Source organism: Burkholderia lata (assembly GCF_000012945.1).
Lineage (GTDB): Bacteria > Pseudomonadota > Gammaproteobacteria > Burkholderiales > Burkholderiaceae > Burkholderia > Burkholderia lata.
In genome coordinates this window covers 460969-1377696 of the sequence record NC_007509.1, presented here as the reverse complement: position 1 = coordinate 1377696, position 916728 = coordinate 460969, and the positions used below count along the sequence as shown (strand labels likewise).

810 protein-coding genes and 9 pseudogenes (2 of these 819 cut by a window edge) are annotated in these 916728 nt (G+C 65.9%); 453 read left to right on the top strand and 366 right to left on the bottom strand.

Annotated elements, in window-relative coordinates; genetic code table 11:
- The 5 genes in view from BCEP18194_RS05875 to BCEP18194_RS05855 are tightly spaced (at most 34 nt apart) and all read right to left on the bottom strand, a layout consistent with a single transcriptional unit that may run on beyond the window.
- Nucleotides 1-363: the start of an efflux transporter outer membrane subunit gene (locus BCEP18194_RS05875; protein WP_011350411.1), read on the bottom strand. Its footprint begins 1137 nt before the window's first position; 363 of the gene's 1500 nt are visible here — the first part of the coding sequence; the start codon lies at nucleotides 361-363; its stop codon lies beyond the left edge, outside the window.
- Complete coding sequence (locus tag BCEP18194_RS05870) at nucleotides 360-1334, bottom strand: efflux RND transporter periplasmic adaptor subunit (protein ID WP_011350410.1); 975 nt, start codon at nucleotides 1332-1334, stop codon at nucleotides 360-362. The genes BCEP18194_RS05875 and BCEP18194_RS05870 overlap by 4 nt, the downstream gene beginning before the upstream one ends.
- Nucleotide 1335: 1 nt before the next feature.
- Entirely contained in the window at nucleotides 1336-1548 is a 213-nt protein-coding gene (locus BCEP18194_RS05865; RefSeq protein WP_011350409.1) for a DUF1656 domain-containing protein, read from the bottom strand.
- 34 nt (nucleotides 1549-1582) lie between these two features.
- A complete protein-coding gene (locus BCEP18194_RS05860) occupies nucleotides 1583-3715 on the bottom strand; it encodes an FUSC family protein (protein WP_011350408.1) in 2133 nt (710 codons plus the stop codon).
- Nucleotides 3712-4191, bottom strand: coding sequence for a MarR family winged helix-turn-helix transcriptional regulator (locus tag BCEP18194_RS05855; RefSeq protein WP_011350407.1), 480 nt, complete (start codon nucleotides 4189-4191; stop codon nucleotides 3712-3714). The genes BCEP18194_RS05860 and BCEP18194_RS05855 overlap by 4 nt, the downstream gene beginning before the upstream one ends.
- A 308-nt stretch (nucleotides 4192-4499) precedes the next feature.
- On the opposite strand from BCEP18194_RS05855, the gene BCEP18194_RS05850 reads away from it, so the two are divergent.
- The 3 genes from BCEP18194_RS05850 to BCEP18194_RS05840 all read left to right on the top strand — a co-directional run bounded on the left by BCEP18194_RS05850 (nucleotide 4500) and on the right by BCEP18194_RS05840 (nucleotide 6351).
- Nucleotides 4500-5360 carry an FAS1-like dehydratase domain-containing protein gene (locus BCEP18194_RS05850; RefSeq protein ID WP_011350406.1) on the top strand — a complete coding sequence of 287 codons (861 nt, stop codon included), beginning with the start codon at nucleotides 4500-4502 and terminating at the stop codon, nucleotides 5358-5360.
- Between the two features lie 212 nt (nucleotides 5361-5572).
- A complete protein-coding gene (locus BCEP18194_RS05845; protein WP_041492528.1) occupies nucleotides 5573-5860 on the top strand; it encodes a DUF1330 domain-containing protein in 288 nt (95 codons plus the stop codon).
- Between the two features lie 29 nt (nucleotides 5861-5889).
- Nucleotides 5890-6351, top strand: a complete 462-nt coding sequence (locus tag BCEP18194_RS05840; RefSeq protein WP_011350404.1) for a hypothetical protein — start codon at nucleotides 5890-5892, stop codon at nucleotides 6349-6351.
- 144 nt (nucleotides 6352-6495) lie between these two features.
- Here the strand turns inward: BCEP18194_RS05840 and BCEP18194_RS05835 are convergent, their stop codons facing one another.
- From BCEP18194_RS05835 to BCEP18194_RS05825, 3 genes are all read right to left on the bottom strand, one after another.
- Entirely contained in the window at nucleotides 6496-8196 is a 1701-nt protein-coding gene (locus BCEP18194_RS05835; RefSeq protein ID WP_011350403.1) for a dihydroxyacetone kinase family protein, read from the bottom strand.
- A 247-nt stretch (nucleotides 8197-8443) separates the two neighbouring features.
- Nucleotides 8444-9586 carry a sigma 54-interacting transcriptional regulator gene (locus tag BCEP18194_RS05830; RefSeq protein ID WP_050781556.1) on the bottom strand — a complete coding sequence of 381 codons (1143 nt, stop codon included), beginning with the start codon at nucleotides 9584-9586 and terminating at the stop codon, nucleotides 8444-8446.
- On the bottom strand, nucleotides 9541-10887 hold the full coding sequence (locus tag BCEP18194_RS05825) for an acyl-CoA dehydrogenase family protein (protein WP_011350401.1): 1347 nt from the start codon (nucleotides 10885-10887) through the stop codon (nucleotides 9541-9543). The genes BCEP18194_RS05830 and BCEP18194_RS05825 overlap by 46 nt, the downstream gene beginning before the upstream one ends.
- 24 nt (nucleotides 10888-10911) lie before the next feature.
- Here BCEP18194_RS05825 and BCEP18194_RS05820 point away from each other — a divergent pair, with 24 nt between their 5' ends.
- The 5 genes from BCEP18194_RS05820 (at nucleotide 10912) to BCEP18194_RS05800 (ending at nucleotide 16069) form a co-directional block, all read left to right on the top strand.
- Nucleotides 10912-11343 carry a hypothetical protein gene (locus tag BCEP18194_RS05820; protein WP_041492527.1) on the top strand — a complete coding sequence of 144 codons (432 nt, stop codon included), beginning with the start codon at nucleotides 10912-10914 and terminating at the stop codon, nucleotides 11341-11343.
- A gap of 46 nt (nucleotides 11344-11389) precedes the next feature.
- Nucleotides 11390-11950, top strand: coding sequence for an FMN reductase (gene msuE / locus BCEP18194_RS05815; protein WP_041492695.1), 561 nt, complete (start codon nucleotides 11390-11392; stop codon nucleotides 11948-11950).
- A gap of 36 nt (nucleotides 11951-11986) precedes the next feature.
- Entirely contained in the window at nucleotides 11987-13090 is a 1104-nt protein-coding gene (sfnG, locus tag BCEP18194_RS05810; protein WP_011350399.1) for a dimethylsulfone monooxygenase SfnG, read from the top strand.
- A gap of 174 nt (nucleotides 13091-13264) precedes the next feature.
- Nucleotides 13265-14494, top strand: a complete 1230-nt coding sequence (locus BCEP18194_RS05805; RefSeq protein ID WP_041492694.1) for an SfnB family sulfur acquisition oxidoreductase — start codon at nucleotides 13265-13267, stop codon at nucleotides 14492-14494.
- A gap of 126 nt (nucleotides 14495-14620) precedes the next feature.
- The gene (locus BCEP18194_RS05800; protein ID WP_011350397.1) at nucleotides 14621-16069 is read left to right on the top strand and encodes an APC family permease; all 1449 of its coding nucleotides are present in this window, start codon (nucleotides 14621-14623) and stop codon (nucleotides 16067-16069) included.
- A 97-nt stretch (nucleotides 16070-16166) separates the two neighbouring features.
- On the opposite strand, the gene BCEP18194_RS05795 is transcribed toward BCEP18194_RS05800, so the two are convergent.
- Nucleotides 16167-17510: a PLP-dependent aminotransferase family protein gene (locus BCEP18194_RS05795; RefSeq protein WP_011350396.1), complete on the bottom strand. Its 1344-nt coding sequence runs from the start codon at nucleotides 17508-17510 to the stop codon at nucleotides 16167-16169.
- Between the two features lie 289 nt (nucleotides 17511-17799).
- On the opposite strand from BCEP18194_RS05795, the gene BCEP18194_RS05790 reads away from it, so the two are divergent.
- Together BCEP18194_RS05790 and BCEP18194_RS05785 are read left to right on the top strand one after the other, a co-directional pair.
- Nucleotides 17800-18582: a sulfite exporter TauE/SafE family protein gene (locus BCEP18194_RS05790; protein WP_011350395.1), complete on the top strand. Its 783-nt coding sequence runs from the start codon at nucleotides 17800-17802 to the stop codon at nucleotides 18580-18582.
- Nucleotides 18583-18679: 97 nt separating this feature from the next.
- On the top strand, nucleotides 18680-20011 hold the full coding sequence (locus BCEP18194_RS05785) for an epoxide hydrolase family protein (protein WP_011350394.1): 1332 nt from the start codon (nucleotides 18680-18682) through the stop codon (nucleotides 20009-20011).
- Nucleotides 20012-20042: 31 nt separating this feature from the next.
- Here the strand turns inward: BCEP18194_RS05785 and BCEP18194_RS05780 are convergent, their stop codons facing one another.
- Nucleotides 20043-20690, bottom strand: a complete 648-nt coding sequence (locus tag BCEP18194_RS05780) for a LysE family translocator (protein WP_011350393.1) — start codon at nucleotides 20688-20690, stop codon at nucleotides 20043-20045.
- A 110-nt stretch (nucleotides 20691-20800) separates the two neighbouring features.
- On the opposite strand from BCEP18194_RS05780, the gene BCEP18194_RS05775 reads away from it, so the two are divergent.
- Nucleotides 20801-21652 carry a LysR substrate-binding domain-containing protein gene (locus BCEP18194_RS05775; RefSeq protein WP_011350392.1) on the top strand — a complete coding sequence of 284 codons (852 nt, stop codon included), beginning with the start codon at nucleotides 20801-20803 and terminating at the stop codon, nucleotides 21650-21652.
- Between the two features lie 22 nt (nucleotides 21653-21674).
- Here the strand turns inward: BCEP18194_RS05775 and BCEP18194_RS05770 are convergent, their stop codons facing one another.
- The gene (locus BCEP18194_RS05770) at nucleotides 21675-22571 is read right to left on the bottom strand and encodes a LysR substrate-binding domain-containing protein (RefSeq protein WP_041492526.1); all 897 of its coding nucleotides are present in this window, start codon (nucleotides 22569-22571) and stop codon (nucleotides 21675-21677) included.
- A gap of 153 nt (nucleotides 22572-22724) precedes the next feature.
- Here BCEP18194_RS05770 and ydiJ point away from each other — a divergent pair, with 153 nt between their 5' ends.
- On the top strand, nucleotides 22725-25778 hold the full coding sequence (gene ydiJ, locus BCEP18194_RS05765) for a D-2-hydroxyglutarate dehydrogenase YdiJ (RefSeq protein ID WP_011350390.1): 3054 nt from the start codon (nucleotides 22725-22727) through the stop codon (nucleotides 25776-25778).
- A 324-nt stretch (nucleotides 25779-26102) separates the two neighbouring features.
- Here ydiJ and choX read toward each other — a convergent pair whose 3' ends face one another.
- A complete protein-coding gene (gene choX, locus BCEP18194_RS05760) occupies nucleotides 26103-27050 on the bottom strand; it encodes a choline ABC transporter substrate-binding protein (RefSeq protein WP_011350389.1) in 948 nt (315 codons plus the stop codon).
- Between the two features lie 310 nt (nucleotides 27051-27360).
- Here choX and BCEP18194_RS05755 point away from each other — a divergent pair, with 310 nt between their 5' ends.
- The 9 genes from BCEP18194_RS05755 (at nucleotide 27361) to BCEP18194_RS05715 (ending at nucleotide 36800) form a co-directional block, all read left to right on the top strand.
- The gene (locus tag BCEP18194_RS05755) at nucleotides 27361-28503 is read left to right on the top strand and encodes an aromatic ring-hydroxylating oxygenase subunit alpha (RefSeq protein WP_011350388.1); all 1143 of its coding nucleotides are present in this window, start codon (nucleotides 27361-27363) and stop codon (nucleotides 28501-28503) included.
- A 147-nt stretch (nucleotides 28504-28650) separates the two neighbouring features.
- A complete protein-coding gene (locus tag BCEP18194_RS05750; protein WP_011350387.1) occupies nucleotides 28651-29580 on the top strand; it encodes a 3-keto-5-aminohexanoate cleavage protein in 930 nt (309 codons plus the stop codon).
- Nucleotides 29581-29624: 44 nt separating this feature from the next.
- A complete protein-coding gene (locus tag BCEP18194_RS05745) occupies nucleotides 29625-31052 on the top strand; it encodes a gamma-aminobutyraldehyde dehydrogenase (RefSeq protein ID WP_011350386.1) in 1428 nt (475 codons plus the stop codon).
- 82 nt (nucleotides 31053-31134) lie between these two features.
- Complete coding sequence (locus BCEP18194_RS05740) at nucleotides 31135-32115, top strand: PDR/VanB family oxidoreductase (RefSeq protein ID WP_011350385.1); 981 nt, start codon at nucleotides 31135-31137, stop codon at nucleotides 32113-32115.
- A 66-nt stretch (nucleotides 32116-32181) separates the two neighbouring features.
- The gene (locus tag BCEP18194_RS05735; protein WP_011350384.1) at nucleotides 32182-33183 is read left to right on the top strand and encodes a 3-hydroxyacyl-CoA dehydrogenase NAD-binding domain-containing protein; all 1002 of its coding nucleotides are present in this window, start codon (nucleotides 32182-32184) and stop codon (nucleotides 33181-33183) included.
- Nucleotides 33184-33252: 69 nt separating this feature from the next.
- Nucleotides 33253-33732: a thioesterase family protein gene (locus BCEP18194_RS05730; RefSeq protein WP_011350383.1), complete on the top strand. Its 480-nt coding sequence runs from the start codon at nucleotides 33253-33255 to the stop codon at nucleotides 33730-33732.
- A gap of 131 nt (nucleotides 33733-33863) precedes the next feature.
- Nucleotides 33864-34757, top strand: a complete 894-nt coding sequence (locus tag BCEP18194_RS05725; RefSeq protein WP_050781555.1) for a LysR substrate-binding domain-containing protein — start codon at nucleotides 33864-33866, stop codon at nucleotides 34755-34757.
- 80 nt (nucleotides 34758-34837) lie between these two features.
- Nucleotides 34838-35812, top strand: a complete 975-nt coding sequence (locus BCEP18194_RS05720; RefSeq protein WP_011350381.1) for a GlxA family transcriptional regulator — start codon at nucleotides 34838-34840, stop codon at nucleotides 35810-35812.
- Between the two features lie 79 nt (nucleotides 35813-35891).
- Nucleotides 35892-36800 carry a choline ABC transporter substrate-binding protein gene (locus BCEP18194_RS05715; RefSeq protein WP_244272876.1) on the top strand — a complete coding sequence of 303 codons (909 nt, stop codon included), beginning with the start codon at nucleotides 35892-35894 and terminating at the stop codon, nucleotides 36798-36800.
- A 208-nt stretch (nucleotides 36801-37008) separates the two neighbouring features.
- Here the strand turns inward: BCEP18194_RS05715 and BCEP18194_RS05710 are convergent, their stop codons facing one another.
- The 3 genes from BCEP18194_RS05710 to BCEP18194_RS05700 form a co-directional block, all read right to left on the bottom strand.
- On the bottom strand, nucleotides 37009-37311 hold the full coding sequence (locus BCEP18194_RS05710; protein ID WP_011350379.1) for a hypothetical protein: 303 nt from the start codon (nucleotides 37309-37311) through the stop codon (nucleotides 37009-37011).
- Nucleotides 37312-37398: 87 nt separating this feature from the next.
- Nucleotides 37399-38553, bottom strand: coding sequence for a branched-chain amino acid ABC transporter substrate-binding protein (locus BCEP18194_RS05705; RefSeq protein WP_011350378.1), 1155 nt, complete (start codon nucleotides 38551-38553; stop codon nucleotides 37399-37401).
- 641 nt (nucleotides 38554-39194) lie between these two features.
- A complete protein-coding gene (locus BCEP18194_RS05700) occupies nucleotides 39195-40094 on the bottom strand; it encodes a DMT family transporter (protein WP_011350377.1) in 900 nt (299 codons plus the stop codon).
- A gap of 57 nt (nucleotides 40095-40151) precedes the next feature.
- Between BCEP18194_RS05700 and BCEP18194_RS05695 the strand changes: the two genes are divergently transcribed.
- From BCEP18194_RS05695 to BCEP18194_RS05680, 4 genes are all read left to right on the top strand, one after another.
- A complete protein-coding gene (locus tag BCEP18194_RS05695; RefSeq protein WP_011350376.1) occupies nucleotides 40152-41138 on the top strand; it encodes a LysR substrate-binding domain-containing protein in 987 nt (328 codons plus the stop codon).
- Between the two features lie 196 nt (nucleotides 41139-41334).
- The gene (locus tag BCEP18194_RS05690; RefSeq protein ID WP_011350375.1) at nucleotides 41335-42003 is read left to right on the top strand and encodes a hypothetical protein; all 669 of its coding nucleotides are present in this window, start codon (nucleotides 41335-41337) and stop codon (nucleotides 42001-42003) included.
- A 130-nt stretch (nucleotides 42004-42133) separates the two neighbouring features.
- Complete coding sequence (locus tag BCEP18194_RS05685; RefSeq protein ID WP_011350374.1) at nucleotides 42134-42589, top strand: hypothetical protein; 456 nt, start codon at nucleotides 42134-42136, stop codon at nucleotides 42587-42589.
- A gap of 210 nt (nucleotides 42590-42799) precedes the next feature.
- A complete protein-coding gene (locus BCEP18194_RS05680; protein ID WP_011350373.1) occupies nucleotides 42800-43312 on the top strand; it encodes a hypothetical protein in 513 nt (170 codons plus the stop codon).
- Nucleotides 43313-43352: 40 nt separating this feature from the next.
- Here the strand turns inward: BCEP18194_RS05680 and BCEP18194_RS05675 are convergent, their stop codons facing one another.
- The 3 genes from BCEP18194_RS05675 to BCEP18194_RS05665 all read right to left on the bottom strand — a co-directional run bounded on the left by BCEP18194_RS05675 (nucleotide 43353) and on the right by BCEP18194_RS05665 (nucleotide 46273).
- Nucleotides 43353-43997 carry a glutathione S-transferase family protein gene (locus tag BCEP18194_RS05675; protein ID WP_011350372.1) on the bottom strand — a complete coding sequence of 215 codons (645 nt, stop codon included), beginning with the start codon at nucleotides 43995-43997 and terminating at the stop codon, nucleotides 43353-43355.
- A gap of 117 nt (nucleotides 43998-44114) precedes the next feature.
- The gene (locus BCEP18194_RS05670; RefSeq protein WP_011350371.1) at nucleotides 44115-45287 is read right to left on the bottom strand and encodes a porin; all 1173 of its coding nucleotides are present in this window, start codon (nucleotides 45285-45287) and stop codon (nucleotides 44115-44117) included.
- A gap of 152 nt (nucleotides 45288-45439) precedes the next feature.
- Nucleotides 45440-46273, bottom strand: a complete 834-nt coding sequence (locus BCEP18194_RS05665; RefSeq protein WP_011350370.1) for a helix-turn-helix transcriptional regulator — start codon at nucleotides 46271-46273, stop codon at nucleotides 45440-45442.
- Nucleotides 46274-46515: 242 nt separating this feature from the next.
- Between BCEP18194_RS05665 and BCEP18194_RS05660 the strand changes: the two genes are divergently transcribed.
- The 9 genes and pseudogenes from BCEP18194_RS05660 to BCEP18194_RS05620 all read left to right on the top strand — a co-directional run bounded on the left by BCEP18194_RS05660 (nucleotide 46516) and on the right by BCEP18194_RS05620 (nucleotide 57073).
- Nucleotides 46516-47637, top strand: coding sequence for a polyamine ABC transporter substrate-binding protein (locus BCEP18194_RS05660; protein ID WP_011350369.1), 1122 nt, complete (start codon nucleotides 46516-46518; stop codon nucleotides 47635-47637).
- Between the two features lie 68 nt (nucleotides 47638-47705).
- Nucleotides 47706-48788: pseudogene (locus BCEP18194_RS05655) on the top strand (ABC transporter ATP-binding protein); the annotation flags it as partial.
- A gap of 10 nt (nucleotides 48789-48798) precedes the next feature.
- Entirely contained in the window at nucleotides 48799-49782 is a 984-nt protein-coding gene (locus BCEP18194_RS05650; protein WP_041492523.1) for an ABC transporter permease subunit, read from the top strand.
- Nucleotides 49779-50720 (top strand): ABC transporter permease subunit, encoded by a 942-nt coding sequence (locus BCEP18194_RS05645; protein ID WP_011350366.1) that lies wholly within the window; start codon nucleotides 49779-49781, stop codon nucleotides 50718-50720. Before BCEP18194_RS05650 ends, BCEP18194_RS05645 begins: the two co-directional genes overlap by 4 nt.
- Nucleotides 50721-50751: 31 nt before the next feature.
- Nucleotides 50752-52323, top strand: a complete 1572-nt coding sequence (locus BCEP18194_RS05640) for a DUF3138 family protein (protein ID WP_011350365.1) — start codon at nucleotides 50752-50754, stop codon at nucleotides 52321-52323.
- A 26-nt stretch (nucleotides 52324-52349) separates the two neighbouring features.
- Nucleotides 52350-53642, top strand: coding sequence for an NAD(P)/FAD-dependent oxidoreductase (locus BCEP18194_RS05635; RefSeq protein ID WP_011350364.1), 1293 nt, complete (start codon nucleotides 52350-52352; stop codon nucleotides 53640-53642).
- Between the two features lie 71 nt (nucleotides 53643-53713).
- A complete protein-coding gene (locus BCEP18194_RS05630; protein WP_011350363.1) occupies nucleotides 53714-54094 on the top strand; it encodes a cupin domain-containing protein in 381 nt (126 codons plus the stop codon).
- Nucleotides 54095-54141: 47 nt separating this feature from the next.
- Entirely contained in the window at nucleotides 54142-55557 is a 1416-nt protein-coding gene (locus tag BCEP18194_RS05625) for an amidase family protein (RefSeq protein WP_011350362.1), read from the top strand.
- Nucleotides 55558-55582: 25 nt separating this feature from the next.
- Nucleotides 55583-57073, top strand: coding sequence for an aldehyde dehydrogenase (locus BCEP18194_RS05620; protein WP_011350361.1), 1491 nt, complete (start codon nucleotides 55583-55585; stop codon nucleotides 57071-57073).
- Nucleotides 57074-57136: 63 nt separating this feature from the next.
- Here the strand turns inward: BCEP18194_RS05620 and BCEP18194_RS05615 are convergent, their stop codons facing one another.
- Nucleotides 57137-58990: an ABC transporter ATP-binding protein gene (locus tag BCEP18194_RS05615; RefSeq protein WP_011350360.1), complete on the bottom strand. Its 1854-nt coding sequence runs from the start codon at nucleotides 58988-58990 to the stop codon at nucleotides 57137-57139.
- A gap of 98 nt (nucleotides 58991-59088) precedes the next feature.
- Entirely contained in the window at nucleotides 59089-60108 is a 1020-nt protein-coding gene (locus tag BCEP18194_RS05610) for an alpha/beta hydrolase family protein (protein ID WP_011350359.1), read from the bottom strand.
- A 152-nt stretch (nucleotides 60109-60260) separates the two neighbouring features.
- Here BCEP18194_RS05610 and BCEP18194_RS05605 point away from each other — a divergent pair, with 152 nt between their 5' ends.
- From BCEP18194_RS05605 to BCEP18194_RS05590, 4 genes are all read left to right on the top strand, one after another.
- A complete protein-coding gene (locus BCEP18194_RS05605; protein ID WP_011350358.1) occupies nucleotides 60261-60857 on the top strand; it encodes a TetR/AcrR family transcriptional regulator in 597 nt (198 codons plus the stop codon).
- A gap of 163 nt (nucleotides 60858-61020) precedes the next feature.
- Nucleotides 61021-61587 carry a TetR/AcrR family transcriptional regulator gene (locus BCEP18194_RS05600; RefSeq protein WP_011350357.1) on the top strand — a complete coding sequence of 189 codons (567 nt, stop codon included), beginning with the start codon at nucleotides 61021-61023 and terminating at the stop codon, nucleotides 61585-61587.
- A gap of 223 nt (nucleotides 61588-61810) precedes the next feature.
- Nucleotides 61811-62236: an organic hydroperoxide resistance protein gene (locus BCEP18194_RS05595; protein ID WP_011350356.1), complete on the top strand. Its 426-nt coding sequence runs from the start codon at nucleotides 61811-61813 to the stop codon at nucleotides 62234-62236.
- A gap of 65 nt (nucleotides 62237-62301) precedes the next feature.
- Nucleotides 62302-63348 (top strand): alpha/beta hydrolase, encoded by a 1047-nt coding sequence (locus BCEP18194_RS05590; protein WP_011350355.1) that lies wholly within the window; start codon nucleotides 62302-62304, stop codon nucleotides 63346-63348.
- Nucleotides 63349-63474: 126 nt separating this feature from the next.
- Here the strand turns inward: BCEP18194_RS05590 and BCEP18194_RS05585 are convergent, their stop codons facing one another.
- Together BCEP18194_RS05585 and BCEP18194_RS05580 are read right to left on the bottom strand one after the other, a co-directional pair.
- On the bottom strand, nucleotides 63475-65190 hold the full coding sequence (locus BCEP18194_RS05585; RefSeq protein WP_011350354.1) for a hybrid sensor histidine kinase/response regulator: 1716 nt from the start codon (nucleotides 65188-65190) through the stop codon (nucleotides 63475-63477).
- A gap of 90 nt (nucleotides 65191-65280) precedes the next feature.
- Entirely contained in the window at nucleotides 65281-65910 is a 630-nt protein-coding gene (locus tag BCEP18194_RS05580; RefSeq protein WP_011350353.1) for a response regulator, read from the bottom strand.
- 168 nt (nucleotides 65911-66078) lie between these two features.
- Between BCEP18194_RS05580 and BCEP18194_RS05575 the strand changes: the two genes are divergently transcribed.
- From BCEP18194_RS05575 to BCEP18194_RS05560, 5 genes are read left to right on the top strand one after another with little or no spacing between them, the layout of a single operon-like run.
- Entirely contained in the window at nucleotides 66079-66324 is a 246-nt protein-coding gene (locus BCEP18194_RS05575; RefSeq protein WP_011350352.1) for a hypothetical protein, read from the top strand.
- A gap of 3 nt (nucleotides 66325-66327) precedes the next feature.
- Nucleotides 66328-66651, top strand: coding sequence for a flagellar transcriptional regulator FlhD (locus BCEP18194_RS05570; protein WP_041492522.1), 324 nt, complete (start codon nucleotides 66328-66330; stop codon nucleotides 66649-66651).
- Nucleotides 66648-67325: a FlhC family transcriptional regulator gene (locus BCEP18194_RS05565; RefSeq protein ID WP_011350350.1), complete on the top strand. Its 678-nt coding sequence runs from the start codon at nucleotides 66648-66650 to the stop codon at nucleotides 67323-67325. The genes BCEP18194_RS05570 and BCEP18194_RS05565 overlap by 4 nt, the downstream gene beginning before the upstream one ends.
- Nucleotides 67315-67452 (top strand): hypothetical protein, encoded by a 138-nt coding sequence (locus BCEP18194_RS41085; RefSeq protein ID WP_157687129.1) that lies wholly within the window; start codon nucleotides 67315-67317, stop codon nucleotides 67450-67452. Before BCEP18194_RS05565 ends, BCEP18194_RS41085 begins: the two co-directional genes overlap by 11 nt.
- Nucleotides 67449-69401, top strand: coding sequence for a sensor histidine kinase (locus BCEP18194_RS05560; RefSeq protein WP_244272805.1), 1953 nt, complete (start codon nucleotides 67449-67451; stop codon nucleotides 69399-69401). The genes BCEP18194_RS41085 and BCEP18194_RS05560 overlap by 4 nt, the downstream gene beginning before the upstream one ends.
- Nucleotides 69402-69448: 47 nt before the next feature.
- Here BCEP18194_RS05560 and BCEP18194_RS05555 read toward each other — a convergent pair whose 3' ends face one another.
- The 6 genes from BCEP18194_RS05555 to BCEP18194_RS05530 form a co-directional block, all read right to left on the bottom strand.
- The gene (locus BCEP18194_RS05555) at nucleotides 69449-69778 is read right to left on the bottom strand and encodes a c-type cytochrome (RefSeq protein ID WP_157687128.1); all 330 of its coding nucleotides are present in this window, start codon (nucleotides 69776-69778) and stop codon (nucleotides 69449-69451) included.
- A 134-nt stretch (nucleotides 69779-69912) separates the two neighbouring features.
- Complete coding sequence (locus BCEP18194_RS05550) at nucleotides 69913-71721, bottom strand: hypothetical protein (RefSeq protein ID WP_011350347.1); 1809 nt, start codon at nucleotides 71719-71721, stop codon at nucleotides 69913-69915.
- A 77-nt stretch (nucleotides 71722-71798) separates the two neighbouring features.
- Complete coding sequence (locus tag BCEP18194_RS05545) at nucleotides 71799-72839, bottom strand: porin (protein ID WP_041492520.1); 1041 nt, start codon at nucleotides 72837-72839, stop codon at nucleotides 71799-71801.
- A 264-nt stretch (nucleotides 72840-73103) separates the two neighbouring features.
- A complete protein-coding gene (locus BCEP18194_RS05540) occupies nucleotides 73104-74126 on the bottom strand; it encodes a porin (RefSeq protein ID WP_011350345.1) in 1023 nt (340 codons plus the stop codon).
- 67 nt (nucleotides 74127-74193) lie between these two features.
- Nucleotides 74194-75132 carry a 2-hydroxyacid dehydrogenase gene (locus BCEP18194_RS05535; protein WP_011350344.1) on the bottom strand — a complete coding sequence of 313 codons (939 nt, stop codon included), beginning with the start codon at nucleotides 75130-75132 and terminating at the stop codon, nucleotides 74194-74196.
- The gene (locus BCEP18194_RS05530) at nucleotides 75129-75554 is read right to left on the bottom strand and encodes a VOC family protein (RefSeq protein ID WP_011350343.1); all 426 of its coding nucleotides are present in this window, start codon (nucleotides 75552-75554) and stop codon (nucleotides 75129-75131) included. The genes BCEP18194_RS05535 and BCEP18194_RS05530 overlap by 4 nt, the downstream gene beginning before the upstream one ends.
- Before the next feature lie 207 nt (nucleotides 75555-75761).
- On the opposite strand from BCEP18194_RS05530, the gene BCEP18194_RS05525 reads away from it, so the two are divergent.
- Nucleotides 75762-76712: an alpha/beta hydrolase gene (locus BCEP18194_RS05525; protein WP_011350342.1), complete on the top strand. Its 951-nt coding sequence runs from the start codon at nucleotides 75762-75764 to the stop codon at nucleotides 76710-76712.
- A gap of 38 nt (nucleotides 76713-76750) precedes the next feature.
- Nucleotides 76751-77674, top strand: coding sequence for a dihydrodipicolinate synthase family protein (locus BCEP18194_RS05520; protein WP_011350341.1), 924 nt, complete (start codon nucleotides 76751-76753; stop codon nucleotides 77672-77674).
- A 38-nt stretch (nucleotides 77675-77712) separates the two neighbouring features.
- Here BCEP18194_RS05520 and BCEP18194_RS05515 read toward each other — a convergent pair whose 3' ends face one another.
- Nucleotides 77713-78372 carry a GntR family transcriptional regulator gene (locus BCEP18194_RS05515; RefSeq protein ID WP_041492519.1) on the bottom strand — a complete coding sequence of 220 codons (660 nt, stop codon included), beginning with the start codon at nucleotides 78370-78372 and terminating at the stop codon, nucleotides 77713-77715.
- Nucleotides 78373-78644: 272 nt separating this feature from the next.
- On the opposite strand from BCEP18194_RS05515, the gene BCEP18194_RS05510 reads away from it, so the two are divergent.
- The 19 genes from BCEP18194_RS05510 to BCEP18194_RS05420 all read left to right on the top strand — a co-directional run bounded on the left by BCEP18194_RS05510 (nucleotide 78645) and on the right by BCEP18194_RS05420 (nucleotide 95903).
- Nucleotides 78645-79565, top strand: a complete 921-nt coding sequence (locus tag BCEP18194_RS05510) for a fumarylacetoacetate hydrolase family protein (protein ID WP_011350339.1) — start codon at nucleotides 78645-78647, stop codon at nucleotides 79563-79565.
- A 72-nt stretch (nucleotides 79566-79637) separates the two neighbouring features.
- The gene (locus BCEP18194_RS05505) at nucleotides 79638-80636 is read left to right on the top strand and encodes an ABC transporter substrate-binding protein (RefSeq protein WP_011350338.1); all 999 of its coding nucleotides are present in this window, start codon (nucleotides 79638-79640) and stop codon (nucleotides 80634-80636) included.
- A gap of 87 nt (nucleotides 80637-80723) precedes the next feature.
- The gene (locus tag BCEP18194_RS05500; RefSeq protein ID WP_011350337.1) at nucleotides 80724-81338 is read left to right on the top strand and encodes a VOC family protein; all 615 of its coding nucleotides are present in this window, start codon (nucleotides 80724-80726) and stop codon (nucleotides 81336-81338) included.
- The gene (locus BCEP18194_RS05495) at nucleotides 81335-82078 is read left to right on the top strand and encodes an ABC transporter permease (RefSeq protein ID WP_011350336.1); all 744 of its coding nucleotides are present in this window, start codon (nucleotides 81335-81337) and stop codon (nucleotides 82076-82078) included. The genes BCEP18194_RS05500 and BCEP18194_RS05495 overlap by 4 nt, the downstream gene beginning before the upstream one ends.
- Entirely contained in the window at nucleotides 82078-82947 is an 870-nt protein-coding gene (locus BCEP18194_RS05490) for an ABC transporter ATP-binding protein (protein ID WP_011350335.1), read from the top strand. The genes BCEP18194_RS05495 and BCEP18194_RS05490 overlap by 1 nt, the downstream gene beginning before the upstream one ends.
- A 109-nt stretch (nucleotides 82948-83056) precedes the next feature.
- The gene (locus BCEP18194_RS05485; RefSeq protein ID WP_041492518.1) at nucleotides 83057-84022 is read left to right on the top strand and encodes a LysR substrate-binding domain-containing protein; all 966 of its coding nucleotides are present in this window, start codon (nucleotides 83057-83059) and stop codon (nucleotides 84020-84022) included.
- Nucleotides 84023-84160: 138 nt separating this feature from the next.
- Nucleotides 84161-85651, top strand: a complete 1491-nt coding sequence (locus BCEP18194_RS05480; protein ID WP_011350333.1) for a 2-hydroxymuconic semialdehyde dehydrogenase — start codon at nucleotides 84161-84163, stop codon at nucleotides 85649-85651.
- Complete coding sequence (locus BCEP18194_RS05475) at nucleotides 85648-86472, top strand: 2-keto-4-pentenoate hydratase (protein ID WP_011350332.1); 825 nt, start codon at nucleotides 85648-85650, stop codon at nucleotides 86470-86472. Before BCEP18194_RS05480 ends, BCEP18194_RS05475 begins: the two co-directional genes overlap by 4 nt.
- Nucleotides 86469-87413: an acetaldehyde dehydrogenase (acetylating) gene (locus tag BCEP18194_RS05470; RefSeq protein ID WP_011350331.1), complete on the top strand. Its 945-nt coding sequence runs from the start codon at nucleotides 86469-86471 to the stop codon at nucleotides 87411-87413. Before BCEP18194_RS05475 ends, BCEP18194_RS05470 begins: the two co-directional genes overlap by 4 nt.
- Nucleotides 87414-87426: 13 nt before the next feature.
- Nucleotides 87427-88455, top strand: coding sequence for a 4-hydroxy-2-oxovalerate aldolase (gene dmpG / locus BCEP18194_RS05465; protein ID WP_011350330.1), 1029 nt, complete (start codon nucleotides 87427-87429; stop codon nucleotides 88453-88455).
- Nucleotides 88452-89225, top strand: coding sequence for a 2-keto-4-pentenoate hydratase (locus tag BCEP18194_RS05460; protein ID WP_011350329.1), 774 nt, complete (start codon nucleotides 88452-88454; stop codon nucleotides 89223-89225). Before dmpG ends, BCEP18194_RS05460 begins: the two co-directional genes overlap by 4 nt.
- Nucleotides 89222-89653 carry a RidA family protein gene (locus tag BCEP18194_RS05455; protein WP_011350328.1) on the top strand — a complete coding sequence of 144 codons (432 nt, stop codon included), beginning with the start codon at nucleotides 89222-89224 and terminating at the stop codon, nucleotides 89651-89653. Before BCEP18194_RS05460 ends, BCEP18194_RS05455 begins: the two co-directional genes overlap by 4 nt.
- A gap of 49 nt (nucleotides 89654-89702) precedes the next feature.
- Nucleotides 89703-90227, top strand: a complete 525-nt coding sequence (locus BCEP18194_RS05450; RefSeq protein ID WP_041492683.1) for a 3-hydroxyanthranilate 3,4-dioxygenase — start codon at nucleotides 89703-89705, stop codon at nucleotides 90225-90227.
- Between the two features lie 31 nt (nucleotides 90228-90258).
- Entirely contained in the window at nucleotides 90259-91284 is a 1026-nt protein-coding gene (locus BCEP18194_RS05445; protein WP_011350326.1) for an amidohydrolase family protein, read from the top strand.
- A 43-nt stretch (nucleotides 91285-91327) separates the two neighbouring features.
- Complete coding sequence (gene kynU, locus BCEP18194_RS05440; RefSeq protein WP_011350325.1) at nucleotides 91328-92557, top strand: kynureninase; 1230 nt, start codon at nucleotides 91328-91330, stop codon at nucleotides 92555-92557.
- Between the two features lie 112 nt (nucleotides 92558-92669).
- Nucleotides 92670-94085, top strand: coding sequence for an amino acid permease (locus BCEP18194_RS05435; protein WP_011350324.1), 1416 nt, complete (start codon nucleotides 92670-92672; stop codon nucleotides 94083-94085).
- A gap of 179 nt (nucleotides 94086-94264) precedes the next feature.
- Entirely contained in the window at nucleotides 94265-94636 is a 372-nt protein-coding gene (locus BCEP18194_RS05430) for a CidA/LrgA family protein (RefSeq protein ID WP_011350323.1), read from the top strand.
- A complete protein-coding gene (locus BCEP18194_RS05425) occupies nucleotides 94633-95367 on the top strand; it encodes an LrgB family protein (protein ID WP_011350322.1) in 735 nt (244 codons plus the stop codon). The genes BCEP18194_RS05430 and BCEP18194_RS05425 overlap by 4 nt, the downstream gene beginning before the upstream one ends.
- 230 nt (nucleotides 95368-95597) lie before the next feature.
- Nucleotides 95598-95903, top strand: coding sequence for a hypothetical protein (locus BCEP18194_RS05420; RefSeq protein ID WP_011350321.1), 306 nt, complete (start codon nucleotides 95598-95600; stop codon nucleotides 95901-95903).
- A 91-nt stretch (nucleotides 95904-95994) separates the two neighbouring features.
- On the opposite strand, the gene wrbA is transcribed toward BCEP18194_RS05420, so the two are convergent.
- Nucleotides 95995-96597 (bottom strand): NAD(P)H:quinone oxidoreductase, encoded by a 603-nt coding sequence (gene wrbA, locus BCEP18194_RS05415; protein WP_011350320.1) that lies wholly within the window; start codon nucleotides 96595-96597, stop codon nucleotides 95995-95997.
- Between the two features lie 61 nt (nucleotides 96598-96658).
- Nucleotides 96659-97384: a pirin family protein gene (locus tag BCEP18194_RS05410; protein WP_011350319.1), complete on the bottom strand. Its 726-nt coding sequence runs from the start codon at nucleotides 97382-97384 to the stop codon at nucleotides 96659-96661.
- 128 nt (nucleotides 97385-97512) lie between these two features.
- Here BCEP18194_RS05410 and BCEP18194_RS05405 point away from each other — a divergent pair, with 128 nt between their 5' ends.
- From BCEP18194_RS05405 to BCEP18194_RS05375, 7 genes are all read left to right on the top strand, one after another.
- The gene (locus BCEP18194_RS05405; protein ID WP_011350318.1) at nucleotides 97513-98430 is read left to right on the top strand and encodes a LysR family transcriptional regulator; all 918 of its coding nucleotides are present in this window, start codon (nucleotides 97513-97515) and stop codon (nucleotides 98428-98430) included.
- Between the two features lie 94 nt (nucleotides 98431-98524).
- On the top strand, nucleotides 98525-99646 hold the full coding sequence (locus BCEP18194_RS05400) for a Fic family protein (RefSeq protein WP_208860686.1): 1122 nt from the start codon (nucleotides 98525-98527) through the stop codon (nucleotides 99644-99646).
- A 619-nt stretch (nucleotides 99647-100265) separates the two neighbouring features.
- Nucleotides 100266-100463, top strand: a complete 198-nt coding sequence (locus BCEP18194_RS05395) for a DUF3311 domain-containing protein (protein ID WP_011350315.1) — start codon at nucleotides 100266-100268, stop codon at nucleotides 100461-100463.
- 85 nt (nucleotides 100464-100548) lie between these two features.
- Complete coding sequence (locus BCEP18194_RS05390; protein WP_011350314.1) at nucleotides 100549-101943, top strand: sodium:solute symporter family protein; 1395 nt, start codon at nucleotides 100549-100551, stop codon at nucleotides 101941-101943.
- A 36-nt stretch (nucleotides 101944-101979) separates the two neighbouring features.
- Entirely contained in the window at nucleotides 101980-103647 is a 1668-nt protein-coding gene (locus BCEP18194_RS05385; RefSeq protein ID WP_011350313.1) for an amidohydrolase, read from the top strand.
- The gene (locus tag BCEP18194_RS05380; protein WP_011350312.1) at nucleotides 103644-104681 is read left to right on the top strand and encodes a CobW family GTP-binding protein; all 1038 of its coding nucleotides are present in this window, start codon (nucleotides 103644-103646) and stop codon (nucleotides 104679-104681) included. The genes BCEP18194_RS05385 and BCEP18194_RS05380 overlap by 4 nt, the downstream gene beginning before the upstream one ends.
- A gap of 197 nt (nucleotides 104682-104878) precedes the next feature.
- Nucleotides 104879-105883: a lysozyme inhibitor LprI family protein gene (locus BCEP18194_RS05375; RefSeq protein ID WP_011350311.1), complete on the top strand. Its 1005-nt coding sequence runs from the start codon at nucleotides 104879-104881 to the stop codon at nucleotides 105881-105883.
- A gap of 57 nt (nucleotides 105884-105940) precedes the next feature.
- Here the strand turns inward: BCEP18194_RS05375 and BCEP18194_RS05370 are convergent, their stop codons facing one another.
- Complete coding sequence (locus BCEP18194_RS05370) at nucleotides 105941-107026, bottom strand: LacI family DNA-binding transcriptional regulator (protein ID WP_011350310.1); 1086 nt, start codon at nucleotides 107024-107026, stop codon at nucleotides 105941-105943.
- Between the two features lie 241 nt (nucleotides 107027-107267).
- On the opposite strand from BCEP18194_RS05370, the gene rbsK reads away from it, so the two are divergent.
- Genes rbsK through BCEP18194_RS05355 form a run of 3 tightly spaced genes read left to right on the top strand, consistent with a single transcriptional unit; the run spans nucleotide 107268 to nucleotide 110563 of the window.
- Nucleotides 107268-108194 carry a ribokinase gene (gene rbsK, locus BCEP18194_RS05365; protein WP_011350309.1) on the top strand — a complete coding sequence of 309 codons (927 nt, stop codon included), beginning with the start codon at nucleotides 107268-107270 and terminating at the stop codon, nucleotides 108192-108194.
- A 60-nt stretch (nucleotides 108195-108254) separates the two neighbouring features.
- Nucleotides 108255-109574, top strand: a complete 1320-nt coding sequence (locus BCEP18194_RS05360; RefSeq protein WP_011350308.1) for an MFS transporter — start codon at nucleotides 108255-108257, stop codon at nucleotides 109572-109574.
- Nucleotides 109575-109618: 44 nt separating this feature from the next.
- Nucleotides 109619-110563: a dihydrodipicolinate synthase family protein gene (locus BCEP18194_RS05355; RefSeq protein ID WP_011350307.1), complete on the top strand. Its 945-nt coding sequence runs from the start codon at nucleotides 109619-109621 to the stop codon at nucleotides 110561-110563.
- A 180-nt stretch (nucleotides 110564-110743) separates the two neighbouring features.
- Here BCEP18194_RS05355 and fliD read toward each other — a convergent pair whose 3' ends face one another.
- Both fliD and BCEP18194_RS41080 read right to left on the bottom strand, forming a co-directional pair.
- Nucleotides 110744-112246, bottom strand: coding sequence for a flagellar filament capping protein FliD (fliD, locus tag BCEP18194_RS05350; RefSeq protein WP_011350306.1), 1503 nt, complete (start codon nucleotides 112244-112246; stop codon nucleotides 110744-110746).
- A gap of 294 nt (nucleotides 112247-112540) precedes the next feature.
- Nucleotides 112541-112864 carry a hypothetical protein gene (locus tag BCEP18194_RS41080; RefSeq protein ID WP_157687127.1) on the bottom strand — a complete coding sequence of 108 codons (324 nt, stop codon included), beginning with the start codon at nucleotides 112862-112864 and terminating at the stop codon, nucleotides 112541-112543.
- A gap of 406 nt (nucleotides 112865-113270) precedes the next feature.
- Here BCEP18194_RS41080 and BCEP18194_RS05345 point away from each other — a divergent pair, with 406 nt between their 5' ends.
- Together BCEP18194_RS05345 and tssF are read left to right on the top strand one after the other, a co-directional pair.
- Nucleotides 113271-113684 (top strand): DoxX family protein, encoded by a 414-nt coding sequence (locus BCEP18194_RS05345; RefSeq protein ID WP_011350305.1) that lies wholly within the window; start codon nucleotides 113271-113273, stop codon nucleotides 113682-113684.
- A 383-nt stretch (nucleotides 113685-114067) separates the two neighbouring features.
- Entirely contained in the window at nucleotides 114068-115930 is a 1863-nt protein-coding gene (gene tssF / locus BCEP18194_RS05340; RefSeq protein ID WP_011350304.1) for a type VI secretion system baseplate subunit TssF, read from the top strand.
- Nucleotides 115931-115984: 54 nt separating this feature from the next.
- Here the strand turns inward: tssF and BCEP18194_RS05335 are convergent, their stop codons facing one another.
- Together BCEP18194_RS05335 and BCEP18194_RS05330 are read right to left on the bottom strand one after the other, a co-directional pair.
- On the bottom strand, nucleotides 115985-117421 hold the full coding sequence (locus BCEP18194_RS05335) for a hypothetical protein (protein ID WP_011350303.1): 1437 nt from the start codon (nucleotides 117419-117421) through the stop codon (nucleotides 115985-115987).
- Nucleotides 117418-117678 carry a PAAR domain-containing protein gene (locus tag BCEP18194_RS05330; RefSeq protein WP_011350302.1) on the bottom strand — a complete coding sequence of 87 codons (261 nt, stop codon included), beginning with the start codon at nucleotides 117676-117678 and terminating at the stop codon, nucleotides 117418-117420. Before BCEP18194_RS05330 ends, BCEP18194_RS05335 begins: the two co-directional genes overlap by 4 nt.
- Nucleotides 117679-118095: 417 nt before the next feature.
- On the opposite strand from BCEP18194_RS05330, the gene BCEP18194_RS05325 reads away from it, so the two are divergent.
- From BCEP18194_RS05325 to BCEP18194_RS05245, 17 genes are all read left to right on the top strand, one after another.
- Nucleotides 118096-121050, top strand: a complete 2955-nt coding sequence (locus BCEP18194_RS05325; protein WP_011350301.1) for a type VI secretion system Vgr family protein — start codon at nucleotides 118096-118098, stop codon at nucleotides 121048-121050.
- Nucleotides 121037-122287: a hypothetical protein gene (locus tag BCEP18194_RS05320; protein ID WP_011350300.1), complete on the top strand. Its 1251-nt coding sequence runs from the start codon at nucleotides 121037-121039 to the stop codon at nucleotides 122285-122287. The genes BCEP18194_RS05325 and BCEP18194_RS05320 overlap by 14 nt, the downstream gene beginning before the upstream one ends.
- A 47-nt stretch (nucleotides 122288-122334) precedes the next feature.
- A complete protein-coding gene (locus BCEP18194_RS05315) occupies nucleotides 122335-123069 on the top strand; it encodes a hypothetical protein (RefSeq protein ID WP_244272803.1) in 735 nt (244 codons plus the stop codon).
- 56 nt (nucleotides 123070-123125) lie between these two features.
- A complete protein-coding gene (locus BCEP18194_RS05310) occupies nucleotides 123126-126470 on the top strand; it encodes a type VI secretion system Vgr family protein (RefSeq protein WP_011350298.1) in 3345 nt (1114 codons plus the stop codon).
- Entirely contained in the window at nucleotides 126448-126942 is a 495-nt protein-coding gene (locus BCEP18194_RS05305) for a hypothetical protein (protein ID WP_011350297.1), read from the top strand. The genes BCEP18194_RS05310 and BCEP18194_RS05305 overlap by 23 nt, the downstream gene beginning before the upstream one ends.
- A 102-nt stretch (nucleotides 126943-127044) precedes the next feature.
- On the top strand, nucleotides 127045-127515 hold the full coding sequence (locus BCEP18194_RS05300) for a hypothetical protein (RefSeq protein WP_244272801.1): 471 nt from the start codon (nucleotides 127045-127047) through the stop codon (nucleotides 127513-127515).
- A 141-nt stretch (nucleotides 127516-127656) separates the two neighbouring features.
- Nucleotides 127657-130500 (top strand): type VI secretion system Vgr family protein, encoded by a 2844-nt coding sequence (locus BCEP18194_RS05295; RefSeq protein ID WP_011350295.1) that lies wholly within the window; start codon nucleotides 127657-127659, stop codon nucleotides 130498-130500.
- 2 nt (nucleotides 130501-130502) lie between these two features.
- On the top strand, nucleotides 130503-131408 hold the full coding sequence (locus BCEP18194_RS05290) for a DUF4123 domain-containing protein (RefSeq protein WP_011350294.1): 906 nt from the start codon (nucleotides 130503-130505) through the stop codon (nucleotides 131406-131408).
- Nucleotides 131408-134089 carry a T6SS effector BTH_I2691 family protein gene (locus BCEP18194_RS05285; RefSeq protein WP_011350293.1) on the top strand — a complete coding sequence of 894 codons (2682 nt, stop codon included), beginning with the start codon at nucleotides 131408-131410 and terminating at the stop codon, nucleotides 134087-134089. Before BCEP18194_RS05290 ends, BCEP18194_RS05285 begins: the two co-directional genes overlap by 1 nt.
- 5 nt (nucleotides 134090-134094) lie before the next feature.
- Nucleotides 134095-135177 carry a DUF6708 domain-containing protein gene (locus BCEP18194_RS39240; RefSeq protein ID WP_011350292.1) on the top strand — a complete coding sequence of 361 codons (1083 nt, stop codon included), beginning with the start codon at nucleotides 134095-134097 and terminating at the stop codon, nucleotides 135175-135177.
- A 57-nt stretch (nucleotides 135178-135234) separates the two neighbouring features.
- A complete protein-coding gene (locus BCEP18194_RS39235) occupies nucleotides 135235-136317 on the top strand; it encodes a DUF6708 domain-containing protein (protein WP_011350291.1) in 1083 nt (360 codons plus the stop codon).
- A gap of 57 nt (nucleotides 136318-136374) precedes the next feature.
- Nucleotides 136375-137451, top strand: a complete 1077-nt coding sequence (locus tag BCEP18194_RS39230) for a DUF6708 domain-containing protein (RefSeq protein ID WP_011350290.1) — start codon at nucleotides 136375-136377, stop codon at nucleotides 137449-137451.
- A gap of 57 nt (nucleotides 137452-137508) precedes the next feature.
- Nucleotides 137509-138597: a DUF6708 domain-containing protein gene (locus tag BCEP18194_RS39225; RefSeq protein WP_011350289.1), complete on the top strand. Its 1089-nt coding sequence runs from the start codon at nucleotides 137509-137511 to the stop codon at nucleotides 138595-138597.
- Nucleotides 138598-138852: 255 nt separating this feature from the next.
- Nucleotides 138853-139797: a dTDP-4-dehydrorhamnose reductase family protein gene (locus BCEP18194_RS05260; protein ID WP_011350288.1), complete on the top strand. Its 945-nt coding sequence runs from the start codon at nucleotides 138853-138855 to the stop codon at nucleotides 139795-139797.
- Between the two features lie 96 nt (nucleotides 139798-139893).
- The gene (locus BCEP18194_RS05255) at nucleotides 139894-140802 is read left to right on the top strand and encodes a LysR family transcriptional regulator (protein ID WP_011350287.1); all 909 of its coding nucleotides are present in this window, start codon (nucleotides 139894-139896) and stop codon (nucleotides 140800-140802) included.
- 180 nt (nucleotides 140803-140982) lie between these two features.
- Nucleotides 140983-142311: an MFS transporter gene (locus BCEP18194_RS05250; protein ID WP_011350286.1), complete on the top strand. Its 1329-nt coding sequence runs from the start codon at nucleotides 140983-140985 to the stop codon at nucleotides 142309-142311.
- Nucleotides 142312-142392: 81 nt separating this feature from the next.
- Entirely contained in the window at nucleotides 142393-143376 is a 984-nt protein-coding gene (locus tag BCEP18194_RS05245) for a succinylglutamate desuccinylase/aspartoacylase domain-containing protein (RefSeq protein WP_011350285.1), read from the top strand.
- 72 nt (nucleotides 143377-143448) lie between these two features.
- On the opposite strand, the gene BCEP18194_RS05240 is transcribed toward BCEP18194_RS05245, so the two are convergent.
- Complete coding sequence (locus BCEP18194_RS05240; RefSeq protein WP_011350284.1) at nucleotides 143449-145107, bottom strand: methyl-accepting chemotaxis protein; 1659 nt, start codon at nucleotides 145105-145107, stop codon at nucleotides 143449-143451.
- Between the two features lie 531 nt (nucleotides 145108-145638).
- Between BCEP18194_RS05240 and BCEP18194_RS05235 the strand changes: the two genes are divergently transcribed.
- The 5 genes from BCEP18194_RS05235 to BCEP18194_RS05215 are packed head-to-tail and all read left to right on the top strand — an operon-like array spanning nucleotide 145639 to nucleotide 150140.
- Nucleotides 145639-146826: an ABC transporter substrate-binding protein gene (locus BCEP18194_RS05235; RefSeq protein ID WP_011350283.1), complete on the top strand. Its 1188-nt coding sequence runs from the start codon at nucleotides 145639-145641 to the stop codon at nucleotides 146824-146826.
- A 37-nt stretch (nucleotides 146827-146863) separates the two neighbouring features.
- Nucleotides 146864-147739, top strand: coding sequence for a branched-chain amino acid ABC transporter permease (locus BCEP18194_RS05230; protein WP_011350282.1), 876 nt, complete (start codon nucleotides 146864-146866; stop codon nucleotides 147737-147739).
- Nucleotides 147732-148679, top strand: a complete 948-nt coding sequence (locus tag BCEP18194_RS05225) for a branched-chain amino acid ABC transporter permease (protein WP_011350281.1) — start codon at nucleotides 147732-147734, stop codon at nucleotides 148677-148679. The genes BCEP18194_RS05230 and BCEP18194_RS05225 overlap by 8 nt, the downstream gene beginning before the upstream one ends.
- Complete coding sequence (locus BCEP18194_RS05220) at nucleotides 148676-149428, top strand: ABC transporter ATP-binding protein (protein WP_011350280.1); 753 nt, start codon at nucleotides 148676-148678, stop codon at nucleotides 149426-149428. The genes BCEP18194_RS05225 and BCEP18194_RS05220 overlap by 4 nt, the downstream gene beginning before the upstream one ends.
- On the top strand, nucleotides 149418-150140 hold the full coding sequence (locus BCEP18194_RS05215; RefSeq protein ID WP_011350279.1) for an ABC transporter ATP-binding protein: 723 nt from the start codon (nucleotides 149418-149420) through the stop codon (nucleotides 150138-150140). The genes BCEP18194_RS05220 and BCEP18194_RS05215 overlap by 11 nt, the downstream gene beginning before the upstream one ends.
- Before the next feature lie 151 nt (nucleotides 150141-150291).
- Here BCEP18194_RS05215 and BCEP18194_RS05210 read toward each other — a convergent pair whose 3' ends face one another.
- Both BCEP18194_RS05210 and BCEP18194_RS05205 read right to left on the bottom strand, forming a co-directional pair.
- A complete protein-coding gene (locus BCEP18194_RS05210) occupies nucleotides 150292-150780 on the bottom strand; it encodes a VOC family protein (RefSeq protein WP_011350278.1) in 489 nt (162 codons plus the stop codon).
- Between the two features lie 43 nt (nucleotides 150781-150823).
- Complete coding sequence (locus tag BCEP18194_RS05205) at nucleotides 150824-151729, bottom strand: alpha/beta hydrolase (protein WP_011350277.1); 906 nt, start codon at nucleotides 151727-151729, stop codon at nucleotides 150824-150826.
- Nucleotides 151730-151846: 117 nt separating this feature from the next.
- Between BCEP18194_RS05205 and BCEP18194_RS05200 the strand changes: the two genes are divergently transcribed.
- On the top strand, nucleotides 151847-152779 hold the full coding sequence (locus BCEP18194_RS05200; protein ID WP_011350276.1) for an AraC family transcriptional regulator: 933 nt from the start codon (nucleotides 151847-151849) through the stop codon (nucleotides 152777-152779).
- A gap of 242 nt (nucleotides 152780-153021) precedes the next feature.
- Entirely contained in the window at nucleotides 153022-153798 is a 777-nt protein-coding gene (locus BCEP18194_RS38660; protein WP_011350275.1) for an SDR family NAD(P)-dependent oxidoreductase, read from the top strand.
- Between the two features lie 80 nt (nucleotides 153799-153878).
- Here BCEP18194_RS38660 and BCEP18194_RS05190 read toward each other — a convergent pair whose 3' ends face one another.
- The 4 genes from BCEP18194_RS05190 to BCEP18194_RS42030 form a co-directional block, all read right to left on the bottom strand.
- The gene (locus tag BCEP18194_RS05190; RefSeq protein ID WP_157687126.1) at nucleotides 153879-155294 is read right to left on the bottom strand and encodes an MFS transporter; all 1416 of its coding nucleotides are present in this window, start codon (nucleotides 155292-155294) and stop codon (nucleotides 153879-153881) included.
- Nucleotides 155295-155477: 183 nt separating this feature from the next.
- Entirely contained in the window at nucleotides 155478-156203 is a 726-nt protein-coding gene (locus tag BCEP18194_RS05185) for an SDR family NAD(P)-dependent oxidoreductase (protein WP_011350273.1), read from the bottom strand.
- The gene (locus tag BCEP18194_RS05180; protein WP_208860685.1) at nucleotides 156196-158010 is read right to left on the bottom strand and encodes an N-acyl-D-amino-acid deacylase family protein; all 1815 of its coding nucleotides are present in this window, start codon (nucleotides 158008-158010) and stop codon (nucleotides 156196-156198) included. Before BCEP18194_RS05180 ends, BCEP18194_RS05185 begins: the two co-directional genes overlap by 8 nt.
- 276 nt (nucleotides 158011-158286) lie before the next feature.
- Nucleotides 158287-159873, bottom strand: a complete 1587-nt coding sequence (locus BCEP18194_RS42030; protein ID WP_244272800.1) for an IclR family transcriptional regulator — start codon at nucleotides 159871-159873, stop codon at nucleotides 158287-158289.
- A 574-nt stretch (nucleotides 159874-160447) separates the two neighbouring features.
- Here BCEP18194_RS42030 and BCEP18194_RS05165 point away from each other — a divergent pair.
- Nucleotides 160448-161419, top strand: coding sequence for a PDR/VanB family oxidoreductase (locus tag BCEP18194_RS05165; RefSeq protein ID WP_011350270.1), 972 nt, complete (start codon nucleotides 160448-160450; stop codon nucleotides 161417-161419).
- Nucleotides 161420-161497: 78 nt separating this feature from the next.
- Complete coding sequence (locus BCEP18194_RS05160; protein ID WP_011350269.1) at nucleotides 161498-162739, top strand: cytochrome P450; 1242 nt, start codon at nucleotides 161498-161500, stop codon at nucleotides 162737-162739.
- 588 nt (nucleotides 162740-163327) lie between these two features.
- Here BCEP18194_RS05160 and BCEP18194_RS05155 read toward each other — a convergent pair.
- Nucleotides 163328-163600 (bottom strand): hypothetical protein, encoded by a 273-nt coding sequence (locus BCEP18194_RS05155; protein WP_011350268.1) that lies wholly within the window; start codon nucleotides 163598-163600, stop codon nucleotides 163328-163330.
- A gap of 558 nt (nucleotides 163601-164158) precedes the next feature.
- Between BCEP18194_RS05155 and BCEP18194_RS05150 the strand changes: the two genes are divergently transcribed.
- The 5 genes from BCEP18194_RS05150 (at nucleotide 164159) to BCEP18194_RS05130 (ending at nucleotide 169144) form a co-directional block, all read left to right on the top strand.
- Nucleotides 164159-164731, top strand: a complete 573-nt coding sequence (locus BCEP18194_RS05150; protein WP_011350267.1) for a plasmid fertility inhibition factor family protein — start codon at nucleotides 164159-164161, stop codon at nucleotides 164729-164731.
- 265 nt (nucleotides 164732-164996) lie between these two features.
- The gene (locus BCEP18194_RS05145) at nucleotides 164997-166346 is read left to right on the top strand and encodes a reverse transcriptase family protein (RefSeq protein WP_041492513.1); all 1350 of its coding nucleotides are present in this window, start codon (nucleotides 164997-164999) and stop codon (nucleotides 166344-166346) included.
- Between the two features lie 326 nt (nucleotides 166347-166672).
- A complete protein-coding gene (locus BCEP18194_RS05140) occupies nucleotides 166673-167002 on the top strand; it encodes an H-NS family nucleoid-associated regulatory protein (protein WP_011350265.1) in 330 nt (109 codons plus the stop codon).
- Between the two features lie 298 nt (nucleotides 167003-167300).
- On the top strand, nucleotides 167301-168548 hold the full coding sequence (locus tag BCEP18194_RS05135) for an MFS transporter (protein ID WP_011350264.1): 1248 nt from the start codon (nucleotides 167301-167303) through the stop codon (nucleotides 168546-168548).
- Between the two features lie 44 nt (nucleotides 168549-168592).
- On the top strand, nucleotides 168593-169144 hold the full coding sequence (locus BCEP18194_RS05130) for a DNA-binding protein (RefSeq protein WP_244272799.1): 552 nt from the start codon (nucleotides 168593-168595) through the stop codon (nucleotides 169142-169144).
- A gap of 59 nt (nucleotides 169145-169203) precedes the next feature.
- On the opposite strand, the gene BCEP18194_RS05125 is transcribed toward BCEP18194_RS05130, so the two are convergent.
- Together BCEP18194_RS05125 and BCEP18194_RS05120 are read right to left on the bottom strand one after the other, a co-directional pair.
- Nucleotides 169204-170100, bottom strand: a complete 897-nt coding sequence (locus tag BCEP18194_RS05125) for an NAD(P)-dependent oxidoreductase (RefSeq protein WP_011350262.1) — start codon at nucleotides 170098-170100, stop codon at nucleotides 169204-169206.
- A gap of 171 nt (nucleotides 170101-170271) precedes the next feature.
- Nucleotides 170272-171525 carry a LysR family transcriptional regulator gene (locus tag BCEP18194_RS05120; protein WP_011350261.1) on the bottom strand — a complete coding sequence of 418 codons (1254 nt, stop codon included), beginning with the start codon at nucleotides 171523-171525 and terminating at the stop codon, nucleotides 170272-170274.
- A 497-nt stretch (nucleotides 171526-172022) separates the two neighbouring features.
- On the opposite strand from BCEP18194_RS05120, the gene BCEP18194_RS05115 reads away from it, so the two are divergent.
- The 8 genes from BCEP18194_RS05115 to BCEP18194_RS05080 all read left to right on the top strand — a co-directional run bounded on the left by BCEP18194_RS05115 (nucleotide 172023) and on the right by BCEP18194_RS05080 (nucleotide 181247).
- The gene (locus BCEP18194_RS05115) at nucleotides 172023-172532 is read left to right on the top strand and encodes a hypothetical protein (protein WP_085964589.1); all 510 of its coding nucleotides are present in this window, start codon (nucleotides 172023-172025) and stop codon (nucleotides 172530-172532) included.
- Nucleotides 172533-172613: 81 nt separating this feature from the next.
- Complete coding sequence (locus tag BCEP18194_RS05110; RefSeq protein WP_011350258.1) at nucleotides 172614-173918, top strand: gallate dioxygenase; 1305 nt, start codon at nucleotides 172614-172616, stop codon at nucleotides 173916-173918.
- A 128-nt stretch (nucleotides 173919-174046) separates the two neighbouring features.
- Nucleotides 174047-175396, top strand: a complete 1350-nt coding sequence (locus tag BCEP18194_RS05105) for an MFS transporter (RefSeq protein WP_041492512.1) — start codon at nucleotides 174047-174049, stop codon at nucleotides 175394-175396.
- A 73-nt stretch (nucleotides 175397-175469) separates the two neighbouring features.
- Nucleotides 175470-176495: an amidohydrolase family protein gene (locus BCEP18194_RS05100; protein WP_011350256.1), complete on the top strand. Its 1026-nt coding sequence runs from the start codon at nucleotides 175470-175472 to the stop codon at nucleotides 176493-176495.
- Between the two features lie 2 nt (nucleotides 176496-176497).
- Entirely contained in the window at nucleotides 176498-177181 is a 684-nt protein-coding gene (locus BCEP18194_RS05095) for a 4-carboxy-4-hydroxy-2-oxoadipate aldolase/oxaloacetate decarboxylase (protein WP_011350255.1), read from the top strand.
- Between the two features lie 14 nt (nucleotides 177182-177195).
- Nucleotides 177196-177903, top strand: a complete 708-nt coding sequence (locus tag BCEP18194_RS05090; protein ID WP_011350254.1) for a substrate-binding domain-containing protein — start codon at nucleotides 177196-177198, stop codon at nucleotides 177901-177903.
- A 226-nt stretch (nucleotides 177904-178129) separates the two neighbouring features.
- A complete protein-coding gene (locus BCEP18194_RS05085) occupies nucleotides 178130-179938 on the top strand; it encodes a tannase/feruloyl esterase family alpha/beta hydrolase (protein ID WP_011350253.1) in 1809 nt (602 codons plus the stop codon).
- A 91-nt stretch (nucleotides 179939-180029) separates the two neighbouring features.
- Complete coding sequence (locus BCEP18194_RS05080) at nucleotides 180030-181247, top strand: porin (protein ID WP_011350252.1); 1218 nt, start codon at nucleotides 180030-180032, stop codon at nucleotides 181245-181247.
- 74 nt (nucleotides 181248-181321) lie between these two features.
- Here BCEP18194_RS05080 and BCEP18194_RS05075 read toward each other — a convergent pair whose 3' ends face one another.
- The 3 genes from BCEP18194_RS05075 to BCEP18194_RS41075 all read right to left on the bottom strand — a co-directional run bounded on the left by BCEP18194_RS05075 (nucleotide 181322) and on the right by BCEP18194_RS41075 (nucleotide 183030).
- Nucleotides 181322-182431: a polyamine ABC transporter substrate-binding protein gene (locus BCEP18194_RS05075; protein WP_041492668.1), complete on the bottom strand. Its 1110-nt coding sequence runs from the start codon at nucleotides 182429-182431 to the stop codon at nucleotides 181322-181324.
- 241 nt (nucleotides 182432-182672) lie between these two features.
- Nucleotides 182673-182873 carry a hypothetical protein gene (locus BCEP18194_RS42025; RefSeq protein ID WP_425266312.1) on the bottom strand — a complete coding sequence of 67 codons (201 nt, stop codon included), beginning with the start codon at nucleotides 182871-182873 and terminating at the stop codon, nucleotides 182673-182675.
- On the bottom strand, nucleotides 182809-183030 hold the full coding sequence (locus BCEP18194_RS41075; protein WP_157687125.1) for a hypothetical protein: 222 nt from the start codon (nucleotides 183028-183030) through the stop codon (nucleotides 182809-182811). The genes BCEP18194_RS42025 and BCEP18194_RS41075 overlap by 65 nt, the downstream gene beginning before the upstream one ends.
- 349 nt (nucleotides 183031-183379) lie before the next feature.
- Here BCEP18194_RS41075 and BCEP18194_RS05070 point away from each other — a divergent pair, with 349 nt between their 5' ends.
- A complete protein-coding gene (locus tag BCEP18194_RS05070; protein ID WP_011350249.1) occupies nucleotides 183380-184261 on the top strand; it encodes a hypothetical protein in 882 nt (293 codons plus the stop codon).
- A gap of 55 nt (nucleotides 184262-184316) precedes the next feature.
- On the opposite strand, the gene BCEP18194_RS41070 is transcribed toward BCEP18194_RS05070, so the two are convergent.
- Both BCEP18194_RS41070 and BCEP18194_RS05065 read right to left on the bottom strand, forming a co-directional pair.
- Nucleotides 184317-184697, bottom strand: coding sequence for a hypothetical protein (locus BCEP18194_RS41070; protein WP_157687124.1), 381 nt, complete (start codon nucleotides 184695-184697; stop codon nucleotides 184317-184319).
- A gap of 14 nt (nucleotides 184698-184711) precedes the next feature.
- A complete protein-coding gene (locus BCEP18194_RS05065) occupies nucleotides 184712-185692 on the bottom strand; it encodes a bifunctional helix-turn-helix transcriptional regulator/GNAT family N-acetyltransferase (protein ID WP_011350248.1) in 981 nt (326 codons plus the stop codon).
- Nucleotides 185693-185959: 267 nt separating this feature from the next.
- On the opposite strand from BCEP18194_RS05065, the gene BCEP18194_RS05060 reads away from it, so the two are divergent.
- On the top strand, nucleotides 185960-186334 hold the full coding sequence (locus BCEP18194_RS05060; protein ID WP_011350247.1) for a hypothetical protein: 375 nt from the start codon (nucleotides 185960-185962) through the stop codon (nucleotides 186332-186334).
- A gap of 40 nt (nucleotides 186335-186374) precedes the next feature.
- On the opposite strand, the gene BCEP18194_RS05055 is transcribed toward BCEP18194_RS05060, so the two are convergent.
- The 7 genes from BCEP18194_RS05055 to BCEP18194_RS38655 all read right to left on the bottom strand — a co-directional run bounded on the left by BCEP18194_RS05055 (nucleotide 186375) and on the right by BCEP18194_RS38655 (nucleotide 195505).
- Nucleotides 186375-188810 (bottom strand): PEP-utilizing enzyme, encoded by a 2436-nt coding sequence (locus tag BCEP18194_RS05055; protein WP_011350246.1) that lies wholly within the window; start codon nucleotides 188808-188810, stop codon nucleotides 186375-186377.
- Nucleotides 188811-188817: 7 nt separating this feature from the next.
- A complete protein-coding gene (locus BCEP18194_RS41065; RefSeq protein WP_157687123.1) occupies nucleotides 188818-188979 on the bottom strand; it encodes a hypothetical protein in 162 nt (53 codons plus the stop codon).
- Between the two features lie 255 nt (nucleotides 188980-189234).
- On the bottom strand, nucleotides 189235-190419 hold the full coding sequence (locus tag BCEP18194_RS05050) for an acetyl-CoA C-acyltransferase (protein ID WP_011350245.1): 1185 nt from the start codon (nucleotides 190417-190419) through the stop codon (nucleotides 189235-189237).
- 54 nt (nucleotides 190420-190473) lie between these two features.
- Complete coding sequence (locus tag BCEP18194_RS05045; RefSeq protein ID WP_011350244.1) at nucleotides 190474-192297, bottom strand: acyl-CoA dehydrogenase; 1824 nt, start codon at nucleotides 192295-192297, stop codon at nucleotides 190474-190476.
- 116 nt (nucleotides 192298-192413) lie between these two features.
- Entirely contained in the window at nucleotides 192414-192950 is a 537-nt protein-coding gene (locus BCEP18194_RS05040) for a MaoC family dehydratase (RefSeq protein WP_011350243.1), read from the bottom strand.
- Complete coding sequence (locus BCEP18194_RS05035) at nucleotides 192943-193875, bottom strand: SDR family NAD(P)-dependent oxidoreductase (protein WP_011350242.1); 933 nt, start codon at nucleotides 193873-193875, stop codon at nucleotides 192943-192945. The genes BCEP18194_RS05040 and BCEP18194_RS05035 overlap by 8 nt, the downstream gene beginning before the upstream one ends.
- Nucleotides 193876-194146: 271 nt before the next feature.
- Nucleotides 194147-195505: a TetR/AcrR family transcriptional regulator gene (locus BCEP18194_RS38655; protein ID WP_167316005.1), complete on the bottom strand. Its 1359-nt coding sequence runs from the start codon at nucleotides 195503-195505 to the stop codon at nucleotides 194147-194149.
- A 158-nt stretch (nucleotides 195506-195663) separates the two neighbouring features.
- Between BCEP18194_RS38655 and pntA the strand changes: the two are divergent.
- A pseudogene (pntA, locus tag BCEP18194_RS41060) lies at nucleotides 195664-195903 on the top strand (Re/Si-specific NAD(P)(+) transhydrogenase subunit alpha); the annotation flags it as partial.
- Nucleotides 195904-196307: 404 nt separating this feature from the next.
- Here pntA and BCEP18194_RS05020 read toward each other — a convergent pair.
- The 5 genes from BCEP18194_RS05020 to BCEP18194_RS04995 form a co-directional block, all read right to left on the bottom strand.
- Nucleotides 196308-197483, bottom strand: coding sequence for an ABC transporter ATP-binding protein (locus tag BCEP18194_RS05020; RefSeq protein WP_011350239.1), 1176 nt, complete (start codon nucleotides 197481-197483; stop codon nucleotides 196308-196310).
- A complete protein-coding gene (locus BCEP18194_RS05015; protein WP_011350238.1) occupies nucleotides 197480-198133 on the bottom strand; it encodes an ABC transporter permease in 654 nt (217 codons plus the stop codon). Before BCEP18194_RS05015 ends, BCEP18194_RS05020 begins: the two co-directional genes overlap by 4 nt.
- A 10-nt stretch (nucleotides 198134-198143) precedes the next feature.
- Complete coding sequence (locus BCEP18194_RS05010) at nucleotides 198144-199055, bottom strand: glycine betaine ABC transporter substrate-binding protein (RefSeq protein WP_011350237.1); 912 nt, start codon at nucleotides 199053-199055, stop codon at nucleotides 198144-198146.
- Entirely contained in the window at nucleotides 199052-199768 is a 717-nt protein-coding gene (locus BCEP18194_RS05005; protein WP_011350236.1) for an ABC transporter permease, read from the bottom strand. The genes BCEP18194_RS05010 and BCEP18194_RS05005 overlap by 4 nt, the downstream gene beginning before the upstream one ends.
- A gap of 623 nt (nucleotides 199769-200391) precedes the next feature.
- Complete coding sequence (locus tag BCEP18194_RS04995) at nucleotides 200392-201486, bottom strand: AraC family transcriptional regulator (protein WP_041492511.1); 1095 nt, start codon at nucleotides 201484-201486, stop codon at nucleotides 200392-200394.
- 251 nt (nucleotides 201487-201737) lie between these two features.
- On the opposite strand from BCEP18194_RS04995, the gene BCEP18194_RS04990 reads away from it, so the two are divergent.
- The 9 genes from BCEP18194_RS04990 to BCEP18194_RS04955 all read left to right on the top strand — a co-directional run bounded on the left by BCEP18194_RS04990 (nucleotide 201738) and on the right by BCEP18194_RS04955 (nucleotide 216803).
- Complete coding sequence (locus BCEP18194_RS04990) at nucleotides 201738-203129, top strand: APC family permease (protein WP_011350234.1); 1392 nt, start codon at nucleotides 201738-201740, stop codon at nucleotides 203127-203129.
- Between the two features lie 57 nt (nucleotides 203130-203186).
- A complete protein-coding gene (locus BCEP18194_RS04985; protein WP_011350233.1) occupies nucleotides 203187-204584 on the top strand; it encodes an aspartate aminotransferase family protein in 1398 nt (465 codons plus the stop codon).
- Nucleotides 204585-204614: 30 nt separating this feature from the next.
- Nucleotides 204615-206039 (top strand): aldehyde dehydrogenase family protein, encoded by a 1425-nt coding sequence (locus tag BCEP18194_RS04980; protein ID WP_011350232.1) that lies wholly within the window; start codon nucleotides 204615-204617, stop codon nucleotides 206037-206039.
- A 167-nt stretch (nucleotides 206040-206206) separates the two neighbouring features.
- A complete protein-coding gene (locus tag BCEP18194_RS04975; RefSeq protein ID WP_011350231.1) occupies nucleotides 206207-207709 on the top strand; it encodes a M81 family metallopeptidase in 1503 nt (500 codons plus the stop codon).
- A 127-nt stretch (nucleotides 207710-207836) separates the two neighbouring features.
- A complete protein-coding gene (locus BCEP18194_RS04970; protein WP_011350230.1) occupies nucleotides 207837-209024 on the top strand; it encodes a beta-propeller fold lactonase family protein in 1188 nt (395 codons plus the stop codon).
- Between the two features lies 1 nt (nucleotide 209025).
- A complete protein-coding gene (locus BCEP18194_RS42425) occupies nucleotides 209026-209292 on the top strand; it encodes an integrase core domain-containing protein (protein ID WP_011350229.1) in 267 nt (88 codons plus the stop codon).
- 143 nt (nucleotides 209293-209435) lie between these two features.
- Nucleotides 209436-210326 (top strand): hypothetical protein, encoded by an 891-nt coding sequence (locus BCEP18194_RS04965; protein ID WP_011350228.1) that lies wholly within the window; start codon nucleotides 209436-209438, stop codon nucleotides 210324-210326.
- A gap of 809 nt (nucleotides 210327-211135) precedes the next feature.
- Complete coding sequence (locus BCEP18194_RS04960; RefSeq protein WP_011350227.1) at nucleotides 211136-213838, top strand: glycoside hydrolase domain-containing protein; 2703 nt, start codon at nucleotides 211136-211138, stop codon at nucleotides 213836-213838.
- Between the two features lie 76 nt (nucleotides 213839-213914).
- Nucleotides 213915-216803 carry a glycoside hydrolase family 2 protein gene (locus BCEP18194_RS04955; protein ID WP_011350226.1) on the top strand — a complete coding sequence of 963 codons (2889 nt, stop codon included), beginning with the start codon at nucleotides 213915-213917 and terminating at the stop codon, nucleotides 216801-216803.
- 124 nt (nucleotides 216804-216927) lie between these two features.
- Here the strand turns inward: BCEP18194_RS04955 and BCEP18194_RS04950 are convergent, their stop codons facing one another.
- Both BCEP18194_RS04950 and BCEP18194_RS42240 read right to left on the bottom strand, forming a co-directional pair.
- Entirely contained in the window at nucleotides 216928-217704 is a 777-nt protein-coding gene (locus tag BCEP18194_RS04950; RefSeq protein WP_011350225.1) for a class I SAM-dependent methyltransferase, read from the bottom strand.
- 111 nt (nucleotides 217705-217815) lie between these two features.
- Nucleotides 217816-217950 carry a hypothetical protein gene (locus tag BCEP18194_RS42240; RefSeq protein ID WP_006405345.1) on the bottom strand — a complete coding sequence of 45 codons (135 nt, stop codon included), beginning with the start codon at nucleotides 217948-217950 and terminating at the stop codon, nucleotides 217816-217818.
- Nucleotides 217951-218351: 401 nt separating this feature from the next.
- Here BCEP18194_RS42240 and BCEP18194_RS04940 point away from each other — a divergent pair, with 401 nt between their 5' ends.
- The gene (locus tag BCEP18194_RS04940) at nucleotides 218352-218819 is read left to right on the top strand and encodes a hypothetical protein (protein ID WP_011350224.1); all 468 of its coding nucleotides are present in this window, start codon (nucleotides 218352-218354) and stop codon (nucleotides 218817-218819) included.
- A gap of 70 nt (nucleotides 218820-218889) precedes the next feature.
- Complete coding sequence (locus tag BCEP18194_RS04935) at nucleotides 218890-219702, top strand: alpha/beta fold hydrolase (RefSeq protein WP_011350223.1); 813 nt, start codon at nucleotides 218890-218892, stop codon at nucleotides 219700-219702.
- 91 nt (nucleotides 219703-219793) lie between these two features.
- Here the strand turns inward: BCEP18194_RS04935 and BCEP18194_RS04930 are convergent, their stop codons facing one another.
- From BCEP18194_RS04930 to BCEP18194_RS04920, 3 genes are read right to left on the bottom strand one after another with little or no spacing between them, the layout of a single operon-like run.
- On the bottom strand, nucleotides 219794-221782 hold the full coding sequence (locus BCEP18194_RS04930) for a DUF4034 domain-containing protein (protein ID WP_244272798.1): 1989 nt from the start codon (nucleotides 221780-221782) through the stop codon (nucleotides 219794-219796).
- Between the two features lie 14 nt (nucleotides 221783-221796).
- Nucleotides 221797-222579 (bottom strand): DUF1266 domain-containing protein, encoded by a 783-nt coding sequence (locus BCEP18194_RS04925; RefSeq protein ID WP_011350221.1) that lies wholly within the window; start codon nucleotides 222577-222579, stop codon nucleotides 221797-221799.
- Nucleotides 222573-223865 (bottom strand): hypothetical protein, encoded by a 1293-nt coding sequence (locus BCEP18194_RS04920; protein WP_011350220.1) that lies wholly within the window; start codon nucleotides 223863-223865, stop codon nucleotides 222573-222575. Before BCEP18194_RS04920 ends, BCEP18194_RS04925 begins: the two co-directional genes overlap by 7 nt.
- Nucleotides 223866-224477: 612 nt before the next feature.
- On the opposite strand from BCEP18194_RS04920, the gene ampC reads away from it, so the two are divergent.
- From ampC to BCEP18194_RS04895, 5 genes are all read left to right on the top strand, one after another.
- The gene (gene ampC / locus BCEP18194_RS04915; RefSeq protein ID WP_011350219.1) at nucleotides 224478-225647 is read left to right on the top strand and encodes a class C beta-lactamase; all 1170 of its coding nucleotides are present in this window, start codon (nucleotides 224478-224480) and stop codon (nucleotides 225645-225647) included.
- Nucleotides 225648-225810: 163 nt separating this feature from the next.
- Nucleotides 225811-227931 (top strand): hypothetical protein, encoded by a 2121-nt coding sequence (locus BCEP18194_RS04910; RefSeq protein WP_011350218.1) that lies wholly within the window; start codon nucleotides 225811-225813, stop codon nucleotides 227929-227931.
- Nucleotides 227932-227943: 12 nt separating this feature from the next.
- Nucleotides 227944-228204, top strand: a complete 261-nt coding sequence (locus BCEP18194_RS04905; protein WP_011350217.1) for a hypothetical protein — start codon at nucleotides 227944-227946, stop codon at nucleotides 228202-228204.
- Between the two features lie 37 nt (nucleotides 228205-228241).
- Nucleotides 228242-230383 (top strand): phosphocholine-specific phospholipase C, encoded by a 2142-nt coding sequence (locus BCEP18194_RS04900; RefSeq protein ID WP_011350216.1) that lies wholly within the window; start codon nucleotides 228242-228244, stop codon nucleotides 230381-230383.
- Between the two features lie 141 nt (nucleotides 230384-230524).
- Nucleotides 230525-231211 (top strand): HAD family hydrolase, encoded by a 687-nt coding sequence (locus tag BCEP18194_RS04895; protein WP_011350215.1) that lies wholly within the window; start codon nucleotides 230525-230527, stop codon nucleotides 231209-231211.
- A 12-nt stretch (nucleotides 231212-231223) separates the two neighbouring features.
- Here BCEP18194_RS04895 and BCEP18194_RS04890 read toward each other — a convergent pair whose 3' ends face one another.
- The 3 genes from BCEP18194_RS04890 to BCEP18194_RS04880 all read right to left on the bottom strand — a co-directional run bounded on the left by BCEP18194_RS04890 (nucleotide 231224) and on the right by BCEP18194_RS04880 (nucleotide 233800).
- Entirely contained in the window at nucleotides 231224-232111 is an 888-nt protein-coding gene (locus BCEP18194_RS04890; RefSeq protein WP_011350214.1) for a LysR substrate-binding domain-containing protein, read from the bottom strand.
- Nucleotides 232112-232232: 121 nt separating this feature from the next.
- Nucleotides 232233-232604, bottom strand: coding sequence for a cupin domain-containing protein (locus BCEP18194_RS04885; RefSeq protein WP_050781553.1), 372 nt, complete (start codon nucleotides 232602-232604; stop codon nucleotides 232233-232235).
- A gap of 77 nt (nucleotides 232605-232681) precedes the next feature.
- Nucleotides 232682-233800: a polyamine ABC transporter substrate-binding protein gene (locus BCEP18194_RS04880; protein WP_011350212.1), complete on the bottom strand. Its 1119-nt coding sequence runs from the start codon at nucleotides 233798-233800 to the stop codon at nucleotides 232682-232684.
- 271 nt (nucleotides 233801-234071) lie between these two features.
- Between BCEP18194_RS04880 and BCEP18194_RS04875 the strand changes: the two genes are divergently transcribed.
- Both BCEP18194_RS04875 and BCEP18194_RS04870 read left to right on the top strand, forming a co-directional pair.
- The gene (locus BCEP18194_RS04875; protein WP_011350211.1) at nucleotides 234072-234929 is read left to right on the top strand and encodes a helix-turn-helix transcriptional regulator; all 858 of its coding nucleotides are present in this window, start codon (nucleotides 234072-234074) and stop codon (nucleotides 234927-234929) included.
- 43 nt (nucleotides 234930-234972) lie between these two features.
- Nucleotides 234973-235635, top strand: coding sequence for an ankyrin repeat domain-containing protein (locus BCEP18194_RS04870; RefSeq protein WP_011350210.1), 663 nt, complete (start codon nucleotides 234973-234975; stop codon nucleotides 235633-235635).
- A gap of 321 nt (nucleotides 235636-235956) precedes the next feature.
- Here the strand turns inward: BCEP18194_RS04870 and BCEP18194_RS04865 are convergent, their stop codons facing one another.
- Complete coding sequence (locus BCEP18194_RS04865) at nucleotides 235957-238380, bottom strand: right-handed parallel beta-helix repeat-containing protein (RefSeq protein WP_011350209.1); 2424 nt, start codon at nucleotides 238378-238380, stop codon at nucleotides 235957-235959.
- 667 nt (nucleotides 238381-239047) lie between these two features.
- Between BCEP18194_RS04865 and BCEP18194_RS39195 the strand changes: the two are divergent.
- A pseudogene (locus BCEP18194_RS39195) lies at nucleotides 239048-239836 on the top strand (IS5/IS1182 family transposase); the annotation flags it as partial.
- Between the two features lie 13 nt (nucleotides 239837-239849).
- Here the strand turns inward: BCEP18194_RS39195 and shc are convergent.
- Nucleotides 239850-241886: a squalene--hopene cyclase gene (gene shc / locus BCEP18194_RS04860; RefSeq protein ID WP_011350206.1), complete on the bottom strand. Its 2037-nt coding sequence runs from the start codon at nucleotides 241884-241886 to the stop codon at nucleotides 239850-239852.
- A 53-nt stretch (nucleotides 241887-241939) separates the two neighbouring features.
- Here shc and BCEP18194_RS04855 point away from each other — a divergent pair, with 53 nt between their 5' ends.
- Nucleotides 241940-242641 (top strand): TetR/AcrR family transcriptional regulator, encoded by a 702-nt coding sequence (locus BCEP18194_RS04855; protein WP_041492510.1) that lies wholly within the window; start codon nucleotides 241940-241942, stop codon nucleotides 242639-242641.
- A gap of 51 nt (nucleotides 242642-242692) precedes the next feature.
- Here BCEP18194_RS04855 and BCEP18194_RS04850 read toward each other — a convergent pair whose 3' ends face one another.
- Entirely contained in the window at nucleotides 242693-243601 is a 909-nt protein-coding gene (locus BCEP18194_RS04850; protein ID WP_011350204.1) for a PDZ domain-containing protein, read from the bottom strand.
- A 301-nt stretch (nucleotides 243602-243902) separates the two neighbouring features.
- Between BCEP18194_RS04850 and BCEP18194_RS04845 the strand changes: the two genes are divergently transcribed.
- Both BCEP18194_RS04845 and BCEP18194_RS04840 read left to right on the top strand, forming a co-directional pair.
- On the top strand, nucleotides 243903-244448 hold the full coding sequence (locus BCEP18194_RS04845) for an AAA family ATPase (RefSeq protein WP_011350203.1): 546 nt from the start codon (nucleotides 243903-243905) through the stop codon (nucleotides 244446-244448).
- Nucleotides 244449-244505: 57 nt separating this feature from the next.
- Nucleotides 244506-245201, top strand: a complete 696-nt coding sequence (locus BCEP18194_RS04840; RefSeq protein WP_050781572.1) for a formylglycine-generating enzyme family protein — start codon at nucleotides 244506-244508, stop codon at nucleotides 245199-245201.
- Nucleotides 245202-245356: 155 nt separating this feature from the next.
- Here the strand turns inward: BCEP18194_RS04840 and BCEP18194_RS04835 are convergent, their stop codons facing one another.
- Together BCEP18194_RS04835 and BCEP18194_RS04830 are read right to left on the bottom strand one after the other, a co-directional pair.
- Nucleotides 245357-245743, bottom strand: coding sequence for a tautomerase family protein (locus BCEP18194_RS04835; RefSeq protein ID WP_244272797.1), 387 nt, complete (start codon nucleotides 245741-245743; stop codon nucleotides 245357-245359).
- A gap of 130 nt (nucleotides 245744-245873) precedes the next feature.
- Nucleotides 245874-246950 (bottom strand): catalase family peroxidase, encoded by a 1077-nt coding sequence (locus BCEP18194_RS04830; RefSeq protein ID WP_208860684.1) that lies wholly within the window; start codon nucleotides 246948-246950, stop codon nucleotides 245874-245876.
- Nucleotides 246951-247044: 94 nt separating this feature from the next.
- Here BCEP18194_RS04830 and BCEP18194_RS04825 point away from each other — a divergent pair, with 94 nt between their 5' ends.
- The 3 genes from BCEP18194_RS04825 (at nucleotide 247045) to BCEP18194_RS04815 (ending at nucleotide 248628) form a co-directional block, all read left to right on the top strand.
- Nucleotides 247045-247650: a helix-turn-helix transcriptional regulator gene (locus tag BCEP18194_RS04825; RefSeq protein ID WP_011350199.1), complete on the top strand. Its 606-nt coding sequence runs from the start codon at nucleotides 247045-247047 to the stop codon at nucleotides 247648-247650.
- Nucleotides 247651-247829: 179 nt separating this feature from the next.
- Nucleotides 247830-248117: a cupin domain-containing protein gene (locus tag BCEP18194_RS04820; protein ID WP_011350198.1), complete on the top strand. Its 288-nt coding sequence runs from the start codon at nucleotides 247830-247832 to the stop codon at nucleotides 248115-248117.
- A 19-nt stretch (nucleotides 248118-248136) separates the two neighbouring features.
- Nucleotides 248137-248628 (top strand): VOC family protein, encoded by a 492-nt coding sequence (locus tag BCEP18194_RS04815; protein ID WP_244272796.1) that lies wholly within the window; start codon nucleotides 248137-248139, stop codon nucleotides 248626-248628.
- A 344-nt stretch (nucleotides 248629-248972) separates the two neighbouring features.
- On the opposite strand, the gene BCEP18194_RS04810 is transcribed toward BCEP18194_RS04815, so the two are convergent.
- Complete coding sequence (locus BCEP18194_RS04810; RefSeq protein WP_011350196.1) at nucleotides 248973-250526, bottom strand: DHA2 family efflux MFS transporter permease subunit; 1554 nt, start codon at nucleotides 250524-250526, stop codon at nucleotides 248973-248975.
- Nucleotides 250527-251321: 795 nt separating this feature from the next.
- On the opposite strand from BCEP18194_RS04810, the gene BCEP18194_RS04800 reads away from it, so the two are divergent.
- From BCEP18194_RS04800 to BCEP18194_RS04790, 3 genes are all read left to right on the top strand, one after another.
- Complete coding sequence (locus tag BCEP18194_RS04800; RefSeq protein ID WP_011350195.1) at nucleotides 251322-251564, top strand: hypothetical protein; 243 nt, start codon at nucleotides 251322-251324, stop codon at nucleotides 251562-251564.
- 200 nt (nucleotides 251565-251764) lie between these two features.
- Nucleotides 251765-253330: a methyl-accepting chemotaxis protein gene (locus BCEP18194_RS04795; protein WP_011350194.1), complete on the top strand. Its 1566-nt coding sequence runs from the start codon at nucleotides 251765-251767 to the stop codon at nucleotides 253328-253330.
- Between the two features lie 467 nt (nucleotides 253331-253797).
- Complete coding sequence (locus BCEP18194_RS04790; RefSeq protein WP_041492506.1) at nucleotides 253798-254328, top strand: OsmC family protein; 531 nt, start codon at nucleotides 253798-253800, stop codon at nucleotides 254326-254328.
- A gap of 199 nt (nucleotides 254329-254527) precedes the next feature.
- Here the strand turns inward: BCEP18194_RS04790 and BCEP18194_RS04785 are convergent, their stop codons facing one another.
- Genes BCEP18194_RS04785 through BCEP18194_RS04775 form a run of 3 tightly spaced genes read right to left on the bottom strand, consistent with a single transcriptional unit; the run spans nucleotide 254528 to nucleotide 257204 of the window.
- Nucleotides 254528-255349, bottom strand: coding sequence for an ABC transporter ATP-binding protein (locus BCEP18194_RS04785; protein WP_011350192.1), 822 nt, complete (start codon nucleotides 255347-255349; stop codon nucleotides 254528-254530).
- On the bottom strand, nucleotides 255346-256200 hold the full coding sequence (locus BCEP18194_RS04780; protein ID WP_011350191.1) for an ABC transporter permease: 855 nt from the start codon (nucleotides 256198-256200) through the stop codon (nucleotides 255346-255348). The genes BCEP18194_RS04785 and BCEP18194_RS04780 overlap by 4 nt, the downstream gene beginning before the upstream one ends.
- 11 nt (nucleotides 256201-256211) lie before the next feature.
- Nucleotides 256212-257204 (bottom strand): aliphatic sulfonate ABC transporter substrate-binding protein, encoded by a 993-nt coding sequence (locus BCEP18194_RS04775; RefSeq protein WP_041492505.1) that lies wholly within the window; start codon nucleotides 257202-257204, stop codon nucleotides 256212-256214.
- A gap of 332 nt (nucleotides 257205-257536) precedes the next feature.
- Between BCEP18194_RS04775 and BCEP18194_RS04770 the strand changes: the two genes are divergently transcribed.
- Nucleotides 257537-258964: an MFS transporter gene (locus BCEP18194_RS04770; RefSeq protein WP_011350189.1), complete on the top strand. Its 1428-nt coding sequence runs from the start codon at nucleotides 257537-257539 to the stop codon at nucleotides 258962-258964.
- 266 nt (nucleotides 258965-259230) lie between these two features.
- On the opposite strand, the gene BCEP18194_RS04765 is transcribed toward BCEP18194_RS04770, so the two are convergent.
- Together BCEP18194_RS04765 and BCEP18194_RS04760 are read right to left on the bottom strand one after the other, a co-directional pair.
- Complete coding sequence (locus tag BCEP18194_RS04765; protein ID WP_011350188.1) at nucleotides 259231-260631, bottom strand: LLM class flavin-dependent oxidoreductase; 1401 nt, start codon at nucleotides 260629-260631, stop codon at nucleotides 259231-259233.
- Nucleotides 260628-261899, bottom strand: coding sequence for an acyl-CoA dehydrogenase family protein (locus BCEP18194_RS04760; protein WP_011350187.1), 1272 nt, complete (start codon nucleotides 261897-261899; stop codon nucleotides 260628-260630). Before BCEP18194_RS04760 ends, BCEP18194_RS04765 begins: the two co-directional genes overlap by 4 nt.
- Nucleotides 261900-262190: 291 nt before the next feature.
- On the opposite strand from BCEP18194_RS04760, the gene BCEP18194_RS04755 reads away from it, so the two are divergent.
- The gene (locus tag BCEP18194_RS04755) at nucleotides 262191-263429 is read left to right on the top strand and encodes an SfnB family sulfur acquisition oxidoreductase (RefSeq protein WP_011350186.1); all 1239 of its coding nucleotides are present in this window, start codon (nucleotides 262191-262193) and stop codon (nucleotides 263427-263429) included.
- A 207-nt stretch (nucleotides 263430-263636) separates the two neighbouring features.
- Here the strand turns inward: BCEP18194_RS04755 and BCEP18194_RS04750 are convergent, their stop codons facing one another.
- Complete coding sequence (locus BCEP18194_RS04750; protein ID WP_011350185.1) at nucleotides 263637-264044, bottom strand: DUF3224 domain-containing protein; 408 nt, start codon at nucleotides 264042-264044, stop codon at nucleotides 263637-263639.
- A gap of 168 nt (nucleotides 264045-264212) precedes the next feature.
- Here BCEP18194_RS04750 and BCEP18194_RS04745 point away from each other — a divergent pair, with 168 nt between their 5' ends.
- Complete coding sequence (locus tag BCEP18194_RS04745) at nucleotides 264213-264857, top strand: HD domain-containing protein (protein WP_011350184.1); 645 nt, start codon at nucleotides 264213-264215, stop codon at nucleotides 264855-264857.
- A 17-nt stretch (nucleotides 264858-264874) separates the two neighbouring features.
- Here BCEP18194_RS04745 and BCEP18194_RS04740 read toward each other — a convergent pair whose 3' ends face one another.
- Nucleotides 264875-265582 (bottom strand): Imm50 family immunity protein, encoded by a 708-nt coding sequence (locus BCEP18194_RS04740; protein ID WP_011350183.1) that lies wholly within the window; start codon nucleotides 265580-265582, stop codon nucleotides 264875-264877.
- A 273-nt stretch (nucleotides 265583-265855) separates the two neighbouring features.
- Complete coding sequence (locus BCEP18194_RS04735) at nucleotides 265856-267409, bottom strand: MFS transporter (RefSeq protein ID WP_011350182.1); 1554 nt, start codon at nucleotides 267407-267409, stop codon at nucleotides 265856-265858.
- A gap of 791 nt (nucleotides 267410-268200) precedes the next feature.
- Between BCEP18194_RS04735 and BCEP18194_RS04730 the strand changes: the two genes are divergently transcribed.
- The 8 genes from BCEP18194_RS04730 (at nucleotide 268201) to BCEP18194_RS04690 (ending at nucleotide 276799) form a co-directional block, all read left to right on the top strand.
- Entirely contained in the window at nucleotides 268201-269355 is a 1155-nt protein-coding gene (locus BCEP18194_RS04730) for a CaiB/BaiF CoA transferase family protein (RefSeq protein WP_011350180.1), read from the top strand.
- A 301-nt stretch (nucleotides 269356-269656) separates the two neighbouring features.
- On the top strand, nucleotides 269657-270799 hold the full coding sequence (locus BCEP18194_RS04725) for an acyl-CoA dehydrogenase family protein (protein WP_011350179.1): 1143 nt from the start codon (nucleotides 269657-269659) through the stop codon (nucleotides 270797-270799).
- Nucleotides 270800-270877: 78 nt separating this feature from the next.
- Nucleotides 270878-271375 (top strand): MaoC/PaaZ C-terminal domain-containing protein, encoded by a 498-nt coding sequence (locus tag BCEP18194_RS04720; protein WP_011350178.1) that lies wholly within the window; start codon nucleotides 270878-270880, stop codon nucleotides 271373-271375.
- A 5-nt stretch (nucleotides 271376-271380) separates the two neighbouring features.
- Nucleotides 271381-272598: a thiolase C-terminal domain-containing protein gene (locus tag BCEP18194_RS04715; protein WP_041492504.1), complete on the top strand. Its 1218-nt coding sequence runs from the start codon at nucleotides 271381-271383 to the stop codon at nucleotides 272596-272598.
- A gap of 19 nt (nucleotides 272599-272617) precedes the next feature.
- Nucleotides 272618-273037, top strand: a complete 420-nt coding sequence (locus BCEP18194_RS04710; RefSeq protein ID WP_011350176.1) for a Zn-ribbon domain-containing OB-fold protein — start codon at nucleotides 272618-272620, stop codon at nucleotides 273035-273037.
- 102 nt (nucleotides 273038-273139) lie between these two features.
- On the top strand, nucleotides 273140-274360 hold the full coding sequence (locus BCEP18194_RS04705) for a CaiB/BaiF CoA transferase family protein (RefSeq protein WP_011350175.1): 1221 nt from the start codon (nucleotides 273140-273142) through the stop codon (nucleotides 274358-274360).
- A gap of 22 nt (nucleotides 274361-274382) precedes the next feature.
- Nucleotides 274383-275537: a CaiB/BaiF CoA transferase family protein gene (locus BCEP18194_RS04700; RefSeq protein WP_011350174.1), complete on the top strand. Its 1155-nt coding sequence runs from the start codon at nucleotides 274383-274385 to the stop codon at nucleotides 275535-275537.
- Nucleotides 275538-275869: 332 nt separating this feature from the next.
- Nucleotides 275870-276799: a LysR family transcriptional regulator gene (locus tag BCEP18194_RS04690; protein ID WP_011350173.1), complete on the top strand. Its 930-nt coding sequence runs from the start codon at nucleotides 275870-275872 to the stop codon at nucleotides 276797-276799.
- A 144-nt stretch (nucleotides 276800-276943) separates the two neighbouring features.
- On the opposite strand, the gene BCEP18194_RS04685 is transcribed toward BCEP18194_RS04690, so the two are convergent.
- The 4 genes from BCEP18194_RS04685 to BCEP18194_RS04670 all read right to left on the bottom strand — a co-directional run bounded on the left by BCEP18194_RS04685 (nucleotide 276944) and on the right by BCEP18194_RS04670 (nucleotide 283162).
- Complete coding sequence (locus tag BCEP18194_RS04685; RefSeq protein ID WP_011350172.1) at nucleotides 276944-278422, bottom strand: aldehyde dehydrogenase; 1479 nt, start codon at nucleotides 278420-278422, stop codon at nucleotides 276944-276946.
- Between the two features lie 29 nt (nucleotides 278423-278451).
- Nucleotides 278452-280074: a GMC family oxidoreductase gene (locus BCEP18194_RS04680; protein ID WP_011350171.1), complete on the bottom strand. Its 1623-nt coding sequence runs from the start codon at nucleotides 280072-280074 to the stop codon at nucleotides 278452-278454.
- A gap of 11 nt (nucleotides 280075-280085) precedes the next feature.
- On the bottom strand, nucleotides 280086-281372 hold the full coding sequence (locus BCEP18194_RS04675) for an MFS transporter (RefSeq protein ID WP_011350170.1): 1287 nt from the start codon (nucleotides 281370-281372) through the stop codon (nucleotides 280086-280088).
- An 809-nt stretch (nucleotides 281373-282181) separates the two neighbouring features.
- On the bottom strand, nucleotides 282182-283162 hold the full coding sequence (locus BCEP18194_RS04670) for a helix-turn-helix transcriptional regulator (protein WP_011350168.1): 981 nt from the start codon (nucleotides 283160-283162) through the stop codon (nucleotides 282182-282184).
- A gap of 123 nt (nucleotides 283163-283285) precedes the next feature.
- On the opposite strand from BCEP18194_RS04670, the gene BCEP18194_RS04665 reads away from it, so the two are divergent.
- Nucleotides 283286-283948: a glutathione S-transferase family protein gene (locus tag BCEP18194_RS04665; protein ID WP_011350167.1), complete on the top strand. Its 663-nt coding sequence runs from the start codon at nucleotides 283286-283288 to the stop codon at nucleotides 283946-283948.
- Nucleotides 283949-284022: 74 nt separating this feature from the next.
- Here the strand turns inward: BCEP18194_RS04665 and BCEP18194_RS04660 are convergent, their stop codons facing one another.
- Nucleotides 284023-284853, bottom strand: coding sequence for an alpha/beta fold hydrolase (locus BCEP18194_RS04660; RefSeq protein WP_011350166.1), 831 nt, complete (start codon nucleotides 284851-284853; stop codon nucleotides 284023-284025).
- Between the two features lie 166 nt (nucleotides 284854-285019).
- Between BCEP18194_RS04660 and BCEP18194_RS04655 the strand changes: the two genes are divergently transcribed.
- The 4 genes from BCEP18194_RS04655 (at nucleotide 285020) to BCEP18194_RS04640 (ending at nucleotide 288478) form a co-directional block, all read left to right on the top strand.
- A complete protein-coding gene (locus BCEP18194_RS04655) occupies nucleotides 285020-285469 on the top strand; it encodes a MerR family transcriptional regulator (protein ID WP_011350165.1) in 450 nt (149 codons plus the stop codon).
- Nucleotides 285470-285645: 176 nt separating this feature from the next.
- Nucleotides 285646-286563 carry a hypothetical protein gene (locus tag BCEP18194_RS04650; protein ID WP_011350164.1) on the top strand — a complete coding sequence of 306 codons (918 nt, stop codon included), beginning with the start codon at nucleotides 285646-285648 and terminating at the stop codon, nucleotides 286561-286563.
- A 42-nt stretch (nucleotides 286564-286605) separates the two neighbouring features.
- Nucleotides 286606-287850: a saccharopine dehydrogenase family protein gene (locus tag BCEP18194_RS04645; protein ID WP_011350163.1), complete on the top strand. Its 1245-nt coding sequence runs from the start codon at nucleotides 286606-286608 to the stop codon at nucleotides 287848-287850.
- A 139-nt stretch (nucleotides 287851-287989) separates the two neighbouring features.
- Entirely contained in the window at nucleotides 287990-288478 is a 489-nt protein-coding gene (locus BCEP18194_RS04640) for a MerR family transcriptional regulator (RefSeq protein ID WP_011350162.1), read from the top strand.
- A 21-nt stretch (nucleotides 288479-288499) separates the two neighbouring features.
- On the opposite strand, the gene BCEP18194_RS04635 is transcribed toward BCEP18194_RS04640, so the two are convergent.
- Nucleotides 288500-289183 carry a type 1 glutamine amidotransferase domain-containing protein gene (locus BCEP18194_RS04635; protein WP_011350161.1) on the bottom strand — a complete coding sequence of 228 codons (684 nt, stop codon included), beginning with the start codon at nucleotides 289181-289183 and terminating at the stop codon, nucleotides 288500-288502.
- 132 nt (nucleotides 289184-289315) lie between these two features.
- On the bottom strand, nucleotides 289316-289969 hold the full coding sequence (locus BCEP18194_RS04630; RefSeq protein ID WP_011350160.1) for a TetR/AcrR family transcriptional regulator: 654 nt from the start codon (nucleotides 289967-289969) through the stop codon (nucleotides 289316-289318).
- A gap of 99 nt (nucleotides 289970-290068) precedes the next feature.
- Here BCEP18194_RS04630 and BCEP18194_RS04625 point away from each other — a divergent pair, with 99 nt between their 5' ends.
- Entirely contained in the window at nucleotides 290069-291544 is a 1476-nt protein-coding gene (locus BCEP18194_RS04625) for a coniferyl aldehyde dehydrogenase (RefSeq protein ID WP_011350159.1), read from the top strand.
- A 116-nt stretch (nucleotides 291545-291660) separates the two neighbouring features.
- Here the strand turns inward: BCEP18194_RS04625 and BCEP18194_RS04620 are convergent, their stop codons facing one another.
- Nucleotides 291661-292539, bottom strand: a complete 879-nt coding sequence (locus tag BCEP18194_RS04620; RefSeq protein ID WP_011350158.1) for a LysR substrate-binding domain-containing protein — start codon at nucleotides 292537-292539, stop codon at nucleotides 291661-291663.
- Nucleotides 292540-292671: 132 nt separating this feature from the next.
- On the opposite strand from BCEP18194_RS04620, the gene BCEP18194_RS04615 reads away from it, so the two are divergent.
- Nucleotides 292672-293304: an FMN-dependent NADH-azoreductase gene (locus BCEP18194_RS04615; protein ID WP_011350157.1), complete on the top strand. Its 633-nt coding sequence runs from the start codon at nucleotides 292672-292674 to the stop codon at nucleotides 293302-293304.
- A gap of 89 nt (nucleotides 293305-293393) precedes the next feature.
- On the opposite strand, the gene BCEP18194_RS04610 is transcribed toward BCEP18194_RS04615, so the two are convergent.
- Nucleotides 293394-294011 carry a LysE family translocator gene (locus BCEP18194_RS04610; RefSeq protein ID WP_011350156.1) on the bottom strand — a complete coding sequence of 206 codons (618 nt, stop codon included), beginning with the start codon at nucleotides 294009-294011 and terminating at the stop codon, nucleotides 293394-293396.
- A gap of 67 nt (nucleotides 294012-294078) precedes the next feature.
- Between BCEP18194_RS04610 and BCEP18194_RS04605 the strand changes: the two genes are divergently transcribed.
- Nucleotides 294079-295002, top strand: coding sequence for a LysR family transcriptional regulator (locus BCEP18194_RS04605; protein WP_011350155.1), 924 nt, complete (start codon nucleotides 294079-294081; stop codon nucleotides 295000-295002).
- 144 nt (nucleotides 295003-295146) lie between these two features.
- Nucleotides 295147-295995 (top strand): putative type VI secretion system effector, encoded by an 849-nt coding sequence (locus tag BCEP18194_RS04600; RefSeq protein ID WP_011350154.1) that lies wholly within the window; start codon nucleotides 295147-295149, stop codon nucleotides 295993-295995.
- A 34-nt stretch (nucleotides 295996-296029) separates the two neighbouring features.
- Here the strand turns inward: BCEP18194_RS04600 and BCEP18194_RS04595 are convergent, their stop codons facing one another.
- A complete protein-coding gene (locus BCEP18194_RS04595) occupies nucleotides 296030-296902 on the bottom strand; it encodes a LysR family transcriptional regulator (RefSeq protein ID WP_011350153.1) in 873 nt (290 codons plus the stop codon).
- Here BCEP18194_RS04595 and BCEP18194_RS04590 point away from each other — a divergent pair.
- Nucleotides 296813-298423 (top strand): MFS transporter, encoded by a 1611-nt coding sequence (locus BCEP18194_RS04590; protein ID WP_341864749.1) that lies wholly within the window; start codon nucleotides 296813-296815, stop codon nucleotides 298421-298423. The genes BCEP18194_RS04595 and BCEP18194_RS04590 overlap by 90 nt on opposite strands.
- A 170-nt stretch (nucleotides 298424-298593) precedes the next feature.
- On the opposite strand, the gene BCEP18194_RS04585 is transcribed toward BCEP18194_RS04590, so the two are convergent.
- Nucleotides 298594-299118, bottom strand: a complete 525-nt coding sequence (locus tag BCEP18194_RS04585; RefSeq protein ID WP_244272795.1) for a TetR/AcrR family transcriptional regulator — start codon at nucleotides 299116-299118, stop codon at nucleotides 298594-298596.
- Nucleotides 299119-299271: 153 nt separating this feature from the next.
- Here BCEP18194_RS04585 and BCEP18194_RS04580 point away from each other — a divergent pair, with 153 nt between their 5' ends.
- A complete protein-coding gene (locus tag BCEP18194_RS04580; RefSeq protein WP_011350150.1) occupies nucleotides 299272-300087 on the top strand; it encodes a hypothetical protein in 816 nt (271 codons plus the stop codon).
- A 377-nt stretch (nucleotides 300088-300464) separates the two neighbouring features.
- A complete protein-coding gene (locus BCEP18194_RS04575) occupies nucleotides 300465-301547 on the top strand; it encodes a porin (RefSeq protein ID WP_011350149.1) in 1083 nt (360 codons plus the stop codon).
- 203 nt (nucleotides 301548-301750) lie between these two features.
- Here the strand turns inward: BCEP18194_RS04575 and fahA are convergent, their stop codons facing one another.
- Together fahA and BCEP18194_RS04565 are read right to left on the bottom strand one after the other, a co-directional pair.
- Nucleotides 301751-303073: a fumarylacetoacetase gene (fahA, locus tag BCEP18194_RS04570; protein ID WP_011350148.1), complete on the bottom strand. Its 1323-nt coding sequence runs from the start codon at nucleotides 303071-303073 to the stop codon at nucleotides 301751-301753.
- A 13-nt stretch (nucleotides 303074-303086) separates the two neighbouring features.
- Nucleotides 303087-303914, bottom strand: a complete 828-nt coding sequence (locus BCEP18194_RS04565; RefSeq protein ID WP_011350147.1) for a cyclase family protein — start codon at nucleotides 303912-303914, stop codon at nucleotides 303087-303089.
- A gap of 167 nt (nucleotides 303915-304081) precedes the next feature.
- Here BCEP18194_RS04565 and BCEP18194_RS04560 point away from each other — a divergent pair, with 167 nt between their 5' ends.
- The 4 genes from BCEP18194_RS04560 to BCEP18194_RS04545 all read left to right on the top strand — a co-directional run bounded on the left by BCEP18194_RS04560 (nucleotide 304082) and on the right by BCEP18194_RS04545 (nucleotide 308096).
- Entirely contained in the window at nucleotides 304082-304783 is a 702-nt protein-coding gene (locus BCEP18194_RS04560) for a TetR/AcrR family transcriptional regulator (protein ID WP_011350146.1), read from the top strand.
- A 237-nt stretch (nucleotides 304784-305020) separates the two neighbouring features.
- Nucleotides 305021-305560 carry a cytochrome b gene (locus tag BCEP18194_RS04555; protein ID WP_041492501.1) on the top strand — a complete coding sequence of 180 codons (540 nt, stop codon included), beginning with the start codon at nucleotides 305021-305023 and terminating at the stop codon, nucleotides 305558-305560.
- 818 nt (nucleotides 305561-306378) lie between these two features.
- Complete coding sequence (locus BCEP18194_RS38650) at nucleotides 306379-306714, top strand: hypothetical protein (RefSeq protein WP_157687120.1); 336 nt, start codon at nucleotides 306379-306381, stop codon at nucleotides 306712-306714.
- 215 nt (nucleotides 306715-306929) lie between these two features.
- Nucleotides 306930-308096 carry a porin gene (locus BCEP18194_RS04545; RefSeq protein WP_011350142.1) on the top strand — a complete coding sequence of 389 codons (1167 nt, stop codon included), beginning with the start codon at nucleotides 306930-306932 and terminating at the stop codon, nucleotides 308094-308096.
- A 275-nt stretch (nucleotides 308097-308371) separates the two neighbouring features.
- Here the strand turns inward: BCEP18194_RS04545 and BCEP18194_RS04540 are convergent, their stop codons facing one another.
- The 3 genes from BCEP18194_RS04540 to BCEP18194_RS04530 form a co-directional block, all read right to left on the bottom strand.
- Complete coding sequence (locus BCEP18194_RS04540) at nucleotides 308372-309523, bottom strand: porin (protein WP_011350141.1); 1152 nt, start codon at nucleotides 309521-309523, stop codon at nucleotides 308372-308374.
- Nucleotides 309524-309587: 64 nt separating this feature from the next.
- Complete coding sequence (locus tag BCEP18194_RS04535) at nucleotides 309588-310316, bottom strand: ABC transporter substrate-binding protein (RefSeq protein ID WP_244272874.1); 729 nt, start codon at nucleotides 310314-310316, stop codon at nucleotides 309588-309590.
- A gap of 93 nt (nucleotides 310317-310409) precedes the next feature.
- Complete coding sequence (locus BCEP18194_RS04530; protein WP_081436553.1) at nucleotides 310410-311654, bottom strand: M20 aminoacylase family protein; 1245 nt, start codon at nucleotides 311652-311654, stop codon at nucleotides 310410-310412.
- Nucleotides 311655-311671: 17 nt separating this feature from the next.
- Between BCEP18194_RS04530 and BCEP18194_RS38645 the strand changes: the two genes are divergently transcribed.
- Both BCEP18194_RS38645 and BCEP18194_RS04520 read left to right on the top strand, forming a co-directional pair.
- A complete protein-coding gene (locus BCEP18194_RS38645) occupies nucleotides 311672-312574 on the top strand; it encodes a LysR family transcriptional regulator (RefSeq protein WP_050781550.1) in 903 nt (300 codons plus the stop codon).
- A gap of 215 nt (nucleotides 312575-312789) precedes the next feature.
- Complete coding sequence (locus BCEP18194_RS04520; protein WP_011350137.1) at nucleotides 312790-313122, top strand: cupin domain-containing protein; 333 nt, start codon at nucleotides 312790-312792, stop codon at nucleotides 313120-313122.
- A gap of 168 nt (nucleotides 313123-313290) precedes the next feature.
- Here the strand turns inward: BCEP18194_RS04520 and BCEP18194_RS04515 are convergent, their stop codons facing one another.
- A complete protein-coding gene (locus tag BCEP18194_RS04515; protein WP_011350136.1) occupies nucleotides 313291-313590 on the bottom strand; it encodes an H-NS family nucleoid-associated regulatory protein in 300 nt (99 codons plus the stop codon).
- Nucleotides 313591-313871: 281 nt separating this feature from the next.
- On the opposite strand from BCEP18194_RS04515, the gene BCEP18194_RS04510 reads away from it, so the two are divergent.
- Both BCEP18194_RS04510 and BCEP18194_RS04505 read left to right on the top strand, forming a co-directional pair.
- Nucleotides 313872-314360, top strand: a complete 489-nt coding sequence (locus BCEP18194_RS04510; RefSeq protein WP_011350135.1) for a RidA family protein — start codon at nucleotides 313872-313874, stop codon at nucleotides 314358-314360.
- A 779-nt stretch (nucleotides 314361-315139) separates the two neighbouring features.
- Nucleotides 315140-315391, top strand: a complete 252-nt coding sequence (locus BCEP18194_RS04505; RefSeq protein ID WP_011350133.1) for a hypothetical protein — start codon at nucleotides 315140-315142, stop codon at nucleotides 315389-315391.
- Between the two features lie 63 nt (nucleotides 315392-315454).
- Here BCEP18194_RS04505 and BCEP18194_RS04500 read toward each other — a convergent pair whose 3' ends face one another.
- Nucleotides 315455-316567 (bottom strand): histidinol-phosphate transaminase, encoded by a 1113-nt coding sequence (locus BCEP18194_RS04500; RefSeq protein WP_011350132.1) that lies wholly within the window; start codon nucleotides 316565-316567, stop codon nucleotides 315455-315457.
- Between the two features lie 404 nt (nucleotides 316568-316971).
- On the opposite strand from BCEP18194_RS04500, the gene BCEP18194_RS04495 reads away from it, so the two are divergent.
- A complete protein-coding gene (locus BCEP18194_RS04495; RefSeq protein WP_011350131.1) occupies nucleotides 316972-318063 on the top strand; it encodes a helix-turn-helix transcriptional regulator in 1092 nt (363 codons plus the stop codon).
- 243 nt (nucleotides 318064-318306) lie between these two features.
- Here BCEP18194_RS04495 and BCEP18194_RS04490 read toward each other — a convergent pair whose 3' ends face one another.
- Entirely contained in the window at nucleotides 318307-318939 is a 633-nt protein-coding gene (locus BCEP18194_RS04490) for an FMN-dependent NADH-azoreductase (protein WP_011350130.1), read from the bottom strand.
- Nucleotides 318940-319109: 170 nt separating this feature from the next.
- On the opposite strand from BCEP18194_RS04490, the gene BCEP18194_RS04485 reads away from it, so the two are divergent.
- The 3 genes from BCEP18194_RS04485 to BCEP18194_RS39190 all read left to right on the top strand — a co-directional run bounded on the left by BCEP18194_RS04485 (nucleotide 319110) and on the right by BCEP18194_RS39190 (nucleotide 321800).
- On the top strand, nucleotides 319110-320033 hold the full coding sequence (locus tag BCEP18194_RS04485; protein WP_011350129.1) for a LysR family transcriptional regulator: 924 nt from the start codon (nucleotides 319110-319112) through the stop codon (nucleotides 320031-320033).
- Between the two features lie 417 nt (nucleotides 320034-320450).
- Nucleotides 320451-321155 (top strand): hypothetical protein, encoded by a 705-nt coding sequence (locus tag BCEP18194_RS04480; RefSeq protein ID WP_041492499.1) that lies wholly within the window; start codon nucleotides 320451-320453, stop codon nucleotides 321153-321155.
- A gap of 465 nt (nucleotides 321156-321620) precedes the next feature.
- On the top strand, nucleotides 321621-321800 hold the full coding sequence (locus BCEP18194_RS39190) for a hypothetical protein (protein ID WP_081436537.1): 180 nt from the start codon (nucleotides 321621-321623) through the stop codon (nucleotides 321798-321800).
- Nucleotides 321801-321815: 15 nt separating this feature from the next.
- Here the strand turns inward: BCEP18194_RS39190 and BCEP18194_RS04475 are convergent, their stop codons facing one another.
- The 3 genes from BCEP18194_RS04475 to BCEP18194_RS41855 all read right to left on the bottom strand — a co-directional run bounded on the left by BCEP18194_RS04475 (nucleotide 321816) and on the right by BCEP18194_RS41855 (nucleotide 326753).
- A complete protein-coding gene (locus tag BCEP18194_RS04475) occupies nucleotides 321816-322934 on the bottom strand; it encodes a hypothetical protein (RefSeq protein WP_011350127.1) in 1119 nt (372 codons plus the stop codon).
- 415 nt (nucleotides 322935-323349) lie between these two features.
- Nucleotides 323350-324687, bottom strand: coding sequence for an McrC family protein (locus BCEP18194_RS04470; RefSeq protein WP_011350126.1), 1338 nt, complete (start codon nucleotides 324685-324687; stop codon nucleotides 323350-323352).
- Nucleotides 324684-326753 carry an AAA family ATPase gene (locus BCEP18194_RS41855; RefSeq protein ID WP_157687119.1) on the bottom strand — a complete coding sequence of 690 codons (2070 nt, stop codon included), beginning with the start codon at nucleotides 326751-326753 and terminating at the stop codon, nucleotides 324684-324686. The genes BCEP18194_RS04470 and BCEP18194_RS41855 overlap by 4 nt, the downstream gene beginning before the upstream one ends.
- 954 nt (nucleotides 326754-327707) lie before the next feature.
- Here BCEP18194_RS41855 and BCEP18194_RS04460 point away from each other — a divergent pair.
- The 3 genes from BCEP18194_RS04460 to BCEP18194_RS04450 are packed head-to-tail and all read left to right on the top strand — an operon-like array spanning nucleotide 327708 to nucleotide 330620.
- Nucleotides 327708-328694: a TRAP transporter substrate-binding protein gene (locus BCEP18194_RS04460; protein WP_011350123.1), complete on the top strand. Its 987-nt coding sequence runs from the start codon at nucleotides 327708-327710 to the stop codon at nucleotides 328692-328694.
- Nucleotides 328691-329263 carry a TRAP transporter small permease gene (locus BCEP18194_RS04455; protein WP_011350122.1) on the top strand — a complete coding sequence of 191 codons (573 nt, stop codon included), beginning with the start codon at nucleotides 328691-328693 and terminating at the stop codon, nucleotides 329261-329263. The genes BCEP18194_RS04460 and BCEP18194_RS04455 overlap by 4 nt, the downstream gene beginning before the upstream one ends.
- A 4-nt stretch (nucleotides 329264-329267) precedes the next feature.
- Nucleotides 329268-330620, top strand: a complete 1353-nt coding sequence (locus tag BCEP18194_RS04450; RefSeq protein WP_011350121.1) for a TRAP transporter large permease — start codon at nucleotides 329268-329270, stop codon at nucleotides 330618-330620.
- A 98-nt stretch (nucleotides 330621-330718) separates the two neighbouring features.
- Here the strand turns inward: BCEP18194_RS04450 and BCEP18194_RS04445 are convergent, their stop codons facing one another.
- From BCEP18194_RS04445 to BCEP18194_RS04335, 23 genes are read right to left on the bottom strand one after another with little or no spacing between them, the layout of a single operon-like run.
- The gene (locus tag BCEP18194_RS04445; protein WP_041492497.1) at nucleotides 330719-330961 is read right to left on the bottom strand and encodes a hypothetical protein; all 243 of its coding nucleotides are present in this window, start codon (nucleotides 330959-330961) and stop codon (nucleotides 330719-330721) included.
- Nucleotides 330962-330993: 32 nt separating this feature from the next.
- Entirely contained in the window at nucleotides 330994-332412 is a 1419-nt protein-coding gene (locus BCEP18194_RS04440) for an FAD-binding oxidoreductase (RefSeq protein ID WP_011350119.1), read from the bottom strand.
- 2 nt (nucleotides 332413-332414) lie between these two features.
- Nucleotides 332415-332957: a hypothetical protein gene (locus BCEP18194_RS04435; protein WP_041492496.1), complete on the bottom strand. Its 543-nt coding sequence runs from the start codon at nucleotides 332955-332957 to the stop codon at nucleotides 332415-332417.
- A 58-nt stretch (nucleotides 332958-333015) separates the two neighbouring features.
- Nucleotides 333016-334095, bottom strand: a complete 1080-nt coding sequence (locus tag BCEP18194_RS04430) for an ABC transporter permease (RefSeq protein ID WP_011350117.1) — start codon at nucleotides 334093-334095, stop codon at nucleotides 333016-333018.
- Nucleotides 334088-335101 (bottom strand): ATP-binding cassette domain-containing protein, encoded by a 1014-nt coding sequence (locus tag BCEP18194_RS04425; protein WP_011350116.1) that lies wholly within the window; start codon nucleotides 335099-335101, stop codon nucleotides 334088-334090. The genes BCEP18194_RS04430 and BCEP18194_RS04425 overlap by 8 nt, the downstream gene beginning before the upstream one ends.
- A gap of 13 nt (nucleotides 335102-335114) precedes the next feature.
- The gene (locus BCEP18194_RS04420) at nucleotides 335115-336188 is read right to left on the bottom strand and encodes a TauD/TfdA family dioxygenase (protein WP_011350115.1); all 1074 of its coding nucleotides are present in this window, start codon (nucleotides 336186-336188) and stop codon (nucleotides 335115-335117) included.
- A gap of 3 nt (nucleotides 336189-336191) precedes the next feature.
- Nucleotides 336192-336854 carry a class I SAM-dependent methyltransferase gene (locus BCEP18194_RS04415; protein WP_011350114.1) on the bottom strand — a complete coding sequence of 221 codons (663 nt, stop codon included), beginning with the start codon at nucleotides 336852-336854 and terminating at the stop codon, nucleotides 336192-336194.
- A 40-nt stretch (nucleotides 336855-336894) separates the two neighbouring features.
- On the bottom strand, nucleotides 336895-338133 hold the full coding sequence (locus BCEP18194_RS04410; protein WP_011350113.1) for a citrate/2-methylcitrate synthase: 1239 nt from the start codon (nucleotides 338131-338133) through the stop codon (nucleotides 336895-336897).
- 1 nt (nucleotide 338134) lies between these two features.
- Nucleotides 338135-339985, bottom strand: a complete 1851-nt coding sequence (locus BCEP18194_RS04405; RefSeq protein ID WP_011350112.1) for an acyl-CoA dehydrogenase — start codon at nucleotides 339983-339985, stop codon at nucleotides 338135-338137.
- A complete protein-coding gene (locus tag BCEP18194_RS04400) occupies nucleotides 339985-341076 on the bottom strand; it encodes a hypothetical protein (protein ID WP_011350111.1) in 1092 nt (363 codons plus the stop codon). Before BCEP18194_RS04400 ends, BCEP18194_RS04405 begins: the two co-directional genes overlap by 1 nt.
- Entirely contained in the window at nucleotides 341073-342647 is a 1575-nt protein-coding gene (locus BCEP18194_RS04395) for an acyl-CoA ligase (AMP-forming), exosortase A system-associated (protein ID WP_011350110.1), read from the bottom strand. The genes BCEP18194_RS04400 and BCEP18194_RS04395 overlap by 4 nt, the downstream gene beginning before the upstream one ends.
- Before the next feature lie 24 nt (nucleotides 342648-342671).
- Nucleotides 342672-343847, bottom strand: a complete 1176-nt coding sequence (locus tag BCEP18194_RS04390) for a PLP-dependent decarboxylase (protein ID WP_011350109.1) — start codon at nucleotides 343845-343847, stop codon at nucleotides 342672-342674.
- The gene (locus tag BCEP18194_RS04385) at nucleotides 343837-344826 is read right to left on the bottom strand and encodes a 3-oxoacyl-ACP synthase (protein ID WP_011350108.1); all 990 of its coding nucleotides are present in this window, start codon (nucleotides 344824-344826) and stop codon (nucleotides 343837-343839) included. Before BCEP18194_RS04385 ends, BCEP18194_RS04390 begins: the two co-directional genes overlap by 11 nt.
- A gap of 3 nt (nucleotides 344827-344829) precedes the next feature.
- Nucleotides 344830-345813, bottom strand: a complete 984-nt coding sequence (locus BCEP18194_RS04380) for a ferritin-like domain-containing protein (RefSeq protein WP_011350107.1) — start codon at nucleotides 345811-345813, stop codon at nucleotides 344830-344832.
- A 1-nt stretch (nucleotide 345814) separates the two neighbouring features.
- On the bottom strand, nucleotides 345815-346438 hold the full coding sequence (locus BCEP18194_RS04375; protein WP_011350106.1) for a hypothetical protein: 624 nt from the start codon (nucleotides 346436-346438) through the stop codon (nucleotides 345815-345817).
- Between the two features lies 1 nt (nucleotide 346439).
- Nucleotides 346440-347324 (bottom strand): hypothetical protein, encoded by an 885-nt coding sequence (locus BCEP18194_RS04370; RefSeq protein ID WP_011350105.1) that lies wholly within the window; start codon nucleotides 347322-347324, stop codon nucleotides 346440-346442.
- Nucleotides 347325-347331: 7 nt separating this feature from the next.
- Nucleotides 347332-347586, bottom strand: a complete 255-nt coding sequence (locus tag BCEP18194_RS04365; protein ID WP_011350104.1) for an acyl carrier protein — start codon at nucleotides 347584-347586, stop codon at nucleotides 347332-347334.
- Nucleotides 347587-347644: 58 nt separating this feature from the next.
- Complete coding sequence (locus BCEP18194_RS04360) at nucleotides 347645-348754, bottom strand: hypothetical protein (RefSeq protein ID WP_011350103.1); 1110 nt, start codon at nucleotides 348752-348754, stop codon at nucleotides 347645-347647.
- Nucleotides 348755-348769: 15 nt separating this feature from the next.
- Nucleotides 348770-350089, bottom strand: a complete 1320-nt coding sequence (locus tag BCEP18194_RS04355) for a hypothetical protein (protein WP_011350102.1) — start codon at nucleotides 350087-350089, stop codon at nucleotides 348770-348772.
- Nucleotides 350079-350819: an outer membrane lipoprotein-sorting protein gene (locus BCEP18194_RS04350; protein WP_011350101.1), complete on the bottom strand. Its 741-nt coding sequence runs from the start codon at nucleotides 350817-350819 to the stop codon at nucleotides 350079-350081. The genes BCEP18194_RS04355 and BCEP18194_RS04350 overlap by 11 nt, the downstream gene beginning before the upstream one ends.
- The gene (locus tag BCEP18194_RS04345; protein ID WP_011350100.1) at nucleotides 350816-352033 is read right to left on the bottom strand and encodes an ABC transporter permease; all 1218 of its coding nucleotides are present in this window, start codon (nucleotides 352031-352033) and stop codon (nucleotides 350816-350818) included. The genes BCEP18194_RS04350 and BCEP18194_RS04345 overlap by 4 nt, the downstream gene beginning before the upstream one ends.
- The gene (locus BCEP18194_RS04340; RefSeq protein WP_011350099.1) at nucleotides 352005-352715 is read right to left on the bottom strand and encodes an ABC transporter ATP-binding protein; all 711 of its coding nucleotides are present in this window, start codon (nucleotides 352713-352715) and stop codon (nucleotides 352005-352007) included. Before BCEP18194_RS04340 ends, BCEP18194_RS04345 begins: the two co-directional genes overlap by 29 nt.
- Nucleotides 352712-354475: a fatty acyl-AMP ligase gene (locus BCEP18194_RS04335; protein WP_011350098.1), complete on the bottom strand. Its 1764-nt coding sequence runs from the start codon at nucleotides 354473-354475 to the stop codon at nucleotides 352712-352714. The genes BCEP18194_RS04340 and BCEP18194_RS04335 overlap by 4 nt, the downstream gene beginning before the upstream one ends.
- Before the next feature lie 418 nt (nucleotides 354476-354893).
- On the opposite strand from BCEP18194_RS04335, the gene BCEP18194_RS04330 reads away from it, so the two are divergent.
- The 4 genes from BCEP18194_RS04330 to BCEP18194_RS04315 all read left to right on the top strand — a co-directional run bounded on the left by BCEP18194_RS04330 (nucleotide 354894) and on the right by BCEP18194_RS04315 (nucleotide 359402).
- On the top strand, nucleotides 354894-355841 hold the full coding sequence (locus BCEP18194_RS04330; RefSeq protein WP_011350097.1) for a fatty acid desaturase family protein: 948 nt from the start codon (nucleotides 354894-354896) through the stop codon (nucleotides 355839-355841).
- 52 nt (nucleotides 355842-355893) lie between these two features.
- On the top strand, nucleotides 355894-356766 hold the full coding sequence (locus BCEP18194_RS04325) for a ferritin (protein ID WP_041492656.1): 873 nt from the start codon (nucleotides 355894-355896) through the stop codon (nucleotides 356764-356766).
- Nucleotides 356767-357380: 614 nt separating this feature from the next.
- On the top strand, nucleotides 357381-358373 hold the full coding sequence (locus BCEP18194_RS04320; RefSeq protein WP_011350095.1) for a LysR substrate-binding domain-containing protein: 993 nt from the start codon (nucleotides 357381-357383) through the stop codon (nucleotides 358371-358373).
- A 204-nt stretch (nucleotides 358374-358577) separates the two neighbouring features.
- The gene (locus tag BCEP18194_RS04315) at nucleotides 358578-359402 is read left to right on the top strand and encodes an alpha/beta fold hydrolase (RefSeq protein ID WP_011350094.1); all 825 of its coding nucleotides are present in this window, start codon (nucleotides 358578-358580) and stop codon (nucleotides 359400-359402) included.
- A 57-nt stretch (nucleotides 359403-359459) separates the two neighbouring features.
- Here the strand turns inward: BCEP18194_RS04315 and proP are convergent, their stop codons facing one another.
- Nucleotides 359460-360929 carry a glycine betaine/L-proline transporter ProP gene (gene proP / locus BCEP18194_RS04310; protein WP_011350093.1) on the bottom strand — a complete coding sequence of 490 codons (1470 nt, stop codon included), beginning with the start codon at nucleotides 360927-360929 and terminating at the stop codon, nucleotides 359460-359462.
- A gap of 1651 nt (nucleotides 360930-362580) precedes the next feature.
- On the opposite strand from proP, the gene BCEP18194_RS04300 reads away from it, so the two are divergent.
- Nucleotides 362581-363651: a helix-turn-helix domain-containing protein gene (locus tag BCEP18194_RS04300; RefSeq protein ID WP_081436552.1), complete on the top strand. Its 1071-nt coding sequence runs from the start codon at nucleotides 362581-362583 to the stop codon at nucleotides 363649-363651.
- Between the two features lie 215 nt (nucleotides 363652-363866).
- On the opposite strand, the gene BCEP18194_RS41055 is transcribed toward BCEP18194_RS04300, so the two are convergent.
- Complete coding sequence (locus tag BCEP18194_RS41055) at nucleotides 363867-364172, bottom strand: hypothetical protein (protein ID WP_011350089.1); 306 nt, start codon at nucleotides 364170-364172, stop codon at nucleotides 363867-363869.
- Nucleotides 364173-364460: 288 nt separating this feature from the next.
- On the opposite strand from BCEP18194_RS41055, the gene BCEP18194_RS04295 reads away from it, so the two are divergent.
- The 13 genes from BCEP18194_RS04295 to BCEP18194_RS04235 all read left to right on the top strand — a co-directional run bounded on the left by BCEP18194_RS04295 (nucleotide 364461) and on the right by BCEP18194_RS04235 (nucleotide 377864).
- Nucleotides 364461-365549 (top strand): sugar transferase, encoded by a 1089-nt coding sequence (locus BCEP18194_RS04295; RefSeq protein ID WP_011350088.1) that lies wholly within the window; start codon nucleotides 364461-364463, stop codon nucleotides 365547-365549.
- Nucleotides 365550-365718: 169 nt separating this feature from the next.
- Complete coding sequence (locus BCEP18194_RS04290) at nucleotides 365719-366894, top strand: polysaccharide biosynthesis/export family protein (RefSeq protein ID WP_011350087.1); 1176 nt, start codon at nucleotides 365719-365721, stop codon at nucleotides 366892-366894.
- On the top strand, nucleotides 366891-367325 hold the full coding sequence (locus BCEP18194_RS04285; RefSeq protein WP_011350086.1) for a low molecular weight protein-tyrosine-phosphatase: 435 nt from the start codon (nucleotides 366891-366893) through the stop codon (nucleotides 367323-367325). Before BCEP18194_RS04290 ends, BCEP18194_RS04285 begins: the two co-directional genes overlap by 4 nt.
- 52 nt (nucleotides 367326-367377) lie before the next feature.
- Nucleotides 367378-369615, top strand: coding sequence for a polysaccharide biosynthesis tyrosine autokinase (locus tag BCEP18194_RS04280; protein WP_011350085.1), 2238 nt, complete (start codon nucleotides 367378-367380; stop codon nucleotides 369613-369615).
- A gap of 51 nt (nucleotides 369616-369666) precedes the next feature.
- Nucleotides 369667-370899, top strand: a complete 1233-nt coding sequence (locus BCEP18194_RS04275; RefSeq protein WP_011350084.1) for a lipopolysaccharide biosynthesis protein — start codon at nucleotides 369667-369669, stop codon at nucleotides 370897-370899.
- Between the two features lie 28 nt (nucleotides 370900-370927).
- The gene (locus BCEP18194_RS04270) at nucleotides 370928-372127 is read left to right on the top strand and encodes a capsular polysaccharide biosynthesis protein (RefSeq protein ID WP_011350083.1); all 1200 of its coding nucleotides are present in this window, start codon (nucleotides 370928-370930) and stop codon (nucleotides 372125-372127) included.
- 1 nt (nucleotide 372128) lies between these two features.
- Nucleotides 372129-372659 (top strand): serine O-acetyltransferase, encoded by a 531-nt coding sequence (locus BCEP18194_RS04265; protein WP_011350082.1) that lies wholly within the window; start codon nucleotides 372129-372131, stop codon nucleotides 372657-372659.
- Nucleotides 372656-373600 (top strand): glycosyltransferase, encoded by a 945-nt coding sequence (locus BCEP18194_RS04260; protein ID WP_011350081.1) that lies wholly within the window; start codon nucleotides 372656-372658, stop codon nucleotides 373598-373600. Before BCEP18194_RS04265 ends, BCEP18194_RS04260 begins: the two co-directional genes overlap by 4 nt.
- Nucleotides 373601-373611: 11 nt before the next feature.
- Nucleotides 373612-374694, top strand: a complete 1083-nt coding sequence (locus BCEP18194_RS04255; RefSeq protein ID WP_041492654.1) for a glycosyltransferase — start codon at nucleotides 373612-373614, stop codon at nucleotides 374692-374694.
- A gap of 82 nt (nucleotides 374695-374776) precedes the next feature.
- Nucleotides 374777-375622, top strand: coding sequence for a 3-deoxy-8-phosphooctulonate synthase (kdsA, locus tag BCEP18194_RS04250; RefSeq protein WP_011350079.1), 846 nt, complete (start codon nucleotides 374777-374779; stop codon nucleotides 375620-375622).
- The gene (locus BCEP18194_RS04245) at nucleotides 375619-376170 is read left to right on the top strand and encodes a KdsC family phosphatase (RefSeq protein WP_011350078.1); all 552 of its coding nucleotides are present in this window, start codon (nucleotides 375619-375621) and stop codon (nucleotides 376168-376170) included. Before kdsA ends, BCEP18194_RS04245 begins: the two co-directional genes overlap by 4 nt.
- The gene (gene kdsB / locus BCEP18194_RS04240) at nucleotides 376154-376951 is read left to right on the top strand and encodes a 3-deoxy-manno-octulosonate cytidylyltransferase (RefSeq protein ID WP_011350077.1); all 798 of its coding nucleotides are present in this window, start codon (nucleotides 376154-376156) and stop codon (nucleotides 376949-376951) included. Before BCEP18194_RS04245 ends, kdsB begins: the two co-directional genes overlap by 17 nt.
- Nucleotides 376932-377864, top strand: coding sequence for a KpsF/GutQ family sugar-phosphate isomerase (locus BCEP18194_RS04235; protein ID WP_011350076.1), 933 nt, complete (start codon nucleotides 376932-376934; stop codon nucleotides 377862-377864). The genes kdsB and BCEP18194_RS04235 overlap by 20 nt, the downstream gene beginning before the upstream one ends.
- A 42-nt stretch (nucleotides 377865-377906) precedes the next feature.
- On the opposite strand, the gene BCEP18194_RS04230 is transcribed toward BCEP18194_RS04235, so the two are convergent.
- The 4 genes from BCEP18194_RS04230 to galU form a co-directional block, all read right to left on the bottom strand.
- On the bottom strand, nucleotides 377907-379109 hold the full coding sequence (locus BCEP18194_RS04230) for a sialidase family protein (protein WP_011350075.1): 1203 nt from the start codon (nucleotides 379107-379109) through the stop codon (nucleotides 377907-377909).
- On the bottom strand, nucleotides 379106-380305 hold the full coding sequence (locus tag BCEP18194_RS04225) for a hypothetical protein (protein ID WP_041492492.1): 1200 nt from the start codon (nucleotides 380303-380305) through the stop codon (nucleotides 379106-379108). Before BCEP18194_RS04225 ends, BCEP18194_RS04230 begins: the two co-directional genes overlap by 4 nt.
- 314 nt (nucleotides 380306-380619) lie before the next feature.
- Nucleotides 380620-381207 carry a phosphatase PAP2 family protein gene (locus BCEP18194_RS04220; RefSeq protein ID WP_011350073.1) on the bottom strand — a complete coding sequence of 196 codons (588 nt, stop codon included), beginning with the start codon at nucleotides 381205-381207 and terminating at the stop codon, nucleotides 380620-380622.
- A 25-nt stretch (nucleotides 381208-381232) separates the two neighbouring features.
- Nucleotides 381233-382117 carry a UTP--glucose-1-phosphate uridylyltransferase GalU gene (gene galU, locus BCEP18194_RS04215; RefSeq protein WP_011350072.1) on the bottom strand — a complete coding sequence of 295 codons (885 nt, stop codon included), beginning with the start codon at nucleotides 382115-382117 and terminating at the stop codon, nucleotides 381233-381235.
- Between the two features lie 357 nt (nucleotides 382118-382474).
- Between galU and BCEP18194_RS04210 the strand changes: the two genes are divergently transcribed.
- The gene (locus tag BCEP18194_RS04210; RefSeq protein WP_011350071.1) at nucleotides 382475-382708 is read left to right on the top strand and encodes a flagellar transcriptional regulator FlhD; all 234 of its coding nucleotides are present in this window, start codon (nucleotides 382475-382477) and stop codon (nucleotides 382706-382708) included.
- A 130-nt stretch (nucleotides 382709-382838) separates the two neighbouring features.
- Nucleotides 382839-383147: an H-NS family nucleoid-associated regulatory protein gene (locus BCEP18194_RS04205; protein WP_011350070.1), complete on the top strand. Its 309-nt coding sequence runs from the start codon at nucleotides 382839-382841 to the stop codon at nucleotides 383145-383147.
- 207 nt (nucleotides 383148-383354) lie between these two features.
- Here the strand turns inward: BCEP18194_RS04205 and BCEP18194_RS04200 are convergent, their stop codons facing one another.
- Nucleotides 383355-384278, bottom strand: coding sequence for a LysR family transcriptional regulator (locus tag BCEP18194_RS04200; RefSeq protein WP_011350069.1), 924 nt, complete (start codon nucleotides 384276-384278; stop codon nucleotides 383355-383357).
- Nucleotides 384279-384395: 117 nt separating this feature from the next.
- Between BCEP18194_RS04200 and BCEP18194_RS04195 the strand changes: the two genes are divergently transcribed.
- The 3 genes from BCEP18194_RS04195 to BCEP18194_RS04185 are packed head-to-tail and all read left to right on the top strand — an operon-like array spanning nucleotide 384396 to nucleotide 386482.
- Nucleotides 384396-384974, top strand: a complete 579-nt coding sequence (locus tag BCEP18194_RS04195; RefSeq protein ID WP_041492491.1) for a YceI family protein — start codon at nucleotides 384396-384398, stop codon at nucleotides 384972-384974.
- Nucleotides 384975-384995: 21 nt separating this feature from the next.
- Entirely contained in the window at nucleotides 384996-385601 is a 606-nt protein-coding gene (locus BCEP18194_RS04190) for an FMN-dependent NADH-azoreductase (protein ID WP_011350067.1), read from the top strand.
- A gap of 35 nt (nucleotides 385602-385636) precedes the next feature.
- Entirely contained in the window at nucleotides 385637-386482 is an 846-nt protein-coding gene (locus BCEP18194_RS04185; protein ID WP_011350066.1) for a pirin family protein, read from the top strand.
- A 48-nt stretch (nucleotides 386483-386530) separates the two neighbouring features.
- Here the strand turns inward: BCEP18194_RS04185 and BCEP18194_RS04180 are convergent, their stop codons facing one another.
- Nucleotides 386531-388879: a sensor histidine kinase gene (locus BCEP18194_RS04180; RefSeq protein WP_011350065.1), complete on the bottom strand. Its 2349-nt coding sequence runs from the start codon at nucleotides 388877-388879 to the stop codon at nucleotides 386531-386533.
- Nucleotides 388872-389708 carry a response regulator transcription factor gene (locus BCEP18194_RS04175; protein ID WP_011350064.1) on the bottom strand — a complete coding sequence of 279 codons (837 nt, stop codon included), beginning with the start codon at nucleotides 389706-389708 and terminating at the stop codon, nucleotides 388872-388874. Before BCEP18194_RS04175 ends, BCEP18194_RS04180 begins: the two co-directional genes overlap by 8 nt.
- Nucleotides 389709-391149: 1441 nt before the next feature.
- Here BCEP18194_RS04175 and BCEP18194_RS42235 point away from each other — a divergent pair.
- The 8 genes from BCEP18194_RS42235 to BCEP18194_RS04125 all read left to right on the top strand — a co-directional run bounded on the left by BCEP18194_RS42235 (nucleotide 391150) and on the right by BCEP18194_RS04125 (nucleotide 403671).
- Nucleotides 391150-396714, top strand: a complete 5565-nt coding sequence (locus BCEP18194_RS42235; RefSeq protein WP_011350061.1) for a YadA-like family protein — start codon at nucleotides 391150-391152, stop codon at nucleotides 396712-396714.
- Between the two features lie 125 nt (nucleotides 396715-396839).
- Nucleotides 396840-397502, top strand: a complete 663-nt coding sequence (locus BCEP18194_RS04155; protein ID WP_011350060.1) for an OmpA family protein — start codon at nucleotides 396840-396842, stop codon at nucleotides 397500-397502.
- Nucleotides 397503-397758: 256 nt separating this feature from the next.
- Nucleotides 397759-398649: a LysR family transcriptional regulator gene (locus BCEP18194_RS04150; protein WP_011350059.1), complete on the top strand. Its 891-nt coding sequence runs from the start codon at nucleotides 397759-397761 to the stop codon at nucleotides 398647-398649.
- 137 nt (nucleotides 398650-398786) lie between these two features.
- Nucleotides 398787-399458 (top strand): epoxyqueuosine reductase QueH, encoded by a 672-nt coding sequence (locus BCEP18194_RS04145; RefSeq protein WP_011350058.1) that lies wholly within the window; start codon nucleotides 398787-398789, stop codon nucleotides 399456-399458.
- A gap of 737 nt (nucleotides 399459-400195) precedes the next feature.
- Nucleotides 400196-401179, top strand: a complete 984-nt coding sequence (locus BCEP18194_RS04140) for a DUF1852 domain-containing protein (protein WP_011350057.1) — start codon at nucleotides 400196-400198, stop codon at nucleotides 401177-401179.
- Nucleotides 401180-401206: 27 nt separating this feature from the next.
- Nucleotides 401207-402235, top strand: coding sequence for a methionine synthase (locus BCEP18194_RS04135; RefSeq protein ID WP_041492490.1), 1029 nt, complete (start codon nucleotides 401207-401209; stop codon nucleotides 402233-402235).
- 267 nt (nucleotides 402236-402502) lie between these two features.
- Nucleotides 402503-403012: a flavin reductase family protein gene (locus tag BCEP18194_RS04130; protein ID WP_011350055.1), complete on the top strand. Its 510-nt coding sequence runs from the start codon at nucleotides 402503-402505 to the stop codon at nucleotides 403010-403012.
- A gap of 323 nt (nucleotides 403013-403335) precedes the next feature.
- Nucleotides 403336-403671, top strand: coding sequence for a hypothetical protein (locus BCEP18194_RS04125; protein WP_011350054.1), 336 nt, complete (start codon nucleotides 403336-403338; stop codon nucleotides 403669-403671).
- Between the two features lie 287 nt (nucleotides 403672-403958).
- On the opposite strand, the gene BCEP18194_RS04120 is transcribed toward BCEP18194_RS04125, so the two are convergent.
- A complete protein-coding gene (locus tag BCEP18194_RS04120; RefSeq protein ID WP_041492650.1) occupies nucleotides 403959-404147 on the bottom strand; it encodes a hypothetical protein in 189 nt (62 codons plus the stop codon).
- Nucleotides 404148-404457: 310 nt separating this feature from the next.
- Between BCEP18194_RS04120 and BCEP18194_RS04115 the strand changes: the two genes are divergently transcribed.
- The 9 genes from BCEP18194_RS04115 to BCEP18194_RS04075 all read left to right on the top strand — a co-directional run bounded on the left by BCEP18194_RS04115 (nucleotide 404458) and on the right by BCEP18194_RS04075 (nucleotide 411329).
- Nucleotides 404458-404673, top strand: coding sequence for a DUF3820 family protein (locus BCEP18194_RS04115; RefSeq protein WP_011350052.1), 216 nt, complete (start codon nucleotides 404458-404460; stop codon nucleotides 404671-404673).
- Between the two features lie 208 nt (nucleotides 404674-404881).
- Nucleotides 404882-405391, top strand: a complete 510-nt coding sequence (locus BCEP18194_RS04110) for a hypothetical protein (RefSeq protein WP_011350051.1) — start codon at nucleotides 404882-404884, stop codon at nucleotides 405389-405391.
- Nucleotides 405392-405607: 216 nt separating this feature from the next.
- Complete coding sequence (locus BCEP18194_RS04105) at nucleotides 405608-406123, top strand: hypothetical protein (RefSeq protein WP_011350050.1); 516 nt, start codon at nucleotides 405608-405610, stop codon at nucleotides 406121-406123.
- A 104-nt stretch (nucleotides 406124-406227) separates the two neighbouring features.
- On the top strand, nucleotides 406228-407412 hold the full coding sequence (locus tag BCEP18194_RS04100) for a c-type cytochrome (RefSeq protein ID WP_011350049.1): 1185 nt from the start codon (nucleotides 406228-406230) through the stop codon (nucleotides 407410-407412).
- Complete coding sequence (gene ctaD, locus BCEP18194_RS04095) at nucleotides 407409-409169, top strand: cytochrome c oxidase subunit I (protein ID WP_011350048.1); 1761 nt, start codon at nucleotides 407409-407411, stop codon at nucleotides 409167-409169. The genes BCEP18194_RS04100 and ctaD overlap by 4 nt, the downstream gene beginning before the upstream one ends.
- Complete coding sequence (locus BCEP18194_RS04090) at nucleotides 409166-409777, top strand: cytochrome c oxidase subunit 3 (protein ID WP_011350047.1); 612 nt, start codon at nucleotides 409166-409168, stop codon at nucleotides 409775-409777. Before ctaD ends, BCEP18194_RS04090 begins: the two co-directional genes overlap by 4 nt.
- Nucleotides 409774-410493, top strand: a complete 720-nt coding sequence (locus BCEP18194_RS04085) for a heme-copper oxidase subunit III family protein (protein ID WP_011350046.1) — start codon at nucleotides 409774-409776, stop codon at nucleotides 410491-410493. Before BCEP18194_RS04090 ends, BCEP18194_RS04085 begins: the two co-directional genes overlap by 4 nt.
- 8 nt (nucleotides 410494-410501) lie before the next feature.
- Nucleotides 410502-410843 (top strand): cytochrome C oxidase subunit IV family protein, encoded by a 342-nt coding sequence (locus BCEP18194_RS04080; RefSeq protein WP_011350045.1) that lies wholly within the window; start codon nucleotides 410502-410504, stop codon nucleotides 410841-410843.
- 165 nt (nucleotides 410844-411008) lie between these two features.
- On the top strand, nucleotides 411009-411329 hold the full coding sequence (locus BCEP18194_RS04075) for a high-potential iron-sulfur protein (RefSeq protein ID WP_011350044.1): 321 nt from the start codon (nucleotides 411009-411011) through the stop codon (nucleotides 411327-411329).
- A 218-nt stretch (nucleotides 411330-411547) separates the two neighbouring features.
- Here the strand turns inward: BCEP18194_RS04075 and BCEP18194_RS04070 are convergent, their stop codons facing one another.
- Entirely contained in the window at nucleotides 411548-412150 is a 603-nt protein-coding gene (locus tag BCEP18194_RS04070) for an immunity protein Imm33 domain-containing protein (RefSeq protein WP_157687118.1), read from the bottom strand.
- Between the two features lie 312 nt (nucleotides 412151-412462).
- The gene (locus tag BCEP18194_RS41985) at nucleotides 412463-412876 is read right to left on the bottom strand and encodes a hypothetical protein (protein WP_041492489.1); all 414 of its coding nucleotides are present in this window, start codon (nucleotides 412874-412876) and stop codon (nucleotides 412463-412465) included.
- 231 nt (nucleotides 412877-413107) lie between these two features.
- Here BCEP18194_RS41985 and BCEP18194_RS39160 point away from each other — a divergent pair.
- Nucleotides 413108-413293, top strand: a pseudogene (locus tag BCEP18194_RS39160) (transposase); the annotation flags it as partial.
- A 568-nt stretch (nucleotides 413294-413861) separates the two neighbouring features.
- Here the strand turns inward: BCEP18194_RS39160 and BCEP18194_RS04060 are convergent.
- Both BCEP18194_RS04060 and BCEP18194_RS04055 read right to left on the bottom strand, forming a co-directional pair.
- A complete protein-coding gene (locus BCEP18194_RS04060; protein WP_041492648.1) occupies nucleotides 413862-414155 on the bottom strand; it encodes a GYD domain-containing protein in 294 nt (97 codons plus the stop codon).
- 841 nt (nucleotides 414156-414996) lie between these two features.
- Entirely contained in the window at nucleotides 414997-415806 is an 810-nt protein-coding gene (locus BCEP18194_RS04055) for an alpha/beta fold hydrolase (protein WP_041492488.1), read from the bottom strand.
- A gap of 649 nt (nucleotides 415807-416455) precedes the next feature.
- On the opposite strand from BCEP18194_RS04055, the gene uvrA reads away from it, so the two are divergent.
- Nucleotides 416456-422359, top strand: coding sequence for an excinuclease ABC subunit UvrA (gene uvrA, locus BCEP18194_RS04050; protein WP_011350038.1), 5904 nt, complete (start codon nucleotides 416456-416458; stop codon nucleotides 422357-422359).
- Between the two features lie 221 nt (nucleotides 422360-422580).
- Here the strand turns inward: uvrA and BCEP18194_RS04045 are convergent, their stop codons facing one another.
- A complete protein-coding gene (locus BCEP18194_RS04045; RefSeq protein ID WP_244272790.1) occupies nucleotides 422581-423963 on the bottom strand; it encodes a spinster family MFS transporter in 1383 nt (460 codons plus the stop codon).
- A gap of 569 nt (nucleotides 423964-424532) precedes the next feature.
- Here BCEP18194_RS04045 and BCEP18194_RS41045 point away from each other — a divergent pair.
- The 6 genes from BCEP18194_RS41045 (at nucleotide 424533) to BCEP18194_RS04020 (ending at nucleotide 430430) form a co-directional block, all read left to right on the top strand.
- Complete coding sequence (locus BCEP18194_RS41045) at nucleotides 424533-424685, top strand: hypothetical protein (protein WP_157687117.1); 153 nt, start codon at nucleotides 424533-424535, stop codon at nucleotides 424683-424685.
- 252 nt (nucleotides 424686-424937) lie between these two features.
- On the top strand, nucleotides 424938-425225 hold the full coding sequence (locus BCEP18194_RS04040) for a DUF1330 domain-containing protein (RefSeq protein ID WP_011350035.1): 288 nt from the start codon (nucleotides 424938-424940) through the stop codon (nucleotides 425223-425225).
- Between the two features lie 449 nt (nucleotides 425226-425674).
- Nucleotides 425675-426187 carry a GlcG/HbpS family heme-binding protein gene (locus BCEP18194_RS04035; protein ID WP_041492647.1) on the top strand — a complete coding sequence of 171 codons (513 nt, stop codon included), beginning with the start codon at nucleotides 425675-425677 and terminating at the stop codon, nucleotides 426185-426187.
- A 484-nt stretch (nucleotides 426188-426671) separates the two neighbouring features.
- On the top strand, nucleotides 426672-427262 hold the full coding sequence (locus tag BCEP18194_RS38640) for a sugar dehydrogenase complex small subunit (RefSeq protein WP_157687116.1): 591 nt from the start codon (nucleotides 426672-426674) through the stop codon (nucleotides 427260-427262).
- Nucleotides 427263-427267: 5 nt separating this feature from the next.
- Nucleotides 427268-428920: a GMC family oxidoreductase gene (locus BCEP18194_RS04025; RefSeq protein ID WP_011350032.1), complete on the top strand. Its 1653-nt coding sequence runs from the start codon at nucleotides 427268-427270 to the stop codon at nucleotides 428918-428920.
- 4 nt (nucleotides 428921-428924) lie between these two features.
- Nucleotides 428925-430430 carry a cytochrome c gene (locus BCEP18194_RS04020; RefSeq protein WP_011350031.1) on the top strand — a complete coding sequence of 502 codons (1506 nt, stop codon included), beginning with the start codon at nucleotides 428925-428927 and terminating at the stop codon, nucleotides 430428-430430.
- Between the two features lie 280 nt (nucleotides 430431-430710).
- Here the strand turns inward: BCEP18194_RS04020 and BCEP18194_RS04015 are convergent, their stop codons facing one another.
- From BCEP18194_RS04015 to BCEP18194_RS04000, 4 genes are all read right to left on the bottom strand, one after another.
- Nucleotides 430711-432351 carry a GMC family oxidoreductase gene (locus BCEP18194_RS04015; RefSeq protein ID WP_011350030.1) on the bottom strand — a complete coding sequence of 547 codons (1641 nt, stop codon included), beginning with the start codon at nucleotides 432349-432351 and terminating at the stop codon, nucleotides 430711-430713.
- A gap of 3 nt (nucleotides 432352-432354) precedes the next feature.
- Nucleotides 432355-433851, bottom strand: coding sequence for an aldehyde dehydrogenase family protein (locus tag BCEP18194_RS04010; RefSeq protein ID WP_011350029.1), 1497 nt, complete (start codon nucleotides 433849-433851; stop codon nucleotides 432355-432357).
- A gap of 18 nt (nucleotides 433852-433869) precedes the next feature.
- Nucleotides 433870-434763, bottom strand: coding sequence for an MBL fold metallo-hydrolase (locus BCEP18194_RS04005; RefSeq protein ID WP_011350028.1), 894 nt, complete (start codon nucleotides 434761-434763; stop codon nucleotides 433870-433872).
- A gap of 706 nt (nucleotides 434764-435469) precedes the next feature.
- Nucleotides 435470-436453: a LysR family transcriptional regulator gene (locus BCEP18194_RS04000; RefSeq protein ID WP_011350027.1), complete on the bottom strand. Its 984-nt coding sequence runs from the start codon at nucleotides 436451-436453 to the stop codon at nucleotides 435470-435472.
- Nucleotides 436454-436884: 431 nt separating this feature from the next.
- Here BCEP18194_RS04000 and BCEP18194_RS03995 point away from each other — a divergent pair.
- Nucleotides 436885-437127: pseudogene (locus BCEP18194_RS03995) on the top strand (transposase domain-containing protein); the annotation flags it as partial.
- A gap of 63 nt (nucleotides 437128-437190) precedes the next feature.
- Nucleotides 437191-437814 (top strand): glutathione S-transferase family protein, encoded by a 624-nt coding sequence (locus BCEP18194_RS03990; RefSeq protein ID WP_279626887.1) that lies wholly within the window; start codon nucleotides 437191-437193, stop codon nucleotides 437812-437814.
- Nucleotides 437815-437921: 107 nt separating this feature from the next.
- Here the strand turns inward: BCEP18194_RS03990 and BCEP18194_RS03985 are convergent, their stop codons facing one another.
- Nucleotides 437922-438905: an AraC family transcriptional regulator gene (locus tag BCEP18194_RS03985; protein ID WP_208860682.1), complete on the bottom strand. Its 984-nt coding sequence runs from the start codon at nucleotides 438903-438905 to the stop codon at nucleotides 437922-437924.
- A gap of 144 nt (nucleotides 438906-439049) precedes the next feature.
- Here BCEP18194_RS03985 and BCEP18194_RS39145 point away from each other — a divergent pair, with 144 nt between their 5' ends.
- Both BCEP18194_RS39145 and BCEP18194_RS03980 read left to right on the top strand, forming a co-directional pair.
- Nucleotides 439050-439955 carry an alpha/beta hydrolase gene (locus BCEP18194_RS39145; RefSeq protein WP_081436550.1) on the top strand — a complete coding sequence of 302 codons (906 nt, stop codon included), beginning with the start codon at nucleotides 439050-439052 and terminating at the stop codon, nucleotides 439953-439955.
- 465 nt (nucleotides 439956-440420) lie between these two features.
- The gene (locus BCEP18194_RS03980; RefSeq protein WP_011350022.1) at nucleotides 440421-441275 is read left to right on the top strand and encodes a type 1 glutamine amidotransferase domain-containing protein; all 855 of its coding nucleotides are present in this window, start codon (nucleotides 440421-440423) and stop codon (nucleotides 441273-441275) included.
- 788 nt (nucleotides 441276-442063) lie between these two features.
- Here the strand turns inward: BCEP18194_RS03980 and BCEP18194_RS03975 are convergent.
- From BCEP18194_RS03975 to BCEP18194_RS03955, 5 genes are all read right to left on the bottom strand, one after another.
- Nucleotides 442064-443245, bottom strand: coding sequence for a CaiB/BaiF CoA transferase family protein (locus BCEP18194_RS03975; protein ID WP_011350021.1), 1182 nt, complete (start codon nucleotides 443243-443245; stop codon nucleotides 442064-442066).
- 137 nt (nucleotides 443246-443382) lie between these two features.
- Nucleotides 443383-445335: an AMP-binding protein gene (locus BCEP18194_RS03970; protein WP_011350020.1), complete on the bottom strand. Its 1953-nt coding sequence runs from the start codon at nucleotides 445333-445335 to the stop codon at nucleotides 443383-443385.
- Between the two features lie 15 nt (nucleotides 445336-445350).
- On the bottom strand, nucleotides 445351-446556 hold the full coding sequence (locus BCEP18194_RS03965) for an acetyl-CoA C-acetyltransferase (RefSeq protein ID WP_011350019.1): 1206 nt from the start codon (nucleotides 446554-446556) through the stop codon (nucleotides 445351-445353).
- Between the two features lie 92 nt (nucleotides 446557-446648).
- Nucleotides 446649-447398: an SDR family NAD(P)-dependent oxidoreductase gene (locus tag BCEP18194_RS03960; protein WP_011350018.1), complete on the bottom strand. Its 750-nt coding sequence runs from the start codon at nucleotides 447396-447398 to the stop codon at nucleotides 446649-446651.
- Nucleotides 447399-447422: 24 nt separating this feature from the next.
- The gene (locus BCEP18194_RS03955) at nucleotides 447423-448298 is read right to left on the bottom strand and encodes a MaoC/PaaZ C-terminal domain-containing protein (RefSeq protein WP_011350017.1); all 876 of its coding nucleotides are present in this window, start codon (nucleotides 448296-448298) and stop codon (nucleotides 447423-447425) included.
- 241 nt (nucleotides 448299-448539) lie between these two features.
- Between BCEP18194_RS03955 and BCEP18194_RS03950 the strand changes: the two genes are divergently transcribed.
- The 16 genes from BCEP18194_RS03950 to BCEP18194_RS03875 all read left to right on the top strand — a co-directional run bounded on the left by BCEP18194_RS03950 (nucleotide 448540) and on the right by BCEP18194_RS03875 (nucleotide 469562).
- A complete protein-coding gene (locus BCEP18194_RS03950) occupies nucleotides 448540-449691 on the top strand; it encodes an acyl-CoA dehydrogenase family protein (protein WP_011350016.1) in 1152 nt (383 codons plus the stop codon).
- 20 nt (nucleotides 449692-449711) lie between these two features.
- A complete protein-coding gene (locus tag BCEP18194_RS03945; RefSeq protein ID WP_041492487.1) occupies nucleotides 449712-449915 on the top strand; it encodes a hypothetical protein in 204 nt (67 codons plus the stop codon).
- A 314-nt stretch (nucleotides 449916-450229) separates the two neighbouring features.
- The gene (locus BCEP18194_RS03940) at nucleotides 450230-453748 is read left to right on the top strand and encodes a pyruvate carboxylase (RefSeq protein ID WP_011350015.1); all 3519 of its coding nucleotides are present in this window, start codon (nucleotides 450230-450232) and stop codon (nucleotides 453746-453748) included.
- A gap of 574 nt (nucleotides 453749-454322) precedes the next feature.
- Nucleotides 454323-455363 carry an LLM class flavin-dependent oxidoreductase gene (locus BCEP18194_RS03935; RefSeq protein ID WP_041492642.1) on the top strand — a complete coding sequence of 347 codons (1041 nt, stop codon included), beginning with the start codon at nucleotides 454323-454325 and terminating at the stop codon, nucleotides 455361-455363.
- A gap of 74 nt (nucleotides 455364-455437) precedes the next feature.
- Nucleotides 455438-456130, top strand: a complete 693-nt coding sequence (locus BCEP18194_RS03930) for an energy transducer TonB (RefSeq protein WP_011350013.1) — start codon at nucleotides 455438-455440, stop codon at nucleotides 456128-456130.
- Nucleotides 456131-456198: 68 nt separating this feature from the next.
- On the top strand, nucleotides 456199-457134 hold the full coding sequence (locus tag BCEP18194_RS03925; RefSeq protein WP_011350012.1) for a MotA/TolQ/ExbB proton channel family protein: 936 nt from the start codon (nucleotides 456199-456201) through the stop codon (nucleotides 457132-457134).
- A gap of 12 nt (nucleotides 457135-457146) precedes the next feature.
- Entirely contained in the window at nucleotides 457147-457569 is a 423-nt protein-coding gene (locus tag BCEP18194_RS03920) for an ExbD/TolR family protein (protein ID WP_011350011.1), read from the top strand.
- A gap of 12 nt (nucleotides 457570-457581) precedes the next feature.
- On the top strand, nucleotides 457582-458013 hold the full coding sequence (locus BCEP18194_RS03915; RefSeq protein ID WP_011350010.1) for an ExbD/TolR family protein: 432 nt from the start codon (nucleotides 457582-457584) through the stop codon (nucleotides 458011-458013).
- A 678-nt stretch (nucleotides 458014-458691) separates the two neighbouring features.
- Nucleotides 458692-461076, top strand: a complete 2385-nt coding sequence (locus BCEP18194_RS03910) for a TonB-dependent receptor plug domain-containing protein (protein WP_244272788.1) — start codon at nucleotides 458692-458694, stop codon at nucleotides 461074-461076.
- A 37-nt stretch (nucleotides 461077-461113) separates the two neighbouring features.
- Nucleotides 461114-461917, top strand: coding sequence for a 2OG-Fe(II) oxygenase (locus BCEP18194_RS03905; RefSeq protein WP_011350008.1), 804 nt, complete (start codon nucleotides 461114-461116; stop codon nucleotides 461915-461917).
- Between the two features lie 2 nt (nucleotides 461918-461919).
- On the top strand, nucleotides 461920-462630 hold the full coding sequence (locus tag BCEP18194_RS03900; RefSeq protein WP_011350007.1) for a hypothetical protein: 711 nt from the start codon (nucleotides 461920-461922) through the stop codon (nucleotides 462628-462630).
- A complete protein-coding gene (locus BCEP18194_RS03895; RefSeq protein ID WP_011350006.1) occupies nucleotides 462623-463981 on the top strand; it encodes an MFS transporter in 1359 nt (452 codons plus the stop codon). The genes BCEP18194_RS03900 and BCEP18194_RS03895 overlap by 8 nt, the downstream gene beginning before the upstream one ends.
- A 364-nt stretch (nucleotides 463982-464345) precedes the next feature.
- Complete coding sequence (locus tag BCEP18194_RS03890) at nucleotides 464346-467057, top strand: TonB-dependent receptor (RefSeq protein ID WP_011350004.1); 2712 nt, start codon at nucleotides 464346-464348, stop codon at nucleotides 467055-467057.
- 340 nt (nucleotides 467058-467397) lie between these two features.
- Nucleotides 467398-468234 (top strand): IclR family transcriptional regulator, encoded by an 837-nt coding sequence (locus BCEP18194_RS03885; protein WP_041492639.1) that lies wholly within the window; start codon nucleotides 467398-467400, stop codon nucleotides 468232-468234.
- 7 nt (nucleotides 468235-468241) lie between these two features.
- Complete coding sequence (locus BCEP18194_RS03880; RefSeq protein ID WP_011350002.1) at nucleotides 468242-469030, top strand: IclR family transcriptional regulator; 789 nt, start codon at nucleotides 468242-468244, stop codon at nucleotides 469028-469030.
- Between the two features lie 118 nt (nucleotides 469031-469148).
- Nucleotides 469149-469562 carry a YybH family protein gene (locus tag BCEP18194_RS03875; RefSeq protein ID WP_011350001.1) on the top strand — a complete coding sequence of 138 codons (414 nt, stop codon included), beginning with the start codon at nucleotides 469149-469151 and terminating at the stop codon, nucleotides 469560-469562.
- Between the two features lie 40 nt (nucleotides 469563-469602).
- Here BCEP18194_RS03875 and BCEP18194_RS03870 read toward each other — a convergent pair whose 3' ends face one another.
- Nucleotides 469603-470514 (bottom strand): alpha/beta fold hydrolase, encoded by a 912-nt coding sequence (locus tag BCEP18194_RS03870; protein WP_011350000.1) that lies wholly within the window; start codon nucleotides 470512-470514, stop codon nucleotides 469603-469605.
- A 92-nt stretch (nucleotides 470515-470606) separates the two neighbouring features.
- Here BCEP18194_RS03870 and BCEP18194_RS03865 point away from each other — a divergent pair, with 92 nt between their 5' ends.
- A complete protein-coding gene (locus tag BCEP18194_RS03865; RefSeq protein WP_041492485.1) occupies nucleotides 470607-470822 on the top strand; it encodes a hypothetical protein in 216 nt (71 codons plus the stop codon).
- Nucleotides 470823-471012: 190 nt separating this feature from the next.
- On the top strand, nucleotides 471013-471645 hold the full coding sequence (locus BCEP18194_RS03860) for a TetR/AcrR family transcriptional regulator (RefSeq protein ID WP_011349999.1): 633 nt from the start codon (nucleotides 471013-471015) through the stop codon (nucleotides 471643-471645).
- Between the two features lie 50 nt (nucleotides 471646-471695).
- Here the strand turns inward: BCEP18194_RS03860 and BCEP18194_RS03855 are convergent, their stop codons facing one another.
- From BCEP18194_RS03855 to BCEP18194_RS03845, 3 genes are all read right to left on the bottom strand, one after another.
- Nucleotides 471696-472607 carry an alpha/beta fold hydrolase gene (locus tag BCEP18194_RS03855; protein WP_011349998.1) on the bottom strand — a complete coding sequence of 304 codons (912 nt, stop codon included), beginning with the start codon at nucleotides 472605-472607 and terminating at the stop codon, nucleotides 471696-471698.
- A gap of 133 nt (nucleotides 472608-472740) precedes the next feature.
- Entirely contained in the window at nucleotides 472741-473850 is a 1110-nt protein-coding gene (locus BCEP18194_RS03850; protein ID WP_011349997.1) for a porin, read from the bottom strand.
- Nucleotides 473851-474584: 734 nt separating this feature from the next.
- Nucleotides 474585-476039 (bottom strand): MmgE/PrpD family protein, encoded by a 1455-nt coding sequence (locus BCEP18194_RS03845; RefSeq protein WP_041492483.1) that lies wholly within the window; start codon nucleotides 476037-476039, stop codon nucleotides 474585-474587.
- A gap of 412 nt (nucleotides 476040-476451) precedes the next feature.
- On the opposite strand from BCEP18194_RS03845, the gene BCEP18194_RS03840 reads away from it, so the two are divergent.
- The 5 genes from BCEP18194_RS03840 to BCEP18194_RS03820 all read left to right on the top strand — a co-directional run bounded on the left by BCEP18194_RS03840 (nucleotide 476452) and on the right by BCEP18194_RS03820 (nucleotide 483000).
- A complete protein-coding gene (locus BCEP18194_RS03840) occupies nucleotides 476452-477342 on the top strand; it encodes an SMP-30/gluconolactonase/LRE family protein (RefSeq protein WP_011349994.1) in 891 nt (296 codons plus the stop codon).
- Nucleotides 477343-477370: 28 nt separating this feature from the next.
- Nucleotides 477371-478861, top strand: coding sequence for an aldehyde dehydrogenase family protein (locus tag BCEP18194_RS03835; RefSeq protein WP_011349993.1), 1491 nt, complete (start codon nucleotides 477371-477373; stop codon nucleotides 478859-478861).
- Complete coding sequence (locus BCEP18194_RS03830; RefSeq protein ID WP_011349992.1) at nucleotides 478821-480377, top strand: aldehyde dehydrogenase family protein; 1557 nt, start codon at nucleotides 478821-478823, stop codon at nucleotides 480375-480377. The genes BCEP18194_RS03835 and BCEP18194_RS03830 overlap by 41 nt, the downstream gene beginning before the upstream one ends.
- Nucleotides 480378-480428: 51 nt before the next feature.
- A complete protein-coding gene (locus BCEP18194_RS03825; RefSeq protein WP_011349991.1) occupies nucleotides 480429-481499 on the top strand; it encodes a zinc-dependent alcohol dehydrogenase family protein in 1071 nt (356 codons plus the stop codon).
- Nucleotides 481500-481575: 76 nt separating this feature from the next.
- Nucleotides 481576-483000 (top strand): MmgE/PrpD family protein, encoded by a 1425-nt coding sequence (locus BCEP18194_RS03820; RefSeq protein WP_011349990.1) that lies wholly within the window; start codon nucleotides 481576-481578, stop codon nucleotides 482998-483000.
- Between the two features lie 229 nt (nucleotides 483001-483229).
- Here the strand turns inward: BCEP18194_RS03820 and BCEP18194_RS03815 are convergent, their stop codons facing one another.
- The 6 genes from BCEP18194_RS03815 to BCEP18194_RS03790 form a co-directional block, all read right to left on the bottom strand.
- The gene (locus BCEP18194_RS03815) at nucleotides 483230-484081 is read right to left on the bottom strand and encodes an HpcH/HpaI aldolase/citrate lyase family protein (RefSeq protein ID WP_011349989.1); all 852 of its coding nucleotides are present in this window, start codon (nucleotides 484079-484081) and stop codon (nucleotides 483230-483232) included.
- A gap of 3 nt (nucleotides 484082-484084) precedes the next feature.
- Nucleotides 484085-485275: a CaiB/BaiF CoA transferase family protein gene (locus tag BCEP18194_RS03810; protein ID WP_011349988.1), complete on the bottom strand. Its 1191-nt coding sequence runs from the start codon at nucleotides 485273-485275 to the stop codon at nucleotides 484085-484087.
- A gap of 10 nt (nucleotides 485276-485285) precedes the next feature.
- Entirely contained in the window at nucleotides 485286-486143 is an 858-nt protein-coding gene (locus tag BCEP18194_RS03805) for an FAS1-like dehydratase domain-containing protein (protein ID WP_011349987.1), read from the bottom strand.
- A gap of 76 nt (nucleotides 486144-486219) precedes the next feature.
- Nucleotides 486220-487164, bottom strand: a complete 945-nt coding sequence (locus BCEP18194_RS03800; RefSeq protein WP_011349986.1) for an electron transfer flavoprotein subunit alpha/FixB family protein — start codon at nucleotides 487162-487164, stop codon at nucleotides 486220-486222.
- A gap of 15 nt (nucleotides 487165-487179) precedes the next feature.
- On the bottom strand, nucleotides 487180-487929 hold the full coding sequence (locus BCEP18194_RS03795; protein ID WP_011349985.1) for an electron transfer flavoprotein subunit beta/FixA family protein: 750 nt from the start codon (nucleotides 487927-487929) through the stop codon (nucleotides 487180-487182).
- Between the two features lie 20 nt (nucleotides 487930-487949).
- Nucleotides 487950-489122 carry an acyl-CoA dehydrogenase family protein gene (locus BCEP18194_RS03790; RefSeq protein WP_011349984.1) on the bottom strand — a complete coding sequence of 391 codons (1173 nt, stop codon included), beginning with the start codon at nucleotides 489120-489122 and terminating at the stop codon, nucleotides 487950-487952.
- Between the two features lie 112 nt (nucleotides 489123-489234).
- Between BCEP18194_RS03790 and BCEP18194_RS03785 the strand changes: the two genes are divergently transcribed.
- Nucleotides 489235-490164 (top strand): LysR family transcriptional regulator, encoded by a 930-nt coding sequence (locus BCEP18194_RS03785; RefSeq protein WP_011349983.1) that lies wholly within the window; start codon nucleotides 489235-489237, stop codon nucleotides 490162-490164.
- Nucleotides 490165-490291: 127 nt separating this feature from the next.
- Here the strand turns inward: BCEP18194_RS03785 and BCEP18194_RS03780 are convergent, their stop codons facing one another.
- The 9 genes from BCEP18194_RS03780 to BCEP18194_RS03740 form a co-directional block, all read right to left on the bottom strand.
- The gene (locus tag BCEP18194_RS03780; protein ID WP_011349982.1) at nucleotides 490292-491125 is read right to left on the bottom strand and encodes an AraC family transcriptional regulator; all 834 of its coding nucleotides are present in this window, start codon (nucleotides 491123-491125) and stop codon (nucleotides 490292-490294) included.
- Nucleotides 491126-491221: 96 nt separating this feature from the next.
- Nucleotides 491222-492718, bottom strand: coding sequence for a class I adenylate-forming enzyme family protein (locus BCEP18194_RS03775; protein WP_011349981.1), 1497 nt, complete (start codon nucleotides 492716-492718; stop codon nucleotides 491222-491224).
- A 47-nt stretch (nucleotides 492719-492765) separates the two neighbouring features.
- The gene (locus BCEP18194_RS03770; protein WP_011349980.1) at nucleotides 492766-493452 is read right to left on the bottom strand and encodes a nitroreductase family protein; all 687 of its coding nucleotides are present in this window, start codon (nucleotides 493450-493452) and stop codon (nucleotides 492766-492768) included.
- Nucleotides 493453-493464: 12 nt separating this feature from the next.
- Nucleotides 493465-494631: a CaiB/BaiF CoA transferase family protein gene (locus tag BCEP18194_RS03765; RefSeq protein ID WP_011349979.1), complete on the bottom strand. Its 1167-nt coding sequence runs from the start codon at nucleotides 494629-494631 to the stop codon at nucleotides 493465-493467.
- Nucleotides 494632-494633: 2 nt separating this feature from the next.
- A complete protein-coding gene (locus BCEP18194_RS03760) occupies nucleotides 494634-495872 on the bottom strand; it encodes a CaiB/BaiF CoA transferase family protein (protein ID WP_011349978.1) in 1239 nt (412 codons plus the stop codon).
- Between the two features lie 105 nt (nucleotides 495873-495977).
- Nucleotides 495978-497144, bottom strand: coding sequence for an acyl-CoA dehydrogenase family protein (locus BCEP18194_RS03755; protein ID WP_011349977.1), 1167 nt, complete (start codon nucleotides 497142-497144; stop codon nucleotides 495978-495980).
- A 24-nt stretch (nucleotides 497145-497168) separates the two neighbouring features.
- Complete coding sequence (locus BCEP18194_RS03750) at nucleotides 497169-497630, bottom strand: MaoC family dehydratase (protein WP_011349976.1); 462 nt, start codon at nucleotides 497628-497630, stop codon at nucleotides 497169-497171.
- 32 nt (nucleotides 497631-497662) lie between these two features.
- The gene (locus tag BCEP18194_RS03745) at nucleotides 497663-498550 is read right to left on the bottom strand and encodes an HpcH/HpaI aldolase/citrate lyase family protein (protein WP_011349975.1); all 888 of its coding nucleotides are present in this window, start codon (nucleotides 498548-498550) and stop codon (nucleotides 497663-497665) included.
- Nucleotides 498551-498935: 385 nt separating this feature from the next.
- Nucleotides 498936-499850, bottom strand: coding sequence for an alpha/beta hydrolase (locus BCEP18194_RS03740; protein ID WP_011349974.1), 915 nt, complete (start codon nucleotides 499848-499850; stop codon nucleotides 498936-498938).
- A gap of 382 nt (nucleotides 499851-500232) precedes the next feature.
- Here BCEP18194_RS03740 and BCEP18194_RS03735 point away from each other — a divergent pair, with 382 nt between their 5' ends.
- Nucleotides 500233-501387: an NADH-dependent flavin oxidoreductase gene (locus BCEP18194_RS03735; protein ID WP_011349973.1), complete on the top strand. Its 1155-nt coding sequence runs from the start codon at nucleotides 500233-500235 to the stop codon at nucleotides 501385-501387.
- Nucleotides 501388-501477: 90 nt separating this feature from the next.
- Here the strand turns inward: BCEP18194_RS03735 and BCEP18194_RS03730 are convergent, their stop codons facing one another.
- Together BCEP18194_RS03730 and BCEP18194_RS03725 are read right to left on the bottom strand one after the other, a co-directional pair.
- Nucleotides 501478-501666: a hypothetical protein gene (locus BCEP18194_RS03730; RefSeq protein WP_041492481.1), complete on the bottom strand. Its 189-nt coding sequence runs from the start codon at nucleotides 501664-501666 to the stop codon at nucleotides 501478-501480.
- Nucleotides 501667-501672: 6 nt separating this feature from the next.
- The gene (locus BCEP18194_RS03725) at nucleotides 501673-502464 is read right to left on the bottom strand and encodes an MHYT domain-containing protein (RefSeq protein WP_011349971.1); all 792 of its coding nucleotides are present in this window, start codon (nucleotides 502462-502464) and stop codon (nucleotides 501673-501675) included.
- A gap of 366 nt (nucleotides 502465-502830) precedes the next feature.
- Here BCEP18194_RS03725 and BCEP18194_RS03720 point away from each other — a divergent pair, with 366 nt between their 5' ends.
- Complete coding sequence (locus tag BCEP18194_RS03720) at nucleotides 502831-503475, top strand: carbonic anhydrase (RefSeq protein ID WP_041492480.1); 645 nt, start codon at nucleotides 502831-502833, stop codon at nucleotides 503473-503475.
- A 189-nt stretch (nucleotides 503476-503664) separates the two neighbouring features.
- Here the strand turns inward: BCEP18194_RS03720 and BCEP18194_RS03715 are convergent, their stop codons facing one another.
- Together BCEP18194_RS03715 and BCEP18194_RS03710 are read right to left on the bottom strand one after the other, a co-directional pair.
- Nucleotides 503665-504846 carry a porin gene (locus BCEP18194_RS03715; protein ID WP_011349969.1) on the bottom strand — a complete coding sequence of 394 codons (1182 nt, stop codon included), beginning with the start codon at nucleotides 504844-504846 and terminating at the stop codon, nucleotides 503665-503667.
- Between the two features lie 443 nt (nucleotides 504847-505289).
- A complete protein-coding gene (locus BCEP18194_RS03710) occupies nucleotides 505290-505661 on the bottom strand; it encodes a hypothetical protein (RefSeq protein WP_244272787.1) in 372 nt (123 codons plus the stop codon).
- A gap of 399 nt (nucleotides 505662-506060) precedes the next feature.
- Here BCEP18194_RS03710 and BCEP18194_RS03705 point away from each other — a divergent pair, with 399 nt between their 5' ends.
- Nucleotides 506061-506906, top strand: a complete 846-nt coding sequence (locus BCEP18194_RS03705) for an enoyl-CoA hydratase/isomerase family protein (protein WP_011349967.1) — start codon at nucleotides 506061-506063, stop codon at nucleotides 506904-506906.
- Complete coding sequence (locus BCEP18194_RS03700) at nucleotides 506903-508195, top strand: acetyl-CoA hydrolase/transferase family protein (protein ID WP_011349966.1); 1293 nt, start codon at nucleotides 506903-506905, stop codon at nucleotides 508193-508195. The genes BCEP18194_RS03705 and BCEP18194_RS03700 overlap by 4 nt, the downstream gene beginning before the upstream one ends.
- Before the next feature lie 303 nt (nucleotides 508196-508498).
- Here BCEP18194_RS03700 and BCEP18194_RS03695 read toward each other — a convergent pair whose 3' ends face one another.
- The 3 genes from BCEP18194_RS03695 to BCEP18194_RS03685 all read right to left on the bottom strand — a co-directional run bounded on the left by BCEP18194_RS03695 (nucleotide 508499) and on the right by BCEP18194_RS03685 (nucleotide 511995).
- Nucleotides 508499-509959 carry an aldehyde dehydrogenase gene (locus tag BCEP18194_RS03695; RefSeq protein WP_011349965.1) on the bottom strand — a complete coding sequence of 487 codons (1461 nt, stop codon included), beginning with the start codon at nucleotides 509957-509959 and terminating at the stop codon, nucleotides 508499-508501.
- Nucleotides 509960-510024: 65 nt separating this feature from the next.
- A complete protein-coding gene (locus BCEP18194_RS03690) occupies nucleotides 510025-511080 on the bottom strand; it encodes a zinc-dependent alcohol dehydrogenase family protein (protein WP_011349964.1) in 1056 nt (351 codons plus the stop codon).
- A 114-nt stretch (nucleotides 511081-511194) separates the two neighbouring features.
- Nucleotides 511195-511995, bottom strand: coding sequence for an SDR family NAD(P)-dependent oxidoreductase (locus BCEP18194_RS03685; protein ID WP_011349963.1), 801 nt, complete (start codon nucleotides 511993-511995; stop codon nucleotides 511195-511197).
- A 453-nt stretch (nucleotides 511996-512448) separates the two neighbouring features.
- On the opposite strand from BCEP18194_RS03685, the gene BCEP18194_RS03680 reads away from it, so the two are divergent.
- From BCEP18194_RS03680 to BCEP18194_RS03665, 4 genes are all read left to right on the top strand, one after another.
- Nucleotides 512449-513702, top strand: a complete 1254-nt coding sequence (locus tag BCEP18194_RS03680) for a CaiB/BaiF CoA transferase family protein (protein WP_050781548.1) — start codon at nucleotides 512449-512451, stop codon at nucleotides 513700-513702.
- Nucleotides 513703-513867: 165 nt separating this feature from the next.
- Nucleotides 513868-514785: a LysR family transcriptional regulator gene (locus BCEP18194_RS03675; protein ID WP_011349961.1), complete on the top strand. Its 918-nt coding sequence runs from the start codon at nucleotides 513868-513870 to the stop codon at nucleotides 514783-514785.
- 394 nt (nucleotides 514786-515179) lie between these two features.
- Complete coding sequence (locus BCEP18194_RS03670; protein WP_011349959.1) at nucleotides 515180-516493, top strand: MFS transporter; 1314 nt, start codon at nucleotides 515180-515182, stop codon at nucleotides 516491-516493.
- A 302-nt stretch (nucleotides 516494-516795) separates the two neighbouring features.
- A complete protein-coding gene (locus BCEP18194_RS03665) occupies nucleotides 516796-517713 on the top strand; it encodes a LysR family transcriptional regulator (protein ID WP_011349958.1) in 918 nt (305 codons plus the stop codon).
- Between the two features lie 55 nt (nucleotides 517714-517768).
- Here the strand turns inward: BCEP18194_RS03665 and BCEP18194_RS03660 are convergent, their stop codons facing one another.
- A complete protein-coding gene (locus tag BCEP18194_RS03660) occupies nucleotides 517769-518404 on the bottom strand; it encodes an SDR family oxidoreductase (RefSeq protein ID WP_011349957.1) in 636 nt (211 codons plus the stop codon).
- An 88-nt stretch (nucleotides 518405-518492) separates the two neighbouring features.
- Nucleotides 518493-519413 (bottom strand): alpha/beta hydrolase, encoded by a 921-nt coding sequence (locus BCEP18194_RS03655; protein WP_011349956.1) that lies wholly within the window; start codon nucleotides 519411-519413, stop codon nucleotides 518493-518495.
- A 152-nt stretch (nucleotides 519414-519565) separates the two neighbouring features.
- Here BCEP18194_RS03655 and BCEP18194_RS03650 point away from each other — a divergent pair, with 152 nt between their 5' ends.
- Nucleotides 519566-520531, top strand: a complete 966-nt coding sequence (locus BCEP18194_RS03650) for a LysR family transcriptional regulator (protein ID WP_011349955.1) — start codon at nucleotides 519566-519568, stop codon at nucleotides 520529-520531.
- A 33-nt stretch (nucleotides 520532-520564) separates the two neighbouring features.
- On the opposite strand, the gene BCEP18194_RS03645 is transcribed toward BCEP18194_RS03650, so the two are convergent.
- The 3 genes from BCEP18194_RS03645 to BCEP18194_RS03635 form a co-directional block, all read right to left on the bottom strand.
- Complete coding sequence (locus BCEP18194_RS03645) at nucleotides 520565-521299, bottom strand: ABC transporter substrate-binding protein (protein WP_041492631.1); 735 nt, start codon at nucleotides 521297-521299, stop codon at nucleotides 520565-520567.
- A gap of 197 nt (nucleotides 521300-521496) precedes the next feature.
- Nucleotides 521497-522003 carry a GNAT family N-acetyltransferase gene (locus tag BCEP18194_RS03640; protein WP_011349953.1) on the bottom strand — a complete coding sequence of 169 codons (507 nt, stop codon included), beginning with the start codon at nucleotides 522001-522003 and terminating at the stop codon, nucleotides 521497-521499.
- 52 nt (nucleotides 522004-522055) lie between these two features.
- The gene (locus BCEP18194_RS03635) at nucleotides 522056-523231 is read right to left on the bottom strand and encodes a MerR family transcriptional regulator (RefSeq protein ID WP_011349952.1); all 1176 of its coding nucleotides are present in this window, start codon (nucleotides 523229-523231) and stop codon (nucleotides 522056-522058) included.
- A gap of 238 nt (nucleotides 523232-523469) precedes the next feature.
- Here BCEP18194_RS03635 and BCEP18194_RS03630 point away from each other — a divergent pair, with 238 nt between their 5' ends.
- Nucleotides 523470-524915 carry a DEAD/DEAH box helicase gene (locus BCEP18194_RS03630; protein WP_011349951.1) on the top strand — a complete coding sequence of 482 codons (1446 nt, stop codon included), beginning with the start codon at nucleotides 523470-523472 and terminating at the stop codon, nucleotides 524913-524915.
- 334 nt (nucleotides 524916-525249) lie between these two features.
- Here the strand turns inward: BCEP18194_RS03630 and BCEP18194_RS39140 are convergent, their stop codons facing one another.
- A complete protein-coding gene (locus BCEP18194_RS39140; protein ID WP_011349950.1) occupies nucleotides 525250-525669 on the bottom strand; it encodes a hypothetical protein in 420 nt (139 codons plus the stop codon).
- Between the two features lie 512 nt (nucleotides 525670-526181).
- Between BCEP18194_RS39140 and BCEP18194_RS39135 the strand changes: the two genes are divergently transcribed.
- Nucleotides 526182-526655, top strand: coding sequence for a GNAT family N-acetyltransferase (locus tag BCEP18194_RS39135; RefSeq protein ID WP_011349949.1), 474 nt, complete (start codon nucleotides 526182-526184; stop codon nucleotides 526653-526655).
- Nucleotides 526656-526678: 23 nt separating this feature from the next.
- Here the strand turns inward: BCEP18194_RS39135 and BCEP18194_RS41040 are convergent, their stop codons facing one another.
- Nucleotides 526679-527011, bottom strand: coding sequence for a hypothetical protein (locus tag BCEP18194_RS41040; protein WP_157687115.1), 333 nt, complete (start codon nucleotides 527009-527011; stop codon nucleotides 526679-526681).
- Between the two features lie 98 nt (nucleotides 527012-527109).
- On the opposite strand from BCEP18194_RS41040, the gene BCEP18194_RS03625 reads away from it, so the two are divergent.
- Entirely contained in the window at nucleotides 527110-527493 is a 384-nt protein-coding gene (locus tag BCEP18194_RS03625) for a hypothetical protein (protein WP_041492630.1), read from the top strand.
- A 586-nt stretch (nucleotides 527494-528079) separates the two neighbouring features.
- Entirely contained in the window at nucleotides 528080-529804 is a 1725-nt protein-coding gene (locus tag BCEP18194_RS03620) for an ABC-F family ATP-binding cassette domain-containing protein (protein WP_011349946.1), read from the top strand.
- A gap of 120 nt (nucleotides 529805-529924) precedes the next feature.
- Here BCEP18194_RS03620 and BCEP18194_RS42420 read toward each other — a convergent pair whose 3' ends face one another.
- Both BCEP18194_RS42420 and thrS read right to left on the bottom strand, forming a co-directional pair.
- A complete protein-coding gene (locus BCEP18194_RS42420) occupies nucleotides 529925-530305 on the bottom strand; it encodes an N-formylglutamate amidohydrolase (protein WP_011349945.1) in 381 nt (126 codons plus the stop codon).
- Nucleotides 530306-530455: 150 nt separating this feature from the next.
- Complete coding sequence (gene thrS / locus BCEP18194_RS39125; RefSeq protein WP_157687113.1) at nucleotides 530456-531691, bottom strand: threonine--tRNA ligase; 1236 nt, start codon at nucleotides 531689-531691, stop codon at nucleotides 530456-530458.
- Nucleotides 531692-532206: 515 nt separating this feature from the next.
- Here thrS and BCEP18194_RS03610 point away from each other — a divergent pair.
- Nucleotides 532207-532806, top strand: a complete 600-nt coding sequence (locus BCEP18194_RS03610; RefSeq protein ID WP_011349943.1) for a DJ-1/PfpI family protein — start codon at nucleotides 532207-532209, stop codon at nucleotides 532804-532806.
- Here the strand turns inward: BCEP18194_RS03610 and BCEP18194_RS41035 are convergent.
- From BCEP18194_RS41035 to BCEP18194_RS39120, 3 genes are all read right to left on the bottom strand, one after another.
- A complete protein-coding gene (locus tag BCEP18194_RS41035; protein ID WP_157687112.1) occupies nucleotides 532787-533128 on the bottom strand; it encodes a hypothetical protein in 342 nt (113 codons plus the stop codon). The two genes, BCEP18194_RS03610 and BCEP18194_RS41035, sit on opposite strands and share 20 nt — an antisense overlap.
- A 272-nt stretch (nucleotides 533129-533400) precedes the next feature.
- The gene (gene pstS / locus BCEP18194_RS03605; RefSeq protein ID WP_011349941.1) at nucleotides 533401-534426 is read right to left on the bottom strand and encodes a phosphate ABC transporter substrate-binding protein PstS; all 1026 of its coding nucleotides are present in this window, start codon (nucleotides 534424-534426) and stop codon (nucleotides 533401-533403) included.
- Between the two features lie 411 nt (nucleotides 534427-534837).
- Nucleotides 534838-535053: a hypothetical protein gene (locus BCEP18194_RS39120; protein WP_081436549.1), complete on the bottom strand. Its 216-nt coding sequence runs from the start codon at nucleotides 535051-535053 to the stop codon at nucleotides 534838-534840.
- Between the two features lie 202 nt (nucleotides 535054-535255).
- On the opposite strand from BCEP18194_RS39120, the gene BCEP18194_RS03600 reads away from it, so the two are divergent.
- On the top strand, nucleotides 535256-535570 hold the full coding sequence (locus tag BCEP18194_RS03600; RefSeq protein ID WP_011349940.1) for a hypothetical protein: 315 nt from the start codon (nucleotides 535256-535258) through the stop codon (nucleotides 535568-535570).
- Nucleotides 535571-535953: 383 nt separating this feature from the next.
- On the opposite strand, the gene BCEP18194_RS03595 is transcribed toward BCEP18194_RS03600, so the two are convergent.
- The 3 genes from BCEP18194_RS03595 to BCEP18194_RS03585 form a co-directional block, all read right to left on the bottom strand.
- Nucleotides 535954-536358 carry a hypothetical protein gene (locus BCEP18194_RS03595; protein WP_041492479.1) on the bottom strand — a complete coding sequence of 135 codons (405 nt, stop codon included), beginning with the start codon at nucleotides 536356-536358 and terminating at the stop codon, nucleotides 535954-535956.
- A gap of 176 nt (nucleotides 536359-536534) precedes the next feature.
- Nucleotides 536535-537776, bottom strand: coding sequence for a dicarboxylate/amino acid:cation symporter (locus BCEP18194_RS03590; RefSeq protein WP_063712405.1), 1242 nt, complete (start codon nucleotides 537774-537776; stop codon nucleotides 536535-536537).
- Nucleotides 537760-538422, bottom strand: coding sequence for a GntR family transcriptional regulator (locus BCEP18194_RS03585; protein ID WP_011349937.1), 663 nt, complete (start codon nucleotides 538420-538422; stop codon nucleotides 537760-537762). The genes BCEP18194_RS03590 and BCEP18194_RS03585 overlap by 17 nt, the downstream gene beginning before the upstream one ends.
- A gap of 150 nt (nucleotides 538423-538572) precedes the next feature.
- Here BCEP18194_RS03585 and BCEP18194_RS03580 point away from each other — a divergent pair, with 150 nt between their 5' ends.
- The 5 genes from BCEP18194_RS03580 (at nucleotide 538573) to BCEP18194_RS03560 (ending at nucleotide 541558) form a co-directional block, all read left to right on the top strand.
- Nucleotides 538573-539037 carry a GNAT family N-acetyltransferase gene (locus BCEP18194_RS03580; protein WP_011349936.1) on the top strand — a complete coding sequence of 155 codons (465 nt, stop codon included), beginning with the start codon at nucleotides 538573-538575 and terminating at the stop codon, nucleotides 539035-539037.
- 336 nt (nucleotides 539038-539373) lie between these two features.
- Nucleotides 539374-539820 (top strand): lysozyme inhibitor LprI family protein, encoded by a 447-nt coding sequence (locus tag BCEP18194_RS03575; RefSeq protein WP_041492478.1) that lies wholly within the window; start codon nucleotides 539374-539376, stop codon nucleotides 539818-539820.
- The gene (locus BCEP18194_RS03570; RefSeq protein WP_041492477.1) at nucleotides 539813-540106 is read left to right on the top strand and encodes a hypothetical protein; all 294 of its coding nucleotides are present in this window, start codon (nucleotides 539813-539815) and stop codon (nucleotides 540104-540106) included. The genes BCEP18194_RS03575 and BCEP18194_RS03570 overlap by 8 nt, the downstream gene beginning before the upstream one ends.
- 264 nt (nucleotides 540107-540370) lie before the next feature.
- Entirely contained in the window at nucleotides 540371-540697 is a 327-nt protein-coding gene (locus tag BCEP18194_RS03565) for an EthD family reductase (protein WP_011349934.1), read from the top strand.
- A gap of 312 nt (nucleotides 540698-541009) precedes the next feature.
- Entirely contained in the window at nucleotides 541010-541558 is a 549-nt protein-coding gene (locus BCEP18194_RS03560) for a glutathione peroxidase (RefSeq protein ID WP_011349933.1), read from the top strand.
- 45 nt (nucleotides 541559-541603) lie between these two features.
- On the opposite strand, the gene BCEP18194_RS03555 is transcribed toward BCEP18194_RS03560, so the two are convergent.
- Both BCEP18194_RS03555 and murQ read right to left on the bottom strand, forming a co-directional pair.
- On the bottom strand, nucleotides 541604-542434 hold the full coding sequence (locus BCEP18194_RS03555) for a GntR family transcriptional regulator (RefSeq protein ID WP_157687111.1): 831 nt from the start codon (nucleotides 542432-542434) through the stop codon (nucleotides 541604-541606).
- A 26-nt stretch (nucleotides 542435-542460) separates the two neighbouring features.
- Nucleotides 542461-543366 (bottom strand): N-acetylmuramic acid 6-phosphate etherase, encoded by a 906-nt coding sequence (murQ, locus tag BCEP18194_RS03550; protein ID WP_011349931.1) that lies wholly within the window; start codon nucleotides 543364-543366, stop codon nucleotides 542461-542463.
- Nucleotides 543367-543682: 316 nt separating this feature from the next.
- Here murQ and BCEP18194_RS03545 point away from each other — a divergent pair, with 316 nt between their 5' ends.
- The 4 genes from BCEP18194_RS03545 (at nucleotide 543683) to BCEP18194_RS03530 (ending at nucleotide 547949) form a co-directional block, all read left to right on the top strand.
- Entirely contained in the window at nucleotides 543683-545224 is a 1542-nt protein-coding gene (locus BCEP18194_RS03545; RefSeq protein WP_011349930.1) for a PTS transporter subunit EIIC, read from the top strand.
- Between the two features lie 70 nt (nucleotides 545225-545294).
- The gene (locus BCEP18194_RS03540) at nucleotides 545295-546413 is read left to right on the top strand and encodes a porin (protein WP_011349929.1); all 1119 of its coding nucleotides are present in this window, start codon (nucleotides 545295-545297) and stop codon (nucleotides 546411-546413) included.
- 71 nt (nucleotides 546414-546484) lie between these two features.
- A complete protein-coding gene (locus BCEP18194_RS03535; protein WP_157687110.1) occupies nucleotides 546485-547372 on the top strand; it encodes a hypothetical protein in 888 nt (295 codons plus the stop codon).
- Nucleotides 547350-547949: an AraC family transcriptional regulator gene (locus tag BCEP18194_RS03530; protein ID WP_011349927.1), complete on the top strand. Its 600-nt coding sequence runs from the start codon at nucleotides 547350-547352 to the stop codon at nucleotides 547947-547949. The genes BCEP18194_RS03535 and BCEP18194_RS03530 overlap by 23 nt, the downstream gene beginning before the upstream one ends.
- A 41-nt stretch (nucleotides 547950-547990) precedes the next feature.
- On the opposite strand, the gene BCEP18194_RS38630 is transcribed toward BCEP18194_RS03530, so the two are convergent.
- A complete protein-coding gene (locus BCEP18194_RS38630; protein ID WP_011349926.1) occupies nucleotides 547991-548602 on the bottom strand; it encodes a GNAT family N-acetyltransferase in 612 nt (203 codons plus the stop codon).
- 258 nt (nucleotides 548603-548860) lie between these two features.
- Between BCEP18194_RS38630 and BCEP18194_RS03520 the strand changes: the two genes are divergently transcribed.
- The gene (locus tag BCEP18194_RS03520) at nucleotides 548861-549808 is read left to right on the top strand and encodes a GlxA family transcriptional regulator (RefSeq protein ID WP_011349925.1); all 948 of its coding nucleotides are present in this window, start codon (nucleotides 548861-548863) and stop codon (nucleotides 549806-549808) included.
- Between the two features lie 93 nt (nucleotides 549809-549901).
- Here the strand turns inward: BCEP18194_RS03520 and BCEP18194_RS03515 are convergent, their stop codons facing one another.
- The 6 genes from BCEP18194_RS03515 to BCEP18194_RS03490 form a co-directional block, all read right to left on the bottom strand.
- Complete coding sequence (locus tag BCEP18194_RS03515) at nucleotides 549902-550384, bottom strand: YybH family protein (protein WP_041492623.1); 483 nt, start codon at nucleotides 550382-550384, stop codon at nucleotides 549902-549904.
- A 124-nt stretch (nucleotides 550385-550508) separates the two neighbouring features.
- The gene (locus tag BCEP18194_RS03510; protein WP_041492475.1) at nucleotides 550509-551363 is read right to left on the bottom strand and encodes a DJ-1/PfpI family protein; all 855 of its coding nucleotides are present in this window, start codon (nucleotides 551361-551363) and stop codon (nucleotides 550509-550511) included.
- 152 nt (nucleotides 551364-551515) lie between these two features.
- Entirely contained in the window at nucleotides 551516-552262 is a 747-nt protein-coding gene (locus BCEP18194_RS03505; protein WP_041492474.1) for a glucose 1-dehydrogenase, read from the bottom strand.
- Between the two features lie 216 nt (nucleotides 552263-552478).
- Entirely contained in the window at nucleotides 552479-553330 is an 852-nt protein-coding gene (locus BCEP18194_RS03500; protein WP_011349921.1) for an MBL fold metallo-hydrolase, read from the bottom strand.
- Nucleotides 553331-553348: 18 nt separating this feature from the next.
- On the bottom strand, nucleotides 553349-553675 hold the full coding sequence (locus tag BCEP18194_RS03495) for a hypothetical protein (RefSeq protein WP_011349920.1): 327 nt from the start codon (nucleotides 553673-553675) through the stop codon (nucleotides 553349-553351).
- A gap of 6 nt (nucleotides 553676-553681) precedes the next feature.
- Complete coding sequence (locus BCEP18194_RS03490) at nucleotides 553682-554224, bottom strand: hypothetical protein (RefSeq protein WP_011349919.1); 543 nt, start codon at nucleotides 554222-554224, stop codon at nucleotides 553682-553684.
- A gap of 165 nt (nucleotides 554225-554389) precedes the next feature.
- Here BCEP18194_RS03490 and BCEP18194_RS03485 point away from each other — a divergent pair, with 165 nt between their 5' ends.
- The 5 genes from BCEP18194_RS03485 to pntB all read left to right on the top strand — a co-directional run bounded on the left by BCEP18194_RS03485 (nucleotide 554390) and on the right by pntB (nucleotide 560332).
- Nucleotides 554390-555295: a LysR substrate-binding domain-containing protein gene (locus BCEP18194_RS03485; RefSeq protein WP_011349918.1), complete on the top strand. Its 906-nt coding sequence runs from the start codon at nucleotides 554390-554392 to the stop codon at nucleotides 555293-555295.
- A 110-nt stretch (nucleotides 555296-555405) separates the two neighbouring features.
- Nucleotides 555406-556209 carry a lipid II flippase Amj family protein gene (locus BCEP18194_RS03480; protein ID WP_011349917.1) on the top strand — a complete coding sequence of 268 codons (804 nt, stop codon included), beginning with the start codon at nucleotides 555406-555408 and terminating at the stop codon, nucleotides 556207-556209.
- Nucleotides 556210-556472: 263 nt separating this feature from the next.
- Nucleotides 556473-557027, top strand: coding sequence for a GNAT family N-acetyltransferase (locus BCEP18194_RS03475; protein WP_011349916.1), 555 nt, complete (start codon nucleotides 556473-556475; stop codon nucleotides 557025-557027).
- A 286-nt stretch (nucleotides 557028-557313) separates the two neighbouring features.
- On the top strand, nucleotides 557314-558906 hold the full coding sequence (locus BCEP18194_RS03470; protein ID WP_011349915.1) for a Re/Si-specific NAD(P)(+) transhydrogenase subunit alpha: 1593 nt from the start codon (nucleotides 557314-557316) through the stop codon (nucleotides 558904-558906).
- A gap of 13 nt (nucleotides 558907-558919) precedes the next feature.
- Complete coding sequence (gene pntB, locus BCEP18194_RS03465) at nucleotides 558920-560332, top strand: Re/Si-specific NAD(P)(+) transhydrogenase subunit beta (RefSeq protein WP_011349914.1); 1413 nt, start codon at nucleotides 558920-558922, stop codon at nucleotides 560330-560332.
- 456 nt (nucleotides 560333-560788) lie between these two features.
- Here the strand turns inward: pntB and BCEP18194_RS03460 are convergent, their stop codons facing one another.
- Nucleotides 560789-561412, bottom strand: a complete 624-nt coding sequence (locus BCEP18194_RS03460) for an ABC transporter ATP-binding protein (RefSeq protein ID WP_011349913.1) — start codon at nucleotides 561410-561412, stop codon at nucleotides 560789-560791.
- Between the two features lie 305 nt (nucleotides 561413-561717).
- Here BCEP18194_RS03460 and BCEP18194_RS03455 point away from each other — a divergent pair, with 305 nt between their 5' ends.
- The 4 genes from BCEP18194_RS03455 to BCEP18194_RS03440 all read left to right on the top strand — a co-directional run bounded on the left by BCEP18194_RS03455 (nucleotide 561718) and on the right by BCEP18194_RS03440 (nucleotide 566086).
- A complete protein-coding gene (locus BCEP18194_RS03455) occupies nucleotides 561718-562155 on the top strand; it encodes a tetratricopeptide repeat protein (protein WP_041492473.1) in 438 nt (145 codons plus the stop codon).
- A gap of 98 nt (nucleotides 562156-562253) precedes the next feature.
- Complete coding sequence (locus BCEP18194_RS03450) at nucleotides 562254-562703, top strand: GNAT family N-acetyltransferase (RefSeq protein WP_041492621.1); 450 nt, start codon at nucleotides 562254-562256, stop codon at nucleotides 562701-562703.
- Between the two features lie 111 nt (nucleotides 562704-562814).
- Complete coding sequence (locus BCEP18194_RS03445; protein WP_011349910.1) at nucleotides 562815-564236, top strand: HD domain-containing phosphohydrolase; 1422 nt, start codon at nucleotides 562815-562817, stop codon at nucleotides 564234-564236.
- An 80-nt stretch (nucleotides 564237-564316) separates the two neighbouring features.
- Nucleotides 564317-566086 carry a histidine kinase gene (locus BCEP18194_RS03440; protein WP_011349909.1) on the top strand — a complete coding sequence of 590 codons (1770 nt, stop codon included), beginning with the start codon at nucleotides 564317-564319 and terminating at the stop codon, nucleotides 566084-566086.
- A gap of 46 nt (nucleotides 566087-566132) precedes the next feature.
- On the opposite strand, the gene BCEP18194_RS03435 is transcribed toward BCEP18194_RS03440, so the two are convergent.
- The 3 genes from BCEP18194_RS03435 to BCEP18194_RS03425 form a co-directional block, all read right to left on the bottom strand.
- A complete protein-coding gene (locus BCEP18194_RS03435; protein ID WP_011349908.1) occupies nucleotides 566133-567224 on the bottom strand; it encodes an extracellular catalytic domain type 1 short-chain-length polyhydroxyalkanoate depolymerase in 1092 nt (363 codons plus the stop codon).
- Nucleotides 567225-567480: 256 nt separating this feature from the next.
- Entirely contained in the window at nucleotides 567481-569184 is a 1704-nt protein-coding gene (locus tag BCEP18194_RS03430; RefSeq protein ID WP_011349907.1) for a cobaltochelatase CobT-related protein, read from the bottom strand.
- A 4-nt stretch (nucleotides 569185-569188) separates the two neighbouring features.
- Nucleotides 569189-570391: an AAA family ATPase gene (locus tag BCEP18194_RS03425; RefSeq protein ID WP_011349906.1), complete on the bottom strand. Its 1203-nt coding sequence runs from the start codon at nucleotides 570389-570391 to the stop codon at nucleotides 569189-569191.
- A 515-nt stretch (nucleotides 570392-570906) separates the two neighbouring features.
- Here BCEP18194_RS03425 and BCEP18194_RS03420 point away from each other — a divergent pair.
- Nucleotides 570907-571416 (top strand): GNAT family N-acetyltransferase, encoded by a 510-nt coding sequence (locus BCEP18194_RS03420; protein ID WP_011349904.1) that lies wholly within the window; start codon nucleotides 570907-570909, stop codon nucleotides 571414-571416.
- A gap of 216 nt (nucleotides 571417-571632) precedes the next feature.
- On the opposite strand, the gene BCEP18194_RS03415 is transcribed toward BCEP18194_RS03420, so the two are convergent.
- Together BCEP18194_RS03415 and BCEP18194_RS03410 are read right to left on the bottom strand one after the other, a co-directional pair.
- Nucleotides 571633-573342 carry a hypothetical protein gene (locus BCEP18194_RS03415; protein WP_011349903.1) on the bottom strand — a complete coding sequence of 570 codons (1710 nt, stop codon included), beginning with the start codon at nucleotides 573340-573342 and terminating at the stop codon, nucleotides 571633-571635.
- A gap of 48 nt (nucleotides 573343-573390) precedes the next feature.
- Nucleotides 573391-574335 carry a hypothetical protein gene (locus BCEP18194_RS03410; protein WP_011349902.1) on the bottom strand — a complete coding sequence of 315 codons (945 nt, stop codon included), beginning with the start codon at nucleotides 574333-574335 and terminating at the stop codon, nucleotides 573391-573393.
- A 166-nt stretch (nucleotides 574336-574501) separates the two neighbouring features.
- Here BCEP18194_RS03410 and BCEP18194_RS03405 point away from each other — a divergent pair, with 166 nt between their 5' ends.
- Nucleotides 574502-575377, top strand: coding sequence for a LysR family transcriptional regulator (locus tag BCEP18194_RS03405; protein ID WP_011349901.1), 876 nt, complete (start codon nucleotides 574502-574504; stop codon nucleotides 575375-575377).
- A gap of 154 nt (nucleotides 575378-575531) precedes the next feature.
- On the opposite strand, the gene BCEP18194_RS41980 is transcribed toward BCEP18194_RS03405, so the two are convergent.
- The 6 genes from BCEP18194_RS41980 to BCEP18194_RS03370 form a co-directional block, all read right to left on the bottom strand.
- On the bottom strand, nucleotides 575532-576422 hold the full coding sequence (locus BCEP18194_RS41980; protein ID WP_011349900.1) for an AidA/PixA family protein: 891 nt from the start codon (nucleotides 576420-576422) through the stop codon (nucleotides 575532-575534).
- Between the two features lie 65 nt (nucleotides 576423-576487).
- Nucleotides 576488-576991 (bottom strand): inclusion body family protein, encoded by a 504-nt coding sequence (locus tag BCEP18194_RS03390; RefSeq protein WP_011349899.1) that lies wholly within the window; start codon nucleotides 576989-576991, stop codon nucleotides 576488-576490.
- 311 nt (nucleotides 576992-577302) lie between these two features.
- Nucleotides 577303-577686, bottom strand: a complete 384-nt coding sequence (locus BCEP18194_RS03385) for a GtrA family protein (protein ID WP_041492617.1) — start codon at nucleotides 577684-577686, stop codon at nucleotides 577303-577305.
- A gap of 15 nt (nucleotides 577687-577701) precedes the next feature.
- The gene (locus BCEP18194_RS03380; RefSeq protein ID WP_011349897.1) at nucleotides 577702-578748 is read right to left on the bottom strand and encodes a glycosyltransferase family 2 protein; all 1047 of its coding nucleotides are present in this window, start codon (nucleotides 578746-578748) and stop codon (nucleotides 577702-577704) included.
- Nucleotides 578749-578772: 24 nt separating this feature from the next.
- On the bottom strand, nucleotides 578773-580152 hold the full coding sequence (locus BCEP18194_RS03375; protein ID WP_011349896.1) for a glycosyltransferase family 87 protein: 1380 nt from the start codon (nucleotides 580150-580152) through the stop codon (nucleotides 578773-578775).
- Nucleotides 580149-581387, bottom strand: a complete 1239-nt coding sequence (locus BCEP18194_RS03370) for a glycosyltransferase family 87 protein (RefSeq protein ID WP_011349895.1) — start codon at nucleotides 581385-581387, stop codon at nucleotides 580149-580151. The genes BCEP18194_RS03375 and BCEP18194_RS03370 overlap by 4 nt, the downstream gene beginning before the upstream one ends.
- A 48-nt stretch (nucleotides 581388-581435) precedes the next feature.
- On the opposite strand from BCEP18194_RS03370, the gene BCEP18194_RS42230 reads away from it, so the two are divergent.
- From BCEP18194_RS42230 to BCEP18194_RS03270, 22 genes are all read left to right on the top strand, one after another.
- Complete coding sequence (locus tag BCEP18194_RS42230) at nucleotides 581436-581561, top strand: hypothetical protein (protein WP_279626879.1); 126 nt, start codon at nucleotides 581436-581438, stop codon at nucleotides 581559-581561.
- Nucleotides 581562-582048: 487 nt separating this feature from the next.
- Entirely contained in the window at nucleotides 582049-582351 is a 303-nt protein-coding gene (locus BCEP18194_RS41030; RefSeq protein ID WP_157687109.1) for a hypothetical protein, read from the top strand.
- A 98-nt stretch (nucleotides 582352-582449) separates the two neighbouring features.
- Nucleotides 582450-582641, top strand: a complete 192-nt coding sequence (locus tag BCEP18194_RS03365; protein ID WP_011349894.1) for a Flp family type IVb pilin — start codon at nucleotides 582450-582452, stop codon at nucleotides 582639-582641.
- 140 nt (nucleotides 582642-582781) lie between these two features.
- A complete protein-coding gene (locus tag BCEP18194_RS03360) occupies nucleotides 582782-582973 on the top strand; it encodes a Flp family type IVb pilin (RefSeq protein WP_011349893.1) in 192 nt (63 codons plus the stop codon).
- An 82-nt stretch (nucleotides 582974-583055) separates the two neighbouring features.
- On the top strand, nucleotides 583056-583262 hold the full coding sequence (locus BCEP18194_RS03355) for a Flp family type IVb pilin (RefSeq protein WP_011349892.1): 207 nt from the start codon (nucleotides 583056-583058) through the stop codon (nucleotides 583260-583262).
- A 45-nt stretch (nucleotides 583263-583307) separates the two neighbouring features.
- Nucleotides 583308-583850 (top strand): A24 family peptidase, encoded by a 543-nt coding sequence (locus tag BCEP18194_RS03350; protein WP_011349891.1) that lies wholly within the window; start codon nucleotides 583308-583310, stop codon nucleotides 583848-583850.
- A gap of 32 nt (nucleotides 583851-583882) precedes the next feature.
- The gene (locus BCEP18194_RS03345) at nucleotides 583883-585283 is read left to right on the top strand and encodes an ATP-binding protein (RefSeq protein WP_011349890.1); all 1401 of its coding nucleotides are present in this window, start codon (nucleotides 583883-583885) and stop codon (nucleotides 585281-585283) included.
- Nucleotides 585284-585318: 35 nt separating this feature from the next.
- Nucleotides 585319-586158 carry a Flp pilus assembly protein CpaB gene (cpaB, locus tag BCEP18194_RS03340; RefSeq protein ID WP_011349889.1) on the top strand — a complete coding sequence of 280 codons (840 nt, stop codon included), beginning with the start codon at nucleotides 585319-585321 and terminating at the stop codon, nucleotides 586156-586158.
- A gap of 99 nt (nucleotides 586159-586257) precedes the next feature.
- Nucleotides 586258-588216 (top strand): type II and III secretion system protein family protein, encoded by a 1959-nt coding sequence (locus BCEP18194_RS03335; protein WP_011349888.1) that lies wholly within the window; start codon nucleotides 586258-586260, stop codon nucleotides 588214-588216.
- A 20-nt stretch (nucleotides 588217-588236) separates the two neighbouring features.
- On the top strand, nucleotides 588237-588539 hold the full coding sequence (locus BCEP18194_RS03330; protein WP_041492472.1) for a hypothetical protein: 303 nt from the start codon (nucleotides 588237-588239) through the stop codon (nucleotides 588537-588539).
- A gap of 25 nt (nucleotides 588540-588564) precedes the next feature.
- Nucleotides 588565-589836, top strand: coding sequence for a TadE/TadG family type IV pilus assembly protein (locus BCEP18194_RS03325; protein ID WP_011349886.1), 1272 nt, complete (start codon nucleotides 588565-588567; stop codon nucleotides 589834-589836).
- A gap of 12 nt (nucleotides 589837-589848) precedes the next feature.
- The gene (locus BCEP18194_RS03320; RefSeq protein WP_011349885.1) at nucleotides 589849-590382 is read left to right on the top strand and encodes a TadE/TadG family type IV pilus assembly protein; all 534 of its coding nucleotides are present in this window, start codon (nucleotides 589849-589851) and stop codon (nucleotides 590380-590382) included.
- Nucleotides 590379-590822, top strand: coding sequence for a TadE/TadG family type IV pilus assembly protein (locus tag BCEP18194_RS03315; protein ID WP_011349884.1), 444 nt, complete (start codon nucleotides 590379-590381; stop codon nucleotides 590820-590822). Before BCEP18194_RS03320 ends, BCEP18194_RS03315 begins: the two co-directional genes overlap by 4 nt.
- Nucleotides 590823-590844: 22 nt before the next feature.
- The gene (locus BCEP18194_RS03310; RefSeq protein WP_011349883.1) at nucleotides 590845-592053 is read left to right on the top strand and encodes an AAA family ATPase; all 1209 of its coding nucleotides are present in this window, start codon (nucleotides 590845-590847) and stop codon (nucleotides 592051-592053) included.
- Between the two features lie 18 nt (nucleotides 592054-592071).
- A complete protein-coding gene (locus tag BCEP18194_RS03305) occupies nucleotides 592072-593439 on the top strand; it encodes a CpaF family protein (protein ID WP_011349882.1) in 1368 nt (455 codons plus the stop codon).
- Nucleotides 593440-593472: 33 nt separating this feature from the next.
- A complete protein-coding gene (locus BCEP18194_RS03300) occupies nucleotides 593473-594450 on the top strand; it encodes a type II secretion system F family protein (protein WP_011349881.1) in 978 nt (325 codons plus the stop codon).
- Between the two features lie 36 nt (nucleotides 594451-594486).
- A complete protein-coding gene (locus BCEP18194_RS03295; protein ID WP_011349880.1) occupies nucleotides 594487-595461 on the top strand; it encodes a type II secretion system F family protein in 975 nt (324 codons plus the stop codon).
- 395 nt (nucleotides 595462-595856) lie between these two features.
- Nucleotides 595857-596345 (top strand): hypothetical protein, encoded by a 489-nt coding sequence (locus BCEP18194_RS03290; RefSeq protein WP_167316004.1) that lies wholly within the window; start codon nucleotides 595857-595859, stop codon nucleotides 596343-596345.
- A 202-nt stretch (nucleotides 596346-596547) separates the two neighbouring features.
- The gene (gene hflK, locus BCEP18194_RS03285) at nucleotides 596548-598443 is read left to right on the top strand and encodes a protease modulator HflK (RefSeq protein WP_011349878.1); all 1896 of its coding nucleotides are present in this window, start codon (nucleotides 596548-596550) and stop codon (nucleotides 598441-598443) included.
- Nucleotides 598444-598536: 93 nt separating this feature from the next.
- On the top strand, nucleotides 598537-599589 hold the full coding sequence (hflC, locus tag BCEP18194_RS03280; RefSeq protein ID WP_041492615.1) for a protease modulator HflC: 1053 nt from the start codon (nucleotides 598537-598539) through the stop codon (nucleotides 599587-599589).
- A complete protein-coding gene (gene hflK / locus BCEP18194_RS03275) occupies nucleotides 599586-600629 on the top strand; it encodes a protease modulator HflK (protein WP_011349876.1) in 1044 nt (347 codons plus the stop codon). The genes hflC and hflK (BCEP18194_RS03275) overlap by 4 nt, the downstream gene beginning before the upstream one ends.
- Nucleotides 600626-602569, top strand: a complete 1944-nt coding sequence (locus BCEP18194_RS03270) for a heavy metal translocating P-type ATPase (RefSeq protein ID WP_011349875.1) — start codon at nucleotides 600626-600628, stop codon at nucleotides 602567-602569. The genes hflK (BCEP18194_RS03275) and BCEP18194_RS03270 overlap by 4 nt, the downstream gene beginning before the upstream one ends.
- A gap of 63 nt (nucleotides 602570-602632) precedes the next feature.
- On the opposite strand, the gene BCEP18194_RS03265 is transcribed toward BCEP18194_RS03270, so the two are convergent.
- The 4 genes from BCEP18194_RS03265 to BCEP18194_RS03250 are packed head-to-tail and all read right to left on the bottom strand — an operon-like array spanning nucleotide 602633 to nucleotide 608247.
- The gene (locus BCEP18194_RS03265) at nucleotides 602633-603685 is read right to left on the bottom strand and encodes a CaiB/BaiF CoA transferase family protein (RefSeq protein ID WP_011349874.1); all 1053 of its coding nucleotides are present in this window, start codon (nucleotides 603683-603685) and stop codon (nucleotides 602633-602635) included.
- Nucleotides 603678-605825 carry a 3-hydroxyacyl-CoA dehydrogenase NAD-binding domain-containing protein gene (locus BCEP18194_RS03260; protein WP_011349873.1) on the bottom strand — a complete coding sequence of 716 codons (2148 nt, stop codon included), beginning with the start codon at nucleotides 605823-605825 and terminating at the stop codon, nucleotides 603678-603680. The genes BCEP18194_RS03265 and BCEP18194_RS03260 overlap by 8 nt, the downstream gene beginning before the upstream one ends.
- 14 nt (nucleotides 605826-605839) lie before the next feature.
- Entirely contained in the window at nucleotides 605840-607045 is a 1206-nt protein-coding gene (locus BCEP18194_RS03255; protein WP_011349872.1) for an acetyl-CoA C-acetyltransferase, read from the bottom strand.
- Between the two features lie 47 nt (nucleotides 607046-607092).
- Entirely contained in the window at nucleotides 607093-608247 is a 1155-nt protein-coding gene (locus BCEP18194_RS03250; RefSeq protein ID WP_011349871.1) for an acyl-CoA dehydrogenase family protein, read from the bottom strand.
- Nucleotides 608248-608460: 213 nt separating this feature from the next.
- On the opposite strand from BCEP18194_RS03250, the gene BCEP18194_RS03245 reads away from it, so the two are divergent.
- Entirely contained in the window at nucleotides 608461-609120 is a 660-nt protein-coding gene (locus tag BCEP18194_RS03245) for a TetR/AcrR family transcriptional regulator (protein WP_011349870.1), read from the top strand.
- A 162-nt stretch (nucleotides 609121-609282) separates the two neighbouring features.
- Here the strand turns inward: BCEP18194_RS03245 and BCEP18194_RS03240 are convergent, their stop codons facing one another.
- The 6 genes from BCEP18194_RS03240 to BCEP18194_RS03215 all read right to left on the bottom strand — a co-directional run bounded on the left by BCEP18194_RS03240 (nucleotide 609283) and on the right by BCEP18194_RS03215 (nucleotide 615585).
- Nucleotides 609283-610545, bottom strand: coding sequence for a serine hydrolase domain-containing protein (locus BCEP18194_RS03240; protein WP_011349869.1), 1263 nt, complete (start codon nucleotides 610543-610545; stop codon nucleotides 609283-609285).
- Between the two features lie 131 nt (nucleotides 610546-610676).
- Nucleotides 610677-611633 (bottom strand): SphA family protein, encoded by a 957-nt coding sequence (locus tag BCEP18194_RS03235; protein WP_011349868.1) that lies wholly within the window; start codon nucleotides 611631-611633, stop codon nucleotides 610677-610679.
- Nucleotides 611634-611669: 36 nt separating this feature from the next.
- On the bottom strand, nucleotides 611670-612197 hold the full coding sequence (locus tag BCEP18194_RS03230) for a flavin reductase family protein (RefSeq protein WP_011349867.1): 528 nt from the start codon (nucleotides 612195-612197) through the stop codon (nucleotides 611670-611672).
- Nucleotides 612198-612202: 5 nt separating this feature from the next.
- On the bottom strand, nucleotides 612203-613441 hold the full coding sequence (locus BCEP18194_RS03225; protein ID WP_011349866.1) for a styrene monooxygenase/indole monooxygenase family protein: 1239 nt from the start codon (nucleotides 613439-613441) through the stop codon (nucleotides 612203-612205).
- Between the two features lie 67 nt (nucleotides 613442-613508).
- A complete protein-coding gene (locus BCEP18194_RS03220; protein ID WP_011349865.1) occupies nucleotides 613509-614297 on the bottom strand; it encodes an SDR family oxidoreductase in 789 nt (262 codons plus the stop codon).
- A 40-nt stretch (nucleotides 614298-614337) separates the two neighbouring features.
- Nucleotides 614338-615585, bottom strand: coding sequence for a dienelactone hydrolase family protein (locus BCEP18194_RS03215; protein ID WP_011349864.1), 1248 nt, complete (start codon nucleotides 615583-615585; stop codon nucleotides 614338-614340).
- 351 nt (nucleotides 615586-615936) lie between these two features.
- Here BCEP18194_RS03215 and BCEP18194_RS03210 point away from each other — a divergent pair, with 351 nt between their 5' ends.
- Nucleotides 615937-616962 carry an AraC family transcriptional regulator gene (locus tag BCEP18194_RS03210; protein WP_041492469.1) on the top strand — a complete coding sequence of 342 codons (1026 nt, stop codon included), beginning with the start codon at nucleotides 615937-615939 and terminating at the stop codon, nucleotides 616960-616962.
- A 16-nt stretch (nucleotides 616963-616978) separates the two neighbouring features.
- Here the strand turns inward: BCEP18194_RS03210 and BCEP18194_RS03205 are convergent, their stop codons facing one another.
- Nucleotides 616979-617950, bottom strand: coding sequence for a mannuronate-specific alginate lyase (locus tag BCEP18194_RS03205; protein ID WP_011349862.1), 972 nt, complete (start codon nucleotides 617948-617950; stop codon nucleotides 616979-616981).
- A gap of 440 nt (nucleotides 617951-618390) precedes the next feature.
- Between BCEP18194_RS03205 and BCEP18194_RS03200 the strand changes: the two genes are divergently transcribed.
- Nucleotides 618391-620580 carry a TonB-dependent siderophore receptor gene (locus BCEP18194_RS03200; protein WP_011349861.1) on the top strand — a complete coding sequence of 730 codons (2190 nt, stop codon included), beginning with the start codon at nucleotides 618391-618393 and terminating at the stop codon, nucleotides 620578-620580.
- 21 nt (nucleotides 620581-620601) lie between these two features.
- Here BCEP18194_RS03200 and BCEP18194_RS03195 read toward each other — a convergent pair whose 3' ends face one another.
- On the bottom strand, nucleotides 620602-621408 hold the full coding sequence (locus BCEP18194_RS03195; RefSeq protein WP_011349860.1) for a response regulator transcription factor: 807 nt from the start codon (nucleotides 621406-621408) through the stop codon (nucleotides 620602-620604).
- Nucleotides 621409-622543: 1135 nt separating this feature from the next.
- Between BCEP18194_RS03195 and BCEP18194_RS03190 the strand changes: the two genes are divergently transcribed.
- From BCEP18194_RS03190 to BCEP18194_RS03175, 6 genes are all read left to right on the top strand, one after another.
- Nucleotides 622544-626899: a YadA-like family protein gene (locus tag BCEP18194_RS03190; RefSeq protein ID WP_011349858.1), complete on the top strand. Its 4356-nt coding sequence runs from the start codon at nucleotides 622544-622546 to the stop codon at nucleotides 626897-626899.
- A gap of 503 nt (nucleotides 626900-627402) precedes the next feature.
- Complete coding sequence (locus tag BCEP18194_RS41025) at nucleotides 627403-627543, top strand: hypothetical protein (RefSeq protein WP_157687108.1); 141 nt, start codon at nucleotides 627403-627405, stop codon at nucleotides 627541-627543.
- 160 nt (nucleotides 627544-627703) lie between these two features.
- Nucleotides 627704-628627 carry a hypothetical protein gene (locus tag BCEP18194_RS03185; protein ID WP_011349856.1) on the top strand — a complete coding sequence of 308 codons (924 nt, stop codon included), beginning with the start codon at nucleotides 627704-627706 and terminating at the stop codon, nucleotides 628625-628627.
- Between the two features lie 349 nt (nucleotides 628628-628976).
- Nucleotides 628977-629384: a VOC family protein gene (locus tag BCEP18194_RS03180; RefSeq protein WP_011349855.1), complete on the top strand. Its 408-nt coding sequence runs from the start codon at nucleotides 628977-628979 to the stop codon at nucleotides 629382-629384.
- A 65-nt stretch (nucleotides 629385-629449) separates the two neighbouring features.
- Nucleotides 629450-629632 (top strand): hypothetical protein, encoded by a 183-nt coding sequence (locus tag BCEP18194_RS41020; protein WP_157687107.1) that lies wholly within the window; start codon nucleotides 629450-629452, stop codon nucleotides 629630-629632.
- A 5-nt stretch (nucleotides 629633-629637) separates the two neighbouring features.
- On the top strand, nucleotides 629638-630387 hold the full coding sequence (locus tag BCEP18194_RS03175; protein ID WP_011349854.1) for an SDR family oxidoreductase: 750 nt from the start codon (nucleotides 629638-629640) through the stop codon (nucleotides 630385-630387).
- Nucleotides 630388-630405: 18 nt separating this feature from the next.
- On the opposite strand, the gene BCEP18194_RS03170 is transcribed toward BCEP18194_RS03175, so the two are convergent.
- On the bottom strand, nucleotides 630406-630936 hold the full coding sequence (locus BCEP18194_RS03170; protein WP_041492611.1) for a toxin: 531 nt from the start codon (nucleotides 630934-630936) through the stop codon (nucleotides 630406-630408).
- A gap of 56 nt (nucleotides 630937-630992) precedes the next feature.
- Between BCEP18194_RS03170 and BCEP18194_RS03165 the strand changes: the two genes are divergently transcribed.
- From BCEP18194_RS03165 to BCEP18194_RS03140, 6 genes are all read left to right on the top strand, one after another.
- Nucleotides 630993-632540: an MFS transporter gene (locus tag BCEP18194_RS03165; protein ID WP_244272785.1), complete on the top strand. Its 1548-nt coding sequence runs from the start codon at nucleotides 630993-630995 to the stop codon at nucleotides 632538-632540.
- 615 nt (nucleotides 632541-633155) lie between these two features.
- The gene (locus BCEP18194_RS03160; RefSeq protein WP_011349851.1) at nucleotides 633156-634853 is read left to right on the top strand and encodes a M4 family metallopeptidase; all 1698 of its coding nucleotides are present in this window, start codon (nucleotides 633156-633158) and stop codon (nucleotides 634851-634853) included.
- Between the two features lie 485 nt (nucleotides 634854-635338).
- Nucleotides 635339-635806 carry a MaoC family dehydratase gene (locus BCEP18194_RS03155; protein WP_050781542.1) on the top strand — a complete coding sequence of 156 codons (468 nt, stop codon included), beginning with the start codon at nucleotides 635339-635341 and terminating at the stop codon, nucleotides 635804-635806.
- A 333-nt stretch (nucleotides 635807-636139) separates the two neighbouring features.
- The gene (locus tag BCEP18194_RS03150; protein WP_011349849.1) at nucleotides 636140-637093 is read left to right on the top strand and encodes a LysR family transcriptional regulator; all 954 of its coding nucleotides are present in this window, start codon (nucleotides 636140-636142) and stop codon (nucleotides 637091-637093) included.
- A 384-nt stretch (nucleotides 637094-637477) separates the two neighbouring features.
- Nucleotides 637478-638848: an MFS transporter gene (locus BCEP18194_RS03145; protein WP_011349848.1), complete on the top strand. Its 1371-nt coding sequence runs from the start codon at nucleotides 637478-637480 to the stop codon at nucleotides 638846-638848.
- A gap of 99 nt (nucleotides 638849-638947) precedes the next feature.
- Nucleotides 638948-639706 (top strand): SDR family NAD(P)-dependent oxidoreductase, encoded by a 759-nt coding sequence (locus BCEP18194_RS03140; protein WP_011349847.1) that lies wholly within the window; start codon nucleotides 638948-638950, stop codon nucleotides 639704-639706.
- A 75-nt stretch (nucleotides 639707-639781) separates the two neighbouring features.
- Here the strand turns inward: BCEP18194_RS03140 and BCEP18194_RS03135 are convergent, their stop codons facing one another.
- Both BCEP18194_RS03135 and BCEP18194_RS03130 read right to left on the bottom strand, forming a co-directional pair.
- Nucleotides 639782-641023 (bottom strand): CaiB/BaiF CoA transferase family protein, encoded by a 1242-nt coding sequence (locus BCEP18194_RS03135; RefSeq protein WP_011349846.1) that lies wholly within the window; start codon nucleotides 641021-641023, stop codon nucleotides 639782-639784.
- A complete protein-coding gene (locus tag BCEP18194_RS03130; RefSeq protein WP_011349845.1) occupies nucleotides 641020-642180 on the bottom strand; it encodes a CaiB/BaiF CoA transferase family protein in 1161 nt (386 codons plus the stop codon). The genes BCEP18194_RS03135 and BCEP18194_RS03130 overlap by 4 nt, the downstream gene beginning before the upstream one ends.
- Before the next feature lie 339 nt (nucleotides 642181-642519).
- On the opposite strand from BCEP18194_RS03130, the gene BCEP18194_RS41015 reads away from it, so the two are divergent.
- The 8 genes from BCEP18194_RS41015 to BCEP18194_RS03095 all read left to right on the top strand — a co-directional run bounded on the left by BCEP18194_RS41015 (nucleotide 642520) and on the right by BCEP18194_RS03095 (nucleotide 650533).
- A complete protein-coding gene (locus tag BCEP18194_RS41015) occupies nucleotides 642520-642798 on the top strand; it encodes a hypothetical protein (protein WP_157687106.1) in 279 nt (92 codons plus the stop codon).
- Between the two features lie 58 nt (nucleotides 642799-642856).
- Entirely contained in the window at nucleotides 642857-644341 is a 1485-nt protein-coding gene (locus BCEP18194_RS03125) for an aldehyde dehydrogenase family protein (RefSeq protein ID WP_011349843.1), read from the top strand.
- Nucleotides 644342-644656: 315 nt separating this feature from the next.
- Complete coding sequence (locus BCEP18194_RS03120) at nucleotides 644657-646663, top strand: AMP-binding protein (protein ID WP_011349842.1); 2007 nt, start codon at nucleotides 644657-644659, stop codon at nucleotides 646661-646663.
- 289 nt (nucleotides 646664-646952) lie between these two features.
- On the top strand, nucleotides 646953-647828 hold the full coding sequence (locus BCEP18194_RS03115; protein ID WP_011349841.1) for an HpcH/HpaI aldolase/citrate lyase family protein: 876 nt from the start codon (nucleotides 646953-646955) through the stop codon (nucleotides 647826-647828).
- Between the two features lie 20 nt (nucleotides 647829-647848).
- Entirely contained in the window at nucleotides 647849-648301 is a 453-nt protein-coding gene (locus BCEP18194_RS03110) for a MaoC family dehydratase (RefSeq protein ID WP_011349840.1), read from the top strand.
- 114 nt (nucleotides 648302-648415) lie between these two features.
- On the top strand, nucleotides 648416-648622 hold the full coding sequence (locus BCEP18194_RS03105) for a hypothetical protein (RefSeq protein WP_041492467.1): 207 nt from the start codon (nucleotides 648416-648418) through the stop codon (nucleotides 648620-648622).
- 76 nt (nucleotides 648623-648698) lie between these two features.
- Nucleotides 648699-649916, top strand: coding sequence for an acetyl-CoA C-acetyltransferase (locus BCEP18194_RS03100; RefSeq protein WP_011349838.1), 1218 nt, complete (start codon nucleotides 648699-648701; stop codon nucleotides 649914-649916).
- A 170-nt stretch (nucleotides 649917-650086) separates the two neighbouring features.
- Nucleotides 650087-650533 carry a nuclear transport factor 2 family protein gene (locus BCEP18194_RS03095; protein ID WP_011349837.1) on the top strand — a complete coding sequence of 149 codons (447 nt, stop codon included), beginning with the start codon at nucleotides 650087-650089 and terminating at the stop codon, nucleotides 650531-650533.
- A 351-nt stretch (nucleotides 650534-650884) separates the two neighbouring features.
- Here the strand turns inward: BCEP18194_RS03095 and BCEP18194_RS03090 are convergent, their stop codons facing one another.
- Nucleotides 650885-651799 carry a SphA family protein gene (locus tag BCEP18194_RS03090; RefSeq protein WP_011349835.1) on the bottom strand — a complete coding sequence of 305 codons (915 nt, stop codon included), beginning with the start codon at nucleotides 651797-651799 and terminating at the stop codon, nucleotides 650885-650887.
- Nucleotides 651800-652292: 493 nt separating this feature from the next.
- Nucleotides 652293-653588, bottom strand: coding sequence for an NAD(P)H-dependent flavin oxidoreductase (locus tag BCEP18194_RS03085; protein ID WP_081436531.1), 1296 nt, complete (start codon nucleotides 653586-653588; stop codon nucleotides 652293-652295).
- Between the two features lie 192 nt (nucleotides 653589-653780).
- On the opposite strand from BCEP18194_RS03085, the gene BCEP18194_RS03080 reads away from it, so the two are divergent.
- Nucleotides 653781-654977 (top strand): acyl-CoA dehydrogenase family protein, encoded by a 1197-nt coding sequence (locus tag BCEP18194_RS03080; RefSeq protein WP_011349833.1) that lies wholly within the window; start codon nucleotides 653781-653783, stop codon nucleotides 654975-654977.
- A 9-nt stretch (nucleotides 654978-654986) separates the two neighbouring features.
- Nucleotides 654987-656102 carry an acyl-CoA dehydrogenase family protein gene (locus BCEP18194_RS03075; RefSeq protein ID WP_011349832.1) on the top strand — a complete coding sequence of 372 codons (1116 nt, stop codon included), beginning with the start codon at nucleotides 654987-654989 and terminating at the stop codon, nucleotides 656100-656102.
- Between the two features lie 55 nt (nucleotides 656103-656157).
- Here the strand turns inward: BCEP18194_RS03075 and BCEP18194_RS03070 are convergent, their stop codons facing one another.
- Both BCEP18194_RS03070 and BCEP18194_RS03065 read right to left on the bottom strand, forming a co-directional pair.
- Nucleotides 656158-656940: an IclR family transcriptional regulator gene (locus BCEP18194_RS03070; RefSeq protein WP_011349831.1), complete on the bottom strand. Its 783-nt coding sequence runs from the start codon at nucleotides 656938-656940 to the stop codon at nucleotides 656158-656160.
- A 35-nt stretch (nucleotides 656941-656975) separates the two neighbouring features.
- A complete protein-coding gene (locus BCEP18194_RS03065; protein ID WP_244272784.1) occupies nucleotides 656976-657935 on the bottom strand; it encodes an IclR family transcriptional regulator in 960 nt (319 codons plus the stop codon).
- A gap of 177 nt (nucleotides 657936-658112) precedes the next feature.
- Between BCEP18194_RS03065 and BCEP18194_RS03060 the strand changes: the two genes are divergently transcribed.
- Together BCEP18194_RS03060 and BCEP18194_RS03055 are read left to right on the top strand one after the other, a co-directional pair.
- A complete protein-coding gene (locus tag BCEP18194_RS03060) occupies nucleotides 658113-659780 on the top strand; it encodes a flavin-containing monooxygenase (RefSeq protein ID WP_011349829.1) in 1668 nt (555 codons plus the stop codon).
- A gap of 110 nt (nucleotides 659781-659890) precedes the next feature.
- Nucleotides 659891-660844: an NAD(P)-dependent oxidoreductase gene (locus tag BCEP18194_RS03055; protein WP_244272783.1), complete on the top strand. Its 954-nt coding sequence runs from the start codon at nucleotides 659891-659893 to the stop codon at nucleotides 660842-660844.
- A 10-nt stretch (nucleotides 660845-660854) separates the two neighbouring features.
- Here the strand turns inward: BCEP18194_RS03055 and BCEP18194_RS03050 are convergent, their stop codons facing one another.
- Entirely contained in the window at nucleotides 660855-661595 is a 741-nt protein-coding gene (locus BCEP18194_RS03050) for a carboxymuconolactone decarboxylase family protein (protein ID WP_011349827.1), read from the bottom strand.
- A 754-nt stretch (nucleotides 661596-662349) separates the two neighbouring features.
- Between BCEP18194_RS03050 and BCEP18194_RS03040 the strand changes: the two genes are divergently transcribed.
- Both BCEP18194_RS03040 and BCEP18194_RS03035 read left to right on the top strand, forming a co-directional pair.
- Nucleotides 662350-663132 carry an SDR family oxidoreductase gene (locus BCEP18194_RS03040; RefSeq protein ID WP_011349825.1) on the top strand — a complete coding sequence of 261 codons (783 nt, stop codon included), beginning with the start codon at nucleotides 662350-662352 and terminating at the stop codon, nucleotides 663130-663132.
- A 2-nt stretch (nucleotides 663133-663134) separates the two neighbouring features.
- A complete protein-coding gene (locus BCEP18194_RS03035; protein WP_011349824.1) occupies nucleotides 663135-665099 on the top strand; it encodes an FAD-dependent oxidoreductase in 1965 nt (654 codons plus the stop codon).
- Between the two features lie 409 nt (nucleotides 665100-665508).
- On the opposite strand, the gene BCEP18194_RS03030 is transcribed toward BCEP18194_RS03035, so the two are convergent.
- The gene (locus tag BCEP18194_RS03030; protein ID WP_041492463.1) at nucleotides 665509-666405 is read right to left on the bottom strand and encodes an AraC family transcriptional regulator; all 897 of its coding nucleotides are present in this window, start codon (nucleotides 666403-666405) and stop codon (nucleotides 665509-665511) included.
- A gap of 172 nt (nucleotides 666406-666577) precedes the next feature.
- Between BCEP18194_RS03030 and BCEP18194_RS03025 the strand changes: the two genes are divergently transcribed.
- The 3 genes from BCEP18194_RS03025 to BCEP18194_RS03015 all read left to right on the top strand — a co-directional run bounded on the left by BCEP18194_RS03025 (nucleotide 666578) and on the right by BCEP18194_RS03015 (nucleotide 669890).
- Complete coding sequence (locus tag BCEP18194_RS03025) at nucleotides 666578-667531, top strand: aldo/keto reductase (protein WP_011349821.1); 954 nt, start codon at nucleotides 666578-666580, stop codon at nucleotides 667529-667531.
- A gap of 481 nt (nucleotides 667532-668012) precedes the next feature.
- Nucleotides 668013-669065, top strand: coding sequence for an FAD-dependent monooxygenase (locus BCEP18194_RS03020; protein WP_167316003.1), 1053 nt, complete (start codon nucleotides 668013-668015; stop codon nucleotides 669063-669065).
- A 51-nt stretch (nucleotides 669066-669116) separates the two neighbouring features.
- A complete protein-coding gene (locus BCEP18194_RS03015) occupies nucleotides 669117-669890 on the top strand; it encodes an SDR family NAD(P)-dependent oxidoreductase (protein WP_011349819.1) in 774 nt (257 codons plus the stop codon).
- 266 nt (nucleotides 669891-670156) lie between these two features.
- Here BCEP18194_RS03015 and BCEP18194_RS03010 read toward each other — a convergent pair whose 3' ends face one another.
- The 3 genes from BCEP18194_RS03010 to BCEP18194_RS03000 all read right to left on the bottom strand — a co-directional run bounded on the left by BCEP18194_RS03010 (nucleotide 670157) and on the right by BCEP18194_RS03000 (nucleotide 673737).
- A complete protein-coding gene (locus BCEP18194_RS03010; RefSeq protein ID WP_241024855.1) occupies nucleotides 670157-670990 on the bottom strand; it encodes an IclR family transcriptional regulator in 834 nt (277 codons plus the stop codon).
- Between the two features lie 93 nt (nucleotides 670991-671083).
- On the bottom strand, nucleotides 671084-672388 hold the full coding sequence (locus BCEP18194_RS03005) for a CaiB/BaiF CoA transferase family protein (protein ID WP_011349817.1): 1305 nt from the start codon (nucleotides 672386-672388) through the stop codon (nucleotides 671084-671086).
- A gap of 41 nt (nucleotides 672389-672429) precedes the next feature.
- On the bottom strand, nucleotides 672430-673737 hold the full coding sequence (locus tag BCEP18194_RS03000) for an MFS transporter (RefSeq protein ID WP_011349816.1): 1308 nt from the start codon (nucleotides 673735-673737) through the stop codon (nucleotides 672430-672432).
- Between the two features lie 394 nt (nucleotides 673738-674131).
- Between BCEP18194_RS03000 and BCEP18194_RS02995 the strand changes: the two genes are divergently transcribed.
- Genes BCEP18194_RS02995 through BCEP18194_RS02985 form a run of 3 tightly spaced genes read left to right on the top strand, consistent with a single transcriptional unit; the run spans nucleotide 674132 to nucleotide 677162 of the window.
- Complete coding sequence (locus BCEP18194_RS02995; RefSeq protein ID WP_011349815.1) at nucleotides 674132-674929, top strand: crotonase/enoyl-CoA hydratase family protein; 798 nt, start codon at nucleotides 674132-674134, stop codon at nucleotides 674927-674929.
- Nucleotides 674930-674982: 53 nt separating this feature from the next.
- Nucleotides 674983-676140, top strand: coding sequence for an acyl-CoA dehydrogenase family protein (locus BCEP18194_RS02990; RefSeq protein ID WP_011349814.1), 1158 nt, complete (start codon nucleotides 674983-674985; stop codon nucleotides 676138-676140).
- A 35-nt stretch (nucleotides 676141-676175) separates the two neighbouring features.
- The gene (locus BCEP18194_RS02985) at nucleotides 676176-677162 is read left to right on the top strand and encodes an acyl-CoA dehydrogenase family protein (RefSeq protein WP_011349813.1); all 987 of its coding nucleotides are present in this window, start codon (nucleotides 676176-676178) and stop codon (nucleotides 677160-677162) included.
- Nucleotides 677163-677289: 127 nt separating this feature from the next.
- Here the strand turns inward: BCEP18194_RS02985 and BCEP18194_RS02980 are convergent.
- A pseudogene (locus BCEP18194_RS02980) lies at nucleotides 677290-677559 on the bottom strand (transposase); the annotation flags it as partial.
- 297 nt (nucleotides 677560-677856) lie between these two features.
- Between BCEP18194_RS02980 and BCEP18194_RS02975 the strand changes: the two are divergent.
- The 11 genes from BCEP18194_RS02975 to BCEP18194_RS02925 all read left to right on the top strand — a co-directional run bounded on the left by BCEP18194_RS02975 (nucleotide 677857) and on the right by BCEP18194_RS02925 (nucleotide 691157).
- Complete coding sequence (locus BCEP18194_RS02975; protein ID WP_081436529.1) at nucleotides 677857-679530, top strand: AMP-binding protein; 1674 nt, start codon at nucleotides 677857-677859, stop codon at nucleotides 679528-679530.
- Nucleotides 679531-679617: 87 nt separating this feature from the next.
- A complete protein-coding gene (locus tag BCEP18194_RS02970) occupies nucleotides 679618-680367 on the top strand; it encodes an SDR family NAD(P)-dependent oxidoreductase (RefSeq protein ID WP_011349810.1) in 750 nt (249 codons plus the stop codon).
- 72 nt (nucleotides 680368-680439) lie between these two features.
- Complete coding sequence (locus BCEP18194_RS02965) at nucleotides 680440-681912, top strand: flavin-containing monooxygenase (RefSeq protein ID WP_011349809.1); 1473 nt, start codon at nucleotides 680440-680442, stop codon at nucleotides 681910-681912.
- Nucleotides 681913-681948: 36 nt separating this feature from the next.
- Nucleotides 681949-683577 (top strand): AMP-binding protein, encoded by a 1629-nt coding sequence (locus tag BCEP18194_RS02960; RefSeq protein WP_011349808.1) that lies wholly within the window; start codon nucleotides 681949-681951, stop codon nucleotides 683575-683577.
- On the top strand, nucleotides 683574-684683 hold the full coding sequence (locus BCEP18194_RS02955; protein ID WP_011349807.1) for a CaiB/BaiF CoA transferase family protein: 1110 nt from the start codon (nucleotides 683574-683576) through the stop codon (nucleotides 684681-684683). The genes BCEP18194_RS02960 and BCEP18194_RS02955 overlap by 4 nt, the downstream gene beginning before the upstream one ends.
- A gap of 3 nt (nucleotides 684684-684686) precedes the next feature.
- Complete coding sequence (locus BCEP18194_RS02950) at nucleotides 684687-685616, top strand: acyl-CoA thioesterase (protein WP_011349806.1); 930 nt, start codon at nucleotides 684687-684689, stop codon at nucleotides 685614-685616.
- A gap of 102 nt (nucleotides 685617-685718) precedes the next feature.
- A complete protein-coding gene (locus BCEP18194_RS02945; RefSeq protein WP_041492604.1) occupies nucleotides 685719-686909 on the top strand; it encodes a thiolase family protein in 1191 nt (396 codons plus the stop codon).
- A 29-nt stretch (nucleotides 686910-686938) separates the two neighbouring features.
- A complete protein-coding gene (locus BCEP18194_RS02940) occupies nucleotides 686939-687706 on the top strand; it encodes an SDR family NAD(P)-dependent oxidoreductase (protein ID WP_011349804.1) in 768 nt (255 codons plus the stop codon).
- A 43-nt stretch (nucleotides 687707-687749) separates the two neighbouring features.
- Nucleotides 687750-688514, top strand: coding sequence for a crotonase/enoyl-CoA hydratase family protein (locus BCEP18194_RS02935; RefSeq protein ID WP_011349803.1), 765 nt, complete (start codon nucleotides 687750-687752; stop codon nucleotides 688512-688514).
- A gap of 178 nt (nucleotides 688515-688692) precedes the next feature.
- Complete coding sequence (locus BCEP18194_RS02930) at nucleotides 688693-689454, top strand: SDR family NAD(P)-dependent oxidoreductase (RefSeq protein WP_011349802.1); 762 nt, start codon at nucleotides 688693-688695, stop codon at nucleotides 689452-689454.
- A 50-nt stretch (nucleotides 689455-689504) separates the two neighbouring features.
- A complete protein-coding gene (locus BCEP18194_RS02925; protein WP_041492460.1) occupies nucleotides 689505-691157 on the top strand; it encodes a class I adenylate-forming enzyme family protein in 1653 nt (550 codons plus the stop codon).
- Between the two features lie 176 nt (nucleotides 691158-691333).
- On the opposite strand, the gene BCEP18194_RS02920 is transcribed toward BCEP18194_RS02925, so the two are convergent.
- The gene (locus tag BCEP18194_RS02920) at nucleotides 691334-692056 is read right to left on the bottom strand and encodes a TetR/AcrR family transcriptional regulator (RefSeq protein ID WP_011349800.1); all 723 of its coding nucleotides are present in this window, start codon (nucleotides 692054-692056) and stop codon (nucleotides 691334-691336) included.
- A 520-nt stretch (nucleotides 692057-692576) separates the two neighbouring features.
- Here BCEP18194_RS02920 and BCEP18194_RS02915 point away from each other — a divergent pair.
- From BCEP18194_RS02915 to BCEP18194_RS02905, 3 genes are all read left to right on the top strand, one after another.
- Nucleotides 692577-693368, top strand: coding sequence for an SDR family NAD(P)-dependent oxidoreductase (locus BCEP18194_RS02915; RefSeq protein WP_244272860.1), 792 nt, complete (start codon nucleotides 692577-692579; stop codon nucleotides 693366-693368).
- Between the two features lie 504 nt (nucleotides 693369-693872).
- Nucleotides 693873-695972: a putative bifunctional diguanylate cyclase/phosphodiesterase gene (locus BCEP18194_RS02910; RefSeq protein WP_244272859.1), complete on the top strand. Its 2100-nt coding sequence runs from the start codon at nucleotides 693873-693875 to the stop codon at nucleotides 695970-695972.
- A gap of 54 nt (nucleotides 695973-696026) precedes the next feature.
- The gene (locus BCEP18194_RS02905) at nucleotides 696027-698357 is read left to right on the top strand and encodes a putative bifunctional diguanylate cyclase/phosphodiesterase (RefSeq protein WP_050781541.1); all 2331 of its coding nucleotides are present in this window, start codon (nucleotides 696027-696029) and stop codon (nucleotides 698355-698357) included.
- 11 nt (nucleotides 698358-698368) lie between these two features.
- On the opposite strand, the gene BCEP18194_RS02900 is transcribed toward BCEP18194_RS02905, so the two are convergent.
- The 4 genes from BCEP18194_RS02900 to BCEP18194_RS02885 all read right to left on the bottom strand — a co-directional run bounded on the left by BCEP18194_RS02900 (nucleotide 698369) and on the right by BCEP18194_RS02885 (nucleotide 703940).
- Entirely contained in the window at nucleotides 698369-700525 is a 2157-nt protein-coding gene (locus BCEP18194_RS02900) for a radical SAM protein (RefSeq protein WP_244272857.1), read from the bottom strand.
- Nucleotides 700526-700675: 150 nt separating this feature from the next.
- Nucleotides 700676-701434, bottom strand: a complete 759-nt coding sequence (locus BCEP18194_RS41845; RefSeq protein WP_011349795.1) for a hypothetical protein — start codon at nucleotides 701432-701434, stop codon at nucleotides 700676-700678.
- Nucleotides 701435-701811: 377 nt separating this feature from the next.
- On the bottom strand, nucleotides 701812-703221 hold the full coding sequence (locus BCEP18194_RS02890) for a sensor histidine kinase (protein ID WP_011349794.1): 1410 nt from the start codon (nucleotides 703219-703221) through the stop codon (nucleotides 701812-701814).
- A 5-nt stretch (nucleotides 703222-703226) separates the two neighbouring features.
- On the bottom strand, nucleotides 703227-703940 hold the full coding sequence (locus tag BCEP18194_RS02885; RefSeq protein WP_011349793.1) for a response regulator: 714 nt from the start codon (nucleotides 703938-703940) through the stop codon (nucleotides 703227-703229).
- Between the two features lie 157 nt (nucleotides 703941-704097).
- Between BCEP18194_RS02885 and BCEP18194_RS02880 the strand changes: the two genes are divergently transcribed.
- From BCEP18194_RS02880 to BCEP18194_RS02855, 6 genes are all read left to right on the top strand, one after another.
- Nucleotides 704098-705303 carry an ABC transporter substrate-binding protein gene (locus BCEP18194_RS02880; RefSeq protein WP_011349792.1) on the top strand — a complete coding sequence of 402 codons (1206 nt, stop codon included), beginning with the start codon at nucleotides 704098-704100 and terminating at the stop codon, nucleotides 705301-705303.
- Nucleotides 705300-706382: a FecCD family ABC transporter permease gene (locus tag BCEP18194_RS02875; protein ID WP_011349791.1), complete on the top strand. Its 1083-nt coding sequence runs from the start codon at nucleotides 705300-705302 to the stop codon at nucleotides 706380-706382. The genes BCEP18194_RS02880 and BCEP18194_RS02875 overlap by 4 nt, the downstream gene beginning before the upstream one ends.
- Entirely contained in the window at nucleotides 706379-707209 is an 831-nt protein-coding gene (locus BCEP18194_RS02870) for an ABC transporter ATP-binding protein (RefSeq protein ID WP_011349790.1), read from the top strand. Before BCEP18194_RS02875 ends, BCEP18194_RS02870 begins: the two co-directional genes overlap by 4 nt.
- Before the next feature lie 36 nt (nucleotides 707210-707245).
- Nucleotides 707246-709618 (top strand): TonB-dependent receptor, encoded by a 2373-nt coding sequence (locus BCEP18194_RS02865; RefSeq protein ID WP_011349789.1) that lies wholly within the window; start codon nucleotides 707246-707248, stop codon nucleotides 709616-709618.
- Between the two features lie 43 nt (nucleotides 709619-709661).
- Nucleotides 709662-710342: a Fe2+-dependent dioxygenase gene (locus BCEP18194_RS02860; protein WP_011349788.1), complete on the top strand. Its 681-nt coding sequence runs from the start codon at nucleotides 709662-709664 to the stop codon at nucleotides 710340-710342.
- A gap of 400 nt (nucleotides 710343-710742) precedes the next feature.
- Nucleotides 710743-710904 carry a hypothetical protein gene (locus tag BCEP18194_RS02855; protein ID WP_244272855.1) on the top strand — a complete coding sequence of 54 codons (162 nt, stop codon included), beginning with the start codon at nucleotides 710743-710745 and terminating at the stop codon, nucleotides 710902-710904.
- A gap of 460 nt (nucleotides 710905-711364) precedes the next feature.
- On the opposite strand, the gene BCEP18194_RS02850 is transcribed toward BCEP18194_RS02855, so the two are convergent.
- On the bottom strand, nucleotides 711365-712735 hold the full coding sequence (locus tag BCEP18194_RS02850; protein ID WP_011349785.1) for an MFS transporter: 1371 nt from the start codon (nucleotides 712733-712735) through the stop codon (nucleotides 711365-711367).
- Between the two features lie 466 nt (nucleotides 712736-713201).
- Nucleotides 713202-713516 (bottom strand): hypothetical protein, encoded by a 315-nt coding sequence (locus BCEP18194_RS02845; RefSeq protein WP_011349784.1) that lies wholly within the window; start codon nucleotides 713514-713516, stop codon nucleotides 713202-713204.
- A gap of 390 nt (nucleotides 713517-713906) precedes the next feature.
- On the opposite strand from BCEP18194_RS02845, the gene BCEP18194_RS02840 reads away from it, so the two are divergent.
- Nucleotides 713907-714800: a hypothetical protein gene (locus BCEP18194_RS02840; protein WP_157687104.1), complete on the top strand. Its 894-nt coding sequence runs from the start codon at nucleotides 713907-713909 to the stop codon at nucleotides 714798-714800.
- Between the two features lie 94 nt (nucleotides 714801-714894).
- Here BCEP18194_RS02840 and BCEP18194_RS02835 read toward each other — a convergent pair whose 3' ends face one another.
- Nucleotides 714895-715284, bottom strand: a complete 390-nt coding sequence (locus tag BCEP18194_RS02835; protein ID WP_011349782.1) for a hypothetical protein — start codon at nucleotides 715282-715284, stop codon at nucleotides 714895-714897.
- Between the two features lie 1031 nt (nucleotides 715285-716315).
- Nucleotides 716316-716456: pseudogene (locus BCEP18194_RS42415) on the bottom strand (ISNCY family transposase); the annotation flags it as partial.
- Between the two features lie 166 nt (nucleotides 716457-716622).
- On the opposite strand from BCEP18194_RS42415, the gene rpoD reads away from it, so the two are divergent.
- Both rpoD and BCEP18194_RS02820 read left to right on the top strand, forming a co-directional pair.
- Complete coding sequence (gene rpoD, locus BCEP18194_RS02825; RefSeq protein ID WP_011349781.1) at nucleotides 716623-718656, top strand: RNA polymerase sigma factor RpoD; 2034 nt, start codon at nucleotides 716623-716625, stop codon at nucleotides 718654-718656.
- Nucleotides 718657-718967: 311 nt separating this feature from the next.
- A complete protein-coding gene (locus BCEP18194_RS02820) occupies nucleotides 718968-719837 on the top strand; it encodes a S66 peptidase family protein (protein WP_011349779.1) in 870 nt (289 codons plus the stop codon).
- Nucleotides 719838-720424: 587 nt separating this feature from the next.
- Here the strand turns inward: BCEP18194_RS02820 and BCEP18194_RS02815 are convergent.
- Nucleotides 720425-722068, bottom strand: a complete 1644-nt coding sequence (locus BCEP18194_RS02815; RefSeq protein WP_011349778.1) for a DUF2334 domain-containing protein — start codon at nucleotides 722066-722068, stop codon at nucleotides 720425-720427.
- Between the two features lie 17 nt (nucleotides 722069-722085).
- Nucleotides 722086-722352: a hypothetical protein gene (locus BCEP18194_RS41000; protein ID WP_157687102.1), complete on the bottom strand. Its 267-nt coding sequence runs from the start codon at nucleotides 722350-722352 to the stop codon at nucleotides 722086-722088.
- Nucleotides 722353-723421: 1069 nt separating this feature from the next.
- On the opposite strand from BCEP18194_RS41000, the gene BCEP18194_RS40995 reads away from it, so the two are divergent.
- Nucleotides 723422-724723, top strand: coding sequence for a glycosyltransferase family 9 protein (locus tag BCEP18194_RS40995; RefSeq protein ID WP_063712413.1), 1302 nt, complete (start codon nucleotides 723422-723424; stop codon nucleotides 724721-724723).
- Between the two features lie 110 nt (nucleotides 724724-724833).
- Here BCEP18194_RS40995 and BCEP18194_RS02805 read toward each other — a convergent pair whose 3' ends face one another.
- The gene (locus tag BCEP18194_RS02805; RefSeq protein ID WP_011349776.1) at nucleotides 724834-726489 is read right to left on the bottom strand and encodes a tetratricopeptide repeat protein; all 1656 of its coding nucleotides are present in this window, start codon (nucleotides 726487-726489) and stop codon (nucleotides 724834-724836) included.
- Nucleotides 726490-726543: 54 nt separating this feature from the next.
- Nucleotides 726544-726870 carry a hypothetical protein gene (locus tag BCEP18194_RS02800; protein WP_244272853.1) on the bottom strand — a complete coding sequence of 109 codons (327 nt, stop codon included), beginning with the start codon at nucleotides 726868-726870 and terminating at the stop codon, nucleotides 726544-726546.
- Between the two features lie 275 nt (nucleotides 726871-727145).
- Here BCEP18194_RS02800 and BCEP18194_RS02795 point away from each other — a divergent pair, with 275 nt between their 5' ends.
- Entirely contained in the window at nucleotides 727146-727565 is a 420-nt protein-coding gene (locus BCEP18194_RS02795) for a hypothetical protein (protein WP_244272851.1), read from the top strand.
- Nucleotides 727566-727699: 134 nt separating this feature from the next.
- Here the strand turns inward: BCEP18194_RS02795 and BCEP18194_RS02790 are convergent, their stop codons facing one another.
- Nucleotides 727700-728698, bottom strand: a complete 999-nt coding sequence (locus BCEP18194_RS02790; protein ID WP_011349773.1) for an ABC transporter substrate-binding protein — start codon at nucleotides 728696-728698, stop codon at nucleotides 727700-727702.
- Nucleotides 728699-728744: 46 nt separating this feature from the next.
- On the bottom strand, nucleotides 728745-729089 hold the full coding sequence (locus BCEP18194_RS02785; RefSeq protein ID WP_011349772.1) for a DUF3088 domain-containing protein: 345 nt from the start codon (nucleotides 729087-729089) through the stop codon (nucleotides 728745-728747).
- 484 nt (nucleotides 729090-729573) lie between these two features.
- On the opposite strand from BCEP18194_RS02785, the gene BCEP18194_RS02775 reads away from it, so the two are divergent.
- Both BCEP18194_RS02775 and BCEP18194_RS02770 read left to right on the top strand, forming a co-directional pair.
- Nucleotides 729574-730758, top strand: a complete 1185-nt coding sequence (locus BCEP18194_RS02775) for a porin (RefSeq protein WP_011349771.1) — start codon at nucleotides 729574-729576, stop codon at nucleotides 730756-730758.
- A 407-nt stretch (nucleotides 730759-731165) separates the two neighbouring features.
- Nucleotides 731166-732353, top strand: a complete 1188-nt coding sequence (locus tag BCEP18194_RS02770) for an LLM class flavin-dependent oxidoreductase (RefSeq protein WP_011349770.1) — start codon at nucleotides 731166-731168, stop codon at nucleotides 732351-732353.
- Nucleotides 732354-732418: 65 nt separating this feature from the next.
- On the opposite strand, the gene BCEP18194_RS02765 is transcribed toward BCEP18194_RS02770, so the two are convergent.
- Together BCEP18194_RS02765 and BCEP18194_RS02760 are read right to left on the bottom strand one after the other, a co-directional pair.
- A complete protein-coding gene (locus tag BCEP18194_RS02765) occupies nucleotides 732419-733636 on the bottom strand; it encodes an acyl-CoA dehydrogenase family protein (RefSeq protein WP_011349769.1) in 1218 nt (405 codons plus the stop codon).
- 392 nt (nucleotides 733637-734028) lie between these two features.
- The gene (locus BCEP18194_RS02760) at nucleotides 734029-734994 is read right to left on the bottom strand and encodes an SDR family NAD(P)-dependent oxidoreductase (protein WP_011349768.1); all 966 of its coding nucleotides are present in this window, start codon (nucleotides 734992-734994) and stop codon (nucleotides 734029-734031) included.
- A gap of 139 nt (nucleotides 734995-735133) precedes the next feature.
- Here BCEP18194_RS02760 and BCEP18194_RS02755 point away from each other — a divergent pair, with 139 nt between their 5' ends.
- Nucleotides 735134-736054, top strand: coding sequence for an AraC family transcriptional regulator (locus BCEP18194_RS02755; protein WP_011349767.1), 921 nt, complete (start codon nucleotides 735134-735136; stop codon nucleotides 736052-736054).
- Nucleotides 736055-736413: 359 nt separating this feature from the next.
- On the opposite strand, the gene BCEP18194_RS02750 is transcribed toward BCEP18194_RS02755, so the two are convergent.
- Nucleotides 736414-737352 (bottom strand): response regulator, encoded by a 939-nt coding sequence (locus BCEP18194_RS02750; protein ID WP_011349766.1) that lies wholly within the window; start codon nucleotides 737350-737352, stop codon nucleotides 736414-736416.
- Between the two features lie 231 nt (nucleotides 737353-737583).
- On the opposite strand from BCEP18194_RS02750, the gene BCEP18194_RS02745 reads away from it, so the two are divergent.
- Nucleotides 737584-738057, top strand: a complete 474-nt coding sequence (locus tag BCEP18194_RS02745) for an acyl-CoA thioesterase (RefSeq protein ID WP_011349765.1) — start codon at nucleotides 737584-737586, stop codon at nucleotides 738055-738057.
- 13 nt (nucleotides 738058-738070) lie between these two features.
- Here the strand turns inward: BCEP18194_RS02745 and BCEP18194_RS02740 are convergent, their stop codons facing one another.
- A complete protein-coding gene (locus tag BCEP18194_RS02740) occupies nucleotides 738071-739513 on the bottom strand; it encodes a sensor histidine kinase (protein ID WP_011349764.1) in 1443 nt (480 codons plus the stop codon).
- A 508-nt stretch (nucleotides 739514-740021) separates the two neighbouring features.
- Between BCEP18194_RS02740 and BCEP18194_RS40865 the strand changes: the two genes are divergently transcribed.
- From BCEP18194_RS40865 to BCEP18194_RS40990, 9 genes are all read left to right on the top strand, one after another.
- Entirely contained in the window at nucleotides 740022-740306 is a 285-nt protein-coding gene (locus tag BCEP18194_RS40865) for a hypothetical protein (protein ID WP_157687101.1), read from the top strand.
- A 102-nt stretch (nucleotides 740307-740408) separates the two neighbouring features.
- Complete coding sequence (gene andR / locus BCEP18194_RS02730; RefSeq protein ID WP_011349763.1) at nucleotides 740409-741392, top strand: anthranilate 1,2-dioxygenase regulatory protein AndR; 984 nt, start codon at nucleotides 740409-740411, stop codon at nucleotides 741390-741392.
- A 103-nt stretch (nucleotides 741393-741495) separates the two neighbouring features.
- Nucleotides 741496-742455, top strand: coding sequence for a PDR/VanB family oxidoreductase (locus tag BCEP18194_RS02725; RefSeq protein ID WP_011349762.1), 960 nt, complete (start codon nucleotides 741496-741498; stop codon nucleotides 742453-742455).
- A 38-nt stretch (nucleotides 742456-742493) separates the two neighbouring features.
- Nucleotides 742494-743831 carry a Rieske 2Fe-2S domain-containing protein gene (locus BCEP18194_RS02720; RefSeq protein ID WP_011349761.1) on the top strand — a complete coding sequence of 446 codons (1338 nt, stop codon included), beginning with the start codon at nucleotides 742494-742496 and terminating at the stop codon, nucleotides 743829-743831.
- The gene (locus tag BCEP18194_RS02715; RefSeq protein WP_041492599.1) at nucleotides 743831-744361 is read left to right on the top strand and encodes an aromatic-ring-hydroxylating dioxygenase subunit beta; all 531 of its coding nucleotides are present in this window, start codon (nucleotides 743831-743833) and stop codon (nucleotides 744359-744361) included. The genes BCEP18194_RS02720 and BCEP18194_RS02715 overlap by 1 nt, the downstream gene beginning before the upstream one ends.
- Nucleotides 744358-744996, top strand: coding sequence for a cysteine hydrolase family protein (locus tag BCEP18194_RS02710; RefSeq protein ID WP_011349759.1), 639 nt, complete (start codon nucleotides 744358-744360; stop codon nucleotides 744994-744996). Before BCEP18194_RS02715 ends, BCEP18194_RS02710 begins: the two co-directional genes overlap by 4 nt.
- Nucleotides 744993-745841 carry an SDR family oxidoreductase gene (locus BCEP18194_RS02705; protein WP_011349758.1) on the top strand — a complete coding sequence of 283 codons (849 nt, stop codon included), beginning with the start codon at nucleotides 744993-744995 and terminating at the stop codon, nucleotides 745839-745841. Before BCEP18194_RS02710 ends, BCEP18194_RS02705 begins: the two co-directional genes overlap by 4 nt.
- Before the next feature lie 52 nt (nucleotides 745842-745893).
- Nucleotides 745894-747120 carry a dienelactone hydrolase family protein gene (locus BCEP18194_RS02700; protein WP_011349757.1) on the top strand — a complete coding sequence of 409 codons (1227 nt, stop codon included), beginning with the start codon at nucleotides 745894-745896 and terminating at the stop codon, nucleotides 747118-747120.
- 90 nt (nucleotides 747121-747210) lie between these two features.
- Nucleotides 747211-747690, top strand: coding sequence for a hypothetical protein (locus tag BCEP18194_RS40990; protein ID WP_011349756.1), 480 nt, complete (start codon nucleotides 747211-747213; stop codon nucleotides 747688-747690).
- Between the two features lie 53 nt (nucleotides 747691-747743).
- Here BCEP18194_RS40990 and BCEP18194_RS02690 read toward each other — a convergent pair whose 3' ends face one another.
- Nucleotides 747744-747956: a twin transmembrane helix small protein gene (locus tag BCEP18194_RS02690; RefSeq protein ID WP_006489184.1), complete on the bottom strand. Its 213-nt coding sequence runs from the start codon at nucleotides 747954-747956 to the stop codon at nucleotides 747744-747746.
- On the bottom strand, nucleotides 747953-748303 hold the full coding sequence (locus tag BCEP18194_RS02685; protein WP_041492597.1) for a hypothetical protein: 351 nt from the start codon (nucleotides 748301-748303) through the stop codon (nucleotides 747953-747955). Before BCEP18194_RS02685 ends, BCEP18194_RS02690 begins: the two co-directional genes overlap by 4 nt.
- Nucleotides 748304-748568: 265 nt before the next feature.
- On the opposite strand from BCEP18194_RS02685, the gene BCEP18194_RS02680 reads away from it, so the two are divergent.
- Nucleotides 748569-749327, top strand: a complete 759-nt coding sequence (locus BCEP18194_RS02680; RefSeq protein WP_011349754.1) for a YoaK family protein — start codon at nucleotides 748569-748571, stop codon at nucleotides 749325-749327.
- A gap of 86 nt (nucleotides 749328-749413) precedes the next feature.
- Nucleotides 749414-749599 carry a ribbon-helix-helix protein, CopG family gene (locus BCEP18194_RS02675; protein ID WP_011349753.1) on the top strand — a complete coding sequence of 62 codons (186 nt, stop codon included), beginning with the start codon at nucleotides 749414-749416 and terminating at the stop codon, nucleotides 749597-749599.
- Nucleotides 749600-749632: 33 nt separating this feature from the next.
- Here the strand turns inward: BCEP18194_RS02675 and BCEP18194_RS02670 are convergent, their stop codons facing one another.
- Together BCEP18194_RS02670 and BCEP18194_RS02665 are read right to left on the bottom strand one after the other, a co-directional pair.
- Nucleotides 749633-750481, bottom strand: a complete 849-nt coding sequence (locus BCEP18194_RS02670) for a spermidine synthase (RefSeq protein WP_011349752.1) — start codon at nucleotides 750479-750481, stop codon at nucleotides 749633-749635.
- A 43-nt stretch (nucleotides 750482-750524) separates the two neighbouring features.
- A complete protein-coding gene (locus BCEP18194_RS02665) occupies nucleotides 750525-750869 on the bottom strand; it encodes a zinc ribbon domain-containing protein YjdM (protein ID WP_041492596.1) in 345 nt (114 codons plus the stop codon).
- A gap of 362 nt (nucleotides 750870-751231) precedes the next feature.
- On the opposite strand from BCEP18194_RS02665, the gene BCEP18194_RS02660 reads away from it, so the two are divergent.
- From BCEP18194_RS02660 to BCEP18194_RS02650, 3 genes are all read left to right on the top strand, one after another.
- The gene (locus BCEP18194_RS02660) at nucleotides 751232-751495 is read left to right on the top strand and encodes an HPr family phosphocarrier protein (protein ID WP_011349749.1); all 264 of its coding nucleotides are present in this window, start codon (nucleotides 751232-751234) and stop codon (nucleotides 751493-751495) included.
- Nucleotides 751496-751558: 63 nt separating this feature from the next.
- Nucleotides 751559-751780: a hypothetical protein gene (locus tag BCEP18194_RS02655; protein ID WP_011349748.1), complete on the top strand. Its 222-nt coding sequence runs from the start codon at nucleotides 751559-751561 to the stop codon at nucleotides 751778-751780.
- A gap of 139 nt (nucleotides 751781-751919) precedes the next feature.
- Nucleotides 751920-752462 (top strand): carboxymuconolactone decarboxylase family protein, encoded by a 543-nt coding sequence (locus BCEP18194_RS02650; RefSeq protein WP_011349747.1) that lies wholly within the window; start codon nucleotides 751920-751922, stop codon nucleotides 752460-752462.
- Between the two features lie 284 nt (nucleotides 752463-752746).
- On the opposite strand, the gene BCEP18194_RS02645 is transcribed toward BCEP18194_RS02650, so the two are convergent.
- A complete protein-coding gene (locus BCEP18194_RS02645) occupies nucleotides 752747-753748 on the bottom strand; it encodes a cupin domain-containing protein (protein WP_011349746.1) in 1002 nt (333 codons plus the stop codon).
- Between the two features lie 367 nt (nucleotides 753749-754115).
- On the opposite strand from BCEP18194_RS02645, the gene BCEP18194_RS02640 reads away from it, so the two are divergent.
- Complete coding sequence (locus tag BCEP18194_RS02640; RefSeq protein WP_011349745.1) at nucleotides 754116-754655, top strand: GNAT family N-acetyltransferase; 540 nt, start codon at nucleotides 754116-754118, stop codon at nucleotides 754653-754655.
- Between the two features lie 69 nt (nucleotides 754656-754724).
- Here the strand turns inward: BCEP18194_RS02640 and BCEP18194_RS02635 are convergent, their stop codons facing one another.
- Together BCEP18194_RS02635 and BCEP18194_RS02630 are read right to left on the bottom strand one after the other, a co-directional pair.
- Complete coding sequence (locus tag BCEP18194_RS02635; RefSeq protein WP_244272866.1) at nucleotides 754725-754979, bottom strand: hypothetical protein; 255 nt, start codon at nucleotides 754977-754979, stop codon at nucleotides 754725-754727.
- Nucleotides 754980-755032: 53 nt separating this feature from the next.
- Entirely contained in the window at nucleotides 755033-755365 is a 333-nt protein-coding gene (locus tag BCEP18194_RS02630; RefSeq protein ID WP_011349744.1) for a hypothetical protein, read from the bottom strand.
- A gap of 490 nt (nucleotides 755366-755855) precedes the next feature.
- Between BCEP18194_RS02630 and BCEP18194_RS02625 the strand changes: the two genes are divergently transcribed.
- Entirely contained in the window at nucleotides 755856-756566 is a 711-nt protein-coding gene (locus tag BCEP18194_RS02625; RefSeq protein WP_011349743.1) for a response regulator, read from the top strand.
- A 132-nt stretch (nucleotides 756567-756698) separates the two neighbouring features.
- Here BCEP18194_RS02625 and BCEP18194_RS02620 read toward each other — a convergent pair whose 3' ends face one another.
- The 14 genes from BCEP18194_RS02620 to BCEP18194_RS02555 all read right to left on the bottom strand — a co-directional run bounded on the left by BCEP18194_RS02620 (nucleotide 756699) and on the right by BCEP18194_RS02555 (nucleotide 770965).
- Entirely contained in the window at nucleotides 756699-757181 is a 483-nt protein-coding gene (locus BCEP18194_RS02620; protein WP_041492593.1) for a DUF1641 domain-containing protein, read from the bottom strand.
- A 242-nt stretch (nucleotides 757182-757423) separates the two neighbouring features.
- Nucleotides 757424-758602 carry a YncE family protein gene (locus BCEP18194_RS02615; protein ID WP_011349741.1) on the bottom strand — a complete coding sequence of 393 codons (1179 nt, stop codon included), beginning with the start codon at nucleotides 758600-758602 and terminating at the stop codon, nucleotides 757424-757426.
- A gap of 61 nt (nucleotides 758603-758663) precedes the next feature.
- The gene (locus BCEP18194_RS02610) at nucleotides 758664-759476 is read right to left on the bottom strand and encodes a creatininase family protein (protein WP_041492447.1); all 813 of its coding nucleotides are present in this window, start codon (nucleotides 759474-759476) and stop codon (nucleotides 758664-758666) included.
- A 225-nt stretch (nucleotides 759477-759701) separates the two neighbouring features.
- Nucleotides 759702-760100, bottom strand: a complete 399-nt coding sequence (locus tag BCEP18194_RS02605; protein ID WP_011349739.1) for a RidA family protein — start codon at nucleotides 760098-760100, stop codon at nucleotides 759702-759704.
- Between the two features lie 91 nt (nucleotides 760101-760191).
- Nucleotides 760192-760962: a benzoate diol dehydrogenase BenD gene (gene benD / locus BCEP18194_RS02600; RefSeq protein WP_041492446.1), complete on the bottom strand. Its 771-nt coding sequence runs from the start codon at nucleotides 760960-760962 to the stop codon at nucleotides 760192-760194.
- A gap of 2 nt (nucleotides 760963-760964) precedes the next feature.
- A complete protein-coding gene (benC, locus tag BCEP18194_RS02595; protein WP_011349737.1) occupies nucleotides 760965-761987 on the bottom strand; it encodes a benzoate 1,2-dioxygenase electron transfer component BenC in 1023 nt (340 codons plus the stop codon).
- Nucleotides 761988-762031: 44 nt separating this feature from the next.
- Nucleotides 762032-762520 carry a benzoate 1,2-dioxygenase small subunit gene (gene benB / locus BCEP18194_RS02590; RefSeq protein WP_011349736.1) on the bottom strand — a complete coding sequence of 163 codons (489 nt, stop codon included), beginning with the start codon at nucleotides 762518-762520 and terminating at the stop codon, nucleotides 762032-762034.
- Nucleotides 762517-763875, bottom strand: a complete 1359-nt coding sequence (locus BCEP18194_RS02585) for a Rieske 2Fe-2S domain-containing protein (RefSeq protein WP_041492445.1) — start codon at nucleotides 763873-763875, stop codon at nucleotides 762517-762519. The genes benB and BCEP18194_RS02585 overlap by 4 nt, the downstream gene beginning before the upstream one ends.
- A gap of 114 nt (nucleotides 763876-763989) precedes the next feature.
- Nucleotides 763990-764934: a catechol 1,2-dioxygenase gene (gene catA / locus BCEP18194_RS02580; protein ID WP_011349734.1), complete on the bottom strand. Its 945-nt coding sequence runs from the start codon at nucleotides 764932-764934 to the stop codon at nucleotides 763990-763992.
- A 50-nt stretch (nucleotides 764935-764984) separates the two neighbouring features.
- The gene (locus BCEP18194_RS02575; RefSeq protein ID WP_011349733.1) at nucleotides 764985-766121 is read right to left on the bottom strand and encodes a muconate/chloromuconate family cycloisomerase; all 1137 of its coding nucleotides are present in this window, start codon (nucleotides 766119-766121) and stop codon (nucleotides 764985-764987) included.
- Between the two features lie 633 nt (nucleotides 766122-766754).
- Entirely contained in the window at nucleotides 766755-768257 is a 1503-nt protein-coding gene (gene iaaH, locus BCEP18194_RS02570; RefSeq protein ID WP_011349732.1) for an indoleacetamide hydrolase, read from the bottom strand.
- 109 nt (nucleotides 768258-768366) lie between these two features.
- A complete protein-coding gene (locus BCEP18194_RS02565) occupies nucleotides 768367-769080 on the bottom strand; it encodes a helix-turn-helix transcriptional regulator (RefSeq protein WP_011349731.1) in 714 nt (237 codons plus the stop codon).
- A 305-nt stretch (nucleotides 769081-769385) separates the two neighbouring features.
- A complete protein-coding gene (locus BCEP18194_RS02560; RefSeq protein WP_011349730.1) occupies nucleotides 769386-769823 on the bottom strand; it encodes a hypothetical protein in 438 nt (145 codons plus the stop codon).
- 239 nt (nucleotides 769824-770062) lie between these two features.
- The gene (locus tag BCEP18194_RS02555; protein ID WP_011349729.1) at nucleotides 770063-770965 is read right to left on the bottom strand and encodes a LysR family transcriptional regulator; all 903 of its coding nucleotides are present in this window, start codon (nucleotides 770963-770965) and stop codon (nucleotides 770063-770065) included.
- Between the two features lie 184 nt (nucleotides 770966-771149).
- On the opposite strand from BCEP18194_RS02555, the gene BCEP18194_RS02550 reads away from it, so the two are divergent.
- On the top strand, nucleotides 771150-771926 hold the full coding sequence (locus BCEP18194_RS02550; RefSeq protein ID WP_011349728.1) for an SDR family NAD(P)-dependent oxidoreductase: 777 nt from the start codon (nucleotides 771150-771152) through the stop codon (nucleotides 771924-771926).
- A 62-nt stretch (nucleotides 771927-771988) separates the two neighbouring features.
- On the opposite strand, the gene BCEP18194_RS02545 is transcribed toward BCEP18194_RS02550, so the two are convergent.
- Nucleotides 771989-773173: a sugar transporter gene (locus BCEP18194_RS02545; protein WP_011349727.1), complete on the bottom strand. Its 1185-nt coding sequence runs from the start codon at nucleotides 773171-773173 to the stop codon at nucleotides 771989-771991.
- Nucleotides 773174-773398: 225 nt separating this feature from the next.
- On the opposite strand from BCEP18194_RS02545, the gene BCEP18194_RS02540 reads away from it, so the two are divergent.
- Nucleotides 773399-774073, top strand: coding sequence for an HAD family hydrolase (locus BCEP18194_RS02540; RefSeq protein WP_011349726.1), 675 nt, complete (start codon nucleotides 773399-773401; stop codon nucleotides 774071-774073).
- A gap of 100 nt (nucleotides 774074-774173) precedes the next feature.
- On the opposite strand, the gene BCEP18194_RS02535 is transcribed toward BCEP18194_RS02540, so the two are convergent.
- A complete protein-coding gene (locus tag BCEP18194_RS02535; RefSeq protein WP_011349725.1) occupies nucleotides 774174-774416 on the bottom strand; it encodes a DUF6566 family protein in 243 nt (80 codons plus the stop codon).
- A gap of 345 nt (nucleotides 774417-774761) precedes the next feature.
- Between BCEP18194_RS02535 and BCEP18194_RS02530 the strand changes: the two genes are divergently transcribed.
- The 9 genes from BCEP18194_RS02530 (at nucleotide 774762) to BCEP18194_RS02490 (ending at nucleotide 795087) form a co-directional block, all read left to right on the top strand.
- Entirely contained in the window at nucleotides 774762-775046 is a 285-nt protein-coding gene (locus BCEP18194_RS02530) for a hypothetical protein (RefSeq protein WP_050781563.1), read from the top strand.
- A gap of 142 nt (nucleotides 775047-775188) precedes the next feature.
- Nucleotides 775189-778581, top strand: a complete 3393-nt coding sequence (locus BCEP18194_RS02525) for a maltotransferase domain-containing protein (RefSeq protein WP_011349723.1) — start codon at nucleotides 775189-775191, stop codon at nucleotides 778579-778581.
- Nucleotides 778581-781994 carry a maltose alpha-D-glucosyltransferase gene (gene treS / locus BCEP18194_RS02520; protein WP_041492590.1) on the top strand — a complete coding sequence of 1138 codons (3414 nt, stop codon included), beginning with the start codon at nucleotides 778581-778583 and terminating at the stop codon, nucleotides 781992-781994. Before BCEP18194_RS02525 ends, treS begins: the two co-directional genes overlap by 1 nt.
- Nucleotides 781991-784198: a 1,4-alpha-glucan branching protein GlgB gene (gene glgB, locus BCEP18194_RS02515; RefSeq protein ID WP_011349721.1), complete on the top strand. Its 2208-nt coding sequence runs from the start codon at nucleotides 781991-781993 to the stop codon at nucleotides 784196-784198. Before treS ends, glgB begins: the two co-directional genes overlap by 4 nt.
- A 31-nt stretch (nucleotides 784199-784229) precedes the next feature.
- Nucleotides 784230-786356, top strand: a complete 2127-nt coding sequence (gene glgX / locus BCEP18194_RS02510) for a glycogen debranching protein GlgX (protein ID WP_011349720.1) — start codon at nucleotides 784230-784232, stop codon at nucleotides 786354-786356.
- Nucleotides 786353-788224: a malto-oligosyltrehalose trehalohydrolase gene (gene treZ / locus BCEP18194_RS02505; protein WP_011349719.1), complete on the top strand. Its 1872-nt coding sequence runs from the start codon at nucleotides 786353-786355 to the stop codon at nucleotides 788222-788224. Before glgX ends, treZ begins: the two co-directional genes overlap by 4 nt.
- Entirely contained in the window at nucleotides 788221-790428 is a 2208-nt protein-coding gene (gene malQ, locus BCEP18194_RS02500) for a 4-alpha-glucanotransferase (protein WP_011349718.1), read from the top strand. Before treZ ends, malQ begins: the two co-directional genes overlap by 4 nt.
- Entirely contained in the window at nucleotides 790425-793196 is a 2772-nt protein-coding gene (gene treY / locus BCEP18194_RS02495; RefSeq protein ID WP_011349717.1) for a malto-oligosyltrehalose synthase, read from the top strand. Before malQ ends, treY begins: the two co-directional genes overlap by 4 nt.
- A gap of 277 nt (nucleotides 793197-793473) precedes the next feature.
- Nucleotides 793474-795087 (top strand): Fic family protein, encoded by a 1614-nt coding sequence (locus BCEP18194_RS02490; RefSeq protein WP_011349716.1) that lies wholly within the window; start codon nucleotides 793474-793476, stop codon nucleotides 795085-795087.
- A gap of 64 nt (nucleotides 795088-795151) precedes the next feature.
- Here the strand turns inward: BCEP18194_RS02490 and BCEP18194_RS02485 are convergent, their stop codons facing one another.
- The 4 genes from BCEP18194_RS02485 to BCEP18194_RS02475 all read right to left on the bottom strand — a co-directional run bounded on the left by BCEP18194_RS02485 (nucleotide 795152) and on the right by BCEP18194_RS02475 (nucleotide 796524).
- Nucleotides 795152-795379, bottom strand: a complete 228-nt coding sequence (locus tag BCEP18194_RS02485; RefSeq protein WP_041492589.1) for a hypothetical protein — start codon at nucleotides 795377-795379, stop codon at nucleotides 795152-795154.
- Between the two features lie 214 nt (nucleotides 795380-795593).
- Nucleotides 795594-795908 (bottom strand): DUF1488 domain-containing protein, encoded by a 315-nt coding sequence (locus tag BCEP18194_RS02480; RefSeq protein ID WP_011349714.1) that lies wholly within the window; start codon nucleotides 795906-795908, stop codon nucleotides 795594-795596.
- 4 nt (nucleotides 795909-795912) lie between these two features.
- Entirely contained in the window at nucleotides 795913-796053 is a 141-nt protein-coding gene (locus tag BCEP18194_RS40985; protein WP_157687100.1) for a hypothetical protein, read from the bottom strand.
- Between the two features lie 120 nt (nucleotides 796054-796173).
- Nucleotides 796174-796524, bottom strand: a complete 351-nt coding sequence (locus tag BCEP18194_RS02475; RefSeq protein WP_011349713.1) for a hypothetical protein — start codon at nucleotides 796522-796524, stop codon at nucleotides 796174-796176.
- Nucleotides 796525-796592: 68 nt separating this feature from the next.
- Between BCEP18194_RS02475 and BCEP18194_RS02470 the strand changes: the two are divergent.
- Nucleotides 796593-796811 (top strand): annotated as a pseudogene (locus tag BCEP18194_RS02470) (cation:proton antiporter); the annotation flags it as partial.
- Nucleotides 796812-796965: 154 nt separating this feature from the next.
- Here the strand turns inward: BCEP18194_RS02470 and BCEP18194_RS02465 are convergent.
- The 6 genes from BCEP18194_RS02465 to BCEP18194_RS02440 all read right to left on the bottom strand — a co-directional run bounded on the left by BCEP18194_RS02465 (nucleotide 796966) and on the right by BCEP18194_RS02440 (nucleotide 800292).
- Nucleotides 796966-797352: a DUF3022 domain-containing protein gene (locus tag BCEP18194_RS02465; RefSeq protein WP_011349712.1), complete on the bottom strand. Its 387-nt coding sequence runs from the start codon at nucleotides 797350-797352 to the stop codon at nucleotides 796966-796968.
- Nucleotides 797349-797510 (bottom strand): DUF1328 domain-containing protein, encoded by a 162-nt coding sequence (locus BCEP18194_RS39080; RefSeq protein ID WP_011349711.1) that lies wholly within the window; start codon nucleotides 797508-797510, stop codon nucleotides 797349-797351. Before BCEP18194_RS39080 ends, BCEP18194_RS02465 begins: the two co-directional genes overlap by 4 nt.
- Before the next feature lie 46 nt (nucleotides 797511-797556).
- The gene (locus BCEP18194_RS02455) at nucleotides 797557-797745 is read right to left on the bottom strand and encodes a DUF3008 family protein (protein ID WP_011349710.1); all 189 of its coding nucleotides are present in this window, start codon (nucleotides 797743-797745) and stop codon (nucleotides 797557-797559) included.
- 77 nt (nucleotides 797746-797822) lie between these two features.
- A complete protein-coding gene (gene rpoN, locus BCEP18194_RS02450) occupies nucleotides 797823-799283 on the bottom strand; it encodes an RNA polymerase factor sigma-54 (protein ID WP_011349709.1) in 1461 nt (486 codons plus the stop codon).
- 226 nt (nucleotides 799284-799509) lie between these two features.
- A complete protein-coding gene (locus tag BCEP18194_RS02445) occupies nucleotides 799510-799818 on the bottom strand; it encodes a hypothetical protein (protein ID WP_011349708.1) in 309 nt (102 codons plus the stop codon).
- A 168-nt stretch (nucleotides 799819-799986) separates the two neighbouring features.
- The gene (locus tag BCEP18194_RS02440) at nucleotides 799987-800292 is read right to left on the bottom strand and encodes a hypothetical protein (RefSeq protein WP_011349707.1); all 306 of its coding nucleotides are present in this window, start codon (nucleotides 800290-800292) and stop codon (nucleotides 799987-799989) included.
- A 159-nt stretch (nucleotides 800293-800451) separates the two neighbouring features.
- On the opposite strand from BCEP18194_RS02440, the gene BCEP18194_RS02435 reads away from it, so the two are divergent.
- Nucleotides 800452-800685, top strand: a complete 234-nt coding sequence (locus BCEP18194_RS02435; RefSeq protein WP_041492441.1) for a hypothetical protein — start codon at nucleotides 800452-800454, stop codon at nucleotides 800683-800685.
- Nucleotides 800686-800764: 79 nt separating this feature from the next.
- On the top strand, nucleotides 800765-801196 hold the full coding sequence (locus BCEP18194_RS02430; protein ID WP_011349705.1) for a CBS domain-containing protein: 432 nt from the start codon (nucleotides 800765-800767) through the stop codon (nucleotides 801194-801196).
- Nucleotides 801197-801311: 115 nt separating this feature from the next.
- Here BCEP18194_RS02430 and BCEP18194_RS02425 read toward each other — a convergent pair whose 3' ends face one another.
- Both BCEP18194_RS02425 and BCEP18194_RS02420 read right to left on the bottom strand, forming a co-directional pair.
- Nucleotides 801312-803618 (bottom strand): hybrid sensor histidine kinase/response regulator, encoded by a 2307-nt coding sequence (locus BCEP18194_RS02425; protein ID WP_041492440.1) that lies wholly within the window; start codon nucleotides 803616-803618, stop codon nucleotides 801312-801314.
- A 38-nt stretch (nucleotides 803619-803656) separates the two neighbouring features.
- Entirely contained in the window at nucleotides 803657-805024 is a 1368-nt protein-coding gene (locus BCEP18194_RS02420; protein ID WP_011349703.1) for a sigma-54-dependent transcriptional regulator, read from the bottom strand.
- A gap of 276 nt (nucleotides 805025-805300) precedes the next feature.
- On the opposite strand from BCEP18194_RS02420, the gene BCEP18194_RS40980 reads away from it, so the two are divergent.
- Nucleotides 805301-805501: a hypothetical protein gene (locus BCEP18194_RS40980; protein ID WP_157687099.1), complete on the top strand. Its 201-nt coding sequence runs from the start codon at nucleotides 805301-805303 to the stop codon at nucleotides 805499-805501.
- On the opposite strand, the gene BCEP18194_RS02415 is transcribed toward BCEP18194_RS40980, so the two are convergent.
- Together BCEP18194_RS02415 and BCEP18194_RS02410 are read right to left on the bottom strand one after the other, a co-directional pair.
- On the bottom strand, nucleotides 805483-805947 hold the full coding sequence (locus tag BCEP18194_RS02415) for a DUF1269 domain-containing protein (protein ID WP_011349702.1): 465 nt from the start codon (nucleotides 805945-805947) through the stop codon (nucleotides 805483-805485). The two genes, BCEP18194_RS40980 and BCEP18194_RS02415, sit on opposite strands and share 19 nt — an antisense overlap.
- A 45-nt stretch (nucleotides 805948-805992) precedes the next feature.
- A complete protein-coding gene (locus tag BCEP18194_RS02410; protein ID WP_011349701.1) occupies nucleotides 805993-806631 on the bottom strand; it encodes a MarC family protein in 639 nt (212 codons plus the stop codon).
- A 146-nt stretch (nucleotides 806632-806777) separates the two neighbouring features.
- Here BCEP18194_RS02410 and BCEP18194_RS02405 point away from each other — a divergent pair, with 146 nt between their 5' ends.
- Entirely contained in the window at nucleotides 806778-806996 is a 219-nt protein-coding gene (locus tag BCEP18194_RS02405) for a DUF6566 family protein (RefSeq protein ID WP_011349700.1), read from the top strand.
- 38 nt (nucleotides 806997-807034) lie between these two features.
- Here BCEP18194_RS02405 and BCEP18194_RS02400 read toward each other — a convergent pair whose 3' ends face one another.
- Nucleotides 807035-807412, bottom strand: coding sequence for a DUF5594 family protein (locus tag BCEP18194_RS02400; protein ID WP_011349699.1), 378 nt, complete (start codon nucleotides 807410-807412; stop codon nucleotides 807035-807037).
- A gap of 37 nt (nucleotides 807413-807449) precedes the next feature.
- Nucleotides 807450-808982, bottom strand: a complete 1533-nt coding sequence (locus tag BCEP18194_RS02395; protein ID WP_041492439.1) for an FAD-dependent oxidoreductase — start codon at nucleotides 808980-808982, stop codon at nucleotides 807450-807452.
- 239 nt (nucleotides 808983-809221) lie between these two features.
- Here BCEP18194_RS02395 and BCEP18194_RS02390 point away from each other — a divergent pair, with 239 nt between their 5' ends.
- Nucleotides 809222-810382, top strand: coding sequence for an NAD-dependent formate dehydrogenase (locus BCEP18194_RS02390; protein WP_011349697.1), 1161 nt, complete (start codon nucleotides 809222-809224; stop codon nucleotides 810380-810382).
- Nucleotides 810383-810416: 34 nt separating this feature from the next.
- On the opposite strand, the gene BCEP18194_RS02385 is transcribed toward BCEP18194_RS02390, so the two are convergent.
- The 6 genes from BCEP18194_RS02385 to BCEP18194_RS02360 form a co-directional block, all read right to left on the bottom strand.
- Nucleotides 810417-811841, bottom strand: coding sequence for a PLP-dependent aminotransferase family protein (locus BCEP18194_RS02385; RefSeq protein WP_011349696.1), 1425 nt, complete (start codon nucleotides 811839-811841; stop codon nucleotides 810417-810419).
- Between the two features lie 391 nt (nucleotides 811842-812232).
- On the bottom strand, nucleotides 812233-812487 hold the full coding sequence (locus BCEP18194_RS02380; protein ID WP_011349695.1) for a hypothetical protein: 255 nt from the start codon (nucleotides 812485-812487) through the stop codon (nucleotides 812233-812235).
- Nucleotides 812488-812521: 34 nt separating this feature from the next.
- Nucleotides 812522-812977, bottom strand: coding sequence for a DUF1269 domain-containing protein (locus BCEP18194_RS02375; RefSeq protein WP_011349694.1), 456 nt, complete (start codon nucleotides 812975-812977; stop codon nucleotides 812522-812524).
- Nucleotides 812978-813045: 68 nt separating this feature from the next.
- Nucleotides 813046-813243, bottom strand: coding sequence for a hypothetical protein (locus tag BCEP18194_RS02370; protein ID WP_041492438.1), 198 nt, complete (start codon nucleotides 813241-813243; stop codon nucleotides 813046-813048).
- Nucleotides 813244-813297: 54 nt separating this feature from the next.
- A complete protein-coding gene (locus tag BCEP18194_RS02365; protein ID WP_011349693.1) occupies nucleotides 813298-813747 on the bottom strand; it encodes a phosphate-starvation-inducible protein PsiE in 450 nt (149 codons plus the stop codon).
- The gene (locus tag BCEP18194_RS02360; protein WP_011349692.1) at nucleotides 813744-814130 is read right to left on the bottom strand and encodes a LysR family transcriptional regulator; all 387 of its coding nucleotides are present in this window, start codon (nucleotides 814128-814130) and stop codon (nucleotides 813744-813746) included. The genes BCEP18194_RS02365 and BCEP18194_RS02360 overlap by 4 nt, the downstream gene beginning before the upstream one ends.
- 367 nt (nucleotides 814131-814497) lie before the next feature.
- Between BCEP18194_RS02360 and BCEP18194_RS02355 the strand changes: the two genes are divergently transcribed.
- The 5 genes from BCEP18194_RS02355 to BCEP18194_RS02335 all read left to right on the top strand — a co-directional run bounded on the left by BCEP18194_RS02355 (nucleotide 814498) and on the right by BCEP18194_RS02335 (nucleotide 823138).
- On the top strand, nucleotides 814498-815559 hold the full coding sequence (locus BCEP18194_RS02355) for a Dyp-type peroxidase (RefSeq protein WP_011349691.1): 1062 nt from the start codon (nucleotides 814498-814500) through the stop codon (nucleotides 815557-815559).
- 513 nt (nucleotides 815560-816072) lie between these two features.
- Nucleotides 816073-816888, top strand: a complete 816-nt coding sequence (locus BCEP18194_RS02350) for a family 1 encapsulin nanocompartment shell protein (protein ID WP_011349690.1) — start codon at nucleotides 816073-816075, stop codon at nucleotides 816886-816888.
- 104 nt (nucleotides 816889-816992) lie between these two features.
- Nucleotides 816993-817262 carry a hypothetical protein gene (locus BCEP18194_RS02345; protein ID WP_011349689.1) on the top strand — a complete coding sequence of 90 codons (270 nt, stop codon included), beginning with the start codon at nucleotides 816993-816995 and terminating at the stop codon, nucleotides 817260-817262.
- A 621-nt stretch (nucleotides 817263-817883) separates the two neighbouring features.
- A complete protein-coding gene (locus tag BCEP18194_RS02340; protein WP_011349688.1) occupies nucleotides 817884-820733 on the top strand; it encodes an ATP-dependent Clp protease ATP-binding subunit in 2850 nt (949 codons plus the stop codon).
- Between the two features lie 125 nt (nucleotides 820734-820858).
- Nucleotides 820859-823138: an FdhF/YdeP family oxidoreductase gene (locus BCEP18194_RS02335; protein ID WP_011349687.1), complete on the top strand. Its 2280-nt coding sequence runs from the start codon at nucleotides 820859-820861 to the stop codon at nucleotides 823136-823138.
- Nucleotides 823139-823352: 214 nt separating this feature from the next.
- On the opposite strand, the gene BCEP18194_RS02330 is transcribed toward BCEP18194_RS02335, so the two are convergent.
- Nucleotides 823353-824774 (bottom strand): purine-cytosine permease family protein, encoded by a 1422-nt coding sequence (locus tag BCEP18194_RS02330; RefSeq protein ID WP_011349686.1) that lies wholly within the window; start codon nucleotides 824772-824774, stop codon nucleotides 823353-823355.
- Nucleotides 824775-825169: 395 nt separating this feature from the next.
- Between BCEP18194_RS02330 and BCEP18194_RS02325 the strand changes: the two genes are divergently transcribed.
- Nucleotides 825170-826093, top strand: a complete 924-nt coding sequence (locus BCEP18194_RS02325) for a LysR substrate-binding domain-containing protein (protein ID WP_041492437.1) — start codon at nucleotides 825170-825172, stop codon at nucleotides 826091-826093.
- 71 nt (nucleotides 826094-826164) lie between these two features.
- On the opposite strand, the gene argE is transcribed toward BCEP18194_RS02325, so the two are convergent.
- From argE to BCEP18194_RS02305, 4 genes are all read right to left on the bottom strand, one after another.
- Nucleotides 826165-827328 (bottom strand): acetylornithine deacetylase, encoded by a 1164-nt coding sequence (gene argE, locus BCEP18194_RS02320; RefSeq protein WP_011349684.1) that lies wholly within the window; start codon nucleotides 827326-827328, stop codon nucleotides 826165-826167.
- Nucleotides 827321-827998 carry a DUF1028 domain-containing protein gene (locus tag BCEP18194_RS02315; RefSeq protein WP_011349683.1) on the bottom strand — a complete coding sequence of 226 codons (678 nt, stop codon included), beginning with the start codon at nucleotides 827996-827998 and terminating at the stop codon, nucleotides 827321-827323. Before BCEP18194_RS02315 ends, argE begins: the two co-directional genes overlap by 8 nt.
- A gap of 8 nt (nucleotides 827999-828006) precedes the next feature.
- Nucleotides 828007-828444 carry a RidA family protein gene (locus BCEP18194_RS02310; RefSeq protein ID WP_011349682.1) on the bottom strand — a complete coding sequence of 146 codons (438 nt, stop codon included), beginning with the start codon at nucleotides 828442-828444 and terminating at the stop codon, nucleotides 828007-828009.
- Nucleotides 828445-828519: 75 nt separating this feature from the next.
- Nucleotides 828520-829860 (bottom strand): flavin-containing monooxygenase, encoded by a 1341-nt coding sequence (locus tag BCEP18194_RS02305; protein WP_011349681.1) that lies wholly within the window; start codon nucleotides 829858-829860, stop codon nucleotides 828520-828522.
- A gap of 305 nt (nucleotides 829861-830165) precedes the next feature.
- On the opposite strand from BCEP18194_RS02305, the gene BCEP18194_RS02300 reads away from it, so the two are divergent.
- Nucleotides 830166-830447, top strand: coding sequence for a hypothetical protein (locus tag BCEP18194_RS02300; protein WP_011349680.1), 282 nt, complete (start codon nucleotides 830166-830168; stop codon nucleotides 830445-830447).
- Between the two features lie 255 nt (nucleotides 830448-830702).
- Here BCEP18194_RS02300 and BCEP18194_RS02295 read toward each other — a convergent pair whose 3' ends face one another.
- Entirely contained in the window at nucleotides 830703-831905 is a 1203-nt protein-coding gene (locus BCEP18194_RS02295; RefSeq protein WP_011349679.1) for an RNA-guided endonuclease InsQ/TnpB family protein, read from the bottom strand.
- A 110-nt stretch (nucleotides 831906-832015) separates the two neighbouring features.
- On the opposite strand from BCEP18194_RS02295, the pseudogene BCEP18194_RS39075 reads away from it, so the two are divergent.
- Nucleotides 832016-832108: pseudogene (locus BCEP18194_RS39075) on the top strand (transposase); the annotation flags it as partial.
- Nucleotides 832109-832458: 350 nt separating this feature from the next.
- Here BCEP18194_RS39075 and BCEP18194_RS02290 read toward each other — a convergent pair.
- From BCEP18194_RS02290 to BCEP18194_RS02260, 7 genes are all read right to left on the bottom strand, one after another.
- Nucleotides 832459-833121 (bottom strand): hypothetical protein, encoded by a 663-nt coding sequence (locus tag BCEP18194_RS02290; protein WP_041492436.1) that lies wholly within the window; start codon nucleotides 833119-833121, stop codon nucleotides 832459-832461.
- 108 nt (nucleotides 833122-833229) lie between these two features.
- Entirely contained in the window at nucleotides 833230-833661 is a 432-nt protein-coding gene (locus BCEP18194_RS02285; protein ID WP_011349677.1) for a hypothetical protein, read from the bottom strand.
- 87 nt (nucleotides 833662-833748) lie between these two features.
- A complete protein-coding gene (locus BCEP18194_RS02280; RefSeq protein ID WP_011349676.1) occupies nucleotides 833749-835377 on the bottom strand; it encodes a tyrosinase family protein in 1629 nt (542 codons plus the stop codon).
- Between the two features lie 874 nt (nucleotides 835378-836251).
- A complete protein-coding gene (locus BCEP18194_RS02275; RefSeq protein ID WP_011349675.1) occupies nucleotides 836252-836698 on the bottom strand; it encodes a hypothetical protein in 447 nt (148 codons plus the stop codon).
- A gap of 302 nt (nucleotides 836699-837000) precedes the next feature.
- Nucleotides 837001-837606 (bottom strand): hypothetical protein, encoded by a 606-nt coding sequence (locus BCEP18194_RS02270; RefSeq protein ID WP_244272849.1) that lies wholly within the window; start codon nucleotides 837604-837606, stop codon nucleotides 837001-837003.
- A gap of 35 nt (nucleotides 837607-837641) precedes the next feature.
- Complete coding sequence (locus BCEP18194_RS02265) at nucleotides 837642-837947, bottom strand: RebB family R body protein (RefSeq protein ID WP_041492435.1); 306 nt, start codon at nucleotides 837945-837947, stop codon at nucleotides 837642-837644.
- 114 nt (nucleotides 837948-838061) lie between these two features.
- Nucleotides 838062-838619 (bottom strand): RNA polymerase sigma factor, encoded by a 558-nt coding sequence (locus BCEP18194_RS02260; protein ID WP_011349672.1) that lies wholly within the window; start codon nucleotides 838617-838619, stop codon nucleotides 838062-838064.
- 252 nt (nucleotides 838620-838871) lie between these two features.
- Here BCEP18194_RS02260 and BCEP18194_RS02255 point away from each other — a divergent pair, with 252 nt between their 5' ends.
- On the top strand, nucleotides 838872-839702 hold the full coding sequence (locus BCEP18194_RS02255; protein ID WP_244272847.1) for a Crp/Fnr family transcriptional regulator: 831 nt from the start codon (nucleotides 838872-838874) through the stop codon (nucleotides 839700-839702).
- A gap of 80 nt (nucleotides 839703-839782) precedes the next feature.
- Here BCEP18194_RS02255 and BCEP18194_RS02250 read toward each other — a convergent pair whose 3' ends face one another.
- The 4 genes from BCEP18194_RS02250 to BCEP18194_RS02235 form a co-directional block, all read right to left on the bottom strand.
- On the bottom strand, nucleotides 839783-840106 hold the full coding sequence (locus BCEP18194_RS02250; protein ID WP_011349670.1) for a RebB family R body protein: 324 nt from the start codon (nucleotides 840104-840106) through the stop codon (nucleotides 839783-839785).
- Between the two features lie 178 nt (nucleotides 840107-840284).
- Nucleotides 840285-840671, bottom strand: coding sequence for a RebB family R body protein (locus BCEP18194_RS02245; RefSeq protein ID WP_011349669.1), 387 nt, complete (start codon nucleotides 840669-840671; stop codon nucleotides 840285-840287).
- A gap of 184 nt (nucleotides 840672-840855) precedes the next feature.
- A complete protein-coding gene (locus BCEP18194_RS02240; protein WP_011349668.1) occupies nucleotides 840856-841188 on the bottom strand; it encodes a RebB family R body protein in 333 nt (110 codons plus the stop codon).
- A gap of 80 nt (nucleotides 841189-841268) precedes the next feature.
- Nucleotides 841269-841931: a hypothetical protein gene (locus tag BCEP18194_RS02235; protein ID WP_011349667.1), complete on the bottom strand. Its 663-nt coding sequence runs from the start codon at nucleotides 841929-841931 to the stop codon at nucleotides 841269-841271.
- Nucleotides 841932-842410: 479 nt separating this feature from the next.
- Between BCEP18194_RS02235 and BCEP18194_RS41580 the strand changes: the two genes are divergently transcribed.
- Together BCEP18194_RS41580 and trpS are read left to right on the top strand one after the other, a co-directional pair.
- Nucleotides 842411-842566, top strand: coding sequence for a hypothetical protein (locus BCEP18194_RS41580; protein WP_167316001.1), 156 nt, complete (start codon nucleotides 842411-842413; stop codon nucleotides 842564-842566).
- Between the two features lie 208 nt (nucleotides 842567-842774).
- Entirely contained in the window at nucleotides 842775-843788 is a 1014-nt protein-coding gene (trpS, locus tag BCEP18194_RS02230; protein WP_011349665.1) for a tryptophan--tRNA ligase, read from the top strand.
- A 117-nt stretch (nucleotides 843789-843905) separates the two neighbouring features.
- Here trpS and BCEP18194_RS02225 read toward each other — a convergent pair whose 3' ends face one another.
- Nucleotides 843906-844316 (bottom strand): VOC family protein, encoded by a 411-nt coding sequence (locus BCEP18194_RS02225; protein ID WP_011349664.1) that lies wholly within the window; start codon nucleotides 844314-844316, stop codon nucleotides 843906-843908.
- 210 nt (nucleotides 844317-844526) lie between these two features.
- Between BCEP18194_RS02225 and BCEP18194_RS02220 the strand changes: the two genes are divergently transcribed.
- Nucleotides 844527-844967: a nuclear transport factor 2 family protein gene (locus BCEP18194_RS02220; RefSeq protein ID WP_011349663.1), complete on the top strand. Its 441-nt coding sequence runs from the start codon at nucleotides 844527-844529 to the stop codon at nucleotides 844965-844967.
- 24 nt (nucleotides 844968-844991) lie between these two features.
- Here BCEP18194_RS02220 and BCEP18194_RS02215 read toward each other — a convergent pair whose 3' ends face one another.
- From BCEP18194_RS02215 to BCEP18194_RS02195, 5 genes are all read right to left on the bottom strand, one after another.
- On the bottom strand, nucleotides 844992-845378 hold the full coding sequence (locus BCEP18194_RS02215) for a VOC family protein (protein ID WP_011349662.1): 387 nt from the start codon (nucleotides 845376-845378) through the stop codon (nucleotides 844992-844994).
- A 57-nt stretch (nucleotides 845379-845435) separates the two neighbouring features.
- The gene (locus BCEP18194_RS02210; RefSeq protein ID WP_011349661.1) at nucleotides 845436-846029 is read right to left on the bottom strand and encodes an SMI1/KNR4 family protein; all 594 of its coding nucleotides are present in this window, start codon (nucleotides 846027-846029) and stop codon (nucleotides 845436-845438) included.
- A gap of 79 nt (nucleotides 846030-846108) precedes the next feature.
- Entirely contained in the window at nucleotides 846109-847029 is a 921-nt protein-coding gene (locus BCEP18194_RS02205; RefSeq protein WP_011349660.1) for a bestrophin family protein, read from the bottom strand.
- Nucleotides 847030-847207: 178 nt separating this feature from the next.
- A complete protein-coding gene (cydB, locus tag BCEP18194_RS02200) occupies nucleotides 847208-848215 on the bottom strand; it encodes a cytochrome d ubiquinol oxidase subunit II (protein WP_011349659.1) in 1008 nt (335 codons plus the stop codon).
- Between the two features lie 3 nt (nucleotides 848216-848218).
- A complete protein-coding gene (locus tag BCEP18194_RS02195) occupies nucleotides 848219-849619 on the bottom strand; it encodes a cytochrome ubiquinol oxidase subunit I (protein ID WP_011349658.1) in 1401 nt (466 codons plus the stop codon).
- 425 nt (nucleotides 849620-850044) lie between these two features.
- Between BCEP18194_RS02195 and fdhD the strand changes: the two genes are divergently transcribed.
- The 5 genes from fdhD to moaD all read left to right on the top strand — a co-directional run bounded on the left by fdhD (nucleotide 850045) and on the right by moaD (nucleotide 854391).
- Complete coding sequence (gene fdhD / locus BCEP18194_RS02190; protein WP_011349657.1) at nucleotides 850045-850914, top strand: formate dehydrogenase accessory sulfurtransferase FdhD; 870 nt, start codon at nucleotides 850045-850047, stop codon at nucleotides 850912-850914.
- Nucleotides 850914-852128 carry a molybdopterin molybdotransferase MoeA gene (gene glp / locus BCEP18194_RS02185; protein ID WP_011349656.1) on the top strand — a complete coding sequence of 405 codons (1215 nt, stop codon included), beginning with the start codon at nucleotides 850914-850916 and terminating at the stop codon, nucleotides 852126-852128. Before fdhD ends, glp begins: the two co-directional genes overlap by 1 nt.
- 208 nt (nucleotides 852129-852336) lie before the next feature.
- Nucleotides 852337-853461, top strand: a complete 1125-nt coding sequence (gene moaA, locus BCEP18194_RS02180; protein WP_011349655.1) for a GTP 3',8-cyclase MoaA — start codon at nucleotides 852337-852339, stop codon at nucleotides 853459-853461.
- Nucleotides 853462-853507: 46 nt separating this feature from the next.
- Nucleotides 853508-854077, top strand: coding sequence for a molybdenum cofactor biosynthesis protein MoaE (locus tag BCEP18194_RS02175; protein ID WP_011349654.1), 570 nt, complete (start codon nucleotides 853508-853510; stop codon nucleotides 854075-854077).
- Nucleotides 854078-854133: 56 nt separating this feature from the next.
- Entirely contained in the window at nucleotides 854134-854391 is a 258-nt protein-coding gene (gene moaD, locus BCEP18194_RS02170; RefSeq protein WP_011349653.1) for a molybdopterin converting factor subunit 1, read from the top strand.
- A 74-nt stretch (nucleotides 854392-854465) separates the two neighbouring features.
- Here the strand turns inward: moaD and BCEP18194_RS02165 are convergent, their stop codons facing one another.
- Nucleotides 854466-855383 carry a LysR family transcriptional regulator gene (locus BCEP18194_RS02165; RefSeq protein WP_011349652.1) on the bottom strand — a complete coding sequence of 306 codons (918 nt, stop codon included), beginning with the start codon at nucleotides 855381-855383 and terminating at the stop codon, nucleotides 854466-854468.
- A gap of 147 nt (nucleotides 855384-855530) precedes the next feature.
- On the opposite strand from BCEP18194_RS02165, the gene BCEP18194_RS02160 reads away from it, so the two are divergent.
- The 3 genes from BCEP18194_RS02160 (at nucleotide 855531) to BCEP18194_RS02150 (ending at nucleotide 859235) form a co-directional block, all read left to right on the top strand.
- The gene (locus BCEP18194_RS02160; RefSeq protein WP_011349651.1) at nucleotides 855531-856472 is read left to right on the top strand and encodes a hydroxymethylglutaryl-CoA lyase; all 942 of its coding nucleotides are present in this window, start codon (nucleotides 855531-855533) and stop codon (nucleotides 856470-856472) included.
- A gap of 7 nt (nucleotides 856473-856479) precedes the next feature.
- Entirely contained in the window at nucleotides 856480-857631 is a 1152-nt protein-coding gene (locus BCEP18194_RS02155) for a CaiB/BaiF CoA transferase family protein (RefSeq protein ID WP_011349650.1), read from the top strand.
- Between the two features lie 164 nt (nucleotides 857632-857795).
- Nucleotides 857796-859235, top strand: a complete 1440-nt coding sequence (locus tag BCEP18194_RS02150; protein ID WP_011349649.1) for an MFS transporter — start codon at nucleotides 857796-857798, stop codon at nucleotides 859233-859235.
- A 102-nt stretch (nucleotides 859236-859337) separates the two neighbouring features.
- Here the strand turns inward: BCEP18194_RS02150 and BCEP18194_RS02145 are convergent, their stop codons facing one another.
- From BCEP18194_RS02145 to leuC, 3 genes are all read right to left on the bottom strand, one after another.
- Nucleotides 859338-860660, bottom strand: a complete 1323-nt coding sequence (locus BCEP18194_RS02145) for a 2-hydroxycarboxylate transporter family protein (RefSeq protein ID WP_011349648.1) — start codon at nucleotides 860658-860660, stop codon at nucleotides 859338-859340.
- A 102-nt stretch (nucleotides 860661-860762) separates the two neighbouring features.
- Nucleotides 860763-861401, bottom strand: a complete 639-nt coding sequence (leuD, locus tag BCEP18194_RS02140; RefSeq protein WP_011349647.1) for a 3-isopropylmalate dehydratase small subunit — start codon at nucleotides 861399-861401, stop codon at nucleotides 860763-860765.
- On the bottom strand, nucleotides 861394-862806 hold the full coding sequence (gene leuC / locus BCEP18194_RS02135) for a 3-isopropylmalate dehydratase large subunit (RefSeq protein WP_011349646.1): 1413 nt from the start codon (nucleotides 862804-862806) through the stop codon (nucleotides 861394-861396). The genes leuD and leuC overlap by 8 nt, the downstream gene beginning before the upstream one ends.
- A 116-nt stretch (nucleotides 862807-862922) precedes the next feature.
- Between leuC and BCEP18194_RS02130 the strand changes: the two genes are divergently transcribed.
- On the top strand, nucleotides 862923-863816 hold the full coding sequence (locus BCEP18194_RS02130; RefSeq protein WP_011349645.1) for a LysR family transcriptional regulator: 894 nt from the start codon (nucleotides 862923-862925) through the stop codon (nucleotides 863814-863816).
- Between the two features lie 96 nt (nucleotides 863817-863912).
- Here the strand turns inward: BCEP18194_RS02130 and BCEP18194_RS02125 are convergent, their stop codons facing one another.
- A complete protein-coding gene (locus BCEP18194_RS02125; protein WP_011349644.1) occupies nucleotides 863913-865337 on the bottom strand; it encodes a PLP-dependent aminotransferase family protein in 1425 nt (474 codons plus the stop codon).
- A gap of 446 nt (nucleotides 865338-865783) precedes the next feature.
- On the opposite strand from BCEP18194_RS02125, the gene BCEP18194_RS40975 reads away from it, so the two are divergent.
- Both BCEP18194_RS40975 and BCEP18194_RS02120 read left to right on the top strand, forming a co-directional pair.
- The gene (locus BCEP18194_RS40975) at nucleotides 865784-865942 is read left to right on the top strand and encodes a hypothetical protein (protein WP_157687098.1); all 159 of its coding nucleotides are present in this window, start codon (nucleotides 865784-865786) and stop codon (nucleotides 865940-865942) included.
- The gene (locus BCEP18194_RS02120; RefSeq protein ID WP_011349643.1) at nucleotides 865935-868112 is read left to right on the top strand and encodes a DUF4132 domain-containing protein; all 2178 of its coding nucleotides are present in this window, start codon (nucleotides 865935-865937) and stop codon (nucleotides 868110-868112) included. The genes BCEP18194_RS40975 and BCEP18194_RS02120 overlap by 8 nt, the downstream gene beginning before the upstream one ends.
- A 25-nt stretch (nucleotides 868113-868137) precedes the next feature.
- Here the strand turns inward: BCEP18194_RS02120 and BCEP18194_RS02115 are convergent, their stop codons facing one another.
- The 3 genes from BCEP18194_RS02115 to BCEP18194_RS02105 all read right to left on the bottom strand — a co-directional run bounded on the left by BCEP18194_RS02115 (nucleotide 868138) and on the right by BCEP18194_RS02105 (nucleotide 870608).
- Entirely contained in the window at nucleotides 868138-869049 is a 912-nt protein-coding gene (locus tag BCEP18194_RS02115; RefSeq protein ID WP_011349642.1) for a hypothetical protein, read from the bottom strand.
- 88 nt (nucleotides 869050-869137) lie between these two features.
- Entirely contained in the window at nucleotides 869138-869461 is a 324-nt protein-coding gene (locus BCEP18194_RS02110) for a TfoX/Sxy family protein (protein WP_011349641.1), read from the bottom strand.
- Nucleotides 869462-869675: 214 nt separating this feature from the next.
- Nucleotides 869676-870608: a GlxA family transcriptional regulator gene (locus BCEP18194_RS02105; protein ID WP_011349640.1), complete on the bottom strand. Its 933-nt coding sequence runs from the start codon at nucleotides 870606-870608 to the stop codon at nucleotides 869676-869678.
- 84 nt (nucleotides 870609-870692) lie between these two features.
- Here BCEP18194_RS02105 and BCEP18194_RS02100 point away from each other — a divergent pair, with 84 nt between their 5' ends.
- A complete protein-coding gene (locus BCEP18194_RS02100; protein ID WP_011349639.1) occupies nucleotides 870693-871409 on the top strand; it encodes a DJ-1/PfpI family protein in 717 nt (238 codons plus the stop codon).
- 39 nt (nucleotides 871410-871448) lie between these two features.
- On the opposite strand, the gene BCEP18194_RS02095 is transcribed toward BCEP18194_RS02100, so the two are convergent.
- The gene (locus BCEP18194_RS02095; protein WP_011349638.1) at nucleotides 871449-873185 is read right to left on the bottom strand and encodes a site-specific integrase; all 1737 of its coding nucleotides are present in this window, start codon (nucleotides 873183-873185) and stop codon (nucleotides 871449-871451) included.
- A 301-nt stretch (nucleotides 873186-873486) separates the two neighbouring features.
- Here BCEP18194_RS02095 and BCEP18194_RS02090 point away from each other — a divergent pair, with 301 nt between their 5' ends.
- On the top strand, nucleotides 873487-874671 hold the full coding sequence (locus BCEP18194_RS02090) for a tetratricopeptide repeat protein (protein ID WP_041492586.1): 1185 nt from the start codon (nucleotides 873487-873489) through the stop codon (nucleotides 874669-874671).
- 42 nt (nucleotides 874672-874713) lie between these two features.
- Here BCEP18194_RS02090 and BCEP18194_RS02085 read toward each other — a convergent pair whose 3' ends face one another.
- The 6 genes from BCEP18194_RS02085 to BCEP18194_RS02060 all read right to left on the bottom strand — a co-directional run bounded on the left by BCEP18194_RS02085 (nucleotide 874714) and on the right by BCEP18194_RS02060 (nucleotide 880303).
- Nucleotides 874714-875274: a hypothetical protein gene (locus BCEP18194_RS02085; RefSeq protein WP_011349636.1), complete on the bottom strand. Its 561-nt coding sequence runs from the start codon at nucleotides 875272-875274 to the stop codon at nucleotides 874714-874716.
- An 87-nt stretch (nucleotides 875275-875361) separates the two neighbouring features.
- Complete coding sequence (locus BCEP18194_RS02080; RefSeq protein ID WP_011349635.1) at nucleotides 875362-875553, bottom strand: DUF2964 family protein; 192 nt, start codon at nucleotides 875551-875553, stop codon at nucleotides 875362-875364.
- A 15-nt stretch (nucleotides 875554-875568) separates the two neighbouring features.
- Entirely contained in the window at nucleotides 875569-876042 is a 474-nt protein-coding gene (locus BCEP18194_RS02075; RefSeq protein ID WP_011349634.1) for a universal stress protein, read from the bottom strand.
- A 160-nt stretch (nucleotides 876043-876202) separates the two neighbouring features.
- Nucleotides 876203-877987: a hypothetical protein gene (locus BCEP18194_RS02070; RefSeq protein ID WP_041492434.1), complete on the bottom strand. Its 1785-nt coding sequence runs from the start codon at nucleotides 877985-877987 to the stop codon at nucleotides 876203-876205.
- 2 nt (nucleotides 877988-877989) lie between these two features.
- Nucleotides 877990-879132 carry a 2-dehydro-3-deoxygalactonokinase gene (locus BCEP18194_RS02065; RefSeq protein ID WP_011349632.1) on the bottom strand — a complete coding sequence of 381 codons (1143 nt, stop codon included), beginning with the start codon at nucleotides 879130-879132 and terminating at the stop codon, nucleotides 877990-877992.
- 49 nt (nucleotides 879133-879181) lie between these two features.
- Nucleotides 879182-880303 (bottom strand): porin, encoded by a 1122-nt coding sequence (locus BCEP18194_RS02060; RefSeq protein ID WP_011349631.1) that lies wholly within the window; start codon nucleotides 880301-880303, stop codon nucleotides 879182-879184.
- Between the two features lie 319 nt (nucleotides 880304-880622).
- Here BCEP18194_RS02060 and BCEP18194_RS02055 point away from each other — a divergent pair, with 319 nt between their 5' ends.
- The gene (locus BCEP18194_RS02055; protein WP_226219765.1) at nucleotides 880623-881618 is read left to right on the top strand and encodes a LacI family DNA-binding transcriptional regulator; all 996 of its coding nucleotides are present in this window, start codon (nucleotides 880623-880625) and stop codon (nucleotides 881616-881618) included.
- Between the two features lie 22 nt (nucleotides 881619-881640).
- Here the strand turns inward: BCEP18194_RS02055 and BCEP18194_RS02050 are convergent, their stop codons facing one another.
- From BCEP18194_RS02050 to BCEP18194_RS02020, 7 genes are all read right to left on the bottom strand, one after another.
- A complete protein-coding gene (locus tag BCEP18194_RS02050) occupies nucleotides 881641-882546 on the bottom strand; it encodes an SMP-30/gluconolactonase/LRE family protein (RefSeq protein ID WP_050781538.1) in 906 nt (301 codons plus the stop codon).
- A 73-nt stretch (nucleotides 882547-882619) separates the two neighbouring features.
- The gene (locus BCEP18194_RS02045; protein ID WP_011349628.1) at nucleotides 882620-883699 is read right to left on the bottom strand and encodes an ABC transporter ATP-binding protein; all 1080 of its coding nucleotides are present in this window, start codon (nucleotides 883697-883699) and stop codon (nucleotides 882620-882622) included.
- Between the two features lie 31 nt (nucleotides 883700-883730).
- Nucleotides 883731-884876 (bottom strand): galactonate dehydratase, encoded by a 1146-nt coding sequence (gene dgoD / locus BCEP18194_RS02040; RefSeq protein WP_011349627.1) that lies wholly within the window; start codon nucleotides 884874-884876, stop codon nucleotides 883731-883733.
- A complete protein-coding gene (locus tag BCEP18194_RS02035; protein ID WP_011349626.1) occupies nucleotides 884873-885658 on the bottom strand; it encodes an SDR family NAD(P)-dependent oxidoreductase in 786 nt (261 codons plus the stop codon). Before BCEP18194_RS02035 ends, dgoD begins: the two co-directional genes overlap by 4 nt.
- Before the next feature lie 4 nt (nucleotides 885659-885662).
- Nucleotides 885663-886565, bottom strand: coding sequence for a carbohydrate ABC transporter permease (locus tag BCEP18194_RS02030; protein WP_011349625.1), 903 nt, complete (start codon nucleotides 886563-886565; stop codon nucleotides 885663-885665).
- A complete protein-coding gene (locus BCEP18194_RS02025) occupies nucleotides 886562-887431 on the bottom strand; it encodes a carbohydrate ABC transporter permease (protein ID WP_011349624.1) in 870 nt (289 codons plus the stop codon). Before BCEP18194_RS02025 ends, BCEP18194_RS02030 begins: the two co-directional genes overlap by 4 nt.
- 70 nt (nucleotides 887432-887501) lie before the next feature.
- The gene (locus tag BCEP18194_RS02020; RefSeq protein ID WP_011349623.1) at nucleotides 887502-888740 is read right to left on the bottom strand and encodes an ABC transporter substrate-binding protein; all 1239 of its coding nucleotides are present in this window, start codon (nucleotides 888738-888740) and stop codon (nucleotides 887502-887504) included.
- Between the two features lie 391 nt (nucleotides 888741-889131).
- Between BCEP18194_RS02020 and BCEP18194_RS02015 the strand changes: the two genes are divergently transcribed.
- The gene (locus BCEP18194_RS02015) at nucleotides 889132-889893 is read left to right on the top strand and encodes a 2-keto-4-pentenoate hydratase (RefSeq protein ID WP_011349622.1); all 762 of its coding nucleotides are present in this window, start codon (nucleotides 889132-889134) and stop codon (nucleotides 889891-889893) included.
- A gap of 169 nt (nucleotides 889894-890062) precedes the next feature.
- Here BCEP18194_RS02015 and BCEP18194_RS02010 read toward each other — a convergent pair whose 3' ends face one another.
- On the bottom strand, nucleotides 890063-890968 hold the full coding sequence (locus BCEP18194_RS02010) for a DMT family transporter (protein ID WP_041492581.1): 906 nt from the start codon (nucleotides 890966-890968) through the stop codon (nucleotides 890063-890065).
- 242 nt (nucleotides 890969-891210) lie between these two features.
- Between BCEP18194_RS02010 and BCEP18194_RS02005 the strand changes: the two genes are divergently transcribed.
- Nucleotides 891211-891765 (top strand): GNAT family N-acetyltransferase, encoded by a 555-nt coding sequence (locus tag BCEP18194_RS02005; RefSeq protein WP_011349620.1) that lies wholly within the window; start codon nucleotides 891211-891213, stop codon nucleotides 891763-891765.
- Between the two features lie 139 nt (nucleotides 891766-891904).
- Nucleotides 891905-893317: a hypothetical protein gene (locus BCEP18194_RS02000; RefSeq protein WP_011349619.1), complete on the top strand. Its 1413-nt coding sequence runs from the start codon at nucleotides 891905-891907 to the stop codon at nucleotides 893315-893317.
- 45 nt (nucleotides 893318-893362) lie between these two features.
- Here the strand turns inward: BCEP18194_RS02000 and BCEP18194_RS01995 are convergent, their stop codons facing one another.
- The 3 genes from BCEP18194_RS01995 to BCEP18194_RS01985 all read right to left on the bottom strand — a co-directional run bounded on the left by BCEP18194_RS01995 (nucleotide 893363) and on the right by BCEP18194_RS01985 (nucleotide 896437).
- Entirely contained in the window at nucleotides 893363-894415 is a 1053-nt protein-coding gene (locus BCEP18194_RS01995) for a helix-turn-helix domain-containing protein (protein ID WP_011349618.1), read from the bottom strand.
- 148 nt (nucleotides 894416-894563) lie between these two features.
- Complete coding sequence (locus BCEP18194_RS01990) at nucleotides 894564-894896, bottom strand: hypothetical protein (RefSeq protein ID WP_011349617.1); 333 nt, start codon at nucleotides 894894-894896, stop codon at nucleotides 894564-894566.
- Nucleotides 894897-894928: 32 nt separating this feature from the next.
- Entirely contained in the window at nucleotides 894929-896437 is a 1509-nt protein-coding gene (locus BCEP18194_RS01985) for a hypothetical protein (protein WP_011349616.1), read from the bottom strand.
- Between the two features lie 455 nt (nucleotides 896438-896892).
- Between BCEP18194_RS01985 and BCEP18194_RS01980 the strand changes: the two genes are divergently transcribed.
- Together BCEP18194_RS01980 and BCEP18194_RS01975 are read left to right on the top strand one after the other, a co-directional pair.
- Nucleotides 896893-899064 (top strand): hypothetical protein, encoded by a 2172-nt coding sequence (locus BCEP18194_RS01980; protein WP_011349615.1) that lies wholly within the window; start codon nucleotides 896893-896895, stop codon nucleotides 899062-899064.
- Nucleotides 899065-899071: 7 nt separating this feature from the next.
- Entirely contained in the window at nucleotides 899072-899788 is a 717-nt protein-coding gene (locus BCEP18194_RS01975; protein ID WP_011349614.1) for a DUF3142 domain-containing protein, read from the top strand.
- A 43-nt stretch (nucleotides 899789-899831) separates the two neighbouring features.
- Here BCEP18194_RS01975 and BCEP18194_RS01970 read toward each other — a convergent pair whose 3' ends face one another.
- Together BCEP18194_RS01970 and BCEP18194_RS01965 are read right to left on the bottom strand one after the other, a co-directional pair.
- Nucleotides 899832-900206 (bottom strand): gamma-glutamylcyclotransferase family protein, encoded by a 375-nt coding sequence (locus tag BCEP18194_RS01970; RefSeq protein WP_011349613.1) that lies wholly within the window; start codon nucleotides 900204-900206, stop codon nucleotides 899832-899834.
- Nucleotides 900207-900264: 58 nt separating this feature from the next.
- Complete coding sequence (locus tag BCEP18194_RS01965; protein WP_011349612.1) at nucleotides 900265-900915, bottom strand: LysE family translocator; 651 nt, start codon at nucleotides 900913-900915, stop codon at nucleotides 900265-900267.
- Between the two features lie 165 nt (nucleotides 900916-901080).
- On the opposite strand from BCEP18194_RS01965, the gene BCEP18194_RS01960 reads away from it, so the two are divergent.
- A complete protein-coding gene (locus BCEP18194_RS01960; protein WP_011349611.1) occupies nucleotides 901081-902001 on the top strand; it encodes a LysR substrate-binding domain-containing protein in 921 nt (306 codons plus the stop codon).
- Between the two features lie 111 nt (nucleotides 902002-902112).
- On the opposite strand, the gene BCEP18194_RS01955 is transcribed toward BCEP18194_RS01960, so the two are convergent.
- Nucleotides 902113-902949: an alpha/beta fold hydrolase gene (locus BCEP18194_RS01955; protein ID WP_011349610.1), complete on the bottom strand. Its 837-nt coding sequence runs from the start codon at nucleotides 902947-902949 to the stop codon at nucleotides 902113-902115.
- A gap of 159 nt (nucleotides 902950-903108) precedes the next feature.
- A complete protein-coding gene (locus BCEP18194_RS01950) occupies nucleotides 903109-903939 on the bottom strand; it encodes an oxidoreductase (protein ID WP_011349609.1) in 831 nt (276 codons plus the stop codon).
- 94 nt (nucleotides 903940-904033) lie between these two features.
- Here BCEP18194_RS01950 and BCEP18194_RS01945 point away from each other — a divergent pair, with 94 nt between their 5' ends.
- Nucleotides 904034-905005 (top strand): AraC family transcriptional regulator, encoded by a 972-nt coding sequence (locus tag BCEP18194_RS01945; RefSeq protein ID WP_011349608.1) that lies wholly within the window; start codon nucleotides 904034-904036, stop codon nucleotides 905003-905005.
- A 46-nt stretch (nucleotides 905006-905051) separates the two neighbouring features.
- Here the strand turns inward: BCEP18194_RS01945 and BCEP18194_RS01940 are convergent, their stop codons facing one another.
- The 4 genes from BCEP18194_RS01940 to BCEP18194_RS01925 form a co-directional block, all read right to left on the bottom strand.
- Nucleotides 905052-906443, bottom strand: a complete 1392-nt coding sequence (locus BCEP18194_RS01940) for an MFS transporter (protein ID WP_011349607.1) — start codon at nucleotides 906441-906443, stop codon at nucleotides 905052-905054.
- 3 nt (nucleotides 906444-906446) lie between these two features.
- A complete protein-coding gene (locus tag BCEP18194_RS38620; RefSeq protein ID WP_011349606.1) occupies nucleotides 906447-907154 on the bottom strand; it encodes an NUDIX hydrolase in 708 nt (235 codons plus the stop codon).
- Between the two features lie 287 nt (nucleotides 907155-907441).
- Nucleotides 907442-908647 carry an MFS transporter gene (locus tag BCEP18194_RS01930; protein ID WP_011349605.1) on the bottom strand — a complete coding sequence of 402 codons (1206 nt, stop codon included), beginning with the start codon at nucleotides 908645-908647 and terminating at the stop codon, nucleotides 907442-907444.
- Nucleotides 908644-909009, bottom strand: coding sequence for a RidA family protein (locus BCEP18194_RS01925; protein ID WP_041492578.1), 366 nt, complete (start codon nucleotides 909007-909009; stop codon nucleotides 908644-908646). Before BCEP18194_RS01925 ends, BCEP18194_RS01930 begins: the two co-directional genes overlap by 4 nt.
- Nucleotides 909010-909141: 132 nt before the next feature.
- Here BCEP18194_RS01925 and BCEP18194_RS01920 point away from each other — a divergent pair, with 132 nt between their 5' ends.
- Both BCEP18194_RS01920 and BCEP18194_RS01915 read left to right on the top strand, forming a co-directional pair.
- Complete coding sequence (locus BCEP18194_RS01920; RefSeq protein ID WP_011349603.1) at nucleotides 909142-909960, top strand: TrmB family transcriptional regulator; 819 nt, start codon at nucleotides 909142-909144, stop codon at nucleotides 909958-909960.
- A gap of 86 nt (nucleotides 909961-910046) precedes the next feature.
- Nucleotides 910047-910904, top strand: coding sequence for a PhzF family phenazine biosynthesis protein (locus tag BCEP18194_RS01915; protein ID WP_011349602.1), 858 nt, complete (start codon nucleotides 910047-910049; stop codon nucleotides 910902-910904).
- 74 nt (nucleotides 910905-910978) lie between these two features.
- On the opposite strand, the gene BCEP18194_RS01910 is transcribed toward BCEP18194_RS01915, so the two are convergent.
- Nucleotides 910979-911182 (bottom strand): hypothetical protein, encoded by a 204-nt coding sequence (locus BCEP18194_RS01910; protein ID WP_041492433.1) that lies wholly within the window; start codon nucleotides 911180-911182, stop codon nucleotides 910979-910981.
- 609 nt (nucleotides 911183-911791) lie between these two features.
- On the opposite strand from BCEP18194_RS01910, the gene BCEP18194_RS01905 reads away from it, so the two are divergent.
- Nucleotides 911792-913147, top strand: coding sequence for a hypothetical protein (locus BCEP18194_RS01905; RefSeq protein WP_011349601.1), 1356 nt, complete (start codon nucleotides 911792-911794; stop codon nucleotides 913145-913147).
- Between the two features lie 356 nt (nucleotides 913148-913503).
- Nucleotides 913504-914340 (top strand): restriction endonuclease, encoded by an 837-nt coding sequence (locus BCEP18194_RS01900; RefSeq protein ID WP_011349600.1) that lies wholly within the window; start codon nucleotides 913504-913506, stop codon nucleotides 914338-914340.
- A 257-nt stretch (nucleotides 914341-914597) separates the two neighbouring features.
- On the opposite strand, the gene BCEP18194_RS01895 is transcribed toward BCEP18194_RS01900, so the two are convergent.
- Together BCEP18194_RS01895 and BCEP18194_RS01890 are read right to left on the bottom strand one after the other, a co-directional pair.
- On the bottom strand, nucleotides 914598-915215 hold the full coding sequence (locus BCEP18194_RS01895) for a M17 family peptidase N-terminal domain-containing protein (protein WP_011349599.1): 618 nt from the start codon (nucleotides 915213-915215) through the stop codon (nucleotides 914598-914600).
- A gap of 239 nt (nucleotides 915216-915454) precedes the next feature.
- Nucleotides 915455-915859, bottom strand: coding sequence for a hypothetical protein (locus tag BCEP18194_RS01890; protein WP_041492431.1), 405 nt, complete (start codon nucleotides 915857-915859; stop codon nucleotides 915455-915457).
- Between the two features lie 523 nt (nucleotides 915860-916382).
- Here BCEP18194_RS01890 and BCEP18194_RS01885 point away from each other — a divergent pair.
- Nucleotides 916383-916728: the 5' portion of a hypothetical protein gene (locus BCEP18194_RS01885; protein WP_041492430.1), read on the top strand. 332 nt of this gene lie beyond the right edge of the window; the window shows 346 of its 678 coding nt (coding positions 1-346); it begins with the start codon at nucleotides 916383-916385; its stop codon lies off the right edge, out of view.

The window sequence follows — 916728 nt, the reverse complement described above, 5'->3', positions numbered from 1 at the left end:
CTGGGCGCGCTGCACGGCGGCTTCCGCGCCGCCGGAAAAGCCGCCTTGCTGGCTCGCGACTTCCAGCGCCGCGCGCGAGCGTGCGAGGTTGGCCGCGGCGACGCGCAGGTCGGTGTTCGACTTCAGTGCATCGCGCACGAGCCCGTTGAGCACAGGGTCGTCGTAGAGTTGCCACCAGTTGCCGGGCACGGCGTCGCGCGACACGAGCGTGCCGTTTGCGTCGTCGAGCGCATGGTTCGCGAGCGGCGCATTCACGTACGCCTGCTGCGGCAGCGTGTAATCGGGGCCGACGGACTTGCACGCGCCGAGTGCGAGCGCAAGCGGCGCGAGCGTCGCGGCGAGGCGCAGACCGTGCCGCTTCATTGCGATGCTCCTGCTGCGCTGGCAGCGGTGCCGGAAGCCGTCGATACCGGCGTGACCACCGACGATGCGCCGGCTGCCGCCTTCGCGTTGTCTTTGCGGCGCGTGTCGGCTTCGCGCATCGACACGGTCGCGGTACGGCCCGCGATCATCCGGAAATCGTCGGGCACTTCGTCGAGCACGACGCGCACCGGCACGCGCTGCGCGAGCCGCACCCAGCTGAATGCCGGGTTCACGTTCGGCAGCAGGTTCGCACCCTGCGTGCGGTCGCGATCCTCGATTGCGGCGACGATGCTCTGCACGTGGCCGCGCAGCGCACGCGGTTCACCCATCACGATGATGTCGACCGGCTGGCCGATGTGGATGCCGCGCAGCTTGGTTTCCTCGAAGTAGCCGTCGACGCGGAACGAATTGCGATCGACGACCGACAGCAGCGCGCGGCCGGCCGCCACGTATTCGCCGACGCGCGGCGCGCGGTCGTTCAGGTAGCCGTCTACGGGACTGACGATCGTCGTGCGCTGCAGGTTCAGCTTCGCGGTGTCGAGCGACACCTGCGCATCGGCGACGGCGGCTTCGCCCTGTTCGACGCGCGTGCGGCTTTCCTCGACCTGTTCGCTCGCGACCAGGTTGCCGAGCTGCAGGTTGCGCGCGTACTCGCGCTTCGCCTGCGCGAGCGTTGCGCGGCGCTGCGCGAGCGTGGCTTCGGCGAGCCGCTCCGCGAGCGTGTAACGGGCCTGGTCGATCACGAACAGCACCTGGCCGCGCTTGACCTCCTGGTTGTCGGCGACCTGCACCGACGTGATGAGGCCGGCCACGTCCGGCGCCACCTGGATCACGTCGGCGCGTACGTGACCGTCGCGGGTCCACGGCGAGAACATGTAGTAGTTGACGATGCGCCACAGCACGATGGCAGCCACGACGACGACGATCAGGGTGAGCAGGATTTGCCCTGCCGAGAGCCAGGTTTTTTTCACGTTAGGTAGCCACGAGATGGTGGGAAACGATCACGACGGCGGCAAACACGAATACGTAGATGCCGAGGTCGAAGATCGAACGGTGCCAGACGAGGCGGTAGAAGCCGACGCGCTCGAGCACGGCGCGCACGACGATGTTGATCAGGTAGGCGATCAGCATCAGCACGAGCGGGGCCGGCACGAATACGCCGAAGATGTCGATTTCGCCGATCATGGTCGCGGTCGGAAAGACGATTGGGAAAGCGGGATCATGCGCGTGCTCCGTCCGGCGCCCGCGGCGGCTGCCCGGCCGCGGCCGGATACAGCGACAGGCGCAGGCCGACGAGCGCATGCAGTGTGTCGCGCAGCCGGCGATGCGTGGCGGGCGTGGCCGGCGCAGCGGGCGTCGTGCCGTTGTCGGCCGGTGCGGCGCCCGGCAGGTTGCGGCCGGCGACGCGTTGCAGTGCGTCGTCGATCGTCGCGAGCAGCGCGGGCGGTGCCGGCTGGCGCGCGTTCGCGGCGGCGCAGCGTTCGTAGTGGTCGGTCACGCCGGCCAGCACGCGGTCGATGGCATCGGGCACGTCGCCCGACAGCCGGCGGCGCGAGCGGCGCAGGTCGAGCGCATTCAGCGCGATACGCAGGTCGCGGAAGCTTTCGATCGACGGGTGGCGGTGGTCGTCGGACGCGCCGAGGCGCGGCAGCAGCTGCGTGACGCGATCGAGCATCCGCGATGCGTGGTTGCGCTGGTCGTCGAGCGGCTGCGTCGACGCGGAGCGTGCGACATCCTCCCAACCGGAGCGCAGCAGGCGCCGCACCGCGAGTTCCGCGCCGAACGGCCGCGTCGCACGCGTCCATACATACGCGAACAGCAACCCGGCGACGCCCGCGAGGTTACTGTTCAGGAACACGAAGAAGTCGGCGTCGTACGCACCCTGGATGCTGATGAAGGTGGCCGTGTTCACGGCGACGAGCATCGTCACCATGTTGAACTGCGGGCGCGGCAGCAGCGTGCCGATCAGGATGAACGGGCCCGCGAACATCACGACGAGCATCGCGAAATCGTGCACGTGCGGCAGCACGACGAACAGGTACAGGCCGGCGAACACGACGCTCGCGGTCGTCGCGAGGAAGAACTTGAACACCAGCGGCGCCGGCTCGTCGAGCGCGGCGAAGAAGCTGCACGACACGGCCACGAGCGTGACGGCGCCGGCCCCGTCGTGCCAGCCGGACGCGATCCACATCCAGCTCGCGAACACGATCGCGGCGACGACGGTCAGCGTCGAGAACAGCATCATCCCGCGATCGAAGAAGCGTTCGGTGCCGCCGAGCCGCCAGTGCCGGTAGCGCGGCTGCCAGACGCCCGCTTCGTTGCCGATCAGCGCGCGCAGCGAGCGGCAGTCCTGCCAGATGTCGATGACCTGGCGCAGCCGCCACAGCGCGTTCGACAGCAGCGCGCCGTCCCAGCTCGCGAGCGCATCGTCGGCCGGCTGCAGCGCGGCGATGCGTTCGCGCAGGCGTTGCGCGACCGGGTCGTCGGTCATGTCGCCGTCGGTGCCGGCCTTGACGGCCGGCAGCGGCGCGTCGAACCATTTCGCGGCATCGGCCAGCAGCTCGTCGAGCCCGGCCGGGCGGATGTGCAGGTCGCGCATCAGCGCGATCAACGGATCGGCGAGCGACGACATCAGCGGCAGGAACAGCTGCATGCGGCCCGCGAGCGCCTGCGCGCGGGCGAGGATGCGCGGGTGCGCATGGTCGTAGCTCAGCTGGCTCAGCAGGAATTCGAGGCCCGTGATGGTCGCCGCGAGGCGTTGCCGGCATGCCGACAGCGCCTTGCCGGCGATGTGCCCGGACAGCGTCTCGCGGCCGTAGAACGCGGCGTCCTTGAACCACGCATCGGTGCGCTCGATCAGCGTCGGCGCGAGCCGGTTCGGGAAGATCGCGCTGCCGACCACGCTCGCGCACACGATACCGAGCACGATCTCCTCGGTACGTGCGATCGCGACGTCGAACACGGTGGACGGATCGGTCACGGTCGGCAATGCGACCAGCGGCATCGTGTAGCCGGCGAGCATGAACACGTAGCTGCGTGCGGTTCGGTCGGAGATCGCGAGGTAGAGCAGCGTGCCGCACCAGGTGGCGACGATGATCGCGAACAGCAGCGGCGTCTCGACGAACGGCGGCACGAAGAAGATCGCGGCGGCCGCGCCGAGCGCGGTGCCGAGCGCGCGATACAGCGCCTTCGAGCGCGTCGCGCCGACGAACGGGTTCGACACGATGTAGACGCTTGCCATCGCCCAGTACGGGCGCGGCAACTGGAAATACAGGCCGAGGTACAGCGCCAGCATCGACGCGGCGAACGTCTTGCCCGAGAACAGCCAGTCGCGAAGGCTCGGATAGGTCATGACGTGGCGTTGCCGGTGTGGGATGCGCGCGCGGCGGGCGTGTGCGACTCGGATGCATTGAATGCGTCGAGCACGCGCAGCGTCGCTTCGAGGTCGGCGCGCGTGACACCCTTGAGCACCTGCGCGCGCAGCACGCGCAGGTCTTCCTCCATCGTCGCGGTGACCGCGCGGCCGGCGGCTGTCAGCGAGATCGTTTTCGCGCGGCGGTCGTGCGGATCCTCGTCGCGGCGTGCGAGGCCGGCCGCGCACAGCTGGTCGAGCAGGCGCACGAGCGATGGCCCTTCGATGCCGACGTATTCGGCGAGCGTGCCCTGCCGCACGCCTTCGCCGAGGCGCCCGGCGATCAGCAGCGGCGTCGCGCAGGCCTCGGACACGTTGTACGCGGTCAGCACGCCGTCACTGGTGCGGCGCCACTTGCGCGCGGACAGCACGAGAAGGCTGCTGACGGCCAGGCGGAGGTCGTGCAGATTGGTCATGGGCGAGATGATAGGGGCAAATTAATTCGATAGCAAACTATCGTTTTTGTCACCCTGATGACACGTCGCTCGCGGTTCGGCCAGCCCGTTTGAAGCAATTTAGGCGGCGTGCCGGCGATGGTCAAGCTGTAAGGTTGTCGCCGCGGGCGCGTGCGGCGGTCGCGATCGAATGGTCAGACGATAGCCGTCCGGCAGGGCCGCTCGGCAGGTCAGGCAGGTTCGAAGACGGGGTTCGGGAAATCCGGCTTCGCGAAACGGCGCACTGCGTGCATATTGGGGCCGTTGCAAGCCTCCCGGAGATTCCGCACGTGTCCACTTCATCCTCGCAGCCCCCTGGCCAGGCGTCGCTCGACGCGTGGCTGGGCAAGACCGAAACGCTCGATGACGACATCACCGCGTTCCCGCTGAACGCGCTGGCCGCCACGCTCGACCGCCCGTCGCCCGGCGACGTCGTGCCGCCGATGTGGCACTGGCTCTATTTCCTGCCGGTCGCGCCGCTGGCCGAAGTCGGCCCCGATGGCCACCCGAAGCGTGGCGGCTTCCTGCCGCCCGTGCCGCTGCCGCGCCGCATGTGGGCCGGCGGCCGCCTGACGTTCCATGCGCCGCTGCGCACCGGGCGGCGCGCGACGCGCGAATCCACGATCGAGAACATCGAGGACAAGACGGGCCGCAGCGGCCGGCTCGTATTCGTGACGGTGCAGCACCGGATCGAGTGCGACGGCGCGTTGTGCGTCGAGGAAGAGCACGACATCGTCTATCGCGATGCGCCGCAGCCCGGCTCGCCGGCGCCGAAGCCGGTCGCGGCGCCGGCGGGCGAGACGTGGTCGCGCACGGTCACGGCCGACGCCGTGATGCTGTTCCGCTATTCGGCGCTGACCTTCAACGGTCACCGCATCCACTACGACCGCAGCTACGTGACGCAGGAGGAAGGCTATCCGGGGCTCGTCGTGCACGGCCCGCTGATCGCGACGCTGCTCGTCGATCTCGTGCACCGCGAACGGCCCGACGCGACGCTCGCGAGCTTCGCGTTCCGCGCGGTGCGCCCGACGTTCGACGGGGAGCCGTTCACGCTGTGCGGCAAGCCGTCGGACGACGGCAAGACGATCGAGCTGTGGGCAAAGGATCGCGACGGCTGGCTGACGATGCAGGCCACCGCGACCCTGGCGTAACGGGCGCCGCTCCGTTCATGCGCGACGCGGCAAGATCCCTATGCGGGTGGCGGTTGTCGCACGCCGCAAGCCGGTCGGGTTTGCACTCGGCCAGCCCCGACGTTCGTCGGCAAACCCCTGTAAGCTGCTGGCAGGTCGCGTGCCGTTCGCCGGACCAGGCGATGCGCGGCCGGCCCTTCCACCTTCCACGCCTCGCATCAGGAGCACGCATCTTGGCCACCTATATTGTGTTTACACGTGAAAGCATGCAGGACCCGCACGAATTCGACCTCTACCAGAGCAAGGTCGGCGCGACGCTCGCCGGGCATCCGGTGAAGGTGCTCGCGGCCTACGGGCCGCAGGAAACGCTGGAAGGTGAAGGCCCGGAAGGCGTCGTGATCGTCGAATTCCCGTCGAAGGAAGCCGCGCACGCGTGGTATCACGGCCCCGAATACCAGACCGTCGCCCAGCACCGGTTCAAGGGCGCGCGCTATCGCGCCGTGCTGGTCGAAGGCGTCTGAACGACCGGCATCGGACGCCCGGCCCGCCGATGAAGCCATCGATCTCCGCCACCGCGCCCGTTCGCCCGCCGATGGGGCGCGCCACCACCGGGCTGCTCGCAATCAGCGTGCTGTTCTACCTGATCGCCATGTTTACCGCGCCGTTCCGCACCGGCGCGCCCGCGCCGCATCCGTGGGCCGACGGCTGGCAGGTGCTGCTGACGGGCTGGATGGGCGTGCTCGGCGGCATCTATGCATGGCTCGCGAATCCGCTCGTGTTCGCCGCCTGGCTGCTGACGGTGAAGCGCTACCGAGCGCAGGCGGTCGTGCTGGCGGTACTGGCGTTGCTGTTCGGGATGAGTTTCCTGTCGCAGCACCAGATCGCCGTCAACGAAGCGGGGGACGTCGAACCCGTGCATCTCGACGCGATCGGCTACTGGTGCTGGCTCGCGAGTTTCGCTGTAGCGTCGGTCGGCGCGGCGTTATTGCCTGGACGGACGAGGGCGCGCTGATTGATTGCGGACGCTCGATGCGGATGTCGACGGAGATGAAGCCGCGCGGCACCGCAACGATCCGCGGCATCGGCACGTGACGCGAATGGGCGTCTTGCGTGCCGATGCATGGAAGGCGCGACGTCGACGGCGCGCCTTCCACCTTCACCCGATGTGTGCCTGCAACGCACGCAGCCAATACGACACCGCGACCGCGCCGCCGTCCGGCGTGCCGATCGCACGTTCGCCGAGATAGCTCGCGCGCCCGGCGCGTGGCGTCATGCGTGCGGTTTCCTGCGCACCGTGCTCGGCGGCTTCGACCGCGGCCGTCCATGCGCCGGCGGGATCGCGATCGTTGTCGAGCGCCCGCTCGAATGCCGCGACGGCCGGGACCAGCGCATCGAGCATGGTCCGGTCGCCGGCGTGCGCGCCGCCCAGTTCGCTGATCGAATCCACCGCGCCGCGGAACGCCGCGGCCCAGTCGCGTGCGGACGGCTCGGCGATATCGGCCAGCCGGCGCGACGCGCGCAGCAGCGCGGTCGCATAGAACGGCCCCGAGCTGCCGGCGATCGCGCGGCGCAACGCGGCGCCGAGCGCCGAGAGCGCGCCGGCCGGCGTGCCGTATGCGCTTTCCGGCAGTGCGAGGATCGCCTGCGCGGCGCGCAGCATGCTCGCGCCGAGATCGCCGTCGCCGGCCGCCGCATCGAGGTCGGTCAGCGTCTGCTCGTGATCGATCAGCGTTTGCGCGACCGCGTGCAATGCCGGTTGCAGGCGCGCGGCCCACGCGCGGCCGGCCGCATCGAGCGGCGGCAACGGCGCTTCCTGCACGGCGGCCGAGGCCACACGGATCTGCGTATTCACCGCGCCGCCGCCTGGCCATGCACGCGCCTGCGTCGGTGCGTCGAGCAGCACCGCGCGTTCGTCGTTCAGCCGCAGCACCGAGATCGAGCAGCCGGGCATGTTCAGCGCCGACAGGAACGTGCCGGCCCACGCACGCGCGACGACGATGCCGCGCCGGTGCAGGTTGTCGTGCGCGGCGCGCAGCACGATCGCGAGTTCCATGTCCGGCGTCGCGCCGAGGCCGTTGACGAACAGCGCAACGCGTTCGCCGCGGTCGAGCACGAGATCGGCGGCGATGCTCGACAGCAGCGTGTCGACAAGCGCATCGGCCGGCAGCGGCGCGCGGCGCTCGACGCCTTTCTCGCCATGGATGCCGAGGCCGAGTTCGATCTCGTGATCGCCGAGGCTGAAGCCCGACTTGTCGGCGCCCGGGATCGTGCAGCCGTCGAGTGCGACACCCATCGTGCCGAGTTCGGCCGCCGCGTCGCGCGCGATGGCCGCGACGCGGGCGAGCGGCAGCCCGCGCGCGGCTGCCGCGCCGGCGAGCTTGTGGATCAGCACGGTACCGGCGATCCCGCGCCGCTGGCCGCGCTCGACGCGGCCGCGCAGCGATACGTCGTCGGCGACGATGACCGTCTCGACCGGAATGCCTTCGGCGCGTGCGAGTTCGGCGGCGAGCCCGAAATTGAGCCGGTCGCCCGTGTAGTTCTTCACGATCAGCAAGGCGCCGTTCGGGCCGGCGCTCGCGCGGATCGCGGCGAGCACGGCGTCTGTGGACGGCGACGTGAACACTTCGCCGCAGACGGCCGCGCTCAGCATTCCTTCGCCGACATAGCCGCCGTGCGCGGGCTCGTGGCCGCTGCCGCCACCGGACAGGATGGCGACGGGGCGTTGCGCGGGCTCGGGCAGCGGCTGGCGGACGAGCACGTGCTCGTCGCCGAGGATCGCGACATGCGGCGACTGCCGCGCGATGCCTTCCAGCATTTCTCGCACGACATCGGACGGGCGGTTGACAAGCTTTTTCATGGCGACGGATTCCGGACGGGTGAACGAGGCTCGGCCGGGCCCGCACGGGCGCCGGACGGCCTTTCGTGTTGCGGAGGATCGTGCGGGCGCCTTGTCGTCGGGGGCAGGTGGCCATGTATGGGATGACCGTATGCAGGGGCGAGACGAGGCGCACGCCTCGCGTCACGATACATCAGGTTCGAACGTTGCTGTACGGATCGCGGCGCGATCGTGCCGGAGCGGGGCGGTGACGCGCTCCCATACGTGGCTACTTCATCGCCGCGATTTCCTTCGCGCGAATCAGCCGTGCGCGCAGCACGTTGCGGCTGATGCCGAGCAGCCGTGCGGCCTGGATCTGGTTGCGGTGGCTGAATTCGAACGCGACGCGCATCACGGTGTCCTCGATGCGTTCGAACAGGTTGCCGTGATCTTCGTCGAACAGGTCGCGCAGCGCGCGTTCGAGCGCGGCCTGTGCGCCGGCGGCTGGGTCGGGTTCCGGCGCTGACGTATTCAAGGCGGCCGTCGGCACGCCCGGCGACGCAATGTGCAGGTCGGCCTCCTGCAGCGAATCGTTGCGGCTCACGAGCAGCGCGTGATGGATCACGTTCTCGAGTTCGCGGATGTTGCCGGGCCAGCCGTGTGCCTCGAGCCGGCGCTCGGCGCGCGGGTCGATGCTGCGCGGCCCGTAGCCGAGGCGGCTCCGGTAGTCGTCGAAGAAGTGGCGCGCGAGCGGCAGGATGTCGCCCGGGCGCTCGCGCAGCGTCGGCACCGCGAGCTGCACGACGTTGAGCCGGTAGAACAGGTCGCCGCGAAACTGCCCGTTCGCGACGGCCTGCTGCAGATCCACGTTGGTCGCGGCGACCACGCGCACGTCGATCGGCACGCCCGTGCGCGAACCGAGCCGCACGACCTCGCGCTCCTGCAGCACGCGCAGTAGCTTGACCTGCATCGACAGCGGCAGGTCGCCGATCTCGTCGAGAAACAGCGTGCCGCCGTTCGCGGCTTCGAACCACCCGGGCTTCGCGCTGAACGCGCCGGTAAACGCACCTTTCTCGTGGCCGAACAGTTCGCTCTCGACGAGCGTTTCGGAGAACGCGCCGCAGTTCACCGCGATGAACGGCCCGCCATTGCGGCGGCTGAGGCCATGCACATGGCGCGCGATCAGTTCCTTGCCGGTGCCGGTCTCGCCGACGATCAGCACGTTCGCATCGCTCGGTGCGACCAGGCGAATCCGTTCGAGCAGCGCGACCGAGCGCGGATCGACGAACACCTGCGCGCGGGCACGGATAGACGTCGCCAGCGCGGACCGGTCGGGCAGCGTGAGGACGGGCGCGGCGTCGGGCCACGCATCGGAAGGGGAGTGGTTCACGAGTAGAAGCCCGGCGTCGGATAGGTTCGCTTGAGCGCCCATTCGCCGATCTCGCGAATCTTGTACGCGAGCGGGTCGTGGAGCGTGTGGGTGCGCAGGTTGCGCCAGTGCCGGTCGAGTCGCAGCGCGCCGTGCGTCGCGCGGGCACCGGCGACGTCGAACATGCGCGTGCAGAGATCGAGCCCGGTGCGCGCGGCCGACACCTTCGCGGCGGCCGTGGCGAGCGCAACCTGGCCGCGCTCCGCCTGCGTGAGCGCCGCATCGCGCGACCATGCGGCGTCGAGCCGGTCCGCCGCGCGGTCGGCGAGCACGCGCGCGGCTTCGAGCCCGACCCAGAATTCGCCGTACTGGCCGAGGATGTACGGATCGTCGCCGGTGCTCGCGACCTGCGCGCCGGGCCACGGCCGCGCTTCGTGCAGCGTGTAGTGCCGCGCGTCGTTGAGCGCGGCTTCGGCGATGCCGAGATACACGTTCGTCAGCACGAGCTGCGCGACGAGCGGGCGCAGGCACGCGAACGGCGTCGACAGCGGGCCGGGGTCCGTCAGCAGCTCGTGGTCCTCGACGCGCACTTTCTCGAACGTGACCGTGCCGCTGTCGGTCTGGCGCTGGCCGATGTTGTTCCAGTCGTCGGCGATCGAGATGCCGCTGCGCTGCGTCGGCACGGCCGCGATCAGGAACGCGCGCGTGTCGGCGTCGTGCGCGGACGCGATCAGCATCTGCGAATCGAGCGCGCCCGAACAGAAACTCTTCTGGCCGCTGAATTCGTGCCACGCGCCGTGCGAGCGGCTGAGCGTGCGCTCGTCGAGCGGATTCAGCGCGTTACCCCAGAACCACTGCTGGCGCGCGGTGCGTTCGAACCACGATTCCCACTGCGCGGGCGCGCCGAACAGCCGCACGGTCGCGAGCATCAGGTGATGGAAGCCGAACACGTGCGCGAGCGAACTGTCGGCCGCCGCGAGCACGCGGACGACGTCGAGCGTCGTGCGCCAGCTCGCGCCGAGGCCGCCGTAGGCAGACGGGATGCTCAGCGCGAGCAGGCCGCTGTCGCGCAGCTGGTCGCGCTCGGCCTTCGGCGTGCCGCCCTGCTGGTCGCGTTCGGCCGCGGTGCGGGCAAAGCCGGCCGCCAGGCGCTCGGCGGTTTGCAGGGCGTCAGGAGGGGCCGGTTCGTCGCGGGACGGCGCGACGACGCGCAGGCCTTCCGCGCGGGGCGATACGGAAATGGGTGTCATGGCGATGAATGCGTCGGGTTGCTGCACGAAAACGGTCAGGTTGCATAGCGCGTTGCTGACCGGGTGCTGCGTGATCAGCAGAGTGTTCAACGTTTTGCGCAACGCAGGAAACATCGATTTCTGATAACCAATGCGGGAATGCTGCGCTGGACGCAGCCGGGCACGGAGATGTCGCGCGACGTAGCGATCGGCGGCACGCAGGGTGACGATGCAGCAGTCATGTCGGCGCTATTGCAAGTGCGGGACGCGTCACGCTGGCGCATGAACGCGAAAACCTGGCGCGAATGCATGCCAATGGACGCCACGCACTTGCCGGAATCCGTGTTGAAGCGGAAAGGCGCGAGTGCCGCACACCGTGCTGCTGATCACGCAGCAGCGCATCAGCAGCGTTGTTTCCCCCAGTTCATCGCGCTGCGGAATATGGTTGTGATGCGGTGGCTGGCACGCTTATCAACGTGCGGCGATCGTCGGGAACGCCATGACAGGCCGTCGATCGCGATGCATTTCGTCATGCAGACGATCGTTTTTGCTCTCGATCATCGAAATGGCACGCTCCTTGCTGACCCATGACGAAACGGGTGCATCGGCACCCGACTCGACAATGGGAATGCAATCGATGAGCAATGCAATCAACGTGGTCGCGATATCGGGCGGCCTGCAACGACCGTCGCGCACGCTGGCGCTGACCGACGCGATCGTTTCGGCACTCGGCGCCGCACTGCCGATCGAAACACGGCTGATCGAACTCGGTGAAATCGGCGGCCGGCTGGCCGGTGCGCTGACGCGCGCGCAGGTGCCGGCCGACCTCGATGCGCAGATCCGCGCGATCGAGACGGCCGACGCGCTCGTCGTCGCGAGCCCCGTCTATCGCGCGTCGTACACGGGCCTCTTCAAGCACCTGTTCGACCTCGTGCATCACGAAGCGCTGATCGACGTGCCCGTGCTGCTCGCGGCCACCGGCGGCAGCGAGCGTCATGCGCTCGTGATCGACCATCAGCTCCGCCCGCTGTTCAGCTTCTTCCAGGCCCGCACGCTGCCGATCGGCGTGTACGCGTCCGAAAGCGATTTCGACCAGTACCAGATCACGAACCCGGCGCTGCGCGCGCGTATCGCGCTCGCCGTCGATCGCGCGGTGCCGCAACTGCGCCCGCATGCGCTTTCCGTCGCGGCTGCGTAGGCCGCCTGCGTTTCCTCTCCCGACCAGGACACACTCATGAGCCATACCGATTCTTCCGCCGACGGCGTCAAGTTCGCCTACTGGGTGCCGAACGTCAGCGGCGGCCTCGTCGTCAGCACGATCGAGCAGCGCACCGACTGGAGCCTCGAATACAACCAGCAGCTCGCGCGCACCGCCGAGGCGGCCGGCTTCGAGTACGCGCTGAGCCAGATCCGCTTCACGGCCGGCTACGGCGCGGAATACCAGCACGAGTCGGTGTCGTTCAGCCAGGCGCTGCTGCATGCGACGACGAAACTCAAGGTGCTCGCCGCGATCCTGCCGGGGCCGTGGCATCCGGCCGTGGTCGCGAAGCAGCTCGCGACGATCGACCACATCTCGAACGGGCGCATCGCGATCAACGTCGTGAGCGGCTGGTTCAAGGGCGAATTCACCGCGATCGGCGAGCCGTGGCTCGAGCACGACGAACGCTATCGGCGCTCGAAGGAATTCATCCAGGCGCTGAAGGGCATCTGGACGCAGGACAACTTCACGTTCAAGGGCGACTTCTATCGCTTCAACGACTACACGCTGAGCCCGAAGCCGGTGCAGAAGCCGCATCCGGAGATCTTCCAGGGCGGCAGCTCGCGGGCGGCGCGCGACAACGCGGCGAGCGTGTCGGATTGGTACTTCACGAACGGCAATACGGCGGAGAACCTGAAGGCGCAGATCGACGACATTCGTGCGAAGGCGGCGGCGAACAACCATCGCGTGCGCATCGGCGTCAACGCGTTCGTGATCGCGCGCGATACCGAGGAAGAGGCGAAGGCCGTGCTCGACGACATCATCCGGCACGCGCACGTCGAGGCCGTGCATGCGTTCGGCGATGCGGTGAAGCAGGCCGGCAGCGCGTCGCCGGAGGGCGAAGGCAACTGGGCGAAGTCGACGTTCGAGGATCTCGTGCAATACAACGACGGTTTCCGCACGAACCTGATCGGCACGCCGCAGCAGATCGCCGAGCGCATCGTCGCGCTGAAGGCGATCGGCGTCGATCTCGTGCTCACGGGGTTCCTGCATTTCATCGAGGAAGTCGAGTACTTCGGCAAGCGCGTGCTGCCGCTGGTGCGCGAACTCGAGGCGCAGCGGCAGGCGGTTGCCGCGTAACGCAGAGGCCGGTGCGCGGCGGGAAGTCAATCCTGCCGAGCGCGGGCTGGTCGCAGGGGTGACACCGACGATTCTTGCGGGTCATCCATATTTTACGTTTCGGATACCGAAACAGGAGGCCGGCGGATGCTTCTCGGCACCGCCGGCCGGTTCATGAGCTTTGCCGGAAAAACCATGTCTACGGAAATCATCGAAGAAAACGTGCAACCGCAAGCGGGCGCCACGCCCGTTCCCGTCATCGGCTCGGATGCCGAGGCACTCGACGTCGCGCACCAGGTCGCGGCCCGACTGGCCGAGCACGCCGCGTTGCGCGACCGCGAGCGCAAGCTGCCGTTCGACGAGATCGAGCTGTTTTCGTCGAGCGGCCTGTGGGGCATTACCGTGCCGCGCGAATACGGCGGCGCGGAAGTGTCGAACGTGACGCTCGCGGAAGTGATCGCGATCGTTTCGCAGGCGGACCCGTCGCTCGGCCAGATCCCGCAGAACCACTATTGCCTGATCGAGGACATCCGCCTCGAAGGCAGCGACGCGCAGAAACGCTTCTTCTTCGATCTCGTTCTCAAGGGCACGCGCTACGGGAACGCGTTCTCCGAAGCGGGCGGCAAGAACGTGCTCGACATTCAGACGCGGGTGCGCCGCGACGGCGATGCGTTCGTGCTGAACGGCCGCAAGTTCTATTCGACCGGCACGCTGTTCGCGCACTGGATCCCGGTGCTCGCGCTCGACGAGTCGGACCAGGCCGTGCTCGCATTCGTGCGGCAGGGCGCGCCGGGGCTGACCGTCGTGGATGACTGGAGCGGCTTCGGGCAGCGCACGACCGCGAGCGGCACGGTGATCGTCGAGAACGTGCTCGTGAGCCCGTTCGAAATCTTCCACACGCAGCGTTCGTACGACCGCCCGACTTTCGCGGGCCCGTTCGCGCAGATCACGACCGCCGCGATCGATCTCGGGATCGCGCGCGCCGCGCTGCAGGACACGATCGCATTCGTGCAGCAGCATGCGCGCCCGTGGATCGATAGCGGCGTCGAACGCGCGAGCGAGGATCCGCTGACGGTCGCGCAGATCGGCGACATCGCGTACCGCGTGCACGCGGCCGAAGCGCTGCTCGCGCGCTCGGGGCGCTTCGTCGACGCGGCGAAGCGGGAGCCGAGCGAGGAAACGGTCGCGCAGGCCGCGATCGCGGTGGGCGAGGCGAAGATCGCGACGACCGAGGTGTCGCTTCTTGCGGCGAGCAAGCTGTTCGAGCTCGGCGGCAGCAAGTCGACGCTCGCGAAATACAACTTCGATCGTCACTGGCGCAACGCCCGCGTGCATACGCTGCACGATCCGGTGCGCTGGAAGTATCACGCGATCGGCAACTACTACCTCAACGGCGTGAAGCCCGCGCGCCATTCCTGGAATTGACCGGCCCGCGCCGGCGTATTCAACGCAACGAAACATGGGCAAGGAATTCGGGTGGCCGCACCGGCAGCCGCCACCGCCGCGTAGTTGGCCCATGCGTCACCGCTTCATTCCTGACGAGGTAAACCAATGAGTCATCCAGCCAGCACCGCGCAGGCACTCCCTGCGCAAAGCGCCGTGCCGCAGGCAGGCGGCCTGCGGCGCAACTACCTGAGCCTGCCCGAACTGATCGCGCAGTCGATCGGCCTCGTCGGCGTGTCGGGCGGGATCGGCGTACTGATTCCCGCCGTATTCGCGACGGCCGGCAACGGGACCTGGCTCGCGTACCTGTTCGCGATCGTCGCGCTGCTGTTCGCGTCGTGGAGCATCTCGGTGTTCGCGCGCGACTCGGCGTCGCCGGGCGCGCTGTATGCGTACGTGTCGGCCGGCATCGGGCCAGTTTGGGGCGCGATCTGCGGCTGGTCGCTGTTGATCGCCTACGCGGTGGCCGCCGCGGGCATCCTGCAGGGAACGATCAACACGTTTCTGGTGCTGGGCCGCGAAACCGGGCTGCTCGGCAGCGTGACGCCGCTCGGCGCGGTGCTCGGGCTGACGGTTGTCACCGCGCTCGCTGCGTGGTACATCGCGTTTCGCGACATCCGGCTGTCCACGCGCTTCACGCTGTTCGTCGAACTCGCGACGCTGCTGCTGATCGCCGTCGTCGTGATCGGGACGATCGCGTTCGGCGGGCATCCGGTCGATCGCGCGCAACTGACGCTCGAAGGCGTGAAGCCGACGCAACTGCAGCTCGGGATGGTGCTCGCGTTCTTCAGCTTCACGGGGTTCGAGAGTGCGACCGTGCTCGGCGCCGAGGCGCGCGACCCGTTCCGCGCGATTCCGCGCGCGGTGCTGATCAGCGTCGTCGGGCCGGCCATCCTGTTCGTGATCGGCGCGTACGGGATGGTGAGCGCGTTTCACGGGCAGAAGCCGCCGCTCGATCAGGTCGACGGCCCGCTCGCGGTGCTCGCGCATCGGCTCGGCGCCGGCTGGGTCGGCGTGCTGATCGACGCGGGCGTGGCGTTGAGTTTCTTCGCGGCGTTCTTCTCGTCGATCAATGCGGCGGCGCGGATCGTCTATACGTTCGGGCGGCAGGGTGTGCTGCATGCATCGACCGGGCAAGCACACGAGCGGAATGCGACACCGCATGTCGCGGTGGCGCTGATCACGGTGCTGGCGCTGGTCACTGCACTGGTGTTCACCGCGCGCGGCACCGCGTTGCTCGATTCGTATGGCTATCTCAGCTCGATCGCGACGTACGGCTGGCTGCTTGCGTACGTGCTGGTGGCGATCGGCGCGCCGCTTTACTTGCGTCGGCAGCGTCGGCTGCGCGCGCGGCATGTGGCGATCAGCTTCGTCGCGGTCGTGCTGCTCGCGATTCCGCTGGCCGGCAGCGTGTATCCGGTGTCGGCGGGCGTCTATGCGTGGCTGCCTTATGTGTTCGTCGCGCTGCTGGCGATCGGGCTCGGGTGGTTCCTGGTGCTGCGCGTCCGGTTTCCGGAACGGTTGCGCGAGCTGGAGGCCGAGTTGCTGACGAAGTGACGGTATGGCACCGCTGGCGGGTTGTCCGCGGTGACGGCTTGATATTGATCCGGATACCGAATCAGGCGGGCGGTGCGCACCGACGCATCCGCGCCGCTCACTCGGTCGCGTCGAAATCGTCCTCGCGGCCGTTCAGCATCGCGGTCAGCGTGCGCAGGCCGGCGTCGAGTTGATCCATGCTCGGCGCGGCCAGTGCGAGCCGGACTGCATTCGGCGCATGGCCGGACGACACGGCGAAGGTGGTCGACGGCGTCAGCCCGATGTCGCGCCGGGCTGCGGCTGCGACGAGGGCCTGCGAACGCCAGTGCGCCGGCAACGTCAGCCACAGGTGATAGCACTTGCCGTTGGTCCGGACATCGAAACCCGCCAGACGCTCGATCGCCAGCGCCTGACGCGTGCTTGCGTCGATGCGTTTCAATCTCGCGAGCTCGGCCACGGTGCCGTCGCGCATCAAGCGCTGAGCGGCTGCAAACGCAAACCCGGAAGCGGTCCATCCCCCCGAGCGTACCGACGCCATCACGCTTTCGCGCAGCCGCGGCGGCGGCACGATGAAGCCGAGGGTCAGGCCTGGCGTGACCCGCTTGGACAGGCTGTCGATCACGATGCAGGCGTCCGGGGCGAGGACGGCGAGGGGCGGCTCGTCGCCGAGAAAGCCGTACACGTTGTCTTCGATGACCGGGATGTCGAGCTTGTCGACGACACGCAGCAGGTCGGCGCGGCGAGCGGCGTTCATTGTCGTGCCCAGCGGATTCTGGATGGCTGGCTGAACGTAGATCGCCGAGAGCCTGGCCTCGCGGTGGGCCTTTTGCACGGCATCGGGTCGAACGCCGTCTTCGTCCATCGCCAGTGGCACCAGGGAGATCCCCAGCTTGGCGGCGATGCCCTTGATGAACGGGTAGGTCAGTGCCTCCACGCCGCAGCGCCCACCGGTCGGCACGACCGCGGCAACGGCCGCGGCGATGCTTTGCCGCCCGTTGCCGGTAAACACCAACTGGTCGGGCGACGGGGCCCATTCATGCTGCGCCAGATACGCGGCGGCAACGCTTCGGATGGCCAGGGTCCCGGTACTCGTCGCCTCGCGTAACGCGGCGTCGAGCTCCGCAGGTCGGTGCAATCCGCGCAGGCTTCTGGTGATCAACGCGGTTTGGGCCGGGACGGTCGGGTAGTTGAACTCGAGATCGATCCGAACGCCGCGCGGCTCGCCTGGCGCGGCGGCCCCGCGTCGCGTCTCGCCCGACACGAACGTGCCCCGGCCGACTTCACCTACCACCAGGCCGCGACGCAGCAGTTCCGCGTAAACCCGTCCCGCCGTCGATGCGGCGATGGCATGCTGGTCGGCGAAATGGCGCTGCGGAGGCAGACGGTCGCCCGGCCTGAGCGTGCCGTCGGCAATTTGGGCGGCGATCGTGTCGGCCAGCTGCAGATATTCGGAGTTCGACATGGATTGCACCGATAACAATGATTATTGCACCGAGGTCAATGTTTTAATTGCACTGAGATAGGCGGCGGTGCATTCTGCTTTCATCAAGTCGATTGTACCGGGGCCGAAATGCTTGTGCGGCCCATGCGGCCGGCGGTGCGTTGGTGTACCGCGTCGCCCCGGCACCTCATTGGAGAAGCAGCATGGGTGCAACGCGTTCAACCCGGATCCACCGTGCGGCGATGCCGCGCGTGCGACCCATTCCGTGGCTGTCCGCCATGCCGCGATTCGAACCGGCACGGAGGTCGTGATGGCGACGCCTGCAGCGATGGGCCTGGAGCTGACGCTGACCACGATCCTGATCGCGTTCGCCGGCGTGTTCGTGATTGCGTTCATGCGCGGTGCGTTCGGTGGCGGGTTCGCGATCATCGGCATTCCACTGCTGTCGCTCGTGATGGACCCGGTGACGGCCGGCGGCTTGCTTGCCCCGTTGTTCATTGCGATGGACCTGTTCGCGCTGCGGTACTGGAGGCCGTCGACATGGTCGAAGCCCGACCTCGTGCTGCTCCTGCCGGGGCTCGTGATCGGTATCGGGTTCGGCTGGCTGGCCTTCCGGTTTCTCGACCATCGCGCCATCGAGCTTTTGATGGCGGTGGTCACGCTGGTCTTCGTCGGGCTGTGGGTGAGGGGTGGCGCGGAACCAACGGTTCGTCCGCGCTCGTCGCCGAAGGCAGTCTCGGCCGGTCTTGCATCAGGCGTCACGACGATGGTCGCGCACTCGGGCGGGCCGCCGCTCGCGATGTATCTGCTGCCGCTCGGCCTCAGCAAGGAAGTGTACGCGGGAACGACGAGCCTGTTCTTCACCGTGGGCAATGCGATCAAGGCGGTGCCGTGGCTGCTGATCGTGCAGCCGACCGCGGACGTCTGGGCGTTGATGGCGGTGTGCCTGCTTGCCATTCCTGCCGGCGTGGTGTTCGGCTGGCGGCTTCACGGCAAGCTGGATCAGCGCCTGATCTACCGGAGTTGCTACGGATTGCTGGCGGTGACCGCATTGAAGCTGCTCTGGGACGGCGTTTCCGGCTATCTCGCGTAAAACCGGCGCGCGGCTGACCTGGTTCCGGTTCCCGCTTCTCATGGGTGGCTACAAATCAGTAGTACTGATATGAAAAACCTCGAAAACAGGAGCATGTATGCCAATCGATATCCTTCCGCCGGTGCCGTCGCGGCGTCAATTCATGGGCGTCGCCGCCGCGGCCGCCATGGCGGGTTCGCTGAGTCGTCTTGCCTTTGCAGAAGCGGAAGCGGCGCAGCCCGTCACCGGTATCGCGCGATCGGCCGGTGGCGCGGGGGCCGCCGTGCGTCCGCTGCGGGTGCATGCGACGGACGCGCAACTCGTCGATTTGCGGCGACGGATCGACGCGACGCGCTGGCCCGAACCGGAAACGGTCGCAGATGCATCGCAGGGGGTGCCGCTGGCGACGATGCGCAAGCTCGCACGCTACTGGGCGACCGACTACGACTGGCGCAAGATGGAAGCGAGGTTGAACGCGCTCCCGCAGTTCGTCACCGAGATCGACGGGCTCGACATTCATTTCATCCACGTTCGCTCAAGGCATCCGGATGCACTGCCGATCATCGTCACGCACGGATGGCCGGGCTCGATCATCGAGCAACTGAAGATCATCGGCCCGCTTACCGATCCGACGGCATACGGCGGAACGGCGTCGGACGCTTTCGACGTGGTGATCCCGTCGCTGCCGGGCTACGGGTTGTCGGGCAAGCCGGCTGCGACCGGCTGGGATCCTGCCCGCATCGCGCGAGCATGGATCGTTCTGATGAAGCGTCTCGGATACCGGCGATACGTCGCGCAAGGTGGTGACTGGGGCAATGCAGTGACCGAACAGATGGCGCTGGTCGCGCCGCCGGAATTGCTCGCCATTCACACGAACATGCCGGCCACCGTACCGGACGACATCGCGAAGGCGCTCAAGTTCGGCGAACCCGCGCCCGCCGGTTTGCCACCCGACGAGCAGCACGCGTTCGAGCAACTGGACTCCTTCTACCGGCATGGCCTGGGTTACGCGCAGGAAATGGCCAACCGCCCGCAGACGCTGTATGCCATCGAGGATTCGCCGATCGGTCTCGCCGCGTGGATGCTCGACCACGATGCCAGTGGCCTCGCGCTCATCACGCGTGTCTTCGATGGCCGCACCGAGGGACTGACACGGGACGACGTGCTCGACAATGTCACGCTCTATTGGCTGACCCGCACGGGCATCTCGTCGGCGCGGCTGTACTGGGAAAACAAGCTCAACTTCTTTGAGCCGAAGCACGTGGCCATTCCGGTGGCCGTGAGCGTGTTTCCGGACGAGATCTACGCGGCGCCGAAGCGCTGGGCGCAGAACGCGTATCCGAGGCTGATCCACTACAACCGCTTGCCCAAGGGCGGCCACTTTGCGGCGTGGGAGCAGCCTCAGGCGCTGTCTGAAGAGCTGCGCGCGAGTTTCCGCGCACTGCGTTGAACGGTATCCGGTCGATGGCGTGATTGGCGCACTATGCCATCCCCGCCATCCTCGACGCATCGACCACCATCTGCACGCCGAGCCCGCCGAGAATGAGCCCCATCGCCCAGCGCTGCGCGAGCAGCAACATCGGGCGGCCGTGCAGGAACGTCGCGATGCTGCTCGAACAGATCGCCACCAGCCCGTTCGCGGAAGCGAACGCGGCGATCAGCAGCGAACCGAGAAACAGCGATTGCCCGAGTACGCTGCCGTTCCGGTAGTCGATGAACTGCGGCAGCAACGAAATGAACAGCATCGCGAGCTTCGGGTTCAGCACGCTGGTCGTCGCGCCCATCGCCAGCAGCCGCAGCGGGCGCTCGCTCGGCAATGCCTGCACCTCGAACGGCGAGCGGCCGCCGGGCCTGACGGCCTGCCACGCGAGATACAACAGGTATGCCGCCCCGACCACGGCCAGCCCGCTGCCCGCATAGGGCACGCTCATGAACAGCGTCGTGATGCCGAACGCCGCGCCGAACATGTAGAACAGGTAGCCGATCATCACGCCGCCGAGCGAGATGAGCCCCGCCGTGCGTCCTTGCGCGATCGAGCGCGACATCACGTAAACCATGTTCGGCCCGGGCGTGACCGCGAGCATGCCGCCGATGACGAGAAATCCGTAGAGCGATCCGGACGTATGCATGTCTGATGATTCCTGCAACGAGTGAGAGCTGACGGAATGCATTGTCCGACCGTGGAGGAGAACAGTAAAACGGGATAAACTGAATCGATTAATCAGTTTTTCTGAATGCGATGAAAAAGCTCGACCTCGATGTGCTCGCGATGGTGGTGGCCGTGGCGGAATCCGGATCGTTCGCGCAGGGCGCGCAGGCCGTGCACCGGTCGCCGTCGGCGGTGAGCATGCAGATCAAGGCGCTGGAAGATGCGCTCGGCAAGCCGCTGTTCATCCGCGACACGCGCAACGTGACGCCGACCGACGACGGCACGATGCTCGCCGAATACGGCCGCCGGATGCTGGCGATGCGCGACGAGGCCTGGGCGTCGGTCGTGCGCCCGGAGATCCGCGGCCGCGTGACGATCGGCGTGCCCGACGATTACATCTCGTCGCTGCTGCCACAGGTGCTCGGCAAATTCGCCGCGATGCATCCGCGTGTGGAAATACGCGTGATCGGCCAGCCGAGCAGCGCGCTCGTGCCGATGCTGAAGGACAACACGGTCGACCTCGCGTGCCTCACGCGGATCAAGGGCGTGACCGGCGAGCTGATCCGGCTCGAACCGCTCGTCTGGGCCGGGTCGCCGAAGCGCAACGTCTGGGAAGAGCGGCCGCTGCCGGTGGCATTTTTCACGCACGGCGGCAGCGCGGCGCGCGATCACGCGGTCAAGGCGCTGAACCGGCAGAAGATCCCGTACCGGATGTCGTACGAAAGCCCGAGCCACCTCGGCCTGCTCAGCATGGTGGAGGCCGGGCTCGCGGTTGCGCCGCTGGCGCGCTGCTGCGTTCCCGATCATCTCGTGCAGCTGTCGGAAAGCCACGGGCTGCCGCCGCTCGGCGAAATGGAGGTCGTGCTCGCGCGCAGCGCGCAGTCCGCGCGCCCGCCGTGCGACTACCTGGCCGAACAGATTCTCGGCGAATGGCGCACCTGAGCGGCCCGCCAGCGGCCGCGTATCAGCACGACTTCAGCAGCCATTCGCGGAACGCGACGAGCGACGGCAGCGTCTCGTTCCCCGGCGGGTAGACGAGGTAGTAGCTGCGCTGGCTGGTGATCGCGTCGCCGATCGACACGAGCTCGTTGCGGCTCAGTTCGTCTTCCACCAGCACCTTCGGCACCAGCCCGATCCCCATCCCGGCCCGCACGGCCTGGATCAGGTGCGACGTCAGCTCGAAGCTCGGACCGATGCGCATCTGCCGATGGTCGAGGCGGTAGTGCGAAAACCATTCCGCCCATGCCTGCTGGTTGCTCGTCACGCCGAGCAGCGTCTGCTTCGCGGCCCACGCCGGCGTGCGTGCGTCGGCCTTGCGGCGGCTTGCGCTGCCGGTGTCCGGCGGCGCGATCGCGATCAGGAACTCGTTGTACAGCCGGTGCGCGTGCAGGCCCGGCCAGTCGCCCGCGCCGACGGTAATCGCCGCATCGAGGTCGTCGTTGAGGAAATCGACGCCGCCGATCCGCGAATGAAGGTGCACGGTCACGCCCGGATGCGCGGTGTAGAAGTCGTGCAGGTGCGGCAGCAGCCACTTCGAGCCGAAGGTGGGCAGCGTCGCGAGCCGCAGCGTGCCGGCGCCCGCCTGGTGCGACATCGCCTGCAGTGTCGCGCCGCGGATGCGTCCCAGGGCGCCGCTCAGCTCGGCGAAGTAGCGGCGCCCAACCTCGGTCAGCTTGACCGAGCGGCCTTCGCGCCGGAACAGCGGCACGCCGAGCTGATCCTCGAGGGTCTGAACCTGCCGGCTGATCGCGCTCTGGCTCAGCGACAGTTCCTCGGCGGCACGCGTATAGCTTTCATGCCGCGCGGCGGCCTCGAACACGAGCAGCAGCGACATCGACGGGGTGAGGCGACGGTAATTCATGAGTTTTATGCAATATTCGCCGGAGCAGAATTCGTTTGTTTCTCGCGAAGTATCCAAAGATACTGGAATTCCCGGTCGCGTGGAAACTTGCTAAAAAATCATGTTTTGGCCACGCGAGCCGGCCGGTTCCACCCACATTGCCGCTTTTGCCCCATGTCGATCGCCTCGTTGCCCCGTCCCGCCAGCCCGCCCGCGCATGCGTACCGTGACTTTCTCGCCGCGCTGCAGGCCGCCGGATTCGCCGGGGAAATCCGCGCGGACCATGCGAACCGGACGGTGCAAGCCACCGACAACTCGATCTACCAGCGCCTGCCGCAAGCGGTGATCTGCCCCGCGCATGCGGACGACGTCCGGTTGCTGGCGCGGCTGCTCGCCGAGCCCGCGCATCGCGACGTCGCGGTGGCTGCGCGCGGCGGCGGCACGGGCACCAACGGGCAGTCGCTGACCGACGGCGTGGTCGTCGACCTGTCGCGCAACATGAACCGGATCCTCGAAATCGATGTCGAGCAGCGCTGGGTGCGCGTGCAGGCGGGCGTCGTCAAGGATCAGCTCAATGCGGCGCTGAAGCCGCACGGGCTGTTTTTCGCGCCGGAACTGTCGACGTCGAACCGCGCGACCGTCGGCGGGATGATCAACACCGACGCGAGCGGGCAGGGCAGCTGCACGTACGGCAAGACGCGCGACCACGTGCTCGAGCTCGATTTCGTGCTGATGGGCGGCGAGCACCTGCACAGCGACGCGCTCGCGGACGACGAACTGGAGCGCCGCTGCGCGCGCGAGGACCGCATCGGCAAGGTTTACCGCACCGCGCGGCGCATCAGCGATGACAAGGCGGCGCTGATCGAAGCGAAGTTTCCGAAGCTCAACCGCTGCCTGACCGGCTACGACCTCGCGCACCTGCGCGAACCCGACGGCCGCTTCAACCTGAACAGCGTGCTGTGCGGCGCGGAAGGCTCGCTCGGCTTCGTCGTCGAGGCGAAGCTCAACGTGCTGCCGATCCCGAAGTACTCGGTGCTGGTCAACGTGCGCTATGCGGGCTTCATGGACGCGCTGCGCGACGCACGCGCGCTGCTCGCACACGAGCCGCTGTCGATCGAGACGGTCGACTCGAAGGTGTTGATGCTGGCGATGAAGGACTTCGTGTGGAGCAGCGTGGCCGAGTATTTTCCGCAGGACGACGCTCGGCCGACGCTCGGCATCAACCTGATCGAATTCAGCGGCGACGACGCGGATGACGTCGATGCGCGCGTGCGCGCGTTCGTCGACCATCTGCGCACCGATACCAGCGTGGAGCGCCTGGGCCACACGCTCGCGGCCGGCGACGACGCGGTGAAGCGCGTGTATGCGATGCGCAAGCGCGCGGTCGGCCTGCTCGGCAACGTGCAGGGCGAGGCGCGCCCGCAGCCGTTCGTCGAGGACACCGCGGTGCCGCCCGAGAACCTTCCCGCGTACATCGCCGAATTCCGCGCGCTGCTCGACGGCCACGGGCTGCAATACGGGATGTTCGGGCACGTCGATGCGGGCGTGCTGCACGTGCGGCCGGCGCTCGACATGAAGGATCCGAAGCAGGCGGCGCTGGTGCGGCCCGTGTCGGATGCGGTGGCCGAGCTCACGCAGCGGCATGGTGGCCTGCTATGGGGCGAGCACGGTAAGGGCGTGCGCTCCGAATATGCGCCGGCGTTTTTCGGCGAGCTGTATCCGTCGCTGCAGCAACTGAAGGCCGCGTTCGATCCGCACAACCAGTTCAACCCGGGCAAGATCGCGACGCCGCCGGACCACACGATGCGGCTGCTGAAGATCGACGAAGTGCCGACGCGCGGCGACCACGACCGGCAGATCGACGAGCGCGTGTGGCAGAGCTACGGCACCGCGATGCACTGCAACGGCAACGGCGCGTGCTACAACTTCGATCCGGACGATGCGATGTGCCCGTCGTGGAAGGCGACGCGCGAACGCGTGCAATCGCCGAAGGGGCGTGCGTCGCTGATGCGCGAATGGTTGCGCCTGCAAGGGCAGGCCGGCGTCGACGTCGTCGCGGCGGCGCGTGCGCGGCAGCCGTTCCTGAGCGGCCTCGCGACGCGCTGGCGCAACAGCCGCGCGGCGCGCAGCGGCGAAGCCGATTTTTCGCACGAGGTGTACGACGCGATGGCCGGGTGCCTCGCGTGCAAGTCGTGCGCGGGGCAGTGCCCGGTGAAGGTGAACGTGCCGGAGTTTCGCTCGCGCTTCCTCGAGCTGTATCACCAGCGCTACCTGCGGCCGGTGCGTGATTACCTGATCGGCTCGCTCGAATTCACGATGCCGTGGATGGCGCGGGTGCCCGCGCTGTACAACGGGCTGATGCGGGCGGGATGGGTGCGCACGGTGCTGGAGCGGCACGTCGGGATGGTCGACAGCCCGCTGCTGAGCCGCTTCGATCTCGCGGCCGTGATCCGTCAGTGGCACGTGAAGCCGGCCGACCCGCAGGCGCTCGCCGCGCTGAGCGACGCGCAGCGCGCCCGCAGCGTCGTCATCGTGCAGGACACGTTCACGCGCTTTTTCGATACCGAGCAACTGGCGACGCTGATCGAGCTGGCGGCGCGCACGGGCATTCAGGTGTGGCTCGCGCCGCTCGCGTCGAACGGCAAGGCGCTGCACGTGCAGGGTTTCCTGCGCGCCTTTGAGCAGGCCGCGATCCGCAATGCGACGCAGCTGGCCGCGCTGGCACGCTCGGGCGTTGCGCTGGTCGGCCTTGATCCGGCGATGACGCTCACGTATCGGCAGGAATACCTGAAGGTGACCGGGCTCAGCGATGTGCCGAAGGTCGCGCTGCCGCAGGAATGGCTGCTGCAGGCACTGCCGGAAGCCGGTGTCGGTGGCGACGGCGTGCCTATGTCGTACCGGTTGCTGCCGCACTGCACGGAGAAAACCAATGCGCCCGACAGCGGCAAGCAATGGGCGCAGGTGTTCGCGCGACGCGGGCTGCGGTTGAAGGTTGAGGCGACCGGGTGCTGCGGGATGTCGGGCACCTACGGGCACGAGGCGCGCAATCTCGCGACGTCGAAGACGATCTACTCGCAGTCGTGGGCGGCGCACGTGGACGGGCCTGAGGACGAAGGCGAGGCGCTGGCGACCGGCTATTCGTGCCGCAGCCAGGTGAAGCGGATGTCGTCGAAGCAGGTGCGCCATCCGTTGCAGGCGCTGCTCGATCACGTGCGGGCGGCGGGGTGAGGGCCGGGCGAGCTGTGCGTCGTCGCAGACACGCGGCTGCCGGCCGGCCGCGCATTCACGTCGGGCCTTGATATTCCGGAGCCTGCAGGAAGGGGATATTCGCCACGGCTCCGGATGCCGCCCCCGCGTTGCTCCCCCGCCTTATCGCTGGTTCCTCGCTTCATCGACCATCGAGCACCATCGCTCCAGCGGATGCCGGGCGAGCAGCGCTGCGCAATGAATCGCAAGCGCCGGCAAGCGGAGCAGGAAACCCTTCCATCGATCGGCCATCGTGTTCTCCGGTGTCCCGTTTGCGAAGCGGGCGATGTGTGTCGCCCGCGCCCTCTATAGTCCGAGCGCCGTTTTCACGGTGGCCAGCCCGTTCCTGCCGTCGAAACTCGTGACACCGTCGAGCCAGCCGTCGAGCACGTCGGGATGCTGCCGGAGGTACGCCCTTGCCGCGTCATCGGGCCGCGTCTTGTTCATCACGTCGAGCATCAACCGGTTTTCCATGTCGGTCGTAAAGCGCAGGTTCGAAACCAGCCGCCCCGCATTCGGGCAGCGTTGGGCAAAGCCGTTCGCCGTCAGCGTGTACACGCGGGCTTCTCCGTAGTTCGGGCCGAACGACGCGTCGCCGCCGGCGAGATACTGGATCGGCACCTGGATGTTCATCGGGTGCGGCGCCCATCCGATGAATACCACCCATTTCTTTTCGCGTACCGCGCGCTGGACGGTGACCAGCATGCCCGCTTCGCTCGATTCGACGAGCTTGAACCCGCGCAGGCCGTGCTCGTTGTTGTCGATCATTCGCTGAATCGTGGCGTTCGCGCTGCTGCCCGGTTCGATCCCGTAGATCTTTCCGTCGAGTTCGGCGCGGTGCTTCGCGATGTCGTCGAACGACCGGAGCCCACCCTGGTACGCGTAGTCGACCGTGGCGAGCGTTTCTTTCGCGCCGGACAGGTTCGGCGGTTCGAGCTTGACGAACGCATGCGAATCGAGGAACGGCTGGATCTGCTTGTCCTGAATGGGCCACCAGTAGCCGAGCGACACGTCGATCTGCCGGCTCTTCAGTCCGGCGAAGGAGATCGGTACGGACGACAGCGTCGTCGTCGGGCGATAGCCGAGACTCTCGAGCAGCAGCGACGCCAGCGCCGTGGTGACCGTAATGTCGGTCCAGCCGATATTCGAGAGCCGCACCGGTCGGCACGCTGCGTCGTCTTGCGCGGAAGCCATGCCGGGCAGCGACGACGCGATGACCAGCGTCGTGAGCATGCGAGCCATTCTGGATTTCATGTTCGGGCCGGAAGAAAGGGGTGAGGGGGCAAGGGTTTCGAAAGGCACCCGGGTTCACGTGTGAAAAGTGGAACCGCGCTGCACACCATGCTAGCGAAGCCGCCGGAACGGGAAACCGCCAATTGCGACATCAAGTTATGAAAATCGGCCGGCTCGTGCCGCTGCCGCGCATGCGGGGGTCCAGCCCAAGTTTTTTTGGGGCAAATGGCTTTTTTTTCATCGTTTGCGAAGGCCATCACCGATGCGTAACTTCAGCACCGAAGCGCAATTTGCCGAATCGAAAATCCCGTCCCCCTTTCAGGAGCATGCAATGAGCGAATGTCTCGCGCAGCAGGACCTCGAGATCGCCGGCCGTGCATTCAATGCGAAGGACGTCGCCGCCTCGTCGACGCTGAATGCGAAGTGCTACACGGACCCGAAGTACTTTGACGCGGAACTGGACGCCGTTTTCCGCCGGTCGTGGCAGTGGGTGTGTCATGCGGAAAAGGTGCGCGAGCCGGGCGCCTACTATGTGGCCGACGTGGCCGGCCGGAGCATCGCCGTAGTGCGCGACCGGGCCGGCAGCCTGCGCGCGTTCTACAACGTCTGCAAGCACCGCGCGCATCACCTGCTTGCCGGCGAAGGCAAGGCCCGCGTGATCACGTGCCCGTATCACGCGTGGAGCTACAACCTCGACGGCGGGCTGCGCCAGGCGCCGATGACGGAGACGCTGATCGACTTCAGGAAAGAGGAGATCTGCCTGTCGCAAGTGCAGGTCGAGGAATTCTGCGGGTTCGTGTACGTGAACATGGACCCGGCCGCCGCGTCGCTCGCGTCGCAAAGCGGGGACCTGAAAGCCGAGATCGACCGGTTCGCGCCGGACGTCGGCACGCTGACGTTCGCGCGTCGTCTGCAGTTCGATATCCGGTCGAACTGGAAGAACGTCGTCGACAACTTCCTCGAGTGCTACCACTGCCCGACCGCCCACAAGGATTTCGTGAGCCTGCTGCAGTTCGACACCTACAAGGTGACGACGCACGGGATCTACTCGAGCCACATGGCGAAAGGCGGCAACGCCGGCAACACCGCGTACAGCGTGGAAGGCGCGACCTGCGACGACCACGCGGTGTGGTGGGTCTGGCCCAACACGTGCCTGCTGCGTTATCCGGGCCGCGCGAATTTCCTCGTGCTGAACATCATCCCGGTGGCGCCCGATCGCACGATCGAGACCTACGACTTCTACTTCGAATCCGCCGAGCCGACGCCGCAGGAGATCGAGGCGATCAACTACGTCCGCGACGTGCTGCAGCAGGAGGACATCGACCTGGTCGAAAGCGTGCAGCGCGGCATGAGCACGCCCGCGTTCGAAAGCGGCCGGATCGTGAGCGATCCGCAGCAGTCGGGCATGAGCGAGCACGCGCTGCATCACTTCCACGGGCTGGTGCTGAAGGCCTATCAGGACGCACTGAGGTAACGCGGTCGTGGCATGCCGGCGCGCGCCGGCACCTCGCCGGACCGATGGCGGCGCGCTCGAATCGTCTTGCGAATACCGGTGTGTCGAGGCAAACGCGAACGCGATCGCGACGACACCGGCCAACCTGCACAAGTCAAGGTCATCACCATGTCGAACAGCATCATCATCACGTGCGCGGTCACGGGCGGCATCCACACGCCGACCATGTCGCCCCACCTGCCCATCACGCCCGCGCAGATCGCGGCGGAATCGATCGCGGCGGCCGAAGCCGGCGCATCGATCATCCATCTGCATGCACGCGACCCGGAAACGGGGCGGCCGACGCCCGACCCGAAAGTGTTCATGCAGTTCCTGCCCGTCATCAAGGCGAACAGCGACGCGATCATCAACGTGTCGACCGGCGGCGGCCTCGGCATGACGCTCGAACAGCGCCTCGAAGCGGCCCTCGTCGCGAAGCCCGAGATGGCGTCGCTCAACTGCGGGTCGCTCAATTTCGGCATCTTCCCGATGCTGCAGAAGCACGCCGAATGGCAGCACGACTGGGAGCCCGCGTTTCTCGACATGACGCGCGACTTCGTGTTCAAGAACACGTTCAAGGACATCGAATACACGCTGCGCGAACTCGGCGAGACGCACGGGACGCGCTTCGAGTTCGAGTGCTACGACCTCGGCCACCTGTACAACCTCGCGTATTTCGTCGACAAGGGGCTGCTGAAGCCGCCGTTCTTCATCCAGATGATCTTCGGGATCCTCGGCGGGATGGGGGCCGATACGGACAACCTGAGCCATCTGCACAGCATCGCGCAACGGCTGTTCGGCGACGGCTTCGAATGGTCCGTCCTCGCGGCCGGGCGCAACCAGATGAAATTCGCGACGCAGTCGGCCGTGATGGGCGGGAACGTGCGGGTCGGGCTCGAGGACAACCTGTACATCGATCGTGGCCAGCTGGCGGCGTCGAACGCCGACCAGGTCCGCAAGATCCGGCGCATCGTCGAGGAGCTCGGCTTCACGGTCGCGACGCCCGCCGAGGCGCGGGCGCGGCTGGGCCTGAAGGGCCGCGACCAGGTCGGGTTCTGAGCGCGGCAGAACAACTTTCCGGATCTCAAACAGGTCGATTAGTCATGCAAACGATGAACCTGATCAATGGTGAGCGGGTAGCGGGCGACGGGGAAGCGTTTCCGGTCGTCAACCCGGCGACGGGCGAAACCGTCGTCACGATGCGCGATGCGTCGGCCGAGCAGGTCGATGCGGCCGTCGCGGCGGCGGCCGCGGCATTCCCGTCGTGGTCCGCGACGCCGCCAGGCGCGCGGGCGGCGCGCCTGCTGGCGCTGGCGGATGCGATCGAGGAACGCGCGGACGAGTTCGCGGCGCTCGAATCGCTGAACTGCGGCAAGCCGTTGCACGCGGTGAAGGCGGACGAGCTGCCGTTGACCGTCGACGTGTTCCGTTTCATGGCCGGCGCCGCGCGTTGCGTGTCGGCATCCAGCGCGGGCGAGTACGTGGCCGGGTTCACGTCGATGATCCGGCGCGACGCGGTCGGCGTGGTGGGATCGATCGCGCCTTGGAACTACCCGCTGATGATGGCGGCGTGGAAGCTCGCGCCGGCGCTGGCGGCCGGCTGCCCGGTCGTCCTGAAGCCGTCGGAGCTCACACCGCTGACGTCGCTGCGCGTTGCGGAACTGGCGGCCGAGCTCTTTCCGCGCGGTGTCGTCAACGTGGTCGTCGGCCGTGGCGCGACGACGGGCGATGCGCTGATCAACCATCGTCAGCTCGATCTCGTGTCGCTGACCGGCGGCCCGGCGACGGCGAGCCGGATTCTCGAAGCGTCGTCGCGCAAGCTGATGCATACGCACATGGAGCTGGGCGGGAAGGCGCCGGTCATCGTGTTCGACGACACGAACCTGGACGCGGCCGTCGAAGGCATTCGCAACGCGGCGTTCTTCAACGCCGGGCAGGATTGCGCGCAGCCTTGCCGGCTCTATGTCGAGGACGGGATCTACGACACCTTCGTCGCGAACCTGGCGAATCGCGTCGCGTCGATCCGGCTCGGCGCACCGGACGATACACGTACCGAAATGGGGCCGGTGATCTCCGAAGGCCATCGGCGGCGCATCGCCGGGTTCGTGGACCGCGCGCGTGACCTGCGCCATGTCGAGATCCTGACCGGCGGGCGTGACGTCGCCGGCGGCGGCTACTTCTACGAGCCGACGATCGTCGCGCATGCGCGGCAGGACGACGAGATCGTTCAGCGCGAGGTGTTCGGCCCAGTCATCTCCGTCACGCGGTTCAGCGGCGCGGAACAGGCGATTCATTACGCGAACGACAGCCCGTACGGCCTCGCGTCGTCGATCTGGACGCGCGACGTGGGCAAGGCGATGACGGTCGCGTCACGCCTGCGTTGCGGCATCACGTGGATCAACGCGCATGGCGTGGCCACCGCCGAGATGCCGCACGGCGGCATGAAAGCGTCCGGATACGGGAGCGACATGTCCGTCTACGCGCTGGAGAACTACACGACCGTGCGGCACGTCCAGATTGCCCACGCGTAGCGGACGATTTTCGGCGCGCGGGTAGCGCCTGCCGACGGACCGGCGGCGACCCGGCATCCACTCACCAGATCCAGAGGTAACGATGACGCAACATCAAAGCGGTGCGCTGGACCGGCAAGTGCTGATTGTGCGAGACGTGGCCGACGAGGCCAACGGTATCCGCAGCTACGAACTGGCCACGGAAGACGGTGCGGACCTGCCGGCCTATGAGCCGGGCGCGCACGTGGCCGTCCACCTCGAAAACGGCATCACGCGACAGTATTCGCTCTACGAAGCAGCCGGGCTCCGGAAAACCTACCGGATCGCCGTGCTGAAGGATCCGGCAAGCCGTGGCGGATCGCGCTTTCTGCATGAACAGGTGAGCGTCGGTGAGCGAGTGCGGATCAGCGGGCCGTACAACCATTTTCCGATGACGGCCGGCGCGACGTCGTCGCTGCTGATCGCGGGCGGCATCGGGATCACGCCGATCCTGTCGATGGCGGCTCGCCTGTTCAGCGAAGGGCAGCCGTTCGCGTTGCATTACTGCGCGCGGCGCGAGCAGGACGCGGCGTTCGTCGATCTCCTGCGGCGCGGTGTGCCGTTCGCGGCGCACGTGCACCTGCATTTCGACGGAGGCGATCCGGGCAAGGGGCTTGACGTCCGGTCGCTTCTCTCGGACGTAACGGAGGGCCGCCATCTCTATTGCTGCGGCCCCGGCGGCCTGATGAACGCGGTGGAAGCCGCGGCATCGCACTGGCCGGCGGGCACCGTGCATTTCGAGCGCTTTGCCGCCGAGACGGCGGACGCAGCGGAGAACACGGCCTTCCGGATTCATCTGTGCAAATCCGGCCTGGACCTGGACGTGCCGGCCGACAAGAGCGTGCTGCAGGTGCTGAAGCACGCGGGATTCGACATCAGCACGGTCTGCGAGCAGGGCGTGTGCGGCGCATGCCTGACCGACGTGGTCGACGGCGTGCCGGAGCACCGCGATCAGATCCTGACCGACGAAGAGAAGCGCGCGAACGACGTGATGGCGGTGTGTTGTTCCCGGTCGAGATCGCCTCGACTGGTGCTGGACCTGTAATGACGCCCGGCGGGCGGATCTCGACCGCCGGTCTCCCGATACTCGAATTCAGGATGGAAGAGCACGATGAGCACGCTGCATGACATGCCCCATGGCATCGAAGTCGTTGGCATTCTCGGGGCCGGCACGATCGGCGCAAGCTGGGCCGCGCTGTTTCTGGCGGCCGGGCTGGAGGTCGACGTATACGATCCGTCGCCGGAAGGGGAGGCGTTCGTTCGCGACTATGTGCGTCACGCGTGGCCGAGCCTGGAGCGGCTCGGGTTGGCCCGGCGGGGTGATCCGGGACGGCTGCGCTTCGTGGCGACGCCCGAGGAAGCCGTGGCCCGCGCGCAGTTCGTGCAGGAAAGCGTGCCCGAGCGGATCGAGATCAAGCACGCGTTGTACCGGCGTATCGAGGATCATCTCGATCCTCGCGCGATCGTCTGCTCCAGCGCATCGGGCCTGCTCGTGAAGGAAATGCAGGCGGGCTGGAAGAACCCGGGCCGCTTCATCCTCGGGCATCCGTTCAATCCGCCTCATCTGATTCCGCTGGTCGAGCTGCTGGGCAACGAGAAGACCGAGCCCGGCGTGCTGGAACTCGCCGAGCAGTTCTATGCCGCCTGCGGAAAGATCACGATCCGGGTCAACAAGGAAGTGCCGGGCCACGTCGCTAACCGGTTGCAGGCGGCACTGTGGCGGGAAGCGATTCATCTGGTGGTCGAAGGGGTCGCGACGGTCGGCGACGTCGACAAGGCCGTTTCTGCCGGCCCGGGCCTGCGATGGTCGGTGATGGGGCCGCACATGCTGTTCAACCTCGGCAGCGGCGGCCACGGGCTCGGCGTCTTCTGCGAGCGTTTTGCGCCGTCGTTCCATCGCTGGTGGGACGATCTCGGCCATCCGACGCTCGATCCGGAGACGATCCGGATGCTGGTCGACGGCGTGAAGGCGGAAGAAGACGGCCGGCAATTCCACGACCTGGCGGCGGAGCGCGACCGCAAGATCGTCGAAGCGAGCAAGGCGATCACGGATGCGGCGTACCCGACCCGCGCGATCGATGTGGTGGGCGAGCGGAAGGTCGCGGCCCGATGAAACCCGCCGGGCGCCGGCACGAAGCCGCCGCCCGGCCTACGTCGACGACACGTCGAAGGATGGCGCCAGATGCAAGCGGAACTCGCGGTCCATGAAGGGCAGGTACGCGCGGAGTGGATCGACTACAACGGGCACATGAACGACGCGTGCTACGTGCGCGTGTTCAGCGAGTCGATCGACCGGTGGCTGGACAGCATCGGGATGGACGATGCGTTCCGATCGCGCGAGCGGGTGTCGGTCTATACGCTGCAGACCGTCGTTCATTACCTGAAGGAAATCGGGCTGGGCGCGCCGTTCGTCGTCACGGCCCGCGTGCTCGAGCACGACAGCAAGAAATGTCGGGTTTTCCTGACCATGCGGCACCCGATCGACGCCGAACACTTTGCTACGATGGAAGCCCTTTTGCTGCACGTGGACATGACGCTTCGGCGCAGCACGGCGTTTCGCGAGCAGACGCTGGCGCGGCTCGACGCGCTGTTTGCCGCGCAGCGAGATGCCCCGTTGCCGGTGCAAGCGGGTCGAGGCATTTCACTGGTGAAAGGGCAGTGATGTTCGCGTCGACGAACCTGCTCGACTCAGGCGGCAATGCACGTTGCGCCGGTCCGGCGGCCCGCCCGCTTCGACGCGCCGCAATACGACCGACTTCCGTCCCGAGAGAAGCCCCCGACATGGTTAGCCGCTTGAAGCACCTCCCGCCGCTGTCGTATCTCACCGCGTTCGAGGCAGCGGCCCGGCATGAGAGTTTCACGAGTGCCGCCGAGGAACTGTGCGTGACCCAGAGCGCGATCAGCCGGCAGATCCGGCTGCTCGAGGAAACGCTGGGCTGCGCGTTGTTCGTGCGGTCTCACAAGGCGGTGTCGCTCACCGACGGCGGGCGGAAGTTCCAGCGGACCGTCAATGCGGCGCTGGATCTGCTTGCCGCCGCCGCGTACGAATTGCGCGTGCAGGCGTCGACGTCGACGGTCACGGTGTCGGCGGATCTCGCGATCGCGTCGCACTGGCTGATTCCGCGCCTGCCGAAGTTTCGGGCCGAGCATCCGGAGATCATCATTCACGTCGATGCGTCGGACGAGGACACGCGCAACATCCGGGAAGGCGCGGACCTGGCGATCCAGTTCGGCGACGGCTACTGGCCGGCCTGCAACGCGCGGTTCCTGCTCGAGGAAGAGATCTTCCCGGTGTGCACGCCGGCGTATCTGGCCCGACTCGCGCCGATGGCGCACACGCGGGATCTGCTGCGCGCGACGTTGATCCATCTCGAGACGCGTCATTGGGACTGGATGGACTGGGCAACCTGGTTCGCGCATCACGACATCGCGCTGACCGAGCCGCGGCAGGACCTTTACATCAACAACTATCCGGCGGTCCTGCAGGCCGCGATGGGCGGGCAGGGCATCGCGATGGGATGGCGCTATCTGGCCGACGACATGCTGGCGACCGGGGTGCTGGTGCGGCCGATCGAGACCTCGGTGCGGACCGGCCGCGGGTTTTATCTGCTGCATCCGAGCGATACGTTGTTGAGCCCGGAGGCGCGGATCTTCTGCGACTGGATCGTCGGGCAATGCGCGGAATAGGGATGGCCGGCGGCGCGTGAAAGCGGGCGCCGACCGGCGGGCATGATGCCGGTTGAATAGAGGTTGAGAGGATCGATGCGATGAAATCGACATTCAGTCATTTCGGATTCCTGATATTGGAAAAGTATTCGATGATTGCGCTGACGAGTGCGATCGAGGCATTGCGAATGGCCAACCAGCTGCTCGGCTTCTCCCGCTACGACTGGACCATTTACTCGGTCGACGAAACGGCGATTCGCGCCAGCAACGGCATCGTCGCGGGGCCGGCGTGCCCGCTGGACCCTGCCGCGCGAATGCCCGACGTGATGTTCGTCTGCGGCGGATGGGACGTACGCGACGCCGTGGACGACGGGACCAAACGACTGCTCCGGACCCTGGCCGCGCGCGGCGTCGCGGTGGGCGGGCTGTGCACGGGAGCCTATGCGCTGATGGCCAGCGGCCTGCTCGACGGCTATCGCTGCGCGGTTCACTGGGAGGTGCTGTCCGAGCTGCATGACGAGTTTCCGGACGTCCGCTTCGTCGACGAACTCTTCGCCATCGACCGCGATCGCCTTACCTGCACCGGTGGAATGGCGCCGCTGGACATGATGCTGCACCTGATCGCGTCGGATCTCGGTCCGCCGATGGCTCGGCATATCTCGGAGCAATTCTCGATCGAGCGGGTCAGGGCCGTGACCGACCCGCAACCGATTCCCATTGCGTCACGGGTGGGCTTTTCGCGCGAGGAACTGATCGAGACGGTGCGGCTGATGGAGGCGAATATCGAGGAGCCGCTCACGGTGCCGGACCTGGCCCGGTTGGCCGGCGTGTCGATGCGCCACCTGCAGCGCGTCTTCAGGGAAGCATTGGACGTGACGCCGCACGAGTACTACGTCGGCCTGCGCTTGAAGCGTGCGCGGAAACTGATCCGCTACTCGAACATGTCGATCGCGACCGTCACGAAGACCTGCGGATTCCAGAGCGTCACGCATTTCAGCAAGGCCTTTCGCACTTTCTTCGGACACGCACCGAGTCACGAACGCCGGGCCCGCGAATCCGCCGGTGCGCTGGCCTGATCCCGATCATTTCAACGACGCAACCCGAGGTATCACCATGAATCGAACTGGTATGGCGGCGCTGGTCGCCGCGCTGTGCATGTCCGCGGCAGTCCATTCCGCGGGCGCGGCGGAGCCGGCGGCCTGCAGAAACGTGCGTATGGCCGATGTCGGCTGGAGCGACATCGCGGCCACGACCGGGCTGGCTTCCACGATGCTGTCCGCGCTGGGCTACAACCCGTCGAAGACGATCGCATCGGTGCCGATTACGTTTGCCGGGGTCAAGAGCAAGCAGATCGACATTTTCCTCGGCTACTGGTCGCCCTCGATGGATCCGATCATCGCGCCGTTCGTCAAGAGCGGCTCGATCAAGGTCCTTCCCGAGCCGAACCTGAAAGGCGCGAAATTCACGCTGGCGGTGCCGGACTACGTGTATCAGGCGGGGCTCAGGACGTTCGCGGACCTGCCGAAGTATGCGGACAAGCTGCAGTACCGCATTTACGGGATCGAGCCGGGGAACGACGGCAACCAGCTGATCGGCAAGATGATCCGGGAGAACAAGGACGGGATCGGCAAGTTCAAGCTGGTGGAATCGAGCGAGGCAGGCATGCTCGTCGAGCTCAACCGGGCCGTTCGCGACAAGCAGTGGATCGTGTTTCTTGCGTGGGAGCCTCATCCGATGAATGCGCAACACAGGATCAACTACCTGTCCGGTGGCGATGACGTGTTCGGCCCGAACTACGGCGAGGCGAAGGTGTTCACGGTCGAGCCGCCGGATTACGAGGCGCGGTGCCCGAATGTTGCGAAGTTCGCGTCGAACCTGCATTTCACGACCGAGCTCGAGAATCATTTGATGATTCCGATCATGAACCACCAGGATCCGAACCAGGCCGCGACGGAATGGCTGAAACGGAACACGTCGATGCTGGACACGTGGCTGGCCGGCGTCACGACGTTCGACGGCAAGCCGGCGCTACCGGCGGTGAAAGCGTATCTTGCTGCGCACTAGCAGCGGTTCGACGCAGGCAGGCGAGTGGGCGGCGCGGCGCGGAGGCGCGGTTTCGCGTCTTCCGCGCGGCAGGGTGCGACGGTGCGGTCGCAGGATCGCGTTCGACGCGAATGGCGGTGCCGGGATTCCTGCGGCGACACGCGATCAAGTGACGCGCGGTAACCGGGTGCCGGCGACGGCCATCGGCGCGGAACCAACCTTCCGCGGGTTACGACTCGTCGTCGCGGGTCGTTTCGGAACGTGTTTTTTCCACCGCAGGAAACGTGCCGCCGCCGCGCGGCCGTTTCGGTTCGATCCGCATCTGCCGGATCACGCGCCGGAAATCGATCTCGTGCGCAGCCATCGTGCCGATCAGTTTCGCGATGACCGCGAGGTGGGACGGGACCGTGCCCTTGCTCGAATAGTTCGTGATCGAACTTTCGTTCATCTTGATCAGGCGGGCGAACTCGCGCGCCGTCAGCTGTGCCTTCTTCAACTCCTGTTGAAATTCCGCATACGCCATTGCACACATGATGCTTCGTCTCCGTGAATCAGAAATCGGCCCGCGCGGCGCCGGCGCCGACGGGTGGCGTCCCCGTCGTGCCGGCGCCGCGGCGGGTTACATCTTCACCTGGTCGACGAAGGTCTTCTTGCCGCTCTTGTAGCCGTAGATCGAGATGATCCCGTGCGTCAGGTCGCCCTTCGAATCGAACGTCGTCGTGCCGATCACGCCGTCGTACTTCGTCGCCGGCATCGCGGCGAGGATCTTCGCCGGATCGGTCGAGTTCGCGCGCTTCATCGCGTCGACCGCGATGTAGACCGCGTCATACGCGAACGGCGCGTCGAACTTGATGCCCTGGTTGAAGCGCTTCTGGTACTTCGCGAGGAAGTCCGCGCCGCCCGGCATCTTCTCGAGCGCAGCGCCTGCCTGCGAGCACGTCACGTTGTCGGCCGCCGGGCCGGCCAGGTCGGCCAGCGAGTCGGTGCACACGCCGTCGCCCGACAGGATCTTCGCGCGCAGGCCGAGCTGCTTCGCCTGCTTCGCGAGCGGGCCGCCGGTCGCGTCCATGCCGCCGTACATGATCGCGTCCGGGTTCTCGCCCTTGACCTTGGTCAGAATCGCGCGGAAGTCGACTGCCTTGTCGTTGGTCGCGTCGTGCGACAGCACCTTCAGGCCGAGCGCCTTCGCCTTCTTTTCGAACTCGTTCGCGAGGCCCTGACCGTACGCGGTCGAATCGTCGATCACCGCCACGGTCTTCACGCCCTTCGACTGCGCGTAGCTCGCGAGTGCCGGGCCTTGCTGCGCGTCGGTCGCGACGACGCGGTAGGTCGTCTTGAAGCCTTGCTGCGTGTAGGTCGGGTTCGTGGCCGACGGCGAGATCTGCACGATGCCCGCGTCGCTGTAGATCTTCGACGCCGGGATCGACGTGCCCGAGTTCAGGTGGCCGATGACGGCGACGACCTTGTCGTCGACGAGCTTCTGCGCGACCTGGGTGGCCTGGCGCGGGTCGGCCGCGTCATCCTGCGCATCGAGTTGCAGCGTGATCTTCTTGCCGCCGATCGTGAGGCCCTTCGCATTGATTTCCTCGACCGCGAGGCGCGCACCGTTCTCGTTGTCCTTGCCGAGGTGCGAGATGCCGCCCGTCGTCGGTTCGACGCTGCCGATCTTGACGACCTGGTCGGCCATCGCGGTCGACGCGGCCGCGAATGCGGCGGCAGCCAGTGCGACGGTGATCAGGGGTTTGCAGCGCATGCCGACAGTGCTTCGTTCCATCTGCCATCTCCGATTTGAATGTCTTTCTATTGACGTCTCGACCGGCCGACGGCGAGGTCGGGGCGATCGGACGAGTCTCCATACCCATCATGGGCTTCACTTGCATCGCGTCCGGCACCTCGATATGTCGCCCGGACGAGCGGGCGAATCGGGGCCTGATACGGTGCAATTCGTATGAATATATATGAAGCCGATTTTGCGCGCTGCAGCGAATCGCGTAGCGGGGCGTTCGCAGCACGGCCGGCGCGTGAAATTCGAAGGCGCCGGATGCCGGAAATCGTGCGCCGCGGCAGGCCACAGGCTGCGATTCGCTGTCGACGGCCTTACGGCCGCATCCATTATTCGGCCGGTGGCCGGGGCGAAGCCATGCACACTGACGTGCGGTCAATCCGGAACTGTTCGGTCGATTTGTCTGCACAGTTTGGACGATTTCGATTGCGCATCCGGTTGCGGGGCCATGCTTCATCGGGATCGATGTCCTTGTCTTAACGCAACTAACGGTCAAGTCCGGCAGCGTCGGCGAACTGGTGCGAGTCGACAGCCCTCGTGAAGAATTCCGCTTTGCAGATGCCGGGGTTCATTCGGGCCGGCTCGCTTGCGGATCGCCGGGCCGATCGCGCCGGGCCGAAGCGCCCGCGATCCTACGAACGTCCGCGCAACGCGACGAAGATCACGCCGGCAATCGCCAGCAGGCCGCCGCACACCGTCTCGATACCGGGCCGCTCGCCCGTCAGCGCCATCGACAGGACCGTCGCGACCGCCGGCGTCAGGTAGAGGAAGTTGGCGGCGCGCGCCGCGCCGAAGTAGCCGAGTGCGAAAGTCCAGGTCGCGTAACCGAGCGCGGCGGGGAAGATGCCGAGCGTCAGCACGGCCAGCGTCGTGTCGCGCGACCCGCTGCCCAGCGCCACGAGTGCGCCCGGCAGCCACGGTGCGAGCAGCAGTGCGCCAGCCAGCAGCGTGTACGCGGTGCAGGCCAGCGCGCCGTACACCGGAATCAGCCGCCGTTGCAGCACGAAATAGCTGGCCGAACACAGGGCCGCGCCGAGAATCAGCGTGCTGCCCGCGCCGAGGACGAGGCTGCCCGGTTGCCCGCGCGCGATCACCGCGATGCCGGCGAGGCTGACCAGCGAGCCGAGCCAGCCCCAGCGATTGAAGCGCTCGCCAAGAAACACGGCGGCCAGCAGCGCCGTGAAGATCGGCAGCGTGTTCACGATGAAGCTCGCCGCGCCGGCGGATACCGTCTGCTCGCCGGTATTGAGCAGCGCGTTGTAGAGCGCGATGCCGAGAAAGCCGCACAGCAGGAAGCGCAGCGCGTCGCCGCGTGTCGGCACGCGCGGCCGCTTCGCGATCAGCCACGCGACGATCAGCACGGCCGCGGTCGCGAAGCGCGCCGCCGCGAGTTGCAGCGGTGTCAGGCCATGCAGGCCGATCCGGATGAACGGGAAAGCGGACGCCCACGAAACGATCGTGAAGGCGACCGCGCCGGCCGCGATCAGCGGCTGTCGCGCATGGCGCGACGACGGGGTGGAGAGCGTGTTCATGCGGCAATGATGCGGCGTGGCAAGATGCTAAGCTAGCGCACAGATCAGCACGCAGATATGACTATGACTCACAGCTCGAGCCGGCGGCCGGCCGATGCATCAACCCGCGCAAAGCGCGCACCAGCGGGGTCGCCCGCCGCCGTGCCGGTGCCGGGTTCGCGGCCGCCGCTCGCGAGCCTCGAGACGGTGTGCACGGTCGCGCGCGAGGGTTCGTTCCTGGCTGCGGCCGACGTCTCCGGCGTGACGCATGGCGCGATCAGCCGGCGGGTGGCCGCTGTCGAAAACTGGCTCGGCCTGAGGTTGTTCGAGCGTCATGCGCGCGGCGTGCGTCTCACGCCGGACGGCCAGCGCTTCGTCGGCCGGATCGAGCAGGCGTTCGCGATCATCGACAGTGCGGCCGATCAGTGGCGCTCGCCGCGTGCGCCGCGGCTGGTCAGGATGAGCGTGGTGCCTGCCTTCGCGCAGCTCTGGCTGTTCGAGCGCCAGCATGCGCTCGAGAGCGAGGCGCCCGCATTGCGGATCGAACTCGGCATCGATCTGCGCAACGTGGATATCGCCGGTGGCGAAGCGGACCTGTCGGTCCGGTACGGGCGCGGCAACTGGCGTCAGCTCGAAACCCGCGCGTTCATGCAGGAGCGGCTCTATCCGGTCGCGCATCCGCGGCTCGCCGCGCAACTGGCGAAGGAGCGCCGCCGGCGCGGCGATGCCGCGTTGCTCGACCTGCCGTTGCTGCACGATTCCGATGTGACCGGCTGGCGCACGTGGTTCGATGCATTGGGCGTGCCGTTCAAGCCGCGCGCGCAGGATCGCCGTTTCGAGGATTACAACCTCGTGCTGGCGGCCGCCGAGGCCGGCCTCGGCGTGGCGCTGGCACGGGTACCGCTCGCCGACACCTATCTCAAGCGCAGCGAACTCGTGCGCGTGAGCCGGCACGAGGTCGATTCGGTGCTCAGGTATTACTTCGTGCACGCGAAGGGGGAGAATCGGCCTGAGGTGCTGGCGTTGATGGAGCGGATGCGGGCGGCGGTGGGGGCTGGCGGCTAGCAGCTAGCCCCGGCCGGTGTATCGTGACGACCCCCGCCACGGAACGCGCGTGGGGGCGAAGAAAGTGTTGTGCGATACGCGGCACTAGGCTCGGGCCGCCGGATCGACGACAATGCGACCGCGAAAAACGATGAGGTGGAGAGATGAACCAGATTCAAAAAGGTATGCATCCGTGCGGATGCAAGCGAGGTCAGCAATGAACAAGCCGGACAAGTCGTCGAAAGCGCGTGCCGCGCTCGACCAGCTGTTTTCGGGCATGGCGCCCGCGGATGCAACGCGCGCGGAGCGTCCGGGCAATCCGTTCGAAGCGAGTGCAGACGAAGCATCCGCCGGCACGGGCGGTCGCGGCGGGATCGAAGTCACGCTCTCGACCCGAATCCAGTTGCGCGGCTATCCGAATGCGAATGCATTCATGAAGCGCATGGCCGAAGCCTGGGGGCTGGAGTGGGGGATGTACGACAGCGTCAAGGCCATCGCGACGCTGCCCGTCGGGTGGCGGGCGCGCCGGCTTCCGGAAGTCACGCAGATCGTCGACGGACACGACGTGCTGCGCGCGGAGAGCAGCCTGCAGGGCGGCGAGATGTCGTATCTGAAAGTGCATCCGCGGTACTACATTGACGCACGCAAGGGATTTGGCTGGGGCAAGTCGTCGAAGGCATCCGACGATCCGGATCTCGACGGCCCCGACTGGAACTGCTTCGTGATCGATCGCGAAAAGTCCATCGAAGTGCACGAACTGACGACCTCGTCGCTGAAAGCCGACATGGACAACGCGCGGGCGACGTTGCTGAAATGGCTGGACGAGAACTATCCGAAACATCGCGATCCTTTCGCGTACTGGTCGGATTGCGAAGGGGCGTCGTAATTTTGCGTGGCCGCCCGGTGCGGTATTGCGGGCATACGCGGGGCGACCGGCGCCGGAGCGGGTGGGGTGCATGCCGCCTCGATGCATCGGCCGGTTGCGACGGGGGCAATAGGGGCAACAGGGGCGCCCATTGAAACGAGTCAGCCTGGTCCCGGTTCTCTGGGCCGCGTTCGGTGCGGCGGTCGGTTCGACCGTCGTCGAGCTGCTGCTCTGGCCGATCGCCGGCGATGACGCGATCGGGAACCTGTTGCGCGACACACGCCTCACGGCGGCCATCGTGATGGGGCGCGGCGTGCTCGGCGCGTCCGCCGGCTTCGATCCGCTCGTCATGGCGGTCGCGACCCTCGTTCATATGGCACTGTCGCTGATCTACGCGGCCGTGCTGGCGAAGGCGATTCGCAACCTGTCGCTCGCAGCCGCGCTCCTCGCGGGCGGCGCGTTCGGCCTCATCCTGTACGGCGTCAACCTGTACGCGTTCACCGCGATCTTCCCGTGGTTCATCCCGGTTCGTGGCGCGATCACGCTCGTCGCCCATCTGGTATTCGGGATCACGGCAGCGGCTGCTTACCGCTTCGCCCGGCGCTAGGTCGGGCGTCGCGGGTTCCCGCGTCGATCATTCGCACCAGACCCCTGGAATAAGCCGGTGCGCCGCATCGTTTAGCCGTCAGGAGACCTTGTACGAAGCGGCGGCACGTGAGCGCCGCGTGGTGAATCGTGCGCGGGCAATCCGATCGGCCGCGTGCCGCCAGCGGCGCGCGCGATCGAGTGGTCGGGGGCAATCAGGCAGGAGCCGATCATGTGCAACTGGTTTCGATCCGGGATAGGCATCGTCTGTCTCGGCTGTTCCGCGGCGGTTTTTGCGCAAACGTACGACGATCTGGCGGACGAGACGACGAACTGCCGGGCGGTCGTCGCGCGAGCGAACATCGACGGCACGGAGCAGCAAATCGTCGGGCGTGCGTGCCTGCAGGACGACGGCACATGGCAGTTCGTGCAGAGTCCCGATGGTAGCGTTCTATGGTATCCGGCGGCGGACTATCCGTATGCCGACCTGTGGTACTGGGGCCCGCCGCTTTTCATCGGCGCGGGCGTGGGTTTCGTGTTCGTCGATCGTTTTCACCACTTCCACCATTTCCACCACTTCGATCACGTCGTCCACTTCAACGGGACGGAGCATCGCCGCTTCGGCGTGCCGATCGGCGCCGGTTTTCACCACGGCGCGTTCCCGGCTGGTACCGCCGGTCACGAATTCGGCGGTACGCATCCGGTCGGCGGCATGAGCGGATTCGGTGGAATGCGGCGACATTAGGCGGCGTTTCCGGGCGGATTCGCTGCCGCCGAGATACTTGCTAGTCGAGCCGCCCGCGCAAGTCGTCGAACGGAATCATCACGTGCGTGCGATACGCGGGCCGCGTTTTCAGCCGTTCGTACCACGCTTGCACGTGCGGGATGTCCGGCCGTGCGATGTCGAGTTCGAAGTAGCGATACAGGTGCGTGCCGGCCGCGATGTCGGCGAGTGTGATTGAATCGCCCGCGAGAAACGGCTGCCCGGCCAGCGCCGCATCGAGCGCCTGGAAGTGCTGCGCGCACTGCGCGATGCTTTGCTCGACGCGCGCCGTGTCGCGCTGCTCGGGCGGCGTCCGGAAGTAGCCCCGGAACACGCCGTTCAGGAACGTCGGCTGCAGCGTGGTTTGCGACCAGTCCATCCAGCGGTCGGCGCGCGACTGTTCGGCCGGGTCGTCGTGCCAGAAGCCGGGGCGCCCGTAACGCGCGGCGAGGTAGCGCAGGATGCTGTGCGATTCCCAGACGACCGTGCCGCCGTCGTCGATCAGCGGCACGCGCCCGTGCGGGTTCATCGCGAGAAAAGCCGGTGTGTCGAGCACGCCGAACTGCCCGCCGGCCGGCACGTGCCGATGCGCGAGCGCGAGCTCGTCGACGAGCCACATCACCTTCTGGACGTTGAATGCATTGCGGCGCCCCCAAACGGTCAGCATGCCGGCCTCCTTGTGTCGTGCGGAACGGGATCGCGAGAGTGTAAACGCAGCAGGCGCGCACCGCGGTGCGCGCCTGCCGGCTGTCGTCGTTGTCGTTGTCGCCGTGCGGCGATGCGATCAGAACTTGTGGCGAATCCCGACGATCGCGAGTTCCTGCGTATCGGTGCCGGAGTTCACGCCGTACGAGCCGACCGACGCGGCGGCCTTCACGACCGCGCCGTTCGCGTTGAGCGTGTTGCCGCTCGCCTTCTGGTAGCCGAACAGCGCATACAGGTCGGTGCGTTTCGACAGCGCGTAGTCCGCGCCGAGGTTGACCTGGTTGTAGTGCGCGGAAGACGGGCCCGTCAGCGACGTGTAGTTGTAGCCGACGCCCGCGCGCAGCGCCGGCGAGAACTGCCAGTTGAAGAACGCCGAGCCGTTGTTGAACTTCGCGTTCTGGCTGAATGCCGACAGCGTGTCCGCGCCGTACTGCGTGTTCGAATACGCGAGGCCGAAGGTGGCGGGCCCGGCCACGTACTGGCCGGCCACGCGCACGATCTGGATCGACTTCGCGCTCGAGAAGCCCTGGTTGATCACGGTGTTGAACAGCGTGTCCGAGCTGCTCGACCAGTTGCGCACGCCGTTCGCGACGGTGGAGCCGCCGTTCGCATAGAAGAAGCCGGCACCGAGCGACAGCGGGCCGTTCGCGTAGCTTGCGCCGAAGCTGTACGTGCGGCCGCTGCCGGTGGCGCCCGCGACGCCGCCGAAGCCGTACAGGCCTTCGAACTGGAAGCCCGAGATCAGCGGGCTCGTGTACTTCACCGAGTTGCTGACGCGCAGGCTGTTGTCGTAGTTGTCGAGGTCGCCCGGCGTCGCGAACACGCCGCCGAAGTAGTTGTCCTGCGTGAGGCCTTGCACGAGATCGACGACCGGATCGTACTGGCGGCCGAGCGTCACGGTGCCGTACGTGCTGCTCGAGAGGCCGACGACGGCCTTGCGGCCGAATTCGCGCGAGCCCTGGCCGAGTGCGCCCGTGCCGATGTTGAAGCCGTTCTCGAGCTGGAACAGCGCGGCCAGGCCGCCGCCGAGATCCTCGGTGCCGCGCAGCCCCCAGCGGCTACCCGACAGGTTGCCGCTGCTGAACTTGACGAGGCTCGACGCATTGCTGCCGTTCGCGTTCTGCGCGTTGTGCACGTACGCGATGCCCGCATCGGCGATGCCGTACAGCGTGACGCTGCTTTGTGCGTGCGCGCCGGCGGCGTAGAGCGCGGCCGGTAGCGCGAGCAGTGCGAGTGAACGGACCTGTTTCATTGTTGGATTCCCCCGTTGGTCGATTGGTCTGACGAGTCGGTGAACGATACGGACAGCGCATCGTCAAGGGAACCAATAAATTGTCGGATCGTTATGAGGCGGCGCGGGGATGGGTGCGCGCGCAACCGGCTGGGGGCCGGCGCGCAGGGACGCTAGGCGTCGTGCCGCCGCGATGCGTTTCTCAGCACGAGCGTCATCAGTTGCCGGCGCGAATCGACGCCGAGCTTCGCGAACGCGCGCTTCGCGTACGTGTCGACGGTGGACGTCTTGAGCCCCATCGATTGCGCGATGGCCGCCGACGTCATGCCCTGGATGAACGACGCGCAGACGTGCATCTCGCGCGCGGTCAGGCGTTCCTGCCATTCCGGCAGCCATTGCGCGACGAGGTCGAGATCGAGTTCGTCGCGTGGCGTGTCGTCCGCCGAGATCGCGCCGAGCAGGCGCTTGTGCGCGGATGCCAGCGGCAGCACGACTTGCGAGAGCTGCTTCAGCAGGCTCAGCTCCTTCAGCGAAAACGGCGGCAGCCGCCGCGAACGCGCGATCGAGATCGAGTAGCGCGTGCCGCCCGTCACGCCGGCGATCACGCATTCGTCGTGGATGTCGCCGGCATCGAAGAACAGATGGCGCAGCTCGCTCGCCACGCGCTGCGAGGACACCTGCAGCAGTTGCACGTCGTTTTCGGTTTCGATCGCCGCGTACGTTGCATCGTCGCTCGCGTAGCTGCGGTAGTAGTGGCGCATCACCTGCGCGACCAGCTCGGGCTCGCGGCCGAAACTGCCGATCCAGCCGACGCTGCGCTGGCCGGAAGACGCACTGCGCTCGTAGTCGAGATGCACGGCGTCGAAATCGACGTAGCGCACGAGCGTGTCGTAGACGGCGCGCATGAACTGCGGCGTGCCGACGGCTTGTGCGATGTCGCCCAGCGTTTCGGTCACGAACGCGACGTGGCTCAACGGGAGATCGGGGGCGGGCAGCGCAGCGCTCATGACGTCGGATGTCGAAGATTTTCAGGTGGCGCTACAGGTATCACGAATATTTTCGACTGCCTACGCGGGAATCTACCCAAACGGCGGGAATCGACGTCGCCGTTTGTCCCGGTTTTCGGGACTGACGCTGGCGGTCGCGATCTCTACATTGACCCTTGTGCTGAACACCGCTCGACGGCGTTGACGCGAGTCCGGACCCGGACCGGGCGCAACGGCCGATCCCCATCACAAGGAGAATCCCCATGCGTATCCGTATCCGTCGTCAACCGGCGTTGCGCGCCGCGCGCGTCACGTCGGCGGCGCTGGCCGTCGCGGCCAGCCTGTCCGTCCATGCCGGCGACACCAACCTGAACGTGTACAACTGGTCGGAGTATGTCGCGAAGGACACGGTCCCCACCTTCGAGAAGCAGTCGGGCATCAAGGTGCGCTACGACAGCTACGACAGCGACGATACGCTGCAGACGAAGCTGCTCGCGGGCAGTTCGGGCTACGACATCGTCGTGCCGACGTCGAACTATCTCGCGCAGCAGATCCAGGCCGGTGTGTACCAGAAGCTCGACAAGTCGAAGCTGCCGAATCTCGCGAACCTCGACCCGGTGCTGATGAAGATGGTCGCGAAGGCCGACCCGGGCAACCAGTACGGCGTGCCGTGGGCGTGGGGCACGACGGGGATCGGCTACAACGTCGAGGCGGTCCGGAAGCGGCTCGGCGACGCCGCACCGACCGACAGCTGGGCGCTGCTGTTCGACCCGGCGAACGCGGCGAAGCTGAAAGGCTGCGGCATCTCGCTGCTCGACGCACCGGACGCCGCGTTCGCGGCGGCGCTGCAGTACATGGGCAAGGACCCGGAGAGCAAGAACCCGGCCGACTACCAGGCTGCCTACGACGTGCTGAAGAAGATCCGCCCGTACGTCACGCAGTTCAGCTCGGCCGGCTATGCGGACGACCTGGCGAACAACGACGTGTGCGTCGTGCTCGGCTGGTCCGGCGACGTCGGCATCGCGCGGCGGCGCACGCTGGATGCGAAGCGTTCGTACGAGATCCGCTACGTGAACCCGAAGGAAGGTGGCCTGCTGTGGTTCGACGTGATGGCGATCCCGAAGGATGCGCCGCATCCGGAAGCCGCGCTGAAGTGGATCAACTACATCGAGGACCCGAAGACCAACGCGGCGATCACGAACGAGATTTTCTACCCGAGCGCCAACAAGGCTGCCCGTACGTTCGTGACGCCGGCGATCGTGCAAGACCCGAGCATCTACCTGTCCGACGCGACGATCGCGAAGACGTCGCTCGCGATGCCGCGCAGCGCCGACATCGCGCGGATGCAGAACCGTCTGTGGCTGCAGTTGAAGTCGGGCGGTTGAGGGAGACGACGATGATCCATACGCTCCCTGCCGCACCGGTTGCGGCCGACGCTCGCCGCGATGCGGGCGCATTCGTGCGCATCGAAAACGTCGTGAAGAAATTCGGCGACAGCACCGCCGTCGACAACGTGAACCTGACGATCGCGAAGAACGAACTCTTCGCGCTGCTCGGCAGCTCGGGCTGCGGCAAGTCGACGTTGCTGCGCATGCTCGCCGGGCTCGAGACGGCCACCTCCGGCAAGATCTTCGTCGACGGCGAAGATCTCGCATCGCTGCCGCCGTATCGCCGCCCGGTGAACATGATGTTCCAGTCGTACGCGCTGTTCCCGCACATGTCGGTCGAATCGAACGTCGCATTCGGCCTGAAGCAGGAAGGCACGCCGAAGCACGAGATCAGGGAGCGCGTGGCCGATGCGCTCGCGCTCGTGCAGATGAGCAAGTACGCGCAGCGCAAGCCGCACCAGCTCTCCGGCGGCCAGCAGCAGCGCGTCGCGCTGGCCCGCTCGCTGGTCAAGCGTCCGAAGCTCTTGCTGCTCGACGAGCCGATGTCCGCGCTCGACAAGAAGATCCGCCAGAAGACCCAGCTCGAACTCGTGAACATCATCGAGCAGGTCGACGTGACCTGCGTGATGGTCACGCACGACCAGGAAGAGGCGATGACGATGGCCAGCCGCCTCGCAGTGATGAGCGAAGGCAAGATCGTGCAGATCGGTGCGCCTGGCGAGGTGTACGAGTTTCCGAACAGCCGCTTCTCGGCCGAATTCATCGGCTCGACGAACCTGTTCGAAGGGCGTGTGGTCGAGGACGAGCCCGATCACATCTTCGTCGAAAGTGACGACCTCGAAGCGCGCATGCATGTGAACCATGGTGTCACCGGCCCGCTCGGGATGCCGGTCGGCATCTCGGTGCGCCCCGAACGCATTCACGTGTCGCGCGAGAAACCCGGTTCGAAACACAACTGGGCGCGCGGCGTCGTGACCGACATCGCGTACATGGGCAGCTACTCGCTGTATCACGTGCGCTTGCCGAGCGGCAAGACGGTGGTGTCGAACCTGTCGAGCTCGCACCTGATGACCGACAACGCACCGGCGTGGAACGACGACGTGTTCGTGTCGTGGTCGCCGGCCAGCGGCGTCGTGCTGACGCAGTGAGGGGCCAACGATGAGAACCTCCGCTACCACTCCGTCCGCGCCGGTATCGTCCGGTGCCGCAAGCACCGGCACCGGTCGCGCCCGCCCGGGACGCTTCGCGATGTTGTCGCGCTTCGTGCCTTCGGGCCGCACCGTCGCGATCGGCGTGCCGTTCCTGTGGCTCGTGATCTTTTTCGCGCTGCCATTCGTGCTGGTGCTGAAGATCAGCTTCGCCGACCAGATGCTCGGCATCCCGCCGTACACCGCGCTCGCGCGGATGGAGGCGGGCACCGTGCAGGTCGTGCTGTCGCTGAAACATTACGCGCTGCTGCTGCAGGACGACCTGTACCTGAACACCTACGTCAGCTCGCTGAAGATGGCCGCGGCATCGACGCTGATGTGCCTGCTGGCCGGCTACCCGATCGCGTATTTCATTGCGCGCTCGGCGCCGGCCCGCCGCAACCTGCTGATGATGGCCGTGATGCTGCCGTTCTGGACGTCGTTCCTGATCCGCGTCTATGCGTGGGTCGGGATCATGAAGGATGACGGGTTGCTGAACCACGCGCTGGCGGCGCTCGGCGTGATCGCGACACCGCTGCGCCTGTATCACACCGACGCGGGCGTCTACATCGGGATGGTCTATTCGTATCTGCCGTTCATGGTGATGCCGCTGTATGCACACCTCGTGAAGATGGACCTCACGTTGCTCGAGGCCGCGAACGATCTCGGCGCGACGCCGTGGTCCGCGTTCTGGCGCATCACGCTGCCGCTGTCGAGGAACGGCATCGTCGCGGGCAGTCTGCTCGTGTTCATCCCCGCGGTTGGCGAATACGTGATCCCCGAGCTGCTCGGCGGTGCGAACACGCTGATGCTCGGCCGCGTGATGTGGGACGAGTTCTTCAACAACATGGACTGGCCGATGGCGTCCGCGGTGACGGTGACGATGGTGCTGCTGCTGCTCGTGCCGATGGCGCTGCTCCATTACAGCCAGACCGAAGCGGAGGCCAAACCATGAACCGCGCGAATCGCATCCTGTCCGCGTGCGTGCTGGGCGCGGGCTTCCTGTTCCTGTACATCCCGATCGTCAGCCTGGTCGTCTACTCGTTCAACGCGTCGAAGCTGGTGACGGTGTGGTCGGGTTTCTCGCTGAAGTGGTACGGCGCGCTGCTGCACGACGACGAACTGCTCACGGCCGCATGGCTGTCGCTGAAGATCGCGCTGCTGACGGCCACTGCGTCGGTCGCGATCGGCACCTGGGCCGGCTTCGTGCTGGCCCGCATGGGGCGCTTTCGCGGCTTCACGCTGTATGCCGCGATGATCAACGCGCCGCTCGTGATTCCGGAAGTGATCCAGGGCATCTCGCTGCTGCTGCTGTTCGTCGCGATGCAGCAGACCTTCGGCTGGCCGGCCGGGCGCGGCTGGCTGACGATCTGGATCGGCCACGTGATGCTGTGCCTGTCGTTCGTCGCGGTGATCGTGCAGTCGCGCGTGAAGGAGCTCGATCGCTCGATCGAGGAAGCCGCGCTCGATCTCGGCGCGCGGCCGTGGAAGGTGTTCTTCGTGATCACGCTGCCGCTGATCGCGCAGGCGCTGGTGTCCGGCTGGCTGCTCGCGTTCACGGTGTCGATCGACGACGTGATCCTGTCCGCGTTCCTGTCGGGCCCCGGATCGACGACGCTGCCGCTGGTCGTGTTCTCCCGCGTGCGGATGGGGCTCAACCCGGAAATGAATGCGCTCGCCACGGTGTTCATCACCGTCGTGACGATCGGCGTCGTCGTCGTGAACCGCGCGATGCTGGCCCGCGAGCGGCGGCAGGCGCGCGACACGCGGATGTGGCACGCGGCGTCCTCGGCCGAGGTATCCGGCTCCCCCGCGTCGCCGTCCGCCATCCCACCCGCGCGCGCGCCTGCCGCGCCGCCGCTGCACGACCGCATCCCGCATCCCACGAAGTGACGAACAGAGACGAACGACCAGGAGACATTCCATGAAAAAGAAGATGCTCTGCGCGCTGATTGCCGGAGCGCTGCCGGGGCTGGCTGCCGCGAACTCGAGCGCCGACCAGATCCGGACACTGCAGCAACAGATCGCGGTGCTGCAACGGCAGATGAGCGCGCTGCAGTCGCAGCTCGGCACGAAGCCTTCGGCCGTACCGATCGCGTCAAACGTGTCGAGCGCGACGACCGGTGCAGCGGCTGACCCGTCCACACCCGGCTACGGGCAGGCACCGGCCGTGCTGACCAACGACGATCTGTCGGAAATCCGGCAACAGGTCGCGAACCAGCAGCTGAAGGTCGATTCGCTGACCGATGCCGCGCGCACGGGCCCGATCGCCGGGCTGTCGGTGACGGGCTACCTCGACCCGACCTACGTATACAACCGGGGGGGCGGCACGTCGTCGTTCCAGTTCGCGAATCACGAGAACGCGTACACCTACTACAACAGCACGTTCGGCGATGTGTTCCTCGATATCAAGAAGACATTCGGCGTCGGCCCGACCGCGCCGTCCGCGGAAATCACGCTGATGCCGAACCGCGGCGCGGGCCTGTCGATGATGACGGGCAGCGGCGCGAGCGGCCTGGACATCATCAACACGGCCGTCCTGACCGTGCCGCTGTCGGGCACGACGGCGCTCACCGGCGGGCTCGTGACGGGCTTCGCCGGTTACGAGTACCAGCAGTCGAGCCAGATGCTCACGCTCACGCACAACCTGCTGTACGACTTCTCCGATCCGGGCTCGTCGATCGGCGCGGGCCTCAACTACCAGAGCGCGGACGGCCACTGGGCCTGGAAGTTCTTCGTCGGCAACGAGCAGTTCCGCAGCGCGGGCGCGGTCACGCAGACCGGCGTCAACGCGCTCGGCGACCCGATCACGACCAGCAACAAGGTGCCGACCTTCACCGCGCGGGTCGACTACCTGCACGGCAGCGCGCTCGACGTCGGCGGCTCGATCAGCATCGGCCGGCAGACGCTGCCGAGCGCGGTCGATCCGGCGACCGGCAACGTGCGCTACGGCGTGGGCGGCAATGCGCCGAGCGCATACGGCGCGTTCTTCTTCGGCGAAGCCGATGCGACCTATACGCTCGCCGACGCGCAGTACAACGCCGAGTTCGACTACGGCCAGCAGCAGCACGGCGCGTTCAACGGCGGGCTCGCGCAGTGGTTCGGGCTGTCGCTGCTCGCGCACCGCAAGTTCAACGCACCGGTGGTCGGCCGCATGGGCGCGACGCTGCGCTACGACCTGCTCGTGAACCGGAAGAACGGCGGCGGCGGATCGTCGATCGGCCTGAACGGCAACGGGATGGATCCGTACAACGGCTTCGGCATCGATGCGGACTGCCTCGCGATGTCGAAGGCGAACGGCGGCGTCGGCTTCGAGTGCAAGGGCGCGACGCGGCAGGCTGCCGCGTTCGACCTGCTGTTCTACCCGACCCAGCAAGTGACGGTGAAGGTCGAATACCGGCACGACTGGGCGAGCAACAAGGTTTTCCTGCGTCACGACGGGTCGTACGAGAAGTCGAACGACCTGCTCGCCACCCAACTTATCTACGCGTTCTGACGCGACGCCGTTCGCGAGTCTTGCACATGCTCAAGTTCGAAAACCAGCAACATGTTCAGTCCTACTATGCAGTGACGGCCAACAACCGCGCGCGGCATCCGTCGCTCGACGGGGCCGTGACGGCCGACGTCTGCGTGATCGGCGGCGGGCTCACGGGCCTGTCCGCGGCACTCGAGCTCGCCGAGCGCGGCCATTCGGTCGTGCTCGTCGAAGCGTCGAGGATCGGCTGGGGCGCGAGCGGGCGCAACGGCGGCCAGCTGATCGCCGGGTACGCGTGCGACATCGATACGTTCTCGGCCTACCTGCCGGAAGACGACGTGCGGCGCGTCTGGGCGATGGGGCTGGAGTCGGTCGAGATCGTCCGGCAACGGGTCGAGCGGTACGGCATCGATTGCGACCTGACCTCCGGCTTCGTGACGGCCGCGAACAAGCCGCGCCATCTCGATGGGCTGCGTGCGTGGCGCGATACCGCGGCGAGCCGCTTCGGCTATCGCGGCTACGAATTCATCGAGCGTGCCGACATGCATCGCTTCGTCGCGTCGGACCGCTACGTCGGCGGCCTCCGCTACGAAGGCAGTGGCCATCTGCATCCGCTGAACTACACGCTCGGCCTCGCGCGGGCGGCGCGCGAAGCCGGCGTGACGATCCACGAGGACACACCCGCGATTTCGCTCGATCGCGCCGCGCCGAATCACCGCGTGACGTGCGCACGCGGACACGTGGATGCCCGTCATGTCGTGCTGGCCTGCAATGCATACCTGGGGCAGCTGGCGCCGGCGCTCGCGCGCAAGATCATTCCGGTCGCGACGTACCTGATCGCGACGGAGCCGCTCGGCGACGCGCGCGCGGCCGAGACGATGCCGGCCGATGCGGCGATCTGCGACACCAATTCGGCGCTCGACTATTTCAGGCTGACGCGCGACCGCCGGCTGCTGTGGGGCGGCAAGGCCAGCAGTTCGACGAACACGCCGCGCGACCTCGCGGCCGCGATGCGGCGCGACATGCTGAAGACGTTCCCGCAGCTGGCCGATGTGCGGATCGACTACGCGTGGGGCGGGCTGATCGACGCGACGATGAATCGCGCGCCGCATTTCGGCCGGCTCGAGCCGACCGTGTATTTCGCGCAGGGCTTTTCCGGGCACGGCGTCAACGTGACGGGCCTCGCGGGGCGGCTGATCGCGGAAGCGATCGATGCACAGGCCGCGCGCTTCGACCTGTTCGGCCGGATTCGCCATCGCGACTTTCCGGGCGGGCGCGCGCTGCGCACGTCGATGCTGGCGCTCGCGATGACCTGGCACCGGATGATGGACCTGCTCTGACCCGCGCGGGGCGGCTCGTCCGGCCGCGCGGCACTGAAACGTTTCGAATTACTCATGCCCTGGAGGCAATCATGACCAACATCACGAATGTCGTCGACCTGATGCGGGCACCGGCGAAGCTCACGCAGAGCCGCGTGCCGAGCGGGCTGCTGCTCGACGGCAATCCGTTGCAGACGCTGTCGCATCACTACATCAGCCCGTGCGGGCAGTTCAGCTGCGGAATCTGGGAATGCACGCCCGGCCGCTGGACGATCGAGTACGACGAGTCGGAGTATTGCGAGATGCTGAGTGGCGTCGCGATCGTGCGCGATGCGGATGGTCGCGAGCGCGTGCTGCGCGCGGGCGACCGGTTCGTGATTCCGCCGGGCTTTCGCGGCACGTGGGAAGTCGTCGAAACGTGCCGCAAGATCTATGCGTCGCACGCACCGCAGGCCGCACAGCCGGGCGCGTAACGCGCGGCCGGTTCAGGACAACCATCGAGATCAACGAGGAGTAACCCATGACCCAGGAATTGTGGCGTCTCAGCGCGGCCGAGATGGCCGAACGCGTCGCGCGTCGCGACGTGTCGGCCACCGAACTCACGCGCAGCTGCCTGCAGCGGCTTGACGCGGTGAACCCCCGCATCAACGCGATCGTCGACGTGATGGCCGACAGCGCGTTGCAGGGCGCTTCCGATGCCGACGCCGCGATCGCGCGCGGCGCACCGGTCGGCCCGCTGCACGGCGTGCCGTTGACCGTGAAGATCAACGTCGACACGGCCGGATACGCGACGACCAACGGCGTGCGCGCGTTTTCGGACCTGATCGCGCACGAGGACAGCCCGGTGACCGCGAACCTGCGCAAGGCCGGCGCGATCGTGATCGGGCGCAGCAATGCGCCGGCGTTTTCGTATCGCTGGTTCACGGACAACGACCTGCACGGCCGCACGTCGAATCCGTGGGATCCGTCGCTGACGCCGGGCGGTTCCAGCGGCGGCGCAGCCGCGGCCGTGGCCGCCGGGATCGGCGCGATCGCGCACGGCAACGACCTGGGCGGCTCGATCCGCTACCCGGCCTACGCATGCGGCGTCGCCGGGCTGCGGCCCAGCACCGGGCGCGTGCCGGCGTACAACCCGACGCAGTCGAAGGACCGCACGCTTGCGGTGCAGCTCGCATCCGTCCAGGGCCCGCTCGCACGCACGGTCGGCGACCTGCGGCTCGCGCTCGACGCGATGGCGGCAGGCGACGCGCGCGACGCATGGTGGATGCCGGTCGCGCCGGATGCACACGAAGCCGCGTTCCCCGCGCGTGTGGCCGTGTGCACGGCGCTGCCCGGCGTGCCGTCCGATCCGGTGGTGGTCGATGCGATCCGGCAGGCCGCGCGCTGGCTTGAAGAAGCCGGCTGCATCGTCGAGGAAGTGGCGCCGCCGCGGATCGCCGAGGCGTGCGATCTGTGGCTTGACCTGGTGACCAACGAAGCACGCAGCGGCCTCGGCGACGTGATCATGCAGCATGGCGACGCGTCGATCCGCACCGCATTCGCAAGCCAGCGCCGTCTCGCGACGCCGCTCGACCTCGAGGGCTACATGAACGGCCTCGCGCGGCGCACCGCGCTGCTGCGCGACTGGCAGCAGTTCTTCGTACGCTATCCGCTGCTGCTGATGCCGGTGTCGTGCGCGCAGCCGTTCGCGATCGACGCGGATCAGCACGGCGACGACGCGATGCGCGCGATCGTCGAGCGGCAGGGGCCGCTGCTCGCGACCGCGCTGCTCGGGTTGCCGGGGCTGTCGGTGCCGACCGGCATTCGCGATGGCGTGCCGACCGGCGTGCAGCTCGTCGCCGGACGCTTCCAGGAAGCGCTGTGTCTCGCCGCGGGCGAAGCGATCGAGGCACGCGCGGGCATCTTCACGCCGATCGATCCGGTCACCGGGTCGTGATCCGCAACTTTTCACGAGGAAACGCATGAATCAACCGACATTCGAAGACTGGCAGGCCCGCGCGGCCGTGTTGCGGGTCGAAGGGCGCGCGTTCATCGACGGCGACGCGCGCCACGCGCACACCGGCGCGACCTTCGCCTGCGTGAGCCCGATCGACGGTTGCGTGCTCGCGCACGTGGCCGATTGCGGCGCCGACGACGTCGACCTCGCGGTGGCGGCCGCACGCCGCGCGTTCGACGCCCGGAGCTGGGCTGGCATGAACCCGCGCACCCGCAAGGCGGTGCTGCAGCGCTGGGCCGCGCTGATGCGCGAGCATCTCGACGAGCTCGCGCTGCTCGAGACGCTCGACACCGGCAAGCCGATCGCCGATACCACGGCGATCGACGTGCCGGCCGCCGCGCATTGCGTCGACTGGTATGCGGAGGCGATCGACAAGGTCGGCGGCGAAGTCGCGCCGGTCGACCATCATCTGGTCGGGCTCGTCACGCGCGAGCCGATCGGCGTCGTCGCGGCCGTCGTGCCGTGGAATTTCCCGCTGTTGATGGCCGCGTGGAAATTCGCGCCGGCGCTCGCGGCCGGCAACAGCGTCGTGCTCAAGCCATCGGAGAAATCGCCGCTCACCGCGATTCGCGTGGCGCAGCTCGCGTGCGACGCGGGCGTGCCGCCGGGCGTGTTCAGTGTCGTGCCGGGCGGCGCGGAGCCGGGCAAGGCGCTTGCGCTGCATCGCGACGTGGACTGCATTGCGTTTACGGGGTCGACGCGCACGGGGCAGCAGATCATGGCGTGTGCCGCGCAGTCGAACCTGAAGCGCGTGTGGCTCGAACTCGGCGGCAAGTCGCCGAACATCGTGCTGCGCGATTGCCCCGATCTCGACCGCGCCGCGCAGGCGGCCGCCGACGCGATTTTCTTCAACATGGGCGAAGTGTGCACGGCCGGCTCGCGCCTGCTCGTGCATCGCGACATCAAGGACGCATTCGTCGCGAAGCTGGTCGATGCGTCGCGGCGTTTCGCGCCCGGGCATCCGCTCGATCCGTCGGTGACGATGGGGGCGATCGTCGATCGCACGCAGCTCGATCGCGTGATGGGATATATCGGGGCCGGGCGCGACGAAGGCAAGCTCGTCACGGGCGGCGCGCGCGTGCGCGAGGAGACGGGCGGGTTCTATGTCGAGCCGACGGTGTTCGAGGTGAAGCCCGACGCGAAGATCGCGCGCGAGGAGATCTTCGGGCCGGTGTTGTCGGTGATCGTGTTCGACGAAGTCGACGAGGCCGTGCGGATCGCCAACGACACCGAGTATGGGCTGGCCGCCGCCGTCTGGTCGGCCGATCTCTCGACCGCGCATGCGGTGGCAAGACGGCTGCGAGCGGGCACCGTGTGGGTCAACTGCTATGGCGACGGCAGCGACGACATGAACTTCCCGTTCGGCGGTTACAAGCTGTCGGGTAACGGCCGCGACAAGTCGCTGCATGCGCTCGACAAGTACACCGAACTGAAGTCGACGGTCGTGCGGTTGTAATGTCGTGCGCGACGCGCGGCCAGGCCAATGAGGCCGCGCGTCGCACGCATCCGGATGGGCGGCTTACTGCTCCGCCTTCTCCACATCCGGCGTTTCACCGAGGAACCCGCCGCTCTGGTGCGTCCACAGCGCCGCATAAATGCCGCCGGCCTGCAGCAGCTGCTGGTGCGTGCCTTCTTCGACGATGCGCCCTTCGTCGAGCACGATCAGCCGGTCCATCGCCGCGATGGTCGACAGCCGGTGTGCGATCGCGATCACCGTCTTGCCGTGCATCAGGCCGTCGAGGCTGCGCTGGATCGCGACTTCGACTTCGGAATCGAGCGCACTGGTTGCCTCGTCGAGCACGAGGATCGGTGCGTCCTTGAGCATCACGCGCGCGATCGCGACGCGCTGCCGCTGGCCGCCCGACAGCTTCACGCCGCGCTCGCCGACCTCGACGTCGTAACCGCTGCGGCCGTGACGATCGCGCAGCCGGTCGATGAACTCGGACGCTTCCGCGCGCACGGCCGCGTCGTGCATCTCGCGCTCGGTCGCGTCCGGGCGCCCGTACAGCAGGTTCTCGCGCATCGTCCGGTGCAGCAGCGACGTATCCTGCGTGACCATCCCGATCGCGCTGCGCAGGCTGTCCTGCGTCACGTGCGCGATGTCCTGCCCGTCGATCCGGATCGTGCCGCCGCCCACGTCGTAGAAGCGCAGCAGCAGGTTCACGAGCGTCGACTTGCCGGCGCCGGAACGGCCGATCAGGCCGATCCGCTCGCCGGGCCGAATCGTCAGGTTCAGCCCGTCGAACACCGCGCGGTCGTTGTCCTCGTGCGCGAACTGCACGTTGTCGAACACGATCCCGCCGCGCTGCACCGCAAGCGGCTTCGCATCGGGCGCGTCGACCACGCTGTGTACTTTCGTCAGCGTGTTGATGCCGTCCTGGATCGTGCCGACGTTCTCGAACAGCTCGGTCATCTCCCACATGATCCAGTGCGAATAGCTCGACAGGCGCAGCGCCATCGCGATCACCGCCGCGACGACGCCCGCGCTCACTTCGCCGTGCATCCACAGAACCAGCGCGAGGCCGGTCGAGCCGACCAGCAGCAGCGTCGACAGCAGGTGGTTGACGACCTCGAACGCGCTGACGAGCCGCATCTGCGCGTCGCCGGTCGCCTTGAACGCCTCCATCGCGCGGCGCGCGTGGTCGGCTTCGCGCCGCGTGTGCGAGAACAGCTTCACGGTCGTGATGTTCGAATACGCGTCGGTGATGCGGCCCGTCATCAGCGCGCGCGCATCGGCCTGGCGGCTGCCGACGGCACCGAGGCGCGGTACGAAATACGCGCATGCCAGGCCGTAGCCGAGCGCCCACAGCGCGAGCGGGATCATCAGCCGCCAGTCGAAGCTGGCCGCGAGCGCGAGGATGCCGATCAGGTACGCGGCGACGCCGATCACGACGTCGACCGACATGAACAGCGCATCGCGCACCGCGAGCGCGGTCTGCATGATCTTGGTCGTCACGCGGCCGGCGAATTCGTTCGCGTAGAACGACAGGCTCTGGTCGAGCATCAGCCGGTGAAACAGCCAGCGCAGCCGCATCGGGAAGTTGATCGCCAGCACCTGGTGCTTGACCATCGTATGCAGCGCAATCAGCAGCGTACTGCCGGCGAGGATCGCCGCGAACCCGACGAGCGTGCCGAAGTGCCGGCCGCCGAACTCGGCCGGCGTCGCGGACGCGAGCCAGTCGACCACGCGGCCCATCATCGCGAACAGCGCGGCTTCGTACGCGGCCAGCGCGGCCGACGTCAGCGCGATCAGCAGGATCCAGCTGCGCGCGCCTTTCGTGCACGCCCAGACGAACGAGAAGAATCCGCGCGGCGGCGTGACGGGATCTTCGAGCGGGAAAGTCGGCAGGCGCCGTTCAAACCACGAAAACATTGAAACCTCTCCTTGATGCGGCCACGCCGACCGGCGCGGCCCGTATTGCCTGTTTCATGCGCGACGCCTGCGAAGGCGTCGGCGCGTTGCACACGTGTTCACTGCGCCCGGATCCACGCTTCGATCGGGCCGAGCGTGCCCGGTGCATACGCATCGCGCCCGAGCGCCGTGTACAGCCACTGCTTCCACGTCGGCCAGTCGGACTCGAGCTGGTAGTCGAACCAGCCGGCGCGCAGCAGCGCATGCGTTGCATCGGGCACGACCACCACGCGCCGGTGGGGCTGGTTCGCGAACGCGTGCGTGTAAGTGTTCGCCTCGTCGACCGGATCGACATTGCGGTCCTGCGCGCCCCACACGGCCAGCACGGGCCCCTGCATGCTCGCGAGCGCCTGTGATGAATCTTCCAGGTAGTTGCGCGCGATGAAGCCGAAGCGGCGCGGCTCGATGTCGGGGCGGCGACGCGGATCGGCCGGCACGTCCGCCTGGCCGAAGATCGCGTCGTTGACGCGTCGCTCGGCGGCCAGTGTCGCATCGATTCGATCCGGCTGCAGGCCGGTTGCCTGGAGCTGCTGTCGCGTGAGGTAGGTGCCTTGCCGGCGCCAGCTGACGGCGCCGCCGACGATCACCGAGAATGCGGGCCGCACCGCATTCGCGACGCGCGGAATCACCCAGCCGCCTTGCGAGAAGCCGAGCAGGCCGATCCTGGGCGCGGGACCGACGGCGGCGCGCACGCGCGCCATCGCGGCGATCGTTTCGTTTGCGCGGTCCTGCATCGATTGCGCGAGCCAGTCGCCGCCGCTGCGGCCGGTGCCCTGCTTGTCCCACGCGAATACGCCGATCCCGGCGTCGAGCAGGCTGTTGACGAGCGGCAGCATCGCGTCGTCCGAGAAGCGCGTGCGCGGCCCGTCGCCGTGGACGAGCAGCACGATCGGCGCATCGGGCGCGTGGGCCGGCAGCGCGAGCGTGCCGACGAGGTCGGCGTCGCCGGCGCGGAATACGAGCGTCGACACGTCCGCATTCTTCAGCTCGAAATCGGACAGGCCGCGCAACACGACTGCGCCCACCGCGGCCAGCAGGAGCAGGACGAGCGCAATGCCGGCAATGACGATACGCTTCAAGAGGCCCTCGGAGCGGTGGCGTGAGCGGAGGTCGCAGGCGGCACATACCCATGCGGGAACGATGCCTTGACGCCTGCAGGACGTCGCCACGATAATAGATCGACTAATCAGTCTAATAAAGATTTGAGCAAACGTCGAGCACGGAGTTCCTGTTGAGAAAGATCGACCCTGAAAAAGTGGAAGCGAAGCGGCGCCAGATCCTGGATGCCGCGATCGACTGTTTTGCGCGCGACGGCTTCCATGCAACGTCCACCGCCGCGATCTGCAAGGCGGCCGGCATGAGCCCCGGCAACCTGTTCCACTACTTCCCGACGAAGGCGGCGATCATCGAGGCGATCGCGCAGGACGACCAGCGCGAGATGGCCGAACTGTTCGCGCGGCATGCGGATGCCGACGACGCGCTGGCCGCGATCGAGGAGATCGCGCTGGCATTGATGGAATTGTCGAGCGATCCCGTCTATGCGCGCATCAGCGTCGAGACCGCGGCGGAGGCGACGCGCAATCCGGACGTCGCCGCGCTGTTCGCGGCGAACGAGGCGCAGGTGAAAGGGCGAATGGTTGCGCTGATCAAGCGCGGCGTCGCGCAAGGGAAGATCGACGGCAGCCTGAAGCCCGATCTCGTCGCGACGTGGGTGCTCGCGCTGGCGGAAGGGGCGGTCTGCCGCGTCGTGTTCGAGCCGGGATTCAAGCCGCGTGCGCACCGGGCGATGCTGCGGACGATCATTCAGCGGATGCTGAAGTCGCAGTAGGCATGGCGGTGCCGGTTTGGCGCACGCGACGCCGGGTTCGGGCGTTATCCGAACCGGGCGCGCGCATTGGGCGGCGAGCGCGGACGGGGCGCCGGGCAGGGCACAGATCGCGCCCTTAAAAAACCCCTTGACTGTCTATCTATGAGTAGATAAAGTTCGCTCCATGGAAACGAAACCGACCGTCCGCGAACAGATTCTCGACCACGCGATCACGCTGATGATGCTGCGCGGTTACAACGGCTTCAGCTATCGAGACCTGTCCGACCTGGTGGGCGTGAAGACGTCGAGCATCCACTACTACTTCCCGTCGAAGGACGACCTCGTACTGGAAGCGGTGTCGGTCTACAGCGACGACGTCCTCTCGGCCATGCGGGCGATCGATCCGGCGCTGCCGGCCGACGTGAAGCTGAGCCTGTACACGAAGATGTTCGGCCGCACGCTCGGCGACGGCAACATGATCTGCCTGTGCGGGATGCTGGCAGCCGATATCGAATCGTTGCCGGAGAACGTGCGGCAGGCCGTGCAGGCGTTCTTCAAGGCCAACGAGAGCTGGCTCGCGGAATTGCTGGCGCAGGGCGCGAAGGAAGGCACGCTGCAGTTCAGCGGCAAGCCCGACACGGCCGCGCGCACGTTGTATGCGGCGTTCCAGGGCAGCGTGCTGGCCAGCCGGCTGTTCCATACGCGGGCGCGTCTCGAGGATGTCGAGGCAGTCTGGAAAACGCGGTCCTGACGGACGGCGCAAGCAGTCAGGCGGTTCGCCGCCTTTTGTTGGGCTTTGGTATCTATCTGGTAGTAGATAGATTTTTTGGGCAGATGGATCAACCATCTGCATTTTTTGGGGATGTTTATCTATCTATGAGTAGATAAACAAATGCGAAGCCGGCCGCCTGGCAGCCGGCAAGCGGTCCCGGGTTGGAAGGCTGTTTCTCTCATTAATTGAAAAGGAGTCTGTCATGTCGATCGAAAAAGTGCTGTACCGCGCCCATGCAAAAGCCACCGGCGGCCGTGACGGCCGTGCGACGGTGCCCGAAAGCGGCCTCGACCTGAAGCTGACCACGCCGCGCGAGCTCGGCGGCGCGGGCGGCGCAGGCGCGAACCCCGAGCAACTGTTCGCCGCCGGCTACAGCGCGTGCTTCATCGGCGCGATGAAGTTCGTCGCGGCGCGCGACAAGATCGCGATGCCCGCGGATGCCGCGATCGAAGGCAGCGTCGGCATCGGCGCGATCCCGAACGGCTTCGGCATCGAAGTCGAACTGAAGATCTCGCTGCCGGGCCTCGATCGCGATGTCGCGCAGACGCTGATCGATCGCGCACACCTCGTGTGCCCGTACTCGAACGCGACGCGCGGCAACATCGACGTCACGCTCACGCTCGTCTGATCGTACGCATTCCGAATCACCCAACGTCACATCGTCATTCACCGATTGAGCCAAGGAGTTACACCATGAAGATCGTCAAGCCGCTGCTGATCGCTGCCGCCGTCGCCGCCGCACTGTCCGTCACGACCACCGCGTTCGCCGCGGGCGCCGGCGCCGGCGTCGAAGCCGTCCGGCCGGATGCGACGACGAGCGCCTTCCTCGCCGCGCTGAACGGCCAGAAAGGCCCGGGCCTCGAAACGCTGAGCCCCGCGAAGGCGCGCCAGGTGCTGGTCGATGCGCAGAACGGCACGAAGGTCGACCTGTCGGGCATCGACGTGTCGAACCGCACGATCGAACAGGACGGCTTGTCCGTGCCGGTCACGATCGTCCGCCCGCAAGGCGCGACGGGCACGCTGCCGGTGTTCATGTTCATTCACGGCGGCGGCTGGGTGCTCGGCGATTTCCCGACGCATGAACGCCTCGTGCGCGACCTCGTCGTGCAATCGGGGGCCGTCGCGGTGTTCGTGAACTACACGCCGTCGCCGGAAGCGCATTACCCGGTCGCGATCAACCAGGCGTATGCGGCGACGAAGTGGGTGGCCGCGCACGGCGCGGAGATCGGCGTCGACGGCAGCCGTCTCGCGGTGGTCGGCAACAGCGTCGGCGGGAACATGGCGGCCGTGGTGGCGCTGATGGCGAAGGACAAGGGCGGCCCCGCGATCCGCTTCCAGGGGCTGATGTGGCCGGTGACGGACCACAACTTCAACACGGGGTCGTACAACGCGTATCAGCAAGGGCACTTCCTGACGCGGCCGATGATGAAGTGGTTCTGGGACGCCTATACGAAGAACGAAGCGCAACGCAACGAGATCTACGCGTCGCCGCTGCGCGCAAGCACCGCGCAGCTGAAGGGCCTGCCGCCCGCGCTGATCCAGGTCGCACAGTTCGACGTGCTGCGTGACGAAGGCGAAGCGTACGGCCGCAAGCTGGACGCAGCCGGCGTCGACGCGACGACCACGCGCTACGACGGCACCATCCACGATTTCGGCCTGCTGAACGCACTGGCCATGGATGCGCCGACGAAGGCCGCGACGAAGGCGATGGCGAATGAAATCGCGACGCGGTTGAAGTAAGCGAGGGCCCGCCCGCGCGCCGCGCTTGAGGCGGTGCGCGGGCGAAGACTCGGCGGCGGGCAGATGCCCGCCGTTTTCGCATGCGGCTGGCAGGCGGAATGCGAAAGCGACACCGCGCGCCGGCGACTATCCCGCGTCGGTCCGGCGCGGCTGTCCGGGGGCCTGCGCATGCAGCAGGCGTGCCATCGCCGCGCGCAGCTTGTCGCTCGGCACCGGCTTGTGCAGCAGCACGAACCCGCCGTGCTTCAGCCGGCCGGGCCGTCGCGCGGTCGTGTCGCCCGTGATCAGCATCGCGGGAATCGCCGTGTTGTACTCGTCGCGAATCCGCGCGATCGCACCGATCCCGTTCTGGTCGCCGTGCAGGTGCAGGTCGCAGATCAGCAGGGTCGGCCGGACGTCGCACGATGCCAGGCACGCGATCGCGTCGTCGACCGACGCGGCCGTGACGACCTGGTAGCCCCAGCGCTCGAGCAGCATCGACATGCCGACGCGAATCGCGCTTTCGTCGTCGATCACGACCACGAGGTGCGCAGCGGCGGTGGCCTCGTCGACGGCGATCTCGTCGGCGGCGACGCTCGGCTGCACGGCCGTGTCCAGCCGCACCAGCTGCAGCTCGAAGCACGAGCCCCGCCCGGGTTCGGAGCGCAGCGTCAGCGGACAGTCGAGCAGCCCCGCGAGGCGCCGCACGATCGCCAGCCCGAGGCCCACGCCCTGTTCGGATTCGCTGCCGCGATGGCGCAGCTGGTAGTAGTCGTCGAATACGCGGGCCTGCTGGTCGGCCGGAATGCCGCGCCCGGTGTCGATGAATTGCAGGCGCACGTGCTGGTGCGTGCGCCTGCAGCCGACGACGATGCGCCCGGCGTCGGTATAGCGCACCGCATTCGACAGCAGGTTGCGCGCGATGCGCTCGATCAGCACCGGATCGGAATCGACGACTGCGGTGCTGCGCACGTATGACAGCGACAAGCCTTTCCCGTGCGCATCGGCGGCGACTTCGCGACATACGCGCTCCAGCACCGCGCCGATCGCGAACGGCCGGCGATGCACGGGCACGACGCCCGCGTCGAGCCGCGAGATGTCGAGGATCGCGGTGAACAGCGCGTCCATCGCGTTGACGGACTGGTCGATGCGATCGACGAGCAGCGTGCCGTCGGCCGGCATCGGGACGTGACGCAACGCGCCGACGAACAGGCTCAACGCGTGGACGGGCTGGCGCAGGTCGTGGCTCGCGGCCGCGAGAAAGCTCGACTTGACGTGCACGGCCTCGGTGGCGAGATCCTTTTGGCGCCGGAAGTTCTCGGCCAGCTGCGCGGCGCGCTGGCGTTCGCGTTCGGCGATCCGCTGCGCGCGGATCAATTGCAACTGCATCTCGATCTGGTCGCGGAATTCCTCGACGAGCCGGATGTAGCGCTCCGAATACGCATTCTCCTTGCAGTCGAGCAGGCAGATCGTGCCGAACGGCGTGTTGTCGGGCCAGCGGATCGGCAGGCCGAGATACGAGACCATGTTGACGCGCAGGTCCGGATTGTTGCGCCACTGCGCCGATTGCCGCGCATCCGGCACGACCAGCGTGGCGCCGCTCTCGATGACCGCTTCGCAGTAAAGTCCCGAGCCGTGCAGTTCGGCCGATTCGCCCGGATAGAACGGATTGCCGGTGTTGCGGCTCGCCACCAGCACCTGGATGTCGCGGCCGACGTTGCGCATGATCAGCCCGGCCGGCACGCCGACGATTTCCGCCATCAGGTCGACGAGGCGCTGCCAGCGCGCGATCACGTCGGCGGCGAGGTCGAACGGGACTTCATGGTCGGCCGGCGCTTCCGGCGTCTCGTCGACACGCGTCATGCGCACGCTCCTCGAACGGGCGGGGAAGATGAGGGAAATTTAGGCGTTCCGCGCCGGCAAGGCAATGTCGCGACGCGAGCAGGCGCCGGATCAGATGAGACCGGCCTTCCTGCCGGCCGCCGCGGCCTGGGTGCGGTTGATGACGTTCAGCGCCTTGAAGATCGCGGTGATGTGCGCCTTGATGGTCTTTTCGGACAGCCCCAGCTTGTCGGCGATGACCTTGTTCGGCACGCCTTCCGCGAGATAGCGCAGCACTTCGATCTGGCGTTGCGTCAGCATCGAACCGCGTGCCGCAGCGGCGCCGTCCGGATGCTGCAGCGCGGGGTCGTCGAGCACGAGCGGCGGAACGTAGCGTTCGCCGTTGAGTGCGATCCGGATGGCGGACAGCAGCGTGCGCGGGCTGGCGGATTTCGGCACGTAACCCATCGCACCCTGCGCGAACGCACTACGCACGGCGCCGGGATCCTCGGACGACGACAGCACGATGACCGGGAGCCCGGGGCGCATCGTCGCGAACACGGCGAGCGCGTCGAGGCCGTCCATGCCCTGCAGCTTCAGGTCGAGCACGATCGCGTCGAGGTCGGCGTGCGCGTCGAGCAGCCGCACCGCGTCATCGGCGCTGCTTGCCTGGACGACGACCATGTCGCCATCACCCTGGCGCAACAGCATCTCCACGCCGTCGCGCAGGATGGCGTGATCGTCGACGATCAGGATTTTCATGAGGACGATTAAATAAGGACAGCCGGGACCGGCCCGGCAAGAATGTACCGGATTGTACAAGACGAAAGTCTTAATACTAAAGTCGTGTTTATCCGGCAATTGTCTTGCGTCTAACGTCGCGTTTACATTCGACGAAATATCGCCGAGACTCAATCACGACAGTTTGCAATGCAGGCTGGCCCGGGCGCGCGGTGCGACGCATCGCGCAGCATCGCTGCAATGCGCACGGCGACACGTGCGGCCGTGCCCGTGTTGCGTGGCAGCGCGATGCACGCGTGCAATGCGCGTCATATCGCCATGATCGATTTCGCACGTTCGCATCAGACAAAAGAAATAACGGTTCGTAATATCCGGATTATCGGCACGCAATTTGACGGCGAATCATTGATCCTGATCGCGCAGGAATCGAGGTGAACGATGAAGGTTGCCAACGACAGTGATGCAATGTGGGAATTGAACATGTCTTATCTGTGGCTTGCGCAGCGACTGCTGCAGTCGGATCGCGCATCGGGCATGTTCCGCCTGGGCGTGACTGCTGACGTTGCCGCTGCGCTGGCCGCGTTGTCGATGAAGCAGATGAACGATCTTGCGTCGGCGGGGCAACTGATCTGCGCACTGCGGCCGAGCCGGTACGGCGTGCTGTCGGCGTTGACCCGCGCGACGCCGCCGGTCGATCTCGTGCGCGTGCATACCGCGATGGCGCTGGCCGGCCTCGCGCTTCCAGACGAGGAAACATCGTGAGCGGCCGGGCCGGGCGGCATGGCCTCGCGGACGACGCGCAGCTGACGATGCACGCGGCGGCGCTGATCCGGCTCGGCGCGCGGCTGCAGATGCTGGAGATCGAGTGTGCGCTGCCACGCGAGCATCTCGTGCGCCTGTATCGCGAAGTGCGCGGCGTGGCCGCGCCGAAGGGGTTGCTGCCGTCGTCCATCGACTGGTACATGACGTGGCTCGCGAACATTCATGCATCGCTGTTCCACAACATCTACCGCTTCTTGCGCAACCAGGCGGGCTGCCCACGACTCGAGGCGCTCGTCAAGGCCTATACGCTGTACGCCGAACAGGGCGATGCCACGCGTCGTGCGTTGCCGCTGGACCTGACACGCGCGCTGCCGCTGGACCTCACACGTGCGTGGATGCTGGTGCGCTTCGTCGACGCCGGCGTGCTCGACATCGCCCGGTGCCGCGATTGCGGCGCGGCGTTCATCACCTATCGTCACGCATTGCGCCGCCATCCCGTCTGTGTCGCCTGCCGGTTGCCGGCGCGTGCCGGCAAGCGCGCCGTCGCGGCGCCGCAGCGCGCGACCGCCGACACACGTCACGCTCGGCGGCAGGATGCACGCACCGCCGTCGTCGCCTGTCGGGATGGCTCGACCACCACGGGCGGCGCATCGGGAGAACGGCATGCAGTCTAGCGGGGCAGGTGCGGCCGACGCGGGTGCCGCGCGGCCCGCAACGACCGGCGGCGGTTCGGGCTGTGCGCCGGACGGCGGCGAACGCGAACGCTTCGCGCGCGCATTGCGCACCGGGCCGGCAACGTGAACCTCCGGGGCCTCTCGATCCGGCAGCGGATGCGGGCCGGCTTCGCGCTCGTCGTGATGCTGACGGCGGTGGCGTGCGGGACGAATCTGCGGGAAAGCTATCGGCAATACCGGCAGGGCTATCTCGACCTGCGCGATTTCGCTCTGGTCGAAAGCGCGATGATCGCGTCGAACCGGATTTCGGCCGAGCGCTGGCCGGCCAACCAGTGGCTGGCGCTGCGACGGCGCGATGCCGCGACGCAGGTGCAGGCGGTGCGCGACGCGAGGGCGCGTTCGGATCAGGCGCTCGATGCGCTGCGAGACGATCTCGCGCAGGCGGCGGCGCTCGGTGCGTCCGAGCGCGGGTCGGCGCTGCACGCGCTCGAGTCGATACGCGCGGAGCTGGCCGGCGCGCGCGGCGAAGTCGACGCGCTCGCTGCGCGGCCTGCGGCGGCGCGTGCGACGTGGCAGGTGCAGGCCGCGCAGGACCGCATGTTCTCGGCCGCCGACGATCTGGCGGCGCTGACCAGCGGCGTGATGGCGGGTACGGCGATGCGTCATCCGGAAACGGCCGGCGCGCTGGTCCTCGCGCGCCTGCTGGGCGACCTGCGCGAATATACGGGCCGGCTCGGCTCGCTGTTCGTCGCGCCGCTGGTCAGGCGCGAGGCGCTCGACAACGATCGGCTGGCGCGCATCCTCCAGATGCGCGGGCGCATCGTGCAGCTCCGCGCACTGATCGCCGGCGCGATCGCGCCGCCGCTCGACGACGCGATGCTGTCGAATGACCTGGCGCGGTTGAACGACACGATGGACGGCAGCTTCCTGCCGCTGGTTGCCGCGACGCTGCGCGCGGGCCGCACGGGCGCCTATGCGATGAACGCCGAGGATTTCGCATCGCGGGTCATGCGGGACCTCGAAGCACCGGCGCAGTTGCGCGACCACGTGCTCGACCTCACGCGTGCGCGTGCGGTGGCGCTGCGCGATGCGGCGCGCGTCCGGATGACGCTGTCCGCCGCCGAGGCGGCGTGTTGCATCGCAATCCTGTTGCTGCTCGTGCGCGGCACGCAGCGGACGTTGTCGAAACCACTCGATGCGCTAAGCCGGCGCATCGTCGCGTTGAGCGAGGGCGACGTATCGCCGATCGTCCGGATTCCGGGCACGAGCCCCGAGATCGGGCACGTGAACGATGCACTGGACGCGCTGCGCGGCGCCTATGTCCATCGCACGCTGCTCGAGCGGCAGCGCAACGACATGCTGACGCTGTTCTCGCACGACATGCGCGCGCCGCTCACCTCGGTCATCGTGCTCGTGAACGCGCCTGCCGCCTGCCCGCCCGACTGCACGCTGCGCGAGCGCCTTCACGAGATCGACGGGCTGGCGCGTCATACGCTCGCGATGGCGGACGGTTTCGCGCAGGTGTCGCGGGCGGAGACGGGCGAGTACGCATCGGAACTCGTCAACGTGGTCGACCTGATGAATCAGGCACGCGATGCAATCTGGCTGCGCGCACGGGAAAAGCACATCGCGGTCGACGACGTACCGCCGTGCGACGACGCGCTCGTGCACGGCGATCCGGCGCTGCTGTCGCGTGCGCTGGTCAATCTGCTGGGGAACGCGGTCGAATACAGCGCGGCGCATACGCGCATCGAGTGCCGCGTCGAACTGGCGGACGGCGGCGCGTCGGTGTGCTGCGTGATCCGCGATTACGGCTACGGGATCGCGGCCGAGGATCAGGCGCGCCTGTTCGAGCGTTACCGGCGCTTTCGCCTGAAAGGGCAGCCCGACACGAAGGGCGTCGGGCTCGGCATGGCGTTCGCGAAGGCGGTCGTGGACCGGCACCACGGCGAAATCAGCGTGCGCAGCGCCCCGTGGCAGGGCACGACCGTGACGCTCACGCTGCCCGCGGCCGGCGCATCCGGCCACGCGCACGACCCGGACCGGACGATGTCGGCCGAACCGGCGCTCGGATGACGCGTGCGGCCGTCGTTACCGCCGCCGCGTACCCGCACATCGCTAGGCTACTTCGCCGGCTGATTCAGCGACATGATCCACTTCGCGAAGCGCGCCGCATCGTCGGCCGAAATCGCATTGGGCGGCATCGTCGCGCTGCCCCATTTGCCGGTGCTGCCTTCGAGCATGCTCTTCTGGAGCTTCGCGATCGCATCGGCATCGTTGCGGTAGTGCGCGGCGATCGCGCGGAACGGCGGGCCGACTTTCGTCGTATCGAGCGTGTGGCACGCGCGGCAGGTCTGCTCGCTGGCCGACGTCGCGGCGTGGCCGGGTGTCGCAACTGTCGCAATCGTCGCGAACGCGCCCAGCAGCAGTGCGGCGAATGGCTTGAACCTCATCGGGAACATCCTTGAACGTGAACCTGCCGGCCGACCGGCAGGCATCGATGCGAACGGCGCGCGCCGGGGCCGCGACAACACGCGGCATGGCGCGCGAACCGGGCCGGACGGTGGCCCGTCCGGCCCCGTGCGACTCAACGCGGCGGCCAGGGCTTCGACGGCTTGCCGAGCACGGGCTCGCCGAGCAGCGGCGTCGACAACGCATACGCGCCGTTCTCGGTGAAGGCCCAGATGATGTTGCGGTCGTACTCGGTGTAGATCGCGAACACGCCCTTGCCGAGCGTATAGGACGGCAGTTCCTTCTCGTCGGCGAGCGCCGGCACGAAGTAGCCGGCGATCGTCGGCTTCGCCGGATTTTTCACGTCGTAGATCTGCACGCCCGCGTTGTAGAACGAATACGGGACGATGCCCTGGCGCCACGTGCCCGGCTGGCCGATCGCGTTCGCGCGCTTCGGCCCGAAGTTGCCGCCGCGCTGGCAGAAGCTCGTGAACGGCGCGCCGGCCGGCACTTCCGGAACCGGCAGCTTGGCCGCGACTTTCAGGTGGCTCGGGTCGCGCGCGTCGACGACGAAGATGTCCTTGTACGGCTCGTAGCAGTCGCGGTTCATCGGGTAGCCGTTCGTGAGCACGTAGCCGGTGCGCGCGTACTGGCTCACGTCCGCGTTGTCGAACTCGGTGCCCGCGAAGCTCGGCGGCGTGTTCACGTTGCCGAGGATCTTCGGCTTCGCGGGGTCGCTCAGGTCGAACGAATAGAAGCCGAGGCCACCCATCGCGCCGAAGCCGATCTTGCCGCCGTTCTCCAGCGGCTTCGGCAGGAAGATCGGGTTGCGCGAGCCCATCCACGACGTGCGGTTGCCGGCGCGCGGATTCATCAGGTACGCCTGTTCGTGTTCCTCGTTGCCGAGGATCTGGCCGGGCACCGCGATTTGCGACATGAACACGGGGTTCGCCGGATCCGACATATCCCATACCTGGTAACCCGGCGAGTACAGGTAGTTCGGATACTCGGTCAGCGCGTAGCTGTCGTCCGGCGCGGCCGATACGATCATGTACTTGCCGCCGTAGTACTCGGGCGCGTCGAGCGAGCCGGAACCCTGCTGCTGGCCGATCGGCGCATCGGGATGCCGGTAGTCGGTCGTGCGCGTCGCGATCAGCTTCCACTGGCTCGGCAGCGGACCGTCCATCTCGTACACGCGGAAACCCTTCAGCGAGTTGTAGCGGCGCTGCGCGGCAACCTTGTCGGGCTGGTCGATCTTCTCGGTCATCAGCCCGTAGCGGCCGATCTCGAACGATGCGACGAGCACCGGCTTGCCGAGCTTGCGGCTCCACGCGATCGTCGCGCCGCCGAGGTAGTCGTGCACGTTGTTCGGATCGAAGTGTTCGCTGGAGCCCTTCGGCCCCCACACGCCGCCCTTCGAGAACACGACCTTGCCGTGCGCGGGATCGGTGACGTCCATGATGCGCAGGTAGTCGCGATCGTGGATGTACAGGTAGCGCTTGCCGTCGAAGTCGGCGATGTTGTTCCACGCGTGGAAGGGCGAATCGACGCCCGGGTAGAACGCGAGCACCTTCACGTTCTTCGCGTAGCGCTTGTTGTCCCACGTCGAAAGTTCGCCGGGGAAGCGCTGCCCCTGGTGGACTTCGGGCGCTGCCTTCGGCCACACGAACTGACCGGTGGCCGGGTCCATCCCGTAGTCGACGCCGGGCTTCAGCGGCACCGGCCGGCGCTCGGGCGTGAGGCGCAGCCAGCCGGCGAGATACGGATCGGCGACGCTCGGCGTGCCGGGCGTGCCGGATGCGGCAACGCTGGTGCTGGCGGCGGCGGGCGCTTCCGCCGCCGGTTGCGCGGCGCTGGCCAGCGCCGACGCCGCGATCAGGATCGATGCGGCAGCCGGGCCGACGATCCGGGCCTGCGGGGTGCGACTGTTGCGTGGTCGAAGCATGAACGTCTCCTTGTCATGACTGTGTCGTGGCGCCGCGAGCGCCCGGCTGGCCGGTCGCGGCGCGCGGGTTCGGAACATCAGAATGCGTGGCGGATCCCGATCTGGAAGCCGGACGGGTTCTGGCCGCCGTCCGGATACACCTGGAACGTGACCGGATACGCGACGGGCACGCGATGCTGGCTCTTCACGTGTGCGGCGGTCACGTACAGGTCGGTGCGCTTCGACAGCCCGTAGATGTAGCCGATCACGCCGCCGGTCGCGCTCGAAATGCTCGTGTTGTTGTCGTCGTGGCGATGGACGACGCTCAGGTACACGCGGTTGATGCCGTCGATGTTCCAGCGTGCGCCGATCTGCGCATCCCAGCCCTGCGAATTGAATGCGACGTACGGGGGATACGCGTAATAGCCGTTGTACGTGTGGTAGATCACGGTCGGCTCGAAGCCGCCGAAGCGGTACACGGCCGAGAAATAGTTGTCGCGCGACGAATGGATCTGCGACGAGCGGAAGATGTCGCGCGTGTACTGCAGCTCGCTCACGGCACCGAGGAACAGCGGCCCGTTGCGGTATTCGATGCCGGTGCTGAAGAAGCGCCCGGCGCGCGTGCCGTCGCCGAGCCCGGTCGTGATCATCACGCGCCCGGTGAAGCCGTGAAAGGTCGGGGTCTTGTACTGCAGCGCGTTGTCGACGCGATAGGTCGCGTAGAAGAACTGCATGTCGTTGACCATGCTGAAGTCGGCTGCCCACGTCGGGTCCGCATAGCCGGCCAGCCAGTACGACGGCGTGAACTGGCGGCCCATCGTCAGCTCGCCCCAGTTGCCCTTGAGGCCGACGAACGATTGCCGGAACTGCGTCGACTGCACGCCGGTGTTCGCTGAAAACATCGGCTCGATCGTGAAGACCGCCTTGTTGCCGCCGCCGAGCTCCTCGACGCCGCTCAGGTTGAAGCGCGAATTGTTCAGACCGCCGCTCGACATCCGCGTGATGTTGCCGCCCGGGCCCGACGAAATCAGGTGCTCGATGTTCAGGTCCATGTAACCCGACAGCCAGATGCGCGACTGCGCATGCGCACCGGCGCAGGCGAGCAGCATGACACTGGACGCGATCAGCTTCTTTTTCATTCGGTCTCCAAATAGTCGTCGTTGTTTTCCGGGGCGAAGCGGCTTGCGCCGGACGGGCATCGTGCGAGGCGATCCCGCGGGCGGCGGCCGGTTCGCATGACGCGAGCGGGACGCGGGCCGTGCCGGTTCATGAATCGCGTTTGTGTATACATGAACTGGAAAAAATTATACGCACGGACGTTGATGAATTCGAAGCACTTCTTTTTTATACAAAACAGCGGTTTGGTTATAGCGGGTAGACCCGGATACGCGATGCGCACGACGTCAGAACAGGTGCCGGATGCCGAGCGCCCAGGTCGCCGCGACGCCGCTGCCGCCGAGCCGGTCGTATCCGGCGAGCGCATAGACGTCGGTGCGCCGCGACAGCGAGTAGTCGAGCCCGGCGACGCCCGTGTTGCGCGACACGGCCGTGCGCGCCGCGGTGCGGCGCGTGTACGCCCATTCGCCGAGCGCGGACAGCCGCGACGTGACGGGTACCGACACGCCGGCTTCGAACGTGTGCGAACCGGTGTCGGTCGCGGTCGTACGCGTGCCCTGGATCGCGCCGTACAGCGTGATGCGCGGGAACGCGTACGCAAAGCCGGCGAGATACGCGTGCTGGGTCGGCGCGGCCGCACCCGCGACGATCCGCGTGCGCTGCGCGGCCGCGACCGCCGTGAGCGGGCCGCTCGCGTAGCGCAGCGACAGGCCCGCGTTGGCCGCGCCGTTCGCGCCGGCGAGGCCGCCGGGCGCATAGACGGCGCTCGCGGTCAGTCCGCCGACGGTCGGGCTCGTGTACTGGATCGCGTTGTTCCAGACCGTGTCGCCGGCGATCGCGCCGCCGTACGACGCGACGAAGGTCTGCATCACGAGCGGCGAGAACAGGATCGACGCGCGAAACGGATTGACGGCCTGTTCGGCGAGATACAGCAGGTTGGTTTGCCGCCCCAGCGTCACGGTGCCGAACGGGCCTTCGATGCCCGCATACGCGTTGCGTCCCCAGTACGGGTCGGCCGACGTGCGGCCGATGCCGCCGTTGACCGGCTGGAAGAAGCTTTCGAGCACGGCGAGCGCGCGGTAACCGCCGCCGAGATCCTCGGCGATACGCAGGCCCCAGTACGGCGCGGTAAGCCCGGGGCTCTGCATCGCGATCGCGGCCGGCGGGCCGCCGCTGCGCTTCGTGCTGGCGACGTCGAGCCCGATCAGGCCGTACAGCGTCGCGGACGTTTGAGCGTGGGACGAACGGCCGGCCAGCAGGCCGGCGGCCGCGCAGCACAGCGCGGCGGTGCACAACGATCGGACCTTCATGGTGGGGCTCCGAAGCGGCGCGCGGCGGCGCGGCGAACGAATCGGCGTGGGTGCGCGCCGCTCGTGCCTACGCGGCGCGCACCGCGAATTCGACGGGCAGGCGCGAGAAGTGCTGTGCGAGGCTCGCGAGCAGCGCGTCGCGCTGCGCGAGCCAGGCGGCGGGCGAGCGGCCCGCGACGTGCGGCGTGACGAGCACGTCCGGATGGTCGAACAGCGCGGCCGGCACGTCGGGCTCGTGTTCGATGACGTCGAGCCCGGCGCCCGCGATGTCGCCCGCGTCGAGCGCATCGCGCAGCGCGGCCGTATCGAGCACCGACCCGCGCGCGACGTTGACGACGTAGCCGTGCGGCCCGAGCGCACGCAGCACCGCGCGGTCGACCAGATGCCGGGTGGCCGGGCCGCCGTGGCACGCGATCACGAGAAAGTCGCTGTCGGCCGCGAGCTGCACGAGGTCGGCGTAGTAGCGGCCGGGCGCGTCGCCGTGCGGGCCGCGTGCGTGATAGCCGAGCGTCATGTCGAAGCCCTGCGCGCGCGCGGCCACCAGCCGGCCGATGCGGCCCATGCCGATCACGCCGAGCGCGGCACCGGTCAGCGTGGGCCGGGCGGCGCGCGACGCATGCCAGCGGCCGGCCCGTACCGCGCCGGTGAGCGGCGCATAGCCGCGCGCGAGCGCGAGCAGCATGCCGATCGCGTGGTCGGCGACGGTCGACGCATTGGTGCCCGGCGCGTGCGCGACGACGATGCCGCGCCGCGCGGCGGCCGCGACGTCGACGTTCTCGTAGCCGGCGCCGAATGCGCAGACGATTTCGAGCGCGGGCAGGCGCGCCATGCGTGCGTCGTCGAGCCCGCAGGTGCCGTTGGTCACGACCGCGCGGATCGTGCCGGCTTCCGCGAAATCGGCCGGCATCCCGTCCGGGTGATCGTGCAGCACGTAGTCGCGCCGCAGCGCATCGCGCGTCGTGTCGGGCAACGGCACCAGCGCGAGTACCCCGGGCCGCGCGGTCACGGCTGCGTGCCCGCCGCGCCGGCCGGCACGACTTCCTTCACCGCGCCCTTCCAACCGTTCGACGTGATGTCGAACACGGTGCCGTCGGGCATCCGGTACTTCACTTCGTAGAACACGTTCGGGTCCTGCTCGTGCCGGCCGGTCAGGTAGGTGCCGCCGGCCGCGACGACGCGCTCGGCGGTCGCATCGACATCGTCCACCCACATCCCGAAATGGATCACGCCGCGCACGTCTTTCAGGCCCGCGTAGCCGGGCACCGTCTCGTCCTTGAAGTTCAGCAGCGCGACGTTGATCGTGCCGTCCGTCATGTAGATCCCGCGCATCGCGTTGCCCGCGCGGCGCATGCCGAACGCGCGCTCGAAAAATTGCGCGGCCGCCTCCGGATCGTCGACCGAAAGCGCGATGTGGCGAAGCTTGTCCATGGATGTCCTTGAAGAGTGTCGGCGTGCGACGGATGAGTGCGTGGGCGTGACTGTCGCGCAAAAATGCCTGGAATCTCATTGGGTATACTACGTAGTGATTGTGTATACACAAAATGAGATTTATATACCAGAATGGTCCCCATCGCCGGTCGACCGGCGAAACACCGGCTCGCGCCGGCCGCTAGCCGTCATGCAGGGAGGCAGGGGATGCACGCTTGGCAGGAACCGCTGGGGAATCTGTCGGAAGCGCTGAGGGCGCGCTTCGCCGAGATCGGCGCCGACTGGGGGCAGGACATCGACGCGCATCGCGACTGGGTGATCGATACGTACACGCCGCTCGTCGCCGCGCGGGCGGCGACGGACCTCGGCTGCGAGATCGAGCGCGACATTCCGTACGGGCCCGACGCGCGCCAGCGTCTCGACGTGTTCGTGCAGCACGCGACCCGCCAGGGTGCGCCGGCCGACGTCGTGCTGTTCGTGCATGGCGGCGCGTTCGTGCGCGGCCGCAAGAGCATCAACGGGCTGATCTACGACAACGTGCCGCGCTGGTTCGCGCGCCACGGTTACGTTGCGATCAACGTCGAATACCGGCTGGCGCCCGATGCGCCGTATCCGGCCGGCGCGCAGGACCTTGCCGCGGCGCTCGAGTGGACGCGTGCGCAGGTCGCATCATACGGCGGCCATCCGGGGCGGATCTTCATCGTCGGGCATTCCGCGGGCGGCGCGCATGTCGCCACGTATCTCGGCGATCCGCTGCTCGACACGCGGCGCGGCGAACGCGTGGCCGGCGCCGTGCTGGTCAGCGCGCGGCTCGCGGCCGACACACTCCCCGACAACCCGAACGCGGCCGGCGTGCGCGCGTATTTCGGCGACGACCCGTCGCGCTACGCCGCGCGCTCGCCGCTCGCGTACGCGGAGCGCGTCGACGTGCCGCTGATGATCGTGGTCGCCGAATACGAGAACCCGTATCTCGACGCGTACGGCGCCGCGTTCTTCGAGCGCGTCGCGAGCGCGCGGCAGCGCGAACGCCGCCCGGGGCGCGCGCCGCGCTTCATGCAGATGCCGCGCCACAACCACACGTCGGTGGTCGCCCATTTCGATTCGGGCGAAACGCTGCTGGGCGACGCGATGCTGGATTTCTTCAGCGCCTGCGCATGACCGCCCGCCGACCGGCTCATCCAACCGGAGACTCCCGCATGTCCGCCTTCGCCACGCCGCGCGTGTTCGCGCCCGTCCTCACGCCGTTTCGCGCCGACGGGTCGATCGACGCGCCGCGCTTCGTCGCGTTTTGCCGCTGGCTCGTCGGGCAGGGCGCGGGCCTCGCGCCGTTCGGCACCAACAGCGAGGCGAACTCGCTGAGCGTTGCCGAGCGCTGCATGCTGCTCGACCGGATCGCGGCCGCCGACATCGATCCCGCGCAGGTATTGCCCGGCACCGGCGCATGCGCGCTGCCGGACGCGATCGCGCTGACGCGCCACGCGGTCGAGGCCGGCTGCGCGGGCGTGCTGATGCTGCCGCCGTTCTTCTACCAGGGCGTGAGCGACGACGGCTTGTTCGCGTATTACGCGGGCGTGATCGACGCGGTCGGCTCGGACCGGCTGCGCGTGCTGCTGTATCACATCCCGCAACTGACGGGCGTGCCGATTACGCACACGCTGATCGAGCGGCTGGTCGCCGCGTATCCGCGCACGGTGGTCGGGATCAAGGACAGTTCGGGCGACTGGGCGAATACGGTGACGATGCTCGAACGCTTTCCGGGCTTCGCGGTGTTTCCCGCGTCGGAGGCGCTGCTCGGGCGGGCGCTGCCGCTGGGGGCGGCCGGCTGCATCTCGGCGACCGCGAACCTGCAGCCGCACGCGATCGCGCAACTGCTCGCAGCGCCGACGGCCGTCGAACGCGCAACGTGGGAAGGGCGCGTGTCGACCGTGCGCACCGCGCTGCAATCGCCGTCGATGATTGCCGCGTTGAAGGCCGTGGTCGCGCATTTCACGCGGCACGGCGACTGGGCGCGCGTGCGCGCACCGCTTACGCCGCATGCGCCGGCCGACGTGCGCGCGCTGCTCGCGCAGCTCGACGCACTCGGTTTCACGATGCCGTCGATCGACGAGGCACGTGCATGACGCGGGTCAACGCGACGCGCGGCCGCGCCGGTGTGCCGTCAGATCGATTCGCGCTCGTTGCGCTGGCGCTTGAGCCGGCCGAGCACGACGATCGACAGCCGCGCGGTGTGGTCGCGCATCGCGTTGTACGCGCGCTCGGGTTCGGCGGCGAGGATCGCGTCGACGATCTCGCGGTGCTCGTCGGTGGCCGCCTCGAAACGCTTCGGCGACGCGGGCTGCGCCGCGCGAAAGCCCGCAAGGCGCTGCCGCTGCACCGCGATGATCGACGCGAGCGACTTGCTTTGCGCGCCCTTGCAGATCAGTTCGTGGAATTCGCGGTTGAGCTGGAAGTACTCGGCCTCGTCGCCGCGCGCGATCGCTTCGTTCATCTCGACCTGCAGCTCTTCGAGCTGCTTCTTCTCGACGACGCTCATCCGCTGCGCGCTGAGCCGGCAGCACAGCGCCTCGAGCTCGCACATCGCTTCGAGCATGTCGGCGAGTTCGTCGAGGCTGAATTGCGCGACCACCACGCCCTTGCGCGGCGTCAGCTCGACCATCCCGCGCGCGGCCAGCTCGCGCAGCGCTTCGCGGATCGGCGTGCGCGACGCGTTGAACCGCTCGGCAAGCGCGATTTCCTCGAGCTTCTGCCCTGGTTCGAGCGTGCCGTCGATGATCTCGTCGAACAGCAGGCGATAGATCTTGGAAGAGAGCGTGGTCATCGTGTCGTGTGTGGTGTGGACAGCGCCGGCGGCCGTACCTGCCGGCCGGGAACCGCGCGAAAAGGCGTGGCCGCAGGGCCGGCCCATTATGCGCCAGCCGCCGGGGCCGCTCAATTTGCGGGGCGCGGCGCCGGACCGGACCCGCCGCGCAGGGTACGCGGAATTCGTTTCCGACCCGATAGGAGTATACGAGAAATATCAAATGAATACACGAGTGATTTATTGTATACGCGTCACTCGTCCCCGCCTGACGACGACAAAAGAGGACAACCGTGATCTGGTTCGGTATCGCAACGTATGAACTGAATGGCCGCGTCGCGGCAGGGCTCGCGATGGAGGGTGCGCTGTACGACGCGCAGGCCGTACTGCAACGCGCAACCGGCGACGATGCGCCGCTCGACGTCGACACGCTGGTCGCGGACTGGCCGCTGCGCGGCGCGCAGACCGTCGCGCGCCTCGAAGCGGCGGCGCGCGAGATCGCCGCCGGCCGGCTCGACGCCGCGCCGCTCGCGGGCTACCGGCTGCGCGTGCCGTATGCGCCGCGGCGGATTTTCGCGGCGGCGTCGAATTACTACGAACATGCGCGCGAGATGGGCACCGAGCTTGCGCCGCGCGAGGAAAGTACGCCGTACATGTTCATGAAGGCCGAGACGAGCGTGGTGCCGACGCTCGCCGAGGTCGTGATGCCGCCGCATGCCGAGCGCGTGGACTGGGAGGTCGAGCTGGCCGTCGTGATCGGCAAGCCGGGCCGCCATATCGCGGTGGCCGACGCGTTCGACTACGTGGCCGGCTACACGATCCTGAACGACGTGAGCGCGCGCGACCTGAATCGCCGCACCGACTATCCGTTCAAGCACGACTGGTTTCGCGGCAAGAGTTTCGATACCTTCGGTCCGCTCGGGCCCTGGCTCGTGCCGCGCGCGTGCATCGCCGAACCGCAGAACCTGCGGATGCGGCTCGCCGTGAACGGCGAAATGATGCAGGACGGCAATACCGGCGAGATGATCTTCAGTATTGCGGAGCAGATTCATTACCTGTCGTCGATCCTGACGCTGCAGCCCGGCGACCTGATCGCCACCGGCACGCCGACGGGCGTCGGCATGGGGCGCGGCATCTATCTGCAGCCGGGCGACGTGATGGTCGCGTCGATCGACGGCATCGGCTCGATCGAAAACCCGCTGGTGCGCGGGTAAGCGGCGCGCGCCGCGCCGGCCCGAAGGCGAACCCGAACCCGAACCCGAACTCGACAAAGACAGGAGGAGGACATGTTTGAGCGTATCCAGGCGCTGGCGCGCGGCGCGGTGCTGGCCGCAAGCCTGTGCGCCGCGGCGTCGGCCGCCCACGCGGCCGACGCGGTACGGGTCAATCTCGCGTGGCTGCCGCAGGGCAGCACCGGCGGGATCCTGGTCGCGCAGGCGAAGGGCTTCTACAAGGACGCCGGCCTCGACGTGACGGTCCAGCGCGGCTACGGCGGCCAGCGGACCGTCAACGAAGTCGACGAAGGGCTGTTCGAGTTCGGCTACGGCGATCCGGTGAGCGTGATCCTGAATCGCGCGCACGGCGGCCACACGGTGCTGGTCGGCGCGATCAACACGCGCTGGCCGGGCGCGATGTGCTATCTGGAGCGGCCCGGCTTCCGGCCGGCGTCGCTGAAGGATCTCGCGGGGCTGTCGCTCGGCGGCGGCAATGCGTCGGCGGTGCAGAACATCGTGCCCGCGTGGCTGAAGCAGAACGGCATGGCGCCCGGCGCGATCCGCCTCGTGCGGCTCGATCCGGCCGTGATCAACACCGCGCTGCTGCAGAAACGCATCGACCTGTCCGAATGCTGGGAAGGCGCGAGCCTGCCCGTGCAGGCCGCGTTCGCGCGGCGCGCGGGGCAGAAGCTCGGCAAGGTCACGTATCGCGATCTCGGGCTCGACATGACCGGCAGCGGGATCGTGACGACCGATGCGACCGTCGCGCAGCATCCGGACGTCGTCAAGCGCTTCGTCGACGCGACGTATCGCGGCTATGCGCTGATGCGCGACCGGCCGCAGGACGCGGTCGACGCGATCGTCGCGCGCAATCCGCTGCTCGACCGCGCGATCCTGCGCGAGCAGATCGACGAGACCAATGCGCTGATTACCGACGATGCGGCCGGCCACCGGCTCGGCTGGCTGCGGCCCGAACGCATCGACGCGACGCTCGGCTTCGTGTCGCGCGCGTTCGCGCTCGGTTCGAAGGTCAAGGCCGACAGCCTCTACACCAATCGCTTCGTCGACTAACCCGATCGGGATCGCGGCGGCGGCAGCGCGCCGCCGCCGGCGGTCCAACCCGGCCTGCGCGGCGCGCGGGCACACAGGAGAACGGTAATGAACAGCTTGCGTCCCAGGCGGCTCGGACACATGGTGCTGATGGTGCGGGATATCCATCGGTCTGCGAAGTTCTATACGGAAGTGATGGGCCTGAAGGTGTCCGACTGGATCGGCGACCAGATGGTGTTCCTGCGCGCGGGCACCGATCACCACGATCTCGCGCTCGCGCAGTTGCCGAAGGATTCGCCCGATTTCGACGACCTGCCGCGCTATTCGCGCCCGGGCCTCGAACATTTCTCGTACCTGGTCGACAGCGTCGAGGAGATGGAGCGCTCGGTGAAGGTGTTGCAGTCGCATGGCGTCGAGATCGTGCGCGGGATCGGGCGGCACGGGCCCGGCGACAATTTCTTCCTGGTGTTCAAGGACCCGGACGGCAACAACGTCGAGGTGTACTGCGCGATGGAGCAGATCGGCGAACGCGATCCGCGCGAGCCGCAGGTGTGGGAGCGCACGGTCGAATCGTTCGACCAGTACCGCTTCGCGCGCTTCGTCGTGCCGCCGCCGCCGCATCTCGTCGCGGAGAAATCGCGCGGCAACGCGCCGGCTGCTGCTTCGGACGACGATGCGGGTGCGGGTGCGCGGCGAGAAGCGCCAAAAGGAGACCCGGCATGAAGCGGCTGATCGAGACGGTCGCGTTCTGGGCGATCGTCGGCGTCGCATGGGAGGTCGGCGTGCGCTGGACCGGCGCGCGCGAGTACGTGCTGCCGTCGCTGTCGTCGGTGCTCGCGGCCGGCTGGGAGATGCGCGCGCAACTGCTGGCCGACACGCTGACGACCGCCTGGGAAGTGTTCGCGGGCTTCGCGCTGGCGGTGGCCGGTGGCCTCGCGATCGGGCTGCTCGCGAGCGCGTCGAATCTCGTGCGGCGCACGCTGCTGCCGTTCGTGACCGCGCTGCAGAGCATGCCGAAGATCGCGCTCGCGCCGTTGCTGATCGTCTGGTTCGGCTACGGCTTCGCGTCGAAGCTCGCGGCGGCCGTGCTGTTCGCGTTCTTCCCGATCGTGGTCGCGACGATGGGCGGCCTTGCTGGTGTGCCGCGCCATCTCGACGAGCACTTCCGTGCGCTCGGCGCATCGGCCGCACACACGTTCTGGCACCTGCGCCTGCCTGCCGCGCTGCCGGCACTGATGGACGGCCTGAAGATCGCGATGCCGCTCGCGGTGATCGGTGCGATCGTCGGCGAGTTCATCGGCGCGGAAGCGGGGCTCGGGCACCTGATCGTGTTCGCGACGTCGAATGCGCAAACGCCGCTGTGCTTCGCGGCGATCCTGATGGTGACCGCGCTCGCGATGCTGTTCTACGGCGCGGTCGAGCTGGTTTCGCGTGCAGTCTGGTGGAGAGGAGTCACGGCCTGATGACGATCGTCAATCTCGCGCGCCCGGTGCGGCGCGCTTCCGTTTCCGAAGGCGCGACCTCGGCGCCCGCGCAGGATGGTGCCCGCGCGGATGGCGCCCGCGCGGACGCGCTGATCGCCGTCGAGCAGGCCGGCAAGCGCTTCGCCGCGCGCGGCGGCGCCGAGGCGTTCAACGCGCTCGACCAGGTGTCGATGCGCGTGCAACCACGCGAATTCGTGTCGATCCTCGGGCCGAGCGGCTGCGGCAAGAGCACGCTGCTGCGGATGGTCGCGGGGCTCGTGCCGTGCGATGCGGGGTCGATCCGCGTCGGCGGCACGCCGGTGGCCGGCCCCCATCCGGACATCGGCGTCGTGTTCCAGACCAGCAACATGCTGCCGTGGCTGACCGTCGGCGCGAACATCCGGCTCGGCGCGAAACTGCGCAACCTGCCGCGCGCGCATGTCGACGCACGGCTGCCCGCGCTGCTCGACACGCTCGGCCTCACGCAGTTCGTCGACCGCTATCCGCACGAGCTGTCGGGCGGGATGCGGCAGCGCGCGGCGATCGGCCAGATCCTGCTGCTGGCGCCGCGCGTGATGCTGATGGACGAGCCGTTCGGCGCGCTCGACGCACTGACGCGCGACCGGCTCAACGTCGAGCTGCTGCGCATCTGGCAGCAGAGCACGCTGACGGTGCTGCTCGTCACGCACAGCATTCACGAGGCCGTGTTCCTGTCGGATCGCGTGCTCGTGATGTCGGCGCGCCCGGGGCGCGTGCTGCACGACGTGAGGATCGACCTGCCGCGGCCGCGCCAGCCCGACGAGATCAAGCGCGATCCGCGTTATGGCGAGTATGTGGCGGAGCTGTCCGCGATGATGGGCGTCTACTGATACAAAGGCGAACGCAGGGGCGGGTGCCGTACGGGCCGTGCATCTCCCGATGCGCGCCAACCGTAAAGTTGCTAAGGTCCGGCATCCCCCTTTCGACGACGAAGCAGACATGGACGCGAATCCGCTCAGCGAGATCTCCCTGATCCGCCGGCTCAAGCTGAACCAGTTGATGATTTTCGAGCGCGTGCTGGAAACGCGTTCGGTGGTGCGTGCAGCCAACGAGATGCGGCTCACGCAGCCGGCCGTGACGAAGGTGATCCACGAGCTCGAATCGTGCTTCGACGGCGCGCTGTTCTCGCGCTCGAACCGCGGCGTGGTGCCGACCGAGCTCGGCCTGTTGCTCGGGCGGCGCGTGAAATCGCTGATGGCCGAGCTGCGCTACATGACCGACGAGCTGAACGATTTCCGGCTCGGCACCAGTGGGCATGTGATCGTCGGCACGCTGATCTCGGCATCCGCACGATTGCTGCCGCGCGCGATCGCGATGCTGAAAGCACGCACGCCGCACGTGCTCGTCACCGTGCGCGAAGGCACGACCGCGCACCTGTTCCCGGCGCTGGCCACCGGCGATCTCGATATCGTCGTCGGCCGTCTGCCCGAGCGCGAGCTGCCGATCGCGAGCGCGTTCCCGCTTACGCACGAGGCGCTGTTCGACGAATCGATGTGCGCGGTGGTCGGCAACGGCTACGGCCCGGTGCCCGACCCGGCACCGTCGCTGCGCGAGCTGGTCGATGCGCCGTGGATCCTGCCGACGCCCGATTCGCCGTCGCGGCTCGCGGCCGAGCACCTGTTCCGCGCGGCCGGATTGCCGTTGCCGACCGACATCGTCGAATCGCTGTCGCTGCTCACCAACATCGGGTTGCTGCTCGACACGCCGCGCATCGCGCTGATGCCGCGCGTCGCCGCACGGCAGTTCGCGCAGGCCGGGCTGCTGCGCATGCTCGACCTGCCCGAAACGGGCGCGTTCGGCACGGTCGGCTTCTCGGTGCGCTCGAACAAGGAGCAGAGCGCCGCGTGCCGCGCGTTCATCGAATGCCTGAAGGAAGCGGTGCAGGAGCACGAGCCGGGTAACTGAGTACCGGCCGGAAACCCTTTCGGAGCAAGGCTCTCGCGGGTATTCCGGTTTAGCATAGCCAGCGCCGAATGTTTGATTGTCGCTTCTCGCGCGGCTTCCCTAGACTCCTGCTGACAGTCCATACGAGCAGGAGACGCTGTGAATCGAGACACGACTGACGCCGCGCGCACGCCGCGGCTGTTGCGACACTACATCGACGGCGCGTTCGTCGAAACCGCGCGCACGTTCGCGGATACGAGCCCGGTCGACGGCCGCGAAATCGCCCGCGTCTGCGAGGCCGATGAAGCGAGCGTCGACGCCGCCGTGCGCGCGGCACGCGCCGCACAGGCGGCCGGCTGGCGCGACACGACGCCCGCGCAGCGGGCCGACTGGCTGCACCGGATCGCCGACGGCATCCAGGCACGCTTCGACGATTTCGTCGCGGCCGAAGTGGCCGACACCGGCCGCCCGCTCGCGCAGGCCCGCACGCTCGACATCGCGCGCGGCATCGCCAATTTCCGCACGTTCGCCGACCTGGTCCGTACGGCCGGCGACGACTGCTTCGAATCGCAGACGGCCGACGGCGCGCAGTATCTCAACTACGTGACGCGCAAGCCGCTCGGCGTGGTCGGCATCATCTCGCCGTGGAACCTGCCGCTGCTGCTGTTCACGTGGAAGGTCGCGCCGGCGCTCGCGATGGGCAACTGCGTCGTCGCGAAGCCGTCGGAAGAGACGCCCGGTTCCGCGACGCTGCTCGCCGAAGTGATCGACGCGGTCGGCCTGCCGCGCGGCGTGTTCAACCTCGTGCACGGCCACGGGCCGGCCGCCGCCGGCGAATTCCTCACGCGCCATCCGGGCATCGACGCGATCACGTTCACCGGCGAATCGCGCACGGGCAGCGCGATCATGAAGGCCGTCGCCGACGGCGTGAAGGACATCTCGTTCGAACTCGGCGGCAAGAATGCAGCGGTCGTGTTCGCCGACGCCGATTTCGACGCGGCGGTGGACGGCATCGTCAAGTCGAGCTTCACCAATGCCGGGCAGGTGTGCCTGTGCAGCGAGCGCGTGTACGTCGAGCGGCCGATCTTCGAGCGCTTCGTCGCCGCGCTGAAAACGCGCACCGAGGCGCTGCAAGTCGGTGCGCCCGACGATCCGGCCACGACGATGGGGCCGCTGATCTCGCGCGGTCATCGCGACAAGGTGCTGTCGTATTTCCGGCTGGCCGTCGACGAAGGCGCGACGGTCGTGACGGGTGGCGGCGTGCCGGCGTTCGGCGATGCGCGCGACGACGGCGCATTCGTGCAGCCGACCATCTGGACCGGGCTGCCCGACACCGCGCGCTGCGTGACCGAGGAGATCTTCGGGCCCGTGTGCCACGTCGCGCCGTTCGACAGCGAGGACGAAGTGATCCGTCGCGTGAACGACAGCGCGTATGGCCTGGCCGCAAGCGTGTGGACGACGCACCTCGCGCGCGGCCATCGCGTCGCGAAACGGATCGAGACCGGCATCGTGTGGCTGAACGCATGGTTCGTGCGCGACCTGCGCACGCCGTTCGGCGGCACCAAGCTGTCGGGCATCGGCCGCGAGGGCGGACGTCACTCGCTCGATTTCTATTCCGAAACCACCAACGTCTGCGTGAGGGTCGCATGAGCATGAGCGAATTCGACCGGAATGCGGTGCAGGCGATCGCCGACACGTTGTGGGCGGCCGAGCGCGACGGCGTGCCGTGTGCCCCGGTGCGCGACGCGATCGCGGCGCTCGGCGGCGATGCGCTCGATGCCGCGTATGCGGTGCAGCGCGCGAATACCGCACGCAAGCGCGCCGCGGGGCGGCGCCTCGTCGGCCGCAAGATCGGCCTGACGTCGGCGGCCGTGCAGAAGCAGCTCGGCGTCGATCAACCCGACTTCGGGATGCTGTTCGACGACATGGCAGTGGCCGACGGCGAGGAGATCGCGCTGGCGCGCACGCAGCAGCCGAAAGTCGAGGCGGAGATCGCGCTGGTGCTCGAACGCGACCTGCCGCACGAGCGGCACACGATGGCCGACCTGATCGGCGCGACCGCGTATGCGTTGCCCGCGATCGAGATCGTCGGCAGCCGGATCGCGAACTGGGACATCCGCCTGACCGACACGGTCGCGGACAACGCGTCGAGCGGCCTGTTCGTGCTCGGCAGCCGGCCGGTCACGCTCGGTGCGTTCGACGCGATCCAGTGCGGGATGGCGATGGAGCGGCGCGGCGAGCCGGTGAGCGTCGGCGCGGGTGCCGCGTGCCTCGGCAATCCGCTGCATGCGGCGCTGTGGCTCGCGAACACGATGGCGCGCGTCGGCGCGCCGCTGCAAGCCGGCGACATCGTGCTGACGGGCGCGCTCGGGCCGATGGTCGGCGTGCAGCCGGGCGACGTGTTCACCGCGCGGATCGAAGGGCTCGGCAGCGTGAGCGCGTATTTCTCCACCCAACCGGAGCGTGAATGATGAAAGACCTCGACAAGCTCGCCGTGGCCATCATCGGCTCCGGCAACATCGGCACCGACCTGATGATCAAGGTGCTGCGTCATGCGAAGCATCTGGACGTCGCCGCGATGGTCGGCATCGACCCGGCCTCCGACGGGCTCGCGCGTGCCGCGCGGCTCGGCGTGCCGACCACCGCCGGCGGGATCGACGGCCTCGTCGCGATGCCCGGATTCGCCGACGTGCGGATCGCGTTCGACGCGACCTCGGCCGGCGCGCATGCGCGCCATGCGGAGGTGCTCGGCCGTCACGGCGTGCAGGTGATCGACCTGACGCCGGCCGCGATCGGGCCGTTCGTCGTGCCGGTGGTCAACCTGTTCGAACATCTCGACGCGCCGAACCTGAACATGGTGACCTGCGGCGGCCAGGCGACGATCCCGATCGTGCACGCGGTGTCGCGCGTCGCGCCGGTGCATTACGCGGAAATCGTCGCGTCGATCTCGAGCCGCTCGGCCGGCCCCGGCACGCGCGCGAACATCGACGAATTCACCGAAACGACGTCGAAGGCGATCGAGACGGTCGGCGGCGCCGCGCGCGGCAAGGCGATCATCGTGCTGAACCCGGCCGAGCCGCCGCTGATGATGCGCGACACCGTGTACTGCCTGACCGACGAAGACGCCGACACCGCCGCGATCGAGCATTCGATCCGCACGATGGTCGACGCGGTCGCGAGCTACGTGCCCGGCTACCGGCTCAAGCAGGCCGTCCAGTTCGACCGCTACACGGCCGCGCAGCCGCTCGCGTTCGACGCGGGCGAGCGCCGCGCGGGGCTGAAGGTCAGCGTGTTCCTCGAAGTCGAAGGCGCCGCGCACTACCTGCCGTCGTATGCGGGGAACCTGGACATCATGACGTCGGCCGCGCTCGCGGCCGCCGAACAGATCGCGGCCAGCCGCGTCGCAGCGTGACGGGAGATCGGCGATGACCGACCAGACGAACAAGATCTATCTATCGGACGTGACGCTGCGCGACGGCATGCATGCGATCCGCCATCAGTATTCGCTCGACAGCGCCGTCGCGATTGCGCGCGCGCTCGACGACGCGGGCGTCGACAGCATCGAGGTCGCGCACGGCGACGGGCTGTCGGGGTCGAGCTTCAACTACGGCTTCGGTGCGCATACCGACCTGCAGTGGATCGAGGCGGTGGCCGGCACGGTGAAGCGTGCGCAGGTCGCGACGCTGCTGCTGCCGGGCATCGGCACCGTGCACGACCTGCGCGCCGCGTACGACGCCGGCGCGCGCATCGTGCGGATCGCGACGCACTGCACGGAAGCCGACATCTCGAAGCAGCACATCGCGTATGCACGCGAACTCGGGATGGACACCGTCGGCTTCCTGATGATGTCGCACATGACGTCGCCGGACGCGCTCGCGCAACAGGCGAAGCTGATGGAAAGCTACGGCGCGCAGTGCGTGTACGTGGTCGATTCGGGCGGCGCGCTCGGCATGCGCGATGTCGCCGCGCGCTTCGATGCGCTGAAGGCCGTGCTCGACCCGGCCACGCAGACGGGCATGCACGCGCACCACAACCTGTCGCTCGGTGTGGCGAACTCGATCGTCGCGCTCGAACACGGTTGCGACCGCATCGATGCATCGCTGACGGGCATGGGCGCCGGGGCCGGCAACGCGCCGCTCGAAGTGTTCGTCGCGGCGGTCGACCGCCTCGGGCTGCATCACGGCTGCGACGTGAAGCAGCTGATCGACGCGGCGGAAGACATCGTGCGCCCGTTGCAGGAGCGCCCGGTGCGGGTGGACCGGGAGACGCTCGCGCTCGGCTATGCGGGCGTGTATTCGAGCTTTCTGCGCCACACCGAAGCGGCCGCCGCGAAATACGGGCTGTCGGCGTTCGACATCATGGTCGAGCTCGGCCGGCGGCGGATGGTCGGCGGGCAGGAGGACATGATCGTCGACGTCGCGCTCGACATGCTGAAGGCACGGGAGGCCGCATGACCGATCTCGACAGGCTGGCCGCCCGCGTCGACGACGCCGCGCGCCACGCGGAGGCGATCGCGCAACTGACGACCGGCGCCGCGTTCTCGCTCGACGAGGCTTATGTGATCCAGCGCGCGTCGATCGAGCGCCGCATCGATCGCGGCGAGACGATGGTCGGCGTGAAGCTCGGCTTCACGAGCCGCGCGAAGATGGTCCAGATGGGCGTCGACAGCCTGATCTGGGGCTGGCTCACCGACACGATGCTGGAAGAAGACGGCGGGCACGTCGCGCTCGGGCGCTTCATCCATCCGCGCGTCGAGCCGGAAGTGTGCTTCCTCACGCGCCGCGACATCGACCGGCCGCTGACGCTGCTCGAAGCAGCCGGCTACCTGGAAGCCGTCGCGCCGGCGATGGAGATCATCGATTCGCGCTACCGCGATTTCCGCTTCACGCTGGAGGACGTGGTGGCCGACAACTGCTCTTCGGCCGGCCTCACGATCGGCCCGTGGAGCACGCGTTTCGACGGGCTGCGCAATGCAGGCGTCGTGATGCGGATCAACGGCCGCGTGGTCCAGACCGGCTCGACCGCCGCGATCCTCGGCGATCCGCTGCGCTCGGTCGTGCAGGCATCGCGGCTGATCGCGGCGAGCGGGCTCGTGCTGCCGGCCGGCTCGCTGATCATGGCCGGGGCGGCGACGGCCGCCGATGCGTTACCAGCCGGCGCGCACGTGCATTGCACGGTGCACGGGCTCGGCAGCACCGAATTCACCACCACTCGACCATCATGAGCCAAGACCATTCGATCCAGGGCCGCGTCGTGCCCGGCAAGGCCACGCCGCGCGGCCGCTTTCCGCACATCACGCGTGCGGGCGATTTCCTGTTCGTGTCGGGCACCAGTTCGCGGCGGCCCGACAACACGATCGCGGGCGCGTCGGCCGACGCACTCGGCACCGTGCAGCTCGACATCCGCGAGCAGACGCGCACGGTGATCGAGAACATCCGCGACATCCTGCGCAGCGAAGGCGCCGATCTGTCGTCGCTCGTCGAGATCTCGTCGTTCCTCGTGAACATGAACGATTTCGCCGGCTACAACGCGGTGTACGGCGAGTATTTCGACGAAACGGGCCCGACGCGCACGACGGTCGCGGTGCATCAGCTGCCGCATCCGCATCTGCTGATCGAGATGAAGGCGATCGCGTACGCGCCGAAAAAATGACATGCACGGCGAGGGGGCGTTTCGCGTCACCCGCCCGGAGGAGACGACCATGCTGAAGTACGGCACCCCGTTCAATTTCTCGCGCTGGATCGACGAGCATGCGCACTTGCTGAAGCCGCCGGTCGGCAACCAGCAGGTGTGGCAGGACAGCGATTTCATCGTGACCGTCGTCGGCGGCCCGAATCATCGCACCGACTATCACGACGATCCGTTCGAGGAATTCTTTTACCAGTTGCGCGGCAACGCGTACCTGCACCTGTGGATCGACGGCAAGCGCGAACGCGTGGACCTGAAGGAAGGCGACATGTTCCTGCTGCCGCCGCACGTGCGGCATTCGCCGCAACGCCCCGAGGCCGGCAGCGCTTGCCTCGTGATCGAGCGGCAGAGGCCGGCCGGCGTCGTCGACGGGTTCGAGTGGTACTGCGACGCGTGCGGGCATCTCGTCCATCGCGTCGAGGTGCAGCTCAAGAGCATCGTCGACGACCTGCCGCCGCTGTTCGACGCGTTCTATGCGTCGGACACGCTGCGCCGCTGTGCGCATTGCGGCCATATGCATCCCGGCAAGGCGACCTGACCCGCCGCGCCCTTTCACCGACAGAACGACGATGACACTTCGAATCGACATGCATTCGCACTTCTTCCCGCCGATTACGCGGGAAGAAGCCGCGCGCCTCGACGCGCAGCGCGCGCCGTGGCTGCGCATCGACGCGGACGGCCAGAACGGGATGATCATGACGGGCGAGCGCGCGTTTCGCCCGGTCTACCGCGCGCTGTGGGACCCGGCCGCGCGCCTCGAGGAGATGGACGCGCTCGGCATCGACATCCAGCTGATGTGCGCGACGCCCGTGATGTTCGGCTACGACAGCGCGCCGCACGATGCGCACGACTGGGCGATGCGGATGAACGACCGCGCGCTCGAACTGTGCGCGCATGCGCCCGACCGGATGCTCGCGCTCGCGCAGGTGCCGCTGCAGGACGTCGAGCTCGCGTGCCGCGAAGCGACGCGCGCGCATCGCGCCGGCCATCGCGGCGTGCAGATCGGCAACCATCTCGGGCCGCTCGACCTCGACGACGCACACCTCGTCACGTTCCTCGCGCACTGCGCGAACGACGGCATTCCGGTGCTCGTGCATCCGTGGGACATGATGACCGACGGCCGGATGAAGAAATGGATGCTGCCGTGGCTCGTCGCGATGCCGGCCGAGACGCAGCTCAGCATGGTGTCGCTGATCCTGTCCGGCGCGTTCGAGCGGATTCCGCGCACGCTGAAGCTGTGCTTCGCGCACGGCGGCGGCAGCTTCGCGTTCCTGCTCGGCCGCGTGCAGAACGCGTGGGAGCAGCGCGACATCGTGCGCGAGGACTGCCCGCATCCGCCCGTCAGCTATCTCGACCGCTTCCACGTGGACAGCGCGGTATTCGATCGCGGCGCGCTGCGCCTCTTGGTCGACACGATGGGCGAGGACCGCGTGATGCTCGGCTCCGACTATCCATTCCCGCTCGGCGAGCAACGGATCGGTTCGCTCGTCGAGCAGCATCCCGATCTCTCCGAATCCGCGAAAGCCAAGATCCTCGGCGGCAACGCGCTGCGCTTCTTCGACCTGCCGCCGGCCGCGGCGTCGCGCGCGGCCTGATGCCCCTTACGACGAACTCCATTCAAGAAGGAAACCTGATTTCATGACCACACGCGAACACTGCGCCGCACTCGATGCGGCCGACCCGCTCGCCCACTGCCGCGCGCGCTTCGACCTGCCCGCGGACACGATCTATCTCGACGGCAACTCGCTCGGCGCGATGCCGGCGAACGTGCCGGCGCGCATGCAGCGCGCGCTCCAGCACGAATGGGCGCACGGGCTGATCCGCTCGTGGAACGACGCCGACTGGTACCCGGCGCCGCAGCGCACCGGCGACAAGATCGCGAAGCTGATCGGCGCGGGCGACGGCGAGGTGATCGTCGCCGATTCGACGTCGGTGAATCTCTTCAAGGTGCTGGTGGCGGCCACGCGGATGCGGCCGGGGCGCCGCGTGATCCTCGCGGAGCGCACCAATTTCCCGACCGACGTTTATATCGCGGCGAGCGTCGCCGAGATGACCGGTTGCGAGCTGCGCTGCGTCGATCCGGACGACATCGTCGCGGCGATCGACGACAGCGTCGCGGTCGTGTCGCTGACGCACGTGAACTACAAGAGCGGCAAGCGCTACGACATGGCGGCCGTCACGCGCCAGGCGCACGAGGCGGGCGCGCTGAGCGTGTGGGACCTGTGCCACTCGGCCGGCGCGATGCCGATCGGGCTGAACGCGTGCGACGCGGACTTCGCGGTCGGCTGCGGCTACAAGTACCTGAACGGCGGGCCCGGCGCACCGGCCTACGTGTTCGTCGCGTCGCGGCATCTCGCGAGCGTGCGGCAGCCGCTGACGGGCTGGCACGGCCATGCGAAGCCGTTCGACTTCACGCACGACTACGCGCCGCATCCGGCGATCGACCGGATGCTGACGGGCACCGCGCCGCAGCTCGGCGTGATCGCGCTCGAAGCTGCGCTGGACGCATTCGACGGCGTCGATCTCGACGTGCTGCGCGACAAGAGCGTCGCGCTCGGCGACCTGTTCATCGCGCTCGTCGACCAGGAACTCGCGGGCCTCGGCTTCACGCTCGCGTCGCCGCGCGACGCCACGCAGCGCGGCAGCCAGGTGTCGCTCGCGCACGAGCAGGGCTACGCGATCGTGCAGGCGCTGATCGCGCGCAACATGATCGGCGACTTCCGCGCGCCCGACATCCTGCGCTTCGGCTTCGCGCCGCTGTACGTGCGCTACGTCGACGTGTGGGACACGATCGCCGCGCTGAAGGACGTGGTGACGAGCGGTGCATGGAACACCGACGCATTCCTCGCGCGCAAGTCGGTGACCTGACGGCCCGCGCAATCCGGCACGCAGTACGACGCAACACGACGCAACAGAACGCAGAACGAGATCGGACGACGTCCCGCACCACGCGGGGCGCGTTCGACGAAGGAGACACGGCATGAACCAGCGGCAGGGATTCGACGCGATCGTCGAACGTGAGAAGGGGTTGCATCGCGGGCTGTCCACCGGGCAGCTGTCGATGATCGCGATCGGCGGCGCGATCGGGACGGGGCTGTTCCTCGGCAGCGGCTTCGCGATTGGCTTCGCGGGGCCGAGCGTGCTCGTCAGCTATGCGATCGGCGCGCTGATCGCGCTGCTGCTAATGGGCTGCCTCGCCGAGATGACGGTCGCGCACCCGACGTCGGGCTCGTTCGGCGCGTATGCCGAGCACTACGTGAGCCCGTGGGCCGGCTTTCTCGTGCGCTACGCGTACTGGGCGTCGATCGTGTTCGCGGTCGGCACCGAGGTGACGGCGATCGCGGTGTACATGAAGTACTGGTTTCCGGCCGTGCCGGGCTGGTACTGGATCGTCGGCTTCTCGGCCGCGCTGATCGGCATCAACCTGGTCAGCGTGAAGGTGTTCGGCGCGGTCGAGTACGTGTTCTCGATGCTGAAGATTGCCGCGATCGTCGCATTCATCGCGCTCGGCGCGGTGGTCGTGTTCGGTGCGCCGGCGGGCTCCGGCATCGGCTTCGCGAACTACACGGCGCACGGCGGCTTCTTTCCGAAGGGCGTGTGGGGGATGTGGGTCGCGGTGATCGTGTCGATCTTCAGCTACCTGAGCATCGAGATGATCGCGGTCGCGGCCGGCGAGGCGCGCGACCCGCACCAGGCGATCACGCGCGCGTTCCGCGCGACGATGGTGCGCCTTGTGTTCTTCTACCTGCTGACGCTCGCGCTGATGCTGGCGATCGTCCCGTGGACGGCGGCCGGCGCCGACGAAAGCCCGTTCGTGAAGGTGATGGCCGCGACGCACGTGCCGGGCGCGGCCGGCGTGATCAACTTCGTGATCCTGGTGGCCGCGCTGTCGGCGATGAACAGCCAGCTCTACATCACGACGCGGATGATGTTCAGCCTGTCGCGCGCCGGCTACGCGCCGAAGGCGCTCGGCCGGCTGACGGGCCACGGCGTGCCGGCGGCGGCGCTCGGCCTGTCCGCGATCGGGATCGCGCTCGCGACCGTGCTGAACGTGCTGTATCCGGACACGTCGTTCGTGATGATGATGTCGGTGTCGATGTTCGGCGCGATGTTCACGTGGCTGATGATCTTCGTCACGCACCTGTTCTTCCGCCGGCACCACCGCGGCCAGGTGCTCGCGTTCCGGATGTGGGGCTTCCCGGTCACGTCGCTGCTCGGCGCCGCGCTGATGTTCGCGGCGCTGGTGACGACGTATTTCACGCGCGAGTTCCGGATGACGCTGTTCTGCGGCGTGCCGTTCATGATCGTGTTGTCGGTCGTCTATGCGGTGTGGTATCGCGGCAAGGGCGCCGAGCCGGCGGCCGGGCGCGAGGGCGTTCACGTGCCGGGGCAGTGACGGGGTACAGGGCGCGCCGCGCTCCCGGCGGCGTCTCCCGGCCGCACCCGCACGCGGCGATGTCCGATCGCGCGTGAAGTTGGTACGATCGCCCGTATCGTTCACGCCGGCGTCGCAAGCCGCCGGCCATCGGTCGCGCGGCCGTCCGGCCGCACGGCCCCGTTCGGGAGAAGCCGTTCATGCTGCAGGCGTTCGCGGTCTTGCTGACCTTCCAGTGTCTCGGGGAAGGCGTGTCCTACCTGTTCGGCCTGCCGGTGCCGGGCCCGGTGATCGGCATGCTGCTGCTGTTCGGCTTCGTGATGCTGCGCCCGCAGGTGGCCGACGCGATCGAGCCGACCGCGCTCGAGCTGCTGCGCCACCTGTCGCTGCTGTTCGTGCCGGCCGGCGTCGGCATCATGGTGTCGGCCGACCGCGTGCGCGGCGATGCGGTTGCGGTCGTCGTCGCGCTGGCCGTCAGCACCACGCTCGCGATCGCGGTGACCGCGTTCGTCACGCGCGCGCTGCTGCGCCGCCAGCGGCGCGCGGGCGGTGCGGCGGAGGGCACGCGATGACGGCCTTCCCGAAACTCGGCGCGATCTGGGTCTATCTCGCCGCAACCCCGTTGCTGGGCCTGACCATCACGCTGGTCGCCTATCTGCTCGCGCAGGCCGTCTATGCACGGGCGCGCTTCAACCCGCTCGCTAACCCGGTGCTGATTGCGGTCGCGCTGATCGTCGTGCTGCTGACGCTCACCCATACGCCGTATCCGACGTATTTCGAAGGCGCGCAGTTCGTCCACTTCCTGCTCGGCCCCGCGACCGTCGCGCTCGCGCTGCCGCTGTACCGCCAGTGGTCGAAGCTGCGCCGCGCCGCGGTGCCGCTGCTGGTCGGCCTGCTGGCGGGCTCGCTGACCGCGATCGTGTCGGCGGTTGGCATCGCTGCGCTGTTCGGCGCGTCGCACCAGACGATCGCGTCGCTCGCGCCGAAATCGGCGACGACACCGATCGCGATGGCCGTCGCGGCCGAAATCGGCGGGATTCCGTCGCTCACCGCGGTGCTCGTGATCTCCACCGGGATTTTCGGGGCGGTGTGCGCACGCGGGATCCTCAATGCGCTGCGGGTCGACGAACCGGCCGTGCGCGGCTTCGCGCTCGGCGTCGCGTCGCACGGGATCGGCACCGCGCGCGCGTTCCAGGTCAGCGAGGAGGCCGGCGCGTTCGCCGGGCTCGGGATGGGGCTGAACGGCGTGCTGACGGCCTTCGTCGTGCCGATCCTGCTGCCGGTGCTGTCGCGCTGGGTCTGAGCGCCGGGCGGGCGGGGCCGGGTTATCGGTTTCCCTGATGGCGCCGGCGCGGCGCCGAAACGACGGCGCGCGCGGTACGCATGTATCGTGGCCGTTATCGGGAGAATTCAGGAACGCACACGGACAACTGAATACTGATCGGCTAACGTTGCATCGGCGCCGTTGCCGCAAGCGGTCGTGTGCGCGCTGGTGTCCGACCCACAACCAACAATCGACAAGGAGATCCGGCCATGAAGCAGTCTCGCGTGGTATCGGTGGCAGTAGCAGTAACGGCGTCGTTCGGTCTGCTGTTGACCGCCGCGCCGGCGGCATACGCGCAGGATCCGGCGTCCGCGCCGACGCAGAAGCAGGTCGACAAGGCGCAGAAGAAGGCGGCCCGCAAGGCCGCCCGGGCGCGGCACGCGTCGGACCTGAAGGCGATCGGCACGGGCAGCGGCTACCGGTTGACCAACGACCAGAGCAACTATCCGCAGAACGCCACGCAGAAGGCGCCCGGGACGAAGGCGGCGCCGGCCGCCCCGGCATCGGGCCAGTAACGGCCGGAACCCGGGCACAGCGCAAACGGCGCCGGATCGACCGGCGCCGTTTGTGCGTGTGCGGGGCTGCCCGAACGGCCGGGCCGCCGCGTTACGACGCGAGCTTGCTCGCGAGTTCCGCGACGCGCTTGCCCTGGTAGCGCGCGATGTCGAGCTCGTTCGCGCTCGGCTGGCGGCTGCCGTCCGCGCCGGCGAGCGTGGTCGCGCCGTACGGCGTGCCGCCGGTGATTTCGTTCATGTTGACCAGGCCGCTGCACGCATACGGCACGCCCACGATCACCATCCCGTGGTGCAGCAGCGTCGTGTGGAACGACGTGATCGTCGTTTCCTGGCCGCCGTGCTGCGTGCCGGTCGACGCGAACACGCTGCCGATCTTGCCGACGAGCGCGCCCTTCATCCACAGGCCGCCGGTCTGGTCGAGGAAGGTGCGCATCTGGCCGGCCATGTTGCCGAAGCGGGTCGGCGTGCCGAAGATGATCGCATCGTAGTCGGCGAGTTCGTCCACCGTCGCGACCGGGGCAGCCTGGTCGACCTTCACGCCGATCGCGCGGGCCTGGTCGACGGGAATCGTCTCCGGCACGCGCTTGAGCGTGACCTCGACGCCCGCCACCGATTTCGCGCCTTCCGCGATGTGCTGCGCCATCGTCTCGACGTGCCCGTAGGACGAGTAGTAAAGAACGAGTACCTTGGCCATGTTGCGAATCTCCGATTAAAAGGGCCCCGCGTTCAGCGGGGCCCGGTTTCCCGAACGGGCGTCATGCCCACTCGGCCGTTACTTCGACCGGACGCAGGTCGAACACCAGCACTTCGGCATCCTTCCCGTCGGCGAACGTCAGCGCCTGTTCGTCGCGGATGCGCACGCCGTCGCCTTCGCCGAGCGTCACGCCGTTGACCGTCACGCTGCCGCGTGCCACGTGCACGTATCCAAAGCGGTTCGGCGCCAGTTCCAGCGTCGCGCGTTCATCGCCGTCGAACAGGCCCGCGTAGATCCGCGTGTCCTGCCGGATCTTCAGCGAACCGGCGTCGCCGGTCGGCGAGACGACGAGCGCGAGCTTGCCGCGCTTGTCGCCGGCCGTGACATTGGTCTGCTGATAACGCGGCTCGGCCCCCTTTTCCGACGGCCCGACCCAGATCTGCAGGAAGTGGACCGGCAGTTCCGGCGAGTGGTTGAACTCGCTGTGACGTACGCCGGTGCCGGCGCTCATCAGCTGCACGTCGCCCGGCACGATCACCGAACCAGTGCCCATCGAGTCCTTGTGTTCCAGCGCGCCGTCGAGCACGTACGACATGATCTCCATGTCACGGTGCGGGTGCGTGCCGAAGCCGCGGCCCGGGGCGACGCGGTCGTCGTTGATCACCAGCAGGTCGGAGAAGCCGACTTGCTTCGGATCGTAGTAATTCGCGAACGAAAACGAATGACGGGAGCTGAGCCAGCCATGCTCCGCACGGCCACGTTGGTTTGCTGCACGGATTTCGATCATGATTTTTGTTCCTCAAGACGCCGGACCTCGGAAGTGGGCCCGGCCGTTCGTTGAGATGAATCTTAGGTCAATCGATTTGACAAATAAATGGCTGTAGAGATAATGACTGTCGCTATGGAGTGGACAATATGGAACTCAACGATCTCAGGATCTTCGTCGCGACGGTCGATGCGGGCAGCTTCACGGCGGCGGCCGACCAACTGATGCTGTCCAAGCAGTTCGTCAGCCGGCGCACGATGGCGCTGGAGGCGTCGCTCGGCGTGCGGCTGTTGCACCGGAACACGCGCAATCTCGCGGTGACCGAATCGGGGCACGAGTTCTATGCGCGCGCGCAGCGGATCCTCGCGGAGATCGCCGACGCCGAGCAGGCGATGTCGGTGCGCAGCACTGAGCTGCACGGGTCGCTGAAAATCAGCGCGCCGCTGTCGTTCGGGATCACGCACGTGTCGCCGCTGATCGCCGAGTTCCTGTCCGCGCACCCTGCCGTGCGGCTGAACCTCGACCTGACCGACCGCCGCGTCGACCTGATCGGCGAGGGCTTCGATCTCGTGCTGCGGATCGGCTCGCTCGAGGATTCGACGCTGATCGCGCGAGCGCTCGGCGCGTGGCGGATGGTCGCGTGCGCGAGCCCTGCCTACCTGAAGCGGCAAGGCACGCCGCAGACGCCGGCCGATCTCGCCGGCCATACGTGCGTGCTGTACGGCCGCGAACGGCGCATCGGCTGGGAATTCCGCGTCGACGGCGCGGCGCGCACGTTCGACGTGCAGGGGCCGCTCGTCGCGAACAACGGCGAAGTGGTGCGCGACGCGGCGATCGCGGGGCTCGGCATCGCGCTGCTGCCGGATTTCATCGTCGGCGCGGCGCTCGACAGCGGCGCGCTGGTGCCGGTGCTCGACGCGTATGCGCCGTCGCCGATCACGCTCAATGCGGTGTTTCCGCAGCATCGGGAAGGGTTCGTCACGCTGCGCACGTTCATCGGGTTTCTCGCGGAACGGCTCGGCGAGGCGGCGCCGGCGGGGAAGGGCGGGGCGGGCCGGGCGCGGTAACGCACGCGGTTGCGGGAAATGAGGGGGTTATTCTCCGCAGAATTTGCGGAGAATATTGAGCCATGCGGTGAATCGGTGGGATAATCTCCGCATCATGAGCGGAGATTACACCTACATCTGGGAATCGGCAGACTGGCCCGCGTGGCGCTTCGACCTCCCGGCACTGGCGACGCCACTCGCCGACGTCAGCCGTGCGCAAGGCATGCTGGCCGGGCGGCTGGCGGATGTCGGCCTGGCGTTGCGCGACGAGGCCAGCCTGGCCGCGCTGACGGAAGACGTCGTCAAGACCAGCGCGATCGAGGGCGAAAGCCTGAACGTCGCATCGGTCCGGTCGTCGATCGCGCGCCGGCTCGGCGTCGACATCGGTGCGCTGGCGCCGGTCGATCGTCACGTCGAGGGCGTGGTCGACTTGGTGCTGGACGCGACAACCCATGCGGCGGCACCGGTCACGGACGCCCGTCTGTTCGGGTGGCATGCGGCGCTGTTCCCGACCGGCTACTCGGGGATGGCGCGGATCACGGTCGGCGGCTGGCGCACGGATGCCACCGGGCCGATGCAGGTCGTGTCCGGGCCGATCGGCCGGCAGCGCGTGCATTTCGAGGCGCCGCCCGCCGCGCGCCTCGCCGGCGAGATCGCGCGTTTTCTCGCGTGGCTCAATGCCGCACCGGTCGAGCCCTTGCTGATCCGCGCCGGCCTGGCGCACCTGTGGTTCGTCACGCTTCATCCGTTCGACGACGGCAATGGCCGGATTGCGCGCGCGCTCGGCGATCTGGTCCTCGCGCGCGCCGACCGCAGTCCGCAGCGCTTCTACAGCCTGTCGGCGCAAATCCAGCGCGAGCGCAACGCGTATTACGACGTGCTGGAGCGGACGCAGCGCGGCTCGCTCGACGTCACGGAATGGCTCGCGTGGTTCCTGACCGCGCTCGGCCGGGCCATCGATCACGCGCACACGACGCTCGACGCGGTGCTGGTCAAGGCGCGTTTCTGGCAGCGCTGTGCGGGCTTCGCGATGAACGAACGCCAGGTGAAGGTGATGAATCGCCTGCTCGACGGCTTCGAGGGGAAGCTGACTTCCACCAAGTGGGCGGCGCTGGCGAAGTGCTCGCAAGACACCGCGCTGCGGGACATCACCGAACTCGTCGAGCATGGCGTGCTGCGTCGGTCGTCGTCCGGCGGGCGGAGCACGAGTTATGAGCTGATGCCGTTCGACGGCTGATGCCGGCGCGGGTCATGACCGGCAAGCGTCGAGCGCGACGGGGCGGGGGCGCGTTGCCGCGTCGATCGTTGCCGCGTTGACCGGGCGGCACCGAGTGGCAGCGGGCAGCGCTGAGCGGCACCAAGCGGCATCGAGCGGCACCGAGCGGCATCGAGTGGCACCGGGCGGCACCAAGCGGCACCGAGCGGCACCGAGCGGCATCGAGCGGCATCGAGCGGCACCGAGCGGCACCGAGCGGCACCGAGCGGCATCGGGCGGCACCGAGCGGCACCGAGCGGCACCAAGCGGCACCGAGCGGCACCGAGCGGCACCGAGCGGCATCGGGCGGCACCAAGCGGCACCGAGCGGCACCGAGCGGCACCGAGCGGCATCGGGCGGCACCGAGCGGCATCGAGCGGCACCGAGCGGCACCGAGCGGCACCAAGCGGCATCGAGCGGCATCGAGCAGCACCGTGCCGCGCCGGGCAGTGGACCACTGGCCCAAGCGATTGCCCGCGTCTGGCACTATCCCGCGCCTTTTTGTCTTCGAATACTGGATTCGACGCCGGATGTCGTGCAGGCGACATCCGCCGCCCCGCGTACGGCCCTTCCGTACGAACCCGCTTTCGAGGAGACACGCATGCTCAGGTATCTGATCGGCATCGGTATTCCGTATCTCGGCGTGATCGGCGTGCTGCCCTGGGTGGCCGCGCAGGACCGCTACGTGCTGGGCGTGCCGTTCATCTTCATGTGGATCTTCGCGTGGTTCGTGCTGACGTCCGGCTGCCTGTTCGCGTGCTGGATGCTGTTCGACCGCCGCGCGAGCGGTGCCGCGTAGCGCACGCATCCCGCTTCCTGCGGACCGCCGGCCGCCCGCGCTTTCCGGCGAACCCCACGCTTTCCGTTCCTTCGCAGAGGTGCGCATGTCAACGGTCGTCTTCGCCGCGCTGATCGCGCTGTCGCTCTATCTCGCCATCCGTTCCGGCCGCGGCCGCGGCAAGCAGAGCGTGCATGACTTCTTCGTCGCGTCGCGCCAGTTCGGCACGGCGCTCGTGTTCTTCCTGACCGCCGGCGAGATCTACAGCATCGGCACGATGGTCGGCTTCCCCGGCGGCATCTACGCGAAAGGGCCGACCTACGGCGTGTGGTTCCTCGGCTACATCCTGCTTGCCTACCCGATCGGGTATTTCGTCGGCCCGAAGATCTGGGAGGCCGGCAAGCGCCACAACGCGATCACGCTGCCCGACCTGTTCAAGGGCCACTTCCGCAGCCGCGGGCTCGAGCTGGTCGTTGCGTGCGCATCGATCCTGTTCCTGATCCCGTGGGGGCAGCTGCAGTTCACCGGGCTCGTCGCGGCGCTCAAGGGACTCGGCTGGCACGTCGAGCCGCTGTACCTGATCCTCGTGTGCGCGGCGCTCGCATTCACCTATATCGCGATCTCCGGCGTGCGCGCGTCGGCGTACATCGCGATCCTGAAGGACATCCTGATGCTGCTCGCGATCGTCGTGACGGGCGTGGCCGTCGCGTGGCAGGTGGGCGGCGTGCATCCGGTGTTCGACGCGGCGAGCCGGCAAGTCAGCAACACGATGAGCGGATCGCAGCTCCGCTTCTCGATGAGCACGATGCTGTTCCAGTCGCTCGGCTTCTACCTGATGCCGTTTGCCGCGCAGAATTTCTTCACCGCACGCGGGCCGAACGCAATCCGGCGCACGCAGGTCGTGATGCCGCTGTACATGCTGATGTATCCGTTCCTCGTGATCGCGTCGTACTACGCGATCACCGCGAACCTGAAGCTGGCATCGCCGAACGACGCGTTCTTCGCCGCCGTCACGCACTTGCTGCCGGGCTGGCTGATCGGCCTCGTCGCGGCCGGCGCCGCGCTGTCGGGGCTGCTCGTGCTGGCCGGCATCTGCCTCGCGATCGGGCCGATCGTCACGCGCAACCTGATGCCGAACCTGCCCGAGTCGCGCCAGAAGCGTGCGGCGAAATACGTGATCGTCGGCTACCTGCTGCTGTCGATCGCAACGACGATGCTCACGCCGAACCTGATGCTCACGCTGATCAACACCACGTACTACGGCGTCACGCAGTTCCTGCCGGGCGTGCTGATCCTGCTCGCGGGGCGCCAGGTGCGGCCCGTCGCGGTGGGCGCCGGGATGATCTGCGGCCAGGTGCTCGCGATGATCTTCTACGTGTTCCATGTCGACTTCGGTGGCATCAACCTCGGCCTCGTGTGCCTCGTCGTCAACGTGCTCGTCGTCGCGGCCGTGCATGCGATGCTGCACGGCCGCCCCGTGAAGCAATACGCCGTATCCTGAGCCATCGGCGTTCCGCCGCAAGGAGAACCGCATCCCATGCCAGCATCCGCAACCCCGGCCGTGCCCGTGACGGTGTTCACGGCGCGCCGCATCCTGACGATGAACACGGTGCAGCCGTCGGCCACGCACGTCGCCGTGCGCGACGGCCGCATCCTCGCGGTCGGCGATGCTGCCGACGCCGCCACGTGGCACGCGCGGTTCGGCGCCTGCACGACCGACGACACGCTGCGCGACAAGGTGCTGATGCCGGGGCTCGTCGAAGGGCATTGCCACCTGATGGAAGGCGCGATGTGGGACGCCGTGTACGTCGGCTACTACGACCGGCGCGGCCCCGACGGCACGCTGTGGCCGGGGCTGCGCTCGCTCGACGCGGTGCTCGCACGGCTCGCCGAGGCCGAGCGCGCGATGACCGACGACGGGCCGCTGCTCGCGTGGGGCTTCGATCCGATCTTCTTCGGCACCGCGCGGCTGACGACGCGCGAACTCGACCGCGTGTCCGCGCAGCGGCCGATCGCGATCCTGCATGCGAGCGTGCACCTGATGAACGTGAACGGCGCGATGCTCGCGCGCGCGGGCATCGACGAGGACACCGACATCGACGGCGTGACGCGCGATGCCGACGGCCGTCCGACCGGCGAGTTGCAGGAATTCGCGGCGATGCTGCCGGTGTATCAGACGATCGGCGGCAAGCTCGCGATTTCAGCGAGCGAGAAGCCGCACGCCGTCTGGAATTTCGGGCGCGTCGCGCAGCTTGCGGGCGTGACGACGGCCACCGATCTCGTCAACGACCTGTCGGCCGACGGCAACCGCACGCTGCGCGACGTCACCGCCGATCCCGATTACCCGGTGCGGATCGTGCCGGCGTTCGCGCCGCAGCGCAATCCGGCGCGCTCGGCCGACAGCGTGCTCGCGGAGATCGAGCGCAATACCGACAAGCTGCATTTCGGCCCTGTGAAGTTCATCGTCGACGGCTCGATCCAGGGCTTCACGGCGCGCGTGCGCTGGCCCGGTTATGCGGGCGGGCAGCCGAACGGGTTGTGGCTGATTCCGCCCGCGCAACTCGTCGACGTGTTCGAGCCGTTTCATCGCGCGGGGCTGCAACTGCACGTGCATACCAACGGCGACGAAGCGACCGACGTCGTGCTCGACGCGATGACGACGCTGCTCGCGCGCCATCCGCGCCCCGATCATCGCCATACGCTGCAGCATTGCCAGATGGCGGACGCCGCGCAGTTGAAGCGCGTGCGCGCGCTCGGGATGTGCGTGAACTTCTTCGCGAATCATCTGTACTACTGGGGCGATGCGCATTACAGCCAGACCATCGGCCCCGATCGCGCGAACCGGATGGATGCGGCCGGCTCGGCGCAGCGGCTCGGCATTCCGTTCGCCTTGCATTCGGATGCGCCGATCACGCCGCTGAATCCGCTGTTCACCGCATGGTGCGCGGTGCAGCGCGAGACGGCGTCCGGCCGCGTGCTCGGCGAAGGCGAGCGGCTTTCAGTCGATGACGCGCTACATGCGATCACGCTCGGCGCGGCCTATACGTTGCGGATGGACCATCTCGTCGGCAGCATCGAGATCGGCAAGTTCGCGGATTTCGCGGTGCTCGACGACGATCCGTCGGTCTGCGCGCCCGCACGGTTGAAGGAACTCGCCGTGTGGGGCACCGTGCTCGGCGGGCGCGTGTTCCGGTCGCCGCGATGAGTACGCAGGCCGAGGCCGCTGTGCCCACTGCTTCCACACCCGCGCCGATCGATCTCGCGGTGATCGGCGGCTATCTCGGCGCGGGCAAGACGACAGTCGTCAACGCGATCCTGCAGGCGCCGCATGGCCGGCGCATCGCGGTACTCGTCAACGATTTCGGCGCGGTGAACATCGATGCGCGCCTGGTGCGTGCGCGCGGCGACGACGTGATCGAGCTCGACAACGGCTGCATCTGCTGCACGATCGGCGGCGCGCTCGTCGATGCGCTCACACGCGTCGCGACGCGCGACGTGCGGCCCGAACTGCTGCTCGTCGAAGCGAGCGGCGTGGCCGATCCCGCGAAGATCGCGCAGATCGGGCTGCTGAACGGTGCATTCCGGCTGACGTCGGTGCTCGTCGTCGCCGATGCGCTCGCGTGGCGCGACACGCTCGCCGATCCGCTCGTCGGCGCGATGGCGCAACGCCAGCTCGACGGCGCGGGCGCGATCGTCGTGACCAAGCTCGACCGCGTAACTCCGGCACAGCGCGATGCGGTGCTCGACGACGTGCGCGCGTGTGCGCCGACCGATGTCGTCGTCGCCGCGCGACATGGCGAGATTCCGCTTGCGCTGCTGTTCGATGCGGTCGTACCCGATCGCGGCGCGATGCCGGCGGGTCTTGCGTGCGCGCACCGGGCGATCGGACACGACGCGATGCCGCCGTTCGCGAGCGTTACCGTCGCCGCGCCGGACGTGCTCGACAAGGCGCGGCTGCGTGCATGGCTGAAGGCGTTGCCGCGCACGATCCTGCGCGCGAAGGGCATCGTGCGCGTGGCCGACGCGGAGGGCACGGTCGCGACGCGCGTTTGTCAGGTTGCCGCGCGGCGCATCCGGTTTTCGTCGATGGAGAACGAGGGGCTGGCCGCGCACGACGGAGACGGCGTGATGGTGTTCATCGGGTTCATCGATACCGCCGTGGAAGCTGCATTGCGTGAAGGCATCGTGCAATGCAGCGTGGCTGCCTCGACGGTTGCGCTGACATCGACTGTCGATTGATCGGCGCCGCGCATTCGGGTTAGGCTTCGGCGAGCAACGGCACGCGCCACGTGCCGGGCCGGGCGTTTTTACCTCGAATGCCGCGTGCAGGTAGCTTCTACAGGCGTGCGATTCTGCGACGAGCCAAGCCGATGACCATCGAGAACCGATCGAATGCACGCGGGCAAACCGCGATTCCCGCACGTGATGCATCGCACATGCGTCTGCGATCCGTCGCGGCTGCCGCGTTGCTGACACTACTGCCGATCGCCGCGCATGCCGCCGGCTTCGACTGTGCGAAAGCCGCGTCGCCGACCGAGAAGGCGATCTGCGCGGATGCCACGCTGTCGAAACTCGACGGCGACCTCGCGGCGACGTGGAAGCAGGCACTCGCGAAAGGCGGCGATACGGCCGCGCTGAAGGCCGCGCAATTGAAGTGGCTCAAGCAGCGCGACCGATGCGGCGGCGACGAGCAGTGCCTCGGCGATCGCTACCGTGAACGGCTCGCGAGCCTGAACGGCACGCCGCTGGCGGCCGACCGCTGGCAGCAGACGTGGTACATGACGAGCGACAACCCGTCGTTCGGCGGCGTGCTGACGTTCACCGGCACGGCGCCGCGTCTGCATTTCGAGCTGGGCGGCAACAACGGCGCCAATACGGGCGGGCTCGACGGCGACATCGTGCTGCACGGCGATAGCGGCACTTACCGCAAGGACAAATGCCGGCTCGATTTCGAACGGAAGGGCGGGCGTATCGGCGTCACGCAACACGGGGCGGATTTCGATTGCGGTGCCGGCTCGGGTGTTTTCTACGGCGGCAAGTATGTGACCGCGTCGCAGTTCCAGGCCAAACCGGCGGCCGACCTGCTGAGCCTCAAGGTCGTCGACGACGCGACGCAGAACGCGACCGCGCACAAGCTGCTCGGCGCCGATTACCAGACGCTCGTCGACAACGTCAATTACAGCGCCGACGAGAAGGATCTCGACGGGCTCGACGCGCACGTGAATTCGTACTGGGTGCGCGGCATCGCGACGACGAATGCCGCGATCGTGATGCGGCGCGGTCACGATCTGTGGATCGGGCTGCTCGTGTTCGACGCGAAGAACGATGTCCGGATGCGCTATTACACGAACGTACCGGCGTGGAACAAGCGCGTGCCGAAGACCATCCAGGCGTGGCACGACAATCTCGACAAGACGCTGCCGGTCGACGTGATGCAGTGACGGGCGGGCGGGCGGGCCGGGCAGCCGCAGCCGCAGCCGCAGCCGCCCGGCGCGTCTTCATTTCTTGCGCGCTACCTGAACCTGCGCCGGCGCCGCCGCCGATTCCCGCGTGCGCAACTCCGGCAGCACCGCATGCCCCGGCCCTGTCGCGCCGTTTTCGAGCGCATCGAGCAACGCCTGGGCAGCCTGACGTCCGATCGCATCGGTATCGACCCACATCGTCGTCAGCGGCGGCTGGATTTCGCGCGCGAGCGCGATATCGTCGAAGCCGGTGATCGACAATTGCGCGGGCACGTCGATGCCGAGCGCCTGCGCTTCGAGCAACGCGCCCAGCGCGAGCGCGTCGTTGCCGCAGATCACGGCCGTCGGCCGTGTGGCTGCATCGCTGCCGGCGATCGCCCTCAGGCTCGCTCGCCCGAACGCGATCGTGGCCGCGCCTTCGTGCTGATGGACGGGGCGCACCGCGAGCCCGCGCGCGGCCAGCGTGTCGTGAATGCCGCGCAGGCGGGCCTGCACGCGGTCGTTGTCGGCTGACGGCTGCATGATGATCGCGAAATCGCGGTGGCCGAGGTCGAGCAGGTGGGTGGTGAGCCGCGCGAACGCCGCGCGGTTGTCGAAGCCGATGCAGCAGTGCGGGCTGTCGTCGCGATACGCATACGTGACGACGTACGGCACGCGGTGCATCGCGAGCAGTTCGAACAGTTCCGGCGGATACGCTTCACCGACGAGCGACACGGCTTCCACGCCGCGCGACAGCATCGCGCGCACCTGGGCCAGCGCCTGCGCGGGATCGTAGTTCGAGCAGCCGAGGAACAGCGTGATGCCGTGCTCGGCCATGACCGCCTGCATGCCCGCGACCTGCGACGCGAACACCTGGTCGTCGAGCGTCGGAATGATCGCGCCGGTGATGTGGGTGCGCGTGGACGCGAGCGCGCGGCCCGCCGCATTCGGAATCCAGTTCAGGGTACGCGCCGCGTCGCGCACGCGCTGCTGCACGTCGGCCGACACCTTGCCGGGATCGTTGTACACGCGCGAGACGGTCGCGGTCGATACGCCGGCCAGCTTCGCGACATCGCCGAGCACCGAGCGGCCGCTGCCGCGGCGCGCGCGGGGCGCACCGGCGCGGGACGGGGGCGAGCTCATCGGCTGTCTCCCGGCGTAGCGGCGATGGCGGCGCTACGAGTTGTCAAATGCGTCAATGTTTACCCTCGATTCATGGTGGCGCCGCTTGCATTCCCGCTCGACCCTGTGAGAATGTAAGCGCTATCTTGACGTGCTTCCGTATTATGTCAGACCCATATTCTATCCACATCGTGAGATTTTCATCGACGACGGCCACTCCGGCCATTTTGTCCGTCGCAAATGTAAGCGATTACATTCGAAAATGAGCTACACCTATCCACCTCGCATCGCTGTCGTCGGCAGCGTGAACATCGACCTCGTCACGCGCGCGCCGCGCCTGCCGGTGCCGGGCGAGACGCTGCTCGGTACGGATTTCCAGACCGCTCACGGCGGCAAGGGGGCGAACCAGGCGGTCGCGGCCGCGCGCCTGGGCGCGTCGGTTGCGATGATCGGCTGCGTCGGCGACGACGCGTTCGGTGCGCGCCTGCACGACGCGTTGTCGGCCGAGGGCATCGACGTGACGCACCTGGACCGGATCGGCGGCACGGCGACCGGGGTGGCCACGATCACGGTCGACGCGGGCGGGGCGAACAGCATCGTCGTCGTGCCCGGCGCGAATGCGCGTCTCGATGCCGACCGGATCGACGCGGCACGCGACGCGATCGCGGGCGCCGCGATGCTCGTGTGCCAGCTCGAAGTGCCGGTGGCGACCGTCGCGCGGGCCATTGCCTGCGCCTCCGCGCATCACACGCCGGTGCTGCTCAATCCCGCACCCGCGCAGCCGCTGTTCGACGCGTTGCTCGCACGGGTCGACTACCTCGTCGTCAACGAAACCGAAGCCGAATCGCTGACCGGCATCGCCGTCGGCGACGACGCGTCGGCCGTGCGTGCCGCCGATGCGCTGTGCGCGAAGGGCGTCGGCAACGTGCTGGTGACGCTTGGCGCGCGCGGCGTGTGCTGGCGCGGCGGTGCGGGCAACGGCCGCCTGCCGGCGATGCCGGTGGTCGCCGTCGATACGACCGCGGCCGGCGACACCTTCGTCGGCGGATTCGCGGCTGCCCGCGCGGGCGGTGCGTCGATGGACGACGCAATCGGCTTCGGCCAGCGCGCCGCCGCGATCAGCGTGACGCGCTACGGCGCGCAGACCTCGATTCCCACGCGCGACGAAGTAGCGCGCCTGGAACCCTGAATTCCGCATCAGACGGACAGGCCGGAACCGGCCGATATCGGTGACATGGAGACAACCGCAATGAACGAAACCCCGACTGTTCCGCCCGCACCGCCGCGTATCCGGCGCGGGCAACGCATCGCGCTCGCGCTGTTGATGGTGAGCGGCATCGTCAACTACCTCGATCGCGGCACGCTGGCCGTCGCAAGCTCGGCGATCCGCGGCGATCTCGGCCTGTCGCTCGCGCAGATGGGGCTGCTGCTGTCGGCCTTCTCGTGGAGCTATGCGCTGTGCCAGTTCCCGGTCGGCGGGCTGGTCGACCGCATCGGCCCGCGCCGGCTGCTCGGGATCGGCCTGATCGTCTGGTCGTTCGCGCAGGCGGCGGGCGGCATCGTGTCGACCTTCGGCTGGTTCATCGTCGCGCGCATCGTGCTCGGCATCGGCGAAGCGCCGCAGTTCCCGTCGGCCGCGCGGGTGGTGAGCAACTGGTTTCCGTTGCGCGCGCGCGGCACGCCGACCGGCATTTTCAACGCCGCGTCGCCGCTCGGCACCGCGCTCGCGCCGTTGCTGCTGTCGATCCTCGTCGCGTCGTTCGACTGGCGCTGGGCGTTCATCGCGACGGGCGCACTCGGTCTCGTCGTCGCCGTCGTCTGGTTCGCGCTGTATCGCGATCCGGTGCGCGCGCAACTGACGGCCACCGAGCGCAGCTATCTCGATGCCGACGCGCAAAGCGCGGTCGCCGCACCGAAACTGACGTTCGCCGAATGGCGCAGCCTGTTTTCGCACGGCACGACCTGGGGGATGCTGATCGGCTTCTTCGGATCCGTGTACCTGAACTGGGTGTACCTGACCTGGCTGCCGGGCTACCTGACGATGGAACGGCACATGAGCCTGATCCGTACCGGCTTTGCCGCGTCGGTGCCATTCCTGTGCGGGTTCGTCGGGTCGCTGCTGGCCGGCTGGCTGTCGGATCTGGTCACGCGCCGCAGCCGTTCGCCGGTCGTGAGCCGGCGCAATGCGGTGGTGGTCGCGATGCTCGGGATGGTCGCGTTCACGATTCCCGCCGCGCTCGTGCGGAGCAACACGGTGGCGCTCGCGTGCATTTCGGTCGTGATCTTTCTCGCCAACGCGGCGTCGGCCTGCTCGTGGGCGCTCGCGACGGCGGCCGCGCCGCCGAGCCGCATCGCGTCGCTCGGGGCGATCCAGAATTTCGGCGGTTTTATCGGCGGCGCGCTCGCGCCGATCCTGACGGGCATCATTGCGCAGAAGTGGTCGTTCGTGCCGGCGCTGCTGACGGCCGCGGCGATCGCGTTTGCGGGCGCGATGGCGTACCTGCTGCTGGTGCGCAAGCCGATTCCCGAGCAGGCCGCGAACGCCGCGCCCGGGCCGTTGCCGGCCTGAGCGCGCGGTATGCGCCACGCCTTCACTGAAGCAAGGAGAAACACATGCAACACCCGCAGCAATCGAACGTGACCATCGAGGGCATCGTCCCGGTGATGCTGACGCCGTTCGACGATGCCGGCGCGATCGACTACGCCGGGCTCGAGCGGCTCATCGAGTGGTATCTGGCGCACGGCGCCGATGCGTTGTTCGCGGTCGCGCAGTCGAGCGAGATGCAGTTCCTGAGCCTGGCCGAACGCGCGGAACTCGCGCGCTTCGTGGTCGAGCGCGTGGCCGGGCGCGTGCCGGTCGTGGCGTCCGGGCACATCAGCGACGATCTCGACGCGCAGGTCGCGGAGCTGTGCGCGGCGGCCGAATCGGGCGCACAGGGCGTCGTGCTCGTGACCAATCGCCTCGATCCGCAGCGCAAGGGCAGTGCCGCGTTGCTCGACCATCTTCACCGGCTGCTCGCGCGCTTGCCGTCGGATCTGCCGCTCGGGCTGTACGAGTGTCCGGCGCCCTACCGGCGGCTGCTGTCGGATGACGAACTGCGTGCGTGCATCGACACGGGCCGCTTCGTGATGCTCAAGGACGTGAGCTGCGACCTGGCGACGGTGAAGCGGCGGGTCGCGCTCGCCGAGGGCTCGCCGCTGAAGATCCTCAACGCGAACGCCGCGATTGCCTGGGACGCGATGAAGGCGGGTTCCGCCGGCTTCAACGGCGTGTTCACCAACTTCCATCCGGACTTGTACCGGTGGTTGCGTACGCAAGGGGCGTCGAATCCGGCGCTGGCGGATGAGCTTTCGACATTCCTCGTCGTCTCCGCGGTGTCGGAGGCGCTGGGCTACCCGGCGCTCGCGAAGCTCTATCACCAGCGGATCGGCACGTTTGCGTCGATCCGTTGCCGCGCGATCGATTACGACGTGCGTGAACGGTTCTGGGCGCTCGATGCGGTGCTCGACAAGATCGTGGCCGGGACCGAGCATTTCCGGCGGCGGATTGCTGCGTAATCGGGCGTGCGCTGCCGTCCGAGGTTGACGGTGCGAGACGCGGAACCGAACCCGGCGCATGCTCGCGCACCGCCGCGCGTGAGTGAGGTTTCCAGGCGGGACACCGTGCGCGGCGGCGCGAGCCGGTCGATCCATTGACCGGCGGCCGCCGCCACGATCGTCGGTCGGCCCGCACGCTCGTCACTTGTTCGCCAGCGTGCCGTTGCTGTTGGCCCCGCCGAACAGCCGCGTCAGGTACTGCGTGTTCGAGTTCATCTTGGCCATCAGCGCGTTGAGTGCCGTGAACTGCGCCTGGTACTGCTTGGTCAGTTGCGCGGCGTAGTCGGCCAGATTCGTCTGTTGCTGCGTGACGCGCTTCAGGTCGGCGCCCAGCGCGTTCGTACGCAGGTCGATCATCCCGCCCCGCTTCGTGAAGGTCTCGATCTGGTCGGTCAGTTGCTTGCCTACCCCGTTCGTCGAGTTGAACAGGTGCGCGACCCCCGACGAGTTGTTGTTCAGCGCACTGTCGAGCTTCGCGCTGTCGGCCCGCAGCGTGCCGTCCTTCTCGAGGGAGACGCCAATCGCCGTCAGGTTCGTGTGCCCGTCGCCGTTCTTGTTGGGAACGCCGCGCGCGACGATCGACGCGAGGGCGTTGCGGATCGTGTGCAGCGTCGAATCGCCGATCAGCGTGCCCTGCGTGCTCGCCCCTGGCGTGTAGCTCGACAGCGCGCCCATCGTCTTGACGACGGTGTTGTACTGGTTCACGAAATTCGTGATCGTGGCCGCCTGCGACTTCGTGTCGGGGCTGACGGTCAGCGTCTGCGTATCGGTTGCGCTGACCGCAGCCGCCGACAAGTTCAGCGTGACGCCGTTCAGCACGCCTGACACCGTGTTGCTCGCGCTCGTCGACGGGATGCCGCTGACCGTGAACTTCGCGTCCTGCGCGACGGCGCTTTGCCGCCACGCGGCCGCGCTGTTCGCGGAGTCGATCGTCGACGGGCCGCCCGTCGTGCCGGCCGTCGACGTGACGCCGAGGTTCGACAGCCCGTTGTCGTTGGCCACGTTGCCGACCGCGACGCTGATCGTGTTCGCCGAGCCCGTCTTCGACGACGCGAGCACGAGGTGCGCGCCGTCGGTGCCGTTGATGACCGTCGCGCTGATCCCCGGGTTGTTCGCTGCGGAGTTGATCGCGGTCGCGATGCCTGACAGTGTGTTGTTCGTGCCGTTGACGTCGACTTTGAACGACTGGCTGCCGAGCGACAGCGTCAGTGTGCCGGTGCCGAGCGCCTTCTTCCCGTCGAAGCCCGACGAAGCCAGCGCCTGCGCGGTCGCGATCTGCGTGACGCCGACCGCGTAGGTGCCGGCAACCGCGCCTGCACTCGGCGTCGCGGTCAGGCCCTTGCCGCTCGCGACCGCGGTGAACGTCGACTGCAGCCCGCCATTCGCCAGCGTGGCGAGGCCCGCTTCGAGCGCGCCCAGCGCGGACGACAGCGCGCCGAATGCGGAAATCTGCGTGGTGCCGGTCTGCTGCGACGCGGCGAGCGCCGCGGCCCGGCCGGCCGTCTTCGCGTTCACCAGCGTCGTGACGAGCAAGCCGACATCCATCGACCCATTGCCGGTCGAGCCGTTGATGATCGATTGCGCCGCCTGTTGCAACAGGCTGTTCGTGTTCGCGCTGCTGTTCACAGGCATGTTCGTTGTCATGGGTGGTTTCCGGTTGAAAAGCGATCCCTTGACGAGCGGCTGTCGACGGCCTGCGGCGATGCGCGTGCGGGCCGTGTCCGGAGCGACGCGTTCCGGGAGTCACGGGAGTGTCGGGAAAACGTAAGGACGCGCGCTATCGTATATTTAAATCCGTATTAATTAGTAATTTTTTGTAATTATTGTTGTGAAAAGTGTAGATGGAAATGTGGTGGTGGAGTGGGGGTTAAAGGTTTGCGATTTTTTGCCGTTAACACACCGTTCAGATTGCATTTATTCAAGGCTTTTTGCCGGCATTTAAAACTTGCTGGCGCCGTGAATGTTTGATCCGGTTTTTTCGCTTGCTCTGCTAAACACCGGATCGATCGGCAATGTGCGGGAGGCGTTCTTCCCGGCAGCTATCGGGCTGAAGCCCCTGTCCACTGGGCGAAACGCGTTGCGGACGACATCAACCCGCTTGCCCGCGAAACGTTTTTTGTTTGCCAATACGCATTCCAGGCCAGACGTCTTTACCCGGAACAGGGGCCTTCGAAAATTGAAAAGAAAGTCGAGTGTGAAACTTAATTCACTGATGGCAGGTTTGTACACATAACGTATCGTCGAATAACGATTGAGATGCATCGATGTGGCCTGCTCATGATAATTGGTGCTTCAATATCGATTGGATACGGAAACCGGATATGAATGGACGGCTTTCATGTTCTCGAAACATGAGGGCAGGGCCATTTGACCGGATTCATTGCTGCTGCTTCACGGCCTTGTTTCGCTCGATTGTCCACTTGATCGTGACAGCGAATCTTGTTTTGACGGATTGATGATTTTTGAGGAGACAGTAGACTGCATCCGTGCTTCGCCAGAACCGATCCGGAGCGCACCAAAAAACGGTGCGACCGAGCGGATTCTTCGGCGGCAGGCCAGCCGGCCTGCTGTCCGATTGTGCGAGGAGTGGTTCGTTGCCGACCAGGCGCGCCGATTCGGCGCATATCGGCACCGGATGCATCAAACCGTCAATTCAAGGGTGATTGCCATGCGTTACGTTTCACTGGAGTCGAAGAAGGACGAGCTGCTGCTGGCGGCTCGCGTACTGTTGATGATCCTGTTCGTGCTGTTCGGCTGGCAGAAGCTGAACGGCTTCTCGGGCACGGTCGCGTACATGGCGTCGACGGGGAATCCGGCGCCCGAGCTGGCCGCCGCGATCGCGGTCGGGGTCGAACTGGCCGGTGGCCTGTTGATCGCGATCGGCTTCTATACGCGTCCGCTCGCACTGGTGTTCGCCGCCTATACGCTCGCGACCGCGCTGATCGGCCATCGCTACTGGGCGCTGCAGGGGATGGAGCAATACATGGCGATGATCAACTTCTACAAGAACGTGAGCATCATCGGCGGGCTGCTGTTGCTCGCGCTGACTGGCCCGGGGCGGTATTCGCTCGACCGGAAGTAAGGCGGGGCAGCGTTACCGTGCAGGTTCGGGAGCCCGGCGCATGAAAGTGCGCCGGGCTTCGTTCTTGTTGGTGGGCATGACGCAGGGCGGTCGCGCGGTGCTGGCGGCGTGGGCACTTCGTTGCGAAGCGAACTGGTTCCGGACATGATTGCACGTGCACAATGACGCTGTTCGCGCCGCGTTGGTCGGCGTGCTTTCGCATCGCGTTTCAATGCCTCGCACGTGTCCCGCACCGGCATTCGGCGGTTTCCGATGGTGTGCAAGGGGCCGCAGGGCAGACGCAATGCTGCGTTCGATGCGCGTCGGCTCCGGCCGGGCCGACGTCCGCAGCGTCTCGCAGATCTCGTCTGCTTCAGGGCATTGCCGACGGAGAACGACGACGTATGAGTCCGGAAGACCTGCTGTCCTATTACGAACGGGAACTCACCTTCCTGCGGCAGTACGTGCGTGAATTCGCCGCGCACTATCCGAAGATCGCAAGCCGGCTGTCGCTGACCGGCGGGATGGACAGCGGCAGCATGGACCTTCACGTCGAGCGCCTGGTCGAGTCGTTTGCGTTGATGGCGGCACGTACGGCCCGCAGCATCGACGACGACTATCCGCGGTTTACCGAGGCATTGTTCGAGACGCTGTACCCGCACTATCTGCGCGCGTTTCCGTCATGCTCGATCGCGCACTTCGAGATGGACGGCGCCCGGGCGGCCCAGATGTCGGCCGCTGTTACCGTGCCACGCGGTACGCAGCTGTACAGCCGGCCGCTGCACGGATCCAAGATATTGTTCCGGACTGCGTACGACGTCACGCTGTCGCCGCTGCAACTGACGGCGGCGCAGTTCCGCTCCCTCGCCGACGTGCCGCGAACGCTGCGCCTGCCCGCCGGTGCGACGGCGCTGATCACGCTGACGTTTGCGATTCAATCGGCCCACTTGTCGATCGCCGAGCTGAATGTGGACTCGGTCCGGCTCTATACGCAGGGCACGCCCGTCTTTACCGCGATGCTTCGCGACGCGCTGTCGATGAAGACACTGCGCGCTTATGTCGAGCCGGAGCACGGCGGCCGGTGGATCGAACTCGACGGCACGCCTTGCACATCGGCAGGCATGGACCGCGCGGACAGTCTCGTCCCCTATCCCGAGTCGGCGGACCCGGCCTACCTGCTGCTGACGGAGTTCTTCGCGTACCCGGAAAAGTTCGGCTTCTTCGACTGCGATCTGCGCCAGGCCGGCCGCCTGGGCGGCAAGCAGTTCAGCATGCATCTCGTGTTGAAGGACATGCCGGCCGAATCCGCGGCCGCGCAGGCGCTGGCAGCGCTCGATGCGAGTCACCTGGTGCCCGGCTGCACGCCGGTCGTCAACCTGTTCGAGGCGGTGGGCAAACTGGGCGAGCGATCGAGCACGTCGGACGCCGCCGACGCATACGCGCTGGAGGCCGACGAGCAGAGCGCCCATGCGTGCGCGATCTATTCGGTCGATTCGGTCGCGCAGGTGGAAGCGTCGCCGCAAGGTAACCAGGCCGTGGCAATCGATCCGCTGCACTCGCTGCGCCACGGTCGGCATGCGGGGGCGGCGGCACTCTACTGGCAAGCCGGCCTCGATCACCGGGCGACGCCGGGGCGTCCCGGAGAGGACGTGACGCTGACGTTCGTGAGCGGCGATCTCGCGCGCCGGGCGCCGCCGCCGGCGCTCGACATCCGGCTCACCTGCAGCAACGGCGATCTGCCCGAGCGGCTAGGCTACGGTTCGCCGATGGGCGACCTGATGATGGAGGGCGGCAGCCTGGCACGGCGGATTGCGTTGCTGCACCGGCCGACCCGCTCGTTGCATCCCCGGCACGAACGCGGTGCGCAGTGGCGACTGATTTCGCAACTGTCGCTCAATGCCGTGTCGCTGACGGGCGGCGCGGGCCCTGTTCGGGACTTGCTTGCGCTGCACGACCTGCAACGGTCGGCCCCGTCGGTCCGGCTGATCGACGGCGTGGTGAAACTGACGCAGCAGGCGGTGACGGCCTGGGTGACCGAGCGAGACTTCGCGGGCATCGTCCGCGGGATCGAGCTTCACCTGACCGTCGACGAAGACGCGTTCGTCGGCACGGGCACCGGCATTCATGCATTTGCGCAGGTCATGGACAGGCTGCTGCGCCTGCACGTGACGACCAGCAGTTTCACCCAGCTGATCGTCTTCTCCAGCCGCACCGGCGACATGTTGTTGCGCTGCCCGCGCTGCGCCGGCAACGGATTCCTGACTTGAGCGGACTGGCGTGCCGTCGTCGGTACCGCCACGCGTGACGAAAGCCGACGGCCCTTACGCGGGCGGCGAACTGGCATTCGCGTCGAGCGCGACGTGATGGCTGACGACGACAGCGCCGCGCATCAGCGGGTCGCTGATCGAAACCACCAGTGCCGGCCGTTGGGCGTCGACTGCGTGCGCGCTGGCCGCGGCGATCAGCCCGAGCGCCAGCGCGCCGCCGCCATCGCCGTTCGCGATGCCCAGGTGCCGGCAACGCAGCCGGATGTCGGGGTCGTCGGGCCACGTGCGCTGGGCCGCATCGCCGATCTCCGCGCGACGGCTGCTGCGCTGGTCCGCGTCGCTCACGAGGGCGCAGCCGGCCAGGGCCGGTTCGGCGTCCGTCATTCGGGCAACGGCCTGTCGAAGCAGCCCGGCAACCGTATCGCCGTCCGGTTGCCCGGTCGATGTGCGCTGTTCGGCGATCGCGAGCCGATGAATCCGCGGCGTGTCCGGCGTGCCGGCCGCCATCGGCAGCGCGAGCAGGAGCGCGCATGCGCCTTCGCCGAGCACCTGGCCGTCGGGACGATTGTGCGCAAACAACCGGCCGGCCTGGTCGAGCGCGTTCACCGTCGGTTGGCTCAGCGTCGAGTCGCACGCCAGCACGAGATGCCGGGCCGTCGCGTGCGTCCGGTGAAGCTCGACGTTCAGGGCATCGAGCGCGGCGAGTGCGTCAACCGGGTGCGCAACGAACGTGACCTGTGCCGGCTCGACGGCCGGCCGCCAGCGACCGCGTTCGAGGTGCCGGTCGAGCCAGGCCGCGAGTGCCGGTGCATCGGCGCGCCAGCGCTCCGGCAGCAGAAGGTGCAGCACGAATGGCGGTACGGCGCCCCGCGACGTTTCGCCGGGCGGCGTGACAGGGGTGGTGGCATGGCGCGCCATCAGCTCGTCGATCGCTTCGGCGGCCAGCATCATCGCGCGGCGCTGCTCGTCGTTTTCGCTCGGCATGACGTCGAGCGCGAGCATGCCGTCATCGGGATCGTCGCGCCAGATCGACGCGGCGGTCGCCGCGAATACCTTCGTGCCGTCAAGTCGCTGCAGCGTCGGATGCAGCCCGACGACCTGGCCGTCGCCGGCAAGCGCGAGCACGTCCTCGACATGCATGCCCGCCGGCAGGCGCAGGCTTGCATCCAGCAGCGCCATCGTCCACGTGAGCGACGGATCGTCGTCGGTCGTTGCGGCCGGCGCGCCACCCGCTTGCGGCACGGGTTTCGGTGCCGGGGCGGGCACCGGCGCGAAACCCTTGCGGATACTGGCTACCCCGATGACGAGCAAAAGCGGCACGCCGACGCCGGCCATGAACAGTTCCTTGACGCTCGGCACGTGGCCGGTCGCTTTCCAGTACCCGGCGGCCAACAGCCAGACCGCGACGAACGCGATGGCCACCCGGATGGCCGCGCGAACCGGCGATCGCCCGCCCGTGCGATCGGCCGGAGAGTCGGGTACCGTGCTCATTCGCTGCCGGTATTCGACTGGCTGGCGATCAGGATCGCGCCGCACTTCGTCTTGTGGCCATCCCGGGCGACGGCGCGACTTTCGATAATCGCGGTGTCGTCGCCTTCATCGATGTAATTGACGCCGTGAAGCGGGCAGGTAACCGTGTCGTTGCGACGGGCAATTCCCTTGCCGTCGATTTTGGCGATGCCTGACGCACTGGTCACGACGCCGCCATGACTGTGCTTGTCCCCGAGAACAATAAACGGGCGAGTCATATAGAGGCCTCCTGCTATTTTGAATGTGCCGCTTCGAGCGATCGGTATTTAATTCGCAGTATTCGGTGGGCGAATGTTGAAATCGGTAATTAATGCCGTCGAGTGGCCGCCGTCACCGCTGATTATGTCCGGCGTACGCCGGATCGAGGGCGAAAATCAAATCAGGGCTGGTGTGCCATTCTATCCGAGTTCCAATCCCCGGTTGGCACTCGCTATCAAGCTGATGATATTCTAGTGGCCAAGGCGCCATAAAATAGGGTTATATCAATTGGCGCAGAATGATTTTACATTTTTGTGTCATTTTAAAAACGAATGCCGGGCCGGCTTCATTGGTATTCGTTATCGCGCTTTCGAGAGGGCAGGTTTTTGCGCTGCGGCGCATTTAATAGAAAAACGTAACAGGTGAGAGAGACCCGCATGGATGTTAACTCGCAACTGTCGTCTCTGTTCAGTGCTTTGAATCGTCTTCACGTACTCGACGGGCCCGGTTCGATCTCGTCCTTGCAGATCGAACGCTGGAGCGGCCGCGAAGCGCTGTCGGAGATCTATCGCTGGGACGTCTACGCACTCTCCACCGACCCCGGGCTCGATCTCGATGCGATGGTCGGGCAGCGCGTCACCCTCACCACGACGCTGGCGAACGGATCGACGACGACCCGTAGCGGGCTCGTGGCCGAGGCCGGATGCGTCGGCTATGACGGCACGCTGGCACGCTACCATCTGCAACTGGTGCCATGGCTGGAGGCGCTCGCGCACGGCCGTGATCAGCGCACGTTCGTGAACCGGACGGTTGCCGAGGTGCTCGACACTGTGTTCGCGGCCTACCGCAGCAGCGCCCGCTGGCGTTTCACCGCCGATGCCAACCAGCGTATCGACGCGCTCGGGCCGTGCGAATACCGCGTGCAGTACCGCACCCACACGCATCTCGATTTCGTGTGCCACGTGCTGGCGGAAGCCGGCCTCGGCTTCTGCTTCGTCGAGGACGATGACGCGCCGGCGGGCCATACGCTGCTCGTCTTCGACGACAGCGCGCAGCTCCCCGAGGACGACACCTCTCGGCGCCTCGGCGGCCTGCCGCTTCGCCTGAACGGCATGGCGGTCGGCACCGGCGACGTGATCCTGGGCATGGGCCAGGTCGTCTCGCTGACGGCCGACCGGGTGACGCTGATCAGCAGTGACTATCGCGGCAACCAGTCGGTGACGGCGACGGCGAGCGTGGTCAATCCGGCCGGCTTTCGCGAGCTGTACGACGACGTCGGGCCGGAAGCGTTCGCGACGCTGCGCGCGGCCGAGGACACGGCGCGCCGGCAGGCCGATGCGATCCTGTCCGAGGCGCGCTGCTGGGCGGGCTGCAGCACGCTGCATACGGCGCGGGCCGGCCGGGCGCTGCGCGTCGCCAACGCGCCATGGCAACAGGTGCGCGGCTCGGCGGAAACGCCGGACACCTTTCTCGTCACCGAAGTGACCCATGTCGGTATCAACAACCTGCCGCGTACCGTGATGGAAGCGCTGCAGCAGACGCTTGGCACGCTGCCGCCGGACGATCTCGATCCGCGCGTGCTGAAGGAGGCGGGGATCGGCGGTTACGCGAACCGTTTCACGAGCGTGCCGCGCGAGCAGGTCTGGCGCCCCATCCTCGAGGACGGGACGGGCCAGCGGCTGAATCCGGTGCCGACGGCGCTGGGCGCGCAATCCGCGATCGTGGTCGGCCCGCAGGGCGAGTCGCAACCGGGCGCCACCGGCCCGGTTCACACGGACGCGCAGGGCCGGTTGAAGCTGCGCTACCACTGGCAGGCGGATGGCGACACGGGCGTGTTCGCGACGCGCGCGATGCAGCGACTGGCCGGCGACGGTCATGGCCTGCAGCAGACGCAGCGGATCGGCCATGAAGTGCTGGTGCAGTTCATGAACGGCCTCGTGCATCGGCCGGTGATCCTCGGCGGCTTGTTCAACGGTCGCGGCGAAGGCGGCGAATCGCCGACACCGGGCGGCGAGACGGGCCAGCCGCTCGACGAGTCGATCTACGCGAAGGCGGCCGATCATGCGCCGAGCGCGCAGGGCAACCAGGTCGGGGGGTACAGCCCGGCGTGGCACGGCGGCGGCGCGGGCACGCAGCGGCACAACCACGCGGGGGCGCTGTCCGGCTTCAAGAGCCAGGGATTCGACGCACAGGGCCACAATCAGTTGGTGACGGACGACAGCGACGGCATGGGGCGCCTGCAGATGGCGACGACGCACGCCGCGACCCAGTTCAACCTCGGTCACCTGCGTCACCAGGCGGACAACTATCTCGGCAGTTTTCGCGGCCAGGGCGTCGAGCTGCGTTCCGATGCATATGGCGCCGTGCGCGCGACGCGCGGCGTCCTGATTTCGAGCTATGCGCCGGATCCGGCGCAACCCGCCGGCGACGTCGCCGCGCTGAAGTCGTTGCTGGCGCAACAGTTGGCGCTGGCGCGCACCTTCGACAAGGCGGCCGACACCCACCGCACGTTGCCGCTTGCCGCGCAGCGCGGCGTGCGCAAGGCGGGCGAGTCGTCGCTCGACGGCGAAGCCGCACCGCTCGACGCGCTGTCGCGCAGCCTGGCGACTACGGTGAGCGCGAACGGGTTCGAGCAGGCCACGGCCGACGCAGCGCAACGCGGCACCGGCAACGCGCTGCCGCATACGGGCGACGCGTTGCTGGGCATCGCCGCTCGCGGCGGCCAGGGGCTGTTCGCGGGCCAGGCGCTGCAGTGGGCTGCGGGCGAGACGCTGACGATCGGCAGCGGGGGCGATACCAACCTGGCGGTCAGCCGGTCGTTGCGGGTCCACAGCGGCCAGGGCATCGGCTGGCTGGCCGGCGCGAACGGGACGGGCGCGGCGAGCGAGGCCGGCCTCAGCCTGATTGCGGGCAAGGACAACCTGGACCTGCAGGCACAGCACGGCACGCTGGCACTGCGCGCGAAGGACGACCTGACGGTGGCCGCGACGAAGAGCGACGTCGAACTGGCCGCCGGGCAGGCACTGCGGCTCGCCGTGAGCGGCGGCGCGTCGCTGCTGATCGAGGGCGGCAATGTCACGTTCGAGTGCCCGGGCAACCTGACGGTTCACGCGGCCGACCATCAGTTCCAGGGGCCGACCGACCTGGACAAGGCGAAGGGCGCGTGGGGCGATCACGGGCTCTACAACGAGTATTACTGGCTGCGCGACGCGCAGACGGGCGGCGCGGTGAAGGGGCTGCCTTACCGGATGGTCGGCACGCATGGCGATGCGCTGGCTGCGCGCAGCAGCGCCGGCGACGGGCGGACGGCGACCTATTCGACCCAGGCCGCGGCGAAACCGATCCGGGTCGAATACACCGGCAACGAGGACATCGATCATGGCTGGAGCTGATACGGTCGCCGTCCCGAAGGTGCTGACCCAGACCGACAGCACGCCGATGGCGCAACAGGACGGGCATCCGGTCGCGGTCGAGCTGGTCAGGCTCGTGGAATACACGGTCAATATCCGTTCGTTTCACCCGAACAAGAAGTTCGAGCGGCTGGGTTTCCGCTTTCACGGCGACACGCGCGGCTTTTCGCTGGAGGAGAGCTTTCACCCAAGCTACCTGGCTCGCCAGACCGGCAAGGTGACGTCACGCGTGTGGCAGCTGTATGCGTGCAATCTGGCGGCGGGCAGCAAGGACAAGTTCCAGGACCGGCTGAGACGCACGAAGTACGCGGGATCCAACACGTCGTCGGGGCCGTGGTGGGCCTCCGACGGTCCCGAGCCCTATACCGAGAAGAAATACCAGCCCGATGGAACCGCCGATGCGAACGCCTTCGAGCAGGGGCACGCAGGAGAACAGATTGCCGAAGTGACGTCGTGGTACGGGGGCAAGAACTTTGCGTTCCTGGGATCGCGGCTGGACTGGAATACGCTTCACACCACCGTCGTTCCGACGCTCGACGCGCGTGGGCATGTGTGGATCCGGGTCGAGCGCGTGCGCCGCTGGATGGACATCTGCATGCTGGTCTATGGCGACGGGTTCCCCAACTGCGAATCGTTCATCGAGGACCCCGCGGGGAACAAGCTGTTCCTCGGTACCCACGTGCGGATCGGCACGCCCGCCACCCACCTCGCCGGCGACAACAAGCGCATCATGTTTGCCAACGTATTGCGGGTGGAACTGACGCTCGACGGCAACTTCGGATCGAAACTCTGGATCTTCACACAGGCGCTCGGCGGCACGCCCGACCGGCGCGATGACTACCCGGCGATCCGCGACATCAAGACCGCGCCGGGCACGCCGACGCGTCACATGAGCGACCCGGATCCGTCGGGGTGGTCCGGTGTGCCGGGCGACGGGCCGCCCGTCATCCTGCCGGGCATGGACGTTGTCTCGTGGCCGGCCGATCCGCTCAGCAAGATCGGCGACGGCGTGAGCGGCGGGCTGGGCAAGCCCTTGCATATTTCCGCATACGAGGACGTGGGTGCCGTCTGGCAACGTCTGCAGGACAGCTTCAAGCGACCGCCGGCTACCCGTGACACGACCGTTCAGGCCTGGAATGACTACCACCTTCATCGAAATCCCAACGAGGGCCGCGCGCCCGATAGCGAAGACCTGGATCCCAAGCTATGGAAGAAGTAGTGCCAACGCCGTCGTCGGCGCGTCGCGTGAGGTGGCGTTACGTCGTGTTGCTGGTTGTCGTGCTGCTCGCGGCAATCGTGTTCGGACTGGATAGGAGTCGGCGCATGCCATTGATTTACGTGATTCCGGAAGGCTACGTCGGCCCGGTGGTCGCATTGTTCGACCAGCGTGACGGGGTCGAGCCGCTCCATGCGAAGGACGGGCTCGAGGTGCGGGTGCCCGCGAACGGCATCGTCAAGATAAAGGGCAACCCGAAACTCGGCCATTCGGAGGCGTTTCCGAAGAGCACGGTGGTGTTCGAGCTGGAGAAGCGCGACGGCAGCCGCGAGGTGCTCCAGGAAGCGATCAACCCGTGGCAGGACTACGACCGGAACGACGATCCGCACTGGAAGGTCGGAATTCGCGATGCGCAGGGGAATCTGCGCACCATCGCCGTTTCCGACCGGAAGGACGGTTTCGTGTTCGACGATTTCCCCGAGTCGGATCGCAGCCGCGTCATGGTTTTCTGGCACGAGTCGTGTCAGGACCGCGTGTTCGGTCCGGAGTCGGATGCGTATCTCGCCGGCGAAAAGTCCGCCGAGGAACTGCACGTTCCGCCGTGCGGCGAGTTCGTCGTGGGCGCCTTCGATCACATCCGGCAGTGGCCGGAATGGATGTTCCTGCGCGGCAAGGGCAAGCAGGAAAAATCGGGCGTCAGGAATCCTACGTACAGCTCGATCCAGGAACTGGTCGACGAGGCGAATGCGCGAGTGGCCAGGAAGCAGGCCGACGCCATCAACTGAGCGATTCCGCGTGACCGGCGGCGAGCATCGCGGCCGGCGTGACGCAAGAGGACGGAATGGACATTGCTGCTGCATTGAAGGGCTATTCGCAGGCGACTCGCCAGATCCAGATCGATACGGCGATGCCGGGCGCTTTCGCGGTCGAGCGGTTTCATGGCCGGGAAGCGATGGACGAGTCCTTCCGGTTCGAGATCGACGTGCTGTCGAGCACGCCGTTCCTCGACCTGAATCCGCTGCTCGGCACGGCGATCCGCCTGCGTCTCGCGACCGGCGCGGGCGAGCGCTGCTGGAACGGGTACGTCGTGCGGGCCGCGTACAGCGACAGCGACGGCGAGATCACGCGCTACCGGCTGACCATGGCCTCCTGGCTCGAACTGCTCCGGCTGCGCCGCAACTGCCTGTATTTCGTCGGCCTCGATACCGAGGGCATCTGCGAGCGCGTGTTCGGCGACTATCCGGAGGCGCATCGGCGCTATGAACTGAAGGAGCCGTTGCGCACGTTCGATCTGCGTGGCCAGTATCGCGAAACCGACTTCGACTTCGTGATGCGCCAGTTGTCCGAGGCCGGCCTGTCGTTTCGGATCGAGCATGCACAGGACGCCGGCGAGAAACCGTCCGGCAACCATACCGTCGTGGTGTTCGACCGGCGCGCCGAACCGCCCAAAGGCAGCACCGTCGCCTATAACCGGCAGGACGTGGGCGACCCCGACGGCGTATTGACCTATTTCACCACGCGGCACCAACTGGTCCCGGATCGCGTCACGGCCGCGAGCTGGAAAGCCAGCAATCTCGTTGCGCTCGCCGGGCATGCCGAGGGCGAGGCCGATCGCGATGCACCCGCGATGCCCGCGCGCGAAGTGCTGGACGCGCAGCGTGCCGGCCGCTTCGAGACGTCGGACCAGGCGCAGCGCTACGCGTCGCAGCGTCTGGACGCGCTGCGCCTGTCGAAGCGGATTCACTATGGCGCCGGCTCGTCGCGTACGCTGGAGATCGGCAAGGTTCACACGCTGACCGGCTATCCGGACGGTACGGTTTCGTTCGTCCCGCTGACGCTCGAGCACGAGGCGGTCAACAATCTCGGTGCCGATATCGCGCAACTGCTCGAGCACGGCGAACTGGAGCAGGGGCTCTATCGCAACCGCTTTGCCGCGGTGCCGCCGGGCGTGCCGATCGTGCCGCCTCATCGCGACCGGCCGGTCGTGCAGGGCGTGCAGACCGCGATCGTCGTCGGCGAGCCGTCGAACCGGGTGAGCAGCACGCGCGACCACCAGGTGCGCGTGCAGTTTCCGTGGATGCGCGGCACGGCGCCGCTGCCGGGCGGACTGACCGACACCGCGAGCCGGTCGAACCCGCAGGGGCATGCGCCCGGCGACCATCGATCCGGCGTGGTTGCGCGCATCGCCGAACAGGCGGCGGGCCCGAACTTCGGCCACAGCTTTACGCCGCGCATCGGCGCGGAAGTCGTGGTCGGCTTCGACTCGGGAAACATCGACATGCCGGTCGTGCTGGGCCAGCTTTACGGCGGCCGCGTGCAGCCCCCGTTCGCGGCCGGTGAAGGCAGCAGCGCGAATCACGCGGGCGTGCTGACCGGCATGCAGACGCAGACACTCGACGGCACGGCGGGCAGCCGCTGGGTGATGGACGATGCGTCGGGCCAGTTGCGTCATGAACTGGGCAACAGCGTCGCGAACAGCCGGCTTGCGCAAGGCTATCTGATCGATCAGCAGGGCGCGGTTCGCGGTGCCTATCGTGGCGAAGGTTTTGATCTCGCGACCGAAGGCTGGGGCGTCGTGCGGGCGGGCGACGGTGTGCTCGTGTCGGGCACCGCGCGCACGGAAGCGGCTTCGACGCAAATGGATCTGGGAGAAAGCGTTGCCCAGTTGAAGCAGGCGGTGAAGACCGCACAGGGTCTCGACGAGGCGGCGGCGCGTGCAACGGCCGGCCGGCTGACGGCGAACGCCGCGCAGGCGGATTTCCTGAAGGCGATCGATCCCGCGCAGGACGGCAAGTACACGGGTGCGGTGAACGGGCAGAGCGCGACCAAACCGGCTGCCGGCGGAACCGGCGGCAGCGGGGATCCGGTCGAGCGCTTCGCGGTGCCGGCCGTCGTGCTGGAGTCGCCGCAAAACGTCGTGATGAGTACCGGCAACAGTGCGGTGTCCTATGCGGAGAAGCACGTGCACCTGACCGCGCAGGGCGATGCGCATCTGGCTGCCGGCGCGACGGTCGCCGGTGCGTCCGGCGATGCGGCGAGCGTGTACGCGGCCGCAGGCGGAATCAAGGCCGTGGCCGGCCACGGGCCGGTCAGTGTCGAGGCGCATGCGTCGTCGATGCAGATCCTGGCCGACCAGTCGGTGTGCATCACGTCGTCGGATGACCGGATCGACGTGCTCGCGAAGGATGCGATCGTGCTTCAGCAAGGGCCGAGCCGGATCACGCTGAAGGGCGCGGACATCCTGGTCGAGACGCCCGGATCGTTTGCCGTCAAGGCGGGTGCCCATCCGTTCATGGGGCCGGGTGCGCAGTCGCCGGTGCTGCCGGCCTTCCCGATTCCCGTGCCGCTCGCGCTTTACGACGAGCAACTGCGCTTCGTCAACGCGGACGGCGTGCCGCTGTCGAAGGTTGCCTATCAGTTGAAGCTGGCCGACGGCACCACGGCGTCGGGCGTGACCGATGACGCGGGCAAGACCGAGCGCGTGGCGTCGGCGAGCCCGCTGGGGATCCTGTCGGCGCTGCTGACCCCGACCCAGATGGTGGACTGCTGCGGACGCACGTCGGGTACGCCGCCAGCGCCGGTCGAAGTCAAGATCAAGGGCGTGCAGACGAACCAGTTTCAGTTGGGGGAATCGGAGAAGTCGGTCGAGGTCGACGCCCATGAGCGGGTGCTGACCGCGGGCGAAATTGAAATGGCCCGGACAGTCTTCAAGGACGGTATCGACTACGACAAGGTGCGGGTGCACAAAGGGAGTTACTTCTGGTTCAACCTGCAAAACAAGAACACCGCCGTCACGCCGAACGGGAAGATGTATTTCCTTGACGACCTGTACGTCGACGATTTCTCGGCAATGAACGGCCCGAACATCTGGAAAAGAAGCCTGTTCATGCACGAAATGACCCATGTCTGGCAGTACCAGCTTGGGTATGCGGTGCGATGGCATGCGCTGACCGTCACGATTCGAGGACAGAGCGCATACGAATACACCGTCGCGCCAGGTGCGGTATTTCACGATTACAACATGGAGCAGCAGGGCAACCTGGTCGCGGATTACTACGCCGTGCAGGTGCTGAAGGCGCCTTTCGCCGTCTTTCATCGTGGCTACGTCGGCACGCCGTTCGAGCTCGATCATGTCCTTGCTCCGCTCCTCGAGGATCCCAAGAATGCAGACAATCTTCCGAAGTAGTGTGTTGGGTGTGCTCGCGTGCCTGCTCTGTCTGTCGCGCGCGATGGCGACGTCGGAAGCGCCCATCGAGCTGGAAATCAAACAGATCGACGGGAACCCTGCTGCCTGCCTGCCGCTGAATGACGAACGGGCCGAGAGCGTCATCCAGATCCGCACGGTCGGGGTCGCCAGGCCAACCGGCCCGGCGAGCCCCGACGTGACCTACTGGTGGTTCGATGTGCCGGCGGAGGCCAAGCCTGTCTACCTGAAGCGCGGCGAGTGCATCGTGTATGGGCAGCGCGTGAACGGCGCGATCGTCCGGACGCCGCCCAAGCCGCTGGATCTCAATCGGACCTACTACATCTCGATCATTCCGGGCGGGGATTCCGGGCCGGTCTACAGCGCGGCGTTCTGCATGCTCAAGCGGCCCGGTGGCGGCGTGAATATCGCGGTGCCACAGAACGACCGGAATCCATGTGCCGCCAATCACTGAGCGGCGCATGGTGAATATGTTCGAGTTCCTGATTGATTCGAGTGGCGTCGATGCAGCCACGGATGAATACGGAGCATGAGGAGCATGTTGCGAAGCTGCGCAATGGTGGGCGTGTCCTGCTGCCTGCTCGCCTCCCGTGCAGACGCGATGTCGCATGGTCCCGTCCGTCTGGACATCAGGCAGATCGACGGAAAACCGGCTGCTTGCCTGCCGGCAAGTGACGACACGGGTTCCGACCCGATCCAGATCCGCGGGGTCGGTGTGACGAGACAAACCGGCCTGGTCAGTCCCGTTGTCACGTATTGGGAGCTGGAGGTTCCGGAGCGTGCGCCGCCGGTTTATCTGAAGCGAGGCGAGTGTCTCGTCTATGGCCAGACCGTGGCCGGGGCGGTTGTGCGTGCGGCGCCGAGGGCGCTGGACATCAACAAGTTCTACAGCATCTCGATCTTACCGGGTGGGGACTATGGCCCGGTGTACGGCTCGGTGTTTTGCGTGATCAGGCAAGCGGGGGGCGGTGTCCGCATTGCGACGCCGGGGCAGGAAGGGAACCCGTGCGCGCCGGCGGGACACTGAGCGGTGCAATGGGCTCCGAGTCGTGGCGTACCGGCGATTGATCACATTCTGGTGCCGTTCCGGGAGGAGCCAGGGAATGCAGGCGATGTTCCGAAGCAGCGCGCTCGGCTTGCGCGCGTCGTAACGAAAGCGAAAACATTCATGTCGACGAATATGGACGTTCTGAAAAAACTCGCCGGAGACTGGTCGCAGTACGACCGGTTTCTCTGGGTCACCACGCCGCTGGGCGCGAACGCGCTGGTCGCCGAGAGTCTGCACGGGTGGGAGGCGGTCGATCACGGCGGCTACCGGTTTCAGTTGACGGCATTGTCCGGGAACGCGGCGTTGCCGCTGGAGCGCCTGATCGGCGCGCCGATCCTGGTCGAATGGCGTGCGCGTGAAGGCAGCGACGTCCGCCGCCCCGTTCACGGTCACATCATTGCGGCGGAGCGGATCGGCTACAACGGCGGGCTGGCCCGCTTTCGTCTCGAAGTCGAGCCGTGGCTCGCGGTGCTCCGCCAGCGCGTCGATCACTACAATTTCCAGAACGCCAGCGTGCTCGACATCAGCGAGCAGATTTTCGGCTATCACACCGCGGGCACCGTGGCACCCGCGTGGCGCTGGGCGCTGGCCGATCCCGCCAGATACCGCAAGCGCAGCCTGACCACCCAGGCCGGTGAATCCGACTTCGATTTCCTGCAGCGGCTGTGGGCCGAAGAGGGCATCTTCTACTGGTTCGAGCATGCCGGCGACGCCCATACGTCCAGCCTCGGCAAGCACACGCTCGTGCTCGCCGATTCGAACCAGCACTTCACGCCGGACAAGCCGGAGGTCATCGGCTTTCACCAGACGAGCGACGGCGATCCGGCGGGCAGCATCCAGCATTTCATGACCGCGCGTCGCTGGCGGATCGGCCGGGTCGCACGCGCGAGCTGGGATCACCGCACGCTGTCGAACCGGTTGACCGGCGCGCAGGCCGACGGCGTCGCGATGGCTGGCGAAGATCGTGACGTTGCCGGCCCGTATGCGTTCCAGACCGCCGCACTCGGCGATCAGCGCGCGCGCCAGCAACTCGACGCGCAACGCGTCGCCGCGCTGTGCAGCGAAGGGCGCAGCACCTGCATGGCGCTGCATCCGGGAATGCGTTTCGCGATCAGCGGGCATCCGGCGCTGAAGGCGTCGGACGCGTTCGTGTGCCTGCGCGTTCAGCACAGCGTGCGCGCGAACGTCGATGCGGACGTGCACGCCGCGATCGAGCAGACGCTCGGCGACATACCGCCGATGCTGGATACCGACGTGAACGAGTACGGCGTCGCCCATGCGCTGCACGCCGCGCTCGGCAGCGGGACGCACGATGGCGCGCCGCTGGTGGGCAACGAAGCGGTCTATGCGAACAGCTTCGTCGCGTTGCCGGCCGGACAGACGTACCGGCCGCTGAGCGAAGGCGGTCACGGCGCACGCTCGCATCCCGTGGTGGCCGTACAGGGTGCGCAAACGGCGATCGTCGTCGGCGCGGGCGATCCGGTTCACACCGATCGCGATCACCGGGTCCGGATCCAGCACCATGCGCAGCGCGGGCAGAAGGCCGCGAGTCTCGAGGATCATCCGCACGCGGCCAACGCGCCGGCCGACCGGAATGCCGGCACATGGACACGCGTGCTGACGCCGGTCGGCGGCGACAACTGGGGCGGCGTGACCGTGCCGCGCGTCGGGCAGGAAGTGTGGACCGACTGGCTCGAGGGGCAACCGGACCGGCCGGTGGTGGTGGGTTCGCTGTACAACGGCCAGGGCAATGCCGATGCGCAGCACAACGCGCAAGCGGGCGGTCCGGCCAGCAGTACCGGCAATGCGGCCGCGTGGTTCGCAGGCAATGGCCACCCCGCGGCACTGACGGGCATCAAGACGCAGGACCTGAACCTGAGCCAGCAAGGGACGGGCGGCTATCGGCAGTTCCTGCTCGACGACACGGCCGGCGAGGCGAGTGCGCGTCTTTATACGACGGACCACAACAGCGGGTTGACGCTGGGTCATCTCAAGCAGATTCAGGACAACCAGCGGCAAGCCGATCGCGGGTATGGCATGGAGTTGACGACCGACGCTGCCGCTGCGTTGCGCGGCGGCTCGGGCATGCTCGTCAGCGCGGCGCGTGGCGCCAGCCAGATGGACGCGAGTGCGGCGGGCCAGGTGCTGACCCAGAACCGTCAACTGCTCGACGGCCTCGCGGAGGCGGCGCGCGCGCAAGGTGCCGAGCCGGCACAGCCCGCGGCAAGCGTCGGCGCGGGGGCGGATGACGCGGGGCATGCGACGGGGCCCGGCACGTCGACGCAATCGGCCGCCGTGACCGGGTTGCAGCAGAGCGAGCAGGCGCTGGCCGAAAAGCGCGACGGCCGAACGTCTGCCCAGGCCGGCGGCGGAAGCGGTAGCGCTGCCGCATGGTCGCGTCCGCATGTCGTCGCGCATGGCGCGGACGGTCTCGCCGCCGTGACGCCCGGCAGCCAGGTCTGGGTGTCGGGGACGGAGACCGTGCTGAGCGCCGGCCAGGATCTGCAATGGACGGCCAAGGGCAAGACAACCCTGGCGGCGACGCACGGCGTCGCGTTCTATACACAGGGCAACGCCGCGGGCGAGCGGCCCGTCGCCGGGCAAGGCATCGCGTTGCACGCGGCCTCCGGCGCGGTAAGCCTGCAGGCGCAGAATGCGGGCACGCTCGGCGCGGCCGCGCAGCAGGCGGTCGTGCTGTCGAGCAGCCAGGGCGCGGCGAATCTGCAGGCACCGAAGCGTCTGCTGCTGAATGCCGCGAAAGCGTACCTGAAGATGGAGGGCGGCAATATCGAGGTCGGCGCGCCGGGGCGGGTGGAATTCAAGTCGGCGCAGCGCGAACTGACCGGGCCGCGAGGCGCGGGCGGGCAAACCTCGTTGGGCAGCAGCAGCGCGAAGGATTGCCAGTTGCGCCTGTCGGGCGCGGCCGCGAGCCACGACAGCGTCGTCATGCTGCCGGCGGGCTGACGATGGAACGCATCGACTTCGACGGTCACGCGCTCGATGCGCGCCACCACCTGCTGCTCGACCCGTTGCAGGGCGACGTGGACGCGATGCTGTCGTGGCAAGACTTCCCGTTGCGTGCGCTGGCGCCGCCCGGATTCGACGCGCAGTCGCGGCAGTTGCCGTCCCTGCTGGCCTGGCAGGACTTGGGCGACGTGCAACGCACGCAGGCGTTGCGCTTGCTGACCGATCGCGACGAGGCGATCGCCGCATCGCTGTGCGTCGGGCTGCTGCAGTCCGACGCGGCGTCCGCATACGTGCGCGCGCATTTGCGGCAATTGCTCGTGCCGCATTTTCCCGATGGCGCGCGCGGCATATTCCGCTTCTACGACCCGGTTGTATTCCTGCATCTGGGCTGGATGCTCGACGCGGGCCAGCGGTCCGTGCTGTTCGGACCCGTGTCGGTGTGGACGTTCCCGTCGGACGGCGCGTGGTTTGCGCAATCGACGCCGTTGCAGGGATCGCATCACGTGCGTTTCGCGCCAGGCGAGCCGGTGTGGCGTCGCATCGGGCGTATCGGTACGGCGCACGCCGCACTTGAAACCGAGCCCGCGTGGCGTGCCGAGCCGCTGCTGTACGGGCCGCAGGTCGAAGCGTGGCTCGTCAGGGCCGAAGCGCATGGCCTGAGCGAGCGCGACGACGTCGTGGCGTTCGCACGGCACGGAATGTTGAAGCATCCGGGGTTCGATACGCACCCCGAAGTCATTGCGACGTTGCAGCAGTGCGCGGGGCACCCCACCCGTTACCGGCGTCTCACGTCGCTCTGGAGCGATGACGACTGGCGGGCCATCGTTCGGGATCTGGAGCGAGCGGCCGACGCGAGACGTGTTGCACCGGCGAATACCGATCACTCGACGCAAGGAGCGAGTTGATGACGACACCCTGCCCCTTCTGTGAAAAGAAAGGATTGCCGATCCTGCCGATCCGCTATGGCATCGCGCCGACGAAGACGTTCGGGACCTACAAGGTCCCGCACCCGCCACCCGACGCGACAGCGCTGCTGGGGCCGGCCGAGGTGCCGCTGGACGTCAACGAAACCGTCTATACGGGGCGCACGTTGCGCCCAGGCTACCTGTACCTGTTCTACGAGACGCATCAGCACTGGGAAGCGTATGCCGTCGATGAATCGGGAATCCTGTCGAGCGTGCCGCTCGTCGACGACAAGCCGCCCGGTGGCGATCGTTTCCACGAGGACTGCAAGCGCGATGCGAACAAGCTGGCCAATGCGTCGGTGATCACGATCCAGGATCCCGCCAGCGCGGGCAAGGTGTGGTTCGGGTTTTCCGACGCGTGGTGGACCAAGGCGATTCGCGACAACAATGCGGGATTGTCCGCGAAAGAGCGGAAGAAGTTCATGCGTCTCGTCGATATCGGCGCCTGGTACAACCACGGCACGCCGGGGGCGCCGCAACCCGAGCACGCGTTCCAGATTTACCAGGTCGACATGATCGTCGCTGAATATGCGATGACGCTCCTGGACGAGGTGAGCGCGTTGCGCTGGAGTCCGTTCCTGTGCCGCGACATCCTGTCCGCCACGACGCTCAAGAAGGTATGCGACGGGTTGGCGCCCGCGAAGGGGCTGGTGCTGGCGCTCCAGGATCCGGCCGGCATCGCGCAGGAAATTCCGGCGTACATGAATGCGCGATGGGAGGGATTCTCGGATCAGTGGAAACGGCCGACCGACCTGGATACGAACCTGACGAACCTGCAGGCCGCGGTCGAACGTCAGGCCGAGATGAATCTGTACAACAGCCGGGTCCGGAAATCGCAGGACGATTACAACCAGCTGGTGAATAGCGGCGGGACGGCTTTCCTGCTGGAAAGCTATCGCAAGCAGATGCAGCCGCTGCTCGACGAGGCCAAGAAAGTGAAGTTCACGGCGGCCGACCTCGAGCACGCGCGCAAGGAGGAGTGGGGCAAGTACGACAAGCTGATCAATCCCAACCTGCGCAAGACGTATCGGGAGCAGTATGAAAAGGCGTCCGACGACTACGACAACCGGATCATGCTTCCGCTCGCAAAAGCCCACGTGGCCTGGATGAGAAGCGCCGGCATGACGACGGTGTTCGATTACCACTTCGACGCGAAGGACATCAACACCGGGGTTGGCTTTACCGCGTTGTTTGCGGCGTGCGTGATGGGGACGGGGGGCTATGCGCCGTGCGTGAAGCTCTACGATGAATGGTTGCAAGGCGGCATGGCCGCTCACAACCTGATATGGCGATCGCTGTTCTTCAACCATCCCGAGCTGAAGGCCCATGCTTCAGAGGTCAGCGCGGGCGCGCAGAAGAATGACGGCAAGACGGCTGATACGGCCAACAATCTGCCGAACCCCGGCAAATGGTCGAAGCTGTTTTCGCTGTACAAGACCGTGATCAGCAAGCTCAAGATGGCCGGGGAAAATGCGTACAAGACGATCGACAGCAAGAATACGCTGCCGGAACTGATCGTGGAACTCGGGCCGCGGATGGTGGCCGTGATCAAGGAACGCAACCCGGCGTCCGAAGACCTGAAGACGGTACTGGGGATGCACGCAGGCATGCCGGTGCAGCGGTTGCAGGTGGTGGGCACGCGGCGCGACGTGTTCACCGAGATGCACCAGGCGCTGGAAACCCTGCAGCCTGCCGCGAGCGGTCCGGACAAGGCCGATCGGGCGATGATCGTGCAGGCGCGGATGGCCATCCTGGAAGAGGAGGCGAAGAAGGCCGGCTACAGCCTCGACGAGGAAGTCCGGTCGTGGAACCTGCTGCTGGACGCCAGCGAGGCCGACAAGGACGCGTTGTATCGGCTGCCTTCCGAAGCGCAGGGCAAACTCGCGGCCGACCGATTGCTGTCGCTCGGGAAGGCGCCGGGCGCGGAGGTGGTCACGAAGGTCTCGGTCAGCAGCTATATGGGCACGGTGCTGCGCTATGCGCGATCGCCCGGCATGCTCGCGTCGGTGTCGTTGGTGTTTTCGACGCTGGGGTGGGCGACCGCCCAGGACGCGATGGGCAAGGCGCTGAAGAGCGAGGAGGGACGTGTGGGATGGGCGTTCAGGTCTGCGACGGTCGGTCTGATGGGCGGCATGCTGGATCTGGTCAGCACGGGCATCAAGTCGGCCGGCGTGCGGCGATTGCCGTTGCTGGGGCCGGTGGCGAAGAGTTTGGGGGGTGGTTTTCTGCGCTTTATAAAGGTGGGTGGCTCGGGGGCGGGCGCGGTCGTGATGTGGATTGCGGTGGGGATCGACGCGGTTAATTTGTATGACGCAGCGGTCAAAAATCATGAATTGGGCGTTGCGGGCCTTTATTTCATGCGACTCGCGGGAGAGACTTATCTGGCCTTCGGTCTCACGCGAGTACTTGTTGTTGCGATTCTGAGCGGCAGTGAAGTGGAAGCGTTAGGACCTCCTGCCTGGATTGTCACGGCAATCGTTTTGATCATTTCCGTAGTGATCGATATTTTCAAGGACCCTCCCACGCTGACGTGGACGCGCAACTGCCTATGGGGGCCCGCCAATAGCTATCATGACGGTCCGGAAGAGCAAGCCGATTTCAACAAGGCAACTGCAGGGTAATCGATATGAGTGACGATTCGTCAGCAAAGGCCTATTGGGGGCAGCTGTTCAGCAAGCGTTATTGGCGTGAGGTGCAGTTTGGATTGCCGCCGAAAGATCCGTGGGAACCCACAGCCGAGATGCTCGCGTACCGGCTTGACAGGAGCAAGCCGGCACGTATTGAAGGTGCGCCAACTGACCAGGGTATGGCTGTTGCGTGCAACGCAACCTACCTGGAAGTAGCGGACGGTCGCTATATGCGACGCGGTTTCGGCGGGATGATGTTTTCATTGCTTTTGGCGCCGTTCCTGTTCGCGTTGGGTATCGTCCTTTGGGTCATTTTTTTTGATCCGGACGGGTCGATATGGTGGTCGTTGCTTTATTCGGCGCTGTTTCTGCTGATAGGTATGCCCCTGCTTTTCATGATCGGCTACCAATGGAAACTGGAGATGTTGGACTACACCTACAAACCGATCCGGCTGGTGCGGTCCACGCGCAAGGTTCACGTGTTCCAGCACAACGGTCCCGACGGGGTGTGGTCGCTGGACTGGGACAAACTGGTGTTCTGCCTGAAGAAGGGCGGATTGAACTGGGGCATATTGGGCTATCTGCCCGACGCGAGCGGCCAGGCGACGCATGCGTTTTACCTGGGCGCCGTGATGCCGGTTCACCCGAAGGGTATCGGGCCGGACGAGCCGTTGCTTGCACACTGGGAATACTTCCGTCGTTACATGGAGGAAGGCCCGGCGAGCGTGCCGGCACCGGATGTGCTTCTGCCCATCGAAAACCGACGTGAACCGTTTCTTTATGGGGTGTACCGCCTATGGCAGATGTTCGGCCCGTTCGCAGTGCTGTTCGCGCCGGTCACGACGCTGGCGGGCGTGTTTCGCTGGATCGGGATGCGAATGAGTCGCCTGCCACGCTGGCCGGCGGAAGTGGCCGCGCAATGTCAGGTGTCCCCGGAAGATGCAACCGTGCAGCCCAAGAAGAAAGCGACGGACAACAGCGTGGGCGTCGCCTTGGGTGTCGTGGTGATGCTGGCGCTGGATGTCGTGTTGTTCTGGTTGTTGTTCACGCGCGTGTTCGAAATCGATCGTCTTTTTACCTGAAGGTCCTGAACCCCGAGAGGCGTCGTTGATCAAGCGGATAACAACGCGGGCACCGACATGAGCGACGACACGTCGACAAAGGCCTACTGGAGCCAACTGTTCAGCAAGCGATATTGGCTCGAAGTAGAGTTCGGCATGCCACCGAAGGATCCTTGGGCGCCGACGGGTGAAATGCTCGCGTACGAACTTGGCAAGACTAAGTCGGCACGGATCACCGGGCAGCCGACGTCGCTGGATATGGCCGTGTCGCACAACGCCACCTATCTGGAAGTCGCCGACAGTCGATACATGCGACGTGGCTTCGGCGGGATGGTGTTCACGCTTCTGCTGATGCCGCTTCTGTTTGTCGACACGCTGGTATTGATCTCGGTCTTTACCAATCGATTCGACTCGATTGCGCTGTCGCTGGTGCTTCTGGCGTTGCTTGTGATCTTGGGCGTCCCTTTGCTTTTCATGATCGGCTACCAATGGAAACTGGAGATGCTGGACTACACCTACAAACCGATCCGGCTGGTGCGGTCCACGCGCAAGGTTCACGTGTTCCAGCACAACGGCCCCGACGGGGTGTGGTCGCTGGACTGGGACAAACTGGTGTTCTGCCTGAAGAAGGGTGGATTGAACTGGGGCATATTGGGCTATCTGCCTGACGCGAGCGGCCAGGCGACGCATGCGTTTTACCTGGGCGCAGTCATGCCGGTTCACCCGAAGGGTATCGGGCCGGACGAGCCGTTGCTTGCGCACTGGGAATACTTCCGGCGTTACATGGAGGAAGGCCCGGCGAGCGTGCCTGCTCCGGATCTGCTTCTGCCCATCGAAAACCGCCGTGAACCGTTTCTTTATGGGGTGTACCGCCTATGGCAGATGTTCGGCCCGTTCGCAGTGCTGTTCGCGCCGGTCACGACGCTGGCAGGCGTGTTTCGCTGGATCGGGATGCGAATGAGCCGCCTGCCGCGCTGGCCGGCGGAAGTGGCCGCGCAATGTCAGGTGTCCCCGGACGATGCCACCGTGCAACCCAAGAAGAAGGCGACGGACAACAGCGTGGGCGTCGCGATGGGTGTCGTGGTGATGCTGGCGCTGGATGTCGTGTTGTTCTGGTTGCTGTTCACGCGCGTGTTCGAAATCGATCGTCTTTTTACCTGAAGGTCCTGAACCCCGAGAGGCGTCGTTGATCAAGCGGATAACAACGCGGATGCCGAGATGAGCGACGACGCGTCGGCGAAGGCCTATTGGGGACAACTGTTCAGCGAGCGCTATTGGCGCGAGGTGGTGATTGGATTGCCTCCGAAGGAGCCTTGGGCGCCGACGGGGGAGATGCTTGCTTACGTCCTCAGTAAAGCAAAGCCAGCGAAAGTAGATTGCCAACCGGCTTCGCTGGACATGGTAGTCGTACGCAACGAAACCTACATGGAAGTAGCCGACAGCCAGTATGCGCGGCGTGGATTCGGTGGAATGGTGTTTTCATTGTTTGAATTGCCGATTATTGCCTTCTTGGCTATCCCTTTTTATGGTTTTTCAAATTACGGAGTGACACTCCCTCTGGTTTTCGCTTCCTTGCTGATTTTTCTAATGTTCATCCCTTTGTTTGTTTGGGTGGGATACCAGTGGAAGCTGGACATGTTGGGCTATACCTGCAAACCGATTCGGCTGGTGCGCTCGACACGCACGGTTCACGTGTTCCAGCACAGCGGCCCCGGCGGCACCTGGTCGCTCGATTGGGACAAGTTGGTGTTCTGCTTGAAGAAGAGCGGGCTGAACTGGGGGGCGCTAGGTTATTTGCCTGACGAGAACGGTCAGGTGACGAAGGCTTTCTATCTCGGCAACGTCATGCCGGTCCACCCGGGCGGTATGCGGTCGGATGAGCCGTTGCTTGCACACTGGGAATACTTTCGTCGTTACATGGAAGAAGGTCCGGCGGGCATGCCTGTTCCGGAATTTCTGCTGCCTATCGAGAATCGTCGCGAGCCGTTCCTTTATGGCGTGCGGCGACTGTGGCAGATGTTCGGCCCGTTCGCGATTTTGTTTGCTCCGCTCACGACGCTGGCGGGCCTGTTTCGCTGGTTGGCCATGCGAATGAGCAGCCTGCCATGCTGGCCGGCGGAAGTGGCCGCGCAATGTCAGGTGTCCCCGGATGATGCAACCGTGCAACCCAGGAAGAAAGCGACGGACAACAGCATGGGCGTCGCGATGGGAGTCGTGGTGATGCTGGCGTTGGACGTCGTGTTGTTCTGGTTGCTGTTCACGCGTGTGTTCGAAATCGATCGTCTTTTTACCTGAAGGTCCTGAACCCCGAGAGGCGTCGTTGATCAAGCGGATAACAACGCGAGTACCGAGATGAGCGACGACACGTCGGCAAAGGCCTACTGGAGCCAATTGTTCAGCAAGCGCTATTGGCGCGAAGTAGTGATCGGATTGCCTCCAAAGGATCCGTGGGCGCCGACAGTCGACATGCTTGCGTACCGACTCGATAAAACGCGGCCGACGTCCATCGAAGGTGAACCGGTATCGCTGGAGATGGTAGTGGCTCGCAATGACACCTATATGGAAGTGGCAGACGGTAGCTATATGCGGCGTGGCTTTGGCGGGATGGTTTATACGCTGATGGCGTTGCCGATCCTGGTTATTTCATATGCTGCATTGATTGATGTAATTCTCAACTTCAAGACTATCGATAATTTGGTGGCGGCAGTATCGGCTGCAATTTTTGCGGGCGCGATCGGGACACCTTTGGTTATCCTGATGGGTTATCAGTGGAAGCAGGACATGCTGGGCTATACCTACAAGCCGATCCGGCTGGTGCGCGCCACACGCAAGGTTCATGTGTTCCAGCACAACGGCCCCGACGGGGTGTGGTCACTCGACTGGGACAAACTGGTGTTCTGCCTGAAGAAGGGCGGATTGAACTGGGGCGTGCTCGGCTATTTGCCCGACGCAAACGGGCAAGTGACGCATGCGTTTTACCTGGGCGCCGTCATGCCGGTTCATCCGAAGGGTATCGGGCCGGACGAACCATTGCTTGCACACTGGGAATACATCCGTCGTTACATGGAGGAAGGGGCGACGAGTGTGCCGGTGCCGGATCTGTTGTTGCCCATCGAAAACCGCCGTGAACCGTTTCTTTACGGTGTGTACCGCCTATGGCAGATGTTTGGCCCGTTCGCGGTGTTGTTCGCACCGGTCACGACGCTCGCGGGCCTGTTCCGCTGGCTGGCCATACGAATGAGCAGCTTGCCGCGCTGGCCGGCGGAGGTGGAGGCGCAATGTCGGGTGTCACCGGATGATGCAACTGTACAACCCAAGAAGAAAGCGACCGACAACAGCGTGGGCGTCGCGATGGGTGTCGTGGTGATGCTGGCGCTGGACGTCGTGTTGTTCTGGTTGTTGTTCACGCGCGTGTTCGAAATCGATCGTCTTTTTACCTGAAGGTTCTGAACCCCGAGAGGCGTCGTTGATCGAGCGGATAAAAACGCGGGCACCGCGACGAGCGACGACGCGTCGGCAAATGCCTATTGACGCGAAGTAGTGACCGGCTTGCCTCCAAAGGATCCGTGGACGCCGACGGTCGACATGCTTGCAACCGACTCGATAAAACGCAGCCGACCTGGCAGGGGAGTCGACATCAGTTGCCCGTTCTTGTATAGATTGGGGATCCCCGTTCCCCTTTCATAGATAGCTACCGTGCCGCACCCGACCATCCTCCTCATCGGCGCAGCCGGCCTCCTCGGCCGCGCGGTTGCCGCATCCCTGGCCCGCGAATCGTCGCTGAACCTCGTCGCAACGATCCGGAACCCGCAAGGCGCAGGCGCAAAACGCCTCGCACTGCCCCCGGAGAACCTCGCTGAACTCGACGTCCTCGACGAGCCGGCCCTCGAACACCTCTTCGCCACCCGCCAACCGGCTGCCGTGATCATCTGCGCGGCCGAACGCCGCCCGGACGTCTGCGAACGCGACCCTGCCGGCGCCCGCGCTATAAACGTCACCGCCCAGGCCCGCATCGGCGCGCTCGCCGCGCGCTACGGCGCATGGACGCTCGGCATCTCCACCGACTACGTCTTCGACGGCAAGGCGGCCCCGTACCGCGAGGACGCCGCCCCGAATCCGCTGAACATCTACGGCCGCACGAAGCTGGAAGGCGAGGCGGCACTGCTCGCCGCGTCGCCGCTGTCGTGCGTGCTGCGCCTGCCGCTGCTCTTCGGCCCGATCGTCGACTGGAGTGAATCGGCGGTCACGAGCCTCGTGCCGGCGATCGTCGCCTCCGCCCGGCCGGGCGCCGACGCGGTCGGCATGGACGCATGGGCGATTCGTTACCCGACCTATACGCCGGACGTCGCGGACGTCATCCGCGACCTGACGCTGCGCCATCTCGCGGGGGCGTCGATCACGGGCCTCCGTCACTGGTCGGGCGAGGCGCCGATGACGAAGTACGACATCGCGCAGCGGATCGCGGCCGCGCTCGGCATCGACGCCGCGCTCAAGCGGATCGACCAGCCGACCGACGCGACGCCGCGCCCCTACGATTGCCACCTTGACGCATCGCGCGTGCGCTCGGCCGGGATCGATCACGCGACGCCGTTCGATACCGCGCTGCGCGCCGTGCTGCGCGATGCACCGCAGGTGCTGTAGGATCGGGCGCCACTCGCGGCCCGCGCCGCTCGCGTCACGCATGCCGTTCGCGAGCGAGCCCGACCCGCACCTCATCGCCCACCCAGGAGCCCAGCCATGCAACTGAAATGGCTCGAAGACTTCGTCGAACTCGCGCGCACGCGCAGCTTCACGCGCGCAGCCGAGAACCGCTTCGTCACGCACCCGGCGTTCGGCCGCCGCATCCGGTCACTCGAGGAATGGGTCGGCACGCGCCTGATCGCACGCACGAAGCCGCTCGAACTGACGGCGGCCGGCACCGTGTTCCTCGATGCGGCGTCGAACGCGCTCGACATCCTGCACGGCGCCCGCACGCAACTTCAGGAAGCGGCGCCGGTGCTGGAGAACAATCTCCGGATCGCGACCGGCCGCACGCTCTCGGCCACCTTCTTCCCCGACTGGTACGACGAAACGGTTGCGCGCGCAGGCTTCTTCACGGCGACCATATCGACCGGCAGCGCGGAGGAAGCAATCCTGCAGCTCACGGCCGGCGATGCCGACATGCTGATCGTCTATTCGAGCCCGCATACGCGGCTGCTGATCGATCGCGACCGCTTCGACTGGCTGTCCGTCGCGCGCGAGGTGCTGGTGCCGGTCAGCGCATTCGACGCGCGCGGCAGCGTGCGCTACCGGCTGCCGGCCGGGCAGGCGCCGGTGCCGTGGCTCGCGTTCGCGCGCATGCTGACGCTGCGCGCGGTGCTGGCGCGCCATCTGGCCGAAATGCCGAACCGCCCGACGTTGCGCCCCGTGTACCAGGCCGATTCGTACGAAGCAATCCTCGCGATGGCGCGTCGCGGGCTCGGCCTCGCGTGGTTGCCGCAGCGGCTCGTCGCCGACGACGTGCGGCGCGGCGAGCTTGCGATCGTCGGCGGCGCCGACTGGCAGATCGGCTTCGACATCGCGCTGTACCGGCGCCGGAACGATCCGCACCCGGTACTGGATGCGATCTGGCGCACCGCGCCGTCACGCGAAGACGGCGAGGCATAGCCTCCGCAGGCAGCGGCGGCGGGGCCGCGCGCCGATCGGCACGATTGCGTGCCGAAACGGCACGAACGCCCGCCCCGCGTTGCCTACACTCCGCGCTTGACTGGCCCGAACGGCCGCCGGCCACGCCGCGCGCCGTCTTTCAAAATCCTGACGGCCAGCATTACCGGAGGAGCACAAGGGATGACCCGCAACACGCACGCCGCGACGCCGGCCCCGCACAACCCGTGGCGCGAGATCTGCGCCGCGAGCATTGGCAACGCGCTGGAGTTCTACGATCTGCTGATTTACGGCTATTTCGCGATCGTGATCGGCCAGCTGTTTTTCCCTACGCACGACGCGGCGACTTCGCTGCTGCTGTCGGTGGGCACATTCGGCATTTCGTTCGTCACGCGCCCGCTCGGCTCGATCGTGCTCGGCAGCTATGCGGACCGCGCGGGCCGCAAGGCATCGCTGACGATGTCGATCGGGCTGATGATGCTCGGCACCGCGATGATCGCGTTCGCGCCGACGTATGCGCAGATCGGCATCGCGTCGCCGCTGCTGATCATCGTCGCGCGGATGCTGCAGGGCTTCTCGACCGGCGGCGAATTCGGCGCGGCGACCGCTTTCATGGTCGAGCAGGCCGATGCGAAACGGCGCGGCTTCTTCGCGAGCTGGCAGATGTCGACGCAGGGGCTCGCGACGGTGCTCGCGGCCGGCGTGTCCGCGCTGCTGAGCCTGCTGCTGACGACCGACCAGCTGCATGCATGGGGCTGGCGCGTCGCGTTCTCGGTCGGGCTGCTGATCGGCCCGGTCGGGCTCTACATCCGCCGCAACATCGACGAACCGGCCGATTTCCGTCGGCTCGGCGAGAAGGGGCGCGCGAAGTCGCCGCTGCGCGACGTGTTCGCCCGCGATCGCGCGAACCTGCTGCTCGGCGCGGGCGTCGTCGCGACGGCCACGGCGTTCAACTACGTGCACAAGCTGTACATGCCGACCTACGCGGTCAAGCAGCTGCATATCCCGGCCACGTCGTCGTATCTCGGCGCGGTCGTCACGGGCGCGATGCTGATGGTCGCCGCGCCGGTCGTCGGGCACCTGTCGGATCGTTTCGGCCGCATCCGCGTGATGCTGATCGCGCTGATCCTGGTCGGCGTCACGACGTGGCCGCTGTTCGTGATGTTGAACCGCTATCCGACGGTCGAGACGCTGCTCGCGGTGCAGGCGCTGGTCGGCCTGCTGATCGCGGTGAGTCTCGCGCCGTTGCCGGCGCTGCTCGCCGACATCTTCCCGACGAGCACGCGCGGCACGGGCCTCGCGCTGTCGTACAACTTCTCGGTGACGCTGTTCGGCGGCTTCGCGCCGCTGATCGTGACCTGGCTGATCGACGCGACGCACAACAAGCTGGCGCCGAGTTTCTACGTGATGGCCACAGCCGTGCTCGGGATCACGTCGGTGATCTCGCTCGGCCGCCGGATGCGCGGTGCGGCCGCCGCTACCGCGCCGTCGACTCGCGCGACCGAGGCGTGACGCGCCGGCCCCTGGCCCGAATCCGGCGCAACCGGCCCACGCCGGCTGCGCCTTTCCCGAACCCTGTTGAGCCTTTCCGACATGACCACGCTTGAAGCCATCCGCGCCGCATTGCCGGCCTATCCGATCGAAGTGGCCTTCCCCGACATCTCGCGCTGGCGCGCGGGCAATACGGGCATCGACTATCTGCACACGTTCGACAGCGGCCGGCCCGGCAAGCACGTGATGATCCTCGCGCTGACGCACGGCAACGAAGTCAGCGGCGCGATCGCGGTGGACACGTTGCTGGCCGCGGGTTTGCGCCCGGTTGCGGGCCGCCTGTCGCTCGGCTTCGGCAACGTCGGCGCGTACGAGCACTTCAGTGCGGAGAACGCCGATGCGACGCGCTACCTCGACGAAGACATGAATCGCGTGTGGACGCCGGCCGCGCTCGACGGCGCGCGCGACAGCCGCGAGCTTGCGCGTGCGCGCGCGATGCGTCCGCTGCTCGATACGGTCGACCTGCTGCTTGACATTCATTCGATGCACGAAGCGTCCGCGCCGTTGATGATGACCGGGCCGCTCGAGAAGGCGATCGCGCTGGCGGCCGCAATCGGCACGCCGGAGCACGTGATCATCGATCGCGGCCATGCGAACGGCACGCGGCTGCGCGACTACGGCGGCTTCGGCGATCCGGCGAGCGCGAAGAATGCGCTGTTGATCGAGACGGGCCAGCACTTCGCCGCGAGCGCACGCGATGTCGCGCTCGACAGCGCGGCGCGTTTCCTGCTGCATGCAGGCGTCGTCACACGCGAAGACGTCGCGACGTTTCTTACGCAAGCCGCGCCGGTGCGGCAGAAGTTCGTCGAGATCACGGAGCCGGTCATCGCGCGATCGATGGCGTTCCGGTTCTCGCAGCCGTTCACGGGGCTCGAAGTGATCGAGAAAGCCGGCACCGAGATCGCGCGCGACGGCGACGACGTGATCGTCACGCCGTACGACAACTGCGTGATCGTGCAACCGTCGATGCGCCATCTCGGCGTGAACGTCACGATGATGCGGCTGGGGCGATTGCTGGATCGCTGATACCGCCTGCGGCGGGCCGCCGGTCCTCCGCGATCCGGCCCGCGCGGTCTCGCTCAGCCGATGGGTCGCGCGCTACACCGCATACGATTCGCGCACCGGTGCGGCGTGCTTCCCGAACGCGGACGCGGCAGGCGGGCGTGCATCGAGCGCTTCCAGTTGCGGCGGCGCGTCGTCGTCGTCGCGGACGATGAACGTCGAGATCATCGCGACGAGCTGCCTGCTCTGGTCGTCCAGCGACTGCGCGGCGGCGGCTACTTCTTCGACATAGGCGGCGTTGTGCTGCGTCGCGCGATCCATCTCCGACACGGCCTGATTGACCTGGTCGATGCCGTGGCCCTGCTCGGTCGAAGCGGCCGCGATTTCCTCCATCAGGTCGGTCACGCGCGAGATCGCCTGCATGATTTCGGCCATCGACGTGCCCGCCGCGTTCACGAGCGCCACGCCGCCCCGCACACGATCCACGGATTCGTGAATCAGGCCGCGGATCTCCTTCGACGCCGCCGACGAACGCTGCGCGAGCGAACGCACCTCCGACGCGACGACCGCGAACCCGCGCCCCTGTTCGCCCGCCCGCGCCGCTTCCACCGCGGCATTGAGCGCGAGGATATTGGTCTGGAACGCGATGCTTTCGATGATGCCGACGATTTCGGCGATCCGGCCGGAGCTGGCGTCGATGCTGCCCATCGCGTCGACGACCTGCGAGACGACCCCGTTGCAGCGCTCGGCCACCTGCACGGCCTGCACCGCGACCTGGCTCGCCTGGCGCACGTTGTCGGTGTTCTGGTTGACCCGCGACGAGAGTTCCGCCATGCTCGCCGCCGTTTCCTCGAGCGACGCCGCCTGTTGCTCGGTGCGCCGCGACAGATCGAGATCGCCGGCCGAAATCTGCGCGGCCGCCGACGCGATCGAATCGGCGCTCGTCTTGATGCCGTTGATCGCGCCGGACAGATTCGCCTGCATCCGCTTCATCGAATAGAGCACGCTGCCGCGATCGTGCGGCGCCGTCACGATGGCGGCCGTCAGGTCGTTCGCCGCGATGCGGCCGGCAATCTCGACCGCATAGCCGGGCTCGCCGCCCATGGTGCGGACGATGCCGCGATTGATCACCATGACGATGCTGCCCATCACCAGCGCGATGGCCGCGCAAATGCTGAGGCTTTTCGCCAGGCTCGCGTAGAACGCGGCATCGATGTCGTCGACGAACAGGCTGGTGTTGATGATCCAGTCCCACGGCCGATAGGTGTCGATGAACGCGACCCGTACAGCGTCCGTCGTGACCCCGGAGGTTTCCTTCGGATAATCGAAGCGCTGGAAGGCGCTGCCGGTCTGGCGCGTCGCGTCGATCTGCGCCTGGATGATCGACGCGACCTTCGGGCTCAGTTCGTTCAGCGACTTGTTCTGGAGCGACGCGTCGAACGGATACATCAGCACCACGCCCTTCGAATTCACGATCGAGAAGTAGCCGTAGCCCGCTTCGCCGTAGCGCATGCCCCGGATGACGTCCATTGCCTGCCGTTGCGCGTCGTCGACGCTCAGCGCGCCCGAGGCGGCCCGCTTCGCGAACGTGTCGACCGTCGCGAGCGCGATCTGCGTGGCATGAACGAGATCGAGCTTGCGTTCTTCGAGGCGCATTTCGCGGCTCCGGTACGCATCGGTGACGGACAGCAGGACCAGGCAAAGCAGGCTCAGCACCAGCGGCAACGCAAGTCGCTGCTTGAATGACAGCTTCATTGTCGTGAGATCTCCTCGTTGTTGTCGATGTACCGGTCGTCACGGGCCCCGACCCGTCCGGTTGCATGCGATGCGCGTTCGTCGCGGCGGCGGCGGAAGGGCATGACCGAAACCCGAATGCGGCGATACGCAGCGCGGCCGATGCTACTGAGCGCCACGTCGAGCGGTCAATCGCGAGCGGTTGCGCGTTCCGTACATTGGCGCCGACGGTGCGACGATGCGTTGTCGTCGGCGAACGGGACGGCTGGTTCGGACTGCAAAGGTGGCATGCCGTGACGCACCGCGTGCCGCGTACGGAAAAGGGCAGCGGGCACCGCACGGCGAATCGTCATCCGTCTGCACGTGTTCCCGATGGAGCGCTGAGAAGCCGTCGCCCGGTGCGCCGTTCGTCGGGATTTCCCCTGATTGTCCAGATCGTTTCGCGTCCTTCGCTTTTGATGTACGGAACCGTTCCGGCATGCGCGTTGTTCTTCCTTCGGAGGGCGAATCTAATGCTTTCCACAAACAGCCCCATTCACGGAGGAGACCGCCATGTTGCACCCGACCATTCGCCGCCTGCTGCGCACTTCGATCGCCATCGCCTGTTGCGCGCATGTTCCATTCTCGACGGCGGGCGAGACGATCAAGCTCGGGCTGTCGGTGCCGCTGTCCGGCTCCGGTGCGCCGTGGGGCGTCGGCGCGGACTGGCTGTGCCGCAAGGCGGCCGCCGAGATCGCGGCGTCGGGCGGCGTGCGGGTCAAGGGTCAGACGGTCAACTTCGAGTGCGTGACCTACGACAACAAGTACAACGCGGCGGACGGCGCCAAGGTCGCGCAGGCGCTGGTCAACAAGGACGACGTGAAGTTCGTCGCCGGCAGCATCGGCACGGCGCCGGTGCGCGCACTGCAGTCGCTGACCGAGCGCAAGGGCGTGCTGTTGTTCACGACCGCATGGGGCGCGAGCATCAAGGGGCCGAGCTATCCGCTGACGTTCACGCAGATGAACACCACGCTCGAGATCGCGCGGCCGCTGACCGGCTTCATCGCGAAGACGCACCCGATCAAGACCGTCGCGTTGCTGAACCCGAATGACGCGACGGGGCAGGAAACCGAGAAGATCGCGCGCAAGGCGTGGGAGGCGGTGGGTGTCAAGGTGGTGTCGAGCGACTGGTACGAGCGCGGCAGCAGCGAATTCCAGCCGGTCGCGGCGAAGCTGAGCGCGCTCAAGCCGGACGGCATCGATCTGTGCTCGACGCCGCCGGCCGATGCGGGAATCGTGTTCAAGGAGCTGGGCGGCCTCGGCTGGAACGGCGTGAAGATCGTCGAGGTGGGCACCGGCGCGAGCGGGTTGATCGCGACGGGCGGCAGCGCGGTGCAGGGCGTCTACCTGGGCGCGGCGGTGAGCCTCGACGGGGCATCCGCGACCGCGCATCAGCGCGCGCTCGACGACGGCGTGCGCAAGGCGACCGGCGATTCCATCAACGCGGTGCAGATCGGCATCTACGACGCGGTCTATGCGCTGAAGGCGGCGATGGAGAAGGCGCAGAGCACCGCACCGGCCGACGTCGCGAAGGCGATGGGCGGCGTGACGTTCACGTCGTTCTACGGCAGCCAGTCGGGATTCGGCGGCAAGGCGGTGTACGGCTCGCCGCAGCAGATGCTGTTGCCGGTGATCGTCACGCAGCTCAAGGACGGCAAGCTCGTGGAAGTCACGCGCATCGCGTCCGGCGAGCTGCGCTGAGCGTCGCCGCACCCAACCTTTCGATGCGGGCGGTTTCATGCAGACGCTTCTCCAGTTGATCTTCACCGCGCTGCAGATCGGCGCGGTCTACATTCTGTTCGCGCTCGGGCTGACGCTGATCTTCGGCGTGCTGCGCATCGTCAATTTCGCGCACGGCCAGTTCTTCACGCTGTCGGCGCTGGTCGTGTCGGTGACGGTGCCGTGGTTCGCGAGCGGCGGCCGGCCCGTGTGGCTCGCGTACGCGATCGCCTGCGCGCTCGGCGTGATCGTCACGTCGGCATTCGGCGCGCTCGTCTACGAGGCCGGCTTCAAGCGCGTCGAGCGCGACATGACGGGCTCGTTCATCCTGTCGGCCGGGCTCGTGCTGATGGTCGAGGGCGGCTTCATGAAGCTGTTCGGCGGCGGCGTGCGCCCGGTGCCGCCGCTGATCGACGGCAACGTCGACGTGCTCGGCGTCAGCATCGCCGCGCAGCGCCTCGTGCTGTGCGGCGTGGCCGCGGCGCTCACGCTGCTTGTGACGCTGGCGCTCGGCGGCACGCGCTTCGGCAAGGCATTGCGCGCGGTGTCGATCGACCACGAGGCTGCGATGCTGCAAGGCATTCCGTACCGGCGCATCGCGTTTCGCGGCTTCGTCGCGGCCACCGCGATCGGCGCGGTCGCGGGCGCACTGATCGCGCCGGTGGCCGCGGTTACGCCGACGCTCGGCGACGCGTACCTGGTCAAGGGCTTCATTGCCGTCGTCATCGGCGGGATGGGCAGCGTGGCCGGCGCGATCCTCGGCAGCCTGTTCATCGCGGTCGTCGAGAGTTTCGTCGGCTTTTATTTCGATCCGTCGGTCGCGAGCCTCGCGATCTTCGTCCTCGTGATGGCGGTGCTGCTGGTTCGACCGAAGGGGCTGCTCGGCCATGAATGATCGTTGCTTTCGTTTCGGCTTGCCGGCCGTCGTGCTGGCCACAGTGCTGAGCGTCGCCGCGGGCTCCGGCTACGCGGGGAACCTCGTGATCTGGATCGCGATCGCGGCGATGATGGCGAGCAGCCTGCGCTTCGTGCTGCTGATCGGCGAGCTCAATTTCGCGGTCGCCGCGTTCTTCGGCCTCGGCGCGTATGCGAGCGGCGCCGCGACGACGCTGTGGCAACTGCCGTTCGCGATCGCGCTGCTCGCGAGCGGGGTCGTCGCGCTGCTGGTCAGCGCCGTATTCGGCTACGTGACGCTGCGCGTCAAGGGCCCGTACTTCCTGCTGATCGGGTTCGCGTTCACCGAGGCGCTGCGCATCCTGTATACGCGGTCCGAATGGCTGGGCGGCAACTCGGGGATGGTGGGCATCTTTCCGCCGGCGCTGCTCGGCGACTGCTTCCCGACCTTCGTGGTGGCGGTGGCGGGCGTGCTGATCCTGCTGCTCGCGTGGATCGAGCACTCGCACGTCGGGCGCGTGTTCGTCGCGATTCGGGACAACGACAACGTCGTGCGCTCGGTCGGCATTCCGGTGCATGCGATGAAGGTGCTGTGTTTCTGCATCGCGTCGTTCGTCACCGGCATGGCGGGCGCACTGCAGGCGTTTTCGAACAACGTGATCAGCCCGCTCGACTTCGGCTTCATGCTGTCGACGTTCGCGCTCGCGTACCTGAAGGTCGGCGGCGAACGGCACGCGCTCGGCCCGGTGGTCGGCGCGGTGCTGCTCGTGCTGCTCGCGAGCGTCGCGCAGCGCTTCGGCGGCGGCGAGCAGATCTTCTACGGTGCGGCGATCGTGTTCGGCGTGCTGTTCATGCCCGATGGCGTGACGGGATGGCTGGCGCGCCGCCGCACCGTGCGCGTGAAGACGGCGCTGCCGTCGGTGACGGGAGACGTGCGATGACCACGATGAACACGCCGTCGGTCCGGCTGCGTGCGGAGGGCCTGTCGCGACGCTTCGGCGGGCTGCTGGCCGTGTCGGACCTGAGCCTCGAAATTCGCGAGCGCGAGATTCTCGGGCTGATCGGCCCGAACGGCGCGGGCAAGAGCACGACGTTCAACCTGCTCAGCGGCTTTCTCGTGCCGAGCGGCGGCCGGCTGGAAATCGGCGGGCACGACATGACGGGCCGCTCCCCGGAGACGATCAGCCGGCACGGGCTCGTGCGGACCTTCCAGCACGGCAGCCTGATGCGCACGATGACGGTCGAGGACAACATCCTGATCGGCGCGATCGGCGGCATGCGCGGGACGAGTCACCGCGAACGCGCGCGGCGCGTGCGGGAAACGGCCGAGCTGGTGGGGCTGCAGCAGGTGCTCGGCGACACCGCCGGCGACTTGCCGCACGGGCTGCAGCGGTTGGTGAGCATCGCGATCGCGTTCGCGCCGCGACCGCGGCTGCTGTGCCTCGACGAGCCGCTGACGGGCCTGAACCAGACCGAGGTGGCCGCGGTGCTTGAGACGTTCCGCACGATTCGCGATCGCTTCGACACGTCGATCCTGCTCGTCGAACACAACATGAAAGCCGTGATGCGAACCTGCGACCGGCTTTACGTGCTGCATCACGGTCAGTTGCTGGCCACCGGCACGCCGGCCGAGATCCGCGAGGATCCCCAAGTGCTGGCCGCCTATCTGGGGAACGTGAATGTCGACTGACGCGCCCACCCTCGAGGTGACCCACCTGAACGCGGCGTACGGCGTCGTGCCCGCGTTGCATGGCGTGAGCCTGCGCGTGATGCGCGGACAGGTCGTCACGCTGATCGGCGCGAATGGCGCCGGTAAATCCACGCTGTTGAAATGCGTGAGCGGATTGTTGCCCGCGACGCGCGACGCGGTTCGCCTGTTCGGCCGGCCGGTGGGCGGGCTGCCACCGAACGCACTCGTCGGGCATGGCCTGGCGATGGTGCCCGAAGGGCGCCGGCTGTTCGGTCCGATGACCGTGCGCGAGAACCTCGAACTCGGTGCGTACAGCCGACGCGACACCGCGGGCATCGCACGCAGCATGGCGCGCTGCCTGTCGTTGCTGCCGGACCTGACCGCGAAGCTCGACAAGCCGGCCGGCTCGCTGAGCGGCGGCCAGCAGCAGATGGTGGCGGTGGCGCGTGCGCTGATGGCCGAACCGAAGCTGCTGCTGCTGGACGAGCCGACGATCGGGCTCGCGCCGGCCGTCGTCGACCACATCGCACGGGTGGTGCGCGAAGTCAGCCGGGACGGCGTCGACGTGCTGCTGGTCGAACAGAACGCGGAGATCGCGCTCGGCATCGCGGACTACGGCTACGTGCTCGAAGGCGGCATGGTGGTGGCGCACGGGCCGGCACCGGACCTCGCGGCGAACGACGACGTACGGCGGGCGTACATGGGGATGTAGCCGGCGGTGCGCGCCACTCACGGTGAGCGGCGTGCGGCGTGCGGCCGGCGGAACGGATCGGGCTCGGAGCGGCTCGGGCGGCAGCCGGATCGGCCGTCATGCGACGGCGATCGTGCCGCCTGTCAACGCCGGCAGCCCGAATCCCGCCTGCTCACGCAGGTTTGTGGAACGCGCAAAGCTTGTTGCCGTCCGGATCGCGCACGTAGGCGAGGTAAAACGCGCCGAACGGCGTGCTCCGTTCGCCCGGCGGATCTTCGCAGGTGCTGCCGCCGTGCGCCAGGGCGGCGGCGTGAAAGGCCTCGACCTGCTCGATGCTGCCGATCGCAAACCCGATGGTTCCGCCATTGGCGATCGAGGCCGGCTTGCCGTCGATCGGCGACGTGATGACCAGCAGGCAATTGTCGTGCTGGTACACGATGCGCGGCGAGTTGAAATCGATATCGGCGCCCGGCGGCGCACCGACGACGGCGAGCACGGCGTCATAGAACTTCCGCGATCGTGCAAGGTCGTTGCTGCCCAGGTTGACATGGCTGAACATTGCTTTGGTATCCAGATGGTTGGCGATGAATGGAGGCTGGAGGGATGCGTCATGCCCGGGCCTTCGGGGCTCCGGCGTGCCGGCTGATCCAGCCGGGTCCATACGTGACTCCGCCCGGCGTCGATTGTCCGGACGGCGCGTGTGCTCAGAGCCTGGCCTTGAAGAACGGGCCGAGCTTCGACATCGCTTCGCCGACCCAGTCCGGCTTGTCATACAGGCCGACGTGCGATGCGCCCGGAACGATGTGCAGATGCTTGTCCTTGCTCGCGGCGCGACGGAACAGGTCTTCGCTGATCCAGCGCGTGCCCGCTTCCTCGCCGGCGACGAGCTGGATCGGCTGGGTCAGGAACAGTTCGACCAGGTGGAACGCGTCGAACGTCACGAGTTGCATCAGGCTGCGCACCGGCGCGGTGCTCGGCGACGTGGCGCACTGCGCGCGCGGCGTGCGGTAATACTCGACCGCTTCGGCCAGGTCCGCATTCGGTGCATCTGCCGCGGTCGTCGGCACGATCGGGTAGTAGACGGTGTCGATGCCGTTCGCTTCGTCGGTACGGGTTTTCGCGGCGTTCTCCAGTATCGCGAACGCACCGCTCAGGTCGCTGCGGCCTTCCCAGCCATTGCGCAGGATCGCGCCGTAGTTGGTCGCGCTGACGGCGCCCACGGCCTTGATGCGGCGATCGGACAGCGCCGCGGTCACCGTATAGGCGCCGCCCGCACAGATGCCCATCGCGCCGATGCGCTCCCGATCGACATAGGGCAGCGTCGTGAGGTAGTCGACGGCCGCGCTGATGTCCTCGACACGCGCATGCGGGTTTTCGAGCTGGCGCGGCTCGCCGCCGCTCTCGCCCTGAAAGGACGCGTCGAAGGCGAGGGTGACGAAGCCTTCGGGCGCGAGCTTGCCCGCGTAGATGGCTGCCGTTTGCTCTTTCACGCCGCCCGCCGGATGGGTGACGACGATGGCGGGATACGTGTGGTTCTCGTCGAAGCCGGCGGGGAAATACAGGGTCGCGGCCATGTCGATCGAGCTGTTCTTGAACGTCACGGATTTCATGTTCGGGGTCCTCTGCGGTGATTCGATCGTGAATCGATAGCGGCATGTTAGTCCTTGAGATGCGTACGAACCATGCTTTAAAGTACCTAATTCTTATTCGATCGTACGGATTTCGTGATGGATCCCCTTTCAGACGTGCTCTCGCTGCTCCAGCCCCGGAGCCAGTACTACGCGGGCCTGGATGCCGCCGGCGCGTGGTCGTTCGACTTTCCGCCGCACGAGGGCGTCAAATTTGCCGCGCTGATGCGCGGCACGTGCTGGGGTGTGTCGGACGATCTCGAACACCCGATCCGCTTCGACGAGGGCGACTGCTTCCTGCTGAACCGCGGGAGCCGCTTCGTCCTGTCGTCCGATCCGGCGTTGCCGCCGCAGAACGCGGAACACCTCATGGACGCGATCACCCATAACCAGGTGGCGTTGCACAACGGCGGCGGCGAGGTGCTGCTCGTCTGCGGACACTTCGTGTTCTCCGGCAACCATGCCGCCGTTCTGTTCGATGCGCTGCCGCACATCATCAACATCCCGCGGGCATCGAGCCAGGCGGAGGTGTTGCGCTGGTCGCTGGATCAACTGGTCGCCGAATTGCACACGCCGCAGCCGGGTGGCGTGCTGATGTCCACCTACCTCGCGCACGTGATGCTCGTGCAGGTGCTGCGGCTGTTTCTCGGCACATCGAACGCGCTGCCGAAGGGATGGTTTCTCGCACTGACCGATCGACACATCAGCCTCGCGATCGGCGCGATGCACGCGCAGCCCGACCGTGCGTGGACGCTGGAAGAACTCGCCGAGGTCGCACTCATTTCGCGCACCGTGTTTGCGCAGCGCTTCAAGGCATTGGTGGGCAGCACGGCGATGGACTACCTGGCGCGCTGGCGCATGCTGATGGCGGCGGGGCGACTGCGCGACGGCAGCGAGAACGTGGCGTCGATTGCATTCTCGCTGGGCTACAAGTCGGAAAGCTCGTTCAGTGCTGCGTTCAAGCGAATCATGTCGTGCTCGCCGACGCAATATCGGCGTCAGTCTCAGGTCGCTGCCGACGCGGGGCATTGATGCGGCGTGGCTGCGGCGTAGCTGATGGCCGCAGCGTGCACGAGCAGGCCGCGCCGATTTCAATGTACGGCAACACGTTGCCGTCGCCGTTGATGCAAGCCTGCACGCGGATATTCAATGTCTCCCGAGAAAAACCCTTCAATTTCCGGGAGACAAGCCGAATGAACCGAACCCTCGATGTGCTGCGCGCCGGCTGCGGCGGACCGTATGCAACCGGTTCGACGAGCATGGAGTGACCGCACATGACCCAATCGATCGGAAAACTTGCCGTCGTGACCGGTGCCGCGTCGGGCATCGGGCGCTGCACGGTGGCGCAGTTGCTCGCGCAGGGATGGCACGTATGGGGACTCGACCTGTCGCCCGACGGGTTGCGGGAACAGGCGCAGGCCTTCGGGGCCGGCGATCGTTTCCGGCATGCCGTTTGCGATGTGTCCGACCCGGCCAGCGTGGACGAGGCGTTTGCCGCCATCCTGCGCGACGGTGTGCGCATCGACGCGCTGATCTGTTCTGCCGGCGTGATCCGGCCGGGCCCGCTCGCCGATCATGCGCCTGACGCGTTGCAGCTGATGTTCGGCGTCAACGTGATGGGGCCGTGGCTTTGCGTGCGCGCGGCGTTGCCGGGGTTGCGGCGAGGCGCGAGCGTGGCGGATCCGTCGCGCGTCGTGTTTGTCGGCTCGGTGGCCGGGATGAGCCCGAAGGCCGGCTCGGGTTTCTACGGCGCGACCAAGGCGGCGCTGCACGTGATGTCGGGCGCCTTTGCGGTCGAGCTGGCGCCGGGCGGCGTGACGTTCAACGTGGTCGCGCCGGGCACGGTCGAGACGCCGATGCTCGGGCAGGTGCTCGGTGCGACCGCCGCGTCGGGCTACCGGCCGTACGGTGCGTCGCCGCTCGGACGCATCGCGCAGCCGGATGACGTGGCCGGTGCCGTCCTCTATTTCGTCAGCGATGCTGCGCGATACGTCAACGGCGCCGTGTTGCCCGTCGATGGCGGCACGCGCGCGGCGATCGGCAAGGGCTGAGCGGGCCGTCGCTTTTCGCGTGGGCGAATGCGGGGCCGTCCGCCGGTCGTCTGGATGACCGGCGGAGCGGCCTCGCTCGGTCAGGTGCGGCGGTGCGGTTCGCCGCCGTGCTGCCGCGTGGCCTGAAGCAGCGCCCGGTAGTGGCGCAGCGCGGTGAACAGCAGCCACGATGCGACGATCGACGCGATCGGGCAGACGATCGCGATCGAATAGCCGACGCTGTTCGGATCCTTGAAGACCTTGTCCGTGACGAGCGCGATGGTGGTCGGGCCCAGTCCGAAGCCGATCAACTGCCCGCAGAGGCTGTACAGCGCGCCGATCGTGCCGCGCATGCGCCCTGGCGTGCCGAGTTGCAGTGTCGCCGCCATCACGCCCGTCGGCAGGCTGTAGAAGAACACGGCGGCCGCCGTGATCGCGAGCGTGCCGCGCATGTCCGGCATGAACGGTATCGCCGCGCAGCAGAACACGGCGCCGACGATCGACCAGGCAGCCGTGCGCAGCGGCGCGTCCGCGTACCCGCGCTTTTCGAATACGGCGGCACTGACCCAGGGGCCGATCAGCGTGCCGACCGTCGCAAAGACGATCACCACGAGGCCGAAGTTGAACCCGACCGTCGCGCGCGCGGCGCCGTGGACGCGCACCAGGAACGTCGGCAGCCACGCGGGCATGCCGAGCACCATCATCGCGAGCATGCCGATGCCGAGATAGATGCGGACGTAGAAGCCGCGATGCAGCCAGATGAACGCCGTCGTTTCGCGCAGCGAATAGGTCCGGTCGCCGGCAGCCGAATGGCGCACCTGCTGGCGCGAGGGCTCGCGCACCGTGAGGGCGACGATGGCGGCGACGAGCAGGCCGGGCAACCCGACCAGCACGAACGCCATCTGCCACGTGGCGAGCGGGTTCAGGATCGGCAGCCACGTGCGCATCTCGCCGGCCAGCATGAAGACCGCGCCGCCCGCGAGGAGCGAGAATCCGCTGCCGAACAGCGGTGCCACATGAAAGATGCTGACGGCGCGCTGAATGTGTCGGGTCGAGAAGTGATCGGCGATCAGCGAGTAGCAGACCGGGATGACGCACGCTTCGCTGGCCCCGACGCAAAAGCGCAGGGCGAACAGCTTTTCGTAGCTGTCGGCCAGCCCGCACAGTGCGGTGAACAGGCTCCACGCCCCAATCCCCGCGACCAGCACGTTGCGGCGATTCGCGGTATCGGCAAGCCGCCCGAAGAGCGGGACGGCGATCAGGTAGGCAGCCACGAACGCCGCCCCTTGCACCAGGCTCAATTGCGTATCGCTGATCCGCAGCGAATGGCGGACCGGGTCGACGAGCAGGTTCAGCAACTGCCGGTCGATGTACGACAGCGCACAGGTTCCCGTCATGACGATCAGTGCATACCAGGCGTAGGGGCTGTCGAGCACTGCATGCCGGGAAGGCGCGTGAGCAATCGGGCCGTCGAGCGGGCCGGGTTCGGGGATGGCGTTCTGCGTCGGATGTTTCATGATCTCCTCCTGGTCGTCACGGACGTCGTTCCGTGGGCGCGCGCCGTCGCCCGGCATGACCGAGCCGGTGAGCGGCGGCTGAATGGTCGATTCCTTTCGTGTGTTGATTGATTCGTATGGCTAATTATTGCAAGCGAGCGTAATGCCGGCCTCCAGCCGCATGGCGGCCGGAGGCCGGCGGCGTCAGGTGCGCATCAATCCTCCCGTTACCGGCAGCAATGCACCCGTGATCGGCCGCGCCGCATCGGACAACAGAAACGCGATCACGCCTGCGACGTCCCGCGGCGTCACCCACGCGTCGAAGTCGGCATCCGGCATGTCCTGGCGGTTCGTCGGGGTATCGATGATGCCGGGCAACACCGCATTGACCGTGATGTTGCGGACCTTGAGTTCCTCCGACAGCGCTTCGGTGAAGCGGGCGACGGCCGATTTCGCGGCCGCGTAGGCGCCCATGCCGGCGGTCGCGCGCACGGCGCTCGCCGCGCCGATGTTGACGATGCGCGCGCCGCCGCTTTGCACGAGATGCGGTAGCGCGGCCTTTGATGCGGTCACGCAGGTCAGCGCATTGATCGCGACCATTCGCTTCCATTCCGACAGGTCGTCGCTGTCTTCGAGTGTTGTCCACGTGAAGCCGCCCGCGATGTTCACGAGGCCGTCGATGCGGCCGCACTGTGCAGCGATCTCGTTCATCGCGGTGCGCGTGTCGTCCAGCGACGCGAGGTCCACGCGCCATGCGTGCGCGCCGTCCGGCGCGCGGCCGTCGTGAACGTCGAGCATGGCCACCCTGGTGTGCAGGTGCAGCAGTGCGTCGGTGACCGCGCGTCCCAGTTGCCCGAACGCGCCCGTCACCACGATGACCTTGCCGTCCAGGCGCATAGTGCTGCGTTGATCGATCGTGGCATCACGCATAGTCGCCGCTCCTCAGCAGGCGGCCGGGGAGCGCGCCGGTCGGCTGGCCGTCGCGGTAGGTGATGACGCCGTTCACGAGCGTCGCGGTGTAGCCGTCCGCGGACTGGACGAGCCGCCGACCGCCGGCAGGGAGATCGTGAACGGGGTGCGGCGCGTGCAGCGTCAGGTTCGCGTAGTCGATCACGTTGATGTCGGCCTTCATCCCTTCGGCGAGCAGGCCGCGATCGGTCAGGCCGATCGCCAGCGCGTTGCGGCGCGACAGCTTGTTGACTGCCCATTCGAGCGACACGCGGCCTTCGGGCCGGTCGCGCGTCCAGTACGACAGCACTGTCGTCGGATAGCTCGAGTCGCAGATCATTCCGTAGTGCGCGCCGCCGTCGCCGAGCGCGAGTAGCGTGTTGTCGTCGACCATCATGCGACGCACGGCCTCGAGGTCGCCCTCCGAATAATTGGAAGACGGGGCGAGCAGGATCGCGGTTCCGTCGCGTTCGAGCAGCAGGTCATACACGAGTTCGGCGGGTGGGGTGCCGGTGCGCCGTGCCTGTGCCCGGATCGACTGGTCGGGCGTGGGTTCGTAGTTGGGCGGGTCGCCCAGCACGAACGAATCCTCGAAGTCCTTCACGATGTTGACGAACACCGGATTGGGATGCGCCGGCGTTTCCGACAGGATCGCCCGCCGGCGGGCCGGGTCGCGCATCGCGGCGACACGCTGGTCGAGCGGCAGCGCGTGAATGGCTTCGTAACTCGGGCGGAATCGAAACGGATGGAACGACAGGCCGAGACCGAACATCAGCCCGACGGGACGCGGAAAAACCTGGGCCCGGATAGGGAGCCCGTCGGCTTGTGCGTGGCGGTTGAGCGCGAGCATCGCTTCCGGCAGGTCGACGCAGTGGTCCTTCTGCAGGAGCGAGTAACTGACCGGGCGGCCAGAGATTTCCGCGATCCTGCGGATCAGGGCCATTTGTTTCGCCGCGTCGGACTTCGCGCTGTAGCCGTCGGTGATGACCTGAAAGACCCCGCCGTCGGCCTCCTTCAGGCCCTCCGCAAGGGCGAACAGTTCGTCTGTCGCGGCCTTCACGCTCGGGGCGAGATCGCCTTCGACCGTACGATGCCCCGCATGCTGCGAGCTGCTGACGCCGAACGCGCCCGCCCGGATCGCGTCGCGCACGATCTCGGTCATCTGCCGCAGCTGGGCCGCGTCAGGCGGCCCGTCGCCATCGTTCATCACATACACGCGGATCGCGCTGTGCGGCACCTGGGTCGCGAAATCGATGTCGTATCGGCGTGCCTTCAGCGTATCCAGATACTCGGGGAAGGTCTCCCAGTTCCACGGGATGCCCTCCGTCATCACGATCTCGGGAATGTCCTCGACACCTTCCATCACCTTGACGAGCGTGTCGCGCTGGGTCGACCGGCATGGCGCGAAACCGACGCCGCAGTTGCCGGTCAGGACCGTCGTCACACCGTGGTTCGAGGAGGGCGACAGCCGGGTTTCCCACGTGACCTGGCCATCGTAGTGCGTATGGATATCGACGAAGCCGGGCGTCACGATCTGGCCGGTCGCATCGATTTCCTCGACACCGCGCTCGGCGATCCGGCCGATCCGGACTATCTTGCCGTCGCGTATCGCGAGATCGGCGACGTAGGATGGTCCACCGCTGCCGTCGACGATCGTGCCCGACCGGATCACGACGTCAAAATCGGCGGCTTGCAACTTGCTGCGGGCAGGTATGCTCATTGGATCTGTCTCCTGTTTTATTACCCTGAAGTGCCGGTCGATCTTCGAAGCACATTGCGCGAGCGTCAACGGATTCGATGAAGGCTTTCCGTACATTGGACTCGTGCAGGCGTTGAGCACGGGATATTCGATGTCGGGCACACATGCGGCGCGGCGCATCGCGAACCGGCGAGGCACTGGAAGGGGCAGGCGAGAGGAATATGAGGACTACGAATCTGAATGATTGACCGAAGCAAGGCAAGGAGATGCTACGGCGTTGCGATGACGGCTGTCAGTTTTGTTGCGTACTCAGCGCCGTAACGGCGTGACACGGCATGTTGCGTCGCGCAACCGCGATCGGCATCGTTACGGTGCCGAGTGCGCGTGGTTGAGCACGGCCGTCAGCTCGAGCGCCGCGCGCCTGAGCTCCGGCGCGATCCGGCGCCTGATCGCCTCGATATCGGGATCGACGTCGACCGCGCTGCAAGCGAGCGACATCGGCGTGGCCGAGCGGCCGACGCGAATGGGCAGTGCGATCCCGTACGAGTGCCGCTGATACTCGCCGACCGACGTACATACGCCGGTGGAGCGCAATTCGTCGAATGCGCGTTCGATGCGGTTCCGGATCTCGACGGCTTGCGCACCAGCCTTCTCCAGCAACGGCATCATGTAGCGTGCGCGTTCGTGATCCGGCAGCGCCCACAGCCAGGCTCGCCCGATCGCCGTGGTGCTCATCGGCACCAGCGAGCCGACGCCCAGCCGCAACGTCGAAATCCGGCTGCTGGTGCGATGCGCGACATACAGCATGTCGAGCCGGTCGGGCACGGCGAGCGCAACGCAGACGCCGAGCCGATCGGCCAGCCGTTGAAGAACCGGGCCGGCGAGCCGTCTGACCGCATTCGTTTCGACGAACGCCTGGCCGATCGAGAATACGCCGCTCGCCAGTTCGAGATGCGGGCTGCCCGCGATGCGGCGGAGGAAGCCCAGGTGAACGAGTGTCGACGTCAGGCGTGCGGCGGCCGATCTCGACATCCCGGTCTCGCATTCGAGCTCCCGGATCGTTCGGGGTGCTCGCTCGGCATGAAACGCGCGCAGGAGTTGCAGCCCGCGATCCAGTGTCATCGTGATTTGAGCCGGGCGACGCGTCGCGGCCTCGAGATGAAGCGATGGATGCTCGGGCGGCATCTCGCCGTGGTTCGAATCGGTCGCCGTCCGGCACACCGCTTCGAGCGTGCGCGCGAGCGCGGCGAGCCGCTGGCCGAGTTCCCGTTCGACCTGAACCTTCGACTGCGCGCCCGCGCGGCTGACGCAGGCGAGGACGACCGGCGGCCGGCCGGGTAGCAGGATCGGCGCGGCGACGCCCGCGATTTCCGGTTCCCAGTGTCCGTGCAAGGTCGCAAAGCCCAGGTCCCGGACCTGATCGATTTTCTCGAGCATGCGTTGCCGGATCGGCGCCCATAGCTGGCCCGCCCGCCGTTCCACTTTCCTGTGCAAATAGGTGCGTTCGGCTTCGGGAAGAACGGCCATCAAGGTCCAGCCCATCAGCGAATACGCGATCTGGACGCGCATTCCCGCCGTCAGTTGCAGATCGAAGATCGCCTCGCTGCTTCGCTGGGCATCGAGGACGATCACTTCGAGCCGATCCCGCGTACCGAGTAATACGAGCGTGTGGGTCTCTTCGGCGAACTTGCGCATTTCCGCACTGGCGACGCGCTGGATGTCCGCGTCGGAAATCGCGGCATAGCCGAGTGCCAGCGAGCCTGGCGCAAGCGAATACCTGCGGGTGGCTTCATCGTGGTTGAGATAACCGAGCGTCACGAGCGAGCGCGACAGCCGCAGCACGGTTGGCGCCGGCAGGCCGGTCGCGTGTGCGATGTCGAGGTTGCTCAGCGACGGTGTGCGGCCATCGAAGGCCGACAGGATCGACAGGCCGCGCGCGAGCGGCGTCATCATGGCCTTGTTTGCGATCCGTTCCCCCTGCTGCGGTTTGGGCCACACGGTATCGATGCCGGATGGACCGTTGCGACATCGCGTACGGACAGGCGAGGAGGAAAGTTTTCCGGGCTGCATCGTGTCTCCGTTGGCCGCGCGCCTGTCGGACGGTATCCGCGGTCCGTCGCATTGCGCTGCTGGCTGCGTTTTTCAGTGTAGCAACAAGCGGCTTGCGGACGCGCCGGGGAAATCCCTTTAAAGCGCAGTCATGCGCGTTGCGACGAGACGTCATGCGTCTTGTCAAATTCCGGAACGCGACTAGCCTCGGCGCCGAATCCGCATGCATGGCAAGCGCGCAATCCGGCGCATGTTCCGCCGGATGATGCGTGGCGAGCGCTGCGCTTGTTGCGACCCTGCGGCGGTTCGGGGAAACCCTGTTTCGATTCCAAAGTACGAGGAGGCCCGAGCGACAGGTTTGCCCGGAACTTGCGCGCGGCGCTTCAATGGGTCCCGACGAAAGGCAAACCATCGGAGAGTCGAACATGCATCGCCGGCCTGACGGCCGTGTATCGAACAGGAATGGGGAGACGTTGAAATGCCAGCTACCTTTGCAGTGAAAGTCACGCGGAAGTGGAATGAAACGCCGGACATTTGCGTGCTGGAATTGCACGCCGTTCGCGAAGACCAGAAACTCCCGGCCTTTGAGGCCGGCGCGCACGTCGAAGTCCATTTGCGTGGATTGCCGTCGCGACAGTATTCGTTGTGCAACACGCCCGGCCCAACCGACTGCTATCAGTTGGGTATCTTCCTCGAACCGGAATCGCGTGGCGTATCGCGCGCGATTCACCAGACGGTCGAGGTGGGCCACACCCTCGATATTTCCCCGCCGAAAAACCATTTCCCGCTGGCGGAAGGCGCAACGCACAGTCTTCTTCTGGCTGGCGGGATCGGGGTCACGCCGGTCCTGGCGATGGCGGAAGCGCTGGCGTCGCGCAGCGCCAGCTTTGATTTCCATTACTGCACGCGAAGCGCGGAGCGCATGGCTTTCCAGACGAGAATCGGGCAGTCCGGATGGCGGCAGAATGCGCACCTCTATTTCGACGACGCGCCTGACGATCGACGCCTGGACCTGAACGCCGTGTTGTCGAGTCCGGCCGCAGGAACGCACCTGTACGTGTGTGGCCCGTCGGGCTTCGTGACATGGGTGAAGCAGGCCGCGACGCAATCGGGATGGCCGGATACGCACGTCCATTCGGAATCCTTTACGGGTACCGCCGTCGAGGTGCAGGACGGCGACCGGGCGTTCGACGTCGAGATCGCTGAAACGGGGCAAATCATCCATGTCGGGAAAGACCAGACCGCGTTGAATGCCCTCGTCGAGGCCGGCATCGACATTCCGAGTTCCTGCGAGGCCGGCAACTGCGGAACCTGCCAGACGATGGTCGTGTCGGGCGCCATCGATCACCGGGATCAATATTTGACCGCCGCGGAACGCGTGGCGAACAAGTCGTTCATCCCGTGCTGTTCGAGGGCAGCCGACGACATGATCGTTATCGGTCTGGAGTAGCAGGATGAGGGGTGTTCATGCGGATGCCCGGTTCAGAAAGTATTCGGACAACGAAATTATAGGGAGTGAGAGAAAGTCATGAAACATAGAATCGATACCTATCGCGATGCGGAAAAGACGATGAAGGACAAGACCCTTCGACAGGCCATGTACGACCCGGCCTTGTTCTTCATGAAGGATACGGTCGTCAACCTTCACGGCGACGCGCACCTGAGAAAGCGCCAGGCGCTCAACAGCCTGTTCACCCGTGAATTCTTTCGCGACTACCAGAACCGTGTGTTGCCCGCCGCGCTCGATCAGGTGCTGAAGCCCGTCGTCGCCGAAGGGCGGGGCGACGTGGCCATCCTGGCGTTTCAGGCGCTGGTCAATCTGACCTCCGACGTCACCGGTATCGACCGGGTCGGCACCGAGGAGGAGACGAACCGCATCCTCAAGATCATTCGCGGATTGGCCCACGTATCGACCGTCGAACAATTATTGTCCGGGAGCGTGGACGACGCGAACCGGAAAATCCGGGAAGCGCTCGTGGAGTTCGAGCGCGATTTCTATGTCCCGTCGGCCAGGCGTCGGCAGGCATTGATCGATCAGGGTGCGGAACTGCCGAAAGACGTGATGACCGTGATGCTGGTCAACTACCCGAACGGCGAACTGCCTCACGACGTCATGGTCAAGGATGCCGCGCTGTTTCTGCTGGCCAGCGCGGCCACACAGGCGAATACGCTGTGCTTCATCATGCTCGACATCCTGACGTGGTGTCGCGATCATCCCGGCACGCGAGAGACGCTGCTGGCCGAACCCGCCACGCTGCAGAAATTCATCTGGGAAGCGATACGGCTTCATCCGCCGCAGGTTGTCTCGTTGCGCCGGGCGTCCTGTCCGATGCATATCCCGGACGGCGGCGAGGTGGCCGCGGGCGACGTGATCGAGTTTGACATGGCGACTGCCAACCGCAACCCGGACATCTTCGGGCCGGACGCGGACACGTTCAATCCGTATCGCGTGCCGCCCGGCCGGATTGCCGCCCCCGGGCTTTCTTTCGGAGCGGGGCCGCATGCGTGTGTGGGCCGGGTGCTGGCGGCGGGGGTGCCGATCACGGCGGAGAACGCGGACAACGAGGATACCGAATTCGGCACGCTTCACATGATCACCCATGCGTTGCTCGAACTGGGGGTTGATCTGGATCGCGACCATCCGCCGATCGTCGATGAAGCGACGGTGCGGCGGCATATCGTGTCGTTGCCTTTCGTCCTGAGGCCGGAGCTGGCCGCGGCAGCGGGCAGGGAAGTCGCGGGTGGGGGCTGTCCTTTCACGCGGTCGTAGGGGGCAATCTGGCGTGAAAGTGCTGCGGCGCGAAGAAGGTGCCGTCAGGCAGGCTGCGCCCGGGCGTCGTGCCTGGGCGCAGGCGGCCGGTGACGGGGCCGCTTGATACGGCGCTGCAAGGCGGTCTTCGACTCTCCGGGCAAATGTGCGCCGAACGGCTGCGCGATCGACGCGTGACTACCGGCGCGGCCTTTTGGCGCCGGCGCCGGCTCCGATTGCACAGCCCATTGCCGTTCCCAAGCTCAACCACAGGCCCATGCTTTCAGTTGCTGCGCCAACCGCAGCGCCGACAGCCATGCCAATTGCAAGCCACTTTCCCATTTCCTTTCGCTCATGCACGGTGACAGTGACGAGCACATTAGCATGAGGTCAACGGGCGACGAAGTGTTGGGCGCCTGTCCCGTCATGGTAAGCATGGCCCGCTTTATTGGTGCCGGGGTGGACCTGACAGACGGTTGACCAGGCAGCGGGCCTTCAGGTGTCGTGATGCGCAGCGCCGACACCGCAGCCCGCGATGGCGCTGGATCCAGCATGTCAATCCAGCCCCGGGCTCCACGTATTGATAATCGTCGAGCGTTTCAATGTCGATTAGCGAATGGCAAAGCGGGCTGCCGGCGAACCATTCGAGCAATTATTCCCATAGATAAACAGATTCCTGTTTTCCGAATACGCCTGGTAAATAATTGAATAAACTTCCTTGGCACTGAACGAGTAGATGCCGTCGTTAATGGTCACCAGCAAGTTGCCGGTGGTGTCGGTTTCGATCTTGTCGATCTTGCCGGCCTTGCAAAGCGCCTGGGCGGACGCGCACGTGGAGGCGAGCATCAGTGCTGAAAACAGCACGGTTGCAATCTTCTTCATGACTTTCCTTTGATATTGAATGAATTAAAGCGAACGGACGACGTTGGTCACGCCCGGGAAGACGTGTCTGTCTTTCCGGATTGCCGATTCACAAGTGTCTGGAAATCAACGGTGGCCTGACAAGGTGGAAACTTTGCGACAAAGCACGAATGCAATGATTCGTGCTGCGCCTCCGTATCTCGTTGATTTTTGAATCACGGTGTTGCGGCGCACAACACAGACTATTTATTTGAATTTGAGGGCGCCAATCGTATTAATTTATCGTTAATAAGATTTGATAATTTTTGTTTGAATGTGATTTTCTTGAATTCTGCGGACTGTTGTTTTTGTTTTTTGATTATTTCGATATTTAAATAATCGACGACGAATATTGATTCGATGGTTGATGGTGTGGCGGGTCAGGTCGGCTCGCCCCGGCCCGGAAAGACGCTACACTGCGCGAGTTCCCGACCATGCAGGGAGCGTCAGGACAGCGGGCCCGCATATTGCAAACGTGTGACGATGTGATTGCCCGTCCCCTGACTCATTCGAACAAGTGACGAGAGAAAGAGAGGGCCCATGCTGACACGTCTTCGTATCGGACTCGATCGCGCGCGCGACCTGCGCGAAGCGGGACGTCCGTCTCCCATCCAGCCGCGGCCGCAGGCGAGCGAGCTGGTCGACCTGAGCGCGAAGCGCGCGATGTGGCGCGTTGCCGTGCCGGGCCAGGCCGACTGCTACATGGCGGCGACGCCCGCCGAGACGGAGCGCTACGTCGTCCATCTCGACGCGCAGACCTTCTACGGCCTCTGGCTCGGCACGAGCCCGACGTTTCCGCAACTGAACTCGCAGGACTGCGTGCCGCGCCGCGTCATGCCGCTCGACGGCAAGTACGCGTCGGCCGCCGCCGCGTTCCGGGCCGGCCGCCTCGAACCGGTGGCACTGCCGCCGGTCGGCTACTGGCTCGAGGGAAGCGGGTACGAAGTCGCGATGAGCAACGGCATGACGCGCACCTTCTGGCTGCTCGCCAACCGCGTGCGGTCGTTTCCGGTCAGCGTCGACAACGCGACCTGGGCCACGATGCTGAACAACATGGCCGGCGTCGGCGTTGCGCCGATCGCGTACCGCGAACTGTTCTCCCGGCACGCGTAGGGCGCGCGTCGCGATCCGGCCTGCCGCGGCGGCGCCGGATCGCCACCTGGTTTGACACGCCGCGTTCGCGGCCATTAAAGTCGCATCGCGGGCCGGTGGGTCAAGCACACGCCCGGAACAGGCAGCCGATGTTCCAGGACTACGGGGCTACCCCGTGGATCAGATCGACACCCCGATGCGTCGCAAGGAGCACGGTTGCGCGTTGCGCAACGCGACTCCTCGCAGCACCAGTCACGTTGGCTCATCGTCCCGCCCATCGATTCCCATGTCCGGCTCCCTGTTCGACACCACCCGCACGATTGCCGAAGCGATGCTGGCCGGCGAACCTGAACGCCCCGGCGTCCTGGCCCGGATGGCGGCCGTGCTCGGCGGCGCGCCACCGTGGACGCACGAAGTCGCGGATGCCGCGCTCGCACGCTTCGGTGCGCGCTGGGCCGACGTCGACATCGAGACGCTTGCGGCGGACCTCGCCGATGCGCCGGCTTTCGTGCTCGCCTGGTACGGCAGCGATCGGCCCGCCGCGATCCGCGTCGTGCGACGCCCACTCGTCCAGCAGCCGTTGCCGGCGCCGCTCGCCGGCTGCGACGTGCCGCAATGGGCGACGCCCGGCGATCTTGCCGCCTGGCTCGGCGTGAGCGCGGCGGAACTCGACTGGCTGTCCGACCACTGGCGCGTCGACGCACGCAGCAGCGCCACGCCGTTGCATCACTACACCTATGTGGCGCACGACAAGCGCAGCGGCGGCAGCCGCCTCGTCGAAATCCCGAAAGGCCGGCTGCGCGAAGCGCAGCGCCGCATCCTGCACGGGCTGCTCGATCGCATCGCGCCGCACGGTGCGGTGCACGGTTTTCGCAAGGGGCACGGCATCGTGTCGTTCGCGGCGCCGCATGCGGATCGCGATGTCGTCGTCCGTTTCGATCTGGCGGATTTCTTCGTATCGATACGCGCCGCGCGCGTGCACGCGCTGTTCGTCACGCTCGGGTACCCGGTCGAAGTCGCGCGCACGCTCACCGGGCTGTGCACCAATCGCGTGCCGTCCGCGCGGCTGCTCGCGCCGGACCTGCGCGACCGGTTCGACTGGATTGCTCGCCAGCGCTATCGCGAGCGGCACCTGCCGCAAGGCGCGCCGACGTCGCCGGCGCTGGCGAACCTGAGCGCGTTCCGGTTCGACATGCGGCTCGCCGCGCTCGCGCGTTCGCTCGGTGCCACCTACACGCGCTATGCCGACGATCTCGCCTTTTCCGGCGGCGGCGCGCTGGCACGCGACGTCGAGCGGCTGCAGGTCCGGGTTGCCGCGATCGCGCTCGACGAGGGTTTTGCGCTGCAACTGCGCAAGACACGCGTGATGCGGCGCGGCATGCGGCAGCAACTGGCCGGCGTGGTCGTCAATCGTCATCCGAATCTGGCGCGCGATGAGTTCGATCTCCTGAAGGCCATCCTGACCAACTGCATCCGGAGCGGGCCGGCGTCGCAGAATCGCGATGCGCATCCGGACTTCCGCGCGCATCTCGCCGGGCGCGTCGCGCATGCGGCCGCGCTGAACGCGGCGCGCGGCGCGAAGCTGCGCGCGCTGTTCGACCGGATCGCGTGGGACGCCTGCGACGTCGGCCAGTAATCGGACGTATCCGCATCGACGCCGGCCGCCGTCTTCTGCAACACGACGCCGAGCACTGCTATCATTCGCGCCATGCCGCGCCCGTGCCAGGGGCGGCGCTTATTTTCCGCAGCCGTTCGCCGTGCTTTCGTACATGGTGAGCTGCGCGTTGCCGGCCCGGTCCTGTCTGTCATTGATTGACGCGCGACGTCGTTTAGTGCGTATCGCGCAAGCCATGCCGGCTCAAACAAACGATTCACACATTTGACAGCCCCCATCGGCGGAACTTCGTGGTAGGTTCCGCCATCGGAGCTTTTTGCGAAAACATGCCCAAAGAGGATGAATACATGACCCAGGCCCTGCAGGAACTCGAAGCACAACTTCGGGACCTGAATATCAAGCTGTCGGATGCGAAGCAGAAGGAGAAGCAAGCCGCGCTCGCGGCATTCAAGGAACAGGTCGAGCTTTTGGGAATTTCGCAGCAGGAAGTGCTGAGCGCGCTTGGCTATATCGTCCAGCGAAAACGCAAGGCACCTGCCAAATTCTACGATCCGACGACCGGCCGCTCATGGTCGGGCCGCGGCCCGCGGCCGAAATGGCTCGAAGGCAAGGATCTCGATACGCTCGCCGTCGACCGCGAGGCCAAGACCTGGTGGCCCGGAGACGATCAGGGCTGAAGCCGGCCGGGCCGCGAGGCCAACCGGCGCCGTCCGGTTCGCACAAGCGGGCCGGCCGGTAACACTCCGGCAGCATGCTGTTTTTCATCCGGTGTCGGGCCTGACCGCGACATCGCCGGCCTTGCCGCCGACACCGGATCGCCGTTTTTCCCTCCCGTTCATGACCCGCAGATTCCCGCTCGCCGTCCCGCAAGCGGGTGTCGACGCGCGCGCGGACCCTTGCCGCGGGCTGGCCCGCCGGCCCGTCGGGCACCGGCACAGGCCTTAGAATGTCGCCGGACAATCGTGGCAGGACACCATGGCAGCAAACATGAAATCTTCGTCGCTCGGCGGCCCGTCGGCCCCGCGCGTGGAGCAGGTCGGCGCGTACGCGTGGAAAGCGCTGGCCGGATCGGCGATCGGCTATGCGATGGACGGCTTCGACCTGCTGATCCTCGGCTTCATGCTGCCGGCGATCACGGCGGCGCTGCACCTGACGCCCGGGCAGGGCGGCGCGCTGGTCACGTGGACGCTGATCGGCGCCGTCGCGGGCGGCATCCTGTTCGGTGCACTGAGCGACCGTTACGGGCGTGTGCGCGTGCTGACCTGGACGATCCTGCTGTTCGCGATCTTCACCGGGCTGTGCGCGTTCGCGCAGGGTTTCGAGGATCTGCTGGTGTACCGCACCATCGCGGGCATCGGGCTGGGCGGCGAGTTCGGGATCGGCATGGCGCTCGCGGCGGAAGCGTGGCCGGCCAGCAAGCGCGCACGCGTGTCGTGCTACGTCGCGCTCGGCTGGCAGGCCGGCGTACTGCTGGCCGCCCTGCTGACGCCGTTCCTGCTGATGCACATCGGCTGGCGCGGGATGTTCGTGGTCGGCGTGCTGCCCGCGCTGCTCGCCTGGGCGATGCGCAACAAGCTGCACGAGCCTGAAGCGTTCGTGCAGCGCGCAGCGCAGCCGAAGCCCAACGCGTTCCGCCTGCTCGTCGCGGACGGCCGCACCGCGCGCACGAGCCTCGGCATCGTGATTCTGTGTTCGGTCCAGAACTTCGGCTACTACGGGATCATGATCTGGCTGCCGACCTTCCTGTCGAAACAGATGGGCTTCTCGCTGACGAAGTCGGGGCTGTGGACGGCGGCGACGGTCGTCGGGATGATGATCGGCGTCTGGGTGTTCGGGCAGCTGGCCGACCGCATCGGGCGCAAGCCGACGTTCCTGCTGTACCAGCTCGGCGCGGTCGTGACGGTCATCGCGTATGCGCAGCTGTCTGACCCGACCGCGATGCTGTGGGCCGGTGCGCTGATGGGCATGTTCGTCAACGGGATGGTCGGCGGCTACGGGACGCTGATGTCGGAAGGCTATCCGACGGCCGCACGCGCCACCGCGCAGAACGTGCTGTGGAACATCGGCCGCGCGGTCGGCGGCTTTGGCCCGGTTGCGGTCGGCGCGCTGGCCGCGCACTACTCGTTCCAGACGGCCATCGCGCTGCTCGCCGGCCTCTACGTGCTCGACATGGTCGCGACGCTGTTCCTGATTCCCGAGCTCAAGGGCGTCGAACTCGAATGAGTGCGGCGATCGCGCGTCACCCAACGACTTCACCGGAAACCACGATGCAACAGCAGAACAGGACGATCGGCGTGATGGGCTCGGGCAAGGAGCCGTGGCTCGCGTTTTCGGAGCCGCTCGGCGCCTGGCTCGCGCAGGCCGGTTTCAACCTGCTGACCGGCGGCGGGCAGGGCGTGATGCTGGCGGTCGCACGCGCGTTCGCCGGCGTGCCGGGGCGGGCCGGCCGCTCGATCGGCATCCTGCCGACGCACGCCGATCCGCTCGCGGGTTTCGTGCCGCTCGACGGCTATCCGCATCCGTTCGTCGACATCCCGATCCTCACGCCGCTGCCGCGCCGCGAGCCGGACGCCGCCCCGGATACGATCAACCGCAACTACGTGAACGTGCTGAGCAGCGACCTGATCGTTGCGCTGCCGGGTGGGCATGGCACGGCCGAGGAGATTGCGCTCGCGCAGCGCTGGGGCAAGCCGCTCATCTGCTTCGGGCCGGACGGTGCGTTTCGCGAGCTCGCGGTGGGGGCCCCCTGCACGTCGTCGCTCGACGACGTGATCCGCTTCGTGGAACACGCGTTTTCGGCGGAGCAGGCGCTTCGCTAGCGGATTGAACGGCGTCGACCGCGTTCGTCGCGATGTCGGCGCGGCGGCGTGGCCGGTTTCTACCGTTGCCGGCCGTCCAGCAGGTCGAGCGTCTGCGCCCAGTCGAACGGCAGCAGCGCGTCGTAGTCGAGCCCGCGCTCGGCCATCCTGTCGACGAAGCGATCCTGCACACGCACGCATGCCGCGCTCATCTCCGGCGCGATGCCGCCTTCGCGCAACGTCTCGCACACTTCGCGCATCTCCGCCGCGCGCCGGCGGCCGTGTTCGGCGACGCGGCCGATCAGGTAGCCGGGCAGGTCGGGCGACGTCGCGAACTGGTCGAATGTCTGCCGCAACGACGCGAGCACGAGCGCGTCGGCGCCGTACGCGCGAGCGGCGCTCAGGCATTCGACGGTCAGCGCTTCGATGCCCTTGATCATCACGCTGCGGCACATCTTGGCCGCCGACGCGACGCCGACCCGAGCCGACACGGCCCGGGCATTGAAGCCGAGCGCCTTCAGCTCGTATGCAATCGCTTCGGCCTGCGGACCGCCCAGCAGCATCGGCACGGCGAGCCCGTACGGCGGCACGGGCGCCATCACGGCTGCTTCGACATAGTGGCCGCCGGCGGCTTCGATCCGTTGCTGGCCGTGCTGTTTCATCGCCGGCGATACCGAGTTGATGTCGATGAAAGTCTGGCCCGGCCGGATGCACGCGGCCACGGCGTCGGCGACGTCGGCATCGGACGACGCCGTGACGGCGGAGACGATCCACCGCACATCGCGGACTGCATCGGCGAGGGTGGGTGCGACCCGCACGTTCAGGCGCGCGGCCCTGTTGCGCATCGCCGGCGCGGCGTGCGCGTCGTCGAGCAGCCGGTCGTACATCGTCACGCGCACGTTTCGCGCGGCCAGTGCGCCGCCCAGCAGGCCGCCGGCTTCGCCGAATCCGATGAATGCGATCGTCGAATCGTTCATGCGTGTCGCTCCTTCACGATTGGGGATAGCGGCCGTCACGACGGACGGTATCCGGCGCGCTTATGACGGCGCCGCGAATCGATGCCGCGCCGACCGGCCACTGCGGGATATTGTCGGTTCGTCGCAGAAGCGCATGCAATGCGAACCCGCCGCGACAGCCATGCGCTTTCCTTATCGCCCGACGGCAGCATGCGGCGCGCGCGCCACCTCGGTCGCCACGATGCGGATCGCGTCGATCAACGCGCGGGCGGCCGGTGACGGCGGGCTGCCGGTGCGCGTCATCAACCCGATATCGCGCGTCGTCTCGCGCATCGGCGGGACGTCGAGCACGGCCAGCAAGCCCGAATCGCACTCGTAACGCAGCTGCTGAGCGGACAGCACCGCGAGCATGTCGGTGTGCAGCAGCAGGCCGCGGATCACCGCGAGGTCGGCCGTCTCGACCGTCGGCATCGGCGGCCTGAGCTTCATCCGTCGGAACAGCGCTTCGAACAGGCCGCGTGCGGGCGAATGAATGCGCGGCAGGATCCATTGCGCACTGGCGAGGCTCTTGATGCCGAGGTTGCGCACGCTGGCGAGCGGATGATCGCGCCGCGCCAGCACGACGAGGCTCTCCGACATCAACCGTTCGTTTCCGAGGTCGTTCGTCGGGTCGCTCGCGCGCAGCGCGCCGAGGATGAAGTCGATATCGCCCGCGCGCACGCCCGCGACGAGCGCTTCGTATGCGCTTTCGTCGGTGATCACGCGCACCTTCGGGAAGCGCGTGACGACGCGTGCGACGGCCTCGGGCAGCATCAGCGTGCGGCCGAGCGGCAGCGCGCCGACGGTCACGACGCCCTGGATGCTGCCGTGCAGCGCCGCGACGTCGTCGGCGACATGCCGCAATTCGTTCAGCGCGCGCCGCACGTGCAGCAGGAACGTTTCGCCGTCGGTCGTCAGCAGCAGGCCGCGCGGATGGCGATGGAACAGCGCGAATCCCGCGCCGCTTTCGAGAATCCGGATCGCGCTGCTGACGGCCGGCTGCGTGACGCCGAGCGTGCGTGCGGCGCTCGGCATGTGCCGGTGCCGCGCGAGCGTCGAGAACAGTTGAAGCCGCCGCGTGTTGAGCAGGTAGGCGGGCAGCCCGCCCTCGGCCGAGGCCCGCCGGCGCGACTGGCGCAGCGCGCACCAGTTCGCCAGCTCGCCGAGTTCGGCGAACACGCGCTCGCCGCGCTTCAACACCGCGCGTCCGACCGGCGTCGCGAGCATGCCCGACGGTTTGCGGTCGAACAGCGGCTCGCCGAGCGCCGTTTCGATTTCCTGCACGGCGCGCGTGACGGCCGATTGCGCACGAAACAGCGTCGCGGCCGCGCGGCTCACGCTGCCGGTGTCGGCTACACGCTGCACCGCGTACAGGCAGGCGAGGTTCGGGAGTTCGGTGTCGTCCATGGGCGGTCGGGTGCGGACGGGCCGCGTGGCATGCCGGTGGGGGCGCAATGCACCGGCGGCAGATGTCGAACGACTTTACCGGAACGGCGGCGCAGCAGCTTGCATCGTGCTTATCGGCCTATCTGTTTTGTTTATCGGGTTCGGCGAGCGGGGGCCGATGGCGGGGCCGGCGGCCCGGTGCGAGCCCGGGCGCGGGCGCCATATCCGGCGGGCGTTCCGGCGATCCGTCGGATGAATGGCGTCGTGCCGAACGGCGCAGACGTCATGCCAATTCGACGAAATTTAAGGGTTTCCCCCGACTACGTGGTGCGATCGGCGGTTGCGTACTTTCGATCCCGGCAGCCGCATCGGCGCAGTTGCCGGCGTAGCGGACCGCCATCTGATTCATTGTTTGTCCGACCACCCCGGGCGTTCCGCGAGCGATGCGCCCATCTGACGAGCGAGGCAGTGCAATGGGACGACAGCAGACGTTGGGAGCCGGAAAGCCGGCGGGCGGCATGCACGCCGATGTATCGCCGGACCGGGCCGTGTGGGCGGATACGGTGCGCGCGGGCGTTCGCGGCGGCCTGGCCGGCGCGGTGCTGATCTGGGTTTACGAGGCGCTGGTCTGGGTCGGCGCGCAGCACCTGATGCCGCTGGCCGGCATCCCGCGCAACGCGACGGGGCTCGTGTTCGGCAAGGGCGTGCAGGACGCGCTCGGCATCGGGTCGTATTTCATCGGCACCGCGATTCATTTCGCGTTCGCGATGGCGTGGGGCATCGTGTTCGCGGCGATCTGGCCGTGGTTCCGCCGGCGCGGCTTCGAAGCGACGTTCGTCGCGCTGTTCTTTGCCATCGTCGCGTGGATCGTGATGCACGTGATGATCATGATCGCGTCGAGCAACCACCCGAACTACTTCGACCCGAACGTGATCATCGGCGGGTTCATGTCGCACTTTGTCTTCACCGTCCCGCTCGCGCTGGTCGTCAAGCGCAGCCTCGCGCCGCAACCGCGCGGCTACGCGTAAGCCACGGGCGCGCACCATTCATTCTGTCGCGGACGGCCAGGCGGGCCGGGCCGCAATCGAGCATCACGAAGGAGCATTGGCATGGCACGCATCATCGGGGGCATCGCGGCCTCCCACACGCCCACGATCGGGTTCGCGTTCGACAAGAACAAGCGCGACGACCCCGTGTGGGCACCGATCTTCGAGAACTTCGCGCCGCTGGCCGCGTGGCTCGCCGACCGGCGCCCCGACGTGCTGCTGTTCATCTACAACGACCACGTCACGTCGTTCTTCTTCGATCACTACTCGGCGTTCGCCCTTGGCGTCGGGCCGCAGTGGCATCCGGCCGACGAAGGCGGCGGCGCGCGCGACCTGCCGCCGATCGCCGGGCACCCGGCGTTTGCCGCGCACATCGGCCAGTCGCTGATGGCCGACGAGTTCGACATGTCGTTCTTCCAGAACAAGCCGCTCGATCACGGCTGCTTCTCGCCGCTGTCGGTGCTGTGCCCGCACCAGCCCGACTGGCCGGTGCGACTGGTGCCGCTGCAGATGGGCGTGCTGCAGTTGCCGGTGCCGTCCGCGCGCCGCTTCTACCGGCTCGGCCAGGCGCTGCGCCGCGCGATCGAAAGCTATCCGGAAGATCTGCGCGTCGCGATCGTCGCAACGGGCGGGCTGTCGCACCAGGTGCACGGCGAACGCGCCGGCTTCAACCATCCCGAATGGGACGCCCGCTTTCTCGACCTGCTCGAGCGCGATCCTGAACGTCTCGCCGGCATGCCGCTCGCCGAATACGCGACGCTCGGCGGCTACGAAGGCGCCGAGGTCGTGATGTGGCTCACGATGCGCGGCGCGTTGCCGGCCGGTGTCGTGTGCCGGCATCGCAGCTATTACCTGCCGTCGATGACGGGCATCGCGACGGCCGTCTACGAGCCGGCGGATACCGACATCGACACGGCGGCGGCCGAACGGCACCGGCAGCGGATCGCGGCCGAGCTCGCCGGCGTCGAGCAGTTGCCGGGTACCTATCCGTTCACGATCGCGAAGGCCGTCGACGCGTACCGGATCAACAACTACCTGCACCGGATGATCGAGCCCGCGCATCGCGCGCTGTTTCTGAGCGACCCCGAAGCGAGTTTCGACGCGGCCGGCCTCAGCGAACAGGAGCGCGACCTGATCCGCCGGCGCGACTGGCCGGGCCTGCTGCGTTACGGCGTGATCTTCTTCCTGCTGGAAAAGCTCGGCGCGGTGACGGGCGTTTCGAACCTGCACATCTACGCGGCGATGCGCGGCGAATCGCTGGAGGCGTTCCAGCGCACCCGGAACGCGCCCGGCGCGCTGTACTCGGTCGCGGGCAAGAGCGCGGGGCCGCTCGGCTGGGATGGTGCGGAGCAGCCGCACAACACGTGACGGGTGACGGGTGACGAAGGCGCGTGGCTATGCGCCTTCGTCTCGCGAATTCGGCGCCGTATCAAGTCATATAAATAGGATGACGAATCGAAATGATCGATCGTCGCCAAGGAGACAGGAGAGACATGATGGGAAACGGAAGGGTAATCGACATCAAGTCGTTCATCGACGACCGGCCGGTGACACGCTATCAGTGGCTGCTGGTCGTGCTGTGCTGCCTCGTCGTGATCGCCGACGGGATGGACGTCGCGATCATGGGCTTCGTCGCGCCGTCGATCATCCATGACTGGGCGATCTCGCGGCCCGAGTTCGGGCTCGTGATGAGCGCGGCGCCGATCGGCCTGGTGATCGGCGCGCTGGTGGCCGGCCCGAGCGCGGACCGGTTCGGGCGCAAGCGCGTGCTGATCGCGTCGGTGTTCCTGTTCGGCGTGTTCACGATCGTGACCGCCCAGGCACACACGCCGTTCGAGATGGCGATGCTGCGGCTGCTGACAGGTATCGGCCTCGGCGCGGCGATGCCGAACACGACGACGCTGCTGTCGGAGTACGCGCCGAAGCGGATGCGCGCGCTGATGATCACCGTGATGTTCACGGGCTTCAATCTCGGCTCGGCGCTGATCGGGTTCGTCGCGGGCTGGCTGATTCCGTTGCACGGCTGGCGCGCGGTGCTGCTGTTCGGCGGCACGCTGCCGCTGCTGCTGATTCCGCTGCAGCTGTGGCTGTTGCCCGAATCGGCCCGGCTGCTGGCCGTGCGCGGCGCGCCGTCGCAGCGCATCGCCGCGTTGCTGAACCGCGTGTGCGGCGGGCAGTTCGCCGGCAACGAAACATTCGTGTCGAACGAACCGCCGCTGCCGACGCGCAGGCCGATCGGCGTGCTGTTTTCGCAAGGCTACGGGTTCGTCACCGTGTCGCTGTGGATCACGTATTTCATGGGCCTGCTCGTGATCTACCTGCTGACGGGCTGGCTGCCGACGCTGATCAAGGATGCGGGCCTGTCCGTCAGCACAGCCGCGAACGTGACCGCGATGTTCCAGATCGGCGGCACGATCGGCGCGATCGGCGTCGGCTGGCTGATGGACAAGGTGCGGCCGGCGCCGGTGATCGGCGCCGCGTATCTCGGCGGCGGGCTGTGCGTGGCCGTGCTCGCATGGGCCGGTGCGCTGTCGTCGTCGCTCGCGCTGCTGGTGTTCGCGGCCGGCTTCTTCATGAGCGGCGCGCAGACGGGGCTGAACGCCTATGCGCCGGGACGCTACCCGACGGTTGCGCGTGCCACCGGCGTGAGCTGGATGCTCGGGATGGGGCGCTTCGGCAGCATCTTCGGCTCCGCGATCGGCGGTGCGCTGCTGGGGCTCGGCTGGAAGTTCGACGCGATCCTGTCGATGCTCGCGGTGCCGGCCACGCTGGCCGCGATCGCGATCATGACGTCGCAGCGCGCCCCCGCGCCCGAACCGCAGGAACTGGAAAACCCGGCGCACTGAGCGCGCCGCGTCGCGCCGAACCGGCGCGGCGGCCGGCAGGCGGCGGAACACGTATTCACACGCAGGAGTTGCAATGATCATCGACATTCACGGCCACTACACCACCGCGCCGAAGGCGCTGGAGGCGTGGCGCAATCGCCAGGTCGCGGCGATCAACAGCCCGTCGGAGCGGCCGAAAGTCTCCGAGCTGCACATCGGCGACGACGAGCTGCGCGAATCGATCGAGCTCAACCAGCTCCGACTGATGCGCGAGCGCGGCCTCGACCTGACGATCTTCAGCCCGCGCGCGAGCTTCATGGCGCATCACATCGGCGATTTCAGCGTGTCGAGCACGTGGGCCGCCGTGTGCAACGAGCTGTGCCACCGCGTGCACCAGCTGTTTCCCGATCACTTCGTGCCGGCCGCGATGCTGCCGCAGAGCCCGGGCGTGGATGTCGCGACCTGCATTCCGGAGCTGGTCCGGTGCGTCGATGAATACGGCAACGTCGCGATCAACCTGAATCCCGATCCGTCCGGCGGCCACTGGACGAGCCCGCCGCTGTCGGACCGCTACTGGTACCCGGTCTACGAGAAGATGGTCGAGTACGACATTCCCGCGATGATCCACGTGAGCACGAGCTGCAACGCGTGCTTCCATACGACGGGCGCGCACTACCTGAATGCCGATACGACGGCGTTCATGCAGTGCCTGACTTCCGACCTGTTCCGCGATTTCCCGACGCTGCGCTTCGTGATTCCGCACGGCGGCGGCGCGGTGCCGTATCACTGGGGACGGTTTCGCGGGCTCGCACAGGAGCTGAAGAAGCCGCTGCTGAAGGATCACCTGCTGAACAACGTGTTCTTCGACACGTGCGTGTATCACCAGCCCGGCATCGACTTGCTGACCGGCGTGATCCAGGTCGACAACATCCTGTTCGCGAGCGAGATGATCGGCGCGGTGCGCGGGATCGATCCCGACACCGGCCACTATTACGACGACACGAAGCGCTACATCGATGCGTCGTCGCTCGATGCGCACGCGCGCCACAAGATCTACGAAGGCAATGCACGGCGCGTCTATCCGCGCCTGGATGCACAACTGAAAGCGAAGGGGCAGTGATCATGAACGAACTCGGCGTGGTTTACCGCACGATCCACCGCGCGGACGCGGACGTCGCCGCGCGGCTCGGTGCGCTCGGCTCGGCGACGGTGCACGAGGCGATGGGCCGCACCGGCCTGATGAAGCCATACATGCGGCCGATCTACCCGCGCGCGCTCGCGTCCGGCACGGCCGTCACCGTGCTGCTGCATCCGGGCGACAACTGGATGATGCATGTCGCGGCCGAGCAGATCAGGCCGGGCGACGTGGTCGTCGCGGCGATCACCGCCGACTGCACCGACGGCTATTTCGGCGACCTGCTCGCAACGAGCTTCAAGGCGCGCGGCGCGCAGGCGCTGATCATCGACGCGGGCGTGCGCGACGTCGCGGTGCTCGAGGCGATGCAGTTCCCGGTGTGGAGCAAGGCGATCTCCGCGAAAGGCACGATCAAGGCGACGCTCGGCTCGGTGAACGTGCCGGTCGTGTGCGCGGGTGCGCTCGTCCATCCCGGCGACGTGATCGTCGCGGACGACGACGGGGTGGTGGCGGTGCCTGCCGCGCGAGCCGCTGACGTGCTCGACAAGGCGATCGCGCGCGAGACGAACGAAGCCGCGAAGCGCGCGAAGCTCGCGTCGGGCGTGCTGGGCCTCGACATGTACGACATGCGCGAGCCGCTGCGCCAGGCCGGCCTGCGCTATATCGACTGATGGGGGCGGCGGAGATGACGCGGACTGCATGCGCGACGACAACGGTCGCCGGCATTTCGTCGATGGCGACGCGGCCGGTGCTGGCACGACTGGCGGCCGCCCATGCGGACGAAACGGGGTGCCGCGTGTCGATCACATCCGTCGGCGGTGTCGACGCGACGCGGCGCGTGCGGGCCGGTGAGCCGTTCGATTTCGTCGTGCTTGCAGCCGACGCGATCGAGCGGCTTGCGGCCGATGGCCATGTCGACGGAAGCACCCGGGTGGATGTTGCGCGTTCCGGCATCGCGGTCGCGGTGGCGGCAGGCGCGGCGCGGCCGGAGATCGGCACCGAAGCGGAGGTGCGCGACACGATCCTGCGCGCGGACCGGATCGGCTATTCGACGGGGCCGAGCGGCGCGCACCTGAATCGCCTGTTCGTACGCTGGGGCATCGCGGACGCGATTGCGCCGCGCATCGTCCAGGCGCCGCCCGGCGTGCCGGTCGGCGAGCTGATCGCGGCGGGCGAGGTCGATCTCGGCTTCCAGCAGTTGAGCGAGCTGATGCATGTGCCGGGCCTCGACGTCGTCGGCGTATTGCCGGAAGCCGTTCAGGCCGTCACGGTGTTTTCCGCAGCGGTGTGCCGTACGGCACACGATCGCGCGGCTGCCGCACGGTTTCTTGCTTACCTGGCATCGCCGCAGGCCGATCGCGCCAAGCGCGAACACGGGATGGAGCCGGCGTAGGGCGGAACGGTGCCGGCGCGGCGGCGGCGCGCCGGAATCGATAAACGGATCAGATGGGAATCGGTTTTCTTCGCAACGCGTGTACGCAGTGAGCTTAGTTATGCTGATGAAGAGGGCGGTCGCATGAAGGTTCGATTCACTCGAGGTATCGCAGACGTTTCGTGAAATCGCCGCATCGCCACCTGACGACGATGCGGCAAGCCAACCAGAACGACAGGAGACAGGAATGCAGACGAACTGCAGGGCAGGGTGGAGCGTGCGCGCGGCAGGCATGCGGCGCGATGCGCTGATCCGGATGCTGGCGATCGGCATGATGGCGTTGTGCGCGATGTTGGCCGGCTGGTCGAGCGCGGCGAGCGCTGCCAGTGCCGCGAGCGCGGCCGGCGGCCTCGCGAATCTTCCGGCGGTGATGCCCGCGATGTCGTGCCCGGCTGTCGCGGCGCTCGACCTGAGCGGCGTGACCGACGGCACCGTCACGATTACGTCGGCGGTGCTGCTGCCGGCCGGCACGGTCGTCGGCAACAACACGCTGCCGGCACCCGTGTGCGACGTGAAAGGCACGATCGGGCCGGGCGCGTCGCTGTTCGAGCTGCAACTGCCGACGCAGGGCTGGACACAACGCTATCTGCAGACGGGCTGCGGCGGACTGTGCGGCAACCTGTCGGTCAACGCGCCGATGGCGTCGACCTGCGTGCCGGTGACCAACGGGACGATCGCGATGGCCGCGACCGACATGGGCCATGAAGGCGGTAACGATGGTTCATGGGCGCTCGACCCGAAGGCGAAGCTCGACTTCGCGTATCGCGCCGAGCATGCCACCGCGCAGGTGGCCAAGGCGATCATCGGCAAGTTCTACGCGCGGCCCGCGCGCTATGCGTACTTCGACGGCTGCTCGGACGGCGGCCGCGAAGCGCTGATGGAAGCGCAGCGCTTTCCCGACGATTTCGACGGCATCGCGGCCGGCGCGCCCGCGAACGACGTGATCGTGCAGAACACGTTCCATCACGCATGGCCGGCCGCGGTCAACACGGACCCGAAGACGGGCAATGCGATCCTGCTCGCCGGCAAGCTGCCGATGCTGCATGCGGCGGTGCTCAAGGCGTGCGACGGGCTCGATGGCGTGGTCGACGGCGTGATCGACAACCCGCGCGCGTGCCGGTTCGATCCCTCGACGCTGGTGTGCGCGGCCGGTCAATCGACCGCGACGTGCCTGACGCCGCAGGAAGCCGACGTCGTGCGCCGCATCCACGACGGCGCGACCACGGCGAACGGCACGCGTCTCGAACCGCTCGTGTCGCGCGAATGGGGCTCGGAGCTGAACTGGAGCCTGTTCGTGCCGGCAACCGCCACCGCGCCGAGCGGCACGATCAGCTTCGTGCTGCCGTTCCTGCGCTATCTGGACTACTACAACGCGTCGTACCCGTCCGCGACGATCGACGACCTGAAGTTCACGCTCGACGCATTCGCGAAGACGGTGCCGGTGTCGAACTACCTGGCCGCGACCGATCCGGATCTCGGCCACTTCGCGGGCCGCGGCGGCAAGCTGCTGCTGTGGCATGGGCTCGAGGATCAGCACATCTCGCCGCGTTCGAGCATCGCGTATTACGAAGCGATGAAGAAGACCATGGGCGATGCGCAGGTCGATCGCTTCGCACGCTTCTACCTGTTCCCGGGCGTCGCGCACTGCGGCGGCGGGCAGGGGCCGGACGTGTTCGACGTCCTCACGCCGCTGATGGCGTGGACCGAGACGGGCGCGACGCCCGGCAAGATCGTCGCGTCGATCGTCGATGCGAACGGCAACACGACGCGCACGCGTCCGGTGTTTCCGTATCCGGCCACCGCGCGCTACACGGGCAGCGGCAGCACCGACGACGCGGCGAACTTCGTCGCCGATACGCCGAAGGCCGACCCGTACGTCGACCTGCACTGGGCCGGCGAATGGCTGTACTCGCCGGGCTACGAGGCGCAGTGCCGGGTCAGTGGTTCGCAGCTCGTCTGCACGGGCGGCAACGGCTGGCGTGCGTACCGTCCGTAACGTCCGTAACGTCCGTAACGTCCGTGAGCAGGCGGCACGCAACCATCAAGACAATTCATTCACTCGAGAAGACAAGGAAGGAGACAGATACATGAAGCAACAGGCATTGCGGATGGCGCTGACGTCCGGCGTCGCGCTGGCCGCTGTCGCGCCGGCGTTCGCGCAGAGCAGCGTCACGCTGTACGGGATCGTCGACAACGGCATCGGCTACCAGAGCAACGCGACGACGGTCGGCTCGACGAGCGGCGGGAAGTCGGTCGTCAGGATGAACCAGGGCGTGTGGGCCGGCAGCCGCTTCGGGCTGAAGGGCAGCGAGGATCTCGGCGGCGGCACGAAGGCGATCTTCACGCTCGAATCGGGCTTCAATTCGGCGACGGGCGCCGCGCAGTACACCGACGCGATCTTCGGGCGCCAGGCGTGGGTCGGGCTGACCAACACCACGTACGGCACGCTGACCGCCGGCCGGCAATATGCGTCGTATTACCAGACGATGTCGCCGTTCAGCCCGACCACGTGGATCACCGGCTACTACGGCGCGCACCCGGGCGACGTCGACGGGCTCGACACGATCTACCGCGCGAACAACACGATCGAGTATACGTCGCCGAAATGGTACGGCGTGACGCTGAGCGGTTCCTACTCGCTCGGCGGCGTAGCCGGCAGCACGAACGCCGGCTCGACGTGGGCAACCGGCATCCAGTACGCGGCCGGCCCGTTCGGCGCCGGCGTCGCGTTCGAGCGCGTGAACAACGCGAACACGGCCGGCGGCGCGTGGGGCGCGAACTCGACGACGTCGAACGGCGGTTCGCAGATCGGCGTGTCGGCGGTCACGAACGGCTACCAGACCGCGAAGGCGCAGCAGCGGTTCGCGGTGGGCCTCAGCTACCGGTTCAGCGATGCGTGGGACGCGACGGCGACGTACACCAACACCGAGTACATCCCGGGTGCAGCGTCGAAGTTCTTCAATACCGCGGTCTTCAACACGGCCGGCGCGGTGCTGCACTGGAAGCCGTCGGCGGTCTGGGATTTCGGCGCGGGCTATGCGTACACGCGTGCGACGGAATCGAACGGCATCACCGACAGCGCGCAGTATCACCAGTTCAACCTGTCGCAGTACTACTCGCTGTCGAAGCGCACGGGGCTGTACCTGCTCGAAGCGTACCAGCACGCGAAGGGCAAGACGCTCGGCACGAGCGGCGCGGGCAGCATCGTCGACGCGACCGCGACGCTGGGCGACGGGTTCAACACGGCGCCGTCGTCGACCGGCAACCAGTTCGGATTCGGCGCAGGGATCATCCACCGGTTCTGATGCGAGCGTGACCGTACGCGCCTCCGGCCTGGACGGCCGGAGGCGCGGCGTCGCGTCCCTTCATGCGATGGCGCTCAGCGGCCCGTTTTCAACTGCGCCCACAGCCGGTTCTGCAGCCGGCGAATCTCGGGCGGCATCGGCTTGAGCAGCGTCATCTTGCTCAGCACCTCGTCGGCCGGATACACCGACGGATCGCGTGATATCGCGGGCTTCACGTACTGGCGCGCGGCCTTGTTCGCGGTCGGATAGAACACCGCGTTGGTGATGCCGGCATTGACCTTCGGATCCTGCACGTAGTTGATCCACTTCAGCGCGGCGTCGCGGTTCGGCGCGTCCTTCGGGATCACCATCATGTCGAACCACAGCAGCCCGCCTTCCTTCGGGTTCGCGAAGCGGATCTCGTACGGGCGCTTCGCTTCGGCGGTACGACGGTGCGCGATGCCGACGTCGCCCGAATAGCCGAACGCCACGCACAGATCGTTGTTCGCGAGATCGTTGATGTAGCCCGACGAGTTGAACTGCGTGATGTACGGGCGCACCTTCTTCAGCACCTCGTACGCCGCGCGATAGTCGGCCGGGTTCGTGCTGTTCGGATCCTTGCCCATGTACTGCAGCGTGGCCGCGAACACGTCGACGGCCTGGTCGAGGAACGACACGCCGCAGCTTTTCAGCTTCGCCATGTTGGCCGGATCGAACACCAGCGCCCAGCTGTCGACCGGCGCCTTGTCGCCGAGCACCTTCTTCACGGCCTGCACGTTGTAGCCGATGCCGTCGGTGCCGTAGGCCCACGGCACGCCGTACTGGTTGCCCGGATCGGCATCGGCGACCATCTTCATCAGCAGCGGATCGAGGTTCGACAGGTTCGGCAGCTTCGACTTGTCGAGCGGCTGGTAGACGCTGGCCTGGATCTGCTTGGCCATGTAGTTCGACGTCGGCACGACGATGTCGTAGCCGGAATTCCCCGACATCAGTTTCGCCTGCAGCGTGTCGTCGCTGTCGTAATTGTCGTAGCGGACGTGGAGGCCCGTCTGCTTCTGGAAGGTCGGGATCGTGTCCGGTGCGATGTAGTCGGACCAGTTGTAGATGTTCAGTTCGCCGGCCGCGTGGGCGGTCGTGCCGGCAGCCGCGGCGGCCGACAGGATGGCGGCGGTTGCCATGGCGCGGCGAAGCGTGCGGATTCGCATGACGTAGTCTTCCATTTCAGTGCGCGTGTCGATCCGCGAGGGGCGGATCGTTGTGCGACGGTTCATCGGATGAAGCGGGCGTGCGCGACCGCCGCTCGCGGTGTGCGAGCGTGGTGCACGGCGATCAGGAGTCCGTTCGATTGCGATCCGGATCGCGCGAAAACGAAGCGCGAGCCGTTCCCGTCACCGGTCGGATGACGCGGCGAGCAGATCGAACGGAGTCGGGGAAAGGGGCGGGGCGCTAAGGCAGCAGCGATGCCACGTCGTCGGTATGGATCGCGACGTAGGCACGCGCGGCGACGGCGTTGTGACGGCGAACGGAGCGTCGGGACAGGATGGTGTAGATCGACAGAGACAGGCGAGGGCTTTGCCAGCCGTCACTGTCGTCGGAGGACGCGATCGTCGCGCGCAGGTTTCGCGCATCGCCTCGTCTCCACCGCACCAGCGGGCCACGGAATCTCACGATTACTCTCGACCGGGTTGTTGAAAGTATTGAACACCTGGCGATTCGCCAGCGACTGCCGTTTCAGGTTTCGGTCATCGCACTTGCCGCGCGGCGGCATCGGCTTTGCGACGCGAATTGAAAGCTTGGCGGACACCTGAATCGCCTGAAAATGACGCTTCCATGAATCATCAGGTAAATCACTGTAAGGATGTCTCAGGATTTTCCCTAATCATTCGAAGGCCGTGGAAGGCGCGTGGTGCGATGGCGATGCCGGTCGAACCGCGCTCGCGAAGGGGGCTTTGCCGGTGTGGATACGCTCGAAGTGATGAGAATATTCGACGGCTTGCGGCGCGAATTGCACCGGACGATGGCCGGAAAGGCAGCCGAAAGACCCTGATGACAAGGTTTGTAAAGTCGGACAGAATGCGTCGGCCTGTCGTGCGTTGGTGAAAGTCGTTCCGAAAAAAACAACCATCCGATCATCCCGACTGGGGGCCCGCGATATGTCCCATCCCGTGTTTCTGGAGAGCCCGCCGTGGCCGCGCATGCCTGAAGGCCGCAAAGGCGAATTGCCCGCCTATTTCGCGGCGGGCGGCCCGTCGCTCGAAGCGAACGCGTTCGTGCCGCTGTTCTGGCGCGTGCTGTTCGGACCCGACGACGTGCGCTTCGCCTATCGCATCGACGATTTCGATCCGGAAGACCAGGCCGACGAACTCGACGAATATCTGGAAGGCGCGACGCCCGAGGAGCGCGACGCGCGCTATCCGTATCTGGTCACGACGAAGGCGAGCGCGCTGGCGCGTGCGGCCGCACGCCGCGACAACCTCGTCGAATTGCTCGGTGAGCGCTACCGTTCGATCTACGACGCATTCGTCGACTACGTCGCGATCGCGTTCGGGGAATTCGTGCTGGTTCGCACGAGCGGATTGCCGATCGCGCACGACGACACGCACGCATTCGCCACCGAACTCGCGCAGGTCGCGATGCTGGAGCGGCAGAAGGAACCGGACGCGGGCCTGGCCCGCGAGATCCAGGAACTGCGTCGTGCACTGGATGCCGACGCCGTATGGCGGGTGACGGGATCGGGCGACGCGCACGCCGATGTCCACCCGTGGCCGAGCCATGCGCTGGCCGATGCGTTTCCTGCGTGCGCGCCGCGCGCGAGGTCGGCGGCGCCGATCCCGCACGATGTGGCAGACAAGCCGCGCTATCGGCCGAGAAACCGGCTGGACAACGTGCTTGAATGGGGCGCGGCCTGCGTGTTTGCGGCCGCGTTCATCGGAACGTGGATCACGACGAAGTCGATCTGGCTCGCAATCGTGGTGACTGCCGTCGTGACCGCAATGCTCGTCTGGGGCATCGTGCGCGTGCAGCGTGTCAAGTGATGCGTCTGCCGCGCGTCGCGTTATGCGTTCGCCCTTTACATCGAGCGCGACGCGTTCATCCTGTTCCGACGACGTCGTCTGCCGCAAATCCCGATGAAATCCTGGAGTGACGTCCTAATTGCAGCCGATCCGCCCGTACGATTTCGATGAGTACATTTTCATTTTTAAGCATTTGTGTCGCTATCACCTTTGTCGTCGGGTGGTCGATCGTTTTTCTGACAAGAATATTCAGGAAGAAGCAAATCACCTGGGGTGACGTCAAGACGTGGATCAAGAACGTATCCGATTCGCTCTTCGGGATGGGGTAGCGCGACAAGCGTGTGGGTGGGTTGCCATACACGTTTCGCAGCGCCCATTGAAAATCGTGGGCCGATTGCCGGCAGCGCGAGACGGTCGTGTCGACAGACCATAAGGGCACGCGCAGCGAAAACGGCAACGTCCCGTCGACCCTCAACCGCTCGACGGCCCCGGCCGGCTGAAGCGCTGCTCGACCACCTCGGTTCCCCAATGCGTACCCGCGGATTCGTCGGTCAGCGTGAAGCCGAACGACTCGTAAAGATGGCGCGCCGAGTCCAGCCCCTTGAACGTCCACAGGTAGGTTTCGAGAAACCGCTGCGCATCGACGAAGCGCATGGCTTCCGTCATGAGCCGGCGGCCGATGCCCGACCCGCGCAGCGCATCGTTCACGATGAACCAGCGCAGGTGCGCGACGCCCGTTGCCGGGTCACCGTTGATCGCGAGCGACGCGAGCGTCCGTCCGTCTTCCTGGCATAGCCAAAGCGCCTTGCCGTCGGCCGGCAGCGCACCGGCGAACTCGGCCAACTCGGTCGCCACCCGCTTTTCGAAAAAGGCGCCGAAGCCCCAGTGTTCCGAATAAAAACGCGCGTGAAGGCCCGCGATATCGCCGATACAGCCCGGTTGGTAGCCTTCGCGGATCGATGGCGCATCGAGTGCCGCGGCGGGCGCCTTGGCGGCGTTGTCCTGCGCGAGTGCATCGGCGTACAGCGCGAGCGAGCGCAGCAGTGCCTGCTGGTCGGCGGGCACCATGCGGCGCAGCGCATTCGACACCTGATCCGTCGCGAACGTGTCGATTCGCTTCTGGAGCTTTTTTCCGTCGGCGGTCAGGTACAGCTCGATCGCGCGCGCATCGTCGCTCGACACGCGCCGCTCCACGACCCCGGCCGCTTCGAGCCGGGCGAGTTGCCGGCTCGTGTTCGACTTGTCCAGCCGCAGGATGTTGCCCAGATCGCGGGCGTTGATGCCGGGCGCCATCCCGATCTCGAGGATCGCGTGGACCGCCGAAGGCGCCCAGTCGCTGTCGGCCAGCGTCGCGCGCATGAAGCCGAGCTCGCGAACCAGTTTGCGGGAGAAGTCGCGCAGCTCGAGGATGGTGGCTTCGCGAGGCTTGGCGGGAGCGTCGATGAGGTCCATGGTTGGCCCGAAAAGGTTGCGGATCGCAATCAATAATAGTTGCGAGTCGCAACTTGATCAAGGCGGATTTTCAGGGGGACGGGTTGTGCCGGGCGCGGTGTTTCCGGCGCCCGGAGTCGGCGTGAAGCGACGCGGCGGCGAGTGGTACTGGCGCGGATGGCGGAGTGCCGCGAACCGGTCGCATACTGGGTGTATCCGGACGGCCTGCGATGCGAACGTGGGCGTCGGCCGGTCATCGATCCGCGGCCGCGGACAATGGAGCTCACCATGAACCATCTGAAGCCGATCACGATTGCGTTGCTTGCCGGATGCGGCATCAGCGCCGGCGCGGCCTACGCTGCCGGCAGCATGGATGCGCCGCCTTGCAGCGCGGCGCATGCGGCGGATCAGGGCGGGATCGCCGCGATGCCGGGCACGTCGGTCCGCAGCTTTTCGACCGCCGGTTGCTCGGGCGCGGTGCTGCAGGGCGAACGGGCCACCGCGACAGTCAACGGCGACCGGGTCGAACTGCGGGACGGCACCGTCTACGTGAACGGCCGTTCGTACGGCGCCGTCACGCCCGCGCAAACGGTCGAATACGAAGCCGCGCACGACCGGCGCACGTTGAAGGTCGACGGAGTCGTCCGCACGCCGGTACGCTGAGCAGCAGTCCAGTCCCAGGCGCGCGGCAACCGCGCCGTGCTCATTCGACCAGCGTCAGCCGGCCGTCGCTGAGCCGCACCTCGCGCCCGATCCACGCGGCATCGACGCGCGGCAGCACGGCTGACGGCTTGCGCAGCTCGCGCAGCAGCGTCGCGCCGTGCGACAGCCGGCCGCCCATGCGCGCAATCACGGCGCGAGCGGCCTGGTATTGCGCGTGCCGGCCCGGATCGAGCGTGTCTTCCAGCAGGATGTCGTGGCCGAGCACACCTTGCGTGTGGCCCGGATAAATCATGAAGCCGGCTGCCTCGTCGGTGCCTTCGCTGCCGTCCTGCCAGAAGCTGCCGTTGCGTTCGCGGCGATCGGGATGGGGCGCGAACCACGCGTCGCGGTCGGCAGCCGGCATCGCGTGATGCAGGCGGAAGAACACACGCATCAGGTTGTCGCGATACCACTCGCGTACCTGCAGATACCAGCCGCGCATGCCGGGCGCGCCGAGCGTGTGGAGCATGCGGACCGGCAGCGGCCAGTCGGGAAACGCCTGCAGCGGCAGGTCGGTGGGTGCGGGCCGTGCGGTGCCCGGGTCGGTTTCCCACGGCAGCCGATGCGGGCTGTGGTCGAGCTGGCCGTATGCGGTCGGTGGCCGGCCCCACAGTGCGCCGCCGCTGCTGGCCAGCGATGACGCGATGCACAGGTTGCCCTGCACGACGAACACGTAGAAGCGCGTGAACCAGTCGGCCAGTTGCTGGCCGTCGGCGCGTTGCGCGACGAGCGTCGCGAGTTCCTGGTCGAAGCGCTGCAAGCCGCGCTCGAGTGTCGGCAGATGTCCGCGCGCGACGCGCAGCATGCGCCAGAACACCGGCAGCGAACGCAGCAGCCGCAGCGGGCGCCAGCGCAACGGCGGCGTCGCGCCGCCGATCTCGCCGCTGTAGTTGCCGGCCGACACGCCCCAGTCGGCGAGACGGGCGAGGAACAGGTCGTTGTTGATGTACGACGCACCGCCATAGAGCGCGGTGAATGGTTCGTTATCCTGCAGTACGCGTGCATCCCAGCGCGCCATGATGGCGGGGATGCTGCCGGCCGCGCGTCGTTGCGCATACTCGACCAGCCGGCTCGGCTGCGGCGGCAGGATCTCGGCGATGTTGGCGGCGGTCAGGTGTCGATGCCAGCCGTAGCTGCTGATCGGACGGTACTGCAGCAGCCACAGCTGCTGGCCGTCCCACGCCCATTCGACGTCGCCCGGCACGTAGTGGAACGCGCGCAGCACGCGCTGCAGGAAGGCCCACAGCTGCGTCGCGCTCAGGCCGTGCGCGGCCGGGAACGTGCCGCGCTGCCAGGGCTCGCCGAGCCGCGACAGGATCGCGCGTTGCGGGCTGGCCTGTCCGTCGGCGAGCGTTTCGAGGTGGCCTTCCACCCACTCGACCTCAACCGCGAGATGCCGCACGAAGGCAATGCCGGACAGCACCGGCGTGATGAAGCGCTGCACGACCGTTTCCTCGAGGCCGCCATCGAGCAGCTCGGCCACGCGGGCGGCCGCCTGCGCTGCCGGTACGCGCAGGAACGTCGTGTGCAGGCCGGCGTTGGCCGCGTCGGCCTGGTCCTCACCGTGGCTCGACGAGCGGATCGCCCACTCGGCATCGGGCTGGCTCGCGAGAAAGCCGGGCAGGCGCGGATCGTCCGCGCGGGTCAGCGACAGCGCGGGCGGCACGGGCAGGCCGGCCATCGTGGCCAGCGCGAGGCGCCCGCCCTTGGTGTGCGCGACGAAGCCGGCATCGCCCGCTTCGAGCCATTGCACGAATGCCGCCGGTGCGTCGATCCACGGGTAGTGTCCCCAGCCGGCCTGCAGCGTGACGGTGAGGTTGGCGCGTGCGAGGATGGCCGACCACGCGGCGGCCTGGCGCACGCCGAGCACGTTGTCCTGGTCGCCCCACACGAGTTCGATCCGATCGGCGACCCACTCGAGCAGCGGCAGCGCGGTATCGGCACGCACGAGATCCCAGTGCGGCAGGAACGCGCGGCAGCGCGCATAGCCGGCGCCCATGCGGCGGTATTGCGCATGTGTCCAGGTGAGGTTCGAGAACTTGCGGGCGAACAGCGTCGGGTAGTGCGCGAGCAGCCAGTGGATCGTCTTGCGCAGCGGTTTCGGCGCCATCAGTTTCGGCAGGCGCCGTTCCCACAGGAATGCGCCGACGGGCGCGAGCAGCACGCTGCGGCTGAAGTGGCCGGGGCGTCGCTGCAATGCGTGCAGCACCAGCAGCGCATTCACGCCGACCGCCATGATCGCGTGGCCCGGCTCGGTCGCGTCCAGCAGCGCTTGCGCGTACGCGGCGAGATCTTCGCAGGGCGGTGCGGGGTTGTCGCCGAAGCCCGGCAGTTCCAGCGGCACGGGCCGGTAATGCCGGAAGTGGGGCAGTGCATCGTCCCACCAGTCGGCCGCGCTGCCGTTGCCGGCGAGGAGGTACAGGATCGGTTTGCTCATGGAAGCGTCATCGGCGGGCGATCGTCGCGATGGCGCGCGCGGTCGAGGCGGCGCGGCGCCGTTTGCGGATGCCACGGGTCTTGTTCGTGTTGTCTTGTTCGCGTTGCGCCGGTGCGAGTGGAATGGCGAAGCGGCCCCGCTCGGCTTGATGCTTGATTGTCGCGGGCATTCTACGCGAGTCGGTTCCATGCGATCTTCATTCCGCGTGGCGGATTGTCAGATGCGTGATCGATGCGTATGCCGGGGGGCGATTGAAAGAGATGCGTTGCGACCGGATCGGGATCCGGATTGAAATGCGCACTTCTGCGGGATGAGTGACAAGCGAGGGCTTGCCGGCTGGGAGTTCGACAGACGCTCGCTTGATCGATAAAGCAAGAGGAGGCGGTATCGGGCGAATGGCACCGCCGCCTCGTGGCGCGACGTGTCAGGCGACTTCAAACAGACCGGCTGCGCCCATTCCCCCTCCCACGCACATGGAGACGACCACGTAGCGCACACCACGTCGCTTGCCTTCGATCAGCGCATGGCCGACCAGGCGCGCGCCGGTCATCCCGTACGGATGCCCGATCGAAATGGCGCCACCGTTGACGTTGTACCGGGCCGGATCGATGCCGAGCTTGTCGCGACAGTACAGTACCTGGCAGGCAAATGCCTCGTTCAGCTCCCACAAGCCGATATCGTCGATCGTCAGTCCGTGAAGTTTCAGCAGCTTCGGAATCGCGTAGAGGGGGCCGATGCCCATCTCTTCGGGCGCGTTGCCGACGACGGTCATGCCACGATAGATGCCGAGCGGTGTCACGCCGAGTTGCTGCGCGGTTTTCGCGTTCATCAGCACGCAGGCGCTGGCGCCATCCGAAAGCTGGCTGGCATTGCCGGCTGTCACGACGCCGCCGTCGACCACCGGCGCGAGGGCGCCGAGCGATTCAAGCGTCGTGCCGGGACGGTTCCCTTCATCCTGGGCGAGCGTGACTTCCTTCAGCGACGTCTGGCCGGTGGCTTTGTCGACAACCAGCATCTGCGTGGTGATCGGGACGATCTCGTCCGAAAAGCGGCCTTCCGCTTGCGCGGCGGCAGTACGAAGCTGCGAATCGAGCGCGTACTGATCCTGTACTTCCCGTGAGATCCCGTACTTGCGGGAAACGAACTCGGCGGTCTCGAGCATCGACATGTAAGCCGTGGGCTGCGCGGTCAGCACATTGGGATCCTGCTCGGCACGCATCCATTCGAAGTAGCGATTCTGTACGGCAGAGATGTTTTCCTGTCCGCCCGCGACGACGACTTCCATCCCGTCAACCATGATCTGCTTGGCGGCAGTCGCGATTGCCATCAGGCCGGATGCGCACTGACGGTCGAGCGTTTGCGCGCCGACTGAATGGGGCAAGCCGGCCGCCAGGACGCCGTTGCGGGCGATGTTGAGGCTGGCCGTTCCGGCGTTGAGCACCGATCCGATCACGGCATCTTCGATACGGTCGGGCTCGACGCCCGCGCGCAGGACAGCATGCCGGATGGCATGGCCGAGGAGGGTGGGCGAGTGCGTCGCGTTGAATGCGCCGCGATACGCCTTGCCGATCGGCGTGCGCGCGGTGGAAACGATAACGGCATCAGTCATTTGACTTCCTTGTGAATGGAATGGCGAAAATGAAATGGAATCGCGATGTGTCGCTCAGAACCACTGCTCCTGCATGTTCAGCGGCGTTGTCTCGACCGGATTGAGGACGGCCAGCCATCCAGCCACTTTCGGCATTTCCCATCCGAAGAAATAGTCGCAGGCGGCGAGCTTGCCGCGATGGAAGTCGCTCCCGGTCGGGCCGTTCTCGAGCGTGTGCGCGACGATGGCCTGATCGAGCCAAAGCCAACCGACGACGACATGCCCAAACGCTTCAAGATAGGCGGCCGCATTCGCCAGCTGGAGCTCGGGGTCGTCGAGCCGGTGCAACTTGTCGGTGACGATGCGGATGCGCTCCCACGCGCAATCGAGCGTGCTGGCATGGCGCTGGAGCGAATCGTTCGACCGCGCGCGGGAGACCGTGCCGGAGATTTTCCTGTCGAGGAGCGTCATGGCCGCACTTCCGTTCGCACGCGTCTTCCGGCCAAGCAAGTCGAGCGCCTGGATGCCGAACGTGCCTTCGTGTATCGGATTGAGCCGGTTGTCACGGTAGAACTGCTCGACGTTGTACTCGCGCGTGTACCCGTAGCCGCCGTGAACCTGAATGGCGAGATCGTTGGCGACGAGACCCCATTGAGACGACCAGCTCTTGACGACCGGTGTGAGCAGATCGAGCAGGCACTGGGCCTCCTCGCGGGTGTGGGTGCCTTCAAGCGAATGAACGTCGTCGCTGAGACGCGCCGCATACAGGCACAACGCGAGTGCGCCGGAGACATACGCCTTCTGCGCCAGCAGCATGCGCCGGACATCGGCGTGACGAATGATGGGCGCCTGGGGGGCGGCCGGCGAACGTTCGCCGCGTGTCCGTCCCTGCAGGCGCGTTTTTGCGTAATCCAGCGCGTGCAGGTAGCCCGTATAGCCGATCGCGGCAGCGCCGAGGCCGACCGAGATTCGCGCCTCGTTCATCATGTGGAACATGTAGGCGAGCCCTTTGCCGGGCTCGCCGACGATTTCTCCGATCGCGCCTGCCTCGCCGTCCGGGCGGAAGCGACCCTCGCCGAAATTCAGCAGGCAATTGACGGTGCCGCGGTAACCCATCTTGTGATTGATGCCGGCCAGGACGACATCATTGCGCTCACCCGGCAGTCCATTGGCGTCGATCAGCTTGCGCGGAACCGTGAAAAGTGAAATGCCCTGAATGCCCGGAGGAAGCTGGCCGTTCTCGTCCGGGATCTTCGCCAGCACCAGGTGCACGATGTTCTCGGCGATCTCGTGATCGCCGCCGGAGATCCACATCTTGTTGCCGAACAGCCGGTAGCGACCGTCCACACCCGGGACCGCGCGCGTGCGGATATCGGCAAGGCTCGACCCGGCTTGCGGCTCCGACAGGCACATCGTGCCGAAGCACCGCCCTTCCGACATGGCCTTGACGTAGTGCTCCACCCGGGCCCGTTCCCCGTGAGCCATCAGCAGGTTCGCATTGGCGATGGTGAGAAACGGGTAACCTGCGGTTCCCGGATTGGCCGCGAGCAAATACGCCATGCCGGCCCGCTCCACGGTGCTCGGCAAGCTCATGCCGTCCCACTCGGCAGGGAACGCGGCGCTGACCAGGCCGGCATCTGCAAATGCGCGCAATGCGACACCCACCTCGGGGTTGATGGTGACGCGTTCACCATCGAATACGGGTTCGTTGCTGTCGTTCTTCTTGTTGTGAGGGTTGAAGAGATCCGTGGCGAGCGATTCGTAGACATCCAGAACGGACGTGTAGTCGAATCGATCCTGCCCGGCGAACCGTTGGCGGCCGGCAAGGGATTCGACCTGCAGCCAGTCGAAAAGGATGAACTCCACGTCGCGACGGGAGAGGGTGAGTTCGCTAGTCATGGAATCGAATGGATGAGTGTGCCGCGACCTTCACGGATGTCGCGAAGCATGGTTTAAATTGAGGAATCCATATGAATGAAATCGAAACAACGGATCCCGGAAGGCATCACCGGATGCTATGTGTTGATCAGCGTCAGCCACTCCGCGACAAGGGCGGGTTTGGGGTGATCCTCGATTTCCACGACGACACTCAACGTCAGCTGGAGGCTCGTGGCGCTTCGCGGCGTGACTTGCTTCAACGTGAAGCGTCCACGAATGCGTTCTCCACAGCGAACCGGGGTAATGAAGCGCACGCTGTTCAACCCGTAGTTCACTGAATTCTGTTGCCCTTCAACCGCGGGGAGGATGTTGAAAGCCCATGCGGACAGCAGCGAAAGCGTGAGAAACCCGTGCGCGATCGTGCGGCCGAATGGCCCCGAACGTGCAAGTTCCTCGTCGACATGAATCGATTGCCAGTCACCGGTGACGTCGGCAAAGGCATTGATCGAATTCTGTTCGATGGCAAACCATTCGGATACGCCGAGTTCCTTGCCGACCAGAGTGGATAGCCGGGATAGGGCAGGCGAGACGCCTGCACTGTGCCGATCGTCCACCTGATGGCCGTCGGCATCGCAGTGTGCGTCGCCTGATATCGTGTTCGACGCGTCATTCATGAGCCTGTTCCGTTGCGTTTGTCGACGCGAGGCGGGCTTTCTTCAATTCGATATCGCCCTGGGCAGCGCCGGATACGGGAACCGTCTCGCCGCTTCGATCTGCCACTTCGTCCAGGCGTTGGGCGAGTTGGTGAGGCACCTGGTCGCCGGTTCCGAGATGGATGCCGGGCGTCAACGTGATATGGGCGGCCTCGAAACTTCCCGCGCCGGCGCACAGCACCATTCGATTCGGTGCGTCCTCGCCGGCAAGTACCGCGACCGCTGGGCTGACGGACTCAGGCGACAGCGCGTCGAGCACGTCGGCCGACATCAGGCCCTCGAGCATGCGCGTACCGGCCGTCGGGGCCAGGCAGTTCACGCGAATGTTGTATCGCTCGCCCTCGATGGCGAGGGTCTGCATCAGGCCAACCAGCGCCATTTTCGCCGCGCCGTAGTTCGATTGCCCGAAATTGCCGTACAGGCCCGATGACGAGGTGGTCATCACGATGCGCCCGTACTGCTGTTCCCGCATGGTTTCCCACACGGCCTTCGTGCAGTTGACCGCGCCCATCAGGTGAACTTCGATCACCGCGCGAAAATCGTCGAGCGTCATCTTGCTGAAGCTCTTGTCGCGCAGGATGCCGGCATTGTTCACCAGGATGTCGATGCGCCCCCAGCGCGACAGCACATGATCGACCATCTGCTGAACCTGTTCGGCATCGGTCACCGATGCGCTGTTCGCCATCGCTTCGCCACCGGCGGCGACGATTTCGTCGACCACGCTTTGTGCAGCCGTGGCGGAACCCCCTCTGCCGTTCACATCGCTGCCCAGATCGTTGACCACCACCTTCGCCCCTAGCCGGGCGAGCAACAGCGCATGCTCGCGCCCGAGTCCGGCGCCGGCACCGGTCACGATCGCAACGCGATGGGTCAGGTCAATTTTCATGGGTTGTCTCGTTCAGGGTGATTTTGTCGTGGCCTGCGAACGTGCGCGGTGGAATCCCGGGGCGACGCGCGATCGGGCGCGTTCCCGCGGAACGGTGCCAGCCGCGATGGTGGCTCTGACGCCGCACATTGCAGGGAAATCTTAAATCGTACATTTGTACGAATTTGGTTCGATCCAGATGCAGTCGACCAGACGCCAAATGGAGCGAGTTGAACCCATGATAGGAGGCGTGAAGAACTGCGTCAATCGTTTTTCGATCACTTGTACAAATTTACTCGGCAGGTCGTCCGGCATACCCCAGCATGTTGAACGCCGCCATGAACGTGGGGCGAAGCTCGCTGAGTGCCGCGACGCCGGCGCCGGTCGCCAGCAAGCGGATCTGCATGCCGGTGAAGAGGCCGGAAATCAGTAGTCCGTTTGCTGTCGAAGCGTCGGCATTGAACTTGGCGAGCAGCCGCAGCCAGGCCCGGCTCCGGTCGCTGATCCATTGACCGACCATGGGCCTGAGCATCGGTTGTCGTGCGGCTTCCACTTCGACGGCGAGTGTGGCCAGGTTGAAATCGCTGAACTGCGTGATCTCCCGGGTAAGGGTCGCGGTGGTCAGGTCGGCAATCTGATCCAGCGATGCGGTTGCCAGATCGATTCCGCTCACGCTTTCGCGGTAGCGTGCTTTCGCGGCTTCGTAGAGGCGTTCGCGCGCTGCGTGGATCAGCGTGCTGACGGGCTTGAAGTAGTACGACGGAACGGCGGGGGCGACGCCGGCTTGCGAAGCGACGGAGCGCCCTGTGACGGCACCGGCACCGTGCGAAGCCATCAGCTGGATGGCCGCGTTCAGCAAGTGCTCGCGGGTCTCCCGCCCTTTGCTGCGCTTGGCGGCCTCCTCCGGCGCGGTGGAGGCGTCGGGCGGCGGTACGGCGGCCGGTATGTCGAGGCCCGTTGAAAGGCAGGCCGACACCTCATCCGGGGTCAGGCCGAGTGACAGGCTGATGAACAGCAAGCCGATGGTCCGGTCGATGGTTGCCTGGACGGAAAGCGGCTCGCTGTCGGCACCGAGAAGCGCGGCGATATCCGTCCAGATTTCGCGGAGCTTGGCATACCAGGCGGTCGCCAGCGTTCTGGAACTGTCGTTGCGAGCGGAAATCAGCATGATTTCGCACCAGGCAATCGATCGCAGCCGCTCCCGTCCGACGGCATTGCGTAACAGGTCGACCAGGAACTGGTCGAACGCGACGCGACCCGACGTCAGTGCCGCCTGCCGCGAGACGAAGCCGCGAAAGCGCGTCACGTAATCATCGAGGAGTACCGACGACGCATGTTCGAGCAGATCGAACTTCGACGCATAGTGGTAGGTCGTGGCTGCAAGCGGTACCTGTGCGCGGGCGGCGACGTCACGATGCGTCAGGCCGGCTTCGCCGATTTCGCCCAGCAGTTGAATGGTGGCGTGGGCGATCCGCTCCCGCGTGACGTGCGAGCGATGTTGCTTGGGTTGCCGTCCAGATTCCGCTTTAGGAAGCATGGGGTGTCGATTTCCGGTTTCACTGATGCGCCATTCTGCCAAATGTTCGGGCCCGATCGAAGCATGCGTCGGATATTCGGCAGGAAGGTCGGGCAAGACAGTGAACCGGTTCATCCGCCGCAGACGATCGTTTGGAGGATGGACCGTTTGTGCAATCCGCGCGGCAGTGCCGAGCTGCGCGCGAAGCAAAGTCGTACACGGATGGATCGAATGGGGTGACCTGAAACGCAGGCCGTAACGCCTCGCGACGGCCACTACCGACAGTTCAGGACATGACATTGCAGATTGGGGGCCCTCTGGAGGCGGCCCACGAGGAGCGGCGCGTAGCAACCGTTCCCGACGTCGTCGAAAAGCTGATCAAGCTCGGGTTCTCGGTGGCCGTGCAAAGCGGCGCCGGCACTGGCGCGAATTTCAGCGATGACGACTATCGCACGGCTGACGCCGACGTCGTGCCGAAGGCCGCTGATCTATGGGGCCGCAGCGATATCGTCCTCACGGTGCGCCCACCGAGCCGCTGCGGCCGCCGCATGGACGACCATCGCCAATGCGACTCGGAACGGACTGTGGTGGATCGAGGGGCCTGCCGGGTTCTTCTGGGCGCCGATTGCCGCCAATCGGCTCAAGAAAGCGGGGTGGAGAGGATCGTTCCTGTTGAAGATGGCCGCATGGGCGTTCGCGCTGCTTTTCCTGTTCGGCTTTTCCCGGAACTCGACGCACTCGCGTTCGCGTCCGCGTGCGAGATGGTCGCCGTCCTGGTGTTGCGGTTGCGGATGTTGTGGTTCGGCTGGCAGCTGCTGCGACGCGCGAGCAAGGTCGTGGCAGCGAGCCCGGTTGCTGTCGGGTAGCGGGTTGAGAGACCGCGCGGGGTCGAAATCGGCGTGTGACCGGTGCGACGTCGCACCGGCCCGGAGACGAATCAGTGCGTGGCGGTTGCCACGACCGCTTCGGCAGGGCTGCCGGGCGGCTGGCCCGTCTGCCGGCGCGAGCGGCCCGAGCTGAGGTACGCGGCGATCGAGTCCTGCGTGATCTCGCCGAGCCATGCGCCGTCGGGGTCGAGCACCGGCATCCACGACGCGCTGTACTGGTACATCTTCGACAGCACGATGCGCAGGTTGTCGTCCGCCGCGACACCGGCCGGGAACGGCGTCACGCGCTCGCCGCACACGCCGCCGTCGGAGCGCGCCGCGCGGCGCGTCACGTAGCCGAGCGCGCGGCCCGCGTCGTCGAGCACGGTCAGGTAGCGGCAGTCGGTTTCGTCCATCACGGCGAGCGCGTGCGCGAGCGGCGTATCGACCCGTGCCGTTTCGGGTTGCGTGGCGGCGTCACCGGCCTTCACGAGCAGCAGGCGCTTGAGCGTGCTGTCCTGGCCCACGAACTGCGCGACGAACTCGTCGCGCGGGCGTGCGAGCAGCGTGTCGGGGTGATCGTATTGCACGAGCTGGCCGCGCCGGAACACGGCGATGCGATCGCCCAGCTTGATCGCTTCGTCGATATCGTGGCTCACCATGATCACGGTCTTGTTCAGTTGCCGCTGCATCTGGAAAAACTCGTTCTGGATCGATTCGCGATTGATCGGGTCGACCGCGCCGAACGGCTCGTCCATCAGCAGCACCGGCGGATCGGCGGCCAGCGCGCGAATCACGCCGATACGCTGCTGCTGCCCGCCCGAGAGCTCGCGCGGATAGCGTTTCAGGTACAGCTTCGGATCGAGCGCGACCATCGCCATCAGGTCGCGCGCGCGTTCGGCGCAGCGCTTCTTGTCCCAGCCCAGCAGGCGCGGCACGACGGTGATGTTTTCCTCGATCGTCATGTTCGGGAACAACCCGATCTGCTGGATCACGTAGCCGATGTGGCGCCGCAGGTCGACCTCGTCGAGCTGCGCCGTATCCTCGCCGTTGATCAGCACGCGGCCGGACGTGGGGGCGATCAGCCGGTTGATCATCTTGAGCGTGGTGGTCTTGCCGCAGCCCGACGGGCCGAGGAACACGCAGATTTCCCCCTCGGCCACCGACAGGCTCACGGCGTCGACGGCGCGCACGGCCTGGCCGTCCTTGCGGGAGAAGGTCTTGGTCAGTTTGTCGAGTTCGATCATGTCTTCTGCACTCCCTTCGGTGTCAATGCACGCTGCAGCATCTGCAGGAGCCGGTCGGCGACGATCGCGAGCAGGCTCACGAGCACCGCGCCCACCAGCAGTTTCATCATGCTGCTCTGGCCGATGGCGCGCAGGATCAGCGTGCCGAGCCCGCCCGCGCCGACCACGGCGGCGATCGTCATCACGCCGATGTTCATCACGACCGCGGTACGCACGCCCGCGAGGATCACGGGCACCGCGAGCGGCAGGTCGACGAGCCGCAGGCGCTGCCATGAGGTCATGCCGATGCCGGTGCCGGCCTCCTTGATACCCGCATCCACGTTGTGCAGCGCCAGGTAGGTGTTGCGCATGATCGGCAGCAGCGAGTACAGGAACACGGCCGTGATCGCGGGGGCGGCGCCGATGCCCTGGCCGAAGCGCGAGAAGAACGGGATCATCAGGCCGAACAGCGCGATGGACGGCAGCGTGAGCACGATGGTCGCGATACCGAGCAGCGGCCCGGCGAGCCAGTCGTGGCGGTTGATCAGGATGCCGAGCGGCACGCCGGCCACGATCGCGCAGCCCACGGCGATGCCGACCAGCCAGATGTGCTGCAGTGTGAGTTGCAGCAGTTCGGGCCAGCTCGACGCGAGATAGTCGAATACGCTCATTGCTTCTCCTTCAAGGCAGCTTGTGCGTGCGCAGGAACGCGTCGGCGACGTCGCGCGGCGACTTGCCGTCGAGGTCGACCTCCTTGGCCATCGCCTGCATCCCGTCGTTGTCGAGCGCGGCCGACAGCGCATTGAGCTGCGTCGCGAGCTTCGGATTGCGCTCGAGCGCGTCCTTGCGCACCACGGGCGTTGCGTTGTATGGCGGGAAGAAGTGCTTGTCGTCCTCGAGCGGCACGATGCCGAAACCCTTCACGCGTCCGTCGGTCGTGTAGACGAGGCCGATCTTCAACTGGTTGTTGTGCAGCGCCGTGTAGACGAGCCCCGGGTCCATCTGCTTCAACTGCGCGCGGCTGAACTGCATGCCGTACGCGGCGAGCAGCGGCTTCAGCCCGTCGGGGCGATTCGCGAATTCCGCGTCCATCCCGAACACGTAGTGCTTCGCGGCCGGATCGGTCTTCAGGTGCTCGGCGAGCTGCGAGACGGTTCGGATGCCGGTGGCCTGCGCGAGCGGGCTGGGCAGGCCGATCGCGTAGGTGTCGTTGAGCGGCGATGCGTCGAGCCAGACGAGCCCGCGCGGCACGTCGAGCGCCTTGACGCGCCGGTACATCTCCTCGGGCGACAGCTTGTCGTTGATCTTGTTGTAGACGAGCGCGGCGGTGCCCGTGTAATCCCACATGAGATCGAACTGGCCGTTCTCCAGTGCGCTGCGCGCGAGCGTGCTGCCGAGACCCGAACGGACTTCCACGTCGTAGCCGCGCGAGCGCAGGTATTGCGCGGTGACTTCCGCCAGCACGTATTGCTCGGTGAAGTTCTTCGCGCCCAGCACGAGCTTCGTCGCGCATGCCGGTGCGCTCGCCGCCATGCACAACGCGGCTGCGGCACACAGGCGCGCGATCGATCGAATGGTGCGATGGAGCGTCATGCCGCACCTCCGTGGCGTGCGAGCCAATGGCGGCTGCCGGCCGCGACGATGCCGTCCAGCACGAGCGCGAGGATCGCGGTGAGCGATGCGCCGAGCAGCAGCAGCGGCTGGTTGTCGAGATAGATGCCGGGGAAAATCAGCGAGCCGAGACTGTCGGCGCCGATCAGGTACGCGAGCGGGGCCGTCCCGACGTTGATTGCGAGCGCGGTGCGCACGCCGCCGACGATGATCGGCAGCGCATCGGGCAACTCCACGCGCACGAGCGATTGCCAGCCCGTCATGCCGATGCCCTTCGCGGCTTCGCGCAGCGCGGCCGGCACGTTCTTCATGCCTTCGTAGGTATTGCGCGTGATGGGCAGCAGCGACGCGAGGAACAGCGCGACGATCGCGGGCACGTTGCCGATGCCGAAGATGCCGAGCGCGATGGCGAGCACGGCAAGCGACGGGATCGTGTTGCCGATGTTGAAGACCTGCATGAAGCGCTCGGCCTGATGCTGGAATCGCGGCCGGCTCAGCAGCACGCCGGCCGGCACGCCCACGGCGATCGCGAGCGCCATTGAATAGACGACCAGCAGCATGTGCTGGCCCGCGTAGTACGCGAGATCGTCCGCGCGCTGGCTGAACGTGTCGGCGCCGATGCCGCGCGCGAGCGCCCAGGCGATGGCGACGATGGCTATCAGGCTGCCCAACAGCTGGACAGTGCGTCGAGTCATGAAGATACACCCCCTCAATCTCGGTGCGGCACACGCGCAGGCGTGCGCCGCGTTGACGCCGGATGGCGCCGCGATGGAAGTTCGTGATCCCGGCATGGCCGCGATTTGAACTGACGGAAACAGTCCTGCCGGCCGCAACGATGTGCGACTGGCGTTCGAGTGAACGCAACGCTGCGTTCGTCTGATTGTCATGTTCAGCCCGGCAGCGCCGTAACGGCGAGGCGCGTTCGAGCAGGGCACCGTCCTGTGAAGACGGCATGGATGCGGCTGGCGTGAAGCCTGCCGCTGGGGCCGGAGGCCCCCTTGACGTGGCGAAACGGATGCATGCGCAACGAATTGCGAAATGACATCACGTTGCGCACGAGATCATGCATTTTGTGATGAAGTTGGGGCGAGTATAGAGTAATCGAATGATCGCGTCTACCTTGGAGGCGATCGCGAATGCGCACCGCCGATCGTGTGGGTGCGCTGAAGCAGCGGCGGATCAGGCGTATGGAAAATGATTCGAATTCCGAATTGATCGGCGCGACCGTCGTCTCGAAACGGATTTCGCGAGCGGCCTCGCGTCATGCTTGAAGGTCATGCGCCACCGTGTATCCGCACGAAGCCGTGGCGCGTCCGGCTCATTCGCTGACGTCCGGATCGGCGCGCGGCGTCCTGCCGGTCCAGCGCCGATACGCATGGCGGAAACTGCGCGGCTCGCTGTAGCCGAGGCGCTCCGCAATCGCCGCGACCGTCAGCTCGGGGTCGTCCAGCATCCGCACCGCCTCGTCGCGGCGCACGTCGTCGAGCAGCGTCTGAAACGTGAGGCCGTCCTTGTCGAGCCGTCGGCGCAGCGTGCGCTCCGTCAGGTGCAGCGCATTCGCGAGCGCCGTCATCGACTTGAAACGCGCGAGGTCGCGCGCCATCAACTCCTTCGCGCGATCGGCAAAGCGCGTGCCGACCGACGCGGCCCACTGCCGCTCGAGCGCTTCGCACTGCCCGTGCAGCGCGTTGAAACTGACTTCGTTCGCGAGCAGCGGCATCTCCGTGCCGTTCACCGACGTGAACACGAGCCGGTTGTCGCCCGCATTGAACGCAATCTTGCAGCCGAAGTGGCGCGCGTAGTCGGCCGCATTGCGCGGCGTGCGGCGCGCGAGCTGCACCTGCGCGGGCCAGACCGGCTTGCCGACGAGATCGGACACGATCAGGCGCAGGCTCGACAGGCACATGTCGACCTGGAACACCTCGAGATCGGGCTCGCCGTTGTAGCGGCTGATGGTCACGCTCATGCCGTCCGCGTGCGCATCGATACGCACGTCGAAATACAGCCCCATGAACAGCGGAAACTGGCCCATGCACCGGAATGCCTGCATCACCGAGCCGCTGATCAGCATCGCGTAGCCGGCGAGGCCGAGCGTCGACACGTGCAGCCGCGCACCGATCGACAGCCCGATCGACGGCACGCCGCTGCACTGCAGCAGGTTGTGGAAGCAGCGCTGCTCCTGGCCGCGATTCACGTGCAGGTTCGGCGACGCGACTTCGTCCGCGCCGAGCCCCGTGCCTTCGAGCAGCGCGGCGCCGTCGATATGCCGCACGCGGCACTCGTCCAGCGCGACCGCGATCGCGTGGACGGTGGCGGGAATGTCCTCCTGGCGTCCGGCCGGACGCGCGAGGCCGAGCGACGAGCGCAGGCTGCGTTCGGCCCGGCTCTGGTTGGGATGGGAGCGGCTGTTCATGGGGCTGACGGGGCGACGGGGTCGCGTAGAACATAGCCGGAATGTCCGAAAAATGCCAGTGCGGCACCGCAGCATGCATGGCTCGCCGGCGCGCCATGCGGCGGCATGTCCGGAAATATCCCCTGATTACGTCCGCTTTTCTCATTCGTGGTCGTTTTTTTGGCGCACCACACTTTCCTCCAGTCGTGCGCCGCCGGCCGTACCGGGCGAACGAGTGTTGAAGCCGTGAACGCCACCCACGTGAGGACAGCATGGACAACGACAGCCCAGGTCGATACGCATCAGCCGCCGCGACGCATGACTTCGGCGCGCACGCAATGCGAGGCGACGCGGACGAACGCCGCAAGCCGCACCTGCTCGGGCTCGCGACGCTGGTGATCTTCGGCCTCGCGTACATGCTGCCGATGACGGTGTTCACGACCTACGGGATCGTCACGAGCGAGACGAACGGGCATCTCACGGCCGCGTATGCGGTCACGCTGGTCGCGATGCTGTTCACCGCGCGCAGCTACGGCCACATGGCGCGGCTGATGCCGAGCGCCGGCTCCGCCTATACGTTCGCGAGCCGCAACTTCGGCACGTCGGCCGGCTTCATGGTCGGCTGGGCATTGCTGATGGACTACCTGTTCATCCCGATGATCAGCTACCTCGCGATCGGCATCTACATGAAGCAGATATTCCCGGGCGTGCCGGCCGGCGTGTGGATCGTCGGCAGCATCGTGCTGATCACCGGGCTGAACATCGTCGGCATCCGGCTCGTCAATCGCGTGAACCTGATCCTGATCGCGAGCCAGCTCGTGTTCATCGCGATCTTCTTCGTCGCTTCCGCGCGGGTCGCGGCGGGCGAAGGGCTGTCGATGGCTGTCGCGCTGCCGTCGTCGGGCGATGCGCGGGCGATCTTCGCCGGGTCCGCGATCCTGTGCCTGTCGTTCCTCGGCTTCGATGCGGTCACCACGCTGTCGGAGGAAACACGCGAGCCGAAGCGTACGGTGCCGCGCGCGATCTTGCTCTGCACGCTGGCGAGCGGCGTGCTGTTCATGCTGGTCGCCTACGTCGGGCAAGTGGTGTTTCCCGACTGGCACGCATTCAAGGATCTCGATTCGGCCAGCCTCGAACTGATGCGACGTATCGGCGGCGGCACGCTGTCGGCGTTCTTCGTCGCGGTGTACGTGGCAGGCTGTTTCGCGAGCGCGATGGCCGGGCAGGCGAGCGTGACGCGCGTGCTGTTCGCGATGGGCCGCGACCGGGTGCTACCCGAACGCGTATTCGGCCACCTGCATGCGCGGCTGCGCACACCAGTGCGCGCGACGCTCGCGGTCGGCATCGTGTCGCTGTCGGCGCTGTTCATCACGCTCGATCTCGCGTCGACGATGATCAGCTTCGGCGCGCTCGTCGCGTTCGCGGTCGTGAACCTGTGCGTGATGCGCAGCTATCTGTGCCGCCCCGAGCATCGCCGCTTCGCGGGCTGGATCACGTTCGGCGTGATGCCGGCGATCGGCTTCGCGATGAACGTGTGGCTCTGGTCGGGCCTGTCGCGCCAGACGTTCTACGTCGGCACCGGCTGGCTCGTGCTCGGACTCTGCCAGCTCGTGTGGCTGACGCGCGGCTTCACGCGCCCGGCGCCGACGCTGTCGATGAATTGAATGACCGGTGGCCGACTGCCGGCCGCCGGCCCTGAAACCCTGAAGGAGGAACGACCCATGAACGCTGTTGACGTCAATCTCGATGCGGACCTGCAGGCCATCGGCAAACGCCACCTGCTGATGCATTTCACGCACGCCGATGCGTATCGCGACCACGCGCTGACCGTGTTCGACCGTGGCGAAGGCTGCTGGCTCGTCGACCGCAACGGCAAGCGCTACTTCGACGGGCTGGCCGGGCTGTACTGCGTGCAGGTCGGTTACAGCCACGGCGCGGAAATCGGCGACGCGATCCGCGAGCAGATGGTGCGGCTGCCGTTCGCGACCAACTGGGGTGTCGGCCACGAGCCGGCGATCAAGCTCGCGCACAAGCTCGCGGCGCTCGCACCGGAGGGCCTGAACCGCGTGTTCTTCACGTCGAGCGGGTCGGAGTCGAACGAATCGGCGATCAAGCTGGTGCGCCAATATCACCAGTCGCGCGGCGAGCCGCAGCGGCGCAAGTTCATCGCGCGGCGCGTCGCGTATCACGGCACGTCGTTCGGCGCGCTCGCGCTGAACGGGATGACGAACTTCCGCAAGCATTTCGAGCCGCTGATGTCGGGCGTGCGGCACGTGGGCAACACGAAGCGCTACGGCCGCCCGGTGGGCGAGACGGAAGCGCAGTTCACGCGCCACCTGCTCGACGAGATCGAATCGCTGATCGTGCAGGAGGGGCCGGATACCGTCGCCGCGCTCGTCGTCGAGCCGCTGCAGAACGCGGGCGGCAGCCTGACGCCGCCGGCCGGTTATGCGGCCGGGCTGCGTGACATTTGCGACCGGCACGGCGTGCTGCTCGTCGCCGACGAGGTGATCTGCGGGTTCGGCCGGCTCGGCGAATATTTCGGCTCCGCGCGCTACGGGCTGAAGCCGGACATCATCACGTTCGCGAAAGGCATCGCGTCGGGCTATGTGCCGCTCGGTGGCGTGATCGCGAGCGACACGGTCGTCGACACGGTGCTCAATGGCCCGCAGCAGATGTTCCTGCACGGTGCGACCTACGGCGGCCACCCGGTCGCGTGCACGGCCGCGCTCGCGAACCTCGCGATCATGGAGCGCGAAGGCGTGCTCGAAAACGTCCGCAGCAATGAGGCCGTGTTCCGCCAGACCCTCGACGGCCTGCTCGAACTGCCGTGCGTCGGCGACGTGCGCGGCGACGGCTATCACTACTCGCTCGAACTCGTGACCGACAAGGCCGCGCGCCGCTGGGCGGCCGGCGTCAGCGCGCAGGCGTTCGTGTCGACGCTGCTCGCACCCGCGATCTTCGACGCGGGGCTGCTGTGCCGCGCGGGCGTCGATCACGAAGGCACGCCGATCGTGCAGTTCTCGCCGCCGCTCGTGATGTCGCGCGACGAGATCGTGTGGTTCGTCGCGAAGATCCGCGACATCCTCGTCGACACCTATGCACGCGCAACGCGCTGAGCGCGGCGTCCTTCATTTCAGGAGCATTCGATGCGAACGTCACAACAGTCCTATATCGATGGCCAGTGGCTCGATCCGGCCGATTCTCGGTCGATCGACGTGATCGACCCGAGCACGGCGCGGCCGTATGCGCAGCTCAGGATTGGCGGCACGGCCGACGTCGATCGCGCGGTCGGCGCGGCGAAGCAGGCTTTCGACACGTATTCGCGTTGGCCGGTGGACGAGCGCGTCGCGCTGCTGCGACGCGTGCTCGAGATCTACCAGCACCGCTACGAGGAGGTCGCGCAGACGATCAGCCAGGGGATGGGCGCGCCGATCGCATTTGCGCGCGCGGCGCAGGCGGCGGTTGGCACCGCGCACCTCGAACAGACGATCCGCGCGCTGCAGTCGTTCCGTTTCAGCACGCAGACCGATTCGCTGCTGGTGTCCCACGAGCCGATCGGCGTGTGCGCGCTGATCACGCCGTGGAACTGGCCGATCAACCAGATCGTGTGCAAGGTCGCGCCCGCGCTCGCGGCCGGCTGCACGATGGTGCTCAAGCCGAGCGAGATCGCGCCGTTCAGCGCGATCCTGTTCGCGGAGATCCTGGATGAGGCCGGTGTACCGCCCGGCGTGTTCAACCTCGTGCACGGCTATGGGCACGAAGTGGGCGACGCGCTGTCGCGGCATCCGGATGTCGACATGGTGTCGTTCACCGGGTCCACGCGCGCGGGCGTCGAAGTCGCGAAGGCGGCCGCCGATACCGTGAAGCGCGTGCACCAGGAGCTCGGCAGCAAGAGCCCGAACCTGATCCTGCCCGACGCCGACATCGAGGATGCGGTCACGCGCGGCGTGCGCAGCTGTTTCAGCAACAGCGGCCAGTCGTGCAATGCGCCGACGCGCATGCTCGTGCATGTTGACCATCTGGCGCTGGCCGAGCAGGCCGCGCGGCGGGAGGCGGAACGCACGGTCGTCGGCGACCCGCGGTCGACGGAAACCGGCATCGGGCCGGTGGTCAGCCGCACGCAGTTCGACCGGATCCAGCACTTCATCCGGCTCGGGATCGAAGAAGGCGCCATGCTCGTCGCCGGCGGCCCGGGGCGGCCGGACGGGCTCGGCGACGGGTTCTACGTGCGGCCGACGGTATTCTCGAACGTCACGCCGGACATGACGATCGCACGCGAGGAGATCTTCGGGCCGGTGCTCGCGATCATGACCTACCGCACCGAGGACGAGGCTGTCGCGCTCGCGAACGATTCGGTCTACGGGCTCGCGGCCTACGTGCAGACGAAGGATCCCGAGCGGGCGCGCAAGGTGGCGGCGCGGCTGCGGGTCGGCAACGTCCACATCAATTACCCGCCGTGGAACCCGGCCGCGCCGTTCGGTGGCTACAAGCGCTCGGGCAACGGCCGCGAATATGCGGAGTTCGGCCTCGTCGAGTATCTGGAGACGAAGGGCACGACAGGGTACGCTTGAGCGACGCGCGAATGCGCTGACCGGGCGGCGGCGTCCTGCGGGAAGGGACGCCGCGCCCCTTTTCATCGATGGATCGATGGACTGATTGCGAGGATTTCGACGATGCAGACGATGGAGACGACCGAAGGCACGCGCGGCACGGCGGCGCGCACGGAGGGCCGGGTGCGATGAAGATCCTGATCGCGCGGATGAACCACGAGACCAACACGTTCTCGCCGGTGCCGACGCCGCTTGCCGCGTTCGGCCGCAACGGCCCGGACTGGGGCGACGACGCGTATCGCGCGAATCGCGGCATGCGCACCGCGATGGCCGCGTTCCTCGACGCGGCCGAGCGTGAAGGCGCCGAGATCGTGACGCCCGTATCGGCGGCCGCGAACCCGAGCGGGCCCGTCGCGGCTGACGCGTATGCGGCGATCTGCGACGCGATCGTCGCGGCAGCGCCCGGCTGCGATGCGGTGATGCTCGACCTGCACGGCGCGATGGTTGCCGAACAAAGCGCGGACGGCGAGGGCGACCTGCTCGAGCGCGTGCGCGCGGCGCTGCCTGGCGCGCCGATCGCGGTCGCGCTCGACCTGCACGGGAACGTCACGCAGAAGATGATCGACCACGCGGACGTGATCGTCAGTTTCAAGACCTACCCGCACGTCGATATGTATGAAACCGGCGAGCATGCGGCGCGCGTGCTGCTGGACCGGCTGCACGGCCGCGCGCGGCCCGTGCTCGCGTGGCGGCAGCCGCCGCTGATGACGTCGACGCTGCGCAGCGCGAGTGCGGAAGGCGCGATGCGGCGCGCGGTGGAGGCCGCGCGCGCGGCCGAGGCCGACGGGATGCTCGCCGTATCGGTGCTGCCCGGCTTCTCGCTCGCGGACATTCCCGCGCCGTGCATCAGCATCGTCGTGGTGGCCGATGGCGACCGGGCCGCGGCCGATGCGGTGGCCGAGCGCATCGCAGGGCAGATCTGGGACGCGCGTGACGACTTCGTTTACCGCAGCGCAACGCTCACCGATTCAGTTGAGCACGCTGCAACGCTCGCGCGTGGCGCGGATCGCCCCGTGCTGATGCTCGATCACGGCGACAACTGCATGTCGGGCGGCCCGTGCGACACGATGGATCTGCTCGAGGCCGCGCTCGCGCACGGGCTGGACGGCATCGTCAGCGGGCCGCTGTGCGACCCGCAGGCCGTCGCGGCGCTGATCGACGCGGGTGTCGGCGCGACCGTTACGGTGCCGGTCGGCAACCGCCTGCCGTCGCACGGCGGCGTGCGGCGCACGCCGTTTCGCGCGACCGGCATCGTGCGCGCGCTCACCGACGGCGAATACGTGATCGCGGGGCCGACCTACACGGGCCAGCGCGCGTACATGGGCCGCACGGCCGTGCTCGACATCGGCGCGGCCACGCTGGTCATCAGCGAGCGTACCCAGGAGCCGTGGGATCTCGGCGTGTTCGAGAGCGTCGGCGTCGATCCACGCCGCGCGCGCTTCCTGCTGCTGAAATCGCGGATGTATTGCCGGCCGGTGTTCGTGCCGAACGCGGCCGCGCTGGTCGAGTGCGACAGCCGTGGCGTGACGGGTTCGGACTACGGGTTGTTCCGTTACGAGCGGCTTGCGCGGCCCGTGTATCCGCTTGACGACGTCGGCGAGTGGTCGTCCGGCGCGCGACGGGCGGATTGACGGAAACAAACCGGGCGCGAGACGCCGGATTTGCCGGCTTTCGGGCATCATGCGGTGGCATCGACCCGTCGAGCAGCCGGGTCGATCCATCCATTGCGTCCGCAACCGATCCGGAGAACCGACCGCCATGCATTCGAATCCTTTCCGCCCGCGCAGCGCGCGCCTGCTCGCCGCGCTGACCCTCGCCACGACGGCCGTTGCCGCCCACGCCGCCGACTGGATCGTGTCCGGCAACGACGGCAAGTACCAGCGCGTCGAGGGCCGCGACACCTATCTGGCTTCGCCGCCCGCCGACACGCTGACGCTGCTCGACGCCAGCACGTTCCCGCCGAAGGTCGCGCTGCAGGTCGACGTCGAGAACGGCATCCAGGGGCCGCCGCAAGCCGTCGCGATCACGCCCGACGCGAAGCTCGCGCTCGTCGGCGCGCCGACGCGCTACGACACGGCCGCGAAGCAGCTCGTGTTCGACACGTTCCTGCAGGTCGTGAATCTCGACGCCGCGCCGCCGTCGATCACGCGCATCGAGCTCGGATCGCATCCGCAAGGGATCGCGATCGACCGCTCGGGCAAGCTCGCGCTGGTTGCAAACGTCGACGGCAGCGTGTCGATCCTGCGCATCGACGGCACGAACGTGACGCTCGACGGCAACCTGAAGATCGGCAAGAAGCGGCTGGCCGGGATCAGCTTCACCCACGACGGCAAGCATGCGCTCGTGTCGCTGCGCGACGAGCAGGGCATCGCGGTGCTGAACGTCGACGACGGCAAGGTGACCGACAGCGGGTCGCGCCTGAGCACCGGCGTCGCGCCTTACACGATCGACGTGTCGAGCGACAACCGCTGGGCGGTCGTCAGCAACGTCGGGCTCGCGGGGCTGCCGGGCTATACGGGCACGCTGGCGGGCGACGCCGATTCGGTCGCACTGATCGACGTGTCGCGCGTGCCGTTCCGCACGGTCCAGTACCTGACGGTGCCGTCGCTGCCGGAAGGCGTCGCGATCTCGCCGAACGGGAAGTGGATCGCCGTGCAGGCGATGGACGGCTCGAACTTGACGCCCGACAACCCGGGCCGCCACAAGATCGGCAAGGTGCTGCTGTTCGAGATCCGCAACGGGCAGGCCGTGAAGGTGAGCGAGTTGCCCGGCGGCGAAGCCGCGCAAGGCATCGTGTTCACGGCCGACAGCCGCCACGTGATCGTGCAGTTCAACGTCGAACGGCAACTGGCGCTCTATTCGGTCGAAGGCGGCAAGCTGCACGATACGGGCAAGCGCATCGCGCTGACGGGCGGGCCGTCGTCGTTGAGGACGTTGCCGCGGTGAGGTGTGGGCGAGAACGAGAGGACTGCGTGCGGTAATCAATCAACCGCACGCAGCCCCCGTGGTCCGATGCCGCTCGTCCTGCGCCATCGTCCTGACGGGAATCCGTAACGAATGCCTGAACGAACACGCGTTCACCCGCCTGCCGCATGGCAAGGTCCCGATCGAGACATGGCGTCGGGAATACAACGAGGAACGACCGAAGAAATCGATGGACGGATTTTCGCCTGCATCCTACGCTCGGAAGCCGACAGAGAACGAATCGCATTAATCCGCGACTCTAAAGCCGGGCACTCCTGAAGACGGTAGGTGTCGGAGGGCCGAGCTTTCGGCGATGGACTGGAACGGGCGGACCTCACCATTCACGAAATGCGACATGCCTGGTCAGCAGGTTGAATCGTAACGGGAGTTTGGATGTCATTGGACGGCTACTACATCAACCTTGATCGATCGGTTGCGCGGCGCATCCGCATCGAGAAACAGATTCACGCGCTCGGTCTCGAATCGATGATAAGGCGATTCGCTGCCGTAGACGGCGGGACGGCCGGCCCATTCGATGCGGCACTGAAAAATAGAACATGGGCATGTCGGCAGTCCCATGAAAAAATAATAGATGGCGGGGATGCGAAGTCTACGACCATCATTTTGGAAGATGATATTGAAATCAGCCAGGCTTTCTCCGATATCGTGACCGACGAAGTCATGCGGAAATTCACGGACGACGAGCCGACAGTAGACATCGTGTTCCTCGAGTGTGGATTCCAGTGGAGATTTCTGCCGCTTCTGCTGGCGAAAGCGGATAGCCGAATGACCTGGCGCTTGTCGCCATCTGGAAATGACGATTCCGGAGGCTACAACTTATCCACCGTCGACCTCCTCGATGCCAAAGGAATCTATTCATGGTCCTCTGCGGCCTACATTGTGACTCCCGTAGGAAAGCAGACTCTGCGCCGTCTTTTTTCAGCCCAGCGTGATCAACCCGGCGTCTCAATTGATGTGTTGTATAAACGCTGGATTGACGCCGGTGAGCTGAAAGGAAAAATATGCATCCCGTTTCTGGCGACACCGCACAGTGAAACATCATCCACTATCGATCATGCTCCGTCCGAGTTGCTCGACCCCGTACCAACCGAATGGGTCAGCCTGTTTCGGCGCTTCCTGTTCGCAGGCGACCATGGCTTCGACCTGACGGAACTCGAGGCGAAGATGGAAAGGTATTCGGCCCCGCTTGAAACCTCGCCGGAGTACCGCCTGGGAATGCTGGCATATGAACGCTTTCGCGCGAGCGTGCGGCCTGACCTTTGAGCTCAATGGAGCATGATGGCGCAGGTTGATTCGAGCGCTGCCGAGTGACGACGTATAGAAAAGAATCGAAGCGATCTCTCCAGGCAAGCAAGGCGATCACGCCTTCTGCCGCCAGGCGCTCGATGTTGCGATATGGCTCGATCCGATCGCCGAATCCACCGGAACTGACCAGGAAGACGCGCTTACCCTCGACCGGACCCTCGTCGGCGCGCAGTTTTTCCAGAAATATCCTGCTGAAGATTTCTCGCTGATCGTCCGAAAGGGACGATTTGACCGGATACGAGTCTCGACCATGGATCAGTTTCTCAAGAGCCGCCCCTGCGTGGACCTTTCCCAAGTCTCGATTTGAAACAGATCGTCGGCGCGATGATCTTGCGTGTCGCGGATCAATTTCCCCATGCGCCGAGCGCATCGATGGTATTTGGGCGACAAGTCCCTCGGCGCTACGCGAGCGCTGCACGGAAAACGCATGACTTCCGTGTCACAGCGAAAATAATCCCCGCGTGTTTAGTTAAACAAACTGAAAATTCGGGAAACTTCTTGTAGTGAATAAACAGTCGTTGCGGCACTGTAAGCCCCTGGGAAGCATGTGACGCTCCCGGAGACAGGGCGGTGGAGGCGACGGTTGCAGCGGCAACGACCGTCGCCGGGTATTCGCATGTGACAAGTCAGCGCGGCGTCGCTTGGGGGGACCAGTCGACGTCACGCCGCGCGGCATCGATGTGCCGCGCAGGGCCGCAAGCCAGGCGGCGTGCCGAAAATCGTCGGCGCCGGATCAATCGTTTTAATTAACGGTACTAAACGAAAAAATGAAAAATCCACGACTCTTGCTCGTCGCCGCACTGACTTGCGCGGCACTCGCCGCGTGTGGTGGCGACGATGTGAACGGTGTTCAGACGGCCAGCAACGGCGCGGGCGACGCGCCGTCGACCGTGCCGCCGACTTCGGGGCCGTCCCAACCATCGCAGCCGTCCCAGCCGTCCCAGCCGGATCAACCGGCTCCGCCGAAGCGCACCAACATGGCGTTGACGCAGTTCGTCAATCCGTTGATCGGCACGCAGGTCAACGACGATTCCGGCTACGCGGGCAACGTGAGCCCGGGCGCGATGGTGCCGTTCGGGATGGTGAATTTCGGGCCGAACACGCCGCGCTACAACTTCAACGGCTCGGGCGGCTACCTGTCGTCGGGCGGGTCGGGCGGCACGATCGACTTCTTCAGCGTGACGCACCTGAGCGGTGTCGGGTGCCCGGGTCAGGGCACGGTCGCGATGCTGCCGACCGATGCGGCGACGGCCGTGGCGTCGGGCGGGCGGCCGATCGGCATCGGGTACAGCTACGCGGACGAAACGGCCGAACCCGGGTACTACAAGGTGCGTCTCGCGAACGGCATCGTGACGGAGCTGAGCGCGACCGCGCGCTCCGGTATCGCGCGCTTCACGTACACGAACAAGGACAAGGGTTTCTTCGCGATCGATGCGAAGCTGAACGGCAACAGCGATTCGGGCAGCACGAAGGTCACGGCCAACAACGTCGCGCTGGCGCTCGCGAGCGACGGCAAGTCGATGAGCGGGCAGGCCGTGGCGCCCGCGTTCTGCACGCCGTACGGCACGGTGTGGAATGCCCCCGTGTATTTCTACGCGACCTTCGACAAGCCGCTGCGCAAGCAGGCGGGCACCTCGGCGGTGAATACCGCCAGCAACGGCGCGGCAACGCTGCAGTTCGACCTGACCGACGCGGACCGGACCGTCACCGTGAAAGTCGGGGTGTCGTCCGTCAGCGTCCAGAATGCGCAGGCGAACCTGAAAGCCGAGGGCGAGAAGCTCGCGTTCGACGACGCACGCAAGAACGCGTCCGGCCTGTGGAACGACCGGCTCAACACGATCCAGATCGACCAGGCCGCGACACCCGCCGCGCTGAACGCGACGCAGAAGTCGAATCTGACGAAGTTCTACACCGCGCTCTATCGCGTGTTCGGCACGCCGACGCTCTACAGCGACACGAACGGCGAATTCCGCAGCATGCGCCAGCCGAGGAACGCGGACGGCAGCTATCCGAAGTCGGTCGACCAGACCGGCACCATTCCGCCGCGCGCGACCGCAAAGGTCGGCGATTACGCCTTCCGGCGTGCCGATGGATCGCAGGGCGGCGCGGGCAACCACTACACGGGTTTCTCGCTGTGGGATACATACCGGTCGCAGGCACAGTTGCTGGCGTTGCTCGCGCCGAAGGAATCGAGCGACATGATGCAGTCGCTCGTCGTCGACGCGTTGCAATGCGGCGCATTCCCGCACTGGGTCGATGGCAGCGATGATTCGACGCCGATGGCGGGCGACAACGCGCTGAACGTGATTGCCGGCGCGTACAAGTTCGGCGCGACCGATTTCGACCTGGTATCGGCCGCACGCCTGACGAAGCAGTCCGTGTTCGATCCGTCCAGCGCGTGCAACGACCGCACGAGCGCAGCGGGGCTCGCCAATTTCCTGACGGCCCACTACCTGTCGCAGAGCGACGACGGTCACTCGTCGTCGGCCACCATCGAGCGCGTACTGAGCGACCGTTCCGCAGCCGCATTCCTGCAGGCACTGCCCGCCGGCGTGCTGAACGCGCCGTCGGTCGGCGTGACGACCGACAACATCGGCACGCTGTACACGCGGGCCGGGTGGTGGCGCAACATCTTCGACTACACGAACAAGGTGATTGCCGCGCGCAACGCGCCGCCGGCCGGCTCCGCACCCGGCACGCTGGGCACGCTCGTGCAGGGTTCGTTCCACGAGTCGACGGAGCCGAACTACTTCTGGACCTTTGCGCAGGACTGGAGCGCGCTGATCGACGCGATCGGCGGCAAGCAGGCGGCCGTCACACGGCTGAACAACCTGTTTGCGATCACGACGCCGTTCTCGACCGTGCCGTCCACCGGCGACCTGAACGGCGGCGAATCGTCGAACAACCTGTACATCGGCAACGAGCCATCGTTTCAGTCGCCGTGGGGATACAACTGGGCCGGGCAACCGAGCGGCGCACAGTACGTTCTCCCGATCATCATGTCGAAGTCGTTCACGACCGGCCGAGACGGGCTGCCGGGCAACGACGACATGGGCGCGACGTCGAGTTGGTACGTGTGGGCGGCACTCGGCATGTTCCCGGTCATTCCGTCGGAGGCGGGGCTGGCACTGTCCACGCCGCAGTTCAGCGGGATCACCGTCTGGTTCGGCAACGGCAAGACGCTGCGGCTCGAAAGCGACAAGCAGGTCGCGATGGATAGTGCGGGGCGCCCGTCGTTTGCGTATATCCAGTCGCTGAAGGTCAACGGCGCGGACTACGCGGGTTCATGGCTGCCGCTGGGCAAGATCGCCAACGGTGGCACGATGAACTACGCGCTGTCGGCGACGCCGACGCAGTGGGCGGCCGCCGACAACCTGACGCCGCCGTCCGGGCCGAACGCGGACTACACGCAGATGACGGCTGGCGGGGCGTCGGCCGCGATGCGCATGCGCCAGGCCGGCGCGCGATAAACGCGATAAACGCAAGCGGGCACGCGCAGGGGCCACCCTGCGCGCCCGTCGAGACGACGCAATCCGGGAGAACAACATGAAATCGCAATCGCGCCGGAAATTCCTGTCTTACAGCGCAGCACTCGCCGGCTCGGGCTGGCTCGCGGGCTGCAACGGCGATATCGATTCGACGTCGGGCGCCGTCGGCACGCCAGGCGCCGATGGCCCGGCGACGGTCGCGCCCACCGTGCCGGGCGTGCCGAGCGACCCGGAACACAGCCTGCTGGCCGCGCAGGAGCTCGCGACGAACTGGACGTTCGCCTCGGCGAGCAGCCTGCCGGGCGCCGGCGGTGCGCAACTGTCGGGCGCGGCCGGCGTGACGGGCATGATGCCCGCGACGGTGCCCGGCACCGTGCTGAACAGCATGATCGTCAACGGCAAGTATCCCGATCCGCTCTATGGCCGCATCGTCACGGACACCATCCCCGATACGCTGAAGGACACCGACTACTGGTACCGGACGACCTTCGCGGCGCCGGCACGGCAGCCGGGGCAGCGGTTGTGGCTGCGTTTCGGCGGCGTCAATTACTGCGCCGAGGTCTGGCTGAACGGAGCGCTCGTCGGCCGGCTGGAAGGCGCGTTCAAGCAGGGCGCGTTCGATATCTCGCGGCTCGTGCCGCAGGCGGGCGGCGCGGCCAACCTCGCGGTACGCGTGGTCAAGCTGGATTTCTCCGAAGGGCCGCTGCTGCCGAGCTATAAAAGCGGCGTCACGCGCGGCGGTCGCAACGGCGGCCCGACCGGCGTCACGCTGAAGAACGGGCCGACGTTCTTCTGCTCCGCGGGCTGGGACTGGTTGCCGACGATCCCCGATCGCGAGCTCGGCATCTGGCAGCCGGTGACCTGGTTCACGACCGGCGCGGTGCGCATCGCGGCGATCAATGTCGCGCACACGCTGTCCACCGACCTGTCGCGTGCCGAGCTGCGACTCGATCTCGAACTGGACAACGGCTCGGGTGCGGATCTCGTCGCCACTGTCGTCGGCACCATCGGCAACGGTGTGCCGTTCCGCCACGACATCGCGATTCCCGCATCGAGTACGACCACGAAGGTGTCGCTCACGTCGTCGGATATCGCGGCGCTGTCGATCAGGCAACCGCGCCTGTGGTGGCCGAACGGGTATGGCGAGCCGAATCTCTACGCGGTGAAGGTCGGTGTCGACGTCGCGCACCGGCGCTCGGACGAGCGCACGCTGAATATCGGCCTGCGCCGCATCGAATACGCGCGCGACATCGGCATGGGCCAGCAGTTGAGCATTACGGTCAACGGCCTGCCGATCCTCGTGATGGGCGGCAACTGGGGGCTCGACGAAGCGCTGAAGCGCATTCCGCGCACCCGGCTGTTCAACCAGGTGCGGCTCCATCGCGACGCGAACCTCAACCTGATCCGCAACTGGAACGGGCAGAGCACGAGCGACGATTTCTTCGACGCATGCGATCGCTACGGGATCCTCGTCTGGCAGGATTTCTTCTTCTCGACCGAAGGAGACGGATCGGGCCCGGCCAATGTGCCGCGCGATCTCGACAACATCCGCGACGTGATCGCACGCAACCGTCATCGTCCGTCGATCCTGCTCTGGTGCGGCGGCAACGAAGGGTCGCCGCCGCCGGCACTCGTCAAGGGGCTCGACGCGCTCGTCGCCGAGCTGGACCCGCAACGCCTGTGCCTCACGAGTTCGGCCGGCGATACGGGCGCCGGCGCGGTGAACGGGTATTCGTCCGGCGGTCCGTACAACTGGGCCTCGCCGCAGGCCGCGTTCAGCCGCGGCTACGGCACGACGTCGGTCGCGTTTCACAACGAAGTCGGCTCGCATTCGATCCCGACGCTCGAATTCGTCGAATCGATGCTGCCGCCCGGCTCGTACGAATGCCCCGACGATTTCTGGGCCGATCGCGACATGAACGGCAACGGTGCGTACTACCCGGCGGTCGGCAAGCAGGGCGGTGCCGGGTACATCGCGATGACGGCGCTGCGCTACGGCGCGATCCGGAATCTCGCGGATTTCGTGCGCAAGGCGCAGATGATGAACTACGAATGCATCCGCGCGATCTACGAGGCGAACGCGGCCGTGATGATCGGCCCGGTGGCCGGGAGGATCACGTCGCCGGCCACCGGCGTGATCATGTGGATGACGAACCCCGCACAGCCGAGCTTCGTGTGGCAGATGTACAGCCACGATCTCGAGGAACATGCGTCGTTCTTCGCGGTGCAGCACGGGTGCCGTCGCGTCAATGCGATTCTCGATGCCGGCACGGCCGACGTGACGATCGCGAATCACACGGCGGCAGCCGTCACCGGCCGCGTCGAGATGCGCGTGTACAACCTCGACGGCACGCTGAGCAGCCGGACGACCGCGGATGTCGGTGGCGTCGCGAAGGCGTCGTATCGTGTGGTGGCGAATCTTGCGTCGGCGCTGGCTGCCGCGAAGTCCGACGTGTGCATCGTCGCGCTTGCGCTGACCGATTCGGGCGGCACGACGCTGGCCGAGAACGTCTACTGGCGGCAGCGCGACGGGGGCGACAACGCATACACGTCGCTCGACACGATGCCCGGTGCGGCGGTTTCCGTCAGTGCGACATCGACCGAGACCGACGCGACGACGACGCGCATCACGGTCGACGTCGCGAACATCGGCACCGCCGTCGCGCTGATGACGCACCTGCAGGTGTTCGACCCGTCAACCGGCGTGCGTGTGCTGCCTGCGTTCTACAGCGACAACTACCTGAACCTGGTACCGGGCGCGAAGCGGCAGGTTACGATCGACCTGCCGCATGCGGGCGGCGCGCCGGTGCCGCGCGTCGCGCTGCGCGTCGACGGGTGGCGGCTCGATCGCCCGAACTGCCGGCTGGGGCTAGGCGGCGTGCCGGTCGTGTTCAACGAGCGCGCGCTGGCGGTCGCGCCGGCGGTGCCGACGTTCGCGGCGTGCTGATGGTGGCGTGTGCTGCGCAAGTGCTGTGTAAGTGCTGCATGATGCCGCGCTAGCGGCAGCGAGCCGGTGAAACGCCGCGTGAATGCGCGCGGCGCTCGTTGCCTGCCGGATGGCCGGCAAGCCGTTACGGATTGAGGAATTTGGCGAGCCAGCGCGGTGTCGCCGCGCGATCGAAGACGACCTGCAGAGAGGTGCCGAACGTGCCGTATTCGAGCCCGTGGCGCTGGGCAAGCAGCGTCAGCGACTGGGGCGTGTAAAACGAGATGTGCCCGTTGCGCGGCACGCAATACCACCACTGATCGATGCCGTGCTCGATGATTTCCGGGGTGATCAGCGACGTCTGGAACAGCAGCGCGCCGTCGGGTTTCCGGTAACGCATGATCTCGTCGAAGAGGTCGAACGGCGCCGGATGATGCTCGAACACTTCGAACGACAGGATCGTATCGAACTTGCCTTCCGGCGGAGCCGGGTGCGAGAACGGATCGTACGACGTCACGTTCGTGAAACCGCGCGATGCCAGTTTCCGTTCCAGCAGGCCCAGCCCCGAGCCGAAATCGAGCATCCGGCCTTCCCGCATTTCCGGAAAGCTGGTGCAGATCAGGTCGGCATGCTGTTGCGGACGGATCTCGAGATACTCGGGATCGTGGCGCGCGTAGTCGGCGTTATAGACATGCTGCGCGAAATCGTCGTGGGTCCAGTTGTCGAACATCGGGGCCCACGTGAAGCCGCATTGCCCGCATGCGTGGTAGTAGACCGGAACCCCCGCATACGGGTCGACTTTCTTCCCGGCAATGATGTCGGCGCCGCAGCGCGAGAAATCGACCAGGCCGCAGATGGGGGCGTGGGCCGCACACACTTTGCAGGCAAGGGCTGCCGGGTGGCGATTCAGGTCGTGACTCAAATCCCGTTCTCCTGTTCGCCAGCGAGGCGTGCGTGTGACGGATGGTGCCGCAGAGGCTATCACAGTCGCATCGGCCGTCGCGACCGTGCGCGGCGGCGTGGCCAGGCGCGCCTACGGACGAAGCAGATCGAACCCGCCGAATACGACGACACCGCTCAACGCGATCATCGCGACGGAGTGCTGGCCGAAGTAGAGAATCGCGGCGGCAAGCCACGTCGTGATGCAGAAGGCGCCGATGCGGGCCATCGTGGGTTCCTCGAATGCGTGATGAAGTGCGTGCGCGCCGCATGGCGTTCGCCGCTCGAATCGGCGAGCGGGGTACGCAGGCGGACGGCAAAGACGACCCGCGCAGCGGCATCCGCGGCGCCGGCACCCGTTGCGTGCCGCGCCCGGAGGGGCGGGGGTCGAGACCGGCGGCGTTGCGCGCGCGTGCCCGAAGGCGGTGGGCGCGCGAGTTTCGCTGGCGAAGCGGCAATCTTACCAGCGCCGTGGTGCCGCCAATCTGGCCCTTTCGCGGCTAAAACACGGTGATCTGCGGCCAAATCAGTCCGACCCCGATATTCAAGTTTCATGTGACGAATGCCGTAAACAATCTGGAAGGCGTTCCTTATTCCGTCACGACGCCTTCCAATACATGGACCGACATCATGCAGATCGACTTCTCCACGACCACGCGATCCCCGCTGGCCGACAGCAGCGCGACCGCAACCAGGCCCGCCGCGACATCGTCCACCGGCGACGCCACGAATGCCACGAACACCACCGGCACGACCGGCACCAGCGGCACGACCGGCACCACCGGCACGAAGGATTCGACCGGCGCTACCGGCCAAACGCTCGGCGCATCGGGCGCGTCGTCGGAAGACCCGGCGGTCAGCCAGTTGAAGGCGCTGATCGACCGGCTGCAGAAGCAACTCGCGGCACTGCAGCAGCAGATGGCCAGCGCGGCGCAGCGCGCGAAGGACGACCCGGCCGCGGCGATCGAACAGCAGTCGCTGAGCGCCGAAGCCAGCACGATCTCGGGGGCGCTTTCGACCGCGATCTCGCAACTCGCCGCGGCGCTCGAGAAGTCGGGTGGCTCGACGGCGGGCGGCCTGGTGTCGACGCAGGCCTGACCCGTTACGGCCGCGTCGGCCGTACGCATTACAATCGTAAGCCTGTCTCCCTCGAAAGGACGGCTGAACGATGAATGCGGAACTCAACGACGACGATCTCGCCCGCTTCGAGTCGCAAGGCGGCACGCCGCTGCCGGCGGCCGACGAGCAACGATGGCTGGAACACGACGGCGCGCGCATCTGGCACGCGTCGTTCGGCCACGGCCCGGCGGTCGTGCTGCTGCATGGCGGCCTCGGCCACAGCGGTAACTGGGGCAACCAGGTGCCGGCGCTGCTCGCGGCCGGCTACCGCGCGATCGTGATCGACAGCCGCGGCCACGGCCGCAGCACGCGCGACGACCAACCCTATTCCTACGAACGCATGGCCTCGGACGTGCTCGCGGTGCTCGACGCGTTGCACGTCGATCGTGCGCGCTTCGTCGGCTGGAGCGACGGCGCGTGCATCGCGCTCGTGCTGGCCGATCGCGCGCCGGAACGGGCGGCCGGCGTGTTCTTCTTCGCGTGCAACATGGACCCGAGCGGTACGAAGGAGATCGTGCCGGGCCCGCTGCTCGACCGCTGCTTCGCGCGGCACCGCAAGGACTACGCAGCACTGTCCGCGACGCCGGACCAGTTCGACGCCTTCGTCGCGGCGGTCAGCGAAATGATGCGCACGCAACCGGATTACCGCGCGCAGGATCTCGCGGCGATTGCCGTGCCGGTCACGATCGTGCTGGGCGAGCACGACGAATTCATCCGGCCCGAGCACGCGGCGTACCTGGCGCGCACGATTCCGGGCGCGACGCTGACGACGCTGCCCGGCGTGAGCCATTTCGCGCCGCTGCAGCGGCCTGAGCGGTTCAACGCGGCGATGCTGGGGTTTCTCGAGCGGCTGCCCGGGTAATACGCGGGACGACCACAGGCTGATTTTCCGGTCGGGATTCGGACGGCCCGCGCGGCCCGGCCGCGGGCGCGCGCATTCACCGCCCGGGGGCTCACACCATCGCGTTGTCGGCGCCGGGAATCTCGTGCGCCTTGATCTGCTTGCGATGCAGCTTGTACAGCAGCTTGCCGAGCATGCCGTCCTCGTGGTGCGAGCGCGTCATGTTGACCACGTATTCGTCGTCGGGCGCGACGGCCTGTGCGCCCATGATCCAGCGCACGCTTTCGCGGTAGTTGTAGAGCGACTTGTCGCGACCGTCGCAGAGGAAGCCCGACAGCGCGGCCATTGCCGCAGGATGACCGCCTTCGGCGTGCCGGCGCAGTTCGTCGATATAGCGATGGCGGGACGGGATGTCGTCGAGATCGCCGATGAACATCAGCAGGCATTCGAGGCCGTCGGAGTGCCCCATCTCGTGCGCCTTGCGCGCCGCCTCGACAGCCTCGATCTTCATGCGCTGGCGTTCGGCTTCGTCCTTGCTGGCTTGCGCGATGTGGTGATACACGTAGCTGAGCTTGTAGGCGCCCATGTTGCCGTCGTCGTCCATCGCCAGGCGGTAGTAGTGCGCAGCCTTGTACAGATCGACCTCGACGTGCATGCCCTCCTCGTAGAAACGCCCGAGCAGGTACTCGCACGAATCGCCGCCGGCCTCGTAGCCGAGCTGGCAGATCGCGAACGATTCCTCACTGCGCCGATGTCCGCTGCACAGCGCGTACGCCACCTGGTTCCATGCGAGCGAGCCGGGATCGCTGACGCGCGCGGCGTCCAGCCAGGCCACGCCGCGCGCGTCGTCGCGGGCGAAGCCGAATGCGCCGGCGCGATGCCCGTAACCGCGCAGGATCATCGCCGCCGTACACGCGCGTGCGTCGGATGCCCGTTCGATCGCGCGGGTGAACCACGTGCCTTGCGGATCGGTGTCGAGCATCAGCCGTATCGCGACCGCCATCGCGGCGTTGTCGTTGATCGGCTCGTTGCGCTCGGCTTCCTGCAGGCGTGCGTAACCCTGTGCGAATTCATCGCGCATGTAGTGCGCGTGGGCCAGCCAGTACAGCGTTTCCCAGCGATGGTAGGGATGCAGTGCCGCTTCGGCCCGCGCCAGCGTGACGGCCATTGCACGCCGCGCGTCCTCGGAGTCGTCGTTCGGCTCCAGCGTCTCGCCGTAGTACTCGTCGCGCCAGATCTCGTGCAGCAGCCGGTCCTTCTCGACCGCGTCGAGGTGCGCACACGCGTCGGAATCGACGAACGCGCGGACGTGGTCGTGCGAGCCGCCCCAGCGCGGCTGCATGTACCAGATGAACGTGCGCATCGAGAAGTACTGGTGCGGGTGGATGTGCAGCGTTGCCTCCATCCAGTACCACTTTTCCTTGCGCAGCTTCTTGCCCTGGACGGGGCCGGGCAGCGCGTCGGGAAATTCCGCCGGGCAGGCGACCGGCACGTCGGGATTCAATCCCGAGCGCGCGAGCATGCGCTGCAGTTCGGCGCGCGTGGCTTCGTCTTCGGCGCCGATGTTCAGGTGCAGTTCGGTGACGGGCCAGCGGCGCTCGCGCACGAGCTGCGTGAGCCACTCGGGCTCGCCGAACGACGACACGCTCGTGAAGATCACCTTCGGCGCGCTCCACATCGTCGGTGCGAGCACCAGCGCGCGCAGCGCGGCGACGATCGTCAGCGTCGCGCACGCATGCGCGCCGATCCAGCCGGCTTCGGTCACCGTCTCGGCCCAGCCACCGCCGCGATACTCGTACGCCCAGTGGTGCCAGTAATGCGCTTCGCACAGCCACGCGTGTGCGGAGCGCGGATTCGCGGCCTGCCATGCGCGCAGGCGCGCGAGGCCTTCGGCGCCGGCTTCGATGCACGGCTGCACGTCGGCCGGCAATGCGTCGACGTACAGCGCTTCGGCGGTGCGGTCGGTGAAGCTGGCCGCGAGCGCGGCATCGAGCTGCGTGTCGAGCGCGGCGAACTCGCCTGCGCGCAGCAGCGCGTCGACGTCGCAGATGAACCAGCGGGATTTCGCGGGGGGAATCAGGTCGGCGGGAACGGAGGACATGTCGGTGTCGGCGGTCATGACGAAACGGGTTGGGGATCGAAGATGCGGTAGCGCTTCCACGGCAGCGAAAGCCAGTTTCCGGACGGATCGCGCAGGTGCTCGCGCACTTCCTGCGTGGCGCGTGACGACGCGGGGCCGTCCTGGCCGCTGCCGCGCAGCCAGTGCTGGCGCGCGCGTGCATACGCGAGCCCGAAGTCTTCCCAGCTGTCGAAGCTGTCCTGCGCGCGCTGGGCATTGAGCAGCAGCACGACCCACGCATGCTGTTCGGACGCCCAGCCGAGCAGCGCGATGCAGCGCACGAGAAACGCGGTGCGCGCGCAATCGAACGCCAGCGCGTCGCGCACGCGGCCTTCAGCGGCAAGCTGTTCGTAGAAGCCTTCGTGCGAGCGGCCGACGCCGCGTATCCAGCCGGCAAGGATGGCCGGCACGCGCTGCACGATCTGCCACTCGGGCAGGTCGGCCGGCAGGTCGAGTTCGCGTCGCAACTGGGCGGCGAGCTTGTCGCGCTGCGCGTCGGGCAGCGTGTACACGAGGTCGTCGCAATCGCAGCGCAGCCCGTTGCGGATCAGCAGGATGTCGGCGAGTGCAAGCGACCAGCGGCGGCGGTTCGGCGGCGCCTGGTCGGCGAGCGTATGGGCGAGCTTGACGGCCGCGGTCTGCCGGACCGTGACCGCGGCGTCGGCGCCCGCGGCCTGGTCGGCGTCGACTTCGCGCACCATCCGCCGGGCGATACGGAACGAGCGCCACAGGTACCGCACGAGCCACAGCACGGCGAGACCGATCAGCAGTTTCAGCATGACGGGCTCCCGTCCGCCGTTGCGGGAAACACGAGCGCGGCGCACAGCGCGGGATCGATTGGAATACCTTCGATCGCGAAGGTTGCCGTATTGGCCGGCGGCGCGTCCGGCTCGCGCCCGGCTGGCAGCGCGTCGGCCGGCAACGCATGGCGAGCGGCCGCTGCAACGGCCGGATCGATCTGCCGGAGCTGGCCGAGCGCATAGGGCGCGTTGCGCAGCAGCAGCCATTGCAGCACGGCCGGCGGCTGCGGGAAATGCTCGATCAGGTGGAAGTTCTCGCTCATCACGCTCAGCAGATGGTCGGGCGAGCGAACGTCGGTGACGAAGGTCCATTCGCCGACCGCCGCGCCGGTCGTCTCCGGCTCGAACACGAGCCCCATGCCTTCGCAATCGGGATGACGTTCGCCGCGCGGCGCGAGCGCACGCAGGAACTGGCGGACGTCGTCGGCGTAGCGGCGCACCGGATGGCGGTTCTGCTTGCCCTTGATCTGGTCGATGCGCAGGCCGTTGCCGGTTACCTGCAGGCTGATCGTCACGTGCGGCTGGTTGCCCGCACCGCGCAGCGTGAACAGGCGCAGCCGGCCCTCCTGTGCGGCTTGCGCGTACTGTTCGCCGTAGCCGCCGCGCAGCCGGCGGCGATCGGCGAACTGGCCGAGGCAGTGCTGCATGTAGTACGACTCGTAGGCGAGTTCCTCGCGCAGCGCCGCATGATCGCCGGCGAATTCGAACACGATCCCGTTCGGCGTGCGCAGCACCTCGCGCAGCGCGAGGCCGCTGCTCGGCACCCAGCCCTTGTCGCGGCGTGCCTGCATCCGCTGGTGCTCGCGCTCCCACATGTCGAGCGCCATCGTGCACGTGATGCGCTGCAGCTTCTGCGCGAGCCGCGTGCCGGCGCGCGAGCGCAGGAATTCGACCAGCACGCGCTCGCGGTCGGTCAGCAGCATGTGCTCGGGATCGATGAAGTAGAGCGGCTTCGGCTCGTCGGCCGGCAGTGGCACCGGCTCGGCCGCCGTGCCGGCGGCCGGTTGCGGGCGGAACCGGCGCACGAGCCAGTCGGGCGCCGGCCGGTCGGCGCCGGCGAGTGCGCGGTACTCGGCAAGCGAATCGAGCGGCTGCGCCTGCTCGAATGCGCCGACGACCCAGCGGAAGAAATGGTTGCCGAGCCACGCGCAGATGTCGGCCGGATCGCCGCGCTCGGCGCTGCGGCGTGCGATGGCCGCCTTGATGTCGGGCGCATTGACGACATCGCGCGGCCGATAGGCGGGCGCGGCCACGGTTTCGGTCACGGGGTTACTCTCCGGTCAGGCAGGGCGTGCGCAGGCGATGCGCGCGGGACCCTGGCGGTTCTTTCGGCTGGCGGGCGAAGCAGCGAACGGGCGCGCGAGCGGAGCGCGGCGGCGTGGCGTGTTCGCGCTGCGGGGCGGTCGATGCGTGAAAATCACGCGACCGGGCAGCAGCCAATGACGCGGGAGCGGGCGATCAGCGAATGGCGATTCATTGTTTCTCTCAGGATGGATCTTATTTTTTGCTTTCGCGAGTCTACTGCGATCCGCGCCGGTGAATCAATCACGCGGTGTGCCCGCGTATGCGGATCTGACAAGACTTATCTCTTTTTCACCGATTTTCGATGCGGTGCGATTCGGCCGCCGGATTGCACGCTGTTAAAACCGACAGGTTTTTCAAGCCAAACAACGAATGGCCAGGGAATGGCCTCACGGCGAATCAAGGCTTCGCTTATCTCATAAGTTTTTCTTTCGGCTCGCGCAACATATCGTCGATTGTTGGCGGCGGGCAGGCAGGGGATAGTCCTGCTTCGGCAGGCCGGCCACTGCGATTTCCGCGTGGCGCGGCCGGATCCGTTGTCCACGCAACCATCAGAAATCAAAGGAACCGCAACCATGCGATTCAACGCGACACGCTTCGCCGCGACCCTGTTCGTCGCCGCGTGCGCCACCGCCACGGCCGGCCGCGCGGCCGCCGCCACCCAGGACGACCTCCACGACACCGTCACCCGCTACATCGCGCCGCTGATGAAGCAGTACGCGATTCCCGGCATGGCGATCGGCATCGTCGCCGACGGCAAGCCCTACGTGTTCGACTACGGCGTGATGTCGACGCAAACCGGCAAGCCCGTCAACGGCGACACGCTGTTCGAAATCGGCTCCGTCAGCAAGACGCTGACCGCGACACTCGCGGCCGACGCGCAGGAGGGCGGCGAACTGTCGCTGGCCGACCCGGCGGGCAAGTACCTGCCCGCGGTGCAGGGCAAGCCGTTCGGCGTCGTGACGCTGCTCAATCTCGGCACGCACACGCCGGGCGGCATGCCGCTGCAGGTGCCGGACAGCATTCGCGACGACGCGGGCCTGATCCGCTATCTCGATGCGTGGCGGCCCGCGTATGCGCCGGGCACGTATCGCACGTATTCGAACGTCGCGATCGGGATGCTCGGGTGGCTCACCGCGAAGGCGATGCACAAGGATTTCGCGGTGCTGATGGAGCAGCGGCTCTTTCCCGCGCTCGGGATGACGCGCACGTACATCAACGTGCCGGAAGCACGCCAGGCCGACTATGCACAGGGCTATACGCAGGACGGCAAGCCGATCCGGATGACGGGCGGCATGCTGTGGCAGCCGGCGTACGGCGTGCGGACCACGGCGGCCGACCTGCTGCGCTTCGTGCAGGCGAACATGGGACTGATCGAAACCGCACCGCGCCTGCAGCGCGCGCTCGAGCGCACGCACACCGGCTATTTCCGCGCGGGGCCGCTGACGCAGGACCTGATCTGGGAGCAGTATCCGTATCCGGTCGCGCTGCCGACGCTGATCGAAGGCAACTCGATGAAGATGCTGCGTAACGGGGTAGTGGCCACCGCGATCAAGCCGCCGCTCGCGCCGAGCGCGGATACGTGGATCAACAAGACCGGCTCGACCAACGGCTTCAGTACCTATGTCGCGTTCGTCCCCGCGAAACGGATCGCGATCGTGATGCTCGCGAACCGCAGCTATCCGAACGAGGATCGCGTGAAGGCCGCGTACGGGATCCTCGGGGCGCTCGACGGCCGACGGTAACGTTTCCACCGAAGAGCCGGCGGTTCCACGTGGCCGGCTCTCCCCAAAAAAACTGATACCTGTATCGGCGCGCTTCTGCAAAACGAAATACGTGCATCGCATCCCCTGAGCAGAATCCGGGCAGATCTCCGGGCGTGTCCGGATAGTCCAGTCAGGGGGAAACATGAGGAAGACCACACTCGCGCGGCTGCTGTGCGGGCTGACCTTGGTCAGCGCGCTCGGCGCATGCGGCGGCAACATGGATGGCACGGGCGGCGCGGCAGGCGCGTCGGCGAACGCGGCCGGCGGATCCGGCGGCACCGATAACGGCAAGGGCAACGGCGGCAACCCGCCGGGCCAGCAGGTCGCGAACCGCGCGCTCGTGATCGAGCTCGACGGCGTCACCTATGCGGCACTGCAGGCCGGTATCGCGGGCGGCACGCTGCCGAACCTCGCGAAGCTGCACGTCGCGCCCGCCTACAGCGGCGGCGTTAACGGCCTGCCGTCGCAGCAGCCGAACCTCGACACGCCAAGCTGGGCCACGCTGCTCACCGGCGCGTGGGCCAACCGTCACCAGGTGCTGTCCGACGCACCGAACCAGGCGCTGCAGGCACCCACCACCTTCGACGCGCTGAAGACCGCGAACGCGGGCTTGCTCGGCGCGGCCGTCGGGTCGCCGGCGCTCGCGTCGCTGCTGACCGCCGGGCGCAACGCGGGCAGCCTCGACACGCTGGCGAACTGCGCGGCGGTCGACAGCTGCGTCACGCAGCAAGGCGCCACGATGATCCAGCAGGGTTACTCGCTCGTCGTCGCGCAGTACCACTCGGCGCAGGATGCGGCGCTGAACTACGGCCTCGGTGCGTCGGCGTACGCGAATACGCTGCAGCAGCTCGACGCGGCGGTCGGCGCGCTCGTCGCCGAAACCGCGAAGCGCAACAAGGAGAACTGGCTGGTCGTCGTGACCGGCGGCCACGGGCTGAACGCGGCGGGCGGCAGCGACGGCCTGCCGCTGCTGTCCGAATCGACGACCTTCATCGCGATGAACCAGGCCGACAACGGGCGGCTGGGCAGCGCCGCGCAGCCGGCATCGCTGGCCGACCTGCACACGCGTGCCAGCATCGCCGATGTCGCGCCGACCGTGCTCGCGCAACTCGGCGCGCTGCCCGCGCCGTCCGCGTATGAAATGGACGGCGGCGAACTGATCGGCACGCAACCGGTGTCGCAACTCGCCGGCGCGACGAGTACCGACGGCCACAGCGTCGTGCTGACGTGGGTGGCGCCCGCGAGCGGCGCGATCGCGGTGTACCGCGCGGGCCAGCAGATCGCGACGCTGCCGGCCGGCACGACGACCTATACCGACAGCAATCTCGGCCTGACCGCGGCCGGTACCTACAGCTTCGACTACGTGGTGACGGCGGGCGGTGCGCCGCTCGGCAATATCGCGCGGATCGCATACGTGCCGCCGCCGCCCCCGCCGCCGCCGCTCGCGACGACGCTGAAGAACGGTCTTGCGTCGTACTATCCGTTCGGTGCGCTGCCGGCCGTCGATGCGCTGAACGCGAGCACGATGGGCCCGTTCTCGGCCGCCGCGAACGGCGGCTCGCTGACCGCCGATCCGTTCGGCGGGCAGGCGTTGCAGGTGACGACGCAGACCGTCGACACGAACGGCTACGACGGCTACCAGCTCGTGCAGAACGCCGATATCGCGACGCAGGCGCAGTTCACGATCGGCATGTGGCTGAAGACGCCGTGTACCGATGTGGTCGGTTTCGGCACGCCGGTGTTCGCGAACAAGAACTGGCAGAGCGGCAAGAACGCGGGCCTCGCGATCGGGCTGTTCCCGCAGGCATCGGGCGCGCCGTCGGGCACCTGCAACATCCAGTACAACGCGGGCGACGGCACCACCCGCAACGACCTGAAGACGATGAGCGTGACCGCGAATCAGTGGGTGTATGCGGCGTTCGTGATCGACACGGTCGGCAAGACGATGACCGCCTACACGTTCGACCCGGTGCTCGGCGAGCAGAAGCAGAGCACGCCGCTCACGGTGTCGGCGGCCGCGTTGCCGGGCCTCGGCACGAAGACGTTCGGCGTGAACGAGGACGGCACGGGCCAGTACCACATGCTCGCGTGCGGGTACCCGGCGAGCCACTACAGCGGCGGCTATACGGTCAACGCGTGCACGACGGTCAAGCCGAACGTGGAGAGCTTCTCCGACGTCGCGATGTGGAACCGCGTCGTGACCGAAACCGAACTGCAGTCGGTCGCGGGCTCGGGCAAGCCGCTGTCGACGATCCTTCATTGACGGAGTGCCGACATGACCATGACGAACCTGCGCCGCGTGCGCGTCGCGCTCGCCGCCTGCGTATTGAGCGCGCTGGTCGCCGGCTGTGGTGGCGACGATTCGGGCGGCACGGCCGCCAGTGTTGCGAAGGCGAACGCCGCGCCGGCAGGCGCGGGCGGCGCGAGCGCGCCGGTACCGATTGTCGTGGCGCCGGGCGCCGGCCCGTGCCCCGCCTCGGGCACGGCCGCGCTGCCATCGCCGTCGCTGAACTCGCAGCTGCGCTGCGCGCCGTAACGCGCGCGCCTTTCCGGGACGACCTACCTTCTCGACCATGACTTCCATCGACCGCCGTTCGTTTCTCCGTGCCGCCGCCGCCGGCACGGCCTTCTCGATGTTCCCGCCGGCGATCCGGCGCGCACTCGCGATTCCGGCCAACAACCAGACCGGCACGATCAACGACGTGCAGCACGTCGTGATCTTCATGCAGGAAAACCGCTCGTTCGACCATTACTTCGGCACGATGCCCGGCGTGCGCGGTTTCGGCGACCGCCTGACGATCCCGCAGCCGGGCGGCACGCCCGTGTGGCAGCAGAACGACGGCAAGCGACCGGTGCTGCCGTTCTACCTCGACAGCACGAAGGGCAATGCGCTGCTCGTCGGCGGCGCGCACTCGTGGACCGATTCGCACTCGGCGTGGGACAACGGCCGGATGACCGCGTGGCCCGCGTCGAAGGGCGATGCGTCGATGGGCTACCTGCGGCAGTCCGACCTGCCGTTCCACTTCGCGCTGGCGAACGCGTTCACGCTGTGCGATGCGTATCACTGCTCGCTGCACGGCGGCACCAACTCGAACCGGATCTTCCTGTGGACCGGCACGAACGGCCCGACGGCATCGTCGAACGTGGCCGTCGTGAACAACGACGGCTGGGACGGCCTCGGTTCGTCGAAGACGGGCCTGACGTGGACGACCTACCCGGAGCGCCTGCAGGCGGCCGGCGTGAGCTGGAAGGTCTACCAGAACATGCCGGACAACTATACCGACAACCCGCTCGCGGGCTTCGCGGCGTTCCGCAAGGTCAACGAGACGGTGCCGGGTTCGCCGAATGCGCCCTATACGCCGGCGATGGAAGCGCTGTCGCCGCTGTACAAGGGGATCGGCAACACGATGCCCGACGGCGGTTTCCTGCAGTCGCTCGCCGACGACATCGCGGCGAACCGGATGCCGCAGGTGAGCTGGATCGTGTCGCCCACCGCGTACTGCGAGCACCCGGGCGCGTCGACGCCGGGGCAGGGCGCGTACTACCTGCAGCGCCTGCTCGACACGCTGACCGCGAACCCGGACGTGTGGAGCAAGACCGTGCTCATCGTGAACTACGACGAGAACGACTGCTTCTTCGATCACATGCCGCCGCCGAACGCGCCGTCGCGCAACGCGGACGGCACGTATGCGGGCAAGTCGACCGTGACCACGCAGTACGAGTACTTCACCGTGCCGAACCCGTCCGGCGATTCGTCGCCGCTCGCGCCGGACGGCCGCCCGTACGGGCCGGGCCCGCGCGTGCCGATGTTCGTCGTGTCGCCGTGGAGCACGGGCGGCTGGGTCAACTCCGAGGTGTTCGACCATACGTCGGTGCTGCGCTTCATCGAGCAGCGCTTCGGCGTGCAGGAGCCGAACATCAGCCCGTGGCGCCGCACGGTGTGCGGCGACCTGACGTCGGCCTTCAACTTCAAGAACCCGAACGGCAACCCGACGACGTCGTTCCCGGCGCCGACCAAGGCCGCGGCCGATGCGCAGCACGTGCAGCAAAGCCTGCAGGGCGCGGTGCCGGTGCCGTCGGTCAGCACGCAGCAGATGCCGGCGCAGCCGGCCGGGACGCGCCCGTCGCGTGCGCTGCCGTACGAGCTGCACACGAGCGCGAGCGCCGATGTGTCGGGCGGGCTGGTGTGGCTCACGTTCAGCAATACCGGCACGGCCGGTGCGGTGTTCCATGTGTACGACAAGCTGCATCTCGATCGCGCGCCGCGCCGCTATACGGTCGAAGCGGGCAAGCAGCTGTCGGATTCGTGGCGCGCGGTGGCCGACGATGCGGGCAACTACGACCTGTGGGTGCTCGGGCCGAACGGCTTCCTGCGCGAATTCCAGGGCAACGTCGCGAAGGCCGCGAGCGGGCCCGTGCCGGAGATCCGCGTGTGCTACGACCCGGCGAACGACGCCGTGTACCTGACGATCATGAACGTCGGCAACGCGGCGAGCCAGGTCACGGTCACGTCGAACGCGTATCGCACCGATGGCCCGTGGAGCTACTCGGTGCCGGCCGGGATGCAGGTCGAGCCGTACTGGACGCTCGCCGCGTCGAGCGGCTGGTACGACTTCACGCTGACGGCCGAGAACGGTCTCATGCGCCGCTTCGCGGGCCGTGTCGAGACCGGCAAGGACAGCATCAGCGATCCGGCGATGGGCGTGTCCAGCTGACCGGCGCCGGCCGCGCGGCCGGCGTCGCATCACCGGTTGCCGCCGGCGCGCCGACCCGCGCCGGCGGCGTTTTGTGCGCGGCCTCGATTCGACGGGGCCGCGCGTTTTTCATTCATTCCTGTTCACACGACGCTTCATTCGATGACGCAACTCGCGCTTTTCGATCTCGACTTCACCCTCATTCCGTTCGACAGCGACCAGGCCTGGGGCCATTTCATGGTCGAGCATGGCCTGATCGACGCGGCCGAATTCGCCCGCATCGACGCCGCGTTCACGGCCGGCTACGCGGCCGGCACGCTCGACATCCATGCGCACCTGTGCAACATGCTCGCGCCGCTCGCCCGCTATTCGCGGGAACGGCTCGCGCACTGGCACGCATGCTTCATGGCCGATGTCGTGCGGCCCGCGATCTCGCCGGCCGCGCTCGATCTCGTGCGTCATCATCGTGCGCGGGGCGACCTGTGCTGCGTCGTCACCGCGACGAATGCGTTCATCACGCGGCCGATCGCGCGCGCGTTCGGCATCGACGCGCTGATCGCGTGCGAGCTCGAAACCGTCGACGGGCAGCCCGATTCGCGCTATACGGGGCGTCCGTCCGGCGTGCCGAGCTATCGGGAAGGGAAGATCGTGCGCACCGACGCGTGGCTCGCGTCGCGCGGGCTCGCGTGGTCCGACTTCGAACGCAGCTGGTTCTACAGCGATTCGCACAACGACATACCGCTGCTCGAGCGTGTCACCGATGCGGTCGCAACCAATCCGGACGAGCGGCTGCGCGCGCTGGCGACGGCACGCGGCTGGCAGATCGTGGAGCTGTTCGAAACGGTGTGAGCCTGCGCGCCGTCACGCGCAGGCCCGCGTGCTTTCGTCGTGGCGTTCGACGTTGGCCATGAATGCGGTAATCAGCCGCGTGTCGGCGCGCGCGTCGAGGTAGTACAGGTATTCGTGCATCGGCGGCAGATCGTCGGCGAACGCGACCGCGCGCAGTTCCGGATGCGCGCCGACCTCGCCGCGCGGCATCAGCGTGCAGCCCATGTCGTGCCGCACGGCCTCGCGGATCGCTTCGCGACTGCCGAGCTCGATCGCGTTCGCGGGCAGCCCGATGCCCGCGTGCTTCAGCACGTGTTCCATCAGCGCGCGCGTGCGCGAGCCGGCCTCGCGCAGCAGCAGCGTCTCGCCGGCCAGCGCGGCGAGCGCGACCGACTCGCGCGCGGCGAGCCGATGCGAACGGTGCACGACCAGCACGAGCGGATCGTTCGCGATCGTATGCCGCACGAAACGCGGATCGTCGTCACGCTGCGACGATACGGCGACATCGCAGCGGAAATCGACGAGCGCGTCGAGCACCTGCTGCGAGTTGCCGATCTCGATGCTGATCTTCACGGCCGGATACTGGCGCCGGAACGCGGCGATCGCGGGCAGGATGTAGAACGGGCCGGTGGTGCCGATGCGCAGGTTGCCGGTATGCAGTTCGCGCTCGTTGCGTAGCGCGAAATCGATATCGTTCTCCATCTGCAGCATCTGTCCGATCATTGGCATCAGCGACGCGCCCGCGTCACTGAGATCGAGACGGTTGCCGCGGCGATGGAACAGCTCGACGCCGTAATGGCGTTCGAGCTGCTGGATGCGCGTCGTGATCGTCGGCTGACTCACGTCGAGGCGCTTCGCGGCGGCGGTCACGCTTCCCTGGCGGGCGGTTTCGTAGAAGGCGGCGAGAAGCAGGGCAAGCATGGCGACACACGGGACGAGACGTGCGGAAATTACCGGCCGCGTGTGTCAATTCCATGTCATTGGCGTGGATGTGCGTGGCAAATTGGGGCGCGATGTGGCGTACTTGACACGCGGCCGTCGCTTATTCGGGCGGCTGCTCGTCGTAGGCGACGAAGATCTTCCGCGTACGTTCGACGACTTCCCAGGTGCCGCGAAAGCCCGGCGGAATCACGAAGCGATGGCCGGCGCGAAGGGTTTTCGCGTTGCCTTCCTCGTCGGTGATCACCGACGTGCCTTCCAGGATCTCGCAGTATTCGGCTTCGGTATACGCGACGTGCCAGTGGCCGGGCGTGCTTTCCCAGATGCCGGTCGAGAAGCGGCCACACGGGCTCGTGAAGCCGGGGGTGAGCGTCTGCAGCGGGTCGCCGGCAATCAGCTTCTCGGGCGCGACGCGATACGTGGTCGGCTCGCCTTGCGGGGCGAGTGCGTCGGTAATGGATGAAACGTCGATCATGGACAACATCCTTCTTCGGGTTGAGCGGAGTGCGCCGCCGGCGCGTCCGCAGGATTGTATGCCGGCGGCGGGCCCGGTCAATTGCCGGTTTTCAGTTGTTGCCACAGGCGGTTCTCGAGCCGCGCGATGTCCGCGGAACGCGGCTTCGAGAGCGTCATCCTGTCGAGCACGTCGGCGGGCAGGTACACGTTCGGATCGTGCGCGACGGCCGGCGTCACGTATTGATGGGCCGCCTTGTTCGCGCTCGGATAGTAGATCTCGTTGGTGATGTCCGCGTTGACCTTCGGGTCCTGGATGTAGTTGATCCATTGCAATGCGGCCTCCGGATGCGGCGCATCCTTCGGAATTGCCATCACGTCGAACCACAGGATGCCGCCTTCCTTCGGGTTCGCATAACGAATCTCGTAGCCGCGTTTCGCCGCGATCGCTTCGCGGCGCGCGACGCTGACGTCGCCCGACCAGCCCAGCACGACGCATACGTCGTTGTTCGCGAGATCGTTGTTGTAACCCGACGAATTGAACTGCGTGATGTACGGGCGCACCTTCTTCAGCATGTCGAACGCCGCGTGGTAGTCGGCCGGGTTCTTGCTGTTCGGATCCTTGCCGATGTACTGGAGCGCGGCGGCGAACACGTCGTCCGGCGCATCGAGGAACGACACGCCGCAGCCTTTCAGCTTCGCCACGTTGGCCGGATCGAACACCAGTGCCCAGCTGTCGAGCGGCGCGCCATCGCCGAGTGCCTTCCTGACCGCCTGCACGTTGTAGCCGACCCCGTCGGTGCCGTAGGCCCACGGCACGCCGTACTGGTTGCCCGGATCGGATTCCGCGATCTTCTTCATCAGCGCGGGATCGAGGTTCGCGAGATTCGGCAGCTTCGACTTGTCGAGTTTCTGGTAGACGCCGGCCTGGATCTGCTTTGCCATGTAGTTCGAGGTCGGCACGACGATGTCGTAGCCGGAACTGCCGGCCAGCAGCTTCGATTGCAGCGTGTCGTCGCTGTCGTAGACGTCGTAGCGGACGTGTACGCCCGTCTGCTTCTGGAAGTCGGGAATCGTGGTTTTCGCGATGTACTCGGACCAGTTGTAGACGTTCAGTTCGGCATCCGCAGCATGGGCGGGTATTGCCGACAACGGCGCGAAACAGGCGGCGGCTGCGATCGCAACCGGGAAGGCGAGACGGAAAGCGCGGACGATCATGGTCACTCCCTTTCGAAACGAGGGCGGCGCGTGGCATCGCGCACGCGCGCCGCGGGTCGGTCGATGAGGCTCGCGGCGGTTCGCTGTGCTGCGTGTGCACACCGGCGGGCCTCGCCGAATCTCGGGGATGACTGTATGCGGCGGCTGTTGGCGTGTCTGTCCATGAAATCCGTACAGCGGACCCGCGGCACGCACCGGAAACCCGCGCGCGGGAATTGGCAGCGCACTTTTGGCGTGGTAACGGTAAGCGTCCCGTTCTCCCGTGCATCGTATGACCGACCATGACGCCGATACGACGATCGATATCCAGCTGGGCCAGCTCGTCTTCATGTCCGACGCGCTGTCGGCCGTGGCCGCCGCGATCGGCTCGCCGGATTTCGTCGCGGTCGTGTTCGAGAGCCTGACGCGCATCGTCGATTGCGATTCCATTCATCTCGATTACGAGGACGAATCGCTGCACGATCGCCGGGTCGGCTGGATCGGCAGCTATGGCACCTATCCGGACCAGATCGAGCGCACGATGACGCGCTACTACCGCGATTTCGCACGGATCGACACGACATTCGACTGCATCCGCGGCGAACGCGACACGCAGCTGCTGCAGCTCTCGACGCTGCGGCTGAACCCCGAGATCCGCCGCGCGTTTTACGACACCGAGGACATCCACGACGAGTGCGTGGTCACGTATCGCGTGGACGAACTGACCTATGCGCTGTCGGTGTGCCGCGCGCGACGGCTGCCGGCGTTTTCGCTGAAGGAGCTGAGCATCGTCCGGCATGTCGCGCTGATCGTGTTGCCGCTGGCGGTCGCGCATCGGCGCATCGTCGGCGATCGCCCTGCCGATGCGGACGCGGATGCGCCACGCGCGCAGGAAAGCGGTGCTGCGCAGCGCCTGAACGACGTGTTCGGGAAGCTGACGTCGCGCGAATCGGAGGTGTGTGCGCGGCTCATACGCGGCAGGAAGACGCAGGACATCGCGCACGAACTCGGCATCCGGCCGTCGTCGATCGATACCTACGCGCGGCGCGCGTTTGCGAAGCTCGGCATCGAATCACGCCGCCAGTTGCTGAACCTGCTGCTGGATCATGACGTGCTCGATGCGTCGTCGGCGCGGAGAGGCATTGCGTGATCGCGCGCTACGATAGCGCTGGCCGATACACCAGGAGAGCCGATTGAGCATCACATGGGATGGAATCACGGGCGCCGACGTGCTCGACGACGCACAGGTCGCGAGCCGGCACGCGTTGGCCGATGCGGCGCGCGATGGCGACTGGGCGACGATGCTGGGTCTCGTTGCGAAACAGTCGAGTCTCGTCAATGCGACCCGGCTGGGCGGCACGTCGCGCTATACGCCGCTGCATCAGGCTGCATATGGCGGCGCACCGGAAGAGGTTGTCGTCGAGCTGTTGCAGCTCGGTGCATGGCGCATGTTGCGCGATGCACAGGGTGCGCGCCCGGTCGATCTGGCCGAGCAGCGCGGGCATCGACATCTGGTCGACCTGCTGACGCCGCAGCCGCGGCGTTTTGTGCCCGACGGGACGCTGCGTGACATCCAGCACCACTTCCACGACATGATTCGCGGCCGCATCGCGCACCTGCGCGTCGACGCGCTGCGCCTGCCCGAACTCGAGCCGCTACTCGAACTCGACGCGCAAGCCGAACGCGTGTGGTTCGCGGTGCCGGGCATGTACGGCGGGTTCGGCTATGCGCTGCGCAACGACGGCGCCGCGGCCGTGCTCGTGTCGGAAAGCTGGAGCCGCGTGGCCGGCGGGTCGGGCCAGCGGCACGAGATCACGGCGGACGGGAGCACGCTGGTGGAGGAGGGGTTCGTGTAGGCGCGGCAACGGATGTCGCCGCGCGAGGCAAGCCTGGCGTTGGCTTCATCAAGGCTGTCGGGCAGGCCGAAGGGTATGCCGACCGACCAGGCAGGACTGGATTCGAGGCGCGCACCGTGCATATCGGCACGACGCTTGGAACGAACAGGATGGCGACGGAAGGGGGCGACCACGCATGTGTCCGTTCGACGCTCTCGCGATATTTGCCAGGGCCGCTACCCTCTACGGCGCCCGGCATCGATGTCGGACGGAGCGCGGGGAGCCGAGTGACGCAATCATCATCGTCGATCTCCCCGCGTGCGTGTCGCCGTCACGTCCGTGTCATTGCCCCAGTCTCGGAATCATTGTGACGGTGGGGGCGGCGCTGTAGGAGATCGTCATGGCGTCTCCCGGTTTGAGATCGATCATGCCGTTCGTCAATCCGGTTGCAAAAGCCGTTTGTCCGTTCCGCGAGACACTGATTGACGTCACGGTGCCACCGGCAACCGACATGCTGACTGCGCTCAGGTTGCTGTTGGCAAACGTCCACGGCGAAGCACCGACCGTCTCCACGATAGGCGTTAGCGGGACAACTGGACCAACGAACCCGTTTTGCGCGAAATTGTCTTCACTCCACGACGTGTAATTCCACGAACTCGAAAAAATCAGACCGGAAACCGCCCGAGGATAATTGACCGGCTGGGCCATATAATTTCCTCGTAATTTAAGAGATGCACCCGTCACGAGTGCGCCCGCCGCAATCAGATAGGCGTCTGCGTTGCAGCAACCGATATTTTCCCCGATAGTGCCGCTGATCTCCGTCAAATATGTGCAGGAAGGGTCCAGGTAAATTCCGGCCTTGGCGATGCCGGATAGATGATTTTTCGAAACAAGGCATTCCCTGGTATTGAACAGCTCGATTCCATTGGTGTTGTTCAATGAGCCCGTCCCGGTGAAGGTAATGGAGGCGCCACTGGCAATTCCGCTACCGGTAAAGTTATTGGACAGGGTGACGGTCGGGCCATTTCCATTGCCGGACACGGAGGTCACGTAAGTGCCGATCGGGATATTCGTTCCGGATACCCCTTGTCCCACCGCACACCCGCGCGCCGACGGATACGGCGTGAACGTCAAGGTGTTGGTTCCCGATGCTGCAGCGATCGAGGTCGCGAGCGTCTGCGATGCCATGCAGACCATCGGCGTGAAAACGATAGACGCACCGCTTGCGATGGCGCTCGTCGTACCTTGGCTCAGCGTCACCGAATTCGCGGTCACACCGATCACGAAGGTTCCGGCCGCGATATTGGTACCGCTGACACCCTGTCCAATCGACACACCGGTCGTTTCATCGCCCGGCGAGCCAAAGCCGTAATTGTCGTTGTAGGCAACCCCGGTCGTTGTGGCGAAGGTGAGCGAGGTGGCGCCGCCCGAGGCCGAGGCCGTTGTCGCGATCGTTGCCCCGAACAAGCCCACACCAGAAAAGATCACGGTCCCACCGCCAGGGACGGTCGCATTCTGGTTCAGCGTGACCGTCGATGCAGTAGCGGAAACAACCGTACCGATTTGCACGCTCGTCGAGCCATTGAAATACCACGCCGTCATGCCGACGACCACGCCCGGATTATTGGCGAAGTTCAGCGTGCGGGTGGCCGAAGCTGCACTGATTGTCGTCAACGGGAATCCGTTTTTATTTTTTGGATCCCATCCGTTTATCAACTTGTTTTGCGAAATGCTGATCTGGGTATGAGTGCCTCCGTTGCTGATGACGGCTATTGGCCCTCCCGCCGAATTCTTGATTGTATTGTTGGTGACGTCGATGTGGGAGTTGTTGAACCCGGTTGCTGCGCTGATTTGCAGCGCTGCATAACCGTCTGAACCGTTCGTAAAATCAGGAAACGCACTGATATTGGAAGAAATGCCGCATGTATCCAGGATGTTGTCGGCAACTTTTATATTGGCATTGCCGTACGTCGCGTAGCTCGCTTCCGATGCAATATAAATGCCCGCACACTGGGAGTTATAAATCTGGTTCCCCGTGACCGTTATCTCCTGGGCGCCGACGATGGCGATTCCTCGGGCGTATTTTGTCTGGTCGACGCGATTATTGGAAATGATGATGCGTCGCGGGCGAATGCCGTCTTGTTGATATCCGACGACGGCAAATGCATCATCGCCGCCGTTTATTACTTCGTTGTTCGTGATGGTAATGTCGGAGCTTGCTCCGGTGACGTGAAAGCCATCATGCCAGAGATTGCGTAGCGTATTTCCAAACACCTTCCCGTTGACGCATGCACGCATCATGACGGCTTGACTCGCGGCGTTGTTGACTTGACATCCGGATATCTCGAACAGGCTGCAGGATTCCAGATTGACCGGGCCGGCGCTCTCGCTGCTGTAGTACCCTGCTGCATTCTTTGAATAAAACTGCAAATTCTGGATTTTGAAATTGCTTGCGTTGTTCCAGTAAATGGATGCGTTTTGACCTTGTGAGGTCGTGCACTGAAGAATCGAATTCCACCCGGCCCCTATTATTGACGCGGTTGCGGTCAATGTATTGCTGTACAGATAGGTCCCAGGCGGAAAGTAAAGGGGAATCCCTGCATTCAAGGCCACCTGGAGCGCCGCCGTATCGTCAGTCACCCCGTCGCCCATTACGCCAAACCGTCTCACGCTCATCGGCAGATCGACCAGTTCCTGCAGGAGCGTGCGAGCGGTCAGACCCGTTGCGGTGCCAACGATGAATGTGGCCGGAAATTCGGTAGTCATTGAGCGCCTCGTATATCGAAAATTGATGGTAATTTTGGTAAATGGAAATTAATCCATCGAGCGATGGATAATTAAAATCCATTGGCTTTTATCTTGGTTGGTGCTGGGGGTGATAGTGGAAATTACGCGCTCGGCGCACTGTTCTTCAGGTTGTGTAAAGGGGCGCGAGCACGATCAATCGTACGTGTTGATTTTGAGGTTCGGGAATATTTTTTGAGAACGGTGCGGTAAATAACAAAAGTCAATTTTGGATTAAATCGAGGGTCATTGATTCGCAATTCATTGCTTGTGGAGTTATTTTTGTGAATTGGATGGCAGGAGAGGGCCGGCGAAGTGATTCCTGATTGATTCGATGAGGGTGTGGTTGTGAGTTTTTTTCACAACGATCCGTGCCTGGGCGCTGAAGAGAAATCAGTCTTGCCGCGCCAATCAATCTGAATTGAGAGCATGACCAAACGGACATCGCGGGAGCCGGTGCGCGATGTATGCAACGATGCTTCCTCCGATGCAGTGTGGTGATCGAGTCAATCACTTGGAACTGCATGCATTGAGGACCCGCGTAGCATGTGATCCGAGGGTAAGAGAGGGTTTCAGACAGGTTTCTCGGGCGAATCACCTTGCCCGCAAGTGGCTAACCGTGGGTATGGGAACACCTGAAACCGAGAAGGTGGGCAAACCTGTCATCGACGACGAACTGACGACACGAATCGAGTCGTTGCTTCCACTATTCAATCCACGGTGCGAGAAGGATCCAGGCCGCTTGCCCGTTTTCATCGCGCGCAGTTGACAGGCATCTTGTTCGTGCTCAAGACACCGGGCTGTGTAGGCACGACCTGCGCGCCGAGAGGGGGCTGCCTGGACTTGGCATGTTGGCGACGGCTAGGCGATTGCAAGGCAGCCGGCGTGTGGCGCTGTCTACGCGAGTTGCCGCTCGCGAAATTGCGCGCGGCGGGCAGACCTGATCGGCTTCTCGCGCGCCTTCGTTGATTCACATCAATTCGTGCTGTCGGGGCGGGCCTGAAGCTGGACCCAGCCCTGCCGATTGCGCGCGGCCCCAGGTACCCCATCTCCACCGATGCCAGCGGTACGCCGCTTATTACGATCCCGGCTGGCGAAAACATCCACGACGTTACGCAATGACTACCGCTGATCGCCACGATTTCATTGATGCGCGGATTGCGTGGCCACCCGCTGCGCAGACTACGAGTGGTCCATGTCGATCGTGATGGCGACGTTGAGCGACATCGACGCGCGTTGCATGGCCGCGCGCCGTACCGAACACGGTGGCGATCCGGGCAAACGCCGCCGGGTCGTTGACCGCATTCATGCGTTGCTGAGGGACTTCCGTCGCACCCGAGTCGGGTTCGCGCGCCATGCCGGCATGCACGGCGCGTTCCGCGGACTCGGTTGCCGTCCGATCTGCCGGATGACCCTCCGGCGCGCTGAACTTGCCTTGACGAAACGGACCCTTACGCCATTGCGTCCGCTGTCTTGTCCGCAGTCGATACGCGCTTGTTTGCCACTCCGGCCAGCCGCCGATAGCGCGCGAGCGCCCACAGCGGGAAGTACGCGGTATAGCCGTGATACTTCAGGTAGAAGATGCGCGGAAAGCCCGGCGCATTGTGCGAGCGGTGCCACCAGAAGCCGTCTTCCTGCTGCACCGACTGCAGATACGCGATGCCGCGCTTCACCGAATCGGATTCGCAGTCGCCGAACGCCATCTGCGCGAGCAGCGCCCATGCGGTGAAGTTCGACGTGCTTTCGCCGCCATTGGTGCCGCCCAGCTTCGGGTCGATATAGCTGTCGTTCGTCTCGCCCCAGCCGCCGTCCGCATGCTGCCGTGCGCGCAGCCATTCGATCGCGCGGGCGATGTACGGCTGCGACTTGTCCTCGCCGGCGAGCGCGAGGCCGGCCAGCACGCTCCACGTACCGTAGATGTAGTTCGTGCCCCAGCGGCCCCACCAACTGCCGTCGGGCTGCTGCGTGCGCTTCACGTAGTCGATGCAGCGCGCGAGCGACGCGTGTTCGTCCGCGCGTTTCGTCACGCCGAAGCACAGCAGCACGCGGCCCGACACGTCCTCGGTCGGCGGATCGAGCAGTGCGCCGTGATCGGCGAACGGAATCGCGTTCAGGTACAGGCGGTCGCAGTCGGCGTCGAATGCGCCGAAGCCGCCGTTGCGCGATTGCAGCCCGCGCATCCAGTCGAGCGCGCGCGCGACACGCGTCGCATACGGGTTCGTGCCGTCCGCGTTGGCATGCGTGCGGCCGCGGCGATCGAGCATCGCGGTGACGACCGCCGTGTCGTCGATGTCGGGGTAGTACGGGTTCGCGTACTGGAACGCCCATCCGCCCGGCTGGACGTCGGCCGGCGCGTTCTCGATCCAGTCGCCGCGCAGGTCGTTCACCTGGCGTTCGGCCAGCCAGTCGTATGCGCGCGTGATGCGTTCGTCGAGTGCGCGCCGTGCGTCGCCCGGCTCGCCGTCTTCCGCCACTGCCACGCCGCGCGCCTGCTCGAGCGCCATCGTGCTCCACGCGGTATCCCACACCGGCGACAGGCACGGCTGGCAATACATGCTGCCGTCCGGCCGCGTGACCAGCAACTTCTCCAGCGCGTTCTCGCAATCGCGCCGCAGCGGATGGTCGTCCGGGTAGCCGAGCACTTCCATCATCTGATAGCAGTACACGATCGGCGGGAAGATGCCGCCGAGCCCGTCCTCGCCGTTCATGCGCTCCGCGCACCACGCCTCGGCATGGCGGATCGCGCGCTGCCGCAGGCCCTTCGGCATCAGCGGCTCGACGTGGCGCACCGTGCGGTCGAGCGCGAGGAACAGCTTGCGCATGCCGCGGGCGGGCGGGAAGTACTGGCGTTCCTCGTCCGGCGGCGTGACGAACAGCTCGCGGATCGAGATGTTGCGCGGATTGCGGGCGCGCGCTTTCAGCGAGCACAGCACGAGCAGCGGCACCATCGTCGTGCGCGCCCAGTACGCGACCTTGTACATCGAGATCGGCACCCACTTCGGGAACAGCACGAATTCGATCGGCATGAACGGCGCCGCGCGCCACGGTACCTGGCCGAACGTCGCGAGCAGGATGCGCGTGAATACGTTCGCGCGGGCCGCGCCGCCGAGCTTCAGGATCGCGTCACGCGCGCGGACCATGTGCGGCGCGTGTTCGCTGTCACCGGCCGCCTTCAGCGCGAAGTACGCCTTCACGCTGCACGACACGTCCGGATCGCCGTCGACGTACAGCGCCCACCCGCCATGCGTGTCGAGCCGCTGGTTCGCGCGCAGGTAGCGCGCCATCTTCTCCTGGCGAAGGTCGTCGATCTTGTCCATGAAATGCATCATCAGGATGTATTCCGCGGTGATCGTCGCGTCGGATTCGAGTTCGAAACACCAGCTGCCGTCGGGCTGCTGGAGACGCACGAGGGCGTCGCGTCCACGGGCGATGGCGGTGTCGAGCGCGGACCAGGGGGAGGGGGTGGGTGTAGTCATGCGGCGGATCATACCATCCGGCCGGAATGTTTATATTGAGACGCCCGGGTGCTAACATCCGCACCATGAAAAAACACCTCGAACCCGCGCCGCACGACGTGCCCGCGCCCGTCGAACCGGCTGGAGCGGCCGGCACGCAGGCGCCTGAAGCATCATCGGCGCCGGCCGCCCCCACCGCCGGCGTACGTCGAAAAAAAGCGCCGGATCAGGTGCGTGCGCAGTTGCTGGCGGCCGCATCGGAAATCGCGACACATCACGGCGTGGCCGCGCTGACGCTCGATGCGGTGGCCGAGCGGGCCGGCGTGACGAAAGGCGCGCTGCAGTATCACTTCGCGAACAAGCAGGGGCTGCTGGATGCGCTGTTCGGTCAGGCGACCGAGCGGTTCGCCGAGCAGATGGCTGCGCGGGTGGCGGCGGATGCCGGCGGCGCCGGCGCCGTGGCGCGGGCCTATATGCATGCGGTGCTCGACGAGTCGCATCCGGTTGCGAGTACCGACGTGCTGCGCGTGCTGGTCGCGTCGATGATTACCGACCAGGACACGCGCGAGCGCTGGTCGGTGCCGATGCGGGAATGGACACGGCCCGACCCGGTGCCGCTCGAGCAGGCCGCGACGCTGATGATCTGCCGGCTCGCCGCCGACGGGCTGTGGATTTCGAAGCTGCTCGACAGCCTCGAGATATCCGCCGAATTGCACGCGGAGATCGGCCGGCAGCTCGATGCGATGAGCCGCGGCGTGTTTCCGAAGGGGCGCGACGGGGCGGCGTGACGCCTGCGGCGTGGTGCGTGGCCGCGTTCGCGTCCCGGTTCGACGGCGATCTCAGAACTGCGCCGGCAGCTTGACCGCCCTGGCATCGCGCCAGACCGTCAGCGGCACCACCGTGCCCTTGGGTGTTGAAAGCACGGCGTCTCTCAGGTCGTCCATCTGCTTCAGCGGGCGATCGCCGAACCGCAGCAGCACGTCGTAATTCTTCAGGCCGGCGCGATCGGCGACCGTGCCGGGCAGCACGGCGAGGATTTGCATCGCGCTGCCGGGGAGTTTCATGGCGGCCTGCGCTTTTTCGTCCAGGTCGACAAAGTGCACGCCGAAGACCGACGGACGGTTCAACATCGCCGCCGGTATCAGGCGGCGGTCGTTCGGAATGCTGTCGAGAAAGCGCGCCAGATACGCGGCCGGAATCCGGATCCGGAAGACCTTGTCGACCGCGTCGTAGTTCGAGAGGGTGAGCACGAGGTCGGTCCCGCTGATCTCGTAGGCCTTCAGGTCGAAGCGGTCCAGCTTGATGAAGAGGCCGCCGTTGACGGGCCAGGTCTTGCCGCCGTCGGCCACCGTGTTCCAGTTTTCGGTGTCGTTGTAGCCGCCGCCGTTCAGCGTCGGGATCGCGACCGGGACGTTGGCCTCCTTGTAGCGGGTGCTGAATTTCCCGTAGTCGCGCACGGTACTGAAATTCAACTTCTCCGTCGTATGGAAGCCGACCGCCAGCCCCAGCACGGAATCGGCACCGCGTGGCGTCTGGACCAGCGTCAATTGCGCATTGACGATGCCTTGATCCGCCGATAATCCCGAATCGCTGACGGTCAATACGGGGGAATCGTAACGCGTGTTTCCCTGGAAGCGCTCGGAGAGCCCAGCATAGACAGGCGGCACGGCTTTTTCCTGGGCCAGTGCCGGTTGTGTGGCCAATGACGACATCGCCAGCAGGGCGGCATAGACAAAACTACGTTTCATTCTGGAATGACCTTTTATCTGTTATTTGAATGGCGGCGGCGCGAGAGCGCCTCGGAATTCCACATTTATTTTCCGGCTAGCGTATCAGTTTTAAGCGTGCAGGACGAAGTGCACCGCTTCCAATCCGCTTGCTCGCGATCGGGCAGTTGGTTATTCTGACGCCCATGACCCATTCGCAAACCCCCTCGATTATTTGCGCCGCAATGTTGCCGGCGGGATAGCGATCGACTGAATGGATATCGTCACAACCCGCCCGGAAGGCGGGTTTTTGCTTTCTGGGCATTCGACGGAGAGCCTGGAAATGCAGACTGGGAAGTCACTTCACGCGACGGCATCGGACGATGCCGTGTTACTCCACATGGTATGCGGCAAGATCTCATCCGGAAAATCGACGCTCGTCGCGCGGCTCGCGAGCGCCGGGCCGGTCGTTTCGATCAGCGAAGATGCGTGGCTCGCGCAACTCTATCCGGGCGAGATCCTGTCGATCGACGACTATGTCCGGTACGCGAAGCGCGTTGGCCACGTGATTGCTGATCACGCCCGCGCGGTGCTGCAGGCCGGCGTGTCGGTGGTGCTCGATGTCCCGTTCAATACCGTCGCCGCGCGCGCATGGGGTCTCGCCATTTCGCAGGCCGCCGGCTGCGACCATCGATTGCACTACCTCGACGTCAGCGATGCCGTTTGCAAGGCGCGACTGCACGCGCGCAATGCGCGAGGCGACCATCCGTTCCAGGCGTCGGACGCCGAGTTCGAACGGATCACGCGGTACTTCGTTGCGCCGACCGCAGCTGAAGGGTTGAACGTCGTCGCTTATGACGAGGCCGGTTCCGTCCGGCTGTCTTCGTAAAAGAGGTGCGCCAGCGTGGTGAACATCGAATATCCGTCTGAAACGCTCGAGCTGCCGATGGTGCAGGTTCCCGCCGGCACGATTGCATTGAGGGACGACCGGATCGGCCGCACGTGGTGCGTCGATCTGCAACGCTTTGCGATCGGCCGCTACCCGGTGACCCAGGCGCAATACGCGGCAATCACGGGGCTGGCGCCATCGTCACATGCCGGCACGCAACGCCCGGTGGAGAACGTCTCGTGGCTCGACGCCGTCCGGTTCTGCAACCGGCTGTCGACGGCCGACGGTCTGCGTTGCGGTTACGACATCCACGAGGACGGAACGAATGCCTCGCCGGTTCCGGGCAGCAACGGCTATCGGCTGCCCACCGAAGCGGAGTGGGAGTACGCATGCCGTGCGGGAACGCAGGGCCCGAGATATGGCGAGCTCGACGCCATCGCGTGGTACCGGGAAAATTCCGGCGGCCGCACGCACGAGGTCGGTCAGAAGCAGCCCAACGGCTGGGGGCTGCACGACATGCTGGGCAATGTGTGGGAGTGGTGCGCGGATCAATACGACCCGGAAGTCTACGGTTCGTATCGCGTGTTTCGCGGCGGGGGCTGGGCCGACGTCGAGCGCAGTTGCCTTGCGACGAATCGCCGTCGCAGTCATCCGACCTTTGCGATCGACGATCTCGGGTTTCGCGTTGCGCGGTCGCTTGATGCGGAGGACGGGCGCCCGGCGCACGTCGTGCGTGGATCGTCCGGCGGTTGATCGTGGCCGCCTCGTCGCGGCAAGTCGTGTCATGACGACCGGGCTGCGGCCCGCGATGTGCATGCGCCGCCCGTATCGACCATCGTTCCGCCCCGGCCACATTCGACCCGGGGCGGAACGGTTGGCGATCGAAATCAGCGTTGCGCAGCCGGCGATCAGATGAGTTCGCCGGTGATGAACTGCGCACGCCCTCGACCGAACGACCAGTCCGCGTCACCGTTTTCGACGATGGACACGATGACGTCGTCCGGCGAGATGCCGCATTGCGTTTGGAGGTTCTCGACCAGCAGCCGGTAGAACGCGAGCTTCTGCGGTTCGGTGCGCTGGCGGCTCACGGCCGTCAACAGCACCACGTCCCGCGATCGCGGATAGCCGAGGCCGGTGTCTTCCACCACGAGTTCGCCGGGGCGATGTTGCGTAACGGACTGATAGCGATCGGTCGCGGGGACATCGAACGCCTGCACCATCGCCTGATGGGCAGCGTCCAGCAGGGTGCGCACCTGTTCGTCGGTGCGGCCCTCGATGAGGTCGAATTTGAGCATTGGCACGGGATTTTCTCCTGGGGCGGGATAGTGTCGGCACGGCATGTCGTTTCTCTCGGAGGCGGCATGCCGTGCTTCATATGGACTACTTAGTTGATAGCGAAGGGGTTGGCCAGAACGATCGTCGCACTTACTGCTGGCGGCGCGCGAACGATACCGGATAGGCGGCCGAACGCGCATTGATCATCGGGTCTTCCGCCTCGATACCGGCCGGCAGTGCGTTGGGCAGGAACAGCAGACGGCGCTGCGCCGCCGCATTGTCGGCCACCGTTTTCGTGATCGAGATCGTGCCGAGCTCCACGGTGCGATGGGTGTTCGACCATACGATGGAGGGATCGTCGAGCTTGTCGCCGGGCTGGGCGATCTGCAGGACGAGGCGGAACCGAATCGGCGCCTGCGCGACGCGTTGGCGGATTTCCGCTTGCAGATGGTCGGGCGCCACCTTGGCGGCCTCCGCATCCGATACATAGTGCTCGCCGTCGACCGGCAGCATCTGATAGCGCCCGTAGGTCACGGCGCCTTTCGCGTCGATGAAGCGGAACGTGTTGACGCCGAAGTACGGCAGCGTCGCATAGCTGGCCGGGAACGGCTTCGGCGCGGTGAGAAACGCCTTCGCGACCGGGTGGCTTGCCAGATAGGTATCCAGCGGCGTCGGCTTGACCACATTCGGGCCACTCGTGCCGATCGCGATCAGCAGATCGCGAAAGTCGTCGGCCGTCGGCGACGGAAACCCGTTGAACGAATGCGCAACGATATCGGTATCGCTGCCGTTCGGCAGCTTGAACTTGATCGCGAAGCCGCGCGGCGACGCGAGCGGATGGTTGTCCGCGATATCGGGAATGCCGGCAAAGTCGGAGAACCGGACGATCACCGGGACGGTGGCCTGGAAGTGCGGCGCCTTGCTGATGGCGGGCGCCGCGGCACTCGGCGTAAACGACCCTTCGAGCACGATGCCCTTGGCATGCACGGCGCGCGCGCCGGGATGCCGGCCAAACACGCCATTCAGCGCATCGACCAATTGCGTCGGGGACGACTTCTGGCCGGCGGAGGGCGCCGGCGTTTGGGCGGACGCTGCCTGCGCGGCCGCGAGGCCAAGCAGGAACGCCCAGGAAAGATGGGACGCGGATCGTCTCATGATCGGAACTCTTCGGTGGGTTGGGGATGGGGACGGCAACACGAGTCTAGTGCATATCGACAATAATGACAAATAGATGTGTCGTTATTGTTAATATGGCCCGGTCGAGCCCTTCCGGCGCGAGGCTATAATCGACCGCTCACCCGCCGATCCGAACCCTTTTCCCGTGACTACCAAGAACGACGTCCTACGCGCGCTGCAACGAGAACCGCTGACCGTCGTGCAGCTCTGCGAATCGCTCAATGTGACGCGCACGGCGATCAACATGCAGTTGAAGCAGCTGGAAGCGGAGGGGCTCGTGCGCCGGCACAAGCCGGTGCAGACCGGGACACCGGGCAAGCCGGCCGTGCTTTACGAGGCTGCGCCGGGCAGCGAGGACGCGGCATCGAGCGCGTATCCGGCGTTTCTGCTGGCACTGCTCGCCACGCTTCAGGCGCATCTCGACGAACGCCAGCTCGAAAAGGTGCTCGTTGATACGGGCCGGCGCCTGGCGCGCGAGAACGGCCTGCCGGCGTCGGACGACTTCGACACGAACCTGGCCGGCGCGATGGCCGTCGTCGACGCACTGGGCGCGCACACCGAAGCGGTCCCCGACGGCAATGCGATCATGGTCCGCAATTACAGCTGCCCGGTCGCGAGCGCCGTGCGCGAAACGCCCTGCGTGTGCCGCGCCATCGCCGCCTACTTTTCCGAGGCGACGGGGCGCACGGTCACGGACCATTGCCTGCGAGACGGGCGCCTCATCTGCCAGTACCGGATCGCGAAGAAGTAGCGGCACCGGCCAGTGTGCACTGCGTTCGGCGAAAACAGATGCCCCGGAAAACACAAGCCATCTGAAGGTGCCGAACGATGCGCTTCGTCTTTAGAATGGGCGGCGAGCATGGCGAGCCATCCGAATCGCGGCATCCGCTGGGGTGCCGCCAAGCCACCCGATAATGTGGGAGACATACGATGCAACACCGTCCGAAAGCCGTCCCGACCCAGCAGGTAGCGAACGAGCGCGTGATCGTCACCGAATGGCGATTTGCACCGGGTGCCGAGACCGGCTGGCATGTTCATCAGCATGACTATGTCGTCGTGCCCCAAACCGACGGGCAGCTTCTGCTCGAAACCGCACAAGGCAACCGGGAGTCGCAACTGCACGCCGGGCGCAGCTATGCGGGGCCGAAGGGCGTCGAACACAACGTCGTCAACGCGACGGACCACGAAGTGGTGTTTGTCGAAGTCGAGATTCTCTGAGGGCCGCGTAAAACCCCGCGTGCCGGCCGAAGTCGATCCTTTGCAGACCTCGGGTACCGGGAGGACAATACCCCGGATATCTCTTCTGAGGCTGCCCGACATGGTCAAATTCCAGCCCGACGGATGGCATACCGTCACGCCTCGAATCGTCGTGCCCGATCCGCCAGGCCTGATCGAATTCATTCGAACGGTATTTCACGCGCAGGGCGAGTACCGCCCTGGATTGCCTGCGGAAATCAGGATCGGCGATTCGGTCGTGATGATCAGCGGGGAAGACGGCCTGCGCGATCCGATGGTCGCGTTTCTGTACGTTTATGTCGAGGATGCCGATCTGACCTGTCAGCGGGCGCTTGCAGCGCATGCGACCCTGCTCGAAGCGCCGGCCGACCTGCCGTACGGCGACAGGCGGGCGATGGTGAAGGATCCGTGGGGAAATGTATGGCAGATCGCCACGCATCGGCGCGATCTCTCGCCCGACGAGATCCGTTCAAGGCTGGCCAGCGGCGGCTAGGTGCCGGTGGCGGTGTGTCGGGCATTCAGGATGTGTCGTTTCGCGCCCAAGGTTCGCAGAGATTCTCCCGAGTGATCGTCTGCACTGCTTGAGATGGCATGACATGCTGCATGCTCGGAAGCGAGTGCGGGTCGATCTCGTCGACGTGTTGCTCCACGTGGTGTGCGGCAAGATCGCGTCAAGCATGCGTGAAGGCAGCGACATGAGACTGACGACGAGCGACAGCCTCGTCATGCGTTGCGCATCGAGATGAGGAGGCGTCGCAATTACCGCCACCGTCCCGAACGCTCCGTCGACGCACCCGATACCGGGGCGCCGACGGCGTTCCGATTGCGCCGGACGCGTCAGTGCGCGCCCGATGCGGCGTCGGACGATTCGCCCTTCAGCGGCCGGGTGATCCAGATCAGCGGGATGATGCAGATAAAGATGAACGTCGACGCATAGAAGAAATCGTCGAGCCCGAGAATGGCGGCCTGGCCATCGACGAGCGAATTGAACAGCGCATGCGCGGACGACATGTCGAGATGCAGCGACGACTGCAGCGCGTCGATCTGCCGATTGAAGATCGGGTTGCCGACGTTCGCCTGCTCGGTCAGATGCGCGTGGTGCATGATCGTTCGGTTGTTCCATACCGTGCCGGCAATGGACGTGCCCGCGGCCCCGCAAAAAATGCGGACGAAATTCGACAGGCCCGCCGCTGCGGGGATGCGTTCCGGCGGCAGTCCCGACAGGATGATCGCGATCAGCGGAACGAACCACAGCACGGCCGGAATGCCTTGCAGCAGCGTCGGAATCACGAGATGCCACGTGTCGATGTCGGTCACGTACATCACGCGCATGTAGAACACGCCGGCAAACCCGATGAACGACAGCGTGGCGATGATGCGCGCGTCGACCGCTTTCAGCACGCGTCCCATGAACGGCGACAGCAGCACGGTGAAAATGCCGACCGGCGCGGTGACGAGCCCGGCATCGAAAGCGCGATAGCCGAGGTCTTCCTGCATCCACTGCGGCAGCAGCACCAGGTTGCCGAAGTAGAGTGCATACGATACCGAGATCGCGATCGTGCCGCCGAGGAAGTTGCGTTGGGTGAACAATCGCAAATCGACGATCGGGTTCGCTTCGGTCAATTCCCAGATCAGGAACAACGCGAAGCTGATCAGCGCGGCGATGGTCAGCCCGATGATGACCGGCGACGAGAACCAGTCGAGGTCGCGCCCCTTGTCGAGCATGATCTGCAGCGTGGCGACCCACGCGATCAGCAGCACCAGGCCGACGACGTCGATCGGCAGTTTGCGGGTCTCCGTTTCGCGGTTGCGATAGATCGCCCAGATCACGCTGGCCGCGAAGAGGCCGACCGGGATGTTGACGTAGAAGATCCACGACCAGCTGTAGCTGTCGGTGATCCAGCCGCCCAGCAGCGGGCCCGCGATCGGGCCGACGGTCGCGGTCATGGCCCACAGCGCCAGTGCGGTGCCGGACTTTGCCCGCGGATACGAGCTGAGCAGGACCGATTGCGACAGTGGAATCAGCGGGCCGGCCACCACGCCCTGGAGGATGCGCGCGGCCAGCAGGAAGGGCAGCGTCGGCGCGATGCCGCACAGCCACGACGCGAACACGAACAGCAGGATCGAGCCGACGAACAACCGGATCTGGCCGATGCGTTGCGTGAGCCAGCCGGTCAACGGAATCGACACCGCGTTGGCGGCGGCGAACATCGTGATGACCCACGTGCCCTCGTCGACCGAGACGCCGAGATTGCCGGACAGGTTGGGAATCGCGACGTTGGCGATCGACGTATCGAGGACGGTCATGAACGTGGCGAGCGCCACCACGAAAGTTGCGACGACGAGTTGGCCGCCAGCCAGGGGCGGATGGTGAGTGGATGTCTGAGCCATGTTGGAACCGGGGTGGGGCACGTCCTTGTTCGAGAGTCGGACGTGTGTAACGGGCTGCGCGCGAGATATCGACGAATCGATCCGGTCGGCGATGCGGCTGGCCAGCGATGGATTCGCGAGCATCGACCGCCTGCATGCGACGGCATTGTGCCGAGACTTTTCTTTTGAAGCAGTGGCGCGCGCGGTGCGTCTCTCCGGATTGATGCAAATTCAGAATTAATCGGCGTTGTAGTGAGGGCGGGCAGTGGCGAGACGGTCGGCTGCTGTTACTGGCCGCAACGTTGAGCAGGGAACGCGCGAACACGGGATGATTCGCGGTGAATTGGCGAAAAACAGCGGAAACCGCAACCAGGTATGCCGTTTTCGATGCCACCCCATTGCGGGGCATCCGGCGATGTACGGGGCTATCCGATTCGTCGACGGATGCGTTGAACCGTGAATCACGCAAATATCAGTTGCACGCGTCGTCGATTATTGAATGAAATGAAAAGAAGCTCGATTGTTTACGTGTGTGAGAAAGTCTTTGTTGCGTCACGTGTAGTCAGTCTGCAATAAATCGGAATGACAGAACCAGTGATGAATTTACCGGATTTATTGAATAGTGCCGCATGAGTGTATCCAGTATTGATTTATCAAGCTTCGTCAAAGGTATAGCGTGTTGATCGCTCTGGTGCTGCCTGTCAATGCATCGTCTGATATATGCAGACCATTCGATTCATAGGAGATTCAGGCAATAAAAATCGCCGCGGATGACTGATCGAGACGCGCTCCGGAAAATTTTCGGCATGCAGAGCAATGATCGAAAATGAAATTCGAGGGATTCACCAGCGCGCCGCGATCGGCCCTCATCCGATGCGCGAAGCACCGGCGACCCCCTTCAGTTTGATCGTGGCCCACCCGATAAACGCATCGGGGAAGCCAGTCGCATCGGACGCCGTCGCTCCTGACGTCAGGGCCCGCTTCAGGCAGTTTCCGCCGTCGATGCTTGCATCGCTGCACGTCCTGAGCCCGACCACGCAGGAGCCGGTCGCGGAGTGAGCGCTCGAAACAGGCGCGGGGCGACCGACACCTGTCGCAATCGTCAAGATTCACGTCGCGTGCAGATAAAACCTCCCCGTTCCCCCCGCCGTTAACCCGTTCGCAGCCCATGCGCCCCGCGTTGTGACGCGGCGTGCGTCTTTCGTGATCCGGAATCCACATCCGTCGTTGGCCGCGCCCGGCCGGCGCAAGGGAACGTCATGCGAAAACAACTCACTATCCGTGGTGGTCTCGTCGCGACCATCGCCGGCTACACCGTGCTGCTCGTACTGGTGGTCGGCGCATGTATCGCGGCCCTCTACATGGGCAACGCTTCGCTCGAGGCGATGTACCGCGACGACACCGCGTCGCTGCTGCACCTGAAGACCAGCTCCGAGCGGATGCTCGTGCTGCGCGAACGCATGAGCGACGTCGCGCAGATCATCAGCGCCGGTCGCTCGGGCAAGGAAGAGATCGCGAAACTCCGCACGCTTCTCAAGCAAAGCAACGACGAACTGGACGCCTATGCGGGCCTGCACGCGCGCAACGCCGACGAGCAGGCGCTGTTCGACACGCTGCAGAATCGCCGTCGGGCGTTGCTTGACGGCGTGTTCGTGAAGGCGCTCTCGCAACTCGACGGCGATGACGGTTTCGGCTTCCTCGACACGCAGCGTACCGCGCCGCCCGCGCTGTTCGTCGCCTACCAGGAGGCGATCGATGTGCTCGAATCGTTCCAGGTCGCGCGCGAAAAGGCGCGCTTTGAGGCGGCCGGGGTCCATTTCCACCGGATCGTGTGGGGGATGGCGGCGGTCGCGGTCTTCGCACTCGTTGTCGGCTTCTTTGCGCAGCGCGTGCTCGCGAAGGCGATCATCGAGCCGATCAACCTCGCGGTCGACCAGTTCGAGAAGATCTCGAAAGGCGACCTGACCGGAACGATCGTCGTGCCCGGCGAGAACGAGATGGCCTATCTGCTGCATGCGCTCAAGCGGATGCAGGACGGCCTCGTCGATACCGTGAACCAGGTGCGCGCGAGCACGGAGACGATCGTCGGCGACGTCCGCACGATCGCGAGCGGCAACGTCGACCTGTCCGCGCGTACCGAGCAGCAGGCCGTCTCGCTGCAACAGGCGGCGGCGAGCGTCGAGCAGCTGACGGCGGCCGTGCGCCAGAACGCGGACAACGCGCGCGATGCCCGCACCTACGTCGAAGGCGCGGCCGGCATCGCGTCGCGCGGCGGCGAGGCGATGCAGCGCGTCGTCGAGACGATGTCGGCGATTTCGCACAGTTCCACGCGGATCTCCGGGATCGTCGGCGTGATCGAGAGCATCGCGTTCCAGACCAACATCCTTGCGTTGAACGCCGCCGTCGAAGCCGCGCGCGCAGGCGAGCAGGGGCGCGGCTTCGCGGTCGTCGCGACCGAGGTGCGCGGGCTTGCGCAGCGTTGCGCGTCGGCGGCGAAGGAGATCCGCGAACTGATCGGCCATTCCGCGCAGCGTGTCGAAGACGGCAGCGGCCTCGTCGCCCTGGCCGGCTCGGCGATGGCCGAGCTCGTCGCGGCGGTCGAGCGCGTCAATACGATCATGAACGACACCAGCAGTGCGTTCGAGGAGCAATCGTCGGGCATCGAGCAGGTGAACGCCGCGGTCATCCAGATGGAGCAGACGATGCAGCGCAATGCCGCGCTGGTCGAGGAGGCCGCAGCCGCGGCGCTGTCGCTCGATGAACAAGGCTCGCGGCTGAGCGCGGCGGTGGCGCAGTTCCGTCTGCGTGACGAAGCGCTTGCCTGATGCGCCGATGTTCGCGACCGGAGCTGGCGCGTCGGGCCGGGCTTGTGGCCGACGCGGCGCGGCCGATGTCGGCGCGGCACATTTCTGGTGCGAACTGCCTGACTGCCGATCTCGACGCGCTCCATGCACCGACTCGGTGAAGCTCGATCGCCGAACCCGATGCGATGTGGTGGCGTGCAATGCCTGCGATGCGACGAAGGTAGCGCCGTGACGCCTGTCGGCAGGGGCTGCGGCGCAATTGCGGCGAGGTTCTCCACAGGGTTATGCACGGAAATTGTGGATAACTCGTGGAGGATGGAGGAGCGCCGACGGTTCCTCGACACGCGTGTCGCAATGCGACATCACATACCGCGAATTGCTTTGCCGGAATGATCGTTTCGTGGCTGTCACGGAAGGGAATAGCATGAAGATCCCTCTCGATTGGCCGCCGTATGCATGGCCAGTCATTGCGACCGTACCGGCCCGACATGACGACACTGAACGACTATCTCCAACAAAAACGCGACGCCTGGCTCGCGAAAAAAGAAGCCGCCCGCGGCAATCCGGAACTCAAGGCCACCCCGTTGAAAGCGACGGTGCGCGCACTGGGCCGCAGCGGCGTGCGGGAAATCCGCATTCGCGATTTCCAGGTGATCAGCGACAGCCCGCCGGATTTCGCGGGCTACAACCTCGGGCCGGCGTCGCCGGAGCTGCAACTCGGCGTGCTGGGCAGTTGCCTGACGCACATCACGCTGATCCAGGCCGCGGAGCGCGGCCTGAAGATCGACTCGATCGAAGTCGAGGTGACCGGCGACCAGCACCCGCTTGCGCAGCACCCGGGGTTCGAGCATGTGCCGGTGTTCCCGCACAACCTTCGCTACACGCTCGATATCGTCTCGCCTGAACCGCCGGAGACGATTCGTGCACTGCATGAAGCAGTCGAGGCCGTGTGCCCGATCTTCAACCTGTTGAGGCTGCCGCAGACGATCGACGGCGAGTTGCGGCATACGCACGGTTGAGGTGCGCCGGCATGTTGCACCATGTCGCGTCGCTGCGGGGTGAGCGGGCGGTTGAAACGCCGAGCGCCCTGTCGGGGCTCCGATATGACGACGATTCCTGTCGCACCGGTATTCGATGACGGATGCGTCATCCAGCTGCTGAGCGCGTGCCGACTCGGGGCCGGGCGACGCCGGTCGTCGTGCACCAGCCGGTGCGAAGTCAGGCCTCAGCGCCTTGAAGGTCGAGCGTTCGGCGCTTCGTCTCGTCGGCACGATCCTGAAGTTGCTGGAATGCGTCCAGCAGCCGCGCGCGCAGCACGGCCAGCGTCGGGTCACGGCGATCGCGCGGCCGGGCGACCTCGACATGGATCTCGTCGTCGATGCGGCCCGGGTTGGGCGCGAGCATCAGCACGCGATCGCCGAGATACAGCGCTTCGTCCAGATCGTGCGTGACGACGATCGCGGCCGTCCGGTGCCGCTCGACGACATCGAGCAGCAGCGTCTGCAACCGCATCCGTGTGATCGCATCGACCGCGCTGAACGGTTCGTCGAGCAGCAGGAGGTCCGGCTCGCCGAACAGCCCGCGCGCGATTGCGGCGCGCTGGGCCATCCCGCCCGACAACGTGGCCGGCAGTTGCCGGGCGACGCCGGCCAGGCCGACTTCGTCGAGCAGCCGTGCGACGGACGGCTCACGCCCGCCTCGCGGGCCGGCCGCAAAGCCGACGTTGTCGGCGATCGATAGCCACGGCAGCAGCCGTGGTTCCTGGAAGATCACGCCGGCGCGCGGCGAGGGGCCGTCGAGCGCGATGCCGCCGAGCTTCACGCTGCCGCGGAAATCCGTGTCGAGGCCGGCAACGATCCGCAGCAGCGTGCTCTTGCCGCAACCGCTCGGGCCGACCACGCAGACGATCTCGCCGCGCGCGACCTGCAGCGGGACGTCGGCGAGGATCGTGCGATCGCCGTAAAGCTTGCGGGTGATGCGCAGGTCGAGCAGCGGGGTAGCGGTGCTCGCCGCCGTGTGTGCAGAAGGAGGGGGGCTCATGTCGACACCTTGCGTGGCGTGTGATCGAAGGCGTCGCGCCAGCCGAGCCAGTGCGATTCGACGCGCGCCATCGCGCCGTCGGTCAATTTGCCGAGCAACGCCAGCAGCAGGATCGCACCGAACACGAGATCCGGCCGCCCGGTTTCCCGGCCGTCGCTCAGCAGGAAGCCGAGGCCACGCGTGGCCGCGATCAGCTCCGCGGCGACCATGAACATCCACGCGAGACTGAGGCCGGTGCGCAAGCCGGTGACGATCTGCGGCAGCGCGGCCGGCAACAGGATGCGGCGGAACAGCGCGAGCGGGCCGAGCCGGTACACCGCGCCAAGCTCGACGAGCTTGCGGTCAACGTCGCGAATGCCCGCGACCACCGCGAGGTGGACCGGGAAGAAGGCGCCGATGGCGATCAGCGTGATCTTCGGGGCTTCATCGATGCCGAGCCACAGCAGCAACACCGGCACCCAGGCGAGCGACGGAATCGCGCGCAGCGCCTGGAAGGTGGGCTCGAACAGCGCGTCGATCCGGCGGCTCAGGCCCATCGCCGCGCCGACGACGAGCGCGAGTCCGGCGCCCGCCGCAAACCCCGCCGCGACCCGCAGCGTACTCGCGCCGACATGGCGCGCCACGCGCGTGACGCCTAGGCGGGCGAGCGTGTCGAGAATCTCGCTCGGCGCCGGGACGAGATGGCTCGGCAGCCAGCCCTGCCGCACGACGACCTCCAGCAACGCGAGCGCCGCGAACGGCAGCGCGAGGCCCGCGATCCGCCATCTGCGAAGCGGATCGCGCCGGACGGCGCGTGACGAGGCGGGGCGGCGGGGTGCGAGCGTGTCGTCGCGGGCAGCGGTGTCGGTCATGGGCGGCAGTCTCAGCGCGATGCGTCGACCAGCGGGCGCGCGAACGACGGATCGATCAGCGTATCGACGATCTTCGCGGGATCGACGCCGGGCCTGGTCAGCTGTTCGGCCGTCAGCACCGGCGCCGCCGCCTTCAGCGCCGCGCGCTGGGTGTCACCCGGAACGGGATCGCTGAAGTCGTTGCGCTGCAGCTGCAGTTTCGCCACCGGCAGCGATACCTTCGATTCGTCGGCGACAATCTGCGCGGTATCGGCCGGATGCGCAACGATCCATTGGCGCGCGCGATCGTAGACCTTCAGTACGCGCGTGACCGCCTGCGGGTACTGGCTGGCGAACGCGTCGCGCACGTTCAGGAAGCCATAGGTGTTGAACGCGACATTGCGATAGAGCAGGCGAGCGCCGTCGTCGAGCTGCGCCGCGGCCATGTGCGGATCGAGGCCGGCCCACGCATCGACCTGGCCGTTCGTGAGTGCGGTGCGTCCGTCGGGATGCTGCAGGTTGACGATCTCGACATCGTCGCGGGTCAGGCCGACCGTGTGCAGCGCGCGAAGCGTGAACAGGAACGGATCGGTGCCGCGCGTCGCGGCGATCTTCTTGCCCTTCAGGTCCGCGAGCGAGCGGATCGGCGAATCCTTGCGGACCACCAGCGCGGTCCACTCGGGGCGGGAGAACACGTACACCGTATGGATCGGGTTGCCGTTCGCGCGCGCGAGCACCGACGCGAGACCCGCGGCGGAACCGAAATCGACCGCGCCGCTGTTCAGGTATTCGAGCGCCCGATTGCTGCCCAGGCTCAGCACCCAGCGAATCGACGTGCGATCGGCCTTGAACTCGTCCTCGAGCCAGCCGAAGTGGCGGATCACCAGGCTTTCCGGTGAGTAGTACGCGTAGTCGACGCGGATCTCAGTGGGCGTCGCGGCACGCGCGTGCACCGAGACGAGGCTGGCGAACGCGGCAACGACGAGGGCCGCGGATTGCCACGCGCGGGACCAGGACAGCTTCATCGGGGATTCTCCGGAAGGGCGGCAAGGGGCCGCGTACGGGCAGGGTGACCGGCTAATGTAACGAAGCATCGGCGCTCCGCGAACGAAGAAATCCGCGATTGAACATGCACGCCGCTGCTAAGCGCGGACGGCGAGCAACTTAATGACGCGGGCCGATTAATTTATCGATTTATATCGCTTGGGATAACCGGATCGGGAGAACAGAATGCCTGCTGCCGGAACACGAGGGGATCGCGGTTGCATCGGATCCCTGTTGGGCGCGAATGCCAGACGCGCGACTTCCGGCGCCATGCGGACATCGCCGATCATGCGGCGAAACACTAAGGAATGCGATGAGTTCGATCGACCTGAACGCCGTCACCCCGGTTTCCTCGCCCATTCGCTCGGCCAGCGACGTCGCGCGCCTGATCAACACGGTGGACAGCTCGGTCAGCCATGCCCGGATGATCGTGCTGCTGGCGCTCGGCGGCGTCTTTCTCGATGCATATGATCTGACGACGCTGTCCTACGGGATCGACGACGTGGCGCGCGAGTTCGGCCTGACGCCGGCACTGACCGGGCTGGTCGGGTCGGCGATCATGATCGGCACGATCTTCGGCAGCCTGATCGGCGGATGGCTGACCGACAAGATCGGCCGCTATCAGGTGTTCATGGCCGACATGCTGTTTTTCGTGGTCGCGGCGATCGCGGCCGGGCTGGCGCCGAACGTCTGGGTGCTGATCGGCGCGCGCTTCGTGATGGGGCTCGGTGTCGGCATCGACCTGCCCGTCGCGATGGCGTTTCTCGCGGAGTTCTCGAAGTTCAACGGTCGCGGCAACAAGGCGTCGCGGCTCGCGGCGTGGTGCCCGATGTGGTACGTGGCGTCCTCGGTCTGCTTCCTGCTGATCTTCGGGCTGTATTTCCTGCTGCCCGCCGAGCACGCGGGATGGCTGTGGCGCGCGTCGCTGATCTTCGGCGCGGTGCCCGCGCTCGTCATCATCCTGTTCAGGAACCGGTTCATGAACGAATCGCCGCTGTGGGCCGCGAACCAGGGTGACCTGGCCAACGCCGCGCGGATTCTGCGCGAGTCGTACGGGATTCATGCACACGAAGCGGAGGATGCCGGGCGCGCGCCGAGCCCGCCGCCCGTGCGAATTCGTGTGCTGTTCCAGCACCCGTACCTGGGGCGCACGATCGTCGCCAGCGTGATGAACCTGTGCATCCCGTTCGAATACACGGCGATCGCATTCTTCCTGCCGTCGATCCTGTCGCAGTTTCTCGGTGCTGGCGTGTTCGAAACGATCGCCGCATCGCTGGCGCTGAACGTGCTGTTTGCGTTCACCGGCGGCTTGCTGGGCATGCGCCTCGCCCATCGCCATGCGTCGCGTCATGTCGCGATCGCGGGGTTCGCGCTTCAGTTCGTCGCGCTCGTGGCGCTCGCGCTGGCGGGGCATCCGCATGGCGCACTCGCGATCGGCTTCGTGCTATTGATGCTCGGCACCTGGCTGTTCGCAGAAGGGTTCGGGCCGGGCGCGCAGATGATGATCTACCCGACGCTGTCGTATCCGGCGGCGATCCGCGGTACCGGCGTCGGCTTCGGGCGTTCGCTGTGCGGCATCGGTCAGGCGCTTGCGCTGTTCGTGCTGCCGATCCTGCAGGCGCGGCTCGGTACGGACATGTTCTGGGTTGTCGCGATCAGCGCCGCTACGCCGATCGTGTTCCTGTTGATCGTGCGTTACGAGCCGACGGCGCGTGATATCGACGACGACGGCGTGGTTTGAACACGGTCGAGGTTGCTCATCGTTGGGGCAGCGCGCGCACGCTCAGTGCGCGCTTTTTCGTTGCTGCAACCACAATGTTCGCCCTCTCGATGTACGAGCGCGGCAGCAGAACCCGCATCGGGGCTGCACCGGGTGTCGAGTGACGGGAGCGGGGAGATCAGGCGGCAGGGTGTCGGGCGAGTGGTGGCCCGACGCACCGGTTGCTGCTCATCGTGAAGCCGGCCGGTTGGCCCGCGCATGCGGGCCGACCAGCCGCTGCATGGCCGTCACGCGTAGGCCGCCACCTGTTCGGCCTCGCGCTTGACCTGCTCGATGTCGCGGTACTGCGCGGCCGGATGTTCGTCCGGCAGCCGCGCCGATCCGCCGAACAGTTTCTCGCGCAGCGTGCCCGGCGCATAGCCGGTCGGATACACGCCGCGCCGCTGAAGCTCAGGGACGAGATAACGCACGACATCCTCGAAGGTTTCGTGCGCAACCGCATACGCAAGGTTGAAGCCGTCCACGTCGGTGGCGGCGACCCATTCCTGCAGGATGTCCGCGACGGTCGCCGCCGAGCCGACGAACACGGGGCCCAGGCCGCCGATGCCGCCCCAGGCCGCCAGTTCCTCGATGGTCCATGCGGTGTCGCCGCCCGCCAGGTGTTCGACCGCCGACACGATCGCATTCGTTTCGACGCGCCGGACGGGATCGTTCGGCGCGTACTGGCCGAAGTCGATACCGGTCCAGCCGGACATGAACACCAGCGAACCGTCGTACGACACGTACTTGCGATATTCGTCGAACTTGGCCTGCGCCTTCTCGTCGGTTTCGTCGACGATCACGGTGACGAGGTTGTAGATCAGGACCTTGCTCGCGTCGCGCCCGGCGGCCGTGGCCTGCGCGCGCACGTCGGCCACGTAGCGCGCCAGCTGCGGGCGGGTCGGCGCGGCGACGAACACGCATTCCGCGTGCTGCGCGGCGAATGCCTTGCCGGGGCCGGACGCGCCGGCCTGGAACAACACGGGCGTGCGCTGCGGCGACGGTTCGCACAGGTGGTAGCCGGGCACATCGAAGAAGCGACCCTTGTGGCCGATCTCGTGCACCTTCTCCGGATGCGTGAACACGCGGCCGTCGCGATCGCGGACCACCGCGCCGTCCTCCCAGCTGCCCTCGAACAGCTTGTACAGCACCTCGACGTACTCGGCCGCGACCGCGTAGCGGTCATCGTGGGTACGCAGGCCGTTATCGCCGACGTTTTTCGCGCCGCTTTCGAGGTAGGACGTGACGATATTCCACGCGAGCCGGCCCTTCGTGTGATGGTCGGCGGTCGACAGCCGGCGCGCGAACGTGTACGGGTGCTCGAACGTCGTCGACGCGGTGATGCCGATGCCGAGATGCTCGGTCGCCATCGCGATCGGCGCGGCGAGCTGCAGCGGATCGTTGACCGGGATCTGCGCGGCCTGGTGCAGCGCGTGGTAATTGCTGCCCTTGTAGACATCGTAGTAGCCGATCACGTCCGCGATGAAGATCGCATCGAAAATCCCGCGTTCGAGCACGCGGGCGAGGTCGGTCCAGTAGTCGAGATCCTTGTACTGCCACGACCGGTCGCGCGGATGGGCCCACAGCCCGGGCGACTGGTGGCCGACGCAGTTCATCTCGAACGCATTGAAGCGGATGGTCTTGCTCATTGGGCGGCTCCTGTATCTGCATGCGTGCTCGTGCTCGCCCCCGGGCCGTTGCCGATCTGCCAGACGAACGGCGGCGTGCGCCCGTTGATGACCCAGTCGCCGACGATCCGCGCCTTGTAGACGAGCGGATTGTGCGACGACACGGTGCGCGCGTTGCGCCAGTGACGATCGAGCGCCGTCGTGCTGCGGGTCGCGGAGGCGCCGAGCGCGTCGAACAGGCGCGTCGCCGCGCGCAATACGAGTTCCGACACGACGAGCTGGCTTTGCGCGGACTCGATCTCGGCCGCGACGTTCGCATCGTGCTCGGCCGCGGCGTCGCCGCCGAAGTGCGCTTCGTAGGCCTGTTGCAGCGGCTGCGCGGCGCGCAGCGCGAGCGCGTCGGCCGCATAGGCCCACGACGCGATTTCGCCGATCACCTGTTGCAGCTGCGCGTCGTCGGCCGCGCGCGGCGCGTTGCCGTGGCTGTATACGCGGGTGCGGCGGCGCACCAGGTCGCCCGCGTCGCGCACGATCGCGTGGCCGATGCCGGCCAGCGTCGCGACGTGGAAGAGCTGGTAGAACGCCGTCTGGTACTTGAAGCGTCGCGCGAAGTCGATCACGTCCCGGGCGTCGACCGCTGCATCTTCGAAGCGCGTGGTGCCGCTGCCGGTCGTCGTCTGGCCGAAGCCGTCCCAGTCGTCCTCGCGGATCACGCCGGGCTGCGCGGTTGCCACGGCGACGATCACGTCGCTGCCGTCGTCCGCGCGTTGCGCGAACACGTCGATCCAGTCGGCGAACAGGCTGCCGGTGCTGTAGAACTTCCGGCCGTTCAGCACGAGCCGGCCATGCTTTTCCGACACCTTCGTGATGGTCTGGCCGAGCGCCACGTCGCCGGTTTCCGTCCACGCATTGCCGACGAGCTGGCCGCTCGCGAAACGGTCGAACCATGTCTGGCGATCGGCGCCGGGCGGCGCGTTCAGCCAGTCTTCGACGAACGCGAAGTGCCCGCGCAATGCCTGCGGCAGATTGGAATCGGCGGCGGCGAGTTCGGTCAGCAGCCGGAACAGCTGCGGCAGCGATGCGCCGGCGCCGCCATCGCGCACCGGCAGCCGCACGGCGCCGAAGCCGGCGGCCTTCAGCCAGCCGATCGCCTCGTGCGGCAGCTCGCGGCGGCGTTCGCGTTCCGCGGTGCCGGCCGCGATGCGTTCGAAGATCGGCCTGAAGCGGCTGGCAAGCGCGTCATAGTCGGTGCCGGTGGAAAGTTCGGTTGCTGCGGGAGACGAAGTCATGCGGGGTCCTTGAAAGGCGGGGCCGTCGATGCCGGCAGGCCAGTATAGGAAGCACGCTGCGGACGATCCAATAACGGATTCGTACATCGTTATCGCCATCGGGCATTACGCGGGCGAGGCGGCGCGGCGTCGATGCTGGAGCGTCGATGTCGCCGCTGACGCGCGGTTGCTTGCAGGCAGCGTGCCGTATCGTTTGTCATGCGAAGGAATATCGTTGTGCGAATCGCTCGGTTTGCCGGCGTGCAGTGCGCTGCTAGATTGAATGTTTCCGTCAATCAGCAGGAGAGCCCGATGTCAGACACGAGCGCCACGATCCAGGAACGGCCGGCCGATACGCAACCGCAGGCGGCCCGCGTGATCGCCGACGACGCGCAAGCCATCGCGGCCGCGCATGCTCTTGCGCAGCGGCTCGCGGAAGGCGCGGCCGAACGTGACCGGGAGCGCCGGCTGCCGCGTGACGAGATCGAATGGTTCTCGCAGTCGGGGCTGTGGGCCATCACGGTGCCGAAGGCCTATGGCGGCGCGGGCGTGTCGCATGTGACGCTGACGGAGGTGGTGAAGATCGTCGCGGCGGCCGATCCGTCGCTCGGGCAACTGCCGCAGAATCATTTCGGGCTGGTCGACGTGATCGCGCTGACCGGCACCGACGCGCAGAAGCGCCACTTGTTCTCGGAAGTGCTGAGCGGCAAGCGGTTCGGCAACGGCTTTTCGGAGAAGGGCACGAAGCACGTGCTCGACCTGAAGACGCGCGTGCGGCGGGACGGCGACGATTACGTCGTCGACGGCACCAAGTTCTATTCGACCGGGGCACTGTTCGCGCATTACGTGCCGGTGCTCGGCCTCGACGACGCGCGCCACGCGTGGCTCGCGTACATTCGCCAGCCCACGCCGGGGCTGACCGTGATCGACGACTGGTCGGGGTTCGGGCAGCGGACCACCGCGAGCGGCACCGTCGTGCTCGACAACGTGCGCGTGCCTGCCTCGCATGTGCTGCCGGCCCAGCGCGTGTCGGATCTGCCGACGCTGAACGGCCCGCTGTCACAGATCATCCAGGCCGCGATCGACGCGGGCATCGCGAAGGCCGCGCTCGACGATACGCTGACCTTCGTGCGCTCGCGCACGCGGCCGTGGGTCGACAGCGGCGTCGAACGGGCGGCCGACGATCCGTTGACGATTCGCGAGATCGGCCATCTGCACATTCAGCTGCATGCGGCGGAGGCGCTGCTCGAGCGCGCGGCGCGTACGCTCGACGAGATCGCGGCCCGCGGCAACGTGACCGAGGACGATGTCGCGCGCGCGTCGGTGGCGGTGGGCGAGGCGAAGGTGTTGACGACGGAGATCGCGCTGCTGGCGGGCGAGAAGCTGTTCGAGCTGGCCGGCACGCAGTCGACGCTGGCCGAGCACAACCTCGACCGGCATTGGCGCAACGCTCGCACGCATACGCTGCACGATCCGGTGCGCTGGAAATATCACCTCGTCGGCAACTACTACCTGAACGGCGTGCGGCCGGCGCGCCACGCGTGGAATTGAATGCGTGGCGATCGGGGTGTGAAGGCTCGGCGATGAGCGAGTTGAGCGCGTCGCGGCGGTCGAATGCCGCCACGCGATCATGAGCGAACCCGGCAATGCCTTCGTCGAAGTGCTAGTGCCGGGTATCGGGCAGGTGAATGCCGCCCGGGGCGCGTTATCGCACCGGTGCGGCGACGCGATGAAGTCGCCGCATCCCCGTGAGTCGGCTTACCGAGGCGATTCCGGCAGCGTGTAGTCGAAGCGGTAAGAATGCTGGCCGTTGTCGATGGTGATGATCAGCGAGCCGGTGAGCCCCAGCAATTCTCCCGTGCCGGAATCGGGCACGACGGTGATCGACTGCTGCGGCTGCCCGCGCGTCATGGTGGAGCTGTGCTGCAGGACGAAACTGCCGTGGCGGCCGCCCAGCGCGCCTTGCACGGTTTCCATCGCCACATAGCCGGCGGAGCCCTGGACACTGCTTCGAAACGCGAGCATCTCTCCCTGGCTGACGGCCTCCAGGTCGCCGTGATACTGCTTGTCCAGCGACATGCGGCCGAGCCCGGTCTGCTCCGCGACGGGACTCAGGGATTCCGGATTCAGCTTCACTTCAAACGGACCATTGGCCAGCAGTGTCATTGCAGCGCTCCTCGTCGAATTGGCAACCCGCACTATAAGCCAACCGGGTATCGCCGGAGGTAACGGTTTGCTTGATCTGCCGGCATTAAGGACGGATCGGATCGCGGATCGTATGCCGCGCGGCACTTGCGGCGATAATCGGCATCCCGACCTCCACTGCTTTCCCCGATGACTCTCCCAGCGTTCGCACCCTTTCAGGATCTGGCCAACGCCTTGCTCGCTCACTGGAGCGATGCCAATGGCGATGGCTCCCACGACACGTCGCATCTGCAACGCGTGTGGAAGAACGCGGCCGCGATCCAGGCGAAGGAGGGCGGCGACGCCGAGGTGCTGTTTGCGGCGACACTGCTGCACGACTGCGTGGCGGTGGAGAAAAATTCCCCGCTTCGCGCGCAGGCATCGCGGCTGTCGGCGGACAAGGCCCGGCAGGTGCTGAAGTCGCTGGATTGGCCGGATGCGAAGATCGATGCGGTTGCGCACGCGGTCGTAGCGCACAGTTTTTCGGCCTGTATCGCGCCGACGACGCTGGAAGCCAGGATGCTGCAGGATGCCGACCGGCTCGATGCGATCGGCATGGTGGGCGTCGCACGGTGTTTTTATGTCGCGGGCCGGATGGGCAGCGCGTTGTATGACCCGGTCGATCCGCACGCATCGGAACGGGCGCTCGACGACACGCGATTCGCGATCGATCACTTCCGCACGAAACTGCTGCGGCTTTCAACCGGTTTCCAGACCGTCACGGGTACGCGCATGGCGATCGTTCGCCGCGATCGATTGCAGCGCTTTCTCGACGAGTTTTCCGACGAGATCTGATGGTGCCGATGCGGCCTTCAGATGCCGTGGTTGTCTGATGCGCACGGCTCGATGCGGATGACGGTCGCGGCACGGCAGTAGAGCAGGATCCCGAAGCCGGTCGACGGATACAGGTCGATCTGGATGCGGCCGTCGTCGCAGTGAGAAAACCGCAGATCGTAAATCCACGACGGGAACGCGACATTTTCCGTCTCGAACTCGCTTCCCTCGACGTCCTCGAACAGGAACGTAATCCGGCAAGGCGTTTGCGGCCCCTTCCAGGCCGGATTGTCTTGCCCGGCATGACGGATCGTGAGTTCCATATCCGTTTGCCATCCACCGTTCACATTGACCCGGCGCAGCGTGATGGCCAGCACCCCGGCATCGTGGAATTTCGGCCAGTAGCCGTAGACGCTGCGTATCAGCCATGCATGCTCGACCGCGCTCTCGTCCGTCTCCTTGCGGTTTCTGTATTGATCCGATTCCCACGACTCGGATAAGCCCTCGACCATCGCTTCGAGCATCTTGATCAGGTACCGCTCCGCTTCTTCGAGCGAGCCCCGGAAGTCGAGCGTGGTCGCAGCGCAGCTGATGCGACCGTTGTGCGCCGCTTGCACGATCTCGTAGCCGACGGTGATCGCTCCATCGTTTTGCGGGCTCAGGTAGTAACCGATGTCATAAGTCAGCCGGCGCGCATTCTGCCGGACGTAGTGGAGCGTGTTGGGGTAGTTTGACTGAAGCGGCATGCTGTTCTCTCGGTATTGTTGGCCAGCAGTCCATTGGCGCCTTGCTTGCGACAGGCGCGGCACTCGCGCTCGCGGCGGCCGATCCCCGGCATTCCGGCCCGCACGATCGAGCTGCGATGCCGGAACTGTCGGCCGTCTGCCGGCGGCTGTCAATCGTCCGTTGTGAGCCGGTGGCGGTATCGGCTACGGTTGCGGCAATGCGCAAAGACCCACCGGCGTGGCTCGGCCCGGCTCGGGAAACCCGCGCCGAGAAGCGCGGCTTCGAACCCGAGACTACCGGATCTGCCGCTGCACGAAGGCAATCGTTCCCCCCACCAGCGCCAGCCCCACGATCATCTCGAAGCCGTCCAGCGCGCTCAGGAAACTGGCCTGATGCGCGACCATATGCGCGATCTGACCCAACGACAGGCCGCGCGCCTCGGCTGCACCCAGCCCCTGCGCCTCGAACGCGTGCGTCATCGTGTCGAGCGTGTTCACGAACACCGGGTTGTACGGATTCGCGAACTCGACGAGACGCGTCTGATGCACGGCCGTGCGATGTTGGTCGACGATGATGAACGTCGCGGTCGACAGCGAGTAGGCCAGCTGTTTGACCACGTTCTTGAAGCGGTACCCGTGCGTGAATTCGTCGTTCGAGAAAATCTGAAACGCGGCGCTCGCGGTCGGTAGCGCGATGAACATCAGCAGAAAGCCGCGCAACACCAGCGGCGGCAGCAGCCAGCCCATGCTGACGTCGGGCGGCAGGTTGAGCACCCAGATGCCGATCGCGGCCGCCATCGCGAAGCCCGGCACGATCAGCCATTTGCGCTTGATGAGGCGCGCGTATTTGAAATACGCGATGGCCATCGGAATCGCCGTGAGCGAAGTGAGCCCGACGAGGCGGCCCGCATTTTCCACCGGATAGCCGAGCCCGCTTTGCAGGAGCCGCGAGATCAGGAAACCGATCGCATTACTGATGAAGTAATAGAACGCGTAAAGCACGATGCCTTGCCGGAACGGGCCTTCGCGCAGCGCATTCACGCGAAGGAGCGGGCGCGGATCGTGCCACTGATGCCACGCGAACCAGCCGAGCGCGGTCAGCCCCGCGACGGTGGCCAGCGGCATCAGCGGCGTGGTGCTGAACACTTCGAAGCGCAGCTGCTGCGCGACGATCTGCAGTGCGCCGAGCGCGATCGCGAACACCAGATAAGGCCACAGATGGGTGTCGCTGCGGCGCTCGATCGGGCGGCGGCCGATGTGCGGCACCACGAGGAAGGTGAACGCCGACAGCGCGGCCCCGCCGACCGTCGAGCACAGGAACAGCGCGCGCCAGTCGAAGTGCGCGACGAGATAACCGCCCGCCATCGGTGCGAGCGCGCTGGCGAGCAGGATCATCACGAGGAAGATGCGCGTGGCGGGGGCGCGTTCCTCGGGTGTGAAGCCGGTTTGCAGCATGATGCGGCAGGTGCCGAGCATCGGTCCGATGAAATAGCCCTGGAAGCCGCGGGCCATCGCGAGCGACATCGACGATTCGCTGAGCGATGCGGCGAGCGATCCCGCTGCGAACATCAGCAGGCAGCCGCTCAGGTAGCGCCGGAAGCCGAGGCGCTCGATCAGCCATTGCTGCTGCACGATGCCGAGCACGGAGGCGGTCGCGTAGGCGGTCGACGACCACACCAGCTCGTCCGGCGACGCATTGATGCCGCCCGCGATATAGCTCGTGAAGAACGAAAAGATCGAGTTGTCGAAGTAATCGATGCCGACGGACAACGCGATCGCCCACGGCAGCAGGTCGCTGCGCAGATGCCTGAGCGTGAACAGGCGGGCGCGGGCTGGCGTGAGTTTCATGACGCGGCACCGTCGGGCGTGCGCGCCGGCGGCCGGTGGCGGCGGACGAATCGGGTGGGGGGCAGGACGCGCGCATGAAGCGTGGCGCCGATGTGAGGCTGATGGAACACGTGGACTCCGGGCGAAATCCGACGGATATTCGGCCTGCCCTCTCGCGAGATCAAGGGTTAACGCGCATCGATTCCGTACTTCGAAATCCGCGTGCGTGGTCGCCGACGGCATCGTCGACGCGCAATTTCCATGAGAGTCATGCCGGCACTGCGGATCGTGGCCGCCGTGTCCTCTGATCGCGCGCTAGTCCCCGTCCGTTTGATCATTCGCTGCCTGAGCGCCATTGTGCCGCGCGTTGCCCGCCGTTTCGACGCAGGGAAGGCGGCACTTCGAAAATGATCAATTGGATCGAGGAATCGACGACGGTAGCCTAGATCCCACAATGAAATGGTCTGCGGATTCCGCAGTCGTTTGCGATGTGACGGGTGTGGCGATGTCGTGAGACCGGCCGGCACGTGAGCCGCGACACCGATCCGAGACGAGAAGCGTGTGCTGAATACCGGTGCGTATCGAGGCATCGGCGAAGGGATCGCACGCGCATGCGCGCGTGAGGTCTGCATCTCCTGTCGGTCGCGCGCTCGGCGGAAAAGCTCGACACACGGGCCCGCGCTTCGCGAAGGGCACCTTGCGGCGCGAACCATCACGTAGCGGGATCGACGATCACACGATCGCGTCCGCGTGCCGCACGCACGATGCCCGGCACGCCGAAGCTGAAAAACACTCTCATGGAGACAACCAGGATGCACAGCGCAAAAGGGCCGCTTGCCGGTATCAGGATCGTGGAGCTGGGGGGCGTCGGCCCCGTGCCGTTCTGCTGCATGTTGCTGTCGGATCTCGGCGCCGAAATCATTCGGATCGACCGCCCGCCCGGCTATGACGGCGGCCAGCCCGGCGACCCGCGTTTCAACCTGCTGAACCGTGGCCGGCGCAGTGCCGCACTCGACCTGAAGAAAGCGGCGTCGACTGCGGCGATCCTGAAGCTGGTCGGCCAGGCCGACGCGCTGGTCGAAGGGTTTCGCCCCGGTGTCGCGGAGAAACTCGGTCTCGGGCCGGACGCCTGCCTCGCGGCGAACCCGTCGCTGGTTTATGGCCGGATGACCGGCTGGGGGCAGCAGGGCCCGCTCGCGCAGGCACCGGGCCACGACATCAACTACATCTCGCTGAGCGGCGTACTGCATTCGGTCGGCGCGGCCGGCGGCCCGCCGGTGATCCCGCTCAATCTGGCCGGGGATTTCGGTGGCGGCTCGCTGTATCTCGCGCTTGGCGTCGTGTCGGCGATCCTCGAGAGCAAGCGGTCGGGCAAGGGGCAGGTGGTCGATGCGGCGATGGTCGACGGTTCTGCGTCGCTGATGACGCTCTTCTACGGCATGCTGGCGAGCGGCTACTGGAAGGATGAGCGCGGCAGCAATCGTCTGGACTCCGGTGCACCCTGGTACAACGTGTACGAAACCCGCGACGGGCGCTGGATCAGCATCGGGTCGAACGAGTCGCGTTTCTGGCGCAATACGCTGGAGATGCTCGGCTTGCCCGAAGAAGAGATGCCGGATCAACACGATCGTTCGCGCTGGCCCGAGGTCCATGCGAAGTTTGCGGCATTGTTCCTTACGCGCACCCGCGACGAATGGTGCGCGCTCGCCGAAGGCCGCGACGTCTGCATCGCGCCCGTGCTGTCGATGGCGGAAGCGCCCGATCATCCCCACTTGCGCGCGCGGCAGACATTCATCGAACGTGACGGCGTGGTCCAGCCGGCACCCGCGCCGCGCTTCAGCAGGACACCTGGCGAAATTCAATCGTCGCCGACGCTACCTGGCGAACATACCGACGAAGTTCTCGGCGACTGGGGGTTCACCGCCGCCGAACTGGCCGCGCTACGGGAGGCCGGCGCGATCGCATGATGTGAGCGGTGAGTGACATCGACGCTCGCGCAGCATGCAAGCGTCTCCCTGACTTTTCACACCGACTTCAATGACCGCCGCGCAGGGCGAAGTATCGCCCTGCGCGGCGTTTTCTTTTGCGCGCCTGTTCGTGGCTGCGATAGCGGTCGCCATCGCTTTCGCAGGCCATTGCGGATTTCGGGAAATCCGAATCGGCACTTCAGAAATGGTCAGTTGGTTTGCCAGGCTCGAAGCCCTAAGCTCATTCCACGACGAACAACGCGGCTGCTTGAGCAGACGCCAACAACTGGAGCGAAGACACATGGCTAACTTTCTCGACGAATCGCAAACGATGTGGCTCGACACCGTGAACAAGTTCATGGACAACGAGATCACGGTCGAATACGTGCGCAAGTGCGACATGAATCGCGACTACCCGTACGAGGCGTACGACAAGATTGCGAAGCAAGGTTGGCTCGGCATCCTCATTCCGGAGTCAGAAGGCGGCTCGGGCGGCGACATCTTCGATTACTCGCTGATGGCCGAAGGTCTCGGCAAGTTCGGTTTCGACTTCGCGTGTTCGGTGCTGGTGCCGACGTTCACCGCGATGAACATCATCAAGTTCGGCACGCCCGAACAGAAGAAGCAATACGTGCAGCCGTTCATCGACGGCAAGATCCGCTTCTCGGTATCGATCTCGGAACCGGACGCAGGCTCGGATGCCGCGAACACGAAGACGCGCGCCCGCCGCGACACCAACGGCGACTGGATCGTCAGCGGCCAGAAGCTGTGGTGCAGCGGCGCCGCAGCGAAGGACACCGTGATCGCGATGCTGGTGCGCACGAGCACCGACGACAAGCACAAGGGCCTGTCGGTGCTGCTGATCCCGAACAACACGCCGGGGATGGTGATCAACAAGCTGCCGACGCTGTCGCGTCATGCCACGGGCACGACCGAGATCTTCCTCGACGAAGTGCGCGTGCCGGGCGATGCGCTGCTGGGCGAGGAAGGCCAGGGCTGGAAGATCATCACGGAACACCTGGAACTCGAACGCTGCGCGGTGGCAGCGGCATACACGGGTAACGCACAGCAGGCCGTGACGACCGCCACGCGCTACGCGCACGACCGTATCCAGTTCGACCATCAGCTCTACGACTTCCAGGTGATTCGCCACCTGCTCGCCGACTGCCAGACGAAGGTCGATGCAGCACGCCTGCTCTGCTATCGCGCCGCGCAGCTCGCGGCCGATCACGTGCCGTGCAGCCGTGAAGTGTCGATGGCGAAGCTGTACGGCTCGGAAACGCTGAAGGAATGCGCGCTGGCCGGCATGCAGATCCTCGGCGGTTACGCGAACCTGCCGGAAGCCGACATGGAACGCTACCTGCGCGAGAGCATCCAGTCGACCATCGGCGGCGGCACGTCGCAGATCCAGCGCACGATCATCGCGAAGTCGATGCGTCAGTAACGGTCACGCCTTTTCCTCGAACGAAGCGCGCGGGCACGCGGTGCCCGCCACCATCCCAATTCAACCGGAGACACAGTAATGAGCGTCATCAACAACAGCGTCAACATTCCGCTCGACGAGCTGGAAATCGGCACGAAGTTCCGTTCGAATGGTCGCACCGTGACCGAGAGCGATGTCGTGATGTTCTGCATGTTCACGGGCAACTGGATCGAGATTCACTCGAACAAGGAATACGCGTCGAAGACCCGCTGGGGCGAGCGTATCGTGCAGGGCCAACTGACGTTCTCGCTGATTTCGGGGCTGCTGCAGTTCGGCCCGGCGATCCAGGCGAACTACGGCGTCGACAAGATGCGCTTCCTGAACCCGGTGAAGATCGGCGACACGGTCTACGCCAGCGCCGAGGTGATCGCGAAGAAGGAGAAGGACGACAAGTTCGGCGTCGGCACGATGCTGATCCAGGCGTACAACCAGCGCGGCGAAGTCCTGCAGCGCAGCGAATGGAGCCTGCTGATGCTGCGCAAGCGTGCCGATCTCGACGCACTGATCGCCGAAGCGCAACCCGACTTCAAGGTCTGAGGAGCATGACCATGACTCCCCGTCCGGTTGCGGCGATCGTCGGCATGGGCGACGCCTATGCGTCGCGCGCGAATCGCAAGGACCCGCTGCAGTTGGCCGCCGAGGCGACGCTCAATGCGCTCGCCGACGCGGGCATCGGCAAGGACCAGGTCGACGCGGTGTTCACGGGCCGTTCGCCGTGGGCCGACAAGCGCTCCCAGTGGAGCAACATCTTCATCTCGCACATGCAGATGCCGGTGACGATCACCAGCGAGTTGACGATGCACGGCGCGGGCCTGACGTCGACGCTCGCGATCGCGTCGCAGATGATCGCGGCAGGGCGCGCGGAATACGTGCTGTGCCTGCAGAGCGATGCGACCGAGCTGTTCGTCGACGCGGTCGCGATGGGTGCCGAGGCCGATGCGGATCCGCAGTTCGAGGTGCCATACGGCCCGACGATTCCGGCGCTCTATGCGCAGGCCGCGCAACGCTACTTCCACGAGTTCGGCATCACCGAAAGCGACCTCGCCGATGTCGCGATTGCGAACCAGCGCTGGGGCCGCCATCACCCGCATGCGGCGAAGGCGAAGTTCGGCGAGATCGACCGTGCGGCGGTGCTGTCGTCGCCGTATGTCGCGACGCCGCTGCGCCGCTGGATGTGTTCGACCTGGGGCGGCGGTACGGGCGGCGCGCTGGTCGTGACGTCGCCGGAGAACGCACGCCACGCGCCCAATCCGGTGTACCTGATGGGCTACGGATCGGCGACGACGCACGAGTATCTGACCGACCGGATGAACCTGCGCACGTGCCGGTTCGACAGCATCGGTGTGTTGCCGAACCTGACGACCACGGCCACCGCCGAGGCAGCGCGCCAGGCTTATGCGATGTCGGGGCTGACGCCTTCCGACGTCGACATGGCGCAGCTCTCGGTGAACTTCGCGCACATGGGGCCGATCGTGATGGAGGATCTCGGCTTCGCGAAGAAGGGGCGCGGTATCGATGTCTATCGCGAAGGCCGCACGGGCGTCGACGGCGACCTGCCGACCGACACGAACGGCGGCTGGCTGTCGTTCGGGCAGCCCGGCATTTCCTGCAACATGGACAGCATCATCGAAGCGGTCAGGCAGTTGCGCGGGCAACCGTTGGGACTGGCGCCGTCGCGCCGTCCTGAAACCGTGCTGGTGCAGGGCGCGGGCGGGATGCTGGCCGCCGGCGCCGTGCTGCTGCTGTCGTCCGCAACGTGAACCCTGATCGGGAGCATCCATGACCGAAACCCATTTGCCGAATGCCTGGCCGCAGCCGTACCGGCTGCTCGACGCCCAACCGTACTGGGACGCACTGGCCGAAGACAGGCTGACCTACCAGCGCTGTACCGACTGCAGCGAGGCCGTGTGGCCGGCCCATTCGTTCTGCACGCACTGCGGCGGGAAGTCGCTGAACTGGACCGAAGCGTCGGGCCGTGGCGAGATCTACTCGCACAGCACGATCATGCGCGGGCCGACGCCGGTCTGGGCCGACATCGTCCCGTACACGGTCGGCTTCATCCGGATGGACGAAGGCTACTACCTGTTCGCGCAGATCGACGAAGCGCCCGAAGCGATCCGGATCGGCCAGCGCGTCGAAGCGCGGATCATCCAGCGAGGTGAACAGAAGCTGCCGGTGTTCGTGCTGTCGGCATCCTGACGGCCGCGTGCGGAGCGCCGGAGCAACCGGCGCCCGCGCGGCCGTTCATTCACGGAGGAGACATCGTGAACCTGCATTTCCAATCCGTCGACGGAGGCTGACATGGCCGGACCCCTCGACGGCGTGCGCGTCCTCGACCTGACGTCGAACTTCATGGGCCCCTACGCATCGCTGCTGCTGGCGGACATGGGCGCCGACGTGTGCAAGATCGAATCGCGCGACGGCGACACGACGCGCAATATCGGGCCGAGCCGGCATCCCGGCATGGGCCCGATCTTCCTGCATCTGAATCGAAACAAGCGCAGCCTCGTGCTGAACCTGAAGCACCCGGACGGCATCGCGTCGCTGAAGCGGATGGCGGAAACCGCCGACGTGCTGCTGTACAGCATGCGGCCGCACACGATGGCGAAGCTGGGCATCGCGTACGAGGATGTGCGCAAGCTCAACCCGCGCATCATCTACTGCGGCGCATTCGGCTTCGGGCAGAACGGGCCGTATGCATCGCGTCCGGCCTACGACGACCTGATCCAGGCTGCGGTCGGCATGCCGGTGCTGCAAAGCCGCAAGAATGGCCCGCCGACCTATGTCGCGAGCGCGATTGCCGATCGGGTAGTCGGGATGGCGACCAGCAATGCGGTGGCGATGGCGCTGTACCGGCGCGAGAAGACGGGCGTCGGCCAGCAGGTGTTCGTGCCGATGCTCGAGACCTTCGCGCATTTCGTGATGGGCGATCACCTGTACGGACACACGTTCGTCCCGCCGCTCGGCGACTGGGGCTATGCCCGGATGATGAATCCGGACCGGCGCCCGTATCGCACGCTCGATGGCTACATCGGCGTGAACGTCTATGCGGACCATCACTGGAAGCGCTTTTTCCTGCTGTCCGGGCATCCCGAGATGGCCGAGGATCCGCGCTTCAACAACATCGGCGGCCGGACCGAGCACATCGCGCACCTGCACGCGTTTCTCGCGCGCGTGTTCGAGACGCGGACCACGGCCGAATGGGTGAACACGCTGACCGAAGCCGATATTCCGGTGATCGAGATGAATACGCCCGAAACGCTGATCGACGATCCGCACATGACGGCGGTCGGGTTCTTCGCGGAGCAGGAGCACCCGTCGGAGGGGCGGATTCGTACGCTCGGCATCCCGCAGCAATGGAGCGAGAGCGTGCCGGCGCTGCGTTATCCGGCGCCGCGTCTCGGTGAGCACTCGGTGGCGCTGCTCACGGAGTACGGCTTCGATCGCAACGAAATCGACGGGATGCTGCGTTCGGGCGGCGTGTATGCGCCCGAATCGGACGGCGTGCCGCAACCGCAATAAATACGAAATCAGGAGAAGCGACATGTTACGCGATCTGCCGCTGTCGGGTGTCGTGGTAGTCGAACTGAGCGATAGCGCGTCGGCGCCGTTCGCCGGAAGGGTTCTGGCGGCGCTGGGTGCCGAGGTCTGGAAGGTCGAGCGCCCGACGGGCGACTCGGCCCGCGGTTGGGGGCCGAGCGAATGGAAGGGCAGCGGTGCTGCGTATCACGGGCTCAACCGTGGCAAGCGCGCGATCTGCATCGATATCAAGGATCGCGAACAGCTCGAGACGCTGCACCAGCTGATCGCGGAGCGGGCGGACGTCTTCCTGCACAACCTGCGACCCGGCTCCAGCGCCGAATACGGTCTCGATTCCGACAGCCTGCGTGTGACCAAGCCGGAACTGGTCTACTGCGAGATCGGTGCGTTCGGCCATCTCGGCCCGATGAACACGTTGCCCGGCTACGATCCGCTGATGCAGGCGTTCTCGGGGATCATGAGCATTACCGGCGAAGAAGGGCAGTCGCCGGTTCGCGCCGGGGTGTCGATCGTCGATTTCGGCTCGGGGCTGTGGGCCGTCATCGGCGTCCTGTCTGCGTTGTATCGTCGCCAGGTCAAGCATTGCGGCGCAACCGTCAACGGTTCGCTGCTGGAAACCGCGCTGGCGTGGATGACCGTCAGCATCGCGAACTACAACGCGGACGGCGATACCGGCGGCCGCCATGGTTCCGGCGTCGCGTTCATCGTGCCGCACCGCGCGTATTCGACCACGGACGGTCACCTGATCGTCAGCTCGGCGAACGACACGCTGTTCGCGAAGCTGTGCGCGGCGCTGGATCGCCCCGAATGGGCGCTCGACGATCGGTTCGCGACCAATGCGGCGCGCTTGAAGAACCGGACGGAGATCGATCGCCTGATCGGCGAGCGCTTGTCGACGGACACCCGCGCGGCATGGCAGGCACGCTTGCAGGCGGCCGGCATTCCCGTCGCGCCGATCCAGACGACGGCAGAGGTGGTCGACCATGCGCAGACGCATGCGCTCGGCATCATCGAAAAGCCGTCGGACGACGAGATCGGGTTGGTCGGGCTGCCGTTGTCGTTCGACGGCAAGCGTACCCCGCCCCTGCATGCGGCGAGGGATATCGGCGCCGACAATCCGTCGCTCGACGCGCTGCTCAACGCGAGCCGGCAGGCATAGCGCGGTAGCGGAAGCGGTCGGTGGCGCTCGACAGCCCGGAAAATCGTCGCCGGCGCGACAGCGTTCGCGCGATCCGGGGCCGGACGAAAACCTGAGAGTCAATCCACCGGGCGTGCATCGCCGGCACCGTCGAGGTGCCGGCGAGTCGCACGTTAACGCGATGCACTGCGTGGCCGGCAGGACGCGATCGGTATCGAATGCCAGTGTCCCGGATGTCCGGAGCGGCGCCGAGGTCCTGGATTGCATCGGATGACCCTGACTGGGCGCTCGCGCGACGCGTGGCGACAGCCGCGCCGTCCGCCGACGCCCTGAAGACGTGCATGAGGGGAGACATGAGTACTTTCAATCGCCTGCACCTGATTCGGCAGGTCGATCTGCTTACGTTGAAGCTGTTCCTGTCGGCGGTCGAGGAGCAGCAAATCGGCCTGGCGGCGATCCGCGAGAACGTGGCCGCATCGACGGCGACCAAGCGGATTCAGGATCTCGAGGACATCGCGGGCATCAAGCTGCTCGAACGCAGCCCGAAAGGGGTGCTGCCGAGCCCGGCGGGCGAGGTGCTCGTCCGTTATCTCCGGCGGATCTTCGCGAACCTCGACGACATGCGCTCGGAGATCGCGGCGTTTACCGACGGCATGCGGGGGGAGCTGACGATCGCGTCGGCGCGCTCGATCATCGTGCCGTTTCTCGCGCGCGAGATCGGCGAATTCCAGCGTGCGTATCCGCTCGTCAATATCGTCGTGCGTGAGCTCGACAATGCCGGCATCGTGCAGGCGGCCGCACGCGGCGAAGCCGACGTCGGCGTGTTCGCGGCCGCTCACGCGCTCGATCTCGGCGGTGTCGACGTCACGCCGTATCGCGAGGATCGCCTCATCGCGGTCGTGCCGCAGGGGCACCCGCTTGCCACGCGCACGAGCGTCACGACCGAGGATCTGCTGTCCGAGAACCTGATCGTCGTCGGGGCGATGGTCGGTGCGATCCGGGCGGCGGCGCGCCGGCTCGGCGTGGATTTCCAGCCGCGATACGACGTCCGCAGCACCGGCGTGGCCGTGAGCCTGGTGCAGGCCGGGCTCGGTGTGACGGTCCAGCCGGAATGCATGGTGAGCCACGAATTGTTCAGCCGGGTCGCCGTGCTGGAACTGGCGGAGCCGTGGGCCGTGCGCCGCGTTCAGGTCGCCACGGCACGCGGTCGCGAGTTGAACCCGATCGCGCGTGCGTTGATCGAGCAATTGCTCGACCTGCCTGAAGACACGCCCGTGGCATGACGAAATGCGGAAGACCCCGGCCGCGCGGGTGAGCGAAGCATGGGGTCTCGGGAAGGACAGGCATCCTGCGTGCGTCAATCGAAACCTGAACCTGAACCGCCTGTTCGACCGCGTCGACCGGGCGGTTTGCGCTTTCGGCGCGGACTACGCAAGCGGCTGATCGAGCACGATCGTCTTCGATTCGACGAACGCATTCAGTCCTTCGACGCCACCCTCGCGCCCGATACCCGATTGCTTGAAGCCCCCGAAACCGATCGAGAAGTCCGTGCGCGACGCATTGTGTCCCACGCTGCCGGTACGCAGTTGCCGCGCAACCTGTAACGCATGCTGGGCGTCGGAGGTGAACACCACCGCATTCAGGCCGAAGATCGAATCGTTGGCGAGTTCGATCGCATGCGCTTCGCTGTCCGCCGCGATCACGGACAGCACCGGCCCGAAGATTTCCTGCTGCGCGAGGGTCGACCGGTTGTCGACGTTGGCGAACACCGTCGGCTCGAAAAAGAAGCCGCGCGACAGATGGCGCGGACGTGCGCCGCCGGCGGCGAGCGTCGCGCCCTCGGCGATGCCCTTGGCCACGTGGTGCTCGACCGTGTCGCGCTGCCGCGCGGTGGCCAGCGGGCCGACCGTCGTGGCGTCGCTGAACGGGTCGCCGAGCACCATCTCACGTGCCGCCTCGCTCAATGCTTCGACCATCGTGTCGTGCTTCGCGCGCGGCACGATGATGCGCGTCAGGCTGTGGCAGACCTGCCCGGTCAGGTAGCTGAAGTACGACTTGCCGAGCACCTGCGCGGCGGCGTCGAGGTCGTAATCGTCCAGCACGAGCGCCGCCGATTTGCCGCCGAGCTCGAGCGTGACGCGCGCGATCCGCCCGGCCGCGGCCTCGCTGATGCTGCGGCCGGCTGCGGTGGAACCCGTGAACGTGATCTTGTCGACGGACGGATTTCGCACCATCGCCTCGGACACCTCGCGATCGGCGGTCACGACGTTGACGACACCGGGCGGCAAGCCGATCTCGTCGCAGATCTGCGCGAACAGGTACGCGGAAGTCGGCGCTTCCGGCGACGGCTTGATGATGACCGTGCAGCCCGCGAGCAGCGCGGGCGCGACCTTGTACGCGATCAGCGCGGCCGGGCCGTTCCACGGCACGATCGCGAGGACGACGCCCACCGCTTCCTTGACGGCATACGCCTGGTGCCCGGTCACCGAGCGGTGCGGCTCGACGAACGGGTAGGTGTCGGCCATGGCCGCGTACTGCCGAAACGCCGCGCCGAGAAACTGGCCGATGCGCGGCTTCGCGATCCGCTGGAGGATGCCCGACTCGATGCTCCAGCCGCGCGCGAACTCGTCGTTCGCCGCTTCGAGGTGTTGCGCGATCCGTTCGAGACAGGCGGCCCGCTCGGCCGGCGTCATGCGCGGCCACGGTCCCTGGTCGAACGCGCGGCGTGCCGCATCGATCGCGCGCGCGGCGACGGCCGCGTCGGCGCGCGCCACCCGCGCCGCCACGCGCTCCGTGCTGCAGTCGAGCACTTCGAAGGTTTCGGCGGAAGGAGCGGGCGTCCACTGGCCGTCGATGTAGAAGCAGTCGGGATGGTCCAGCGGAATGGTTCGGTCGTTTGCTTGCATGAGAGGAGAGGTCGTCCTTGTGTGAGGAGTCAGACGGAAACGGCCCGGGGCGCGGTGGCATCCGCGCGAATCATGTCGGCGCCCTTCTCGCCGATCATGATGCAGGCCGCGTTGGTGTTGCCGGCCACGATCCGCGGCATGACGGACGCGTCGATGACGCGCAGCCGGGCCACGCCGCGTACGCGCAGCCGCGGGTCGACGACAGCCTGTGCATCGACGCCCATCCGGCAGGTGCCGACCTGATGCCAGCCGCTGTTGCCGTTCGCCTTGAGGTGCGCGAGCAACTGTTCGTCGGTCGTGACGGCGGCACCGGGCGCGAGCTCGTGGACGATCCGCGATGCGAGCGGTGCGGCGTCGGCAATGCGCCGCAGCATCCGCAAGCCCGCGAGCGAACGGCGGATGTCGCCGGCGTCGCTCAGGTAGTTCGGATGAAACGCGGGAGCCTGCAGCGGGTCGGGCGACTTCAGCGCCATATGGCCGCGCGAATCGGGTGTCAGCAGCACCATCGACCCGCCGATGGCCGGATAGTCGTCGACGACCGGGTCGCCCGACGCATCGAACTTGAACGTCATCGGGCTCACCGTCAGTTGCAGGTCCGCTTCCGGACGCCCGGCCTCGCTGCGGGCATAGGCGGTCACGGGCGCCGCGCCGATCGCGAGATAGCCGCCGCCGGTGAGCAGGTAGCGCGCGCCTTCCAGATACTTCCGCAGCCCGCGCAGCTGGTGGTTGTACGAGCTTTCCGGCGTGACGCGCCACGCGAACGAGCCGAACCAGTGATCCTGCAGGTGACGGCCCACGTCGGGCGATTCGACCGTCGCCGCGATCCCGTGCCGGTGCAACGCGCCGGCATCGCCGATGCCCGACAGCATCAGCAGATGGGGCGACGCGAGCGCGCCGCCCGACAGGATCACTTCCCGCGTGGCGACGATCCGGCGCCGCGCGTCGTTGTCGAGCACCTCGATGCCGGTGGCCTGGCCCGATTCCAGCAGCACGCGCGTTACGCGCACGCCGGTACGGACCGTCAGGTTGCGGCGATGGCGGACGGGCTCGATGAACGCGTTGTACGACGTATGGCGGCGGCCGTTGCGGATCGTGTATTGCCGATAGGCGACGCCTTCGTGCGGCGGCCCGTTGAGATCGTCGCTGCGTCGAATGCCCACCTGTTGCGCGGCGGCGATGAAATCGTCGGCGGTCGGGTGGGTGATCGCCGCATCGCTCACGTGCAACGGGCCCTGACCGCCGTGATACGCATTCGCGCCGCGCTGGTTCGTTTCCGACCGGATGAAAAACGGCAACACGTCGTGCCAGCCCCAGCCGTCGTTGCCGAGTGCGGCCCAATGGTCGAAGTCGCTCGGCTGGCCGCGCATGTAGATCATGCCGTTGATCGCGCTGCTGCCGCCGAGCCCCTTGCCGCGCGGCCAGTACACCGTGCGGCCGCCGAGCGTCGGCACCGGCTCGGTATCGAACGCCCAGTTGAACCGCTTGTTCATGAACAGCTTGCCCGCACCGGCGGGCGTGCGTACCCAGAAGTTGTTCATGTCCGGGCCGGCCTCGACGAGCAGCACGCGCACGGCAGGGTCCTCGGACAGCCGGCTGGCGACCACGCAGCCCGACGAGCCGGCGCCCACCACGATGTAGTCGTAGATTTCCATGAGGGTGTGTCTTATTGCGATGACGGAATCAGCGGCACGACGGTCGCCGCGATGATGGCGGGAATCGCGAACGCATAGAAGTTCCAGTGCAGCCCGAGGTTCGCGCCGACGATCCAGCCGCCGATCATCGGGCCCAGGATCGAGCCGAAGCGCCCGATGGCCTGCGCGCCGCCCAGCGCCGACCCGCGGCACGCGGTCGGGAAGTGCGCGGCGATATAGCCGTAGATCAGGCTGCTGGTGCCGATCGAACCCAGCCCGGCGCCGAACACGGCGAGCATCAGCCACGCGAAATCGAGCTTCTGGCTCAGTGCGATCAGCGACAGCGCACCAATGACAAGGAACGGAAACATCACGCGTTTAGAGCCGAGGCGGTCGGCCAGCCACGCGCCGCCGAGCATGCCGACGACCGCGCCGAACTGCATCACCAGCAGGAACTGCAGCGACGACCCGAGCGGATAGCCGGCCGAGCGCATCAACTGCGGCAGCCACGCGTTGAGCCCGTAGGTGATCACCTGGACGCAGAACGTCATGAACACCAGCAGCAACGCCGTGGTGCGGAATTCGCGGGACAGCACCAGCCGGTAGCCGCGTACCGCTTGCGCGCCGTCTTGCGACGCTTGCTGTGCCTGCTTGTCCTGCAGGATCTGGTCGAAGTCGAGCGAATACCGGGCCGCGAGCGTGCGCGCTTCGTCGACGCGGCCGCGATCGACCAGGAAGTCCACCGATTCGGGCAGGAAGAAGGCCATCACCGGCAGGATCACCGCATAGAACGCACCGATCGCGTACAACGTGCGCCATCCATGTTCGTGCAGCAATGCGATGGCGACCAGCGCACTCACGATGCCGCCCACCGAATAGCCGGTCAGCGTGAGCGCGTTGTACAACTGGCGTCGGCCCTTCGGGGCGTACTCGACCGACATCGCGACCGCGGACGGCACGACGCCGCCCATGCCGATGCCCGTGACGAAGCGGGCGGCGCCCAGGAAGGTCGGCGACGTCGCAAGCGCACAGACGATCGAGCCGACGGAAAACCACAGGACGCCCGTCATCAGCAGGCGACGCCGGCCGATGCGGTCGGTCAGCGGGCCGGCCACCGCCAGCCCGACCATCAGGCCGACCAGGGTCCAGCTGCCGATCATGCCCGCGCCGGCCGGGCTCAGGTGCCAGCCGGGTTCACTCAGCAGATGCGGAACGGTTGCACCGTAGACGATGAGATCGTAGCCATCGGCTACGAGCGTCAGGAAACATAGAAAGATGACGAATAGACGGCTTCGGGCCTGCGGCGTTGCTTGACTCACGTTGTCTCCTTACCTTTGTTGTATCGGTTTTATTGTCAGGCGGACCTTCCGGGTTCTCACGGGCGCGACGGTCTTGCTCGCGACACCGAGGGTGCAGCCCGTTTTTCAGGCACGCGCCGATGACGGTCGCGCTCGCTTGACATGCTTCGTGCGGGTGCGCGTCGGGCAGGCGATCGGGAGAGGCCGAGCCGCATGCCGGCTTGCGTACACGCGCGGACGAACCGGAACGGCGATCAGGAAGAAGACGTCACGGAATCGGCACCGGGTTGACTGGCGGCATCGCACCTTGCCCGTGAAGATGACCTGTGGGAGCAGGAAACGTGTGCCGCTTGATCAGGGGAAACCGATGTCGCTTGCTGCTGCCTGTCCGCCGGATTCGAGTGAATCCGATTCGTGACGGACAGGGTAAGAGCATGTCAACGGCAAGCCAATTGAGCGTTTCCGAAGTGTCGATTCGAGTGCGGCGAATCCGGCGGCGGCGTGCGGATTTACCCTGTGTCGAACGGGAGGGGCAAGGGTGGGCGCTTTCGATGTACGGAAATATTCGGAATCCGGAATTGACCGTTCGATGGCGCGGCGGCAGGCTACACATGCACTTGACGAAGCGGCCAGGATTGCATCGATATGCACCGGACGCCCGATGCAGTCACGCGGCTCGATCACGCCAACAGGGGGCGAGTGCCGGCCGGCTTCACGAGGTTGATGACCGTCGAACCGGTTGTGCAGCGCATGCGTGCAAGCGCGATGACGCCGACCGGGGCGGTGACTGTGCGCGACCGCTTCGACACACGCGACGGCAGCGCCGCGCTTCAATCGTCGCTTGGTCGATAAAGCGCTTGTATCTGCGATAACGCTTCGATGAATTGATCCTTGAGCGCCTGCGGCCCGAGGATTTTCACGTGTGCGCCGTACCCGAGCAGTTTCCGCGCGCCGTGCTCGATCGATTCGATCGGCATCAGGAATGCCTTCCATCCCGGCGGTACCTGCGCGCTGCCAGTATCCCGCGACGCCGGCTCGGTCTTGATCCGCGCGTTGGCCAGCCAGGTTTCGCCGCGCGGCGACACGGCGATATGGGCGGTCAGTCGATTGAGGTCGGTTTCGTACCGGCTCATCGCGTCGCGCCAGTGCGTCGCGAGGTCGAATCGCGCGGGACGCTTGAAGCGGCGGCGCGTTGCCTCGAATTCGAGGATATTCGCGAGCCGGAACGTGAGTGCGCCGGGCTTGCCGACCACCTTGGCAACCAGGTACCACGCGCCGCCTTTGAGCACGAGGCCAAGCGGCTCGAGTTCGCGGCGGGACACGCTGCTCCAGCTCTGATACTTCACGTCGATACGATACGAACCCCACACCGCATCGGCGACTTCACGCAGGAATGCCGGCGTTTCCTGCGCCCGGTACCAATCGACGGTGTCGACATGCAGCCGGCTGGCGACGCGATCGGCGTGCTCGCGCGAGCCGGGCGGCAGGCTGGCGATCATCTTCAGCCGCGCGGAAGTCGCCATGCCGTCGAGGCCCAGTTCGCTCGCCGGCCCCGGCAAGCCCGCCAGAATCAGTGCATGCGCTTCGTGCTCGGTGAGCCCGGTGAGATCGGTGCGCCAGCCGTCGCTCAACTGAAAGCCGCCGTTGCGGCCGCGATCGCCCCAGATCGGCACGCCGGCCGTGGAGAGCTGGTCGATGTCGCGCAGGATCGTGCGCTCGGACACTTCCAGCGCGTCGGCGAGCGCCGGTGCGGTCATCCGGCCGCGCGCTTGCAGCATCATCATGATCGACAACAGGCGGCTCGCTTTCATGAGCGACACGTTACCTCAAATACCTGACATGAGGTGTCATGTTTTACGGCTTATGCTGTGCCGCATTCCTGGTCTGTTTCATCGACGCAGGTTGCGCAGCATGACACCACAGGGGATCAAACGATGAAGATCATTTCCGGGCCGCTGAGCATGTTCGGGGCGAAGGTCGAGATTGCGGCACACGAGAAGGGTATCGACTTCGAGTTGGTGATGGTGCCGTTCAGCCAGCAGCGTGGCTACGATCCCAGGCATCCGGATGTGCTGCGCATCAACCCGAAGCGGCAGGTGCCGGTGCTGATCGACGGCGATCTGGATCTGTTCGATTCCACGCAGATCTTCGAGTATCTCGAGGACCTGAAGCCCGATCCCGCGCTATGGCCGGCGCACCCGGCGGCGCGCGCGATTGCGCGTAAGCTCGAACACTGCAGCGACGAGATCTATTTTCCGCACGTCGTCCGGCTGATGGGGCTGGAGGAGACGCCCGACGATCCGGCGGCACAGGCTGCGCGTGCAGAAGCGGCCCAATACTATCGGCGCATGGAGCGCGTGCTGGCGGATCGCGAGTTTCTGGCCGAAACGTATTCCTACGCCGACATTGCGTTCTACATGGCGCAGTTGTTCGGCGCGCGCAAGGGCGCACCGATGACGGACGAAACGCCGCGCCTGCTTGCTTGGCGTGAACGGATGACGGCACGTCCCGCCGTGCGCAAGGTCGCCGGTGCGATGGCCGCCTATCTTGCATCGATCGGGGAAGCGGTTCCCGGTTTTCTCCGCGAGATCGACTAGCCGGTTTCGAGAGCGGGTAGGAGACGGCCTTCAGCCGCAAAGGCACCTGAAGGCCGCGCTGGCGTTGTCGGCGTTCAGCTGCGGATGAACGCGAGCAGATCGGCGTTGATCGTCTCGGCGTTGGACGTGGGCATGCCATGCGGGAAGCCCGCATACGTCTTCAACGTGCTGTTCCTCGCCAGCTTCGCCGACAGGAGGCCGGAATCCGCATACGGGACGATCTGGTCGTCGTCGCCATGCATCACGAGAACGGGGATCGTGGTGCCTTTCAGGTCTTCGGTGAAGTCGGTCTGCGAGAACGCGACGATGCCGTCGTAGTGGGCCTTCGCGCTGCCCATCATGCCTTGCCGCCACCAGTTCCAGATGACGCCTTGCGACGGCTTCGCGCCGTCGCGGTTGTAGCCGTAGAACGGGCCGGCCGGCACGTCGTAGTAGAACTGCGCGCGGTTCGCCGCGAGTTGCGCCTGGAGGTCGTCGAACACCGCTTTCGGCAAGCCGCCCGGATTGCTGTCCGTCTTGACCATCAGCGGCGGAACCGCGCTGATCAGCACGGCCTTGGCGACGCGTTCTTCGCTGTGGCGGGCGACGTAGTGGATGACCTCGCCGCCGCCGGTTGAATGGCCGACATGGACGGCGCCTTGCACGCCGAGGTGATTCACGACCGCGGCGACGTCGTCCGCGTAGTGATCCATGTCATGACCGTCCCACACCTGGCTGGAGCGCCCGTGGCCGCGACGGTCATGCGCGATCACGCGATAGCCCTGTGCGAGGAAGAAGAGCATCTGCGCATCCCAGTCGTCGGCGCTGAGCGGCCAGCCATGATGAAAGAAGATCACCTGGGCGTCGCGCGGCCCCCAGTCCTTGTAGAAGATGTCGACGCCATCCTTCGTTGTGACGTATCCCATGTCTGCTCCTGTTCGGTGGGCGATATCGATCCGTGCGGTCCTGCCGGTTGCGAGGGTCGCCAGGCCGGCGCTGCGTATGAGGCGCTTCGGCCGTCAGCCTGCCTTGGCGATGCGCTTACTCTAGGTTTAAAGTTAGGTTTAATGTCAATACGCTGGCGAGGCAGGTATGAGAATTGGGGAGCTCGCGAAGCTCAGTGGCCTGACGGCATCGCGGATCCGTTTCTACGAGGCGGAAGGGCTGCTCACGGCTGTCGAGCGCGGCTCGAATGGGTATCGCGACTACGGCGACGATGCGGTGTGGATGCTCGAGATCATCGCCGGCGCGCAGAGCGCCGGGTTCTCGCTGGAGCAGATTCGCCATCTGCTGCCGGTGAAAGCCGGCAACTGGCAGCATGACGGACTGGTGGATGCGCTCGAACGGAAAGTCGCCGAGATCGACGCGATGCAGAAGCGCCTCAAGGAGAACAAGGCGCAACTGCTCGTCGCGATCGACAGCATCAAGAACCGGCCGACCGAACTGAACTGCTCGGAGCGGACGCGCTGGGTGATGGACCGGTTGCGCAATCCGGGCGAGGCGTTGACACCCGGCAAGAACCGTCGCACGACCGCCAAATGATCCGACACGGGCACGGCGAGCGCCTGCCGGTTGCCCGGACGCAATCCGACGTGCCCCTCTACTCGGGGCCTTGACCTTAAAGTTGACTTAAATCTTAGAGTGCTTGCTGACGGCAGTGAGTCAGCGGGCATCGGGTGTTGCCTGCCACGGTCGATCATCGACGAGAGGCGACGAACATGGACAGGCGGTTTACACAGGTCGAATTCGGTCCACACAAGATTGACGTGCCCGAAGGCGGGTATTACGACCGGTTCCGGATGAACCCCGACCTCGACGAGGTGGCGCGCGATCCCGCGGCGGGGAACATCGACTTTTTCCGTCGGATTCCGAAGCGTCAGGTTGCGTCAAGGGTCGGCCCGACCTGGGCGCCGAATTTCTACTACCGTTCCAGCAGCATTCAGCTGCTGTTCCTTGCGCCGCTCGAACGCCTGCGGACCACGCTGCCGGTGCCGCTCGAGCCGCTGCGCGCGCTCCCCGGGTACGGGCTGGTCGCGCTGACCTTCTTCTCGTATTCGGTGTGTGACAACGATCCGTATGACGAGGTGTCGGTCGCGGTGGTGATCCGGCGGCCCGGCGCGACGGGGTCGCACGCGCTCGAGCTGATCGACTCGATGCGGCGCCGGAGCTTCTTCGCGCACGTGCTGGCGCTGCCGGTCACCACGGAAATCGCGCGGGTGCGCGGCGTGCATGGCTATCAGTTGCCCAAGTGGCTCGCCGATATCGACGTGAACCTCGGTGCCACCGCCAGCGCCCGCATTGCCGGCCCGGGCGGCCGGCCGGACGTGAGCCTGAGCGTGCCGATGCCCGAGTTGACCGACGTCGCGTCGCAGTCGCACATGGGCACGTCGACGATGATCAATCGCATCGACGGCGAATGGCACCAGACATCGGTGCAGACGAATGCGCTATCGTTCGCCCAGCGCCTGCTGCCGCGCAACGTCGAGCTCGTGCGGCACGGCGGCCCGGTGAGCCAGCTGCTCGACGGGCTGGGTGCATCCACGATCCTGCGTCTCGACGTGGTGAAGGATGCGCAACTGGTGCTGAACCTGCCGACCCCGTTGAAGGCCTTCGATGAACCCGGAAAGCAACGCTGACGCCACGCAACGCCGCGGCACGCCCGCGCGAAGGAATCGCCCATGACCCGGCCGACCCACGATCTCGTCGTATTTGGTGCCACCAGTTTCGTCGGGCAGATCCTTGCCCGCTACCTGTCCGAGTACCTGTCGGGCTCCGGCGAGACGCTGCGCTGGGCCATCGCTGGCCGCTCCGAAGCGAAGCTCAGGCAGGTCAGGGACACGCTGGGCGCGGCCGGGCAATCGGTGCCGATCATCGTCGCCGACGCGGCCGACGAAGCGCAGCTTCGCGCGCTCTGCGCGCAGACGCGGGTGGTCGTGTCCACCGTCGGCCCCTACGCGCTTTACGGGGAACCGCTGGTCAGGATCTGCGCGGAAACCGGCACCGACTACTGCGACCTGACCGGCGAGACGCAGTGGATCAAGCGGATGATCGACAAGTACGAGCCCGCGGCCCGGCAATCCGGCGCACGCATCGTCCATTGCTGCGGCTTCGATTCGGTGCCGTCGGACATGGGCGTGTTCTTCCTGCAGCAGCAGGCGCGGCAGCAGTGGGGTGTGCCGGCCACGCAGGTGAAGATGCGGGTGAAAACGCTGAAGGGCGGCGCGTCGGGTGGCACGGTGGCGAGCGTGATCAACGTCGTCCGGGAGGCCGCGGCCGATCCGGCCTTGCGCCGGGAACTGCTCGATCCTTATTCGCTGTGCCCGAAGGGGCATGGCTTCACGATGCGCCAGCATGCAGTGCGGTCCGCCGCATTCGATCGCGACTTCGATGCATGGATCGCGCCCTTCGTGATGGCGGCGGTGAACGAGCGTGTCGTGCATCGCTCCAATGCGCTTGCCGGCAACGCGTACGGCAGCCGCTTCACGTATGACGAAGCGGTGATGACGGGCACGGGCTTCAAGGGGCGCCTGACCGCGGTGACGATGGTGGCCGGCCTTGGCGCGTTCATGGTGGGTGTCGTCATCAAGCCGGTGCGCAGCCTGATGGAGCGCTTCCTGCTGCCGAAGCCCGGCGAGGGGCCGAGCCCCGCGGCGCAGCTGGCCGGCCGCTACGATCTGCGCTTCTTCGGCCGTACCGACGACGGAAAGACCTTGCGCGTGAAAGTCACCGGCGACCGCGATCCGGGCTACGGCTCCACCGGCAAGATGCTCGGCCAGGCCGCGATCAGTCTCGCTCTGGATTGCGTTGGCGACGGCGTCAAGACCGGCCGCGGCGGCGGTTTCTGGACGCCCGCGACGATGTTCGACGCGCGCTACATCGAGCGGCTGGTTCGCCATGCGGGGTTGCGTTTCGAGGTGATTTGAGCGCGCGCCGTCCGCTCGCCATTCGACGGAAAGCCGATAAAGATCGGATTGCGAATCAACATCGGGAGACAGCTGACAATCACGACGTAGCTGATCGGGGCTGATGGCCGGACGCGATCCGGCCAGGGAGTATCGGAACATGAAGATCGGGGAACTGGCGGAACGCACCGGCCTTACCCCTTCGCGCATCCGCTTTTACGAACGCATCGGTCTGTTGACGCTCGTCGAACGCGAAGCGAACGGCTATCGCACTTATCCGCAGGAAGCGGTGACGGTGCTCGATCTGATCACGGCCGCGCAGAAGGCGGATTTCAGTCTCGACGAGATTCGCACGATGATGCCGGCCGACCTCGCGCAGTGGCCCTGCGATGCGTTGCTGGATGCGCTGGGCCGCAAGGTGCAGGACATCGAGGCGCTGGAGGCGCGGCTCGCGCAAAGCAAGGCGCAGATCGTGGCGCTGATTGCGGACATCGCCGCGAAGCCGGAGTCGGTCGATTGTGCAACCCATGCGAAGCGATTGCTGTCGCGGATTCCGCCGGGGAATGCGGTGGAGGGCGGTGGCGGTGAGGCGACGACCGCTGCCGTCGATCATGACGAAGCGGTTGTGCGCCGGTCGACCCGCGCTTAGGCGGCGCGCCGGCGCATCACGTTACAGCAGCGCGACGACCTGTTCCGCGGTCGCCTTCGCCGATTGCGGATTCTGGCCGGTCACGAGTCGGCCGTCGACGACCACGTTCGACGTGAACGGCAGCAGCGCCTTTTCGTAGCGCGCGCCACGCTCCTGCATCTGCTGCTCGACGTTGTAGGGCACCTTCTTCGCGACGCCGGCCAGGATTTCCTCCACCCACGAATAGCCGGTGATCCGGCGTCCGGCAACCAGCAACGAGCCGTCCGACAGCGTCGTGTTCAGCAACCCGCAGTAGCCGTGGCAGACCGACGACACGATGCCGCCGTGTTCATAGATCTCGCGCGTGAGCCGCTGCAGCCCCGCATCGTCCGGGTAGTCCCACATCACCGCATGGCCGCCGGTGAAGTAGATCGCATCGAAATCGGCCGGATCGATCTCGTCGGGGCGCGCGGTGCTGGCCAGCAGCGCCGCGTTGGCCTTGTCGGCGCGCCACGCTTTCGCGGCGGCGTCGGCATGCGGCCATTTGAGCGAGCGCGGCTCCAGCGGCGACACGCCGCCCTTGGGGCTCACGAGCTGCTGCTCATAGCCTTTCGCCGCGAAGATGTGATGGGCATGGGTCAGCTCGGACAACCACAGGCCGGTCGGTTGCGACGGATCGGCGTAATGCGCGACGTTGCTGACCACGTGAAGGATGCGCTTGCTCATGATGCGGTTTCCCTTTCATCGGCCACGGGCGGGCGTCTGCGACGCACCGCCGGATTGTCGGATGGCAGTCCCCATACCCATGACCTCGATACGCTGCCGAGGCAAACCATAACCTTTAAGCAAAGTTGAAGGTCAAGGCCTTTTCGTTTTCGCTGTCCGCGCGGGGGTCGCAGGCAGCACGAGGCCGTCCAGCAAGGTGGTCAGCGCATCCTCGATCGCGTGATCGCCGACCTTCTCGCGCACCAGCCGCCCGTCGATCGCCAGCATCGTCAGGCCATGCAGATGCGCCCAGCAGGCGGTCGCCTGGCCGAGCGCCGGGCGCGGGCGGATCGTGCCGGCGTGCTGGCCGCGCTCCAGGATGTCGACGACCAGCAGGAACGGCGCCTGCACGCGCGGATCGAGGTGGATGTCCGTCGGCTCCCCGGCATCCGCGGCAAACATCAGTCGATAGAGATCCGGGTTGCGCTGGCCGAACGCGAGATGGGCGTAAGCGAGCGCGAGCAGCACGTCCGGTGCGTCCGCCGCGGGATCGACGGACGCGGCGAGGTCTTCGTGCAGCCGATCGAAGCCGATCAGCGCGAGCTCGTGCAGCAACGCGGCCTTGTCCGGGAAATGCCGGTAGGGCGCCGAGTGGCTGACGTTCGCGCGCCGCGCGATTTCGCGCAGCGTGAACTGCCAGCCCTGTTGCTCCTGCAGCGTGTCGAGCGCCGTTTCGATGATCGCGCGACGCAGATCCCCGTGGTGATAAGCCTTTTGCCCGGCGTCCGCATCCACATCCGACGACATCGCGTTGCTCCTATGTTGACAGGGAACACATTGTGGTCCTATGATCCGCCGCATGCAAGTTGACAGTGTCTACATCGACGCAACCTCGTGAGGTGCACCATGGCCGTTTCCGCAGAATCCAGCTCGAGCTTCGACCCGGCGGTGTTGCTGGCTCGCCAGCGCAACGCGTTTGTCAGCGAGGGGCCGCCGAGCGTGCAGCAGCGCAAGGCCCGGCTCGCGCGGCTGCGCGCCGTGGTGCTCGCGTATCGCCGCGAAGTGGAGGAGGCGATCAGTGCCGATTTCGGGCATCGCTCGCGACACGAGACCGCGATCATGGAACTGGTCGGCGTGGTCCAGGCGATCGACTACCTGACGCGCAACCTGTGCCGCTTCACGAAGCCGCAGCGCCGGCACGTCGGGCTCCTTTATCGGGCCGGGCAGGCGCACATCGAATACCAGCCGCTGGGTGTGATCGGTGTGATGGCACCGTGGAATTACCCGTTCGCGCTTACGTTCATTCCGCTGGCCACCGCGCTGGCCGCGGGCAACCGCGCGATGCTCAAGCCGTCGGAACTGACACCGCGCACCAGCGAGGTGATGCGCCGGATGCTCGCGGAAACCTTCCCGAGCGAAGAAGTCGCGGTCGTGCTCGGCGGCCCGGAGGTCGGCGCCGCCTTCAGCGGCTTGCCGTTCGACCATCTGCTGTTCACCGGCAGCACGCAGGTGGGCCGCAAGGTCATGAAGGCGGCCAGCGACAATCTGGTGCCGGTGACGCTCGAACTCGGCGGCAAGAGCCCGGCGATCGTCGCGCGGGGGCACGTCGATGGCCGGACGATGTCCAGCATCGTGTTCGGCAAGCTGTCGAACGCCGGGCAGACCTGCGTTGCGCCCGACTATGCGCTCGTGCATGAAGACGACCTCGACGCGTTCGTCGCGCAATACGATGAGGCCGTCGCACGCTTCTACCCGGACGGGCCGACCAGCCCGGATTACACGTCGATCGTCAGCGACCGGCATTTCGATCGCCTGAAAGGTCTCGTCGACGAAGCGCGCAGCAAGGGGGCGCGCGTGATCGAAGCGGGCGTGAACCCGCAGCAGGCGGCCACCCGCAAGCGGACGCTCGCGCCCACGCTGATCGTCGGGGCCGGCGACGATACGACCGTCATGCAGGAAGAAATCTTCGGGCCGATCCTGCCGGTGCGCACGTATCGCACGATCGACGAAGTGGTCGACTACGTGAATGCGCGTCCGCGGCCGCTGGCGCTGTATTACTTCGGCGCGCAGGACAGCGACTGCGAGTCGTTGCTGAGGCGCACCACGTCGGGCAACGTCGGCATCAACAACACGCTCCTGCATGTCGCGCAGGAAGACTTGCCGTTCGGCGGCGTCGGTCCGAGCGGGATGGGCGCGTATCACGGCATCGAGGGATTCCGCGCGATGAGCCATGCGAAGGGCGTGTTCGTGCTGGGGCGCTGGAACCTGCCGAGCCTGCTGCGCGCGCCGTTCGGCAAGCTCGCGGATCTGTCGCTGGCGGCGCTGCTTGGGCGCAGCCGGGAACCGGAGGGCGTGCGCGCGGGATTGAGCGCGAAGCGCTGATACCGGCGACGCATCGCGACCGGCGCGCGGCTGTTTTGCCGGCAGCGCGCCGGCGCGGTCGAAGGGGAGTGCGCCGTTGAGCGCCTCGATCGACCCTCAATCGTGAAGGATGCCTGCTAAGGCCTGCTACGCGTGCCGGCCCCGTTGCGCATGGCGGTTTCATCGACAATCGTCGCGGCGAATTCGACGGCGGCCGGCATTCCTGCGTCGTGCATCATCACGAATTCCATTTCAGGCAGCGCCGGCAAGCCTTCGGACATGCCCAGCTCCCGGAGCGTGTCGTCGATCGCGCTGCGCGGCAGCGGCGCGATTGCGATGCCGGCGCGTGCAATCGTCCGGATGCCCGTGACGCTCGGGCTTTCGCAGGCAATGCGATAGGGCATGCCGGCGAGTGCGAGCGCCTTGATGGCAGCGCCCCGGTACGGGCACGGATCGGGGAAGCACGCGAGCGGCACATCGCCTTCCGGCAGCGGCTCATGGCGCGCAAACGCCCAGACGAGCGGCTCTCGCCACAACGTCGCGCCCTGGCCCGTGTGCGCGCACAGGCTGCCGATCACGAGATCGAATTCGCCGTTGGCGTGCCGTCGAAACAGGCTGTCGCCGACGTCGACCGTCAGGTTCAGCCGCAAGCCGCGCCGCGCGACGCCATGGCGGCGCATCACGTCGGGAAGCCAGCCTCCCGCAAAATCCTCCGAAGCGCCGATACGCAGCGTGACATCGACTGCGTTGCCGGTGCCCAGCCGAGTCCTCGCTTCGTCGCTCAGATTGAGCATCGCGCGCGCATAGCCGAGCAGCATCTGGCCATGCTCGGTGAGCGATACGCTGCGCGTATTGCGCACGAGCAGCGCCCGGCCGACCTGTTCCTCGAGACGAACGATCTGGGCGCTGACCGCGGATTGGCTGAGATTCAGCCTGCGACCTGCGCCGGTAAAGCTCCGCACGTCGGCGATGGCGACAAACGTATGCAGCAGCGACGTGTCGAGGGGCGGGTTCATTGATCACCAATTCAGGTTAATTCAATCAATTCATATCGTTTCCGGATTATAGGTCGAGCCGATAGGCTGCGAAGTGCAGTGGGCGATCGCGCATCCCGCGCGTCGCCGTCACTTTCGGCAAGGACCGTTTTCATGACCCGCGTGCTCTATATCGAAGGCTCACCCAACAAGGACTATTCGGCATCCATCGAAGTGTGCAATGCCTTCCTCGATACGTACCGGCACGCTCATCCCGATCACGAGATACAGAAGCTCGACATCTGGAATCTGGCGATACCCGAATTCGACGAAGCCGCGCTGGCCGCGAAATATGCGGGATTGAGCGGCAAGGCGTTGACGCCGTCTCAGGCGACGGCATGGCAACGGATCGAGCAGCTCGCGGCGCCGTTCCACGAAGCGGACAAGTTCCTGTTCGGCGTGCCGCTGTGGAATTTCAGCATTCCGTACAAACTCAAGCACCTGATCGATGCGATCTCGCAGAAGGACGTGCTGTTCACGTTCGACGGTGCAGGTTTCGCCGGCAAGCTGGCCGGGAAAAAGGCGGCGGTGATCTACGCGCGCGGGCTCGGTTATCAGTCGCCGGGATCATTTACGCCGGCGGCCGAATTCGATCTTCAGCGCCCGTACATGGAGACCTGGCTCAGGTTCGTGGGCGTGCAGGACGTCACCGGCATCGTTGTAGAGCGCACGTTGTTCGGCGCCAACGGAACGGTCGATCGCAGTCGCGCGATCGACGAAGCCCGCACGATCGCGCGCACGTTCTGACGCTGCCGAACGGCGCAACCGGCGGTGCATTCGGCGTGCCGGCGTAGCGCGCCCGGCGGTTGCATCGGCACGCGGCGCGGTGGCCGGATTCAGCGCCCGCCGCGCGCGATGGCAAGCGCGACGCCGAAGCCCACAAGCAGGCAGCCGAACGTGCGGTCGATCCAGTGCCGCAGCGCCAGAAGGCGATCACGCACGGCCGTAGCGGAGAAGCACAGCGCCACCAGGCTGAACCAGCCGGCATGCGCGACCGCGATGAACGCGCCGTAGCCGATCTGCACGATCAACGGCGTGTCGGGTCGCACGGCCTGCATGAACAGGCTGACGATGAACACCGTGGTCTTGGGGTTCAGTGCATTGGTCAGGAAGCCGGTGCGCAGTGCGGCCAGGTCGGACAGCGGTGCGGCCGGTGCGTCGGGCTGCCCGTTGCCGGCCTTCGTCATGAGCATCTTCACGCCGAGGTAGATCAGGTAGATCGCGCCGACCAGCTTGACGGCATTGAAGAGCCACAGCGACTGGCGGATCAGCAGGCCGACGCCCAGCAGCGTGTAGCTCACGTGAACCGTCACGCCGAGCCCGATACCGAGCGCGGTGAGCACGCCCGAGCGGCGCGACAGCATCAGGCTGTTGCGCGTGACCATCGCGAAGTCCGGCCCCGGGCTGATCACGGCCAGCAGTGTGATGGTGACTACAACTATCAGTTCGGTCATCGTCTTGTCCTTGCGATTGATGGCTTGATGGCGCAATCTTATGGGTCATGTTCCATCGGGAAAAGCGATGATTTCTGACCAGGATGGTGAGATTGACTCACAATCCGTTCGCACGAACCTGCCTTCGCTGATGGCCCTGAGGTGCTTCGAGGCGGCGGCGCGTCACGAGAATTTCAGCCGCGCTGCCGACGAGCTGTGCCTGACCCACGGCGCGGTCAGCCGCGCGGTGCGACTGCTCGAGGATGACCTGGGCGTGGCGCTGTTCGAGCGGCGCAGCCGCCGTGTATTCCTGACCGACGCAGGCCGCAAGCTGGCTCAGGCCGTCCATGACGGGCTGGGGCTGATGCGTCACGCCGCGCAGGAATTGCGTACCGAGGCTGCCCGGGCGCGGCGCTGGGTTCTGTCGTGCGAACCGACGCTTCTGATGCGCTGGCTGATTCCACGCTGGCCGGATTTTCAGGCTCGGCATACGGGCGTCGATATTCACCTGGCTGCGGCGGGCGGCCCGTTTTCATTCGACAGCGGTATCGACATGGCGATTCGGCGCAATGACTTCGCGTGGCCGGCGGGCTATCACGCGGAGCGGCTGTTCGCCGAGAAGGTGGGGCCGGTCTGCCGGCCGGATAAGGTCGACGCGTGGTTTTCCGCGCGTCGCGGGGATCGTTTGTTGAAGGCGGACGTGCCGCAATTGCATACGCGGACACGGCCGGACGCGTGGAAGGAATGGGCAGTGGCGGCGAACCAGCCGGCCGCGGGTGGGCGCGGGCAGAGGTTCGACCATTTCTATTTCAGTCTGCAGGCAGCGGTCGCGGGGCTCGGTGTCGCCATCGGCCCGTGGCATCTCGTTCGCGATGATATTGAAAGCGGTGTGCTGGTCGCGCCAATGGGGTTCGTCGAGGATGGCTCGCATTACTCGTTGTTGACGCCGGAACCGGTCGTGGCCGGGAGCGCGCAGGCGGATGTGCTGGGGTGGTTGAGGGCGGTGGTTTGATGGCGGAGGGCCGTGGAACGGACATTCAGGCGTGAGATAAAACGGCGTGGGCGCTGACCGCGCAATGGCACAATTTCAAAGCGCGTGTGCCGACCCAATGCCACGACGGACGGGTGGACGGATCCTCACTTCACGGAGCGACGGATGGAAGGCGAGTTGCAGGCGTTGATCGCGGCCCAGCGTGAAGCCGGGAAGCTGGAAGCTCAATTGCCGGGGTGGAAGGACAATCTGGTCCTGTTGCACGGCACATTGGCCAGCGTGACGAAGAAGCGTGCGGCAGCCCCGTCGCGTATTCCCCCGCCGCCCCCGGGCGTCGTGGGTGCGACCGCGATTGCTGCTACGTTGATGGGCATGGGAACCCAGGCGCAGGTCATGGTCGATGCGACCGACGCATCGAGCTGGAAGGACGAAGCGGACTGGGTGGAGTTCGAGATCGACGGCAATCATTTCCGCGGCGTGCTGTGGATGATGCCGATGTACCGTGGAGACGAGGTCAGGGTCGTGGCGGAAAAAATCGGCGAGAACCGCTATTTCGCCTACGCCGTCCAGCGCGATTCGGACGCCGTGGTCGCGATCTATCCGAATGCGGTCATGGGTACGAAGGCGCGTGGCCGCTTCGAACGAAAAGGAACGCTGGGGTTCTTCGTGTTCGTGGAGTTGATCATGGCCGTGTTCCTGGGGATCGATTTCATCCGTGGGGATGGCAGTATCGGAGACCTTGCGATCATGCTGGGAGGGGCACTCTTCGCAGGTGCCTTGGTCATGATGCTCTTTCACTTCCTGGGGAAATGGAAGTTCCGCAACAGCATTGAAGATGAACTCGCCGAGCGCATCTTCCACGCGTTCGGCTGGCCCGATCCGACGAATTTCAATTTGCGAAAGGTTTCTCGATGGTCGAATCGGGAGCGGCCGACCGAGGACCTTCCTCTCTCCGATCCTTACTGGTATTTCAACCTGTGCTACTTCAGGTACGAACTCGCGCAGCCAGCCTGATATCGTGAATCGCAGGGCGCTGTGATGGCCGACGCTACTGCCTCGAATCCGGCGCGAAGGTCCTGCCCGTCACGTCCGCGATAAAGTCGATGGCCGCGCGAATCGACGGCGAATGCCTGAGATCGGCATGCACGACCAGCCAGATGTCGCGGGCGTACGGTTCGCCGTCGAACGGCAAGCGCTGCAACCCGGGATCGCCGTCGCCCATGAACACGGGCAGGCCGGCCACGCCGATTCCCGTACGGGCCGCTACCTGCTGCGTCGTGATATCGCTGACTTCGCACGCGATGCGGCGACCTCGCGCGATCGACTCGAGCCACTTCTGATGCGGCATTTCCGCGAATTGCGCGTCGTAGCAGATGAAGGCCCAATCGTCGGGCGTCGACGCGTGCGCATAGTCGCGACTCGCGTAGAGCCCGAATGCCATCTCGCCCAGCTTGCGCGTCACGTTTTGCGGCTCCTCGGGGCGGAACAGGCGCACGGCGATATCCGCTTCACGACGGGCGAGCGATACGCTTTGCGCCTGACTGGCCATCGACAGCCGAATGCCCGGATGCAATTGCGCAAATGCGTACAGATGATTCGCGAAGAAATTGTTGGCGAGCACGGGCGGCACGCTGATCGTCACGGTACCGTGCATCGGCAGGTGTTCCGTGAGCGCGAGGCGCTCGATCGCAAACGCGTGCTCCTCCATTTTCCCGGCGAACTCGAGAATCTGCCGGCCGGCGGCGGTGGGCCGGCACGCGCGCGGCAACCTGTCGATCACACGCATTTTCAATTCGGATTCGAGTGCGGCCAGGCGACGGCTGACTGTCGCATGGTCGACATTCAACCGCCTGGCGGCCGCGGAAAGACTCCCCGCTTGTGCGACGGCAACGAAGTAACGCAGGTTTTCCCAGTCGAACATCGGTGCATTTTCTCCAGGTTGCTGTGCCGTTTTGCGGAATATTCGCACAGAAGGCGATCCTCTACGCTTCAATCCTCCGAATCCGAAGGATTGCCGATGCAGACATCATCCACACATCACCCGCGGCTGGTTCAAACGGCGGCGTGCCTCGGTTATGCGGTCGTCCTGATCGACGTCAGCGTCGTCAACGTTGCGCTCGATGCGTTACGAACGGCGTTTGGCGCAGCGCTCACCGACCTGCAATGGGTCGTCAACGCGTATGCGCTCGTGTTCGCGGCGACCCTGCTGATGGCGGGTGCCCTCGGCGACCGGCTGGGTGCAAAGCGCGTGTTCATTGCCGGTTACGCGATCTTCACGCTGTCGTCGATCGGCTGCGGCATGGCGCACGCCATGGGCGCGTTGATCGCCTGGCGTCTCGTTCAGGGGATCGGCGCCTCGCTGCTGGTGCCGAACTCGCTGGCCGTGCTGCGTCTCGCATTCGACGACGCGGCAGCGCGTAGCCGCGCGATCGGCTGGTGGGGTGCCGGCGGCGGCATCGCATTGGCTGCGGGGCCGTTGGCCGGCGGGTTGCTCATCGCTGCAGTCGGCTGGCGCAGCATTTTCCTGGTCAACGTGCCGGTCGGCATCGCCGGTATCTGGATGACGTGGCGGTTTGCGCCCGATACGAAAGCGCAGGGCGGCAGGAGCCTCGATCTTCCTGCGCAACTGACCGGTGCGTTTGCGCTGGCGGCGCTCACGTTCGCGTCGACCGAGATCAGTGCGCTGGGGTGGCGCAGTCCGGTCATCGTGAGTGCGTTCGCGTGGTGCGTTGCGTTGGGCATCGCGTTCGTCCGGCTGGAAGCGCGCAATCCGGACGCGATGCTGCCGGCCGCGTTGTGGCAGGACCGGATCGTCCGCAGTTCGATCGTGATCGGCGCGATCGCGAATCTGGTTTTCTACGGCATCGTCTTCACGTTGAGCCTGCTGTTTCAGTCGGTCTGGCACATGACGCCCGTGCGCACGGGCATCGCATTTCTGCCGATGATGGGCGTCCTGATGGTCATGAGCATCGTTGCCGGGCGACTGACCGGCAGGCTGGGGGCACGCACGCTCGCGACGGCCGGGTTGTCGATTTCCGCGGTCGGTTATCTGGCGATGTGGCCGGCAATCGCGGCGCAATCCAACGGGTTGCTCGCGATCCCGATGCTGCTCGCCGGCAGCGGCATCGCGTTGACGATACCGACCATCACGAATGCCGCGCTCGCGGCGGTGAGCGGTGCGCAGTCAGGTGTGGCGTCGGGGTTGCTGAATACGGCGCGGCAGGTAGGCGGCGTGATGGGCGTCGCGTTGTTTGGCTTCTTCGTTCGCGACGCAGCGGGCGGGGCGTTTGTTCTCGGGATGGAGCGGGCGTTGATCGTTTCGGTGCTGCTGCTGGTGGTGGGCGCGGTGATGGCGTGGCGGAATCTGGGGCAGGCAACCGAGACGATTTTTCAGGAGCGAGCGGCGAGTACGGCCACGCGCTTTTCCGACGCGGAGCGTTGAGGGGCGTGACGGGGTTCGGAGCCGGGGGCGGGTTTTGGGCGGTTGAGATCCGCTGCGGCTGGCTTCGGCGTGACGGGAGCTTTGGGTGAACCTTCGGCAGCTGATTCCCGCTCGCTCGATCCGGATGGCGTGTCGTAAAGCGCTCGCCTGGCCTTTGCGATTCCCGACGCTCAGGCGTCTCGCTCGCGAAGCATCCAGCGCGTCAGTTCTCGAATCTGATCGATCGTGACGCGCTCGTGCAGGATCAGCGTGCGTAGATAAATGGCGCCGATCAGGCAATGAAGCAGGGGCATCGGATCCGCCCCCTGCGGCCACTCGCCCATTTTTACGGCGCGGTCGAAAATCGGCTGAACCGCCGAGAAGCGGTTCGTCCACAACCTGCGCAGTTCGTCCGCTACGGCCGCATCGTTGTACGTGGCCAGCACGAACTGAATGGCAGACCGGCCCACGCCCGTTCGCAAGTAGCGCGCGGTTGCCGACAGCAGCGCGACGAGATCCGCGTGAAGCGAGCCCCGATCCGGTATCGCGATGTGCTCGGCAAACAGCTCGAAGGCGGCCTCCATCATCAGCCCTTCCTTGCTCTTCCAGCGGCGATAGATCGAACTCTCATGCACGCCCGCGAGCGCGGCGATGGCGCCGATGTTGAGCCCCTCGAAACCCGCCGCCCGCAACTGGGCAATCGTGGCTGAGATCACGGCTTCACGGACGCGTGCGCTGCGGCCGCCCAGGCGGCGACGGGGCGATGGCGATTCTTGTTCGGCTGACTTTGGCATGAGCGGATTTTACACATCGTCGCATCGACTGCCCGCGTTGCCACGGCAGTCCGACTACGCGCACGACCCTGACCGATGGCCGACAGGCATGCGGTAAACACTAACGCAAGTTTACTTGCGTTAGTGGCGCGAGTCGGGAAACATGGCAACTCGTTCACCAACGCGATGGAGGTTCAAGTGAAAGCAGTGTCGTTTTTCAAGTCGGGTGCAGAGGTGGCCTGCGAGGACATCCTCAGAATGGAGGTCAAAAGGGCGCGCTACATGATGGCCTTGCTCATGGAGAAACTGGGGGCCGACGGCATGGTCAGCCTGTTCGCGAAGGAGATCGCGGAGCACGAAGCGAACGAGCTGGATTGGTCGCAGCGTGCGAACGGTCGCTTCAGTTCGTCCGTTGCCGAAGCGCACGTCGCGGTGGGGACCAGTGCCGAATTCGTGAGCTGGTTCTGGGAGGGGTATGGCGGGTCGAACAGCCCGGCAATGCTCCGTGCCCACCCTGAGCATCTCGGCGCGCTGCCACTGCCGGACGGGCGTGTCGGCATTCTGGAAGTACCGGGCCATGCCAAGTCGCCGGCTCTCCTGAAGCTCCGCCACCTGGATGACTGGAGTGGTATCCCGATCGAACTGGCGCCTGATATGCCGCATCGCATGATGGGGCGCGTCGAGACACCCGATGGTGTGACCGTGGGTTACTTGCTGCACCAATTCAGGGACACGCTGCCGGGGTTCGATGCGCGGCTGGAGATCTTCTGGCCATCGACCGCGCCGGAAGCACTCGTTCACGGGCACTCGGACCACCTGATGGTCGAGTGGTACAACTGGTTCGAGCTGTACGTCCTCTCGCGGACGCAAGCCAATGACTTGATGCCGCTGGCGCTTTCCGTGAATACATAACCACCCCATCGGTTCGCGCATTTCGAGCGGGCAAGTGCGTCGCCGGGCTGCTGGTGCGGGGCATCGAGCAGCAACGGAAGCACGCTGACGCTTCGCCACGTCATCAATGCCGTGAACCGATTGCGGCCGATGCGTGCGCGCAATGTGCGATCCGATTCTTTGGCGGCATTGCGAGCGCCGTCGATTCCGGACCCGGCGCAGTTCAGGCAAAGCCCACGGTCCGGCGGGCATGCGTGGCAGCACTGAGGACGGAAGCCGAAGCGGCTATCGATCCGACTTCATTTGATCGCCATACGACAAGCGCCGCATGCGGTCCGATCCTCGTTATTTATTTTGTAGTCCTGCATGACTGGAGGAGACATAAAAACGTGAGCAAGATGCAAAAAATCAGTCCGATGCTGCTGATCCCTGTCTCGATCGCCGCATTGGGTCTGCCGTCACAAACGCATGCGCAAAGTCACGTCACGCTGTACGGTGTCGTGGATTCCGGTGTGATGTACACGAGCCGTAGCTTCGACGCTGGAACGGGTGCCAGTGGCCCGCATCAGGTATCGGCAACGGACGGCGCGATGTCGGGGTCGCTCTTCGGTATCACCGGCGTCGAGGAGTTGGGCGCCGGTACGAAGGCGATCTTTACACTGGAAAGCGGCTTTACGACGAACAATGGGGCGCTGGGCAACTCGAACGGGAATTTCTTCGGACGGCAAGCCTTCGTGGGTCTGTCCGGGCGCTACGGTATCGTCAAGGCCGGCCTGCAGTACTCGCCGTTCGGGCTTGCGATCGTCGACACGGACGCACGGCATGCGTCGTTCTTCGGGAGCCAGGCCGGAATTTACATGGGCAACCTTTTCGCGACCGGCATTTTCGTCGCGAATGCCGTGTCCTATACGAGCCCGACGATCGCCGGTATACAGGCGAGTGCCTTGCTTGCGCTGGGTAGCGATCCCAACGGATTTCAGGCGGGGCGCCAATATGCGGCTCGCGTGAGATACGAATGGAAAGACCTGGTCGTGAACGCGGCCCTCTTCAGTGGCAATCCCGGTGGGTCAGCCAGCGTTTCCACGCCATTCCCGTCGACGATCGAATTCAGCGGGCGAACCATCGGCGCGAGCTATACGTGGGGAGGCGCAACACTGAAGGGATCGTACACAAGCTACAAGATCGCCGGCTCGTTCAACGAGAAAGTGTACGCCGCGGGCGGCGAATATCTGATCACGCCAGCACTGTCCGCCGACCTGGGCGTCTGGTACATGCGGGACAGCAACGACTCGGCGAACCATTCGTTACTGGCGTCTGCCGGGCTGGACTACTTTCTGTCGAAACGAACGACCTTGTATGGCGCCGCTGCATGCGTGAACAACCACGGGTTGATGCACACCGGATTCACGGTGAATGGTGCGCTGTATGAGCCAACCGGAAGCAGTGTGGGTATCGTCGTTGGTGTTCGTCACCGCTTCTAGCGCACCCGAAAAACACCTGCCGGGAAATCGCCGCCAGCCAATAGCACTGGCGGCGATTTTACGAATGCGTCCTGGCATCGGGGTGCGGCGTTCAGGCACGGTGTGCGGACGCCGCAAGTCGATCGACGGGGCACTTCAAAGCGCGAGGACCACACACATGGTCCTCGCATGGTCTCAGTGGTCGATTGCGAAATGACTTGCGGTCAATGCGCGCTTTCCGCGGACGGCACCGGCAATACGGTTCCGTGGTTGGTGCCGAAACCGATTCGTGCAAAGCCATCGCGCTCGCACCAGCCCCGGAAAATGACGGTATCGCCGTCGTCGAGGAACGAGCGGCTTTCCCCGTTGCCGATATCGACGGGTTGCGTGCCACCGACCGTGAGTTCGATCAACGCACCGGCTTCGCCCGATGACGGGCCCGAGATGGTGCCGCTTCCCAGCAGGTCACCCGGCTGGAGGTTGCAGCCCCCCATCGTGTGGTGCGCGATCATCTGCCCCAACGTCCAGTATTGATGCCGGAAACTGGTGCGCGTCAACGTGCGCGGCTGGCGTCCTTGCGCGAGCTGACGCGCGCTGAGGATCGATGCCTCGAGCTGGATGTCGAACGCACCGGCCGCGCGGTTGTCGTCCGAGGACAGGTAGTCGAGCGGCTGCGGGCGTTCGGCGGCGCGTGACCACGTGGTGCGATACGGCAGCAATGCTTCGAGGGTGACCAGCCAGGGCGATATCGTCGTCGCGAAATTCTTCGCGAGGAATGGCCCGAGCGGCTGCATTTCCCACGACTGGATGTCGCGCGCGGACCAATCGTTCAGCAGGCAGAGCCCGAAAATATGCCGTTGAGCGTCACGCAGCGGGACGGAATTGCCGCGCGGATTGCCGACCCCGATCACCGCGCCCAGTTCCAGCTCGTAGTCGAGCCGGCGACAGGCGTCATGAACGGGAGGGGCGGACGGATCCGGGCGGAATTGCCCCATTGGCCGGTAGACCTGCTGACCGCTGACGCCAATCGACGACACGCGGCCATGATAGGCGATGGGTAACCAGTCGAAATTCGGGCTGATCGCCATGCCGAGCGGGCGGCTGCAGTTCACCGCATGATCGAGCGACGTGTAGAAGTCGGTGTAGTCGCCGATACGCACGGGTACGGCGTACTCGGCTTCCGCTTGTGATACCAGCGTCTTCCGTACGCCCGGCTCATGTGGACTGCCGGCCCGCAGCAGTTCGAAGAGTGCGTGGCGCAATGCCTGCCAGGCCGTCGGCCCCATCTCGAGCAGCGCATTCAGTGTGGTTGCCGTGGCCGCTCGCACGGCGTCGAGTGCCAGGCCATCCATGCAGCCCGCCTGCTGTAACGCAGCGAGGTCGACGATCTGGTCGCCGATCGCGATCCCGCCGCGCCAGGTTTCACCGCCACCGCGGCGGCGGAACACGCCGAGTGGCAAATTCTGCAACGGAAAGTCGGTCCCCGCCACGTTGGCCGTTTCCAGCCAACTACGTTGCGTGACGTCGTGTGTGTGATTCAGTTCCATCGAGGCTCCTCGCCTATGCGGTTCGATGCAGGTCGCAAGCTGTTGCATTGAGGGCGTCGTCGAAAATCGCGACCGCGCGAGTCCAGCCAGCGGAGGCGCCCCGGATTTTGTGCGGGAAGCACGAGATGAAGAAGCCGTGAGGTGGCAGCACCTCGAGATTGTGGAGTTTCTCCAGGTGGCAATAACCGATCTTGCGGCCGGCCTTGTGCCCTTCCCAGATCAGCGATGCATCACGCGTTTCGGCATACTTCTTCGCGGTATGGGTGAACGGCGCGTCCCAGCTCCACGCGTCGGTGCCAGTCAGGCGTACACCTCGTTCGAGCAGGTACATGGTCGCGTCGAAGCCCATGCCGCAACCCGAGGACACATAGTCGGGTTGTCCGTAGCGCTTGCCCGCACGCGTGTTGACGACGACGATTTCAAGCGGCTTGAGTGCGTGGCCGATGCGCGCAAGCTCGGCTTCGACGTCGGCAGCAGTCACGACGTAGCCATCGTCGAAGCCGGTGAAATCAAGCTTCACGCCGGGCTGGAAGCACCAATCGAGCGGGACTTCGTCGATGGTTGTCGAACGCTCCCGCTCGCCCGTCGAATCGTTCATTGTGCTGTGGAAGTGATAGGGCGCATCCAGATGAGTCCCGTTGTGCGTGCTCAACTGGATGTGTTCGATGGCCCAGCCTTCGTTGTCGGGCAGGTCGGTTTCCTGCAGGCCGGGAAAGAAGGCCGTAACGGCTTTGGCCGTATTCCGGTGCGTCAGATACTGAATCTTGGGGCCGTAACCCGGTGGATCGGAAATGACGTCGTTTTCCAGATAGATCGAAAGATCGACGAAGCGTCGTGTCATGTGCGGTTGCTCCTGGTTTGGGGGACTTACCACCGACGCTGCATGGCAGCGTTCACGTTATGTAGACTGTACGATCGTACAGTCAGTATCGTGTTGGTGTAAACTGGCGCCGCACAATGAAAGGATTGGCATTCGCGACAATCGAGCCACAGGACAGCGGAGAAACCATGCAAGCGAAGGAAGTCACGGGGAAGGCGGCCGGTGTACGGAGCGGGAAGGGTGCGCAACGAACGGTCGAAACGAGCAAGCGTGAGCGGGTGCTCGACGTGGCAGAGCGATTGTTTGCCGAAGGCGGTTTCGATGGCGTTTCGATGCGGGATATTGCGTCGGCGGCAGAGGTCGGCTTGCCGTTGATCGTGTATCACTTCGAAACCAAGATGGGGCTGTACCGCGCGCTGTTCGAGCGCCGCAAGACAGTGCTCGACACCCGGTTGGGTTTGCTTCGCGAACCCGTGACTGCAGGGGAAGACCCGCTCGAGCATATCGTGCGCGCCTTCGTGCTCCCGGTGATGCAAATCCAGAATACCGAGTCCGGACTGGCGTATGCCAAACTCGTTGCGCGCGAGGCTTCCGATCCGCGCGAGGTCGAGCGCGGCATCGTTGCTGCCTATTTCGATCCGTTTGCGGCGGAGTTCATCAGCGCAATCAGGAAGACGCTGCCGGGCCATAGCGCGAACTATGCTCACTGGGCCTACTTGTTCGCGGTGGGCGCGTTGGTGATGAGTGTGTTCGACAGCCGCATCGAACGGATCTCGGGCGGCAAGGTCAAGGCCGGCGCGCTGAAGCGCAAGGCCGAGCATCTGGTGACCTTCATTACCGCCGGGATTCGCGCTGGCGCGACCGCGGATGAGCGGACGTCAGCTGTTTGAGCGGCACCGTGTCGTCGGATGTTGGTGGCGCGCCCGATGGTGTTGCCTTCGGTGCCATGCCGCCCAAGACAACCCATACCTTTCAAGATCCATCAGTTGCCTTCCATGAAAAATAGTGGCGACTGATGCGTGCTGCGGGAATAAATGCTGGCCGGTACCGGTATATCGGGGGCGTCACGTCGTTCACCACATCGAACGTACAGGTGCACACCGCCCAACCGACCCAGAGAGACCGCCATGTCACACCCCAACCATGTCGCCTATGCGCGCTTCGCGATCGCCATGCACTGGTCGATCGCAATCTTGATCCTGTTGAACCTGTCGATCGGCATCTACATGGATACGTTTCCGCACAACTCGTCGCAGTTCAACAGCATCCTGTTCTATCACGCATCGATCGGCAGTCTGATCTTCATGTTGACCGTGCCACGCCTCGTGTGGCGTGCGACGCATACGCCGCCGCCGCTGCCGGCCAGCGTTCCGGCGTGGCAGGCACGGATCGCGGGTGTACTGCACGGCGTGCTGTACCTGCTGCTGTTTCTCGTGCCGCTGACCGGCTACGTGCACCGCCTCGCTGGCGCCCATCCGGTGAGTTTCTTCGGAATCGCGGAATTGCCCGTGCTTGTCGGCCGCGACGAACCCTTGCGACTCCTTACCGATACGTTGCATCGCGCGCTGGTGCTGACGCTGGGCCTATTGCTGGCCATGCACGTCGCGGCCGGACTGAAACACAAGTTCGTCGATCGAGACGGTGTCGCGGAACGGATGGGGATCTGAGCGCGACGCGGCGGTTGACGTTCACCCGAAACTGACCTATGCGCTCAAACATCAGAAGCGCTGGTTGGGTGCGTCAATCTCTGCATCCTCGACGGGTTCGCTTGTTGTTTTCCAGGGGGCAGTGCGCTTTGCGGGCTGCCCGGCGATCCGCGATATCCCGGAAATCGATTCGCCATGCCGTCCGCCAAGGATCGTCGTTACCGTTAGCGCATACTGAGCTTCCGTCTGCCGGACAACTTTGATCGCACCATGAAATGCCGCGAAGAACAGCAGCCCGCGAATCGTGTGAGGCGTGTCGCGCTTTCCACAAAAGTCAGGTAACGAAAAGCAGTCACGATCAGCCGAAACCGCGTCGCGGATCCGAATACCCGATTCTCCCGATCATCCTCTCTAAATGGCGCCATTCAATGGCGTAGAAGAAGCGTCTCCCACGATGCCAACCAGAATGCTGGCTTCTTCTCGCCGCGACTCCAGGCGCGACGCAACGTCCGGGCTTAGATCGTCCGCAGTCACCGTATAGGCGCTCCCGTTCGCCCCCGCGATCCTTGCCTGATCGCGCATCAAAGTGGCGGTGCGGATCCCGCTAACTCTTGATGCTGGTTTCAATTAGGGAAATCCCGGTAAGACGCAAGGTTATCAAACGCGATTAACTTATATCAAACAAATTTTGACGACGATTTATGTTCCTGATATGGTTTTTCGCACCTGCAAAGTGTGACCCGGTTGCGTTGGCGTTCGGCGAAAAGTTGGCGTACTTCGCCGGCGGCTGAACCGGACGCCCGATCGGCCTGCAATGGCGGTCGGCATCTCCAGGTCGCTTGTTGTCGCAGGTCGAGCGTGGTCCGGTTTCGTCATCGCTGACCTCGCTCGTGGGTATTGCGCGAGCGTGGAACGTGACGATGCAGTGCTTCTTCGAAATGCCATCGAAGAAACGTTCGGTTCCGCGCGGTGATCCGCTCGAGTTTTTCGGCTTTGCGGATTCGGCACCGCTGTTCGTCCGGATCCTCGCGTGCCTGCCGGTGGGCAACACGCGTTCGGGAATCATTGCGCAGGGGGCGAGTTCCTTTGCGCGACCGGCGGTGCCGTATGGCTGGAGCGGTAACGAAAGCAAGGCAGCGGCTTGCGTCCAGGTTGGGGCGCCGCGATGGTTCTAATCGAGGGCATGCCGGATAGGTCGAGATGCGAGGCGCCTTCCTGCATGTAATTTTGAGGATGACGAAATGATCGAGTCAAATATGCCGATCTGGTGAATATGACGTCGGCCGTTTCAGCTTGAGACGACGCGCAGGCCGTGCGCCGTCGTCTGCATTCGAATACAAAAAAACCCGTTTCAAACAATCCCGAAACCACTCCTGACAGTGAAATACAGATGAAAAACAAGAACATCAAGGTCAGCGTTATCGCTGTTGCCGCCTTCGCAGCATCGTCGGCAGCAATGGCACAGTCGTCGATCACCCTGTATGGCATGCTCGATTCGGGTATCGGCTACACGTCGAACATCAATGGCCACAGCAGGTTCGGCCTCGACGGTGGTGCCGCAGGTTCGAACAAGTGGGGCCTCAGGGGGACGGAAGATCTCGGCGGCGGCCTCAAGGCAATCTTCAAGATCGAAAACGGTTTCAACATCGGGACAGGCGGCATCGGCGGCCAAGGGCCTATCGGCACCTCGCGTTCGCTGTTCAACCGCCAGGCCTACGTGGGCCTCTCGTCCGATCAGTACGGTACCGTGCGCTTGGGGCGCCAGCTCGACGCCGTGACGGAAATGGTTCAAGTCCTGACGGGCGACGCCATTTCGGCGTCGACCTTCTCGACCCCGGGCGACGTCGACAACAACGACAACACGACGAACCAGAACAGCGCCGTGAAGTATATTTCGCCGCTCTACCACGGCTTCCAGGCTGAAGGCGCGTACTCGTTTGGCGGCGTTGCCGGTTCGACGGGTTCGGGTCAGTCGTGGTCGGTGGCCGCGAACTACGCTCAGGGTGGTCTGACGGTCGCCGGCGGCTACTTCCGTGCGGTCAACCAGGGTGCGAACGGGTGGACGAACGCCACGGCGCAACCGAGTTTCGGTGGTGCGCTGGGCTATCCGAGTTCGGGTTACAACGGCGGCAATGCGTTCAAGAGCGCGGGCATCGCGCAAGTCGCGACTCAATACCAGATTGGTCCGTACACGGCTGGCTTGCGCTACTCGAACGCCCAGTACCAGGGCAACGCCGGCCAGCCGTCGATCCACTTCAACGTGCTGGGTGCGCTCCTGCAGTACCAGGTCAATCCGGCGCTGTCGCTGGCGACCGGGTACACGTACGTCTACGGTTCCGCAGCCGCGCCCAAGCTGGCCGCCGAAGGCCGCACGATGGCGTCGATCAACCAGGTGTCGCTGGGGGCGACCTACTCGCTGTCGAAGAGCACCGCGCTGTATGCGATGGGTGCGTACGTTCATGCCCAGGGCGCTCAGGCGTCGGCGGCTGACTTCGGCAACACCGCATCGGGCGGCAACCAGGTTCAAGTCAACATCGGCATGTACCACGGGTTCTGATCGCCGGCTTGGACGGCCGGAGTAGTGGGTGCATTACTCCGGCAAGGAAGACTGCCTGCTAGTAGCGCAGCATCTCAGGCTGGTGTCGTGGGTTGAAAAGGCCTTCAACGGATTGGCTTTCTGCCAGCAGTGACGAAGTGCTGCTTGAGCCCAAGGGTCGTCACGACAATGTCGCGGCGCTCGAAATGCGAGCTGCACGGCGGTCGCTGGCGCCCTGGGGCCCCTGGAGTGCTCGATGATATTCACGAGCGCTCCAAGGCCCCTTTTCCTCACGCTCAGAACTTGTGTCGCAGACCGGCGCGGCCGACGAGTTGGCGTTGCGTGGACGAGATGTCGTCCGCGCCGCCGGCGTACGCCTGATCCAGCGCGGTGCCGCTGTTTGCGCTGACGGTGCGCTGATAGCTCGCCATCGCATAAACGTCGGTGCGCTTCGTGAGCGCGTAGTCGAGCATCGCGCCGAAAGTGTGATATTTCGGCCGATAGGTGCCCGCTGACGTGTCGAGCGTCGCCTGGGTATAGTTGTACATCGCGCCGAGCATGAGCGCGGTCGTGATCGCCCAGTTTGCATTGACCTCGAAGTTGTCGAATTTCAGCGTCGACGCGTGCTGCCCCGCAGGCACGATCGCACCGCTGATGTACGAGTACGCGGTCGGATCGTTCAGGCTCGTATGCGTGTACACGAAGCCCAGCGTCACCTGCTTGAGTTGATAGTTGACGCCCGCGCCGTAGACGCGATGGCGCGAGGCCACGAAACCCGCATCGTCGGTGGTCACGGCGCCCAGCGCGGTGGCACCTGGATTCGTCACGTTCAGCCATGCCGCGCCCAGCGACAGCCCGTTGACCGAATAACTCACACCAAGACTCTGCGCGTTGTTGGTCGATATCTGGCCGGGCGTGTTCGAGAGCGCATAGGTCGCGCCAAACTGCAATCCGCCCATATTGCTGCTATTGAACTGCACGGCGTTGTCGAGACGGAATGAGTTGTCCGTGTTGTCGTTGTCATACGGATGCTGGAACAGGAAACCGCCCCAGTTGCCGTTCGCCGTGAGCGGGGCGAGATATTCGACGAGTGAGTCGTACTGGCGGCCGAACGTGAGCCTGCCGATATCGTCGTGCGCGATACCCACCCACGCTTGCCGCCCGAACATGCGGCCACCTTCCATGAGCCGCCCCGAACTGGCGTCGAAGCCGTTTTCGAGCTGGAAGACCACCGATAGTTTGCCGCCCAGCGCTTCCGATCCCCGCACACCCCAGCGGCTGCCTTGCGCCGCACCGCTCAGCATTTCCGTGACGCCATGACCGCGCACGTTGCTGGTGTAGTCGATCCCCTGATCGATCAATCCAAACAGCGTAACGGTGCTCTGCGCCCACGCAGGCGTGAGCGTCATGCCTGCAAGCATGCCCACGAGCAGGTGGGATTTTTTCATTGGATCTCCGATATGTTGTTTTAAGGTGTTGCTCTGCGGAGGACGTCAATCGTCCGCGGTGCAGTCATTTCGCGTCGGGAACGTCGCCGAGATACTGCTTTTCGAGTCGATTGATCGTGCCGTCCTGCTTGAGTCGCGTGAGTGCGGCGTCGAGCGCCTGCCGCGTGCGGCCATCGCCCTTGCGCACGCCAATCACGCTGCTCGCGCCCTGAATCGCGGGATCGTCGATACGCGGTCCTGCCAGTTCGAAGCGCGCGCCTTGCGGCTTGCCAAGAAAACCGAGCTTCGCCGCCGATCCGAGCACGACCGTCGCGTCGAGTCTTCCATTGACGAGATCGGCGTAAATGCTCTCTTGATCCGGGTACTCCTGGACGAGTACCTGATGCGGCGCCCAGTTGGCTTTCGCGAATGCGGCCTGCGTGGAGCCTTGCAGCACGCCCACGCGTTTGCCCGAAAGCGACGTCACGTCCGGCGTGAGATGGCTGCCGCGAGCCGCGACAAGGCGAATATCCGCGGGGTAGACAGGCTGCGTGAAATCCATCACGGCGCGACGGGCCGCGGTCGGTGCGAGCGAGGCGTTGATGGCGTCGAACTTGCGCGATTGCAACCCGGCGATCAGGCCGTCGAAACTGATTTCGACCCACACGCACTGCACGTTGGCCGCCGCGCAGATTGCATTGCCGATATCGATGTCGAGCCCGGCCAGTTTGCCGTCGGGCTGCTTGTATTCGTAGGGCGGATAGCTCGGATCGGTCCCGAAACGCAAGGTAGCGGCCGATGCGCCAGCGCACATGAAGGCCGCCGCCGCGCAGATGATCGCAGTGCGCAGCGCAGGCGATTTGAGGTGTTTCATCGAAATGTCCTTGATCGTGTTGAAGTCGGGTGGTCAGGCCGCGAAGCGCGCGTGGGCGAGTTCAACGAAGAAGCGCACGCCGAGCGGCAGCACGTCGTCGTTGAAATCGAATTCGGGGTGATGGCAATAGACGCCGCCTTGTCCCAGCAGCGCGTACGCACCGGGGCGACGCAGCAGGAATTCGGAGAAGTCCTCGGAGCCGTTGAGTGGCGGGAAGTCGCGCAACACGTTTTCCGCGCCGAAAATACCGCTGGCGACGCGCGCTGCCGCTTCGGCCTGTTCGCGATGATTCACGGTCGCGGGCGAGCTGTTGCGGAACTCGACGGCAATGTCGCACTCGCTGAGCGTCGCGACGCCCGCGCAGATTGTGTCGATGCGCGACTTGGCGAGCGCGCGCACGGTTTCGTCGAAGGCACGCAATGTGCCTGTCAATTCGGCGTGCGAGGGGATCACGTTGGGCGCGCTGCCTGCATGCACACTGCCGATGCTCAGCACGGCCGTGGCGCTCGGCTCGATCGAACGGCTGACGACGGTTTGCAGCGCGCAGATCAATTGCCCCGCCGCCATTACCGGATCGCGAGTCTTTTCGGGCGCCGATCCATGCCCGCCTACGCCGTCGATGCGAATCACGACTTCGTCGCACGAGGCCAGCATCGCGCCGTCGAGCACGCCGAAAGTGCCGGGCGCGAAATGAGGCGCATTGTGCAGCGCGTAGATTTCGTCATACCCAAAGCGCGTTTCCAGGCCGTCCGCGAGCATCGCATTCGCGCCGCCGCCGGTTTCCTCGGCGGGCTGGAAAACCAGCACGAGCGTGCCCGCAAAGTCACGGTGGCGGCTGAAGTGGCGGGCGGCGCCGAGCAGCATGGCGGTATGGCCATCGTGTCCGCAACCGTGAAACACGCCTTGCCGCAACGAGCGGTGCAGCGGGCGGCCTTCTTCCTCCATCGGCAGGGCGTCCATGTCGGCGCGAAAGGCGATCACGCGCCCGGGGCCGCGCTGACCGTGCACGACACCGACGACCCCCGTGCGGCCGATACCGGTATGGGTCTCGATGTCCCAGGCGCGCAGTTTGGCGGCGACGAGTTCGCTCGTGCGATGCTCGGCGAACGCCACTTCCGGATTGGCATGGATGTCGCGCCGCAAGGCGACGAGTTCGTCGATGTCGAAATCGACCGGGTTCGATGCCACTATTGCCTCCTTGTATACTTCCGGCCTTCGGTTGTGCCGGAGCTCGCATACTAGGGGCGGGGCGCCTGCCGCCAATTTCCAATTTCTCATGCTCATAGCGAATGCTTATGGAACGAGGCACGCTCAAGACAGCGCAATTGCAGACGCTCGTGGCCATCGCGGAGCACGGCACGCTCATGGCTGCCGCAGATGCACTCAACGTCTCCCAGCCCGCGGTCACCAAGAGCATCAAGGAACTGGAAGCGCGCCTCGGCGTGCAATTGCTGGAGCGCAGCGGCGCAGGCGTGCGCCTCACGCGCTATGGCGAAATGCTGCTGCGCCGCGCGCGCGCCGTCGTGGCGGAAATCGCCAGCGCGGAACGCGAACTGGAGGAGATGCGCACGGGCGCGGAGCGCACGCTGTCGATTGGCGTGTCGCTGTTGGCGTCGTCATTTGCGATGCCGCAGGCGTTGTGCGCTTTTCGTGCGCGCTTGCCCGACGTGCGGCTCAACGTGTACGAATGCCTGCCCACGCAGATCATCGACGGGCTGCGCGATGGGTCGTTCGATCTGTGTGTGGCCTTTATCGCCAGTAGCGACGTGACGGCGGAATATCGCGTGGTGCCACTCAGCGAAGCCGCGCAGGTGTTGGCGGTGCGTCAGAGCGATGCGTTGGCGGACGAGACGCGGCTCGAAAATCTCGTGCGCGCACGCTGGCTCTATGGCCATACTCGCGAAAGTCTGCCCGCGTATTGGCGCGAACTGTGCGGCGAGCGCGCATTGCCATTGCCGTCGCATGTGAATGTATGCACGTCGCAGCGGCTTTACGGGCTGCTTGCGCAGGAGCCTGGCACCGTCAGCGTATGGCCGGAATTTCTGCTGGAAGAACCGGTTCGGTCAGGCCTTTTGCAGCGGCTGGATACGGACGCATGCCAGCCGCGTTTGACGCTCGGGCTCATGCATCGGCGCGATCTGGTGTTGACGGCGGCGCTCGAATATTTCGTCGAGTGCATTCAGCGTACGCAAACCTGATTCATCTTTGCGCACGACACCCTTTATCAAGCCTGTAAAAAACATGCACCGTTGAGGCGATGGAAGCGCTTGAACGTGCAAGGGGTTCCCGAACTGCCGCAGCGCTTCCCGACGAAACGAGTCAGCTTCAATAGCGGTCGTTGGACTACAGTGAACATTCCCCGCCACCTCAATGCCTGATTCTTTTCCCTGAATGCCACCGACGAGGCCACCCCATGCACCTTCAAGCCGGCAACCTGTTCACCACCGATAGCCAGCGTGACGCCGATGAACAAATCGACCTCCTCGTCACCGGGCAGCGTCTGAACGTCGAGCGGATCGTATCGATGGGCCACACGAGCCCCGATGGCTTTTGGTATGACGACTCGCGCGCAGAATGGGTCGTGTTGTTGTCGGGCGCAGCCGTACTCGAATTCGAAGAAGGCCCGACGCGCCATGAAATGCATCCCGGCGACTACGTGCTGATCGAGCCGCATTGCCGCCATCGCGTTGCGTGGACGCACGAAGAAACGCAATCCGTCTGGCTTGCGATTTATTACGAACGTTGAATCAGGAAATATTGGGCGGGGCGAAATGCGAACCGGCGCGTAGCATGCACGCCACGCGCCGATTGAGACAAAGCTTCATCAACCGGAACGGTCTTTGAATACCGCCGGTGTCGATGCCCAAATAGCAGGACGGCGCGCTGAATCGCGCGCCGGTGCGTGTCGAGAATCTTATTCCTGGATCAGGAATCGATTGCGATTCTTCGCGTCCTTGATCCATGCCGGCGCGCGACCGCGGCCCGACCAGGTTGCCCCGGTTTTCGGGTCGCGATACTTTGCCTGCACGGGGGCGGCCGCTTGCTTGGCCGGTCGACCACGGCGCGTACCGAAAATGTCTTTCTCGGTAATGCCGAATTCCGCCACTTTGGTGCGGATGTCGTCGACGATCGCCTGGAATTCCGCGGCACGGGCAGCTTCGGCTTTCTCGGCCAAAGCTTCCATTTGGGCTTTCAGTTCCTTGTAAGTTGCCATGTATCACTCTTCAGGTTGAGTACACACATGATAGCGGTTTCAGCGGCAAATTTTTAGGAAATTCTCTTCGACTACGAGATTTGTCATCGATAAAGCGATGCAGGACTGCTTCGAACACCTGAGAAGTGTGTCATGTATGAGAAAACGTAGAGGATTACCCGGAAACTTTTAACGGCTGCGGCGCGTAACTTTGACTGTTCGCAACGCATTTTCTTCCTGGAGACAAGCCGTCGAGACTTAATTATTCTTTACATTTTTCTGAGGTATCGGGGAATTCACTAATGAACAGAGACAATAAGCTGACGCAGATCGCGGCCGAATTCGGCTTCAATCCGGACGAGGAAATCAGGATCGGCGGAAAGTACACGCCCGTTCTGGTCGACGGCAACACGGCCTATATTGCCGGCCAGATTCCGCGTATCGGCGACGTGGTGCATTTCGTGGGCGTAGTCGGGGAATCCGTTTCGCTCGACGACGGTCGCCGGGCTGCCGGCGTATCGGCGCTGCGTGCGCTGGCGCTGATCAGGAAGCGCTGCGGCACGCTCGACGCGATAGCGACGGTACCGCGTATCACCGTGTATGTGCGAAGTGCACCCGGCTTCACGATGCAAAGCGAAGTTGCCGACGGCGCATCCGACATTCTGTACGCGGTGCTTGGCGATGCCGGCGTTCATACGCGCACGTCGGTCGGCGTGCTGCAATTACCCAAAGGCGCTTCGGTGGAAGTCGATTTTATTTTCGGACTGAAGCACGGCGATGTCGAAATCTGACTCCAGCGGACCCTATCTCGCGAGTGTGTAGTTCCGCGAAACATTCCGATATCCGACGCAAGGCACGCCTGCCAGTGACAGCAGGCGCCAGCAATGCGGAAAGCTAAAGAGAGGCTGTCGAAAAGGACTTCGACAGGTTGCTTGCCGATGAGGATCTCGCGAAGCTCCAGGCGGCGTTCGACACCTGCGATATGAAGGTGCGCGGCGGGTTGGGTAAGTGGGCTGCGTTGTCGTTCGAACCGTATCCGGGCAATCACACGTGCTCGCTCATCGAGCAACGAGCGGACGCAGCCGACGCATGCGGCAACACAGTGCTGCACGTTCGCGTCCGCAGTCGTCGTGCATGCGAACGATGCACTTGGCCCGTGCACGGTCCACATCCTCGCCGTCTGCCCGGCAGCAGAGCGCAGACGGTATGCCGTTCAGGTAGTCGGCCAATTTCGCGTTGTCGGCAACCGCATGCCTGCCGCGCGATGCCCGACGGTCAGAAAATCCCGGAAACACCGCCCCGCCAATATCGCTCCGCATCCCCACTTTGGGAGATGTCATCGCCCAACAGTCAGCCTACGATTGACCACAGGGCATCGGGGCCGGAAGTCATCAGAACAATTGGACAGGCTCCCCATTCCGTATCGAAATCAGCGAATGCCCACGCGGTTTACTGACACAGCTTCTGCGTACGATGGCGACAAACGTGTGCGGTGAGGCCTTTTCATCGCAACACGATGGCGCGTTGATGACGGAAGGCCTGCTGTCGTATTTCGGGGATTTCAATCAATATGCTGGCACGAGACTATGCGGAACGAGAGCTCTCTCACATTCAGAGAATGGTCGCTCTCCTGGACAGCGAGCCGAACGCTGACGATGTGTCGATGTCGGGTGCGGCGCGTGTGCGGCATCCGAGCTACTGGCGAGGGCGAATCGAGGAGCTGCTGTCGGCGCCCGATGTGCCTCGCCATGTCAGAAAGCTCAGCGAAGCGGTGCTCGCGAAGATCAACGCGATGGAAATGCGGTTCGCGACGATGAAGTAAGTACACCGTCGGATGCCGCGCGAGCATGCGCGCCATCGCGTCGTCGACCGGATGGCCGGTCGCTTATTCGAGCGCCATCACGTCAAGCAGGGCCGCACGAAACGCGGCCATCTCCGCGCCGGTGCCGATGGACACGCGAAGATACGGCGGCGGGCCCGACTCGCGAATCAGCACACCGCGGCGCAGGAGGCCGCTCCAGATCCGGTGCCGATCCGCAAACTCGCCGAACATCACGAAGTTGGCGTCGGAATCGGCCACCGTGAGGCCCAGGCCACGCAGCCAGTCGACGGTCGAATCGCGCTCGGCCTTGATCGCCTCCACTTGCGACAGCATCTCGTCACGCGCGACCAGCGCCGCGCAGGCCGCCGCCTGGGTAAAGGCGGACAGGTGATAGGGCAATCGAACCAGCTTCAATGCTTCGACGATCGCAGGCGCGCACGCGCAATACCCGACGCGGCCGCCCGCGAACTTGAACGCCTTGCTCAGCGTGCGGGTGACGATGAGCCGCGGATACGCCGGCAGCAGCGTCACTGCGCTGGGGACGCCGTGACGCCGGAACTCCGCATAGGCTTCGTCGACGACGACCACGCCCGGTGCGGCGTCGAGTATCGCGCGGATATCGTCAATCGGCAGCGCGGTGCCGGTCGGGTTGTTCGGCGACGTCAGCAGCACCACGCCCGGCTGGTGCGCGCGAATGCTGTCGAGGGCCTGATTCAGATCCAGCGCGAAATCCTCGGTGCGCGGCAACGTATGCAGGCGCGTGAAAGTCGTGCGGCAGTATTCGTCATACATGGGATACGCGGGCGTGAAGGCCAGCGCCGATCGCCCCGGGCCGCCGAATGCCTGCAGGATCTGCTGGATCACTTCATTCGAGCCGTTGGCCGCCCAGACGCTCGATGCGTCGACCGTCACGCCGGTGTCGTGCGTCAGGTACGCCGCCAGATGCGAGCGCAGCGCGGCAAAGTCGCGATCGGGATAGCGGTTCGCCGCGCGCGCGGCGTCGGCCACCGCGGTCGCGATGCGCTCGACGAGCGCGGGCGACGGCGGATAGGGATTCTCGTTGACGTTCAGGCAGACCGGCACATCGAGCTGCGGCGCCCCGTACGCGTGCTGCAACTTGAGATCCTCGCGGAGCGGTAAATCCGACAAGGCGACTGCTTTCCAGGGCTGTTGCATTGAAAACACTCCATACGGGTTCGATTGACCGGCGCAGCCGGTTTTTCAGGCGGCAAAAAACAAAAAAGGCGCCGGAGGCGCCTTGGTTGTCGTCTTGATCGGGTATTCACCCGATGCAATTGCTAGATGCGAAACGAGCCGCGGCGCAACAGGGGGCGTCCGTGGTGATGGTGCAGCGAGAGCGTGGTGTTTCGAATCGTCATGCGCCGCATCATGGCATACCGTGATCCGGATGAAAAGCCGGCAGCGCCGCGTGGACCGGAATAGCGGCTATTACGTCTGACGATAAACGGTAACAAACGTGGTATTTCGATCAAACACGAACGAGTGATTTAAACGTTGGCGCCGATTGACTAAGATGCGCAGAAGACGTTCGACAAAAACGCACGGCGCGGGGTGGCCAGATGCAAATGAACGGGATGATTCCATCGGCATGGATCGATGACGTCTACGCTGCGGCACTGGGCGATCAAAGATGGGAAACGGTGCTGGACGGGCTGCGATCGTGGGTCGGCGTGCGCATGGTCACGCTGCTGTCTTTCGACGACGCGGCGCGGGTGCCGGCGATCGAGCAGGCGGCGGGTGACGACGCGTCATGGGTCGCCGCGTGTTACCACACCTACAACACCGAGTTCTATCTGTACGACCCGGTCGTGCCGGTCGCCGCCAACTGGCCGGCGGGCCGCTGGTTCGAGGACGTCAAGCACCTGTCCGCGCACCAGCGCGCGCACAGCGCGTTCTACCAGGAATTCCTTCACCCTTACGGGCTCGGCAGCATCTCGGGCCTGTACATCCATCGCAGCGAGGGTTCCGGCGCATTCCTCAGCGTCCAGGGCGGCCCCGAATCGCAGGGCCTTTCCGACGATCAGCGCCACGCGATCGAAAACATGGGGATGCACATCAGCCGCGCGCTGCAGATCCAGGCACGGATCGGCGAGCTCGAGGCGCGCGTGGCCGCCGCCGAATCGGCGCTCGATGCGATTCCGGTGCCGGTCTTCCTGCTCGGCGCGCAGCGTGAACTGCGCTATACGAATCGCGCGGCCGATCAAATGATCGCGGCGGAACCGGCGCTGCGGGTCGTGAACGGGCGATTCGTGCCGGAAGGCTGTGTCGACGATGCGCAATGGCGGCACGCGTACGCGCGCGGCGGGCTGCTGTTGCGGCGCGTAACGGGCGAACCGCTGCCGCTGGCGCTGATGCCGGTGCCCGAGCAATCGCGCCTGATGCGCGAGCGGCCGGGCGTCGCGACACTGATGACGGCCGCCGACCTGCGTTCGCCGTCGGCCCGCGCGCAGCGGCTGCGCGTGTTCTACGGGCTGTCGTCGGCCGAGGCCGATCTCGCCGTGCTGCTGTGCTGCGACGGGCTGTCGCCGCAGGAATGCGCGGCGCTGCGCGGTGTGTCGATCGGCACGATCCGCACGCAGATCAAATCGATCTACGCGAAGACGGCCGTGGCGCGCGCGGCGCAACTGACGTCGCTGGTCATGCAGACGTGACGGCGCGGGGCAGGCGTGGGCGTAGGGCGCCAGAGTATCGGCCACGGTGTGCGCAGAAAATCGGCGATTTACGTTCAGTTGCTCCACCGGCGTCGGGGCGGTCGTCGGAGTTCGTGCGATTGGTTGACTGCGGCGCCAACGCAGTGGCATTGCGTTGCGCCCGGTTGACTGCAGCTACCCGAACCCGTCTGTCCATTGCAGCCAATCGAGTGGCCGGTTTGTGAGGATGCCGGCCGCCCAGATTTACACCTGCACTACGGGTCTTGCCGCTGCGTCAGCCATATCGGACGCGAACGCTTCGAGGAAGTCGCTACGCGATATTTCACCCATATCGACCGCCTTTGCGTTCCCCCCTGCGATGACCGTGACGTCTTCAATCCCGATCACCTTGAGGATCAGTCGCAAATAGCCGGTCGCGATATCGCGGTCCCGAATGGGCGAATCCGGCGTGTAAGCGCCACCGGACGCCATCACGATCGTGCATGCCTTGCCTTTAACCAGACCTTCGCCGGAGAAGCCCAGCGTTTTGCCTTTTCGCACGATATGGTCGATATACGCCTTCAGCACGGCGGGGACGTTGTAGTTGTAAACCGGCGTGCCAATGACGATGTGGTCAGCGGACAGTATCTCCGCCACGAGTTCATCGGAAAGACGCAGAAGGTTTTTCATATCCTGCGTTTGATGTTCCGGGGGCGTGAAATAGGCGCCGAGCCACGGCATCGTCACAAACGGCAGGTCGGTCGCCATCAGGTCGCGCTGGATCACGCGGCCGTCGTGCTGTTCCCGCTTCCATTGATTGACGAACATTTTCGTGAGTCCACGGGAGATGGACTGTTCGCCGCGCGGGCTGGCTTCGACTACGAGCAAGGTGGGCATGCGAGGAACCTTTGACGTTGATGGATGGGAGAACGGTCTTGCCGGACGGATTTTCTGCAAGACGCGCCGCATCGCGTGATGCGCAAGCCTGCGAACAGGCAACGCAATATAAGACGTGACACCTAACTCAGGAAGTGATTAAATTTCGATGGTTTCAATCACATTTAGAGATGGATTTGATCGGCAGTCTCACACTCGATCAGTTGCGTGTCCTCGTAACCATTAGCGATGTCGGCAGTTTCTCGGCCGCTGGCCGCGCACTTGGGCGCGTTCAGTCGGCCATCAGCCAGTCGGTCAGAACGCTCGAGGAAACACAGGGAATCGAACTGTTCGACCGCACCCGACAACGACCCGTGCTGACACCGGTTGGCCGCGCGCTCGTTGAGCAGGCCCGCGCCGTCCTGGCGAGCGCAGACCGATTCGAGGCCATTGCGGCAGGTACGAAGACAGGGCTTGAACCGTCAATCACCGTGGCGATCGACCCGCTGGTCCCGACCGCGCCGCTCATAGCCAGTCTGCGTGCGTTGCACGATGCTTTCCCGGACCTGCCGGTTTCGTTCTCCACCGAGGGGGTGGGCGGCGCCGAACAACGTCTGCGCGACAACGCAGCATCGCTCGCACTGTGCCTGCTGTTGCCGTCCATTCCGGACGACCTGATCGCCTATCCGCTCATGGACCTGACGCTGGTGCCTGTCGCCGCCGCCGATCACCCGCTCGTTCGCCTTGGCCGGCCGCTCACCCGATACGATCTGGAGTCGCACGTGCAGCTCGTTTTGTCCGATGCCTATGGCGCGGAGGGCCCCCGGCACGGCGTCATTGGGCGTCGCATCTGGCGCTTCGTCGATCTTGGCAGGCGACTCGATTTCCTTCGTGCTGGCTTTGGCTGGTGCAAGATGCCGCCGTATATCGTCGAGCCGTATCTGGCCGACGGTAGCCTCGTCGAGCTGGACACTGCCGATGAAGCGTTGTCGCCAACGGGATCGCTGCCTATCTACGCGGCACATGTTCGCGACCGACCTCTGGGCCGTGCAGGAAGCTGGCTGCTCGAAGATCTGCGCCATCGCTTGAAGCAGTCGTTCGACGGGGAGTCGTGAGCGTTCCAGTCCCCGAGGATGCTCGATCCGGCATGGAAGATGGATGCGCGTGCAGCAATTGCCATTGGCCCGTACCTCGGCACGGATTGGCCGGGCGATCGCGTCAGACTGGTTCAGCGGGACGCACCCGTCGTCCCCAATTTCATCGGGTGTTGTTGCGGTTCAGCGCTCGAAGGCGCGATAGAAAGCATTCGCCTCTTTGAATCGGAGCAGCAATGAGATTTCCGCGACAGGTTTCCGATGGTGCCGGTGCGCGATACATCGATCGGGCGTCCGCTTTTGAACGCCCACCCGACGTTTGAATGTCCCGCCATCGCTTCATGCGAACGACCGGAACTGGCCGTTTTCGCCGACGTGATCAGGCTGAATCGTTACAATCGCCCAGATGCCCCCCTTCGACAGCGTCGAATTCGAGACATGCTGACTTCCTATTTCTGGAGCGGCGACGCCATCCGCAGTCGACGCGTAAGTGACATCGTTCTATCAGGCACGGTCGACGTGCCCGTTCCCTCTGCACGCGTGCTTGCGGACTGGGAAAGAGAAACATCGTCGCGGCTCGTCCTGGAACCCGGGGACGTCGAAGCTATGCCTTTGGCGCGAACGCAAGCGCGCTGGCCGGACTATAAGCGCTGCGTGCAGGCCATGTCCGACTGGACGTGCGCACTAGGATTGCCCTCCGTGCTTGCCTCCAGTGACGTAGCCCTCATGGCCTGTCGTGGCGCGAGGTACCACCATGACGGTGCGCAATATGGCGGTGCGGCATTCTGCAATCTATTCCTGAGCGAGGACCGGGGGCTGGACCTGCATTTTCCCTCTACGGGCCATCGCATTCCCCTGACCCGGGGGACAGCTGTGATATTCGATACCGGCCAGCCTCATGGCGTCATTCAGCGCCGCAGCAGCGGCTTTAATGCGGCCGACTTCGCGACGGACCAGGATTGCATCCAGATATTCCTGACTTGGGAGCTTCCTATCGAAGATGCCCATGTTGGGCAAGCACTGAAGGTAGTCTTCGACATCGACCCTTCGACCTCGCTGCACCTGGATGAGGAGCAAGTCTGGTCGAACGGCGCACCGGCCGCTGTGTGTCCAGAATCTGGTCACTGGTACCGGGTTGACTGATTGTTCGGGTCACACCTCGGCGTTGCCGTAGCACGCTGGACAGACTTCTGTTCAGCACGATAGGCGCAAGCAGCGAGCGCCGTTGGGCTAACGTCAGCGATTTCAGCCATTGCAATCGAACGGATGACGCGGCGCCGCCACGCCGTAAAGTACCGGGCCGTCTCTAAAAGTTCGGCGAAGTGATCGCTGCCGGCAGTCTGGCGCTTGTCAATGATCGACGGCGCACGACCCAAACCAGCCGGTCGCCAGCCGAGACACGGAGTGACCGGTCAGAGCACCCCACCTGCCCCTCAAATTCGGAATCGCGGTTAGGTAACCGGCACGAGGCCCAGCCAATCCATCCCATTGCGGGATCGCAATTTCGTCAGAAAAACGGGATTAATTCGTGGAGAATCGCCCAGACAATTGTCCTCGCGTCGCCCATCTGGGGTACACCCAACTCAATATCGTTAAAGGGTGAACATCATGACTAAATCACGAACCGGCAACGGCCCCCGCTCGCCAATGACCGCGACTGACGCTGCACGCATTCAAGGAGCGACGGCTCGAGCCAATGGGGGGAAGGTCGCCCCTGGAAGCTTTGCTGCCCGTGCCACGTCTACAGCCGCTCGCAGTACCGGAAAACCGACTGGCGGCAAGAAATAAGCGACTCGACGCGGGCTATTGCAAAACCAGCGGCCACGGACGGGTGCCAGGCTTGGCACCCGCCGCAATTGCCGCATCCAGATGCCTGTTCCACATCGCCCGGTATCGGTCTACATCCACAGTTACGATTTGGGCAACGCGAGACCCATTTTGTCGGACGCACAGTACGGTAAATGCATGGGCTGCCACGAACAGCGGGATGGGCGCGCCGATATCCGAGCCTTTATCGCCCACTGCGTTTTCCCACATGTCGGAGAAATACCGCAACGTGAGTTTGCGCTCGCCAGTCCGCAGATTCGCGAGCCATTGCGGTGTGACTTTGGCCCACACGGCAAAAGTTCCGAGAAATGGCTTTCGCTTGGGGATAGATCTGCTCAGAACGCCGCTTGCCAATACGGAAGTGATATCGATAAGCCGCGCAACAGGCAACCGATACCAGCCCCGCATCCCATTTAGAGTCGTCGTCCTCTGCTCCAGCACTTCCGGCGATACGAACGGCACGACAAGCGTGAATAGTGGATTCGGCGTCAGCCTGGGGATCCAGTCCATACAGAATTCAAGGTCCCAACATGCTAACCAATCCATGATGGCATTCAGGCCGAAAGCGCGTAGAGGCTCATCCGCATCTTCCCAACTATGCGATTCCAGAAACGCCGACCAGAGTCGCGGAACGTCGACATTGTCCTCGTTCAAATCCCGGAAAAACGAGGCCGTTACGTAGTCGGTTTCGAGCAGAAATTCCCGAAATTTTGCGAAACCATCATCGAGCTCGCGCAAGCGCCTGAATGTTGCCGCACATTCATCTAACTCGCGACTCAGTTTCAGCGAGCGAGCATAGTTGCCAAGCTTCGGGTCATATCGTGGAGTAAGTGCAACACAATCGGCCAGAGGGGACGGCCACTGCGCACGTGTGCCCGGAAACCGGTCAAAGTGCCGCACTGCCTCGTCTATCAAGCACTTATTCGCGCGAGCATATTCTGCGACGATCGCCCCACGAATTTTCTCTGCCCCATTAGGATAAGCGAGTAATTTCCGGCCAGTTCGCACTGGCAGCCCAGTCGCGGCCGAAAATAGCGGTCCGGGCCGCTTCCCGGTCATCGAGAGCGTCAACTGCAACACGAATTCGTCAAACATGAGGAGGATGGCCCAGTACCCGACCCATGCAGGATATCAGGGCTCTTCTCTGCGACCAGCATTCGACCAGAATCCCTATCCGGCTAGCCGCCCGCCAATCTTGAGAGATCGGATGGATGGCCGCTATGGAGATGCGGCTGCCGCTCGAATGATCGGCTAGCATCTCTCGCGACCGTCGCATGATGGCCGAACCCGGCCGGTTGGTATCCAGTGGCGGCCGACTAGCGGATACCGACCCGTTGCGGTCCTTCACGTCAGCATTCCAGGAACGGCTGTTCTCTAGCGCATAAATGTCATCCATGCCTACTTCGCTACTGCTACTAGCGTGTTCCGTATGTGACGTTTTCCATACGGCGGAGGACGCGGGATGTAAAGGAACCCCAGAAGGTGACGGTCTGACTTCGCGTGTATCGAATCACCGGTAAGCAGCCTCCCCGGGCGGATAGGCTTGCAAATCTAAATAACTGGGGGGAAATTCAGAGTCCGGCGCAAGCCAATTCAGGCCATGCAGTGTTGCAGTGTCTAGGTCAAACGGCAGTACTTGCAAGCGCAACTCGGGAGTGAAATAGAATGGCTTCAGCGCCGCCTCGAACTGCCGCGTGCGCGGATAGATCAAATTCAATTCGCCAACGCCACCGAGATACTTCTGGCCGTAGGCATAGAGTTGATAGAAATCGGCCTGTTTAAGCCCATAGTTGTTGGTACGGTCCGCTCCGTCAATCAGTTTCCACTTGGCGTCGAGGATCCTCGGAGCATCTGGGCCCTCGATCAAATAATCCGGCTTGAGTTTGAAGATGCCGGTGCCGTCATGGTTGCAGAGCCAATGTCGCGAACCTTGCTCCGTCAGTCGGTAGTGAACAGGTAAAAGTATGCGTAACGCGTGGCCTACGTAACGCTCGAAAAGCCTCTCCATGGGGAACAGCAGACTGATCCCTTGCGTCTCACCGGTTAGCGCCAACGGCACCTGGTCGCCCAACACGATCTGACACCAGGGCCTGGCCTGGACGTAATGCGCCATCAGGCGGTCCGTGCGCCACGCCCGGAAATCCGCCGACGCGTTTCGACTGGCAGGGACCTCGTGAAGGATGTGCAGCAATTCATTGGCAACGCGCCAGTTATCGGCATCTCGGGTGCTTTTGCTCACGCGTATCAACCCGGACTTGAGTAGCCTGTTCTCGGCACGGTCTGGCGAGAACACGTCATACCGGATGTTCAGCAGATCGGCGTGAGCAGGCGACGCGCGCATTTGCTTTGCGATGTTCAGTTGGCCGCGCAAATAGCGCTGCTCTTCTTCGATACGAAGATAGTCGCGTCTCATGCCTCGTTTGATCACATGCTCGAGTGCCTGTAGAAACCGTCGCATCATCCATTCGGTGATAGGGTGATCAAAGCATTGAAGGGTAGCCTCGTCGCCTTCGCGCGGCGTAATTTCCATTGCCACTTCAAGCATGCGGCGCAGTAACGCTCGGGCCTGTTCGACAGTCTGGTTGTCGGCGCGGCTTACATGCTTGGGCAGGATCTCGAGACGCAGGCCGCCAGGCGATTCGAGTACGCCGACATAATTGTCCAGACGTAGCCACCGCTGGCTTTCGACATGCAGAACCTGCGCGCCAGTTCGCCCGCGCATACGCGCCGAAATCTCGCATAGCCATTCGAAGTCGGCGTTCGTAACTTGCGCCTGATCTAGCGACGTGGGCACAGCGCCCGTCGTTAAACGAGCGAATTCACGGACGGTCAGCGTGCGTGCGCTCATGCTTCGGTCGACAGGATGCCCGCATAGCTTTCAACGTTATCGAAGGCTTTTGTGTTCACTTCCCAACGTTTTTCGCGCAGCATGCCGACCAGCTCCGCGCCAAAGAGTTGTGCGAGTGGCGCGCCGCGCTGTCGGATGAAGCGCAATTCATCAGCCTTGCGATGATCGTTCAACACCCAGATGATTCGCTCCCAATCCTCAAAGAAATATTCCTGAAGCAGCGGAAATACCTGATGTCTGAAGATTCGAGCCAGCGTCTCCAGTGTGTTGCCACCTTCGGCGGCCAGCGGCATGAAGTACGCGTGGCCCAGCATGTGGTCGCGATCAAGTAATAGCTCAATGCGCTCATTCATGACCGCAAGCATTCGGCCGATGTTGACGCCGGCAACGTCTACGTCATCCAGAAAATCTGGCCGGGGCGCCATTTCCCTGAAAGTGAAGCGTCGACGCAAAGCGATATCCAGACCCGTTAGGGAGCGGTCAGCCGTGTTCATCGTACCGAGCAGATAGACATTGTCCGGCACCGTGAATGGCGTCTGCGAATACGGCAACGTAACCGTCAACGCTTCTGGATTGCCAGCCCGTTTGCTGGGCTCGATGAGCGTAATCAGTTCGCCAAAGATACGCGACACATTTCCCCGATTAATCTCGTCAATGATCAACACATAAGGCGTCGCGTCGACTCCAGTCGGTGGCGGCGCCGGTGCCAGCAAGGCATCGAGTTTCGTCATGTCGATTGAGCCGTCACGCAGTTCATAAAGCGTCATCTGGCTGAAGCGATTGTTCATCAATTCACCGAAGGCCAGGGACGGCTCATAGGACCGTAGCCATCGTACAGCACGGCTCTGCCTGTAGTCGTCGCCTTCCTCCCGTTCGATATGTCGGTAGGGTCCCGTGATCTCGCCAAGTGCCCGGAACTTCAGATTCCCGTCCGTAACGACGAGCAGGTCGCCCATCTTCATCACGTTTATGAAGATGTTAACCGCCGTTGCGGCGTAGTCGTTGACATCGGGTTGATGCCCGTGTTCGCGCATCCGTGCAGAGACGTCAGCTCGTGAGACGCAGCCGGTGTAGTCGAGCGCGTAACCATAGCCCAGCAGCGCCATCCCTTGCTTGATGCAGTCATCGTAGACGTATGCGTCATCGCCTTCAGCCGCACCTAAAGACATCTTCCAGATGCGGCGTCCGGAGAGTTTGATTGGCGGCTCGGTCTCGACGGATGTGTTGGTTGCGGCGGCCCCCCGTGCCCGATCGCACAGCGCCTTGAACACCCCGTCAACGACTTGATAGCTGATTTGTCCATTGCTGTGGCTAACCGCACGTATTCCCTCCACGAAGTCCTCGTAGCTGAAGCTTTGGTGGAAGGTGACGAAGCGCACGCGCCCGGCCTGAGCCAATTCGTCGAACCTTGTCTTCAACGCAGAACGTCGATTTAGATTGTCAGCCGCAGCGTTGCTGACAGGCTCTGGATACTGCGCCAGCAACTCGGGATCCAAGACGCGCAATGTTTCGTCAATCGTGGCATACGTCTTGCCGGTTCCCGGGGGACCGTACAGAATGGTGTTCATAAGGCGGGCATCTGGATGCATACCGCGTGGCGTCCGCTCGATTGGATCGGACTCGTCCGGGTCAATGTCAGGAGACGCTGAAGTGCCGTAGTCCGACGGACGGTAGCCTTCCCCTATCAAGTCGTTCGCGTAGGGGGCGATGCGCGGCGCCCACTCGTCGAGCCAGCGATTCATGGCGGTCGAATCAGGATGCGTCATAGGCGACATCGCCGGACGGTTCGCCAAACCCTTGCAGAGCCACTTGGCAAGCTCACAAGCAGGTCGTCCTGCCCTCAGCCGAATTCGAAAACTGACACGCCACGCTGAATGGCCGAACTTGCGTCGCCCGAATCGCAAGTCGGTGTACTGATAGTTTGGCCCACCTGTCGTCCACTGATCGGCATCGGGGTAACGTTCGCGTATGCACTCTATCACCCGCCAGGTCCACTCACGATCCGCATCCGACTTGAATGAGGCGAAGAGGTCCACACCATCCTTGTTGAGGTAGTTTTTGAGCAATTCCAGTCTCCGGGCAGCCATTGTCGCAATCACGGCGCCAATCATACCGCTCGGCTCAGCGATCGCGTCGCGTCTGTCGGTGACGACCCGATTGTGTGGACGCGGTTACTCGAAGAACGACGCAAAATTCGTGGGTCCGGCACACCCTCAGCCAGATGACTTGTCAGATTCCATCCTCCAACGAAGGGCCGCTCTCAGTGGCGTCGCCGACGTTCAAATGAGCACGCGATGGGATGGACGAGCATCTCTTCACGGCCGGGAGCCGTCGGAGTTGCGAGCCGAGCCGGTTACGTCGACTTGGTCGAAAGCCGGAAAAGCATGGTGCCAGCCGTGCACCCTGCGCGAACATGCGACCTATGCGGCATGAATCCGGACGGCGACATCACGGGGTGTTGTCGCCATTGCGTAGGGCAGTCGCAGTAACTTCGTCGCGCAGAGTCGCAAAACCGTGGCGCCAGTCGCACGTACTATGGCGCACTACGGCGGGGCAGGCGCCGCCGCCTGCCGCCGTCCGAATTCCCTGTCGTTTCTTCCTGGTCGTGCCGCACGCGGTGGTGCGTGGCCGGTGCGTGCACATGGCATCGCGCCAGCGCACTGGCATTGTGATCAGTCATCCTATGACAATTGCAAGCGAAGCGAAAGATTTCATTCCGACACCCGCGGAAGCAACTGCCCATCCGCCCAGCTTGAATGCAAACCCACTTCCAGAAAACGTTTCGCGCAAATTCGTCTAAACAGAGAAAACGATTCCCTGAAATTTGCCCAAAACCCGTCATGGGAGTGGCTCTACGGGTATGCACCAAGTGAGTTAAACGATTAACCGACGTACATTCGCGTCAACACGTCATACGACGTATGACTCAGCGGTCAGCGGTCAGCGGGCACGGCGCCGAAGAATGCGCATGCAGGCGGATCGCCGCGCAACAACGAGCACAACCATCAAGGAGACTGACGATGAAGCACCGATTCAACCGCTCCCGTATCGCCCTGGCCGTCGCGCTGATGGCCGGCTTCGCGATGTCCGCCCAGGCGCGCGTGTTCCGCTCGGCGGACGTGCATGGCGACAACTTCCCGACCAACATGGCCGTGAAGTTCATGGGCGACGAATTGTCGAAGCAGACGGGCGGCAAGGATTCGATCAAGGTGTTCGGCAACAGTGCGCTCGGCTCGGAGAAGGACACGGTCGACCAGGTGCGGATCGGCGCGATCGACATGGCGCGCGTGAACGGCGCGTCGTTCAACGAGATCGTGCCGGAATCGCTGATCCCGTCGTTCCCGTTCCTGTTCCGCGACGTCGACCATTTCCGCAAGGCGATGTACGGCCCGGCCGGCCAGAAGATCCTCGACGCGTTCACCGCGAAGGGGATGATCGCGCTGACGTTCTACGAGAGCGGCGCGCGCTCGATCTACGCGAAGCGCCCGGTGCGCTCGCCGGCCGACATGAAGGGGCTGAAGGTGCGCGTGCAACCGTCGGACCTGATGGTCGACGAGATCAAGGCGATGGGCGGCACGCCGACGCCGATGCCGTTCGCCGAGGTGTACACGGGCCTGAAGACGGGCCTCGTCGACGCGGCCGAAAACAACATGCCGTCGTACGAGGAAACCAAGCACTACGAAGTGGCGCCTGATTACTCGGAGACGCAGCACGCGATGACGCCGGAAGTGCTGGTGTTCTCGAAGAAGGTCTGGGACACGCTGTCGCCGCAGGAGCAGGCGGCGATCAAGAAGGCGGCGGCCGATTCGGTGCCGTATTACCAGAAGCTGTGGACCGCGCGTGAAGCGTCCGCGCAGCAGACGGTGACGAAGGGCGGCGCGAAGGTCCTGCCGGCCGCGCAGATCGACCGCGCGGCGTTCGTGAAGGCGATGCAGCCGCTGTGGACGAAGTACGAGAAGACGCCGCAGATGAAGCAGATCGTCGACGAGATCGAGGCCACCAAGTGACGCGTCGCACTTCCCTGAACAGCGCAGCGGCCGCGAGCGGGGCGGCAGCCGCCCCGGACGGCGCGACGCCGGCGCGGCCGCATGCCGCGCCGCTGTTGCGCTGCGTGAACGACGTGCTGTTCCGCGTGCTGGCCGTGATTGCGTCGGCGTGCCTCGCGGTGCTGACGGTGCTGGTTTTCTACGCGGTCGTGATGCGCTACGTGTTCGAGAATGCGCCGGATTTCGTGGAGCCGATCGCGCTGTTGCTCGTGATCGTGATCGCGATGTTCGGTGCGGCGATGAAGGTGCGCGACGGTGGCCATATCGGGCTCGATTCGCTCGTGCGCCGGCTGCCGCCGAATTCGCGCACGGTGGTGATCGCGATCCAGCACCTGAGCCTGATCGTGTTCGCGATCATGATCATGGTCGGCTGCGGCAGCATGGCCGCCGAGACGATGGGCGACCGCATTCCGATCATCGGGCTGCCCGAAGGCGTGCGCTACCTGATCGCGATGCCCGCGGCGATCGCCATCATCCTCTTCTCGCTCGAGCACCTGCTCGCGCTTCGTCGTTCTTCGCCGGGACAATAACGCCATGGAACTCGCGATCCTGTCCGTCAGTTTTCTGATTTTCCTCGTGCTGGGCGTGCCCGTGTCGTTCGCGCTCGGGATAGCCTGCGTGCTGACCTATATGGTCGAAGGCTTGCCGATCGCGACCGCGATGCAGGCCATGATCTCGGGGATGAATGCGTTCTCGTTCCTCGCGGTGCCGTTCTTCATCTTCTCCGGCGAACTGATGCTGCACGGCGGCATCGCGGACCGGATCCTGCGCTTCGCGCAGGCGACCGTCGGCCACTTCCGCGGCGGCCTCGGGATGGCGAACGTCGTCGCCTGCACGCTGTTCGGCGGCGTGTCGGGCTCGCCGACCGCCGATACGTCGGCGATGGGCGGCGTGGTGATTCCGCTGATGAAGCGCGAAGGCTACAGCGCCGCGTACGCGGTCAACGTGACGACGCATGCGTCGCTCGCCGGCGCGCTGATGCCGACGTCGACCAACATGATCATCTACGCGTTCGCCGCGCAGGGCATCACCGGGATGCTGCACGGCCAGCCGGTGAGCGGCGTGTCGATCGGCGACCTGCTGTTCTCGGGGCTGCTGCCGGTGTTGTGGGTGATGGGCTTCGTGCTCGCCGCCGCATACTGGCAGGCCGTGCGTCACGGCTATCCGCGCCGTGAAGACGGTTCGTCCGCGCTGCCGGCGTTCCCCGGCTGGTATGCGGTGCTGCGCAGCTTCGTCGGCGCGGTGCCCGGCCTGATGGTGATCGCGATCATCCTCGTGTGCGTCGCGAAGGGGATCGCCACCGCGACCGAAGCGGCCGCGATCGCCGTCGTGTACTCGCTGGTGCTGACCGCGGTCGTCTACCGTACGCTGACGGCCGCGAAGCTGCGCCGCGCGCTGTCGCATGCGGCGCGCACGACGGGCGTCGTGCTGCTGCTGATCGCGGTGTCCAACATGCTGCGCTTCCAGATGTCGTACCTGGAGATTCCGGATGCGATCGAAGGGCTGCTGAAGCAGTCGACCGCCGCGCCATGGCTGATGCTGCTGTACATCAACATCATCCAGGTGTTCCTCGGCACGTTCGTCGACATGGCCGCGCACATCCTGATCACGACGCCGCTGTTCCTGCCGATTGCGATGGCGTGCGGCGTCGGGCCGGTGCAGTTCGGGATCATGCTGCTGCTGAACTGCTCGCTCGGCCTCGTGCACCCGCCGATCGGGTCAGTGCAGTTCGTCGGCTGCGCGATCGGCAACGTGTCGATCGGCGAGACCACGAAGATGGCGTGGCCGTACTACCTCGCGATTTTCAGTGCGATCAACATCGTCACGTACCTGCCGTTCTTCTCGACCTGGCTGCCGAGCCTGATCAGCGGGCACGCGGTGTTCTGATCGTCGAATCGCGTGCTTCGCCCGACGTGGCGCCGGACGACCGAGGTTGTCCGGCGCCGCGGTCGTTTCTGCGGTGGCCTTTCAACGCACCGGAACGCTCAATCCTGCCGCGCCTCCGGCTCGCCGTTGCCGCCCGCCGACCGGTCGTCGCGCCAATCCTCAAGTTCGCGCCACAGCGCCGGGCGCGCATGATCGCGCGGCGGCAGCTGGATCACGTACGCCACCCCTCGCACGTTGACCACGACCCCCGAGGCGGGCAGCGTGGCCGGGATGCCGGAGTACGGCGGGTCGGCATCCGGTTCGGAGGCGGTACCCGGGCCGGGCGGATGTCGAAGGATCATGCGAATTCTCCGTGGCGCCGCGCAACGGCGCATCAATAGCGGACACGCCCGATCAGACCCAGCGGGTCGACGGCATGCTGGATAGCGGCGGCGACCTGCCGTTGTGCGGCCGGCACATGCTTGCGGTAGTACGCGACGTTGACCGGCCCGACGCCATGCTCGGCGCTGAAGCAGCCTCCGGCCCGCACCACGCGGTCGTACAGCGCGCCGCGCAGCGCCACCTGCTGCAGCGGCCCGTAGCGGTCCGCACTGGCGTGCGGGATCGACACGACGAGATGGCAGCCGCCGTCGCCGAAATGGCCGAACGTGTGACAGCGCAGTGACGGATGCGCGGCTGCGAGCCACTGCTCGGCATCGGTGACGAAAGCAGCCAGTGCGCCGCGCGGAAACGACACGTCGAACGACAGCGGAAGGCCGTCCTGCGCAACCGCGGCCGGCAGTGCGTCGCGGATCCGCCAGAATCGTTCGGCCGGTGCGCAGGCGGCGTCGAGCACTACGCGCTCGCTCGCCAGCGCGTCGAGCGTCGCGATCGTGCGTTCCTCGAGCAGCGCATCGAGCCCCGGCATGCCGGTCGCGATCTCGACAAGCGCGTAGCATGCGGCAGCGTCGGCTTCGAACGGAATGCGCGCCGCGGGATACGCGGCGGCGACGCAGCCGACGGCCGCCGCCGACATGAATTCAAACGCCGACAGCATCTCGCCGAACGCACGCTCGAACGCGAGCAGGCCGGCGAGCGCCGCGTCGTACGACGCAAACGCAACGAACGCCGCGCACGACGACCGTTCGAGCGGCGCGAGCGCGAACGACACGGCCGTCACGAGCCCGTTGGCGCCGTTCGCGCCGATGAAGCATTGCGTGACGTCGAAGCCCGTGTTGCGCTTGCGCAGCGGCGCGAGCGCGTCGATCACGGTACCCGCCGCGTCGGCGAGCACGACTTCGACGCCGAGCACGTTGCGGCGCACGTCGCCGTACTTGATCAGGCGGCTGCCGCCCGCGTTGGCGCCGACGAGGCCGCCGGCCGACGGATCGCTGCCGAGGTCGATCGGCAGGCAGAGGCCGGCTTCGGCCGCCACGCGGTTGATGTCCGACAGCCGCGCGCCGGCTTCGACCGTGATGCTGCGATTCGCCGCATCGAACGCGCGCACGGTGCGCATCCGGTCGAACGACACCACGCATTGCGTGCCGCTGCGATCGGGCACCGCGGCGCCGACGAGCCCGGTGCGCGCGCCCTGCGCGACGAGCGCGATGCGGTGCGCGACGGCGACCCGCGCGAGCGCGCTCGTGTCGGCGGTCGAGGCCGGCCGCGCGACGCCGAGCGCGATGCCGCCGTGGAGTGCCACATCCGTTACATACGAAGAACACGCGTCAGAAGATGCACCGTCGAGCCAGCCGTCGCCGAGCGTCGCGGCGAGCGCATGCCGCTGCGCGGCGCGGTCGGGCAGCGCGCTCATCGTCAGCCGGCCCGCACGAGCTGCTTGCGCAGGCGGCCGCGCACGACGACCAGCGCGATCAGCGGCACGACGCCGCCCCACAGCGGGCTGTGGCGCATCGTGATCGACACCGCGAGCGCGACGACGGTGACCGCGAGCAGCACGATCGACAGCGAACGCACGCGTCCGTGGTCGACGAACGCGCCGTCGACGAAACCGCCTTCCGACCACGCGGTATGCACGATGCCGACGACCAGCACGCAGACGAGCATCGCGGCCGGCCCGAGTTCCTCGCCCCACAAACGGCTACCTGTCGGCGACACGAGTGCCAGCACCGCGCCGATCACGAGGAACAGGTCGACGCCGATCGCAATGCTGTTGCGGTCCGCGCGGCGGATCAGCCATGCGCCGTGCACGAGCGCGAGCACGCCGCCGATCAGGAACGCGTGCGTCCAGCGTACGTCCGGCTGTTCGGGGCCGAGCCGGCCGTAGAACAGGAACACGATCGCCGGCAGGAAGTTGCTCGCGTGCAGCAGGTAGTCAGTGATGGGATTGCTCGATTTCATCGGGGGATTCTCCTTCGTCGAAACGTCGTAACGTCGAAACATCGGACACGGTGCGGTGTTACGCGTCGTGCCAGCGGAACAGCCGCGCGGCGGCGAACAGGAACAGCGCCGTGCTCGCGGTCATGCCGAGCAGTTGCGGCGCGAGCTGCGCATACGGGGCGCCGTCGACCAGCGCGCCGCGCAGCGCGACCGCGAACTGGTTGGTCGGCAGGAACGCGAGCACCGACTTCAGCCAGGCCGGTGCGTCGTGCATCGGGATCGTCAGGTCGCTGAAGAACAGCAGCGGGTAGTAGGTGACGTTGCACGCGAGTTCGGCGGCGGCCAGCGACTTGGTGCGGCTCGCGAGCAGCACGCCGATGCTGAGCACCATCGCCGCGCCGAGCAGCACGATCGGCAACGCACGCAGCCCGTCCGGCGTCGCGATCGGCAGCGCGATGCCGAACGCGACGCGTGCGACCGTCAGCAGCACGAGCGCCGACAGCGCCATCATGATCATCCGCGCGACGATCAGCGCGGCGAGGAACACGCCGCGCGAGACGGGAAAGCACACATACAGCTTGAACGTATTGCGTTCGCGCAGCGACGCGATCGCGGTCGTCGTCGAGTTTAGGCCGATCGCCATGAAGGCCATCACGAGAATGCCGGTCGCGAAAAATGCGCCATAGTCGAACGGGCGGCGCGCGGGTGCCGCGTTCTCGAAGCGGGCCTGCGCGGCGGGCAGCCCGAGCCGCTGCGCGGCGCAGCGCGCGAGCGCGATCTCGACCACGCGCGACGCGGCCTTGACCGCGAGCGAACCGTTGAAGTCGTAGCGGATCGTCGTCGGCGTGCGCTCGTCGGCGCCGAGCACGACGGTCACGCGATCGGCCGCCGCGCCGCGGCCGTCGAACGTCGCCTTCACCGTGTCGCTGTGCGTGAGGCTCGCGACGATCTGCGCTTCGCACGCGCGACTGTACGGCGTCGCGCCGCCGGGTACGTCGAACGCGATGTCTGCCGTGCCGAGCGAACCCGATCCGCCGAACGCGAACAGCATCACGCTCAGCAGAAACACCGGGAACACGAGCGTCCAGAACAGCGACGAACGGCTGCGCAGGTAGCCGAGCAGCTCGTTGCGCACGAGAATCAGGAACACCTTAGTCATGGGAAGGGCCCTCGGTACAGAGGCGCAGCAGGTCGCCCGGCGTGCTCGGCGCGAGCGCGAGATGCTGGATGCCCTGTTCGCCGACGATCCGGTGCACGTTCGGATGCAGCGTCGCATCGCCGAACACCTCGACGACATGCGCGGCCGACACGCGCACGCCGGTCACGCCCGGCAGCGCGGCGAGCCGCTTGCGCAACGCACGCGCGTCGGCTTCGTCGCGGCAATGCAGGACCGCGCGCGCTTCGCCGACGAGTTCGGCACGCAGCGCGTCCTTGTCGCCCTGGTAGCGCACGCCGCCGTCACGCACCCATACGAGATCGTCGACGACGGCGAGTTCTTCCTCGGCGTGGCAGATCATCGCGACGCTCGCGCCGTGCGCACGGTGGCGCAGCAGGTCGATCACGACACCCGCATAACGACGGTCGAGGCCGGTGAACGGTTCGTCGAGCACGGCCAGTTCGGGCCGGTGCGCGAGCGCGACGTAGAGATCGACGCGCTGGCGTTGCCCCTTCGACAGCGCGCGACACGGCTTGTCGAGCAGTTCGGCGATGCCGAGCGCATCCGTGACCGCGGCGTCCGCGCGCACGTACATCGCGCGGTGCAGCGCGACGATCTCCGACACGCGGAGATGGTCGGGATATTCGACCTTCTGCAATTGTGCGCCGATGCGCCGCAGCGACGGCGTATCGCGCATGAAGCGGGTGGCCGGCACGTCGAGCACGCGCACGTCGGTGCCGCCGCGCCGGAAGCCGAGCAGCGTTTCGAGCAGCGTGGTCTTGCCGGAGCCGTTCGGCCCGACGATCGCGGTGATCGCGCCGAGCCGGAACCGCACATGCCGCGCGGAAAAACGGAAATCGCCGGCCGCGACGTCGATCGCGCGTGCGCCGAGCGCCGCGCCGGGCGCGTGCGCATCGGGCAGCGGCTGCGTGCCCGAGCGCTGCGGCCGGTCGAATGCAGTGTGCGGGCCGACCATCGCGCGCACGGAAGCGAGGAACGAGGGGTTCATCGTCGGCATCCCGTCAGTCGAACAGCATGACCTGCGTGTCGCGCGCGCCCCGGTACGGGTTGCGGCCGTGCGCGACCAGCATGTTGTCGACGACGAGCACGTCGCCGACGTGCCACGGGAACGCAAGCTCCTCGTCGTCGAACGCGTCGTAGATCGCGACGAGATCGTCGAACGGCATCGGCGACCCGTCGCCATAGCGGATCTCGTACGGGAACGCGGCGCGCCCGCCGTACATGCGCTGCAGGTAGCGGTAACTGAGCTCGCCCATCGAGCGCGGGTTCGGATGCTGCGCACTCGCCTGGTTGAACCACACGGTTTCGCCGGTGCGCGGATGCGCGCGCAGCGCGCTGCCGACGTGCGACACGGTCACGCTGCCGTCGTCGAGCCAGCGGCAGCCGACGCCGCGTTCCGCGCACAGCCGCTCGACCTCGTCGCGCTCGCTCGTGCCGAATGCGTCATCCCACGGCCGGTGGTATTCGGCGAACGGCATGCCCGGATTGGCGGCGAGGCCGTCCGCGCGCTCGCCGGGCGCCGCGAAATTGCGCAGGTACATCACGCCGCGTTCGGCGAATCGTTCGCGCAGCGCGGCCGGCACGCGCGCCGTCACGCGCCGCATGTCGCAGATCGGCGTCTCGCCGCCCGCATCGGCCGGCTGCCGGCAATAGAACGCGACGAGGCGCGGGAACGCGGGCATGTAGGCCATCTCCTGATGCAGCCCGATCTTGAACGGCGGCGGCATGCGGGTCGACTCGTACACCTGGCCGTCGATCTGCTTGCGCGGCGCGGCGCCCGCGGTGTAGCCGTTCGCGTGCGCCGGATACAGCGAGCCAAGGCAGCCGAACGCGGCGGTGTCGGGCACCGCGAAGCCGCGCCACAGCAGCGCGCCGCACGCGTCGAGCAGCGTGTCGATCGTGTCGAGCCGCGAGCGGTACCACGCGACGAACATCTCCGGCGAGGTCGCGAGTTCGGCGCTGCGCGGCGTCACGCACAGCGGCAGCGTCGCGCCGGACGCGACCGCCGAGCAGTGCACGTCGTCGGCGCCGAGCCGTGCGGCGGCGTGCGCGGCGAGGAAGGCGAGGTCGGTCATCACTCAGGCCAGCGCCGGTTTCTTCAGCAGGATCTCGAAGCCGAGCGCGCCGAGCCCGGCGCTCGGGCTGTAGATCGACGCGACTTCCGCGAGACCGGCTTCGGCGACGAGCGCATGCGCTTCGTCGAGCGTGATCTTTTCCTCGACGTGGGTCGGCGGATAGTCGGCGGCGGCGCGCATCGCGGTGAAGCGGTCGAGCAGGTGCTGCGGCGCGTCGCGGCGCATGTCGTGCACGAGCGCGATGCCGCCCGGTTCCAGCACGCGATACATCTCGGTGAGGCTCAACGCCTTGTCAGGCAGGTGGTGCAGCGTCGCGCGGCCGACCGCCATCGTCAGCGTGCCGTCGTCGAACGGCAGCGCGAGCGCGTCGCCGACGCGCATCTCGATCGTGTCGTCGAGATCGAGTTCGTGGATGCGCGGGCGGCCTTCGTCGAGCATCGCCGGATCGAGGTCGATGCCGACGTAGCGCCAGCCGCGCATCGCCGGATCGGTCGCGAGCCGCACCGGCACGACGCCGGTGGCCGTGCCGATGTCGGCGATCACGCCGGGCGTCATCCCGCGCGCAAGCTGGCGGATGCGGCTGATGAACAGCAGGTCCCACGGTTCGAGCGTTTCGGTGGCGAAGCGATCGTAGTCGTTCGCCGGGCGCAGGTTCTTGAGCAGCATGACGTTCCTTTTGCAGAAGGGTGCCGAAGGGATGAAGGGATCACAGCCAGCCGACCGGCACGGCGGCCAGCAGCCGTCGCGCAGTCGCGCTGTTGACGCCGAAAGCCGGGCGGCGGCGGCGTTCGACCGCATGCGCGGCCATCGCCGCGATGCGGGCGCCGAGCCCGACGCCGATGCCCCATGACGGTGCGGCGACACCGAGTTCGAGCAGCGTCGCGGCCGTCAGGAAATCGATGTTCGGGCGCAGCGATCGGCGGGCGTCGGCTTGGGCGCAACACGCGTCGAACAGCGTGACGTAGGCGCCGTCGAAGCCGTGCGTCGAGAAGAGGCCGCGCATGTGCGGCGGACGCGGGTCCGCGACGAACAGCGGATGGCCGAAGCCGTACAGCGTGCGTTTCGCGTCGAACGTGGCATCGATCGCCGCGTGTCCGGTGGCGGCGAGCGCGGCAGGCGGTGCGCCGGTGCCGCCCGGGACCGACTGCGCGAGCGCGGCGAGCCACTGCATCGCCTCGAGCGCGGCGCCGACGTGCGACGGCCCGCTCGCGAGAAAACCGGATGCGATCGCCTGCGTGAGCGTGACGCCGGTGCCGATCGCGACACGCGGCGCAAGCACGGTCGGCGTGATGTAGCCGAAGCCGGCGTGCCACGCGACGAGCAGCATGTCCATCGCGGCTTGCGCCGGTGCATCGGTGCGCGTCGCGCCGGTCAGCACGAGCATGCGTTGCGCGTGACTCGACGTACCGGCGAGCGATGCGCCGATCGAGTCATGGCGTGCCACGAACGGACGGCCCTCGATTGCCGCATGCAGCAGGAACGGTGCGGCGGCCGCGCATAGCAGCATCGTATCGAGATCGGCGTCGTCCGGCGCTTCGCCGTGCACGCGTGCCGTCACGTCGTCGAAGCCGCGCAGCAGGCCGGACGCGGCCGCGAACACCGGCGCGACACCCGCTGCGCCGAGATCCGCAGCGACGGATTGCGCGGCCGAGCCGGACGCCAGCGCGTCGGCGAATGCCGCGAGCCGCGTGCCGATTGCCGTTTCGTGCGCGCGATGAGCGGTACTGCCGGGTGCGACGTCGAACCACAGGTGCGCGAGCGCGCCTTCGAACGTGGTTGAGCCGATCAGCGCGTTCAGGTCGAGATCGCGCACGCGCAGCGCTTCGGGTTCGAGCGTCGCGCCGTCGATGTCGGTGCCTCGATGGCGGGTTGCCGGGCGGCCGAGCAGGTTGCGCGGGGCTTCGCCGGCCGGGGTGGTCGTGGCGGAATCAAGAGTCGTGTCCATGTCATTCCACCTGCGCGAGTTCTTCGCTGCTGACGCTGATCGCCGCATGCGCCATCGCGGCGATCACGGCCGCGTGCTGGTCGACGACGGGCAGCACGTTCGCGAAGTAGTAGCGCGCGCTTTTCAGCTTGCCGCGATAGAACGCGAGTTCGGCCGGCGTGTCGGCGGTGTCCGGCGCGTCGAGCCGGCGCGCGGCGATCGTCGCCGATTCGAGCAGCACCCACGCCGACGTGACGACGCCGAACATCTCGAGAAAGCGCGTGTAGAACTGGCTGCTGCGGTGCGTGTGACCGTCCTGCACGTCGCGCGCAATGTCGTCGAGCGCGGCGGCGATCCGGTCGGCGCCCGTGCGCAGCGCATCGAACAGCGGGCGCAGCTCCGCATGCGTGCCGGTGTGATGCTGGCGCGCGAGGAACACGTCGAGTTCGTCGCGGTAGTACTGGATCAGTCGCGAATGACGGCCGAAGCCGAGCTTGTCGCGCACGAGATCCTGCGCCTGGATGTAGTTCGTGCCTTCCCAGATCGACAGGATCTTCACGTCTCGCGCGTTCTGCTCGACGGGGCTCGCATCGGTATAACCGAGCCCGCCGTGCACCTGGATCGCGGATTCGCAGATCCGCCACGCCTGGTCGGAGATGAACGCCTTGCAGATCGGCGTGAGCAGCAACTGGAGCTTGCGGTGACGCTCGATCTCGGCCGGGTCGGCGTCGGGCGTCGCTTCGAGCATCGCCGCGCGCGTGGCGGTCGCGGCGAGCTTGCCGAGCAGGCCGCGGCAGCCGTCGACGCGGCTCTTCATGTCGACCAGCATGCGCTGCACGTCCGCGTGCTCGACGATCGCGACGCGTGCCGCATTGGTGTTCGACGCGCGCTCGATCGGCCGGCCCTGCAGCCGGCGGCCCGCATACTCGACCGCATGCAGGTACGCGCTCGACGCGACGCCGACGCCGAACATCCCGGTGCTCATCCGCGCCTGGTTCATCAGCGGCATCAGCTGCAGCAGGCCGACGTTGCGCCGGCCGCCGAGCAGCCAGCCTTTGGTCGTGCCGTTCGAACCGAACACCAGGTGCGTGTTCGCGCAGCCCTTGAGCCCCATCTTGCGCGGCAGGCCGATGCAGTCGACATGGTTCGACTGCAGTTCGCCCGTTTCCTCGTCCGGCCAGAAGCGCGGCACGACGAGGCACGACAGCGAGAACGAGTCCGGCGACGCGGTGTCGATGCGGCCGAGCACGAAATACAGTGTGTTCTCGGTCAGCTCGTGCATGCCGGCCGAGATGTAGACCTTCTCGCCGTCAACGGCGTAGATGTCGCGTTCGAGCGGCGTCGCGCGAAGCGCGACCGCGGTGAGATCGGTGCCGGCCTGCGGTTCGGTCGCGCAGAAGCAGGCATCCCAGCGGTACGCCTCGAGCGGTGCGATCAGCGCCTTCTGGTGCGGCGTGCCGTGCATCTGCAGCAGCTTGATCGCGGGGCGCGTGAAGCCGCCGTAAGTCATGAACGACGGGTTCGCGCCCATGAACATCTCGTAGATCATCTGCGTGACGATCGGCGGCAGCCCGTGCGCGGTGCCGAACAGCGTGTTCGACCATTCGTCGCGAAAGCGCGCCCACAGCGCGTGGAAATGCGACGGAATGCGTACCTGGCCGTCGTCGAGCAGCGTGCAGCCCTCGACGTCCGCCTGCTGGTAGCTGCGGCCCAGGTCGAGTGCGAAATCGCGTGCGCGTTCGAGCAGCGCGTCGATCGACGCGCGGTCGTGCGTACCGTACAGGCTGTGTTCCGCCAGGAACCGCTTGTCGGCTTCGAACAGTTCCCACAGAAAGAAGCGCAATTCGCGCAGGCTCACCTTGTAGGCGCTCATCACGCGTCTCCTTCGATATCGAGTGCGGCATCGAGGCCGCCGGCGAGGTCGACGACGGCTGCCGCCGCTGCACCATGCAGTGCCGCATCCCACACGAGCACCGTGCGGCGTTCGCCTTCGTCGAGCGCGCCCGCGAGCCGGATCAGCGCGGCCGCCGATTCGGCCGACGACAGGTGGCCGGCGGCTTCATGCTGGATGCGGGCGGCGACCGGGATCGACGCGGCGTCGGCCACGCGTGCCGCGAGGCCGGGATCGAAGCCGGGCGGCACGCACCAGTCGATCTGGCCGGCGCGCAGCCCGGCCATGTCGAGCGCGCGGCGGATCGCCCGCGCGGCGACCGGCGCGAGCGTGTCGCGCAATGTGCCCGGCGCGTCGGCCCACGGATCGGCGATCGACGGCCCGAACTCGACCGCGACGGACCGCACGCCGCCCCAGTCGGCCGGCTCGGGCGCCGGGCCGGCACGCGATACGAGCAGCGCGGCCGCCGCGTCGCCGTAGCCGACCAGGTCGCCGAACTGGCGGAAGAACGGGTAGAGCCACTTGTCGCTGAGGATCACGAGCGCCTGGTCGCCTTCGTCGAGCAGCCCGTCGAGCAGCATCAGCGCCGAATACCAGCCGAGCGTGCCGTTCTGGCCGAGCGCGAACGGCGTCACGCGCTGCAGGCCGAGCTCGTACTGCATGCGGCCGACGACCGAATCGCCGATGCCTTCGTTGAGTGCGCAACTGGCGACGATCACGTGGGTCGTGCGGGCCAGTTGCCCGGAGCCGAGCTGGTCGCGCAGGTCGAGGGCGGCATCGGCGGCGAGGTCGGCGAGGCTGCGGCCGGGCGGCGCGACCCGCAACGTGGGCCGGCCGCCCGGCGCGAGGCGCGTGCCTTCGTCGGGCGTCAGCGCGCCCATCCCGCGCGGGCGGGCAAAGCGGGCCTGCGGCAGCAGCAGGTGCCGGTAGCCGGGATGGCGTTCCTGCGCCTGGATCGCGCTGAACACGACGGCGGGCGGCAGCACCACGACGCCGCCGGACAGGGCCAGCGTGCCGGGCTCGGCGACGCGGCGCGCGCCGAGGCAGGTTTCATCGAGCGTCGACAGGGTCATGCGGCGGTCTCCTCGTTCGTGCGCGCGAACGCGTCGCGATACTGGTTTTTCAGCGCGGGTCGGTCGATCTTGCCGTTCGGGTTGCGCGGCAACGCCGGCAGCGGCTCGACGACGAGCGGGCTCATGTAGGTCGGCAATGCGTCGCGGCACGCGCGTGCGATGTCGGCGCGGCACGCGTCGGCGTCGAGCGTCGACACGACGCATGCGGCGATCGCTTCGCCCAGCGACGCGTGCGGGACACCGAACACCGCGGCCTCGCGGATGTGGGGCAGCGCGAACAGCACGTCCTCGACTTCGGTCGGGCTCACGCGATAGCCGGACGTCTTGATCATGTCGTCGCCGCGCGCGACGAAGTACAGGTAGCCGTCCGCGTCGCGGCGCACGATGTCGCCGGACCACACGGCGACGTCGGGGCGCGGGATCTCGCCGTGCCGGCGCGGCAGCGGGCGAAAGCGCTGCGCGGTCAGCTCGGGCCGGTTCCAGTAGCCGAGTGTGACGAACGCGCCGCGATGCACGAGTTCGCCCGGTTCGTCGGCCGCGCATTCGCTGCCGTCCGCGCGCAGCACGAGGATGTCGGCGTTCGGCACGGCCTTGCCGATCGATGTCGGGCGCAGTGCGGCGTCGGCCGGGGGCAGGTACGTCGAGCGAAATGCTTCGGTCAATCCGTACATCAGGTACGGCGCGGCGTTCGTGAACACCGCCTGCAGGCGGTGCAGCAGCGGCGTCGCCAGATGGCCGCCGGTGTTCGCGAAGCGGCGGATCCGCGTGCGCGCCGTATCGCTCCAGCCGGCCGAGGCGAGCTGCATCCACAACGGCGGCACGCCGGTGATCGACGTCACGCCGAACGCGTCGCAATGGCGCGGCACTTCGGCCGGCTGCAGGAAGTCGAGCGGCGCATAGCACGCGCCGGACGCCAGCGCGGTGGTGAGCTGGCTCAGGCCCGCGTCGAAGCTGAGCGGCAGCACGCCGAGCACGACGTCGTCACTGGCCAGCCCCTGGTATGCGGCGACGCTGAACGCGCCCGATACCAGGTTACGGTGCGACACGACCACGCCTTTCGGCTTGCCGGTCGAGCCGGACGTGTAGAGCAGCGCGGCGGGATCGTCGTCCACCGGCCGGCCGGTGTGAGCCGGCGCCGATGTGTCGGTGCCGGGCGCGTTGATCGCATCGGCCAGTTCCTCGATCAGCATCGCGCGGGCGCCGACGAGCGCGGCGAGCGCCGACAGGCGCTTCAACCGCTGCGCGCCGGTCATGAACAGCGCCGCGCCGCTGTCGGCGACGATGTGTTCGATCTGCGCTTCCTTCAACTGCGGATTGACCGGCACGAAGATCGCACCGAGCGCGTTGGTCGCGAGCATCGCGACCACGGTTTCGATGCGTTTCGGCGCGTAGATGGCGACGCGCTCGCCGGGCTGCACACCGCGCGACGCGAGCGCGGCGGCGGCGCGGCGGACCGCGCGCGCAAGCTGTTCGTAGGTCATCGTGCCGCCGCCGTCGGCATACGCGGGATGCTGCGGCCAGCGCGCGGCGCCGTGTTCGAGCAGGTCGGCGACGCTGATCAGGGCGTTCATGATCGGCTCCTCTCTCAGGTTGGACTAGGCGGGCCGCACGTACACGTGCGCGGCTTCGTGGGACAGGAAATGCGCCATCGAGTACGTGCGGTGATACGCGCCGCAGCGCGCAAACACGGCGATGTCGCCGACCTGCGGCGGTGCGCCCGTGTCGTCGCGGCCGATCACGTCCGCACGGCTGCAGGTACTGCCGACATAGATCGTCGGCACGCCGCGTTCGGGCGGTGCTGGCGTGCGGCGCACGAGCGACGGCGCCGCCAGCCGGCGCATCACCGATTCGGTCTGCGCAAGCAGGAACGCGTGCGACAGCCCGCCGTCGCAGACGGCGATCGTGCGGTCCTGCCACGTCTTGACCGCGACGACGCGCGTCGCGAACACGCCCGCGTCGGCGAAGATCGCGCGGCCGGATTCATGCGCGAGCGAGTACTGGCCGGACAGTGGCGCGAGCGCGGTGGCATAGCGCTCGAACGCGGCGTCGCCCGGGTGATCGTCGGCAAAGCCGCCGCCGAGACTCAGCGACCCGAGCGGGGCGCCGTTGGCGGGCGCGAGATCGCGGGCGAGCGCCGCGAGCCGTTCGGGCAGCACGAGCGTGTCGGGCTGCGTCGCGTCCTGGCGGATGAACGAATGCGGGCCGGAGAACACGTGTAGCCCGGCTACCGGCAGGCTGGCAGCGGCGAGCGTGCGCACCGCGTCGTGCGCCTCGTTCGGCGTCATCCCGAAGTGGTCGTGCCACAGTGCCCGGGCATCGTCGCCGGCCAGCGCGCCGGCATTCACGCGCAGCAGGACCGAGCCCGGCGTGCTGCCGCCGGCTGCCGCTTCGCGCGCCAGCGGCACGAAGCGCGCGACCGCGTCCGGGTTGTCGAGCACGAAATGGCAGCGCGACGCGAGCCCGGCGCGCATGAACATCTCGTCCATCGACGGGTTGTTCAGGTAGCGCGGCGTCTTGATCCTGCCGATCACCGCATCGAGTTCGCCACGGCTCGCGAGTTCGACGCCGTCCTCGTACGCATGCGCGCAGCGCGCGAGCATGTCCTGGTTCGGGTTCGCCTTCAGCGACACGATCAGCCGCGTGCCGAGCCGCGCCTTCAGCGACCGGTAGCGCGCGATCGCGACTTCCGGCTCGTACACGTAGCACGGCGTGCGCAGATCGGCGATCCACGCATGGTCGCCGGCGGGCGGAAGCGGGCGCTCAGGCGTCATGGCGGCCCACCGGATGGAGCGTGGCGGCCGCGTACGCGCCGCAGTTCGACTGCATCACGCCTAGCACGCGCTGGCCGCGCGCGACCGCGTCGAGCCCGACGTCGGCCAGGTTGATCGGGAAATCCGAACAGCACGCATGGCCGCGCGCATGGATGTTTTCCGCATAGAGTCGCTCGGCGGGCACGCGCATCGCGCGGCACAGCGCATTCCAGCCGGGCAGGTCGGCGTTGTGCGGGAGCACGAGTTCGTACGCGTCGAGCGCGTGCGGTTCGAGCGCGACCGCCGCGTCGATCGCCTTGCGCGTGTACGGCCACTCCATCATGATCAGGTCGGCCTCGTTCGCGGCGACGGTGTCCGAGCCACGGTGCCATTTCGCATGCGTCTCGATCGCGATGCCGCCGAGCCGGTTCTTCGTGCTGTTGCGCGCGATCAGCATCGCGGCCGCGCCGTCGCACTGCACGCCCGTCATCTGCCGCATCCGGTAATCCTCGCCGTACACGCGGTCGGACGACACGACGAGCGCCGCATCCATTTGCGGATAACGGCGCATCAGCGCGCGCACGGTCTCGATGCCGGCCGCGACCGACACGCAGTTCAGCTGCGCGACCGAGCCGAGCCACAGCGGCTCGATGCCGAGCTGGGCGGCCAGCTCGTGCGGCAGGCTGCGCGGCGCGGGCGGCACGCTGAACTGCTGCGTGTGCACGTGCACGATCGCGCCGATGTCGGACGGATGCACGCGCGCGGTGTCGAGCAGGCGGCCAGCCGCCGCGATCGCGAGATCGGTCTCGCTCGTGTCGAGCGCCATGTGGAAATAGCGGCTGCCGGAGTGCGCGATCGCCGCGGCCCGCTGCGCCGGGTAGTCGCGCTCGGCGGCCCAGGCCTCGATATCGACGGGCAGGCCCGGCAGCTCGTAGGCCACCGCGTCGATGCCGATCCAGAAGCCGGCGTCGCGGGATGCTTGGGAGGCGTTCGTCGTCATGGTTCAGTTGAGCGGCATCGCCGCGTAGTCGAGGACGTCGAGTTTTTCGAAGGTCGCCTGCACGGTCGGCGTGAGCAGGCCCATCTCGCGGATCGTCGGCACCAGGCGCCGGAAGATCGAGCGGCGGATCGAGCTGGAGACCGGTGATTCGCGCACCATCGCGCTGCACTCGCGCTTCGACAGCCCCATCGGTTCCCAGATGTCGTCCGCGCACAGGTGCTCGTACAGCACGGCCGCGCCTTCGCAGACGAACTCCTCGCGTTCGCGCAGTTCGACCGCGCTCATCTCCGCATACACGCGGCACAGCGTGATCCGGCCGACCGCGAAGTGACGCGCTTCGTCGCGCTGGATCCGCAAGAACAGGTCCTTGATGAACGGATCGGTGCTGTACGCGACCACGCTCTGGAAGATCGACAGCGCGATGCCCTCGACGAGCACCTGCATCCCGAGGTTCGTCATGTCGAGCGCGCTGCTCGTGATCGTGTCGTGCAGCAGCCCCTTCAGCGAGCGGCTCATCGGGTAGCTGACGTCGAGCTTCTCGTTGACGAGCTTCGCGTAGGCCTCGACGTGGCGCGCTTCGTCCATCATCTGCGCGGCCGCGCACAGCCGCGCGCTCAGGCCGTCCTCGGCCGATGCGAGCTTCGACGCGCAGATCAGCGCGGCCTGCTCGCCGTGCAGGATCTGCGACAGCAGCCAGCCCTGCGCGTGATGGCGCACCTCGCGCTTGTCGGCGTCGGACAGCTTGCTCCACAGCTCCGTGCCGTAGATCAGCAGCGTCGGGTCGGGCATGCCGAGCGGATTCGCCGGGTCGAGGTCGTGGCTCCAGTCGACATCGGTCGCGACATCCCACTGCGCGGCCTTCGCCTTTTCGTACAACCGGTTCAGCGCCTCTTCGCGCAGTTCGTAGTCGTTCGACATCAGCGCGTCGACGGGCATCGACCAGCGGATGTCGGCCGTGTCCTGCATAACGGTGAGCGTGTCAGTCATTTCAAGGTCTCCCCGGCTGCGCGGCGGCGCCGGAATGATGGGCGGAATCGGTAAGCGTCGCGGGGGCGCCGCGTGGTGTGGCCGGGTGAGGGTCGAGGCGGATCGCATACGACGGCCACGGGCCGCGCAATTGCGCGTCGAAGGCGTCGGCGAGCCGCGCGGGCCAGATCGCGCAGCACACGCGGTTGTCGCCGGCGAACTCCGCATCGCGCAGGATGCGGTCGCCGATCCACACGACGGGGGCGCCCCGCGCAGCATCGCGTAACGCTTCGTCGTACAGGTGCACGCCGAGCAGCACGTGCGGCGCGAGCAGTTCGGCCGGCAGCGCGCCGAAGTACGGCGCGCAGACTTCGATGAACACGCGGGCGTCCGGATGCACGACGTCGCGGATCCGCGTGGTGATGTCGGCAAGGAACGCGAAATACTGGACGTGGTCGAGCAGCACGCGGTGATCGCCGCCGAGCGCATCGCCGGCGTCGTAAGCGTTGCCCGCGCTTTCCGCGAGCGCGGCGCGCGCATAGTCCGCCGGCGTGTCGAGCGGCATCCGGTACGCGCTCGCGGCGACCGCGACCGGCTGCTGCGCATCGCGCTCGATCCGGTAGGTGAAGTGAACGGGTCGCACCATGTCACGCCTCGTCGTCGAGAGAGAACGTCGCGTCCGGCGCGAACGCGACGTCGGCAACCGCGTAATAGCCGTTCAGCGCGAGCGAGCAAACGGCCGCACGGCGCGGCGTGTCGCCGTCGCGATGCGCGAGCAGCACCGACAGCCACGGATCGCTGCCGAACGCATGACCGAACAGCCCGTGACCGTCCGGCAGCAGCGGCGTCTTGCCGACGGACGCGAGCAGCGCGCGGCGCGACGTGGCCGGAAAGAACGGCAGCGCCGCCTGCAAGCCGGGGCGGGCCGCGCAGAAGGTGCGGATGTCGCGGCCCAGCCGCACGACCGCGCTGGCCGGTGGTGCGGCATCGGCCAGCACCGACGTCATGGACGGCGCCGCTTCGCGGCCGACGTCGACGAGCAGCGAGCACACGCCGAAGCCCGAACGTCCCCAGGCGGGGTTGCCGTGCCAGTACGTGAAGCCGTGCACGTCGATGTCGACGATCTGCAGCAGCAGCGTGCGCGGCCCGGTTTCGGCCGCGGTCGCGAGTGTGCGGCGCAACACGTAGCCCCAGCCCGCGCATTCGTACGAGCAGGTCATCCAGTCGGGCGTGTAGTCGTTCGCACCGGCAAGCGCCTGCGCGAACACGCGATGCTGCGGCGAATCGTTCATCAGCAGCATCGACAGGATCGTCGAGCTGACCACGTAGTCGTCCGCGCCGACCGCGCCGCACAGCCGCTCGCGTTCGGCACACGCGAGCGTGCCGATCGCGCGGGCCGTGTCGTCGAGCGGCACGGCCGCGCCGTCGCGCGACGGCGCGACGCGCCGGTACGCGAGCGCCTGCACGGTCAGCGCGGTCGCCGGGGCCGGCTCGGCGGCGGGGGCCGCCACGGTCGCAAGGGGCGCGAGCATCGTCGTGTCAGGCGGCGTGCTGCTGGCGGCGCAGTTGCGCGTCGAGCTGCTGCAGCGTCGTGTACTGCGTGATGTTCAGCGCTTCCGGATCGATCGAACCGTAGAGCTGTTCGCAGAACACGATCAGTTCGACGATGTTCAGCGAATCGATGCCGAGTTCGCCGATGCCGGCGTCGGTGTCGACGGTCTCGACATTGAGGATCTTCGCGACTTCGCGGGACAGGATGTCGAGCGCGTCGGCCGGAACGTTCTGGGTCGTCATGAGAGGAGCTCCTGATAATGAAGTGGGTTGATCGGGATCGATCGGCCTGTCGCGTGGGTCAACTGCCGGCTTCGCAGCGCAGGCTCTTGCGAAGCTCGTGATAACAACGGTACGAACTGCCTTCCATCTTCGAAAACGCCAGCAGGTCGCGCTGGTCGTCGAAAGTGGCGACCCTGCCGTCGCGCACGAGCGCCGTCAGGAACTCGTTCGACAGCAGCTTGATCGCGAGCACGCGCTGCACCTTGCCGAAGCTGTAGTGCGCGTCGTCGGTCTGGCTACGGGCGGCGTCGGCGATGAACTGGTGTACGGCGCGTGCGTCGGCATCGAGTTCGACGCGGCCGGTGCGTTCGAGCCAGTCGACGTGCGCCATCAGCGCGCGGACGAAGTAGGGGCGCACGACGGTCAGGTATTTGTTGAACACGGTCGGGCCGCCGATCCGCAGGCGATCCTCGGCGCTCACGCGCACCTGGCCGCCGACGTTCGCGAGCTGCAGGTTGCCCGCGAGGAACGGCGCGCCGCAGGTCATGCGTTTCAGCTTGCGGTACTCGTCGGGCCACACGAGGTAGGCGGCCGGGAACATCACGCCCGGCAACCGCGCGGCGACCACCGCCATGCAGTCGCGATGCGCTTCGATGCCCCATACCTTGTCGACGGTGAGCGCGAGGCCGTTGTCGTCGCTGCGCACGACCGTGCGCCATGCGGCGAGCGTCGGGCCGCCGCCGTCGCTCATCAGGAACGCGAAGTTGTGGCCGCTGTCGATGCAGTCGCATGCGCGACGGTTCTGGTCGTCCGAGAAGAACAACCCGAACATGATGCGGATGAATGCGCGCATGAACGGCTTGAACAGGTGATGGAAGCCCTCGCGGCCGATCTGTTCGAGCAGCGCTTCGGTGAGCGGCGCTTCGTCGTGTTGCAGCGGCGTCGACGCGGACGAATCGGGCAGCACGTCCGGCGTGGCCGCATGCAGCGCGATCACCATCTCGCTGTCGAGCAGCCGCACGGCGGCGGCTTCAACCAGCCGGGCGGCCGCGCGCGGCGGCGTGCCGAGCGACGCGATCGTGTCGAAGTGGCGCAGTACCGGATACGCGGCCTGGTCGGCCACGCGCAGCAGCAGCGGTGCAGTCGCGAGCGGGTCGGCGGACGAAGCGGGAACGGAAAGCGTGGACATGGGGCAGGGTTCCTGTCAGAAGCGCACGCGCACGGCGGCGTCGATACGGGTGCCGAGACCGACCATCCGGTACTCGGAGTTGCTGTCGGAGAACGCGCGGGTGACCGCGACATCGACGCTTACGCGCTTGTTCACGTCGGCGACGACCTGCGCGATCGCAAGCAGGCCCTTGTCCTGCGGCGAATAGACGCCGCGCAGCGAGTACTCGACGCGGCCGATCTTCTTGCCGAGCCGTGCGAACAGGTAGTCGCGCAGGTTGCCGTCGACGCTCACGAAATCGGCCGTGCCGCCGAGGCCGCCCAACGCGGCGCCGGGTGCGACAGGCAGCAGCGCATTGTTCGCGCGGACCGCGCCGACCATCTGGCGCCACTGGTTCGCGTCGTAACGTGCCTCGTCGTGCGACCACTCGACGATCAGCGAGAAGTTGCCGGGCAGCGCGCTTTGCATGCCGACCGCGCTGCGCCACATGTATTGGCGGTCATTGCGGCGATCGACCGCGTCGTACGCGGCGGGCGAATCGAGTGGCGTGCCGTTCGCGATGAAGGCCGGCAGCGGCCGCGTCGTGCCGCGCTCGAGCCACGCGCTCGCATAGACGGTGTTCGAGCGCGCGACGTCGAACGACAGCGTCGCACCGGCGCCGCCACGGCCCGCATGCCGGCCGGCGAGCAACGCGGCCGAGCCGCCCGACCAGTTGTACGCACCGCGCACGAGCTGCGTCGCGCCCTGCACGTCGCGGTTGTCGACGTCGCTGCGCAGCGTGCGGTTTTCACCGGCGATGATCTGCAGCGTGGTCTGTTCACCGGCCCATTTCGCTTCGACGAGCGGCGTGCCTTCGACGTCGCCGTAGCGGTCGTAGATGTCGGCCGTCGCGGCGCGCTTCTGGAAGAAGCCGAGCGGAAAGAACGCTTGCGACGTGTCGAGCGGATCGATCCGCTTGCCGGCGGTCAGCGTGATGCCGTTGTCGAACGCATAGCGCACGCCGGCCTCGTTGAAGCGGGTGGCCTGCGCGCCGAGCGAGTGGTTGCTGGCCACGGCACGCGCGTTCATGAACAGGTTCTCGCCGTCGATGCGTGCGAGCAGGCCCGCTTCCTGCAGGTTGCGCGGCTGGTCGCCGATCAGGTTCCCTAGCAGCGCGTGCCCGTCCATGCTGTCGACGGTGCGTGCGTAAGCGATGCCGTTCAGCGTGCTCAACTGTTCCATCAGCGATTCTCCGTGCGCGAGCGTGCAGCCGAGCGCGAGCGGGACGGCGAGCACGGCGGCGGGCCAGATGCGGCCGGATGATGGACGGAGGCGGTCACGATGGGCGTCGACATGGGCGTCGTGGTCACTGGCCATCGGCAAGCGTGTCGGGGTTGAACCAGCCCGACGGAATCTTGCGCGGCTGGCCGTCGAGGATGTCGACGACGCTCGCGCGCTGCTTTTCGATCTCGTTGCGATACGTGATCTTGCGAATCACCTTGCGCCCGTTGGCATCGACCGGTGTCGAGAAATCTGCACTGCGAAACAGCAGGCCGCTGGCAAGAAAGAACTGCGCGCGCACCGGCACGTCGGTGTCGGGCGTGACCCACAGCTTGATCGTCGGGTAGACGTTGTCGGGATCGGTCGCGGTCAGGTCGAGCTCGGTGGCCGGTTTGCCGGCGATCGTCGTCGCGCCGGCCGCTGCCGCTGCGTGATAGCTGTCCGCCCAGTGCGTGCGCGTGATGTCGCTGATCACGACCTCGCCCTGCAGCCGCTGCATCCCGTTGATGCGGACCGCGCTGCGTGTGTTCGGCACGTAGAACCAGTGGCCACGCGTCGTCGCGAGGTATTTCTGCCCGTCGTTCTCGCCGCTGCGCGTCAGCGCGAGCGTGTCGCCGTTGCCGCGCGTGTAGACGAGATAACGCGTCGCATCGCCGGACTGTCCGCCGACTTCGTTCGTGATCTGGATGTTCGTCTGCGTATCGGCGGCCGTGCTGCGGTACGCGTCGGCACGGGCGAGCATGGTCTGGGCCGTCGGGGCGTCGGCGGCATGAACGAGCGGCGCGCATGCGACGAGCGCGGCGGCCAGGTGGCGAATGCGAATCATGGGGCGAGTCCTTCGAGGATGTTGCGTTTGGCGAGCCCGAGCGTCGCGAGCAGCGCGGCAGCCACCCCGAGCACGACGAACGCGCCTTCGACGGCGGCCACGGCGGCCGGCGAGACCGTGAATTCGAGCAGGATCGACTTCACGCGGCCGGGCGGCGGGGGCAGGTGGATCTGCGCGTGATTGAGCGCGACCATCGTCAGCAGCGCCACCGCGATGCCGGCGGCCGCGCCAAGCAGGCCGAGGAAGGCGGTCTCCTGGATCAGCACGCCACGCACCGTGGCGGCCGGCACGCCGAGCGCGCGCAGCGTCGAGATCTCGCGGCGGCGTTCGACGATGCTCATCAGGATCCAGTTGCTCATCGACAGCAGGATCGTCAGGCAGAGAATCGCGCCGAACACCGAGAACTGGTTCTTGTACAGCGCGACGACCTGGTGATAGAGCGACACGAGCTGGTCCCAGGTCTTCACGTCGAGCGTCGGCAGCGCGGCGCGTAGCGTCGCGGCGGCGGCCGGCGTGTGTGCGGTGTCCGACAGGAACACCGCGATGCGCGACGCGCGGTCGGTGCGCAGCAGCGCCTGCGCGGCGGTGAACGTCACGTTGACGATCCGCTCGTCGACGTCCTTGTTGCCGGTGCTCATCACGCCGACGATCTGCGCATCGGTCGCGTTGATGCCGCCATGCGCGGTCGACGCCATCAGCTGCACGACCGAACCGACGTGCACGCCGAGCTTGCGCGCGAGTTCCGCGCCGACGACGACTTCGGTGCCGGGATTCGTTGGCGACAGGTAGCGGCCCGACAGCACCGTGTGATAGTCGAAGAACCCGGGCGGCTCGCGGTTCGGCTCGATGCCTTCGCCGACGAAGCCGTAGCTGAGATCGCCGTTCGAGATCAGCCCGTCGAAGTCGATGCCGCGCGCGGTGGTCGCGACGCCGGGCAGCGCCGCGATCGCGTGCGTCGCGGTGGCCTGTTCGTCGGCGGTCAGCCCGTACTGCAGCGGCCGCTCGCCGATCAGGTCGAGATAGCCGTGGTGCAGCACCTGCACGTGGCCGACGCCACTGTCGATCGACCCTTCGCGCACCGCGTCGAAGGTCGCGATCACATAGCCGAGCGCGAGGCTCGACGCGAACGCGGCGACGCCGATCATCGCCATCGTCAGCACGGTGCGGCGCTTGTTGCGCCAGAGGTTACGCCACGCAAACGTCGACCAGTTCACGATTCTCTCCCGGTACGCCGTCTCGCATCTCGATGCGACGCGGCAGGTGCGCGCACAGACGATCGTCGTGCGACGCAATCAGAAAGGCGGTGCCCAGCGTGCGGTTGGTGTCGAGGATCAGCTCGGCCACCGCGCGTGCGTTGGTACTGTCGAGGCTGGCGGTCGGTTCGTCCGCGATCACGATCGCCGGCTCCTTGGCGAGCGCGCGGGCCAGCGCGACCCGTTGCTGCTCGCCGCCGGACAGCTCGCCGGGGAGATGGCGTTCGCGCGCGGCGAGCCCCACCGCGTCGAGCATCGCGCGGGCGCGCTCGCGGCGCGTGCGCGGCGTGCCCCACGCGAAGCAGCCGAGCTCGACGTTCTCGAGCGCCGACATCACCGGTATCAGGTTGAACTGCTGGAACACGAAGCCGATGCGCTCGCGGCGAATCCGTTCGAGCGTGTCCGGCGCATCGTCGATCCGGCGGCCTTCGAGCCAGCGTTCGCCGCTGCTCGGCACGTCGAGAAAGCCGGCCAGGTTGAGCAGCGTGCTCTTGCCGCTGCCCGACGGGCCGACGAGCGCGACGACATCGCGTTGGCCGATCGAGATCGTCGCGCCGCGCACCGCGACGACGCGGCCCGCGCCCTCGTACACGCGCGAGACGTCGCGCAGTTCGAGCACCGGCGTGAGTGGGGTGGCCGTCATGCGTACGCTCCCTGGCCGGCTTCGGCGGCGGCCGTTGCGTGGATGACGGACAGCGCGCCGTTCGCATAGAGGTCGCGGCACTTCAGGCGTTGCAGCTTGCCGCTCGTCGTGCGCGGCAGCGAGCCGGGTTCGACGAAGCACAGATCCTGCGCGGCGAAACCGATCCGCGATGCGAGCAGCTGCTGGCACTCGGCGCGCGTCTGCGGCGTCGCATCGACCGGCCGCGCCTCGATCGCGACGACCAGCCGCTCGGTGCCGGTCTCGGGGTCGGGCAGCCCGAACGCGATGCAGGTGCTCTTGCGCAGTGTGCGATGGGAGGCCAGCGCTTCCTCGATTTCATGCGGGAAGTAGTTGCTGCCGCGAATGATGATGACTTCCTTCTTGCGCCCGAGGATATGGAGCTGGCCGTCGGCGACGTAGCCGATGTCGCCGGTGCGGAACCAGCCGTCGGCCGTCAGCGGTGCGGCGATCGAGCCATCGTCGGGATTCAGGTAGCCGAGCATCACCGACGTGCCGCGGATCGCGACTTCGCCGACCGCGCGGTTCGCCAGCGGGTGGTCGCCGTCGTCCAGGATCCGGAACGCCATGCCTTCGATCGGCGTGCCCATCGCGAGCACGGTTTCGGTGTCGGTGTCGGCGCCGTCGTTCGCGGCGGCCGGTTGCGCGTCGCGGCGCTCGATCAGCGCGCGCCGGTCGAGCGTATCGGCGATCACGTACGGCGCGCCATCGACCGTGCCTTCGTGCCACGCACGATGCATCGACACCGCAAGCGTCGATTCGGCCATTCCGTAGCACGGCTGCAGCGCCGATGCCGCGAGGCCGTACGGTTCGAACGTCGCGGTGAAGTCGCGCAGCGTCGCGTCGTCCACGCGTTCGCCGCCGATGAAGATGTTGCGGCACGCGGAAAGATCAACGCCTTCCATCGCGGCGGCATTGAAACGGCGCACGCAATAGCGCAGCGCGAAGGTCGGCACCGACGTCGTCGTTGCGCGTGCCGACGCGATGCGCTTCAACCAGCCGAGCGGATTCCGGATAAAGCTGTTCGGCTGCATCATCAGCAGCGGCGCGCGGTAATGCATGTTCGACAGCAGCGTGAGCAGCCCCATGTCGTGATAGAGCGGCAGCCACGACGCGGTGCCGTCGCCGGCCGCGAGGTCGAACCGCACCGACCCGCCGATGCCGAGCACGTTCGCGATCACGTTCTCGTGGCTGAGTACCGCGGCCTTCGGATGCGATGTCGAGCCCGACGTGAGCTGGACATGATGCGGATCGCGGCCATGCTTCCCGCTGATCAGCGCACGTGCACCGGCATCCGCGACGATCGACAGCGTGTCGAGATCGACGACCCGCGTGGATGAAGCGGGAAACGCGTCGTCGCGCCATGCGGCCGATTGCGCGTCCGCGGCGATGACGAGGCGCGGCCGGTACAGCTCGCAAGCGACGTCGATCACCTGGCGCCCGGTGGTGGCGCGGCGCGCGGGAACGGGCACGGTGCAGGGCAGTGCGCCCGTCATCACGCAGGCCATCATCGCGGCTGCGTGCTCGACCGACGCGGGCAAGGCCAGCATCACCAGGTCGTTCTCGCGCACATCGAGTTCGCGCAGCGCGCCGGCCTGGCGAAACACTTCTTCCGCGAAGCGCCGGTACGTGATGCTCGCCTCGTTGCCGGCGTCGTCGACGAACGTCATGCGATGCATGGCGCCCGCGACGTCCTCGAGCGATTCGATCAGGCGATGAATGGTGGATGCGCACTTCGTCACGAGGATTCTCCCCTTGAGGAACACGGCCGCTCGCGCCACGGTGCCGGCGGCGCCGTTCGTCGAGTGAGGGGGATTCTTGCCGGATCGACATGACGCGACAAACGGAATATTTGCAGGCTATGCATGAGCAGCACGCATCCACTCGGCGTTGCCATGTGCGTATACGTGTGAGCCCGCGCGAGGTGAATGGTCGGTACGCATTCGACCGGTCGTCTAGTTCACGATGTGGTGCGCTCATGCGCGGGCGTCATGCAATGCGTTCGGAAAATTCGCTTGTCCGAAGCATCGACTCACAGAAGAATTGCAACCCGGCAGCGCGCCAGTGTCGCCGCGTCATCGTGCCGGGCAGGGTCCGGCCAAGGAGAGCATTTTGTCCGTCACCTCATCGCTTCTCGCCCGTCAGAAACCGGTTGCCGACATGAAGAGCCGCCCGAGCGGCGTCGTCTTCTCACTGAAGCTCGCGGTCTACGTCGCGCTCATCGCGCACGGCATGCTGTTCGCGCTGTCGACGGTTGTGGTCCTGAAGGTCGTCGGCATCCTGCTGATCGGCGCGATGTACGCGCACGGCGTCGAGCTGCAGCACCAGGCGCTGCATTACCAGGGGTTCAGGAGCAAGCGGCTCAACATGGTGTTCGGTGTGCTGCTCGGCATGCCGATGCTCGTGTCGTTCCATGCGTACCAGGACAGCCACCTGCGCCATCACCGGCTGCTCGGCACGCCGGAGAACAAGGAGTTCTTCGACTACGGCGACCAGTACGGCGCGAGTCCCGTCGTGAATCTCGGGCTGTGGGTGTGGCGGCTGTCGATGGCCGCGCACTATATCCAGTTCGCGAAGAACGTCGCGAAGCTCGTCGTGCCGGGCGCACGCTTCGGCGACAACCCGCTGGTGTCGCGCGCGATCCGCCGCGATCACCTGCTGATGGTCGCGGCGATCGCGCTGCTCGCCGGCGTGTCGTTCGCGCTGCACACGTGGTTCGTCGTGTGGGTGTGGGTCGTGCCGCTCGTGTTCGTGGCCGCACCCGTGCATGCGCTGGTCGAGATGCCCGAGCATTACCGCTGCGACCTGACGAGCACCGATCCGTTCCGCAACACGCGGACGATCGAGAGCAATGCGTTCATGACGTGGTTCACGAACGGCAACAACTATCACGTCGAGCACCACATGATGCCGAACTTGCCGATCGAACGGTTGCACGACCTGCATGGCGCAATCGGGCCGCGCATTCGCTACTACCACCGCACGTACCGGCAGTTCTATTACGCGCTGCTGCGCGGCAGGCTGTCGCCGCGTACGGTGGACGACGACGCGGACGACCGTGCGCCCGACGCGGAAGCGGCGGCGCCGGCGTCCACGCAATCGGCATGACCGAGGCGGTGCTGCCCGCGTGCGTGCCGCGCCCGAATGTTTTTCAACGACGGTGACGACGATGCTCTATCCGGAACTTTTCAGGTCGCTGGAAGCGGTGCGCTGGGACATGGAGAAGGACATCCCGTGGAACCGGTTCGACGCGTCGCGGCTCACCGACGAGCAGGCCGAGACGATCAGGATGAATGCGATCACCGAATGGTCGGCGTTGCCTGCGACGGAAATGTTCCTGCGCGACAACCGGCACGACAGCGACTTTTCCGCGTTCATGAGCGTGTGGTTCTTTGAAGAGCAGAAGCATTCGCTCGTGCTGATGGAATACCTGCGCCGCTTCAAGCCGGAAAGGGTGCCGACCGAAGCGGAGCTGCACGCGGTGCGCTTCGAATTCGATCCGGCGCCGCCGCTCGAGACGCTGATGCTGCATTTCTGCGGCGAGATCCGCCTGAATCACTGGTACCGCTGCGCGGCCGACTGGCACACCGAGCCGGTCATCAAGCTGATCTACGAAACGATCTCGCGCGACGAAGCGCGCCACGGCGGCGCATACCTGCGTTACATGAAGAAGGCACTGAACGATTGCGGCGACGTCGCGCGTGCCGCGTTCGCGAAGATCGGCGTGCTGATGGCGTCGGCGCGCCGCACCGAGAAGCCGTTGCACCCGACCAACCTGCACGTGAACCAGGCGCTGTTCCCGCGCGACACCGTGCAGTCGCGCCTGCCCGATCCGGAATGGCTCGAGCGCTGGCTCGACGAGCAGATCCGGTTCGACGGCGAGTGGGAAAAGAAGGTTGTCGAGCGGATCCTGCACAACCTGTCGATCCTGTTCGAGCGCACGCTCACGTCCGCGCAGGAACTGAACCGCTATCGCCGCGAAGTGACCGCGCGGACGAACCGTGTGGCGGACGGCGTGGTGGACAGCGTATAGCGACACGCATCCTGTCCAGTAATAGGCGGAACCGATTCCGGACGGCGTGGCGGCGTCATGCATGCCGATTGCCGTTTCCGGTCGGCGGAATATTCAATTCCGGACATAATTGGTTCATCAATTTCCGGGGATTGCATGGCGCAATTCAATTTCATGCGTTTAGTATATTTTCATAAACATAAAATTGCGGGTTTAAATAGTATTCCGCGTGAATGTTGAGATGCGTATTCTTTTTGCAATCCGGTAAATGAATAAATATGTCTGGTAATTGAAATTGAATTGTAGGAATCGAGTTGTGCCTCTGTTGTAGCGTCGGGATGGCTGACGGAGCGTGGATGTGTGCCCGTAATGTCCTGTTTTTGCGCGCCTTTCGCGGCCATAACCAGCATCGCTCCGGTCGGATATTTATTTACAAAATCACTACTTCATAATGCTAATGTAAGAATATCGGGTCGATCAAAATTGATAGATAAATACGAGTGTCACGATTGAAAATAAGAATGATCTGCATCCATGCTTCAATATAAAATCGTTCCCGAATCCAAATAGGAGAAACGATTCAGGGAGACGAACGGCGACTTGCCTGTCGGTGGGTGCAACTTTGAGGCGGCGGTATGGCTAATGTGAGATTGGCAAAGCGATTGAGAAGTATGCCTTCGCTGGATTTCCTGAGAGGCTTCGAATGCGCGGCGCGTCATTTGAGCTTTACGCGTGCGGGGCAGGAACTGAACGTCACGCAATCCGCCGTGAGTCGCCAGGTCAAGGCGCTCGAGGAGCAGCTCCGGATCGAGCTCTTTCACCGGCACATTCGTTCCCTGACGCTGACCGACAAGGGGCGGGAGCTGTACGACGCGATCTCGTTCGCGTTGTCCGACCTGGAATCGGTGATCGGCAAGCTGTCGTCGAGTGTCGGCCAGCGTGCGATCTCGTTGTCGACCACTGTTTCGTTCGCGGCGCTGTGGCTGATTCCGCGTCTCGGTTCGTTTCGCGCAAGCTATCCCGACATCGATGTACGCGTATCGGCAACGAGCGAAATTGAAGATCTTAAACGCAAACGTTTGCACCTGGCCGTGCGATATGCAGGCCCGTATACGTCGACGGACGAGACGGACGTGCTGTTTCGCGAGCGCGTCGTGGCGGTCTGCAGCCCGAGCCTGATGTCGGCGGCGGGCGACGCTGCGTCGATGAAGCCGGAGGACCTCGACAAGCACGTGCTGCTGCATCTCGACGATCCGCGCGGCGAGTGGCCGTGGCACGGGTGGAGCCATCTGCTGAAGGAGCTGGGCGTGCCGCGCCTGCGGCCTGCCGGCGCGCTGCATTTCAGCCAGTACGACCAGCTGGTGCAGGCGGCGGTCGACGGGCACGGCATCGCGATCGGGCGGCGGCCGCTGGTCGACGGGCTGCTGAAGCAGGGCCGGCTCGTGGAGTTGTTCCCGCACTGCACGGTTGCATCGGGCAGCTACGTGCTGGTGCAGAACCCGGATGCGTGCAACGAGTTCGATATCGCGGTGCTGACCAACTGGCTGCTCGAACAGGCGAGTCATCCGCTCGCGTCGGACCAGGAAACGGGCGGCAGCAACGTGGTGCCGATGTATCGGGTCGGATAGGACGGTCGCGTCACGCCGTCGCGCCATCGCGCGTGCGTGTCGAGGGTGTCATGCGGCAGCTCCGATGCGTGGGCGCGTGCGAGTCGTCATGCGTCGCGCCTGCAACCTGTGCGATGATGCGCCGCTTCGCATTCGTTGCAGCACGCCGCTGACCGCGGCGCCCGGTTCGGGGCCGCTGCCGATCGCGCCGACACCGGAGACGACATGCCCGCAGTGAACATTCATGGCAGCACCCTGCATTACCAGGATCACGGTACCGGGTTTCCGGTGTTGCTCGGGCACAGCTATCTGTGGGATTCGGCGATGTGGGCGCCGCAGATCGACGCGCTGTCGCGCCGGTATCGTGTCATCGTGCCGGACCTGTGGGGACATGGCGCATCGGGCGCGCTGCCGGAAGGCACGCAGACGCTCGACGATCTCGCCGCGCAGGCGAGTGCGTTGCTCGACGCGCTGGAGATCGAACAGTGTGCACTCGTCGGGCTCAGCGTCGGCGGCATGTGGGGCGCGCGGCTTGCGTTGCGCGAACCGCAGCGCGTGCGCGCGCTCGTGCTGATGGATGCGTCGCTCGAGGCCGAGCCCGAAGCGACGCGGCTGCGCTACTTCGGGATGCTCGACGCCATCGCCGCCGCGGGCCGTATCGCACCGCCGTTGCTCGATGCGATCGTGCCGCTGTTCTTCCGGCCGGATGTCAATCTCGCGGGCCCGGTGCCGTCCGCGTTTCGCGACGCGCTCGCGAACCTGCCGGCCGACCGGTTGCGTCAATCGATCGTCCCGCTCGGCCGGCTGATCTTCGGCCGGCCCGACACGCTGTCGGCACTCGCCGAACTGGACGCCGAACGCACGCTGCTGATGTGCGGTGCGGGCGACATGGCGCGCCCGCCGTCGGAAACCGTGAAGATGGCGAGCGTGATCGGGTGCCCGCATGCGCTGGTGCCGGACGCCGGCCACATCTCGAATCTGGAAAATCCCGCGTTCGTCACGCGCGCGCTGCTCGACTGGTTCGACGCGCAGCGGCTGTCGGCGGGCTGACGCCGGCGCGTGTCGCGTGGCGCCACGCCACGCGAGCCAACGCGACCAGCGCCCGCATCACGCGCGTTCGCTGACCGGCGTGAGCTTCCTGTCCCGCCCGTGTGCTTCGTCGGCCCCGCCGCGAACGAGGCTCAGCGCCTCCGCGCGGCTCGCCACGCACGGCGCGGAGCCGGGCAGCGGCTGGCGAGCGGTCTCGCGCAACGCGAGCACCGACACGATGCCGATGAACGAGGCGCCCATCAGGTAGTACGCGGGCATCATCAGGTCGCCGGTGCGATCGACCAGCCATGCGGTGACGAGCGGCGTCGTGCCGCCGAACAGCGACACCGACACGTTGAAGCCGATCGCGAGCGCGCCGTAGCGGATGCGCGTGGGGAACAGCGCGGGCAGCGCCGATGGCATCACGCCGGTGAACGTCGACAGCAGCACGCCGTAGATCAGCATCCCGCCGAACACGGGCAGCATGCCGCCGGTGCGGATCAGCATCAGCGCCGGCACGGCCAGCACGAGCAGGCCCACGCAGCCGGCCATCATCACCGGCTTGCGGCCGACCTTGTCCGACAGGTGCCCGGCGTAGAGCGTCATCGGCATCATCAGCACCATCACGAGCAGCACCAGGAACAGGCCGTGCGATTCGCGGAAGTGCAGCGTCGCCGACAGGTAGCTCGGCAGGTACGACAGCGCCATGTAGTCGGTCACGTTGAAGATCAGCACGAGGCCGACGCATTGCAGCAGCGGCCGCCACTGTTCGACGAGCAGCGCCGCGAAGCGTTGTTTCGGTCGCGACCGTTCGTCCGCTTCGCGTGCTTCGGCTTCCTTCTTGAAGGCGGGCGTTTCCTCGAGTTTCAGCCGGACGTAGAGGCCCACGAGACCGAGCGGGCCGGCGATGAAGAACGGCACGCGCCAGCCCCATGACAGCAGCGCTTCCTGCGACAGCGACGCGGTGAGCAGCGCGACCGTTGCCGCGCCGAGCGTATAGCCGATCAGCGTGCCGAATTCGAGGAAACTGCCCATGAAGCCGCGGCGCCTGTCGGTCGAGAATTCGGCGATGAAGGTGGCTGCGCCGCCGTATTCGCCGCCGGTCGAGAAACCCTGCACGAGGCGGGCGACGAGCAGCAGCACGGGCGCCATGATGCCGATCGACGCGTAGCTGGGGATCAGGCCGATCGCGAAGGTGCCGACGGCCATCATGATCATCGTGGCGGCGAGCACGCGCTGGCGGCCGATGCGGTCGCCGAGCGGGCCGAACACCATGCCGCCGAGCGGGCGTACGAGGAACGCGGCCGCGAACGTGCCGAAGGTCGCGAGCAGCTGCGCGGACGGGCTGCTGGACGGGAAGAACACCTTGCCGAGCGTGACGGCGATGTAGCTGTACACGCCGAAGTCGAACCATTCCATCGCGTTGCCGAACGCCATGGCGCCGACCGCGCGCTTGAGGACGGCGGGGTCGACGATCGTGATGTCATCCAGCTTGACGGACTTGCGCGAAGACCGGGCTTTCGCGGGGTGCGCTTGCGACGGGCTCAAAGAACTCTCCTGGAATTGCCTTGGCAGCCGGCCGGGCGGGTGTGCAGTGGAGTCGTGCGGGCCGATGGACAGCGAAGGCGGGTGTCTCGGGGCGCCGCGATGTCGGTGGAGTGACGCGCGTTGCGGGCGACACCGGGCAGGTTTGTTGTGAGAACCAGTTTAGAGAAACGGACGCAGCCGACTATCGGTCATGCGCCTGGAACCCGGTTGTAAACGACATCGACGACGTCGCCCGAGAACGCCAGGAATGGCTGGGCTGGTTCATGCGGTCGCGCATGCAAGACGACCGCGTCTTTTCGTGGAATACGATGAGGAGCGGCACGGCGCAGAAAGAAGTCGTGCGCGATGCGCCGGTACGAATGCATGCTCGCGCAACGATTTTCCAGTGCACGATGGAATTTTAAAGTTAATTCGGAATGCGAATATTAAACGGAGGCCGGTGAGTGTGGATCGGACGGGCTGACATTCCCGCATCGGAACATGCGGCAGATCCCGAGGCTCGCGCCGGCAGTCGTGCCGGTTGCCACCGCACGCATTGTCGATCCCGCGCTCGATGTTCGTTGCAGCCTGGCGATTGACCGTAGCGACCTGCTCGTCCTGTGCAGCGGCCCTCGCCTGGCAGTAACGGGTGCCGATGGCCTTGCGCTGTCGAATGGGCGACAGCGGTGGTTCAAGCACATCCGTGCATGACAACGTCGTGTTCAACAGGTTTCGCGGCGACGCACGGTTGCGAGATATTCGACAGCAGCGTGACAACCCCTGGCGCGACGCGGCAGGGGTTCAGGGCCGTCCGTCCGATCGGTCAGTGCGCGTGTTTTGTATGAAGAATAGGCGTCGGTGATCGCGATAAATGGCGAGAAATTTCGCACCGCACGAACCCGCGCACTCGCTCATTCGCGAATTTTCATAAATGCGAACGTTTGCGTGTCGCTATGCTGGAATATTCGACGATGAAACCGGCATTTCATTGCCGATGTGAAGCCGTGGACGATTTGAATGGCCAATAACGTTCGATGAAAATTCCTGTCACGAACGCATTCATGAAATCGAAGTGTGTACGATGCCGACACGCCATTGCCGATTCGCATTCAGCGATTCCGGATGGCGCCTGGTCAACGCCAACGACTGCTGCAGCATTACGCCAAATTACGGCGTGCCCGGTGTTGACATAAAACTTTCCGAAATGCGTGATTGACCGGAACAGCGATGGGGATCGAGGTCCGGCGGCACGCGGCGAAAGGCGCCGCACGGCGTGCGGCTTTCCGAACACGAGCGACCAAAGGCAATGCGCGATTCGCGCACGGCGTGGCCGTGCCTGTGCGTTGATTGCGCTTTCATTCGTGCGGGCCGTGCCAGCCGGCAATTGCGGTGCATTCATCGGAATCGCGTTCCTGACATTCATCCGGAGGTCGATCCACCGTCGCTATCACGACACTAATTCCGAATCATTGAGCTACCTCTATTTTTGCTGGATTTGAATGAATGCGTTGTCGTTGATATGAAGAATCTTTAAAAAGGGGGCCATACCGTCTGCTTGATTGATTCCGACAACAACACGGCGAAAACAGACATTGACAAATCGGCGGACAAGGGCCGCCCATATGATGCGGCGCAGAAAACCAGAAATGTAAGAAATTGTCAAAGGTCCGTAATAATGCAGACAGTGTCGAATCATTCATCGACGGGGTTAAGCGTGAATCGTGGCAGAGGCCCCGGAAACGGGCATCAACGGGCAAGCGTAATCGTACTGTTGCTCGAGGGTTTTCCCATTATGCAGATGGGCAAGCTGGCCGCGGTTTTCGAACTCGCCAATCAGCTCGGCCGTGAGGATGGCGCATTCGTCGACCACTACGAATTACGGCTCTATTCCGTGCATGGCGGGCCGGTTCGCTCGTCGTCGGGTGTCGGGATCTGGACGGAGGCGGCCAGTACGCTGGACGCCAGCACCGTGCATGCGATGTTCGTTCTGAGCGGTCAGGGCGGCATCGACAAACTCGACGAGCAGCTGATCGCATGGCTGAGGTATGCGCATCAGCGAGCGCGCGTCGTGAGGGGCAGCAGTGGCGGCCGGAAGTTGCTCACGCAGATTCACCTGCCCCAAAAAGAGGTGGAGCGGGCGTCGCCCGAGATGGACGCCGGCGGCGCATTGCAAGTCAGGCGTGACGACGCCGAATACGCGGGCGACGAGGACGACGGCCCGTTCTCGGATGCGCTGTCGATCGTCCGGGTGGACATGGGTTACGAAATCGCGCAGGAAATCGTGATGTGCATGGTGTCCGGCGCGAACCGGAAGCTGACCGACGTGCTGTTCGGCGCACGTGTCGCACGAGCGAGCACGCTGATTCGCATGGCGGCACATCATCTGCGCGTGAACAGCGAAAACCGCATCTCCATTGCCGATGCGGCGCAGGCCGCGGCGATGAGCGAGCGCAATTTCCTGCGGCGCTTCAAGAATGAAATCGGCGTGACGCCCACCGAGTTCGTGTTGCGAATCCGCCTCGAAAAAGCATGCCGCATGCTGATCGAGACGGATCTTCCGGCGGACAAGGTCGCGAGACGCACCGGCCTGGGCAGCGGCGACCGGATGGCCAAGCTGTTTCGGCAGCACTTGCAGACCTCGCCGACCGAATACCGGGCCGCCGCGCGAAAAGGCGGCGACGCATCGGCAGAGATGTTGTACGCATCGGATCTGAGCGGCTGGATGAGCGGTGCGACCTCTTAGGTCGCGCAATCGCGGCTCGTTACCCGAGATCGATCCGCGGAATTCAATACCGTGCATGTCATCCCTATCGGGATATTCGTGTTTCGTTCGAATGACAGCGCCGCCAATCCGGAATCAAGACCCGGAAATCGGCTAAGCGAAATGCGACGCAGGCGGATTCAGCCACAATCGTGGCGCAGTCCGACACGGCGCGTCAAAAGCGCGCTTCCACTGGATTAAGTTATCGACTGGCCTTTCGAGGAGGCGGCACCCCGGTACTCCTCGGAATTTTGCCTGCCGTGTCGTCGTGAGCGCACTGCGCAGGCCTTTTTATTCGTCGAGCCAGCATTCGCGCCGAGCGCATTCGGTCGATGCTTGCCCGCATGTTCCGGGCGGCGATCCAGTGATGCGATCGCCGCCCGATGCGCCGAGATAACCGGCGCGATCAATCCAGCTTCGACAGTCAATCGCACGTCGTGATGGCGAACCCGATTCGGGAATTTCGCATCGCGATCGCTCGCCATTCTCGTCCGGAATTTCATCGCGTCATGCGTGAAACGGATCGAATGATATTGAGTGGAAACCCGCCTTGATTTCTTCCGCCATCAACAAGGCGAATTCGGACGCAAGCGATAAAAGCGCGAATCGCGACGAATATGATGCGCTGCGGAAACATTGAAGCAACGACGTCGCGACGGTCGCGTCGCGTCGAATGCGCTTCGCATCCGGCCGGATCGGCCACGCAGGATTCGAGCGGCATGAGGTGAAGACGTGAGGCGCCGATGCGCCACGCGAACGGGTGTTGGACGATGAATTAGGAGTTCATATCAATGAATTCGTTGATCAATCGAGCGACCGATATCGGACTGATCGTGCTGGGCGCGTTCATTCCGGCGTTGATCGGTGCCACTGGCGGTGCGCGAGGATCCCTGTTCGACGGTGCGCTGGTTGCATTCGCCGCGGCGCTGGCGTTGTCGGTGTTCCCCGCCTGCGGCATCTACGAGCCGGTGCGGACGCGATCGCTGTTGCGCGTGCTCGGCCGGACCGTGCTCGCGTGGATCGTCGTGCAGGGCATGAGCACTGCGCTTCTGTACGTGCTGCATCGTGCACACGTGCTGTCGAATGAATGGTTCGTGTACTGGACGCTCGCGAGCGGGATCGGCCTGATCGCGTTCCGTGCGCTGACGCTTGCGATCTTCGGGATGATCGCGCGGGCAGGCGGCCAGGTTCGCGCGGCGGCGATCGCGCACGCAGACCGGCACGGCCAGCAGGCGCGCGTGCACCGGCCGGCTGCGCGATTCAAGCGGGTGGTCAGGCGGACGGTCAAGCGGAGCTTCGACCTGGTCGGTGCGTCGCTGCTTCTCGTGTTGCTGACGCCCGTGTTGCTGGGCATTGCATGGGCCGTGCGGCGCGACGGTGGCCCGGCGATCTTCGGTCACGAGCGGGTCGGCCGCAATGGCCGGCCGTTCAAATGCCTGAAGTTCCGTTCGATGGTGGCGAACGCCGATGTGGTGCTCAAGGCGCTGCTGGAGCGCGACCCCGACGCGCGCGCGGAATGGGATCGCGAGTTCAAGCTGAAGAACGACGTCCGCATCACGCCCATCGGCCGGTTTCTGCGCAAGACCAGTCTCGACGAGTTGCCGCAACTGATGAACGTGCTGAAAGGCGACATGAGCCTGGTCGGGCCGCGCCCGATTGTCGAAGCCGAGCTCGAGCGTTACGGGACCGACGTGCGCTACTACCTGATGGCGAAGCCGGGCATGACCGGGCTCTGGCAGGTCAGCGGCAGAAACGACATCGACTATTCGACGCGTGTATCGCTCGATGTGTCCTACGTGCGCGAATGGTCGCTGCGTCGCGACATCGGGATTCTGTTCAGGACGATCAACGTGGTGTTGCGAGGGTCGGGCGCGTACTAGGCGCTGCGGGGCCGCCGGGCGGAATGCACACCGGCGGCGCGTCGCGGCGGCAAGCGCCGATTTTTTTAGTGCAGGCAGCAGGTCCGATCTCGACAGGGGTGCTGTACGCGCGTCGACACGGCGCGCGGCGATCGGAGCATTTTCCAATTAAAACAGGTGTGAGGTCGTCATGCAGAGGTTGCGTCAAATGGAGCCGGTGCGCGTGTCCGCGCAGCGATGGCCGGTGCGTGTCGGGTCGCTGGCGGCGATCCTGCCGCTGTGTGCATTGCTTGGCGCATGTGGCATCGCGCCGGGCATGCGCATGGAGCAGCCTGCGTCGATTCCGCTGCAGAGCGGTGCGACGCCGGCCGACAGTACCGCGCTGCCGGTTCCGGTCACGAACATCGACGTGTCGCTGATCCGGCGCATGCGCGACGCGGAACGCGGCCAGCGCGGTGACGCGCACGATATCGGCGCGTCGCCGGATGCGTACACCATCGGGCGTGGCGACGTGCTGCAGATCACCGTATGGGACCACCCCGAACTGGCGGCCGCGCTCGGCGCACCGGCACAGGCCGCGCCGCGAGCGGCGGATGCGCCGCCGGGTTTCGTCGTCGACCAGGACGGCACGCTGCAGTTTCCCTATGCGGGCCGGGTGCAGGTCGCCGGATTGACGGCCGAGCAGGTGCAGACGCAGTTCACGCGCCGTCTCGACAAGACCTTCAGGAATCCGCAGGTGACGGTGCGCATCGCGTCGTTTCGCGCGAAGCAGGTCTATATCGAGGGCGAAGTGCACACGCCGGGCTCGCAGCCGGTGAACGACATACCGATGACGCTGTACGACGCGATCGGCCGCGCGGGCGGCTTTGCGGCGACGGCCGACCAGAGCCGGATCGTCCTCGTGCGCGACGGTGTCGAGCGCCGGATCGACCTGACCGAGATGGCGGAGCAAGGACGCAATCCGTCGAAGATCGTGCTAAGGAACGGCGACCTGGTGCGCGTGCTGCCGCGCGATGAAAGCGGCGTGTTCGTGATGGGCGAGGTCAACAAGCCGGTGACGGCATTGCCGATGCGCAATGGCCGCCTGACGCTGAGCGAGGCGATCTCGCAGGCCGGCAGCCTCAATGCGAATACGGCCGATGCCGCGCAACTGTACGTGGTGCGCGGCATGCAGGACGAGCAGCCGCAGGTCTATCACCTCGATGCCCGATCGCCGGTGGCGATGGTGCTGGCGAACCAGTTCCAGCTGAAGCCGAAGGACGTCGTGTATGTCGACGGCAACGGGCTCGTCCGGTTCAGTCGCGTGCTCAGCCTGTTGTTGCCGGCCATCAATGCCGGCCTGACCGCGGCGATTGCGACCAAATGATCGAATCCATCCTGATCGTCTGCGAGGGAAACATCTGCCGCAGCCCGATGGCCGAAGCGATGCTGCGCCGGGCGATGCCCGGGCGCCGCATCGTGTCCGCCGGCCTGAACGCGCTCGTCGGCATGCCGGTCGCGCCGTATGTGCACGACGTGATGCGGCTGCGCGGATTCGACGTGTCGACGCATCGCGCGCAGCAAATCGGCCTGTCGCTGTGTACCGACGCCGACCTGATTCTCGTGATGGACCGGCGCCAGCGCACGTCGCTTGAAGGCCGGTTCCCGTTCGTGCGCGGCCGCGTGTTCCGCATCGGCGAGTACACGGATTTCGACGTGCACGACCCTTACCGCCAGCCGCGATTCGTCTTCGAACGCTGCGCGCGACTGATCGAGCTCGGCGTGTCCGAGTGGTCGAAGCGCCTTCGCATCGTCTGAACCGGCCGCCGGTCGACGCTCCACTGGAACCCATTCGCTCCCTATCGTTGCCATGACTCAACCCTCCGCCCCGCCGCAGCAAGCCGCCGAAGACGGCAGCGAGACCGATTTCGTCGCGGTGCTCGACATCCTGATGGAAAGCCGCTGGCTGATCGCGACCATCACGTGCATCGTCCTGGCCGCGGGCCTGGCGTACGCGGTGCTCGGCAAGCCGGTGTTCGAAGCGAACATCATGGTCCAGGTCGAGGACAGCCCCGATACGTCCGCCGCCAAGTCGTTGCTGGGCGACGTGTCCGCGCTGTTCGACGTCAAGTCGTCGGCCGCCGCCGAGCAGCAGATTCTGGCGTCGAGGCTCGTCGTCGAACGCGCGGTGGACAAGCTCCACCTCTTCATCGACGCGTCGCCCAAGCGTTTTCCGGTGATCGGCGACTGGATCGCGCGCCACAGCGACGGCCTGTCCGATCCCGGCCTCGCCGGAATCGGCGGATACGCATGGGGCCGCGAGCGCATCGACGTGCCGCAGTTCGACGTGCCGCGAAAGAACGAGGGCGACACGTTCACGCTGACGAACCTGGACGGCAAGCGCTACCGGCTCGAAGGCGGCGATTTCGACGCTCCGGTCGAGGGCACGGTCGGTACGCTCGAGCGGTTCCGGTCGCCGCGCGGCCCGATCCTGCTGCGCGTCGATGCGATCGCCGCGAAGCCCGGCGCCGTGTTCGTGCTCGTTCGCAATTCGCGGTTGAAGACGATCGAGGATATCCGGGACCGCCTCAACGTCCAGGAGCGCGTCAAGCAATCGGACGTCGTCGTCGCGAGCCTGCAGGACACCGATCCGAAATGGGTAAGCGACACGATGAACGAGATCGGCCGCCAGTACGTCCGCCAGAACATCGAGCGGAAGTCGGCCGAGGCCGCGCAGTCGCTCGAATTCCTCAACGCGCAACTGCCGCAGCTCAAGCAGCAATTGACCGATTCCGAAGCGCGTCTGACGAAGGTGCGAAACGAGCGCGGGACGGTCGACCTGACCGAGGAAGCGAAGCTCGCGCTGGCCCAGACCGCGGATGCGAAGACGCGCCTGCTCGAACTGCAGCAGAAGCGGCAGGAGCTGATGTCCCGCTTTACCGAACGGCATCCGAGCGTGACCGCGATCGACGAGCAGATCGCGGCGCTGAGCGGCTATCGGAACGCTGCGGAGCAACAGATCCGGCGCCTGCCGGACCTGCAGCAGGAAACCGTGCGCCTGATGCTCGACGTGAGGGTCAACACCGATCTCTACACGGCCTTGCTGAACAACATGCAGCAGCTGCAGCTCGTGCAGGCCGGCAAGGTCGGCAACGTACGCCTCGTCGATACCGCGGCGGTGCCGGAAGTGGCGGTGCGGCCGAAGAAGGCACTGGTCGCGGTGGCCGCGCTGCTGCTCGGGCTGCTCGCCGGCGGCGGCACCGCAGTCGTCCGCTCGATGCTGTTCCACGGCATCTCGGACCACAACGAGATCGAGCGCCGGCTCGGCCTCGCGGTCTACACGACCGTGCCGATCAGCGACCACCAGCGCGACCTGGCCGAAGAGGCCGCGCGCAAGAGCGGCCACAAGTCGATCCTGTCGATCGACTTCCCGAACGAGCCGGCGGTCGAGTGCCTGAGGAGCCTGCGGACCGCGCTGCAGTTCGCGATGCTCGAGGCGAAGAACAACGTCGTGCTGATCGCCGGCCCGGCGCCGGGCGTCGGCAAGACGTTCATCTCGTCGAACCTCGCGGTCGTGATGGCCAGTGCCGGCAAGCGCGTGCTGCTGATCGACGGCGACATCCGCAAGGGACGCCTGCACGACTATCTCGGCTTTTCACGCGGCCGGGGCTTGACGGAGCTGATCGCGGGCAGTGCGCGCGTGGATGACGTGCTGCATCGCGAGGTGGTCGAGGGCCTCGATTTCGTCACGACCGGGACGATGCCGAAGAACCCCGCCGAACTGCTGCTGAACCGGAACCTCGCGTCGCTGGTCGCCGATCTGTCGTCGCGTTACGACATCGTCATCGTCGACTCGGCGCCGGTCCTTGCCGTGCCCGATGCCGGGATCCTCGGTGCGTTCGCCGGCACGACGCTGCTCGTCGCGATGGCGGGCAAGACGAAGCTCGGCGAGATCGGCGAATCGTCGAAACGATTCGCGCAGAACGGCATCCGCCTGAACGGCGTCATCTTCAACGGCGTCAATCCGCGGCTCGGCCAGTACGGGTACGGCTCGAAGTACGGCGGGTACCGGTACGTCGCTTACGAATACGGGATGCACGATGCGTGACGCGCGCATGACCGCAGGCGGCGCGGCGCGCGAGCGCAGCAGGAGAGCGCGATGATCAATCCCAGGGATTCGGTCGTTTCGCTGGCCGGTGTCGTGATCGGGCAGATTGCGCTGTTCGCGTGCATCTTCGTGATCGGGCGACGGTTCGGGCCGGAATCGCTCGGCCACTTCAACTACCTGCTCGCACTGGCGACCTTCGGCGGCACGCTGCTCGCCTTCCGCTACGAGCTCGCGTGCGTCGACGACGATCCGCGCGAGTCGTTCAATGCGTTCGTCAACGTGACGGCGCTGGGCCTGGCCGTCGTGGCCGTGTCGGTGGCGGCGATCGGCATCGCCGATCGCCCCGACCTGGTCATCGTCGCGGTCTATGCGCTGGCGTCGTTCGTGCAACTGGCCGCGGCTTCGTACCTGAACAGCATGAGGCGGTACGGCTGGATCGCGCTGTCGCGTGTGGTCGTCAACGGCGCGTTTCTCGTCGGGCTCGTGCTGGCGCTGGCGTGTCGCGCCTGCGAGGGCACCGGCGTATTCGACCTGTACGCGTGGGTGAGCGCGGCGGTCTCGCTCGCGATGGCCGGGGCGATCCTGCTGACCGGCTACCGGGCCGGCCATTCGTTCCGGCTGTCGCGCGGCTTCTTCGTGCGGAACCGCCGCTTTGCGCTGTACATCCTGCCGTCGACGCTGTGTGCGTCGGTGCTGACGTACGCGCTGTCGATCGCGATACCGCACTGGTTCGACGCGCAAAGCGCCGGCTACTTCGCCGCGGCTTACCGGCTCGGCTTCTTTCCGGTTTCACTGATCGCGCAGAGTGTCGGCGGGGTGTTCCGGCGCGATGCCATCGGCGCAATGGCGCGGCCGGATGCGGCCACGACGGTGCCGCAGGTGTACCGCAGCTACGCCCGCGCGCTCGCGGGGCTTGCGGTTGTGTATATGGCGGGCGGGCTGCTGCTGTTCGGGCCGCTGGTCGGCCTGTTCTTCGGCGAAAGCTGGCGGGGCGCGGTCGGGTTCTATCAGAGCCTGATGCCGCTCTTCGCGCTGCAACTGATCTACGTGCCGCTGTCGCAGATCTTCCTCGCCACGCGCGCGCAGCGCGTCGATTTCCTGTTTCAGCTCGCTTGCGGCACCTGTCTCGCCGGCGCGCTGGGCGTGGCGAGACTGATGAACCTGTCGGCGCCCGCAAGCGTGCAGATCTTCTCGCTGACGGGCGCGGCGCTGATGGCGGCCGGCATCGCGCTCACGTACCGGGTACTCGACGCGAACCTGTCCCGATCCCGGGCACCGGCGTGACGGTGCCGCTACGACGAACGAACCCATCATGATCCTGATAGTCATCGATTCCCTCGAGCGGTACTTCTTCGTCAACCGTCTGGTGAGCCCGGTCAGGCACGAGTACGAGTTCGCGTTCCTGACGAGCGAGCCCGTCGCGCATCTCGGCCTGCTGCTGGGCGGCTATCGGTCGGTGTACCTGAACCGCCTGATGCCGATCGACATGCCGGACGGGCAGGCGGCCGACCGGACGCCGTACCGGCTGTCGATCGAGGTGCTGAACGGGCAAATGACGGAGGCGCGCGCGAAGCGCGAGTCGGCGGCGATTTTCCATATCGCGTCCGAGCTGTTGCGCGGCGGGCGAGTCGAGCAGTGCGTGATGTGGAACGGGCAACAACTGGTGTGCAGGGCGGTTCGCCAGGCATGCACCGTGTACGGCGTGGCGACCCGGTTCATCGAGATCTCGAATCTCCCGGGCAAGCTGTTCGTCGACTCGCTGGGCGTCAATGCGCTGTCGACGATCAGCCACCACCCCGAAGTCATCGACGGTCTGCCGCTGCCCGACGAGGAGACGCATGCGCGATGGCTGTCGCGCTACGAGCGCGACAAGCGGATGCCGCTGCCGCAGGCGCGGACGTCGCTGGCCCGCAAGGTGATGTCCGCGACCAACTACGTGCTGAAGGTGGTCAGCCGCGGGGTGGCCCGCAAGCGCCTCGCCAGCGTGCGCGCGCGCAACGGGATGCCGGCGCCCCGGCAGGCGGCGAATCTGTCGACCGATACGCTGTCGACCAGCCGCTACGTGTTTCTGCCGCTCCAGGTGTCCGGCGATACGCAGATCAAGCTGCATTCGGACGTCGGCAATCTCGAGGCGATCCGTCATGCGTTCGAGTTCGCGGCGAACGAGAGCGCCGACCTGTTCGTGAAGCTTCATCCGGCCGAGACCGACGCGGCCGAGATCGATGCGATCGTGCGCCTGCAGGACACCTACCACTTCGAAATCGTCACGTCACCGACCACGGACCTGCTCAAGCACGCGTACGCGGTCGTCACGATCAATTCGACGGTCGGTCTGGAGGCGATGCTGTACGGCAAGCGCGTGGTGTCGCTCGGCCGGTGCTTCTACAAGGAATTCGACCGCGAGCGCCTGCTGAAGTACATCCATTCGTTCCTGATCGACGGAATCGACTACTTCGGCACCGCGCGCATCCCGGCCGATGCGGCCCGGCGCGTGTTCGCGAGGCCCCATTGAGATGGCCATCACGTTGCGACAGACCGCCGAGGCGATCGCCGAAGACTGCCGCCGCAATGCGTTCGTCAAGACGCGCTGCGTCGTGGTGTTCTACCGGATCGTGCATTACCTCGCATGCAGGAGCCGGTTCACGCTGCTGGCGGGTGCGCCGCTCATCGTGTTGTACATCCTGCTGTGCGACTGGCTGATGGGCATCGAGATTCCCGTGAAGACGAAGATCGGCAAGGGGCTCACGATCTATCACGGCACCGGCCTCGTGATCAACGGGTTCGCGGTGATCGGCGACTACTGCACGCTGCGTCACGGCGTGACCATCGGCAACACCACCCGGCAGGACGGCACGATCGACGGCGTGCCGACGATCGGCGATCACGTGGAGTTCGGCGTGCACAGCGTCGTGCTCGGCCCGATTCGGGTCGGCGATCGCGTGCGCATCGGCGCCGGGGCCGTGGTGTTGAGGGACGTGCCCGACGGCCGCGTCGCCGTCGGCGTCCCGGCGCGCATTCTCGACAACGGACAGGAGCCGCAATGAAGGTGTTCATTCTGCATCCCGGCAAGGCGAACTACCCCGAGATCGCCGCCTACGGGCATTGCCTGGGTGCGCATGGATTCGAGGTGTTCGACGGCGATCTCGACGCGTACGCGCGTTTTCCGGATCGGGACGCCTGCATCCTGTGGTGCATCATGGGTTTCTATCGCGCGTTGCCGCCTGCCCGGTACGTGATTCACGACTATCGCTCGCTGTCGGTCGGGCGGCTCGCCGCCGTCAAGGATCGCGTGAAGCGCGTGCTCAATGTCCGGCCCGATCTGCGGATTTTCCAGAACGCGCAGATGCGCGAAGCGATGGCGTTCCGCGACGACGTGCGGACGTTGTTGCTGCCGATGGGCGTGCCGGACTGGATCTTCGATTCGGCCGGCGCCGACGCAGATGCCGCGCACACGCCGTCGGGCCGGTTCTGCTACATCGGCGAAATGAGCCGCGAGCGCGGCTTTCACAAGGTGCTGGCGGCCTATCGCGACGCGCGGCGCGACGAGACGGACACGCTCGTGCTGGTCGGCCAGCCGGAGCCCGGGATCCGCGCGGCGTTCGGCGATACGCCGGGCATCCGGTTCGTCGGCCGCGTGCCGCAGCCGGAGGCGCTACGTATCGTCCGCGACAGCGAATACGCGGTGTGCTTCTTTCCGTATCACCGGCCGCACTGCTTCCAGACGCCGACGAAGCTGCTCGAATACGCGTCGCTCGGCAAGAAGATCGTCTGCAACGACGCGCCGTCGAACGTGCGTACTGCGAACGAGCTCGGCATCCAGTGCCACGTCACCGGCGCGACGATCTTCGACGAGCTGTTTCCGCTGTCGCGGATTCGCGCGAACGGCGCCGATCCGGCCGCGATGAGGGCGCTCGAATGGGGGCGCGTCATCGAGCGCTCGGGCGTGCTCGCGTATATCGGCTCGGCCGCGGCGCATCGCTCATGAGGCGCAATCCGATGAAGATCGTCCACCTGGTCGAATCCAGCGCTACCGGCACGTTGTCGATGGTGTGCCTGATCGCGAATCGTCTCGCCCGCGAAGGCCATGACGTGCACGTCGTCTACTCGGTGCGGCCGGATACGCCGCCCGGGCTCGCCGCGATGTTCGATGCGCGCGTGGCGTTGCATCACGTCCAGATGAAGGGGGCGGGCGCGGTGCGGACCGTGTTCCGGCTGCGCGCGACGCTGACGGCGCTCGGGCCGGACGTCGTGCATCTGCATTCGTCGTTCGCCGGTTTTCTCGGGCGGCTGTCGACGCTGTTTGCCCTGCCGAAGGCGGCGTTCTTCTACAGCCCGCACTGCATTTCGTTCATGCGCCGCGATATCTCGACCCTGAAGCGGCTGGCATTCGTCGGGCTGGAGCGCGTCGCGTGTGCGCGGAAGTGTCTTTACGTGGCCTGTTCGGAAAGCGAAGGCCGCGCGATCCGCACATGGCTGCGTCAGCCGGTAGTGGTGATCGAGAACGCGGTCGGCGACAGCACGCCGCACGTTCGTCCGGACGACACGGCGCCGTCGTCGAACGGCCCCCTGTGCGTGGCGACCGTCGGCGGCATCCGCACGCAAAAGGATCCCGCGCTGTTCGCGCAGATCGCACAGGGCATGCGGGCGCACGGCATGCGCTTCGTCTGGATCGGCGACGGCGACGGTGCGCTGAAGGCGCGGCTGGCCGAGGCCGGCGTCGAGGTGACCGGGTGGTTGCCGCACGACGAAGTGGCGCGCCGGCTCGACCGCGCGGACGTGTACCTGTCGACGTCGTCGTGGGAAGGCATGCCGGTATCGGTCATCGAGGCGATGCTGGCTGGCCGGCCCGTCGTGGTGTCCGACTGCGCCGGCAACGTCGACGTCGTGCGCCATCTGCAGACCGGCGTGGTCTATGCGACGGCAGCCGATGCGGTCGCGTGGCTGGCGCGTCTCACCGGCGACCGTGCATTGCGCGGGGAGCTTGGCCGGCGAGCCGGTCGCGAGGCGCGCCTGCGCTTCGGTGAGGAGCGCCTGTATGGAGAGCTCGCGCCGCTCTATGCGGCCTGGGCCGCCCGTTGACAGTCGTTGCAGGCGGCGCGATCGGGCGGTGCCCGCCGGCGCGCGACGCGCGCGACGCCGATTCAATTTCGTGGAGAACTATATGAATGTATCGATTACGCCTGACGTCACGGTCGGCAACAGCTTGCCGTTCGTGCTCTTCGGCGGCCTCAACGTGCTCGAGAGCGTCGAGTTCACGCTCTACGTCTGCAGCCGGTATGTGGAAGTCACGCGCCGTCTCGGCATTCCGCTGGTGTTCAAGGCTTCCTTCGACAAGGCGAACCGTTCGTCGATCCACTCGTATCGCGGCGTCGGGTTCGACGAGGGGCTCAGGATCTTCGAAGAGATCAAGTCGCGGTTCGGCGTACCCGTGATCACGGACGTGCACGAGGTGTGGCAGGCCGAACCGGCGTCGCACGTCGCGGACGTGCTGCAGGTGCCGGCGTTTCTCGCGCGCCAGACGGATCTCGTGGTCGCGATCGCGCGAACCGGCAACGCCGTCAACATCAAGAAGCCGCAGTTCATGAGCCCGACGCAGATCGAGCACGTCGTATCGAAGTGCCGCGAAGCGGGCAACGACAAGGTGATCCTGTGCGAGCGAGGGGCGTCCTTCGGCTACGACAATCTCGTCGTGGACATGCTGGGGTTCCGCCAGATGCGCGACGCGACGGGCGACTGCCCGGTGATCTTCGATGTCACGCACAGCCTCCAGATGCGCGATCCGCACGGCGCTGCATCGGGCGGCCGGCGGCGCCAGGTGCTCGATCTCGCGCGCGCCGGGATGGCGGTCGGGCTGGCCGGCCTGTTTCTCGAGGCGCATCCGGAGCCCGACCAGGCGCGCTGCGACGGCCCGAGCGCGCTGCCGCTCGCGCAACTCGACGCTTTCCTGCAGCAGGTCAAGGCGGTGGACGATCTGGTCAAGCGGTTTCCGCCGCTCGATATCCGGTGAGCGGCGCGACGTATCGCGGGCCCGTGCGCCTCGTGCTGTTCGACGTCGACGGCGTGCTGACCGACGGCACGTTGCACGTGACGGCCGAAGGCGAGGTCATGAAGCGCTTTCACGCGCACGACGGCGTGGCGGTGGCGCTGCTGCGCGCGCACGGCATCCGCAGCGGCATCCTGTCGGGCAAGCACAGCGGCGCGCTGGCGTGGCGGGCGGCGCAGCTCGGCGTCGACGTGGTGGTGACCGGGTGCGACGACAAGGCGGCCGGCTACGCGGACATCAAGGCGCGGGAGCGGATCGACGACCGCGAGATCGCGTATGTCGGCGACGACGTGAACGACCTGCCGGTCATCGAGCGCGTCGGCGTGTCGTATGCCCCGGCCGACGCGCATCACCTCGTCCGGGCGCGCGTCGATCATGTCGCCGGCACGGCCGGTGGCCGCGGCGTGGCGCGCGAGGTGGCCGAACATGTGTTGAGCGGCGCGGGCTTGTCGCTCGACGACGCATACCGGCCGTTGCTCGAACAATGGAGCGGTTATGACGTCATTCAATAGCGGGCGCCCGGTACATGTCGTGATTCCGGCCCGGTACGGTTCGACCCGACTGCCGGGCAAGCCGCTCGTCGACCTGGCCGGCGAGCCGATGATCGCTCGCGTGCATGCGCGGGTGAGCCGTGCGCTGCCCGGTGCGGACATCGTCGTCGCGATCGACGACGCACGCATTGCGGCAGCGCTCGACGCGCGCGGCATCCGCTTCGCGATGACCGGCGCTCATCATGCGTCGGGCACCGACCGCGCGGCGGAACTCGCGCGGGTGTCCGGCTGGCACGACACCGACGTGGTGCTGAACGTGCAGGGCGACGAGCCGCTCGTGCCCGAGGCGCTGCTGAAGGCGTTCGCGGATTTCTGCGTGGCCGCGCCGGACCTCGGCATCGCGACGGTCGCATGCCCGGTCGGCGATGCCGCGCTGCTCGACGAACCGGGCATCGTCAAGCTCGTCGTCGATCGCCGCGGCCGTGCGCTGTACTTCTCGCGCGCGGCGATCCCGTTCTGTCGCGATGGCCGGTCGGCGGGTGCGGACCTCGGCGGGCACCTGCGACATATCGGTCTTTACGGTTATTCGAATGCGGCGTTGCAGGCACTGGCGCATACCGCGCCGTGCGAACTCGAGCAGCTGGAGCAGCTCGAGCAACTGCGCGCGCTGTGGCTCGGCATGCCGATCGACGTGATGCGCTGGCCCGATGCGCCGCCGGCCGGCGTCGATACGCCCGACGACGTGGCGCGCGTCGTTTCCCTTCTCAAACGGCAAACCCAAGATGAGACAGAACCATATTGAATCCGCCCGGCAGGTCTTCGAGATCGAGTCGCGGGCACTGGCCGGCGTCGCCGCGCGTCTCGACGCGAATTTCGACGCGGCGGTCGAGACCATCCTCGGGTCGCGCGGCCGCGTTGTCGTGTGCGGCATGGGCAAGTCCGGCATCGTCGGCCGGAAGATCGCCGCGACGCTGTCGAGCACGGGGACGCCCGGCTTCTTCATGCATCCGGGCGAGGCCTATCACGGCGATCTGGGCATGGTGACGCCGGACGATACGTTTCTCGCGATCTCGAATTCGGGGGAAACCGACGAGGTGATCAAGCTGATTCCGTTCCTGCGGAACAACGGCAACGATCTGATCGCGCTGACCGGCAATCCGTCGTCGACGCTCGCGAGCGCCGCGCGGGTCCATCTCGACATCGGCGTCGAACGCGAGGCGTGCCCGTTGCAGCTCGCGCCGACCGCGTCGACGACGGCGACGCTCGCGATGGGCGATGCGCTGGCGGTCACGCTGATGCGGGCGCGCGGCTTCCAGCCCGAACACTTCGCGCGCTTCCATCCCGGCGGCTCGCTCGGCCGCCGGCTGCTGTCCACCGTCGACGACGAAATGGCGTGCCGGGATCTGCCGTTCGTGACGGAGGACACGTCGACGCTCGACGTGCTGGATGCGATGACGCGCGGTCGGCTCGGGCTCGCCATCGTGAAGCGGGATGCCGGCTGGGGCATCGTGACCGACGGCGATGTCCGCCGCGCGATCGAGCGGCACGGCGATGGCGTCCTGCGGCGCACGGCGGCCGACATGATGTCGATCGAGCCGTCCACGGTGCCGCCCGGCACGCGGGTCGAGGATGCGCTGCTGCTGATGCAGCAGCAGCGGATCGGCGCGTTGCTGGTGTCCGACGGCACGCGCATCGTCGGCGTATTCAAGAAGTAGGCACGGGCGCTCGACGCGCGCCCGTGCGCGGGCGGCGGCGTGCTACTGCAGGCTTTGCGTCAGCGCCCTGGACGCGGCGTCCTGGCGGAAGCGGGGGACGCGCAGGAACGTGATGAAATTCGAGTCGTGCTGGCTGGCGGCACCGCCTTCCGGGTCGTCGAATGCGACGCGGAGCACCGCGATGAGGTCGTCGCCGTCGAATTGCCAGTCGACGTACTGGAAGCCGTGCCGTTTCGCGTCGGCGTGCTGCAGCAGGATCCGCCGCGCGGTCCACTGCCTGAGATCGGCGGACGACAACAGCACCAGCGTGTTGCGGACGCGCTCGAGGTTCGTCGACCCGACGCTTTTCGGCACCGCGTTCGTGATCGTCCAGTACTGTTTCGACCGCGGGTCGAAGCGAATCGTGAATTTTTTTCCGGCGCCCGGCAGGTCGACGAAGTCGTGCGCCGGGTCGAACGACAGCGTCCGGCCGTCCCCGCCGGTCGCGACCAGCGCGGCCTTCTCCGGGCCGTTCGCGGTATTCACGCGAAGCATGACGGCGGGCGCAGCGCCTGGCCTGCCGACGACGTTGCCTTCTTCCCACGACTCGAATGTGCCGTCGAGCCAGCGCTTGTCCGACGCCAGATGAACGGACGCGCGCCAGTTGCGCGCATCGAGCAGATCGCGATCGGCCGGCGCCGACATCACCAGCGCGCGCAGGTCGCCGTCCTCGACGCTTTCGTACGCGCGCCAGACCCGCCCGCGGTCGACGAGCACCGGAACCGGCCCGGTGATATAGCGGCCCGGATACGGCAGCATCCCGGTGGCCGCATCGACCGGTGTGGTCCAGGTTGCGCCGCCGTCGTCGGATCGGCGAATGGACGGCGTGCCCATCGAGCGGTTGGTGCCCATCAGGTACAGCGCGCCGTTCAGCACGAACAGCGACGACCAGTATTGATCCGGCACGTCGCCGAGCCTGGACCACGTCGCGCCTTTGTCGTGCGACGTGAACACGGATACATGGTTCTGCGACGCGGCGGCGCCGAACGTGTCGAAGGTCGCGACATAGTCGCCGTTCGGCAGCACGGCCAGCGACGGCGAGCCGAGATAGACGCGTGTGGCCGCCCGGCTGTGCGCGACGACCTGGCCCGGCGGCGCGGGCACGGGCTCGGCGTTCGATGCCGTCACCGTGCAGCACGCACACAGCACCGCGAGGATCGACCGCTTCACCGCGACCAGGGACGGCGGGTAGGGAAATGAGGTCATGTCATGTGTACCAGCGGTTTGCCGCCGGGCGCGTTCGGGTTCGGGTTCGGGCGCTCGACGATGCGCCTGCGTGGCGCGTCCTGGTCGGCCAGCACGACGAACAGCAGCAGCGTGAGCCAGAGCATGCCATACAGGACGTGATACTTGAACAGCAGGATCGGCAACAGATAGAGCAGGTATTTCCGTCTGCCTTTGCGGCGAAACAGCACGAATAGCGTACCGAAGAACGCGGCGAAACCGCCGGCGCCCGCGGCGAACACGAGGTAGATGTAGAACGAGCTGTCCCGCACCTGGTAGCCGCGCAGATGCGTTTTCCCGACGTTGTTCCGCTCGTCCCAGAACAGGCCGCCGCCGAACACGCCGGCAATCGCGTCGCGCTCGGTCAGTTCGGTCAGCACGAGCGTCCGGCTGCCGACCGCATCGTAGTCGACGGACTGGTTGACGCGCTGGTCGTACACGCTATAGAGCCACGGCACGCAGGCGAGCGCGACGACGATGACGGCGATTCGGGTCCGCAGCCGCCCGCGCCCGGTGAGCACGTGCAGCCCGCATAGCGCCGCGCATACGGCCATCGATGCGACCGAGAAGCTGAGTAGCGCGGTGGCGAACCCGACGATGGGGGCGAGCGTGATGCGTCGCTGCGACAGCAGCAGGAGCACCGCGCTCGGCACGACGGTCATCGCATAGAACGACGGTTCGGAATACAGGCCCAACGCGCGGATCGAAATCAGGCTGTCGCTCAGTGCCTTGGTCGCGTAGAGCGCTTCGGAGTCCGATTCGCGGATATAGCTGTCGAAGTCGATGAAGTTGCCCGTCGCGAGGTAATAGACGAGTTGAAACGTGAAGAACGCGGCGTGGATGTAAATCAGCGTCCTGCATGCCGTGTCGAGCGCGTGCCGCGTGAGTACGCCGCCGGCAAACATCCAGTAGCTCAGCGCGATGTACGTCTGGATCAGCAGGAACTTGATGTAGAAGTTCACGTAGAAATCGCCGAACGCGGACAGGATGAACGCGAGACAGGTGCTGATCAGCCAGTACGCGCAAACCGGAAACAGGTGGCGCTGGCGCGTCATCAAGGTCGGCGCCCGGAGAAACGCGAGCGCGCAGAGCAGGAAATACGCGGCGAAGGTCGCCCGTACGCTGAACGCATTGAGGGAGAAGAACAGTACGCTGGCTGAAAATAGCAAGGTCGACATGCGTGCGCCCGATCGGGGAATCCGGATGTGCCGCATGCCGGTCGTTCCGGCGCCGCGCGGCGAGTGGCCGTGCGACGCGGGCGGGATGCCCGTCAGGCAGGGCTGGCTCGCCGGTTCGCACGAGGCATGCGCGCCCGCGGTTCGGCACGGCGGCGCGCATACAGGCGATCAAGCATAGATGGCTGGACGGCCGGGTGAGACCGGTTGTCCGATCGCGGCGGGATTCTGTCTTTTTCCGGCGGGATCGGACACGCGGATAGGGTGCGCGCTCGCTGGTCGGCCGGATACTTCGCAGCGACTTGGAGCCGCGACCGTCATGGCGGCATGACGAAGCGCCCGCACAGAAATGGCGAATACAGTTCGATCGCGGCCTGGATCGGCGCGTGACGACCATAGGCGACGGCCGACACGGCAATCAGCGAACCGGCGGCGAGCACGCGATACCGGGCGTCGACACGCGGTGCACCGTGCCGCCACGCGAACGACAGCGCGACCGTGGAACCGACGATCCAGCCGGCGACGACTTCCGACGGCGTGTGCGCATCGTCGAACACGCGGGCGACGCCGATCAGCGCTCCGAGCGCCAGCCCGAGCGACAGCGACGTGCTCGGCCGGATCGGCGCGCAGCCGGCCAGCGCAAACGCGCAGGTCATCGGCCATACCGCCGACGCGAGCATCGTGTGGCCGCTGATCACGCGGAAATCGAGCGCGCGAACCTGGATGCCGCAGCCGGCGTACAGCAACTTGGTGGCGCCGACCAGCGCCATGCCCGCGGCAAGCATCAGCGTCCACGCCGCCGCGCCATGCGGCCCGGCGCTCGAGCGCGTCAGCCAGACGATGCAGGCGACGGCAAGCGGCAGGGTCAATGCCGCGTCACCGAGATCGCTGACGGCCGCCCACATGACTGCGTGCCCGACGGACGCGCGCTCAGGCGGCCTGCAGCGCCGACATGCGCATGGCCAGATAGCTCTCGAAATCCGCGGCCACTTCCGGGTGGCGCAACGCGAACTCGACCGTCGCCTTCAGATAGCCGAGCTTGCTGCCGCAATCGAAGCGCGTGCCGTCGTAGCGATGCGCGAGCACCTGCTCGTCGGTCAGCAGCGACTGGATCGCGTCCGTCAGCTGCAGTTCGCCGCCGGCGCCCGGCCGCAGCGCACGCAGATGTTCGAACACCTTCGGCTTCAGCACGTAGCGGCCGACGACGCCGAAATTCGACGGCGCTTTCGCGGGCTCCGGTTTCTCGACGATCCCGGACAGCTTGAAGAGGTTGTCCTCCCAGCGTTTGCCGTCGATGACGCCATAGGATTTCGATGCCTCGGGCGCGATCTCTTCCACGCCGATCACCGACGCGTGATAGTGATCGAATACGTCGATCATCTGGCGCAGCACCGGCGTGGGACCGTCCAGCAAGTCGTCCGCGAGGATGACCGCGAACGGCTGGTCGCCGACGAGCTTTTCCGCGCACAGCACGGCATGGCCGAGCCCCAGCGCTTCGGCCTGGCGAACGTAAAAGCAGTCGACGTGGCTCGGTTTGATGCTGCGCACGAGCGACAGCAGTTTTTCCTTGCCGCGCGCTTCGAGTTCGGCCTCGATCTCATAGGATTTGTCGAAGTGGTCTTCGATCGCCCGCTTGCTGCGGCCGGTCACGAAGATCATTTCGGTGATGCCGGCGTCGATGGCTTCTTCGACCGCATATTGAATGAGCGGTTTGTCCACGACAGGCAGCATCTCTTTCGGGCTGGCCTTGGTCGCAGGCAGAAATCGCGTGCCGAGACCGGCAACCGGAAATACGGCTTTCGTCACTTTCAACATGATTTTCGGATTCCATCCGTTCAGGAATGTTACCAACAATGCCGATGGCAGGCGGCGACGCGCGAATACCGTAGTCGGTCGCCGGCGCTGCGCCGATCGCGCGAATGGATTCGCACGCCGTCGGAAAATCGTACGGGCGCTTGGGTTTCGGGAGGTGACCGAATCTAGGCTGAATCCGACAGCGGCGAATGTCGATTCGCGAAATGCGAATGCCGATTTCCAGTGTGTCGGATGCCATCTAGGAATTGTCGGCATGACGCCGGCCGCATGACATAGATTCGGGCATCTACTATTGGACGGACCGGTCGCGGCGCCACGCTTGGCGGCCACGGAACCGCCGTCGGCTCGGGAGCGGCCATGACTGGACAGGGCGATATCTTCGATGCAATCGCGGAATTCAACCGCGCGTATCTCGTACTGGCGCAGCGCATGTTGCGTGGCGATTACGAGCAGGGCAAGCGGCAATTGGGGATCTCGGACGACATTGCCGCGTCCATCGTCGCATTGACGCCCGATCAGATCGATGCAATTGCGGCGAGCGGCGAGTTGTTCTGTGAATTTCGCATCGAGCACGCGCCGGGGCGCGCGTGATCCGTTCTCCGGGTTTCTCGAATGGACGTTCCGGCCCCGCGATTCGCGACACCGCGTTGCGCATCGCCGGCGCCACGACGGTCGCGCCCATTCGGTCTTTTATAACGCAATGAAAGTGTGGAGGAAGTGCATGTCCGGTTATCGCGAATTGAAGGCGCAAGCCGACGAGTTGATGAAGCGCGTCGAGGAAGCGCGGCTCGCCGAACTCGATGCCGTCATACAGGAGGTTCGCATCCGTGTCGCCGAATACGGGCTGACCGCGAGTCAGATATTCGGCCGCCCGGGCGGCACCGCAAAGCGGGGCGCGCGAGGGATCGCGTCCGCGCCCAGGTATCGCGATCCGAAGACCGGCGCGACCTGGAACGGACGCGGTCGCGAACCCGGCTGGATCAAGGGAGGCCGCCGGGAACGCTTCCTGATCGAGCGCAACGCCGGTTGAGCGCGTAACGGCGTCAGGGGCGTCGGCGCGTACGGCGTCGTTGATCTGACGAACGGGTTGCCTGCCGATTGTCGGCAGCTGGGTGGTGCGTTGCCGTGGGCGATCGGCGCCGTCACCGCCAAGCAGTTGCGCGAACTGAGCTGAGCGAACGACTCGCGGATCGTCGCTGAACCGCGACGTCCGCGCTGCCGTCGCAGCAACGACCCGCTATCGGCCAGCAGAATCCTTCAACTGCCCGGGCATCGCTTCGCCCAGCTTTTCCAGCAGGAAATCGGCAAACACCGTGACAGCGGGCGCCAACGGCGGCCGGCTCGTATAGACGAGTTGCAGCCCGAGGTCGCTGCTCGAACGTCGGTAGGAAGGCAGCACGCGCACGAGCTTTCCCTGCTCGATGCCCGGTTCCGCGAGCAACTGCGGCAGCAGCGCCACCCCGAGCCCGGCGATGCAGGCCTGCACCACCACGCGCATGTCGTTGACCGAGAAGCGGCTGTCGATCGAGATTTCCTGCGTGCCGCGCGGCCCCTGCAGGCGCCACATGGCGCGGCCCTGGCGGCCGGACACCGTCAGGCAGTCGTGATCGGCGAGCTCGCGCGGCGTGCGCGGCGCCCCGCGCCGTTCGAGATACGCGGGACTGGCGGCAAGGATCATCGTGCCCGGTGCAATCCGGCGCACGCGGAAGCTGCCGCCGGTCTCGATCCCCATGCGCAAGGCCAGGTCGATGCGCTCGCCGATCAGGTCGGACGGCGTGTCGTCGAGCAGGAAGTCGATGCTGATCTGCGGGTAGCGCGCATAGAACTCCGCCAGCCATTCCAGCCGGAAAATTTCGAACAGGCCGGCCATCGCCGTCACGCGCACCGTGCCGGACGGCTCCTGCCCGTCCGCATGCAGCCGCTCGATCTCGAAGATCCGGTCGAGCGCCGGCGCATAGCGCTCGAACAGCGCCTGCCCCTCCGTGCTCGGCGCGAGCTTGCGGGTCGAGCGGTGCAGCAGGCGCGTGCCGAGCTGCCCTTCGAGCTGGTCGATGCGCCGGCTCAGCGTATTGGCCGGCATGCGCAGGCGGCGCGCGGCCTCCGAGAAGCTGCCGGCACGGACGACCTGGACGAACAGCGCAAGGTCATTCAGATCGAGCATCGGATTCCTCCAAAAATGGATTAATCAAATCCTATTTATCCGTCTAGTGTAAATCAGCGTCCCTCTCCATACTGCTCTCACGCTACAGACGAACCTTTACGTTCCAGGGAGAAAGAGTTGAAGAAGCATTGGATGATTGCAGCGGGCGCACTGGCCGCTTCGCTGTCGCTGTCGGCCTTTGCCGAAAGCACGACCTACCAGTTCGACCCGAGCCACACGTACCCGAGCTTCGAGGCTGACCACATGGGCGGCCTGTCGGTCTGGCGCGGCAAGTTCGACAAGTCGAGCGGCACCGTGACGCTCGACCGCGCGGCGAAGACGGGCACGGTCGACGTGACGACCGACATCGCGTCGATCCACACCGGCAGCGCGAAGCTCGACGAGCATCTGCAGACGGCCGAGTTCTTCGACGTCGCCAAGTTCCCGCAGGCGAACTACAAGGGCGCGATCAAGTTCGACGGCGACAAGCCGGTGTCGGTGGTCGGCAACTTGACGCTGCATGGCGTCACGAAGCCGGTCACGCTGAAGATCGATTCGTTCAAGTGCATGCCGCACCCGATGCTCAAGCGTGAAGTGTGCGGTGTCGACGCCGTCGGCGAATTCGACCGCAGCGATTTCGGCCTCGACTACGGCAAGCAGTACGGCTTCAAGATGAAGACGAAGCTGCTGATCACGGCCGAAGCGCTCAAACAGTAATCCCGTTCGGAGAACACACGCATGAAACTGCTCCATATCGATTCCAGCATCCTCGGCCAGGGCTCCGTCAGCCGCGAACTGTCGGCGGAAGTCGTCGCGACGTTCCGTGCCCGCGATCCGGGCCTCACGGTCACGCGCCTCGATCTCGCCGCCACGCCGATCGGCCATCTGAGCGCTGAACATCTGGCCGCCGCGCAGGGCGCCCCGATTTCCGACGCGCTGAAGGCGGACGTCGAGATCGGCCAGCGCGCCCTCGCCGAATTTCTCGCCGCGGATATCGTGGTGATCGGCGCGCCGATGTACAACTTCGGCATCGCGTCGCAACTGAAAGCGTGGATCGACCGCATCTCGGTGGCCGGCACGACGTTTCGTTACGGCGAGAACGGGCCGGTCGGGTTGTGCGGCGGCAAGAAGCTGGTCGTCGCATCGTCGCGCGGCGGCGTGTACAGCGAAGGGTCACCTGCCGCGGCCTTCGATCATCAGGAAACCTATCTGAAAGCGGCGTTCGGTTTCCTGGGCATCACCGACATCACGTTCATTCGTGCGGAAGGCGTGGCGATGGGGCCCGACCTGCGCAGCGGCGCCATCGCGTCGGCGAAGGAAGCAGCGGCCGCGCTCGCGGCCTGATGCCGCGCGATCGAGCTGACCACCGGAGAATCACCATGTCTCATGCCACGCAGCCCGCCGACGTCGCCGTCACCGGCCGTCACGTCATCTTCCGCACGCGCGGCCGCGCACACGGGCCGATCGTGCGGATGGTGAGCCCGTCCGACGTCGGCGAGATGATCAAGCCGTTCGTCTTTCTCGATCTGGTCGACACGCAAGCGTCGATCGGGTCGGGTTTCGGCTGGCATCCGCATTCAGGGATCGCGACGCTCACGCTCGTGATCGACGGTCGAGGCAGTTACGCCGAATCCACCGGCCACGAAGGCGCGACCGTGGCGGGCGACATCGAATGGATGAGCGCCGGGCGCGGGGTCTGGCATACCGGTACCGTCGTGCCGCCGGTCAAGGTGTTCCAGTTGTGGGTCGCATTGCCGCCGGAGCGCGAGCTGGCGCCGGCCTTCAGCCAGCATCTGTCGATCGCCGACATCCCGTCGGACGGCCCGGCACGCGTGCTGCTCGGCCGCAGCGGCGACGCGGTCAGCCCGATCGATGCGCCGCCGGGCATCCACTACGTCGTCGTGCAGCTCAAGGCCGGCGAGCGCTGGACCTTCCGGCCGCAGCCGGGCTGCAGCGTCGGCTGGACCGCCGTGATGGACGGCAGCCTGCGCGTGCCGGATCCGGTCGGGCAGGGGGAGCTGGTGGTGTTCGACTCGTCCGACGCGGCGATCGAATTCGAGGCGGTGACCGACGCGCGCTTTGTGGTCGGCACGGCCGTCCCGCATCCGCACGACCTGCATCTGGGCAACTACTCGGTGCACACGAGTGCAGCCGCGCTGGTGGAGGGCGAGCGCGAAATCGTGCGCATCGGCCACGAACTGCGCGCGAAGGGCGCATTGCGCTGATTCACCTGCGCGGCATCCGGTCCGTATGGAACCGGGCGCCCGGCGGATTCAGGCCGGCCCGGCGGTGTCCGCTTCGGCGTCGAACGACGTCGCGGCGCCGCGCGCATGTTTCAGCGAGCCGGCCAGTTTCCCGATCGCGTCCAGGTCCAGTGCATCGAGGTGTTCGCGCACGTCCTGCACGAAGGCCGCGTAATCCGGCTCGTCCGCATACTGGCCGAGCCATTCCTCGATATCGGTCAGTTGCCCGTTGTCGGCCAGCAGGATCAGTTGGTCGAGCGCCTCGTCGGGCGGGCACTGCATCGCGGGCGCGGAGTGCTCCGGCTCGGCATCGCTGTCCGGATGAAACCGCCGGACGAGTTCCGACACCGGCACGAGCGCGTGCCCGACGGCCGGCGCGACGATCGCGAACGAGAATGCCGTGCCGACACCCGGCTGGCTGGCCACGGCCAGCTCGCCCCCCATCGCGCCGACGATGCGCTGTGCGATGAACAGGCCGAGCCCGGTACCGCCGTTCACGGCCTGCACCTGCTGGTACGCACGGAAGATGTCGCGGTTTCCGCTGATGTCGATCCCGATGCCCGTATCGGCCACTTCGAACCGCAGGCGCCACGTGTCGCCTTCGCGCGCGGCATGAATCGACAGCGTGACCGTGCCGTCGCGCGTGAACTTCGACGCATTGGACAGCAGGTTGAGCAGCACCTGCTGCAGCCGCATGCCGTCGATCGACACCGTGCGCGGCAGCGCCGTGGCCGGCCGGTACACGAACCGGTTGTCCTGCTGCGCGCACAGCGCGACCGCATAGTGGCCGATGTCGTCGAGCAGGCCGGGCAGGTCGGTGGCATCCGGCGACACGCCGAGCGGCTGCAGTTCGGCCTTCGTGAACGCGAGCAGTTCATCGATCAGCGTGAGCTGGTAGCGGATGCTGCGGTCGATCGACCGGATCAGCCGCGCCTGGCCGTGCGTCGCGCCTTGCAGCAACAGCTTCGCGTAGCCGTTGATCGTGGACAGCGGCGCGCGCAGGTCGTGGCTGACGTAGCCGAGCGTCTCGATCTTCTGCTGCATGTGGGTCGTCACCTGTTGCAGCGCGTCGTTGAGCGCGAGCGTGCGTCGTGCGACTTCGTCGCGCAGGCGATCCTGTTCGGTGAGTTGCCAGTGTTCGAGCCGCTTCCTCGCCTCGGTGCGCTGGCGCCCGACGTGGTGGATCCATGCGGCCAGCACCAGCAGGTGCGTGGCGAGGCCGATGACCGCGATGACGGGGTTCGGGAAGATGTCGGATTTCAGCCAGTTGAGCGCGGGCGGCAGCGTGTTCATGCCGTCGAGCACGCGGATCAGCATGTTGAAGGTGGCGATCGCGATGGCAATCAGCATCACGCGGCCGGTTGGCGTCCGGCGGATCGCGAGCATCAGCGCGAGGCTGATGTTGACGATCCCGACCAGCGCGTTCAGCCGCAGGCAGAACCACGTGAACGTCAGCAGGTCGCCGCACGCGGCGCCGGCCAGGCCGACGGCTTCGAGCGCGAGGAATGCCATGTAGATCGCGCGCATCGGCAGCTTCGTCTGCTCGCGCCGGGCGACCATCAGGATGAACACGATGAAGCAGGAGACCGCCAGGTACGCGAAGATGACTTCGCCGCGCGCCGACCATTCACGTAGCGCAGGCGGCAAGGCCATCGCCAGATAGCCGCGGTAGGCCGCTTCGAACAGCGTCGTGGTCAGCGCCAGCGCGGCCAGCACGTGGAACACGCCGCTGCGCGAAAAGAACCCGATCAGCAGCGCGCACCACATGAGCGCGAGTAGCCCGCCGAAGAAGCCGAAGTCCCACATCGTCGCGCGCCGTTCCAGCGCATCCCACGCCGCATGCGTGAATGCGGCCGGCGCGAGCCGCATTTCCTTGCGCGACGTGACGCGGATCAGCACGGGGAGGCTTTCGCCGGCGCGCAGCGTGACGTTGAGCGCCGGGTAGCGCGACGGCGGCCCGGCGGCATCACCGCCGGCGCCGCTGGCCGGGAAGCGGCTGTCGAGTGTCCACCGGCCGTTCTGGCCGATATAGAAATCCGCCTGGTCGACGCGCGCGTCGCGAATCGCGAGCACCAGCGGGCGCGCGGCGCTGTCGCGGTTGGTCAGCGTGGCGCGGATCCACCATGCCGATCGCGAGAACTCGACGTTGAACGACGACGTGCCGGCCACCGGCGTGCCATGCACCGGATCGGCGAGCCGTGCGGCGACCTGGTCGGCGGACATCGTCGCGCTCGCGTCCTCGAATACCGATACGGCGTCCAGTTGCGCGGGGTTCGGCGTCGTCGCGGCGCGCGCCGTCGCGCAGGTGACGGCCATCGCGAGCAGAAGCAGCAGCATCGCGCGACATCCGGCTGCCCATGCCGCGTGGCGCCTACACATCGTGGTGGTGCTCACCGGGCGTGGCGGGCGGGGCATTGACCGCATGGCGCTGGCGGCGCCAGTCGGACGGCGTGATGCCGAAGCGTTCGCGGAAGGCGGTGGCGAAGTTGCCGGGCGTGGAAAAGCCGATTTCCTCGGCGATGTCGCCGATCCCCATCGACGTCTCCGCGAGGAAGTGCATCGCGGCGCGCAGGCGCGTGTCGCGCAGATATTCGAACACGGTCTGGCCGAGATGGTCGCGGAACACGCGGGACAGGCGCTTTTCGTGCGTGCCGACCTGTCGGGCGAGTTCCTCGAGCGCGGGCGGATGGCGCAGGTCGCGCAACAGGACCTCAGACGCCGCGCGCACGAGGGCCGCATCGGGATTGTCGGGCAACTCGGGCAAATGCGCGAACGGCTGGCTGCGCCGTGCCCGTTTCAGGTGATTGCGGATCCGGGCCAGCACTTCGGTCGGCTCGAACGGCTTGATGATGTAGTCGATCGCACCCGTTTCGAGCCCGGCGATGCGATCCTCGAGATCGCCCGCGGCCGTCAGGATGATGACCGGGATCGATTGCGTCGAAGGCGTCGACGCCAGCAGGCGGCACGCGGCGAAGCCGTCCATGCGCGGCATGCGGACATCCATCAGGATCAGGTCGGGCGCGATCGCCTGGGCACGGTGATAGGCCTGCAGCCCGTCGAACGCGACGCTGATCCGGCACCGTGCGGCGCGCAGGATTTCGGTCAGGAGCCGCAGGTCGTTCGGGCGATCGTCGACGACAAGAATATGTGCGTCAGCAAGATCAGGCGTGGGACGAGGCGACGCCGAACTGGACGAGCGGGATGACATGGTGGCGGATGCGGTGGAAGGGTGGCCGGTCAGGATGAGGCATCGCTGTCTGCGCGATTGTTGCGAAAAATTATATGCCGACGACAGCTCATATTGTGAGGATTCCGCGCGTCCCGTGGGGGCTTGTGCGGCAAGGCGTTGCGTGTCGGTCGCCACGGCGTTCCGTCAAACGGAACGGATGCGGAAAAACGTGCCGAATTGATTTTTAATGATCGGTCTTTATTTCCGGATTAATTTGGAAAAATTAGAATTGCTGCTGGTGAAGAATCAATTTGATGTGCGTCTTCAGGTTGGTGTGTTCCATGTAAAGAATATGAATGGGGTGTGGCTTGCCTGATTAATTTTTTTCTAATGTATGGCTGGAATCGTGTTAGCGATGAAATCGCAATTTGCTCTGGAATGTATTAATGTAAATGCCGTCCGCTCCGGAAAAGTATTTTTCCGCTCTGGAAAAGGTTTGTTCCGGCGGATGCCCGCACACTAGCCCCGGCGCGGCTGGAATCGGTTCTTTGAAACGGTCGGGATCGTGCGAATCGCATGCCGAGGTTCTATCCCGATGCATGCGATACCAATGAGACATTGATTGATGCGCGATCCCATGATGTGGGATCGCGGCGGCAAACGAATAACGGGCACGAGGGTAATGCAAGTTTCATCATTCACCAAATACGTTGCTATATAAGAAAAGCCGGTGAGTGGTGGAATGCGGTTGGTAAGAGGCGCCGGTCGAGACGAAATCGTCAAGGAAATTCGCTCGATTAATTCGGTGCAGGGGTCGTCCGGCAAGTCGTCGATGCTGTTCCGGGAATCCGGAAAATGCGTTTGAATGCCGGACGGAAAGGGTGAGTGGCTGCGCGTGGGCCGTCCGAGGGTTCGATCCATCGGGGGACGGTCGCGCGCGGCGCGCTTTCGAATCAGGCGGGCACGAAAAAGATGAATACAGCAGGCATGACAGGCCAACGCACCGGTTCGCACGAGCCGGCGGCGCATGCTTCAGTCCCGGGGATCGCATGGCGTCATCCTCCTCCTGAATGAAACAGGGCGGGCCGCCCTCGGGTGCGGGCCGGCTTCCGCCTATCCGGCGTCTGAATGACGCTTTCCCATGAGATTCGAGGTCGTCGCGGGTTCGGCGCGATGGCGCACGCGCGTGCGGATGAGCGGCGCGTTGCGCATCGTGCCGCCGGGCTCGCCACGTCGACTTCCATGATTCGATAACCGGCGATCGTCGCCTTGCATCGTGTCGACGGACACGGGCGGCGTGCAGTCGCGTGATCGCGATGTCCATCGCGCGTGTCGTGCAGCGTTACTCAGTTGTTTATTTAGTGATCCAAAGTGAATAGCGGGGCGTCGCGAGGTGGACGGGAATGCGCAGAGGGTGTTCTCGTCGGCCGTCGCGTTTGCCGTTGCGTCATCCAGCACATGAGAACCGAGGGAAGACAAGATGAACAAGTCGTTCAAGTCGATCTGGAACGAAGCATTGGGAGCCTGGGTTGCGGCTTCGGAGCTTGACCGTGCGCGCGGAAAGCGCGTCGCGTCGTCGCGTGGCACGCCGGAGCGTGCGTTGGACGGAGGCGCCGCGGCGCGCGCGGGCACGCCTTCGACTCCGTCGCTCAGGCGGCTCACCGTGCTGATGGCGTCTGCGTATCTCGCGCTGTTCCATGCCGGCGCGCACGCGCAGTACAACCCGGATGGCGGCACGGCCACCGGCGGCATCTCGTCGATCGCGATCGGTGTCGGCTCAAGTGCCGCGCAGACGAATTCCACCGCGTTGGGCAACCTGTCGACGGCGCAGGGCGTGTCGGCCACGGCGCTCGGCCCGGGCGCGCATGCGATGGGTGATGCGTCGACGGCCGTCGGCATCAACGCGCAGGCGACCGGCGTCAACAGCGCGTCGATGGGCGTGCAGGCGATCGGGTCGGGCGATTACTCGGTTGCCATCGGCAACCTCGCCAGTGCGACGCAAAGCAGCACGGTGGCAATAGGCAGCGGGGCGGGCGCGACCAGTGTGTCGGCAATCGGGATCGGCAACAATGCAACGGCCTCCGGTCAGAGTTCGGCAGCGCTCGGTTCTGGCGCGGTTTCGTCGGGCCTCAGCAGCGTTGCGCTCGGCTTTTCGGCGCAAGCGACCAACCAGGGCGCGATTGCGCTCGGCAACCAGTCCACGAGTTCTGGCGCGGCCGGTGTAGCGGTGGGCAGTGGCGCGCTGGCTTCCGGCAATTCTGCTCTCGCGATGGGTGTCAACAGCGGCGGGAAGGGCACGACGTCGATCGCGATCGGCTGGGGCGGCACCGCGGGGGTGGCCGGCTCGGGCACGCAGTCGCTCGGTACCAGTTCGATCGCGTTGGGCTCGAATACGACGGCTGGCGCCGATACCTCGATGGCGTTCGGCACGAGCGCGAATGCGGCGGGTGTCAGTTCGATTGCTGTGGGCGTCCAGTCGAGCGCGACGAAGCAGTTCGCGACCGCGCTTGGTAATGCCTCGCTTGCGACCGGCGTATCGGCGAGCGCACTGGGGGCCGGTGCGACGGCGTCGGCCACGAATGCGACGGCCATCGGCATCAACAGCGTCGCGGCGGCGGGTTCCACAGTGGCGATCGGCGACAGCAACTCTGTCGCGGCCGCGGCGGGTGCAGGCTCGATTGCTGGGGGCAACAACTCGAAGGTGCTGGGCGGCCTCGGTGCCGTCGCGCTCGGTCTGGGACAGACGGTCAGCGGCAACGGTGCGGTGGCGATCGGCGATCCGAGCACCGCGATCGGCACCGGCGCGGTCACGGCCGGGTCGAACAACACGGCGAACGGCGACGGCGCGGTCGCCATCGGCAATTCGAACATCGCTCAGGGCACCGGCTCGCTCGCGCTCGGCAACACGTCGACGGCCGCGGCGGCCGGTGCGGTGGCGTTTGGCGCGTCGGCGGTCGCGAACAATGCGGGCGATGTCGCGCTCGGTTCGGGTTCGACGACGGCCGTGCCGAATCCGACCGCAAGCGCGACGATCGGCGGCGTGACGTACACGTTCAAGGGCACGAATCCGACCAGTGTCGTCAGCGTCGGTGCGGCAGGGACCGAGCGCCAGATCACCAATGTCGCGGCCGGGCGCATCAGTTCGGCGAGCACGGATGCGATCAACGGGTCGCAGCTCGATGCGACAAATCAGGCGGTGAATTCGCTGTCGACTTCGACGGCGTCGAGTGTCAGTTCGTTGTCGACGGGGGTGTCGTCGTTGTCGACCGGGTTGTCGTCGGCCAATAGTGCGATCACGTCGCTTTCGACGTCGGCTTCGACGGGGATCAGCTCGCTGTCGACGGGGTTGAGTTCGACCAACAGCGCGGTGACGTCATTGTCGACCTCTACGTCGACCGGATTGTCGTCGGCCAATAGCGCGATCACGTCGCTGTCGACTTCGACCTCGACCGGCATCAGCTCATTGTCGACGGGGTTGAGTTCGACCAACAGCTCGGTGACGTCATTGTCGACTTCGACGTCGACGGGCCTGTCGTCGGCCAATAGCGCGATCACGTCGCTTTCGACGTCAGCGTCGACGGGTATCAGCTCGCTGTCGACGGGGTTGAGCTCGACCAACAGCTCGGTGACGTCATTGTCGACTTCGACGTCGACGGGCCTGTCGTCGGCCAACAGTGCGATCACGTCGCTTTCGACATCGACTTCGACGGGCATCAGCTCATTGTCGACGGGGTTGAGCTCGACCAATAGCTCGGTGACGTCATTGTCGACGTCTACGTCGACGGGCCTGTCGTCGGCCAATAGTGCGATCACGTCGCTTTCTACGTCGACTTCAACCGGCATCGGCTCGCTGTCGACGGGGTTGAGTTCGACCAACAGCTCGGTGACGTCGTTGTCGACCTCCACGTCAACCGGATTGTCGTCGGCCAATAGCGCGATCACGTCGCTGTCGACTTCGACCTCGACCGGCATCAGCTCGTTGTCGACGGGCTTGAGCTCGACCAACAGCTCGGTAACGTCGCTGTCCACCTCGACCTCGACGGGTATCAGCTCGCTGTCGACCGGCCTGAGTTCGACCAACAGCGCAGTGACGTCATTGTCGACGTCCACATCAACCGGCCTGTCGTCGGCCAACAGTTCGATCGCATCGCTGTCCACGTCGACGTCGACGGGCATCAGCTCGTTGTCGACGGGGTTGAGTTCGACCAACAGCGCTGTTAGCTCATTGTCGACGTCCACGTCGACCGGTCTGTCGTCGACCAATAGCACGATCACGTCACTGTCCTCGTCGGCTTCGACCGGCTTGAGTTCGACCAACAGCTCGGTGGCGTCGCTGTCGACGTCGACCTCGACGGCTGTCGGCTCGTTGTCCACCGGCCTGAGTTCGACCAACAGCGCGGTCACGTCACTGTCGACGTCGACGTCGACCGGCATCAGTTCGCTGTCCACCGGCCTGAGCTCGACCAACAGCGCGGTCACGTCGCTGTCGACGTCGACCTCGACGGCCGTCGGCTCGTTGTCGACCGGCCTGAGTTCGACCAACAGTTCGGTCACGTCGCTGTCGACGTCGACCTCGACGGCTGTCGGTTCATTGTCCACCGGCCTGAGTTCGACCAACAGTTCGGTCACGTCGCTGTCGACGTCCACGTCGACGGCTGTCGGCTCGTTGTCCACCGGCCTGAGCTCGACCAACAGCGCGGTTACGTCGCTGTCGACGTCGACCTCGACGGCCGTCGGCTCGTTGTCCACGGGCCTGAGTTCGACCAACAGTTCGGTCACGTCGCTGTCGACGTCGACCTCGACGGCTGTCGGTTCGTTGTCCACCGGCCTGAGTTCGACCAACAGTTCGGTCACGTCGCTGTCGACGTCGACCTCGACGGCCGTCGGCTCGTTGTCCACGGGCCTGAGCACGACCAACAGCACGGTCACGTCGCTGTCGACTTCGACGTCGACCAGCATCAACTCGCTGTCCACCGGCCTGAGCTCGACCAACAGCGCGGTCATGTCGCTGTCGACGTCGACCTCGACGGCTGTCGGCTCGCTGTCCACCGGCCTGAGCACGACCAACAGCAACGTCACGTCGCTGTCGACCGCGACCTCGACGAGCATCGGTTCGCTGTCCACCGGGCTCAGTTCGACCACGAGCTCGATCGCGTCGTTGTCGACGTCGACCTCGACGACCGTCGGCTCGCTGTCCACCGGCCTGTCGAGCACGAACAGCAACCTGACGTCGCTGTCCACCGCAACGTCGACGGGTATCGGCTCGCTGTCGACCGGCCTCAGCTCGATCGCCAACAACAACACCAACCTCGGTAACAGCACGGCGGGCGCGATCGGCGGCGGGGCCACCTACGATCCGACGACCGGGAAGATTTCCGCGCCGTCGTACGTGACGTACAACAGCGACGGTTCGACGACGATCAACAACAACGTCGGCTCGGCGATCGACAACATCAACGCGCACGGCATCAAGTATTTCCACGCGAACTCGACCGCACCGGACAGCCAGGCGCTCGGCGTCGACAGCGTCGCGATCGGCCCGAATGCGATCTCGAAGGTGGACGGCAGCATCGCGCTCGGTTCGGGTTCGGTATCCGATCGCGCGACGACGCCGGCGTCGGGCATCATCCGCAACGGCACCGCATCGATCCCGTTCAACACGACGGACCAGACGCTGCTCGGCGCGGTGTCGGTCGGCGACGCGACCAGCAAGACGTATCGCCAGATCACCAACGTCGCGGACGGTACCGGCCAGCAGGACGCGGTCACTGTGCGGCAGCTCACCGGCGCATTGCAGTCGTTCGCGGTCACGGGCCAGAAGTATTTCCACGCGAATTCGACGGCAGCGGACTCGCTCTCCGTCGGCGCGGAATCGGTCGCGGTGGGGCCGACGACGGTCGTCAACGGCGACAACGGCGTGGGCATCGGCAACGGTGCGATCGTCGACCAGACCGCTCCGGGCGGCGTCGCGATCGGGCAGGCGGCGAGTGTCGCGCAGGCCGACGCGATCGCGCTCGGCAGCGGCGCGACGGCGTTGGGCGCGCAGTCGGTTGCACAGGGCGCCAATGCGAAGGCGGTCAGCGTGGGCAGCGTTGCACTGGGTTCCGGCGCGCTCGGCAACGCGACCGATGCGCTCGCGCTCGGCGCCGGCGCGTCCGCGACGTTCGCGAACAGCGTGGCGTTGGGCGCCGGTTCGTTGACGACGGTCGGCGCGCTGACGAACTACGTGGCGTACGGCCTGAGCAGCCCGCAATCGTCGGCCGGCGAAGTGAACATCGGCAACCGGCAGATCACGGGCCTCGCGGCCGGCAAGAACGGCACGGACGCGGTGAACGTATCGCAGCTCGATTCGGTCGCGAACCAGCTGACGACGCTGATCGACCAGCGCACGACCAACCTCGGCGGGCAGTACACGACGAACCCGAACGGCACGAACGTGCCGCCGGGGTCGACCGGCCCGAATTCGTCGGCGGGTGGGTCGGGCGCGGTGGCATCGGGCTCGAACAGCACGGCGGTCGGCAACAATTCGCTCGCATCGGGCAACGGCTCTACCGCCATCGGCGTGGGCTCGACGGCGTCGGGCAACAATTCGGCCGCGATCGGCACGGGCAGCAACGACGGCGGGCGGTCGAACGTCGTCGCGGTCGGTTCGACGGAGTCGGCGCGCCAGGTCGTCAACGTCGCGGCCGGCACGCAGGGCACGGATGCGGTGAACGTGAATCAGCTGAATGCCGTGTCGAACCAGTTCACGCAGTCGCTGAACACGGTCAACAACCAGCTCACGCAGATGCAGCAGCAGATCCAGCAGACCGATTCGATGGCACGTGAGGGGATTGCGGCAACCGCCGCGATGGCGTCGATCCCGCACATGGACCGCGACTCGAACTTTGCGATGGGGGTCGGCACGGCGACGTTCCAGGGGCAGAAGGCCATGGCGGTCGGCGTGCAGGCGCGCGTCACGGAGAACCTGAAGGCGACGCTGAACGGCGGCTTCGCCGGGAGCCAGCGCGTCGTCGGCGCGGGCATGCTGTATCAGTGGAAGTGATCGCGCGCTGCGGTTCGTTCCGGCACGCACTGCCGAGGCGGACCGCGCCGAACGCAAACGCACGCGGACGCGGCTGCGCCATTGCGCCGCACGCGCTGTGCCCATCGCATTCTCGGAGTAATCAAGTGAAAAACATCCATCTTGCCCTGCTGGCGTCCGTCGTTTCCCTCGCGGCCTGTTCGAGCGCATCGGGACCGACGTACAACGCATACGAACTTCAGCCGCGCGAAGGCATCCGGACCTTCCGCGTCGACTGCCACGGCATCCTGTCGAGCGCCAATACCTGCATGAAGGTCGCGACGCGCATGTGCGGCAACGAGGCCGTGCGTACGGTCGATTCCACGACGCCGTACCGCGACGGCGCCGATCCGCACTCGATCGTGTTTCAGTGCGGTGCGGCACCCGCGCCGGTCGCCACGGCGGCTGCGCCTGCACCCGCCGCGGTCGAAAAGGTAAGCCTGACCGGCGACGCGTACTTCGCGACCGACTCCGCCGTGCTGACGTCCGCCGCCACCGCCGCGCTCGACACGCTGCTGAACCAGCAGGGCGACAAACATTTCTCGCGCGTGGAAGTGGACGGTTATACCGACGCGACCGGCTCGGATGCGCACAACCAGGTGCTGTCGAAGCGTCGCGCCGATGCAGTCGCGGGGTATCTGCGCGAACACGGGCTGAAGGCGGAATCCTTCGCGGCGACGGGGCATGGAGAAACCAATCCGGCCGCATCGAACGAGACCGCCGAAGGGCGGGCGCGCAATCGCCGGGTGGAGATCTCGCTGCAGAAGTAAGACGTCGCCACCGGGTTGCCGCAGGCGTGGCCGTCGCAACCGGACGGCTCGCTTGCGGCCGCGGCGTTTCGCCCGCCCCGTACGACTCCGGTGCAAATTTCAGTTCACGTTTCGCGCGCGATGCGCGGAAGGCCGAGGGTGTGAATGGTGGCCGTGGGCTGCTCCCCACGCATCCTTGTACCGGCGGATCGCAACGGTACAAACGATGAAGTAGAATTGTTATATCTCAAAAAAATATGAATTTTACTCATCCATCATGCTTGATCGTATTCATTTGTCCATCGTGCAAGAGGTGGAAAAGCAAGGTTCGCTGACCGCAGCCGCAGGTGTCCTGCACGTGACGCAGTCGGCTTTGAGTCACAGCATGAAGAAGCTGGAACAGCAGCTCGGCACCGACATCTGGCTGCGCGAAGGCCGCAGCCTGCGCCTGACGCAGGCCGGCCAATACTTGCTGGCGGTGGCCAACCGGGTGCTGCCACAGCTGAATCTGGCCGAAGAACGCTTGCAGCAGTTCGCCCAGGGTGAGCGAGGCACCCTCCGCATCGGCATGGAATGTCACCCGTGTTACCAGTGGCTGTTGAAAGTCGTGTCACCTTACCTGGCCGCGTGGCCGGATGTGGACGTAGACGTCAAACAGAAATTCCAGTTTGGCGGCATCGGCGCGCTGTTCGGTTACGAAATCGACCTGCTGGTCACCCCCGATCCGCTGGACAAGCCGGGCCTCGTATTCGAACCGGTGTTCGACTACGAGCAAGTCCTGGTCGTTGCCGGTAATCACAAGCTGGCCAAGGAGGAATACGTCCAGCCCAAGCAGTTGAGCAACGAGGTGCTGGTGACCTACCCGGTGCCGGTCGACCGTCTGGATATCTACAGCATGTTCCTCACGCCAGCCGGAATCGCGCCCAAACGGCATAAGGCCATCGAGACCACCGACATCATGCTGCAGATGGTCGCCAGCGGTCGCGGCGTGGCTGCGCTGCCACGCTGGCTGGTGCTGGAGTACGCGGACAAGATGGATGTGGTGCCAGTACGGCTGGGTGAGAACGGCATTGCGAAACACATCTATCTGGGTGCTCGCGAGGCGGACGTGGGGACTGATTATTTGCGTGCATTCATCGAGCAAGCGAAGGGGCGTGGCGCGGCTTGATTCGTCCTGGCGGCGCAATCCATGAGTGCTGCTCATGGGAACATGAAAATATATCCATTTTCATTTGTCCCGGTCGGAGGCCACAATTCGCGGCTGCCCAGTTCGACGGACGCGGGTGTTATTTCAAGGGTTTTCTCATGGCATCCACGATCGAGCGCAAGCCGTTGGCGTTACCCGGCGGGCACAAGAAAGTGCTGCTGCATTCCTGCTGCGCGCCTTGCTCGGGTGAAGTGATGGAAGCCATGCAGGCGTCCGGCATCGACTTCACGATCTTCTTCTACAACCCGAATATCCATCCGCTGAAGGAATACGAGCTGCGCAAGCAGGAAAACATCCGGTTTGCAGAGCAATTCGGTATTCCATTCATCGATGCCGACTACGACCGCGACAACTGGTTCGAGCGTGCCAAGGGCATGGAAAACGAACCGGAGCGCGGCATTCGCTGCACCATGTGCTTTGATATGCGTTTCGAGCGCACGGCGTTGTATGCGCATGAACACGGCTTCCCCGTCATCACCAGCTCGTTGGGCATCTCGCGGTGGAAGAACATGCAGCAGATCAACGATTGCGGTGTGCGCGCGGCGTCGCATTATCCCGACATGCTGTATTGGGAATACAACTGGCGAAAAGGCGGCGGCTCGGCGCGCATGATCGAGATCAGCAAGCGAGAGAACTTCTACCAGCAGGAATATTGCGGCTGCGTCTACTCGCTACGCGACACCAATCGGCATCGTGTGGAAAGCGGCCGGGAACGCATTCAGCTGGGTGTGAAGTTCTACGGCGACGACGGCTCTGTAGTCGAATCCTGAGCGCGTCATCCGTACCCGGACGAGTGAGCAGCGCGGTTTGAAAGCGTCGTACCTTGGCAAGCCCGTGGTCGTGCCGCGTACCGTGTACCGTCGGGCGCCTGTCACGGAGCGCCGTGGCGCAGGCCTCGATGCTCCGCTGGAGCATCCGCGGCGACGCGAAACTGACCTGCGCCTCTTATCTGCCGCGATTCAGCACGGGATCGAACCGGTTTTCGGCCATTCCATTCGCCGTTCCTGATCCACGCCGTGAGGGGCGTCTCTTCCACGCGCGCCTCATTTCATGGTTTGCCGTCCGATTCAATCCGAAGCAAACGAACCCTCCTGTCGCGCAGGCATTCGCCAAGCACGCTCCATGACTTCGCCATCAGGCTTTCTGTCTGGCTGATCGCCGGAGCGGTCAAATCCTGCAAGCCAGGCCTCTGAGGCGGATGCGTCTGGACACGAGCGCGTTGGGGCATGAAGGGGCGTATCCGCGCAGCTGCCTTGGGCGGGCCATGACGCGGTGAATCGAGGGGCTGGCCTGCGGGCAAGCCAGCCGGCACGCTACATCATGAACGTGACTAATGGGTCGATGAGATTAATTCACTTTTTTTCATCGATGGCTCCGCATAGAATTTGTCTTCAATGCCGATATCGCAAAGATTTCTGAGCAAAGATCAGAAAATAAAATCGGAAAGCATCGAATAACCAAGGGATGAATCCAGTCTTCATCTCGGAAATCAGGGCGTCAGATCAAAATGAGTAAAGATTTTACTTTTTCCATCAAGCGCATTTGCTTCGATGAAGACTATCGTCCGTCAGACAGTACGCGTATCACGACCAACTTTGCCAACCTGGCCAGAGGGACGAGTCGTCAAGAGAACTTGCGCAACACATTCAGGATGATCGACAACCGTTTCAATGCCCTGGCGCATTGGGACAACCCTGAAGGTAATCGTTATGCCGTCAAGCTTGAAATCATTTCCGTTGAAATGAGCATTGACGGTGAAAGCGGTGGTAGCTCGCTCCCTTTGATCGAAGTATTGAAAACGAATATTGTCGATCGAAAGACCGGTGAGCGCATCGAGGGCATCGTAGGGAATAATTTCTCGTCTTACGTGCGGGACTATGACTTCAGCGTCCTGCTGCTGGAGCACACCAAGGACCAGGCCGAATTCAGCACGCCGGAGAATTTCGGGGATCTCCACGGGAAGTTGTTCAAGTGCTTCGTGAATTCAAGTGCCTACAAGGCCAATTTCAACAAGCAGCCCGTTATTTGCCTGAGTGTTTCGAGCAGCAAGACTTATCATCGGACCGCCAATCAGCATCCGGTATTGGGCATCGAATACTTGCAGGACGAATACTCGTTGACTGACGAGTACTTCAAAAAAATGGGGTTGAAGGTACGCTACTTCATGCCGCCGAACAGTGTTGCGCCTTTGGCTTTCTATTTTTCCGGCGACCTGCTTGGCGATTACAGCGATCTCGAGCTGATCGGCACTATCAGCACGATGGATACGTTCCAGAAGATTTACCGGCCAGAAATTTACAATGCGAATTCCGCAGCAGGGAAGTCCTATCAGCCAAGCTTGAAGCACCAGGATTTTTCGCTTACTCGAATTGTTTACGATCGGGAAGAACGCAGCCGGCTGGCTATCGAGCAGGGAAAGTTTGTCGAAGAGCACTTCATCAAACCGTACCACGCTGTTCTTGAGCAGTGGTCCGCTAACTACGCTCTTTGATTCATCAAAAACACAAGGTCATCTACTGTGAAGAAATTGCTACCGACTTCTACTGCTGGCAGCTTGCCCAAACCCTCCTGGCTCGCACAGCCCGAGACACTGTGGTCACCCTGGAAATTGCAGGATGAGGGGTTGGTCGAGGGCAAGCAGGATGCGTTGCGTTTGTCATTGCAAGAGCAACAACATGCAGGCATCGACATCGTCAGCGACGGCGAGCAAACACGCCAGCATTTTGTGACGACGTTTATCGAGCATCTCGACGGCGTCGATTTTGCGAACCGCAAGACCGTTCGAATTCGTGATCGCTACGATGCAAGCGTGCCGACGGTCGTCGGTGCCGTTGCTCGACAAAAGCCGGTTTTTGTTGAAGATGCCAAGTTCTTGCGCCAGCAGACCAAGCAACCCATAAAGTGGGCGCTGCCAGGCCCGATGACCATGATCGATACGCTTTATGACGATCATTACAAGAGTCGCGAAAAGCTGGCTTGGGAGTTCGCAACGATCCTGAACCAGGAAGCCAGGGAGCTGGAGGCTGCCGGCGTCGATATCATTCAGTTTGACGAGCCCGCCTTCAACGTCTTCTTTGACGAAGTGAACGAATGGGGCGTTGCGACCCTGGAGCGGGCCATTGAAGGTCTCAAGTGTGAGACCGCCGTGCATATTTGCTATGGCTATGGCATCAAGGCCAATACGGATTGGAAAAAGACGCTGGGGTCGGAGTGGCGGCAGTACGAAGAAGCCTTCCCCAAGCTGCAAAAATCCAGTATTGGGATGGTTTCGCTGGAATGCCACAATTCGCATGTTCCAATGGAACTGATCGAGCTCATTCGAGGCAAGAAGGTGATGGTCGGGGCCATTGATGTCGCAACCGATACCGTTGAAACGCCCGAGGAAGTCGCCAACACGTTGCGAAAAGCCCTTCAGTTTGTCGATGCCGACAAGCTTTATCCTTGCACCAACTGCGGCATGGCCCCGTTGTCCCGTGCAATCGCACGAGGCAAGCTCGAAGCTTTGAGTGCAGGCGCAGAAATCGTCCGACAAGAACTCTCGAGCTGATTCCGAGCTAACGCGGGAAGTGATGCTCGGGAGGATTGAGGGCGGTGCAGATTTCAGGGAGTGTCTCGCGGAGGCGCCCTGATTCTCTTCGAATACGCCTCGGTTGCCCGAGTATCCAGTTGAAGCAAGGATCCTTGCCGACTTCGATTGATCCGATAAGCGCAGGCAGGCCCGTACGTTGTTTCTTTCTGATCGAAAAGGATCGGGCGGCGACGTGGACGGGTTTGCTTGCGCTGATCGAGCCGCACCCAGCATTCAGTATCTACCATGTCACTTTCCAGCACGGCCATCGAGCCATTGAGCTTTCGCGAAGCGCTCGGGCATTACGCATCCGGCATTACGGTCATTGCATCACACGTCGAGGGCGAGCCGGTTGGCTTCACTTGCCAGTCGTTCCATAGCGTGTCGATGAGCCCGCCGCTGGTGTCATTCAGCGTCATGTCCAGTTCGGGCAGCTATCCAAAAATTCGCCAGGCAGGTCGATTCGTCGTCAATATCCTGTCAGACGAACAAGTCAGGATTTCCAATCAATTCGCTCAGAGAGGCACGGACAAGTGGCACGGAGTCGAATGGCGAGCGTCGCCGCTGGGTAACCCGATCATTGCCGGCAGCCTCCATTGGCTTGATTGCGAAATCTACGCCGAGCACGCCGCGGGTGATCACCTGATCGTGATTGGTGAAGTGAAAGCGTTGAACCTGCAAGAAGCGGCTGCTACGCAGCCATTGCTGTATTTCAAAGGGCAATATCGCAACATCGCCGCGCATGGCACGGTTTGAGCGTTGACCTCCATCGGGCTCTTTGACGCGTCAATCGACGGAGCGCGTGATCCTCTCCGTGCGTTCGCCCGGCGTCGGAGCAAACGCGCCACTGAATACTCCCGTCAAATGGTGAGCCGGGTGGCGATCACGCCTGGTATTCCGTCGGTCTCGAGCGGAACCGCCAGTGCCAGGCATTCGAAGGAATCCAGAGGACGTCGGTGGCTGGCCGCTGCATGCCTGTCGAGCGCGCACATTTGATTCGACGCAAGCGCGCAGTAATTGCGCCTCCCAGGTTCGCAATGGCGAGTACACTGAAAATGCCCTAGAAACAGGAGAATGCGATGATCGACGCTGGCCCCCAAAGCACCTTCCGAGGGCTGCCGCTGACCGTGGAGCAGGACGCGGAAGTGAGGCACTACATCAAGGATCGGACTCGGCGTGGGTTGCCATGGGACACGTCGGAGTTGAGCGCGATGCTCAAGGACATGCTGCAACCCCCGGGCGACCTCGACGATGATGGCGATGGTGACGGCGATGCTACCACCGCGCCAGACGAAACCCGAGCGGCTGCCGAGCGCGCGACGGCTTCGATTGACGAAGCGATGGACCCCATCGAGGCGAATGAGGAGTGGAATGCGGCCATGGAGTCGGAGGGCATGAAAGGGCCCAGACGATAAAAGCGGCGCAGCGACACGCCGGTTTCCGGTAGCGTCGCATACGACGCGTGCGCGCCGGATGCCAAGCGTTTCAGGAACGGCACGTTCCGCGTTGCGCATGCGCTGCGTCGTACTGGATACGGCACGACTGCCGACGCACACGGCGACCCCCTCGCGCGCATCCCGACACGCAATCCGTCCGCTCGCAGGTTATTTCGGACGCAGCCTACCGTGGCACCCATGTTGCATGGCGCCAGCGGAACTGCGAGCCGCATCTCATTGCCAAGCGCCCGGCAGCGGGCGCCATGTCAGTGTTTGAGCACGCAGACGGCCACGATTTCGTATCCGGGGTCGGCATGCACGTGCGCCGTCTTTTCCGCTTCCTCATACGAATGAAACGACGTGGCATCTTCAACCGCCGGTGCCATGCCGATATCGCCATCCTCGGCGGTGCAAAGGAACTGCTCGCCGGTCTTCACGACGTAGACGGACAACATGATTCCCTCCATCGTTTGCAGGGGGGGAATTCCAGTCTAGCAGGCCAGAAAAGGGGCGCAGGCGGTTTGCAGCGTCCTTTCTGCGAGGTCTCCACGGGAGGCATTCCGCCTCGATGTCCGTGCGTCATGCCGGTCTACTCATCCGTCTTCGCCAGGGCTTGATCCGACGGGTAATCGGCTAACACTCGCCGGACGCGAGCGATGGCCATCAACCCGATTCGGCCGCCCGTGAAAGACCGGATTCACGACCTACAGTCGGCCGGAATGGCTCGGCACGCGACAGGACCGAAAAGCCGTGCACAATACCCGCATGCAAAATCCAGACCTCGAACACCTCGTCACCGTCACCATGCCCTTTGGAAAGTACAAGGGCCGGCTCATTGCCGACCTGCCGGGGCCTTACCTCAATTGGCTGGCGCGCGAAGGGTTCCCGCGCGGCGAAATCGGCCGGCAGCTTGCGCTGATGCACGAGATCGATCACAACGGCCTGCGGGACTTGCTGGCGCCGTTGCGCAAACGCGGATAACGTCAATCAGGGGCGAATGCCACGGGCTCCCGCATCGATCGACCGTGATCGACGATCCCCCTCTCTCCAGCCACATCTGCGAAGCGCGCTGAATACACGCATGCGACCCCGGCGCTGGCCCGCGCGCACCTGGCGCGTCTCCGTTGCTGACATAGAATAGAAAACAGTCCCTTGAGGACGAGTTGATGGCAAGAAAAGGGGTGCCATTATGAGACGCCTTTATTTCCTCGTACCCGATACGCAGATGGCGAAGGCCATCGTCGACGATCTATTGCGCGCACGCATCATCTGGCGCCATATCCACGTTCTCGCCGACCACAGCGTCACACTCGATCAGTTACCCGAAGCATCGTTGCTGCAAAGCAGCGATGTCGTGCATGCGCTCGAGCGCGGCGTCGCGCTCGGCGGCGCGGCCGGTGCGCTGATCGGCCTCGTCGCGCTGGTATTTCCGCCGGCGGAGCTCGTGATCGCGGGCGGCGCCGTCGTCGGGTTGACGTTGGCCGGAGCGGGTTTCGGGGCGTGGACCGCCGCGATGATCGGCATCGCCGAGCCGAACGCGCGACTCCAGCGATTTCGCGAGGCCATCCAGGAAGGCCAGATCCTGATCATGGCCGACGTGCCGGCATTGCGAGAGCAGGAAATCGAAGAGATGGTCGCCCAGCATTTTCCGAAGGCGGACCTGGAAGGCGCCGAACCTACGTCACCGATCTTCCCCTGACGCGCGACAGCAAGCCGGCCTGCCCGCCCCCTGCGTTCATCGACGCGTGTCGTCGAGCGCTCGGCCGCGACCGCGAGCCGCGCTCGGAGCGGGTCGTTCGCACGTTGCACAGGCAACCCTGCTCGCCATTCCGAATCGCGCAAGAGACGCAGGCCCGACCCGCGTGACGCCTTCGGAACCGAAGCGCCGACGTCGAACCGTCGGCAAGGAGGTCGTATGGAACTGCACATTCAATCTCACCATTGGGAGCGTCGTACGCCCGACTGGGTCGCCGCTGCCGTGGCCGGTCTCGCGGGCGGTGCGCTGGTGATCGCGCTGGAATTCGTCTGGTCGACCCTCGTGCTCGGCTCGAGCCCGTGGCAACCGACCCACAAGATCGCAGCGATGGTGATGGGCCGCAGTGCGCTCGGCCAGATGACGCAATTCAACCTTGAGATCGTGGCGATGGCGCTGCTGCTGCACTACGTGCTCGGCGCGATCATGGGGATGATGCTCGCCGCGATCATGGCGCCTTTCCGCTTCGATTCGAGCCTGGGCATGGAAGCCGCCATCGGGCTGGCGTTCGGGATCGTCGCGTATGGATGGAACTTCTACGTGATGACGGCCGTGTTCCCGTGGTTCATCTCCGAGCGGGGTTCCGGGCCATTGCTCGCCAACCTGTTGTTCGGCGTGGTGGCGGCCATCACCTACGGCAGGCTGGAGCGATTGCGCAAGCAGAACGCGGACGACTGACACATCGCGTTTCCCGCCGCGCCGAGCCTGACCACGCGGTGCTCGCGGGAGACACGGAACCTGGTGTCGGCGGCTCCGGCGAGTGACATGCAGCGAGGCGGCCTATGGCCCTTGCGATTGCCCTGGTCCTGATCATCGTGTTGGCGGTGGGGTTTCACTTTGCCAGTCCGTGGTGGATCACGCCGATCGCGTCGAACTGGGTGCGCATGGACGACATGCTGACGATCACGCTCGTCATCACCGGCGCATTCTTCATCGCCATCAACCTGTTCATCGTGGTCGCGCTGGTGCGCTATCGCCACCGCAGCGGGCACCGTGCGGCCTACGAGCCACACAACCGGAAACTGGAATGGTGGCTGATCGGCCTGACCGTCGTCGGCGTGGCGGCCTTGCTGGCGCCGGGCCTGTTCGTCTACGCGGACTACATCCGGCCGCCGCGCAACGTGCTGCAGATGGAAGTGCTCGGCCAGCAATGGCAATGGCGCTTCCGCTTCGCCGGCCCCGGCGGCAAGCTGGGCACGACCGACGTGCGCTACATCAGCAACGACAACCCGTTCGGCCTGAATCCCGCCGACCCCAACGGCCGTGACAACTACCTGATCGAAAGCCCCGAGGTGCACCTGCCGCTCAATCGGCCGATCCAGGTTTTGACACGGTCGCGCGACGTGCTGCACGACTTCTACGTGCCGCCGTTCCGCGCGCGGATGAACATGGTGCCCGGCATGGTGACCACCTTCTGGTTCACGCCGACCAAGGCAGGGCGCTACGACATCCTGTGCGCGCAGCTCTGCGGGATCGGGCACTCCGGCATGCGCGGCGTGGTGGTGGTGGAAGACGAAGCCGCGTTCTCGCGCTGGCTGGCGCAGCAGACCACGTTCGCGCAGCAGCAGATGGCCCATGTACAGGCCGCACCGGCCGCTGCCGGCGGCAGCGCGCAGGCGCTGGCCAACCTGGGCAAGACGCTCGCGGCGGCCAAGGGCTGCGTCGCCTGTCATACCGTGGACGGCAGCCCGCTCGTGGGCCCGACCTGGAAGGGCCTGTACGGCAAGACCGAAACGATGGCCGACGGCAGCACCGCGAAGGTGGACGAAGCCTATCTGCGCGCGTTCATCCGCAATCCGACGGCGCGCGTCGTGAAGGGCTTCTCGCCGATCATGCCGCACTTCGATTTGAGCGAGCAGGAACTGACCGCGCTGGTGGCCTATATCAAGGCGCAAGGCGCGCCGCCCGCCAGCACCGCGGCCCAGCCCGTAGCGGGGCAGACGAAGCAGACGGAGCAGACGCCATGACCTACGCGCACACCGACCACGTCCCGCACAGCTTCTGGACCCGCTATGTGTGGAGCCAGGACCACAAGGTCATCGCCGTGCAGTACGCGCTGACGGCCATTGCGATCGGCCTGGTCGGCCTCGTCCTGTCGGACCTGATGCGGCTGCAGCTCGGCTTTCCGGGCAAGTTCGCTTTCATCGATGCGAACCACTACTACCAGTTCGTCACCATGCACGGAATGATCATGGTGATCTACCTGCTGACGGCGCTGTTCCTGGGCGGCTTCGGCAACTACCTGATCCCGCTGATGCTCGGCGCGCGCGACATGGTGTTCCCGGTTCTCAACATGCTGAGCTACTGGGTCTACCTGCTGGCCGTGCTGGTGCTGGTGTCGAGCTTCTTCGTGCCGGGCGGGCCGACTGGCGCCGGCTGGACGCTGTATCCGCCGCAGGCGATCCTGCCGGGCACGCCGGGCGTGGAATGGGGCATCGTGCTGATGCTCGTGTCGCTGGCGATCTTCATCGTCGCGGCCACGATGGGCGGACTGAACTACGTGACCACCACGCTGCAGGCACGCACGCGCGGCATGACGCTGATGCGCATGCCGCTTACGGTGTGGGGCATCTTCATCGCGACCATCATGGCGCTGCTGGCGTTTCCGGCGCTGTTCGTGTCGGCGGTGATGATGCTGTTCGACCGGACGCTCGGCACCAGCTTCTTCATTCCGGCCGTGGTGTCGATGGGGCAGACGCTCAAGCATGCCGGCGGCAGCCCGCTGCTGTTCCAGCACCTGTTCTGGTTCTTCGGGCATCCGGAGGTCTATATCGTCGCGCTGCCGGCCTTCGGTATCGCGTCGGATCTCATCAGCACGCACGCACGCAAGAGCATCTTCGGCTACCGGATGATGGTGTGGGCGATCGTCATCATCGGCGCGCTGAGCTTCGTGGTCTGGGCGCACCACATGTTCATCGCCGGCATGAATCCGTACTTCGGCTTCTTCTTCGCCACCACGACGCTCATCATCGCCGTCCCGACCGCCCTCAAGGTCTACAACTGGGTGCTGACGCTGTGGCGTGGCGATATTCACCTGACCGTGCCGATGCTGTTCGCGATCGGCTTCATCAGCACCTTCGTGCTGGGCGGGCTGACCGGGCTTTACCTCGGCAACGTGAGCGTGGACATTCCGCTGTCGAACACGTATTTCGTGGTCGCGCACTTCCATATGGTGATGGCCGTGTCGCCGATCCTCGTGGTGTTCGGCGGCCTCTATCACTGGTACCCGAAGGTGACGGGCCGCATGCTCGACGACACGCTCGGGCGCGCGCACTTCTGGATCACGTTCGTTGGCACCTATGCGATCTACTTCCCGATGCACTATCTCGGCATCCTCGGCATGCCGCGGCGGTATTACGCGTATCAGGGCTACAGCTTCATTCCGCATTCGGCGCAGACGCTCAACACGTTCATCACGATCGTCGCGCTGATCGTCGCGGCGGCGCAGTTGCTGTTCCTGTTCAACCTCGCGTGGAGCCTCGGGCACGGCAGGCGTGCGGACGGCAACCCGTGGCGGGCCACCACGCTCGAATGGCAGACGCCGCAAACGCCGCCGGTGCACGGCAACTGGGGGCCGACGCTCCCCGTCGTCTATCGCTGGGCGTACGAATACAGTCCACCGGGGCAAGAGGAAGACTTCGTGCCGCAGAACCAGCCGCCCGCGACGACGCCCGAACCTGAAGCGCCCCATCCGACGCTGCACCCCGGCGAGGCACACAAATGACCACGCTGCCGCGCCCCTTCGTTCCTGACGCGCCACCGGGCTTGTCGAATGCGGGCCGCACGGGGCTGGCCGTCTTCATGGCGGTGGCGACGACATTGTTCTCGCTGCTGCTGCTCGCCTATGCGATGCGCATGCGCGAATCCGACTGGCAGCCGATCCCGCATCCGGCGCTGCTGTGGTGGAACACCGGCGCGCTGGCGCTGGCCAGCCTCGCGATGCAGCGTGCCCGGCAACTCACCATGCATCGCACGGCATGGCTGGTGAGCGGCGGCGTGCTGGCGGCCGTGTTCGTGATCGGGCAACTGACCGCCTGGCACATGCTGTCGGCGGCCGGGGAGACCGTCACCGTCAATCCGTCCAACAGCTTCCTCTACCTGCTCACCGGCCTGCACGGAGTGCATGTGCTCGGCGGGCTGGTGGCGTGGGCCGCGACGATCGCGCAGCTCCGGCGCGCGGACCCGTTCCGGGCCCGTCACGCCATCGCGCTGTGCGCGCTCTACTGGCATTTCCTGCTCGCGGTCTGGCTCGTGCTGCTGGCGGCGATGTGGTGGCTGACCCCCGGGATCGTCGCGGCCCTCTGCGGGCCGCTGTATGGAGCCGCGCCATGACCGCGCCTACGGCCCACACCGAATCCGCGGCCGAATCGCCTGCGGCTTTGACCGCCGACGCGCGGCCCGATGGGTGGCGCGGCATCGTCACGGACTGGTCGTCCGACCGCGAAGCCTTCAGGGTGCCGTGGGGCAAGGCGATGATGTGGATCTTCCTGCTGTCGGACACCTTCGTCTTCAGCAGCTTCCTGATCGGCTACATGACGGTGCGCATGTCGACCACGGCGCCGTGGCCCGATACCGCGAAGGTGTTCGGGCTCAGCGTGGGCGGCGTGGAAGTGCCGTTGCTGCTGATTGCGATCATGACGTTCACGCTGATCAGCAGCAGCGGCACGATGGCGATGGCCGTCAACTTCGGCTACCGGCGCAACGCACGGCCCGCCGCCGCGCTGTTGCTGGCGACCGCGCTGCTGGGCGCGACTTTCCTGTCGCTGCAGGCGTTCGAATGGAGCAACCTGATCTTCCGTGAAGGGATCCGCCCGTGGGGCAACCCGCTGGGCGCGGCGCAGTTCGGCGCGTGCTTCTTCACGATCACCGGGTTCCACGGCTTTCACGTGACCTGCGGCGTGATCTACCTGTTGCTGATCGCGCGCAAGATCCTGCAGCCGGGGTTCACCGAACACGGCAACTTCCAGATCGTCGAGATCGCCGGCCTGTACTGGCACTTCGTCGACCTGGTGTGGGTGTTCATCTTCGCGCTGTTCTATTTGTGGTGAGGCAGGCCATGGAACACACCGATCCCGCCGATCGACCCGACGCCGCGCACGGCCAGCAGCATCCGATCGGCCTCTACCTGAAGATCTGGGGCCTGCTGTTCGTGCTGAGCACGTTCTCGTACCTGGTCGACTACTTCAACGTGCAGGGCGTGATGCGCTGGGTGCTGATCGTCGTGCTGATGATCGCGAAGGCCGGGCTGATCGTGTCGATCTTCATGCACATGATGTGGGAGCGGCTGGCGCTGGTGTACGCGATCCTGATACCGCCGCTGAGCCTGCTCGTGCTCATGGTGTTGATGGCGGCGGAAGCGCATCACACGTTCGGGATGCGGGAGCTGTTCTTTCGCTGATGCCGTCGCCAGTCGTGGGTCGTGCGGCGGCGCGATGGGCGCTACGCATCAGGGGGCGCGGTACGTGCGTCATCGGCGGACGCCGTTTCGGAGCGGACGGCATCGCGTCATCGGGGAACGACGCTTCCCGGACATCCGTTCACGCAAACCTGAAGGGAGGATCCCATGAAATTTTCACGCCGACGTTTTATTGCCGTCACCACCGTTCTCGCCTCCGCGCTCGCCGTTGGCCGCCGCGCGGCGGCGGCAGATGCCGGTGCCGGTGTCGTGCAGGAAACCGATGCCAATGCCCAGGCGCTCGGCTACAAGACAGACGCCAGCCGGGTCGACCATGCGAAGTACCCGAAATTCCAGGCGGGCGAGGCCTGTGCGAACTGCCAGTTCTTCCAGGGCAAGGCCGGCGCGACGACGGGGCCGTGCGCGATTTTCGGCGGCAAGCAGGTCAATGCGAAAGGCTGGTGCAACACCTACACGAAAAAGGCGTAGCGAAGGAGGGGGGGCTGGCGAGTCGCGGTCTTGCTCATTCAGTGCCACGACGGTGTCGGGATTCACGCTTTCCAGATCCTTCGTGGCAGGTTGATCTCGCGAGTGCTTGTACGCAACCTCGCCGTCGCGCGCTGAGTCTTTACTTCTACGCGGGCCGTTCGCCCAGACCTTTGTGGCGGTAGCCGACCCGGAGCGGACAGCGCGCCCCTCCAAAGCGGTCACTTGGCGACACGTCGCGGCTTGAGCCTATTCAACGCGTCGAGATACGATCCGGGCGCCGGTTGAATTTCGCCACCAGCGTCCATCACGCGAATGGTCGAACCCGCGACGACGACTTGCAGGCCTGACGGCAACGCAAGGAACTGGATCAGGTCCGGCCTGTTCACGCCCAATTGATAAAGTGAAATCTTGACGTACCGTGACGGGTCCTGTGAGCCCGCTTCGTCATCCGGATCGGTGAGCGTCCAACCGGAGTCGGTTTCACGAGCCGGGTAGCGAGTCAGCAGCACGCTACCCGCGCCCTTGTAATCGACATGTACCACTGCACTTTGCAGAAGTGACGGAAAGTCAGGTTCCTGGGCGGGCGCTACGCTTGCCGCCATATCTCTCTGATTGCGCAGGTGCTTGAGCGTACTGTCGACGGAGTCGATAAATTCGATTGGAATCGCCCTCATATCGGGCTCCATGATTCGCAGGGCACCTTCCTCCGCGGCCTCGAGCATCGTGACCATCCAGCCGATTTGTAACGTCTCGCCGGCGCGGAATCGTTCGCCTCCCGCAACACTTTGCTCGAGGAATTGCAGCAGCCAGCCGATGTCCACTGCGGGAATCGTGCGATCGGAAACCCGAATCTGAAACTCTGGATGATCGAACCGTTTGCAATGGACGGTTCTATGCACCGGACCGGTTGACTGCTCCGTTGCCTGCATCGAACTCGGCGATCGAAATAATGAGCGGAAGATCATGGTTCGCACTTTTTTTGAATGAGAGGCGATCGGCGACGGTCCATCCGGCTATGTTGAACGCCCGCGCCTGGCCATCGCGAATTCCGGTTGTCCATGCACGGCCTCCGGATCATGAAGCGTCGCTTCACCGGGGAGTCTCTTTTCGTTTGGCCCGGCAGGTTCAGAAAGTCATCGGACTGGCTGTCCGAAAACCCGAGTCCACACCGCCCGAATGCGTCGCGCGCGGTCTTCGAAGAGATATGACGCCGCAAGCGTAAAGGCACCTGAAATTGCCCCTGTCACGATGTGCTCGACATAGGGGATACGGTAGTGACTCGAGTGCGAGTAGGCGTCGCCCAACGTTGTCAGGACGCCAACGACCAGCGCATTGCCGTATCGATGCGCGTAGAGTTTCGCCACAGGCGTGAAAGTCAGAAGGACAGCCAGGAGTCCAGTAAGCAGACCCGTATGAAATGCAATAGTCCAGTGGGCAAGGCTCGTGATATTTCCCCAGCTCCCCGGCATGCACGTCATGCACGCACTGGTCGGCTGCCAGAAACGCTGGACAAACAGTCTGACGCGGTGCTTCCACTCGGTTGACATGATGCATTCCCATCAATGCCGTCGCCACGGCCGGTGCAGCCACACGTATCGTTGAAGCAGTTTGAACGCCTTTGCGAGCTCGCCGCCGTCGTCACGGGTGGGCGGCTGTGTGCCGTAGAGGCTTGGCAATAACCTGGACATGGGGGAATACTACTCCACGCTTGGACGGCCGCTGTTTCGACCGAGAACGGAGTTCAACGCTTGTGTCCATCGGTGCGGCCCCGTCCGGGGCGCGCATCGAACGAGAACACAAATGGGCTCCTGAGACAGTATTTCCCCAAGGGGGCCGATCTCTCGGCCTATTCGCAGGCCAAGCTCAACGCAGTAGCCAGACGGCTCAATGAGCGTCCACGAAAGACACTAAACTTCGATACACCGGCTGAACGATTTCATCAATTCGTTGCACCGACGGGTTGAATCCGCAGCGCTAAACGGTCGCTCGGTACGGCCACTCGTGGACAAGTATTCGGTGCGGACACCCATCGTCTTGCCGATACGGCGGCGATCTGCGATCGCGTTTCTCGCCGGCCATGTCGAACGTCAGCACGTCAGCGCCAGAGTTCACCTGAGCGGCGACCGACGCGGGCATGAATACAGCCTGACTGCGGGCCGGCGATGGCATCCATGACTAGACGGATGATTGCGAGCGTTTCGACGCGAGGTGCGAGGCTGCTGGCAGCGACTCGGTTACCGATGTCGCGCAGGGAAGCTGCCCGCTCACTACAACCTTCCCGTTCAAGCGGCGTCGTTCCTTGTCGTTGATCGACCTCCGGGAGCGTAGCTGCGCAGGCACCTGGCCCATGTCGAGGCGCGCGAGAATGGCGTCACGCTACACGCTTGCGCCCCGCATCGTTGGCCTTTGCCTGCGCTTGGCTCCTGGCTCGTGAGCCATACCTGCAACGCCACGATACGACGGCAACCGGCCAGCTTTCAGGACGCCCGTTTCATCTCTGTCGATGGCGGTTGCATCTCGCGCGTCAAGGTTTCACTTCATTCCGCCGACGATTCGCTCCATTTCCGCCTCGCCGAAAGCACGCATACTGACGGTTCGAACATTGCCCAATTGCGCCACCATCAGTCCCAGCCGCGTCGCGGTTTCGTCGTCGGGCGCATCGAGTGTCGCGACGATGTCGTAAGGCCCAAGTGTCCAGTTGAGCGAACTGACGGTGACGCCCATCGCCTTCGCCCCTTCCTGAAACGATTTCGCTCGCTGGACCGTGTCCTTCACTGACTGCATGCCTTGATCGGTCCAATTCATCAACACGATGTATGTCGCCATATTGCCTCCGATGGTTAAGGAGTCCATCCACGTTCTCCCGCCCATACACGGGACGAACTTCACCGACCGGCCTCAAGCTTTTGAGGCAGGTGCAGTTTTCGTTTACCCCGGGATTTGTCGGACATGTGCGTTGCTGACGCACGCATGCCCTTGATAAATCGGCAACGTAAACAGTATAGAAAGCGAATCAGCCGCCAGCGGGCCAATGAATGCGTTGTGTGCGATACCCGCGTCGCCGCGGATCGCATGTCATGTCAGCGCATGTATCGAAGTGAAGAGAATGAGCGCAATCGAAATGGTGGAACCGGGTTACTCAGTGCACCGCATGACGCGCGGCGAGGTTCATCTCGTGCTCGCGACCGGCGCAGGGTGCCGGCCTTTCGAGAAATCTCTCGTCAACACGGCGCTTGAGCGATGCGCTACCGTCGACGTCCAACGACCGTTTGCGCAATATGCGCCGACGTCCGGGCGTCCTGACCTCGGAACTCGCGAGTGACTCGTCATGGCCGAATCCAGTCGGCTGCCATTGCGCCGGTTCGCGGCGGGGGCAAACCGACCCTGAGCGGTGGAGCCAATCGATACAAAATGGTCCCTCGAGCCTGTCCCGGTCAAACCGGTTCGCATACCCGCGCCTTTTTGCGGCACGGCTCCTGAACGGGATGAATCTGATGAATCTTTCGATCGGGTCGAGCGACGGTACAAGGCGAGTGTCGCGAAGGCGATGCAACGTCGCATGGTGGACGCCTGCTAGCCTTCACATGGGTGACCTGGTTGACAAGGCCTTTCCGCGCGGGGGTATCTTCGTCAGCGTTTCGCTACTTACTTCCCCCATTGCCAAGCATCACAGTGATCCGATGAAATCCACGATCCTACCCGTGACTTCCTCTGGCCGTTCAAGGCTCGGCAAATGGGCGGTACCTGATATTGGGTGGAAGATACCGTCAGATACGGTATTCGCGACGTAGCGACTACGCTCCTGAATGCCGGGAAGGTCAAGCTCCCCGCACATCACCAATGTCGGCACTGAAATTTCTTCGAGTCGCCCATACGCAATCGGTGCATCCGTGTTCATGCCTGCCGGGGGCAAACCGAGAGCGACAGCGTTCATCTCATCAAACAGCTTGCGGGCTTTACCGTTCACGCGCCCTTCGTGCTGAAGCGGGCCGTCAAGCCAGAGACGCGTGCGTATCGCAATGGCTTCTTCAAAATGGCTGCTGGCCTCGGCGTCTGCTAAACGGGCAATCAAATCGTCAACCTGCGGCGCATGGACCATTTTCGGCGCGCCGGTCACATTCGGCGCAACTAGAACAAGCGCGCGAACATGTGACGGATATCGAAGCGCTGCGTCGAGTGCAATGCCCCCGCCTTGAGAGCAGGCAACCAGTATTGCAGGAGCGCCGTTTGACACCGACTTGATAACGGCGATCAAATCTTCAACGGAAGAATGGCTCTCTGCTTCAGCAGTAGTTTCTCCAAAGCCTCGTCGATCATAGGCAATGGCTTGGAGAGTCGCGCCTGTTTCACGCATCTGGTGGCCCCACATCCGGCGGTCCGCGACGCGTGCGTGCAAAAACACGATCGGGTCTCCACTGCCGACGACTTCGGTCGCCAGCGCGGCGCGACCGGAGGTGACCAGAATGCTGTTCTTCATGAGCTGTCCGATATCTGAGAATGGGCTGAACACCCGATGTGCGGGGCGTTTCGTTTCCGGCGTCAAACGGGCCGGGCTCGGGTGAAGCTCGCCCTATCCGACTGACGGCCTTGCAAAAGTTGCAGGTTTCCCACCAGGAGTGCCGATTGAACGACGCGTGTGCCGTGTTTGCGGAGCAAGGTAGCATCAAAGACTCTCGCGCGCAGTCGGCCGAGGTCGCGGCGGCGGCCTAGGCCACAAGCAACCTGCAGCAGCAGGGAAACCATCAGATGTCGAACGTTCCGAAATAACTGGACTTTGCCGTCCGGCCTTTCCCGATCCTCCCCATTTCGCCTGCCACCTTGCATCGGGTCTCAATCGCCGTGGCCAGGAATGACGGACCGCGAGCGCATCGGGGCATGCGCCATGTCCAAACCGGGCTCCAGCTTGAGCGAACAGCGTTCCGGGGGAAGGGAATCCCGGCCGCCAGCCGCCTGCCCATGACGCCCCCAGGGTCGTCATGGAAAACTGTATGAATATACAGTATAGTGTCCGTCGAAATCGAGTCGCACGGGCACGACCTTGCGGCCCGCGCGCCGCGCCTGCGGGCATCCACCGCAGCGTCCCGGCACCGTGAACTCTGGCTAACTCATTCAGACGGGCAGGCAAATTGTCATCCAGCAATCTGATCCGCATTCGCGGAGCACGTCAGCACAACCTCAAGAATCTTGATCTCGACCTGCGCACCGGCGAGATGACGGTCGTCACCGGCCCGTCGGGCTCCGGCAAGTCGAGTCTCGTGTTCGACACGCTGTACGCGGAAGGCCAGCGGCGCTACGTCGAGACGTTCAGCGCGTACGCGCGGCAGTTCCTCGACCGGATGGATCGCCCGCAGGTCGAGCGTGTCGACGGCGTGCCGCCCGCGATCGCGATCGACCAGACCAACCCGGTCCGCAGCTCGCGCTCCACGGTCGGCACGATGACCGAGCTGAACGATCACCTGAAGCTGCTGTACGCGCGCGCGGCCGAGCTGTTCGACCGCAAGACCGCGCGGCAGGTGCGGCACGACACGCCGGAGACGATCTACGCGGATCTGGTCGCGCGCACGCAGGCGGACGATCCGCGCGTCGTCGTCACGTTCCCGGTCGAATTGCCGGAAACGGTGTCCGACGAAGAAATCGCGCAGTGGCTGTCCGCGAGCGGCTATACGCGCGTGCAGGCGCAGCGCGAGGTCGCGTCGGCCACCGGGCCGCGCAAGGTGCTCGACGTGGTGGCCGACCGCTTCCGTGTGCAGAACACCGACAAGGTGCGTGTCGTCGAGGCGATCGAGGCGTCGCTGAAGCGCGGCGGCGGGCGCGTGAACGTATACGTGCTCGCGGCGGAGCCGGAAAGCCCGGATGGCGCGACCGCCGAGCCGCAGGTGTGGCGTTTCTCCACCGGGCTCCACGATCCCGACAGCGACCTGCGCTACGCGGAGCCGCAGGCGGCGCTGTTCTCGTTCAATTCGGCGTACGGCGCGTGCGAAACGTGCCGCGGCTTCGGCCGCGTGATCGGCGTCGATCTCGGCCTCGTGATCCCCGACGCGCGCAAGACGCTGCGCGGCGGCGCGATCAAGCCGATGCAGACCCCCGCGTGGAAGGAGTGCCAGGACGACCTGATGCGCTATGCGGCGAAAGCCGGCATCCCGCGCGACACGCCGTGGGCCGAGCTGTCGGACGCCGAGCGCGACTGGGTCGTCAACGGCTCGCCGGACTGGAACGGCAAGTGGCAGAGCCAGTGGTACGGCGTGAAGCGCTTCTTCGGCTATCTCGAGTCGAAAGCGTACAAGATGCACATCCGCGTGCTGCTGTCGAAATACCGCAGCTACACGCCGTGCGACGTGTGCGGCGGCGCGCGCCTGAAGACGGAATCGCTGCAATGGCGGCTCGGCTCGAAGGAAAACGCCGACGGCGTGCTCGCGCCGGCCGGCCGTTTCATGCCGCGTGGCGTCGACTGGAGCCGCGCGCAGCTCGAAGCGCTGCCGGGCCTGACCGTGCACGACCTGATGCTGTTGCCGATCGAGCGCATTCGTCGCTTCTTCGACGGCATCAGCCTGCCGAGCGCGCTGCTCGACGATGCACTGAAGCTGCTGCTCGCCGAGGTGCGCACGCGCCTGAAGTACCTGTGCGACGTGGGGCTCGGCTACCTGACGCTCGACCGGCAGAGTCGTACGCTGTCGGGCGGTGAGGTGCAGCGGATCAACCTGACGACGGCGCTCGGCACGTCGCTCACGAAAACCCTGTTCGTGCTCGACGAGCCGAGCATCGGGCTGCATCCGCGCGATCTCACGCGGATCGTCGAGGCGATGCAGCGGCTGCGCGACGCGGGTAATACGCTGGTCGTGGTCGAACACGATCCGTCGGTGATGCTCGCGGCCGACCGGCTGATCGACATGGGGCCCGGCCCGGGCGAGCGCGGCGGCACGATCGTCTACGACGGCACGCCGGGCGACATCCGGTCGGCGCATACGCTCACGGGTGAGTACCTCGGCGGCCGCAAGCATGTCGCGCATGCGTCGAACTGGGCGCGCCGCGTGGTCGACGCGAACACGCCGCGCATCGTGCTCGAAGGCGCGAGCGAACACAACCTGCGCGACGTGACGGTCGAGATTCCGTTGCAGCGGCTCGTCTGCGTGACGGGTGTGTCCGGGTCCGGCAAGTCCACGCTGCTGCAGGACGTGCTTTATCCGGCGATGGCGCGGCACCACGGCAAGGCGACCGAGTCGCCGGGCGCGTATCGCGGCCTCACGGGCGCCGACCAGGTAGGCGACGTCGTGTTCGTCGACCAGTCGCCGATCGGCAAGACCACGCGGTCGAACCCGGCGAGCTACGTCGGCGCGTTCGACGAAATCCGCAAGCTGTTCGCGAAGGCGCCGCTCGCGCTGCAACGCGGCTATGGCGCCGGCACGTTCAGCTTCAACTCGGGCGACGGCCGTTGCCCGACCTGCGGCGGCTCGGGCTTCGAGCACATCGAGATGCAGTTCCTGAGCGACGTCTACCTGCGCTGCCCGGATTGCGACGGCAGCCGCTACCGCGCCGAGATTCTCGAAGTGCGCATCGAGCGTAACGGCCGCGCGCTGAGCATTGCCGACGTGCTCGACCTCACGGTCAGCGAAGCGGCCGCGTTTTTCGCGACCGACGCCGAGGTGCTGCGCGTGCTGCAGCCGATCGTCGACGTCGGCCTCGAATACGTGAAGCTCGGCCAGCCGGTGCCGACACTGTCGGGCGGCGAAGCGCAGCGGCTGAAGCTGGCCGGCTTCCTCGCCGAATCGGCGGCAGCGGTCAACGGCCGCCGGGTCGTCACGGAGGAAGCGCGCATCGCGCGGGCAAAGCTGTTCATGTTCGACGAGCCGACCACCGGGCTGCACTTCGACGACATCGCGAAGCTGATGCAGGCGTTCGGCAAGCTGCTCGCGGCCGGCCATTCGCTGATCGTGATCGAGCACAACCTCGACGTGATCCGCGCGGCCGACTGGCTGATCGATCTCGGCCCGGAAGGCGGCGACGGTGGCGGGCTCGTGCTGTGCGCGGGCACGCCCGACGACGTGAAGGCCTGCGCCGAATCGCATACCGGCGTGGCACTGCTGCAATACGACCGCGCAATGGATGCCGAGCTGGCGCTCGCCGACGAAGGCAAGCCGTTGCAGGCCGTACTGAATGCGGCGCGCGAGCGGCGTGCGATCGAAGGCGAAGACGTCGTGCGGATCGTCAACGCGCGCGAGCACAACCTGAAGGCGCTCGACGTCGACATCCCGCACGGCAAGTTCAACGTGATCACCGGCGTGTCGGGTTCCGGCAAGTCGACGCTCGCATTCGACATCCTGTTCCACGAAGGCCAGCGCCGTTACCTCGAATCGCTGAACGCGTATGCGCGCTCGATCGTGCAGCCGGCCGGCCGCCCCGAAGTCGATGCGGTGTACGGCATTCCGCCGACCGTCGCGATCGAGCAGCGGCTGTCGCGCGGCGGGCGCAAGAGCACGGTCGCGACCACGTCCGAGGTCTGGCATTTTCTGCGGCTGTTGTATGTGAAGCTCGGCCTGCAGCATTGCATCCACGACGGCACGCCCGTCACGTCGCAGTCCGTCGAATCGATCGCCGCGCAGTTGCTGCGCGATCATCGCGGCGAGCACGTCGGGCTGCTCGCGCCGCTCGTCGTCAACCGCAAGGGCGTCTATACGGATCTCGCGAAGTGGGCGAAGGCGCGCGGCAGCACGCATCTGCGGGTCGACGGCGAGTTCGTGCCGGTCGATCCGTGGCCGAAGCTCGACCGCTTCCGCGAGCACACGATCGAGTTGCCGGTGGCCGACATCGTCGTGTCGCCGGACAACGAGGCCGAACTGCGGCGCGTGCTCGACGAGACGCTCGAGCTAGGCAAGGGCGTGATGCATCTGCTCGCGCCGCTCGACGGGCTGCACCATGCGATGCAGAACGATCATTCGACCGCGCGTGTCGGCACGGTCAAGGTGCTGTCGGTCAAGCGCGCGTGCCCGGTGTGCGGCACGAGCTACCCGGAGCTGGACCCGCGGATGTTCTCGTACAACAGCAAGCATGGCTGGTGCACGACCTGCGTCGGCACCGGCGTCACGCTCACGCGCGAACAGCGTGCCGTGTACGACGACACGGTGCTTGCCGGCGATGATCGTGGCCGTGAGCAGACACTGCCGTCCGATGAGCAGGAACCGGAAGGCGTGGGCAACGAGCCGTGCCCGGATTGCCACGGCACGCGGCTGAACCCGTCCGCGCGTGCGGTCACGTTCGACGCGCATCCGATCGTCGAGGTCGCGCAATGGACGGTGTCCGACACGCGCCGCTGGATCGACGGGCTGGAACTGACGGGCCGCGACGCGCAGATCGCACGCGACATCGTCAGCGAGATCGGCAGCCGCCTCGCGTTTCTGGAGGAAGTCGGGCTCGGCTACCTGAGCCTCGATCGCGCGGCGCCGAGCCTGTCGGGCGGCGAAGCGCAGCGCATCCGGCTCGCCGCGCAACTCGGCAGCAACCTGCAGGGTGTCTGTTACGTGCTCGACGAACCGACGATTGGCCTGCATCCGCGCGACAACCAGATCCTGCTGGACGCGCTGCGCAAGCTCGGCGACAAGGGCAATACGCTCGTCGTCGTCGAGCATGACGAGGACACGATCCGCCGCGCCGATCACATCATCGACGTCGGCCCGGGCGCGGGCAAGCGCGGCGGCACGCTGGTCGCGCAGGGCGCGGTCGCGGATCTGGCCGCGCAGGCCGATTCGGTGACGGGGCGCCTGCTCGCGCAGCCGATGACGCACCCGCTGCAGCCGCGTCGCAGCGTAAGCCTGCCGGGCAAGAAGGGCGGCGCTGCAGTGCCGGAAGCCTGGCTGACCGTGCATGGCGCGCGGCTGCACAACCTGCGTGACGTCACGGTCGGCATTCCGCTCGCGCGGCTCGTCGCGGTGACGGGCGTGAGCGGCTCGGGCAAGTCGACGCTCGCGCGCGACGTGCTGATGACGAACCTGCTCGACGCGGTCGGCCGTTCGGTGCTGTCGTCGCCGGCCACGCGGCGCGCACGCAAGGCCGCGCAGCAGGACGCGCCGGCTACCAACCGCCGTTCGAGCGTGCTCGCGCGCAGCGCCCCGCGGCCGTCGCTGACCGTCACGCATGCGTGGCAGGGCTGCGAGTCGCTGAGCGGCTGGGAGCAGATCGATCGCGTGCTGGAAGTCGACCAGACGCCGATCGGCAAGACGCCGCGCTCGTGCCCGGCCACCTATATCGGCGTGTGGGACACGATCCGCAAGCTGTTCGCCGATACGCTGGAATCCCGTGCGCGCGGCTACACGGCGTCGCGTTTCTCGTTCAATACCGGCGACGGGCGCTGCCCCGCATGCGAAGGGCAAGGCGTGCGCACGATCGGGATGAGCTTCCTGCCCGACGTGAAGGTGCCGTGCGACGTGTGTCACGGGCAGCGCTTCAACCCGGAGACGCTCGCCGTCACGTGGCGTGGCCGGAACATCGGCGACGTGCTGACGATGGAGATCGACGAGGCCGTGGAGTTTTTTGCGCCGATCTCGAACATCGCGCATCCGTTGCAGCTGATGAAGGATGTCGGCCTTGGCTACCTGACGCTCGGCCAGCCGTCGCCGACGCTGTCGGGCGGCGAGGCGCAGCGCATCAAGCTCGTCACCGAGCTGACGAAGGTGCGCGACGACATCACGCGGCGTGGCCAGAAGGCGCCGCACACGCTGTACGTGCTCGACGAACCGACGGTCGGCCTGCACATGGCGGATGTCGCGAAACTGATCCGCGTGCTGCACCGGCTCGTCGATGCGGGGCACAGCGTCGTCGTGATCGAGCATGACCTCGACGTGATCGCGGAAGCCGACTGGATCATCGATCTCGGGCCGGAAGGCGGCGTGGGGGGCGGTACGATCGTCGCGGCGGCACCGCCGGAAGCGCTCGTGCAGGTGAGCGCAAGCCACACCGGGCAGGCGCTCAAGCCGGTGCTGGCACGAATCGGTACGGACGAAGGGGAAGCCGAGCGCGAGGGCGAAGCGCGGGTAGGGTGAGCGTGACGCTTCGACTCGACGGCCCCGGTGCTGCGCGATGATTTCCCCCAGCTGACTTGCAAAAGTGGCTGGGGGCCGCACCGCAATCCGGCCCATGCACCCCTCGTCGAGGGGTGTTTTCTTTTGGGGCGGCGGTCAGCGCCATAGGTCGCCGCCGTGATCGCGAGGCGCGCAGGCCGTCAGGTCGACACAACGATCGACCTGACCGGCATCCCGCACCATCAGCCAGCGTTCGCGCCACGCTCCTCCGCCAGCAACCGGCGATAGTGCGGCAGCGACGTGAACAGCAGCCACGCGGCCAGCGCCGCTGCAATCGTGCAGACGATGCCGATCGACTGGCCGACCATCTTCGGGTTGCCGAACACGCGATCGGTGACGAGCGCAATCAACGTCGGGCCGAGCCCGAAGCCGATCAACTGAGCGAAGAACGAGTAGAGCGCGCCGACCAGGCCGCGCATGCGGCTGGGTGCGACGAGCTGCAGCGACGCGGCCATGCACGCGGTCGGCAGCGTGAAGAAAAAGACGGTGACGGCGGCCGCGACCAGCGTGCCGATCGCGCCCGGCGCAAACGGAATGCTCGCGCAGCTGAGCAGCATCGGGATCATCGCGAACGCGGCGGTGCGCAGCGACGCATCTTCGTAGCCGCGCCGCTCGAACCAGCGCACGACCCACGGCCCGGCCAGCGCGCCGGCGGTGCCGCAGCAGACCACCAGCGCGCCGAAGCGGAAGCCGACCAGCGCCGCCGGCATCCCCTGCGCACGGATCAGATAGGTCGGCAGCCACGCCGGCATGCCGAGCACGACGATCGCGAGCGTGCCGACGCCGAACAGGATCCGCGCGTAGAACCCGCGCCGCGCCCACAGAAACGCGACCGAATCGCGGGTCGAATACTGCCGGTCGTCGGTGCTGCCGCTGATGACCTTGCTGCGTACCGGCTCGCGCACCGTCAGCCACACCAGCAGCGCGAACAGGATGCCCGGCAACCCGATCAGCACGAACGCGAGCTGCCAGGTTTCGAACCCGGCGAGCATCGGGAATTGCTGATGGACGTCGCGCGCGAACGAGATGACGAGGCCGCCGGCGACGAGCGAGAGGCCACCGCCGAGCATCGGGCCGAGGATGAAGACGCTCATCGCGCGCGGCATCTGCTTCGCCGAAAAGCAGTCGGCGATCATCGACAGCGCAATCGGAAACACGCACGCTTCGCTGGCGCCGACGCCAAAGCGCGCGAGGAACAATCCCTGGAACGTCGTGGCCTTGCCGCACAGGGCGGTGAAGATGCACCACAGGCAGATGCCGACCAGCAGGATGTTGCGCCGGTTGGTCACGTCGACGAGCCGGCCGAACAGCGGCGATGCGATCAGGTAGGCGGAAATGAACGCGACGCCCTGGACGAGGCTGAGCTGGGTATCGGAGATGGCGAGCGAATGGCGGATCGGGTCGACGAGCAGGTTGAGAAGCTGGCGATCGATATAGGCGAGCGAATACGCGAAGGTGAGAATGGCCAGGATGTACCACGACCTGAGGCTGTCCTGCCCGGTCTGGACGGAGGTGCGTCCCGCTAGCGCTTCGCTCAGGCCGCCGACGGGCGGGGTTTCATTCATGGCATTCCTCATCATTTCTCCAATACGGTCGTTCGGTTGCTGTGGAAATCGTTCGACGAAACCGTCGCCGCGCACGGCACGTGCGGCGCTGAGTCGTGTCGATCAGGCGCCTGCACGGTTGCACGGTGCGTCGCCGCCCGATCGGGGTGGCCGGCCGTGACAGGCGTCAGCGCCCTTTTATCAAACTATCGTTAGGTAGTTTGGCGGGATCGAAAGTGAAGTGCCATGAGTGTTATCCATTAAGCGCGGCTGGCCGGGCCGGGGGCGCGTGGCAACGCGTCTTGTCCCGCAAACGTGGTGTGGCGGGAAACCCGGCCGGCGGTGATCGGTATCGGGACGCGAACGGTCGGGCCACGCCGAGTCAAACGGCAAGCCGCCGCCCGGGTTTGATCGAAGGGAGAGGGCGGTCTTAATTTACCGATCACACCATTTGCGAGGCAAACGGTTCGCCACGGATCGCGGACAAATCGGTGGTGATCGCGTTGCGCCCGCCTGAAGATCGGAACAATGTTTCGAAGTACGGAATGTTGGGGAATGGAACGCACGCTGAACAAGGACGAGGCGTACTGTTGCCAGACTCCGTCCGCAGCTTCCCGATCCAGAACGGGATGAGCACGATGACCGACGAGGTATTGCGCGATTCGAGTCGTCTGCCGCAAGGTTTCGAAGAACTCGAATCGTTTCTCGATCGCTGGAATGCGACGACACCGCACGAGCGATGAATCAACCGTGCGGCGATGCCGCATGCGGAGATCGTGACGTTCCACGACGCGATGTCCGCGCGTGCGAAGGAAGCGGCCGTCCGGATCGAGCGGTTTCCGCCCGACGAAATCCATTGTTAATCCGGCTCGAAAACACAGTTGGAATCGCGGGGGATACGAGAAAGCGCGCCCGATGGTTACGATGAATGCCGTTGTCCGACGGGCGACCTCCGGATCGCCGCATCATTCTCGAACCGCAACAGGAGTGCAACCTTGGCGACCTATATCGTTTTCACGCGTGAAAGCACGCACGATCAGCAGGAACTCGACCGCTATCAGGACCAGGTCGGCGCGACGCTCGCCGGCCACCCGTTGAAGGTGCTGGCCGCGTATGGCCCGCAGGAAACGCTCGAGGGCGACGGCCCGGAAGGGGTGGTGATCGTCGAGTTTCCGTCCAGAGATGCTGCGCACGCGTGGTATGACAGCCCGGCATACCAGACCGTCGTTCAGCATCGCTTCAAGGGCGCGCGCTATCGCGCCGTGCTGGTCGAAGGCGTCTGACCGGGCGGGGCGGCTCAACGACCGCCGTTACGGCCACGCCATCGACGGAACCGTGCCCGTGCATTCGATTTCCTCATAGTCGTCGTCGATGAATTTCCATGCATTGGAACAGGACGTCGAAAGCCGGGCTGGCGATGGATCGCGCCCGTGGTCTCCGGCGCACCGCTGCTCGCGGTCGGATAGTATCCGGGACTGTCGCAATCAAAACACGTCGTTGCACACGTTCCTGCAGTTTCTCGGGATTACCGCCACCGCGGCCGTCTTGTGCGGCCGGCGTCATATTCCAACCTCCATCAAGAGCCTGCGTCATGACCTGATCGCTCAACTGTCATTTCCAATGGAGGAGCGTGCAGTGGCCGTACTGACGACGCGTCAAGTTTGTGTCACCCGCAAGATCAACCGTTCGCCGGGCAAATCAGCCTCGTCGAGCCTTTATGGAACCGCCTCTCATGTTTTCGAAGCCATCCCGACTCTTCATCGTGGTAGCCGCATTTTTCACCGCCCATGCGGCAGCACAATCTCCGGCGTCCGCACCGATTCCCGAACAACTCCCGTATGACATCCCGTACGGTGCGCCCATAACGTTGGCTCAGGCGCGCACGGCCATTACGGCAGCCGAAGCAGAAGCGCGACGCCGAAACTGGAAATACGCGATCGTCGTCGTCGACAGCGGCGGGAATCTGGTCTCGTGCGACAAGATGGACGGAACGCAACTCGCCTCCACCGAAATTGCGGAAGCCAAGGCGCGGGCGTCGGTTCGCTTCCGCCGACAGACCAAGGATATGCAGAACGCGATCAACAACGGGGCGACCGGCAACCTCAGTATCCCGGGCATTCTCGCCGGAGAAGGCGGCATCCCGATCGTGGTGGGCGGGCAACTGATCGGCGCGATCGGGACCAGTGGCGGCGCGGGGGTGCAGGATAGCGTGATCGCGGCCGCGGGCGCGGCGGCCATCCGGTAAAACGCTGCGCAACAGGCAAGCTCACCGTGGGGCGACTACTCTTTCAAATAAATAATATAAACATTACGTTTTAATTTCATTGGGTTTTGCGCGTATCCGAAACCGACCGGGGTCCGGCGGATGCGTCCCGTTTCCCGACGGGATTGGGGACTCGACACGGTCGCGAAAATACGCGATTCGACCGATATCGCTACACTCCCCCCCTGCGATGACAATTTGAACCGGTTACTACGTTCAAAAATGGAACCGGTTCCATAATCCTGTCCCGGATTATGTGCAGTTTGAGCAGTTAAAAATTTGCGTCGCATGACGTGTGCAATACTTTGTTCGGCCGGTCATGGTCGTTTGCCGGTGCTTTCGGACGGGTTGTGCACAAGTCGTGGGGGAGGCATTCCGTGGTTTCGGCGCGGAGCGACTCCCGTCGCGGAATATTTGGATGCAAGAAAGCCTGCGAGCAACCGCTCGCCAAGAAGACGAAAACGACATGTCCCCTTACGATCATGAAACACGCGTCGCTGCGCGCGCCGGCATTACCCGGAGAGCGGCCCTGAAAGTGATGGCGGCAGCCCTGACGCAGGTCGGGCTGTTCACTGTCGCGCCCGGCCATGCATTCGCGCAGCAGCCGTCGCTCGACGCCAAGACTTTTCTCGCGCTGTCGAGCGCCCTGACAGGCCACGCGAATCTCGACCCGATGACGGCCAGGCGGCTCGTCGACGCGTTCCATCGCACCGACGCCGGTTTTGCCGCGCGTGCGGCCGCGCTGGCGCAACGCGTTCGCGCCGGGCAGACCCCCGCACAGCTGTTGGCCGATGCCGACAGCGCCGGCCTTCACGACACCGCGCTCGCGATCGTCGCCGCGTGGTACACGGGCACCGTCGGTCATGGCCAGAAGGCCGTGATGGTGACCTATGCCGATGCGCTGATGTACGACACCGTCCAGGACGGGATGAGCGCGCCGACCTATTGCTCGAACGGCCCGCTGTGGTGGACCGCCGAACCGCCGCCGGCCGATGTCGCGCCGCCGCGCAAGATGGTGGCGCCAGCCACTTCACAGCACCCGCAAAAGCACGCCTGAATCTCATGAAAACTCCTGTATTTGAATCGAACGGCGACGTGTCGGCCGACGTCGTGATCGTGGGATCCGGCGTGGTGGGCGGCTTGATCGCGGACCAGCTGGTCAGCCAGGGCCATTCGGTGCTGATCCTCGAATCGGGCCTGCGCATCGAGCGCGGGCAGGCGGTCGAGAACTGGCGCAACATGCCGTTCGACAATCGCGTCGGGTCCGACTTCCAGGGGCTCTACCCGCAGGCGCCGAATGCGCCGGCCCCGCTGTATTTCCCGAAGAACGACTACGTCGGCCTGAGCGGTCCGGACGGCCAGAGTTTCCAGCAGGGCTACCTGCGCACGGTCGGCGGCACGACCTGGCACTGGGCCGCCTCGAGCTGGCGGCATCTGCCGGTCGATTTCCGGATGCAGTCGACGTATGGCGTCGGCCGCGACTGGCCGATCTCCTATGACGATCTCGAGCCGTACTACTGCCGCGCGGAAGAGGAGATGGGCGTGGCCGGACCGAGCGACCCGGCGATGCAGTCGCCGTCGCAACGCAGCCGCCCGTATCCGATGGACATGGTGCCGTGGGGGCATGGCGACCGGCGCTTCGCCGAAATCGTCAACGCGCACGGCTACCGCTCGATCCCGATTCCGCAGGCACGCAGCACGCGGCCGTGGCATGGCCGCCCGACCTGCTGCGGCAACAACAACTGCCAGCCGATCTGCCCGATCGGCGCGATGTACAACGGCATCCATCACATCGAGCGCGCGGAGCGCAAGGGCGCGAAGGTGCTCGCCGAATCGGTCGTCTACAAGATCGACACCGACGCGAACAATCGCGTGACGGCCGTGCACTGGTACGACGCGTCGCACAAGTCGCACAAGGCGAGCGGCAAGCGGTTCGTGCTCGCCTGCAACGGCATCGAGACCCCGCGCCTGCTGCTGCTCGCCGCGAACGAGCGCAACCCGCACGGCATCGCGAACGGCTCGGACCAGGTCGGCCGCAACATGATGGATCACTCGGGCTTCCACTGCACGTTCCTCGCGAACGAGCCGATGTGGCTCGGCCGCGGCCCTGCGCAGAGCAGCTGTATCGTCGGTCCGCGCGATGGCGATTTTCGCGGGCAGTATTCGGCGAACAAGATGATCCTGAACAACATCTCGCGCGTCGGGCCGGCGACGCAACAGGCGCTGAAGCTCGGCCTGGTCGGCAAGGCACTCGACGAGGAAATCCGGCGGCGCGCGATCTACGGCGTGGACCTGTCGATCAGCCTCGAACCGCTGCCGGACCCGAACAACCGCCTGACGCTCAGCAAGACGCGCGTCGATCCGCTCGGCCTCGCCTGCCCGGACATCCACTACGACGTCGGCGACTACGTGCGGCACGGCTACGACGCGGCATGCAAGCAGCTGTCGCACATCGGCACCCTGTTCGACGCGGTCGAATTCAACATCACGAAGACGCTGAACGCGAACAATCACATCATGGGCGGCACCATCATGGGCGCGGATCCGAAGAACTCGGTCGTCGACGGCGACTGCCGCGCGCACGACCATGCGAACCTGTGGCTGCCGGGCGGTGGCGCGATGCCGTCGGCGTCCGTCGTCAACACGACGCTGTCGATGGCGGCCCTTGGCCTGAAGGCCGCGGATTCGATTTCCGCGAGCCTCGCAAAGGGTTGATGCGATGACACACACGATTCAACGACACCGTCGCGCGCGGCGCGGCACCGCGTATCGCGCGGCCATCGCGGCCGGCCTGCTCGCACTCGTCGGCAGCGCATCCGCGCTTGCGCAGGGTGCGCCGGCCGGCACGGCTTCGACGTCGGCCGACGCCGCGCTGGTCGAAAAGGGACATCAGCTCGCGATCGCGGCGGACTGCATGGCCTGCCACACGGCGCTCGACGGCGGCAAGCCGTTCGCGGGCGGGTACGGCATCGCGTCGCCGATGGGGCAGATCTATTCGAGCAACATCACGCCGTCGAAGACGGCCGGCATCGGCAACTACACCGAGGCGCAGTTCGCCCGCGCGCTGCGCGAAGGCGTGCGCGCCGATGGCGCGTACCTGTATCCGGCGATGCCCTATACGTCGTACAGCGGCCTCAGCGACGCCGACGTGCACGCGCTTTACAGCTACTTCATGCAGGCGGTGAAGCCGGTCGACGAAGCCGCGCCCGCCACGAACCTGCCGTTCCCGTTCGGCATGCGCATGGCGATGGCGGGATGGAACATGCTGTTCCTGTCGAACAAGCGTTTCGAAGCGGATCCGGCCCATGATGCGCAGTGGAATCGCGGTGCGTACCTGACCAACGTGCTGGCGCACTGCAGCGCGTGCCACACGCCGCGCAACGCACTGATGGCCGAAGACTTCGGCCGTAATCTCGGCGGCGCGCAGCTCGGCGCGTGGTACGCGCCGAACATTACGTCGGATCCGGTGAGCGGCATCGGCGCGTGGACCGACGACGAGCTGGTGTCGTACCTGAAGACCGGCCGCGCAGCCGGCAAGAACCAGGCGGCCGGCCCGATGGCGGAGGCCGTGCAGAACAGCCTGCAGTATCTGTCGGACGCGGACCTGAAATCGATCGTCTCGTATCTGCGCAGCACGAAGCCGATCCGCGACGAAGGCGAATCGGTGCCGGCATTCTCGTACGGGCGAGCGATCAGCAGCGAAGCGACGTTGCGCGGCGCGTCCGCGCTGAACGCGAACGGCACGCTGACGACGGGCGCGGCGCTGTTCAGCGGCTACTGCGCGAGTTGTCACCAGGCGAACGGCAAGGGCAGCCCGAGCCAGGCGTATCCGTCGCTGTCGAACAATACCGCCACGGGCTCGCGCAATCCGTCGAACCTGATTGCGGCGATCCTGTACGGCGTCGATCGCGAGGTGGGCGGCGAGCATGTGCTGATGCCGTCGTTTGGCGAGGAGTCCTATGTCCAGCCGCTCAAGGACGACCAGGTCGCTGCCATCGCGAACTACGTGCTTGAGCAGTACGGCAATCCGGACGTGACCGTCACCGCGGACGACGTTGCCGTCGCGCGCAGCGGCGGCCCTGTTCCGCTGCTCGTGCGGGTCCGGCCGCTGATGCTGCCGGGCGCGGCGCTGGTCGTGCTGATCGCGATCTTGGGCGTCGTGTTCTGGCGGCGCCGCCGCCAACGCGTCCCGCTTGCCGATCCGCCGCGCGGCAACGCAGGCTGATTCAGCGGACCGCCGCCCAGGTGCGGCGCGGAAGCCGGCATCGATCCGTCAGCGCAAGCCGACGCGTGTCGAGCCGGCTTCCGCATTTCAGGTCAAACCGGCTCGACGTCCCGAAAATGGCCTGGGCATGACGATTTCGCGTCCCGTGGGCGCGCTCATTCAAGCGTGGACGTGCGGCGTGCGACCCTGCCGGCAGGGAACCGGCACCGCACGCACCACCGCATCGGCCGCCCATCTCACGTGTTCCCGATCCGGGCGCCACGCGTCCATCGGTTGACGCTTAACCCGCGGCCGTCGCTTTCGCGTCCTGTACCAGCATGTCGGCGGCCTTCTCGCCGATCATGATCGTGGCCGCGTTGGTCGCGCCCGAGATCGGCGATGGCATGACCGACGCATCGGCCACCCGCAGGCCCTGCACGCCGCGCACGCGCAGCCGCGCATCGACCACGGCCATCGGGTCGCTGTCGGGCCCCATGCGCGCGGTGCCGTTGTGGTGATAGACGGTGCCGCCGCGCTGGCGCGCGAACGCGAGAATCTCGTCGTCGGTGCGCACGTCGTTGCCGGGGAACATTTCGTCGACGTAGTACGGGGCGAACGGCCGGGCCTGCAAGACGGCACGCGCCATCTTCACCACGGCCACCATCGCGCGCTGGTCCGATTCGTCGGTCAGGTAGTTGGGCTGCACCTCGGGCAGTTCGTCGATGCTGGCCGAACGCGCCTTGACCCAGCCACGACTGTCGGGGCGCTGCTTGTGACCGCCGAGCGTCATGCCCGGATAGTGATCGAGCAGGCCGGGCAGCCCTTCCTGATAGCTGCCGGGCGTGAACGACACCTGCAGGTCGGGCCGCGACAACGCGGGTTCGGAGCGAAAGAAAAAGCGCATCGGTACCGGGCCCATGCTCAGGATGCTGGGCCGGCCGAGGAAGTACTTCGCGATCTCGCCGGCCAGCGGCAGGCCGCGCCCGCGCTCGTTGAGGGTGGCGACGTCCTTGACCCGGACGGCCACGCGCAGGTTGAAGTGATCGACGAGATTGGCGCCGACGCCGGGCAGGTCGACGCGTGTCTGCACGCCGATCGCGCGCAGATGCGCGCTGTCGCCGATGCCGGAGATCTGCAGCAGCCGGGGCGTGTTCAGGGCGCCGGCGGCGACGATGACTTCACGATTGGCGCGCACTTCGCGCTCGGGAGCGCCGCTGCCGCCCGCGCGGTAACGCACGCCGGTGGCTCGACGGCCGTCGAGCAGCACGCGCGTGGCGGGACTGCCGGTGCGCAGCGTCACACGGCCGCTCTTGATGGCCGGATGCAGATAGGCGCGGGCGGCGCTCCTGCGTCGCGGCGTATGGCCGCGCGTGTCGATCATGAAATGCCACGGTCCGACGCCGTCCTGCGCCTGAGCATTGGAATCGGCGACGTACGGGTAGCCGAGGCTCTTGACGGCCTCGACGAACAGGTCGCACAACGGGGCGGGCAGGATCGGGTCCGTCACGATCAGCGGCCCGTTGCGGCCGCGATAGCGGTCGTCGCCGGGCCCGATCCGCGTTTCCGCCTTCTTGAAGAACGGCAGCACGTCGTCGTAACCCCAGCCCGGATTGCCCCGCGCGGCCCAGTCGTCGAAATCGCCGTGCTGGCCGCGGTTGTAGACCATCCCGTTGATCGAACCCGAGCCGCCGACGACCTTGCCCTGCGTCAGCTCGATCGTGCGGCCGTCGGTGCCCGCGATCGGGCCGCTGCGAAAGCGCCACACGAGCTTGTCGTTGAACAGGTTCTTGATGTACCCGGCCGGGATGTGGATGAACGGGTTGGTATCCGGCGGGCCGGCTTCGAGCACGCACACCGTATGGCCCGCTTCGGCCAGGCGCGCGGCCACGACGCTGCCGCCGCTGCCGGCACCGACCACCACGTAGTCGAAGGTTTCGGTCATCGATCAGGCATCCAGATTGAAATTGACGGTTTTCAGTTCGGTAAACGCTTCGATCGTCGACCAGCCGCCTTCGCGTCCCGTGCCCGAGCGCTTGATGCCGCCGAACGGCGCATTCGGAATGCTGGCAAAGCCGTTGACGCCGATTGCGCCGCTCTTGACCGCACGCGCGACGCGGAACGCGCGGCTCACGTCCGTGGTGTACACGCAGCCGGCCAGCCCGTACGCGCTGTCGTTGGCGATGCGGATCGCTTCCTCCTCGGTGTCGAACGGAATCACCGACAGCACGGGGCCGAAGATTTCCTCCTGCGCGATCGTCATGTCGTTGCTCACGTTGGCGAAGAGGGCCGGCTCGACCCAGTTGCCGTTGCGGAATTCGCCACCCGGCGCGCGGCCGCCCGCCAGCAGCGTCGCGCCTTGCTGGCGGCCGCTTTCGACGTAGTCGAGCACGCGCGCCTGGTGGCGCCGGGAAATCATCGGCGCCGACGTGGTGGCCGCGTCGAACGGATCGCCGAACCGCACCTTCTGCAGCTGTTCCTGCGCGTGGTGCAGGAACTCGTCCATGATCGAGCGATGCACGACCGCGCGCGACGGCGTGGAGCAGACCTGTCCCGACAGGAACGTGGAGCACAGCCCCATCAGCGCGTGCGCGGTGGTCTGCACGCTGCGCGTGTCGGGAAAGACGAGCGCCGCGCTCTTGCCGCCCAGTTCCAGCGACAGGCGTTTCATCGTCGGCGCACTCGCGATCATGATTTTTTCGCCGACGGCCGGGCTGCCGGTGAAGGTCACCTTGTCGACGCCGGCGTGCGAGGTGAGGGCGCTACCCGTTTCGACGCCGCCGGTCACGAAGTTGAACACGCCGGGCGGCAAGTCGCTGTCGGCGATGATCTGCGCGAGCCGGGCCACGGCGAGGTTGGTAAGCTCCGACGACTTGACGATCACGGTGCAGCCGCAGGCCAGCGCCGGCGCCACCTTCATCGCGAACGTCAGCACGGGGCCGTTGTACGGCAGCACGGCCGCGACCACGCCGACCGGGTCGCGGAAGGTCATGTACTGCATGTTCGACGCACCGGAGAAGATCGGCAGCGTGTCGCCGTTGATTTTGTCGATCCAGCCGAGGAAGTGATCGAAGACGTCGGCGGCCGACTTGGCGGAGACGCGCGAATGGCGGCTGAACGCGTACGGAATGCCGTTGTCGAGCGTTTGCAGCCGCGCGATTTCTTCCTCGGCCGCATACAGGCGCTCGACGATCGGCTGCAGCAGGCGCTTGCGGTCCTGCGCGCGCATGCGCGGCCACGGACCTTCGTCGAATGCCTTGCGCGCCGCGGCCACGGCCAGCTCCACGCCTTGCGCGCCGGCGTCGGCGAAGCTGGTCATGACTTCGTTCGTGCAGGGGTTGAGCTGGTCGAAACGCGCGTCGGGCCAGTCCAGCCATTGGCCATCGATGAAAAGGCGTCCGGGGCGGACGTTCAAGTGGTCGAGATGGGAAACGAGACTGAGCATGGAATCGGAACCTGAGCGTTATTGGGGCACGCCGGTGAACACGTAGTCGCCTTCCGGATCGCGGGTAATCCGCCCGAACGACGGTGAACAGAAATGCGTGCAGGTGAACAGCGTCTTGCTGCCGTCGAGGCGCGACAGCAACGCGTGCCGCGTGGCCGACGACTGCGCGTGGTCGTAGTCGAGGATCTGCGCCATGTCCGGCCTGGCAACCTGCACCGGGTGATGCATGGCGTCGCCGGCGATGATGAAGGTCTCGGTGCCGGCGTCGATTTCGATCGCGATGTGGCCGATGGTGTGTCCCGGCGCGGAGAACACCGAGATTCCGTCGCCGAGGTCGGTGTCGCGATCGATGAAGTGCGCGAGGCCCGCGTCGACGACGGGCTGGATGGATTCGTGGAACGACAGGTCCTGCGCGTGGTACATCGCGTCGTCCGGGTTGCCCTGTTGCGCGGTGTCGAACTCCTGCTTGCCGAAGTGGTACTTCGCATGGGGGAAGGTGGGCAGCCACCGGCCGTCCTGCTTGTAGGTGTTCCAGCCGACGTGATCGAAATGCAGGTGCGTGCACAGCACATCGGTGACCGCATGACGGTCGATGCCCGCTTCCTCGAGTGTCGCCAGGAATTCGAACTGCAGACCGGAGAACGCATCGAAGCCGGCGGTGTCCTTGTCGTTCCCGACGCAGGTGTCCACCACCAGCATGCGCGCGCCGGTCTTGACGATGAAGCACTGGCTGACGGCGCGCATGCCGCGGTCGTCGCCCACGTAGGGCGGCTTCATCCACGGAATGGTTTTCAGCAGGTCGGGCGTGGCGTCGGGCAGCAAGGTTTCCAGAATCCGGCTGATGTCCATTTCGACGATCTGCACGACTTCCGCATGGCCGATCCGCGAGCGAATGGTATGCAGCAACGGCATGGCGTGTCTCCTCGGTGATTGTTCGATCGACGCCCCCGGCTGAAGGACGCCCTGGAGGATCGGGGCCCGGTGCACGCGTGAAGGGGCCGTCCGTCCATGGGTTGTCGATTGCATCACATGGCATGCGGTTGTCGAGTCGTTTTGCCCGTGCTGTTTCGTACTTCGGAATAAGGCGCACGGCAGGCGGTTCCGGTGCGCGGTGCGATCGCGAGCGGAGGCGCGTTCAATTCCGGCAGGCGGAACTACGCGCACGTCGCATGGCGAAGGTCGGCGGTACGCGCCTTTGATGCGGGCAGAGGCAGAGGCAGAGGCAGAGGCAGAGGCAGAGGCAGAGGCAGAGGCAGAGGCAGAGGCAGAGGCAGAGGCAGAGGCAGAGGCCGGTGACTGTTGCAGGTCGGTCCGTCCAGCAACGAGGCTGCATGAACAACGCAGCGGCGTCGTGCGGTAGCGCGCCGGACGCGTGTCGGGCAGCGTCGATTTGCACGTGCTTGGCGCACGCACGCCAGTATCGGAGGACATCTCACGGCGCCACCCGATGACGCACGCGCGCCTGATCGATGATTCACAGCCCGGCGTGCGCGTCGTCACGCTGAACCGTCTCGAGCGGATGCATGCGGTCGACGGCCCGACGCTCAGCGGCGCTGAACGGGGGCGAGCGCGTTACGTCGCGACTGTCAGTCGCTCAGTCGCTCAGTCGCTCAGTCGCTCACGCGCGCCGCGTCGGCGCCTTGCGACGCTTCGGCGCGGCCGGACGCGGCGCACGCTTGCCCAGGTCGACGGCAAGGCGTTCGCGTTTCTCGACGAGGAAATCCATCAGTGCGCGCACTTTCGCGGGCATCTGTTCGCGCGACGGCGTGTACAGGTAGTAGCCGGGAAACGGCTTGCACCACGCGTCGAGCACGCGCACCAGCGTGCCGGCGGCCAGCTGCTCGCGCAGCGCGAGGTCCTGGTGCTGGATCAGGCCGACGCCCTGCAGCGCGACGCGAATCATGCCGTCGTCGTCGTTCGTCACCACGCTGCCTTTCGGCTCGACCTCGAAGGCGTGCCCCTCGATGTCGGTCGACGTGAATTCCCATCGATAGATGGCGCCGCTCGTCGTCTGGCGATAGCACAGGCAGTTGTGCGCGATCAGGTCGGCAGGCGTGGCCGGCTTGCCGTGACGCGCGAGATAGTCCGGCGAGCCGGCCACCACCATTTCGATCATCGGCGTGATCGGCACGGCGACCATGTGCTCAGCCAGGCTTTCGCCGAGACGGATCCCCGCATCGCAGCCGTCGGCGATGATGTTCGACATCCCGTCGTTCATCACGAGTTCCACCCGAAGCAGCGGATAGCGCGCCATGAATTCGCCGAGGTACGGCTCGATCAGCGTTCTGGCGGCGACCCGGGACGTGTTGACGCGCAGCAGCCCCGACGGCGCGTGCCGGACTTCATGCAGGCTGCTGATCGCCTGCTCGATCGAGCCGAACGCCGGCCGCAGCGTGTCGTACAGCCGTTGCCCGTCCTCGGTGAGCGACATGTCGCGCGTCGTCCGGTACAGCAGCTTCACGTTCAACTGCTGCTCGAGCGCCTTCAGGTTCTGCGACAGCGCCGCGCGCGACACGCCCATCTCGGCGGCGGCGCGGGTGAAGCTGAGATGGTGGGCGATATGGACGAACCATGCGAGGGAAGGGAGCTGGGACGGGTCCATGGTTCGATTGTCAAGGGTGTCTTACGACGGTAGCGCAGATTGTACTTGTCGGGCGGCTAAATCGATCGGGTAGCGGGCGTGCAGCGGTGGCGGCCGGTGACGGTCGTGCGAGACGGCCAGGATCGACTTGGTGATTGCGACGAACAGGCTTTTGGCGCCGGGCCGTGGCGCGATACGGAGCGGGAAGTGGGGGAAGCTGCGGGTGAAAGCGGCGGGATGAAGCGGTGTGATGAAGCTGCGGGATTAAGCGGTGCAAGCGATCGAATAACGGCGCCCTTGTGTAGAAATCGCTGCACTCCGATGCTAGCTGGTATCAGAGTGTATGAGTGAGAAGCAAGACCTACAGAGCCGATTGGTCGTCGGACGGAAACGAGATGGCCGCCGGGAATATGATGATGCGGCTCGTGATGAATTGGTACAGATTCCGGCTGTTCGTCGTCGGTCGCAAGGGCTGGTTGTTCTCCGATACGGTCGCGGGAGCGCAGGCCAGCGCCAACCTGTACTCCCTGGTCGAGACCTGTAAAGCGAATGGAATCGATCCGTACCGCTATCTCGCCTGCCTGTTCGCAAAACTACCATTGGCAAATACGGTCGACGATTACGTTGATCTCCTTCCGTGGATCCTGGATGACGCCCGATCTGGAGTATCCTGCGGCGCAGGGCTGCCAAGCTGACTTGTCGGACTCCAAATTAAGTAAGTAACGAGGGGAGAGATTCAATTGCCATCCGCCAATATAGTGAGACTGTATGGTGCCGCATGGAGTGTATACGTGCGGATAGCCAGGCTTGCACTGGAAGAAAAGGGCGTTCCTTATACCCTTGTCGAAGTCGATGTATTCGATAGTGCCGGTGTTCCGAATGAACATTTAAAACGACACCCGTTCGGTCGCATCCCAGCTTTCCAGCATGAAGATTTCTGCCTTTACGAAACCAGTGCCATCGTTCGTTACATCGATGACGCCTTTGACGGGCCCAAGCTGCAACCGACTGATGCGAAGGCACGTGCCAGAGTCAATCAGATCGCGGGGTTAATGGATGCCTACGCGTACCGAACCTTGGTCTGGGACATCTACGTGGAACGCGTCGTTGCTGTAAAGGAGGGGCGGCCGACAGACGAAGAAAAGATTGCGATCGCGTTGCCACTTGCGTCGACGTGCCTAGCCGAACTTGACCGACTATGCGACGGAAATGGTTATATGGTCGCCGACCAGGTGAGCATTGCTGATATCTACGCTGCGCCCATGTTCGCCTGCTTCACGCAAGCGGCCGAAGCAGGCTTACTGATGGATCGATGCAAAAAGTTGAAGGACTGGTGGCACCGATTCTCCGCTCGCGAAAGTATGGTGCGCACCCAACCATGATCGGCGCTACAACGTTGATGTGACCGCATACGTTCGACCAGCGCGCCGGCCGGCTAGCCGCCGTCCGGCGGTTTGGCCGTTAGGTTGGAATGGCCCGTAGAAGAATGTCACTTGCGCGATCGTTGCCGCACTGCTTGTGGCGACTCTCCCGTCCAATCGCGGAATGCGCGTGTGAACGCACTGTGCTCGGAATATCCGAGCAGCATGGCAATCTCTACAATCTGCAGGCGCGGATCGCGCAAATAGGATACGGCAAGCTCCCTACGAACCAGGCTCAGTTCAGTGCGAAAGTTGGTGTCGGCCCCTAACAGTCGACGCTGCAGCGTCCGAGAAGAGCAGGACAGCTTTGCACTAATATTTTCGATGTCGGGCTCCCCTTCCTGAAGGGCATCAGATATGGCCTTGCGTACCTGCTCAACGATTTCCGGCTGCTGGGGCAATCGTTCCAGAAGCGTATCTGCATGCCGCTCCAATAACGAAATGAGTGCCGGGTCAGGACGTTTCAGGGGCATTGCCGAAATATCAAGATCCCAACGCACCCCAGACTCCGGTTGATCGAACAATATCGGACAACCAAAGAAGTTCTCATAGGGGCGAACATCGGCAGGGGGCGAATGGGCAAAGCGCACCATGAGCGGATTTATTGGCTCCCTGACGAGACTGCGGGTGAACTGGACCAAGACCGAATAGCCCGTCTCCTCAACGAGGCGACCGCTCTTGTACTGGGTGGTATCCCAAATCAGATCGAGATAACCCGGACCAGTCCTGTGTGTCATCGGGACCACGTCAAAGATCAACCGCTGATACCGCTCCAGGCGTAGCTGGGCTGCTCTTAAATTTTCACAGGCGAGCAATACTGCACCGAGGATCCCCAAGTGCTGAGAGGTGATTGTCTGCCCTAAGTGGAGCCCCAACAGAGGATCGCTCAAATGGGTCGCCGCACGTTGGAGCATCGACTCCCAGAGTTCGACGTCGACATGCGCAAAACCATCCGGACCCAACTCCGGCCACGGCTCACCAATGACCGCCTCGGGTGAATACCCCAAATCCTCTAGATACTCGAAGAGCAGTTGGACGTAAGTTGCGGGCACAGCGCGCCTGTGCAAGGGCCTACCCATCGCCACATTCCCACAGAAATTGTGGCGGGAATTATCAAGTCTGCCGTCGGCGTGTGTCAAGAAAGCGAACGCCACATGCCGGAAGATGGTGCATCCCTCAAGTTTTTGGAGTGCATCATGAGCAACAGGAGCAGCAATCCACTCGTACCGGTCGAGATGACGTTTTTGTCTGGTCAATTGCAGTGCCACGCTCTTTTCTTTCGTCCTTTGGGCGCTGGGCCGTTCCCTGTAATCGTAATGGCTCACGGCTTGGGCGGAACCAAGGAGATGCGGCTTAGCGCCTTTGCGGAACGTTTCGTTGCCGCCGGCTATGCATGTCTCGTTTTCGATTATCGCTATTTTGGAACCAGTGAGGGAGAGCCTCGGCAGTTGCTGGACATTAAGTGCCAGCTCGAGGACTGGAAGGCGGCAGTCACCTATGCCCGGGGGCTACCTGAAATCAATCGAGTGATCCTTTGGGGAACTTCCTTCAGCGGCGGACACGTTCTTTCGACTGCCGCGGACGACCAGGCCATTTCCGCTGTCATTTCACAATGCCCCTTCACGGACGGGCTCGCATCGAGCTTGGCGATAAGTCCCATTACGTCGTTGAAAGTCACCGCGCTAGCACTACAAGACTGGATTGGCTCCTGGTTTGGCGCTCGGCCAGTTATGATTCCCCTATCGGGTCGTCCGGGCCAGACGGCTTTGATGACTGCTCCGGACGCTCATTCTGGCTATCGCGCAATCCAGCCACCAGGATCGAATATCCCCAACTATGTTGCCGCTCGCATTGCGCTTCAAATTAGCCGTTACTACCCGGGGCGCCGCGTCTCCAGGATCGCTTGTCCGATCCTGTTCTGTGTCTGTGACACTGACTCAGTGGCACCAGCAAAAGCCACTCTGCGCCACGCTGACCGTGCTCAGCGCAGAGAAATTAAGCACTATCCTGATGGGCATTTCGATATCTACGTGGGCGAAGCATTTGAGCGAGTAATCGAAGATCAACTTGACTTCCTGCGTCGCATCGTTCCGGTCCGCTAAGTCTCCAATCCTTCGACTGGAACGATTTTCATGTGAATTTCTATGACTCGAAAGGCCGCGTGATTGACATCGCGGGCGCGGCTTTGGCCAGGCTGAGACGGAGGCGTTATGCGGCATGATGCGGCCACACTGCGCCAAACACCTTCGCCGCCCGGGACCAGTAGGGTACCGGCGGGAGTTGCATACTGGGACCGTGACTGAGGCGCGCTTCTTCAAGCTATGCACACAGTCACATCCCATGACTCGTACTCGCCGACATCCGGCTTTACGAGCCAATTCGCCGACACGAACATGAAACCTGGGCCGCAGGTCAACACGGCTGTTTTGTTGGTTACTGCCAATGCGTCGATCATGTAAGCATTGCGGTGACGATCAGGCCAGTCTGGTCGAGTATCGCTACGTCCAGAATGTCGCTGGCGCTATCCCGGCTGCGGGGCAATGCGCAAAATTTGGGAGTTTGTGGTTATGGCTCATGTACTGATGCCCCTGCCGGCGCTCGATTTCGATCCGACCGAGGCTGGGGTGAGTTGGGCGGTGCTGACCGGGCGTGGGCACAGGGTCAGTTTCGCAACGCCTGAGGGTTTGGCGGGGCGCGGTGATGAGATTATGCTAACCGGCGAGGGGCTGGATCCTTGGGGTTTCGCACCAGGGATTCGGCGCGCGCGGTTAATCGGGCTGATGCTGAGGGCCGACGTCAACGGACGCGAGGCCTATCGTGCCATGGCCGCCTCGCCCGCTTTCCAGGCGCCGCTGCGCTGGGATGAGGTCGCGGGTGAAGCGTTCGACGGGCTGCTGCTGGCTGGCGGGCATCGCGCGAGGGGGATGCGGCCCTATCTGGAGAGCTCGGTTCTGCAGGCCTTGGTCGCCGGCTTCTTCGGCCGTGGGGCGCCGGTGGGGGCGATCTGTCATGGGGTACTGCTTGCGGCGCGGAGCGTGAAGGCAGACGGGCGCTCGGTGCTTTTTGGGCGCAAGACCACTGCCTTGACCTGGCGGCTGGAGCGGGCGGCCGACAGCCTGGCGCGGGTGGGGCGGTTCTGGGACGGAGGCTATTACCGGACCTATCCCGACCCGCCGGGGAGGCCCGGCTACATGTCGGTGCAGCAGGAGGTGACCAGGGCTTTGGCATCGCCTGCGGACTTTATTGACGTCGATTCGGCTGATCCGGACTATCGCCGCAAGGCTTTGGGCCTGGCCCGCGACAGCCTTAGCGACGCGCGGCCTGCCTTCTTCGTGCGGGACGCGGCTTATGTGTCCGCGCGGTGGCCAGGGGATGCGCACGGCTTTGCTCAGGCGTTTGGGCAGGTCTTGGAGGGGAAGTAAGGCGGTGGCCGATTTTTGATCAAGGATCGGCGTCCGGGAGCTGTTCGATTAACCACATAAAACTCGGAAAGCTCTCCTCCGCAGAGCATCTACCACTGGCGATACTCCCCCGACTGATTGGTGGATCAACAAAACTGCCGCGACGTCGTTGGCAGTTCCCCCAGTAGCTCGGAGCGATCAACGAATTTGCGCACAATCAGGAGTCGCACTTTGCCGTCGGTCTGCCACACGCCATAGACTGCAAGCAACGAAGCTCCGAGGGCTTCGTTCCAATACGTTTCGAGCAGTGCCGGCAACAGGATACCGCTTGCTCATACTGCCGACGCATACGACGCCTTGTTGCCTCGGCGACTCGGGACCGTGGCAAACTGAAGCAAATCCATTCTGCGTCCCACAAAAGAAGTCGGACCTGAGAAGCAAAATTGACCCGTAGCTCCGAGGTTAGAAAGCTAATTCCTTACTCCGGCGGGCGCGCCCTTGAGCCAATTACTCGGCTCGATGCCGCAAGACTCCGTCTTTCCCCTCACTGGGTTGCCGCGACGGCGCTCCGCGGGGAGATGTCATTCATTGATCGCTTACGAAGCGGTGAGATGAAGCGGTGACGGTAAGCAGAGCGAAGAAGCAGGGGACAAAAGCAGCAAGAGAACCGGCAAAGGCACGCACGCCGGACGGCCGCTCATCACCGCCAGTACGGCGGCGGGCGGGTGCGTGGTGCCCGGCACGCGTGCAACGCCTAGGCGAACGCCAAGCGCGAGGATGCAACCGCGCTCCGCCGCACACCGCCAAGCTCAAACGATCTTCCGCGCCCTCAAATCAGCAACCGTCCCCGCATCGAGACCGATCCCCGCCAGGATTTCATCCGTGTGCTCACCGGTCAGCGGCGGCCGCGTATGGATTTCCGGCGGCGTGCGCGACAGCGTCACCGGCGTCGCGAAGATCGGCACCTGCTTCGGCGCACCGGGGTAGTCCATCCAGCGGATCACGTCGGCGGCCTTGACGGTTTCGTCCTCCAGCGCCTGACGCGGCGAGTTGACCGGGCTGGCCGGGATGCGCGCCTTCTCGAGATCGGCCAGCGCGTCGGCCAGCGTCTTGTCCGCGCACCATGCGCTCATGATGTCGCTCAGGAATTCGCCGTGCTCGCCGCGCAGCGTATCGTCGGCGAAGCGCGGATCGTCGAGCAGTTCCGGCCGGCCCACGAGCTGGGTCCAGCGCTTGAACATCGGGCGGCCGATGACCTGCGTGATGAACCAGCCGTCGGCGGCCTTGAAGATGTCGGACGGCGCATAGCCGGACGCGCGGTTCAGCGTCGCGTGACGATCGAGGCCGAGCAGCGCTTCCTCGATCAGCGCGCCGCTGGCCATGTTCAGGCCCGTGCACAGCAGCGATGCGCTGACTTCCTGGCCCATGCCGCTGCGCTGGCGTTCGTAGAGCGCCAGCATGACGCCGAGCGCGCAGGAAAACGCGGTCGCGAAGTCGACCACCGGCACCATCGCCTTCTGCGGCCGGTCGGGCGTGCCCGCGATGTGCACGGCGCCGCTCAGCGCCTGGCCCACGCCGTCGAAGCCCACGCGGTCGCGCACCGCCTCGCTGTTGCCGAACGCGTTGGACGCGACCAGGATCACGTCGGGCTTGATCGCGCACAGGCTGGCGTAATCGAGGCCCAGGCTCTTGAGCGTGCGCGGCGGCATGTTGGCGATCACCACGTCGGCGTCGGCGACGAGCTTGCGCACGATCTCGCGCCCCTCCGGGCTGTCGAGATCGAGCGTCATCGAACGCTTGTTGCGGTTGACCTGCAGGAACAGCGCGCCTTCGCCGTGTTCGGTGACGGGCACGATGAAGCGATCCTCGCCGCCGCCGACGCGGTCGATGCGGATGACGTCGGCGCCGTAGTCGGCGAGCAGCGCCGAGCAGAACGGCCCGGCGATGAAGCGGCCGAAATCGAGGACCTTGATGCCTTCGAGTACTTTCATGTTTCGTTTGCGGTTAAGTCGGCCGCCTGGCCGATCGGGGATCGGTCAGGCGGCCATGCCGGTTGCGCTTCATGCGAGTGCGCGCATCGCATGGCTCGATCCGGTGCGGGGTGGCCCGGGGCCGGACGTCGCGCGGGTCAGGAGACGGTCGAGGCCGCGCGCACTTCGTCGAGCGCGGCGGGATTGTCCAGCGACGACAGGTCGCCCGGCGGCTGCCCGCAATACACGCTGCGGATCACGCGCCGCATGATCTTGGAGCTGCGCGTCTTCGGCAGTTGCGCGACCACGTGCACGCGGCCGGGCCGGAACGGGCGGCCCAGCCGCTTGTCGACGTGACCGGACACGAGCGTTTCCAGCTCGGCAACCGCGACAGCCGTGCCGGGCTTGGGCACGATGAAGACCACCAGTTTCTGGCCCTTGTCGGCATCCGCCACGCCGATCGCGGCCGCTTCGGCCACGTCGTGCAGCTCCAGCACGACTTCCTCGACCTCGGCCGGCCCGAGCCGCTTGCCGGCGACCTTCAGCGTGTCGTCGGAGCGGCCCATCATGAAGTAGTTGCCGTCGGGTGTACGCAGCGCGAGATCGCCATGCACCCAGATGCCCGGAATGGTCTGCCAGTAGGTTTCCAGGTAGCGCTCGTCGTCGCGCCAGAATGAATGCGTCATGCCGACGAACGGCGCGCGGATCGCCAGCTCGCCGACTTCGCCGGTCACGCTCTGGCCATCGGCATTCACGACGTCGGCGGCCACGCCCGGCGACACGGTGTTGAAGCCGCTCGGCGGAATCGGCCGGATCGGCACGCTCGCGAGCAGCGCGCCCGATGCCTCGGTGCCGCCCGTGTAGTTGATGACGGGCGCCGTGCCGTCGCCGAAGCGTTGCAGGAACCAGTTGAAATGCTCGGGCGCGATGCCTTCGCCGGCGGTGATCAGCAGCCGTACCGTGGAGCGGTCGCCCGCGAGCGCCAGTGCCTCGTGGCTCGCCATCCCGCGGATCAGCGTGGGCGCCGAGCCGAAGTGCGTGACGCGGTGACGTTCGACCACGCGCGACATGCGCGACCAGTCGGGGTAGTCGGGCGCGCCGTCGTAGCACACCAGCGTCGCGCCGCGCAGCAGCGCGCAGCCGAGCACCAGCGTGCCGGCGATCCAGCCCATGTCGGCCGGCCAGCAATAGACGTCGCCCGGCTGCACGTCGAAGTGGATCAGCGAATCGTGCGCGATCTTGATCGGGAAGCTGCCGTGTGTATGCACGACGCCCTTGGGCTTGCCCGTGGTGCCTGACGTGTAGATCACCATGAACGGCGTGTCGGGCGTGACCGACACGGCGGCGCTGCGTTGCTCGGGGGCGGCGGCCGCGGTTTCCTGCCAGTCGAGGTCGCGTGCGTCCTGCGCGGTGTCGCCTTCGCCGCGTTTCCAGATCACGTGTTCGAGCAGCGGCAACTGGCGCCATGCGTCGCGCAGTGCGCCTTGCACGTCCACGCGCTTGGTGCGGCGCGAGAAGCCGGTGGAGGCAATCACCATCCGCGCTTCGGCGGCGGACAGGCGGGCCACGATCGCGTCGACGCCGAAGCCGCTGAACAGCGGCACGACCAGCGCGCCGAGGTGCACGATGGCCAGCAGCGAGACGGTGGCCTCGACGCCGTTTTCCATCAGCAGGCCGATGCGGTCGCCCTGCTTGACGCCGTGACGCGCGAGCCCCGCGGCGAAATCCTGCACGCGCTGCTCCAGCTCCGCGAAGGTCAGCGTGCTGACGCTGCCGTCCTCGCGTTCGGCCACCACGGCTTTTTGCTGCGCCGTGGCGGGATGCCGTGCCCACGCGTAGATCGTGTTGACCCAGTTGAGCTTGCCGCCGGGGAACCAGCTCGGAAACTGCGCGCCGCGCGACAGGTCGACATAGCCGGTCGGCGGCACGTCCCACGCGATCGCGCATTCGCGCATCACGGTGTCCCAGTAGCGTTCGGGCTCGGCGATCGACACGCGCATCAGCTCGTCATACGACGACACGTCCAGCGCGCGCATCAGCTTCACGATGCCGGCGTTCTGCAGCTCGCGCTGGCCCGGTTGCCAGGTCTGGCCGGATTCAGGGTGGCTCATGGTTGGTCTCCTGCCTTATGCGCGTTCGACGATCATCGCGATGCCCTGGCCGCCGCCGATGCACATCGTTTCCAGGCCGTAACGAGCCTGGCGGCGCTGCATTTCATGCAGCAGCGTGGTCATGATGCGCCCGCCCGTCGCGCCCACCGGGTGGCCCAGCGAAATGCCCGAGCCGTTCACGTTGAGCTTGTCTTCCAGCGCCGCCATCGAGCTGCCCCAGCCCTTCACGCAGGCCAGCGCCTGGCACGCGAACGCTTCGTTCAGCTCGATCAGGTCCATCTGGTCGAACGTGAGGCCGGTGCGCGCCAGCACCTTCTGCACGGCCGGCACGGGGCCGATGCCCATGCGTGCCGGGTCGCAGCCGGCGGCCGCCCAGCCGACCAGCCAGCCGATCGGCGTGAGGCCCAGCTCGTCGAGCTTGTCCTCGGCGACGATCAGGCATGCGGCCGCGGCGTCATTCTGCTGGCACGCGTTGCCGGCCGTGACGACGCCGTCCTTCATGATCGTGCGCAGCTTCGCGAGGCTTTCCAGCGTGGTTTCGCCGCGCACGCCCTCGTCCTGTTTGACGATCAGCGCATCGCCCTTGCGCTGCGGCACGGCGACGGGGACGATCTCCGCGTCGAAATAGCCGGCCTGCTGCGCCGCGGCGGCGCGCTGGTGGCTGCGCGCGGCGAAGCGGTCGGACGCTTCGCGCGTGATGTCGTATTCGCGTGCCAGCGTCTCGGCCGTCTCGATCATGCCGCTGATGCGGCCGAAGCGGCTTTCCGGCTGCGAGCGCTCGCGGCCGCGGTCGAGCCGGTCGTGCATCGTGACCGAGCCCGCGCGCTTGCCCCAGCGCATGTCGGTCGTATAGAACTCGACGTTGCTCATGCTTTCGACACCGCCGGCCATCACCACGTCGGCCGCGCCGGTCTGCACCATCATCGCCGCGGTGGCCAGCGCCTGCACGCCGCCGCCGCAGCGGCGGTCGAGCTGCATGCCGGCCACTTCGATCGGGAAGCCGGCCTGCAGCGCGACCCAGCGCCCGGTGCACGGCGTCTCGCCGCTTGCGTAGCTTTGTGCGAACACGACGTCGTCGATGCGCGCAGGGTCCAGCCCGGTGCGCTCCACGACGGCACGCGCGACGGTGGCGCCGAGTTCCTCGACGGGGATGCCCTTCAACGCGCCGCCGAACGCACCGACGGGGGTGCGCAGCGGGGAGACGATGGCTGCTCGTTTCATCTGGGTTGCCTCTTGAATGTCATGAATGTTCCGCCGCCATCGCGCGTCTGTCACGCGATGGCCGCTCGGGTTCGTGGTCTGCCGTCGTGCGATCAGCCGTAGCGTCCGCCCGTGACGTGCAGCACTTCGCCGCTGATGAAGCCGGCGCGCTCGCTGGCCAGGAACGCCACCGCGTCGGCGATGTCGTCCGGGCGGCCGACGCGCTTGATCGGCTGGGCCGCCACCGCGCGCTCCTTGATCGTTTCGTAGGTCGGCAGCGCCTGCACCATTTCCGTTTCCATGAAGCCGGGCGCCACGCAGTTCGCGGTGATGCCGTAGCGGCCTTCTTCCATCGACAGCGCCTTGGCCATGCCGATCAGGCCGGCCTTCGCGGCCGAGTAGTTGGCCTGCGTCGGGTTGCCCAGGTGCGCGCGCGAGCTGATGTTGATCAGGCGGCCCCAGCCCTGCTCGATGAAGTGCGGCATGACGGCCCGCGCGGCCAGGAACGCGCCCTTGAGCATCACGTTCATCACGAAATCCCAGTCGTCCGCGCTCATCTTCACCAGGTACTTGTCGCGCGGCGCGCCGGCGTTGTTCACCAGGATGTGCACGCCGCCGAAATGCGCGACGGTTTCATCGACGAGGCGCTGCACGTCGGCTTCCTGGGTGATGTCGCCCACGATGCAGTGTGCGGCCAGCCCTTCGTCCTGCAGCGCCTTCGCGGTGGCCTGCGCCAGTTCCGCGTTGATGTCGGTGATGACGACGCTCGCGCCTTCCTGCGCGAGCCGGCGTGCCGTGGCGGCGCCCAGGCCGCGTGCCGAGCCGGTGACGATGGCGACTTTGCCGGTCAAACCCAGATCCATGTGTGTCTCCTGAAGAATTGCGATTCAGCGCAGGTCGACCCGCGCGTTGGTCAATACCACCACGTTGCGCTCCACAGCCGTGACGCGCAGCGAAACCGTCTTGTCGCGCACCCACATCTCGGTGCGCAGCGTGTCGCCGGGCCACGCCGGCGCGGTGAAGCGCACGCGCATGCCCGCGAAGCGCGTGTTGTCGTAGTCGAGCACCGTGCGCAGCACCGCATGCGCGGCCACGCCCATCAGCGCCATGCCGTGCAGGATCGGCCGCGGAAAACCGGCCGCGGACGCCACCACGGGATCGGCGTGCAACGGATTCAGGTCGCCGCTCAGGCGATAGATCAGCGCCAGCTGCGCGGGCGTGGTCAGTTCGCAAACGTGGTCGGGCGCGCCGTCGGGCATCGCGTGCGGTGTCGGCAGCGGGTCGGTGCTGCCGCCGTCGCCGAAGCCGCCGTCGCCGCGCAACAGGCTCAGCTGCACCACGGTCGCAAGCAGGCGGCCGGTGTCGGCATCGGCGATGTCGCGCGTCTGCTGCAGGAACGCGCCCTTGTTTTCCCCCTTGTCCCACAGGCCGGTGATGCGCGTCGTGCCCGTGATGCGGCCGCTCGGCGGCAGCGGCGCGTGAATCCGGATTTCCTGTTCGGCGTGCAGGAGCTTTTGCCAGGTGATGCCCGTGTCCGGTTCGCGCGCCCAGAACCCCGGGTACGCGAGCACGTTCGCCATCGTCGGCAGCGCGCGCAGCGATTCGCCTTCCTTGCCTTCGTAGACGTAGCGCAACTGCCCGGCGTCGAGCGGGTCGGCGCCGAGCCCGAGGCCGAGCGCATAGAGCTGGGTGTCGCGCAGCGAGTACGCATGCTCGATGGGCGGAAAGCGGCGGGACAGCAGGTGATCGGGCTGGAGCGGCATGGCGAATGGCGTGGCAGTTGATTCGAGTCCCTACGATGGAACCGCGCCGATCACCGGTCAACGCATCCGTGGAGTTTGTTCCGTACCTTGGCAGATGCCCGGCCGCCCGGGTCGCCGGTTCCAGTCCCCGCCTAGCCAGCGCGATTTCAATCTACGGAACGTTTTCGGCGGCGTGATTGTTTCGGGCCGGCGCTCGGCGCAGCATTTCGACGTTTTCTCCACCTTTTTCAGGCGTACCGACATGATTCGCGATCAAGAAACGCTCAACGGCCTGCTCGACTCCATTGCCCGCTTCGTGCGCGAGCGTCTCGTACCCAACGAGGAGCAGGTAGCCGAAACCGATGAAATTCCCGAGGACATCGTCGCCGACATGAAGGCGATGGGCCTGTTCGGTCTCACCATTCCCGAACGCTTCGGCGGGCTGGAACTGACGATGGAGGAAGAGGTGCTCGCGGTGTTCGAGCTGTGCCAGGCCTCGCCGGTGTTTCGCTCGCTGCTGGGCACGACCGTGGGCATCGGTTCGCAGGGCATCCTGTTCGACGGCACGCCCGAGCAGCAGGAACGCTACCTGCCGCGCCTCGCGACCGGCGAGCTGATCGCGTCGTTCGCGCTGACCGAGCCGGAGTCCGGCTCCGACGCCGCGTCGCTGCGCACCACGGCCATCCGGGACGGCGACGACTACGTGGTCAACGGCACCAAGCGTTTCATCACGAACGCACCGCATGCCGGCATCTTCACGCTGATGGCGCGCACCAACCCGGAGGACAAGGGCTCGGGCGGCATCTCGGCGTTCATCGTCGACGCGAAGACGCCGGGCATCAGCTTCGGCAAGCGCGACAAGAAAATGGGGCAGAAGGGCGCGCATACCTGCGACGTGATCTTCGACAACGTGCGCGTGCCGGCCGCCAACCTGATCGGCGGGAAAGAGGGCCAGGGTTTCAAGACGGCGATGAAGGTGCTCGACAAGGGGCGCATCCACATCGCGGCCGTCTGCGTGGCCGTGGCCGAGCGCATGCTGTCGATGGCGTTGTCGTATGCGATGGAGCGCAAGCAGTTCGGCAAGCCCATCGCCGATTTCCAGCTCGTGCAGGCGATGCTCGCCGACAGCAAGGCCGAGATCTATGCGGCGCGCTGCATGGTGGTGGACGCCGCGCGCCGGCGCGACGCGAAGCTGCCGGTGAGCACCGAGGCGTCGTGCGCGAAGCTGTTCGCGTCCGAGATGTGCGGGCGCGTGGCCGATCGTGCGGTGCAGATTTTCGGCGGCGCGGGGTACATGGCCGAATACGGCATCGAGCGCTTCTATCGCGACGTGCGCCTGTTCCGCATCTACGAAGGCACGACCCAGATCCAGCAACTGGTGATCGCCCGCAACATGATCCGCGACGCGCAATGATGCGCCGGGGAGCTGATGCGGTGAGCGGCTTCGGAACGGGCACCGGCTCGCGGCGGTGCGGTGCATCCGTCGCGCCGAACAGCCATGCGGTCGACGCACGGCAAGCGCCGCTGGTGTCCGGTGCGCAGGGCACGCGGCGCGTGGACGTGAACTGGGCCTGGGCGACCGGCAATGCCCACTACGACTGGATGGATCACGCGCCGCTTTTCGATCATCGCGACTGATCCGCATCGGGCTCGTTTCGGGCCCTTTATTCACCCTACGTTTCGCCGCCCGGTTCGCCGCGCGATTCGCCGTACTCCGGCCGAGCGCCGGCCGGCGGGCCTGCGCACCCGTACGCCGGCTCGCGACCGGTCGTCTGAATACCATTCGCCGTCGCGATGCCGATTGCGGCTGCCGGAAAGTGTGGCAACAATGCAGGTGGCCGCAAGCGGGCCCGATGCAAAGCGAACGCCGGCGCGCTCCGCGCACCGACCGGCAACTTGATCTGGCGGCGGATGGATCGCGTCGACAGGTTTCATTCAACCTTCAACGATTCATGGCTGCCGTGACTCCAACCCCCATCCAGTCCATCCTGATCGCGAACCGCTCGGAAATCTCGATTCGCGTGATGCGTGCCGCCGCCGAGCTGAACATCCGCACGGTGGCGATCTATTCGAAGGAAGACCGCCTGGCGCTGCATCGCTTCAAGGCGGACGAGAGCTACCTGATCGGTGAAGGCCGCAAGCCGCTCGCCGCGTATCTCGACATCGACGACATCCTGCGTGTCGCGCGGCAGGCCAACGTCGACGCGATCCACCCCGGTTACGGCTTCCTGTCCGAGAACCCCGAGTTCGCGCAGGCCGTGATCGATGCGGGCATCCGCTGGATCGGCCCGTCGCCCGACGTGATGCGCACGCTCGGCAACAAGGTGGCCGCGCGTAACGCGGCGATCGCCGCCGGCGTGCCGGTGATGCCCGCGACCGCGCCGCTGCCGGACGATCTCGCCGTATGCAAGGCGCTGGCTGAAGAAGTCGGCTATCCGCTGATGCTGAAGGCGAGCTGGGGCGGCGGCGGACGCGGGATGCGCGTGCTCGAGAACGAGCGCGACCTCGAGACGCTGCTGCCCGTCGCGCGACGCGAGGCGCTGGCCGCGTTCGGCAACGACGAGGTGTATGTCGAGAAGCTCGTGCGCAATGCGCGCCACGTCGAGGTGCAGGTGCTCGGCGATACGCACGGCACCGTCGTGCATTTGTACGAACGCGACTGCACGGTGCAGCGGCGCAACCAGAAGGTGGTCGAACGCGCACCGGCGCCGTATCTCGATCACGATGGCCGGCACGCGCTGTGCGAATCCGCGCTGCGCCTGATGCGCGCGGTCGGCTATACGCATGCGGGCACCGTCGAGTTCCTGATGGATGCCGACACCGGCCAGTTCTACTTCATCGAGGTGAACCCGCGCATCCAGGTCGAGCACACGGTGACCGAGATGATCACCGGGATCGACATCGTGAAGGCGCAGATCCGCATCACGGAAGGTGGGCGGATCGGTCTTTCCGACGATGTCGTTGATGGCGCCGGCACGCTTGTCGAACGTGCGGCTGGCGTGCCGGAACAGCACGCGATTCCGCTGAACGGCAACGCACTGCAATGCCGGATCACGACTGAAGATCCGGAGAACGACTTCCTGCCCGATTACGGGCGGCTCACCGCCTATCGCAGCGCGGCCGGCTTCGGCGTGCGGCTCGATGCGGGCACGGCCTACGGCGGCGCGGTGATCACGCCGTACTACGACTCGCTGCTCGTGAAGGTGACGACGTGGGCGCCGACGGCGGCCGAATCGATTCACCGGATGGATCGCGCGCTGCGCGAGTTCCGGATTCGCGGCGTCACGTCGAACCTGCAGTTCCTCGAGAACGTGATCAACCATCCGGCCTTCATCGCGGGCGAGGTGACGACGCGCTTCATCGACAGGACCCCTGAACTGCTCGAATTCGCGAAGCGCGGCGACCGCGCGACGAAGCTGCTGCGCTATCTCGGCGAGCTGAACGTGAACGGCAACGCGGAGATGAGCGGCCGCACGCTGCCGGCGCTGCCGCTACAAAAACCGGTGCTGCCGAAGATCGATACGACCGCGGCGATCCCGGCCGGCACGCGCGATCGCCTGCGCGAGCTTGGGCCGGAGAAGTTCTCACAGTGGATGCTCGACCAGAAGCAGGTGCTGCTGACCGACACGACGATGCGCGACGCGCACCAGTCGCTGTTCGCGACGCGCATGCGCACGGCCGACATGCTGCCGATCGCGCCGTTCTACGCACGTGAGCTGTCGCAGCTGTTCTCGCTCGAATGCTGGGGCGGCGCGACCTTCGACGTCGCGCTGCGCTTCCTGAAGGAAGACCCGTGGGAGCGGCTCGCGCTGCTGCGCGAACGCGTGCCGAACATCCTGTTCCAGATGCTGCTGCGCGGCTCGAACGCGGTCGGCTATACGAACTACGCGGACAACGTCGTGCGCTTCTTCGTGCAGCAGGCCGCGAGCGCGGGCGTCGACGTGTTCCGCGTATTCGATTCGCTGAACTGGGTGCGCAACATGCGCGTGGCGATCGACGCGGTGGGCGAGAGCGGGATGCTATGCGAAGGCGCGATCTGCTACACCGGCGACCTGTTCGACACGTCGCGCGCGAAGTACGACCTCAAGTACTACGTCGGCATCGCGCGTGAACTGCAGCAGGCCGGCGTGCACGTGCTCGGCATCAAGGACATGGCCGGCATCTGCCGTCCGCAGGCCGTCGCGACGCTCGTGAAGGCGCTGAAGGAGGAAACCGGGCTGCCCGTGCATTTCCACACGCACGACACGAGCGGCATCGCCGCGGCGTCGGTGCTCGCGGCGGTGGAGGCGGGTTGCGACGCGGTGGACGGCGCGCTCGACGCGATGAGCGGGCTCACGTCGCAGCCGAACCTGTCGAGCATCGCGGCGGCGCTGGCCGGTAGCGTGCGCGACCCCGGCCTCAATGCGGACCGCCTGCACGAAGCGTCGATGTACTGGGAGGGCGTGCGCCGCTACTACGCGCCGTTCGAATCGGAGATCCGCGCGGGCACGGCCGACGTCTATCGCCACGAGATGCCCGGCGGCCAGTACACGAACCTGCGCGAGCAGGCGCGCTCGCTCGGCATCGATCATCGCTGGACCGAGGTGTCGCGTGCGTATGCGGACGTGAACCGGCTGTTCGGCGACATCGTGAAGGTCACGCCGACGTCGAAGGTGGTCGGCGACCTGGCGCTGATGATGGTCGCGAACGATCTCGGCGTGGACGACGTGCGCAACCCGAACAAGGACATTGCATTCCCCGAGTCGGTCGTGTCGCTGTTCAAGGGCGAGCTCGGCTTCCCGCCGGACGGTTTCCCGGCGGACCTGTCGCGCAAGGTGCTCAAGGGCGAGCCGCCGGCGCCGTATCGCCCCGGCGACCAGATTCCGCCGGTCGATCTCGACGCGGCGCGCGTGCAGGCCGAGGCCGCCTGCGAGCAGCCGCTCGATGATCGGCAACTGGCGTCGTACCTGATGTATCCGAAGCAGACGATCGATTACTACGCGCACGTGCGTGCCTATAGCGACACGTCGGTAGTGCCGACGCCGGCATTCCTGTACGGGCTGCAGCCGCAGGAGGAGGTGGCGATCGACATCTCGCCGGGCAAGACGCTGCTGGTGTCGCTGCAGGGCCAGCACGCGGATGCGCAGGACGGCATCGTGAAGGTGCAGTTCGAGCTGAACGGCCAGTCGCGCACGGCGCTCGTGGAGCAGAAGACGGTGGTGCAGGCGGGCAAGGAGCGTCACGGGCTGCAGCGTGCGGAGCCGGGCAATCCGCTGCACGTGGCCGCGCCGATGCCGGGCTCGGTGGTGACGGTGGCCGTGCAGCCGGGGCAGCGCGTGACGGCCGGCACGACGCTGATCGCGCTCGAGGCGATGAAGATGGAAACGCACATCGCGGCGGAGCGCGATTGCGAAATCGCTGCCGTGCACGTGAAGCCCGGCGACCGGGTCGCGGCGAAGGATCTGTTGATCGAGTTGAAGGGAGGGGGCTGAGGTCGTCCGGCGACATCACGACCGCGGCTGATCCCGTGCAAGTGTGCCTGCGACGAAGCACGGCGCGTTGACGCATACCTGACAGGCAGGCACACGGTGCCGGCACGCAGCGACAGGTGCCGTGAGTCGTGATCGGTTCCTTTCTCTCAAGCCCGGTGGTAACGGCTCCCGCGTGGAGCCGTTACCACGCTTGCGCAGCGGCACATCATTTCTCGAGCAGGCGATGAAGTTGAAAGCGGCAATCGACCTGCCGCCACGTCGAACCCGTCCGTCGCGGGTTTCCGCACTGTCGCTTCCTTTCCGTGACCGGATGCGCACCGAATCGTCCCGCAGCAATCGCGAATTCCATTATTGATGCGCGCGCTATCTGTCTCGATGCGCGCGTCATATCCATAGAAGAAATGACCGCAACGCGGCAGTCGCACGTTCTCCATAATCGAAGACTCGTGTGAAGTTGTCTGTCCCTTCCACGCTTCCTCACGACAGCTTGAATCCGATGTGCTCGGCCATTCGCGAGGTCGAGCCCGATGTCTCATTGCCTTTCGATTTTCGACCGATTGCGAAGGATACGAAAGTGAGCAACGTACGCATTGATCAGATTGCCTTCCTGGCAACGGGAAATTACGCCGGCGAAGATGCGGCGGCGGGATTCGAGCGGACGCTCGAGCTGTTCCATGCCGGCGAGGCGCTCGGCTACGACGGTGCCTGGATACGGCAACGCCATCTCGAGCGCGCCGTCTCGTCGGCCACCACGTTTCTCGCGGCGGCGAGCCAGCGCACGACCCGGATCGGCCTGGGCGCGGCGGTCATCCAGATGGGATACGAGAATCCGTTCCGGCTGGCCGAGGACCTCGCCACCGTCGACGTGCTCTCGCGCGGACGGCTCCAGGTCGGACTCAGCGCGGGTGCGCCGATTCACGGCGCGCTGCTGGGCGAACGCCTGTTCGACACCGATCCGGAGCGGGTCGACTTCTCGCATGCGCGCCTGGCCCGGCTGCGCCGCAATCTCGCCGGCGACTGGCTCGGCGACGAAGACACCTTTGTGGAATCGGCCGCCGGCCGGGTCCGGCCACGCGTGAGCCCCTTTGCGCCGGGCTTGACGGGCCGGCTCTGGTACGGCGGAGGGTCCAGGCGGTCGGCCGAATGGGCCGCCCGGAACGGCTTCAACCTGTTGATCGCCAACGTGACCGCGGGCGAGGGCACCGACAGCCATATCGACGCCCAGTTGCGGCAACTGGCGCTGTATCGCGACCATTGGCATGAGGCCCACGCACCGCGTATCTCGCTGGGGCGCGTGATCGTCCCGACCGACGGTGCGAGCGCGAAAGATCGCGAACGCTATCGCGCGTTTGCCGACGGGCGTCATGCTCGCACGCTGGCACCGCAGGGCGAGCGACGCACGCTGTACGCGCCGGATCTCGTCGGCACCTCGGACGAAATCCTGGAGCGGCTGCTGGCCGATCCGGTGGTCGAGCAGGTGCAGGAACTGCGTGTCGAACTGCCCTACGACCTGACGTTCGAGAATTATCTGCAGATTCTCGACGATGTCATGACGCGACTCGCGCCGGCACTCGGCTGGCGTCCCGCCGATCGGCGCGAACCGGTTGCGGCCTGACCGGCGGCGCGCCTGCGGACCGGCGAACGCGAAACCCGCGCCGGACGCCCGACCTCATTGGCCTTGGACTGAACATGACAACCGCCTCTCCCTCCCGACTCGCGGCAATCGGCCGTCCGCGCGAGTTCGGCAAAAGACAGACCCACCCCGTGCGCCGCTTCGGCGGCATCGCGATCGCCATCGCGCTGCATCTCGTCCTGATATGGGCGCTCGTGAACGGCCTGGCGACCCGGGTCGTCCAGATCGTCCAGCAGCCGATCGAGGCCCGCATCATCGTCCCGGTGAAACCGCCGCCGCCCCCGCCGCCGAAGCCGGTCGAAAAGGTCGTGTCGAAGCCGCGGGTGACCGCGCCGCCGCCGCCGTTCGTGCCGCCGCCCGGGGTGCGCGTGCAGGCCCCGCCGCCCGCCACCATCACGCATCAGGACGCGCCGGCCCCGACCGCACCGGTACATGAAGCCCCGCCCGTACCCGCACCCGTACCGGTTGCCAAGCCGGTGAACCGCGAGATTGGCGTGGTCTGCCCGAATTCGGACGAGGTTCGCGCGTCGATCGCCTATCCGCCGGAGGCGCAGGACAACAACATCACGGGTGACGTGACCGTCGAATTCACCGTCGACCCGGACGGCCGCGTCACGAACCTGCGGGTCGCGCAGCCGGCGGATCCGGTGCTCAATCGTGCCGCGCTGAATGCGGTCAAGCGCTTCAACTGTATCGCCCAGGGGCAATCCGTGCGTGTGCGGGTACCGTTTTCCTTCAACCTGAACTGAGGCGGGACAGGCAAGGCGGTGGACACCGCCTGCTTTCCGAATCGATCCATCATGTCTATGGAGTCCTTATGAAAAAGCATATTCGGGCCGCACTGGCGGCAGGTCTGTTGATTGCCGCCGGCGTGGGCGGCGCGCTGGTCGCCTCGCCATCGGTGCTGGCACAGGAGACGACGGCGACATCGGTCCGAGCCGCATCCGGTGCATTGCCGATCGCGGCGGCGCCGGCTGCTTCGAATGGATCGGAACGCCCGGTGCCGCCACCCGAACCCGCGACGTCGGCAACCGTCGAGAACCCGTACGGCCTGGGGGCCCTGTGGGCAAATGGCGACTTCGTGGCCCGCTTCGTGCTGGCGCTGCTCGTGGTCATGTCGCTCGGCAGCTGGTACGTCATGGTCACCAAGTTCATCGAGCAGGCGCGTGCGAACAGCCGGGCGAAGTCGGCCGACGAACAGGTCTGGAATGCGCCGACGCTGGCCGAAGGCACGGCCCAGCTCGACGATGCGTCGCCGTTTCGCTTCATCGCCGAGAACGCGATCGAGGCGGGAGAGCACCACGACTCGGCGCTGCTCGATTCGGTCGACCGCAACACCTGGATCGAGCTGAACATCGAGCGTTCGATCACCAACGTCTCGAACCGCTTGCAGGACGGCCTCGCGTTTCTGGGCACGGTGGGGTCCACCGCGCCGTTCGTCGGGCTGTTCGGTACGGTGTGGGGCATCTATCACGCGCTGACGGCGATCGGTATCGCGGGCCAGGCGTCGATCGACAAGGTCGCGGGGCCGGTGGGCGAAGCGCTGATCATGACCGCGATCGGTCTGGCGGTGGCCGTGCCGGCCGTGCTCGGCTACAACTTCCTCGTGCGCCGCAACAAGTCCGTGATGGAGCGTGTGCGCAACTTCGGCGCGCAACTGCATACAGTATTGCTCGCGGGCGGCAGACGGGCCGCGGGCCGCATCGCGCCGGCGGCAGCACCGTCGCCGCAGGCGCTGGCCGTTCAATCCTGAGCGGAGTCGGCCATGGCCATCAGCGTTGGCGGTGACGATAACGACGAGGTGATCTCGGCGATCAACACGACGCCGCTCGTGGACGTGATGCTGGTGTTGCTGATCATCTTCCTGATCACGATCCCGGTGGTGACGCACACGATCCAGGTGCAGTTGCCGGCGGAGCGGATACAGCCGCTGCAGACCCAACCGAAAAGCATCGAGATCGCCGTGAACCGGCAGGGCGAGCTCTTCTGGGGAACCGAGCATGTGAACCTTCAGGCGCTGGTGTCGCGCCTGAAGGAGATTTCGGCGCAGACGCCGCAACCGGACGTGCACGTACGCGGCGATCAGGCGACGCCGTATCGGTACATCGGCCAGGTCGTCACCGCATGCGAGCGGGCCGGGGTCGTCAAGATCGCCTTCATCACGGAGCCGCCCGCACGCGGGGGCTAGGGAGTTCGAACGATGGGTATGAACGTGGGCGCCGGACGGAGCAACGACGATCCGGACGTGATGGTGGACATCAACACCACGCCGTTGATCGACGTCATGCTGGTGCTGCTGATCATGTTGATCATCACGATCCCGATCCAGATGCACTCGGTGAAGATGAACCTGCCGGTGGGAAACCCGCCGCCGCCGCCGCATCCGCCCCAGGTGGTGCAGATCGACATCGGCGCGGACGGATCGGTCAACTGGAACGGCTCGCCCGTGAACGGGCCGGCCGGGCTGGGGGCGAAGTTCCGCGAAATCGCGGCCGAAGCCGACCAGGACGAGATCCGGCTGCGGCCGGACCAGGCGGCGCCTTACCGCGCGGTGGCCGAGGTGCTGGCGTCGGCACAGCGCGAAGGCGCGACGAAGATCGGCCTGATCGGCAACGAGCAATACATGCAGTGACGATCCGAAATAAAAACACGACGGATGGAATCGTATCCCGCCGGGTCGCACGAGACTGCCGTTTCAGCCGGACAGGCCGGCTTCCACGCGGGATAGCGGAATCGTGATCGCGAGGTGATCGAGACGCTCGCTCATCGAGATCCGGAGGAGCGGATCTCGATGCGGCAGTGGTCTCGCCATCGATCCCGATTGAAAACCCGACGCGCCCCCCATCGACGGAAACGACTCGACGCCGCCCAAGGCCGCGAGCCTGCCACCCTTCCGCCATCGCAATGATGTCGGTATTGCCGCGATCGTTTCCGCCGCAGTGGTTCAGACAGGCAATGCGCAGCACGTCGAGAAAAATCGACATTTCACAAATATGCGCATATTCGCTTCAATTATTCAATTCGGCCATTTCATACGAGCGTCGGTCTGACTGACGTCATTTCTCTTCGACACACAATCGCGACATTATCGAAGCCATTGCGTAATCGCACGCAAGGCCGGTGTCGGGCATTTAAATTGGTAAATGAAAATATGCATTTGTTATTTAACAAAATGTTTCACCGGGAGGATGATGCGTCACGCACTGAAATCAAAACAAACGAGAAGCGTGACGCGAGAATGGAACGACACCTTGCGGCTCGCTGAAATGAGGGCTTCGCAGTGGTTTATCAGAGAAACGACAATGCGCGCGTGACGTATCCCCGTCGCCGCTCGCTGGCGCTGGCCGCCTATTGGATTACCGCCAGCGGCGCCGCGTGGGCGCAGGGCAGTACGCCAAACCCGACGCCCGCCGGCGGTGCCCAGGACGTTGTCGTGACCGTCCAGGACGTCGTCGTCACGACCGGTACGCGTGAAAGTGCACGGAAAATGCGCGATGCCGCTGCCCCGGTGGAAGTGATCGGCGGCGACGCGCTGCGGCGCACCGGGCAGGGCAACCTGCGCGATGCGCTCGTCCAGCTGTCGCCGTCGATCGCGCGCCAGGCGATGCGTGGCGATGCGGGCAACCTGACCAGCGCGCTGACATTGCACGGGCTGAGCCCCGACTACGTGCTCGTGCTCGTGAACGGCAAGCGCCGCCATTCGACCGCGAATGTGTCGCTGAACCGCGGGCCGCAGCAAGGCTCGACCGGGGTCGACGTCGACCTGATTCCGGTCGCGGCGATCGATCACGTCGAGATTCTCCGCGACGGCGCATCCGCGCAATACGGCTCGGATGCGATTGCCGGCGTGATCAACGTCATCCTCAAGTCGGACTACAAGGGCGGTGAACTGTCCAACACCACCGGGCAGACCTATCAAGGCGACGGCCTCGCGCAGAACAATGCGGCCAACATCGGGCTGCGGCTCGGCGATGCGGGCTATCTCGACCTGAGCGCCGAATACAACCGGCAGAATCATACGGTGCGAACCGGCGCCGATCCGCGAACCGGCCAGAACGACAACCTGATTCTCGGGTCGCCGGCCAGCACGCGGGAGTCGGTCGCATTCAACGCGGGCTACCTGCTCGAAGGCGGCGCGAAGCTGTACGGCTTCGGCACGTATGCGCACCGGAACGGCAGCAGCTACCAGAACTACCGGTTGCCGTCGGTGCTGCCGACCCTCTATCCGAACGGTTTCACCCCGCAGGAGACGCTCAACGAAAACGACTTCTCGTTGACCGCGGGCGTGAAAGGCGACCGGCTGCTCGGCTGGGCATGGGATATCAGCTCGACCTACGGCCGCGACAACATCGGCATCGGCATGGTCAATTCGGCGAACACGAGCCTGTTCGCCGCGACCGGATCGACGCCGACCGGCTTTCGCCTGTCGACCTTCACGAGCACGCAGTGGACCAACAACCTGGACCTGACGCGCGCATTCCACCTGCCGTTGCTGCCCGCGCCGCTCAACGTGTCGGTCGGCGTCGAGCATCGCCACGAAAGCTATACGGTCGGCGAGGGCGATCCGGCATCGACCTATGGCGCGGGTAGTCAGGCATTGCCGGGCCTGTCGCCGCTCAGTGCGCTGTCGAAATCGCGCGAGGTGCTCGGCACCTACATCGATCTCGCGACCCGGCCTGCGCCGAACTGGCAGGTGGATCTCGCGGGGCGCTTCGAGCATTACAACGATGTCGGCAGCACCGCCAACGGCAAGGTCTCGACGCGCTACGACATCACGCCGCGCATCGCGGTTCGCGGCAGCGTCGGCACCGGCTTTCGTGCGCCGTCGCTCGCGCAGCAATACTTCACGAACCTGAACATCTCGCCGCTTTCCGCATACGGGCAGCTGGCACCGAACTCACAGGCCGCACGCAACCTCGGCGCGACGCCGCTCAAACCGGAGAAGTCGACCAACTTCGATATCGGGCTCGTGCTTAACCCGCTGCCGAACCTGAACGTGACGATCGATGCGTACCAGATCAACATCCGTGACCGGATCGTGCAGGGCGGCACCTATAGCGGACAGTCCGCGATCGATGCACTGACGCAGGCCGGCATCACGTTGCCGGCGGGCTTGCCGTCCGTGACGGCGAACTATTTCACGAATGGCGTGAATACGCGCACGCGCGGCGTCGACATCCTGGCCACGTATCACAGCAACTTCGCGCGGTGGGGTTCCGTCGACTGGGATCTCGGCATCAACTTCAACACGACGAGCGTGACGAGCGTGGGCCGCGACACCAACGGCAACACGCTGCTCAACGCGCAGCAGGTCGGCTACATCACGTCGTCGACGCCGAAGAACAAGATCATCGTCGGCGGCACCTGGCACCGTGACAAATGGGCTCTGAGCCTGCATGAAACGCGTTACGGCCCGACCTCCGGCGAAGAGAGCTACTGGAGCGGCCCAAATGCCTATTCGACGACGCGCTTCGCCCATTTCACGAACGCGGCGAGGTACGTCACCGACGTCGAGCTCCGTTATGCGATGACGCGCAAGTTCGAAATCGCGGTGGGCGCGAACAACCTGTTCAACGTGTACCCGAGCAAGCTGCCGGCGGAGAACCAGTTCCTCGGCACGCAGTACGACATCGTGTCATCGCCGATCGGCATCAACGGCGGGTTCTATTACCTGCGCGCCCGTTACCTGCTCTGATGCGCGCGGTTCCTTCACTCCTTCAAACCATCACGCCATGAACCGACCGGAAGAGGTTGACCATGCAGTGATCGACGTCGACGAAGCGTCGCTGTCCGCCGATCACATTCTCGATTTGTGCAAAGGCACTGCGCTCGCGATACGCATTCGTGCGTTCACGCCGCCGGCGGTCATCCGGCGAGCGGAGGCGCAACTGTTTTCCCATCCCGAACGGGGGGCGCTTGGCCATGCCGTCGAATTTACCCGGCTCGGCATCGCGTACGCGGAGGTGCGATCCGACGAGGTCAGGCAGGCGTACCACCGGCATGCACGCGCCAATATCGAGCGCGTTCGCGCGCTGTTCGGCGAGCTGGCGTCGCCGGTCGACCGGTTCCGCACCCTGCTCGACGACGCGTGGCCCGAAGGGGCGAGGCTGCTGAGCGTCGACGGGCGCAAGTGCTTCGTCGGCGTGTGCCGTTACCTGACACCCGGCGTGGATCTCGAGCCGCACATCGACAACCTGGAATGGACGCTGCCTGCGGGCACCGGTTGGACGCTGCAGTATCAACTGTCGGCCAACCTCTATCTGCAGGTGCCCCCGCACGGCGGCGAGCTGGAACTCTGGCGCATCGCGCCTGATTCTCGCGAATACGAAACGCTCAAGGGCGATCGCCACTACGGGATCGGCCGCGAGCGGGTGGGTGCGCCCGACCTCGTGATCAAGCCGGAGGCGGGCGACCTGATCTTCCTGAATCCGCGTTTCATTCACGCGGTTCGCCCTGTCCGGGGCACCGACCGAGTCACGTTGAGTGCCTTCGTCGGCATCCGATCCGTAACCGAACCCTTAGTTTACTGGAGCTGACCATGTACAAGGTTTCATTGCAGGCACAAGGAAAATTTCAGGCGCACGAGTACGTCGGCAAAACGGCACTGCTGCTGATCAGTGTCGGCAAGGAATATCACGAAGGCGAAAAACTGGCGGCGACGGTCGACAAGATCAACGTGGCGGGATTCGGGCAATGCGTGATCGGCGTGGCCGATACGTTGCAGCGCCACAACTACGTGACCGGCTCCGCGCACAGCAACTATCAGAAAAGCCGCGACCGCGGCGACGCGTGGCTCCGGGACCACAGCGACACCCTCGCGAAACTGTCGATGCGGCGCGAGATCCTGCGATGGGATGACCTGCTGCGCCGCGACGACTACTCGCAGTATTACCATCTGATCACGAACGAGTACTACTCGAATCACGAATACCGGCACGCGATCAACGACACCATCGGCGTGTTTGCCGAGAGAAACGGGCTCGTGCAAGGCACGCCTGAACACGAGGCCGCATTCTATCGCTCGCTCTTCTACATTCTCGAGGAATGCCCGATCATCATGCCGATGTGGGCGCAGGACGGCGTCGATTTCATCATCTACCCGAAGCAGATGACCGCCGCGATGAGCAAGACCCGCGAGATTTTCGTGCAGCAGGGGAGCGATACCCGCGCCAACTGGCTGGCGGTCAAGTTCAAGAAAAAGTCGCAGTCGAATTCAGAAGAAGACACCGAGGCACTGGCGCATGAGTAATTCATCGAGCAAGGTACGGAAATACGTCGGGCTGACCGGCATCTGTATCGCGAGCTTCCTGGGATGTATCGATCTCACGGTCGTCAACACGATTCTTCCGGCGATCGGCCGCGATTTTTCGATCCCGATCCAGACGACGCAATGGATCACGTCCATCTTCATGGTCGCGCTATCCGCGTTCATGGTGCCGGTGGCGACGCTCGCAGACAACCTGGGCCGCAAGAAGCTGCTGATCATTGGCCTCGTGATCTTCGGCGCGGCGTCGTTGTTCGCGGGCCTCGCGCATCAGTTCTGGCTGCTGGTGGCGTTCCGCTTCCTGCAGGGCATCGGTTGCGCGATCCTCTACACGGTATCGGGGGCGATCGTCAGCTATACGTTCGACGAGAGCGAGCAGGGCAAGGCGCTGGGGATCCTGTTCGGCGCCAACGGCGTCGGGCTCGCGCTCGGCCCGATCATCGGCGGCCTGTTCGCCGGTGCACTCGACTGGCACGACGCGTTCCTGATCAACATTCCGTTCATCGTGATCAGCCTGGCACTCTGTGCATGGGCGATACCGGAGTTCAAGGCGCAGGCGCGCAAGCGCATCGACGTGACGGGATGCCTGTTGCTGGTTGTCGGCCTGACCACGCTCGTCAGCTATCTGTCGATCGACGGTGGCCGGTTCACGCTCGGGCTGCTGCCGGTGTCGCTCGTGGCCCTGGCGCTGTTCGTCTGGCATGAGTTGCGCACGCGCGATCCGATCGTCGAGTTTCATTTCTTCCGCGAACCGAGGTTCCTGTCCGCGCTGCTCGCGACGTTCTTTCTCGCGTTCTTCTACTGCATCGTGCTGCTCACGCTGCCGATCTTCTTTTCGACCCAGCTCCACAAGAGCGACATCACCATCGGGCTGTTCCTGCTGCCGGCTACCATCACGTTCTCCATCGCGTCGTCCTGGATCGGCGGCCGCAGCGAACGGCTCGGCCCGTCGCGGGTGATCGTGACCGGCCTGGCGCTGTTCGTCGTCGCGTCGATCCTGCTGTCGGTCGCCGCGCGACAGCCCGATGCAAGCTGGTTCATCGTTCCGCTGCTGCTGTTCGGTATCGGCTGGGGCGCGATACTCGGGCCCTCGACCCTGGTGGCGCTGGGCGCGCTCCCTCGCGAAAAGGCAGCCGTGGCGATGGGGACGTCGTGGACGGTGCACAACGTGGGCGGCGCGAGCGGTATTGCGTTCGCCATTTTCCTGATGCGGCACGTCGACGATTTCCGGCAGGGCTACCAGACGCTGATGCTGGCGCTCGCGGCCATCATCCTCGCTGCCGGTGCGCTGTACCACCTCCTGTCGCGCGAGTCGGTCGCGGTGGCGATCGACTGACCGGCCGTCGGGCACGCGGCTCGCGAGTGACCACGCGAGCAGGCCCGGATCCAATGCGGGCGAGTGTCCGGGCGGTTGCCGGACACGCGTTCCATTGCTCGACAGGTGCGCGACCCGGATCGAGCGATCACGCATGCTTGCGCATGCGGGCGTTCCGAACGGCTTCGACTTGATGCGACGGGCGCTGCCGATGCAGCGCCCATGTCACCCGCATTGCGTGGCATTGAGCAAGGCGCCCGCAACGTGGCCGGCAGAATCGTGAGTCAGGACGATCCGCATCATTCGCATCAATTCGGATATCTAAATAGAGTCCATTCCACAATACCTACCGGCATTGCCGGCGAATGAGCGCGAGAACGAGAAGATGAAGCGAAGCGTGGTGATGTTGCTGACGGCCGCAGGGGCGTGGTGCGCCTCCATTGCGATACCTGAAGCGTCCGCCTGGGCGCAGAACCTGCCGGCGCCCGACGCATCGGCGTCGGCGGTGGCCGTGCCGGCAGTACCGGCATCGGGCGCGCACGACGCGCTGACGGTCAAGCGTTTCGAAGTGACGGGATCGTTGATCCGCAGCGCCGACAAGGTCGGTTTCAACCAGGTCCAGACGATCACGGCGAAGGATATCGTGAACAGCGGCCAGACGACGGTCGCCGACTATCTGCGCAGCGTGACGGCCAATTCATCGAGTAGCTGGGGGGACGGCTCGGCGGCGACGTCCAACTTCGCGGTTGGCGGAGCAGGCATCGCGTTGCGCGGGCTGAGCGAAAAATACACGCTGGTGCTCGTCGATGGCCAGCGCGTCGCCCCGTATGCTTACGCGGCCAACGGCACCGATCAGTTCTTCGACCTGAACACGCTGCCGCTCAACATCATCGACAGGATCGAGATCGTCAAGACGGGCGCGGTGTCGCAGTATGGCTCGGACGCCGTCGCCGGTGTCGTGAACATCATTACGAAGAAGAACTACCAGGGGCTGGAGCTATCCGGCGCCTATGGCGGCGCGACGAACGGCGGCGGAGGCGCGGGCACGACCCGGTTCGGCCTGCTCGGCGGCTTCGGCGACCTCCACGCGGATCGCTTCAACGTGACGGCGGCGCTCAGCTACTACAAGAACAATGGCGTGCTCGCGTCCGACCGGGACATGACGGAGAACCAGAATTTCTCGAACTACCCGGGCGGCCTGTCCAACCAGTCGACTTCGTACTGGGCGAGGGCGAACGGCAACGTGCCGCTCGATCCGTGTGCGTATGGCGGTCACGTCGTACCCGGCAACGCGAATTCGCAGTCGTTCGGTGCGGGCGGCACGATCTGCCAGCGCAACACGGCGGGCGCGTCGTCGCTCGTGCCGTGGACCGAGCGCCTGAGCGCGAAGCTGCATGGCGAGTTCAGGATCGACGATGCGACGCAGGCGTTCGCCGATCTGTGGGAGAGCAACAATACGACGGTCGCGAACCGGGGCGTCGGCCGCCTGACGACCAGTACGCAGACCTACGATCCGGCGACGGGCAGCGTTTCGCTGGTCTCGAACGTCGTGCCGGCCGGCAATCCATTCAACCCGTTCGGCGTGCCGACGCAGTTGCGCTATGCGTTTCCGGCGTCGCAATCCGTGCACGTCAGTTCGAATTACTGGCGTGCCGCGACGGGCGTGAAAGGCACGTTCGCGTTGCCGTCGGCCGGCGACTGGGACTGGAGCGCGTCGTATGCCCATTCGCAGGACACGGTCTCGCAGAACTATTCGAACCAGATGAGCGCCAGTGCGCTGACGAACATCATTCAGAACGGCGGCTTCGATTTCTCCAATCCGTCCGCAACGCCGAACGGACTGAACGGCCTTTACCAGAGCACGTCGAATCAGGCGATCACGAAGCTCGATGTGCTGGATGCGACGCTGTCGAGCCCGAACCTGTTCGCGCTGCCGACGGGCAACGTGGGCCTGGGGCTGGGCGCACAGTTCATGCATCAGAGCCAGTACATCGGCACGGGTGCGGGCTGGGCGAGCGGCCAGTTGACGTCGCCGTCGATCCAGTCTGTCAACGGCGAGCGCAACGTCTCGGCGGTCTATTACCAGATCGACGTTCCGCTGCTGAAGACGCTGACGTTCAGCCAGTCGGGCCGCTACGATCACTACAGCGACTTCGGCGGGGCGTTTTCGCCGCGGTTCGCGCTGCGCTTTCAGCCGGTGCGGGAATTCACGGTGTACGGTTCATACAATCGCGGCTTCCGTGCGCCGACGCTGATCGAGAACACGTCGTCGCGGACCTTCGGTTCGCAGGGCGTGGTGGATGCGCGGGATCCGAACAATCCGGGGTCGTACAACATCGTCGAGGAAATTCGCGCGGGCAATCGCAGCTTGCAACCCGAGCGCACGAAAAACACCAACATCGGCTTCCAGTTTTCGCCGACGCGCACGACCGATATCGGGTTCGATTGGTACAAGATTCACATCGACAACGTGATCGGCACGGACGACGTGCAGGTCGTGGTCAACCAGAACGATCCGTCGCAGGTGGTCCGCAACGCCAACGGCAGCATCGCGTATGTCACGCTGCCCTATCGCAACCTGTCGTCGCTCGACACCGATGGCTTCGAAGCCACATTCCGCCAGACGGTCGCGACGACGATCGGCACCTTTACGCTGTCCGGCGACTGGGCCTATGTGTGGCACTTCAAGATGCCGGTTGGCGGCGTGGAAAGGGATTTCGCCGGCAACAACGGTGCACTTCACCAGCCGTTCGGCGGCAGTTCCCCGCGCTGGAAAGGGAACACCGATCTGAGCTGGAACTATCACCGGTGGAACGCGACCCTGAGCTGGCTCTATGTCGGCCCATACGCGCAGTCGATTCTTGCGCCGGGCACGTACCCCGGCATGGCGGATGGCGTGGCGTCGTACAGCCAGTTCAACCTGATGGTCGGCTATACGGGATTCAAGCATTGGACGCTGTACGCGGGGATCGACAACCTCTTCAATCGAAAGCCGCCGTTCGATCCGGTATGGATGGCAGGGCCAACCGGCTACGACGCATCGCTCTATACGTACGTCGGGCGATTCGCGCAGGTGGGCGCGACGTATCGGTTCTGAGGGCTGCCGACGACGGTCACGCCCCGTTCAAATGCCGTCATGCGGCTTGATGTTCCGTACTTTGATTGATCCGGGGCGTGCATTGGGTCTCGCAATGGCCGGGCACGTACCGTCCTGTACTCGACAAGCCAGATCATTCACGTATCGGGCCGTTATTCCAAAGTACGGAACATATCGTCGCTACACTTTGACTCGATTCCCGTTGGCTCGTGTAATGCATGACGTCGGATAGCCGCACCTTGCGAGCAACCGGTCCACGCAGTTCATGGCCGCTTTCAGAGCCGAATCGAGACAAACGGAGCAATCGATGTCGCCGCAGGCAACCCGGGCAGCGCCGCGCATGTCAGCGCAGGAAGACGCGAATTGGCACGACGCGTCGATCGGAGACGGTGAGAGCCAGGATGGCGGGCACGCGTCCCGCGCGATGGTCGTGCCGCTCGCGCGCAGCCTCGCGATCCTGGCCGCGTTTTCGCCGCACGCGCCGTGGCTCGGCAACCAGGAGCTCGTGAGCGAAACGGGCATTCCGGCGCCGACGGTGTCGCGGATGGTGCGCTCGCTCGTCGCGCTCGGCTACCTTCACTATTCGCCGCAACGCCGCAAGTACCGGCTGGCGGCCCCCGTGCTGTCGCTCGGCTACGCGGCGATCGCGCATTCCAACGTTCAACTGCTCGCCCGCCTCGAAATGCAGGCGTTCGCGAACGCGAACGAAACCTACGTGATGCTCGGCACGCGCGACCGTCTCGACGTGATCGTGCTGGAAACCTGCGCGGGCAAGCCCGCCTCGGTCGATCTCAAGCTGCACGCAGGCACGCGGCTGCGCATTGCATCGTCGCCGATGGGCTGGGCGTTGCTCGCGGCGTTGCCGGAGCTCGAGCGCTTCTACCTGCTCGGCAACATCGAACGCAAGACGGGGCGCGACTGGCCCAACCTGCGTCGCCGCATCAGCGAAGGCATTTCCCAGGTGCACAACGTCGGCTATTGCATGTCGCTCGGCGAATGGGAGCCGGATCTCACGATTCTCGCCGTGCCGCTGGTCGTCCAGGATCACACGCCGCTCGTGCTGGCCTGTATCGGCCGCAGCGCGCGGCTGGGGCGCGCGCGGGTCGAGCGGGAACTCGGGCCGCGGCTGGTCGCCGCCGCGCAGCACTTGCAGGAGCAGGCAGTCGTGATCGACTGAATCGAACATGAATACCACCGACAAGCAACAGGGCGTCACGCTGACCGTCGAACGCGGGCTCGAAGTGCTCCACGCGTTCCGCGCGGTCCGCGCGCCGTTGTCCAACGCGGAGCTGGTGCGGCGCACCGGGCTGCCGAAAGCCACGGTGTCCCGCCTGACGACGACGCTGATCTCGATCGGCTATCTGCGCCGGGTGGGCGGCGGGCGCCAGTTCGAACTCAGCGCCGGTGCATTGAGCATCGGCCACGCGTATCTCGAAGCGAATCCCGTCACGCGTCTCGTCACGCCGGTGATGCAGAAGCTTGCCGACAAGCTGAACCTGTCGGTTGCGCTGGCCGTCCCGCATCGGCTCGACATGGTCTACATCGCGTGGCGCGCGAGCGCCCGGATCGCCACGCTGCGCCTGGGCGTCGGGTCGCTGTTGCCGATGGCATCGACCGCGGTCGGGCGCGCGTATCTGTACGCGCTGCCGGACGCGATGCGCGAGCCGCTGATCGCCGCGCTGCTCGAAGCGGCCGGCGACGATGCAGGCACGGTGCGCGAGAACCTCGAGGCGGCGTTCGAGGATCTGCGGCAGACGGGCGTCTGCATGTCGGTGGGCGAATATCAGCGCAATGCGTATGGCGTCGCGGTGCCGATCGTGGTCGGCCGGACCCGCACGTTGATGGCGCTGAATTGCGGCGCGGTGGAACTGGAGCCGGACATGGCGGCGATCCGCCAGCGCGTCGCGCCCGAACTGAAGACGGCGGCGGAAACGCTGTCCATGATCCTGAGCGATATCGACTGCGAGCCTTGATACGCATGTCATGAGGATGAGGTCGCGCACCGGCGGCATGCGCGATGGCACGCAATCATCTAACTAATGGTAGTTACTTTGACGTATTCGGCGGTTCCGAAACAAGGAGAAGTGGACGATGGTTGGAGTGAACGACGTTCCCGGCCCCGCGCTGGCGATCGTGCAGGCTGCGTGGAACGCGGCTGCGCAAGACTGGAATCCGGACGCGCTGGCCGGCGTCTATACGGCCGACGCATTGTTCTTCGGCGGCCGGCCCGGGCACTCGACCGGGCCTGACGCGATTCACGCGTACTTCGCGTCGTACGTCGGCGTGATCCGGTCGGCGACGCTGGACCTGGTGGAGCAGCACTTCATCCGGTTCGGCGACGACTGCTTTCTCGCGCAAGGCTACGGCGAATTCGCGTTCGTGCTCGGCGACGGCAATACGTCGCGCTCGCGGCTGCGCACGACGCTCGTGATCGCGTCGCAGGCGGGCGAATGGAAGATCCGCCAGCATCATTTCTCGGCGTCGCCGGAGACGCCGCCGATCTGAAGCGCATGGCCGATGTGGCGCGTGCCCCATCGGCGCAGACTCAGGCAGCGTTGACGTGACGCATCAGGAACGCCTCGGCGGCCTCGCCGAACACGTCGTTGCGATCGCCGGCGACCATGTGGCCCGCGGCGGCGACGTTCACGTATTCGGCGTGCGGGCAGAGTTCGAGAAATTCGCGCACGCCTGTTTCGCTGACCACGTCCGAACTGCCGCCGCGCACCAGCAGCGTGGGCAGCGTCAGGTTGCGTGCGCAGGCCGAGAAGCGGGCGTGACGCGACGGCAGGTCGATCGTGCGGGCCAGGAACTGCGGGTCCCAGTGCCAGTGATAGCGGCCGTCGTCGCCGAGCCGGACGTTCTTCGACAGGCCGGCCGGATTGCCCGGGCGCGTGCGGTTCGAGCGATAGCGGCCGATCGCATCGGCGACTTCGTCGAGCGAGCCGAACCCGTCGGCGTTCTGTGCCATGAAGGTGCGGATGCGTGCGACGCCGGTCGGTTCGGTGTACGGCACGATGTCGACGAGGATCAGCGCGCGCGCGTCGACCTGATGCTCGCCGATCGCGACGAGGCTCGTGCCGCCGCCCAGCGATGCGCCGATCAGCGCGGGGCGGCGCCCGCCGAGCGTGGCGACGATCTGGCGCAGATCGCGGACGAATGCATCCTGGTCGTAGTCGCCGTCGGCGCTCCAGTCGGAGTCTCCGTGTCCGCGCGCGTCGTAGGCGAGCGCGAAGTAGCCGGCGTCGGCCAGCCGTTCGCCCGTGCCGCCCCAGGCATGACGCGTCTGGCCGCCGCCGTGCAGCAACACGACCGGCGGCGCGTCCGGGTGCCCCCACGTATCGCCGGCGAGCCGCACGCCGTCCGCACCTTCCCACCGGTGCATCGGGTCGGGCGTGCCGGGAAGCCGGCTGCCGGAATTCGTCGGGGCGGGGGTGAACGGGGTGGTCGATGGATGCATGGGCGTGACGAGGTCGGCTGAAGGGGAAGGGCGGGCGGATCGGGCAGCCCGACGATGCTTCAAACTTCGCCGGTGCGGACGCGAGTGTCAACGTGCGCACGCGCGCCGTTCCGTACAGTGACGCCGCGCGCGGCATGCCGCTCGGCGCGCGTATCGAGGGTGACGGTGCGCGCGACGTCGAGCGGTTTCGCCTCAATCGGGAGATTCAGGCAATCGTGACGATGATGACGCGCACTCGGCACGCCGGCCGACGGCAACCCGATGCGCTGGCCCGCCTGGTGAAATTGGGCTACCCTCTCGAACATTAGTTTTGTACCGGATGGCGGTGGGCGAGAGGATCAGGCAGTATCGCGAGGACATGGCGCGCGCTGCCGCGGGGCCCGGCTCCGCCGATGCGGCACCCGGTTTCCTCATTCATCTTGATGCTTGATAACAGACGGCTGATACACGAACGTGCGTAAGAAAAATGTAAATCCCAGCGCGGATACGCGGGAAACCTTGTTGCGGCTCGCCGCGCGTTCCTTTGCGACGCAGGGCTATGCGGCGACGACGATGCGTTTCATCGCGGATCAGGCGGGGATCGAGGCGGCCAGCATCTACTATCACTTCTCGTCGAAGGAAGAGCTGGTCGACGTCGTGATGGAGCACGGTGCGGAGAGCATCGTGCAGCACATCAACGAGCACTTCGCGGCACTGCCGCCCGGTGCGACGGCCGACGCGCGTTTCAAGGCCGCGCTGATCGGGCAGATGAGCGCGCTGATCAAGTTCGGCGACTACGCGCTGGCGCACAGCCGGCTCCTGACCCAGCTTCCGGACAAGGTGCGGGAGCGCCAGGTCAAGCGGCGCGAGCGGCATCAGCAGCTCTGGACCGCGGTGTTCGACGACCTGCGCGCCGAAGGGTGGCTGCGCGAAGACGTCGACGACGCGCTGTGCCGCGTCTTCGTGCTCGGCTGCATCAACTCGGTCCAGACCTGGTTCGATCCGAAGAAAGGGTCGCTCGACCACGTCGCGGACCAGCTCGTCACGATGTTCTTCGAAGGTGTCCGGCCGGCCGCGAAGGCCCCTGCCGCAAAAGCCCCCGCCGCGAAAACGCGGCGCGGCAGCCGCAAGACGGAACTCGCCGCCTCCTGACCTCGCACTACCGCTGGCGGCCGGCCCTGCGCCACCGTGCGGCCGCCGCGTCAGGCGGCCGCGTGCAGCGGCATCGCCGGGTCGTGTGCCGCCTGGCGGGCGAGAAAGCGCAGCACGGCATGGGCGAACAGGTCGTAGGGTTCGCCGGCGACCGTATGGCCGGCATCCTGCACATCCGCATAGTCGGCGTGCGGGCACAGCTTCAGGAATTCGCGCGCGCCGTTCTGGCTGACGATCTCCGACGCTTCGCCGCGCACGAGCAGGGTCGGCAGCTTCAGGCGGCGGGCGCTCGCCGAAAAGCGTGCATGGCGGCGCGTCAGGTCGCGCGGCCACGCGAGAAAGAGCGGATCCCAATGCCACCGGTATTTGCCGTCGTCGTAGCGCAGGCTGCGGGTCACGCTTTCGTGCGACAGCGCATGCGCCGGCAGCGAACGATAGCGGCGGATCGCGTCGGCCGCTTCGTCGGGCGACCCGAACCCTTCCGCGGGCTGCCGCATGAACGAATGCAGGCGTGATGCGCCGTCGGGTTCGATATGGGGTGTGATGTTGACGAGCACGAGCGCCTGCGCGTCGAGATACCCTTCGCCGACGGCGAGCAGGGCCGTGCCGCCGCCCAGCCCGGCGCCGACCAGGATCGGCCGCCGGCCGTCGAGCGTGGCGACCACGCGCTCGAGATCGCGGATCATCGCGCCCTGGCTATAGTTGGCGGTCGGCGACCAGCTCGAATCCCCGTGGCCCCGCGCATCGAAGGCGATCGCATGAAAGCCGGCCTCGCCGAGCGATCGGGCCATGCCGGTCCACGCGTGGCGCGTCTGCCCGCTGCCGTGCAGCAGGATGACGGGCGTGCCGGTTGGGTCGCCCCATGCACTGCCCGCCAGTTGAATCCCGTCCCTGGTCTGCCACGTCCGTGGCGTGCCGGTCAGGCAAGCCGCGCGTGTTCCCGTCTTCATCGAAGTATTCATGATCCGTTGCTTCCCGCGTCGCGCTGCCGCGCCGCGCTGAAATCGACCCGTATGGGCATAAGGTCGCGTCGGCATGCAGCCGGGTCAATCGGGATCGATGAAACGTTCCGTACTCCGGTCGAATTGCGTGTGATCAGAACTTCTTGTTGATCCCGACGATGGTGCCGATGGTCGTGCCCCGCGTGCCGTACAACGCGTTGTCGATCGACAGCCCGGTTTTCTCGGTGCCGCGGTTGTTGGCCGCGCCGATCTCCCAGTACAGCGACGTCGCTTTCGACAGGAAATAGCGGGTCGTCAGTGCGCCCATGATCGAGCGGTTGTCCGAGTTGTGCGGGTCGCGGATGTACCACACGCCCGAGTTGATATCGAGCTGCGGAACCGGGTAGTAATCGAAGCCGAGATTCCATATGTTGTTGGTGCCGCCGTTCACGGCGCCGCCGGCGATCGTCGTGGGCACCTTGAAGCTGGTGAACGACCCCTTCACGGTGACCGGGCCGAAGGTGTAGCCCGCGCCGATCATGCGCCCGAAGAACGGCTGCTGGAACGCGGTGAGCGTCGCCGTGCTGTTCCCCGAGCTCGAGTCGTACATCGCCGCGTTGATGAAGAGCCCGCGATACGCGTAGCGCAGGGCGACCGAATACTGCTGCCCCGCGCGAATGTCGCCGGCGACACCGCCTGGCGCGTACATCGCGCGCGCGGAAAAGCCGGCGATCTGCGGGCTCGTATAGGTGATCGCGTTGGGATTGAACGTGCCCACGAACGTCTGGTCGGCATAGACCGAGAACGCGGTGCCGAACTGCCCGGCGTTGCGCGGATCGGATTCGTAGATCGCGAGCACGAACGGCGAATACTGCACGCCGGCCTTCAGTTCGCCGTAGCGGCCACTGAGCGCGAGCCACGCCTGCCGCCCGAAGAAGTTGCCGTTGCTGTTGTCGTTGCCGCCGTTGGCCACGCTGAAGCCGTTTTCCAGCTTGAAGGTCACCTTCATCCCGCCACCGAGGTCTTCCTGCCCGAGCAGGCCGAAATTGGACGGTTCCAGCCCGCCGTTGATCAGCCCGAACTGCTTGCCGCTGTTGCCGCCGGTCGCCGCATTGCGCGTCTTGCTGGTGTACAGGAAGCCCGTATCCAGCGTGCCGTAGAGCGTGACGCTGCTTTGCGCCCAGGTCCAGGCCGGCAGCATCGCGATGCCGAGTACGAGGATCGTTTTCTTCTTGAAGCAGCCGGGCATGGGGCGAACATTCATTTCGTTATCCGAATCTAATAATGGTCTTGAAAGGAATCGCTGATGGTGAACTCGGTGCGGCAGCGAATCGTGTCGAAATCCTCCGGCGGCGGTGGCCGGGATCACGTCTCGCTCAATCTAACGTTCGGTAGAGTGAATGTCAGAGGATTGAATCTCCATTGGGTCTAACCCGCATCGGATTCGCGCCTGCCCGACTGCGTGAATCGGTACGTTCCGTACTTCAATGCGCAATCGGGACGGAAAAATCCGGAATATCATTCGGTATGCGTAGTAATTTTCTCCGGCATCGATGATGGTGGCGGGGATTTGATCGATGACGTTCGCCTGCAGCCGGCGGAGATGGCGCGTTGTCATATTTCGTCGAGCGGAACGACGCGTTCTGACGGATTTTTTTGTGATCGGATCAGCGACGTGAATCCGGGCGGGAAATGTGTTGCCGGATATTTCATGCGCGGATCGTACGGACGAGTTCGGGCACGACCGCACCGTGTGCGCGGTGTTGATGAAGGAGGAGGCGGCGTGTTGCGTCGGCGACGAGCGAAAGACGTCGATCAATCCGGACGAGGCGATGCCTGCATCGAAGCGTCCGATGCGAAGGGCACACTGCGAGTTTCGAGTCCGGATTCGATGCTTGTGCGAATTGTCTCCTTGAGGAATGTGTGTTCGTGCCGCGGTACGTCGCCGCGACACGATGCGTGGTGTTCAGCCGTGCCGAAACGGCAAAGTCTGCACGCTCAGCCAGCCGATCGTGCCTGCGAGCCGGCAGGGGCGGAATCGGGGCCGAGCAGGCGCATGATCGACGCGACGTCGTCCGCGCGCTCGAGCGTGAAGACCGCCTCGATCACGTCGTCGATCCGGCCGGCAGGCAGGACGTCCTCGACATTGCGACGGAATTTCGCGATCAGTTCGTCGTCGGTCATCAGGCTTGCCGGGTCCGGCGACGGGCTGCCCTTCGGGTAACGCCGCTCGTCGACGAACGTCTGGCCGCGCGCGGACACTTCGAGCTTCGCCGGCCGGCTGGCGGCGTGGCCGGACAGCAATTCGACGTAGTTCGGATGCACTTCGTGCGTGACCTTGTCCATCAGCGCCATCACGGATGGCCCGAAGACGAGCGCCGGGTCCTGCCAGGCCTTGCCGGGCGGCGGGCGATGCGCGCCGAGCGCGAGGCCGTGCGCGATGCTGAACTGCGCGTCGTGCACGTGTTCGATGTTCCGGTTGAGCCACACGGGCTGCTCGACGAAACCTTCGACCCAGGCCTTGATGCCGGTGATTTCGTGCGGCGCGATGTCGTTCGTTTCGACGATTTCAGTGAGACCGTCGAGCAGCGCGTGAAGAATGCGGCAATGCGGGTAGGGCTTGAACGCCTGTTCGGACGGAAAGCGCCAGTCGGTACCCAGCGCGTCGGTGATGTGCTGCGGCTCCCAGCGTTGCGTGCCGATGAAGCGCGGGAAGCCATATTCGCGATCGTCGAGGATCTGCGTGTCGCCGCGATGGCCGAGTTCGGCCATGTGCGCGGCCGTCATCGCCGCCTGCGTGAGCGCGCCCGCAAGCAGGTACTTGATCGTCGAGCTCGGGGCGTGCTGAAACCACGCGACCTGCGAATTCACCGGCGCAATGCTGCCGGCGATGCCGAGCGCGTTCGGCAGCACGTCGGGCGGTAGCGCCTTCAGCCTGACGATCGCGGCGGTCGCTCCGAACACGGTGCTGCTGTAGCCGTACACGGGCGGCGGCGCGACCTTGCCGTCCCGCGTATCGCGCAGGTAATCCATCGCCTTGCCGATGCGGTACGACATTTCGTGCGACAGCGCGATCGCCTCGATCAGCGCCTGGCCGCTCGCATGCGACGTCTCGGCGACGGCGAGCGCGCCGGGCAGCACGTACGGCGTGACATGGCCGGGCGGCACCACGGCATCCATGTCGAGCGCGTTGATGAGTTCGCCGTTCGCGAAGGCCGCGCCGAACATCGACACGCGCTCGCCGGTGCCGATGATGGTCGCGTCGCCGTGGCCGCCCGTCAGTCGCGCATAGTCGATGCCGATGCGCCCCTTCGGTTCGTCGACGGCGGCGACCGCGCAGCCGATCGAGTCGAGCAGGATGCGCTTGCACGCATCGACGACGGGAGCAGGGAGCTGATCGTAACGGGTGCCGGCGGTGAAGTCCGCGAGCTGCTGGATGAGGGAGTCAGGCATGGTGCGGTAGTCCAGTGGGAGAAGCGGTGAGGCGCGATGCGATCGCAGGGCGTCGTGCATTTGCCCAGATCATTTAGTCGCGCGTGCGTCGCCGTTCGCAATGCCCGTGTTCGAAGCGTTCCATCCTTCGAAAATTTCGTGCAGTGCAACGTGCGGGCTACGGGGATTCCCTGATGTGAAATCCGGTCCGGGAAAATAGAATAACTACTGTTTGTTAGGTAACGCAATACGGCGACGCGCGCTCGCATTGCTCCGCGCGTTGCGCTTCAACACGGATGACTTCCTCCGACGGGCGTGAGGCGCGCGGCATGAGCGCCGTCGATGTCCCGTTGGCGCGGCTTTTGTAGTCGCAAGCGGCTGCACTCATCGATATCGATCCGGCCGCATTCTCGATCTAACTAACAAACGGTAAATGAGACAACTCACCCTGCTTCTCGACGGCATGACGCATACCGAAGCCGCGCGCTGGCACGACGGCCGTTTCTGGTTCAGCGACCTCTACACCGAGTGCGTGTACTCGATGCGGGAGGACGGCAGCAACGTGTGCGAGGAAATGCACGTGCCCGAATGCCCGTCGGGTATCGGCTGGCTGCCCGACGGGCGCCTGCTCGTCGTGTCGATGCACGACCGCGCATTGCTGCGACGCGAGCACGACGGTTCGGTCGTGCGTCACGCCGACCTTGCCCCGCACCTCGAGTTCGAACCCAACGACATGGTCGTGGATGCGCAGGGCCGCGCGTGGGTCGGAAACCTGGGCTTCGACGTGATGAAGCGCGCGCCGCGCCGGCCGGGGCGGCTCGCGCGCGTCGATCCGGACGGCACGGTCACGATGGTGAGCGAGCCGCTCCATTTCGCTAACGGCGCGACGATCGTCGACGGCCGCACGCTGGTGGTGGCCGAGTCGTGGGGCAACCGCATGTCGGCGTTCGACATCCGGGCCGACGGCGCGCTGTCCGCGCGGCGCGACTGGGCGACGTTCGGCCCGGTGCCGCAGGACGAGGACGTGATCCGGTCGATGGCGGAAATCGTCGTGGCGCCGGACGGCATCTCGCCGGCTGATGCGGAGGGCGCGATCTGGATCGCCGATTTCACGAAGACGCGCGCGCTGCGCGTGGCGCCGGGCGGCAGGATTCTCGACGAGATCCAGACCGGCGACCGCAACTGCTACGCCTGCTCGCTGGGCGGTGAGGACGGCCGCACGTTGTTCATGTGCGTCACGCCGGCCGATTTCGATCCGCAAGTGCGTCGCGCCAATCCGCTGAGCGCGGTGCTGTCGACGCGGGTCGACGTGCCGCTGGCCTGACATGCGACCTCACTCACCCGGAGCATTCATGACGATAGTTACCGAGGCCGCGCAAGCCGCGCGCACACAAGCGCTTGCGTGGATCAACCGCGGCCCGAAGCGCCTGCTCATCGGCGGGCGCTGGGTCGATGCCGCGTCGGGCAACACGTTCGAGACGATCAACCCGGCGACCGAACAGGTGCTGTGCCGCGTGGCCGAGGCCGACAGCGCCGACGTGGACGCCGCCGTGATCGCCGCGCGCCGCGCATTCGACGCGCCGTCGTGGGGCGGGTTGTCGCCGCACGCGCGCACCCGCGCGCTGCTGAAGATCGCCGATGCGATCGAGCAGCACGTCGACGAACTGGCTGCGATCGAATCGCTCGACAACGGCATGCCGCTGTGGTTCGCGCTGGCCGCGGTGACGGCGACCATCGACATCGTCCGCTACTACGCGGGCTGGTGCTCGAAGGTGCTCGGCACGACGATCCCGTCGGACGGCAGCACGCTGATCTACACGCTGCGCGAACCGCTCGGCGTATGCGGCCAGATCATCCCGTGGAACGTGCCGATCCTGATGGCCGCGATCAAGTTCGCGAACGCGCTGTGCTGCGGCAACACGGTCATTCTCAAGCCGGCCGAGCTGGCCTGTCTCACGTCGATCCGTCTCGCCGAGCTGATCCAGGAAACCGACCTGCCGCCGGGCGTCATCAACGTGCTGCCGGGCTACGGTCCGACCGCGGGCGCCGCGCTGGCGCAGCACCCGGGCGTCGACAAGATCGCGTTCACGGGCTCGACGCCGGTCGGCAAGCAGATCACCCGCGACGCGACGCTGAACCTCAAGAAAGTGACGCTGGAGCTCGGCGGAAAGGCGCCCAACGTCATATTCGCCGACGCCGACATCGAGAAGGCCGTGCAGGCCGCCGTGAAGACCTTCTGCGGCAATTCCGGCCAGGTGTGCTCGGCCGGCACGCGCCTGTTCGTGCAGGAGGGCATTCACGAGCAGGTGGCCGAGCGCGTCGCGCAAATCGCTGCGACGTGGAAGGCGGGCGATCCGTTCGCATCCGATACGAAGCTCGGTCCGCTCATTTCGGCGAAGCAGCGCGATCGCGTGTGGTCGTACATCGGCGTGGGCCAGGAGGGCGGCGCGACGCTGCGGCTGGGCGGCGACCCGTGGCGCGGCGCGGGCTACTTCGTCGAGCCGACGGTGTTCGACAACGTACGCAACGGCATGCGGATCGCACAGGAAGAGATCTTCGGCCCGGTGCTGTCGATCATCCCGTTCAAGGACGAGGGCGACGCGGTGCTGCAGGCCAACGACACGACCTACGGGCTGTCGGCCGCGGTGTGGACGCGCGACGTCGCGCGGGCGCACAAGGTGGTGCGCGCACTGAAGGCCGGGCGCCTGTGGATCAACACGTTCGGCGAATCCGATCCGGCGATGGCCTTCGGCGGATACAAGCAGTCGGGCTGGGGGCGCGAGTTCGGTCAGGAATCGATCGATGCGTACACGCAGACCAAGTCGATCATGCTGCGCATGTGATTTTCACCCATCCATTCAGAACAGAACGAAATCGAAGGAGACGCCAGTGAGCGTAAACATTCCAGGCTTCATCGAGGGCAACAAGAAACTGCTGATCGGCGGCCAATGGGTCGAACCGGCCGGCGGCGAGCATATCGAGGCGATCAATCCGGCCACCGGCGAGGTGCTGTGCCACATCGCGAAGGGCGGCACGCAGGACGTCGAGCGGGCCGTCGCGGCCGCGCGTCGCGCGTTCGAGGGGCCGTGGAGCCGCTTCACGCCGCATGAGCGGCGCAAGCTGCTGCTGCGCGTGCACGACGTCATTCTCGACCACTTCGACGAGCTCGCGCTGATCGAGACGCTCGACATGGGCGCACCGCTGGCGCGCACGCGCGGCTACAAGGAATGGCTGTCGCAACTGCTGCAGTTCTACGCGTCGCAAACCGGCGCCGGCACGGTGCAGGCCGCGCCGATGTCGATCGCGCCCGGCTTCACCGCGCTCAAGCACCTGATGCCGGTGGGCGTGGTCGGCGGGATCATCCCGTGGAACGGCCCGCTGATGGGGCTGTGGTGGATCTACGGCCCCGCGCTGGCCACCGGTTGCACGGCCGTGCTCAAGCCGGCCGAGGATGCGTCGCTGTCGTCGCTGCGCGTGTCCGAACTGATGATGGAAGCCGGCGTGCCCGATGGCGTGATCAACGTGGTGACCGGCTACGGCAAGGATGTCGGCCAGGCGCTGGCCGAGCATCCGGACGTCGACCGGGTCGCCTTCACGGGCTCGGTGGGCACCGCGCAGGCGATCGTGCGCGCGTCGGCCGGCAACCTGAAGCGGCTGCAGCTCGAACTCGGCGGCAAGTCGCCCGACATCGTGTTCGCCGATGCCGATCTCGACAAGGCCGTGCCGGGCGCGGCGATGGGCGTGTTCACCAATACCGGCCAGGTGTGCGTGGCCGGCACGCGGATCTTCGTGCAGCGCGCGATCCACGACGAGTTCGTGCAGCGCATCGCCGCGTTCGCGAAGACGATCCGGATCGGCGACGGCCTGTCGCCCGATACGCAGATCGGCCCGCTGATTTCGCAGCGCCAGCTCGAGCGCGTGATGCACTACGTCGACATCGGCGGCAAGGAAGCCACGCTCGTGCACGGCGGCCAGCGCCCGGGCGGCGAGCTGGCGCGCGGCTATTTCGTCGAGCCGACGGTGTTCGCCAACGTGCGCAACGACATGACCATCGCGCGGGAGGAAATCTTCGGGCCGGTGGCCTCGGTGATCCCGTTCGACACGATGGAGGAGGCGCTGCAGCTGGCGAACGACACGCCGTACGGCCTGGCCGGCGGCGTGTGGACGAGCAGCCTGTCGACCGCGCACAAGGTCTCGCAAGGCATTCGCTCGGGCACGGTCTGGGTCAATTGCTACGGCGTGATCGATCCGGCCGTGGGCTTCGGCGGCACGAAGATGAGCGGCTACGGATGGAAGGGCGGGAAGGAGCACGTCGAGAGCTTCCTGTACCCGAAGGCGACCTACATCAACCTGGGCTGAGCCGGCACGCATGCGCTCGACCCCGTTGCACAACAATCAGGAGACAAGGACATGAAAGGCGTCGTGTTCAGAGGCGAACGGAAGCTGGAGATTCTGGATTTCGAGGATCCGGTGCCCGGCCCCGGCGAAGCGGTGATCGAGATGAAGGCCTCCGGCATGTGCGGCAGCGACCTGCATTTCTATCGCAACAAGCCGGCCGACGTGATCCGCTCGCTGGGCTTCAAGGATCTCGCGTCGCGCGGCATGTCGGAAGACACGCCGGTCATCGGCGGCCACGAGCCTTGCGGCCAGATCGTCGCGGTGGGCGCGGGCGTCGATCCGCGTGCGTTCAAGGTGGGCGATCGCGTCGCGGTGTTCCACTACGAAGGCTGCCTGCATTGCGACCACTGCCGTACCGGCTGGACGCAGATGTGCAGCCACGGCGCGGACATTCACGGCGTGATCAAGCACGGCGGCCACGCGCACTACATGAAGGTGCCGGCAACGTCGCTGGTCCACCTGCCCGACGAAGTGTCGTTCGCCGCCGGCGCGGCCATTTCGTGCGGCACGGGGACGGCCTGGGGCGCATTGCTGCGCCTCGATATCAGCGCACGCGACACGCTCGCGGTGTTCGGGCTGGGCCCGGTCGGTTTGTCCGCCGTGCAGCTGGCCGCGGCAATGGGCGTGGAAGTCATCGGCGTGGATATTGCAGCCGATCGCGTCGCGCGTGCCAGGGCGTTCGGCGCCACCCACGTGATCGACGGCAGCAAGCAGGACCCGATCGAGGAAATCCAGAAGCTCACCGGCGGCCTGGGCGTGACCTGCGCGATGGACTGCGCGGGCGGCGAAGTGCCGCGGCAGCAAGCGGTGCGCAGCACGCGCCCGTGGGGCCGCATCGCGCTGGTGGCCGTCGGCGGCAACCTCAACGTCGACGGCATGAAGGACGTGATCGGCAAGCAGCGCACCATCATCGGGTCGTACACGTTCTCCGAAGTCAGCATGAAGCAATGCATCCATTTCGTCGCGGATCACGGCGTGGACGTCGACCAGCTGTTCACCGACTACTGGAAGATCGACCAGGCCGACGAAGCGTACCGGATGTTCGATGCGCAGTCGGGCGGCAAGGGCGCGTTCCTGTTCTGACCCGATGGAAGAGACGAGCACCGGATGCCCGGACACGTGCCGGGCCATCCCCATTTTGAATGTCGAGGAACCGTAAATGAGCATCACCCGAGAGACCCGGCCCGTTGCGCCGGACAACTGCCCGCCGCTGGAACAAGCGGTGGTGCGCTTCATCCAGGAACTGAAATACGAGCATCTCGATGCGCATGCGCACGCCGGCCTCAACCGGCTGATGCGCGACCAGATCGCGTTGCAGGTCGGCATTTCGAAGCTGCCGTGGTCGGTGCAGCTGCTCGACTACGCGAAGGCCCAGCAGCGCCCGGGCAACAGCCGCGTCAGCGCATCGGCGCTGACGATGAGCGCGGCGGACGCCGCGTTCGTCAACGGCTCGTACGGCCACGGCTTCGAGTACGACGATGCGCACGGCCCCAGCTACAGTCACCCCGGCAGCTGCGTGATCCCCGCCGCGCTCGCGATCGGCGAGGAACTGGGTTCGTCGCTCGAGGACATCATCGTCGCGATGGTAGCCGGTTATGAGGTGTACGCGCGCATCGGCAAGCTGGCCGCGCCCGACCTGCTGCAGCGCGGTTTCCACCCGCATGCGACGCTGTCGAACTTCGGCGCGGCGGCCGTGGCGGCCAAGCTGCGCGGCTTCGACGCCGAAACGACGCTGCACGCGCTGGCGATTGCGCTGAGCCATGTGTCGGGCACGACGGAGTACACGTCCACCGGCGGCTCCATCAAGCGGATCCATGCGGGCATCGGCACGCGCAACGGGATGGCGGCGGCCGACATGGCCCGCGCCGGCATCACGGGCCCGCGCGCGTTCCTGAGCGGCAACAAGGGCTTTTTCCGCACGTTGCTGCAGCGGCAGGCCGGCGACGCGGCCGAGCGGCGCTTCGTGATCGACCGGCCGTTCGAGATCGGCACGGTGTGGCTGAAGGCGTACTGCGCGTGCTACTGCACGCATGCGTACATCGACGCGCTGCGGCCGTTCGCGGCGCGTCGCGACGAGATCGCCGACATCCACCTGAAGATCACGCCGCACTTCAACGTCGTCGTCGGCACGGCCAACGCCAACGCGTACGCGCCGAAGAACATCGAGCACGTGCAGTTCAGCCTGCCGATCCAGGCGGCGTTGACACTGCTGGGCCACGGCAATGGCTATCCGGTCCATCGCGACTACCTCGCCGGCAAGGTGGACATGGCGCCGGTCATCGAGATCGCGCGCAGCATCCGCATCACCGAGGCGCCCGAGCTGGAACAGCAGTATCCGGGCAAGTTCGTGGCCGACGTGACCGTGACGTTCAAGGACGGCCGCACCGAGCACGTGTTCGTCGGCGACCCGATCGGCACCGACACGAATCCGATGCCCGAGCACGAGCAGGACGCGAAGTTCATGGACCTGACCCAGGACGTGCTGGGTGCCGAGCGGGCCCGGCAACTGCTGGCCGCGCTGCGTGAGTTGAACCCGGCGATGAAGGCCGCCGAGTTGACGCGCATGTGGGCGGTTGAAGACTAAGCGGGAAATCGGCGAGGGGGGCGCGCAAGCGTCTCCCGGCGCCACGCGACTGAAAGCGGCTCAAGACGATGGGCGGCGTCCGGATGCCGGACGCCGCCCATGTTTTCCCCATAACTGGCTACCTGTCGGATTGACTGGCCTGCTGCTGCGTTCGGCGCGAGCCGCATGAGGGGCGCGATGGTCGCAAGGCAGGCCCCCGGAGTCGCGGATCCTGCCGCGCGGCGATCGATTATTTCCGCGTGCCGGCGATGATCGCCTCGGCCGCGCGGATCACCGGGAGATCGACCATGCGGCCGTCCAGGCTGAACGCGGCGCCGCCGTGTTTCGCGGCTTCGTCGATCACACGGCGCGCCCACGCCTGCTCGTCTTCCGAGTAGCCCATCGCGTCGTTCACGCCGGCAACCTGGGCCGGGTGGATGCACAGCTTGCCGCCGAAACCGAACGCGCGTGCGCGCCGCGCATCGGCTGCCAGGCGTTCGGCATCGTCGGTGCGCGTGGTTACGCCGTCGATCGGCGCGGGCAGGCGGGCGCGGCGCGACGCGGCCACGATCGCATTGCGCGCAAAGGCCAGCTCCGGCTCTTCCGGTGTCGCGCGCATGCCGAGATCGAGCTGGAAATCCAGGTGTCCGAACGCGACGCGCACGACCTGCGGGTCGCGCGCGAGCGCATCGGCCGCATCGAGCCCGGCCAGCGATTCGATCAGCGCGACGAGTTGCGCGTGCTCGCCGAGCTGCGCCGCGACGTGGCGCAGCGCGCCCGCGTCTTCGGACTTCGGCAGCATCACGATCACGCCGTGCGCGGCCCAGTCGCGCAGCAGCGCGATGTCCGCGTCATGCCACGGCGTGCCGACCGCATTCACGCGCACGACGGTGCGCGATCGCTGTTCAGGCGTCAGCAGCGGCAGGTGCTGCGCGAGTTGCGCGCGAGCGTCGTCCTTGCTGTCGGGGCTGACGGCGTCCTCGAGGTCGACGATGATGCAGTCGGCGCCCGAATCGAGCGCCTTCGCGAAGCGCTCGGGGCGGGTGGCCGGCACGAACAGGAGACTGCGTGCGTGCTGGACGGGGGAGAGGGGCTTGGACATGGCTCAGATCACGCCGGCGGCGCGCAGTTGTTCGATATCGGCGTCGGTGCGCCCGAGTTCATGCAGGATGGCCGCGCTGTGCTCGCCGAGCGCGGGCACCGCATCCATGCGCACGTCGAAGCTGTCGACCGTGGCGGGCGGCAGCAGCGCCTGCAGTTCGCCGGCCGGCGAGTCGATCGAGCGAAAACGCTGGCGCGCGTGCAGTTGCGGATGCGTCCACAGATCGCCGACCTGGTTCACGGCGGCGTTCGCGATCTGCGCTTCGTCGAGGCGCGCGATCACGTCCTGCGCGGTGAGGGAGGAGAACGCCTGTTCGATCACGGCCTTCAGCTCCGCACGGTGTTCCGAGCGGTGCACGTTGGCGTCGAAGCGCGGATCGGTCGCGAGCGCCGGGTCGCGCAGCACGACATCGCAGAACGCTTTCCATTCGCGCTCGTTCTGCAGGCCGAGCATCACGACGCGGCCGTCGCCGGCCTTGAACGGGCCGTAAGGGTAGATGGTCGCGTGCGCGGCGCCGTTGCGGCCCGGCTGCTGCTGGCCGTCGTACGCGTAGTACATCGGGAAGCCCATCCACTCGGCCAGCGCCTCGAGCATTGAAATTTCCACGTGCGAGCCGATGCCCGTGACGCCGCGCTGCAGGAGCGCGCTGAGGATGCCCGTGTACGCATACATGCCCGCCGCGATGTCGGCGATCGAGTTGCCGGCCTTGCAGGGCTCGTCGGCCGTGCCCGTGATCGACAGGAACGCCGCCTCGCTCTGGATCAGCAGGTCGTAGGCTTTCTTGTCGCGGTAGGGGCCGTCGGCACCGTAGCCCGAGATGTCGCAGACGATCAGCCGCGGGTGCTTCGCGTGCAGCGCATCGAACGACAGGCCCATGCGCGCGGCCGCGCCGGGCGCGAGGTTCTGCACCAGCACGTCGGCCTGGGCCACGAGTTCGCCCAGCACTTCTTGCGCGGCCGGTTGCTTCAGGTCCAGCGTGAGGCTTTCCTTCGACCGGTTGGTCCACACGAAGTGCGATGCGAGACCACGGGTGCGGTGGTCGTACGCACGCGCGAAATCGCCCACGCCGGGGCGTTCCACCTTGATGACGCGGGCGCCGAGGTCGGCGAGCTGGCGCGTGCAGAACGGCGCGGCGATCGCGTGTTCGAGTGTGACGACGGTCATCCCGCTCAGCGGGCCTTTTCGAGCTTGCATGATCGGATCGTTATTCCAGTTCGGCGCTGGCCTGCATGGCCAGCTGCCCTTGCGGGCCGCGTGCCCACAGGCGGGCGGCATGACCGTCGAGCGTGCCGTTCACCGTGAACGGCGCGGTGTCGAACAGCGGGCTCACGGCCTTGAACTCGAAGCTGCGTACAGTCTTCTCGGGGTGCGTGCGGCGCAGTTCCTCCAGCAGCAGCATCGCGATCAGCGGGCCGTGCACCACCAGGCCCGGATAACCTTCCTCCTGCATGGCGTAAGGCCGGTCGTAGTGAATCCGGTGGCCGTTGAAGGTGAGGGCTGAAAAGCGCATCAGCAGCACCGGGTCGGGCGTGACGACGCGCGAATACTGCTCGTCGGTCGGCGCCGGTGCCGGCTGCGGTGCCGGTGCACCGGCCGCGGCGGGAGGCGGCGCGTCGCGATACACGATGTCCTGCTCCTCGCGGATGGCTACGCCCTCGGCGTCGCTCGTTTCGTGCAGGACGGTGACGAACACCAACTGGCCGCTACGGCCGGATTTGCTCTGCACGCTCAGGATCGTGGACCGCCGCTGCACGGGCGCATCGACGGCCAGCGGGCGCAGGAACTGCAGCCGTCCGCCGGCCCACATGCGGCGCGGCAGCGTGACGGGCGGCAGGAAGCCGCCGCGCTGCGGGTGGCCGTCGACACCGATGTTCGACTGGCGCTCGCCCGGCAGGAAGTACAGCCAGTGCCACAGCGGCGGCAGCGTCGCGGGGAGTTCGGATGGGTTCGCGGAGTCCAGTGTCGCCTGCAGCAGACGGACGGGGGCCCGGGTAATCCGGTCCGCGCTGTCTTCACTGCGGCCGACCCACGCGTCGAAGGATTCGGAAGGCTCGACACTCATGGTGTTTCGTGCTCGATGATGGAAGCGTCCGGCAGGCAGCCGGCGCCTGCATGCCAGGCGCCGGCTGACCTTGCCGTCAGAGTGCGTTGACCAGCTCGGGCACGGCCGCGAACAGGTCGGCTTCGAGGCTGTAGTCCGCCACGCTGAAGATCGGTGCTTCCGGATCCTTGTTGATCGCGACGATCACCTTCGAATCCTTCATGCCGGCCAGATGCTGAATGGCACCCGAGATGCCGACTGCGATATACAGCTGCGGCGCGACGATCTTGCCGGTCTGGCCGACCTGGTAGTCGTTCGGGACGAAACCGGCGTCGACTGCCGCGCGCGACGCACCCAGTGCCGCGTTCAGCTTGTCGGCCAGCGGCTCCAGCACCTTCGTGTAGTTTTCGCCGCTGCCCAGGCCACGGCCGCCCGACACGATGATGTTCGCGCTCGTCAGCTCCGGACGGTCCAGCTTCGTCACTTCGCGGCTCACGAACTGCGACTTGCCGGCATCGGCTGCCACTGCGATCGTCTCGACCGCTGCACTGCCGCCTTCCGCTGCCACCGCATCGAACCCGGTCGCACGCACGGTGATCACCTTGATCGAATCGCCCGACTGCACCGTCGCGATCGCGTTGCCTGCATAGATCGGGCGCTCGAACGTGTCGGCCGACACCACCGCCGTGATTTCGGAGATCTGCGCGACGTCCAGCTTCGCGGCGATGCGCGGCGTGACGTTCTTGCCGTAGGCCGTGGCCGGCACGAGGATGTGCGAGTAATCCTTCGCGATGTTCAGCGCGGTGGCTTCGACGTTTTCCGCGAGGCCCGCTTCGAGTTGCGGCGCATCGGCCAGGAGTACCTTCGACACACCTGCGATCTTCGCTGCCGCATCGGCTGCGCCTTGCGCATTGTGGCCCGCGACCAGCACGTGAATGTCGCCGCCGACGAATTTGCCAACTTCGGCGGCCGCCGCCACCGTGTTCAGCGTCGCGGCCTTGATCGACGCGTTGTCGTGTTCTGCAATCACCAGAATCGTCATTTTTTCCGCTCCCTCTTACAGTACCTTGGCTTCGGTCTTCAGCTTCTCGACCAGCGTCTGCACGTCCGGCACCTTCACGCCGGCCGCGCGCTTCGGCGGCTCGACCACCTTCAGCGTCTTCAGACGCGGGGCAACGTCGACGCCCAGGTCTTCCGGCTTCACCGTTTCCAGCGGCTTCTTCTTCGCCTTCATGATGTTCGGCAGCGTCACGTAACGCGGCTCGTTCAGGCGCAGGTCGGTGGTGACGACTGCGGGCAGTTGAAGCGACAGCGTTTCCGCGCCGCCGTCGACTTCGCGTGCGACCGTTGCCTTGCCGTCGGCCACCGTGACCTTCGATGCGAACGTCGCTTGCGGGAAGCCAGCCAGCGCCGCCAGCATCTGGCCCGTCTGGTTCGAATCGTCGTCGATCGCCTGCTTGCCGACGATCACCAGTTGCGGCTGTTCCTTGTCGACCAGCGCCTTCAGGATCTTCGCGACGCCCAGCGGCTCGACGCCGTCGTTCGATTCGACGAGGATCGCGCGATCCGCGCCGATCGCCAGCGCCGTGCGCAGGGTTTCCTGCGCCTGCGCGACACCGACCGATACCGCGATCACTTCGGTCGCCACGCCGGCTTCCTTCAGGCGGACGGCTTCTTCAACCGCGATTTCATCGAACGGGTTCATCGACATCTTGACGTTCGAGAGGTCGACGCCGGTGCCGTCGCCCTTGACGCGAACCTTGACGTTGTAGTCCACCACGCGCTTGACGGGTACGAGAATCTTCATGGAGAGGAATCCTTCCGGAATCAGTAGGAACGGGGGAGCTGCAGCACGTGCTCGGCTACATGCCCCAGGATCATGTTGGTGGAAATCGGCGCGACCTGGTACAGGCGCGTTTCGCGGAACTTGCGCTCCACGTCGTATTCGCATGCGAAGCCGAAGCCGCCGTGCGTTTGCAGACACGCATTGGCCGCTTCCCAGCTTGCCTTCGCGGCCAGGTACTTGGCCATGTTGGCTTCGACTCCGGCGTTCTGGCGTGCGTCGATCTTCTCGCAGGCGCGCCAGCGCATCAGGTTCGCGGCCTCCAGCTCGATGAACGATTCGGCGAGCGGAAACTGGATACCCTGGTTCTGCCCGATCGGGCGGCCGAACACCTTGCGCTCGCTCGCGTAGTCGCGCGCTTTCTCGAGGAACCAGTAGCCGTCGCCGATGCATTCGGCCGCGATCAGCGTGCGCTCCGCGTTCAGGCCGTCGAAGATCACCTTCAACCCCTTGCCTTCGGTGCCGAGCAGCGCGTCTTCCGGCAGCTCCAGGTTGTCGAAGAACAGCTCGTTGGTCTCGTGGTTGACCATGTTGAGGATGGGGCGCACCGTGAGGCCGTTGCCGATCGCCTTGTCCAGCTCGACGATGAAGCACGACAGGCCGTCGCTCTTCTTCTGCACCTGGTCGAGCGGCGTGGTGCGTGCGAGCAGGATCAGCAGGTCGCTGTGCTGGACCCGCGAGATCCACACCTTCTGGCCATTGATGACCCAGCGGCCGTCTTTCTTCACGGCCGTGGTCTTGAGCTTGGTGGTGTCGCTGCCGGTGGTGGGCTCGGTCACGCCCATCGACTGCACGCGCAGTTCGCCCGCCGCGATGCGCGGCAGGTAGCGCTGCTTCTGCGCTTCGGTGCCGCTGAACACGATGGTGTTCATCACGTACATCTGGCCGTGGCACGCGCCCGAATTGCCGCCGGAGCGGTTGATCTCTTCCATGATGACCGACGCCTCGGCCATCGACAGGCCCGGGCCGCCGTATTCCTGCGGAATCAGCGCGGCCAGCCAGCCTGCTTGCGTGAGGGCCGTGACGAACGCTTCGGGGTAGCCGCGCGCCTCGTCGATCTTGCGGTGGTATTCGGCCGGATACTGATTGCACAGGCCGCGTACCGCGTCGCGGATTTCCTGGTACTGGTCGGGGGCGGAGAAAACGGAGGCGCTCATGAATCGTGTCTCGTCATTGGCATGGGTTGAGTCCATAATAAGTTTTGATGGATTTCTTAAACAATAGAATTTTCTGATCGCCAAATCAGTTTTTGGTATCGAGGTATCCGCGATGGATCTCAAGCAACTGCGCGCCTTCGTCACCGTGGCCGAAACGGGCAACGTCACCCGGGCGTCGAGCCTGTTGAATCTCGTGCAGCCGGCCGTGTCGCGCCAGCTGCGCCTGCTCGAGGAGGACATGGGGACGGAACTGTTCGACCGCAGCCGGCACGGCATGCAGCTCACGCCGTCGGGCAAGACGATGCTCGAGTACGCGCGCCGCATCCTCAACGAGGTGGCGCGGGCCAAGGCCGAGATCCAGCCGACCGAGGGGCCGGTGGCGGGCATCGTGAGCATCGGGCTGCTGGCCAGCACGTCGGATCTGCTGGCGACGCGTCTCGCGGGCGAGGTCGCGCGGCGCTACCCGCACATCCGGCTGCGGCTCACGATCGGCTATGCGGGCCACCTGCAGGACTGGCTCGAAGCGGGGGATGTCGATGCGGCGCTGCTGTACGGGCAGAAGGAGACGCCCGCGCTGCACGTCAAGGCATTGATCGACGAGAGTCTGTGGGCCGTCGCGGCGCCGTCGGCCGGGCTGTCGCGCAAGCGGCCGCTGCCGCTCGAGCGGGTCGCGCGCGAGCCGTTCATCCTGCCGTCCGCGCCGCAGGGCCTGCGGGCCGCGATCGAGCATGCGGCGGCGGAGGCGGGCGTGACGTTGCAGGTCTTCGCCGAAACCAATGCGCTGAGCGTGCAGAAGGAACTGGTCGCGCAAGGCCACGGCTGGACGATCCTGCCGGCCGTCGGCGTGACGCAGGAGGTCGAGCGCGGCATCCTGACCGCGGCGCCGCTCGCGTCGCCGGGCGTCCGCCGCACGATCGTGCTCGCGGCGCCCAGCAGCCGGCAAGCCACGGCGCCGGTGCGCTGCGTGGTCGCCGTGCTGCTCGACTGCGTGAAGGCCACGTTCGACCAGGGCGACTGGCCCGATGCGCGCTGGCTGGGTTAGGGGGTGATCCCTCCGGTGAGCGCGTACAGACGCCAGGACGATCGCAGCCTGCCCCGGTGAGTGTGCACGGCCGGAACAGGCCAGCGCCGGACCGGCCCCGGCGTGACTCCGCGTGGCCGCGCGGCGCTTACTTCACCGGCATGCAGATGCGTGTCTGCAACTGCGCGGGCGGCGTGCTGCGCGGGTCGTTCAGGTACTGCTCGAACATCGGAAAGTCGGCCGGCACCATCCCGCTCGCGGGCAGCCATTCGGAGAACATCCAGTTATACGGGCGGTCCATTTCGTTGTACGGCCCCGTGTAGGTCAGGATCGCGCAGCGGCCGGCGGGGATCTCGAAGCGTTCCAGCTCGCCGCCCACCTCGGCGTCGGGTGCGACGGACATGCCGGCCATCGAGCGCAAGCGGTCGGCCGGCATCTGCTCGGGATCGTCGAAATACACGCCGAAGCCGATCGCCTCGGGGCGCGCCAGGCCGCGGGCGGCGGCCAGCATGAACGCACGGGTGAAGACCGGGCCGATCTCCTGATAGCTGCCGTGGTGCGGCAATGCGGCCAGTACGGCGCCAGGGAAGGTTTCGATGGTAACGGGATACATGCCGAGCTCCTGTGGATTGAACGGAACGGAGCGGGCCGCGCGGTAGCGCCCCGGCGACAGGCCGAAGGTCGCACCGAACGCGCGGTTGAAGGCAGCGTCCGACGTATAGCCGGCGCGTTGCGCAACGTCGCGCAATGGCACCCCGGTCCCGCCCAGTGCGACCGCCGCGCGGTGCATGCGAATGCGCTGCACGGTGGCGTTCACCGTCTCACCGAGCATCGCGCGGTAGACGCGATGAAAGTGATACGGCGACAAGCACGCGAGGTCGGCCAGCAGATACAGATCCGGGTCGGCGTCGGGGTGGCTTGCCAGCCAGCGCAGGACGGGGTCCATGCGCCGGGCGTATTGGGTCAGGGTTCGGGTTTTCAATTGCGGGCTCCTGGAGGAGCAATGTAGGGTCGGCGGGTTTGCAGATTTTGCGGTTTTTTCGGGGAAGGGGAAACCGCGCCGGCGCTGTTTCGCGCGTTACAGCCGCGCCAGCAATTCCCGCCGCATGAGCTTGCCGTTGCCGTTGAACGGCAGTGCATCGATGGGAATGATGCGCGCCGGGTGCTTGTAGGCGGCGAGCCGTTCGCGCAGATACCGGCGCAACGCGGCTTCGTCGAGCGGATGCCCGGCATCGAGTTCGACGAACGCGACGACGGCCTCGTTGCCGTCTGCTTCCTTCTGGCCGACCACGGCCGAGTTCCGGATCCCGGGGAAGCCGTTGAGCGCCTGTTCCACTTCGCCCGGATACACGTTGAAGCCGGAGCGGATGATCATGTCCTTGAGCCGTCCGACGATGAACAGCGCGCCGTCGTCGTGCAGTTCGCCCAGGTCGCCGGACGCGTACCAGCCGCCGTCGCGCATCACGTCGGCGGTGGCGGCCGCATCGCGGAAATAGCCGGGCATCAGGCCCGTGCCGCGCAGCCAGACTTCGCCGCGCTCACCGGCCGGCAGCGTGCGGCCGCTGGCCGGATCGACGATGCGCAGTTCGGCGCCCGGAAACGCGTAGCCCGCGCTGGTGTCGTGGCGCGTTTCGCCCAGCCGCGTCGCGTGCAGCGAGCCCGCGTATTCCGACAGTCCGTAGCCGTGATGCAGGGTCTGGCCGAACATCGCCTCGACCTTCTGCTTGAGCGCGCTGTCGAGCGGCCCGGCGCCGGCGTACAGGTAGCGCAGGTGCGGGGCGTCGGGGTGCGCGATGTGCTGTTCCTCGCCGTGCTGAAGCAGGCGGGCAAACAGCATCGGCGGGCCCTGCACCTGGCTCACGCGCCGGTGCGCGAGCGCGTCGAACAGCTCCGCCGGCTCGAACCGCGAGCGCATTTCGAGCGCGGCGCCCGCATGCAGCGACGCGAGCAGCACCGTGCCCAGCCCGAAGATGTGCGTCATCGGCGCGTACGCGTAGACCTTGTCGTCCGGCCCCAGCGCGCGCGATTGCGCGGAGACGCGTGCGAAATGCAGCACGCCGCGGTGCGTCATCATCACGCCCTTGGGCGCACCCGTCGTGCCGGACGTGAAGATGATCGCGGCGACGTCGCTCGCCAGCGGTTCGGGTTCGACCTGCGCCGCGGCGCGCACGGCGCTGCGCGCGAGGCCGCCCACGCAGGACGGGCGGGCATCGTGCCGCGCCGCATGGGCGCCGGCGGCCGGCGAAACTTCCGATGTGAAATACAGCACGCGCGCGTCGGCCTTTGCGGCGAATGCGTCGACTTCGCCCGGCGCCATGCGCGCATTGACGCCGCACGACCACGCGCCGACGCGGCTGCACGCGATCAGCAGCGCCGCGTGCTCGGGGCAGTTCTCGGCCACCACCAGCACGCGATCGCCGGCGCGCACACCGTCGTCGCGCAGTTCGCGCGCGAGCGCATCGGCCAGCGCGCCGACGTCCGCATAGCTCAGCGTGCGGTCGGCGAGATGGATGAACGGCCGTTCGGGGGCATCGGTCAGCCAGCGATCCAGCAGTTCGTGAATACGTTCGGCCATGCTCGCATCTCCTTGCATCGATCTCGATCGTGCACAGCGTGCCACGCTCACGCGAAACGCGTCAGGTCGTCCACACCGGCGCGGGTGGTGCGGAACCGGTTGACCGGGTGTTCGTCTTCCGCGTAACCGAACGAGATCGCGCAGATCATGTGCTGTGTATCCGGGATGTCGAAATAGTCGCGGACGAAATGCGCATGGCGGGCCAGTGCGCCCTGCGGCGTGGTGGCGACGCCGTGCGCATAGGCCGCGAGCAGGAACGACGACACGAAGCCGCCTGCATCGACGAGGGCATACGGGCCCAGTTCCGCCGGCACCGTGACGATCGCCACGTGCGGCGCATCGAACAGGCGGAAGTTGCGGAATGCCTGCTCGGCGCTGCGCTCGCGGTCCTTCGGGCCGATGCCCAGCGACGCATAGAGCGCAATGCCGGCGCCGCGCCGGCGCTCGCCGTAGATGCCCTGGTAGCTCGGCGGGAACGGCAGATCCGATTCGTTCTCCGGATGATCCTGGACCCGCTGCATCAGCGCGTCGCGAAAGCGCTCGGTGCTTTCCGCGGTTTCGGTGATCACGAGTTGCCACGGTTGCACGTTGCACCACGACGCCGAGCGGCTGGCCATGGCGACGATGCTGCGGATCAGCTCGACGTCCAGCGCGTCGTGCCGGTACGCGCGACAGGTGGAGCGGCCGCTCGTCAGGCGATCCAGCGCCGCGAGCTCGGGAGTAGGGGTGGTCATGTCAGTCGGGTCTCAGATGAAGGTGCCTCGCGCGCGACAGGCGTCGATCTGCGCGTCGGGCAGCCAGCCCTGCAGCGCGGCGATCGCGTTGTCGGTCGTCGGTGCCGCGGGCGCCTCGGGCCGTGCGGCCGGCGTGCGCGAAAAGCGCGGGCCGGGCGCCGGGTGCGTCACGCCGTCGAGGTCGACGAACGTGCCGCGTGCGTGGAGGTGCGGATGGCTCGGCGCTTCGTCGAAGTCGAGTACGGGCGCCACGCACGCGTCGAGATGGCCGAGCCGTTGTGTCCACTCGTCACGCGTGCGCTCCCTGAATTTTTCGGCGAAAACCTGCTTGGCCTGCGGCCACTGCGCACGATCCATCTGCGCCTGCAGCAGCGGGTGATCCTGCAGGTCGAGGTGTTCGAGCAGCAACCGGTAGAACTTGCCTTCGATGGGGCCGACGCTCACGTACTTGCCGTCGGCGCACACGTAGACCTCGTAGAACGGTGCGCCGGTGTCGAGCAGGTTGGTGCCGCGCGCTTTGTCGAGCATGCCGGCCGCATGCAGGCCCATCGTCACCGTCATGATCGACGCGACACCGTCCACCATCGCGGCGTCTACCACCTGGCCCTGGCCGGAGCCGCGCGCTTCGAGGATGCCCGCGAGCAGCCCGAACGCGAGATACAGTGAGCCGCCCGCATAGTCGCCGAGCACGTTGAGCGGTGGCGTTGGCGCTTGCCCCGCGCGGCCCATCGCGTGCAGTGCGCCGGTGATCGAGATGTAGTTCAGGTCGTGCCCGGCCACCTGCGACAGCGGGCCGTCCTGCCCCCAGCCGGTCACGCGGCCGTAGACGAGGCGCGGGTTGCGCGCGAGGCACGGTTCGGGCCCGAGGCCGAGGCGCTCCATCACGCCGGGGCGAAACCCTTCGATCAGCGCGTCGGCGTTGGCGATCAGGTCGAGCACCATGTCGACGGCGGCCGGATCCTTCAGGTCGACGCGAATCGACTTGCGGTTGCGCAGCCCGAGATCGAACTGCACCGGGCGCGGTGCGCCGATGCCGGACGGCTCCTTGCGATCGACGCGGATCACGGTGGCACCGAGGTCGGCGAGGAACATCGCGGCCAGCGGCCCGGGGCCGATGCCCGCGATCTCGACGATCTTGATGCCGGCCAACGGGCCGGAACGGGAGGGGGCTGCGGGCATGATCAGATCACTCCCGCGTCGCGCAGTTGTTGCAGTCGCTCTTCCGGCAGCTTGAGCAGCTCCCGGTAGATCTCGTCGTTGGCGGCGCCGAGTGCCTGCGCGGGCTGGTCGAACTGTACAGGCGTCCCGGACAGCTTGATCGGCAGGCCCATGCCCATCGCGTTGACGTCGGCGAGGCCCGGGTGCTCGAGCCGCACCACGGCGCCGCGCTCCTGCAGCACCGGATCCTTGAGCACGTCGAGCGGCGAGCGTACCGGGGCGGCCGGCACGCCGCGCTTGACCTGCAGCTCGGCGATCACTTCTTCCGTCGTGTGGCGGCGCGTCCACGCCTCGATGATCGCGTTGATCTCGGTCGCATGCTTCATGCGTGGGCCGCGTGTCGCGTAGCGCGGATCGGTGGCCATCTCGGGCCGGCCCACGGCTTCCATCAGGTTCTGGAACCAGTCGGGCTGGAAGGCCACCATCGCCACATAGCCGTCGCGCGTGCCGTACACGCCGAACGGCACCAGCCGATCCTGGAAGTTGCCCGACCGCTTCGCGTAACCGTGCTTGAGGAACACGTCGAAATGCTCCTCGGCCACGAGCGATGCGAGGCAATCGAGCATCGATACCTGCACGCACTGGCCGACGCCGGTCCGGCCGCGGTGAATCAATGCCGCGAGGATGCCGTTGACCGCATACAGCGGCGCGATCAGGTCGGCGATCGGCAGGCCCGAGCGTGTCGGCGGGCCATCGGCGAAGCCGGTCACGTCCATGATCCCCGACAGCGCCTGGACGATGATGTCCATGCCTTTCAGGTTCTTGTATGGGCTCGGTTCGCCGAACGCCTTGATCGACGCATAGACGATCTTCGGGTTGACCTGGCGCACGCTTTCGTAATCCACGCCCAGGCGGGCCGTGACGCCTTCGCTCGCGTTCTCGATGACGACGTCGGATTCCTTGACCAGTTCCATGAACAGCGCGCGACCCTGTTCGGATTTCAGGTCGAGCGTGATGCTCTTCTTGTTGCGTGCGCGGTTGAGAATGGTCAGCGACACTTCGTCGTCGCCCTTCACGCCGAAGTGGACGCCATCCTTGCCGACGTACGGGGGATTGTTGCGCGCAATATCGCCGCCACCGGGGGACTCGACACGGATGACTTCGGCGCCCATTCCACCCAGCAACAGCGATCCGTAGGGGCCGGCCAACGCCACGGTCAAATCGAGGACGCGAATGCCGTCCAGAGGTCTTGCAGCTGACATGCTTGTCTCCTGAATCTTGTGTGCGGTCGGTGCCCGGCCTGCATGGCCGGCACCGACCGCGATCCGGCGATGCCCGATGCGGGAACCGCCGGCGGATGGCCGCGCTTAGTAGGACTTCGGCAATCCGAGCTTGCGTTCAGCGATGTTCGACAGAATGAGTTGCGGGGTGACAGGGGCAATGTAGCCGATCCACGCTTCCCGCATGAACCGCTCGACGTGGTACTCCTTCGCATAGCCGAAGCCGCCGTGCGTGAGGATTGCGGTCTGGCATGCGTTCATGCACGCCTCGGATGCCAGCAGCTTCGCGGCGTTCGCCTCGGAGCCGCACGACTGCCCGCGGTCGTACAGGTCGGCGGCCGCAAAGATCATATGGTTCGCCGCTTCCAGCTCGGCCCAGTTGCGCGCCAGCGGATGCTGGACGCCCTGGTTCTGGCCGATCGGGCGGCCGAACACGACGCGCTCTTTCGCGTACTGCGTCGCGAGATTGAGCACCGCGCGACCGATGCCGACCTGCTCGACCGCCACCAGCACGCGCTCCGCATTCATCCCGTGGAAGATGTAGCTCAGGCCCTTGCCTTCCTCGCCGATCAGTTCGTCCTTCGACACCGGCAGGTCGTCGATGAAGAGTTCGTTGGTGTCGACCGCCGCGCGGCCGAGCTTGTCGATCTCGCGGATGTCGACATATCGGCGATCGAGCTTCGTATAGAACAGGCTCAGCCCTTCGCTGTGTTTTTTTACCTGCTCGATCGGCGTGGTGCGCGCGAGGATCAGCATGTGGTCGGCCACTTGCGCGGTCGAGATGAAGACTTTCTTGCCCGAGATCAGGTAATTGCCGTCGGGTTGCTTCTTCGCGACGACCTTCAGCTTCGTCGTGTCGAGGCCGGTGTCCGGCTCGGTCACCGCGAAGCAAGCCTTGTGCTCGCCGCGCGTGAACGGCGGCAGCCACGCTTGCTTCTGCGCGTCCGAGCCGAAATGCACGACCGGCTGCAGGCCAAAGATGTTCATGTGGATGGTGGACGCCGCCGCCTGGCCGCCGCATTCGGCGACCGTGCGCATGAAGAGCGCGGCCTCCGTCACGCCGAGATTCGCGCCGCCGACGTCTTCCGGCATGCAGATGCCGAGCCAGCCGCCGCTCGCGACCGCGTCGAAGAATTCATGCGGGAACTGATGATTCTTGTCCTTGTTGCGCCAGTATTCGAGCGGAAAGTCCGCACAGATCTTTTGTGCGGCGTCGACGATCGCCTGCTGGTCGGCTGTGAGCTGGTAGTTCATGATCGATTCTCCTGCAGGGCGCCGTTACGCGTTGCCGGCCGGGCGCAACATCATCAGGCCCGTCCGCACGGCCGTGCACACGATCTCGTCGCGCTGGTTCTTCGCGACGTGCTTGAACGTGACGATGCCCGAATCGGTGCGGCTCTTCGACAGCCGCGTGTCGACGATTTCGGTTTCCACGCGAATCGTGTCGCCGTGAAAAGTGGGCTTGGGGAACGCGATTTCGCCGAAGCCGAGATTGCCGAGCGTCGTGCCGAGCGTGGTTTCGTACACGGTGATGCCGGCCACCAGCGCGAGCAGGAACATGCTGTTCACGAGGCGCTGGCCGTACATCGTGTTCTTGCTGTATTCGGCATCGATGTGCAGCGGCGCGCAGTTGTAGGTCATCGCCGAAAACAGCACGTTATCGGTTTCGGTCACGGTGCGGCGGATCGCATGCTCGATCACCATGCCGGGCTTGAATTCTTCGAAGTAAAGGCCTGCCATTTTTTCTGTCTCCTTGGGTGTCCGGGAAGCGATCAGCGATTGAACGACTCGGCGAGTTCGATGATTTCGCGCGCCGTTTTCGCGTGGGCGATGTCGATGTGCTCGCCGTCGTAGATGCACGATGCGCGCCCTTCGGCCTGGGCCTGGTCCAGCGCGTCGATCATGCCTTGGTAGAACGCCACGTCCTCTTCGGTCGGGCTGTAGGTGCGGTTGACGATCTCGACGTTCGACGGATGCAGCACCAGCTCGCCGCTCATGCCGAGCTGGCGGTCGTTCGCCGACGACACCTTCAGTCCTTCGAGGTCGTGCACCTGCTGCCACACGCCGCCGATCGGCAGCTTGCCGGCGGCGCGCGCGGCCATCACGATGCGCGATTTCAGGTACTGGGTCTCGCGGCCTTCGAGCGACCACACGGTCTTCAGGGCGCGGGCTACGTCGGCATTTTTCGCGGTGGCGCCGACGATGGCCGGTACGCGCTCGTGCTGCGCGATGTCGTACGCGAGCTCCAGCGAACGAGCGGTTTCCAGCAGCGGGATCACCTTCGTATGGCCGACCGGGACGCCCGCGCGGTATTCGGCTTCGGCCAGCATCGACGACACCGTGTGGATGTCTTCCGGGCCGCAGGGCTTCGAAATCACGATGCCTTCGACGACCGGGTTCACGATCGCGAGGATGTCGTCGAAGTCGTAAAGGTGCGCGCTGCGGTTGATGCGCACCCAGATGCGCTGCTTCTGCTCGGCCAGCCACGCGAGCTTCGACCGGACGATTTCACGCGCCTCGACTTTCTGTGCGGGCGGCACGCTGTCCTCGAGATCGAGGATCAGCGCATCGGCTTTCGATTGGATGGACTTCTCGATCCAGGTCGGCTTGTTGCCTGGAACGAAGAGGAAGGAACGGATGGGTTTCATCTGCGTCGTCATGATGGTCTTGGCCTGTTGATGGGGTCGCCTGATTCATCGTTAGGCATCAACCTAACAACTGGTAGTTAGTTTGGCGCTCAAATCGCGAGACCGTCATTGGGGTTTATACGGAGATGCTGTGCGGGAGGGGAGGCGGCGTGTGGCGTGAGCCAGGGGCGGGAAGCGGCCGCGTGCAGGGGGCCGCTTGCGGGCTGAAGGAGGGCGAGCGCATTGCGGCAGCGGGCGCATTCCTGCGCGGCATCTGTCGCGACGCCGATCCGCAAGCATGACGGCATCAATGCCCCAACGCATGCGGCCGGCTTGCCCGGGGGAGGCAAGCCGGCCGTCGTTCACGTCGCACGATCCGGCCGCCGTGGCGCGGTGCCGTGCCGTGTGGATGCGCGCGCTACAGCTTGCCGTTGAAGAACGGCGCGAGCACGGCAACGGCTTCGTCGACGAACTGCGGCACGTCGTATAGCGACATGTGGTTCGCGCCTTCGACCACGTGCAGGTGCTTGTCGGCGCTGGCCGCGCGGGCGAGCAGGTCGTCGCTCATCCACTTGCTGCCCGCGACGCTGCCGGCCACGATCTGCAGCGGCTGCGTGAGGAACGCTTCAGCCTTGTGGTACGCGTCGTACGTGATGATCTGGTTGAGGCTGCGGGCAGTCATGAAGCCGGGTGCGTTCGGATGCGCGCAGCGCGGCGTATGGTAGTACTCCCATGCTTCTTCCAGTTCCTTGTTCGGCGCGTCTTCCTTGCGCATCGGCGCGAGCGGCAGCGTGGCGAGCTGCGCGCCGGATGCGTCGCCGGTGCGTGCCTGCGAACCGGCCGCGACGTATGGAATTGCTTCGGCATCCTTGACGGTGTTTTCCCAGCCGTTGCGGAACATCGAGCCGATGTTTACTGCGCTGACGGTGCCGAGCGCCTTGATGCGCCGGTCGTTGATGGCCGCGTTCGCCGCATAGCCGCCACCTGCGCAGATGCCCATCGCGCCGATCCGCTCGGCGTCGACATACGGCAGCGTGGTCAGGTAGTCGACCACGGCACTGACGTCTTCGGTACGGACGTAAGGGTTCTCGAGTTGGCGCGGCTCACCGGTGCTTTCGCCCTGATACGACGCGTCGAACGCGATCGCGACGAGGCCGTGCTCGGCCAGCTTCTTCGCGTACAGGCCGGCGGTCTGCTCCTTCACGCCGCCGCCCGGGTGAGCGACGACCACGGCCGGGTAATGCTTGCCTTGATCGAAACCTTCCGGGAAGTGGATGACGGCGGCAATCGTGATGCCCTGGCCGTTCAGGTTCTTGAAGCTGACTTTTTGCATGATCGGTAACTCCGGTGATGAGTGGCTCGAGTGAAGCGGTATGAACCCATCATAGGCAGGAAATTGATCCGGATATATCGCCCAAAGACAACTTCAGTGTTAAGCCATACTTTACAGAGCGATGCGATGCGCGAAAGCGGGGCAGCGCTGCATGACGCGTTGATTGTTAAGGTGCGCATACAACTGTTGTCAGTTTTGTACGCTTGAGTAATGCAAATCGGGACCTACGATACGAGGGTTCGCGAAAGAACCGGTGCGTGGCGGCAACCCGCCGCCTGCCGGAAGCGACCGCGATGCAATGGCGGCCTCGAGCCGCGCCTTTCATATCCGTGCCGTCCCACGAACGCGATGCGTCGCGTTGCGACGGCCCCGAGGAATTCCCATGACCCAGCAATTTGCTTCGTTGTTTCAGCCGTTCACGTTCCCGAACGGCATCACGCTGCGCAACCGCGTGCTGATGGCGCCGATGACCACGTGGTCGTCCAACCCGGACGGCACGGTGTCCGACCAGGAACTCGCGTATTACCGTCGTCGCGTGAACGGCGTCGGCGCGGTGCTGACCGGCTGCACGCACGTGACGGAAAACGGTATCGGTTTCACCGACGAATTCGCCGCGCACGACGATCGCTACACGCCGAGCCTGCGCGCGCTGGCGCAGGCCGCGAAGAGCGGCGGGGCGCCGGCGATCTTGCAGATCTTCCACGCCGGCAACAAGGCCGTGCCGGCGCTCGTGCCGGACGGCGAGCTCGTCAGCGCGAGCGCGATGAAGGCGCCGCCGGGCCCGTTCAACAACGGCGAGCTCGAAAGCCGCGCGCTGACGCACGACGAGATCGGCGAGATGATTCGCGCGTTCGGCGAAACCACGCGACGCGCGATCGAAGCGGGCTTCGACGGCATCGAGCTGCACGGCGCGCACGGTTTCCTGATCCAGAATTTCTTCTCGCCGCGGTTCAATCAGCGCGCCGATGCATGGGGCGGCTCGCTCGAGAACCGGATGCGCTTTCCGCTTGCGCTGGTCGCCGAAATCCGGCGCGTGATCGCGCAGCATGCGGATCGTCCGTTCCTGCTCGGCTACCGGATCTCGCCGGAGGAGCCCGATGCGGGCGGGCTGCGCGTCGACGATGCGCTGACGCTGATCGACCGGCTGATCGTCGCGGGCATCGACTATATCCACGTGTCGCTGGCCGATCTGCTCGACGCGAAGCCACTCGACGCGACCGACGAGCGCCGCACGATCGAGCGTGTGGTGGCGGCCGTGCAGCAGCGCGTGCCGGTGATTGCGGCCGGCCAGATCCGGACGCCCGCGCAGGCGGAAGCTGCGCTCGCGCTCGGCCTGTCGGTAGTGGCGGTCGGGAAGGGGCTCGTGATGAATCCCGCGTGGGTCGAGCAGGCGATGCGCGGGGAGGCTGCTGCGATTCGCACGCAGCTGCATCCGGTTGACGTGCCGCAACTGGTCATTCCGGACAAGCTGTGGGGGGTTATCGATGCGATGAAGGGCTGGTTCCCGGTGCATCGCGACGAGCCGGCGGTTGCTTGAGCGCGGTGCGCTGCCGCCGCCGGTCGATTTCGGCGGCGGCCGGCCGGCACCATTCCGCGTGCCGATCGCGGGCGGTGCGACAACGCACGATTACTTCGCTTCGCCCGCCCCGAACCACGGGCCGTCGATCACACGCAGCATCGCGTCGGGCGCCAACTGTCGCGTCATGCGCGCCCGCAGACGCCGGCCGCCGACTCGGGAGCCACGGCCGTCGCCCGCCGGATTGCACCGGATGCAGCTTGAACATCGCGTTTCACGATTTCGGATGAAATCGATCATGCGCTGTCAGCGAGTGGGATTCCGTCGATCGAGATGGCTGCTCAAGGTCGCCTGAACTCGCACTCGCGCCTGGGTATTGGTTCTGGCATCCAGAAGCATGATCACCGTGGCGATCGCGAAAATCACCAGGCTGAACGTCACGACGATACCGGCCAACCACGGTGCGGGGAGATTGTAGAAGGTCGCTGTCGCGTAGCTGCCTTTCTCGAAACTTGCCGCTGCCATGCCGCAATAATGCATCCCGCACACGGCAACGCCCATGACGATTGCCGAACCGATCTGGCGTGTTCTGCCGAATGTGCTCGGCCGGCGCAGATCGAACGCAAGCAACAAGGCGGCGCCACTTGCCAGGATCGCGATGATGACGGACAGCACGACCAACCACGGCTGGTATCGAATCCCGGAGCAGATGCTCATTGCCTGCATGCCGAGATAGTGCATGCCGGCGACGCCCAGTCCCATGACGATTGCGCTGACAATGAGCAGCGGCCAGTGCAGATTGAAACGGGAAAGCGGTACAAAGCCGACCGCCGATGCAGCAATCGCAATGAACAAGGACGCGACTGTCGCAGGAATATCGTATTCAACAGCGACAGGCAGGTGAAATGCCAGCATGGCGACGAAATGCATCGACCAAATACCGAGCCCCATGATGCAACCACCTAACGCGATCCAAGGCCAGATCGAACGATTCCCGATGAGATTCAGTCGATCGGAGACATTGAGTGCCGTGAATGATGCGAGGATCGAAAGCAAGCAGGAAATGACGACAAGCGTAGGGTCGTAGGTGCCGGACATAATCGTTTTTCTCGGTTATATGTTTTTTGGTCGTTTTTGACGGCGCGATTCCTTTGCGAGCACGCCATCCCCTCGTGTGTTTCGCAAATATACCGAAACCGGGCATCTAATCAAGGGTGCCGCCGCCAACTTGGGGTGGTGCGTCGATACTATGGACGTCCCCGTCTCGCGCCGTGTTTTCGGTCGCGAGCAGACGGGGTCGGATGGGCGGTGCGTGCAAGAGGGTGCGATGAGGTGGTCCGGCCGGCCGACGTCCGCGGCGACCTGATCACGACGCCGCGATCTGCGATAATGGCGCCCGCCTTGGCGGACGGCAGCGAACGATCGCGTTGCCGCCCGCCGCGAATTCGTATCAGGAGAATCCCCGTGCGCGACATCATCGACGGTTTCCTGCGCTTTCAGCGCGAGGTCTATCCGCAACGTGTCGAGCTGTTCAAGCAGCTCGCGACCACCCAAAATCCCAAGGCGCTGTTCGTGACGTGCTCGGACAGCCGCGTGGTGCCGGAATTGCTGACGCAGCGTGAGCCGGGCGAACTGTTCGTGATTCGCAATGCGGGCAACATCGTTCCGTCGTACGGACCGGAACCGGGGGGCGTGTCCGCCACGGTCGAATATGCGGTCGCCGTGCTCGGCGTGCGGGACATCGTCATTTGCGGGCACTCGGATTGCGGCGCGATGGGCGCGATCTCGCGGTGCACGTGCCTGGACCATATGCCGGCCGTTGCGAACTGGTTGCGCCATTCCGATGCCGCGAAAGCCATCAATGCCGCGCATCAGTTCGACTCCCCCCGGGCCAAGCTCGACGGCCTGGTGCGCGAGAACGTGATCGCGCAGCTCGCCAACCTGCGCACGCATCCGTCGGTCGCCCTCGCGCTCGAGCAAGGACGGATGAATCTGCACGGTTGGGTCTACGACATCGAGATGGGGCGCATCGACGCACTCGACGGCGCGACGCGCCATTTTGTCCCGTTGAGCGAGTCGCCGGCCACGGTGGCGGTCAAGTCGTACTGAGCGCCGGGACCTCGTTGCGGCCGGTCGCCTCCACCCTGCCGAGTCGGACAATCGAAAGCACCGATCCGTCCGACTCGCTCCAAACGCATCGCGCCGCAAGCCGCCACGCACCCGCCGGATCATGTTGCTCCAGCAGGTTCGCGGCGCCTTGCGGCGCTTCCGGATCCCGATCGACGCGATCGCGGCGTATCAGAACCGGTGTCGAATGGCGACGCGCAGCGCCGTCTGGTGATTGGACGTCGACGGCGTCAACTGGTTGATGGATGCAACTGCGATACGGCCGGTCGAATCCGTCCCGCTGGCGCGCTGATACGTGCCGACGAAATACACGTCGGTCCGCTTCGACAGGAAGTAGTCGGCACCGAACGATGCCTGGTTGTAGTGCGCGCCGTTCTGGCCATCGGCACCGCTGTTCTTCGTGTAGACGTACGCGGCGCCGACGAGGAAGGCCGGCGTGATCTGATACTTCACGTTCAGCTCGGCGTTGTTGAATTTCGCCGTGCCGGCGATGCCGCCTGCCGGGACCGGGCCCGTCGTGGTATCGCCGAGGCCGCGGAACTGCGTGTTCGAATAGGTTGCGCCCACGGTGAATGCACCGATCGTGTACGCGGCGCCCGTGCCGATGACCTGCAGCGTATGCGCCGATGCATAACCCGAAATTACCGGCGATGCACCGAAGTTCGAGCCGGGCACTTCGTTGACGGTCGCGGCGACGGTGCCGCCCGAACCGTAGAACGACGTATTCGGATTCCGGACATTGAGGTAGCCCGCGGCCAGCGCGAGCGGGCCGTTCGTGTAGCTGGCGCCGGCCGACCAGATCTGGTTGCGGCCGGTGCGCCCCGGCACGCCGCCCAGCGAGTAGAGGGCGGTCGCGGTCAAGCCGTGAAAGACCGGGCTGGTGTACTTGATCGCGTTGTTGACGCGGTTCGTGTTGTTGAAGTTGTCGTTGTCGGACGGATGGGCAGCGAGGTAGCCGCCCCATTGATCGCCCGCCTCGAACAGGCCGAGGGAATCGACGACGGAATCGTACTGGCGCCCGAGCGTCATCGTGCCGTAAGGGCTGGACAGGCCGACATAGACTTGCCGCCCGAACCCGAGCCCACCCTGGCCGAGTTTGCCGGTATTGACGTCGAAGCCGTTTTCCATCACGGCGACCACACCATAGCCCGCGCCGAGGTCCTCCTTGATGCGCAGCCCCCAGCGGCTGCCGTTCAGCACGCCGCTTGCCATTGCGTACTGGTGGTTGCCCGATGCGTTGCTGACGTAGTTGATCCCTTCGTCAAGAATGCCGTAGAGCTGCACGGTGCTTTGCGCATGCGCTGTCCCACTGACGAACCCGGCTGCTGCGCAAAGCGCAATCGTCTTTCTCATTGAACGTCTCCAAAGTTTCTTCTGAATTCATGTTGTATGGCGCTGCGATTTTTCGTCTGACATTTGATCAGTACAGCAGATCAATGGAGTCGGATCGAAGACCAGGTGAAACGCTCGTCCTGATCAATTCAACCGAATCCGGAACCTCATGTCATCGCAGCGTTGATCGATTAGATTCGGGGCGAATGTCGCCGGTCAACCGCTTGGGCCGAGAGATTCCGTGCATTGAAAACGACGGCGTCGCGGGCCCGGCAATCAGCGTGGAGACCCTTAAGGGTAAAGCCGCATCAGGGCAGGGCGATGGGAGAAGTGCGCAGCACGGAGGCTGGCTGAGACATGCGCATCGGCGCATTCGCGGTCGGCCCTTTCATTGTTGTTCATGGGCCTGTCGCGCGTGAAGCAATGCTGATTCGTGTTGCGTCCAGCTGACAGATCGAAACCGATTACTGGATACGCTTGCGCTTTCGGGCAGCACCCGCGTGTTCGATGTCGTCGGCTTCGACATTGGCCTTCGCGATGCGCATCGCCTGATCGAACTGCGCGCCGGTTGCGACATGACGGTGATCGACACTGATCAACCAGCCGCGACCGCTGTGGCACCAGCGGATCCGACGATCGTCCAGCAACTCGGCAAACCATCGCCACAGCGCCGCGTCTTCCGCGTTGGCGCTGTCGCGTGCGGCCTCGCGTGCGACCCGCATGTTCGGTGCGCAGTTTTCCGTGCGCCGCTTCTGCGCGGTGTCCGTCCTGCAATCGGCCACGCCGGCCTTGACGTTCGCGTCTGCGAGACGTTCGGTCGCGAGCGATACCTTCATTCTGCGTCTCCTTTCCATTCGACCACTCACCCTCAGCCACGCGAAAAAAACCGGGGCACTCGGGGAGAACCCACAGTGTCGGTTCGACGGTCGTGGCGTCAAGACTGCTTGCCCGACGATTCCGTACTTCGGAACGTGCGTGAAGCCAGTGGAACGCGTCGCGCGTGCCGGATCGCGATACGTCGACGCGCACGTGGCACGCGGCCGTTCCGACGTACGGAACAACGCCCGCGCGTGGATTGACGCGTCCAGCGGTGGCGCACACGATGGACATCGACACCGATCGGGTTTCGCGATGCCGTCGGCTGCGTTCAAGGAGGTCCCCGGACGCTGGCCAACCGATGCGTCCGGAACGATCGCCACGCCGCCCGGCGAGCCCAACATGGAAAGGGAAGCATCATGTCCGAAAGCAGTCAGCACGCGTCCGACTACGCGTCGTATTCAAGCCTGGCGTTCGACCGCCCCGCGAAAGGCGTCTTGCGCATCACGCTCAACCGGCCGGAGCGGCTCAACGCGCTCGATGCGCGCGGCCATGACGAACTCGCGCGCGTATGGCGGGAAGTCGACGAGGATCCGAGCGTCTCCGCCGTGATCCTGTGCGGCGCGGGCAAGGCGTTTTCCGCCGGCGGCGACTTCGACATGGTCGAGGAAATGATCGACTCGTTCGACGCACGCGTGCGCGTGTGGCGCGAATCGAAGGATCTCGTCTACAACATCATCAATTGCTCGAAGCCGATCGTGTCGGCGATCCACGGCTCGGCCGTCGGCGCCGGCCTGGTGGCGGCGCTGCTCGCGGACATCTCGGTGGCCGGCCGGACCGCGCGCCTGGTCGATGGCCACACGCGGCTCGGCGTCGCCGCCGGCGATCATGCGGCGATCATCTGGCCGCTGCTGTGCGGGATGGCGAAGGCGAAGTATCACCTGATGCTGTGCGAGCCCGTGAACGGCGAGAAGGCCGAACAGATCGGCCTCGTCTCCGTCGCGGTGGATGACGCGGACGTGCAGGAAACCGCGCTGTCGATCGCCGTGCGGCTCGCGAACGGCGCGCCGTCGGCGACACGCTGGACCAAGTACGCGCTCAACAACTGGCTGCGCCAGGCCGGGCCGACGTTCGACGCGTCGCTCGCACTGGAGATGTTCGGTTTCGGCGGGGCCGAAGTGCGCGAAGGCGTGAAATCGTTCCGCGAGAAGCGCGGGCCGGAGTTTCCCGTGACTACGCCGGTGTCGCCGGCTCGATCTGCATGAACGACCTCGCACAGGAGATTCCGGGCCGCGCGAGCGCTGCCGTCGCGTCCGGCGGCAGCGTGGATCTTGCCGCGATCATTCGTCCCGGCGATACAGTGATGTGGGGCCAGTCGCACGCCGAGCCCGTGACGCTGATGCGCGCACTCGTTGCGCAGCGCGAGCGCCTGAAGCGGATCCGCATCTTCCTCGGGATCGGTCTCTCCGACGTGCTCGCGCCCGAGCATGCCGATGCGTTCGACTTCCTCGCCTACTGCGGCAGCGGATCGAATCGTGCGCTCGCCCGTGCCGGGGTGCTCGACATTCTTCCGGCGCACTATTCGCAACTGCCGGAGCTGATCCGCGACGGCCGGCTGCGGATCGACGTCGTGATGCTGCAGGTATCGCCGCCGGACGAACAGGGCCGCTACAGCCTCGGGCTGGCACGCGAATACCTGGTCGAAGCGGTGAAGCATGCGCGCGCGATCGTCGCCGAAGTGCATCCCGACGTGCCGTGGACCTACGGCAGCCCGACGCTCGGCGCGGCCGACATCGACCTGCTGGTTGAATCGGATGCATCGTTTCCAGAGGCCGCGGCCACTGCGCCGGGGCCGGTCGAGCTGGCGATCGGCCGGCACGTCGCGTCGCTCGTCGAAGATGGCGCGACGTTGCAGACGGGCATCGGTTCGATTCCTGACGCGGTGATGGCGGCCTTGCACGACAAGCGCGATCTCGGCGTGCATACCGGCAGCATCGGGGACGGCGTCGCGGCGTTGTGCGAAGCCGGTGTCGTGACGAATGCACGCAAGACGATCGATGCGGGGATCACCGTCGGTGGCGTGATCATCGGCTCCGAGCGCGTGCGCCGCTTTGCGCACCGCAACCCCGCGCTCGAGCTGCGCGGCACCGAGTACACGCACAATCCGCACGTGCTGCGCCGGATCGACCGATTCGTCGCGATCAATTCGGCGGTGGAGGTCGACCTGACGGGGCAGATCAACGCCGAGGCGATCGGCGGCACGTATGTGGGCGCGGTGGGCGGCGTGGCGGACTTCCTGCGTGCGGCGCAGGCCAGCCGGGGCGGTGTGCCTGTCGTGGCGTTGCCGTCGACTGCCGGCCGGCACAGCCGCATCGTGCCGCGCGTGACGGGGCCCGTCACGATACCGCGAAGCGATGCATGCGTGATCGTCACCGAGTACGGGATCGCCGATCTGCGCGGGCTGTCGCTCGCGCAGCGCATTCCGAGAATGATCGCTGTTGCACATCCGGATCATCGCGAGCAGCTGGAACAAGCGCTTCGTGCAGGCGGATGAGCAGGCCGCGCACGTCCGCCCCGCAATCGCGCCGAAGCGGACTGCGAATGCCGGCGTGCATGCGGGGGACATCCTGTCGCGACACGCTGCGCGCTTGCATGCGATGCGCGGCGATGCGGCCACGACGATGTACGCGATTGCCGAACAGGCGTGCCATCGAGGCAGCCGGTATTTACCTTCTCGTACCGCCGAACGAGGCGTGAGTCGACGCAGTTGATCGCAACGCAACGAGAAGCGCCGGCACGACGCCGGCGCTTTTTCGACTCGACTCGACCCGGCGTGTAGCGCCTGGCCGCCAGACCATCAAGCCATCACGATCGTCTTCGATTCCATGAACGCGGTCAGCCCTTCGACACCGCCTTCGCGACCGATGCCGGACTGCTTGAAGCCGCCGAACCCGATCGAGAAATCGGTGCGCGGGCCGTTGTGGCCGACCGTGCCCGAGCGGATCTGCCGCGCCACGTGCAACGCGCGAGCGCGGTCGTTCGTGAAGACCGCGGCGTTCAGCCCGAACGGCGTATCGTTTGCCATCCGGATCGCGCTCGCTTCGTCGTCGGCGGGAATGACGCTCAGCACCGGCCCGAAGATCTCGTCCTGCGCGATCGTCGAACGGTTGTCCACGTTGCCGAATACCGTCGGCTCGAAGAAGAACCCGCGCGCCAGTCCCGCCGGCCGCTTGCCGCCGGTGGCCAGCGTCGCGCCTTCCGCGATGCCCGTGGCGACGAATCGTTCGACCGTCTCGCGCTGCCGTGCGCTCGCGAGCGGGCCGGAAGTCGTCTCCGGTGCGAACGGATCGCCCACCACGATCTGCTTCGCGATGGCCGACAACGCTTCGACCATCGCATCGTGTTTGGCCCGCGGCACGATCACGCGCGTCAGGCTATGGCAGATTTGCCCGGTGTTGTAGCCGAAATAGGACGGGCCCAGCACGTTCGCCGCGGTTTCGATGTCGTAGTCGTCGAGGATGACCGCGGGCGACTTGCCGCCGAGTTCGAGCGTGACGCGGGCGATCCGGTCGCCGGCGATCGACGCGATCCGGCGGCCGGCGCCCGTCGATCCCGTGAACGTGATCTTGTCGACGCCGGGATGGCGCACCAGTTCCTCGGACACGTCGCGATCGGCCGTCACGACATTGACGACACCCGGCGGCAAGCCGATTTCGTCGCAGATCTCGGCGAACAGGTAGGCCGAGCAGGGCGCCTCGGGCGACGACTTGATCACCAGCGTGCAGCCGGCGAGCAGCGCCGGCGCGGTCTTGTACGCCATCAGGCCGGCGGGGCCGTTCCACGGGATGATCTCGCCGACCACGCCGACGGGCTCGTAGACACGATAGCCGAGATTGCCCGTCACCGATCGCTGTTCCTCGACGAACGGGAACGTCGCGGCCATCGCCGCATACTGGCGAAATGCGCCGCTGATGAACAGGCCGATCCGCGGCTGCGCGACCTTGTAGACGATCCCGGTCTCGATCGTCCAGATGCGGGCAAATTCGTCATTGAGCGCTTCCAGGCGTTCAGCGAATTTCTCCAGATAACCCGCGCGTTCCTGCGGCGTCATGCGCGGCCACGGGCCGTTGTCGAACGCGTCGCGTGCTGCGTCGATCGCGCGCTGCATGTCGGCCGACGCGGCTTTCGCCACGGTCGCCACGACTTCTTCCGTCGCGCAATCGAGCACGTCGAACGTGTCCGGGGTGGACGGCGCGACCCACTGCCCGCCGATGTAGAACGCTCGAGGATGCTTGAGTTCAATCGTTCTGTTGGTCATTTCATTCTCCATGGCCGTCATGGACGGCGCTTTCCAGATTCCGGACGGCATCGTCATGCGTGCCGTCAAAATACGATGACGCCCTTGCCGCTCGTTTGCCGATTGAAGTGAGCGTAGGCGTCACCGGCTTGTTCGAGACGCCATTCGTCGGTGAACAGCCTGTCGACCTCGACGCCGTGATCGGCGATGAAGTGCGCGCATTCCTTCATGCCCGGCTCGGAGAAGGTGAAAGAGCCGATCAGCGTGCGTTGCTTGCCGATCAGGTCTTTCATTGCGTCGACGGTCACGTTGCCGCCGACGGCGACGAGCACCACACGGCCCCACACCTTCGTGCTGCGAATCGCTTGCGCGCGCGGCAATTCACCGCCGGCGCATTCGACCGCGCACGACACGCCCTGGCCGCCGGTCAACCGATGGATGGTATCGACCGGGTCGCACTGGCTGGCATCGATGCCGTGCGCGACGCCGAATGCCTTTGCGCGTTCGACGCGATGCGGGTTGATGTCGACGCCGATCACTTCGACACCCATCGCGGCGGCGAGCTGGGCGGTCGACAGGCCGACCGGGCCGAGCCCGTAGACGGCCAGCGTGTCGCGCGCGCTGATATCGAGGCGCAGCAGCGCGCCGTACGCGGTGCCGGTGCCGCACGCGATGGCCGCGCCGCCCTTGAACGACACTTCCTGCGGCAGATGAACCAGCGACGAGACCGGCACCTTCATGTAGTTCGCGTGCCCGCCGTGGCTCAGCACGCCATAGATGCGCGCGCCGTGATCGCAGAGCTGGGTCCAGCCGGTGCGGCACGGGTCGCAGCAACTGCAACCCGCGTAGTGAAACACCATGACGCGATCGCCGACCCGGAATGATTTCGGATCGACGCCGGGGCCCAGCGCGGCCACGACGCCGCATGGCTCGTGGCCGCCGATCACGTGCGCGGACTCCATCCGGTCGCGCAGGCCGAGCATGCCCAGCGATTCCGCCATGCCGTGGCGGTAATAGTGAAGGTCGGTCCCGCACATGCCCGATGCCTTCATCTCGATCACGGCTTCGCCGTATCCCGGCACGGGATCGTCGAAATCGAGCACATCGACCTTGCACTGCCCTTGAAAGACCATGCCGCGCATGAAAGTTCCTCCGGTTTATTGTTCTTGAGCCGGCGTGTGCGTTTCAGCTCGTCCGTGCAAGTCGGCACGATGCCGATCCTGTTTCGCTGAGCCGGGGCACCACGCGCGGCGTGGTCAATGAATGGTCAATCCACCGGTCGGACTGAGCGTGGCGCCGGTCAGGTAGGCCGACTCGTCCGATGCGAGGAACGCGACGACCTGGCCGATGTCGGGCGGGGCCGCCACGCCGAGCGGGCAGCCGTCGACGATCTTCTCGTACTGTTTGCGATGCTGCACCGATACCTTGCTGTCGGCGCCGAACACGGCTTCCCACGACGGGCTGTCGCGCACCACCGTGACGCAGACGCAGTTGACCCGGATCCTGTCTCGCGCCAGTTCCTTCGCGATCACCTTGCTTGCCCGGATCAGGCCGCCGGCAAACGTCGACACGGCGGTCTGCCCGGGCGTCGGCACCCGGCCGCCTTCCGACGTCACGAAGATCACGCTGCCGCCACCCCGGGGGCGCATGTAGGGCAACGCGGCCTGGACCGGGAAGAGTTTGGCGGCCGTATTTTCCGCCACCACCGCCGCGACACGCGCGAGATCGATGTTGGCGAACGGGCCGCGCACGTCAGGCGAGCGCGCCTCGTCGTCGTTGCCGCCCGCATTGGCGACGACGATGTCGATGCCGCCGTGGCGGCGGGCCGTTTCCGCGGCCAGGGCGTCCATGTCGGCCTTGTTCCGCACGTCGCCCGGCAGGAAATCCGCCTGGCCGCCAGCTTGCCGCAATTCGGCGAGGACGCCCTCGGCCTTGGCCGCGTTGCGCCCGCTGATGACGACCGTGGCGCCCCGCGCGGCGAGTTGCAATGCAATGCCTTTGCCGATCCCGCCGGTGCCGCCGGTGACGATGGCTACTTTCCCTTCAAGACTGCTCATCGAAAAATGCCTTCTTCAGTTCGTTGAAAAAAGTTCGGATGCGCGTTGCTGGCCTGACGCGGGACCGTGTCGATCGTGCGGATTGCGCGTACCGGTCCGCCGGCTGTTTGCCTGACCAATAGTAGGGACGCGGAATCATCAATTCGAGTGCCGATTCTCGAACGCCCGGTTGACGTTTTTCGAATCGATGCGTGACGGTCGCGTGGCCGGGCGTTCCGGCTGCGTGCGGGCCGATGTCGACGTTCGCAAGACCGCAATCCCGCTTTCATGAATCGGCAATTGAACGGCGCGAGCCGCGCCCCTAGCATTGGCGGTGTCGGTGTGCCGCGGTGAATGCGTAGCCGTGGCCCACGTGTGCATCGCGCCGGTACTGCCCGTGACGGAATCGCCACGACACCCGCGCAACGTCGCATGCGAACCGCGGTATCAGGAGACGATGAAAAAGGAGAGGAGATGGAGGAGGTGATTCATGAGTCGCGCGCCGGAACGACGATCGGCGCGGGACGACCGCTGGCCGGTATTCGCGTGCTGACGGTCGAGAACTTCATCGCGGCGCCGTTTGCTTCGATGTGGCTGGCGGACGCCGGCGCGGAAGTCGTCAAGATCGAAGCGCGCGACGGCGGCGATTATGCGCGGAGCACGGACCCGGTCGGGCCGGGCGCCGACGGCCGGCCCAGCGGGCTCGCCTTTCTGCGGACCAATCGGAACAAGAAGAGCGTCACGCTCGATCTCAAGCACCCGGAGGGACGGCGCATCTTCACCGAGCTCGCCGCGCGGGCCGACGTGGTGCTCGAGAACCTGCGGCCGAACGTGATGGACCGGCTGGGGCTCGGCTACGCGGCGTTGAGCCGGATCAATCCACGCCTGATCTACGGCGCCATTTCCGGCTTCGGGCACGACGACATCCTGCCGAGCCCGTACGGCGATTTCCCCGCGTTCGATATCGTCGGGCAGGCGATGAGCGGGCTGATGTACCGCCCCGAGCGCGGCGACGATCGTCCGACCTATCTCGGCTTTTCGCTGGCCGATATCGAGTGCGGGATCCTGGCGCTCTACGGCATCGTGCTGGCGCTCCTGCATCGGCATACCACGGGCAAGGGCAAGAAGATCGACATCTCGATGGTCGATGCATCGTTGATCCTCAACGAAATCTCGGTCGCGATGTACTCGGCGACGAAGCGCACGTCGCCGCCCGGCGTGCATGCCGTTACCGCGCCGTTCGGCACCTATCGCGCGAAAGACGGCTATATCGTGATCGCGGTGCTGGGCGAACACATCTGGAAGCGGTTTGCGGACGTGATCGGCCGGCCCGGCCTGAAGGACGATCCGCGATTCGCCGACGGCATGTTGCGCAAGCAGCATGTCGACGTGCTGAACGTCGAGATCGATGCGTGGCTCGGCGACCGGTCGCGCGAAGCGGCGCTGGCGGCGCTGCGTGCGGGTGGCGTACCGTGCTCGAACGTGAACGACGTGCCGGACCTGTTCGAATGCCCTCACGTTGCCGCCCGGAAGATGCTCATGACGCTCGACGACCCGGCATGGGGTTCCATTCAGGTCGCGGGCAATCCGGTCAAGATGTCGGATGTGCCCGAACCGGACGCGAAGACGCCGCCGGTTCTCGGCGAGCACAACGCGGACGTGCTGCACGACTGGCTGGGCCTGGATGAACGCGCGATCACGACATTGCGGGACATGAACGTGATCTGAACCGGCCGATCCGCGATGCGCGATCTCGTTGCGCAAAGCGGGCGACATCGCCGCGGCAGTCACGGCCGGCCCGTCCTCGATCCCGATTGACGCATGCCGACCCCCGGCTTAGTCTCTATCGCGCATGCTTGCAATCCGGCCGGGCACGAAGACAGGAGAGTGGAAATGACGGGGCTCAGTCTCCACAATCTGACGAGGCGCGTCGACCTGTTCACGCTGAGGCTGTTTCTCACGGTCGTCGAAGAGCAGCAGATGCGTCGCGCGGCGGTGCGAGAAAACATCACGCCGTCGGCCGCGACGCGTCGCATCCAGGATCTCGAGGAGATTGCCGGCATCGACCTGTTCGAGCGGTTGCCGGGTGGCATGGTGCCGAGCCCGGCCGGCGAAGTGCTGGCGCGCCACTTGCGCGTGCTGTTCGAGAATCTCGACGTGATGCGCCGCGAGGTTGCCGAATTCACCGAGGGCGTGCGCGGTCATATCCGCATCAGTTCGACGAGCACGATCATCGTCCATTTCCTCGCGCGGGAGATCGCCGAATTCACGCGAGACTTTCCGCTCGTCGAGATCGAGTTGCAAGAGGACACCAATGCGAACGTGATAGGCTCGGTCGTGACCGGCAAGGCCGACGTCGCAATGTTCTACGCCACGGCCGATATCGACCGCGACGCGCTCGACATCATCGAGTTCCGGACCGATCGCCTGGTTGCGGTCGTGCCGCACGGCCACCGCCTCGGCGCGTGCGCGAGCGTCACGACCCAGGATCTCGTCGACGAGAACATCATCGGCCTCGCGCCGACGACCCTGCTGATGACGCAACTGCACGATGCGGCATCCGCACTCGGGCGCGAGCTGCGCGTCAAGTACCGGGTCAGCTCGATCGAGGCGGCGCGCAGCCTGGTCAAGGCCGGCCTTGGCGTGATGATTCACCCCGAAAGCATGCTGCCGGCCGAGGACGTCAACAAGGTGACGCTGGTGGCGCTCGACGAACCGTGGGCGTTGCGCCGGCTGTGCATCGGTACGCGGCGCGGCGATGCGTTGACAGCGGCGACTAGGGCGTTTGTCGCGCAGTTGACCGACCACTAACGACGCTTTCACTCACGCCGCGGCCTCGACATTCGCTCGGGGCGGCCGGCTGCGTCGCTTCGTTTCGCGTCGTCATCTCCGCCTCCTCGGCGGACGATGCGTTTGCGCGTCGGTACAGCCGGTTTATCGAGGTCGTCTCCCCATGACTTTCCGCTCGACGAATTCCGCAGAATCCCACGCGTGACGAAATGCGAATGCACGCTCGACGACATGTGTCGAGCCCATTCCGCCCCTCGTAAGCACGCGGTTCCGATCTCACAAAGCGCGATTCGAATTTGGTCAAACGTCGTTTCGAAATCCGGCACTTGGTCGAAAAATTTCGCCTCCCTATAGTGGGCGAGAACATAAAAAATCCCGCTCGACGACGGGCGATCACGAGTAACCAGGAGACGACGTGAACGATTCATCCATTCCCTCTCGCAGCAGCCTGTTCGTAGTACTACTGTGTTTCATGACGATTGCCGTCGACGGCTACGACCTCATCGTCTACGGCGCAACGGTATCGGCGCTCTTCGCAGAACCCGGATGGGGTTTGAGTGCCGGCGGGGCCGGCATGATCGGAAGCTGGACGCTGGCCGGTCTGATGCTGGGCCTGTTCGGTGCCGGATCGCTGTCCGACCGGATCGGCCGGCGCAAGCTGATCATGGCCGGCGTGCTGTGGTTCTCGATCGGCTCGCTGCTTTGCGCACTGGCCCATTCGCCGACGCAACTGGGCATTGCCCGATTCCTCACGGGCATCGGGCTCGGAAGCGTGGTGCCGTCGTCCGTGGCGCTGACGATCGAGTACGCGCCGCGAAATCGCCGGCAGCTCTACAACGCGCTTGCCCTCACGGGCTATGCGGTGGGCGGCGTGGTCTGTGCGCTGCTGGCCATCGCCTTGCTGCAGAGTCATGGCTGGCGAGTGCTCTATGGCGCCGGCGCGCTGTACCTGATCATCCTGCCCGTCATGGTTTTCTTCCTGCCGGAATCGGTCAGTTTTCTCGTCGAACGCAACCGGATCGACGAAGCGCGCGAACTGGCGGCCCGCTATTCGATCGACTTCGATCGCGTGCTGGCCGATCACGCGCACCAGCGGCAGCTTCATGCGGCGTCGGGCCATGCGGGCGGCTTCCGGCTCGCGATGTCGGTCGACTGGCGATCGAAGGTGCTGCTGTTTGCGGTGCTGTTCTTTTGCGGACAGATCGTCGTCTACGGCATGAACGTCTGGCTGCCCACGCTGATGCGCAAGGCCGGCTATCCGCTGGGATCGTCGCTGCACTTTCTGCTGGTCATGCAGTTCGGTGCCGTTGCGGGCAACCTGATCGGCGCATGGCTCGCCGATCGCGTGGGCGCGCGGAAAATTCTCATTTCGCTGTTCCTCGTGTGCGCGCTGTCGTTGCTGGTCATGAGCCAGAAGCCCGGCTATGCGTGGCTGATGCTGGCGGTGTTCGGCGCGGGCCTCGGGTCGATCGGATCGACCACGCTCGGGTACGGCTTCATCGCCGCATATTTCCCGGCGTCGTGTCGCGGCTCGGCCATCGGGACGGCGCAGGGGCTGGGGCGGATCGGCTCGGTGCTGGGGCCGATGATCGGCGGATGGGTCGTCGGGTCGAGCCTCGGGCATCAATGGAATTTCTACGTGTTTGCGATTCCGTCGCTCATTGCCGCCATCGTGGTGACGCAGATTCCCAGGGCGGCTCGCATCGACGCGTCGTATGTCAAGGCGTGACCTGCGGTTGCACGGGCCGGCACGATGATGCGTCGAGCAGGCCGGCGGATCGGCCGCCCACGCGCACCGGGCAGCGGTGCGCGCGGCGTGCGGTTGGGTAGATCGTGTGTTCGCAAAACACGCGGCAGGGCACAGGTGTACGATCGCGGAGGGCGGCGTCGTGCGCCTGTGACACGCAGCATCGCTGTTGCACAGGGATGGACTGGCTCGACGCGTTGCCGTGGCGGGAGGAGCGGGAACGAACCCGCGCGCCGTGCGACATGACGCCCGACAACGTCTTGAAAAAGTGCATGCGAGGAGACATGAGTACATTCAACCGATTGCACCTGATTCGGCAGGTCGATCTGTTTACGCTGAAACTGTTCGTGTCCGCGGTTGAAGAGCAGCAGATCGGCCTGGCCGCGATCCGCGAGAATATCGCTGCGTCGACGGCGACCAAACGCATCCAGGATCTCGAGGACATCGCCGGCGTCAAGCTGCTCGAACGCGGCCCGAAAGGCGTGTCGCCGAGCCCGGCGGGCGAAGTCCTGCTGCGCTATATCCGCAAGATGTTCGACGATCTCGACGACATGCGATCCGAGATCGCCTCCTTTACCGAGGGCATGCAGGGCGAGCTGACTGTCGCGTCGGCACGCTCGATCATCGTGCCGTTCATCGCGCGTGAAGTCGGCGAGTTCGGCCGCGAGTATCCCCGGGTCGAGCTCGTGATCCAGGAGCTCGAGAACGCCGAGATCGTGCACGCGGTGGCCCGCGGTGAAGCCGATGTGGGCGTATTTGCCGCTGCCCACGAGATCGACCTGGGCGGCGTCGATATCACGCCGTACCGCGAGGACCGGCTGATCGCGGTCGTCCCCAAGGAGCATCACCTGAGCGGACGCGCGAGCGTGACCTTCAAGGATCTTCTGCCGGAAAACGTCATTACCGTCACCGCGATGGTCGGCGTGATACGGGCGGCCGCGCGGCGCCTGGGGGAGGAATTCAAGCCACGCTATGGCGTCCGGAGTGCGGGCGTCGCGGTCAGCCTCGTCGAGGCCGGGCTGGGTGTCACGATTCAGCCGGAATGCCTGGTCAGTCACGAGCTGTTCAGCCGGGTTGCCGTGCTGGAGCTGGCCGAACCCTGGGCGGTGCGACACATTCATATCGCGACGGCGCGCGGTCGCGAACAGAATCCGATCGTGCGCGCGCTGGTCAAGCAACTGCTCGACCGGCCGCGCGACTGATTGGCGAAGCCGGCGGCGGATGCTGGCCGCCGCCCGGCATGGCCACGCTGGAAGATCAGACGAAAGCCGGTTGATCGCCGTCGGTCCCTGGCTTGTTGACGCCGACGTTGGCACGCACCAGCCTGTCCGGATGCGCGACCAGCTCGGTGACCAGCGCGGCGACGCTTTTGCGCGACACCTCGGTGCCCTTGAACGGCTCGTCGCGACGGGTGATCTCGTAGCTGACCTCATCCTTGTCCTGGAGCCACGCGGCGCGGAGGAGGGTGTAGTCCGTATCGGATGCCTCGATCAGGTCGGCGGACCGGCGATACGGTGGCAGGTACTGACCGATTTCACGGCGGTTCCAGTCGCCGAACTTGCCGGGTACCTCGTCGTAGATGCCGAGCGAGTTGACGAAGATCAGCCGCTTGACGTTCGCGGCCTTCATGGCGGCAAGCACATGCTCCGTCTGCACGTCGACGTCACCGGCCAGGTTGGCGTAGACGATGTCCTGCCCGTCCATGATCCGCGGCAGCAGCTTCTTGTCCAGGACGTCGCCGATCACCACGCTCGCGTTGGCGGGCTCGTTGCCGGCCAGCTTCGCGGGATCGCGCACGAGCAGGGTTTGTCTGACGTTCTGATGCTCGCCCAGCATCTGAACGGCCCAGCGGGCAATCTGCCCGCTGGCGCCGAGGATCAATACGTTGGTCATGGTGTTTGTTCCGGATTCCGAAAAAACGAGGAACCCGGGACGGGCTCCTCGGCGCAAGAGCGTGCCGGTGGGATCCCGGCAACGGGAATTACAGGTGTTCCTTGTAGAAGGGGATCAGCTTGGCCAGCGCCTTGCCGACCGGCTCCGGCTTGTCGTACAGGTCGTAGTGCGACCAGCCTGCGATCACCACCAGTTCCTTCTGCTTCGATGCTGCGCGGCCGATGATTTCGCACCCGTCGCGATAGGCGCCGAACGCACCGACCTGATCGCCCACCACCACCATCAGCGGTTGGGTGAGCAGCGTTTCACACAGATGGAACGCATCCCAGCCCACGGCGGCGGCCTGGTGCGAGAACAGCGAGCGGTTGACGCCGTTCGGCGCGCGGCCGCGATCCGAGCGGTAGTATTCGGTCGCACCGTACACGTCCACTTCCGTGAGGCCGGCTTCCCGGGCCGCTTCGGGCGACGGCGGCAGCAGGTCGTCCACGCGCAGCGCGGCACCGCGCGCTTCGGCCGTCCGTTGCTTGGCCATCGCCTCGAGGGCGGCGATCGGGTCGTAGTTGCTGAACCCTTCGCGCATCAGGCGGCCGTAGTTGGCGCCCGTCACGGTGGCCACCGCCTTGATGCGGCGTTCGGTCATCGCCGCATTGATCGAATAGCCGCCGCCACCGCAGATGCCGAGCACGCCGATGCGCGCTTCGTCGACGTACGGGAGCGTCACGAGGTAGTCGCAGACAACGCGGAAATCCTCGACCCGCAACGTCGGATCCTCGATGTAGCGCGGCTCGCCGCCGCTGTCGCCCTGGAAGCTGGCGTCGAATGCGACGACCAAGAAGCCTTCCTTGGCCAGCGCCTCGCCGTACACGTTCCCGGACGTCTGTTCCTTGCAGCTGCCGATCGGATGAGCGCTGATGATGGCGGGATACTGCTTGCCTTCATCGAAATTCGGCGGGAAGTAGACGTTGGCGGCAATGTCCCAGTACAGATTCTTGATCTTCACACTTTTCATGACAGCTCCATTCAGGGGGAGATTCGAGGTTCGCCGGGCCGGGTGACGCTTGGGCAACCGGGGCAATGACTCGAATATAGAGAGGCGATTGGATTTACGAAAGATCGCAATCCGGACTACAGTGGTATTCCAAAATTGACAATGGCATTGGCATGGACCCTTCATTGCTTCCGTCTCTCGCGTGGTTTGCCCACGTCGCCCATCATCGGAGCTTCACGAAGGCGGCCGCCGAGATGGGCGTTTCCCGCGCGAACCTGTCCCAGAACGTCAAGGCGCTCGAGCGCCGGCTGAACGTCAAGCTGCTGTACCGGACGACCCGCGACATGTCGCTGACCGAGGAAGGGCAGCGGCTCTACGACGTGTGGTATCCGGCGCTGGTTGCCGTCGAGCGGACCGTCGACGCGTTGCACGAGGCGCGCGACGCGCCGACCGGGTTGATTCGCATGAACACGTCGCGCGTCGCCGCCAAGACGCTGATCGAGCCGCACCTGGAAGAGTTCAGCACCCGCTTTCCGGGGCTCGGCCTCGAGCTGGTAATGGACGACGGCTTGGCCAACATCGTGGCCGACGGGTGCGATGTCGGCATCCGGATCGGCGAGAGCCTCGCGCCGCATATGGTGGCCGTGCCAATTACGCCGTCGCTGGAAATGGCGGTCGTCGGCACGCCGGCCTATTTCAAGCGTCACGGCGAGCCCGCGACGCCGGCCGATCTGGTCCGGCACAATTGCCTGCGATTCCGGCAGGTCAGCGGGGCCATTCATCCGTGGGAGTTTGCGTCGCCGGATGCGTCAGGGCACGGCTTCACGGTGGAGCCGCTGGGCAGCATCACCACCAACGACGACGACGGGATGATCCGCGCGGCGTTGCAGGGTGTCGGGCTGATCCAGCACATCGACATTGCCGTGCAGCCGCATCTGGATTCCGGCGCACTGGTGCGGGTGTTGCAACCGTGGTGCAAACCGTTCGCCGGCTTCTACGTGTATGCGCCGACCCGTGCGCAGATGCCGATGAAGATCAGGGCGCTGATCGACTTTCTGGTGGAAAAGCGGGAAGCGATCGTCGCGTCCCGCGCCCGAGGCGGCCGCGCGAATACGGCCGGCGGGAAAGCGGGGCGCTAGCAGTCCTGGATCGCTGCGTTACGCCCCGTGCCATCACGCTTGCGGCGCGACGGATGCGCCGGTGATGCCATGCCGCCGCAGCGAATCCGCGACGAAGCCCGATGCCTTCATTTCCTCGACAAACGCATTCAGCGCCGCCGCGGCCGCTTCGCCGCGGCTCTTCGGCACACCCATTGCCTGCCGGATCACCATGAACCGCTCGTTGAGCAGGCGCAGGCCGGGCGTTTTCGCCGCGTCGCTCTCGAGTTGCTGCTTCACGCCCGCCGCGACTTCCAGTTGCTGTTCGATGAAGGTCTGCACGACGGCTTGAGACGTCGGCGCACGCACGATCTGCGCGGCCTTCAGTTCGCGCGTGAGGAACAGGTCGTAGGCGCTGCCTTTGCCCACGGTCACGCGGTTGCCCGGCTGGTCGACGTCCGCGTTGGTGCGGATCGGCGACGCGTCGCGCACCAGATAGAACCCCTCGATCAGCACGTACGGCGCCGTGAACGCGACCGTTTCGCCGCGCAGCGGATCGACCGCGAAGAAGCCGAAATCGGCGCGCTCGTCGGTCAGTGCCTGCACCGATTTGCCGGCGGCGTCGAACACCACGAGCTCCAGCTCGGCCGACAGGCGTTCGGCGAACGCGCGCGCGAGGTCGATCGACACGCCGAACGGTTCGCCGGTTGCCGGGTCGCGGTTCGCGAGGATCGGGTTGCCGAGGTTGATCGACGCGCGCAGCTTGCCGGTCGGCGTGAACGCGGAGAGGACGGAAGGGGCGAGGGGCATGGCAGGCTCGTGGCGGTCGTGGGGTTCGGGGCGCGTCGATGCGCGGCTGATCGTCGGCATCGAGCTTATCACCTGGCCGACATGAATCGCGAAGCCGCTCCGGCCGATGGTCGTTGCACTGCGCTGTATCGTCGGTGATCGTCGGGCAGGGCGGAAGAAAGCGGCGCAGGCGGCCTGCCTGCGCCGGGGGAAGCCGCTTATTCGACGGCTTCAAACGCGGCGTGATACTGCACGGTGCCGAGCGGCACGTCACCGGCAAATGCCTGCGCCTGGAAATACGCGTGGGGAACGCCGGGCAGTTCCAGGCCTGGGTAAGCCTTGAAACCGAAGCGCCCGTAATAACCGGGGTCCCCCAGCACGACGCAACCCGTCCCGCCGATGCGTTGCAACTCGCTCAGCGCGGCTTTCATCAACACGGAGCCAATGCCCTGGCCTTGTCGGTCGGGCCATACCGAGATCGGCCCGAGCCCGAACCAGCCTGCCGCGCCGGACGAAACATGAACCGGGGAGACGGTGACGTGGCCGACGATCCTGCCGTCTTCGATCGCGACCAGGGAGATGGTGAGCTGCTCGCTGTGGCGCAGCGCATTGACGATGAATTGCTCGGTGTGACTTGAATGCTCTTCGTGTTCGAATGCTGCGGTGGTCAGTTGCGTAATGGTGTCGATGTCTTCGATGCGTTCGTTGCGAATGGTCAAGTTCATGATGATGTTTTCTAAAATCGAGTTCTACTAAAAGATTGAATTCAGGTCGGTTCTATTCGCCTGATTTCTGCAGGACGAAAAATTGGTAGCCGTATTCGCCAAGGTGCTGCCGATGGATATCCAGCTCTTGCTGGAGATCCGCAAGCGCGTTCGAGGAGAACGCCTCCGGCGGCAATTCGGCCACCCGTTCGCGCAAAGGTGTCAGATAGTTGTCCCACGCCTGCTGGCCAAGCGGAAAGCTGTCGAGTACGCGATATCCCAGCTTGCCGATCGCGGAGAGGCGATCGCCCACCGTCTTCATGTCGGCGTAGCCGTGACGCCAGAACGCCGACGCTTCCCGATGGGGTTCGTCCGTCAGCCATACCAGGTCGCTGATTACCAGAAACCCTGCAGGCCGGATGAACGGCCTCCAGCACTTCAGCGCGTTGTCGAAGCCGATGATGTACGCACATCCCTCCGCCCAGATCGCATCGAATGGCTGCCCGGAAAACGGCAGCTCGGTCATGCTGGCGCAAAGCAGTCGCACCCGGTCCTGCAGTGCTTTCGCTGCGAGGGTCTGCCGTGAACAGGCCAGGTTGTACTCGTCGTTGTCCAGCGCGGTAACCCGTGCGGGCGTGTGTTCGGCCAGCAGCGCAGTGGTGACACCCCTTCCGCAACCCACCTCCAGCAGCGTGTGCGGCACGGTGGGTAGCGACTGGAGGGCTTGCAGGCTGTCTTGCGCCGACCCCGGCCCCAGGCGATCCAGGCCGTCGAAAATCCGCTCGAAATCGGCCATGTATTGCTCGTGCGCATTCATGTCCTTCGACAGCCACTTCAGGCGCAGCGCCTGTTTTTCGTTGAAGCCCTGCTTGAGCAGCCAGGCCAGGTGCGCACCTGGAGCGTGGCGTTCCAGCGCCTCGTGCCACCCGCGCATCGACCCCATCCCGAGCATCGCGGCGAGCAGATCCCGGGATTGCTGCTTCTCGGCAATCTCCTGCTCCAGGGACTGCAGGCGTTCGAGCAGCAGCGATCGATCGATGCGCGTTTCGAGACACGCCTGGCATTCCTTCAGGGTCAACCCGCCCGCCTGAAGCTGCTGCAACAGCTTCAGCTGCTGGAGATCCTGATCCGTGTAAGTGCGATAGCCGTTGGCCTGCCGCGTCGACGAGATCAACCCCATTTTTTCGTAGTAGAGCAGCGTCGAGCGGCTCAGGCCTGCCTTCGTCGCCAACTCGGAGATGCGATACATGTGCCTTTCCTCACCTTGTTGCCCGAACCATAAACTATGAAGTTATAGACAGGTAAAGGGGCTGCGTGGCGACGAGCAGGGCTTGGGCGCGGAAAAAGGGGCCGTACTCGCTTGCTTTTCGCCGGCGGCTGCTTCCGATTGACCGCCTCATGCCCCGTCGGCACCTTCCCGCCAGGACCAGTGGGCCTTGAATCGCCCGGCAACCGCTAGAATTGCGGTTTTAGTCCGGAATACGTCCATGTCTTTTGCCTCGCTTGGCCTGATCGATCCCTTGCTGCGTAACCTGCAGGACCTCAATTACCAGGCCCCTACGCCGGTGCAGGCCAAGGCGATTCCTGCCGTGCTCGGCGGCAAGGACGTGATGGCGGGTGCCCAGACCGGCACGGGCAAGACGGCGGGTTTTGCGCTGCCGCTGTTGCAGCGGCTGGTGCAACATGGCCCCGCGGTGTCCAGCAACCGCGCACGTGTTCTGGTGCTGGTGCCTACGCGTGAACTGGCTGAACAGGTGCTGCAAAGCTTCATCGCGTACGGCAAGGGCCTCGATTTGCGATTTCTGGCCGCTTACGGGGGCGTGAGTATCAATCCGCAGATGATGAAGCTGCGCAAGGGCGTGGATGTGCTCGTGGCCACGCCGGGCCGTTTGCTGGATCTCAACCGCCAGAATGCGGTGCAGTTCGATCAGGTGCAGACGCTGGTGCTGGACGAGGCCGACCGCATGCTGGATCTCGGTTTTGCGCGCGAGCTCAACGCCGTCTTCGCCGCGCTGCCCGCGCAGCGCCAGACCTTGCTGTTCTCGGCCACGTTTTCAGACGATATCCGCGCGATGGCGGCGACCATTCTGCGCGGCCCGGTCAACATCAGCGTCAGCCCGCCCAATGCCACGGCCAGCAAGATCAAGCAGTGGGTGGTGACGGTGGACAAGCGGAACAAGCCCGACCTTTTCATGCACCTCGTGGCCGAGAACAAGTGGGAGCATGCGCTGGTATTCGTCAAGACGCGCAACGGCGTGGATTACCTGGCGGCCATGCTGGACGAAGCCGGCTATGCGGTCGACACCATTCATGGCGATAAGCCGCAACCGGCGCGCCTGCGTGCGCTGGAGCGCTTCAAGACGGGCGAAGTACAGATGCTGGTGGCCACCGATGTGGCGGCGCGCGGGCTGGATATCGACGACTTGCCGCTGGTGATCAACGTGGACCTGCCGATCGTGGCGCAAGACTATGTGCACCGTATTGGCCGTACCGGCCGCGCGGGCGCCAGCGGTGTGGCGGTGTCCCTGGTGTGTGCGGACGAAGCGCCGCAACTGGCCGCGATCGAAGCGCTGATCAAGCAAACGCTGCGCCGTGAAGAAGAGCCGGGTTTCGAGGCCGAACACCGCGTGCCGGAAACCAGCGCGACGGGCGAGATCATCAAGAAACCCAAAAAGCCCAAGAAGCCGAAGGTGCCGCCCGCTGTGGCGGGTGCCATGCCGGTGCCGGGTAAAAAGCCGCGTCCGCAGAATGGCGAAAACAAGCGGAAGCCTGCGGCGGTGCACGCGAAACCGGCTGGTAACGGACCGGACTACACCATTGGCAGTCCGTTCAGCGTGCAGAAGCCGCGTGGTAAATCTGCCGCCAAGCCAGCGGCGGGAGCGCGCAAGCCGGCTGGCAAACCCGCTGGTGGGCGAGGGAAACGTCCGTCCTGATTCGTGGCAATGTGTCACGCCAGCCAGTGAGCACGGCTGGCGGTTCGGGGGCCGTAGGCAGACTCGAGGGTGTTGCGTCGACGGGTTGAATCTGCAGTTGAAAGTGGAGGTTCGGGAAGGTCCGCGTGGACAAGAGCCCGCTGCGGATGCCGGGGCGGCGGCCAGGGTTAGCGCGGCCAAGGTAGATCGAGCGGCTGGACGGATTGCCGGGAAACCGGTTCGACTGTTTGCTGCGGCAACAACGGGCGCGGGCATCGCCGGCGAAGAGCAGGATCTGGACCTGCAATCCGCCTCAACAGCCTTGCGGAAATCCCGTCCTGTTCTTGGTGCGGCCTTACTGCCATTCACCGGGATGACAGATCACCCAACCCGGAAGGTAGCTATCCATGTCCGTATGACCCCAGCACCAGTTGTGCTGGTGAATGGTCTTCATCAACTGTTCGCGTTGTGCGCAGGCGCTTCCCGGAGCATATTGCCCGTCAGGCAATAATTTCGGTGCCGGGCCGTTCCGGCATTTGTCATTGGCCACTTCTTCCTGATGCATCAGTGCCTGGACGGCAGACGGAATGGTGCGGGCCAACGTGGCCTTGTATTCGATGCAAGCTGGTGCCTTGGGATCGTTGGACTTGCGGGCACATTTGGACTGAAGCTTGTCGATGTTTCTCGATACTTCTGGTGGATACGTCTCGGCGTGTGCTGTAGCAAGACATCCAGCCAGCAACAGGTAGGCGGCAAGTGATCTGATCAAAATCATTTCGCGTATGACACGATGCGTCCGGTAGCTCAGGAATCGGCGAATTATGGCATGTGCGCGTTTTCAACGATCCGACGTCCTGGGCGCGCACCGAACGGTATGAGCGCAATCACACCGCTGAGACCTGCGACTGAATTGCCACGTTATGTGCTCGGGCATATAGACTTTTCGGTTGAGCCGCTCACGCCGATTACCTGAATCGGTAACGATATCCCAATCGTTCTTGACAGCCACGTTACCGAACGGCAATCTTTCGGTCATGAACTACGACGCGCGAAAATTTATGATGTGCGCCATGACCGCTGGTGGCGAGTCGTGGGAATCGTGACGTTCATACATCGTACGTAGAATTCCTCAGCGGCCCCGCCACTCATGACGGGGCCGTGTCGTTTCAATCGCTCCGTTTGCATTGGCACAAATCGGAGTGATTGCATGCACGAAAAATCATGTGTTGTTAATCTTTTGCGCCTTGTCGACGCCTTGATCTGGCAGATCACGCCCGGGAGCGCGGCATGCTGACAATACGAAAAGCGAATGGCGGCGATGTACTCGATACGTGGGAAATCCGCAAAGCTTCGGTACGGGTTGCGTGTGCTGAATATTACCCAGAAGCGTCCTTGTCAGCCTGGGTGGCTGGATTGCCGACCGACAAGTGGGCCCGCATCGTCGAGCGCGACTTTTACGTAGCCGTCGATGACGGGTTGGTCGTGGGCACTGGCATGCTTACCGTCGCAAACGGGCAAGTGGATGCCATCTTCGTCCGGCCGTCTCACATGGGGCGCGGTGTTGGACGCAGCATGCTGGCGTCACTCGAAGCATTGGCTCGCGATCATGGGCTTGCCTCGATGCGTCTCGATGCTACGCTGAACGCTGCGCCGTTTTATCGCTCTTGTGGCTGGTCGGGGACATCGATTTCGACGTACCGAACGTCGAGCGGACTGGAATTGGCGTGCGTGCCGATGACCAAGTGCGTTGGCTCTGTATAGCTTGTATCCAGGGCCGACTGTAGTTACCTGCAGTCGGCAAAACACCAGGCTGATAGGCCGTAGTCGGGAATGCCGGCAGTCCGTTCAGGATCGTTTTGAGCCGGTGACGGACCACCACGGAGGTATCCGACGGCGTTCGGTTCGGCCATCATGCGCCATTCACGGCCGGCGCCCGCGGTGGCGCTCAAGTGCCGGCGTGACGCTTGCGGCGATACGCTCGAAGCTTGTTCTGCGATCAGCCGCGCTTGGGTGTTTTCATTGCGGTGCTTGCAGTGCCCGGTTGCGCAGGCGTCCGCGATGAGTTGCGCACCGGAAGGCGTGAATCTCACGATCGTGATGCCTTTTGCTCCGATCAATCATCGGCGCCAGGCGGCGTGTTGTGCCGGCCGGATTCGCGGCACCTGCCCGGGTGCGGCCCATGCGATGATGTGCCATGACTGACATGAGAGATGGAATGATGACTACCTTCGACGAGGCGACAACGACGGCGATCGCCGCGTTTGCCCAACTGGATTTCTACACGGCTTTGCAGGCGATGCGCGCCGAGGCCGACTACGACCGCGAACGAGACCAGTGGATCTCGCACTATATCGACGAGCACGGCGGCGGCGCGGACGATGCCGAATACGACGCCTTGCACGCGCGGGCCCAGGCAACCCCGGAATACGCGCAGTTCATCGACGCGGCTCGCCGGGAAATCCTCGAATACTTCGACGTGACTGACGATCAACTGGACTGGATGGTCGTGCTGCGCGAAGACGACAGTGATGAGCTTTGGGCGGAAGTCAATCGGCAGCGGATTGCGCTGGGAACCGGGGAAGTACGCGGCGATCTCTGATCATTGCTTGCCGTTGGGGGCTCAGGTTGTGCCGGGTGCGGGGCTGGCGTCAGGTCAATCGCGTGGTGCGCCGGCCCCCCAGTTGCTGCAGCCGATTCGGTAAGGGAGGACAAACTTCCGGAGCGTCGGAACGTGTGGCCGTTGTGCTCTGACACTTGCCATCGAGGTGCAACCGTTCGGCGGCATCGGACAGCAGCGGGTCAGCAGCAGTCACTCAAAACACGCTCTTCAAAACAGACATTAGCCGCTCAATAGCGAGTTGCTACAAGGCATTCAGTGATCTTTCCTGGAAGAAGCTGCGAGCCGTCACTCCAGCGGCTTGTATAACCGGCGTGAGCCGAGATAAACTCCGCCGCTACATCCAACTCTTTTTTAAAAAGGAGGTAAATATGGTTTTGCTTATGCGCCCACTGATGTTGGCACATTGGTTCAGCACATTCGCCTGCTCTCGCCTGAGTTCCATCGCGCTGCGATAACCCGGTCAGAGCAAAGCCTTCTCCTTCCGAGTCCTTTCTCGACTCCAAAGTTGTCGCCAGCGCTCCTGTTGACAGGGACAAACACGTCCCGAAAAAACGAGAGCAAGAGCATGACAACCCTGATTTCCGCGCTTTCCTTGAATCTGGAAACCGGCCATGGCCCGCTATTCCAGGACCTTTCCTTTACCGTAAAACTTGGCGACCGCATCGGCCTGATCGGCCACAACGGCTGCGGCAAGAGCAGTCTGCTTGATGTATTGGCGGGCAGCCGCGAACCCAGTGTCGGTAGCGTGCAATATGCGGCAATGTGCCGCCTGCAACACGTCGAGCAGCATCTCCCGCCAAGACTTGCCGACCTGACGACGCGAGAGGCGTTGCTGGAGAGCGTCGGCGAGCAACGAGCCGAGCATTGGCGGGTAGACAGTCTCCTGGACGATCTGGAACTGGCCACTGCGGCGGACATACCCGTTTCCGACCTGAGCGGCGGGCAGCACACGCGTTTGCTGCTGGGACGTGCGGTACTGACGCAGCCGAATCTGCTGTTGCTTGATGAACCAAGCAACCATCTGGATCTCCCCTCGTTATTGTGGCTGGAAAATTTCCTGCGCCGCTGGCAGGGCGGCTTCATCCTCGTGTCGCACGACGCGCGACTTCTGGACAGCCTCAGCGACAAAAGCTGGATTCTGCGCGATCAGCGCTTGTACGGTTTCGACATGCCGTGCAGCCGGGCCCTGGTCGCGTTGGCCGAGGCCGACGCAACGGCACAAGCGCGTCGTGCAGGCGAGCAAAGCGAGATAGACCGGCTGGCCGCCAGCAGCAAACGTCTGGCCATCTGGGGGCGCGAGCACGACAACGAGAAACTGTCGCGCCAAGCCAAGTCCATGCAAAGGCGTGTCGAAAAACTCAAGGAAGACCAGACCTTTGTCAGTCGTGGCAGCCCGTGGCGCTTGAAGCTACAAGGAAGACCATTGGCGGCCGACCGTCTGATGGCCTTCGAAGGGCTGCATGTACGCGCCCAGGCAGAAGAGCCGATCCTGTTTGAGGTTCACGATTTGTGGTTGCGGCCAGGTGACAAGGTCGCCCTTCTGGGCAGCAACGGCACGGGCAAATCCTCGTTGTTGCGCCAGTGCTGGAGCGATCTGCAGCAGGGAGAAGCGCGCATGGGTTGGCGTTATCATCCGGCGGCGCGCATCGCCTACTACGATCAGTCGTTGCATCAACTGGCCGACGACGCCACTTTGTCTGACGCGCTGTATAAATTTGCGCCGGTCGGCGACAAAGAGCGACGGCAGGCGTTGATTTCTGCCGGGTTTGCGTATGTACGTCATGGTCAGACCGTAGCCACGCTGAGCGGCGGCGAGCGGGCTCGTCTGCTCTTTCTCGCGCTGTCCATGGCGAGCTACCACCTGTTGTGGCTTGACGAGCCGACCAATCACCTGGATATGGAAGGCAAGAGTGAACTTGCCGCCGCGCTGGCGGCGTTCGATGGCGGTTTCATTCTGGTTTCGCACGACCGCGAATTGATCGAGCGCAGCTGCAATCGCTTCTGGGCAATCCATGACGGGCGCTTGCAGGAATTTCCGGATGCTGAAAGTGCGTATCGAAATTTGTTCACCTCTCGTGAGCCCGCTGCACCCGAGCAGATTCCGACCGCACGGAACCACAGCGGCGTTCAATCCACCAGCAGCGACGCCGACGCACAGTGGCAACGGTGGTGTCAGTTGGAGACATTGCTGACGGCAGAGCTCGCACGCAAACCGAAACATCAAAAGCCGCAACTGCAGGAACAGTGGCGGAAAGAAATGCGGCAACTGGAACAGGCGCTTGGGCTTTAAGGCGTATGTGACGGGTGTGGTTCGCAGCAGCGCGGCGACGTCTGACTGGCGATAGGCACGGACTGGTTCGGTGCCTCCTGGTGCCGCCTGCCGCCAGTATCCTGCGATTCCACACCCGCTTTACGTTCTGAGCGAACGCCTGGAACGTTTGTGGAGACGTGGTGGTGTGGCCGCAGTTCCCAAGGCCAACATCGAAAGTCGTCGGCCCCATGAACGCGTGCAGGTCAGGCGCAGGGCATGACCAAAGTTTGCGACCGTCGCATCGATTTCTGTCTCGAGCCTCTGGTGAAACGGCCGATGAATGCAGCCGATCCTGACGGCTGCCTCCGCTGCAGCGGGCTCGAGCATATACACCGGTTCCCCGTCGTACGTGCTTGGCGTGACTGGTGATTTTGTCCATTTCCCAAGGGGCAATATCGGGAGGAACGTGGGTGCTGCTGTGCGGGATCGTCGCCAAAACGGGAATCGTATTCTCCCGGGCAGCGTGAACCTCGAAGGCACGCACGTATCCAGACGGCATGCTGCGATCCTCTATCGTGAATTCATGAGGACCTCGCCCCGTTTCGGTCACGCTACTTCAACATCAAGATCGTTAATCAACGAGCGATTCCGAAAGGGGGCGAGCGTCGATCGCGACGTGGCTTTGCGCAATTATGGCGACGGTGCCTTGGCCTCGCACGATAAAACCGTGATTGCCTCATCAAGCGGCAACGTCACCTGATCGCCGTTGCGATTTCGGATACTGACCGTTCCATTCCGTTCATCGCGTGCCCCTACGGCAATCAAGAACGGAATCTGCAATTTGCGGGCGTCAATGATTTTTCGCTCCAGTCGCTCGGCGCGGCAATCGGCAACGACGCGCAGCCCCGCGTCATCAAGCATCTGTACCACCCGCATTGCGTACGGTGCGTGTGCATCACTGATACTCGCCACGACAATCTGTTCAGGCGCGAGCCATACAGGCAACCACCCCTCGTAGTGTTCCAGCAGGATTGCGATGAAACGCTCCATGCTGCCAAGTACGGCGTGATGCAGCATGACAGGCGTCTCTTGTACGTTTTCCGCGTTGATGAAATGCGCGTTCAGCCGTCCGGGGAGCACGAAGTCCAGTTGAATCGTCCCGCATTGCCATTCCCGGCCACGACGGTCGGCCAGCTTGAATTCGAGCTTGGGTCCATAAAAGGCACCTTCGCCCTCGGACAGTTCGAATTCCAGGCCGGCTGCCCGGGCAGCGGCCGCAAGCGATGCTTCGGCTTGATCCCAGACGGCTTCCTCGCCCGCCCTTTGCATCGGCCGCGTTGCCAGCGCGACCGTGACGGACGAAAACCCGAGGTCTGCATAGACAGCCCTCAGCAAGTTGCAAAAGCGCGCTACTTCATTTTCGATTTGCGATTTCGTGCAGAACACATGTGCATCGTCCTGCACGAACGCACGTGTGCGCTTGAGTCCTTCCAGCGATCCGGATGGTTCGTCGCGGTGACACGCACCGAACTCGCTATAGCGAATCGGCAACTCACGATATGAACGAAGCCCCTGATTGAAAACCTGCACATGACATGGACAACTCATCGGTTTCAGACAAAGCGCCAGCGCATCGTCGTGATCGACATCGGCTGATGGCTCGATCGGCGATCGATCGGGGAGCGCATACATTTGCGAGCCGAACTTGTCCCAATGTCCACTGCGTTCCCACAGCGAGCGCGCCAGTAGTTGTGGCGTGCGGATCTCGCGAAAACCCGCGCGACGCATTCGCATTCGCACGTAATCTTCCAGCACGCGGTACAGCGCCCAGCCGCGTGGATGCCAGAAAACCATACCTGGACCTTCCTGTTGCTGATGGAACAGGCCGAGTTTGTTTCCGAGAATGCGATGATCGATGTCGTTCACGATGACTCCGTTTAGATGCGTGCTGGTAACACACGGAGCGCCGTAAACGCCAAGAGCCCCGTCCGTTGCCGGCGGGGCCCTTGGTGGTATGCAACTGCCGAAACTACTGCGCGCACCCTCCAGACGACCCGCCGTTACCGGTGGTCGTCGTGGTGGTGATGCTCGAGAGGGAAATCGGTTTGCGTTGCATGGAGCCACGATAAATCAAGTGAACCGGTTGCGTCAATTGTGTCGACGTCGCTCGCTCTGCGCTTCAGCTCGACGATGGCATCATCAAATGCATGCGAGTGGTCGTCGCAGCGGGCCGTGCTGGCGATTGAGCTGCTTCGTGATGTGAGGGAATGACCGGGTCCCTATGTGTCGAATGCTTCGTCGGGGTTACTTCCCCAAAGAGCGCGCGTAGACCCGCGCATCGCTTTCCCGGCGGGGCTTTGTCAGATCGCTTTCGCCAACGTAAATCCGTTCATCACGCCGATCTGGCAATATGCATCGACAGACCTCAGCCAGGGCACCCCATGCACATCGCTATTCTGACCTTCCAGGGCTTCAACGAACTCGACTCGCTCATCGCACTGGGCGTACTCAACCGTATCAAGAAGCCCGACTGGCGGGTAACGCTTTCATGCCCGGAGCATTTCGTCACGTCGATGAATGGTGTGACCGTGCAGGCGCAGTCGACGTTGGCGGACGCATGCACGGCGGATGCCGTCATCGTCGGGAGCGGTATTCGAACCCGGGATGTCGTCAACGACGCGACGCTGATGGAGCAGTTGAATCTCGATCCGGCCCGGCAACTGATTGGCGCGCAGTGTTCGGGCACGCTGGTTCTGGCAAAGCTTGGCCTTCTCGACAACGTTCCGGCCTGCACGGACCTCACAACCAAACCCTGGGTCGTCGAGGCGGGCGTCGAAGTCCTCAATCAGCCATTCTTCGCTCAAGGCAATGTCGCAACCGCAGGTGGCTGCTTTGCTTCGCAGTATCTGGCCGCATGGATCATTGCGCGCCTGGAGGGCGAGGAAGCCGCACGGAGCGCACTGCACTACGTGGCGCCGGTCGGGGAGAAGGACGAGTACGTTGCTCGGGCGCTGACGAACATCACGCCTTACCTGTCGTAGCGCAAAAAAAGATGGCGCTGCCGCCATCGCCGTGAGCCGGGTTCAGCAGTAACGATGGGTTCCCGACCCCGGCTTCCCCGGGGCGCTCGGTTGCCACGTCGTTTGGTTGCTGTGTGGAAGCGGGGGCGAGAATGTTCGATGACTCATTCAGACAGAGCCATTCGGTGCCCCCGGTTTGCAACGGATCGGACTCCACCAGCCAGTTCGTCTTGCAAAGACGGCAGCGATACTGCCGCACGACAATTGCCGGTCGACCTAGCGGCCGCAATTTCGTTGGCTTGTGCAATTCCACCAGTCCGCGATGTGCGACAGGATCGGACATCAGGCGCATGTTCGTGCAGGCTTCGCAAGGCATGGGTGTCAGCCTTTCAGGAGCGCGTCGGCCAGGTGAAGCACATCTTCGCTCATGGTTCAAATTGTCCGCTGATTGCAACGTGATCGGCAGTGCGTCCGTCCGACATTCAAATCAAGCACGCTCGCCATCACGGTGCGCGTCGATCGTCGGTCATGACGGACCTTCTGGCAGGTCATCGAAGGGACGTCCTCCTTCGCTGCGAGGCGAAGGCAGGCGATTGCGTGTCCCATCCGGAGCATTCAGTTTGCAACCGGCTTACCGGAGGCATCCTTGACCTTCGCTTTCCATTGCTTGCGAATTTCGGCCACCACGGAATCGGGAAGCGAGATGTAGTCCAGATCCGAGGCGGCCTGATTGCCGTTGTGAAATGCCCAGTCGAAGAACTTGAGCGTTTCTGCACCTTGTGCCGGTTTCTCTTGCGTTGCGTGCAGCAGCACGAACGTCGCGCCGACGACCGGCCACGCGTCTTTGCCCGGCTCGTCCGTCAGGATCTGGTAGAACGACTTCGACCAGTTCGCACCTGCCGCAGCGGCCTTGAACGTTTCCGTCTTCGGCTCGACCACCGTGCCCGTCGAGTTTTTCAGCGCGGTGTAGACCATGTTGTTCTTCTTCGCGTATGCCCATTCGACGTAGCCGATCGCGCCCGGCAGGCGCTGCACGAACGCTGCAACGCCGTCATTGCCCTTGCCGCCGGTGCCCGTCGGCCAGTTGACCGTCGTGCCTTCGCCGACCTTCGACTTCCATGTGCCGTTCACCTTCGACAGGTAGTTCGTCCAGATGAAGCTCGTGCCCGAACCGTCGGCGCGGCGAACTACAGCGATGTCCGTATCCGACAGCTTGACCTTCGGGTTCAGTGCGGTGATGGCGGGGTCGTTCCACTTCGTGATCTTGCCGAGGTAGATGTCGCCGAGCACCGGGCCCGACAGTGTCAGTTCGCCGGCCTTCACGCCCGGCACGTTGACGACGGGCACCACGCCACCGACCACCGTCGGGAACTGGAACAGGCCTGCCTTCGCGAGCTCGTCATCCTTCAGCGGAGCGTCCGAACCGGCAAAATCGACGGTCTTCGCGTTGATTTGCTTCAAGCCGCCCGACGAGCCGATACCTTGATAGTTGACCTTGCCACCGCCCGACTTCTTGTACGCATCGGCCCACTTTGCGTAGATCGGTGCGGCAAATGTGCTGCCCGCGCCGGTGATATCCGCAGCGTGAGCACTGAGGGCAACAAGAACCAGGGTGCAGGGAATCAAGATCCGGATGTTCATGTAACGCCTCCTGTCTGCTATCGGCATGCCGGCCCGCAAGCGGGCCTCGGTCTAGAAGTCTGACGGGTCGAGTGGGATTTGCCGGTCGTCTTTCGGAAACGTCTGTCGATTGACTGCGGCAGTGACTGTCTCTCGATTGCTTTCAAACACGGTGAGCCATGGCGTGGGGGCAGCCGTCTCTGTGCCGCATTTTTCTCGCATGACGTCCGCCGGAAGCTTGATTGAAACGTACCCCCACCGGGGCCGCAGGCAGAGAGCGGCCGGCTTGGGTCGTCATTGACGATCGGGTCGGTCAGACAAGTGGCGGAGTCCGTCATCGTGCGCGGTACTGGTCTCGCGTCGAAGGGTGATAGGAGTATTGCAGGTGGCTGTGAAAACTCAAGGACGATGCAATTGCTCGATCCGCCACGTTCAATGCACGTCACTTGCGACGATGGTGGCCAACGCTCGATCGCCGTCGCGTTGGGCCGTGTCTTCATTGGAAAAGATGTGGTGACTGAAGGCGATCAGTTTGAAGCCGGATCCCGCGGAGCGGGGAACGGTGATGCCCCAGTGCCAACCACCATCTTGCTGGAACACATGGAGGGCTGGGGGTGCTTGGCTCAGTGCTGGTGAAGAAGTCGTCATGGCGTGCTCTCCCGTCATGGGGCGACTGCAGGGCAGCTGCATTGGATTCGCGAACCCAGTCTACGGATACTTTTGCTGCGGCGCAATATTCGAATCTCGCGAAAATGCCAATGTATGAATCGCCACAATTTTGAAATACAAATATGCAACGCCGGAGATGGCTGGCATATTGATGTGACGATTAGGATTTTCCGGAGGCTTTATGGATTGCAGTTCGCTTGTGTGGGCGGGGGTGCCGCATAGCAGCGATGGCGTCGTGTTTCAGATCCGAGTCGGCCGCGGACTTCAGCGTTTTCATATTGCTCGATTGATTCTCGAAAAGGCGTGCGATCTTGAGCGATTGGCATCGGATGCGCGGCAGCTCGAATGCTTTTATGAGCACTTGGCACCGATCCTGGCAGTCGCACGGAAGATGCGCTCAAAGGCGAAGGCCGATACGGTGTCGCTGAATGTTTCGGATTTTGTTCGAACGGGGAGTGCCCGGGGCGAGCAGGGGGCCTGGGCGGCGATGCGGTGAGCGTCGTAGTGAGGTTGACCGGACGGCGTTATCGGTCTCAGAACGCGCGGGCGTAGGGCTTGGCGTGCTTCACGTGTTGCGTCTTGTCACGTGCGGCGCTGGTACCGCGGCATTGTTGGCGGGATGTTTTTGCGGGCTTTCGCATAGCCTCGTGATTGAGCCTCGCGATGAAAGGGCGTCGCTCAACGATCACATACCCACGAATGAAAAGCGCTGGCCGGTGAACTGGCCAGCAAAATGGTCCTGGCGATCCGAGGTTGAGTGTGCCAGAACCGTAGGCACTGAACGGCGTGCGCGTGCGGCCAGACGGTCGTGTCAAACGAACGGTCCCGAAAATCGGGGCCTTTCCGTCTCGAGCTTGCGCAATAATCTGTGATCGCAGTTTAGGCTGGGCAAGCGGATGCGACCATACGGGTACTCACGCTCGGAAACTTGAAGGCATCGTGGGGCTTCTTCGGTACTTTCCAGGTTGCGATCATCGCGTCAGTCGGCAGATAGTCAGGATCGGCCGACGCGACCCCGGCCCACACGCCTCGAGACATCTGCCTGCCATGGAGATAAAAGTTCAGCTCGCGGCCAGCGCGGTCGCAAATACACCGGATTCTTTCCACCGATTGCCCCAATCCTCTAATTCGTGCGATTTGGTTGCGATCGAGCTCGAACAGGGCACTCATCACCCCGTCACAATCGCCAATGCCAATGATGTTGCTGTCATCGGTCAACGCCCACGTCGGATGCGGCGTGCCCAAGCGCAGCATAAAAAACTCTGCAGATTCTGAACCAACCATACTGTTTCCCCTGCAAAAGATACGCCGCTCTACCAACTGAAGATGAATAAGAGCGAACGTTCATCCAATCCTGTTTTCCGAGCCTTACCTGGATGCTCGAGTGGATGTGCCCCAGCGCGTTGCAATGGGCGGGCGCAACACATTGAAACGCCCTCCGCCCGAAGCTTCCGAAGCACTTACACGCTTGCCTGACGAGTCACGGTTTCTGCGGCGATACTGTCGTCCGTACCGGAAAGTTTCACCGCAACAGCAGCTGCCGCGGTGCTCCCGTAGACGTTGAGCGCGGTTCTCCCCATGTCGAAAAAGGCGTCAACACCCAACAGCAGCAGCACCGCGTCGGCCGGCAATCCGATCGACGTCAGAACGATGGTGATGGCTACGATCGCCCCGGAGGGCACATTGGCTGCTCCGTCGATGGTGATGATCGTCAAAATCAAAATCGTAATCGCCAGCGGCCACGACCAGGCAAGATGATAGGCATCGGCCAGATAGCCGACCGCGAGAGCCGTGTAGAGGACAGCGCCGTCGCGATTGAAAATATAGGCCAGAGGCAAGATCGTGGACGCCACGCCGTGGGGAACGCCGAATTCAACCAGCTTCTTCAGGTGCAGCGGGTAGGTAATTTCGGACGAACGCGTCGTGAACCCAAGGATCAGTGGTTCCTTCACCTTCCTGAGAACGGCGAGAGGCGACTGACCGGCGACGCGAATGACGATGGTGAGTACAACCGCCAGAATCGCCATGCCGAGATAGGCCACGCCCAGAAGTTCGATAAGCGAGTGCACGCCGGCAAAGCCCTTGGCTGACAACAGCTGCGCGATCGCGGCGAAGATCGCGAGCGGCGACCATGCGATCACCCACTGGGTCATCTTGAACAGTCCCGACAGCAGCGCCTCGAAAACGGCAATCGCGGGCTCGGCACGCTCCGGTGCAGCCGACAATGCTGCACCGAAAATTACGCCGAACACGAGTACCGGGAGAGAATTCCCTGCAGCGAGCGCAGCGACGATGTTTGCGGGGATCAAATCAACGAGAAATTTCGTCCAGTCGATGCTGGATGCGAGTGCCGTGGGCATCGATCCAGTGTGAGCGACGCTCGCACCGAGACCCGGTCGAAATGCAAAGTTGAGCAGCAGGCCGAGCGATGCAGCCAGGCCAGTCATCAAAACGAAGAAGGCGATACTGGACAGTGCGACTTTTCCAAGCCGCTCGCGAAGCCGGCCCGCACGAAAGACACCGACCGTGACCGACAGGAAGATCAACGGCATGACGACCATCTTGATCGCGTGGCCGAACATTGCGCTCAAAAAGCTTAGCTTCGGGGCAAAGCCAGGCGCAAACACGCCGCAAGCGACGCCCAGGACAAGCCCGCCAAGCATTTGCATCGGAAGGGAAAGCCCCTTATTTTTCGTGTTCATGCCGCGCCTTTAGTAGTTTTATCCGAGCGGGTGTGCCGTCAACGATGTGATTCCACATGTGCTGACGCGCAAGCTCGCCGTCGTTTGCTTCGATTGCGTGAAAGATGTGCAGGTGCTCGATCGTGCCGCGCCGAACGGTTTCAGCGTCGCTACGCGGGAGTTCGTTAAGCGCCAGGGTTTGGGCCCGCAATAGACCATACGCCGATGAGATTCGCACGTTCCGTGCGGCGGCAAACAATGCTTGATGAAATACCCAACCGATACGTTGCTCGAGCATGATGTCCGCGACGTCCTGGTCGATCAGCACCTGCATTTTCTGTGCCGCCTCGCGAAGGTCTGCCGTGACTCCCGATCGGGCAGCAAGAAACGCAGCTGTACTCTCGAGGGCCAGCCGCATTTCAAAAATTTCGCGGAGATCACTCGTCGTCGGCGATGCGACATAGGTCCCGCTCTTTTCGATCACGACGACCAGCCCTTCGGACTCGAGCAAATGCAATGCGCTGCGCACGGGCATTTGGCCGAAGCCGAGTTCGTCCGACAGGCCTCGATGGGATACTTTCTGCCCGGGCGCAAGACGGCCGTCAAAGATCCTCGATCGGATCTCGTCGTAGGCAAGCTCTGCATCTGTCGAGACTTTCGACGTCATCTGTGATCGCAGTTAGCGTATGATTGGAAAAGAAATGACAGATAGGAAATTACCCTTACTGGTAACGCCCGGCAACTGCTAATTTTGCGAGTGGGTATGCTGAAAGAGAACCGGAAGAAAATCTGCGTTACGAAGAGAGCTGATAATTAGATGACTTCACAAGATGTGCGCTTTACCATCTGCGCCGTTCGTGCGGAAGAAACCTATCCCCTCAGGGCCGCAATCTTGATGGCCGGAGATGAGGAGGGGAGCGCTCTAAATGGAGACCTCGCCCCAACGACAATGCACTTTGCCGTTCGTGATAATGACGGCATTGTTGCAGTGGCGTCAGTGTGTAAAGAAGGACAATCCGGTGTATTGAACACTGATGCGTGGCGCCTTCGCGGCATGGCCGTGCATCCATCGGTACGGGGGCTGGGATTCGGACGTCTTCTGGTCAATCTATCCATTCGCCATGTCCGCGAACAGCGTGGAATGTTGCTCTGGTGCACGGCGCGCGAATCGGCCTACCCATTCTACGAAATGCTCGGCTTTAATCGCGATCCGAAACCGATTTCAATGCAGGGGCGCGACGACATGAGGTTCTATCTCATGCAGCGCCAGATCGAGCGCTGATTTTCATCTGCTACTGACGTCAGACGACCTGATGGTGTCTGTGTGGTCTAGTCCAGGCTTCTGCAGTAAGCCTTCTCCGATTGCGTCTGATGTCCATGGATTTCCGCAATCAACCTGAAAAAATCAACGATCGAAGGTGCCCTGGCTTGCCTGGATGGGGCAGCCGACGGCCATTTTCAGTCACTCGACTTGGCCGTGTCGTTCGGTGACAATCGGCTTTTCCAAAGTTGGTCGCGCTTGTTTAAAGCAAGTCAACGATATGTGCTTCGGTCGGCGCTGTCGATCGAGATCGCTGCCAGAATTACTCCGATTGGCACATGAATGGGAAAAACAGGAATGGGAGCAAGCGTGCAGATTCGTGCATCGGCGTTCAGCCACCGTCGCGCAGCGCTCGGCGTCGCCATGGCACTGACATTTTCGTGGTTCACCGCTGCGCAAGCGCGGAGTTGCACACCTGATAGCGTGGCGCCCGAGTGCTTGCTGCAGCGTAGCCAGGATGAATTTCAGCAAGCAGACGACGAGCTGAACCGCACTTACCAAAAGGTTTTGACGTCGATGTCTCGGCCACGTGACGAGTACGTCAACTATCCGGCACTCAAGGTGAAATTTGTCGAGGCGCAGCGGCAATGGGTCCGCTTTCTCGACAACGAGTGTACCGCTTGGTATCTGATAAACGAGGCAGGCGCAGATCGCAATCTTGATCTACTGACTTGCGAAATTGACAGAACACGTGATCGTACGCGTGAATTGAACGCTTGGCTGAAGCAAGTGAGCCATGATTAGCGCAGCGCTGGATGAAGACAGCACTATCAGGTTGACGGATATCGGAGACAGGCTGGTTCACTCGGCGAACCAAGAAGCGCTGCCGAATTATGAGCAGGCGCTTCTTCGGTCCCTCGCACGACAGCCCAGCGAGTTCGGTGTCTGCATGGTTGGCCGACTGCTAAATGCAGGCATACAAGAAGTTGGCGGCATTTCGTTACTCGACACGCTGCGTCAACTGGCCGCCACGTCGCAGTCTCTGCGCATCCGTGAGGCCGCCGCAGGTTTCGCGTCCCGACACAACTGAGCACTGTCGAGTGATATCCCGTTTGAAAGGCGTCCTCACCCGACTGCCGATTCACAAAGCGTCCGACATCGCCGAACTGCTCCCGTATCGTTCGACACCCAGTGCCATCAAACCGGCAAGACGGGTTCACCGGTGCTTACAATCAGCAGGACGATTACTCCGATTCTGCAAGAAGCCTTCGCCGCGCCCTATATCGGCGACCTCGATGTCGTCTCGCGGGCGGCGGTGCATCGATTACCGTGCAGCAACAAACAGGAGAACCCGATGATCAAAGTCAGTGTCATGTACCCGTACGCCGCAGGCGCGCGATTCGATCATGCCTACTACCGCGAGAGGCACATGCCAATGGTGAAACAGCGGCTCGGCGCTGCATGTCTGTACTACACGGTGGACAAGGGCATCGCAGGCGGTGCGCCGGGTGCTGATCCTGTTTACGTGGCCAAGTGCGACTTCGTCTGCACATCTGTCGAAGCTTTCGAGGCAGCGCGCGACCCGCACGCGCAGGAGATCATGGCCGACATCACCAATTACACGGATATACAACCCGTGCTTCAAATCAGCGAGGTGGTCGTGGAGCGTTCGGAAGTCTGACCGCAGTTCGGATATCGCCAAGCACCGCATCCGCATCCGCATATGGCATGCCCCAGCAACAAGGCGCTGCTTATGCAAGCGCTCAGGCGTTGTATCGAAGTCTGGCGTCTTTCGAGGCCGCCAGTCTGCCCCTGCTCCCCGCGCCTGCAAGCAAGAACTTGACCGATCGCAGTAGGATAGGGCTCTGCTACGGGCAGATCACGCGCGTCGAGCACGCGCCATTGCCGACGACGCGCAAGGTTTTCCAACGAACGCGATACACCGCGACTCCAGCGGTTCGCCAATCAATTCAATCCATTGAAGGATGCAGACATGAGCACGATTTACGATATTCCTGTCAACGCGATCGACGGTGCGCAAACAACCCTGCGGCCCTACGAGGGCAAAGTGCTGCTGGTGGTGAACGTGGCGTCCAAATGCGGGCTGACGCCGCAATACGAAGGTCTTGAAGCGCTCTACGAAGGCAAGCGCGCCGAAGGCCTCGAAGTGCTGGCGTTTCCCGCCAACAACTTCAAAGGCCAGGAGCCGGGCACCGATGCGGAAATCCAGTCTTTCTGCACCGGCACCTTCGGAGTGAAGTTTCCGTTGTTCTCGAAAATCTCCGTGATCGGCGACGACAAGCATCCGCTCTATCGCTCGCTCACCCAGGCGCAGCCGCAGGCGACCGGTGACGGCCCGTTCCGTACGCGCCTCGAAGGCTACGGTATTCAACCGAATCCGGCGCCCGAGGTGCTGTGGAACTTCGAGAAGTTTCTCGTGAGCCGCACGGGCGAAGTGGTCGCGCGTTTCTCGCCCGATACGACCGCGGACGACCCGAAGCTGGTCGCCGCCATCGACGCGGAGCTTGCCAAGGCAGCGTAAGCCGGTGCACGCCGGCCGATCAGCCTGGCGTGCGTCGAATCTGCTTCATGCCGTTGTGGCACCGCCTGCCGGTTGCTCGAGCACCGCGACATAGTCGTAGCGATCGCCGCGATACAGCGAGCGTGTCAGTTCGAGCGGAGAGCCTTCGCTCGAAAACGAGCGGCGCTCGATGGAAAGCACGGGATCGCCCGTGCCGATGCCAAGCAGCTCGGCATCGCGGGCCGACGCCAGCTCGGCCCGCAGGCGCTGGATCGCTCGTCCGGGCTGGACGTTGGCGTCCTGCAGTGCGCGATAGAGCGACTCGCCGAAATCGACGTTGTAGTCGAGCAGTGCGGCCGGCAGTGTCGCGCGCTCGATGGCCATCGGCACCGCGTCCGCCGTTCTGACGCGTTCGAGGCGCAACACCTGCGCGTCCGGCGCGAGGCCGAGCGCGAGCAGTTCGTCGGGCGTCGGGCGGTCGAGTGTTCTCCTGATCCACTGCGACCCGGGCGTGAGCCCGCGCCGCAGCATGTCGTCCGAGAAGCTGGTGATCCGCGCGAGCTGCTGCTCGACCCTGGCGGCGACGAACGTGCCCGCGCCTCGCCGGGATTCGATCAGACCTTGCCGCGTGAGTCGGTCGATCGCGCGCCGCACGGTGTCCCGCGATACCTGGAAGTGTTCGGCGAGTTCGCGTTCGGGCGGCAGGCTTTCTCCGGTCTTCAGCCGGCCCTCGACGATCGCCTCGCGCAGCAGGCGGGCGAGGCGCATCGAGATCGACGATTCGCCGTCGCCACCCGGCGCGCGGAGTTCCGCCGCCCGGGTGGCGTCGAACAAGTCGGTCAGGCCGGCCGGGCGGACACGGGGCCGGCCGCGCGGCATCGGATTTGAAGGTTTCATACGGGTCGTTGCGGTTTGTGAGGGCGTCATGCACGCGTAGAGGGTGCAAGTGTCGCGAGCGCCTTGCGGATCGAGCCGCCAGCGGCATCGGCCAGCCGCTCTGCGCCGGCTCGGTCGACACCCGCGCAGAGCATGAGGATCGCGATGCGAGGCCGGTCGCCCGCCTGTTCGAGCGCGCGCTCCGCCACGTCGGTGGGCACGCCGGCCGCTTGCGACACGATGCCGATCGCCCGCCGGCGAAGCTTGTGATTATGAACCTGGACGTCGACCATCAGGTTGCCGTACGTCTTGCCGAGCGCCACCATCGAAATCGTCGACAGCATGTTGCAGATCATTTTCTGCGCAGTGCCGGCCTTCAGCCGCGTCGAGCCTGTCAGCACCTCGGGGCCGCAGTCGACCTCGATCGCCACGTCCGCGAGCGCGGCCGCCTCGCTGCCCACGTTGCACGCGACGGCGATGGTCCGGCATCCGGTGTCGCGCGCATGACGCAGCGCGCCGAGCACGTATGGCGTGCGACCGCTCGCGGTAAGCCCGACGACCACGTCGCCGCGCGCGAGCCCGGCCGCGTCGAGATCCTGGCGGCCAAGCGTGTCCGAATCCTCGACCGATTCCGTGATGCCCGCGAACCCGCCCGCGACGATGCCGATGATCTCGCCCGGCTGCGTGCCGAACGTGGGCTGGCATTCGAGCGCATCGAGATAACCGATGCGGCCGCTGTTGCCGGCGCCGATGTAGATCAGCCGCCCGCCCGCGCGCAGTGCGTCGGCAATCACCGTCACGCCGGAAGCGATCGCGGGCAGCGCGTGCGCGACGCGCGCTGCGATGCCGGCGTCCTCGCGGTTCATCAGCGCCAGGGCGTCGGGGATACCGAGCGCGTCGAGATTCGCGCTTTGCCCGTTGGGCTGCTCGGTGACAAGGTGCTCCAGATGCATGGCCGTGCGCTCTCCCGGAAGAAGTTCGTCTCATGATAATTGGTACGGATATATTTTGAAACAGGTCTGGCGGTTGTGATCGCTCCGCGAGCCGGACGACGAGCTGAGAATCAACCGGTAAGGCCCCGTGAACACGCGGGTTTCATGAGAATTCTCCAAGCACGGAATATCGATATCAGAAGAACGATTTTGCGAGTTTCTTGATATTTGGTACGGTCCAATTATTGCGAATCCATACCTTTCGCATGGAACCTGTGCGAGCCGCCCTGAGCGGCGGGCAGGCGTGATTCAACGGACCGATCTGTAGGAGCAAGGCATGACTTCGGATGAGAGCGCGCGATTCGACGCGCTGGCTCGCGCAATACTCGGGGCGATCGGCGGGGCGTCGAACGTCCGCCGTCATTTTCATTGCATGACACGCCTGCGCCTGGTGCTCGTCGATCCCGACCGGGCCGACGTTGCCGCGCTGAAGGCATTGCCGGCGGTGCTGGGCGTCGTGCCCGGCGAGCCCCTGCAGATCGTGATCGGCCCGGGGGCGGTCGCGCAGGCGTCAGCCGCCTTTGCCGCCGTGCTGGCCGAGCACCTGGCGCAAGCCGAGGCCGTATCGGCCGATGTCGGCCGCCCGGCCGCCGTGACCGCCGCGGCCGCGCCGGCCACCGGCACGCGCGAGCCGGCCGCTCGCCCCGCCCGCAGGAACACGGCTGCGCACCGGTTCCTGCGGCGCATCGCGAGCATCTTCACGCCACTCATCCCTGCGCTGATCGGCGCGGGCCTGCTCAACGCGATCGCCGGGCTGTTGAAGGTCTGGGTGGCGCAGGCGCCTGCCGGAGGAGCCGGCACGCTGACGTTCGCCGCGACGGTCGCATCGATCGTCGGTTCGGCGTTTTTCGCGTTCCTCGTCATCCAGGTCGGCATGAACGCGGCCGCCGAGTTTGGCGGCACGCCATGCCTCGGCGGTGCGACCGCGGGCATCCTGATCCTGCCCGCGATCGCGAAGCTGCCCGCATTCGCGCTGCCGATCATCGGCGAAATCGCGCTGAAGCCCGGGCAGGGCGGATTGATGGGCGCGCTGCTGGCCGGCGCCTTGACGGCCGGCATCGAGCGCAGCGTGCGTGCGCGTATCGCATCGGCCGCCCAGACATTGCTCGCGCCGACCGTCGCGCTGGGGCTCGCGGGCATCGCAACGCTGTTCATCATCATGCCGGTCGCGGAGTTGCTGACGCAGGCGGTCGGCAGCCTGACCGCGACCTTGCTGCGCGCGGGCGGCATGCCGGCCGCGTTCGTGCTGGCTGCGTCGTTCGTGGGCCTGTTGATGTTCGGCCTGCATCAGGCGCTGATTCCGATCCACGCGCAACTGATCGCGCAGTACGGCTACACCGCGCTGTTCCCGATTCTCGCGATGTCCGGATGCGGGCAGGCGGGCGCCGCGTTCGCGCTGTATTTCCGCACGCGGGACCCGCGCCTGAAGCAGACGATCCGGAATACGTTGCCGACCTGCATGCTCGGCGTGAGCGAGCCGCTGCTGTACGGCGTTACGCTGCCGCTCGGCCGCCCGCTGATCACGGCATCGCTGGGCGGCGGGATGGGTGCGCTCGTGCTCGGCTATTGCGCCGCGCACGGGCACGACGTGGGCGCGACGACGATCGGCCCGGCCAACCTGATGTTGATCCCGCTCGTCACGGGGCCGATGGGGCTCGTGGCGAGCGTCGCGACCTACTGCGCGGCGGTAGCGGTCGCATATTCGAGCGGCTTCGTGCTGACCTGGTTCTTCGGCCTGAGCGACGCGCAGCGGCGCGCCGACGGCACGAGCGGCGTGGACGGCACGGAGCGCCAGCCCGCGGTCGCAGCCGCGCTGTAACGGGGTATCGACCGCCGGGCGACGGGGTGCGCCCGGGCATGCTGTTCTTATAAATTCGGATAACTAAATCATGAAACGCGGGATTCTGTTGGGCGTGGCGCTGTCGTGGGCCGCGTTCGCGCATGCACAGTCGAGCGTGCTCGTATGGGGTCGGCTGGGCGGGGACGTGCAGTACACGTCGAACGTGCAGAAGGCGAGCGGCGGCGCGGGCGCGAGATGGGCGGAGGGCAGCGACTGGGGCGTCAACATCCTGGGTTTCAAGGGAACGGAGGATCTCGGGAACGGCAATCACGCGATGTTCCTGCTCGAATCGGCGTTCACGCCGACCGGCTCGCTCGTGGCCGGGCTGATGTTCCAGCGCGCCGCGTGGGTGGCGCTGAAGAACGATCGGCTCGGCACGATCCGCTTCGGCCAGGGGCCGATGGTCAACAACTACGTGTGGGAATTCGATCCGCTGCTCGAAGAGAACTTCGGCGCGCAGTCGTTCGTCGCGTATCGCAACGGGTCGCGGCTGTCGAACGGGATTCGCTACCTGTCTCCCGACCTGCACGGGTTCTCGTTCGAGGCGGAGCTGAACCTCGGCAACAGTTCGGTCAATTTCAATTCCGGCGACCCGAACAATGCCGGCAAGGCCGGGCGGGCGGATGGCTTCGCGGCCGCCTATACGAACGGCGATTTCCAGGTGCGCGTGCTGTGGGACGAGATTCGCAACGCGCAGGGCAAGGAAGACAACCTGTTCCGCTATTCGCGTGAAGCGTTCGTCGGCATCCGCAACCGCTACGGCCCGTTCCAGGTCCAGGCCGCCTACACGCACTATTCGGCGCCGGATACGCCGGCGGGCCTGTCGGATAGCGCCGACCTCTGGTGGGCAGGGCTCTCGTACGACGTCAATCCCGCGCTGCACGTGCATGGTGCCGTCTACACGATGCGCGTCGGGCCGGGGCGATGGACCGACGATCACGACGGTGCGGCGCGCACGACCATGCTCGGAGTGGGTTGCATGTACAACCTGTCGAAACGCACCTTCCTCTACAGCATGGCGGCCCACGTATTCAACAGCGCGCAGGGGAATTTCGGCGTGAATCCGCAGAACCCGGGGCGTGGGCCGGGCGGCGCCGGCTGGGGCACCAATCCGCCGCCGGGGCAAGGCCAGAGCGGCCTGTATGCCGGCGTGGAGACGCTGTTCTGACGAGCGGCGTCGAGCGGCCCGGTACGGATGCCGGGCCGGATTTCCTGTATCCAACGATCGAGGTAATGACCATGAAGAAAAACGGATTCGTTCGCCGGGCCGCCGCGCGGATCGGCCTTCCCGTCGCGCTGCTGGCCCTGGGCGCGTGCATTGCCGCACCCGGGGCGATGGCCGCCGGACCGTTCACCGTGCTGGACAACACGGCTTATACCGACGTGTCGATCGGCCACGGCGCCGTCAAAATCAATTTCATCCCGGCGCGGTACTGCAAGCCGATCACGGTCGACGCGAGCGGTCGCGCCGTGCTGCCGTCCCGCAGCGTGTGGGTCAACCTGATCAACACGTACGATCCGACGCCCGCCGACGCACCGGGCTATCTCGTGCTCGATTGCGAGGAGTTGTACCTGACCGGCAGCAGCGCGACGGTCGCGAATCACCTGGCCATACTCAAGCAGCTGCAGGCATGGGCGCGCGAAGTGCGGCCCAATCGCGTGCTCGGCTGGTACGGGCTCGTCAACACCGCGCACATCAGCAGCACCGACCCGAATGCCGCGTATCGGGGCGTGGCCGAACTGATGGACCTCGATGGCGGGCGTACCGCGCATTTCCCGAGCGCATACATTCGCGCGAACGGCACCGATTCGTGGACGGGCGTGGACTGGGCGACGCAGCTCAATCGCAACATCGCATCGGCCGCACAGGCGGATGCATTGAGCAGCACGGGAACGCATCCGGTGTTCCCGTATCTGTGGCCGCAGTACTACGACCGGAACACCGTGCTCGTGCCGGGCAGCCAGTGGCAATACCTGCTGAACGACATCAGGGGCACGACGGTGAGCGGGTTCGTGATCTGGGGCGGGCAGAACCCCGCGGTCGAATACAACAGCAGCAACGGCGGAGCCGGTGAATGGGTCGGCGTGACGCAGACGTTGCTGGATGGTCTCGGCGCAGGCAACTGATTGTTGGGGGGCGGCTGATCGGCTGTCGCAACGGTTGCTGTCCGTGCTGCCGCCGGTGCTGGTGCTGAAAGGGTTGCGGGAACGGCCGTTCGAGTGGCTGGAGCTGAGCTGCCATTTCATCCTCGACGAGGCGTTGAGCCCGCGCGCGGGCGCCGCCGCGATGATCTCCCGATTGCTGGATGTCATCTTCGTCCAGTTGCTGCGCACCTGGGCGACGGCGGGCGCGGCAGGGCACGGGTGGCTGTCCGGTGCGATCGATAGCCGGATCAACCCGGCGATGTCAGCGATTCATGCCGATCCCGGACGCGCGTGGAGCGTGAGTGATCTCGCCGAGTTGTCGAATCTGTCGCGGTCGGCTTTCGCGGACCGGTTCCAGCGTGTCGTGGGGCAGGCACCGTTGAGCTATCTCACGACCTGGCGCCTCGATCGGGCGGCGGAGTTGTTGCGGTACAGCCGCGCGCCGATTTCGGATATTGCCGGTCGTGTCGGATATACGTCGGAAGCGGCGTTCAGTCGGGCGTTTCGCGGACGGTACGAGATGTCGCCGATGCAGTGGCGAAAGGTGAATGCGGAGTAGGGTGGGAGTGACTCCGATTCAGGCCGGGCCGATGTCAGCGGTTAGATGGTCTGCAATCTGTATTGCGTCAGTCCGGCATATTCCATCCGCTCCTTGACGGAAAACCCGTGGCGCGCATAGAACGGGATATTGCGCGGCTCAGCCGTTTCCAGCGATATTTTCGCCGACGGATCGATGTCCCGAAGATGTGACAACGTCGCACCGAGAAGCACCGATCCGATTCCTTCGCCTTGCCGAACCGGGGAGACACCGATGAATTCGATCCGGCTGAAATCCGTGTCCGGTGAATTCGCGGGCGGAGTGTCGCGAAGCAAATCGATCCTGCTCAATGATGACGCGCCGCAACCGATCGCGATGCCGCGCCCCAGCTCCGCAAGCATGCGGGGCGATTCGCTGCTGGAGGCTGGTGCGAAGTAGCTGACCGCCACAAGGTCGTTATTGCGCCACGCGCCCAATGCCGGCATGCGGGCATCGTAGTGATACTTCAGGTAGCACTCGAGATAGTTTGCCCGCCGCTCGTCGAATCCCGGGCTTCCGGCGAACAGGCACCAGCCGAGCGTAGGGTCTTGCTCGAACGCCGAATTGAGCAAAGCCAGTGATGCTTCGAGAAACCGATGTGGCAGCGAGGCCACCTTCAATTCTGTACCGTGCATGTTTGGGGCCGCTCAGAGGGAAAGTTGCGCGGGGAACGGGTTGGTGTCGCTCGCAGCGTAGCGCATGATTCGATTCCTCGGCAGGGAGGGCGCAGATGCTGCTGAAAAAGTTGCTCTGCCGACTGCGAGTCCAAGCGGACATACGGACAAGCGATCACGACGTCAACGACGTTTTTCCCTCATTTCAGGCTGAATGGCGCTATTTGAGGGTTTTATTTAAAATGCGACTTTCCGGGGTTTTCAGTCAACGACTTCGTCATGCATCGAATCGGATTCTTCGTTTGCCGTGGCTACGATGCGCTTGATCTGGGCGGGCCGCTGTCGGCCTTCAACCAGGTTGCCACGGCGGCGGGCCACACACCCTATGATCTCCATGTCGTCTCGCAGTCCGGCGGCGCGGTTACGGGCAATACGGGCCTGTCGATCGAAACGAAGCCGATCGGAAGGCGCACGTTCGATACCGTCGTGTTCGTGGGCGGCGATGTCGACCCGATGCAGACACCGGAGAACATCGCCGCCGCCAGGAAGCTGGGCACGCGGGCTTCGCGGGTGGCCAGCGTGTGTACGGGGGCGTTTCTGCTTGCGGAAACCGGCCTGCTTGACGGCTTGAGAGCGACGACGCACTGGCGATACGCGGCTCAATTGCAGTCGCGCTTCCCGCGCACCCGGGTCGAGGGCGACAGTATCTATATCGAGGAGGGCCACATCTGGACGTCGGCGGGCATCGCATCCGGAATCGACCTGGCGCTCGGCATGATTGAAAGAGATATGGGCGCGGATGTTGCACGCACGGTCTCCAGGCTCCTGGTTGTTCCGTATCGTCGGCCAGGCGGTCAGTCCCAATTCTCGGCCATGTCGCAGATGGAGCCGGAATCGGATCGCATCCGCATCGCGCTGAATTTTGCGAGGGAACATCTGGCCGAAGCGTTGCCGGTCGAACGGCTCGCCGAGGCCGCAAGTTTGAGCTTGCGACAGTTCGGGCGCGCATTTCGCCGGGAAACCGGTGAAACACCTGCCAAGGCGGTGGAGCGCTTGCGCGTCGAAGCGGCGCGGCTGCGCCTGCAGGGAGGCAGCGAACCGATCGAACAGATTGCGCTGGCTGTCGGGTTCACCGATCCGGAACGGATGCGGCGGGCCTTCATCAAACTGCACGGGCATCCGCCGCAAGCGATTCGACGCGAGAGTCGATCGAATGGCGCGCGCTGATCGACCGCCGGCCGATCAGCGCGCTGCCGTGCCAACGTCCTTCTGACGGACTAGCGACGCGGTGGGCAGGTCACTATTCGTTTTGCCAGATGCTCAATGGCCATCCGTCGTCAGCGGACCGTAATCGTTCCACATGTCGCGATGCAACTTCCAGGCGCCGCCCTCTTTCAGAAAGACGAGAATCTGCTTGCCGCGGTATTTGAGCTTGCTATCGTGGTCATGGATCTCCGCATCCGATACCTCCGTCACGATCCGGTCGTTACCGTAGAACTCGTAGTTGCTGAACGATACGGTGGCGGGTTTCGATCCGGCATACCCCTTGGTGAAGTACCCGACGATCGCGTTGCTCCCCGTTATCTTGTCGCCTCCGGGCGGCAACAGCGTACCGTCGTGGGTGTAGAGGCGGCCGATCGCCTCGTAATCCCCTCGCGCAAAGGCATCCGCCCATCGTGCATTCTCGGCCTTGATGGCCGCTTCGGGCGGGCGTTGCGAACTGGCGGCAGTGGCCGGCGCTGCAAACGCGAAAAAGGTCGCGCAGGCCGCAAGAGCAGCTGTGAAAATGCGAGTCTGTTGCATCGAGTGATGTCCGATCATGGCTTGAATGGAGAGGACTGCGAAAATAGAAGGATGAAGCAGGCAATGTGGGTTGCGGTATTCCTCGCAGTCTGCAGATGGGCTGGTCACATTGCCTGCCAGCGTTTCAACGAACGCCTGGTATGCGCGCGAGCCCCCTGGATGCACCGGGCAGTTCCTTGTCGACCATCGCGACGACTTCCGGCCGCGCATCTCTCGGATGGCCCGAGTGGAACGGCGGCGCGGGATCATATTCGATCACGAGCTGCGTGAATTCGGCGGCTTCCCGACCGCGCAGTTTCGCCGCCACGCGCAGCGCGAAGTCGATGCCCGCCGTCACGCCGCCGCCGCTCATGAACCGGCCGTTGTCGTCTTCGACGAAGCGATCGGGCACGGGAATCGCGCCATATTCGGCCAGCTTGTTGACGAAGGCCCAATGGCAGGCGCTTCGCTTGCCCTTGAGAACGCCCGTTGCGGCGAGCACGAGCGATCCGTTGCAGACCGACGTCACGTGCTTCGCGCTCTCTGCCAGGCGCCGGATCTGCGCTTGATACGCGGGTTGCATCGGCGCGGACAGATCGGACCCGCCGGGGACCAGGAGCACGTCTGTCTTGTCGATATCGGCCAGCCGCTCGGTCTTGCCGTACACGACGCCGAATTCGAGCGTCACGTTGCCGCCGTTGAGGCTCGCGTAGCGAACGTTCGTATTCGGTAGCCGATGGAAGATCTCGCTGGGGCCGGCGAAGTCGAGCAGCGTCCCGCCGTCGTAATTGACGATCAGGATATTGAGCGGGTCGTTCGGGGCAAGTGCTCCGTCGCTGCCTGTCTGGGCAAGCGCAGGGGTGGCCTGCCCAAGCAGGGCTCCGCCACCGAGGACGGCGCCGAGCGTGGCGATGCTGCCAAACTTGAGCACATCGCGGCGCGAACGACCGGCTCTGGTGAGTGGCTGTCCTGAAGCATTGTTTTCGCTACTGTCGGTCAAGATCAATTCTCCTTGTACGTCGGCCCCGCTGCGAGCGCAACCAGGCTGGGCCGGATGGAATAACCGCCGCGACTCAAGGCGTGGCGGACGTGGGATCAGATGGGTGGATGAGCCGCGATGACACACGGGCTCTGGGTTCGGGTGCCGCTGGCTTAAAGCTGCGAGGCGCCGCCATCGACGACCAGTTCGGTGCCGATGACGTACGAGGATTCGTCGCTGGCGAGATAGAGCGCGGCGTTGGCGATGTCCTCGGCCTTGCCCATGCGGCCCACCGGAATGGCTTCGGCGAACTCGGCCTTGCGGTCGCGAACCCATTCGTCGGGCATACCCCACCTGGTGAGCAGCGGCGTGTCGATCGCGCCGGGTGCGATCGCGTTGAAGCGGATTTTCCGGTCGAGAAACTCGTGCGACCAACTGCGGGCAAGCGATCGTACGGCGGCCTTTGCGGCTGCAGTCAACGAGATGCCATGCTTGCCGGTCTGCGCGACGAACGAGGTATTGAGAATGAACGAGGCGCCTTCTCGCAAGTCCGGCAGCACCGCTTGCAGCGTGAACACCACGCCCTTGACGTTGATGTCCATGATCTCGTCATAGAGTGCGTCGTCGATGTCGTTGACGGCGGACGGGAACGCCCAGCCGGCGTTCGCGAACACGACATCCAGACCGCCGAACTTCTCCTTGACCTCGGCGGCAATCGCTCGCATGTCCGTGATCGAACGGACGTCGCCCCGGAGAACTAGCGCATGCTCGCCGAGCTCGGCCTTCACGCGCTCGAATACGGCATCGTCGCGACCGGTCACGGCTACGCGGGCGCCTTCCGCAATGAACCGCTTCGCGGTGGCAAGACCGATGCCGCTGGTGCCACCAGTGATTAACGCTGACTTGCTTTTAAGCCTCATCTTCTGCTCCTTTCTACGTCGTGATTGACCGGGCCGAAAGCTCAAAACGCAATCGCGTTTTTACGTTTCTCAACTCGATCTTCCACGCGAAGTATGGAACGCGAAGCGTATGGCGCAAAGGTCGTATAACCCTCAAAAAACGCCAATCAGATTAAGCGAACGACTCATGCATCCCGGTGTTGGGTGGTGGCATTGCATGGCCGTACACGTGCGGCTTCAGCCTTCGTTCTCGTAAAGCAACCCGTACCCGCCGCTCGTCCGCTTGATGCGAGCGAACCCGAGTTCCCCCAGATGCATGCCGGCGATCAACAGCCCCTCCGAGCTGACCTGATCGAGCAGGCGTGCCCGCGTAGCAACCGCCAGCGACGCGTCGTGATCGAATGCAATCGACACGTCCGGCCGCTGAATCTGGATATGCGGGAAATGCACCACGTCCCCCCACACAAGCAGTCCTCGATCGCGGGCTTCAATGACATATCCGGTATGTCCATCGGTGTGTCCCGGCAGCGGCAGCGCGCTGATACCGGGGAGCACGTGTCCGTCTGCGTCTGCGAACATGCGAAGCCTGTCGCCATAGGCATCGAACACCTGACGCGCCTTCGCAAAGTTGCCGCGAGCCCGCTCGCTGGCACGACTGAGATTTCCGTCGTCCTGCCAGAACCTGACCTCTCGCTGATGCACAACCAGTTCCGCATTCGGAAACGCCACCTGTCCCGCACCATCGACCAGCCCTCCAACGTGATCGGGATGCGCGTGGGTCAGCAGGATGGTGTCGATCGCAACGGGTTCGATACCGGCCAGCACCAGGTTCGTCCGGAGTTGGCCACCCCATTGTTTGAACCCGCCAGCCCCGCCATCAATGAGCACGGTGCGGCCGGCTCCGCGTACGACGTAGCAATTGATATGCACCGCCGCCGGCTCCTTTTGTCCAGCATCCCGCTGAATTTTTGATGCGTCATCCGAATCGATATTCGACAGGAAGTCGAGACTGGCAGTGAGATATCCGTCGCTGATGGCGGTAATCGTGACATCCCCGACTTGCTGAACAGGAAAGGGAAGAGTGGACATCGTGTTTCTCCGAAACGGCTAATTGCGAGCGTGAATGTTCGACGCGGTGTAACCAAAACACCGAATGCGCGCCGTCAGGCCCGTGCGGTGAACGATCGCCTGATCCAGCGCTTCCATGAACCGTTCCATGACCGCCGGTGTGCGAGCCGTCCCGGCGCGATACCGGATGTCCGCGAAGACGGGATGACCATGCCCATGCCGAACCGGCAGAAAAATGACGTGGACGTTCTTGAGCTCGGCCTCGAGCACATGCGTACAGAGCTCGACGCAATCGCGCGACAGCCCGGCAAGGCTTTCATCAGCCGGCATCCGCGTTGCATCGATCGAGAAAGTGACATTCGGCATCGCGGTCTACTCCTGTGTAGCCGAAAGGGAGCGTGTGCTTGTCAGTTGCTCGGTCATCGGCGCGTACAGGTGTATGCCTTCCGGGAGCGCCTCGACCAGCCGCGCGCTGTTCCGCGGCACGACGGCGAGCCAGCGGCGCTCCGGAAACTTCTCCAGCGCGACGGCCTGCATGGCCAGCGGTTCGAGGCCCAACCGAATCAGCGAATCCGGCCCGCCGGCACTCAGGGCGAGGTGTTCACCTTCCTTTACCGCCGGCGCAAAGCCGATATCGCTGTAGAGATTCCGATGCCAGTCGGTGATGTGTTGCTGCCACTTCGCGAAATTGCCGCCGCCTTTCCGGCGATATTCGTCGCCGGTGAGGACATCGAGGCCGTCGATCGTGTGGATCGCCAGATAGACCGGGCAACCGCCCGTGATCGCCTTGAATCGCTGCGACGTGTGAAACCCCGTCACCGAGATCAGGGCGGGCAGCTTTTCAAGGCTGTAGAAGTCGTTCCATTCGGCTTCGCTGTCGAGGTCGGCGAAGCTGCATTCCACGGTGTAGATCATTGGATTGTCCTTTGGGCAGGATGCACATCCATCCGGGAATTGCGATGCTCAGTGCAGTAACGTAATGCTAAGCTCGCCATTTCGCGCGATAAAACGAAATAAAGTCAGCCTTCAGTGACATTTGATCAAGCTGATGGCAAACACACCCCGACCAACGAGACGCCCATGTCCCGCAAGATCCCAAGCAATTCCGCACTCCAGGCGTTTGAAGCCGCGGCCCGGCACGGCAGCTTTGCCCGCGCCGCCGAGGAACTGGCGCGGACGGAGGGCGCCGTCAGCCGTCAGATCGGCCGGCTGGAGGCGTTCCTGGGCGTCACGCTGTTCGAGCGGATCGGCAATCGGGTGCGGCTTGCGCCGAACGGTGCGCGATACGCGGTGCAGGTTCGCGAGATCCTGGATCGGCTCGAACGGGACAGCCTGTACCTGATGGGGCAGCCGATCGAAGGCGCAAGCATCGATATCGCCGCCATTCCAACCTTTGCCACCCGCTGGCTGATCCCCCGGCTGAAACACTTTCAGGACCGGCATCCGAACATCACGGTGCATATCGCCGAGCGGATGGAGCCGTTCCTGCTGGCGGGGAGCGGCTTCGACGCAGCCATTCATTTCGAGCACCCGGCATGGGAGGGGATGCATCTGCATCCGCTGCTGGAGGAGGTGCTGGTGCCCATCTGCAGTCCGGCGCTGCTCGCGGGCGCCGGGGCGAATCCGTCGCTGGATGCGCTGCCGCGACTTCACCGGCGACAGAACCCGGACGCATGGCAGGCTTATGCGCAGGAGTCCGGCATCGTGCTGACCAATTCGGCGGTGGGCGCGCGCTACGATCTGCATTCGATGCTGATCGAAGCGGCGCTGGCCGGCCTGGGTGTCGCGCTGGTGCCGCGCCTGTACATCGACGCGGAGCTCGAGCAGGGCCGGTTGGTCGCCCCGTGGCCGGCCGGCAAGGCGGTGACGAAAAACTTCTGTCTCGTCCTGCCCGAACCCATCGAACTGGCCGAGGGGCCGTTGCAGGCCTTCGCGACATGGATGCTGAATGAAGCCCGCGGATTGGCGCCGCACGGCAGCGCCTGACGCTCATCGACAAACCGTTTCTCCTGCGAACGCGGCCTTGCCAGGCCGATGCGCCGGGCGCGGGCCACGCTCGGGTACACTCGGGCACCCGTCACTCACGCGGCATCAGCATGGACAGTCAGCTTTGGATCATTTGCGGGCTCACCTTCGTCATCCATGTGATCGCGACACTGGCTTATGCCGTGCGTATCGCCGGCGTGCGCACGCGTCGCATCGCGTTGTCGTTTTCGTTGTTCGGGATCATCGCGCTCGTGTCCCGAACGGCCAATTCCTTTCAGGGGCCGTTCATCGCGAAACGCGTTGAAATGGACATCGCGCACCGGATGGGGAGCGGGTTGCTGACCGACTTCCGGTGGTTCCTGCTGTCCGCCACCGTGGCGACCATCGTCGGGACATTCCTGATCCCGACGTTCCAGCGTTACTTCAGTCGCGCCGTTGAACACTTTCAGGCGAACCGCTCGATTCCCCGCCTGCTGCTGCACGCGTGCAGTCGTGCGGGTATCAACTTTCTCCGCGTCGGCGCACGGCTGCCTTCGAGCCAGAACGTCACGCAACTGACCGCGAACACCGGCGTGTCGTGGGGCGTCATCGCGTTGAACGTCGCTGCCATGGCGATCTGGACGGTCGGCGTATTCGCGTCGCTGTATGCGGGCTATCTGAAGCCCGACCTGAGAGTGACATGCGCGAACTTGTCGTCCGTCATCAACGGTTTCGCGACCGTCGTGCTGGCGGTCGTCATCGACCCGCAGGTTTCCGTCATGACCGACGACGTCATCGAAGGGCGGATATCGGAGAACAGTTTTCGGCGCGCCATCACGACGCTCGCGGGTGCGCGCGTGCTCGGCACGTTGTGCGCGCAGGCGGTGCTCGTTCCGGCCGCGCTCGTCATCGTGCACGTGGCCGAGCTGATCTAGCGCGGCGTACATGCCCGTATCGACGCCGAGCCCGGATGACAGTTGCGGGGTTAAACAGGAATACCCCACATCCTCGTTTAAACTCGGTTGCGCGAAAGATCCCTGCGACGCCGCGTGTGTCGTCGCGGCGCGACAAATCGCATCGTGCCGGCGCGCGGAGGATGCGCGATGAAACCGATTCCGCTGTCAGGTCACGCTGTCATGGCCTTGAAAAATCAGCTGTCTTGCAAGACTCGAACTACATGCCTCAGGGAGCCAATCGAATGAATTCCCCGGTGATTCGGGCCGCCGTCGCAAAAGACGTCGGAGACATCTACGCGGTACACCGCGACTCGGTCGTCAATCTTTGCGCCGGCCATTACACGCAGCAACAGATCGAGGGCTGGCTGGACGGGCGGGATCCATCGATGTACCTGGCCGCTGTAACGGATGGCGCGATCTGGGTTGCCGACGACGGCGGAATATGCGGCTTCGTCGAGACCGCGGGCGACGAGGTCACCAAGCTGTTCGTCCGTGGCAATGCGGCGGGGAGCGGTGTCGGCGCCAGGCTGCTCGAACATGCCGTCTCGGAGATCGCGAACGGCGGCCACGCGCGCGCGTATCTCGAGGCCACGACGAACGCCCGGCCTTTCTATGAGCGACACGGGTTCGAGGTCGTCGGGCACGGTCGCTTTTCGCATGGACGAAGCCCGGTCGAGCTCGAGATCGTGAAGATGGAGCGACGGTTGGCACGGGTCCAGACGGCGCGCGGCGCGGCTTCGGTGAAAGAACGGGAGGCTGCCGGCCCATCGTGTCCAGACAGGGAATTCATGGATTGAATGCGTGTCGATTCAAAATATAAATTTTGGCAATACGCTGGCACGGGATATGCTTCGCAGGTCTAATCCGATCGGAACAGACGCCGGATATTCGTCAGGATAATCAGGCAAGAGCATGACCGGTTTGCTCTGACAAGCCGATCAATTAGAGGATGGACCGTTTGTGCAATCCGCGCGGCAGTGCCAAGCTGCGCGCGAAGCAAAGTCGTACACGGATGGATTGAGTTGGGTGACTTGAAACGCAGGCCGTAACTCCTCGCGACGGCCACTACTGACAGTTCAGGATATGACATTACAGATTGGGGTCCCTCTGGAGACGGCCCACGAGGAGCGGCGCGTAGCGACCGTTCCCGACGTCGTCGAAAAGCTGATCAAGCTCGGGTTTTCGGTGGCCGTGCAAAGCGGCGCCGGCACCGGCGCGAACTTCAGCGATGACGACTACCGCACGGCAGGCGCCGAAGTCGTGCCGACGGCCGCCGATCTATGGGGCCGCAGCGATATCGTCCTCAAGGTGCGCCCGCCGAGCAGCGAGGAAGTCGCGCTGATGCGCGAGGGCGGCACGCTGATCGGCTTCGTCTGGCCGGCCCAGAATCCTGAACTGATGCAGCAGCTGGCCGCGAAGCGCGCCACGGTGCTGGCGATCGATTCGCTGCCGCGCACGCTGTCGCGCGCGCAGAAGATGGATGCCCTCACGTCGATGGCCGGCGTGAGCGGCTACCGCGCCGTCATCGAGGCGGCCCATGCGTTCGGCCGCTACTTCAACGGGCAGATCACGGCCGCAGGCAAGGTGCCGCCGGCCAAGGTGTTCATCGCCGGCGCGGGTGTGGCCGGCCTCGCCGCGATCGGTACGGCCGCAGGCCTGGGCGCGATTGTGCGCGCCAACGACACGCGCGCGGAAGTGGCCGACCAGGTCAAGTCGCTGGGCGGCGAATTCGTCAAGGTCGACTACGAGGAAGAAGGCTCGGGCGGCGGCGGTTACGCGAAGGTGATGAGCGAAGGCTTCCAGCAGGCGCAGCGCGCGATGTACGCGCAGCAGGCCAAGGAAGCGGACATCATCATCACCACCGCGCTGATTCCGGGCAAACCGGCGCCGAAGCTGATCACGGCCGAGATGGTGCAGTCGATGAAGCCGGGCAGCGTGATCGTCGACATGGCCGGCGAGCAAGGCGGCAACTGCGAACTGACGGTGCCGGGCGAGGCCGTCGTGCGTCATGGCGTGACCATCGTCGGCTACACGGATCTCGCGTCGCGCCTGGCACGGCAGTCGTCGACACTTTATGCGACCAACCTGCTGCGCGTGGTCGAGGAGCTGTGCAAGACCAAGGACGGCACGATCAACGTCGACTTCAACGACGACGCGATCCGTGGCCTCACGGTCATCAAGGAAGGCAACGTCACGTGGCCGCCGCCGCCGATCCAGCAGCCGGTCGTCGCAGCGAAGCCTGCGGCAGCGCCGGTCGCGGCCGCCGCGTCGAAGGGCCACGGCCATGGCAGCGGCGCGCCGATGTCGGCGAAGTCGCTCGCGATCGTGTTCGCCGTCGGCGCACTGGCGTTCCTGCTGGTCGGCCAGTTCGCGCCGGCCACGTTCCTCGCGCACTTCACGGTGTTCGTGCTGGCTTGCTTCATCGGCTACATGGTGATCTGGAACGTCACGCCGTCGCTGCATACGCCGCTGATGAGCGTGACCAACGCGATCTCGTCGATCATCGCGATCGGCGCGCTGGTGCAGGTCGCGCCGCCGTTGGGCGACGCCGCGGCCGAGGGCCGTCCTTCGGGGCTGATCCTGGGCCTGGCGGTGGGCGCGCTGACGCTCACGGCCGTCAACATGTTCGGCGGCTTCGCGGTGACGCGCCGCATGCTGGCGATGTTCCGCAAGTAAGGAGACGACCACAATGACTTCCAATCTGACTACCGTCTCCTATATCGGCGCGGCGATTCTCTTCATCCTCAGCCTCGGCGGGCTGGCCAACCCCGAGACCGCCCGGCGCGGCAACCTGCTCGGCATGATCGGCATGCTGATCGCCGTGCTCGCGACCGTGCTCGGTCCGCGCGTGTCGGTCGAGGGTATTCCGTACATCGTGGCGGCACTGGTCGTCGGCGGCGCGGTTGGCCTCTACGCCGCGAAGAAAGTGCAGATGACGCAGATGCCCGAGCTGGTTGCGCTGATGCACAGCCTGGTCGGCCTGGCCGCGTGCCTGGTGGGCTTCGCGAGCTACATCGATACGTCGGTGCAGTTCACGGGTGCCGAGCATGCGATCCACGAAGTGGAAATTTACGTCGGCATCCTGATCGGTGCGGTGACCTTCGCGGGCTCGGTGATCGCATTCGGCAAGCTCTCCGGTAAGATCGGCGGCAAGCCGCTGCTGCTGCCGGCACGGCACTGGCTGAACCTGGCCGCGCTGGTGGTGGTGATCGTGTTCGGCCGCGCGTTCCTGCATGCGGAGACGATCCAGGAAGGCATGACGCCGCTGATCGTGATGACGGTGGTGTCGCTGCTGTTCGGCGTGCACATGGTGATGGCGATCGGCGGCGCGGACATGCCCGTCGTGGTGTCGATGCTCAACAGCTACTCGGGGTGGGCGGCGGCGGCCACGGGCTTCATGCTCGGCAACGACCTGCTGATCGTGATCGGCGCACTGGTGGGCTCGTCGGGTGCGATCCTGTCGTACATCATGTGCCGCGCGATGAACCGCAACTTCATCAGCGTGATTGCCGGCGGGTTCGGCACCGGCAGCGGGACGCCGGCGGCGGCGGGCGGCAGTGCACAGCCGGCCGGCGAAGTGGTGGCGGTGAGCGCGCTGGAGACGGCCGAGCTGCTGCGCGATGCGAAGAGCGTGATCATCGTGCCGGGGTACGGGATGGCCGTCGCGCAAGCGCAGCACACCGTGCATGAACTCACGAAGGTGCTGCGCGAGAAGGGCGTCGACGTGCGTTTCGCGATCCACCCGGTGGCCGGGCGCATGCCGGGGCACATGAACGTGCTGCTCGCCGAGGCGAAGGTGCCTTACGACATCGTGATGGAGATGGACGAGATCAACGGCGACTTCCCCGAAGCCGACGTGTCGATGGTGATCGGCGCGAACGACATCGTGAACCCGGCAGCGCAGGAAGATCCGGGCAGCCCGATCGCCGGCATGCCGGTGCTCGAGGTGTGGAAGGCGAAGACCTCGATCGTGATGAAGCGCAGCATGGCGTCCGGCTATGCGGGTGTCGACAATCCGCTGTTCTACAAGGACAACAACCGGATGCTGTTCGGCGATGCGAAGAAGATGCTGGATGAGGTCTTTGGGGCGTTGAAGGCCTGACGGTGAGCATGCCCGGGCGTGTGCACGGGTCGAACGATAGCCGGCCAGGGTGTTGGAGAGTCGGCTGATCGGGACCTGGCACGCCGGACATGCGCATCGGGAAGGTCACGGAAGTGCGAAGCGGGATGGTCCGTTTCGCACTTCTTTCCGGAAAAGGGCGGTGATCGATTGTTGGTGCGTAGATCAACGATCAACGTGAATGATGCCGTTGGAGCGGGTCGCTGCTGCATCGTTGGCGTGACGATCGCAGAAGCTTCTCCGGTTGCCGAATGCCTTGGGCCGGCCGCTTTCCTGCCGTAAGGCGCGGTCGTGATTGTCCGCACGAACCCGCAACAGACTCGGGGGCCTTGCCGGCCGCCAATACCGCACCTGCCGCTCGAATGGCACCGGTGCGTTTCCTCCCTCCATCCCCCAGCGACACCGGCCTTTCAGTGACTGCGCCGGCAACGACACCGTCTATCCAGCGAATCCAAGGTCCGCAAAAGTGGTGATCCTTGCGTCGCAGGCGCTCGCCAGTGCCGGATCGTGACTCGAAAAGATGACGACACGGTCTGCAGCCAACGTCTTGAACAGATCGATCAGCACTGCACGCGACGCGGCATCGAGCCCGCTGTCAGGTTCGTCGGCGATCACGACGGCGGGCGTGCCGAGCGCTGTCGCCGTCAGGAACAGTTTCTTGCGCGTGCCGAACGACATCTGCTCGAAGCGCTTCTCCAGATGCGGTGCAAGCCCGAATCGATCGGCCAGCTCGAGCGTGCGGGTGTCGACGACGGTATGCCTGGCGGCCGCCACGAGCTCCAGAAACTCGCGACCGGTCTGGAGCGGATACGCCAGGCAATCGTCGGGCACGTACGCGAGCGCGGATTTCGCATCGTGCGGCGCGGTGCGCAGCGAATGGCCGCCGATCCACACCTCGCCTTCGTCCGCGTCGAGCGTGCCGGCGAGAATCGCGAGCAACGTCGATTTGCCACTGCCGGTTTCGTCGTATAGCGCCACGCATCCGGCACCGGATGCGTAGTTGAGTCCCTGGAAGATGACGCGCTTGTCGTAGCGCTTGCCGAGATTGTCGAAGCGGAGCATGGATCGGTAGTCAAACGAAAATTTGCCGGGCGAGCACGGCCCAGATTACGGAAAGCAGCAGGCCCGGCAACACGGATTGTCGGGACGCGTAGCGTTGCGGCAGATAGTGTAATGCGACAAGCGGTGCGCCCGGGCACACGGAGGTGCGCCGAAAGTCGAGGCGCACGCGTCATACAGCTCGAGTATGCTGGATGAATGCCGTCCGGATGACCGACCCGGGCAGCAAAACCGCACACAATCACCGCGATTGCATCGCAACCACCGGCCACACCGGGCCGACATCAACTCCGGAACAGGGACTCGACATGGCAGAACTGGACAACGCGCTGTACGAACGGATCGGCGCGCTGAGCGACGCGGGCGATGCATTGATGGAAGACGGCGACTACGAAGGCGCGCTGGCGAAATTCTGGGCGGGATTCGACCTGCTTCCCGAACCCAAGACCAATTGGGAAGCCGGAACCTGGCTGATGGCCGCCATCGGCGACGTGAATTTCCATCAAGAGGATTACGCGGCCGGACGCGACAATCTCGCCCAGTCGATGCATTTCCCGAACGCGATCGGCAACCCGTTCCTGCACCTGCGGCTCGGTCAGTGCCAGTTCGAACTGGGCGATCTCGACCGCGCGGCCGACGAGCTGATGCGTGCGTACATGGGGGGCGGGCCCGAACTGTTCGAGGACGAGGACGGCAAGTACCTGCGATTCCTGGCCACGCGGGCAGAAGGCATCGAGACGCCCTGACGCGCGTTGTTCGTGCCGCCCGCCGGTCGGCGTCGCGACTGAGTTTCGACGTCCGCGCCGGGATGCCGGGCGTTCATCCGCAAGTGCACAACCTGCCCATGAACCTGACCTTTTCCCCCGCCACCGGATCCGATGCCGAAGCGCTGGTTGCGATTCGCATCGCCGCGATGCGCGACAGCCTCGAGCGCATCGGCCGCTTCGATCCGCAGCGTGCGCGCGACCGGTTTCTCGCGTCGTTCGACCCGGCGCTATGTCGCTTGATCGAAGTCGACGGCGTGAACGCGGGCTTCTTCGTGGTCCGGCCGCAGGAAGATCACTGGTTGCTCGACCATCTGTACATCCTGCCCGAGCATCAGGGAAAGGGGATCGGCGCAGCCGTGCTGCACCAGGTCTTTGCCGATGCAGACGCGCAGCGCATGCCCGTTCGCGTCGGCGCGCTGCGCGGCAGCGATTCGAACCGCTTCTATGCCCGGCACGGCTTCGTGCAGGCCGATGAAGCCGAGTGGGACATCTACTACGTGCGCGCACCGGGTGCGGCGACGGTGTAGATCGCATCCGCGGTGCGATCCGGGCGAGCGCATCAGCGTTTTCCCGGATACGGAATACGCGGCGCATGCCGATGATGCAGAGAGAATATAAATTCATGATCCGAGGCCATCATGACCACATCTGCAACAAACGGACTGAATGCGGTATCGCCTGAAACGACCGGGGCGGCAGCGACATCCGACGATGCGGGTGGCGTACCGTCGATCCTGCTGGTCGACGACGAGCCGAGCGTGCTGTCGGCGCTCAGGCGCGTGTTCCGGCCCGCCGGCTACGAGATCCTGACCGCGGAAAGCGGCGAGGCGGCCCTCGAGGTCCTGGCGTCGACGGAAGTCGACCTGATCGTGTCCGACATGCGGATGCCGGGCATGAGCGGCGCGGAGTTCCTGGCCCGCGCACGGTCGCTCTATCCGGACACGATGCGCATCCTGCTGACCGGCTATGCGGAAATCGCGTCGGTCGTGCAGGCCGTCAACGACGGCGGCGTCTATCGCTACCTGAACAAGCCGTGGGACGATCACGACCTGCTGCTGACCATCGAACAGGCGCTGGAGCAGCGGCGCCTGCGGCGTGAAGCAGCCCGGCTGGCCGCGCTGACGGAAGCGCAGAACGAAACGCTGCGCCGTTTCAACACGGAACTCGAAACGCAGGTTCGGGCGCGCACGGAGGAGCTCGGCCAGACCGTGATGTTCCTCGAAGCCGCGCAACGCGACCTGAAAAGCAGCTTCACCGCGATGGTCCAGGTTTGCGCGAGCATGATCGAGTTGCGCTGCGGGTCCGCCAGTGGGCATGCGATGCGGGTCGGCGAGATTGCGCGGCGGCTCGCGCTGGCCTCCGGAATGAGCGAGCTGCATGCGCAGGACGTCTATTTCGCGGGGCTGCTGCACGGCATCGGCAAGTTGTCGCTGCCGGACGAATTGCTGCACAAGCCGCTCACGAAGATGACGGCGGAAGAGCACGGCCTGTTCCTGCAGCATCCGCTGCGCGCGCAGATGGTGCTGACGCCGGTCGCGCAACTGCACAAGGTCGCATCGATCGTGCTGCACCAGTACGAGCGCTTCAACGGACGCGGCACGCCCGACGGCCTGGCGGGCGACTCGATCCCGCTCGGCTCGCGAATCCTGGCGGTCGCGCGCGATTTCGAAGGGCTGCGCAACGGCGACATCGGCGTGCCGCATGCGGTCGAGCAGGCGCTCGACGCGATGCGCTCACAGGCCGGCGTGCGTTACGACCCGAAGATCGTCGACGGCCTGATCGAACTGATGCGGGACCCGGCGAGCCTCGGCATCGCGGCGTCCGTCGCGGAGATCAAGTCCGCGCAGCTGCGCGAAGGGATGCAACTGGCCGACGATCTGCGCACGCATCGCGGCGTGCTGCTGATGACCAAGGGCAGCGTGATGTCGGCGCACCAGATCGAGCTCGTGCGCCGCTTCGAGACGCGCGAGGGGACGTCGTTCGACATCCTCGTGCTGGCCGGCCAGGCAGCGGCGAAAGCGGCGTCGAGCGCACCGAATGCGGGCGCGGCGCCGGCCTGAGCCCGGACGCGCGGCCTGAAGGCCGCGGTGCACGACTGCGCGCCGCGGCAACGCACTCACCTCGATTCGGGCGCTCGATCATGTACGGCACCTACAATCTCCCGCTCGTCCTGCTGTCGCTCGCGATCGCGACGCTGGCCTCCTATACGACGCTCGACCTGGCCGCCTTCATTTCGCTGCTCGACAACCTGAAACTCAAGCGTGCGTGGCTGGGCGGCGGCGCGGTGGCGATGGGTACCGGCATCTGGTCGATGCATTTCGTCGGCATGCTCGCGTTTTCGCTGCCGATTCCGCTCGGCTACGCATTGCCGGATACAGGCGCGTCGCTGGCGATTGCGGTACTCGTGTCGTACTTCGCACTGACGGTCGTCACGCGCGCGCGGCTCGGCTGGCGGCGGCTGCTCGTGGGTGGCGCGCTGATGGGCGGCGGGATCGCCGGCATGCATTACGCGGGGATGGCCGCGATGCGCATGCAGCCCGGCATTCGCTACGATGCCGCGCTGTTCGCCGCGTCGATCGGCATTGCGGTGATCGCGTCGACTGCCGCGTTGTGGATCGCGCAGGCACTGCGCGCGCAGCAGGCGCGCCATGCGACCGCTCAGCGGATCGGCGCGGCCTTCGTCATGGGCATCGGCATTACCGGTATGCATTACACGGCGATGGCGGCCGCGCACTTTGCGGCGGACGCGCGGTGCGGGGCCGCGAACGGGGTCGACACGCCGTGGCTCGCGACGACGGTCACGCTGTTTACGACGGCGACCCTGGTCGTCACGCTGTTGCTGAGCCGTTTCGATGCGCGCACAACCTTCCTGCGCGGGATGACCGATACGCTCGAGCGGCTCGTGCGCTTGCGTACTGTCGAACTGGAACGCGCGTTGCACCGCTACGAACAGACGACCGCGATGCTGCAGCGCACGCGCGAGAACATGGCGACCGAGATCGACGAACGCAAGGTCGCGCAGGCGCGGCTCGAACAGGAGAAGGAGGAGCAGCGGCGGCTGCTGCATGCGCTCGAGGAAACCCATGTGCAGCTGCTGCAGTCGGAAAAGCTCGCGTCGATCGGCCAGCTCGCGGCCGGTGTCGCGCACGAAATCAACAATCCGATCGGCTTCGTCAGTGCGAACCTCAATACGTTGAAGACGTGGGTGCGCAGTCTGCTCGACGTGATCGCCGCGCATGAAGCCGCGCTGCCGCAGCTCGACCCGGCTGCGCGCGACGCGCTGGCGGCGATGGGCCGCGCGGCGGACCTGGACTACGTGCGCGGCGAGATCGAGACGCTGATCGACGAATCGATCGACGGTGCGTTGCGCGTGCGGCGCATCGTGCAGGACCTGCGCGATTTCTCGCGTCCGGCCAGCGACGAGTGGAGCGTGGTCGATCTCCGCGCGGGCCTGGAAAGCACGCTCAACGTCGTCCACAACGAACTCAAGTACAAGGCCGAGATCGTGCGCGATTACGGTGACGTGCCGCAGGTCGAATGCCTGCCGTCGCAGTTGAACCAGGTCTTCATGAACCTGCTAGTGAACGCGGCGCACGCGATTCCCGAGCGCGGCGTGATCACGATTCGCACGTCGAGCGATGGCGAGCAGGTGTCGATCGCGATCAGCGACACCGGGACAGGCATGACGCCCGACGTCGTCCGGCGGATCTTCGATCCGTTCTTCACGACGAAGCCGGTCGGGCAGGGCACGGGGCTGGGCTTGTCGGTATCGCACGGCATCGTCAAGCGCCATCGCGGCACCATCGACGTGACGAGCGAGCCGGGGCGCGGCACGACGTTCTGCGTCCGGATACCGATCCGGCGGGCCGGCGATCGCGCGAACGAGGCCGAGCTGGCGCAACGAGCGTGATCGCGTGACAGCGTCGTGCGCCACAGGCCGGCGCGGTTTTCGCACGTCATTGCAGTCGCTTGCGGCGTTGGCGACGAAAGAAATGCCAGAACATCGCGCTGGCGTCCGGCCCCGTGGCGGAATGAAACGGCTCGCGCGGGTCGCCGCCGCTCCATGCATGCGGCAGCCGGCGGACGATGCAGACCCGGACGACGAGACGCCCGGCCTTCAGATAGTCGATGGTGTCGGCATCGTCGCGCGCATGGATGCGTTGCTCGCCGACGCGGATCGCGCCGTGTTCGTCGACGAGCCGGTTGAGCCGCGCGAACGCGATGCCGAGCTGCGTCGCGTTCCGGTCGGTCACGACCGTATCGAGTGCGCCGTGCATGACGAGTGCCGGCATGCCGGGATAGGACGCGACATCGGCGCAGGCGTCGACCGCGCGTATCGGGTCGTCGCGCAGGCCTCGGCGCATCAGGCTCATCGCCGCCAACGTCGACGACGGCGGGGCGATGGCCGGACCGGAGTGCAGCCCGACTGCCGCAAAGCGATCGGGATACCGTATGGCCAGTGTCGCGGCGAGCCCGGCACCGGCGGACATGCCGGCCAGGTAGATCCGGTCGCGGTCGAAGCCGTGCTGTCGCACGACTGCGTCGACCAGCGATGCAACGGCCGCGGCTTCGGACTGCGTCGCGTCGCCATGCCAGTGCCAGCAACGGTGCGCATGGGCCGTCGCGGCCTGCTCGGGAAACAGCACGGCAAACCCCGACCGCTCCGCGAGACGGCACATGCGCGTGCCCGCGGCAAACGATTCGGCATGTTGCTTGCAGCCGTGCAGCATGACGACGGCCGGCATGCCGGCCGTCGTCGCCGGCGCGGCGGGAAGATACAGCGCGTAGGCGAGGTGGTTCACGTAGCGGCCGGCACTCGGGCCGGCGGAATGAAACGACCGGAGCCACGTGCCGGGCGCCTTGTCCGTCCGTGCGCGGGCGGGCGGCACCGTGCCCGTGCGTCTGGCAGTACGGGCGATGACGGCGGGCTTGCTCGCCCGTTTGGCGGCCGCTCGCGGCTTGTTCGTGCGCTTCGTCGGGCGCGTGCCGGTTGCGACGGAGAGCAGCTCGAGATGCCGCAACCAGAGGCTGGTTTTTTTCCTGGGCATATGCAGTCTCTTGCCGGCGGCCGGCCGCGGCAGGAAGATTCGGCCGAATCCGCCGTCGAATGGAAAATCGAAGTGGGCCGCGGAGCAAGGTTCGTGCTGCCGGCGCGTGCGCATCGGAACCCGTCGGCCGATCGAACACAATGGAATGCAGGGGCCTGCGCAACGGCGGCGATTCGACTCTGCCATCGACGATATTCACCGTCCGATGTGACGCCCGTGCGAATCGAAACCTGCTTCGACCCCGTCGCGCGCGCGCCTAGCGCCGATCCAGCAGCGTATCGCCCAGGACGCTGAACGCCGCGCCCGGCAGCTCGTGCAGATGCTCGACCACGCTGCTGACCGGATAGAACGTTTCGACCGAATCGTCGAGTATCCCGACGCCGATCAGTTCGACGCGCCGCTCGCGCAGCGCCTCGACGCGTGCACGCAGGTCGGTGCGCAGGATCGCCGGGTTGCCGTCGCCGGTCGCCGGATAGCCGTCCGACAGCACCATCAGGATTCGCCGCCGGGCCCGCTTCGCCAGCAGCCGCCCGGCGGCCCAGCTCAACGCCTCGCCGTCAGGATTCTCGTGGCCGCATTCGATGCACGCGAGGCCGCTCGGGTTGTCGGAATCGAAGCGCTTGTAGACGCGCAGGTCGAGCCGTTCGACGAACCGGTTGTAGCCGAACGTCTCGCGGCCGGCGTCGATCCAGCGCTGGTAGTGCGCGCGCATCGCGGCGTCCTCGACGGAGCTGTAGCCGAGCACTTCGCACGCGAAACCGAGCTGCGTCAGCGCATCGCACAGCGCCGCCGCGCACAGCCTGGCGAGTTCGATCTTCTTGCCGGCCATCGACCCGCTGCAATCGATCAGCAGGCTGACGGCCGCATCGCGCCCGGGGGCGGCACGCCGGACGCGGAATGGCGTGCGATAGCCGGGCGAGGTGACGAGGCGCGCGAGCGACATCCGGTCGAGCTCGCCGCGTTCCTGTTCGCGTTTCCAGCGCGTCTGCTCGTCCACTTTCAATGCGCGTTCGAGTTTCAGCTTGAGCGGCTCGGTCTGCGCGCGGGCCGCGCTTCGCAGGCGGTGCCAGTGCGCCGGTTCGCCGTTGCCGGTGAAGTCCGTCACCGTGTCGAACGCGGTGGTCAGCGGGACCGACAGCAGCGGCCGGTTGTCCGCAGACAGGCGGATCGTGCCGGGCATCGCATCGCCCGGCGTCGGCGCTTCGGCCGACGATGCCGTGTCGGCGATCGCACCGGCACCCGATTCGGCGGAAACCGGTGCACGTGAGTCGTCCGGGGCGCCCTGTCCGTCCTGGTCGAACTCGGCGGCGATGCTGGCGCTGTCGAGCGTGCTGCCCGGGTCGGCCGTGAACATCATGTTGTTCGCACCGGCCGACGCCAGCGCACGCACGCGTTCGACGATCCGCTGCGCGGCGCGGATGCTGTCGGCGGTCGATGTCGCGGCGCGCGCTGCGTCGACGAGATCGTCCGATGCGGCAAGCGTCGCGTCGAGCGACGGCACGTGCTCGATGGCGGACGGCGCTTCGTCCCACAGCGCGCGTTCGACGCGCCATACCAGCCTGTCGCGCCATGCCATTCGCGGCCATCGGAGGAGCGTGTCGGCGGCCGTCACCGCGCGCATCCGCAGCAGGAACGTCATGGCGCCGGGATAGATCGCAGCGAGGCGGCCGGCCGCGCGGCGGTCGTCGATCGCCTGCGCGATGGCCCGCACCGCGGGCGACGCCAGTGCGGCGATGTCATCGATCGCACCGAAGCGCTCGCGCGCCGCGTAGAGGTCGACGAGGCCGGTGATCGCGTCGTCGTCGACGTCGCCGGCGAGCAGCGTGTCGGGCAGCACCAGCCGGTCGCGCTGCGCGACCGGCGCATGGCGAGCGAACCGCACCTCGATGCCGTGCCGTTGCGCGAGCGTGCGGGCCAGCCGGGTCAGGTGGAGCGAGCGCGCGTCGTCGTCCCGGTCCATCGTGTCAGGCCTCGATGTCGATGTAGTGGCGAATGATGCTGCGGATCAGGTCGGCGTCTTCCGTGCTGACCTTCGCATAGATCGTCGGGCCGGCGGCCGATTCGGGGTCGCCGGTGCGCAGCATCAGCTCGGCCCAGTCGATCAGGCGCCGCGTCGAGAACGCGCTGGCAAGATCCTCGCGGACGAACGCGGCGCGGCAGTCGGCCGCGATCGCCGCGAGCGTGTCGGCCATCGCGGCGGTCATGGCCGCGCCGAACATGCGCTGCAGCACGCGCGCCTCGTCGGGCGGCGGCAGATAGTCGAGGCGGTACACGCGCCAGCGGTCGAGAAACGCCTCGTTCATCACGTTGGCGCCCTGGTACAGATGGCGGAACTGCCCCATCGCGCCCACCGCATTGGCCGTCGCGAACAGCCGGAACGACGGGTGGGGGACGACGATCTCGTTGCCTTTCTCCTTCAGCAACAGGCGGCCGGCCGGTTCGAGCACGGCGGTCAGCACCGCAAGGATCGCCGGTTCCGCGAAGTCGATCTCGTCGACGATGAGCCACAGCCCTTCGCGCATCGCGGTCGGCAGCACGCCGTCGACCCAGATCGTCTCGCCGCCCTTGACGGTCCAGAACCCGACGAAATCGCCGACCGTCGTCTGCCCGTTCATGTTCGAGCGCAGCACGCCATGGCCGGCCAGCGCGGCGGCCTGCTCGATGAGGCTCGTCTTGCCGGTGCCGGTGTGGCCGATCAGCAGGATGCGCCGGTTCTCGACGATGTCTTCCAGCACGTTCGTCGCGCGCGCGGTGAACAGGTAGGCCGGGTTCAGCGGCGGCACGAGCGGCCCGCCCGGGCCGCGCGGCATCGGCACGCCGCCCACGTGCGCGAGCTGCGCCGCATCGCCGGCTGCCGCCGGTCGCGACGCATGTGCGCTCCGTAGCGCCTGCATGAACGCGCTGCGATGAGCGGGCGCCGCACGGTCGCCTGCGTCGCGCCGGACGAAGCCTTCCTGGATCCACTTGCGCAGCTTCGCGTCGAGGTTGTCCGCATCGACGACCGTATCGACCGACGTGCTGCCGTCAGCCCGGTGATGCTGGATGCGGTACATGTGCGCGCGTTCGGAGCGGCTGACGATCCATTGCCCGGCGGACGGGTCCGCCAGTTGACGATAGACGCCGAGTACCGACGGGGCGGAGGGAGTGGAATCAGCGGGTGCGTTCATGGTGGCGAGCGAGAGTGGGCGGCTGGCGCTTCATGCCTGCGATGCATCGCGTCGATTGTAGGTTTTTTTGTCGTGAAGGAGGGCATTCGCGCGGGAATCGAATCGCTGCGGTTCGGTGCGGCGCAGGCGTCGCGTCGGCCCGCCGGATCGGGTGAGTGTTGTCGGTCATGCGTTGCGGCAGGGTTGTTCGGCCCCCTCGTCACGGCACTGAACTGCTTGTGCCGTACCGATCCACCGGCGAAGTTGCGGGTCGTTGGTGTGGGTCGGCCGCGCCCTTGCATGCGAAGCGCGATTGACAGCCCGCCTGGCGCTGATCTTCCTCGATTTTCAGGAAGACAACCGGTCATGTCGACTCGACGGCCGTCATGCCTTGATCAACCGGGGCGAAGTTCAGTACCGTAGCAGGCTTGATCGCCGGGCTTCCATCGCACGTCCCTGGGGGGCTCGACGCACCATCCCATTGCGCGCCGGTCGTCGAATCCGGCGAAGGAGTGTTGAACGTGGCGGAGACAGGAATGGATGAACGGGTGATTCGTCGTGCCAGCGCGCTCGATGCGCCGGCCGTGCTGGGGATCTTCGATGACGTGATTGCGTGGTTCGTTTCCATCGGTAACGACGGGCAATGGGGCCGCGAGCCGTGGTCGACGCAACCCAAGCGGGTTGCGCTCGTGGCCGAAGCCTGTGCGTTGCCCGACGCGTGGGTCGCAGAGGATCAGGAGGGCCGCGTCCTGGGCGCATTGATCCTCGGCGAGTCCATGCCCTACGTGCCGCCCGCGACCGAGCCGGAAATCTATGTCCGCGTGCTGGTTGCGTCGCGCGATGCGCGGGCGCGGGGTGTCGGCCGGCGCCTGATGGCCTTCGCGGATGAACGCGCCCGGGCTGCAGGGGTGGAGCGCCTGCGGGTGGATTGCTATGGCGGCGGGACTGGCGCATTGGTGCGCTTCTACGAGTCCTGCGGATATGAGCGAATTTCAACCTTCGACGTGGACGGCTGGCCAGGGCAGTTGTTGGGGCGTCGCGTGTGACGGTGCGTGTCCGCAGTTTTGCGGGCGACCCATAAGCCGACGGGTAGCGCGCTGCCCATGAAAATGCCGCCGTCCCGGGCGGCGGTGTCGCGCTGCCGCGCTGCCGAGTACGGCCCTCGTCTTTTGCCCATTGCCGCGTGGCCTTCTGCGGACCGGGGTGCGGATTCTGCTCGTCCGCCCCAGGTCTCCGGTGTCATGAAGGTTCGAACGAGCCGGTCATCCGAGCAGGCCGGCCCAGTAAAACTCGGCGGCCAGTTCGACCGCACGCGCCTGCGTCGTGTGCGCCAGCCGGAACGCGTCGTCCTCGATCGTCTGGTCGGGAAACTCGGTGACGAGCGTGAACGGCACGGTCGACCGGTGATCCTCGACCACATCACATGGAATCCCGTTGATGCGCGGAAACGGCAGGTCGCCTGCGTGCGCGTGCCACGCGTGGATTTGCCGCTCGTTGAATGCCACGAGTTCATCCGATCGGGCCAGTGCGCGGGTCAATGCGTCGAGGAACGACCGCCCGTCGTGGCCCGCATGGTGACGCAGGATCAGGAAGAAACCCTTCGGGATCGACCAGAGTTCGCTGCCGCGCGGGATGTAGCCGCTGCGCGGCCGCGTCCAGTCGTGTGCCGGATAGCCGTGCAGGCTCAGGTGCAGCCGCGCGCCGGTACGCTCGATCGCGTCGAGCCGGGCGGCTTTCTCGCCGAACGGCGGCTGCGTGCGTGCTTCGAGGTCGTCGCCGAGCGCGGTATAGCGCGCGGCATGGGACAGGTGTGCCGGGTGCGTGGCGCGCAGGTGGTGATGCAGCGCGGCGCCGTCCGGATTCTCGAGCGGCACGAGCGCGTAGTGCGCGTCCGGGCGCCGGTTCAGCGCATGGGCCGCCCGCAGCGAGCCGACGACGCCCGACGTCTCGTTGGCATGCTGGCCGGCGGTGATGACGAGCCCGGGCAGCGCGCCGCGAACATGGATGCCGTTCACGCCGCGGCCCTGGTGCGACGTGACGGCGAACCGTTCTCCCGGCAGCGCACCGAGCGCGCGAGCGACGTCGGGCGGCGATAACGGCTGGCCAACCGCCGCGAGCGCGTCCGGCGATGCAAGTGTTTCACCCGGAGCGGCCGCGGCTTCGGCCTCGTCCGTCGTCGCGCGCACATGCGTTTCAAGCGTGATCCGAAGCGTCGTATCGCCCTGCGTGCGCGTGATGTCGGGCACGATCTGCCCGGATTGCAGTGTCCGGTCGGATGCGTCGCGGCCCGCGAGCGCATGAAAGAATTCGGCGGCGCCGAAGTAGGCGTCCTCGTGCCATGCGTCGAGCGTGCTGACGAGTTCCTCGCCATACGGCAGCGTTCGTTCGATGCCCGACGTCGCGATCGCGATCCTCAGGATGTCGAAGAACGGCGCCTGGTCGGGCCACGGATGCGCGCGCAGCGCGTCCAGCGTCGCGGCGGCGGCCGCTTCGAATTCGGTGACGAGCGGGGCGTCCTCGATCAACGTGCTGCCGTCCCACACGCGCAGCCAGCCGCACGGTGACGCGGTCGCGTCATTCGGCGCGAAGACGCGGTGCGTCGCCCCGTCGGCTTCGACGACATAGTGGGCGGGATCGTCGCCGGGCTCGAACGCGAATTCGAGCGGCGCGAGCCAGCCCGCGAGCGGATACGCTTCGAGCCGGAACCGCTGGTGCGCGCCCGCCGGCGTGCGAATCACGATCCGGCCCGCGCGCGGCGGCTCGAATTCCTCGATGAAGAAATGCACCAACGGCTTGTACGCGCTGCGCAACACGGCATCGATGCCGCGGGCGGCCAGCGTGCGCTCGGCTTCGCGGCGCGCCGCTTCGTCTTCGAAGAGCCAGGCCTCGACACGGGTGGCGGTGCCGGCCGTGAAGCGGTCGGTCAAGGTGCGCAGCGTGCGCGGATAGTTGGCGGAGAGCAGGGTCGTCATGGTGAGCGTAGGCGGGGATGGATCGGGAAATCGCGCGGTGCATGCCGGCTAGCGTGCGCGCCGGCGCAGGCGCTGTGCTTCGAGGCGCGGCAGCAGATGCTGGACGACGCGCGGCAGCGTATAGATCGGCAACTGCGCGCACGTGAACACGAGCGCCATGGTGGGCGTCGCGGCGAGCCCGAGCGCGGCCCACATCAGGCCGACGTTGCGATTGGCGACGATCAGCGCGACGTTGAGCCGCGTGCGGACGTCGCCGGGCGTGAGCCCGTACGCGATGATCTGGAAGCCGGCGTTGACGGCAAACGCGAGTGCGATCGCGCTCAACGCGCGGTGCGGCGCGTCGATGATCGATTGCTGCATGCCGGCCATCGTGCCGAGCGCGAACACCAGCAGTGCGGCGACGACGGTCGCGTCGATCGGCGTCGCATAGCGGTCGAGCCGGGAACCCGCGAACCGCCGCACGAGCAGCGCGACCCCCTCGGCGCTGCCGATCAGCAGCGCGAGCCGCAACGCGAGATTCAATGGCGAGATCGACACGGCTGCATCGTGGCTGAACCAGGCCGTCAGCAGCGGCGCGGTGAGCGGGACGAACACCATCGACGCGAGGGTCGCGACGAGCGCAACGCTGGCGTCGAGCGACAGCATCCGCGCGATCGTCGACGTGCCGCTCGACGGCGGCGCGCAGTACGCGATCACCAGCGCGACGACCCAGTCGTACGGCATGCCGGCGAGCCGGGCGGCGATGCCGAGCGCGACCGGGCACGCGATCATCGTCGCGGCGGGCAGCAGCAGCGACACGGCCGGCCGCCGCGCGACCGCGCGCACCGCGCTGGGCTCGACGCGCAGCAGCGTGCCGAGCACGAACAGGAACACGGTGACGGGCATCAGCGGCCGCGCGAGATCGGCGAGCGGCGGCACCAGCAGCCCGAGGCCGACGCCGCACGCAAGCACGGTCGGGCCGCGCCGCACCAGCGCGGCAATCAGCGCGCGCACGGGAGCACCTCGGGCCGGTGGTGAGCGGTGGTGAAGCCGGGGCGGACAGCGGATGGCATGCGGTTTCCTCGAAAGCGGCGGGCCGGCACGGGATATTCGCCAGACTAATCCGGATCATTGGCGAAGTAAAATGATATAAGATGAATCAGTAACAAGAGAAAGTGATATGAACATCCCTCTGCTCGAAACCTTCAGGGCCGTCGTTCAGGAAGGCAGCGCACTGCGCGCGGCCGAACGGCTCGGCTGCACGCAGTCGAACGTCACCGCGCGGCTGCGCCAGCTCGAGGAGTCGCTCGACGCGCCGCTGTTCGACCGGCATGGCAAGCGGCTGGTGCTGAACGACGCCGGGCGCCGGCTGATTCCGTATTGCGACCACATCCTGCGCCTCGTCGACGAAGCGACGCAGGTGGTGCGCGAGACGCCGGTCGCGCGCAGCTTCCGGCTCGGCTCGATGGAAAGCACGGCGGCCACGCGGCTGCCGGCGCTCGCCGCCGCGTTGAAGGCGCGCGATCCGGCGCTCGGCCTCGCGGTGCAGATCGGCAGCGAGCCGGATCTGGCCGACGCGCTGCTGCGTGGCCGGATCGACGCGGCGCTCACGGCGCGCGCGGTCGTCCGGCCCGGCTTGCGCTACGAGCCGGCGTTCGCCGAAGAGATGGTGCTGGTGAGCGCGGCCGCGCTCACGCGGCGGCAGGTGCTGGCCGACAACCCGGTGCGGCTGCTCGCGTTTCACGACGGCTGCCCGTATCGCGCGGTCGCGGAGCACTGGCTGAGGGCGCGCGGCATCGCGATCGAGTCGGTGGCGTCGTTTGGCACGTTTGGCGCGATCCTCGGCTGCGTGGCGGCCGGCATGGGCGTCGCGATCCTGCCGAAGCGGATCACGACCGAGCACGTGGCGCGCAAGGAACTGCGGGCGCACGCGTTCGACGATCTCGACAGCGTGACGACCTATCTCGTCACGCCTGAAGAAGCGCCCGTGCTGCCCGAACTCGACGCATTGCGCGCGGTGCTCGGCCGGCAGGCGGGGACGTTGCTCGCGGGTTAGCGCACCGCGCGCGTGGCGCCGATTCGCTGATTGTCGCGGTCAACGCGCCGATCGCGAACGGCAGCGGCTCGGTGCGCTGGCGTTTCGACATCGAAGCGATCGAACGGTCGCCGAACAATCCGCCGCGGCTACCGCGTGCCGCTTACCGCAACGCTTACGTGATCGGCCACTGCAAAATCACGATCCCGTCGTTGTAGTCGGCATCGGCGCCGTCCTCTGCGCCGAGCCAGCCGAGCCAGACGGTGTCGCCCGCGGACAGCGGCGCGAGGCGTGCATCGGTCGCGGATTGCCTGCCGTTGGCCGAGGCCTCGATGCGGATCTTGCCGCCCTTCGAATTCAACGTGAACAACCGGACGCCGTCCTCGCTATTGCCGACGAACGTTGCGGCCGGTTCCGGCGCATCGTCGATGAAGAGCTTCAGGTCCTGCCGGTCGGCGGCATTCGCGTAGAAGATTGCCTTGAACGCGGTATTCGGCGGCAGCGAGAAGTTGCCGTTACGATCCGACGACGGCTTGAAACCGGGCTGCTTCGTGTCCGGCTGGCTCCCGGCGATCTCGATCGACGTTTCCCAGCGGAAATAGCCGGATACGGTGCCGTCGCGGTCGCACACGGCGAAATCGGCCGTACACGTGGTCGCGCCCGCGGCCAGCACGTCGCTGCGCCAGTAGTGATCCTTCAGCGGCCGGCACGACGGATGCAGCAGGTCGTCGGCATCCGGCACGGCGGTGGCCGCATCGCGTACTTCGAGTTCGATCGGCGCGACGATGCCCGCATCCTTCAACGCGAACCGGATGAACAGCACGCTCACCTCGGCGCGCAGGGCCAGCGCGGTTTCGCGCAGGTGCAACTGGTCGCCCGGCGACAGGCCGGTAAAGAGGCGGCTGTCGTTGTGGCCGAGCTGCGCGGCGTCGCCGGGGCTCACTACATAGAGGTGCCGGCCGTCGATCACGGTCGGTGCGGCGGGGTCCCGGCTCGCCTCGGGGTAGGCCGACAGCAGCGTAACGGCGTCGACGATCACCAGCACATCGCAACGAAGACCAGACATGAGCGCTTCCTCCGCAACTAGTGGATGACGCGGGCAGCCGCCGCGCGGCCGCCCGCCTGCCGCGATCAGTTATGGATCGAGATGAACGGATCCCAGGAGAAGCAGCCCTGGCTCTGGCAGTTGCGATCGATGATCTGGAACTGGAAGTGGTAGGTCACGCGGCCGACCTTCAGGCATTCCGACGACCAGTAGTAGTTCGCGACCTTCTGGCAGGTCGGCACCTCGGGCTTGCTCGTGTTCGGCACCGGGATGGACGCTTCCGCGACGCGCGGCGTCGGCGTCGAAATCAGTTCGTTGCCGACGTTGCCGACGAACTTGTAGAACACCACCTGGTTCTCGAAGCCCAGCGACAGGCTCGTTTCACGCCAGCGGATCAGGTCGCCGACTTGCGCCTTCAGGTCGAGTTCGCCGCCCGCCTGCCCGGAGATGACGTTGTCCTGGTTGGTCACCATATACACATAGCGCCAATCGATCAGCGTCGGCGCGGCCGGATTCTTGCTGGGATTCGGATATTTTTTGAGAATGGTTTCGGTATCGAAAGAGACGAGCACATCGGTGACGCGTGACATAGAAGCTCCCGTTTGAATGAATGGGACTTATTGTTGCGCGAATTTCTTCGTGCGGTCGCCATCGCCTTGTCCTGCAAGGCTTTGTGCCGGTCAAGGCACATGCAGTCGAGATGGCGAATGCAGGTTATCCCGTTCGGTTAATTCCGGAAGCTGTAAAAGTAAACAGGTAGTTAATATTATTTCAGAGAGTAATTTTAAAATCGGAATCAATCGGTTCGATGCGTTACCTAAATATAACGATATTGAATCTGTTAATTGAATGGCCGATTATCTTCGGGCGCGGCGGCGCGGCGGCGCGGGGAAGGGATCGCTTACCGGTAGGTCCACAGCCGGTGCAGCACGAACGTGGTCGGTGGAACCAGCAGCGCGATTGCAACGATGCTCATCCCGCGGGACAGGTCGAGTGCTTCGGCCGCCCGCGCGAGCAGCATCGTCTCGACGAAGCCGGCCAGCGTGACCGCGAGAAAGCGCACCGCGTTGCGCGTGCGCACCGTCGACGAGAAGCTCCACAGCGTATTCGCGAGATACGAGAACGCGGTCGCGCAGAGGAAGGCGAGCGCGTTCGCCGTCACCAGCGTCGCATCGAACTGCGCGAACAGGGCTGCCGCGACCAGCGTGTGGATCGCGGTCGAGCCGAGCCCGGACACGCCGAAGCGCACGAGCCGCGTGCGCTCGCCATAGAGCAGGCTGATCATGGCCATCGTCGCGGGTCAGCGGGCGCCGCCGACCCGCGCACGGGTCGCCTGCACGCGCCGGCGGGCGATCTGGCGGCGCGCATCGCGCGCGACCGGCAGTTCGATCACCTTGCTGTGCGCCTGGTAGCGGCGGCGGATCAGGTAGACGGGCCGTTGCTTCGACTCGTCGTAGATCCGCCCGATGTATTCGCCGACGACCCCGATCCCGATGAGCTCGATCCCGCCGATGAACAGCGTGACCGAGATCAGCGACGCGTAGCCGAGCACCGGATTGCCGAACAGCAGTGTGCGGAAGATGATGAACGCGCCGTACAGGAACGCGAGCGCGGCGATGCCGACGCCGATGTAGGTCCAGCTGCGCAGCGGCACGGTGCTGAAGCTGGTGATGCCCTCCAGCGCGAAATTCCACAGCTTCCAGCCGGAGAACTTCGAGTGCCCGGCACTGCGCGCATCGCGCTGGTATTCGACGATCACGGTCCGGTAGCCGACCCACGCGAACAGCCCCTTCATGAAGCGATGCCGTTCGGGCAGGTTGCGCAGCGCGTTCACGACCTTGCGGTCCATCAGCCGGAAATCGCCGACGTTCTCCGGCAGTTTCACGTCCGACAGCAGGTTGTGCACGCGATAGTAGATCGCGGCCGCCGTGCGCTTCGCGAACGAATCGCACGCACGGTTGCTGCGCTTCGCGGCGACGACTTCCGCGCCGTCGCGCCAGTGCTCGATCATCACGGGAATCAGGCTCGGCGGATCCTGCAGGTCGGCGTCGAGCGGGATCACCGCGTCGCCGAGGGCTTCGTCGAGGCCGGCCGTGAGCGCGGCTTCCTTGCCGAAGTTGCGGGTGAGATCGATCACGCGCACGCGCCGTTCGCCGGTGCTGATCCGGATCAGCCGCTCGAGCGTGTCGTCGCGGCTGCCGTCGTTCACGCAGACGATCTCGAATCGGATCGCGTCGATGGACGTCATCAGCGGAATCACGACGTCGAAGAAGTGCTCGACAGCCTCGCCTTCGTTATAGAACGGCACGACCAGCGAGATGAGCGGTGTGTAGGGTGGTTCCCGCATGATGATTCCCCTTGTGATGTCGTTTCACCGATGCGCGCCGATGGTCGGTCGGCCGGTGCGGCGCAATCCGTGCGCCGGGCGGTGGTGCGACCGGACCGGATGCACGAAGCCGGTGTCGGTCGAGTTGTCGCGTGCGTCGGGCATCGACGGCACGTCGTGTCTTTCCTGTGCGATCCGGCCGACGAGCAGCCCGAGCGACGCCAGCGTGACGAGCGGCATGAACTGGAACGACAGATGCGGCACGACCGCGAGGCCCGCGAGCGGCATCAGCCACAGCAGCATCAGCCATTCGCGATCGAAGCGCCGCCAGCCGTGCGTCCACGCATAGCGCGCGTACCACGCGATCACGATGCCGTACCAGGTCAGGTCGTAGTCGTACAGATAGGGGCTGACGAGCAGGCAGGCGCAGGCGAGGGTCGCGGCGCGCAGCGCGTACGAGCATGCGCCGCGCCATGCATAGACGACGGCGATCGCCGCGACCGCGGCAGATAGCAGCTGCAGGCCGGTGGCGACGATCGCGGGCCAGCCGGCCATCATCGCGAGCGCGAACACGGACGGCATGCGCGCGAGCTTGGCGTGGCCGGTACCGACGATTGCGTAGACGTTGTCGATCACATGCACGAACGTGAGCCACGGGCCGAACCCGAACGCGAGTGTCGCGAGCGCGATGCTGCACGCGATCGTTGCGGCCCATGCGGCCAGTGCGCGCCATTGGCCCGCGCACAGCAGCGCGAGTGGGAACAGCACCGCGAGCTGCGGCTTCATCGTCAGCAACCCGAAGCAGATTCCTGCGTACACGGGGCGGCGGTTCAGTGCGAGCAGGCCGGCACCGGCGAGCAACGCGGTGAAGAGGCTGGTCTGTCCGACGATCACCGTGACGAACGCGCCGGGGAACGCGAGCGCGCACAGCCACGCGGCATCGCGCTGCACGATCGCGCGGATCGTCGCCGCGAACAGCACATACGTGAGCCCGAGCCACAGCACGAGCGCCAGCGTGTACTGCAGCCAGCCGAGCGGCAGCACGAGCAGCAGCATGGACGGCGGATAGAGCCACGGCAGGGTGCCGTCCGCAAGCGTCATCGTCGGGATCGCGAGCTTCTGGACTGCGAACAGCGCGGGAAAATGCCATGCGTCGGCCGCATGCCCGTGCGCGGCGAGCCACGCGGCGCTCCAGATCGGCGAGAAATCCTGCGACAGCGGTTCAAGCGCGCCGTTGTGCGACAGGAACACACGGATCACGTAGATGCAGATGAACAGCAGCTCGGTCGCCAGAGCGGCACTCGCATAGAGGCGCACGCGTTCGCGATTGAGCCAGTGCGGGTAACGGCGCGGGCCCGCGATCGGGAGTTCCGGATGCACGTTGGCGTCCGGGGGCGCGGGGCGCGCAAAAGGTGACGATCTCATCGTGCGCTCCGGAGCTCGAGCGCCGCGCGGCGCACGACGACGAACAGCACCGCGAGCAGAATGAGCGGCCCGATCTGCGGCAGCTTCATCAGCCGGTTGAACATCTCGAAGATCGGCAGCAGCCACGCAAGCACGATGATGCCCTGGTCGCCAGGCAGCCAGCCTTCGTCGAGGCCGTGCGCGATCAGGCAGAAGATCGCGATGCCGAGCCACGTCAGTTCGTAGTTCCACAGGTACGGTGTCGTCAGCAGCGTGGCGACGGCCAGCACCGCGCCGCGCAGGCGCATGTCGCGCGTGCGGCGCCACACGTCGACGGCCGCCGCGAGTGCGAGCAGCGCGATCGCCGCTTGCGCGGCCAGCGCGGTGGCCACCGGCATGCCCGCGAGCCGCAAGGCGGCGAACGGCGTCGGCGACGCGAGCCAGTACGACGGGAGCATGAAATGCTGGCTGCGTACCGTCGACAGTGCCTGACTCAACCCGTGCAGCGAACCGGGGCCGGCCAGCGCGATGCCGGCGGCCGCGAACAGCGCCGCGGTGATCGCGGCCGCCGCGAACGTGCGCCACGCACGTGCCGCGATCAGCACGACCGGGAACACCACGGCCAGCTGTGGCTTGATCGCGAGCAGCCCGATCAGCACGCCGGCGACGACCGGGCGCTTGCCGAGCAGATGCAGCGCGAGCGCGGCGACGCCGGCGGTCAGGATGCTGTTCTGGCCGAACAGCGCGGCCATGCAGACGGCGGAATACGCGACCACGACGAGCGCCGCGGCGCGCGGCACGGGAAGATGCGCGCGCAATCCCGACAACCGAGAGACTGCTAACGCGTAGCATAAAAGACTGCCCGCGAAAAAGAGGAAATATGCGGGCAGGAAAGGCACAAGGGCAACCGGAGCGATGAACAGCAACATCGTCGGCGGATAGAGCCAGGGAAGCGGCCGGTGCTGCAGATACGCACCGAAGTGCGCGAACTCGGCCTGCAGGAATGAAGAGGAGTCGTAGACCGATGCGGCATGGCCTTGCAACACCAGGTGCGATGCGGTCCAGAAGACCGAGAAATCGACGGCGGGGAGGGCGATGGCGTTCGACGTGAAGCCGTTCGTCACGATGCCCCAGGTAACCAGCAACGCGACGAAGAGCATCAGCATGATGCAGCTGTACGGAATGATCCGGTCGGCTGTCAGCCATTGAACGCGGCGAATTGCACGCCCGCGCATTTCACGGTTGGCTGTGTACATGATTCCCCGTCTGTAGTAGAGGCTGCTTGGGTCAGTCGCAGCCGTTTCATGTTGTATGTCGTGCGTCGTGCCTGCGGAGCGAATCGCTCTGAAATGGCGTTGTCCGGTGAGTTCATTGTTGAAGAAAAAATCGCGGGTTGCAAATCAACCGCTGAAAGCCGGGATTTAGTTTGACTGGTGAGGGGCGTGAAAACGGGATTTTCTGGTATGAGAAATCCACGCGGACGGATTTTATGTTTCTGCATTGAAACATTCCGTCATTTCGACCGGCTGGGCATCCCGCCGATCCGGTAAAACGCGACCGGCTTCGCGCGTTGGGGAAAATCCCGAGCAGAAATTTTTGCTCCTTGTCGCAGCGCGGCTGCGGGCGTTCCGGCTTACAACGCTTGCGCGAAAACATATATCAACTTTGAAACATTTTCGGTGCCGTGCCGCCGAACGGGAACCGGATGCATCGCCGAAACCCTTGATGCGCCTCGATTTCGTCCGGGGTGGCCTGCTCTTTGCGTAAGCGTTGGCACGGCAGTCGACGAGGTGACGACCGGGCGGTTCCAGCAAAAGACAGACGGAACCAGCTTCGGAATCACCTGCGGAAAGGAAGGCCGGAGCGCGTCGGGGAACACGCCGCTCCAGGTCGATTAACCGAGCAAGACTTCGTCGAATGACCAACGAGACCCGGTATCGTCAGGGCAATAAGAAATCGGCATGGCAGCATTGGGGAATAAAAATGAAAGACCAAAGCACATTGCGGCTCGCAAACCGCGTTAAAGACACATTGCAGATTTGCCGGGAGTTTATTTCCCGTTCAACAGGATTCCATGCGTCGAACGGCCGTCGTGCCGTTCCGGTCGATCGGATCGTCCGGTTCATCCGGCCGGTCGCACCGTACACGCCTCTTTCGCTCTCTGCGTCACTGATACCCGTTCGTGCGGACAGGGGTGTGTATCCCCGCTCCCGCAGCTGAGCGTCGCGTTCCGATTTTTCGAGTAGTGCCGGTGGTGCCCACCCCCGACGTCCTGACCGACGAAGGGAATCTTGTAGCAGTCCGAAAGGAGAATGTCCATGTCAAGAATCATCGAAAGGATCGCATGGTTCGTCCAGGATCAGGACGGCGTGACGGCCATTGAATACGGCCTGATCGCTGCGCTGATCGCGATCGGCATCGTCGTCGCGTTGACGACGATCGGTACGGATCTGAAGACCGTGTTCAGCACGATCGCCGCAGATCTGGACTCGGCGGTAGCAGGAATCTGATGGACGGTACGACGAGCGGCTCGACCGAATCGTTCGTCGGCACCACACGGCATTAACAGCATTCCTCGACGTATCGATGCACGGTCATCCGACCAGCCGGCACGCGAGGACCATGAAATTCAACACGCAAGGAGATCATCATGTCCAAGTTCATTCAACAAGCCAGCCGTTTCGTTCGTGACGAAGATGGTGTCACCGCCATCGAATACGGCCTGATCGCCGCACTGATCGCAGTCGGCATCATCCTCGCGCTGTCGACCATCGGGAAGGACCTCAAGACCGTGTTCAGCACGATCGCGGCCGACCTGGATTCGGCGGTAGCAGGCATCTGATGGATCGTGCCGCGGACGGCTCGGCCGGTGCAGCGCTCGAGCCGTCCCCGGCCATCTGATCAACCGGGAACCGGAGACCATCATGCAAGCCACGATGCGTGTCGTACGTCGCTGGATCAGCGACGAGCAGGGCGTGACGTCGATCGAATATGCATTGCTCGGCGCGATGTTCGCCGTCGCGGTGCTGGGCACGGTCGTCACGCTGAAAGGCTCGCTTGCCGATGTGTACGAGGTGATCGCAACGGCCGTGACGGCCGCGGTGGCCACCGCGCTGGCAATGGTTTCCTGACCCACCGACTCCACCGACTCCACCGATTCGACTGCGAGGTTCGCCATGCTACCTGTTGCGCCGCCTTATCCGGTCCCGTTGTGCGTGACGCTGCTCGCGGTCGCCGCGGCCAGCACGGACATCGCGACCCGCCGCATTCCGAACCGCCTCGTGCTGCTCGGCCTGGCCGGCGCGCTGGTTTCCCAGTGCATGTTGCACGGCGTCCTGGCCGGCGTACTCGGATGGCTTGCCGGTGCCGCGACCGGCTTCGCCCTGCTGTTGCCGTTCTACCTGTTGCGCGGCATGGCGGCCGGCGACGTGAAGCTGATGCTCGCGATCGGCGCCTGGGTCGGCGCGGAAATGACGTTTTACATCGTGCTGGCCACCTTCCTGGCCGGCGGGATCGGCGCCATCGCCTACGCGCTGCTGCGCGGGCGGATGCGCCAGATGTGGGCGAACGTGCGCGCATTGATCGCGCGGCGGCGCTCGCAAGGCGCGAGCGACGAGGCCGCCGGCAGCCCCGTCGAAATCGCATCGGTCGGCACGCTGCCGTACGGCGTGGCGATCGCGGCCGGCACGCTGGGCATGCTGTTCGTGTCGTGCGCATAGCGCGACGCATCCGCAACGAGGACGGAACGATCATGAACACGAACCACACCGAACCGAGACGCGACGCACAGGTGGCACGGCTGCCCGATCCGTTGCCGTCGCGGGAAGTGCATACGAAGCTGGGCGCGCAGTTGCCGGCGGCGCCGCGCACGCTCGAGGAAACCGGGTTGAGCATGACGTTCGTTGCCGGCCTCGTGCTGAAGTCGACGCTGATGCTCGGGCGCCCGTCGTACGGCGACCTGGTCGAACGGCACTGCCTGCCGCTCGCGGTGCTCGACGACGTCTTCGCCTTCCTGGTGCGCGAGCATCTCGTCGAGCTCACCCATCGCGGCGCGACCGATCTCGACGTGACGTTCCGCCTGACCGACGCGGGCCGCGTGCTTGCGCAGGAGGAACGGTCACGCAGCGGCTACAGCGGGCCCGCGCCGGTGACACTCGACGCCTATCTCGCGTGCCTGAACGCGCATTCGGTGCGCAAGCTGCACATCGGCCAGGACGAAGTGTGGGCGGCGTTCGAAGGCATCGTGATCGACACGTCGGTGCTCGATGCAGCGGCTGCCGCGCTGAACGCGGGCCGTCCGCTGCTGATCTACGGTCCGGCCGGCAGCGGCAAGACCTTCCTCGCCGAGCGGCTGGGCTCGCTGATGCACGGCCGCGTGCCGGTGCCGCACGCGATCTGCGCGGCCGGCGAAGTGATCCAGATCTACGACCCGCTCGTCCATGTCGACGCGGAAGTGCAGTCCGGCGGCCAGTCGGTCGATCGCCGCTGGCGTCTGTGCAAACGGCCGGTCGTGATGTCCGGCGGCGAACTGACGCTCGACGAGCTCGACCTGCGCCGCGACGAAGCCGCCGGCTTCTACCAGGCGCCGCCGCACATGAAGGCGAACATGGGCATGTACGTCGTCGACGATCTCGGCCGCCAGCGTGTCGAGCCCCGCGACCTGCTCAATCGCTGGCTGCGCCCGCTCGATCGCGGCGTCGATCTCCTGACGCTCGAATCCGGCAACCGCTTCGTGATGCCGTTCGACGTGTGGCCGGTGTTCTCGAGCAACTTTGCGCCTGAACAGCTTGGCGACGACGCGTTCCTGCGCCGCCTCGGTTCGAAGCTTCACGTCGGTGCGATGTCGATCGACGACTACCGCGCCGTGTACAACGCGGCCTGCGCATCGCTGGGACTCGTATCGGCGAGCGATGCATTCGACTACCTGCTGCATCGGCTGCACCTGCCGACCGGCAAGGCGTTTCTCGCCTGTTTCCCGGCGGACCTGCTGCGTCTCGTGGCCGCCGGCGCGCGCTATCGCGGCGATCCGCCCGAGGTGACGCACGACGCACTGTACGACGCGTGGGCGAGTTATTTCGGCGCGGCACCCGAACGTGACGGCAGCCATCCGCCGCCCGTCGAGCGCGGTGGCCGTACGTTCGTTACCGGTTGAGCCGTTTCTTTCACGATTCGTCGAGGAGCATTGCCATGAAAAACAGTCGAGCGGTCATGATGCTGGTCGTCGCGATGGTCGCGGGTCTTGCCGCGGTCGTGTTCGCGTCCCACTGGCTGGTGCAGACATCCACGAGCTCGGTCACGCCCGTCGCGGTGGCCACCACCGACCTCAACCTGGGCGAACCGCTCGGGCCGAACCAGATCCACATGGTCAGCTGGCCGTCGGGCAGCGTGCCCACCGGCGCGTTCACCGATACGAAGGGGCTCGAAGGGCGCGTCGTGCGCACCAGCCTGTCACGCGGCGAGCCGGTGATCGAGTCGAAGCTCGCGCCGGTCGGCACGAAGGGCGGGCTGTCCGCGGTCATCGCCGACGGCAGCCGCGCGATCACGGTGCGCGTGAACGACGTGGTCGGCGTCGCGGGCTTCGCGCTGCCGGGCAACTACGTCGACGTGATCGTCAACACGCAGGAACAACAGGGCAAGACCGACGGGCAGAGCATCTCGAAGATCGTGCTCGAGCACATCCTCGTGCTCGCCGTCGCGCAGCAGGTCAGCCGCGACGACACGGCACCGAAGGTCGTCAACGCGGTCACGCTGGAAGTCACGCCCGACCAGGCCGAACGGCTCGACCTCGCACGCAGCGTCGGCACGCTGTCGCTCGTGCTGCGCAACCAGGTCGACCAGAAGACGCTGAACACCGACGGCGCGACCAAGCTGACGCTGCTCGGCAAGGAGCCCGCACCCGAAGCGCCGCCCGCACCGGTCCGTGTGAAGACGGTACGTGTGCACGTCGCCTCGCACGCGGCGCCGGAAGTACGGCGCGACTGCGTCGGCGTGCTGACGGGCGTGAAGGGCAGCGTCGAGTGTTTCTGAATCCATTCATTGCAGCCACATAAACGGCCGCCGGCAACGCGCGGCGGCCCTGGAAGTCGATAACCGGCACGGCGCCGGTCTCTCGGGGGATCAGACGAAATGAAGATCAAACCGCAATGCACAGGTACCGGCCCGCTGCGCACGCGCGTGGCACGGGGCACGATGATGGCCGCGATCCTCTGTTCGGGATGGCTGACCGTTTATGGCGCACTCGCGCAGGAAGGCATCGAGTCGGCGGTGCTGACGAAGGGCGGCGCCAGCGCGCCGGCCGCGGTCGGCAAGGGGCCGATGCAGATGACGATCAGCATGGCGCCGGTGGCGGCCGCCGCGCCCGCCGCATCGGCGGGGCCGCTGCGCGGACCGAACTGCGTCGGCGCCGTGCGCGAATCGACCAGCGTCAGCGTGCCGCTCGGCAAGTCGCTGCTGGTGCCGATGCCGGAGCCGGTCCGTAACCGGACGATCGGCAATCCGGCCGTCGCGCAGGCCACGATGGTGTCGCCGCAGACGCTGTACATCCTCGGGCTCTCGGTCGGCACGACCAACATGATCGTGCAGGGCAGGAGCGGTGCATGCCGTGTGATCGACGTCGCGGTCGGCGCGGATGCCGGCGGCCTGCAGGCGTCGCTGATGCAGCTGATGCCGAACGAGCGCGACATCCATGTGTCGACCGCCGCCGGCACGATCGTGCTGGCCGGTACCGTTTCGAGCTCAATGGCTGCGCAGCAGGCCATGCAGATCGCCCGTGCGTACGGCGACAGCGCGGGCGATCCGGCGGGCGGCGGCAAGGCCGGCGGCGGGGTGCTCAACATGCTGAACGTGACTTCGCCGCAGCAGGTGATGCTCGAGGTGAAGGTGGCCGAGGTGTCGAAGACGCTGATCAACCAGATGGGCAGCGCGCTCAACATCCAGGGCGGGTTCGGTTCATGGAGCGGCGCGCTGGTCAGCAACCTGCTCGCGGGCGTCGCAACCGGGATCGCCTTCAGCAAGGCGAACAACAAGCCGTTCAACCTCGCGGCCGATGCGCAGAACACCGACAACCTGGTCAAGATTCTCGCGGAGCCGAATCTCGTGACGATCAGCGGCCAGGAAGCGACGTTCCTCGCCGGCGGCAAGATCTTCATCCCGATCCCGCAAAGCAGCGGCAACGGCACGTCGTCGATCACGCTGCAGGAAGAGGAGTTCGGCGTCGCGCTGAAGTTCACGCCGACGGTGCTGAGCAACGGCCGGATCAGCCTGAAGGTCGCGCCGGAAGTGTCGGAGCTGTCGCAGACGGGCGTCACGCTGAGCGCGACCAACATCGGCGGCACGTCGATCCTGCCGCTGATCACGACGCGGCGCGCATCGACGACGGTCCAGATGGGCGATGGCGAAACGTTCGCGATCGGCGGGCTGATCAAGGACAACGGGACCGGCGCACTGAAGGCGCTCCCGGGTGTCGGCGAAATTCCCGTGCTCGGCGCGCTGCTCCGCAGTACATCGTTCCAGCAGGACCGCACCGAGCTGATCTTCGTGATCACGCCGCACCTGGTGAAGCCGCTGCAGACCGCCGACGTGCCGTTGCCGACCGACAGCTTCTCGAAGCCGAACGAAGTCGACGTGTATGCGACGGGCAACATGGAAGGCCGCGGTGGTGTCCGCAAGCCGGGCGCACAACCGGCGAACGGCGCGGCAGCTGCACCGCAGAACCCGGCCCAGGCGCCGGCCCCGGTCCCGGCTCCGGCTCCGGCTCCGGCTCCGCAATCGGAAGCGCCCGCCGGTCCGGCCGCCGCGCTGCCCGCACCGCGCGCACCGCAGGGCGCGGACGCACAGCCGCCGGTACCGGCCGAACCGCAGAAGACGCCCGCGCCGGTGGCGGCCGCCGCGCCGCAGCACGACGCGGCAGGCGCAGCAAACGCGGCCCGCATCGCGCGTATCGAAGCCGCCGCCGCGCGCCTCGCGGCGACCGGCCCCGACACGCCGGCCCAGCCAGCGGGGCAGCCGAAGCGCCGGACACCGGCGGAGCCCCATGCGCAGCAGGTCGCGCGCGTGAGCGCGGCACCCGAATCCACCGATCGTTGAAGCCATCCAAGGGGACGCTCATGAAATCCGCCTACCTCGTCATCGCGCGCCGCATGGCGCTCGCCGCACCGCTCGCGTTCGCGCTTGCCGGCTGCATGTCATCCACCCCGGTGTGGGACACCCGCTTCGGCGATTCGGTCCGCGCCGTGACCCAGGCCCAGATCATCGACCCGCATGCCGCCGAACACGCGGCCTCGGTGTCGGCGCCGGGCGTCGACGGCGGCGCCGCCACGGCCGCGCTCGACAACTACGACAAGTCGTTCAAGCAAACCGTGCCGCCTGCCAATGCGTTCGTGATCGGCATCGGCAAGGCCACCCAGTAACGACGGCACGCTCAGGGAGAACGCCATGAACAGCGCAGCTCGCCATCCGAAAGTCATGCGTCGCAGCCTGCATCGCCAGCGCGGTGCCGTCGCGATCATCGTCGGTCTCTCACTGGCGGTGATGATCGGGTTCGTCGGACTCGCGCTGGATCTCGGCAAGCTGTACGTCACGCGCAGCGAACTGCAGAACAGCGCCGATGCCTGCGCGCTGTCGGCTGCGCGTGACCTGACTTCGGCAATCAGCCTGTCGGTGGCCGAGGCGGACGGTATCGCCGCCGGCCACCTGAACTTCGTGTTTTTCCAGAACAAGTCGGTGCAGATGTCGACGAACGCGAACGTCACGTTCAGCGACTCGCTGACCGATCCGTTCCTGACGAGGAGCGCGGTCACGACGCCGTCGAGCATCAAGTACGTGCAGTGCACCGCGACGCTGAGCAACATCGCGCACTGGTTCATCGAGGTGCTGAACGTGCTGCCGGGCACGAAGCTCGCGAACGCGGCGGAGGTGTCGGCCAGCGCGATCGCAACCGTCGGCGGCGGGCAGACGACCTGCGCGATTCCGGTGTTCGTGTGTCGCGCGACGGGCTCGCCGTCGTACAACGTCGGCGACTGGATCACGTCGCTCTCCGGTTCGTCGACGACCTACGGGCCGGGCAACTTCGGCTGGGCGGCGCTCGACGGGTCGACGAACGAACCGACCATTGCGAGCGAGCTGTCGGGCAACACCTGCAACATCACGAGTCCGCCGGACCTCGGGTCGACGGGCCTGAAGTCGGCATCGCTGCGAGCCTGGAATACGCGCTTTGGCATCTATACGAATGGCGCGAACGGTTCGAGCGGCCAGCCCGACTTCACCGGCTACGCGTATGTCGGCCCGAACTACGGGCCGCCCGGAACGGCCGGCATCAAGGGCGATGCGTACACGCAGTTCGTCACCGACCGTACGACCTTCAAGCCTTACCAGGGCGACGGCGCGCCGCCGTCGGGCAGCGGGATCGCCACCAACGGCACCGTGACGGCGAGCACCTACCAGACCACCGGCGGAGATCGCCGCGTCGCGCTCGCGCCGGAAGGTGACTGCTCGACGCTGAACGGGGCCAGCGGCAAGGTGCACGTCACGCAGTGGGATTGCGTGCTGATGCTCGACCCCGTGCCGTTCAGTCCCGGAAAAGGCGGAATCGTCGCGCACCTCGAATACCTCGGTTCGTCGGTCTCCGGCAACAATCCGTGCGCGACGCACGGCTTGCCCGGCAGCGGCAGCGCGTCGGGGACCCAGGTTCCGATGCTCGTTCAATAGCGGGAGACGATCATGAAAAAGCCTCCGATTCGCCGTTCGCGCGCCCGTGGTGCCGTTGCCGTCGAGTTCGCGCTCGTGCTGATGCCGATGATCATGCTCGCGACCGGCGTGGCCGAGTTCGGCCGCGCGATCTACCAGTTCGAGACGCTGACCAAGGCGACGCGCGATGCGGCACGCTACCTGTCGGTGTGGTTGCCGACCGACAGCGCGTACCCGGTGTCGCAGGCGCAGTGTCTCGTCGTCTACGGCAGCACGACGTGCGGCGCTTCCGGCACCGAGCTGGTGCCGGGGCTCACGACGTCGATGGTGACGATCTGCGACGCGCAGCGCACGACCGGCTGCAGCGACGGGTCCGATCCGTCGCAGTTCGCGAACCTGCCGACCTACGACGCGAACAACAACGCGGCGAGCGGCACGGCGACGGGCGCGATCAACGTCGTCGAAGTGAAGATCAAGGGCTACAAGTACCAGCCGATCCCCGCGTTCCCGGGGCTGCCGTCGATCACCTTCAACAACATCGTCACCGTGATGAGGCAAGTGTCATGAGCGCGCGCCACGTCCCCCTGTCGCGCCGGCGCACCCAGCGCGGCGCAGCGATCGTCGAGTTCGCGCTGATCGCGTCGGTGCTGATCATGCTGCTGATCGGCATCTTCGAATTCGGCCGCGTGCTGTTCTACTGGAGCACGGCCAGCGAAGCCGTGCGGCTCGGCGCACGCACGGCGGTGGTGTGCGACGTGAATGCGGCCGGCGTCGTGAAGCGGGTGAGATCGCTGCTGCCGCTGCTGTCGAACGCGAACGTGTCGGTGAACTACTCACCCGCAAGCTGTGACGTGAATTCGTGCGCGTTCGTGACCGTCAGCGTCACGAACGTCACCGTCAAGACGATGATCCCGTTCGTGAACGTCACGGTGACGATGCCGCCGTTCACGACGACACTGCCGCGCGAAAGCCTGACTTCCGCGACCGGCGGCGCCAACTGCAATTGATCGAACAGGCGAGGCACACGACATGATCAACATCCTCGTAGCTTCCGACGACACCGCGCGACTCACGCAGATCGCGCGCCTCGTGGCCGACTGCGGACGCTATCGCGCGACACGCGCGACCGGCCGCCCGTCGCAGATCGAACATCGCACCGACGGGCTCGACGCGTTCGACATCCTGCTGGTCGATGGCACGTCGCTCGACCCGTCCGAGCTGGCGGCGATCGAGCGGATCTGCCGTGCGCACGCCGGGCTGACCTGCATCCTCGTGACGGCGGACCCGTCGCCGCACGTACTGCTCGACGCAATGCGGGCAGGCGCACGCGACGTGCTGCAGTGGCCGCTCGACACGCAGGCGCTCGGCAACGCGCTCGAACGGGCGGCCGCGCAAAGCACGCGGCGCGACACCGACGACACGCGGATCGTGTCGTTCATGTCGTGCAAGGGCGGGGCCGGCACGAGCTTCGCGGCCAGCAACATCGCATTCGAGATCGCGGAAGGTTTCAAGCGCCGCGTGCTGCTGATCGACCTGAACCAGCAGTTCGCCGACGCGGCCTTTCTCGTCAGTGACGAAACCCCGCCGTCGACGCTGCCGCAGCTGTGCGCGCAGATCGAGCGGCTCGACAGCGCGTTCCTCGACGCGAGCGTCGCGCACGTGACGGAGAACTTCCACGTGCTCGCGGGCGCAGGCGACCCGGTCAAGGCCGCCGAGATGCGCGAGGACGCGCTCGAGTGGATCCTGGGCGTCGCCGCGCCGCGCTACGACTTCGTGATCTTCGACGTCGGCGTCTGCATCAATCCGCTGTCGATGGTCGCGCTGGATCGCAGCGACCAGATCCAGCTCGTGCTGCAGCCCGCGATGCCGCACGTGCGCGCCGGCCGCCGGCTGCTGGAGATACTCGTGTCGCTCGGCTACTCGACCGACCAGATGCGGCTGATCGTGAACCGTGCGACGCGTGCGAGCGACCGCACCCGCACCGCGCTCGAGGAAGTGCTCGGCCTGCAGGCGGCCTGCACGATTCCCGAGGATGCCGACACCGTGCTCGAAGCGATCAACCAGGGCCATCCGGTGTCGCGGCTCGCACGCGGTACCGCGGTCGTGCGTGCGTTGCAGGGGTGTGCGAAACAACTCGTCGACGGCGAAGTGCGTGCGGGGCACAGCGCGGCGAGCAGCGAACCGCTGATGTCCAGGCTTTTCGGCCGCAAGGCCACGCCGAAGCTCAAGTCCATGTAACTCTCTCGGGGAACCATCATGTCATTGCGCGAACAGATGTCCTTGCACCGGGCCCAGCCGCTGGCGGCGGGCAGCGAACCGGCCAGCCCGGCGCATTCGTCGGTGCGCGACGCATACCAGAAGCTGCGCCGCGAAATCCACCTGGCCGTGCTCGAACGCGTCGAGCTCGAGCGCCTGTCGCGGATGCCGCAGGAATCGGTCCGCATGGAGATCGGCCTGCTGATCACGCGCATCCTCGACGAGGAGCGGCTGCCGGCGAACGACATCGAGCGGCGGCAGCTCGCGATCGACGTGTACGACGAGATGTTCGGTTTCGGTCCGCTCGAAGCGCTGCTGCGCGACCCGAGCATTTCCGACATCCTCGTGAACACGTACCGGCAGGTCTATGTCGAGCGCTTCGGCCAGCTCGAACTGACCGACGTGACGTTCTACGACGACGCGCACCTGATGAAGGTGATCGAGAAGATCGTGTCGCGCGTCGGGCGCCGCATCGACGAATCGAGCCCGATGGTCGATGCGCGGCTGCCGGACGGCTCGCGCGTGAACGCGATCATCCCGCCGTCCGCGATCGACGGGCCGCTGATGTCGATCCGGCGTTTCGCGGTCAATCCGCTGAAGATGGACGACCTCGTGCGCTACCACAGCCTGACGCCGCCGATGGCCGAGCTGCTCGACGCGCTGTCGCGCGCGAAGATCAACGTGCTGGTGTCGGGCGGCACCGGCAGCGGCAAGACGACGCTGCTCAACATCCTGTCCGGCTACATTCCGCGCAACGAGCGGATCGTGACGATCGAGGACGCGGCCGAACTGCAACTACAGCAGCCGCACGTGCTGCGCCTCGAAACGCGCCCGCCGAACATCGAGGGCAAGGGCGAGATCACGCAGCGCACGCTGGTGCGCAACGCGCTGCGGATGCGCCCCGACCGGATCATCCTCGGCGAAGTGCGCGGCGCGGAAGCGCTCGACATGCTCAACGCGATGAATACCGGCCACGAAGGCTCGCTCGCGACGATTCACGCGAACACGCCGCGCGACGCGCTGACGCGGCTCGAGAACATGATCAGCGTCTCCGGCCTGACGCTGCCGCCGAAGACGATGCGCCAGCAGATCGCGTCCGCGATCTCGGTGGTCGTGCAGGCGGCACGGCTGACCGACGGCAGGCGCAAGATCGTCAGCATCCAGGAGCTGACCGGGATGGAAGGCGACATCATCAACATGCAGGAGATCTTCACGTTCAAGCGCATGGGCGTGGACCGCGACGGGACGGTACGCGGCCACTTCTGCGCGACCGGCGTGCGGCCGAAGTTCGTCGAGCGGCTGCAGGCGTTCGGCATCAACCTGCCGGATTCGCTGTACGACCCGTCTCAGCGGTACGAGACGAACTGACGACAGGGCGCCGTTCGCTGCCGGGGAGGCTTCATGAACACGATCTTTTACGGTTTTGTGATTCTCACCTTCGTCGCGGTGGTACTCGCGATCGAAGGGGGCTATCAGTGGTGGAACGCGCGGCACGGCTCTGCCGCGCGCCGGATCGAATCGCGCATCCGCTCGATGTCGGCCGGCGGCAACGTCCAGCAGGAACGGCTGTCGATCCTGAAGAAGCGGATGCTCGACGAATCGAAGCCGTTCGACCGGTTGCTGCTGCGCTTGCCGCGCGTGCATCGGCTCGATCTCGTGATCCAGCAGTCGGGCCTCGACTGGACGCTGCCGAAGCTGATCATGCTCAGCGTGGTGTTCGCGGCGTTCGCCTGGGTCGCGCTGAGCTTCGCGACGTTGCCGCAGCTCGCTGCGCTGCCGGTCGCGCTGTTCGCCGGATGCGTGCCGATGATGTACGTGATGCGCTGCCGCGGCAAGCGGATGCGCAAGCTCGAACGGCAGTTGCCGGACATCTGCGACATGATCTCGCGCGCGCTGCGTTCCGGTCATTCGTTCACCAGCACGCTCGGGATGGTCGGCGACGAGTTTCCCGATCCGATGGGCGGCGAGTTCCGCGTCACGTTCGACGAGGTGAACTACGGCGTGTCGCTGCACGACGCGCTGATGAACCTCGCGACGCGCGTGCCGGTGCAGGACCTGCGGTACTTCGTGATCGCGGTGCTGATCCAGCGCGAGACGGGCGGCAACCTGGCCGAGCTGCTCGACTGCATTTCCGCGCTGATCCGTGAGCGCTTCAAGCTGTTCGACAAGGTGCGCGTGCTGTCGGCGGAAGGGCGGCTGTCGGCATGGATTCTCGGGCTGCTGCCGTTCGGCACCGCCGCGGTGATGGCGCTGCTGAACCGCGAATTCCTGTCCGTGCTCTGGGAGGATCCGGCGGGGATCAGGATGGTCGGCGGGATGCTGGTGTCGATGCTGTTCGGCCTGTTCTGGATCCGCCGCATCGTCCGCATTCGTGTCTGACGCGCAAGTCATATAACCAACCATTGCGAGGCTGTCATGCAAAATCTGAGCGTGGTCCAGGCCGTGATGCTGGGCGGCTTGTTCATCTTCGTGGCCGGCGGCGTGCTCATCGCGATGCTGCTGTTCGCGCCGCGCAGCATCCAGCGCCGGCTCCAGCAGGCCGGCGGGGCCGGGGCGACCGGCGCGGCGGGCACCGGCGACGGCGACGACATGGCGTCGCGCTGGGTCGCGAAGCTGGTCGAGCTGTCCACCCCGATCTCGAAGCTGTCGGTGCCGAAGGAGGGCTGGGAGAATTCGCCGCTGCGCATCCGGCTCATGAATGCCGGCTGGCGTAACCAGAGCGCGGCCGCGCTGTACTTCACCGCGAAGACGGCGCTCGCGCTCGGGCTGCCGTGCGCGGCGCTGCTGGTGCTGATCACGACGTCGCTCGGCGACGAGCGCGCGATCCTGTCGGCGATCCTCGTCGCGTTCGCCGGGATCGGCTACTACATCCCGAACATCGTGCTGTCGCAGCGGGTCAAGGTGCGCCAGCAGAAGATCTTCGAGGATTTCCCGGATGCACTCGACCTGCTGACGGTGTGCGTCGAGGCGGGTCTCGGGCTCGATGCGGCGCTGATGAAGGTGAGCGAGGAGCTGCGGTTCAGCAGCGAGGTGGTCGCAAGCGAACTCGACCTGCTGCTGCTCGAGATGCGCTCCGGCTTTACGAAGGAGACGGCGCTGCGCAATCTCGCCCTGCGTACCGGCGTGGAGGACATCGAGTCGTTCTGCGCGATGCTGATCCAGGCCGACCGGTTCGGCACGAGCATCAGCGAATCGCTGCGCGTGTTGTCCGACATGCTGCGCACGCGGCGGCGCATGCGTGCGGAGGAGCGGGCCGCGAAGATTGCGCTGAAGCTGCTGTTCCCGCTGATCTTCTGCATCTTCCCCGCGCTGATGCTGGTGCTGCTCGGGCCGGCCATGATCCACGTCTATCGCGTGCTGCTGCCGACGTTCGTGGGCATCGCACCGTGAGCAACGGACCGGCGTTGCGCCGGTTTCGTCGATAAAGGCTTTGCGTGCCGGCCGGCCACCCCCGCCGGCCGGCACGGTAACAGGCTTCATGGAGGCTCCCTCCCCAGGCGGCGCCGCGAGACAGGTTGACCATAGCGGTGTCAATGCATCCTGGACCCATGGTCGGCCATGGAACTAGCCGTAGTCCACCGCCTTAGCGGCTGCCCCCTACTGCTAACCTGAATGCCGGCGAAGTTTGCCGGCATCGCGTTGTGCGCGACGACGCGGCGTTCCGGCGTCATCCCGAACGCAATCGCAGCGATGACAGGCGCGTCGCCGCGCTATAGCATGGTCGGCATTCGCGGCGCGGCACGCGCCATTCCCGGTCGAGACCCGACAGGAGCACCATGCCGACCTTGACGACCGAACCGCTGGAGCCCGACGAGCGCGCCCGCTTGCGCGGGATGAAAGGCGGCGGCCGGCTGATCGTCGTGGTGGCGCTCGTGTTTGCCGCGGTGCCCGTCGGCCTCGTCTTCCTCACCGAGCGGATGAAATTCCCGCTGCTGACGTCCCTGTGGGTTGCGGGGATCATCGTGACGACCACCCTGGGCGTGTATCTGATCGGCAAGTGGTACGAGCACAAGGTCGCGCTCGACCTGAAAGCCAACCGGAAGTTCGTACTCGACACCACGGTTGCCAGGCTCGACGTGCAGACCGTTGGCGGCGTGCAGAGCTATTACCTGCTCATTGCCGACCACGATCGCGAAATACCGCGTCGACGCTTCGACGTAGACAAGGACGCTTTTGACAACTTGCGCGAAGGTGAGCGTGTCCGTATCGCGTTCGTGCCGAATTCCGGCCGCGTGCTGGAGATCGCGTCGGCTACGTACCGGCACCTGATGTGAATCCGGGATCATGCGCGGCACGCGAGGTCGACCGCGCGCATGGCCCGCAAGGCAGCGGAAAGGTCTGATCCGCACGACTGTTTCGCCGGTCGCGTCAATCGCATCGATACCTTGAGTTTCATCATCCGCCGCGCTACATTGCCGCTCGCAGAATTCCGCACGGACTCCTGCGCACCCTGTAATTCGTACGTAAGGAACCCCGATGGGGCAACAGGCGGAAGGCAACGACGACATTCCCGGCAGCCCGGCCGGCCGCGACGCACTCGCGCCGGTCGCCGGGGCCGCCGCGTTGCTGGTCGCCACGCTCGGCACGCTGGGCGCCGTCGACCTCCTGCCTGCCGACCTGCGCTGGTGCGCCCCGCTTGCCAGCGCATGGTGCAACGTACTCGTCGTCGCGATCGGCGTGCTGCTCGCCGGCCGCGCACGCCGCCATTCCCCGGAAATATCGGCCGCCGCGCTGATCGGCGACTGGGTGCGCAATGCGTTCAGCCGCAAGCACGAACCGGAGCACGACGACAACCCGTGGCCGGCGATCGCCGCCGCGATCGACTGGCGGCCATGGGCGGTTGCCGGCGGCGGTGTGCTCTCCGTTGCGCTTGCCGCGCTCGCGTGGCAGCCGCCGTCGCCCGCGATGCTGGTTCGCGCGATGGCGTCGCCCGAGCCCACGCTTGCGGCCGGTGCGGCCTGCCTCGTCCTCGCATTTCTGACGCTCGTCGCCGAACGCCACCATGCGGCGGCCGCCAGCCGTTCGGCGGTGTCCGCGTCGCTCACGCGGGTGCTGCGCGTCGCGCTCGTCACCGCGCTCGCGGGTGTGCTGGCCGCCGCCTGGTTCGCGTTCCGGCACCGCACGGCCGACTGGCTCGTGCAGGCGGTCGCGCTGTTCAACGCTGCCGTCGCTGCCGAACTGGCGCTGCGCGGCGTGCTGTCGTGGTTTGCGGGGCCGCGCGGCGCCGTCGTGCCGACCAGCGCGATCGCCGGGCTGCTGAGCCGGCGCCCGTCGCCGTTCGCGTCGCTCGGCGCCGAGCTGCGCCATCGTTACGGCATCGACCTGCGGCAGAGCTGGGGCTGGCGCAGCTTCGTGCGGCTGCTGCCCGGCGCGCTCGCCGCTACCGTCGCGTGTGCGTGGCTGCTCACCGCCGTCGTCGTGCTGAACCCGGAGCAGCGCGCGGTCTATGAACGGTTCGGTGCGCCCGTCTCGGTCTGGCAGCCGGGCCTGCACGTCGGCTTGCCCTGGCCGTTCGGGCGCGCGCGCATCGTCGACAACGGCGCGGTGCACCAGGTCGCGATCGCGGGCAGCGCGAACGACGGCAGCGCCGATACGACGCCCGTGCCGGCCGACGGCCCGACGCCCGAACGCCTCGACCGTCTGTGGGATGTGCCGCATCCGTGGGAAACCACCCAGGTGATCGCCGGCGCGAACGGCGACCGCCAGAATTTCCAGATCGTCAACGCGGACGTGCGGGTCGACTACCGGCTCGGCCTGACCGATGCCGCGGCACGCGCGGCGCTCTATCGCACGATCGACCCGGAAAGCACGGTGCGCACGAGCGCCAATCGCGAACTCGTGCACTACCTCGCGTCGCATACGCTCGAATCGCTGCTGGAAACCAATCAGGCCGCGATGGCGGACCAGTTGAAGCGCGCGATCCAGCAGCAGCTCGACCGGCTGCAAAGCGGCGTCGACGTGATCGCGGTCGTGATCGAGAGCGTGCATCCGCCGACCGGTGCGGCTGCCGCCTTCCACGACGTGCAGGCCGCGCAGATCCGCGCGCAGGGCAGCGTCGCGCAGGCGCGCGGCTTTGCGGCCGGCTTGCTCGGCAACGCGCAGCAGCAAGCGCTCGAACGGGTCGCGCACGCCGAAGCGCAGGCCGGCGACACGGTGTCGTCGGCGCGCGTGCAGCAGATCGATTTCGACGCCGACCTGGTCGCGTACCGGCTCGGCGGCCCCGCGTTTCCGTTCGAGTATTACCTCGACCGGCTGCAACGCGGCCTGCGCAACGCGCGCATGACGATCATCGACGACCGGCTCGCCGACGGCACGCGGGCGACCGTCGATCTTCGCAATAGTCCTGCCGGCGATCTCGCCGGCATCCATTGACATGTCGCGGCGTGATCCGCATGGGCGGCGCGGCACGGCAACATGCCGTGCCGCTGCACCGCACGCGGGCGACGCCGCACCCGGGGCGATATCGTGAGTCTGTTTCATTCGCACGCGCATGATCATGCGCACCACGGCCATGGCCACGACCACCCTCATCACGCGCATCACGGTGCGCCGCAGCCGCCCGGCGCGTTCCGCCTGCGCGTCATCGTCGCGGTGCTGTGCGTGCTGGTCGCACTCGCGGTCGCGAGCTTCGTGCAGGTGCGGGCCGGCGAGGCGTCGGTGATCACGCGCTTCGGGCGGCCCGTGCACGTGCTGCTCGAACCCGGGCTCGCGTGGCGCCTGCCTGCGCCGATCGATGCGGTGACACCGGTCGACCTGCGCCTGCACACCACGTCGAGCGGCCTGCAGGACGTCGGCACCCGCGACGGGCTGCGCATCATCGTCGAGGCCTACGTCGCGTGGCGCGTGCCGGCCGATGCGCGCGACATCGGGCGCTTCATGCGCGCGGTCGGCAATGAGCCGGACGAAGCGGCGCGGCAGATCCGCTCGCTCGTCGGCTCCGCGCTGCAGACGACGTCCGCCGGGTACGATCTCGCGTCGCTCGTGAACACCGATCCGGCCCAGGTGAAGATCGGCGAATTCGAAGAGGCGCTGCGCCGGCAGATCGATGCGCAGCTCTATGCGGCTTACGGCGTGCGAGTCGCCCAGGTCGGGCTCGAACGGCTCACGCTGCCGGCCGTCACGCTCGCGGCGACGGTGGACCGGATGAGCGCCGAACGCGAGACCGTGGCCGCGCAGCGCACCGCGGACGGCAATCGCGAGGCCGCGCAGATCCGCTCGGACGCCGAGCGCGACGCGCGCATCGCGCTGGCCGATGCGAACGTGAAAGCGGCCGGCATCGAAGCGCAATCGCGCAAGGACGCGGCCGACATCTACGGCAAGAGCTATGCGGGCAACCCGCACCTGTACACGATGCTGCGTTCGCTCGACACGCTGAACACGGTGGTCGGCACCAATACGAACCTGATCCTGCGCACCGACGCCGCGCCGTTCCGCGTGCTCGTGCAGGGCCCGGGCGACGCGTCGGCGCAGGCCGCGCCGGCGCCCAAGGCGTCCAGCGCGCACAAGGCCGCGCGATGAGCGAGCCGTCCGCACCGCCGCTCGGGCCGGGTGCGCAGGCCGTGCGCCTGTCGTTCTGGTTCGTCGCCGCGCTCGCGGTGCTTGCCGCGTGCGCGTGGGCCGGCTCGAACATCCGGCGGATTCCGGCGGACAGCCGCGCGGTCGTGATGCGGTTCGGCGCGCTCGTGCGCACCCAGGACGCCGGGCTCGTGATCGCGTGGCCGCAACCGTTCGAGTCGGTCCTGCTCGTGCCGGGCGCCGCGCGCGTGCTCGAGCAGCGGATCCGTTCGCTCGATCGCGATCCGCGGGCGCTTGCACCGTCCGCGCAGGGCGTCGCGCGCTTGCCCGATGCGCTCGCCGGTTCCGGCTACGTGCTGACGGGTGACGGCGGCGCGGTCGCGTTGAGCGCGGTGCTCTATTACCGGGTCAGCGATCCGTACGCGTACGTGCTGCAGCGGGACCGTCTCGACGCGGCGCTCGAACGGATCGTGTCCGCGTCGGCCGTCGAGGTGGCGGCGACCCGCGATCTCGACGCGATCCTGGTCGCACGGCCCGAGCAACTGGCCGCCGACCGGCAGATGGCCGCGCGTCGCGAACGGTTGCGCGGCGATCTCGCCGATGCGATCGCGCGGCACCTGCGCGCACTCGATGCGGCGCACGCGGGGCTCGGCGTCGAAGTCGCGCGCGTCGACGTGCAGCCCGCGTTTCCCGGCGCGGCCGCCGATGCGTTCAACGCGGTGCTGACGTCGCTGCAGGTCGCCGAGCGGACCATCGCGCAAGCGCGCACCGCCGCCGAACAGCGGCGCCAGGATGCGCAGCAGGATGCCGACCGGATCGTGCAGGACGCGCAGGCCCACGCGGCCGAACGCGTCGCCACCGCACAGACCGACACGCTGGAAATCCGGCAGCTCGACGCGACGCTCCGCGAGAACGGCGATCCGGGGCTGCTGGCGCGGCTGTATCGCGATCGCGTGCAGCGCGTGCTGTCGCAGGCCGGACGTGTGACGACGATCGATCCGCACGACACCTCCAACCTGATCCTGCCCGGAAACGCCCGATGAATTCGCTCGCCGAACCGGCCACGCAGCCGGACGCCGCGCCTGCCGGCACGACGGCCTATGCGCTGTCCTCCGACGAACGCCGCACGATCACGCGGCAGATTGCGCTGGCGCTGCTCGCGGGCGGCCTGCTCGTGCTGTCGTTCGCGTGGCGCATGTTGTCGACCGGCGGCGACACGCTCGCGCAACTGCTCGCCGCGCTCGCGTCGCTGATCGTCGCGGGGCCGGTGTTTGCGAGTGCGTGGCACAGCCTGCGCGCGCCGAGCCTGCATGGCGTGACCGATCGGCTGATCGCGCTCGCGATGCTGGCCGCGTGGGCGATCGGCGACATGACGACGGCCGCGCTGCTGCCGATCGTGATGACCTTCGGCCATGCGCTTGAAGAGCGCAGCGTGCTCGGCTCGCAGGAGGCGATTCGCGCGCTCGGCCGCCTGACGGCCGGCCGCGTGCGCCGCATCGGCGCCGACGGGAGTGTCGTCGAAGTCGCGTATGACGCACTGCGTTCGGGCGACCGCATCGAAGTGGTGGCCGGCGCGCGCATTCCGGTCGACGGCGTCGTGGTGGCGGGCACGTCGAGCGTCGACAACGGGCCGATCACCGGCGAATCCGTACCGCACGACGTCGATGCAGGCAGCACCGTGTATGGCGGCGCGTTGAATCTCGACGGCGTGCTGCGCATCGACGTCACGCATACCGGCAAGGATTCGACGCTCGGCAAGATCATCGCGCTGATGCAGCACGCGGAGCAGGCGAAACCGCCCGTCACGCAGGTGCTCGAGCGGCACATGGGCGCGTATCTCGCGCTCGTCCTGCTGATCGCCGCGATCGTCTGGTTCACGTCCGCGAATGCGTCGGCGATGCTCGCGGTCATCGTGGCCGCGTGCCCGTGCGCGCTGGTGCTCGCCGCGCCGTCCACGGCCATTGCCGGGATCGCGGTCGGCGCGCGGCACGGCATCCTGTTTCGCAATGCCGCGTTCCTCGACAAGATCGCCGAGGTCGATTCGCTCGTGATCGACAAGACCGGCACGCTCACCCGCGGGGAATTGCAGGTCCGGCAGGTGTGGCTGCAGCCCGGTGTCGACGGTGCGCAGACGCGCACGCTGGCCGCGCGGCTCGGCGAAAGCAGCGCACACCCGGCGAGCCGCGCGCTTGTTCGCGATGCCGCCGCGTCCGGCCTCACCGGTGCCGCCGTTGCACCGTTCGAGCGCACGCGGGAATTGCGCGGGCTCGGCGTCGTCGCCGACACGCCGGACGGCACGGCCGTGCTGGGGCGTCCCGCACTGCTGGCCGACCACGTCGGTAACTTGCCGCCGGCCCCGGACGGTTTCGACGGGCCGATCGTCGGCCTCGCGCTCGACGGGCGGCTGCTCGCATGGTTCGGTTTCGCCGACACGCTGCGGCCCGACGCGCGCGACGCGCTCGCCGAACTGCGGACATTGGGCCTTGCGCGGCAGACGCTGCTGACGGGCGACCTCGAACGCGTCGCCAGCAAGGTCGCGGCCGAGACGGGCATCGAGACGGTGGTCGCGCAGGCGCTGCCGCACGACAAGCTCGATTACGTGATGCACGAGATCGGCGCGGGCCTGCATCCGCTCGTCGTCGGCGACGGGCTGAACGACGTGCTGGCGATCAAGGCCGGGTCGACGAGCATCGCGATGGGCGAGCGCGGCGTCGACATCGCGATCGCGTCGGCTGACGTCGTGCTGCTGGGCGACGACCTGAAGCGGATTCCGACCTGCATCCGCCTCGGCCGGCAATGCCGGCGCACGGCGACGACCAATGCGGCGATCGGCCTCGCGTGGACGCTCGCGGTAATCGCGCTCGCCGCGACCGGGATGCTCGGCGCGGTGTGGGCGGCGATCCTGCACAACGTCGGCACGTTCATCGTGATCGCGAATGCAGGGCGGCTGCTGCGGATCGACGAGGACGTTCGCGACGCGTGAGCGGAGGAGGGACGATCGGCGCGCGCGGCCTCCGTCCTGTCTCATGGCTCCTTCGCCAGCCCCTCAAGCCCCGATTTCGGCCCACGGCTGCGGCCGTGCGTGATTCGCGAACAGAGGATGTGCGTGAGCCTCGTCAAGCGTGAGAACGGGCGTCACGCAGGCGTCCGCCGATGCGAACCGTTCGCGCCAGACCGCCAGCGGTTGCGACGCGACCAGGCGTTCCACTTCGACACGCAAGGCCACGCAGTCGCTGGAACCGGGCAGTTGGCCGCGCTGCCAGTGGCGTGCGGCCCAGTCGGGGCGGTCGAACACGTCACATGCCGCTTTCCAGAACTTGAACTCCAGCGCGCCGACCGCGAGGTGGCGGCCGTCGTGCGTGGCGTACAGGCCATAGCAAGGCAATGCGCCGTTGAGCAGATCCTCGCCCGCACCGGGGCGGCGGCCCAGCGCCGCGGCCAGCATCGCGCCGGTGGCCCTCGGCATCACGAGTTGCGCGTGCAGTCCGTGGGTCATGCTCACGTCCAGATGCTTTCCCCGTCCCGTTCTCTGCGCGTCGAACACGCCCGACAGCACGGCGATGCAGGCCATTGCGCTCCCGCCCGCGAGGTCGCCCCATTGCACATTGGACTGAGCCGGTTCGCCCGTGGGGGCGCGCATCTGGTCGAGCACGCCCGACATCGCCATGAAGTTGAGGTCGTGCCCGGCCTTGCCCGCCCACGGGCCGCGTTGCCCGTAGCCGGTGATCGACACCATCGTGAGGCGCGGGTTGATCGCGTGCAGGGCGGCACCGTCCAGCCCCAGGCTTTGCAATACACCCGGACGGAAGCTGTCGAGCAGCACATCGGCATCCTTCGTCCACGCGCGCAGCCGATCCAGGTCTGCGTCATTGCGGAAGTCGACGGTGCGGCACTCCTTGCCGTGATTGAGGGCGTCGAACAACCCCGCCAGCGGCCGCGTCGGGTCGCCCTCGGGCGGCTCCACCTTGATGACGCTCGCGCCCAGGTCGGTCAGCATGCGGGTCGCAAACGGGCCGGGCAGGTTGCGCGACAGATCGAGCACCCGCAGGCCGGACAGCAACGGAGGCAATGCGCCGCCGGCGAGCGCTGCGTCATGCATCCTCGAACCTCCCGCCTGCACGGGCCAGCTCGACCACGATCGCCGCGGGCTCGAAACGCGCGCCATACTGCGCCGCCAGTTCGCGCGCACGCTGCACGAAGCGTTGCGCGCCCATCGCATTGATGAACTGCAAGGCCCCGCCGTGGTGGGGTGCAAAGCCCCAGCCGAAGATCGAGCCGATGTTGGTATCGGCCACCGAGCGCACCACGTTTTCCTCGAAGCAGCGCGCGGCTTCGTTCGCCTGGATGAACATCAGGCGATCCACCAGCTCCTGCTGCGCGGGCTGGTCGGCGCGCGGCGGGTAGAGCGCGGTGAGCTCGGGCCACAGCGACTTTTCCTTGCCCTGGTAGTCGTAAAAGCCTTTGCCCGCTTTCTTGCCGACCCGGCCCAGGTCGAGGCCCACCTTGCGCAGCACGGCCTCCGCAGGGTGCGGCGGGTAATCCTTGCCTTCGGCCTCCAGGTCGCGGCGGGTCTGGTCCGTCACGTGCAGCGACAGGCCGAGCGACACTTCGTCCTGCAGCGCCAGCGGCGGCATGGGCATGCCGGCCTTGAGACCGGCCACCTCGATGGAACGCGGATGCACGCCTTCGGCCAGCATCGCGATGCCCTCCATCACGTAGGTGGCGAACACGCGTGACGTGTAGAAGCCGCGGCTGTCATTCACGACGATGGGCGTCTTGCCGATCTGCAGCACGTAGTCGAAGCCGCGCGCCAGCGTCTCGTCCGAGGTCTTCGCGCCCACGATGATCTCGACTAGCGGCATCTTGTCCACGGGCGAGAAGAAGTGCAGGCCGATGAAGTGGGCCGGACGGCGGCTCACGTGTGCGAGCCCCGTGATCGGCAGCGTGGATGTGTTGGACGCGAACACCGCATCGTCGCCGATGACGGCCTCGGCCAGCGTCGTGCAGTCGGCCTTGATCGCGCGGTCCTCGAACACGGCCTCGACCACCAGGTCGCAGCCCCGCAGGTCGTCGTAGCGCGTGGTGGGCAGGATGCGCGCGAGCAGGGCGTCGCGCTTGTCCTGCGTGGTCTTGCCGCGCGCCAGCGCCTTGTCCAGCAGTCCTTGCGAATAGGCTTTGCCTTTCTCGGCGTTCTCCTGCGTCGTGTCGAGCAGCACCACGTCGATCCCCGCCTTGGCCGACACGTAAGCAATGCCCGCACCCATCATTCCCGCGCCGAGGATGCCCACCTTCTTCACCTTGGCCGGCGGCATGCCGGCGGGGCGCGACTGCCCCTTCTTGATCGCATTGAGCTGGTACCACAGCGTGCCGATCAGGTTCCTGCTGACCTGCGACATCACGCAGGCGGCGAAATAGCGCGACTCCACCTGCGAGCCGGTGTCGAAGTCGAGCAGGCAGCCCTCGAACAGGCAACTCATGATGTGGGTCAGGGCCGGATAGTTGCCATGCGCCTTTGCATTCGCGATGGAAGGTGCGATGGCCAGCATTTGAACGACGGCAGGACTCTTGCTGTCGCCGCCGGGAATGCGAAAACCCTTGGTGTCCCACGGCTGCACGGGCGCGGGGTGCGCCACGCACCATGCGCGGGCCTTTTGCAGCAGTTCCTCGCGCGTGGCGGCCAGTTCGTTCAGCAGGCCGAGACCCAGCGCCTTGGCCGGGCTCAGCTCGATGCCCTGGGTGATCAGCTCGAAGCTCTTCTGGATGCCGATCATGCGCGGCAGGCGCTGGGTCCCGCCACCGCCGGGCAGCAGGCCCAGCTTGACTTCAGGCAGACCGATCTTCGCCTTGGGATCGTCGATCGCAAAGCGCGCATGGCAGGCCAGCGCCAGTTCGAGCCCGCCGCCGAGCGCGGTGCCGTTGAGCGCGGCCACCACGGGCTTGCCGCATGTTTCCATGCGGCGCAGCAGCGCCTTGAGCTGCTCGCTCAACTGGAAGGCTTGTTCGGCGGACGTGATCCGGCTGAGCTGGTCGATGTCGGCGCCGGCGACGAAGCTCGGCTTGCCGGACGTGATCACGAGGCCCTTGATCCCGGCTTCCTGTTCCACGTGCCCGATGACGCGCGTGAACTCTTCCATCAGCGCCGGGGCAAGCACGTTCATCGCGCGGCCGGGCTGATCGAGGGTGGCCAGGCCGATGCCGTTGGCATCCACATCAAACGAGAGGGTGGTGTAGGTGGTCATGTGTGGAGCCCTCTTCAGACGCGTTCGATGATGGTGGCGATACCCATGCCGGCGCCGACGCACAGGGTGGCCAGCGCGGTGGATTGGCCGGTGCGCTCCAGTTCGTCCAGCGCGGTGCCGAGGAGGATGGCGCCCGTCGCGCCCAGCGGGTGGCCCATCGCGATCGAACCGCCGTTGACGTTCACGCGCTCGAGCGACACGCCGAGATCGCGCGCCGTCTTCATCGGCACGGTGGCGAATGCGTCGTTGATTTCCCACAGGTCGATGTCGGAGGCCGCCATGCCTGCCTTGGCCAGCGCCTTGCGCACGGCGGGCGTCGGGCCGGTGAGCATGATGGTGGGCTCGGTGCCCGTGACCGCGAACGCGCGCACCCGGGCGCGTGGCTTGAGCCCCGCCTGCTCGCCTGCGGCCTGGCTGCCCATCAGCAGCAGTGCCGCGCCGTCGACGATGCCGGACGAGTTGCCCGCATGGTGGTGGTGGTGGATTTTTTCGATGGTCGTGTATTTGTCCAGCGCGGTGGCATCGAAGCCCATCTCGCCCATCGTTTCAAACGCGGCGCCGATCGGCGCGAGCGATTCGACCGAGGCGCCGGGGCGGACCGTTTCGTCGCGATCCAGCAGGAGCCGGCCGTTGAGGTCCGTCACCGGGACGATCGACCGGGCGAAGTAACCGTGCGCCTGCGCGTGCGCCGCACGGCGATGCGACTCGGCGGCAAACGCATCGAGATCGCTGCGGCCGAAACCTTCGAGCGTGGCGACGAGGTCGGCGCTGATGCCCTGCGGAATGAAGCCCGTGCCGCTGTTGACGCGCGGATCCATCACCCACGCGCCGCCGTCGCTGCCCATCGCCCAGCGGCTCATGGATTCGACGCCGCCGGCCACCACCATGTCCTCCATCCCCGACATGATCTTTGCCGCAGCGAGGTTGGCGGCTTCCAGCCCCGACGCGCAGAACCGCGACAGCGTCACGCCCGCCACGCTTTGCGCCCAGCCCGCGTCGAGCACGGCGGTGCGGGCGATGTCCGCGCCTTGCTCGCCCACGGGCGTCACGCAGCCGAGCACCACGTCGTCCACCCGTGCGGTGTCGAGCCGGCTGCGCGCTTGCAGCGCCTGCAGCAGCGTGCGCAGCAGCCATACGGGCGTGGCCTGGTGCAGGCTGCCGTCTTTCTTGCCCTTGCCGCGCGGCGTGCGCACCGCATCGAAAATATAGGCTTCGGTCATGAGGGACTTTCCCTGGATGGATGGGTGGGATGAAGGCGCGCCGGCGCTTACAGGTAGCGCGAGGCCAGTTCCTTCATGATTTCGTTGGTCCCGCCGTAGATGCGCTGCACGCGCGCGTCGGCATACAGGCGGGCGATCGGGTATTCCTTCATGTAGCCGTAGCCGCCGAAGAACTGCAGGCATTCGTCGATCAGCTTGCACTGGTTGTCGGTGACCCAGTACTTGATGAGCGCCGCGCGGTCCACGCCCAGCTCGCCGTTGAGGTGCGCGACGATGGCCGCATCCACGAGCGCACGCGACGCCATCAGCAGCGCCTGGCATTCGGCGAGCTTGAAACGCGTGTTCTGGAACGAGAAGATCGGCTTGCCGAACGCCTGGCGTTCCTTGGTGTAGGCCAGCGTTTCCTGCATGGCCAGCTCCATGGCCGCGATGCCCGCCACGGCGACGATCAGCCGCTCCTGCGGCAGCTCCTGCATGAGCTGGATGAAGCCCATGCCTTCATTCCCGCCGAGCAGGTTGTCGACGGGCACCTGCACGTCGTCGAAGAACAGTTCCGAGGTGTCTTGCGCATCCATCCCGAGCTTGTCGAGGTTGCGACCGCGCCTGAAGCCCGATGCCTGGTCCGTCTCGATCACGAGCAGCGACATGCCTTGCGCGCCTTCGTCCTTGCTGGTCTTGCAGACCACGATGACCAGATTGGCGAGCTGGCCGTTGGTGATGAAGGTCTTGCTGCCGTTGATGCGGTAGAGGTCGCCCTCCCGGGCGGCGGTGGTGCGCACCGCCTGCAGATCGGACCCCGTGCCGGGTTCGGTCATCGCGATCGCGCCGATCAGCTCGCCCGTGGCGAGGCGCGGCAACCAGCGTTGCTTTTGCGCTTCGGTGCCATGGCGCAGGATGTAGGGGGCGACGATGCCCGAGTGCAGCGAGCCGCCGAAGCCGCCGATTCCTGCTGCACCCTGGGCCAGGATCAGCGCGGCCTCATGCCCGAAGTCGCCGCCCGCGCCGCCGTATTCCTCGGGCATGGACGCACACAGGAAGCCGTTGGCCCCGGCTTCTTCCCACGCGTGCCGGTCCATCATGCCGGCCTGGCGCCAGGCTTCGTCCCGGGGAACCCACTGCTCCTTGAAGAAACGGTTGGCCGTATCGAACAGCATCTGGTGCTCATGGGTCATCCAGCTCGGGGCGAAATTTTGAATAGCCATGGGGTGTGCTCGTCGGGTGATTGCGATCCGGGTTTTCCCGGTCGGGTCGCTCAAATCGGTAATCTTGATTACCGCTTCCGTGTGCCTGATGCGACGCGGAATCCGTGAAAAACCTGCATCTGGTGCGAGCCATTCTCGTAACACGAGCGTTGAAAGGCAAGGCAGCGGGAGGGCTTATTTCCATTTTGAGATAATTTGGTAACATGCCTTTCCATGAAGGAAAGGAACCCATCCATTGACGCGCAAGCGGCGCCCGATGCACTCAAGCCCGAGGAGCGTCGCGCGCTCCTGATGCGGATGCGCGGTCACACGCTGGCCCGGATCGAGAAGGCCGTGCTGGAGCTCTTTTCCGGGCGCGATTTCCATGAGGTGGGCCTGGCCGACGTGGCCCGTGCGGCCAACGTGTCGTTGCAAACCATCTACAAGTACTTCGGCAGCAAGGAGGTGCTGGTTTGCGCGATGCTCGACGTGATGCTGGGCCGGCTGGCCGAGCGCATGATCGATCACCTGCAGGGCATCGACGACGTGCGTGAGCGCCTGCGCAAGACCTGCTGGGTCACGCTGGACTACATGGACAAGCATCCTTCGGTGATGCTGATGATGTTCACGACCATGCCCATGTCGCGGTACAAGAACATCGGCATCTATGAGAGCCGGGAGCTGATGGAAGCCTTCCTCGGTGTCTTCAAGGACGGCCAGGCGCGCGGCACGTTGAACGACAAGGTATCCAGCAAGGTGCTGCTGGACGTGTTCATGGGCGTGCTGGGGCGCGTGATGGTGATGCACCTGATGCGGGGCGAAACGCGGCCGCTGACCGCGCAGTTCGACGAACTGTTTGCCATCTTGTGGCGGGCGATGTCGGCCGGGGAATGACGCGGCTCCGTCAGGATGCCTGGGAGTATCGATCGATGCCGTGCGCCGAGGGGCGGGGCCCGCGCGCCGTCCTTCATGTCGGTGGCCCGCCGCCGGCAGTCGCCGTTGAGCCGCCGGCCGCGGCGCACTTCATCCCCGGTCGCGACGTTCCCCTTCACCGCATCACGGCCGGCCTTCGTCCGGTATTTCGGCCGCCTTGCTGAGCTCGCCCATGATGATCCGCGCGATTTCGTTGGCCGGTGCGCGTCCATCGGGCGCGGCAGCCGTGTTCGACCACGTGACGATCGTCGTTTTCGTGACCGGGTCATAGCCCATGAAGGTGTTGAAGCCCGGTATCTCGCCCGTATGTCCGTAGAACGTGCCGAACTTGGCCAGGCCCAGGCAGTAGCTCGCCGACATCGGGTCGGTCGGATCGACCGGCGTGCAACTGGCGAGCCGTTGCGCCTGCAGGTCGGCGTTCAGGTAGCCGCCGCCGACCATCCGCTGCACGTAGGCGGCCAGTTCCGTCACGGTCGAAATGCCGGAGCCGGCCGTCCACGCCCACGACGTATTGACGCTGGTCACGTTCGTCGGCTGCAGCACGCCGCTTTTCGCGTCAGCCTGGCGTTGCGGCGACAGCGCGTCGCTGTCGGTCGTCTCGGCGTTGGTGCCCCATTGATAGCCCTGCGGCGCCGGCGCCGGCAGCGACGTGTCCTGCTGCGGCGGGAGCATGGTATTGGCCAGGCCGAGCGGCGCAAACAGGCGCGCGTTCATCGCATCGGCCGCGCTCATGCCGGTCAGCTGCTCGATGATGAGCCCGAGCAGTATCGTGTTCGTATTCGAGTAGCGAAAATCCGTGCCGGGCGGGAAATAGACCGGCTGGCCTTCGGCGATACCCAGCAACTCGGACGTGGTCCAGACCATATCCGGCTGCGCGTCGAGCGTCTGGTTGAACGCGAGATTCGTCGAATAGTTGTAGAGGCCGCTGCGCATCGTCAGCAACTGTTCGATCGTGATCGTGTCGCCGTTGGGCACGTTCGCGACGAATTTGCTGACGCTGTCGCCGAGGCTCAGCCGGCCTTCCTGTACCAGTTGCAGGATGACCGTGCCAGTCCAGGTCTTCGTCACGCTGCCGACGCGAAAGTGCGCATTCGTCGGGATCGGCGTGTTCGTGCCTCGCACGGCCGTGCCGAACGATTCGAGCCAGTTGCCCTGCGGCGATTGCACATAGACCACCGCGCCGGGGGTGAGCGTGTCCGCGAGCAGTGCGTCGATCTGCGGGCGCGCCGCGTTCGCGAACGCGGGCGTGTTCGAGGTCGGCGAACTGTCGCCGCCGCACGCGGAAACGGCGAGGCCGATCATCACGGCCGGTGCGACGGCAACCATGCCGTGTACCAGGCGCCGCGATGCGTTCGACAAGAACCGGAAGGTTGCTGAAGTCGCCATGGCGCGGTCCCCTGTGGTCGTGACGTATTGCCTGCGTTGTCTTCTCCAAAACTATAGGACAGGCGCGTGGGTGCCGGCAGCCCGATTTCGTCCGACGATTGCGATCGGGCCCGTTCAGCGGGCCGAGGCCGTCACTGAAAGTGATGCACGTAGCGCAACACCATCCGCGTGCCCTGCGGACGGTTGCGCGCATAGGTCTCGAAGTACGCGTTGAACATCAGGTGATCCTGCGGCGAGAAGCTATACATGGCCCCGGGGCCGGTCGCGAACACGGCTTCCCGCGTGCCGGGAACGTCCTGCCCGTTTTCCTTCATGTCGGTGGTCTGGCGCAGCCAGTAGCCGTTGAGCCCGAGCCGCAGGCCGGGGCGCACTTCGTACTCGGTTGCGAAGTTCGCGTGGATCGCCTGGCCGGCCTGCGTGGACGTCGCGTCCGGGCCGAGCGACGTGGCCGGCTGGTGGTTGGTCGCGTTCCACAAATAATGCAGCCGCCACGACACGGTCCACTTGGGCGTGAGCCACAGCGTCGCCGCCCAGTACGGGTCGAACGACCAGAAATGGCTGCCCGGATTGATCGCGCGCGACGGGTCGTACGCGCCGGTCGGCGCGATGAACTGGAATTCCACACGCTGCGCGAAGCGCGGGCCTTGCGCGCCCATCACCGGGTCGAACTGGATGAACGGGCCGATCAGCAGGTCGCCGAAGCCGGCGCGTGCATTCAGCGCGACGTTGCCGATGCCGTCGTCGGTCCGAGCGGACGCGATCCACGGCAGGATCACGTCGAGGCCGGGATGCATGCCCGCGAACGTCAGCGGCGACTGGTAGACGAGCTGGCTCAGCCCCGCGAACAGGTCGATGTCCTGCTTCGGCAGCCCGACCTTGTTGCCCGCATTGTCGTTGACGCGGCCCGCCGTGTAGTACTGCAGGTACTGCGTGCCGTACCAGCCGGAGCCGGCCGGCGGCATCCCGTCGAGGAAGCTGGTCATGCCGAGGTTGACCGCCGGCAGGTCGGTCGCGCCGGCCGGCGCGCTTGCGGCCATGCCGGCGATCGTGAGGCCTGCGACAACGAGCACGCGAGAGCCGAGTTTCATGTTCACCACCTCCTGGATATTTATTTGTATAACTAATCAAATGGTGCGAAAGAGATCGGGATGGTCGGCGATCGCGCGATACTGGCCGGCATGGAACACCAGCGGTGCCTTTCCGAACGCGTCGAACTGTTCGATCTGGCCGATGAAGAGCAGGTGATCGCCGCCTTCGTAATGGCCGACGTTGCGACACACGAAGCGCGCGCTTGCGCCGTCGAGGCAGGGCACGCCGCCGGTCTCCGAATCCACGTGAAGCACGCCGTCGAACTTGTCGGCGCTGGGCGTCGCGAAGCGGCGCGACAGCTCGATCTGGTCGTGCGCGAGGATGTTGATCGCGAAATGGGTGGCCGCGACGAAATCCGGGCGGCTCGGCGCGACCTTGCGCAGGCTCCACAGCACGAGCGGCGGATCGAGCGATAGCGACGAGAACGAATTGGCGGTGAGGCCCACCTTGCGGCCGTCGGGCGCGCACGTGGTGATCACGGTCACGCCGGTCGGGAATTGCCCGAACGCGGCGCGCAACTGCATCGGGTCGAGGGCCGGTCGATCGGTAGCGGTCGTTTCCATGCCGGTCACTCCGCGCGCGCGCTGTGTTCGCGGATCGTCGCCGCGCAGGCCGACGGCTCGAACCACCACGGCGAGAAGCGGCGCGGATCGTCGAAGCCGTCGACGATCGCCGCGGCGAGCGAATGGAACTGACCGGCCGCGCCGAGCAGTTCGAGGATGTGCGGCGGCGGTGGCGTGAGCAACGAATTGGTCCAGCGCACGACATGCTGCGCATACGCCCAGTAACCTTCGAACGTCTGCTGCATCCAGTCTTCGCCGAACGGTGCGGCATCGCGCGCGACGATCGCGTCGAAATAGGCCTTCGCGCATTTCGCGGCGTTGTTCGATCCCTGGCCGGTGATCGGATCGTTGACGACCACCGCATCGGCCATCCCGAATACAGTGCGGCCCGACGGCAGCCGGAAGAACGGCTTGCGCACGGTTGGCGCGAAGCGCCCGGCCAGCGTGCCGTTCGGATCGGTGAGCTCGACGTCGCGGCAGCGTTCGAATTCCCACGGCACATACTGCTGCAGGAACGACAGGCTGCGGTCCAGGTGCTGCTCGGGCGTCTTCACGTCGGCCCAGCAGTCGAGCGGGCCGCCCGGAATGCCTTCGAACACCATGATTTCGCACGGGCCCGTCGTGGTCAGCGCGGGGAACACGAAATACTCGCCGATGCCGGGCAGCAGGTTGAAGCGCACCCGCGAATACGGCTGGCTCGGCGTCATCCCTTTCACATACGTGAGGGCCAGTGCGCGTTGCGGGCGGTCGAACGCGCTGCGTGCTTCGTCGCGGCCGAGCAGGTTGACGATCTCGCCCTTGCCGGCCGCGAGCAGCACGAGGTCGTGGCTGCGCGCCAGTTCCTCGAGTTCGGGCACACCGATGTCGGCAATGCGCACGTCCGCGCCACGGCGTCGCACGCCGTCGAGCCAGTCGGCCATTTTGACGCGCTGGTCGACCGACTGCGCATAGCGGGTGAGCCGCGACTGCCAGTCGATCACTTTGCGGCCGTTGCCGTCCGGATGCGGCACCGCGATGCCGATCCCTTCGACGGACGGGCACGCTTCCTCCCAGGTGTTCAGGCCGAGGTCGCGCTCGATCTGCAATGACGTGTGGAACATGCACTGGCTCGACATGACCTTGCCCGTGCGGATCTGCTCGGCGTCGCGGTTGGTCGCGAGCGTGACGTGGTAGCCCTGGTCGAGCAGGGCGAAGGCGAGTTGCAGGCCGGACTGGCCCGCGCCGACGATGGCGATGCGTCTCATGGATAGGTCCTGGGTTGGCCGGCTACCGGCCGTGAGAAGAGGTGGGGAAAGCGGCGGCGGGGAGCGGTCACTCCGCCAGACGCGGAATGGCCGGCACCGCCTGTTCGGGGCCCATCGCGGCATAGCCGCCATCCACCGCGTAGTCGGCGCCCGTCACGAAGCTCGCCGCGTCGCTGCACAGGAACGTCACAACCTGCGCGACCTCGGACGGATCGCCGACGCGGCCGAGCAGGTGGAACGGCGCGGCCACACGATCGGTCTTTGCGCGATCGCCGTGGGTCATCTCGTCCATCACGCGCGACCAGGTCCAGCCCGGCGACACCGAGTTGACGCGAATGCGGTCGGGCGCGAGATCCATCGCCATGCTGCGCGTGAGCTGGCGGATCGCCGCCTTGGAGGTCGGGTACAGCCAGCGGCCGGTTTGCGCGCATTGGGCCGAGATCGAGCTGAAGTTCACGATCGCGCCGCCGCCGCGTCGCACCAGATGCGGATGCACGGCCTTCGCGAGCATCGCCGCCGACACGACGTTGACGTCCATCGCGGCGAGCCAGTCGTTGCGGGTCGCCTGGATGCCGTTGTCGACGTAGCTGCACGCGAGGTTGACGAGCACGTCGATCGCGCCGAACCGCTCGACGATCGCCGCGACTGCATGCTCGATCGCGCGATCGTCGGTGATGTCGAGCGCGACGAACATCGCCCGTTCGCCGAGCGAATCGGCCACGCGCGTGCCGTTCTCCACATCGAGATCGAGGATCGCGACGCACGCACCGGCGCGGTTCAGGTCCTGCGCGACCGCGGCGCCGATCAGCGTGGCGCCGCCGGTGACGATCGCGACTTTGCCAGCAAGGGCAGTCATGGGGTGTCTCCGGGAATCGTTTTGTGAGGGAAGGGCCGCGTCAATGCGTACCCGACGACGGCTCGCTGTCCTGCCAGCGGCGCATCAGGCCGTTCGACGGCACGGTTTCGTCGAGCAGCTTGCGGGCCGTTTCGACGCCCGCGACCGGCAGGCCGGCCGGGTCGAGCAGGCCGATCTGCACGAGCACGCTCGCCTGATCCCAGTAGATGTGCTCGTGATAGAGCTTGTCGCCGCGAAACTTGACGATCGCGACGAGCGGAATCTCGACGCGCTTGCCGGTCGGCGCGACGCCCGGCAGCATCCAGTCGATCTCGGTGGTGTGCGTGAAGCAGAACAGCAGCTCGTCGACGATCTGGCTCGCGCCGATCGTGCGCGAGATCGGCGTAATCGTCGTGTCCGGCGGATTCGCATGCACGAAGTGATGCGTGTAGAAGCGCTTGAGCGCGTCGTAGCCCACGCCGCCCGTCAGCGTCGGAATGTGATTGACGTACGGTTCGGCAACCATCGTCGCCATTGTTGCATCGACGTTACGCGTGTCGAATTCGTGCTTGAGGTGCGCTTCCCACAGCGTGGACAGGTCGTAGCGCGGGCCGAGCGCGGCGCGGAAAGCGGCAATCGCGCGCTGGTGGGCCATGATCGCGGCGGCCTTGTCGAAATGATCGCCGCCGATGCGCGCGAACGCGTGATCGACGCCCGGATACATATACACTTCGACGCCGTCGCGCCCGGCGAGCGCGTCGGCAATGCGCTGCTGCGCGTCGGGCGGGCAGAAGCGGTCCTGCCCCGCGATCTGCAGCACGAGCCGGCCGTGCAGATGCGACGCCTCGTCGAGCGCCTGCTCGATGCCCACGCCGTAGTAGCTGACCGCTGCGGCCACGCCAGGCAGCCGGCACGCGGCGAGATAGGCGAGCTTGCCGCCGAGGCAGTAGCCGAGCACGCCGGCTTCGCCCGTGCATGCCGGTAACTGCTTGAGTGCGTCCAGTGCAGCGCCGACATCCTCGACGCCCTTGTTCTCGTCGTATTCGCGGTAAAGGGCCATCGCGCGTTCCATGTCGGTCGCTGTGTAACCGAGTTCGACTCCCGGCGCCTGGCGCCAGAACAGGTCGGGCACGAGCACCGTATAGCCTTCCTCCGCGTAGTAGTCCGCGGCCTCCCGCATCGTCGCGTTCGCGCCGAAGATCTCGTGGCACAGCACGATGCCGGGCCCCTTGCCGGCGGCCGGCGTGCTCAGGTACGCGCGAAACGTGCCGCCGTCCGGCGACGGAATCTCGATGTGACGTCCTTGCATGTGTCCCTCCATTCAGTTCATTGCTGCGACGAGCCCAGTATTGGCGGACGAAATGGGCGTTTCTATCCGCTTTCTTCGGCCGGTATCCGCGAATTCCGGAAACCTGTTGCACCGGCCGCCGCGCGTGGGCAGGCGCGCGGCTGACTGCGGGTATGTGCGGATGCGGAAGCCCCGCACAGTTTTCTACGATGCGCGAACGGTCCGCTTCTTGCGTCAGTTGCGCGGGACTTGCGTGCTTTGGCGGCCGGACTGTCCGGATACTCCGGGCGCTATCCGGATCGTGCGGCGAATGCCCCCTACCGGGAACGCATGCACGGCGCGAGTGCAATCGAGCATGACGGGAGAACATCGATGGCGCAATTTTCCGGAACAGGCTGGCTGCCGGACACGGCCTGTTTCAATCACGACAACCTGCTGCTGCAGTCGAACGATGTCGACGAGGTTCGCGCACGCGTCGCCGACGTCTTCAAGCCGCACCGGCTCACGCCGACAGGCGAATCGCGCGCGTTGCACAGCTGCATGCACCATGCACGCTGGGGCAACCTGTCGTTGAACCTGCTCGATTATGGCGGTGGCGTCAGCATCGAGCCCGGGCCGCTCGAGCACTTCTTCCTGTTGCAGATCCCGCTGCGCGGCGATGCGGAGATCGAGTGCGGCTCCGCGCGTTTCGTGTCGTCGCCGGGCACCGCGTCGTTGATCTCGCCGACGCTGCCGCTGAAGATGCGTTGGGGCGACGCGTGCCCGCAGGTCATCCTGCGCATCGAGCGCGAAGTGATGGAGCGCCACGCGCAGCGGCATTTCGGCGACGACCGGCGCGCGCCGGTCGAATTCGAGCCGGAATTCAGCCTGTCGTCGTCGCAGGGGACGTGTCTGGCGCAGATGCTGCCGATCCTCGCCGGCGCGATCGCGACGGATGCGCATCCGCTGCGTCACCCGCTCGCGTTCGAGCCGCTCGAATCGACACTGCTCAACCTGCTGCTGCACGGCCACCCGAACAGCGCGCGCAACGGCACGCGGCACCTGCCGGTGGCGCTCGCGCCGTTCTATGTGCGGCGCGTCGAGGACTACATCCGCGCCCATCTCGACGAGCCGCTGACGATCGAACGGCTCGCCGAACTCGCCGGCGTCAGCCCGAGCACGCTGTTCGCCGGCTTCCGCCATCGCCACGGGATCACGCCGATGGGTTTCGTGCGGCAGTTGCGGCTGCAACATGTGCGCGAGGAACTGCTGGCCGACGCGTCGCCGGGGCACGCGTCGGTGACGGATATCGCGCTGAAATGGGGTTTCGCGCACCTCGGGCGATTCGCGATCGAGTACAAGCGGGCGTTCGGCGAGTCGCCGTCGGCGACGCTCAGGATGCGGCGCGTGCGCGGCTAGCGGCTCAGGCGGCAGCTCACTCGCCGATTCTCTGCGGCAGCGGCGCGCCCCAGACTGCCGTCACATCCCCGCCGAGCCGCCATTCGGTGAACGGGCGGCGCGATGCGATGATCGCCGGCAGGCGAGCGTCGTGAAAGCGCGCGTAGTACGGCTCGACCCAGCTCAGTTCATCGCGGAACGTCCACGGAAACAGGTCCTGCCTGACCGGCGTGATGGCCGTGAAGCTGGCGGGATTGTCCACGGCATCGATGACGAGGTTCGCCAGGCGGCCGATTGCGCCGTCGCTTTCCCGATAGAGATCGATATGGCGCCGCTGCACGAGTTCCGCCGCGAACACGAGCGGGAGCAGCGCGAACGTGTGATAGTGCAGCGCGCGGTCGCCGCGCTTGACTTCCCGCGCAAGCGAACCGTCGGGGCCGATGTCGCGGATGCCTTCGCGAACCCGCAGCAGCCCCGAGTCGACGAGGCTCGTGTTGCCGGTCACGGTGCCGATCGCGATCAGGTCGAGTCCGGCCCAGTACACGAGGTTGTTGTGCAAATGATTGATCGCTGCCGCATCGCGGGTGGCGATCGCGATGCGTTCGAGCCACGGATCGATCGCGTCGAACCGTGCGCGATTCGCATCGCGGACGTCGCGCGGCATGCGCAGGATCACCATCGCGAAGTCGGTGCCGGCCCACGACCGCTCGTAGTCGCCCTGATAACCGGTAATCGGGCCCATCAGCGCATCGGCCCGCGCCCAGCTTTCCAGCAGGCTCACCGCGCACGACCAGTCACCTTTGTTAGCCGACGCATTGAGCCGCGCAATGAAATCGCGCATCGGCTTGACCGCGCGTGCATAGCCGGCGTCGTCGTCATAGTAGCCGGGCGGATCGATCGTCGTGACGGCCGCCGGGATGTCGCAGGCGCGGGCCGGCGGCATGGCGCACAGGAGCGCGCTCACGGCGAGCAACGCGGCGCACAGCGGTCGAATCGGCAGGCGGGGCATACGGTCCTCGGTCGTGACGGTGGCGTGACAAACACGGAAGCCGAACCTTGGGGGCGGACAACATCGCGGCGCCGGACCCGTGCGGCCGGCAAAGCACGACGCATCCCGGTGACGCGCGCGGGGCCGTGCGGCTCGCGACCGCTTCCCGCGGCGCACGCAGTCTAGCGCTCCGGTCTTTCATCCGCCTTGCCTCGCGCAAGCCGTCTGGATCGATGCCGAACCGGCTCCGCCTTCCACGCGCCGAACGCCAACGCACTTTTTTAAAGACTGCGCTATGTTCGCCCGGTATCATCGCTGCGCTCGCGACCGACGCCATGGGCCAGTGCATGCCGACTCGCGCGCAATCCGCATCGCAAAGAAGACAACACAGGGCGGACGCCGACGATGCGTCGCGCCGCGATCAGGCCGAATCGGCCACCAGCACGACGGAGCAAGGAACGATGGTAAGGACGGGTACGGCGCGACGCGCGAGGGCGATCGCCGCCGGGAGCGCGCTGGTCGCGGCGGCAACGGGCGGCGCGCACGCGCAGGCATCGGGCGCGGCCGCCACGCCGCCGGCCGGCGCGGCGGCGGCCGTACTGCCGACCATCGACGTGACGGGGAAGGCCGACGGCGCGTCGAGCGGGCTCGTCGGGCTGCGCACCACGGCCGGCACGAAGACCGACACGCCGGTGGCCGAGATCCCGCAAACGATCAATCTCGTGACCGCGCAGCAGATCGAGATGACCGGCGCGGCCGACCTGAACCAGGCGCTGCGCTACGTGCCGGGATTCGCGACGTTCGGCGCCGACAGCCGCACCGACTGGTACGCGGCGCTGCGCGGCTTCACGCCGACGCTGTACGTCGACGGCGTGGCCGCGCCGAATACCGCCGTCATTGCGAACTGGCGCGTCGACCCGTACACGATCGACTCGATCGCCGTGCTGCGCGGGCCGACGTCGGTGCTGTACGGCGCGGGCGAGCCCGGCGCGATCGTCGACGCACACACGAAGCTCGCCGACGGCGAGCGCGTCCGCGAAGCCGGCGTGCAGATCGGCAATGACGCACGCAAGCAATTCATGGTCGACGTCGGCGATACGCTCGATCCGGACGGCCGCTATGCCTACCGCTTCGTCGGCGTCGCCCGCGACGGCAACGCGGTCACCGGCCCGAACGGTGACCGGCGCGTCGCGCTGGCGCCGTCGTTCCGCTGGCGGCCGAACGCCGACACGTCACTGACGCTCTCGGCGACGTTCCTGCAGGACAGCGGCGATATTTCGTCGAACTTCCTGCCCGCGTCGGGCACGGTGTTGCCGAACCCGAACGGCCGGCTGTCGCAGGACATCTACATGGGCGCCCCCGGGTTCAACGACTACCGGAAGAAGCAGTGGTCGCTCGGCTACGCGCTGGAGCACCGCGTGAATGCGATCTGGTCGCTGCACCAGGACGTGCGCTGGTCGCACCTGTCGCTCGACGACGCGACGGTGTTCGGCATCGGCCTCGTGCCCCGCAGTACCACCAACATGATGCGTTTCGCGGGGCTGTTCCAGCTCAACTACAGCCGGCTCGATATCGACAACCACGCGCAGGCGCGCTTCGGCACGGGGCCGCTCGAACATACGCTGCTGCTCGGCGTGCAATACGACCGGCAGACGACGACCAACAGCGTGTGGCTCGCGCTGGCGCCGTCGCTCAACCTGTATCACCCCGTCTACCGGCCCGTCACGGATGCGATTTTCTCCGGCCCGACGTCGCTCGGCCACGTCGACCAGTACACGGCGATGAACGCGTTCGGCGTGTACGCGCAGGACCAGATCCGCTGGAAGCGCTGGACGCTGACGCTCGGCGGCCGCGAGGATTTCGTCAATGCACGGTTCGACGACCGGACGGCCGGCACGCAGGCGCAGCAGGACGTCAGTGCGTTCTCCGGGCGCGTCGGGCTCACCTATCAGGGCGACGCCGGGCTGTCGCCGTACCTGAGCTATTCGACGTCGTTCGATCCCGTGATTGGCGTCAGGATGTTCGGCGGCGGCTTGCCTAAACCGACGCGTGGCAAGCAGACGGAAGCCGGACTGCGCTGGCAGCCGCCCGGCAAGAACCTGATGCTGAGCGCGGCCGTCTACCAGATCGACCAGACCAACGTCGTGACGCCGACACCGGTGAATCTCGACCCGACCGGCACGACGTCGGTGCAGACCGGCAAGGTGCGCTCGCGCGGGATCGAGCTGAGCGCGGTCGGCAAGGTCACCCGCGAGCTGTCGGTCGTCGCGTCGTATGTGTATCAGGACGTCAAGAACGTGCAGGCGAACGACGCGTCGCTGAACAACTGGCCGGTGTCGGTGCCGCTGCCGCGGCAGATGGCGTCGATGTGGGCCGACTGGACCTGGCGCACGGGTGCGCTGTCGGGCCTCGGGATCGGCGGCGGCGTGCGCTACCAGAGCGCGTCGGCCGGCGCGCCCGACAACTCGCTGACCGTGCCGAGCGTGACGCTGGTCGATCTGGCGCTGCACTACGAGATGCCGCACTGGCGGTTCGCGCTGAATGTCGCGAACCTGTTCGACCGGAGCTACGTCAGCGGCTGCCAGTCGTACGCCGTCTGCGTGTTCGGCAACGAGCGGACCGTGCTGGCCACCGCGAAATACAACTGGTAACCGCGCATGCGCGGCACGGTCCTACGCGTCGCGTTGCGGTTCCCGACGCGCGGTGCGTTCACCGGCGTGACGCTGGCGTCGCCACTCGGTCGGCGTGAGGCCGAAACGTTCGCGGAAGGCGGTCGCGAAATTCGCCGGCGTGGAAAAGCCGATTTCCTTCGCGATGCTGGCAATGCTGAGCGACGTCGAATCCAGCAGATCCTGCGCGATCCGCAGCCGCTCGTGCCGCAGGTACTCGAACACCGTCTGGCCGAGATTGTCGCGAAACGCGCGTGACAGCCGCTTTTCGTGGGTGCCGACCGCGCGGGCCAGCTGCTCCACCGTGGGCGGATCGTTCAGCGTCCGTGCCAGGTGGCGGATGGCCGCGCGCACGATGATGTCGTCGTCCTTGCCGGCCACGAACGGGCTTTCCATGTCGACGGGCCGCTCGCGCTTCTCCCGCGCGATCTGCACGCGAATCCGCGCGAGCACTTCGGCGGGCTCGAACGGCTTCACCACATAGTCGACGCAGCCGATTTCGAATCCCTCGAGGCGTTCGTGCAAGGCGCCGGCCACGGTCAGGAAGATCACCGGAATCGCACACGTCAGCGGATCGGCGGCAAGCAGCCGGCACGCGGTGAAGCCGTCCATGCGCGGCATGCGGACATCCATCAGGATCAGGTCGGGCGTGAGCGCCTGCGCGCGCTGGCACGCTTGCAGCCCGTCGGATGCAATGCTGATCCGGCAGCCCGTGCCGCGCAGGATGTCGATCAGCAAGCGAAGCTGGTCGGGCTGATCGTCGACGATCAGGATATGGGCGTCGCCCAATGCGGAGATCGATGGATGCATCGTGCACCTGTTCTGGAATGGCTGCTGGCTGCGTTCCTGCGGGTGGCCGGCCCGGTTCGGAATAATCGTCGGAAGCCGCTCTATGGCGACGCACATACGCTTCGATATTCGGATTTCGCCCAACTACGCGACAGACAACCGGCCGGCGCCATACCCGGCATGGCTTGTTTTGATCACTGATCCGGTATTGGCGTGGAGCGTTTCCGTTGTCGCGCGCCGAAAAGTGCGCGACTGCCGGTATCGATGCGAGCCGAATTGTAGGGGCATATTTCGATTCGTGCCAGACGCATTGACGCTATCTGCTTCATTTCGCTTTTTGGATTCTTCATCGTGTATTGTGATTTTCGTTTGCAGCGCGGCATGCCGGCGCCTGTCCATTTCCGCCATTTTCATTTGCGCTGCCACATACAATCGCGCAATCGCGCGGGTTTTTGGCAAAAACTTCTTCCCGGCATTTACCCTTAATCCGCCTCGGCAAAGCTTTTATCCGCCCGACAAAACATTCTCATTAATTTCAATGACGAGAAATCGTTTGCGAGATGCGAATTTTTAACGTAACGCATTGAATATATTGAATTTTACAATCTATAAAGAATGTCGCCTTCAATAATTTTCGGTCGTGTCTCATAATTCGTCCGAACTTTGAATGCAGGGTCGCACCGAGCAATACAAGGCACGGCGGGTTGGGACGGACGTTGTGCGATTCGGGTCCGAGGGCATCAATTGATGTGACTCCGAACGCATGTCCGTCGCGCACAAGCGCAAATCCGGTTGCCGTGGATGAAATAAAAGAAGCGGGGTTGGTCGCGGTCGACGCGACATCAAATCAGGGGTGTCCATAACGGCGGGTTGAATCTCCGGATTCAGTCGTTGGGCGAATTCGCCCATATAGAACGATATGCATTCCTAATGCATTACCTGGATTAACGGAACGGGCCGTCACACGAACGGCGTGCCCGGGCTTTCGAACGTCCCATCGTTACGGGCGGACGATGCGTGTCGCCTTCGGCACGCTCGGGCCGGGCATGGGAATCGGGTTCCGCACTGAAGTCGCAATCGTAACCGCAGCTGAAGTCTTCAACAAAAGTAAGTAGTCCGTATTCAAACCAAACGCTACAAAACGGAGCAGAAGACCATGAAGAGGAAGCAGATTTCGGCGCTTGCCGCCGCCATGTTCACGGGTGCAGGTGTCCTGATCTCGGGCGCCGCGCATGCGGACAATTTCGTCGACCGCGGCAACCCGGACAACGCGCTGAGCGGTCAGTGCATCGACGGCACGAACCCGCTGTGCGTGTCGACCAAGAGCGGGACCTACGCCGCGGTGAGCTCGACGAACGTCACGATGGGAACGAATGCCCGGGCCGGTACCAGCGGCATCGCGATCGGCGACCAGTCGAATGCGGCCAGCAAGGGCGGCACCAGCAGCGGCGGTTCGATTGCTGTCGGCGTCGGCGCGCAGGCGCTGGCGAACTCGGCGACGGCGATCGGCACGGTGGCCGTCGCGCAAGGCAATACGGCGCTCGCCATTGGCCGCCAGTCGGCCGCGGTCGGCGACTTCTCGATGGCAGTCGGCAACGTCGCGGACGCACGCGGCACGAGCTCGATCGCACTCGGCCACTCGGCGCTGGCAAGCGGCGATCGCTCGGTTGCGATCGGCGGCGCCAACCCGACGACGAGCGACGGCGTGTCGGCCGGCGCGTCGTATGACGCGGCCACCCAGACGCGCGCCGGCGGCACGCAATCCGTGGCGATCGGCGCGGGCGCGCAGACGAACGACAACAACCAGGTGGCGATCGGTTCGGGCAGCGCCGGTGCGAACAATGGCGGCACGCCGGTGTTCGGCGGCACGGCCGCGCCGGTTGGCGGTGCGGTGTCGTTCGGCGCAATCGGCAAGGAACGCCAGCTCAAGAACGTCGCGGCAGGCGCGGCCGATACGGACGCCGTCAACGTCCAGCAGTTGAAGAACGTGAACGGCACGCTCAGCACGAGCATCGCCACGGTCGACGCGCGCGTGACGTCGGTCGGCAATTCGCTGTCGACCACGATCTCGAACGTCGACCAGCGCGTGACCAACGTGGGCAACAGCCTCAGCACCAGCATCGTGACCGCAACGAAGAACGTCGTGAAATACACCGACGATTCGCATGCGGCGATCGCACTCGACGGCAGCAACGGCACGACGATCAACGGCGTCGCGGCCGGTGTCGCCGACACCGATGCGGTCAACGTCGGTCAGCTGAAGGGCACCGTCGCACCGCTGCAGACGTCCATTTCGACCGCCGCGTCGAACATCACGAACCTGCAGACCAGCGTCACCGGCATCAACACGTCGCTGAGCACGGCGACCACGAACATCAGCAACCTGCAGGCGGCCGACGCACGCAACGTGAAGTACGACGGCCAGAGCGGATTCGACTCGGTGACGTTCGCCGGCACGAACGGCACGACGCTGCACAACGTCGCAGCCGGTGTCGCGAACACGGATGCCGTGAACGTCGGGCAACTGACCGGCGGCCTGTCGTCGCTCAGCACGAGCGTGACGAACAACATCAGCACGACGCTCGGCAGCCTGAGCACGTCGATCAACAACCAGATCGGCAATGCGACGAAGAACGCGGTGCAGTACGACGACGATGCCCACAGCGGCGTGACGCTCGGCGGCAAGGGCGCGCAGTCACCGGTCGCGCTGCACAACGTCGCGGACGGTGTTGCGACGGGCGACGCCGTGAACGTCGGCCAGCTCGGCAAGGCCACCGACACGCTCAACCAGTCGATCACGAATGTCGGCAACAGCGTGACGACGCTCGGCAACCAGGTTACGACGAATACGGGCAACATCGCCGCGCTTCAGCAGGATGCGCTCCTGTGGAACACGAACCTCGGTGCGTACGATGCGAGCCACGGCGGCAATGGCCCGCAACGCATCGGCAACGTCGCGGCCGGCGTCGCCGACACCGATGCGGTCAACGTCGGTCAGTTGACGAGCACCGTCGCACCGCTACAGACGTCCATCTCGACGGCAGCATCGAACATCACGAACCTGCAGGGCAACGTCACCAGCATCAACACGTCGCTGAGCACGGCGACCACCAATATCAGCGACCTGAAGGCAGCCGACGCACGCAACGTGAAGTACGACGGCCAGAGCGGATTCGACTCGGTGACGTTCGCCGGCACGAACGGCACGACGCTGCACAACGTCGCGGCCGGTGTCGCGAACACCGATGCCGTGAACGTCGGGCAACTGAATGGCGGCCTGTCGTCGCTCAGCACGAGCGTGACGAACAACATCAACACGACGCTCGGCAGCCTCAGCACGTCGATCAACAACCAGATCGGCAACGCGACGAAGAACGCGGTGCAGTACGACGATGACGCGCACAGCGGCGTGACGCTCGGCGGCAAGGGTGCGCAGTCGCCGGTCGCGCTGCACAACGTCGCGGACGGTGTTGCGACGGGCGACGCCGTGAACGTCGGCCAGCTCGGCAAGGCCACCGACACGCTGAACCAGTCGATCACGAACGTCAGCAACAGCGTGACCACGCTCGGCAACCAGGTGACGACGAACACGGGCAACATCGCGGCGCTCCAGCAGGACGCGCTCCAGTGGAACGCGAACCTCGGCACCTACGATGCGAGCCACGGCGGCAACGGCCCGCAACGCATCGGCAATGTCGCGGCCGGCAAGAACGGAACGGACGCGGTCAACGTCGACCAGTTGAACGCGGCGATTCAGGACGGCACGAGCCAGCTCGACGCGCTCGCGGTGAAGTACGACGACGCGAGCAAGAAACAGGTTTCGCTCGGCGGGGGCAACGGCGCGAGCCCGGTGCGCCTGACCAACGTCGCGGAAGGCAACGTTGCGGCCGGCAGCACGGACGCGGTGAACGGCGCGCAACTGCGCCGCGCGACCGACGGTACGGCAGCCGCGCTGGGCGGTGGCGCAACGGCGAATCCGGACGGCTCGATCACGGCGCCGGCCTATAAAGTCGGCGGCGGTTCGTTCAACAACGTCGGCGACGCGCTCACGAACCTCGACGGTCGCGTCGGCAGCAACACGACGACGCTCGAGAATCACGAAACGCGCATCGGCAATGCCGAAACGAACATCGCCGGCAACACGGCCGCGATTGCCGGGCTGCAGCAGGATGCGCTTCAGTTTGACCCGAAGGCCGGCGCCTACAACGCGGCGCGCGGTGGTGCACCGACGAAGCTGACGAACGTGGCCGACGGCAACATCGCCGCGGGCAGCACGGACGCGGTGAACGGCGGCCAGTTGTCGGGCGTGAAGTCGTCGCTCGAACAGCAGATCACGCAGGTGTCCAACCAGGCGGGCGAGGCCGTGAAGAACGTCGTCAAGTACGATGTCGACACGAACGGCAATCGGCTGAATTCGGTATCGCTGATCGGCGGCGACACGAATGCGGCGGTCGTGCTGAAGAACGTCGCCGCGGGCACCGACGATACGGACGCGGTGAACGTGAAGCAGCTGAAGGGCGTGCAGTCGAGTCTCAACCAGCTCGGCGCGCTCGCGGTGCAGTATGACGACAGCTCGAAGAGCTCGATCACGCTCGGCGGCGCCGGCGGCACGCGCATCACCAACGTGCAGGCAGGTGCGCTCAGCGCAACCAGCACCGACGCGGTGAACGGCTCGCAGCTCTACGCGACGAACCAGCAGGTCGCGAAGAACACGACCGACATCACGAACCTGCAGGGGAACGTGACCAACATCGCGAACGGCAAGGCCGGCCTTGTGCAACAGCAGGACCCGAACGGCGCGATCACGGTCGGGAAGGACACCGGCGGGTCCAGCGTGAACTTCTCCGGCACGGCAGGCGACCGCGTGCTGACCGGCGTTGCGGCGGGCGTGAACGAGAACGACGCGGTCAACATGGGCCAGTTCAACAATGCGCTGAAGAACGCGGCGGCCAACGACCAGATCCGCGCGGCGGCGACCGATGCGAACACCACGTGGATCGCGCGTGCCGATGCGGGTTCGATCGGCTCGACGGCAACCGCGACCGGCAAGAACGCGGTGGCGGTCGGCCAGGGCTCCGTTGCCGATCGAGATAATTCGTTCTCGGTGGGTGCGAAGGGCAGCGAACGCCAGGTCACGAACGTCGCGGCCGGCACGGCGCCGACCGATGCGGTGAACGTGCAGCAGCTGAACGACAACCTGTCGGCCGCGTCGAATCAGGCGAAGGGCTACACCGACCAGCGCATCGGCCAGGTGTACAACTCGTTCAACGACCTGAAGAAGGACATGTACGGCGGCGTGGCATCGGCAATGGCCGTGGCCGGCCTGCCGCAACCGACGGGCGCGGGCCGCTCGATGGTCTCGGCGGCGACGTCGAACTATCACGGCCAGCAGGGTTTCGCCGCCGGTTATTCGTACGTGACGGAAAGCAACCGCTGGGTCGTCAAGGCGTCGGTGACGGGCAACACGCGTTCGGACTTCGGCGCGGTGGTGGGCGCGGGTTACCAGTTCTGACGTCGTCCGCGCAGCATCGATTGACCGTGGGGGCCGGGCAGGGGGTGTGAGGTCCGGCACTGGCGGGAAATCCGTGGCCCGGGGTGGATTCGTCTCCCCCGGGCCATCGACGTTTGGTTCGCCACGAAGATCGACGTGGCTGCGCCGAGCGTGTCCGGTAGTGCTTACCGCGTGCACTGCGCTCGCGTCTCACGCGGCAAACACCGGAACGATGGAGCAGGCAGAACACAGCCATCGATTCCAGCAACCGGCCACGGCAAATCGGTAAGTGTGACTGGCGATCCGGCAGATTGTGTAATTCATATGAAAGAAAGCGAGTGGCCTGTGCCAGGTGCCAGCGCATTTCAAGCGTTACCGCCAAGGCGGGAAACGACGCCCGCCAACGCCGTCGATGGATGATTTATTTGCCGATAGTGGTGATAATCGTCGACTGGCGCAACGCAACCCGCGTTGAGCGTGTCCGAGCACGTCTTCCAAGCCCGTATTGGCGCCGACAACGACAAATGAAAACGATGAAATCCGTCAACAAGATGCTTCCCGCGCAGCGCTTTGCGTTGCCGCGTCAAATTCGGCTGCCTGCTTACGCGGCGCATGCCGTCATGCCGTCCGCTTTTCTCGCGGATTACGACACCCGGTGCCGCTGAGCGCCCGGACACGTCGCTCCATTCGTTCAACCAGACCCGGCGCTTGAATCGGTCGCCCGGGCAACCGGTATCGCACGGCGATACGCGTCGGTGCGTCCCGTGAAGTCGTATCGGGACACATGACGACGCATCACGGAACCGCACACGGGGGTAACAACACATGATCGGGAAGTTTGCGTGGCTGTCCGTCGCTTCACTTCTGGTCGCGGCATGCGGGGATCGATCGGGGCTGGCCGATGCTGCGTCGAATGCGCAGTCGGCGGCGGCTTCGGCGACACCCGCCGTCGCCGGGCAGGGCGGGGGGAGCGAGAAGATCCCGGTGCCGGTGCCGCCGAGGCCCGGCCGGGTGCTCGAGGGCATTTATCAGAAGGACGCGCATGGCGAGGACACGATGGAGATCGCCAATGGAAGCCAGGCCTCTTACTGGTACGGGCACGCGTTCGATCTGAACGGCAACCACTACTTCACCGGCTTTGCTTACGACACGCCGAACAAGTATGCCGAACAGGAGAAAACCGCCGCCCCGGCGCCCGACGCGAGGGTGACCCTCACCGAAGCCACTTTCGAATGGACGACGGATGGCGGCGTGGCCGGCTGGAACATGGTCGAGTCGGAACGCTCCATCGGCGAGTTCGGCGGCTATGAGAAGGCCGACACGATCGACGACAGGGAACCGGCGGTGAGCACCACAACGCCGGACGGGCAGATCGTGCTGGCGGTCCCGACCTGGTATCTGGCCTCCGGTACCCGGATCAAGTCGTTCAGCCTGTTCGTCTACCAGCGCACCAATGCGTCAAGCAATCCTGACGATACCGACTGGACCTATGCCGGCAATGTGTCTCGCGGCAATGAAAACGGCGCGGCGTGCGATGCCGACGGCACCGGCAATCACGTCCCGTGCGTGACCGGCTCGTCGACCCTGACCTTCGTGTCGACCGATCGCCGCGATTGGCCGCGCGTTCGTGTCGCGATGAAGGGGACGGGCATCGACCACGCCGGTCAGAAGAAGACCTACGGCGCGGCGGATGTCGTCGAATACCGGTTCAATCCGAAGACGAAGATTTACGAAGCGGAAAAGACGTAGGGCGGCATGCGACATGTCGCATTCAACGATGGTTTCACTTGTCCACGAAGAGGATCGGACGGGGTTTGACGCGCATTCAGATCAAGACGAATCATGCCGACATCATCACGAAGGTGGACGTGGGCGGGTGCCGGAAATGACGGTGTTCCGGCCCACCCTGGCCGAATGCGAGTAGCGCGATCCGCAGCGATCGCAACTGTGCCGCGGCCCACGGTTTCACGCGGGTTCGCGCGCGGTCTGGACGTGCGTCCAATGCGAGTAGTCGAATGTGAGCGCCGGCTCGTATTCTGAATGCGTCGGGCGGAACGGCATGGGGCCTCCGCCGATCCACGCATGACAGAGACTCGCAATGACTGCCATTACGCAAACCATGAAGCTCAACCACCTGAGCTTCCCCTCGGCCGACACACTGGCGACGGCCCGATTCTTCGAGCGGCACCTCGGCTTCACGATCGCCGGAAGCTGGGACCAATCCTGGATCCTCAAGCGCCCGGGCTTCGACGTGGTGATCGATCACGTCAGCGACGACACGCCGGCATGGCCGACGAATTTCCACGTCGGGTTCGAACTGCCGAGCTTCGACGACGTTCGCACGTTGTTCGAGCGCTTCAGGGAAGAGGGCGTCGAGATGGTGACGAACGTCTTCAACAACGGGCGCGGTTCGCGTTTCTTCTGCCGCGCACCGGGCGGTGTGATGTTCGAACTGAACACGCGTGCGGATGCCGCGCCGGAGTATCAAGGCACCTTCGACGACTGACGCAGGTACGCGTCGGGCCGCGCTCAACCGCCGGCGCGGGTCGGCCTGTCGATGACGGCGTGGGGATGCGAAGGCTGGGTGAGTTCCGTCGTGCGCGGATCGTTGCAGAGGGCGAGATGGCGGATCTGCACCACCCGCAACCCGACGCGCGGTTTGCCGTCGCGCAGGACTCCAACAGCAAGAAACGGAGTGTCTGCCTGCGCCTGGCCGCCTACATTGCCGTGATGAACCTCACTCACGGGATGTAAAAACAATGACCTTGCTCGAAGGAAAAGTAGCCATCGTCACCGGCGCCTCGACCGGCATCGGCCGTGCGGTCGCGTTGATGTTCGCGGCGCACGGCGCGTCAGTCGTATTGGGCGCGCGCAGCGAAGCCCCGCTGAATCAGGTTGCCGACGAAATCCGTCGTCAGGGCGGGCAGCCGCGCGCATGCGCCGGCGACGTCGGTGATGTCGATACGCATCGAAGGCTCGTCGCGACGGCCGTGCGCGAGTTCGGCGGCCTCGATATCGCGATCAACAACGCGGGAACGGTCGGGCCGCTCAAGCCGCTCGCCGACCTCTCGCTCGACGAGTGGCAGCAGACGCTGTCTACCAACCTGACGGCGGCCTTTCTCGGAGCGAGCAGCCAGATTCCCGCGATGCTCGAACGCGGAGGCGGCTCGATCGTCTTCACGTCCAGCTTCGTCGGGACCAGTGCCGGGCTTCCCGGCATGGCTGCGTATGGCGCGTCCAAGGCCGGCTTGACGGGATTGGTGAAGGGCATCACCGCGGACTATGCGGCACGCGGGATTCGGGCCAACGCACTGTTGCCGGGCGGTGTGGATACCGCGATGGGTGGCGACCGTGACCAGAAGGAATGGGCGGCCGGGCTCCACGCAATGAAGCGTATCGCGCGCCCCGACGAGATCGCCTCCGCGGCGCTGTTCCTGGCGAGCCCGATGGCCAGTTTCGTGACCGGCTCGGCCCTGTTCGCCGACGGCGGCAATGCGGCCGTGAAGTGACGTCCCGTCGGCGCGAGCTCAACCGCCGGCGCGGGTCAGTCGGTCGATCACTGCGCGGGTATGTGAAGGCTGGGTGATTTCCGTCCAGTGCAGATGCGCGAATTTCGGGTCGTCGCGCAGTGCGGCGAACTTGATGCGATTCCTGGCGAACGTGGTGTACGACCACAGCAGCACCGACTCTCGGGAGAATGCCATCCGCAGCGACTCCCGGTTGCCGTGCGACAGCTCGGTGCGCATGAGCCCGCGGCTCAACGTGCGCCAGAGCACCCGGGAGAATACGGTCCGTCGCCCGAAGTTGAGCCAGATCACGTGCGTGGCTCTCGACCAGAGCGCGTCGCGTACGGCGCTGTAGTTCCCGTCGGCGACCCATCGGTCGCCGGCGGTCGCGGCCAGTACGGCGTTCTCGAACTGTTCCGGCGGCACGGCGGTCCAGTCGGGGCCCCAGTAGAGTCGATCGAGCTCGACGTACGGGCAGTGGGCTGCTGCCGCCAGTGCGCTGGAAAAAGTGGATTTCCCCGCTCCGCTGGTTCCAACGACGACGACGCGCATGTGTTTGACCGGGGCTGAATTTTGAAGCTGCGTATTCTGCCTCATGCGCAGAAACGGTGCTGCATCTTCGATTGGACCGAGGCCGCCGGCACACCGGCCGCCATGCGCGTCCGGATGCACTCGATGCGACGGTAACGACAGGCGTGGCGCCTCGTGCAGGCCTGTCGCGCGTTTTGTACAATCTCGTGCGTGGGTCGGGCAGCGCACGGCCATCACGTACGTCAACAAGATCGAAAGAGAGAAACGATGGCGACCGAACTGGGGTTGCGGGTGAGCAGGTACGCGTGCGGCGCTTGCAACGGGAACCCGCGATGGGTGCGCGGCTGGGTAAAGGCGGCGCGCACGTCTCAACCGGATCGGGACCACGCATGAGCGACAAACCCGTTCTTGCCGCCGGTGCGCCGTGCGAACCTGCCGCGTCGACTGCGCCCTTGATGGCGCTGGCGTGCCTGCTCGTCTTCATGGCGCAAATGGCGACGACGGTGTACCTGCCGTCACTGCCTGTCGTCATGCGCGAATTGACGATGACGCAAGGCGGCGCCGAGTTCTCCATCTCCGCGTATGTGATCGGCGCAGCGTTGCCGATACCGTTCTGGGGCGCTGCCGCGGAACGCTGGGGCAGGCGTGGCCCGCTGCTGATTTCGTTGCTGCTGTTCGTCTCCAGCAGCCTGCTGCTCGCCATCTGCACGGTCGCACCGGCGCTGCTCGTGTTGCGCGCCCTGCAGGGCATCGGCGGTGGAGGCGCGGCGATCATCGCCAGAATCATCGTTCGCGACAACTGGCGCGGCGACGAACTGGCACGACGGCTCTCCGTGTTGTCGATCGCCTTCATTACGGCGCTGGGCGGCGGCCAGTTCGTCGGCGGGCTGATCGGCCGATACAGTCATTGGCAAACGGGTTTCGTGTTGATGGCCGTCATCGCCGCGCTGGCGATCGGCCTGTCGTATGCGTTGCCGTTGAAGGCGGGAAGCCGCGCCGCGGTCACGTCGGGCATGGCCGGCACATACCGGGCCCTGCTGCGGCGCCCGGGTTTCCTTTGGCCGGCTTGCGCGGGCGGGTTGGGTTTCGCGACGACCGTGACCTTGCAGGAAGTGAGTCCGTTCGTGTTCCAGGCGCATTTCAAGCTGGCCGTGACGAGCTTCGGCAGTATCGGCCTGTTGCTCGGCGTCGCCTATTTCAGCGGCGCGATGCTGGTCAATCGCCTCGTGAAGCGGCTAGGCGGCGTGCGGCTGATGCACGCCGGTGCCGCGCTGGTTGCGCTCGCAACCACGTTGATGCTGGCGTCGTGGCTGGGCGGCCTGCTGACCCATTTCACCGGCCTGTGGATCTTCATCGCGCTGTATTGCCTCGCGATTTTCGGGCAGGCGGTGCTGTTTCCGAACAGCATGGCGACGGCCGTCAGCGATGCGCACGAACATGGCGCGCATGCGATGGCCTTGTGCGGCTTCCTGCAGCAAGGATTGGCGGGCATCGCGGCGACGGCCGCGGTGCTGCAGCACCACGGCGGCACGTGGACGCTCGCCGTGTTCGTGCTGGGGGCGCTCACGTGGCTGGTGGTGCGCTTGAAGGTGAGGGCCGGCCAGGCAGCGAACGTCACCGGATGATTCGTCGGCCGCATGCGTCTCACTCGGAAGCAGCAGCGGGCGCAACCGATGACCGAGCGCGGGCATTCCAATACCAGCAAAAACATGACGCGATTTGCGACAGGTCGCGCCGCGCCGCTCAGGCGAACGATTCGTAGAAAGCATTAACTCGTGTGTCGCTCGGCAGGCTTTCACTACGAATTCAAAGGTGTCGCCATCAAAAGCGAGATCCGAAGAAGCATTAAAGGCGCATTGATACGCCGGGAATGGCAACAATCAAAATAAATATTTAATAAGGCAAGTAGTATCGGCCGATTTACCCCGGCGTCACATCTTCCATCCTGCGCAACCCACGCCACGCGCTGCCTTGCCCAGGCAGCACCGGGCTGGCCGGCCCATTCCCCCCGATGCAGCCTTGCCGATCCCGCCATTGTTGCCGACGAGATCATTTCAGATTTCTCACCAAACCATGACTCGATTAACATCGATGACAGAAAAAATTAAACTAGCAGAAAATATCTTGTAATTATAAAAATGACCTTCTAGCATCCCTCTGCGGTTCGTGACATGTCTTACATCAAAGTCTGTACTTGATGCATTCCTCGAACATCACCCACTTATAACCCGGGGGATTACATGAAGAAACTGTCTCGTCTGCTGTCCATCTCCGCGATTACCGTCGCGAGTCTCAGTGCTTTTGCCCAGGCCGGCGACCCGTCGGCTACGGTCGACAAGGCACTGCAACTGATCCAGCAGAACCCGTCTGCCTTCAGCCTTGCCGTTGGCGGCGCAGCACGCACGTTGAAGTTCGCAGGGCCGCAGGCAAGCGCGCCGGCGGACGGCGATCAGTTCCAGGTACGCGACGTGATCGTCGACCCCGACGGCACCGAGCACGTGCGCTTCGACCGCTTCTACGCGGGCCTGCCCGTGATCGGGGGCGACGTTGTCGTCCATTCGAGCAAGGGGCAGTTGAAGCAGGCGAGCGTGACCCAGCTCGCACCGATCAATCTCGCCGGCAACATCGGCAAGGTCGGCGACCGCTCGGTGATACGCAACGCACCCGACGTCGGCGCTGCCCGGGTCAAGCGCATCGCGGCCGCGCGTTTCAACTCGGACGTGCGCCGCGTCGATGACGCGGAACTCGTCGTGTTCGCACGCGACGTCACGCCGACGCTGGCCTACGCGGTGCGCGTCTACGGCAAGGCGACCGATGCGCATGGCGATGCCGTGCTGTACTACGTCGATGCGCGTAACGGCACCGTGCTCGACGCGCAGGACCTGATCAAGACCGCCGCCGCAACGGGCACCGGCCGCTCGCTGTACTACGGCAACCTGACGCTCACCACGGACCAGACGGGCACGAACGCGTACCGGATGCTCGATCCGAGCCGCGGTTCGGGCTCGGTCTACGACGGCCGCGGCCTGACCTCGGACGACGTCGAACAGGCGACCGACCTGCCGATCTTCACGAGCAGCACGAACGTGTGGGGCAACAATACGACCACCGACCGGCAGACGGTCGCCGCCGACATCGACTATGGTCTCGCGCTCACTTGGGACTACTACAAGACGATGCACAACCGCAACGGCATCTTCAACGACGGCCGCGGCGTGAAGAGCTATGCACACGTCGTGTTCAACACCGGCAGCGGCACGACCGGCGCGAATGCGGCATGGCTGAATTCGCACGTGATGGTGTACGGGGACGGTCAACCCGGCACCAGCCTGCCGAAACCGGTCGTGTCGGTCGACGTCGCCGGACACGAGATGAGTCACGGCGTGACCGAGGCCACGGCCAACCTGAACTATTCGGGCGACGCGGGTGGCTTGAACGAGTCGACGTCCGATATTTTCGGCACGCTCGTGAAGTACTACGCCAACAATCCGAACGATCCCGGCAACTACGTGATCGGTGCGCGCGTGGTGAGCGGCGGCCTGCGCAAGATGTACAAGCAGGATCTCGACGGCCGGTCGTTCAGCTGCTACCCGTCCGGCGGATTCTCGTGGTCGAATCCGCGCCACGACCCGCACTTCACGTCGGGCGTCGGCAACCGCCTGTTCTACCTGCTCGCAGAAGGCCCGACGGTGCCGTCGACCGATACCGGCCTGACGAAGGCGCAACTGGTCTGTAACGGCGACACGACCTTCAGCGGCGTGGGCCGCGAGAAGGCCGGCAAGATCTGGTACCGGACGCTGACCGTGTATCTGAACGCCAACTCCAGCTACCCGAACGCACGTCGCGCATCGATCCAGGCGGCGAACGACCTGTACGGTGCGAATTCGGCCGAAAGCACGGCGGTCGCGCGTGCCTGGAGTGCCGTCGGGGTGAATTGACGGTGCCGGTCTGAGTGCGTTGAACGCCCGGAGATCGCGTGGCGGACCTTCGCTTCGGAGAAGTGCGAACCGATCGAAGCCACGCGATGCCCGGGCGAACGACGGGCAGAGGTTGATCGACCGCCTGCGGTTGCAGGCGGTCGATTTTCTTGCATCCGGATTTCCTCACACCCGCCGTCTATCGCGCTGATCTCGCCGCGCCGCGCCTCACCTCGCCACCGGTCGAACCGTTCGCCGGAATCCACGTGACCGTCTGACCGATCGCTTTCCGATCCGTCCACCGCCATCCAATGTGATCCCCGGTTGTCGGGTAAACCTCGACAGCGGCATGCCGTTGCCCGCACGAAATCGCCGTTCGCGAATCGCCCATGCGCCGAACGCGACTTGGCGCACGTGTGCCGGGCATTTACCCTTGGTGAAGCATTCGCAGTATCCCCGCAACATCGAATTTGGGAAGCAAGGAAGAGGGAGAGGAGGAGGGCATCATGACGGAAGCCATGTCCGGCGGCTACCTTGACCGATTCGTGATCGGTGCGACTTACCGGCACCCGATTCAGCATACGCTCACCGAGGCCTGCAACCTGCTGTTCAGCACGCTGACGCATAACGCAGAGCCGTTGTATCTGGATGTCGAGCACGGCGGATCGTCCCCGTACCACGCGCGAGTGGCAAACAGCACGTTCGTATTGTGCGTGGCCAGCGGTGCGCACGCATACGAACTGAATCAGACGATTCGTTCCATCGGACTGGGCTGCACGGACGTCCGCTTCGTCCGGCCCGTTTTCGTCGGCGATACGATCTGGGCAGAAAGCGAGACCGTGGACCGGTGCGATGCGGGTCACGAAGGCGCCGTGATCGAGTTCGAATGTCGTGTCTACAATCAGCGCAACGAGCTGGTAATCAAGTTTCGGAGCCAATGGTCGATGTCGACGCCCGCATTGCCGCTCCAGTGACGACCGCCGGCGCGTTGCGGCCGATCCCGCACGACCGGCTGCGAACGCGCGACTCGCGAGCACGCCGAGCGCGTTGATGCTACCGTGTGCGCCTGACATCCGTGGAAAGTCGCCCGTCGTCACGCTGCCGATCCGATGCATCGGCCGTGCAACCGGTGATCAGGAAAGACGGCTTCAACTGTTCGTTTCCCGGACAGGATTCCCATAAAAACGTGCATCCCCGATAAGCGACGGGTCAACCTGCGCCATCGTGGAGCGAGCACAGTGCCGTGTCGCCGCCAGTCGATCGCTGCCGCGAGCGTACGATCGGGCGACCGGACGGAAGGAGACATCATGAGTGCGTTGAGCGTGCACGGTTTGACCCGCCGGGTCGACCTCTTTACGTTGCGCCTGTTTCTCACGGTCGTGGAGGAGCGCCAGATCCGGCGTGCCGCGACGCGGGAGAACATCGCGCCATCCGCCGCGACGAAGCGGGTCCAGGACCTCGAGGACATTGCCGGCGTGCAATTGCTCGAACGCATCCCGAACGGGGTCGTTCCGAATGCGGCAGGTGAAGTGCTTGCACGCTACTTGCGGCAGATGTTCGAAAACTTCGAGGACATGCGGCGCGAGCTCTGCGAATTTTCGGCGGGCGTACGCGGACACGTCAGCGTTGCGTCGACGGGTGCCAGCGTCGTCCAGTATCTGGGGCGCGAATTCGGCGAGTTCGCACGCAATTTTCCGCAGGTCGAACTCGAGCTGAAGCAGGAGCCCAACACGAACCTCGTGCGAGCGGTGATGACGGGCGACGTCGATCTGTGCGTGTACGTGGTGAGCGCCGACGTCGACGACTCGCAGCTGGATACGCTGCCTTATCGTACCGACAGCTTCGTCGCCGTCGTGCCGCGCAATCATCCGCTCGCCGAGCAACGCACGGTGAAAACCCTCGATCTCGTTCGCGAGCCCTTCATCGCGCAACCGGTCAATACGACGCTGATGTTCAAGGTCAACGAAGCCGCGCATGCGCTCGGGGAGACGATTCGCGCCAGGTTTACCGTGTCGGGCGCCGACGTCGCATTGAGTCTCGTACAGGCGGGCCTTGGCGTGACGGTGCTCCCGGAATGCATGGTCTCGATGGACAGCCACGAACGGTGTGCGGTCCTGCACATCCAGGAGCCGTGGGCCGAGCGGGTGCTGCGGGTCGGTACCCGAAAAGGCAAGGCCACGACCTCGGCCACGCGCGCGCTGATCGACCAGCTTACCGGGCGGCCGAAAGCCGCGCCGTCGTCCGGCCCGCTGGCCGATTGATCGATGGGCCGGGCGCGGCCGTATCGCGCCGCGCTCGCAGCGCTCCGTTTCCCCGACTCCCCGACTCCCACTCCACCTTCCCGGTGCTCCGCCGCATGGCCGCCGACCTCGGGCGTCTCATCGCGGGCGGCACCGCGTCCTCCGTCATCCTGACCGGTTCCAGACACCGCACGGGCCGCTGCGCCCGACGTTCGTGAACGGCGAACGGCGACCTCGCAATTCGTGATTTGAAGATGCGCCGTGCGCCTCATAGCATTGATGGCGCCACCGATGCAACGCACACCGTGCGAATGCGCGGCGGCCGCCGGCGGCCCGGACCACGAGCCATGCTGAATGAAAAAAGGAAAGGCACTGCGACCTTCCAGACACGGAGACAAAGGAACCATGCGTCAATTCGATTTGCAGGCGGTGATCGACGAAGCCCGATTCGGTCGATTCCACGCCGTCGTGCTTTGCTGGTGCATCCTGATCATGATTCTCGACGGGTACGACCTCGCGATCGTCGGCATTTCGCTGCCGCTGATCATGAAGGCGATGCACATTTCACCCGTCATGGCAGGCGTGATCGCCAGTTCGAGCCTGTTCGGCATGATGGTCGGCAGCATTCTGCTGGGCAGCGTCGCCGACCGTATCGGGCGACGCCCGGCGATCGTGCTGTGCGTGCTGCTCTTCAGCGTATTCAGCGCGGCGGCCGGCGCAGTCTCGAGCGCCGTCGCGTTTTGCGCGTTGCGGTTCCTGGCGGGACTGGGCCTCGGCGGCATCGCACCCACGTGCGCCGCGCAGATGACGGAGTATTCGCCGCGGCGCATGCGCAGCATGCTCGTGTCGCTGATGTTCGCGGGCTACTCGGGGGGCGGGGTGCTGGCGGCGTTGCTGGGCAAGACCCTGTTGGAAAACTACGGGTGGCGGTCGATCTATTACGCGGCGGCCGTGCCGATCGTGCTGGTTCCGGTGATCTGGCGCACGCTGCCCGAATCGCTGTCGTTCCTGGTGCTCAAGGGCCGTGACGCGGACGTGCGCCGGATCGCGCAACGGCTGATGCCCGGCGAGGTTCCCCGGCCCGGTGACCGCTTCGCGATGCCGAAGGAGGAGGCCGGCCCGACGAGGCTGCTTGGCGCGCTCTTCAGCGAAGGGCGTGCGTTCAGCACGCTGATGTTCTGGGTGACCTGCATCACCAATCTCTTCATGGTCTACGGGCTGAGTTCGTGGCTGACCAAGCTGATGGCGTCCGCCGGGTACAGCCTCGGCTCGGCGCTGACGTTCGTGATGGCGATGAATCTCGGCGCGGTGGTCGGCGCGATCGGCGGCGGCTGGCTGGCCGATCGCCTCAATATCCAGCGCGTGCTGATCGGCATGTACCTGGTCGCGGCCGTCTCGATCGCGCTGCTCGGCTACCAGGCGCCCACTGCGGTTCTCTACGCGGTCGTGACCGTTGCCGGCGCCTGCACGATCGGCACGCAGATCGTGGTCTACGCCTACGCGGGCCAGTTCTACCCGACCAACGTGCGCTCGACCGGGGTAGGTTGGGCCGCGGGGATCGGGCGCCTCGGTGCGATGTTCGGCCCGATCCTCATCGGGGTGATCGTGGGGCTCGCGCTGCCGCTGCGTTTCAACTTCTATGCGATGGCGATTCCGGCGGTGATCGGCGCACTCGCCGTCGCGCTGGTCAACGACCGGTTGTCCGACCGCATCAGGAGCCGTGCGGCGCACGATCGCGCCGGCGAGCTGGGCGCCGTCGGCGAAGGCAGCGCCTAGCGTGCGGGGCGTATGCCGAGGCGCAGCGATGTTTCAGGGAATCAGTACTCCGAAGATCCAGTGAAGTCGACAATCCAACCAATCGAACGGGAGTTTCAAATGAATCGCATGAAAGGCAAGACGGTCATCATTACAGGCGCCGCGAGCGGCATGGGCGCGGCCGGGGCCGGATTGCTCGCGCGCGAGGGCGCCAACGTGCTGGTGACCGACATCCGCGCCGACGGCGCGGCGCAGGTGGCCGCCGGGATTCGCGAACAGGGGCTGAGCGCCGAACACTGCGGCCTCGACGTCACCGATGCGGCGCAATGGCAGGCGGCCGTCGACAAGGCACTCGCGGCGTGGGGGCGAGTCGACGTGCTCGTCAACAACGCCGGGTTGCCCGGCACGCCGGATACCTGGGAGCAGGCGACACTCGAAAGCCTGAACAAGCTGATCGAGCTGAATCTCAACGGCCAGTTCCTGGGGATCAAGACGGTCATTCCGGCGATGGAGCGCACCGGCGGCGGATCGATCGTCAACATGTCGTCGATCGCCGGCATGATCGCATTTCCGGGGCTCCACCCGGGCTACGGCGCATCGAAGGGCGCGAACCGGCTGCTTTCCAAGTGTGCCGCCATCGATCTGGCCGGCCGCGGGATTCGCGTGAACTCGGTTCATCCGGGCGTGATCCGCACACCGCAGAGCGAATACCTGTTCGACGATCCGGACGTCATCAAGGTCATCCACTCGAAGATTCCGCTGGCGCGCGCGGGGCGGCCCGAGGAAGTCGCGACCGTGGTGCTGTTCCTGGCCAGCGACGAATCGTCGTACATGACCGGTGCCGAACTTGTCGTCGATGGCGGCTTTACCGCGCTCTGACGCAAACCGTCGAGTGTGCATTCCACCGAGGGCATCGCGCTAACCCATGCGCGATGCCCTCGGTGCTTCCGGGTTTCAGATGACCTGCCGCGAGCGCAGCGCGGCGACTTCGTCGCCGTCCATCTGCAGCCACGCCTCGAGCACGGCCTGCGTGTGCTGGCCCAGTTGCGGCGGCAGACCGGCTTCGGGTTCCGGCACGTCCGACATCTTGATCGGGTTGCCGGCGACCTGGATCGGCCCCCAGACCGGGTCGTCGAGTGTCATCAGCATGTCGCGGGCGGCAACGTGCGGGCAGTCGAACAGGTCGGCGACATCGTTCACCACCGAGGCCGGCACCCCGCCGTCACGCAACATCCGGACGGCGTCCGCGCGGGTCCGTGCGGCCAGCCATGCATCGATGTGGCTGTTGAGCACGTCGCCATTGGCACGGCGGGAGATGCCGTCGACAAAGCGCGGATCGTCGGGCAGTTCCGGCCGACCGATCACGTCGCAGAACCGTCGCCAGATATGCTCGCCGAGCACGGCGATGACGATATAGCCGTCGTTCGCGCGATAGGTGCCGAACGGCGCGGTGACCGCATGCACGCCCGGCGGCGTGGGCTGGCGCAGCGCGGAATACATCGCAACCGAGATCTCGTTCTGGATCAGCGACGCATCGTAGAGCGAAATGTCGACCTTCTTGCCGCGGCCGGTGCGCTGGCGCTGATAGAGCGCCAGCAGTGCGCCCTGCATCGCCAGGATGCCGCCTTGCAGGTCGGCCAGCGAAAAGCCGAGATAGGTCGGACGATCGCCGGTGCGCTCGGGCCGGTACATCAGCCCGCTCATCGCCTGCCCGACGATGTCGAACGCCGGGTAATCCGTGTACGGACTGGGCTTCACGTCGGTGTGGCCGAACCCGGAGATCGCGACGTAGATCAGGCGCGGATTGTGTTCGCGCAACACGTCGTAACCGATGCCGAGCCGATCCATGACGCCGGGGCGCAGGTTTTCCACGACGATATCGGCTTCGCGCGCCAGCTCGATGAAGATCCGCTTGCCGTCGGGATGCTTCAGGTCGAGCGTGACGCTCTTCTTGTTGCGGTTCGAGCGCAGAAACGACAGGCCGTGCGCGACGCCGTGCGCGTCGGTCTTGACGGGGCTCGTGCTGCGGGAAAAATCTCCGCCTTCGCGCGATTCGACCTTGACCACTTCCGCGCCGGCATCGGCGAGCCACATCGACGCATAGGGGCCCGCAATGAAATTCTCGATGGCGAGTACCCGCACGCCGTCCAGCGGCCGGTCGACGGTGTTCGCCTGCGTGTTGTCGGTTGCGTTCATTGCAGGACCCCCTCGGCGCGCAGCGCATCGACTTCGCGAGCGTCGATGCCCCAGTCGCGCAATGCATCCGTCGTATGGGCGCCGGGCGCGGGCGCACCGCCGCGCAGCGTCGGCTTCGTCCGGCTGAAACGGGGCGCCGGCCCCGGCTGCACGATGCCGTCGACTTCGACGAACGTGCCGCGGGCGACGTTGTGCGGGTGATGCGGCGCTTCGGCGAGCGACAGCACGGGAGCGAGGCAGACGTCGGTGCCGGCCGCGAGCGCGCACCATTCGTCACGCGTCTTCGTGGCGAACACCCGAGTGAAATGCTCGCGCAGCACGGGCCAGCCGTGGCGGTCGTGCTGATCGGGGAGCGGCGTGTCGGAGAGCCCCAGCAGCGCGAGCGTTTCCCGATAGAAGCGCGGCTCGTTGGACGCGAGCGACACGTAGCGATCGTCGCGCGTGCGGTAGACGCTGTACCACGGTGTGCCCGAATCGAGTCGGTTGTCGCCGCGCCGGTCGCTCCATGCGCCGGCCGCGTACATGCCGTAGATCAGCGTCATCAGATGCGCGGAGCCGTCGACCATCGACGCATCGACCACCTGTCCGGTGCCGGAGCGCGCGGCTTCCAGCATCGCGCAGACCATGCCGAACGCGAGATACATCGCGCCGCCGCCGAAATCGCCGACCAGGTTGAGCGGCGGCACCGGCGGCCCGTCGCGTTCGCCGATCGTGTGCAACGCGCCACTCAGCGAGATGTAGTTCATGTCGTGTCCGGGCGCCTGCGCAAGCGGGCCGTCCTGGCCCCAGCCGGTCATGCGACCGTAGACGAGGCGCGGATTGTGCGCCAGCAGGTCGTCGGGGCCCAGGCCGAGCCGCTCGGCCACGCCGGGGCGAAAGCCTTCGAGCGCCGCGTCGGCGGATGCGGTGAGCCGCTTGACCAGTTCGACGGCCTGCGGCCGCTTCAGGTCGATGGCCACCGAGCGGCGGCCGCGGTTGAGCAGATTGAAGCGGTGATCCATGTGCACGCCGCTGTCCGACGGCACGATGCGGTCGAGGCGCAGCACGTCGGCGCCCATGTCCGCCAGCAGCATCGCACAGAACGGGCCCGGCCCGATTCCGCCGAGTTCGATGATTTTCAGACCGGCAAGCGGTCCGGCTCCTGCGTTGTCTTTCAAGATTGTCTCCCGGTGTGATTCTGTCGCGCAGCCGTCCGGCCCGGAGCGTGCCGGCCCGGATGCGGGCCATGCGGAAATACTAGAAGCGCGCGATGAGCGCCTCAAGTGACGATTCGTGAGCGCACGAGTTCCGGAATACGAACGCGTCGCGATGGCATCGCGACGCGACGATTCGTGCATCGTGAATCGCAGATTCGCGAGTCACGACTTGAGCGTTGCCGGACGCGATGACTACCATCTTCGTTACTACGTCGCATGCATCGGGCCACGGATCGAACGAATCAGGCGCAGGCGGTCGCAGGGTGCTTCACTGCATTATGCGAACAATTAGAAATACAAATGATTGAACAAGCATGGAGGGTGAAACGCATTGCTTCGGATCATTGGCGCCGCCGGCTGCGCGAAAGCGGGGCGCTTTCCACGCATGTTGGCGTGACGAACACCTGCGGCCGGTCGGCGCCCGGCCTGACCATCGACGACGCGTTGCCAGCACGAGACAGACGCGACGGCCTGTGCTTCAACAGCAAGATCGCTCACCAGTTCCATCGCAAGGCCGCATCGAGCGGCCGACGCAACCGACGCTGCACGCAACAGGGACGAGGACCGTCCCGTCGATGACGCGCAGCGAAACATCAAGAACCATCATTAACGGAGACAGTCAGTGACCGCTCATTCCATGAAGTCAGAATCCGAACATCCCGGCCTGGCCGCGGCGCTTGCGTGGTGCCGCTCCGGCGCCAAGCAGCACTTCATCGACGGCAAGTGGGTGCCGGCCGCGTCCGGCAGGACGATGGAGACGTTGAACCCGGCGACGGCGGACGTGCTCGCACACATCGCCGAAGGCGACAAGGCGGACGTCGACCTTGCGGTGGCCGCCGCGCGGCGTGCGTTCGAATCGTCGGGCTGGCGCGGCATGTCTCCGCATGCGCGCACCGCCGTGCTGCTGCGCCTTGCAGACGCGATCGAGCAACACGCTGATGAACTGGCCGCACTCGAGACGCTCGACAACGGGATGCCGGCCTGGTTCAGCGCGGCGGTGGTGAAGATGACCGTCGACACGTTCCGTTACTACGCAGGCTGGCCGACGAAGATTCTCGGCACGACCGTGCCGACCGACCCGTCGGCCTTCATCTACACGCTGCGCGAGCCGATCGGCGTCTGCGGCCAGATCAACCCGTGGAACGTGCCGCTGCTGCTGGCCGGCGTCAAGTTCGGGCCGGCGCTCGCGTGCGGCAACACGATCGTCGCGAAGCCTTCGGAACTCGCGTCGTTGACCTGTCTGCGGCTTGTCGAGATTTTTCACGAAGCCGGTCTGCCGCCGGGCGTGATGAACGTGGTAACCGGCTATGGGCAGACGGTCGGCGCGGCGATCTCCGAGCATCCGGGTATCGACAAGGTCGCGTTTACCGGCTCGACCGCAATCGGCAAGCAGATCCTGCTCGCGTCGGCCGGCAACCTGAAGCGCGTGACGCTCGAGCTCGGCGGGAAAAGCCCGCATATCGTGTTTCCGGATGCCGATCTCGACAAGGCGCTGGCCGCCGCGGTCAACGGCTTCACGCGCAATTCCGGGCAGATCTGCTCGTCCGGCACGCGCCTGTTCGTTCATCGCAGCATTCACGATGAATTCGCGAACGAAGTGGCGAAGCTCGCCGCGCGACTGAAAGTCGGCAACCCGTTCGACGCCGATACGAAACTCGGCCCGCTGATTTCGTCGAAGCAGCGCGATCGCGTGATGTCGTACGTGGCCGCAGGCAACGACGAAGGCGCGACGTTGCTGACCGGCGGCCGGCAAGCGTGCGATGCCGGTTACTACGTCGAGCCGACGGTGTTCTCCGGTGTAAGCAACGCAATGAGGATCGCGCAGGAGGAGATCTTCGGCCCGGTCGTCTGCGTGATTCCGTTCGATACCGAAGAGGACGTGATCGCGCAGGGCAACGATTCGACTTACGGGCTTGCCGGCGGCATCTGGACGCGTGACATCGGCCGGGCGCACCGGATCGCGGCGGCGTTGAAGGGTGGCCGGATCTGGATCAACACGTTCGGCGAAACCGATCCGGTGATGCCGTTCGGTGGCTACAAGCAGTCGGGGCTGGGCCGCGAGTTCGGCGCGGAGTCGATCCAGACCTACACGGAAGCGAAGTCGGTGATGCTCCGGTATTGATCTGACGCGGGCCGGTCGGAATCCTGAGCGATATCGGCAGCGGCCCGCGCTCTTTTGCCTGCTCGAACTTGTGCGAAAGCCGCGTATCAAGTACGTGCGAGCACGTAGAAAAGAAGGCCGTCTACCGGATGCGCGTTCGCCGCATCCGCCATCACGTCCCGCGCGAAACGCGGTACCTCCGGCTCGTGCGTGCACATGCCGGACGCAACGATTCGCGCAATGCGAATCGCGGGTTCGCGAGTGAAAACTTGAGTGCGGCCGGTGCGCACGACTAGCATTGAATCAAAGCAATGCCAGGTCAAACCGGAGACGTGAATGGAAACTGCATGGCAGGTGGCCGACGTGGCGTGGCGCCCTGAACCCGAGGCGGCACGCGCCAGTACCCTGGCTGCGTTCATGCGATACGTCGGCATCGAGCAGGCCGATCCGGCCGGGTACCGGCAATTGCTGGAATTCGCCGAGACTCGTCCCGATGACTACTGGAGCGCGCTGATCCGGCATATGGACCTGCGTTTCTATCAACCGTACGACGCGGTGGTCGATACGCGTGACGGCATCGAGTGGGCGAAGTGGTGCGTCGGCGGCACGACCAATGCGGTGCTGAATTGCCTGGACCGTTATCGCGGCACCGCACGCGACCGGCAGGAGGCCGTGGTCTGGGAAGGCGAGGACGGCACCGTGCGCCGCTGGACGTACGCCGAACTCGACGCGCAGACGAGCCGCCTCGCGGCCGGGTTGCGCGAGATCGGCTGCCGGCAGGGCGACGTCATCGCGCTCTACCTGCCGATGGTGCCCGAGGCCGTGGCGGGCATGCTGGCGATCTCGAAGATCGGCGCGATCGTGCTGCCGCTGTTTTCCGGATTCGGCGCGCAGGCCGTCGCGAGCCGCCTGCAGGACGCGGGCGCGGTGGCGGTGCTGACGGCGGATGCGAGCACGCGTCGCGGCAAGGTGACGCCGCTGAAGCAGACGATCGATGCGGCGCGTGCGGATGTGCCAACGCTGAAACATGTCGTCGTGCTGCGCCACCGCGGCGCCGAGACGGAATGGGATGCACGGGTCGACCACGAGTGGCATGAACTGATCGACGGCCAGCCGACCGATGCGCCGACCACCGAAATGCCGGCCGACGCACCGATGATGCTGATGTACACGTCGGGCACGACCGGCAAGCCGAAAGGCACCGTTCATTCGCACTGCGGATTGATCACGAAGCTCGCGCTCGACATGGGGCTGTGCGCGGACATGCGCGCCGGCGACCGGTTGATGTGGTTGAGCGACATGGGCTGGCTGGTCGGGCCGATGCTGATCTACGGCACCACGCTGCTCGGCGGCACCATCGTGATGGCCGAAGGCGCGCACGATTTCCCCGACTCCGGGCGGTTCTGGCGGCTGATGGAGCAGCATCGCGTGAGCGTGCTCGGCATCGCGCCGACGATCGTGCGCAGCTTCATGCAGGCGGGCGGTGCGGGTATCGAAAATCACGATCTTTCCGCGTTGCGGGTCGCGCTGTCGACCGGCGAGGCGTGGACGGTCGACGCGTGGCGCTGGATGTTCGACAAGGTGTGCGGCGGCAGCCGGCCGATCATCAATTATTCGGGCGGCACGGAAGTGGGCGGTGGCATCGTCACCGGCACCGTGATCCATCCGTTGAAGCCGTGCGCATTTGCAGGCCCGATTCCGGGCATGGGTGCCGATGTCGTCGACGACGCGGGCCGGTCGGTCGGGCCGGGCGGGACCGGCGAGCTCGCGTTGCGCGCGCCGTCGATCGGCCTCACGCGCGGGCTGTGGCACGACAACGAACGCTACCTGGCCAGCTACTGGGGCACGACATCCGGAATGTGGCGGCATGGCGATCGCGCAGCGATCGACGCGGACGGGTTCTGGTATGTGCTGGGCCGCGCCGACGATACGCTGAAAGTCGCCGGCAAGCGCACCGGGCCGTCCGAGATCGAGACGCTCGTGATGGCGACGGGGCAAGTCGCCGAAGCGGCGGCGATCGGCGTGCCCGACTGCGTCAAGGGCGAGACCGTCGGTCTCGTGGTCACGTTGATGCCGGGTGTGCCCGCCGACGCGGACGTCGAGAAGGCGTTGAGCGCGGCCGTCGTATCGGGTCTCGGCACCGCGTTTCGGCCGGCGCTCGTGCTGTTCGTCGACGATCTGCCCAAGACACGCAACATGAAGATCATGCGCCGAGCGGTACGTGCCGCATGCCTCGGGCTGCCGCCCGGCGACCTGTCTTCGCTGGCCAACCCCGAGACGCTGGATGCGATCGCGGCGGCGGCAAGCCGGCACGGCATTTCAAAAACGGTGGACGGCAGATGAGCGAGCGCCGCAAGGATTTCGTATTGACGATATCCCGTCGCGTGGCGACGACCACGATCAATCGCCGGAACGTGACGTATGCAACGCCGTCAGGCGCGCACACAGCGGCTGACACACGGACCCCGGCACCTCCGACTGCATGTACGCCCCCGACGAATCGCACAAGGGCGCGCATACCGAGAAGCGTCCACTGGAGTTCCGTCACCGCATGAAGTGACGCCAGGGCGACGCCCCCATCATTTTTTCGCATCAACCAGGCAACCAGGAGACAAATGTGACTACGAATGCCATGAGGCCGGCCCGATCCCTGCTGTTCGTGCCCGGCAACAAACCCGACTGGATCGAGAAATCGATTGCATCGAAAGCGGACGCGCTGATTCTCGATCTCGAAGACAGCGTACCCGTGCCGCTGAAGGTCGAGGCCCGCGCGGTCGTCCGCTCGAAGCTGGCGTGGCTCGCCGAGCAGCGGCAGCGCGTGTATGTGCGGATCAACCGCAGCCCGTACCTGTACGACTTCGACGACATCCTCGCGGTGGTCGGGCCGCACGTGGAGGGGATCGTGATCTCGAAGCCCGTCGGGCCGGAGGACATCGACTGCGTGTCGATGATGCTCACCGAGGCGGAATTCCGCAACGGCGCGGCGCTCGGGTCGACACGTGTGATACCGCTGCTGGAGACCGCGCGTTCGCTGCAGTTCGCGTATGAAATCGCGTCGCGCGAGCGCGTCGGCGCGATCGTCGGCGCAACCGCGAAGAATGCGGACGTCGCGCGCGCACTCGGCTATGTGTGGACGCCCGACGGCCGCGAAAGCCTGTACTTCAAGTCGCGCGCGGTGATGGCCGCGCGTGCGGCCGGCAAGCATGCGATCGGCGGCGTGTGGCAGCAGGTCAAGGATCTCGACGGGCTGCGCAAGTCGTCGCTGCTCGACCGCAATCTCGGCATGTCCGGCGAGCTCGCGCTGCATCCGTCGAACGTCGCGACGATCAACGACGTGTACAGCCCGTCGGCCGACGAAGTCGCGTACTACGAAGGCATGATCGCCGCGCTCGACGACGCGCAGGCCGGCGGTCGCGCATCGTGCATCTACGACGGCGAACACATCGACATCGCCCACGTCAAGACCGCGCACGAAATCGTCGCGCGGGCGAAATCCCTCAATCACTGACTGAACAAGGAACCAGACAAATGCCCGGACTCTATTTCGAAGACTGCCGTGAAGGCCTCGTGGTCGAACACGCGATCCGCCGTACCGTGACGGAAACCGACAACGTGCTGTTCTCCGCGATGACGTACAACTGCGCGCCGCTGCACATCGATGCCGAGTACAGCAAGGGCTCGATCTACGGGCAGCGGCTCGTCAACAGCATGTTCCTGCTGGCGCTCGTCGCGGGCATCACCGTGTATGAAACGACGCTCGGCACGACGCTTGGCAACCTCGGTTTCCAGGAAATCAAGTTTCCGAAGCCCACCTTCCACGGCGACACGATTCGCGTGCGTACCGAGATCGTCAGCGCGCGGCTGTCGAAAAGCCGCAGCGACTCGGGCATCGTCGTGTTCCGCCACGTCGCGCTCAACCAGCGCGACGAGGAAGTCTGCACGGCCGTGCGCACCGGCCTGATGATGCTGCGCCCGAAGTAAGCGCACCGCCTCGCGCGCGGCAGACGCGTGTCGCGTTTGCCGCGCAACCGGGAAGGAACGCGAAGCGAAGGCGGCCGGCGACGGCCGCGCGCCGTTCACGCGCATCGCGCAGAAGTGACGGCACGACAGCGGCGCGCGCATGCGTTGCACGTCGAGGTGGACGCGGCAGGCATGGGGTTGCCGATCCGCTTCTCGGCCACGCTTTCGCAGTTCGACCGGCCGGTGATGGCGCTGGCGCCGGGCGACGCGAACGACGAGATCGATAGCCGCCTGCTCGCGCTCGATGCGTGCGAGATCGCAGAGGGCGGGATTGGCGCGTAATCTAGGGCGACCGAGCGGCCATGCGCGACGATCGCCGCCGGCTCATCCCGCTTCATTCAATCGAAACGAGGTTCTCATGAGACAAGCAGTGATCTGCGAACCGGTGCGCACGCCGGTGGGGCGCTACGGCGGCGTGTTCAAGGACATTCCGGTCGCGACGCTGGCCGAGACAGTGATCCGCGAGCTGGTGCGGCGCACGGCGCTGGACCCCGCGCGGATCGACGACGTGATTTTCGGCCAGTGCTACCCCAACGGCGAGGCGCCGGCGATCGGGCGCGTCGCGAGCCTCGACGCGGGCCTCGGCATTCGCGTGCCCGGGCTGCAGCTCGACCGTCGCTGCGGATCGGGCCTGCAGGCGGTGATCGACGCGGCGATGCGTGTGCAGACCGGCGCGGCCGACCTGGTGCTCGCCGGGGGCGCCGAGAGCATGAGCCAGGCGGAGCACTACATGCTCGGCGCACGCTGGGGCGGCCTGCGCGGCGATTCGTCGCCGATGTGGGACCGCATCGCGCGCGGGCGCATCACGTCCGGCGGCCGCCATCATCCGGTCGAAGGCGGGATGCTCGAGACCGCCGAAAACCTGCGACGCGAATACGGAATCACGCGCGACGCGCAGGACGCGCTCGCGTACCGGTCGCACAGCCGCGCGATTGCCGCGCACGAATCCGGCCGCTTCGGCGACGAGATCGTGCCGGTGCAGGTGAAAACGAAAGGCGGCACTACGTTGGTCGATCGCGACGAGCATCCGCGCGCGGACGTGACGATGGAAAGCCTGGCTGCGCTGCGCCCGGTCCGCCAGAAGGTCGATGCGGAATCGACGGTGACGGCCGGCAACGCGAGCGGACAGAACGACGGCGCGGCCGTCTGCATCGTGACGACGCCGGAGCAGGCGGCCGACCTCGGCCTGCGCCCGCTGGCGCGCCTCGTCACGTGGGCGGTTGCGGGCGTCGAGCCGGAGCGGATGGGGATCGGCCCGGTGCCCGCGACCGAGCTCGCCTTGCGGCGCGCGGGCCTTGCACTGAAGGACCTCGACCTGATCGAGCTGAACGAGGCGTTCGCGGCGCAGGTGCTCGCCTGTACAGCGGGCATGGGATTCGACGCCGGTGATTACGAGCGGCTGAACGTCAACGGTTCCGGCATTTCGCTCGGCCATCCGGTCGGCGCGACCGGCGTGCGGATTCTCGCGACGATGCTGCGCGAACTCGATCGCCGCGGGGGGCGCTACGGGCTCGAGACGATGTGCATCGGCGGCGGACAGGGGCTCGCGGCGGTGTTCGAGCGCGTGGCCGCGTAACGGCAATCATCCGGCTCGCGAAAGGAGAACACGCGCTTCGCGGATGACGATTTGAATGTTTGACATGCGGCTTATACGATCCGAAAGCAGTTTGTTGGTTGAATAAAATGCAGAAACGCTTGCGCAACATCGCCTTTATTAAAAATTGAATAATCCAAAGGAGACGTAAAGTGATTTCAGATATTGATCGACTGGTTGCCATTGAAGATATCAAGACGCTTCAGTACAAATTTTTCAGGGCGGTCGATTACGAAAAAGACAAGATCGCGGGGCTGCTCACGCACGATGTCAGGATTTCGTTCTCGGACGAGACACCGGCGGAAGCCGTGAAACTGACGCAACCTGTGGTACTGAACGGGCCGGATACGTTCGTGTCATTTCTCAAGCAGTTCGTCGGCGCAGAGCGCTCGGTTCACCTCGGACTCATGCCGCAGATCGAGTTCGACAGTGCCGACAAGGCGAATGGCATCTGGTGGATTCAGGGCGTAGGCACGGATCCCAAAGCGCGCGGCCTGAAGATCGGCCTGGGTTTTGAAACGATGGAATGCGACTATGTTCGCGTCGACGGCAAGTGGTTGATCTCGAGCCTCTCGGCTCGAATTCAGGTACACATGTGACCGGTCGAAGGTCGTTCACCGCGAATCCCGACTCGGAGCGTACGTTGGCGAGTGTCCGTGCACAGGTCGTCGCGGCAGAAGGGCAAGTTGCGGTGGACCTGATTCAACGCTTCCGGGTGCCCGGTGGAGGTTGCGAGACCCGTCACCCGCGTCGAACGTCACGTCGAGCCGTTCTACAAGATGGACCTCGGCGCATGGCCGTTATCGTTCCCGCGCCGGCGCCCCGTAGAGACCGGGACGCCGGCTGACGTTACCAGTCCTGCGATTTCGATCGAGTCATACGCAAAATCGGGCGCGGCCAGTAGTATGTCCGCGCCCCGTGATCGTTCCAGCCAGGAACAATCGATTCGATCAGAACGCTTTGCTGAAAAATAGCAGCAAGCCATTTGCCTTGGCCGTGTTTCTCGCCCAAATTCCAAATTGAGCCTTGAGTTTGACGCTCGCGCCCCATTCCGGGATGCTGTACGCGATTACCGGGCCGGCCACCGCAATGCCAAAGCGGTCTCCGGGTACGATCTGGCCGTTTTGTCGATCCTCGGTGACCTGGCGAGCATAATAGCCGGCGACGCCAATCTGCCAGCGCCCGATTATTTCACTGATCGCGGCGTCGATATCGATGACCAGCCCGTTGTTGTAATTCGTCGTCGGGTTTCTGCCCGCAATATCAAAGAAGACATGCCCGTCGAGTTCCAGGCCATCACCCAGGCGGTTGGGGCCGGTCAGGTAGGTTAGCGCGAAATTCGGGATGTAGTAGAACGTGTTCTGACCCGTCGAGACAATCCGCCTGGAATCGTAGGTACCTGCCGCGAGCATCATCGAGTACGCCAGTTTGACCGTCAGCCCTCTCACCGGATTGTCTCCGACATGGGTGCTCCACATCAGGATGTCGGAGTAGACGTCATTGAATCCCCGCCATGACTCGTATCTGTCGTTGAGTTTGACCCGCCCGATGCCGCCGCCGTCCGCGACCATCGTGCCCAGCGTTCCCCCAAACAACTTGAACGGATAGATGTAAAGAAGCGCGAATTCGCTCAGGCCGCTCGACGTCGAGAAATCGGCAATGGAATTCTGGCCGCCATTCCCCATGAGCGAATAGGATTTCACATAACCGACAACCAGCCCCCCGTAAAATCCGGCTTTGTCCGGCAAGACTGCATTCTGTATGTCGGTTCCTCCGACCGGCCCTCCGTACGCAACACCTTGCGCTGAAAAAGCTTCGGACGAAATCAGGCACGCCAGCAGGCTGGCTGAAAATAGCTTCCACATCACTTGTCTCCGTTTGATTCTTCTCGACTTCTTGTTTAGGTCGGTTTGATATGCTTTCGGCGGTGAAGTGCGGATTGGTGATTGTCTATTTATTGTGTTGGTCTCCGGATTGTTTTGATTTTTTGGATATTTTGATCACGGATATGGGTGTTAGATTTTCGTGATCAAGTCGGAGGAGGCGGACTTCCTCCTTCGAGGTGGACTTCTGTCGTTTTCATTTTTCGTCCGGATGGTCGTCGATCCGGGGTTCGCATGGTCAGCGAGTCGGTCTGAGTGACGGCTTGTGAAATATCGACGAGCGTGAGGGCGCGATTGATTGCCCGGCACAACATTGACGTTGCTCGATCCAGGTAATCGCCAGTCTGAATGTGCCGCTTGAGTCTCGTCGTGTCGGGCCAGTCCAGACCGGGCTCGCACGAGGTATTTCGGCGTGCGGCCGATAGTGAAGTGCCGGACCGCGTTGCCGCCGGTCCGGCATTTTCAGTGCTGCCGATCAGGCGAATTCGACGCGGCCGCGTGAGTCCTTGAGCGTCGCCACCGTTTCATCGACCAGGCGACGCAGCACGTCGCCGGCCGGCGGCACGTCGCGGATCAGGCTGGAACCCTGGCCTGCCGGCAGCGGCTGATGATCCTTCAAATCCGCTTCAACCGACGCGAAGCGAACCGGCCCGATCGCGACGCGCTGCTCGGGATACGGCAGCATTTCGTCCTCGTGGCCTTCCCACACCTCGGTGTAGCGGTTCTTGAGCTGGCGCACGTACAGGCCGTCGAACAGCAGCGAACGAATGGTCTGGTCGTAGCCGGCGTCGACGATCGACTGCTTGTAGTTCGGGCCGACCGTCGCCTCCTGGCTGCCGATAAAGCGCGTCCCGACCCACACGCCCTGCGCGCCCTGGGTCAGCACGGCGGCGATCTGCGAGCCCGTCACGATGCCGCCGGCCGCAACCACCGGCACCGGCGAAAACTCGAGCACTTCCGCGAGCAGGGTGATCAGGCCGACGTCGCCGGTATGGCCGCCCCCTTCGGTGCCTTGCACGACGACGACGTCGGTGCCGGCCTTGATCGCGGCCTTCGCATGCCGCGCCGAGCCGACCATGCTGACGACCTTGACGCCGCGCGCGTGGCATTCGTCGACCACCCACGCCGGCGTGCCCAGCGCGCAGGCGATGACTTCGACCTTGTGCTTGAAACAGATCTCCAGCTTGGTTTTCGCATCCTCGATGCCCATCGCCTGGTCGTCGACGGGCTTGACCTCGATGCCGAGCGCCTCGATTTCCTTTTGCAGTTGAACGATCGGCGACGGCAGGTTCTCGATCTTGATCGACGCGAGGTTCTTGGGCGCGCGCAGCGGAAAGCCGATATCGACGCACAGCGGCTTGTCGGTCAGGCTGCGCACGAGCTTGATTTCCTGTTCGACGCGCTCGGGCGTCGGCGAGATCGCGGCGATCGTGCCGAGGCCGCCGGCCTTCGACACGGCGGCGGCCAGCGGGCCGAACGCCACGCCGCCCATGCCGGCCTGGAGAATCGGGTATTCGATGTTGAGCAGTTCGCACAACGGGGTTTTCAGTCTGGACAAGTCTGCCTCCTGTTTTGATGGATGTTCGACGACCGTTCGATCGCGCCGCGCGACGGTTGCCGCCCGTGTGACGGGGTGGCGTCGTCGTCGCGGAGAAGCCCGGTTGCGCGATGCGTGCAGGCGTGCGGGTTTCGGTGAATTCAATGTAACAAGGGCTCCGGGCAGGTTCAAATCGCAAGTCGCGACGGCAGTGTTCGCGCTTTCCGAACGCATCGGCCACGCCCTGTCACGGCCGGCAAACGCAGCCAACCAACGCACCCGGCCGGTTCGCGGATGCCGAATGCCGCGTTCGCCGAATACCAGTTGCACCGCGTATCGCGGTCCAACACACTCGATAGCGACAGAAACAAACCGATTGCGCGTGCTGTCGTCGCGCGCCCGTCGAGCATCGAGGAGGACATCAGGATGGACCTGCGTTACACCGCGGCGGAACACGCATTCCGCGAAGAAGTGCGCGCGTTCGTCGACGCGAACTTGCCGAACGATATCCGGGACAAGGTCCTGGGGCACCGCCGCGTCGAGAAGGACGATTACGTGCGATGGCACCGGATCCTGAACGCCCACGGCTGGGGGGCGCCGGCATGGCCGAAGGAGCACGGCGGTACCGGCTGGAGCCCGCTGCAGCGCCTCATCTTCGAGATCGAGTCGTTCAAGCTCGGCGCACCGCGCCTGCTACCGTTCGGTCTGCTGATGATCGGGCCGGTGCTGATGAAATACGCGTCGCCGCAGATGCAGGCACGGTTTCTGCCGCGCATTCCGGACATGGACGACTTCTGGTGCCAGGGCTATTCCGAGCCGGGCGCGGGCAGCGATCTCGCATCGCTGAAGACGCGCGCGGTGCGCAAGGGCGACAAGTATGTCGTCACCGGGCAGAAGACCTGGACGACGATGGCGCATTTCGCCGACTGGCTCTTTTGCCTGGTTCGCACCAACCCGGACGCGAAACCGCAGGAAGGCATCTCGCTGCTGCTGATCGACATGAAGTCGCCCGGCGTGACCGTCCGCCCGATCGTGACGCTCGACGGCGGCCACGACGTCAACGAGACCTGGCTCGAGGAGGTCGAGGTGCCGGTCGAGAACCTGGTCGGCGAGGAGAACAAGGGCTGGACTTACGCGAAGTATCTGCTCGGGCACGAGCGCACCGGCATCGCGGGCATCGGCCACTGCTACCGCGAGCTGCGCCAGCTCAAGCACTACGCGCAGGTCACGCCAAACGGCACCGGCGGCGTGATGATCGACGACGCCCGGATGCGCGACAAGATCGCGCGGATCGAGATGGACGTGATGGCGCTCGAGATGCTGCTGCTGCGCGTCGCCACGCAGGGCGCCGGCAAGGCGCCGGGGCCGGAAGCGTCGATCCTGAAGATTCGCGGCTCCGAAATCCAGCAGGACATCGCAATGCTGCAGCAGGAAGTGGCCGGGCCGCACGGCTGGCCGTATTCGCCGGACTGGCTGCTCGACGGCGCCATTCAGCCGGTGAGCGGGCCGGACTGGGCAGCGCCCGCGGCATCGACGTACTTCGACATGCGCAAGATCTCGATCTTCGGCGGCGCGACGGAGGTTCAGAAGAACATCATCTCGAAGATGATTCTCGGTTTCTAAGGAGCAGGCATGGACTTTACCTACAGCGAAGAGCAGCAGATGATGGCCGACAGCCTGCGCCGGTTCGTGGAGACCGAATATGCGTTCGAGCGGCGCCGCAAGCGCTCGCGCAACGCCGGCGCGTTCGATCGCGCGGTATGGTCATCGCTCGGCGAGCTGGGCGTGCTGGGGCTCACGATCGATGCCGACCACGGCGGCTTCGGCGAAGGGCCGGCGAGCCGTCTCGTGGTGCAGCGCGAACTCGGCCGCGGGCTCGCGCTCGAGCCGGTGGTGCCGTCGGCGGTGGTGGCGGGTGCCGTGTTCGGCCGGTACGGCAACGACGCGCAGAAGCAGGCATGGCTGCCGGCCATCGCGAGCGGCGAGAAGATCGTGTCGGTGGCGTATCTGGAGCGCGACTCGCGCTATCAGCCGGAAAACGTGCAGACGTCAGCGGAACGCAGCGGCGCCGGCTACGTGATCACCGGCCGGAAAGCGCTCGCGTGGCATGGCGAGGTGGCCGACGCGCTGCTCGTGACCGCGCGCCTCGCGGGCTCGGGTGACATCGGCTTGTTCGTCGTGCCGCGCGACGCCCGTGGCGTGACGGTGACGGGCTATCCGACGATGGACGGCTTGCGTGCCGCGGATATCACGCTCGACGGTGTGACCGTGGCGGGCGACGCGATGATCGAAGGTGGCCTCGATGCGCTGCAGCACGGCATCGACCACGGCATCGCGGCGCTGTGTGCCGAGGCAGCGGGTGCGATGGAGCGGCTGATCGAGATCACCGCCGAGTATCTGCGCACGCGCCAGCAGTTCGGCAAGCCGCTCGGCGCGTTCCAGGCGTTGCAGCACCGGATGGCCGACATGCTGATCCAGAAGGAGATCGCGCTGTCGATGGCCTACGTCGCGGCCCAGGCGCTCGACGAAACCGGGGCGGACGAACGGACGCGCAAGATTGCAGCCGCGAAGGTGATGGTGGCGAAAGCCGGACGTTATGTCGGCCAGCAGGCCGTGCAGCTTCACGGCGGGATGGGGATGACCGACGAACTCGAGGTTGGTGACTACCTCAAGCGGCTGGCGATGTTCGATCCGTTGTTCGGCGACAGCGACTACCAGATGGCCCGCTACACGGCGGCGATGGCGTAGCGACACACGCGCCGGCACGCATGCGATGCACAGGCTTGCTCGCCAGCGCCCGGCCTCAAGGCATGAACGGGACGTCGCGAAGCGCGGCGGCGAGCTCGGCCGCGGTCAGCTTGATCGGCGGCGCGATCCGGTTCCTGATCGCGTCGATGTCGGGATGCAGGTCCACCGCGCCGCAGCTCAGGGCCATCGGCGTCGCGTAGCATCCGACGCTGATCGGCAACGCGATGCCGTACACGTCATGTTGAAACTCGCCGATCGACGTGCAGACGCCGGTCGAATCGAGTTCGTCGAACGCGGCGTCGAAGCTGGCCTTCAACGCGGACGCACGAGCGTCCGCCGCGTTCAGCAAGCGCGCGACATAGTCGTTGCGCGCGTCTTCCTGCAGCCCCCACAGCCAGGCCTTGCCGATCGACGTCGTGCTCATCGGCAGCAGCGACCCGACGCCGAGCTGCAGCGTCGAATTCCGCACGCTGTAGCAATGGGCGACGTACAGCATGTCGAGCCGGTGCGGCACGGCGAGCGCGACCGCCGCGCCGAGCGTGTCGGCCAGCCGTTGCATGAGCGGCTGCGCCAGCCGCGTGACGGGATTGGTTTCCAGGTAGGTGTGGCCGATGCCGAAGATGCCGGCCGCCAGCTCGAAGCGGGGGCCGCCCGCCACACGGCGGATGAATCCCAGTTGAATCAGCGTGGAGGTCAGACGGGACACGACCGAGCGCGACAGGCCGGTTCGCTGTACCAGGTCACCGTTCGTCAGCGCGATGCGCTCCGCATGAAATGCATTGAGCACCTGCATCCCGCGTTCGAGCGTCATCGTCGTTTTTTCGGCTTCGTGAGGCATGGCGGCACCTGCAGTCGTATCGGGCGGCGAGAAGGTCAGCGGCGCGCGGGCAGGCGTTCCTGCAATACGCGGGCACATGCGACGAGCCGCGATCCGAGTTCCCGCTCGACGGCCGCCTGCGCAACCCGCGCGGTGCGGCCGACGCAGCACAGCACGAGGGGCGGGCGACCGGGCAGTGTCAGCGGCGCGGCCACGCAGGTCAGCTCGGGCTCCCATTCGCCATGCAGCATGCAGAAGCCGAGTTCATGCACTTGCGCGATCTTGTCGTTCATCCGGTGACGAATGGCCGGCGGCCACGTGGCGCCGGCATGGCGCTCCACCTGGGCCCGCAGATACTCCCGCTCGTCTTCCGGGAGCGCCGCCAGCAACGCCCAGCCCATCATCGAATACGCGATCGGCACGTGCATGCCGGGCGACAGCTGCAATTCCAGCAGCGAGCGGCGGTTGACGTGCGTTTCCAGCAGGATCACATCGAGTCGATCACGTGTGCCGAGCAGGACGTACGTATCCGTCGCCTCGGCGAATGCCCGCATTTCGATGCTGGCGAGCCGCAGCATCTCGGGGTCGGCGATCGCGGCATAGCCCAAGGCCAGCGAAGCCGATGCCAGCGAATACCGTTTGCTCCTGTCGTCGCGATGCAGGTAGCCGAGCGTCACCAGCGAGCGCAGCAGACGCAGCACGGTCGGTGCGGGAATGCCGGTCGCGTCCGCGATTTCCTGGTTGCCGAGCGACGGCTTGTCCGGCGTAAACGCGGAAAGAATCGACAAGCCGCGCGCGACCGGCGCCACGACGACGGTGCCATCGGCCTGATTGCTGCCCGATGTGCGGGGCCACGCCAGATCAATTCCATAGGGTCCGCTGAGGGACTTCTTGCCCGCGTGCCGGGGCAGCGATCTTTCGGGTTGCATCGTGGTGTCGAGTCGATGGTTGAGTGGCGCGTCGGATCGTGCGTCGCAGGCGCGAGATTGCCGAGGCAAACCGCGCGCATCGGTCATGCCGATCCGGTCGACAAGAATGGGGGCTCCCGTGCTTTGAAATTCTACTGCACCGGATTTGTGCTGTCTGCCGCGCGAACTTTCAAAGCACGGGAAAGCGTGGCGCTCGCGATTGTCGGGCAGGGTAGGCAGGTCTCCAATGGAGTCCGCACGGGATGACAACATTGGAGACACGCCATGCAATACCCTGACGAAACCGTATCGATGCGTCGCGACGGCGCACCTGCCGCACCGGATCTCGACGTGATCGTCGTCGGCGCCGGATTCGCCGGCCTTTACGCACTGTACAAGTTCCGCAAGCTGGGCCTGAGTGCGCAAGCGCTCGAAGCCGGCAGCGGCATCGGCGGCACGTGGTTCTGGAACCGATATCCCGGGGCCCGATGCGATGTGGACAGCGTCGAGTACTCGTATTCGTTTTCCGACGACCTCCAGCAGGAATGGAACTGGCCCGAGCGCTTCTCCGCACAGGGCGATATTCTCCGATACATCAATCACGTCGCCGATCGCTTCGATCTTCGTCGCGACATCCGGCTGAACACGCGCGTGCAGTCGGCGAGCTTCGACGAGTCGAACGGCGTCTGGCGTGTCGAGACCGTCGACGGGCAGGTGGTCACCGCACGTTTCTGCGTGATGGCGACCGGCAATCTGTCGTTGCCGCGGGTGCCGGAATTCAAGGGGCTCGATACCTTCAAGGGCGAGTGGTATCACACCGGCCTCTGGCCCGACGAGCCGGTCGACTTCACCGGGCGACGGGTGGGCGTGATCGGGACGGGTTCGTCCGGCATCCAGGTCATTCCCATCGTCGCGAAGCAGGCGAGCCAGCTGTTCGTGTTTCAGCGCACCGCGAACTTCACGCTGCCGGCGCGCAACCGCGCATTGTCCGGCGACGAACTGGGCCGACACAAGGCACGTTACGAATTCTGGCGGGCCGAGGCGCAAAACACGCCCTTCGGTATCGCCGGGCACGCCGCGCCGACGAAGAACGCCCTGGACGATACCCCCGAGGATCGTCTCGCCACGTTCGAGGAAAAGTGGAAGGCCGGCGGCAGTATCAGCTTCCTGTATGCGTACAAGGACCTGCTGACCAACAAGGCCGCGAACGACACGGCCGCGGAGTTCGTCCGCAACAAGATCCGCAGTACGGTGAAGGACCCGGCGACCGCCGAGCTGCTCGTGCCGAAGGACTACCCGATCGGCGCGCGGCGCCTGTGTCTCGACACCGGCTATTACGAGACCTTCAACCTGCCGAACGTGACGCTGGTCGACACGAAGTCGGCACCGATCATCGAAATCACGGAAACGGGCGTGAAGACCGCCACGGGCGACTACGCGCTCGACACGATCGTGTTCGCGACCGGCTTCGATGCGATCACCGGCGCACTGGCCGACATCGATATCCGTGGACGCGACGGCCTGCCGCTGAAGCAGAAGTGGGTGCACGGGCCGCGCACCTATCTCGGGCTGATGACGGCGGGGTTCCCCAACCTGTTCATCGTGACCGGTCCGGGCAGCCCGTCGGTGAAGTCGAACATGGTGTGCGCGATCGAACAGCACCTGAACTGGATCACCGATTGCATCGGCAAGCTCGCCGCGCAGGGCACCGCGACGATCGAGGCGGACTCGGACGCGGAGACGCGCTGGGTCGAGCATGTCAACGAGGTGGCGGACGCGACGCTGTATCCGCTGGCCGAGTCGTGGTACACGGGCGCGAACGTGCCGGGCAAGCCACGCGTGTTCATGCCGTATGTGGGCGGGTTTCACCGGTACCGCGCGATTTGCGACGACGTCGTCCGCGACGACTATCGTGGCTTCGTGATCGCCGATGTTCAGGCAGCCGAGGCGTGACGCGCGATGCCCATCACGCGTGAAGGTGCTGCGGGCCTGAAGGGCCTTGAAGCTGCGCCGCCGCTGCGCTGACGCGACCACGACGACGAGATGAACCGCCGCGGCAGCGCGTGCGGTTGTATCGACCATTCACAAGCTTGTTCGAGGGTGTCATGACATCAGTAATGGACATCGGCTTTCTGGGGCTGGGAAAGATGGGCGCGCCGATGGCGGAACGCCTGCTGGGGCAGGCCTGCCGGTTGCATGTGTACGATCCGTCTGCGCAGGCGGTGGCGCCGTTCGTCGACGGCGGCGCCGTCGCGCACGCGTCGCCGCGTGCGGTCGCCGATGCGGCGAGCATCGTCTTCGCCTGTTTGCCGAACCGGGACGTGTCGCTGGCGGTCGGCCTCGGGCCGGACGGCGTCGTGCACGGTTCGGCGGTTCGTCTTTACGTGGAGATGTCGACGATCGGCCAGGACATGATCGAGCGAATCGGCGAGGGTCTCGCGCAACGCGGGATCGATATCGTCGACGCGCCAGTCTCCGGTGGGCCGTCCGCCGCGCGGGCCGGCACGCTCGCGATGCTGGTGTCGGGCATGCCGTCCGCGGTCGAGCAGGTGTCGCCGCTGCTGGAGCGCATCGGCAAGGAAGTGTTTCCGATGGGGGACCGCCCCGGCATGGCGCAGATCATGAAGATCGTGAACAACGTCGTGATGGCGGCCAACCTGGTGGTCTGTGCCGAGGGGCTCGCGATGGGCGCGAAAGCCGGCCTCGACGCGGACAGGATGATGCGGTTGATCGATTCCGGTTCCGGCCAGAGCTTCGCGTGTTCGAAGATCATGAGCCGGGCCGTGTCGGGGGCATTCGACTTCGGTGCCGCGCTCGCCGTGATCGAGAAAGACATGGCGCTCGGCCTGGCCGAGGCACGCCTGATGGACGTGGCGATGCCGGCCATCGAACGCGCGCGGGACGTCTGGCACGCGGCGTATGAAGCCGGCCGGGGCGGCGAGGACTTTACATCGATCCTCCGGTACGTCGAGGAGCGGAACGGCACGCGCGTTCGGGGGCGTGCCGTTCCAGCGTGATGCTCGCGGGTTACGCCGCAGCGCGCCGCAGCGGCGGAACGCCGAGCAGGAAACTCTGCATGCCGAGGCAACTGACGATCTGCATGACCTGGAGCACCTGCGCCGGTGTCGCGCCGTAACGCAGCGCATTGCGCGTATGAATGCGCACGCCCGGCTCGAACATGTGGGTGGTCGATACGTCGATCGCCACATACAGCAGTTCCTTGACGACGGGCGCCAGCGTGCCCTCGCGCCAGGGCGTGGACGAGAACGCGGTATAGCCGTCGAAAAACGCCGGCGAGCTGCGGACCATCGACGTCAGTTGATCGCTCCAGTAGCCCCGGCTGGCAGTGAACGCCGATTTGACCTGCTCGAATTTCTCGTCGAGCGGAAATGCCGTATCGACCGACTGCCCGTTTGCCTCGATTTCTTCGAACAGCACGGGTACGCCGACCATGTACGAGTGAATGCCGAGCACCGACGAGATCTGCAAGGCCTCCGCGATTTCCCGGCGCGTCGCGCCGTGACGCAGCGCGCCCTGGATGTGCAGCGCAACCGCGTCGCCGTTCAGGTGCGTGACGCTCGCGCTCGCCGCGATCATGACGAGATCGCAAAGTTTGGGCTCGAGATGGCCGGCATCCAGTGCGGCGCGGGCCATCACGAGGTAATCGTTGAAGAAGACGGGATCCTCTGCGAGCGCCTGGTCGTGCACGTCGCTCCAGTAGCCGTGTAGTCGTTCGAACTCGGCCTTGAGCGCTGATTTGTCTGTCATGAGTGTCTCCTCTGGAAGCGTGTCAGGTAGCGCGTATCGACGTGTGCCCGGGAAGTCGAAGCGTTTCCGCAGCCGCGCCTGCTTTGCATCACGTCAGTCCTGATTGAAAAGTACGAGAGGAAGGTGCCGCAATTGAAACGCGCTCAAGTTTCCGTACTTTGAAAGCATCCGCAACGCGGGATGACCGCGTACGCGTCTGCAGAGCGAGGGCTTCCAAAGCACGGGACAGAGCGCATCGCTCAATTGACGACGCTATCCCGACGCTCGACCATGAATGAACGAGCACAAGAATTCCGGAGACGCATTTCATGAATCCCCACCAGCTAATGTCGGTCGTTCTGGCGATTGGCTAAATCGTGCTGCTGCCGCGCGTGCGCACGCGGCTAACGGCATTCGAGTCACTCGATTCCCGGCACGTCCGTTTCTCGATCGAAGCCGTCGTTCGCGTCGATGTCCGCGTGAGCGCGTGCCATTGATTCGGCGTAACGAAGCGGCAGATCGCCGTCGTGAACGTATCCGGGTGGTGCGGGTGAAACGTCAATCGGGAAAGCCTGACGGTGCATCCGCTGACGCGTACGGAGCGGTTCCTGCCGGTTGATCAAAGTACGGAATAGTGGCACCGGCCTGGGGCTCCGGACCCCGGTTCCGCGTTCAATATTCGAAGAAGGCTGCAGGGACGTCGCTGCATCGCTCACACGCCCCGGGTCGAAACTGGAATGACGCATTTCGTGTAGTGAAAGTACGGAAACCCAAAATGGACATGAAACTTGCACGCCGGCGAGTCCTGATCACCGGCGCATCACAGGGCATCGGCGAAGGTCTCGCGAGGGCGTTTGCCGCCGAGGGATGCCACGTCGTCTTGACCGCACGCTCGGCAGACAAACTGGAACAGTTGGCGGCCGACCTGCGCGCCGCGCATGACGTGCGCGTGGACGTGCTGGCACTGGACATGACGGCGCCCGGCGCGATCGACGAGGTCGTCGCGTTCGCCGGCGACGTCGATGTCCTGGTGAACAACGCCGGTGCGATTCCGGGCGGCACGCTGTGGGACGTCGATGAAGAAGCATGGCGCAAGGGCTGGGAGCTGAAGGTGTTCGGCTACATCAACCTGACGCGCGCGATCTACACCGGGATGAAGGCGCGCGGCGGCGGCGTGATTCTCAACAACATCGGCAATGGCGGCCAGAACTTCGACTTCAACTACATTGCGGGCTCGACCGGCAATGCCGCGTTGATGGCGTTCACGTGTGCGCTGGGCGGCCGCAGCCTGGAGGATGGCATCCGTGTGGTGGGCGTCAATCCGGGGCCGGTCGGCACCGAGCGCATCGCCAAGGTGCTGCGCAACCACGCGGCGCGCCTGCTCGGTGACGAAGCGCGTTCCGACGAGCTGATGGCGGGCTATCCGCTGGGGCGTGCGGCGACGGTCGACGAAGTTGCCGACCTGTTCGTCTATCTGGCGTCGCCCCGTTCGGGTTACACCAGCGGCACCATCGTCACGGTCGACGGTGGCATCACGTCCAAGCGTTCGGTGGCCTGACCATGTACAAGCATGTTTTCTCACCGCTTCGGATCGGTGCCGTCGAGATTCCGAACCGGATCGTGCGCACCGCGCATGCGACGCGCCTGGCCGACCGATACGTCAACGACGACCTGATCGCCTATCACCTGGCGCGCGCGAAAGGCGGCGCGGGGTTGTCGATCATCGAAAGCACGTCGGTTCACCCGTCATCGACTTTTTCGCTCACGGCGAGCGACGATGGATCGATCGCACCGATGCGCAAGCTGGTCGATGCCATTGCCCCAACCGGCATGAAGCTGTTTACGCAGCTCTGGCACGGCGGCTACACCGATCCGGCGGCGGACGGCGGCCTGCCGTGGGCGGTCTCGGCACTGGCGGGGCGCTACTCGATCGCGCCGCCGATTCCGATGACCACCGACCAGATCGAAGAGGTGATCGATGCGTACGCCAAGGCGGCCGTCCGCATGCAGGCCGCGGGACTGGACGGCGTAGAGGTGCTGGCCGGCGCCGGCTACCTGTTCTCGCAATTCTTCTCGCCGGTGCTGAACCAGCGTACCGATGCGTACGGCGGCAGCTTCGACAACCGTATCCGCGCGTTCATGGAGACATTGCGCGCGATTCGCGCGGCGACGTCGCCGGAATTCGCGCTCGGCGTGCGCATCGGCGGCAGCTCGGACCCGCGCATTCTCACCGACGAGGACGTCAATGCAATCGCATTGCGGGCGCAGGCCGAGGGACTGATCGACTTCGTCAACATCACGCACGGCGACTACTACTTTCACGTCGACCGCTATGCGGGAATGGACGCGCCGGTCGGCTACCAGTTGCCGCACGTCGAGCGCATTTCGGAAGGCGTGACGGTACCGCGCATCATCGTGGGCCGCTACGCGACGCTGGACGATGCCGAGCAGGCGTTGAAGACCGGGCAGGCCGACATGATCAACATCGTGCGCGGGATGATCGCCGATCCGTTGCTGGTCGTGAAGAGCCGCGAGGGGCGCGGCACCGAGGTGCGGCCGTGCATCGGCTGCAACCAGGGGTGCCTGGGCGGCGCGTTCGCCGGCCGGATGGGCTGCGCGGTAAATCCGGCGGTGGGCTACGAGCAAACGCTGTCGGACGAGACCATCGTGAAAGCCGGGACGCCGCGCAAGGTGGTAGTGGTGGGGGGCGGCGTGGCGGGCATGGAAGCCGCGCGCACGGCGCTGCTCGCCGGGCACCGTGTGACGCTGGTCGAGGCGATGTCCGACCTCGGCGGCCTGCTGAACTGCGCGAAACACCTGCCGAAACTTCATCCGATCGGGGACATCGCGATCTGGCTGGAGAACGAGATCTATCGCCTCGGTGCGGACGTGCGGCTGTCGACGTACGTGGATGCGGACGACGTGCTGGCCGAGGAACCGGACGCGGTCATCGTGGCAACGGGCTCGCAGCCTGCAGACGTGCGCGAGTTCCGGCAGACCGCCGACCCGGCCGCGCAGGTGCCGATTGCGCGCGAAGCGACGGTGCTGACGTCGCTGGATCTGGCGATGGCACCGCCGCAGGACCTGGGTCGCACGGCGCTGGTCTTCGACGATGTCGGGCACTACGAAGCCATCGGCTGCTGCGAAGCGCTGATCAATCGCGGCGTCGAGGTGACCTATGTGACGCGCCACCTGATGTTCGCCCCGGCCGTCGAGACCACCGGGCGCACGCAGGCCGCGTTGCGCCGGCTGCACAATGCGGGCCGGCTGCGCATCGTCACGCAGTCGGCGCTGGTGTCGATCGACAGCAGCAGTGCCGAGATCCGGCCGCTCTTCGGGACCGAGACGGAGCGCATCGCGGCCGACACGGTGGTGCTGGTGGGCTACCGGGAGTCGCAGAACGAAATCTGGGCGGCGCTGCGGGGGCGCGTGGATCAACTGCATCTGGTTGGCGATGCGCGGTCGGCGCGTGATATCCAGCCGTCGATTCGTGAAGGTCACATTGCCGGACGATCGATCAAGTAAGAAGGCGAAATATCGATTGTTGAAAGGGCAGTCGTGCTGCAGGGGATCGGGCGAGAGGAAGGTCTGAGTGGCCATCCTCTCGCCCGTTTTATTTGGCGTGCCGGCGAAAGCGGCAGGCACGCCTCGCCACATGACTTGCGTCGAGGGTGGCGGTCGGCCGGTTTTCCGATTGCCGGGAACATGTTTGGCGACGTGCGTCGTCAGCCTGAACATTGCGGATGGATCCTGATCCGTGGCTCGACCAGTACAACGCTGAACGAGCGCATCAGGCGCGTTGGTGTCATCGCAAGACCCCGATCCGCACTTTCCTCGATTCGCTCGAACTCGCCAGGGAGAAGCGCATTCCCCATCGATGGCTGATTCCTTGCAGGCCCGACTACCCGCCAGATCGAGTCCTGGCGATCACGACTCAAGTGACCCCGACCCAACGCGGCGAAGCGCGCAGACGGGCGATGTCACGCGCCGGCGGTTCTCCAAAGTGACGTCGATATTCGCGCGTGAATTGCGACGCGCTTTCGTAACCCACGCAGAAAGCGGCAGTCGTAGCGTCGATGCCTTGCACCAGCATCAGGCTGCGGGCGTCCTGGAGCCTGAGTTGCTTCTGGAATTGCAGCGGTGTCATTGCCGTGACGCGGCGAAAATGGTCGTGCAGGCTCGATGGACTCATTCCCGCTTCAGCAGCAAGCTGCTCGATGCTGAAGCGCTCCCGGAAATTTTGCGTGATCCAGGCGATGGCACGGCCGACCTGGGCGACCGGCCCTTGGCTGGAGGTGATGTGGCGCATTCTGGCGCCATCGGGGCCGGCGAGCAGGCGGTACAGAACTTCCTGCTCCGCAAGCGGCCCGAGCACGGGCAGCGCCGCCGGATCGTCGAGCAGGCGCAGCAGGCGTAGCGCGGCGTCGAGCAGACCAGCGCTGGCGCCGGACACGGTCTTGCCGATGGGCGGGGATGGCGCTTCCGGCGGCGGCACGCGCAACGCCATGTGTCCCAGCATGACCGGATCGAAATCGAGGTACAGGCAGAGGTAGGGCTTGTCAGGCGTTGCCTCGACCACCTTGCCTGTCACCGGCAGGTCGTACGTGACGATCCCGTAGCGACCCGGCGCGTATCTGAAGACGCGGTCGTCCAGCGTGACCTCTTTGTGCCCTTGCGCGACGAGGCACAGTTGCGGCCGGCAAACACTCGGCATGGGCATCGTCACCGTGGACGACCGAACCAGCGTCATGCGTTCGATGGGCGTCGCGTGGAAACCATCCTTCGAGACGTTTCGGCCAATGATCGCTGCAATTTCCGCCAGTGTTTCCATGAGACGGACTATCGCACGAGCGTCAAAGCGCACGCAATGCGCACCGCGGCTTCTGGACGATCGAGCAGCAATCCTGGGGCATCAGGCTAACGGGACGGCGGTGCGGCACATCACAGTGTCAGCCGCGCCAGGGTTACGCGAACCCCGGCCGCGTCACCGATATGGAGCAAACATGACACCTGACAATCTGACGCCGCCCATCATTGCAATGGGCACGTGGGCCTGGGGCGACAGCGGCGAGACCGGCAATGGCTACTTTGGCAGCAGCCACACGCGGGCTGGCCTGGAGGAGGTTGCCGACAACGCGCATGCGGCCGGGTTCAGCCTCTGGGACACCGCCATCGTGTACGGCATGGGCCGTTCGGAGACCGTACTCGGCGAGGTGCTGAAGCGCTTCGCGCGTAGCGACTATCAGCTCTCGACGAAGTTTACCCCGCAGGCCGCGGGAGCCGGCGCCGATCCGGTGGCGGACATGCTGGAGCAAAGCCTGGCCCGCCTCGGCACCGACTACATCGACCTGTACTGGATTCACAATCCAGCGGATGTGGCGCGGTGGACGCCGCACCTCATCCCGTTGCTGGAGAGCGGGAAGGTCAAACACGTCGGCGTCTCGAATCACAACCTGAGCGAGATCGAACGCGCCAACCACATTCTCGGGGAAGCCGGGTTTCGGGTCGAGGCCATCCAGAACCACTATAGCCTCCTCTACCGCGGCGCCGAACACGCCGGCATCCTGGACTACTGCCGCAACCAGGGCATCCCGTTCTTCGCATATATGGTGCTTGAACAGGGTGCCCTGAGCGGCAAGTACGGTCCGGAGCACCCGCTGCCGGAAGGCAGCAACCGGGCGGAAACTTACAACGGCATGCTGCCTCGCTTGAAGGTGCTGACGGACACGCTCGCATCGATCGGTCGCAAGCGGGGTGCTGCAGCGCCCGAAGTCGCGACGGCATGGGCCATCGCCAAGGGGGCGACGCCGATCATCGGCGTGACGAAGCCCCGTCATGTCGACGGACTGGTGCGGGCCGGCAGGATCACGCTCACGACAGACGAAATCGCCGAGCTGGAAGCGCTCGCCGACGCCGCTGACGTGAACACGCGCGGCTGGTGGGAACAAGCGATGTAACGCGGTCGCTTCGGTGTACTGCGTCCGTCTGATCGAAGACATCTACAGCGATGCGGCTTGTTCCGCGATGAAATCCCTGAACCATAGTGACTTCCCGGCGATCGTTTCCCGTTCCGCGAGCGTCGACGGATGGGGCGGATCGGCATGGACTGCGCGAATGGCCGCATCGATCTGCCGGCCGGCCCCTCCTGGACGATCTACAAAGAATGGCAGACGTCATCGCATGGATTGTCCAGGGTTCAACGGCTAATCTGGGTGACATCAACGGAAACGGCAGATGCCGCACGGATCTCCGTCCGTTCGTTGTGTCTGGAAGGATCGCCAAGAGGATGGTGGTTACACGGCCATTTGATCCCGATGTGTTCCGGTTCCGATTCGACATTCCCTGGAAGACCCCGATGACTCGACATACCGTGAGACAACCCGCGCCGGCAGCACGCATGACGACAGGCAACACCGCATCATGAGTCGTCGTGAAGCATTGATCGTCGGCGGGTCGCTTGGCGGTTTGTCCACCGCGCTCGCGCTGGCACGCGTCGGAATCTCGTCCATCGTACTGGAACGCACCGCCGGCCGCACGCAGCGCGGCGTGGCCATTCGTGCCGCCGGCCCGCCGCTGGAACGCACCATCGGTCGTGCCGCCTATCGCCGCGTGGCCGACGTGCTGGGCGATGCCGCGATCCGTCAGGGCACCTTGCCGCACGCGTGGTGGGACGTGTACACCGCGCTTCGTACCGCCACCGATGCAGAACCGGCGATCCACATCGTCGAAGGCGTCAAGGTGGTCGGGATCGGGCAGGATGGCGAGACGGTGTCGGCGCGAAGCGAAGGCGGGGAGATCTGGCACGGCGATCTGCTGATCGGCGCGGATGGATACCGCAGCGTGGTGCGCCGTCATGTGGCCGCCGACCAATGCCACGCGCGTTACGCGGGCTATGTCGCATGGCTGGGACAGTCCGAAATTCCCGAAGCCGATCGACGGCATATTCGCGGCGTCGATTTTTTCCCGCAGGACAACGAACTGCTTGCGGTCTATCCGCTGATCGACAGCAGCATGACGCTCACACGCGTCGGCTGGGCCTGGTTCGACGCCGGGCACAACGCGCTGATGCGCGAGACGGGGGCGGTCGAAGGCGGCCACGTGATGTATACGCCGCGTGCCGACGTCATCCCCGATGCGATCTACGACTCGCTGATCGAGCGGGCCGGGCGACGCTGGAAGGAGCCGTGGCGCTCGGGCATCGTGAACGCCATCCGCCGACGTGAAGTGATCGCAACCCCCATCTCCGAATACGTCCCGTCACGCGTAACGCGCGGCCGGGTCGTGCTGGTAGGCGATGCCGCCCACGCACAGACACCGATGACAGGAGCAGGCTTCGAAGAGGCCGTACTGGATGCCGCCGCACTGGCCGATGTTTTGAACGCGCAACCCGATGTGTTGCAGGGATTGCAGCGTTACGAATCGCTGCGTCTGGACGCGATGCGACAACGCGTCGAAGACGGGCAAGCGTTCAGCCGCTCGCTGATCGCGTGAAGGCGTCCGTCACGCCTTCGCACATTCACTTCACCCAACAGGATACTCATCATGAATCGTCTCGCAGGCAAAGTTGCCATCGTCACCGGCGCCGGTAGCGGTACCGGCATGGGCGCCGTCATCGCGCGCGTGTTCGCCGCGGAAGGCGCCACGGTGGTCGTGACGGCCAACGCCAATCGCCAGGACAACATGGACACGCTGGTTCGGGAGATCACCGACCTCGGCCAGAGCGCGTCGTCGGCGGTGCTCGACGTGACCCGTCAGGACCAGTGGGCGTCGGTCGTGGCGGATACGGTGCAGCGCCATGGCCGCATCGACATCCTGATCAACAACGCAGGCACGCCGGGCCCGCGCGACGGCAGCTGGGACAAGGCGACGGCCGAAGATTTCCATCATGTGATCGACGTGAACCTGAACAGCCAGTTCTACGGAATCAAGGCCGTCACGCCGCATATGGAGCGCCAGGGCAACGGCGCGATCGTCAATATCTCGTCGGCGGCGGGCATCATCGTGTTCCCCGACGTGCCCCCGGGTTACAGCGCCTCCAAGGGCGCCAGCCGTCATCTGACCAAGGCGGCCGCCGTGGATTTCGCCCGCCGAGGCATCCGCGTCAACGGAATCTATCCCGGGCTGATCGAAACGCCGATGGCCGCTCATTTCACCGAGAATCCGGAGATGCTGGCGGGCCTGCTCAAGGGCATTCCGATCGGCCGGGTCGGGACGTCCGAGGAAATCGCCAAGGCCGCGCTGTTCCTGGCCAGCGACGATGCGTCCTACGTCATCGGTGCCGAGCTGGTGGTCGATGGCGGCTTGACGAGCATTTGATCAAGCCAGCATCGTGGCGGCCGTCGGGCCTCACCATGCAGGATTGAAAAGGACCCCGGTATGAACAGGACGCAGGTTCGCCATACCGGCACGGATCGCCCGTGAACGTCCTGCAAAGCACTTGGCCAGCCGACGCAGCTCACGAGTGGCAGGGCGGCGTGACTTGCTCGGCCATTGCGCGATCGCCACCGCGAGTCGCTGCTACCCGCTCCGCGAATGGCCAAAGCGGGCACCGGGCCGCGCGTGCTCTCCGCACGCGAAGCCGCTCAAGACGTCTGGCGCTTGCTCCTGGCGGCCGGCGACGGGTCGAAGCCGAGCATCTGCGAGATTTCGCGCGCGCCGTCCAGAATCAAGCCCTTGAATCGATCCATTTGGGGAATGCCCCGGCTTTTAGGGGTGCCCATCACGAGCGTGGCGATCGCTTCGCCGGCTTCGTTGAAGATCGGTGCGCCGAATCCCACCACGTCGAGATCGTTCTGATCGACGGTAATCGCAATGCCGGAGCTGGCTGCTTCGCTGACGAGGCGGCGCAGGTCGCGCTTGTTGGTCGTCGTATAGGGTGTCAGCAGCGTGGGCGTGACGGACTTCAGGTACTGCTCGCGCTTTTCCGCCGGCATGAACGCCAGCAGGATTCGCCCGCCCGACGACGAGTACAGTTCGCGACGCTCGCCGATGCCGGCGATGAAGCGGATGGCGTGACGGCTTTCCGCCGACATGATGTACACGAGCGACGGACGGTCGCTGGCCAGTTGCCCGATCAGCACGGTCTCGCCGGCTTCCAGCGCGATGCGCTCCATCACGGGTCGCGCGATTTCCGGAAAGCGCCGCTGCGCGACGATCGCCGCGCCGAGCTTGAACGCCTCGACCCCGAGCGAATACTTGCCGTCGGCGTGCACGAGATACTCGGCGAACGTGAGCGCCCGCAGCAGCGCCAGCAGGCTGGTCTTCGGCGTGGCAGTCAGTTCCGACAGATGGGTCAACGTCGCGCCGTCCGGCAGTTCGGCCAGCAGCCGCAGGATATGCACGATGCGCGTGGTCGCGCGCGGCCCGGGCAATTCGGTGGCCGGGGTCGCGTCCTGAGGGTCGGTGGCGGAATGCATGTCTGTCATCGCAGGTGAAAGAAGGCAACGATTATAGCCAGATGCACCACCGCCGCCGGCCCGGAGGGCACCGCCAACGTCCGCCCGGCGGCGTCAGGCGGATTGCGACGCCGAATGCAGCGCGATCACGCCGGCTTCGGCCAGCGCGGTGATGCGTGCGTCGCTCAACTCGAGTCGTTCCCGCAGCACGTCGGCCGAATGCTCGCCGAGCAGCGGCGGCGCGCGATCATACTCGACCGGCGTGGCGGACAGGCGCAGCGGGCTCGCGACCACCGGCGCACTGCCGGCCAGCGGGTGAGCGATGTGACGGACGGCTTCGCGCGCGCGCGCCTGCTCCGACGCCAGCGCTTGCGCGACGTCATTGATCGGCCCGCACGGTACCCCGCACGATTCGAAGATCGCGATCCACTCGTCCCGCGGGCGGGCGAGGAACGCATCGACGAGGGTCGGCAGCAACAACGCGCGATTGACGCTGCGGGCCGAATTGGTCGCGAACCGGCTGTCCTCGGCGAGCCCCGGAAGCCCGATGGCGCCGCACAATGCCTTGAACTGGCCGTCGTTGCCGCACGCGATGATCAGGTGGCCGTCGCGGGCAGCGAACGTCTGATACGGGACGACGTTGGGATGCGCATTGCCGAGCCGCCGTGGCGCGACGCCGGTGGTCAGGTAGTTCGACGCCTGGTTGGCGAGCATCGCGAACTGGCTGTCGAGCAGCGAGATATCGATGTGCTGGCCGAGGCCGCTGCGTTCGCGCTCCATCAGCGCCGCGAGGATCGCCGTGGTCGCATACATGCCCGACATCAGGTCGGTGACGGCGACGCCGACCTTCTCCGGGCCGCCGCCCGGCGCTTCGTCCGGCTCGCCGGTGAAGCTCATCAGGCCGCCCATCCCCTGAATCAGGAAGTCGTAGCCCGCGCGATGCGCGAGCGGCCCGGTCTGGCCGAAGCCCGTGATCGAACAGTAGACGAGGCGCGGGTTGACGGCGGCGAGGCCCGGATAGTCGAGCCCGTACTTGGCGAGCCCGCCAACCTTGAAATTCTCGACGAGGACGTCCGCCTGCTCCGCGAGCGAACGGATCAACGCCGCGCCCTCGGGCGACGCGATGTCGATCGCGACCGATCGCTTCCCGCGGTTCGTACAGAGGTAGTAGGCGCTTTCGCTCGTCGCGCGGCCTTCGCCATCGTGCAGGAAGGGCGGCCCCCACGTTCGCGTGTCGTCGCCGGTGCCCGGGCGTTCGATCTTGGTCACGTCGGCGCCGAGGTCCGCAAGGTTCTGCGTGCACCACGGGCCGGCGAGGATGCGCGACAGGTCGAGCACGTTGATGCCGGCGAGCGGCTTCGGGCGATGGCCGGCCGGCGTGTCGCCGGTGGACGGAGTGCGAATGGCGGTGTCTTGCATGTAGGTTCCTGTTGTGCGGTGTTGCTTGATGCCCGTGGAATTCAGCCGATCCCGGCGCCTCGCGTTTCCGGCATGCGCAGGAACGTGATCAGGCTGATCGCAGCGCCGACGCAGACATAGCCGAGAAACCAGCCTTCGCGATGCTGTGATTGCAGCCACGTCATCAGGTACGGGGTCGTTCCGCCCAACAGGGCGACGACGATGTTGTACGCGGTGCCGATACCGATGCCGCGCACTTCGGTGCTGAACAGTTCGGCCATCACGGCGGGCGCGATCGACGAATACAGGCCATACGTCAGCAATCCGAAGCACTCGACGAGCAGCATCGAGCGGAAGTCGGGGCCGATCGACGTGACGACCGGATAAAGGAGCAGCAGGTAGGCCGCCGCAAACACGATCAGTTGCGGACGCCGGCCCAGGCGGTCGGACAAGGCGCCGAACAACGGCTGGGCGAGCATGAAGATCGCAATGCTGGCGGTGCTGGCCGCGAACGCGTCTTCCGGGTGCGCACCGGCGTGCCGGATGGCGTAGACCGGCATGAAGCTGATGAACAGATAGAAGCTGAACGCACCGAGCACGCTGATGCCGACAAGCCTCAGCAGCGCATCGCGGTGATGGGTCCAGGTCCAGCGCAGCGAGCGAGCTTCGATTTCGCCTTTGCGGCGCAGGTTTTCGAATGCTTCGGTTTCGCCAACGTTGCGGCGCATCCAGAAACCGATCAGCGACCCGCAGCCGCCGATGAAGAACGGCACGCGCCATCCCCATGCCTCGAGTTCGGCCCTCGGCATCCAGTGCGTCATGGCGCTCGCGACGGCCGCTGCGATCAGCAATCCGGCGGCGATGCTGAAGAACAGGAAACTGCCGTAGAACCCGCGCCGGTGCGGCGGCGCCGATTCCGTGAGAAAGGTTGTCGCCGCGCCGTACTCGCCACCGACCGACAGCCCCTGGATCATCCGGAGCACCGTCATCAATGCCGGTGCCAGCCAGCCGATCGATGCGTAGGTCGGCAGGATCGAGATCAGCAGCGATGAGCCCGCCATCATCATGACGGTCAACGTCAGCGCGTTGCGCCGCCCGAAGCGGTCGGAAAACGCGCCGATGACCCAGCCGCCGAGCGGGCGCATGCCGAAGCCGACGGCAAACACGGCGAAGGTGGCGAGCAGGGCCGCCGTTTCGTTATCCGCCGGAAAGAACTGCTTGCTGAAATAGATCGCGAAGGCCGTATACACGGACCAGTCGAACCATTCCACCACGTTGCCTACGCTGCCCGCGAAGATGATTTTCGCGTTTTGTCGCGGGGTGCCTCGCGTGCCCGCAAGCGCCTGCGTGATCTCGGGAGTTGCGCTCATCCAGGTTTGTCTCCGGTATCTGGGTTGTTGTATGCGACAACGCTGCTCATCGATCCAGGCAGCTTGCCATCAGTCGCCTTATGTTCCGACATCAGAATAGTATTCGAAAATACGAACGATATGATGGGTGACGTTTACCCTTACCCCAGCGAGGAAATATGGACTTTGTCTATATTTATCAACGATATAAGGCGACATTTCGAGATTTTCGGCGGTCGATGCGAGCGCAATCTGCTTTGCCGATATAAGAATGTGGTTCTAAAATAAGAACAGACATCCGGTGGCGATGCAGATGTTGCCGGGCGTCGATGCATGTGTGGCAGGGCCCGCAAAGCGCGCCTCCCTGCGTGCGTCGTCCATAAGAATCGTCAGTCAATCCTATGAAGAGGCATCCATGAACCCGTTCCTGCTTTACGAACAAGAAGGTCACGTCGTAACCCTCACGATGAATGATCCGGAGCGGCGCAATCCGCTGACCGGCAATACGGCAGTGGCCGAATTTCTGGCGGCGATCGAGCGCATCCAGGGAGACCGGAGCGTCCGCGCGGTGATCATTACGGGCGCGGGCAAGGCGTTCTCGACCGGCGGCAATATCCGCGACATGGAGCGGCAGGCGAGCGGCGAGGTGCCGGGATTGCAGATTCGCGAAGAGTATCGCCAGGGCATTCAGCGGTTGCCGCTGGCGCTGTTCAATCTGGAGGTGCCGGTGATTGCCGCGGTGAACGGCCCGGCGATGGGCGCAGGTCTCGACCTGACGTGCATGTGCGACCTGCGTATCGCATCGGAGCAGGCGCGGTTCGCAGAGAGCTTCGTCAAGCTCGGGATCATTCCGGGCGACGGCGGCGCGTGGCTGCTGCCGCGCGTGATCGGACTCGCACGCGCCGCGGAACTCACGTTTACCGGCGATCCCATCGATGCGGCCACCGCACTCGAATGGAATCTCGTGTCGCGCGTCGTACCGCACGAGCAATTGCTGCCGGCCGCGAACGAGATCGCGGCACGCATCGCCGCGAATCCGCCGCATGCGGTGCGGCTCGCCAAGCGTCTGCTGCGCGAGGCGCTGCATTCGCGACTGGACACGCTGCTCGAACTGTCGTCGACGTACCAGGCACTGTCGCATCAGACAGCAGACCATCGCGAGTCGGTCGCCGCGTTTCTCGAGAAGCGCCCGCCGGTGTTTTCCGGCAACTAGTCACGACAACGCGGGCGGCATGCCCGTGATCTTCCGACTCAGGAGTAGCGGTTTTGGATAACGTACTGGATGTATTTCGTCTGGCGGCGCTGCCGCCCGATGCCGAAGCTTTTCGCAGTGACGTCAAAGCGTTCCTGCACGAGCACATGCCGGCAACACCCGCCGACGTGCGCGCCCGGACCTGGATGGGATTCGATGCGGCATTCAGCCGCCGTCTCGCGCAGCGGGGCTGGGTCGGCCTGACGCTGCCGGCCGAGTATGGCGGCGCGGGCATGGATGCGTTTCGCCGCTTCGTGCTGGTCGAGGAATTGCTCGCGGCGGGGGCGCCGGTCTCCGCGCACTGGATTGCCGATCGGCAGAGCGGCCCGCTGATTCTCAAGTTCGGCAGCGATGCGCAGAAGCGCTTCTACCTGCCGCGTATCTGCGCGGCCGAAGCATTCTTCTGCATCGGCATGAGCGAACCGAATGCGGGTTCCGACCTCGCGAGCGTGCGCAGCCGCGCGCTGCGGGTGGACGGCGGCTGGCGTCTGAACGGCCGCAAGATCTGGACGACGAATGCGGATCACTGCCACTACATGATCGCGCTGGTTCGCACATCCGGCGCGCCGGAGGATCGCCAGAAGGGGCTGTCGCAATTCGTCATCGACTTGAAGCAGCCGGGCGTCGAGGTCCGCCCGATCCGTGATCTGACCGGCGATGCGCACTTCTCCGAAGTCACGTTCGACGATGTGCTGCTGCCTGAAGACGCACTGATCGGCGAGGAAGGCAGCGGCTGGGCGCAGGTCAATGCCGAACTTGCGTTCGAGCGCAGCGGCCCGGAGCGGATCTATTCGAGCGTCGTGCTGCTGGACTGCTGGCTTGCCTTCCTGCGGCGTCATGGCGCAAGCGCATCCGACAAGGCCGTTGCGGGACGCTTTGCCACGCATCTCGCGACGTTGCGCAACATGTCGATCGCGGTAACCACGAAACTCGCGCGCGGTGAAAGCCCCGTCGTCGAGGCGGCGCTGGTCAAGGATATCGGGACCGAATTCGAGCAGGGAATTCCCGCGGCGATCGAGGCCGCGCTCGCGGCGCAGCCGGGCGCGGACGTCGATGCCGAGCTGTATCGGACCGTCGCGTATCTCAGCCAGATTTCGCCGACCTTTTCGTTGCGCGGCGGCACCCGTGAAATCCTGCGCGGCATGATCGCCCGCGGGCTCGGCCTGCGTTGAACGCGCCCACCACGCACAGAGAGAGTAGAGAGCCTATGTTTGTCGAAGCTATCGAGGCCATTCTGGCCGACTGCTGCACGCCGTCGATTGTCCGCAACATCGAGGCCGGCGCGTCGCCGGCGGCGTTGTGGCGCGCGATCGCCGAATCCGGCTTCCTGGAAATGCTGACCCCGGAAGCCGCCGGTGGCGCAGGGCTGTCGCTGGCCGCGGTGTATCCGGTGATCGAATGCCTGGGCCGCCACGCGGTGCCCGTTCCCGTTGCGCAGAGCATCCTCGCCCGCGCGCTGCTGACCGAACACGATGTACCGGTGCCGGACGGCATGATCACGTTTTCATCCGCATGCAAGGCGGACCGTGACGGCGCGACGTATTGTCCGATCGTGCCGTACGGGACGATCGCCGACGTCGTGCTGGCCGATCATGACGGCGACCTGGTCGTGCTGCAATGCGCACGGGCAGAGCGCATACCGACCGGCGTGCATGGCAGTCAGTGTGCGACCGTGCGCTGGGCGGAGCCGCTGGCACCGGTGGCGCGCGTACCCGGTGCGGCGCGCGCGTTGCACGCGTGCGCGGCGATCGTGTCTGCGGCACTGCTGGCAGGCGCAATGAGTCGCGCGTTTGCGCTGACGCTCCAGTACGCAAACGACCGCGCCCAGTTCGGCAAGCCGATCGGCAAGTTCCAGGCGATCCAGCAGCAATTGTCGGTGATGGCCGAGCAGGTCGCGGCGGCGACGATCGCTGCCGAGCTCGGATTCAGCGGCGAGCGCGGCTTGCCCGACGCGCTTCGTGCGGCGATCGCGAAAGCGCGCACGAGCGAGGCCGTGGTGCCGGTCGCCGCGACCGCGCATGCGTTGCACGGCGCAATCGGCGTGACCGAGGAATACGATCTGCAATTGCTGACGCGCCGGATGCACGAGTGGCGGACAGCGCATGGATCGGAGCACTACTGGAACGCGATCGTCGGCGATGCATTGCTTGCGAGCGGCCTGCCGGTGGGAGATTTCGTGCTGCAGTCGGCCTGAGCGGGGCTCGCCTGCCGCGTGAGCGCCGCACCTGTCTGATATCACGGCGGCCGCGGTCGATCCGCCGTGTCGAACCGGCTTCCCGGGCATCGCTGCCACCGGGAAAGCCTGCTTTTTATCTGGCTATTCAGAAATCCTGCTTATTGATCGGCACGGGATGATTGACAGCCCGTAACCGACACTTCACCTCTTCGGCCTGCTCGATCGAGCCGCCACATTCGTCGCGCGAGCCATCGCGACACACACCGAGCGCTTGACGGATCGCCCGATCGCGCACCGCGCCTTCGTCGCGGACCTTCCGCGCAGTCCATCGCATGACCCGCCACCACGCTCTCCGCCTGCGCGGCCGATGCCGCCATTCGCTCACGCCATCGATCGCCGCGTCGATCAACGTATCGACGACGTCCTGCGCGCCGCGACGTCTTGCGTCTCGCGCGTCCCTTCGTCAGCAAGGGGCACGCGCAAGTCGCAACGCCAGCGGCCCAGCGAGGCCCCGGGATGCCGGACTTGCCCGAACCGGCGCATACCTTATGAGATAGTGGAATTCCCCTATACATCGAAAATATACTCATCAGTATATTTTGGTTCGTTGTGGTCGTATTAAGAAGGTAATTAAAACAGTGTCACACCTTCGGAAGTGAATGTTCCGCTGCTGTCCGTTGCCGGGGCTTCCCCGGCGCCGGCTCCCCACTGGATGCCGGATACGGGCTGGCGGCTTCGGTTCGTGATATGGAGACGACGAAAGATGCTGACTTCTCCCGTTCTGTTCGGGGAGCTTCCCGCCTACGCCGCAACGAGGTGGCCGGACTCAAGGGCCGTGACCTGTGAGGGCCGGGTGTTCACGTTCGAGCAATTGAACGAGTCCGTCGATATTGCCGCGCGGGCGCTGATGTCGCGCGGGGTAGGCAAGGGCGACCCGGTCGGCATCTGGCTGACCAACCGGCCGGAATTCATCATCGCGTTCTACGCGATCGTGAAGATCGGCGCGATCGCGGTTCCGCTGAACACGCGCTATCGGAGCGACGACATCCGCTACGTCGTCCGGCATGCGGAGATCAAGCTGCTGTTCGTGTGCGAGCGCTCCGGGCCGGTCGATTACATGTCGCTGCTGACCGAGGCGATTCCCGGCCTGTCGGGCGATCGCTTCGACGGATCGGACGCCTACCCGGCGCTGCGGGAGGTCGTGATCGTCGAGCCGTCGAACGTGGCGTCGCCGCTTTCATGGGAGCGCTTCCTGGCCGGCGCGGACCGGACCACGCGCGTTGAACTCGATGCCGTCGCATCGGCCGTTCAGGTGTCGGACCTCGCGCTGATGGTGTTCACCTCCGGCACGACCGGCAACCCGAAGGGCGTGCTGCACGACCATCGGAACCTGCGCGCCGTCTGCGAGCGCGCCGCGAGCTGGCCGCTGCGGCATGGCGACACCGTGCTGAATTTCCTGCCGATGTTCCATCTCTACGGGCTGAGCGAAATCGTCATGGCCACCATGACGCAAGGTATCCATCAAGTGTTGATGAGTGTGTTCGACGCGCAGCGCGCGTTGCGCCTCATCGAGCAGGAGCGGGTGACCGGCCTGCACGGCTTCGAGACGCACTACGCGGATCTGCTCAAGCACCACGAAGCGCTGGGTACCGATCTGCGCACGCTGAAATTCGGCACGTTGCCGGCGGGCATGGAGAACTCGACTGCCGTCGCCCGTGTCGTGCAGGAGCGCATGTGCCCGACAGTGACGGGCTTCGGCATTTCGGAGACGTGGGCCTGGGTGTGCATCACGACGCTGGACGATCCGGTCGAGCAGCGTTGCGCGACGTCGGGGCGCCCGATGCCCGGCATCGAAGTCAGGATCGTCGACCCTTCGTCCGGCGACGTGCTACCGAACGGATCGGTGGGTGAGATCGTGTGTCGCGGCTACAACGTCATGCGGGGCTATTTCAAGGATACCGAATCGACCCGCGCGTCGATCGACCCCGATGGCTGGTTTCATAGCGGCGATCGCGGCATGTTCCGGTCAGACGGTTATCTCCAGTTCCTCGGGCGTTACAAGGAAATGCTGAAGGTCGGCGGCGAGAACGTGTCGCCGGCTGCGGTCGAGCTGGAACTGTTGCGCCTCGTGCCGGCCATCGACCAGGTCGCCGTCGTCGGGTTTCCGGACGAACGGCTCGCCGAGGTGCCCGTGGCCTTCGTGGTGCCAAAGCCGGGCATGACGTGCACGCTCGACGACGTCCAGGCGCGCTGCAACGGAAAAATCGCCAGCTTCAAGATTCCGCGACACGTCATCGAGATGGAGTCGTTGCCGATGACGGCATCCGGAAAAGTGCAGCGCACGGCGCTCAAGGCGCTCGCACTGCGAGACATTGCGGCCCGCTGAGGGGCGCTGCCGGCCGCGCCGCGTTGCAGCCCGGTGCCGGCCGACGAAAAACGGCATGACGGTCAAACATCGATAAAGGAAACAGCCATGAAAGAAGTGGTCATCGTAACGGGTTCGTCGCAGGGTGTGGGAAAGGGCATCGCATCGGTGTATCTCCGGGAAGGCGCGATTGTGGTCGGATGCGATCGCCGTCCGCCGCACGAGAGTCTTGCGGGCCACGAAAACTTCCGCCATGTCGACGTCGACCTGACGCAAGACGACGCTGCCGCCAAGGTGATCGCGGCCTGCATCGAGCGCCACGGCCGGCTCGACAGCCTCGTGAACAATGCCGGGCTCGGCAACGCGAAGCCGTTCGAACAGACGTCGCCGGAGGACTACCAGCGCTACTACGACATCAACGTCGGATCGCTGCTGGCGCTGTGCGGCAGCGCGCTGCCGCACCTCAAGGCGTCGCGTGGGTCGATCGTCAATATCGCGTCGGCGTTCGGCCTCGTCGGCGTCGCACAGGCGGCCGCCTACGTGCCGACCAAGTACGCAGTCGTGGGCATGACGCGGATGCTCGCGACGGAATTCGGCTGTCACGGGATTCGGGTCAACGCGGTGGCGCCGGGGCTGGTCCGCTCTCCGGGTACCGAACAGCGCATCGCCAGCAATCCGTGGTGGCACAAGATGATGATCGAAGGCGCACCGCTTGGCCGTGTCGGCGAGCCCGAGGAAATCGGACATGCGTGCCGTTTCCTGTCTTCGCCGCAGGCCAGCTTCATCACGGGCGTCGTGCTGCCGGTGGACGGCGGCTGGTCGATCGCGAAGTTCCTCCCCGATCCGAGCGCGGGCTGACGACGGCCAGCGAGGCGGGGCACCCCCGCCTCCGACCGAATCAACGAGTACCTACCGAGTAGCGAGAACACTATGTCCAACGGAAAGAGACTGAAAATTGCAGTGATCGGCGCTGGGGCGTCCGGCATCATGGCCGTCGTGAAACTGCGCGAGATCGGCCAGACCGACGTGCAGGTATTCGAGCGCGCGGCGGATATCGGCGGCACCTGGCGCGACAACCGATACCCCGGCGTCGCGTGCGACGTGCCTTCGCATCTCTACCGCTATTCGTTCGCGCCGAACCCCGACTGGACACGCGTGTGCGCGTCGGGCGAAGAGATCCTGCAATACCTGCGCCGTGTCTACGACGAATTCGAGGTCGGCCGGCACGTGACGTTCGACGCGGAGGTGAAGGACGCAACGTACGACAACGGCGCCTGGACGCTGACGACCCAGGCGGGCCGGTACGGGCCGTTCGACGTGGTGATTACCGCGATGGGAATTCTTAGACATCCTTCATACCCGGACATCGAAGGACTCGACAGTTTCGCCGGACGGATGTTTCACACGGGGCGCTGGCCGGAAGACGTCGATCTCGACGGAAAGCGCGTCGGCATCATCGGCACCGGGTCGACGGCCACGCAGATCGTGCCGGCCATCGTCGACCGGGTCGCGAGCCTGTCGCTGTTCCAGCGTACCCCGCAATGGATCATGCAGCTGCCCAATACGGAAATTCCGCCTGAGGAGCGCGATGCGTTCCGGCGCGACCCCGGCTTGCTGAAAGCACGCTACGAAGCACTCGGCCACGAGTTCAACAGCAAGTTCGCGGCCGCCGTGGTGGGGCAGAACCCGCGCGTGTATGCGCACATGGAGCGGCTTTGCCGCGAATATCTCGAGACGAGCGTGACGGATCCGGTGCTGCGCGAGAAGCTGCGACCCGACTACAAGGTCGGTTGCAAGCGCCTGGTCATGTCCGACCGCTTCTATCCGGCGATCCAGCGGCCGAACGCGGCGCTCGTGACCGAGCGGATCGAGCGGATCGAGGCGGCGGGCGTCCGGACCGGAGACGGCCACCTGCACGAATTCGACGTGCTCGTCCTGGCGACGGGCTACGACGCGCATTCGACGCTGTTCCCGATGCGCGTGACGGGGCGCGATGGCCTGGCGATCGAGCAGGCCTGGCGCAACGGCAACGAGGCGTATCTCGGCGTCACGATTCCGGATTTCCCCAATTTCTTCATGATCGGCGGGCCGAACAGCCCGATCGGGAATTTTTCGTTCCTGATGACGGCGGAGAACCAGTGCGGCTATGCGGTCTCGATGATCCGCTTCCTGGCCGAGAGCGACGTCGCGGCCGTCTCGCCGAAGCGGCAAGCCATGCGCGCGTTCAACGACGCGGTCAAGCGGCAGATGGGCGAAACGGTCTGGGCGAGCGGTTGCCGGAGCTGGTACATGGACCGCAACGGCAATATCGCGTCGTGGCCGTGGACGTACGAGCATTTCCGCGAGGTGATGAGCGAGCCGGATCTCGACCATTACGACCTGCACAGTCCGGTGGATGCGTGATGTCGCGCCCGTTCCTTTTCCTGGAGGGTTGAAGCGATGACCATCGACCATCATCAGAGTGACGCGTACAAGGGAAGCGTCGGCCCGCGGGACGCATGCGTGTTGCGCTACGTGCTGCAGCGCCAGGCCGAGAGCCGGCCCGACAAGGTGTTCATCCGCGAGCGAGACGGCAGCGGCATCACCTACGCGGCATTTGCAGCCGACGTCGAACGGACGGCCGCGGGGCTCGCCGCGCTCGGCATCCGGCAGGACGAGACGGTGGGCGTCTGGTTGCCGAACGGCATCGACATGCTGCGCGTCTGGTTCGCGATCAACTGGCTGGGGGCCGTCTACGTGCCCGTCAATACGGCGTACAAGGGCGAGCTGCTGCGGCACGTGCTCGACAGTTCGGCGGCCCGCCTGCTCGTCACGTGCCGGGATCTCGCCCCGCGCCTCGCCGGCCTGACACTCGCCACGCTGCGCACGGTGGTGGAATTCGGCGCGAGCGATGTCGAGCTGCCGGGGATCGCGCGCATCGATGCGGCCGTGCTGGAGCAGGGGGGCGAAGTGCCGCCCCTCGAGCGCTCGATCGAGCCGTGGGATACGCAGTCGATCATCTTCACGTCCGGCACGACAGGGCCCTCCAAGGGCGTGCTGAGTCCGTATGCGCAGCTTTGGGAAACCAGCGGCGAGCGCAGCTTCTCGATGCTGGACGAGCACGACTGCGCGATCGTGTTCGGTCCGCTGTTCCATATCGCCGGCACGATTCCGGTCGTCGCGATGCTCAACCGGGGCGGGACGATCGCGTTCGCCGAATTTTCGACCGAACGGTTCTGGGCCGACGTGTGCGCGCTCGGTGCGACGTTCGCGATCCTGCTCGGCGTGATGTGCGAATTCATCGCGAAGATTCCGCCCTCGGCCGACGATCGCGACCATCCGCTGCGCAAGGTCATGATGATTCCGCGTCCCGACAACGCGGCCGCATTCGCGAGCCGCTTCGGTGTCGACTTCTGGACCATGTACAACATGACGGAGCTGAACGTGCCGCTGATGTCCGAGCGCAATCCGGCCATCGCAGGTACCTGCGGCCGGGCCAGGCACGGCACCGAGCTGCGCATCGTCGACGCGTTCGATCGCGAACTGCCGGACGGCACCGTCGGCGAACTGATCGTGCGCTGTGATTCGCCGTGGCGGCTCAACGCCGGCTACTTTCGTCACCCGGAAGCCACCGTGCAGGCCTGGCGCAATGGCTGGTTCCACACCGGCGACGCGATGTGGCGCGATGCGGCGGGCAACTATTTCTTTGCCGACCGGATGAAGGATGCGATTCGTCGCCGGGGCGAGAACATCTCGTCATTCGAGGTCGAGAAGGAAATCCTCGCGCATCCCGACGTGCGCGAATGTGCGGTCGTGGCCGTGCCCGCGCTGTCGGAGGACGACGTGCTTGCCGTGGTGTGCCCGATACCGGGCGGGCGGATCGATCCCGGCGAGCTGCTGGCGTTCCTGGTGCCCAGGCTCGCGCATTTCATGCTGCCTCGCTACATCCGGATCATGGATGCGTTGCCGCACACCCCGACGCAGAAGATCGAGAAATACCGTCTGCGCCAGGAAGGCATAACCGCCGAAACCTGGGATCGCGAGCGTCACGACGTTCGGGTCCGCCGTGACAGGATCCGTGTCTCATGAATGCGAACGCACATCGCAACGGGCCGCTGGCCGGCCTCAAGGTCATCGAGTTCGCCGGACTCGGGCCGGGGCCGCTGGCCGGCATGCTGCTGGCCGACCTGGGTGCGGACGTCGTCTGCATCGATCGCCCGGCCGAGGCCGCCGGACGTTTCGCGGGCGTGTCGTCGCGCGGCAAGCGCTCGGTCGTGCTCGACCTGAAACGGGAAGACGGGCGAGCGGCCGCGCGAGCGCTCGCCGCGCGTGCCGACATGCTGATCGAGGGATATCGGCCAGGCGTAATGGAACGTCTGGGTCTTGGCCCGGAAGCGCTGCTGGCACTCAACCCGCGGCTGATCTATGGCCGGATCACGGGCTGGGGGCAGACGGGGCCGCTGGCACAGGCCGCCGGACACGATCTGAACTACATCGCGCTCACCGGCGCGCTCGCGGCAATCGGGCCGCGCGCCGGCAAGCCGGTGCCGCCGCTCAACCTGGTCGGCGACTTCGGCGGGGGCACGATGTTTCTGCTGTTCGGGCTGCTCGCCGCGCTGGTCGAACGACAGGCTTCCGGGCGCGGCCAGGTTGTCGACGCGGCGATGATCGACGGCGCGCTCGCGCTGCTCGGCCCGATCCTGGAGTTGCGGGCGCAGGGCCTCTGGCGCGACGGGCGAGGCTCGAACCTGCTGGACGGCGGTGCGCACTTCTATGGCACGTACCGGTGCGCGGACGGCGCATACATCTCGATCGGCAGCATCGAGCCGGCGTTTTACGCGCTGCTGCGCGAGAAGCTCGGTATTTCAGACGATCCGGCGTTCGATGCGCAGATGAATGCCGCGGACTGGCCTGCCCTGAGCGAGCGTATGGAAGCCATCTTCCTGACGAAGACCCGCGACGAATGGACGTCGCTGCTCGAAGGAACGGACGTGTGCTTCGCACCGGTGCTCGATTTTGACGAGGCTGCGGCGCATCCGCACAACCTCGCCCGGACGTCGCATATCACGGTCGCAGGCGTTCGGCAGCCGGCACCCGCACCGCGTTTTTCCCGGACGCCGGCACAGACGCCGGCCGGCCCGCCGGTGATCGGCGGGGATACCGATACGGTTTTTTCCGATTGGGGAGTGGCCTGACTCATGAGCGCGCATGGCAGCGAAGCAATGGTCGACGAGCTCGGGCGGACGGAACCCGCGATGCCAACGGGCGACGCCACGCTCTCGCAACTGCTGACCCTCGATCCCGTCGCACCCGGGCGCTGGCGCAGCCGGCGCGCGGACCCCAACGCCAACGGCCGCATCTTCGGCGGTCAGCTGCTGGGGCAGGCGATGGCGGCCGCGCTCGATGGCGTGCCCGAGAACAGGACGCCGACGATGATGCAGGCGCTGTTTCTGCACGGCGCGTTACCGGGTGAACCCCTCGAGTTCGAGACCTCCGTGCTGCAGGAAGGGAAGCGATTTTCGTCCCGGCGCGTGAGCGCGTGGCAACCCGGCGGCCGTGCCGTGCTGGATGCACAGGTGACGTGCGCGATCCCGCTCGATGCGCCCCGGCACGGCGAGCCGACCCCGGTGCCCGCCGGCGAGCGCCCCGAGTCGCTGCCGTCCCTGTGCGATCTGCCCGATGCGATGTTCGACACGGTCCGGCACCTGGGTGGTTACGACCGGGATTGCAAGCCCTCCATCGAGTTTCGCATTCCCGATCCGGCGCGGCAGTTGTCCCCGCACACGAGCGGCCCACGGTTCCGGTACTGGATGCGCGCGGCCCGGCCTTTGCCTTGCGACGCACGCATTCATGCCGCTGCGTTTGCCTACCTTTCCGACTGGTGGCTCAACTTCAGCGCGCTGGCGTTGCACCAGCGCGCGATCGGCACGCGTCGGCTCTATATCTGCAGCCTCAATCACGGGCTGTGGCTGCACCGGCCGGTGCAGGCGGACGCGTGGCTGCACGTCGAGACGATCAGCCCGGCGGCGAATGCCGGTTGCGGCCTGTCGATCGCGAAGATTCACGATGCGGCCGGCGACCTGGTCGCCTCCGCGTCGCAGCAGACGCTGATGACTTTCACCGGATGACCGGCGTGCGCACGCAAGCGGATGCGCGCTGCGGCACCGACGTGGCGGACCGCCATGCCCGTCAATCATTCTTCGTTTAACTATCGTATCGAGACAACCATGATCAGAAGCGCGGTAATCGTAGACGCAGTACGCAGTCCGATGGGGCGTACCAAGGCCGGCGGCGCCTTCGTCCAGCTGCATCCGGCCGACCTGCTTTCGCAGGTGATCCAGGCCCTGGTCGCGCGCAACGATCTCGATCCCGGGACCGTCGACGACGTGATGATCGGCTGCGTGAGCCAGGTCGGCGAGCAATCGACGACACCCGGTCGCGTCGCGTGGCTGGCGGCGGGGTTTCCGGCCCACGTTCCGGCCACGACGATCGAGCGGAAGTGCGGATCGAGCCAGCAGGCGATTCACTTCGCGGCGCAGGCAATCATGGCCGGCGTGAACGACATCGTGATCGCCGGCGGCGTCGAATCGATGAGCCGCGTGCCGATGGGTTCCGCGCGCATCGACCGCGATCCGTACGGTGCCCGCTTTCATGCGCGGTTTCCGCAGGGGCTGGTCGGTCAGGGTGTCAGCGCCGATCTCGTTGCGCAGAAGTGGGATCTGTCACGCGAAGCACTCGACGCGTACTCGGCCGAGTCGCATCGTCGTGCCGAGGCCGCGCGCACGGCCGGCCAGTTCGCCCGCGAGATCGTGCCGATCGACGTACCCGGCGACGGTGGCCTCCGGCGCGTGGATACGGACGAGACGATCCGTGTGGGCACGAGCGTCGAGCGTCTCGCGAGCCTCGCGCCTTCGTTCGAGAACGCCGAGCTGGCGCAACGGTTCCCGGGCATTCGCTGGAACGTGACGGCCGGCAACGCATCGCAGATTTCCGACGGCGCTGCCGCGCTGCTCGTGATGAGCGAGCAGAAGGCGGCGCGGCTCGGGCTCAAGCCGCGTGCGCGGATCGTCGCGTTCGACGTGTGCGGGGACGATCCGCTCATGATGCTGACCGCGCCGATTCCCGCGACCGAACGGCTGCTGAAACGGCAGGGACTGTCGGTGCACGACATCGACCGTTTCGAGGTGAACGAGGCGTTTGCGGCGGTGCCGCTGGCCTGGCAAAAGGCGCTGGGTGCCGATGGTGCGCGACTGAATGCGGCGGGCGGCGCCATTGCGCTCGGGCATCCGCTGGGCGCGTCGGGCGCGAGACTGATGACCACGATGCTCAATTCGCTGGAAGCATCGGGGGGGCGATATGGATTGCAGACGATGTGCGAGGCCGGCGGGATGGCGAACGCGACATTGATCGAACGCTTGTGAACCGGCAGGACATTCAGGAGAACACCATCATGGATTTTGCAGGAACAGTGGCAGTCGTCACGGGCGGCGCGTCGGGGTTGGGCCTGGCGAGCACGAAGCGGCTGGCCGGGAAGGGCGCACACGTCGTCATCGCCGATCTGTCGACATCGAACGGTGCGGCGGTGGCCGATTCGCTCGGCGCCGGCGTTTCATTCGTCGCGGCCGACGTGACGAGCGCGGACGACATGACCGGCGTGTTCGAGGCGGCACGCCGCCGCGGCACGCTGCGCTCGCTCGTACATTGCGCCGGCCGCGGCGGTGCGGTGCGACTCGTCGAGAAGGACGGCTCGCCGGGCTCGCTGGAGGCTTTCGAGTCGGTCGTTCGCATCAACCTGGTCGGCACCTTCAACGTGCTGCGGCTCGCGGCGGCGGAGATGGCCCGCAACGAGCCGGACGCGGGAGGGCAGCGCGGCGCGTGCGTGCTGACTGCATCGGTCGCGGCATTCGAAGGGCAGATCGGGCAGGTGCCGTATGCATCGTCGAAGGCCGGCATCGTCGGCATGACGCTGGTCGCCGCACGGGATCTCGCCAGCAAGGGGATTCGCGTGTGCACGATCGCGCCGGGGCTGTTCGATACGCCGCTGCTCGCGCGCCTTCCGGAAGAAGTCCGCACGTCGCTGGGCCGCATGGTCCCGTTTCCGCCGCGGCTCGGGGAGGCGGACGAATTTGCATCGCTTGCGGTGCACGTGCTGGAAAACACGATGCTGAACGGCGAAACCATTCGTCTCGACGGCGCGATCCGGATGCAGCCGCGTTGAGCCGGCTGTCATCCACCCATGCGTTGACAGGAGGGACATGACGATGAGCGATGAATTGCTCGTTGAATATCGGAACGGTATTCAGATTCTCACGATCAATCGTCTGGAAGCACGCAATGCGTGCACGAAGGCGATAGCGGAAGCCATTGCGGCCGAACTCGACACGCTCGAGCGCCGCGACGATCTGCGGGCCGCGATCATCACAGGCGCCGGAGGGGCATTCTGTTCCGGCATGGATCTCAAGGGGTTCCTGAAAGGCGAGCGGCCGAGCATTCCCGGGCGCGGTTTCGCGGGTATCACCGAGGCGCCGCCCGGCAAACCGCTGATCGCGGCCGTCGAGGGCTATGCGCTGGCCGGCGGCTTCGAGGTCGTGCTGGCGTCCGACCTGGTGGTCGCATCGGAAACCGCCCGGTTCGGGTTGCCCGAGACAAAGCGTGGGCTCGTGGCGGCTGCCGGCGGATTGCTGCGCATCCAGCATCAGTTGCCGGAACGCATCGCGCTCGAACTCGTATTGACCGGCGACATGCTCGATGCGAAGCGTGCGTTCGAATATGGGCTCGTCAACCGGCTGACGCCGCCCGGCGACGCGTTGGCCGTGGCCATCGAGCTTGCGGGCAAGATTGCCGCGAACGGGCCCCTTGCGGTTGCGGCGAGCAAACGCGTGATGCGTGCGTCGCGAGACTGGTCGACGGCGGAAATGTTCGTGCGCCAGCGCGAAATCACCGATCCCGTGTTTGCGTCGCGCGACGCCCGTGAAGGCGCGGCCGCATTTGCTGAAAAGCGGGTGCCGCAATGGGAGGGGCGATAGCCGGATCCGCATGCGCGATGCAGGTCGATCCGGACAAACTTCTTGACGGCGCGACTCGTTGAAACCCGCGTTCGCCCGGATTGAGGACAGTGCGTGACTTCCGCCGGTGCGATCGAGGCAGGGCGCGCATCCCGGATCATCAATTGAGCGGTATTCAAGCTGAAATCGGAAACAGGACATGAACTATTCGTTGACCATTCGGGACCGCGTCGCGGTTGTCACCGGTGCGGGCTCCGGCTGCGGGCGGGCCATTGCCACCACGCTTGCGGCAGCGGGTGCGAAGGTGGTGGTGACTGATCTGAATGAGTTGGGCGCCGAAGAAACGGTGACACGCATTCGCGAGCAAGGCGGGCAAGCGGAAAGCATTGTCGCCGACGTCAGCAAGGCCGCCGACGTCGCGCGATTGCAGGCATTCACGCAGGACAGCTTCGGACTCGCCGATCTGATCGTGAACAACGCCGGGTGGACACCGACCGAGCCATTTCTCGAGAACTCCCTGGCGTTCATCGAGAAAATCATTGCAGTCAATTACACCAGCGCCGTACTGGTGTGCCAGCAGTTTTTGCGCCCCCTGGTTGCAGCCGGCCGAGATGGTCGTGTGGTCAATATCTCCAGCGGGGCGGGGCGCATCGGCAATGCGGGAGAAACCGTGTATGCGGGAGCGAAGGGCGGTGTCAACGCTTTTACCAAGTCGCTTGCCAGGGAGATGGCGAAACATGCCATTACCGTCAATTGCATTGCGCCAGGCGCCATCGATACCCCGTTGCTGCGGTTGCAATCGGAAAGGATGCTCCAGCATTTCAATCGCGCGATCCCGTTGCGGCGCCTTGGACAACCGCAGGACATTGCAAATGGCGTGATGCTCTTTGCCGCCGACCAGTCCGCCTACCTTACCGGCCAGATCCTGAGTGTCGACGGCGGGTTGACCATGGTTGACTGAGCTCGGGTCCCAATGACGGATATTCAATTTGTGGAAGGCTCGAAAAGGCGATGACGAACGAAAATTTTCCGCTCCTCGGCGAGTTGCCTGCACGGGCGGCCGAACGATGGCCGCATCAGGAAGCCATGGTCTGGGCGACCGGCTCCATGGACTATGTCGAGCTCGACGGCCGGATCGACAAGGTTGCTTGCGGCTTGATGCGGCTGGGGGTGACGGCAGGCGACAAGGTGGGGCTGCTGGCGGGCAACGGTCCCGAATATGTCGTCGCCATCTTTGCGCTATGGCGCATTCGCGCCGTCGCAGTGCCGTTGAATTTGCGCTACCGCGAAGCCGATCTGGTCGACGTGGTGCGTCGTGGCGAGTGCACATTGCTGATCATGACGGGGCGCGCGGGGCCGATCGACTTTGCCGACCTGATTCGGCGCAGCCTGGCGGCGGACCTGGAGCAGGGCAACCTGCGGACCGTGGTGATCGGGGACGGGTGCCTGCCCGGATCGGTGGCATGGCCCGCTCTCGAGGGGGGCGACTATTCCTCCGCCGAGTGGCGGGCACTATCGGATCGCAGGGCCGCATGCACGGCGAGCGATCTGGCGTTGATCGTATTCACATCGGGTACGACTGGCCGCCCCAAGGGTGTGATGCACGATCATAGCTGCGTGCGAGGGGTGCGTGATCGGGCCCGGATGTGGGGCGTGAAGCCCGGCGAGACCGCGATCAACTACCTGCCGATGTTCCATCTCTATTCGCTGAGCGAAGTGATTCTCCAGTGCGTGTTCGGCGGATGTCGTCAGGTCATCATGGAGCGGTTCGACGCGGATGCGGCATTGGATGCCATCGAGCGCGAGTCGGTGAATATCATCCATGGCTTCGAGACGCACTATGCCGACCTGCTGAACCGTCAGGCGGAGCGCCCGAGAAACGTCCGCAGCCTGCGTTTTGGAACATTGCCGTCCGGCATGGACACTTCGGCGGCGGTGGCCGTGCAGGTTCAGCGCGTGTTTTGCCCGACCGTTACCGGCACCAGCCTGTCGGAGTCCTGGAGCTGGATGTGTACCTGTGCCCCCGACGAGCCGGAGGACGTGCGTTGCTATTCGTCCGGGCGGCCGTTACCGGGTCTCGAAGTGCGTTTGGTCGATCCGGCAACCGACAAGGATGTGCCGATCGGGACGCCGGGGGAGATGTGGTTTCGCGGCTATTCGATCATGAAGGGCTACCTGGGCGATCCTCGGGCCACCGCCGATACCATCGACGCCGACGGCTGGCTGCATAGCGGGGATCAGGGCGTGATGCGTGCGGACGGATTTCTTCGCTTCACCGGGCGATACAAGGAAATGCTGAAAGTGGGCGGCGAGAACGTATCTCCGCAAGGCGTGGAACAGGCGCTGAGTGAGCTGGTTGGCGAGATTCTTCAGGTTGCCGTTGTCGGGGTGCCCCATGAACGGCTGGTGGAGGTGCCGGTTGCGTACGTCGTCCTTCGTGACGGCGCTGCGATCACCGAGGAAGCCATCCTGTCCGCGTGCAAGGGGAAGATTGCCAGCTTCAAGATTCCGAGGCGCGCGGTCATCGTGGACGCGTTGCCGCAGACTGCGTCGGGAAAAATCCAGCGCGGACTCATTCGGAAACGTGCGATCGAGGAGCTGTCGCTGCGGGATGAACCGCGGTTTTTCGGCCTGTCCGGTGAAGGTGAAGGGCACGCCACCTAAGATGGGTGTGCGAAGTGAGGGGGCGAGCTCACGGTGCGCCCCCTCACGGCATTTCATCGCCATACCCGCACTCGCATTGACGGAGATGACGTGCGGAGCCCGATAAGGCCGACGGCAGCGGTGTTGTCCTTCGCGGGAACGCTTGCGCGGTCGAACGGGCCCGCCCCTGGTTTCGTTCAGGCTGGCTTGGCGCGTTTGCGCGGCACGCTTGCCCCCGATGTTCTGCCGCTGCGCTTCGATAGTGGTTCCGGCGGCACGCCGGCAATGCGCATCGAGATATTCGTCAACTCCTCGCACACTTGCTCGATGGTCATGCGCCCTTGCGGCGAATACCAGCGATGCAGGCAGCGAACCATCCCGCTGATGGACAGTGCGGCGAGCTTGGGCTCCGCGATGTAGCTGCCCGCGGCCTCCGCGCACGCCGCGATCAACTGGGCAAGCTGATCGTCGAACCCATGCTGCTTGACGCGCATGTATTCGAGCTTTTCGGCGCTGAGGTTCTTTTCTTCTTCCAGCAAGACCGCGGCGAACTGCGGTTGCTCGAGGTTCTTGCGGATATATCCGTAGACGAAGTGCCTCAGCCGTTGCTCCGGGTGGGCATGCGACGACTCGTCGAAGTTGGTCGCCGACTGGAGGACCTGATCGTAGATGCGATCGAACAACCGCTCCAGGATGCTGTGCTTGGAAGTGAAGTACGTGTAGACGAAGGGTTTGGTGAAGCCCAGGGAGGCCGCGATATCGTCAATCGTCGTGCGCTGGAACCCTTTCTCGTAGAACAGCTTGGCGGCGGCATCGACGATCAGGGTTTCCTTGTATTCCTTGATCTGCGCCTTCGCATTGATTTCGGGTGCATCCGGCTTGGCGGAGCTGCCTCCCCGCTTGTTTTCTTTCTGAAGCATCGTGTTTCCCGGAAATTCAGAAAATCCATTCTCGAGGCGAACCAGGAAGTCGGCGCGAGACAAGAAAATATACCGGCGAGAATATCTTGAATACTGATTGGCTGTCAATTGTACGGCCCCACCGTGCGCGCGGAAGCACCCGGAGCAGGCCGCAGGGCCGTTCTCCGACAGTCGGCTCGCGATCGGGCGGTGTGCATCGCTCCCACTCTCCATCGAGCCCGCCCAGCGACGTGTCCCGGACGGACGCTTCGACCGGCCGGTTTCAAAGTACGGTAACCGGCATCCGGCTGGATTGACGCCTTCATTCCCTCCATCCAACCATCCATCGAACGGCGACAAGAACGCAGGAGACGCCTTGCGTCACGCTCGGCACGCGAGTGGCCGATCTTCTTCGATGCGGGCAGGGCACGTGGCGGCATCCCGATGAACGTTCGGTCGATGCCTGCCCGGGAAGGATCTCCCGACCATGCCATATCGAAAGCGGGCGGCGTCCCTTGCGTAACGGTTCGGTTGGAAGCCGATGATCGAATCCAACCCGGCCGCTTCATCCATCAAAGGAACAACCATGACGAATGGAACCGCAATCGTGACCGGCGGAGCCGGCACGCTTGGCCTGGCGATCTCCCGGAGCCTCCGCGACGACGGCTGGAGCGTCATCATTCTCGACCGGCAAGAAGCGCTGGCGAATTTTTCACCGCCCGACGGCATGCGTGCGGACGCGCTGGACGTCACCGACTTCGATGCTTGCCGCCGTTACTTCGCAAAGCTGACTGAACTGTCGGTGCTGGTCAACAACGCCGGAATGGCCAGGCTTTCCCTGGTCCGCGATATCTCGCTGGAGGACTGGAACCAGGTTCTGGATCTCAACCTGACCGCGCCGTTGGTCTTGACGCAATTGGCAACCGATCTCCTGGTGCGCAGCGGTCATGGCGCGATCGTCAACATCGCATCGATTGCCGGGATTCGAGCCGGATTCGGCCGGGTGGCCTATGGCGCGTCGAAGGCCGGCATCATCCAGCTGACGCGACAAACGGCGCTGGAATACGCCGCACTGGGCGTGCGCTGCAATGCCGTCGCGCCCGGACCGGTCAACAGCAACATGTTGCGTGAGCAGCTTTCGAAGGCGGATTTCGACGAATACCTCGACGACATCCCCTTCAATCGCATGGCCGAGCCGGAGGAAGTCGGCGACGCCGTTGCGTATCTTGCTTCGAAAAGGTCCCGATACATCACCGGGCAATGCCTGGCTGTCGACGGCGGATTCCTTGCCGCCGGAGCCGGTATCAAAAAAGCCCACAAATTGGTGGAGTGACGCAACGCGTATCGGGCCGGCGCAGCAGCGTCGATCCGGAATACTCTGCCGACGACGTCATGCGCAGACGCGGGCGGCACGCCACCCGAGCAGCCCGCCACGGTCATCGTAGCGGTGCACTCGCAGCCTGCGGACCGGCGCGCGTTCCGGCAGACAGCTGCCCCGGCCGCGCTCCGCGTCGCGCTCCCCGGTCATCGACGATGCCCCCTCAAGAAACCGGAAGGTGAACGTCAGCTCACTCCCGCCGCATTACCCTTTGCCTGCACCCCGCGTCAGACCGGCAAACCACCGGCCAAACCTCCGCTCCCCCATCCCGCCTCGATCCGGCACTTTTTCCAGAAAAAATATCTGCCGGGCAATCGTTTGCGCATTACCGAGCGGCGTTCAGTTTATTCATCAGATGCCGATATCTTGCAGGCGCGCCTGATCGAAGCGGCATCGCCCCCGCCGCGTCGATCAGGAATGGCATCGGCCCATGCGACGGATAGGGGAAGAAAGGTTTTGGTGACAGTTTTCGGGTGCATCGTTCATCGGCACAACCACTGGCTGGTGTTGCTTGCCGCATTGTTGTGCGGGGGCGGCTCGTGGGTCACCGCGCGCCTGTTCCAGCGCACGGTGAACACCGCCGGCACGCAGCGGCTCGGCTGGCAGGTGCTGACCGCCATTTCGGCCGGCGTGGCGATCTGGTGCACGCACTTCATCGCGATGCTCGGCTTCGACGCCGGCGCGCCCGTGCACTTCAACCTGCCGCTCACGCTCGTGTCGCTGCTCATCGCGGTCGGCGGCAGCACGATCGGCTTCGCGCTGACGACCTGTCGCATCGTCAAGGTTGCGCCCGCGCTCGGCGGCGCGATCGTCGGCGTGGCGATCGTGCTGATGCACTACACCGGCATGCTCGCGTGGCGGGTCGAAGGGATCGTGTCGTGGGACCTGAGCTACCTGATCGCGTCGGTGCTCCTCGCGATGACCCTCGCCGCGCTCGCGCTGCACCTCGCGATGCGGCCGTCGCCGCACGCCGTCAACCAGATGGCCGGCGTGCTGTCGCTCGCGATCCTCGCGTTGCATTTCACCGGGATGTGCGCGCTGCGCATCACGCCGCTGGTGCTCGACGGTTCATGGACCGACGTGAGCGAGCTGCGTCCGCTGGCGCTGGCGGTCGCGGGCACGTCGCTCGTGATCGTCTGCACGGGGCTCGTGAGCTATGTGATCGACAGCAACGTGCGGGCCGAATCGCTCGAACACCTGCGCCGGCTGGCGCTGAGCGACATGCTGACCGGCCTGCCCAACCGGGCCAGCTTCAACGAGCGGCTCGACCTCGAAATCGCGCTGGCGCAAGCGCACGGCAGGAAGCTCGCGCTGATCGGCATCGACCTGAACCGCTTCAAGGAAATCAACGACCTGCGCGGCCACCACGCCGGCGACGAGGTGCTGCGCATCCTTGCGCGCCGCATGACGAACCTGCTGCGCGAAGGCGAATTCGTCGCCCGCATCGGCGGCGACGAATTCGCGGCGCTCTGCCGGATGGACGACGACACGCGCCTGATGAACCTGCTCGAGCGGCTCGAGCCGGCACTCTACAAGCCGGTCAGGCTGGACGACTACGAGGTCGTGCCGGGCGCGAGCTTCGGTGTTGCGATCTACCCGGACGACGCCACCACCAAGGCCGTCCTCATCAACAACGCGGACCTCGCGATGTACCGCGCCAAGGGCAGCATCGCGCAATCGATCTGCTTCTACGAGCCGGCGATGGACCTGATCGTCCGCGCGCGCCGCAGCCTCGCGGCCGACCTGCGCCGCGCGGTGGCCGACAACCAGTTGAGCGTCCACTACCAGGTGCAGACTTCGCTCGCGACCGGCGAGATCCGCGGCTACGAGGCGCTGCTGCGCTGGCAGCATGCGACGCTCGGCACGATTCCGCCCGCCGAGTTCATTCCGCTGGCCGAGGAAAACGGCGTGATCCTGGACATCGGCGCGTGGGTGCTGCGCGAGGCATGCGCGCGGGCGGCCACGTGGGAGCCGCCCTATGCGGTCGCGGTGAACGTATCGGCCGTGCAGTTCATGCACGCGGACCTGACAGCGCTCGTGGCCGACGTGCTCGAAGAAACCCGCCTGCCGGCGTCGCGCCTGCAGCTGGAGCTGACCGAATCGACGATCTTCGCGGGCCGCGAGCGCGCGCTGGACACGCTGCGGCAGATCAAGGCGCTGGGCGTGAGCATCGCGCTCGACGATTTCGGTACCGGCTATTCGTCGCTCGACACGCTGCGCTCGTTCCCGTTCGACCGCATCAAGCTCGACCAGTCGTTCGTCGCGGACGCGGAAGCGAAACCGCAGGATCGCGCGATCATCCGCGCCGTGCTCGCGCTCGGCAAGAGCCTGGGCATTCCGATCCTGGCCGAAGGCATCGAGACACGCGACCAGCTGGCGCTGCTGGCCGACGAAGGTTGCGACGAAGCGCAGGGCTTCCTGCTCGGCAGGCCTGCGCCCCTCAACGAGATCGTCGGCAGCGGGCAGATTGCGCTGACCGGCGGCAACCGCGTCCGCCCGCCGGTTCCCGCGTCCGAATCGGCCGTCAACGCCGATCTCGACCCGGACCCGCGCGGGTAACCGACGCCCGCCCGACACCGCAACCTGGACCCGGGTTGCAGCATGCAGGCTCACATGAAAACCCACTACGCACGGATGACAAGACTGGCAAGCAACGCGGCGCCGGCCCGGAACCCGGAGCTGCTCGCGGCGCAATACCGGGTATTCGCCGGCCAGATCCCGGTGTCGTACCTGATCCTGATCTCGAGCACCTGGAGCCTCGCCATCACGCACCTGCGCAGCACGCCGTGGTGGCTGTCGGTCGCGATCCCGGCCGCGATGACGCTCGCGGCGCTGGCGCGGCTGCTGCACTGGCACCGCACCCGGCTGCTCGAGCCGACGCCGGACACCGTGATGCGCGCGCTCACGGTCACGAACTGGCTGGTGGTCCCGGTCGCCGTGACGTTCACCACCTGGGCGCTGCTGCTGTTCCCGTACGGCGACGCGTGGCAAAAGGCCCAGGTCGCGTTCTACCTGGCGATCACGGTGATCGGCTGCATCTTCAGCCTGATGTACCTGCGCACGGCTGCGCTGAGCGTGGCCGTGATCGTCAACGTCGCGTTCATCGTGTTCTTCATCTCGACCGGCCAGCCGACGCTCGTCGCCACCGCGGTCAACATGGCCTTCGTGTCGGCGGCGCTGATCGCCGTCATCTCGGTCAACTACCGCGGCTTCCTGCGCACCGTCGATGCGCAGGCCGAATCGCGGATGCGCGAGCAGGCGCAGACGCGGCTGATGCGGATGATCGACGACATGCCGGTGGCCGTGATGACGGCCGACCCGGAGACGTTCCGCATCAACTACCTGAACGCAACGTCGCGCAACCTGCTGCGCACGATCGAGCACCTGCTGCCGATTCGCGCGGACGATGCGCTCGGCGCGTCGATCGACTTCTTCCACCCGCACCCGCAGCACCAGCGCCGCCTGCTCGCCGATCCGGCGAACCTGCCGCATCGCGCGCGCATCGGGCTCGGGCCGGAAGTGCTCGACATCCAGGTCTCGGCCGTGCGCGACGCCGACGGGCGCTACATCGGCCCGATGCTGTCGTGGTCGATCGTCACGCAGCAGGCCGAGGCGGAGGCGCGCATCCACCAGCTCGCGCATCACGATTCGCTCACGGGCCTGCCGAACCGCGCAACCTTTCTGGCCGAATTCGATGCGAGCCTGCGCCGCTCGGACAAGGTGCTCGGGCTGCTGTTCATCGACCTCGACGGCTTCAAGCTGATCAACGACGCGTGCGGGCATTCGGCGGGCGACGAGGTGCTGCGCCAGGTCGGGGAACGCCTGCGCGGGCAGTGCCCCGAGCCGGGGATGATGCTCGGGCGCATCGGCGGCGACGAATTCGCGGTGCTGCTGCGCGACACCGACGCGGACCGCGCGATGGGCGCGGCCGCGCGGCTCGTCGACACGCTCGTTGCTCCCTATGCACCGTCGCCCGACCGCCAGTTCCGCATCGGTGCGTCGATCGGCTGCGTGCTGGCGCCGGATCACGGCAACGACGGCGGCGTGCTGCTGTCACGCGCGGACATGGCGCTCTATGCGGCCAAGAAAGCCGGGAAGGGCACCTACCGGATGTTCTCGCCGGACATGGAAACGAGCGCACAGGAGCGGGTCGCGCTCGAATCGAAGCTGCGCGTCGCGCTGGACGAGAACCAGGGGCTGTACGTGTTCTACCAGCCGATCGTCGATGTCCGCACCCGCCAGATCACGACGCGCGAGGCGCTGCTGCGCTGGCATCACCCGCGCGCCGGCTGGATTTCGCCGGGCCGCTTCATTCCGGTGGCCGAGCGCGGCGGCCTGATCGACCGGCTCGGCCGCTTCGTGCTCGAGCAGGCCTGCCGGGAGGCGGCGCGCTGGCCCGACGGCGCGCGCGTCGCCGTCAACGTGTCGGCGGGGCAGCTCGGCCACGGCACGATCGTGCCGACCTTCGCGGCCGCGCTGGCCGGCGCGGGGCTCACGCCCGACCGGCTGGAAATCGAAGTGACGGAAACCGCGCTGCTGCACGACGAGGGCAAGGCCATCGCGGACTTGCGCGCGCTGCGTTCGATGGGCGTGCGTGTCGCCCTCGATGACTTCGGCACGGGCTTCTCGTCGCTCGCGCATCTGCGCGCGTTCCCGTTCGACAAGATCAAGATCGACGGCAGCTTCGTGCGCGATGCGGTCACGCGCCCGGACTGCGCAGCTGTCGTGCGCGCCGTTGCCGATCTCGGCAAGCGTCTCGGCGTGACGACTGTCGCGGAAGGCGTCGAGACGGAAGAGCAACTGGCGTGCATCACGGATGCCGGCTGCCGCGAGGTGCAGGGCTTCCTGATCGGCAGGCCCGCGCCGGGCGAGCAGGATGCGCCGGCCATCCGCTGGATCGAGCGGGCCGCGCTGGCGGCGCAGGCTACGGCCAGGCAGGCGTAAACACGGAATGATCAGGACCGCACGTCCGCGATCACGCGCCGAACCGCAAACGCCAGCGGATCGACCTCGTGAACCCCGACGGAAAGCGTGGCACCCAACCACGCTGCAAGCTGGTCGAGCTGAGCGAAAGCGTATCCGGGGTCCGCGGTGACGATGTTCACGTAGGCCGTGTCTCGACGATATCCCGCCTTGACATCAAAACGCATGCCGCCCGGAAACCGTTGGTGGAGCGCTTCGCGAACCCGGCCAATATCGATCTCGCCGGGTTCCGCACGCCGGCCCTTTTGAGGCTTGGCACCCGGCACGGCAAAATAGGCACTGACACGTACTTCCTCGCCGTCGAGGGCGCTGACATGCGCACCCTGCCGATAGGCCAGCACGGCCAGCCGCTTGCGCCGCTCGAGGCCCGACACCAATACGCATTTGCCTGCGACGTTCGTCTGCCCCTCGACGATCATTTGCGCGAATCGAACCGCCTTCTGGCCGGAATCGTCACGCCATCCGAAATGCAGCGCAAGCCTTGCCGTTCTGCTGATTTCCGCACCGAGCCGCTTCATGACCGACAGCATGGCCGCCTCGTCCACGTCGTCAAACACGAGCTCCGCGGCAAGCGGGCGCCCGGCCGCATAGGCGGTGAGCCATTGTCGAGTCTCGACGAGTTCACCCGGCACGCTGTCCCCCTGCAATTCGAGCGTGACGAGGATGACATCGCCATGCAGCCAGGTCCTGGCGGCCGGATGGGGCGTGAGGCCGGCCAGGTTGCGCGCGTCATCGGCGCTCGACGCACGCACCGCTGCCAGCAGGAACACGTCATGGGCGTGGATTCCGTCGGGCACGACGTATGCGCCTTTCTTCCAGGCCAGCGCGCGCAACTCCGGGAACAGGTCGTCTGCTTCGTATCCCGTCGCGATCACCGAGCGGCCGATCGCCGCCAGCTCGCGAGGCGATCCTCCGCCCGACAATCCCGGGCACGCCACCGCTTCTTCCTTGAACAGGCGCTTCCACTCGGACGAGTACTCGGCATCCGGTGTCCATGACGGCAGCAGTTGGGCGAGGTAGGCGTCCGCGTCTGCGAGGGTTTCGAACTTCGCGACCATCACGCACTCGCCGCTGTTATTGCCGGAGAATGCCTGCCACACACTGACCGATGGCGTGGACCGGGATCGACTGGCGCCTGCGTTGCGACGTGCACAGCCGCGCCGCGCGCTTGGCTGCTCGAGACGCGCACGCTCGTTCCGCCACCCATGCAGGATTTCCTCCGCACGGGTCGCAGGCAGGCCGCCGTCATGGAACGAGCAGCCCTGCATGCGTTGATCAGGCGTGATGGAAACGAAGTCCAGACCTGCGCCGCAGTCGCCGCTTCCATCTGCTCCATCGAACAGCCTGGGTACGGGAATCGCATCGCCGAAGCACACCGACAGGCGGCACGCAATCGGCGAGTCCTGCACGATCGCCGCCAGCTGCGCCCGTCCGCGTGGCGAAAGGTGCCTGCGCAGATCGGGGCCGATGTAAGACAACAACGAGACATCCTGGCAACCCAGCGTGGCCAGTTCAGCCAGCCGTGCGGGAAGCCCCGGCAGCACGGCGTCGTCGACGATCAGGTTTGCACCCCACCTTTGTCCGTATTCCGACAGGACCGTGCCCGCGTCGCGCCAGCGCACCTCGTCGTAGAGCGAGACGCGGACCTGACCGAAGCGGCCGGCGTAGGGCGCATACGTGTTTCGCCGGATCAGCGTTCCGTTGGTCGTGACGTTCAGCGCAAGCGGCGTGGTGTCATGGAGGATGTCGATCAACTCGGCGAAGCCACGGAATGCAAATGGCTCGCCGCCGCCAAAGGCGACTTCTAGCGTTCCCGCTTCGCTGAGGCCGCGAAGGACTTCCGCGGCCGACTGGACGGACCAGGCGCTATCGCGCCGCGTGTCGCGCGAGCAAAAATCGCAGGACAGATTGCACTTGTTCGTGATCCCGAACATTGCGACTCGAGGGGCGAGGCGCCGCAAGTGGTGGGTCGCTGCATTCTCGATCCGGACGTGTGTTCCCGTCGCGGGGTGAAAGCGCAGCAGTGCGCCATCCAGCGGATATTCCCTGAATGCATTGCGATCAAAACCCGTGTCAACCGGCATCGGCGAGGCCCTCTCTCTTTCGGTGCCCAGGATCCCCGTGAACACGGCGACGCCTTGGGAAACCGTTGTATTTGTCTTGAGCGCGTTGCGCGCGAACGGGAAATTATCCCGGCGTAGCCGGCGGCCGACAAGCTGCAGCCGCTGCGGCGTCGCCGCGATGACGAAGGCGACCCGCTTAGAACGCGTCTGGCAAGGTCAGATCCGGTCGAAATTGAATGGCGTCACGTCCGGCAAGCCTTCGACGCGCTGTACTTCGACGCCGCACCAGGTGCCGATCATGTCGATCATGCGGCGCGCCCCGGCGCCATCGTTGAACCGGCCCATCAGGTCGATCGGCGGGTGGGCACGAAAAACGAGCATCAGTTGCACCAGATTTTGCTGAAGTGATGTCCACGAGCCCCCCACGACTGCACCGTCCAGACTTCGGCGCGCGCCAATCAACACACGCTCGAGATCGCGGCACGCATAGGTATGCCGCACCGGCCTGCGCAGCAATCGCGTTGTGGTGACGTCGATCCAGCGCTCCCCGTCGCGCCAGTAGAAGCGGGCTTCACGCAGCGGGCCGCCGAACCAGCGCGCGCGCATCAGCTTGCAGCCGATCCAGGTCATCAGCACGCCCGCGCCGACGAGGAGTACGACCGTGATGCCGAGGCCGAGCCATTCATACCACGCATGCAGTTCGTCTCCGGTCAGGAGCCCGGCCAACGCGGGTACGGCGATCAAACAGGCCAGCCCCAGCGTGCCGAAGCCGAAACCGAGCAGCCACCAGACGAAGCGGTTGATGCGCACGCGGCGCGGCGACAGAACCAGATCCCGGCCGTCGGGAACGCATCCGTAGCCGGCGTCGAACATCCATCGGTCCGGGGCCAACACGCCCAATATCATGGCGAGCAATCCGAGTCCGCCGAGTGAGACGGTGGTCCAGTCGACGATGGCTTCGATAAGAGGAGGCATTGACGCGCCCAATTGAGATCCGCGGCACCGCGCAAAGCAGATGTTCAGTCCGATTCGTTCGTCGCGATTCTGTCTGATCCCGCGACGGGCGGCAAGCGGATCGCAGGGGAGCGGGTTGCGATGCTTGCGGTATGCGGGAACGATGGTGGCGCGACGGAGAACCGCTACCGCTTGCGAATCTCCGGCCTGATTTGATCGATCGGTCGAATGGCGGTCTCGATCCGACGGGATGGCCGATTCTGCGCGACCCGCATTCAGGGGCGGGGGCGCGCTGCAACCGTCGTCATGCGTTGCGGCACATTTGCCGATGTCATGCACACGAAACCACCGCCACGCGGCTTCGCGCCCTTGAGCCAGGGAGCACGGGCTCGCAACGTTCACGCACGCTCGCGCGGCAGCGCAAGAACCGCGTCGAGCCCGCCGCTGGACCGATTGCGCAGTATCAGCGTGCCGCCGTGCAGCGTCGCGATGCTGCGCGCGATCGTGAGCCCCAGCCCCGTGCCGCCGTCGTCGAGATCGGCGTGCTTGCCGCGCCGGTACGGTTCGAACACGCGTTCGAGCCAGTCGTCGGGAAGGCCGGGGCCGGTATCGCTGACGACGATGCGCACGGCCTCCTTGCCGTCGCGCACGTCGATCGTCACCGGCGCGCCGCCGCTGTAGTGCGCGGCGTTGTCGAGCAGGTTCTGCAGGCAGCGTTTCAGGTTGCGCGCGAAGCCCGACACCGGCGCCGCCGCGTGCCCGCCGATCGTGACCGCCTGGCCAATGTCGCGCGCATCTTCCGCAAGCCCCTCAAGCATCGAATCGAGATCGATGTCGCAGCGCGGCTCCGTCACTTCCACGCCGCGCACCGCGTCGAGCGCGCCGCGCACCATTGATTCCATTTCGTCGAGATCGCCGCGCAGCCGGTCGCGCCACTCGGGATCGGGCAGCATCTCGGTACGCAGCCGCAAGCGCGTGAGCGGCGTGCGCAGGTCGTGCGACACCGCACCGAGAAAGCGCGCGCGCCCGGCGAAGCTGTCGATCAACTGCTGCTGCATCGCGTTGAACGACTCGGCCGCGCGGCGCACTTCCGACGGCCCGTCGACGGCCAGCGGCGGCCGATGCATGTCGCGGCCGAGCGCTTCGGCGGCACGTGCAAGCTGAGTGAGCGGCTTCAGCGCGAAGCGCACCGCGACGAACGCGACCGCGCACACGGCAACGAAACGGATCAGGTAAAGCCGCAGCAGGTAATCGAACACGAGCGACGCGGGCATCCCATGCATGCCGGCCTGGCCTTCGTCGGCGCGCACATCGAGCCAGCCGCCCGACGGCAAACCGACCTGCACGTGGAATTCGCCCGTCGGCATCTGCGAATCGAACAGGCTCAGCGGGCCGGCATGATGGCCTGCGTCGTCGTGCAACGCAGATTCGACGAGGCGAAACGGCACATCGGCACCGAGCCGCCGCGACAGGACGCCGGCAATCAGGCCGGCCGTTGCGTGCTGCGCGAAATTCAGCGTGCCGGCGGGCGACGGCGCATCGATGCGCTTGAGCCGGTAGCGTGCGTCGCCGAGCGCGGCGATGACCGCGTCGCGCGCGGCCGGGTCCGGCGCGGCGTCGACGAGCCGCAGCGTATCGGCGAGCCGGCTCGCGAACAGACGCGCCGGAATTTCCAGCATGCGGTTGTCGTGCGTGTCGAACCAGATCGTGCCGGTCAGCATCTGCCCGGCGAACATGCCGGCCGCGAGGATCGCGACGAGCCGCCCGAACAGCGAATCGGGCCACACGCGCAGCGTCATGCGCCTCATGCCCATCACGCGTCGTGCACGACATCCGCGACGAGCATGTACCCCTCGTTGCGGACCGTGCGGATCAGCGCCGCATTGCGCGCGGCGTCTTTCAGGTGGTGGCGCAGCCGGCTCACGCACACGTCGATCGAGCGATCGAGCGGCGCAAGCTCCTTGCCGAACACGCGATCGAGCAGGAACTCGCGCGACAGCGGCCGGTTCGGGTGATCGAGCAGCGCGCGCAGCGTGCGGTAGTCCGAGCCGCCGAGCGACACGACGACGCCGTCGGGCGACATCATCTGCTTCATCCGCGTATCGAGATGCCAGCCGGCGAAGCTGACACGCGACGAGGCTTCCGTGCGCCGCGTGCCCGGAATCGCACGCGTGCGGCGCAGCACGACCTTGATCTTCGCGACGAGCTCGCGCGGATCGAACGGCTTCGGCAGGTAGTCGTCCGCGCCCATCTCGAGGCCGAGGATCCGGTCGAGCAGGCCGCCGCGCGCGCTCAGGATCACGATCGGCACGTCGTGGCGCTGCCGCAGGTCGCGCGTGAGGTCGAGACCGTCCTCGCCGTCGAGCATCAGGTCGAGCACGACGAGATCGACGGTCGACGTCCCGAGCGCCTGCCGAAGCTGCAAGCCGTTCTCGGCCAGCGTGACGCGGTAGTTCATCGCGCGCAGGTAGTCGCCGAGCAGCGTACGAATGTTCGGATCGTCGTCGATGACAAGGATGTGGTCCATCAGGGGAAGCTTCCGGATAAATCGAAATGATTCTGAAAGGAACGGTGCGCCAACACATTCCATTACAAAAGGCCGCGCTTCCAACACATCGCCATTACACGCGGTGATTACAGTGTCGCCCTTCAAATGGCAATGATTCTCATTCAGAGGCGACATTATGGCAATTTTCAGACAGGCGTGGGGGCGGCGTGCGTGCATCGGCGCAATCGCATGGATGGTCGGCGCGACCGTTGCACACGCAACGGCGGCGGCGGCCGAGCCGGTTCCCGCGGTGTCGCCCGCGCCGGTGGCCGTGACCGATCTGGCGGGCCGCACGGTGCGCGTCCCGGCCCAGGCGCCGCGCCGGATCCTGCTCGGTGAGAGCCGGTTGCTGTCGGCGGTCGCGCTGCTCGACGGCGCGCAGCCCCTCGCGCGCATCGTCGGCTGGCAGGGCGACCTGCCGCTGATGGACCCGCAGACCTACGACGCGTACGCCCAGGCGTTTCCGCAAATCCGCCGCATCCCGCTGATCGGCCAGGCAACCGAGGACAGCATCAGCGCCGAGAAGGCGCTGAGCCTGAAGCCCGATCTCGCGATCTTCAGTCTCGGCGGGCATGGCCCGAGCCGCTACAACGCGCTCGTGAAGCAGCTGGAGGCGACCGGCACGACGGTCGTGTTCGTCGATTTCCGGCTACATCCGCTGCAGAACACGCTGCCGAGCATCGCGCTGCTCGGCGCGGTCATGCACCGCACCGGGCAAGCGAATGCGTACGCAACGTTCTATCGTGCGCATCTCGCGCGCATCGAGTCGGTCGTGAACCGGATTCCCGACGCGCAGCGGCCGAAGGTGTTCGTCGACCTGCTCGCGGGCGTGTGGGATGCCGGCTGCTGTCACACGGCCGGCAACGGCAATTTCGGCGAGTTCGTGACGGCCGCGGGCGGCCGCAACATCGCCACGGGGCTGCTGCCCGGCGTACTCGGCGACATCAGCATGGAGCAGGCGATCGCCGCGCGTCCCGACGTGTACATCGCGACCGGCAGCCGCACGAAGCCGGGGCTCGCGTCGCTGCGCGTCGGCGCTCGGACGAGTGCGCACGATGCGGCGGCGAGCCTCGCGCAGCTCGCCGCGCGACCGGGTTTCGATGCGATCAAGGCGATCCACGACGGCCGCGTGCACGGCATCTCGCACAACTACTACGACTCGCCGTACAACATCCTCGCGATCGAAGCGTTCGCGAAGTGGTTCTATCCGCAGCAGTTCAAGGATCTCGACGTGCATGCGACGCAGGCCGAACTGCATCGCCGCTTCCTTGCGATCGCGCCGCAGGGCGCCGAGTGGGTCGACGCGCCGCTGCCGGCTGCCACGTCGCAGGCGGCACGATGAGCGACGCCGTGCTTCAGGAACTCGTTCCTGGCCGTATCCGGGCCGCGAGCCTGCTCGACTACCGCCGGCTCACACGGCGACGCGCGGCCGCGCTCGTCGTCGTTGCATTGCTGATCGTCGTGTCGGTGCTGTTCGACCTGTCGTCCGGGCCGTCCGGGATGCCGGTTTCGACGCTGTTGCGCACGCTCGTCGAACGCACGGGTGCCGATCCGGCCGCACGTGTGATCGTGTGGCAGATTCGCCTGCCATATGCGGCGATGGCCGTGCTCGTCGGCGCGGCGCTGGGGCTGTCCGGCGCGGAGATGCAGACGATCCTCGCCAATCCGCTCGCCAGCCCGTACACGCTCGGCGTCTCGGCGGCCGCCGCGTTCGGCGCGTCGCTCGCGATCGTGCTCGACGTGACGATTCCCGGCATCGCGCAAACCTGGGTCGTGTCGGCGAACGCGTTCGTTTTCGCGTTCCTGTCCGCGCTGGTGCTCGATGCGGTCGCGCGCTGGCGCGGAATGAACACCACCGGCGTCGTGCTGATGGGCATCGCGCTCGTGTTCGCGTTCCATGCGCTCGTCTCGCTGATGCAGTTCATCGCGTCGTCCGACGCGCTGCAGGGGCTCGTGTTCTGGACACTCGGTTCGCTCGCGCGCGCCGACTGGCCGAAGCTCGCCGTGCTCGGCACGGCACTCGCGATCGCGTTGCCGCTGTCGATGCGTCACGCGTGGACGCTGACTGCGCTGCGGCTCGGCGAGGATCGTGCGGCGAGCTTCGGCGTCGACGTGAAGCGCGTGCGGCTCGCGACGCTGCTGCGGGTATCGGCGCTGTCCGCGCTTGCGGTGTCGTTCGTCGGCACGATCGGCTTCGTCGGTTTGATCGCGCCGCATCTCGCGCGCACGCTGTTCGGCGAGGACCATCGCTTCTATCTGCCCGGCAGCCTGCTGCTCGGCGCGCTGATGCTGTCGCTCGCGTCGATCGCATCGAAGCTGATCGTGCCGGGCGTGCTGATCCCGGTCGGGATCGTCACCGCGCTGGTCGGCATCCCGCTGTTCCTCGGCATCGTCGTGCGGTCGCAGGGAGGGCAAGCATGAGCGGGCTGACGATCGAAGGGTTGACCGTGCGTTACGGGCGGCGCGACGTGCTCGCGTCGCTGAGCGCGGGGCCGTTGCCGCGCGGCCGGATCACCGCGCTGCTCGGCCCGAACGGCAGCGGCAAGTCGACGCTGCTGCGTACGCTCGCCGGGCTGACGCGTGCTGCGTCGGGCTCGCTCGCGCTCGACGGCACGCCGCCGTTCGTCCCGGGGCTGCGCGATGCGCGTTCGCATGGCGTCGTGTACCTGCCGCAGACGTTGCCGGCCGGCGTGCGCCTGCAGGTGCTCGAATCGGTCGTCGTCGCGCGCCGCGCGACACGGCAGGGCTTCATGCCGGCCGGTCGCGGCGGGAGCGAAGAGGGGGACGACACGGTCGCACTCGCGTTGCTCGCCCGGCTCGGCATCGATGCACTCGCGCTACGCACCCTCGACGAACTCTCCGGCGGCCAGCGCCAGCTCGTCGGCCTCGCGCAGGCGCTCGCCCGCGATCCGCAGGTTCTGCTGCTCGACGAACCGCTGTCGGCACTCGATCTGAATCACCAGCACCAGGTGATGGCCGCGCTGCGCGACATCACGCGCGAACGGCAGCTCGTGACGGTCGTCGTGCTGCACGACATCAGCGCCGCGCTGCGAGGTTGCGACCGCGCGATGCTGCTGCACCGCGGCCGCATCGCGCGCTTCGGTACGCCGGAAGACGTCGTGACGCCGGCCGGCCTCGCCGACGTGTTCGGCGTCGCCGCGCGCATCGAGCGCTGCTCGCACGGCCAGCTCCAGGTGCTGATCGACGGGCTCGCCGCCCACGACCCGGTTGCCGCCCCATCGCGCTAGCCGTCCTCTTCATTACTCTCATCACCAGAAGGTTTCATGTCGTCGTCTCATCAACGAGCCGGCCGATCGCCGTCGGCCGTGCTGTCGAACCTGTTGGGCGCCACGCTCGGGCTGGCCATGCTGTCGGCCGCGCATGCGCAGCCGGGCGTTTCGGCCGCCGCGCCGGATGCTTCGTCGTCGCCGGGCGCGACGCTGCCCGCGATCGACGTCAACGCGCATTCGTCGCCGTACCGCACCGAATTCCTCCAGTCGGACCAGTTCACCGCGCCGCTGCTGGACATCGCGCAGAGCGTCGCCGTCATCCCGAAGAAGGTGCTCGACGAGCAGCAGGCGCAGAGCCTGCAGGACATCCTGAAGAACGTGCCCGGCATCACGTTCACGTCGGGCGAGGGCAACCTCGGCTGGGGCGACATGTTCACGATCCGCGGGTTTTCGGGCGAGCAGAGCATGACTGTCGACGGCATTCGCGACGCGGGCCTCGCGGGACGCACGGATACGTTCAACGTCGAGCGCGTCGAGGTGTTCAAGGGCACCGGCACGATCGAGTCCGGCGTCGCCGCGCCGGGCGGCAGCGTGAACCTCGTCAGCAAGGAAGCCCATGCCGGCGACGCGTACCACCTGTCGACGACGCTCGGCACCGCCAGCTACCGGCGCGTGACGGCCGACCTCAACAAGCAGTTGACGCCGACGTCGGCGTTCCGGCTGAACCTGATGCGCCACTACAACGCGGTCGACGGCCGCGCGGTGACCGACTACGACCGCTGGGGCGTGGCCGGCTCGCTCGCACTCGGCCTCGGCACGCCGACGCGCGTGACCATCGACTATCTGCACCAGAACGACGTCAACACGCCCGACACCGGCGTGCCGATCGAACGCGGCACCGGCGGCGCGCGCATGCCGGGCGTGCCGCGCAACGGCTGGTACGGCGACCCGAACCTGTTCACCGATCGCGAAGTGACGGATCGTGCGACGGTCAAGGTCGAGCACGACTTCAACGACAACCTGCGGATGTCCAGCATCAGCCGGTTCGAGCAGACCGACCGCATCACCGTGCTGTCGCCCGCGCGCTTCAACTCGACCGGCGGCACGTCGTACGGGTACACGGGCACGGGGCCGCTCGTCACGAGCAGTGCGGGGCTGGCGTCATACAGCGGCTTTGCACCGATCGCGAACGCATCGCCACTGGCGGTGCTGCGCGGCAGCAACTACGGCACGTCGAAGCGCTACGACATCGTGGCGAACGAAACCAACCTGAACCTGTCGTTCGACACCGGCGGCCTGCATCACGACGTCGTTACGGGTGCGGAGGTGTATCACGAGCGCTACGGCGATCTCGCGCGCACGATTCTCGCGCCGTCGGTGAATCCAGTGATGAACCTGACGAACGCTTACGGCACGAACATGGTCGGCGTGCCGACGCTCGAAGGCGGCGCGGGCGACTATGCGTCGCTGACCGATGCGGGCGTGTACCTGCGCGATACCGTGACCGTCACGCCGAAGTGGATCGTCGAAGGCGCGGTGCGCTACGACCGCTTCTCGCTGAAGCAGGTCAACGGCGCGGCGAACGCGCACACCGTCGCACGCAGCAACGACGGCGCGTTGAGCGGCCGCATCGGCATCACGTACAAGCCGGTGCCGTTCGGCAGCCTGTATGCAACCTACAGCCGGGCCGCGCAGCCGTCGGCAGTCGGTGCGACGACCAACAACGTGATCTACGGCAACACGTCGAGCCAGGACCTGCAGGCGGCCGTCGCGCAAACCTGGGAGCTCGGCTCGAAATGGGACCTGCTCGATCACCGGCTGTCGGTGACGGGCGCGCTGTTTCGCACCGAGCTGTCCGATTCGTGGGACTACGGCGACGGCACGACGACGGTCGTGCGTGCGCTGCCGCCGCGCCGGGTCGACGGCCTCGAGCTCGGCGTGTCGGGCAACCTGACCGACCGGTGGTCCGCATTCGCGGGATTTGCCGCGATGCGCGGACGCATCACAAAGGGCGCGAATGCCGGGCTGCGACCCGCCAACGTGCCCAACGCGACGTTCAACCTGTGGACGACGTATGCCGTCACACCGAAGCTGTCGGTCAGCTACGGCGCGCAGTACGTCGGCACGCGGCGCTATACCGACAACCGCTACGTCGGCGGCCAAAGCAACAACAGCAGCACCGTGAACGGCGCGAGCGGCAAGCATCCCGTGTACGTCGCGGACGGCGAAAAGGCGCCGTCGTTCTGGCTGCACTCGATCGCCGCGCGCTACGAAGTCGACAAGCATCTGACGTTCGGCCTGAACGTGCAGAACCTGTTCAACACGTTCTATTACTCGGCGATCGGCGCGTCGCTCGACGGCTTCCAGTTGTACGGCGTGCCGGGAGCAGGGCGCACCGTCATGGCGACCGCCGACGTCCGGTTCTGACACGCGCGAGCGCCACCGCATCCGCTTCGAAGGAGAGCACACGATGATGATCGAGATTCCGGGCGTGTTCAGCCCGGCAGAGGCCGCCCAGCTCGTCGAGCGGCTGCGGGCAGCACAATGGATCGACGGCCGTGCGACGGCCGGCGCGCAATCGCGGCGCGTGAAGGAGAACCGGCAACTCGACGGCGACGATCCGCTCGCGCGCGAGATCGGCGACGAGATCATTCGCCGCCTCGCGCAGAACGCGGTGTTCATGTCGGCGGCGCTGCCCAAGCGCATTTATCCGCCGCTGTTCAACCGCTATGCGGGCGGGGAGTCGTTCGGCTATCACGTCGACAACGCGGTGCGTGGCATCCGTGCGTCGCGCGAACGCGTCCGGACCGATCTGTCGGCGACGCTGTTCCTGAACGATCCGGCGAGTTATGACGGCGGTGAACTCGTCGTGCGCGACACGTATGGCGAGCACCACGCGAAGCTCGCCGCCGGCAGCATGATCCTGTATCCGGGATCGAGCGTGCACAAGGTCGAGCCCGTGACGCGTGGCGAGCGGCTGGCATCGTTTTTCTGGGTGGAGAGCCTGGTGCGCGAGGATGCGCAGCGGAGTCTGCTGCTCGACATGGATGTCGCGATCCAGCGGTTGACGCAGCGGGACGCGGACGGGGAGTCGTTGTTGCAGCTCACGGGCGCGTATCACAACCTGTTGAGGATGTGGGCGGATGCTTGAGGGGGATTGCTCGATGAAATCCTGAAAGGAACGTCGCGAGGGTGAGGAGGGAATCTGCCAGGAGCAGCAAAAGGGCGCAGGAGCAACGCGCGGTAAGTCGAGGATCTTGACGAACGCTGAGCGCACTGAACTCGAAGCGTTGCTGCTTGTCCATCATGAGTTGCTTGCTGCCGTGCCAGTCCGTCCATCGCTACCTTGAGGCGTTGGGGCTGGCGAGGCGGCGGGGCGCTGACCGCTGCGGCACATGTGACGCAGCGATACGATGGCGGCGGATTCGGGTCGCGCGCAGCGTCATCGCAGCGACATTTTTCTCGCGTAAATCTATGGCACTTCGCCAGTTGGCGGGGTACCGTTTTCTCAAGGAATACCGACCATGGCGGCAAAACGTCTTCGCATCAACATGATTACCCGTCGCCAATCGACGTTCGACGGCCGGCATCTCGACACCGAGGCGGCACGTCGCCTCGGCGCGCACGCACAGGACGCGATTCCCGCCCATCTGAAAGGCACGCAGGGCGCCGAGTCCGAATGGCTGCCGCGCGTGAAGGTCAGCGAGCGGTAACGCGGTTACGCCGGACGAACCGCTGCGCGACAGCGCCGATCCCGCCGTCCGGCGGCTCTCCCGATTTCGATCCAGATGAAACGCGCCCGCCGAACGGCGAGCGCCGGATCACGAGCGTTGCGGCACGTGTACCGCGTATCGCGCCCCGTCGTCAGACCTGCCCGGACGGGACGGCTCGGTATTTTGCGGCGTCCGGTGCCGTCTCGTGGCGCGGCCGAGCGTGTCGCCCGCCGACGATATGGCGTCGCCCAGGGCCGTCGCGCCCGCATTGACCACGGCACCGGAAATGCGCGTGACCGTGTCGAATGCGATCGCAGTCGCGTTTGCGTTCGCGACCGGTTTGATCACATGACGGCGGCCAAAGGAGCTTCGATGCGCCCGCAAGCAACGTCGTTCTCGCGCCGTTGACGCGATGGGATCGCGGCTGCGGCCCCATCGCCAGCCTGAGCTGGCCAGTTCGTCAAGTCACCGGCGGTGCGTGCCCGTGATCTGCCAAACCCCGAGCGTCGTCGTATTCCCGCGAAATATCCTTGTTCGTATAGTCCCCGAGCTTCGACGCGGCGACCACGCTCAGTACCGCACACGCCAGCACGTACACCGCGATCGCGTACCCCGAGTGGTAGTAGGCAAACAGCGCCGTTGCGATCAGCGGTGCCGGGCCACCGGCAATGACCGACGCGAGCTGATAACCCATCGACGCGCCGCTATACCGCAGCCGCCCGGTGAACGACTCGGCGATCAGTGCAGCCTGCGGTCCGTACATCATTGAATGCGGGACCAGCGACAACACGATCGCTGCGAAGATCCATACTGGATTCCGGCTATCGACCATCGCGAAGTAGACGAATCCGAATACACCGACGGCAGCCGCGCCGATCATGTACATCCGCCGCCGCCCGATCAGGTCCGACACGTGCCCGAACAGCGGAATGGTGAAGAACTCGACCACGGATGCGACCAGCACTGCCGCCAGCAACAATTCGCGCGTAACGCCCAGCGCCGTGATCCCGTAAGTGAACACGAACGCCGTATAGATATAGAACGGCGCCTGTTCGGCCATCCGCGCAAACGCCGACAGCACGATATCCCTCGGCTGCTTGCGCAGCACTTCGAGCATCGGCGTCTTCTCGATCCGACGCTCGGCCAGCAGCTTCGCGAAGATCGGCGTCTCGAGAATATTCAGACGGATATAGAGCCCGATCGCCACCAGCACGATGCTGAGGAAAAACGGTACGCGCCAGCCCCACGTCAGGAAAGCGCTGCCGGAAAACCAGCTCATGGCCAGTACGGCAAGGTTGGCGAGAAACAATCCCGCTGGCACGCCGAACTGCGGCCACGACGCGACGAAACCGCGATGCGCATTGGTGCGCGCCCACTCCATCGACATCAGGACCGAGCCGCCCCATTCGCCGCCCACGCCGACGCCCTGGATGAAGCGCAGTACCGTGAGGATGACGGCACCCCAGATGCCGATCGTGGCGTAGGTCGGAACGAAGGCGACGGCGAAGGTGGCGAGCCCCATCAGCAACAGGGTCACGATCAGTGTGGCCTTGCGTCCGATGCGGTCGCCGTAATGGCCGAAGATCGCTGCGCCGACCGGCCGCGCGACGAAGCCGACGGCGTAGATCAGGAACGCCTGTAGCGTACCGACGAGTGGGTGGGATTGCGGGAAATACAGCTTTGCGAAGACCAGGCCGGTGACCGTGCTGTAGAGGAAGAAGTCATACCATTCGATCGTGGTGCCAATCGTGCTGGCGATGACGGCGCGGCGCAACTGGCGCCGGGCTTCCTCGTCGGAGAGGGGCGTGGCCGCGGATTGCATGGCAGCCATTTTGATATCCCCCGAGAAAGGGCGATAGAGAAATCAACCATACGCCCCGCGACAGGTTCCGGCAAGCGCGAGCTGCGCATGGCTCCCTCGGCGCGCAGGCCTTTTGGTCAGCGATCCTTATATATCAGAATATGATATTTATCCGTCATTCGCCGCTGTAGCGATGAGGTTGGCGTGAGGTTCGAACCGGCCACACGCAGATGCGCTGATCGAGAGTATCGCGGGAAATTCGACGACCGTACCTGAGCGCGTTACGGCTCGCGCTGCGCGACCGTCAGCGCACGACGTCGAACCGGCTGATCTGCATGCGCAACACGCGCGCGAGGGTGACCGCCGCAGACATTCAGACAATCGTCGATAGCGAGCGTGAAGCCATCGCAGTGCTGCAAAAGTCAGTCGAAAAACAAGGGCAAGCGGCTACGCGCTACGAGGTGAGTAGCGGTGGACCAACCAGGACGGTCACCTTTTACGCGTCTTTCAGCCAGGGCATTTCCACGGGAGACACGACCAGTTGCCGGAATTCGCGTTTCAGATCGAAGATGAACCCGACCAGGATCATCGAGTCGGCGTAAGGAATCGGAAAGACATGCGGATTTTCCGGCGTACGCAGGGGGCGCTCGGGGCTGTCCGCCGTCGCCGCGGCGTTCTCGCGAACGCTTTCCAGCTCGTCGGCCATGGCCACGCCGCTGATTTTCAGCACACGGCTGCGCAGGTCGCTGTAGGGCTCGATGCGCGGAGCGTCTTCGTGGTATTCGGGCACTTCGTAAACGAACCAGGACATTTTCGTCTCCTGTGAGAGGGGGGCGCTATTCTAACGCTGCGCGAGGATCCACCGAAAATCGGCCATGTGGGCGCTGGCCGCGATCGCTGCGAGGCCGGCATCATGTGCCGACAGGTCGTCACCGACGCACGTGGCAGCCCACCGCAACCTGTATAGAATGGCGCGGAATGTCCGCCGTCGCGGATCGACGGCACCTCCCCACGCACCGGCATGCGACTGATCATCCCCTTGCGTTTTTCCCTTTGGAAACGGGCAGCCGTGCTGTTTGCCGCCGACGCGTTGCTGATGACCGTCGCGCTATGGATCACCGGCCGTATCGACAATGCCGGCACGATCGATCTGCAGACCGGCAATTTCGCGCTGTTCGTCGCGCGTCTGCTCGCGATGCTGTTGTACGCATCGCTCGTGTGGGCGTGGATCATGCGACCCGCCCGCCACAATCTCGAGTACTTCCCAAGCGTCGATAATCGCGACCGCGTGCTGGGCGCGTGGTTCGTCCTGCTCCTGTGCGGCACGCTGTTCGCGCTGGCGCTGCTTTGCTTCGACACGTCAACCGTCAATCGCATGAAGGAGCGCTCGAGCCAGACGCGCAGCGTGCTGGCACGCGAGTTCGACTGGCAGGCGGAAACCGGCGGAGGGAAGGGCATTCCGCGACACCGATATACCGCGACCGGCCTCCTGTTTCCGGACGCAGCAAACCGGGGCATCGAGCGCGTGCGTCGCCCCGGCGGCCGGTTCGGCGGCGGCACGACCTGTTTCGTCGAACACGTCGGCTGGCTCGGTTATGGCTGGATCAGCGACGTGCAACCTTGCGATCGCCCGGTCGAACACATCCGGATAGTGCGCTTGAACGACGTCGAGGTCGATCGCGGCGAGAAACGAGGATCGCAATGCGTCGACGATCCGGGCGCTCCGGCAAGCGAACCGAGGCACGATCCGTCTCAATGCCCGCCCGTCGTCGACGAGGACGGACAGTGGCGCGTGACGGCCGGCGCGTCGGTCGTTCTGCCGCTGCCTTCTGATTACTGGATCGCACCGAGGGTCGTGTCGGTGTCACCGGACGGAAATCGGATCCTGGTCGGCGATGTCGAACTGCCGAGCCAGCTTTTTCTATGGACGCGCCGCTCGGGAACATGGGTCGCATTGCAGCTGCCGGAAGCCGGCCGGCCGCCGCCATCGGATACCTACGTGCTCACCGACGACGCGCAAACGATCCTGGATTGCCCACGCGGTTCGGCCGGTGAATGCGAGCGATGGGTCATCGTGCAGCGGGACATTCAGTGACACCGGCGACCGGACTGCTGACGCGCCAGTCAATGGTGTGGTCCATCAATGCGGCAGCGATGATTTGCCGCCGCCAACGTCGCGACAACCCAACTTAGCCAAGCGTGAATTTCAACGTGCCCAGGCTACCGACTTCGACCACGCCATCGCTATTGACGAAGGAGCGCGTCCCTTCGGCAACGATTGTGTTGTTGGTCAAATAAGCGCCGTTCCAGCTATCGACAATGTTGTAGGGACGTTGGTCGGGGCGCTGGCTGCCACCGAAGCTGATATTGAATGGCGCGACGCCGTCCTTGCCTTGGGCCTTGCTGAACACCCAGCCATAGTGTCCGACGTTGCCTTCGGAAGTGAACGCACCGATCGGGCTATAGTTGGTGGTATAGACGCCAGCGATGACGCCATTGGATGGATCGGCGGACGTGATTTTGAATGTGAAATTCTTGTCCGACGAGGTATAGGTGCCGGTGAGAGGTACGTTTGCCATGGCGATCTCCATTTTTTATGGATTTGAAGGATGCAGTCGAGCGCGTCGGTCGCGCACCTGCCAAAGCAATATAGGCGTCGAATACCGTGGATACACCCTGTAAAGCCTGACAGGGATGAAAATCAAAGACGCGTATTTTCCGAGTAAATATCCATACAGATGAATGCCGGTGGCATTTGCACCCTTTCACAGCGCCACAGGCGTTGCATCTGGCTGTATAAAAGTCAGCTCAATTTCACATTCTCGATCATGCCTTCCACGTCATTTCGAGAGCCAGCACGTCTTGATGTTTGCTGCGATCGTGGGGAGGTTCGGGGACGGTACGTCGTCGAGAGCGGCTTTTGATAGCACCATGCCTGTGAACGCATCCAGGGACGGCATATCGTTCAGCCAATTCCGCGTGGCGGCCCCAATTTTTCGCGCGATGCCGTTACATCTATGAAATTTCATGATTTCGCAAAGTATTCAAAATTCCTCGTCTTTACGTTTTCAGAGATGAGTATAAGTTTTTTTAAAATTAATTAAATTCTTCATTCGAATTCTTAACATCTGGCGCCGATTGATTGACATTAATGCAGCCAGAAACGTTTACATATGCCCAATGTCATACCCCGATCCATATATTCACCTGCCAGTTATTTAAAAATATCCAGGGTTATGGTTGATTTTGCTACTTCTGCTTCCTCGTTTTGACCGTTACGCAGTGTCGAAGATCGGTGCTTGAACGGGCAGAGCGCTCACGGTGGATTCCTACGCTTTTGCAGACCGACGGCCAGGTTTGTCTGCGGGCTTTGCGGTTTGCCGACGTCGCACCGGATCCGCGATCACATGCTCCACATCGGCCTGCGTGATCTCGCATTGATTCTTCCTGCCCGGCCGGCTCGGCCTCGTTTCGATGGGTTCGCGTCGAGTCACCTCGATGCGTTCGAGACGGAGCTTTACTTATTCGGCTGTTATCGCGCTGCACCTGAAGGGCTTGCGCGACGGGCAGCACATGACTCAAGCGCTTGTGCTCAACAACGGCACCTTGATGCGTCGAAGTCGCTGAAGGTCGATCCGGTCCGCATGAAGTGCAGCATCGTCAATCGGCTCGTCGCGTCGTCCACATACGCCAGCAGCGTACAGGCCGGCGCCCGATCCTCGAACCACCGATGGTCGCTGCCGTCGATCCGGGGATGGACATCCAGGGGCCCCTTGTTGTGCCGCACAATAAATTCCGCTATCATGTTCGCCCCCCACAAGCTACGCATACGGATTTTGGGCGGGGCGTCCCGGCCTCGACTATCTGTGCGTATCGCGATTCCGTTCGCATCCCGGCAGGCAACCTATTCTGGCGTCATGCTCGCGACGATCGTTGGCTCATCTGCTGAGGAGCATGTATTGGCAATTTCTGATCGGAACGATTCCACCTCCCCGGAAGTCACGGCCACGGCAAAAGCCGGCCGCCGTGCGTCGAAGGGTAAGGCCCAGGCTCAGGCCCTGACACCGACGGACATCGCGTCCTTGGCGCGCCAGAATGAGGAACGCCAGCGCCAGATGCGCGCGTTGATCGCGCTCGGTCGCGAGCGCGGCTATCTCACCCACGCGGACATCAACGATCACCTGCCGGACAACTTTGCCCAAACGGCGGCGATGGACACCATCGTCAGCACGTTCAGCGACATGGGCGTGGCGGTGTACGAACAAGCGCCGGACGCCGAAGCGCTCCTGCTCACCGAAGCTGCGCCGGCCGTGGCATCCGACGATCAGGCGGACGAGGAGGCGGAAGCTGCGTTATCGACTGTCGATTCCGAATTCGGCCGCACCACGGATCCGGTTCGGATGTACATGCGTGAAATGGGGGCCAGCGAACTGCTGACCCGCGCCGGTGAAATCGAGGTCGCGAAACGGATCGAAGACGGTCTGCAGGACATGATTCAAGCGATTGCCGCATGTCCGTCGATCGTGTCCACCATTCTCGCCGATGTCGACCGCATCGTAGCCGGCGAACTGCGCATAGACGAACTGGTCGATGGCATCAGTGTCGACACCGATGAAAGCGAAATGACGCCGGAGTCCCAGGAAGAGGAGGCGGAAGTGCTCGCCGCCGATGACGATTCGGACGAAGACGACGTCGAAACGGACGCCGGGGATTCGGAGAAGGTGAACGCGGCACGCCTCGAAGAACTCACGAACGACAGTCTCGTGATTTTCGCGCGCGTGCGTGCACTGTTCGAGCAGTTGCCGGATGTGCCTGTCACTGGCGAAGCCCGTTCCGCAGCCGCCGCGCAGGTGCGCGCGGCGATCCAGCGTGAACTCGCGCCGATCCGCTTTACCGCCAAGACCATCGACCGCCTTTGCGAGATCGTGCATGGGCAAGTGACTGAGGTTCGCGCGATCGAGCGCAGCGTTCTGGCGATTGCCGTCGACCGTTGCGGCATGCCGCGCGACGCGTTTGTCGAGTCGTTCCCGGGCCACGAGACCGACCTCGATTGGACGAGCCGCACGGCGGCAACCTCGCAGCAGTTTGGCGCGGCGCTCGAGCGACATCAACCGGCGATTCAGGCGGCGCAGCAGAAACTCGTCGACATCGAGTCCCGGGTCTCGTTGCCGCTCCAGCAGCTCAAGCAGATCAACCGCCAGATGAGCGCCGCGGAACTGAAAATGCGGCAGGCCAAGCGCGAGATGATCGAGGCGAACCTTCGCCTTGTCATTTCAATCGCCAAGAAATACGTGAACCGCGGCATGCAGTTCCTGGATTTGATCCAGGAGGGCAATATCGGCCTGATGAAGGCCGTGGACAAGTTCGAATACCGGCGCGGCTGGAAGTTCTCGACCTACGCGACCTGGTGGGTCCGGCAGGCTGTCACGCGTGCGCTCGCCGATCAGGCGCGGACCATTCGCGTGCCGGTCCACATGATCGAGACGATCAACAAGCTGAACCGGATATCGCGCGAGATCTTGCAACAGACAGGGCAGGAAGCGCATCCCGCAGTGCTGGCAAAGCGCATGGAGATGTCCGAGGAGAAAGTGCGCAGTATCCTCAAGATCGCCAAGCAACCTGTCTCGCTCGAAACCCCGGTAGGTGACGACGCCGACGCAACGCTCGGCGACATGATCGAGGATGTCTCGGCGAGTTCACCGGCCGAGGCGGCGATTCACGCGAACATGCGCGCGGCGATCGACGAGGCACTCAACGGGTTGTCGCCGCGCGAGGCCAAGGTTCTGCGGATGCGATTCGGGCTTGACACGAACTCCGATCACACGCTTGAAGAGGTTGGCAAGCAGTTCGACGTGACTCGCGAGCGAATCCGTCAGATTGAGAGCAAGGCGATGCGCAAGCTGATGCATCCCAGCCGTGCAGACAAGCTCAGGCCCTTTCTTGAGCGCTGAGGCAAGCCGGGCGTCGTAACCGTTCGACGCCCGGTTCCAGATTTGAAGCGATCACGTGCCGGCCTGATCGCTGTCGTGACCGGGCGTATTCGCTGTAGGGAAAACTGACAGCGGCTTGATGCTGGCGGCCGGCTTCACTCGCTGCGTTGCCTTCCGCGAGCGCCTTCCCGTCGCGGCGGTGGAAGCAAATCGGATTCGCGGACGACGGAGAATGGCATCTCTCCGCATTCAATGTCGCCTCGCAGGTGTGAGCGGCTCGCGAGTGGTACCGGGTATATTCAGCGGGTTCTTATCCTCACGGTATCCGTTCAATGGAATCAAGCCGCAAGACAGTGGGCGTCGTCGCGCCCGCAGGTGTGCCCGATCCGCAAGGAATCGAGCGCGGCATCGCGCTCGTCGAAAGCTGGGGCTTCAAGGTCACGACGGGCGCACATCTCGGCAGCCGGTACCGCTATTTCGCCGGTACCGCCGAGGAGCGCACGGACGATCTGCGGCGCGCCTTGATGGATCCGTCAATCGATATCGTCTGGCTCGCGCGAGGGGGATTCGGTTGCGCGCATCTGCTCGAGCACCTGCCCGACGAGATCGCGACGCCGAAGACGATCATCGGTTTTTCCGACGCGACGTCGCTATTCTGCGCGCTTGCAGACCGGCCCGGCGTGCGCTTGTTGCATGGTCCGACATTCCACAGCCTGGCGACCAAGGTCGACGACGCGACGCGTGCCGACATGCGCGCCGTGCTGACCGGTGGCGAACGCGCCCCGCTAAGCCTGCGGCATTTGTCCGGCGCCTCGGGTGCGGTGCGGGGACGTCTGTGCGGCGGCAACGTGACGGTGCTCGCGAGCGTTGCTGGTACACGCTGGTCGCTTCGCTCACGCGACGCGATCGTGCTGCTGGAGGACGTGACGGAATTCGGCTACCGGCTCGACCGCAGCCTGACGCAACTGCGCCTGAGCGGCGCGTTCGACGGGGCCCGCGCGTTCGTGCTCGGGCAATTCACGCGCTGCCCGATCCCGGACGGCGCGGATTTCACGCTCGAGCAGATGCTTGTCGACGTGCTGGGCGGCTTCGGCCTGCCGATCTACTCGGGTCTGCCGATCGGACATGAACACCGCAACATCACTTGGCAATACGGCAACCAGGCTGCCATCGAGAACAGCGCGATCCGGTTCGTCGAGTAGCATCGAATTGAAGGCATGAAGATGGAGTTGCTGGACTTCATGACTCCAACGAGACTGCCGTATGCCAATAGAACCTTAGTGCAACGCAGATAAGTACCATCTACGGAGCTCAGTGTTGCGCCGAAATGGCCGATCCACGGCTTAGGACGCAACACATTCCAAATGCACCAGCGTAGAAAAAATTGATCATAATCATTATGTAAAATTATCGAGGCACCACAAAACAACAGCGTCCGCAATTCCTGGTTGAAAGTTCTCCACCTATCTTGGGTCTGGGCTATTCGCAGCATCTGCCAAGTGCAGCGCCGTACGAACTCGTCCGTCTGAATATCCAGTGTTGGCTCTCTGCCGGCCTCGTCTTGCGCAGTACCAGCCTGATGAGCGTCGAGGCCGCTCGTCGGTCCGGAAGTGTCCTCGGGTCGCGATGATCCTGCACAACTGCGAGTTGATGTTCTCGATGGCGTTCGGCGTGGATATAGGTGTCCACCTCACAAAATGAGGTCGACACCTATGCTCCTCGCTCAGTACATCGTTGGATAGACACCGATGCGGCACCGCTTACGGTCAATTCCCGTTGAACATCAACACTACTTGGCGTCGTACGCAGCAACCCACTGGAAGCCGAGACCGGTTATCCCGCTCACGAGGCTCTGCAAATCCTGCAGGCCGGGCGTGCCGAGATCGGGCTCAAGCCAGAATGGATGGAAGAAGAAGGATGCGAAACCATCCCGGACCGTCAGTGCGTACTGCGCATTCGTGTAGAGATCCTGCCACGTGTATGCCAGACACGAGGACGGATCGATACTGCATATGTTGTATTCGATGTTTCCGAGGTTCTCAGGCAGCACCCGTTGCCCGTAATAGTCGCTGTTGATGATATACGGGAAGAACTGGCCAACCGAAAAATCGTGATTCGGTGCGGTCGAATTCAGGTTCGGCCGATCTGACGTGTAGTAGACGGCCCGCTGGTAGGTTGTCTTGAATAGCGGCGGAACGGCCTTGATGGAAAGGGGCGAAGACTGGTAATGCGGCGCCTCCCACGCAAACGGAACATAGCCATTCGACGAAAATTCCTGCAGGCCCGCGCTCAGACGCGCCGAAGCCCACTGTGTCGAATCTTCGTCCACGGGGCGGTTCTGCGTGGCAAGCCAGAACTCATAGTCATTGCCGCTCACCGCGTTGACAATATTCGGCGTTGAATTGTACTGATGCGTGTAGCCGTGCATCAGGACCTTGCCGCCTCGGGCCAGCGCGTAATTGAGCGATTGCTTCAGACCGGTCGCCTGCGCGAGGTGTACTGTCAGCGGCACGCCGTTGTTATAGGCGCCAAGCGGGTCTTCGTACCGCGGAATGGTCGCGATGGAAAACGGTATGCGCTTTGAATACATGTAGTCGGTCAGCGTCTTCATCGACGACGTGGTCGTGAACGCGTTGACGTCTTCAAGACGCACCATCGCGCGATGCAGCACCGGCTGGTTGGTCCCGAGAATGTCATGCAGCAGGTCACAAATCACCAGGTACCGGTCGCGTGGCCCGATGTACGAAAACGGCATGTCGGCGAAGTACCAGAAATTGCCCGCGCGCATGACGTACGGCGCCTGCGCACCCGTCTGGCTGTTCTTGATGGTGACAAGGACATTGGCCTTTGTCGCATCGGACACCGCAGTGACACCAATGTCCGGATCCGCGCTAACCACGCCGGTGCTGGCGTTGAACGCATAGTACTTGACCATGCTCATGTTCTTGTAAAGCACCGTGTCGAAGAAGTTCGGGTTCGGGTTGCTGCTCGTTGGCGTGTTGGCCAGTCCACTTATCCCGGTGAAAGTGAATCCATAGCGGGCCGTGAAGTTGTACGAGGGATCCCATGCGACTTCCCACAGGTTGTTCTTGAACCAGACCACCGTCTTTGACGTCTTGACGACGTCAGCGAGAAAAGCGGATGGAATGGTGTTGTTGTAGTAGTCCCCGAGATAGAAAGTCGCCTGATACTTTTCGACCGTTCCGGCCGTATAGCTGTCGACGGGCGCAAGCGTGACATTGGTGTTGAAATGGCCAAGCAGGTTGCGCAGCATTATCGCGTACGCCAGACCGAGTTTCGAGTACGCGTCGTTTGGCGGGGCATCATAGAGCACCAGGACTTTCGCCGTGGTGGTCTGCGCGAACATGGACGACGGTACCGGGGCAAATACGACCCCGAGCACCAGCACCCACGCGAGAACGAGCTTCTTCATGGTGATCTCCTCCGCGCCTAGTCGCGCTGAAAGTTGCCGTTGCTCAGACGATGTTTGCCTTCCTTGAAGTTCGGTCCCCTGCCATGCTCGCGCTCGGCATGGCGTTTCCCCTCCTCCGGCACGCCGGGCATGATTTCGGTCGCTACAACCGCGCGTGGTGGAGGTGTCACGCGCGCGTGTGGGGCCGAAGCACTCGGGATTCCGGCGCTCCAGACAGTACCCGTCAATGCAATCGCGGACGAAATCGCGGCACACGCCGCAGTAACCTTGAGCGAGGCTTTCATTGGAGAACTCCTTTCACTGACCTCTGGCTGAGAACTGGGGTGTGCGATTGGGAAAAGCGCCTCGTGCGCACCTTGAGCGTCAGGCAGACGCGCACCGAAGGGGTATGCGTGCCTGATACAACCTCATACGAATAGCGCCACGCATCGTTGCTCGCCTGACGAATGAACCGTCGGTTGCATCGGTCACATCGACCCGAGTGTGAAGACCACCGCTACACGTCGAAAGAGCCGACCACTGAGACGGATGTCGAAAGTGCAGCCGCAGGCTCGCTGATCGCTACGTCGGTCACGCATGCATTAACGGTGCCAGTCTCCGTCCCGTCGAAGCGGCCCGGAAACAGTACAAACAGGAGAGCGTTGAAAGATATGAAAACGTTACGTCGACGAAACGTAAGGTGACGGTACGCGGCGGCACCTGCTCCAAAGTTCATCCGTGCCAGTAGCGAAACGAGGGAATTCATCGACACCTGGCGTTCGTTACGCCGGCAGGTGAAGTGAAAAATGATCTGGATCACGAATTTTCAGCCAGGATTCGACTGAATATCCGAACGTTTCGAGCGTGAGACGTCGTGCTGCTGGACAACAACGGCTTGTCTGGCTGGCCCGGCCGCCTCGTCAGATTCACATCGACACGCGCTCGATAGAGGGTGAACCTATTCGAAAGGGCAAGAATTTCGTCGAAGAATGATGTCGGATGATCAAAGCCGATCTTCTGGCTATCGTCGATCGAGTATCGGGATGGCTTTCATCCGAACAAACCAATCCAGGTTAGCCAACTCCCCGTCTCTTCGACAAAGCGTCTCATCGCAAGCGTCGCGTCTTTTCAGCGGACTCAACCGAACCAGTGTCAGATACTCCCCAGGCGTGGCGGTGATCCGGGCCCTCGGAACGCAGATCCTGCTTGCGCGCTGTGTCAACGCAGCACGCAAGCACTGTCCGCTCGAGCACTCAACCGGTTTGCTACACTGCCTGACACTTACCATTCATCGCCCGAATTGCTTCGCGATAGCGCGAAATCGAACGACTTGAAATGAATTGATTCCGGATGCTTGCGATTTCGAAGCCGGCCATGCGCATTCATCCACACCAAAGAATCACAGGGGACACATTGACACGCGATCAATCCGAGCTCGACGCCGCATACAAGGCCTACCTGCGGGACAAATCCGCGAGCACTGGACTTGCACTGAGTCGCGCGCTCAGGCTCTCAGGTCATGCCGAAGAAGCCATACGCGTGGCGAAAGAAATCGCCGATCAGGTCGAGGACCCGTTTCTTCGCGCGCAGGTCGGCATCGACATGAACTATCTCGGCCTTTTTGCGCAGGCCGAGCCTCTGTTGATGCAATCACTCGCGGAACTTCACCACGAACCCGACCGCCGGGTTTTGAAAGTCGAACTCGTGATCGCGCAGTACGCTCAAGGTCGTTTTCGTGAAGCCCATGCGCTGAATCGGCGTTCGCGTGATGCATGGGGGCGAGCCGGTGTCGTTTCAAATATCTACCCGTCCGATACGAGCGAGTACGGACGGATTGTCAACAAGCTGCTCCGGTTCGACGAATCAGCCGCTGGACGGCGTGTGCTCATCCTCCAGGAAGGTGGTCTCGGCGATGTGATCATGTTTTCCCGGTACTTGCACTTGTTACGGGACGAAGGCGCGTCGGCTATCGTTTTGCAGGCACCAGGCATATTGGCTCCGATATTCGCCTCCTATGACTGGGTCACACTTGTCGAGAACGCCAGCGACGCAATTGACCAAAGCGATTGCATCCTCTGCACCTTCGACCTCTTTGCCCGGTATCAGACGACGCCATACTTCCCGAGCTGGACGAACTCATACGTGCAGGCGCCGGCTGGACGGGAAATGACGCCACGTGTCGCCAACATTTTCAACAATCGACGCGATGGTGTTCGCGAGATAGGCTTGATTTGGCGCAGCGGTACGTCGGTGCGTCATGAACCGTATCGATCAATCGCCCTGGAGCAACTTGCGCCATTGTTTGGTGCGCCAGAGTGCCGTTTCCATGCGCTGCAGTTCGGCAAGATCACCGACGAAGAGCATGCACTGCTGGATCAACACGGCATTGGCGTCATTGGCGACGAACTGAACGATCTTGGCGATACAGCCGTCATTCTCAATGCGCTGGATTTATTGATTACGGTGGATACCGGGCCAGCCCACCTCGCTGGAGCACTCGGGAGGCCAGTGTGGCTGTTGCTGTCGGCCGCATGCGATGAGCGCTGGTCCAACACCCATCGCGATACGCCGTGGTACCGGTCCATGCATTTGTATCGGCAACCAGCATTAGGCGACTGGAGCAGCCCGATCTTGGAGATGGCGGATGCATTGTCTGGCAAGGACGTGGCATGGTAGCCAATCCAGGTACGCACATCCGCCAGGCACACGGCACGCCACGCGTCTAAGCGACGTTCGCCACGCCGAGAGCGCATTGATGTTCCGCTTCGACGACGCTTTGTTGCCCGTCAAGCCACTCGACGCAAGCCCCCGCGCTCCGATTCGAGTGCGGCACGCACCGCCTCGGTAACGCTACGCCAGTTACCGGGTGTCGCCTGCCGGAAGACGCGGATGTGCGGATACCAGGGCCCCGTGTCGCCTTGCGCGCCCCACCGCCACTCCGGCGCACCCAGCATGACCCACGCTGGCAGGCCCAGCGAACCAGCCAGGTGTACGGGCGCCGAGCAGATCGAGATGGTCAGATCGAGGGATGCCGCAAATACCGCCGTATCGTAGAGATCGCTCCATTCATCGGATCGATTCAGGATCGACAGCCCGCTACGTGCCGCGAAATCCGGCTCGAGCGGATGTTTCTGAAGCACGAACCAGTCGACGTTTTCAATCTCGGCCAACGGCTGAAGGTCTTCAGGCAAGAGACTGCGGGAGCGCCCCGCAAAATAATTGGGCGACGTGTCCCAGCACAGGCCGATTCGCAACCGCTCGGATGGGCGACTGCGCTCGTTCAGTGCCTTGGCGGCGTCCGGGTCTTTCAGCTTGATATAGCCGTCCCGGTAGGTAGGCACGATCCCGTCACTCGCCCCCAATCTCGCGGGCAGCAGGTTTTCGAAGATCCAGTAATCGTAGTTGCCCCACGTCTCGAGGGGCCAGGCGCTCAACAACTCGTCGACGCCTTCGAGTTCTCGCAGAAGCTGCATCAACTCCGGCTTGACGCAGAGCGTGACGTGGGCGCCCGCCGCCTTCAGGTCTCGGGCGTAACGGGCGTACATCAGGCAATCGCCGAGGCCGAGATGGCTGATCACCAGAATGCGCTTGCCATCAAGAGGCTGTCCGCGCCACAGGCGGTCGTGATAGGTGGTCAATTCACGAGGGCCGCTGCGGAGCGATGCAAGATCCGCGAGCATTTCGTATCGGCGCCATCCGGCCTTTGTGTCACCCAGCAGCAAGAGCAGATTCGCCAGCGGAAAGATGACTTCGCCCCGATAGGGATCGTGTTCGGCGGCACGGTACAGATAGCCGATACCTTCTTCAAAGCGCCCCAGCAAGTAGAGCGAAATACCGCCCTGCACAAGCGCACCGATCTCCGTCGGGTACCTTTCCAGAATGGCGCGTGCGATGTGTACGGCACCTTCGTGATCCTCAATGAATCGATGGCGTGCTCGCAACGCGATGGTCAGATCGCCGAATTCGGCCGCCTTCATCCCATGCCGGCGTGACGTCTCAAAGTCGAGCATCTGGAAACTCGCGTCGGCAAGCATCAGATGCAACTCGGCATTGGACGGAAACGCCGCCAGCCCGTCTTTCAAGCTGGCGATGGCGGCGGCGGGATCGTTCAGGTGATTGAAGCAGAGAAGCGCTCTTTCGCGCCACGGAACGGTCGATTCGGGTGTCGCGGCAATGGCGCGCTCGCAAGCCTCGAGCGCTTTGCCTGCTTGCCCCTGACGCAATAACGCGTCCAGACAGGATTTTAGAGCGACGTCGCTACGAGGATATCGTTCAAACAGGACGTGGAAAAGATCGGCCGCCCGGTCGAACTGTCCGGCAGCCTCCGCCTCGCGCACCTGTGCCGCGACGCCATTGAAGTCCTCATCAAACGACATCCCAATCCCCGATAGCAAGTTATGCAATGAGACAGCACCCATCTGTCCATCATCTTTGTTGCGCATTATCCAGCAGATTCCTTTTCCCCGATATCCGTCGTGCTGGCGCGTCTGGCGTTGTCAATCCGCGACCGCCAGGTCGATCGTGTCCGGCGGCAACCCGCTGGCATATCGCTGCAATAAAAGCAGTGACTGGCCCCTCGCCTCACGGAGCCTTTGCCTGATCGCGCCGAGCCTGCCAGGAGAGCGTGCAAGATCCACTGCGATGGCCCCATACGCATCGATATCCGGCGCAATCAACTCCGGCAACCCGACCGCCGCCAGAAGACTCGCGTCATAGCGGCTGGCAAGCCTGTCGCCCGGAACCGTCAGTACCGGCAATCCGCACCAAAGCGTACAGCTTGCCGTCGCCCCGGCGTTGAATCGGTGATGCTTCGCCGTTGCCATCGGTTCGTTCCACCCGTGCCCCGCTCCGGAACAAGCCCGGTAGATCCGGAAACCGACCAGGGTCATATTTCGTGCCGGAACGGCAACGCGCTGCAGCCATGTCGGCCGCGCAGCCTCTACGCGCGCCAACAACGACTAGGTGCCGGATTTTTATCACGGCACGATATCCCGATGCAGCATAAAAATGCGCTCCAACTCGGGACATTTGTTAAATAGCTTGAATGACCGTCAATAGGCCAATGATTTGCCGTACTATCCGGCCGTCATCCTGGCTAATGCCGAACGCGGTCGATCGACCGTGGGCAACGGCCGTGTTTTTTTATCTTCGGGAGCTCGAGCCGGGCGCCGATTTCATTCGAACGCTAGGACCGATCATGTTTCAGTCCCCCGGAGATTCATTCGTCAACGGTTCGTTGCTGGGCCTGTGCGTCGAGGTTCCGCTTGCTGCGCTCGTTTCGCTGGCGATGCATGGCGTCGACTGGAACGGACAGCGCATTGCGATGCTCATCGCCACACCGGTGCTGATCGCATGCATCGCCCTGCTGACCCGCCCGGTGGCATTCAGCACGGTATGGAAGCACAAGCGCTCGCCGTTCGTGCTCGACGACAATGTGCGCGCATCGATTTACGGGCGGCTCTGCGGAATTGCGATCGGCGTCGTGTTCGGCATCATGGTCGCGACGACGTTCGCCTGATCCGGTCACGCAAGACCTTTCGACGAGGGCCACGCCGCGCGTGACGCCTCGATCACACTGGGGAAACAGCGCTTTCAACATGCGCGTGAACCCTGAATCCCCCTCTCACACGGGGATCTTCTGATTGCCCCCGATCACGTCGTAGCGACCAGCGCGTTGAACGACGTATCCCAGAGCGGCTCGACATTGGCCGGCCCGTCCAGCACACCGATCCGCGCGAACACATCCGCGACCTGCTGATGCTGCGCTACCACGTCGGGCGTCACCGGCAGCAGCGCGTAGTCTTCGCTGCGCTGGTCGAACATCGCGACGAGATCGGCAACCGGCACGCGCGTCTCGCGGTTCTGCACGAGCGCATAGTCGCGGAAATGCCCGTTCGCCCACGCATACGCGCGCCGGAATCGCAGCAGCAGATCGCCCGTCGCCGCGCGACGACGCACATCGTCGAGCGTGCGCGGGTTCGCATAGACCGGAAAGTTGCCCGACAGATAGCCCTTCCCTGTCTTCAGCACGCGCGCACCGTAGCGATTGCGCGCAAGCTGGCCGTTGTAGCCGTAGATCGCCCATGCGTCGATGTCACCGCGATCGTAGGCAGACAAGCCATCGGTCGGCGACAAGTTGATCGGCTGGATGTCGTCGAAGCTCAGGCCCGCCTCCGTGAGCTGGCGATACAGGAAGTAGTGCGACGTCGTCGCACGCACGTACCCGACGCGCTTGCCCTTCAGGTCCGCGATGCTGCGGATCGGCGTATCCTTGCGCGCGAGCGTGACCTGGTTGTTCAGGTCTTCGCGCACGCGGGTGATGAGCCGCACGTTGGCCTTCTGGCGCGCGGCGAACACGGCCGGAATTTCGCTGCCCGAACCGATGTCGAGCGCATCGGCGTTGAGCGCCTCGATGTGCAGCACACCGTTGTTCAGCTCGCGCCAGTCGATCCGGTACGGTGTGTCGGCCAGCCCGGCTGCCTGCAGCAGCGCGCGCCAGCCGCCCTTGTAGGTCGCGACGCGCAACGTGGTGCCGGCGAGATCCGCGTTGACGTCCGGCACCGCGAATGCAGCCTTCGCGGCCCATGGCGCCGCCACGACCGCCGCGCCCGCAAGCAGCAAACGGCGGCGCGCCGCCGAAATTGACGACATCAGGGGCTCCTGTCGGTCGATAAAGCGGGAAGTGAAAGCCGCCGCGTCAATGCAGCACCGGAAATCCGTGGCGTTCGACCAGCAGTTCGAGGATGCGGCGCGCGTCGGTGACGAAGCGTACGTCGCCGAGCGTCTGTGCGTCGTCCGGCGCCGGCTGGTCGCGGCCGAGCACGAGAACCGGCAGCCCCTGGTGGGCATCGTCGAGCGCGTCGATCACCGCGTGCCGCGGCCGCTCGAAGCCGACACGTTTCACGTCGATTCGCCCCGCTCGATCGGGCGCACTCGCCAGCAGCCCCTCGATCGACAGTCCATGCGGACAGACGAAGCGTTGGCCCGGATGCTTCGGATCGGCAAAGCCCGGCTCCAGCAGAAACAGCACATCGCGACTCATGACAAACGGCTCCCGTGTTCGTTGTTCAGCCGGGACAAACGCGCTTGCGCGCCCTTCTGCTCCCGGAGCATGCCGGCCCGAGGCCGGATGCCCGACTCTACCGTCCTGCGTCGCACGGCCCTACCAACGTTTTGCGAAATCGATATGCGGGCACACGTAGCGCAACGGCCGCTCGTCGCACAGCGGGCGTTGCGTAAAAACATCGCGCGCCGGGCCACCTGTATTGCGCACATCGAACGATTTCGTCGATCGATATGACAGCGCCCGCGCGTATCCGGCGCTCGACGTTCACCGTTCGCGCGATACGTTCGCCGCAGCATGGGTACCGGACGCGATCGCGGCGCACATGCAGGGCTTGCGGCAGCACACATTGCAAATCGGCCGCGCAGCGATTTACAAACCACGGATCGACCGTTCGCCGGCACGATCGTCGTCAATAGCATCGTGATCCTCACAGAGGTACCCATAAAAACAGAGGATAGTCATGATCAAAAAAACGGTAGTCCTGGGTTTGGTTTCGATCGGTTCGGTCAGCGCACATGCGCAGAGTTCGGTCACGTTGTACGGCGTCGTCGATGCCGGTTTCGCTTATACGAACAACCAGGGTGGCGCGAGCAACATCCAGCAGACGAGCGGCAAACTGAGCGGCAGCCGCTGGGGCCTGAAAGGCGTGGAAGATCTCGGCGGCGGCCTGCAGGCGGTCTTCACGCTCGAAAGCGGGTTCCGGCCGAGCGACGGCGGGCTTGGCCAGGGCGGCCGCCTGTTCGGCCGCTCGGCGTACGTGGGCCTCGCCAGCAAGGGGCTCGGCACGCTGACCTTCGGCCGCCAGTACGAGCCGATCACCGACCTCGTCGCGCCGTACTCGGGGTCAGGCTTCTGGTCGCCGGCCACGCACGTGGGCGACAACGACAACATGAACCAGAGCTTCCGGCTGAACAACGCGGTGAAGTTCCGCAGCGATACGATCGCCGGTTTCACGGCCGACCTGCTCTATGCGTTCAGCAACCAGGCCAACGGTGGCGCGGGCACCGGGTTCTCGAACAACAACGCATGGGGCGCGTCGGCGAACTACGTGAACGGCCCGTTGTCGGTGGGCGCGGGCTACGTTCGCATCAATCATCCGAATTCGACGTCGAATACGAGCGGCGCAGTGGGCGGCGCGACCTCCACCACCGGCAACGACTACAGCGGCGCATTCTTCTACGGGCTGAACGGCGGCGTACTCAAGCAGCAGATCGGCGTGGCAGGCGCGAATTACACGCTCGGCCGTGCGACGCTCGGCTTCGCGTGGAGCCATACACAACTCGACTATCTCGACGGCTCGTCCCGCAAGTTCAACAACTACGACGTGAACGCGCGTTACCAGATCACGCCGGCGGCCACATTGATCGGCGTCTACACGTTCACCGACGGGCGCGCGAGCGGCCTGCCGGGCACCGGCGGCCAGACGCTGAAACCGCGCTGGCACCAGTTCACGCTCGGTTTCGACTATGCGTTGTCGAAGCGCACCGATCTCTACCTGTCCGGCATCTATCAACTCGCGGCCGGCGATCCGAGCACGGCAACCGCGGGCGGCTATCGCTCGATTGCGGCGATCTCGAACATCGGCAGCGCGTCGTCGACGAACCGCCAGGTCGCGTTCGTCAGCGGGCTGCGCGTGAAGTTCTGACGGTGCACGCATCGGGCGCGGCGCAGCGTGGTGCGATAAGCAAAGCGGGAATCGTTGTTTGTCGCGCCAGGCCCGGTTGCCGAGAATGGGCGTTTTCCCGCGTGCGATACACGTCCGATCGTGACCGACTCCCGCTTTGGTCCCCGCGCGCCGCGCAGCAGCCGGCACGCGGCTCTGCGCCAGTTCGGCAACGGATGGGTCGCCACGATGTCGCCTGCCGGCGGCACGCTAGAGAGGCAGCCTCTCAACCCGCGTTATCTACTTGACGTGCGGCTGCGGAAACGCGCACCGGGCGCGCCGTTGCTGTCACCGCCCTGCTGCGTACCGGGGCCGCACGAACGCGATGTGATCCACTGCAGCGCCAGCCGCCATCGCGCGGTGCGTGCCCAACCTGCAAGGAAGCCCTCATGAGCGACACCGCCCTCGCCACCCCGGTCGCACCATCGCCATTCGTCGATGTTCGCTCGCCGGCGGACTTCCCCAACAGCCCCGTGTCGCGCGTCCTTGCGCAGCCGCTGATGCTCGGGCTGTTTCTGCCGATCCAGGCCGGCGGCTGGAGCGCGTCGACGCTGCCGCGCACGACGGACTGGACGTTCGACTACAACGCCGACCTGGTCGCACGCGCGGAGGCGCTCGGTTTCGATCTCGTGTTCGCGTTGTCGCAGTGGCTGCCGAAAGGCGGCTACGGCGGCGTGTTCGACGGCCACGCGCTCGACTCGTTCATGACGCTGGCCGCGCTGACCGCGCGCACCGAACGGATCATCCTCGTCGCGACGAGCCACGTGCTCTACGGGCCGTGGCATCCGCTGCATTTCGCGAAATTCACCGCGACGCTCGATCACATCTCGCGCGGGCGCTGGGGCATCAACGTCGTGACCGGCCACCGCGCCGTCGAGCACGAGATGTTCGGCTGGAACCGGATCGAACACGACCGGCGCTACGAAATGGCCGCCGAGTTCCTCGATGCAGTTCAGCAGTTGTGGGCGCAACCGGACAATTTCAGCTACACGCCGGAACTGTCGAGCTGGCGGCTGGGCGGCGCTTTCGTGACGCCGAAGCCCCGCTACGGCCGCCCGCTGCTGATCAACGCGACAGGCTCCGATGCGGGCATCGATTTCGCCGCGCGCTATTCGGACATCGTGTTCGTCACGAGCCCGGCCGGCACGGATGCCGAACAGGCGATCGATGCGCTGCCCGCGCATACCGCACGTGTGAAGGCCGCCGCCGCGGCGCGCGGCCGGGCGATCCGCACGCTGCTCAACCCGCTCGTGATCTGCCGCGAGACAGCGACCGAAGCGCGTGCCTACCGCGACGCGATCGTCGCGCATGCGGACGAAGGCAGCTTCCACCGTTTCGACAGCGACGCGCATGCGTGGCGAGGTGGCATCGAGCAACGCTCGCAGGCCGACTCACGCGCGATCGGCGGCAATATCTCGATCACCGGCTCGCCGGAAGAAGTCGCCGATACCATCGTGCGACTGCACCGCGCCGGCATCGACGGCATCCAGTTGAGCTTCTACGACTTCAAGCCCGATCTCGACTTCTTCGGCGAGCGTGTGCTGCCGCTACTGCGCGACGCCGGCCTGCGGCGCTGACGTCGGGCCGTGGATGCGCCGTCGCGCGTCGTCACGCTGATACCCGCCGGACCGGCACGGCCGCGTCAGAACACGCGGCCTTCGGTCAGGTGCGTCGTCACGCCGTTCAGCTCGTAGTCGCCGATCACGCGCGCCTTGTGCAGCAGCGGGTTGTGACTGAAGATCGTGCGCAGGTTGCGCCAGTGCCGGTCGAAGTTGTGTTCGCGCGCCGTCGCGGACGCGCCGCCAACTTCGAACAGCCGCTCCGCCGCATGCAGCGCAAGCTTGCTGACGATGAGCTGGGTACGTGCCGTTGCGAGCGCGCTGTCGAGCACAAGGGCATGCGCATCGGCGTCGCCGGCTTCGATCGCGTCGGCGGAACGGTCGAGCGCCCGTGCGTTCTCACGCACGAGCCCGTCGATCGCGTGGCTGTGCGCGGACAGCTCGCCGACGACCTGCTGGATGAAATGATCGTCGCGCGCGGTCGGCGCCGGGCTGTGCAGCACCGGGCGGCCGTGCGCGAGCACGTAGCGGCGCGCATCGGCAACCACGTTGCGCACGATGCCTGCGCCCGTCGCGACGAGATGCAGCTGCCGCAGCGCGCCGCAATGGCGGCCGACGAGCGTCGAGCCGTCGCGCGCGGCGACTTCATCCGCGAACGCCTGCACGTCGTTCAGCAACAGGCTGCCGCTCGCGGTCATGCGCTGGCCCATGCCGTCCCAGTCGTCGAGCACCTGCACGCCGTCCCGCGCGACCGGAATGATCACGGCGACCGCGTCGCCCTGCTCGTTCTCCACGTTGATGCGCGCGAAATCGGCAAACGCTGTGCCGGTCGAATAATATTTGCGGCCCGTCAAGCGATAGTGATCGCCGTCCCGGCGCAGCACGGTGGTGTTCTCACCGGGACGCGACGTGCCGCGCTCGGTCGACGCGCCGCCGAAGATCGCGCCGGCCAGCGCGCGCTCGAGCTGCACGTCGTTGAACGGCGTGCGCGGCGACAGCCGCAGCGTCTCGATCTGGTCGTAGTGGATCCGCAGCGCGTGCGCGAGATTCGAATCGGCGGCAGCCAGCGTCGCGATCGTGTCGAACAGATCGACCAGCGTGCCGCCGAGGCCGCCGCGCTCTGCCGGAATCCGCAGCACGCCCAGTGTCGAGCGACGGAAGATCGAGAAACCCTCGAATGGCAGTTCGCGACGCGCCTCGCGTTGCGCGGCATCCTGCCCAATCGCATTCGCGAGATCGGGCAGCGCGGCAAGCGCGTCGCGCAACGCGTCGCGCGGATCGACGGCATCACGGGCAGTCATTCGGCAAGTCCTTGTTTGAGAAGATCGGGCGCTGCGTCGCGCGATCGCGGCATATGCGAATCGCTGCCTGCGGAGCCTCGCAAAGTATAGGGACGCGCGCGTAGCGCGTGAAAAACCGATTTCAGCTTTTGTTATGCGTATGCAGGGAATGGTCGCGCACTATCGCACCCTTGCAGGATGCCTCGGCGCTGCACAGCCGCGCGTGTCCAACATGAACCCGGTCGATCGCCGCCGTCACGATGCGGGCGGCAACCTGCGACCCTCGGTGAATCCGGATTCGGGTCAAGCCCGATCGCGCGGCCCCCGGGATAAGCGGCCGCGCGGGGACCCGCACCGGCCGCATGCCCCTGTCGCTGCCGCTGGCCGTGCATGCCGCCATGAGCGCTTAGACGTCAACGGCGCACCGCGAAGGCATCGATCCCGGTCAGCGCCGCGGACCACGCCCACAGACGGGCCGCCTCCTCCGGATCGATCGCATGCGGCCGCACGCCCGATTCCTCGTTTCCCTGCGTGACAACCGCGATGTCGCAATCCTCGCAATAGACACCACCGATCCCGGCAAGACGCGGCGACGTTGCCGCCCAGACCTGGGTTGCCGCACCCTGGGCAGGCGTCTTGAAGGTCGGATCGATTGGCAGGCCGTGCTCGTCCACCCAGCCCTGCGCCATCATCTCTTCGCGTGTCAGATGGCGCTGCAGTGGTGTCGCGATCTTGCCCGGATGCAGCGAATAGGCGCGCACGCCATACGGGGCACCGAGCGCATCGAGCTGTACCGCGAACAGCGCGTTGGCGGTCTTCGACTGCCCGTACGCCAGCCATTTGTCGTAGCCGTGCGCAAACTGGGCGTCATCCCAGCGAATCGGTGACAGCCGGTGCCCGAGCGACGACACCGCGACCACGCGGGCGCCGTCGCCCTGCGCGAGCACCGGCCACAGTCCGTTGACGAGCGCGTAATGGCCAAGATGATTGACGGCCATCTGCGCTTCCAGCCCATCGCCGACACGCGTCTCCGGGCACGCCATGACGCCCGCGCTGTTGATGACGATGTCCACGTCGCGGCGCGCCTCGACGAACCGCGCCGCGAATGCGGCCACGCTCGCGAGATCGGCGAGGTCGAGCGCCGCGATCTCCACACCGGCGATGCCGCGCGTTGCTTCGCGTGCAGCATCGGCATTCCGTGCGCCGACGATGACGGTCGCGCCAGCCTGAGCCAGCGCGCGCGTCGTTTCCAGGCCGAGACCCGAATGGCCGCCCGTGACGATCGCGGTCTTGCCGTCAAGGTCGAGATCGACCAGTACGTCGTTTGCCGTCGATGCGGCGCCGAATCCGGAATGAAGGGGGTGTTGCCTGCTCGTCATTGAAGGCTCCTGGAACGATGCGTGAAGCGCGCGCCCGCCTGTCGGCCGCGTCACTGCACGAAATCATTCTCCGGCGATACCCCCGGACTGTGAATGCAATAGAATCCGGTTTTTCGTCGAGATCGTCCGGAGCTTGAGCGTGGATCCGCTATCGGAAGTGCTGGCGCTGCTGGAAACGCGCGATTCGTATTTCACCGGCCTGAGAGCAGGCGGCGAGTGGGCGGTGGCCATTCCACCGCCCGAGGGAATCAAGTTCAATGCGGTTGTCGAAGGAAGTTGCTGGCTGACCGTCGACGGCGCCGGACCGCCGATCCAGCTGCGCACGGGCGACTGCTTCCTGCTCGCATCGCCGCGGGCATTTGCGCTGGCGAGCGATCCATCGGTTCCGCAGGTGCCTGCCGCCGACGTGTACCGGAACGTCGAACGCGGTATCGCGCACTATGGCGAACCGGTGAATTGCTTCCTGATCGGTGGCCGCTTCTCGTACGAGGAAGGCATGCCGCTGCTGCTGGGCAGCCTGCCGCCCGTGGTCATCGTCAGCGGCGACTCCGAGCAGGCGGCGGTGTTGCGCTGGGCGCTGCAGCGGCTCGCACATGAATTCGGCAAGCCGTCGCCGGGCGCGTCGTTGATGGTTCGACATCTCGGTCACATGATGCTGGTCGAGATCCTGCGGCGTTATGTGGACGACGGCGCGAACAGCGACGTCGGCTGGCTTGCCGGGTTCGCGGATGCCCGGGTCAGCACGGCACTCGTCGCCATTCATGCGGAGCCCGCGCGACGCTGGACGGTCGACGAACTCGCGACCTGCTGCCACGTATCGCGTTCGACGTTCGCGCTGCATTTCAAGCGGCGGCTGGGATTCGGGCCGCTCGAGTACGTGCTGCGCTGGCGCGTGCAGCTCGCGATGCGGGAGCTACGACGCTCGAACGCGTCGATATCGGCGATCGCGCAGAGGCTGGGCTACGACTCGGATAGCGCGTTCGGACACGCGTTCAAGCGCATCGTGGGGTGTTCTCCCCGCGCGTATCGCCATGATTTCGCGAGCGAGTCGGGCGATTAACGGACCGTTGAAAACCCTGTCGGTCGGATACATGTCCGATCCAGCGTTTCGCGTCGAACAGTCGGAAATTTATGGATTGTTTGTCGCAGCGGCTTTCGTGAAGCATCACGACAACATCGGATCGAGAATCGATCGATATTGGAAGCGCGAGCAGACCGTTGGTCAACGGTCTGCTCGGAACGGATGTGCCGTCTAATGGAAAAATGGGCGGCCCTCGGAATAAGGCGCAATTAGAACAAAATTCCGTGCCGCCGATAACTGTCAACATTGACAGGGATTATTCCAATTCGAATGGCTACCGAGTCGACGACAGCACCGCTTCGCCGATCCTTTCCGTTTGGAGACGGGAGAAGGATCGCTTACGCGTGACGCCATTTTGCCCATGTGGGCAGTTCGCGCTCGGTGGCCGGATCATCCAGACGGATCCAGCTATAAGACGTGCCGGGCCATTCCGGAACGGGTAGCGGGGCCGCGCAGCGAATGTCCGCGAGGCCCGGCCGATAGGCCTGGGATGGCCAGAATAGCGGCATGATGCGGCGCGCTTCCATGCCTTGGCGCAATTCGGCCGGTCCGCCCGCGTCGGACACGATATCGCAGTGGAACGACCAGTCCTCTTCGTTCCAGGCGAGCAATACACTTGGCGCGCCGGCGGCATCGAACATCAGCACCGCGTCCTGATTGGGGCGCCAGTAGTATTCGACGATGCCTTCCCGCGCGGCCACCTCATCGATCAGTTTGACGACCCGTGGATCCCGGTAGGTCGCCCCCGCCTCATGCAGGCTGATGTGCCCGCGGGCCGCGCAGCACTTGCGTTTCGCGGTGTCCAGCGCGGTTGCCAGCTTGCGCGCCATCTCGACGTCGGTTTTCTTCAGATAGCAATCGATCAGTCCCGCGTTGAACGCGGCCACCGCCTCGCGCTCGTCGGCGACGCCGGTGAGCAGGATTTTCGTGCAGTTCGCGTTGCGGATGGAGGTCAGAAACTGGATGCCGTCGACCTCCGGCATCGAATAGTCTACGACCACCGCGCCCACCGCCTCGAATCGGGCGGGATCGGCGAGTGCATCCTCGCCGATCGCATTCCCGCCGGTTTTCTCCGCACCGAAATAGTCCGCAGCCAGGGGCGGCACCTCCGTGTCACGCGACGACACGAAGTCGAGCGCCGCCTGGGGGTGCGTAAAAAAGCGGTTCAGGCGTTCGTCCGGAAATGCGCCCCGCAGCGCCTGCAGGAAATCCGGATTGTCGTCGACAAATACCACGGACACGGGAAAAAGCACCGGCTGCCTAACGAAGGGTTGCATAAGAGTCTCGATAAATCAGCAGAAGAAGATGCGGTATCGGAGACGAATTACCGCGAATGATTATCGCGGCAATTATCCGGCGAAAGTGGGACGCACATCAACTGTTCCGCATTTGCAAATCCGGAATGTTTCAATCTCGCCGCTCAGCAGAATTGCACGGGGAGAATCGGGCCATTCCTTCTCGTTGAAGGAATGCGCAGCTACCGCCAGTAGCGACTCAAGGAGTTATCCATGTTGACGCGAGACGCGATTCTTCACGTCCTTTCCAACGAAACGGCGCATCAGTCCGAGAAAACCTTCCACCACGTGGTCGACATTTACCTCAAGGATTCCAATGCCTTCATGAATACCTATTTCGCACGCTACTTCGAATGGCAGGGCGTGTGCCGTGAACGCTGGTTCCACGAATGCATCCACAACAACCTGCTGGCGGCTGGCGGGGCGTTCGTGACGAAGCGCGCGCACCAGGAATACGTCCAGGAGACATTTCCGTTCCAACGTGTCGATTGCTTTCTCAACACGTTCGAGGTTCGGCAATGTTCGGCCTATCTGTTGTTTCGCTTCTACGTTGACGGACGCCAGGTGTCGCTGGGGTATCAGCAAATCGTGTTTGCCGGTTCCGACAAGCGGATCCGCCGGTTTCCGCCGGGCATCATCGAGCGGGTCAAGGCGTACGAACTGATCCTGCCGTCCGCCGCGAACTGAACGTGAGACCACCTTACCCGATGCGATAGCGCCGGGGAAGCGCCGGCGGATCGCGCAGTGTGTCGTCCGCCGGCGCACCGGGCTCCGGCAGCCGAATCGTGAATGTGGTCCGGACGCCGGGGGAGGATTCACACGTGATGGTGCCGCCGAGCGCTTCACATACGCGGCGGCAAAAGCTCAAGCCCATGCCGGCGCCGCGACCGTGTGACTTGGTTGAGAAAAAGGCATCGAAGATCTGGGGAAGCACATCGGGGGGGATGCCCGGGCCCGTATCGCTGAAACGCACCACGCAGTAACCGTTGCTGCGATGAGCGTCGATCTCGATCTGCCCACGGCCGCTTGCGTGGATCGCGTACAGGGCGTTTTTCAGCAGATTGAAGATGACGAAGATCACGAGCGAATCGGATCCGAAAAACCGGATGTCCGGATCGATCGTGTCGACCGATACGCGGTCTCGCTCACCCGGACGGAACGGAAAGCGATCCACTGCGGCGTCGACACAGGCCCGTATCGGATAGGCCGCGAAGCTGTGGCGATCGAGTCGGTCCAGCGTAAAGGACGCCAGCGACATCTCGACCACCGTACTCGTGGTGTCGACCTGACGCCGGATCGACGACGCGAGCGTCGATAGCCGCTCCAGCTGTCCAGGATACAAATCGTCGGCGCACAACCGCTGCTCCACCGCCAGCCGATACCCGCGCAACAGCACGGGCAGGACGTTGCGCAGCTCGTCCGCGTGCAGGCCGATCGCCGCCAGCGGCGTGGCCACTTCGTGCGCGACCGTCGCGGCCAGGAGATAAGGGCCCATCAGGCCATAGCGGACGATCGACATCGCGAGAATCCCGAGACTGATCGCGATGAACAGCACCCCCACCGGATAGAACTCGGCGCCGTAGTTCACCGCATAGTCGGTCGCCGCGAGCGAGTAGAGGCCCAGGCTGACGAGACATTGAGTGAGCAACTGCCGGACGTCGCGCGCCCGCCCCTGTCGTCTTGCCTCGATCAGGAGCCAACCGCTGCGGCCGACCAGGCATACCGTCTGCACGACGTGCAGCGGATGCAGTGGGCCCGCCTTGGGATACGGGCCGAAGAAATGCAGGCGGAATCCATCGACGACCGTATTGCTCGTGACCAGCAGCACGGCCAGCAGGACGCAGAGTCCGTAGGACGCGAATATGACCGGCCGCTCGTCCCGACGCGACACGACCTCCGTCACGAAATGATAGAAGGTCGTCGGCAGAAAAAGGATGAACAGATAACCTGCCTTGACCAACACGTTGGCGACGTCCGCGTCGGTCGTCTGGAACAGGAAGGCCCATGTTCCCTGCCAGACGAAGGTAGTCGCGCACATCAAGGCGAACGGGACGGATACCCGCGTGAGCCCCTTGGTGGCCAGCACGTAGAGGCCAAACCCGAGAAACAACGCAGAGACAAACGCGGGCAAGATCGAGTACATATGCGTGAATCCACCATGTTCACTGGTCGCGCACCACTGAACTGTCTTGGCCGGTGCCATTTGCGAGAGTAGCACGCCGCGGCAGGCGAGCGCGCGCGGCGGGTTTGCCCACGGGGCTTCTGCGCATCACGATTGTTGATCGCGCTGTGTCGAGTGCTGGGCAGCGTTGACCAAAATGAACTTGTCGCCGTTTGCGAAGCACGGTTGGCACTTCGCCGGCCCGCATTGGCCGGAAGGTGCGAAATCCTCGTGAATTCATGAAGTTGCACGTCGCGGATTCACATCGTCATTGGCCGTGGTCTTGCGAAGATCCGCGTCAACTCCCCTGCGGTGCCGTTGCAGCGTTGGCGGACTCTGCCGCGCGTCGTGCGAAACCTGATTACATCACGCTGATGATCGCCTTTTAGTTTTTCAGGGCTTTTCAGTAATGTCGTGTTCTGGCTATTTACAGATGTCGTGCTTTTGACTGCCGGCATGCTGGCGGCGGTTCGAACTGCCGGAGCGCATCGTGGGCCAACCCGGACTGATCACCATGAGCATGCGGGAGCTGGATCGTCGGAAGATCGTGGTAGCCGTGATCGAGCCGCTTCTGATGCGTTGGCGAGCCGCCGAGCGACTCGGGATCAGCCGACGGCAGGATGCGCTGCCGGCCGACCGCGCACGAAAGCATCGACCGGTTGCTGGCGGGCCGAAAATCGCGATCTGGCCGTTTTCCGCAGGATGGCGCCGTTGTGTGTCCGGTTCCGGCAATTTTCTGGCGTTCGCCAGCGGACGAAATTGCCCGGTTTATTGACCCGAACGGCAAACGTGTACAGTGGGTGCACTCCCGGAAGGTTCCGCATCGATCGTTTTCTCGCCCCCCGGGCTCCCCACGCATACGCAAAGAAGATCCGCCATGCTGACTGCTTCCTTGCCGATCGAGCCGACCCTGCTTCGGCGATATCGTTATTTCGAATCCGACGACCTCGACGACACGCGCGAACGTATTGCCGCGGTACTGCAGCCGCATCGGCTCACGCCGGGCAGTTCGCGCGGCGGCTATTCCGCGTACATGGATCATGTCCGGATCGACAGCGTCGGATTCGGCACCATCGGCTATGCCGGCACCATGAGCGTCGATGCCGGCGAAATCGAGGATTACTACCTGGCCATCCTCAGTCTCGGCGGCTACGCGGACCTGAACGTCGGCGGCCGGCGCACGATCGCCGGGCCGACCCAGGGCGTGATCGTCGGGCCGGCCACCCGGTTCGGCGGCACGTTTTCACGCGACTGCGAGCAGTTCTTCGTGCGCATCGACAGGCGCGCGATCCTCGCACATACGGGCCACGACCATCTGCAGATCGAGCCCACGCTCGACCTGACGCGGCAGGAACTGCAGCCGTGGCTCGCGCAACTGCGCGTGATGGCGTCCTCGCCGGAGACCGTCGCGCTTGCCCAGCGCGACCGCCGCATCGCGCTCGAATTCGAACGGCTCGTCATCTCGCTGCTGCTCGCCGGCCAGCCGCATCACTGCCAGACGCGGCCCGGCGGGACCGCGCTCGTGCCGCGCACGGTCAAGCGCGCGGAGGCCTACATCGTCGAGCACGCGTGCGAGCCCATCACGCTGGCCGATATCGCGCTGGCGGCCGGCGTGCCGGTACGCACGCTGCTCGACGGCTTCCAGCGCTTCTCGCACGGCAGTCCGATGCAACTCGTGCGCGAGCGGCGTCTCGAACGTGCGCGCGACCAGTTGCTGCATGCGCGCGAGGCTGAGCGTGTCGCGGACGTCGCGCTCGGCTGCGGCTTCGCGAATCTCGGCCGCTTCGCGATCCTGTACCGCGAAACGTTCGGAGAATCGCCGTCGGATACGCTGCGCCGCGCGCGCCGCTCCGCCGGCTGAGCACGAAATTCTGCGCACGCCGGACAGGCGCTGCGCTCGGTGGATATTCGCGGCCGATTCGTCCACATACAGTCGATCCGTCCGAATTCGACGGAGCCGCTGGATGTCCCTGCTCAGAATCCGCGTCGCGCGCATCGAGGCGCTGACGCCCGCAATCCGACGATTGCATCTCGTCGCCTCGAACGGCGCGCCGCTGCCCGGGTTTGACGCCGGTGCGCACATCGGCGTGCACGTGCCGCTCTCCCCTCGCCCGCCACGGCGCGCGTATTCGCTCGTCAACGCCGACGCTGGCGCCGCTTGCGTCGACCACTATGAAATCGCCGTGCTGCGCGAAGCCGCCGGAAGCGGCGGCTCGCAATGGATGCACGCGTGCGTGCCCGGCGACGAATTCGATGTCGATCCGCCCAGAAACGATTTCCCGCTCGCCACGAACGCACAGCGGCATCTGTTGATCGCAGGCGGCATCGGCATCACGCCGATCCTGTCGATGGCGCGCGAACTCACGCGCGCCGGGCGTGCATTCACGTTGCACTACGCCGCGCGCGATGCCGCGTCGATGGCCTATCGGGACGAAGTGGCCGCACTGCCCGATGCGACCTGTTGGTTCGACAACGGCGACCCGGCGCGCGGCATGCCGCTGGCGGACACGATCGGCGCGCCCGAGCCCGGCACGCATCTGTACGTGTGCGGCCCGACGGGACTCATCGAGGCGACGCTCGCCGTGGCCCGGCGTCTCGGCTGGCGCGACGATGCGCTGCACAGCGAGCGTTTTGCGGCGGCCGTCCCGTCGGGCAGCGATGCGCCGTTCGAAGTTCGGCTCGCGACGTCGGGGCGCGTGCTGAACGTGCCGGCCGGCGCGTCGATTCTCGATACGTTGATCGAAGCAGGGCTCGATCCGCTCTACGACTGCCGGCGCGGCGACTGCGGCGTCTGCACGGTCCGGCTGCTCGACGGCGAGCCCGATCATCGCGACATCTGCCTCACCGACGAGGAACACGCAGGCGGTTCGTTCTGCCCGTGCGTGTCGCGCGCGAAAAGCGCGGGCCTCGTCCTCGATCTGTAAGCCCGTCCCTATCGTCCCTCTCCGAGCAAGGAAACCGCATGAGCCTGACTAACGAGACCCTCGCGGGCCTGGTCCGCCCCGACAGCGTGCACAAGCGCCTCTATACCGATCCCGAGATCTTCGCGCTGGAAATGGAACGGATCTACGGCCAGGCGTGGATCTACGTCGGCCACGAAAGCCAGGTGAGGGCCCCCGGCGACTATCACACAGCGCGCATCGGCGACCAGGACGTCGTGATGGTGCGCGGCACGGACGGCGCGGTGCACGTCGTCTACAACCGGTGTCCGCACAAGGGTGCGAAGATCGTGCCGGACGGCGACGGCTCCGTCGGAAAATTCTTCCGGTGTCCGTACCATGCGTGGACGTTCCGACACGATGGCACGCACCTTTCGGCGCCACTGCGCAACGGGTTGCAGAACACGTGTTTCGATCCGAAGCATCCGGATTTCTCGATGCGACGCGTCGCGCGCGTGGACCGCTATCGCGGCTTCGTGTTTGCCAGCCAAAGCGCCGAAGGGCCCGATCTCCGGACGTTCCTGAACGGCGTCGTCTCGTCGATCGACAATCTGTGCGATCGCTCGCCCGTGGGCGAGGTCGAGGTCACGGGCGGTGTGTTCCGCGTGCTGCAGCGCTCGAACTGGAAATTGTTCTACGAGAACCTGCATGACACGATGCATGCGCCGGTCACGCACGAATCGTCGGTAGTGGCGGCCCGGGAAAAGGCCGCGGAGATGGGCACGATGCCGTTCGAGCTGCTCGTCATGGACGGCAACGGCGAGCCCTACGCGTTCTGGGAAAAGCTCGAACTGCGCGCCTATGCGTACGGCCACGGCTATATGGAAGGGATTTTCGATCCGGCGGCCGCCGAGCGCGACCCTGTGTCGACCGCACATTTCGCGGTGCTCGCCGACGCCTACGGCGACGAACGCGCGCGCCGGATTCTCGGCATGAACCGCCACAACACCGTCATCTACGGCAGCGGTTCCCCGCATACCGTATTCCAGCAGTTTCGCGTGATCCGGCCAATTGCAGTGGACAAGACGCTCGTCGAAATCCAGCTGTTCCGGCTGAAGGGCGCACCCGACGCCGTGTTCGAGCGTGCGCTGACCTACGCGAACGTGATCAATTCGCCGTCGTCGAACGTGATGCCCGATGACGTCGAGGTCTACGCGCGCTGCCAGGAAGGCAACCAGACCCACGGTGGCGAATGGGTGAGCATGCATCGCTATGCGGGTACCGATCGCGCAACGGAAGACGGCTTCGTGTCGATCAACGGCACCAGCGAACTGCCGATGCGCAACCAGTTCGCCGCGTGGAAGCGCTTCATGGTTGATGAAACCACGCTCCCCGCCAGCACTGTCGAAGGAGCTGCATGATGCTGCACGACCCGGCTTTCGATGTGTCGACCGTGGCGGTCGACCCGGCCGCCCGTGATGCCACGCTGCTGGCGCACGCGGCGCAATTCCTGTTTCGCGAGGCGCGGCTGCTCGATACGCGCGCGTTCGCCCCGTGGCTCGACCTGTGGACACCCGACGGCATGTACTGGCTGCCGCACGAACCGGGCCAGGCCAGCCCGCACGACCATATTTCGCTGTTCTGGGAGGATGCGACGCTGCGCGAGGTGCGGGCGGGCCGCGTGACGAACCTGCGCAACTGGTCGCAGCAGCCGACGACCCGCACCGCGCGCATCGTCGGCAACGTGATCGTCGACGGCCGCGACGCGGCCGGCCGGCTGATTGTCCACTCGACGCTGATCGTCCACGAATGGCGGCTCGGGCAGCGCGCGCTGGCGGGGCTCGTCACGCACAAGCTCGACACGAGCGGCGACGACTGGAAGATCTATCTGAAGCGCGTTGATCTCGTCAATTCGACCGACGCGCTCGCCAACCTGGAGGTGTTCGTGTGAACGCCAAGCCGCTGTCGGGAACGCTGGCGCGAACGGCCGTGATCGCGCTGCACTACCAGAACGACGTGCTCGATCCGCACGGCAAGATCCGCGTGGGCTTCGACGCGGATCAGCCCGAGCGCGCGGCCGTGCTCGATGCGGCCCGCGCGCTGCTGGCCGGCGCGCGCGGGTACGGCTTGCCGATCGTCCATGTCCGCATCGCATTTCGCGACGACTATGCGGACCTGCCGCGCAACGCGCCGATATTCGTGCGTACCGCCGAGCTCGGCGCGGTGCGCGACGGCAGTTGGGGCGCGCGCTTCCATCCGACGCTCGATCCCGATCCGGCGCGCGCGCTCGATTACGTCGTGCATCACAGGTGCACGAGCGGCTTCATCGGCACGCCGCTCGAGCAGATACTCGCGGCACACGATGTGCGTCATGTGATCGTCGCGGGCGTCGCGACGCATTCGACCGTCGAAATGACCGCGCGTCACGCAGCCGATCTCGGCTACCGCGTGACCGTCGCGGCCGACGCGTGCGCATGCGCGGACCGCCGGCAGCACGACGCGTCGCTCGAATCGATGCGATTGATCGCAACCATTTCCACCGTCGACGAACTGTTCGGCACGGACTCTCAAACGGAGGGCGAATGAGCACGACACCTACCCCGGAAGCACGGTTGCGCGATCGGTCGCGCAACGCGGCCGCGCGCCTCGAAGGCAAGGTTGCGATCATCACCGGCGCGACGCAAGGGCTCGGCGCCGACATCGCGCGCAGTCTCGCGGAAGAAGGCGCTTGCGTGCTGATCGCCGGGCTCGATGCCGACGCGGGCCATGCTCTGGCGGCTTCGATCGGTGCGTCGGCGCGTTTTGCGCCCACCGACGTCACCGACGACGCGCAGCTCGAACGTGCGATCACGACGGCCATCGCCGCTTTCGGCGGCCTTGACCTCATCGTGAACAACGCGTGCAGCTACGACGACGCCGGCCTCGCGTCGACCCGGGAACAATGGGCACGCCTGCTCGACGTAAATCTCGTGTCGGCGGCGATCCTGGCGCAGAAGGCAGCGCCGCACCTGCGGCGCGGCGGCGTCGTAGTCAATCTCGGCAGCGTCGGCGGAAAGTTCGGCGCGGCCGGCCGCGCGCTGTATCCGGCGTCGAAGGCTGCGCTGCTGCAACTGACGCGCAATCTCGCAGTCGATCTCGCGCCGCGCGGGCTGCGGGCGGTCAGCGTGTCGCCGGCCTGGACGTGGTCGCCGTCGCTCGAGCATCTCGCCGGCGGTTCGGTCGAGCGGGCGGATCGCGTCGGCCGGCCGCTGCATCCGCTCGGCCGCGTTGGCCGCGGCGACGAGGTCGGACGCGTGGTGGCGTTTCTTTGTTCGGACGACGCATCGTGGATCACCGGTGTCGACGTGCCCGTCGACGGCGGCTTCTCGATGCTCGGGCCGGATCAGGGTGTGTCGCCGCGCGAGTGGTTCGGGCGGCAGCCTCCGCAATAGCGCGCGGTGCGAATCCGCCGTGTCTCCACCCTACTCCATCGGGAATCCATCCATGACGAAGCAAATCAGAATCGGCAGTGGCGACGCAGCGTTCGACGCCTATCTCGCGCTGCCGGAAGCCGGCAACGGCCCGACCATCGTGCTGCTGCAGGAGATTTTCGGCGTCAATGCCGAGATGCGTGAAGTCGCCGACCTGTATGCGGCGGAGGGATACGTCGTGATCGCGCCGGACCTGTTCCACCAGTTCGCGCCGAACATCGAGCTGGGTTACGGCGATGACGATCATGCGAAGGCCTTCGACTATTACCAGCGCTTCGACGTGGCGCGTGCCATCGTCGATATACGTGCAACCGTCGATTATGCCCGCGCGCTGCCCGAATCGACCGGCAAGGTCGGCGTGCTCGGCTTCTGCCTCGGCGGCAAGCTCGCGTATCTCGCTGCGGCGCGGTGCGGCGTCGACTGTGCGGTCGGCTATTACGGTGTAGGCATCGAGCAGTCGCTCGATCTCGTGGAGCGCATCGCGTGCCCGATAGCGCTGCATTTCGGCGGCACCGATACGCTCAATCCACCCGAAACCGTGACTGCGATACGCGCGGCGCTCGACAGCAAGCCGAACGTCAAGCTGTACGAATATGCGGGCGCCGGCCATGCGTTCAGCCGTAGCGGCCCGACCTTCGTCAAGACGGCCGCGATGTCCGCGCACACGCGCAGTCTCGCGGTGTTCCGCAAGGCGCTCGGGCCCGACTACGATCTCGGCGCGCTCGCCGATCATCATTTCCATCTGGAGTTCGCCGCGCGCGACCCGGAGGAAACGATGCAGACGATGGTACCCGAGCCCTACGTGAACCACGTGCCGACAATGACAGGGGGCACCGGCTACACGGAGCTCAAGCGTTTCTACACGCATCACTTCATCCACAACAACCCGGCCGACATGGCGATGGTGCCGATCTCGCGGGTGGTCGGCGTCGATCGCATGGTGGACGAGTTCATCCTGACGTTCACGCACGACCGGGAAATCGACTGGCTGTTGCCGGGCGTGGCGCCGACCGGCAAGCGCGTGGAGATCCCGATGATCGTCGTCGTTGCGTTTCGCGGGCCGAAGCTTTACAACGAGCATATCTACTGGGATCAGGCGAGCGTGCTCGTGCAGCTCGGGCTGCTCGATCCGCAGGGGCTGCCGGTCTCGGGCGTCGAGGCCGCGCGCAAGCTGCTCGATGAAACGCTGCCGTCGAACGCGCTGATGGCGCGCTGGCGCGAGAGCGAACCGGCGCGATAGCAGTGCGCGCCGGCGACGGCCCTCCCCTCGCCCCCTCCGGACAGGCGGCCCCGCCTGGCGCGCGATGATCGGCACTCGGGCCGGTGCGCGTTGCCGCCTTCCCGACGGGGGCCGATCCGGGGCACCACCGTTGACAATGGTGCACGCAATGCGGCGTCAATCGCAATCCGGCCACGCGATGCGGCCGACGACGCCGCGTCGCGGTGCCAGTGGAAGGACGATCAGGCGTTCTACGAAGTCGCTCTGGACGAGGACATCTTCGTGGCGACGCAGGCGGGCCTGCGCGATCCGAACGGGTCCGGTTTCGGGTCCGGCGCGTTCGATACGGCCGGCGACCTGCTCGGCCTCGCGCACACGCATTGTCACCACGCTCGCTGGACGACCTGTTTCCGTTGGCGATCGCGCGCGGGCGCGGTGTCGGTCTCGATCGCCTCAGGCACGAAGCGCGTGAGGCGGTCGACTCCCCCTCGCTGGCTCTGCCCAGACGCGTTTTGGATTTTGGAATCGATTGATTTCGAAATTAAATCACGCTACTTGGATAAGTATTCTTATCACAATAGCTCTATTTAAGATTCAAACTCGCATTTTCGCGAACGCCCCGCATGCAACGGGGCGTCCGTCGTTCAGCGCCCGATCGGCAGCCCGGTCGGCTCGATCCAGCCCAGCTTGTAAGCGATCAGCAGCGACAGGAACAGCGTGACCGACAGCCCGACGCGCGCCGCGAGCGACCAGGCCATCCGCTTGGACTTGCCGCGATCGTGATTCATGAAATACAGCGCGAAGATCAGGCTCGCGATGATCATCGCGAATGCCACGGAAACCAGCAGAGTTTTCATTGGTGATGCCCTTGAAGATCGGAATCGGCCTGAATCAGTTCGGCCAGTTTTTGCCGCTCGTCGGCGAGCTCGCCGACGCCCGACGCCGGCCAGTCCAGCGCGACGCCATTGCCCAGCGAATCGCGCACGAGCGCCTGGTAGCGCCGGTCGTTGATCCGGCCGTGGTCCATCGTTTCCGAGATCTCGCGCCGGAACGGCAGCGGGAAACTCGCGTACGCGCGCGACAGCGCCGCATATTGTCTCGCATCGATCTCTTTCGACGATGGTATGACAGTCCAGATCACCACAGCCACGATGGCCGTGAACGGGATCGCCGTGTAGCGAAGAATGAACTTGATCGGGGTCATGAAACGGTGGGCAGAAGTGATCGCGAAGGCGGGCGGCGCGGCCATGCGGCGGCGGAGCCGCAGTCCGGCCGCGCTGGATGACATTGTACTGAAAGCCCTATTCGACTAACAGAGTATGATAATGACATTATCATGTTCGTCACATGGTTCGAGAGACCCGGCACCAGTGCGCAGGCGGCGTGCCCGCCCAGCCGCCCGGTGTCGGTCTTCACGTCCGTGCCCGCGATCCGCGGCGATCGAGCGAAGCCCCTAGCCCCTAGTCCCTATGCCAGCGCAGTATTTTCGAAACCTGACGGGAAAACACCGCAGCGCGACCGCGAACCGTCAGCTCGGGTTTTCGCTGGCGTTCGTCGCCGGCGCGGCCAATGCGGGCGGCTTTCTCGCGGTCAAGCAATACACGTCGCACATGAGCGGCATCGTGTCGGCGATCGCCGACCAGACGGCGCTCGGCGACCTGCGGCTCGCGCTGGCCGGCATCAGTTCGCTGGGGTCGTTCCTGATCGGCGCCAGTTGCTCGGCGATCCTCGTCAACTGGGGCCGCCGCCGCGGCCTGCACAGCCAGTTCATGCTGCCGCTGCTGGTCGAGGCCGCACTGCTGCTCCTGTTCGGGCTGCTCGGCAGCCACCTCGCGCTGTGGGAGACCTTCTTCGTGCCGGTGACCGTGACGCTGCTGTGCTTCATCATGGGGTTGCAGAACGCGACGATCACGAAGCTGTCGGGCGCCGAGATCCGCACGACGCACATGACCGGCATCGTGACCGACCTCGGCATCGAGCTCGGGAAGCTGTTCTACTGGAACCGGTCGGCGGCCGACGTCGACACGCATGCGGTGGTCGCCAACCGCTCGAAACTGCGGATTCACGCGACGATGCTCACGTCGTTCTTCATCGGCGGCCTGGCCGGCGCGATCGGCTTCAAGCATGTCGGCTACGTGTCGACCGTGCCACTTGCCGCGGTACTCGTCACGCTTGCGATCGTGCCGGTGATCGACGACCTGCTCGCGCTGCTTCGCAGCAGGCGCTGATCGCACACCACGAAAGCGTTTTCGGCGGTGGCGCCGAAGGCGTTCGATTATAATTTGATTAACATACCGACCACCCTCGCCCCGCAATGGAAACGAAAACCGCCCGCCTGACCGTCCTGATCGACCCCGCGAAAAAGGAAGCTTTCGAGATGCTCTGCGCGGAGCAGGATCTCACGCCTTCGCAAGTCGTGCGGCAACTGATCCGCGAGTATCTCGACCGCCACGGCGTGACGTACAAGACCAAGAGCGCGCTCGGCAAGCGCATGAAGTAATCGCAACCGTACAGGCCGCGCCGGCGCCGCCGCCTACCTGGCGTTTGCGCCGCCGATTTCCCATCGCCCGTGCGGCTGCGCACACATCACCAGCCGTTGCGGGTCAACGCTCTCCCCGGCCTTCATGCGCCTCGCCGTGGCCGCCAGCTTGAGCTCGCCGGCCCGCGCACACGCGAGTGCGCGCTCGAGCAGGATACGCAACGACGGCAGCCGGTTGCCGCCCTTCCATGCGAACGCGATGAAGTTGTTGTCGTCGCCGCACGGCACCAACGTATATGACGCACCGAACACCGAGCGCAGTTGCTCGAGATGCGCCGGCAGCGCCGGATCGTCGTCCATGAAGTTGATGGCCAGCACGCCGGTTTCGCTCAGGCGCTCGTGACATGCAGCGAGGAATGTGGCGCCCGCACAGCGGCCCCGCATGCCGTCGGCCACGAACGCGTCGTGCAGGATCACGTCCGTCCTGACATCCGCCCTTTCCAGATGATCCGCGCCGTCGGCGCACACCACCCTGAACCGGCCGTCATCAGCAGGAATCCTGAAAACGTCACGCAGCGCGATCACGTCCGGGTTGATCTCGACCGCGTCGATCGCCGAGCCGGGCAAGTGCCGGTAGCAGTACTTCGCCAGCGAACCGCCGCCGAGCCCGAGCATGCAGATGTGCGCGGGCTCGGGCTGCAGCAGCAGAAAACCCATCATCACGCGCGTATAGCCGAGCTCGAGCCGGCCCGGATCCCGGAGCGACATGAAGCTCTGCGTGCCGAAATGGTCGAAGTGCAGCGACAGCGCGTGCTGCGTCTCGAGCACGAACGGCCGGCCGTCGTTCAGCGGCGTCGCCAGGAATCTGATGAACGCGTCGTAGGAAATTCGATCCTCGGCCATGAACGGGCAGTCGATTGCTGACGGTCGATTGGAGCGTGCGCGCTCAGACTTTCTTCAGGTAGCAGGCCTTCAGCATGAAGCCGCCCATGTCGGTCTTGCAGTCGACCTCGTGATCGCCGCCGACGAGCCGGATGCTCTTGACCTTGGTGCCCATCTTAAGCGTGATCGACGAGCCCTTCACACGCAAGTCCTTGATCAGCACGACCGAGTCACCATCCGACAGCACGTTGCCGTTGGCGTCCTTGACGACGTCGCCCGCCGGTTCGTCGCCCGTTTCGGTGCCGGCGCCGGCCGACCATTCATGGCCGCAGTCCGCGCATACGGTCAGCGTGCCGTCCGGGTAAGTGTTTTCCATCGCGCATTGCGGGCAGGCGGGGGCGGCGTTCATTGCAGCTTCCATTCAGGGGGTGTTGAGTCGTCGATAAAAATGCCGGGCGCGCTGGCAGCGTCGCCCGGCCGGCCTGCAGGTTCCCGCCGACGGGTCGGCGGGCCGGCTTCGGCGCACACGACATTATAATGCAATACACATATTTTGAACGCTGTATTATAATCATCGTTTTCGCGCCGTTCGCCGGACTTGCGGCCTGTTTCACCGAGAATGCCGGCACATCCACGCAGGATGGCACACCCCGGCTGCGCTGCCGGCTTCCCCGAGTCGTGCGGTAAAGCACGTTTCACGCGTGCCTGGCGCACCGCCGGCCCGGCGCCGCACACCGATTCCGACGTTCCGTCCAGAGGCTCTCCGACATCGTGGCAACCGTTGTGTACGTTGAAATCGGCCCCGCGTGGAACCGCAACCGCGGCTACACCGCACGAGAAGCCGCCGTCGACGCGGCGCGCGGCTTCGAAAGCGACATCCTGCTGATTGCGAACGGAATCAGCAGCGATGCGAAGGACAGCGCCGCCATCGCGGCGCTGCAGGTGCACGGCGGCACGTCCGCGCAAGTGCTGGCCACCGGCCCCGACGAGGAGGCCGCACTGCAGGCGCTGCTGCCCGTTCTTCAGGCGCGCTGACCCGCGCGCCGCCCGATGTCACGGCATCCCGCCCACCCCGAATCCCCTTTTCATGAGGAAGCGATGAGCGACAACTTCACGTCCCACACCCCGAACCTGTCGGCCTCCGCCATCTGGGCGCTCGAGCGCCTCGCCGATGTCCGCTACGGGCGCGACGCACCGGCGCTCGGCTGGTCGATCGCGCGTGAGCTCGTTAGCGCGGGCTTCGTCAGCCATTCCGCACACGGCCGCTCCGGCGCGTCGATCACGGCCGAAGGACGCACCTTCCTGAAGAGCCGGAAGTAGATCGCCAGCGGCGGCGCGTCAGCTTGATCCTTTTGAGCATCACATTGGCGATTTTGAGTCTTATGAGGATCGTTCTGCGCTTCTAAAGTGGAGTCACCCCGAACGAACGGGCGTCAACTTTCCGATCAAGGAGCCAGTCATGAGCCGCATCGCCATCCCCGCCATCGAAACCGCCACCGGCGCAACCGCCGACGTGTACGCACAAGTCCGCAAGGTCGCCGGCGGCACCGTCCCCAACCTGTTCGCCGCCGTCGGCCACCTCGCGCCGAACGCGCTCGCGGCTGTGCTCAATGCCGAAGGCGTGCTCGCCGGCGGCACGCTGAGCAAGCAGGATCTCGAAACGATCAAGCTGCTCGTCAGCGCCGACACCGGGTGTGACTACTGCGTCGCCGCGCACAACCTGCTCGGCAAGATGACGGGCCTGTCGGCCGACGCGCTGCGCGCGATCCGTTCGAGCGAGCCGAACACCGGCGACGCGAAGCGCGACGCACTGATCCGCTTCGTGCTGAACCTGCAACGCACGAGCGGCACGATCACCGACGACGAATTCGCGGCGATCCGCGAAGCCGGCTACACGGACACGCAACTCGCGGAAATCTCGCTCACGATCGCGCTGACGATCTTCACCAACACGTTCAACCGCATCAACGACACGGTCGTCGATTTCCCGCCCGTGAAGTAAATCCCGCGGCAATGCCGGCAATCGGGACCACATGCAGTCCCGCTGCCGGCCGCCGTCCGTGTTTCGAGCGCGCCCGTCGCCGGCCTCGTTGCCGCGACGGGCGTTCCGCGTGGATCACGGCCGCAGCCCCGTTCGGGAGGATCGGGAGGCGATACGCGCTGGCGGCTGCCGCGCTGTTCACCGCGTTGGACAATCGTAGCGATGGGGCCGGCATCGAACCGTGCATCGACGTCGGGCAGATCGATATGTGTTGCGTGGAACCGGCGCGGGCGCCGTCTTCGCACTTACTCCGCGTCGCCAGCCTCGCCGTCATCCGATGCAGGTGTGTCACGCGGGCCGCCGAGCGACTGGCGCCGCCAGTCTCCGGGTGTCATGCCCGCCCAGCGCGTGAACACGCGGCGAAACGCGGCCACCGACTGATACCCGACGTCGGCCGACACGGCCTCCGCGCTGGCCGATGGCTGGCGCAGCGCATTCGCGGCGAGGCTCATCCGGATGTCCGTCAGCAGGTCCGCGGCCGAGTGCCCGAGTGTCGACTGGAAATGACGCATGAAGGTCGCGCGCGACATGCTGCACAGTGCGGCCAGTTCGGGTAGCGTCCACGGCTTCGCCGGATCGTCGAGCATCGCGACGATCGCGGCCGCGAGGCGCGGCTGGCCGGCCAGTGCCAGCAAACCGGTCGGTGCCTGCCCCGATTCGCTGATCGCGCGCAGCGCGAGCGCGAACAGCGCCGCCGACAGCGCGTTCAGGATCGCGAGGCCGCCGAGCTGCTGCTCGAGCGATTCCGCGCGCATCAATTCGACGAGGGCGGTTAGCCGCGCGGTGGCGGCCAGCGCGTCCGGCGTACGGCTGTCCGTCGCCGCGCGCACGACGAGATCGGGCGGCAGGTGGCGCCGGATCAGCCGGTCGTGCGGCGGCGCGACCACGAAGCGCCCGCACAGCATGTCCAGCCGCTCACCGGTGCCCGCGTTCTCGCCGATGAAGACGTGCCCGCCGGGCCGCTTGATCGCCGGCACCGGCGGCAGCCCGCTGCCGTCGTGCAGCACATGCGGGGAACCGTGCGGCAACAACACGAGATCGCCGCCGCCGAGTTCGCGCACCGTACCGTCGTCGGGATTCTCGAGGATCGCGCGGCCGCGCAGCACCGCGTGATACGGGATCTCGCACGCAGGCGATCGCTCATACGTAATCGCCCACGGCGCGCCGAACGCGCAGCGGATTTCGAGCTTCCCGGTGACCGTGACGAGCGCCATGAAGCGGCTCAGCCAGTCGGATTCGAGCGTCATGTTGAGGAGTGAAGGCACATCGGAAGTGCCGCGCGCATCGCATGAAAGTCCGATTATCGCGCGGGAAGCCGATGCGATCGCGCTCGCTTCCTGTCCGGTGCCGTTGACGCGACGGCGTCGCTTCCGGCCGCCCGCAGCGTCGCCTGCGCGGGCAAGGGTTTTGCTATCATTCCGGCTCTCCGTCTTGCCGAATTGGCCACACCCGCTTGCAGAGTGCCGTCATCGCCCGCCGTCAATCGCACGCCGCCGCTCGCCGAGAAACATCGCCGCCCGCTCTGCTTGCGGGTGCGTGACCGGGACCCAACCAGCGCGGCATCGACGTGCTGACGGCCAGGCCGTCCCATGCCCCTTCCTTTCCGGAAACCCGATGCCACTCATCTCCTCACCGCCCGTTCTCGACACACCGCGTCTCATCCTCGAAGGCCATCCGCTCGGCGACTTCGAGGCGCTCGCCACGATGTGGGCCGAGCCGAAGGTCGTCGAGCACATCTTCAACGGCGAGCCGTCCGCACCGCGCGACTCGTGGATGCGCATGCTCGCGTATCGCGGGCTGTGGCCGCTGCTTGGCTATGGCTACTGGGCGATTCGCGAGAAGGCATCGGGCCGCTATGTCGGCGATCTCGGCTTCGCCGATTTCCACCGGCTCATCGAGCCGTCGATTCGCAACGTGCCGGAAGCCGGCTGGGCACTGGCGACGTGGGCGCACGGCAAGGGTTACGCGACCGAGGCGCTCTCGGCTGCGCTGGCGTGGCTCGACGGGCAACAACGGTTCGAGCGCAGCGTGTGCCTGATCGCGCCGACCAACGTCGCGTCGATCCGCGTGGCGGAAAAGGCCGGTTATGGGGAGCCGGTGCAGATCCGGTTCAACGACACCGATTCATTGCTGTTTTCGCGCGCGAGCCGATAGGCTGTTGACGAGGTACAAGTTATCGTCGGCGTACCGCATCGACTTGCGGCGCCGGCGCGCCCTCCCTGCTCATTCCACCGCCGGCTCATAAAGGCTCGTAAAGAGCCGGTTGTCCATCGGCCAGCAGTTGCCGCACTCATCGAGCAGGATCCAGTCACCCGACTTCACCGAACGCCAGCCTTCCGGCGTGGCGACCGCCCGGCCGCCCTCACGGGCCTCCACCCGATCATGGTCGCCATCGGCGAACCACCGTGTTGCATCGACATAACTGACGCGTTTTCGAAATCGCATACCGCCACCGAAACGTTGAGAACGGGCAGGCACCTCCAAAGACGTGTCCGCGTATTGAGCCTGGGTGTCGCGAGGGGCCGTGAAACTCACGAGAGCCACGCAGGGGACCGGGAAGCCAGCGCTTGCGCGCCGCGCGACAGCGACTGCGCCGCGAGCCCGGTTTCGTGCAACGCCTTCCGGCCCTCGGTGACGAGGGCTTCCAGCGTTTCCCGTGCGGCGGTGGAGATCCGGATGTCGATCTCCCACATTTTCCCGATGGCCGCGTGAACCTCGTCGGGTTGATCGGGCACAAGCGTCATCAGGAACATCGAACGTGTTTCGGCGGCCCGGACGGCCTCGCTCCAGTCGGCGCGGGCGACCGCGACTTCGATCGCATTCGTGAGCACCTCGATACGCTGGATGACTTGCAACGGCTCCATTTCGTATTCCTATGTGTCTGTCGCACTGCCGACAAGCTTTCCGGTCGAAGGCAAGTGCGGTGTCAACGCAGATCCGCACGCATTCAAAGACGGCGGTCTCGAGAATTGTAGGGAGCCATCCACCACAGATCGTGTAATATTTCGTAATGATCTGTCGAGTAATCTTTACCTGGCCTGAATCGAGCGGCGTAGCGGCATCCGCACAAGCTGCTTTCCGCAAACGTTTTCGCCCGAACAACACCGGGTCAGTGTTCGCCGCCGGCGACAAGCCAGATATCGCGCTGAAGGATTTCGCCCGCCCATCGGGCCGTTCGTCGACGTTTGCCGCACGACGACAAGGATTTCCGTGCCCCCAGGTTCAACGGGCGGTGCATATTTCGCCACATTCCACCGGAATGTTTCGCAGTATCATCCGCGTCGCCTTGGCTACCACGCATTCGGACTGGGCCTAACCGCTCGCCATTTTCCCGTTTTACCCCCTCGTTCAGCGATGCCCATCCGAATCCTGCTCGTCGAAGACGACGCCCAACTGTCCGCGCTGATCGCAGACTATCTGCGCATGCATCAGTACGAGGTGGACACGCTGCTTGACGGCACCGATGCCGTAGCCACGATCGTCGCGCGTCATCCCGACCTGGTGCTTCTCGACATCAACCTGCCGGGCAAGGACGGCTTCGAGATTTGCCGCGAGGCACGCATGCGGTACGACGGCATCGTCATCATGATGACGGGCCGCGACGAACTGTTCGACGAGTTGCTCGGCCTGGAATTCGGCGCAGACGATTTTCTCCACAAGCCGGTCGAGCCGCGCATTCTGCTCGCGCGAATCAAGGCTCACCTGCGACGGATGCGCATGCGCCCGGGCGACGTCGAACCCGTATCGCCACTTCGATTCCAGTTCGGAAAGTTCTCGATCGACCGGGCGGATCGCAAGGTTCACCTTCCCGACGGTAGCGCGCCGCGCCTGACGTCGACCGAATTCGACCTGCTGTGGGCGCTCGTCTGCCGTGCCGGTGAAGTAGTCAGCCGCGAAGACCTGACGCAGCTGTTACGCGGCATCGAGTTCGACGGCTTCGACCGCTCGATCGACGGCCGCATCTCGAAGCTGCGTCGCAAGCTGCATGACGACGTCACGGAACCGAAGCGGATCAAGACGATCCGCTGCAAGGGCTATCAGTTCAGCAAGCACGCTTGGGATTGATGCGGCAGGCGCAGTGACGCGCTGGACGGCGTGCGACCTGTCGTAGCGCACGACGTCACGCGTTGATCGGCTGCCCATCCGCCCCTGCGACCGCTGCCATTCGCGTTCGTGCAGGTCGGCAACCGGACACCGTCACGTACCCGTTGTCTTCTCGCCGAGCGCGGTAACGGGCGTCTCCGGATCGCGCGCAAGCCCTTGCGCGAACACCTTCAACCCTTCGAGCAACGGCGTCAACGCGTCCCACAGCGCTTCGTCGTGCAGCAGCCGGTACGCACCGCGCACGCCGGGTGCGACATGCGCGTGCTGCGCCGGCTGCCACGCGCCGATGTGGTGCAGCGCGTCGGCGGCCGCGAACACGGCCTTGCCGAACTGCTCCGGCGGAATGCGCGACAGCGCCATCAGCAGCACCGCGAGATTCTGCATGCCGCTCTGCATGCCCGGCTTGTCGAGCGCGTCGACGAACGTGTCGGCCAGCCGTGCGTTCGCGCTGACGACCTCGGTCGCCAGATGCAGGAATCCATGCCGGTGCAGGCTGCCGAGCAAATGTTCGAGCGCATCATGCGCACTGGGCTCCGCGTGCGGAGGCGTCGTGTCGGGGGACTGACGTTCGGTCATCGGCTTTCTCCGGTTGGGACGCCACGTGGCCGCCGCGACGGCGGCCACGCGCGCCGGTTGCGTCTCGCTCATGTGACACCGTGTGCCCGCCAGCCGCGGCCGCCATGCGCGGCGACGGGCCGGACCGGCGCACGAACCGCGCGCGGTTTGCGCCACGGCGGTTGCTTGCGCGGGTTTCATCGGCGAGCCATGTGGCCCGCGTGCCGAGCGGCCGTGCCGGTCCGCGCTGACCGGGCGCCGTCCTACCGCATGTTTCCCGTATGGCCCAGCGAATAACGCCCCGGCTGCGGCCACACTGTCAGGCCGTGCGGCTCCATGCCGACGGGAATCAACCGGACCGCGCCGCTCGCGGTGTCGATCGCATAGACGACGTCATCGAAGCGGCCCGACAGCCATAACGTCTTGCCGTCCGCGCTGACGTTGCCCATGTCGGGGCTGCCGCCGCCGGGAATCGGCCAGGTCGCGACCACCTTGCGGGTCGCGAAATCGAGCACCGATACGCTGCCCTTGCCGTGGTGCGGCCCGTGGACGCGATTGGAGCCGCGATTCGCGATATAGAGCTGCGTGCCGTCGCGGCTTGGGTACAGCCCGTGCGTCCCGACGCCGGTCGGGATGAAGCCGATCTTCGTGAAGGCGTCGCCATCGATGACGTATACGCCGTCCGCCATCATGTCGGCGACATAGAACACCTTGCCGTCCGGCGATACGCGGATGTCCTGCGGCATCCCTTTCCGGTCGAGTTCGAGGTAGCCGACCACCTTGCGGTTCACGAAATCGATCTTCGCCAGCTTGCCGCCGAACTCGCACGTGAAGAGCGCGTACCGGCCGTCGATCGAAAAGTCGGCATGGTTGATGCCTTTGCATTGCGGCACGTCGAGGCTCGACTTCAGTGCCATCGTTTTCGGGTCGCGGAAGTCGAGCCGCGCGTGCGCCTCGGCCACCACGATCGCGTCCTTGCCGTCGGGCGTGAAATACATGTTGTACGGATCGTCGACGCTCACTGCCTGGCCGGGCTTGCCCGTCTTCGGGTCGATCGGCGTCAGGCTGCCGTCAGTCCGCCCTTCCGCATTGTTCGCGACCCACAGCGTCTGCAGATCCCATGCCGGCACGACGTGCTGCGGACTGCGGCCGACGGCGAACCGGTCGACGACCTTGTACGTGGCCGGGTCGATCACGTAGACGTCGTTCGATCTCAGGTTCGGCACATAGATGCGCGGCAACGCGCCCGCTACCGCCGCGCTCATGCGGCCGGCCTGCGCCTCGCTGTACAGGTTGTCGGGGTGGATGACGGGCGGCATCCCGGGCACGGCCGCGACAGCGGACGCCGCGATCGCCCCGTGGGCACCGAAGCCGGCCAGCGCTGCCACGATGACGATCGCGGAACGGGGAAAGCGGATGTGACGGCGAAAGCGCGGTTGCATGACGATGTCCCTGTTCGATTGAATGGAACGACGGCAAAGGTAGCGCGATGGCGCGGCTGCGTCAGCGGCCGGCTATTTCCTTTCTGATTGCGTCGACAGTGCGCGACACGATGGCGTCGGTGCCGAGCCGGCCGAGTTCGACACTCGCATGACGCGGATCGCCGCCATAGACACCGTCGACGGCGCCGGGCTTCGCGGCATTGCGCAGCTTGTCGACCCTGACCATGCGCGGCTCGACCGCCAGCAGCAGCGACGTGTCGGCCAGCCCCGCATGCGTGCCGATATCCGCGGCCGGCACACCGTGCTCGCGCAGGATCTGGTCGTAACCGTCGGAACTGGTGCCGTAATACGCGGATGGCACGAACGCGCGCGCCCCCGTGCCGGCCCACGACTTGTTGAGCCGGGCGACCGACTGCTTGATGTCGTTCTGGTAGCCGCCGTGGTCGCCGAGGAACACGATGTTCGTGAAGCCATGCACCCGGAAACTGTTGGCCGCGGATTCGAGGGTCTTTTCGAAGACGTCGTCAGGCACGGTGATCGTGCCCGGGAAGCGCATGTGCGACGTCGGCGGCGCATAGCCGCCCTCCGGCACATAGGCAATGACGGGCGCAACGATCGCGTTGCCAAGCCCTTCCGCGATTCGCTCGGACAATACCCTGACCCGCGCGTTGTGCTTGCCGAGCGCGACGTACGGCCCGCTTTGCTCGGTCGCGCCGATCGGAATCAGGATCGTGGTCTTGCCGGCCCGGATGCTGTCGCGCAGTTCGGTCCAGGTCATGTCTTCGAGCTGCACCGTTCCCGGCACCTGGGCGAGCGCGGCTTGCGCGACGGTGAAAGCGAGGGCGGCGAAGATGGCGCGTGGCAGGCATTTCATCGCGGATTCTCGACGGAAGGAAAGAAACGACGCTGCGTTCCCTCGCACCATAAACGAACTCGCCCGACTTGTCGCTGACCGCCGCACGACGATTCACGTCGAAGGTCGCGAGAAAGCCATTCGTCAGGATTCCGTCTTGCGTCGCGAAATCTCTCGCGCCATGTCAGCACGCGACGAGCCGATTCGATGCATGGACTGCGGCACCTCGCGCCCGCACCTCGTACATCACGCCGGCAACACGGCCACCGCCTTGATCTCGACGATATAGCCCGGCGCGCCGCCCAGCATGTGCGCACCCACCGCCGTCCACGCCGGCTTCGGGTGCGCAGCGAGGTAGCGGTCGCGCACCTGCATGAACAGCGGCAGGTCGCGCATGTCGGTGTGGAAGGTCGTCAAGTCGACCACGTCGTTGAACGAAGCGCCGGCAGCTTCCAGCACGCGCTTCAAATTGTCGAACGCCTGCACGATCTGGGCTTCACGGCCTTCGACGAGCTGCATCGCCGCGTCGCGGCCGATCTGGCCGGAAACGTACAGCGTATCGCCGACCTTCAGGCCCGGTGCGTAGCCGATTTTCTCGTACACCGCTTCCATTCCCGCCGGAACGATGGCTTTGCGATCACGCATGGGGGGCTCCGCGGCCGGCGTCGTCGCGCCGGCCGGTTGGTTGTCGAGGAACACACGTTGAACACGTGCAAGCGGCGTCACGGCACGCCGCTCAACCCGTATCGCCGCCCGCGACCGGCAGCACCGTGCCGGTGATGTAGCTCGCCTCGTCGGACGCGAGGAACAGGATCGGCGCGATCTGCTCGTCGAGGCTGCCGTAGCGCTTGAGGAACGTCGATTCCGTGACCTGGCGCACGGCCTCGCCCATCCATGCCTGTTCCCGTTCGCTGTCGCCGGCCGCATTGCGCGGCACGCGGCGCGGCGGCGCACTGGTGCCGCCCGGCGCGGTGGCCACGACCCGGATGTTGTGCGCCGCGTATTCCATCGCGAGCGCTGCCGTCAGCGCATTGACGCCGCCTTTCGCCGCCGAGTACGGCACGCGGCGGATGCCGCGCGTCGCGTTCGACGAGATGTTGACGATCGTGCCGCCGCCGCGCGCGAGCAGGTGCGGCAGCACCGCGTGGCACGTATAGAGCGTCGGCATCAGCGAGCGACGGATTTCCGCATCGATCTGCGCGGGCTCGAATTCGGCGAACGGGCGCATGCGAATCGCGCCGCCGACGCCGTTGATCAGGATGTCGATGCCGCCGAATGCCTGCACCGCGTGTGCGATCGCCGCATGCGCACCGTCGTACGTTTCGAGATCGGCGACGAAGCCCGCCGTCTCGCCACCGGTCGCTTCGGCCGCGACCTCGGCGACGAAATCCGCGCGATCGACGAACAGCACCCTGCCGCCTTCGGCCGCCGCGCGCAGCGCGACGCCGCGGCCGATGCCCTGCGCGGCGCCCGTGACGACGATGACCTTGCCAGAGAATCGTTGCATGATCACGCCGCCTTTGCCGTGACGTTGGGGGTGAACTTCTCGTAGTGGAAGCTGTTCGGCTTCACGCCTTCGTCGTCGAAGTACTTGCGCACCGCGTCGACCATCGGCGGCGGCCCGCACAGATATACGTCGACGTCGCCGTCGTTCAGCGCATCGGCCGGGATGTGCTGCGTGACCCAGCCCTTGCGCGCATGGCTCGACGCCGCATCCGCGACGACCGTCGCGAAGCTGAAGTTCGGCAGCGTCGCCGCGAAGGCTTCGATCGCTTCGACCAGTACGAGGTCGAGATCGCGCGTCACGCCGTAGATCAGGTGCACCTTCTGCTGCGACCCGCTGCGCGCCAGCACTTCGAGCATCGACAGGAACGGCGCCAGCCCGGTGCCGCCCGCGAGGAACAGCAGCGGCCGCTGCACGTCGCGCAGGTAGAAACTGCCGAGCGGCCCGTGCAGTTCCAGCTTGTCGCCGGGCTGCGCCGATTCGAGCCACGTGCTCATCACGCCGCCGGGGATCTTCTTGATCAGGAAGCTGACCTTCGCATCGGCCGGCGCCGACGAGAACGAGTAGGACCGGTGCTGCCCGCTCGCGGGCACGTCGATGTTCACGTACTGGCCCGGCAGGAAGACGGGCGCGGCCGCGCCGACGTCGAGTTCGAGCACGACGGCCGCATCGTTGTGCTGCTCGACCTTCGTCACCGTGGCGGCGAACCCGCTCTGGCCCGTCTTGCAAGCGACCGACGACGTCGGCACCGCGATCACGCAATCGCTTTGCGGCACCATCTGGCAGGTCAGCACGAGGCCGCCGTCCTTTTCGTCTTCGGTGAGCGCGTCTTCGATGTAATCGTCGCCGAGGTCGTAGCTGCCGCTTTCGGCGCGGCACTTGCAGGTGCCGCACACGCCGTCGGAGCAATCCATCGGCAGGTTGATCTTCGCGCGGAAGGCTGCATCGAGCACCTTCTCGCCGGCCTTGCAATCGATGAAGCGGGTTACCCCGTCCTCGAAGTTCAGTGCAATCTTGTAGCTGGACATGGCGTCACCTCCACTTCCTGTTCTTTCATGACAAGGCAACGGTGTCAGACGTGATAGACGTCGAGCACCTGCCGGATGTAGTCGTTCTTCAGCACGATCTTCTTGTACGAGATCAGCAGTTCATCACCCACCTTGCGCAACGTGACGAACATCGTGCCGAAGAAATGATCGGTCACGCGGTAGCGGTGGTTCAGCGTGTGAAAGTTGTAGCGCACGTCCACCTCGCCGTCGCGTTCGGCCAGCACCTCGACGTTCGTCACGTTGTGGCTGGTGCGCGGCTCGGGCGTCGATGCGCCGCTGCGCTCGGTCTTGATCCGGAACACGCGATCCTCGAGGCCGCCGCGGTCCGGGTAGTACATCAGCGAGATCTGGCTCTGGTGATCCTCGGTCGGCCGATCGTCGTCGTCCCACGCGGGCATCCAGTACGTGACGTCCTCCGTGTAGCAGGTCAGCCACTCGTCCCACTGGCGATCGTCGAGCAGGCGCGCTTCGCGATACAGCGCCGCGCAGACAGTCCGGTAATCGAAGCTCATGCTGCCACCTCCCCGCGTTCCTTCTTCAGCGCATCGCGCATCACATGCACCCAGTGTTCGTGCTGGCACACGAACAGCCCTTCGTCCTCGCTGCGCTCGCCGGAAATGCGCGGGTTCAGCCCCATCTTCTTCGCGTTCTCGTCCGGGCCGTCGACCCACAGCGGCGCGCCGCGCGACAGGTCGTTCCACATCGCCGTGATGCCCGCATAGCCGGCCTGGCATGCGCGGAACTCCTCGAGATCGTCGGCCGTGCCCATGCCCGTCACGTTGAAGAAATCCTCGTACTGGCGGATCCGGATCGTGCGATCGGTCTCGCTCTCGCCCTTCGGCGCGAAGCAGAAGATCGTGACTTCGGTCTTGTCGACGCCGAGCGGCCGCACGACGCGGATCTGCGTGCTGAACTGGTCCATCAGGAACACGTTCGGGTACACGCACAGGTTGCGGGTCTGGTTGACGATGAAGTCGGCCTGCACGTCGCCGACGCGCGCCTTGATCTCTTCACGGTGCTGGTACACGGGCCGCACTTCCGGGTTCATCGTCTGCGTCCACAGCAGGATGTGGCCGTTGTCGAAGCCGTACACGCCCGCGACCGACTTGCTCCAGCTGTTCGCATCGACGGCCTTGGTGCCGTCTTCCTTGCGGCGGCCCATCGTCGCCGCGTAGTTCCAGTGCACGGTGCTGACGTGGTAGCCGTCGCAGCCGTTCTCCATCTGCATCTTCCAGTTGCCTTCGTAGATGTAGGACGAGTTGCCGCGCAGCACTTCGAGCCCGTTCGGCGCCTGGTCGACGATCTGGTCGATGATCACGCGCGCTTCGCCGAGGTATTCCTCGAGCGGCAGCACGTCGGCGCTGAGGCTGCCGAACAGGAAGCCGCGATAGTTCTCGAAACGCGCGACCTTCTTCAGGTCGTGCGAGCCGTGCGTGTTGAACTGCACCGGATACTCGGTCGTTTTCTCGTCCTTCACCTTCAGCAGCTTGCCGGTGTTCGAGAAGGTCCAGCCGTGGAACGGGCACGTGAAGCTGCCCTTGTTGCCGTGCTTGCGGCGGCACAGCATCGCGCCCTTGTGCGCGCAGGCATTGATCACCGCGTGCAGCTCGCCGGTCTTGTCGCGCGTGATCACGATCGGCTGGCGGCCGATCCACGTCGTGTAGTAATCGTTGTTCGCCGGGATCTGGCTTTCGTGCGCCAGGTACACCCAGTTGCTCTCGAAGATGTGCTTCATCTCGAGCTCGTACAGCTCGGCGTTCGTGAAGATGTCGCGGCGGCAGCGGAATACGCCGGCCTCCTTGTCGTCCTGCACGGCGGTGGCGAGCAGGTGGTCCAGGTCGGTGGCTTGGTCGATCGTGGCGGACATGTTGGCTCCTCCCATGCGCGTGCCGCGTCCTGCAAGCACGCTCGCATCGGTAATCGGTTGAATCTCGCGGAAACCCGGCCGGCGGCGGCGCATCGGCGCCGCGCCGGCGGGCGGTTACGCCGTCGCGGCTGCGCGCAGGCGGTGGACGACCTGGTTGTCCTTGCCCTGCACCAGCGGCGTCAGGACAAAGTTGAACTCGATGTCCTGGTACGCATCGGCCTTCATGCCGAGCGCCGTGCCGCCGGTCTTGTCGACCACGGGCGGGATCAACTCCTCGCGTGTCGCATACGCGAAGTCATCCCAGATCAGCGGATCGCCGTCGATGTTGAACTGCGTCGTCAGCTTGCGGTGGTCGTTGCTGTCGACGAAGAAGTGCACGTGCGCCGGACGGTTGCCGTGGCGGCCGAGACCGTTCAGCAGTTGCTGCGTCGCGCCGTGCGGCGGGCAGCCGTAGCCGACCGGCATCAGCGTGCGGAATTCGTACTTGCCGTCCGCGCCCGTCTTAACCGCGCCGCGCAGGTTGAAATCGCTCTGCTTGCCGGTCGGGTCGAAGTGCGAATAGAAGCCGTGCGAGTTCGCGTGCCAGCATTCGACCAGCGCGCCCGCGATCGGCTTGCCGTCGAGGCCGGTGACTGTGCCGTGGATCACGAGCGGGCCCGCGCCGTCATCCGCGTCGAGGTCGATCTTCGACACGCCGTCGCGCACCGGTGCGCCGGCCACATACAGCGGCCCTTCGATCGTGCGCGGCGTGCCGCCGTCGAGGCCGACCGCCTTGTCCGCGGCATCCATCCGGATGTCGAGAAACTTCTCGAGGCCGAGGCCGGCCGCGAGCAGCGCCGCTTCGCCGTCCTGGCCGAGCTTGTTCAGGTAGTTGACGCCCGCCCACACTTCGTCGGGCGTGATGTCGAGATCGTCGATCGCCTTGAACAGGTCGCCCAGCAACCGCAGCACGACCTGCTGCGTGCGCGCGTTGCCGCCCTTCGCGCTGTCCGCGCCCGCGTTCGACGCGGCCTTCAGCAGATCCTGCACTTCCCGGGACTCGAAAACTTTGACGCTCATGATGGTGTCTCCACGTGTATTTGGGGGGTGACGGCTTGGCCTGACTCGGGCTACCGCGCGACTTTCGTCAGCCCGTCGCGGGTGAATCGCCTGACTTTGTCTTCGTCGAGTTCAATGCCGAGACCGGGGCCGTCCGGCACGGTCAGTTCGAAGTCGCTGTAGTCCAGCGGCTGCGTCAGGATCTCTTCGGTGATCAGCAGCGGCCCGAACAGTTCGGTGCCCCACTGCAGGTTCGCGAAACTCGCGAACAGGTGCGCGGACGCCACCGTGCTGAATGCGCCTTCGAGCATCGTGCCGCCGTACAGCTCGATGCCGGCCGCATCCGCGATCGCGGCGACGCGCTGCGCGGCGAACAGGCCGCCGCTTTGCTCGATCTTGATCGCGAACACGTCCGCGCCGTGATGCTTCGCGATGTCGAAGGCGCTGTCGGGGCCTTGCAGGATTTCGTCGGCCATCAGCGCGACCGGGAAGCGGCGCATCAGGCGCGCCAGCGCCGCGGCCGAGGCCACCGGCTGCTCGACCAGTTCGCAGCCGGCATCGGCCAGCGCCGGAATCGCGCGCGCGGCCTGCGTTTCGCTCCACGCCATGTTCACGTCGACACGCACCGACGCGCGATCGCCGACGGCCTTCTTGATCTCGGCCACGTGGCGGATATCCGTCTCCGGCGACTTTGCGCCGATCTTCAGCTTGAATACGTTGTGACGACGCTGGTCGAGCATCCGTTCGGCTTCGGCGATGTCGGTGGCCGTGTCGCCCGAGGCGAGCGTCCACGCGACCGGCAGGCGATCGCGGCGGCGGCCGCCGAGCAGCTCGCTCACCGGCACGCCGAGCCGCTTGCCATGTGCGTCGAGCAGCGCGGTTTCGAGTGCGCTCTTCGCGAAGTGATTGACCTTCGCGAGCTTGCCGAGGAACGCCATCAGCGTCTGGATGCGCGTCGCGTCCTTGCCGACGATCGCCGGGGCGAGATACGTGTCGATCGCCAGCTTCATCGCTTCGGGGCTTTCCGGGCCGTACGCCATGCCGGCGATCGTCGTGCCTTCGCCGAGGCCCGTCACGCCGTCGCTGCAGAACACCTTCACGAGCATCAGCGTCTGGCCGTGCATCGTGGCCACCGACAGCTTGTGCGGGCGGATCGTCGGCAGGTCGACGAGGCGGGTTTCGATGCGTTCGATGGTGACGGAGGACATGGGGCTTGCCGTGTGGGTGAAGTGCTTGAGGCGATTTATACGTCTCGGCCGGATCGAGCGTCCAATACTTTTAGGCGGCTTTTTCAATACCTGACAGGTATTGAAATTCGGGGATATTCGTGGGATATCGCCGTTTACCATACCCGTCATGACAGGCAATACGGCCTGAAAGCCATGCTGGATCGAGGGGAGCGACCACCCGGGATGCGGGCGGCCGGAGACGGGAGTGGCATCGGTCGCCGTGCCCGCGGCGACGCAAAAAAGCGGCCTCGGCGGGCGCTGTCAGGGTTTTCCTGATGCCTCATCCGGGGCGCTCGTGGGCAAGTTTCTCGATAGGTGCGGTTGGCGACCGGCTTCGTGGTCGCCTGCTCCGACCGGTTGCCGGCTCAAGACTATGTGGCGGAGGCAGGATTCCCCGTAGCCGTGTTTGCACATCGGGTCGGGCACGTGAAGGACTCCGCGTCAGGGCAGTCCGCCTCACGCGCAGGCTGGTCGGCTTCTATGCGAAGGCAACCACGAGTTCCATTCCGTCGATGTCCCGCTAGCCGCACCGGCGCGCTGCCAGGAATGCGGCGTCCGAGCCGATCGCAACCCGTTGCGATCGGCTCGCCAAACGCCCTGGCAGACTATGCGTCACGAAGTGCCGTCGCTGGGCGGATATCCGCCCAGCCTGCCCTCCACCCCATACCCGTCATCGGGCGCCGGCAACCGCCCGAGCACCCGTTCGACTTCCAGCGCGACCGCGATGAGTTCGCGATCGGTGCCGGCCGCTCCATCCAGTGCGAGGCCGACCGGTAGCCCAGCCGCCGTCAGGCCGGCCGGGAGGGTCATGCCCGGGATACCGGCATTGCTGCCCGGCTCGGTATTCCGGATGTAGGTCGAGAACACCGAAGCGGGTGCGCCGTTGAGGATCATCGCGTCGCCCGCCGGGATCGGGCACGCGGTGGCGATCGTGGTCGGAAACACGAGCGCATCGGCCCCGCTGTCGGCGAGGCATTGCCGGTACGCGGCACGCGACCGCGTACGCCGGTCGAGCGCGGTGCGGTACGCCGCTTCGCCGATACCGTCGGGGCCGGTGATATGGCGGGCGATCTTCGCGACGTCCGGGCTCCCCACGTTCGCGACGATGTCGTCGACCGACAGGTCGTAGCCGTTCTCGACCAGGTACGCGTGCATCGACGAACGGAATTCAACCATCGCGATGACGGCCGGCTCGTCGTCGAAGAACCCCGGATAGTCGTTCAGGTCGATATCGACGCACTCGAATCCCGCCTGCGCCAGCTTTGCCACCGCGGCATTCGCCACCATTTCGACATCTTGAGCAAGGCCGCGCCAGAACGTCGTGCGCGGGACCGCCAGGCGCACCGGGCGCGTCGTGCTGCGCATCGGCATCGCCGTCGGCACACCGGTGCCGGTGCCGGTGCCGGTGCCGGTGCCGGTGCCCGACAGGATCGCGTCGAGCAGCGCGATGTCCTCGACCGACCGCGCGATCGGCCCGACGGTGTCGCGCGTGCGCGAAATCGGCGCCACGCCGCCCGACGGATAGCGCCCCACGGTCGGCCGGAGGCCGACGGCGCCGCACAGCGCCGCCGGAATCCGGACCGAACCGCCGGTGTCCGTCCCGAGCGCGGCGGGCACCACGCCCGCGCCGACCAGCGCGCCCGAGCCGCTGCTGCTGCCGCCCGGAATCCGGTTGAAGTCGTACGGGTTGCGTACCGCGCCCGTCACGCGGTTGTTGCCCGACACGCCGAACGCCAGCTCGTGCAGGTTGGCCTTGCCCGCGATCAGCGCCCCTTGTGCGAGCAGCCGCGCGACGACCGGCGCATGCTGCGGCGGCACGCGGTTGTGCAGCGCCAGCGTGCCGTTACCGGTCGGCAGGCAGGCGGTGTCGATGTTGTCCTTGATCGCGATCGGCAGGCCCAGCAGCGCGTGCGGGGTGGCCGACGTCGCAAGATCGCGGTCGCAACGGGCCGCTTCGGCGAGCAGCCGCGCATCGTCGACGCACGTAAAGCCGTTCAGGTAGCGCCAGCGTGCGTGCCGCTCGATCAATGCGTACGCGTAGTCGACACAGGAAAACTCCCGGCGCAGGAGCGCGTGCCGGGCTTCGGTGAGCGTCAGGGTTCCCAGGGTGGGCATCGTCGTCGTTCCTCGTGACAGGGGATCGTCACAAGGTAGGACGCGCCGATTTTGACGCCCATCATCACAATGGATGACCCCGGTCGGCGACCGGAGGTCGAGCAGCCGGTCACGCCAGCGCGGCCGCCAGGCTCGCGCGGTTGGCGACGCCCTTCTTCGCCATCACGCGCCGCAGATGCGTGCGCACCGTCGGCACCCCGATACCGAGCGTGCGCGCAACGTCCTTGTCGGTATAGCCGGCGGCGACGAGCCGCGCGACGTCGCTCTCGCGCTCGGTCAGCCCCGCGCACGCATGGCGCCGTCGCAGCAGCGCGCGCCGGAAAAACGGCTCGATGCCGTTCAGCAGCAGCTTGTCGCGCCCGGTGAAATCGGGCCGCCCCTTCGCCCGCCAGATGCGCAGGTCGCCCACATGGGTCGCGCCGTCGAACGCATAGACGTTGATGCCGTGGTGCATGCCGTCGCGGCACAGGAAATCGTTGTAGAACTCGGTCTGCTCGAGCTCGCGCCGGTTCACCACGTCGTCGACGCAGGTCGCCACGCGGCGCGCGCGCAGTTGCGACGTGACCGGATCGACATGCTGGAACCACGCTTCGTACCGGGCGATTTGCAATGGGTCGACGTTGTACGAGAACCCGTTGCGCCACAGGCCCGTTTGTTCGTCGCAATCGAACGACGCGGCGAAATCGGCGCGCAGCAGTTGCGTGATCGCGGGCAGCACGACCGTCCTCACGTCGACGACCGGCCCCAGCTCTTCCAGGCGGGCGACGATGTCGCCGAACAGCCGGAGTTCCTCCGGTGTGATATCGGACGCGGAAAGGTTCATGACGGACGGTTCCTCGGCAAGCCGGTGGAGAACACCTGCATCGAGCGCTTCGACGGGGTTGTCGCGGCGAACGCCTGAACGAGCACGGGTTCGTCACGATGCGCCATGTTACCCGGCTGATCGACGCATCGTGTATCTCGTATCGAATACGACAGCGAGAGGGTTCATGGTCGGCCCGGCCCGCCAACACCTGGGCGGTTTGCCCCGGCGCACGACGCAAGGCACCCGTTTCCCCGAGGAGAATAACGGCCGGCCCACTGCGGCACGGCAGGCCACTGCATCATTGCGCACGCGTGACGATCCGCTCAGCGGCCGGCACCCGCCACCGACGCCTGCCATTGCGCGGCCACGCCGGCGAAATCCCTGACCTTGAACGCGGAGCCGTCCTGGACGTGGACCCAGCCGATCGTACGCTCGGCGAGTGGCTTGTCGTGGTCGTCCGTCGCGATCTTGACGATGGCATGCGCACGCACATGCACGAGACCGTCCGGATAGTCGGACGACGGGTTCGCCAGCGTCACCGTCACGAACGGCCCGAGATCCTGCAGCAGTTGGGCGGCCGGCGGATTGTCGGCCATCAGCAACGAACCGCCCTTCACGCGGTCGTCCACGCGAATCGCGGTGCCGCCGGGCCGCCGCTGCGCGGCGGTCGGCTGCGACATCCACAGCACGTGATCCGGGTTGAGATAGACCACATCGGGGTCGCCCATCGCGTCGCGGGTTTCAATCCGGGGTATCGGCATGCAGCGTCTCCAGTCGAATATCGGGCACCGAATGCCGGTGCGTCGGCAGCATGATGATGCCGCAATATGTCGGCTTGCCGCGTGTCTTGCGGGGAATGGTGCGACCACCGTTGGCCGGATCGCCGCGCGCTGCGCACGTTACTGCTTAGCCGGTGCGCCGGTGCGCCGGTGCCGTCGAGCGGGAGTTGACGTCGCTTCGCGCCAACCCGATCAGCGGCCGGGCAACTCTGCCGCACCGCCTACCCTCGCCACGTCGCGCCCGCGAGCTTCGCCACCAGTTCGTCGTACACGACCCGGATCCGCCGGGGCATCGGCCCGCGTCGCGGCCGATAGACGTGCAGCTTCCACGGCTCGGGCTCGAGGCCGGGCAGCAGCCGCACGAGGCGGCCCTTGTCGATGTACGGCCGGACGAGATACTCCGAGCACTGTCCCAGCCCCACGCCCGCACACACGGCTTCGATCTCCACCTCGGTATCGTCCGTCAGGTAGGCCGGCGACGACGGGACGAACTGGTGCTCCCCCCGAAACATCCACGGCCACGCGCGTCCGCTCGCGCGATCGATCAGGCACGTGACCGGCATCGATTCGAGTTCCTTGCGGTTTTTGGGCTCGCCCAGCCGCCGGATTAGCGACGGCGCGCCGACGATCCACATCGGCAACGGCCCGACCATGCGCGCGACGAAGCGGTTGTCGCCGATCGCCCCGACCCGCACGCCGATGTCGATCTGTTCGTCGACCACCGGCGAAGGCACGTCCGACAGTCGCAGGTCGGGCACGAGCCCCGGGTACCGCTGCATGAGATCGCTCAGGATCGGCTGGACGTAATGACGCCCCATGCCCGACGGCGCCGTGATCCGGACGACGCCCACCGGCTCATCGGCCTGGCCCGCCGCAGGCTCGAACAGCCCATCGACCGCAGCCAGCGCCGTCTGCGCATCGCGCGCGAACGCCTGCCCGAATGCGGTGATCCGGATGCTTCGGGTCGTCCGGTGAAACAGCGTTTCGCCGAGCATTTCCTCCAGGTCGCGCACTGCACGCGTCACGACCTGCGGCGACACGCCAAGGCGCGCTGCCGCCTCGCGGAACGTGGGGGCCGCGGCGGCCGCGGAAAAGATCTTCAGGATGTCGAGTCGGTTGAGCATGGAGAGCCCTCCTGGCACGCGCATGCGGCAGCGCTTTTCATTCCCGGAACGGGAATTCTGAATGCGCCATTGTTCCATTTTTTTACGACGAGCGAGCGACCACAATGCACATCAAGCGTGCATCGCAACCGATTCAACTCAGCCACATGCGCCGCTTTCATTCACCTCTTTGGAGCATCTCGTCATGAACGCAAACACGAAACCGGCCCAACTCGACGGCCGCATCGCACTCGTAACCGGCGCCAGTTCCGGCATTGGCCGCGCGTCCGCGATCGAACTCGCGCGACGCGGCGCAAAGGTCGTCGTCTCCGCCCGGCGCAAGGCCGAGCTCGATCGACTGGTCGACGAAATCGTGACCGCCGGTGGCGAAGCCAAAGCCTTCGTCGCGGACGTCGCGAACGAAGACGACCTGCGCAAGCTGTTCGATTTCGCAGTAGAGACCTACGGACGCCTCGACATCGCGTTCAACAATGCCGGCACGGAAGGCGTGTTCGCGCCGCTGCTCGAACAGGATGCCGAGCGGTTCGACAGGGTGTTCGAACCGAACGTGCGCGGCGTGTTCAACTCGATGAAGTACGCCGCTGAAATCATGCTGCGGCAGGGTTCGGGCAGCATCATCAACAACGCGTCGATGGGCGGGCTGATCGGCTTCGAGAATGCGTCGGTCTATATCGCGAGCAAGCACGCGGTGATCGGGATGACGAAGACCGCTTCGATCGAATGGTTCAAACGTGGCGTGCGCGTGAACGCGCTGTGCCCGGGACTGATCGAGACGCCGTTCCATCACCGCGGCATCTGGCCGTCGGAAGATGCGCAACAGGCATTCGCCGCGTCGACGCCGGCAGGACGCTGGGGCTCCGCCGAGGAGATGGCGACGATCGTCGCGTTCCTCGCATCGGATGACTCCAGCTACGTGTCAGGGCATGCGCTCGTAGCCGACGGCGGTTACTCGGTGGCGTGACATGCGCGGCGCGACGGCAGGCCGTGGCAGCGCCCGCCGCACGCCGGAATCCGGCGCAGGCGCTACGCCACCGCCTGCCTCGCATGCAGCCGCAACGCAAGCCACGCGATCCCGACCGCCACCGCGCCGACCACGCCGCCGAACGTGCCGACCCACGGCAGTCCGAAGTCGCTGGCGATATGGTTGCCGATCAGCGCACCGGCGCCGATGCCGACGTTGTACAGCCCGGAGAAAATCGACACCGCCAGGTCGGTTCCCTCCGGCGCCAGCTTCAGCACCCATGCCTGCATGGCCAGCCCGAAGCAGACGATCGCGCCGCCCCAGACCAGCGTATGCACGGACAGCGTGACGATGTTCAGCGCGCACGGGAACAGGATCAGCAGGCATCCCGCCAGCGCGACGATCGACCCGAGCAGGAAGTCGTCAGGACGGTGCGGATAGACGCGGTTGAAGCAGATCGCGGCCGGTATGCCGGCAACGCCGAACAGGATCAGCACGTACGTGATCCGGCTGCTGCTCGCGTGATTGACGCTCTGGACGAAAGGCTCGATGTACGTGTACGACGTGAAGTGCGCAGTCACGACGAGCACGGTGATCGCATACAAGGCCACCAGCGCGGGCTTGCGCAGGAACACGCCGATACTGCTGAGCGACCCGGCGCCCTGGCTCGGCGATACCGGCAACGTCGCGCGCAGCAGCAGCAACGCGACACCCGCCGCGCCGGCGATGATCAGGAACGTGACGCGCCAGCCGAACGTCTCGCCGACCACGCGCCCGAGTGGAATGCCGGCCACCATCGCGATCGCCGTGCCCATCGCCAGCAGGCTGAGCGCGCGGCTTTTCCGGTCGCTCGGCGCGAGCCGCACGGCCAGCGGCACGGAAATCGACCAGAACACCGCGTGCGCGCACGCGATGCCCAGCCGGCCGACCATCAGCACCGCGAAATTCCACGCGACGCCGGTCACCACGTGACTGCCGATGAACACCAGCAACGCTCCCGTCAGCAGCTTGCGGCGCTCGACATGGCGCGTGGCCAGCGTCAGCGGCAGCGACACGACGGCCACGGCCCACGCGTAGATCGTCAGCATCAGGCCAACGTCGGTCGGCCGCATGTGCAGGCTGTCGCCGATCGCGCTGAGCAGCGCGACGGGCACGAATTCGGTGGTATTGAAGATGAAGGCGGTGAGTGCCAGGGTCAGGACACCCCACCACGAGTGCTTGGAACTGACGGCGTCCGGTGTGGCCATGCCTGGAATCGACGAGACGAGGGTTGGGGGCGCGCGGCGCGGAGAACCCGGCCCGGCGATCGCCGCGATTGTACCAGCGGCACATGACACGGCGTGGCGCGGGATGGCCGCGCGGGGGCGTCGGTTGGCCGCGGGACATGGTCATGACATGGCCGTGCGCCGATAATGTGCCCACACGCTTCTCACGACCCGTTCGCTCGCCCCCTGTCGAGCCAGGAGATTCACATGCGCATTGAAACGTCCTTTCTGTTCGATCTCGACGGCACGCTCGTCGACAGCGTCTACCAGCACGTGCTCGCGTGGAAAGAGGCGCTCGATGCCGAAGGCATCGAACTGTCGGTGTGGCGCATCCACCGCAAGATCGGCATGAGCGGCGGCCTGTTCCTGAATCAGCTGCTGCGCGAGACGTCGGGCGATCTCGACGCCGAGCGCGTCGAGCGGCTCGCCCGGCTCCATGCGGCCGCGTACCAGCGGCTGCGCGCGCAGGTCCGGCCGCTGCCGGGCGCGCGTGAGCTGCTGGCGGCGCTGTCGTCGGCGGGCATTCGCTGGGCGATCGCGACCAGCGGACGAATGGAAACGGCCGCCATCAACCTCGAGGCGCTCGGCGTCGATCCGGCGAAGAATGTGGTGGTCACGCGCGACCAGGTCAAGTATGCAAAACCGGACCCGGACCTGTTCCTGACGGCGGCCGCACAACTGAACGTGCCGATCGAACACACGGTCGTGGTCGGCGACAGCATCTGGGACATGCTCGCCGCCGCCCGCTGCCGCTCGCTCGGCGTCGGGCTGCTGTCGGGCGGATACGGCAGCGACGAACTCGAACGCGCGGGCGCGCTGCGCGTGTATGACGATCCGGCCGATTTGCTGTGGCATCTCGACGAGATTGCGGCGCGGCCCTGAAACGCCTGTTTTGCCGACGGCACCTGCGCCCGGTCGCCGTCGGTTTCGTCAGGCCCTGACCGTTCGGCCAGGCCACGCCGACACGCGGCCACCCGGCGGCTCAATCGTCATCGATACGCTTGTCGACCATATAGCGGCCACGCTCGACGCCCGCGAGCAGCGCTTCGTTCTCGGTCATCCAGTCGGGGCCATCGGCCGCCGGCACGACCAGCTCGATGCGCTCGCCGCCGACATACACCTGCACCTCGTCGCGCCACGCGCCGCTGTCGTTGCGCCGCGCCCACACGCGTATCTCGTGCCCGCGATACGGGTCGCGAACCTGTGCTTCCTGTTGATTTTGCACGGCGGCCTCCTTTACCTATCTGCGATGACGCTGCAAAAAATGCGCGCCGCATGATTGCCGCGCGCCCCGTCGGCCCGATGCGCATACGCCGTGCCCGGTGCCGACCGGCCGGCACGCGGCTTGCGCACCGATCGCACGTCGAACCGCTGCCGGCACGCACCGCGCGGCCGTGAAGCGGTTCGTCACCCTGCAACCGGACGACGATCCGCGCGTCGACACCCTCCCGGTTTCGCGCCCGCGAACCGGCTCGCGGATCGGTCGTCCCGACCCTTCGTCAAGGAGCCTCGTGTGAATCCAACGACCGATCTGCTCTCCTATCTCGTGACGAACCAGCTGGCCGTGCGCATGCGCTCCGGCGCATGGCCCACGACCGATCAGGTCGTCGATGCGCAGCGCGCCTGGCTCGCGTGCCATCACGCCGAATGCGGATGGCTTGCGCGGGTCAGGATCGCGGACGCGTCCGCGACGATCGCGCAAGGGATCTACGACATCGCCGTCGCGAACCGCGATCCCGACAGTGGCCAACACGGACGGCTCGACGCCGATTCGCCGGAGTTGCACGCGCTGCGCGAACGCTGCGATGCGCTGTTGCAGCGCATCGACGACGACCGGGACATCGGCCCGCGATAATCGCGCGCCCCTTGATCGTGTAAAAACGACAGTCCCTTGTCATCGGCATCCCGTGCGGGCCCCGCCGAACGGGACACCACCCGGCAGGCACGGGCGTTGCGGCGAACCGGCGTCACCGACCGCCGCCCCTACGCCCCGTGCCATGGACTCCACGCCGATCTTCGCTCCGCATATCCAGTTCTGCGACGCCCGCCTCGTCGGGCCGCTCGACGCATGGCCGCAGACGTTCGCCCAGGTCGCCGGCATGGGCTTCGATCACGTGCTGGTCGGCGCGTTCTGGGCCGCGAGCGTCGCCGGCTTTCCGCGCCACGTGGCCGATTTCCACCGGCCGGCCCAATCGTTCGCGACACGCGCGAGCGCGCTCGAAACCTTCTCGCGGCTCGCGCAGCTCGCGCAGGGCCACGGGCTGCGCCTGCTGCTCGAAGTCGTACCGGATCGCGTCGCGCGCGAGAATCCGCTGCGTGCCGAGCATCCGGACTGGTACGTCGAGCGCACGCACGACGACGCGCTGATCGATCCGCGCGGCACCGCGCACGCGCAGGATGTCGCCCACGCGAACCCCGGCGACGACGCGGCGCGCGACGCGCTGTCCGCGTGGTGGTGCAAGCACCTCGCCGCGTTCGCCGATGCGGGCGCGGCCGGCTTCCTGATCGACGCGCCGCATCATCTGCCGGCCGACTGGTGGCCTGGCTGGCGCGCGGCGCTGCGCCGTGCGCGCCCGGACGTCGCGGTGCTCGCCAACGTGCCCGGCCATGCGCGCGATGCGCTCGCGCAGCTCGAAGGCACCGGGTTCGACGCCGTGTTTTCATCGGTGCGCTGGTGGGACCTGCGCGCCCCGTGGTTCGTCGACGAACACCGGCTGCTGCGGCGCATCGGCTCGCCAATCGCGTTTCCCGACGCGTTCGACGGCACGCGCCTCGCCGACGACTGGCCCGACGCGCCGGACGACACCGTCGCCCGCGCGTATCGCCGTGCACTCTGGACGGCCGCGGCCGTCGGCACCGGCTGGCTCGTGCCGATGGGCTTCGAGCGTGGCGTCACGGTGCCGCTGATGGCGCGCGACGCCGATGCGGCGCGCTATCGCGCCGCGTTCGAGCGCGCGCGCTTCGACCTGTCGGGCGCGATCGCCGATGCGAACGCGTGGCGCCGCGCCACGCCCGTCGCGGCCGCGCGCGGCGAAATCGTGCAGTTGAGCGCGCCTGGCGCAGCGGCGACCGCGCTGCTGCGCGGCACCGGGCCGTCGCTCGAACACGACGAAGCGGCCCTGCTGATTGCGTTGAATCCCGATCTCGACGCAGCGGTGACGGTCGACCCCGCGACGATCCTGCCCGGCGTGCCGGGCGGATTCACGCGCGTCGCCACGCCCGACGCTGCGCAAACCCACCCGCCAGCCGCGCTCGAACCATTCACGCTCGAGCCCGGTGCCTACGCGCTGCTACATGCATGGCAGGCGCCGCCCGTCACGACCCGCGGCGACGCCGCCCACGAGCGCGCTGCGCTGTCCGCGGCGCTCGCGGCCGAACGGATCGCGATCGAACGCGTCGAGCCGTCGGTCGATGGCGGCCGCTTCGCGGTCAAGCGCGTGATCGGCGAGACGCTCGTCGTCCACGCGTCGATCTTCACCGACGGGCACGCGCATCTCGCGGCGGCGCTGCAATGGCGCGCTGCCGGCGACGACGACTGGCGCGAAATCCCGTTCGAAGCCGAACCGAACGACGGCTGGCACGCGCGCGTCGCGCTCGACCGGCTCGGCCGCCATGAGTTTCGCGTGCTCGCGTGGCGCGACGACTGGGCGTCGCTCGTCCACGATGTCGCGAAGAAACACGCGGCCGGCCAGGACGTGACGCTCGAACTGCGCGAAGCGCAGCTGCTGCTCGCGACCGCGCTCAAGCTCGCCGATCCGCTCGATGCGCGCGCGCTCACGCAGATGAAACAACTGGTCGCCGAATTCAAGGACGCGCCGGCCGACGCGCGGCTCGCGCAGCTCGGCGCGGCGCCGCTTGCCGATGCGTTCGCGGCGCTGCGCTATCGCCCGTTCGTCACGCACGACGAAACGACCTTCCCGGTCGACGTCGAGCGTCGCGCGGCGCGCTTCTCCAGCTGGTACGAGATGTTTCCGCGCTCGGCCAGCGACGATCCACACCGGCACGGCACGTTCGACGATGTGATCGCGCACCTGCCGCGCATCCGCGACATGGGTTTCGACGTGCTGTATTTCCCGCCGATCCACCCGATCGGGACGACCGCGCGCAAGGGGCGCAACAACAGCCTGAAGGCCGGCCCTGACGACGTCGGCAGCCCGTACGCGATCGGCTCGCCGGACGGCGGCCACACGGCCGTGCATCCGCAGCTCGGCACGCTCGATGCGTTTCGCGCGCTAGTCGATGCCGCGCGCGGCCACGGGCTCGAGATCGCGCTTGATTTCGCGATCCAGTGCTCGCCCGACCATCCGTGGCTCGCCGCGCATCCGGGCTGGTTCGCGTGGCGGCCGGACGGCTCGCTGCGCTTCGCGGAAAATCCGCCGAAGCGCTACCAGGACATCGTGAACCCCGATTTCTACGCGCCGGACGCGCTGCCCGACCTGTGGCTCGCGTTGCGCGATGCCGTGCTGTTCTGGGTCGACGCCGGCGTGCGGATCTTCCGCGTCGACAATCCGCACACGAAGCCGCTGCCGTTCTGGGCGTGGATGATCGACAACGTGCGCGGCCGGCATCCGGATGTCGTGTTCCTGTCCGAAGCGTTCACGCGGCCGGGGATGATGGTTCGCCTCGCGAAGGTCGGCTTCTCGCAGTCGTACACGTACTTCACGTGGCGCGAATCGAAGCGCGAATTCATCGACTACCTGACCGAGCTGACGACCGGCCCCGCACGCGAATTCTTCCGGCCGAACTTCTTCGTCAACACGCCCGACATCAACCCGCGCCACCTGCAGAACGCGCCGCGCACGCAGTTCGTGATCCGCGCGGCGCTCGCGGCGACGCTGGCCGGCTCATGGGGCCTGTATTCGGGCTTCGAGCTCGGCGAATCGGCGCCGCTGCCCGACAGCGAGGAATACGCGAACGCGGAGAAGTACGAGCTGCGTGCACGCGACTGGAGCAAGGCCGCGCATATCGGCGCCGAGGTCGCGCGGCTGAACCGCGCGCGCCGCGCCCATCCGGCGCTGCAGACGCATCTCGGCCTCACGTTCGCCGATGCGGACAACGACACGGTGCTCGTGTTCGTGAAGGCGACGCCGGCGTTCGACAGCGTGGTCGTCGTCGCGATCAGCACCGACCCGTGGCATCCGCAGGTCGCGAACTTCACGCTCGATGCGTCGCTGTGGCGCGGCTTCGGGCTTGTCGACGGCGAACCGCTCGACGCGCTCGAACAGGACGCCACGCATGCGGAAACCTGGCGCGGGCATCGCCAGTACGTGTCGCTCGATCCGCATGTGCGCCCGTATGCAATCTGGCGGGTCACGCCGTCTCCAGGCGCCGCGCGGGCGGCGGCGCGCGAACCGGGCGATGCCCGGTCACCTTCGGGAGGGCACGGATGATGAAACGCGAAGATTCCCTCGACGACGTACGCCGCGCGCAATTCCCGTCGCTCGCGCCGGGCGGCACACCACGCCGGCGCCGTGCACGCCGCCGCGCGCCGGCGCTCTGCGCGGACGATCCGCTGTGGTACAAGGACGCGATCATCTACCAGGTGCACGTGAAGTCGTTCTACGACTCGAACAACGACGGCATCGGCGATTTCCCCGGCCTGATCGCGAAACTCGACTACATCGCCGAACTCGGCGTCGACACGATCTGGCTGCTGCCGTTCTACCCGTCACCGCGCCGCGACGACGGCTACGACATCGCCGATTACCGCGACGTGCATCCCGACTACGGCACGCTGGCCGACGTGCGGCGCTTCATCCGCGAAGCGCATGCGCGCGGCATCCGCGTGATCACCGAGCTGGTGATCAACCACACGTCGGACCAGCATCCGTGGTTCCAGCGCGCGCGCCGCGCGAAACCGGGTTCGACGCACCGCGACTATTACGTGTGGTCCGACACCGACACGAAATACGCGGGCACGCGGATCATCTTCCTCGATACGGAAACGTCGAACTGGGCGCACGACCCGGTCGCCGGCCAGTACTACTGGCACCGCTTCTATTCGCACCAGCCGGACCTGAACTTCGACAACCCGGCCGTCGTGCGCGAGGTGATGCAGGTGATGCGCTTCTGGCTCGATCTCGGCATCGACGGGCTGCGGCTCGACGCGGTGCCGTATCTCGTCGCGCGCGAGGGCACCAACAACGAGAACCTGCCCGAGACGCACGCGATCCTGAAGCGGATCCGCGCGACGATCGACGCCGAGTACCCGAACCGGATGCTGCTCGCGGAGGCGAACCAGTGGCCGGAAGACGTGCAGGAATATTTCGGCGACGAGGACGAATGCCACATGGCGTTCCACTTCCCGCTGATGCCGCGCATCTACATGTCGATCGCGAGCGAGGATCGCTTCCCGATCGTCGACATCATGCGGCAGACACCGGAACTCGCACCGAGCAACCAGTGGGCCGTGTTCCTGCGCAACCACGACGAGCTGACGCTCGAGATGGTCACCGACTCCGAGCGCGATCTGTTGTGGCAGACCTATGCGAGCGACCGGCGCGCGCGGCTGAACCTCGGCATCCGGCGCCGGCTCGCGCCGCTGATGGAACGCGACCGGCGCCGCATCGAGCTGATCAACTCGCTGCTGCTGTCGATGCCGGGCACGCCGGTGATCTACTACGGCGACGAACTCGGGATGGGCGACAACATCCACCTCGGCGACCGCGACGGCGTGCGCACGCCGATGCAGTGGTCGTCGGATCGCAACGGCGGCTTCTCGCGCGCCGACCCGGAACTGCTCGTGCTGCCGCCGGTGATGGGTTCGCTGTACGGCTATGACGCGGTCAACGTCGAGGCGCAGACACGCGACCCGCATTCGCTGCTGAACTGGACGCGCCGCATCCTGTCGACGCGCCGCGCGTCGCAGGCGTTCGGACGCGGCACGATCCGCTTCCTGCGCCCGGAGAACCGCAAGGTGCTCGCGTACCTGCGCGAGCTGGACGGCGACGATCCGGTGCTGTGCGTCGCGAACCTGTCGCGCGCGTCGCAGGCCGTCGAGCTCGACCTGTCCGAATTCGCGGGCCGCGTGCCGATCGAGATGACGTCGGATTCGCCGTTTCCGCCGATCGGCCAGCTCCCGTATCTCCTCACCTTCCCGCCGTACGGATTCCTGTGGTTCGTGCTCGCCGAGCATGGCCGCGAGCCGTCGTGGCGGCAGCCCCATGCGGAGCCGCTGCCCGAATACGTGACGCTCGTGATGCGGCGCGGCGATGCGCGGCCGGACATCGAACAGCTGCACGTGCTCGCGCACGATGCGTTGCCGTCGTGGCTCGCGCGGCGGCGCTGGTTCGCGTCGAAGGACCGTGCGATCGGCGCGGCCCGGCTGAACGTCGTCACGCCGGTGCCGGGCGAACCGTTCCAGTATGCGGAGGCGTGGGTCGAATCCGATGAGCCAGGCGACGTCGAACGCTACGTCGTGCCGCTCGCGGCCGCGTGGGGCGGTGAAACCTCGCAGCCGCTGTTCGCGCAGCTCGCGCTGGCGCGTGTGCGGCGCGGCCATTCGGTCGGCTACCTGACCGACGCGTTCGCGCTGCCGGCGTTCGCACACGGGATGCTGCGCAAGCTGCGCGACGGCGCGACGGTGCCGACCTCCGATGACGGCCGGCTCGCGTTCCTGCCGGAAGACGCGCTCGCCGCGCTCGATCCCGGCGACAACGCCGACGTGCGCTGGCTCGCGGCCGAGCAGAGCAACAGCTCGCTCGTGATCGGCGACGCGATCGTGCTGAAACTGGTGCGCAAGGTCGCGCACGGCGTGCATCCGGAAGCGGAAATGAGCCGCTACCTGACGCGGATCGGCTACCCGAACACCGCGACGCTCGCCGGTGAAGTCGTGCACGTCGATCCGGACGGCACGCCGCATACGGTCGCGATCCTGCAGCGCTACGCCGACAACCAGGGCGATGCGTGGACGCGCTCGTTCGATTTCCTGCGCCGCGCAGTGGACGAGCTCGCGCTGCCGGCCGCGGACGAAGAAGAGCCCGACGATACGGACGAGGAACCCGACGCGCTGCTCGGCTATGCGGCGTTCGCGGGGATCATCGGCACGCGGCTCGGCCAGTTGCACGTCGCGCTCGCGCAGCCGTCCGACGATCCGGCGTTCGCGCCGGAGCACGCGACGCCCGAACACGTCGACGGCTGGTGCGCGGACGCGATCGCATCGTTCGAACACGCGCTCGACGTGCTGCACACGCGGCTCGATGCGCTCGATCCCGCGACGCGCGCGGCGGCCGACACGCTGCTCGCGTCGCGCGATGCGGCCGTGCGCGCGCTCGGCGAGCTCGTGCCGCGCACGCTCGATGCGCAATGCATCCGGATCCACGGCGATTTCCATCTGGGCCAGGTGCTCGACGTGCAGGGCGACGCGCTACTGATCGACTTCGAAGGCGAGCCGGCACGCCCGCTCGAGCGGCGCCGCGCGAAATCGCATCCGCTGCGCGACGTGGCCGGCCTGCTGCGGTCACTGTCGTATGTGAGCGCAATCGCGCAATTCGCGATCGAGAAGGCGCCACCGCAGGCGGCCGGCCGCAAGCGCGCGCTGTTCGACCGCTTCGGGCAGGCCGCCGCCGACCGCTTCGTCGACTGCTATCGCGCGGCCGCCGAACTCGCCCCCGCGCGTTTCGTCGACCCGCGCTACGCCTATCGCCTGCTCGCGCTGTTCCTGATCGACAAGGCGTCGTACGAGCTGTGCTACGAAGCCGCGAACCGGCCCGACTGGCTAAGCGTGCCGGTCGGCGGGCTCGCGGCGCTGGTCGAACGGCTGCTCGATGGCGGCGCCGCCTCCGACGACGGAGACACGCCATGACCGACACGCTGTTCGAACGATCCGATATCGATGCGCTGCTCGCCGGCCGCCATCCCGATCCGTTCGCGTGCCTCGGCCCGCATGGACAGACGGGCCAGGTCGTCGTGCGCGCGGTGCTGCCCGGCGCGAAAAGCGTGCATGCGCTGTCGCCGGAAGGCGCCGAACTCGGCACGCTCGCGTGCGTCGATCGCGCCGGCTGCTTCGCGGGGACGATCCCGCGCAACGGCGGCGCCCCTCACTACCTGCTCGCGATCGACTGGCCCGACGCGCGGCAGGTGATCGACGACGCGTATGCGTTCGGCACGCTGCTCGACGACGCGGTGCTCGCGCGCTTCTCGGCCGGCGACCCGGCCGCCGTGCTCGACTGTCTCGGCGCGACGCCCGCGCGCATCGACGACACCGACGGCGTGCGCTTCGCGGTCTGGGCACCGAATGCGCAGCGCGTGTCGGTGGTCGGCGATTTCAACGGATGGGACGGCCGTCGGCACCCGATGCGGCTGCGCCGGCCGTCGGGCGTGTGGGAGCTGTTCGTACCGGGCATCGGCGCAGGCGAGTGCTACAAGTACGAGCTGCGCGCGGCCGACGGGCGCGTGTTGCCGCACAAGTCCGATCCGTGCGCACGGGCAACCGAAGCGCCGCCACGCACGGCATCCGTGGTCGCCGATGTCGCGGCGCTCGACGCGTTCGCGTGGCACGACGAAGGCTGGATGCACGCGCGGCCGCGCGCCGACCGCTACCGCGTGCCGTGGTCGATCTACGAGGTGCATGCGGAATCTTGGCAGCGCGTGCCCGAGGAGATGAACCGCAGCGCGACGTGGGACGAACTCGCCGAGCGGCTGATTCCGTACGTGCAGGGAATGGGCTTCACGCACGTCGAGTTCATGCCGATCGCCGAGTATCCGTTCGGCGGGTCGTGGGGCTACCAGCCGGTCGCGCAGTTCGCGCCGTCCGCGCGCTTCGGGCCGGTCGACGGCTTCGCCCGCTTCGTCGACCGCGCGCATGCGGCCGGCATCGGCGTGCTCGTCGACTGGGTGCCCGCGCACTTCCCCGACGATCCGCATGGCCTCGCGCAGTTCGACGGCACCGCGCTGTACGAGCACGCCGACCCGCGCGAAGGGCTGCATCCCGACTGGCACACCTGCGTGTTCAACGTCGGACGCACGGAAGTCGGCGCGTTCCTCGCCGCGTCGGCGCTCGCGTGGGCGCGCCGGTATCACGTCGACGGCATCCGCGTCGACGCGGTCGCATCGATGCTGTACCGCGACTATTCGCGCGCGGAAGGCGAATGGGTGCCGAACGTGCACGGCGGCCGCGAGAACCTCGAGTCGGTCGCGTTCCTGCGCATGCTGAACGACACGCTGCACGGTGCGGCCGCGCCGGCCGGCGTCGTCACCGTCGCGGAGGAATCGACCGCGTGGCCGGGCGTCACCGCACCGACCGGCGACGGCGGGCTCGGCTTCGACTTCAAGTGGAACATGGGCTGGATGCACGACACGCTCGCGTACGTGCGCGAAGACCCGGTGCATCGCCGCTATCACCACGACCGGATGACGTTCGGGCTCGTGTACGCGTTCTCCGAGCGCTTCGTGCTGCCGCTGTCGCACGACGAGGTCGTGCACGGCAAGGGCTCGCTCGTCGCGAAGATGCCGGGCGACGCGTGGCAACGGCTCGCGACGCTGCGCGCGTACTTCGGCTTCATGTGGGCGCACCCCGGCAAGAAGCTGCTGTTCATGGGCAGCGAATTCGCGCAATGGGCCGAGTTCGCGCACGACGCGACACCGCACTGGGACCTGCTCGACGCGCCCGCGCATCGCGGCGTGCAGCGGCTCGTACGCGACCTGAACCGCACGTATGCGGCCGAACCGGCGCTGCACGCGCTCGACTGTCACGCGGCGGGCTTCTCCTGGCTGATCGGCGACGATCGCGACAACAGCGTGTTCGCGTTCGCGCGCCGCGACGAGGCCGGGCACCTCGTGGTCGCCATCTGCAACTTCACGCCGGTGCCACGCGCAAGCTACCGCGTCGGCCTGCCCGCGCCCGGGCAGTGGCGCGAGCTGATGAACACCGATGCCGCGCCGTACGGCGGCACCAACGCCGGCAACGACGGCGCCGTGTGGGCCGAGGCCGTGCCCGCGCACGGCGAAGCGTGGTCAGCGCTGCTGCGCCTGCCGCCGCTCGCGACGCTGTGGCTGCGCCCCGCCTGAATTCCCGCGCCCTCGACACGGAGATCCCGCCATGCCGACCGCCCTGCCCGCCCGTCTCGAATCCGGCCGCAGCTACCCGCTCGGCGCGACCTGGGACGGCCTCGGGACCAACTTCGCGGTATTTTCCGCACACGCGCAGCGCATCCAGCTGTGCGTGTTCGATCCGACCGGCCGCAAGGAGCTCGCGCGCCTCGACCTGCCCGAATGCACCGACGAGGTGTGGCACGGCTACCTGCCCAACGCGCATCCGGGCACCGTGTACGGGTTCCGCGCGGACGGCCCGTACCAGCCGCAGCACGGCCATCGCTTCAACCCGACCAAGCTGCTGCTCGACCCGTACGCGCGCAAGCTGGTCGGCCAGTTCCGCTGGTCGGACGCGCTGTTCGGCTATCGCGTCCATTCGAGCCGCGCGGACCTGTCGATGGACCGCCGCGACTCGGCCCCCGCGATGCCGAAGTGCGTGGTGGTCGACGAGGCGTTCGACTGGCGCAACGACCGGCGCCCGCGCGTGTCGTGGCGCAACACGGTGATCTACGAGACCCACGTGCGCGGCGCGTCGATGCGCCGCGCCGGGTTGCGCCCGCCCGAACGCGGCACGTTCGCGGCGTTCGCGCATCCGGCGTTCATCGATCACCTGCTGTCGATCGGCGTGACGACGGTCGAGCTGCTGCCCGTCCACGCGTTCCTGCAGCAGCGCGCGCTCGTGAACCGCGGGCTGCGCAACTACTGGGGCTACGACACGGCTGCATTCTTTGCGCCGGAGCCCGCGTATCTCGCGACGCGGCGGCTCGACGAGATACGCATCGCGATCCGCCAGCTGCATGCGGCTGGCATCGAGGTCGTGCTGGACGTCGTCTACAACCATACGTGCGAGGGCAACGAGCTCGGACCGACGCTGTCGTGGCGCGGCCTCGACAATGCGAGCTACTACCGGCTGATGCCGGACGACCACCGCTTTCATGTCGACGAGACCGGCTGCGGCAACACGCTGAACCTGTCGCATCCGCGCGTCGTGCAGATGGTGATGGATTCGCTGCGCTACTGGGCCACCGCGTTCAACGTCGACGGCTTCCGTTTCGACCTCGGCGTAACGCTGGGCCGCGAGGAACATGGCTTCGATCCGGGCGCGGGGTTTTTCGACGCGTTGCGGCAGGACCCGGTGCTCGCGCAGCGCAAGCTGATCACCGAGCCGTGGGATCTCGGCCCCGGCGGCTACCAGCTCGGCCGCCACCCGCCCGGTTTCGCCGAGTGGAACGACCGCTTTCGCGACACCGTGCGGCGCTTCTGGCGTGGCGACGCGGGCCAGCGGCCCGAGCTCGCCGCACGCCTCGCCGGGTCGGCCGACCTGTTCAACCACCAGCGGCGCCACACGTGGGCGTCGGTCAATTTCGTCACCGCGCATGACGGGTTCACGCTCGCCGATCTCGTGTCGTATTCGGCGAAACACAACGACGCGAACGGCGAGGACAACCGCGACGGCCGCGACGACAACTGCAGCGCGAACTGGGGCGTCGAAGGGCCGAGCGACGATGCGGCGATCCGTGCGGTGCGCGCGCGCGTCGCCCGCTCGATGCTCGCGACGCTGTTTACCGCGCTCGGCACGCCGATGCTGGTGGCCGGCGACGAGTTCGGCCGCACGCAGCACGGCAACAACAACGCGTACTGCCAGGACAACGAGCTGTCATGGCTCGACTGGGATCTGGCGCGCAGCGACGAAGCGGTGACGCTGATGCGCTTCGTGTCGCGGCTCGCCGCGCTGCGGCGCATGTATCCGGTGATGTCCACGCCGCGCTATCCGTCGGGCGACCGCGACGCCGCGCCGGGCATGGCCGAGATCGACTGGTTCGACGAGCGCGGCGACGCGATGACCGTGCCCGCGTGGCAGGACCGCGAGCGCCGCGCGCTGACGATGCGGCGCGTCGGCACAGGCCGCACCGGGCGCACCGAGGCGCTGCTCGTGATGCTGAACGCGTCGTCCGAGACGGTCGTGTTCGCGCCGCCCGCGCCGGTACTCGACTATCGCGTGCTGGTCGACACGGCCACACCGGACGCCGGCCCGCGCGCCTGGCCGGCCGACGGGCTCGACGTCGCCGCGCACGCAGCCGCGATCGCGGTGGCCGCCGTGCCGCCCGACCTGCATTCGGGAGACTCGCCATGAGATCACGCCCTGCCCGCCCATCCGGCTCGCATGCGTTCGAATCGTCGTTCGGCACGACCTGCGTCGATGTCGACCGCACACGCTTCTGGCTGTGGGCGCCCGCGAGCCGCACGGCCGCCGTCGAAATCGAGGGTGAAGATGCACCCGCCGTCGCGATGACAGCAGTGGGCGACGGCTGGTTCGAAGCCACCGTGCCCTGCGGCCCCGGCACGCTGTATCGCTACCGGCTCGATGGCGGCCTCGCGGTGCCCGATCCCGCATCGCGCTTCCAGCCGGGCGGCGTGGAAGGCCCGAGCCAGGTCGTCGATCCGGCGGCGTACCGCTGGCGCCACGACGCGTGGCGCGGCCGTCCGTGGCATGAAACGGTGCTGTACGAGCTGCACATCGGCGCATGCGGCGGCCACGCGAGCGTCGAGCGGCGCCTGCCGGAAATCGCCGCGCTCGGCGTGACCGCCGTCGAGCTGATGCCCGTCAACGCGTTCCCGGGCATGCGCAACTGGGGCTACGACGGCGTGCTGCCGTTCGCGCCCGATGCGTCGTACGGGCGGCCCGAGGAACTGAAGGCGTTGATCGATGCCGCGCATGGGCTCGAGATGCAGGTGTTCCTCGACGTCGTCTACAACCACTTCGGCCCGGAAGGCAACCTGCTGCCGCGCTACGCACCCGCGTTCTTCCGCGCAGACCGGCAGACCGCGTGGGGGCCGGCCATCGACTTTTCGCGCGAACAGACCAGCACGTTCTTCATCGAGAACGCGCTGTACTGGCTCGACGAATTCCGTATCGACGGGCTGCGCATCGATGCCGCGCACGCGATCGACGACGACGCATGGCTGCGCGAACTCGCGCGCCGCGTGCGCGCGTACGTTGGCGACACGCGCCACGTGCACCTCGTGCTGGAGAACGAGCGCAATGCGGCGAGCCTGCTCGGGCCCGGCGGCTTCGACGCGCAATGGAACGACGACTTCCACAACAGCGCGCACGTGCTGCTGACCGGCGAGCGCGACGGCTACTACCGCGCGTACGCGGACGCGCCGCTGCGCCATCTCGCGCGCACGCTCGGCGAAGGCTTCGCGTACCAGGGCGAACCGTCGCCGCTGCACGACGGCGCCGCGCGCGGCGAACCGAGCGCGCACCTGCCGCCGACCGCGTTCGTCGCGTTCCTGCAGAACCACGACCAGGTCGGCAACCGCGCGTTCGGCGAACGGCTGCGCACGCTCGCGAACGAAGACGCGGTGCGCGCGGCGACCGCGCTGCTGCTGCTCGCGCCGTCGATCCCGCTGCTGTTCATGGGCGAGGAAGACGGCAGCACGCAGCCGTTCCAGTTCTTCACCGACTATCGCGGCGCGCTTGCCGACGCGGTACGCGAAGGCCGGCGCCGCGAGTTCGCCGCCTTTCCGGCCTTCGCCGACGCCGCGCATCGCGATGCGATTCCCGATCCGAACGACATCGCGACATTCGTGCGTTCGACGCTGCACGGCAGCAGCGACGAAACCACGCCCGACACCGACGCATGGCGGCGCTTCTACCGCAGCGCGCTGGCCGTGCGCGCGGCGCTGGTGACGCCGAACCTGCCCGGCGCGCGCGCACTCGGCGTCGACCTGCTCACGGGCGACGGCGACCCGCAGGCGCTCGTCGCGCGCTGGCGTCTCGGCGACGGCAGCACGCTGACGATCGCGTTGAACCTCGGCTCGCACGATGCGGTGCTGCCCGCGCTGCCGGTCGGCAAGATCGTGTTCGAGACACCGCCGCGCGCACGCGACCGGTTGCGCGACCTGCGGCTGCCGCCCCGCGCGTGCATCGCGTGGCGCGACGGCAAGGTCAACCACGATGCGCGGCAGCACCGCATCAACGGACAGGGCCGATCATGACGACCGACGTGTCGATCGCCGAACTCGCGCGCGCGGCCGGCCTGGAAACCGACTGGACCGATGCGGGCGGCGTCGCGCGGCGGGTGGACGACGGCGCACTCGGTGCGCTCGTCGACGCGCTCGGCTGGCCCTGCGGCACGGCGACCCAGCGGGTGGCGAGCGCGGCAGCACTCGCCGACGCGAACGCGGCGCCGCCGCGCATCGTCACCGGCGACGCGGGCCCGCCGCTGACGCTGCCGGCCGCGATCGCGCCACCGGGCGCGCGCTTCCGGATCACGCTTGAAGCGGGCGGACACGTCGACGGGCGCGTGGGCGACGCGGGTGAACACGGCACGCTGCCGCCGCTCGCGATGCCCGGTTATCACGCGCTCGACGTCGGCGACCGGCGCATCGGGCTCACGATCGCGCCGCCGCGCCCGCAGCCGTTCGACCCGCGCACGGCGGACGCGGGCGGCCGCTGGGGCATCGCAGCGCAGCTCTACAGCCTGCGCCGCGCCGGCGACGACGGCGCCGGCGACTACACCGCACTGGCGCGGCTGGCCGCGCAGGCGGCACGGCACGGCGCGCAGGCGGTGGCGATCAGCCCGACGCACGCCGGTTTTCCGGCGCTACCCGCGCACGACAGCCCGTATTCGCCGTCGTCGCGGCGCTGGCACAACGTCGCATATCTTGACTGCGACGCGGTGCCGGGCGCCGCGGCCGTGCATCGCGTGCCCGATGCGGCGGCCGACGCGCCGCTGATCGACTGGCCGCAGGTGCTGCCGCTGAAGCTGCGCCACCTGCGTGCGTGCTTCGACGCGTGGCGCGCCAGCGACGACCCGTCGCGCGGCGCGTTCCAGCGGTTTCGCGCGGCGGGCGGTGCGGCGCTCGACGCGCATGCGCGTTTTGACGCGCTGCAGGCGTTCTGCATCGAGCACGGCGCCGGCGCGGACTGGCGGCATTGGCCGGCGCCGTGGCGCCAGCCGGGATCGGCGGAAGTCGACGCGTTCGCGCACGCCCATGCCGACACGGTCGCGTTCCACACGTTCCTGCAATGGTGCGCGTCGCGCGCACTCGGCGACGCGCAGCACGCGGCGCGCGGCGCGGGCATGGCGACCGGGCTGATCGCCGATCTCGCGGTCGGCTCCGATCGCGCGGGCAGCGACGCGTGGGCGCACGGCGCGACGCTGCTGCGCGGCGTATCGCTCGGCGCGCCGCCCGACCTGTTCAATGCGGCCGGCCAGGCGTGGGGCGTGACGACCTGGACGCCCGCCGCGCTGCGTGCGGAAGGCTTCGTGCCGTTCGTCGAACTGTTGCGCGCGGCGTTCGCGCATGCGGGCGGCATCCGCATCGATCACGTGCTCGGCTTCGCGCGGATGTGGATCGTGCCCGACGGCGGCTCGCCGCGCGACGGTGCGTACCTGCGCTATCCGGTCGACGATCTCGTGCGGCTCGTCGCGCTCGAGGCGGCCCGTCATCGCGCGCTCGTGATCGGCGAGGATCTCGGCACGGTGCCGGCCGGTTTCCGCGAACGGCTCGGCGCGCAGGGCATCGCCGGGATGCGCGTGCTGTGGTTCGAGCGCGACGCCGGCGGCACCTTCCGCCCGCCCGCGGAATGGGATCGCAACGCGATCGCGATGTCGTCGACGCACGATCTGCCGACCGTGGCCGGCTGGTGGCGCGGCGTCGACCTGGCATGGCGGCGGATCGCGGCCGAGGCCGCGGAGCAGTCCGGCGATACGGATGCGCGCAACGTGGCGCCGCCCGCGCCGCCGGACGAGATGAACGAGTACGAGCAGGACAACACCGTGTCCCGCGCAGCCTCCGCGTCCCCCCTGAAAGCCGGCCCCGTCACGCCGCCGCCCGCCGTTGATCCCGATCTCGTCGCCGCGCATGCAGCACGCGCGACCGAACGCGCGGCGCTGTGGCACGCGTTGCAGCACGCGGGCTGCGCGCCGGCCGGTACCGCCACCCCGCCGGCTAACGCGCCGCCGGTCGCCGCGATGCTCGCATACGTCGCGTGCAGCCCGTCGCCGCTCGCGATCCTGCCGCTCGAGGACCTGCTCGCGCTGGACGCGCAGCCGAACCTGCCGGGCCCGCCCTGCGGCCACCCGAACTGGCGGCAGCGCCTGCCGCGCACGATCGACACGCTGTTCGACGCCGATGTGCGCGACCGCATCGCGGCCGTCGTGCGCGCGCGCCGTTCGCGGGAGCCCGCCCCATGACGCCACGCGCGACGCTGCGGCTGCAGCTGCATGCGGGCTTCACGTTCGACGACGCGGCCGCGCACGCCGGCTACTTCGCGCGGCTCGGCGTGAGCCACCTGTACCTGTCGCCGGTCGCGACGGCCGAACCCGGTTCGCGACACGGCTACGACACCGTGGATTACGGCGCGCTCAACGCCGAACTCGGCGGCGAAGCCGGTTTCGTCCGGCTCGTCGATGCGCTGCGCGCGCATGGGCTCGGCGTAATCGTCGACATCGTGCCGAACCACATGGGCGTCGGCGGCGCGTCGAACGGCTGGTGGAACGACGTCCTCGAATGGGGGCCCGCGAGCCCGTACGCAGGCCACTTCGACATCGACTGGCATCCGCCCGACGCAGCGCTCGACGGCAAGGTGCTGCTGCCCTGCCTCGGCACGCCGTACGGCGAAGCGCTCGCGGCCGGCGACATCACGCTCGACGCCGATCCGGCCACCGGACGCTTCTTCGTGTCGTGCCCCGGGCGACGGCTGCCGGTGGCCACCGCCACCTATGCGGACATCCTGCGCATCGCGAATCGCACCGACCTGAATGCGCTCGCCGAACGCTTCGACGCCGCGCCGCCGCGCGACAGCGCCCGACTGGCCGCCGCGCATGCGGCGCTGCGCGACCACGCGGTCACGCACGGCCCGCATGCGCTCGACGCGGTGCTGCGCGGCGCCGATCCGCGCCATGCGCGCTCGCGCGCGTGCCTGCACCGGCTGCTCGAACGCCAGCACTACCGGCTCGCGTGGTGGCGCACGGCCGCCGACGAGCTGAACTGGCGGCGCTTCTTCGACATCGCGACGCTCGCGGCCGTCCGTGTCGACGACGATGCGGTGTTCGACGCCGTCCATGCGCTGCCGCTGCGACTGCATGCGGCCGGCTATATCGACGGCCTGCGCGTCGATCACGTCGACGGCCTCGCCGATCCGCGCGCGTATTGCCGGCGGCTGCATGAGCGACTTGCCGCGCAACGCGACGCGCAGCCGTTCGTCGTCGTCGAGAAGATCCTCGCGCCCGGTGAGGCGCTGCGCGCCGACTGGGCCGTCGACGGCACGACCGGCTACGACTTCATGAACGACGTCGGCGCGCTGCTGCACGATCCGGCCGGCGCCGCGCCGCTGGCCGCGCACTGGGCGCACGTGTCGGGTTCGTCGCGCACCTTCACGCAGGAAGCACTCGACGGCAAGCGGCGCGTGCTGATGCGCCAGCTTGCGGTCGAGCATGCGCGCGCCGCGCGGGCGTTGCACGGCATCGCGCGTGCGGCGCCCGCGACGCGCGACGTCAGCCTCGTCGCGATTCAGCGCGTACTGGGTGAACTCGCGGTGCAGCTGCCCGTGTACCGGATGTATCCGGCGCACGATGAAGAACCCGCCGACGCCGATCGCCGCGTGCTCGCACCTGCATACGCACGCGCGTGCGCGGCCGTCGATCCGGCCGACCGGTTCGCGCTCGATCACGTCGCCACCTGGCTCGGGTTGCCGGTCACGCGCGTGCCGCGCGCGGACGCCGCCGCGCTGCACGCGGCGCGCGTCGCGTTCGCGCAGCTCACTGCGCCGCTGGCCGCAAAGGGTGTCGAGGATACGGCGCACTATCGATACGGCCGGCTGTTGTCCCGCAACGAAGTCGGCGCCGACGCAGGCGACTTCAGCCTGTCGCGCGGCGCGTTCCATGCGCGCAACCGGCACCGCGCGCGCACCGTGCCGCACGGGCTCGTCGCCACCGCCACGCACGACCACAAGCGCGGCGAGGATGCCCGTGCGCGGCTGGCCGTGCTCAGCGAAATGCCCGACGCGTGGCGCACGGTGTCGCTCGACTGGTCCGCGCTCAACCGGCCGCATCGCGGCGGCGCGCATCGCGATCTCGCATGGGCGCCGGGCCCGGCCGCCGAGGCGATGCTGTACCAGACGCTCGTCGGCTGCTGGCCGCCGGAACTCGCGCCCGACGATGCGGCGGGGCTCGCGGCACTTGCCGAACGCGTCGTGCAGTGGCAGACGAAAGCATGGCGCGAAGCGAAACGGCACACCGACTGGCTCGCGCCCGACATGCGCTACGAGCGCGATTGCGAAGCATTCGTCCGCGCGATCCTGATGCCGCGCGGCACCGGCGACTTCGCGCACCGGCTGCATGCGTTCGTCGCGCGGATCGTACCGGCCGGCGTCGTCAACAGCCTGACGCAGGCCGTACTCCGCATGGCGTCGCCCGGCGTGCCCGACCTGTATCAAGGGACTGAAGCATGGGATCACTCGCTCGTCGATCCGGACAACCGCCGCGACGTGCCGTTCGCGGCGCTCGCGGCCGAACGGGTCGACGAGCCGGTCGCGTCGTACCTGCAGGCGTGGCCCGATGCGCGCGTGAAGCGGGCCTTGGTCGAGCGCATGCTGGCGCTGCGCGCACGGTGGCCGGAGACGTTCGCGGCAGGCACGTACGTGCCGCTGCGCGTGCGCGGCCCGCTCGGGCGTCATGCGATCGCATTCGCGCGGTGCAACGATGAATCGACGGTGGTGGTGGTTGCAACGCGGCTCGCGGGCCGGCTGCTCGGCGAAGCACCGGAATTGCCGCGCGTGGCGCCCGCGCAATGGGGCGATACGGCGGTCGTGCTGCCGCGTGAGATCGACGGGCCGTGGACGGACTGGCTGAATGCGGGGGACACGATCGATGTGACGGGACGGTTGATCAAGCTCGGTAACTGTCTGGCAGCGCTACCGGTTGCCGTACTGGTGGCCGTGCACCCAACCAGCGCATCGTGATCGTCCAGCGCGCTCGTTCCCGGCTGATGAAACGCCGGGAGATCGTCGTCCCATCATCGATACGGGAGACAGTTCCCTCCATGCAACGGTCGGCGTTTGCGTTTAGTCGCGAGCGGCACACACCTTGATCGTTCCCTAAATCACCAGAGGAAAATCGAATTTGTGCAAAACGGCCTGCGTATAATCGTTTTTACACATCCAAAATCGATTTGCGCCCGAAACGAGCTTCCATAATCGGTTTTGCGCATTGGCTGGGCCGACCAACAGGAGCTTTCATATGGCTGAATTGCCCGACGATCCAATCGGTACCGCATGGTTGATCGCAAACTGCGACGTTGCGCCGATGGCTCGGCCTCCGGTGCTTAGTCGCATCGGCGGTCGGCGTGCCACCGAAACCATTGACGGTTATCGGCTCGAGACCTACCCGGAACTGATGCGCCCAACGGGCGATATCGCCGCGCACCTTCAGTTTCACTTGCGCCACGAGGTGCCGCAACTGGAGTTTCTGGCGCGCTTGTTCGCGCAATCTGGCCCCGGATTCGTCCAGGACTGGATCGACTCCGAGCCAACCGGGCAGTATGCGCGCCGCGCCGCCTTTCTTTACGAATGGCTCACCGACGGCGAGTTGAGCGTTCCGGAGCGCTTGGGCGGCAACTATGTCGACGTGCTTGACGACGCCAAAGTCGTCACCTCGTCACGCGACCGCATCGTGAAGAATCCGCGGTGGCGGGTGAACGATAATCTTCCCGGAACACGTTACTTCTGCCCGACCCTTGTAAAGACAGCCTCTTTCATGGAGGCAGCCGAGTTGAACGTGCCGCGCCTGTTCGCCGATCTCGCGGCGGAATTCGGTGAGGATCTGCTTATGCGGGCGGCGGCCTGGATGACATTGAGGGAAAGCAAGGCCAGTTTCGCCATCGAAGGGGAAGCCGACCGTACTTCCCGCATTCAGCGCTTCGCGGACGTCATGGCCCGGCGTACCGCCCAAGGCGAACAGCCGTTGTCGGACGATGCTGCTGCAGAGTTGCAGCGGGAAATTCTCGGTGAGCGAACCACGCTCACGCACTTCGGCTTCCGGCAGTCGCCCGTATTCGTCGGGGAAACCGTCCGCTTTAACGAGGTCGTGCACTATGTCGCACCGGGGCAGGAGGATGTACCGGCCATGCTCGACGGCCTTCGCACATTCCTGGCACGCACTTCCGGTCAATCATCGGTCATGCGCAGCACGGTGGCAGCCTTCGGTTTCGTCTACGTGCATCCGCTGGCGGACGGAAACGGCCGCGTCCACCGCTTCCTGATCAACGATGTTCTCCGTCGGGACGGTGTCATTCCGGAGCCGGTCATCTTGCCTATTTCCGCCGTGATCATGGACGACGCGGGCGAACGCCGCGGCTACGACAGGGTACTGGACCAAGTGTCTGCGCCGCTCATGGAGCATGTGCGAGATCACATCGTATTCGACGCCGCACAGACAACCTATCCTGACGGCGTCGTATCCAACTTCGCATTCGATGGTGCAGGACTGGCCATGCCGCTGTGGCGGTACCCGGACCTCAGTCCGCATGTGCAATACCTCGCCAACATCGTCAAACGCACACTGACCGAACACATGCGCGAGGAATCGCGCTATTTGCGCAGCCACGCGCTGGCTCGGCAGGTGCTCAAGGAAATCGTGGAAATGCCGGATCATCAAGCCGACCGTGTACTGCGCTCGATCGAGCAGAACCAGGGACAACTCAGCAACGTTCTCGCGAAGGAAATGCCCATCCTGCAGCAGCCCGGTATCTGGCCCGCGATCGTCGAAGCCGTATCCTCAGCCTTTCGTAACGGAGATTCCACGGATGCCGCGATCGTCGATCGCTACCGTCCGGAACGACCGGCGGGACAGTAACACCCGACCTCACCACCACGCTCCCGTCGGCAACCCGCCACGTGGCAAACTCAGCACCCGCCCGTCACGCGTCGGTGACGTCGGGCTCGCTCGCGTCGTTGCGCTGCACGCACCGCACGAGCGACAGCCCGTCGGCCGTCAGCACCGGCCGGCGCTCGCCCGACGCGTCGTCGTACTGCATCACGATCAAGTGCCGTTCGACCAGCGCGACGACATCCTCGCGGTCGATCTGGAGCTGCTCCGGTGCGCGATGCACCAGTAACAGCGTGGCGAATTCATGGGCGGACAGCATGCTCGTTTCCCGTTGGCGGCTGCGCGAGGTGCGCACCGGCGCATAAAAACTCATGCAGGGATCGTGCCGGTTTGCGCGATGCGTCCGCCGCCGGCGCTGCCTGCGTGCCGCGCGATGTGGCACCCAGTGGCGGCCGGCGGCCGGTGCAAAGTTTTCAATGGCGTGTAATGCCGAACGCGGGTCGGAACACGACGCGGCGGCAACCGCAGTCGGGTCAGGATCGCCGCGACCGGGACAGGCCCGCCGGCGCACGGAAATCGCCGCTGTGCAGCACCACGCTGCCGTTGCCTTCGGCCAGCGCTTCCGCGCATGCGGCTTCGATCCGCGCGCGGCCATGCTCGAACGCATCGCGCAAGTCGGCCTCCAGCGCAGACTGCGCGCCGAAATGGTCTTCCAGCGCTTCGACCGTGATCGCGCAGGTTTGCAGTTCGCCATCGACGTCGACGACGAAATGCAACTGCAGCTCGGCACCGTCGAACACGGGCGGCTCGTCGACCAGCGACACGCGGCGGGCGGAATCGGCCGGCATCGTTTCAGGCGCCCCGCGCCACGACGTGATCGACCCGTGCGCCTTCGGCCGCGAGCACACGTCGAAGTTCGCCGAGTCCGGCCTTCTCGATGAAATCGCCGACCGCGACGATGGCTACCTTGCAATGATCCAGCCTGCTGCTCATGAGACCCTCCATCGGCGTGACAGCATGCGCCGTGTCGTACCGCACCGTACCGATCGCACAGCAAGCCGCATGCCCGCAAGCTCCTTCGTGCGGAAAGTCTCACATGGCCGCTCGACGCGGTTACTGCAGACGGCGCGCGGCGTCGAGCATCGCATCGGTGAGCTCGATCGTCAGCGTCACGTGTTCGTCGGGCAGGCGGTCGAGCAAGTCCTCCACCGTGTCGTGCAGGATTGCGTGCACGCGCATCCGCGTGCCTTCGTCGAGATCCGCGTAGCGCTCCATCGTGTCGCAATCGAGCACGAGCACGACCGAATGCCCGACGGTCTCGGGCGGCGGGTCGGCCGCCTCCGCCCACGCCGCCTGAAACATGATCCTGCCCGTGGCGACGTCCACATGGACCGTCGTATCGAGATCGTCGGCGTCGTTGTCGAGCTCGTCGTTTTCCAGCCAGATCCGGGAATGCGATTGCATGATGTCCTCCTGCGTAGTGGCGGGATCGCATGTCCTGCCCGTGTTCTCCAGCAACACCCGTGCCGCCTTCGGGCGCGACGCTTGCGCAGCGGCTGATGGCGTGGTTCGGCATCCGGGGAATCGGCTCGTTCTACTACCTGCCGTTCGCGCTCGAACACGGGCCGTCCGACGCCGTGCGCCCGCTCGCGGCGCCCGTACTGGCCGTCGTGTCGGCGTCCGTGATCGCGCACGGGATCTCCGCGACGCCGCTGATGAACGGGTATCACCGGCTGCAGCATCGGCGCTGATGCGTTCATGACGACGCGCCGTGCCGCGTAATCGAGCCGCCACGCAAGCGGCGGCGTCGGGGTGGTTGAGGGAAGCATCGACATACGCTCGCCGCGTTCGTGAAGGCAACGGCCACGCGAATCGCCGCGCCGCCACCCACCAGCGGCCCTCGAGTCACGGCGCGCGCAGCGCCTCGTCGAGTTCGGCGCGCGTCACGTCGAGCGCGACGTTGCATTCGATCGCCGCTTCCTCGACGCGCGGCTTGCGCTCGTCCACCGCGCGCCGCGCACTGTCGCACAGATGCGTGCGCACGCGCAGCCGGTCGTCCGCGCCGAGCGATGCATAGCGCGTGATCACGTCCGGATCGAAGCGCAGGTCGACCGCGCAACGCCATTCGCGCGCGTCCTCGTCGGACGGCACCCGCACCCACGACACCTGGATCGTCAGCCGCCCGGATGCGTCGTCCGCATGCACGACGACGGTCGACTGCGACGGGAAGCCGTTCGCGAGCGCATGCTCGAGCTCCGCGATGCGCTGCGACCGGCCGGGTGCGCCGCTCATCGTCGCACGACGCCCAGCAGCAGCGTGACGAGGAAGATCACGACGAAGATGTAGAACAGGATCTTCGCGATCTCGGCCGCGCCAGCCGCGATGCCGCCGAAGCCGAACACGGCCGCGACGATCGCGATGATGAAGAAGATAACCGCGTATCGAAGCATGGATACCTCCTGGATGGCAGCAGTGGTCAGGACACGTCGTCGCCGTTCACGCATCGTGCTTGTGCTCCGGTTTGCCACGCCTCGGCGTGGACGCCATTTTTTCGAGTGCCTTTTCGCTCATCGACCTGGCCATCGACTGCGCCGGCGGCTTGAGGTCCTTCATGTTCGTCTTGCCGCGTTTGGCCGACAGTGCGGCCCCCGCGGCACGCTGCTGCGCTTGCGATTTTGCTGGCATGGTTGCGCTCCTGTCGTGGGCGCGCGCGTCGACGCGACGGTCGGCACGCGCGCGAGCGGGGCTCGCCCGGGCAGCCGTCATGCGGTGTCGCGGCGCCGCAGGTCGGCCGGCGGAATCTTCATCGCCTGGCGATACTTCGTCACCGTGCGACGCGCAAGCAGGATGCCGCGGCCCGCGAGGTTGTGCGCGAGCGCAACATCGGACAGCGGATCGGTGTGCCGCTCGGCCGCGATCATGTCGCGGATCAGCACCTTCGCGGCCGCCGCGGAACACACGCCCTTGCCGGCCGCCTCAAGCTTGCGCGGGAAGAAATGCTTGAACTCGAACGTGCCATGCGGCGTGGCCATGTACTTGTTGCCCGTCGCGCGCGACACGGTCGATTCGTGCAGGTCGAGCTCCTCGGCGATGTCGCGCAGCACGAGCGGCTTCATCGCGATCTCGCCATAGCGGAAGAAATCGCGCTGTCGCGCGACGATGCATTCGCCGACGCGCTGGATCGTGTCGAAGCGCTTCTGCACGTTGCGGATCAGCCAGCGCGCTTCCTGCAACTGCTGGCCGAGCGGCGAATCGCGTTCGCCGCTCGACTGCGCGAACAGCGTCGCGTAGCGTTCGTGCAACCGTGCGCGCGGCAGCACGGCCGGGTTGATCGTCACGATCCAGTCGTCGCGCACCTGGCGCACGATCACGTCGGGCACCACGTAGTCGCCGCGCGTGCTGCCGTAATGATTGCCGGGGCGCGGGTCGAGCCCGCGCACCAGCGCGCACGCGGCCTGCAGCGTCTGCGGGTTGCAGCCGATCCGCCGCTGGATCTCGGCCGTCTCGCGGCGCGCGAGCCGTTCGAGATGCTCGCGTGCGATCGCTTTCGCTTCCGCGAGCGCCGTCGTGCCGGCCGGAATCGCGTCGAGTTGCAGCACGAGACACTCGGACAGCGAGCGCGCGGCCATGCCGGGCCGGTCGAGCATCTGCACGAGCCTTAGCGCGACCGCGAGATCCTGCTCCGACAACAGCAGCGCGGGGTCGGCCGCGACCAGCAGTTCGACCAGCTCCTGGCGCAGGTAGCCGTCGTCGTCGAGCGCGTCGATCACGATGCGCGCGGCCTCGCGGTCGCGCCGGTTCAGCTGATAGAGCCGCAACGCGTCATGCAGTTGCTGATGCAGCGACGGTTCCGCAGCCAGCCATTCGCCGGGCGACAGGCCGCCCGACTCGTCGCCCTGGCGGCTCGTGCCGCGCGTCGCGGGCGCGGCCGTCAACGACACTTCGGACACCTCGGGCACTTCAGGCACGTCGCCGTCCGGCTGGCGAACCTCGTCAGCCGGGGGCACCGCGTCGGGCGCGGCGGCTTCGGCTTGCGGCCCCGGTGCGTCGGCGGCAGGCTCCTCGTCACCCTGGCCGTCGTCGAGAAACGGATTCTGATCGAGCGCCTGACGCAATTCCTGTTGAAATTCGAGCGAGGACAACTGCAGCAACCGCAGCGACTGCTGAAGCCTCGGCGTAAGTGCAAGATGCTGTCGCATCTGCAGCGAAAGCGAGACGGACATCGATGGTCCTCCTGACGTTTCACGGGTTTCGCTTCGTATTCAGCCAGGATTCATGCAGCTTCCATGCCAAGGGGGTCGATCACCCCGTGCTGCGGTTCGCGCGGGTTCGCACCCCGATTTTCAGCGCGCCAGGGCCGCTTTTTTACAAGCCGGCGGCAAGTTTTGGGCACGCGTTTTGGGCACGCGCTTCGCGCATCACGCCGTCACGCGCCGGCCGTGGATCGACTCAGTACTGCGCGGGCGGCGGCATGCGCGGCGGCGGCGGGTCGCCCTGCACGCCGTTCGGGCCCGGTGGCGGCACGTCGGCCGGTTCGCCGCCCGCCGCGCCCTGCGGCATCATGTTGCCCGGCGACGGGCGCGTCTCGTAACGCGTGTTGGCATCAGGCATCGTCGTGCCGGGCGGCGATGCGTGGCCGTCGGGCGGCGCGGGCGGCGCACCGCGCGCGCCGTAGGGGGCAGGCTGCGTGCACGCGGCCAGCGCGCATGCGGCGGCCATCGCGCACAGGCCCGCGGATATCGTGCGGATCCGTTTCATCGCAATTCTCCTGAAGTCCGCGGCGGGCGCGGAACCGGTTGTGTCAGTCCCGGCGAGTCCGCAATCCGCGTGCCGTCCGTTTGCGCGCCACACGCGCCGACCTGCGGTGCGCCGGGCGTTCAGCACACCCGTCACCGCGAATGCCTGCCTGCGCGCCGCCATGCGTCGTTACGCGTCGTACGCGGCCATCACGAGCCACAGGTCTCGGCCATCGTCACGCACGCGTGCCGCGAGCGCATACGTATCGGCGGGGTCGCACGCGCGCTGCAGCGCGAACCGCGCGGGCTCGGTCGAGCCGAACGTCTCGTCGCCGAGCGGCCGCACGTCGGCCTTGCCTTCGAACATCCGGCGCTCGGGCCGGTAGATCAGCGGCTCGTGCTTCCATTCCTCGAAGTGGCTCTTTACCGAATCAAAACCGCCGCCGCAAACGTTGAGTTCGTAGCGCACGCCCTGTCGCCGTTTCGGAATCGTCATCGTGTCTCCGCTTGATGTGCGCGCGACCGGCACCGGTCGCGACGCGCGTGGTCGTCATCGTCGTCATCGCCCGACATGGCAAATCCCGTGCCGCGTACGAACCCGGGCATGGCGGTTGCGGAAATGTTCGCGTCATTGTCATTTGCAGGGAGCGTTGCCATGAAGGATTCGACCCGGCCCGACCCGTCGCCGCCGCGGAAGCACGAGGACCGCACGCGCACGCGCCATTCGGAACGCCATATCGACCAGCAGCTCGAGGACACGTTTCCCGCGAGCGACCCGCCGGCGACCGGCGGCGTCACGCGTATCGAGCCCGATGCACCGCCCGATACGCCGCCCGATTCGCATGAGGAAAAGCCGCGGCAAGACCCGCGCGAACGCGGCGGCACATGACCGGTCACGCGTGCCGGACGGCATGCGGTTGGCCGAATCCACCGACGAATCGACTCACCCGGCCCACAAGGAGGACGCCATGCATCGTGTCAACGAAATCATGTCGCAGGACGTCGTGCGCATTGCGCCGACCGATTCGATCCGCCATGCCGCGCAACTGATGGAGCGCTACGACGTCGGCGCGCTCCCGGTGTGTGACAACAACCGCCTGGTCGGGATGGTGACGGACCGCGACCTCGCCGTGCGCGCGATCTCGGCCGGCAAGCCGCCGGAGACGCGGATTCAGGAAGTCGCGTCGGGCCCGATCGAATGGTGTTTCGAAGACGATTCGCTGGACGAGATCCAGCACTACATGGCCGACGCGCAGTTGCGGCGCCTGCCGGTCGTCGATCACGACAAGCGGCTGGTCGGCATGCTGTCGCTCGCGGACATCGCGACGCGTTCGGCCGGCCCGGCGCGCGACGACGTCGCGAACACGCTCGAAGGCGTGTCGCAGCCGAGGCGGACGTGACGGAGCGCCGATTGCTGCGCGAGATGCAGCCTGCAGGCGTCCGGTCAAGGTCGGCCCCGCATCAGCGATACAGGCCGTCGCGACAGCGGAACGACAACGATGAATGGCCGCGGCGTCAGCCGTCGTGCTTCGTCACGCGCACGATCTTGTCCGCCAGTTCGCGCACGTCGACCGGCTTGCACAGATAGCCGTCGAACCCGGCCTCGAGCGCGCGGCGTTCGTCGGCCAGGCCCGCATGCGCGGTCACGGCCAGCACCCGCATCGCGGGCGGCGCACCGCCGCCGTTCATGCCGGCGTGCCGCAACGCGTCGAGCAGCCAGAAGCCGTCTCCGTCGGGCATCGCGAGATCGGACAGCACGACGGTCGGCCGCAGGTCGGCGGCCACCGCGAGCGCTTCGCGGCCTGTCGACGCGATCGCGACGGCCGCGCCGAACGTCGTCAGTGCGGCGGTGAGGCTCTCGCGCGTCGTCGCATCGTCGTCGACGATCAGGATGCGTTGCGTATCGAGCATCGGCGGGTCGCGATGCCCGTTCGCGTGCGCATTCCCCCACGCCATCGCGCCGATCGGCTGCCAGCCGACCGGCAGCGTCACCGTAAACGTCGCGCCGCGATTGCGTCCCGCACTCTTGACCGTCACGCTGCCGCCGTGCAGCTCGGCGATATGCCGGACGATCGACAGCCCGAGGCCGAGCCCGCGCCGCGACGACGCGGGCGAATCGTCCGCGCGGCGGAACATGTCGAACACGTACGGCAGGAACGCGGGCACGATCCCCTGCCCCGTGTCGGACACGGTCAGCACCACCCGTACGTCGTCGCGCGCGAGCCCGACGGTCACGCTGCCGCCGGCCGGCGTGAACTTGAGTGCGTTCGACACGAGGTTCGACAGCATCTGCCGCAATCGCTCGGCATCGCCCGACACGACGCAGGTCGACGCCGCACAGTCGAACTCCAGCACGATGCCGGCCGACGACGCGGCAGTCTGGAATGCGCCGACCGAATCGGAGAACAGCCGCACGACGTCCACCGGCATCGCGTCGAGCTGCAGCTTGCCGGTGGCGAGCGACGACGCATCGAGGATGTCGCCGACCATGCGTGTGAGCGAGCGCGCGCTGCGGTCGATCGCATCGATCGCCTGCTGCTGCAGCGCGCTGTCGCCCGAATTGCGCAGCACCTCGACCCAGCCGTAGATCACGTTCAGCGGAGTGCGCAGCTCGTGCGACACCGTCGCGAGCAATTCGTCCTTCAACCGGTTCGACGTCGCCGCCTGGTCGCGCGCCACGCGCGCGCCGCGCAACGACCGCTGCGCGCGCAGGTCGCGGCGGCGCTGTGCGCCGGATTCGCGCAACGTCAGCGACAGCGCGACGCAGGCACGCGCGTCGCTGCGCACCGGCCCCGCCGACACGGTCGCCCGAAAGCGCCGGCCGTCGCGCCGCACGCACAGCAGGTCGATCGGCCCGACCGCTTCGTGCATGTCGTCGAACGATTCGGTGAGCGGCTTGCGCTTGAGCCAGCGCATCGCCACCAGCGATTCGAACGTGCGCCCGCGGGCATGCGCGTCGTCGTAGCCGAACATGCGCTGCGCGGCCGGGTTCCAGCTGACGATGCGGCCGTCGGTATCGATGCCGACGATCGCGTCCGGCGACGCATCGACCACCGCGCGCTGCAACCGCGACGCGTCGGCCCGCGAGCGGTCCGCACCGGCGTCGCGCAGCAGCAGCACGGCGCCGTCGACGTTGCCGTCCGCATCGCCGAGCGGCGCCGCGACCTCGACGATCGGCACCGGTTCGCCGCCCTCCACCTGCAGCCAGTGGCGATCCGACACGACGCCCGCGCCGCCGAGCGCTAGATCGAGCGGCGTCGATTGCACGCGCCGGCCATCGCGATCGACGACCCGCAGCACGTCGCGCACCGCCCGGCCCGTCGCGTCGCCCGGCGGGCAACCGACCAGCGCGGCCGCGGCGGCGTTGAGATAGGTGAGCCGCCCGTTCGTATCGGTGGCGATCACGCCGTGCGGCAGCGCCTGCAGCACCGCTTCGAGCCGCCGGCGCGCGGCCGCTTCACGGCGCAGCGCCGCGTCGTTCGTGAGGCGCGCGTGACGCAGCATCGCCGCGACCGCGCACACCAGTGCGCCCACCAGCACGAAGGTGCCGAGCCGCACGAGCCGCTCGGGCAGCGGCTCCGAATAGGCTGCCGGATCGGACAGGAACAGCGTCCACACGAGCATGCCGCTGATCACCGTCGAAACGATCCCGAACAGGAATGACGTCGCCCACGCGGCGCCCGCGAGCAGCGGGTAGTACAGGACGAGCGGCAGGTTCACGCCACCGAAGCGGATCGCGAGCGCCTGCAGCACGGTCGCGATCGCGACCAGCATCACGGCCGTGATGACATTGCCGGCGCGTATCCGCGACGTGTCGAACATCGGTCGCGCGCCTCGTGGCTGGTCCGGTCGATGCGGCATCAGGACTCCGGCTTGTCCGCTTCGTCTTCGAGCTGAGCGAGCCGGTTGTAGATCGTCTTCAGGCTGACGTCGAGCACCTCGGCCGCCTGCGCCTTCACGCCACCGCATTGCGCGATCGTGCCGAGGATCAGCCGCCGGTCGACTTCGTCGAGCGGCGTGCCGAACGGCACGGTCACGCGATCCTCGTGCGAATCGGCAAGGTTCGACAGTTCGTCCATGATCGGCGGCGGCAGCGAATCGATCACGTCCGCGTCGCTGAAGATGCTCGCGCGCTGCACGAAGTTGCGCAGCTCGCGCACGTTGCCCGGCCATGCATAAGTCTTCAGCGCTTCTCGCGCAGCCGGCGCGAAGCGCAGGTTCCGGCCGCTGTCGGCGTTGAACTGCTGCAGGAACGCATCGGCCAGCATCGGGATGTCGTCGCCGCGCTCGCGCAGCGACGGCAGCGGGATCGGGAACACGTTGATCCGGTGGAACAGGTCGGGCCGCAGCTTGCCGTCGGCCATCGCGGCTTCCGGATCGCGGTTGGTCGCCGCGACGATGCGCACGTCGACGTCGATCTCGCGCGTCGAGCCGAGCCGCGTGACGCGCCCTGTCTCGAGCACGCGCAGCAGCTTGACCTGCGACTCGAGCGGCATCTCGGTGATCTCGTCGAGCAACAGCGTGCCGCCGTCCGCCCGTTCGAAGAAGCCCTTGTGCTGGCGCTCCGCGCCCGTGAAGCTGCCGCGGTCGTGGCCGAACATCTCGCTCTCGACCAGGTTCGCGGCGATCGCGCCGCAGTTCACCGCGAGGAACGGGCCGCGCCGGCGCAGGCTCAGGTCGTGCACCGTCTGCGCGGCCAGCTCCTTGCCGGTGCCCGATTCGCCCGTCAGCAGCACCGACGCCTCGGTGCGCGCGACCCGGCCGATCGCGTCGTAGACGGCCTGCATCGCGGGCGAACTGCCGAGCATGCGGCCGAAGCGGCCAAGGCGCTGCAATTCCCCGCGCAGCTCGGCGATTTCCTCATGCAGCGCCGTGGTGCGCGGCACGCGCGCGAAGATGCTGTTCAGCCGCTGCATGTTGAGTGGCTTCACGAGGTAGTCGGTCGCGCCACGCCGCAATGCGTCGATCGCAGTTTCGAGGCTCGCGTGGCCGGTGGTCAGTACCATTTCGCAGTGCGAACGCTTCGGCAGCACGTCGAACAGCTCCATCCCGTTGCCGTCCGGCAGCACGAGATCGCACAGTACGAGATCGGGGGTATGGGTCGCGACGAGCGTGCGCGCTTCTTCCAGCGTCGCGGCCGTATCGCATGACAGCTGCTGCGTGCGCGCGAGCGCTGCGAGCATTGTCCGCGTATCGGCGTCGTCTTCGACGATCAGGACGTAGGGCATCGTGGCTCCTTGTGAGGCGGCCCGGCGCGCTTGCCTGCCGGGACCGCGGCGGGTTGCAGCGAGGTCCGGCCGTCGGTCGCACGACGATGAGGCACGATCGATGCGTTCGTGCGGACTGGCTGTCCTCCCGTGAAAAGCAGTCCCAGTCAGTATAGAAGAGCGATGTCGTGCATTCGCCGATCATCGAATAAATCTATCCGCGCAGGTGACCTGCATTGCCAGATTCAATGCGTTGCGATCGGTAAGAACGTCATCGCTTCGCGCGGATCATGCGGCGTGAAGTCGTCCAGATCACGTTTTTTACGCACTTCTCAGACGGATGCGGTCAAACTTGCCGGCCTGATTTTTCGCATGTCGAAATTCGTTGACGACGATACGCGGTGGCTCGACGGCTTGCGTTCGATTCAGACCCTGCCGATTCATGTGTCGTGCGTCGAACGCCCCGCGCGCTTCGTCAGTCAGTCGGACGCTGCCTGACTGCCACCGTCGCGCGCTTTGGAAATCGCTTCGACGAGCTTCAGTTCGTCGTCGATCGACAGCGTCGTGTCGATCACTGCTCCGCCGAACGGTGCGAGCGCCGTGCTCAGCGCATAGATGTCGAGTTGCGTCGCGGCCAGCCCGAGCGACACGGTGCCGGGGCGCGCCTTGCGTGCGACGCGGTCGATCAGCGCGTCGTCCACCGGCTTCTCGCGCCATGCATCGAGCGACGATTCGATGTGCTCGACCACGCTGTCGAGCAGCGATCCGGGCGGCGTGCGGCCAGGGTCGACCGCATGCGCGCGCAACTGTCCATCGGGTGCGCACTCGACGATCGCCACACCCGACAGCGCGACGACGTGCCGGTCGCGCAACGTATCGAGTTCGGCAAGCGCGCGATGGGCGGCCGCGAGGTCGGGATAGGACAACACAATCAGCGTATTCATCAGCCACTCCGTGTAATCAGGCGGCCGGTTCAGGACGTGCCGCGCTCAATGCGGCACCCCGAACGCGGCCTTCAGGCTCGCGACGATCATCTGCATCGCGATCGCCGCGAGAATCATCCCCATCAGGCGCTGCGTCACCGCCGTCACGCGCGGCGACAGGTAATGGCCGATCAGCGGCGCCGACAACAACGAAACGGCCAGCAGCACGAGAAACGCGGCGAGCCCGAGCGCGAACGCGAGTTCCTGCCCGGTCGACAGCGCGCTGTGCCCGAGCACGATCATCGTCGCGATCGTGCCGGGGCCGACGAGCAGCGGGATCGTCAGCGGATAGATCGCGACGCTCTCGGCCGCGGCCGGATCGGCGCCTTCGTCGTCGCCCGGCGAATGCTGGCGGCTCGGTGCGCCGTGCAGCATCGACAGCGCGATCAGCAGCACCAGCAGCCCGCCCGCAAGGCGAAAATCGTCGATCGTCAGGCCGAACACGTGCAGGATCGCACCGCCCGCGACGGCCGACACGATGCAGCCGACCGTCACGCCGATCGCGGCCGTCAGCGCAACCTTGCGGCGCGCGCCGTCCGCCGCGCCTTCCGTCAGCGACAGGAACACGGGAATGTTCGCGATCGGGTTCATGATCGCGAACAGCGCCGCGAACACCTTGATGGAAAAGGTCAGGTCGAAGGCCACAGGTTCGCTCCCGTTTTGCGCGTCGAATCGTGCGTTGAATCGCACTTCGAATCATGCGCAGGTTCCGCTTCGTTTCCGATGCACGGCGCGCGCCATGCTGCTACGATCGACGCACCGCATTCACGCACGACGGAGGGCCCCGACCGATGCAAGCCACCGACACCTTCATGGATCACGAGATTCGCGTCGATGCGACGCGCAACGCGAACGGCGCATGGGTCGCGCAGGTGCGGATCTTCCGCGACGGCGCGCCGGTCGACCTGCCGGCGCCCGAGCTCGTCACACCCGAATGGCTCACGTGCGACGAAGCACTGCGCGGCGGCATCGACCAGGGCCGCGTGATCATCAAGACACGCGACCGCTAACGGCGCGCGGTTCATCGGCGCGCCTCGCGCGACGCGTTTCACGCATCGAAATCCAGGTCGCCGATCAGGATCTCGCGATCGCGCTGGGTGCGCGTGCTGAAATCGACCGGCAATTCCATCTGCCAGCGTTCGATCGTGACCGGCAGCGCCGCGAGATAGCGGTCGAAGCGGCTGCGGTCGGGCTCGGCCAGCAGCCCATCGATCGCATCGTCACGCCACGCGAGCCGCGCGTTCAGCCGGTTCGGCAATCCGACCGTCGACGTGAGGCCGATCACGTCGACGCAGGTCGGGCTGCCCTGCCCGTCGTGCGGCACGACGTCCACCCTCACTTCGCCGGGCTGATACAGGCCGAGCACACGCGCCGCAATGCGCGGCGCAAACTCGGTTTCGAAACGTGCACGGACATCGGGATTCATCTCGCCTCCAGGTTCGAATCATGTCGTCACGCCGCTGTCACGCGGCTGCAATCTGCTGCTCGAATGCCGCTTCCGCCTTCAGGCTGTCGAGATCGCGGCCGATCGTTGCGACCGCGAGCCGCGTGTTGCCGCGCCAGTACGCGATCGTGCAATCGTGTGCACCGAGATCGCCGTCGATCTCGACACGATCGAATTGCTCCGCATGCCCGACATAGTTGACCGTCAGGTCGTAATGCTGGCTCCAGAAGAACGGCACCGCGTCGAACGGCCGCTGCTGCCCGAGCATGTTGCGCGCCGCGACGATGCCCTGCCGCTCGGCGACGACCCAGTGCTCGACGCGAATCCGCTCGCCCGTCAACGGATCGGGCCAGCGCGCAATATCGCCGGCCGCGTAGATGCCGGGCGCACTCGTCTGAAGGAAGCGGTCGACGGTCACGCCGCGCTCGACGGCCAGCCCCGCGTCCTGCGCGAGCGCCACGTTCGGATGCACGCCGATGCCGACCACCACGAGATCGGCCGGCAGCACGTCGCCGGTCGACAGCGTCACGCTGTCCGGCGTGATCTGCGCGGGCGTCGCGCCAAGATGGAACACCACGCCGTGCGACTCGTGCAGTGCCTGGATCGTGCTGCCGAGCGCGTCGCCGAGCACGCGCGCCATCGGATGCGCATCGGGCGCGACGACCTGCACGTCGAGCCCGCGCGTGCGCAACGCGGCGGCCGCTTCGAGGCCGATGAAGCTCGCGCCCACCACGACGCAGCGACGCGCCGTTTTCAGCTTGGCGATCAGCGCGTCGCAATCGGCGCGCGAGCGCAGCACGCATACGTGCGGCAAATCCGCGCCGGGCACGGTGAGCCGGTTCGGCTCGGCGCCCGTTGCAAGCAGCAGCGCGCCGTATCCGACGCGGCTGCCGTCGGCCAGTTCGACCGCCTGCCGGGCGGGATCGATCCGCGCGACACGCGTGCCGCACCGTACGTCGATGTGATGGTCCGCATAGAACGACGGCGCGCGCAGCGGCAGCCAGTCGGCGTCGGCCGTGCCGGCGAGATAGTCTTTCGACAGGTTCGGCCGGTCGTACGGCGGATCGGCATCGGCAGTGAGCAGCGTGACGGGATGCGGATAGCCTTCCTGCCGTAGCGTCACCGCGGCCGCAATTGCCGCGGCGCCGCCGCCGACGATCACCACCGACACGGGTAGTCCGGCCGCATTCAGCGCAGGCGGCACGGCGGCCGGCCGCGCATCGAGCACGACGGCGCGGCCGTCGCGGCGTTCGACGCGCCAGCACGGCAGCCCGTCGAGCGCCGGCGCACGCAGCAGCTCGCCAGTGCGCAGGCAAAACGCCGCGTGATGCCACGGGCAACGGATCGTGTCGCCTTCCAGCAGCCCGTCGGCCAGTGGTGCGCCGTAGTGCGGGCACTGCGCGCCCACGGCAAACAGTTCGTCGGCGCGGCGTACCAGCAGCACCGCTGCATCGCCGACATGGCCCTCGATCATTGCACCGTCGGCGAGATCGTCGAGCGCGATGCCTTGCGCGAGATCGGGACGTGAAGACGAGGAATCGCTTCCGGACATGACGTCGCTCCCGCAGAGTGAGGTAACGATCCCATTATCGGCGTCCCTCATGAAAAGAACAGGTACAGACGCCCCCGCAGCGCACGCAAACACGCACTGTAGCTTGCGTGCGATCCATGACGGGCGTAGAACGTCACCAACGTTGCGGCGCAACACACCCGCTGCCTGCCATGCCCGTCGCGCGTCCTGCGCAATCCGCATGCCGCGTGCCTTCCCCCCGTCACCAGGAGTGCTACCCGATGGCCACCGTCCTGTGCGTGCTCTACCCCGATCCCGTGGACGGCTACCCGCCGCGCTACGTACGCGATGCGATTCCGGTCATCACGCACTACGCGGACGGCCAGACCGCGCCGACGCCGGCCGGCCCGCCCGGCTTCCAGCCCGGCGAACTCGTCGGCTGCGTGTCCGGCGCGCTCGGCTTGCGCGGCTACATGGAGGCGCACGGCCACACGCTGATCGTCACGAGCGACAAGGACAGCCCCGACTCCGAGTTCGAGCGCCGGCTGCCCGAAGCCGACGTGGTGATCTCGCAGCCATTCTGGCCCGCGTACCTGACGGCCGAGCGCATCGCCCGCGCGCCGAAGCTGAAGCTCGCGCTGACGGCCGGCATCGGCTCCGATCACGTCGATCTCGATGCCGCCGCCCGGGCCCGCATTACCGTCGCCGAAGTCACCGGTTCGAACAGCATCAGCGTGGCCGAGCACGTGGTGATGACGACGCTCGCGCTGGTGCGCAACTACTTGCCGTCGCATGCGATCGCGCAGCAAGGCGGCTGGAACATCGCCGATTGCGTGTCGCGCAGCTACGACGTCGAGGGCATGCATTTCGGCACGGTCGGCGCGGGGCGCATCGGGCTCGCCGTGCTGCGCCGGCTGAAGCCGTTCGGCCTGCAGCTGCACTACACGCAGCGCCACCGGCTCGATGCATCGATCGAGCAGGAACTCGGGCTCACGTATCACGCCGATGCCGCGTCGCTCGCGAGCGCCGTCGACATCGTCAACCTGCAGATTCCGCTGTACCCGTCGACCGAGCACCTGTTCGACGCGGCGATGATCGCGCGCATGAAGCGCGGCGCCTACCTGATCAACACCGCGCGCGCAAAGCTGGTCGACCGCGACGCGGTCGTGAATGCGCTCACGTCCGGGCATCTCGCGGGCTACGGCGGCGACGTGTGGTTTCCTCAGCCGGCGCCGGCCGATCATCCGTGGCGCACGATGCCGTTCAACGGGATGACCCCGCACATCTCCGGCACGTCGCTGTCCGCGCAGGCACGCTATGCGGCCGGCACGCTGGAGATCCTGCAATGCTGGTTCGACGGCAAGCCGATCCGCAACGAATACCTGATCGTCGACGGCGGCACGCTCGCGGGAACGGGCGCGCAGTCGTACCGGCTGACGTGACGCCGCGCGCGACACGCGACTCGCGGCGGACCGTTCAGTCGACGCAGTAGGCGGCGAGCTTGCCGACCGTGATCACCGCCTGCTCGATCTCCGGCGACCACGGGCTGCTGTAGTTCAGCCGGATGAAGTTCCGGTAGCTGTCCGTGATCGAGAACATGTAGCCGGGCCCGATCGTGATCCCCTGCTCCAGCGCGAGCTGGTACAGCCGCATCGCGTCGACCTGCGCGGGCAGCTCGATCCACAGCACGTACCCGCCCGCCGGGCTCGAGATGCGCGTGCCTTCCGGGAAGAATCGCGACACCATCGTCCGCATCAGGTTCGCCTGCTGCGCATAGGCCTTGCGAATCCGCCGCAGGTGATGCTCGTAGCCGTCGCGCTCGAGAAACTCCGCGATCGCGAGCTGCGGCAACGACGGCGTCGCGAGCGTGTTCAGGAATTTCAGCTTCTCGACCTGCTCGCGATAGCGGCCCGGCAGCGCCCAGCCGATCCGGTACGCGGCCGTCAGGCTCTTCGAGAACGACGAGCAATGCAGCACGATGTCATGGCGGTCGAACGACTTCAGCGTGCTCGGATGCATGTTGCCGAAGTACAGTTCGTTGTACACGCCATTCTCGATGATCGGCAGATCGGCTTTCGCGGCGAACTCGACCAGCTCGCGCTTGCGCTCGTCGGGCATCTGGAAGCCGAGCGGGTTCTGGAAGTTCGGCATCACCATGCACGCGGCGATCGGTTGCGACTTCGCAATTGCAGCCAATGCCGCGATATCGATCCCGTATTCCGGATGCGTCGCCACCTCGATCGCCTTCATTCCCATCCGTTCGATCGCGTGCAGCATTGCGTAGAACGTCGGCGATTCCACCGCGATCGTGTCGCCCGGCTTCGCGACCGCCTGCAGGCACAGGTTGATCGCCTCCGTCGCGCCGACCGTCACGATGATCTCGTTCGGGTCCACCGACATCCCGTTTTCCAGATATCGGCGTGCAATCTGCCGGATCAGCCGCGGATGGCCGGGCGGCAGCCCGTCCGTCACGCCCCACAGCGACTTGTCGCGACCGGCCGCATACGCGTAGCGGTTCAGCTTCTCGAACGGGTACAGGCTCGGGTCCGGATACGGCGAGCCGAGCGGCACCGCGTCGTCGGTACCGATCGAGCGCAGCGTCGACAGCACCAGCCGGCTCACGTCGACCGACGACGAGATCGCGATCGGCTTCGACGGCCGCAGCTCGCGCACCGGCGCATGGCTGTCGTCGCGTCGCAGGTTCACGAAATAGCCCGACTGCGGCCGGCTTTCGAGCAGCCCGCGGCTTTCCAGCAACAGATAGGCGTGCAGCACGGTCGTGATGCTGATCCGGTGCTGCTGGCTCGCCTGCCGCACCGAAGGGACACGATCGCCGTGTCGATATACGCCCTGCCGGATGAGTCTCTCTATGTCGTTTGCAAATTTCTCGTAGAGCTTCATCCGCCTCGCCCCGCCAGCGGTGAACCGGCGTGCGATGCGCGGGCGGCAGGGCCGCGCCGGTGCACGAAGCCGGATAGCCGTGGCCGGGCGCGGGTGTCCCGGTGCGAACCTCGTCCGTTATCGAAATTGAAGGCGGATAGCAATGCGAATCTCATCTAGACAAGGTTCGGCATCCTACTGCGTCATTTCGACGAATGTAAGTGACAGTTTGGCGAGGAAACGTGAAATCGGGCCGGCGTGGTGAACAGATTCGAACGCGACGGCGCCGCGCCGCGCGTGTCGCGCGGCAACCATTCGCCGGGCGCGGTGCCGGCATGCGTCGTCGCGGTTGGCCGATGGTCGTCGGGCGACAGTCACGCGAAGCCCGGTCATGCGCGGGCCCCGCGTGTACTCAAGCGTCGTCGACGTTGTCCGCGTAGTGATCGATCGCGACCTTGCACTCGTCGAACACCACCGTCAGCAACGCGATGTCGTTCGATTCGACCCACTTGCGGATCTGCAGGAATTGCCCGGTGCCGAGATCGACGATGCGGGCGGGATCGTCGGTCGTCACGTCGACGACCGCGATCGCGCGGTTGCCGTTGCCGGGCAGCGGCGACAGCGTCGCCGCGATGTCGAAGCGACGGTACGATTGATCGATGCGCATGTGGTTCTCCTGTTGCGGTTCGACAACGACACGCTCAATCGAGCGTCTGGCGGAACACCTTGCCGCCGAATCCCGTCACGACGTTGTCGACCGAGAACGGCGTGTCCTCCTTCGCTTCCAGGATGACCGCGACGCTGCCGGGCACGAGCCGTGCCGCAATCGTCTCGACGAACGTGCCGTCGAGCAGCGCATTGCCGGCCGCTTCCGCAAGAATGCCGGCCCCCGCGCCGGCCGCCATGCCGGTGACCACGCCGAGCGGCCCGGCGAGCAGGCCGAGCAAACCGCCCGCGATCGCGCCGATCACGCCGCCCTTGAACGGCCGCGATTCGGCGTGGAGTACCGCCAGCTTGCCGGTCGCGTCCTTCTCGACGACGACCCCGTTCTCGACGTGGAATCCTTCGTCCTTCTCCGACAGCGCCTCGAAATCGTTCGCGGCCTGGCGGGCCGTATCGACGCTGTCAAACACGGCGACGATCAGTTGCTTGGTCATTCGATACCTCGCTCGGTTGGATGGTCAGTGGCGGCCGCCGCACCGCATGCGGCATGCCGGGGTTCGATTCAGATGCCGGTGGCCGCCGCGCGTGCACGTGCCGCATCGGCGTACGCGTGCGCAGCCTCCCGCTGCAGCCTGGCGACGGACGGCGCGCGCGCGAGCGCCGGATCGGCATCGCGCGTGTCGCGCGCCAGCCGGTAGGCGTCCGACGCAGCATGCTGCAGCTCGATCGCCTGTTTCGTTTCAACGGAATGCGTACTCATCCGGCACCCTCCTTGCAGGGACATCGATCATGCATGCGGCTTGCCGCCCGCGCTTTACCTGCGCGCATGCGCATCGTCCTCGACATCGGCGACGTCGGCCGGGAAGCGGTGCTGGCCGAAACTCAGGATCAGCACGCCCACCGCGAGCAGCACGATCCCGAAGGTCGTCATCAGCATCCGCTCGGGGCTGTCGGTTGCACCGCGCAGTATCAGGTCGCGTGCGAGCGACGTCATCGCAATGAACAGCGGAAACCGCACGGGCAACCGGCCGAGCCGCAGGTAGCGCACGTCCATCGCGAGCACTTCCAGGTACAAGAACATCAGCAGCAGGTCGGTCAGCGACACTTCACCCGCGAGCACGACCTTCCACGCTTCCTGAGCCATCGCGAACGCGGTCGCGAGCCCGATCACGATCAGCCCGGCCAGTTCGGCTGCGTGCAGGAAATGGCCGAAGCGGCGGCGAATGCGCTCGGCCGGCGAGCAGGAAAGCGTGGTCGTATTCAAGGTGACAGTCGCGGTGATGAAGCTTGAACGGCGCCGGGCGGCGGGAAAGTCGCGTCGCGCGCGGCGGCATGCACGGTAGCGTGCGCAGCGGGCAGATCCGGCAGATCGGGCAGATCCGGCCCATGCGGGCCGGCCGCGCCGGTCGCCCGCTCGACCGCGGACAGCGTCCGGCGGCAGCACACGTGGAACGCGTCACCCGCATCGGTGCACGCAACGTCGTCGCGGTCGCGGCACAGCAGCAGGCGGCAGCCGAGATACCGCTCGAGGCCGTCGATCCGTTCGCTCACCTGCGTTTCGTCGAGCCGCAGCTCGGACGCCGCAGCGGACAGGCCGCCGTGCTCGACCACCGCGACATACACACGCATCGCTTCCAGCAGGTTCATGATGACGCTCCTCGTCGGCGGGCGCAGCGGGACCTAATCTACTGCACGCGGCACGCACGCTCAAGAGCACAGCGCGGCATGCGCCAGGAGTACAGCTGCGCGGGCGCCGCCCAAAATCCGGCCCTGTTTGACGCATTCGCATGACAGTTTGGCGATACGTGTTCCAAAGACCGGCCGAAGCTGCTAGATTGCTTGCTCGACGACGTTACGCGGTGCGGGCAGGTACGCACCGTGCGGCCGGCCGCCACCGCTGCGGCCCGTTGCGCGATGTCCGCGCAATGTCCTTCATCCGCATGACACAAAGAGAACAGTCGCATGACACAGTTCAACCGTTCGCCTTCGCGCGCCACGGCACTTCCGTCCCGACATGACTGACCGGCAGCCCACGATGCAGACACCTCCCCCGCTCTCCCAGAACGTTCACAGCACGATCACGCGCAGCGCGATCTTCCTCGTCGCGACGATCAATCCCGGCGCCGATCATGCCGACACGATCCGGTCATGGTGCGGCGACATCGCCGCGCTCGTGCGCTCGGTCGGCAAGCGCGTGCCGGGCGGCAACCTCACCTGCGTGTGCGGCTTCGGCGCCGACGCGTGGGATGCGCTGTTCGGCAACCCGCGCCCCGCCGCGCTGCATCCGTTCCGCGAATTCGGCGCGGGGCAACGTGTCGCGGTCGCGACGCCGGGCGACATCCTGCTGCACATTCGCGCGGACGCGATGGACCTGTGCTTCGAACTCGCGACGCAGTTGCTCGGCGCGCTCGGCGATGCCGTCACGGTCGTCGACGAGGTGCACGGCTTCCGCAATTTCGACCAGCGCGCGATGATCGGCTTCGTCGACGGCACCGAGAACCCGGAAGGCCGCGAGGCGGTCGACTTCACGGTGATCGGCGACGAAGACGCGGAATTCACGGGCGGCAGCTACGTGATCGTGCAGAAGTACCTGCACGACATGGCCGGCTGGAACGCGCTCGCGGTCGAGACGCAGGAGCGCATCATCGGCCGCACCAAATTGTCCGACATCGAGCTCGCGCCGGACGTGAAGCCGTCGTGCTCGCACAGCTCGCTGACCACGCTCGACGAGGACGGCCAGGAAGTGAAGATCCTGCGCGACAACATGCCGTTCGGACGCCCGGGCGCGGGTGAATTCGGCACCTACTTCATCGGCTACGCGCGCTCGCCGGCGCCGATCGAGCAGATGCTCGAGAACATGTTCGTCGGCCGCCCGCCCGGCAACTACGACCGCCTGCTCGACTACAGCCGCGCGGTCACCGGCTCGCTGTTCTTCGTGCCGTCCGCCGACCTGCTCGAGGCGCTCGCCGATCGTGCGGCGCCGGCCGCGGAGGCCGCGGAGCCGGCGCCCGCTTCGTCCGCGCCGCATCGCGACGGCTCGCTGAAAATCGGCTCGCTGAAAGGCGTGCCGTCGTAACGCAAATCGCTGAAGGCAGTCCGGCGCGCCAACCCCGCGCCGGGCGAGACGAGTCGTCGTGCCATCAACGACCTCCACTGGGTTGTGAAGCCTCAATAGGCTGCGTCTATGGTTCATTCGGGCCCGGGCCCGACGACTGAACGCCACCCCACTCCGGCTTCCCGAAACCCTGCCGGATGAATGTTCACAAGAATGAACGACACGCGATAGATCCTCGAGCGGCATGAGTTCGGTGCGCTATCGAGCGCGGTCCGAGCGACGCGAGCGCCGGTACGCACCCGGGTATCGCCATCCGGTCAGGACATTCCGCACGCGCACACACCGCCCCCCCACGCGAATTGCAGAACAGTTGCGCCACCGCAGGGTGTCGTTTCGATTTGTGCTGCAGTGGTGTCAATAGAGCCTGCTAATATGCATTTTCGCCCGCGATCGGCATGCCTGGCACCAGGCGCAGTCCGTCAGCCGATCGGCCCACCATGAAGTGTTTTCGCAGACGTGAGGCAACAAGAACCCATGAATAACCTGCACCGCGAACTCGCCCCGATCTCGTCCTCCGCCTGGGAACAAATCGAGGAGGAAGTGGCACGCACGTTCAAACGATCGGTGGCCGGCCGCCGCGTCGTCGACGTCGACGGCCCCGAAGGCCCCGAGCTGTCGGCCGTCGGCACCGGGCACCTCGTCGAAGTCGCCGCCCCGCGCGAGCAAGTCAATGCGCGGCTGCGCGAAGTCCGCACGATCGTCGAGCTGACGGTGCCGTTCGAGCTGAGCCGCGATGCGATCGACAGCGTCGAGCGCGGCGCGCGCGACGCCGACTGGCAACCGGCGAAGGACGCCGCGCAGCGGCTTGCGTTCGCCGAAGACGGCGCGATTTTCGACGGCTACGCGGCCGCCAGCATCGTCGGCATCCGCGAAGGCACGTCGAACAACAAGCTCACGCTGCCGGCAGACGTGAGCGCGTATCCCGACGCGATCAGCGACGCGCTCGAGGCGCTGCGGCTGGCCGGCGTCGACGGCCCGTACTCGGTCGTGCTCGGCTCGGATGCGTACACGGCGCTCAGCGAAGCGCGCGACCAGGGCTATCCGGTCCTCGGCCATATCAAGCGGATCGTCAGCGGCGAGATCATCTGGGCGCCGGCGATCAGCGGCGGCTGCGTGTTGTCCACGCGCGGCGGCGATTACGAGCTGCACCTCGGGGAAGACGTATCGATCGGCTACACGAGTCATACCGACAAGGTCGTCCGCCTGTACCTGCGCGAAACGTTCACGTTCCTGATGCTGACGAGCGAAGCATCGGTGGCCGTGGCGCCGCAGGCCAACACGACGGCCTGACCGCGGTTGCCTGCGCGCGATGCCCGCCGGGCGTCGCGCGCGAGCGGCCGCACCGCCGGCCGCATGTTCGTCGCCGATCAAACCCATCTTGCATGGAGTGTGTGATGAGCGAGTCGAATGAGGCATTGCAGGCGCTGCAGGCGTCGGTCGATCACCTGAAGCAGGCGGTCGATGCGAACGCGAGCAGCCAGGCCGGCGACACCGCCGTGCTGTTCACCGTCTTGTCGCTGGTCCTGGCGGAGTTGCCGCCCGACACGCGCAACCTGATCGAGGATTCGTTCTCCGTCTGGGCCAATGGCCTGCCGAATGCGGCACTGTCAACGGACGTGAAGCAGATCGCCCGGCAACGGCTTGCGATGACACTCCCGGACTGACCGCGGCACGCCACGGTTGCGCCGTGTCCGGCCCGGACCGTGCAACCCGCCCTCGCCCTCGGCCGCCACACACGCATCGTCTGCGGTGCGTGTGTGGTTGCACTTAGCCGGTCGCGGCACACTCCCCCCGCGTTACTTCCGTCGCGCCTCCCCACTCGCGGCGCCTTTCACCCGCCCACAAACGGCGCCCTGCGCGCCGATGTCGCACCGCGATCCGTTCGCGTTGCGCCCCCTCCCGCTTCCTGTCATCACCCGCTGCGCACGCCGCGCACGCCCGTGCCGCCGTGCGCCCGCCCGTCTGTACTCCTTGCCACCCGTGCGCGCGTGCATGCGAGGGTGCAATTCACGGCCGGGCCGGCGCGGAACTGTGCCTTGGATAGCCTCCGCCGATTCGCTATTTTGAACGCAGTCGAAGCGATGCCGTGGGCTCCTCCCGGCACGCACGCTTGCCGACCTGACCGCGACCGTACACAACGCCGGCGCGCGCTGCGTGACAGCACCGGTGCCGCCCGCGCGCCACCGTGCGGCGCGTCGTGCATTCGCGGTCGGGAAGCGCCAAGCGCCGCACCGCATCGGGACTTCACCCTTCGACCCACTTTCACCGACAGGAGCCAGACCACCATGCCCGCACTTTGCGATATCTGCCACGCCCGGCCGGCCGTCGCGCGCGCAACCGTGATGCAGGACGGCGAGCGCAAGACGATCTCGATCTGCGATTACCACTTCCGTCAGCTGATGCGGCATCAAAGCATGCTGAACCCGTTCGATTCGCTGCTCGGCGGTGGCGGCTCGTCGTCGCTGTTCGGTGGGCTCGACGACGACGCGCCGCTCGCCGCCGAGATCCCGCGCGAATCGGTCGACCCGACCGATGCGTTCAGCGAGCAGACGCTGGAACTGCTGCAGCGCGCGGCCGAAAAGGCGCACGAACTGCGCCGCAGCGAGCTCGATTCCGAACACCTGCTGTACGCGCTCGCGGACACCGACGTGTGCGCCGCGCTGCTGAAGGAACTGAAGCTGTCGCCGCAGGACATCCGGTCGTACATCGACGAGCATGCGCACACCGGCACGGCCGACGCCGATGCGCCGCTCGACAAGCTGTCGATCTCGCCACGCGTGAAGAAAGCCGTGCAGTACGCGTTCCAGGCGTCGCGCGATCTCGGTCACTCGTACATCGGCCCCGAGCACCTGCTGATCGGGCTCGCCTCGGTGCCGGACAGCGTCGCCGGCACGCTGCTGAAGAAATACGGCGTCACGCCCGAGGCGTTGCGCCAGAAAGTCGTGAAGGTGGTCGGCAAAGGCGCCGAGGACGGCCGCGTCGATGCGCCGACCGGCACGCCGAACCTCGACAAGTTCGGCCGCGACCTCACCGCGATCGCGCGCCAGGGCAAACTCGACCCGGTGCTCGGCCGCGCGCAGGAAATCGAGAGCACGATCGAAGTGCTCGCGCGTCGCAAGAAGAACAACCCGGTGCTGATCGGCGAGCCGGGCGTCGGCAAGACGGCGATCGTCGAAGGGCTCGCGCAGCGGATCGTCAACGGCGACGTGCCCGAAGTGCTGCGCGACAAGCGGCTCGTCGAAGTCAACATCAACTCGATGGTGGCCGGCGCGAAGTATCGCGGCGAATTCGAGGAGCGCGCGAAGCAGCTGATCGACGAAGTCACTGCGAAGCAGGACGAACTGATCCTGTTCATCGACGAGCTGCATACGATCGTCGGTGCCGGCCAGGGCGGCGGCGAAGGCGGCCTCGACATCGCGAACGTGCTGAAGCCCGCGCTTGCGCGCGGCGAGCTGAGCCTGATCGGCGCGACGACGCTCAACGAATACCAGAAGTACATCGAGAAGGACGCCGCGCTGGAACGGCGCTTCCAGCCGGTGTTCGTGCCGGAGCCGAGCGTCGAGCAGACGATCGTGATCCTGCGCGGGCTGCGCGACAGCCTCGAGGCGCACCACCAGGTGACGTTCGCCGACGACGCATTCGTCGCGGCCGCGGAATTCGCCGATCGCTACATCACGTCGCGCTTCCTCCCCGACAAGGCGATCGACCTGATCGACCAGGCTGCCGCGCGTGTGCGGATCGGCGCGACGTCGCGCCCGGTCGACATCCAGGAAGGCGAAGCGCAGATCGCGCAACTGAAGCGCGAGCAGGACTACGCGACGTCGCGCAAGCGCTTCGACGAAGCGAAGCAGTTCGAGGAGCAGATCAACGCGAAGCAGAAATCCGTCGACGAGATGATGGAGGCGTGGCAGCGCAAGACGGGCTCCGAAACGCTCGAAGTGACCGTCGAATCGGTGGCCGAGGTCGTGTCGCGGCTGACCGGCATCCCCGTGTCCGAGCTCACGCAGGAAGAACGCCAGAAGCTGCTGAAGATGGAAGAGCAGCTGCGCGAGCGCGTGGTCGGCCAGAGCGATGCCGTGGTGGCGGTCAGCGATGCCGTGCGGCTGTCGCGCGCGGGGCTCGGCCAGACGCACCGGCCGATCGCGACGTTCCTGTTCCTCGGGCCGACGGGCGTCGGCAAGACCGAGCTCGCGAAGGCGCTGGCCGAGACCGTGTTCGGCGACGAGCAGGCGATCATCCGCATCGACATGTCCGAGTACATGGAGCGGCACGCGGTCGCGCGGCTGATCGGCGCGCCGCCCGGGTACGTCGGTTACGACGAGGGCGGCCAGCTCACCGAGCGCGTGCGGCGCCGCCCGTACAGCGTGATCCTGCTCGACGAGATCGAGAAGGCGCACCCGGACGTCTACAACGTGCTGCTGCAGGTGTTCGACGACGGCCGCCTGACCGACGGCAAGGGCCGCGTGGTCGACTTCAGCAACACGATCATCATCGCGACGAGCAACCTCGGCGCCGCGATCATCATGGACAACCTCACGCAACCGGAAGCCGCGCGCAAGACCGACAAGGCGATCCGCGAGGAACTGATGCAGGTGCTGAAGGGCCATTTCCGCCCCGAGTTCCTGAACCGGATCGACGAGGTGATCGTCTTCCATGCGCTGTCGAAGGAGAACATCCGCTCGATCGTGCAGATCCAGCTCGACCGCGTGGTGCGCACGGCCGCCGCGCAGGACATCACGCTCGTGATGGGCGACTCGCTCGTCGAGCACCTGACCGAAGCCGGCTACCAGCCGGAGTTCGGCGCGCGCGAGCTGAAGCGCCAGATCCGCCAGACCATCGAGACGCGGCTCGCGAAAGAAATCCTCGCCGACCGGCTGAAGTCGGGCGACCGGTGCGAAGTCGACTACGACAAGGCCAGCGACGAAGTGAAGTTCAACACGTTCGCCGCCCCTGAAGCGAAGGAGACCAAGGACGCGAAGAAGGATGCCGACGGCAAGGCGAAACCGAACGGCAAGGCGGCCAAGGCAGGCAACGACGCGAAGACGGGCGACACGCCCGCCGATGCACCGCCGCCCGCGCCTGCCGCGAAAGCGTCCGGCAAGAAGTCGTCCGGCACGAAGAAGGACGCGCACTGAAAAACAGCATGCCTCGCACGCCCGGGGCATGCATGACCGGCTCCGTCCAGCGGACGGAGCCGCCCCACGCCGCGACACGGCGCAAACCGAGCCACCCGCAACGGGATCGGCAGATGGAGATTCACATGACAAATCGACGCGAAGTGCCAGGCATCAGGAAGTACGACGGGCCCGCCGGTGGTTGGGGCGCGCTTCGCGCGACAGCCGACGCGGTGCGCACGCAAATGGAAACCATCGAGGCGCCGATCGTGCTGATGCGGACCAACCAGCCCGACGGCTTCGACTGCCCCGGCTGTGCATGGCCCGACAAGGAACACAAGTCGACGTTCCAGTTCTGCGAGAACGGCGCGAAGGCCGTCACGTGGGAAGCGACGACCAAGCGCGTGACGCCCGAGTTCTTCGCGGCGAACACCGTGTCGTCGCTGCTGCGCATGTCGGACTACGAGCTGGAGAACATGGGCCGGCTCACGCATCCGCTCGTCTACGACCGCGCGACCGACACGTTCCGCGCGATCGAATGGGACGACGCGTTCGCGCGCATCGGCGAAGTGCTGCGCGCGCTGTCGCCCGAGCAGGTCGAGTTCTATACGTCGGGGCGCGCGTCGAACGAAGCCGCGTACCTGTACCAGCTGTTCGCGCGCGAGTTCGGCACCAACAACTTCCCCGACTGCTCGAACATGTGCCACGAGCCGACCAGCGTCGGCCTGCCGCAGTCGATCGGCATCGGCAAGGGCACGGTGTCGCTGGAGGATTTCGACCACTGCGAGCTGATCATCTCGATCGGCCACAACCCTGGCACGAACCACCCGCGGATGATGGGCACGCTGCACGAGTGCTCGCGGCGCAACGTGCCGATCATCGTGTTCAACCCGCTGCGCGAGCGCGCGCTCGAACGCTTCGCCGATCCCCAGGACATGATCGAGATGGCGTCGTTCGGCTCGACCCGGATCGCATCGACGTACTACCAGGTCGACGCCGGCGGCGACGCGGCCGCGCTGAAGGGCATCATGAAGGCGCTGCTGCAGCTCGAAGCCGAGCGCGGCGACGTGCTCGACCGCGACTTCATCGCGCAGCATACCAACGGCTTCGACGCGTTCTCGGCCGACCTCGAAGCCACGTCGTGGGACGACATCGAGCGTGCAAGCGGCCTCAGCCAGGCGCAGCTCGAACAGGTCGCGCTCGCGTACGCGAAGTCGAACGCGACCATCATCACGTACGGGATGGGCGTCACGCAGCACAACAAGGGCACCGCAACCGTGCGCCTGATCGCCGACCTGCTGCTGATGCGCGGCAACATCGGCAAGCCCGGCGCCGGCGTGTGCCCGCTGCGCGGCCACTCGAACGTGCAGGGCAACCGCACGGTCGGCATCACCGAGAAGCCGTCGGCCGAGTTCCTGAAGAAGATCGAGGACGTGTGCGGCTTCACGCCGCCCGCGCATCACGGGCACGACGCCGTGCAGGCGATGCAGGCGATGATCGACGGCACCGCGAAGGCGCTGCTGTGCCTCGGCGGCAACTTCGCGGTCGCGCTGCCCGATCCGGAACAGTCGTTCCCGGCGATGGCGAAGCTCGACCTGAGCGTGCATCTCGGCACCAAGCTGAACCGCTCGCACCTGCTGGTCGCGAAGGAAACCTTCGTCCTGCCGGTGCTCGGCCGCACCGAGCTCGACATGCAGGCCACCGGCCGGCAGTCGATCACCGTCGAGGATTCGATGTCGATGGTTCACGCATCGGCCGGCAAGCTCAAGCCGGCGTCGGACCAGCTGCGCTCGGAGCCGGCGATCGTCGCGGGGATCGCGCATGCGACGCTGCCGGCGAGCAAGGTCGCCTGGCTCGACCTGATCGCCGACTACGACCGCATCCGCGACCTGATCGACCGCACGGTGTCGGGCTTCGAGGCATTCAACGACCGCATCCGCACGCCGGGCGGCTTCCGCCTGCCGCTGCCGCCCACCGAGCGCGTATGGCCGACGCCGACCGGCAAGGCGATGTTCTCGGTCTACAAGGGCGTGAAGGAAGATGCCGACGTGCTCGGCGCCGAGCAGGTGCTGCGGCTGATCACGCTGCGCAGCCACGACCAGTACAACACGACGATCTACGGGCTCGACGATCGCTATCGCGGCGTGTTCGGCCGGCGCGACGTGCTGTTCATGAACCCTGCCGATCTCGCGAAGTACGGGCTCGAACACGGTGACCTCGTCGACATCGAGACGGTCACCGCATCGGGCCGCGCGCTGCGTCTCGAGAAGATCACCGCGATCGAGTACGACATCGCGCCGGGATCGGTCGGCGCGTACTACCCCGAAGCGAACGTGCTCGTGCCGCTCGACTACATCGACAAGGAAAGCGGCACGCCGTCGTACAAGTCGGTGCCGGTGCGCGTCGCGCGCTCGGCGGTAGTCTGACGCAACGGCAGGCTCGCGGGCGCCGTTCAGCGCACCCCGCGGGCCCGCCGCCAGCCGGCGACGCCGTGCCGCGCACGGTTCGCCCGGCTACTTCGCCGCGACTGCGGCACGACGAAGGCGCTGAACGCCGGCAATCCGCGTTCAGCGCCTCCTCTACTACGCAGCACGGGAAACGGCACCCTGGCCCCCTCCTGCGCCCCGAATCACGCGCCGTTCAACGCGCCGCCGTCGGCGGCATCGTCGCGCCCGTCTGCCGGCGCCGATATGCGCTGTCACGCGACGCGAGCCAGTAGTACAGCGGCGACGTCAGCGCGAGCCCCACGAGCCACGACAGGTCCGCACCGCCGAGATGCGCGGGAATCGGGCCTGCATACATCGGCGTGTTCATGAACGGAATCTGCACCAGGATGCCGATCGCATACGCGAGCAGCGCCTGCGGGTTGAAGCGGCCGTAGATCCCGCCATCGGCCATGAAGATCGACTTGATGTCGTACTTGCCCTTGTGGATCACGTAGAAGTCGATCAGGTTGATCGCCGTCCACGGCACCAGCACGACGAGCAGCGCGAGCACGAGATCGACGAGGTTGCCGACGAAGTTCGTCGACGCACCGATCGCCGCGTAGCAGCACGCGACGAAGATCACGACCGACACCACCGCGCGCGCCTTCGCGGTCGGAATCCACTTGTACGCGAACGTCTGCACCGACGTGATCACCGCGAGCACCGCGCCGTACAGGTTCAGCGCGTTGTGGCTGATCACGCTCAGCAGGAACAGCACGAGCATCAGCGGGCCGAGCGGGCCCGTCGCCTGCTTGACCGCATCCATCGCGTCCGCGCCGGCCGGCACCGCGAGCACCGCGACCGCGCCGAAGATGAACGCGAGCGTCGAGCCGATCGTGCAGCCGAGATAGGTCGCCCAGAACGTCGACGCCACGCCGACGTTTTCCGGCAGATAGCGCGAATAGTCCGACACGTACGGCGCGAACGCGATCTGCCACAACGCCGACAGCGACACCGTCGCGAGCCATCCGGCGAAGTTGAAGCCGCCGCGCGTCAGGAAATCGTCGGTCGTCACGTGCGAGAGGATCATCCAGAAGCCGACCAGGATGCCGATGCCGAGCACCCAGGTGCCGATCCGGTTCAGGATGTGGATGAACCGGTAGCCGACGATGCCGATCAGCCCCGAGCCCACCGCGCCGATCACGATGCCGACGGGCACCGGCACCGACGACGCGATGCCGTGCACCGACTTGCCGGCCAGCACGATGTTCGATGCGAAGAAGCCGACGTACATCACGGCCGCAATCACGGTCACCAGCAGCGCGCCCCACGAGCCGAACTGCGCGCGGCTCTGGATCATCTGCGGGATACCCATCTGCGGCCCCTGCGCCGAATGCAGCGCCATCAGCACGCCGCCGACCGCCTGGCCGACCACGATCGCGACGATGCCCCACATCAGGTTCAGGTGGAACAGTTGCACGCCTAGCGCGCCGGTCACGATCGGCAGCGGCGCGATGTTGCCGCCGAACCAGAGCGTGAACAGGTCGCGCACCTTGCCGTGGCGCTCCGCGGGCGGCACGTAGCCGATCGTGTGCTTCTCTATCATCGGGGACGCGTTGCGGTCCACGTTCGTCATGGTGATGTCTCCTGTCCTGCGCGCCGATGCGCGCTTGCCGTGTCAGCCGGCGCGCGTTGGGGGTCGCGCCTGCAATCGGGTCCGGATACGCGAGCGACGACGCACCGCGTGCACGCGCGGCGGTGTCGAACGAAGCGGACGACGCGCATGCGGGGACGGATGCCATGTCCCGCTGCCGCGTGCACAACCGCTTCGCGAACGTCGTGTTCCAGGTTGGAGACGATGGTGCGCCACGACCATCGCGTCCGGAAAATACTAAAAATATTTCCGGGACATACGAAAAAGCTCTGCAGCGGAAATGCCGGCACCGGGGGGCTTTCAGGTAAGGTGCTACGCACAACCATGGACAGATTGCGCCCGCGGCGGCACGCCGGGGCCGTGCATCAGAGGTGCTTGTGGCTCACTACACTTTGCGGCAACTGAAATACTTCGTGACGACGGTGGAATCCGGCAGCGTCGCCGAGGCCTCGCGCCAGCTGTTCATCGCGCAGCCGTCGATCTCCAGCGCGATCAAGGGTCTGGAGGAAAGCTTCGGTGTGAAGCTGTTCATCCGCCATCACGCGCAGGGCGTGTCGCTCACGCCGAGCGGCACGCGCTTCTACCGGAAAGCGCAGGAGCTGCTGCGCATCTCGCACGAATTCGAACAGAACGCGCTGGCCGACAACGACGTGATCACCGGGCAGATCGACATCGGCTGCTTCGAGACGGTCGCACCGCTCTATCTGCCGCAACTGATCGCGGGCTTTCGCGAGCGCTACCCGGGCGTGAACATCCGGCTGCGCGACGGCGACCAGCAGGAACTCGTGCAGGGCCTGACGTCCGGCACGTTCGATCTCGCGCTCATGTACGACCACGATCTCGACGGCACGATCGAGACCGAGCCGCTGATGCCGCCGCAGCAGCCGTACGTGCTGCTGCCGGAGAACCACCGGTTCGCGGGGCAGACGCACGTATCGCTGCGCGACCTGTGCGTCGAGCCGATGATCCTGCTCGACGTGCAGCCGAGCCGCACCTATTTCGTCAGCCTCTTTCATGAACTCGGGCTCACGCCGAACATCGTGTTCGGCTCGCCTTCGATCGAGATGGTGCGCGGGATGGTCGGCCAGGGGTTCGGCTTCTCGCTGCTCGTCACGCGTCCGCATTCCGAATACACGTACGACGGCCAGCGGGTCGTGACGATCGCCCTCAGCGAAACGGTGAGCCCGTCGGGGCTCGTGAGCGCGCGGCTGAAGCGCGGGCAACTCACGAAGCAGGCGCAGTCGTTCGTCGATTTCTGCCGCGAGCGGCTCGCGCAGATCGTCGTGGAAACGGCGCGATAAGGAACCGGAAGAAACAGGAAAACGCACGCGCCGCGGAAAGCGGTGCGTGCGTGTCAGTACGGCGCGCCGCGTCAGGCGGCCGCAGCGAGATGGGCGGCCAGCCGCCTCAGCATCGCGTCGCAGCCGTGAAGCTGGTCGAGCGTGACGAACTCGTCGGGCTTGTGCCCCTGGTCCATGCTGCCGGGCCCGCACACCACGGTCGGAATGCCGGCCTGCCCGAACAGCCCGCCCTCGGTGCCGAACGCCACCGTGCCGAATGCATCGGAGCCGCTCAGCATCGCGAGCAGGCGTGCGGCCTCGCTGTCCGGCGCGGTCGCCAGGCCCGGATACGCGCCCAGCGGCTGCAGTTGAATGTCGGTATCGGGCTGCACCGCGCGCATTCTCGGCAACAGTTCGGATTCCGCATAGTCCTGCAGCTTCCGCGGCACGTCGTGCGCATCGAAATCCGGCAGCGCCCGCACCTCGAAATCGAACTCGCATTCGGCCGGCACGATGTTCAACGCGCGACCGCCCTTGATCAGCCCCGTCTGAACGGTCGAGAACGGCGGATCGAATCGTGCGTCGTGCCGTTCGGGCCGCGCGAGCGCCGCGCCGATCTCGCCGAGCCGGCCGATCAGCTTCGCCGCATAGTCGATCGCGTTGACGCCCGACGGCGCGTACGCCGAGTGACACGCGGCGCCCTTCACGTGGCAGCGCATCGCGAGCTTGCCCTTGTGGCCGAGCACCGGCTTCAGTTCGGTCGGCTCGCCGATCAGGCACAGGCGCGGCCGGTGCTCGCGCGCGGCCAGTGCGTCGAGCATCGGCCGCACGCCGAGGCAGCCGACTTCCTCGTCGTACGAAAACGCGAGATGCACGGGCACGCTCAGCGGCCGGGCGACGAATGCCGGCACGGCCGCGAGCACCGACGCGATGAAACCCTTCATGTCGGCCGTGCCGCGGCCGTACAGGCGTCCGTCGCGCTCGGTCAGCCGGAACGGCTCGACCGTCCACGCCTGCCCGTCGACCGGCACCACGTCGGTATGGCCCGACAGCGCGATGCCGCCGCGATCGCGCGGCCCGATCGTCGCGTACAGGCTCGCCTTCGTGCGCTCCGCGTTGTAGAACAGTTCGCTCTCGATGCCGAAGCCCGCGAGATAGTCGCGGATGAAACCGATCATCTCGAGGTTCGAATCGCGGCTGACCGTCGCGAAGCCGATCAGCCGTTCGAGCAGTGCGCGGCTCGACGTGTCATTCATCGCCCGGCACTCCGTAGCTCGGCGCGGCGGTGGGGTTCAGCGCGCGCGTCTGGTAGTCCTGCATCTGCGGCCGATACGCCTGCCACAGCGCCTCGAGCTGCCCGATCGGATCGGCATCGGCCCAGTCGACGCGCAGGTCGACGATCGGCCAGGTCAGGTCGCCGGCCACCTTGAGCGCGGCGGAATGCACCGGCCCCGCCTCGCCGCCGGCCGCCATCGCCGCGTGCATCGCGGCCAGCAAGCGATCGGCGAGCAGTCCCGGCGCCTGTTCGAACGCGCGCACCATCGCGTCGATCACGGCCGGCGCAGCCAGCAGGTTGCCGGCCGCCACGCACTGCTCGCCCTGCACCGCGTGATGCGTGCCGAGCGCTTCCTTGCCGGTGAAGCACGCCGTCTGCCCCTGCCCGTCGATCACCGTGACCTGCCGGTACTGGCTCCAGCCGTTCGCGCTGAGCGCACGGTCGAGCGCCGCGGCGGGCGCAAGCTGCTCGTGCTCGATCAGGTCGAGGATCTGGGGCCCAAGCGCCGGCAGCGTGATGTTCTGCGTCGCGACGGCGCCGACGCCCGCGCGCACCCACGGGCAGCGCGCGCCCACCGCGATGCTCGACGAGCTGATCGCGATGCCGAGCTGGCCCGTCTCCGGGCAGCGCCCGACGATGGAGAAAGTCATGTCGCCTCCTATGCGCGGTTCGGCTGCCAGTTGTCCGGGATCACCGCGATCACGTCGATTTCCATCAGCCACTGCGGCTGGCCGAGCGCGGACACGACGAGCCCCGTCGAGATCGGATACACGCCCTTCAACCACTTGCCGACTTCCTGGTACACGGGCTCGCGATAGCGCGGGTCGATCAGGTAGGTCGTCGTCTTCACGATGTGCGTGAGGTCGCTGCCGGCTTCTTCGAGCAACTGCTTGACGTTCTTCATCGCCTGCTCGGCCTGTGCGCGCGGATCGCCGAGGCCGATCAGCTTGCCGTCGAAATCGGTGCCGACCTGGCCGCGCACGTAGACGGTGTTGCCGGCCCGCACGGCCTGGCACAGGTCGTTGTCGAGCGTCTGGTTCGGGTAGGTATCCTTCGTGTTGAACATGCGGATACGGGTATGGGTGGGTTGGCTCATCGGAATCCTTCAGTCGTCAGGGGTCACGCCGCCACACCGGATGCGAACGCGGTGCGGCGGGCGGCATGGGTTCGGTCAGTTCACCGCGTCGGCGAGCGGCTGCGCATCGGCGTGCGCCGCGGCGCCGTCCTGCGCCGCGTGCGACGTCGAGCGGCGCTGCGATGCGTCGTGGTAGTCGAGGTAGGTGCGCTGGATCGCGATGTGGTCGGCGATGTGCCGCGCGTCGTGCCACACGCCCCAGATGAAGCTGGAGCCGCGCCGCGACAGCCACGGCAGCCCGAGGAAATAGATGCCCGGCTCCTTCGACACGCCGCGCTGGTGCTGCGGCTTGCCGTTGTCCGCGAACGCGTCGACCTTCAGCCAGCCGTAGTCGACCGCGTAGCCCGTCGCCCAGATGATCGACGTGACGCCCGCGCCGGCAAGGTCGAGCGCGAGGATCGGATGCGCGACGCAGTCGGGGTTCGGCAGGATGCGGCGCGCTTCGGGCTCTTCGGGCAGGTCGAGGCCGTTGCGTGCCGCATAGGCGTCGGCCGCGTCGAGCAGCGACAGGTAGTTCTCGTCGCCGCGCGCGAGATTGATCGCCAGATCGCGTTCGAACACGGCCACGCCGCCATCGAACGACTTTGTCAGCCCGACGAGCGTCACGCCCTGGTTCGCGAGCTTGCGGAAATCCACCGTGTGGCCACCGCGCGCGCCGCTCACCGCGATCGTCACGTGCTCGCGGCCGGGCGTCGCGACTTCCTTGTCCCATTCGCCGAGCACGCCGAGCCACCAGCAGAAGTCGCGGCCGCGATACGCGCGCGGCGGACGATCGTGCGGGCCGACCGACAGGTAGACCTGCCGGCCCGCGCGCTGCAGTTCGTCGGCGATCTGCACGCCCGACGACCCCGCGCCGACCACCAGCACCGCGCCGTCCGGAAGCTGGCCCGGATTGCGATAGTCGGCGGAATGGAGCTGCACGAGGCGCGCGTCGTCCGGCGCGATCGGCGGAATCACCGGGCGCTGGAACGGCCCGGTCGCGACGACCACGCGGTTCGCCTCGATCGTGCCGTCGGACGTCTCGACGACGAAGCCCGGCTTGCCCGCATTGCGCACGACCTGCTTCACCTCGACGCCGGTGCGGATCGGCGCGTTGAACTTGCGCGCATACGCTTCGAAGTAGTCCGCGACCTGGTCTTTCGATGCAAACGCGTCGGGATCGAGGCCGTCGAATTCGAGGCCCGGAAAGCGGTCGTGCCACGCGGGGCCGTTCGCGACCAGCGAATCCCAGCGCCCGGTGCGCCAGCGCTCGGCGATGCGGCTGCGCTCCAGCACGAGATGCGGTACGCCCAGCTTGCCCAGGTGCTCGCTCATGGCCACGCCGGCCTGTCCGGCGCCGACGACGAGCGTATCGATTGAGGTTGTTTCGACTGCCACGGCTGTCTCCTTCTGAAGTGCGGCTCGCTGCGACGCTCGTATGCTCGTGTCGTCGCGCGAGTGGGAATGGAGACATTCTGCTGACAGCCAGGCGTGGGCGAAATGATGTTTTTTGTGGTTGTTGACGAGAAAAAAGCTGGGGGGATGCCTCCGGACGGAGACATCATGCGTTCCGACACCGGGTCGGCACTGGCTGCGAGGTGACGCGGCGGCAGGGTCGAAATGGCGAGCGACGCATCTGCCGCTCCATACGGGAACGAATCGTGCGCGTGAGTCGCGGTCGGCATTGAATGGAGGACGGCTCGATGAAACCCCTGACAATTGCAACGCGTCGAATCATGGCGACCCTCGTGGCAGGCGGCGCACTCGCCGCGACCGGCACGGCCTTCGCGCAAGGCTACGGCGCACCGCAACCGAGGTACGAAGAGCGAGCGCCCGCTCCGGGCGTCGGTGTATCGGTCGAGATCGGCATGCACGGTGACCGCTACTGGGACGGCCATCGCTACTGGGAACGCGACGAGTGGAGGCATCGTCATCCGCACGATCGTGATCCGTGGCGCGAGCATGAGCACGAGCATCGTGAATAGTGACGACCACCGCCTGGAGTACGCGCAACTTCCGTGTGACGCGGGTTAGAAGTCGGATTTCGATGCCAATGCGCTCCGGTATATGAGCGCAAACCGCGTCATCACACTTTTCCGGATCAGCTTGAACGCGGCCTCGTCTGACAAGAGATGGCCGCGCCTCTTATTGATCTTGCGCAGTTGCATGATCGCCTGTTGACATCCTCCCCCGCCTGAAGACGGGGGATTCCTACCGCGTCTGAAACGATAATGCTTATCTCAGGTCGCCGCGGCGGGTTCCTGCTTCATTGAGCGGCTCGACTTCACCGGCTCTCCACAGGCTGCAACGCGGTGTCCCCGCGCCAGAATGTTCAGAGCGCCGACGACATCGGCGTTCTCCTCGTAACTGCATTCGACACAGGCGAATTTTTCCTGCGTGGTTCGGTTATCCGCACTCACGTATCCACAAGCCGGACACGTCCGGCTTGTATTCGCGGGCGGCACCGCCACGAGCCAGCCGCCGTTCCAGGCCAGCTTGTATTCCAATTGCCGCCTGAACTCGCACCACCCTTGGTCGAGGATGGCCTTATTCAGACCGGACTTGGCCCGAACGTTCTTGCCAGGCGCATCGATGCTGCCTGCCGCCGACCTGGACATATTCCGAACCTGCAAGTCCTCGATACACGCCATCGCGTGGTTTTTGCTGATCGTGGTCGTGGCCTTGTGCAGGTAGTCGCGGCGAGCATTGCCGATGCGCGCATGGATGCGCTGGACTCTGGCCTTGGCTTTTTTCCAGCTATTGCTGAACTTGACCTTGCGGCTCATCGCACGTTGGCATCGGCGCAGACGAGCCTCATGTTTCCTGAAACTGTTGAGCGGTGCGATAAACGTGCCGTCGCTCATCGTGGCGAAGCGGGCGATGCCCACATCGATGCCGATCACGCTGGTGGCATGGGGCACCGGCTGCTCGACCTCCCGCTCGGTCTGGATCGAGACACACCACTTGCCCGCGTTGAAGCTGACCGTTGCGTTGCGCAGTTCGCCCAGCACGGGACGCGACAGCCTCAGCCGCATCCAGCCCAGCTTGGGCAGGAAAATGCGCCCATTGGGCTGGTCGAGCTTGAATTGCGTGGGGTCCGGGTAGCGAAAACTGTCGCGCTGGCCGCGCTTCTTGAACTTCGGAAACGCCGCTCGCTTGGCGAAGAAGTTCTTGTAGGCCCGCTCCATGTCTTTGAGGGCGTGTTGCAACGGGTGAACGGGGGCATCCTTGAGCCATGGCGTTTCGCCTCCGTTACGCCACTCCGTCAGATGCTTGGCCATCGCTACGTAGCCAATGAACTTGCCTCCCGCCTCGTAGTTCCCCTTCTGCAACGCCAGTGCCTTGTTGTAGACGAACCGGCACGATCCGGCGAAGCGGCGCATATCGCGCTGCTGCTCGCCGTTCGGCATCAGTTCGAACTTGAAGGCCTGGAGTCGTCGCATCGGACGATTGTATGACTAGCCCACAAGAGCGAGTCAAGCCATTCGACGCGGTCGCTATTACGTCTTTCAAGTGCTACTCGAGCATTCGTAAAAAGTTGTGAGGCGACGCGCTGTGGTCTCTGTCTTACTTCGCCGGAAGTTGTGGCGGCGCGCCTGTCGAAATCATTCGCAAATACATCGACCAACAGAAAGCGCCCCACTAGCCGCCGGAAAGGACGCCTACGGCGTCCGCGCTATCCTTCCCCGCCCTGAAGGACGGGGTTTGACGCGCATTCAGATCAACGGCACCCCTACGACCTTCCACGCCGTCACATCGAAGGTAGCCGTGTACTCGCTGCCGGCGCATGCTCGTTGCCCGGCGCCGGCGCGAACGCCACTGCGCGCACGACCCGACGTCCAACGCGGCGATTCTCAGGCAAGCAGTCGCCCCGCGCATGCCGGCCGATACCGTTGCGCGCCATTCGCTTGCCGCCGAACGCGTGGTCTTCGTTATTGCGATCGACTCACGCCACGATCATGTTTCGTCGAATACGATATCCAGTTTTTTGCCATCCTAAGTAATCTGTTCGCTTTTATTGCGTAAGCGGTCTTTCAACGACACCGCTCCGAGCGCAACGCGATCGCTCAGCGCGTAGAACACCAGCATGCTGACGAGCATCGCAACCGCCACGCCGCTCGTGTCCCAACGCAGCCCCAGACTGAACGCCGATGCCTTGATCGCGGTCATGCCGAGTGCCATGACGAGCAGCATCGCCTCAAACTCCAGCGCGACCCGAACCGGAGCCCGAACCAGCACGCGTACCGTGCTGCGTCGATGCGCGCCCTGGCGGTCGGCCTCGCGCCGGATCAACAGCGCCAGCATGGCCAGCATCGACATCGGAAACCATTGGAGATGGAGCACGAGCGTATTCCACATGGCGCCGGCATCGAGCGTTCCACCGCAGATATTGAGAATCGCATCCAGCGGGGAGCGCATCGCATCGAGCGTCAAGCCCGCGCAGATCGCGGCCATGCACCAGAGCATCGACCGGCGAGCACACCTGCCGGGCGAGCCGCTTCTCGTCGAGTAGCCGGCGATGCCGCAGGCAATCGCGCCGATGCCGTTCCATATCCAGCTGGATGGGGCACCATGCAGCCTGGTCGGCAAGTCGCAGGCGAGAAAACCGAGGAGCGCGAACGCCAGCCCGCCGCGCACGCGTCCGGATATCGGCAGCATGGCCGTTCGCGCAGGCCCGATCCTGGCGCTCGCGCGAATCGCGTCCGTCACCCTTGCCGGACGCCTGGCCGTGTCAGCCGGCGGTGCAGTCGGCGTAGTCATGACGGTTCAGGCGGGATCCCTCATGACCGCATACCACGAGCACACCACCCCGGCCGGCGCGACGCCGCCGCTACCGCTCGCATGCGGAACCGTGCGGACGATCGAACCGGTCAGCGCCGGACGCTGATCGATGCCATTGGGCCAGGGCGCGCTCACGTACCCGACATAGTCGTATACCCATTCCTCGCCGCCGACCACGCCGCGCCCCTGGAATCGCACCGTGCCCGGATTCCCGTAGGTGACCCAGCCGTTGAGCTGCAGCTCCCATCCCGGGCCGAAAATGCGCCCCTTGAAAATGCCCGCCGGCGCCTGCTCGATCTCGATCGTGCCGAGGCCGAATTCAAGGTCGTTGAATGCGGTGGCCGGGTCGGGATCGTTCAGGAAACTGCGATAGGTCCACAGCCCCACCAGGCTGCCGGTTTCGGGTGTGTAGCTCATGCCCGCGTCTCCCCTTCATGTCCACGTTGTCGACGTACCGAGGTGAACCGGCGCCGGGCGACGGCGCCGGTTCGTCACTCGCCGCCGCTACCGGACTTCGAGCCGGAACAGTTTCGGTGCGGGTTGCGGCGGCGCGCCGGCGACGGCTTGCAAAGCGGGCGGTGACGCGGGTTGCGTCTGCAGGCGTACGCCCTCGCGCGTATGGATTTCGACCTCGTACTGCGCATCCTGCACCGCGCTTTCGGCGAAGTGATTCAGCGGGAAGAACGCCTTGACTTCGAGGTGCGTCTGGCAATTCGCGCAGGACACCACGCTCCAGCGGCTCAGCACGGCCTCCGTGCCGAGCAGTTGCCGTTCGCCGTCCACGTTGACGTACGCGGACACGAGGAACGACCCGGCAATCGGCGCACGATTCAACCCGGACACGCGCACGACCTTGCTGCTGTTGCCGGCCGGCACGGTCGCTGCCGCGAGCGAGTATTTCGGCAGGTTTTCCAGCGAACCGGGGCCGTACGTGTAGCCGAGCTGTTCCTCGATGTTGATGCAGTCGAGCGACGTATAGGCGCGCTCCTTGCCGTTCTCGCTCTTCTTGAACGGATCGAGCGGCGATTCGAGCGTGAGCCACGAGTTGGGCACCGTGCCCGGTGTCGGCCCCTGCGCATCGACGGAGTTGGTGCCCGGATACTCGGCGATGACGTCGAGGTGCTGCGTGTAGCCATGCCGCTTCTGCCACAGCCAGAACACACGATCGATGAAGCAGTGGTGGAAATAGAAGATCGGGTCGAGGCCCGCCGTGTCGTTTTCGCCCATGTCGCCGTTGGCGCCCGGAATCGGCGAGAAATCGCCCTTGTTCGGGCCGTGCGGCACGTCGAACCCGCCGACGGCAAGGTGAATATCGTTGTGCGGCGACTCGAGCGGGACGACGGGAATCGCATCGGCCGGAAGATTCTCGTTCCACTGGGCCGCGGACGACGTATTGGAAAACACCGTGTAGTTCGGCGCATTCAGGCACTGCTCGAACTTGCTCTTCACGTTGGTCGGCACCACGTCGCCCTTCACGACGATGTACGACGTGAGCCAGTCCACGATGTTGCGGTTCAGTATGACGACGTTCTCCTTGGCGTTCGGAAACTTCGCGTTGTGCTTCTCGGTGGCGGCCTTGTCCTTGTCGGTCCCCACGAGCCCCGACAACGGGTAGCGCACCGTGGTGTAGGGCAGCGGTTTGCTGTAGTTCGGATTGTCGCCGTTGATGTTGTCTGCGATCGCCCGGTTGAACGCGAAGGACGCCAGCGGGTTCGGAATCGTTTCGCCGTCGAGCTCGAAATCCGGGGCGGTCAGCGCCCACGGAATGCCTTTCGTCAGCGACTCTTCGCTGGTTTCGTCCCAGAACGGCAGCATCACCTGCTCGCAACCGGGGATGCTCTGCAGCGCCTGTTCCAGCCGCAGCAGGTAGGCCCGGTGCCAGGTGGGGAACAGCACGTTGCCGTGGTTGCAATAGCCGCCCCAGTAAGACGCCGAGCCCCAGCCGGCGCCGCGGAACGGCTCGCCATGGAAGCCGCCGATCATGAAGAACGAGTTCGGATCGTCGGGCGGCAATGCCTTGATGCCTTTCCACGCGCGCATCACGTCTTCCAGCGGCTTTTTGTTGCCTGCCAGATATTCGGCTTGCAACGATTCGATCGACGGACGAACTCTGACTCCAGGTGCGTTATTCATGATGTGTCCAGTCTCCTTCGTGGGTAGCGTTACGGTTTGGCCGCCAGATTTTGAACGTAAGCAGGTAATTCAAAAATCAGTCAAACTCGCGTTCAATTGAATTCGTTTTATTAAAATAGCGCTTGGCAAGTTGAAAGCATTAATCGACGGGCGATAGGCGGGCCCGCGTGGTCACCTGATCGCCTCCATGGGGGCGTGGACACGCGCAACAGGCGCAACACAGCCTCTGAAAAGGGGCTGCGCCTTCAGATCGTAGGGATGCCGTGGTGAATCGATGCCGATTCGGCAGGCACGAATGCCTGGCAAAGTAGCCGAGATACCCCGATAGCGTTTTATCCTGATTTGGTATGAGTAAATAAAGCAGATGGCGCTTGTTTTAGCAAGGACAAGGCGAGCTTGATTATTAAAAAATTTGGATTCGGACGCGACTATTGGCTCATTTTATTTTCATGAATAATCGCGCGCATTTACGACGATATCGTAAAAACACGGCGCCAGATAATCACGGGTGAGTGACTGGGTTTATTAATGCAATCGGCCGACGGCTACCTTACGATCGTCGGCGGGTGCCCAGCCGGTGCTCGGCCGGTGCAATCGTTTCTGTCCGGGAGAGCGCCTCGAGTTGAACTCGGTGACGGTGCCGCGAACTTGCGTCTCCGGTGATTGCGGTTAGCGTTGCGGGACCGGATAAAAACTCGCGGAGAACAAGGAAGATCGCATCGCAACATTCAAACGACGAGCTCCCGAGCGGGTGGCATCCCGGTCATCCGACTTCCCCCTCACGCCCCACCCATCCACGACCATTCCTGACCGTGCCATTCGAACCGGCACCCGCACACATGGGGCGGGCACCGTCCTCAACGGATCGTGCCGGCTACACGTTGGTCCATGCGCCGGTGCCGTGCTGGTACTGCATCACGCCACCGTGGATCCGCACCCGCAGGTTGCCGTCTTCCACCTGCACCCAATTGAGCATGTCGAGGCTCTGCATCAGCCCGACGAAGAAATCCTGCAGTTCTTGCGTGTCGCTGGCTTGCCAGAGGTCGATGCGGCCGAGGCATGCACGCAGATCGCCGCTCTGCTGCATGATCGTCTCGACCTGGCCGGCTACGTCTGCCGCCGGATCGTAGACGTTCGTGCCGTCGATGCTGACGATCGACAGGTGGATTCCGCGCACCTGCGTGGGCTGAGCCGGTGCCTGCTCGACGAGCGCGATGCAGCTCGTCATCGCACCGAAATCGATTTCCGTCGCATCGCCCCAGGTGCGCTCGCCAACCGCCAGCGGCGCGGGACCGTGTACGTTTTGAATGATGTAGGACATGGGTTCCTCATGTGACTGATAGGACTGCAGATAGTGGGCCCGCGACAGGTTCGGGAAAGCGAACGTGCATCGGTCCCGCCGCTCACATCCCGCCTCGCGCCTGACGGCCCGGCGGGTCGTGTCGATTGATGCGTCGTCGGTGCGCGTGCGGAAAGCAGTTGCCCGCGACGTTTCACATCGGCGCGATCATCCACGCCACGCGGACGATCACGCGCACATCGATTCAATGCCGGTCGTTTCGCGGCTGCCGGGGCCGTCGTCGACGCGTCCCGCGCAGCCCGCGGCGGGATCGTCGGCGCACCCTACGCGCCCTTCTTGTCCAGCAGCGCCTGATACTTCTGCAGGCTCTCGTCGATCCTGTCGAGTGCGACACTGGCGGCCTCCCCTTCGATCGCTTCCGCGGCACCCGCGACGATCGCCGCGGTCGCAACGAACAGATCGGTCAACAACAGGCCCACCGCATCCATCGCCATGCCGGGCACGTTCTCGTCGACGGTCTTCTGCGCCAGGTCCTTCATCAGCACGCTCTTGCCCGCGATCGCCAGCGACGTCGTCGCCTCGAAGTAGTTGGCCGCCGCCTGCGCGACCATGCCGCCCGCCTGCGTGATCATCATGTTCGGGCCGACTGCGATTTGCGTCGTCGCATAGGACGCCGCCTCCGCATTGATCGCCTGCACGGTCTGCAGCGCCGAGCCGCCGGACCCGGCCGGACCCGCGACCGCGTTCGGGGCCTTCAGTGCATCGGTGAAGCGGCGCAGCCGGTTGACCGGCCACGCGCGCGCGCCGGCTTTCGGTGTCGCGGCGTGCGGCGTGACATCGGCCGGCGTCGTGGCTTCGGCTGCGGCGTCCGCGACATCGTCCGGCGCCTGCGTCGTGCCGTCACCGCGTCCGCCCAAAAGACCTTTCATGTTCATGATTCAGATATCCCGAGAGTCATCGAGTCCTAATGCGTGGGGCCCGTCTGCGGCCCGGCCGACGGAACTTGCGGCGCGCCGCCGGCCCCACCGCCCGAGGCACTCTTCGGCGATGCTTCGACGGACAGGATCATGGCCACCGCCTTCGACACGACGGCGTTCGAAATCTGGTTCAGCGCGGCCTGCTGCTGCGTCATGTTCTGCGCCGAGATGCCGACGGCCTGGCTGAACATCTGGTAAAGCGTGCCCAGCGCCTGGGCCGGCGATCCCGCGACGACGTTGACGTTGGTCTGCGTCACCGCATCGGTAATCTGCTCATTGACTTTGTCTGCCACGAGGCCTCCTCGGAACCCGGCTCCGGCATGCGATTGAAGGAACGGACGGGCCGGCAGGCCAGCGACGCCGCACATGCCGTTAGGAACGCTGCGTGCCCGCGTTCGTGAACGCGCTTACGCGAGTTCCTCGCGCAACTTCTTGCGCAACAACTCGACACGCTTCCGCGCAAGCGGCTCGTTGATCCCGAGCGTCGCCGCGATGTGCAGATAGGGGCGGTCTTCCTCGAACTTGAGCGTGAACAGCATCTGCTGCTGAGGGGGCAGCGTGGACAGCGCCTGCTGGAGACGCACCAACTGCTGTCGAAGCAGCATCTGCTGCTCCACCGACGGCGCGTGGCCGGCCAGCTCGACGGTGTGATCGTCGTCCCAGCCCGGGTCGAATTCGAGCATCCCGCTTTCGCGCAGCCGGCGCCGTGCGCCATCGAGGAATGCGTGGTTCAGCACCAGAAAGAGAAAACCGGCCAGGTTCTGCACGCGCTCGGGCGAGCGCTGCAGGTAAATGTGGACCTTGAGTGCGGTATCGGAGAGCAGTTCGTCGGCGCGGTGAATATCGCCCTTGCACAACAGGCGCGCGCGGCGCCGCAATTTTCCCTGCATCTCCCGCCACGTGCGATCGAGTTGCTGCGCCGGACACTCGGGCGTCGGGGCAGCGTGCTGGTTCGAGGTTGTCATCGCGTGCCTTCCAGTTTTTATGGAAAACACAGAATCGATTCGACGCTGCGAATGACGCTGTTACCCGTGTAACACCGTTATAACGATAATCGGGCTCGGTAAATTTTCTTGATTATTATGAACAGAAATTTCAATTCTCCGGCATAGCCCGATCCGTTGTTTCAGGTGCGTCGCCGGGCCTGAATAACGGCATTGCGATGAAAAAGAACGACTGCCGCCGCGAAGGGTTCGTGCGCCGGCATGCAGCTACCCATGTCGATCGACCAGGCGCCGTTGCCGTCAAAGTGCCGCCCTGTCCGGACTGCTTGTCGATTATCTCGACACTTTCATTATTCATTTTTCACGCAATGCCGAAGGCAGCGTTTTTCGCTAGGTGGCCGTATCGTCAAACAACCTCGCGCGGAAAACATGCCTGCCCTTGCTAACGCTCAGACGCTGCGCAATATACCGATACTCACCGACCTCCCGGAAAGCCTGATCGCGCATGTCGAGCGGCATGTCACGCCCTGGCCCGAACACGGCAATCGCCTGTTGTTCTTCAAGGGTGATCCGGGCGACTTCGTCGCATTCGTGCACCGCGGACACGTCTACAAGACGCTGCACGAACCCGGTGGACGCGAGATCATTCTCGGCCACTCGATGCCGGGCGAACTCATCGGCGAAAACACGCTGATTCGCGCGCACCGGCGCAACTTCACCGCCCAGTTGAGCGCCGACTGCCGCATTTCGCTGCTGCATCGCCCGTACTTCGCGCCGCTGCTGGCCAACCCGGAATTCATGGGTCGCATCCACGAGCAGCTGTGCCGGCATATCCACCAGCTGAGCGACTTCGTCGAGTCGGCATGCCTGTACCGGCTCGACGCCAGGCTCGCGCGTCATCTGCTGAACCGCATGCAAGGGAACGATCTCGAGGTGCCGCTACCGGAGAACCAGAGCGTCCTCGCGGCGATGCTCAACGTCAGCCGGCCGCGACTGAACAGCAGCCTGCAGAAGATGCAGCGCGACGGCCTGATCCGGCTTCACGAACACGGCGTGACGATCGAGAAGCCGGAGCAGCTCCGGACCATCGTCGACGCCAATTGACGGCCGGGCACGCACGAGCGTCGTGCGGTGCCGCGGCGCGGGGAAATCGCGTGCGCCGGGCGGGCGGTGCGCGGGGAGGATCAGCCGCGCCAGTGGCCGATGGCGTTCATCAGCTGCGCGACGGCGGCCAGCTGCGACGCAAAGCTGTCGTTCGCCGATCGCGCGGCACTGGCCGCCGCCGCCGGCGAGCCCGCATAGAGCTGCATGACGCCGACGGTCGTCGCGGCGAGATTGGACATCGCCTGGTTCGCCTGCATCTGTACCGCGTTGTGCAGCAGGATCGCGGATGCATGGCTGTTCGACTGCATCAGCGTGCCCAAGGCCACGGCGGGCGCCTCGCCCACCACCTTGACGTTGGCTTGCGTGACCGCATCGGTCACCGCGGCAGAAACCTGTTCCGGCATGTCGTTGCTCCTGGTTGGCTCGCCGCTGCGGCGCAGTCACGGCGAAAGCATGAGAGGGTCGGTCGGCGACGCGCGCCGCACGGGGCCGGCGATACGTCGCGGGCGCCGACACGACATCGGGCGCCGGGCGGCAGCCACCGATCGGGGCCGCCGCCCGGCGTCGACGCCTGGCTACGCGTCAGGCGAGCGCCTTGCCGATCGCGAGCACGTCGGCCAGCACGGAAAGCACGCCGTTCGAGCCGATTTCCGTCGCGGCGGCCCCCGCGCTCGCCGGCCCGAGCGTGTACAGCTGCATCGTGCCCACGTTCGTCGAGGTCGGCAGCTGCACCGCCGACTGCGACTGCTGCTGCACCGCGTTCTCGAACAGCACGCTGAGCGAATGGCTCTGGGCCTGGTACAACGAGCCCGTTGCCATCGCCGGCGCTTCGCCGACCACCTTGACGTTGGTCTGCGTGACCGCGTCGGTGATCGCGGCGTTCACCGCGCACGTCTTGCAGTTGCAGGGGTCTTTCGGGTCCTTCGGATCCGTCGGTGCTGCCGGGTCGGTTGTGTCGTTTGCCATCATTTTTCTCCTGGTTCGCGAACAGGCACCGTATCGAATCGGCTCTGCCCGTTCTGTCGGTTACTCCGGAACACCGCGCGGCACCGCTGTTCAGGCGCCGGCGGCCATGCGGGTCCGCGGCACGGCGGCGCCATTGGCGGCTCGCGCCGCTTGCGCCGCCGCTCAACCACGGCGTTGCAATGGCGCGTCAGGGCTTGACTGCCTTCCCGATTGCGATCACGTCGGCCAGAATGGAGATGATCCCGTTCGCGCCGATTTCCGTGGCGGCCGCGCCCGCGCTTTCCGGCCCGATCGTATAGAGCTGCATCGTCCCCACGTTCGTCGACGTCTGCGACTGGATCGCGGCCTGCGACTGCTGCTGCACCGCGTTCTCGAACAGGATGCTGAGCGAATGGCTCTGGGCCTGGTACAGCGAGCCCATCGCCATTGCCGGCGCTTCCGCGACCACCTTGACGTTGACCTGTGTGACCGCATCGGTAATCGCGGGATTGACCTGGCACACTTGACACGTATCAGCCATTTGTTGCTCCTTGGTTCACGTAGTTGAGAGATCGCACATCGGGGCCGGCCCGTTTCGCTTTCTGCCGAATCACCCGAGTGCTACTCCATGGACGCTTGGCCGGAGGGATCGTGAACGGCCGCGGCGACGACAGCGGTCGGTTCGGACGGTGCGGACGGTTCGGCCGGGGCCGGGGCCGGGGTCGCGTCCGCGCTTCGCAACCGCGCCTCCATCGCGTCGAGCCTGGCATCGAGCCGCTCGGCGAGCGCATCGACGTATTGCCGAAAACATGCGTCGATTTCCTGCCGGATCAGGCCCGTCAACTGTTCGCCGATCATCGCCAGCGCCTCGCGGGTGCTGTCCTGGATCTCGGCCGCGCCGGATGCCTGCGCGTCGCCCTGCGGCTCGTGCGCGTCGAGTACGCCCGACACTTTCCGCTGTTCCGACGCCAGCATGCCGAGGGTCGTCTCGTTCTGTGCGTCGATCGTCTGCAGGATGCCGCGCATCTTCTCGTACGCCTTCTGCTGGTTGAGCTGCAGGAAATGCTTGACCTGTTCGCGTGCCTCCTGCCGGGTTTTCAACTGCGGCAACGGCCGGTTCGCGGCGGGCACCGGCGCAGCCATGCCGGCGGCCGGCGCCGGCGGGTTCCCGTTCCTGCTCGGCAGTTGCTCCAGCAACATCTGTTCTTCGGCCGGCGCGAGGGACCGCCCCAGTCGCTTTTCCGCGAACTGCCGCAGCAGCGGGTCGAGTGCTTCGTGGCTCATGGCTTACCTCTCCTCGATGTCCGCCCGCGGCGCCGGTGCGTGCGGGCGGGGGGCGGTCGGACGCAGCGCCGAGGCGCGCTGGTCAGCAGGCTGCAATGGATATCGCATGGTGTTCTCCCGGAAATGGACGTGCGACGGCCTCGCCGGAAAGTTCGGCGGGACCGCTGCAGGGACGAATCGGGAGACGGGTCTGTGAAATCGAGCGCTGCACACGAATGACATTGTCGGGATCACCCCCCCCCCCGACAATTCTTGACTGTGCCCGTGCCGACGATTTGGTAGGATGCACGTCGCCTCCATACGGACGGCAGCCGGACACTCAACCGTCCCCTTTTTTGCCGCGCGACCGGCTCACCCCGCCGTCGCGCGCCGGTGCCCTGAACCGCACCCCAGCCACCGTCAAACCCGCAACACCCCGGCGTCGCCCCACCCGACCCGTTGCAGCAACCGTTGGAGTGGCGCCTCGTGCGCCAGCAAGCATGAAGAACTCGAAGCCGTCCACCCGCCCTCCGCGCGAGAAAGACCGCACGCCGCTGGTACGCGCAAGCGCGCTGCTGCTGATGGCCGGCCTGCTGTACCTGCTGTGGCCGTCGGCCGAAACCGCGTACCTCGCGATGGAGTCGGTCATCCGCTGACGCGGCACGTCCCTCCCGCCCTGCGCTATACTCACGCAATGGAAACCCGACCTGCCTCGCCGAACGTGCATTGCTGGTGGCGCGCCTGACCCAGGCGGCCCGTTTCCTTTTGCATGTCCCAAACGTGATGCCGCCAGCGATGGCGGCATTTGCGTTTCTGCGCAGACACCATGGCTGGCGGCTTCGATAACCCGGAGCAACGACCAACATGACCCATCCCGCCCGCCCGACCATCCTCACCGGTGACCGCACGACCGGCCCGCTGCATCTCGGCCACTACATCGGCTCGCTGCGCGCCCGCGTGCAGATGCAGCACGAAGCGAAGCAGTTCCTGCTGCTCGCCGACACGCAGGCGCTGACCGACAACATGGGCCGCCGCCAGCGCGTCACCGAGAACGTGATCGAAGTCGCGCTCGACTATCTCGCGGTCGGCATCGATCCGGCGATCTCGACGATCGTCGTGCAGTCGCAGGTGCCCGAGCTCGCCGAGCTGTCGCAATACCTGCTGAACCTCGTCACGGTCGCGCGCCTCGAACGCAACCCGACCATCAAGGAAGAGATCCGCCTGCGCGGTTTCGAGCGTGACATCCCGGCCGGCTTCCTGACCTACCCGGTGAGCCAGGCGGCCGACATCACCGCGTTCAAGGCGACCCACGTGCCGGTCGGCGACGACCAGTTGCCGATGATCGAGCAGACCAACGAACTCGTGCGCCGCTTCAACGCGACCGTCGAGCAGCCGGTGCTGGTCGAATGCGAGGCCGTGCTGTCGCCGGTCACGCGTCTGCCGGGGATCGACGGCAAGGCCAAGATGAGCAAGTCGCTCGGCAACGCGATCACGCTCGGCTCGACGCCGGACGAGATCACGCAGGCCGTGAAGGACATGTACACGGACCCGAACCACCTGCGCGTGAGCGATCCCGGCCAGGTCGAGGGCAACGTCGTGTTCACGTTCCTCGATGCGTTCGAGCCCGACGTGCAGAAAGTCGACGAGCTGAAGGCGCACTACCGTCGAGGTGGGCTCGGCGACAGCGTCGTCAAGCGCGTGCTGGACGAGCGGCTGCAGGCGTTGATCGAGCCGATCCGCGCGCGCCGCCGCGAATTCGAGGCCGACAAGGCCGAAGTGATGGCGATCCTCAAGCGCGGCACGATGCACGCACGCGACGTGGCCGGCGCGACGCTCGCGGAGGTGAAGGGCGCGATGGGGTTGAACTACTTCGATTGAGCGGCGCAGGCAGCGAGCGCGCGAATGCGCTCCGCGCGCCGCCGGACGGTATCGGGCCGGCGCGCGCCGTTCACCACGTCACGTGCGCGAGCGAGCGTCGATGCACGCACCGCTTCATCACGATGCACTCGCCGGCACGGACGCATGACACACCGCCTCGACCCGATTGCCGGCCGGGTCGACGAGAAACGCGCCGTAATAGTCGCCGTGGTAATGCGGCCGCAAGCCGGGTTCGCCGTCGGACTGCCCGCCCGTCGCCAGGCCGGCTTCGAAAAACGCATCCACCTGCTCGCGGCTCGCGGCCTTGAAGCACCAGTGCCGCTTGCTCGCGCCGACTTCAGCGGGATCCAGATAGACCGCCAGAAAAGTCGATGCGGTGTCGTTCGCATTGCAGCGTTCGCCATAGCCGAGCGCGGTCGGCCGGTCATAGACCTTGGCTGCGCCCAGCGCGGCCATGATGGCATCGTAGAACGGGCGTGCCAGGTCGATATCCGGCACGCTGATTGATACGTGATCAAGCAATTGCATCGCATCTCCTCCGTCGAAGGGCACACGAGTCTACCTGAGCGCGCCATTTCGAATCGGAGTCGCCCTGCTGCTCGTGAGTGATACGTGAACGACGCCGTCACGCGCGACGTCGTTCACGCCGATGGCGGGCCGGCCCTTAGTCCACTCCGCCGATGTCGCGCTCCTGCGCCCCCGCTATCGTTTCCCCGTCATCCACCCACCCACGACGCCATGACGCCCCAGGAAACGATCGACCGGATGGAGATCCAGGATCTGCTGACCCGCTATTGCCACGCCGTCGACCGCCACGACTGGCATGAATTCGAGCGCCTCTTCGCCGCCAATGCGACGCTCGATTACACGGCCTTCGGCGGTCCGGCCGGCAGCCGTGCGGAGATTGCCGCCTATCTGGAACACGTGACGTCGGCGATGCGCGGCACGCAGCACACGATCTCGACGTCGCTGCTGATCGTCGACGGCGATGCCGCGACCGCGCGAACGGCCGGCCAGGCGATGATGATCTCGGCCGGTGAAGCCGGCGACGATCGCGTGTGCTTCGTCGGGCTCTGGTATCGCGACCTGCTGGTGCGGACCGAATGCGGGTGGCGCATTCAGCGCCGCACGCAGGAGCGCAGCTGGATGCACAATGCGCCGCCGGTCACGGCGAGCTGAGCGCCCCGCGCGCGGCGCATTGCGTCACTTCATTTGCATCAGCTGAATCAGGTTCCCGCACGTATCGTCGACGATCGCGACGCGTACGGGCCCGGCGTCCATCGGCTCCAGCGTGAAGCGGACATCGAGATTCCTGAGCCGCTCGAACTCCGCATCGAGATCGTCGACCTGGAACGATGCCGCCGGGATGCCGTCCTCGTACAGCGCCTGCTTGTAAGGGCCGACTGCGCGATGGTTGCTCGGCTCGAGCAGCAGCTCGGTGCCGTCCGGCTGGTCCTTCGACACCACGGTCAGCCAGCGGTACTCGCCCACCGGCACGTTGTTCTTCAGCTTGAACCCGAGCTTGTCTGTGTAGAACGTCAACGCCTTGTCCTGGTCGTCGACAAAGATACTCGTCACGTAGATTCGCATGTCAACCTCTCCTGAAATGGCAGCCGGCGCCGCCGCTCGCGCAGTCACGCCCCGCCACTATTCTTCGTCGAAATCGATGACAAACGCATAACCGTCGTCGATCAGCTTGCGCAGGTAGCCGTCGAAGTCGTCGGCGATCACCGCATAGCTGTCGGGATCGTGCAGGAAGCGCACGACCTGCCCGACCTTGCCGCCCGGCGCCGGCTCGAAATCGATGTAGAGCTGCGACGTGCCGCCGTTGTTCATGCAGTGCGAGAAGCACAGCCGCCGGTTCATCGGCAGTGCGATGTCGATGCGCGAGTCGACGAGTTCGCCGTCGTCGTTCGCATCGTCGCCATAGATCTCCGCGATGCTGTCGCGATACTTCGCGCCTTCCTCGAGCATCTGCCCGGCCGACAGCAGGTAGTACGGGTATTCGTAGACGTCGGAGCCGAGCACCAGCACGTTGACCGTCGTACCGCCGTAGTCGCGCCAGTAGGTCCCGTCGAGCTTGCCGAGCAGTTCGAGCAGGCTGGCCGGGCACTGCGGATACGCGTCGCGCAGCGCGTCGAGCTGCGCGGGCGTCGCGCCCGTTGTCGCGGCGAGCGCCGCGGTGTCGGTGTCGGGAAGCGCGGCACGCAGGCCGGCGAGATAGGTGTCGACGAGGGTCATCGCGTCAGGTCCGAAGAACAGGCAAGCGCCATTCTAGCGTCCGACGCGATCCACCACTTCCGCGCTTGCGCGCCCCCGCTCAGGTGATCTGGTACGTCGACGCCGGCATGAATTCCTCCGGCAGCGGGCGGTCGCCCAGTTCGAGCACCGACCGCTCGATCGTGCGCGTCATCGCATCGAGCGCCAGCGCATTCGGCGCGAGGCCGAACGGCTCGGCCACCTCGCTCGCGATCGCTTCGAGCGCGATCAGCGTGTACGAGATGAACACGCAGATCAGAGGCGTGAAGAACTCCGTCGAATCGACGAGGCCGAACGGCAGCAGCACGCAGTACGCATACACGGTGCGATGCAGCAGCACGCTGTACGAGAACGGAATCGGCGTCGACAGGATGCGCTCGCAACCACCGACCGATTTGCCGACCTCGTCGAGTTGCGTCTCGAACATCCAGCAGGTCGCGTCGCTACCGGGCGCACGGCCCAGCGCGCGGACGATGCCGCCGCGCAGCTCGTCGAGGATCGCGACGGGCTTGAAGCATTTGCCGCCAAGCTCGGTCGTGCGTTCCGCACCGAGAATGCGCTGCAGGTCCGCCGTCGGATCGGTATGGCGAAGCTGATGCTTCAGCGCATAGGTGAGCGCGATCAGCAGGTCGGCCAGCCGGTTGCGCTCGGCGTCGTTCACGCTGTCGGGCAGGTAGCGATTGAACTGCGACGTCAGCGTGCGCGCCGCGATCAGCAGGTTGCCCCACAGATGCCGCGCCTCCTTGAAGCGCTCGAAGCTCGCGCTGTTGCGAAACCCGAGAAAGATCGCGAGCGCGAGCCCGAACAGCGTGAACGGCGCGGTGTTGAGCGGGATCTTCTCGCCGAAGATGCGCCCGTTCGTGAAGACCGCCAGCGTGCTGACGATCGCCATGAACACGAGCTGCGGAATGATCGATTGCAGCACGGAGCCGTTCCAGACGAACAGCATCCTGAGCCAGTTTTGTTGTGGTCGGACGATCATGGTGTTTTCTCGACTGCCAGGGAAATGCGCGAAACGGTACGCCGGCGCCCGATGCGCAACGGCCCGCGCGTGGCGGGCCGCTGTCGGGTGAATGCCGGGCACGGGCGCCGCGTTGCGCGTGATGATACGCCCGCGCCGGCCGTGCCCGTCACATCATGCGGCGTTCAGTGATAGCCGCTCAGTGATAGCCGATATCGCCCTCGCGCACCTTGCCGCGGAACACGCGGTACTGCATCGCGTTGTACACGAGGATGATCGGCAGCACGATCACGGTGCCGACGAGCGCGAACTTCTGGCTCGACGGGCTCGACGACGCGTCCCAGATCGACAGCGACGGCGGCACGATGTTCGGCCAGATGCTGATCACGAGCCCCGTGTAGCCGAGGAACACGAGCGCGAGCGTCAGCAGGAACGGCGTGGCCTCGTGCGCGCGCTTCACCGTGTGGAAGATGCCCCACACGCACGCGATGACGAGGATCGGCACCGGCAGGAACCAGCCCAGGTTGCCGCTGCCGAACCAGCGATGCGCGACGGCCGGCAGCCCGATCACGGTCCACAGGCTCACCACGCCCATCACGGCGAGCAGCACGCCCGCGAGCGGCTTCATCAGGAGCCGCATCTTGCGCTGCAGCTCGCCGTCGACCTTCAGGATCAGCCAGCCGCAGCCGAGCGTCGCATACGTGACGAGCACGCCGATCCCGCACAGCAGGCTGAACGGCGACAGCCAGTCGAACGGCCCGCCCGCGAACTGGTTGTTCTCGATCTTGATGCCCTGCAGCAGCGAACCGAGCACGATCCCCTGACAGAACGCGGCAAGCGCCGAGCCGCCGATGAACGCGAGATCCCACATGTGTTGCGTGCGCGTGGCCTTCGCGCGCAGCTCGAACGCCGCGCCGCGGAAGATCAGCCCGACCAGCATCAGCACGAGCGGCAGGTAGTTCGCCGGCAGCAGCGTCGAATACACGACCGGGAATGCGCCGTAGAGCCCCGCGCCGCCGAGCACCAGGAACGTCTCGTTGCCGTCCCACACCGGCGCGACGGTGTCGAGCATCACCTGGCGCTCGGCCTTCGCATCGAAGAACGGAAACAGCAGGCCGATGCCGAGATCGAAGCCGTCCAGCATCACGTAGATGAATACGCCGAGGCCGATGATGGCGGCCCAAATGACAGGAAGATCGATTTGCATGGCTTACTCCGCTTCGGTGACGTTCAGCGGCGTGGACAGCGCGCTCTTGCGCAGCCCCGGATGCCGGTGCAGCTCGATATACCCGGCCTGGGCAGCCGGCCCGCGCTTCATCAGTTTCATCATGTAATAGATACCCGTTCCGAACACCAGGAAATACACGACCACGAAGATCAACAGCGACACGCCGACTTGCTGCGCGCTGAGCGGCGCAACCGAATCGACAGTGCGCAGCACGCCGTACACGGTCCACGGCTGCCGCCCGACCTCGGTGGTGATCCAGCCGGCCAGCAGCGCGAGGATGCCCGACGGCCCCATCGCCACCACGAACCACTGGAACCAGCGCGTCTCATACAGGCGCCCGCCCTTTCTCAGCAGCAGCCCGAGCAGCGCGGTGAGCAGCATCAGCATCCCGAGGCCCGCCATGATCCGGAACGTCCAGAACACGATCGGCGAATACGGGCGGTCCTGCGGCGGGAATTCCTTCAGCCCGCGAATCTCGCCGTCCCAGCTGTGCGTGAGGATCAGGCTGCCGAGGTGCGGCACCTGGATCGCATAGCGCGTGGTTTCGGCCTGCATGTCGGGCAACCCGAACAGGTTCAGCGCAGTGCCACCCTTCTCGGTTTCCCACAGCCCCTCGATCGCCGCGATCTTCGCCGGCTGGTATTCGCGCGTGTTCAACCCGTGCGCATCGCCGACGACGATCTGGATCGGTGCGAGCACCAGCAGCATCCACAGCGCCATCGAGAAGCTGCGCTTCACCGGCTCGTCGCGGCGCCCCTTCAGCAGGTGCCACGCGCCGCACGCGGCGACGATGAAGCCCGCGACGATGAACGCCGCGATCGTCATGTGCACGAGCCGGTACGGGAACGACGGATTGAAGATGATCTTGAACCAGTCGACCGGCACGACGAGGCCGTTCTCGATCTTGTAGCCCTGCGGCGTCTGCATGAAGCTGTTCGACGCGAGAATCCAGAACGTCGAGATCAGCGTGCCGACCGCGACCATCAGCGTCGCGAAGAAGTGTGCACGCGGGCTGACGCGCTGCCAGCCGAACAGCATCACACCGAGGAAACCGGCTTCGAGGAAGAACGCCGTCAACACTTCATACGTGAGCAGCGGGCCCGTGATGTTGCCCGCGACGCGCGAGAAGCCGGCCCAGTTGGTGCCGAACTCGTACGCCATCACGACGCCGGAGACCACGCCCATCCCGAAGCCGATCGCGAAGATCTTCGACCAGAACTGGAACATGGATTTGTAGGCGGCATCGCCGGTGACAAGGTAGCGCCATTCCAGCACTGCCAGGAAGCTCGCCATGCCGATGCTGATCGCGGGAAACACGATGTGGAACGACACCGTGAACGCGAATTGCAATCGGGCGAGATGGAACGCATCGAAGATTTCCATGACCGTAATTTGCTCGTGGTTGTGAGGACGTACGCTCGAAGCAGGAAATCGCGCGACGGCTTGGCGACAACACATGCGAACACAAACGGTCACTCGCATGGCATCGAAGCGTGAATGACGATATCGCGTTTGCAACAATACTCGCAATCGTTCGAGCGCGCGTTAAAACTGTGCTGCTTCCGCTGCCGAAGATGTGTGTACGGAAAACACATTTCGTGCATTCGCGACGGTCAGCTGTACTGCTTTCCGCATTGCAGCGCTGTATATCCGGCGCGCCTTTCATCCCCTTTAAGATCCCATGAAACGCTTGCCCACGGCCATGCCGAGCCCTCCGGCCGCGCCCGCCCGGCAGCATCGAATCCCCTGGTCCGGCGCACGCGCCCGACCCGGCCGGCCCGCCGGCCGATCCGCCTGGAGAAAACCGCATGGAGTCCTGCATCCGCCGCGACGATCCGACCGGCAGCACCGCGTGTCATGTGACACGTCACCGTGCCGGCGACGCGCGCGACACCGTCGACCGCGTCGTCGACGAAACGCCGGTTGCACTCGTGATCAACGGGATTGCACACACGGTCATGATGGCGACCCCGATCGACCTCGACGTGTTCGGCCTCGGCTTCGCGTTGAGCGAAGGCATCGTCGAGCGCGCGTCGGACGTGTTCGACATCGAAAGCGAATGCCGGGCCGGCAGCGCCGAAGTGCGGATGACCGTGTCGCAGCAGGCGTTCATGGCGATGAAGGCACACCGGCGCGCGCTGGCCGGCCGTACCGGCTGCGGCGTATGCGGAATCGAAAGCATCGCGCAGCTCGACCTGCACCCGCCACGCATCGCCGCCGCCGGCACGGCCGCCGGTATCGGCGCGGCAGCGATCGAACGCGCCGCGCGTGCGTTGCCGGCCCACCAGACGCTGATGCGCGAGACGGGCGGCATCCATGCGGCCGCCTGGTGCAACCGCGACGGCGACGTGCTCGACGTGTTCGAGGACGTCGGCCGCCACAACGCGCTCGACAAGCTGATCGGCCGGCTCGCGCAGCGTCGCGCCAACCTGCACGACGGCTTCGTGTTCCTGTCGAGCCGCGCAAGCTACGAACTGGTGCGCAAGGCCGCGCGGGTCGGCATCCCGATGATCGCGACGATCTCGGCGCCGACGTCGCTTGCGATCGACGTCGCCCGCGAAGCCGGCGTGCGGCTGCTCGGCTTCTGCCGCAACGACGGCTTCGTCGAGTACGTGTCGCCCGACGCCATGCACCCTGATCAACCGGCGCTCGCTCAAGCGCATCCGGCTCTCTCCTGATGAAACCCCTGACCGATTTCGATACCGCGCAACAGCATTTCGCCAGTGCGTTCGCACCGCTCGGCGCCACCACGTCCATCCCGGTCGCGGAAGCCGCCGGCCACGTGCTGGCCGCGCCGCTCACCGCCGTGCTCGACCAGCCGCCGGCCGACCAGAGTGCGATGGATGGCTACGCCGTCCGTCACGCGGATCTCGCACACGGCGAGCCGCTGCACGTCGCGCAACGCTGCTATGCGGGCGACACGCCGGCACCGCTGGCCCCGCGCACGGCCGCACGCATCTTCACCGGCAGCGTGATTCCGCCCGGCGCGGACACCGTCGTGATGCAGGAACACGCACGCGAGCAGGACGGCTGGGTCGCGTTCGACGTACCGCAGCGCAGCGGCTCGCATATCCGCCGCCGGGGCGAGGAAGTGCGCGCCGGCGACCTGCTGGTGCCGGCCGGCGTGCGCATGGGCGCGATGCATGTCGGCGTGGCCGCCGCACAGGGGTTCGCACGCGTCGACGTGCGCCCGGCGCTGCGTGTCGGCATCCTGACGACCGGCGACGAGCTCGTCGCATGCGGGCAGCCGCGTGCGCCGCAACAGATTTACAACAGCAATGCGCCGATGCTGGCCGCGCTGGTCTCCGGAACCGGTGCCGAGGTCGCGATGAGCCTGCATGCGGCCGACACCGCGACCGCTGTCGATCGCGCGCTGCGCGATCTGCACGCGGGTTGCGACCTGGTGATCTGCGTCGGTGGCGCATCGGTCGGCGACAAGGATCTGCTGCGCCCCGCGCTGGACGCGCTCGGCGCGTCGTTCATCGTCACCGGCGTGCGCATGAAGCCGGGCAAGCCGGTTGCATTGGCACGGCTCGACACGCAGCCGGTGGTGTTGCTGCCCGGCAATCCGGGCGCCGCGATGACCGCGTTCGCGCTGTTCGTCGCGCCGCTGATCCGCCGGCTGCAGGGGCGCACCACCCGCGTGCCGGTCGTGCCGTCGCTGCCGATCGACAGCGACTTCGAACCGGATGCGCAGCGCGAGCGCTTCGTGCGCGTGCACTGCACCGTCGGCCTCGACGGCATGCCCGCACTCGACACGCTGCGCCAGCAAGGCGCCGGCACGCTGCAGTCGCTCGTGCAGGCGAGCGGGCTAGCCCGGCTGCCGGCCGGGCAACGCATCGCGTGCGGCGACGCGGTACCGTATTACGAATTCGCGCACTGGCTCGCATGAGCGCGACGCCGGACACCCGCCCGATCCACGCCCTTCGCCGCGCAGGCCACGCAGGTCGTACTGCGAACTGTATTCCTGCAATTCGGGCGCGATTGTGTCCCTGCCGGAAAAACCCGGCGGACTATCCTCACGAAGAGGCTCGTCACGCGCCGTGCGCCTGCTCATCCGCACACGCACGGCCGACCGGCGATGCCCCACCGCTTACTTCTTGCAGGCCGACGAACCGATCGTGAATGCCATCGTTTCCGCCGCGCCGGCCGTTGCCGCACTTTCCGGCGGCGCATCGCCCGGCGCTTTCCCCCGCACGACCGACACGCTCGGCCGCCCGCTGCGCGACCTGCGCCTGTCCGTGATCGATCAATGCAATTTCCGCTGCGGCTACTGCATGCCGCGCGAAAGCTTCGGCGCCGACTATGCGTTCATGCCGTCGTCCGAGCGGCTGTCGTTCGCGCAACTCGAAAAGATCGCCCGTGCGTTCACGTCGCTCGGCGTCGAAAAGATCCGCATCACGGGCGGCGAGCCGCTGCTGCGCCGCAACCTCGAAGCACTGATCGAACGCCTCGCCGCGCTGACGACCGTCGACGGCAAGCCCGTCGAAATCGCGCTGACGACCAACGGCTCGTTGCTGGCCGCGAAGGCGCGCACGCTGCGCGACGCCGGCCTGTCGCGCGTGACGGTCAGCCTCGATGCGATCGACGACGCGGTGTTCCGCCGGATGAGCGACGCCGACGTGCCCGTGTCGCGCGTGCTGGCCGGCATCGAGGCCGCGCAGGCGGCCGGGCTCGCGCCGGTCAAGGTCAACGCGGTGATCGAGCGCGGCGTGAACGACGACCAGATCCTGCCGCTCGTGCGGCACTTCCGGCAGTCCGGCGTGGCCGTGCGCTTCATCGAATACATGGATGTCGGCGGCGCGAGCTTCTGGTCCGGCGACAAGGTCGTGCCGGCCGCGCGGATGCGCGAACTGATCGACGAACACTATCCGCTCGTGCTCGTCGGCGAACCGGGGCACGACGCGACCGCGATCCGTTGCGCGCACATCGACGGCGCGGGCGAAGTCGGCTTCATCGCGAGCGTGTCGCATCCGTTCTGCGGCACCTGTTCTCGCGCCCGCGTGTCGGCCGACGGCCAGCTCTACACGTGCCTGTTCGCGACGCAAGGCACCGACCTGCGGCCGTGGCTCGACGACACGGCGTCGACCGCCGACCTCGCCGCCGCCGTGCGCGACCGCTGGTCGCACCGCGACGACCGCTATTCCGAGCGCCGGGCCGCACGGCCCGCCCGTGCGCCGGGCAAGACTTATCCGACCGTGCGCATGTCGCTGGTCGGCGGCTGAGGGGCCGCCGCGCGACACAGGACGCACCGCCTACAGGAGAACCGTCATGACGAGCTTCACCGAATCCCGTGCCGGGCTACCGGACGATCCGTTGCACGCGGGCAGCCCCGCTCCCGACAGCACGACCGACCCGCACCCCGAGCCGCCACCGTCGATTACCGCCGGCTTCGAAGTACGCGTGCAGTACGCGCCGATCGACGCGGGCGCCGAGCTCGCGCCGATCGTTCGCAATCCGAATGTCGGCGCGGTCGTGAATTTCCTCGGTGTCGTGCGTAACGAAGGCGACGTCGACGACGTGATCGCGCTCGAGGTCGAGCACTATCCGACGATGACCGAACAGGCGCTGTGGAGCATCGTCGAGGAAGCCAGCGCACGCTGGCGTCTCGAGGCGATCAAGATCGTGCATCGCGTCGGGCGCATCCCGCTCGGCCAGGCGGTCGTGCTGGTCGTGGTGGCCGCCGCGCATCGGGGGGCCGCGTTCGATGCGTGCGAATTCCTGATGGACTTCCTGAAGACCCACGCCCCGTTCTGGAAGAAGGAGATCCGCCACGACGGCGTATCCGGCTGGGTCGAGGCGAAGGCGCACGACGACCAGGCGATGCGGCGCTGGGGCTGAGCGTAGGTGCTGCGCGTGTTCCGATTCCGCCGAGTGATTCCTTTCAAGACATCGCGATGAAACTGACGATCAAATACTTTGCAAGCATTCGCGAGCAACTCGATCTCGACGAGGAAATCGTCGAGATCGACGCGCGCGAGCTCACCGTCGACGCGCTGCGCGACACGCTGGCCGCACGCGATGCACGCAGCGCGGAAGCGCTGCGGACGGACCGGCCCGTGCGCGCGGCCGTCAATCTCGAGATGGTGACGGGGGGATTCGTCGTGCGGGAGGACAGCGAGGTGGCGTTTTTCCCGCCGGTGACGGGCGGCTGACATCACGACGAGATGGAAGGCACCCGGCGTGACATCGATCGCCCGTTGCAGCTCACACACGTTGACGCTGCGTATCAGTCGCTCGCTGCCGGCATCGCGGCCCGGCTCGACAGATAGTCGACCATCCGTTGCGCGGCCGGTTGCAGTGCGTCGAAGCTCCTGAAACAGACGACGAACCGGCGCTTCGCCCACGCATCGACGAGCGGGATCACCTTGATGCCGAACACCGGCCGGTACGTGTCGGCCACTTCCATCGGCACGACGCTGATCCCGAGCCCGGCCGCCACGACGCGAAACGCGGCATCGAACCCCGACACGATCACGCGATACGACACGGTCGTGCCGGCATCGGCGGCCGCGCGCTGCAACAGCGTGTGAACGGCGGTCGTCGGCAGCAGGCCGACATGCTCGTAGCCCAGCGTCTGCTCGAAGCTCAGCGACGGCGCGTTCGCGAGCGGGTGATCACGATGCACGGCCAGCGCCAGCCGGTCCTGCCGATAGGGCCGATGCTGCAGGCCCTGAAGATCGACGTTGTCCCAGCACACGCCCACGCTCGCCGCGCCTTCCCGCAACTGCCGCACGAGTTCGGACGACAAACGCTCTTCCACGTCCACCCGGATGTTCTCGTTGGCCGGTTCGCGCATGAACGACGAAATGTCGTCGAGCAGTGCCTCCGCGATCGCCGATGCCGATGCGCAGATGCTGACGCGCCCCTTCAGCCCGCCGCCGAACGCGGCGACATCGCTCGCGATGCGCTCCATCGTGAAGAGCACGCTGCGCGCGTGCTCGAGCAGCGCATTGCCCGCGGCCGTCGGCTCGACGCCGCGCCGCGAACGCGTGAGCAGCGGCACACCGAGGTCGCTTTCCAGTTGCGCGATGCGCTTGCTGATCGCCGACGGCTCGATATGAACCGCCTCCGCCGCCCGCGCCATATTGCGGTGATCGCACACGGCCACCAGCAGCCGTAGCGTTTTCAGGTCGATGTCACGCATCCGCCGTCTCCAGGCAATCAGGCATTCAGACATTCCATTTCGGAAACGTGGCGGTTCCGAAATACCGCTTTAATGTCCATCAGGAATGTCTAAAGTTAGCACGACGCCGGTGCATCGACACGGGCGAAATCAACGGAGACAAGCGACATGCGGTCGTTCCCCCAGCAGGCAGTCATACGCGAAGTCGGCTTGCGCGACGGGCTGCAAAGCATCCCGCGCATTCTTCCGACGAAACACAAGATCGAGTGGATCGGCGACGCGTACGCCGCCGGCCAGCGCGAAATCGAGGTCGGATCGTTCGTGCCGGCACGCCTGCTCCCGCAACTGGCCGACACGGCCGAGCTCGTCGCGTATGCGAAGACGCTGCCCGGCCTGTGCGTGTCGGTGCTGGTGCCGAATCTCAAGGGCGCGGAACACGCGATCGACGCGGGCGCCGACCTGATGCTGGTGCCGCTCTCGGCGAGCCGCGCGCACAGCATCGCGAACCTGCGCAAGACGCCCGATGAAGTCGTCGCCGAGGTGGCACGCATCCGCGCCGCACGCGATGCGGCCGGCTCGAAGACGCTGATCGAAGGCGGCATCGGCACCGCGTTCGGCTGCACGATCCAGGGCCGCGTCGAGCAGTCGGCGGTGCTGCGTTACCTGCATGCGCTGCTCGATGCCGGCGCCGACCGCGTGAGCATCGCCGACACGGTCGGCTATGCGGGCCCGGCCGCCGTCGGCGAACTGTTCGGCAAGGCGCGCGCCGCCGCAGGCGAGCGTTTCTGGTGCGGCCATTTTCACGACACGCGCGGCCTCGCACTCGCGAACGTGTACGCGGCGCTCGAAACGGGCGTCGCACGCTTCGACGCGACACTCGCCGGCATCGGCGGCTGCCCGCATGCGCCCGGCGCGAGCGGCAACGCATCGAGTGAAGACCTCGCGTTCATGCTCGCCGACATGGGGATCGACACCGGCATCGACCTTGCCGCGCTGCTGACGCTGCGCGCGAAGGTCGCGCGCTGGCTGGACGGCGAGACGCTGCATGGCGCGCTGTGGCGCGCGGGCCTGCCGGCTACCCACGCCATCGCCGCCACCACCACCGCCTGAACCCATCATGAGCCACGACACCCGACTTCCACTCGACGGCATTCGCGTCATCGAATTCACGCACATGGTCATGGGGCCGACGTGCGGGATGATCCTCGCCGATCTCGGCGCCGAAGTGATCAAGATCGAGCCGCCCGGCGGCGACAAGACGCGCAACCTGCCCGGCCTCGGCATCGGCTTCTTCCGTTCGTTCAACCGCAACAAGAAAAGCGTCGTGCTCGATCTCCATACGCCCGAGGGCAGGGAGGCTGCGGTCGAACTGATCGGTACCTGCGACGTGATGCTCGAGAATTTCCGCCCCGGCCTGATGGCGTCGCTCGGCCTCGACTACGACACGCTGTCGGCCCGCTACCCGGCGCTCGTCTACGTGACGCACAAGGGCTTCCTGCCCGGCCCGTACGACCGGCGCCTCGCGCTCGACGAAGTCGTGCAGATGATGGGCGGGTTGTCCTACATGACGGGGCCGGTCGGCCGGCCGCTGCGCGCCGGCACGTCGGTCAACGACATCATGGGCGGCATGTTCGGGGCGATCGGCGTGCTCGCCGCGCTGCGCGAACGCGAGCGCACCGGCCGCGGGCAGGAAGTGCAGAGCGCGCTGTTCGAGAACTGCGTGTTCCTGTGCGCGCAGCACATGCAGCAGTATGCGATGACGCACGAACCGCCGCCGCCGATGCCTGCGCGCGTGTCGGCGTGGAGTGTCTACGACGTGTTCACGCTCGCGGATGGCGAACAGCTGTTCATCGGCGCGGTCAGCGACCGGCAGTTCGTCACGCTGTGCGACGTGCTCGCCTGCCCCGCGCTCGCCGCCGAACCGGATTTCGCCACCAACGCGCTGCGGGTCGCCGTGCGGCCGCGGTTGCTCGAACGGCTCGGCGCGATCCTGAAGGACCATCGCGCCGCCGAGCTGTCGCCGAAACTCGAAGCGGCCGGCATTCCGTATGCGCCGATCGTCCGTCCCGAGCAACTGCTCGACGATCCGCACCTGAAAGCGAGCGGCGGACTGGTGCCGATGCAGACCGACGACGGCCGCACGACCGATGTCGTCCTGCTGCCGATCACGATGGGCGGACGGCGGCCCGGCGTGCGCCAGGCGCTCGCGCGCGTCGGCGAGCACACGCAGGAAGTGCTGGCACGGCTGACACGCCGCGCGATCGCATGAGCGATAGCCGACGCCGGCCCGGCAGCGGCCTGCCGGCTTCGACGCAGGCCCGGTCGCGCGCTGCCAGGCATTCCGCGCGCCGTCCACGCCGCGTGCGCCTATAACCGTTATCAGGGCAGGCAGCTCGAAGAAGCATGCCGCCCGTCAGAGGATCAGGAGACAACATGCATCAGACCGTCACCGCGGGCGGCGCCCCGCTCGATACGCCGCAGGTACGCGCCGGCATCCGCGCCGGCGCGGACATCTCCGCGCGCATGGACCGGCTGCCGATCACGCGGCACCAGTGGATGCTCGTGCTGCTGATTTCCCTCGGCGGCTTCTTCGAAGTCTACGACCTGATCTTCACTGGCTACATCGCACCGGGCATGGCAAAAAGCGGCCTGCTGCAGACCACCACGCAGGCATTCTTCGGCTTCACCGGCATCGCCGCCTTCATCGCGGCGACCTTCGCGGGGCTGTTCGTCGGCACGTTCGGCTTCGGCTGGATGCCGGACCGCTACGGGCGCCGCGCCGTCTTCACGTACTCGCTGCTGTGGTACTCGATCGGCTCGGCCATCATGGCGTTCCAGACGACGCCCGAGGGCGTGCTGTTGTGGCGCTTCATCACCGGCATCGGCGTCGGGCTCGAGATCGTCACGATCGACACCTACGTGACCGAACTCGTCCCGCAGCACATGCGGGGCCGCGCGATCGCGTTCAACCAGGTCGTGATGTTCGCCGCCGCGCCGGTCGCGGCGATCCTGTCGTGGTGGCTCGTGCCCACGACGGTATTCGGGCTCGACGGCTGGCGCGTCGTGGTGCTGGCCGGCTCGGCCGGCGCCGTGATCGTCTGGTTCATCCGTCGTGCGGTACCCGAAAGCCCACGGTGGCTGGCCGCGCACGGCGATGCCGAACGAAGCGAACGGATCGTGAGCCGGATGGAAGCGATCGCCGAGCGCGAATCGGGCATGCCGCTGCCGCCGCCCGCGCCGGCAAGCGAGGCTCCCGAAGTACACCGCGCGGCGTTCGCAGCATTGTGGCGCGCACCCTATCGCGCCCGCCTGCTGATGCTCGTCGCGTTCAACTTCTGCCAGGCCATCGGCTACTACGGATTCGCGAACTGGGTGCCGACACTGTTGATCGGCCAGGGCATCACCGTCACGAAGAGCCTGTTGTATGCGTTCGTCATCGCATTCGCGATGCCGGCCGGGCCGCTGCTCGCGATGCGCTATGCGGACCGGATCCAGCGCAAGCACCTGATCGTCGGCGGTGCGCTGGCCGTGATCGCCTGCGGGCTCGCGTTCGCGCAGGTCAAGACCGTTGCGCCGCTCATCGTGCTCGGCGTGCTGATCAGCCTCGCCGGGCAGACGATCTCCGTCGCCTATCACGCGTACCAGTGCGAGCTGTTTCCGACCGAGGTGCGCTCCCGCGCGAGCGGCATCGCGTATTCGGCCAGCCGCGCCGGCGCGATGATGTCGGGCTTCATCATCGCGGCGCTGCTGAAGGATTTCGGCGTGTCCGGCGTGTTCACCGGGATCACCGTGTTCATGCTCGTCGTGGTCATCGTCATCGGCACGTTCGGCCCGAGGACCAACGGCGTGCGGCTCGAGGAGCTCAATCGCTGACGCTCGACGCATCCCGGATGTTCGCCGGTCAGCGCCGGATTCAGGCGTCGCCGCGCCGACGAACGAACCCTCGCATGCGTCACGATCGAGCGGCTGCGATCGTCAATGCAGCCACTTCATCACGATCGTCGCGAACACGACCATCGCGGCGCCGCCGATGCGTGTCGAGATCTGCGCGAACGGCATCAGCCCCATCCGGTTCGACGACGACAGGATCGCGACGTCGCCGGTGCCGCCCAGCCCGCTATGGCAGGCGGTGATGATCGCGGATTCGACCGGATACATCTTCAGCGCGGCGCCGACGAAGAAGCCGGAGACCACCATCGCGATCACGATCGACGCGCAAATCACGAAATACCCGGGCGAGAACGCGCCGACAAGCTTGTCCCACGACACGAACAGCGTGCCGAGCCCGACGAGGATCGCGAACGTCAGGTTCGTCGACATGAACTTGTACATCTGGTACGCGCCGATCTCCATCGACTCGGGAATCGCGCGGCACACCTTCAGCACGGCCGCCGCGACGATCATCAACACCGGCCCCGGAATGCCCGTGAGCGGCGCCAGCAACCCGCCGAGAATGAACAGCGTGCACGCGAGCAGCAGGCCGAAGCCCATCAGCCGCAGGTCCAGCCTGGCCTCGGCCTGCTGCGCGGCGAGCAGCTCGCGATCCTCGCCGGTCTTCACCAGCAGGCCGTCGCCGCTGTAGCGGCGATGCTTTTCGCCGAAGCGTTTCAACATGCCGCTCGCGAGGATCGCGACGACATTGCCGATCAGCGCAGCCGGCACCATCATCGCGATCAGGTGGCCCTGCGCGGCGCCGGTGATCTCCGCATAGCCGATCGACAGCGGCAGGATGCCCTCGCCGATGCCGCCGCCGAGGATCGGCATCACGATATAGAAGAACGTATGCTGCGGGTCGTAGCCGAACGCGAAGCCCACGGCGATCCCGGCCGCGATCGCGGCCACGGTACCGACGAGCAGCGGCACGAACATCTTGAGGAAGCCCTGGATCAGGATCTTGCGGTTCATCCCGAGGATGCTCCCGGCGACCAGGCACGCGATGTAGAGATACTGAAGATTGGCCGTCTTCATCGTCACCGTGATCGCCTTGAGCGTCGCGTCGTCCATCAGCCGGTAGCCCAGCAGCGCCGACGGCACGAACAGGCACAGGATCGCGGGGCCGCCGATATGCCGGAACACCGGGATCCGCCGGCCGATCTCGCCGAGCAGCAGCCCGGACAGCATCAGCACCGCGAAGCCGCCGATCATGTCGTTCGGCAGCCGCTTCGTCGCGGCCGCCAGGATCGTGACGGCCGCGATCGCGACGAACATCGGCAGCGGCATCCCGCCGATCTTCAGGTTCAGCAGCCACGCGAGCGGCGTGGACGGCGGCAGGCTCGTCTGCACGGGGGAAGCTTCCATGTCATGTCTCCGTTTTTTGTATTGAGTTCGCACATCGGCAGGGCCGGACGAAATCGCGCAGTGCGCGTCCGGCCCCGTGCTGCGGGCGCCGAAACGCCCTTTTCACACCGCGCGCTGCTGCTTCGGCAAATCGATCTTCATCCACGGGCTGGCCGCGTGATGGCGCGCCTCGAACGCATCGATCGCATCGCGATCGGCGAGCGTCATGCCGATCATGTCCCGCCCTTCGACGAACATGCGCTTCTGCCGCTCGGGCAGGTCGAACGGGTACTCGCTTCCCTCTGCTGTCCTGACGACCTGGCGCAGCACGTCGATCGTCAACGTGCACGTAGCCGGGTTGCGCGCCTGTTCGACGAGCGTCGACACGACGGCCGGATCGAGCATCACCAGCAACAGCCGGTTGTTCAGCGCGTTGAAGTAGAAGATCTCGCCGAAGCTCGGCGCGATCACCGCGTCGAAGCCCGCCTGCTGCAAGCCCCACACCGCGTGTTCGCGGCTGGAGCCGCAGCCGAAATTGGCGCCAGCCACCAGGATGCGCGCCTCTTGATACTCCGGGCGGTTCAATACGAAATCCGGCCGACGCGCGCCCGAGCCGTCGTGACGGAGGTCGTACAGCACGCCGCGCGCGAGCCCCGACTTGTCGATGCCGAGCAGAAACTGCTTCGGCATGATCTGGTCGGTATCGAGATTGTTCAGCGGCAGCGGCGCGGCAATGCCGGTGACGGAGGCGTGCTCACGCATGATCGAACTCCTTGCGTACGTCGACGATGCGTCCGGCCAGCGCGGCGGCGGCGGCCATCGCCGGACTCATCAGGTGGGTGCGGGCGCCACGTCCCTGGCGGCCCTCGAAATTGCGATTCGTCGTCGACGCGCAGCGCTGGCCGGGCGCGAGGATGTCGTCGTTCATCGCGAGGCACATCGAGCAGCCGGGCTGGCGCCATTCGAATCCGGCGTCGATCAGTGTGCGCGCGACGCCTTCGCGCTCGGCCTGTTCGCGCACCGCGACCGACCCCGGTACGACCATCGCGCGCACCGACGGCGCGACCGTGCGGCCGCGCACGACGTCCGCCACGGCGCGCAGGTCTTCGATGCGCGCATTGGTGCACGACCCGATGAACACGTGGTCGATATGCAGGCCATCGATCGGCTGCCCGGCATCGAGTCCCATGTAATCGAGCGCCTTGCGCGCGTTGTCGCGTTCGAGCGGCTCGGCCGACAGCGCCGGAATGCGCGCGGTAATCGCGATGGCCTGGTCGGGGCTCGTGCCCCAGGTCACGAACGGCGCGACGTCCGCCGCATTGAAGCGATGCGTGACGTCGAACGGCGCGTCGGCGTCGGATTGCAGTTGTGTCCACTGCGCGGCGGCCTCGTCAAGGCGGGCCGCCGGCAGATCGCGGATCCGGTCGCGGACATATTCGACCGTCGTCGCGTCGGGCGCGATGAGTGCGCCGCGCGCACCAGCTTCGACCGTCATGTTGCACAGGGTCATACGCGCTTCGGCGCTCAGCGCGTCGATCGCCGGCCCGCAGTACTCGACGACGAAGCCGCGCGCGCCCTGCGCGCCGATCTTCGAGATGATGTACAGCACGAGATCCTTCGACGTGGTGCCGGCCGGCAGCGTGCCGTCCACGCGGATGCGCATGTCGCGCGCGACGCGGTACACCAGCGTCTGCGTCGCCAGCACATGCTCGACTTCCGACGTGCCGATGCCGAAGCCGAGCGCGCCCAGCGCACCATAGGTCGTCGTGTGGCTGTCGCCGCACAGCACAACCATGCCGGGCCGGATCAGCCCGATCTCGGGCGCGACCACGTGCTCGATGCCCTGTTCGGTGTCCTGGACGTCGAACAGGTGGATGCCGTGCCGGCGGCAGTTGCGCGTGAAATTCGCGGCCTGGCTGGCCGCCGCGTCGATGACGATCATGCGCTGGCCGACCGGAACGGGATGCGTCGGAATCACGTGATCGACGATGCCCATCTGCTTTTCCGGGCAGCGTACCGGCAGGTTCCTTGCCGCGAGCCCGGCGAACGCCTGCGGGCTCGTGTACTCGTTCATGATGTGCAGGTCGGCGTACAGCACGACGTGCTGCGCGTCGACGCGGGATACCGTGTGGCTCGCCACGATCTTCCGGTAAAGCGTCTGTCCCATCGTTCCCCCTCCTTGTTGCGAAAACGCCCGGGTGCGGACGTTTCGGCAAGTGTAATTTGGAGGGTGACGCCTTAAAATGAGGCGCAGCTTAACCCATTATTAAATGAAACTTTAAGATGGATCCGATCGCAGACCTGGAATTCTTCGCACGGCTCGTCACACACGGCAGCCTGTCGGCGCTCGCGCGCGACCTCGGCGTCACGCCGCCGGCCGTCAGCGCACGGCTCAACCAGATCGAACGGCGCCTCGGCGTGAAGCTGCTGAACCGCACCACGCGGCGGCTGGCGCTCACCAACGAGGGCGAGGTGTATCTCGCAACCGGTTCGAAACTGCTCGAGCAGGTGCACGAACTCGAGCGCACGGTATCGAGCAGCCGCAACCAGCCGCAAGGCCTGCTCAAGGTCAACGCGACCTTCGGCTTCGGGCGCCGCCACATCGTGCCCGCGCTGTCCGCGTTCCGCGATCGTCATCCGGAAGTCGAGATCCAGCTCGAACTCACCGATCGCCCGATGAACCTCGCCGAGCTCGCGTACGACGTGGGGATCCGGTTCGGCGAGCTGCCCGACCAGCGCGTGGTGGGCCGCAAGCTCGCGGCGAACCGGCGTTTCGTCTGCGCGTCGCCCGCGTACCTGAAAGCGAACGGTGTGCCGAAGGTGCCCGGCGACCTGCGCGGCCACCGCTGCATCGTGCTGCGCGAGAACGACACCGCGTACGGCACGTGGCACTTCACGAAAGGCAAGCGCCACGAACTCGTCAAGGTGCATGGCGTGATGAGCAGCAACGACGGCGAAGCGACGCTGCGCTGGGCGATCGACGGGCATGGCGTGCTGGTGCGGTCCGAGTGGGACGCGCAACCGTTCATCGATTCGGGCGCGCTGACACGCGTGCTCGCGGACTGGTCGCTGCCACCGTCGGATATCTACGCGGTGTATCCGGAACGGCTCAACCTGTCGGCGAAGGTGCGTGTGTTCATCGAGTTTCTTTGCGAGTATCTCGAGCGGCGCGCGTGACGGCCCGGAACGCGACGGCGGCACGGGCCGCACCAGGAAAAAAGCCGGCACACGGCCGGCTTCGTCGTCGAAACGCAAGATACCGCTCGCACCCGCTCACCGCATGCACGCCGAGGCCAGCTTGCCGACCGTGATCACGGCCTGCTCGATCTCCGGCGACCACGGGCTGCTGTAGTTCAGCCGGATGAAGTTCCGGTAGCTGTCCGTGATCGAGAACATGTAGCCGGGCCCGATCGTGATCCCCTGCTCCAGCGCGAGCTGGTACAGCCGCATCGCGTCGACCTGCGCGGGCAACTCGACCCACAGCACGTACCCGCCGGCCGGGCTCGAGATGCGCGTGCCTTCCGGGAAGAACCGCGACACCATCGCGCGCATCAGGTTCGCCTGCTGCGCATATGCCTTGCGCAGGCGCCGCAGGTGATGCTCGTAGCCGTCGCGTTCGAGAAACTCCGCGATTGCAAGCTGCGGCAACGACGGCGTCGCGAGCGTGTTCAGGAATTTCAGCTTCTCGACCTGGTCACGATAGCGGCCCGGCAGCGCCCAGCCGATCCGGTACGCGGCCGTCAGGCTCTTCGAGAACGACGAGCAGTGCAACACGATCCCGCTGCGGTCATACGACTTCAACGAACTCGGATGCGCATCGCCGAAATACAGTTCGTTGTACACGCCGTTCTCGATCAGCGGCATCCCGGTCTTCGTCGCGAACTCGACCAGCTCGCGCTTGCGCTCGTCGGGCATCTGGAAGCCGAGCGGGTTCTGGAAGTTCGGCATCACCATGCACGCGGCGATCGGTTGCGACTTCGCAATTGCGGCGAGCGCGGCAATGTCGATCCCGTATTCCGGATGCGTTGCCACCTCGATCGCCTTCATCCCCATCCGTTCGATCGCGTGCAGCATCGCGTAGAACGTCGGCGATTCCACCGCGATCGTGTCGCCCGGCTTCGCGACCGCCTGCAAACACAGGTTGATCGCCTCCGTTGCACCGACCGTCACGATGATCTCGTTCGGGTCCACCGACATCCCGTTTTCCAGATATCGGCGTGCAATCTGGCGGATCAGCCGCGGATGGCCGGGCGGCAGCCCGTCCGTCACGCCCCACAGCGACTTGTCGCGACCGGCCGCATACGCATAGCGGTTCAGCTTCTCGAACGGAAACAGGCTCGGGTCCGGATACGGCGAGCCGAGCGGCACCGCGTCGTCGGTGCCGATCGAGCGCAGCGTCGACAGCACCAGCCGGCTCACGTCGACCGACGACGAGATCGCGATCGGCTTCGACGGCCGCAGCTCGCGCACCGGCGCATGGCTGTCGTCGCGCCGCAGGTTCACGAAATAGCCGGACTGCGGCCGACTTTCGAGCAGCCCGCGGCTTTCCAGCAGCAGATAGGCGTGCAGTACGGTCGTGATGCTGATCCGGTGCTGCTGGCTCGCCTGCCGCACCGACGGAATCCGGTCGCCGTGCCGGTACACGCCCTGGCGGATCAGGCGCTCGATGTCGTCCGCGAGTTTTTCATAGAGTTTCATCGCGCGTCTCCCGCCGGCACGCGCAGCTGGGCTGCCCTGCCGTTTGCATCGGACACGCACGTGTTTCGCCCGCCGACCGGGCCGTCGTGATTCCTGATCTTTCCCTCCGGTTTTGCCTTTTCCATCGCACTGGCTCTCTCTTGAAGATGCGCCAACAGGGTTCCGGTACGACTGGACCTGCGGCACTGTGCACTTGATGATGGAATCTTAAGAGCAGAACAGTTGGCGTCGAGTACACACATCGACCACGCGAACAAGAGTACAGTTCGGCGCGCTTCGCGCATCGCGAGAAAACTGTACGTCTTATGAAATGACCGGACGGTCGGGACCCTTGCGCGGCGTGGCCGGATCGGCCCGGAACGCCCGTCGCACGGGCTTTCGCGTGGCTACGTCAATTGGGGTGCAATACTGTGCGTCCGCACGGTTTTCACTGCCGGAGTCAGACCATGCAGTACACGATCGAACGCGCATCCGCCGTCGGCGGCATGATCCGCGCCGCCCGACAAGTACAGACGATTAAATGGTGTTGGAACGAAGCGGCCGGCCGCGTCGGCATCCGAGCATCGCACTCACGCACTGCCGGCCAGGAGGCCGCACATGCCTGATCGAGACCTCGCCGCGCTGCTCGTCGCGCGCCTGACCGGCCGCGCCGACCATCCACGCTTTACCGGCACGCCGATCGACCTGTCGACGCTCGACGCGCACTCGCTCGGCGCCGTCTGGCCGGCATTGCGCCGGGTCGAGCACGAGATCATGGTGCGCGACCAGGCGTTCGACGATCCGCGTGCCGAATTCGCGCGCTGGCTGCACGGGCAAATCGATGCGCTTGGACTCGTGCCGCTCGTCGACGCCGATGCCGCGCTCGAACTGTTCCGCGATATCCCGGCCGGCGAGTGGAAACGCGCGCTGGAGGAGTTGCCCTGTCTCGACACCCTGCCGTCGCCGACGCTGCAAGCCGAACTCGCGCGCATTGCGGGCGAACCGGACGAAGGCGACGTGCGCTCGGGATCCAGCACGTATGGCGTGTACACACTCGACCGGTTCGCCGGGCGCCGCGACTTCTCGGCGCGACGCGACGCGTATGCGCAAGCGCTGGCGGATTCGCCGTTTCGCGTGCGCGAACTCGACGTGCTGCCCGCACTCGGGCCAGCGGGGCTGCTCGCACTGGCCGCGACGAACGACGGCTACTTCGCGCCGAGACGACTGTGGCTCGACTTCAGCGATCCGGCCATCACGCTCGCGGAAGACGCCGCATATGTCGCGTTCGCGCGCGACGCGCTGACCGAGGCCGCGCAGCAGGTCGCGGCGCTCCACGCGGGCACCGTTCCATACGAAGCCGATCGTGCGTTCACGACCGACGACGCCCAGGTCGTCGCACGCGCCGCGCGCGTGGCCGCCTATCGCGACGAAGCGTGGCTGCGCCCGCTGATCGGGCCGCTGCTGACCGGCGTGTGCGTCGCACCGACGGCCGCGAAAACCGCGCCGTCACAGTCGCTCGCGATCGCACTCGGCCACGCGGTCGAGACGATCCCGACACCCGAGAGCGTGCGTGCGCTGCGCGACGCGCTGGCCACCGTGCGGCATGCCGGCGTGCAAAAGAAGCTCGCGCGCAACCTGAAGCCGGCCGAACGCGCGCTCGGCGAACGGCCGCATACCGCGCTGCGCATGACGCTCGACGCGAAGCCCGACAAGAAGCAGCTCGCGATGCTCGCCACCTGCATGGAAGCCGGCTTCTGGCAGTCGATGACGCTCGGCCATGCCGAATGGCGCGAGCGCCTCGTCGATGCGCCGGCCGGCGCCGCGTTCGCCGCACGCATGATCTGGCACGCGCGCAGCGCCGATGGATCGACGCGGTCGTTCATGCCGGACATCGCAAAGGGCAAGGTCGTGCTGCGCGACGTGGCCGGGCACGCGATCGACCTCGCCGGCGACAGCGACATCCGGCTATGGCACCCGCTGCTGGCCGACGCGGACGAGCGGCTCGCGTGGCAACGCGCGATCGTCGGCCGCACGCTGCGGCAGCCGGTCAGGCAGGCTTTCCGCGAATACTACGTGCCGGCCGACGGTGACACGCCAGCCAGCGATTCCGCGATGTTCGAAGGCCACGTGCTGTCGAGCCGGCCGCTGGTTGGCGTCGCGCGCCGCGAAGGCTGGTCGATCCGCGCGTACGACGACGGGCTGGTCCGCGAATTCGGCGACGTGCGCGCGACCTTCTTCGTCGATGCGCGTCTCTATCCGGGCTCGGAAAGCCACGGCACGTCGCGCCGGCTGCACTTCGAACGCCGGCACGACCGGCGCTGGGTGCCGCTGCCGATCGGCGAGATCGATCGCGTCGTGTTCTCCGAAGTGGCGCGCGCGGTCGACTTGCTCGTGAGCGTCGCCGCGTTCGCGCTCGACGACGACGCAACACGCGCAGCCGCCGCCGCGCTCACGGTCGACCCGGTGCGCCAGCGTGAGCTCGAAGCGGAACGCTGGCAGCGCCTGAACCGGTTGTCGGATGTGCCGTTGGGCACGATGGCGCGCCATCGCCGGCACGTGCTGTCGCTCGTGTTCGCCGGGCCGGTGGCGCAAGGGAAGATGACGATCGACGAACGCCATGTGCGCGTCGGTGCGTGGTCGGTGCATTGCGCGACCGGGCGCGTGATGCGCGACGGCGAACCGGTCGAACCCGCGATCGTGCCGCCGCCGTCACCGCTGCGCGCGGTGCCGTGGCTGCCTTACGACGAAGCGCTGCTGCAGCGGATCGTCGATGTGGTCGCGGGGTTGCTCGACTGAGCGGCGATGCGGCAGCAGGCACCGCCTACCGCGCCGCCTGCTGCCGCTGCACCTCCTGCGCTTTCATCTGCATATACGCACCGCGCTCGACCTCGTGCAGTTGCTGCGGATACTGCTCGGTCGCGTCGAACCAGCGCGTGAGGCGCTGGTCGAGCGGCTTGTCGAGCGTCGCGAGATACGTGTCGATCGCGAGGTAGTAGCGCATCGTGTTGCGCTCCAGCAGCCCGCGCACGCCGCCGATGTACTGCGGCTGCGCGGCCGATCCGCCGCTGACGGTCGTGAAGCCGACCTTGTCGCTGCCGACGGTCGCGAGGTAGGTCTTCATCGCCATGCGACCCACCGTGCCGAAGCCGTACGAATACGTGAGATGCAGGAACGTGCGCGACGCGCCGACCGGCACGGCCTCCAGCGCGATCCGGTAATCCTTCGTGCCCATCGGGCCGCTGTCGGCGGTCAGGTCGACCTGGAAATAGTCGGGCGTCGCGGCCGCCACGCGATAGCGGAACTGCACGCGATAGGTGTCCGACAGCTTCTGCTGGATCTTGCGGCCGAGGTTCACGTCGAGCACCGGGCCGTTGCTGCCGCTCGACGCGTGGCAATACTTCGTGTTCAGGTGCAGGATCAGCACCGCGCACCAGTTCGCGGGGCCCTGCGCGGGATCGTCGAGCTGGCTGCTCACGACCGTGTACGGATAGTCGACCACCGCGTAGATATCGCCCTTCAGCGACGACGACGCTTCCGCCGATTCGAGAACCAGCGGACGGTGAAACGCGTTGTCCTTCAGTTGCGCGCCGAGGCTGCGGTAACGCTCGAGCAGCGTCGCCGCATCGTCCGCGCCGAACGACAGCGCGCTCCAGCCCACGCACAGGGCCGCGACGAGCGCGTGCCGGGCGCGGCGAGCAAGCCACGTGCCGCGCGGATGTCCGGATGTGTTCATTCTTGTGCTCCCACCGGATGCGCGATGGTCGCGCACATGTGTCACAGAATACGCCTGGCCGCAGCGCAACATGGCACGCGAAAACCCGCTATCGGCTCCGCTTCACCGGCACCGGCAACTGCGCGGCGGTGATCCGGATCAGCGCCGACAGCCATTCGCGATCGTCCCAGCGCTCGCCGGAGATCACGAGATGCGGCTTCGCGCCGGGATACGGCGAACCTTCTTCGCACGTGCCGAGAAACGCGCGCCCTTCGGGCGTCGGCTTGACGAACAGCCGATCGTCGCAGACGAGCGCGGCCATCTTGCCGTCGCAATAGATGCCGTACTCGCCGAACATCTTGCGCGCCGATACGGTGCCGGCTGCCGCCATTTGTTCGACGATGAAATCGACTGTGCCTTGGCTCGATGCCATCTCTGTTCCTTACAAAAAGTTTATGACCACCGTGAGTGGCGGACCGTTCCGCCTGATTGGCGGATACACTGCGATGCGTCATCCGTTCGTCAGCGGAACGCGCATTCAGGCATGGGCGGGCCTTACGGGCCCACTACCGCCTGACAGTTCCATTACGCCACCCTGCTGTGCGAGACGATCGCGATCGAAGCGGCGACAGCATGACCACGCCCGCCTACGAACGCAACGCCGACGGCGCGACACCCAGCCACCGCTGGAAACTGCGCCGCATGTTCTCCGTATCGCCGAACCCGCACTCGTTCGCCACGCGCTGCAGCGACGCCGCGCCGCTTTCCAGCGCCGCGCGGGCGGCTTCCACGCGCAGTTTCTCGACGGCCTTGGCCGGCGTGAGGCCGGTTTCCGTCTGGAACGCCCGCGCGAATTGTCGCGGGCTCATGCACGCCTGCTCGGCCAGGTCGCTCACGCGCAAGCGCGCGCCAAGATTCCGGCGGATGAAGTCGAGCAGCGGCTTGAAGCGCCCTTGCGCGCTGTCGAGCTCGATCAGCGCCGAGAACTGCGACTGCCCGCCGGGGCGCCGGTAGTACACGACCAGCCGTTTCGCAACGGCACGCGCGAGCCGCTCGCCACGATCCTCGCCGATCAGTGCGAGCGTCAGGTCGATGCCGGCCGTGATGCCGGCGCTCGTCCAGAACGGCCCGTCATTCACGTAGATGCGATCGAGCGCCAGCCGCACCTGCGGAAACGCCTGCGCGAAGCGCTCGCCGCAGCCCCAGTGCGTGGTCGCGAGCCGGCCGTCCAGCACGCCGGCCGCGGCCAGCAACAGACTGCCCGAACAGACGCTCGCCACGCGGATGCCGCGCGCCGCGCAGCGACGAACGAACGCGCACGTCGCATCGTCGACCATCGCGGCATCGACGCCATCGCCGCCTGCGACCAGCAACGTATCGAGGTCCGCCGCTTCCGGCAGCGGCTCGGCATGCCAGCTCACGCCCGACGAACTGCGGACCAGCCCCGGCTGCGCGGCGACGACACGAACCGCGTAATGCGGCGTGCGCGCGTAGTCGGCCATCTCGAACGCGGCAACGGGCCCGGCCGCATCGAGCAACTGGAAGCCGGGATACACGAGCATGGCGACGCGATGGGTCATGGCAGAAAGTGCGGGAGAAATGACATTGCGACGGACGGTGCGCGGCCCGATGCTACAGGCCGTTCATGTCTTCGGGAGATCGTGATGGCCACTACACCGTTCATCGTCGTATTCGCATTGTTCGATCATGTCACGCAGCTCGATTTCACCGGGCCGGACGAAGTGTTCTGGCGTCTGCCGGGTGCCCGGATTCACCGGGCCTCGGTGCGCGGCGGATCGATTCGCGCGGACAGCGGCCTGATCCTTGCGGAGGTCGAGCGGCTCGCCGACATCGCGCACGCCGATCTCGTCTGCGTGCCGGGCGGGCTCGGCGTGATCGACGCGATCGCCGACGATGCGTTCGTCAGCGAAGTGCGCCGGCTCGCGCTGGGCGCCCGCTATGTTACCTCCGTGTGCAGCGGATCGCTGGTGCTCGGCGCGGCCGGGTTGCTGCAAGGCCGGCGAGCCGCCTGCCACTGGGCGTGGCGTGACCTGCTGCCGCCGTTCGGCGCGATCGTCGATACCGGCCGTGTGGTGCGTGACGGCCCGGTCGTCACGGGCGGCGGCGTCACCGCCGGCATCGACATGGCGCTGTCGGTGATGGCCGACATCACCGGCCCGGAATACGCGCAAGCGGTGCAGCTCGGCATCGAATACGCGCCCGAGCCGCCGTTCGACTGCGGACGTCCCGAGCGGGCCGCGCCGGACGTTCTCGCGTCAGTGTCCGCGCTGTTCGAGCGCGTGCGGCCCGATCGTCATGCGGTCGTGGCGCGCGCGGCGCAGAACCTCGCGCAGCCGGACGCTGGCCGACAGCCGACATGACGACGCGCGGGCAGCCCTTGCCCGATCCACACGACGTGACTACTTGTCGGCCGCAAACGCGCTCGACATCTGCCGCGCCCGCTTCACGTCGTCACCGTGCAGATAGATCGACGTCGTCGAGATCGACGCATGTCGCAGGTTGTCGCGCACGGTCGTCAACTCCGCGCCGCGCGCCAATGCATGTGTCGCATGCGTATGACGCATCCAGTGCGGGCTCGCCTGCCGCAGCTTCTGCGCGAGCGCGGGGTTGTCGGCATCGACCTGATCGGCCGTCTGCGCGAAGAAACGCTGCATCACCTTCCACAGCCGCACGCTCGTGATCGCGGCCGCGCCGTCTTCCGCGAGGCTCGGGATCAGCGGCGTGTCGGGCCGCCAGCGCGACGGCGTGACCGGCAGCCGCCGTGCGACCAGGAAACGGTCAAGCCCCGTGCGCGCAAGCGGCGGCAGCGCGACACGTGCGGCCTTGCTGCCCTTGCCGATCACCTTCAGCCACGCGTCGCCGTGCGCATCGGTCTCGATGTCGCCGAGCGTCGCGCCGACCAGCTCGCTCGCGCGCAGCCCGGTCGCGTAGCCGAAATCGAGAATGAAGCGCAGGCGTTGCGCGGCGGCCGGCGTCCAGCCCGACTGCGGCGTACCGGTGCCGGTGCTTTTGCGGAATTCGAGCCCGTCGGCGATCGTGCGCACGAGCAGCCACTCGCCTTCGGTGAACGCATGCGACGTGTCGAGTGCGTTCGCGCCGCGCGTGTCGCGCACCTTGACGCCCGCGAACGGATTCGCGAGCAGGTAGCGCTGCTCGATCAGCCAGCGGAACAGCGCGCCGAGCACCGACAGCGTGTACGCGGCCGAGCGCGCGGACAGCGCGCCCGAGAACGGCCGCCAGTCCGGCGCACCGCGCGGCCGCACGGGCCCGACCCAGCGTTCGTGCGGCGTCGGGCGCCGCACGAACGCGCGATACGCGACCGCATCCTCGGTCGTCAGCGACGACAACGCACGGCCGCGCTCGACGATCGCCCACAGGATCAACCGCTCGGCCTCCTTCCGGTACGCACGCCGCGTCGCGGCCGATTCGTGCAGCGACAGCCACGCGTGCACGGCCGCGTAATCGTTGTCCGCATCGAGCGTGCTCGTCGCGCGCGGCGCGCGGAACGTGCCGGCCGAGCCGTCGACTTCGTGCGGCAGCTTCAGCTGCTCCCATGGCACGATGCTGCCGCGCGGCGTCGTCGCGATCAGCGCGCGCGCCCGTTCGGTCAGCGCCGGATGCGCGGCGAAAAACGCCTCGATGTTGCGTGCGCTCGCCACGCCGAGGCCTGCGATCGCACGCCACCACTGGCGCCGACGCGGAATCCGCACCGTCAGATCGGCGAGCGTCGCGATCCCGTGCGCACGCAGCGCGACGACCGCGCGCGCGGGCAACCACTGGCCGACGTCGTCGCTGATCTGCGGGACCGGCGCGCGTGCATGGCGCAGCAGGCCGATCGCTTCGGCCGCCGCCCTCGCCTCCCGCGTACGCTCACCGTCGGGATGACCGAGCTGCTCCGCGAGATCGGGCCGGCCGGCCTGCCGCGCGACGCGCACGAGGCGGCGCCGAATCCCGCCGATCACGCCGCGCGCCGAGCGCCCTTCGCCGAGACGATCGGGCAGGTAGCGCTCGACGGCCTGACGCACGGTCATGCCCGCGTACCACGCACGCAGCGCGGCCAGTTCGTCGGCGTCGGGAAAGCCTGCGGGCGCAGGTGTGGAATCGGAGGAAGGCAGTGAGGCCAGGCGCGGGTTCATGGGCGCCAGTTTGACAGAAGCGCGCGCAGCCGGATACGACGTGCGTGGCCTTTCCGGCGAGATACGCGTGCACGAGCGAGACGCCCGACACGGCCTGTTATGCTCCGCACTACATTCCCGCGCGATCCGCTCACCGCTTCCCCGCATCACGTTGCGGCGGGCGAGATCCGCATTGAATTGCACGGGACGATCCAACCATCCGTATCGGTATCTGCATCGGGATATCGACGGTCGCGCGGTTCGTTCAATGCATTTCCGGCCGTCGGTCAATAACACCTTTACCAACAAGAACCGCAAATTCATGACATCCCGCCTTCTCGCCGCGCTCGTTGCCGCGGCCTTGAGCTGCACCGCCCTGCCCGCCGCCTACGCGCGCACCTACGTCGCGCCGACGGCGTCGTTCGGAAAAGGCGCTTACGTTCACCAGTTCGTGCTGCGCGACCCCGCCACGCACCAGCCGCTGCCGAATGCGCGCTACCGGCTGTTCCTGCCCGGTCAGGTCATCGCGGGGCTGCCCGTCAAGCCGGACGAGCATGACAGCGTGATCTTCGGCACGACCGACGCGGCCGGGCGCACGGTCCGGGTCCGGCTGCCGAAGCTGCATCCGGAGAAGCAGTGGGTGTTCAACCCGATCGTCGGCGACGGCGACCTGGGCGAATCGTTCCGGCTAGTCGAGCCGGGCGGCTCGGCACCGATCGGCCATTTCCCGTACGTGCTGGACGTGGAGAACGAATACCTGGCGTGCGGCTATTCGGATGCGAACGGCTACACCTACTACGCGCAATCGCGCACGCCGCGCAACGTCAATCTTTACGCCGGCACGCTGGCCGGGTCGGCCGACACCGACTGGTGCGCAGGCCCCGGCTTGACCATCGCGAACAGCGCGAACGCCCCGGGCGCGCCTGACCTGTACACGCAATACCTTGGCAGCCTGGTCGCCAACCGCGACCGGATCAGCAGCGATTTGCGGCAGCAGATCGTGGCCAAGCTGCTGTCGCTCGCGATCGCAGAACACGACGAGGGGCGCGTGGCCGCCGCGCTCGATCTCGACAGGATTCCCGACGATCGCCGGAACGACATCGGCTACCGGCTCGCCGACGCCGGCGTCGCAGTCGAGCGCGGGCTCGCGATGATCGACGCGCATCTCGCGGAATCGCCGGACGATGCGTACGCGCTCGACAGCAAGGGCTGGGCGCTGTATCGCCTCGGTCGCAACGACGAAGCGCTCACGTGGTTCGACCGCTCGATCGCGATCTTCGCGAAGGACGGCGACAAGGACAAGGACGCAAGCGAAGCCCATGCGATCGGGCTGACGCACAAGGGCGAAGTGCTGTGGAAACTGGGACGCCAGGATGAAGCGCGCGATGCGTTCGCGCAGGCGCGGAAGGTTCAGCCGAAGAACGAGGAGCTGGCGGAAACGTTGAAGCGGCTGAACGTGCAGGCGATCCCGGACAGCGCGGCGTCGCCAGGAACGACAGGCACGTAACTCACGCTTCGCGCCGCATGCAGCGATCGGCGGGAACGCCGGTCACTGCGCGCACGGATCCCCTTGAGACTGCATGTAGATGTGCCCGGACGCATTCGCCATCGCATGACCGTTGGCGGCGAAGCGCTGCCTCGTGTTCGACATCATCGCAGCGATGATTTTCGACTGGTTGACGCCTGGCTGCCCCATCAGCCTACTGACGCATTCAAGCGAACGGAATACGCGCGTAAAGCCTTCGATTGCACCTGCACGCGTATCGCCGTGCATCATGAAATCGCGCTGGACGGCCGCGTAGCGCCGCATCGCCGCGCGCTGCAACGGGTCCGGGTATTGATCGTCGATGTACGCCCGGACGTCGTCGCGAATGCCGTCACCTTGCGAGTCGATACCGCCGATCGTATCGGTGAAATCCGTCGAGTGATCGCCGTAGCGGTCTGCGGCCGGGTGCTGCCCGGACACGCCGGAAGTGCCCGTGGCCGACGTACCGGACGACGCATGCGAACCGAAGCCGGCCGGCGGTGCCGCCGTTCCGGCCCAAGACAATACAGGCAGCACGGCCGCGCCGATGACGACGCCGATCGCCGCAAGGTCCCTCGTTTTCATTGTTGTCGTGCGCTCGTTGTTGTTGTCGTTCTTCGAGCACTATAGTGCCTGCGCGCATTCCTTCAAGGAAAGATGCAGCACGGCGCGTCACCCCTCGCCTTTCGCGCCCGGGTTGAGCATCACGACGAACCCGGCCACGCCGACAACCAGCGCGATCGCGCCGCCGCGCAGCGCCGTCGCGTTGTCGAACAGCAGCCCCGACACGACGGCCATCATGCCCGCGAGCGACACGAACACGGCGATCGCCGCGACAACGATCCGGTACTGACGACGTATCATCGCGCACCCACTGCGTTAAGCAGCCGCAGCCGCGACATCGTCATCGTCGCCGCGAATCAGCAGCACCGGGCACTTCGAGCCGCGCACGAAGCGTTCGGCGACGCTGCCGAGCAGCACGCGGCGGATCCCGCGCCGCCCGTGCGTGCCGACCACCGCGAGATCGATCCCGCATTCCTTCACGTAGCGCTGCAGGCGCTCCGCGATGTCCTCGCCGATGCTTTCGGTCTCGACGAGTTCGGCCTCGCCTTTCGCACCGGCCAGCGCGATGATCTGCTCCGCTTCGCGCAACACCTTGCGCCCATCGTCGCGGATCTCCTCGACCAGTGCGTGCGGGTCGAAACGGCCCGCGTAAGTGAACAGCACCGACTTGTCCACCACATACACGACGCTGACGTGCGCGTCGCCTGCCAACGCGACCTTCACTGCCTCGGCAAGCGCCTGTTTCGACGAAGCGCTGCCGTCGACGGCCACCATGATCTTCTTGTACATGCGAACCTCGCTGGGGTGAGTTGCCGCGCGTCTGATCGCGCGGCCTTGTCACCATCATCGGCGGATGACGGGTTCGAATATTGATGACGATCAAGTCGCGCCGGCGTCCAGGCTGCGACCCGCCGACGCAGGGCGCCACCCCGCGCCGGAGGCCTTTGCGTCATCGTGCGTGCGGCGCGCGGTACTTGTGCTTGTCGAACCCGCTGTCCCGCGACCACGCGCTGGCGACCGCATCCACGTCCTGGCCCGCGAACGGCAGCACCGTATCGGGCTGGGCGCCGTGACGATAGTTCGGCCCGGTGAATTCCGGATCCGCCGCATAGCCGAAGTACGTGTTGCCGCTCCACACGATGTTCGCGTAACTGCCTTGCGCGTTCTTCGTCCGGAAGATCGCGCCGCTGTCCGATGCGTTGTAGAAGCGGTTGCCCGTCACCTGGAACGCGTTCGCGTAGCTGAGGTTTTCGACGATCGGCGTGACCAGGCCCGGCGTGCGCGTAATCACGACGTTGTCGCGCACGACGGAATCGGCCGAGCCCGCGGCCGACACGATGCGCCGCTTGTCGTTCAGGCTCAGGTTGTTCTCGACGATCGCGCCGGTTTCCTGCGCGACGTGGCCCAGTCCGTCGGAACCGCATCCGCAGAACAGCATCAGCCCGCCGTCGTTGTCGTGGCTGAAGTTCGCGGCTACGCGCGTGTTGCGCGTGCCGAGATCGGCGTCGAACGCCATCCCGTCGCCGGCCTCGATATTGTTCTGCAGCCGCACGCCGTTGACTTCGTTGTAGCGGAACAGCGCATCGTCCGTGTTGATCGCCCATGCGCCGGCGCTGTTGCCCGGCGCGCGCATCCAGATGTCGTACAGGTGATTCGCCTCGACCTGCGGCGCGGTGGCCGTGCGGACGATGATGCCGTCGCCGCCGACGTTGTGGATCAGGTTGTTGCGGAACACGACGTGCGTCATCGGGAAATAGTCCGTCGCTGCCTGCGTGGCCGGATTCGTGAGGTACGCCGAATTGCCCTTGTACGGCGGATAGTCGCCGCACGGTGCGCCGCCCTCCCGGCACATCCACGCGGATCGCGTCGACAGCGCCACCGCGTCGACGTTGTAGATCTCGCTGTTCTCGACCGCGATGTCGTCGAAACCGGTGCGCGTCTCCTTCGTGCCGACGGCCTCGTTGTCGCGGGTCACTTCGAACAGCATCCCGCCGGTCGTCTTGTACGACCCGACCGTATTGCTCGCGACGTCCTTCAGATAGCCGCGCACGTGATGCACGTACACGTCGTCGACGTGATAGTGGCTGCCCGTGCCGTAATCCTCGAGCCGCACATACAGCCCGAGGCGGCCGCCGGGCGTGGTCGCATCGTTGGTCAGCTCGAGCGAGCGGATTTCCCAGTACTGGGTGTTGTAGAGAGAGATGGCCGCGCGATTCACCGTGGGGTTGTCCGACTTGCACAGCGAGTAATAGCCGCTGAACCCGCTCGGCGTCTTGTGCTGCTCGGTGATCGACTGGTCGGGGTCGGCCGTCGCATCGGTGCAGCCGGCCGCGATCACGGGACGCGGCGCCTTCGGGTCGCCGTACGCGTCGACGACGATGGGCGCACCGGCCGCGCCGGTACTGCCCGGCGCGGGCGCAAAGCTGCCGTCACAGGTCGTGCCGCGCTTGAAGCGCACGTGCATGCCGGGCGTGAGCACGATCCGGTTCAACGTCGCGAGATCGTGGATCGGATTCGCGGTGGAGCCCAGCGTCGCGGGCGATCCCGTTCCGTTCGAGCCGAGCGAGCAGTCGACGTGCAGCGTGCCGGGCACTTCAATGGTCGCCTTTTCGGCCGCAGCCGCGGGCACGGCGGCCAACTGCTGCCCGGCCGCGACGCCGTCCGCCGATTCTCCGCCACCGCATGCTGCGAGCGCGCCGATCAGCGGCGCTGCGACAATCTTCCAGTGTTTCAAGGTCAGTCTCCCGAAATATGGCATTCGTGATCCGGTATCGAGTCGACCGCAGGTCGATCCTCGTGCCGGCCGCTCATTCCGGCAGCCGGTTCGTCGACACGAACCGGCGCCCCCTCCTCGCTTGCCGCGGGCAGCAGCCCCGCCCGCTCAGCCAGCACCCACAGGCCGGCTGCCGCCGCGCCGTCGATCGTGTCGACGGGCGGCCAGCCGAACAGCGATGCCGCATGCTTGTAACGCTCACACAGCACGGCGTCGCCGATCAGCATCGGTCGCAGCGCCGCATCGCGGGCCGCACCGCCCGGCCCACAAGGTTCGGCCGCCAACCCCGCGAGCTCATGGCCGATCAGCACGCCGGACAGGTAGTCGGCCTGCTCGGCGGGCGCCAGATCGCCGGCCAGCAGCCGCGCACGGCTGCCGAAGATCGTCGCGAGCAGCCCCGTCGCATGGCCGGCCTGCGCGGCGCGCACGCCGCGCTCGAACGCGTCGCGCAAGAACCCGGCCGACGGCTGCATCGTGCGGCCGAGCAGGCTGTGCGTGCACAGCAGCGCGTACAGTTCGCCCGTCATGAACGTGCAGAAGCGTTCGATGCGCGAGCCGCGCACGGCAACCCACTTCGAATGCGTCCCCGGCAACCCGATCCACCGGACCGGCGCCGTGCCGTTCGTCGCGCCATGCGTCGCACCGCCCGCCTGCAGCGCGCCGACGATCTGCGTCTCCTCGCCGCGCATCACGTTCGCCAGCTCACCGCGCTGGATCAGCCCCGGCACGATGTGCACGGTCACGCCGCGCCGCGCGCGCACCGTCTGCAGCGACGCGCCGAGCCGCGTTGCATCGATCGGCACGCCCGCATACGGCGCCTCGCGCCAGCCTTGCGTGCTGCCGACCATGCCGGCCGCGACGACCGGCAGCGCCGGCCATGCGTCGAGCCATCCGCCGCACACGTCCTCGAACGCCGCATCGCATGCGTCGGCGATCGCGATGCCCGTGCCGCCCAGCTGCATCACGCCCTTCGGTGCGGCCCGCTCGTCGAGCACCGTCCGCGCATCCGCCATCAGGTATGCGCGCAGCGACGTGGTGCCCCAGTCGAGTGCGATCAGGCGTGGCACCGGCGCTTGGCCGCCGGGCCGTGGTGTTGCATCTTGCATAGGATTCCTCTGTTTGACGGTTGCGGCTCGATGCTTCGTCAGGCCCGTATCAGAAGAGCGTCTCGATACCCGCGTAGACGCCCGTCTGCCCGTGCCCCGGCATCGGCGACGCACCGAGCCCGTTGCCGTTGCCGAGCCCCGGCGACTGCGGGTTCACGCCCAGGTTCGCCCCCGCGCTGTTGAACACGTGCGCGGCGGTCGCGTACAGGAACGTGCGTTTCGACAGGTCGTACATCGCGCCGAGGCCGATGATCGTCGAGCGCCCTTCGCCGCTGTGGTCGGCGGTCCACTGGCCCGCGTCGATCTTCATCGAATAGACGGCACTCTGCAGATGCAGGAACGGCGTCGCGTCGTACGTCACGCCGCCCCAGTAGTAGTTCGCGGTGCGCGACAGGCCCGCTGGCGTATCGGGAGCGCTGTAGCGCGTGTAGCCGATCTGCACCAGCGCCGGGCCGAAGCGGTCGCGCACGCCGATGAACGCTTCCTGCGATGCGGTGAACAGGTTGTCTTCGCGGCCGTACTGGTTGCGGATCTCGTTCCAGATGGCGCGTACCTCGAAGTCGCCGTGCGTGTACGCGACCGTCGCACCATCGGACAGGCCCGTTGCACCGACGTTGTTCGTCGAGCCGCGCAGCCAGCCGTTCGAGCTGTTGCCGAGGTTCGCCTGCAGCGCGAACGAGAAGCCGCCGAACTTCGGCGATTCATAGCGGATCCCGTTCGACAGCTTCGGGCCGTTGCGGTACGACGTGAGCGACTCGACCGAATAGTTTTCCTCGAGCAGCGGATCGTACGACCAGATATAGCTGTTGATGAACGAGCCCTGCCCGAGCCGCAGGAAGCCGTAGCGCTCGTTCTTGAAGCCGACCCACGCACCGCGCTGGAACAGCACGCCGCCGCCGTAGTTGCCGTTCGCCGCGTTGATCGACGATTCGAGCCAGAACACGGCCTGGTTGCCGCCGCCGAGATCCTCCTTGCCGGTGATGCCGAGGATGCTCGTCCCCCAGTCGTTGCCTTCCGAGAAGCGCGAGCCCGTCGAATGCGGGCCGTTCTGCACGCCGCTCAGGTACTGCACGTCGCCGCCCACACGCCCCCACACGGTGACGCTCGATTGCGCCTGCGCCACGGCCGGCACCGCCAGGGCCAGCGCCGCGATCCACCCATACTGTCGCATCTAGATCTCCTCCTTCTTTTCGTTCACGTCTCGTCTAATTGGGGAAAGCGCTTTCCCTCGACAGCAAAAAAATTTCGCGGCGGTTGTCGTGCGTCGATTTCCGTGATGTCTCTGACGGAATGCACACGTGCTATGCTCGCGAATCGGGAAAGCGCTTTCATTGTCGGCGCGCGATTGCGCTTTTTCAAGAAAATTCTGGCCCTCCAAGGGATACTACCGAGTCCGATCGCGCGGCATGGCTGCGATGCCGCCGCACGGTCGCCGCCACCGGCGCGCATGCTATGCTCGCCGGCAAAATGCACTGACACTCACTTTCATCGTGGCCAAGATCAACGAAGTCGCCGCCGCTGCAGGCGTCTCCATCGGAACCGTCTCGAAGTTCATCAACAAGACGAAGCGCTTCTCGCCCGACGTCGAACGCCGCATTGCCGAAGCGATCGAGCAGCTCGGCTACGAGTCGAACCCGCTCGCGCGCTCGATGGCCACCGGCCAGACGGGCGCGGTCGGCGTCGTGATCCAGGACATTCTCAACCCGTACTTCACCGCGATGGTCAAGGGTGTGAACCGGATCGCGCAGCGCAACGACTTCGTCGTCCTGATCGTCGATGCCGACGAGAACCGCAAGGGCGAGCGGCCGGCGCTGACGAAGCTGAGCCGGCGCGTCGACGGGCTGATCCTGAACACCAGCATGCCCGACGACGACCTGCGCTGGACCGCGAGCCTCGGCAAGCCGGTGGTCGCGGTCGGTTCCGCGCCGCGCGACGGGCTGCTCACGCTGTACTCCGATCCGGTTCGTGCGGGCGAGATGCTCGCGCAGCACCTGCTGATGGAGAAGTACCAGCGCTTCGCGTACATCAGCCTGCCCAACGCACGCGGCGACGACGAACGCCGCGCCGGCGCCGAGCAGGTGCTCGCGCGTGCCGGCCTGCCGCTGCGCACCTTCAGCGTGCCGCGCGCGACGGTGGCCGACGGCGAGCGCGTGTGCGCGTCGGTGATGCTGTCGGCCGAGCCGCCCGATGCGGTGATCTGCTACAACGACATGATCGCGGCCGGCTTCATCAAGGAAGCCGAACGGCTCGGCATCGCGATCCCGCACGACGTCGCCGTGTGCGGCTTCGACAACCTCGAACTCGGCAAGCTCACGTCGCCCACGCTGACGTCGATCGACACCGAAACCGAGCGCGCGGGCGAAGTCGCGATGACGACGCTGCTCGACGCACTCGCGGGCAAGTCGCCTGCCCCGCATACGATGCTCGAATCGCGACTCGTCGTGCGCGAATCGACGGTGCGACCGCGCGACGCGCGCCGCCGCTGAGCGCTTGCCGCTTACTGCATGATCAACGCGGCGTGGCCGCGACCGCGTCACCCAGCCACGCGCGCGCCACGCAATGCTGCTCGAGCCCGGCCACGCCCGGGCGCGTCTCGAACAGGCTGCCCGCGAGCGGGCCGCGCAGCAGCCCGTCCGCACTCACGTTGACCGATGCGGACGTGACGAACAGCGTCGCGCGATCGGCGCCGCCGAACGCGACGCTGGTCGGCCGCTGCACCGGCATCTCGACGACCTGGTCGAGCGCGCCGTCCGGCGCGTAGCGATGCAGCCGCCAGCCATCCCAGATCGCCGACCACACGCCGCCCTCCGCATCGACGGCAAGCCCGTCCGGCACGCCGCGCGCGTCGCCGAACGTCGCGAACGGCCGCGCATTCGATAACCGCCCTGCATCGACGTCGAAGTCGTACGCGAAGATCGTGCGGCGGCCGGAATCGGTGACGTACATCGTCGAGCCGTCCGGGCTCCAGCCCATCCCGTTCGCGCAGGCGAAGCCGGCCACCGCGACGCGCGACGCATGCGCATGCTCGAAGCAATGGAGATCGCCGGGGCCGTCGCCGTCGTCGGCCATCGTGCCGACCCAGAAGCGGCCGCGCGCATCCACCGCGCCGTCGTTGTAGCGCAGCGACGGCCGCGCATGCGCGGCGTCGGCCAGCCGTTCGAGCGTGCCGTGCGCGGGATCGAACAGGTGCAGGCCGCTCTTCAACGCGACGAGCAGCCGCCCGTCGTCGACGCTCGCGACGCAGCCGGCCAGCTCAGGCAGCAGCCAGAAGCCGGTCTGCCCGTGGCCGGGCGTGTAGCGGTAGAGCGCGGTGCGCTTGATGTCGATCCAGTAGAGCGACGCCGAGCGTTCGCACCAGAGCGGGCCCTCTCCCAGGATCGCATTCGCGCCCTGTACCAGTTTTACTGTCGTCATCGAAATTCTGTTTTTATGCATGCGTTCGGCCGCCCGCCGGTATGGCGGGCGGAACCTGCCGGCCGGGCCGGACTCAGAGCGCGCGGCCCGCGTCGTCGAAGAAGTGCGCGTGCCACATGTCGAAGCGCACGCCGACCGGCTGCCCGGCCGCGACCGTGTACGCGTCGCGGTTCTGCCGCACCGACAGCGGCCGGTCGTGGCCCGCGAGCTCGACATAGACGATCGTCGCGTCGCCCAGGTGCTCGGCGTGCGTGACGCGGCCGTCGAGCCCCGTGCCGGGTGCGCCGACCGTGAGGTTCTCGGGCCGGATACCGAGCTGCAGCGAACCCGACGGCCATGAGCGCGTCGCGTCCGGCGTCGTGGCGAGCGAGCCGCCCGGCACGTCGAAGCGCAACGCGTCGGCGCCGCCGTGCGCACGGCACGGCAGGAAGTTCATCGACGGCGAGCCGAGGAACGACGCGACGAAATGGTTCGCCGGCTGCTCGTACAACGCGAGCGGCGAGCCGACCTGCTCGATGCGTCCGCCGTTGAACACCGCGATCCGGTCGCCGAGCGTCATCGCCTCGACCTGGTCGTGCGTCACGTAGATCATCGTGCTGCCGAGTTCGCGATGCAGCCGCGCGAGTTCGAGCCGCATCCCGCCGCGCAGCGCCGCGTCGAGGTTCGACAACGGTTCGTCGAACAGGAACACGCCCGGCTTGCGCACGATCGCGCGGCCGATTGCCACGCGCTGCCGCTGGCCGCCCGACAGCGCCTTCGGCTTGCGGTCGAGCAGCGCGGACAGCCGCAGCGCTTCGGCCGCCTGCCCGACGCGCGTGCGCGTCTCGGCCGCGTCGACGCCCGCGAGCTTCAGCCCGAACGCCATGTTCTCGAACACCGTCATGTGCGGATACAGCGCGTAGTTCTGGAACACCATCGCGAGCCCGCGCTTCGCGGCCGGCACGTCGTTGACGCGACGGCCGTCGATCAGCAGGTCGCCCGACGTGATCTCCTCGAGCCCCGCCAGCATCCGCAACATCGTCGACTTGCCGCAGCCCGACGGGCCGACGAACACCATGAATTCGCCATCCTCGATGTCGAGGCTGACGTCCTTGATCACGTCCGCGCCGTCGTCGTAGCGCTTGCGGATCTGCTTGAGCGACACACTTGCCATGATTGCCTTTCTCCTCGTCCGTTGCAGCCGCTCACCATTCGGCGACCGAGCCGTCCTCGCGACGCCACACCGGGTTGCGCCAGCGATGCCCGATAGCAGCGGCTTCCCTCACCTTCTCCTCGTCGATCTCGACGCCGAGCCCCGGTGCATCCGGGCGCGCGACGTAGCCCGCGTCGAACGCGAACGGAATGCCGCGCGTGTACGCGTACATCGCGTTGTCGTCGTGATAGGCCACATTGGTCGACTGCTCCTGGATGAACGCGTTCGGCGTGCAGAAATCGATCTGCAGCGACGCCGCGAGCGTCAGGGGCCCGAGCGGGCAATGCGGCGCGACCGCGACGTCGTACGCTTCAGCCATCGCGGCGATCTTGCGCAGCTCCCAGATCCCGCCCGTATGGCTCACGTCCGGCTGCACGATGTCGACGACGCCTTCCTGCAGCAGCTCCTTGAACTGCCAGCGCGTGAACAGCCGTTCGCCGGTTGCGAGCGGCACCGCGCAGTCGCGCGCGACTTCACGCAGTGCGTCGTTGTGCTCGGGCAGCAGCAATTCCTCGTAGAACATCGGGTCGAACGGCGCGAGCGCTTTCGCGAGCGCCTTTGCGACCGGGCGGCGCACGCGGCCGTGGAAGTCGATGCCGAGCCCGACCTCCTTGCCGATCGCGTCACGCACCGTGCCGAAGCGCGCGACCGCGCGGTCGATCGCCGCCGGCGACTCAATCCAGTCGGTCGCGTTGACCACGCCCATCTTCAGCGCGGTATAGCCGGCCTCGACGAGCTGCCGCGCGTTCGCGGCCATGTCCTCGGGCGTGTCGCCCTTCACGTGCGCATAGACGCGCGCCTTGTCGCGCACCGGGCCGCCGAGCAGGTCGTAGACGGGCACGCCGAGCGCGCGCGCCTTGATGTCCCACAGCGCCTGCTCGATGCCCGAGATCGCGCTCGTCAGGATCGGGCCGCCGCGATAGAAACCGCCGCGATACATGACCTGGAACAGGTCCTCGATATGCCGCGGGTCGCGGCCGATCAGGTAGTCGGCAAGTTCGTGCACGGCGGCGGCCGTGGTGGCCGCGCGCCCTTCGACGATCGGCTCGCCCCAGCCGGCGAGGCCCTCGTCGGTGCTGACCTTCACGAACTGCCAGCGCGGTGCGACCGCGAATGTTTCGATTTCGGTGATCTTCATGTGGAGGAACGGGTCCGGTTGAACAGCAGCGCCGACATGCCGTTGTCGGCGACGAGATCCGCGCCGGCGATGCCGGCCGCCGCGTCCGACAGCAGGAACGCGGCGATCCGGCCGATATCGGCCGGTTCGTTGATGCGCTGCGCGGGATGCAGCGCGCGATACGCGTCGAGCAGCGCGGGATCGCGCTCGAGGGCCGCGCCGATCGGCGCGTTCAGCGTGAAGCCGGGGCTCAGCGTGTTGACGCGGATGCGCTGTGGCGCGAGGCTCGTCGCCATCGCACGCGACATCGCGACGATGCCGCCCTTGGTCGCCGCGTACATCTCGAAGCCCGGCACGCTCGCGCCCGCGTGATTCGACGCGATGTTGACGATCGCGCCGCCGCCCGCGCGGGCGATGCGCGGCGCCGCGAGCTGCGCGCACTGGAACATCGAGCGCAGGTTGGTGCGGTACAGGCGGTCGCAGTCGTCGAGCGAGAATGCGTCGAACGGGCCGTGCAGCGTGATGCCCGCGTTGTTCACGAGCCCGTCGAGCCGGCCGTGATGCGCGTCCACACGCTCGAACAGCGCGGCGACGCTCGCCGGTTCGGCCACGTCGGTCTCGACGAACAGCGCATCGCGCCCGCCGAGCCGTTCGCGTACTGCGTCGGCACGCGCGGCGTTCTTCTCCGCGACGACGACCTGCGCGCCGCATTGCGCGAGCACGTCGACGATGCCGAGGCCGATACCGTCGCCGCCGCCGGTGACGACGATCACGCGACCGTCGAGCGATTCGAATGGATTCATGGCTTTACCCCTTGACCGCGCCGGCCGTGATACCCGCGACGATCTTGCGCTGGAGAATGAAGAACAGCACGAGCAGCGGCAGCGTGCCCATCACGGCTGCAGGGAACAGCTTGGTCGGGTCGATGTCGTTGGTGCCGATGAAGCGGAACACCGCGACCGTGATCGTGAACTTCGACGAGTCGGTCAGGAACAGCAGCGGATAGACGAGGTCGTTCCACACCGACAGCGTGACGAACATCGCGAGCGTGCCGGTGATCGGCCGCAACAGCGGCAGCACGATGTACCAGTACACCTGCAGCGGGCTGCAGCCGTCCATCACCGCGGCTTCCTCGAGTTCGAGCGGAATCCGCTTCAGGAAGCTCGTGTAGAAGAACACGCCGAGAGGCAGGCTCTGCACGGTGTACGCGAGCACGACGCCGAGATACGTGTTGAGCAGGTGCAGGTCGCGGAACAGCACATACAGCGGCGTGAGGCTGACGAACATCGGGATCGTCAGGCCGAGCGTCAGCACGATGTAGACCGCGTTCGACAGCCGGCCCTTCACGCGGGCCAGCGGATAGGCCGCGAGCGACGACAGCAGCGCGACGAGAAACGTGACCGCGAGCGTGATGCCGATCGTGTTCGCGACGCTGCGCCAGTAGTTCATCTGCGTGAACACGGCCGCGTAGTTGCCGAAGAACACATGGTCGGGCAGCCCCAGCGGGCGCGCGATGATGTCGTCGCCGGTGCGCAGCGACATCAGCACCATGTAGATCGTCGGCAGCAGCACGATCGCGACGATCGCGATCGCGGCGACGAGCCGCGCGAACCCCGGCACGCGGCGCAGCAGCGCACTCGTGCGCAGCCCGCCGCCCGACGTGCCGGTGGACGGCTGGTCCGCATGAAAGCGTTGACGGATGACGTTCACAGGTTGTCCTCCCGGCGGCGCAGGATCGTGTTCTGCGTGGTGGCGACCACCACGACGATCGCGAGCATGATCATCGACAGCGCACTCGCGAAGCCGAACTTGTAGTCGTTGAACAGGCTGTGGAAGATCTGCAGCCCGAGCGTGGTCGTCGCGCCGTCCGGCCCGCCGTTGGTCAGCACGAGCGGCAGCTCGAAAGTCTTCAGCGTGCCGATCGTGCTCAGCGTGATGTTCACGGTGAACGCCGGCGCGAGCAGCGGCAGGTCGATGCGCGTGAAGCGCACCCACGCGTTCGCGCCGTCGAGCTTCGCCGCATCGTGCAGTTCGGACGGAATGTTCAGGTAGCCGGCCAGGAAGATCGCCGTCGAGTAGCCGACGTACATCCACACGTGCACGGCCGTGACCGCCGGCAGCGTGACCGACGGATCGCCGAGCCACACCTGCTGCAGCGCGTCGAGATGCACGAGGTGCAGCAGCTCGTTGATGCCGCCGCCGAGCGGCGAGTACAGGTACTCCCACACGAACCCGGCGATCACCGCCGAGAACATGCTCGGCACCAGCAGCCCGACGCGCAACGCACCGCGCAGCCGCGGCAGCGAGAACAGCAGCGCGGCGAACAGCAGCCCGAGCCCGTTCTGCACGATCACGACGATCGCCGCATACGCGAACGTGACGACGAGCGTGTGCAGGCTCGCGGGATCGCGAAACGCCGCCGCGTAGTTCGCGAGCCCGATCCAGTGCGCGTCGCCCACGCCGGAGAAATCCGTCAGGCTCATCCGCGCGGCCTTGAACAGCGGATACAGGCTCAGCAGCGCGTACAGCGCGAGCGCCGGCACGGCGCACCACAGCAAGGTCCGGTTGCGCTTCATCGTGCGCCTCCTTCGTCGAACCGCGCCGCGCACCCTCGCGCGGCACGGGAAATGTCAGCGGACAGGCGGTTCATCGCGCGGCCGCATCCCAACGGGCGAGCAGCTTCGCCGGGTCCTGCCCGATGTCGAGGAAATACGCGGACATCGAATTCCAGATCGCCGTGAACAGCGAGCCGGTCCACACGCCCTTCGGATACAGCACGACGTGCCCGTTCTTCTGCGCGGCCGCATACGGCTGCGCCTGCGGCGGCATCGCGTCGGTGCCGCCCTCGAACGGGCTGAACCCGGCTTCCGCATCGAGGAACTGGCGATCGTTGTCCGAGCGCGCCCAGAACGCGAGCCACTTCTTCGCGGCGTCGGCCTGGTGCGATGCCGCGTTGATCGCCCACGCGGTGCCGAGCATGTCGAGCGCGACGGGCCCGTTGCCGGGCACGAGCGCCGGCAGCGGCGCGAACTGGAACGACAGCCCCTTCGTCGCGCTGAACTTCGCGATGTTCCAGGCGCCCTGCGGCATCATCGCGACGCGGCCCGCCTGGAATTCGGTGAGCCCCGTGCTCCACGCGCTCACGCCATTGTTCAGGCGCGGCACGAAGCACTTCGCGTCCGCGAGCACCTTCAGCGCGGCCATCGACTGCTTGAACGCCGGATCGGCCGCAAAGCGCGCGCTGCCCGCGCCGACGAACGATTCGGCACGCGCATCCGCATCGCCGCCGCCGCCGGCCGCCAGCCCGGACGCGATCACGAGCGCCGCGGGCGCCCAGCCTTCCTTCGCGGGCAGCAGCATCGGCGTGATGCCGGCCGCCGCAAGCTTCCCGCACGCGGCCTTCAGCTGGTCGACGTCGGTCGGCACCGTCGCGATGCCCGCGCGCTTGAACAGGTCGAGGTTCGCGAACAGCCCGATGCCGACCAGCTCCATCGGCAGCATGTAGGTCTTGCCGCCGATCTGCGTGTGGCTGCGCACGCCGCGCCAGATCGTCGGCACCCACTTCTCGCCGCTCAGGTCCAGCAGCTGATGCGCGCCCTGCCACTGCCGCATCAGCTCGCGGTCGACCATCAGCACGTCGGGGCCGTTGCCGCCCTGCAGCCGCGACGACACGACCGTCGTCGTGTCGTTGCGCGACATGTACTCGAACTTGACCTTGATGTCGGGGTTTTCCTTCTCGAACTTTGCGATCAGCTCCGCCATGTTGGCGGGCTCGGCGCCGCCGCCCTTCCAGCCCGTCACGTCGAGCGTGACCGGCGCGGCGCACACCTGCGCCGCCAGCACTGAAAGGACTGCGAAAGTTGCCGCCCGAAGCCTGTTGAACATCTGCTGTCTCCACGTTGTTGTTGAATCGTTGCGCACGGCCAGTGGCGCGCGGCGAGTGGCGCACGGCCAGTGCTGCAAGGCCAATGGCGTGCAGCGATCGGGCCGTGCGGCATGCATGCGGCCGCGATCCGTCGCGCCAGAATCCCGCGTTTCCCCGTCGTCCGATTCATTTGGGAAAGCGCTTTCCCTATTGTGTCGCACAACCCGCCCGGCGTGCAAGCGCCGGGGCGAACCGATCGTCTAGGGGATATCCCGGGGGCGTGTCGCGACGGTTGCGAGCGCCCCGTTCGCAACGGGTTCGAGCGGCTATCGTGCCGAAGGCGCTATCATCGACTATCCGACTTTCGTCCGGCCCTTATTTGCCGGCCCACTTTCAACTCGCTCAACCGACATGACAACGACTTCCGAACGCGTGGACGGCGCCGCCCAGCATCTCGTCGCCGCCCGCCATGCCGGCTCGCCCGGCCCGCTGCTGCCCGATGCGCTGCGTCCCGAAAACGTCGAGACCGCCCTCGCCATCCAGCAGCGCGTGGCCGACCTGCTCGGCGAACCCGTCGGCGGCTGGAAATGCGCGCTGCCGCCGCCCGACCGCGTGATCCTCGCGCCGATCTTCGCGTCGACGATCCGCGAGGCCGATGCGCCGTACCGTGTCGTCGGCGGGCCGATCGTGCGGATCGAACCGGAAATCGCGTTCGTGCTCGATCGCGACCTGCCCGCGCGCGATCAGCCGTACGACGAACAGGACGTGCGCGACGCGATCCGCGAAGTGCGCATCGTGCTCGAAGTGCTCGGCTGCCGCTATGCGGAGCCCACGCGCGCGTCGAAGTTCGAGTTGCTGGCCGACGGGCAATTCAACCAGGGGCTGTGTGTCGGCCCGGTCGTGCCCGACGGGCTGAACGTGCCGCTCGAAACGCTGGCGCTGTCGTTCGAAGGCGCGCTGAACCGCGCGATCGACGGCCGCCATCCGGACGGCGATCCGCTGAAGCCGCTGGTGTGGCTCGTCAATTTCCTCGCGTCGCGCGGCGAGCCCCTGCGCGCCGGGCAGATCGTGACGACTGGTTCGTATGCGGGTGCGATCGACGTGCCGCTCGGCGACGCGCTGACGGTGCGCTTCGGCGAACTCGGCAGCCTGTCGGTGACGTTGACGGCGTGATGGGCGTGGCGCGTGGGCGCGGCTGAGCGGGCCGTACCGCTGGTCGCTGGTCACTGGTCACTGGTCGCTGGTCGCTGGTCGCTGGTCGCTGGTCGCTGGTCGCTGGTCGCTGGTCGCTAGCCGCAGCGTAACGGCGACGATCGACACGTGACGTATTGCGTGACCAACGTCAGGAGCGTGGCTGCCCGCGCCGGCGTGACGGCAGCGTCATCGCGGCCACGCCCGCGACGACGCATCCGAGTCCCACCCACGCCGATGCCGACAGCGACTCCCCGAGCAGCGCCATGCTGATGCCGACGCCGATCGGCACGCGCAGATAGGCCTGCGCCGTCGTGCCGACCGACCCGAGCGATTGCACGAGCCGGAAGTAGATGACGAGCGCGAGCGCGGTCGAGAACACCGCGAGCGCCGCCAACGCGATCAGCGAAGGCGGCGACGGATGAAGCGTCCACGGACGATCGACGACGATGCTGGCCGGTACCAGCACGACCGCGCCGACGATGAGCGAGCCGGCGGCGGGCACCGCGGGCGACAGTCCGCTGAAGGCCCGCCCGTAGATCGCGGCGCCCGCGTAGCAGACGGTCGCTGCGACGATCGCCAGTTGCGACACGAGTTGCCGCCCGAGCCCGTCGAACGCGCTGACGCCGACCACCAGCGAGATGCCGACGAGCCCGGCGACGACGCCGAACAGCTTCCGCGGCGTCAGCGGTTCATGGCGGGTGATCAGCCAGGTGCCGACGAACGCGAGCACCGGTGACGCGGAATTGAGGATCGTCGCGAGGCCGGCTTCGACCGAACGCTCGGCCCACGCGATCAGCGTGAACGGCACGACACTGTTCAACAGCGCCTGGACGAAGAAGCGCCGCCAGACCGCGAGGTCGCTCGGCATCGGAATGCGCCGGATACGCATCCACAGCAGCAGCACCGAGCCCGCGATCAAGGTTCGCGCGGCGATCAGCGTCAGCGGCGGAATCGTCTCGACGCCGATCCGGATGAACGTGTAGGACGCACCCCATAACGTCGAGAGCGCGAGGAGCAGGAGCAGATCCGCGACGGCGGGCGGGCTGCGGGGCATGACGGGCTGCTGCATGTCGGGGAGGCGCGTTCGCAGTGCATGACGGGGGTGGAATCGGCCCGTTCGGCACGGGCCGCATCAGCAGATGATGCCGGTGGCCTGGCGCGAACGCTTCAGCGCGACGCGAAATGTGGATTGCCGGTTGATCGGCCGGGTCGGTCCCGATGCCGGCCGATCGTTCGTCTATCCTTGGACGACATGACGTTCAGGACCAACCGCGGCAACGGACACCGAGGGCTTCAATGGATGAAACGACAGGCGCGACCCGGCGCACCGCCAGCTACCGGATAGCGAACGAGCAGGACGTCGACGCGCTCGTCGAACTGGTCAACGCTGCGTACCGCCCGACGACGGCTGCCGCCGGATGGACACATGAAGCCGCATTGATCGACGGCCCGCGGATCACGTCGTCACAGCTCGCCGCGACGCTGCAGGCACCGGACACCGTCCTGCTCGTCGCCGAGATCGACGCCGCCATTGCCGGCTGCATCGAAGTCAGGAAAGACGGCGGCGCGGCCTATATCGGCACCTTGGCCGTCGCGCCGTCGATGCAGGACCGCGGGCTCGGAAAGGCGTTGCTGAACGAAGCCGAGCAATTCGCCGTTCGCCGCTGGAACCTCGAAACGGCCGTGATGGTCGTGCTGTCGGCACGCCACGAACTGATCGACTTCTACTTGCGCCGCGGCTATACGCGAACGGGCGAGCGGTCGGGCTACCCGTTCGACGCCGGCGTCGGCAGGCCACGAGACGAAACCCTGACCATCGAGACGTTGACCCGGAACATTGCGCGCGACTGATGCCGCGTGCCGCGGCATCAAGCCCGTTCGCAACGACACGCCCCGTATCCCGCCCGTCCCGGCGTGATAACGTTGCACATCATCGCGCGCGCAAGCCCGAACCCCGGGCACGCGCACCGCTTTCACGCCGATACCGAACATGTCGCTGACACCGCTTCCCGCCCTGCTCGACGAAACACTGCGCACCGTCGCGCGCCGCTATCGGCTGCCGCCGCTCGACAGCGCGCTGTCGCCGGCCGACGCCGCGAACCCGGCCGCCACGCTCGCGATCGTGATCGAGGAAGCGCGCCGAATGCGCAGCGACGGACAGACGCCCGACGCAATATTGCGGCAACGCTTCATCGACGCGCTCGCGCAGATGATCCGCGATGCAATGGATACGCACGCCGGCGATCCCGCCTTTCAGGCCGCGGTGCTGCGGCACGATGCGCCCAGCGTGCGCGAATACGCGTCGCTATCCGCGCACGCCGAGCAGGACCGCCGCGCGCTGCACTCGGCCGTCAATGCGATCGCGCACCCGGCCAAGCTCGAGCGCAGCGCCCGCCCCTGGCAACGCGACGGGCTCGCGCGGCTGCATGCGGCTGCCACCGCCGCGTCGTGGGCCGATCTGCACGACACGCTGCGGCACCTGCTCGCGCTCCCCGACATGGCGACCGACGCCGCATTCGAGCAGGACATCGTCAAGCTGAAGGACAGCCCCGCGCTCGAACGGATGCTGCGCGTCGACGCACTGGCATCGGACGCGCACGTGCGTCGCTACCGCGCACTCTGGGTGCGCCAGGGCCCGCTCGAAGGCAGCACCGTCGCCGTCGCGCAGGGCGTCGCGTCGCAGCAGCGCGGCGCAGCCGTCGAAGCGCTGGCCGCGCAGGCGCTCGACGCGCTGGCCCGCCGGCTCGACGCCGTCGACGCACGCCGCACGTACCGGGTGGTGACGTCGATGCGTGTACCGTCATCGATACCGGGCCGCCACGATCGCGCGAAAACCGAATGGGATTCCATCCTGCTCGAACGCACGCGCGGCGACGACCCGGCGCCCGTCTGGAACGTGCGCTTCCTCGTCGAAGCGAAGGCGTCCGCGGATGCCGCGACGACCGATCTGCCGCGGCTGCTGCGCGGCCTGAACCTGCTCGCGCAGGCCGACCCCGCCACGACCTATGCGTTCGAGACGCACCAGGGCACGGTGCGCGTACACGGCGCGTCGCTGCACGCGCTGACGACCGACGAAGCAGCGTTGCCACGGGAAGTGCTCTATTGCTGCGATGCATCCGCCGACACGACGCCGCGCCTGCTGGGCGCCGCAAGCCGGATGCAGTTGCTGTCGGCGCAAGCCAGCCTCGAATACGCGAGCGCGCTCGCGCAGCGGCCGGATGCCGATCCGGGCAGCCTGGGCGTCGTCTGGCACGCGCTGCTGACGCTGCCGCAATGGCAGGCCGTGCTGCATCAGTACCCGTCGTTGCGGCAGGTGCGCGAGCTGATGGTGGCGATCGACGACTTGCGGGCCGCGATCGACGACGTCGATGAAGACGGTATAGCGAGCAGCGTGTACGCGTGACGCACGAAACGAACCGCCGTGCGGCGGCCGGAACGCGCCGCCCGCTCAGTTGGTGAGCACGCCGAACGGCAACGTCCATCCGGTGAGGCGGCCGCCATCCGCCCATCGATCCTCGGCCGCATCGCACGGCAGCAGAACCGGCGCGGTCGCGCACTCGAGCGTTTCCTTCGGCGTATGGCCGAACTCCGCCTTGAACAGCCGGTGGAAATACTTCTCGTCGGGAAAGCCGTGCGCCCACGCGATTTCCGCGATGCGCTGATGCCGGCGCTGCGGGTCGCCCAGCACGTGGTACGCATGGCGCAGCCGCCGGCGCGTGATCTGCCGCATCACGCCGCCGTCTTCCTTGAACAGCTGGTAAAGCCGCGCTCTCGACACGCCGATGTCGCGGCAGATCCGATCGGGATCGAGGTCGGGCTCCAGCAGATGCACGTCGATGTAGCGCCGGACCCGCTCGGCCAGCGCCTCGTCGATCGGGCCGCGAGCGTCTTGCAGCGCCTGCGCGGTCGGGGAAACGGCCGCTCCCAGCAGCAGCAACATCGATTGCACGATGCTCGGGATCTCGTGCGTGCGCAGATTCGGCAGGTTGCGGAACAGTGACAGCATGTGGTCGCCGAGCAGCCGCCCCACGCCGCTCGTGAGCGTCTGGCCGTGCGCCTGGGCGGCATGGCTCGGCAACAGATACCTCGGCACGACCAGGCTGATCACGTCGCCGGCCTCGACCCTGCAGTCGTTGACCTGCGCGACGTCGTAGACGAATACGTCGCCGGCCCCCTTGACCAGTTCGGGCCCGCCGGTGTGGCTGGCCAGCCGCCCGCCGAGCAGCAGCGTGAAGCGGATCGAATCCTGGCCGTCGAGGCGAATCCGCCGCGTGGTCCGATTGACCCGATAGGCCGGTGCGCGCGACCGCCAGTGCCGGCCCGACAGGATCAGCGGGCCGAGCGCCGCGCCGCTCGCTTCCGCGTCGAACGCGCCGTGGCCGCCGTCGTCATCCAGACGGTAGTCGCACAGCATGTCCTTGACCCATACGTGGAACCGGTCCTGCTCGGGGTAGTCGATCGTGCGAAACTTGAAAACAGGGACGAATGCCGCTTGATCCATGGCAGTTGTTTTATCGAGCCGACACGAGAGGATAGATCGGTTCGTCGATTATCGGACCAAATTGCGCCGGCGCAAGGCCGGCGCGGCATGTCGTCCACCCAAGCGGCCGACCGGCGCCCTGCGGCGGGCGTGGTCGTCACCGCGGCCATCAGCGTTGCGGATGGCATTCCCAGTTGTTGTACGTCGGCCGATCGATCGGCGTGAGCCCCGGAATCATGAACACCGTACAGCCGAAACGCCGCCCCTTGCCGGTCGTCGCGTCATAACTCACCTTCTGGCCGCCCAGCCCGTCCTTCTTTCCGTACTGCACGTTGGCGACCGTGATCTCGTCCGACGACGCGAGCCCGAGCGTCTTCGCGGTCGACGTCTGCACGTCGATCATGTTCATCTGCGTCGAACCGCACGCCGACAACACGAGGCCGGCGACCGCCGCACCCAGCACAGTCCTCAAGGTCACGGTGCGCTGCAAGATTTTCTTCATGGCTGCTCCTTCGAATACCCGACGCGACACGATTACGAGCCCGGCGTATAAAAACTGGACTGGATCTGGCTGCCGATATTCGCGGCGAACCCCTGCCAGACAAGCGCCATCGCCCCCGCCGCATTGACGGCCAGCGCCGGCCACGTCCCATCCTGCGGATCCAGCGTGGCGGTGCTCCACGCGCCGTTCCGGTAGCCGCCCACGAGGAGGACCGACGCGTTCGGCGTGCCCGTGTCCTCCCAGGCGACCGTCACATTGCCGGCCAGGTCGATCACCAGCGGCGGGTACTGGAGCGCCGCCCCGTTCAGGTGTTCCGTCAGCTTCTGCAGCGCCCCCCAGTTTCCGTTGGCATCCGACACGCTCGCCTGCAGGACCGCGCCGCTTTCCCCCCACATCGCGGCGGCCACGCCGTTTTCGTTGACGGTCAGCATCGGCGTCGCGATGAACCCCGTGGGCACCACGATCGCCGGGGCGACGGGCTGCGCGGGCTGCCATCCGGTTCCGGATACATAGCGCTGCGACATCGTGGCGGTGTAGAGCTTCCCGCCCGTCACGTCGAGTTGCCCCCAGACCAGCGTGATGTTGCCCTTCGCGTCCATGCCGGCGACCGGCGAGATGATCGTCGTGAACAGGCTCGCGTTCGATACGACCTGGTTGACGTTGGTCCAGCCGTTGGTCGCGTCGTACGTGGCCGTCCACAGCGCCGACTTCGTATGGTTGGTCTGCCGCCACGCCAGCACCGCGCGGCCTGAAGACAGGACCGACAGCATCGGCCTCACGTTGTCGGTATCGCCGGTCACGGCGCCCGGCCCGCTTTGCACCGGCATCTGGACCAGTGCCGTCGGCGACCACTGCCCGGCCTGCGTATAACGCGTCCACGCGATGCGCGTATCGAGCAGGCTGATCGACTGCGTCCACGTGACCAGCGCGTTGCCCTGGCTGTCCATGCCGGCCGAATAGGACGAACCGGCCATGTCGGCCGCCAGCGTGACGGGCGTGCCCCATCCGCTACCCGGGCTGTACGGCCTCGCCCACAGGGCGTACGTGTTGGGACCCGGCGTCCATTCGGTCCAGAACGCGACCGCCTGCCCGCTCGCGTTGCCGACCAGTTTCGGCTGCACCCCGATCAGCGTGTTCATCGCATGCGAACCGTCGCTCGTGTCGAGCCGCGTCGCGCTTCCCCAGCCCGAGCCCGCCGCATAACGCGCGCCCCACATCTCGTTGCCGGACATGCCGGCCGGGCCATTGGTCATCCAGGTGGCGAGCGCGTTGCCGCTCGCGTCGAGGGTCACGCTGGGCTGGCCTTCCGGGCCCTTGCCGTCCACGGCGGCAGCCTTCGACCACCCGGCTTGCGGCTGCGTCGGCCCGCTGCCGCCCGTCGGCCCGCCGTTCGAACCGCCACCGGGCGAGGTCGGACCGGAAGGTGAACCGGGATTGTTCGGCGACGACAACGACGCGCCGTCGTTCTTGGCAACGTCGTCGCCGCCGCAGGCGGACAGCGCGAGCGCGACTGCCATGACCATCCATGTAATGGGTTTCATCGGAATCCTCTTGTTTTCGTGTTCCGGCGCACTCTCGTCTGCCGTTCGCCGCACGATGCATCGCATCGATCGGCCCATTGATAAGCAATACTATTGAACAGGCTTGGAAACCGGCAGCCGTTCCCCTTCATCCATGATCGACTCCGTCGTGCGGATCGATGCGGACGCCGCTTTCGGCAGACCACCCCCGTCGGGCAGCGTGGACGACGACCGGTCGTCTATCGTCGGAGGTCCGTCACTGCCGGCTGCATCTTAATTCAGGCGGTCCGGATTCAAGGTGGCGTTGCGTCTACACTGAGTGGACTTCCATTTCACCGGCCCGCATTGGATGCGACTGCCGGCCGGCCTGCGCGCGCTCGCGGCCGAAGCGGCCGGTGCGGTACGATACGCGCCGGGGCGAAGCGCCTCACCTGAGAGACCCGGCCGCTGCGGCCCTACACCCGGCACAAGAAAAAATGCCCAATAGCCCATTGCTGCACCGAAACCTGTTCGCCGCGCTGGCGGCCAGCCTGCTCTGGATTCCGGCTGCCCATGCCAGCGGGGACGACGGCTGCTATGCGCCGACCACGCTCCGGCAGACCAACTACTCCTGCGCCAACGTGCCGATGCTGAGCCCCGCCAACGACACGCGCATCAACGCGATGCTGATGATGGTCGACAGCGCCAAGGTCGCGCAGGCATTTCCGGACCCGAAGACGATCCCGGCGAAAGACCGGATCAACCAGATCATCGTGCCGTTTCCGATGGACTTTTCCGGGTGGATCTCGATCGGGCAGAAGGAGCCCGACAAGACCGACGGCGCAGCGGATACCGGAACACCGTCGAACCAGTATGCCGACGGCGAAGGCAGCATCTGCCGCAGCATGACCTCGGGCGCCGATGCGTTCAGCGACGCACTGGGCGGTGCCGGCGGCCTCCCCGCCGATGAAGCCACGCGCCTGCGCGCGGCACGCGCCGACATCGCGCAGAAGACCTGCGCCGCGGGCGGCGCGAGCGCGGCCTGGACGAAACCGCCGGTCAAGTCGCCGCTCGGCCAGCAGTTCGCCGCGTACCTCGACGGCACGAACGCGTTCTATCGCGCCGACTTCCTCACCGCGACCAAGGCCTTTGCGAACGCATCGCACAGCGCGAACCCGTGGCTGAAGGAAACCGGGCTCTATATGGCCGGGCGCGCGCAGCTGAACGCCGCGCAGGCCAACGTGTTCGACAACGACAGCCCCACGCCGACGCGCGGCCGCGTGACGAAGGTGTCGCTCGACGCCGCGAATACGGTGTTTCGCACTTACCTGAAGGTGTATCCGCAGGGGCGCTATGCGACCTCCGCGACGGGGCTGTTGCGGCGTGTCGCGTGGCTCGGCGGCAACGTCACGCAGCAGGCCGACCTGTACGGCCACGCGCTCGCGCGCTGGTCGCCGGCAACGTCGAATGTGCCGCTGATCCAGCTGGCGAACGAACTCGACAGCAAGCTGCTGTTCGGGTCGGACTACGACGCGAGCCAGATCCAGTCGCCGACCGTGCTCGCGACCGTCGACCTGCTGCGCATGCGCACGTCGGAAAACAGCGACTCGAGCCGCGCCAAGCCGCTGACGCTGGACGAACTGCAGGCGCAGAAGCCGCGCTTCGCGAATGCGCCCGCGCTCTACGACTACCTGCTCGCGACCTGGTATGTCCAGATCGGGCACAAGCCGGACGCCGCGCTCGCGTTGCTGCCGCAGACGCCCGCGGAACCGCTCGACTACTTCGGCCTGAGCCAGCAGGCGCTGCGCGGATTCGCGCTGGAGGATAGCGGCCAGTCCGACAAGGCGCGCCAGCTGTGGCGCGACCTGATCCCGCTCGCGAAATTCCGCTTCCAGCGCGAAGCGCTGGAACTCGCGCTCGCGATCAACCTGGAACAGGCCGGGCTCGTCAACGACGCGTTCGCCGACGATTCGCCGGTACAGAACGCCGCGATCCGCGCCGTGCTGCTGCAACGCTCGGCCAATGCGGACCTGCTGCGTGCGCAGGCGCAAAACCAGGCGACCGGCGGCGCGATGCGCGACACCGCGCTGTACACGCTGCTGTACAAGGAACTCACGCGCTCGCATTACGCCGAGTACATCGCGGATGCCGTGCTGGTGTCCGGCAAGCCTGCCGATCCGTTGAAGCCGTTCATCGCAGCCGGCGCCAAAAACGAAGACGGTTATGCGTGCCCGTCGGCGAACGACATCGCCGCGGCACTCCAGCAGAATCCCGCCGATGCGAAAGGGCTGAACTGTCTCGCCGATTTCGTGCGCCTGCACCCGCCCGCGCCCGGCCTCGAAAACGATCCGGTGCCGATGTGGATACGCAACGCATCGACGACGGCCGCCACCCGCATCCCGCCGACGCTCGGCGCCGGGCCGTCGCAGTTCGCCGGCAAGCCGTACGAGCGGATGTCGAGCTACGTGACGGTGATGGCCGATGCGCAGGCGAACCCGAACGACCGCGCCTACGCGTACTACCGTGCGATCAAGTGCTATGCGCCGGGCGGCTCCAACGAATGCGGCGGCAAGGACGTGCCGAAGAACGTGCGCAAGCGCTGGTTCGATACGCTGAAGGCCAGCTACGCGGGGAGCCCGTGGGCGCAGAAGCTCCGCTACTACTGGTAAGCGCTGCGTGAAGCGTATCGCGTGCGTAGCGTGCATCGCGCTGCTGCTGGCCGGACGCGTCGCACTGGCCGGCACCGTCGACGCCGCGCGGTACGACGCGTTCTGGCTGTGGGCGGGCGTCAAGCCGCAGGCGGTCGTGCATGGCGCACGCACCGTCTACGTGCTGCAAGGGCAGATCGAGGCGTCGCCGCGGGACGAGTCGCAGGTCCGCGTGATCGCGCAGGGCGTCGCGCTGCCGCCCGCGCCGCAGGCGCGCGTGTGGCTCGTCTATCGTGCGCATACGCTGCGCTGGACGCCGCGCGTCACGCAGATCATGCTCGCGCAGCTCACGCGCTGGCGCGCGTCGGGCCGCACGATCACCGGTATCCAGATCGACTTCGATGCGCGCACGCGCCACCTGCAGGATTACCTCGAATTCCTGCGGTCGTTGCGCGAGACGCTGCCCGCCGATTGCCGGCTGAGCATCACCGGGCTGCTCGACTGGAGCAGCCGCATCGATACCGACCAGGTCAACCAGCTCAGGGGGATCGTCGACGAAGTGGTCGTGCAGACCTACCAGGGACGCAGCACGATCCCCGACTACGCGGACTACCTGCCGCGCGTCGCGCGGCTGCAGTTGCCGTTTCGCATCGGCATCATCCAGGGCGGCGAATGGGACGCGCCGCCGTACCTCGCGACGAACCCGTGGTTCCGCGGCTACGTCGTGTTCCTGCGCAACGACTAGCAGCCCAAGGCGCGGCGGCGGCCCGCCTTTCCGCGCACCGGATTTACGCCGGTCGCGGCGAAGTCGCGTCCACGTACACCCATGCGGCGACGCCCGACTCGAGCACCACGCGATCGCGGCGATACGAGTCGACTTCGTAGTCGTCCGCGTGCTGCAGTTCTTCCGGCGTGATCGCAAACACGGTGCCCGTGACACGATCACCAGACTGGCCGGTATAGGCCACCACCGGATGATGCGTCTTCCCGCTCGTCGCGACCACTTCCGGGTCGTCGATCTTCAGCATCGTCATCGCGTAACCGGGCATCGCATCCTCACGACCGTCGAGCTTGCGGCCGAAGGTCGCGAGCTGCACCGGTTCGAGTTGCAGCGTGCCATAGGAGAAGAGGTGTTCGGAGAAAGTCGGGGGGGGGCTGGACATGATTGAACTCGATAAAGGCGTTGGGGCAAACGAAGCGTAACGCAGATCGCCGACGGGCTTACGCGGCACCCGCGATTGCCCCGCCGAGCCCGGCGAGCGCAATCACGAGCAGCGCGCCCGCCGACGACGCCGTGATCCACCGCTGCTTGCGATGAATCAGCGGATGGTTGATCGCGGCCATGTAGCTGGTCAGGATCGTGAAATCGACCGCGATCCACAGCACGGCCAGGATGGCCAGGCTCACGCGCGAATCCGGTGTGATGCCGACGAACTGCGGAAAGAACGCGACGAAGAACAGCAGGTCCTTCGGATTCGCGATGCCGACGAGAAAGCCGCGCACGACACCCGGCAAGCGCCGCGCCTGCGATGCCGGTTCGCCTTGCGCAGCGTCATTGCCGTTGCGCGAACGGCCGGCGCGCCATTCGCCGAGCAGCGTCCGGATGGCCAGCACCGCGATGAAGATGCATCCCGCCACGTGCAGCCCCGTGAGCAGCCGCTCGCTGACGAGCACGACGCCGAACACCATCAGCATCGCCCCCGCGATCATCACGAGACTCGCGGCATTCGCGCCCACCGCGGTCAGCATCCCCTGGCGAAAGCCGCGCCGCGCGACGGTGCCGACCACGAGCATGACGACCGGGCCGGGCGTCGCGATGAGCAGCACGATCGCGGCGAGATAGGCGAACAGCAGCGGGTAATGAAGTGCCATGACAAAAAGTTGTTGGATGAATTGACGCGCGTGCCCGCCACGGTGGCATCATCGGGATTCAGCGCACCGGATTGCACGGCTTTCTGAAGTATTGCGTGCCCGGCCCGCTGCTGAAAAACGGAAAATCCTGCTGGATGACATGAGTTTTATTCATATTCAAAACCCGTGAAGGCCAAACCGCTCCCCCCTGTCTACGCGTTGCGCGCGTTCGAAAGCGCCGCGCGCACCGGCTCGTTTACGCTGGCCGCCGAGGAACTGAGCCTCACGCAAAGCGCGGTGAGCAAGCACGTCCGGACGCTCGAGGCCTACTTCGGCCGGAAGCTGTTCGTCCGGCGCGGCCCGAAAATGACCGTGACGGCGGAGGCGCACATCTTCGCGTCGGGCCTGCGGCGCGGCTTCCGGCAGATCGAGGAGGCCTGCGTGTTGTTCCAGTCGCAACGCGACGTGCTGCGGCTCAAGGCGCCTTCCACGCTCACGATGCGCTGGCTGCTCGACGCACTGGCCGCGTTTCGCGACACGCGGCCCGCGTTCGAGGTGCAGATCGCGAGCGTGTGGATGGATGTCGATACCGTCGATTTTTTCAGCGAATCCTACGATTGCGCGATCCTGCTCGGCGCAGGCAAGTTCGGCGAGGCCACGCAGTGCGTGAAGCTGTTCGACGAATGGCTGATTCCGGTGTGCTCGCGGGCGACCGCGACGGTCGCCCGCACGAATCCGGCGGCGTGCGAGCTGATCCACCCGTCGCCCGATCGGCGCGACTGGCGCCGCTGGCTCAAGGGCAGCGGCCATGATCTCGAGGTGGACATCACGCGCGGGCAGGTGTTCGACATGCTCGAACAGGGGATCGCGGCGGCGATTGCCGGCCACGGCCTCTCGATTGGCGATCTCGCGCTGTGTGCGACGGCCATCGACGAAAAGCAGCTGGTGCTGCCGTTCAAGACGGCCGTCAATACCGGCGACGCGTACTACCTGATCTGGCCGGACGACTCCGCCAAGGCCGCGCAGGTGCGCGAACTGCTCGCGTTCCTGGAAAGCCGGATGCCGCGCCTGACGTTTCCGGGCATCCGCTTCAACGGTCCGGGCTGAACCGCTGCGGCCGGCGATCCGGCCGCGTTGCCGACGGCGCGACGGGTACACCCCGCACCGCCGGCACGCAACGACAGCGCAGCCCGCCGAGGCGGGCCCGCGCCGACACCATTACGCCTGCACGAAAGCCAGCAGGTCGGCGTTGAGCACGTCCGCGTTGACCGTCAGCATCCCGTGCGAGTAGCCCGGGTAGGTCTTCAGCGTGCCGTTCTTCAGCAGCTTGATCGACTTCAGCGCGGCATCCGCGATCGGCACGATCTGGTCGTCTTCGCCGTGCAGCACGAGCGTCGGGACGGAGATCGACTTCAGGTCTTCGGTCTGGTCCGTTTCCGAAAACGCCTTGATGCCTTCGTAATGCGCTTTGGCGCTACCTTCCATCCCCTGCCGCCACCAGTTGCGGATCACGCCCTGATGGACGGTTGCACCTTCGCGGTTGAACCCGTAGAACGGGCCGCTCGGCACATCGAGGAAGAACTGCGCGCGATTGTCGGCGAGCGCTTTCCGGAAACCGTCGAACACCTCGAGCGGCAGGCCTTCGGGGTTCGATGCGGTTTTCAGCATCAGCGGCGGCACCGCGCTGACCAGCACCGCCTTCGCGACGCGGCCGGCCGGCTCGCCGTGCTTCGCGACATAGCGCGCCACTTCGCCGCCACCGGTCGAGTGACCGATGTGCACCGCATTGCGCAGGTCGAGCGCTTCGACGACCGCGAACGCGTCTGCCGCGTAGTGATCCATGTCATGGCCGTCCGACACCTGCGCCGACCGGCCGTGGCCACGACGATCGTGCGCCACCACGCGATAGCCCTTCTGGACGAAGAAGAGCATCTGCGCGTCCCAGTCGTCGCCGGACAACGGCCAGCCGTGGTGGAACATGATGGGCTGCGCGTCCTTCGGGCCCCAGTCCTTGTAGAAAATCTCGACGTGATCCTTCGTTGTGACGGTTGGCATCGCGATGGACTCCTGTAAGGTGGTTGAACTCGGCGCTGTGGCCGGCAGCCATTATCGAACAGGATTGTTAAACGATGATGCCAAGTTGCGAATGGTCGTCGACACTTTCGATAACGTGGACGAACCCGCTACGGGCGAACGATCGTGCCGCGCCGCACGTCAACCATCCGTCGACACCGTCACGGCCTCCCACGCGCGAATTTCCTCGTCCAGTGCCGCCAGCTTCCCGCGCACCAGCCGCAGCGCATCGCTGCCGAGCAACAGATGCGCAGGCGGATGGTCCGCCGCGATCACCGCGAGCATCGCCCGCGCAGCCTTCGCGGGATCGCCCAACTGCTTGCCGCTCTTCTCTTCGCGTGCCTGGCGGATCGGGTCGAAAATCGCGTCGTAATCCGCGATCGAGCGCGGCGTGCGCAGCATCGAGCGGCCGGCCCACTCGGTGCGGAACGAACCCGGCGCCACAGCCGTCACCGCGATGCCGAACGGCTCAAGCTCCTTGCCAAGCGATTCGGAAATGCCTTCCAGCGCAAACTTGCTGCCGCAGTAGTAAGTGATGCCCGGCATCGTGATGTGACCGCCCATCGACGTGATGTTGAGGATGTGGCCGCGCCGCCGTTCCCGCATGAACGGTACGACCGCCTTCATCATCGCGACCGCGCCGAATACGTTCACGTCGAACTGCCGGCGCATTTCCGCGAGCGGCGCTTCTTCCATGATCCCTTCGTGCCCGTAGCCTGCGTTGTTCACCAGTACGTCGACGGGCCCGACGTTCGCCTCGATGTCCGCCACGACGCCGTCGATGCGATCGAAGTCGGTCACGTCGAGTACCCGCGCGAACGCCTGCGCGGACAGCACGTCGAAATCCCGCGCCGCCTGCGCGCTTCGCACGGTGCCGACCACCGTGTGACCCGCCGCGAGCGCCTCCTGCGCGAGCGCGCGGCCAAAGCCGCTGCTGACGCCGGTGATGAGCATGAGCTTGCTGGATGCCATTTGAGCTTCTCCCGAATGTCGATTGGAGCGTGCATACTAGTCTGACGAACCACGTCGAATAAGCTCGATTCCGCTGATTTTCTTGCACAAAACTATGAGCACCGCTCCCACCTCCGCCCGATCCCCGTCGCTGCCGCCGCGCGACCGGAAGCGCCTGGTGACGCTGCTGCGCGCGCTGGCGCCCGACGAAGGCTACAACCTGACGGCGCTGCCGAGCGTGCGCATCCTGCGCTCGAACCGCGCGCTGTCGCGCACGCCGGTGCTGTACGACCCGGGCATCGTGATCGTGTGCCAGGGCTGCAAGCGCGGCTACTTCGGCGGCGAGCGCTATCTGTACGACGAGCACCACTACCTGGCGGTATCCGTGCCCGTGCCGTTCAGCATGGAAACCGACGCCACGCCCGAGCGCCCGCTGCTCGCGCTGTATCTGCACCTCGATTTCACGATGGCCGCCGAACTCGCGGCGCAGATCGACCGCGCCGGCATAGCGGAATCCGTGCAGGCGCCCAGGAGCATGATGTCGACGCCGATGGACGAGACGATGCACACGTCGGTGCTGCGTTTCGTCGAGGCGATGCACCGGCCGCTCGACGCCGCGGTGCTCGGCCCGGCGTTGCTGCGCGAGCTGTATTTCCGCGTGCTCACCGGCGCGCAGGGCAGCGCGATGCGCAGTGCGCTGGCGATGCGCGGGCAGTTCGGCCGGATCGGCCGGTCACTGCGCGTGATCCACGCCGATTACGCGCAGCCGCTCGACGTGCCGCAACTGGCCGACGAAGCCGGCATGAGCGTGCCGAGCTTTCACAGCCACTTCAAGGCGATCACGCAGGTGTCGCCGATGCAGTACCTGAAGTCGACGCGGCTGCACCAGGCGCGCTTGCTGATGGTGCGCGAGGACCTGACCGCGGAGGCGGCCGGCTACGCGGTCGGCTATGCGAGCCCGTCGCAGTTCAGCCGCGAATTCAAGCGCCTGTTCGGCCTGACGCCGGCGAAGGAGACGCAGCGCATGCGCGAAAGCTTCGCCATTCCGGCGGCATTCGAGGATGCGGCGTTCGTGTCGTCGCATTGAATCGGGCATCGCAACGCGCCGGCGCGTCGATTTCCATCAGCCGCACCTAGCCCCGCTGCCGGTAGATGCGCGCGATGCTTGCAAAGAACGACAGCGCGGCGATCGCGCAAGCCAACGCGAAAACGTAGACGGGAAACAGCCGCTCGCCCCCTCCTCCGCCCGCGCCGCCCACCAGTGCGATCACCACGGCAACCAGCGCGGCGCCGATCGACTGGCCGGTCGTTCTCGCGGTCGACAGCACGCCTGACGCGGTGGCCGTCCGGTTTTTCGCCGCGTTCGCAAACATCTCCTTGTTGTTCGGCGGCAGGAAGAAGCCGTACCCCACGCCGCACAGCGCAACGCGCCACAGGAAATCCCCGACCGTTGGTTGCGCGGGCAACAGGATCAGCGACCCGATCCCGAGACAAAACGTCAGCACGCCGACGCTCGACAGCTGCGTCGCATTGAAGCGATTCGCCAGTCGCCCGGCAAATGGCGCGCACAGCGCGACCGCGATCGGCCAGGGCGTAAAGACCAGCGCCGATTTCAACACGCTGTACGCATACGTGTGCTGCAGCACGAACGGCAACGCCACCAAGGCCATGCCCTGCGACACGAACATCGTCACGGACGTCAGCACCGCGAACGTGTACCGGCGCGACCTGAAAATATCCAGTGGCAACAGCGGATGGCGTGCCCGGGTCTGCCCGATGCAGAAGGCCAGCATCAACGCCGCCGCCGCGACGGCAAGCACGAGCACGGTACGGTTGCTCCACCGTCCGATCTGGTCGACCGCAAGCGCGAAGAGGCCGAATGCCGCGGCGGAAGTCACCGCGCCCGGCACGTCGAAGCCGCGCTCCCGATGCGTGTCCTTCCCCAGCGCGACGAACGAGAACGCGATCGCAGCGATCCCGAACGGGAGGTTGATGAAGAACAGCCAGGGCCACGATGCCCACGAGACGATCAGGCCGCCCAATGCGGGGCCGACGGCCGTCCCCACCGCGAATATCAGCGCATTGACGCCGAAGATCGTCCCCAGCGAAGCGGGCGGAAAGATCACCCGGTAGAGACCGTAGCCCACGCTGATCAGGATCGCGTAGCTGATCCCCTGCAGGATCCGCATCACCACCAGCGCGCCGAAGGTGGACGCCAGGCCGCAGCCGAGCGACGCGATCGTAAACAACACGAGCCCGATCGTGTAAAAGCGTCGCTCGCCGATTCTCGAGCCGAGCGACGCGCACGTCAGCATCGTCGCCGCGCTCGCCACCTGATACCCGTTCGCGACCCAGATGACCGACGCCGCGCTCACGTGCAGGTCGGCCGAGATCGTCGGCAGCGCGATATTGACGATCGCACTGTCCAGTGCGGACATGAATACGCCGACCAGAATCGCGACCGCTGCAAAATAGCGGCGCGGGATGTCGAACCCTTCGTCGCCGAACGTTTCTGCCATCTCCATGAGTCACCCTTGCCGGACGAAGGCCCGGTGCATGAACGCATCGCCGCGCACGGCATCGCGTACCAGCCCCGCGAGCGACTTCAGGATGAGCGCCGTCACGCCCCAGATGTCCTGCGTCTGCTCCGCCCAGTACCACGCGCCCGTGCGCTCGCCGTCCGTGTATTGGCGCGGCAGATCCGGATTCAGCAGCGCGGCGAACGGAAACTCGAAGATCTCCGCGACTTCCGCGGGCGCCGCTTCCCATTTCGCCGTTTCCGGCACGATGCCGATCACGGGAAAGATCGCGTGATTGCGCTTTCTGGTTTGATGAATCGGCAAGCTGCCAGCCACGCGAACCGCATCGGGCGCGAGGCGGATTTCCTCGAACGCCTCGCGCAACGCAGTCGCGCCGATATCGCGGTCGGACTCGGCCGGGCGTCCGCCCGGAAAACTCACATGCGACGAGTATTCGCTGAGATCCGGCGAACGCTTGGTCAGCAGGATCGTCGGCTCGCGCCGCGCGACGATCGCGACCAGCACCGCCGAGAATTTCCACTGCCCCTCGTTGTCCGCGAGGCTTTGCTTCGCCGTCGGCCAATCAGTGCCGGCAGGGATGCCGCGGCCTTCCACGCCACGGACGATCGCGTCCAGGAGCGCCTGCGGCGAGCCGGCTTCCGCATGCACGCCGGCCAACCCGCCGCCGGTATTCGGGATGCTTCTGTCTGGTTCCATGTCTTCCTCCTGCGTGCGGCAACCGGCACGCGCTGCGCGACACTGAACCCGACACGTGTTGCATGGGCACGGCGTCGTTGTGGCCAATCCGATGAGCCCGTGTTCGCATGCGATCGCAAATGACACGCGCGAGCGCGTGAATGTCTGTTCCAGCGTAAAAAATATCCGCCAGCGTTGCGGATAGTTGAATGCCGGAACGGGATCGCCGTCGATCAACGGAGCATTCCGATCATGCACGAAAAATGAATATCGGATCGGGCACGCGCGCACGCAGGTCGTGTCCGCACTCAAGCGGCGGAGGTCGGCTCGCTCCGCGCATCGATGCGGGGCGATGCAGTACCGATCCACGCGGCTGCCGCAATTGCCGCAGCCGTCACGAGCATCATCGCGCCCCACCCGGCTCGCGCGTTGAGCAACCCTGCCGCCACCGCACCGCCGGCACCCGCCGCGTAGTAAAGCGTCAGGTACGCTGCGCTCAATGCCCCGGCTCGAGCCGGCTCAATCGCGACGACACGCGTCTGGTTCGCGACCTGCGCGGCAAAGCAACCGGCATCGAACATGGCCAGCCCCACGCCCAGCCATCCGGGACGACCGAGCGCAACGGCAAGCAGCAAGGCCGACACGGCCGACATGAAGAGCCCGCCCCGGATGACCGCGCGATCGCCGAATCGGTCGGCGAGTTTTCCGGCCACGCGCGTGACGCCGAGGCCCAGCACACCCGCGAGACTGTACGCGCCGATCGCCGCGGCACCGAGGCGATACGGCGGCTCGGCCAGGCGAAGCGCGAGCCCCACCCAGACCAGGTTGAACGCGAAGAACCAGAGCATGCCGGCGCAGGTACGGCGCCTCAACTGAGCGCTGTCGCGCAGCAACCGCGGAATGGCACCGATCGCGTTCGCACGGCCGGGCAGCCTTTCCGGCCGGCCACCGGGCAACAGCACCGCAGCGCCGATCGCGGCCAGCGCAACGCACCCGGCCAGCGCGAGCAATGCGCCGCGCCATCCGCACCATTGCGACAGTACGCCGCCCACGAAACGGCTCAACAGGATCCCGGCGGAAATGCCCGCCGACACGGCCCCCATCGCCACGCCGCGCCGGTGCGGATCCGCATGTTTGCCGGCAACCGCGCTGCATTGCGCCGCCACTGTCGTTGCCGCGCCCACCAGAAAGAAGCCGGCGTCGAGCGCGAGCGGCCCGGGCGACCACGACGCGCACGCCAGCAGCAATGCGAGCACGCCCATCTGCGTCGAGACGAGCACGCGCGGACTGAACCGGTCAACCAGCGGCACCAGCCATGCAAGGCCGACCAGGTAACCGAGCATCGTTACGGACGCGAGGGCCGCCATGCGCGACGCAGCCACGCCGAACTCGCTCGCGATGGCCGACAGCGACGGCTGCAACGCATAGCCGTTCGCGATCGCCACGCCGGCCGCCACCGCGAGCACCCCCGTCGCGGTGCGGGACAGCGGCACGCGGTTGCCGGCGACGGTCATGCCGCGGCCCTGACCGCGATCGCCTCGACTTCGACCAGGATTTCCGGATCGACGAACGGAAGCGCGTGCACCAGCGAAAACGCCGGCCGGATATCGCCGTAGATTTCCCCGTGCGCGCGCGCCGCCGCTTCCCAGTTGTCGAAGTCCGCCACCACCAGGCGGCTCTGGACAACATCCGACAACGCGAACCCGCTGTCCGCCAGCACACGGTCGATCGTCGCCAGCGCATCGCGTGTCTGCGCGTACACGTCCGCGCCTTTGCCCGCCGTCCCCGAAATGTAGATGGTGTTGTCGACGACCACCGCGCGCGAGTAGCCGACCTTGGGCTCCCACGGGGAGCCGGTGCTGATCCGTTTACGCATCTTGAAGATCCCTCCAGTCAGGTTGAGATACATCGCCTACTACTTGGGTAGTAAGTTCGGGCGATTGTATACTACTCCGGTAGTTAATCAAGGAGCCCATGCAGGTCGTCGTGGGCGCAGGAGCCGATACAGATGAGCGAAAACACGGAGCTGATCACGTCGTTGATCCGGCTTGGATTCACCCAGTACGAGGCGCAGGCCTACGCGGCCCTTGTCGGGCAGGCCGCACTGACGGGCGCGGAAGTCGGCCGGCGCGCCGGCATGCCGCCATCGAAGATCTACGAAACCCTGGGTCGCCTGGAAACGCGCGGGGCGGTGCTCGTCAACCGGTCGGAACCCGTCCGCTATGCGGCCGTACCCCACCGGTCCTTGCTCGAGGACTTGCGCACGCGCTTCAATGCGGATCTCGAACTGGCCGCGGGCGCGCTCGATCGGCTGCCGGTCCAGCAGGAGCCGGGGCTCGTCTGGTCGTTGAGCGGGCGGGAGGCGATCGCCAGCGCGTTCGCGCGCGTCATCGTCAATGCGAAAACACAGATCTTCGCGGGCGTCTGGGACGAAGAGATCGACGACCTCGGGCCGCTGCTCGAGGCTGCCGCGGCACGGGGCGTCGACACGCACGTGGCGATCTACGGCACTCGCACGCTCAACGGGCCGCGCCACTACGACATGGCCAAATGCGGCGCCAGCGCGAGGCTCAGGCTGTCCGGTCGCCGGCTCGCCGTCGCGGTGGCGGACAACACCGAGGCAGTGGTGGCGGAATTCGGCGATCATTCACCCGATCACGCCACCTTGACGACCAATCCGGTCATCGCGCTGCTCGCAGTCGAGTACATCAAGGCGGACGTGAGCGGGCGCGTGTTGATCGACGCAATGAGTCCGGCGGAGTACCGGAAAATCCTGAAGCATCCCGACATGCAGGCGATGCTTGCGCCGCTCGACAAGCCGAGCTGACCCATGCGACGCCGCGCGGCTGCCGGTGCATCGAGCCGCGCGCACCCGCCCCGGTACGGTAATCCCCTCACACACACGAGCGTCAAATGACCGCCTATGCCTTCCGCCTGCTGAATGTCTTCGCCGAATCGACTTTCGGCGGCAACCCGCTTTGCGTATTCGAAGATGCGCGCGGCATGGACGACGCGACCATGCGGGCACTCGCGGTGCAGTTCAACCTGTCCGAAACGACCTTCGTGCTGCCGTCGGAGCGCGCACATGCGCGGGTTCGCATCTTCACGCCGGGCTATGAGATGGCCTTTGCCGGCCATCCGACACTCGGCACCGCGCATGTCGTGCGCGACCTGCTGGGTACGGGCAACGATCTCGCGCTCGAGTTCAAGGCCGGGGTGGTCGACGTGAGCGCGCATGACGACGTGTGGACATTCACTGCACCGCACGCAGGCATGCCGAAGACGGCGCCGTGCGAGTTGCCCGACGCGCGAATCGCGGCACTGCTGGGGCTCACGGAAGACGATCTGCTCGCACCGCCGATCTGGGTCGACACCGGCGCCGACCAGTTGCTGGTCGCACTCAAGGACGCCGCTGCCGTGCGCCGCGCGCAGCCCGACAGCGCATGCCTCGACATCTGGCCGACCAGCAGCCTCGGCCGCAAGACCGCCTACGTATTCGCGTTCGATGCCGAGCGCCCGGGGACGGTGGTGTCGCGCTACTTCTTCGTGAAGCAAGGCAGCGTCTCGGAAGATCCGGGCACGGGATCTGCCTGCGCGAATCTGGGCGGGTGGCTGCTTGCGATGAAGCGCGGCCTGCCCGCCGCGTTTCAAGTCGAACAGGGTGAAGCCGTCGGCCGGCCTTGCCTGCTGCGGTTGTTGGTCAGTGCGAGCGGTGAAATCGGCGTCGGCGGGCGCGTGATCGAACTCGGGCGCGGTGTCGTCAACGTGTAGACGCGCCCGACGGATAGGTCGTTACAGTCCGCGGTATCGCGCGGTTCGCGGCCCACGCTGCGACGACAGTTTCGTCAGCAATCTTCCGGGGCAGGCTTCGTGTCCGCGACCATGGCATACATGGCCGTCACCAGCGCGCGATCCGCCACCGGCCACGAGGCGGAATGACAACGGTGACGCCGATCGAGTTTCGCTTTGCAGTTGGCGTCCGAGGTCAAAAGCTGCTGCGCTGCCGCGTGCGCCAGGGCGAATCGATTCGGATCGACGGCAGCGATCATCGGTGGCTCGAGGAATGGATGCCGGCTGCACGCCGCTGGCGGACGTGGAGGTGGAGGTGGACGACCCGACGAGCCGGCTGAGGTGTGCAAGTCTAGACCTGATCTATCAGACAGCGTCAGATCGGGTCTGAGATTGCTTGGACGTCACCTCATCAAAGGCCGTGATCGACCCGAAGGAGCCACTCAAGCCATGGTGACTTCAATGGCCGCATTGTGAGTGCCTCGGACTTCCAGTATAAGGGGCCACCGGTCCCGCAAAGGGACGCTCGGCGAACACGCAGCGGCCGCAGCCGCTGAGCGAAGGCAGCCGGATCGACAAGTCCCGCATAATCGCCGAAGAATCGAAAGGGCTGCGCCGGTATGCGTCCGCGAGCGCTTCGAGGGAGGCGGTGTTGAGCAGTAAGGGTGCAGCACCCTCAACGTCGAGGACAGTCGCGTCGGCCGGATCGTCTCCAGCAAAAGGATCTCATCAGAAAGCCGAACGCGCCTAAGAGCACCGCTCTTCGGATTTCAGCGACGAGATAATAAAATTAGATCTTGTCGGACTCTTCGCGATGGCGTTTGTCACCGGACAGGCCAACCGTGAATGGCAAGACCCGGTAACAGTAAATGAATGGACAACCTATGCAAAGATATCTATGCACACCCGATTACGAAGGTTATTTCGACTTTTTCTCAAATATCATTGTCTTAAGCATCTACGATAGTAAGCATAAGGAGGAAATTCTCGGGGCAATTCAGCCCCAAAATGGCACAACAGAACTCAGCGAGCGTCAAGTTGAGATTCGGGCACTGTTGAAGCATGAGATTACCCACTTTCTAGATATGACAACGACGGCATGGGGGTGTCAATACATCCTTCGCAAGCTTCGAACCATCAAATACCTTGAAGAGAAGGGCTCAGAATATGAAGACGCTCAAAAGGTGTTCATGCTTGAGACATCTGAGATTGAAATGCATACCGAGTTGCTCTCGACCACCGACGTTCCCCCGATGGATTGCGAAACGCTTCATCACACTCTTCGTTACACAACGCAATTCGGTGCGGTGCTTATAGTCTGCTATTTCCGCAACGATGTTTGCCAACATCAAGTCCCACTGAGTATGTTGTCGCTGCTTGAAGCGAACGCCACGGCTAGCGAGTATCTATCCAGAATTTCGGACACTGAATCGCTCGAAGACAACGCTCTACGCATTCTCCGCCTCGAAGACATCGAGCGTAGCTTTTCGGCTTTACTCAACGACCCTGCCCGTTTGGAGTATTCCGTTCTTCTAAACCTTGCGCGCGTGCACTTTCCAGAATTGGCTCTTCGCGATCTGTTGATTTATGTTGCAGCGCTGTGCAGATTTTCTCTAGACGCGACCGACTTCGGAATGGCAGCGATGGCGAATATAATTGAGCCGTCGACGCTCAATCAAAGACTCGGGAACGCGCTGGCGATGGAGTTGAGACGGGCCGCAAATCGTCCATTGCTATTTTTCAAAACTGTTCTGTTCACGTATGGTTGGATGCAAGAAATGGGTGAAGAGAATCGTTCGGGCTACCTCGAACTTGTCAGAACCAACCCAAAGCAAGCCATCCGATCGCTGTGGATTGACTATCTAGAGGTAGGCGAAGACACCCTCGATCTGGAACGCGAATTCACAGTCCCAATGAAACAAGCGTGGATCGATGAACTGAATGTTCTAGGTGATGCAGAGATTTTTAAGAGGAGCTTCGCTAGCAATGCCCCTAAACTTAACGAAACATCGGTTGGTCTCTTGAACTTCCAAGAAATTACGGCAATTAACATTATTCTTGGCGATGACACCGAGATAGAGATGCCGAATCGCATCGATCTGGGTGTCGTCGAATATTTTGATAATCACATGAAGACGTTTGCGAGGCTTGATGCAATGTACAGAGAGCAACCACACGAGCGATTCCACATCCCGCTCGATGCACCCGGATATCTCATCCGCTAGCCGTCGCAGCCGGCGCGGTCGGCTGAGGCTCGTGCGCCAATTTGTTTTCGATTGCGCCTTTCTACGACGCGGATGTTTGCGGATCGGGTAGCCTCATTGTCGACCGCTTTTCTGATCTAGTCGAACGGTCGGTCTCGGACGGGCGCAGATGTTCGCGGTATGTACGTGGCCCTCGCACACGCTTCGAACCATGTTCTGCAGTAACCCATAACTGCCGCCGACGCCAGCAAAAATGTCTAGAGATAGATTATCCTAGCGCAGTGGTTAAGGTGCCGTTCGGTTAAATCGCTGATGTCCGGTACACGAGAACCTTAGTAACCTTATTCGCTAGCGCATCGCAAAAAAGAGAGACTGCTGTGATTGATGACCCTTTACCAAAAAATTGGCAAGACCTTCAAACAGGCGTTCAACGTATCTTCCGTAACGTCGGGTTACGTGCTGATGTCGAGGTCGATTTGGAAACACCGCGTGGCTCGGTGAATGTTGATGTCCTCGCAGTAGACGTTCGGAGTGTCGACAAAATTAGGTACATCGTCGAATGCAAAAATTGGAGTAGCGCAGTACCCCAATCCGTCGTTCACTCCTTCACAACGATAATGCAAGAAACTGGTGCAAATATAGGATTAGTCATTTCTAAGCAGGGGCTTCAACAAGGTGCTAAGCGATACACCCAGAACACGAATATAGTGGGGATGACGTACCTTGAGTTTCAGCAAAGATATTTTGAGGCGTGGTGGAAAAGGTACTTCTGCCCACGTATCGGTGACGCCGCAGACAAACCGCTCCAATACATCGAAGAATTCAATATTGATCGAGACGACGCATACAAGAAGCTTAGCCGTCAAGGTCAGGATAAGTTTGATCGGTTGCGGCGAGAGAACAGTGGGCCGGTAATGTTCATGTCCATGTTTAATTACATGGCTTTGTCTCCGATGTTGGGCACGGGCACCATGTTAGACGTTCCAACGAATCTAAGTGAATTTAAGAATAACGTCTTAGCAAAGATTACGCCCCACATCGAATGGCACTGTGATACGTTTCGAGGATTGCTCGGCATTATGTTGCAGTACCTAGCAGACGTGGAAGCAGACTTCGACGCAGTGTTTGGTGGATCCATTTTTGAGCCACGAGAGCCTATCAGCGGAGTGACTGCTGATGGCCCCCCTTTGGATGATGGCATTTATCATCGGTGACTCACCGTGAACCGCTTAGTGATAGCGTACGATCGGCCTAATTCATTTCACGGTCTTGGTGCAAGATGGCGGCGATCACTCATTCTGCAATGGCCGGTGCCGGGATGAAGCAGTCGTCTGAATGAAGGGTTCTCTGTAATAGCGAACGACGCTTCTTGGCCGAACTAAGTCAGACGATCTGATGCTGTCTGCTTTGTCCAGTCCAGCCTTATACAGCTGAGGACGCCTCATTTCACGCAAACCGAATCGGTCTTCCGCTACTTCGAGCGCCGGGACTGTGCACTCGCCAGTGCGTTTCCGAATTGTTCTACCGCTCCGTCAAAGCGGGACGCGCCGACATCGAAGACCCAATGGCGCAGTGACGGTAGCGCAGAGAGCCCCAGTTCCGCGATCCGGTATTGTGTGTCTATCGTGGCCAGCACGGCCGTCACCATGGCGTGCGGCATACCGTCGGTAGCCGCACTCGTCAACCCGCCGTCGAGTATGCTCGGCGCGAAGGCTGCACTTTGCAAACCCTGCTGCATCGCCGTTCGCGCGGCCGTGGCGGCGGCAGCCGCGGTGACATCAATGGTCCAGCTTGCGGGATCACCGAGCCCGATCAACAGCACGCGGCCCACTTCGATACCCGCGGGCGGGCGGCTGATCAACAGTGTTTCCATCGGCGCCGCCAGAAAGTGGCCTTCGCGCCGCAACCCGGTGAGCGCCCCCGAAAGCGCGAGGTCGAGATGGCGTAGTCCGCCCGTCGGCCCCTCACCTGCCGCCTCGCGGGCGAACATGCAACCGCAGGAAAGATCGACCTGCGCGCCGACGCCATCCCATGCGGCAACTTCGAAGGACACATCACGCCAACTGCCGATGATCTGCCGTAGAACCATATCGTCTCTCCCGTGAGGTCAGGACGCGGCGGGCCCGTCTTCGATCCTGACGATCGATGCAAAAGCCATCCGCGTGCAATGGACCAGACATGTGCGTGCAGTCCGGATCAACGGCTTGTGCCGATCGGGATTGCCCTCGGTGGCTTCCTGTTCATGCGAAATCGCAGCGGCTACACGTGCTGTCGGCGTGACGCGTAGAGGTCGCGCCAGGCACGTCGAACACGCGTTTCTAGCATGGCCTACGCAACGTTGCCGATGAGCTTCAACAACGCAGTGTGGTCGACCGCGAGATCCGCCGAGTTGTCGAAGTGATACAGATAACGCGTCGCAAATGCGTCCGTGGACGCACGGTCCAGCTTGAGCAATTCCCGTGTTCTCGCCACGACTACCGTCGGCGTCAGCTCCAGTTCACCCTCTTGATCCAGCGCTTCGTCCAGCATGACGATCAGTCGGCTGAGCGGCTCCAGCCACTTCATCGAATCGTCGAAGGCCATCACCTGCAGAAAATCGCCGGCCGATTGGTGCCCATGGGTCTTCTCATACTCGCGACGCTCAAGTTCGACCAGGGTCCGGTGCAAATCGAGAAGCGCGGTCCGGATGCGGGCGCAGTGTTCTGCCCGGTGGGAATGTGTTCCAGTATTCATATCGGTTCACCTGTTCAACCGTGTTCGATTCGGTGGCGGCCCGTGCGCCGTGTTTCGCAGGCCGCCAGTCACATTGCGACGCGCCATCATGGAAGATTGTCTCGACAGACGGCATCGGTTGCCTGTCGTCCATCGAGATCACACATCGCTCGCGTCCCGGATACGGAACGCGCGGATGACAGTATCACTACGACTATCGCCATTCACGGCGCAAGGCGTCGTGCAGTTCATGACGTTGCGCCAACGACTTCGACGTGTCAATCGCCAGCGCGAGACGCGGGGCATCGCCGCCGACTTCAGCCCCGCGCCCCTGGGCCCGCCCGCTTTCACGACACCACACGACATGTCGCGTCGGGCGCTCGCACTGCCCGACGCTCCGTGTCTCGCGATGACGGACACGGACTTATGTCGTGCCGCAGCGCAGGTCAGCGCGCCGCATGCGACGAATCTCCTGCGTTCATGCAGCCCGCGCTGCCGCGTTTGCTATGCTGCGCGCATCGCCAGCCCGAGCCGCTCGCCACCGATGACCGACCTCGCCCCCGACCTCGCCCGCACGCTGCGCGCCTCCTGCGACGCCTGCTTCGGCACGGCCGCCGTCTGGCCGCTCGTCGAGCACGCATATCGCGAACCGCAACGCCACTACCACACGCTCGCGCACCTGGCCGAGCTGTTCGCGCATCTCGCGCCGTATCGCACGGAACCGCTGTGGCCAGCGATCGAACTCGCGGTATGGGCGCACGACTTCGTGTATGCGACGACGCTGCCGGAATACTCGGATAACGAAGCACGCAGCGCGCAATGGCTCGTGGAAGTCACGAACACCCACTGCAGCGAATCCTGGTTGCATGCGCACGCTTCGCACGTATCCG

Bases quoted from the DNA above. Each gene is read 5' to 3' on its own strand.
- BCEP18194_RS05865 (WP_011350409.1), bottom strand. From the start codon at position 1,548: ATGATCGGCGAAATCGACATCTTCGGCGTATTCGTGCCGGCCCCGCTC.
- BCEP18194_RS05860 (WP_011350408.1), bottom strand. From the start codon at position 3,715: ATGACCTATCCGAGCCTTCGCGACTGGCTGTTCTCGGGCAAGACGTTC.
- BCEP18194_RS05855 (WP_011350407.1), bottom strand. From the start codon at position 4,191: ATGACCAATCTGCACGACCTCCGCCTGGCCGTCAGCAGCCTTCTCGTG.
- BCEP18194_RS05840 (WP_011350404.1), top strand. From the start codon at position 5,890: ATGAAGCCATCGATCTCCGCCACCGCGCCCGTTCGCCCGCCGATGGGG.
- BCEP18194_RS05835 (WP_011350403.1), bottom strand. From the start codon at position 8,196: ATGAAAAAGCTTGTCAACCGCCCGTCCGATGTCGTGCGAGAAATGCTG.
- BCEP18194_RS05830 (WP_050781556.1), bottom strand. From the start codon at position 9,586: ATGGGCGCTCAAGCGAACCTATCCGACGCCGGGCTTCTACTCGTGAAC.
- BCEP18194_RS05825 (WP_011350401.1), bottom strand. From the start codon at position 10,887: ATGTTTCCTGCGTTGCGCAAAACGTTGAACACTCTGCTGATCACGCAG.
- BCEP18194_RS05820 (WP_041492527.1), top strand. From the start codon at position 10,912: ATGCTGCGCTGGACGCAGCCGGGCACGGAGATGTCGCGCGACGTAGCG.
- msuE (WP_041492695.1), top strand. From the start codon at position 11,390: ATGAGCAATGCAATCAACGTGGTCGCGATATCGGGCGGCCTGCAACGA.
- sfnG (WP_011350399.1), top strand. From the start codon at position 11,987: ATGAGCCATACCGATTCTTCCGCCGACGGCGTCAAGTTCGCCTACTGG.
- BCEP18194_RS05805 (WP_041492694.1), top strand. From the start codon at position 13,265: ATGTCTACGGAAATCATCGAAGAAAACGTGCAACCGCAAGCGGGCGCC.
- BCEP18194_RS05800 (WP_011350397.1), top strand. From the start codon at position 14,621: ATGAGTCATCCAGCCAGCACCGCGCAGGCACTCCCTGCGCAAAGCGCC.
- BCEP18194_RS05795 (WP_011350396.1), bottom strand. From the start codon at position 17,510: ATGTCGAACTCCGAATATCTGCAGCTGGCCGACACGATCGCCGCCCAA.
- BCEP18194_RS05790 (WP_011350395.1), top strand. From the start codon at position 17,800: ATGGCGACGCCTGCAGCGATGGGCCTGGAGCTGACGCTGACCACGATC.
- BCEP18194_RS05785 (WP_011350394.1), top strand. From the start codon at position 18,680: ATGCCAATCGATATCCTTCCGCCGGTGCCGTCGCGGCGTCAATTCATG.
- BCEP18194_RS05780 (WP_011350393.1), bottom strand. From the start codon at position 20,690: ATGCATACGTCCGGATCGCTCTACGGATTTCTCGTCATCGGCGGCATG.
- BCEP18194_RS05775 (WP_011350392.1), top strand. From the start codon at position 20,801: ATGAAAAAGCTCGACCTCGATGTGCTCGCGATGGTGGTGGCCGTGGCG.
- BCEP18194_RS05770 (WP_041492526.1), bottom strand. From the start codon at position 22,571: ATGAATTACCGTCGCCTCACCCCGTCGATGTCGCTGCTGCTCGTGTTC.
- ydiJ (WP_011350390.1), top strand. From the start codon at position 22,725: ATGTCGATCGCCTCGTTGCCCCGTCCCGCCAGCCCGCCCGCGCATGCG.
- choX (WP_011350389.1), bottom strand. From the start codon at position 27,050: ATGAAATCCAGAATGGCTCGCATGCTCACGACGCTGGTCATCGCGTCG.
- BCEP18194_RS05755 (WP_011350388.1), top strand. From the start codon at position 27,361: ATGAGCGAATGTCTCGCGCAGCAGGACCTCGAGATCGCCGGCCGTGCA.
- BCEP18194_RS05750 (WP_011350387.1), top strand. From the start codon at position 28,651: ATGTCGAACAGCATCATCATCACGTGCGCGGTCACGGGCGGCATCCAC.
- BCEP18194_RS05745 (WP_011350386.1), top strand. From the start codon at position 29,625: ATGCAAACGATGAACCTGATCAATGGTGAGCGGGTAGCGGGCGACGGG.
- BCEP18194_RS05740 (WP_011350385.1), top strand. From the start codon at position 31,135: ATGACGCAACATCAAAGCGGTGCGCTGGACCGGCAAGTGCTGATTGTG.
- BCEP18194_RS05735 (WP_011350384.1), top strand. From the start codon at position 32,182: ATGAGCACGCTGCATGACATGCCCCATGGCATCGAAGTCGTTGGCATT.
- BCEP18194_RS05730 (WP_011350383.1), top strand. From the start codon at position 33,253: ATGCAAGCGGAACTCGCGGTCCATGAAGGGCAGGTACGCGCGGAGTGG.
- BCEP18194_RS05720 (WP_011350381.1), top strand. From the start codon at position 34,838: ATGAAATCGACATTCAGTCATTTCGGATTCCTGATATTGGAAAAGTAT.
- BCEP18194_RS05715 (WP_244272876.1), top strand. From the start codon at position 35,892: ATGTCCGCGGCAGTCCATTCCGCGGGCGCGGCGGAGCCGGCGGCCTGC.
- BCEP18194_RS05710 (WP_011350379.1), bottom strand. From the start codon at position 37,311: ATGTGTGCAATGGCGTATGCGGAATTTCAACAGGAGTTGAAGAAGGCA.
- BCEP18194_RS05705 (WP_011350378.1), bottom strand. From the start codon at position 38,553: ATGGAACGAAGCACTGTCGGCATGCGCTGCAAACCCCTGATCACCGTC.
- BCEP18194_RS05700 (WP_011350377.1), bottom strand. From the start codon at position 40,094: ATGAACACGCTCTCCACCCCGTCGTCGCGCCATGCGCGACAGCCGCTG.
- BCEP18194_RS05695 (WP_011350376.1), top strand. From the start codon at position 40,152: ATGACTATGACTCACAGCTCGAGCCGGCGGCCGGCCGATGCATCAACC.
- BCEP18194_RS05690 (WP_011350375.1), top strand. From the start codon at position 41,335: ATGAACAAGCCGGACAAGTCGTCGAAAGCGCGTGCCGCGCTCGACCAG.
- BCEP18194_RS05680 (WP_011350373.1), top strand. From the start codon at position 42,800: ATGTGCAACTGGTTTCGATCCGGGATAGGCATCGTCTGTCTCGGCTGT.
- BCEP18194_RS05675 (WP_011350372.1), bottom strand. From the start codon at position 43,997: ATGCTGACCGTTTGGGGGCGCCGCAATGCATTCAACGTCCAGAAGGTG.
- BCEP18194_RS05670 (WP_011350371.1), bottom strand. From the start codon at position 45,287: ATGAAACAGGTCCGTTCACTCGCACTGCTCGCGCTACCGGCCGCGCTC.
- BCEP18194_RS05665 (WP_011350370.1), bottom strand. From the start codon at position 46,273: ATGAGCGCTGCGCTGCCCGCCCCCGATCTCCCGTTGAGCCACGTCGCG.
- BCEP18194_RS05660 (WP_011350369.1), top strand. From the start codon at position 46,516: ATGCGTATCCGTATCCGTCGTCAACCGGCGTTGCGCGCCGCGCGCGTC.
- BCEP18194_RS05650 (WP_041492523.1), top strand. From the start codon at position 48,799: ATGAGAACCTCCGCTACCACTCCGTCCGCGCCGGTATCGTCCGGTGCC.
- BCEP18194_RS05645 (WP_011350366.1), top strand. From the start codon at position 49,779: ATGAACCGCGCGAATCGCATCCTGTCCGCGTGCGTGCTGGGCGCGGGC.
- BCEP18194_RS05640 (WP_011350365.1), top strand. From the start codon at position 50,752: ATGAAAAAGAAGATGCTCTGCGCGCTGATTGCCGGAGCGCTGCCGGGG.
- BCEP18194_RS05635 (WP_011350364.1), top strand. From the start codon at position 52,350: ATGCTCAAGTTCGAAAACCAGCAACATGTTCAGTCCTACTATGCAGTG.
- BCEP18194_RS05630 (WP_011350363.1), top strand. From the start codon at position 53,714: ATGACCAACATCACGAATGTCGTCGACCTGATGCGGGCACCGGCGAAG.
- BCEP18194_RS05625 (WP_011350362.1), top strand. From the start codon at position 54,142: ATGACCCAGGAATTGTGGCGTCTCAGCGCGGCCGAGATGGCCGAACGC.
- BCEP18194_RS05620 (WP_011350361.1), top strand. From the start codon at position 55,583: ATGAATCAACCGACATTCGAAGACTGGCAGGCCCGCGCGGCCGTGTTG.
- BCEP18194_RS05615 (WP_011350360.1), bottom strand. From the start codon at position 58,990: ATGTTTTCGTGGTTTGAACGGCGCCTGCCGACTTTCCCGCTCGAAGAT.
- BCEP18194_RS05600 (WP_011350357.1), top strand. From the start codon at position 61,021: ATGGAAACGAAACCGACCGTCCGCGAACAGATTCTCGACCACGCGATC.
- BCEP18194_RS05595 (WP_011350356.1), top strand. From the start codon at position 61,811: ATGTCGATCGAAAAAGTGCTGTACCGCGCCCATGCAAAAGCCACCGGC.
- BCEP18194_RS05590 (WP_011350355.1), top strand. From the start codon at position 62,302: ATGAAGATCGTCAAGCCGCTGCTGATCGCTGCCGCCGTCGCCGCCGCA.
- BCEP18194_RS05585 (WP_011350354.1), bottom strand. From the start codon at position 65,190: ATGACGCGTGTCGACGAGACGCCGGAAGCGCCGGCCGACCATGAAGTC.
- BCEP18194_RS05580 (WP_011350353.1), bottom strand. From the start codon at position 65,910: ATGAAAATCCTGATCGTCGACGATCACGCCATCCTGCGCGACGGCGTG.
- BCEP18194_RS05575 (WP_011350352.1), top strand. From the start codon at position 66,079: ATGCAGGCTGGCCCGGGCGCGCGGTGCGACGCATCGCGCAGCATCGCT.
- BCEP18194_RS05570 (WP_041492522.1), top strand. From the start codon at position 66,328: ATGAAGGTTGCCAACGACAGTGATGCAATGTGGGAATTGAACATGTCT.
- BCEP18194_RS41085 (WP_157687129.1), top strand. From the start codon at position 67,315: ATGCAGTCTAGCGGGGCAGGTGCGGCCGACGCGGGTGCCGCGCGGCCC.
- BCEP18194_RS05555 (WP_157687128.1), bottom strand. From the start codon at position 69,778: ATGAGGTTCAAGCCATTCGCCGCACTGCTGCTGGGCGCGTTCGCGACG.
- BCEP18194_RS05550 (WP_011350347.1), bottom strand. From the start codon at position 71,721: ATGCTTCGACCACGCAACAGTCGCACCCCGCAGGCCCGGATCGTCGGC.
- BCEP18194_RS05545 (WP_041492520.1), bottom strand. From the start codon at position 72,839: ATGAAAAAGAAGCTGATCGCGTCCAGTGTCATGCTGCTCGCCTGCGCC.
- BCEP18194_RS05540 (WP_011350345.1), bottom strand. From the start codon at position 74,126: ATGAAGGTCCGATCGTTGTGCACCGCCGCGCTGTGCTGCGCGGCCGCC.
- BCEP18194_RS05530 (WP_011350343.1), bottom strand. From the start codon at position 75,554: ATGGACAAGCTTCGCCACATCGCGCTTTCGGTCGACGATCCGGAGGCG.
- BCEP18194_RS05525 (WP_011350342.1), top strand. From the start codon at position 75,762: ATGCACGCTTGGCAGGAACCGCTGGGGAATCTGTCGGAAGCGCTGAGG.
- BCEP18194_RS05520 (WP_011350341.1), top strand. From the start codon at position 76,751: ATGTCCGCCTTCGCCACGCCGCGCGTGTTCGCGCCCGTCCTCACGCCG.
- BCEP18194_RS05515 (WP_041492519.1), bottom strand. From the start codon at position 78,372: ATGACCACGCTCTCTTCCAAGATCTATCGCCTGCTGTTCGACGAGATC.
- BCEP18194_RS05505 (WP_011350338.1), top strand. From the start codon at position 79,638: ATGTTTGAGCGTATCCAGGCGCTGGCGCGCGGCGCGGTGCTGGCCGCA.
- BCEP18194_RS05500 (WP_011350337.1), top strand. From the start codon at position 80,724: ATGAACAGCTTGCGTCCCAGGCGGCTCGGACACATGGTGCTGATGGTG.
- BCEP18194_RS05495 (WP_011350336.1), top strand. From the start codon at position 81,335: ATGAAGCGGCTGATCGAGACGGTCGCGTTCTGGGCGATCGTCGGCGTC.
- BCEP18194_RS05490 (WP_011350335.1), top strand. From the start codon at position 82,078: ATGACGATCGTCAATCTCGCGCGCCCGGTGCGGCGCGCTTCCGTTTCC.
- BCEP18194_RS05485 (WP_041492518.1), top strand. From the start codon at position 83,057: ATGGACGCGAATCCGCTCAGCGAGATCTCCCTGATCCGCCGGCTCAAG.
- BCEP18194_RS05475 (WP_011350332.1), top strand. From the start codon at position 85,648: ATGAGCATGAGCGAATTCGACCGGAATGCGGTGCAGGCGATCGCCGAC.
- BCEP18194_RS05470 (WP_011350331.1), top strand. From the start codon at position 86,469: ATGATGAAAGACCTCGACAAGCTCGCCGTGGCCATCATCGGCTCCGGC.
- dmpG (WP_011350330.1), top strand. From the start codon at position 87,427: ATGACCGACCAGACGAACAAGATCTATCTATCGGACGTGACGCTGCGC.
- BCEP18194_RS05460 (WP_011350329.1), top strand. From the start codon at position 88,452: ATGACCGATCTCGACAGGCTGGCCGCCCGCGTCGACGACGCCGCGCGC.
- BCEP18194_RS05455 (WP_011350328.1), top strand. From the start codon at position 89,222: ATGAGCCAAGACCATTCGATCCAGGGCCGCGTCGTGCCCGGCAAGGCC.
- BCEP18194_RS05450 (WP_041492683.1), top strand. From the start codon at position 89,703: ATGCTGAAGTACGGCACCCCGTTCAATTTCTCGCGCTGGATCGACGAG.
- BCEP18194_RS05445 (WP_011350326.1), top strand. From the start codon at position 90,259: ATGACACTTCGAATCGACATGCATTCGCACTTCTTCCCGCCGATTACG.
- kynU (WP_011350325.1), top strand. From the start codon at position 91,328: ATGACCACACGCGAACACTGCGCCGCACTCGATGCGGCCGACCCGCTC.
- BCEP18194_RS05435 (WP_011350324.1), top strand. From the start codon at position 92,670: ATGAACCAGCGGCAGGGATTCGACGCGATCGTCGAACGTGAGAAGGGG.
- BCEP18194_RS05430 (WP_011350323.1), top strand. From the start codon at position 94,265: ATGCTGCAGGCGTTCGCGGTCTTGCTGACCTTCCAGTGTCTCGGGGAA.
- BCEP18194_RS05425 (WP_011350322.1), top strand. From the start codon at position 94,633: ATGACGGCCTTCCCGAAACTCGGCGCGATCTGGGTCTATCTCGCCGCA.
- BCEP18194_RS05420 (WP_011350321.1), top strand. From the start codon at position 95,598: ATGAAGCAGTCTCGCGTGGTATCGGTGGCAGTAGCAGTAACGGCGTCG.
- wrbA (WP_011350320.1), bottom strand. From the start codon at position 96,597: ATGGCCAAGGTACTCGTTCTTTACTACTCGTCCTACGGGCACGTCGAG.
- BCEP18194_RS05410 (WP_011350319.1), bottom strand. From the start codon at position 97,384: ATGATCGAAATCCGTGCAGCAAACCAACGTGGCCGTGCGGAGCATGGC.
- BCEP18194_RS05405 (WP_011350318.1), top strand. From the start codon at position 97,513: ATGGAACTCAACGATCTCAGGATCTTCGTCGCGACGGTCGATGCGGGC.
- BCEP18194_RS05400 (WP_208860686.1), top strand. From the start codon at position 98,525: ATGAGCGGAGATTACACCTACATCTGGGAATCGGCAGACTGGCCCGCG.
- BCEP18194_RS05395 (WP_011350315.1), top strand. From the start codon at position 100,266: ATGCTCAGGTATCTGATCGGCATCGGTATTCCGTATCTCGGCGTGATC.
- BCEP18194_RS05390 (WP_011350314.1), top strand. From the start codon at position 100,549: ATGTCAACGGTCGTCTTCGCCGCGCTGATCGCGCTGTCGCTCTATCTC.
- BCEP18194_RS05385 (WP_011350313.1), top strand. From the start codon at position 101,980: ATGCCAGCATCCGCAACCCCGGCCGTGCCCGTGACGGTGTTCACGGCG.
- BCEP18194_RS05380 (WP_011350312.1), top strand. From the start codon at position 103,644: ATGAGTACGCAGGCCGAGGCCGCTGTGCCCACTGCTTCCACACCCGCG.
- BCEP18194_RS05375 (WP_011350311.1), top strand. From the start codon at position 104,879: ATGCGTCTGCGATCCGTCGCGGCTGCCGCGTTGCTGACACTACTGCCG.
- BCEP18194_RS05370 (WP_011350310.1), bottom strand. From the start codon at position 107,026: ATGAGCTCGCCCCCGTCCCGCGCCGGTGCGCCCCGCGCGCGCCGCGGC.
- rbsK (WP_011350309.1), top strand. From the start codon at position 107,268: ATGAGCTACACCTATCCACCTCGCATCGCTGTCGTCGGCAGCGTGAAC.
- BCEP18194_RS05360 (WP_011350308.1), top strand. From the start codon at position 108,255: ATGAACGAAACCCCGACTGTTCCGCCCGCACCGCCGCGTATCCGGCGC.
- BCEP18194_RS05355 (WP_011350307.1), top strand. From the start codon at position 109,619: ATGCAACACCCGCAGCAATCGAACGTGACCATCGAGGGCATCGTCCCG.
- fliD (WP_011350306.1), bottom strand. From the start codon at position 112,246: ATGACAACGAACATGCCTGTGAACAGCAGCGCGAACACGAACAGCCTG.
- BCEP18194_RS41080 (WP_157687127.1), bottom strand. From the start codon at position 112,864: ATGCATCTCAATCGTTATTCGACGATACGTTATGTGTACAAACCTGCC.
- BCEP18194_RS05345 (WP_011350305.1), top strand. From the start codon at position 113,271: ATGCGTTACGTTTCACTGGAGTCGAAGAAGGACGAGCTGCTGCTGGCG.
- tssF (WP_011350304.1), top strand. From the start codon at position 114,068: ATGAGTCCGGAAGACCTGCTGTCCTATTACGAACGGGAACTCACCTTC.
- BCEP18194_RS05335 (WP_011350303.1), bottom strand. From the start codon at position 117,421: ATGAGCACGGTACCCGACTCTCCGGCCGATCGCACGGGCGGGCGATCG.
- BCEP18194_RS05330 (WP_011350302.1), bottom strand. From the start codon at position 117,678: ATGACTCGCCCGTTTATTGTTCTCGGGGACAAGCACAGTCATGGCGGC.
- BCEP18194_RS05325 (WP_011350301.1), top strand. From the start codon at position 118,096: ATGGATGTTAACTCGCAACTGTCGTCTCTGTTCAGTGCTTTGAATCGT.
- BCEP18194_RS05320 (WP_011350300.1), top strand. From the start codon at position 121,037: ATGGCTGGAGCTGATACGGTCGCCGTCCCGAAGGTGCTGACCCAGACC.
- BCEP18194_RS05310 (WP_011350298.1), top strand. From the start codon at position 123,126: ATGGACATTGCTGCTGCATTGAAGGGCTATTCGCAGGCGACTCGCCAG.
- BCEP18194_RS05305 (WP_011350297.1), top strand. From the start codon at position 126,448: ATGCAGACAATCTTCCGAAGTAGTGTGTTGGGTGTGCTCGCGTGCCTG.
- BCEP18194_RS05300 (WP_244272801.1), top strand. From the start codon at position 127,045: ATGGTGGGCGTGTCCTGCTGCCTGCTCGCCTCCCGTGCAGACGCGATG.
- BCEP18194_RS05295 (WP_011350295.1), top strand. From the start codon at position 127,657: ATGTCGACGAATATGGACGTTCTGAAAAAACTCGCCGGAGACTGGTCG.
- BCEP18194_RS05290 (WP_011350294.1), top strand. From the start codon at position 130,503: ATGGAACGCATCGACTTCGACGGTCACGCGCTCGATGCGCGCCACCAC.
- BCEP18194_RS05285 (WP_011350293.1), top strand. From the start codon at position 131,408: ATGACGACACCCTGCCCCTTCTGTGAAAAGAAAGGATTGCCGATCCTG.
- BCEP18194_RS39240 (WP_011350292.1), top strand. From the start codon at position 134,095: ATGAGTGACGATTCGTCAGCAAAGGCCTATTGGGGGCAGCTGTTCAGC.
- BCEP18194_RS39235 (WP_011350291.1), top strand. From the start codon at position 135,235: ATGAGCGACGACACGTCGACAAAGGCCTACTGGAGCCAACTGTTCAGC.
- BCEP18194_RS39230 (WP_011350290.1), top strand. From the start codon at position 136,375: ATGAGCGACGACGCGTCGGCGAAGGCCTATTGGGGACAACTGTTCAGC.
- BCEP18194_RS39225 (WP_011350289.1), top strand. From the start codon at position 137,509: ATGAGCGACGACACGTCGGCAAAGGCCTACTGGAGCCAATTGTTCAGC.
- BCEP18194_RS05255 (WP_011350287.1), top strand. From the start codon at position 139,894: ATGCAACTGAAATGGCTCGAAGACTTCGTCGAACTCGCGCGCACGCGC.
- BCEP18194_RS05250 (WP_011350286.1), top strand. From the start codon at position 140,983: ATGACCCGCAACACGCACGCCGCGACGCCGGCCCCGCACAACCCGTGG.
- BCEP18194_RS05245 (WP_011350285.1), top strand. From the start codon at position 142,393: ATGACCACGCTTGAAGCCATCCGCGCCGCATTGCCGGCCTATCCGATC.
- BCEP18194_RS05240 (WP_011350284.1), bottom strand. From the start codon at position 145,107: ATGAAGCTGTCATTCAAGCAGCGACTTGCGTTGCCGCTGGTGCTGAGC.
- BCEP18194_RS05235 (WP_011350283.1), top strand. From the start codon at position 145,639: ATGTTGCACCCGACCATTCGCCGCCTGCTGCGCACTTCGATCGCCATC.
- BCEP18194_RS05230 (WP_011350282.1), top strand. From the start codon at position 146,864: ATGCAGACGCTTCTCCAGTTGATCTTCACCGCGCTGCAGATCGGCGCG.
- BCEP18194_RS05225 (WP_011350281.1), top strand. From the start codon at position 147,732: ATGAATGATCGTTGCTTTCGTTTCGGCTTGCCGGCCGTCGTGCTGGCC.
- BCEP18194_RS05220 (WP_011350280.1), top strand. From the start codon at position 148,676: ATGACCACGATGAACACGCCGTCGGTCCGGCTGCGTGCGGAGGGCCTG.
- BCEP18194_RS05215 (WP_011350279.1), top strand. From the start codon at position 149,418: ATGTCGACTGACGCGCCCACCCTCGAGGTGACCCACCTGAACGCGGCG.
- BCEP18194_RS05210 (WP_011350278.1), bottom strand. From the start codon at position 150,780: ATGGACCCGGCTGGATCAGCCGGCACGCCGGAGCCCCGAAGGCCCGGG.
- BCEP18194_RS05205 (WP_011350277.1), bottom strand. From the start codon at position 151,729: ATGAAATCCGTGACGTTCAAGAACAGCTCGATCGACATGGCCGCGACC.
- BCEP18194_RS05200 (WP_011350276.1), top strand. From the start codon at position 151,847: ATGGATCCCCTTTCAGACGTGCTCTCGCTGCTCCAGCCCCGGAGCCAG.
- BCEP18194_RS38660 (WP_011350275.1), top strand. From the start codon at position 153,022: ATGACCCAATCGATCGGAAAACTTGCCGTCGTGACCGGTGCCGCGTCG.
- BCEP18194_RS05190 (WP_157687126.1), bottom strand. From the start codon at position 155,294: ATGAAACATCCGACGCAGAACGCCATCCCCGAACCCGGCCCGCTCGAC.
- BCEP18194_RS05185 (WP_011350273.1), bottom strand. From the start codon at position 156,203: ATGCGTGATGCCACGATCGATCAACGCAGCACTATGCGCCTGGACGGC.
- BCEP18194_RS42030 (WP_244272800.1), bottom strand. From the start codon at position 159,873: ATGATGACGCCGCTCGCGCGCGGCCTGTCGATCCTGTCGGCCTTCGAT.
- BCEP18194_RS05165 (WP_011350270.1), top strand. From the start codon at position 160,448: ATGCCAGCTACCTTTGCAGTGAAAGTCACGCGGAAGTGGAATGAAACG.
- BCEP18194_RS05160 (WP_011350269.1), top strand. From the start codon at position 161,498: ATGAAACATAGAATCGATACCTATCGCGATGCGGAAAAGACGATGAAG.
- BCEP18194_RS05155 (WP_011350268.1), bottom strand. From the start codon at position 163,600: ATGAAGAAGATTGCAACCGTGCTGTTTTCAGCACTGATGCTCGCCTCC.
- BCEP18194_RS05150 (WP_011350267.1), top strand. From the start codon at position 164,159: ATGCTGACACGTCTTCGTATCGGACTCGATCGCGCGCGCGACCTGCGC.
- BCEP18194_RS05145 (WP_041492513.1), top strand. From the start codon at position 164,997: ATGTCCGGCTCCCTGTTCGACACCACCCGCACGATTGCCGAAGCGATG.
- BCEP18194_RS05140 (WP_011350265.1), top strand. From the start codon at position 166,673: ATGACCCAGGCCCTGCAGGAACTCGAAGCACAACTTCGGGACCTGAAT.
- BCEP18194_RS05135 (WP_011350264.1), top strand. From the start codon at position 167,301: ATGGCAGCAAACATGAAATCTTCGTCGCTCGGCGGCCCGTCGGCCCCG.
- BCEP18194_RS05130 (WP_244272799.1), top strand. From the start codon at position 168,593: ATGCAACAGCAGAACAGGACGATCGGCGTGATGGGCTCGGGCAAGGAG.
- BCEP18194_RS05125 (WP_011350262.1), bottom strand. From the start codon at position 170,100: ATGAACGATTCGACGATCGCATTCATCGGATTCGGCGAAGCCGGCGGC.
- BCEP18194_RS05120 (WP_011350261.1), bottom strand. From the start codon at position 171,525: ATGGACGACACCGAACTCCCGAACCTCGCCTGCCTGTACGCGGTGCAG.
- BCEP18194_RS05115 (WP_085964589.1), top strand. From the start codon at position 172,023: ATGCACGCCGATGTATCGCCGGACCGGGCCGTGTGGGCGGATACGGTG.
- BCEP18194_RS05110 (WP_011350258.1), top strand. From the start codon at position 172,614: ATGGCACGCATCATCGGGGGCATCGCGGCCTCCCACACGCCCACGATC.
- BCEP18194_RS05105 (WP_041492512.1), top strand. From the start codon at position 174,047: ATGGGAAACGGAAGGGTAATCGACATCAAGTCGTTCATCGACGACCGG.
- BCEP18194_RS05100 (WP_011350256.1), top strand. From the start codon at position 175,470: ATGATCATCGACATTCACGGCCACTACACCACCGCGCCGAAGGCGCTG.
- BCEP18194_RS05095 (WP_011350255.1), top strand. From the start codon at position 176,498: ATGAACGAACTCGGCGTGGTTTACCGCACGATCCACCGCGCGGACGCG.
- BCEP18194_RS05090 (WP_011350254.1), top strand. From the start codon at position 177,196: ATGACGCGGACTGCATGCGCGACGACAACGGTCGCCGGCATTTCGTCG.
- BCEP18194_RS05085 (WP_011350253.1), top strand. From the start codon at position 178,130: ATGCAGACGAACTGCAGGGCAGGGTGGAGCGTGCGCGCGGCAGGCATG.
- BCEP18194_RS05080 (WP_011350252.1), top strand. From the start codon at position 180,030: ATGAAGCAACAGGCATTGCGGATGGCGCTGACGTCCGGCGTCGCGCTG.
- BCEP18194_RS05075 (WP_041492668.1), bottom strand. From the start codon at position 182,431: ATGCGAATCCGCACGCTTCGCCGCGCCATGGCAACCGCCGCCATCCTG.
- BCEP18194_RS05070 (WP_011350249.1), top strand. From the start codon at position 183,380: ATGTCCCATCCCGTGTTTCTGGAGAGCCCGCCGTGGCCGCGCATGCCT.
- BCEP18194_RS05065 (WP_011350248.1), bottom strand. From the start codon at position 185,692: ATGGACCTCATCGACGCTCCCGCCAAGCCTCGCGAAGCCACCATCCTC.
- BCEP18194_RS05060 (WP_011350247.1), top strand. From the start codon at position 185,960: ATGAACCATCTGAAGCCGATCACGATTGCGTTGCTTGCCGGATGCGGC.
- BCEP18194_RS05055 (WP_011350246.1), bottom strand. From the start codon at position 188,810: ATGAGCAAACCGATCCTGTACCTCCTCGCCGGCAACGGCAGCGCGGCC.
- BCEP18194_RS41065 (WP_157687123.1), bottom strand. From the start codon at position 188,979: ATGCCCGCGACAATCAAGCATCAAGCCGAGCGGGGCCGCTTCGCCATT.
- BCEP18194_RS05050 (WP_011350245.1), bottom strand. From the start codon at position 190,419: ATGACTGATGCCGTTATCGTTTCCACCGCGCGCACGCCGATCGGCAAG.
- BCEP18194_RS05045 (WP_011350244.1), bottom strand. From the start codon at position 192,297: ATGACTAGCGAACTCACCCTCTCCCGTCGCGACGTGGAGTTCATCCTT.
- BCEP18194_RS05040 (WP_011350243.1), bottom strand. From the start codon at position 192,950: ATGAATGACGCGTCGAACACGATATCAGGCGACGCACACTGCGATGCC.
- BCEP18194_RS05035 (WP_011350242.1), bottom strand. From the start codon at position 193,875: ATGAAAATTGACCTGACCCATCGCGTTGCGATCGTGACCGGTGCCGGC.
- BCEP18194_RS38655 (WP_167316005.1), bottom strand. From the start codon at position 195,505: ATGAACCGGTTCACTGTCTTGCCCGACCTTCCTGCCGAATATCCGACG.
- BCEP18194_RS05020 (WP_011350239.1), bottom strand. From the start codon at position 197,483: ATGATCGAACTCGACAAACTGACCAAGACCTTCTCCCGCAAGGACGGC.
- BCEP18194_RS05015 (WP_011350238.1), bottom strand. From the start codon at position 198,133: ATGAGCGTATTCGACTATCTCGCGTCGAGCTGGCCCGAACTGCTGCAA.
- BCEP18194_RS05010 (WP_011350237.1), bottom strand. From the start codon at position 199,055: ATGACGCTCCATCGCACCATTCGATCGATCGCGCGCCTGTGTGCCGCA.
- BCEP18194_RS05005 (WP_011350236.1), bottom strand. From the start codon at position 199,768: ATGACTCGACGCACTGTCCAGCTGTTGGGCAGCCTGATAGCCATCGTC.
- BCEP18194_RS04995 (WP_041492511.1), bottom strand. From the start codon at position 201,486: ATGAACAGCCGCTCCCATCCCAACCAGAGCCGGGCCGAACGCAGCCTG.
- BCEP18194_RS04990 (WP_011350234.1), top strand. From the start codon at position 201,738: ATGGACAACGACAGCCCAGGTCGATACGCATCAGCCGCCGCGACGCAT.
- BCEP18194_RS04985 (WP_011350233.1), top strand. From the start codon at position 203,187: ATGAACGCTGTTGACGTCAATCTCGATGCGGACCTGCAGGCCATCGGC.
- BCEP18194_RS04980 (WP_011350232.1), top strand. From the start codon at position 204,615: ATGCGAACGTCACAACAGTCCTATATCGATGGCCAGTGGCTCGATCCG.
- BCEP18194_RS04975 (WP_011350231.1), top strand. From the start codon at position 206,207: ATGAAGATCCTGATCGCGCGGATGAACCACGAGACCAACACGTTCTCG.
- BCEP18194_RS04970 (WP_011350230.1), top strand. From the start codon at position 207,837: ATGCATTCGAATCCTTTCCGCCCGCGCAGCGCGCGCCTGCTCGCCGCG.
- BCEP18194_RS04965 (WP_011350228.1), top strand. From the start codon at position 209,436: ATGTCATTGGACGGCTACTACATCAACCTTGATCGATCGGTTGCGCGG.
- BCEP18194_RS04960 (WP_011350227.1), top strand. From the start codon at position 211,136: ATGAAAAATCCACGACTCTTGCTCGTCGCCGCACTGACTTGCGCGGCA.
- BCEP18194_RS04955 (WP_011350226.1), top strand. From the start codon at position 213,915: ATGAAATCGCAATCGCGCCGGAAATTCCTGTCTTACAGCGCAGCACTC.
- BCEP18194_RS42240 (WP_006405345.1), bottom strand. From the start codon at position 217,950: ATGGCCCGCATCGGCGCCTTCTGCATCACGACGTGGCTTGCCGCCGCG.
- BCEP18194_RS04940 (WP_011350224.1), top strand. From the start codon at position 218,352: ATGCAGATCGACTTCTCCACGACCACGCGATCCCCGCTGGCCGACAGC.
- BCEP18194_RS04935 (WP_011350223.1), top strand. From the start codon at position 218,890: ATGAATGCGGAACTCAACGACGACGATCTCGCCCGCTTCGAGTCGCAA.
- BCEP18194_RS04930 (WP_244272798.1), bottom strand. From the start codon at position 221,782: ATGTCCTCCGTTCCCGCCGACCTGATTCCCCCCGCGAAATCCCGCTGG.
- BCEP18194_RS04925 (WP_011350221.1), bottom strand. From the start codon at position 222,579: ATGCTGAAACTGCTGATCGGTCTCGCCGTGCTGTGGCTCGTGCGGTAC.
- ampC (WP_011350219.1), top strand. From the start codon at position 224,478: ATGCGATTCAACGCGACACGCTTCGCCGCGACCCTGTTCGTCGCCGCG.
- BCEP18194_RS04910 (WP_011350218.1), top strand. From the start codon at position 225,811: ATGAGGAAGACCACACTCGCGCGGCTGCTGTGCGGGCTGACCTTGGTC.
- BCEP18194_RS04905 (WP_011350217.1), top strand. From the start codon at position 227,944: ATGACCATGACGAACCTGCGCCGCGTGCGCGTCGCGCTCGCCGCCTGC.
- BCEP18194_RS04900 (WP_011350216.1), top strand. From the start codon at position 228,242: ATGACTTCCATCGACCGCCGTTCGTTTCTCCGTGCCGCCGCCGCCGGC.
- BCEP18194_RS04895 (WP_011350215.1), top strand. From the start codon at position 230,525: ATGACGCAACTCGCGCTTTTCGATCTCGACTTCACCCTCATTCCGTTC.
- BCEP18194_RS04890 (WP_011350214.1), bottom strand. From the start codon at position 232,111: ATGCTTGCCCTGCTTCTCGCCGCCTTCTACGAAACCGCCCGCCAGGGA.
- BCEP18194_RS04885 (WP_050781553.1), bottom strand. From the start codon at position 232,604: ATGATCGACGTTTCATCCATTACCGACGCACTCGCCCCGCAAGGCGAG.
- BCEP18194_RS04880 (WP_011350212.1), bottom strand. From the start codon at position 233,800: ATGATCGTCCGCGCTTTCCGTCTCGCCTTCCCGGTTGCGATCGCAGCC.
- BCEP18194_RS04875 (WP_011350211.1), top strand. From the start codon at position 234,072: ATGACCGACCATGACGCCGATACGACGATCGATATCCAGCTGGGCCAG.
- BCEP18194_RS04865 (WP_011350209.1), bottom strand. From the start codon at position 238,380: ATGACTACCGAATTTCCGGCCACATTCATCGTTGGCACCGCAACGGGT.
- shc (WP_011350206.1), bottom strand. From the start codon at position 241,886: ATGATCCGCCGCATGACTACACCCACCCCCTCCCCCTGGTCCGCGCTC.
- BCEP18194_RS04855 (WP_041492510.1), top strand. From the start codon at position 241,940: ATGAAAAAACACCTCGAACCCGCGCCGCACGACGTGCCCGCGCCCGTC.
- BCEP18194_RS04850 (WP_011350204.1), bottom strand. From the start codon at position 243,601: ATGAAACGTAGTTTTGTCTATGCCGCCCTGCTGGCGATGTCGTCATTG.
- BCEP18194_RS04845 (WP_011350203.1), top strand. From the start codon at position 243,903: ATGCAGACTGGGAAGTCACTTCACGCGACGGCATCGGACGATGCCGTG.
- BCEP18194_RS04840 (WP_050781572.1), top strand. From the start codon at position 244,506: ATGGTGCAGGTTCCCGCCGGCACGATTGCATTGAGGGACGACCGGATC.
- BCEP18194_RS04835 (WP_244272797.1), bottom strand. From the start codon at position 245,743: ATGCTCAAATTCGACCTCATCGAGGGCCGCACCGACGAACAGGTGCGC.
- BCEP18194_RS04820 (WP_011350198.1), top strand. From the start codon at position 247,830: ATGCAACACCGTCCGAAAGCCGTCCCGACCCAGCAGGTAGCGAACGAG.
- BCEP18194_RS04810 (WP_011350196.1), bottom strand. From the start codon at position 250,526: ATGGCTCAGACATCCACTCACCATCCGCCCCTGGCTGGCGGCCAACTC.
- BCEP18194_RS04800 (WP_011350195.1), top strand. From the start codon at position 251,322: ATGATCGAAAATGAAATTCGAGGGATTCACCAGCGCGCCGCGATCGGC.
- BCEP18194_RS04795 (WP_011350194.1), top strand. From the start codon at position 251,765: ATGCGAAAACAACTCACTATCCGTGGTGGTCTCGTCGCGACCATCGCC.
- BCEP18194_RS04790 (WP_041492506.1), top strand. From the start codon at position 253,798: ATGACGACACTGAACGACTATCTCCAACAAAAACGCGACGCCTGGCTC.
- BCEP18194_RS04785 (WP_011350192.1), bottom strand. From the start codon at position 255,349: ATGAGCCCCCCTCCTTCTGCACACACGGCGGCGAGCACCGCTACCCCG.
- BCEP18194_RS04780 (WP_011350191.1), bottom strand. From the start codon at position 256,200: ATGACCGACACCGCTGCCCGCGACGACACGCTCGCACCCCGCCGCCCC.
- BCEP18194_RS04775 (WP_041492505.1), bottom strand. From the start codon at position 257,204: ATGAAGCTGTCCTGGTCCCGCGCGTGGCAATCCGCGGCCCTCGTCGTT.
- BCEP18194_RS04770 (WP_011350189.1), top strand. From the start codon at position 257,537: ATGAGTTCGATCGACCTGAACGCCGTCACCCCGGTTTCCTCGCCCATT.
- BCEP18194_RS04765 (WP_011350188.1), bottom strand. From the start codon at position 260,631: ATGAGCAAGACCATCCGCTTCAATGCGTTCGAGATGAACTGCGTCGGC.
- BCEP18194_RS04760 (WP_011350187.1), bottom strand. From the start codon at position 261,899: ATGACTTCGTCTCCCGCAGCAACCGAACTTTCCACCGGCACCGACTAT.
- BCEP18194_RS04755 (WP_011350186.1), top strand. From the start codon at position 262,191: ATGTCAGACACGAGCGCCACGATCCAGGAACGGCCGGCCGATACGCAA.
- BCEP18194_RS04750 (WP_011350185.1), bottom strand. From the start codon at position 264,044: ATGACACTGCTGGCCAATGGTCCGTTTGAAGTGAAGCTGAATCCGGAA.
- BCEP18194_RS04745 (WP_011350184.1), top strand. From the start codon at position 264,213: ATGACTCTCCCAGCGTTCGCACCCTTTCAGGATCTGGCCAACGCCTTG.
- BCEP18194_RS04740 (WP_011350183.1), bottom strand. From the start codon at position 265,582: ATGCCGCTTCAGTCAAACTACCCCAACACGCTCCACTACGTCCGGCAG.
- BCEP18194_RS04735 (WP_011350182.1), bottom strand. From the start codon at position 267,409: ATGAAACTCACGCCAGCCCGCGCCCGCCTGTTCACGCTCAGGCATCTG.
- BCEP18194_RS04730 (WP_011350180.1), top strand. From the start codon at position 268,201: ATGCACAGCGCAAAAGGGCCGCTTGCCGGTATCAGGATCGTGGAGCTG.
- BCEP18194_RS04725 (WP_011350179.1), top strand. From the start codon at position 269,657: ATGGCTAACTTTCTCGACGAATCGCAAACGATGTGGCTCGACACCGTG.
- BCEP18194_RS04720 (WP_011350178.1), top strand. From the start codon at position 270,878: ATGAGCGTCATCAACAACAGCGTCAACATTCCGCTCGACGAGCTGGAA.
- BCEP18194_RS04715 (WP_041492504.1), top strand. From the start codon at position 271,381: ATGACCATGACTCCCCGTCCGGTTGCGGCGATCGTCGGCATGGGCGAC.
- BCEP18194_RS04710 (WP_011350176.1), top strand. From the start codon at position 272,618: ATGACCGAAACCCATTTGCCGAATGCCTGGCCGCAGCCGTACCGGCTG.
- BCEP18194_RS04705 (WP_011350175.1), top strand. From the start codon at position 273,140: ATGGCCGGACCCCTCGACGGCGTGCGCGTCCTCGACCTGACGTCGAAC.
- BCEP18194_RS04700 (WP_011350174.1), top strand. From the start codon at position 274,383: ATGTTACGCGATCTGCCGCTGTCGGGTGTCGTGGTAGTCGAACTGAGC.
- BCEP18194_RS04690 (WP_011350173.1), top strand. From the start codon at position 275,870: ATGAGTACTTTCAATCGCCTGCACCTGATTCGGCAGGTCGATCTGCTT.
- BCEP18194_RS04685 (WP_011350172.1), bottom strand. From the start codon at position 278,422: ATGCAAGCAAACGACCGAACCATTCCGCTGGACCATCCCGACTGCTTC.
- BCEP18194_RS04680 (WP_011350171.1), bottom strand. From the start codon at position 280,074: ATGGAAATCTACGACTACATCGTGGTGGGCGCCGGCTCGTCGGGCTGC.
- BCEP18194_RS04670 (WP_011350168.1), bottom strand. From the start codon at position 283,162: ATGAAAGCGAGCCGCCTGTTGTCGATCATGATGATGCTGCAAGCGCGC.
- BCEP18194_RS04665 (WP_011350167.1), top strand. From the start codon at position 283,286: ATGAAGATCATTTCCGGGCCGCTGAGCATGTTCGGGGCGAAGGTCGAG.
- BCEP18194_RS04660 (WP_011350166.1), bottom strand. From the start codon at position 284,853: ATGGGATACGTCACAACGAAGGATGGCGTCGACATCTTCTACAAGGAC.
- BCEP18194_RS04655 (WP_011350165.1), top strand. From the start codon at position 285,020: ATGAGAATTGGGGAGCTCGCGAAGCTCAGTGGCCTGACGGCATCGCGG.
- BCEP18194_RS04650 (WP_011350164.1), top strand. From the start codon at position 285,646: ATGGACAGGCGGTTTACACAGGTCGAATTCGGTCCACACAAGATTGAC.
- BCEP18194_RS04645 (WP_011350163.1), top strand. From the start codon at position 286,606: ATGACCCGGCCGACCCACGATCTCGTCGTATTTGGTGCCACCAGTTTC.
- BCEP18194_RS04640 (WP_011350162.1), top strand. From the start codon at position 287,990: ATGAAGATCGGGGAACTGGCGGAACGCACCGGCCTTACCCCTTCGCGC.
- BCEP18194_RS04635 (WP_011350161.1), bottom strand. From the start codon at position 289,183: ATGAGCAAGCGCATCCTTCACGTGGTCAGCAACGTCGCGCATTACGCC.
- BCEP18194_RS04630 (WP_011350160.1), bottom strand. From the start codon at position 289,969: ATGTCGTCGGATGTGGATGCGGACGCCGGGCAAAAGGCTTATCACCAC.
- BCEP18194_RS04625 (WP_011350159.1), top strand. From the start codon at position 290,069: ATGGCCGTTTCCGCAGAATCCAGCTCGAGCTTCGACCCGGCGGTGTTG.
- BCEP18194_RS04620 (WP_011350158.1), bottom strand. From the start codon at position 292,539: ATGAACCCGCCCCTCGACACGTCGCTGCTGCATACGTTTGTCGCCATC.
- BCEP18194_RS04615 (WP_011350157.1), top strand. From the start codon at position 292,672: ATGACCCGCGTGCTCTATATCGAAGGCTCACCCAACAAGGACTATTCG.
- BCEP18194_RS04610 (WP_011350156.1), bottom strand. From the start codon at position 294,011: ATGACCGAACTGATAGTTGTAGTCACCATCACACTGCTGGCCGTGATC.
- BCEP18194_RS04605 (WP_011350155.1), top strand. From the start codon at position 294,079: ATGATTTCTGACCAGGATGGTGAGATTGACTCACAATCCGTTCGCACG.
- BCEP18194_RS04600 (WP_011350154.1), top strand. From the start codon at position 295,147: ATGGAAGGCGAGTTGCAGGCGTTGATCGCGGCCCAGCGTGAAGCCGGG.
- BCEP18194_RS04590 (WP_341864749.1), top strand. From the start codon at position 296,813: ATGGTCGACATTCAACCGCCTGGCGGCCGCGGAAAGACTCCCCGCTTG.
- BCEP18194_RS04595 (WP_011350153.1), bottom strand. From the start codon at position 296,902: ATGTTCGACTGGGAAAACCTGCGTTACTTCGTTGCCGTCGCACAAGCG.
- BCEP18194_RS04580 (WP_011350150.1), top strand. From the start codon at position 299,272: ATGGCCGACAGGCATGCGGTAAACACTAACGCAAGTTTACTTGCGTTA.
- BCEP18194_RS04575 (WP_011350149.1), top strand. From the start codon at position 300,465: ATGCAAAAAATCAGTCCGATGCTGCTGATCCCTGTCTCGATCGCCGCA.
- fahA (WP_011350148.1), bottom strand. From the start codon at position 303,073: ATGGAACTGAATCACACACACGACGTCACGCAACGTAGTTGGCTGGAA.
- BCEP18194_RS04565 (WP_011350147.1), bottom strand. From the start codon at position 303,914: ATGACACGACGCTTCGTCGATCTTTCGATCTATCTGGAAAACGACGTC.
- BCEP18194_RS04560 (WP_011350146.1), top strand. From the start codon at position 304,082: ATGCAAGCGAAGGAAGTCACGGGGAAGGCGGCCGGTGTACGGAGCGGG.
- BCEP18194_RS04555 (WP_041492501.1), top strand. From the start codon at position 305,021: ATGTCACACCCCAACCATGTCGCCTATGCGCGCTTCGCGATCGCCATG.
- BCEP18194_RS04545 (WP_011350142.1), top strand. From the start codon at position 306,930: ATGAAAAACAAGAACATCAAGGTCAGCGTTATCGCTGTTGCCGCCTTC.
- BCEP18194_RS04540 (WP_011350141.1), bottom strand. From the start codon at position 309,523: ATGAAAAAATCCCACCTGCTCGTGGGCATGCTTGCAGGCATGACGCTC.
- BCEP18194_RS04535 (WP_244272874.1), bottom strand. From the start codon at position 310,316: ATGTGCGCTGGCGCATCGGCCGCTACCTTGCGTTTCGGGACCGATCCG.
- BCEP18194_RS04530 (WP_081436553.1), bottom strand. From the start codon at position 311,654: ATGAGAAATTGGAAATTGGCGGCAGGCGCCCCGCCCCTAGTATGCGAG.
- BCEP18194_RS38645 (WP_050781550.1), top strand. From the start codon at position 311,672: ATGGAACGAGGCACGCTCAAGACAGCGCAATTGCAGACGCTCGTGGCC.
- BCEP18194_RS04520 (WP_011350137.1), top strand. From the start codon at position 312,790: ATGCACCTTCAAGCCGGCAACCTGTTCACCACCGATAGCCAGCGTGAC.
- BCEP18194_RS04515 (WP_011350136.1), bottom strand. From the start codon at position 313,590: ATGGCAACTTACAAGGAACTGAAAGCCCAAATGGAAGCTTTGGCCGAG.
- BCEP18194_RS04510 (WP_011350135.1), top strand. From the start codon at position 313,872: ATGAACAGAGACAATAAGCTGACGCAGATCGCGGCCGAATTCGGCTTC.
- BCEP18194_RS04505 (WP_011350133.1), top strand. From the start codon at position 315,140: ATGCTGGCACGAGACTATGCGGAACGAGAGCTCTCTCACATTCAGAGA.
- BCEP18194_RS04500 (WP_011350132.1), bottom strand. From the start codon at position 316,567: ATGCAACAGCCCTGGAAAGCAGTCGCCTTGTCGGATTTACCGCTCCGC.
- BCEP18194_RS04495 (WP_011350131.1), top strand. From the start codon at position 316,972: ATGCAAATGAACGGGATGATTCCATCGGCATGGATCGATGACGTCTAC.
- BCEP18194_RS04490 (WP_011350130.1), bottom strand. From the start codon at position 318,939: ATGCCCACCTTGCTCGTAGTCGAAGCCAGCCCGCGCGGCGAACAGTCC.
- BCEP18194_RS04485 (WP_011350129.1), top strand. From the start codon at position 319,110: ATGGATTTGATCGGCAGTCTCACACTCGATCAGTTGCGTGTCCTCGTA.
- BCEP18194_RS04480 (WP_041492499.1), top strand. From the start codon at position 320,451: ATGCTGACTTCCTATTTCTGGAGCGGCGACGCCATCCGCAGTCGACGC.
- BCEP18194_RS39190 (WP_081436537.1), top strand. From the start codon at position 321,621: ATGACTAAATCACGAACCGGCAACGGCCCCCGCTCGCCAATGACCGCG.
- BCEP18194_RS04475 (WP_011350127.1), bottom strand. From the start codon at position 322,934: ATGTTTGACGAATTCGTGTTGCAGTTGACGCTCTCGATGACCGGGAAG.
- BCEP18194_RS04470 (WP_011350126.1), bottom strand. From the start codon at position 324,687: ATGAGCGCACGCACGCTGACCGTCCGTGAATTCGCTCGTTTAACGACG.
- BCEP18194_RS04460 (WP_011350123.1), top strand. From the start codon at position 327,708: ATGAAGCACCGATTCAACCGCTCCCGTATCGCCCTGGCCGTCGCGCTG.
- BCEP18194_RS04450 (WP_011350121.1), top strand. From the start codon at position 329,268: ATGGAACTCGCGATCCTGTCCGTCAGTTTTCTGATTTTCCTCGTGCTG.
- BCEP18194_RS04445 (WP_041492497.1), bottom strand. From the start codon at position 330,961: ATGATCCTTCGACATCCGCCCGGCCCGGGTACCGCCTCCGAACCGGAT.
- BCEP18194_RS04440 (WP_011350119.1), bottom strand. From the start codon at position 332,412: ATGAGCGCGCTGCCCGACCGCGCCGCGCAGCGGCATGCGCTCGCCGCG.
- BCEP18194_RS04435 (WP_041492496.1), bottom strand. From the start codon at position 332,957: ATGAAATCGAGCAATCCCATCACTGACTACCTGCTGCACGCGAGCAAC.
- BCEP18194_RS04430 (WP_011350117.1), bottom strand. From the start codon at position 334,095: ATGACTAAGGTGTTCCTGATTCTCGTGCGCAACGAGCTGCTCGGCTAC.
- BCEP18194_RS04425 (WP_011350116.1), bottom strand. From the start codon at position 335,101: ATGAACCCCTCGTTCCTCGCTTCCGTGCGCGCGATGGTCGGCCCGCAC.
- BCEP18194_RS04420 (WP_011350115.1), bottom strand. From the start codon at position 336,188: ATGACCGACCTCGCCTTCCTCGCCGCGCACGCCGCCGCACGGCTCGGC.
- BCEP18194_RS04415 (WP_011350114.1), bottom strand. From the start codon at position 336,854: ATGCTGCTCAAGAACCTGCGCCCGGCGAACGACTACGATCGCTTCGCC.
- BCEP18194_RS04410 (WP_011350113.1), bottom strand. From the start codon at position 338,133: ATGGACACGACTCTTGATTCCGCCACGACCACCCCGGCCGGCGAAGCC.
- BCEP18194_RS04405 (WP_011350112.1), bottom strand. From the start codon at position 339,985: ATGAGCGCCTACAAGGTGAGCCTGCGCGAATTGCGCTTCTTTCTGTGG.
- BCEP18194_RS04400 (WP_011350111.1), bottom strand. From the start codon at position 341,076: ATGACCCTGTCGACGCTCGATGAAACCTGCCTCGGCGCGCGCCGCGTC.
- BCEP18194_RS04395 (WP_011350110.1), bottom strand. From the start codon at position 342,647: ATGAACGCCCTGATCAGCGTCGCCGACCTGCTCGAACACGGCGCCGCG.
- BCEP18194_RS04390 (WP_011350109.1), bottom strand. From the start codon at position 343,847: ATGACGCCTGAGCGCCCGCTTCCGCCCGCCGGCGACCATGCGTGGATC.
- BCEP18194_RS04385 (WP_011350108.1), bottom strand. From the start codon at position 344,826: ATGACGACGAACGCCTCCCAAGCATCCCGCGACGCCGGCTTCTGGATC.
- BCEP18194_RS04380 (WP_011350107.1), bottom strand. From the start codon at position 345,813: ATGACTGACACGCTCACCGTTATGCAGGACACGGCCGACATCCGCTGG.
- BCEP18194_RS04375 (WP_011350106.1), bottom strand. From the start codon at position 346,438: ATGGTGCGACCCGTTCACTTCACCTACCGGATCGAGCGCGATGCGCAG.
- BCEP18194_RS04370 (WP_011350105.1), bottom strand. From the start codon at position 347,324: ATGCTCGCGCCCCTTGCGACCGTGGCGGCCCCCGCCGCCGAGCCGGCC.
- BCEP18194_RS04365 (WP_011350104.1), bottom strand. From the start codon at position 347,586: ATGACGACCCAGAACGTTCCGGCCGACGCGCTCGACATCCTGTCCCGC.
- BCEP18194_RS04360 (WP_011350103.1), bottom strand. From the start codon at position 348,754: ATGTCCACGCTTTCCGTTCCCGCTTCGTCCGCCGACCCGCTCGCGACT.
- BCEP18194_RS04355 (WP_011350102.1), bottom strand. From the start codon at position 350,089: ATGGCCAGTGACCACGACGCCCATGTCGACGCCCATCGTGACCGCCTC.
- BCEP18194_RS04350 (WP_011350101.1), bottom strand. From the start codon at position 350,819: ATGATTCGCATTCGCCACCTGGCCGCCGCGCTCGTCGCATGCGCGCCG.
- BCEP18194_RS04340 (WP_011350099.1), bottom strand. From the start codon at position 352,715: ATGACGGCCACCCCACTCACGCCGGTGCTCGAACTGCGCGACGTCTCG.
- BCEP18194_RS04330 (WP_011350097.1), top strand. From the start codon at position 354,894: ATGAAGAGCCGCCCGAGCGGCGTCGTCTTCTCACTGAAGCTCGCGGTC.
- BCEP18194_RS04320 (WP_011350095.1), top strand. From the start codon at position 357,381: ATGGCTAATGTGAGATTGGCAAAGCGATTGAGAAGTATGCCTTCGCTG.
- BCEP18194_RS04315 (WP_011350094.1), top strand. From the start codon at position 358,578: ATGCCCGCAGTGAACATTCATGGCAGCACCCTGCATTACCAGGATCAC.
- BCEP18194_RS41055 (WP_011350089.1), bottom strand. From the start codon at position 364,172: ATGAAATTCCGGACGAGAATGGCGAGCGATCGCGATGCGAAATTCCCG.
- BCEP18194_RS04295 (WP_011350088.1), top strand. From the start codon at position 364,461: ATGAATTCGTTGATCAATCGAGCGACCGATATCGGACTGATCGTGCTG.
- BCEP18194_RS04290 (WP_011350087.1), top strand. From the start codon at position 365,719: ATGCAGAGGTTGCGTCAAATGGAGCCGGTGCGCGTGTCCGCGCAGCGA.
- BCEP18194_RS04285 (WP_011350086.1), top strand. From the start codon at position 366,891: ATGATCGAATCCATCCTGATCGTCTGCGAGGGAAACATCTGCCGCAGC.
- BCEP18194_RS04280 (WP_011350085.1), top strand. From the start codon at position 367,378: ATGACTCAACCCTCCGCCCCGCCGCAGCAAGCCGCCGAAGACGGCAGC.
- BCEP18194_RS04275 (WP_011350084.1), top strand. From the start codon at position 369,667: ATGATCAATCCCAGGGATTCGGTCGTTTCGCTGGCCGGTGTCGTGATC.
- BCEP18194_RS04270 (WP_011350083.1), top strand. From the start codon at position 370,928: ATGATCCTGATAGTCATCGATTCCCTCGAGCGGTACTTCTTCGTCAAC.
- BCEP18194_RS04265 (WP_011350082.1), top strand. From the start codon at position 372,129: ATGGCCATCACGTTGCGACAGACCGCCGAGGCGATCGCCGAAGACTGC.
- BCEP18194_RS04260 (WP_011350081.1), top strand. From the start codon at position 372,656: ATGAAGGTGTTCATTCTGCATCCCGGCAAGGCGAACTACCCCGAGATC.
- BCEP18194_RS04255 (WP_041492654.1), top strand. From the start codon at position 373,612: ATGAAGATCGTCCACCTGGTCGAATCCAGCGCTACCGGCACGTTGTCG.
- kdsA (WP_011350079.1), top strand. From the start codon at position 374,777: ATGAATGTATCGATTACGCCTGACGTCACGGTCGGCAACAGCTTGCCG.
- kdsB (WP_011350077.1), top strand. From the start codon at position 376,154: ATGACGTCATTCAATAGCGGGCGCCCGGTACATGTCGTGATTCCGGCC.
- BCEP18194_RS04235 (WP_011350076.1), top strand. From the start codon at position 376,932: ATGAGACAGAACCATATTGAATCCGCCCGGCAGGTCTTCGAGATCGAG.
- BCEP18194_RS04230 (WP_011350075.1), bottom strand. From the start codon at position 379,109: ATGACCTCATTTCCCTACCCGCCGTCCCTGGTCGCGGTGAAGCGGTCG.
- BCEP18194_RS04225 (WP_041492492.1), bottom strand. From the start codon at position 380,305: ATGTCGACCTTGCTATTTTCAGCCAGCGTACTGTTCTTCTCCCTCAAT.
- BCEP18194_RS04220 (WP_011350073.1), bottom strand. From the start codon at position 381,207: ATGTGGGCGGCCGTCAGCGATCTCGGTGACGCGGCATTGACCCTGCCG.
- galU (WP_011350072.1), bottom strand. From the start codon at position 382,117: ATGTTGAAAGTGACGAAAGCCGTATTTCCGGTTGCCGGTCTCGGCACG.
- BCEP18194_RS04210 (WP_011350071.1), top strand. From the start codon at position 382,475: ATGACTGGACAGGGCGATATCTTCGATGCAATCGCGGAATTCAACCGC.
- BCEP18194_RS04205 (WP_011350070.1), top strand. From the start codon at position 382,839: ATGTCCGGTTATCGCGAATTGAAGGCGCAAGCCGACGAGTTGATGAAG.
- BCEP18194_RS04200 (WP_011350069.1), bottom strand. From the start codon at position 384,278: ATGCTCGATCTGAATGACCTTGCGCTGTTCGTCCAGGTCGTCCGTGCC.
- BCEP18194_RS04190 (WP_011350067.1), top strand. From the start codon at position 384,996: ATGAAACTGCTCCATATCGATTCCAGCATCCTCGGCCAGGGCTCCGTC.
- BCEP18194_RS04185 (WP_011350066.1), top strand. From the start codon at position 385,637: ATGTCTCATGCCACGCAGCCCGCCGACGTCGCCGTCACCGGCCGTCAC.
- BCEP18194_RS04180 (WP_011350065.1), bottom strand. From the start codon at position 388,879: ATGTGTAGGCGCCACGCGGCATGGGCAGCCGGATGTCGCGCGATGCTG.
- BCEP18194_RS04175 (WP_011350064.1), bottom strand. From the start codon at position 389,708: ATGTCATCCCGCTCGTCCAGTTCGGCGTCGCCTCGTCCCACGCCTGAT.
- BCEP18194_RS42235 (WP_011350061.1), top strand. From the start codon at position 391,150: ATGAACAAGTCGTTCAAGTCGATCTGGAACGAAGCATTGGGAGCCTGG.
- BCEP18194_RS04150 (WP_011350059.1), top strand. From the start codon at position 397,759: ATGCTTGATCGTATTCATTTGTCCATCGTGCAAGAGGTGGAAAAGCAA.
- BCEP18194_RS04145 (WP_011350058.1), top strand. From the start codon at position 398,787: ATGGCATCCACGATCGAGCGCAAGCCGTTGGCGTTACCCGGCGGGCAC.
- BCEP18194_RS04140 (WP_011350057.1), top strand. From the start codon at position 400,196: ATGAGTAAAGATTTTACTTTTTCCATCAAGCGCATTTGCTTCGATGAA.
- BCEP18194_RS04130 (WP_011350055.1), top strand. From the start codon at position 402,503: ATGTCACTTTCCAGCACGGCCATCGAGCCATTGAGCTTTCGCGAAGCG.
- BCEP18194_RS04125 (WP_011350054.1), top strand. From the start codon at position 403,336: ATGATCGACGCTGGCCCCCAAAGCACCTTCCGAGGGCTGCCGCTGACC.
- BCEP18194_RS04120 (WP_041492650.1), bottom strand. From the start codon at position 404,147: ATGTTGTCCGTCTACGTCGTGAAGACCGGCGAGCAGTTCCTTTGCACC.
- BCEP18194_RS04115 (WP_011350052.1), top strand. From the start codon at position 404,458: ATGCAAAATCCAGACCTCGAACACCTCGTCACCGTCACCATGCCCTTT.
- BCEP18194_RS04110 (WP_011350051.1), top strand. From the start codon at position 404,882: ATGAGACGCCTTTATTTCCTCGTACCCGATACGCAGATGGCGAAGGCC.
- BCEP18194_RS04105 (WP_011350050.1), top strand. From the start codon at position 405,608: ATGGAACTGCACATTCAATCTCACCATTGGGAGCGTCGTACGCCCGAC.
- BCEP18194_RS04100 (WP_011350049.1), top strand. From the start codon at position 406,228: ATGGCCCTTGCGATTGCCCTGGTCCTGATCATCGTGTTGGCGGTGGGG.
- ctaD (WP_011350048.1), top strand. From the start codon at position 407,409: ATGACCTACGCGCACACCGACCACGTCCCGCACAGCTTCTGGACCCGC.
- BCEP18194_RS04090 (WP_011350047.1), top strand. From the start codon at position 409,166: ATGACCACGCTGCCGCGCCCCTTCGTTCCTGACGCGCCACCGGGCTTG.
- BCEP18194_RS04085 (WP_011350046.1), top strand. From the start codon at position 409,774: ATGACCGCGCCTACGGCCCACACCGAATCCGCGGCCGAATCGCCTGCG.
- BCEP18194_RS04080 (WP_011350045.1), top strand. From the start codon at position 410,502: ATGGAACACACCGATCCCGCCGATCGACCCGACGCCGCGCACGGCCAG.
- BCEP18194_RS04075 (WP_011350044.1), top strand. From the start codon at position 411,009: ATGAAATTTTCACGCCGACGTTTTATTGCCGTCACCACCGTTCTCGCC.
- BCEP18194_RS41985 (WP_041492489.1), bottom strand. From the start codon at position 412,876: ATGTCAACCGAGTGGAAGCACCGCGTCAGACTGTTTGTCCAGCGTTTC.
- BCEP18194_RS04060 (WP_041492648.1), bottom strand. From the start codon at position 414,155: ATGGCGACATACATCGTGTTGATGAATTGGACCGATCAAGGCATGCAG.
- BCEP18194_RS04055 (WP_041492488.1), bottom strand. From the start codon at position 415,806: ATGAAGAACAGCATTCTGGTCACCTCCGGTCGCGCCGCGCTGGCGACC.
- BCEP18194_RS04045 (WP_244272790.1), bottom strand. From the start codon at position 423,963: ATGAATGAAACCCCGCCCGTCGGCGGCCTGAGCGAAGCGCTAGCGGGA.
- BCEP18194_RS04035 (WP_041492647.1), top strand. From the start codon at position 425,675: ATGTTTTCGAAGCCATCCCGACTCTTCATCGTGGTAGCCGCATTTTTC.
- BCEP18194_RS38640 (WP_157687116.1), top strand. From the start codon at position 426,672: ATGTCCCCTTACGATCATGAAACACGCGTCGCTGCGCGCGCCGGCATT.
- BCEP18194_RS04025 (WP_011350032.1), top strand. From the start codon at position 427,268: ATGAAAACTCCTGTATTTGAATCGAACGGCGACGTGTCGGCCGACGTC.
- BCEP18194_RS04020 (WP_011350031.1), top strand. From the start codon at position 428,925: ATGACACACACGATTCAACGACACCGTCGCGCGCGGCGCGGCACCGCG.
- BCEP18194_RS04015 (WP_011350030.1), bottom strand. From the start codon at position 432,351: ATGACCGAAACCTTCGACTACGTGGTGGTCGGTGCCGGCAGCGGCGGC.
- BCEP18194_RS04010 (WP_011350029.1), bottom strand. From the start codon at position 433,851: ATGCTCAGTCTCGTTTCCCATCTCGACCACTTGAACGTCCGCCCCGGA.
- BCEP18194_RS04005 (WP_011350028.1), bottom strand. From the start codon at position 434,763: ATGCCGTTGCTGCATACCATTCGCTCGCGGATCGGCCATGCGGAAGTC.
- BCEP18194_RS04000 (WP_011350027.1), bottom strand. From the start codon at position 436,453: ATGGACCCGTCCCAGCTCCCTTCCCTCGCATGGTTCGTCCATATCGCC.
- BCEP18194_RS39145 (WP_081436550.1), top strand. From the start codon at position 439,050: ATGAGCAACAGGAGCAGCAATCCACTCGTACCGGTCGAGATGACGTTT.
- BCEP18194_RS03980 (WP_011350022.1), top strand. From the start codon at position 440,421: ATGGCTCATGTACTGATGCCCCTGCCGGCGCTCGATTTCGATCCGACC.
- BCEP18194_RS03975 (WP_011350021.1), bottom strand. From the start codon at position 443,245: ATGAAAGTACTCGAAGGCATCAAGGTCCTCGATTTCGGCCGCTTCATC.
- BCEP18194_RS03970 (WP_011350020.1), bottom strand. From the start codon at position 445,335: ATGAGCCACCCTGAATCCGGCCAGACCTGGCAACCGGGCCAGCGCGAG.
- BCEP18194_RS03965 (WP_011350019.1), bottom strand. From the start codon at position 446,556: ATGAAACGAGCAGCCATCGTCTCCCCGCTGCGCACCCCCGTCGGTGCG.
- BCEP18194_RS03960 (WP_011350018.1), bottom strand. From the start codon at position 447,398: ATGGATCTGGGTTTGACCGGCAAAGTCGCCATCGTCACCGGCTCGGCA.
- BCEP18194_RS03955 (WP_011350017.1), bottom strand. From the start codon at position 448,298: ATGCCGCTCCAGCCCGATCACCTGCTGTCCCGCCGCTTTCCGCCCATC.
- BCEP18194_RS03950 (WP_011350016.1), top strand. From the start codon at position 448,540: ATGATTCGCGATCAAGAAACGCTCAACGGCCTGCTCGACTCCATTGCC.
- BCEP18194_RS03940 (WP_011350015.1), top strand. From the start codon at position 450,230: ATGGCTGCCGTGACTCCAACCCCCATCCAGTCCATCCTGATCGCGAAC.
- BCEP18194_RS03930 (WP_011350013.1), top strand. From the start codon at position 455,438: ATGACAACCGCCTCTCCCTCCCGACTCGCGGCAATCGGCCGTCCGCGC.
- BCEP18194_RS03925 (WP_011350012.1), top strand. From the start codon at position 456,199: ATGAAAAAGCATATTCGGGCCGCACTGGCGGCAGGTCTGTTGATTGCC.
- BCEP18194_RS03920 (WP_011350011.1), top strand. From the start codon at position 457,147: ATGGCCATCAGCGTTGGCGGTGACGATAACGACGAGGTGATCTCGGCG.
- BCEP18194_RS03915 (WP_011350010.1), top strand. From the start codon at position 457,582: ATGGGTATGAACGTGGGCGCCGGACGGAGCAACGACGATCCGGACGTG.
- BCEP18194_RS03905 (WP_011350008.1), top strand. From the start codon at position 461,114: ATGAACCGACCGGAAGAGGTTGACCATGCAGTGATCGACGTCGACGAA.
- BCEP18194_RS03900 (WP_011350007.1), top strand. From the start codon at position 461,920: ATGTACAAGGTTTCATTGCAGGCACAAGGAAAATTTCAGGCGCACGAG.
- BCEP18194_RS03895 (WP_011350006.1), top strand. From the start codon at position 462,623: ATGAGTAATTCATCGAGCAAGGTACGGAAATACGTCGGGCTGACCGGC.
- BCEP18194_RS03890 (WP_011350004.1), top strand. From the start codon at position 464,346: ATGAAGCGAAGCGTGGTGATGTTGCTGACGGCCGCAGGGGCGTGGTGC.
- BCEP18194_RS03885 (WP_041492639.1), top strand. From the start codon at position 467,398: ATGTCAGCGCAGGAAGACGCGAATTGGCACGACGCGTCGATCGGAGAC.
- BCEP18194_RS03880 (WP_011350002.1), top strand. From the start codon at position 468,242: ATGAATACCACCGACAAGCAACAGGGCGTCACGCTGACCGTCGAACGC.
- BCEP18194_RS03875 (WP_011350001.1), top strand. From the start codon at position 469,149: ATGGTTGGAGTGAACGACGTTCCCGGCCCCGCGCTGGCGATCGTGCAG.
- BCEP18194_RS03870 (WP_011350000.1), bottom strand. From the start codon at position 470,514: ATGCATCCATCGACCACCCCGTTCACCCCCGCCCCGACGAATTCCGGC.
- BCEP18194_RS03855 (WP_011349998.1), bottom strand. From the start codon at position 472,607: ATGAATACTTCGATGAAGACGGGAACACGCGCGGCTTGCCTGACCGGC.
- BCEP18194_RS03850 (WP_011349997.1), bottom strand. From the start codon at position 473,850: ATGAATGTTCGCCCCATGCCCGGCTGCTTCAAGAAGAAAACGATCCTC.
- BCEP18194_RS03845 (WP_041492483.1), bottom strand. From the start codon at position 476,039: ATGCCTGACTCCCTCATCCAGCAGCTCGCGGACTTCACCGCCGGCACC.
- BCEP18194_RS03840 (WP_011349994.1), top strand. From the start codon at position 476,452: ATGAGACAACTCACCCTGCTTCTCGACGGCATGACGCATACCGAAGCC.
- BCEP18194_RS03835 (WP_011349993.1), top strand. From the start codon at position 477,371: ATGACGATAGTTACCGAGGCCGCGCAAGCCGCGCGCACACAAGCGCTT.
- BCEP18194_RS03830 (WP_011349992.1), top strand. From the start codon at position 478,821: ATGCGTACACGCAGACCAAGTCGATCATGCTGCGCATGTGATTTTCAC.
- BCEP18194_RS03825 (WP_011349991.1), top strand. From the start codon at position 480,429: ATGAAAGGCGTCGTGTTCAGAGGCGAACGGAAGCTGGAGATTCTGGAT.
- BCEP18194_RS03820 (WP_011349990.1), top strand. From the start codon at position 481,576: ATGAGCATCACCCGAGAGACCCGGCCCGTTGCGCCGGACAACTGCCCG.
- BCEP18194_RS03815 (WP_011349989.1), bottom strand. From the start codon at position 484,081: ATGTCCAAGCCCCTCTCCCCCGTCCAGCACGCACGCAGTCTCCTGTTC.
- BCEP18194_RS03810 (WP_011349988.1), bottom strand. From the start codon at position 485,275: ATGCAAGCTCGAAAAGGCCCGCTGAGCGGGATGACCGTCGTCACACTC.
- BCEP18194_RS03805 (WP_011349987.1), bottom strand. From the start codon at position 486,143: ATGAGTGTCGAGCCTTCCGAATCCTTCGACGCGTGGGTCGGCCGCAGT.
- BCEP18194_RS03800 (WP_011349986.1), bottom strand. From the start codon at position 487,164: ATGACGATTCTGGTGATTGCAGAACACGACAACGCGTCGATCAAGGCC.
- BCEP18194_RS03795 (WP_011349985.1), bottom strand. From the start codon at position 487,929: ATGAAGATTCTCGTACCCGTCAAGCGCGTGGTGGACTACAACGTCAAG.
- BCEP18194_RS03790 (WP_011349984.1), bottom strand. From the start codon at position 489,122: ATGAGCGCCTCCGTTTTCTCCGCCCCCGACCAGTACCAGGAAATCCGC.
- BCEP18194_RS03785 (WP_011349983.1), top strand. From the start codon at position 489,235: ATGGATCTCAAGCAACTGCGCGCCTTCGTCACCGTGGCCGAAACGGGC.
- BCEP18194_RS03775 (WP_011349981.1), bottom strand. From the start codon at position 492,718: ATGGCCGAACGTATTCACGAACTGCTGGATCGCTGGCTGACCGATGCC.
- BCEP18194_RS03770 (WP_011349980.1), bottom strand. From the start codon at position 493,452: ATGACCACCCCTACTCCCGAGCTCGCGGCGCTGGATCGCCTGACGAGC.
- BCEP18194_RS03765 (WP_011349979.1), bottom strand. From the start codon at position 494,631: ATGCCCGCAGCCCCCTCCCGTTCCGGCCCGTTGGCCGGCATCAAGATC.
- BCEP18194_RS03760 (WP_011349978.1), bottom strand. From the start codon at position 495,872: ATGTCAGCTGCAAGACCTCTGGACGGCATTCGCGTCCTCGATTTGACC.
- BCEP18194_RS03755 (WP_011349977.1), bottom strand. From the start codon at position 497,144: ATGAACTACCAGCTCACAGCCGACCAGCAGGCGATCGTCGACGCCGCA.
- BCEP18194_RS03750 (WP_011349976.1), bottom strand. From the start codon at position 497,630: ATGGCAGGCCTTTACTTCGAAGAATTCAAGCCCGGCATGGTGATCGAG.
- BCEP18194_RS03745 (WP_011349975.1), bottom strand. From the start codon at position 498,550: ATGACGACGCAGATGAAACCCATCCGTTCCTTCCTCTTCGTTCCAGGC.
- BCEP18194_RS03740 (WP_011349974.1), bottom strand. From the start codon at position 499,850: ATGCAAAAAGTCAGCTTCAAGAACCTGAACGGCCAGGGCATCACGATT.
- BCEP18194_RS03735 (WP_011349973.1), top strand. From the start codon at position 500,233: ATGACCCAGCAATTTGCTTCGTTGTTTCAGCCGTTCACGTTCCCGAAC.
- BCEP18194_RS03730 (WP_041492481.1), bottom strand. From the start codon at position 501,666: ATGATCGATTTCATCCGAAATCGTGAAACGCGATGTTCAAGCTGCATC.
- BCEP18194_RS03725 (WP_011349971.1), bottom strand. From the start codon at position 502,464: ATGTCCGGCACCTACGACCCTACGCTTGTCGTCATTTCCTGCTTGCTT.
- BCEP18194_RS03715 (WP_011349969.1), bottom strand. From the start codon at position 504,846: ATGAGAAAGACGATTGCGCTTTGCGCAGCAGCCGGGTTCGTCAGTGGG.
- BCEP18194_RS03710 (WP_244272787.1), bottom strand. From the start codon at position 505,661: ATGAAGGTATCGCTCGCGACCGAACGTCTCGCAGACGCGAACGTCAAG.
- BCEP18194_RS03705 (WP_011349967.1), top strand. From the start codon at position 506,061: ATGTCCGAAAGCAGTCAGCACGCGTCCGACTACGCGTCGTATTCAAGC.
- BCEP18194_RS03700 (WP_011349966.1), top strand. From the start codon at position 506,903: ATGAACGACCTCGCACAGGAGATTCCGGGCCGCGCGAGCGCTGCCGTC.
- BCEP18194_RS03695 (WP_011349965.1), bottom strand. From the start codon at position 509,959: ATGACCAACAGAACGATTGAACTCAAGCATCCTCGAGCGTTCTACATC.
- BCEP18194_RS03690 (WP_011349964.1), bottom strand. From the start codon at position 511,080: ATGCGCGGCATGGTCTTTCAAGGGCAGTGCAAGGTCGATGTGCTCGAT.
- BCEP18194_RS03685 (WP_011349963.1), bottom strand. From the start codon at position 511,995: ATGAGCAGTCTTGAAGGGAAAGTAGCCATCGTCACCGGCGGCACCGGC.
- BCEP18194_RS03680 (WP_050781548.1), top strand. From the start codon at position 512,449: ATGGAGGAGGTGATTCATGAGTCGCGCGCCGGAACGACGATCGGCGCG.
- BCEP18194_RS03675 (WP_011349961.1), top strand. From the start codon at position 513,868: ATGACGGGGCTCAGTCTCCACAATCTGACGAGGCGCGTCGACCTGTTC.
- BCEP18194_RS03665 (WP_011349958.1), top strand. From the start codon at position 516,796: ATGAGTACATTCAACCGATTGCACCTGATTCGGCAGGTCGATCTGTTT.
- BCEP18194_RS03660 (WP_011349957.1), bottom strand. From the start codon at position 518,404: ATGACCAACGTATTGATCCTCGGCGCCAGCGGGCAGATTGCCCGCTGG.
- BCEP18194_RS03655 (WP_011349956.1), bottom strand. From the start codon at position 519,413: ATGAAAAGTGTGAAGATCAAGAATCTGTACTGGGACATTGCCGCCAAC.
- BCEP18194_RS03650 (WP_011349955.1), top strand. From the start codon at position 519,566: ATGGACCCTTCATTGCTTCCGTCTCTCGCGTGGTTTGCCCACGTCGCC.
- BCEP18194_RS03645 (WP_041492631.1), bottom strand. From the start codon at position 521,299: ATGCCCCTCGCCCCTTCCGTCCTCTCCGCGTTCACGCCGACCGGCAAG.
- BCEP18194_RS03640 (WP_011349953.1), bottom strand. From the start codon at position 522,003: ATGAACTTGACCATTCGCAACGAACGCATCGAAGACATCGACACCATT.
- BCEP18194_RS03635 (WP_011349952.1), bottom strand. From the start codon at position 523,231: ATGTATCGCATCTCCGAGTTGGCGACGAAGGCAGGCCTGAGCCGCTCG.
- BCEP18194_RS03630 (WP_011349951.1), top strand. From the start codon at position 523,470: ATGTCTTTTGCCTCGCTTGGCCTGATCGATCCCTTGCTGCGTAACCTG.
- BCEP18194_RS39140 (WP_011349950.1), bottom strand. From the start codon at position 525,669: ATGATTTTGATCAGATCACTTGCCGCCTACCTGTTGCTGGCTGGATGT.
- BCEP18194_RS39135 (WP_011349949.1), top strand. From the start codon at position 526,182: ATGCTGACAATACGAAAAGCGAATGGCGGCGATGTACTCGATACGTGG.
- BCEP18194_RS03625 (WP_041492630.1), top strand. From the start codon at position 527,110: ATGATGACTACCTTCGACGAGGCGACAACGACGGCGATCGCCGCGTTT.
- BCEP18194_RS03620 (WP_011349946.1), top strand. From the start codon at position 528,080: ATGACAACCCTGATTTCCGCGCTTTCCTTGAATCTGGAAACCGGCCAT.
- BCEP18194_RS03610 (WP_011349943.1), top strand. From the start codon at position 532,207: ATGCACATCGCTATTCTGACCTTCCAGGGCTTCAACGAACTCGACTCG.
- BCEP18194_RS41035 (WP_157687112.1), bottom strand. From the start codon at position 533,128: ATGTCCGATCCTGTCGCACATCGCGGACTGGTGGAATTGCACAAGCCA.
- pstS (WP_011349941.1), bottom strand. From the start codon at position 534,426: ATGAACATCCGGATCTTGATTCCCTGCACCCTGGTTCTTGTTGCCCTC.
- BCEP18194_RS39120 (WP_081436549.1), bottom strand. From the start codon at position 535,053: ATGACGACTTCTTCACCAGCACTGAGCCAAGCACCCCCAGCCCTCCAT.
- BCEP18194_RS03600 (WP_011349940.1), top strand. From the start codon at position 535,256: ATGGATTGCAGTTCGCTTGTGTGGGCGGGGGTGCCGCATAGCAGCGAT.
- BCEP18194_RS03595 (WP_041492479.1), bottom strand. From the start codon at position 536,358: ATGGTTGGTTCAGAATCTGCAGAGTTTTTTATGCTGCGCTTGGGCACG.
- BCEP18194_RS03590 (WP_063712405.1), bottom strand. From the start codon at position 537,776: ATGAACACGAAAAATAAGGGGCTTTCCCTTCCGATGCAAATGCTTGGC.
- BCEP18194_RS03585 (WP_011349937.1), bottom strand. From the start codon at position 538,422: ATGACGTCGAAAGTCTCGACAGATGCAGAGCTTGCCTACGACGAGATC.
- BCEP18194_RS03580 (WP_011349936.1), top strand. From the start codon at position 538,573: ATGACTTCACAAGATGTGCGCTTTACCATCTGCGCCGTTCGTGCGGAA.
- BCEP18194_RS03575 (WP_041492478.1), top strand. From the start codon at position 539,374: ATGGGAGCAAGCGTGCAGATTCGTGCATCGGCGTTCAGCCACCGTCGC.
- BCEP18194_RS03570 (WP_041492477.1), top strand. From the start codon at position 539,813: ATGATTAGCGCAGCGCTGGATGAAGACAGCACTATCAGGTTGACGGAT.
- BCEP18194_RS03565 (WP_011349934.1), top strand. From the start codon at position 540,371: ATGATCAAAGTCAGTGTCATGTACCCGTACGCCGCAGGCGCGCGATTC.
- BCEP18194_RS03560 (WP_011349933.1), top strand. From the start codon at position 541,010: ATGAGCACGATTTACGATATTCCTGTCAACGCGATCGACGGTGCGCAA.
- BCEP18194_RS03555 (WP_157687111.1), bottom strand. From the start codon at position 542,434: ATGAAACCTTCAAATCCGATGCCGCGCGGCCGGCCCCGTGTCCGCCCG.
- murQ (WP_011349931.1), bottom strand. From the start codon at position 543,366: ATGCATCTGGAGCACCTTGTCACCGAGCAGCCCAACGGGCAAAGCGCG.
- BCEP18194_RS03545 (WP_011349930.1), top strand. From the start codon at position 543,683: ATGACTTCGGATGAGAGCGCGCGATTCGACGCGCTGGCTCGCGCAATA.
- BCEP18194_RS03540 (WP_011349929.1), top strand. From the start codon at position 545,295: ATGAAACGCGGGATTCTGTTGGGCGTGGCGCTGTCGTGGGCCGCGTTC.
- BCEP18194_RS03535 (WP_157687110.1), top strand. From the start codon at position 546,485: ATGAAGAAAAACGGATTCGTTCGCCGGGCCGCCGCGCGGATCGGCCTT.
- BCEP18194_RS03530 (WP_011349927.1), top strand. From the start codon at position 547,350: ATGGTCTCGGCGCAGGCAACTGATTGTTGGGGGGCGGCTGATCGGCTG.
- BCEP18194_RS38630 (WP_011349926.1), bottom strand. From the start codon at position 548,602: ATGCACGGTACAGAATTGAAGGTGGCCTCGCTGCCACATCGGTTTCTC.
- BCEP18194_RS03520 (WP_011349925.1), top strand. From the start codon at position 548,861: ATGCATCGAATCGGATTCTTCGTTTGCCGTGGCTACGATGCGCTTGAT.
- BCEP18194_RS03515 (WP_041492623.1), bottom strand. From the start codon at position 550,384: ATGCAACAGACTCGCATTTTCACAGCTGCTCTTGCGGCCTGCGCGACC.
- BCEP18194_RS03505 (WP_041492474.1), bottom strand. From the start codon at position 552,262: ATGAGGCTTAAAAGCAAGTCAGCGTTAATCACTGGTGGCACCAGCGGC.
- BCEP18194_RS03500 (WP_011349921.1), bottom strand. From the start codon at position 553,330: ATGTCCACTCTTCCCTTTCCTGTTCAGCAAGTCGGGGATGTCACGATT.
- BCEP18194_RS03495 (WP_011349920.1), bottom strand. From the start codon at position 553,675: ATGCCGAATGTCACTTTCTCGATCGATGCAACGCGGATGCCGGCTGAT.
- BCEP18194_RS03490 (WP_011349919.1), bottom strand. From the start codon at position 554,224: ATGATCTACACCGTGGAATGCAGCTTCGCCGACCTCGACAGCGAAGCC.
- BCEP18194_RS03485 (WP_011349918.1), top strand. From the start codon at position 554,390: ATGTCCCGCAAGATCCCAAGCAATTCCGCACTCCAGGCGTTTGAAGCC.
- BCEP18194_RS03480 (WP_011349917.1), top strand. From the start codon at position 555,406: ATGGACAGTCAGCTTTGGATCATTTGCGGGCTCACCTTCGTCATCCAT.
- BCEP18194_RS03475 (WP_011349916.1), top strand. From the start codon at position 556,473: ATGAATTCCCCGGTGATTCGGGCCGCCGTCGCAAAAGACGTCGGAGAC.
- BCEP18194_RS03470 (WP_011349915.1), top strand. From the start codon at position 557,314: ATGACATTACAGATTGGGGTCCCTCTGGAGACGGCCCACGAGGAGCGG.
- pntB (WP_011349914.1), top strand. From the start codon at position 558,920: ATGACTTCCAATCTGACTACCGTCTCCTATATCGGCGCGGCGATTCTC.
- BCEP18194_RS03460 (WP_011349913.1), bottom strand. From the start codon at position 561,412: ATGCTCCGCTTCGACAATCTCGGCAAGCGCTACGACAAGCGCGTCATC.
- BCEP18194_RS03455 (WP_041492473.1), top strand. From the start codon at position 561,718: ATGGCAGAACTGGACAACGCGCTGTACGAACGGATCGGCGCGCTGAGC.
- BCEP18194_RS03450 (WP_041492621.1), top strand. From the start codon at position 562,254: ATGAACCTGACCTTTTCCCCCGCCACCGGATCCGATGCCGAAGCGCTG.
- BCEP18194_RS03445 (WP_011349910.1), top strand. From the start codon at position 562,815: ATGACCACATCTGCAACAAACGGACTGAATGCGGTATCGCCTGAAACG.
- BCEP18194_RS03440 (WP_011349909.1), top strand. From the start codon at position 564,317: ATGTACGGCACCTACAATCTCCCGCTCGTCCTGCTGTCGCTCGCGATC.
- BCEP18194_RS03435 (WP_011349908.1), bottom strand. From the start codon at position 567,224: ATGCCCAGGAAAAAAACCAGCCTCTGGTTGCGGCATCTCGAGCTGCTC.
- BCEP18194_RS03430 (WP_011349907.1), bottom strand. From the start codon at position 569,184: ATGGACCGGGACGACGACGCGCGCTCGCTCCACCTGACCCGGCTGGCC.
- BCEP18194_RS03425 (WP_011349906.1), bottom strand. From the start codon at position 570,391: ATGAACGCACCCGCTGATTCCACTCCCTCCGCCCCGTCGGTACTCGGC.
- BCEP18194_RS03420 (WP_011349904.1), top strand. From the start codon at position 570,907: ATGGATGAACGGGTGATTCGTCGTGCCAGCGCGCTCGATGCGCCGGCC.
- BCEP18194_RS03415 (WP_011349903.1), bottom strand. From the start codon at position 573,342: ATGACGACCCTGCTCTCCGCCAACTATCCGCGCACGCTGCGCACCTTG.
- BCEP18194_RS03405 (WP_011349901.1), top strand. From the start codon at position 574,502: ATGAACATCCCTCTGCTCGAAACCTTCAGGGCCGTCGTTCAGGAAGGC.
- BCEP18194_RS41980 (WP_011349900.1), bottom strand. From the start codon at position 576,422: ATGTCTGGTCTTCGTTGCGATGTGCTGGTGATCGTCGACGCCGTTACG.
- BCEP18194_RS03390 (WP_011349899.1), bottom strand. From the start codon at position 576,991: ATGTCACGCGTCACCGATGTGCTCGTCTCTTTCGATACCGAAACCATT.
- BCEP18194_RS03385 (WP_041492617.1), bottom strand. From the start codon at position 577,686: ATGATCAGCCTGCTCTATGGCGAGCGCACGCGGCTCGTGCGCTTCGGC.
- BCEP18194_RS03380 (WP_011349897.1), bottom strand. From the start codon at position 578,748: ATGCGGGAACCACCCTACACACCGCTCATCTCGCTGGTCGTGCCGTTC.
- BCEP18194_RS03375 (WP_011349896.1), bottom strand. From the start codon at position 580,152: ATGAGATCGTCACCTTTTGCGCGCCCCGCGCCCCCGGACGCCAACGTG.
- BCEP18194_RS03370 (WP_011349895.1), bottom strand. From the start codon at position 581,387: ATGTACACAGCCAACCGTGAAATGCGCGGGCGTGCAATTCGCCGCGTT.
- BCEP18194_RS42230 (WP_279626879.1), top strand. From the start codon at position 581,436: ATGTTGTATGTCGTGCGTCGTGCCTGCGGAGCGAATCGCTCTGAAATG.
- BCEP18194_RS41030 (WP_157687109.1), top strand. From the start codon at position 582,049: ATGACCAACGAGACCCGGTATCGTCAGGGCAATAAGAAATCGGCATGG.
- BCEP18194_RS03365 (WP_011349894.1), top strand. From the start codon at position 582,450: ATGTCAAGAATCATCGAAAGGATCGCATGGTTCGTCCAGGATCAGGAC.
- BCEP18194_RS03360 (WP_011349893.1), top strand. From the start codon at position 582,782: ATGTCCAAGTTCATTCAACAAGCCAGCCGTTTCGTTCGTGACGAAGAT.
- BCEP18194_RS03355 (WP_011349892.1), top strand. From the start codon at position 583,056: ATGCAAGCCACGATGCGTGTCGTACGTCGCTGGATCAGCGACGAGCAG.
- BCEP18194_RS03350 (WP_011349891.1), top strand. From the start codon at position 583,308: ATGCTACCTGTTGCGCCGCCTTATCCGGTCCCGTTGTGCGTGACGCTG.
- BCEP18194_RS03345 (WP_011349890.1), top strand. From the start codon at position 583,883: ATGAACACGAACCACACCGAACCGAGACGCGACGCACAGGTGGCACGG.
- cpaB (WP_011349889.1), top strand. From the start codon at position 585,319: ATGAAAAACAGTCGAGCGGTCATGATGCTGGTCGTCGCGATGGTCGCG.
- BCEP18194_RS03335 (WP_011349888.1), top strand. From the start codon at position 586,258: ATGAAGATCAAACCGCAATGCACAGGTACCGGCCCGCTGCGCACGCGC.
- BCEP18194_RS03330 (WP_041492472.1), top strand. From the start codon at position 588,237: ATGAAATCCGCCTACCTCGTCATCGCGCGCCGCATGGCGCTCGCCGCA.
- BCEP18194_RS03325 (WP_011349886.1), top strand. From the start codon at position 588,565: ATGAACAGCGCAGCTCGCCATCCGAAAGTCATGCGTCGCAGCCTGCAT.
- BCEP18194_RS03320 (WP_011349885.1), top strand. From the start codon at position 589,849: ATGAAAAAGCCTCCGATTCGCCGTTCGCGCGCCCGTGGTGCCGTTGCC.
- BCEP18194_RS03315 (WP_011349884.1), top strand. From the start codon at position 590,379: ATGAGCGCGCGCCACGTCCCCCTGTCGCGCCGGCGCACCCAGCGCGGC.
- BCEP18194_RS03310 (WP_011349883.1), top strand. From the start codon at position 590,845: ATGATCAACATCCTCGTAGCTTCCGACGACACCGCGCGACTCACGCAG.
- BCEP18194_RS03305 (WP_011349882.1), top strand. From the start codon at position 592,072: ATGTCATTGCGCGAACAGATGTCCTTGCACCGGGCCCAGCCGCTGGCG.
- BCEP18194_RS03300 (WP_011349881.1), top strand. From the start codon at position 593,473: ATGAACACGATCTTTTACGGTTTTGTGATTCTCACCTTCGTCGCGGTG.
- BCEP18194_RS03295 (WP_011349880.1), top strand. From the start codon at position 594,487: ATGCAAAATCTGAGCGTGGTCCAGGCCGTGATGCTGGGCGGCTTGTTC.
- hflK (WP_011349878.1), top strand. From the start codon at position 596,548: ATGGGGCAACAGGCGGAAGGCAACGACGACATTCCCGGCAGCCCGGCC.
- hflK (WP_011349876.1), top strand. From the start codon at position 599,586: ATGAGCGAGCCGTCCGCACCGCCGCTCGGGCCGGGTGCGCAGGCCGTG.
- BCEP18194_RS03270 (WP_011349875.1), top strand. From the start codon at position 600,626: ATGAATTCGCTCGCCGAACCGGCCACGCAGCCGGACGCCGCGCCTGCC.
- BCEP18194_RS03265 (WP_011349874.1), bottom strand. From the start codon at position 603,685: ATGCATGACGCAGCGCTCGCCGGCGGCGCATTGCCTCCGTTGCTGTCC.
- BCEP18194_RS03260 (WP_011349873.1), bottom strand. From the start codon at position 605,825: ATGACCACCTACACCACCCTCTCGTTTGATGTGGATGCCAACGGCATC.
- BCEP18194_RS03255 (WP_011349872.1), bottom strand. From the start codon at position 607,045: ATGACCGAAGCCTATATTTTCGATGCGGTGCGCACGCCGCGCGGCAAG.
- BCEP18194_RS03250 (WP_011349871.1), bottom strand. From the start codon at position 608,247: ATGGCTATTCAAAATTTCGCCCCGAGCTGGATGACCCATGAGCACCAG.
- BCEP18194_RS03245 (WP_011349870.1), top strand. From the start codon at position 608,461: ATGAAGGAAAGGAACCCATCCATTGACGCGCAAGCGGCGCCCGATGCA.
- BCEP18194_RS03240 (WP_011349869.1), bottom strand. From the start codon at position 610,545: ATGGCGACTTCAGCAACCTTCCGGTTCTTGTCGAACGCATCGCGGCGC.
- BCEP18194_RS03235 (WP_011349868.1), bottom strand. From the start codon at position 611,633: ATGAAACTCGGCTCTCGCGTGCTCGTTGTCGCAGGCCTCACGATCGCC.
- BCEP18194_RS03230 (WP_011349867.1), bottom strand. From the start codon at position 612,197: ATGGAAACGACCGCTACCGATCGACCGGCCCTCGACCCGATGCAGTTG.
- BCEP18194_RS03225 (WP_011349866.1), bottom strand. From the start codon at position 613,441: ATGAGACGCATCGCCATCGTCGGCGCGGGCCAGTCCGGCCTGCAACTC.
- BCEP18194_RS03220 (WP_011349865.1), bottom strand. From the start codon at position 614,297: ATGACTGCCCTTGCTGGCAAAGTCGCGATCGTCACCGGCGGCGCCACG.
- BCEP18194_RS03215 (WP_011349864.1), bottom strand. From the start codon at position 615,585: ATGCAAGGACGTCACATCGAGATTCCGTCGCCGGACGGCGGCACGTTT.
- BCEP18194_RS03210 (WP_041492469.1), top strand. From the start codon at position 615,937: ATGGCGCAATTTTCCGGAACAGGCTGGCTGCCGGACACGGCCTGTTTC.
- BCEP18194_RS03205 (WP_011349862.1), bottom strand. From the start codon at position 617,950: ATGCCCCGCCTGCCGATTCGACCGCTGTGCGCCGCGTTGCTCGCCGTG.
- BCEP18194_RS03200 (WP_011349861.1), top strand. From the start codon at position 618,391: ATGGTAAGGACGGGTACGGCGCGACGCGCGAGGGCGATCGCCGCCGGG.
- BCEP18194_RS03195 (WP_011349860.1), bottom strand. From the start codon at position 621,408: ATGCATCCATCGATCTCCGCATTGGGCGACGCCCATATCCTGATCGTC.
- BCEP18194_RS03190 (WP_011349858.1), top strand. From the start codon at position 622,544: ATGAAGAGGAAGCAGATTTCGGCGCTTGCCGCCGCCATGTTCACGGGT.
- BCEP18194_RS41025 (WP_157687108.1), top strand. From the start codon at position 627,403: ATGAAAACGATGAAATCCGTCAACAAGATGCTTCCCGCGCAGCGCTTT.
- BCEP18194_RS03185 (WP_011349856.1), top strand. From the start codon at position 627,704: ATGATCGGGAAGTTTGCGTGGCTGTCCGTCGCTTCACTTCTGGTCGCG.
- BCEP18194_RS03180 (WP_011349855.1), top strand. From the start codon at position 628,977: ATGACTGCCATTACGCAAACCATGAAGCTCAACCACCTGAGCTTCCCC.
- BCEP18194_RS41020 (WP_157687107.1), top strand. From the start codon at position 629,450: ATGCGAAGGCTGGGTGAGTTCCGTCGTGCGCGGATCGTTGCAGAGGGC.
- BCEP18194_RS03175 (WP_011349854.1), top strand. From the start codon at position 629,638: ATGACCTTGCTCGAAGGAAAAGTAGCCATCGTCACCGGCGCCTCGACC.
- BCEP18194_RS03170 (WP_041492611.1), bottom strand. From the start codon at position 630,936: ATGCGCGTCGTCGTCGTTGGAACCAGCGGAGCGGGGAAATCCACTTTT.
- BCEP18194_RS03160 (WP_011349851.1), top strand. From the start codon at position 633,156: ATGAAGAAACTGTCTCGTCTGCTGTCCATCTCCGCGATTACCGTCGCG.
- BCEP18194_RS03155 (WP_050781542.1), top strand. From the start codon at position 635,339: ATGACGGAAGCCATGTCCGGCGGCTACCTTGACCGATTCGTGATCGGT.
- BCEP18194_RS03150 (WP_011349849.1), top strand. From the start codon at position 636,140: ATGAGTGCGTTGAGCGTGCACGGTTTGACCCGCCGGGTCGACCTCTTT.
- BCEP18194_RS03145 (WP_011349848.1), top strand. From the start codon at position 637,478: ATGCGTCAATTCGATTTGCAGGCGGTGATCGACGAAGCCCGATTCGGT.
- BCEP18194_RS03140 (WP_011349847.1), top strand. From the start codon at position 638,948: ATGAATCGCATGAAAGGCAAGACGGTCATCATTACAGGCGCCGCGAGC.
- BCEP18194_RS03135 (WP_011349846.1), bottom strand. From the start codon at position 641,023: ATGAACGCAACCGACAACACGCAGGCGAACACCGTCGACCGGCCGCTG.
- BCEP18194_RS41015 (WP_157687106.1), top strand. From the start codon at position 642,520: ATGATTGAACAAGCATGGAGGGTGAAACGCATTGCTTCGGATCATTGG.
- BCEP18194_RS03125 (WP_011349843.1), top strand. From the start codon at position 642,857: ATGAAGTCAGAATCCGAACATCCCGGCCTGGCCGCGGCGCTTGCGTGG.
- BCEP18194_RS03120 (WP_011349842.1), top strand. From the start codon at position 644,657: ATGGAAACTGCATGGCAGGTGGCCGACGTGGCGTGGCGCCCTGAACCC.
- BCEP18194_RS03115 (WP_011349841.1), top strand. From the start codon at position 646,953: ATGAGGCCGGCCCGATCCCTGCTGTTCGTGCCCGGCAACAAACCCGAC.
- BCEP18194_RS03110 (WP_011349840.1), top strand. From the start codon at position 647,849: ATGCCCGGACTCTATTTCGAAGACTGCCGTGAAGGCCTCGTGGTCGAA.
- BCEP18194_RS03100 (WP_011349838.1), top strand. From the start codon at position 648,699: ATGAGACAAGCAGTGATCTGCGAACCGGTGCGCACGCCGGTGGGGCGC.
- BCEP18194_RS03090 (WP_011349835.1), bottom strand. From the start codon at position 651,799: ATGTGGAAGCTATTTTCAGCCAGCCTGCTGGCGTGCCTGATTTCGTCC.
- BCEP18194_RS03085 (WP_081436531.1), bottom strand. From the start codon at position 653,588: ATGCGTTCGGAAAGCGCGAACACTGCCGTCGCGACTTGCGATTTGAAC.
- BCEP18194_RS03080 (WP_011349833.1), top strand. From the start codon at position 653,781: ATGGACCTGCGTTACACCGCGGCGGAACACGCATTCCGCGAAGAAGTG.
- BCEP18194_RS03075 (WP_011349832.1), top strand. From the start codon at position 654,987: ATGGACTTTACCTACAGCGAAGAGCAGCAGATGATGGCCGACAGCCTG.
- BCEP18194_RS03070 (WP_011349831.1), bottom strand. From the start codon at position 656,940: ATGCCTCACGAAGCCGAAAAAACGACGATGACGCTCGAACGCGGGATG.
- BCEP18194_RS03065 (WP_244272784.1), bottom strand. From the start codon at position 657,935: ATGACCGATGCGCGCGGTTTGCCTCGGCAATCTCGCGCCTGCGACGCA.
- BCEP18194_RS03060 (WP_011349829.1), top strand. From the start codon at position 658,113: ATGCAATACCCTGACGAAACCGTATCGATGCGTCGCGACGGCGCACCT.
- BCEP18194_RS03050 (WP_011349827.1), bottom strand. From the start codon at position 661,595: ATGACAGACAAATCAGCGCTCAAGGCCGAGTTCGAACGACTACACGGC.
- BCEP18194_RS03040 (WP_011349825.1), top strand. From the start codon at position 662,350: ATGGACATGAAACTTGCACGCCGGCGAGTCCTGATCACCGGCGCATCA.
- BCEP18194_RS03035 (WP_011349824.1), top strand. From the start codon at position 663,135: ATGTACAAGCATGTTTTCTCACCGCTTCGGATCGGTGCCGTCGAGATT.
- BCEP18194_RS03030 (WP_041492463.1), bottom strand. From the start codon at position 666,405: ATGGAAACACTGGCGGAAATTGCAGCGATCATTGGCCGAAACGTCTCG.
- BCEP18194_RS03025 (WP_011349821.1), top strand. From the start codon at position 666,578: ATGACACCTGACAATCTGACGCCGCCCATCATTGCAATGGGCACGTGG.
- BCEP18194_RS03015 (WP_011349819.1), top strand. From the start codon at position 669,117: ATGAATCGTCTCGCAGGCAAAGTTGCCATCGTCACCGGCGCCGGTAGC.
- BCEP18194_RS03010 (WP_241024855.1), bottom strand. From the start codon at position 670,990: ATGCATTCCGCCACCGACCCTCAGGACGCGACCCCGGCCACCGAATTG.
- BCEP18194_RS03005 (WP_011349817.1), bottom strand. From the start codon at position 672,388: ATGCAAGACACCGCCATTCGCACTCCGTCCACCGGCGACACGCCGGCC.
- BCEP18194_RS03000 (WP_011349816.1), bottom strand. From the start codon at position 673,737: ATGAGCGCAACTCCCGAGATCACGCAGGCGCTTGCGGGCACGCGAGGC.
- BCEP18194_RS02995 (WP_011349815.1), top strand. From the start codon at position 674,132: ATGAACCCGTTCCTGCTTTACGAACAAGAAGGTCACGTCGTAACCCTC.
- BCEP18194_RS02985 (WP_011349813.1), top strand. From the start codon at position 676,176: ATGTTTGTCGAAGCTATCGAGGCCATTCTGGCCGACTGCTGCACGCCG.
- BCEP18194_RS02975 (WP_081436529.1), top strand. From the start codon at position 677,857: ATGCCGGATACGGGCTGGCGGCTTCGGTTCGTGATATGGAGACGACGA.
- BCEP18194_RS02970 (WP_011349810.1), top strand. From the start codon at position 679,618: ATGAAAGAAGTGGTCATCGTAACGGGTTCGTCGCAGGGTGTGGGAAAG.
- BCEP18194_RS02965 (WP_011349809.1), top strand. From the start codon at position 680,440: ATGTCCAACGGAAAGAGACTGAAAATTGCAGTGATCGGCGCTGGGGCG.
- BCEP18194_RS02960 (WP_011349808.1), top strand. From the start codon at position 681,949: ATGACCATCGACCATCATCAGAGTGACGCGTACAAGGGAAGCGTCGGC.
- BCEP18194_RS02955 (WP_011349807.1), top strand. From the start codon at position 683,574: ATGAATGCGAACGCACATCGCAACGGGCCGCTGGCCGGCCTCAAGGTC.
- BCEP18194_RS02950 (WP_011349806.1), top strand. From the start codon at position 684,687: ATGAGCGCGCATGGCAGCGAAGCAATGGTCGACGAGCTCGGGCGGACG.
- BCEP18194_RS02940 (WP_011349804.1), top strand. From the start codon at position 686,939: ATGGATTTTGCAGGAACAGTGGCAGTCGTCACGGGCGGCGCGTCGGGG.
- BCEP18194_RS02935 (WP_011349803.1), top strand. From the start codon at position 687,750: ATGAGCGATGAATTGCTCGTTGAATATCGGAACGGTATTCAGATTCTC.
- BCEP18194_RS02930 (WP_011349802.1), top strand. From the start codon at position 688,693: ATGAACTATTCGTTGACCATTCGGGACCGCGTCGCGGTTGTCACCGGT.
- BCEP18194_RS02925 (WP_041492460.1), top strand. From the start codon at position 689,505: ATGACGAACGAAAATTTTCCGCTCCTCGGCGAGTTGCCTGCACGGGCG.
- BCEP18194_RS02920 (WP_011349800.1), bottom strand. From the start codon at position 692,056: ATGCTTCAGAAAGAAAACAAGCGGGGAGGCAGCTCCGCCAAGCCGGAT.
- BCEP18194_RS02915 (WP_244272860.1), top strand. From the start codon at position 692,577: ATGATCGAATCCAACCCGGCCGCTTCATCCATCAAAGGAACAACCATG.
- BCEP18194_RS02905 (WP_050781541.1), top strand. From the start codon at position 696,027: ATGAAAACCCACTACGCACGGATGACAAGACTGGCAAGCAACGCGGCG.
- BCEP18194_RS41845 (WP_011349795.1), bottom strand. From the start codon at position 701,434: ATGCCTCCTCTTATCGAAGCCATCGTCGACTGGACCACCGTCTCACTC.
- BCEP18194_RS02890 (WP_011349794.1), bottom strand. From the start codon at position 703,221: ATGAGGCGCATGACGCTGCGCGTGTGGCCCGATTCGCTGTTCGGGCGG.
- BCEP18194_RS02885 (WP_011349793.1), bottom strand. From the start codon at position 703,940: ATGGACCACATCCTTGTCATCGACGACGATCCGAACATTCGTACGCTG.
- BCEP18194_RS02880 (WP_011349792.1), top strand. From the start codon at position 704,098: ATGGCAATTTTCAGACAGGCGTGGGGGCGGCGTGCGTGCATCGGCGCA.
- BCEP18194_RS02875 (WP_011349791.1), top strand. From the start codon at position 705,300: ATGAGCGACGCCGTGCTTCAGGAACTCGTTCCTGGCCGTATCCGGGCC.
- BCEP18194_RS02870 (WP_011349790.1), top strand. From the start codon at position 706,379: ATGAGCGGGCTGACGATCGAAGGGTTGACCGTGCGTTACGGGCGGCGC.
- BCEP18194_RS02865 (WP_011349789.1), top strand. From the start codon at position 707,246: ATGTCGTCGTCTCATCAACGAGCCGGCCGATCGCCGTCGGCCGTGCTG.
- BCEP18194_RS02860 (WP_011349788.1), top strand. From the start codon at position 709,662: ATGATGATCGAGATTCCGGGCGTGTTCAGCCCGGCAGAGGCCGCCCAG.
- BCEP18194_RS02855 (WP_244272855.1), top strand. From the start codon at position 710,743: ATGATTACCCGTCGCCAATCGACGTTCGACGGCCGGCATCTCGACACC.
- BCEP18194_RS02850 (WP_011349785.1), bottom strand. From the start codon at position 712,735: ATGGCTGCCATGCAATCCGCGGCCACGCCCCTCTCCGACGAGGAAGCC.
- BCEP18194_RS02845 (WP_011349784.1), bottom strand. From the start codon at position 713,516: ATGTCCTGGTTCGTTTACGAAGTGCCCGAATACCACGAAGACGCTCCG.
- BCEP18194_RS02835 (WP_011349782.1), bottom strand. From the start codon at position 715,284: ATGGCAAACGTACCTCTCACCGGCACCTATACCTCGTCGGACAAGAAT.
- rpoD (WP_011349781.1), top strand. From the start codon at position 716,623: ATGCTCGCGACGATCGTTGGCTCATCTGCTGAGGAGCATGTATTGGCA.
- BCEP18194_RS02820 (WP_011349779.1), top strand. From the start codon at position 718,968: ATGGAATCAAGCCGCAAGACAGTGGGCGTCGTCGCGCCCGCAGGTGTG.
- BCEP18194_RS02815 (WP_011349778.1), bottom strand. From the start codon at position 722,068: ATGAAGAAGCTCGTTCTCGCGTGGGTGCTGGTGCTCGGGGTCGTATTT.
- BCEP18194_RS41000 (WP_157687102.1), bottom strand. From the start codon at position 722,352: ATGAAAGCCTCGCTCAAGGTTACTGCGGCGTGTGCCGCGATTTCGTCC.
- BCEP18194_RS40995 (WP_063712413.1), top strand. From the start codon at position 723,422: ATGCGCATTCATCCACACCAAAGAATCACAGGGGACACATTGACACGC.
- BCEP18194_RS02805 (WP_011349776.1), bottom strand. From the start codon at position 726,489: ATGCGCAACAAAGATGATGGACAGATGGGTGCTGTCTCATTGCATAAC.
- BCEP18194_RS02800 (WP_244272853.1), bottom strand. From the start codon at position 726,870: ATGGCAACGGCGAAGCATCACCGATTCAACGCCGGGGCGACGGCAAGC.
- BCEP18194_RS02795 (WP_244272851.1), top strand. From the start codon at position 727,146: ATGCCGAACGCGGTCGATCGACCGTGGGCAACGGCCGTGTTTTTTTAT.
- BCEP18194_RS02790 (WP_011349773.1), bottom strand. From the start codon at position 728,698: ATGTCGTCAATTTCGGCGGCGCGCCGCCGTTTGCTGCTTGCGGGCGCG.
- BCEP18194_RS02785 (WP_011349772.1), bottom strand. From the start codon at position 729,089: ATGAGTCGCGATGTGCTGTTTCTGCTGGAGCCGGGCTTTGCCGATCCG.
- BCEP18194_RS02775 (WP_011349771.1), top strand. From the start codon at position 729,574: ATGATCAAAAAAACGGTAGTCCTGGGTTTGGTTTCGATCGGTTCGGTC.
- BCEP18194_RS02770 (WP_011349770.1), top strand. From the start codon at position 731,166: ATGAGCGACACCGCCCTCGCCACCCCGGTCGCACCATCGCCATTCGTC.
- BCEP18194_RS02765 (WP_011349769.1), bottom strand. From the start codon at position 733,636: ATGACTGCCCGTGATGCCGTCGATCCGCGCGACGCGTTGCGCGACGCG.
- BCEP18194_RS02760 (WP_011349768.1), bottom strand. From the start codon at position 734,994: ATGACGAGCAGGCAACACCCCCTTCATTCCGGATTCGGCGCCGCATCG.
- BCEP18194_RS02750 (WP_011349766.1), bottom strand. From the start codon at position 737,352: ATGCAACCCTTCGTTAGGCAGCCGGTGCTTTTTCCCGTGTCCGTGGTA.
- BCEP18194_RS02745 (WP_011349765.1), top strand. From the start codon at position 737,584: ATGTTGACGCGAGACGCGATTCTTCACGTCCTTTCCAACGAAACGGCG.
- BCEP18194_RS02740 (WP_011349764.1), bottom strand. From the start codon at position 739,513: ATGTACTCGATCTTGCCCGCGTTTGTCTCTGCGTTGTTTCTCGGGTTT.
- andR (WP_011349763.1), top strand. From the start codon at position 740,409: ATGCTGACTGCTTCCTTGCCGATCGAGCCGACCCTGCTTCGGCGATAT.
- BCEP18194_RS02725 (WP_011349762.1), top strand. From the start codon at position 741,496: ATGTCCCTGCTCAGAATCCGCGTCGCGCGCATCGAGGCGCTGACGCCC.
- BCEP18194_RS02720 (WP_011349761.1), top strand. From the start codon at position 742,494: ATGAGCCTGACTAACGAGACCCTCGCGGGCCTGGTCCGCCCCGACAGC.
- BCEP18194_RS02715 (WP_041492599.1), top strand. From the start codon at position 743,831: ATGCTGCACGACCCGGCTTTCGATGTGTCGACCGTGGCGGTCGACCCG.
- BCEP18194_RS02705 (WP_011349758.1), top strand. From the start codon at position 744,993: ATGAGCACGACACCTACCCCGGAAGCACGGTTGCGCGATCGGTCGCGC.
- BCEP18194_RS02700 (WP_011349757.1), top strand. From the start codon at position 745,894: ATGACGAAGCAAATCAGAATCGGCAGTGGCGACGCAGCGTTCGACGCC.
- BCEP18194_RS02690 (WP_006489184.1), bottom strand. From the start codon at position 747,956: ATGAAAACTCTGCTGGTTTCCGTGGCATTCGCGATGATCATCGCGAGC.
- BCEP18194_RS02685 (WP_041492597.1), bottom strand. From the start codon at position 748,303: ATGACCCCGATCAAGTTCATTCTTCGCTACACGGCGATCCCGTTCACG.
- BCEP18194_RS02680 (WP_011349754.1), top strand. From the start codon at position 748,569: ATGCCAGCGCAGTATTTTCGAAACCTGACGGGAAAACACCGCAGCGCG.
- BCEP18194_RS02675 (WP_011349753.1), top strand. From the start codon at position 749,414: ATGGAAACGAAAACCGCCCGCCTGACCGTCCTGATCGACCCCGCGAAA.
- BCEP18194_RS02670 (WP_011349752.1), bottom strand. From the start codon at position 750,481: ATGGCCGAGGATCGAATTTCCTACGACGCGTTCATCAGATTCCTGGCG.
- BCEP18194_RS02665 (WP_041492596.1), bottom strand. From the start codon at position 750,869: ATGAACGCCGCCCCCGCCTGCCCGCAATGCGCGATGGAAAACACTTAC.
- BCEP18194_RS02655 (WP_011349748.1), top strand. From the start codon at position 751,559: ATGAGCGACAACTTCACGTCCCACACCCCGAACCTGTCGGCCTCCGCC.
- BCEP18194_RS02650 (WP_011349747.1), top strand. From the start codon at position 751,920: ATGAGCCGCATCGCCATCCCCGCCATCGAAACCGCCACCGGCGCAACC.
- BCEP18194_RS02645 (WP_011349746.1), bottom strand. From the start codon at position 753,748: ATGACGCTCGAATCCGACTGGCTGAGCCGCTTCATGGCGCTCGTCACG.
- BCEP18194_RS02640 (WP_011349745.1), top strand. From the start codon at position 754,116: ATGCCACTCATCTCCTCACCGCCCGTTCTCGACACACCGCGTCTCATC.
- BCEP18194_RS02630 (WP_011349744.1), bottom strand. From the start codon at position 755,365: ATGGAGCCGTTGCAAGTCATCCAGCGTATCGAGGTGCTCACGAATGCG.
- BCEP18194_RS02625 (WP_011349743.1), top strand. From the start codon at position 755,856: ATGCCCATCCGAATCCTGCTCGTCGAAGACGACGCCCAACTGTCCGCG.
- BCEP18194_RS02620 (WP_041492593.1), bottom strand. From the start codon at position 757,181: ATGACCGAACGTCAGTCCCCCGACACGACGCCTCCGCACGCGGAGCCC.
- BCEP18194_RS02615 (WP_011349741.1), bottom strand. From the start codon at position 758,602: ATGCAACCGCGCTTTCGCCGTCACATCCGCTTTCCCCGTTCCGCGATC.
- BCEP18194_RS02610 (WP_041492447.1), bottom strand. From the start codon at position 759,476: ATGAAATGCCTGCCACGCGCCATCTTCGCCGCCCTCGCTTTCACCGTC.
- BCEP18194_RS02605 (WP_011349739.1), bottom strand. From the start codon at position 760,100: ATGCGTGATCGCAAAGCCATCGTTCCGGCGGGAATGGAAGCGGTGTAC.
- benD (WP_041492446.1), bottom strand. From the start codon at position 760,962: ATGCAACGATTCTCTGGCAAGGTCATCGTCGTCACGGGCGCCGCGCAG.
- benC (WP_011349737.1), bottom strand. From the start codon at position 761,987: ATGTCCAGCTACAAGATTGCACTGAACTTCGAGGACGGGGTAACCCGC.
- benB (WP_011349736.1), bottom strand. From the start codon at position 762,520: ATGAGCTTCGATTACCGGACTGTCTGCGCGGCGCTGTATCGCGAAGCG.
- BCEP18194_RS02585 (WP_041492445.1), bottom strand. From the start codon at position 763,875: ATGTCCGCCACGATCGACCAAGCCACCGACCTGGACCACCTGCTCGCC.
- catA (WP_011349734.1), bottom strand. From the start codon at position 764,934: ATGAGCGTCAAAGTTTTCGAGTCCCGGGAAGTGCAGGATCTGCTGAAG.
- BCEP18194_RS02575 (WP_011349733.1), bottom strand. From the start codon at position 766,121: ATGTCCTCCGTCACCATCGAACGCATCGAAACCCGCCTCGTCGACCTG.
- iaaH (WP_011349732.1), bottom strand. From the start codon at position 768,257: ATGCCCACCCTGGGAACCCTGACGCTCACCGAAGCCCGGCACGCGCTC.
- BCEP18194_RS02565 (WP_011349731.1), bottom strand. From the start codon at position 769,080: ATGAACCTTTCCGCGTCCGATATCACACCGGAGGAACTCCGGCTGTTC.
- BCEP18194_RS02560 (WP_011349730.1), bottom strand. From the start codon at position 769,823: ATGCCGATACCCCGGATTGAAACCCGCGACGCGATGGGCGACCCCGAT.
- BCEP18194_RS02555 (WP_011349729.1), bottom strand. From the start codon at position 770,965: ATGCTCAACCGACTCGACATCCTGAAGATCTTTTCCGCGGCCGCCGCG.
- BCEP18194_RS02550 (WP_011349728.1), top strand. From the start codon at position 771,150: ATGAACGCAAACACGAAACCGGCCCAACTCGACGGCCGCATCGCACTC.
- BCEP18194_RS02545 (WP_011349727.1), bottom strand. From the start codon at position 773,173: ATGGCCACACCGGACGCCGTCAGTTCCAAGCACTCGTGGTGGGGTGTC.
- BCEP18194_RS02540 (WP_011349726.1), top strand. From the start codon at position 773,399: ATGCGCATTGAAACGTCCTTTCTGTTCGATCTCGACGGCACGCTCGTC.
- BCEP18194_RS02530 (WP_050781563.1), top strand. From the start codon at position 774,762: ATGCGCTCCGGCGCATGGCCCACGACCGATCAGGTCGTCGATGCGCAG.
- BCEP18194_RS02525 (WP_011349723.1), top strand. From the start codon at position 775,189: ATGGACTCCACGCCGATCTTCGCTCCGCATATCCAGTTCTGCGACGCC.
- treS (WP_041492590.1), top strand. From the start codon at position 778,581: ATGAAACGCGAAGATTCCCTCGACGACGTACGCCGCGCGCAATTCCCG.
- glgB (WP_011349721.1), top strand. From the start codon at position 781,991: ATGACCGACACGCTGTTCGAACGATCCGATATCGATGCGCTGCTCGCC.
- glgX (WP_011349720.1), top strand. From the start codon at position 784,230: ATGCCGACCGCCCTGCCCGCCCGTCTCGAATCCGGCCGCAGCTACCCG.
- treZ (WP_011349719.1), top strand. From the start codon at position 786,353: ATGAGATCACGCCCTGCCCGCCCATCCGGCTCGCATGCGTTCGAATCG.
- malQ (WP_011349718.1), top strand. From the start codon at position 788,221: ATGACGACCGACGTGTCGATCGCCGAACTCGCGCGCGCGGCCGGCCTG.
- treY (WP_011349717.1), top strand. From the start codon at position 790,425: ATGACGCCACGCGCGACGCTGCGGCTGCAGCTGCATGCGGGCTTCACG.
- BCEP18194_RS02490 (WP_011349716.1), top strand. From the start codon at position 793,474: ATGGCTGAATTGCCCGACGATCCAATCGGTACCGCATGGTTGATCGCA.
- BCEP18194_RS02485 (WP_041492589.1), bottom strand. From the start codon at position 795,379: ATGCTGTCCGCCCATGAATTCGCCACGCTGTTACTGGTGCATCGCGCA.
- BCEP18194_RS02480 (WP_011349714.1), bottom strand. From the start codon at position 795,908: ATGCCGGCCGATTCCGCCCGCCGCGTGTCGCTGGTCGACGAGCCGCCC.
- BCEP18194_RS40985 (WP_157687100.1), bottom strand. From the start codon at position 796,053: ATGAGCAGCAGGCTGGATCATTGCAAGGTAGCCATCGTCGCGGTCGGC.
- BCEP18194_RS02475 (WP_011349713.1), bottom strand. From the start codon at position 796,524: ATGCAATCGCATTCCCGGATCTGGCTGGAAAACGACGAGCTCGACAAC.
- BCEP18194_RS02465 (WP_011349712.1), bottom strand. From the start codon at position 797,352: ATGAGCGGCGCACCCGGCCGGTCGCAGCGCATCGCGGAGCTCGAGCAT.
- BCEP18194_RS39080 (WP_011349711.1), bottom strand. From the start codon at position 797,510: ATGCTTCGATACGCGGTTATCTTCTTCATCATCGCGATCGTCGCGGCC.
- BCEP18194_RS02455 (WP_011349710.1), bottom strand. From the start codon at position 797,745: ATGCCAGCAAAATCGCAAGCGCAGCAGCGTGCCGCGGGGGCCGCACTG.
- rpoN (WP_011349709.1), bottom strand. From the start codon at position 799,283: ATGTCCGTCTCGCTTTCGCTGCAGATGCGACAGCATCTTGCACTTACG.
- BCEP18194_RS02445 (WP_011349708.1), bottom strand. From the start codon at position 799,818: ATGAAACGGATCCGCACGATATCCGCGGGCCTGTGCGCGATGGCCGCC.
- BCEP18194_RS02440 (WP_011349707.1), bottom strand. From the start codon at position 800,292: ATGACGATTCCGAAACGGCGACAGGGCGTGCGCTACGAACTCAACGTT.
- BCEP18194_RS02435 (WP_041492441.1), top strand. From the start codon at position 800,452: ATGAAGGATTCGACCCGGCCCGACCCGTCGCCGCCGCGGAAGCACGAG.
- BCEP18194_RS02430 (WP_011349705.1), top strand. From the start codon at position 800,765: ATGCATCGTGTCAACGAAATCATGTCGCAGGACGTCGTGCGCATTGCG.
- BCEP18194_RS02425 (WP_041492440.1), bottom strand. From the start codon at position 803,618: ATGTTCGACACGTCGCGGATACGCGCCGGCAATGTCATCACGGCCGTG.
- BCEP18194_RS02420 (WP_011349703.1), bottom strand. From the start codon at position 805,024: ATGCCCTACGTCCTGATCGTCGAAGACGACGCCGATACGCGGACAATG.
- BCEP18194_RS02415 (WP_011349702.1), bottom strand. From the start codon at position 805,947: ATGAATACGCTGATTGTGTTGTCCTATCCCGACCTCGCGGCCGCCCAT.
- BCEP18194_RS02405 (WP_011349700.1), top strand. From the start codon at position 806,778: ATGCAAGCCACCGACACCTTCATGGATCACGAGATTCGCGTCGATGCG.
- BCEP18194_RS02400 (WP_011349699.1), bottom strand. From the start codon at position 807,412: ATGAATCCCGATGTCCGTGCACGTTTCGAAACCGAGTTTGCGCCGCGC.
- BCEP18194_RS02395 (WP_041492439.1), bottom strand. From the start codon at position 808,982: ATGTCCGGAAGCGATTCCTCGTCTTCACGTCCCGATCTCGCGCAAGGC.
- BCEP18194_RS02390 (WP_011349697.1), top strand. From the start codon at position 809,222: ATGGCCACCGTCCTGTGCGTGCTCTACCCCGATCCCGTGGACGGCTAC.
- BCEP18194_RS02385 (WP_011349696.1), bottom strand. From the start codon at position 811,841: ATGAAGCTCTACGAGAAATTTGCAAACGACATAGAGAGACTCATCCGG.
- BCEP18194_RS02380 (WP_011349695.1), bottom strand. From the start codon at position 812,487: ATGCGCATCGATCAATCGTACCGTCGCTTCGACATCGCGGCGACGCTG.
- BCEP18194_RS02375 (WP_011349694.1), bottom strand. From the start codon at position 812,977: ATGACCAAGCAACTGATCGTCGCCGTGTTTGACAGCGTCGATACGGCC.
- BCEP18194_RS02370 (WP_041492438.1), bottom strand. From the start codon at position 813,243: ATGAGTACGCATTCCGTTGAAACGAAACAGGCGATCGAGCTGCAGCAT.
- BCEP18194_RS02360 (WP_011349692.1), bottom strand. From the start codon at position 814,130: ATGAACCTGCTGGAAGCGATGCGTGTGTATGTCGCGGTGGTCGAGCAC.
- BCEP18194_RS02355 (WP_011349691.1), top strand. From the start codon at position 814,498: ATGACTGACCGGCAGCCCACGATGCAGACACCTCCCCCGCTCTCCCAG.
- BCEP18194_RS02350 (WP_011349690.1), top strand. From the start codon at position 816,073: ATGAATAACCTGCACCGCGAACTCGCCCCGATCTCGTCCTCCGCCTGG.
- BCEP18194_RS02345 (WP_011349689.1), top strand. From the start codon at position 816,993: ATGAGCGAGTCGAATGAGGCATTGCAGGCGCTGCAGGCGTCGGTCGAT.
- BCEP18194_RS02340 (WP_011349688.1), top strand. From the start codon at position 817,884: ATGCCCGCACTTTGCGATATCTGCCACGCCCGGCCGGCCGTCGCGCGC.
- BCEP18194_RS02335 (WP_011349687.1), top strand. From the start codon at position 820,859: ATGACAAATCGACGCGAAGTGCCAGGCATCAGGAAGTACGACGGGCCC.
- BCEP18194_RS02330 (WP_011349686.1), bottom strand. From the start codon at position 824,774: ATGACGAACGTGGACCGCAACGCGTCCCCGATGATAGAGAAGCACACG.
- argE (WP_011349684.1), bottom strand. From the start codon at position 827,328: ATGAATGACACGTCGAGCCGCGCACTGCTCGAACGGCTGATCGGCTTC.
- BCEP18194_RS02315 (WP_011349683.1), bottom strand. From the start codon at position 827,998: ATGACTTTCTCCATCGTCGGGCGCTGCCCGGAGACGGGCCAGCTCGGC.
- BCEP18194_RS02310 (WP_011349682.1), bottom strand. From the start codon at position 828,444: ATGAGCCAACCCACCCATACCCGTATCCGCATGTTCAACACGAAGGAT.
- BCEP18194_RS02300 (WP_011349680.1), top strand. From the start codon at position 830,166: ATGAAACCCCTGACAATTGCAACGCGTCGAATCATGGCGACCCTCGTG.
- BCEP18194_RS02295 (WP_011349679.1), bottom strand. From the start codon at position 831,905: ATGCGACGACTCCAGGCCTTCAAGTTCGAACTGATGCCGAACGGCGAG.
- BCEP18194_RS02290 (WP_041492436.1), bottom strand. From the start codon at position 833,121: ATGCTGCCGATATCCGGACGCGTGCGCGGCGGGCTGGCGTTCGCGCTC.
- BCEP18194_RS02285 (WP_011349677.1), bottom strand. From the start codon at position 833,661: ATGAGCTACACACCCGAAACCGGCAGCCTGGTGGGGCTGTGGACCTAT.
- BCEP18194_RS02280 (WP_011349676.1), bottom strand. From the start codon at position 835,377: ATGAATAACGCACCTGGAGTCAGAGTTCGTCCGTCGATCGAATCGTTG.
- BCEP18194_RS02275 (WP_011349675.1), bottom strand. From the start codon at position 836,698: ATGTCCTACATCATTCAAAACGTACACGGTCCCGCGCCGCTGGCGGTT.
- BCEP18194_RS02270 (WP_244272849.1), bottom strand. From the start codon at position 837,606: ATGAAAGGTCTTTTGGGCGGACGCGGTGACGGCACGACGCAGGCGCCG.
- BCEP18194_RS02260 (WP_011349672.1), bottom strand. From the start codon at position 838,619: ATGACAACCTCGAACCAGCACGCTGCCCCGACGCCCGAGTGTCCGGCG.
- BCEP18194_RS02255 (WP_244272847.1), top strand. From the start codon at position 838,872: ATGTCGATCGACCAGGCGCCGTTGCCGTCAAAGTGCCGCCCTGTCCGG.
- BCEP18194_RS02250 (WP_011349670.1), bottom strand. From the start codon at position 840,106: ATGCCGGAACAGGTTTCTGCCGCGGTGACCGATGCGGTCACGCAAGCC.
- BCEP18194_RS02245 (WP_011349669.1), bottom strand. From the start codon at position 840,671: ATGATGGCAAACGACACAACCGACCCGGCAGCACCGACGGATCCGAAG.
- BCEP18194_RS02240 (WP_011349668.1), bottom strand. From the start codon at position 841,188: ATGGCTGATACGTGTCAAGTGTGCCAGGTCAATCCCGCGATTACCGAT.
- BCEP18194_RS02235 (WP_011349667.1), bottom strand. From the start codon at position 841,931: ATGAGCCACGAAGCACTCGACCCGCTGCTGCGGCAGTTCGCGGAAAAG.
- BCEP18194_RS41580 (WP_167316001.1), top strand. From the start codon at position 842,411: ATGAAGAACTCGAAGCCGTCCACCCGCCCTCCGCGCGAGAAAGACCGC.
- trpS (WP_011349665.1), top strand. From the start codon at position 842,775: ATGACCCATCCCGCCCGCCCGACCATCCTCACCGGTGACCGCACGACC.
- BCEP18194_RS02225 (WP_011349664.1), bottom strand. From the start codon at position 844,316: ATGCAATTGCTTGATCACGTATCAATCAGCGTGCCGGATATCGACCTG.
- BCEP18194_RS02220 (WP_011349663.1), top strand. From the start codon at position 844,527: ATGACGCCCCAGGAAACGATCGACCGGATGGAGATCCAGGATCTGCTG.
- BCEP18194_RS02215 (WP_011349662.1), bottom strand. From the start codon at position 845,378: ATGCGAATCTACGTGACGAGTATCTTTGTCGACGACCAGGACAAGGCG.
- BCEP18194_RS02210 (WP_011349661.1), bottom strand. From the start codon at position 846,029: ATGACCCTCGTCGACACCTATCTCGCCGGCCTGCGTGCCGCGCTTCCC.
- BCEP18194_RS02205 (WP_011349660.1), bottom strand. From the start codon at position 847,029: ATGATCGTCCGACCACAACAAAACTGGCTCAGGATGCTGTTCGTCTGG.
- cydB (WP_011349659.1), bottom strand. From the start codon at position 848,215: ATGCAAATCGATCTTCCTGTCATTTGGGCCGCCATCATCGGCCTCGGC.
- BCEP18194_RS02195 (WP_011349658.1), bottom strand. From the start codon at position 849,619: ATGGAAATCTTCGATGCGTTCCATCTCGCCCGATTGCAATTCGCGTTC.
- fdhD (WP_011349657.1), top strand. From the start codon at position 850,045: ATGGAGTCCTGCATCCGCCGCGACGATCCGACCGGCAGCACCGCGTGT.
- glp (WP_011349656.1), top strand. From the start codon at position 850,914: ATGAAACCCCTGACCGATTTCGATACCGCGCAACAGCATTTCGCCAGT.
- BCEP18194_RS02175 (WP_011349654.1), top strand. From the start codon at position 853,508: ATGACGAGCTTCACCGAATCCCGTGCCGGGCTACCGGACGATCCGTTG.
- moaD (WP_011349653.1), top strand. From the start codon at position 854,134: ATGAAACTGACGATCAAATACTTTGCAAGCATTCGCGAGCAACTCGAT.
- BCEP18194_RS02165 (WP_011349652.1), bottom strand. From the start codon at position 855,383: ATGCGTGACATCGACCTGAAAACGCTACGGCTGCTGGTGGCCGTGTGC.
- BCEP18194_RS02160 (WP_011349651.1), top strand. From the start codon at position 855,531: ATGCGGTCGTTCCCCCAGCAGGCAGTCATACGCGAAGTCGGCTTGCGC.
- BCEP18194_RS02155 (WP_011349650.1), top strand. From the start codon at position 856,480: ATGAGCCACGACACCCGACTTCCACTCGACGGCATTCGCGTCATCGAA.
- BCEP18194_RS02150 (WP_011349649.1), top strand. From the start codon at position 857,796: ATGCATCAGACCGTCACCGCGGGCGGCGCCCCGCTCGATACGCCGCAG.
- BCEP18194_RS02145 (WP_011349648.1), bottom strand. From the start codon at position 860,660: ATGGAAGCTTCCCCCGTGCAGACGAGCCTGCCGCCGTCCACGCCGCTC.
- leuD (WP_011349647.1), bottom strand. From the start codon at position 861,401: ATGCGTGAGCACGCCTCCGTCACCGGCATTGCCGCGCCGCTGCCGCTG.
- leuC (WP_011349646.1), bottom strand. From the start codon at position 862,806: ATGGGACAGACGCTTTACCGGAAGATCGTGGCGAGCCACACGGTATCC.
- BCEP18194_RS02130 (WP_011349645.1), top strand. From the start codon at position 862,923: ATGGATCCGATCGCAGACCTGGAATTCTTCGCACGGCTCGTCACACAC.
- BCEP18194_RS02125 (WP_011349644.1), bottom strand. From the start codon at position 865,337: ATGAAACTCTATGAAAAACTCGCGGACGACATCGAGCGCCTGATCCGC.
- BCEP18194_RS40975 (WP_157687098.1), top strand. From the start codon at position 865,784: ATGCAGTACACGATCGAACGCGCATCCGCCGTCGGCGGCATGATCCGC.
- BCEP18194_RS02120 (WP_011349643.1), top strand. From the start codon at position 865,935: ATGCCTGATCGAGACCTCGCCGCGCTGCTCGTCGCGCGCCTGACCGGC.
- BCEP18194_RS02115 (WP_011349642.1), bottom strand. From the start codon at position 869,049: ATGAACACATCCGGACATCCGCGCGGCACGTGGCTTGCTCGCCGCGCC.
- BCEP18194_RS02110 (WP_011349641.1), bottom strand. From the start codon at position 869,461: ATGGCATCGAGCCAAGGCACAGTCGATTTCATCGTCGAACAAATGGCG.
- BCEP18194_RS02105 (WP_011349640.1), bottom strand. From the start codon at position 870,608: ATGACCCATCGCGTCGCCATGCTCGTGTATCCCGGCTTCCAGTTGCTC.
- BCEP18194_RS02100 (WP_011349639.1), top strand. From the start codon at position 870,693: ATGGCCACTACACCGTTCATCGTCGTATTCGCATTGTTCGATCATGTC.
- BCEP18194_RS02095 (WP_011349638.1), bottom strand. From the start codon at position 873,185: ATGAACCCGCGCCTGGCCTCACTGCCTTCCTCCGATTCCACACCTGCG.
- BCEP18194_RS02090 (WP_041492586.1), top strand. From the start codon at position 873,487: ATGACATCCCGCCTTCTCGCCGCGCTCGTTGCCGCGGCCTTGAGCTGC.
- BCEP18194_RS02085 (WP_011349636.1), bottom strand. From the start codon at position 875,274: ATGAAAACGAGGGACCTTGCGGCGATCGGCGTCGTCATCGGCGCGGCC.
- BCEP18194_RS02080 (WP_011349635.1), bottom strand. From the start codon at position 875,553: ATGATACGTCGTCAGTACCGGATCGTTGTCGCGGCGATCGCCGTGTTC.
- BCEP18194_RS02075 (WP_011349634.1), bottom strand. From the start codon at position 876,042: ATGTACAAGAAGATCATGGTGGCCGTCGACGGCAGCGCTTCGTCGAAA.
- BCEP18194_RS02065 (WP_011349632.1), bottom strand. From the start codon at position 879,132: ATGCAAGATGCAACACCACGGCCCGGCGGCCAAGCGCCGGTGCCACGC.
- BCEP18194_RS02060 (WP_011349631.1), bottom strand. From the start codon at position 880,303: ATGCGACAGTATGGGTGGATCGCGGCGCTGGCCCTGGCGGTGCCGGCC.
- BCEP18194_RS02050 (WP_050781538.1), bottom strand. From the start codon at position 882,546: ATGACGACAGTAAAACTGGTACAGGGCGCGAATGCGATCCTGGGAGAG.
- BCEP18194_RS02045 (WP_011349628.1), bottom strand. From the start codon at position 883,699: ATGGCAAGTGTGTCGCTCAAGCAGATCCGCAAGCGCTACGACGACGGC.
- dgoD (WP_011349627.1), bottom strand. From the start codon at position 884,876: ATGAAGATCACCGAAATCGAAACATTCGCGGTCGCACCGCGCTGGCAG.
- BCEP18194_RS02035 (WP_011349626.1), bottom strand. From the start codon at position 885,658: ATGAATCCATTCGAATCGCTCGACGGTCGCGTGATCGTCGTCACCGGC.
- BCEP18194_RS02025 (WP_011349624.1), bottom strand. From the start codon at position 887,431: ATGAAGCGCAACCGGACCTTGCTGTGGTGCGCCGTGCCGGCGCTCGCG.
- BCEP18194_RS02020 (WP_011349623.1), bottom strand. From the start codon at position 888,740: ATGTTCAACAGGCTTCGGGCGGCAACTTTCGCAGTCCTTTCAGTGCTG.
- BCEP18194_RS02015 (WP_011349622.1), top strand. From the start codon at position 889,132: ATGACAACGACTTCCGAACGCGTGGACGGCGCCGCCCAGCATCTCGTC.
- BCEP18194_RS02010 (WP_041492581.1), bottom strand. From the start codon at position 890,968: ATGCCCCGCAGCCCGCCCGCCGTCGCGGATCTGCTCCTGCTCCTCGCG.
- BCEP18194_RS02005 (WP_011349620.1), top strand. From the start codon at position 891,211: ATGGATGAAACGACAGGCGCGACCCGGCGCACCGCCAGCTACCGGATA.
- BCEP18194_RS02000 (WP_011349619.1), top strand. From the start codon at position 891,905: ATGTCGCTGACACCGCTTCCCGCCCTGCTCGACGAAACACTGCGCACC.
- BCEP18194_RS01995 (WP_011349618.1), bottom strand. From the start codon at position 894,415: ATGGATCAAGCGGCATTCGTCCCTGTTTTCAAGTTTCGCACGATCGAC.
- BCEP18194_RS01990 (WP_011349617.1), bottom strand. From the start codon at position 894,896: ATGAAGAAAATCTTGCAGCGCACCGTGACCTTGAGGACTGTGCTGGGT.
- BCEP18194_RS01985 (WP_011349616.1), bottom strand. From the start codon at position 896,437: ATGAAACCCATTACATGGATGGTCATGGCAGTCGCGCTCGCGCTGTCC.
- BCEP18194_RS01980 (WP_011349615.1), top strand. From the start codon at position 896,893: ATGCCCAATAGCCCATTGCTGCACCGAAACCTGTTCGCCGCGCTGGCG.
- BCEP18194_RS01970 (WP_011349613.1), bottom strand. From the start codon at position 900,206: ATGTCCAGCCCCCCCCCGACTTTCTCCGAACACCTCTTCTCCTATGGC.
- BCEP18194_RS01965 (WP_011349612.1), bottom strand. From the start codon at position 900,915: ATGGCACTTCATTACCCGCTGCTGTTCGCCTATCTCGCCGCGATCGTG.
- BCEP18194_RS01955 (WP_011349610.1), bottom strand. From the start codon at position 902,949: ATGCCAACCGTCACAACGAAGGATCACGTCGAGATTTTCTACAAGGAC.
- BCEP18194_RS01950 (WP_011349609.1), bottom strand. From the start codon at position 903,939: ATGGCATCCAGCAAGCTCATGCTCATCACCGGCGTCAGCAGCGGCTTT.
- BCEP18194_RS01945 (WP_011349608.1), top strand. From the start codon at position 904,034: ATGAGCACCGCTCCCACCTCCGCCCGATCCCCGTCGCTGCCGCCGCGC.
- BCEP18194_RS01940 (WP_011349607.1), bottom strand. From the start codon at position 906,443: ATGGAGATGGCAGAAACGTTCGGCGACGAAGGGTTCGACATCCCGCGC.
- BCEP18194_RS38620 (WP_011349606.1), bottom strand. From the start codon at position 907,154: ATGGAACCAGACAGAAGCATCCCGAATACCGGCGGCGGGTTGGCCGGC.
- BCEP18194_RS01930 (WP_011349605.1), bottom strand. From the start codon at position 908,647: ATGACCGTCGCCGGCAACCGCGTGCCGCTGTCCCGCACCGCGACGGGG.
- BCEP18194_RS01925 (WP_041492578.1), bottom strand. From the start codon at position 909,009: ATGCGTAAACGGATCAGCACCGGCTCCCCGTGGGAGCCCAAGGTCGGC.
- BCEP18194_RS01920 (WP_011349603.1), top strand. From the start codon at position 909,142: ATGAGCGAAAACACGGAGCTGATCACGTCGTTGATCCGGCTTGGATTC.
- BCEP18194_RS01915 (WP_011349602.1), top strand. From the start codon at position 910,047: ATGACCGCCTATGCCTTCCGCCTGCTGAATGTCTTCGCCGAATCGACT.
- BCEP18194_RS01910 (WP_041492433.1), bottom strand. From the start codon at position 911,182: ATGATCGCTGCCGTCGATCCGAATCGATTCGCCCTGGCGCACGCGGCA.
- BCEP18194_RS01905 (WP_011349601.1), top strand. From the start codon at position 911,792: ATGAATGGACAACCTATGCAAAGATATCTATGCACACCCGATTACGAA.
- BCEP18194_RS01895 (WP_011349599.1), bottom strand. From the start codon at position 915,215: ATGGTTCTACGGCAGATCATCGGCAGTTGGCGTGATGTGTCCTTCGAA.
- BCEP18194_RS01890 (WP_041492431.1), bottom strand. From the start codon at position 915,859: ATGAATACTGGAACACATTCCCACCGGGCAGAACACTGCGCCCGCATC.